Source organism: Chryseobacterium sp. MEBOG06 (assembly GCF_021869765.1).
Taxonomy (GTDB): Bacteria; Bacteroidota; Bacteroidia; order Flavobacteriales; family Weeksellaceae; genus Chryseobacterium.
In genome coordinates this window covers 3,689,491-4,612,236 of record NZ_CP084580.1, presented here as the reverse complement: position 1 = coordinate 4,612,236, position 922,746 = coordinate 3,689,491, and the positions used below count along the sequence as shown (strand labels likewise).

Annotated in this window: 818 protein-coding genes, 14 tRNA genes, 2 other RNA genes, 13 pseudogenes and 3 riboswitches (2 of these 850 cut by a window edge); of the genes and pseudogenes, 464 read left to right on the top strand and 383 right to left on the bottom strand. The window is 35.8% G+C overall.

The genetic code is table 11. The features are described from left to right. The 12 genes from lpxB to LF887_RS21030 form a co-directional block, all read left to right on the top strand. On the top strand, nt 1-815 hold the 3' portion of the coding sequence (gene lpxB / locus LF887_RS21085; RefSeq protein ID WP_236856229.1) for a lipid-A-disaccharide synthase. 289 nt of this gene lie to the left of the window's left edge; 815 of the gene's 1,104 nt are visible here — the last part of the coding sequence; its start codon lies off the left edge, out of view; it ends in the stop codon at nt 813-815. 33 nt (nt 816-848) lie between these two features. Further along, nucleotides 849-1,937: a glycoside hydrolase family 99 protein gene (locus LF887_RS21080; RefSeq protein ID WP_236856228.1), complete on the top strand. Its 1,089-nt coding sequence runs from the start codon at nt 849-851 to the stop codon at nt 1,935-1,937. A gap of 135 nt (nt 1,938-2,072) precedes the next feature. Further along, a complete protein-coding gene (locus LF887_RS21075) occupies nt 2,073-3,851 on the top strand; it encodes a ComEC/Rec2 family competence protein (protein WP_410680447.1) in 1,779 nt (592 codons plus the stop codon). A 145-nt stretch (nt 3,852-3,996) separates the two neighbouring features. Then, nucleotides 3,997-4,659 carry a succinate dehydrogenase cytochrome b subunit gene (locus tag LF887_RS21070; protein ID WP_236856226.1) on the top strand — a complete coding sequence of 221 codons (663 nt, stop codon included), beginning with the start codon at nt 3,997-3,999 and terminating at the stop codon, nt 4,657-4,659. Between the two features lie 15 nt (nt 4,660-4,674). Continuing rightward, a complete protein-coding gene (locus LF887_RS21065; protein ID WP_236856225.1) occupies nt 4,675-6,687 on the top strand; it encodes a fumarate reductase/succinate dehydrogenase flavoprotein subunit in 2,013 nt (670 codons plus the stop codon). Between the two features lie 24 nt (nt 6,688-6,711). After that, a complete protein-coding gene (locus LF887_RS21060; protein WP_236856224.1) occupies nt 6,712-7,479 on the top strand; it encodes a succinate dehydrogenase/fumarate reductase iron-sulfur subunit in 768 nt (255 codons plus the stop codon). Between the two features lie 295 nt (nt 7,480-7,774). Continuing rightward, complete coding sequence (locus LF887_RS21055; protein ID WP_236856223.1) at nt 7,775-9,319, top strand: TlpA family protein disulfide reductase; 1,545 nt, start codon at nt 7,775-7,777, stop codon at nt 9,317-9,319. Nucleotides 9,320-9,427: 108 nt separating this feature from the next. Beyond that, nucleotides 9,428-10,834 (top strand): 23S rRNA (uracil(1939)-C(5))-methyltransferase RlmD, encoded by a 1,407-nt coding sequence (rlmD, locus tag LF887_RS21050; RefSeq protein ID WP_236856222.1) that lies wholly within the window; start codon nt 9,428-9,430, stop codon nt 10,832-10,834. Between the two features lie 81 nt (nt 10,835-10,915). Beyond that, on the top strand, nt 10,916-11,392 hold the full coding sequence (locus tag LF887_RS21045) for a hypothetical protein (protein ID WP_236856221.1): 477 nt from the start codon (nt 10,916-10,918) through the stop codon (nt 11,390-11,392). Continuing rightward, nucleotides 11,358-12,020, top strand: coding sequence for a DUF6048 family protein (locus LF887_RS21040; protein WP_236856220.1), 663 nt, complete (start codon nt 11,358-11,360; stop codon nt 12,018-12,020). Before LF887_RS21045 ends, LF887_RS21040 begins: the two co-directional genes overlap by 35 nt. A 179-nt stretch (nt 12,021-12,199) precedes the next feature. Further along, nucleotides 12,200-15,208 (top strand): reprolysin-like metallopeptidase, encoded by a 3,009-nt coding sequence (locus LF887_RS21035; protein WP_236856219.1) that lies wholly within the window; start codon nt 12,200-12,202, stop codon nt 15,206-15,208. Nucleotides 15,209-15,375: 167 nt separating this feature from the next. Beyond that, complete coding sequence (locus LF887_RS21030; protein ID WP_236856218.1) at nt 15,376-19,797, top strand: GEVED domain-containing protein; 4,422 nt, start codon at nt 15,376-15,378, stop codon at nt 19,795-19,797. Nucleotides 19,798-20,113: 316 nt separating this feature from the next. Here LF887_RS21030 and coaE read toward each other — a convergent pair whose 3' ends face one another. From coaE to ruvB, 4 genes are read right to left on the bottom strand one after another with little or no spacing between them, the layout of a single operon-like run. Beyond that, nucleotides 20,114-20,737: a dephospho-CoA kinase gene (coaE, locus tag LF887_RS21025; protein ID WP_236856217.1), complete on the bottom strand. Its 624-nt coding sequence runs from the start codon at nt 20,735-20,737 to the stop codon at nt 20,114-20,116. Between the two features lie 9 nt (nt 20,738-20,746). After that, nucleotides 20,747-21,613 carry an MBL fold metallo-hydrolase gene (locus tag LF887_RS21020; protein ID WP_236856216.1) on the bottom strand — a complete coding sequence of 289 codons (867 nt, stop codon included), beginning with the start codon at nt 21,611-21,613 and terminating at the stop codon, nt 20,747-20,749. 13 nt (nt 21,614-21,626) lie between these two features. Beyond that, the gene (locus LF887_RS21015) at nt 21,627-22,238 is read right to left on the bottom strand and encodes an FMN-binding negative transcriptional regulator (protein WP_236856215.1); all 612 of its coding nucleotides are present in this window, start codon (nt 22,236-22,238) and stop codon (nt 21,627-21,629) included. Nucleotides 22,239-22,272: 34 nt separating this feature from the next. Continuing rightward, complete coding sequence (ruvB, locus tag LF887_RS21010) at nt 22,273-23,295, bottom strand: Holliday junction branch migration DNA helicase RuvB (RefSeq protein WP_236856214.1); 1,023 nt, start codon at nt 23,293-23,295, stop codon at nt 22,273-22,275. Nucleotides 23,296-23,605: 310 nt separating this feature from the next. Here ruvB and hutI point away from each other — a divergent pair, with 310 nt between their 5' ends. The 4 genes from hutI (at nt 23,606) to LF887_RS20990 (ending at nt 28,449) form a co-directional block, all read left to right on the top strand. Continuing rightward, nucleotides 23,606-24,832 (top strand): imidazolonepropionase, encoded by a 1,227-nt coding sequence (hutI, locus tag LF887_RS21005; RefSeq protein WP_236856213.1) that lies wholly within the window; start codon nt 23,606-23,608, stop codon nt 24,830-24,832. Between the two features lie 86 nt (nt 24,833-24,918). Next, the gene (locus LF887_RS21000; RefSeq protein ID WP_236856212.1) at nt 24,919-25,929 is read left to right on the top strand and encodes a DUF695 domain-containing protein; all 1,011 of its coding nucleotides are present in this window, start codon (nt 24,919-24,921) and stop codon (nt 25,927-25,929) included. A 166-nt stretch (nt 25,930-26,095) separates the two neighbouring features. Continuing rightward, nucleotides 26,096-27,019 carry a formimidoylglutamase gene (gene hutG / locus LF887_RS20995; RefSeq protein ID WP_236856211.1) on the top strand — a complete coding sequence of 308 codons (924 nt, stop codon included), beginning with the start codon at nt 26,096-26,098 and terminating at the stop codon, nt 27,017-27,019. 137 nt (nt 27,020-27,156) lie between these two features. Further along, nucleotides 27,157-28,449 (top strand): aldehyde dehydrogenase family protein, encoded by a 1,293-nt coding sequence (locus LF887_RS20990; protein ID WP_236856210.1) that lies wholly within the window; start codon nt 27,157-27,159, stop codon nt 28,447-28,449. 132 nt (nt 28,450-28,581) lie between these two features. Here LF887_RS20990 and pyk read toward each other — a convergent pair whose 3' ends face one another. Genes pyk through LF887_RS20965 form a run of 5 tightly spaced genes read right to left on the bottom strand, consistent with a single transcriptional unit; the run spans nt 28,582 to nt 32,763 of the window. After that, entirely contained in the window at nt 28,582-30,027 is a 1,446-nt protein-coding gene (pyk, locus tag LF887_RS20985; RefSeq protein ID WP_236856209.1) for a pyruvate kinase, read from the bottom strand. Beyond that, nucleotides 30,020-30,493: an IPExxxVDY family protein gene (locus tag LF887_RS20980; protein ID WP_236856208.1), complete on the bottom strand. Its 474-nt coding sequence runs from the start codon at nt 30,491-30,493 to the stop codon at nt 30,020-30,022. The genes pyk and LF887_RS20980 overlap by 8 nt, the downstream gene beginning before the upstream one ends. Then, nucleotides 30,471-31,235, bottom strand: a complete 765-nt coding sequence (gene rnc, locus LF887_RS20975; RefSeq protein ID WP_236856207.1) for a ribonuclease III — start codon at nt 31,233-31,235, stop codon at nt 30,471-30,473. Before rnc ends, LF887_RS20980 begins: the two co-directional genes overlap by 23 nt. Before the next feature lie 9 nt (nt 31,236-31,244). After that, nucleotides 31,245-32,489 (bottom strand): beta-ketoacyl-ACP synthase II, encoded by a 1,245-nt coding sequence (gene fabF / locus LF887_RS20970; protein WP_236856206.1) that lies wholly within the window; start codon nt 32,487-32,489, stop codon nt 31,245-31,247. 34 nt (nt 32,490-32,523) lie between these two features. Then, nucleotides 32,524-32,763 (bottom strand): acyl carrier protein, encoded by a 240-nt coding sequence (locus LF887_RS20965; RefSeq protein ID WP_002976354.1) that lies wholly within the window; start codon nt 32,761-32,763, stop codon nt 32,524-32,526. 433 nt (nt 32,764-33,196) lie between these two features. Here LF887_RS20965 and LF887_RS20960 point away from each other — a divergent pair, with 433 nt between their 5' ends. From LF887_RS20960 to LF887_RS20950, 3 genes are all read left to right on the top strand, one after another. Further along, a complete protein-coding gene (locus LF887_RS20960) occupies nt 33,197-34,612 on the top strand; it encodes an aldehyde dehydrogenase family protein (RefSeq protein WP_236856205.1) in 1,416 nt (471 codons plus the stop codon). A 74-nt stretch (nt 34,613-34,686) separates the two neighbouring features. Continuing rightward, nucleotides 34,687-35,478, top strand: a complete 792-nt coding sequence (locus LF887_RS20955; RefSeq protein WP_236856204.1) for an AraC family transcriptional regulator — start codon at nt 34,687-34,689, stop codon at nt 35,476-35,478. Between the two features lie 102 nt (nt 35,479-35,580). After that, nucleotides 35,581-36,141 carry an NADPH-dependent FMN reductase gene (locus LF887_RS20950; protein ID WP_236856203.1) on the top strand — a complete coding sequence of 187 codons (561 nt, stop codon included), beginning with the start codon at nt 35,581-35,583 and terminating at the stop codon, nt 36,139-36,141. A 375-nt stretch (nt 36,142-36,516) separates the two neighbouring features. On the opposite strand, the gene LF887_RS20945 is transcribed toward LF887_RS20950, so the two are convergent. Both LF887_RS20945 and LF887_RS20940 read right to left on the bottom strand, forming a co-directional pair. Next, on the bottom strand, nt 36,517-36,939 hold the full coding sequence (locus LF887_RS20945; RefSeq protein WP_236856202.1) for a hypothetical protein: 423 nt from the start codon (nt 36,937-36,939) through the stop codon (nt 36,517-36,519). Continuing rightward, nucleotides 36,890-37,297: a hypothetical protein gene (locus tag LF887_RS20940; RefSeq protein WP_236856201.1), complete on the bottom strand. Its 408-nt coding sequence runs from the start codon at nt 37,295-37,297 to the stop codon at nt 36,890-36,892. Before LF887_RS20940 ends, LF887_RS20945 begins: the two co-directional genes overlap by 50 nt. Before the next feature lie 184 nt (nt 37,298-37,481). Between LF887_RS20940 and LF887_RS20935 the strand changes: the two genes are divergently transcribed. Then, entirely contained in the window at nt 37,482-39,623 is a 2,142-nt protein-coding gene (locus LF887_RS20935) for a zincin-like metallopeptidase toxin domain-containing protein (protein ID WP_236856200.1), read from the top strand. A gap of 4 nt (nt 39,624-39,627) precedes the next feature. Continuing rightward, nucleotides 39,628-39,975, top strand: coding sequence for a hypothetical protein (locus tag LF887_RS20930; RefSeq protein WP_236856199.1), 348 nt, complete (start codon nt 39,628-39,630; stop codon nt 39,973-39,975). Between the two features lie 141 nt (nt 39,976-40,116). Here LF887_RS20930 and ssrA read toward each other — a convergent pair. Further along, nucleotides 40,117-40,515, bottom strand: a transfer-messenger RNA (tmRNA) gene (ssrA, locus tag LF887_RS20925). Between the two features lie 269 nt (nt 40,516-40,784). Here ssrA and rpsU point away from each other — a divergent pair. The 15 genes from rpsU (at nt 40,785) to LF887_RS20850 (ending at nt 51,350) form a co-directional block, all read left to right on the top strand. Continuing rightward, complete coding sequence (rpsU, locus tag LF887_RS20920) at nt 40,785-40,982, top strand: 30S ribosomal protein S21 (RefSeq protein WP_045501128.1); 198 nt, start codon at nt 40,785-40,787, stop codon at nt 40,980-40,982. A gap of 78 nt (nt 40,983-41,060) precedes the next feature. After that, nucleotides 41,061-41,948 carry a tyrosine-type recombinase/integrase gene (locus LF887_RS20915; RefSeq protein WP_236859534.1) on the top strand — a complete coding sequence of 296 codons (888 nt, stop codon included), beginning with the start codon at nt 41,061-41,063 and terminating at the stop codon, nt 41,946-41,948. Beyond that, the gene (locus LF887_RS20910) at nt 41,945-42,235 is read left to right on the top strand and encodes an HPF/RaiA family ribosome-associated protein (RefSeq protein ID WP_236856198.1); all 291 of its coding nucleotides are present in this window, start codon (nt 41,945-41,947) and stop codon (nt 42,233-42,235) included. Before LF887_RS20915 ends, LF887_RS20910 begins: the two co-directional genes overlap by 4 nt. A 107-nt stretch (nt 42,236-42,342) precedes the next feature. Continuing rightward, a tRNA-Thr gene (locus LF887_RS20905) sits at nt 42,343-42,416 on the top strand. A gap of 17 nt (nt 42,417-42,433) precedes the next feature. Continuing rightward, nucleotides 42,434-42,514: transfer RNA gene (locus tag LF887_RS20900), tRNA-Tyr, on the top strand. A gap of 87 nt (nt 42,515-42,601) precedes the next feature. After that, nucleotides 42,602-42,674, top strand: a tRNA-Gly gene (locus LF887_RS20895). A gap of 89 nt (nt 42,675-42,763) precedes the next feature. Then, a tRNA-Thr gene (locus tag LF887_RS20890) sits at nt 42,764-42,837 on the top strand. Nucleotides 42,838-42,857: 20 nt separating this feature from the next. Beyond that, nucleotides 42,858-42,938 (top strand) — tRNA-Tyr (locus tag LF887_RS20885). An 87-nt stretch (nt 42,939-43,025) separates the two neighbouring features. Beyond that, nucleotides 43,026-43,098: transfer RNA gene (locus LF887_RS20880), tRNA-Gly, on the top strand. Between the two features lie 41 nt (nt 43,099-43,139). Then, a tRNA-Thr gene (locus LF887_RS20875) sits at nt 43,140-43,211 on the top strand. 318 nt (nt 43,212-43,529) lie between these two features. Beyond that, nucleotides 43,530-44,210 (top strand): response regulator transcription factor, encoded by a 681-nt coding sequence (locus LF887_RS20870; protein WP_236856197.1) that lies wholly within the window; start codon nt 43,530-43,532, stop codon nt 44,208-44,210. Further along, complete coding sequence (locus tag LF887_RS20865; protein WP_236856196.1) at nt 44,211-45,575, top strand: ATP-binding protein; 1,365 nt, start codon at nt 44,211-44,213, stop codon at nt 45,573-45,575. Between the two features lie 219 nt (nt 45,576-45,794). Continuing rightward, nucleotides 45,795-47,036, top strand: a complete 1,242-nt coding sequence (locus LF887_RS20860) for a TolC family protein (RefSeq protein WP_236856195.1) — start codon at nt 45,795-45,797, stop codon at nt 47,034-47,036. 4 nt (nt 47,037-47,040) lie between these two features. After that, on the top strand, nt 47,041-48,126 hold the full coding sequence (locus LF887_RS20855; protein WP_236856194.1) for an efflux RND transporter periplasmic adaptor subunit: 1,086 nt from the start codon (nt 47,041-47,043) through the stop codon (nt 48,124-48,126). Nucleotides 48,127-48,251: 125 nt separating this feature from the next. Further along, nucleotides 48,252-51,350 (top strand): efflux RND transporter permease subunit, encoded by a 3,099-nt coding sequence (locus tag LF887_RS20850; protein ID WP_236856193.1) that lies wholly within the window; start codon nt 48,252-48,254, stop codon nt 51,348-51,350. A gap of 84 nt (nt 51,351-51,434) precedes the next feature. Here the strand turns inward: LF887_RS20850 and LF887_RS20845 are convergent, their stop codons facing one another. Continuing rightward, on the bottom strand, nt 51,435-51,695 hold the full coding sequence (locus LF887_RS20845) for a DUF4394 domain-containing protein (protein WP_236856192.1): 261 nt from the start codon (nt 51,693-51,695) through the stop codon (nt 51,435-51,437). Between the two features lie 384 nt (nt 51,696-52,079). Between LF887_RS20845 and tuf the strand changes: the two genes are divergently transcribed. From tuf to LF887_RS20735, 22 genes are all read left to right on the top strand, one after another. Continuing rightward, the gene (tuf, locus tag LF887_RS20840) at nt 52,080-53,291 is read left to right on the top strand and encodes an elongation factor Tu (protein ID WP_236856191.1); all 1,212 of its coding nucleotides are present in this window, start codon (nt 52,080-52,082) and stop codon (nt 53,289-53,291) included. A gap of 53 nt (nt 53,292-53,344) precedes the next feature. Continuing rightward, a tRNA-Trp gene (locus LF887_RS20835) sits at nt 53,345-53,415 on the top strand. A 12-nt stretch (nt 53,416-53,427) separates the two neighbouring features. Continuing rightward, a complete protein-coding gene (gene secE / locus LF887_RS20830) occupies nt 53,428-53,634 on the top strand; it encodes a preprotein translocase subunit SecE (protein ID WP_160135970.1) in 207 nt (68 codons plus the stop codon). A 21-nt stretch (nt 53,635-53,655) separates the two neighbouring features. Then, on the top strand, nt 53,656-54,198 hold the full coding sequence (nusG, locus tag LF887_RS20825) for a transcription termination/antitermination protein NusG (protein ID WP_123943340.1): 543 nt from the start codon (nt 53,656-53,658) through the stop codon (nt 54,196-54,198). Between the two features lie 457 nt (nt 54,199-54,655). Further along, entirely contained in the window at nt 54,656-55,276 is a 621-nt protein-coding gene (locus tag LF887_RS20820) for a hypothetical protein (RefSeq protein WP_236856190.1), read from the top strand. A gap of 14 nt (nt 55,277-55,290) precedes the next feature. After that, complete coding sequence (locus tag LF887_RS20815) at nt 55,291-55,938, top strand: hypothetical protein (RefSeq protein ID WP_236856189.1); 648 nt, start codon at nt 55,291-55,293, stop codon at nt 55,936-55,938. A gap of 6 nt (nt 55,939-55,944) precedes the next feature. Next, nucleotides 55,945-56,613 carry a hypothetical protein gene (locus LF887_RS20810; RefSeq protein ID WP_236856188.1) on the top strand — a complete coding sequence of 223 codons (669 nt, stop codon included), beginning with the start codon at nt 55,945-55,947 and terminating at the stop codon, nt 56,611-56,613. 370 nt (nt 56,614-56,983) lie between these two features. Further along, nucleotides 56,984-57,427 carry a 50S ribosomal protein L11 gene (gene rplK / locus LF887_RS20805; RefSeq protein WP_236856187.1) on the top strand — a complete coding sequence of 148 codons (444 nt, stop codon included), beginning with the start codon at nt 56,984-56,986 and terminating at the stop codon, nt 57,425-57,427. An 11-nt stretch (nt 57,428-57,438) separates the two neighbouring features. Beyond that, nucleotides 57,439-58,131 carry a 50S ribosomal protein L1 gene (rplA, locus tag LF887_RS20800; protein WP_236856186.1) on the top strand — a complete coding sequence of 231 codons (693 nt, stop codon included), beginning with the start codon at nt 57,439-57,441 and terminating at the stop codon, nt 58,129-58,131. 17 nt (nt 58,132-58,148) lie between these two features. Next, nucleotides 58,149-58,736, top strand: coding sequence for a 50S ribosomal protein L10 (gene rplJ / locus LF887_RS20795; RefSeq protein WP_236856185.1), 588 nt, complete (start codon nt 58,149-58,151; stop codon nt 58,734-58,736). Nucleotides 58,737-58,782: 46 nt separating this feature from the next. Continuing rightward, nucleotides 58,783-59,148, top strand: a complete 366-nt coding sequence (gene rplL / locus LF887_RS20790) for a 50S ribosomal protein L7/L12 (protein WP_236856184.1) — start codon at nt 58,783-58,785, stop codon at nt 59,146-59,148. 879 nt (nt 59,149-60,027) lie between these two features. Continuing rightward, a complete protein-coding gene (gene rpoB, locus LF887_RS20785; protein ID WP_236856183.1) occupies nt 60,028-63,849 on the top strand; it encodes a DNA-directed RNA polymerase subunit beta in 3,822 nt (1,273 codons plus the stop codon). Nucleotides 63,850-63,931: 82 nt separating this feature from the next. Continuing rightward, nucleotides 63,932-68,197 (top strand): DNA-directed RNA polymerase subunit beta', encoded by a 4,266-nt coding sequence (gene rpoC / locus LF887_RS20780; RefSeq protein WP_236856182.1) that lies wholly within the window; start codon nt 63,932-63,934, stop codon nt 68,195-68,197. Nucleotides 68,198-68,285: 88 nt separating this feature from the next. Next, nucleotides 68,286-68,591: a DUF3467 domain-containing protein gene (locus LF887_RS20775; RefSeq protein WP_027375539.1), complete on the top strand. Its 306-nt coding sequence runs from the start codon at nt 68,286-68,288 to the stop codon at nt 68,589-68,591. Between the two features lie 188 nt (nt 68,592-68,779). Further along, a complete protein-coding gene (locus LF887_RS20770; RefSeq protein ID WP_236856181.1) occupies nt 68,780-69,430 on the top strand; it encodes a Crp/Fnr family transcriptional regulator in 651 nt (216 codons plus the stop codon). Nucleotides 69,431-69,555: 125 nt separating this feature from the next. Next, nucleotides 69,556-70,398, top strand: coding sequence for a DUF5777 family beta-barrel protein (locus LF887_RS20765; RefSeq protein ID WP_236856180.1), 843 nt, complete (start codon nt 69,556-69,558; stop codon nt 70,396-70,398). Nucleotide 70,399: 1 nt separating this feature from the next. Then, a complete protein-coding gene (locus LF887_RS20760; RefSeq protein WP_236856179.1) occupies nt 70,400-70,747 on the top strand; it encodes a hypothetical protein in 348 nt (115 codons plus the stop codon). 10 nt (nt 70,748-70,757) lie between these two features. After that, a complete protein-coding gene (locus LF887_RS20755; protein WP_236856178.1) occupies nt 70,758-71,303 on the top strand; it encodes a YceI family protein in 546 nt (181 codons plus the stop codon). After that, nucleotides 71,300-71,824: an ankyrin repeat domain-containing protein gene (locus LF887_RS20750; protein ID WP_236856177.1), complete on the top strand. Its 525-nt coding sequence runs from the start codon at nt 71,300-71,302 to the stop codon at nt 71,822-71,824. The genes LF887_RS20755 and LF887_RS20750 overlap by 4 nt, the downstream gene beginning before the upstream one ends. Before the next feature lies 1 nt (nt 71,825). Then, complete coding sequence (locus tag LF887_RS20745) at nt 71,826-72,587, top strand: T9SS type A sorting domain-containing protein (RefSeq protein ID WP_236856176.1); 762 nt, start codon at nt 71,826-71,828, stop codon at nt 72,585-72,587. A 182-nt stretch (nt 72,588-72,769) separates the two neighbouring features. Continuing rightward, on the top strand, nt 72,770-73,615 hold the full coding sequence (locus tag LF887_RS20740; protein WP_236856175.1) for a GNAT family N-acetyltransferase: 846 nt from the start codon (nt 72,770-72,772) through the stop codon (nt 73,613-73,615). A gap of 107 nt (nt 73,616-73,722) precedes the next feature. Then, nucleotides 73,723-75,009, top strand: coding sequence for an ectonucleotide pyrophosphatase/phosphodiesterase (locus LF887_RS20735; protein ID WP_236856174.1), 1,287 nt, complete (start codon nt 73,723-73,725; stop codon nt 75,007-75,009). A 160-nt stretch (nt 75,010-75,169) separates the two neighbouring features. Here the strand turns inward: LF887_RS20735 and LF887_RS20730 are convergent, their stop codons facing one another. Next, entirely contained in the window at nt 75,170-76,048 is an 879-nt protein-coding gene (locus LF887_RS20730) for an NAD(P)H-binding protein (protein ID WP_236856173.1), read from the bottom strand. A gap of 167 nt (nt 76,049-76,215) precedes the next feature. On the opposite strand from LF887_RS20730, the gene LF887_RS20725 reads away from it, so the two are divergent. Then, nucleotides 76,216-76,578, top strand: coding sequence for a winged helix-turn-helix transcriptional regulator (locus LF887_RS20725; protein ID WP_236856172.1), 363 nt, complete (start codon nt 76,216-76,218; stop codon nt 76,576-76,578). A 131-nt stretch (nt 76,579-76,709) separates the two neighbouring features. Here LF887_RS20725 and LF887_RS20720 read toward each other — a convergent pair whose 3' ends face one another. Together LF887_RS20720 and LF887_RS20715 are read right to left on the bottom strand one after the other, a co-directional pair. Beyond that, on the bottom strand, nt 76,710-77,762 hold the full coding sequence (locus LF887_RS20720) for an NAD(P)-dependent alcohol dehydrogenase (RefSeq protein ID WP_236856171.1): 1,053 nt from the start codon (nt 77,760-77,762) through the stop codon (nt 76,710-76,712). Between the two features lie 31 nt (nt 77,763-77,793). Then, the gene (locus LF887_RS20715; RefSeq protein WP_236856170.1) at nt 77,794-78,198 is read right to left on the bottom strand and encodes a cupin domain-containing protein; all 405 of its coding nucleotides are present in this window, start codon (nt 78,196-78,198) and stop codon (nt 77,794-77,796) included. 131 nt (nt 78,199-78,329) lie between these two features. On the opposite strand from LF887_RS20715, the gene LF887_RS20710 reads away from it, so the two are divergent. The 3 genes from LF887_RS20710 to LF887_RS20700 all read left to right on the top strand — a co-directional run bounded on the left by LF887_RS20710 (nt 78,330) and on the right by LF887_RS20700 (nt 81,248). Then, nucleotides 78,330-79,232: a helix-turn-helix domain-containing protein gene (locus LF887_RS20710; RefSeq protein WP_236856169.1), complete on the top strand. Its 903-nt coding sequence runs from the start codon at nt 78,330-78,332 to the stop codon at nt 79,230-79,232. A 225-nt stretch (nt 79,233-79,457) separates the two neighbouring features. Continuing rightward, nucleotides 79,458-80,795, top strand: coding sequence for a carboxylesterase family protein (locus LF887_RS20705; RefSeq protein ID WP_236856168.1), 1,338 nt, complete (start codon nt 79,458-79,460; stop codon nt 80,793-80,795). A 285-nt stretch (nt 80,796-81,080) separates the two neighbouring features. Next, entirely contained in the window at nt 81,081-81,248 is a 168-nt protein-coding gene (locus LF887_RS20700; RefSeq protein ID WP_236856167.1) for a hypothetical protein, read from the top strand. A gap of 97 nt (nt 81,249-81,345) precedes the next feature. Here LF887_RS20700 and LF887_RS20695 read toward each other — a convergent pair whose 3' ends face one another. The 6 genes from LF887_RS20695 to lpxK form a co-directional block, all read right to left on the bottom strand. Then, entirely contained in the window at nt 81,346-82,818 is a 1,473-nt protein-coding gene (locus LF887_RS20695; RefSeq protein ID WP_236856166.1) for an alpha-amylase, read from the bottom strand. A 45-nt stretch (nt 82,819-82,863) separates the two neighbouring features. After that, nucleotides 82,864-83,961: a DNA polymerase IV gene (gene dinB / locus LF887_RS20690; protein WP_236856165.1), complete on the bottom strand. Its 1,098-nt coding sequence runs from the start codon at nt 83,959-83,961 to the stop codon at nt 82,864-82,866. A 46-nt stretch (nt 83,962-84,007) separates the two neighbouring features. After that, entirely contained in the window at nt 84,008-84,460 is a 453-nt protein-coding gene (locus LF887_RS20685; RefSeq protein WP_236856164.1) for a GNAT family N-acetyltransferase, read from the bottom strand. Nucleotides 84,461-84,480: 20 nt separating this feature from the next. Continuing rightward, on the bottom strand, nt 84,481-84,996 hold the full coding sequence (locus LF887_RS20680; RefSeq protein ID WP_236856163.1) for a TlpA family protein disulfide reductase: 516 nt from the start codon (nt 84,994-84,996) through the stop codon (nt 84,481-84,483). A gap of 260 nt (nt 84,997-85,256) precedes the next feature. Continuing rightward, nucleotides 85,257-86,072: a purine-nucleoside phosphorylase gene (locus LF887_RS20675; protein WP_236856162.1), complete on the bottom strand. Its 816-nt coding sequence runs from the start codon at nt 86,070-86,072 to the stop codon at nt 85,257-85,259. Further along, nucleotides 86,056-87,081, bottom strand: coding sequence for a tetraacyldisaccharide 4'-kinase (gene lpxK, locus LF887_RS20670; RefSeq protein WP_236856161.1), 1,026 nt, complete (start codon nt 87,079-87,081; stop codon nt 86,056-86,058). The genes LF887_RS20675 and lpxK overlap by 17 nt, the downstream gene beginning before the upstream one ends. A 109-nt stretch (nt 87,082-87,190) precedes the next feature. Between lpxK and truA the strand changes: the two genes are divergently transcribed. The 3 genes from truA (at nt 87,191) to LF887_RS20655 (ending at nt 90,489) form a co-directional block, all read left to right on the top strand. Further along, complete coding sequence (truA, locus tag LF887_RS20665) at nt 87,191-87,922, top strand: tRNA pseudouridine(38-40) synthase TruA (RefSeq protein WP_236856160.1); 732 nt, start codon at nt 87,191-87,193, stop codon at nt 87,920-87,922. A gap of 31 nt (nt 87,923-87,953) precedes the next feature. After that, nucleotides 87,954-88,310, top strand: a complete 357-nt coding sequence (locus tag LF887_RS20660) for a hypothetical protein (RefSeq protein WP_236856159.1) — start codon at nt 87,954-87,956, stop codon at nt 88,308-88,310. 421 nt (nt 88,311-88,731) lie between these two features. Next, nucleotides 88,732-90,489: an ABC transporter ATP-binding protein gene (locus tag LF887_RS20655; RefSeq protein WP_236856158.1), complete on the top strand. Its 1,758-nt coding sequence runs from the start codon at nt 88,732-88,734 to the stop codon at nt 90,487-90,489. Nucleotides 90,490-90,617: 128 nt separating this feature from the next. On the opposite strand, the gene LF887_RS20650 is transcribed toward LF887_RS20655, so the two are convergent. The 5 genes from LF887_RS20650 to LF887_RS20630 form a co-directional block, all read right to left on the bottom strand. Continuing rightward, nucleotides 90,618-91,232: a class I SAM-dependent methyltransferase gene (locus LF887_RS20650; protein ID WP_236856157.1), complete on the bottom strand. Its 615-nt coding sequence runs from the start codon at nt 91,230-91,232 to the stop codon at nt 90,618-90,620. Next, nucleotides 91,232-91,822: a hypothetical protein gene (locus LF887_RS20645; protein WP_236856156.1), complete on the bottom strand. Its 591-nt coding sequence runs from the start codon at nt 91,820-91,822 to the stop codon at nt 91,232-91,234. The genes LF887_RS20650 and LF887_RS20645 overlap by 1 nt, the downstream gene beginning before the upstream one ends. Beyond that, nucleotides 91,812-92,282, bottom strand: a complete 471-nt coding sequence (locus LF887_RS20640) for an RNA polymerase sigma factor (RefSeq protein WP_236856155.1) — start codon at nt 92,280-92,282, stop codon at nt 91,812-91,814. Before LF887_RS20640 ends, LF887_RS20645 begins: the two co-directional genes overlap by 11 nt. Next, nucleotides 92,282-93,133 (bottom strand): alpha/beta fold hydrolase, encoded by an 852-nt coding sequence (locus LF887_RS20635; RefSeq protein ID WP_236856154.1) that lies wholly within the window; start codon nt 93,131-93,133, stop codon nt 92,282-92,284. The genes LF887_RS20640 and LF887_RS20635 overlap by 1 nt, the downstream gene beginning before the upstream one ends. Nucleotides 93,134-93,347: 214 nt before the next feature. Then, nucleotides 93,348-94,022 carry a DUF4919 domain-containing protein gene (locus LF887_RS20630; protein ID WP_236856153.1) on the bottom strand — a complete coding sequence of 225 codons (675 nt, stop codon included), beginning with the start codon at nt 94,020-94,022 and terminating at the stop codon, nt 93,348-93,350. Between the two features lie 228 nt (nt 94,023-94,250). Here LF887_RS20630 and LF887_RS20625 point away from each other — a divergent pair, with 228 nt between their 5' ends. Beyond that, the gene (locus LF887_RS20625) at nt 94,251-94,466 is read left to right on the top strand and encodes a hypothetical protein (protein ID WP_236856152.1); all 216 of its coding nucleotides are present in this window, start codon (nt 94,251-94,253) and stop codon (nt 94,464-94,466) included. Nucleotides 94,467-94,522: 56 nt separating this feature from the next. On the opposite strand, the gene LF887_RS20620 is transcribed toward LF887_RS20625, so the two are convergent. From LF887_RS20620 to LF887_RS20415, 42 genes are all read right to left on the bottom strand, one after another. Next, nucleotides 94,523-95,815 (bottom strand): MFS transporter, encoded by a 1,293-nt coding sequence (locus tag LF887_RS20620; protein WP_236856151.1) that lies wholly within the window; start codon nt 95,813-95,815, stop codon nt 94,523-94,525. 110 nt (nt 95,816-95,925) lie between these two features. Then, nucleotides 95,926-96,678, bottom strand: coding sequence for a DUF3575 domain-containing protein (locus tag LF887_RS20615; RefSeq protein WP_236856150.1), 753 nt, complete (start codon nt 96,676-96,678; stop codon nt 95,926-95,928). A gap of 277 nt (nt 96,679-96,955) precedes the next feature. Beyond that, nucleotides 96,956-97,123 (bottom strand): hypothetical protein, encoded by a 168-nt coding sequence (locus LF887_RS20610; protein WP_236856149.1) that lies wholly within the window; start codon nt 97,121-97,123, stop codon nt 96,956-96,958. A 125-nt stretch (nt 97,124-97,248) separates the two neighbouring features. Next, nucleotides 97,249-97,896 carry a 3,4-dihydroxy-2-butanone-4-phosphate synthase gene (gene ribB, locus LF887_RS20605; RefSeq protein ID WP_236856148.1) on the bottom strand — a complete coding sequence of 216 codons (648 nt, stop codon included), beginning with the start codon at nt 97,894-97,896 and terminating at the stop codon, nt 97,249-97,251. 92 nt (nt 97,897-97,988) lie between these two features. Next, a riboswitch (FMN riboswitch) is annotated at nt 97,989-98,114 on the bottom strand. 194 nt (nt 98,115-98,308) lie between these two features. After that, a complete protein-coding gene (locus LF887_RS20600; RefSeq protein ID WP_236856147.1) occupies nt 98,309-99,064 on the bottom strand; it encodes an SMI1/KNR4 family protein in 756 nt (251 codons plus the stop codon). 9 nt (nt 99,065-99,073) lie between these two features. Then, entirely contained in the window at nt 99,074-99,853 is a 780-nt protein-coding gene (locus tag LF887_RS20595; protein WP_236856146.1) for an alpha/beta fold hydrolase, read from the bottom strand. Between the two features lie 351 nt (nt 99,854-100,204). Further along, a complete protein-coding gene (locus LF887_RS20590) occupies nt 100,205-100,588 on the bottom strand; it encodes a 5-carboxymethyl-2-hydroxymuconate Delta-isomerase (RefSeq protein ID WP_236856145.1) in 384 nt (127 codons plus the stop codon). 119 nt (nt 100,589-100,707) lie between these two features. Further along, nucleotides 100,708-102,327, bottom strand: coding sequence for a serine hydrolase (locus tag LF887_RS20585; RefSeq protein ID WP_236856144.1), 1,620 nt, complete (start codon nt 102,325-102,327; stop codon nt 100,708-100,710). Between the two features lie 149 nt (nt 102,328-102,476). After that, a complete protein-coding gene (locus LF887_RS20580) occupies nt 102,477-102,980 on the bottom strand; it encodes a hypothetical protein (RefSeq protein WP_236856143.1) in 504 nt (167 codons plus the stop codon). Nucleotides 102,981-103,156: 176 nt separating this feature from the next. Next, on the bottom strand, nt 103,157-103,666 hold the full coding sequence (locus tag LF887_RS20575) for a hypothetical protein (protein WP_236856142.1): 510 nt from the start codon (nt 103,664-103,666) through the stop codon (nt 103,157-103,159). A 19-nt stretch (nt 103,667-103,685) separates the two neighbouring features. Then, nucleotides 103,686-104,063 carry a VOC family protein gene (locus tag LF887_RS20570; RefSeq protein WP_236856141.1) on the bottom strand — a complete coding sequence of 126 codons (378 nt, stop codon included), beginning with the start codon at nt 104,061-104,063 and terminating at the stop codon, nt 103,686-103,688. 21 nt (nt 104,064-104,084) lie between these two features. Continuing rightward, a complete protein-coding gene (locus LF887_RS20565) occupies nt 104,085-104,627 on the bottom strand; it encodes a dihydrofolate reductase family protein (RefSeq protein ID WP_236856140.1) in 543 nt (180 codons plus the stop codon). Nucleotides 104,628-104,931: 304 nt separating this feature from the next. Next, entirely contained in the window at nt 104,932-105,348 is a 417-nt protein-coding gene (locus LF887_RS20560; protein WP_236856139.1) for a hypothetical protein, read from the bottom strand. 196 nt (nt 105,349-105,544) lie between these two features. After that, complete coding sequence (locus LF887_RS20555; protein WP_236856138.1) at nt 105,545-106,045, bottom strand: DUF2004 domain-containing protein; 501 nt, start codon at nt 106,043-106,045, stop codon at nt 105,545-105,547. A 131-nt stretch (nt 106,046-106,176) separates the two neighbouring features. After that, nucleotides 106,177-106,719: a hypothetical protein gene (locus tag LF887_RS20550; RefSeq protein ID WP_236856137.1), complete on the bottom strand. Its 543-nt coding sequence runs from the start codon at nt 106,717-106,719 to the stop codon at nt 106,177-106,179. A 33-nt stretch (nt 106,720-106,752) separates the two neighbouring features. Beyond that, nucleotides 106,753-107,520 (bottom strand): DUF2310 family Zn-ribbon-containing protein, encoded by a 768-nt coding sequence (locus LF887_RS20545; protein ID WP_236856136.1) that lies wholly within the window; start codon nt 107,518-107,520, stop codon nt 106,753-106,755. Between the two features lie 80 nt (nt 107,521-107,600). Next, nucleotides 107,601-108,161, bottom strand: a complete 561-nt coding sequence (locus LF887_RS20540; RefSeq protein ID WP_236856135.1) for a hypothetical protein — start codon at nt 108,159-108,161, stop codon at nt 107,601-107,603. Continuing rightward, nucleotides 108,162-108,806, bottom strand: a complete 645-nt coding sequence (locus LF887_RS20535) for a hypothetical protein (RefSeq protein WP_236856133.1) — start codon at nt 108,804-108,806, stop codon at nt 108,162-108,164. 139 nt (nt 108,807-108,945) lie between these two features. Further along, on the bottom strand, nt 108,946-109,506 hold the full coding sequence (locus LF887_RS20530) for an SHOCT domain-containing protein (RefSeq protein ID WP_236856132.1): 561 nt from the start codon (nt 109,504-109,506) through the stop codon (nt 108,946-108,948). 309 nt (nt 109,507-109,815) lie between these two features. After that, nucleotides 109,816-110,910 carry a hypothetical protein gene (locus tag LF887_RS20525; RefSeq protein WP_236856131.1) on the bottom strand — a complete coding sequence of 365 codons (1,095 nt, stop codon included), beginning with the start codon at nt 110,908-110,910 and terminating at the stop codon, nt 109,816-109,818. A 167-nt stretch (nt 110,911-111,077) separates the two neighbouring features. Then, nucleotides 111,078-111,740 carry a DUF2461 domain-containing protein gene (locus tag LF887_RS20520; RefSeq protein WP_236856130.1) on the bottom strand — a complete coding sequence of 221 codons (663 nt, stop codon included), beginning with the start codon at nt 111,738-111,740 and terminating at the stop codon, nt 111,078-111,080. A gap of 54 nt (nt 111,741-111,794) precedes the next feature. Then, the gene (locus LF887_RS20515; RefSeq protein ID WP_236856129.1) at nt 111,795-112,283 is read right to left on the bottom strand and encodes a GDYXXLXY domain-containing protein; all 489 of its coding nucleotides are present in this window, start codon (nt 112,281-112,283) and stop codon (nt 111,795-111,797) included. Further along, on the bottom strand, nt 112,270-113,340 hold the full coding sequence (locus tag LF887_RS20510; protein WP_236856128.1) for a DUF4401 domain-containing protein: 1,071 nt from the start codon (nt 113,338-113,340) through the stop codon (nt 112,270-112,272). Before LF887_RS20510 ends, LF887_RS20515 begins: the two co-directional genes overlap by 14 nt. Beyond that, nucleotides 113,330-114,286: a DUF2157 domain-containing protein gene (locus LF887_RS20505; protein ID WP_236856127.1), complete on the bottom strand. Its 957-nt coding sequence runs from the start codon at nt 114,284-114,286 to the stop codon at nt 113,330-113,332. Before LF887_RS20505 ends, LF887_RS20510 begins: the two co-directional genes overlap by 11 nt. A 337-nt stretch (nt 114,287-114,623) precedes the next feature. Further along, nucleotides 114,624-115,196: a hypothetical protein gene (locus LF887_RS20500; protein ID WP_236856126.1), complete on the bottom strand. Its 573-nt coding sequence runs from the start codon at nt 115,194-115,196 to the stop codon at nt 114,624-114,626. Between the two features lie 168 nt (nt 115,197-115,364). Further along, the gene (locus tag LF887_RS20495) at nt 115,365-116,033 is read right to left on the bottom strand and encodes a DUF4919 domain-containing protein (protein WP_236856124.1); all 669 of its coding nucleotides are present in this window, start codon (nt 116,031-116,033) and stop codon (nt 115,365-115,367) included. Nucleotides 116,034-116,257: 224 nt separating this feature from the next. Then, nucleotides 116,258-117,340, bottom strand: coding sequence for an alginate O-acetyltransferase AlgX-related protein (locus LF887_RS20490; protein ID WP_236856123.1), 1,083 nt, complete (start codon nt 117,338-117,340; stop codon nt 116,258-116,260). Nucleotides 117,341-117,343: 3 nt separating this feature from the next. Further along, a complete protein-coding gene (locus LF887_RS20485; protein ID WP_236856122.1) occupies nt 117,344-118,780 on the bottom strand; it encodes an MBOAT family O-acyltransferase in 1,437 nt (478 codons plus the stop codon). A 201-nt stretch (nt 118,781-118,981) separates the two neighbouring features. Further along, nucleotides 118,982-119,509 (bottom strand): hypothetical protein, encoded by a 528-nt coding sequence (locus LF887_RS20480; protein ID WP_236856121.1) that lies wholly within the window; start codon nt 119,507-119,509, stop codon nt 118,982-118,984. A gap of 293 nt (nt 119,510-119,802) precedes the next feature. Then, nucleotides 119,803-120,978: a T9SS C-terminal target domain-containing protein gene (locus tag LF887_RS20475; RefSeq protein ID WP_236856120.1), complete on the bottom strand. Its 1,176-nt coding sequence runs from the start codon at nt 120,976-120,978 to the stop codon at nt 119,803-119,805. Nucleotides 120,979-121,153: 175 nt separating this feature from the next. Then, nucleotides 121,154-121,513 carry a hypothetical protein gene (locus tag LF887_RS20470; protein ID WP_236856119.1) on the bottom strand — a complete coding sequence of 120 codons (360 nt, stop codon included), beginning with the start codon at nt 121,511-121,513 and terminating at the stop codon, nt 121,154-121,156. Nucleotides 121,514-121,515: 2 nt separating this feature from the next. Next, entirely contained in the window at nt 121,516-122,070 is a 555-nt protein-coding gene (locus tag LF887_RS20465) for an ADP-ribosyltransferase (protein ID WP_236856118.1), read from the bottom strand. 20 nt (nt 122,071-122,090) lie between these two features. Then, nucleotides 122,091-122,498: a helix-turn-helix domain-containing protein gene (locus LF887_RS20460; RefSeq protein WP_236856117.1), complete on the bottom strand. Its 408-nt coding sequence runs from the start codon at nt 122,496-122,498 to the stop codon at nt 122,091-122,093. Between the two features lie 153 nt (nt 122,499-122,651). Next, nucleotides 122,652-123,245, bottom strand: coding sequence for a hypothetical protein (locus LF887_RS20455; RefSeq protein WP_236856116.1), 594 nt, complete (start codon nt 123,243-123,245; stop codon nt 122,652-122,654). Nucleotides 123,246-123,887: 642 nt separating this feature from the next. Beyond that, entirely contained in the window at nt 123,888-124,382 is a 495-nt protein-coding gene (locus tag LF887_RS20450) for a hypothetical protein (RefSeq protein ID WP_236856114.1), read from the bottom strand. Further along, entirely contained in the window at nt 124,346-124,774 is a 429-nt protein-coding gene (locus tag LF887_RS20445) for a hypothetical protein (protein WP_236856113.1), read from the bottom strand. Before LF887_RS20445 ends, LF887_RS20450 begins: the two co-directional genes overlap by 37 nt. A gap of 26 nt (nt 124,775-124,800) precedes the next feature. Next, nucleotides 124,801-125,466, bottom strand: a complete 666-nt coding sequence (locus tag LF887_RS20440; protein ID WP_236856111.1) for a hypothetical protein — start codon at nt 125,464-125,466, stop codon at nt 124,801-124,803. Nucleotides 125,467-125,697: 231 nt separating this feature from the next. Continuing rightward, the gene (locus tag LF887_RS20435) at nt 125,698-126,351 is read right to left on the bottom strand and encodes a hypothetical protein (RefSeq protein WP_236856110.1); all 654 of its coding nucleotides are present in this window, start codon (nt 126,349-126,351) and stop codon (nt 125,698-125,700) included. Nucleotides 126,352-126,396: 45 nt separating this feature from the next. Then, on the bottom strand, nt 126,397-126,711 hold the full coding sequence (locus tag LF887_RS20430; RefSeq protein ID WP_236856108.1) for a hypothetical protein: 315 nt from the start codon (nt 126,709-126,711) through the stop codon (nt 126,397-126,399). Between the two features lie 489 nt (nt 126,712-127,200). Further along, the gene (locus tag LF887_RS20425) at nt 127,201-127,893 is read right to left on the bottom strand and encodes a hypothetical protein (protein WP_236856107.1); all 693 of its coding nucleotides are present in this window, start codon (nt 127,891-127,893) and stop codon (nt 127,201-127,203) included. A gap of 101 nt (nt 127,894-127,994) precedes the next feature. After that, complete coding sequence (locus tag LF887_RS20420; protein WP_236856106.1) at nt 127,995-128,213, bottom strand: hypothetical protein; 219 nt, start codon at nt 128,211-128,213, stop codon at nt 127,995-127,997. Further along, a complete protein-coding gene (locus LF887_RS20415; RefSeq protein ID WP_236856105.1) occupies nt 128,207-128,509 on the bottom strand; it encodes a hypothetical protein in 303 nt (100 codons plus the stop codon). Before LF887_RS20415 ends, LF887_RS20420 begins: the two co-directional genes overlap by 7 nt. 269 nt (nt 128,510-128,778) lie before the next feature. On the opposite strand from LF887_RS20415, the gene LF887_RS20410 reads away from it, so the two are divergent. Further along, on the top strand, nt 128,779-129,234 hold the full coding sequence (locus LF887_RS20410; protein ID WP_236856104.1) for a hypothetical protein: 456 nt from the start codon (nt 128,779-128,781) through the stop codon (nt 129,232-129,234). Between the two features lie 292 nt (nt 129,235-129,526). Here the strand turns inward: LF887_RS20410 and LF887_RS20405 are convergent, their stop codons facing one another. The 8 genes from LF887_RS20405 to LF887_RS20370 all read right to left on the bottom strand — a co-directional run bounded on the left by LF887_RS20405 (nt 129,527) and on the right by LF887_RS20370 (nt 135,368). Next, nucleotides 129,527-130,330, bottom strand: a complete 804-nt coding sequence (locus tag LF887_RS20405; RefSeq protein ID WP_236856103.1) for a GLPGLI family protein — start codon at nt 130,328-130,330, stop codon at nt 129,527-129,529. Between the two features lie 9 nt (nt 130,331-130,339). Next, nucleotides 130,340-130,942, bottom strand: coding sequence for a hypothetical protein (locus LF887_RS20400; protein WP_236856102.1), 603 nt, complete (start codon nt 130,940-130,942; stop codon nt 130,340-130,342). Further along, nucleotides 130,926-131,936 carry a hypothetical protein gene (locus LF887_RS20395; protein WP_236856101.1) on the bottom strand — a complete coding sequence of 337 codons (1,011 nt, stop codon included), beginning with the start codon at nt 131,934-131,936 and terminating at the stop codon, nt 130,926-130,928. The genes LF887_RS20400 and LF887_RS20395 overlap by 17 nt, the downstream gene beginning before the upstream one ends. Further along, nucleotides 131,911-132,102 carry a hypothetical protein gene (locus tag LF887_RS20390; RefSeq protein ID WP_076508320.1) on the bottom strand — a complete coding sequence of 64 codons (192 nt, stop codon included), beginning with the start codon at nt 132,100-132,102 and terminating at the stop codon, nt 131,911-131,913. The genes LF887_RS20395 and LF887_RS20390 overlap by 26 nt, the downstream gene beginning before the upstream one ends. Further along, nucleotides 132,092-133,042 (bottom strand): grasp-with-spasm system ATP-grasp peptide maturase, encoded by a 951-nt coding sequence (gene gwsG / locus LF887_RS20385; protein ID WP_262912489.1) that lies wholly within the window; start codon nt 133,040-133,042, stop codon nt 132,092-132,094. Before gwsG ends, LF887_RS20390 begins: the two co-directional genes overlap by 11 nt. A gap of 51 nt (nt 133,043-133,093) precedes the next feature. Further along, nucleotides 133,094-133,273, bottom strand: a complete 180-nt coding sequence (locus LF887_RS20380; RefSeq protein WP_236856098.1) for a hypothetical protein — start codon at nt 133,271-133,273, stop codon at nt 133,094-133,096. Between the two features lie 806 nt (nt 133,274-134,079). Further along, the gene (locus LF887_RS20375; protein ID WP_236856097.1) at nt 134,080-134,658 is read right to left on the bottom strand and encodes a hypothetical protein; all 579 of its coding nucleotides are present in this window, start codon (nt 134,656-134,658) and stop codon (nt 134,080-134,082) included. Between the two features lie 185 nt (nt 134,659-134,843). Further along, nucleotides 134,844-135,368 carry a hypothetical protein gene (locus tag LF887_RS20370; protein WP_236856096.1) on the bottom strand — a complete coding sequence of 175 codons (525 nt, stop codon included), beginning with the start codon at nt 135,366-135,368 and terminating at the stop codon, nt 134,844-134,846. Nucleotides 135,369-136,026: 658 nt separating this feature from the next. On the opposite strand from LF887_RS20370, the gene LF887_RS20365 reads away from it, so the two are divergent. After that, nucleotides 136,027-136,314: a helix-turn-helix domain-containing protein gene (locus tag LF887_RS20365; protein ID WP_236856095.1), complete on the top strand. Its 288-nt coding sequence runs from the start codon at nt 136,027-136,029 to the stop codon at nt 136,312-136,314. A 57-nt stretch (nt 136,315-136,371) separates the two neighbouring features. Here the strand turns inward: LF887_RS20365 and LF887_RS20360 are convergent, their stop codons facing one another. The 12 genes and pseudogenes from LF887_RS20360 to LF887_RS20310 form a co-directional block, all read right to left on the bottom strand. Further along, nucleotides 136,372-137,181 carry a DUF5677 domain-containing protein gene (locus LF887_RS20360; protein ID WP_236856094.1) on the bottom strand — a complete coding sequence of 270 codons (810 nt, stop codon included), beginning with the start codon at nt 137,179-137,181 and terminating at the stop codon, nt 136,372-136,374. 128 nt (nt 137,182-137,309) lie between these two features. Then, a complete protein-coding gene (locus LF887_RS20355; protein ID WP_236856093.1) occupies nt 137,310-138,476 on the bottom strand; it encodes a DGQHR domain-containing protein in 1,167 nt (388 codons plus the stop codon). Between the two features lie 3 nt (nt 138,477-138,479). Next, a complete protein-coding gene (locus tag LF887_RS20350) occupies nt 138,480-139,925 on the bottom strand; it encodes a hypothetical protein (RefSeq protein WP_236856092.1) in 1,446 nt (481 codons plus the stop codon). A gap of 327 nt (nt 139,926-140,252) precedes the next feature. Next, nucleotides 140,253-140,438, bottom strand: a pseudogene (groEL, locus tag LF887_RS20345) (chaperonin GroEL); the annotation flags it as partial. A gap of 59 nt (nt 140,439-140,497) precedes the next feature. Then, the gene (locus LF887_RS20340; RefSeq protein ID WP_236856090.1) at nt 140,498-141,271 is read right to left on the bottom strand and encodes a hypothetical protein; all 774 of its coding nucleotides are present in this window, start codon (nt 141,269-141,271) and stop codon (nt 140,498-140,500) included. Nucleotides 141,272-141,407: 136 nt separating this feature from the next. Beyond that, on the bottom strand, nt 141,408-143,033 hold the full coding sequence (groL, locus tag LF887_RS20335; RefSeq protein WP_236856089.1) for a chaperonin GroEL: 1,626 nt from the start codon (nt 143,031-143,033) through the stop codon (nt 141,408-141,410). Between the two features lie 118 nt (nt 143,034-143,151). After that, nucleotides 143,152-143,430 (bottom strand): co-chaperone GroES, encoded by a 279-nt coding sequence (gene groES / locus LF887_RS20330; RefSeq protein WP_034696138.1) that lies wholly within the window; start codon nt 143,428-143,430, stop codon nt 143,152-143,154. Between the two features lie 174 nt (nt 143,431-143,604). Continuing rightward, complete coding sequence (locus LF887_RS24290; RefSeq protein WP_262912488.1) at nt 143,605-143,739, bottom strand: hypothetical protein; 135 nt, start codon at nt 143,737-143,739, stop codon at nt 143,605-143,607. Between the two features lie 178 nt (nt 143,740-143,917). After that, nucleotides 143,918-144,637, bottom strand: coding sequence for a hypothetical protein (locus tag LF887_RS20325; RefSeq protein ID WP_236856087.1), 720 nt, complete (start codon nt 144,635-144,637; stop codon nt 143,918-143,920). A gap of 171 nt (nt 144,638-144,808) precedes the next feature. After that, nucleotides 144,809-146,020, bottom strand: a complete 1,212-nt coding sequence (locus LF887_RS20320; RefSeq protein WP_236856086.1) for a dicarboxylate/amino acid:cation symporter — start codon at nt 146,018-146,020, stop codon at nt 144,809-144,811. A gap of 38 nt (nt 146,021-146,058) precedes the next feature. Then, nucleotides 146,059-147,345 (bottom strand): CitMHS family transporter, encoded by a 1,287-nt coding sequence (locus LF887_RS20315; RefSeq protein ID WP_262912487.1) that lies wholly within the window; start codon nt 147,343-147,345, stop codon nt 146,059-146,061. 25 nt (nt 147,346-147,370) lie between these two features. Further along, entirely contained in the window at nt 147,371-148,063 is a 693-nt protein-coding gene (locus LF887_RS20310; protein WP_236856083.1) for a DUF2490 domain-containing protein, read from the bottom strand. Nucleotides 148,064-148,214: 151 nt separating this feature from the next. Here LF887_RS20310 and LF887_RS20305 point away from each other — a divergent pair, with 151 nt between their 5' ends. Continuing rightward, nucleotides 148,215-149,327 carry a sensor histidine kinase gene (locus tag LF887_RS20305; protein ID WP_236856082.1) on the top strand — a complete coding sequence of 371 codons (1,113 nt, stop codon included), beginning with the start codon at nt 148,215-148,217 and terminating at the stop codon, nt 149,325-149,327. Next, nucleotides 149,320-150,018: a LytR/AlgR family response regulator transcription factor gene (locus LF887_RS20300; protein ID WP_236856080.1), complete on the top strand. Its 699-nt coding sequence runs from the start codon at nt 149,320-149,322 to the stop codon at nt 150,016-150,018. The genes LF887_RS20305 and LF887_RS20300 overlap by 8 nt, the downstream gene beginning before the upstream one ends. A 169-nt stretch (nt 150,019-150,187) precedes the next feature. Here the strand turns inward: LF887_RS20300 and LF887_RS20295 are convergent, their stop codons facing one another. From LF887_RS20295 to LF887_RS20285, 3 genes are all read right to left on the bottom strand, one after another. Beyond that, nucleotides 150,188-150,574, bottom strand: coding sequence for an ester cyclase (locus LF887_RS20295; protein ID WP_236856079.1), 387 nt, complete (start codon nt 150,572-150,574; stop codon nt 150,188-150,190). A 184-nt stretch (nt 150,575-150,758) separates the two neighbouring features. Then, nucleotides 150,759-153,149, bottom strand: coding sequence for a M1 family metallopeptidase (locus tag LF887_RS20290; protein WP_236856077.1), 2,391 nt, complete (start codon nt 153,147-153,149; stop codon nt 150,759-150,761). Nucleotides 153,150-153,216: 67 nt separating this feature from the next. Further along, the gene (locus LF887_RS20285; RefSeq protein ID WP_236856076.1) at nt 153,217-153,795 is read right to left on the bottom strand and encodes a HupE/UreJ family protein; all 579 of its coding nucleotides are present in this window, start codon (nt 153,793-153,795) and stop codon (nt 153,217-153,219) included. Between the two features lie 151 nt (nt 153,796-153,946). Here LF887_RS20285 and LF887_RS20280 point away from each other — a divergent pair, with 151 nt between their 5' ends. Beyond that, a complete protein-coding gene (locus LF887_RS20280) occupies nt 153,947-157,174 on the top strand; it encodes a S8 family peptidase (protein ID WP_236856075.1) in 3,228 nt (1,075 codons plus the stop codon). A gap of 79 nt (nt 157,175-157,253) precedes the next feature. Further along, nucleotides 157,254-157,769, top strand: a complete 516-nt coding sequence (locus LF887_RS20275) for a DUF6702 family protein (protein WP_236856073.1) — start codon at nt 157,254-157,256, stop codon at nt 157,767-157,769. 5 nt (nt 157,770-157,774) lie between these two features. Here LF887_RS20275 and LF887_RS20270 read toward each other — a convergent pair whose 3' ends face one another. The 4 genes from LF887_RS20270 to radA form a co-directional block, all read right to left on the bottom strand. Next, a complete protein-coding gene (locus tag LF887_RS20270) occupies nt 157,775-158,368 on the bottom strand; it encodes an ACP phosphodiesterase (protein WP_236856072.1) in 594 nt (197 codons plus the stop codon). Further along, nucleotides 158,365-159,072: a VanW family protein gene (locus tag LF887_RS20265; protein WP_236856071.1), complete on the bottom strand. Its 708-nt coding sequence runs from the start codon at nt 159,070-159,072 to the stop codon at nt 158,365-158,367. The genes LF887_RS20270 and LF887_RS20265 overlap by 4 nt, the downstream gene beginning before the upstream one ends. Further along, entirely contained in the window at nt 159,069-159,737 is a 669-nt protein-coding gene (locus LF887_RS20260; protein WP_236856070.1) for a class I SAM-dependent DNA methyltransferase, read from the bottom strand. The genes LF887_RS20265 and LF887_RS20260 overlap by 4 nt, the downstream gene beginning before the upstream one ends. 223 nt (nt 159,738-159,960) lie before the next feature. Then, nucleotides 159,961-161,310 (bottom strand): DNA repair protein RadA, encoded by a 1,350-nt coding sequence (gene radA, locus LF887_RS20255; protein ID WP_236856069.1) that lies wholly within the window; start codon nt 161,308-161,310, stop codon nt 159,961-159,963. 129 nt (nt 161,311-161,439) lie between these two features. On the opposite strand from radA, the gene LF887_RS20250 reads away from it, so the two are divergent. The 3 genes from LF887_RS20250 to yidC all read left to right on the top strand — a co-directional run bounded on the left by LF887_RS20250 (nt 161,440) and on the right by yidC (nt 165,867). Next, nucleotides 161,440-162,009, top strand: a complete 570-nt coding sequence (locus LF887_RS20250; RefSeq protein ID WP_236856068.1) for a YceI family protein — start codon at nt 161,440-161,442, stop codon at nt 162,007-162,009. A gap of 247 nt (nt 162,010-162,256) precedes the next feature. Continuing rightward, nucleotides 162,257-163,864: a CTP synthase gene (locus LF887_RS20245; protein WP_236856067.1), complete on the top strand. Its 1,608-nt coding sequence runs from the start codon at nt 162,257-162,259 to the stop codon at nt 163,862-163,864. Nucleotides 163,865-164,043: 179 nt separating this feature from the next. Then, entirely contained in the window at nt 164,044-165,867 is a 1,824-nt protein-coding gene (yidC, locus tag LF887_RS20240) for a membrane protein insertase YidC (RefSeq protein ID WP_236856066.1), read from the top strand. Between the two features lie 64 nt (nt 165,868-165,931). Here yidC and LF887_RS20235 read toward each other — a convergent pair whose 3' ends face one another. The 3 genes from LF887_RS20235 to LF887_RS20225 all read right to left on the bottom strand — a co-directional run bounded on the left by LF887_RS20235 (nt 165,932) and on the right by LF887_RS20225 (nt 167,970). Then, nucleotides 165,932-166,783: an IS3 family transposase gene (locus LF887_RS20235; RefSeq protein WP_236859472.1), complete on the bottom strand. Its 852-nt coding sequence runs from the start codon at nt 166,781-166,783 to the stop codon at nt 165,932-165,934. Nucleotides 166,784-166,797: 14 nt separating this feature from the next. After that, nucleotides 166,798-167,232, bottom strand: a complete 435-nt coding sequence (locus LF887_RS20230) for a hypothetical protein (protein ID WP_236855018.1) — start codon at nt 167,230-167,232, stop codon at nt 166,798-166,800. Nucleotides 167,233-167,385: 153 nt separating this feature from the next. Then, a complete protein-coding gene (locus tag LF887_RS20225; protein ID WP_236856065.1) occupies nt 167,386-167,970 on the bottom strand; it encodes a ribonuclease HII in 585 nt (194 codons plus the stop codon). 301 nt (nt 167,971-168,271) lie between these two features. Here LF887_RS20225 and LF887_RS20220 point away from each other — a divergent pair, with 301 nt between their 5' ends. The 5 genes from LF887_RS20220 to LF887_RS20200 all read left to right on the top strand — a co-directional run bounded on the left by LF887_RS20220 (nt 168,272) and on the right by LF887_RS20200 (nt 178,245). Next, nucleotides 168,272-171,301 carry a SusC/RagA family TonB-linked outer membrane protein gene (locus LF887_RS20220; protein ID WP_236856063.1) on the top strand — a complete coding sequence of 1,010 codons (3,030 nt, stop codon included), beginning with the start codon at nt 168,272-168,274 and terminating at the stop codon, nt 171,299-171,301. Between the two features lie 13 nt (nt 171,302-171,314). Continuing rightward, a complete protein-coding gene (locus LF887_RS20215; protein ID WP_236856061.1) occupies nt 171,315-172,898 on the top strand; it encodes a SusD/RagB family nutrient-binding outer membrane lipoprotein in 1,584 nt (527 codons plus the stop codon). A 421-nt stretch (nt 172,899-173,319) separates the two neighbouring features. After that, a complete protein-coding gene (locus LF887_RS20210; RefSeq protein WP_236856060.1) occupies nt 173,320-176,277 on the top strand; it encodes a SusC/RagA family TonB-linked outer membrane protein in 2,958 nt (985 codons plus the stop codon). A 3-nt stretch (nt 176,278-176,280) separates the two neighbouring features. Beyond that, nucleotides 176,281-177,741 carry a SusD/RagB family nutrient-binding outer membrane lipoprotein gene (locus LF887_RS20205; RefSeq protein WP_236856058.1) on the top strand — a complete coding sequence of 487 codons (1,461 nt, stop codon included), beginning with the start codon at nt 176,281-176,283 and terminating at the stop codon, nt 177,739-177,741. Nucleotides 177,742-177,795: 54 nt separating this feature from the next. Further along, complete coding sequence (locus tag LF887_RS20200) at nt 177,796-178,245, top strand: lipocalin family protein (protein ID WP_236856057.1); 450 nt, start codon at nt 177,796-177,798, stop codon at nt 178,243-178,245. A 62-nt stretch (nt 178,246-178,307) separates the two neighbouring features. On the opposite strand, the gene LF887_RS20195 is transcribed toward LF887_RS20200, so the two are convergent. Then, a complete protein-coding gene (locus tag LF887_RS20195; protein WP_236856056.1) occupies nt 178,308-178,463 on the bottom strand; it encodes a bacteriocin-like protein in 156 nt (51 codons plus the stop codon). Between the two features lie 220 nt (nt 178,464-178,683). Here LF887_RS20195 and argS point away from each other — a divergent pair, with 220 nt between their 5' ends. After that, the gene (argS, locus tag LF887_RS20190; RefSeq protein ID WP_236856055.1) at nt 178,684-180,444 is read left to right on the top strand and encodes an arginine--tRNA ligase; all 1,761 of its coding nucleotides are present in this window, start codon (nt 178,684-178,686) and stop codon (nt 180,442-180,444) included. Nucleotides 180,445-180,530: 86 nt separating this feature from the next. Here argS and LF887_RS20185 read toward each other — a convergent pair whose 3' ends face one another. The 5 genes from LF887_RS20185 to ccoN all read right to left on the bottom strand — a co-directional run bounded on the left by LF887_RS20185 (nt 180,531) and on the right by ccoN (nt 192,301). Next, nucleotides 180,531-181,463, bottom strand: a complete 933-nt coding sequence (locus LF887_RS20185; RefSeq protein ID WP_236856054.1) for a YihY/virulence factor BrkB family protein — start codon at nt 181,461-181,463, stop codon at nt 180,531-180,533. Nucleotide 181,464: 1 nt separating this feature from the next. Then, nucleotides 181,465-183,792, bottom strand: coding sequence for a BamA/TamA family outer membrane protein (locus LF887_RS20180; protein WP_236856053.1), 2,328 nt, complete (start codon nt 183,790-183,792; stop codon nt 181,465-181,467). Further along, nucleotides 183,792-188,822: a translocation/assembly module TamB gene (locus tag LF887_RS20175; protein WP_236859533.1), complete on the bottom strand. Its 5,031-nt coding sequence runs from the start codon at nt 188,820-188,822 to the stop codon at nt 183,792-183,794. Before LF887_RS20175 ends, LF887_RS20180 begins: the two co-directional genes overlap by 1 nt. A 292-nt stretch (nt 188,823-189,114) precedes the next feature. Continuing rightward, nucleotides 189,115-190,002 carry a cbb3-type cytochrome c oxidase N-terminal domain-containing protein gene (locus LF887_RS20170; RefSeq protein ID WP_236856052.1) on the bottom strand — a complete coding sequence of 296 codons (888 nt, stop codon included), beginning with the start codon at nt 190,000-190,002 and terminating at the stop codon, nt 189,115-189,117. Between the two features lie 19 nt (nt 190,003-190,021). After that, nucleotides 190,022-192,301 (bottom strand): cytochrome-c oxidase, cbb3-type subunit I, encoded by a 2,280-nt coding sequence (gene ccoN / locus LF887_RS20165; protein WP_236856051.1) that lies wholly within the window; start codon nt 192,299-192,301, stop codon nt 190,022-190,024. A gap of 185 nt (nt 192,302-192,486) precedes the next feature. Between ccoN and LF887_RS20160 the strand changes: the two genes are divergently transcribed. From LF887_RS20160 to LF887_RS20135, 6 genes are all read left to right on the top strand, one after another. Further along, nucleotides 192,487-192,780: a helix-turn-helix domain-containing protein gene (locus tag LF887_RS20160; protein WP_236856050.1), complete on the top strand. Its 294-nt coding sequence runs from the start codon at nt 192,487-192,489 to the stop codon at nt 192,778-192,780. Nucleotides 192,781-193,149: 369 nt separating this feature from the next. Then, the gene (locus tag LF887_RS20155; protein WP_236856049.1) at nt 193,150-196,041 is read left to right on the top strand and encodes a sensor histidine kinase; all 2,892 of its coding nucleotides are present in this window, start codon (nt 193,150-193,152) and stop codon (nt 196,039-196,041) included. Further along, nucleotides 196,038-196,652: a response regulator transcription factor gene (locus tag LF887_RS20150; RefSeq protein WP_236856048.1), complete on the top strand. Its 615-nt coding sequence runs from the start codon at nt 196,038-196,040 to the stop codon at nt 196,650-196,652. Before LF887_RS20155 ends, LF887_RS20150 begins: the two co-directional genes overlap by 4 nt. A gap of 180 nt (nt 196,653-196,832) precedes the next feature. Beyond that, on the top strand, nt 196,833-197,774 hold the full coding sequence (locus LF887_RS20145; protein WP_236856047.1) for a hypothetical protein: 942 nt from the start codon (nt 196,833-196,835) through the stop codon (nt 197,772-197,774). Between the two features lie 206 nt (nt 197,775-197,980). After that, on the top strand, nt 197,981-199,399 hold the full coding sequence (locus LF887_RS20140; RefSeq protein WP_236856046.1) for an amino acid permease: 1,419 nt from the start codon (nt 197,981-197,983) through the stop codon (nt 199,397-199,399). Between the two features lie 292 nt (nt 199,400-199,691). Next, on the top strand, nt 199,692-200,324 hold the full coding sequence (locus LF887_RS20135) for an HdeD family acid-resistance protein (protein WP_236856045.1): 633 nt from the start codon (nt 199,692-199,694) through the stop codon (nt 200,322-200,324). Nucleotides 200,325-200,526: 202 nt separating this feature from the next. Here LF887_RS20135 and LF887_RS20130 read toward each other — a convergent pair. Both LF887_RS20130 and LF887_RS20125 read right to left on the bottom strand, forming a co-directional pair. After that, a tRNA-Gln gene (locus LF887_RS20130) sits at nt 200,527-200,597 on the bottom strand. A gap of 156 nt (nt 200,598-200,753) precedes the next feature. Beyond that, nucleotides 200,754-200,824, bottom strand: a tRNA-Gln gene (locus LF887_RS20125). A 98-nt stretch (nt 200,825-200,922) separates the two neighbouring features. Between LF887_RS20125 and LF887_RS20120 the strand changes: the two genes are divergently transcribed. From LF887_RS20120 to LF887_RS20100, 5 genes are all read left to right on the top strand, one after another. After that, nucleotides 200,923-201,951: an AMP-binding protein gene (locus LF887_RS20120; RefSeq protein ID WP_236859532.1), complete on the top strand. Its 1,029-nt coding sequence runs from the start codon at nt 200,923-200,925 to the stop codon at nt 201,949-201,951. Between the two features lie 47 nt (nt 201,952-201,998). After that, nucleotides 201,999-202,391 (top strand): alternative ribosome rescue aminoacyl-tRNA hydrolase ArfB, encoded by a 393-nt coding sequence (gene arfB / locus LF887_RS20115; RefSeq protein ID WP_236856044.1) that lies wholly within the window; start codon nt 201,999-202,001, stop codon nt 202,389-202,391. Between the two features lie 51 nt (nt 202,392-202,442). Further along, on the top strand, nt 202,443-203,087 hold the full coding sequence (locus LF887_RS20110; protein WP_236856043.1) for a hypothetical protein: 645 nt from the start codon (nt 202,443-202,445) through the stop codon (nt 203,085-203,087). Nucleotides 203,088-203,385: 298 nt separating this feature from the next. Next, nucleotides 203,386-203,766: a GreA/GreB family elongation factor gene (locus tag LF887_RS20105; RefSeq protein ID WP_236856042.1), complete on the top strand. Its 381-nt coding sequence runs from the start codon at nt 203,386-203,388 to the stop codon at nt 203,764-203,766. 219 nt (nt 203,767-203,985) lie between these two features. Then, nucleotides 203,986-204,960 carry a deoxyhypusine synthase family protein gene (locus LF887_RS20100; RefSeq protein ID WP_076354641.1) on the top strand — a complete coding sequence of 325 codons (975 nt, stop codon included), beginning with the start codon at nt 203,986-203,988 and terminating at the stop codon, nt 204,958-204,960. Between the two features lie 198 nt (nt 204,961-205,158). Here LF887_RS20100 and LF887_RS20095 read toward each other — a convergent pair whose 3' ends face one another. Then, nucleotides 205,159-205,305: a hypothetical protein gene (locus tag LF887_RS20095; RefSeq protein WP_236856041.1), complete on the bottom strand. Its 147-nt coding sequence runs from the start codon at nt 205,303-205,305 to the stop codon at nt 205,159-205,161. A gap of 97 nt (nt 205,306-205,402) precedes the next feature. On the opposite strand from LF887_RS20095, the gene LF887_RS20090 reads away from it, so the two are divergent. Next, nucleotides 205,403-205,699 (top strand): MGMT family protein, encoded by a 297-nt coding sequence (locus tag LF887_RS20090; RefSeq protein WP_236856040.1) that lies wholly within the window; start codon nt 205,403-205,405, stop codon nt 205,697-205,699. Between the two features lie 107 nt (nt 205,700-205,806). Further along, nucleotides 205,807-206,604 (top strand): alpha/beta hydrolase, encoded by a 798-nt coding sequence (locus LF887_RS20085; RefSeq protein ID WP_236856039.1) that lies wholly within the window; start codon nt 205,807-205,809, stop codon nt 206,602-206,604. Between the two features lie 67 nt (nt 206,605-206,671). Here LF887_RS20085 and LF887_RS20080 read toward each other — a convergent pair whose 3' ends face one another. Further along, on the bottom strand, nt 206,672-207,067 hold the full coding sequence (locus LF887_RS20080) for a helix-turn-helix transcriptional regulator (protein ID WP_236856038.1): 396 nt from the start codon (nt 207,065-207,067) through the stop codon (nt 206,672-206,674). Between the two features lie 378 nt (nt 207,068-207,445). Next, nucleotides 207,446-209,338 (bottom strand): molecular chaperone HtpG, encoded by a 1,893-nt coding sequence (gene htpG / locus LF887_RS20075; protein ID WP_236859531.1) that lies wholly within the window; start codon nt 209,336-209,338, stop codon nt 207,446-207,448. Nucleotides 209,339-209,493: 155 nt separating this feature from the next. Between htpG and LF887_RS20070 the strand changes: the two genes are divergently transcribed. Together LF887_RS20070 and LF887_RS20065 are read left to right on the top strand one after the other, a co-directional pair. Next, complete coding sequence (locus LF887_RS20070; protein ID WP_236856037.1) at nt 209,494-212,394, top strand: prolyl oligopeptidase family serine peptidase; 2,901 nt, start codon at nt 209,494-209,496, stop codon at nt 212,392-212,394. A 186-nt stretch (nt 212,395-212,580) separates the two neighbouring features. After that, the gene (locus LF887_RS20065; RefSeq protein WP_236856036.1) at nt 212,581-214,014 is read left to right on the top strand and encodes a hypothetical protein; all 1,434 of its coding nucleotides are present in this window, start codon (nt 212,581-212,583) and stop codon (nt 214,012-214,014) included. Nucleotides 214,015-214,183: 169 nt separating this feature from the next. On the opposite strand, the gene recA is transcribed toward LF887_RS20065, so the two are convergent. Then, nucleotides 214,184-215,185, bottom strand: coding sequence for a recombinase RecA (gene recA / locus LF887_RS20060; RefSeq protein WP_236856035.1), 1,002 nt, complete (start codon nt 215,183-215,185; stop codon nt 214,184-214,186). Nucleotides 215,186-215,788: 603 nt separating this feature from the next. Here recA and LF887_RS20055 point away from each other — a divergent pair. Beyond that, on the top strand, nt 215,789-216,736 hold the full coding sequence (locus LF887_RS20055; RefSeq protein WP_236856034.1) for a hypothetical protein: 948 nt from the start codon (nt 215,789-215,791) through the stop codon (nt 216,734-216,736). A 28-nt stretch (nt 216,737-216,764) separates the two neighbouring features. Here LF887_RS20055 and LF887_RS20050 read toward each other — a convergent pair whose 3' ends face one another. Beyond that, on the bottom strand, nt 216,765-217,955 hold the full coding sequence (locus LF887_RS20050; RefSeq protein WP_236856033.1) for an oxygenase MpaB family protein: 1,191 nt from the start codon (nt 217,953-217,955) through the stop codon (nt 216,765-216,767). A 181-nt stretch (nt 217,956-218,136) separates the two neighbouring features. On the opposite strand from LF887_RS20050, the gene LF887_RS20045 reads away from it, so the two are divergent. Continuing rightward, on the top strand, nt 218,137-218,523 hold the full coding sequence (locus tag LF887_RS20045; RefSeq protein WP_236856032.1) for a hypothetical protein: 387 nt from the start codon (nt 218,137-218,139) through the stop codon (nt 218,521-218,523). A 56-nt stretch (nt 218,524-218,579) separates the two neighbouring features. Here LF887_RS20045 and gap read toward each other — a convergent pair whose 3' ends face one another. From gap to LF887_RS20025, 4 genes are all read right to left on the bottom strand, one after another. Continuing rightward, nucleotides 218,580-219,584, bottom strand: coding sequence for a type I glyceraldehyde-3-phosphate dehydrogenase (gene gap, locus LF887_RS20040; protein WP_236856031.1), 1,005 nt, complete (start codon nt 219,582-219,584; stop codon nt 218,580-218,582). 31 nt (nt 219,585-219,615) lie between these two features. After that, entirely contained in the window at nt 219,616-220,602 is a 987-nt protein-coding gene (gene pfkA / locus LF887_RS20035) for a 6-phosphofructokinase (protein ID WP_236856030.1), read from the bottom strand. A gap of 83 nt (nt 220,603-220,685) precedes the next feature. Beyond that, nucleotides 220,686-221,543 carry a DUF4846 domain-containing protein gene (locus tag LF887_RS20030; RefSeq protein WP_236856029.1) on the bottom strand — a complete coding sequence of 286 codons (858 nt, stop codon included), beginning with the start codon at nt 221,541-221,543 and terminating at the stop codon, nt 220,686-220,688. Nucleotides 221,544-221,623: 80 nt separating this feature from the next. Continuing rightward, the gene (locus LF887_RS20025; protein WP_236856028.1) at nt 221,624-221,974 is read right to left on the bottom strand and encodes a winged helix-turn-helix transcriptional regulator; all 351 of its coding nucleotides are present in this window, start codon (nt 221,972-221,974) and stop codon (nt 221,624-221,626) included. A 96-nt stretch (nt 221,975-222,070) separates the two neighbouring features. Here LF887_RS20025 and LF887_RS20020 point away from each other — a divergent pair, with 96 nt between their 5' ends. Together LF887_RS20020 and LF887_RS20015 are read left to right on the top strand one after the other, a co-directional pair. Continuing rightward, entirely contained in the window at nt 222,071-222,709 is a 639-nt protein-coding gene (locus LF887_RS20020) for a peroxiredoxin-like family protein (protein ID WP_236856027.1), read from the top strand. Next, the gene (locus tag LF887_RS20015; protein WP_236856026.1) at nt 222,706-223,506 is read left to right on the top strand and encodes a DNA alkylation repair protein; all 801 of its coding nucleotides are present in this window, start codon (nt 222,706-222,708) and stop codon (nt 223,504-223,506) included. Before LF887_RS20020 ends, LF887_RS20015 begins: the two co-directional genes overlap by 4 nt. An 838-nt stretch (nt 223,507-224,344) precedes the next feature. Here LF887_RS20015 and LF887_RS20010 read toward each other — a convergent pair. After that, the gene (locus LF887_RS20010; RefSeq protein ID WP_236856025.1) at nt 224,345-225,103 is read right to left on the bottom strand and encodes a TIGR03915 family putative DNA repair protein; all 759 of its coding nucleotides are present in this window, start codon (nt 225,101-225,103) and stop codon (nt 224,345-224,347) included. Nucleotides 225,104-225,212: 109 nt separating this feature from the next. Next, the gene (locus tag LF887_RS20005) at nt 225,213-226,076 is read right to left on the bottom strand and encodes a pirin family protein (RefSeq protein WP_236856024.1); all 864 of its coding nucleotides are present in this window, start codon (nt 226,074-226,076) and stop codon (nt 225,213-225,215) included. A gap of 94 nt (nt 226,077-226,170) precedes the next feature. Between LF887_RS20005 and LF887_RS20000 the strand changes: the two genes are divergently transcribed. Next, nucleotides 226,171-226,536, top strand: a complete 366-nt coding sequence (locus LF887_RS20000; RefSeq protein ID WP_236856023.1) for a winged helix-turn-helix transcriptional regulator — start codon at nt 226,171-226,173, stop codon at nt 226,534-226,536. A 40-nt stretch (nt 226,537-226,576) separates the two neighbouring features. Here the strand turns inward: LF887_RS20000 and LF887_RS19995 are convergent, their stop codons facing one another. Further along, nucleotides 226,577-227,836: a putative DNA modification/repair radical SAM protein gene (locus LF887_RS19995; protein ID WP_236856022.1), complete on the bottom strand. Its 1,260-nt coding sequence runs from the start codon at nt 227,834-227,836 to the stop codon at nt 226,577-226,579. 155 nt (nt 227,837-227,991) lie between these two features. On the opposite strand from LF887_RS19995, the gene LF887_RS19990 reads away from it, so the two are divergent. From LF887_RS19990 to LF887_RS19970, 5 genes are all read left to right on the top strand, one after another. Then, on the top strand, nt 227,992-229,320 hold the full coding sequence (locus LF887_RS19990; RefSeq protein ID WP_236856021.1) for a hydroxymethylglutaryl-CoA reductase, degradative: 1,329 nt from the start codon (nt 227,992-227,994) through the stop codon (nt 229,318-229,320). Nucleotides 229,321-229,486: 166 nt separating this feature from the next. Then, on the top strand, nt 229,487-230,575 hold the full coding sequence (locus LF887_RS19985; protein WP_236856020.1) for a hypothetical protein: 1,089 nt from the start codon (nt 229,487-229,489) through the stop codon (nt 230,573-230,575). A 1-nt stretch (nt 230,576) separates the two neighbouring features. Beyond that, entirely contained in the window at nt 230,577-231,239 is a 663-nt protein-coding gene (locus LF887_RS19980; RefSeq protein WP_236856019.1) for an energy transducer TonB, read from the top strand. A 31-nt stretch (nt 231,240-231,270) separates the two neighbouring features. Continuing rightward, nucleotides 231,271-231,657 (top strand): DUF423 domain-containing protein, encoded by a 387-nt coding sequence (locus tag LF887_RS19975; RefSeq protein ID WP_236856018.1) that lies wholly within the window; start codon nt 231,271-231,273, stop codon nt 231,655-231,657. 171 nt (nt 231,658-231,828) lie between these two features. Further along, a complete protein-coding gene (locus tag LF887_RS19970; protein ID WP_236856017.1) occupies nt 231,829-233,106 on the top strand; it encodes a chloride channel protein in 1,278 nt (425 codons plus the stop codon). A gap of 86 nt (nt 233,107-233,192) precedes the next feature. Here LF887_RS19970 and LF887_RS19965 read toward each other — a convergent pair whose 3' ends face one another. Genes LF887_RS19965 through LF887_RS19955 form a run of 3 tightly spaced genes read right to left on the bottom strand, consistent with a single transcriptional unit; the run spans nt 233,193 to nt 237,568 of the window. Continuing rightward, on the bottom strand, nt 233,193-234,596 hold the full coding sequence (locus LF887_RS19965) for a TolC family protein (protein ID WP_236856016.1): 1,404 nt from the start codon (nt 234,594-234,596) through the stop codon (nt 233,193-233,195). Then, complete coding sequence (locus LF887_RS19960; RefSeq protein ID WP_236856015.1) at nt 234,580-235,893, bottom strand: HlyD family secretion protein; 1,314 nt, start codon at nt 235,891-235,893, stop codon at nt 234,580-234,582. The genes LF887_RS19965 and LF887_RS19960 overlap by 17 nt, the downstream gene beginning before the upstream one ends. A gap of 1 nt (nt 235,894) precedes the next feature. Further along, a complete protein-coding gene (locus LF887_RS19955) occupies nt 235,895-237,568 on the bottom strand; it encodes a peptidase domain-containing ABC transporter (RefSeq protein WP_236856014.1) in 1,674 nt (557 codons plus the stop codon). 581 nt (nt 237,569-238,149) lie between these two features. On the opposite strand from LF887_RS19955, the gene sucC reads away from it, so the two are divergent. Then, nucleotides 238,150-239,340: an ADP-forming succinate--CoA ligase subunit beta gene (gene sucC, locus LF887_RS19950; protein ID WP_236856013.1), complete on the top strand. Its 1,191-nt coding sequence runs from the start codon at nt 238,150-238,152 to the stop codon at nt 239,338-239,340. 189 nt (nt 239,341-239,529) lie between these two features. On the opposite strand, the gene LF887_RS19945 is transcribed toward sucC, so the two are convergent. After that, nucleotides 239,530-240,417: a mechanosensitive ion channel family protein gene (locus tag LF887_RS19945; protein WP_236856012.1), complete on the bottom strand. Its 888-nt coding sequence runs from the start codon at nt 240,415-240,417 to the stop codon at nt 239,530-239,532. 94 nt (nt 240,418-240,511) lie between these two features. On the opposite strand from LF887_RS19945, the gene LF887_RS19940 reads away from it, so the two are divergent. Beyond that, nucleotides 240,512-241,147, top strand: a complete 636-nt coding sequence (locus LF887_RS19940; RefSeq protein WP_236856011.1) for a peroxiredoxin — start codon at nt 240,512-240,514, stop codon at nt 241,145-241,147. A 98-nt stretch (nt 241,148-241,245) separates the two neighbouring features. Here the strand turns inward: LF887_RS19940 and LF887_RS19935 are convergent, their stop codons facing one another. The 3 genes from LF887_RS19935 to LF887_RS19925 all read right to left on the bottom strand — a co-directional run bounded on the left by LF887_RS19935 (nt 241,246) and on the right by LF887_RS19925 (nt 244,986). Then, nucleotides 241,246-241,836 carry a porin family protein gene (locus LF887_RS19935; RefSeq protein WP_236856010.1) on the bottom strand — a complete coding sequence of 197 codons (591 nt, stop codon included), beginning with the start codon at nt 241,834-241,836 and terminating at the stop codon, nt 241,246-241,248. Between the two features lie 268 nt (nt 241,837-242,104). Beyond that, nucleotides 242,105-242,620: a hypothetical protein gene (locus LF887_RS19930; protein ID WP_236856009.1), complete on the bottom strand. Its 516-nt coding sequence runs from the start codon at nt 242,618-242,620 to the stop codon at nt 242,105-242,107. Nucleotides 242,621-242,715: 95 nt separating this feature from the next. Continuing rightward, complete coding sequence (locus LF887_RS19925; RefSeq protein WP_236856008.1) at nt 242,716-244,986, bottom strand: TonB-dependent siderophore receptor; 2,271 nt, start codon at nt 244,984-244,986, stop codon at nt 242,716-242,718. 184 nt (nt 244,987-245,170) lie between these two features. Here LF887_RS19925 and LF887_RS19920 point away from each other — a divergent pair, with 184 nt between their 5' ends. Next, nucleotides 245,171-246,226, top strand: a complete 1,056-nt coding sequence (locus tag LF887_RS19920) for a Gfo/Idh/MocA family oxidoreductase (RefSeq protein WP_236856007.1) — start codon at nt 245,171-245,173, stop codon at nt 246,224-246,226. A gap of 79 nt (nt 246,227-246,305) precedes the next feature. Here LF887_RS19920 and LF887_RS19915 read toward each other — a convergent pair whose 3' ends face one another. Beyond that, nucleotides 246,306-248,198: an ABC-F family ATP-binding cassette domain-containing protein gene (locus tag LF887_RS19915; protein WP_236856006.1), complete on the bottom strand. Its 1,893-nt coding sequence runs from the start codon at nt 248,196-248,198 to the stop codon at nt 246,306-246,308. Nucleotides 248,199-248,410: 212 nt separating this feature from the next. Here LF887_RS19915 and LF887_RS19910 point away from each other — a divergent pair, with 212 nt between their 5' ends. Both LF887_RS19910 and LF887_RS19905 read left to right on the top strand, forming a co-directional pair. Further along, complete coding sequence (locus tag LF887_RS19910; RefSeq protein ID WP_236856005.1) at nt 248,411-248,923, top strand: 5' nucleotidase, NT5C type; 513 nt, start codon at nt 248,411-248,413, stop codon at nt 248,921-248,923. 144 nt (nt 248,924-249,067) lie between these two features. After that, on the top strand, nt 249,068-250,717 hold the full coding sequence (locus LF887_RS19905) for an alpha/beta fold hydrolase (protein WP_236856004.1): 1,650 nt from the start codon (nt 249,068-249,070) through the stop codon (nt 250,715-250,717). A gap of 187 nt (nt 250,718-250,904) precedes the next feature. On the opposite strand, the gene LF887_RS19900 is transcribed toward LF887_RS19905, so the two are convergent. Then, nucleotides 250,905-251,768 carry a glycoside hydrolase family 25 protein gene (locus LF887_RS19900; RefSeq protein ID WP_236856003.1) on the bottom strand — a complete coding sequence of 288 codons (864 nt, stop codon included), beginning with the start codon at nt 251,766-251,768 and terminating at the stop codon, nt 250,905-250,907. A gap of 66 nt (nt 251,769-251,834) precedes the next feature. Between LF887_RS19900 and LF887_RS19895 the strand changes: the two genes are divergently transcribed. The 5 genes from LF887_RS19895 to deoC all read left to right on the top strand — a co-directional run bounded on the left by LF887_RS19895 (nt 251,835) and on the right by deoC (nt 256,313). Next, nucleotides 251,835-253,097: an NAD(P)/FAD-dependent oxidoreductase gene (locus LF887_RS19895; protein WP_236856002.1), complete on the top strand. Its 1,263-nt coding sequence runs from the start codon at nt 251,835-251,837 to the stop codon at nt 253,095-253,097. After that, on the top strand, nt 253,094-253,765 hold the full coding sequence (gene trmD / locus LF887_RS19890; RefSeq protein ID WP_236856001.1) for a tRNA (guanosine(37)-N1)-methyltransferase TrmD: 672 nt from the start codon (nt 253,094-253,096) through the stop codon (nt 253,763-253,765). The genes LF887_RS19895 and trmD overlap by 4 nt, the downstream gene beginning before the upstream one ends. Nucleotides 253,766-254,122: 357 nt before the next feature. After that, complete coding sequence (locus LF887_RS19885) at nt 254,123-255,064, top strand: endonuclease/exonuclease/phosphatase family protein (protein ID WP_317207778.1); 942 nt, start codon at nt 254,123-254,125, stop codon at nt 255,062-255,064. Between the two features lie 30 nt (nt 255,065-255,094). Beyond that, entirely contained in the window at nt 255,095-255,565 is a 471-nt protein-coding gene (locus tag LF887_RS19880; protein WP_236855999.1) for an Lrp/AsnC ligand binding domain-containing protein, read from the top strand. Between the two features lie 4 nt (nt 255,566-255,569). Next, entirely contained in the window at nt 255,570-256,313 is a 744-nt protein-coding gene (deoC, locus tag LF887_RS19875) for a deoxyribose-phosphate aldolase (RefSeq protein ID WP_236855998.1), read from the top strand. 53 nt (nt 256,314-256,366) lie between these two features. Here the strand turns inward: deoC and dusB are convergent, their stop codons facing one another. Both dusB and LF887_RS19865 read right to left on the bottom strand, forming a co-directional pair. Next, a complete protein-coding gene (dusB, locus tag LF887_RS19870) occupies nt 256,367-257,362 on the bottom strand; it encodes a tRNA dihydrouridine synthase DusB (RefSeq protein WP_236855996.1) in 996 nt (331 codons plus the stop codon). A 206-nt stretch (nt 257,363-257,568) separates the two neighbouring features. Then, nucleotides 257,569-260,769, bottom strand: coding sequence for a hypothetical protein (locus LF887_RS19865; RefSeq protein ID WP_236855995.1), 3,201 nt, complete (start codon nt 260,767-260,769; stop codon nt 257,569-257,571). Between the two features lie 178 nt (nt 260,770-260,947). Here LF887_RS19865 and LF887_RS19860 point away from each other — a divergent pair, with 178 nt between their 5' ends. The 3 genes from LF887_RS19860 to LF887_RS19850 all read left to right on the top strand — a co-directional run bounded on the left by LF887_RS19860 (nt 260,948) and on the right by LF887_RS19850 (nt 263,560). Beyond that, nucleotides 260,948-261,739, top strand: coding sequence for a T9SS type A sorting domain-containing protein (locus LF887_RS19860; RefSeq protein ID WP_236855994.1), 792 nt, complete (start codon nt 260,948-260,950; stop codon nt 261,737-261,739). Nucleotides 261,740-261,990: 251 nt separating this feature from the next. Then, the gene (locus LF887_RS19855) at nt 261,991-262,623 is read left to right on the top strand and encodes a T9SS type A sorting domain-containing protein (protein WP_236855993.1); all 633 of its coding nucleotides are present in this window, start codon (nt 261,991-261,993) and stop codon (nt 262,621-262,623) included. Nucleotides 262,624-262,747: 124 nt separating this feature from the next. Further along, nucleotides 262,748-263,560 carry a T9SS type A sorting domain-containing protein gene (locus tag LF887_RS19850; protein WP_236855992.1) on the top strand — a complete coding sequence of 271 codons (813 nt, stop codon included), beginning with the start codon at nt 262,748-262,750 and terminating at the stop codon, nt 263,558-263,560. Between the two features lie 128 nt (nt 263,561-263,688). On the opposite strand, the gene LF887_RS19845 is transcribed toward LF887_RS19850, so the two are convergent. The 9 genes from LF887_RS19845 to LF887_RS19805 all read right to left on the bottom strand — a co-directional run bounded on the left by LF887_RS19845 (nt 263,689) and on the right by LF887_RS19805 (nt 273,735). Continuing rightward, nucleotides 263,689-266,511, bottom strand: a complete 2,823-nt coding sequence (locus tag LF887_RS19845) for an aminopeptidase (RefSeq protein ID WP_236855991.1) — start codon at nt 266,509-266,511, stop codon at nt 263,689-263,691. Nucleotides 266,512-266,564: 53 nt separating this feature from the next. Beyond that, complete coding sequence (gene pyrF / locus LF887_RS19840) at nt 266,565-267,944, bottom strand: orotidine-5'-phosphate decarboxylase (protein ID WP_236855990.1); 1,380 nt, start codon at nt 267,942-267,944, stop codon at nt 266,565-266,567. A 120-nt stretch (nt 267,945-268,064) separates the two neighbouring features. Further along, nucleotides 268,065-268,406, bottom strand: coding sequence for a YkvA family protein (locus LF887_RS19835; RefSeq protein WP_236855989.1), 342 nt, complete (start codon nt 268,404-268,406; stop codon nt 268,065-268,067). An 84-nt stretch (nt 268,407-268,490) separates the two neighbouring features. Continuing rightward, the gene (locus LF887_RS19830; protein ID WP_236855988.1) at nt 268,491-269,039 is read right to left on the bottom strand and encodes a TlpA family protein disulfide reductase; all 549 of its coding nucleotides are present in this window, start codon (nt 269,037-269,039) and stop codon (nt 268,491-268,493) included. A gap of 5 nt (nt 269,040-269,044) precedes the next feature. After that, nucleotides 269,045-269,797: a hypothetical protein gene (locus tag LF887_RS19825; protein WP_236855987.1), complete on the bottom strand. Its 753-nt coding sequence runs from the start codon at nt 269,795-269,797 to the stop codon at nt 269,045-269,047. Between the two features lies 1 nt (nt 269,798). Continuing rightward, on the bottom strand, nt 269,799-270,362 hold the full coding sequence (locus LF887_RS19820; RefSeq protein ID WP_236855986.1) for a thioredoxin family protein: 564 nt from the start codon (nt 270,360-270,362) through the stop codon (nt 269,799-269,801). A 17-nt stretch (nt 270,363-270,379) separates the two neighbouring features. Beyond that, on the bottom strand, nt 270,380-271,450 hold the full coding sequence (gene aroC / locus LF887_RS19815) for a chorismate synthase (RefSeq protein WP_236855985.1): 1,071 nt from the start codon (nt 271,448-271,450) through the stop codon (nt 270,380-270,382). Between the two features lie 50 nt (nt 271,451-271,500). Then, a complete protein-coding gene (locus LF887_RS19810) occupies nt 271,501-273,135 on the bottom strand; it encodes an LIC_10190 family membrane protein (RefSeq protein WP_236855984.1) in 1,635 nt (544 codons plus the stop codon). A gap of 57 nt (nt 273,136-273,192) precedes the next feature. Further along, nucleotides 273,193-273,735, bottom strand: a complete 543-nt coding sequence (locus LF887_RS19805; protein ID WP_236855983.1) for a glycine zipper domain-containing protein — start codon at nt 273,733-273,735, stop codon at nt 273,193-273,195. Nucleotides 273,736-273,998: 263 nt separating this feature from the next. Between LF887_RS19805 and LF887_RS19800 the strand changes: the two genes are divergently transcribed. Further along, a complete protein-coding gene (locus LF887_RS19800; RefSeq protein ID WP_236855982.1) occupies nt 273,999-274,433 on the top strand; it encodes a hypothetical protein in 435 nt (144 codons plus the stop codon). A gap of 261 nt (nt 274,434-274,694) precedes the next feature. Here LF887_RS19800 and LF887_RS19795 read toward each other — a convergent pair whose 3' ends face one another. Next, entirely contained in the window at nt 274,695-275,525 is an 831-nt protein-coding gene (locus LF887_RS19795; protein ID WP_236855981.1) for a glycosyltransferase family 2 protein, read from the bottom strand. A 1,157-nt stretch (nt 275,526-276,682) separates the two neighbouring features. Here LF887_RS19795 and LF887_RS19790 point away from each other — a divergent pair. Continuing rightward, nucleotides 276,683-276,850: pseudogene (locus LF887_RS19790) on the top strand (transposase); the annotation flags it as partial. Nucleotides 276,851-276,962: 112 nt separating this feature from the next. Here LF887_RS19790 and LF887_RS19785 read toward each other — a convergent pair. The 4 genes from LF887_RS19785 to folB form a co-directional block, all read right to left on the bottom strand. Beyond that, nucleotides 276,963-277,033 (bottom strand) — tRNA-Cys (locus LF887_RS19785). A 58-nt stretch (nt 277,034-277,091) separates the two neighbouring features. After that, on the bottom strand, nt 277,092-277,589 hold the full coding sequence (locus LF887_RS19780; RefSeq protein WP_236855980.1) for an RDD family protein: 498 nt from the start codon (nt 277,587-277,589) through the stop codon (nt 277,092-277,094). A 32-nt stretch (nt 277,590-277,621) separates the two neighbouring features. After that, nucleotides 277,622-278,986 (bottom strand): DUF4403 family protein, encoded by a 1,365-nt coding sequence (locus LF887_RS19775; RefSeq protein WP_236855979.1) that lies wholly within the window; start codon nt 278,984-278,986, stop codon nt 277,622-277,624. A gap of 35 nt (nt 278,987-279,021) precedes the next feature. After that, on the bottom strand, nt 279,022-279,390 hold the full coding sequence (gene folB / locus LF887_RS19770) for a dihydroneopterin aldolase (protein WP_236855978.1): 369 nt from the start codon (nt 279,388-279,390) through the stop codon (nt 279,022-279,024). Between the two features lie 883 nt (nt 279,391-280,273). Between folB and LF887_RS19765 the strand changes: the two genes are divergently transcribed. From LF887_RS19765 to LF887_RS19750, 4 genes are read left to right on the top strand one after another with little or no spacing between them, the layout of a single operon-like run. Then, the gene (locus tag LF887_RS19765) at nt 280,274-280,465 is read left to right on the top strand and encodes a hypothetical protein (RefSeq protein ID WP_236855977.1); all 192 of its coding nucleotides are present in this window, start codon (nt 280,274-280,276) and stop codon (nt 280,463-280,465) included. Between the two features lie 59 nt (nt 280,466-280,524). Then, nucleotides 280,525-280,695, top strand: a complete 171-nt coding sequence (locus LF887_RS19760; RefSeq protein ID WP_236855976.1) for a bacteriocin-like protein — start codon at nt 280,525-280,527, stop codon at nt 280,693-280,695. A gap of 26 nt (nt 280,696-280,721) precedes the next feature. Beyond that, nucleotides 280,722-280,931, top strand: a complete 210-nt coding sequence (locus tag LF887_RS19755) for a hypothetical protein (RefSeq protein ID WP_236855975.1) — start codon at nt 280,722-280,724, stop codon at nt 280,929-280,931. A gap of 32 nt (nt 280,932-280,963) precedes the next feature. Then, nucleotides 280,964-281,173, top strand: a complete 210-nt coding sequence (locus LF887_RS19750; protein ID WP_236855974.1) for a hypothetical protein — start codon at nt 280,964-280,966, stop codon at nt 281,171-281,173. Nucleotides 281,174-281,228: 55 nt separating this feature from the next. On the opposite strand, the gene nadA is transcribed toward LF887_RS19750, so the two are convergent. The 3 genes from nadA to LF887_RS19735 form a co-directional block, all read right to left on the bottom strand. Continuing rightward, nucleotides 281,229-282,248 (bottom strand): quinolinate synthase NadA, encoded by a 1,020-nt coding sequence (nadA, locus tag LF887_RS19745; RefSeq protein WP_236855973.1) that lies wholly within the window; start codon nt 282,246-282,248, stop codon nt 281,229-281,231. Nucleotides 282,249-282,361: 113 nt separating this feature from the next. Next, nucleotides 282,362-282,928, bottom strand: a complete 567-nt coding sequence (gene gmk / locus LF887_RS19740; RefSeq protein WP_236855972.1) for a guanylate kinase — start codon at nt 282,926-282,928, stop codon at nt 282,362-282,364. Between the two features lie 81 nt (nt 282,929-283,009). Further along, on the bottom strand, nt 283,010-283,867 hold the full coding sequence (locus LF887_RS19735; protein WP_236855971.1) for a YicC family protein: 858 nt from the start codon (nt 283,865-283,867) through the stop codon (nt 283,010-283,012). Nucleotides 283,868-283,961: 94 nt separating this feature from the next. On the opposite strand from LF887_RS19735, the gene miaA reads away from it, so the two are divergent. Further along, nucleotides 283,962-284,876, top strand: coding sequence for a tRNA (adenosine(37)-N6)-dimethylallyltransferase MiaA (gene miaA / locus LF887_RS19730; protein ID WP_236855970.1), 915 nt, complete (start codon nt 283,962-283,964; stop codon nt 284,874-284,876). 195 nt (nt 284,877-285,071) lie between these two features. Here miaA and LF887_RS19725 read toward each other — a convergent pair whose 3' ends face one another. The 4 genes from LF887_RS19725 to LF887_RS19710 all read right to left on the bottom strand — a co-directional run bounded on the left by LF887_RS19725 (nt 285,072) and on the right by LF887_RS19710 (nt 292,000). Beyond that, the gene (locus tag LF887_RS19725; RefSeq protein WP_236855969.1) at nt 285,072-286,484 is read right to left on the bottom strand and encodes an efflux transporter outer membrane subunit; all 1,413 of its coding nucleotides are present in this window, start codon (nt 286,482-286,484) and stop codon (nt 285,072-285,074) included. Nucleotides 286,485-286,654: 170 nt separating this feature from the next. Beyond that, nucleotides 286,655-289,834 carry an efflux RND transporter permease subunit gene (locus tag LF887_RS19720; RefSeq protein ID WP_236855968.1) on the bottom strand — a complete coding sequence of 1,060 codons (3,180 nt, stop codon included), beginning with the start codon at nt 289,832-289,834 and terminating at the stop codon, nt 286,655-286,657. Nucleotides 289,835-289,873: 39 nt separating this feature from the next. Then, nucleotides 289,874-291,034: an efflux RND transporter periplasmic adaptor subunit gene (locus LF887_RS19715; RefSeq protein ID WP_236855967.1), complete on the bottom strand. Its 1,161-nt coding sequence runs from the start codon at nt 291,032-291,034 to the stop codon at nt 289,874-289,876. A gap of 369 nt (nt 291,035-291,403) precedes the next feature. Then, nucleotides 291,404-292,000: a TetR/AcrR family transcriptional regulator gene (locus LF887_RS19710; protein WP_236855966.1), complete on the bottom strand. Its 597-nt coding sequence runs from the start codon at nt 291,998-292,000 to the stop codon at nt 291,404-291,406. Between the two features lie 154 nt (nt 292,001-292,154). On the opposite strand from LF887_RS19710, the gene LF887_RS19705 reads away from it, so the two are divergent. Continuing rightward, nucleotides 292,155-292,709, top strand: a complete 555-nt coding sequence (locus LF887_RS19705) for a thioredoxin family protein (protein ID WP_236855965.1) — start codon at nt 292,155-292,157, stop codon at nt 292,707-292,709. A 231-nt stretch (nt 292,710-292,940) separates the two neighbouring features. On the opposite strand, the gene LF887_RS19700 is transcribed toward LF887_RS19705, so the two are convergent. Then, nucleotides 292,941-293,846, bottom strand: coding sequence for an AraC family transcriptional regulator (locus LF887_RS19700; RefSeq protein WP_236855964.1), 906 nt, complete (start codon nt 293,844-293,846; stop codon nt 292,941-292,943). 123 nt (nt 293,847-293,969) lie between these two features. Here LF887_RS19700 and LF887_RS19695 point away from each other — a divergent pair, with 123 nt between their 5' ends. Genes LF887_RS19695 through LF887_RS19685 form a run of 3 tightly spaced genes read left to right on the top strand, consistent with a single transcriptional unit; the run spans nt 293,970 to nt 299,143 of the window. Continuing rightward, nucleotides 293,970-295,199: an MFS transporter gene (locus LF887_RS19695; protein WP_236855963.1), complete on the top strand. Its 1,230-nt coding sequence runs from the start codon at nt 293,970-293,972 to the stop codon at nt 295,197-295,199. Between the two features lies 1 nt (nt 295,200). Continuing rightward, a complete protein-coding gene (locus tag LF887_RS19690) occupies nt 295,201-296,679 on the top strand; it encodes a trehalase family glycosidase (protein ID WP_236855962.1) in 1,479 nt (492 codons plus the stop codon). Between the two features lie 22 nt (nt 296,680-296,701). Beyond that, nucleotides 296,702-299,143 carry a TonB-dependent receptor gene (locus LF887_RS19685; RefSeq protein ID WP_236855961.1) on the top strand — a complete coding sequence of 814 codons (2,442 nt, stop codon included), beginning with the start codon at nt 296,702-296,704 and terminating at the stop codon, nt 299,141-299,143. Nucleotides 299,144-299,269: 126 nt separating this feature from the next. Here LF887_RS19685 and LF887_RS19680 read toward each other — a convergent pair whose 3' ends face one another. The 3 genes from LF887_RS19680 to LF887_RS19670 all read right to left on the bottom strand — a co-directional run bounded on the left by LF887_RS19680 (nt 299,270) and on the right by LF887_RS19670 (nt 301,049). Further along, nucleotides 299,270-299,683 (bottom strand): hypothetical protein, encoded by a 414-nt coding sequence (locus LF887_RS19680; RefSeq protein ID WP_236855960.1) that lies wholly within the window; start codon nt 299,681-299,683, stop codon nt 299,270-299,272. 22 nt (nt 299,684-299,705) lie between these two features. Then, nucleotides 299,706-300,269: a hypothetical protein gene (locus LF887_RS19675; protein WP_236855959.1), complete on the bottom strand. Its 564-nt coding sequence runs from the start codon at nt 300,267-300,269 to the stop codon at nt 299,706-299,708. A 141-nt stretch (nt 300,270-300,410) separates the two neighbouring features. Next, nucleotides 300,411-301,049 carry an MBL fold metallo-hydrolase gene (locus LF887_RS19670; RefSeq protein WP_236855958.1) on the bottom strand — a complete coding sequence of 213 codons (639 nt, stop codon included), beginning with the start codon at nt 301,047-301,049 and terminating at the stop codon, nt 300,411-300,413. 70 nt (nt 301,050-301,119) lie between these two features. Here LF887_RS19670 and LF887_RS19665 point away from each other — a divergent pair, with 70 nt between their 5' ends. Beyond that, nucleotides 301,120-302,340: a type IX secretion system plug protein domain-containing protein gene (locus LF887_RS19665; RefSeq protein ID WP_236855957.1), complete on the top strand. Its 1,221-nt coding sequence runs from the start codon at nt 301,120-301,122 to the stop codon at nt 302,338-302,340. 352 nt (nt 302,341-302,692) lie between these two features. Continuing rightward, nucleotides 302,693-304,645, top strand: coding sequence for a M4 family metallopeptidase (locus LF887_RS19660; protein ID WP_236855956.1), 1,953 nt, complete (start codon nt 302,693-302,695; stop codon nt 304,643-304,645). Nucleotides 304,646-304,720: 75 nt separating this feature from the next. Here LF887_RS19660 and hemH read toward each other — a convergent pair whose 3' ends face one another. Genes hemH through LF887_RS19645 form a run of 3 tightly spaced genes read right to left on the bottom strand, consistent with a single transcriptional unit; the run spans nt 304,721 to nt 307,188 of the window. Next, a complete protein-coding gene (hemH, locus tag LF887_RS19655) occupies nt 304,721-305,755 on the bottom strand; it encodes a ferrochelatase (RefSeq protein ID WP_236855948.1) in 1,035 nt (344 codons plus the stop codon). A 15-nt stretch (nt 305,756-305,770) separates the two neighbouring features. Next, entirely contained in the window at nt 305,771-306,298 is a 528-nt protein-coding gene (locus tag LF887_RS19650) for an NADPH-dependent FMN reductase (protein WP_236855942.1), read from the bottom strand. 11 nt (nt 306,299-306,309) lie between these two features. Next, on the bottom strand, nt 306,310-307,188 hold the full coding sequence (locus LF887_RS19645; RefSeq protein ID WP_236855941.1) for a NifU family protein: 879 nt from the start codon (nt 307,186-307,188) through the stop codon (nt 306,310-306,312). Nucleotides 307,189-307,353: 165 nt separating this feature from the next. Here LF887_RS19645 and LF887_RS19640 point away from each other — a divergent pair, with 165 nt between their 5' ends. Further along, nucleotides 307,354-307,890: a gamma carbonic anhydrase family protein gene (locus LF887_RS19640; RefSeq protein WP_236855940.1), complete on the top strand. Its 537-nt coding sequence runs from the start codon at nt 307,354-307,356 to the stop codon at nt 307,888-307,890. Between the two features lie 171 nt (nt 307,891-308,061). On the opposite strand, the gene LF887_RS19635 is transcribed toward LF887_RS19640, so the two are convergent. Beyond that, entirely contained in the window at nt 308,062-308,520 is a 459-nt protein-coding gene (locus LF887_RS19635; RefSeq protein ID WP_236855939.1) for a hypothetical protein, read from the bottom strand. Between the two features lie 81 nt (nt 308,521-308,601). On the opposite strand from LF887_RS19635, the gene LF887_RS19630 reads away from it, so the two are divergent. After that, nucleotides 308,602-310,728: a helix-turn-helix domain-containing protein gene (locus tag LF887_RS19630; RefSeq protein WP_236855938.1), complete on the top strand. Its 2,127-nt coding sequence runs from the start codon at nt 308,602-308,604 to the stop codon at nt 310,726-310,728. Between the two features lie 41 nt (nt 310,729-310,769). Here the strand turns inward: LF887_RS19630 and LF887_RS19625 are convergent, their stop codons facing one another. Both LF887_RS19625 and LF887_RS19620 read right to left on the bottom strand, forming a co-directional pair. Next, nucleotides 310,770-311,207 (bottom strand): hypothetical protein, encoded by a 438-nt coding sequence (locus LF887_RS19625; RefSeq protein ID WP_236855937.1) that lies wholly within the window; start codon nt 311,205-311,207, stop codon nt 310,770-310,772. After that, a complete protein-coding gene (locus tag LF887_RS19620; protein ID WP_236855936.1) occupies nt 311,208-311,663 on the bottom strand; it encodes a hypothetical protein in 456 nt (151 codons plus the stop codon). It lies immediately after the preceding gene. A gap of 382 nt (nt 311,664-312,045) precedes the next feature. Between LF887_RS19620 and LF887_RS19615 the strand changes: the two genes are divergently transcribed. From LF887_RS19615 to LF887_RS19605, 3 genes and pseudogenes are all read left to right on the top strand, one after another. Beyond that, nucleotides 312,046-313,050 carry an LLM class flavin-dependent oxidoreductase gene (locus LF887_RS19615; RefSeq protein WP_236855935.1) on the top strand — a complete coding sequence of 335 codons (1,005 nt, stop codon included), beginning with the start codon at nt 312,046-312,048 and terminating at the stop codon, nt 313,048-313,050. Nucleotides 313,051-313,118: 68 nt separating this feature from the next. Next, nucleotides 313,119-314,239 (top strand): annotated as a pseudogene (ribB, locus tag LF887_RS19610) (3,4-dihydroxy-2-butanone-4-phosphate synthase). A gap of 90 nt (nt 314,240-314,329) precedes the next feature. Next, entirely contained in the window at nt 314,330-314,911 is a 582-nt protein-coding gene (locus tag LF887_RS19605) for a Crp/Fnr family transcriptional regulator (RefSeq protein WP_236855934.1), read from the top strand. Between the two features lie 104 nt (nt 314,912-315,015). On the opposite strand, the gene fmt is transcribed toward LF887_RS19605, so the two are convergent. The 6 genes from fmt to folK all read right to left on the bottom strand — a co-directional run bounded on the left by fmt (nt 315,016) and on the right by folK (nt 322,860). Beyond that, nucleotides 315,016-315,966: a methionyl-tRNA formyltransferase gene (fmt, locus tag LF887_RS19600; protein ID WP_236855933.1), complete on the bottom strand. Its 951-nt coding sequence runs from the start codon at nt 315,964-315,966 to the stop codon at nt 315,016-315,018. A 144-nt stretch (nt 315,967-316,110) separates the two neighbouring features. Beyond that, the gene (locus tag LF887_RS19595) at nt 316,111-318,018 is read right to left on the bottom strand and encodes an ATP-dependent DNA helicase RecQ (RefSeq protein ID WP_236855932.1); all 1,908 of its coding nucleotides are present in this window, start codon (nt 318,016-318,018) and stop codon (nt 316,111-316,113) included. A 78-nt stretch (nt 318,019-318,096) separates the two neighbouring features. Continuing rightward, nucleotides 318,097-319,533: an OmpA family protein gene (locus LF887_RS19590; RefSeq protein WP_236855931.1), complete on the bottom strand. Its 1,437-nt coding sequence runs from the start codon at nt 319,531-319,533 to the stop codon at nt 318,097-318,099. A 207-nt stretch (nt 319,534-319,740) separates the two neighbouring features. Continuing rightward, nucleotides 319,741-321,267: an OmpA family protein gene (locus tag LF887_RS19585; RefSeq protein WP_236855930.1), complete on the bottom strand. Its 1,527-nt coding sequence runs from the start codon at nt 321,265-321,267 to the stop codon at nt 319,741-319,743. A gap of 42 nt (nt 321,268-321,309) precedes the next feature. After that, on the bottom strand, nt 321,310-322,431 hold the full coding sequence (locus tag LF887_RS19580) for an OmpA family protein (RefSeq protein ID WP_236855929.1): 1,122 nt from the start codon (nt 322,429-322,431) through the stop codon (nt 321,310-321,312). A gap of 12 nt (nt 322,432-322,443) precedes the next feature. Then, complete coding sequence (gene folK, locus LF887_RS19575; RefSeq protein WP_236855928.1) at nt 322,444-322,860, bottom strand: 2-amino-4-hydroxy-6-hydroxymethyldihydropteridine diphosphokinase; 417 nt, start codon at nt 322,858-322,860, stop codon at nt 322,444-322,446. Between the two features lie 20 nt (nt 322,861-322,880). On the opposite strand from folK, the gene sppA reads away from it, so the two are divergent. Continuing rightward, complete coding sequence (sppA, locus tag LF887_RS19570; protein ID WP_236855927.1) at nt 322,881-324,638, top strand: signal peptide peptidase SppA; 1,758 nt, start codon at nt 322,881-322,883, stop codon at nt 324,636-324,638. Nucleotides 324,639-324,712: 74 nt separating this feature from the next. On the opposite strand, the gene LF887_RS19565 is transcribed toward sppA, so the two are convergent. From LF887_RS19565 to rpmB, 6 genes are all read right to left on the bottom strand, one after another. After that, nucleotides 324,713-324,973 (bottom strand): GlsB/YeaQ/YmgE family stress response membrane protein, encoded by a 261-nt coding sequence (locus LF887_RS19565; RefSeq protein ID WP_236855926.1) that lies wholly within the window; start codon nt 324,971-324,973, stop codon nt 324,713-324,715. A 72-nt stretch (nt 324,974-325,045) separates the two neighbouring features. After that, nucleotides 325,046-325,999, bottom strand: coding sequence for a signal recognition particle-docking protein FtsY (ftsY, locus tag LF887_RS19560; protein WP_236855925.1), 954 nt, complete (start codon nt 325,997-325,999; stop codon nt 325,046-325,048). 15 nt (nt 326,000-326,014) lie between these two features. Continuing rightward, nucleotides 326,015-326,482, bottom strand: a complete 468-nt coding sequence (locus LF887_RS19555) for a RidA family protein (protein ID WP_236855924.1) — start codon at nt 326,480-326,482, stop codon at nt 326,015-326,017. An 89-nt stretch (nt 326,483-326,571) separates the two neighbouring features. After that, nucleotides 326,572-326,724, bottom strand: coding sequence for a DUF4295 domain-containing protein (locus LF887_RS19550; protein ID WP_002976755.1), 153 nt, complete (start codon nt 326,722-326,724; stop codon nt 326,572-326,574). 20 nt (nt 326,725-326,744) lie between these two features. Then, a complete protein-coding gene (rpmG, locus tag LF887_RS19545) occupies nt 326,745-326,927 on the bottom strand; it encodes a 50S ribosomal protein L33 (RefSeq protein ID WP_027373683.1) in 183 nt (60 codons plus the stop codon). A 6-nt stretch (nt 326,928-326,933) separates the two neighbouring features. Next, nucleotides 326,934-327,176 carry a 50S ribosomal protein L28 gene (rpmB, locus tag LF887_RS19540; protein WP_002976757.1) on the bottom strand — a complete coding sequence of 81 codons (243 nt, stop codon included), beginning with the start codon at nt 327,174-327,176 and terminating at the stop codon, nt 326,934-326,936. A 242-nt stretch (nt 327,177-327,418) separates the two neighbouring features. Here rpmB and LF887_RS19535 point away from each other — a divergent pair, with 242 nt between their 5' ends. Next, nucleotides 327,419-329,128 carry a T9SS type A sorting domain-containing protein gene (locus tag LF887_RS19535; RefSeq protein WP_236855923.1) on the top strand — a complete coding sequence of 570 codons (1,710 nt, stop codon included), beginning with the start codon at nt 327,419-327,421 and terminating at the stop codon, nt 329,126-329,128. 134 nt (nt 329,129-329,262) lie between these two features. Here the strand turns inward: LF887_RS19535 and lnt are convergent, their stop codons facing one another. Next, entirely contained in the window at nt 329,263-330,897 is a 1,635-nt protein-coding gene (gene lnt / locus LF887_RS19530) for an apolipoprotein N-acyltransferase (protein ID WP_236855922.1), read from the bottom strand. A 55-nt stretch (nt 330,898-330,952) separates the two neighbouring features. Between lnt and LF887_RS19525 the strand changes: the two genes are divergently transcribed. Further along, nucleotides 330,953-331,366 carry a VanZ family protein gene (locus LF887_RS19525; RefSeq protein WP_236855921.1) on the top strand — a complete coding sequence of 138 codons (414 nt, stop codon included), beginning with the start codon at nt 330,953-330,955 and terminating at the stop codon, nt 331,364-331,366. Here the strand turns inward: LF887_RS19525 and proC are convergent. The 4 genes from proC to LF887_RS19505 form a co-directional block, all read right to left on the bottom strand. Beyond that, entirely contained in the window at nt 331,356-332,159 is an 804-nt protein-coding gene (gene proC / locus LF887_RS19520) for a pyrroline-5-carboxylate reductase (RefSeq protein WP_236855920.1), read from the bottom strand. The two genes, LF887_RS19525 and proC, sit on opposite strands and share 11 nt — an antisense overlap. A 120-nt stretch (nt 332,160-332,279) precedes the next feature. Further along, the gene (murB, locus tag LF887_RS19515) at nt 332,280-333,293 is read right to left on the bottom strand and encodes a UDP-N-acetylmuramate dehydrogenase (protein ID WP_236855919.1); all 1,014 of its coding nucleotides are present in this window, start codon (nt 333,291-333,293) and stop codon (nt 332,280-332,282) included. Between the two features lie 3 nt (nt 333,294-333,296). Then, on the bottom strand, nt 333,297-333,782 hold the full coding sequence (locus LF887_RS19510) for a hypothetical protein (protein ID WP_236855918.1): 486 nt from the start codon (nt 333,780-333,782) through the stop codon (nt 333,297-333,299). Between the two features lie 12 nt (nt 333,783-333,794). Beyond that, nucleotides 333,795-335,000 carry a pyridoxal phosphate-dependent aminotransferase gene (locus LF887_RS19505; protein WP_236855917.1) on the bottom strand — a complete coding sequence of 402 codons (1,206 nt, stop codon included), beginning with the start codon at nt 334,998-335,000 and terminating at the stop codon, nt 333,795-333,797. Between the two features lie 299 nt (nt 335,001-335,299). Here LF887_RS19505 and LF887_RS19500 point away from each other — a divergent pair, with 299 nt between their 5' ends. The 4 genes from LF887_RS19500 (at nt 335,300) to LF887_RS19485 (ending at nt 340,236) form a co-directional block, all read left to right on the top strand. Further along, nucleotides 335,300-337,006 carry a T9SS type A sorting domain-containing protein gene (locus tag LF887_RS19500; RefSeq protein ID WP_236855916.1) on the top strand — a complete coding sequence of 569 codons (1,707 nt, stop codon included), beginning with the start codon at nt 335,300-335,302 and terminating at the stop codon, nt 337,004-337,006. Nucleotides 337,007-337,139: 133 nt separating this feature from the next. Beyond that, a complete protein-coding gene (locus LF887_RS19495; protein ID WP_236855915.1) occupies nt 337,140-338,324 on the top strand; it encodes a hypothetical protein in 1,185 nt (394 codons plus the stop codon). Between the two features lie 10 nt (nt 338,325-338,334). Next, entirely contained in the window at nt 338,335-339,756 is a 1,422-nt protein-coding gene (locus LF887_RS19490; RefSeq protein WP_236855914.1) for a hypothetical protein, read from the top strand. A gap of 24 nt (nt 339,757-339,780) precedes the next feature. Further along, the gene (locus tag LF887_RS19485) at nt 339,781-340,236 is read left to right on the top strand and encodes a DUF1801 domain-containing protein (RefSeq protein WP_236855913.1); all 456 of its coding nucleotides are present in this window, start codon (nt 339,781-339,783) and stop codon (nt 340,234-340,236) included. A 161-nt stretch (nt 340,237-340,397) separates the two neighbouring features. On the opposite strand, the gene LF887_RS19480 is transcribed toward LF887_RS19485, so the two are convergent. From LF887_RS19480 to LF887_RS19460, 5 genes and pseudogenes are all read right to left on the bottom strand, one after another. Next, the gene (locus LF887_RS19480; RefSeq protein ID WP_236855912.1) at nt 340,398-341,666 is read right to left on the bottom strand and encodes a TolC family protein; all 1,269 of its coding nucleotides are present in this window, start codon (nt 341,664-341,666) and stop codon (nt 340,398-340,400) included. Further along, nucleotides 341,656-344,751 carry an efflux RND transporter permease subunit gene (locus LF887_RS19475; protein ID WP_236855911.1) on the bottom strand — a complete coding sequence of 1,032 codons (3,096 nt, stop codon included), beginning with the start codon at nt 344,749-344,751 and terminating at the stop codon, nt 341,656-341,658. Before LF887_RS19475 ends, LF887_RS19480 begins: the two co-directional genes overlap by 11 nt. A 76-nt stretch (nt 344,752-344,827) precedes the next feature. After that, entirely contained in the window at nt 344,828-345,931 is a 1,104-nt protein-coding gene (locus LF887_RS19470; RefSeq protein WP_236855910.1) for an efflux RND transporter periplasmic adaptor subunit, read from the bottom strand. Between the two features lie 176 nt (nt 345,932-346,107). Next, nucleotides 346,108-348,762, bottom strand: a pseudogene (gene mgtA / locus LF887_RS19465) (magnesium-translocating P-type ATPase); the annotation flags it as partial. A 40-nt stretch (nt 348,763-348,802) separates the two neighbouring features. Then, nucleotides 348,803-349,501, bottom strand: coding sequence for an MgtC/SapB family protein (locus LF887_RS19460; RefSeq protein ID WP_236855908.1), 699 nt, complete (start codon nt 349,499-349,501; stop codon nt 348,803-348,805). 331 nt (nt 349,502-349,832) lie between these two features. Here LF887_RS19460 and LF887_RS19455 point away from each other — a divergent pair, with 331 nt between their 5' ends. Further along, nucleotides 349,833-350,678, top strand: a complete 846-nt coding sequence (locus tag LF887_RS19455) for an EamA family transporter (RefSeq protein ID WP_236855907.1) — start codon at nt 349,833-349,835, stop codon at nt 350,676-350,678. A gap of 120 nt (nt 350,679-350,798) precedes the next feature. On the opposite strand, the gene LF887_RS19450 is transcribed toward LF887_RS19455, so the two are convergent. Continuing rightward, a complete protein-coding gene (locus tag LF887_RS19450; protein WP_236855906.1) occupies nt 350,799-352,160 on the bottom strand; it encodes an ATP-binding protein in 1,362 nt (453 codons plus the stop codon). A gap of 27 nt (nt 352,161-352,187) precedes the next feature. Next, nucleotides 352,188-352,892, bottom strand: coding sequence for a response regulator transcription factor (locus LF887_RS19445; protein ID WP_236855905.1), 705 nt, complete (start codon nt 352,890-352,892; stop codon nt 352,188-352,190). A gap of 101 nt (nt 352,893-352,993) precedes the next feature. Here LF887_RS19445 and LF887_RS19440 point away from each other — a divergent pair, with 101 nt between their 5' ends. Both LF887_RS19440 and LF887_RS19435 read left to right on the top strand, forming a co-directional pair. Further along, on the top strand, nt 352,994-353,662 hold the full coding sequence (locus tag LF887_RS19440) for a YiiX/YebB-like N1pC/P60 family cysteine hydrolase (protein ID WP_236855904.1): 669 nt from the start codon (nt 352,994-352,996) through the stop codon (nt 353,660-353,662). A 152-nt stretch (nt 353,663-353,814) separates the two neighbouring features. Next, the gene (locus tag LF887_RS19435; protein ID WP_236855903.1) at nt 353,815-354,126 is read left to right on the top strand and encodes a cysteine methyltransferase; all 312 of its coding nucleotides are present in this window, start codon (nt 353,815-353,817) and stop codon (nt 354,124-354,126) included. A gap of 154 nt (nt 354,127-354,280) precedes the next feature. On the opposite strand, the gene murA is transcribed toward LF887_RS19435, so the two are convergent. Next, nucleotides 354,281-355,588, bottom strand: coding sequence for a UDP-N-acetylglucosamine 1-carboxyvinyltransferase (gene murA / locus LF887_RS19430; protein WP_236855902.1), 1,308 nt, complete (start codon nt 355,586-355,588; stop codon nt 354,281-354,283). Beyond that, nucleotides 355,588-356,265, bottom strand: coding sequence for a DUF4290 domain-containing protein (locus LF887_RS19425; protein WP_236855901.1), 678 nt, complete (start codon nt 356,263-356,265; stop codon nt 355,588-355,590). Before LF887_RS19425 ends, murA begins: the two co-directional genes overlap by 1 nt. A gap of 186 nt (nt 356,266-356,451) precedes the next feature. Between LF887_RS19425 and LF887_RS19420 the strand changes: the two genes are divergently transcribed. Then, complete coding sequence (locus LF887_RS19420) at nt 356,452-357,891, top strand: alpha-amylase (RefSeq protein WP_236855900.1); 1,440 nt, start codon at nt 356,452-356,454, stop codon at nt 357,889-357,891. A 63-nt stretch (nt 357,892-357,954) separates the two neighbouring features. On the opposite strand, the gene LF887_RS19415 is transcribed toward LF887_RS19420, so the two are convergent. From LF887_RS19415 to LF887_RS19395, 5 genes are all read right to left on the bottom strand, one after another. After that, complete coding sequence (locus tag LF887_RS19415) at nt 357,955-359,472, bottom strand: RagB/SusD family nutrient uptake outer membrane protein (protein WP_236855899.1); 1,518 nt, start codon at nt 359,470-359,472, stop codon at nt 357,955-357,957. 33 nt (nt 359,473-359,505) lie between these two features. Continuing rightward, complete coding sequence (locus LF887_RS19410; protein WP_236855898.1) at nt 359,506-362,274, bottom strand: SusC/RagA family TonB-linked outer membrane protein; 2,769 nt, start codon at nt 362,272-362,274, stop codon at nt 359,506-359,508. A gap of 30 nt (nt 362,275-362,304) precedes the next feature. Then, a complete protein-coding gene (locus LF887_RS19405; protein WP_236855897.1) occupies nt 362,305-364,317 on the bottom strand; it encodes a glycosyl hydrolase family 95 catalytic domain-containing protein in 2,013 nt (670 codons plus the stop codon). Nucleotides 364,318-364,720: 403 nt separating this feature from the next. Continuing rightward, nucleotides 364,721-365,131 (bottom strand): thiol-disulfide oxidoreductase DCC family protein, encoded by a 411-nt coding sequence (locus tag LF887_RS19400; protein WP_236855896.1) that lies wholly within the window; start codon nt 365,129-365,131, stop codon nt 364,721-364,723. Nucleotides 365,132-365,135: 4 nt separating this feature from the next. Next, a complete protein-coding gene (locus tag LF887_RS19395; RefSeq protein ID WP_236855893.1) occupies nt 365,136-365,603 on the bottom strand; it encodes a heme-binding domain-containing protein in 468 nt (155 codons plus the stop codon). Nucleotides 365,604-366,250: 647 nt separating this feature from the next. Here LF887_RS19395 and katG point away from each other — a divergent pair. Then, nucleotides 366,251-368,524, top strand: coding sequence for a catalase/peroxidase HPI (gene katG, locus LF887_RS19390; RefSeq protein ID WP_262912486.1), 2,274 nt, complete (start codon nt 366,251-366,253; stop codon nt 368,522-368,524). A gap of 412 nt (nt 368,525-368,936) precedes the next feature. Continuing rightward, complete coding sequence (locus LF887_RS19385; RefSeq protein ID WP_236855890.1) at nt 368,937-369,143, top strand: hypothetical protein; 207 nt, start codon at nt 368,937-368,939, stop codon at nt 369,141-369,143. A 113-nt stretch (nt 369,144-369,256) separates the two neighbouring features. Here the strand turns inward: LF887_RS19385 and LF887_RS19380 are convergent. Further along, a tRNA-Gln gene (locus tag LF887_RS19380) sits at nt 369,257-369,327 on the bottom strand. Between the two features lie 372 nt (nt 369,328-369,699). Between LF887_RS19380 and der the strand changes: the two genes are divergently transcribed. Continuing rightward, nucleotides 369,700-371,010, top strand: a complete 1,311-nt coding sequence (gene der, locus LF887_RS19375) for a ribosome biogenesis GTPase Der (RefSeq protein WP_236855889.1) — start codon at nt 369,700-369,702, stop codon at nt 371,008-371,010. A 132-nt stretch (nt 371,011-371,142) separates the two neighbouring features. Here der and LF887_RS19370 read toward each other — a convergent pair whose 3' ends face one another. Together LF887_RS19370 and LF887_RS19365 are read right to left on the bottom strand one after the other, a co-directional pair. Beyond that, nucleotides 371,143-371,625 carry a GNAT family N-acetyltransferase gene (locus tag LF887_RS19370; protein WP_236855888.1) on the bottom strand — a complete coding sequence of 161 codons (483 nt, stop codon included), beginning with the start codon at nt 371,623-371,625 and terminating at the stop codon, nt 371,143-371,145. A 133-nt stretch (nt 371,626-371,758) separates the two neighbouring features. After that, nucleotides 371,759-375,679 (bottom strand): Pls/PosA family non-ribosomal peptide synthetase, encoded by a 3,921-nt coding sequence (locus LF887_RS19365; RefSeq protein ID WP_236855887.1) that lies wholly within the window; start codon nt 375,677-375,679, stop codon nt 371,759-371,761. Nucleotides 375,680-375,824: 145 nt separating this feature from the next. Here LF887_RS19365 and upp point away from each other — a divergent pair, with 145 nt between their 5' ends. Continuing rightward, nucleotides 375,825-376,475 carry a uracil phosphoribosyltransferase gene (gene upp / locus LF887_RS19360; RefSeq protein ID WP_236855886.1) on the top strand — a complete coding sequence of 217 codons (651 nt, stop codon included), beginning with the start codon at nt 375,825-375,827 and terminating at the stop codon, nt 376,473-376,475. A gap of 1 nt (nt 376,476) precedes the next feature. On the opposite strand, the gene LF887_RS19355 is transcribed toward upp, so the two are convergent. The 3 genes from LF887_RS19355 to LF887_RS19345 all read right to left on the bottom strand — a co-directional run bounded on the left by LF887_RS19355 (nt 376,477) and on the right by LF887_RS19345 (nt 379,615). Continuing rightward, nucleotides 376,477-377,163, bottom strand: a complete 687-nt coding sequence (locus LF887_RS19355; RefSeq protein WP_236855885.1) for an alpha/beta fold hydrolase — start codon at nt 377,161-377,163, stop codon at nt 376,477-376,479. 175 nt (nt 377,164-377,338) lie between these two features. Then, the gene (locus tag LF887_RS19350; RefSeq protein WP_236855884.1) at nt 377,339-377,992 is read right to left on the bottom strand and encodes a ComF family protein; all 654 of its coding nucleotides are present in this window, start codon (nt 377,990-377,992) and stop codon (nt 377,339-377,341) included. Between the two features lie 138 nt (nt 377,993-378,130). Further along, nucleotides 378,131-379,615, bottom strand: coding sequence for a helix-turn-helix domain-containing protein (locus LF887_RS19345; protein WP_236855883.1), 1,485 nt, complete (start codon nt 379,613-379,615; stop codon nt 378,131-378,133). A 127-nt stretch (nt 379,616-379,742) separates the two neighbouring features. Between LF887_RS19345 and aceB the strand changes: the two genes are divergently transcribed. The 13 genes from aceB to LF887_RS19280 all read left to right on the top strand — a co-directional run bounded on the left by aceB (nt 379,743) and on the right by LF887_RS19280 (nt 392,604). Next, entirely contained in the window at nt 379,743-381,317 is a 1,575-nt protein-coding gene (gene aceB, locus LF887_RS19340; RefSeq protein ID WP_236855882.1) for a malate synthase A, read from the top strand. Between the two features lie 158 nt (nt 381,318-381,475). Continuing rightward, complete coding sequence (gene aceA / locus LF887_RS19335) at nt 381,476-382,759, top strand: isocitrate lyase (RefSeq protein ID WP_410681177.1); 1,284 nt, start codon at nt 381,476-381,478, stop codon at nt 382,757-382,759. 224 nt (nt 382,760-382,983) lie between these two features. After that, complete coding sequence (locus LF887_RS19330) at nt 382,984-383,559, top strand: OmpH family outer membrane protein (protein WP_236855880.1); 576 nt, start codon at nt 382,984-382,986, stop codon at nt 383,557-383,559. 139 nt (nt 383,560-383,698) lie between these two features. Continuing rightward, nucleotides 383,699-384,085 carry an acyl-CoA thioesterase gene (locus LF887_RS19325; protein ID WP_236855879.1) on the top strand — a complete coding sequence of 129 codons (387 nt, stop codon included), beginning with the start codon at nt 383,699-383,701 and terminating at the stop codon, nt 384,083-384,085. Nucleotides 384,086-384,165: 80 nt separating this feature from the next. Next, nucleotides 384,166-385,338 carry a hypothetical protein gene (locus LF887_RS19320; protein WP_236855878.1) on the top strand — a complete coding sequence of 391 codons (1,173 nt, stop codon included), beginning with the start codon at nt 384,166-384,168 and terminating at the stop codon, nt 385,336-385,338. Nucleotides 385,339-385,437: 99 nt separating this feature from the next. Next, nucleotides 385,438-385,815 carry a hypothetical protein gene (locus tag LF887_RS19315; RefSeq protein ID WP_236855877.1) on the top strand — a complete coding sequence of 126 codons (378 nt, stop codon included), beginning with the start codon at nt 385,438-385,440 and terminating at the stop codon, nt 385,813-385,815. 44 nt (nt 385,816-385,859) lie between these two features. Further along, nucleotides 385,860-386,528, top strand: a complete 669-nt coding sequence (locus LF887_RS19310; protein ID WP_236855876.1) for a DUF6624 domain-containing protein — start codon at nt 385,860-385,862, stop codon at nt 386,526-386,528. Between the two features lie 84 nt (nt 386,529-386,612). Then, nucleotides 386,613-388,055 (top strand): serine hydrolase, encoded by a 1,443-nt coding sequence (locus LF887_RS19305; RefSeq protein ID WP_236855875.1) that lies wholly within the window; start codon nt 386,613-386,615, stop codon nt 388,053-388,055. Between the two features lie 72 nt (nt 388,056-388,127). After that, nucleotides 388,128-388,571, top strand: a complete 444-nt coding sequence (locus tag LF887_RS19300; RefSeq protein WP_236855874.1) for a 6-pyruvoyl trahydropterin synthase family protein — start codon at nt 388,128-388,130, stop codon at nt 388,569-388,571. Between the two features lie 26 nt (nt 388,572-388,597). Continuing rightward, complete coding sequence (locus LF887_RS19295) at nt 388,598-389,368, top strand: UDP-2,3-diacylglucosamine diphosphatase (RefSeq protein ID WP_236855873.1); 771 nt, start codon at nt 388,598-388,600, stop codon at nt 389,366-389,368. A gap of 193 nt (nt 389,369-389,561) precedes the next feature. Beyond that, nucleotides 389,562-390,554 (top strand): acyl transferase, encoded by a 993-nt coding sequence (locus LF887_RS19290; RefSeq protein WP_236855872.1) that lies wholly within the window; start codon nt 389,562-389,564, stop codon nt 390,552-390,554. A 187-nt stretch (nt 390,555-390,741) separates the two neighbouring features. Next, nucleotides 390,742-391,287, top strand: coding sequence for a hypothetical protein (locus LF887_RS19285; RefSeq protein ID WP_236855871.1), 546 nt, complete (start codon nt 390,742-390,744; stop codon nt 391,285-391,287). Between the two features lie 273 nt (nt 391,288-391,560). After that, nucleotides 391,561-392,604, top strand: coding sequence for a S41 family peptidase (locus LF887_RS19280; RefSeq protein ID WP_236855870.1), 1,044 nt, complete (start codon nt 391,561-391,563; stop codon nt 392,602-392,604). Nucleotides 392,605-392,757: 153 nt separating this feature from the next. Here LF887_RS19280 and aqpZ read toward each other — a convergent pair whose 3' ends face one another. Next, complete coding sequence (gene aqpZ / locus LF887_RS19275) at nt 392,758-393,468, bottom strand: aquaporin Z (protein WP_236859528.1); 711 nt, start codon at nt 393,466-393,468, stop codon at nt 392,758-392,760. Nucleotides 393,469-393,685: 217 nt separating this feature from the next. On the opposite strand from aqpZ, the gene LF887_RS19270 reads away from it, so the two are divergent. The 13 genes from LF887_RS19270 (at nt 393,686) to LF887_RS19210 (ending at nt 410,241) form a co-directional block, all read left to right on the top strand. Further along, the gene (locus LF887_RS19270) at nt 393,686-394,306 is read left to right on the top strand and encodes a DUF5715 family protein (RefSeq protein WP_236855869.1); all 621 of its coding nucleotides are present in this window, start codon (nt 393,686-393,688) and stop codon (nt 394,304-394,306) included. Nucleotides 394,307-394,371: 65 nt separating this feature from the next. After that, nucleotides 394,372-395,151: a hypothetical protein gene (locus tag LF887_RS19265; RefSeq protein ID WP_236855868.1), complete on the top strand. Its 780-nt coding sequence runs from the start codon at nt 394,372-394,374 to the stop codon at nt 395,149-395,151. Nucleotides 395,152-395,166: 15 nt separating this feature from the next. Continuing rightward, on the top strand, nt 395,167-395,790 hold the full coding sequence (locus LF887_RS19260; protein ID WP_236855867.1) for a hypothetical protein: 624 nt from the start codon (nt 395,167-395,169) through the stop codon (nt 395,788-395,790). Nucleotides 395,791-395,807: 17 nt separating this feature from the next. Then, nucleotides 395,808-396,572, top strand: coding sequence for a sensor histidine kinase (locus LF887_RS19255; protein ID WP_236855866.1), 765 nt, complete (start codon nt 395,808-395,810; stop codon nt 396,570-396,572). After that, nucleotides 396,541-397,218, top strand: coding sequence for a response regulator transcription factor (locus LF887_RS19250; protein WP_236855865.1), 678 nt, complete (start codon nt 396,541-396,543; stop codon nt 397,216-397,218). The genes LF887_RS19255 and LF887_RS19250 overlap by 32 nt, the downstream gene beginning before the upstream one ends. A gap of 152 nt (nt 397,219-397,370) precedes the next feature. Next, the gene (locus LF887_RS19245) at nt 397,371-398,723 is read left to right on the top strand and encodes a T6SS phospholipase effector Tle1-like catalytic domain-containing protein (protein WP_236855864.1); all 1,353 of its coding nucleotides are present in this window, start codon (nt 397,371-397,373) and stop codon (nt 398,721-398,723) included. A gap of 425 nt (nt 398,724-399,148) precedes the next feature. Then, on the top strand, nt 399,149-401,080 hold the full coding sequence (locus LF887_RS19240) for an ABC-F family ATP-binding cassette domain-containing protein (protein ID WP_236855863.1): 1,932 nt from the start codon (nt 399,149-399,151) through the stop codon (nt 401,078-401,080). A gap of 146 nt (nt 401,081-401,226) precedes the next feature. Then, nucleotides 401,227-401,583, top strand: coding sequence for a hypothetical protein (locus LF887_RS19235; protein WP_236855862.1), 357 nt, complete (start codon nt 401,227-401,229; stop codon nt 401,581-401,583). A 265-nt stretch (nt 401,584-401,848) separates the two neighbouring features. After that, complete coding sequence (locus LF887_RS19230) at nt 401,849-404,233, top strand: TonB-dependent receptor (protein ID WP_236855861.1); 2,385 nt, start codon at nt 401,849-401,851, stop codon at nt 404,231-404,233. 52 nt (nt 404,234-404,285) lie between these two features. After that, complete coding sequence (locus LF887_RS19225; RefSeq protein ID WP_236855860.1) at nt 404,286-404,858, top strand: hypothetical protein; 573 nt, start codon at nt 404,286-404,288, stop codon at nt 404,856-404,858. Nucleotides 404,859-404,994: 136 nt separating this feature from the next. Beyond that, nucleotides 404,995-406,329, top strand: a complete 1,335-nt coding sequence (locus tag LF887_RS19220; RefSeq protein ID WP_236855859.1) for a trigger factor — start codon at nt 404,995-404,997, stop codon at nt 406,327-406,329. A gap of 210 nt (nt 406,330-406,539) precedes the next feature. Continuing rightward, entirely contained in the window at nt 406,540-407,226 is a 687-nt protein-coding gene (locus LF887_RS19215; RefSeq protein WP_236855858.1) for a hypothetical protein, read from the top strand. Nucleotides 407,227-407,379: 153 nt separating this feature from the next. Then, entirely contained in the window at nt 407,380-410,241 is a 2,862-nt protein-coding gene (locus LF887_RS19210) for a M16 family metallopeptidase (RefSeq protein WP_236855857.1), read from the top strand. A 52-nt stretch (nt 410,242-410,293) separates the two neighbouring features. Here LF887_RS19210 and LF887_RS19205 read toward each other — a convergent pair whose 3' ends face one another. Continuing rightward, nucleotides 410,294-410,878 carry a DUF3109 family protein gene (locus tag LF887_RS19205; protein ID WP_236855856.1) on the bottom strand — a complete coding sequence of 195 codons (585 nt, stop codon included), beginning with the start codon at nt 410,876-410,878 and terminating at the stop codon, nt 410,294-410,296. A 6-nt stretch (nt 410,879-410,884) separates the two neighbouring features. Further along, a complete protein-coding gene (locus LF887_RS19200) occupies nt 410,885-411,790 on the bottom strand; it encodes a DUF6427 family protein (RefSeq protein ID WP_236855855.1) in 906 nt (301 codons plus the stop codon). A 42-nt stretch (nt 411,791-411,832) separates the two neighbouring features. Between LF887_RS19200 and LF887_RS19195 the strand changes: the two genes are divergently transcribed. Continuing rightward, complete coding sequence (locus LF887_RS19195) at nt 411,833-412,066, top strand: DUF6341 family protein (protein WP_236855854.1); 234 nt, start codon at nt 411,833-411,835, stop codon at nt 412,064-412,066. An 83-nt stretch (nt 412,067-412,149) separates the two neighbouring features. Here the strand turns inward: LF887_RS19195 and LF887_RS19190 are convergent, their stop codons facing one another. From LF887_RS19190 to LF887_RS19170, 5 genes are all read right to left on the bottom strand, one after another. Beyond that, on the bottom strand, nt 412,150-412,587 hold the full coding sequence (locus LF887_RS19190; protein ID WP_236855853.1) for a universal stress protein: 438 nt from the start codon (nt 412,585-412,587) through the stop codon (nt 412,150-412,152). Nucleotides 412,588-412,645: 58 nt separating this feature from the next. Continuing rightward, nucleotides 412,646-413,251, bottom strand: coding sequence for a fumarylacetoacetate hydrolase family protein (locus LF887_RS19185; RefSeq protein WP_236855852.1), 606 nt, complete (start codon nt 413,249-413,251; stop codon nt 412,646-412,648). A 196-nt stretch (nt 413,252-413,447) separates the two neighbouring features. Beyond that, nucleotides 413,448-413,849, bottom strand: coding sequence for a putative signal transducing protein (locus LF887_RS19180; RefSeq protein WP_236855851.1), 402 nt, complete (start codon nt 413,847-413,849; stop codon nt 413,448-413,450). Nucleotides 413,850-413,852: 3 nt separating this feature from the next. Beyond that, nucleotides 413,853-414,617, bottom strand: a complete 765-nt coding sequence (locus LF887_RS19175; RefSeq protein WP_236855850.1) for a 3'-5' exonuclease — start codon at nt 414,615-414,617, stop codon at nt 413,853-413,855. Between the two features lie 85 nt (nt 414,618-414,702). Then, nucleotides 414,703-415,416: a CDP-alcohol phosphatidyltransferase family protein gene (locus tag LF887_RS19170; protein WP_236855849.1), complete on the bottom strand. Its 714-nt coding sequence runs from the start codon at nt 415,414-415,416 to the stop codon at nt 414,703-414,705. A gap of 89 nt (nt 415,417-415,505) precedes the next feature. Between LF887_RS19170 and LF887_RS19165 the strand changes: the two are divergent. From LF887_RS19165 to LF887_RS19115, 11 genes and pseudogenes are all read left to right on the top strand, one after another. Continuing rightward, a pseudogene (locus tag LF887_RS19165) lies at nt 415,506-417,433 on the top strand (LTA synthase family protein). Between the two features lie 178 nt (nt 417,434-417,611). Beyond that, complete coding sequence (locus LF887_RS19160; RefSeq protein WP_236855848.1) at nt 417,612-418,031, top strand: DUF2147 domain-containing protein; 420 nt, start codon at nt 417,612-417,614, stop codon at nt 418,029-418,031. A gap of 99 nt (nt 418,032-418,130) precedes the next feature. Further along, a complete protein-coding gene (locus LF887_RS19155) occupies nt 418,131-418,628 on the top strand; it encodes an RNA polymerase sigma factor (protein WP_236855847.1) in 498 nt (165 codons plus the stop codon). 1 nt (nt 418,629) lies between these two features. Further along, nucleotides 418,630-419,241, top strand: coding sequence for a hypothetical protein (locus tag LF887_RS19150; protein ID WP_236855846.1), 612 nt, complete (start codon nt 418,630-418,632; stop codon nt 419,239-419,241). Nucleotides 419,242-419,438: 197 nt separating this feature from the next. Further along, complete coding sequence (locus LF887_RS19145; RefSeq protein ID WP_236855845.1) at nt 419,439-420,419, top strand: pyruvate dehydrogenase complex E1 component subunit beta; 981 nt, start codon at nt 419,439-419,441, stop codon at nt 420,417-420,419. A 113-nt stretch (nt 420,420-420,532) separates the two neighbouring features. Beyond that, nucleotides 420,533-422,527, top strand: coding sequence for a KUP/HAK/KT family potassium transporter (locus tag LF887_RS19140; RefSeq protein WP_236855844.1), 1,995 nt, complete (start codon nt 420,533-420,535; stop codon nt 422,525-422,527). A 67-nt stretch (nt 422,528-422,594) separates the two neighbouring features. Next, nucleotides 422,595-423,068 carry a Fur family transcriptional regulator gene (locus LF887_RS19135; RefSeq protein WP_002976876.1) on the top strand — a complete coding sequence of 158 codons (474 nt, stop codon included), beginning with the start codon at nt 422,595-422,597 and terminating at the stop codon, nt 423,066-423,068. 3 nt (nt 423,069-423,071) lie between these two features. Further along, a complete protein-coding gene (locus LF887_RS19130; RefSeq protein WP_236855843.1) occupies nt 423,072-424,811 on the top strand; it encodes an OstA-like protein in 1,740 nt (579 codons plus the stop codon). 97 nt (nt 424,812-424,908) lie between these two features. After that, nucleotides 424,909-426,084 (top strand): aspartate aminotransferase family protein, encoded by a 1,176-nt coding sequence (locus tag LF887_RS19125; RefSeq protein WP_236859527.1) that lies wholly within the window; start codon nt 424,909-424,911, stop codon nt 426,082-426,084. Between the two features lie 188 nt (nt 426,085-426,272). Then, entirely contained in the window at nt 426,273-426,659 is a 387-nt protein-coding gene (locus tag LF887_RS19120; RefSeq protein WP_034696870.1) for an START-like domain-containing protein, read from the top strand. Between the two features lie 78 nt (nt 426,660-426,737). After that, nucleotides 426,738-427,553: an aminotransferase class IV gene (locus LF887_RS19115; RefSeq protein WP_236855842.1), complete on the top strand. Its 816-nt coding sequence runs from the start codon at nt 426,738-426,740 to the stop codon at nt 427,551-427,553. Between the two features lie 79 nt (nt 427,554-427,632). Here the strand turns inward: LF887_RS19115 and LF887_RS19110 are convergent, their stop codons facing one another. Beyond that, on the bottom strand, nt 427,633-428,217 hold the full coding sequence (locus LF887_RS19110) for an N-acetylmuramoyl-L-alanine amidase (RefSeq protein WP_236855841.1): 585 nt from the start codon (nt 428,215-428,217) through the stop codon (nt 427,633-427,635). Nucleotides 428,218-428,318: 101 nt separating this feature from the next. Further along, nucleotides 428,319-428,867, bottom strand: coding sequence for a YqgE/AlgH family protein (locus LF887_RS19105; protein WP_236855840.1), 549 nt, complete (start codon nt 428,865-428,867; stop codon nt 428,319-428,321). 24 nt (nt 428,868-428,891) lie between these two features. Here LF887_RS19105 and pdxH point away from each other — a divergent pair, with 24 nt between their 5' ends. Then, entirely contained in the window at nt 428,892-429,533 is a 642-nt protein-coding gene (gene pdxH, locus LF887_RS19100) for a pyridoxamine 5'-phosphate oxidase (protein ID WP_236855839.1), read from the top strand. 399 nt (nt 429,534-429,932) lie between these two features. On the opposite strand, the gene LF887_RS19095 is transcribed toward pdxH, so the two are convergent. Further along, nucleotides 429,933-430,223 (bottom strand): HU family DNA-binding protein, encoded by a 291-nt coding sequence (locus tag LF887_RS19095; RefSeq protein WP_034748416.1) that lies wholly within the window; start codon nt 430,221-430,223, stop codon nt 429,933-429,935. A 399-nt stretch (nt 430,224-430,622) separates the two neighbouring features. On the opposite strand from LF887_RS19095, the gene panD reads away from it, so the two are divergent. The 8 genes from panD (at nt 430,623) to LF887_RS19055 (ending at nt 438,182) form a co-directional block, all read left to right on the top strand. Beyond that, nucleotides 430,623-430,973 (top strand): aspartate 1-decarboxylase, encoded by a 351-nt coding sequence (panD, locus tag LF887_RS19090; RefSeq protein WP_029294648.1) that lies wholly within the window; start codon nt 430,623-430,625, stop codon nt 430,971-430,973. Between the two features lie 3 nt (nt 430,974-430,976). Beyond that, nucleotides 430,977-432,059: a lysylphosphatidylglycerol synthase transmembrane domain-containing protein gene (locus tag LF887_RS19085; protein WP_236855838.1), complete on the top strand. Its 1,083-nt coding sequence runs from the start codon at nt 430,977-430,979 to the stop codon at nt 432,057-432,059. A gap of 235 nt (nt 432,060-432,294) precedes the next feature. Beyond that, nucleotides 432,295-432,870 (top strand): TerD family protein, encoded by a 576-nt coding sequence (locus tag LF887_RS19080; protein WP_236855837.1) that lies wholly within the window; start codon nt 432,295-432,297, stop codon nt 432,868-432,870. A gap of 26 nt (nt 432,871-432,896) precedes the next feature. Beyond that, the gene (locus LF887_RS19075; RefSeq protein WP_236855836.1) at nt 432,897-433,571 is read left to right on the top strand and encodes a TerD family protein; all 675 of its coding nucleotides are present in this window, start codon (nt 432,897-432,899) and stop codon (nt 433,569-433,571) included. A gap of 89 nt (nt 433,572-433,660) precedes the next feature. Beyond that, complete coding sequence (locus tag LF887_RS19070) at nt 433,661-434,299, top strand: vWA domain-containing protein (RefSeq protein ID WP_236855835.1); 639 nt, start codon at nt 433,661-433,663, stop codon at nt 434,297-434,299. 19 nt (nt 434,300-434,318) lie between these two features. Then, the gene (locus LF887_RS19065; RefSeq protein ID WP_236855834.1) at nt 434,319-435,362 is read left to right on the top strand and encodes a TerY-C metal binding domain-containing protein; all 1,044 of its coding nucleotides are present in this window, start codon (nt 434,319-434,321) and stop codon (nt 435,360-435,362) included. Between the two features lie 34 nt (nt 435,363-435,396). After that, nucleotides 435,397-436,665 carry a PP2C family serine/threonine-protein phosphatase gene (locus LF887_RS19060; protein ID WP_236855833.1) on the top strand — a complete coding sequence of 423 codons (1,269 nt, stop codon included), beginning with the start codon at nt 435,397-435,399 and terminating at the stop codon, nt 436,663-436,665. Between the two features lie 5 nt (nt 436,666-436,670). Then, nucleotides 436,671-438,182 (top strand): helix-hairpin-helix domain-containing protein, encoded by a 1,512-nt coding sequence (locus LF887_RS19055; RefSeq protein ID WP_236855832.1) that lies wholly within the window; start codon nt 436,671-436,673, stop codon nt 438,180-438,182. A gap of 96 nt (nt 438,183-438,278) precedes the next feature. Here LF887_RS19055 and LF887_RS19050 read toward each other — a convergent pair whose 3' ends face one another. The 8 genes from LF887_RS19050 to LF887_RS19015 form a co-directional block, all read right to left on the bottom strand. Next, complete coding sequence (locus LF887_RS19050) at nt 438,279-438,719, bottom strand: GNAT family N-acetyltransferase (RefSeq protein WP_236855831.1); 441 nt, start codon at nt 438,717-438,719, stop codon at nt 438,279-438,281. Nucleotides 438,720-438,771: 52 nt separating this feature from the next. Next, nucleotides 438,772-439,554 carry a hypothetical protein gene (locus LF887_RS19045; protein WP_236855830.1) on the bottom strand — a complete coding sequence of 261 codons (783 nt, stop codon included), beginning with the start codon at nt 439,552-439,554 and terminating at the stop codon, nt 438,772-438,774. 28 nt (nt 439,555-439,582) lie between these two features. Beyond that, entirely contained in the window at nt 439,583-440,119 is a 537-nt protein-coding gene (locus LF887_RS19040) for a hypothetical protein (RefSeq protein ID WP_236855829.1), read from the bottom strand. A gap of 129 nt (nt 440,120-440,248) precedes the next feature. Beyond that, nucleotides 440,249-441,448, bottom strand: coding sequence for a tyrosine--tRNA ligase (gene tyrS, locus LF887_RS19035; protein WP_236855828.1), 1,200 nt, complete (start codon nt 441,446-441,448; stop codon nt 440,249-440,251). 475 nt (nt 441,449-441,923) lie between these two features. Further along, nucleotides 441,924-442,514, bottom strand: coding sequence for an NAD(P)H-dependent oxidoreductase (locus tag LF887_RS19030; protein WP_236855827.1), 591 nt, complete (start codon nt 442,512-442,514; stop codon nt 441,924-441,926). 75 nt (nt 442,515-442,589) lie between these two features. Then, entirely contained in the window at nt 442,590-443,408 is an 819-nt protein-coding gene (locus LF887_RS19025; protein WP_236855826.1) for a helix-turn-helix domain-containing protein, read from the bottom strand. Further along, nucleotides 443,408-443,917 (bottom strand): GNAT family N-acetyltransferase, encoded by a 510-nt coding sequence (locus tag LF887_RS19020; protein ID WP_236855825.1) that lies wholly within the window; start codon nt 443,915-443,917, stop codon nt 443,408-443,410. The genes LF887_RS19025 and LF887_RS19020 overlap by 1 nt, the downstream gene beginning before the upstream one ends. Beyond that, a complete protein-coding gene (locus LF887_RS19015) occupies nt 443,898-444,515 on the bottom strand; it encodes a TetR/AcrR family transcriptional regulator (RefSeq protein ID WP_236855823.1) in 618 nt (205 codons plus the stop codon). The genes LF887_RS19020 and LF887_RS19015 overlap by 20 nt, the downstream gene beginning before the upstream one ends. A 97-nt stretch (nt 444,516-444,612) precedes the next feature. On the opposite strand from LF887_RS19015, the gene LF887_RS24285 reads away from it, so the two are divergent. Together LF887_RS24285 and LF887_RS19010 are read left to right on the top strand one after the other, a co-directional pair. Further along, the gene (locus LF887_RS24285) at nt 444,613-444,747 is read left to right on the top strand and encodes a hypothetical protein (RefSeq protein ID WP_262912485.1); all 135 of its coding nucleotides are present in this window, start codon (nt 444,613-444,615) and stop codon (nt 444,745-444,747) included. Continuing rightward, on the top strand, nt 444,747-445,106 hold the full coding sequence (locus LF887_RS19010) for a hypothetical protein (RefSeq protein ID WP_236855821.1): 360 nt from the start codon (nt 444,747-444,749) through the stop codon (nt 445,104-445,106). Before LF887_RS24285 ends, LF887_RS19010 begins: the two co-directional genes overlap by 1 nt. 91 nt (nt 445,107-445,197) lie before the next feature. On the opposite strand, the gene LF887_RS19005 is transcribed toward LF887_RS19010, so the two are convergent. Further along, entirely contained in the window at nt 445,198-447,570 is a 2,373-nt protein-coding gene (locus tag LF887_RS19005) for a TonB-dependent receptor domain-containing protein (protein ID WP_236855820.1), read from the bottom strand. Between the two features lie 132 nt (nt 447,571-447,702). Here LF887_RS19005 and LF887_RS19000 point away from each other — a divergent pair, with 132 nt between their 5' ends. Together LF887_RS19000 and LF887_RS18995 are read left to right on the top strand one after the other, a co-directional pair. Beyond that, nucleotides 447,703-448,278, top strand: coding sequence for a Crp/Fnr family transcriptional regulator (locus tag LF887_RS19000; RefSeq protein WP_236855819.1), 576 nt, complete (start codon nt 447,703-447,705; stop codon nt 448,276-448,278). Between the two features lie 59 nt (nt 448,279-448,337). Next, nucleotides 448,338-449,357: an NAD-dependent epimerase/dehydratase family protein gene (locus LF887_RS18995; RefSeq protein WP_236855818.1), complete on the top strand. Its 1,020-nt coding sequence runs from the start codon at nt 448,338-448,340 to the stop codon at nt 449,355-449,357. An 8-nt stretch (nt 449,358-449,365) separates the two neighbouring features. On the opposite strand, the gene LF887_RS18990 is transcribed toward LF887_RS18995, so the two are convergent. Beyond that, nucleotides 449,366-449,989 carry a hypothetical protein gene (locus LF887_RS18990; RefSeq protein ID WP_236855817.1) on the bottom strand — a complete coding sequence of 208 codons (624 nt, stop codon included), beginning with the start codon at nt 449,987-449,989 and terminating at the stop codon, nt 449,366-449,368. 368 nt (nt 449,990-450,357) lie between these two features. On the opposite strand from LF887_RS18990, the gene LF887_RS18985 reads away from it, so the two are divergent. Together LF887_RS18985 and LF887_RS18980 are read left to right on the top strand one after the other, a co-directional pair. Beyond that, complete coding sequence (locus LF887_RS18985) at nt 450,358-450,921, top strand: TetR/AcrR family transcriptional regulator (protein ID WP_236855816.1); 564 nt, start codon at nt 450,358-450,360, stop codon at nt 450,919-450,921. 39 nt (nt 450,922-450,960) lie between these two features. Continuing rightward, nucleotides 450,961-452,367 carry an MFS transporter gene (locus LF887_RS18980; RefSeq protein ID WP_236855815.1) on the top strand — a complete coding sequence of 469 codons (1,407 nt, stop codon included), beginning with the start codon at nt 450,961-450,963 and terminating at the stop codon, nt 452,365-452,367. Between the two features lie 226 nt (nt 452,368-452,593). Here the strand turns inward: LF887_RS18980 and LF887_RS18975 are convergent, their stop codons facing one another. The 7 genes from LF887_RS18975 to LF887_RS18945 all read right to left on the bottom strand — a co-directional run bounded on the left by LF887_RS18975 (nt 452,594) and on the right by LF887_RS18945 (nt 459,819). Then, entirely contained in the window at nt 452,594-453,001 is a 408-nt protein-coding gene (locus LF887_RS18975; RefSeq protein WP_236855814.1) for a hypothetical protein, read from the bottom strand. A gap of 11 nt (nt 453,002-453,012) precedes the next feature. Next, complete coding sequence (locus tag LF887_RS18970) at nt 453,013-453,753, bottom strand: hypothetical protein (protein WP_236855813.1); 741 nt, start codon at nt 453,751-453,753, stop codon at nt 453,013-453,015. Nucleotides 453,754-454,680: 927 nt separating this feature from the next. After that, a complete protein-coding gene (locus LF887_RS18965) occupies nt 454,681-455,412 on the bottom strand; it encodes a class I SAM-dependent methyltransferase (protein WP_236855812.1) in 732 nt (243 codons plus the stop codon). A 45-nt stretch (nt 455,413-455,457) separates the two neighbouring features. Then, nucleotides 455,458-456,708, bottom strand: a complete 1,251-nt coding sequence (locus tag LF887_RS18960) for a hypothetical protein (RefSeq protein WP_236855811.1) — start codon at nt 456,706-456,708, stop codon at nt 455,458-455,460. A gap of 120 nt (nt 456,709-456,828) precedes the next feature. Further along, nucleotides 456,829-457,029, bottom strand: coding sequence for a YqaE/Pmp3 family membrane protein (locus LF887_RS18955; protein ID WP_236855810.1), 201 nt, complete (start codon nt 457,027-457,029; stop codon nt 456,829-456,831). Between the two features lie 314 nt (nt 457,030-457,343). Beyond that, a complete protein-coding gene (locus LF887_RS18950) occupies nt 457,344-457,727 on the bottom strand; it encodes a tetratricopeptide repeat protein (RefSeq protein WP_236855809.1) in 384 nt (127 codons plus the stop codon). 73 nt (nt 457,728-457,800) lie between these two features. After that, nucleotides 457,801-459,819: a M3 family metallopeptidase gene (locus tag LF887_RS18945; RefSeq protein WP_236855808.1), complete on the bottom strand. Its 2,019-nt coding sequence runs from the start codon at nt 459,817-459,819 to the stop codon at nt 457,801-457,803. A gap of 211 nt (nt 459,820-460,030) precedes the next feature. Between LF887_RS18945 and LF887_RS18940 the strand changes: the two genes are divergently transcribed. Continuing rightward, on the top strand, nt 460,031-460,555 hold the full coding sequence (locus LF887_RS18940; RefSeq protein WP_236855807.1) for an SRPBCC family protein: 525 nt from the start codon (nt 460,031-460,033) through the stop codon (nt 460,553-460,555). Nucleotides 460,556-460,589: 34 nt separating this feature from the next. On the opposite strand, the gene LF887_RS18935 is transcribed toward LF887_RS18940, so the two are convergent. Beyond that, nucleotides 460,590-460,949, bottom strand: a complete 360-nt coding sequence (locus tag LF887_RS18935) for a DUF805 domain-containing protein (protein ID WP_236855806.1) — start codon at nt 460,947-460,949, stop codon at nt 460,590-460,592. A 68-nt stretch (nt 460,950-461,017) separates the two neighbouring features. Continuing rightward, entirely contained in the window at nt 461,018-461,458 is a 441-nt protein-coding gene (locus LF887_RS18930) for a DUF805 domain-containing protein (protein ID WP_236855805.1), read from the bottom strand. A 75-nt stretch (nt 461,459-461,533) separates the two neighbouring features. Here LF887_RS18930 and LF887_RS18925 point away from each other — a divergent pair, with 75 nt between their 5' ends. The 5 genes from LF887_RS18925 to rimM all read left to right on the top strand — a co-directional run bounded on the left by LF887_RS18925 (nt 461,534) and on the right by rimM (nt 464,517). Beyond that, on the top strand, nt 461,534-461,983 hold the full coding sequence (locus LF887_RS18925) for a GreA/GreB family elongation factor (protein ID WP_236855804.1): 450 nt from the start codon (nt 461,534-461,536) through the stop codon (nt 461,981-461,983). 210 nt (nt 461,984-462,193) lie between these two features. Then, entirely contained in the window at nt 462,194-462,703 is a 510-nt protein-coding gene (locus tag LF887_RS18920) for a nitroreductase (protein ID WP_236855803.1), read from the top strand. A 1-nt stretch (nt 462,704) separates the two neighbouring features. Next, on the top strand, nt 462,705-463,289 hold the full coding sequence (locus LF887_RS18915; RefSeq protein WP_236855802.1) for a hypothetical protein: 585 nt from the start codon (nt 462,705-462,707) through the stop codon (nt 463,287-463,289). A 107-nt stretch (nt 463,290-463,396) separates the two neighbouring features. Further along, nucleotides 463,397-463,960, top strand: a complete 564-nt coding sequence (locus LF887_RS18910; protein ID WP_236855801.1) for a 30S ribosomal protein S16 — start codon at nt 463,397-463,399, stop codon at nt 463,958-463,960. Between the two features lie 14 nt (nt 463,961-463,974). Next, entirely contained in the window at nt 463,975-464,517 is a 543-nt protein-coding gene (gene rimM, locus LF887_RS18905) for a ribosome maturation factor RimM (protein ID WP_236855800.1), read from the top strand. 53 nt (nt 464,518-464,570) lie between these two features. On the opposite strand, the gene LF887_RS18900 is transcribed toward rimM, so the two are convergent. The 5 genes from LF887_RS18900 to LF887_RS18880 all read right to left on the bottom strand — a co-directional run bounded on the left by LF887_RS18900 (nt 464,571) and on the right by LF887_RS18880 (nt 470,102). Continuing rightward, nucleotides 464,571-466,220 carry a serine hydrolase domain-containing protein gene (locus tag LF887_RS18900; protein WP_236855799.1) on the bottom strand — a complete coding sequence of 550 codons (1,650 nt, stop codon included), beginning with the start codon at nt 466,218-466,220 and terminating at the stop codon, nt 464,571-464,573. An 80-nt stretch (nt 466,221-466,300) separates the two neighbouring features. Further along, nucleotides 466,301-467,215 (bottom strand): helix-turn-helix domain-containing protein, encoded by a 915-nt coding sequence (locus LF887_RS18895; RefSeq protein WP_236855798.1) that lies wholly within the window; start codon nt 467,213-467,215, stop codon nt 466,301-466,303. A gap of 188 nt (nt 467,216-467,403) precedes the next feature. After that, the gene (locus tag LF887_RS18890) at nt 467,404-468,243 is read right to left on the bottom strand and encodes an SDR family NAD(P)-dependent oxidoreductase (RefSeq protein WP_236855797.1); all 840 of its coding nucleotides are present in this window, start codon (nt 468,241-468,243) and stop codon (nt 467,404-467,406) included. Nucleotides 468,244-468,366: 123 nt separating this feature from the next. Further along, a complete protein-coding gene (locus tag LF887_RS18885; protein WP_236855796.1) occupies nt 468,367-469,176 on the bottom strand; it encodes a helix-turn-helix transcriptional regulator in 810 nt (269 codons plus the stop codon). Further along, nucleotides 469,173-470,102, bottom strand: coding sequence for a helix-turn-helix domain-containing protein (locus LF887_RS18880; protein ID WP_236855795.1), 930 nt, complete (start codon nt 470,100-470,102; stop codon nt 469,173-469,175). Before LF887_RS18880 ends, LF887_RS18885 begins: the two co-directional genes overlap by 4 nt. A 105-nt stretch (nt 470,103-470,207) precedes the next feature. Here LF887_RS18880 and LF887_RS18875 point away from each other — a divergent pair, with 105 nt between their 5' ends. From LF887_RS18875 to rpoN, 7 genes are all read left to right on the top strand, one after another. Then, nucleotides 470,208-470,849 (top strand): LA_2272 family surface repeat-containing protein, encoded by a 642-nt coding sequence (locus LF887_RS18875; RefSeq protein WP_236855794.1) that lies wholly within the window; start codon nt 470,208-470,210, stop codon nt 470,847-470,849. A 160-nt stretch (nt 470,850-471,009) separates the two neighbouring features. After that, complete coding sequence (locus LF887_RS18870) at nt 471,010-471,177, top strand: hypothetical protein (RefSeq protein WP_236855793.1); 168 nt, start codon at nt 471,010-471,012, stop codon at nt 471,175-471,177. 29 nt (nt 471,178-471,206) lie between these two features. After that, nucleotides 471,207-471,329: a hypothetical protein gene (locus LF887_RS24280; RefSeq protein WP_262912483.1), complete on the top strand. Its 123-nt coding sequence runs from the start codon at nt 471,207-471,209 to the stop codon at nt 471,327-471,329. Between the two features lie 60 nt (nt 471,330-471,389). Next, nucleotides 471,390-471,620: a hypothetical protein gene (locus LF887_RS18865; protein WP_236855792.1), complete on the top strand. Its 231-nt coding sequence runs from the start codon at nt 471,390-471,392 to the stop codon at nt 471,618-471,620. 171 nt (nt 471,621-471,791) lie between these two features. Beyond that, entirely contained in the window at nt 471,792-473,501 is a 1,710-nt protein-coding gene (locus LF887_RS18860; protein WP_236855791.1) for a helix-turn-helix domain-containing protein, read from the top strand. Nucleotides 473,502-474,160: 659 nt separating this feature from the next. Then, nucleotides 474,161-475,609, top strand: a complete 1,449-nt coding sequence (gene asnS, locus LF887_RS18855; RefSeq protein WP_236855790.1) for an asparagine--tRNA ligase — start codon at nt 474,161-474,163, stop codon at nt 475,607-475,609. 159 nt (nt 475,610-475,768) lie between these two features. Further along, nucleotides 475,769-477,232 carry an RNA polymerase factor sigma-54 gene (rpoN, locus tag LF887_RS18850; RefSeq protein ID WP_236855789.1) on the top strand — a complete coding sequence of 488 codons (1,464 nt, stop codon included), beginning with the start codon at nt 475,769-475,771 and terminating at the stop codon, nt 477,230-477,232. Between the two features lie 132 nt (nt 477,233-477,364). Here rpoN and LF887_RS18845 read toward each other — a convergent pair whose 3' ends face one another. From LF887_RS18845 to LF887_RS18835, 3 genes are read right to left on the bottom strand one after another with little or no spacing between them, the layout of a single operon-like run. Further along, a complete protein-coding gene (locus LF887_RS18845) occupies nt 477,365-478,987 on the bottom strand; it encodes an AMP-binding protein (RefSeq protein WP_236855788.1) in 1,623 nt (540 codons plus the stop codon). 58 nt (nt 478,988-479,045) lie between these two features. After that, on the bottom strand, nt 479,046-479,720 hold the full coding sequence (locus LF887_RS18840) for a beta-carotene 15,15'-monooxygenase (protein ID WP_236855787.1): 675 nt from the start codon (nt 479,718-479,720) through the stop codon (nt 479,046-479,048). Continuing rightward, nucleotides 479,713-480,204, bottom strand: a complete 492-nt coding sequence (locus LF887_RS18835; RefSeq protein ID WP_236855786.1) for an RNA polymerase sigma factor — start codon at nt 480,202-480,204, stop codon at nt 479,713-479,715. The genes LF887_RS18840 and LF887_RS18835 overlap by 8 nt, the downstream gene beginning before the upstream one ends. 189 nt (nt 480,205-480,393) lie before the next feature. On the opposite strand from LF887_RS18835, the gene rnpB reads away from it, so the two are divergent. Next, an RNA gene (gene rnpB / locus LF887_RS18830) (RNase P RNA component class A) lies at nt 480,394-480,718 on the top strand. 84 nt (nt 480,719-480,802) lie between these two features. On the opposite strand, the gene LF887_RS18825 is transcribed toward rnpB, so the two are convergent. Together LF887_RS18825 and LF887_RS18820 are read right to left on the bottom strand one after the other, a co-directional pair. Then, nucleotides 480,803-481,672 carry a polyphosphate kinase 2 family protein gene (locus LF887_RS18825; protein WP_236855785.1) on the bottom strand — a complete coding sequence of 290 codons (870 nt, stop codon included), beginning with the start codon at nt 481,670-481,672 and terminating at the stop codon, nt 480,803-480,805. 244 nt (nt 481,673-481,916) lie between these two features. Further along, nucleotides 481,917-482,381, bottom strand: a complete 465-nt coding sequence (locus LF887_RS18820; protein WP_236855784.1) for a DUF1573 domain-containing protein — start codon at nt 482,379-482,381, stop codon at nt 481,917-481,919. Nucleotides 482,382-482,509: 128 nt separating this feature from the next. Here LF887_RS18820 and LF887_RS18815 point away from each other — a divergent pair, with 128 nt between their 5' ends. The 6 genes from LF887_RS18815 to LF887_RS18790 all read left to right on the top strand — a co-directional run bounded on the left by LF887_RS18815 (nt 482,510) and on the right by LF887_RS18790 (nt 488,740). Further along, the gene (locus LF887_RS18815; RefSeq protein ID WP_236855783.1) at nt 482,510-485,125 is read left to right on the top strand and encodes a valine--tRNA ligase; all 2,616 of its coding nucleotides are present in this window, start codon (nt 482,510-482,512) and stop codon (nt 485,123-485,125) included. A 95-nt stretch (nt 485,126-485,220) separates the two neighbouring features. After that, a complete protein-coding gene (locus tag LF887_RS18810) occupies nt 485,221-485,463 on the top strand; it encodes a GIY-YIG nuclease family protein (protein WP_236855782.1) in 243 nt (80 codons plus the stop codon). A gap of 104 nt (nt 485,464-485,567) precedes the next feature. Then, nucleotides 485,568-486,203: a DUF4241 domain-containing protein gene (locus tag LF887_RS18805; RefSeq protein WP_236855781.1), complete on the top strand. Its 636-nt coding sequence runs from the start codon at nt 485,568-485,570 to the stop codon at nt 486,201-486,203. A 70-nt stretch (nt 486,204-486,273) separates the two neighbouring features. After that, nucleotides 486,274-487,164 carry a ribokinase gene (locus LF887_RS18800; RefSeq protein ID WP_236855780.1) on the top strand — a complete coding sequence of 297 codons (891 nt, stop codon included), beginning with the start codon at nt 486,274-486,276 and terminating at the stop codon, nt 487,162-487,164. 89 nt (nt 487,165-487,253) lie between these two features. Then, nucleotides 487,254-488,099 (top strand): alpha/beta fold hydrolase, encoded by an 846-nt coding sequence (locus LF887_RS18795; protein WP_236855779.1) that lies wholly within the window; start codon nt 487,254-487,256, stop codon nt 488,097-488,099. Then, nucleotides 488,096-488,740, top strand: coding sequence for an HD domain-containing protein (locus LF887_RS18790; RefSeq protein WP_236855778.1), 645 nt, complete (start codon nt 488,096-488,098; stop codon nt 488,738-488,740). Before LF887_RS18795 ends, LF887_RS18790 begins: the two co-directional genes overlap by 4 nt. On the opposite strand, the gene LF887_RS18785 is transcribed toward LF887_RS18790, so the two are convergent. Continuing rightward, the gene (locus LF887_RS18785; RefSeq protein ID WP_236855777.1) at nt 488,737-489,981 is read right to left on the bottom strand and encodes an outer membrane beta-barrel protein; all 1,245 of its coding nucleotides are present in this window, start codon (nt 489,979-489,981) and stop codon (nt 488,737-488,739) included. The two genes, LF887_RS18790 and LF887_RS18785, sit on opposite strands and share 4 nt — an antisense overlap. Before the next feature lie 68 nt (nt 489,982-490,049). Between LF887_RS18785 and LF887_RS18780 the strand changes: the two genes are divergently transcribed. Further along, the gene (locus tag LF887_RS18780; protein WP_236855776.1) at nt 490,050-490,649 is read left to right on the top strand and encodes a hypothetical protein; all 600 of its coding nucleotides are present in this window, start codon (nt 490,050-490,052) and stop codon (nt 490,647-490,649) included. Nucleotides 490,650-490,704: 55 nt separating this feature from the next. Here LF887_RS18780 and LF887_RS18775 read toward each other — a convergent pair whose 3' ends face one another. After that, nucleotides 490,705-490,938 (bottom strand): hypothetical protein, encoded by a 234-nt coding sequence (locus tag LF887_RS18775; RefSeq protein WP_236855775.1) that lies wholly within the window; start codon nt 490,936-490,938, stop codon nt 490,705-490,707. Between the two features lie 136 nt (nt 490,939-491,074). Beyond that, nucleotides 491,075-491,965: a DUF72 domain-containing protein gene (locus tag LF887_RS18770; RefSeq protein ID WP_236855774.1), complete on the bottom strand. Its 891-nt coding sequence runs from the start codon at nt 491,963-491,965 to the stop codon at nt 491,075-491,077. A gap of 696 nt (nt 491,966-492,661) precedes the next feature. On the opposite strand from LF887_RS18770, the gene LF887_RS18765 reads away from it, so the two are divergent. The 3 genes from LF887_RS18765 to LF887_RS18755 all read left to right on the top strand — a co-directional run bounded on the left by LF887_RS18765 (nt 492,662) and on the right by LF887_RS18755 (nt 501,939). Next, on the top strand, nt 492,662-496,294 hold the full coding sequence (locus LF887_RS18765) for a hypothetical protein (RefSeq protein ID WP_236855773.1): 3,633 nt from the start codon (nt 492,662-492,664) through the stop codon (nt 496,292-496,294). Nucleotides 496,295-496,497: 203 nt separating this feature from the next. Further along, the gene (locus tag LF887_RS18760) at nt 496,498-497,121 is read left to right on the top strand and encodes a hypothetical protein (RefSeq protein WP_236855772.1); all 624 of its coding nucleotides are present in this window, start codon (nt 496,498-496,500) and stop codon (nt 497,119-497,121) included. A 42-nt stretch (nt 497,122-497,163) separates the two neighbouring features. Further along, a complete protein-coding gene (locus LF887_RS18755) occupies nt 497,164-501,939 on the top strand; it encodes a hypothetical protein (RefSeq protein ID WP_236855771.1) in 4,776 nt (1,591 codons plus the stop codon). A 263-nt stretch (nt 501,940-502,202) separates the two neighbouring features. Here LF887_RS18755 and LF887_RS18750 read toward each other — a convergent pair whose 3' ends face one another. Next, nucleotides 502,203-503,654 (bottom strand): extracellular solute-binding protein, encoded by a 1,452-nt coding sequence (locus LF887_RS18750; protein ID WP_236855770.1) that lies wholly within the window; start codon nt 503,652-503,654, stop codon nt 502,203-502,205. Nucleotides 503,655-504,523: 869 nt separating this feature from the next. On the opposite strand from LF887_RS18750, the gene LF887_RS18745 reads away from it, so the two are divergent. From LF887_RS18745 to LF887_RS18725, 5 genes are all read left to right on the top strand, one after another. Continuing rightward, the gene (locus LF887_RS18745; protein ID WP_236855769.1) at nt 504,524-504,913 is read left to right on the top strand and encodes a hypothetical protein; all 390 of its coding nucleotides are present in this window, start codon (nt 504,524-504,526) and stop codon (nt 504,911-504,913) included. A gap of 452 nt (nt 504,914-505,365) precedes the next feature. Next, the gene (locus tag LF887_RS18740) at nt 505,366-505,878 is read left to right on the top strand and encodes a hypothetical protein (protein ID WP_236855768.1); all 513 of its coding nucleotides are present in this window, start codon (nt 505,366-505,368) and stop codon (nt 505,876-505,878) included. Between the two features lie 449 nt (nt 505,879-506,327). Beyond that, nucleotides 506,328-506,942, top strand: a complete 615-nt coding sequence (locus LF887_RS18735) for a hypothetical protein (RefSeq protein WP_236855767.1) — start codon at nt 506,328-506,330, stop codon at nt 506,940-506,942. An 81-nt stretch (nt 506,943-507,023) separates the two neighbouring features. Further along, nucleotides 507,024-510,650 carry a hypothetical protein gene (locus LF887_RS18730; RefSeq protein ID WP_236855766.1) on the top strand — a complete coding sequence of 1,209 codons (3,627 nt, stop codon included), beginning with the start codon at nt 507,024-507,026 and terminating at the stop codon, nt 510,648-510,650. A 375-nt stretch (nt 510,651-511,025) separates the two neighbouring features. Continuing rightward, the gene (locus LF887_RS18725) at nt 511,026-514,211 is read left to right on the top strand and encodes a TonB-dependent receptor (protein WP_236855765.1); all 3,186 of its coding nucleotides are present in this window, start codon (nt 511,026-511,028) and stop codon (nt 514,209-514,211) included. Between the two features lie 168 nt (nt 514,212-514,379). Here the strand turns inward: LF887_RS18725 and LF887_RS18720 are convergent, their stop codons facing one another. From LF887_RS18720 to LF887_RS18710, 3 genes are all read right to left on the bottom strand, one after another. Continuing rightward, entirely contained in the window at nt 514,380-516,047 is a 1,668-nt protein-coding gene (locus LF887_RS18720; protein WP_262912559.1) for a ribonucleoside-diphosphate reductase subunit alpha, read from the bottom strand. A gap of 49 nt (nt 516,048-516,096) precedes the next feature. Then, nucleotides 516,097-516,387, bottom strand: coding sequence for a hypothetical protein (locus LF887_RS18715; RefSeq protein WP_236855763.1), 291 nt, complete (start codon nt 516,385-516,387; stop codon nt 516,097-516,099). Between the two features lie 97 nt (nt 516,388-516,484). Then, complete coding sequence (locus LF887_RS18710) at nt 516,485-517,459, bottom strand: ribonucleotide-diphosphate reductase subunit beta (RefSeq protein WP_236855762.1); 975 nt, start codon at nt 517,457-517,459, stop codon at nt 516,485-516,487. Between the two features lie 424 nt (nt 517,460-517,883). Between LF887_RS18710 and LF887_RS18705 the strand changes: the two genes are divergently transcribed. The 37 genes from LF887_RS18705 (at nt 517,884) to LF887_RS18525 (ending at nt 558,060) form a co-directional block, all read left to right on the top strand. Then, on the top strand, nt 517,884-518,573 hold the full coding sequence (locus tag LF887_RS18705) for an ABC transporter ATP-binding protein (protein WP_236855761.1): 690 nt from the start codon (nt 517,884-517,886) through the stop codon (nt 518,571-518,573). Between the two features lie 176 nt (nt 518,574-518,749). Further along, nucleotides 518,750-518,956, top strand: coding sequence for a four helix bundle protein (locus tag LF887_RS18700; RefSeq protein ID WP_317207818.1), 207 nt, complete (start codon nt 518,750-518,752; stop codon nt 518,954-518,956). A gap of 204 nt (nt 518,957-519,160) precedes the next feature. After that, on the top strand, nt 519,161-520,390 hold the full coding sequence (locus tag LF887_RS18695; protein ID WP_236855760.1) for an ABC transporter permease: 1,230 nt from the start codon (nt 519,161-519,163) through the stop codon (nt 520,388-520,390). Nucleotides 520,391-520,473: 83 nt separating this feature from the next. Further along, entirely contained in the window at nt 520,474-521,745 is a 1,272-nt protein-coding gene (locus tag LF887_RS18690) for an ABC transporter permease (RefSeq protein ID WP_109738417.1), read from the top strand. A gap of 77 nt (nt 521,746-521,822) precedes the next feature. Further along, complete coding sequence (locus tag LF887_RS18685) at nt 521,823-523,034, top strand: efflux RND transporter periplasmic adaptor subunit (RefSeq protein WP_236855759.1); 1,212 nt, start codon at nt 521,823-521,825, stop codon at nt 523,032-523,034. Between the two features lie 139 nt (nt 523,035-523,173). Beyond that, entirely contained in the window at nt 523,174-524,688 is a 1,515-nt protein-coding gene (locus LF887_RS18680; protein ID WP_236855758.1) for a glycosyltransferase family 39 protein, read from the top strand. 135 nt (nt 524,689-524,823) lie between these two features. Further along, nucleotides 524,824-525,729: an NAD(P)/FAD-dependent oxidoreductase gene (locus LF887_RS18675; RefSeq protein ID WP_236855757.1), complete on the top strand. Its 906-nt coding sequence runs from the start codon at nt 524,824-524,826 to the stop codon at nt 525,727-525,729. A 149-nt stretch (nt 525,730-525,878) separates the two neighbouring features. Next, nucleotides 525,879-527,144 (top strand): serine hydroxymethyltransferase, encoded by a 1,266-nt coding sequence (glyA, locus tag LF887_RS18670; RefSeq protein WP_236855756.1) that lies wholly within the window; start codon nt 525,879-525,881, stop codon nt 527,142-527,144. A gap of 56 nt (nt 527,145-527,200) precedes the next feature. Continuing rightward, on the top strand, nt 527,201-527,659 hold the full coding sequence (locus LF887_RS18665) for a regulatory protein RecX (protein WP_236855755.1): 459 nt from the start codon (nt 527,201-527,203) through the stop codon (nt 527,657-527,659). A gap of 341 nt (nt 527,660-528,000) precedes the next feature. Continuing rightward, complete coding sequence (locus LF887_RS18660) at nt 528,001-529,929, top strand: polysaccharide biosynthesis protein (RefSeq protein WP_236855754.1); 1,929 nt, start codon at nt 528,001-528,003, stop codon at nt 529,927-529,929. A 36-nt stretch (nt 529,930-529,965) separates the two neighbouring features. Next, a complete protein-coding gene (locus LF887_RS18655) occupies nt 529,966-530,784 on the top strand; it encodes a polysaccharide biosynthesis/export family protein (protein WP_236855753.1) in 819 nt (272 codons plus the stop codon). A 4-nt stretch (nt 530,785-530,788) separates the two neighbouring features. Then, entirely contained in the window at nt 530,789-533,176 is a 2,388-nt protein-coding gene (locus tag LF887_RS18650; protein ID WP_236855752.1) for a GumC family protein, read from the top strand. After that, complete coding sequence (locus LF887_RS18645) at nt 533,173-534,468, top strand: nucleotide sugar dehydrogenase (protein ID WP_236855751.1); 1,296 nt, start codon at nt 533,173-533,175, stop codon at nt 534,466-534,468. Before LF887_RS18650 ends, LF887_RS18645 begins: the two co-directional genes overlap by 4 nt. Before the next feature lie 9 nt (nt 534,469-534,477). Next, nucleotides 534,478-535,668 (top strand): L-2-hydroxyglutarate oxidase, encoded by a 1,191-nt coding sequence (gene lhgO, locus LF887_RS18640; protein WP_236855750.1) that lies wholly within the window; start codon nt 534,478-534,480, stop codon nt 535,666-535,668. Nucleotides 535,669-535,694: 26 nt separating this feature from the next. Further along, on the top strand, nt 535,695-536,828 hold the full coding sequence (locus LF887_RS18635; protein WP_236855749.1) for a DegT/DnrJ/EryC1/StrS family aminotransferase: 1,134 nt from the start codon (nt 535,695-535,697) through the stop codon (nt 536,826-536,828). A gap of 20 nt (nt 536,829-536,848) precedes the next feature. Beyond that, complete coding sequence (locus LF887_RS18630; protein WP_236855748.1) at nt 536,849-537,421, top strand: acyltransferase; 573 nt, start codon at nt 536,849-536,851, stop codon at nt 537,419-537,421. 6 nt (nt 537,422-537,427) lie between these two features. Further along, nucleotides 537,428-538,441, top strand: a complete 1,014-nt coding sequence (locus tag LF887_RS18625; RefSeq protein WP_236855747.1) for a Gfo/Idh/MocA family protein — start codon at nt 537,428-537,430, stop codon at nt 538,439-538,441. A 52-nt stretch (nt 538,442-538,493) separates the two neighbouring features. Beyond that, nucleotides 538,494-539,822: a lipopolysaccharide biosynthesis protein gene (locus LF887_RS18620; protein WP_236855746.1), complete on the top strand. Its 1,329-nt coding sequence runs from the start codon at nt 538,494-538,496 to the stop codon at nt 539,820-539,822. A gap of 81 nt (nt 539,823-539,903) precedes the next feature. Beyond that, on the top strand, nt 539,904-541,658 hold the full coding sequence (asnB, locus tag LF887_RS18615) for an asparagine synthase (glutamine-hydrolyzing) (RefSeq protein ID WP_236855745.1): 1,755 nt from the start codon (nt 539,904-539,906) through the stop codon (nt 541,656-541,658). Nucleotides 541,659-541,719: 61 nt separating this feature from the next. Further along, entirely contained in the window at nt 541,720-542,778 is a 1,059-nt protein-coding gene (gene wecB, locus LF887_RS18610; RefSeq protein WP_236855744.1) for a non-hydrolyzing UDP-N-acetylglucosamine 2-epimerase, read from the top strand. Next, the gene (locus tag LF887_RS18605) at nt 542,775-544,010 is read left to right on the top strand and encodes a glycosyltransferase family 4 protein (protein ID WP_236855743.1); all 1,236 of its coding nucleotides are present in this window, start codon (nt 542,775-542,777) and stop codon (nt 544,008-544,010) included. The genes wecB and LF887_RS18605 overlap by 4 nt, the downstream gene beginning before the upstream one ends. A gap of 3 nt (nt 544,011-544,013) precedes the next feature. Beyond that, nucleotides 544,014-545,171 carry a hypothetical protein gene (locus LF887_RS18600; RefSeq protein ID WP_236855742.1) on the top strand — a complete coding sequence of 386 codons (1,158 nt, stop codon included), beginning with the start codon at nt 544,014-544,016 and terminating at the stop codon, nt 545,169-545,171. A gap of 50 nt (nt 545,172-545,221) precedes the next feature. After that, the gene (locus LF887_RS18595) at nt 545,222-546,124 is read left to right on the top strand and encodes a glycosyltransferase (protein WP_236855741.1); all 903 of its coding nucleotides are present in this window, start codon (nt 545,222-545,224) and stop codon (nt 546,122-546,124) included. A gap of 7 nt (nt 546,125-546,131) precedes the next feature. Then, on the top strand, nt 546,132-546,737 hold the full coding sequence (locus LF887_RS18590; RefSeq protein WP_236855740.1) for a sugar transferase: 606 nt from the start codon (nt 546,132-546,134) through the stop codon (nt 546,735-546,737). 2 nt (nt 546,738-546,739) lie between these two features. Further along, the gene (locus LF887_RS18585) at nt 546,740-547,750 is read left to right on the top strand and encodes a 3-oxoacyl-ACP synthase III family protein (protein WP_236855739.1); all 1,011 of its coding nucleotides are present in this window, start codon (nt 546,740-546,742) and stop codon (nt 547,748-547,750) included. A 12-nt stretch (nt 547,751-547,762) separates the two neighbouring features. Beyond that, the gene (locus LF887_RS18580) at nt 547,763-547,993 is read left to right on the top strand and encodes an acyl carrier protein (RefSeq protein WP_236855738.1); all 231 of its coding nucleotides are present in this window, start codon (nt 547,763-547,765) and stop codon (nt 547,991-547,993) included. 2 nt (nt 547,994-547,995) lie between these two features. Then, nucleotides 547,996-549,024 (top strand): 3-oxoacyl-ACP synthase III family protein, encoded by a 1,029-nt coding sequence (locus tag LF887_RS18575; RefSeq protein WP_236855737.1) that lies wholly within the window; start codon nt 547,996-547,998, stop codon nt 549,022-549,024. Nucleotides 549,025-549,026: 2 nt separating this feature from the next. Further along, nucleotides 549,027-550,103 (top strand): aromatic ring-hydroxylating oxygenase subunit alpha, encoded by a 1,077-nt coding sequence (locus LF887_RS18570; protein WP_236855736.1) that lies wholly within the window; start codon nt 549,027-549,029, stop codon nt 550,101-550,103. Next, the gene (locus LF887_RS18565; RefSeq protein ID WP_236855735.1) at nt 550,104-550,829 is read left to right on the top strand and encodes an SDR family NAD(P)-dependent oxidoreductase; all 726 of its coding nucleotides are present in this window, start codon (nt 550,104-550,106) and stop codon (nt 550,827-550,829) included. It abuts the gene before it with no gap. Further along, nucleotides 550,807-551,454, top strand: coding sequence for a NeuD/PglB/VioB family sugar acetyltransferase (locus LF887_RS18560; RefSeq protein WP_236855734.1), 648 nt, complete (start codon nt 550,807-550,809; stop codon nt 551,452-551,454). The genes LF887_RS18565 and LF887_RS18560 overlap by 23 nt, the downstream gene beginning before the upstream one ends. Then, nucleotides 551,454-552,533, top strand: a complete 1,080-nt coding sequence (locus LF887_RS18555) for a ferredoxin--NADP reductase (RefSeq protein ID WP_236855733.1) — start codon at nt 551,454-551,456, stop codon at nt 552,531-552,533. Before LF887_RS18560 ends, LF887_RS18555 begins: the two co-directional genes overlap by 1 nt. A gap of 9 nt (nt 552,534-552,542) precedes the next feature. Then, nucleotides 552,543-553,679 carry an aminotransferase class I/II-fold pyridoxal phosphate-dependent enzyme gene (locus LF887_RS18550; protein ID WP_236855732.1) on the top strand — a complete coding sequence of 379 codons (1,137 nt, stop codon included), beginning with the start codon at nt 552,543-552,545 and terminating at the stop codon, nt 553,677-553,679. Between the two features lie 14 nt (nt 553,680-553,693). Beyond that, nucleotides 553,694-554,263 (top strand): sugar transferase, encoded by a 570-nt coding sequence (locus tag LF887_RS18545; RefSeq protein ID WP_262912482.1) that lies wholly within the window; start codon nt 553,694-553,696, stop codon nt 554,261-554,263. 15 nt (nt 554,264-554,278) lie between these two features. After that, nucleotides 554,279-554,824 (top strand): dTDP-4-dehydrorhamnose 3,5-epimerase, encoded by a 546-nt coding sequence (gene rfbC / locus LF887_RS18540; protein WP_236855730.1) that lies wholly within the window; start codon nt 554,279-554,281, stop codon nt 554,822-554,824. 96 nt (nt 554,825-554,920) lie between these two features. Continuing rightward, the gene (rimO, locus tag LF887_RS18535; RefSeq protein ID WP_236855729.1) at nt 554,921-556,222 is read left to right on the top strand and encodes a 30S ribosomal protein S12 methylthiotransferase RimO; all 1,302 of its coding nucleotides are present in this window, start codon (nt 554,921-554,923) and stop codon (nt 556,220-556,222) included. 389 nt (nt 556,223-556,611) lie between these two features. Further along, complete coding sequence (locus tag LF887_RS18530; protein WP_236855728.1) at nt 556,612-557,280, top strand: hypothetical protein; 669 nt, start codon at nt 556,612-556,614, stop codon at nt 557,278-557,280. 36 nt (nt 557,281-557,316) lie between these two features. After that, nucleotides 557,317-558,060 (top strand): hypothetical protein, encoded by a 744-nt coding sequence (locus LF887_RS18525; RefSeq protein ID WP_236855727.1) that lies wholly within the window; start codon nt 557,317-557,319, stop codon nt 558,058-558,060. A 162-nt stretch (nt 558,061-558,222) separates the two neighbouring features. On the opposite strand, the gene LF887_RS18520 is transcribed toward LF887_RS18525, so the two are convergent. After that, nucleotides 558,223-559,173, bottom strand: coding sequence for a transposase (locus LF887_RS18520; protein ID WP_262912558.1), 951 nt, complete (start codon nt 559,171-559,173; stop codon nt 558,223-558,225). Nucleotides 559,174-559,192: 19 nt separating this feature from the next. Continuing rightward, the gene (locus LF887_RS18515; RefSeq protein WP_236855726.1) at nt 559,193-559,546 is read right to left on the bottom strand and encodes a transposase; all 354 of its coding nucleotides are present in this window, start codon (nt 559,544-559,546) and stop codon (nt 559,193-559,195) included. A gap of 871 nt (nt 559,547-560,417) precedes the next feature. On the opposite strand from LF887_RS18515, the gene LF887_RS18510 reads away from it, so the two are divergent. Further along, nucleotides 560,418-560,789 carry a septal ring lytic transglycosylase RlpA family protein gene (locus LF887_RS18510; RefSeq protein ID WP_236855725.1) on the top strand — a complete coding sequence of 124 codons (372 nt, stop codon included), beginning with the start codon at nt 560,418-560,420 and terminating at the stop codon, nt 560,787-560,789. Nucleotides 560,790-560,857: 68 nt separating this feature from the next. On the opposite strand, the gene LF887_RS18505 is transcribed toward LF887_RS18510, so the two are convergent. The 4 genes from LF887_RS18505 to LF887_RS18490 form a co-directional block, all read right to left on the bottom strand. Continuing rightward, nucleotides 560,858-561,622, bottom strand: a complete 765-nt coding sequence (locus LF887_RS18505) for an exodeoxyribonuclease III (RefSeq protein WP_236855724.1) — start codon at nt 561,620-561,622, stop codon at nt 560,858-560,860. An 88-nt stretch (nt 561,623-561,710) separates the two neighbouring features. After that, entirely contained in the window at nt 561,711-562,085 is a 375-nt protein-coding gene (locus LF887_RS18500; protein WP_236855723.1) for an MliC family protein, read from the bottom strand. A gap of 120 nt (nt 562,086-562,205) precedes the next feature. Continuing rightward, nucleotides 562,206-563,750, bottom strand: coding sequence for a bifunctional response regulator/alkaline phosphatase family protein (locus LF887_RS18495; protein WP_236855722.1), 1,545 nt, complete (start codon nt 563,748-563,750; stop codon nt 562,206-562,208). A 131-nt stretch (nt 563,751-563,881) separates the two neighbouring features. Then, a complete protein-coding gene (locus tag LF887_RS18490; RefSeq protein ID WP_236855721.1) occupies nt 563,882-565,522 on the bottom strand; it encodes a S41 family peptidase in 1,641 nt (546 codons plus the stop codon). A 191-nt stretch (nt 565,523-565,713) separates the two neighbouring features. Between LF887_RS18490 and LF887_RS18485 the strand changes: the two genes are divergently transcribed. The 8 genes from LF887_RS18485 (at nt 565,714) to LF887_RS18450 (ending at nt 573,484) form a co-directional block, all read left to right on the top strand. Next, nucleotides 565,714-566,940, top strand: coding sequence for an HD domain-containing protein (locus LF887_RS18485; protein ID WP_236859524.1), 1,227 nt, complete (start codon nt 565,714-565,716; stop codon nt 566,938-566,940). 71 nt (nt 566,941-567,011) lie between these two features. Beyond that, nucleotides 567,012-568,043 carry a UDP-3-O-(3-hydroxymyristoyl)glucosamine N-acyltransferase gene (lpxD, locus tag LF887_RS18480; protein ID WP_236855720.1) on the top strand — a complete coding sequence of 344 codons (1,032 nt, stop codon included), beginning with the start codon at nt 567,012-567,014 and terminating at the stop codon, nt 568,041-568,043. Next, on the top strand, nt 568,036-569,433 hold the full coding sequence (locus LF887_RS18475) for a bifunctional UDP-3-O-[3-hydroxymyristoyl] N-acetylglucosamine deacetylase/3-hydroxyacyl-ACP dehydratase (RefSeq protein WP_236855719.1): 1,398 nt from the start codon (nt 568,036-568,038) through the stop codon (nt 569,431-569,433). Before lpxD ends, LF887_RS18475 begins: the two co-directional genes overlap by 8 nt. Beyond that, a complete protein-coding gene (lpxA, locus tag LF887_RS18470) occupies nt 569,434-570,228 on the top strand; it encodes an acyl-ACP--UDP-N-acetylglucosamine O-acyltransferase (protein WP_236855718.1) in 795 nt (264 codons plus the stop codon). Between the two features lie 67 nt (nt 570,229-570,295). Further along, nucleotides 570,296-570,859 (top strand): elongation factor P, encoded by a 564-nt coding sequence (gene efp / locus LF887_RS18465; protein ID WP_236855717.1) that lies wholly within the window; start codon nt 570,296-570,298, stop codon nt 570,857-570,859. 70 nt (nt 570,860-570,929) lie between these two features. Then, nucleotides 570,930-571,832, top strand: a complete 903-nt coding sequence (locus tag LF887_RS18460; protein WP_236855716.1) for an LpxD N-terminal domain-containing protein — start codon at nt 570,930-570,932, stop codon at nt 571,830-571,832. Between the two features lie 90 nt (nt 571,833-571,922). After that, on the top strand, nt 571,923-572,795 hold the full coding sequence (gene sucD / locus LF887_RS18455; protein WP_236855715.1) for a succinate--CoA ligase subunit alpha: 873 nt from the start codon (nt 571,923-571,925) through the stop codon (nt 572,793-572,795). Nucleotides 572,796-572,812: 17 nt separating this feature from the next. Beyond that, nucleotides 572,813-573,484: a porin family protein gene (locus LF887_RS18450; protein ID WP_236855714.1), complete on the top strand. Its 672-nt coding sequence runs from the start codon at nt 572,813-572,815 to the stop codon at nt 573,482-573,484. Between the two features lie 111 nt (nt 573,485-573,595). Here LF887_RS18450 and LF887_RS18445 read toward each other — a convergent pair whose 3' ends face one another. The 3 genes from LF887_RS18445 to LF887_RS18435 all read right to left on the bottom strand — a co-directional run bounded on the left by LF887_RS18445 (nt 573,596) and on the right by LF887_RS18435 (nt 576,278). Continuing rightward, nucleotides 573,596-574,906: an ABC transporter permease gene (locus tag LF887_RS18445; RefSeq protein ID WP_236855713.1), complete on the bottom strand. Its 1,311-nt coding sequence runs from the start codon at nt 574,904-574,906 to the stop codon at nt 573,596-573,598. Between the two features lie 4 nt (nt 574,907-574,910). Further along, entirely contained in the window at nt 574,911-575,822 is a 912-nt protein-coding gene (locus tag LF887_RS18440; protein ID WP_236855712.1) for an ABC transporter ATP-binding protein, read from the bottom strand. 105 nt (nt 575,823-575,927) lie between these two features. Continuing rightward, on the bottom strand, nt 575,928-576,278 hold the full coding sequence (locus LF887_RS18435) for a T9SS type A sorting domain-containing protein (RefSeq protein ID WP_236855711.1): 351 nt from the start codon (nt 576,276-576,278) through the stop codon (nt 575,928-575,930). 118 nt (nt 576,279-576,396) lie between these two features. On the opposite strand from LF887_RS18435, the gene hemB reads away from it, so the two are divergent. Then, nucleotides 576,397-577,386 (top strand): porphobilinogen synthase, encoded by a 990-nt coding sequence (hemB, locus tag LF887_RS18430; protein ID WP_236855710.1) that lies wholly within the window; start codon nt 576,397-576,399, stop codon nt 577,384-577,386. Between the two features lie 244 nt (nt 577,387-577,630). Here hemB and LF887_RS18425 read toward each other — a convergent pair whose 3' ends face one another. Both LF887_RS18425 and LF887_RS18420 read right to left on the bottom strand, forming a co-directional pair. After that, the gene (locus tag LF887_RS18425) at nt 577,631-578,359 is read right to left on the bottom strand and encodes a hypothetical protein (RefSeq protein ID WP_236855709.1); all 729 of its coding nucleotides are present in this window, start codon (nt 578,357-578,359) and stop codon (nt 577,631-577,633) included. A gap of 131 nt (nt 578,360-578,490) precedes the next feature. Further along, a complete protein-coding gene (locus tag LF887_RS18420; RefSeq protein ID WP_236855708.1) occupies nt 578,491-578,784 on the bottom strand; it encodes a TM2 domain-containing protein in 294 nt (97 codons plus the stop codon). A gap of 155 nt (nt 578,785-578,939) precedes the next feature. Here LF887_RS18420 and lptB point away from each other — a divergent pair. Then, nucleotides 578,940-579,665, top strand: a pseudogene (lptB, locus tag LF887_RS18415) (LPS export ABC transporter ATP-binding protein); the annotation flags it as partial. A gap of 373 nt (nt 579,666-580,038) precedes the next feature. Here the strand turns inward: lptB and LF887_RS18410 are convergent. From LF887_RS18410 to hmpA, 3 genes are read right to left on the bottom strand one after another with little or no spacing between them, the layout of a single operon-like run. Continuing rightward, nucleotides 580,039-580,236, bottom strand: coding sequence for a DUF2798 domain-containing protein (locus tag LF887_RS18410; protein WP_236855706.1), 198 nt, complete (start codon nt 580,234-580,236; stop codon nt 580,039-580,041). Beyond that, entirely contained in the window at nt 580,217-580,666 is a 450-nt protein-coding gene (locus LF887_RS18405; RefSeq protein ID WP_236855705.1) for an RrF2 family transcriptional regulator, read from the bottom strand. The genes LF887_RS18410 and LF887_RS18405 overlap by 20 nt, the downstream gene beginning before the upstream one ends. A 6-nt stretch (nt 580,667-580,672) precedes the next feature. Next, nucleotides 580,673-581,875 carry an NO-inducible flavohemoprotein gene (hmpA, locus tag LF887_RS18400; protein WP_236855704.1) on the bottom strand — a complete coding sequence of 401 codons (1,203 nt, stop codon included), beginning with the start codon at nt 581,873-581,875 and terminating at the stop codon, nt 580,673-580,675. Between the two features lie 336 nt (nt 581,876-582,211). Between hmpA and LF887_RS18395 the strand changes: the two genes are divergently transcribed. Together LF887_RS18395 and LF887_RS18390 are read left to right on the top strand one after the other, a co-directional pair. Beyond that, nucleotides 582,212-583,939 carry an ABC transporter ATP-binding protein gene (locus tag LF887_RS18395; protein ID WP_236859523.1) on the top strand — a complete coding sequence of 576 codons (1,728 nt, stop codon included), beginning with the start codon at nt 582,212-582,214 and terminating at the stop codon, nt 583,937-583,939. A gap of 63 nt (nt 583,940-584,002) precedes the next feature. Further along, nucleotides 584,003-584,956 (top strand): helix-turn-helix transcriptional regulator, encoded by a 954-nt coding sequence (locus LF887_RS18390; RefSeq protein ID WP_236855703.1) that lies wholly within the window; start codon nt 584,003-584,005, stop codon nt 584,954-584,956. Nucleotides 584,957-585,089: 133 nt separating this feature from the next. On the opposite strand, the gene LF887_RS18385 is transcribed toward LF887_RS18390, so the two are convergent. Further along, entirely contained in the window at nt 585,090-585,581 is a 492-nt protein-coding gene (locus LF887_RS18385) for a DinB family protein (protein ID WP_236855702.1), read from the bottom strand. A gap of 173 nt (nt 585,582-585,754) precedes the next feature. Between LF887_RS18385 and LF887_RS18380 the strand changes: the two genes are divergently transcribed. The 5 genes from LF887_RS18380 (at nt 585,755) to LF887_RS18360 (ending at nt 590,265) form a co-directional block, all read left to right on the top strand. Then, on the top strand, nt 585,755-586,336 hold the full coding sequence (locus LF887_RS18380; protein WP_236855701.1) for a hypothetical protein: 582 nt from the start codon (nt 585,755-585,757) through the stop codon (nt 586,334-586,336). A 121-nt stretch (nt 586,337-586,457) separates the two neighbouring features. Further along, nucleotides 586,458-587,027 carry a cob(I)yrinic acid a,c-diamide adenosyltransferase gene (locus tag LF887_RS18375; protein ID WP_236855700.1) on the top strand — a complete coding sequence of 190 codons (570 nt, stop codon included), beginning with the start codon at nt 586,458-586,460 and terminating at the stop codon, nt 587,025-587,027. Beyond that, nucleotides 587,017-587,664 (top strand): thiamine diphosphokinase, encoded by a 648-nt coding sequence (locus tag LF887_RS18370; protein ID WP_236855699.1) that lies wholly within the window; start codon nt 587,017-587,019, stop codon nt 587,662-587,664. The genes LF887_RS18375 and LF887_RS18370 overlap by 11 nt, the downstream gene beginning before the upstream one ends. Before the next feature lie 208 nt (nt 587,665-587,872). Continuing rightward, entirely contained in the window at nt 587,873-588,748 is an 876-nt protein-coding gene (locus LF887_RS18365; RefSeq protein WP_236855698.1) for a tyrosine-protein phosphatase, read from the top strand. A 122-nt stretch (nt 588,749-588,870) separates the two neighbouring features. Next, nucleotides 588,871-590,265, top strand: a complete 1,395-nt coding sequence (locus tag LF887_RS18360; RefSeq protein WP_236855697.1) for an arginine decarboxylase — start codon at nt 588,871-588,873, stop codon at nt 590,263-590,265. A gap of 62 nt (nt 590,266-590,327) precedes the next feature. Here LF887_RS18360 and LF887_RS18355 read toward each other — a convergent pair whose 3' ends face one another. Next, the gene (locus LF887_RS18355) at nt 590,328-590,987 is read right to left on the bottom strand and encodes an HAD family hydrolase (RefSeq protein WP_236855696.1); all 660 of its coding nucleotides are present in this window, start codon (nt 590,985-590,987) and stop codon (nt 590,328-590,330) included. A 247-nt stretch (nt 590,988-591,234) separates the two neighbouring features. On the opposite strand from LF887_RS18355, the gene speB reads away from it, so the two are divergent. The 3 genes from speB to LF887_RS18340 all read left to right on the top strand — a co-directional run bounded on the left by speB (nt 591,235) and on the right by LF887_RS18340 (nt 593,988). After that, nucleotides 591,235-592,095 carry an agmatinase gene (gene speB / locus LF887_RS18350; protein ID WP_068944350.1) on the top strand — a complete coding sequence of 287 codons (861 nt, stop codon included), beginning with the start codon at nt 591,235-591,237 and terminating at the stop codon, nt 592,093-592,095. Between the two features lie 69 nt (nt 592,096-592,164). After that, nucleotides 592,165-593,007 carry a bifunctional helix-turn-helix domain-containing protein/methylated-DNA--[protein]-cysteine S-methyltransferase gene (locus LF887_RS18345; RefSeq protein ID WP_236855695.1) on the top strand — a complete coding sequence of 281 codons (843 nt, stop codon included), beginning with the start codon at nt 592,165-592,167 and terminating at the stop codon, nt 593,005-593,007. Between the two features lie 372 nt (nt 593,008-593,379). After that, nucleotides 593,380-593,988 (top strand): alpha-ketoglutarate-dependent dioxygenase AlkB family protein, encoded by a 609-nt coding sequence (locus tag LF887_RS18340; RefSeq protein ID WP_236859522.1) that lies wholly within the window; start codon nt 593,380-593,382, stop codon nt 593,986-593,988. 155 nt (nt 593,989-594,143) lie between these two features. Here LF887_RS18340 and LF887_RS18335 read toward each other — a convergent pair whose 3' ends face one another. From LF887_RS18335 to LF887_RS18320, 4 genes are all read right to left on the bottom strand, one after another. Next, nucleotides 594,144-596,003, bottom strand: a complete 1,860-nt coding sequence (locus LF887_RS18335) for a CocE/NonD family hydrolase (RefSeq protein WP_236855694.1) — start codon at nt 596,001-596,003, stop codon at nt 594,144-594,146. Nucleotides 596,004-596,300: 297 nt separating this feature from the next. Further along, entirely contained in the window at nt 596,301-599,006 is a 2,706-nt protein-coding gene (locus LF887_RS18330) for a TonB-dependent receptor (RefSeq protein ID WP_236855693.1), read from the bottom strand. Between the two features lie 89 nt (nt 599,007-599,095). Beyond that, nucleotides 599,096-599,515 (bottom strand): SH3 domain-containing protein, encoded by a 420-nt coding sequence (locus LF887_RS18325; protein WP_236855692.1) that lies wholly within the window; start codon nt 599,513-599,515, stop codon nt 599,096-599,098. A gap of 6 nt (nt 599,516-599,521) precedes the next feature. Next, entirely contained in the window at nt 599,522-600,007 is a 486-nt protein-coding gene (locus LF887_RS18320; RefSeq protein ID WP_236855691.1) for a BON domain-containing protein, read from the bottom strand. A 221-nt stretch (nt 600,008-600,228) separates the two neighbouring features. Between LF887_RS18320 and LF887_RS18315 the strand changes: the two genes are divergently transcribed. Further along, nucleotides 600,229-601,479, top strand: a complete 1,251-nt coding sequence (locus LF887_RS18315) for a dicarboxylate/amino acid:cation symporter (RefSeq protein ID WP_236855690.1) — start codon at nt 600,229-600,231, stop codon at nt 601,477-601,479. A 10-nt stretch (nt 601,480-601,489) separates the two neighbouring features. Next, nucleotides 601,490-602,212, top strand: a complete 723-nt coding sequence (locus tag LF887_RS18310) for a phytanoyl-CoA dioxygenase family protein (protein ID WP_236855689.1) — start codon at nt 601,490-601,492, stop codon at nt 602,210-602,212. 49 nt (nt 602,213-602,261) lie between these two features. On the opposite strand, the gene LF887_RS18305 is transcribed toward LF887_RS18310, so the two are convergent. Together LF887_RS18305 and LF887_RS18300 are read right to left on the bottom strand one after the other, a co-directional pair. Then, nucleotides 602,262-603,032, bottom strand: a complete 771-nt coding sequence (locus LF887_RS18305) for a hypothetical protein (protein WP_236855688.1) — start codon at nt 603,030-603,032, stop codon at nt 602,262-602,264. 16 nt (nt 603,033-603,048) lie between these two features. Beyond that, on the bottom strand, nt 603,049-605,850 hold the full coding sequence (locus tag LF887_RS18300) for a GH92 family glycosyl hydrolase (protein ID WP_236855687.1): 2,802 nt from the start codon (nt 605,848-605,850) through the stop codon (nt 603,049-603,051). A 101-nt stretch (nt 605,851-605,951) separates the two neighbouring features. Between LF887_RS18300 and LF887_RS18295 the strand changes: the two genes are divergently transcribed. The 3 genes from LF887_RS18295 (at nt 605,952) to LF887_RS18285 (ending at nt 609,932) form a co-directional block, all read left to right on the top strand. Beyond that, a complete protein-coding gene (locus LF887_RS18295; RefSeq protein ID WP_236855686.1) occupies nt 605,952-608,294 on the top strand; it encodes an outer membrane beta-barrel family protein in 2,343 nt (780 codons plus the stop codon). 234 nt (nt 608,295-608,528) lie between these two features. Further along, entirely contained in the window at nt 608,529-609,635 is a 1,107-nt protein-coding gene (locus LF887_RS18290; protein WP_236855685.1) for an Mrp/NBP35 family ATP-binding protein, read from the top strand. Between the two features lie 48 nt (nt 609,636-609,683). Further along, nucleotides 609,684-609,932, top strand: a complete 249-nt coding sequence (locus tag LF887_RS18285) for a NifU family protein (protein WP_002977212.1) — start codon at nt 609,684-609,686, stop codon at nt 609,930-609,932. Between the two features lie 341 nt (nt 609,933-610,273). Here LF887_RS18285 and LF887_RS18280 read toward each other — a convergent pair whose 3' ends face one another. The 5 genes from LF887_RS18280 to ppk1 all read right to left on the bottom strand — a co-directional run bounded on the left by LF887_RS18280 (nt 610,274) and on the right by ppk1 (nt 617,429). Further along, nucleotides 610,274-613,312 (bottom strand): choice-of-anchor I family protein, encoded by a 3,039-nt coding sequence (locus tag LF887_RS18280; RefSeq protein ID WP_236855684.1) that lies wholly within the window; start codon nt 613,310-613,312, stop codon nt 610,274-610,276. A 143-nt stretch (nt 613,313-613,455) separates the two neighbouring features. Beyond that, complete coding sequence (locus tag LF887_RS18275; RefSeq protein WP_236855683.1) at nt 613,456-613,605, bottom strand: hypothetical protein; 150 nt, start codon at nt 613,603-613,605, stop codon at nt 613,456-613,458. Further along, nucleotides 613,602-614,255: an NAD-dependent epimerase/dehydratase family protein gene (locus LF887_RS18270; protein WP_236855682.1), complete on the bottom strand. Its 654-nt coding sequence runs from the start codon at nt 614,253-614,255 to the stop codon at nt 613,602-613,604. The genes LF887_RS18275 and LF887_RS18270 overlap by 4 nt, the downstream gene beginning before the upstream one ends. Before the next feature lie 220 nt (nt 614,256-614,475). Beyond that, complete coding sequence (locus tag LF887_RS18265) at nt 614,476-615,360, bottom strand: exopolyphosphatase (RefSeq protein WP_236855681.1); 885 nt, start codon at nt 615,358-615,360, stop codon at nt 614,476-614,478. Next, a complete protein-coding gene (gene ppk1 / locus LF887_RS18260) occupies nt 615,357-617,429 on the bottom strand; it encodes a polyphosphate kinase 1 (protein ID WP_236855680.1) in 2,073 nt (690 codons plus the stop codon). The genes LF887_RS18265 and ppk1 overlap by 4 nt, the downstream gene beginning before the upstream one ends. 542 nt (nt 617,430-617,971) lie before the next feature. Between ppk1 and dnaK the strand changes: the two genes are divergently transcribed. The 8 genes from dnaK to LF887_RS18220 all read left to right on the top strand — a co-directional run bounded on the left by dnaK (nt 617,972) and on the right by LF887_RS18220 (nt 628,989). Further along, nucleotides 617,972-619,864: a molecular chaperone DnaK gene (dnaK, locus tag LF887_RS18255; protein ID WP_236855679.1), complete on the top strand. Its 1,893-nt coding sequence runs from the start codon at nt 617,972-617,974 to the stop codon at nt 619,862-619,864. Nucleotides 619,865-620,127: 263 nt separating this feature from the next. Beyond that, nucleotides 620,128-620,460, top strand: a complete 333-nt coding sequence (locus tag LF887_RS18250; protein ID WP_236855678.1) for a hypothetical protein — start codon at nt 620,128-620,130, stop codon at nt 620,458-620,460. A gap of 471 nt (nt 620,461-620,931) precedes the next feature. Next, nucleotides 620,932-623,652, top strand: a complete 2,721-nt coding sequence (locus LF887_RS18245) for a TonB-dependent receptor plug domain-containing protein (RefSeq protein ID WP_236855677.1) — start codon at nt 620,932-620,934, stop codon at nt 623,650-623,652. A gap of 23 nt (nt 623,653-623,675) precedes the next feature. Beyond that, entirely contained in the window at nt 623,676-625,028 is a 1,353-nt protein-coding gene (locus tag LF887_RS18240) for a DUF4876 domain-containing protein (protein WP_236855676.1), read from the top strand. Then, the gene (locus tag LF887_RS18235) at nt 625,018-626,610 is read left to right on the top strand and encodes a DUF6850 family outer membrane beta-barrel protein (RefSeq protein WP_236855675.1); all 1,593 of its coding nucleotides are present in this window, start codon (nt 625,018-625,020) and stop codon (nt 626,608-626,610) included. Before LF887_RS18240 ends, LF887_RS18235 begins: the two co-directional genes overlap by 11 nt. Before the next feature lie 7 nt (nt 626,611-626,617). Continuing rightward, entirely contained in the window at nt 626,618-627,760 is a 1,143-nt protein-coding gene (locus LF887_RS18230; protein ID WP_236855674.1) for a cytochrome-c peroxidase, read from the top strand. Nucleotides 627,761-627,781: 21 nt separating this feature from the next. Further along, nucleotides 627,782-628,264, top strand: coding sequence for a DUF4920 domain-containing protein (locus LF887_RS18225; protein WP_236855673.1), 483 nt, complete (start codon nt 627,782-627,784; stop codon nt 628,262-628,264). A gap of 212 nt (nt 628,265-628,476) precedes the next feature. Then, nucleotides 628,477-628,989 carry a thioredoxin family protein gene (locus LF887_RS18220; RefSeq protein ID WP_236855672.1) on the top strand — a complete coding sequence of 171 codons (513 nt, stop codon included), beginning with the start codon at nt 628,477-628,479 and terminating at the stop codon, nt 628,987-628,989. Between the two features lie 74 nt (nt 628,990-629,063). Here the strand turns inward: LF887_RS18220 and LF887_RS18215 are convergent, their stop codons facing one another. The 5 genes from LF887_RS18215 to LF887_RS18200 all read right to left on the bottom strand — a co-directional run bounded on the left by LF887_RS18215 (nt 629,064) and on the right by LF887_RS18200 (nt 631,008). Continuing rightward, on the bottom strand, nt 629,064-629,660 hold the full coding sequence (locus LF887_RS18215) for a hypothetical protein (RefSeq protein ID WP_236855671.1): 597 nt from the start codon (nt 629,658-629,660) through the stop codon (nt 629,064-629,066). A gap of 153 nt (nt 629,661-629,813) precedes the next feature. Continuing rightward, the gene (locus LF887_RS18210) at nt 629,814-630,209 is read right to left on the bottom strand and encodes a hypothetical protein (protein WP_236855670.1); all 396 of its coding nucleotides are present in this window, start codon (nt 630,207-630,209) and stop codon (nt 629,814-629,816) included. A 51-nt stretch (nt 630,210-630,260) separates the two neighbouring features. Beyond that, nucleotides 630,261-630,392, bottom strand: coding sequence for a hypothetical protein (locus LF887_RS24275; protein ID WP_262912481.1), 132 nt, complete (start codon nt 630,390-630,392; stop codon nt 630,261-630,263). A gap of 82 nt (nt 630,393-630,474) precedes the next feature. Continuing rightward, nucleotides 630,475-630,831 (bottom strand): hypothetical protein, encoded by a 357-nt coding sequence (locus LF887_RS18205; protein ID WP_236855669.1) that lies wholly within the window; start codon nt 630,829-630,831, stop codon nt 630,475-630,477. 12 nt (nt 630,832-630,843) lie between these two features. Beyond that, nucleotides 630,844-631,008 (bottom strand): hypothetical protein, encoded by a 165-nt coding sequence (locus tag LF887_RS18200; protein ID WP_236855668.1) that lies wholly within the window; start codon nt 631,006-631,008, stop codon nt 630,844-630,846. Between the two features lie 485 nt (nt 631,009-631,493). On the opposite strand from LF887_RS18200, the gene LF887_RS18195 reads away from it, so the two are divergent. Then, nucleotides 631,494-632,507, top strand: coding sequence for a nucleoid-associated protein (locus tag LF887_RS18195; RefSeq protein WP_236855667.1), 1,014 nt, complete (start codon nt 631,494-631,496; stop codon nt 632,505-632,507). A gap of 139 nt (nt 632,508-632,646) precedes the next feature. Here the strand turns inward: LF887_RS18195 and LF887_RS18190 are convergent, their stop codons facing one another. From LF887_RS18190 to LF887_RS18165, 6 genes are all read right to left on the bottom strand, one after another. Beyond that, nucleotides 632,647-633,396, bottom strand: a complete 750-nt coding sequence (locus LF887_RS18190) for a succinate dehydrogenase/fumarate reductase iron-sulfur subunit (protein ID WP_236855666.1) — start codon at nt 633,394-633,396, stop codon at nt 632,647-632,649. Nucleotides 633,397-633,409: 13 nt separating this feature from the next. Next, entirely contained in the window at nt 633,410-635,326 is a 1,917-nt protein-coding gene (locus LF887_RS18185; protein ID WP_236855665.1) for a fumarate reductase/succinate dehydrogenase flavoprotein subunit, read from the bottom strand. Between the two features lie 11 nt (nt 635,327-635,337). Next, on the bottom strand, nt 635,338-635,994 hold the full coding sequence (locus LF887_RS18180) for a succinate dehydrogenase cytochrome b subunit (RefSeq protein ID WP_236855664.1): 657 nt from the start codon (nt 635,992-635,994) through the stop codon (nt 635,338-635,340). 16 nt (nt 635,995-636,010) lie between these two features. Beyond that, on the bottom strand, nt 636,011-637,441 hold the full coding sequence (locus tag LF887_RS18175) for an anion permease (protein ID WP_236855663.1): 1,431 nt from the start codon (nt 637,439-637,441) through the stop codon (nt 636,011-636,013). Nucleotides 637,442-637,461: 20 nt separating this feature from the next. Next, a complete protein-coding gene (locus LF887_RS18170; protein ID WP_236855662.1) occupies nt 637,462-638,628 on the bottom strand; it encodes a porin in 1,167 nt (388 codons plus the stop codon). A 258-nt stretch (nt 638,629-638,886) separates the two neighbouring features. After that, on the bottom strand, nt 638,887-639,936 hold the full coding sequence (locus LF887_RS18165; RefSeq protein WP_236855661.1) for a linear amide C-N hydrolase: 1,050 nt from the start codon (nt 639,934-639,936) through the stop codon (nt 638,887-638,889). Nucleotides 639,937-640,316: 380 nt separating this feature from the next. On the opposite strand from LF887_RS18165, the gene LF887_RS18160 reads away from it, so the two are divergent. The 3 genes from LF887_RS18160 to LF887_RS18150 all read left to right on the top strand — a co-directional run bounded on the left by LF887_RS18160 (nt 640,317) and on the right by LF887_RS18150 (nt 644,133). Then, nucleotides 640,317-642,515, top strand: coding sequence for an ATP-binding protein (locus LF887_RS18160; protein ID WP_236855660.1), 2,199 nt, complete (start codon nt 640,317-640,319; stop codon nt 642,513-642,515). A gap of 21 nt (nt 642,516-642,536) precedes the next feature. Further along, entirely contained in the window at nt 642,537-643,088 is a 552-nt protein-coding gene (locus LF887_RS18155; protein ID WP_236855659.1) for a biliverdin-producing heme oxygenase, read from the top strand. Nucleotides 643,089-643,206: 118 nt separating this feature from the next. Next, entirely contained in the window at nt 643,207-644,133 is a 927-nt protein-coding gene (locus tag LF887_RS18150; RefSeq protein WP_103293761.1) for a malate dehydrogenase, read from the top strand. 351 nt (nt 644,134-644,484) lie between these two features. Here the strand turns inward: LF887_RS18150 and LF887_RS18145 are convergent, their stop codons facing one another. The 3 genes from LF887_RS18145 to LF887_RS18135 form a co-directional block, all read right to left on the bottom strand. Next, nucleotides 644,485-644,868: a hypothetical protein gene (locus tag LF887_RS18145; protein ID WP_236855658.1), complete on the bottom strand. Its 384-nt coding sequence runs from the start codon at nt 644,866-644,868 to the stop codon at nt 644,485-644,487. Nucleotides 644,869-644,870: 2 nt separating this feature from the next. Further along, a complete protein-coding gene (locus LF887_RS18140; protein WP_262912557.1) occupies nt 644,871-645,818 on the bottom strand; it encodes an RHS repeat-associated core domain-containing protein in 948 nt (315 codons plus the stop codon). A gap of 129 nt (nt 645,819-645,947) precedes the next feature. Further along, nucleotides 645,948-646,352: a hypothetical protein gene (locus LF887_RS18135; protein ID WP_236855657.1), complete on the bottom strand. Its 405-nt coding sequence runs from the start codon at nt 646,350-646,352 to the stop codon at nt 645,948-645,950. Between the two features lie 196 nt (nt 646,353-646,548). Between LF887_RS18135 and LF887_RS18130 the strand changes: the two genes are divergently transcribed. Beyond that, a complete protein-coding gene (locus LF887_RS18130; RefSeq protein ID WP_236855656.1) occupies nt 646,549-646,740 on the top strand; it encodes a hypothetical protein in 192 nt (63 codons plus the stop codon). 345 nt (nt 646,741-647,085) lie between these two features. On the opposite strand, the gene LF887_RS24340 is transcribed toward LF887_RS18130, so the two are convergent. From LF887_RS24340 to LF887_RS18030, 20 genes and pseudogenes are all read right to left on the bottom strand, one after another. Further along, entirely contained in the window at nt 647,086-647,982 is an 897-nt protein-coding gene (locus LF887_RS24340; protein WP_317207817.1) for an RHS repeat-associated core domain-containing protein, read from the bottom strand. A gap of 195 nt (nt 647,983-648,177) precedes the next feature. After that, entirely contained in the window at nt 648,178-648,732 is a 555-nt protein-coding gene (locus tag LF887_RS18120; protein WP_236855655.1) for a hypothetical protein, read from the bottom strand. Nucleotides 648,733-649,462: 730 nt separating this feature from the next. After that, a pseudogene (locus tag LF887_RS24470) lies at nt 649,463-649,648 on the bottom strand (RHS repeat-associated core domain-containing protein); the annotation flags it as partial. Nucleotides 649,649-649,665: 17 nt separating this feature from the next. After that, the gene (locus LF887_RS18110; protein WP_236855653.1) at nt 649,666-650,169 is read right to left on the bottom strand and encodes a hypothetical protein; all 504 of its coding nucleotides are present in this window, start codon (nt 650,167-650,169) and stop codon (nt 649,666-649,668) included. Further along, entirely contained in the window at nt 650,166-650,999 is an 834-nt protein-coding gene (locus LF887_RS18105) for a JAB-like toxin 1 domain-containing protein (RefSeq protein WP_236855652.1), read from the bottom strand. Before LF887_RS18105 ends, LF887_RS18110 begins: the two co-directional genes overlap by 4 nt. Continuing rightward, a complete protein-coding gene (locus tag LF887_RS18100) occupies nt 650,926-651,657 on the bottom strand; it encodes a hypothetical protein (RefSeq protein WP_236855651.1) in 732 nt (243 codons plus the stop codon). Before LF887_RS18100 ends, LF887_RS18105 begins: the two co-directional genes overlap by 74 nt. Before the next feature lie 560 nt (nt 651,658-652,217). After that, entirely contained in the window at nt 652,218-652,574 is a 357-nt protein-coding gene (locus LF887_RS18095) for a hypothetical protein (protein WP_236855650.1), read from the bottom strand. An 11-nt stretch (nt 652,575-652,585) separates the two neighbouring features. Continuing rightward, nucleotides 652,586-655,027 carry an RHS repeat domain-containing protein gene (locus tag LF887_RS18090; protein WP_236855649.1) on the bottom strand — a complete coding sequence of 814 codons (2,442 nt, stop codon included), beginning with the start codon at nt 655,025-655,027 and terminating at the stop codon, nt 652,586-652,588. A gap of 179 nt (nt 655,028-655,206) precedes the next feature. Then, entirely contained in the window at nt 655,207-655,590 is a 384-nt protein-coding gene (locus LF887_RS18085; protein WP_236855648.1) for a hypothetical protein, read from the bottom strand. Nucleotides 655,591-655,593: 3 nt separating this feature from the next. Then, nucleotides 655,594-657,171: an RHS repeat-associated core domain-containing protein gene (locus tag LF887_RS18080; RefSeq protein WP_236855647.1), complete on the bottom strand. Its 1,578-nt coding sequence runs from the start codon at nt 657,169-657,171 to the stop codon at nt 655,594-655,596. A 260-nt stretch (nt 657,172-657,431) separates the two neighbouring features. Then, the gene (locus LF887_RS18075; protein ID WP_236855646.1) at nt 657,432-657,833 is read right to left on the bottom strand and encodes a hypothetical protein; all 402 of its coding nucleotides are present in this window, start codon (nt 657,831-657,833) and stop codon (nt 657,432-657,434) included. 123 nt (nt 657,834-657,956) lie between these two features. After that, nucleotides 657,957-658,517, bottom strand: a complete 561-nt coding sequence (locus tag LF887_RS18070) for a hypothetical protein (RefSeq protein WP_236855645.1) — start codon at nt 658,515-658,517, stop codon at nt 657,957-657,959. Between the two features lie 20 nt (nt 658,518-658,537). Then, entirely contained in the window at nt 658,538-662,098 is a 3,561-nt protein-coding gene (locus tag LF887_RS18065) for a DUF6443 domain-containing protein (RefSeq protein ID WP_236855644.1), read from the bottom strand. 6 nt (nt 662,099-662,104) lie between these two features. After that, entirely contained in the window at nt 662,105-665,449 is a 3,345-nt protein-coding gene (locus tag LF887_RS18060) for a hypothetical protein (protein ID WP_236855643.1), read from the bottom strand. A gap of 4 nt (nt 665,450-665,453) precedes the next feature. Then, entirely contained in the window at nt 665,454-667,073 is a 1,620-nt protein-coding gene (locus LF887_RS18055; RefSeq protein ID WP_236855642.1) for a T9SS type A sorting domain-containing protein, read from the bottom strand. Between the two features lie 577 nt (nt 667,074-667,650). After that, a complete protein-coding gene (locus LF887_RS18050) occupies nt 667,651-668,715 on the bottom strand; it encodes a tetratricopeptide repeat protein (protein ID WP_236855641.1) in 1,065 nt (354 codons plus the stop codon). 94 nt (nt 668,716-668,809) lie between these two features. Beyond that, entirely contained in the window at nt 668,810-669,067 is a 258-nt protein-coding gene (locus LF887_RS18045) for a hypothetical protein (protein ID WP_236855640.1), read from the bottom strand. 202 nt (nt 669,068-669,269) lie between these two features. Then, on the bottom strand, nt 669,270-669,791 hold the full coding sequence (locus tag LF887_RS18040) for a GNAT family N-acetyltransferase (protein WP_236855639.1): 522 nt from the start codon (nt 669,789-669,791) through the stop codon (nt 669,270-669,272). A gap of 30 nt (nt 669,792-669,821) precedes the next feature. Continuing rightward, entirely contained in the window at nt 669,822-670,214 is a 393-nt protein-coding gene (locus LF887_RS18035) for a VOC family protein (RefSeq protein ID WP_236855638.1), read from the bottom strand. A 39-nt stretch (nt 670,215-670,253) separates the two neighbouring features. Continuing rightward, on the bottom strand, nt 670,254-671,039 hold the full coding sequence (locus LF887_RS18030; protein WP_236855637.1) for a hypothetical protein: 786 nt from the start codon (nt 671,037-671,039) through the stop codon (nt 670,254-670,256). Nucleotides 671,040-671,143: 104 nt separating this feature from the next. On the opposite strand from LF887_RS18030, the gene pafA reads away from it, so the two are divergent. The 3 genes from pafA to LF887_RS18015 all read left to right on the top strand — a co-directional run bounded on the left by pafA (nt 671,144) and on the right by LF887_RS18015 (nt 676,146). Next, entirely contained in the window at nt 671,144-672,790 is a 1,647-nt protein-coding gene (gene pafA, locus LF887_RS18025) for an alkaline phosphatase PafA (protein ID WP_236855636.1), read from the top strand. 244 nt (nt 672,791-673,034) lie between these two features. Further along, nucleotides 673,035-673,213: riboswitch (cobalamin riboswitch) on the top strand. 31 nt (nt 673,214-673,244) lie between these two features. Continuing rightward, nucleotides 673,245-675,071, top strand: coding sequence for a TonB-dependent receptor plug domain-containing protein (locus tag LF887_RS18020; protein ID WP_236855635.1), 1,827 nt, complete (start codon nt 673,245-673,247; stop codon nt 675,069-675,071). A 19-nt stretch (nt 675,072-675,090) separates the two neighbouring features. Further along, nucleotides 675,091-676,146, top strand: a complete 1,056-nt coding sequence (locus tag LF887_RS18015) for a YncE family protein (RefSeq protein WP_236855634.1) — start codon at nt 675,091-675,093, stop codon at nt 676,144-676,146. Between the two features lie 175 nt (nt 676,147-676,321). Here the strand turns inward: LF887_RS18015 and LF887_RS18010 are convergent, their stop codons facing one another. The 9 genes and pseudogenes from LF887_RS18010 to LF887_RS17970 form a co-directional block, all read right to left on the bottom strand. Further along, on the bottom strand, nt 676,322-677,740 hold the full coding sequence (locus tag LF887_RS18010) for a CCA tRNA nucleotidyltransferase (protein ID WP_236855633.1): 1,419 nt from the start codon (nt 677,738-677,740) through the stop codon (nt 676,322-676,324). A 118-nt stretch (nt 677,741-677,858) separates the two neighbouring features. Further along, nucleotides 677,859-678,122 (bottom strand): nuclear transport factor 2 family protein, encoded by a 264-nt coding sequence (locus LF887_RS18005; protein WP_236855632.1) that lies wholly within the window; start codon nt 678,120-678,122, stop codon nt 677,859-677,861. 106 nt (nt 678,123-678,228) lie between these two features. Further along, on the bottom strand, nt 678,229-678,777 hold the full coding sequence (locus tag LF887_RS18000; protein ID WP_236855631.1) for an L-threonylcarbamoyladenylate synthase: 549 nt from the start codon (nt 678,775-678,777) through the stop codon (nt 678,229-678,231). A 243-nt stretch (nt 678,778-679,020) separates the two neighbouring features. Continuing rightward, nucleotides 679,021-679,449, bottom strand: a pseudogene (gene tnpA / locus LF887_RS17995) (IS200/IS605 family transposase). 356 nt (nt 679,450-679,805) lie between these two features. Then, nucleotides 679,806-680,318 (bottom strand): DinB family protein, encoded by a 513-nt coding sequence (locus tag LF887_RS17990; protein ID WP_236855630.1) that lies wholly within the window; start codon nt 680,316-680,318, stop codon nt 679,806-679,808. Nucleotides 680,319-680,429: 111 nt separating this feature from the next. Next, entirely contained in the window at nt 680,430-680,876 is a 447-nt protein-coding gene (locus LF887_RS17985) for a GNAT family N-acetyltransferase (RefSeq protein WP_236855629.1), read from the bottom strand. Between the two features lie 62 nt (nt 680,877-680,938). Continuing rightward, a complete protein-coding gene (locus LF887_RS17980; RefSeq protein ID WP_262912480.1) occupies nt 680,939-682,111 on the bottom strand; it encodes a cystathionine gamma-synthase in 1,173 nt (390 codons plus the stop codon). A 105-nt stretch (nt 682,112-682,216) separates the two neighbouring features. Continuing rightward, complete coding sequence (gene gldC / locus LF887_RS17975; protein WP_236855627.1) at nt 682,217-682,540, bottom strand: gliding motility protein GldC; 324 nt, start codon at nt 682,538-682,540, stop codon at nt 682,217-682,219. A gap of 34 nt (nt 682,541-682,574) precedes the next feature. Continuing rightward, complete coding sequence (locus LF887_RS17970) at nt 682,575-683,558, bottom strand: gliding motility protein GldB (RefSeq protein WP_236855626.1); 984 nt, start codon at nt 683,556-683,558, stop codon at nt 682,575-682,577. A 52-nt stretch (nt 683,559-683,610) separates the two neighbouring features. On the opposite strand from LF887_RS17970, the gene LF887_RS17965 reads away from it, so the two are divergent. The 7 genes from LF887_RS17965 (at nt 683,611) to LF887_RS17935 (ending at nt 687,747) form a co-directional block, all read left to right on the top strand. Further along, nucleotides 683,611-684,249 (top strand): leucine-rich repeat domain-containing protein, encoded by a 639-nt coding sequence (locus tag LF887_RS17965; protein ID WP_236855625.1) that lies wholly within the window; start codon nt 683,611-683,613, stop codon nt 684,247-684,249. 10 nt (nt 684,250-684,259) lie between these two features. After that, nucleotides 684,260-684,787 carry a GNAT family N-acetyltransferase gene (locus LF887_RS17960; protein ID WP_236855624.1) on the top strand — a complete coding sequence of 176 codons (528 nt, stop codon included), beginning with the start codon at nt 684,260-684,262 and terminating at the stop codon, nt 684,785-684,787. Continuing rightward, nucleotides 684,788-685,129 carry a GNAT family N-acetyltransferase gene (locus LF887_RS24335; protein ID WP_317207777.1) on the top strand — a complete coding sequence of 114 codons (342 nt, stop codon included), beginning with the start codon at nt 684,788-684,790 and terminating at the stop codon, nt 685,127-685,129. It begins immediately after the preceding gene. Nucleotides 685,130-685,333: 204 nt separating this feature from the next. Then, nucleotides 685,334-686,128 (top strand): NAD(+) synthase, encoded by a 795-nt coding sequence (nadE, locus tag LF887_RS17950; protein WP_236859520.1) that lies wholly within the window; start codon nt 685,334-685,336, stop codon nt 686,126-686,128. Between the two features lie 73 nt (nt 686,129-686,201). Continuing rightward, nucleotides 686,202-686,720 (top strand): ribonuclease domain-containing protein, encoded by a 519-nt coding sequence (locus LF887_RS17945; RefSeq protein ID WP_236855623.1) that lies wholly within the window; start codon nt 686,202-686,204, stop codon nt 686,718-686,720. A gap of 116 nt (nt 686,721-686,836) precedes the next feature. Then, the gene (locus LF887_RS17940) at nt 686,837-687,433 is read left to right on the top strand and encodes a matrixin family metalloprotease (RefSeq protein ID WP_262912556.1); all 597 of its coding nucleotides are present in this window, start codon (nt 686,837-686,839) and stop codon (nt 687,431-687,433) included. After that, nucleotides 687,430-687,747 carry a barstar family protein gene (locus tag LF887_RS17935; RefSeq protein WP_236855621.1) on the top strand — a complete coding sequence of 106 codons (318 nt, stop codon included), beginning with the start codon at nt 687,430-687,432 and terminating at the stop codon, nt 687,745-687,747. Before LF887_RS17940 ends, LF887_RS17935 begins: the two co-directional genes overlap by 4 nt. 225 nt (nt 687,748-687,972) lie before the next feature. Here LF887_RS17935 and LF887_RS17930 read toward each other — a convergent pair whose 3' ends face one another. Continuing rightward, nucleotides 687,973-688,455, bottom strand: a complete 483-nt coding sequence (locus LF887_RS17930) for a cytidine deaminase (protein WP_236855620.1) — start codon at nt 688,453-688,455, stop codon at nt 687,973-687,975. Nucleotides 688,456-688,554: 99 nt separating this feature from the next. Here LF887_RS17930 and namA point away from each other — a divergent pair, with 99 nt between their 5' ends. From namA to LF887_RS17845, 17 genes are all read left to right on the top strand, one after another. Next, nucleotides 688,555-689,607 (top strand): NADPH dehydrogenase NamA, encoded by a 1,053-nt coding sequence (namA, locus tag LF887_RS17925; RefSeq protein WP_236855619.1) that lies wholly within the window; start codon nt 688,555-688,557, stop codon nt 689,605-689,607. Between the two features lie 26 nt (nt 689,608-689,633). Further along, nucleotides 689,634-689,912 (top strand): DUF2752 domain-containing protein, encoded by a 279-nt coding sequence (locus tag LF887_RS17920; protein ID WP_236855618.1) that lies wholly within the window; start codon nt 689,634-689,636, stop codon nt 689,910-689,912. A gap of 247 nt (nt 689,913-690,159) precedes the next feature. After that, nucleotides 690,160-690,564: a type VI secretion system tube protein TssD gene (gene tssD, locus LF887_RS17915; RefSeq protein WP_236855617.1), complete on the top strand. Its 405-nt coding sequence runs from the start codon at nt 690,160-690,162 to the stop codon at nt 690,562-690,564. Between the two features lie 146 nt (nt 690,565-690,710). Further along, nucleotides 690,711-692,642 (top strand): type VI secretion system Vgr family protein, encoded by a 1,932-nt coding sequence (locus LF887_RS17910; RefSeq protein WP_236855616.1) that lies wholly within the window; start codon nt 690,711-690,713, stop codon nt 692,640-692,642. 1 nt (nt 692,643) lies between these two features. After that, entirely contained in the window at nt 692,644-692,814 is a 171-nt protein-coding gene (locus tag LF887_RS17905; protein WP_236855615.1) for a hypothetical protein, read from the top strand. 64 nt (nt 692,815-692,878) lie between these two features. After that, a complete protein-coding gene (locus LF887_RS17900; RefSeq protein WP_236855614.1) occupies nt 692,879-693,853 on the top strand; it encodes a DUF2931 family protein in 975 nt (324 codons plus the stop codon). A gap of 33 nt (nt 693,854-693,886) precedes the next feature. After that, on the top strand, nt 693,887-695,299 hold the full coding sequence (locus LF887_RS17895; protein WP_236855613.1) for a T6SS phospholipase effector Tle1-like catalytic domain-containing protein: 1,413 nt from the start codon (nt 693,887-693,889) through the stop codon (nt 695,297-695,299). Between the two features lie 5 nt (nt 695,300-695,304). Then, nucleotides 695,305-696,348, top strand: coding sequence for a hypothetical protein (locus LF887_RS17890; protein WP_236855612.1), 1,044 nt, complete (start codon nt 695,305-695,307; stop codon nt 696,346-696,348). A gap of 29 nt (nt 696,349-696,377) precedes the next feature. Then, complete coding sequence (locus tag LF887_RS17885; RefSeq protein WP_236855611.1) at nt 696,378-696,866, top strand: DUF4280 domain-containing protein; 489 nt, start codon at nt 696,378-696,380, stop codon at nt 696,864-696,866. A gap of 11 nt (nt 696,867-696,877) precedes the next feature. Then, a complete protein-coding gene (locus LF887_RS17880) occupies nt 696,878-699,538 on the top strand; it encodes an OmpA family protein (protein WP_236855610.1) in 2,661 nt (886 codons plus the stop codon). Nucleotides 699,539-699,546: 8 nt separating this feature from the next. Then, nucleotides 699,547-700,362: a hypothetical protein gene (locus LF887_RS17875; RefSeq protein WP_236855609.1), complete on the top strand. Its 816-nt coding sequence runs from the start codon at nt 699,547-699,549 to the stop codon at nt 700,360-700,362. 10 nt (nt 700,363-700,372) lie between these two features. Then, nucleotides 700,373-701,026, top strand: a complete 654-nt coding sequence (locus tag LF887_RS17870; RefSeq protein WP_236855608.1) for a hypothetical protein — start codon at nt 700,373-700,375, stop codon at nt 701,024-701,026. A 69-nt stretch (nt 701,027-701,095) separates the two neighbouring features. After that, complete coding sequence (locus LF887_RS17865; RefSeq protein ID WP_236855607.1) at nt 701,096-701,746, top strand: hypothetical protein; 651 nt, start codon at nt 701,096-701,098, stop codon at nt 701,744-701,746. A gap of 165 nt (nt 701,747-701,911) precedes the next feature. Continuing rightward, on the top strand, nt 701,912-702,694 hold the full coding sequence (locus tag LF887_RS17860; protein ID WP_236855606.1) for an E3 ubiquitin ligase family protein: 783 nt from the start codon (nt 701,912-701,914) through the stop codon (nt 702,692-702,694). Beyond that, nucleotides 702,694-703,254, top strand: coding sequence for a LemA family protein (locus LF887_RS17855; protein ID WP_236855605.1), 561 nt, complete (start codon nt 702,694-702,696; stop codon nt 703,252-703,254). Before LF887_RS17860 ends, LF887_RS17855 begins: the two co-directional genes overlap by 1 nt. Before the next feature lie 13 nt (nt 703,255-703,267). Next, nucleotides 703,268-703,615, top strand: a complete 348-nt coding sequence (locus tag LF887_RS17850; RefSeq protein ID WP_236855604.1) for a hypothetical protein — start codon at nt 703,268-703,270, stop codon at nt 703,613-703,615. Nucleotides 703,616-703,823: 208 nt separating this feature from the next. Continuing rightward, entirely contained in the window at nt 703,824-704,558 is a 735-nt protein-coding gene (locus LF887_RS17845) for a hypothetical protein (protein ID WP_236855603.1), read from the top strand. Between the two features lie 154 nt (nt 704,559-704,712). On the opposite strand, the gene LF887_RS17840 is transcribed toward LF887_RS17845, so the two are convergent. From LF887_RS17840 to LF887_RS17830, 3 genes are all read right to left on the bottom strand, one after another. Beyond that, nucleotides 704,713-706,239 (bottom strand): endonuclease, encoded by a 1,527-nt coding sequence (locus LF887_RS17840; protein WP_236855602.1) that lies wholly within the window; start codon nt 706,237-706,239, stop codon nt 704,713-704,715. A 280-nt stretch (nt 706,240-706,519) separates the two neighbouring features. Continuing rightward, a complete protein-coding gene (locus LF887_RS17835) occupies nt 706,520-707,050 on the bottom strand; it encodes a DUF4136 domain-containing protein (protein ID WP_236855601.1) in 531 nt (176 codons plus the stop codon). A 6-nt stretch (nt 707,051-707,056) separates the two neighbouring features. After that, nucleotides 707,057-707,239: a DUF5522 domain-containing protein gene (locus tag LF887_RS17830; protein WP_047420972.1), complete on the bottom strand. Its 183-nt coding sequence runs from the start codon at nt 707,237-707,239 to the stop codon at nt 707,057-707,059. 39 nt (nt 707,240-707,278) lie between these two features. On the opposite strand from LF887_RS17830, the gene LF887_RS17825 reads away from it, so the two are divergent. The 8 genes from LF887_RS17825 to LF887_RS17790 all read left to right on the top strand — a co-directional run bounded on the left by LF887_RS17825 (nt 707,279) and on the right by LF887_RS17790 (nt 715,808). Next, nucleotides 707,279-707,605 (top strand): hypothetical protein, encoded by a 327-nt coding sequence (locus LF887_RS17825; protein ID WP_236855600.1) that lies wholly within the window; start codon nt 707,279-707,281, stop codon nt 707,603-707,605. A gap of 287 nt (nt 707,606-707,892) precedes the next feature. Then, entirely contained in the window at nt 707,893-708,801 is a 909-nt protein-coding gene (locus LF887_RS17820; protein ID WP_236855599.1) for a 1-aminocyclopropane-1-carboxylate deaminase/D-cysteine desulfhydrase, read from the top strand. A 15-nt stretch (nt 708,802-708,816) separates the two neighbouring features. Next, nucleotides 708,817-709,875: a glucosaminidase domain-containing protein gene (locus LF887_RS17815; protein ID WP_236855598.1), complete on the top strand. Its 1,059-nt coding sequence runs from the start codon at nt 708,817-708,819 to the stop codon at nt 709,873-709,875. Between the two features lie 67 nt (nt 709,876-709,942). Beyond that, the gene (gene hemL / locus LF887_RS17810) at nt 709,943-711,232 is read left to right on the top strand and encodes a glutamate-1-semialdehyde 2,1-aminomutase (RefSeq protein WP_236855597.1); all 1,290 of its coding nucleotides are present in this window, start codon (nt 709,943-709,945) and stop codon (nt 711,230-711,232) included. 215 nt (nt 711,233-711,447) lie between these two features. Next, nucleotides 711,448-712,782, top strand: coding sequence for an amidohydrolase (locus LF887_RS17805; protein ID WP_236855596.1), 1,335 nt, complete (start codon nt 711,448-711,450; stop codon nt 712,780-712,782). 18 nt (nt 712,783-712,800) lie between these two features. Beyond that, nucleotides 712,801-713,466 (top strand): ankyrin repeat domain-containing protein, encoded by a 666-nt coding sequence (locus LF887_RS17800; RefSeq protein WP_236855595.1) that lies wholly within the window; start codon nt 712,801-712,803, stop codon nt 713,464-713,466. A 175-nt stretch (nt 713,467-713,641) separates the two neighbouring features. After that, nucleotides 713,642-714,487, top strand: coding sequence for an AraC family transcriptional regulator (locus tag LF887_RS17795; RefSeq protein WP_236855594.1), 846 nt, complete (start codon nt 713,642-713,644; stop codon nt 714,485-714,487). Between the two features lie 82 nt (nt 714,488-714,569). Then, nucleotides 714,570-715,808, top strand: a complete 1,239-nt coding sequence (locus LF887_RS17790) for an amidohydrolase (RefSeq protein ID WP_236855593.1) — start codon at nt 714,570-714,572, stop codon at nt 715,806-715,808. 386 nt (nt 715,809-716,194) lie between these two features. Here the strand turns inward: LF887_RS17790 and LF887_RS17785 are convergent, their stop codons facing one another. Together LF887_RS17785 and LF887_RS17780 are read right to left on the bottom strand one after the other, a co-directional pair. Beyond that, the gene (locus LF887_RS17785; protein WP_236855592.1) at nt 716,195-717,601 is read right to left on the bottom strand and encodes a hypothetical protein; all 1,407 of its coding nucleotides are present in this window, start codon (nt 717,599-717,601) and stop codon (nt 716,195-716,197) included. 46 nt (nt 717,602-717,647) lie between these two features. Beyond that, nucleotides 717,648-720,437 carry a TonB-dependent receptor domain-containing protein gene (locus tag LF887_RS17780; protein WP_236855591.1) on the bottom strand — a complete coding sequence of 930 codons (2,790 nt, stop codon included), beginning with the start codon at nt 720,435-720,437 and terminating at the stop codon, nt 717,648-717,650. Between the two features lie 323 nt (nt 720,438-720,760). On the opposite strand from LF887_RS17780, the gene LF887_RS17775 reads away from it, so the two are divergent. The 15 genes from LF887_RS17775 to LF887_RS17705 all read left to right on the top strand — a co-directional run bounded on the left by LF887_RS17775 (nt 720,761) and on the right by LF887_RS17705 (nt 742,727). Then, nucleotides 720,761-721,435 carry a response regulator gene (locus tag LF887_RS17775; RefSeq protein ID WP_236855590.1) on the top strand — a complete coding sequence of 225 codons (675 nt, stop codon included), beginning with the start codon at nt 720,761-720,763 and terminating at the stop codon, nt 721,433-721,435. Between the two features lie 48 nt (nt 721,436-721,483). Next, nucleotides 721,484-722,515, top strand: a complete 1,032-nt coding sequence (locus tag LF887_RS17770) for a sensor histidine kinase (RefSeq protein ID WP_236855589.1) — start codon at nt 721,484-721,486, stop codon at nt 722,513-722,515. Between the two features lie 133 nt (nt 722,516-722,648). Continuing rightward, nucleotides 722,649-723,245: a plasmid pRiA4b ORF-3 family protein gene (locus tag LF887_RS17765; protein ID WP_236855588.1), complete on the top strand. Its 597-nt coding sequence runs from the start codon at nt 722,649-722,651 to the stop codon at nt 723,243-723,245. Between the two features lie 210 nt (nt 723,246-723,455). Further along, entirely contained in the window at nt 723,456-724,805 is a 1,350-nt protein-coding gene (locus LF887_RS17760) for an alpha-amylase family glycosyl hydrolase (protein ID WP_236855587.1), read from the top strand. Nucleotides 724,806-724,938: 133 nt separating this feature from the next. Further along, a complete protein-coding gene (locus LF887_RS17755; RefSeq protein WP_236855586.1) occupies nt 724,939-725,379 on the top strand; it encodes a GreA/GreB family elongation factor in 441 nt (146 codons plus the stop codon). A gap of 18 nt (nt 725,380-725,397) precedes the next feature. Further along, nucleotides 725,398-726,048: a hypothetical protein gene (locus tag LF887_RS17750; protein ID WP_236855585.1), complete on the top strand. Its 651-nt coding sequence runs from the start codon at nt 725,398-725,400 to the stop codon at nt 726,046-726,048. 251 nt (nt 726,049-726,299) lie between these two features. Continuing rightward, complete coding sequence (locus LF887_RS17745) at nt 726,300-727,094, top strand: thymidylate synthase (RefSeq protein ID WP_236855584.1); 795 nt, start codon at nt 726,300-726,302, stop codon at nt 727,092-727,094. A 44-nt stretch (nt 727,095-727,138) separates the two neighbouring features. Further along, nucleotides 727,139-728,578: a hypothetical protein gene (locus LF887_RS17740; protein ID WP_236855583.1), complete on the top strand. Its 1,440-nt coding sequence runs from the start codon at nt 727,139-727,141 to the stop codon at nt 728,576-728,578. A gap of 170 nt (nt 728,579-728,748) precedes the next feature. Beyond that, the gene (locus LF887_RS17735; protein WP_236855582.1) at nt 728,749-728,967 is read left to right on the top strand and encodes a hypothetical protein; all 219 of its coding nucleotides are present in this window, start codon (nt 728,749-728,751) and stop codon (nt 728,965-728,967) included. 25 nt (nt 728,968-728,992) lie between these two features. Further along, nucleotides 728,993-731,503, top strand: a complete 2,511-nt coding sequence (locus LF887_RS17730; protein WP_236855581.1) for a M1 family metallopeptidase — start codon at nt 728,993-728,995, stop codon at nt 731,501-731,503. 181 nt (nt 731,504-731,684) lie between these two features. Continuing rightward, nucleotides 731,685-733,010, top strand: coding sequence for a hydroxymethylglutaryl-CoA synthase family protein (locus LF887_RS17725; RefSeq protein ID WP_236855580.1), 1,326 nt, complete (start codon nt 731,685-731,687; stop codon nt 733,008-733,010). Between the two features lie 410 nt (nt 733,011-733,420). Then, complete coding sequence (locus LF887_RS17720; protein WP_236855579.1) at nt 733,421-736,294, top strand: SusC/RagA family TonB-linked outer membrane protein; 2,874 nt, start codon at nt 733,421-733,423, stop codon at nt 736,292-736,294. A gap of 18 nt (nt 736,295-736,312) precedes the next feature. Further along, nucleotides 736,313-737,743, top strand: a complete 1,431-nt coding sequence (locus LF887_RS17715; RefSeq protein WP_236855578.1) for a RagB/SusD family nutrient uptake outer membrane protein — start codon at nt 736,313-736,315, stop codon at nt 737,741-737,743. A 499-nt stretch (nt 737,744-738,242) separates the two neighbouring features. Then, entirely contained in the window at nt 738,243-741,095 is a 2,853-nt protein-coding gene (locus LF887_RS17710; RefSeq protein ID WP_236855577.1) for a SusC/RagA family TonB-linked outer membrane protein, read from the top strand. Nucleotides 741,096-741,107: 12 nt separating this feature from the next. Beyond that, entirely contained in the window at nt 741,108-742,727 is a 1,620-nt protein-coding gene (locus tag LF887_RS17705) for a RagB/SusD family nutrient uptake outer membrane protein (protein ID WP_236855576.1), read from the top strand. A 75-nt stretch (nt 742,728-742,802) separates the two neighbouring features. Here the strand turns inward: LF887_RS17705 and LF887_RS17700 are convergent, their stop codons facing one another. After that, entirely contained in the window at nt 742,803-743,729 is a 927-nt protein-coding gene (locus tag LF887_RS17700; protein ID WP_236855575.1) for an AraC family transcriptional regulator, read from the bottom strand. Between the two features lie 180 nt (nt 743,730-743,909). On the opposite strand from LF887_RS17700, the gene LF887_RS17695 reads away from it, so the two are divergent. The 3 genes from LF887_RS17695 (at nt 743,910) to LF887_RS17685 (ending at nt 747,208) form a co-directional block, all read left to right on the top strand. Next, complete coding sequence (locus LF887_RS17695) at nt 743,910-745,439, top strand: aldehyde dehydrogenase family protein (protein WP_236855574.1); 1,530 nt, start codon at nt 743,910-743,912, stop codon at nt 745,437-745,439. A 252-nt stretch (nt 745,440-745,691) separates the two neighbouring features. After that, nucleotides 745,692-746,726 (top strand): alcohol dehydrogenase AdhP, encoded by a 1,035-nt coding sequence (adhP, locus tag LF887_RS17690; RefSeq protein ID WP_236855573.1) that lies wholly within the window; start codon nt 745,692-745,694, stop codon nt 746,724-746,726. 98 nt (nt 746,727-746,824) lie between these two features. Then, nucleotides 746,825-747,208, top strand: a complete 384-nt coding sequence (locus tag LF887_RS17685) for a DUF779 domain-containing protein (protein WP_236855572.1) — start codon at nt 746,825-746,827, stop codon at nt 747,206-747,208. Nucleotides 747,209-747,236: 28 nt separating this feature from the next. On the opposite strand, the gene LF887_RS17680 is transcribed toward LF887_RS17685, so the two are convergent. Together LF887_RS17680 and LF887_RS17675 are read right to left on the bottom strand one after the other, a co-directional pair. After that, entirely contained in the window at nt 747,237-747,764 is a 528-nt protein-coding gene (locus tag LF887_RS17680; protein WP_236855571.1) for a hypothetical protein, read from the bottom strand. A gap of 27 nt (nt 747,765-747,791) precedes the next feature. After that, complete coding sequence (locus LF887_RS17675; protein ID WP_236855570.1) at nt 747,792-748,991, bottom strand: dicarboxylate/amino acid:cation symporter; 1,200 nt, start codon at nt 748,989-748,991, stop codon at nt 747,792-747,794. 94 nt (nt 748,992-749,085) lie between these two features. On the opposite strand from LF887_RS17675, the gene LF887_RS17670 reads away from it, so the two are divergent. Genes LF887_RS17670 through LF887_RS17660 form a run of 3 tightly spaced genes read left to right on the top strand, consistent with a single transcriptional unit; the run spans nt 749,086 to nt 750,870 of the window. Continuing rightward, the gene (locus LF887_RS17670) at nt 749,086-750,000 is read left to right on the top strand and encodes a DnaJ C-terminal domain-containing protein (RefSeq protein WP_236855569.1); all 915 of its coding nucleotides are present in this window, start codon (nt 749,086-749,088) and stop codon (nt 749,998-750,000) included. Nucleotides 750,001-750,003: 3 nt separating this feature from the next. Beyond that, on the top strand, nt 750,004-750,306 hold the full coding sequence (locus LF887_RS17665) for a chaperone modulator CbpM (protein ID WP_236855568.1): 303 nt from the start codon (nt 750,004-750,006) through the stop codon (nt 750,304-750,306). Nucleotides 750,307-750,342: 36 nt separating this feature from the next. Further along, on the top strand, nt 750,343-750,870 hold the full coding sequence (locus tag LF887_RS17660) for a YcxB family protein (RefSeq protein ID WP_236855567.1): 528 nt from the start codon (nt 750,343-750,345) through the stop codon (nt 750,868-750,870). Nucleotides 750,871-750,962: 92 nt separating this feature from the next. Here the strand turns inward: LF887_RS17660 and LF887_RS17655 are convergent, their stop codons facing one another. Next, complete coding sequence (locus LF887_RS17655) at nt 750,963-751,961, bottom strand: PLP-dependent cysteine synthase family protein (protein WP_236855566.1); 999 nt, start codon at nt 751,959-751,961, stop codon at nt 750,963-750,965. Nucleotides 751,962-752,118: 157 nt separating this feature from the next. Beyond that, nucleotides 752,119-753,348: an ABC transporter permease gene (locus LF887_RS17650; protein WP_236855565.1), complete on the bottom strand. Its 1,230-nt coding sequence runs from the start codon at nt 753,346-753,348 to the stop codon at nt 752,119-752,121. A gap of 4 nt (nt 753,349-753,352) precedes the next feature. Between LF887_RS17650 and LF887_RS17645 the strand changes: the two genes are divergently transcribed. Continuing rightward, nucleotides 753,353-754,549 carry an exo-beta-N-acetylmuramidase NamZ domain-containing protein gene (locus LF887_RS17645; RefSeq protein ID WP_236855564.1) on the top strand — a complete coding sequence of 399 codons (1,197 nt, stop codon included), beginning with the start codon at nt 753,353-753,355 and terminating at the stop codon, nt 754,547-754,549. A gap of 201 nt (nt 754,550-754,750) precedes the next feature. On the opposite strand, the gene LF887_RS17640 is transcribed toward LF887_RS17645, so the two are convergent. From LF887_RS17640 to LF887_RS17630, 3 genes are read right to left on the bottom strand one after another with little or no spacing between them, the layout of a single operon-like run. Further along, nucleotides 754,751-754,957 carry a hypothetical protein gene (locus LF887_RS17640; RefSeq protein ID WP_236855563.1) on the bottom strand — a complete coding sequence of 69 codons (207 nt, stop codon included), beginning with the start codon at nt 754,955-754,957 and terminating at the stop codon, nt 754,751-754,753. Between the two features lie 4 nt (nt 754,958-754,961). Then, the gene (locus LF887_RS17635) at nt 754,962-755,588 is read right to left on the bottom strand and encodes a DUF3575 domain-containing protein (protein ID WP_236855562.1); all 627 of its coding nucleotides are present in this window, start codon (nt 755,586-755,588) and stop codon (nt 754,962-754,964) included. Nucleotides 755,589-755,602: 14 nt separating this feature from the next. Next, nucleotides 755,603-756,778 carry a thioredoxin family protein gene (locus LF887_RS17630; RefSeq protein ID WP_236855561.1) on the bottom strand — a complete coding sequence of 392 codons (1,176 nt, stop codon included), beginning with the start codon at nt 756,776-756,778 and terminating at the stop codon, nt 755,603-755,605. Nucleotides 756,779-757,139: 361 nt separating this feature from the next. Between LF887_RS17630 and LF887_RS17625 the strand changes: the two genes are divergently transcribed. The 6 genes from LF887_RS17625 (at nt 757,140) to LF887_RS17600 (ending at nt 769,135) form a co-directional block, all read left to right on the top strand. Beyond that, on the top strand, nt 757,140-758,723 hold the full coding sequence (locus LF887_RS17625) for a histidine kinase (RefSeq protein WP_236855560.1): 1,584 nt from the start codon (nt 757,140-757,142) through the stop codon (nt 758,721-758,723). A 111-nt stretch (nt 758,724-758,834) separates the two neighbouring features. Then, nucleotides 758,835-761,423: a zinc-dependent metalloprotease gene (locus tag LF887_RS17620; RefSeq protein WP_410680254.1), complete on the top strand. Its 2,589-nt coding sequence runs from the start codon at nt 758,835-758,837 to the stop codon at nt 761,421-761,423. A gap of 6 nt (nt 761,424-761,429) precedes the next feature. After that, a complete protein-coding gene (locus LF887_RS17615; RefSeq protein ID WP_236855558.1) occupies nt 761,430-764,762 on the top strand; it encodes a SusC/RagA family TonB-linked outer membrane protein in 3,333 nt (1,110 codons plus the stop codon). A 12-nt stretch (nt 764,763-764,774) separates the two neighbouring features. Continuing rightward, nucleotides 764,775-766,094 (top strand): RagB/SusD family nutrient uptake outer membrane protein, encoded by a 1,320-nt coding sequence (locus LF887_RS17610; protein WP_236855557.1) that lies wholly within the window; start codon nt 764,775-764,777, stop codon nt 766,092-766,094. 79 nt (nt 766,095-766,173) lie between these two features. Beyond that, nucleotides 766,174-766,935 (top strand): LytR/AlgR family response regulator transcription factor, encoded by a 762-nt coding sequence (locus tag LF887_RS17605; RefSeq protein ID WP_236855556.1) that lies wholly within the window; start codon nt 766,174-766,176, stop codon nt 766,933-766,935. Nucleotides 766,936-767,551: 616 nt separating this feature from the next. After that, nucleotides 767,552-769,135 carry a helix-turn-helix domain-containing protein gene (locus LF887_RS17600; RefSeq protein ID WP_236855555.1) on the top strand — a complete coding sequence of 528 codons (1,584 nt, stop codon included), beginning with the start codon at nt 767,552-767,554 and terminating at the stop codon, nt 769,133-769,135. Between the two features lie 178 nt (nt 769,136-769,313). On the opposite strand, the gene LF887_RS17595 is transcribed toward LF887_RS17600, so the two are convergent. Further along, nucleotides 769,314-771,974, bottom strand: coding sequence for a polysaccharide lyase family 8 super-sandwich domain-containing protein (locus tag LF887_RS17595; protein WP_236855554.1), 2,661 nt, complete (start codon nt 771,972-771,974; stop codon nt 769,314-769,316). Between the two features lie 2,702 nt (nt 771,975-774,676). Between LF887_RS17595 and LF887_RS17590 the strand changes: the two genes are divergently transcribed. The 5 genes from LF887_RS17590 (at nt 774,677) to LF887_RS17570 (ending at nt 779,654) form a co-directional block, all read left to right on the top strand. After that, nucleotides 774,677-775,318 (top strand): hypothetical protein, encoded by a 642-nt coding sequence (locus tag LF887_RS17590; RefSeq protein WP_236855553.1) that lies wholly within the window; start codon nt 774,677-774,679, stop codon nt 775,316-775,318. A 426-nt stretch (nt 775,319-775,744) separates the two neighbouring features. Beyond that, a complete protein-coding gene (locus tag LF887_RS17585) occupies nt 775,745-776,533 on the top strand; it encodes a hypothetical protein (protein ID WP_236855552.1) in 789 nt (262 codons plus the stop codon). 2,076 nt (nt 776,534-778,609) lie between these two features. Beyond that, complete coding sequence (locus LF887_RS17580) at nt 778,610-779,047, top strand: transposase (protein ID WP_317207776.1); 438 nt, start codon at nt 778,610-778,612, stop codon at nt 779,045-779,047. Nucleotides 779,048-779,065: 18 nt separating this feature from the next. Next, nucleotides 779,066-779,356, top strand: a complete 291-nt coding sequence (locus LF887_RS17575) for a hypothetical protein (RefSeq protein ID WP_236855551.1) — start codon at nt 779,066-779,068, stop codon at nt 779,354-779,356. After that, the gene (locus LF887_RS17570) at nt 779,313-779,654 is read left to right on the top strand and encodes a helix-turn-helix domain-containing protein (protein ID WP_236855550.1); all 342 of its coding nucleotides are present in this window, start codon (nt 779,313-779,315) and stop codon (nt 779,652-779,654) included. Before LF887_RS17575 ends, LF887_RS17570 begins: the two co-directional genes overlap by 44 nt. A gap of 557 nt (nt 779,655-780,211) precedes the next feature. Here the strand turns inward: LF887_RS17570 and LF887_RS17565 are convergent. After that, nucleotides 780,212-780,284 (bottom strand) — tRNA-Phe (locus LF887_RS17565). 606 nt (nt 780,285-780,890) lie between these two features. On the opposite strand from LF887_RS17565, the gene LF887_RS17560 reads away from it, so the two are divergent. Together LF887_RS17560 and LF887_RS17555 are read left to right on the top strand one after the other, a co-directional pair. Further along, nucleotides 780,891-781,031: a transposase gene (locus LF887_RS17560; RefSeq protein WP_236855549.1), complete on the top strand. Its 141-nt coding sequence runs from the start codon at nt 780,891-780,893 to the stop codon at nt 781,029-781,031. A 179-nt stretch (nt 781,032-781,210) separates the two neighbouring features. Continuing rightward, nucleotides 781,211-781,378: pseudogene (locus tag LF887_RS17555) on the top strand (transposase); the annotation flags it as partial. Nucleotides 781,379-781,486: 108 nt separating this feature from the next. Here the strand turns inward: LF887_RS17555 and LF887_RS17550 are convergent. The 3 genes from LF887_RS17550 to LF887_RS17540 form a co-directional block, all read right to left on the bottom strand. After that, nucleotides 781,487-781,559, bottom strand: a tRNA-Phe gene (locus tag LF887_RS17550). Between the two features lie 109 nt (nt 781,560-781,668). After that, a complete protein-coding gene (locus LF887_RS17545) occupies nt 781,669-783,510 on the bottom strand; it encodes a lysophospholipid acyltransferase family protein (RefSeq protein ID WP_236855547.1) in 1,842 nt (613 codons plus the stop codon). Between the two features lie 23 nt (nt 783,511-783,533). Further along, nucleotides 783,534-784,772, bottom strand: a complete 1,239-nt coding sequence (locus LF887_RS17540; RefSeq protein WP_236855546.1) for an aspartate kinase — start codon at nt 784,770-784,772, stop codon at nt 783,534-783,536. 324 nt (nt 784,773-785,096) lie between these two features. On the opposite strand from LF887_RS17540, the gene fbp reads away from it, so the two are divergent. Beyond that, a complete protein-coding gene (gene fbp / locus LF887_RS17535) occupies nt 785,097-786,113 on the top strand; it encodes a class 1 fructose-bisphosphatase (protein WP_236855545.1) in 1,017 nt (338 codons plus the stop codon). Continuing rightward, a complete protein-coding gene (locus tag LF887_RS17530; RefSeq protein WP_236855544.1) occupies nt 786,114-787,118 on the top strand; it encodes an o-succinylbenzoate synthase in 1,005 nt (334 codons plus the stop codon). Nucleotides 787,119-787,132: 14 nt separating this feature from the next. On the opposite strand, the gene LF887_RS17525 is transcribed toward LF887_RS17530, so the two are convergent. Then, nucleotides 787,133-787,300, bottom strand: a complete 168-nt coding sequence (locus LF887_RS17525; RefSeq protein ID WP_236855543.1) for a bacteriocin-like protein — start codon at nt 787,298-787,300, stop codon at nt 787,133-787,135. A gap of 520 nt (nt 787,301-787,820) precedes the next feature. Next, complete coding sequence (locus LF887_RS17520) at nt 787,821-788,951, bottom strand: alpha/beta hydrolase (RefSeq protein ID WP_236855542.1); 1,131 nt, start codon at nt 788,949-788,951, stop codon at nt 787,821-787,823. A gap of 278 nt (nt 788,952-789,229) precedes the next feature. Between LF887_RS17520 and LF887_RS17515 the strand changes: the two genes are divergently transcribed. After that, complete coding sequence (locus tag LF887_RS17515; RefSeq protein ID WP_236855541.1) at nt 789,230-790,900, top strand: glutamine--tRNA ligase/YqeY domain fusion protein; 1,671 nt, start codon at nt 789,230-789,232, stop codon at nt 790,898-790,900. Between the two features lie 209 nt (nt 790,901-791,109). Here the strand turns inward: LF887_RS17515 and LF887_RS17510 are convergent, their stop codons facing one another. From LF887_RS17510 to LF887_RS17500, 3 genes are all read right to left on the bottom strand, one after another. Beyond that, the gene (locus LF887_RS17510; protein WP_236855540.1) at nt 791,110-792,006 is read right to left on the bottom strand and encodes a 3-hydroxyacyl-CoA dehydrogenase; all 897 of its coding nucleotides are present in this window, start codon (nt 792,004-792,006) and stop codon (nt 791,110-791,112) included. A gap of 135 nt (nt 792,007-792,141) precedes the next feature. Further along, a complete protein-coding gene (locus tag LF887_RS17505; RefSeq protein WP_236855539.1) occupies nt 792,142-794,082 on the bottom strand; it encodes an oleate hydratase in 1,941 nt (646 codons plus the stop codon). Nucleotides 794,083-794,171: 89 nt separating this feature from the next. After that, nucleotides 794,172-795,050, bottom strand: coding sequence for a helix-turn-helix domain-containing protein (locus LF887_RS17500; protein ID WP_236855538.1), 879 nt, complete (start codon nt 795,048-795,050; stop codon nt 794,172-794,174). A gap of 306 nt (nt 795,051-795,356) precedes the next feature. Here LF887_RS17500 and LF887_RS17495 point away from each other — a divergent pair, with 306 nt between their 5' ends. Beyond that, entirely contained in the window at nt 795,357-796,550 is a 1,194-nt protein-coding gene (locus tag LF887_RS17495; RefSeq protein ID WP_236859518.1) for an MFS transporter, read from the top strand. A gap of 82 nt (nt 796,551-796,632) precedes the next feature. Here LF887_RS17495 and LF887_RS17490 read toward each other — a convergent pair whose 3' ends face one another. Further along, the gene (locus LF887_RS17490; RefSeq protein ID WP_236855537.1) at nt 796,633-797,613 is read right to left on the bottom strand and encodes a YpdA family putative bacillithiol disulfide reductase; all 981 of its coding nucleotides are present in this window, start codon (nt 797,611-797,613) and stop codon (nt 796,633-796,635) included. 180 nt (nt 797,614-797,793) lie between these two features. On the opposite strand from LF887_RS17490, the gene LF887_RS17485 reads away from it, so the two are divergent. Then, nucleotides 797,794-798,438, top strand: coding sequence for a hypothetical protein (locus tag LF887_RS17485; protein ID WP_236855536.1), 645 nt, complete (start codon nt 797,794-797,796; stop codon nt 798,436-798,438). A 138-nt stretch (nt 798,439-798,576) separates the two neighbouring features. Here the strand turns inward: LF887_RS17485 and LF887_RS17480 are convergent, their stop codons facing one another. The 9 genes from LF887_RS17480 to LF887_RS17440 form a co-directional block, all read right to left on the bottom strand. Then, nucleotides 798,577-799,893, bottom strand: coding sequence for a glycosyl transferase family 1 (locus LF887_RS17480; protein WP_236855535.1), 1,317 nt, complete (start codon nt 799,891-799,893; stop codon nt 798,577-798,579). Nucleotides 799,894-799,906: 13 nt separating this feature from the next. Beyond that, the gene (locus LF887_RS17475; RefSeq protein WP_236855534.1) at nt 799,907-802,447 is read right to left on the bottom strand and encodes a YfhO family protein; all 2,541 of its coding nucleotides are present in this window, start codon (nt 802,445-802,447) and stop codon (nt 799,907-799,909) included. Nucleotides 802,448-802,478: 31 nt separating this feature from the next. Continuing rightward, the gene (locus LF887_RS17470) at nt 802,479-802,709 is read right to left on the bottom strand and encodes a hypothetical protein (RefSeq protein ID WP_236855533.1); all 231 of its coding nucleotides are present in this window, start codon (nt 802,707-802,709) and stop codon (nt 802,479-802,481) included. An 11-nt stretch (nt 802,710-802,720) separates the two neighbouring features. Next, nucleotides 802,721-803,902: an outer membrane beta-barrel protein gene (locus LF887_RS17465; protein ID WP_236855532.1), complete on the bottom strand. Its 1,182-nt coding sequence runs from the start codon at nt 803,900-803,902 to the stop codon at nt 802,721-802,723. 39 nt (nt 803,903-803,941) lie between these two features. Next, entirely contained in the window at nt 803,942-804,991 is a 1,050-nt protein-coding gene (locus tag LF887_RS17460) for a DUF6263 family protein (RefSeq protein WP_236855531.1), read from the bottom strand. A gap of 15 nt (nt 804,992-805,006) precedes the next feature. After that, complete coding sequence (locus LF887_RS17455) at nt 805,007-806,128, bottom strand: serine hydrolase domain-containing protein (RefSeq protein ID WP_236855530.1); 1,122 nt, start codon at nt 806,126-806,128, stop codon at nt 805,007-805,009. Nucleotides 806,129-806,131: 3 nt separating this feature from the next. Beyond that, a complete protein-coding gene (rlmB, locus tag LF887_RS17450; RefSeq protein WP_236855529.1) occupies nt 806,132-806,881 on the bottom strand; it encodes a 23S rRNA (guanosine(2251)-2'-O)-methyltransferase RlmB in 750 nt (249 codons plus the stop codon). Between the two features lie 109 nt (nt 806,882-806,990). Continuing rightward, nucleotides 806,991-807,464 (bottom strand): DinB family protein, encoded by a 474-nt coding sequence (locus LF887_RS17445; protein ID WP_236855528.1) that lies wholly within the window; start codon nt 807,462-807,464, stop codon nt 806,991-806,993. Nucleotides 807,465-807,747: 283 nt separating this feature from the next. Continuing rightward, nucleotides 807,748-809,082, bottom strand: coding sequence for a peptide-N-glycosidase F-related protein (locus tag LF887_RS17440; protein ID WP_236855527.1), 1,335 nt, complete (start codon nt 809,080-809,082; stop codon nt 807,748-807,750). Nucleotides 809,083-809,317: 235 nt separating this feature from the next. On the opposite strand from LF887_RS17440, the gene LF887_RS17435 reads away from it, so the two are divergent. From LF887_RS17435 to LF887_RS17385, 11 genes are all read left to right on the top strand, one after another. Beyond that, nucleotides 809,318-810,625: a hypothetical protein gene (locus LF887_RS17435; protein WP_236855526.1), complete on the top strand. Its 1,308-nt coding sequence runs from the start codon at nt 809,318-809,320 to the stop codon at nt 810,623-810,625. A 215-nt stretch (nt 810,626-810,840) separates the two neighbouring features. Then, nucleotides 810,841-811,845 (top strand): AAA family ATPase, encoded by a 1,005-nt coding sequence (locus LF887_RS17430; protein ID WP_236855525.1) that lies wholly within the window; start codon nt 810,841-810,843, stop codon nt 811,843-811,845. Next, nucleotides 811,845-812,303 (top strand): GNAT family N-acetyltransferase, encoded by a 459-nt coding sequence (locus LF887_RS17425; protein ID WP_236855524.1) that lies wholly within the window; start codon nt 811,845-811,847, stop codon nt 812,301-812,303. The genes LF887_RS17430 and LF887_RS17425 overlap by 1 nt, the downstream gene beginning before the upstream one ends. A gap of 67 nt (nt 812,304-812,370) precedes the next feature. Beyond that, a complete protein-coding gene (locus tag LF887_RS17420) occupies nt 812,371-813,234 on the top strand; it encodes a DUF58 domain-containing protein (RefSeq protein ID WP_236855523.1) in 864 nt (287 codons plus the stop codon). Nucleotides 813,235-813,290: 56 nt separating this feature from the next. Further along, entirely contained in the window at nt 813,291-814,187 is an 897-nt protein-coding gene (locus LF887_RS17415) for a BatD family protein (RefSeq protein ID WP_236855522.1), read from the top strand. Then, entirely contained in the window at nt 814,180-815,172 is a 993-nt protein-coding gene (locus LF887_RS17410) for a VWA domain-containing protein (RefSeq protein ID WP_236855521.1), read from the top strand. Before LF887_RS17415 ends, LF887_RS17410 begins: the two co-directional genes overlap by 8 nt. Continuing rightward, nucleotides 815,172-816,179 (top strand): vWA domain-containing protein, encoded by a 1,008-nt coding sequence (locus LF887_RS17405; RefSeq protein ID WP_236855520.1) that lies wholly within the window; start codon nt 815,172-815,174, stop codon nt 816,177-816,179. The genes LF887_RS17410 and LF887_RS17405 overlap by 1 nt, the downstream gene beginning before the upstream one ends. A 98-nt stretch (nt 816,180-816,277) precedes the next feature. After that, nucleotides 816,278-817,018, top strand: coding sequence for a tetratricopeptide repeat protein (locus tag LF887_RS17400; protein ID WP_236855519.1), 741 nt, complete (start codon nt 816,278-816,280; stop codon nt 817,016-817,018). After that, nucleotides 817,018-818,757 carry a BatD family protein gene (locus tag LF887_RS17395; RefSeq protein ID WP_236855518.1) on the top strand — a complete coding sequence of 580 codons (1,740 nt, stop codon included), beginning with the start codon at nt 817,018-817,020 and terminating at the stop codon, nt 818,755-818,757. Before LF887_RS17400 ends, LF887_RS17395 begins: the two co-directional genes overlap by 1 nt. A 44-nt stretch (nt 818,758-818,801) precedes the next feature. Continuing rightward, nucleotides 818,802-819,404 carry a MarC family protein gene (locus tag LF887_RS17390; protein ID WP_236855517.1) on the top strand — a complete coding sequence of 201 codons (603 nt, stop codon included), beginning with the start codon at nt 818,802-818,804 and terminating at the stop codon, nt 819,402-819,404. 5 nt (nt 819,405-819,409) lie between these two features. After that, entirely contained in the window at nt 819,410-819,613 is a 204-nt protein-coding gene (locus LF887_RS17385) for a hypothetical protein (protein WP_236855516.1), read from the top strand. Nucleotides 819,614-819,766: 153 nt separating this feature from the next. Here LF887_RS17385 and LF887_RS17380 read toward each other — a convergent pair whose 3' ends face one another. The 5 genes from LF887_RS17380 to LF887_RS17360 all read right to left on the bottom strand — a co-directional run bounded on the left by LF887_RS17380 (nt 819,767) and on the right by LF887_RS17360 (nt 824,407). Continuing rightward, on the bottom strand, nt 819,767-820,735 hold the full coding sequence (locus LF887_RS17380; protein ID WP_236855515.1) for a chorismate-binding protein: 969 nt from the start codon (nt 820,733-820,735) through the stop codon (nt 819,767-819,769). A gap of 211 nt (nt 820,736-820,946) precedes the next feature. Beyond that, the gene (locus LF887_RS17375; RefSeq protein ID WP_236855514.1) at nt 820,947-821,375 is read right to left on the bottom strand and encodes a PaaI family thioesterase; all 429 of its coding nucleotides are present in this window, start codon (nt 821,373-821,375) and stop codon (nt 820,947-820,949) included. A 61-nt stretch (nt 821,376-821,436) separates the two neighbouring features. Next, complete coding sequence (locus LF887_RS17370) at nt 821,437-822,030, bottom strand: 1-acyl-sn-glycerol-3-phosphate acyltransferase (RefSeq protein ID WP_236855513.1); 594 nt, start codon at nt 822,028-822,030, stop codon at nt 821,437-821,439. A 314-nt stretch (nt 822,031-822,344) separates the two neighbouring features. Further along, complete coding sequence (locus tag LF887_RS17365; RefSeq protein ID WP_236855512.1) at nt 822,345-824,066, bottom strand: PspC domain-containing protein; 1,722 nt, start codon at nt 824,064-824,066, stop codon at nt 822,345-822,347. Nucleotides 824,067-824,077: 11 nt separating this feature from the next. Then, complete coding sequence (locus LF887_RS17360) at nt 824,078-824,407, bottom strand: PadR family transcriptional regulator (RefSeq protein ID WP_103234940.1); 330 nt, start codon at nt 824,405-824,407, stop codon at nt 824,078-824,080. A gap of 513 nt (nt 824,408-824,920) precedes the next feature. On the opposite strand from LF887_RS17360, the gene LF887_RS17355 reads away from it, so the two are divergent. Next, nucleotides 824,921-825,619, top strand: a complete 699-nt coding sequence (locus tag LF887_RS17355; protein ID WP_236855511.1) for an XAC2610-related protein — start codon at nt 824,921-824,923, stop codon at nt 825,617-825,619. A gap of 1 nt (nt 825,620) precedes the next feature. Then, nucleotides 825,621-826,211 (top strand): HD domain-containing protein, encoded by a 591-nt coding sequence (locus LF887_RS17350; RefSeq protein ID WP_236855510.1) that lies wholly within the window; start codon nt 825,621-825,623, stop codon nt 826,209-826,211. A 67-nt stretch (nt 826,212-826,278) separates the two neighbouring features. Here the strand turns inward: LF887_RS17350 and LF887_RS17345 are convergent, their stop codons facing one another. The 3 genes from LF887_RS17345 to LF887_RS17335 all read right to left on the bottom strand — a co-directional run bounded on the left by LF887_RS17345 (nt 826,279) and on the right by LF887_RS17335 (nt 829,335). After that, nucleotides 826,279-827,652: a DUF4932 domain-containing protein gene (locus tag LF887_RS17345; RefSeq protein WP_236855509.1), complete on the bottom strand. Its 1,374-nt coding sequence runs from the start codon at nt 827,650-827,652 to the stop codon at nt 826,279-826,281. A 167-nt stretch (nt 827,653-827,819) separates the two neighbouring features. Next, the gene (locus LF887_RS17340) at nt 827,820-828,203 is read right to left on the bottom strand and encodes an acyl-CoA thioesterase (RefSeq protein WP_236855508.1); all 384 of its coding nucleotides are present in this window, start codon (nt 828,201-828,203) and stop codon (nt 827,820-827,822) included. Between the two features lie 116 nt (nt 828,204-828,319). After that, nucleotides 828,320-828,500: riboswitch (cobalamin riboswitch) on the bottom strand. A 34-nt stretch (nt 828,501-828,534) separates the two neighbouring features. Continuing rightward, complete coding sequence (locus LF887_RS17335; protein ID WP_236855507.1) at nt 828,535-829,335, bottom strand: hypothetical protein; 801 nt, start codon at nt 829,333-829,335, stop codon at nt 828,535-828,537. Nucleotides 829,336-829,507: 172 nt separating this feature from the next. Here LF887_RS17335 and LF887_RS17330 point away from each other — a divergent pair, with 172 nt between their 5' ends. Continuing rightward, nucleotides 829,508-830,593, top strand: coding sequence for a GEVED domain-containing protein (locus tag LF887_RS17330; protein ID WP_236855506.1), 1,086 nt, complete (start codon nt 829,508-829,510; stop codon nt 830,591-830,593). Nucleotides 830,594-830,710: 117 nt separating this feature from the next. Here the strand turns inward: LF887_RS17330 and LF887_RS17325 are convergent, their stop codons facing one another. Beyond that, on the bottom strand, nt 830,711-830,899 hold the full coding sequence (locus tag LF887_RS17325; RefSeq protein ID WP_236855505.1) for a hypothetical protein: 189 nt from the start codon (nt 830,897-830,899) through the stop codon (nt 830,711-830,713). Nucleotides 830,900-831,129: 230 nt separating this feature from the next. Continuing rightward, nucleotides 831,130-833,277 (bottom strand): endonuclease MutS2, encoded by a 2,148-nt coding sequence (locus LF887_RS17320; RefSeq protein ID WP_236855504.1) that lies wholly within the window; start codon nt 833,275-833,277, stop codon nt 831,130-831,132. Nucleotides 833,278-833,339: 62 nt separating this feature from the next. Here LF887_RS17320 and LF887_RS17315 point away from each other — a divergent pair, with 62 nt between their 5' ends. From LF887_RS17315 to LF887_RS17305, 3 genes are all read left to right on the top strand, one after another. Then, a complete protein-coding gene (locus LF887_RS17315; protein WP_236855503.1) occupies nt 833,340-833,549 on the top strand; it encodes a hypothetical protein in 210 nt (69 codons plus the stop codon). A 101-nt stretch (nt 833,550-833,650) separates the two neighbouring features. After that, the gene (locus tag LF887_RS17310; protein ID WP_236855502.1) at nt 833,651-834,163 is read left to right on the top strand and encodes a GNAT family N-acetyltransferase; all 513 of its coding nucleotides are present in this window, start codon (nt 833,651-833,653) and stop codon (nt 834,161-834,163) included. Between the two features lie 78 nt (nt 834,164-834,241). Beyond that, nucleotides 834,242-834,883 (top strand): uracil-DNA glycosylase, encoded by a 642-nt coding sequence (locus LF887_RS17305; protein ID WP_236855501.1) that lies wholly within the window; start codon nt 834,242-834,244, stop codon nt 834,881-834,883. Here LF887_RS17305 and LF887_RS17300 read toward each other — a convergent pair. From LF887_RS17300 to LF887_RS17290, 3 genes are all read right to left on the bottom strand, one after another. Beyond that, nucleotides 834,870-835,379 (bottom strand): hypothetical protein, encoded by a 510-nt coding sequence (locus LF887_RS17300; protein ID WP_236855500.1) that lies wholly within the window; start codon nt 835,377-835,379, stop codon nt 834,870-834,872. The two genes, LF887_RS17305 and LF887_RS17300, sit on opposite strands and share 14 nt — an antisense overlap. A gap of 16 nt (nt 835,380-835,395) precedes the next feature. After that, nucleotides 835,396-835,887 (bottom strand): DUF456 domain-containing protein, encoded by a 492-nt coding sequence (locus LF887_RS17295; protein ID WP_236855499.1) that lies wholly within the window; start codon nt 835,885-835,887, stop codon nt 835,396-835,398. A gap of 76 nt (nt 835,888-835,963) precedes the next feature. After that, nucleotides 835,964-837,148 (bottom strand): carboxypeptidase-like regulatory domain-containing protein, encoded by a 1,185-nt coding sequence (locus LF887_RS17290; RefSeq protein ID WP_236855498.1) that lies wholly within the window; start codon nt 837,146-837,148, stop codon nt 835,964-835,966. Between the two features lie 271 nt (nt 837,149-837,419). Between LF887_RS17290 and LF887_RS17285 the strand changes: the two genes are divergently transcribed. The 35 genes and pseudogenes from LF887_RS17285 (at nt 837,420) to LF887_RS17125 (ending at nt 869,765) form a co-directional block, all read left to right on the top strand. Further along, entirely contained in the window at nt 837,420-838,688 is a 1,269-nt protein-coding gene (locus tag LF887_RS17285; protein WP_236855497.1) for a mechanosensitive ion channel family protein, read from the top strand. Nucleotides 838,689-838,844: 156 nt separating this feature from the next. After that, nucleotides 838,845-839,564, top strand: a complete 720-nt coding sequence (locus tag LF887_RS17280) for a pyridoxine 5'-phosphate synthase (protein WP_236855496.1) — start codon at nt 838,845-838,847, stop codon at nt 839,562-839,564. 90 nt (nt 839,565-839,654) lie between these two features. Further along, the gene (locus LF887_RS17275; RefSeq protein ID WP_236855495.1) at nt 839,655-840,434 is read left to right on the top strand and encodes an alpha/beta fold hydrolase; all 780 of its coding nucleotides are present in this window, start codon (nt 839,655-839,657) and stop codon (nt 840,432-840,434) included. A 115-nt stretch (nt 840,435-840,549) separates the two neighbouring features. Next, entirely contained in the window at nt 840,550-840,777 is a 228-nt protein-coding gene (locus LF887_RS17270; protein ID WP_236855494.1) for a microviridin/marinostatin family tricyclic proteinase inhibitor, read from the top strand. 37 nt (nt 840,778-840,814) lie between these two features. Then, nucleotides 840,815-841,060, top strand: coding sequence for a microviridin/marinostatin family tricyclic proteinase inhibitor (locus LF887_RS17265; RefSeq protein WP_236855493.1), 246 nt, complete (start codon nt 840,815-840,817; stop codon nt 841,058-841,060). A gap of 34 nt (nt 841,061-841,094) precedes the next feature. Further along, a complete protein-coding gene (locus LF887_RS17260; RefSeq protein ID WP_236855492.1) occupies nt 841,095-841,328 on the top strand; it encodes a microviridin/marinostatin family tricyclic proteinase inhibitor in 234 nt (77 codons plus the stop codon). A gap of 77 nt (nt 841,329-841,405) precedes the next feature. Beyond that, nucleotides 841,406-842,362, top strand: a complete 957-nt coding sequence (locus LF887_RS17255; RefSeq protein ID WP_236855491.1) for an MvdC/MvdD family ATP grasp protein — start codon at nt 841,406-841,408, stop codon at nt 842,360-842,362. Continuing rightward, nucleotides 842,355-843,359, top strand: coding sequence for an MvdD family ATP-grasp ribosomal peptide maturase (locus tag LF887_RS17250; protein WP_236855490.1), 1,005 nt, complete (start codon nt 842,355-842,357; stop codon nt 843,357-843,359). Before LF887_RS17255 ends, LF887_RS17250 begins: the two co-directional genes overlap by 8 nt. Before the next feature lie 391 nt (nt 843,360-843,750). Next, nucleotides 843,751-844,764 (top strand): NAD-dependent epimerase/dehydratase family protein, encoded by a 1,014-nt coding sequence (locus LF887_RS17245; protein ID WP_236855489.1) that lies wholly within the window; start codon nt 843,751-843,753, stop codon nt 844,762-844,764. Further along, the gene (locus LF887_RS17240; RefSeq protein WP_236855488.1) at nt 844,761-846,530 is read left to right on the top strand and encodes an AMP-dependent synthetase/ligase; all 1,770 of its coding nucleotides are present in this window, start codon (nt 844,761-844,763) and stop codon (nt 846,528-846,530) included. The genes LF887_RS17245 and LF887_RS17240 overlap by 4 nt, the downstream gene beginning before the upstream one ends. Before the next feature lie 175 nt (nt 846,531-846,705). Beyond that, the gene (locus tag LF887_RS17235) at nt 846,706-847,764 is read left to right on the top strand and encodes a diphosphomevalonate/mevalonate 3,5-bisphosphate decarboxylase family protein (RefSeq protein ID WP_236855487.1); all 1,059 of its coding nucleotides are present in this window, start codon (nt 846,706-846,708) and stop codon (nt 847,762-847,764) included. 885 nt (nt 847,765-848,649) lie between these two features. Next, entirely contained in the window at nt 848,650-849,399 is a 750-nt protein-coding gene (locus LF887_RS17230; RefSeq protein ID WP_236855486.1) for a hypothetical protein, read from the top strand. 302 nt (nt 849,400-849,701) lie between these two features. Beyond that, entirely contained in the window at nt 849,702-850,265 is a 564-nt protein-coding gene (locus tag LF887_RS17225; RefSeq protein ID WP_236855485.1) for a T9SS type A sorting domain-containing protein, read from the top strand. Nucleotides 850,266-850,271: 6 nt separating this feature from the next. After that, complete coding sequence (locus LF887_RS17220; RefSeq protein ID WP_236855484.1) at nt 850,272-853,727, top strand: hypothetical protein; 3,456 nt, start codon at nt 850,272-850,274, stop codon at nt 853,725-853,727. A 5-nt stretch (nt 853,728-853,732) separates the two neighbouring features. Further along, nucleotides 853,733-857,011, top strand: a complete 3,279-nt coding sequence (locus LF887_RS17215) for a DUF6443 domain-containing protein (RefSeq protein ID WP_236855483.1) — start codon at nt 853,733-853,735, stop codon at nt 857,009-857,011. Between the two features lie 23 nt (nt 857,012-857,034). Continuing rightward, nucleotides 857,035-857,391, top strand: coding sequence for a hypothetical protein (locus LF887_RS17210; protein ID WP_236855482.1), 357 nt, complete (start codon nt 857,035-857,037; stop codon nt 857,389-857,391). 10 nt (nt 857,392-857,401) lie between these two features. Then, a complete protein-coding gene (locus tag LF887_RS17205; protein WP_236855481.1) occupies nt 857,402-858,379 on the top strand; it encodes a hypothetical protein in 978 nt (325 codons plus the stop codon). Then, nucleotides 858,379-859,158 (top strand): DUF2314 domain-containing protein, encoded by a 780-nt coding sequence (locus tag LF887_RS17200; protein WP_236855480.1) that lies wholly within the window; start codon nt 858,379-858,381, stop codon nt 859,156-859,158. The genes LF887_RS17205 and LF887_RS17200 overlap by 1 nt, the downstream gene beginning before the upstream one ends. A gap of 266 nt (nt 859,159-859,424) precedes the next feature. Further along, a pseudogene (locus tag LF887_RS24465) lies at nt 859,425-859,574 on the top strand (RHS repeat-associated core domain-containing protein); the annotation flags it as partial. 87 nt (nt 859,575-859,661) lie between these two features. Beyond that, on the top strand, nt 859,662-860,243 hold the full coding sequence (locus LF887_RS17195; RefSeq protein ID WP_410680229.1) for a hypothetical protein: 582 nt from the start codon (nt 859,662-859,664) through the stop codon (nt 860,241-860,243). Beyond that, the gene (locus LF887_RS17190) at nt 860,236-860,763 is read left to right on the top strand and encodes an Imm26 family immunity protein (protein WP_236855479.1); all 528 of its coding nucleotides are present in this window, start codon (nt 860,236-860,238) and stop codon (nt 860,761-860,763) included. Before LF887_RS17195 ends, LF887_RS17190 begins: the two co-directional genes overlap by 8 nt. Nucleotides 860,764-860,904: 141 nt before the next feature. Further along, nucleotides 860,905-861,090 (top strand): annotated as a pseudogene (locus tag LF887_RS24460) (RHS repeat-associated core domain-containing protein); the annotation flags it as partial. A gap of 39 nt (nt 861,091-861,129) precedes the next feature. Beyond that, nucleotides 861,130-861,678, top strand: coding sequence for an HNH endonuclease signature motif containing protein (locus tag LF887_RS17185; protein ID WP_410680227.1), 549 nt, complete (start codon nt 861,130-861,132; stop codon nt 861,676-861,678). Beyond that, a complete protein-coding gene (locus LF887_RS17180; protein ID WP_236855478.1) occupies nt 861,675-862,403 on the top strand; it encodes a DUF4262 domain-containing protein in 729 nt (242 codons plus the stop codon). The genes LF887_RS17185 and LF887_RS17180 overlap by 4 nt, the downstream gene beginning before the upstream one ends. Before the next feature lie 288 nt (nt 862,404-862,691). Further along, nucleotides 862,692-863,198, top strand: coding sequence for an SMI1/KNR4 family protein (locus tag LF887_RS17175; protein ID WP_236855477.1), 507 nt, complete (start codon nt 862,692-862,694; stop codon nt 863,196-863,198). Between the two features lie 77 nt (nt 863,199-863,275). Continuing rightward, entirely contained in the window at nt 863,276-863,548 is a 273-nt protein-coding gene (locus tag LF887_RS17170) for a hypothetical protein (protein WP_236855476.1), read from the top strand. A 41-nt stretch (nt 863,549-863,589) separates the two neighbouring features. Beyond that, a complete protein-coding gene (locus tag LF887_RS17165; protein ID WP_236855475.1) occupies nt 863,590-864,171 on the top strand; it encodes an SMI1/KNR4 family protein in 582 nt (193 codons plus the stop codon). Between the two features lie 54 nt (nt 864,172-864,225). Then, the gene (locus tag LF887_RS17160) at nt 864,226-864,414 is read left to right on the top strand and encodes a hypothetical protein (RefSeq protein ID WP_236855474.1); all 189 of its coding nucleotides are present in this window, start codon (nt 864,226-864,228) and stop codon (nt 864,412-864,414) included. 177 nt (nt 864,415-864,591) lie between these two features. Then, nucleotides 864,592-865,398: a hypothetical protein gene (locus LF887_RS17155; protein ID WP_236855473.1), complete on the top strand. Its 807-nt coding sequence runs from the start codon at nt 864,592-864,594 to the stop codon at nt 865,396-865,398. Between the two features lie 72 nt (nt 865,399-865,470). Continuing rightward, complete coding sequence (locus tag LF887_RS17150) at nt 865,471-866,313, top strand: RHS repeat-associated core domain-containing protein (protein ID WP_236855472.1); 843 nt, start codon at nt 865,471-865,473, stop codon at nt 866,311-866,313. A 1-nt stretch (nt 866,314) separates the two neighbouring features. Continuing rightward, a complete protein-coding gene (locus LF887_RS17145; RefSeq protein WP_236855471.1) occupies nt 866,315-867,178 on the top strand; it encodes a hypothetical protein in 864 nt (287 codons plus the stop codon). Nucleotides 867,179-867,345: 167 nt separating this feature from the next. Continuing rightward, a complete protein-coding gene (locus LF887_RS17140) occupies nt 867,346-867,996 on the top strand; it encodes an Imm26 family immunity protein (protein WP_236855470.1) in 651 nt (216 codons plus the stop codon). A 144-nt stretch (nt 867,997-868,140) separates the two neighbouring features. Beyond that, nucleotides 868,141-868,917 (top strand): RHS repeat-associated core domain-containing protein, encoded by a 777-nt coding sequence (locus LF887_RS17135; RefSeq protein ID WP_317207814.1) that lies wholly within the window; start codon nt 868,141-868,143, stop codon nt 868,915-868,917. A 19-nt stretch (nt 868,918-868,936) separates the two neighbouring features. Further along, nucleotides 868,937-869,305, top strand: a complete 369-nt coding sequence (locus LF887_RS17130; RefSeq protein WP_236855469.1) for a hypothetical protein — start codon at nt 868,937-868,939, stop codon at nt 869,303-869,305. Nucleotides 869,306-869,339: 34 nt separating this feature from the next. After that, nucleotides 869,340-869,765, top strand: a complete 426-nt coding sequence (locus LF887_RS17125; RefSeq protein WP_236855468.1) for an ankyrin repeat domain-containing protein — start codon at nt 869,340-869,342, stop codon at nt 869,763-869,765. Nucleotides 869,766-870,082: 317 nt separating this feature from the next. On the opposite strand, the gene LF887_RS17120 is transcribed toward LF887_RS17125, so the two are convergent. Next, on the bottom strand, nt 870,083-870,676 hold the full coding sequence (locus tag LF887_RS17120) for a suppressor of fused domain protein (RefSeq protein ID WP_236855467.1): 594 nt from the start codon (nt 870,674-870,676) through the stop codon (nt 870,083-870,085). Nucleotides 870,677-870,778: 102 nt separating this feature from the next. Between LF887_RS17120 and LF887_RS17115 the strand changes: the two genes are divergently transcribed. The 18 genes and pseudogenes from LF887_RS17115 to LF887_RS17030 all read left to right on the top strand — a co-directional run bounded on the left by LF887_RS17115 (nt 870,779) and on the right by LF887_RS17030 (nt 883,183). Further along, complete coding sequence (locus LF887_RS17115; protein ID WP_317207813.1) at nt 870,779-871,801, top strand: RHS repeat-associated core domain-containing protein; 1,023 nt, start codon at nt 870,779-870,781, stop codon at nt 871,799-871,801. Between the two features lie 3 nt (nt 871,802-871,804). Further along, nucleotides 871,805-872,611 (top strand): hypothetical protein, encoded by an 807-nt coding sequence (locus LF887_RS17110; protein WP_236855465.1) that lies wholly within the window; start codon nt 871,805-871,807, stop codon nt 872,609-872,611. A gap of 335 nt (nt 872,612-872,946) precedes the next feature. Further along, a complete protein-coding gene (locus tag LF887_RS17105; protein WP_236855461.1) occupies nt 872,947-873,540 on the top strand; it encodes a hypothetical protein in 594 nt (197 codons plus the stop codon). Next, a complete protein-coding gene (locus LF887_RS17100) occupies nt 873,518-874,105 on the top strand; it encodes a hypothetical protein (protein ID WP_236855460.1) in 588 nt (195 codons plus the stop codon). The genes LF887_RS17105 and LF887_RS17100 overlap by 23 nt, the downstream gene beginning before the upstream one ends. A 76-nt stretch (nt 874,106-874,181) precedes the next feature. Further along, nucleotides 874,182-874,844 (top strand): hypothetical protein, encoded by a 663-nt coding sequence (locus LF887_RS17095; RefSeq protein WP_236855464.1) that lies wholly within the window; start codon nt 874,182-874,184, stop codon nt 874,842-874,844. A 120-nt stretch (nt 874,845-874,964) separates the two neighbouring features. Then, the gene (locus LF887_RS17090; RefSeq protein WP_236855463.1) at nt 874,965-875,549 is read left to right on the top strand and encodes an SMI1/KNR4 family protein; all 585 of its coding nucleotides are present in this window, start codon (nt 874,965-874,967) and stop codon (nt 875,547-875,549) included. A gap of 16 nt (nt 875,550-875,565) precedes the next feature. Next, nucleotides 875,566-875,835 (top strand): hypothetical protein, encoded by a 270-nt coding sequence (locus LF887_RS17085; protein WP_236855462.1) that lies wholly within the window; start codon nt 875,566-875,568, stop codon nt 875,833-875,835. 340 nt (nt 875,836-876,175) lie between these two features. Beyond that, the gene (locus tag LF887_RS17080) at nt 876,176-876,769 is read left to right on the top strand and encodes a hypothetical protein (RefSeq protein WP_236855461.1); all 594 of its coding nucleotides are present in this window, start codon (nt 876,176-876,178) and stop codon (nt 876,767-876,769) included. Continuing rightward, the gene (locus tag LF887_RS17075; protein WP_236855460.1) at nt 876,747-877,334 is read left to right on the top strand and encodes a hypothetical protein; all 588 of its coding nucleotides are present in this window, start codon (nt 876,747-876,749) and stop codon (nt 877,332-877,334) included. The genes LF887_RS17080 and LF887_RS17075 overlap by 23 nt, the downstream gene beginning before the upstream one ends. Before the next feature lie 146 nt (nt 877,335-877,480). Beyond that, a pseudogene (locus LF887_RS17070) lies at nt 877,481-877,696 on the top strand (RHS repeat-associated core domain-containing protein); the annotation flags it as partial. Nucleotides 877,697-877,708: 12 nt separating this feature from the next. Further along, the gene (locus tag LF887_RS17065; protein ID WP_236855459.1) at nt 877,709-878,029 is read left to right on the top strand and encodes a hypothetical protein; all 321 of its coding nucleotides are present in this window, start codon (nt 877,709-877,711) and stop codon (nt 878,027-878,029) included. Nucleotides 878,030-878,052: 23 nt separating this feature from the next. After that, nucleotides 878,053-878,343: a polymorphic toxin type 8 domain-containing protein gene (locus LF887_RS17060; RefSeq protein ID WP_236855458.1), complete on the top strand. Its 291-nt coding sequence runs from the start codon at nt 878,053-878,055 to the stop codon at nt 878,341-878,343. Further along, on the top strand, nt 878,327-878,713 hold the full coding sequence (locus LF887_RS17055) for a DUF2750 domain-containing protein (RefSeq protein ID WP_236855457.1): 387 nt from the start codon (nt 878,327-878,329) through the stop codon (nt 878,711-878,713). The genes LF887_RS17060 and LF887_RS17055 overlap by 17 nt, the downstream gene beginning before the upstream one ends. 272 nt (nt 878,714-878,985) lie before the next feature. Continuing rightward, nucleotides 878,986-879,570 carry an SMI1/KNR4 family protein gene (locus LF887_RS17050; protein ID WP_236855456.1) on the top strand — a complete coding sequence of 195 codons (585 nt, stop codon included), beginning with the start codon at nt 878,986-878,988 and terminating at the stop codon, nt 879,568-879,570. 179 nt (nt 879,571-879,749) lie between these two features. Then, the gene (locus tag LF887_RS17045; RefSeq protein ID WP_236855455.1) at nt 879,750-880,259 is read left to right on the top strand and encodes a YfbM family protein; all 510 of its coding nucleotides are present in this window, start codon (nt 879,750-879,752) and stop codon (nt 880,257-880,259) included. A 109-nt stretch (nt 880,260-880,368) separates the two neighbouring features. Further along, nucleotides 880,369-881,565, top strand: coding sequence for an NUMOD4 domain-containing protein (locus LF887_RS17040; protein WP_236855454.1), 1,197 nt, complete (start codon nt 880,369-880,371; stop codon nt 881,563-881,565). A 772-nt stretch (nt 881,566-882,337) separates the two neighbouring features. After that, nucleotides 882,338-882,778 carry a nuclear transport factor 2 family protein gene (locus LF887_RS17035; protein ID WP_236855453.1) on the top strand — a complete coding sequence of 147 codons (441 nt, stop codon included), beginning with the start codon at nt 882,338-882,340 and terminating at the stop codon, nt 882,776-882,778. Nucleotides 882,779-882,805: 27 nt separating this feature from the next. Further along, a complete protein-coding gene (locus LF887_RS17030) occupies nt 882,806-883,183 on the top strand; it encodes a VOC family protein (protein WP_236859514.1) in 378 nt (125 codons plus the stop codon). A 3-nt stretch (nt 883,184-883,186) separates the two neighbouring features. On the opposite strand, the gene LF887_RS17025 is transcribed toward LF887_RS17030, so the two are convergent. Together LF887_RS17025 and LF887_RS17020 are read right to left on the bottom strand one after the other, a co-directional pair. After that, nucleotides 883,187-883,570: a DUF1634 domain-containing protein gene (locus LF887_RS17025; protein ID WP_236855452.1), complete on the bottom strand. Its 384-nt coding sequence runs from the start codon at nt 883,568-883,570 to the stop codon at nt 883,187-883,189. Next, on the bottom strand, nt 883,570-884,400 hold the full coding sequence (locus LF887_RS17020; RefSeq protein ID WP_236855451.1) for a sulfite exporter TauE/SafE family protein: 831 nt from the start codon (nt 884,398-884,400) through the stop codon (nt 883,570-883,572). Before LF887_RS17020 ends, LF887_RS17025 begins: the two co-directional genes overlap by 1 nt. 85 nt (nt 884,401-884,485) lie before the next feature. On the opposite strand from LF887_RS17020, the gene LF887_RS17015 reads away from it, so the two are divergent. Both LF887_RS17015 and LF887_RS17010 read left to right on the top strand, forming a co-directional pair. Continuing rightward, complete coding sequence (locus LF887_RS17015) at nt 884,486-885,049, top strand: DUF1543 domain-containing protein (protein ID WP_236855450.1); 564 nt, start codon at nt 884,486-884,488, stop codon at nt 885,047-885,049. A gap of 24 nt (nt 885,050-885,073) precedes the next feature. Further along, complete coding sequence (locus LF887_RS17010; protein ID WP_236855449.1) at nt 885,074-886,186, top strand: 5-(carboxyamino)imidazole ribonucleotide synthase; 1,113 nt, start codon at nt 885,074-885,076, stop codon at nt 886,184-886,186. A 50-nt stretch (nt 886,187-886,236) separates the two neighbouring features. Here LF887_RS17010 and LF887_RS17005 read toward each other — a convergent pair whose 3' ends face one another. From LF887_RS17005 to LF887_RS16990, 4 genes are all read right to left on the bottom strand, one after another. Then, entirely contained in the window at nt 886,237-887,049 is an 813-nt protein-coding gene (locus LF887_RS17005) for a hypothetical protein (protein WP_236855448.1), read from the bottom strand. A 164-nt stretch (nt 887,050-887,213) separates the two neighbouring features. Further along, on the bottom strand, nt 887,214-889,337 hold the full coding sequence (locus tag LF887_RS17000; protein ID WP_236855447.1) for a cation:proton antiporter: 2,124 nt from the start codon (nt 889,335-889,337) through the stop codon (nt 887,214-887,216). Between the two features lie 7 nt (nt 889,338-889,344). After that, nucleotides 889,345-889,968: a hypothetical protein gene (locus LF887_RS16995; RefSeq protein WP_236855446.1), complete on the bottom strand. Its 624-nt coding sequence runs from the start codon at nt 889,966-889,968 to the stop codon at nt 889,345-889,347. A gap of 64 nt (nt 889,969-890,032) precedes the next feature. After that, complete coding sequence (locus LF887_RS16990; protein ID WP_236855445.1) at nt 890,033-890,938, bottom strand: DMT family transporter; 906 nt, start codon at nt 890,936-890,938, stop codon at nt 890,033-890,035. 184 nt (nt 890,939-891,122) lie between these two features. On the opposite strand from LF887_RS16990, the gene purE reads away from it, so the two are divergent. Next, a complete protein-coding gene (purE, locus tag LF887_RS16985; RefSeq protein WP_236855444.1) occupies nt 891,123-891,626 on the top strand; it encodes a 5-(carboxyamino)imidazole ribonucleotide mutase in 504 nt (167 codons plus the stop codon). A gap of 52 nt (nt 891,627-891,678) precedes the next feature. On the opposite strand, the gene LF887_RS16980 is transcribed toward purE, so the two are convergent. From LF887_RS16980 to ahcY, 6 genes are all read right to left on the bottom strand, one after another. After that, nucleotides 891,679-893,238: a BspA family leucine-rich repeat surface protein gene (locus LF887_RS16980; RefSeq protein WP_236855443.1), complete on the bottom strand. Its 1,560-nt coding sequence runs from the start codon at nt 893,236-893,238 to the stop codon at nt 891,679-891,681. Nucleotides 893,239-893,254: 16 nt separating this feature from the next. Continuing rightward, the gene (locus LF887_RS16975) at nt 893,255-894,811 is read right to left on the bottom strand and encodes a BspA family leucine-rich repeat surface protein (RefSeq protein ID WP_236855442.1); all 1,557 of its coding nucleotides are present in this window, start codon (nt 894,809-894,811) and stop codon (nt 893,255-893,257) included. 30 nt (nt 894,812-894,841) lie between these two features. Further along, nucleotides 894,842-896,158, bottom strand: a complete 1,317-nt coding sequence (locus LF887_RS16970; RefSeq protein WP_236855441.1) for a BspA family leucine-rich repeat surface protein — start codon at nt 896,156-896,158, stop codon at nt 894,842-894,844. Nucleotides 896,159-896,281: 123 nt separating this feature from the next. Beyond that, the gene (gene yiaA, locus LF887_RS16965) at nt 896,282-896,674 is read right to left on the bottom strand and encodes an inner membrane protein YiaA (protein ID WP_236855440.1); all 393 of its coding nucleotides are present in this window, start codon (nt 896,672-896,674) and stop codon (nt 896,282-896,284) included. Nucleotides 896,675-897,065: 391 nt separating this feature from the next. Further along, nucleotides 897,066-897,857 (bottom strand): hypothetical protein, encoded by a 792-nt coding sequence (locus LF887_RS16960; protein ID WP_236855439.1) that lies wholly within the window; start codon nt 897,855-897,857, stop codon nt 897,066-897,068. A 102-nt stretch (nt 897,858-897,959) separates the two neighbouring features. Further along, a complete protein-coding gene (gene ahcY, locus LF887_RS16955) occupies nt 897,960-899,273 on the bottom strand; it encodes an adenosylhomocysteinase (RefSeq protein WP_236855438.1) in 1,314 nt (437 codons plus the stop codon). Nucleotides 899,274-899,439: 166 nt separating this feature from the next. On the opposite strand from ahcY, the gene LF887_RS16950 reads away from it, so the two are divergent. After that, nucleotides 899,440-899,958 carry a pyridoxamine 5'-phosphate oxidase family protein gene (locus LF887_RS16950; RefSeq protein ID WP_236855437.1) on the top strand — a complete coding sequence of 173 codons (519 nt, stop codon included), beginning with the start codon at nt 899,440-899,442 and terminating at the stop codon, nt 899,956-899,958. Between the two features lie 179 nt (nt 899,959-900,137). Beyond that, nucleotides 900,138-900,752, top strand: a complete 615-nt coding sequence (locus LF887_RS16945) for a 4'-phosphopantetheinyl transferase superfamily protein (RefSeq protein WP_236855436.1) — start codon at nt 900,138-900,140, stop codon at nt 900,750-900,752. Between the two features lie 44 nt (nt 900,753-900,796). On the opposite strand, the gene LF887_RS16940 is transcribed toward LF887_RS16945, so the two are convergent. From LF887_RS16940 to porU, 3 genes are all read right to left on the bottom strand, one after another. Further along, nucleotides 900,797-903,055, bottom strand: coding sequence for an FUSC family protein (locus tag LF887_RS16940; RefSeq protein ID WP_236855435.1), 2,259 nt, complete (start codon nt 903,053-903,055; stop codon nt 900,797-900,799). 219 nt (nt 903,056-903,274) lie between these two features. Further along, on the bottom strand, nt 903,275-904,438 hold the full coding sequence (gene porV, locus LF887_RS16935; RefSeq protein WP_236855434.1) for a type IX secretion system outer membrane channel protein PorV: 1,164 nt from the start codon (nt 904,436-904,438) through the stop codon (nt 903,275-903,277). A gap of 60 nt (nt 904,439-904,498) precedes the next feature. Beyond that, nucleotides 904,499-908,398 carry a type IX secretion system sortase PorU gene (gene porU, locus LF887_RS16930; RefSeq protein ID WP_236855433.1) on the bottom strand — a complete coding sequence of 1,300 codons (3,900 nt, stop codon included), beginning with the start codon at nt 908,396-908,398 and terminating at the stop codon, nt 904,499-904,501. 164 nt (nt 908,399-908,562) lie between these two features. Between porU and gldJ the strand changes: the two genes are divergently transcribed. Both gldJ and LF887_RS16920 read left to right on the top strand, forming a co-directional pair. Next, complete coding sequence (gldJ, locus tag LF887_RS16925; protein WP_236855432.1) at nt 908,563-910,164, top strand: gliding motility lipoprotein GldJ; 1,602 nt, start codon at nt 908,563-908,565, stop codon at nt 910,162-910,164. 65 nt (nt 910,165-910,229) lie between these two features. Continuing rightward, complete coding sequence (locus tag LF887_RS16920) at nt 910,230-911,501, top strand: UDP-N-acetylmuramoyl-tripeptide--D-alanyl-D-alanine ligase (RefSeq protein WP_236855431.1); 1,272 nt, start codon at nt 910,230-910,232, stop codon at nt 911,499-911,501. Nucleotides 911,502-911,591: 90 nt separating this feature from the next. Here the strand turns inward: LF887_RS16920 and LF887_RS16915 are convergent, their stop codons facing one another. Then, nucleotides 911,592-912,203, bottom strand: a complete 612-nt coding sequence (locus tag LF887_RS16915; protein ID WP_262912478.1) for an NUDIX hydrolase — start codon at nt 912,201-912,203, stop codon at nt 911,592-911,594. A gap of 36 nt (nt 912,204-912,239) precedes the next feature. Here LF887_RS16915 and LF887_RS16910 point away from each other — a divergent pair, with 36 nt between their 5' ends. Both LF887_RS16910 and LF887_RS16905 read left to right on the top strand, forming a co-directional pair. Next, entirely contained in the window at nt 912,240-912,629 is a 390-nt protein-coding gene (locus tag LF887_RS16910; protein WP_236855430.1) for an SRPBCC family protein, read from the top strand. Nucleotides 912,630-912,838: 209 nt separating this feature from the next. After that, nucleotides 912,839-914,040: pseudogene (locus tag LF887_RS16905) on the top strand (IS256 family transposase). A 332-nt stretch (nt 914,041-914,372) separates the two neighbouring features. On the opposite strand, the gene LF887_RS16900 reads toward LF887_RS16905, so the two are convergent. The 4 genes in view from LF887_RS16900 to LF887_RS16885 are tightly spaced (at most 20 nt apart) and all read right to left on the bottom strand, a layout consistent with a single transcriptional unit that may run on beyond the window. After that, nucleotides 914,373-914,876 (bottom strand): hypothetical protein, encoded by a 504-nt coding sequence (locus LF887_RS16900; RefSeq protein WP_236855429.1) that lies wholly within the window; start codon nt 914,874-914,876, stop codon nt 914,373-914,375. A 20-nt stretch (nt 914,877-914,896) separates the two neighbouring features. Beyond that, entirely contained in the window at nt 914,897-918,424 is a 3,528-nt protein-coding gene (locus tag LF887_RS16895; protein ID WP_236855428.1) for a DUF6443 domain-containing protein, read from the bottom strand. A 6-nt stretch (nt 918,425-918,430) separates the two neighbouring features. Then, a complete protein-coding gene (locus LF887_RS16890; RefSeq protein WP_236855427.1) occupies nt 918,431-921,562 on the bottom strand; it encodes a hypothetical protein in 3,132 nt (1,043 codons plus the stop codon). A gap of 13 nt (nt 921,563-921,575) precedes the next feature. Continuing rightward, nucleotides 921,576-922,746, bottom strand: partial view of a T9SS type A sorting domain-containing protein gene (locus tag LF887_RS16885; protein WP_236855426.1) — the 3' portion only. The gene runs 449 nt beyond the window's last position; the window shows 1,171 of its 1,620 coding nt (coding positions 450-1,620); its start codon lies off the right edge, out of view; its stop codon occupies nt 921,576-921,578.

The window sequence follows — 922,746 nt, the reverse complement described above, 5'->3', positions numbered from 1 at the left end:
ATTTAAGGATTGCCAGATTTGCTAAAGAGCTGGGAATTAAAGTGGTGTATTATATCTCTCCACAACTTTGGGCCTGGAAAGAAGGGCGTGTAGAGATCATCAAAAAATATGTGGATGAAATGATGGTCATTCTTCCGTTTGAAGAAGATTTTTACAGAAAACACGGTGTTCATTCTCATTTTGTAGGACATCCTTTGTTAGATGCTATCTCTGATCTGAAGGAAATAAGTCCAGAACAGTTTAAGTCTGAAAACGGACTGAACGAAAAAGAAATTATTGCCCTTCTACCAGGTTCCAGAAAGCAGGAAGTGGAAAAGATGCTTGAAATAATGCTTTCCGTAAGGCCGTATTTTAAAAACTATCAGTTTGTAATTGCCGGAGCGCCAAGCCTGCCCAAAGAGTTTTATCAGAAATATGTAGATGATAATGTCCATTTTGTTTCCAACAAAACTTACGATTTGTTGAGATGTTCAAAGGCTGCACTTGTCACTTCCGGAACTGCTACCTTAGAAACAGCATTGCTGAATATTCCTGAAGTCGTTTGCTACAAAGGAAGTAAAGTATCTTACGCCATTGCCAAAAGGCTGGTTAAAAATATCAATTATATTTCTCTTGTCAATCTGATTATGAATAGAGAGGTAGTAAAGGAGCTGATCCAGGCTGATTTGAGTACAAAGAACCTTGTAGAAGAACTTAATAAAGTGTTAGAAGGCCAAAAAAGAGACCAGGTTCTGAATGATTATAAACTGTTAAGAGAGAACCTAGGAGGAAAAGGGGCTAGTGAGCATGCTGCTGATGTGATTTTAAAAGTTTAATCCGGCTTTGAGAATATAAACTGATTTTTTACCATGAATTACTTTAACCGTTTCTTATTATCTATCATATTAACGTTTTTTTTCTCACACAGTTCTGCACAGAAGAAAGGGAGGGAAAACATTCAGATATTCTATTATGGCTGGTATGGTAATCCTTTAACAGACGGTAGTTACTCCCATTGGAACCATGATATTCTGCCCCATTGGAAAGACCCGAAATGGAATGATCTTGGTCATTATAAAGGAGGCAATGATATCGGAGCTAATTTCTATCCTGCTTTAGGAAATTATAGTTCTAACGATACAAAGATCATTGAAAAGCACATGAAAATGATCAAAGAATCCGGAGTAGGAGTTGTTGTGGTCAGTTGGTTAGGGAAAGATTCCTATACAGATAAAAGCATGGCTCAATATCTGGATATTGCAGATCGTTTTGGTTTAAAAATAGCATTTCATATAGAACCATTCTATAAAAATATCACTGAGCTTAAAGAGCAGCTTTCTTATCTTGTACAGACTTATTCTCATCATCATGCTTTTTATAAAAAGGCAGGTAAACCGTTATATTATGTGTATGACAGCTACAAAATTTCTAAAGAAGAATGGGCGAAACTGCTAGCTGATGATGGAGAGAAAACGGTTAGAAATACAGAGCTTGATGCATTTTATATAGGATTATGGGTAGAAAAGAATGATTCGGCTTTCTTTGATTCATCCGGTTTTGACGGGTTTTATACTTATTTTGCAAGTGAAGGATTTGTGTTCGGAAGTACCGTTTCAAATTGGAATTATCTTGCAGACTTTGCGAAACTGCATAATCTCATTTTTATCCCATGCGTAGGCCCTGGATATTCAGATACCAGAATAAGGCCCTGGAATGAGGCTAATTTTAAAAGCAGAGACAATGGTAAGTATTATGAAAATATGTTCGATGCTGCTATAAAAGTTAAACCGGAATTTATAGGGATCACTTCATTTAATGAATGGCATGAAGGAACCCAGATAGAACCTGCTATTCCTAAAAAAAGTGGGGATTTTACTTATGAAGATTATGGTAAAGATCCTGAATTTTATATTAAAGAAACGAAGCATTTGATGGATAAATTTCTTAAAGAGAAGTAAAGTAAATCTAAAGTTTCTTTTAGGAGTAAATAATCACGCGTTCTATTGGCGTTTTTACAAATAAAACAATATAGTTTCGGTAATTAGGGAGATGATGCTGTGATGATTAATTTCTTACTTTGGTGAGGTAATTGATTGGAATTGAATAAACAGCCTCTACTTATTTTAGTTATATGCTTTATTCTTGGAATATTGTTCCAGGATAAATTTTTATTAGAAGACGGTCGTGTTTATTTTGTGATAATCGCTAGTCTGGTAATTTTACTTGCATTGCTTTTTCATTCTTATTTTTTGCATAAAACAAAAGCACTTATTCTGGGAACCCTGTTCTTTTGTGCAGGAATTATTCTTCATTTCTTTAATGCAGACCCGGCAGAGCTTAAACCGTTCGGTAAGGAAAAAAGAGTTGTTGTTTTTATGATTACTCAAAAATTAAACTCGACTGAAAAGTATAAGAAATATGAAGGTATAGCACAGCTGGAAAACAAAAGTATTAAATCAGTTTTTTATCTTCCCAAGAATAGCAAAGACCTGGATTTTGTCCACTATTACAAGTCTGAAGTTTTCATTACAAAGCCTTATTCTCCACAATATGATTTCCAGTTTGATTACTCCAAATATCTGAAGCGAAAAAATATTCAGTATCAGATTTATCTTTCAAAAGAAATTTTATCTGCAGGACGGAATGATTTGAATATTTCAGATAAGATCCGGCAGCAGAGGTTTGAAGTTCTTAAGAAAATTGATGAGGTGAAAATTTCTGCTACAACCAGAGAGTTTTTAAAAGGAATTATTTTGGCAGACAGAACTGAGATGGATGCTGATACCATACAGGATTTCAATAAGTCCGGGCTTGTTCATTTTTTAGCGATTTCCGGGACTCATATTGTTGTCATTTTCGGAATGGTTTATTTCCTCATGATACGATTGGTTCCTTTACGATTCAGAAGTTATACCGTAATTTTTAGTTTGCTGTTTATTTGGCTCTTTTCAGGATTTATAGGGTTCGGAAATTCAGTATTGCGATCCTGTATTATGCTCAGTGTATATTTTATATACGTATTACTTCAGCGAAAACCCGATATGCTTCATTCATTGGCATTATCAGCGTTTATTATTCTTATTTTGGATACTCAGCAGTTGTTTGAGGTAGGATTTCAGCTGAGTTTTATAGCGGTATTAGGAATATTTTGGCTGAATAAGCCGTTACTGGATCATTTTCCGAAACAGGATACCTATTTGAAAAAACTTGTATTTAATACCATTACAATATCTTTGTCTGCTCAGCTGGCAACGCTCCCGCTCGTACTGTATTATTTTCATCAGTTTTCTTTTATCTCTATCATCGCTAATTTTATCGTTGTCCCTTTTTCAGAAGTAATTATTGTCTTTTCTTTCCTAATGACAACCCTCATTGCTATCGGCTTTGACTTTGAATTAATCAATATTCTCTATGATTTTATTATTCAGATCTTGTTAAAAGTTATACACGAATTTGCAGATGTTGATAAATTCTTTTTTGATGATATATCTGTAAATTTAGTTGAGGTGTTGCTGGCCTCAATAATTGTTTATTTACTGAGACCGGCCGTTCATAAATTTGATTTCAGAAACACAATGAATTTAATAATGGCCGTTTTGATGTTTTTTACGGTAAGAGCCGGATATTGCGCTGTTGAAAATCAGAAAGAAGAAATATTACTGCATGATTCTGGAAGAAATAAAGTTTTATCAGTAAAGACGGGTGGTAAGGTATGCTTCTGGATTTCGGATATGGCAGACCGTGACAAGATTTTACGGTTTATTGTTAAACCTTATTGTTCTTCAAGAAGGGTAGATCGTTTTATAATAAAACCACTCCCAGGGTCTGTGCAGAAAGTAGTTTTTAAAGATCAGATTTATGATATAAAATAAGGTTTTTGTTTTTATATTTTTCCTGTATTTATAAAGTATTATAATCTTATTTAGAAAGATTACAAACTGTCTAATTGTGAGATTTCTCACTTTTCGATATTGTTAACATTTCCTAATTTTGTAGGAAATTCAAATTTAAACTTATATGGCAGGTTTAACGAGTTCTACGATAGGTAGAAAATACGCTATGGCATTATCAGCTATGTTTTTGCTGATTTTTCTTATACTGCATTTGACAACCAATTTGTTATCAGTTCTAAACAAGGATGCATTTAATACAGCATCTGACTTTATGGGCTATAATCCTTTTGTGCAGTTCTTAATGCAGCCTATTCTTGGCTTTGCAGTAATATTCCATTTTGCGATGGGATTTGTACTTGAAATCAAGAATAACAAAGCGCGTCCGGTAAAGTACGCATCAAACAACGCGTCTGTGAATTCTTCATGGATGTCCAGAAATATGATTATTTCCGGAGCTGTTGTGTTGGCTTTCCTGGCGCTTCATTTATATGATTTCTGGTTACATGAAATTAATTACAAGTATGTAGAAGGGCTGGCTCCTGATGCAGAACGTTTCTGGCCGGAACTTCATGAGAAGTTTGCTGACCTTTGGAGAGTGGCTTTATATGTGATCTCTTTTGTTCTATTGGGATTACACTTAGCTCATGGCTTTCAGTCTTCGTTCCAGTCAGTTGGAGCAAGACATCCAAAATATACGCCGGTAATTAAGGCTTTTGGGAAATGGTATTCAATCCTTATTCCTGCAGGATTTATCATCGTTGCAGTTTTTCATTTTGTAACTCAATAATATCAATATACTAGTATGAGTAAATTAGATTCAAGAATTCCGGCGGGTCCTCTTAAAGACAAGTGGAAAAATCATAAAGACCATATGAACCTTGTTGCACCAAACAACAGAGATAAGATTGATATTATTGTTGTTGGTACAGGTTTAGCAGGTGGTTCTGCTGCTGCAACTTTAGCAGAGCAGGGATATAATGTAAAAGCATTTTGCTACCAGGATTCTCCAAGAAGAGCGCACTCTATTGCGGCTCAAGGAGGGATCAACGCAGCTAAAAATTACCAAGGAGACGGTGACTCTACTTACAGATTGTTCTACGATACCATCAAAGGTGGTGACTATAGAGCAAGAGAGGCCAACGTTTACAGATTAGCTGAAGTTTCTGCTAACATTATTGACCAGTGTGTTTCACAGGGGGTTCCTTTTGGAAGAGATTACGGCGGTCAGCTAGACAACCGTTCATTTGGAGGAGTTCAGGTAAAAAGAACGTTCTATGCTAAAGGACAAACAGGTCAGCAGTTATTATTAGGTGCATATTCTTCAATGAGCCGTCAGATCGGTAAGGGTAGAATTAAAATGTACAACCGTCACGAAATGATGGAATTGGTAATTGTAGATGGAAAAGCAAGAGGAATCATCGCAAGAAACCTGGTAACAGGTGAAATCGAAAGACATTCTGCTCACGCTGTTGTTATTGCTTCTGGAGGTTATGGAAACGTATATTTCCTTTCTACCAACGCAATGGGTTCAAACGTTTCTGCAGCTTGGAAAATCCACAAAAAAGGAGCGTATTTTGCAAACCCTTGTTACGTACAGATTCACCCGACTTGTATTCCGGTTCACGGAACGCAGCAGTCTAAACTGACTTTGATGTCTGAATCATTAAGAAACTCAGGAAGAATTTGGGTTCCTAAGAAAATTGAAGACTCAGTTGCGATCAGAGAAGGTAAATTAAGACCTGAAAATATTAAAGAAGAAGATAGAGATTATTATTTAGAGAGAAGATATCCTGCATTCGGAAACTTAGTGCCTAGAGACGTTGCATCTAGAGCGGGTAAAGAAAGATGTGATGCTGGATTCGGAATCGAGAATAATGAAACGAAAGAAGGTGTTTACTTAGATTTCTCTACAGAAATCATTAAAAAAGGTAAAGAAGCCGCTATCGAAAAACATATTCACAATCCTACAGATCAGCAGATCTATGATTTAGGAAAAGCTTGGATCGAGGAGAAATACGGTAACTTATTCGTAATGTACGAAAAGATTACTGCTGATGATCCTTATAAGACTCCAATGAAGATTTATCCTGCAGTTCACTATACAATGGGTGGTGTATGGGTTGATTATAATCTTCAGTCTACAATTCCAGGATGTTTCGTAATTGGTGAAGCTAATTTCTCTGATCACGGAGCAAACAGATTGGGAGCTTCTGCTTTGATGCAAGGTTTGGCAGACGGATATTTCGTACTTCCTTACACGATTGCAGATTACCTTTCAGCGGATATCAGAACAGGTACAATTCCTACAAACTCTGAAGATTTTGATAAAGCTGAAAAAGAAATTAAAGATAAAGTTGATTTCTTCTTAAATAATAAAGGAACTTATTCAGTAGATCATTTCCACAAAAAATTAGGACACATCATGTGGAATAAGGTAGGAATGGGAAGAACTCCTGAAGGTTTGAAAGAAGCTATTGCTGAAATTGCTCAGGTGAAAAAAGAATTCTGGGCAGACGTGAAAGTTCCTGGTGATGCCGATGGAATGAACACTGAGCTTGAAAAAGCATTCAGAGTGGCAGATTTTATTGAGCTTGGACAATTGATGGCTATCGATGCTTTACACAGAAACGAATCTTGTGGTGGACACTTCAGAGAAGATCATGCTACTTCAGAAGGTGAGGCAGAAAGAGATGATGTTAACTTTAAATATGTTGGAGCTTGGGAATATCAAACAGATGATATCACAACAGAAGTTCTGCATAAAGAAGACTTGATCTACGAAAACATTGAAGTTAAAGCAAGAAGTTACAAATAATCTCCAACCTATAAAAAAATAATTATGAGTGCAAAAAAAGGCCTTCATCTTACCCTAAAAATTTGGAGACAAAAAAATAGCAAAACTAAAGGTCAGTTCGAGACCTACAAAATATCAGATGTTTCTACAGATTCTTCTTTCTTAGAGATGTTAGATATTTTGAACGAAAATATTATTAACGAGGGAAAGGAACCTATCGCTTTCGATCACGACTGTCGTGAAGGAATCTGCGGAATGTGTTCTCTTTACATCAATGGTAGAGCACACGGCCCGGATACAGGTATTACAACTTGTCAGCTTCACATGAGAATGTTCAAAGACGGTGAAACTATCGTTATTGAACCTTGGAGAAGTGCTGCTTTCCCTGTTATTAAAGACTTAATGGTAGACAGAAGCGCATTCGACAGAGTAATGGCTGCAGGAGGTTTTATTTCTGTAAATACTTCTGGTAATACGCTGGATGCTAACGCAATTCCAGTTCCTAAAGAAGATGCAGACAAGGCAATGGATGCTGCTGCTTGTATCGGATGTGGAGCTTGTGTAGCGACGTGTAAAAACGGATCTGCAATGCTATTTGTGGGAGCAAAAGTTTCTCAGTTTGCTTTACTTCCTCAAGGTAGAGTAGAAGCTAAGAGAAGAGTTCTGAACATGGTGAAAGCTATGGACGAAGAAGGATTCGGAAACTGTTCAAATACTGGAGCATGTGAAATTGAATGTCCTAAAGGTATTTCTCTTGAGAATATCGCAAGAATGAACAGAGAGTACATGGCTGCTCTTGTAGATCAAGGATAGAATTGATTCAAATACATAAAAATCGCCTTCATTTTGGAGGCGATTTTTTTTATGAAGGTTGATTACCTGTTAAAGTTTGTTAACTTATTGATAAGCTTTAGCATTCTTTTATTTAATAAGTATATATTTGAAGGGCATTTGAATTGTTCTAAAGAAATTTTTCATGTGCTTTTTAAAGGTGAAAATGTATTTAAAACATCACCTTTGATCGGTCCTAATAAAATTTTTAAAAAAAATAACCAGTGTGAATTAAGAAGCCCTAAAAAGCTTATTTTTGTATAATATTAAAATTGAAATGAAAAAATATCTTTTATTGTTTATCATCGCGATTTTCGTGATGTCTTGTTCAAAAAAAGTAGAGGTAAAAGGAAAAATTACTGGAAGTTCACCATTAGAAAGAATTGAATTTGTTGAAGCTTCAGGAGTAGGAACCTTGCCTTTGATTAATATAGGCTTAGATAAAGACGGCAACTTTTCAGGAAGCTTTGAAGCTCCAAAAGATGGTATGTACGTGATCAATTATGCAAACAAGCAAAACCTTATCTACCTTGAAGGAGGTCAAAAGGTTAATATTTCCGGAAATGCAATGACTTTTCCTAATGAATACGTGATTACCGGAGATGCTAAAAAGAATAATGATTTCCTTACAGCAAGTCAGAAGTTTCTGGGAGAATATGGTACTAAAGTTAATTTAGGAGCATTAATGAGCGGAGACGAGGCAGCATTTGTAAAAGGAATGCAAAAAGTGGAAGCTGACATTAATAAGAATATAGATGACCTTGCTCAGAAAAATAACCCTAGCAAAGGACTTTTAGCATGGAAAAAGAACGATGCTAAAGTAACTATTCTGAACCTGCTTGCTAACTATGAAATGTCACATGGTCCAATGTCTGGAAACCCATCTTACAAAGCTTCTAAAGCTTTTAAAGATTATGAAACAAAACTGGATGATGACAAAGATGCAATGGTTAAAGCTATTCCTCTTTACAGACAGTACCTGCTTGTAAAAATGACTCCCGATTTTCAAAAATACGCGGAAGCTAACAGCAAAGGGAAAACAGGAATTACCACTTCAGAGATGTTTGCTCAGTATTTGAAAACTAAGAAAGATCTGTCACAAACTGCAAAAGACTATCTTTTGGCATTTGTAATGGCTCAGGCTGATATTCACCCAACAACTCCTGCAGCGAACATTGATAAAATTAAAAAAATCATTGATACAGATATTAAAGATGCTACCATTAAAAGTGACTTGTTAAAAATGCAGGTAGCTATTACAGGACTTAAAATTGGAGATGCAGCTCCTGAAGCACCTTTGGTAAAACAAGATGGAAAGGCGTATAACCTTTCTGAAAACAAAGGGAAGCCTTATATGTTATTCTTCTACGCTTCATGGAATCCTTATATTGGTGAAGCTACAGTACCTGTTTTAAAAGAAGTAGTTAACTTCTATAAATCTAAAATGAACTTTGTATTCGTAAATGTTGACGATACTAAAGATCAGTTCATCAAAACAAGTAATTCTTTACTGAAAGGAATTCAGGGAGTAAACGTATATGGTGAAAAAGGAATGGAATCTGAGATTGCTAAGAAATATGGTGTTTACGGATTTAAATTACCTTGCTTTGTAATCGTTGATAAAGACGGGAAGATTGCCAGCAGATCTTTTGTGAACTTAGGTGAGCAGGAATTGGTGGTTATCCTTGATAAATTAACCGGTCTTTCAGCGCCAAAAGTAGAGCCGAATATGCAGCAGATGCCACAGCAATTGCAAATTGATCCTTCTGCACAACAGCAGGCTCCACAGCCAGCAAATCCTCAACCTGCTAAAGCAAAATAATAAACTTTAACATAGTATAGAGACCTTATCTTCGGATAAGGTTTTTTTTATTGTATTTTTGCAAAATGGAACCGAAAGGTTTCGTATTAGAAAAATAGAATTTATAGAATGAGAAAGAAGAAAGATATTATTCTTGAAAATATTAAGCTGTTAAATGCCGGAGCAAAAGGAGTCGCTATTGGTAAAACGGAAGACGGTAAAACAGTATTGGTTTCAGGAGCCATTCCTGGGGATATTGTAAATGTCAGAGTGAAAAAAGCTAAAGCCAAATATTATGAAGGAGTAGCAGAAGATGTTTTGGTAAAGTCTCCTTTTAGAGTAGAGGCTAAATGTATTCATTTTGGCACTTGTGGAGGATGTAAGTGGCAGAATATGAGTTATGAAAAGCAACTTGACTTTAAACAGGAAGAAGTATATAATAATATCAAAAGAATCGGAGGTATTGATGATTTTGAAACCGTACCCATTTTAGGTTCTAAAGAGCAGTATTTTTATAGAAATAAAATGGAGTTCTCTTTCTCCAATGCAAGATGGCTTACCCAGTATGAAATCAGTTCCGAAGAAAACTTTGGGAGTAAAGATGCTTTAGGATTTCATATTCCGGGAATGTGGAGTAAGATTCTTGATCTTAAAGAATGTTTCCTTCAGGAAGATCCTTCCAATGCAATAAGACTGGCTGTAAAAGAATATAGCGTTAACAACGGACTTGATTTCTTTGATGTGAGAAACCATGCAGGGTTTTTAAGAACCCTAATGATGAGACAGAATTCTAAAGGTGAATGGATGGTACTTTTCCAGCTTTACAGAGAAGAGAAAGAAAACAGAGAGAAACTTTTTGAATTCCTGTTGGAGAAATTTCCGGAGATCAAAACATTGGTATATGCTATCAATCCAAAATCTAACGACTCTATCTACGATCTGAACATCAATGTTTACTTTGGAGAAGGATACCTGATGGAAGAAATGGATGGCCTTAAATTTAAAATAGGACCTAAATCTTTCTTTCAAACCAATTATAAACAAGCTCTGGAATTGTATAGAAAAACGTTGGAGTTTGCAGATCTGAAAGGAGATGAAGTAGTATATGACCTTTATACAGGAACCGGAACCATTGCACAGTATGTGGCTAGAAATGCAAAACAGGTAATAGGAATAGAATCTGTACAGGAAGCAATAGATGCTGCCATTGAGCATGCTGAATTAAACGGTCTTACCAATACAACGTTCTATTGTGGAGATATGAAAAATGTCTTTAATGATGAGTTCTTAGAAAATCATCCAAAGGCAGACGTCTTAATCACTGACCCTCCAAGAGATGGAATGCATCAGAAAGTAGTAGAACAGATTTTAAAACTGGCACCGGAAAAAGTGGTATATGTAAGTTGTAATTCTGCTACACAGGCAAGAGATCTTGCATTAATGAAAGAACATTATACGCTGGTTAAAATATTACCTGTAGATATGTTTCCTCAGACCCACCATGTAGAGAACATTGCGTTATTGGTGAAAAAATAAAAAATTATTTAAATTTGAATTTCAAATCTTAATATGAAACGCCAGTTCCATCTGACTAAATAAAAATATAAAAATATACAGATGAAATATTTTAAATTTCTTATCATAATATGCTTTTTAGGAACGCTTTTTTCCTGTGGAGGAGAGGATGATATTTGTGAAAGTGGAGAAGGTACCCCGAGAATGAAAGTCGCATTCAGATCTGCAGATTCGGATAAGCCAAAAACACTGGATTCACTATACGTGGCAGTGGATTATGGTTCCGGAAAAGTTGATTTGGGGAGGCTTGTGAAAATTGACTCAAGGCTTATTCCTTTAAGAGTAGATGATTCTCCTTACACTGATGTGTATTTTAAACTGACAATTAAAGGAGCTGAATCTAAAGTAAGAATCAACTATACTACAAAGTCGAGTTATGTATCTCCCGGTTGTGGTATTAAGAAGTATTATGAAAATTTAAAATCAGAATTAATAACCCCAAATCCCGTTCTTAAGCTGGAAGACGGACTAAATCAAATAGAGAATGAAGACAAGACTAATCTTTACCTTGTTTTTTAGTTTATTAGGAATAATAAGCTGGGCACAGGATAAAAAAGGAGAAGAAAAAAAGGAGCATACTAAATATGAACCCAATTTTATGGTTGGTCTTGATGCCTTGAATACAGGGATGGGATTTTTCTCAGACAGAAAGCTGTATCAGGGATTCATCTCTTCAAAAATTAGAGGAAATGTTCATGCTGTCGCAGAAGCAGGTTTCGAGAAGAATATATATCAGAAGAATGGTTATGATGCCAAAGTAAATGGTCCCTTTGTAAAATTGGGGGGATTCTATATGTTGGCAAAAGATGCAGAAAATGAATTCAACGGTTTTTATGCGGGAGGAAAAGTGGCTGGATCATTCTATAAGCAGGAATATATGGCAGTGCCTGTTCGTGGATTTGGAGGAAGTAGTTCTTCTGAAACTTTTCCCTCATCATCTCAGTCATCTTTTTGGCTGGAAGGCACATTGGGAGGAAGAGTGCAGTTGTTTACTTCCAATTTCTATATTGATGTGAATCTCCAGCCGAGATATTTGATGTATACATCCAAGCAGGATGATATCTATCCGATGATTGTACCAGGCTTTGGGAAAAGCTCTTCAAAGTTCAATATGGGATTTGCATGGAATATTGCGTATAAATTTTAGAAATAAAAAATATTTGCTTTTAAAGTATATAAAACACAAACTGTAGAACGTTCTACAGTTTGTGTTTTTTTTAATAAACATAAGTATTGACTGTGTTTTATTAAAAAATATTAAATCATTTGTTAACATAATGTTTAAAATAGTTATATTTGGCGAAAATTATAATTGTGTTTTAATTTATGAAAAGAGTATTTACTGCCTTAGTGTGTACTTTTATTGGTGGAGCAGCGTTCGGACAATGGACGCCAACTTCATTTAATAAGGTAGACAGCAAAAAAAGAGGAACGTTTACAGTAGAGAAATCTAATGTAAAACCTGACGGGTATTATAAATTGGACTTAGATTTGCTAAGATCTCAATTGAAGAATGCTAAAGAGATGGGGCCCAATGCTGCTCCGGTTATTATTTCTCTACCTAATTTGGATGGGAAAATTGAAAGATTCCAGGTGTATAGTTTTCCGGTTATGTCTAAAGATATAGCTGATAAATATGAGCTGGGTTCTTATGTGGGAACAAGTGTTGATGATCCAACTAAATATTTGAGATTCAGTGTTGCCCCTACTGATTTCCAATCTATGATTATCCATGGAGATCAGTATGAATTCATTGAGCCGGCTAACGCAGATAAATCTGTATATGCAGTGCATCCTAAAACAATGAAGGGGAAGAATGGATTTGTTTGTTCAACTGAAGAAAGTCCAAAAGCTAAAAAACAGATTCAGGCTTTATTCCAAAAAGGACAGTCTTTTGCCAATCAGCCAACAAACTTTGCTAAAAATTCTGATAAGAAGTACAGAACAATGAGATTGGCAATGTCTGTAACAGGTGAGTATACTCAGTTTTTTGGAGGTACAGGACCTGCTTTGACACAGATAAATGCGACAATGTCAAGAGTGAATGGAGTGTTTGAAAAAGACTTTGCATTACACTTGAATGTATTAAGTTATCCACAACTTATTTTTGATAATCCTGCTACAGATCCATATGATACTGTTACAGATGCAGCACTACCACCAGATGCATGGAATACACAGCTACAACAGCAATTAACTTCTGTAGTAGGAGAGGGGAACTATGATATTGGTCACTTATTCGGAGCTTCCGGAGGTGGTGGTAATGCAGGTTGTGTTGGTTGTGTTTGTATTAGCCCTACTACAGCAGACCCAGAAGGTAAAGGATCAGGGATTACATCTCCTGCTACAGGAACTGTAAATCCATCTGCAGCATATCCTCCATCAGGAGATAATTTTGATATTGATTATGTTGCTCACGAAATGGGACACCAGCTGGGAGCAAACCATACGTTCTCTATGAAGGTTGAAGGCTCAGGTGTAAATATGGAGCCAGGTTCCGGATCTACAATTATGGGGTATGCTGGTATTACAGGTGCTAATACTGATGTTCAGGCACATTCTGATCCTTATTTCCATGTTGCAAGTATTGAGCAGATTCAAGAAAATCTAATTGCTAAAACTTGTGATATTGAAACTCCAATTACAAATAATCCACCTGTAATTGCAGCTTTACCAACATATAATATTCCTAAAGGTACTGCATTTGTGCTTACAGCTTCTGCTACCGATCCTGAGAATGATCCTCTTTCTTATGTTTGGGAAGAAGTAGACGATGCTATCTCTCCTACACATAAAAATAATATTGGATTAACTAAAACCGGTGCATCATTCAGATCCAAATCTACAGGAACAAGCCCAACAAGGTATTTCCCTAGCTTCACATCTGTAATGAATGGAGTGTTAAACAATGCAAGTAATACTTGGGAGTCTGTTTCAATGCTTCCAAGAACGACAAACTTTGCTGTCACAGTAAGAGATAATAATACAAATGTTCAACAACAGCAGACTAGTAATGCTGTTCAGACAATTGTTGTTGGAGACAATGGTCCTTTCAGATTAGCAAGTCAATATGTAGGGGTAAATACTCCGTCACCAATTCAATGGATTGTTGCTAATACAAATACTGCTCCATATAACGTAGCAAATGTTAAAATTGATTATACTACAGATAATGGAACAACTTGGACTGTTTTAGCAGATTCGACACCTAATGATGGTTCTGAAAACTTTACTTTCCCTTCTTCAATGAATGGTCAGACAATTAAAGTAAGAATTTCTTCAATTGGGAATGTTTTCTATACTGTTGGGAATGTTACTATTAGTCCACTTTCTGCATGTAGCAGCGCTGCTCCTACTAATGTAGTGGTAAATAATATTACGTTCAATACTGCAAGCGTTACTTGGATGCCTTATACTGGGGCTACTTACAAAGTACGTTACAAAAAGACAAGTGGAAGTGTTTGGACTGAAATTAATACAACAGTTCCTTCTGTTAATTTGGATAACCTAATGGACGCTTCAGCATACGAAGTACAAGTTGCTGTAATTTGCGATTCTACACCGGGTAGTTATTCTGCATCAACTAATTTCAGTACACTAACTGTTACATATTGTTCAGCAGGAGGTAATGTTGGAAGTCCAATATATATATCAAATGTAACTGTAGGAAATATTAATAATACTACTACAGCAGCAGCAGGTTATACTAACTTTACAACCAATTCAGCTCTTCAGGTTAATTTGGTAAAAGGAAGTACATATCCTATTTCTGTTAAAGTGGCAAATTCAGCTACCTATGTTAGTGCTATAGTTGCCTACATAGATTTTAATAAAGATGGTTTCTTTGATGATAGCGAAGCTGTTATGGATCTTCCTTGTTCAACTTTTGCTAACAACACTGCTACCGGATCATTTACAGTTCCAAATACTGCTACTGAGGGAACGCCTCTGAGAATGAGAGTTGTTGGTCTGTATGTTGGTGCAGATAATCAAGATTATTACTTTCCTTCAAGCTATCTTTGTGGTGTTAATTTTCAATATGGAGAGATCGAAGACTATAACGTAGTTATTACAGGAAACCTTGCAACTTCTGAAACTAATGTGAAGAACAACGGTATTCAGATCTATCCAAACCCTGTAAGTGATATTCTAAATGTAACTAAAGTTTCGGATAAAGCGACTTATAAAATTTATAGTGCCGTCGGACAATTAGTAGATAGTGGAAATATCAATAATGGAAAAGTTAATGTTTCAACTTTAATTAAAGGTGGATACGTTATTACGATAGATGAGAAGGGCGCAGAGCAATTCAAATCTAAATTCATCAAAAAATAGAGTTAACTCTTAAATATTAGTAAATCCCCGGGACTTCCCGGGGATTTCTTTATTTAAAGCATAAGTGAATAAATTGTTTGATTTTTACAAAAAAAATCTAAAAGCACCTGTAAATTAATAATAAAAAATGATTAGATTTGTATGATTAACATTATAATGAAAACATTATGAAGAAACTCTTTACCTCTTTAATTCTGTTTCTCTGTTTGATTTGTACAGGCTTTGTATCCAAAGTCTCGGCTCAGGCAGGTCAGATCGGGACAGGAACTGGTACCTCTGTGTACCTCCCCATACGTTCCTACTACGGGTATAGCTACTCTCAGCAGATTTATACCGCTGCTGAAGTTACTGCTGCCATAGGTACATCTACCTATATCACATCCGTAAAATTTTATGTGAATACAGCTGTTCCCTCCCAGGATGTCTATAAGGATTGGGTAGTGTATATGGGAAATACAACCCAAACCGCTTTTGCATCCAATACCAACTGGGTTCCGTTTAGTTCTCTGACTCAGGTTTATTCCGGAGATTTACCCACTCTGACCAATGGAAACTGGGTGACTTTGCAATTAACCACTCCCTTTCAGTGGAATGGTACAGATAATCTTGTAATTGCTGTTAATGAAAAAACTCCGGGTTATTCAGATTCACCAGGTGTAGCTTGGGGATCTTACAATGTAACGGGAGGAAATAGAGGGATGGTTTATTATGAGGACACTGTCAATCCCAATCCTGCATCACCTCCTGCAGCAAAAGATGTACTAGCCAGTATTCCAAGAGTACAGCTGGTAAGTTATCTTTTGACTGCTTGTACAACAGCTCCTCCTGCTAATATTGCAGTAAGTAATTTAACAGCTACTACTGCGAATGTTACCTGGAATGCAGCTACAGGAGGTACTTATATTGTTAGATACAGACCTGTAGCAGGAGGACCATGGGTAACTATTAATGTACCGGGAACCCTTACAGGCAGCCAGGCATTGGCAGGGTTGATAGAACAGACTCAATATGAAGTTCAGGTAGCTACCATCTGTGGAGGTACTACAGGAGCATTCTCTTCTAGTGTAAACTTTACTACACCAGCTATTACATATTGTACTGCGGCTTCTACAAGTTCAATTATAGACGGATATATCAGCCAGGTTGCGGTGACGGGATTAGGTGCTCCTTCTATGGTAAGTAACTCAAACTTTAGTAATTATACAGATTATAGCACAGATCCCACAAGACTGGTTACTCTGGTAAGAGGTAATACAGCTACGGTTAGTGTTGCTAAAACATGGCCGGATTATCAATGGGGATTTGGAACAGCGGTTTGGATTGACTTTAACCGAAATGGTGTTTTTGAAGCCAGTGAAAGAGTATTAAACTCTGCAAGTAGTACAACAACTCCTGTTACAGCTACTTTTACCGTACCGGGAACTGCTTATAGTGGAAACCTTACAACAAAGATGAGAGTTGCTTTAGCTGAAAGTGTAACCCCTGGTGCTTGTGGAACTTTCTCTTATGGTGAAGTAGAAGATTATGCAGTGAGGCTGATTGATCTGTCTGCTTGTACAGCAGCACCTCCTGCCAATATCTCAGTGAATAACATATCACCTACCTCAGCTAATGTTACCTGGACCTCAGCAACGAATGCTACTTATATAGTAAGATACAAACCTGTAACTGCAGGAACTTGGTTATCAGTGAATGTCAATACACTGCTGGCAAGTAATGTTTTGCTTAACAATTTACTGGAACAGACTCAGTATGAAGTACAGATAGCTACTGTATGTGGAGGCACTACAGGAGCGTATTCATCCAGTGTACTCTTTACTACCCCTGCTATTACTTACTGTACAGCGGGGCCTACAAGTACTACTTCAACCGGGTATATTAATAATGTAACCGTTACTCCAACAAATACACCTATTATGGTGAGTGATTCAGGGTCAGATGGTTATAAAGATTATACCACAGATCCTACAAGGGTCATTATAATGGAAAGAGGTTCTACTACTAATAAAATTTCTGTAAACAAATACTGGCCGGCTTCTGCTACTTCTTATAGCGTGGCTGCATGGGTAGATTTTAACAGAAACGGTACTTTTGAAATAAGTGAAAGAATACTGAATACTACCTATAATACAACAACTCCGGTAACGGCAAATTTCGTTGTACCTACAACAGTAAGTGGGCTTGTTTATACAGGTACTCTTCCTACCCGTATGCGTGTTGTCATGAGATATTATGATACCGCTAATGCTTGTGGATCATTTACACAGGGAGAAGTTGAAGACTATGCTGTGAAGTTTGTAGATTCTCAAACTTGTACAACTGCTGCTCCAACAAATATTACAGTGAATAGCGTTACTGCTACTACAGCTACAGTATCATGGGTTTCAACAGTTGGTGGAACATATACAATTAGATATAGAGTAGCACCTAGTGGTACATGGCAGACCATTACAGTACCTGCAGGTCAGAATTTCTATACCATTACTGGTCTTACTGAGCAGACTAACTATGAAGTTCAGATTTCTACGAAATGCGGTACTTCTACAGGAGGGTACTCTTCATCAGTAACATTCACAACACCGCCATTAAGTTACTGTCCGATGACAGGTACCGGAACTAACGATCATATTTCAAATGTAACCGTTACTTCTTCAAACCTGGGAGTTCCTGTGATGAATAATACTTCAGTGCAAACGAATTATATCAGTTATGCAACCCCTCAGACACTTATTACTTTAGATGTTAATTCTCAAAATAATAAAATCTCTGTAGCAAAAGGCTGGACTGGTTCTACAGGAAATGACGCTGTAACAGCATGGATTGATTTTGATAGAAACGGACAATTTACAGATGCAGAAAAAATTCTGGTTTCTGGAGCAAGTACAGCTACTCCTGTTACTGCTACATTCTCTGTTCCTTCAACTGCTTATACTGGTGCACTTACAACTACAATGAGAGTTGTCTTGAAACGTACAAGTGCTCCTGTTATGTGCCAAAATGCAGTAGATGGTGAAGTGGAAGACTATAAAGTAAAAATAAGACCATGTAGCAATGCTACTCCAAATGCTCCTACATTTACTACAACCCATACCACTGCTACTATTACTATTACAGGGGCAGGGGTAAGCTACGTTGTGAGATACAGAGTTCAGGGAACTACAGCATGGACACAGGTGTATGCTTCTCAATTATTAGGAAACTTACCACTTGTTATTAGTGGGTTGACACCAGCTACTACCTATGAATTTGAAGTTGCAGCGATTTGCGGAGATGTGGTAGGAACTGCTACTGCAATAAATACATTCACTACAAGATGTGACCCAACGCCTCCAAGTGTTACAATTACTAATATTACCCCAACCACTGCATTGGTTACATGGAACCCAATTGTACCAAGTGCTACCTACTATATGCAATGGAGAAAAGTAGGGACTACAACATGGAATAATGTTAATCTTCCTGCTCCTCCTACCAATACATATGTACTAGGAAGTGTGACTCCTTTAGAGCCATATACAACGTATGAAGTGCAGATTGCTAATAAGTGTAACGGAGAAACAGCATTGAATTCATATTCAAATCCGAAAGTATTTACTACGGAAAGAATATGCCAGCTTCCTCCTCCTGGTTTAACGATTACCCAATTGTTACCAACATCAGCAGAAGTTAAGTGGGATCCGTTCCCGGGAGCGACCTATCTTCTTAGATACAGAAAAGTAGGTATTCCTAGCTGGACTGAAGTTCCATCATTAGTTAATAATTTAGTATTAACAGGTCTTACTGAACTGACAAAATATGAAATGCAGGTTGTAAATATCTGTAGTGGTACACCTGGAACTTATACTCCTCCATACTACTTTACAACTCCTACTGTGGTGTATTGTAAAATGGCTTCAGGAAGTTCAACAGGAGAACATATTTCTAAAGTTACAGTTAAGCCGAATGGTAAAAAGACTATGGAAAATGAATCAGGAGCATCAACTTATACAGATTATACAGGCGTTCCTAAGACTTTCATAGAATTGATTCAGGGATCTACAGATAATGAAATCATTATTGAGAAGAAATGGACTGGAAATACCTACAATGAAGGAATTGCAGTATGGATCGACTTCAACAGAAATGGAGAGTTTGATATCAATGAAAGAGTATTTACTTCACCTCCAAATACTACAAGCCCGGTATCAGGGAAATTCAATGTTCCTGTGGATGCCTTTGTAAGTATGACTGATTACAAATATGTTGTAATGAGAGTCGCAATGGAGAGAGATGGTATTCCAGTGAATTGTATCGGCTTCAAAAACGGAGAGGTTGAAGACTATACGGTAAGAATTTCTAAACCGGTAGTTGCTAATCCTCTTGATCAGACTGACATTATGATTTATCCTAACCCGGTAAGCTCAGTATTGTTTGTGAAAAATATTAGCAAAAGAGCTAAATATAAAATCTACAATTCAGCAGGGCAGGTAATCGCAGATGGTATCCTATTAAATAACCAAATCAACGTAAGCAGATTGATTAACGGTGTTTATGTAATAGATATCGATGATAATGGTAAAACTGTTCAAAAGAAATTTATTAAAGAATAATAGCTAAATTTCACATAGAATAAGCCTCCGGAAACGGAGGCTTATTTTTTTGCTCTATGAAAAATTTTTGATAGTAGCTTATGTGATTGAAATAAAAGAGATAGAATAAAATATCTTCCACTTTATTCTTTGCTCTGTCATCCATTCAAATAGGATCTGTAAATGAGTAATAAAGCATCCTGTTAAGGCTATACGTAGTCTTTTTCATTATGGTTGAGGGTTGACAGAAAACTTTTTATACGATCTAAAAGCTGGGATAAAGTGTACTCTTTCCGGACAGAAAAAGAGGCTTTCCTTTTAGGGTAGCCTCTTTTATTTATTCAATACTAAAGATTACTTTTTCAGTCTGTTCCTTTAGTTCCTCCAGATTAGTGTTATTGTAGATAATGCAATCCGCCATTTTGATTTTGTCTCTTTCTGACATTTGTTTTTCCATGACAGCTTCTACTTCACGGTAGGTCTTATGATCCCTGTCCATGACTCTCTTAGTTCTGATGTTATCTTCAGCAGTTACCAAAAGAGATTTATAACATTGTCTGTTGAGTTTTAATTCAAATAACAATGCTGTTTCTTTGAAAATTAAATATTTAGTCTGCTTTTTCACCCAATTTTCAAAATCAATTCGCACTGCCGGATGGATGATTTCATTTAATTGGTGAAGAAGATCTTTATTATTAAAAACGTTTTCTGCAACAAATTTTCTGTCATAAAGGCCGTCTTTATCATAAGCCTGTTCTCCTAGCAGTTCTTTAATTTTGACTTTTAAGTCTTCACTCTCATTGACGATGGCTTTTGCCCGGTCATCAGAATAGTAAACCGGAAAACCGAATTCCTCAATAAAATGAGCTACTGTAGTCTTTCCAGAACCAATTCCACCTGTTAATCCTATGATCTTGGGTTCCGGTTCCGCTTGCTGTGTTTCAGAATGCAATTCCTCCATATTTAAAAATTAATATCCAAAAACATCATTAAAGCTGAAAGTCTCATCAAGTCTTACCCCTTTTTCAGTCATTTTAAGACTTGCCAGCTCGTGGTGAGCATCATGTTCAAAGAAAAGTAAATATTCATTATCTATACATTGTTTTAGAAACTTACCTTTCTCCTCCAATGTTAAAAGAGGTCTTGTATCATATCCCATCACATACACCTGATTGATGTGTCCTGCAGTAGGAATAAGATCTGCAGCAAATACAACGGTTTTTTCCTGATATTGAATAACCGGAAGCATTTGCTTTTCTGTGTGCCCGTCTACAAATATGACATCCATCTTCAGATCCGGTGCAAAACCGTAATTGCCGGTTGTAGGAAGTGGTAGAAAGTTTAGTTGTCCGCTTTCCTGAATAGGCATAATGTTTTCTTTAAGGAAACTAGCCTTTTCCCTTGCATTAGGCTCCGTTGCCCATTGCCAATGATTTTCATTTGTCCAGAAGTGTGCATTTTTAAAAGCAGATCTGTATCCGGTTCTGTCATCATTCCACTCTATAGCACCGCCACAATGGTCAAAGTGAAGGTGAGTAAGGAAAACATCCGTAATATCTTCCTTTACAAAACCATATTTTTTTAAATTTTTATCAAGATTATCATCTCCCCAAAGAGAATAATGGCCGAAAAATTTATCATCCTGTTTGTTACCAAGACCGCAGTCTACCAGAATAAGTTTCTTTCCGTCTTCAATAAGCAGGGAACGTGTTCCAAGCTCGATTAGGTTTTTTTCGTCTGCCGGGTTAGTTTTTTCCCACAGACTCTTTGGGACGACTCCAAACATGGCACCGCCATCCAGTTTAAATTTTCCACATTGTATTGGATATAGCTTCATATGTATATTTTGATTATTTTTTTATTGATTTCATTTTGTCAGCAATCTTTCTGGCATTATCATCTGATTCTTCAAGATGAGAAATGATATTATGAAAATCTGCTTCTTTTCTGTTTTGAGACAGCTTCTGTTTGATAAATATTTCGGTAGGAAGAATTTTAACTCCAAAAGCACCTTTCATCTCTTTTTCCACAAACTCCTTTCCCATATCTTTTACCATCATTGGGCACTGCTGGAATTTTTCGTATTTTGAAGTTAGTTTTTCTAAATGAGCATAGAGTTCATCATGATTCATTACTTCAATTTTACCATAAATCTGTACCGCCTCATAGTTCCATGTAGAAACATTGACGTGATCATACCAACTGCTGGATATATAAGTATGAGCCCCTAAAAAATCGCATAGAACTTCATCGCCGTTCTTCAATGTTTTTGCCTGCGGATTAGCTCTTGAAATATGAGCTTCAATATAAGGATTTTCAGAATCATCCTCATTCAGAATCATCATAGAATGAGTAGCGCGGATTTTATCCACCGATGAAATGAGTAAAGCAAAAGAATTTTCTCTGATGATCTGTTTCATCACATCATAATCTTCACTTCTGTATAATTTAGGTATGAACATAAACTTTCACTAAGTTTTAAACCCTGAGCTTTAGTTAAAAAAGCTCTCCCGGATTTCGGGGTAATGCAATATTTAAATGTTTATAAGCTTTATCTGTAACCTCCCTGCCTCTTGGAGTTCTGATAATGAACCCTTCCTGAATCAAAAATGGCTCGTATACCTCTTCCAATGTTTCAGGATTTTCAGCAATTGAAGTTGCCAGAGCAGAAATTCCCACTGGTTTTCCTTTGAAGTTTTCAATCATGACCCGCATGATCTTATTATCCATTTCATCTAGTCCGAACTCATCTACATTCAGAGAATTTAGCGCGTACTTGGTAATAGTTATCTCTATTTCACCATTCCCTTTGATCTCTGCAAAATCTCTTACCCTTCTTAGCAGTGCATTGGCAATTCTGGGAGTTCCGCGGCTTCTTCTCGCAATTTCAATAGCAGCATCCTCATAAATAGCAACACCCAGCACTCTTGCACTTCTTTGAATAATCATTGATAAAAGTTCAATAGAGTAGTATTCCAGCCTGCTTTGAATTCCAAATCGGGCAAGCATTGGCTTGGTAAGCATACCACTTCTGGTAGTTGCCCCTACTAATGTAAAAGGATTCAGCCCGATCTGTACACTTCTTGCATTAGGACCTGTCTCCAGCATGATGTCGATTTTATAATCCTCCATGGCAGAATATAGATATTCCTCTACAATCGGAGAAAGACGGTGAATCTCATCAATGAAAAGAACATCATTTTCTTCCAGATTAGTTAGTAAACCAGCTAAACTTCCCGGCTTATCCAATACAGGGCCCGAAGTGATTTTGCAGTTTACCCCAAGCTCATTGGCTATAATATTGGCTAAAGTTGTTTTTCCAAGACCTGGAGGCCCATGTAACAAAACATGGTCCAGTGCACCGCCACGTCTTTTGGCAGCAGTCACGAAAACCTCAAGATTTTCCAGTGTTTTTCTCTGTCCTGCAAAATCTTTAAAGCTCTGAGGACGTATTTGCTCTTCCTGCATCAGCTCCTCTCGTGAGTAGTTTTCTTTATCTGGATGTAAAAAATCTGGCATTAATTCATTTCATTTACCTCAAAGATAGCAAATTTAGAATAAGGTTGAGGAGTAGAATAAGAAAAGGTTAATATTGAGGCCAGGCTTTAGCTCCAGGTTAAAAATGAGGGCAGATAAGATTGAAATATTTGGGATATTTTGATTATTTTTGAGAGTAATTAAAAATTGAATTATTACCGATTTACTTTTTTAATCTGTTCGGATTCCTTCGGAATAACTAACCGGACACTTGCCTTATGATGCCGCAAGCATCTAAATATTGAAAATTATAAAACATTATAATTCATTTTCTAACCTTTAGCCTTAATACATGAAATTAATAGGACCATTTAAGCAGGTAGTAACACTTGCCAACTTACCTTTAAGAGGAAAACTTTCCGATGATCAAATCGAAATTATTGTTGATGGAGGAATTGTAGTTAATCACAATGTCATCCAAAAAATTGGAAACTTTGAAACATTAAAATTAGAAAACCCCAACATAGAAATCGAACAGATAGAAGAAGATCAGATTGTTCTTCCTGCCTTTGTAGACTCTCATACCCACATATGTTTCGGAGGTAACCGTGCCAATGACTTTGCAATGCGTAATGCGGGTAAGACATACCTGGAAATTGCAGAAAGTGGCGGCGGAATCTGGAGCTCTGTACAGCATACAAGAAATGCTTCGGAAGAAGAATTACTGAAAACCCTTTTAGAAAGAATCAATTTCCTTGTTGACTTAGGAATTACAACCATTGAAGTGAAAAGCGGATATGGCCTGGATGTGGAAAACGAGTTGAAAATGCTTCGTATCATAAAAAAGGCACAGAATTCTACAAAAGCAACATTAGTTTCCACTTGTCTCTCTGCTCATTTAAAACCTAGAGATTTTGAAGGAAGCAATTCTGAATATTTAAACTATATCATTACCGAGATTTTACCAAAAGTAAAAGAAGAAGATTTAGCGAAACGTGTGGATATCTTTATTGAAAAATCGGCATTCCAGCCCGAAGAAAGTAAAGATTTCTTGCTTAAAACTAAAGAATTAGGTTTTGAAATTACCGTTCATGCAGACCAGTTTACCCCGGGGAGTTCAAGAATTGCTGTGGAAGTAGGTGCTAAATCTGCTGATCATTTAGAGGCGACGATTGATGAAGATATTGAATTTTTAGCTCAGTCTGATACAGTGGCTACTGCTCTTCCGGGAGCAAGCTTAGGATTAGGAGAAAAATTTACTCCTGCCAGAAAATTACTTGACGCAGGAGCTATTGTGGCTATTGCAAGTGACTGGAATCCGGGATCTGCCCCAATGGGGAATTTAATTACCCAGGCTTCAATTTTAGCTACCTTCCAAAAATTAACAACTGCTGAAATACTGGCAGGAATGACTTTCCGTGCTGCATATGCTCTTAACCTGGAAGACAGAGGAAAACTGGAAGTGGGGAAAAAGGCCGATTTTGTTACCTTTAAAACCAATAATTTCCAAAATGTACTTTATAATCAGGGAAGTTTAAAAGCAGAACATGTTTATATTAACGGAAACAGTATTGATTAAATAGTAAAAAACCTATTGAGTATATGGAAGAAAAACACAATAAACTGAAACTTAATTACCAAGAATTTTGGGATTGGTTTTTAACAATGGAAAAGATTTTTTATGAAGTTGTTGAAAAAAAAGATGTGAAAGCTATTGAAAAAGATTTTTTTGATGTTATCGCTCCTAAACTTAATCAGGTGAACGAAGGATATTATTTTCTGACCGGAATGTCTGATGATACTACCGCAGAATTGATTATTACTGTAGAAGGAGAAATAAAGAATATTGTTTTTGCAGAAGAACTCATTGATGCTGCTCCCAAACTCAGCCATTGGAAATTTACAGCGCTAAAACCTGAAATGGATATACAGCAGATTAGTGTCAGTATGGGCGATTATCAATTCTCTAAGGATACTATTTTCTTCTATTCCAATGAACAGGAAGAATATCCGGATGAGATTGATCTTGTTTTTGTCTTTAAAGGCAATGCCGAAAATAAAGATAAAATCACTACAGGAGTCTGTATCTTTTTGGATAACTACTTAGGAGAATTAAACTTTGCAACGCAGATCGATACCTTTACGGTTGTTGGGATAAACGAAGCTGAGAAAGAACTTGTCCCTATTGAAAAGCTGAAGGATTTTCTGCAATGGAGGGAAAGAGAATTTATAGAAAAGTATAAAAGTGTAGAGAGAGCTGATAAGGAAGCCGAATTTTCAATTCTAAGAGCTGACCTGGAAAATGGCAGACCTCTTCTTGCCTGTATGGATATGTCTTTACTGAAATATGATGCAAAAACTTCCTACCCATGGGTGGCGGTACTTAAAATTTACTATGATGGAGATAATAATGATGGGCTCCCTGAAAAAGAGGATTTTGAAAAATTAAGCGATATTGAAAATAAAGTGATTGACGAACTACAAGGAGAAGGATATCTGTATATTGGAAGAGAAAGTGCTGATAATGTAAAGGAAAGTTACTTTGCAGGAAAGGATTTTAGGAAGATTTCTAAAGTTTTCAATGCGATAAAGCAGGATAATCCAGAATATAGAATCTCTCCCGGAATTTTTAAAGATAAATACTGGCAGTATTTTAAATATTATACAGAGAACTAAAAGTAAATTTTACTTTAACAAAAATAAACAAATGTGGAAGAACTCTCTTCCACATTTGCTTTTTAATGAAGGGTGACTAAACACTGATATTGTTTTTTTATATAAACAATATTAATTAGCTTTACTGAATATAATGATGTGACTAAAATTGAATTTTTAAAGAATTATGTTTCAAAATATTTGGCAGGGTAGAATGGATGGAGAAGAACTTCTCTTCCACAGACTATTTCAGAGAGTAAAAGAAGAACACAATTATGACAATATTGTAACCAATGACTTTGCTTTACATGGCTTTGCTGTGGACGAAGGAGTCAGGAGAAATAAGGGCCGTCAGGGAGCAAAAGATGCTCCAGATGTGATTAGGAAAAATATGTCTAATTTTCCGGTTATTCTTCCGGATTTTTCCATGCTTGATTTTGGAAACGTTACTTGTGAAGACGGTAATTTGGAAAACACCCAGAATAATCTTGCTAAAAATGTTTCAAAAGTACTTTTGAAAGGTGGAAAATCTCTTGTTCTGGGCGGAGGGCATGAAGTTACGTATGCTCATTATTTAGGCGTTAAAACGGCCTTTCCGGAACAGAAAATAGGAATCATTAATCTTGATGCCCATTTTGATAACAGACAACCAGAAAAAGGAGTAGGGCCAAGTTCCGGAACAGGATTTTGGCAGATCGCACAAGAAAAACCTATTAATTCTCTTCATATCGGTATTCAGAGGAATTCCAATACCTTAAAACTTTTTGATACCGCACATCAGTACGGAATGAAATACATTCTAGCCGATGAATTGTTCTTTGAGAATCTTCCCTCGATCTATCAACGAATTGATGATCTGCTGGATACCGTAGATTTTGCTTACCTTACTATTTGTATGGATGTTTTTAATGCTTCTATCGCTCCGGGGGTTTCTGCTTCGGCTTATAATGGTATCTTTGCAGATGCAACCTTTATGCATTTTTACAGACATATTTTAAAAAACAAAAAACTGGTTGCACTGGACGTAGCTGAAGTTAATCCGTCTTTCGATATTCAGGACAGGACGGCAAGGCTGGCAGCATGTCTGGTGAATGAATGGCTAATGATATAAGGTAAGGTTCTATTTTTCCGATAGAGAAAATCATTTTTTTATTGACCCTTAGGGAATGGAATTTGCTGATTTCAGCGTGCTTTTAAAATGAAAGCACTCATAAATTCATTAGCTGAATTTAAAACAGAAATTATATTATGGAACAATTAATTGAAAGCAAGCTTATTAAAGCAGATAAAGCGTTTTCAGTGTGGAGAAAAGTGTCGTTTGAGGAAAGACAGAAGTTAATTGCCAAAGCAGCAGAAATTTTAAAAGATAATTCAGAGAAGTTTGGAAGGATCATTACTACGGAAATGAATAAACCTATTTCAGAATCAATTGCTGAGGTAGAAAAGTGTGCATTAATGATGAATTATTATGCCGCTGCTGAAAATATTCTAAAATCTGAAAGAGTTGAATCTGAATTTACTTACTCTGAAGTGCATTATGCTCCAAAAGGGGTGATTCTAGGTGTAATGCCTTGGAATTTTCCTTTCTGGCAGGTATTGAGATTTGCTGTTCCGGCTATTTTGGCAGGAAACACAGTGGTTTTGAAACATGCTTCAATTTGTTTCGGAAGTGGAAATGCAATAGTAGATGTTCTTTTGGAGGCAGGGTTTCCAGAAGGAATTTTTCAGAATCTTGAAGTAGGGCATCAGGCTGTAAAGGAAATTCTTGAACATGATGTTGTAAAAGGAGTGAGCTTGACAGGCAGCGGAAAGGCAGGTGGTGAAGTTGCTTCGATAGCTGGTCTAAATATCAAAAAATCTTTACTTGAACTAGGGGGAAGTGATGCTTTTATCATTTTTGAGGATGCGGATCTGGATAGTGCTGCAAAAGCTGGAGCAAAATCGAGACTTCAAAACTGTGGGCAAACCTGTACTGCTGCGAAAAGATTTATTATTGATGAAAAGATTGAAGATGAGTTTTTACCAAAATTCATTGAAGAATATAAAAAATATGAGATTGGAGATCCTTTAAATAAGGAAACTAAGTTGTCAGGGATGGCAAGACCAGACTTAGCCGATGAATTGGAAGCTCAATTCAACAGAGCGTTGGAAAATGGGGCAGAAATCATTATTCCTCTGGAAAGAATTTCTGAGAACGAATTTAAACCCGGCCTAATCAGAGTTCAGGAAGGCAATCCTATTCTAAAAGAAGAACTTTTTGGGCCTCTTGGAATGATAATGACCGCTAAGAATGATGAGGAAGCTTTACAGATGGCAAATGATATTCCTTTCGGACTGTCAAACTCTGTTTGGACGAAGAAAGTAGAACGTCAGTTATTCTTTATTGAAAACCTGGAATCCGGAACGGTCAATATCAACAGAATGACGAGTTCTGACCCTCGCTTCCCATTTGGAGGAAGTAAAGCTTCAGGATATGGTACAGAGCTATCGCTATTCGCTTTAAAAGAATTTGTGACGGCAAAGACTATCGTAGGAAATTAATATTTTGTATCATACACGATGATGTGTTATGATACGAACTTTATATGGTAAAATAAACGCTCCCGGAAATTAATTTCCGGGAGCGTTTTATAGATGTTGGCAAACCACCTATAATTTGCCTTTTCTTTTATATTAGACGGTAGTCAATCTCAATGTATTTGTTTTTCCACCTTCATAAGATGGGGTGGCATTGATGTTGATTACAAAATCTCCGGTTTCAATAAAACCGTAATTATGCGTTAACATATTCACCTGGATAATCGTTTCGTCAGTAGACTTCTTCATATCATAATAATAAGCATGAACACCCCAAAGAAGGTTCAGCATAGTAATAACTCTTTTGTTACCACTGTACACAATGATCTGGGAATTCGGTCTATGAGCCGCAAGCTGGAAAGCTGTATAGCCAGAATGGGTAAGGGTTACAATAGCAGAAACATTAGTTGTTTTAGCAATTCTTACTGCTGCAAGACATACTCTGTTAGTGATGAATCTCTCATCGATACAGTTGTAGTCTTTTTCAATAGGTTCATTTTTATGTTGATAGAAATGAGTGGTCTCAATGTTTTTAACAATTTTCGCCATGTTTTCCACAACCTGTACCGGATACCTTCCTACAGAAGTTTCTCCTGATAGCATTACCGCATCCGCTCCGTCCAGTACAGAGTTGGCAACATCATTTACTTCCGCTCTTGTTGGCGTTAAGCTGTTGATCATCGTTTCCATCATCTGAGTAGCAATGATAACCGGTTTAGAATAGAATCTTGCTTTTTCTACCAGATTTTTCTGGATAGCAGGAACTTCTTCCATTGGAACTTCCACACCCAGGTCACCACGGGCAACCATCAGTCCGTCACATTCTAATAGAATTTCTTCAATATTTTTTACCCCTTCAGGTTTTTCAATCTTCGCAATAATTGGAGTTTTGAATTTACCATTTGGATGTTTTGCAATTAATTCTTTAAGGTCGATAATATCCTGAGCATGACGTACAAAAGAAAGGGCCATCCAGTCAACTTCCATATCAAGCATGAAGTTGGCATCCTGAACATCCTTTTCTGTCAATGCAGGAAGAGATACCTGGGTATTAGGCAGGTTCACTCCTTTCTTAGAACTTAGAGGTCCGCCTTGGATTGTTTTAGCTTTTACAGTATCCTTCTCATTGGTTTCAATAACCTCCAATACAAGCTTCCCATCATCAATAAGGATTCTTTCCCCTACTTTTACATCCTGTGGAAACTGTTGGTATGTCATATAAACCTTGGTAGAGTCACCTTCCATCTTTTCATTAGTGAAGGTAAGAATATCTCCAGGGTTCAGATAAGAACCTTCTTTTACAACGCCTACTCTTAATTTCGGCCCCTGCAGATCTCCCAGAATACCCACTGAATAACCATACTCGCTGTTTAGCTCTCTAATTATTTCAATATTTGATCGAACTAAGTCGTAATCTGCATGTGAAAAATTTATTCTGAAAATATCAACACCCGCTTTCATTAAATCTAACATAACCTCCTTCGATGATGAAGCAGGCCCTAGTGTTGCGATAATTTTTGTCTTCTTTAAATACTTATTCATAATACTGGATAATTTGATAAAGTTCCTCATCAGAACTCAGTGTGTAATCTTGAATTGGAAACACAAGATTTTCAGGGAGCAAAATTACGGAAAAATCAGGAAACTGTTCCGAACTATGCAAAATATATTCTACATCTACCTGATTATTTAATAAAAATTTAATGTTTTCTTCTTCTGTAAAAAGTTCAGTTTGAACTTTTTTTTGCTTACTTTCAGAAGATTTGTTTGAAATAAATGTAAAACAGGTTTTAGAAAACTTGTGATAGGCTTCATATCTTGGAAAAAAATAATCGTAATAGCCTCCGTGAAAGACAAGATCTTTCTTTCTTGAAAAACTGAGGTTATTTGTTTTATTTATTTGGTAGAAAAACTCGTGAGCGGGTATATCTTTTGCTAATCTTACCAATCCTATGGCAATATCTTCAAATTCTATCTCATCCAGATCATAAAGTTTTTGAATTTCCAAGTATATTTTCTTTTTTATTTAAAATATAAAATGCCCTTTGCGCAGCCTTTTCTTCAGCTTTCTTTTTGGAAGTTTCTGTTGCATTGGCAATCTTCTCATCTCCCAGCCATACATGGCATCTGAATACAACCGACTTATTGACCTGTATTTCCTCACAGGTTTCGTACTTTATGTTTACCTTCTTCTTTTGGCTCCATTCTAGAAGGAGGCCCTTATAGCTTACAATTTTATTTTCTAGCTTGTTTATTTCGGAAGGCGTCAGTAATTTTTCCAGAATAATCCTTTTACAGGCATCATAATGGAAGTCTAAATAAACGGCACCGATTAAGGCTTCAAATAAATTTCCGGAGATATTCTCACCTAAAGCTGATGAACTGTTTTGCTTTTGCAAAAAACTGGTAAGCTTAAGGTCTTCTCCTAATTTATTAAGGTTTTTCCTATTAACAATCTTAGATTTCATCTGTGTCAGGTATCCTTCATTGGCTTGAGGATAGGTCTGAAACAAATGACAAGAAATAATTGTACCCAAAACAGAATCTCCCAAAAATTCAAGTCTCTCATAGTTGCTGTCTTGATTTTTAGAAGAATTTTTTAAAGAAAAAGCTTCACGGTAAAGAGCAATATTTTGTACCTCTGTACCCAATACTTTTTTAAGCTCGGTACTAAGGAAAAAGTCTCTTTCCGTTAATTGTCTTTTTCTTTTTTTGAGAAGGAATTTAGAAAAGTATTTCTGTAACTCCATTCATTGAATTTAGATTTTCTTAAATAGAACGCAAGCATTATGCCCGCCAAATCCAAAAGTATTGCTCATGGCTACTTTTACATCTTTCTTCACAGCTGTATTAAACGTAAAGTTTAGTCTGCTGTCAATATTTTCATCATCAGTAAAATGGTTGATGGTAGGAGGAACAATACCATGAATAATAGTTCCTAACGCAGCGATAGCCTCAATAACTCCGGCTGCTCCTAAAAGGTGGCCAGTCATTGATTTTGTAGAATTAATCTGAATATCATAAGCATGCTCGCCTAATAATCTTGAGATTGCGTTGGATTCTGCGATGTCTCCTAATGGAGTAGATGTACCATGCATGTTGATATGATCTACTTCATCAGCAGTTAAACCTGCGTCTTCCAAACAGCTCTTCATTACCAGATAAGCGCCAAGGCCTTCAGGGTGAGGGGCAGTCATGTGATGTGCATCAGCACTTAAACCTCCTCCTAATAATTCTGCATAAATTGTAGCACCGCGTTTTACAGCGTGCTCATATTCTTCAAGAATGATCGTTCCTGCACCTTCACCCAATACAAATCCATCTCTGTCTTTGTCAAAAGGTCTTGAAGCTGTTTTCGGATCATCATTTCTTGTAGAAAGTGCCATCATTGCATTAAATCCACCGACACCACTTGCTGTAACGGCTGCTTCAGAGCCTCCGCATACAATAACGTCTGCTTTTCCTAATTGGATAAGCATTTTGGAATCAATTATCGCATTTGCTGACGAAGCACAAGCAGATACAGTAGTATAATTTGGTCCGTGGAAACCGTATTCAATAGAGATATGGCCAGGAGTGATATCCGCAATCATTTTTGGGATAAAGAATGGATTAAATCTCGGGATTTCCGTATTTGCCCATCCTAATACTTCCGTTTCAAACGTCTCTAAGCCTCCGATTCCGGAACCCCAAATTACACCGACTCTGTTTTTATCTACATTGTCTTCCATAATTCTGGAATGTGCTACAGCCTCTCTGGCAGCAACAAGTCCCAATTGGGTATTTCGGTCCATTTTTTTAGACTCTTTCTTCTCGAAATGCTGTAATGGATCGAAATTCTTGACTTCGCAAGCGAACTTTGTTTTAAAGTTTGTGGCATCAAAAAGAGTAATCGGAGCGGCACCGCTCTCACCTTTTACAAGATTTTCCCAGTATTCTTTTGCATTATTTCCTATTGGTGTTATTGCTCCAAACCCGGTTACAACTACTCTTTTTAATTCCATAAACTTTGTTTAATTTCTTTTTTGTTGAAGAATATTATTTATTTACTACTTCTTCGATGTAAGCGATAGCGTGTCCTACAGTAGTAATTTTTTCAGCTTGATCATCAGGGATTTGAATATTAAATTCTTTTTCAAATTCCATGATTAACTCAACTGTATCTAGTGAATCAGCTCCTAAATCGTTAGTGAAGCTAGCTTCAGGAGTTACTTCTGTTTCTTCAACGTCAAGCTTATCAGCGATGATAGCTTTTACTCTTGATGCAATGTCTGACATAGTAAATTATTTTTTTAATTGTTAGATGGTGCAAATATATAAAATTCTTTACGATAAAACATTTTTTTAGTCTTTTTTGTGGACTGAGGGCTCTCATTTTAGATCATAAAGGTTTAGTCTTTTAGTTTTCAGTTATTTATATTTAAGTGTATATAGGTTGTTTATTTTCTAATTTAAGATAAGTTGACCCATTTCTAACCTGAGTTGTTTTGAATAAGGATCGTTTTTACCGTGTTGGGAGATCGTTCTTATATAAAACATTGCTGATTTTCCCCTATATGGTTGTCATAAAATTAGTACAATTAGCTTTTTTTGAATAGTAAATCATTCTTTTTTTTTTTGAGCTTTTTAACAAAGTTTAATTGAGCTTTACAACAAAATGATGGCTTTGTAATTATCGGAACTTTGTCCTATAAAATTTAAATAAATACATATGAAAAGTATAGACAAAGCCTACATTGATGGCGAATTTACAAGCTTACATGGTAAAGAAATCTTTGAGTTGATCAATCCATCAAATCATCAGAAAATAGGAGAGGTTGTATTAGGAGATGAAACAGATACTCAAAAAGCTGTTGCTGCGGCGAAAGAAGCTTTTAAAACATTCTCAAAAACGAGTATTGAACAACGTATTACAATTTTAGAAAACCTGCAAAAAGCTGTAAAACAAAGAAAAAATGATCTTATTGAAACCATGATTCTGGAATATGGGGGAACAAGACAGTTTTCCATAATGAGTTTTCAGAATATGGTGAGTGCTTTCGATAATATGATTGAAACGTTACGTCATTTTGAATTTTCCAGAAAAGCAGGAAATACTTTGGTGCAGATGACTCCGGTAGGAGTAGTGGGGATTATTACCCCCTGGAATTCCAGTAATAGCTTTATCTGCAGTAAATTTGCGACTGCTGTTGCAGCAGGTTGTACTGTAGTAGTGAAACCTAGTGAAATGAGTGCATTACAGACTCAGATTATTATAGAGTGTTTTCATAGTGCAGGACTTCCTAAGGGAATTTTTAACGTAGTGAATGGATTAGGGGATGTCGTAGGAAATGAAATTGTTAACAATCATGATATTGCAAAAATATCATTTACAGGTTCTACTCAGACAGGAAAAATGATAGCAAAAGGAGCAGTAGATTCAATGAAGAGGGTAACGCTGGAACTTGGAGGGAAATCTCCTAATATTATTCTTGATGACTCAGATCTGAATACGGTAATTCCACAGGCTGTTTTTGGGGCTTATATGAATAGCGGACAAGCTTGTATCGCACCTACCCGTTTACTCGTTCCCCGATCAAAAATGGAAGAAGTGAATGCAATTGCAAAAGTAGCTGCTCAACAGGTTGTGGTTGGTAATCCGGAAAATGAAGATACGAATGTAGGGCCAATGGTTTCTGCAAAACAATATGAAAGAGTACAGTCTTATATTCAGCTTGGGGTAGAAGAAGGAGCTGATTTATTAGCTGGTGGTACAGGAAAGCCTCACGGTCTTGAAAACGGGAACTTTGTAAAAGCGACTATTTTTACCAATGTAAGGAATGATATGAGAATTGCACAGGAAGAAATTTTCGGTCCTGTACTTTCTATTATTCCATATGATAATGAAGAAGAAGCGGTGGCAATAGCTAATGATACAGCTTATGGGTTAGCTGCTTATATATCTTCCTCAGATGAGAAACGTGCCCTGAATGTGGCTTCGCAGATTGAAGCGGGAAGAGTTTGTGTTAATGGCTTTAAGCATGATCCTTTAGCTCCTTTTGGTGGTTTTAAGCAGTCTGGGATAGGCCGAGAATTCGGAGCTTACGGATTAGAAGAGTATCTGGAGCCGAAATCAATTTTAGTATAAAGAAATAATTAAAAACACTATCTTTAACAGTCGGGCCAAAAGAACTTTGACCTGGCTTTATATTAAGTATAACAATGTCTGAAAACTTAGACTATATTAATTACTCCTGTTACTTTACAGTTTTTCGTGAAGGGGAACAGTTTGTTTCATATAATGCTTTGTCGATGGTGATCTCCGGGGAGATGGAGCTCAATGACGGAGAATACAGAAAAGTGTTCCGAAGCGGAGATGTATATCTGGTGAGAAAGAATCAACTTTTGAAATTTCTTAAAAGGCCTGGGGAAGAGATGGGATTTAAATCTTTATCCATCAGGTTTGATGATGAAATGTTGAAAGATATGCGTCGTGAAGAAGATTTTGTAATCCAGGAAGAAATCAAATCACCGGTTTTTACAGATCTGTCGCAGGTTCCGCATTTGAAATATTTCATGGGTTCTTTGTTGCAATACCAGTCTCTTTTAGAAAATAAATCACCGGAATTAGCTTTACTGAAACAAAAAGAAGCTCTGTTGCTTTTGTTCAGTCATGATCCTTCATTGAAAAATGTTTTATATGATGTTTCTGAGCCTTATAAAGTCAACCTTGAGGAATTTATGCAGAAGAACTATCACTTTAATGTGAAGCTTGACCGTTTTGCTTATCTTACAGGGAGAAGCCTCGCTTCCTTTAAAAGGGATTTTCAGAAAGTATTTGGAATAACACCGGGAAAATGGCTGCTTCAAAGAAGGCTGCAGGAAGCGCGGTACCTTCTGGAAAAAGGAAAAAGGGCCTCCGATGTTTATCTTGATCTTGGATTTGAAGACTTATCTCATTTTTCATTTGCCTTTAAAAAGCAGTTTGGATTGCCGCCGAGTATGGTATCGTAATAATATTCGGGCTTATTTTATATAATGATTCATCTTTCTATGATGTTCTCATCTTGTTTTGCTATATTACATTACATAACAAAATCACTTAAAACTATTATTATGCAGAAAGTAATTGGGCTTATCGCAGGTAGTCTGCGTAAAGAGTCTTTTTCAAAGAAGATATCACGAACATTGGTATCCATGGCACCTCAGGGATTTGAATTTAAAATTATTTCAATTGAAAACCTGCAGGTGTATAACCAGGATTTTGATGATGATAATAATGTTCCTGAATCTTATGTAAAATTCAGAGAAGAAATTAAAAATATCGACGGGGTTATTTTTATTACTCCCGAGCATAACAGATCTGTTCCAGCAGCTTTAAAAAATGCTATAGATATTGGATCTAGGCCCGCAGGAAAAAATATATGGAATGGTAAACCGGGAGCGGTATTCAGCAATTCTCCGGGCAATGTGTCAGGTTTTGGAGCGAATCATCACTTGAGACAAAGTCTTGTTTCTCTCAATGTGCCTGCTATGCAACAGCCGGAAGTTTATTTATCTCATATTGATAAAGCGTGGGATGAAAATGCAGATTTAAAAGATCAGGGTACTAAAGATTTTCTTCAGAAAGCGGTAAATGCATATGTTGAATGGTTTAAAAAGAATAGCAATTCTTAAAATAACCTACTTACTAAACTTTACTGGGCATAATATGGAAAGGCAAGTGTTAACTTACATAAACAAAACTGATGTTGAAAAAGCAAAATCAACAGCAAAAATTTTTAAAAGCCTTGGGTATTAAGATGCTTAGAATAGTAATAAGTATTATTGATGATGGCTGACCGTATGACTTTATTGAAATTAAAATGTTGCTGTCTCAAATCGTTCTCAGAATGGCAAAATTCAAATTATTTGACATTTGAGACAGTAACATTAAAGAAATAACTTTAATATTAGGATATCAAGGTTGTTCTGACAAGAATTCTCCAATATATTTATAAACCGTTCGGCTAGAAATTAGAGTATTATGCTTTTCTTCCAAAATATTACTAATTAATTCTGCCGATGCAGTTTTAGAACCAGTGCCAGCATAATGTTCTCCGCTAATTCCTTGATAAGGGATTTAACTAAATCTTTTATCTTTTTATTATCATTGGTGTTAATAGTGAATATTTCTTTTGGTATATCTTTCATATTTGAATCCGAAATATTCTTTATTTCCCTTTGCATTTCATTCAGCTTTTCAATAATATATTGATTTTCCGATACGGTTTTAGTATCTAGTTCTTTAACAACAAACTTACCAAAATCTTGCAAATACATCGAATGATTAGCTTCTTTTGATTTTTCATACGTAGCAAGTAATTTTAGAGATAAATCTGTTTTAAATTGCCCAATTGATGAAAACCGTAAATCTTTTCTGTAATTAAATGTGTTCCACAGGACTCGTATCGAATGAATATCCAGTCTCATCATCTTTTATAATTACAGCAGCTTTGTCAAAAGCAAATCTTAATCCCAATTCAAACATTACATTAGGATTCTTAGAGCTTACGTCACAGATGATAATATCATCATCAAAAACATTTTGTACAATGGTTTTCTGGATAACACGCACATCTTCGCTTTCACTTACAAGTCTGGTTCTAAACCCTGCTTTTTCAGTAACAGACGTTATAATTTTCTTGACTTCTTTCCAATGCCCTGGCGGGTAGCCTTCAGTGTCAGCAATTGGCATGATTAAACCACATACTGGACGATTATCTTCTTTCTGGCTGTTGGCTTTCTCTTGTGCGTTATTGTCATTTTCTATGTCATCTCTTTTTTTGGTCATGGTTAAATATTTTGGAAGCAAATGTAGATGAAATACTTATTTAAGAATCTATAGATGAAAAGTAAGAAGAATGGAATAAGAATTCTCAACATATAATTTTCATAATAACTTTAAAACAAATTTTAATGTGACAAGTTTTGTCGTTACCCGTATCTACATTTGGTTCATAATAAATCCAAATGATATGATACAGAGATTAGAGTATGTTTTAAGTAGAAATATTGACAGTCCTTTAAGAGAAAACAGTGTGTTTTATGAAACCTTTGTTGTTCCTCCAGAGTTAAAAGACAACTATCCCAAGTCAGAAAAATACAGTGTAGTTCATCATCAGGCTGTTTTCTGTAAAAGTGGAATAGAAGTTTTTGACAGATACGAAAAGGACAAAATAGAGACTGACTATTTTACTATTTACTACGAGGAGACTTCCAAAAATACCAGTAACTTTTTTGGTACGGCTTGTAGGGTGAAAATGGGAGATTATGCAAGGCAAAGATTAATAAGAGATTATAACAGTAAGGGAAAAACCATTAATTATGATGGCAATACAGTAGATGGAAGTGTCTCAGATTTTAATGGTCTTATCAAACTAATTGCTAAAGATTACGGAATTGATGATACACTATTGAAAGGTGCTATTTATTTAGAAATACTTGAAAAAAGTAAAATCAACGAAGCCTTTAAAAAAGTATCTTCATTAAATAACCAATTGGCAGACTGGCTAAGAGGTGGTATTGAAGCCACTGAAAAGTGGAAGTTTGCAGAGGAGAATTATGACTACATAAAATTTTATGTTGAACCTATGTATAACAATTTCCAAAATAAAGCTGGTGGCAGTGGCTTTCCCAAACAAGAAGTAAAATACAAACCCATTATTCCTGTTCCGTTCACTTGCAATGAATATAAAAACATGTCTGACAATCAACAAGGGATTGCAGAAACAGGATTGAAAAAACTTTCAGAGTTTGTTGCCTCGTTTGATGAAATTTCTACTGCTGCTGTTTTTAATATCGTGGCAGCAACACCTACTATTGCTGATGATATTTTGTTTGCTGTTACATTTCTTGTAAAAAACTTTATAGAAGATAACATGCCTGACAGTATAAAAAATATTTACAATCAATTAAAGGTATTATTTAAAGAAATTCAGGATATTGTTTCAGATATAGGAAGTATAATTACAGAAAAATTAAATCAAGAAATTGCAAAAATCAATGCTTTTCTCTGTGGAATACTCAACGGGCTTATCTCTTTGGTTCAATTGATTATCATGCTTTTAGCAATGATAGTAGACAATATTCCCATCTTTGAATTAGAGAAAACAAGTGCTTTAGAATTGGCAAAACATCAGGAGAAACTTGAATTTATAGAAGATTTTGTAGATTTATTTGATAAAAATGCAAAAGAATTTCTTCATGGTATTAAAAAACTTTTTACTGATGATAAAATTTGGAAAGACCTTTCTGCTTTTTTCTCAGGTTTGGCTAAAAAAATTTCTAACTATAATGAGTATTTTTGGGCTTACTTTATTGGAGGAGTTGCCTTTGAGTTGATTTTAGATGCTGTTATTGCTTACTTTACAGGTGGAAGTTCATTAGTTGCAGAAGCTTCTGCAAAAATTAGTAGATTAACAGCTAAAGCAGAACAGGCAGGAGCAAAAGCTCTTAATTTTGGAAAAGGTTTAGGGAGGAAAATTGCAAATTCCACAAAAGACCTTTATAAATGGTTGGAAAAAGAGTTTTTGGAATTGTTAGAAGCGATAAAAAATGGGAGATTAGCTAATTACTTAAAGACCAAGTTTAACCAACTGTTAGGCAGAGAAGAAGAAGTCTTTGATGAATTATTGGATGAGTTAGGCTGGGAAGGAAAAGAAGCAAGTAAGCGTGGGAAATTCTTGGGCAGAGAATATATGAATAACAGACAAATGAAGGCTCTCGAAAAATACATTGCGGAAGCTTTGGGAGATGTGGGAGTGGTTATGCGAAAGGGAGAAGATAAGTTTTTAGATGCCAGTGGAGCTCAGGCAGGATTCTCTCCAAAAAGTAGAGAGTTATTTTTTAGAAGAAAATTTACTTTTTATGAAGCCTTTCATGAGATACAGCACGCTTTGGAATTTAAACTTTTAGGAAAAGAGGCTTATTTGGAGGGTATGTTTGGAACATTGACAGAACAACTCATGAGAACTTATAAAAGAGAAAAATGGGTTTATGACAAAATAATGGAAAAAAAACATTTATTTAATGAGTTAGAGTTAGAACATGCAGATATGATTTTAAATAAAGCAATAAAAAGATTAGAAGGAATAGGAGTTGATTATAAAAAACTTTAAAATAATGGAAAAAACAAAAAAACAACAGAAAGCAATAGAAGTAACATTAAAGGTGTTAGATCAGTTAAAATTTCAATATGGAAATACAGAAGAACATTTGAATTTTATGAACGCAATATTTTATGAAAAACAAAAAATGTACGATGGAAAAGAATGGAGTCATTATAGTGTAGACTTTTTTCATGATGTATTTGATATTCCAACAGTATATTATTCTGTTGTCGATGCAGAAACAATGCAGGTAAAAGGAATTCAAACAGACCATGGAGTTTTTGAAATTATTTACAATGATAAAGGAGAAGCAAAGGATAAAAAGTTTATAAGTCCTTCATTTCCCTATGATAAACAATAGGATTAATATTTTAAACCGGTTTTATATGAGAGTGATAAAGTAAAGACAAATATATTTTATAGAGATTATTTAAATTATTGTGTGTTAGTTGCTGAAGTATTCAGAAATAAAAAAGAGAATCTATAATTTAGATTCTCTTTTTAGTGGAGTTGGAGGGATTCGAACCCTCGTCCAAACAAGCAATACATAAGCTTTCTACATGCTTATTCTACCATTGGTTTTCGACTGGAGGCAGAGGATAGACACCCAACTTCCAGCTTATCTTCTAAGGTTTTCGAGTTTTAGCTGAAGCATCTAAAACCTTATTTCTACATTACTATATCTCAGGATCAAACGCCGTAGAACGGAGCATTTGTGAGACATCTTGCTTCCTTACTATCTTCGGGAAAGCGCTTGAATCTTACTTTATTCGGATTAAGCTGCAAGAGCGAACTCTTCGTTGCCAGTTAAAATTTTGTAGCAAGGGATTATAGAGATCGCGCTACGGTTCTCTGCATGCTTACTTACCCATTGATCTTGCTGTCGAAACCAGTCAACCCCATGAATAAAGTGACTGCAAAGATAATGCTTTTTGTTTACATATCATTAATATGAAATGTTTTTGTGAAATAAGGAAGAGTTGTTTGGGAGATAACTCAGTTTTTAACTTGAGTGTTTGTTCATTGTGGATAAAAATAATTTAGCCGTAAAATACTTTTAATAAAGGGTTTTGGGAAATATTTTGGATAAATATATTATTCTTTAGGCTAATATATTTTGTGTTTTAAGAAAAAAGGTTTAGTTTTGCAATCCAAAATGAGATGTAAAATATGTTAATAATTCCAGTAAAAGATGGTGAATCCATCGACAGAGCTTTAAAAAAATACAAGAGAAAATTTGATAAAACAGGTACGGTTCGTCAATTAAGATCTAGACAAGCTTTTATTAAGCCTTCTGTAACTTTAAGACAATCTAAACTAAAAGCGGCTTACAAACAAAGAGCGCTTAGTAAGGAAGAACAGGCTTAAGATTTTTTCTTAACCATATACTAATTCACTTCTTAAATTCTTATATTTGAGGAGTGAATTTTTATTTTTATACCTATGATGCTGGAAAAGTTTTTAGACTATCTGCAATTCGAAAAAAGATATTCTCCTCATACTGTTACAAGCTACAAAAAAGACCTTGAAGACTTTTCTCATTTCTATCTCCGAACAGAATCTTCCGAAAATCTGGCGAAAGCAGACAAGAAAATTATCAGAAACTTTATTGTTGAATTAAGTGAAAATAATATTTCTAAGAGAAGTATCAATCGGAAATTATCTTCTCTCCGAAGTTTTTATCTCTTCCTTCTTAAGATAGGCGAAATTCAAGTTTCTCCCACAGAAGGTATTTCTTCCCTGAAATTTTACGCTGAAAAGCAAATCCCCATGTCTAAAGAAGAAATGGAGGGTCTCAATGAAAAGATTGCAGAAGGAAATCATGATATATTGGAAAGATGTATCATTGAAGTACTTTATCAGACAGGAATGAGAAAAGCCGAACTTTGTGGCCTGATATTTGAGAATGTTAATATAGACGGAAATGAATTAAAAGTAATCGGAAAGGGGAACAAACAAAGAGTGATTCCTGTTTCCAAAGACTTGTCTGAACTTCTGCGTGATTATTTAAAAATAAGGAAGCCACAGACAGAATATCAATCCTGTTTTTTTGTGAACAAGAAGGGGAAAAAACTCAATGAAAAATTTGTTTATCTGGTAGTTAATAAGTACCTTAGTCTTGTAACAACGAAAGAAAAGAAAAGTCCTCACATCCTTCGGCATAGCTTTGCTACTCACGTATTGGATAATGGGGCGGAGATCTCCAAAGTGAAAAAAATATTAGGGCATTCCAGTCTTGCCAGTACTCAAGTTTACACGAATGCTAATATTGAACAATTGAAAAAAGTGTTTAATCAAGCTCACCCTCGAGCATCAAAAAAAGAAGAATTATGAAGATTTCAGTACAATCAATTGGTTTAACTCCACACGAACCACTAGAATCACACATCGACAAAAAAGTTAGCAAACTAGAAACCTTCTATGACAAAATTCACGAGTGTAAAGTGTTTTTGAAAGTAGAAAATAACGCGGATAAAGCTAATAAAACAGCAGAGCTTGTTTTGGCGGTTCCGGGAGACGATATCGTAGTAAAGAAGACTTCTGCAACTTTTGAAGAAAGTTTAGACCTTTGTGTTGATACTGCTAAAAAGCTATTAATCAAGAAAAAAGAAATGGCATAAAAAAAAAGTTAAAAAAAGTTTATAAAAAATTTGAGAATTCAAAAAATCCGTTCTATCTTTGCAATCGCAAAAAAGGAACAGTGATCTTTTGAATTCTTTTTTAATTTGCCTCCATAGCTCAGTTGGCCAGAGCACGTGATTTGTAATCTCGGGGTCGTGGGTTCGAATCCCTCTGGAGGCTCATTATATAAAATATCTGGGGAGATTCCAGAGTGGCTAAATGGGACTGACTGTAACTCAGTTGCTTCGGCTTCGTAGGTTCGAATCCTGCTCTCCCCACATTTTATTTAAGAAAAAAAACTTGCAGGATTAAATAATTATTCTTAGTTTTGCACAGCGTTTACCAATAATTTTGGAAACAAAATTGCGGAAGTAGCTCAGTTGGTAGAGCGTCAGCCTTCCAAGCTGAATGTCGCGGGTTCGACCCCCGTCTTCCGCTCAAAAAATTACACTTTTAGAGTAATTTTTTTTAACACTGAAATGTGTAGAGTAGAGTTTCTCAACCACTTTCAGTCTAATTATTAAAATGCCTCCATAGCTCAGTTGGCCAGAGCACGTGATTTGTAATCTCGGGGTCGTGGGTTCGAATCCCTCTGGAGGCTCATTTTAATATAAAATATCTGGGGAGATTCCAGAGTGGCTAAATGGGACTGACTGTAACTCAGTTGCTTCGGCTTCGTAGGTTCGAATCCTGCTCTCCCCACATTTTATATTACAAAAAATACTTGCAAGTCTCAAGATTTATTCTTAGTTTTGCACAGCGTTTACCAATAATTTTGGAAACAAAATTGCGGAAGTAGCTCAGTTGGTAGAGCGTCAGCCTTCCAAGCTGAATGTCGCGGGTTCGACCCCCGTCTTCCGCTCAAAAAGAATCATGCTACTTAGTGTGATTTTTTTATTTGATGCCGACTTAGCTCAGCGGTAGAGTGCTTCCTTGGTAAGGAAGAGGTCACGGGTTCAAGTCCCGTAGTTGGCTCTCGATTTTCCCGAATTTACTTCGGGAATTTTTTTGTCCTTACTCGAATAATACCTATCAAACGCAATGCTTGAGGGCAATGTCAAAAGTTTAGCAAATCTGGATAGAAAAAAAATGAATCTGGTTGTTTCGCCTTGCATTATTTCATATCCGTATGTTTTGTGTTCCTGCTAACGGATAAGATCCACAAAATATGTGAAACACGTGTTTGTATTTTATGTTAAAAAATTAAAAGAAATAGTCTTTCAATTTTGTTTCAATACTTTTTAAAATCGTAATCCTAAAAATTTTCGTTAAATTCGTATAAAATAATTTTTGATGAATATTCTTTTATTAGAAGACGACCTCATTCTTTCTGCTGAACTTTGCCGATTTTTAGAATCCAATAATTTCAACTGTGATAAAATATATGATGGAGAAACATTTCTTCGTCAGATTAAAAATAATACATACGATCTGTATCTGCTCGATATCAACGTTCCGAAAATAAACGGGCTGGATGTATGCCAGACGATTCGTTCTTTTGATAAAAATACCCCGATCATTATTATTTCGGCCTATGGAGATATTTCAGATAAAAAAGATGCCTTTACGCGTCTAGCTGACGATTATCTTGTAAAACCTTTTCAGTTTGAAGAGCTGCTGTTAAGAATGAATTCACTGCTGAGAAGGAAAGCTCCTTCAGATGCCGCAGATCAGGATATTCTGAGGGTTGATGATCTTATTATCAATAAAACAGAGCAGAAGGTGTATCGTGGAGGAAATGAGATAACTCTTACGTTAAAAGAGTTTCAGCTATTGGTTTATCTTGCGGAAGCGCAGGGGAGGACCGTATCTAAACAGCAGATTACAGAACACGTTTGGGAGCATAACTTTAATACGAATACGAATACGGTAGAAGTTTATATCAATTTCTTAAGGAAGAAAATTGATAAAGATTTTAAAATAAAACTGATTCACACCCGCTCCGGCTTCGGATATTACTTAAGTCCATTATAAATGTCTTTAAAAAGAAAGATAGCTTTAACGATCAGTATCGCCTTTTCATTGCTTTTTGGAATGGTGATGGCGGTGATCTATTTATCTTTTAATGATTTTAGAAGGGATGAATTTAAGGAAAGGTTCAGGCAGAGGTTAGAATTTACCACTCATTTTATATCAAAGTCTAAAGATTTTGAGGAAGAAGCGCCTGTTTTTTTTAATGAAAATTCAGATAATATTCTTTTGAACGAGAAAATTTTAATTTTCAACGAAAAGAAAGAGCTTATCTATAGTACAATCAAAGATAGAAATGTTACCTGGGATAGTGCTATGCTAAAAGAGCTGGATAGGAAAAAAATTATTTATACTGAGAAGACCGTTCCGGAGATTTATGCGGCACTCCGAAATATTAATGGTGAGAACTATTACATTCTTACCAGTGCATTTGATACCAATGGAAAATCAAAGTTGGGATATCTGAAATATCTTTTGATTGCGGCTTATGCAATGAGTACGCTTCTTATTGGATTTTTCAGTTATTATTTTGTAGAAAAATTTCTCCGGCCTTTAGAGGACCTTAATAAGGAAATTTCGGAAGTTACGGCTCATAAACTTACCACACAGATTCCGGTTCAGCAGTCAAATGATGAGATCAGTGTGCTTGCAAAATCTTTTAATACAATGATCGGAAGGCTGGATGATGTATTCCAGTCGCAAAAAGATTTTACAGCAAGTGCTTCCCATGAGATCAGGACTCCTATTACAAGAATGGCTTTTCAACTGGAAAATCTTATTAAATTTGAAGAACACTCTCCTAAAACTCTGTCTTCATTACAGCAGATTCAGCGGGATGTATACCAGCTGTCTGATTTAACCAATTCATTATTACTGCTTACAAAGTTTGATAAAGAAAATATTCAGACTATTTATGAAGAAGTGAGGATTGATGAAGTGATTTTTGAGGCCTTTGAAGGAGTAGAAAAAAGTTATCCTGATCTTAAACTTGATTTTTTAATCAGGGAAGATATTTCCGAAAACGCCTTTTTGACAATAAAAGGAATTCAATCACTGTTGGTTATTGTTTTTATTAATTTGTTTAAAAATGCAGCTGTCTATTCTGATGATACTGAGGTAAAGGTTCTGATTGCAGAAACCAACGAACATCTTTCCGTAGAGGTCATTTCCCATGGAGATACGATTTCCGAAGAAGAACAAACCAAATTATTTGAAGCCTTCACCAGAGGAAATAATTCTCAGAATATCTCAGGATCCGGGCTTGGGCTTAGAATTGTTAAGAGAATTCTTGAATATCACGACGCAGAAATTATTTATTCTTCACCAGGCGACTTCATGAATCAGTTTACCCTTACTTTTAAAAAATAAATTTCAATACCCAAGTTTCAGCGAATTAATCATAATTTTTGTTAAACTCTTGCTTGAATTTTAATCTAAAATTCAAGCAAGAGAGAATAATTTTCATAATATTTTCTTGTAAACATTTGTTGAAACGGCCTATTTAAGGACATTTTAATATTTTTTTAAGGCTCATTTAAGTTTCTTTTAATCGCATCAAAGCAATTTTGTAATTTAAAAAGAAAAATAATGAACAGAATTGCAGTGGTGTGCCTAGCCGTTTCCTCATTCATGGCAGCACAACAGCAAATGTCTCTTGTGGAATGTGAAGAAGCATTTCAGAAGAACAACCTCCAGCTGCTCGCCGAACAATACAACATCAATATGGCTGATGCAGATATTCTGCAGGCTAAAATCTGGGAGTTGCCACAACTGAGCGGGCAGTTCAATGCCTACAATCCTGAAGGTAAAAAGTTTTTTGATATTGGACATTCAAAAGGAGCGGGAATTACTCAGCTTATTTACATGGGAGGCAAGAAGAAAAATGAAATTGCCTTTGCCAAATCCAATAAAGAACTGGCACAGCTTCAGTTCACGCAGCTGCTTGTAGATTTAAGATCACAGCTCCGCTCTGCATACTTCAATCTTTATTATGAGAAACTGAAATTGGAAAATACCAATAAGCAGCTCGTCTATATGAATGATCTTTTAAGTGCTTACCGTGTACAATCCGCGAAAGGAAATGTATCTCTTAAAGACGCGGTGAGATTACAGAGTCTTGTAATTCAGTTAAACCATGATAAACTGGAGATTAATAAAAATATTCTGGACTTTGAACAGAACTTAAAGGTCTTAACAGGTATTTCAGAAGATATAGATCCTCAAATGTCAGAAACCGAAGCTAAGGAATCTTTGGCCGCCCAACCTTTCGGCAGTGAGGATGAACTGAAAACTAAAGCTTTGGAAAACAATGCAGATTACCGATACAATTTAAAGCTGATAGACAATAGTAAGCTGTATGCTCAATGGCAAAAATCATTGAACGTTCCCGACCTGAATGTGGGAGCTGCATGGGATCAGGCAGGCGGTACATTTAATAATGAAGCCAATTTGACCCTGGGTATTCCTCTGCCTTTATGGAGAATCAACCAGGGAAATGTTGAAAAAGCCAACTATGCGATCAAACAAAATCAAAAAAATGCAGACTTTCAAAAGCTAACCCTTGAAACGAAAGTTCAATCTGCTTATAAAACATGGAGAGCACAATATGATCAGCTGGTGGATATCAAAACTACAGATCTGCAAAATATGGAACTGGTTTATAACGGAATGCTGACCAACTTCAGAAAAGGAAATGTCAACCTGATTGAATTTACTGACTTTATGGACAGTTACAGAGAAACCGCTCTTCAGATCTATGATATGAAAAATGAGATCATGCAGTCTGCTGAACAACTTAATCAACTAGTACAAACGAAAATCTTCTATTAAAACGATGAAAACATATATTATTCCCGTATTGATGGTCTTATCTTTAATGGCCTGTTCAAAAAAAGAGGCAGAAAAAACCAATCAGGCCAAAAAAGGCTTTGAACTGAGCAATACGATGCTGAGTTCTATTTCTCTGGCAAAAGTTGAAAAAAAGAATATAGAAGATGAATACAGCTTTTACGGAAAAATTTCTGCTGATAAAAATAGTTATATTGACGTTTACCCACTTGTTGGAGGAAATGTGATGAGTGTAAATGTGGAGCTTGGTGATTATGTGAAAAAAGGACAGGTGCTGGCTACCATCAGAAGTACAGAACTGGCAGAAATCCAAAAAGATGTGAGTGATGCAAAAACAGATTTGGTAGTAGCCAAGAATAACCTTCGTGTTTCTAAAGAACTATATGAAGGAAAGCTGAATACAGAAAGAGATGTTCTGGAAGCAAAAAGTCAGCTTCAGAAAGCAGAAGATCAATTGCAGAGAGCTACAGCAGTAAGTACCGTTTATAACGTGAATAGAGGAAATATTTACAGTGTTGTTGCGCCTATTAATGGTTATATCGTTCAGAAAAGCATCAACAAAGATATGCAGCTGAGAAGCGACAGAAGTGATAATATCTTTGACGTTGCCAATATGACCAATGTTTGGGCAATCATGAACGTTAATGAATCAGATATTGACAAGATCAGCCTTGGAATGAAAGCTCAGGTTTCGACTCTTTCTTATCCGGATAAATTTTTTGACGGGAAAATTGATAAAATATTTAAAATCATTGATCCTCAGACTAACGCAATGCAGGCTAGAGTAGTCCTTGATAATGCCAACGGATTATTGATCCCGGATAGTAAAGCAACCATAAAAGTTTCAAGTTCAGAAAGTAGCACGATGCTGACTGTCCCATCAAAATCGGTGATTTTTGATGATAACAAAAGTTTTGTCATCATTTTCAAATCAAGGACTGATGTGAAAATTAGAGAAATCAAAGTACTGAAGCAGGTAGGAGATGTTACTTATATTGCAGATGGTCTGAAAGAAGGTGAAGAAGTGATTACCAATAACCAGCTTTTAATATACCGTTCTTTAAACAGCTAGCGACCGTTAACCATTAAGAATGTTTTTAAGTACTCAGGAATTCTTTCATCATCTTAAAGGTTAAATTTTAGAGGTTTTAAAATAATTCCTTTCAACGGCTTTTTTAGGTCATCAATTTATCTATCATGAATAAATTCATAAAAAATATAATCGCTTTTTCATTAAAAAATAAAGCATTTACTTTTATCTGGGTGGCTATTTTAGCAATCTCCGGGTTTATAAGTTTCAAAAACATGCCTATTGAAGCTTTCCCGGATGTAACCAATACCCAGATTGTAATCATCACCCAGTGGAATGGACGTAGTGCAGAAGAAGTAGAACGTTTTGTCACTACACCTATTGAATTGGCGATGAGCCCGGTTCAGAAGAAAACAAGTGTGAGAAGTACCACTATGTTTGGTCTTTCCATTGTTAAAATTCTGTTTGACGACGGGGTGGACGATACTTTTGCCAGAAATCAGGTCAATAACCAATTAAGAACCATTAGCCTTCCTGATGAGGTAGATCCCGAAGTACAGCCACCCTACGGGCCAACCGGAGAAATTTTCAGATATACACTGGAAAGTAAAACAAAAGACTCCAGAGCACTCCTTACTTTACAAAACTGGGTCATTGACCGTGCCTTAAGAGGTGTACCCGGAGTAGCAGATATCAACGTATTTGGAGGACAGGACAAAGTATTTGAACTTAGTATCGATCCGAGAGCATTGGATAAATATAACCTGACTCCGCTTCAGGTATATGATGCCGTTACAAAGAGTAACCTGAATGTAGGTGGTGATGTCATTGAAAAAAATGGACAGGCTTATGTGGTAAGAGGAATTGGTTTGGTGAAATCTGTGGCAGATATTGGAAATATTACCATTCAAAATGATAGCGGAAACCCGGTACTGGTAAAAAATGTAGCTGAAGTTCACGAAAGCTCTATGCCTAGAGTGGGACAGGCAGCACTAAATAATCATGACGATACCGTAGAAGGAATCGTTGTAATGAGAAAAGGAGAGAATCCGAGAGAGGTTCTTATAGGCGTAAAAGCTAAAATTAAAGAACTGAACGAAAAAATACTCCCTAAAGACGTAAAAATGGTTACTTTCTATGACAGAGATAACCTGATGGACTTTACAACGCATACTGTAATGCATAACCTGATTGAAGGTATTGTACTGGTAACGGTAATCGTTTTAATCTTTATGGCTGATTGGAGAACCACTCTGATTGTTTCCATCATCATTCCTTTATCCCTGCTTTTTGCATTTTTATGTTTAAAACTGGCAGGAATGAGTGCGAACCTGCTTTCATTAGGAGCGGTAGACTTTGGTATTATCATCGATGGGGCCGTCGTCATGGTGGAAGGACTCTTTGTAATGCTGGACCATAAAGCCAAGCGTTATGGGATGGAGAAATTTAATAAACTCGCAAAAGGAGGCTGGATCAAGCAGACCGGAACCGGTTTGGGAAAAGCCATCTTCTTTTCAAAATTAATTATCATCACCTCTCTGATTCCTATTTTCTCATTCCAGAAAGTAGAAGGGAAAATGTTTTCTCCCCTGGCTTTTACCCTGGGATTTGCACTAATGGGAGCGTTGATCTTCACACTGACATTGGTTCCTGTTCTTTCTCATATCCTTTTAAATAAAAATGTAAGAGAAAAAAACAACCCATTTGTGAATTTTTGGGATAGGATCGTGCTGAAAGGCTTTAATATGACATTTAAGCATAAAAAGACGAGTATGATCGTTGCGATCTCTTTCCTTGTAGTTACTTTATTTTCTGGTAAATTCCTGGGAACTGAATTCCTTCCGCAGCTGAATGAAGGTTCTCTTTGGATTACAGCAGAAATGCCGATGAGTTCATCCTTAAAAGAGTCTCTCAAGACAGCAGATCTTTTGAAAAAGGATATTATGAGTTTCTCGGAAGTTACCGATGTTCTTGCACAGACAGGAAGAAGTAATGACGGTACTGACCCGAACGGATTTGGATTCGTACAGTTTGCTGTAAACCTTAAACCCAGAGAAGAATGGAAACGTAAGATCACCTATGATGAACTGATCAATGAAATTGATAAAAAACTGAGAAGTTATCAGGGGATTACTTTCAACTATTCCCAGCCTATTTCTGATAACGTGGCAGAAGCCGTAGCCGGTTTCAAAGCAGAAAACGGGATCAAGATTTATGGCGATAATTTGGAAACTCTTGATAAACTGGCTAATGAAGTCTTATTAAAGATCAAAGATGTAGACGGAGTAAAAGACCCGGGGATCATTAAAAATATTGGGCAGCCGGAAGTAAGTGTAGTACTAGACCGCGATAAAATGGCTGCTTATGGGGTAATGCCGGCAGACGCTCAGGCAGTACTGGAAATGGCTTTCGGAGGGAAAACTGCTTCAGAAATGTTTGATGGTGAAAGAAAATTCCCAATCCGTCTTCGTTATTCCCAGGAATACAGAACCGATGAAAATGACATAGCCTCATTAATGGTTCCGACACAGGATGGTGCCAAAATTCCATTAAAAGAGATCAGTAATATTGTTAAAGACAATGGAGCAGCATTTATATACAGAGACAATATTAAAAGATATATAGGGGTTAAATTCTCAATCCGTGATCGTGATTTGGGAGGCACTATTGCCGATGCACAGAAAAAAGTGGAAACAATTGACCTTCCGGATGGCTATTCTGTAGGATGGACAGGGCAGTTTGAAAACCAGCAGCGTGCTTCACACAGATTGGCGCAGGTAGTCCCTGTGAGTATACTGATGATCTTCTTCCTGTTGTTTATTCTGTTTGGAAACATCAAAGATTCACTGCTCGTCCTTGCCAATGTCCCTTTTGCATTGATTGGGGGAATTATCGCCCTGCATGTTACGGGAATCAACTTTGGTATTTCCGCCGGAGTAGGAATGATTGCCCTTTTGGGGATATGTATTCAGAATGGAGTTATCCTTATTACCGAATTCCATCAGAATGTTAAAGATGGGATGGATATAGATACGGCCATATTAAGTGGAGTGAAATCCAGAACAAGACCCGTTATCATGACTGCGCTTATGGCATCCATTGGGCTTATGCCGGCAGCTTTGTCTACAGGAATTGGTTCAGAATCTCAAAAGCCTTTGGCAATTGTAATTATTGGAGGACTTATAACAGCAACGATACTTACACTGCTTATTTTCCCTATTATTTTCTGGATTTTCAACAGAACCAAAAAATCACAGCCGATTTAATTATTCTTTCATTTTATATTAAGCGGAAGCGCGGAAAACTTTGTTTTCCGCGCTTCTCTATTACTGAAATAAAATAGGATGAGTTTAAAAACCTAATCCCACTGCAAAGGCTTTTACAGAATTGGGATAATCAGAAACCGAAGCGGCTGCCCCAGTTGTAGTATTGATAGTATAAATTTTTGTGGATGAACCTACCGAAGCCATTAAATATGCTTTTTGGCTTATGCTTCCAATATCAAACCCATTAGCATTGGTAATATTAATACCTAAAGAACCCGTTTCTGCCAAAGTTCCGTTATTTGGTGGGTTTTGCTGATATAACTTATCTGTATTATGATCAATCACAAATAGAATATTACAATGTCAAACACACTCAAACAAATGGGTAATATTTTTCTCATAGCACTGATTTTAGTGGTTGTTTCTATATTTACGAGAAAAAAATAAACATGGATCTGCCGATATAATGATTGTTTAATAAACTTTTTTGTTACTTATTGCATTCATAATTAATGAGATAGTTTAGAATTTTAATAAAACGCTGCGAAGGATTTTTTTCAATCCGGAAAAATGTGTAAATTTGCAGTCTCAATACATTAAAATGTAAGGTTTGTACTTCATTGGATGTGAATATTGAAAGTTTTTTTAATAAAAAGTTTTTGGTATTTAAAAATTCATTATATTTGCACACCGAAAATTTGAAAAACAATAAATAAATAATTTTAAATCATGGCAAAGGAAACGTTTAATCGTAACAAACCACACTTGAACATTGGTACTATTGGTCACGTTGACCATGGTAAAACTACTCTTACAGCTGCTATTTCTGCTGTATTAGCTAGCAAAGGTCTTGCTGAGAAAAAAGACTTCTCTGCAATTGACTCTGCTCCAGAAGAAAAAGAAAGAGGTATTACTATCAATACTGCTCACATCGAATACGAAACTGAAAAAAGACACTATGCTCACGTTGACTGTCCAGGTCACGCCGATTATGTTAAGAACATGGTAACTGGTGCTGCTCAAATGGATGGAGCTATCGTAGTATGTGCTGCAACTGATGGTCCAATGCCTCAAACTAGAGAACATATCCTACTTTGCCGTCAGGTAAATGTACCAAGAATCGTTGTTTTCATGAACAAAGTTGACATGGTAGACGATGCTGAGTTATTAGAGCTTGTTGAAATGGAGCTTAGAGACTTATTATCTACTTATGACTTTGACGGAGACAACTCTCCAGTAATTCAAGGTTCTGCATTAGGTGCTCTTACAGCAGCTACAGCAGCTACTCCTGATACTGAAGATAAGTGGTTCAAGAGCGTTGAAGAATTGATGGATGCTGTTGATACTTGGATCGAGCAACCACCAAGAGATACTGAAAAGCCATTCTTGATGCCAATTGAAGACGTATTCTCTATTACAGGTAGAGGTACTGTAGCAACTGGTAGAATCGAGGCTGGTGTTATTAACACTGGTGATCCGGTTGATATCGTAGGTATGGGTGACGAAAAATTAACTTCTACTATTACAGGAGTTGAGATGTTCAGAAAAATCCTTGATAGAGGTGAAGCTGGAGATAACGTAGGTCTATTGTTGAGAGGTATTGAAAAAACTGACATCAAGAGAGGTATGGTTATCGCTAAGAAAGATTCAGTTAAGCCACACAAAAAATTCAAAGCTTCTGTTTATATCCTTTCTAAAGAAGAAGGTGGACGTCACACTCCATTCCACAACAAGTACCGTCCTCAGTTCTATGTAAGAACTACTGACGTTACAGGTGAGATCTTCTTACCAGAAGGTGTAGAAATGGTAATGCCAGGAGATAACTTAGAGATCACTGTAGAATTGTTACAGCCAATCGCTCTTAACGTAGGTCTTAGATTTGCAATTAGAGAAGGAGGTAGAACAGTTGGATCTGGTCAGGTTACTGAAATCATAGACTAATCATCTTAAAATAAATAAAGCTTCCGAAAGGAAACTCTCGGAAGCTTTTATCTACGGGCATCGTCCAATGGTAGGATACCGGTCTCCAAAACCGTTGATCAGGGTTCGAATCCTTGTGCCCGTGCAAATATAAATTATGAGTTCATTTGTCGATTTTTTAAAAGGTTCTTATAACGAATTTAGACATAAAGTTGAATGGCCAAAGTGGGCTGACCTTCAGTCATCTACAATTGTGGTGACTATTGCGACAGTTATTCTGGCATTATTTACATTTGGAGTTGATGAATTGTTTTCTAAATCAATCAGCAACATCATAGGAATGTTAATCAACATGTTCAATTAATTATAAAAGTGTTTTCCCATAATGAGCGAATTGAAATGGTATGTGCTGAAAGCAATCAGCGGACAGGAAAATAAAGTGAAAAACTATATTGAGACAGAAATCAAACGTTTAGGGTTTGAGCAGTATGTTACTCAAGTGGTTATTCCTATGGAAAAGGTTATCCAGATTAGAAACGGTAAAAAAGTTCCTAAAGAGAAACCTTACTATCCTGGATACTTAATGATTGAAGCAGACCTGATGGGAGAAATTCCTCACGCTATCAAAAACATTCCTGGAGTTATATCTTTCTTAAGTTTAACTAAAGGAGGAGATCCTGTTCCAATGAGAAAATCTGAGGTAAACAGAATGCTTGGAAGAATGGATGAACTTTCAGAATTCGCAAGCGATGTTGAAATTCCTTATGTAGTAGGTGAAAACGTGAAAGTAATCGATGGACCTTTCAATGGATTCAATGGTACAGTTGAGAAAATTCTTGAAGACAAGAAGAAAATTGAAGTTTCTGTATTGATCTTCGGTAGAAAAACTCCAATGGAGTTGAGCTATATGCAAGTAGAAAAAGTGTAATAATCACTTCTAAAAATATAAAAAAGACTGCTTAATAGCAGTCTTTTTTGCTTTTACACTACTTTCTTGTTTTTAGTCAGATTTATCATGTTGAATGTTAATAAAACGATTCCAAAAGTTGTGAACTAAATAAAGTTTTTAAAATTCCTCTTTCCAACTTTAAGTTTTACCGTAAGTATTGTATTTTTTTGTTCTCTATATAGAGCTCCTTCCTTACTATAATTCATGATCTTTGTAATTATATTTGCTTTTTATTATTTGGGTCAGATTTACGTTTATGTATGTGTTTTTCTTTTGATGGCATACTTATTGCAAGCTACCAGTCTGTTAATCAATAAAATTTATATTCCCCTTGACTTCGTACACAAGATAAAATGTGTACAATATCTCTTTGTTTCATAATGAGAATAAAACAGAAACATAGAGAAGGTTAATATTAAAATAAACACACAACTCCATGACAAAAATTATTTCGACAGTCCTGTTGATGGGTATTGCTGTATCAGGTAATGCTCAGGTTGGTATAAACACAGCTAACCCAGAAAAGGAACTTACAGTTAATGGTACAATGAAGACATCTGGAATAGTCTTCAAACAACCACTGGAAAAGCTTGGGACCAATGAAAATTACACCTTCATTATCAAGTCTCCTGCACCGGATAATAAAATTACGGCTTATAATGATTCATTTGTACCTAATTCCCCTGCACCAATCAACCTTATTCAGTACAAAATTACCTGTGATCCTTCAGATAAAGATTGGGTAAATCAGTTTGATACAAAAATAAATTCTCAAAAATTTCTGGTGGTGATCTCTTCTTTTGGGTTTACTCAACCGACAAGAACTTTTTCTGCCGACTGGCTTACGCCGGTACCTCAGATTTTTGCCTATTCTACAGGAGGAACCTGGAAATTGAAAGCCGATTATCAGGGATTCTCGCCAGACTCATCATTTCCAACTGGAGTGTGGACTCTTAATTTATTGGTCTTTGATAGATCATATGCAAAAGAATTTACTTCTACACAAAATCTTGGTGCTTCTACAACTGGTGCTGCAGCAGCTCCGCTAATTCAATAAAAAACATATATTCTATGAAAAAAATTATTATGATATTCTTAACGGGCTTTGCTTTTTCCGGCATTAATGCCCAGGTTGGAATTAACACAAACGCTCCTAAAGGAACTCTTGATGTAGTAGGAGAAACATTAGTTGAGTCTTATTTGATAGATACTGAAAATACAAAAGCGGGTGGAAACTATCTTCTCCTTACCCGCTCTAAAGATACTTCACCGGTAGGGAAAGTTAAGCTGCTTGATATTTCACTTCGTAACGTAGCACCGGTCAATATATATAGTATCATTTTGAGAAATGTAAAAGAAGATGAAGTTGTGAATCTCAATACGGGATTAGATACCTCTAAATATGTTGTTGCTATTACAAATGCTGTTTTTACTGGTGCTGTGCCGGGAGTAAATACAACAACATCTCCAAAATCTTTCGGTTCTTATTCTACTGAAGTAACTCAGATTCCTTTTGCCGGGAAAAACTATCATGCTGTCAATTTAGGTTTTAAAGGAGCTGGTACAGCTTCTGCGCAAAATGGGACTTGGACGTTTACCCTAAATGTCTTTGAAAAATCATTAGTAAAAGATTGGGGAACTTTTAATGGTTCTGTTTCAGCGTCAGCTTCGCCGTCTTATTCGGGAGTATCAACCAATACGCCTTTAGGGCTTCAATAAAATACTATGGAAAGAAAATTTTTTATCGCAATAATGATAGGCCTGGGAATATTTTTAAATGCCCAGAAAGGTAAAGTAGGGATTAATACTGCGAGCCCTACTGAGACACTTGAGGTTAATGGTAAAACGTATACAAATTCGTTATATCTAAGAAATCCGGGAGAACCTACAATGTCCGGGGGAAGCTTTTTAGCTACTTCGCAAAATGCGCTTCAGTTGTATGATCCAAATTTGGAAAGCAGCGGATTGTTTAATTATATCAAACTTTCACTTACAGGAGTATCCGGTGACGGACTGACAGATTATGATACGAAGATAGATGCTAATAATTTCATGGTAGTATTACATAATTATTCCTTCAGAACCAGTGATAACTCTACCAATGTTATGCTTGACTACGGGAATAATGGCGTTAATGACAATAAGCAGGGCTCGCCGGATGTAGTAGCTTTCAAAAGTAATGGAACATGGCATATCAGAGCAAAATTTACTGATAGCAGAATTGTTGCCACTAATACAAGCACTCCGTCCAGAAGCTATAACGACTTTACGATAGACCTCTACCTTATGGCTTATAAAAGACTGATTACAAAACAAAATATCGGTGATATAAATACTGATCTGGGAGGAACTGATGGTTCTACGAAGGCTGTCAATAAACCATCAGGTTTTTAACAAGTATAGTATACTTTGACATTTTAAAAAGACTGTCTCTGCTTTGAGACGGTCTTTCTTTTTCCCAGACAGGGGGTACATTTCTTTAAAAGTATTATTAATTCAGGATTTCTATTTTAAATGGAAGAATCAGACGCAGAAATCAAATATTCGGAGAAGGAAAAAAATAAATGATCTGAAAAATTTAGAACCTCTGTTTTTCAGATATTTTTTCTAAACTTTTTAAAAATCAGTAATTTCCGTTTGCTATTTCAAAAATATTTCATAATTTTGCAGTCCGAAAAGTAGGTTTATTGTTATGTGAGTGCATAACCTGCTGAATAATAAATGCTTCCAAACTCATTAATTATTCAAATTTAAAAAACAAACAATGGCTAAGAAAGTCTTTAAAATGGTAAAGCTTCAGGTGAAAGGTGGCGCAGCTAACCCTTCTCCACCAGTAGGTCCAGCATTGGGTTCTGCAGGTGTGAACATCATGGAGTTTTGTAAGCAATTTAACGGAAGAACCCAAGATAAGCCAGGGCAAGTTTTACCTGTAGTAATTACAGTATACGAAGACAAATCTTTTGAATTCGTTATTAAAACTCCACCTGCAGCGATCCAGCTAATGGATGCCGCTAAGATCAAGGGAGGTTCCGGTGAACCGAATAGAAACAAAGTAGGTTCTGTATCTTGGGATCAAGTGAAGAAAATCGCTGAAGATAAGATGACAGATCTTAACTGCTTTACAATCGATTCTGCTCTTTCTATGGTTGCAGGTACTGCTAGATCTATGGGATTAAAAGTAACAGGAGCTAAACCAACTAACGCTTAAAACTTAAAGAAATGGCAAAATTAACTAAAAAGCAAAAGGAAGCTTTAAGCAAAGTAGAAAAAGGAAGAATCTATAACCTTGAAGAAGGTTCAGCTCTTGTAAAAGAAGTGAACACTACAAAGTTTGATGCTTCAGTAGATATCGCTGTAAGATTAGGTGTAGACCCAAGAAAAGCAAACCAAATGGTAAGAGGTGTTGTATCTCTTCCTCACGGTACTGGTAAAGATGTTAAAGTATTAGCTCTTGTAACGCCAGATAAAGAAGCAGAAGCTAAAGCTGCTGGTGCTGATTATGTAGGTCTTGACGAATATTTACAAAAAATAAAAGAAGGTTGGACAGATGTTGACGTTATCGTTACTATGCCAGCTGTTATGGGTAAATTAGGTCCATTAGGTAGAGTATTAGGTCCAAGAGGTCTAATGCCTAACCCTAAATCAGGAACTGTAACAATGGAAATTGGTAAAGCAGTTGCTGAAGTAAAAGCTGGTAAAATTGACTTCAAAGTAGACAAGTATGGTATTATCCATGCTGGTATCGGTAAAGTATCTTTCGATGCTGCTAAGATTAAAGAAAATGCTCAGGAGCTAATCCAGACATTGGTTAAAATGAAGCCGACTGCTGCTAAAGGAACTTACGTGAAAAGCATTTACTTGTCTTCTACAATGAGCCCAGGTATTGCAATCGATACTAAATCTGTTAACTAATATAAATCCTTAAGACAATGACAAAAGACCAAAAAGTTGTAGCAATACAAGAGATCAAAGACTTGCTTCAGGATGCAAAAGTAGTATACGTAGCAGATCTAGACGGACTGAACGCTGCTAAATCTTCTGACTTCAGAAGACAAGCTTTCAAACAAAATATCAAAATAAAAGTGGTGAAAAATACACTTTTACAGAAAGCAATGGAACAAATCGAAGGAGTAGATTACTCTGAAATGTTCCAGACTTTTAAAGGAAACTCTGCATTAATGATTTCTGAGACTGCAAACGGTCCTGCAAAATTAATCCAAGGTTTCAGAAAGAAAGAAGATAAGCCAGCTTTAAAGTCTGCTTACCTTCAGGAAACTTTCTATGTTGGAGACGAAAACTTAACTGCACTTGCTAACATCAAGTCTAGAGAAGAAATGATCGGAGAAATCATCGGATTACTTCAATCTCCAATTCAAAGAGTTGTTTCTGCTCTTCAAAACAAATCTGAAACTGTAGAAGCTAAAGCTGAAGAGGCTGCTGCTCCTGCTGTAGAAGAAACTCCTGCTGAAGCTCCAGAAGCTGCTGCAGAAAGCACTGAAGAAACAAGTGCTGAATAATTATACTCAAAAAATTAAATAAATAATCAACAAAAACATTACAACAATGTCAGATTTAAAAAATTTAGCTGAAACGCTAGTAAACCTAACTGTAAAAGACGTAAACGAATTAGCTGCTATCCTTAAGGATGAGTACGGAATTGAGCCTGCTGCTGCTGCTGTAGTAATGGCTGGTCCTGGTGCTGAAGCTGCTGAAGAAAAGACTGAATTCGACGTAATTCTTAAGTCTGCAGGTGCATCTAAATTAGCTATCGTTAAATTAGTAAAAGATTTAACTGGTGCTGGTCTTAAAGAAGCTAAAGACATCGTAGATGGAGCTCCTGCTGCTATCAAAGAAGGTGTTTCTAAAGACGAAGCTGAAGCTCTTAAGAAGCAATTAGAAGAAGCTGGTGCTGAAGTAGAAGTTAAATAATTTCAATTTCACTACACATATAGAAGCCCGGGCAAAATGCCCGGGCTTTCTTTTTTTTGTGCATTCTCGATATTCTGTTGCTAGTGCCTTTAATAGAAAGAAAAGTGATGGGCTTGATAATTATTTTAATGCGTAGAATAATACCAATAAAGGCAGGTAAAGAAAGAATTGATTTCATTGATTCTCTTCAAGCTATGGTGTCTTGCAAAGCGGCATTAGGAACAGGATCACATTTCTTAGTGTTAAAAAAGACATCATGGACATATTAATTACCCGCGAAGTATATATTGTTTCTGTTTTACAGATCTTTAAATTTAATAAAGGTAATGGTAGTGATGCTTCTGTACTGTCTGCAATAGTTTGAATCGTTAAAATAGAATGTCAGTCAAGTATAAAATTTTATAAGGCTATTGTGAAATAATAAGAAGAAAACTGAATGTAGATAATAGCTGGCTGGTTTTCGAGCTGCCTGCTGTATTTTTAATGTCCTCAAAATGAGAGGATTTATTTGTTATTGTGGATAACTTTTCGTATATTTGCCCCTCTTTTGGCGCTAAAAATTGTTTATAATTTTATAAAATACAGAAAATCAACTCTTTCATTGTTTAAATCATGAAGGGGATTTTGTATATTATGGATATTGTAGTAATACTGCCTCAAAAGTAATAAAAATATTTTGCATTACACTGTGAAAAGATATACCAGTGTTGCAGTTAGGAATCAGATAAAAGACCTAAAGACCCTATAATGAAGAACAAAGACCGATAATTGCGCCAAAATTTTCTTTACTTTTTCTTTTTTATGACTTCTTTTACCTTTTTCTCTCCTGATATTTTTTTAATAAATCAAAATATTTTTTAACCCTTTCTTAAAAGTTTTATGAGTAAAACAAAATCAACAACTCAAGGAAATCCGAGAATTAATTTCTCATCAGCGAAAGGAAAAATTATCACTCCTGACTTTTTGGATATCCAAATTGAGTCTTTCAGAGAATTTTTCCAGCTTGATACACTTCCTGAAGCCAGAAAGACAGAAGCTCTTTACAAGACTTTCCAAGAGAATTTCCCAATTACGGATTCAAGAAATCAATTCGTATTAGAATTCTTAGACTATCTGGTAGATTCTCCACGTTATTCAATCGATGAGTGTGTGGAAAGAGGACTTACTTATTCAGTTCCTCTAAAAGCAAGACTTAAATTGTATTGTACTGATCCGGAACACGAAGATTTCCAAACTGTGGTTCAGGATGTATATTTAGGTCCGGTTCCTTATATGACGCCAAGTGGATCTTTCATCATCAATGGTGCAGAAAGAGTTATTGTTACGCAGCTTCACCGTTCACCTGGTGTATTCTTCGGACAGACTTATCACGCTAACGGAACCAAACTTTATTATTCAAGAATTATTCCTTTCAAAGGATCTTGGATGGAATTTACAACGGATATCAACAGCGTAATGTACGCGTATATCGACCGTAAGAAAAAGTTACCATTAACAACTTTGTTAAGAGCTATCGGATACGAATCTGACAAGGATATCCTTCAGATCTTTGACCTTGCTGAAGAAGTGAAAGTTTCTAAAGCTGCCCTTAAGAAAGTGGAAGGGAGAACATTGGCTGCGAGAGTATTGAACACTTGGTTCGAAGATTTCGTAGACGAAGATACAGGTGAAGTAGTTTCTATTGAAAGAAACGAAATCATCTTAGATAGAGAAACTATTCTTGAAAAAGAACATTTAGATCTTATCTTGGATGCTGGTGTTAAATCTATCTTGATTCACAAAGAAAACAGCAATGAATTCTCTATCATCCAGAATACATTACAAAAAGACCCTACAAACTCTGAAAAAGAAGCTGTAGAGTATATTTATCGTCAGTTAAGAAATGCAGATCCACCAGATGAGGAAACTGCAAGAGGAATTATTGAAAAACTATTCTTCTCTGAGCAAAGATACTCTCTTGGTGAAGTAGGACGTTACAGATTGAATAAAAAATTAAGTCTTAACATCCCAACTACAACTGAGGTTCTTACTAAAGAAGATATCATTGCAATTGTAAGACACTTAATTGAGTTAGTAAACTCAAAAACTGATGTTGATGATATTGACCACTTATCAAACAGAAGAATTAAAACTGTTGGTGAGCAATTAGCAGGACAGTTCGGAGTAGGTCTTTCAAGAATTGCAAGAACAATCAAGGAAAGAATGAACGTTAGAGATAACGAAATCTTTACTCCGCTTGATCTTGTAAATGCAAAGACATTAACATCTGTAATTAACTCATTCTTTGGTACCAACCAGCTTTCTCAGTTCATGGACCAAACCAACCCACTATCAGAGATCACTCACAAGAGAAGATTATCTGCACTAGGGCCTGGTGGTTTATCAAGAGAAAGAGCAGGTTTCGAGGTTCGTGACGTTCACCATACCCACTACGGTAGAATTTGTCCAATTGAAACTCCGGAAGGACCAAACATTGGTTTGATTTCATCTTTGGGTATTTATGCGAAAATCAACAGATTAGGTTTCATCGAAACTCCGTATAGAAAAGTAGAAGGTGGTAAGATTGAACTTAATTCTGATCCTATCTACTTAAATGCAGAAGACGAAGAAGATAAAGTAATTGCCCAGGCAAACGTTGAATTGAGCGATAACGGAGACTTCTTAACAGATAGAATTATTGCAAGATTAGATGGTGACTACCCGGTAGTTGAGCCAGCTCAGGTTAACCTTATCGATGTTGCACCAAACCAGATTTCTGGTATTTCCGCTTCATTAATTCCATTCTTGGAGCATGATGATGCGAACCGTGCATTGATGGGATCTAACATGATGCGTCAGGCCGTTCCTCTATTGAAGCCACAGGCTCCAATCGTTGGTACAGGGCTTGAGCAGCAAGTTGCAAGAGATTCTAGAATCTTAATTAACGCTGAAGGAACAGGTACTGTACAGTACGTAGATGCTGACAGAATCATTATTAAATATGAAAGAAGCGATGACGAAGATTTAGTACAATTCGAGTCTGCTACTAAAACATATAAACTTACTAAGTTTAGAAAAACTAACCAGAGTACAACAATTACCCTAAGACCAAACGTAAGAGTAGGTGATGTAGTGGAGAAAGGACAGGTACTTTGCGACGGTTATGCTACTGAAAAAGGAGAATTAGCTCTTGGTAGAAACTTAGTGGTAGCCTTCATGCCTTGGAAAGGATACAACTTTGAGGATGCAATCGTAATCAACGAAAAAGTTGTACGTGAAGACTGGTTTACTTCAATTCACGTGGATGAGTACTCTCTGGAAGTTCGTGATACCAAATTAGGTATGGAAGAGCTTACCGCTGATATTCCAAACGTTTCTGAAGAAGCTACTAAAGATCTTGACGAGAACGGTATGATCAGAATCGGTGCTGAAGTGAAGCCTGGAGATATCATGATTGGTAAAATTACTCCAAAAGGTGAATCTGATCCGACTCCTGAAGAAAAACTTCTTAGAGCAATCTTCGGTGATAAAGCTGGTGATGTAAAAGATGCATCATTAAAAGCAGACTCTTCATTAAGAGGAGTTGTTATCAACAAGAAATTGTTCTCAAGAAACATTAAAGACAAAAAGAAAAGAACTGAAGAAAAACTTAAACTTGAAGAGATTGAAAACACTTACAAGGCTAAGTTTGACGAGTTGAGAAATACTTTAATTGAAAAATTAAATACACTGGTAAGCGGTAAAACTTCTCAAGGGGTACAAAATGACCTTGATGAGGAAATTATCGGTAAAGGGGTGAAGTTCACTCACAGATTATTGACTTCAGTTGAAGATTATGTAAACGTTAGTGGTGCAGACTGGACAGTTGATGCTGATAAGAATGAATTGATCAAACAATTAATTCACAATTACAAAATCAAATATAACGACATCCAGGGAGTTAAAAACCGTGAGAAATTTGCAATTTCAATCGGAGATGAGCTTCCAGCTGGTATCATGAAGTTGGCTAAAGTTTATATCGCTAAGAAACGTAAACTGAATGTAGGAGATAAAATGGCTGGACGTCACGGTAACAAAGGTATCGTTTCAAGAATCGTTCGTGAAGAAGATATGCCATTCCTTGAAGACGGAACACCAGTAGATATCGTACTGAATCCACTAGGGGTACCTTCTCGTATGAACATCGGTCAGATTTATGAAACAGTTCTTGGATGGGCTGGTCAAAAATTAGGATTGAAGTTCGCTACACCAATCTTTGACGGAGCAACTCTTGATCAGATTACTGAGTACACTGAGAAAGCAGGTCTTCCTAAATTCGGTCACACTCACCTTTATGATGGGGGTACCGGAGAAAGATTTACACAGGCTGCAACAGTTGGTATCATCTATATGTTGAAACTAGGGCACATGGTTGATGACAAAATGCACGCTCGTTCTATCGGTCCTTACTCATTGATTACTCAGCAGCCGTTAGGAGGTAAAGCTCAGTTCGGAGGTCAGAGATTCGGAGAGATGGAGGTTTGGGCACTTGAAGCATTCGGTGCATCAAACATCTTGAGAGAAATCCTGACTGTGAAGTCGGATGACGTGATTGGTAGAGCAAAAACTTATGAAGCAATTGCAAAAGGTGAATCTATGCCTGAACCAGGTATTCCAGAATCATTTAATGTATTACTTCACGAATTACAAGGACTTGGACTTGATGTAAGACTTGAGGAATAATTTTAAATTTTGAGTGTTGAATTTTGAATCAGTTCAGAATTTATAATCCAGAATTTATAATCCAAAATCTAAAATCTAAAAAATGTCAAATAAAAATAAATCAAGTAGATTTAATAAAATAACCATCGGTTTAGCTTCACCGGAGTCTATTTTACAAGACTCAAGAGGGGAGGTTTTAAAACCGGAAACTATTAACTACAGAACTCACAAGCCTGAAAGAGACGGGCTATTCTGTGAGAAAATCTTTGGTCCTGTAAAGGATTACGAATGTGCTTGTGGTAAGTACAAGAGAATTCGTTACAAAGGGATCGTTTGTGACCGTTGTGGAGTAGAAGTTACTGAGAAAAAAGTAAGAAGAGAGAGAATCGGGCACATTAATCTTGTAGTTCCAATTGCACACATATGGTATTTCCGTTCATTACCAAACAAAATCGGATATCTTTTAGGAATTCCTTCTAAGAAATTAGATATGATCATCTACTACGAAAGATATGTAGTGATCCAACAGGGTATTGCTAAGAAATTAGACGGTTCTGATTTTGATAATATGGAATTCCTTACAGAAGAAGAATACCTTGATATCATGGAAACTCTTCCTGTAGAAAACCAGTATCTTGATGACTCTGATCCAAACAAATTCATCGCCAGAATGGGAGCTGAAGCTGTTGAAGATCTATTAAAAAGAATCGATCTTGATGCATTGTCTTTCGACTTAAGACACAAAGCTCACAATGAAGGTTCTAAGCAAAGAAGAACTGAAGCTCTGAAAAGATTGAACGTTGTAGAAGCATTAAGAGGTGCTAATACAAGAATGATCAACAGACCAGAGTGGATGATTATGCGTGTACTTCCAGTGATCCCACCAGAACTAAGACCACTAGTTCCATTGGATGGAGGACGTTTCGCAACTTCTGACTTAAATGACCTTTATAGAAGAGTTATCATTAGAAACAACCGTTTGAAGAGATTATTGGAGATCAAAGCTCCTGAGGTAATCTTAAGAAACGAGAAGCGTATGCTTCAGGAATCAGTAGATTCATTATTTGATAATACAAGAAAATCTTCTGCAGTAAAATCTGAATCAAACAGACCATTGAAATCACTTTCAGATTCATTGAAAGGTAAGCAAGGTCGTTTCCGTCAGAACTTACTAGGGAAAAGGGTTGACTACTCTGCACGTTCGGTAATTGTTGTAGGTCCAAACTTACAGCTTCACGAGTGTGGTATCCCTAAAGATATGGCAGCTGAACTTTACAAACCGTTTATCATTAGAAAACTAATTGAAAGAGGAATTGTAAAAACAGTAAAATCTGCAAAGAGAATTATTGATAGAAAAGAACCAGTAGTGTATGATATCCTTGAAAATGTGATGAAAGGTCACCCGGTACTATTGAACAGGGCACCTACGCTTCACAGACTTGGTATTCAGGCTTTCCAACCTAAGATGATCGAAGGTAAGGCAATCCAGCTACACCCGTTAGTAACCACTGCATTCAACGCCGATTTCGATGGTGACCAGATGGCGGTACACTTACCGTTAGGACCAGAGGCAATCCTTGAAGCTCAGTTATTGATGTTAGGTTCTCAGAACATCTTGAACCCTGCAAATGGTTCTCCAATTACAGTACCTTCTCAGGACATGGTTCTTGGTCTTTATTTCATGACCAAAGAATTGAGCTCTACAGAAGATATGAAAGTAAAAGGTGAAGGCCTTGCATTCTACTCTCCTGAAGAAGCGGAAATCGCTTATGCTGAAGGTAGAGTTTCTCTAAATGCTAAGGTAAGATGTAGATTACCTATCAAAGAAGATGGAACAATCGTAACACGATTGATTGAAACTTCTGTTGGTAGAATTTTATTCAACCAGATTGTACCTAAGCAGTCAGGGTATATCAATGAACTTCTTACTAAGAAATCATTGAGAAACGTTATCGGTAAGATCCTTGCTGATACAGATTTCCCTACCACTGTGAAGTTCCTTGATGCAATGAAAGACTTAGGGTATTCAAATGCATTCAAAGGAGGTCTTTCATTCTCACTAGGTGACATCGTAGTTCCTGTTGAGAAAAAGCAGATGATTGCTACTTCAATTGAAACTGTAGACGAAATTAGAGCCAACTATAACATGGGTCTGATTACAGATACAGAACGTTATAACCAGGTAATTGACGTTTGGACAAACACCAACGCAGGATTAACTGAAATGATCATGAGCAGAATGAAAACCGACCAAGGTGGTTTCAACTCTGTATACATGATGCTTGACTCTGGAGCAAGGGGTTCTAAAGAACAGATCCGTCAGTTATCAGGGATGAGAGGTTTGATGGCAAAACCGCAAAAAGCAGGTTCTACCGGTGCGGAAATTATCGAAAACCCGATCCTTGCCAACTTTAAAGAAGGTCTTTCAATTCTAGAATACTTTATCTCTACCCACGGTGCCCGTAAAGGTCTTGCGGATACCGCTCTTAAGACAGCCGATGCTGGTTACTTAACGAGAAGATTGGTAGACGTTGCGCAGGACGTTATCGTTACAGAAGACGACTGTGGAACTCTAAGAGGTACAGAAGTTACTGCACTTAAGAAAAATGACGAGATCGTTGAAAGAATATCTGAAAGAATCTTAGGTAGAGTATCTCTTCATAATATCTATGATCCTGAAACTGATGAGCTGATTGCTACAGCAGATCAGGTAATCATCGAAGCATTAGCTAAGAGAATTGAACAAGCTGGACTGGAAGCAGTTGAAGTTCGTTCACCGTTAACTTGTGAAGCTAAGAAAGGTATCTGTGCGAAATGTTATGGTAGAAACCTGGCAACAGGTAAAGTGATCCATATGGGTGAAGCTGTAGGTGTAATTGCAGCTCAGTCAATTGGTGAACCGGGAACTCAGTTAACATTGAGAACTTTCCACCAGGGAGGGGTTTCAACAAACGTTTCTGAAAACCCATCTATTGTGGCTAGAAGAGACGGTATCGTTGAATTGGATGAAGTAAGAACAATTACTTCTGAAGACGAAAACGGTAACACTGCAGAAGTAGTGGTTTCACGTACAACAGAATTCAGGTTGGTTGCTGATAATGACTCTAAAACTCCATTAATGATCGCTAACGTACCGTACGGTGCTATATTAGCTGTGAAACCAGGTGATAGAGTGAAAAAAGGAGATGTTATCTGTAAGTGGGATCCGTATAACGCGGTTATCATTGCAGAAACTGCTGGTAAGGTAGAATATGAAGATATTATCCAGGGTATTTCATTCCAACTTGAAATTGACGAACAAACAGGATTCGAAGAGAAAGTAATCTCTGAATCTAGAAATAAGAAAGCTGTACCTACCCTTAAAGTGGTAGACTCTAAAGGAGTTGAGCAAAAAGCTTACAACTTACCGGTAGGAGCCCACTTAATGGTAAATGATGGTGAAAAAATTAAAGCTGGTAAAGTTTTAATCAAGATCCCAAGAAAAGCTGCAAAAACAGGGGATATCACCGGAGGTCTTCCGAGAGTTACCGAACTATTCGAAGCAAGAAACCCTTCAAACCCAGCGGTTGTAACTGAAATCGACGGGGTAGTTTCTTACGGAAAAATTAAGAGAGGTAACCGAGAATTGATCGTAGAAGCTAAAACTGGAGAAAGAAAAATTTACTTGGTAAAACTTTCTAACCAGATCTTGGTTCAGGAGAATGACTTCGTAAGAGCTGGTTCTCCACTTTCTGACGGTTCTATCACACCGGAAGATATCTTAAGAATTAAAGGTCCAACTGCGGTTCAGGAATACCTAGTAAATGAAATTCAGGAAGTTTACCGTCTACAGGGGGTAAAAATCGACGACAAGCACTTCGAAATCATCGTAAGACAGATGATGACAAAAGTATCTATCGTAGATGGAGGTGATACTCAATTCCTTGAAGGAGCTCTTGAGCATAAATATGACTTCCTTGAAGAAAACAACAGAGTATTCGGTCTTAAAGTAGTAGTAGAGGCTGGTGATTCTAAAGAATTCAAACCAGGTCAGATGATTACTGCAAGAGAATTAAGAGACGAAAACTCTAAGCTTAAGCGTGAAGATCAGGCTTTAGTTGAAGTGAGAGAAGCTTTACCTGCTACAGCAACGCCTGTATTACAGGGTATTACAAGAGCAGCACTTCAAACTAAGTCGTTCATGTCTGCAGCATCATTCCAGGAAACAACTAAGGTTCTTAACGAAGCAGCTGTTGCTGGTAAAGTAGATTATCTTGGTGGTCTGAAAGAAAACGTAATTGTAGGACACAGAATTCCTGCAGGTACAGGTCTTAAAGAGTATCAGAGTGTTATCGTAGGTTCTAAGAAAGAATTCGAAGACCTTAACTAAAATTAATGATTTGAAATTTGGGGTTTGGATTTATTTTTATATTTTCACAATCTCAAATTTCGAATTTTTAAAAACATAATTTATAACAATGGACAACAATCAAAATCCACAAGACGGAAACATCAACATCGAATTAAACGAAATGGTAGCTGCTGGTATCTATGCTAACTTAGCATTGGTAAACCACTCTCCATCTGAATTTGTAGTAGACTTTATTCAGTTGATGCCAGGTGTTCAGCAAGCTAAAGTAAGATCAAGAGTTATTCTTGCTCCACTTCACGCTAAAAGAGTATTAAGTGCTCTTCAGCAGAACATTGCTAACTACGAGCAGCAGTTCGGAGAAATCAAAGAAGTTGAGCCTTTCGTATTAGGAGGAAACAACGTACAAGCTTAAGATTTCTTTTACAATAAAATAGAATGCCCCGGAAAACCGGGGCATTTTTTGTTCATAGCTGCCCATAAGTAATTACAGAAACAAATTGAATTTATCTAATTGTTAATTTTTTTTAATAAAACAAAATTATATAATAACAATATATCAATTTTATATATTTGTTTCAGAAAAAGTAGAAAATATTAAATATGATTGATAACTCATTCGTGGTAAGTAAATTTGGGTTTTTAGGGGCTGATTTCTTGTCTGAACTTGAAAAACACGCTGTTATAATAGATATAAAAGCAAAAACTGAAATTATAAGGGAAGGACAGAAAAATAAGTTTGTTCCTTTCCTGATAAAAGGTTCTATTAAGGTTTTTACACTTAATGACGGACGAGAACTTATCTATTACTATATCAAGCCCAAAGACAGCTGTCTGATGACCTTTTCATCTATTCTGACAGATTATATCAGCAGAGTATATGCTGTTGCTGAAGAAGACTCTAAAGCACTCCTGATTCCCGTTTCTGTCATACATGAATGGCTCATCAGATTTCCGGAGATCAATAAAGTTTTTTACCATGAGTATGACCGTAGGTTTTCAGAAGTTATGAATATGGTGAATGATGCTGTTTTCCACCGATTAGATAAAAGAGTGCTGAACTATATTAAACAACAGATTTCATCCACAGGAAACAATCCTGTCAAGCTAACCCATCGCGAAATTGCAAGCAGTTTAGGTACTTCCAGAGAAGTTGTAAGCCGGGTTATGAAAAAAATTGAAAATGAAGGTGAAATTTTGCAGACCAAGTCAGGAATAAAAGTTCCTGTAAATGAAAATGTTAGAATAGGCTAATTTAAATTGTTTGAAAAGCTTATATCTATTATTGATAAAAACGATTCCCTCGGTGACTTTTATCACCTATTTTTGAATTGAGATCTCTATAAGTTTGTCATATCATAATTTAATTCAAATTGTATATGACAAAAACTCTCTTATTTTTGTCGATACTTTCATCAGGTCTTGTCTTCGCACAGGAAGATCTGCTGAAAGGTATTGACACGGTGAAAACCAGCACAGAAAATTCGCAGCCTGCTTTCAAAGCACTTCAGATTGTTACAGGACAGTCTACGAAATTGGCAGCTAAAAAAGAATGGTATATTATTGTTGCCCACAGATTCGGAGATATAAGTGCCGGATTTAAAGACTTTTTTGGCCTGGATCATGCTTCAACCAAGCTGGGGGTTATCTATGGTATTTCGGATGCTGTCTCAGTGAGTCTGTCCAGAGAAACCAACCTGAAAACCTTTGAAGGAGCAGTGAAATACAGACTGGTAAGGCAAAGTGATAACTTTCCGGTAGATATTGTAGGTTACAATGTAATGGCAACCAATACTGAGCTGAGCAAAGATGCCTATCCCTACCTTAAATTCAGTGACAGGCTTTCTTACCTTACACAGGCATTGATCTCAAGAAGATTCAGTGATAAACTTTCATTACAGCTTACCCCTTCTTACGTTCATAAAAATCTTTATGAGCCCTCTATTGAAAATAAAAATCAGTTTTTGGCAGGCCTTGGAGGTCGCTATAAAATTTCAAAAAGAATTTCTGTAAATGCAGAATACTTTGTGAATTTTGATGATCACAGTTTTTATAAAAATCCTTTATCATTAGGAGTGGATATAGAAACCGGGGGACATGTTTTCCAGCTTTTACTTACAAATTCCCAGATCAATTCTGACATCGGATACCTTACCAATGCGGCAGGAAATTGGGGAAAAGGACATATTTTCTTTGGGTTTAATCTTTATAGAGTTTTTTAATATGAAAAAGTTAACATTATTACTGCTAGCATCAGCAGCAACTCTACTGATAGCCTGTGAGAGTACAACTTACGAAGAGATTTCAGATAACACACCCATTATAGTACCGGTAAAATATACAGAAGACATAAAACCGATTATGGATAATAACTGTGTAAGCTGTCATTCTGCGGCAAGCTTTAAACCACTGGTTACTTATGATCAGGTGAAAAATAATATTGACGGAATTCTGGACCGTATCCAAAGAGCCAATGGTGTTCCCGGAAAAATGCCTCAGGGAGGTTCGCTGTCTGCAACACAGGTTAATATTTTTATAAAATGGAAAACAGACGGATTAACGGAAAATTAAAAAAATTAATATGAAAAAATTAGTATTATTAAGCGTATTACTGCTTTCTGCCAGTTATGCTTCAGCACAGAAATATAGCTCGAAAACGGGAAAAGTAAGCTTCGAAGCCTCAGTGCCTTTATTTGATGATATTTATGCTCTGGATGATAATAATATTGTCATTCTAAATGCGGATAATGGCGAGATGGCATCCGTTTCAACGGTCAAAAACTTTCATTTTAAAACAAAACTAATGGAAGAACATTTCAATGAAAGCTATGCTGAGACGGCTAAATATCCAAAAACAACATTCAAAGGAAAAATAGTCAACTTCGACAAAACTAAGCTTACTGAGAGTCCACAAAAATATACTATTCAGGGTACTCTCAACTTTCATGGGGTAGATAAAGCGGTTTCTTCGGCAGCTACCCTATATTCAAAAGACGGTAAAATCTATATGCAGGGAGGTTTTGTTGTAAAACCTGCAGATTATAAAGTAACCATTCCTAAAATGGTTATGAAAAAAGTTGCAGAAAATGTAAATGTTGACTATAACTATGCTATGGTAAAACAATGAGAAATATAGTCTTAATCTTAGGAATATTCCTGAGCTCATTATTATTTGCTCAGGAAAAGGGAAAATCAATCTTTGATATTGCAAGAACCGGAACTGTTACCGAAGTAAAGGAGCTGATGAAGCAGAACCCCGACATCATCAATCTGGTTAATGAAAATGGTTTTTCTCCCCTTATTTTAGCTTGTTACAGAGGAAATACAGAAGTTGCTGAATTTCTGATTGATCATGTAAAAGATGTCAACTATAAAAGCCGCGAAGGAACGGCATTGGCAGGTCTTGCAGTGAAGTACGATAAACAACTTACAGAAAACCTTTTAAAGAAAAATGCAGATCCTGATATTGCTGATTCTACAGGATATACCCCTTTATTTTGGGCTGTGAAATTTGGAAACAAAGAATTGGTAGAGCTGCTGATACAATATAGAGCAGACAAAACAAAAAAAGATTCAGCGGGTATGACTCCATTTGAATATGCATTGCAAACCAATAACAAGGAAATTATAAATCTTTTAAAAAATTGATATGAAAAAAACTCTACTTACAATCAGTTTAGCTCTGGCCAACTTGGTTTGGGCTCAGTTTTCGTCGGGAACGGTAAATTTGCCGGCAACAGCCATGACGGTGAAATTGGATACTACTCCTACAGGAGTAACTCTTACGGTGACGGGAGACAGCAATTCGATGTTGGGGATAGGATTTGGAGGTAACGGATCAAGCAGCGGGGGAATGGCTCCTGGTACAGACGGGTTTATCTATAATTCTTCAGCGAACAGGGATTATACATTCATCGGAATGACAACACCTACAGCTGATCCTTCTCAGGACTGGACAGAAACCTCCAATACAGTATCCGGAACTACAAGAACAGTTGTAGCCACAAGATCGCTTTCCGGAGGAGCAGGAGACTTTGCCATTCCTAATTCTGCAGGGGCAATCAATATTTTCTATTCTCGTAAAAGTGGAGGGACTACTTTAGGGTATCATGATGCAGGAAGAGGATATGCCTCATTAACAATGACAACAGCTACTTTATCTACCAATGAAATTACAGTCAATAGCAAGGTGGTAAGCCTTTACCCAAATCCTGCTAAAACAACTGTAAATTTCAAAAATGCTGATAAGATAAAATCCATTGATATCTATGAAACAACTGGCAGAAAAGTGAAGTCAGTAAGACCGGATGGTGAAAATATCAGTGTTGAAGATCTGAGAACAGGAAGCTATTATCTTGAAATTCAGATTAAAGATGGAACCACCTCTTACGAAAAATTGATTAAAGAATAATTTTTTTAATACACCTTAAATATGTAGTAATGAATACCTCTGATTTCTCAGGGGTATCATTTTTTTCTTAAAGTACCGATTCCAGCGGATTGCTGTAAAATCCATATATTTGTGTATACCCGGATTGCAAAGAAGATCATGTTATAGGATGGTGATTTTTAATCTGATAATTTAAAATATCAATGGAGTTCAAAACATTAGCAAATACAAGTATAGATGAAATTTTATCTGTGTTCAACCATTCGTTTTCTGATTATATTGTTCCTTTCTATTTAACAAAAGAGGTGCTTATTTCAAAGATAGCAGCTGAAAAATTGGACAGGAATATCTCTGTCGGCGCATTTGAGGAAGGACGATTGATAAGCTTTATTCTTCAGGCTGAAAAAATTGAAAATGGAGAGAAAACAATCTACAATGGAGGTACTGGTGTCGTTCCGGAAAGCAGAGGTAAAGGATTGGTGAGGAAAATGTATGACTTTATCATTCCTCTATTGAAAGAAAGAAGTGCGGATCTCCTGCTTCTGGAAGTTATTGAAGGAAATCAGGCAGCTATCAGGGCTTATGAAAATTTGGGCTTTACAATGGTAAGGAAACTAAATTGTTTTAATGGAAATATTAATTCAGGAAAAGGAAATACAACCGTTACTATAAAAGAACTGACAGCATTACAATGGGACAAATTTATGCCTTTCTGGGATATTGAACCATCCTGGCAAGGTTCTGTTTTTATTCTTGAAGATATGCTGAAAGATTGTCTGATATTGGGAGCTTTCAGAGATGAAATACTTATAGGTTATATCATTTATAATCCTTTCTCCAGAAAGATATATCAAATTGCGGTAGATAAAAACCATAGAAACCAGGGAATCGGCACAAGACTTTTTGATGGAATAAAAGAAATAAGTGAAGGCCAGACAATAGCTTTCAACAATGTGCATGATACCTCTGAAAATACTTACACATTCCTGGAAAAAACGATCGGACTTAACAATTGGTTATCACAGTTTGAAATGAAACGTAATATTTAATACCGGAGATATTTTAAAATTTAAAATAACACGTTTTAATATACTTTTAACCTCCTAAACTTTTCAGGGAGAAGTATAGAATGTAACTTTGCGGAAAATTTTAGACAATGAAGCGAGGAATACACCTTTTACTGCTGCTTATTTCCTTTACGGTTTTTGCACAACAGGTCAATATTGACACAGCTCAGGTAGTTGTACCGGGCCGCCAAAACAGTACAGAAGCACAGTCGAAACCTTACGTTATTATGATTTCCACGGATGGGTTCCGTTATGACTATGCAAAGAAGTACAATGCGGAGAATCTTTTGAAGCTCTCCAATAGCGGAGTACAGGCAAAAGCAATGATTCCAAGTTATCCAAGTATCACATTTCCTAACCACTGGAGCCTGATCACCGGACTTTATCCTTCCCACCATGGCCTGATTGATAATTTCTTTTATGACTATAAAAGGAAAGAAACTTATGCAATGAGTAATAAGAAAAATGCAGAAGACGGAAGCTGGTATGGAGGAACTCCTCTTTGGGGACTGGCAGAAAGACAAGGAATGGTATCTGCTTCTCTGATGTGGGTAGGTTCAGCGAGTGATGCCGGAGGAATAAGACCAACGTACTATTATCCTTATCATGAAAAGTTCACCCCTTCCGAAAAAATAGAAAAAGTAGTAAACTGGCTGAAGTTACCTGAAGATAAAAGGCCGCACTTTATTTCATTATATTTTCCCGAAGTAGATGGAAGCGGACACCATTACGGACCGGATACAAAAGAAACCGAAAACGCTGTCCATCTTATTGATCAGGCAATTGGTGACCTGGTACAAAAAGTAAACGGATTGGGATTAAAAGATGTTAACTTCGTTTTTGTTTCAGATCACGGAATGATTAAAGTAGATGGTGGAACTCCATTGGAAATTCCGGCTCTTCTTTTTGATAAAAACAGATTTGACTTTTACAATTCACAGACCCTTTTAAGAGTTTATGTTAAAAATCCGGATGAGGTAAAATCTGTTTATAAACAACTGAAAGGAAGTAAAACAGATGACTACGAAGTTTATTTGGATAAAAAACTGCCGAAATATCTGCATTTTGCAACAAAAGATGATAAGTATGACAGAATAGGGCAGATCCTTCTGATGCCTAAAGCACCGAAAATATTTTTAGAAAAAGGAAAGAAAACCTCAGTAGGAAAACATGGTTATAATCCAAGAGTTGTTCCGGAAATGAAAGCAACATTCTATGCATGGGGACCCGAATTAAAAAATAATATGGTAATTGACGAATTTGCAAACATCAATGTCTATCCTTTGGTGGCTGAAGTTTTAGGATTGAAAATTGATCAGCCTATTGATGGAAAGCTGAAAGTACTGAAAGGGATATTGAAAGAAAAGAAACAATGATAGATTAAGGCTAAAGAAAAAGAATTAGCTTTTTAGTATCAGACAATAAAATGAAAAGAGATTGAATTAAATATTCAATCTCTTTTTTTTACACTTATTTTTTTTAATACAGCAAGAAATTCTTGTATTCGTGGCAAAAATGCCTTTGTTTAAAATTTAATTAAAATTTCCCTGCAAATTCCTTGGCGAAATCTTCCAGCTTGATAGTTCCGGTAACAGGCGATCCATGTTCAATGAAATCTTTCTGTACTATTCCGGTTCTTATTCCCAGTCCCATTTCCACATACAACTCAGCCATATCCTTTGGCAAACCTGCCTGCAGCATACCATTTAATGCATCTTCATCAGAGAATGCAACCCACGGAAGCTCTGGCTTTCCTACCGAAGCTCCTAACACTTTTGCAAAATCAGAAGCTTTGCGGACATCACCCACAATATATCGGATACTGTTGCCATTTTCATTTTTTACCAGTTCTTCCGCAGCTGCCCTTGCTATGTCATTAGGATGCACTACGGGAATTTCTGCATTTTCAGGGTAGTTACCGCCTATGATTCCTGCATTTTGTATCAATGGAATATCATTGAAAAAATTATTATAAAAATACCCTGCTCTCAAAAATGTAAAGGAAGTATTCTCTACCTCACGGTATAAATTTTCAATATGGTGAAGTCCTTTGATAGGTCCGTTTTCGATAGGAGATGCTGCTCCTATACTGCTTAGCATTACCGCTTTTTTCACATTGGCTTTCTTTAATGCTTCAGCATAATTCTTTCCTGCATTTGTAGTGTTTTCAATAATATTGGTTTGACTGATGGCAGGAGGGGTCATTACAAAAACGGCATCTGCGTTCTCAAAGGTTTTTGTTAAGAAATCCACATCAGTTATAGACCCTATTGCGGCCACGGCTCCTAACGATTCAATATCCTGTTTTCTGGCCTCGTTGCTGCTTACTACTGTAAGATTATGCCCTGCAGCAATGAGTTGTTGTGTTAAAGGTTTAGCTACATTTCCTAGCGATCCGGTGATTACAATTTTCATACGTGAATTTTTTATTGTTTTTGAATGGTTATATGTAATCGCTTGGTATCAAGATTTTTAAATTGATTCTGGAACAGCGATTTCATAATAAATATTTTTTTATTTCCGAGAACAAAGTTATATTTGCACTTACTTTTATACAAGTACTTACCCTAAAGTATGTAACTATGACAGCCATTAAAGAAAGTTCTACCATCCAGCAAAACAAAAAATATGCATTGGACAAGTGCCCCGTTACCTATGTGATGTCAAAGATTGGCGGCTATTGGAAGCCGATCATTCTTTATCAATTGTCAGACGCGGGAAAAAGATACAGTGAATTGAAGCGGGCTATCCCTGCTGTTACTGAAAAAGTTCTTATTCAGCATCTGAAACAATTGGAAGCGGACGGATTAGTTATAAGAACTGCCAAACCTGTAATTCCGCCTCATGTTACTTATGAACTCAGTAAAGCCGGGAAAGGATTAATTCCTGTGATTGCATCTCTCGCAGATTGGGCATTTCAGGATATGGATGGAAAGTATAAATAAGGTGTACAATGGTTCTGTTCATATTGCGAAAAATCAATAAGAATGGGCTTTAGCCAAGATCTGAAAATAGATCAACAAAAAAGACTCTCCACAGAGGAAGAGTCTTAATGTTGAAATATACTGTTTAGATATTACAGAGATTGCATATCAATTACGAAACGATATCTCACGTCACTTTTCAGCATTCTTTCATACGCTTCATTAATATCCTGCATTTTGATCATTTCAATTTCCGAAACAATATTGTGCTCTCCACAGAAATTCAGCATTTCCTGAGTTTCAGCAATACCACCGATTACAGAACCGGCTACTGACTTTCTTCCCATGATCATAGGAACAGTATTCAGAATAGGCTCTAAACCTCCTAAATAGCCTACAAGAACATGAGTTCCGTTAATAGTTAAAGTGGAAACGTACGGATTGACATCGTGTACATAAGGAACTGTATCAATGATCACATCAAATTTCCCTTTTACAGATTCCATTTGTGCATCATCCGTTGAAATCACTACGTGATCTGCCCCTAATTGTTTAGCATCCTCTGTCTTTCCGGGAGTTCTTGAAAATAAAGTCACTTCAGCACCCAGTCCTTTGGCAAGTTTAATTGCCATGTGCCCCAGACCTCCCAGTCCTACAACAGCTACTTTTGATCCCGGACCTACATTCCAGTGTCTTAAAGGTGACCATGTTGTAATTCCTGCACAAAGAAGAGGGGCTACAGCTGCAAGATCAAGATTTTCAGGAATTTTTAATACATGGTTGGAATCTACCACTACTTTCTGAGAATATCCACCGAAAGTATGACCTCCTAGGTGCTTATCTTTCCCGTTATACGTTCCGGTAAATCCATTCAGGCAGTATTGTTCCAGATCATGCTGGCAGCTTTCGCAATGTCCGCATGAATCCACGATGCATCCTACTCCTGCAAGATCTCCCACTTTAAATTTAGAAACTTCGTTGCCTACCTTCGTGATTCTTCCTACGATCTCATGTCCCGGAACAGCAGGGTAGACCGTTCCACCCCAGTCGTTTCTTGCAGTATGAAGGTCAGAGTGGCATACTCCGCAATATAGAATTTCAATTTCTACATCTTTAGCCGTTGTTTCCCTTCTTTGGATGTTCATTTCTTTCAGATCCGCCGTAGTGGATTCTGCGCCGTAAGCTTTTACAGTAAATGTGCTCATTTTTTTAGTTTAAGTTTTTAGTAAGTGTATGTTATAAGTTGTTATATTCCTCGTCCGTTACCGGTTCCAGCCATTCTACAATACCTTTTTGGGTATTAGGGTTGATGGCAATGTGAGTAAACTCACTTTCAGGAGCAGCGCCATGCCAGTGGATGACATTCGGAAGAATATTTACAATGTCTCCCGGATGTAAAACCTGCGTAGGTTTCCCTTTCTCCTGATAAAATCCTGTTCCTGAAGTTACGATTAAAATCTGTCCGCCGCTGTGAGAATGCCAGTTATTTCTGCATCCCGGTTCAAAAATGACATTTCCGATCTGGCAGTTCAGTTCGTTTTCATTGGGCTTCAGAATATGAACCCACGCTGTTCCTCCGGAAAAATACTCGGAGGGGGCTTTTTCTCCTTTCGGAAAAATGTTTGAATTAAAAGTTTCCATAACGGTACAAAATTCGAAACTTTCAGATAAACCGAACTTATACAGATTACCGAATTACTTACCAATTTTACAGACACAATTTCAGTTCCCTGAGAAAGTAGTAATTTTGATTAAGAATTAAAATTCATTCAATGGAAAATCAGGAGGTTGAAATCTATAATAGCGTTTCGGAATACAATAAAATGGCCAATCATGAAACCCTGCATCCGCTGGTAAGTGTCATAGATTTTTCCAAATCTGATCCTATCTGCCAGTATAAAAGGAAATTTGGATTTTATACTGTTTTTCTGAAGGATGTGATGTGTGGAGACATGCTGTATGGAAAAAACAGCTACGATTATCAGGAAGGAACATTGGTTTTCATTGCTCCCGGACAAACGTACGGAATTTACAACAGAGATAAATACATTCAGCCCGGAGGGTTCGCTTTAATTTTCCACCCAGATTTAATAAAGGGAACCAACTTAGGGAAACATATAAAAGAGTATTCATTCTTTTCTTATGATGTACATGAAGCTTTACATCTCTCTGAAAAAGAAAGGGAAATCATTCTGGAATGTTTTAAAAATATTAAACTTGAACTGGAGCAGGCAATTGATAAACACAGCAAATCTTTAATTGTTAATAATATTGAACTGTTTTTAAATTACTGCATGCGTTTTTATGACCGCCAGTTTATTACAAGAGATCACATCAATCAGGGGGTGATTGGTAAGTTTGAAAACCTTGTGGATGACTATTTAAAATCTGAGAATCCTAAAAATATAGGTTTTCCGATGGTCAATTATTTTGCAGAAAAGCTGAACCTGTCTGCCAACTATTTTGGAGACCTGATAAAAAAAGAACTGGGAATATCTCCGCAGGAGCTGATCCACAATAAATTAATTGATGTAGCCAAAGAACAGATCATGGATCAGGGGAAATCAATCAGTGAAATTTCCTATGACCTGGGCTTCAAATACCCACAGCATTTCACCAGACTGTTCAAAACCAAAGTAGGCATTTCTCCCAGTGAGTATAAAATGCTGAACTGATTATATGAATCAAAGTAAAAAATGATCGTGCATTCGTAGCCAAAACAAAAGATATCGTATTCTTTGCCAGCTCCGGATGCACGATTTTTTATCAGTAATATGCTACCCGTTACTGAAGAATGGTGTGCAAATTTGTGATATCTGTGTTTAAAAAAATCAATCATGTAAGTTTTTTATTTTCAAAAAACAGAGTTATCTTTAATATATAATTTTTGCAGTTTTACAATGAAATCACAGCAGAAAGAAACCTGTATTTTTGAAACCAGATTCGGCAGAATCACAGCATTAAAAGAAAATGGGGTTACTAAAGCCAAAAGTATCCGTTATGCACATTCTAAACGATACCAAAAACCTGTTCAGGCAGAACCTTCACTTACAGATATTATTTCACCAGATAAAACTCCCGTTTGCCCGCAGAAGCTAAGCCCTCTGGTGGAAAAGATGATAGGTGTTACCCATGTAGAAGAGTTTGAAGCTGATGAATCTACCCAATATCTTTCCATAACCTGTCCTGACAATAGAGCTGAGAACGAAAAACTCCCTGTCGTGGTGTGGATTCACGGGGGATCGCATGAAATAGGATGTGGCGATTTATCAACGGCTGATCCTGCAGAATGGGTAAAAGAACAGCATATCATTGTAGTTACAGTTTCGTATCGTCTGGGAATTTTCGGTTTTTTAGGAGGTAATGAAAAAAGGCCGCCCAATCTTGGCTTGTTTGATATCATTGAAGCATTGAAATGGATCAAACTATATATATCTGATTTTGGAGGAGATAGTGATAATATTACCCTTCTCGGACAGTCTTCCGGTGGTGATGCCATTGCTCATCTGATGATTTCTGAAGGAGTAGAAGGATTGTTTCAGCGGGTGATTATTCAGAGTGCTCCTTTGGGATTGCGCCATAAGAGACAGAAAATGTCAGAAGAGTTTCTGAAGAAAACAGAATTCCTGAAAGATGAGGTGGATGCTCTGAAGATGATGGATGACTATGGACGGTTTGTTCCATCTGTGATAAAATATGGTTTGAAAGCAGCAATGCCTTTTGGAACCCAATACGGATTCCCTCCTTTGTGCAAAGAACAGGAGTCCATAGAAAAGTGGAGAGAAAATGCAAAAAAATATGACGTTCTTATTGGGCTGAATAATGATGAAACTGCCTTTTATCTCAAGACTTCCGAGGCTTTAAATAAATATTTTGGAAAAGGAATAGGAAGGATAATTTTAGATAAAACTGTTGAGAAATCTACAACATTAATTTATGGTGATCCAGCGAAGAAATTTGCGGAAAATCACGCAGAAGGAGGAGGAAATGTATATTTGTTCAGAATTTATTCAAAATTGAATAATAACCACATAGGCGCACCGCACTGTATTGATCTTCCATTGATTTTCGGTAATGAATCTGCATGGAAAACTTCTGAAATGCTGAGAGACATTCCCTGGAACCGTATTCATGAGAATGGTGAAAGACTAAGGGGACTCTGGGCTGAGTTTGCCCGGACTGGAAAAATATCAGACGAATCTGAAAGACCGGAAATTCTTGAAATCAGAAAAATATAAATGTCCTTTAATCACAAAAGTTATTTTTGAGTGTGATGGTTAATATAAAAAATGCACTTAAGTTTTTTTGAACATCTCCATTTTTACGAATATTGCAGCTGAAGAGGAAATCATTCTGCTCCTAAGGAATCGTATCAAATCAAATATTTGACTGGTAATTATTCATACGTTTTTACTATTTAAATAGTCAATAAATCATTTATATTTAAATTTTGACGTTAAATATGTATTCATAATTATCGTTTTTAATGTAAATTTAATAACTAAATCATAAAAATAATTAATATGAAAACAACCAAAAATCAAAACATACGAAAGCTAAATCGTCAGGAGCTTAAAAGTTTAAAAGCCGGAGATATCAACAAAGGTAAAGTATGCTGTGTTTCCAATGAAAGTGGTGAATGCTGCGAATGGGCTAAAGATATCTGGTATTGCCAATACATTTATTGCTAAATATCTTTAACTTTAGTTAATAAGAATAAGGTATATATGACCAGGAAAATATCTTCAGTCGTATATACCTTTGTTTTAAAGAATTTTTTATTCAAGATTATTCAGGAATCCAGACGCTCACATTTCCGGCCGGTACAGGGAAATCTCCCCAGCCATTTTCATCAATCATTACCTTTTCCTTACATCTTTTCAATAGATCTTTGCATGTTTTTCCGGCATATCGTTTTCCTAGTTCCATAGGTTTATGGTAGGCATCTTTATTACTGAGTACCACAGCGCATCCTGTATGTTCATCATCTCCCTCACGAATCCATCCCAGGCAATTGGCGTCTTCAAAATAATCCCGTTGTTCGCCGTAAGCGTATTCTTTTCTTGCTTTCAGAAGCTCTTCAATACCATCTACTTTGGGCATGAATATTTCCTGATCATTACCTTCCCGGTCTTTGTCAACATAATGAGCCCCATAAAGATCAGGGTAAAAAATACATGGATAACCATCTTTACGCAGTAAAATCAAGGCATAAGCTATAGATTTGAACCAGGGCTCAACAGGCGCTTCAAGATCCTGAAGAGGCTGGGTGTCATGATTGGCAACAAGGCTCACAGAATGCATAGGATCTGCCTGGGTAAGGGTTTCGTCAAAAATTTTTCTGAGATCATAAGACCCTCCTTCTTTGGAGGCTGTATGGAAATTATTCTGCAAAGAACTGTCAAAAAGGCTCATACAACCCTCCGTTACCTCAATATATTTCTGAAGCAGATGAAGATATCCGGGAGCCCAGTATTCTCCCACTGCAAAAATATTTTTACCCGAATTGGAGCGGAGCAGGGTAATCCATTCCTTATAAAAACTAAAAGAAATATGCTTTAAAGCGTCCAGCCTTACCCCGTCAAAATCGGTTTGGTCAAAATACCATTTCGCCCAGTCATTTAGCTCTTCCCGTACAAAAGGATTTCGGTGTTCGATGTCATTATACATCAGGTAGTCGTAATTACCCTTTTCATCATCTATCATTTCTTCCCAGTCATTGCCGTATTCAGACTGAATCTTAAAGATGTGGGAATCCATTCCTTCCGCATAATCTACACCACTGAAGCAGGTAAAGTTCCATTCAAAATCAGAATATTTTTTTCCTCGTCCGGGAAAGGTGAATTTTGTGTAAGACTCTATTTCAATAACATCAGAAATTATTTTATCCCTGTTATTCTCATCTACTTTGACGGCTTTGAACTTTTCCAGCTCATCACCACCTGCTTTATGACCCAATACAATATCTGCAATGATTTCTATATTTTGCTTTTTTAAAGCTTTGATTGCTTTTATATAATCATTTTTGGTACCGTATTTTGTGGGAATCGTTCCTTTCTGATCAAATTCTCCCAGATCGTAGAGGTCATAGGCGTCATATCCTGTAGAATAACCGCCATTTGTCCCTTTGTAAGCGGGAGGGAACCATACAGATGTGATTCCTAGTTTTGATAAATATTCAGCCTGTTTCTCAGCTTCTTTCCACAGCTTTCCATCGCCTTCAGAATACCAGTGGAAAAACTGAATCATTGTAAGGTTCATAAATTTGTTTTATTTGGTACCTACAAGGTAGCAAAAAAATATGACCTATTGGTTTTCAAATTCTTCAAACGGGATTTTTAGTTGAACAGAAATCTGTTTTTTTTCCTCTGTATTAAGGTGAGACAGAGATAATCCCAGCAAACGGACTGCTTTATCATATGGACGAAGTTCCCATAGTTTTTTTCCGGTATTGAAATATTGTTCCGGAGTATTGAAATATTCTTCTCTTGTAAGACTTCGGGTGAAAAGGGAGAAATCTTTGTATTTAATTTTTAAAGTTAAAGTTCTTCCCAGGATATTGTTTTTCTGCAGCCGCTGATGGAGCTCCTCACTCAGGCTTTCCAGCTTTTCATTAATCTGCTGTTCATCAAAAAGGTCTTCAAAAAATGTACGTTCTACAGCCACACTTTTCTGGATCCGATGAGGTTTCACTTCAGAAGTATGGATACCTCGTACCACATTATAATAGTGATTACCGGATTTTCCGAAAAGCTTCACCAGTTCTTCCACTGACCTTTTCTTTAAATCTTTTCCTTTATAAATTCCTAAACTGAACATTTTGTTAGCCGTTACCTTTCCGACACCATAAAATTTTTCTACAGGTAACTCTTCCAGAAAGCTTTCCACTTTATCTGGATGAATAGTTTTCTGTCCGTTGGGTTTATTGATATCAGAAGCTACTTTAGCTAAAAATTTATTGACAGATATTCCTGCAGAAGCAGTTAGTCCGGTTTCCTCAAATATTTTTTGACGAATCTCCCTGGCGATCAGATTGGCAGATTCCATTCCTTTTTTATTTTCCGTGACATCCAGATAAGCTTCGTCCAGAGAAAGCGGTTCTACCAGATCAGTATATTCATAGAATATGTCCCGTATTTTTTTTGAAATTTCTTTATATCGGGCAAATCGTGGAGGGACAAATATTAGATGAGGGCATTTTTCTTTTGCTGTTTTGCTGGGCATTGCAGATCGAACTCCATATTTTCTGGCTTCATAGCTGGCTGCAGCAACGACTCCCCGGTGCTGGCCGCCAACAGCAATAGGCTTTCCCTTAAGGACTGGATTATCATGCTGTTCCACAGAAGCATAAAAAGCATCCATATCTACGTGAATAATCTTACGAAGTGGCAACAAAAAATCCATATCACAAAGATATGGATTCCTTTATTTACGATAAATTTTTTCGTTATTATTTCAATCTCATAGTAAGAAGTAAGGGTTCAAAACCAGCTTTTTCATATGCTTTTATAGCAGATTCGTTTTGGGTATAAACATCAAGCCTAACTTCTGAAATCCCTTTCGATTTTGACCAGCCGACTAGCTCATCAGTGATTACTTTATTGATACCTTTGCCTCTGTATTCAGGTTTTACATACATAAAGCCCAGATAAGCATAGTTTTCAAAATTGTTATAATCCTTTTCAGGCTTTTTAATCAGAGCATAACCGGAACCTACAATTTCGTTATCCTCCTCTGCAACAATCAAAATAGCATCTGGAGACTTAATAAATTCGCTCAGGTCATAATAATGAATCTCTCCGTCCTTAAGGGTACTGTTAAAAGGTCTCTCTGCAGTAACTATTCCCTGCTCAAATGTTAACAGGATCTCCAAATCCTTTTCTGTGGCTTCTCTTATGATCATGGTGTAAAATAAATGTATAACTATTTCAAAAGGTTGTCTATAGTCTGTTGGATTTCAGGATCTTCAGGGGAGATCGCATAATATTTGGCAATGGAAGATTTTTGATCGATAATCATATATCTTGGAATCCAGTTCAGATCTACATAATTATTAAAATCATTTTTCCAGCCTGAAGCAAACCAATAGTTCTCTTTATCCTTCATGTTGAATCTTGCAAGGCTTTTATCAAAACCTTCTTTTGATCTTTCCAGCGAAAGAAACACAAAATCTATATTCGGGTTATTTTTTTCTAATATCTCAGCTTTTGGGAATGCCTGAAGACAGTCTCTGCACCATCCGGCCCAAAAATCGATTAACAAAACTTTTCCTTTATGCTGATCAAGGACCTGCTGGATAGTGATTGCCTTTCCGTCTTCATCTTCAAGTTTCTGTTTTAGAGCTTCTTTGGAAAAACTGGTTTTAAGAACGGCAGGTACTTTCTGTGAATAGCTTATCCCAAAAATACCTATCATAAAAATTAATAACAACTTTCTCATTTCGTACAATTTCATTTGTACAAATCTAAACAATGAATCGGAATTGGAGAGGAAGAAAATGAATCAATTGAAAAATTCTATGGGTTTTGTAATTCTTGAGAATATCTAAATCACCCCGTCAAAAATTTTTGAATAAAGGATGGGAATTCTCAGTTGGTTAGCTCAAAAGTCTTTGAAATGAGAAGTTTTCAGAAGGTTTTTTGATGTCAATGTTAAGATTTACAATGTCTTAGGTATTCTGTTTTTGTAGAGAATAAAGGTTATTGATAATTTTTAATCAGACCTTTTACAACAGTAATTACATTGGGCATTGCTTTATTGGCAGCGTTTAAAACTTCTTCGTGAGAAACAGCAAAAGCAATATCAGGTCCACCAAGATCTGTAATAACAGACATGCAGAATACCTCCATTCCCATATGTTTGGCGACAATAACTTCGGGAACGGTGCTCATTCCTACCATATCTCCACCAATAGCTTTGATCATACCATATTCAGCCGGAGTTTCAAAAGTTGGACCCTGAAGGGCAACATATACCCCCTGATGGATTTTAATATTGTTGTCTGAAGCAACCTGTTCAGCGGCACTGATCATTTTCTTGTTGTAAGGTTCACTCATATCCACAAAACGTGGTCCAAGTTCATCAATATTTTTTCCACGAAGCGGATGTTCCGGCATCATGTTGATGTGATCCTTTACGATTACAATATCAGCAACACTGTAGGCCTGGTTTACTCCACCGCAGGCGTTGGAAAGGATAAGATTTTTAATTCCAAGTAAATGAAAAACTCTGACAGGAAAAGTGACCGTTTCCATTGTGTGGCCTTCATAATAATGAAAACGCCCACTCATCATCAGCACTTTTTTACCTTCCAGTAGTCCATAGATCAGTTTTCCGGTATGTCCTGCAACGGTAGTCTGTGGAAAATGAGGGATGTTTTTGTACTCTAAAACATGGATCGGCTCTACCTCATTCTGCAATTTTCCCAGTCCGGATCCTAAAACGACAGCAAAATCAGGAGTTTCCTGAATAATTTTTTCTATAAAATCAGCGGTCTCTTTAATTTTTTTTAACATAGTCTAAGATGATTTGATTGAATTCTTCTTTTTTATCAATGACAACATTGATAGGCCAGTAGTAAACAATTTCTCTAAGATAGTCAAAAGTTTTCAGACGTACATAATCTTTCTCTGTGGTTAATATCAGTTTATATTCCCCTAATTTTTTATACTCGGCAAGGATTTTTTTAATATCCTCATCCGTGAAATTATGATGATCCCTGAATTTTAAATGCTTAACCCTTTGCGAGAATTTTGCCAGATGTTCCAGAAGAGGTTTAGGATTGGCAATTCCTGTGATCAGCAGAATATCATAATAATTCAGGTTGTTATCCGGAAGTATTTTATCTTTTCCGTATACATTTTCGTCATAGCCAATGGATGAAAAGAATACTTTCTGGCCATAGGCAGGTCGTATTCTGGAGATATAATACCTTTTGGTTTCTTCCGTCAGTTCATCAGGACATTTGCTGACCATGATGATGTCTGCTCTCTTGTATCCAGCTCTGGATTCTCTCAGATCGCCGGCAGGAAGAATATAATCCTTGAAAAAAGGATCATTAAAATCCGTCATCAAAATATTGAAACCGGCTTTGATCGCTCTGTGCTGAAAGGCATCATCCAATACCAGAACCCCAAGATCCATGTCTTCAATCACTTTTTTGGCACCAGGTACACGTTCTTCAGAAACGGCAATGACAAAACGGTTTTTGAAACGTTCAAAAAGCTGCATCGCTTCATCACCCACTATTTTGTAGTTGCTGTCATAATTAGTGACTTCATACCCTTTGGTGAGCCTTCCGTATCCCCGGGATAAAACTCCGGTTCTGTAATGTTTGGATAGAAACTGAGCAAGATACATCACCATGGGTGACTTTCCGCTTCCGCCCACAGAAAGGTTTCCGACATTGATTATCGGTGTTTTGAATTTTGTCGACTTAAAAATTCCCAGATCATACATTGTGTTCCGGAAACCCGTTACCATATGATAACCGAGGGAAAAAGGATAAAGGTACCATCTTTTCATACGATTGCAAAAATAGGAATTTTCAGAAGCATTTTAGGCAACATTCGCAAAGACTTTTCAATAAATATTTCGTTAAATTACAGTATTTTTGTGGAGTTATTATTATACTTTGAGATACTTTATTGAATTTTCTTACAACGGAAAGAATTATTTCGGCTACCAGATACAGCCGGACGCCATTTCTGTACAGGAAGAGCTGGAAAAAGCTCTTTCTACCATTTTGCGGGAAGACATTAAAACAACCGGTGCCGGAAGAACAGATACCGGCGTTCACGCAAAAAAAATATTTGCTCATTTTGATACAGAAAAAGAGCTTGATGTTCAGCTGCCACGAAGACTGAACAGCTTTCTGCCGCCAGATATTTCTATTGAAAGAATTTTTCCGGTGAAAGATGATTTTCATGCCCGTTTTGATGCTACTTACAGAACGTACGAATACAATATTTCACTGTCTAAGAATCCGTTCACACAGGAATCTGCCTGGCAGCACTGGAAAAGACCGCTGGATATTGAAAAAATGAATGAAGCCTGTGAAATTCTGTTTGAATATGAGGATTTTACCAGCTTTGCGAAATTAAAAACAGACAATAAAACCAATATCTGCAAGATATATAAGGCAGAATGGGAGCAGAACGGAACGGAACTGAAGTTCACTGTTTCGGCCAATCGTTTTCTCAGAAATATGGTTCGTGCCATTGTAGGAACGATGGTAGAAATAGGAACCGGAAAACTGAAGCCGGAAGATTTACGTAAAGTGATTGAAAATAAGAACCGTAACGCTGCAGGAACCTCAGCTCCGGGGCATGGTCTGTATCTGGTAGATGTAGGATACGAATTTTAAAACAGAACTAAAAAACTAAATCATAATAACTATGTTATCAATTTTTATTCTTATCGGTGCATACCGGTATTATGCACAATTAGCTGAAAGATTTGGAAAAACAAAATGGCAGCTGGGAATACTGGCTATAGGAATTTATCTAGGAACTCAAATTATTTTAATATTCAGCTATTGTTTTTACGTAGGTTCAACAGATCCGGAGTCCTTAAATAATTTAAATTATACAGGGTTTTCCGGAGTTAATCTTGTGAACTGGCTTATTTCTATTGTAGTTGTTTTGGGAGTTTATCAGCTTCTTGAGAAGAAATATAAAAAAGAAAAGTTACAGAAGCCGTCTATTGAAATCGAGCAGATAGGTACAATTTCGGGAGATGAGCAGAGGCTTTAGCAGGTAGAGAGAAGTCGTTTGATTACAAACGGCCTCAAAATAACTCACCTGAGCCTTCCGGTGATTCTCCTCAATTTGCAGGAGACTACCGGAGTTCCCCGATCATTACAAACAGCCTTGTAACAACTTACCGGGACTTCCCGATAGTTTGTTTCACCCCATCGGGAAAGCCGGAAGGGTTGAAACAGGGGTGTTTTTCAATAATTACAGAATTGGCGGGTAAGAAAACCCTGCTTAATGAGTCTCCTTATCTCTTAATGATCCGGAAAGCAGGATCTAAGCAGTGAAAGGATATTCATTCTGTAAATAACCGCTATCAGAAATTTTCTATTGCGATTTATAAAAGTTCTAAAGGCTGTACGGTTAGAAAGTCTTATTTTTGCATAGAATTTTATTTTAATTCTTTTCTTCTATTCGTACAATGAAAAAACAAGATACCTGGGAAATTATAAAAAGGCTGTTCTTTATCGGAATGAAGTTCCGTTCTTGGTTCATTCTTACCCTGATAATTTCCATTATACTTTCTATTGTTTCTACCTACAGACCTTACCTGACGATGCAGGTGGTGGATAATGATATTACAAAACTTCAGGATAAAGCTTTAATGATGAAGCATATTTATATCCTGGTAGGGTTGGTATTTGCAGAAACTGTTCTTAACTTTTTTCTGGTTTATTTTTCCAACTTTATTTCGCAGAACGTTATCCGTGATATCAGAGAAAGGTTATACGCAAAACTGATTTATTTTAGAACTTCATTTTTTGATAAAACGCCGATCGGTCAGCTGGTTACCCGTGCTGTAGGTGATGTGGAGACTATTGCTACCGTTTACACAGACGGATTCCTGATGGTTTTCGGAGATATTCTCAGAATTGTTTTTGTATTGATCATGATGTTCAGTACCAATGTACATTTAAGCTACATTACCCTGGCAATCCTTCCTTTAATGGTTGTGATCACAAGATTTTTCCAGAAAAGGCTGAAAAAAGCTTTTGGAGATGAAAGAACATGGACTGCCAATCAGAATTCATTTGTACAGGAAAGACTGGCCGGAATGTCTATTATTCAGGTTTTCAACAGACAGGAAGCAGAATTTAAAAGATTTGATGATATTAATATAACGCTGAAAAGTGCATTATTGAGAACCGTTTTTATTTTCTCATTATTCTTTCCGGTTGTAGAACTTATTTCTTCACTGTTTATCGGGTTTATTCTTTTTTATGGAGGATATATCACGATCAGTGCCGGAGTGGTGATTGCTTTTATTCAGTATATTTCAATGCTGATCCGTCCTTTAAGGCAGATCGCAGACCGTTTCAATAATATCCAGAGAGGTATTGTGGGAGCAGAAAGAGTATTGGGAGTAATGGATGAAGATAACTCAATGTCCAATACCGGTACGGTAAAAAAAGATCACTTTGCTGGTAAAATAGAATTTCAGAAAGTACATTTTGCTTATGATGAAAAGCAGGAAGTATTGAAGGGACTGGATTTTAAAGTAAACCCTGGGGAGACTGTTGCTATTGTGGGGGCAACAGGAGCTGGGAAATCTACGATTATCAGTCTGATTACAAGACTTTATGATATCAATTCCGGAAATATTCTCATTGATGATGTGAATTTAAAAGATTATGAACTTTATAATCTGAGAAGTCATATCGGGGTTGTATTACAGGATGTTTTCCTTTTCCATGGAAGTATTTTTGAAAACCTTGCCTTTGGGGATGACAGCATCACACTGGATAAAATAAAAGCGGGTGCGAGAGAGATTGAAGTGGATCAGTTTATTGAGCAGCTTCCCGGCGGATATGATTATGTAGTAAGTGAAAGAGGATCTTCAATTTCCTTAGGACAGAGACAGCTGCTGTCTTTCCTTAGAGCGTACCTGTCTGATCCTAAAATTTTAATTTTAGATGAGGCAACATCTTCAATTGACCATGAAAGCGAAAAACTAATTCAGAAAGCTACAGAAAAAATTACGAAAAACAGAACATCCATTATTATAGCACACCGACTTTCTACTATTGAAAAAGCAGATAAGATCATTGTGATGGAACACGGTAAAATTGTAGAAGAAGGAACCCACCTTGATCTTCTTGATAAAGATGGATACTATGCTACTCTTTACAAAGCCCAGCTGCGTAACGAAGTAGAAATTGAAGAAGAAAAAGAATCATAACCTATATTGAACTTTTACAATCTATTTTAGGTTTGTTTTACAATAGAAAAATAAAACTGAAATTAAATACATAATAAAAAAGAGTCTCTTTGAAGGCTCTTTTTTATTATACTCTGATCTCAGAAATATTAATGCTTTCTGAAACTGCAGAAAACAAAGTTCTGTACCGTCTCAAAAGGGGTGATATGATCTTCAATAACACACTTTATTTTTTCAAAACCGGCTTCGAATTTTTCAGTGAGTGATTCTTCATCATATTGCTGGATATCCAGTCCGCTGCATTTGGCAGGTCCGTTTTTAGAAAAAGTTCCCAAAATCATAAAACCATCTATATTTTTCTCTGCAATATCTATATATTTTGAAACCTGCTCCGGAGTTATCAGAAAATGAAAAGCAGCTCTGTCATGCCAGATGTTATACGTTTCCAAAGGTTCAAATGCCGTAATGTCTGTGGCAATCCATTTTACCTTATCTGCGGCATTTCCCAGTCTCTCTTTTGCTTTCTCCAACGCTTTGGCCGAGATATCCAGTACCGTAATATTTTCATATCCTTCTTCAAGAAGAAAATCAACAAGATTGCTGTCTCCGCCTCCGATATCAATAATTTTAGCTTCTTTTCCAAGTCCCAGAGAATTGATAAAGTCTAGAGAAGTCTTTGGTTTTTCCTGTGTCCAGCTTACCTGATCAGGATTTTTGGTTTCATATACTTTTTCCCAATGTTTTTTATTGTCACAATTATTCATTAGTCCTGTAATTGATTATTTATTTCTTCAAATTTATTGATTAATCCGTCAAGTTTTCCCTGTTGTTTTCTGATTGTTCTTGGTCGCAGGTAAAACCAGTTGAATGCAATCCATAATAAGGTAATTCCGTAGACTATAATGCCTGAAATAGGGGTCATGCGTGAGGTATACTCGTACATATAAAGACAGATTCCCAGAGACAGCATGATGAAATATAAGTTCATCATCGTGGTTTGCATCAATTTTTGTTTACTTTTTACTCTATATAAATTTTGGAGATAATTATGGTTAGACTGCGTATTGTCAATAGTATAAAATGTCATAAACATTCTGTTATAAGCGATCAGGAATATAGCCATGGCCAGAATAACCAGTACAATTCCCAGTTTTGTGGTTATCATCTGAGGCTGATAATAATACCATATAAAAATGATAAGTAGGGAAGTAGCCGTCATTGATAGATTAGAACAGATAAGCTTACGCAGATTTTCATTTTTAAATTTTTTCAGCGTATCAAGCAGCTCTTCAAGATTAGGCTTGGTGGAGGTCTGCTGTTTCCATATATTTTTGAAATCGATTTTAGGATCCATTTTCTTTAAACTTTTGCGTTAATTTTTCTTTTATCCTATGAATTTTCACCCGAATGTTAGACTCAGAAAGCCCTGTGATATGAGCTATTTCTGCCTGTTTTACTTCCTCTAGTTCCAGAGAAATGATAATTCTGTCCGTTTCGGGAAGTTCAGAAATAAACTGATACAGTAATTGTATCTGAGGTTCTAAAGATTCATGCTTCTTTTCTTCCAGATTTAAAGGAAGGTCTGTTTTGGTGAATTTTTTTTCTTTTTCAATCTGCCGGAGGCAGTTGTTGGAAGCTATTCTGAAAATCCATGTTCCCACACTGGATTCATTTCGGAATTTGGGAAGTTGCTGCCATATGATGATAAAGGTTTCCTGTGCCAGGTCCTTTGCCAGGTCAGGATCATTGGCGTATCCCATACACAGGCGGAATATTTTCTGCCAGTAGATTTCGTATATCTCCTCAAAAACCATTATTTCGCGGATAAAAAGTTATTGAGCTGGTTAGAGTACCATTCTTTATCATCATACATAATGAAGTGTAATCCTTTTGAAGCATACTGCATATCGGTATTTTTTAAGTTTTTGTACTGAGCTTCAATAGCGGGTTTCATATTCACAAAAAAAGATTCCAGCAATATAAGAGAGGGACATTGTATGCTTTTTATCTTTTCTCTCAGATCGGTATTAGAGAAATCACAGTACATTTTGGCAAATGTATTTCTGTCTGATGTCATACTCCAGCGGATTACGGTTTCCTGCATGGAAGAATCAGCCAGAAGACGCGGAATCATTTGTGTCTGCATTTGGCGGAACTGTTCGTCCGGCATTGCAGTCAATTTACCAGTTATAGATGTACAGTCATTATTTTCTTTAGATGTAAAATTAGGATCAGATATTGCAGCAAGACAAGGCAGTGCATCAACAATAACAATTTTACCTATCAGCTCAGGATAGTCGGCGGCAATAGCAAGAGCGAGGCCTCCTCCCATACTGTGGCCGATGAGTATCGGCTTTTCAATTTTGTTATCTTTAATATAAGCGGCAATTCCTTTTTCCCAGTTTGTAAAGGTAGCATTGGCCTCTGGTTTTACTCCGGCAAACCCTGCCATCGTTAAAGTATAACAGGTAAAGTTTTTTTCAAACTTTGCCGTGGTTTCGCTCCACACTTCTCCCGAAGAAGCAAATCCAGGAATAAAAATTAAAGACTGGCTGCCTTTTCCGGCTTTCTTTACTTCAAAAGGATATGTTTTTGTCTGGCCAAATATATTACATACAGCTAGAAAGAATAAAACGATGATAAGAAGGAATGTGTATTTTTTCATTATTTCTAAGGTTTTAAAGTTTATTTGTCTTTTAGAGACGAACCTTTTTAAAATGTTACACTCAGTTTTATATTTTTTTAAAAAAAATATTTTCCTGCTCTCATATCCTCATTGGAAAAGTAAAACCCTTACAGTTCTATGGATAATAAAATTGATATTATTTCATTTAAAATAGTAAATGTTGGCTAAATAGGTAAAAAATATCTGAGGCTGGTTAATCTAATATCTTCCCATAAAACCTGCTGACATCAAAATACAATCCCGGGATCTTATATTTGTCTTTTTCAAATTCCTGATAGTCGCATTTTCCATTATTGCTTTGTGACTTGGTTTCCATTTGAAATCTGCTCAAAAGTGCATACTCATCAGTGACGGAAATAACGTGGAAACCTGTTTCGCACCTCAGTCCATCTCCCGAACTAAGAATCGCTCCCAATAACCCATGGAAACTTCCTGCAATTTTTTTGGCAGTATCATCATCATTGGTCAGATGGTACAAATAGGCTAGATAATTCATAGCACGCAGATCCAGAGGATTTTCATCCAATGCATCCTGGAAAAGCTGTATTCCTTTTGATAAGTCTTTTTCTGAAATACCTTCTCCCCGATAATATTTCGCTACTTCTTCAGCTTTCCTGCCTGTTTTGTAGGGTCTGTATTCTTTTTGAAATGTATATCCAAAATAAAGATGGCGGTATTGACTGCCTGTAAGGAGTGTGTCGTTCTGTTTTAATCTTTTTAAGAGAGCCGGATAATAGAATTCTGAGTTTTTATTCTGGATATTTTTTTGAATTAAAGAATAATCCGGTGCTTTGAATTCCAGTTTCTGGGCCTGTACCAGACTAAGCAGAGCTATAAAGAAAAAAGAGAAAAATGCTTTGATATTCATAGTTTGTATAGTATTGTTATAATTTTTAATTCGGTCAAAAATACGGAATATGCACTAATGATATAAAATCAGCTAACTATTTACATGAAAAACAATAATATATTGTAAAAGTGGTACTTCGTATCAATAAATTTACTAACTTTAATCGGAATTTGAGACATTACCCCTGGTATTGAATGGGGTGATTGGGTAAAATTGGAATTTTAACTAAAAAACTAAAAAATATTAATGAGCAGTAGTATCCACGATGAATTTAAAGTCTTTAAAGACGAATTAAGAAAGTTGAATATCGAAGTACAGAAAGTTGTAAAAGTAGGAAACGGCAGCATGGATTTCCACGAGGTTTTCTACAAATCGCCAAGGTATGAAGAGGTAAAAAGTGTGTATGTCCAACGTCACAATCTAGACGGTATAATAGCTAAGTTTAAGCAGGCTTATCATTAAAAATAGAAAAGTCGCCGCAGAGAATCTGCGGCGACTTTTTTTAGTCTATAAAAATATTAATCTTTATCCAGTGTTGATATTTTTTTCGTGTCTTTCATTCCTGCATAGACGATCAGAGAAAAAAGAATACAGCCTGTAATGTACCAGTAGAAGTATTCTTCGGATCCTATTTTTTTGAACCAGAGGGCAATATACTCTGCAGTTCCGCCAAAGACGGCTACTGTAACAGCGTAAGGAAGTCCTACTCCCAGCGCCCTTATTTCGGAAGGGAAAAGTTCTGCTTTTACAACAGCGTTGATAGAAGTGTAACCACTCACGATAATTAATGCTGTCATAATCAGTAAAAAGGCACCCCACATTGAAGTTGTAGTACTAAGTGCAGTGAGAAGAGGAGCCGTGCATAAGGTTCCCAGAATCCCAAAACCTAAAAGAAGAGGGCGTCTTCCGATCCTGTCAGATAATCCACCAAATACCGGCTGAAGACAGGCAAATATAAATAAAGAAATAAAAGAGACCAGTGTAGATTCTTCTTTGGTAAGATGTACTGTATTGACCAGAAATTTCTGCATATAAGTAGTATAAGTATAGAAAGCTAATGTACCTCCCAAGGTCAGTCCAACTACGGTAAGCAAAGCTTTTGGATGTTTGAAAAGTTCTTTGACAGTTCCTTTCTTTGTCTCATTAACTTCTTTTTTATTCTCAAAAGCTTCTGTTTCGTGAAGGTTGGCCCGCAGATATAATGCAATGATAGAAAGCATGGCTCCTATTACGAAAGGGATTCTCCAGCCCCATTCCTCAAGCTGAGTCTCCGTAAGCAGTAATTTCTGTAAAATAAGCTGAATGCCCAACGCTATAAGCTGGCCGCCAATTAATGTTACATATTGAAAACTGGAATAAAATCCTCTTCGTTCTGGTGTAGCCATTTCACTTAGATAGGTAGCGGAAACTCCGTATTCACCACCAACACTTAATCCCTGAAGAAGTCTTGCCAGAAGAAGTAACAATGGTGCAAGAATGCCTATTGACTGATAGGTAGGAGTAAGAGCAATAAGCAGCGAACCAAAAGACATCAGCAGGACAGAAAGAGTCATTGCTTTTTTTCGTCCGATTTTATCTGCAATACTTCCAAACAGCCATCCGCCAATAGGGCGCATAAGAAAACCTACGGCAAATATACCGGCTGTATTCATCAATTGTGCATTAAGGTCAGAGTCCGGAAAGAAAGAATGGGAAAAGTAAATGGCAAAGGCAGCATAGGCATACCAGTCATACCATTCTACAAGATTTCCGATGGAGCCGCCTATGATAGCCTTGATTCTTTGGGCAGTGGTAATAGAGGATGAATTCATATATATAGTTTTCCGGAAAAAGGGTATTAAAGGAAGCCAAGATACAAAAATCAGCAAATAATTAAACCGTCCTGAATAGAGAACGGTATAAAATATAATATGGTAATTTTTTAAAATCTATACCCCAAAGAAAGTCCGCTTCTGAATCCTGCCCATGGTCCGTCTACTTTTATTCTTGCACCATTGGCATTGGTTTCTACCGTATATTTTACAAATGGAATATCCAGATTTTCTATTTCTTTCTTAAGCTGTGCCTGCATATCGGGAGTAAGGACGTAGTCGGAGGACATACTGAAATCTCCTTTTCCACTTCCATAATGGGCCCCGGCAATCCAGAAATCCAGCACTAAATTTTGGCTTCTGGTGAGGAAGAACTGCACTCCCACCATTAAACCGCCACTGTTTCCTTTAGTGCTTCCTCCTCCTTTAAGTGGAATCTGGTAGGTATTTCCATCAGGTCCGTTATAATCGTAATAAAAATCAAATGTGTTGGATGAAACATCGGAATGCCGGTAATAAGGAGCGAAATAAAATCCTTTACCATGTCCTTTCCCAATATAAAACCTTGGTTCTATGGTGAAATTGGTTGCCTTTACTCTTAGGTTCTCAAACCTTTTTTCATCCTTATCTTTCAGAAATGCATTGATAAAGGGAACTTTTCCTTCCGGCATGGTTCCAAAACCTATATTGACTGAAAACCATTGATTGATTGCTCTCTCATATGACAGATTGATATTTCTGAATGCATAGGCAGTAACATTCGTCTTAATAATATTCATCTTTTCAGATGTACTATTTTCAATTTCCTGTGCGCCAGCTGCCGAAAACAGGAAACACGGAATTAGCAGGACTGTTTTTTTCATGATCTTACTATTTTGTGGTGTTGGAAAAGTACCAGCAAAAAACGGGCTGAATTTAACATAATAATTTAAATTAACAGATGAAAGTTTGAAGAGTTTTAATAATTTTCAGCAATAAATGTAATATCCATCGGTGATTAATTGTCATAGCTGTATAAATGTATTGGTGACATGAAAAAAATTATATATACCATATTCTTTTTTTGCCGAACATCTGCATTTTCACAGGAAAAGAAAAATGACTCTACCGATACTTTAGCAACAAAGGAAATTCAGGAGGTTATCTTAAAGTCATATTAACTCTTGTTGCAGAGTTGTCTATGGTTCCGGTTATCAGATTGTTGTTAACAATATCCCCGATAATAGGGTCATTAGCAGCTTTTATAAGGGTGATCTGTGCTGAAAACATAGCAGAGGTTCCCAGTAGAAAGAGTATAGATTTTTTCATGTCCGATTTTTTATTAAAGTTGATTAAAAAACAGTATTCAAATTTTAATTTAATTAGATATTTAAATGAAACCGCCGGCTGATAAAATCAGCCGGCGGTTCTGTGCGTTAAAAACAGTTTTAAGTCTAATTGCTCATGATCATTTTACGATAGGCGTAAATATCTTCAATAGTCACTACGCTCATTGCCTTTTTTATGGCAAAGTCAACGATTTCCGGGAGTCTTGCCATAGAACCGTCCTCATTTGTCAGTTCACAAAGTACGGCATCATCACCCAGATTGGCCATTTTTACAAGATCTACACTTCCCTCTGTATGACCACGTCTTTCAAAGACCCCATCTTTTTTAGCGATTAGAGGGAACACATGCCCCGGACTTGCAATATGCTCTGCAAGGGCATCTGTTGCCACAGCTGTCCTGATTGTTGTTACTCTGTCTTTTGCAGAAACCCCGGATTCTACGCCTTCTCTGGCTTCAATAGAAATGGTAAATGCAGTTTGATTTTTTGAATTGTTGTTTTCCACCATTGGACGGAGGTTGAGGTGCTTACTCTTTTCTTCAGAAATACATAAGCAGACAATACCGCTGCATTCGCGGATCAGAAGTGCCATGTCCTGTTCTGTAATAGTGGAAGCGGGAAAGATGATATCACCTTCGTTTTCGCGGTTTTCATCATCTACCAAAAGAATACCTTTTCCCTGTTGTAAGGTAATAAGTGCTTTTTCTACACGTTCTCTGGAGGTAGCTCCGAATTGTTCTAATAATTTTTCCATGTTATTTTACTGTTAAAAGTTAAAATGGTCTTCGGTACATGGAAATGAAATACAACACAACAAGAGTCCATAAGGAATCTTATTGGTCATCTCATTTTCTTCTCTCATCCAGACTTTAACTGTCGGTTCCGGAATTTCACCAGATCAGTCCTTTCCGGAGAAAGGAGTCGCGGACTGTAACCGCCGGTAGGGAATTGCACCCTGCCCCGAAGAAAACTTATATTAAGTTTTGCTGTATGTTGTAATTTAAATTTTTATTTCATTGAATAGTATTTAACGCACAGACCGCAAATTTCGGGAAGTTTTTTGAAATGGAGAAGAATTTTAAAGATAAAAAAAAGATTTTTAAGAACTAAATATTCAAAATCAAGGAATATTAAACTATTAAGATTATGTTTTTTGTAACCGCATTCTATTCATATTCCTTTAAATATGCTACTATTTTTTTCTCCATAAGATCATTAAAGGAATTGGCTATTTTAATCATTTTAGGAGCGTGATTTTCATGAGCAAAGGCGTAGATACTTTGATTTTCAATATTATAATAAAGCTGGTCGCCGTCACCGTAAACCCAAAATTCTCCCAGAAAAAGATAGTTTTTCTTTTGTATGGTTTCATAGCTTAACTCCATAAAATCTATCATGATACCTTCAAGATGCAGTTTTGAAATGTTTTGATAGAAAGTAACCAGATCATCCGGAAACAGTAAGGAAAATTTTTTTTCTTTCTTTCGAATCTCTTCTGCCTTTACCCCTTTTATAATGGTATCAGAACTGCTGTATGATTTTGTTAATTGTTTGAAAAACCTGGGATAGACCTTTTTAAGATGTCCAAATTTATCCTCCACAGCTTTCTGTAGTTGCTTTTCTTTTTGTTTTTCCTGTTTACAGAAATCATTAAATTCTTTTTCCCAGCCTTCTTTATACAGATCAGAAAGATTAGTGTTTATATTTTTAGACTTCAGCCAGTCAAAAGCGCCCAGTTGACTGATGTATAAGTTCCTGATACCACTAAAGCTTTCTTTAGGTTTTATACCGAGAAAAGCTCTTCTTCCACATATTCTTTCTACATCATCTTTATGGTTACTGAACCAGCCCATCCATTCTTTGGCATTGAGTTTACCTTCTGACAGATCTATGAATTTTTTTATAATCTCTTCCTGTATCATATCTTGTTTTCAGGCCAATTGTTTTAATATTTTGTTCAATATTGTATTGAACTGTTCTGGTTTTTCCAGCATAGGATAATGCCCCGTTTCGGTGATGGTGACGTAGTCATAATCTTTCAGATACTTGCGGTTGTTTTCAAGATGAGTAGGAGAAGCATCAGAGTTAATGGCAATCACTGGTACGTCAATATGTTGTGCAATTTCTCTGAAATCTGTTTTGTATAAAGGTTTTAGCAGATTGATTGCCATTTCCGGAGTATTTTGAAGGAATTCCTGCTGAAGTCTTTCCTTTACTTCAGGCGGTGTTTTTTCAGCAAAAAGATATTGCGGAAGAATATTTTCTACTGCATTTTTAAAGTCTTGGCGGTAATGAGTAAACATAACTTGCTCAGCCTGTTCTTCTGTGAAAGATTCATCCAGATCTTTTAAAGTGTCAATTAAAATGGCAGCTTTAACATTTTTTATTTTTAAAGCCGCTTCCAGGACGTAGGCCCCGGACATAGAATGTCCTGCCAGTATGATTTCCTTTGAATGGATAGCATCAGCCACTGCTTTAATATCATCAGCATAGCGGGAACTTGTCCATTCCTGTCGGGAAGATTCCGATTTTCCGTGTCCTGCCAGATCCATCTGTATAATATGATACTGATCTTGAAAAAAATCCTGTTGATCTGCCCACCATTCGGTGTTGCCAAGCCAGCCATGAATAAAGAGTACCGAAGTATTTCCGTTTCCAGATTCTATATAATGAATTTTCTGGCTGTCTGATGATAGTGCATATTTTTCCATATAAAATTGTTTGTGATGACTGGTGGATTGTTTTTTTAATAATCTAATGTACAAAAGACTGTATTAAAAGTAATGTATGTCCAAAAATTAATTGTTTTTTATTTAATCATAAAGATCAACATTTCTGGTGCTGAATAAAGTTATCAACAGTATTTATTATTCTTTTGAAAACAGGTTTGTAAATATAACTTGTTGTTTAATATGTTTATATAAAGTATTTTTAGGCTGGTTAAAAAAGTTATTCATATTTTATCCACAAAGTTTAAGTTGATGATAAAAAGTTTTCCACATTATTTATACTGTTGTGCAAAACCGGAGCTCTGACAACAATAAAATGACCAGAAATATGAATTATAAACCAAAATGTCTGTCTTTATTCTTGTTCTCAGGATTAATAAGCGCTTTGTTGCTATAGGTCGCTGCTTCAAAATCGCTGATATTGATGGACAGAAAAGAAATGTCGGGAAGTAATTCTGCCAGACGGGTATTGATCTGTCTGGATAGATGTGCTTTTTGTTCAGTAGTTCTTCCTTCCATGATATGCCCAAATATGTGGAGAAAATTTTTCTTATTATCTCCCAATCTGAAATATTGATAAGGTTGAAGCCTTACTTTGATATCGTTGGGGGCAAACAATCCTGTAGAATCAGCAGTTTCGTATACTGCATTCATAATTTCTTCAGGGGTGATCTGCTGAAGAATATCCAGTGAACAGTCAATAATAAAATGAGGCATAAATAATATTTTATGAGGTGATTTTTGGTAATCTAAAAATAAGGAAAAATGTCCATTAACAGTCAAAATAAAAAACTACCCTGATAGCAGGATAGTTTGAAAATATGTTAATATGAATGTTAGTTTTTTATTGGAAACGATTTTTTAATACTGTATTGTGGCTTTACTTGATTGGTCATATCCAGTACAATATCATAGTTTCCGGTCTCTTCTATTGGAAAATCATAGGCATTGAGGGCGATACTTTTACCATCATTATTCAATCCTAAATTATATCCCCAGTCATTATCAAATCTGAATTTTAATTTTCCTTTATTCAGCTTATAATTTTTAAGAAAATAGATGTCAGGTTTTTTAAGATCTGTCTGCATCGGAATATCTTTCCCCTCCCAGCCGCCAGGCGTGGCATCTCCAATGATTCCCCACAGAAAGTTTTTCGTACTTCTTGTTGCTGTTTTTACGGTGCCGTCACGGAAATGGATTGTTACTGAATCCATTTCCCTGGTTGAGCCTGATTGAAAAGTAAAAGTAAACTTCTCATCCAGTTGGTATACTGTATTACTGACAGGCATTAACGAGCACATAGAATAATTTTTTTCTCTGAAAATGATCTGCCCATCTATGATAGAAATAAAGAAATCCGTATTCTCATTGGAATAAGTTCCTGCAATTTTTTTCAAGTCTTTTGGATTAGTTTTCACTATTGTCGGGATACTGTAAGGCTTTTCATATAGTATCTTCTCAATGGTAGGGATAATGAATTCGGTGTGTGACAGTTCAGAATTGGATATGACAATCACACAAATATCATCTTCTAAAACTCTGTAGTATCTGGATCGGTAACCGGGACCGCCACCATCGTGGCCCACTCTTTTTTTATCAAAAACAGTTGAGATCTGAAAGCCAAGCCCGTAATGATCTTTAAGAAAGGGTGTGAAAGCTTTTTCCAGGGTTTCTTTCATTAGTATTTTGTAATTTTTTAGCCCCTCGTTAAATTTGAACAAGTCCTCAACAGTAGAATACATTGCTCCTGCGGCAAAAGGATGATCTGTTTTGAAGCGTAATGCTTCATTAGAAAAATTATCAGATAAAAATTCGTATCCAAAGGCCTTGTTTTCGTTGGTGACATCATTAAAATGAAACCCGGTATGAGTCATTTGTAATGGTTGAAGAATATAACTTTCTATCGCTTTGTCATAGTCTAAACCTGTCACTTTTTTGATGATATGCCCCAGTATGTAAAATCCGGAATTGGAATAGTTCCAATCTGTACCTGGTGAAAAATCTAATGATTTTGCAGAAAGATACTTGATAAGAGTATTTTCATCAACAGTATTGTCAGAATTTTCATCACTGGGTATTCCGGAAGTATGGGAGAGAATATTGGCGATAGTAATGCTGTCACCCTTCGGGAAAGCCGGATAATATTTGGAGAGTTTGTCGTTTAAAGATAATTTTCCCTGTTCTTCAAGCTGGAGAATAACAGCTGTGGTGAACATTTTTGTGGTTGAATAGATCCGATAAAGGCTGTTATTGGTGTTTTTTTCTTTTTTGGGAGCATTTCTGTAGCCATAACTTTTTTCGAAAATAATTTTTCCTTTTTCAGCAATAAGTACAGAACCACTAAAGAGGCCGGCTTTATCATAAGCTGTTAATAGTTTTTCCAGTTGCCTGGATTTTTGTGAATAAACAGGGTTGGATACTACCAGTAAGATAAGACAGGTTAAAATGGATTTCATTTAGTTTTTTTAGATAAGACAATCGTAATCGGGATTGTGTTACATGTCGTATTAAAAATAAAACTCCTATTTGTCAGGTTTTTCTGTGATTTGAATTAAGGATCTGACTCCATGACTCACAATCATCGATGCTTTTCCACGTTCTAAAATTAGTCCCATACTTTTTTTATTGTATCCACTATTTCATCCGCTTTGTCTTGAGTGATCCAATCAACCATTCTTACCTCTCTATTATCTTCAATAAGAATAACTGAATAAGTTGGGCTACTCAGTGAAAAGTGGTAGCGGACCCCCAATTTGTATCTTTCTACTTTAAAGTCTTTTGTCTGGACACGGTCTATGTCTTTTTTCAAATAGGTGCGGGTACGGCTAAATAAATCGTTCTTATATCTGACAGTTATAGCATCCGGTTCAATAGTAAGAATTGTTTTTCCGAAAGTATTCCATAACCAGATATACAGGAATATGAAAAAAAAGCCTGCAAAAGGGATAATGGAAGAAATATAATTAAAAATAGAAAGCAAATAATTTTCTTCATGTATGGTAAAGGGAATGATACACAAAATAATAAAAAGCGTGATGATTAAACCATATCCCAGTATAAAAGTCACGATCCAATTGGTTTTATTTTTTACTTTAATGATTACAGGCATTGTTTATATTATTTTGCAGGATATTTTTAGATTCTTTTATACTTGAGGGGGAGGTTTTGTCAATTTTATCTTTTAGTATTTTTATTGGAAATAATTTATTATTGTTAAGATCAGTATATATCAATTCACTATTCGTTTTGGCAGACTATTGAAATTAATAATATGATATTTTAATTTTATCTTTCATATAATTTTGTCTTTTCACTTCCAGAATTGTTGACGATCAAAGTAGGGGAGTCTAATTCCCAGGCCGGAAGATGATTATAGAGCACATCCACTAATTTTTCGATTCCTGGTGTTCCCTGATGGTTAAATTCAAAGGTTTTGTTATCCGTAATAATTTCCAGAACAGATTGTTTTTTATAGATAAAATCCGGAATTGAAAATGTATTGACAGCAACAATCTCCTTCCATCGTATAAATTCCGTAGATTTTTTTTGCCCGATATAAAACCCGTCATTGGTGTATTTAAAAATCCCATCAGACTCATATAATCTGTCCATTTCCTTTTCAACAGACTTGTAATCGTCCGTATCACTCGGAAAATAGATTTTTGCACCAGAAAAACAAATGGCAGCAAAGCATGAAAAAACAATAGAATAAGATATGTTCTCGCTGTCGAACAAAGGATAATTGAAGAGTGTCAGGATTAAAATCAGACTGCTTATTGCAATTATTCTTTTCATGGTGATGGTATAGTTTGTTTTATTTTTTGCACTTCAGTTGAAATACATTTCCTTCAGGATCAGTGCCATCGCACAGCCAGAAAGGGTAGTTGTCAAAAGTTTTGATTTCCCTCATGTGAACATTTTTAGAAATAAGCTGACTTCTTCCTGATTCTATATCCACATCTATTTCAAAAACTATTTTTGTATTGTTATCATAGCTGCGGGTGGTATCCGTTTTCTCCAGATACTCTTCTCCCATTCTGTGGAGCCCGATATTGGCGGATCCTGCATTTAGCAAAACCCAGATCTGATCTTCCTCAATGACCTTCAGATTGAAGTTTTCTACATAAAAGTTTTTAAGGATCTGAACGTTTTTTGCATACAGAATGATGGTTTCAAGCTGAGCATTTATCATTATTAATAGGTGAGTTTATTATTATTGAGTAGTATACACAAGCTGTACAACACCAGATTTAAAGACATTGGTTTTAACAAGCTTTAAATTTAACCTTTCCTTTAAATCTTCAAAAAGCGGTTTGCCTTTTCCTAAAGCAACAGGATGAACAGATATTCTGTAAATATCAATCAGATTATGCAGAATAAAGGTTTTGATAAGACTTGCCCCACCATATAACCAGATATCCCCACCGGCCTGAGTTTTTATTTCTGAAACTTTTTCTGCAATATCAGAATTAATAAAAACAGCTCCTCCATCTTCTCTTCTCTGACTGGAAAACACAAATTTATTCTTGGAATGAACGGCCTCCCAAAGTTTTTGTTCTTCCGGACCTGCATTTTCTTCCGGCTGGTAATTTCCCCAGGCATCATAGCTCACTCTTCCATAGAAAATAGTGTCTATGCCGGAAAGAAAGCCCTCAAAATCCATATCATCATCCATGATGCACCAATCTGTTTCTCCATTGGGTCCTTCAATAAAGCCATCTAAGGTAGTTGCGAGATCTAGTATTACTTTTTTCATGAATGATTGTTTTGGTTTTGATTTTAAGTTCACCATAAAAATAAGTCTTTTTTTAATGCTGACCTACACAGAGTATTTTGCAAAAACTTTCTGAAAAAATAAAACCAGTGAATTCCCGTATCTGTTGTAATTCTGATAAATGTTGTTCAGAATCATTTTTTCATCACCTTGCACATTACATTTGTATAAAGTATATTTATTTTTTACTCAAAAACAAGGTTTGCCTTTCGTATCAGGTAAATTATTCCGAGAACAAGTCCGGCAATACCTCCTATATATTCAAAGTTATGGATAGAACCCACATTTATAAAATTGTGAATATCTTTTGTTCCAGGGGGATATACCAGTTGGTATTTTCTGGAGATAAAAATAAAACAGCAAATAAATATCCTAAGATTCCAAATATAAAAGTTATACAGAGATTGATCAAAATTGATATTATAGTGACTTTAAGTATTTTTTTAGAATCACGGAACAATGAAATGAAAGCATAAACAAATCCTAAGAATAAACCCACCCACCATGTAGCCAAAAATCCAACTATTCCAACTTTTATCCTTGTATGTAATGGCAGATTTTTAATGTTGAACTGCCGAAATTTTAAAAGAGTATAGTATTCAGGAGAAATTGTAAACGTAATTTGATCATGGATAATTCCATATATCCCGGCCAGTAATATTGAAATTATGAGGATGAGGGTGAAATTTGTTACTTGTTTCATAACATTTAAAATGGATAGTTTTTAGGTTGTAATTGGTTTGTGAAAGTTACATTAATGTCTTTCTGGTAAATAATTATCATTACCACCTCCATTAAATTTCTTTGAAATTTTTTATATGATTTTCATATTAATATAAAACCCGTCTTATTATGGTAAGAACGGGTTTTTATGCTTTTAATAAATGTTAATCTTTACTTTAGCTTTCCATGGCCATATAATCCAGTTCTCCGTTTTCGTCTGTGTTGATAACTACCAGATAGTCGGTTATTTCTTTTCCAATAGAATAGTCTAAAATGGCAAAATGATCTTCACTGTGAGGATAAAGCCCAATTCTGACTAATTCTAATTTTGTAAGAAGCTGATCTTGTGGTTCCGTTGTCAGATCATCAAAATTTATTAATGTCGAAAGTTCATCTTGCTCAATTTCTTCAAGATGATGTTCCAGGTAATATTTTACGGTATCGCCCTCTTCATCATTGTAATCATGCAGAATGTGCGTTTTATTAAGCGTATCAAATTTCTCAATATTTTCAAGATAATTTTTTACTTTATCCAATTTTACTGCATCAATCTTTTCATTTTCAAAATTAAGATCGATTTGAATTTCATTTCCATTGAAATCGACATAAACATCGTAATATTCTTCTAAATTTTCTGTGGACAACTGCCCGAAATGTGGTAAGGTGTATTCTTTCATTATTAAAATTTTAGTGAAATGGTTATTTCATTTTATTCAAAGGTCAAACCGTCTGTCTAAACTATAGGTCTTATGTTTTGAGTTTGTAAATATAGGTATTCAATACTTTTTCACTGTTATGAAAAGCTTTATTATAAATTAAATAATTCAGTTATTTTTTGATACAGATTATTTAAATATTCATCTTGGGGCGCACAATTACCATTGCTCATCTGTAATAATTTGTTTTTCTTTAAGGCATAAATTATTATTCCACCACCATCTGTGCATATTGGAGGATATTTATAATTATTGTTAAGCCAAAAATGATTTTCAGAAAGCAATTTCATAAATTTCACATATTCTTTTTGCGTTAACTTTCTTTGTCTGATAATTTTAAATTTTGACTCTATTTTTTCACCAGTTTTCTGATCATAACTCTGGGTGTATATTTTCTTTTGAACCAGAATATATTTATGATTGATTTGTTCAATTCTTATAAGATAATTATCTCTGAATGCAGACCATTTGAAGATTTGATAGATTTCGTTATTGGGTTTCACTTTTGTCTTGTCAATACATTCTAAAGGTTTTTCTTTAAGTTCCTCAGATATATATTTACAGTATTCATTACTATTTTGAGCTGTCAGGATGATAACGTGGAATATCGAAAATATTGTAAGTATTCTTCTCATTAGTTAAGTTTTTTTCTAACGTAAATGCTGCTATCAGATGTTAGGTGATATTGTTGAAATGATTCTGCACTGATCACATTTAAAATCGTAAATATTATATAAAGTAGTATTGAGTCTCCATTCTCTTTGACAGCATGGGCATTTCCTGTTTTCGTCCCCTTTTCTATTCTTTTTATAATTGTATAAATAGTAATAGGTTGGAATGTTGGTAAGTTCTTCAATTTTCTTACAAATGGTGACTCCTTGTTTAGATAATTGAGATTTTACTTCCTGCATTTGGTTTAAAGCCCATCGTTCACCAACTTCACAATTCATTTGTAATCGATCACAGCACTGATAGTTGACTTCCCATGCTAAAATCGGCATATATCCAAAATCATAATATTGAGGTAATCTGTAAAGTGGAATAGACTTATTGCATGACCCGCAAATGATGGGAGAATCAATAGAAATATAGTTGGTAATTAGAATATAGAATTCCGATTTCTTACAGGTACATGGACCTACATAATCGGCATATGATTTCCCTGCTGTTTTAATAGCTATTTTTGAGGCTGCTAATTTTTCAATTTTTTCAATTTGATTGTTAACATACTTATTATTGTGTACTTTATTGAGAGAATTTTTTTCAAGGGTAAAAGGAAGACATACCATTTTATTCTTTTCAATATATTGAGTCTCAATTCTTCCCTGAGTTTGTCCATTTCCCCTGTAAAATTCTAAAAGTAAACTAAGTGCATCTATAAGCTCATTTTTATTTGCTTTAGTCGTAATATCGATTGAGATTTCCTGAATATACATAGTTGCTAAAATAATATAGATTCACTTACCATCTACATACTTGTAAATATTACGCAGACGAAGTTGTGTTTGCTGGTCTGTTAGTCCCAGTTTGCTTTATCATTAATTAATTTTTCAATTTGGTTTTTCCCCTTTTCAGAAAGGCCTCCAAATTTCATTGCCGGACAAAATGGTTTTGAACTTGTCATCCCGCATTTTTCAAGACAAAAATAAATTTTTCCCACAACTTCATTATCGTCGTTATAAAGTTTGAAATAATATTCGCTGTCATTTACTTGCCAGGTTGTTTCTTTCCAATCGAAATTTTCTGGGTCATTACAAAAATTTATAAAACGATTTATCTGAAATGGTTTTAATGTTTTGCCCATCAATGGTCCAGCTAATGGTATATTTTCAAATAGCTTAACCTTACTTACATTTTGCCGGGGAAAAGCATAAGATTTATCAGAAAAGTATTTTTTATATCTTTTCTGAAGTGAGTTTTCATCATCTCCATTCTTCCACTTAAATATACTTTCCTGTTCTGGTGTAAGGTCTTTGTAGTTTGATTGAAAGTAATCATTGGTGTTTAGCCGGTTCACCATAAATAAAGCCACGAGTAAAGAAAAAAATAGTAAAAGTGTTTTTTTAGATTTCATCATTTATAATTTTTGTTTCAATTCTTCCGACACCAGATTGTTATTAATAAGATATGTACCCGTCATTTTCAAAAACCTCTTTGATTCCTTTAAATAATCTTTGTCGGGAAGACTATTTTTGGTTGTTTCTAAATAGGTTTTTGCATAATGAATGAACACTCCGGCCCCTTCAAAATTTTTACTTACGAATAGCGTTCCGGTCATAGAAATGTAAGTGACAAACTCGTATTGAATATGATCTTTTCTCAGATATTCCAGTGGCATTTTCTCATTCATACTTTGAAAATGTGCAATGATGCCAATATCTTTCAAATATTTTTCCTGTTCAATGATCAGCGAGTCGTCCACTATTTCACCATCAAGATCTGCTTCAAGGTCGTAATAACCTATAGGCTGCAGATGATCAAGAAAGAGTTCGTTTTCCACATATAAACCTATTCTTGCTCTGATAATAGGATCACTGTACCGCATATCAATGAGATATTGATATCCGTCAAAGAGAAGGGTGACTTCACTCGGGATAAAGCCGCCTAGAGCTTCTTCAGGGTTTTCTGAGAGTATTTCATGAAGCGTCTCAAAAGCTTTCTTTTTTAAATCAAATACATGCACTCTTTTTGTGAGAAATGTATCAAGTTCCTGTGCTTTCATAGAATGGTTATTACTGCCTAAATCTACATATAAATGTTAGAATAATGGTTCTTTAAGGGAAATTAGATTTTAAGGATGATTCATTGGTGAAAAAAGAAATAAAAAACCGCTCTGAAAAACAGAACGGCTGTATCAAAATTTATTTTGAAGTCATTATTTTATCCTTTTCCTTTTGGAATTCTTCTTCAGATAAAGCTCCGGAATCCTTGAGTTCCTTTATTTTTTTAAGCTTATCATATTTTGTTTCGAAATTGATATTTTGAGTTTTTTCTTTGGGCGAAAACTCATCGGGAACGATCAGCTCACCAGATTTGATGGCATTTTCAATGTCAATTTCATAGTTGATGAGACCGCTTCCGATTTTAGCATAGTAAACAAAACCATTTTTTTTGCTTCCTCTTGGCATTACTTTTTTTACTTTGAATGTCAGACCGGAATTACTCCTTCTAAAAGAATTGGCCTGATTGGCCAAACCCTGATAGCCTGTTGTTGAAGAATAATTGAACATTGAGGAAGCATTCGTTCTGATGAATTTAAAATCTCCGTCATTCATAGAACCTGTCCCGATTTTTAAGTCAAGCCCTTCATAGACTTTGAAACCTGTTGAGGTGGTAAGGGTATCATTTTCAAGCTTTGGCTCAGTTTGAGAATATGAAATTCCAAAAATCAGAACGGTAAATACTAATACTAGTCTTTTCATTGTTTTATTTTTAATAGTAAAATTGAATATCAAAAGTAGAATAAGTTGTGGGGCTTACCTTACGGGAATCCTTATCTGTAGGGCAGATAATAAAAAACTGCTGTCAGAATGAAAGCAGTTTATATTGAGAAAAGAGTCTTTATATTAAAGTTATATTTGTGAGGTCAGTACATATTTTTTGCAACAGTGAGATAATTTTAAAATAAAATGGCTTTACCTTACTAAATTTCCTCACTTCGGAGTGGTTTTTAAAAGTCTATTTTACTGTTCGAAGCATTGTATTCTTGTACAGTAAGGGAATCTGTATTTTTATTTGCCTCTGTTTAATTGTGTAGCGTTTTGCCATCCTCCAACCGCTTCAAAAACCTCATTTTGGTTTTTTATGTCTGACCAGCCTTTTTTAGCCAGCTCCTTTCTTATTTCTTCTTCTGATTTATCTTTTAGTAAAAAATAGTAGGTAAAATCAACTACTTCAATAGGTACTCTTTCAATAAGATATTTTGTGAAAACAGTAACAATTTTTAAATAAGCAAAAACGGCAGTTAAACCAAGTTGTAAAATCCAGCTAATGATCCAGCCAATCCAACCCAGATTCATTTTGTTTATCATAAAACCTTGTGTAAATCTAATCTGTAAAAAGTTCCAAAATCCAATTCTTTCAAGGTTATTTGTATTTAAAATTATCTCATACTGAAAATACTGATTAGAGAGATAGGTCAATATAATCATGGTAGCCAGAAGATATTGTAACTTGTTGAAGTCTGTGTAGTTTGAGAGCTTAATCAAATACTTCATACCAAAAGCAATTCCTGTCGCCACCAGAAATTCAAAAAGCATAATAATATATAATCCTTTTATGGAAAGAAATGCTACTATAAAACCAAGTATTAAAGAAAGAAATACCCCCCCAATAATTGGCAGTGTTATATTGGGAACTTTTGCTGGCGTAGGCTGTGGCAGAGTTTCAGGGATGATATAGTCATCCCAGTTATTTTTCTTTTCTACTTCGTTTTCGAGCTTTTTGAGAGACTGATTGTCAAAAGTCTTTAAAGTTTCCTGATAGGCATAAATAAAAAGTTTTACTCTTTTAGAATTTTTCCCTACATCCCACATTTCACTGCCTAAAGATTCACTTTTTACTAGAACTATACCATTTTTATAACTGGCTGTAATGATTTCTGTCCAGCGTTCATTTACCCATCCTATCTCTTTACGCTTTGCTTCTATACTGCAGTCATCTTTGTAAACAATGTCCCAATCTAATTTTTCGAATGTTTTCTCTGCAATAGCAATAAAAAGTGTTTCATTTACAAATGTTCTGAATTCTTCTTTATATTTTGGAGAAAAACTTATACTGTGTTTTCTGGGTATTGTCTTTTCGTACTTTTTAAAAATTTCTTCCATATATATAATTATGGGGCTGGGTTATTGGTTTAATATTTTTTGTTTGCAAATTTAAATAAAATAGCCTTCTCAAGTTTTGTTAGGAAATAATATATGGGGATAAAAACTAATTAAGAATGAGGAAACATCTAAAAGAGAGGAACGGTTCATAAGATCAAGTTCTGATTTTAAAATAACGGTTCGCCATTAAGATCCGTTGTCAGTACTTCACTCATATAATCAAAGAAAGGGCGCATAGCCAATAGGGTGAGCAGTGCTTCCTTTTGAAAATTGTCTGATAAAACGTCCTTGTCGGTAAACTTCCGCATCACTACAAATTGCTTTTTTCTGATCAAATCGATAGCAGGATGATTTTTATCAAAACCGCGGGGAGCTGTTTTTACGGAATCACCTTTGAGCTCTCCGAAATATTTTATGAAAGTTTCGTCAGAGGTAATTTTTTCAATTTCTGTAGTGCTGATTTCAAATTCCTTACGGATACGGAGTAAATCCTTGGCTTCAGGCCCCCAAAATCCGCCCCCTACAAAAGTGTTGCCAGGTTCCAGCTGAATATAATATCCTCCTCTTAACATCGGTTTTGAGCGGGAATATCCAACTCCGAAATTGGTTTTATAAGGTGAAGACTGATCTTTTGAAAAACGGAGATCTCTGTAAATTCGGAAAATATGGATTCCTTTGAGGTTATCATATTCCTGAAGTTCTGTATAGATCTGATTAAAAAAAACTTTATTTTCTTTCACAATCTGATCATATTCGGATTTGTGCTGGGCAAACCATTCCCGATTGTTATGTTCTTTTAAATGAGTAAGAAACTCAAATGCTTTTTTCATGCTGTTGTTTGAATATTAGAGGGTATACTTCTGAGTATATCCGGAGTGATGTTCTTATTTTATATTTTTCAGCCGCTCATCATAAAGGCCTGTCAGCAAACTGTTTCCGTTTTTATCAATTTTTACGCCTCCGTATTTTGCCTTGCTGTATTTCTCAGCTTGCCCTTCCTGAAAAAAGAAAGATTCTGCACCGATATTGATGTTCCATTCGTTGGGTGAAGTGTATTTAATGAGATATTCATCTTTATTCAATGGGGCTGCTTCCTGCTGGAACCTTACTTTTTCTGCTACGCCCCTGCTGTCAAGGCGTACCACGCAGTACCCTCTTTTCGGAAGATGATTAGAACTTATATTTTCGGAGATACTATATCGTAAGGTCATATAGTCACCCTGCATCAGAGATCTGGGATCTACCGGAGCCAGCTGCAAAAGAACCAGTTTCCCATCCTGAAGGATTTCTTCTTTTTTAGAAACAGAATAGTTGAAATAGACCAGCAAAATAATGAGGTTTGCCAGAATAATGACCCATTTATACTTTTTCATTTGAGGTTAGTTTTTTACGGGTTAATAAATACAGTCCCAGAAATAAAATTCCGGACGAAAATAAGAGAATGGATTTTGTCAGCAGGGTGAAATGAAGATCGTAATAATACCGTGAAACAAAATAAATGAATGCTATAATACCAATGGCCAGACTGGTTTTATAATTCACCAGAAAGCTTAAAAGAATAATTAAGATAGCTCCGGAAATGGCCGGAGACAGTATAGTAGGCAGCAATAAAGCAGCGGTTACGATATAAATTCCTGTTTTCTGTGTGGTTTGGGAAATATTCAATACTTCAAAAACCCGGGAAAGGGTATACATGATACTAAAGATTATAATAACGGATGATATCCAAAGATAATCTCTTGATACTTCAATATAATCATTACCCATACAACTTAATCCCGCCAGAAAAGAGAAAATCAAAGCGATGCGAACCGGATTGTATAGTTTTGAAAAAGCGGGATTCCAGGAAATTATTCTGGCTTCTTTCAGGAAAACAGCCGTAAGAAGGATAGCCTGAAAAGAGGTGTAGAGGTGAATCATCCCAAAACTATGATTCCCCACAATGAGCGCCAGAATTCCTCCATTGATAATGAGTACAGAAATAAAGACAATGATGTAGCTCTGTACAATTACCAATGATAATGCCGCAATCAGTATACAGATAAGACTTATGACATTGTCATTAAGTTCCAGTTTAGCCAAACTGAATGTTAAAAGGGCAAAGCCAATGATATAAGATGAAACGCTTATCGTATCAATGATGATTTTATCATAAGCTTTATTGATAAATATTCCTGCGGTAATTCCTATTGTTCCCGATATCAAAAGACCCGCAGTAGAGTCATACAATCCTGCAATGAGCAGGAAGCCCAAAAAAGCGAGACTTGCCAGAATGCCTCCGAAGATAGACAGTATTTTTACCGCTAAAGATTGGTGGTCATCATTTTTTTCATAAGCAGCAAAAATGGCTTTTTCATTCAGTGTGATATTTTTATTTTCGGTGGTCTGGAAATAATCCAGCAGCTCTCTTATTTCTTCTTTATTTCTCATTGTTCCATTTTTTTTGAAGGTTAATCAGGTTCATGATCACGAGTGTAATGCTCACGATGATAAAAAGGCTGACTAATAAAAGCATATCTCCTCCTTCTGATGTTTTGAGGAGTAAAGCTGAAATAATAATGATGATACTTAGCGGGATTACAGAGAGATAGAATCCACTTTTAGACTGTATACCGTACCAGATTCCGAAACCAAAAACCACTAAAACGATCGGTATGAAAACAGGAAATACGGAATCATATCCATCAAAAATGCCGAAAATCATTCCTGCCGTGGCAAAGGTTGCAGAACCTAAAGCCAGAATATAAGTGAACCATTTGGGTACTCTTTCAATTTTTTTATCCTGTTCCAGAAAAATAAAGATCAGAAGCAGGGTTGTATTGAACAGGAAAAGCAGTGTAATCACTAATAGCGGAGACCAGTCTTTGGCCACTTGCTCAGTATATAAAAAGAAGGTTGTATTGAGTAGTACAATATACAACAGCCACAACGGAGCAAAGTTGGAAACTGCTACCCACAGCGTTATAAAAAGAGTCCATGCCAAAAAGAAGTCATAGGCATTGGCGCCCGTCTGATAGACCTGCCCAAAGACGGCAAACAGAACCCCGACCAGGCAGGACGATCCTGTCAGGATAATATTTCTTGTGGTATTATTTAGTTTTGGAAGTAAAACAATAATAGTTGTTGCAATGACAAGGATTTCCGTGAGTCCCAGTTTGGCAAATTTATTCAGATCTGCCCAGTTATAGGCAAAAAAGAAAATAATACCAGCAGTGGTAAAGCCAATGCCAAGGGTGATAAAAAACAGGCGCAGAAATTTTTGCCACATTTCTTTATCATGATAAATATTTTCTTTTAGGGCTCTTTCAATGTCCCGCTCTGTCAGATTAGAGTGGCGGCTTATGATGTGGAGATCTTCCCGTTGGAGGTTTTTCATGGATGGTATTTTTGTTTTTGGATTTTTATTTAAAACCTGGTGAATGATAGGTTATCGGATTTTATAGACAGACTTAAGTGATAAAAGTCCCATGACTATGTTTGATATTTCTTTCTTTGTATTTTTTCATATTTGTGAAGGTTGTAGAAACAAATATAGGTAAAAGTTGGAGATAAGGTGATGATATGGAATCAATTGATATGGGTTGAAAAAAAAGCTTACCTGTGTCTTTAAAATAATGAAACCGTTCCGGAAACTGAACGGTTTTATGTGTATTGTACTGTAATTGCCAGCCCAAGTCTTCGGACTTCGAAGTATATTTTGAAGGAATTGGCTTTTATTTTATTTTTTCGGGATGTTTTTTATACCATTTGTATAAAGCTAAACTTAACAAGATGGGCATCATTATTCTATCTGTTATCAGGAAGAAAAATAATTTAATGATTTTGAAGCCTGAAAATATATCTACCAGGACTAAATAGGGGTATTTGATGAAAGTACTAAAGGGTTCATAACTTGGAGCAGAGTTGTCCTCGCCGTTAAAGATATCTTTTAACCGATCTGCAGCATTATGAGTAACGATTTTGTCTTTCTCATCAATATAATAATATTGAATGTATTCTGCTAAGAAACTGAGATTGTAGGCAATGAAAATGATGGCTAAGGATGTTACGATCAATTTAGCCAGTTTTAATTCCTTACTTTCAAGGATTGTTTTTCTCAGCGCAAAGTAGATGGCTAAAATATAAGAGAACGTTAATGCATACCAGTAAATAGAAAATAATAAAGTATCCCCTGTTAAAAAGCTTCCTAAATTGAAATAGTGGAAATAAACAGAGAGGGCTCGATTTGCAAGAAATAAGATTAAGGAGAAGATGATTACATTTTTAATGTAGATTTTATTTTTCATTGGAATGGTATGCTCTGGGGCAACGGTATTAGTTTAATATTATTTGCCGGTAAATTTAGATAAAAATTACTTTAATTTTTTTCTTCAATTATTTCCAGCCATAGGATGAGGCATATAAATTCCAGATTCTGTCGGCTATTTTAATCTTCCATATGATTTGGAAAGGGGCTATTTAAAGTCTTCACTACTTTCAAATACCTTAAAGTATATTGATTCATTTCCTTTTGAAAATCCATCTATTGTTCCATCCTTCTGCATTATGGAAGTTCTTTTGAAAGCCCTGATGTTTTTACCAAGAATACTTGCAATTAAGTATTCTTCGCCTACTGAATTTACCTTAATAGCGGTTTCTTTTGTTTTTCCATCACCACTTTTCAGGATACAGTCTACTAATGTCTTTGATTGCAGGGCGTATAAATAATAATTTTTGGCTTCTTTATCCTTATTTCTATAGGCAACTACCATATAAGTAAGAACCTCAGAATTTGTTGGATCTTTTTCTATATATTTTTCTCCATAAATGATGGCTTTTTTTAAATTTCCCTGACCGAAGTTTTTAGTGAAATCCAAATAGTCTGCATCAAAAAAAGAGGTTTTATATTTTGAAAAATTTTTCCCATAATATAAATTTTTTACTTCCTCATCCGATAAGGTAGTAGGGTCAAACTTAAATTTATAGATTAGCTTTTCGTAATAAAAATTTGAATTTTCATTCTGAACATTTATCTTGATTGAATCACGATTTATATTTTGAGCAAAAATGCAAAATGAAAAAAGTGAGAAAATCATTGTTAAACGTATTTTACCCTGTATGTCAGAAAAAAAAGTTGTTCTCATAACGTGTGTTTATTGGATTGAGTTTTAGCGTGAAGAAATTGTGTGCCCTAAGTTGGCAGACTTTCTTCCCATATTGTTACTTTCAATATATTCTAATTTAAATATATATTTTTCCGGCTATTTATAATGTACTTTTGAATAGGTTTTATGAATAAGAAGTACGCAAGTAAAGGCTTAAAAGTCGAGTGTTGATTTGTTTTTTTCAAAGCCGGGGAAACATAATTTTATTTTGAATGCAAGTGTGGACGTTGTTCCGCATTCGTACTTAATTCATGTGACTGTATTGCTTCTTTTATTTTCTGTACGATTAATGATGATGCTATTGGTGACCAATGGGTGTCATCAAAATAATAAATGTCTTTTTTATGGCTCAATTCTTTTGCTAATATTTCTTTTGAGTTGATATAGATATATTCTTTACGGAGCTTTTTAAAATTATCAAAAAATATAGGTTTAGCCAGACCTTGTTTATCAATGATATAATCATAATACAGGTCATATTTGTCCGGGGAAGGCAAAAATATCAGAGTTATATTTTTTTCTTTAAGCTTTTCAGAAAGCCTGTTTAAAATTTGGTTGAGTTTGATCGTGGTTTCAGGTAAATTATTTTTTGTGGTATTACTCAAATCATCATAATAAAAAAACAGTTTATTGGAATGATTGCTGAATAATGATGCGGTATTCAGTTCAAAATTATAAACCTGTCCATTTGACAGATAATTTCTGTTTGTGAAGTATTTAAAAGCCAAATAAGGAAATCTCAGTGTTGTACGTGAAAAAAAATCGTATTTATCCTGCTCTTGCTGGGGTTTATGATTGTTAATAATTGAATCAATTTTCTGAGTGGTTACCCTGGCATTATAGTCTATATTTTGTATCTTATCCGGTAAGTTTCGTTCTACACATTGTAAAATGACATATTGAACCTTGTAGGTATCAAAAAAATTACCGTTGCATAATTCAATCAACTTCTGGATTTGATTATTTAAAATAAAGTAGTCAATATGCAAAACACTGAAATCATTGGCTAAAATATTCTTATAACCAGACTCACCCTGCTCTGAAAATGAATCTCCTATAGTCAGAATTTTATATGTCTTCCCTTTTTCTTTCGATTTTGACAGCTCTGTATACTTTATTGTATGATTAAAAGAAGTGAAGTTTTGCCGGTAGTTTTTATCTGAACTGGGAAGATGTCCTAAACGCAATAAATCTCCCGCATCGGCTGTGGAAAACGAATACGTAATGATGTATAAAACCAGAAATGGTACAACGAAGAATGCTGTTTTTGAAATAAATCTTTTCATAGGCTAAAACTGAAAATAAATAAACTGCTGATCTTTACCTGCAAACCAAAATATCGCAATAATGACCGCATAATACAGTGCATATCTTAATGGACTTTTCCATTTCATTCCCAACTTTGCAATAGCGTACTGCTCTTCTCTCCCCAGCCATTCAATAACCATAAAAATAATAATAAGAATAACTATAAAAAGGGGTCTGATGGTTGGGATGGAAAAAAGAGACTTGGAGAATATACCTGAAATATAGGAAAATGCGTGTGTTATATTTTCTGCTCTGAAAAATATCCACGCAAACACTGCCAAAGTAAAGGTGAGTGCCATTTGAAAAAACTCTTTCACTGTAGGCCATAAGTTGTCTTTTGCTACTGTTTCCAAATTATTACGATTGGTTTGCATTACAATGGATGGCATGATAAAAAGAGCATTTAAAGCTCCCCAAACAATAAACGTCCAGTTTGCTCCATGCCAGAAACCACTTACAATAAAAATAATAAAGGTATTACGGATGCGCATCCAGTTCCCCCCTTTGCTGCCTCCTAAGGGAATGTACAAATAATCTTTGAACCATGAAGAAAGAGAAATGTGCCAGCGCCTCCAAAATTCTGCAATGTCTCTTGAAAAATAAGGGAACGCAAAATTTCTTAATAAATCTATTCCGAAAAGCCTGGCCGTTCCTATAGCAATATCAGAATACCCTGAAAAATCTCCGTAAATCTGGAAAGCAAAAAGTACAGCTCCCAATACTAAAGTGCTTCCGGATTGATCTCCGGAGTTATTGAAAATCTGATTGGCAACTTCCGCACAATTATCAGCAATAACTATTTTCTTGAACAGTCCCCAGAGTATCTGCCGTAAGCCGTCAACTGCTTTTGTATAGTCAAAAGTTCGTTTTTTTTTGATTTGGGGTAATAGATGGGTTGCTCTTTCAATGGGGCCTGCAACAAGTAAAGGAAAGAAACTCACAAAAACGGCATAATCAACAAAGTTCTTTTCTGCTTTAATTCTGTTCTTGTAAATATCAATCACATATGAAAGCCCGTGAAAAGTATAAAATGAAATACCCACCGGAAGAATTACCTTTAATGTCCATGGATTTACCTGCAGACCTATATGAGAAATAGCTTCGGTAAAAGATTCTGCAAAGAAGTTATAATATTTGAATATCCCAAGAAATCCAAGGTTTACTGTTATGCTAAGCCAAAACCAAAAACGTTTTCTTTTTTGATTTTCTGCATGCTGCATTTTCAAGCCTGTAAAATAGTCCAGAAGGGTAGAGAACATGAGCAAAAACAAAAAGCGCCAATCCCAGCATGCATAAAAGAAGTAGCTGGCTATAAGTAAAAGTAGATTTTGAAGTCTGAGATTTTTGTTTGTTACAAACCAATAGAGCAGAAATACTATTTGTAAAAATAAGACAAATTGTATGGAATTAAAAAGCATCTTTTTATTTTGATTACATGGTTAGTTGATAGGAGGTTATACGAGTACAACAGCCAGATGTAGAAACGGAAAAAGAAGCGAAAAATTTTCTTTTTGCTCCGCTCTCCGAAGCCTCCGGTATTAGGAGCTGTTTATTTTACCCGTGCAGAAAAACCGGAATACTTTGCAGAGAGGAGCAATAGGGGAGTCAAATGTTCATCTTTATTCTTTTTTAGACGAATCTTCCGGAGCATTGGATGCTATGATAACCCCATAATCTTTATCTGTAATGTTATACTGTGATGATAATTCTTTTTTCGTTATAATATTGATTGTTTTGAAAACTTTGTCATCAATAAGAGCCAGATCTCCTTCAAAATTATTGGTTAGAACTTTTCCGTTATGGATGTACTGAAAAGTACTGTCATTTCCTTTAGATTCTAATAGTCCTGAAAATTCGGTTGATTTAGATTTGAAATATCTTAAAAATCTTTTTCTGGCAAAGTCCTTTGTTTCTATATAGATAGCTCCGTCTTTCCCATCTTCTCCGATTAAACTGGTCGCTTCGCCGGGATCATAAACAGACATTAAAGTGATTCGATTGGAATCAAAGGTTAAAATTTCAGATCTGTTGACCTTCACACTATCGATAAATGTTACGGGGTTTTTTCCAAGTTTATCCAGGCCATATTGAGAAGATTGTGCAAAGCTCATTGAGATGCAGAAAAATGTGAAAAATAAGTATTTCATGAATTAAAGAAATTAGTTTTTTTATTTAGAGTGCGCTAATTTACATAAATGTTACTTATTATCTTGAGGTTTTGGTGGACAAAATAAAGATGATGATTTAGAGTGTTGGGGTTGCTGCAATAAAAGATACATCAATGAATATTTAAATATGTTTTTGATGATATTTTTAGGTCTTTAGTCTCGCTTTAGGAACTTCTGTTTTATATTTTTTTTTGAAATGACTTAGAAAGAATATGGTAATGATAAAATGAGAAAATGATTCATGAAGTTGATCGTCATTCAAAGAGATACTATTATCTTACAATCCTGACCTTTTGTAAAAGTCCTTTCTGATTTTTATAAATAAAAATATAAGTTCCGCGCTGTACTCTTGATAAATCTATCGTTTTATTATAATAGGCAAAACCCTTGTTGATCTGTTTGCCATCTGTGGAATAAACAGTGTATTCAAATTGATTGCTGTTATTTTTATTACTGATTACAAAACCGTCTCTGGCTGCATTGGTGTACACCTTTGTCTTGTATACAGGAGCTTCAGGAGCTTCATTTGCGGAGAGTACAATTTCGTTAATATCTGCCACCTGTATGCTTTTAATAGCTGAGCTGGTGAGAGACGTTGTACTTCCACCGATGATGTATAGTTTATTATGATATATTTCCGCTGCAGAATGTCTTCTGGGAATCATATTGGATGATAGCTGATGCAGCTTATTGGTTGTCGTATCAAAATAGGCCAGAAAAGTTTGATTATTATAGCCGCCTACAATAAAAATCTTATTATCGGATACGGCTAATGAATGGCCGGATATACCAGAAGGCATCGTATATTGTTTGATCCAAAGATTAGTGTTGAGGTCATATACATTGATCAGACGTGATGAGGTACCGTTAAAACCACCAATTACATATAGTTTATCATTAACAATTTTACCCTTTGTTTCTCTGGCTGTAGGCATATCTGGTAATGGATTCCATGTATTGGAAGCAATATCGTAATATTGAAATTTATTAGAAAATTTAGTGGTTGCCGCTCCATTGAGTCCGCTGCCGCCAAACACATATATTCTGCCATTATAGATTGCAGAACCTGCATTTCCTGTATAGGAACGATTAACGGCTCCCTTCGTTATTGTATTGGTGGCAAGGTCTACAATTTCAAGATGGCTGTTTCCCCAACCGTTAAAAATATAAATTTTATTATTGTAAGTTTCGGAATTAGCAAATCTCTTGGGAAGCAGGGTAGCATTGAGAATACTCCAGCTGTTATCAGTAATATTATATTTTTCAATATACTTTGCATCACTTGCTTTTTCCTGATACCCATTGCTCACGTATATATTATCATCCACTATTACACTGGCTGCGGCACCTCTGCCTCCGGACATATTGGCGAGATTTCGAAAATTAAGTGTTTGTGCATGAGCTAAAAATGATCCCAAAAATGAAAGGAGTACTAATTTTGTTTTCAATGGTATATGAGTTTAGTATTTATAAGGGAAAGTTGGAGGGATAAAAATGAGCTGAACATAAGTAATAGAATTTGAAAGATAAAACCGCTCAGGAGATAGAGCGGTTATTATTAGTATAAAATTTCCAGATAGAATAGTAAGACTTCACATTGGAATAGTCTTTTTTCAGTACAGATTAATGTTTGCTTTTATCTACTGATGACATAAATTTAGCTCCTAATCTCTCAGAAATTTCAGCTGTATTATTGGTGTTTTTCTCTTTAATTAATTCCAAAAATTCATTTCTAAGATCCATTTCTGAAATCAAATTAATAGCAGCAACTTTTTCTCTTTTGTTGGTTAATAAATCTTTTGATAATAAACTTTTAAGAAAATCTATTAGGTGTAAATTGATTAACTCTTTATGGTTGATAAAATCATTGTTTTTATATTCAGATTTAATATTTCCGAACATAAAAATGTCTTCCAAATTCTCAAAAAAATCAGAGTCATTTTTGAAATTTGTATTTTTATAGTATTCTTTTATTAAATCCATTTTTATACCTCTTCTAACGTTATCGTAATTTTATTTTCTGCTTCCTTGATGTCTAATACTTTAAATCTTGAACCCGATTTAAATACAATTTCTTTTTCGTTTTGTCCGCTATCTACTCCAAATTTAGCGATTTTTTCAATATCTTTTCCTCTTTTTGATAAAATTATGAATACGGGGCTGTTACTGAATTGAAGTGCCAATAGTATTGATTTACTGCAAGATAAAAAAGATTTCTCAATAATAATGCCATTGTTCTTGAATGCTGAATAATATTTTTCAAGATCTCTTTTTGGACACCGAATGGTACGGTAACAAAGAGCTTGGTAATCGGGTAATTTATCTAAGCTATAATTTAAAAAAAGTCCAAAATCATTTATATCTTGTCCATTTCTTAATCGTTCATTTAAAGAGTCATATCCTGAATCTGTGTAGTGATAAATAATGGCTTTTTCATGAATAGTTAACCCATTCTCATATCCTGCACGTTTTGATGTTGAGATTTCTCTCAATTCTGCGGATAAATTTTCACTGACATATTTAATGAGGGCACTGTCCATATCCTAATAGGGAGCGTTTTTTATTTCTGAATCAACTGCTCCAGTCTGGTCATCATCTCATCTTTTTCTTTCAACATTCTTTCGTACAGCGCAATTTTTTCTTCGTGTAGTTTTAGGACCTGCTCAATAGGATTGAAAATAGGATTATCATTTTTCTGATATCCAATGCTATGATCTCCAAAAGTATTTGCAATTATATTTACAGCCTCTTCTTCATCCATATTCTCAATAGCTTCCACAGGAACTTTCAGAATCTGAGAAACCTTTTCTAAAATATCCTCTTCTATCGTTTCTTTCTGCTCCAAAAGTGAAATCTTCTTCTGGTTCCAGTCTTCACCAAGATCAAAAGCCAAAGCATCCTGCTTGATGCCCATCATCTCACGAAAACGCTTGATATTTCTCCCCTGATGTATTTTTTTGTTTTGCATATTTGTGTACGTTATAGAAACAAATATAAGTAAAAGTTGGGGGATAGGAAATGGGGGAGTGGGGATAATTTATCTCGTTTTAAAAAAGGATTTGCCTGTATATTGAAAAAATAAAAAAACTATTAAAAATAGAGCGGTTATCTATCAAATGGATTATTTATTTTCTCGTAGTTTCTTATTTTTAAGAGTTATTCTCTCTATCCATTGCTTTTGTTTTGCTGATAATTCCTCCATTGCAAACGGTTCTAGGAATACAAGTTTAGCTGCCAATTTTTCATCCGAAACATTTAATGCTTTTTTATATACAGAGTCACTGTAAAGGTCTTTCTTTTGATTAAGTACGGATAAATTTAATTTTACTTTTAGACTATTTGAATAATATATTTGATTTTTGAAAAGGAATTTTATTCTAATTTCAGTAGACGATTTTCCTTTAGTGAATTGTATTTCGGTTTGTTTTGATTTCTCTGGAGGAATTGTAGCGGATTCAAAATAGCTATTTCCACAGGTAGAGTATCTCCAAAATTCAATTGGTTTCCAGATTCCAGAGCTACTCTTCATTTCTTTAATCATATAAAACTTTGAATCTTGTGTAGGAATAAATAATGAATCTTCAGTCATGTTTTTTATTGAAACCGATATGATCGAATCATTTTTCACTTCTGCAAAAGTTTTTACAGACTTACTTTTTTGCCCTAAAACCCAAATGTTAAGAAAAATTGCCAGAAAAGTAGTTAGTAATTTCATGGAGGTATATTTTCAATAAAACTAAACTAATGAAAATTTATTTTAGAAATGAATTTATTAAAGAAAAACGGTTTGATTTCCCCTTGTTTTTTGAAGTCTTTTTACTGTGAAGTATGTTCTGAAAAAATAATTTATTCGTTTGGTAAGGAATTCAAAGTCTCTGGCTTTTTATGATTTATTTTTTTTGCGCAAAGTCAGGAGACTTTGTGTAGCGGGGTTTATCCTGATCTCTTATAATATAACCTTCTTTCATTGTGTTTGTTTTATTATAAATATATAAATTTTAGAATAACTATTCAAGGTCTTACTATACAAATAAAATCAACCTCTAAAGATTGACTTTGTTATATTGCTAGCTCAAAGTCTGGAGACTTTGCCAGCTGGTGTTTCGATTTAGTTTTTGATGGAGTATGACTATTGCTTTTTTATAATGACAGAACAAAGTTATGAAATTATAGCACGCATATAAAAGATTTTGAATAGTACTGCTGTCTCCCTAGCTCTCGCACAAATCCTTTCGTCTGGCTATAATGAATTAGTAATTATATTATCTAAAATCCAGGCTACACGATACATTCATACGGCAGGAATGGAGATTTTGTGCAGCTGGGCAATGATTTTCAACTAGCGGGAATTACTTTTTTAGTGTGTCCAATTTTCGAGGCTGCTGTTCTTATCTTGCCAAATTTCTAAATAAATATCTTCAGCAATAGGTTTTCCCTTATCTTTTATAATATCAAACTGAAGATTACTTAAAGCACTTTTAATTTTTTGGATACAATAGTTATATTCTTCTTTTTCAAAATATTCATCGATTTCTTTTTCCGAATATGGCATTCTAACATTTGAAATTTTGCCATCTTTCCCAATCGTTATTAAATATTTTCCTGAACAGTCATTTTCCCATTTTTGCTTTTTCAGTTGTTTAAATAAAATATCAGAAATTTTTGTTTTATCTATTCGATTGATTCCTTTTGGGATCTTTTGGTAGTTATGAGCGATTTGTTGTTTTATTAAATTTCCATTTTGAAAATCTAATAAAGTTTCGTATTCAAAGATTCTGTAAAATACACCATCCCAACGGATTTCTTTATTATCTTTTATTTTTTTGGAAAATTGATCACTCCCGAAAACCAATCAATTAAAACGCGGTTATTCCGGACATTATTTCCAAATATTTCCGTTATTTTTCTTGTGGATTCTTCTATATTAATTTTGGATTTGCCTTGTAATTCTCCACACGAAATAATTCGTGTTAAATATAATTTTTCATCTATAACTTCATAAATTGCTTGATAACCTCTCCAACAATTTAAAGGAACTCCAAAACTTTCACGATTTCTAAAACTTAATCCGAATAGTTGATCTTTCCCAGGATTTATTTTCTGTAAATATTTTTCTAGGATTAGATTGTAAGTTGGAATTGTATCATTTTTATAAATGATATAATCCGGCATTTGTGGACTTGCAAGAGTTTTAATTGAAATAATGATGAGAATTATAACGATGATTTTGTATACTGTTTTCATTAGCAGTTTTTTGTACAGAGTCTTATCTATTTCCCTACAAATAATTTAAATTTCACTATCTCGTTTGGAGCTTCAAGAAGGATCCAGTAAAAATTATTTTCTTTATTTATAATTTCATAAATATATCGATCTTCCTTCTTGCTGAAGTTCTTTTTAATATTATTATTACTTTCAATAAATTCCAGTTCGAATTTATTTTTACCGATCCATTTATAGTATAATTTTGAATTTGTTCCATTAGGAAACGTTTCTATCCAAAAGGTATTGTCCGTTTTTACTATTGTCTTTTTATCACCATCATATTCCAAATAGTAGAATTCACTATTGTTCTTAAATTTATTGATTTCACTTTCAGATATTGTAATGTTTGGGCGTACATTCAGCCTCACCCAATTATCACTTTTTACAGGATCTGTTTTTTGCAGATAATCTCTAAAGTACTGACATCTTTTTTGAAATCTGAAATATAAATGATCAATTTTATCCTGACGTTCTGAATCTGAAAACTGAGTGAGATAGGGAAGAATAAATTTATTGTTTATGCTTTCTATTCTTAATGAATCACTAAGGTCTTCAGTTTGTTTGAGATCTGAACACATTTTATCAATCATTTGGTCGGCTGTATCCGAATGATTTTGCGGATATAAAAATGTTGATAGTAATAGAGCAATTATTAGAATTGAGTTTCTCATGATAATTAGTTTTAGCTTTCTGTAGCTCAAATCTACGAATTGCAATGATATTCTACTTATAACGTGGATTTTACTTTATAAAAAGGAAACATATCTGAAGCCTGTAGACTTCGGATGATTTATTTGTCTGATTCAAAAGTTGGGAGGCTCTGTATAACCTTATGATTATTAATTATTTGTTATTGTTTATGATTTTTAGCATAAGCTCATTATTTCTCTTTTTGGCTTCTTCTATTGAGTTGAAGTTATGATAAAATTTATTATAACTAGAAAAAATAAACGGTTCTGTACAATGAACATATTTCCAATTGTAATCATATTTTTGGATGTATTTTCCTTTTTGATGGTTATGAATGTAACATATTGCATTGAATTCTTAGATAATGAATAGGTTTCTATTATTACCGGTTTCTCAAAAACATTTTTTTCATTTATATTTTCTAGTCTTTCTTTTAGCGCTTCCCACTTATCAGAATTTAAATATTTTTTGAGATAATCTTCATTTACTTCAGTAAAATAAGAAGTGTCTACATCTTTATTTTCATTGTGATTGGTAACATAGATCTGAAAAAAATCATCAAATTGATCTTCCCATAAGACTTGTAAATTTTTATATATTTTTTTATTTACATAATAAGCAACAAGAGTATTTCCAGGAAAATTCTTGCTTTGTATATAATCTTTGGATGTTGTGTTGTGAATTATATTATACATTCCTGCAATTTTTGGAATACATAAGCTTGCTTTTCCAAATTGAAAGGTATTTTCACAATTTTTATCACTGGGATTTATATTAAAATGATCGTAATGATCCACATTAGTGTTTGAATTGGATTTTGTACAGCTGATGATAAGAATCAGAAAAAGCAGCTTTAAAAATTTCATTGTATTATTCTATTTACATATATATATCATTTACTGATATTCTCACTATCCAAAGTAATGATGGCTTCGGATGATTTGTGTTTCTAACTCAAAGTAGAAGGGCTTTGCATCACTTGCTTTTTCCTGATAACCATTGCTCACGTATATATTATCATCCACTATTACACTGGCTGCGACACCTCTGCCTCCGGACATATTGGCGAGATTTCGAAAATTAAGTGTTTGTGCATGGGCTAAAAATGATCCCAAAAATGAAAGGAGTACTAATTTTGTTTTCAATGGTGTTATGATTTGGTGATTGGTTCTGGCTTTGTCCAGGTTGTCGATATTGGGATAAGCTCCCATGTCTCCACACTGCAAAATAAAATCAATGGTATTTCTTTTTGGTAGAGATCAACCAATTTGAAAGGCAATAATATTTTACCGTGTATATCAGAAAAAATGGCTACTCTCATGTTATTTATCAGTTTTTATTAAACTACCCATAGGATCCTGAAAATGTCCGTACCTCAAAGCAGGTGTTAAAAGTACTGTTTTTATTTTAGTGGCTCAGAGCCGTGATACTTTGCCACCGTCTGGTAATTGCTGCTAAGGATTAATAAGGCAATTATTATTTATTTTTGTGAACTTCAATTTTTTCTAATAACCATTTTGCTGGGTAGTCACTACCTTCTTTTAAATACTCATAAATAATTTTGGTTTCTTCAAGCGATCTGCTTTTTATCCTGTTTCTCGTTTAAAATTTTCAAAATTGTCTTTTTCCATTATTTAATCAGATCTTTTTATATTCAAATAGTATGATCTTTTTATATAAATTAAGGATCAGTTCAATACTCATCTGTATCTAAATTACGATTCATACTCATTAATCTGAACTTTCAGCCAATTTTCCAATTCAGTAAATCTCCCAATTGAAATGTACTTCTTATGATTGTTAATGTTGGCTAGCAACTCTTCATATTCTTCTATTTCGTACAGCTCATTTGGATTGTTTCCATACTCTTTTAATCTATTATGTAATAATATCAATTCATTTGCTTTTTCAACATAAAAATCGGCAATGAGTTGTGTGGAAGATGTATAGTTTGCCAGTAGATAATCTTCGAAATTATAATTCCAGGAGGAGAAGTTCTCCGTACTTTTGAAATGTAATTTTCCATTTTTAATTTCGTATCGGTTGATTATAAAATCCCAGATTACATAAAATAAGGTGTCTTCCAAATAGGGAGACATCTCATGTATCAATTCGTCGAAATCTCTTCCAAAACCATTTTTACTGCCATCCTGTATTGATATATATACGCCGGGCTCTTCAAAATCAATTATTTTTTCTTTTGCGTAAAGTGCATATCTTCTGACTTTTCCATTATCAGAATGGGTTACAAATGTATTTGAAAAAATTCCCTGTCCTTCATTATACAAGTCTCTGTTGATAGCATATTTTTCTAAGAAAAGAGTTTCCTGGTCTTTCCTGACGCGCAGGATGGCACCACAAGTAAGGACTTTCGGTTGCAGCTGATAGACTTCGTGCAGGGTTCCCATTTTAATTTTTATATTTCTGTTTATTAGAAAGGTAAAATAAAGCATAAAACCAAAAAGATCAAAATAATTTTTTGTTTTTTACGGTCACTTTTGGGATTTAATCATTCAATTCTATCCAAATGCTGTTTTCTCATCAGTTCAATGATCGGAACGAATAGATTGATAGCTACTGTTGATGCTTTCCAGGTGTAATTAATATTTTCATTTGTAAGATTGATTCCGAATTTCCATTCAGAACCATCCAAAACAATTGCTTTCTCATCGCTTATACTTTCCGGCAGTTTTATTTGCTCCAACAGTGAAAACTGTTCCCTCAACATTGCTTTATCTGTTGTGGATTTTTTTTTTTTTCGTCCACTATGATCCTGAGTCTGTCCAGATTATAAATTCCAAGAGCCCATTGCGTAAGGTTGTATGATGTATCCCACTGCCTGAATTTCGAATGGATAACTCCGTCAGGATTTTCAGCTAAAATTATTCTATACGGAAACCCCTTAATGGGTGGTAACTCTGAGAAATAAGCAATTATTTTTTCTCCCGGCTTTAACTCAAAATTTTCTATTTCAATTTCAGCCTGATTCATAAGTGCTTTTATATCGTTTGAAATTCTTTCCATTTCGTCTTTTTTTGAAGTGCAGGATATCTTAGCTGTCCTGTAAAGGTTTTAAAAATACTGTTTTTGTTTTATGTATCGGATCAGAATCGGGAGACTTTACACAGCTGGGGAATATAAATATGAATAATTGTCGTTTCATGGCTGTTTGTATTATTTTTCTAACCACCAAATTTAATCATTACATCATGGTCATACTTATTCAGTAATGTTGTTCTTAGCTCGTAAAATTCCATAAAATATTCATCTATTTTTTTCCTCTCCTTTCCAGAATGAGATGGCAGTTAAACTCCGGAATTTCCGGCATGGATAAAAAGCTGAATGAAGCCGGAGAGCTGATCGATCACAGCCTGAAGGAACTCAGGGAAAGCGTTATGAATATAAGGGTTGGAATTTCTCCGGAAGACCTGAAGAAATTGGAATCGTACAAAGATTATTTTAAGCATTATAAACCTGTGCTGTATATTTCTTTGTTTGTGATGATATCAGGTTGGGGACTGGCTCTATTTGGGGGGTATTCTGGACTAAAATATTATAAAGAAAGTGTTAGGACAAAACAGGAGATCAAGGGCGAAGTTCTTCAGGAAATTAACCAGGACGGAAATGTTATCGTAGAAAAAGCTAAATGGGATAGTTATGTACAGCAGTCGCAGGTTCTAAGGGCGTGGCAGAAGTCGAACCCGAAAGACAGCGAATCGCTTACCAACTATTTTAAAGGATATCAGTAATTTAAGAAAGGGAAGGAATAAGAGAATGTTTTTCCGACTATTAAAATCGGCTTCGCCTACTCATGTATTTTTCAAAATTATAAATTTTATCAAAATACATTCGGGAGAAAATACATAAAAAAGCTCCTACAATAACTGTATGAGCTTTTTTATGCACAGTGGTCATATAACTGTAGAATCTTGTACGTTAAGGATAAAATCTATCAAAAGATTAATATTATGCTCAGGACACCTGGTTACTTTCTCAGGATTAGGCCAAATTTAAGGGGGCAGCCTTATTTCGTGAGCTTCCCTATGGATATTTGATAGCTTCCGAGAGTTCTATAGGATTATTATTATTTTTTAAAAGCTTTTGTTTAAATTCAGTAAGTTGCTTAAAGTTAGGGGTTACTACTCTTCCTGATTCATCCACAACCTTCATTACAGCTTTTCCTGCCTTGAGTTCCTTGTAAGGATCATTATAATAATCCAGATAAAGTTTGTTTAATTGTTTTTGAGTAACCGGAATGAAATCGGTTTCCATATTTACTTCTCCATTATCTTTTTTAAGTTCAGTCATGGTAAAAATATAATTATCTCCTGAATCTCTTATGTCTATTATAAGACCAGGCAAAGAATTAAAAACATAAGGTCCTTCTTGGAAAGGAATTTCTTTAGCAAACCACGCTGTCCAATCTCTTCCCTTATAATGTAAAGTAGCTTTCTGGCAATTTATATTATCAATATTTTTGGTTTCTTCTGTAATTTTCCAATCTAATTTAGGACAGTCTTCTTTCAGAGAATACCTATCCAATCCAATTATATAATATTTTTCTATTTTATTCTCTTTTTTGTTTTTTGCTATCATAAAATCAAAATCCGCGGATTTTGTCCGAACATCTACATTATGAAGAGCTAACGAATCTATATGATATAAATCGTAAGAATAAAATTTCGAAATTTCATCTTTGACATCTAATAACATTTTTTTATTTGCTGATTCATTTTTTGTAGAATCTATTTTATATGTCATCTGATAATAAATCCTATATGTCTGGCCCTGAAAAGCAGTAAGGCATGATAAAATAAAAAGGAAAGTTAAAATATTTTTTTTCATAAAGTTTTTTTAATTAATAGGTTCTACATATCCGTCCCATAATAAGTTATTATTTTCAAAGAACATATCATTAATTTCTTTGTTAAAGTTTTTATAGTTGGGATCTTTAGGATAGTTAGGATTATTTATTGCTACAAACCTTATCACTCCGCCATCAACTTTTTTGAACAAATCAAAAACCTGAAATTTTCCGAAAGAGTAACGAGAAAACACTTGATTTAAATCTTCTTTATGTGGTATTTCAGAATATCTTTTTTTCACTTCTTCAATAGAAACTCCTTTATAATAAAAGCCTAAAATATTTGAAAATGTAGGCTGATAAGTATACATAAATAAAAATTGCTCTGTATAATTTTGCGGAATATTATGATATAACAATTTTCTCATTTCTGAGGAAGTGAAATATATATATTGTTTATCCACTTTGTTATACACATAATCCCCATAAGTATAAAAATCAATTTGGTTTTTCCCTTGATCAAAATATAATTTAAACTTGCTATATGATTGATTATCAGATTCAACTCTTTGCTCTTTTAAAAAATAATAATTTTGACAACTCGTTAAGCAGAATAAAGCTAATATACTTATATGTTTAATGAATCCATTCATTGGTGTGAATATTATAATTACAATTTACGAAATATCCTTCTCTTTCCGGTATATATTCTGGGATGAAGCTTGCAGTACAGGCATATCTTAATTCACAATCTTTACATGGGTGAATTTTATCCCTATTTATACTCCATAATTCAGAGAGGATTGATAAACTTTCTTCTATCTCTTCTTTTGACCCTAAAAATATTCCATAATCTTTTTGATCTACGGCATTTAACCTTATTCTCCCCAAATGATCTACGAGGATAGTTTTGTATAGGCCAAGATTAAATTTTTTTGCTGTAAGGAATGCTCTATGATTGATAGCGATTGTATCGATACTCGATTTTGGAACAAATAAATTACTTTCATCTTGCTTTAAATAATATAAATTTATCCTACCGTAGTTATCTTCCTTCGAATAAGGCGATTGATAAAAATAGATACTTTTTAATCTTTGCTCTTTTAATACTACAGAGGCAGTAAAATTTTCCTGGTAGGGCAATGATACAGATAAATCTGTAACACAAGATTTTTGAAGAGAATTCAGTACATTATGGATTTTTTTTACATCCACATTAAGTGAAAAATGGAAATGTAAACGCTTAACTCCCAAATAATCAATTCTATTCGAAATATATTGCATTTTGTCTATTAAATCATCTGATACAATAATTGTAGCAAATTCAATTTTTGAGACATCATCATTAAAACAATCATCTGAAAGATTTGGAAAATGATCTTTATATGCGAAAAAAATAAACTCTTTTTCAATCAGAAACTCTATGTATTCCTGCGCAATATCATCATCTTTCCATTCTTCTATAATATTCATTATAGTTTTAGAATGAATATTATAAATAAAATCAATCAGAGAATTGGGAACCCGTTCAATATCATCCCTTTGCAAATCATAAATAGCCCCTAATTGAATACCTTTCACCGGAATACAACATGCAAAAAAAAAGCATTTTTTATTAATATCAAGGTTTAGGTGGGCTAATTCCATCTTTATAAGGTTTTAAACAAAAAATTTCTGACTGATACTTTTTAGCTTCAATTTTTCTTAGTGACTGTGTTACTAATTTATTATTTTCAGTAACCTGGGCAAAAATAACCGGAAGCAATTCTTTTTTATGCGGGTTAAGTTCCTGCAGTAAGCTCTTATTCATCATTCATTTTTTTTAATTGTTTTGCTATTTCATAATGCAGGTTATAGTTACAATGATAAGATGTCATTCTAAATTGTCCTGAAGGATTAATTTCTAAAAAATAATATTCTCCATCTACCCCCTTTATAATATCAATAGAACCTGTATCTATGTGACATGCTTTCATTAGTTGGCAGATTTTGTGGTTAAGATCTTCAGGTAATTGGTAAGGGACAAATCGATTCGGTTTATTCTGGTTATAATTCCTGAAATCTACAGAAGTTTGCTCGTCATTTTGAGAGAATACAGCCATAGGATAATTTTTCCCATTTAAATGAAAAATCCGAAGCTCATATTCTTTGTAAATATGTTGTTGAAATAAACTTGGGAAAAAGGAAACAGTAGAATTATTATATTCTACTGTCATTAAAGGAAATTTTTTTTGATTATGGCTGATGACTGCCCCTTCATTAACAGCTTTAGTAATCCAATCTTTCTTCTCTGTATCAAAATTATTTGCAATTACTGTAGACGGAATCTTTAATCCTATATTATTTGCTATAGCCAACATTTCAATTTTATTTAATCTGTTGACTTTTGAATGATGATTTATCCATTTTTTATCATTCAAAAAATATAGAATTGTTTTTAAAATACCATAATACTCTGAATGTAAATATTGGAACATTTCATTTGAAATATTCTGATCAAGCAAATCTTTATATTTGTTAAAATTGCCCCATTTTCTATACCATACAGCTCTAACTTGGCTCAAATCCACACTTCCAAATAATTTATTCTCAACAGTTAATGAAGTGGGGGAAGAAATTTTATAATATATTTTCGTTGTTCCATTAAATAGATCGACATCATTAATACGAATACAGGATTCCCCCATATTCGCTAAATGTTCCATAACAACATTTGTGTCGTCATCATGTGTAGTAGATAAAATTAAAATCATAATAAAAAAAGGGCTGATTCTACAAAGAAAAAGCCCTGATATAAATTGTAATTAACACCCGTCAGATGCACCAGAAGGAATAACTACTGAAGCTAAAACATAGGGGTCATTAGCTGTTCCTGAACCACTACATACGCCCTCAGGAAGAAGGCTTTTTTTACCGCCATGAAGTAGTTTTAGGCTACCTGTATTAAGTACTTTACCGTTTTTTAGTGACGTTAATTTTTTCATAACTGAATTTGTTTAAAGGTTTAGAAGTTAAAAATATAAAATTAAAAGTAATTAACTCTAATAAAGTGTGAGTTTTTTATTATGTTAAACGACTTGTACAAAGGTATATACATTAGGCGACAAAACCTGTCGTATTTTTTTACTTATTTTGTACTGATCGAAAGTAGACAATTATTTTATATAAGTTTATAACGTATATTTCTAATTTTCAGAAAAAAAATTCTTAATTATTTATCTTTACAGTATGATAATAGGTGCAAAGCTTAAACAAGCAAGAGAAAATAAGAGGATGAGCCAGGTTGTTTCTATAAATTTGTTTGCATTTACATCAAGAATATACCTTTCATTATTATTTTGTTGGATATAGAGCTGGTTATCAGATACGAAAAAATCTAAATAATAACTACGGGAAAGATCTTCAGGTAGTATTACAGTCCCTAGTATTTCTCCCAAAATGTTATATTTTACCAAATATTTTTGGGAATGTCCCATATAATATAATTGATCTTCCTGAAATATAGAATAATATTCATTCTTAAATTTTAATGAACTTATCATCTGGATTCGGGAAGCAGGTCTGAAAATATCACGAGTGTTGATTTGAATGAAACGCTCGTTAATATTGAAAGTTTGGCTGCTGACGTTAAAAAAAATAATACGGTAATGTAAGTTAATAGATAATTTAAAAATTTCATGATATTTAAATATTAAGAAATTTTTTTAGTAAAATTTCTAATTTGTTGATTTCTGGGCTATAAATATTATTTGCTCAAACTCGGGAGACTTTGCGGATCTGGGTAGTGTTTTTAAGTGATAAAAGTATTGATCACCTTTTTTACCATCCAATTTCCATCTTTTTGTTTTTCCAGAAGATAGCCGAAACCAATTCCAAAAGAAGAGTCAAAATATCTGGATTCTATATAAGCATGTCCGTCTTTGAAGTACACAGGATTGGAAAATTCACAGAACTTTACACGATTATTAATATCTTCCTTAGTGGCGAGTTTTATATTGGGGTTTATTTTACGATCAACTTTCAGAGAATCAAAAACATATTGGTTTTGTTGTAACAGATGCAAAGAATCAGATTTTCTTTCTTCTGATTTATTGTTCTTAAAATCAAGCAAATGAACAACACTTTTATTAAAAAATGGTGGTGGGCCCGGTTCTTCTCCCAACATTTCTTTTGGGCTGGGAGTATAGATTTTTAATTGTAGCAATTCAGGATTAACTAAATAGGGATTCTCTTTTGAAGCATTACGATTGTATTCGTATTTCAAAACAGCATTCACTATTTTGTTTAGTTCTGTTTCTTCTTGTTTTTTACTTTTAGAACAGCTTACTGTAAAAAGGACAACAATTAATATCCAAAATATTTTTTTCATTCCATTACCCTTTTGGTTGTGCATGTTTATTGTGGTTACGAAACAAATATAGGTAAAGTTGGGGGAGTGGAAGAAGGTATTTTAGATGAAATAATATTATAGATAATCCTAAATCGGAAAATTTAGGATTACTTAGTTTATTAGCGCAAAGTAGGGAGATTGTGTATGGCGGAGCAAGACTATCTTTATTCTTTCCTTCTCCTTTCCAGAATGAGATGGGCTGCATCCAGCATTTTTGTCAGATGAATGTACGGATTCACGATATTACTTTCCGGGATATTGCGGTAAGCACCTAATGCGAAATAAACCATCCCGCAAATAAAATAGTCAAATTCCTTGATGCTGTATTCTCTGAATGCTTTTTTGAACACCAGCAACGGGTTCCGGTATTCTTTTTCCGAAAGCAAACCCAGTAGCAGGGGAGAGGTTTTTTTCAACCGAGTAGGGAGGGGACTTTTCTTTTTCTTCGGGGTGATGAGATAGCCTGCCCGCACAAACGACTGCATCGACTGGCGAAAGTGAACAATGGCGGATGGATCTTCCCTGATCCAGATATTTCTCTTTACTGCATAACTCATAATGCGGTTTAGCTGCTCTTTAGAGGCCGCCAGATCATTGAACTGAAAAAATATTTCCATAAGCTGTACTCCGGAATGCTTTTTACGCACTGCCCGACATTGGGTTTCAAAGGGTATTTTAGTTTTTTTCATGCTTTCGTATTTTGTAATTAATTCCTTCTATAGGGAACGGATTATTTCTTTTCATCACGGTTGGGTTGTATGGAACGTAGTGGGGTATGCATCATGGAAACTTCATGATACTGGTATAAGCTAAGCTTTGTTCTGTAACCTAAATACTATTTGTATGACACGATTTTTTATAGGTTATAAAAAGGGAGGAAGTTCAGCATGGGCAGAACTTCCCGCCCTACAAGACAAAAAATAAAAACTTATGATAAAATTTGTGTCTTTCTGAAAGCCTTAAGGCCGCAATGGATTGTACACCCCATTGTAACATCTCATGATACTTGATGTGGGAAAGCAGGCTTAGAAAAAGATGATTGTAGAAAAGCAGAACTGCATGAAAATAAAACGGCATGGGACTCTACAATATCCGTCATAGAGGTACTGGTATACCGTGCAACAGATAAGAGAGCCCACGCCTAGGTCGTGAGCTTCATACTTATCATCTTGTTGCTTTAAAAATTACCAGTTTTCTATGACAAGACTCTAAGCAATAGCTTCTATATTTCTTTGAAGTATCGCAAAATTACTCTAATGAGTAATCTTTTCCAAATATAATAATATTTTCGAAATACAGGACTATAGTCCTTAGTTTTTTATTTTGTTTTTGGCTCACTTTGTCATTATGCATGATTCTTTAGACGAAATAGAGCGATATATAATTTTGAAAGTGAAAGAAATAAGAGAACACCGAGGTATTAGCCAAACTTCTCTTTCTTTAGCTATTGGTAAGAGCACAAGTTATATTTCAGATGTTGAAGCACATTCTAAAACAGCGAAATATAATATCAAAAGCTTAAACTTAATATCAAAAGTTTTAGGATGCTCTCCAAAAGACTTTTGGCCTGAACAACCGATTTTGGAAGAGAAATACGAATTTGTAAAAGAGATGGAAATAAAGAAAAAATCTTAGCGGGCGTAGGAAGAAAGGGACTTTGCAATGCTCATGTTAGTGATAAGTTATTTACAGCTATAATTGCTTTCTTAAAAATTTAAGGAGTTGTTCATCATCTTTATTTAAATCATTAAGATTCCAAAGTTTAACTATTGATAGTATCATATCTGCAATGAATAAACTAATATAATTTAGGGAGATAAACATAAACATTATCTCAAACTCTTCATGATCTTTATTAATTTTTGAAGAAGTTAAATTTTTAATTGCAGTTGGAGAGGAATGTATATGAGTCGAAAATATTTTATAATATGCTTTGAATATTTTTAAATCAATCGCTCTTTTAGTTATAATTTCAAATTGTGTATCAATGGTGCTTTTATTACCACTTAAAATTTGCTTTTTTGTATTATTATCTAGTAATTCAAAATTAGGATTATTTTTAATTTCAATTAATTGCTTTTCTTCTTTTTCTTTAAAGTATTCTTCATTTTCCTCTGTGTAAAACAATGAATTATAGATTATTTGAGATGAAAGAGTATCATGGTATTCAAAAATTGTAAGTTTTAAATCTAAATTTTCATTTGTTGAATAATCATCAATTAAATACCAGTAGATATTACAGGTTTCAATTTGATTTCTTAGTAAAGAATAAATGGTCGATAAATCAAGAGAGTCTGAATAATTTTCGATACCATTAAAACTTCCATTAATAAGACTTAAAATAGTCATATTTGTGTTCAAAACTTTCGCTAAATAGTAAGTTGACTTATTTTTTCTTTTATCTTTTTCAAGAATACCATCAAATTTATAAGAAATGGAAGCTCCAATTTTTGTTAATCTTTCAAACATTTCAAATGGGGAGGTTGTTTCGTAGTCCTTCATATAGTTAAAGATAGGGGAAATGGAATATAGTTTAATTTAGTTAAAGTGTTTTTGAAGACTTTACCAAAAGGGAAAGTCTTCAAAAACAGGGAAGTTTACCACTTTATGCATAGAGAAGACAAACCATATTATTCTTTTCGAATAAAATCTTCTTCATTTTTAATAATGCGTGAAACCTTGTTAAATCCAGATTCGGAACTTATCCCACTTAAAGTTTTTCCTAATAGCCAATCTGAATCGTTTAATTTGCTTTCAAAAATTATTTTTTCAAATTCCAATAATACTTCTTGATTAAATTTGTTGCCAAATTTTTGTTTTAACAAATCATGAAGTATGTAATTTATTGATTTACAGCCAAGTGTTTTTTGAATATAAAAAGATGGATTATAAATGATAGATTTATATTGATTATCAATATCAATAATTTTATGTGGATCTAGAAAAGTATTATTCCATTTTTTATAAACAATTTGCCAAGCTTTAATAATAAATTCACTTAACTCTTTTGCAGTATTTCTTGAATAAATAATGAGATCATTACTAACATCTAGCGAACTAATCTTATTTGAATCTTTGTTTAGATAACTTGCAATTATTCCAGAAATAGCTTCGCTAAATGCTTTAACGCCAATTATTCCAATTTTATGCTCACCATGAATGTCTATTTTAATTGCGTTCTGCCATACATTTGAACTAGTGAAATTTTCATTTAAATAAAAAGCGGTATTAATCGCAATATGTTGATTTAGTTCATCTTTGCCTACTTTATTTTCAATAATTCTATAATCATATTTTGCAAGTTCAATTAAATCTGTTTTTAGTCTTTTTGCCTTAGAATTAATATTACTGAAAATCTCCATTTCGATAGACCTCTTATTTGCAGGAGTCAATATTATAGAAATTTGCAATTGTAATTCTTCTAATAATTCATCTTTTAATATAGCATTCTGAATTCCTAATAAGCGATGTTGTCCATCAACTACTCTAAAAACGATATCATTTATTTTTTCAAAATTTAAATAAACGAGAGATTTATTATCATGATCATAAGAAACAATCTCTTGAAATTTCACTTCATCTATGGCTAAAATGATTGAGTTGGGGAATATAAAGTCATTTGTCTCTATATATTTTTTAATATTTAAAAAATGCTTTTGATCTTGCTCTCTTTGATAGCCTCCTTCATCTTTCCCATAAATTAGAGTTTTACTTAATCTATTTATTAAATTAAATGGTAAAACTGTAGAAACAAGTCTATAATTTGATTGATTATATTTAATTGCTGGAAATTTCATATTCTAATTTAAGCTACTTATTAATTTGGAAAAATTTTTTGATAAAAGATGTTTTGCATCATTAGATATTTTTTCAATTTCTAACTTAGCTTTTTCAAGATTTTCTGTCAGAATATCTTTATCAATTGTCTTACAATACTCTAATATATCTCCATCAAAGCTATGTATTGTATATATTGATATAATTTGATTAAGTATTTCACGATCTAATTCTAGTACTTCTATTGAATCAATTATTATAATGATATTACCAATGTGATAATATAGATTTTTAGTATTTAAAATATACTCTTTACAGTTATAGTTATTGCAAACATCAAATATTATTTCAATAATTTCATTTGCTAATTCTTCATCTTGAATCAAGTGATTATCTAATGTCATTTTAACATAAGATTCTTTAATTAATCCAAAATATGTATCTAAAGATGTTTCTATATTTTGATCTGTGATTGATTCTGTAATATTTGAAAGTATAATTGCTTCAAATATTTGAAGGTCAAAATCCTCATTTCTAAATTTAATGTACGAATTATATTTTTGACAATCAATATTCTGATAATCAGTATTGATATTGTTAGAATTTATTATACCTCCATTTATTTGAAATATATTATAGAAAACTGATGCTATCTTTTTAAAATTAAAGGAAATCCCATTTAATTTATCTCTTATAATTGGGGAATACTTTTCTTCAAATTGATTAATAAATAATATTACTTTGGAGTTTATAGAAAAATTTTCATTTGCGTTTCGAATCTCTTGAAGAAAATTATCAATTTCTAATAATAATTTTCCTATATGATTCATTGATTGTTGAGCTAAATCTCTAACTGGAGTTATTTTGTAATCTTTATAAAATATTGAGTGCTCCATATCTCCCCAAGCAGATTCTAACTTACTTTTAATTTGTAATTCAAAATTCCATTCATCAAATTTACAACGAACTTTATATATATTAAGTCCATTTTTCATTTTGACAGGTTGTTTTTTTAGATCATTTTCATTAAGAAGTATCCCGGAATTTTTTGCTAATTCGATAAACTTTGAAGAACTAATCAATTTATACATATTAACAGTGTCTATATTTAGATCTGTTAATATTTTAATACCAATTATATCGTCAAGTTCTTTGATTTTTGTCTTTAAATCTAATTGATTATAATTTTCTAAATCCTGTAAGATATCATCAAATTTATTATAATCATTATTTCTAACTAATTTTTCTGACAAACTATCAAATTCTTTTACACGTGAGACTACACTGTAAAACTTTAATTTTCTAACACTATTTTCTTTAGATAAATCAAAATCATTCGAACATTGGTCAAGCAGATCTGCTAATGTTTTTTTTAGTCTTTTTTCTATATCAATAAATTCATCTTTAATTGATTCGAATTTATTAATAATCTTCTCTATTCTCAGAAGTTTTTCAGAAATAGCTCTCATTTAATATTTTGTAGAGTTGTTGATTCATGGTTATAGCTAATGGAAAAGTATTATTGATGTACAAGTTAAATTGAACTGAAAATTCATTTAGATCAATTATAGTTGACATTTTTCCATAAACTAAATTAAGAAAAAAAACTAAATTAAAAAATAGAGTCGGATAAATGTGGAAACCTTTCATTTTCATAAATTCATGTTGAAATTTGGGAATTGATAAGCCTCCCTATTTTAGAGTGCTTTCACTTTTTCAAACTTTTAATAAACAAAAAAAAACGCCCTACAAAAGCAGAACGGTTTATATATTAAATTTGTCTCAGCGGTACGCTATTACATCATTCCTGGCATTCCACCACCCATTGGCATAGCTGGTTTAGCGCTCTTCACTTCAGTGATTACACACTCAATAGTAAGAAGCATTCCGGAAACAGAAGCTGCATTTTCAAGGGCAACTCTGGTTACCTTCGTTGTGACAATAATGCCTGCTATTATTTGCTCAAAGTCGGGAGACTTTGCAGCGGGGGTTAGCATTTTATCCGAAGTTTGAGTACATTACACAACATGGATGTCTAGAATTAGTCAAGAATTTTTTTCATAATTTCAATTGCTTCTGTATGAGAATCTTTAACACTCTCAAATCTTTTTCTAAAAAAATAGAATAGAGCATTATTGTACATTGGAAAGGTGATAAAAATATATTCAGTAGGTAAATGGAAAAATTCAAAATGAGGCTCTTTAGTACTGAAAATTACTAAAGAATTCAATCTTGATGATTTATCTTTAATACTGATGTTGCGTTGGGTAAACTTAATATTACTCAATGCTTTAAAAGGGTTCATTTCCCAAAAGTGATTCATCCAAGAAACCGGAAGTGTTCCAAAATCCGAGAAAGGTTCATTGGCATATTTTATATATTTTAATCTAGTAGAAAATACTTGAAGTTTATACTCCAAAATCTCAAGCCATCGGATAATATTTGCTAAATCATTATCATCATAATATTCCTTTTGTTCAAGATTTTCTAATATATATATAATTTTTTTTTCGATCTCTGCTAAAATTGAATTGTTGCAATTTTCACATGCAGGTATGACGCTTTTTATATAAGAAATTGATTGTTGATTTACTTCTATTTCAAATCCAATATTTGTTTTATTTTGAAATAGCCATTTTGGGAGAACATGTTCTTTTGTTAATTTCTTTTGTACCTTACAAAAGACACAAATCTCTGAACCTACATTTAATATTGCCGGGTGAAACCTGTAAAAAACGTCTTCAGCAATTTCGGATCCATGTTTCCTGAAATTAACTCTAAGAGGAACGAATAAAGAATTTATTTTTTTTGACATTTTTTAATGAGGGCAATATTATAATAGATTTAGCTAATTTAAAATATTATCATAAAATTTTATTATGGGAAACCATAAAAAAACCGCTCTACAAAGTAGAGCGGTTAATATATTAATCTGCTTCGGTCGCTGACCGTTACATCATTCCTGGCATTCCACCACCCATTGGCATAGCTGGTTCAGCGCTCTTCACTTCAGTGATAACACATTCAGTAGTAAGAAGCATACCAGAAACAGAAGCTGCATTTTCAAGGGCAACTCTTGTCACTTTCGTAGGGTCAATGATACCTGCTTCAAGCATGTGAACATACTCGTCAGTTTTCGCATTGTATCCGAAGTCTCCTGATCCTTCAGCTACCTTAGCAACAATTACAGAACCTTCACCACCTGCATTAGCCACGATTTGTCTCAATGGCTCCTCGATAGCTCTCTTAACGATTTTGATCCCTGTAGTTTCGTCAGAATTGATTCCTGTAAGGTTTTCCAAAGCAGAGATTGCTCTTACTAAAGCAACACCACCACCTGCAACAATACCTTCTTCAACAGCTGCTCTTGTAGCGTGAAGGGCATCATCTACTCTGTCTTTTTTCTCTTTCATTTCCACTTCAGAAGCTGCTCCTACGTAAAGTACAGCAACACCACCAGCTAACTTAGCTAATCTTTCCTGAAGTTTCTCTCTGTCATAGTCAGAAGTTGTAGTTTCCATCTGAGCTTTGATCTGAGCTACTCTTCCTTTGATTTTTGCTTCATCACCACCACCGTTTACGATCGTTGTATTGTCTTTATCAATGGTTACTTTCTCAGCAGTTCCAAGCATATCTAAAGAGATGTTTTCCATAGTGAAACCTTGCTCTTCAGAGATCACCTGTCCACCTGTAAGGATAGCGATATCTTCTAACATTGCTTTTCTTCTGTCTCCGAATCCCGGAGCTTTTACTGCAGCAATTTTAAGAGAACCTCTTAGTTTGTTTACTACTAAAGTTGCTAAAGCTTCACCTTCCACTTCTTCAGAGATAATCAATAGAGATTTCCCTCCTTGTGCAATTGGCTCAAGAACCGGAAGTAATTCTTTCATTGAAGAAATTTTCTTCTCTACCAAAAGGATGTAAGGGTTTTCTACTTCAGCTACCATTTTCTCAGGGTTAGTCACGAAGTAAGGAGACTGGTATCCTCTGTCAAACTGCATACCTTCTACTACATCTACAGTAGTATCAATACCTTTAGCTTCTTCTACAGTGATTACTCCTTCTTTACCTACTTTTCCGAAAGCTTCAGCGATCAGAGATCCGATAGTTTCGTCATTGTTAGCAGAAACAGAAGCTACCTGCTTTACCATTTCTGTAGAATCTCCAACAGTTTTAGATTGAGACTTAAGGTTTTCCACAACAGCAGTTACAGCTTTGTCGATCCCTCTTTTTAAGTCCATTGGGTTAGCACCTGCAGCTACATTCTTAAGACCTTCTCTTACGATAGCCTGTGCCAATACAGTAGCGGTAGTAGTACCGTCTCCTGCGATATCATTAGTTTTGGACGCAACTTCTTTTACCATTTGCGCACCCATATTTTCTACTCTGTCTTCAAGTTCGATTTCTTTTGCAACAGAAACACCATCCTTAGTTACATGAGGAGCACCGAAAGATTTTTCGATTACCACATTTCTACCTTTAGGACCTAAAGTTACCTTCACTGCATTAGCCAATGCATCTACACCTCTCTTTAAAGCGTCTCTTGATTCAATATCGAATTTTATTTCTTTTGCCATTTTTTTCTTGTATTAATGTACAATGTACGATGTACAATGTACTTGATTACTTTTTAATGTTTGATTTTTTTATCAGTCATGAATACGTTGTACATTTTACATTGTACAACGTACAGGTTTACCCGATGATTCCTAATAGATCAGCTTCTCTTACGATTAAATAATCTTTACCTTCAAGCTTCAATTCAGCACCTGAATATTTTCCATAAAGAACTTTGTCACCTACCTGAACAGTTGTAGGCTCATCTTTTTTACCAGGACCTACTGCCACTACAGTACCTTCTTGCGGCTTTTCCTTTGCAGTGTCCGGGATAATAATACCTGATGCTGTTTTAGTTTCTGCAGCGATTGGTTCTACCAAAACTCTGTCTGCTAATGGTTTAAAGTTTACTGACATAATATATTTATTTTTTAATTATTCCTGACTAGTAATTCTCTAAATGTATGCCATGGGGGAGTGATGGATGAAATGGCAGAATTTTGTGCCCGAATGTGAAAATTTGGCAGAAAAATAAAAATGAGAAAGCCGGAAATTTTCCGGCTTTTATGATTACTGTACCAATGGACTCTGTTATGGGCAAGATTCTCCCGGTCCTATCCAAAGGCTGCATTGTCCTTTGTAATTGTATTCGCAGCAGAAGTGTCCTACCGCTCCGCCATTGATTGATTTCTGAGCATCTCTGCTTAATGATTTTGCATTTTTCATAGGTAATATCTTGTATTTGTACTATTCCTGAACATTTAAAGTCAATCAGGTTTTTTGACATCTGGTGTTTATGTGCAAATCAAAGATAATATTTTTTCCTTTATGTGTGATATATATTGATGTTTTTTTTAGATAATAAATATTTGGTTATCAAATGATAAGAATGTTTGTGTAATTGTTAAATTGCTTCCACATACATTTTTATTCTGTTCATTTCTATATCCTGACTAACGGTTTTTCTGGTGTCCGGATCGATATAGTAAGTGGTTATGGTCGTTTTGTTGGAGATATCATCTGTAGTTTTTACAGCCCAGACCTGTTTTCCTTTATAATCCACTTTTTTAACGTCAAGAACATAGGCTTTCATGACTCCGTTTTTATTGGCTTTCGGATTGTAATCGAAAATTGATATTTCAGAAGTGTAGTTTTCTTTTAGAGGAAGGAATTTTATCATCATCGGATAGCTGCTGCTGTCGAAATAATTGAAGGCATCTGTTTCAAAAAGATCTTTTTTCTGGGACTTTTTGTCGAGGTAATATCCCGTTACCTTATTCTTACCGGATTTTAGAACCATATCTCTCATAGAATTATAAGATGAATGGTAAGAGGGAAGGAAATTGGCGGTCTTCACGATGGTAGAATCTGTCCAGCTGGCATCAGGTGTCTTTTTTATTTTTACGATAGTCTTTATAAGAAGATCTGTTTTGTTGAGTTTTTTGATCTCTGTTATAATGCTTCCTATTTCTGTTTTGGTTCCTGCATTCTCAGCATACCATACAGATTCTGAAGTTTCGTCTTTTATTAATTTGGAATTAATATGTACGTTTTGAGGCGTAAGCAGCTGCTGCGAAAAAGAATAAGTACTGCTTAGTACTAAAAGGAAAAAGAATGCTTTCATGATTTTTTTGCTAATAAGTAGAGTTGTACTTGTTAAAAGTTACAAGCCATTGATTACTAGATTTTACCTGCTTCCTGCAATGGTACCCGAAGCCTCAGTATTTCCAGAAAATCTGCCGGTTTTGAAAAAGAATACCATAGATCTGGAACTCGTAATATCTGGAAATTGAGATCAGGCAGAAGGAAATTTAGGTTTCTGCTGTTGGTTTATTTTTGAAATAATAGCTCCTGAAATGGCTATTCCTATGAAATTGGTTACAGATCTTGCCTCATTCATAAAACGGTCTACACTGTAAAGAAGGGCAATATCTGCTAACGGAATTTTTTCAAATCGGTTCAACGTAAAAACCAGTGCAAGGAATCCTGAGCCAGGTACTCCGGAGGCTGTCTTTGAAGTCATGGAAATAATAACAAACAGCCAGATGTAATCATGAAGTTCCAGTGAAATATTATAAAACTGGATCAGGAAAATACACGAAATAGAAAGATAAATACACGCTCCGGCAAGATTAAAATTATATCCAAGCGGGATGACAAACCGCAGAATTTTCAGATCATATCCCTGAGATTCCATTTTTTCAAAGATCACAGGGAAAGCCGTTTTTGAAGAAGAAGTAGCTACCACAAGGATAATCTCTTCTTTAATACTGATTAAAAAATCCCAGAGATTGATTTTGAAAAAATATGTTACTGGTCCCAGAATTCCAAAAATAAAAACAAGACAGGCAAGATACACTGTGGCTACCACTTTACTTAATGGCAGCAAAGTATTAATTCCATATACTGAGATTCCGTAGGCGATATTACAGAAGATAACAATGGGAAGAAAAATGTATACATACTTTATCAGTTTAAAGAACAAGTCTTTACCCTCATCTAAAATACGGAGAAGCTTATTTTTTCCTTTAGACAGGCCTATAGCTATCCCGGCAGAGATTGATAATAAAAGAAATAGTAAATAATTACTAAGATACAGCGGATTGATTGAATAGCTTAAAAAACGTTTTGGTAAACTTTTATTAATCATTGAAACGGTTATTTCCGTATTTACTCCCGGTTTTAAAAGAAGGCCAAACCCAATTCCCACTGCAATACCTGCCGAGGTGATGATCAGGAAATAAATAATCATCTGTAATGTAATTTTAATCGCATTTTCAATACTGAAAATATAACTTATTCCATACGTCACAGCGATGAAAATCACCGGAACGATAAGGACTTCAAGAAGCATAAAAAAATAATGACTCACTTTTTCCAGCGGCCGTCCGATTTCAGGAAAGTAATAGCCTGCCAATGCTCCACAAATAATTGCTGTGAATACATAGAGACTAAGATTTCTCAAATAGGAGTCTGTAAATGTTTTTTGCCTGGATTGAGCTGTCATTATAGGTAGGATGAGAATACGAATTTATAAATATAATCTTATATAATATGAAGTACCAATGCTGCCAGTAACATGACAACAGAAGACCCTATTGCCCATTTCAGAGTAAATTTTAGATGATCTGAAAATTCTACTCCGGCTAAAGAGACCAGTAAATAAGTAGAAGGAACCAATGGACTCAATAAATGGGAAGCCTGGCCTACAAGACTTGCCCGTCCTAAAATATCAGGAGGAATACCCATCTGATGACCTGTAGCGGTGATCACGGGTAATATTCCGAAATAATAAGCATCATTAGTTAAGAAAAAGGTGAGGGGGACACTGAATATAGCCGTGATGACATTAAGATAGCTTCCCCAGTCTTTCGGAACAATGCCAATGATGCTGTTTCCCATAGAATTCATAATTCCTGTTCCGTTAAGAATTCCTGTGAAAATCCCTGCACCAAAGATCATTCCCGCTACAGACAGCGCATTGCCGGAATGTTTTGCAATAATTTTCTGCTGATCTTTAAGTTTTGGATAATTGATGACGGAAGCAATACAAAACGCAATCATGAAAGCAATTCCAAGAGGAATAATGTCAAGTATCATTACACAAAGAAGCACAACAGTAAGGATAAGATTGACAATAAGCAGCTTGGGGCGGCGCAATGCCGGATCATTTTCTCCTGCAATATCCTGTTGGCTGTATTTTGTGTATTTTCCGTGTTTACTGATTCTTTTTCTCTCTTTTACCCCAAGGATATAAGCCACTATAAATACCCATACAATACCAATCAGCATGACCGGAATCATCGGGACAAATATTTCAGTATGCCCAAGTTTCAGTGAACTCATTACCCGGGCGGTAGGCCCACCCCAAGGTAAAATATTCATAATTCCTCCGGCGAGCATAATGATGCAGGTAAGGACCAGGGGATTCATTCCTTGTTTTTTATAAAGAGGCAGCATGGCTGCCACCACAATAATATAAGTAGAAGACCCATCACCGTCCAGCGAAACCAAAGTGGTAAGGAGTGCAGTGCCGATTGTTGTTTTTACCGGATTATCTCCAACGGCTTTTAAAATGGCATTCACCAGCGGTTCAAAAAGTCCAGTATCAATCATTAAGCTGAAATAAAGGATGGCAAAGATCAGCATGACTCCCGTAAGAGCAATTTCTTTTACCCCTTCTTTCATCATTTTTCCCAGTTCCGGCCCAAAACCTGCTATCACTGCAATGAGTACAGGAACGAGTACAAGGGCGGTAAGAGGAGTCATTTTTTTATTCATGATGAGCAACATGAATATAACAATCATTAAAAAGCCAAGAAATGTAAGCATAGTATGTTATCTGTTAATGATATAATTATTTTTGTTTTTTTCTCCAGTCAAAAGAATTTCTGAAGCCTATGAACCCATAGTTACTGGTCTTTCCGGTTTCCAGCTGATTGATAAAGGCTATTTCCAGTGCCGAGTTTTTTCCGGTTTTGATCCCGAGACCGGCGGTGATACGGTTGCTGTCGAAAGGTTCTTCTTTTTCAATATTCATTCTTATTTCATTTTTAAGAATGCCATAGAGTTTTTCTTTTTCCCCTTTTTTGTTGAAAGGAATTCTTACTGAGATCAGATATCGCAGCCTAACCTGGAATTCATCCGGATTGCTGAGAAAACGCTCTTCTACTCTCAGACGGTTAGATATTGAAGTTCTGCCGATAAAATACTCGGCAGTGACTTGCTGAAAAGGCCTTTTCTCATATCGTATTTTTTTAGAATTATCCGCATTGTATGACTCAAGGACCAGAAACATTGCTCCTACCGCAGGTTTTATGTTCTCTGCCACCTCATAATCCACGTAGGCATTGAGAAGAAAAAGCCTTGTGTCATAAGCCAGATCAAAAGAACGGTATTGTGTAAGTGCAGTTAAGGTACTTTTATCGGTTATCTTTGCCGACATCAGGTACTGAAACCACATATTGTAATTATCCTTACTCTGACTATATAAAAGTCCGTTCAATAAGAATAATGATAAAAGAAGTGTTGATTTTATATTAAGTTTCATGTAATATTTGATTAACATTGCAGTTTCTCAAATATATTTATTAGGAAGAGCGGACCTGGATTTTTTCAATCAATGACAGTTTTTCTCAACGAACTGCATTTTGATATAAAAAGATATTATATTTGGTAAATCTGAAAATAAGGCTCAAAGTATGTTTTTAATCATAAATTTTATTATTATACTATTGATTATAAGGGTTTTATTTAATGGTAAGATTCTGGAAAGCCTTATGAAGTACCGCTGGAAATTTTTATTGAGATTTCAGCATATTTTTTTCTTTTTTATCTTCATTCTGATCACTTATTTCACCGAAAACTACTTCCTGAATGGTTTTGAATTAATTTGGAGTATTATTTCGAATGTATTTTTGAATGTCGGGATCTATTATCTGGTATACTACTATCTTGTTCCTTATTTCTATCTATCCAACAAATATCCGGAGTTTATCCTATATGCATTGATTGCCTTTTTGGTTTCCAGTCTTTTCAGGATCCTTTGGGAACCGGCAGTTTTCAGCATGAATTTTACTAAAGAAGGGTATTATGTAGGTTTCCTTTATAATGTGTATATCTCTCAGGGAGTAGTGATTCTTGTTGCCTCGTTTTTAGGAATTACAAAAGATAAATTTCTTATAGAGCAGGATGTAATCAACCTTGGAGAAGAAAAAGAACAGCTTTATCTGGATTTGTTGAAATCCAAACTGAATCCTCATTTTTTACTCAATACCCTTAATAATATGTATGCCAACAGCTTTGTGCATACAGAAAAGACATCCGATTCTATTTTGCAGCTTAGCAAGCTATTACAATATATTATCTATGACAGTGGAAAAGAAAAAATAAGTGTTGCTCAGGAGCTTTCTTCGCTCAAAGCGCTTGCAGATCTGTATCAGTTAAAATACAATAACCTGCTTAATATCACTTTAAACATTCAGAATCAGGAAGAATTTGATATCGCAGAAATCCCGCCTTCTATACTCCTTACATTGTTTGAAAATGCTTTGAAACATTCTGCAATAGGGGAAGAAGAGAGAAGTTTTATCAACTTATCCTGCACCATAGAAGGTTCAGAATTGTTGTTTGAAATCACCAACTCTATAGCTGCTTATCAGGCCCATCAGGTAGAAACGGGTTATCATGGATTGGGAAATGATGCAGTTCTTCATATATTAGAAAAATGGTATGCCGGTCAATTTGAGTTCCTTTCAGGACCGGAAGAAAATAATCACTATAAAATTGTTTTAAAAATTAAAATAAATGGCTAATCTGACTGTAGTAAATGTTGATGATGAATACCCTGCTTTACAGCTTGTCAAGCAATATTGTGCCCAGCTGGAAGAGGTTGAGCTGCTGGGGTCGTTTCAGGATCCGGAAGAAGCCTTGATTTTTCTTAAAGCAAACAAAGTAGATCTGGTAGTTTTTGATATAAACATGCCTAAAATAAATGGAGTAGAGCTTTTACAACAGCTTCCCGATCCGCCGCTGTGTATTTTTCTCACGCTGGAATCAAAATATGCAGTGAAAGCATTTGAATTGGATGTGGTTCATTATCTTATAAAGCCAGTAGATTTTGATACTTTTAAAAAAGCGGTAAATAAAGCAAAGGATTTTTTTCAATTTAAAAACTCAGCCAATGACCGTCATCAGGAAGATTATATTATGTTCAAATCGAACTATGTGATGAATAAGGTTTTTCTCAAAGATATTCTGTGGATACAAGGATTCGGAGAATATATTGTGCTGATGACTCCATTGAAAAAGTATATGATCCTTGAAAGAATGTCCAACTTTGAAGAAAAATTCCAGCATTTTGGTTTCATTAGAATTCATAAATCCTATATAGTGTTATCAGATCATATCAATTCCTATGATTCCGGGAATGTGTATCTGAAAAATGGAGAACATCTTCCGCTGGGAAGAACCTATAAAAAGAATGTGAAAGAACATTTAAGTTAAAATAATAAAGCCGGAAATTTCCGGCTCTATTCTGAATTGTTATGAGATGATCAGACTAAGGACAATTTATTTTTTACCCAATCTTTTTGAGGAACGAATAAAAACACAATTGATAGGATCGCATAATAGTTAGAAATCCCCAGTGAAAAAACTTCAATCGGAGGAAGTTTTATTTTGTTTTCCTGAGTTCTGATAAAATAGTCGGGAGTGTATTAATTCCCCAATGTTCCAAGTATTTTCCATTTTTTAGACGTACAATATCTATCACGTCAATTTTTATCTGCCTACCTGTAGGCTCTATTCCCATTAGAATTCCTGTATGGGTTCCCATGATTGCTTTTCTTGTAGTTACTTTATCTTCCTCGGCAACCTGATCATAGATTTCTACAGTCAGGTCGGGAAATGCAGGTTTTAAAATATTGAAAAATGTATTCCACATTCCATTAGCATCGTTGCTGTCAGGGGGGGCTGTTCTGTTGACAAAATCATCATCCATAAGTTGTCTGAACGAGTCGAAATTACATTGCTCAATGACTTCTTTGTTGAAGCGTCTCACTGTTTCTTTATTTTTTCTAAACTGCTCATAGGTCTGTTTTTTTGTTTAGTGAAGTACTACAAATAAATTTATATTTATTTATAATGGGTTGAAATTTGGGTTGTTATTTAGTTTGAAGCTAATAATCTATTGTAATGGGGATATTTTTTAAACATAAAAAACTGCCCTTAGACAGTTTTTTATTTTATGATTTCTTACCTGCAGCCTGCATCGGATTTACTTTTCCGTTTGAGCTTCCCCTTACAGAGCCCGCCTCCTGTTTCTGTTTGAAGAGTTGGAATCTGGAAGTTTCATTACCGGATCCGGCATTGCTCCAAAAATTATTGGTGGTATCAATATCAGCTGTTTCTCTCATGGGGTCGAGCTGAATAGACTTCAGTTTTTTATCAAAATAATAAGTCTTGGAAACTTTTTGTTCGTTCAGTCTCCATATCTGTGCGGCAGATTTGTCATACAATTTTGAACCGTCTTCAAAAGTAAATTCAAGAATGATAGGCATTACCAATCCTCCTTTGTTCACGAAATCGATCTGGTAAGCAGTTATATTTTTGAATTTTTCTTTATCCTTATTATCAAGAGGAAGACCGGCTTCTGTCTTAATGGTATATTCTTTAGTGTTATCCACTTTTTCTTGGCCTCTGTCATATCTGTAGTAGAAGTCCTGAGCATCTTTGTCACCATCCACATAGAATTTAATATTCTTGTCTTCTCTGTTTCTGATTTTTGAAAGATCTTCAAAACTGTTCACCAAAGGTTTTTCAACCTGATATTTTACTTCAGCTGCTGCTTTGGGATCGGTATCCAGATTGGGAACTGCTACCGTTACTTTATCAATAGCAATATCTACAGGATCTGTACCGTAGAACCAGCCTCTCCAGAACCAGTCAAGATCCTCACCACTTGCATCTTCCATGGTACGGAATAAATCTGCAGGTTCAGGATGTTTGAATGCCCATCTTTTCGCATATGTTTTGAATGCTTTGTCAAAGAGTTCTCTTCCCATAATGGTTTCACGAAGAATATTCAGCCCTGTTGCAGGCTTTGAATAAGCATTCGGACCATACTGAACAATATTCTCAGAGTTGCTCATAATAGGCTCCAGCTGATCTTTCGGAAGTTTCATATAATCTACGATCGTCCATGCCGGACCTCTTTTGGAAGGGAATTTATTATCCCATTTTTCTTCCGTAAGATATTCTGTGAAAGTATTCAGCCCTTCGTCCATCCATGCCCATTGTCTTTCATCAGAATTGATGATCATGGGGAAGAAGTTGTGCCCTACCTCATGAATAATTACTCCGATCATTCCGTTTTTGGTTCCTTCAGAATAGGTTCCGTCTTTTTCAGTTCTTCCGAAATTGAAGCAGATCATTGGATATTCCATTCCATTAGCAGCTTCTACAGACTGTGCTACCGGATAGGGATAAGGAATGGTAAATTCAGAATAGGTTTTGATGGTATGCGCTACCGCTTTTGTAGAAAATTTTCTGTAAAGGCCATAAGATTCTTTTGGATAGAAACTCATTGCCATTACTCTATTACTGTTTTCAGGAATGGTGACGCGCATTCCGTCCCAAACAAACTTTCTGGAAGAAGTCCATGCAAAGTCACGGACATCTTTGGCTTCAAAAACCCATGTTTTTCTTTGTTTTGAATGGTTCTTCTCTGCTTTTTTAGCTTCGTCCAGCGTTACTATTTCTACGGGTTCAGAAGCATTTTCTGCTTTTCTGTACCTTGAAAGCTGGTCAGCAGTTAAAACCTGATCATAGTTTTTACATTCTCCCGTTCCCCCTACAACGTGATCTGCCGGAACATTCATGGAGACTTTAAAATCTCCGAAAACCAAAGCAAATTCACCTCTTCCTGTGAACTGGTGGTTTTGCCATCCCTGGAAGTCGCTGTATACACACATTCTAGGATACCATTGTGCCATGGTATAGAGATCATTGCCATCTTCAGGGAAGTTTTCGTAGCCGCCGCGGCCGCCCATTTTTATTCTGTTGGAGATATTGTAGTTCCAGTCTACCTTGAAAACGAATTTTTCACCCTTTTTCAAAACTTTTGGAAGATCAATACGCATCATGGTTTTGTTAACCGTATACTTAAGAGGAGTACCGGAGGCATCCGTTACTTTTTCAAGACTTACTCCATAACCATTGTCTTTTACAGGAAGCTCAGTGATTTTGAGCTGTTGGTCTGTAGTGGAAGGATGGAGTACGGAAGAATTATCATATCCGGCATTTCTGATACTTGAATGTTCATTTTCATCAAGCTGAAGCCAGATATAATCCAGATCATCAGGAGAATTGTTGTAATAAGTAATGGTTTCTGAACCTTTAAGATTTCTCTTGTCTTCATCCAGATAAGCATTGATGTTGTAATCAGCCCTGTTCTGCCAGTATCCGTGCCCGGGGGCTCCGGAAGCCGTTCTGTAAATGTTGGGTGTTGGTAAAATAGTTCCCAGCTGCTCAAACTTGTTTCCATGATTGCTGCCTGGGTTATTCTGAATATTTTGTGCGGTGAAACCTGTATATGCAAATACAGAAAGTGAAAGTATAACAACTTTTAGTTTCATAACCGAAATGATTTATTAATGATCAAAGATAATAATAAGCTGTTGAAATAATAAAAATATTTCACATTTAAAAAGGAATTCTTTCCAAAGTCATTTTTAATGATAAAGCAAATACACCGGAAGATACAAAGAGAATCCAGTCTTTTTTATTGACTTTAAAAATGGTAAGCATCATAAAAAGGATAATTAAAATGGCGAAGACAATCACGATCTGCCCCAGCTCCAAACCAATATTGAAGCCTAAGAGAGGAACAGCGATGTTTTGACTCTTTGCAATCATTACCCTTGCCGTATTGGCAAAACCCATCCCATGAATAAGACCAAAAATGAGTGCCAGGTAATAATTGGCCCGCATCAGAGTCTGCTTTTTATTTTTCATGATAATATTATCGAACGAGGTCACAACGATGGTAAGTGGAATCAAAAATTCTACCCATGCAGATGGTACTCTGAAGACATCCAGAATACTTAAAGCTAGTGTAATAGAATGGCCGATGGTAAATGCAGTTACAAGGATCAGAATTTTTTTCCAGTCATTGTAAGAATAAACAGCAATCAGTGCAAGAACAAATAATTGGTGATCCAGGGCATCCATAGAGATAATATGTTCCCATCCAAGGTTTAAATAAAATAGAAAATCCTGCATTTTGACAATATGTTTTTAAATTTTTAATTTTCTGTTAAAATAAGTGAATTATTATTTTAATTTTGTTTTTTGTTATTAGTGTTTAATGATACTGCGAGTAATCTTTGTATCAGGTGAAAATTATACAATTGTATTATTAAAATAAATGAAAATGGATATTAAAAAATTATTTTTTGCAAAAGTAAACATTTCGAATGGAGGAGGGAAACTTCTAAGAAATGCTACAGCAGCCTTTTTGGGATTGTATTCCTACGCTTTTTATGGGCAGGTACAGAAACTGGATTCTCGTTTTGACGTATTGCTGAAGAATAAAGAGAATGTAGTGAAAGGAAATGCCATAAAGGAGATGGAGAGACCAGACATGAGACTGGATCAGCATTTGGTGGTAACTGCTAAAGGAGCACAGACGATGTATTCCTGTATTATTTATACCAAAGAGCCGGAAAAACTAAAGTCTGACGGATTTTTAGTTCAGAGCCAATTGCCTTCTTTTTCTACAGCTTTGGTAAGTATTGATGATATCGAGAGGCTTATGAAGCTTCCTTATGTAACATCTGTGATGGCCCCATCTTTTGATGAGCTTCATAATGATGTGAGCAGGGCTCAGTCGGGAGCCAGTCTTTTACAGGATGGCGTATTCAATAATACAGCTTACAACGGAACAGGTATTTTAGTTGGGGTTTATGATACGGGAATAGACTGGAAGCATCCGGATTTCAGAAAAGCTGATGACCAGACGAAAAGCAGGATTGTTTCCATTTGGGACCAGACTTTAACGGCGCAGGGCGGTGAAACAACTCCTACAGGATTTGCAACAGGGGTGGAATATACAAGAGCTCAGATTGAAGATGAACTGGATGGTACCCCAACAGGCTTTGTACGTGAAAATGATACTAACGGGCATGGAACCCATGTATCCGGTACAGCTGCGGGAAATGGGGCCGCCTTTGCAGATAAAAGACATAAAGGATTTTCTTCAGAAGCTGATATCGTCTTCGTAAAAGGAGGGAACGGATCTTTTCCTACCACCAATACCATTAATGCTTTAACCTATTTCAAAAATGTAGCCACAGCTCTGAATAAACCTATTGTTGTCAACATGAGTATCGGGGGACAGGGAAGTGCACACGACGGAACAGCTTCTCATGAAGTAGCCGTGGATAATTTTACTTCATCAGGACCGGGAAGAGTAGTCGTTATCTCTGCCGGAAATGACTACGGAACCAATCTTCACAGAAAGGGTACTATAGAACCCAATGCTGCACAAACCTATAGCTTTACTGTAGCTAGTGATACTTCTACCGCTTCAGTATTTTCTTTTCTGATGTATGCCAATAATGACACCGCCGTTACCGCAAAACTTACAACTCCGGATGGTCAGCAATACACACAGAATATAAGTACTACAACAGCTCATAGTATTTTGGGAGGAGGATTTACAGCGACTATGTATAACTATTGGAGTGCAGATAACAATAAGCGCTATGTTCAGTTGGTAGTCAGCAGAGTTTCAGGATCTACAGTCAACAGCCAGGGAAATTATACATTAGAAATTACCAATAACGGAGCACAGCAGATAACAACTCACGGCTGGCTTTATAGCCAGGGGGTAACTACTACGCTGCAGAATGGAGATAATGAATATATTGTAGGAACTCCGGGTAATGCTTCGAGTGCAATTACGGTTGCTTCCTATATGGGAAGAGCGAGCTGGTATAGCGGAACAAGCGGTTATTTTACACTTACACCTCAGGAGTCAATATCCTCATTCAGTTCACAGGGGCCAAGAGCAGATGGTTTTCAGAAGCCTGATATTACCGCATCCGGTCAGAATGTGATTTCTTCCAGATCAGGAAATTCTTCTCCGGGAGCAACAGATATTATTGCGGGAACCAATTATTATGTGAAAAATCAAGGAACCAGTATGTCTTCTCCGGGAGTAGCAGGAGCGGTAGGGTTGCTGCTTCAGGCAAATCCGGCATTAACGGCAACGCAGGTTAAGGCACGCCTTACCTCTAATGCAAGAATGGATGGAGCAACAGGTACTGTTCCTAACATGAGATGGGGGTACGGTAAACTAGATATTTATAAAGCAGTTACTGACGAGTTGGGATGTGTGAGATCTAATTTTGAAACAGTAGGTTATGATGAACCTTACGTGCTTGCGAATACAGAATCCAATTATTATTTTGATAATATAGCATTAGCAGTTCGGTATACACCAACGCTGACAGGAAAGCTGGGAGGTTTCTCATTTTTAACAGGAACTAGTCTTCCTTCGGATATTCCGGTAGATATTCAAATCAGACAAGTAGATAATAACGGAAATCCGGGAGATATAATTGCGGCAAAAACCATTACCTCATGGTTGAATAATACACAGAGATTTACCTGGAATTATGTTAATCTTTCCGATCTGAACATACAAACGACAACCGGAAAAGATTTTTATATTGTAGTAAACGGTTTAGGAGGAAGGATTGCCATGAAGGCCGAGAGTGCTGTGCTTAATAACAGATCTAAGACTTCTACAGATGGTACAAGCTGGACTCCCAGAACTTTTGATTTTAAAATGAGAGCCGCAGTTTATGAAAATGTTGCTGAAGTAAAGAATCTCGCTACTTCCAATCAGACAAAAACAAGCACAGTAGCTGGCGGATATAATTATTTTACAAATAACTGCCAGTTTATTTCGAGAGTTGAAAAACAGCCAGCGAGTACAGTTTCAGGAAATATAACATCAAAAGTATGGGTGGATAATATGCAGCCCAACTATGTTTCAAGAAGATATGAAATAAATCCTGCGGCCAATGCAACTACTGCAACAGGAACAGTGACTTTATATTTTAAACAGGATGATTTTGATGCTTATAACCTGACAAATAGTATTAAACTTCCTTCTTCACCAGCAGATGTTGCCAGTAAAGCAAACCTGATTATTGAAAAATATGACGGAACAAGCGCAGGAAACATCGGTACAGTAGCTTCTTTTGGAAGTTCAGCAACTTTTATTACGCCTGATATTAACGATATTGTATGGAATGATACGTATAAGTATTGGGAAGTAAGCTTTCAGGCAGCAGGCTTTGGCGGATATTTTGTGAAAACCAGTTCAACTTTGGGAACGGCAAACATTAAATTGAATTCAGACGTAAACATCACTCCAAATCCGGCTAAGGATTTTGTACAGGTGATATTGGGCAGATATTCTAAAGCGGCAGTAACGATTTATGATGTTTCAGGAAAACTGGTTAAGACAGTCAATGTTAATAAAGATTCAGGAAAGATTGATATTTCAGAATTAGTAAGAGGAAATTACCTGTTTACGATTACACTGAATGATAGTACAACGATTACTAAAAAAGTAGTCAAAGAATAATATTTTTTAATCAGATTATAATAGAAGCAACAGTTGTATGACTGTTGCTTTTTTTATATTTGTTACCAAAATAGAATGAATGTTGCGCAAATTTTTTTTTGGATTGTTTTTATTGCTGACCGTGGTCTTCCAGAGTTTTGGAAGTAAGGACGCTTTTCATCCTTATCATGTGGGCTCAGTGGAAATTAATTATAACTCAAAGTCCAGAACATTTGAAGTGACAGGAAGATTTTTCTTAGACGATCTGGAAAGTGGTTTAGGTAAAAAATATGGTGATTCTTTTCACTTTAATGATGAGAAATACAAAGCTAAGCTCAATGAAGCCTTACAGAAGTATTGCGCAGAATATCTGAAATTGAAAGTTGACAGTAAGTTTTTAAAGATAAATTATGTCGGCTATGAAGAAGATCAGGAATCGGTAAATGTTTTTCTCGAATCAGAACCTGTCTCAAATCCTAAAAAAGTAGAAGCAGCCGTAAGTTTTCTGTATAACCTGTTTGATGATCAGATCAATATTGTTCATATTATTGTAAACGGACAGAGAAATAGCGAGAAGCTTTCATATCCTAACCGCTACCTTTATAAGCAATTTTAATACAATCAGTTATCCAGCTGAAGTAATGTATTGATCCCCTTAACATGAGCTTCCAGATCCGGAAAGAAATCATTATAACACTCTTGGAGAAAATCTTTATTCTCTAAAAAAGCTTCAAAAACAGGGATATCTTTGTCCAGATATTTGGCCTTATTAAGCACATTTTGAATACTGAATTTAATTCCCCAGTCTTCACGGTAGTTATAAAGCCAGTCGTCATGTTCCATCTTAACAAGCATTCCTTTAAAATTATCGGGCAGCCATTTTTCATGGGCATTCAATACACGGTAAACCTGGAGGGAATGATTTTTCCATTCTTCCGGAGAGTGTAAAGAAAGATCGTTTGCTACAAAATAATCCATGGAGACGTCTACAAATGCCCCAGCATAAAGCCTCACCAGTGGAGCAAATGCATGCTTTGCCTCAAGAATTGCAGGATGTGAATCTGTAAAAGTATCTATGGCTCTGTGCAGGGTAATACCGTCCTGAATATCTTTCGGAAAAGAAAAACGGTCTTTGTTTCGGATAAAATCTTCCAAAAACTGACCCACGATCTGCCCGTCAGTGAAAGAAAGAAAAGAGTGAGCCAAATAATTCATAAACGAATATAGAAATTTTTAAACAAAGTTTTACTATTGCTTAAGGTTTCTACCCAAATACCTTTTTCTGTTTCAATATATTTAAATTGAATTTCCTGTAAACCTAATTCAATGGCAGAAATCAGGCTGAGGTGAAGCTCGTCATCAGTAATCGTGCATTGAAGCTGAACAGGAAACGGAAAAATATTTTGAATTTGCAGATCCTTATAGCCATAAACCACTGTACAGTCTGAACCCAGGGGAGTAAAACGTTCCTCTTCCTTATATATATCTATAGAATGCGGAAATCTTTCTAAAATTTTCAATCCTGACTGAAGAGCGAGATAATATAAAATTGAAGAAAATTGACAGATTCCACCGCCAATATCACTTGAAATATGGTTTTTAATCAGGTTTCTTCCCTCCTTAAAATTATTTTTTTTACTTGGTTTTCCTGTTATTTTCCAGAAAGAAAATACTTCATCGGGATAAATCACCAGATTATTGATCTTATTTCCTACAACTTTTAAATTATGGATTTTATTCTGATGAAATGTCCCTTTCTTAATGATCTGCTGAAGTCTAATAGAATGCGTACCGATGTTTTCTGAAATATATTCCTTAGGGTAGGAATGGTTGTTTTTCCTTTCATCAGCATACCGCTGCAGAAGCTTCAATTTTAGTTTCCACGAGTGGGGTATCCAGTTTTTTAGTTGCTGTTTCATATCTTTTCTAAAACTGTAATATGATAAGATGCCCAATTTCTCAGGAAAGTTCTGCACAGTAGAATATCCAGTGGCAGAAAGAATTTTCTTACGGCCTTTGGTAATCTGTGAATTGGAAAAAAGAGGATTCCTGTTGTATTTTTTACTTTCCACAGGTCTCCTGAAAGCCGTAAAATTTCTGAGGATGAAAAGCTATTTCCCGCATGCCAGTCTTCCTGTGGAGAAATTCCTTTTTTTCTGGTTTTCACAGGGTAATCGAAAATTAAAGTTCCGTTTTTACTTAATTTCTGATGACATTCATTCAGGAAAGATTTTGTCTCTTCCTGGTTTTGGTGCATAATGACATGGAAACAGAAGATGCAATCAAATTCGCTGTTAAAAGGAATACTTGAAATTTCCCCTGCAGCCAGAATCTTTTCAGGATGTTTTCGACGGGCAATATGCAGCATTTTCTCGCTGAAATCTGTTCCATGAGTAGCAAAATTAAGCAGCCGGCCTGTTCCGCACCCCAAATCCAGAATCTTAGTATATTTTTTATTTTGAAAATATGAGGTTAAAAATGATCTTTCCTGTTGATCAATATATTTTCCATAGGAATTCCCGAAACGGTTTTCATCATAGGATTCTGCAAGGTTGCTGTAATATTCACGGATATTTGCTTTCATGATTTAAAAAGTCCTCTGTTAAGATCTTTAATTTTGCTGACTTCTACAATATTTGTTCCGATGTATTGAAGTTTAAAACCGGAAGACCTGCTATCTCAAACCTTTTCCAAAAATACAACACTGAAAAAACAGAAAATTTGGTATGAAGATCTGCCTCACAAAATCAAGAGTATTTTGCGAAATGAAAATAACCATTCTTCATTTTTAACTTTCAATTTTCACCTTAAAAAAGTCTTTCATGAAAATCTTCAATCTTACTCACTTCCTCAATTTTGATTCCGAATTTTCTCTTCGGAATTTTGTTAAGATTAGAGACAAATATCTTTTCATATCCCAGCTTTTCTGCTTCAGTGATTCTTTGCTCAGCTTGAGCTACAGGGCGTATTTCGCCACTCAATCCAATCTCTCCGGCAAAGCAGTAGTGCTCTGAAATAGCAATGTCTTCATTGGACGAAAGTACGGAAGCCACTACGGCAAGATCTAAAGCAGGATCATCTGTTTTTATCCCTCCGGTAATATTCAGGAAAACGTCTTTCGCTCCCAATTGGAAACCTGCTCTTTTTTCCAGAACAGCCAAAAGCATATTCAGTCTTTTAGAATCAAAACCTGTGCAGCTTCTCTGAGGAGTACCATACACTGCTGTACTTACCAATGCCTGAATTTCAAGAAGCATAGGACGGTTTCCCTCCAGCGTTACAGCAACTGAATTTCCAGACAGTTCCTCAAATTTTTTGGTGATCAGAATTTCAGAAGGATTTTTAATTTCTTTCAATCCCTGGGATACCATTTCATAAATTCCAATTTCGGAAGTGGAACCAAAACGGTTTTTATTCGCTCTCAGTAATCGGAAAAGGTGATTTCGGTCTCCGTCAAAATTTAAAACGACATCCACCATATGTTCCAATACTTTTGGGCCGGCAATCTGACCATCCTTAGTGATGTGTCCTACCAGAAATACAGGAGTATTGTTTTCTTTGGCATACTTTATAATTTCATTGGAACATTCTCTGATCTGCGAAACTGTTCCGGGTGAACTTTCTATCAGCTGGGATTGCAGCGTCTGAATAGAATCTATGATCATGAAATCCGGTTCCAGTTTTTTGGCTTCATGGAGAATTTTTTCCAATGAAGTTTCAGTAAAAAGAAAACAGTTGGGGTTTTGAATATCAGTTAATCTGTCAGCCCTCATTTTAATCTGAGAAGCACTTTCTTCACCGGAAACATAGAATATTTTTTTCTTCATTTTCAACGCAAGCTGAAGAAGAAGAGTAGACTTTCCTATTCCGGGTTCACCTCCGATAAGAGTAACAGATCCCAGAACAATGCCTCCGCCCAAAACACGGTTCAGTTCCTCAGATGGTGTTTTGATTCTTGGTTCTTCACTTGTTTCTACTTCAACAATATTGATGACATGTTGCTTAGTCTTTGAAAATGGAGGTGTTTTATGGGATGGTTTTTCAACCACTTCTTCTACTAATGTGTTCCATTCTCCACAGTTTTTACATTGCCCCATCCATTGGGGATACTGGGTTCCGCAGTTTTGACAGAAATATGCTGTTTTCAGTTTTGCCATACTGCGAAGTTATAAAAAAAGCATTTCTTTTAGATCTTTAATATTAAAAACTGACACATATACATTCTGTGAATTTCTTTCATATCTTAGCTTCATTCAATTTAAATAGTAATGTAAAATATAATTACAATGAAAAAAGTTTTTTTATCTTTTGTATTTGCCCTTTTTAGTGTTGTAGCATTTGCACAAGGGAGCTGGGAAGTTGATCCAATGCATTCTTCAGTTAATTTCAATATTAAACATATGGGAATTAGCTTCGTACAGGGAAGATTTGATAAATTTGAAGGAAGAGTGAATAACAACGGTGCTAATTTGGATAATGCCGATTTTAAATTCGGGGTAAGTATTCGTTCTATCAACACTGGAGTGGATGCACGAGACAGACACCTTGTAAGCCCGGATTTTTTTGATGCTGAAAAATATCCTGCCATTGAATTTAAGAGTACTTCCATTACGAAGGATAAGAATAACAACTATATTCTGAAAGGGAAGCTGAATATGAAAGGAATTGAAAAAGAAATCAGTGTTCCTGTAATATTTGGTGGGATTACAAAGAATAAAGAAGGAAAGGAGATCATGGGGATTCAGGCAAAATTCACGGTTAACCGTTTAGATTATGGAATTAAATATGATCCAACCGGAGCAGGAATTGCAAAAGACGTTGAAGTAAGTCTTTATTATGAGCTTATTAAGCAATAACTAAAAAATATAAAGCTATAAAAAGGGTTTCCAAAAAGATTGGAACCCTTTTTTTGTCGCAGGTATTTAGGGTTTAATTGATCTGTCGAAATGATGACGGTTATAGCTTTGTTTCATTTGCTTATATGTAATGCAGATATTTTTTTTATCAGGTTTTATAATTGTTTGAGAGATGTTTTACCATTTTCAAAATGTAAAAGATTGCTTTGTATCTCTTTTTCCCATAACTTTGCACAAACCTAATCTAATGAGTAAAAAGAATACAAAGTACATCTTTGTGACAGGAGGTGTAACTTCATCTTTGGGAAAAGGAATCGTGTCTGCTTCTCTGGGACTATTGTTAAAATCACGTGGTTTTAACGTTACGATCCAAAAACTTGATCCATATATCAATATCGACCCGGGAACGCTGAATCCTTATGAGCACGGAGAGTGTTATGTGACTGAAGATGGTGCGGAGACGGATCTGGATTTAGGCCACTATGAGCGTTACCTTGATGCTCCAACATCCCAAAACAACAACGTTACTACAGGAAAAATCTACCAGACTGTTATCGAAAAAGAAAGAAAAGGAGACTTCCTTGGAAAAACAGTTCAGGTAATTCCTCATATTACTAACGAAATCAAACGTAGAATTAAAATCCTTTCAAAACAGAACTACGATATCATCATTACAGAGATCGGAGGTACTGTAGGGGATATTGAATCTTTGCCATACATTGAAACTGTTCGTCAGCTGAAGTGGGAATTGGGAGAGAAAAATACGATGGTAATTCACCTTACTTTATTGCCGTATCTGGCTTCAAGTGGTGAATTAAAGACAAAACCATCTCAGCATTCTGTTCGTCAGTTGATGGAAAGCGGAATTATGGCAGATGTTTTAGTATGTAGAACTGAACATAAAATCCCTAAAGATCAGAGAGCTAAACTGGCTCAGTTCTGTAACGTTCCTTTGGATAACGTTATTGAATGTAAAGATATGGAGACGATCTATGAAGTTCCAATGTATCTTCAGAAGCAGAACTTTGATGATGTAGTATTGAAAGAACTTGATCTGAAGAGCGATAAAGATGCTGATCTGAAAGACTGGAAGACCTTTGTGAAGAAATTCCAGAATCCAAAGAGAACTGTAGAAATTGCACTGGTAGGAAAATATGTTTCTCTTCAGGATTCCTATATTTCTATTGCTGAAGCCTTCAAGCATGCTGGTGCAGACCTTGAAACCGAGGTGAAAGTAAGATGGGTATACAGTGGAGATATCACAGAAGAGAATATTACAGAAGTACTAAAAGGAGTGAATGGTATCCTTGTGGCACCTGGCTTCGGAGACAGAGGAATTGAAGGAAAAGTTCTTACTGCAAAGTATGCAAGAGAAAATAAAATTCCAATGTTGGGAATTTGTTTAGGAATGCAGATTATGACTGTAGAGTTTGCCAGAAATGTTTTAGGACATACAAAAGCGAATTCAGTAGAATTTGATACAGCGACTCCAGATCCTGTGATTTCATTAATGGAAGAACAGAAAAATGTAGTAGATAAAGGTGGAACAATGCGTCTTGGAGCATGGAAGTGTGCTTTGAAAAACGGATCTAAGCTATCAGAAATCTACGGAACCAAAAATATTTCTGAAAGACACCGTCACCGTTATGAATTTAACAGTGAATACCTTCAGGAATTTGAAAAACACGGTTTCCTTGCTACAGGTACCAACCCTGAAACAGGATTGGTAGAAGCACTTGAACTTCCTGATCATCCATTCTATGTGGGGGTTCAGTATCATCCGGAATATAAGAGTACGGTAGCTACACCGCATCCTTTATTCAGAGCTTTCATTAAGGCTTGCGAAAAGAAATAAGGTAAATTTTTATCATAAACGTCTAAACATAAACTCAGGCTGATTATTCTCAGCTTGAGTTTATTATATAGTAACGTGGTAAAGCATAGAGTTTTGATAAAAAAACAGTATTTTTGTCAGCTCAAAATTATGTACATAGAAGGTACATCCTAAGTTTAAAATTTTAATATAAAAATAAAATGCAACAAAACAACGGAATCGATAAGAAGCAAATGATTAGTTTCGCGGTTTTATGCCTGGTTCTCTTTGGTTTTATGTTCTATTTCCAGAACAAACAAGCGAAGGAAGAGGAGTTAAAAGCTCAGCAGCAGAAAACGGAACAGGTAAAAAATGCCGTAAAACCAACTCAGGCAAGCAATATCAATCCAGGTGTAACTCCTAATGCAATCCAAACGGCAAGTATTGGAAATAATGAATTGAAACTTGAGTTTTCAAGCCTGGGAGGTCAGGTTTCCAAAGTAGAGCTTTCAAGATACAAAGCATACGACCACAAAACGGATAACGCAGATCAGCCACTTTATCTGATCAACAAAAATAACTCAAAGTATGGGTTCCAGTTTAAGGATAAAACGGGAAAAATAATCAATACTAAAGATTTAGTTTTCTCTCCTACAGTGAACGGAAGCTCTGTTACATTAACGGCTGATTACAATGGAGCAATCATTCAGTTTATTTATACTTTAAATAACGATCCTAAAGCACCGCTAAAAGATCAGTATGCTTTAGATTTTAAAGTAAGAACTCAGGGACTTTCCAAAATTACTTCAGACAACAAAGCTGATTTCATCTGGGATTATAATGTAAGAAACTTAGAAAAGGGTAGAGCTCAGGAGCAGTCACACTCAGAATTCTCTTATGCTTTCAATAATTATAAAGACTATGATTATGATGGGAGAACTACAATGGAAGAAGAAAAAGAAACGCTTAACTGGATTGGGGTAAAACAGCAGTTTTTCTCTTCAGTAATCGAAGCTAAAAACGGATTTACTCATAGTAAAGGAAATCAGGAAAGTGTAGAAGAAGGAGAATATCTGAAAAAATTCAACTATGAAGGTTTCGTTCAGATGACCGGAAGTGAGTTGAATCAGGATTTTACCTGGTATTTTATGCCATTGGATCTTCCATTACTAAAATCTTACGATAAAAACTTTGATGAGATTCTTCCATTAGGATGGTCATTCATTGGAGCAATGAACCGTTATTTCTTCATGTGGTTGTACAGTATTATCGCTGCCTGGGGATTATCTGCAGGTTGGGTAATTTTTGTAATGACTATCATTGTTAAATTGATCCTGTCACCAATTATGTATAAACAGCATAAATTGAGTGCAATGATGAAGGTGATCCGTCCGGAAATTGATGAGGTAAATGCTAAATTTAAGGATGCAGATCCGATGAAAAAGCAGCAGGCAACAATGGAGGTTTACAGAAAGGCAGGAGTGAATCAGATGGCGGGATGTTTACCGGCATTGGTTCAGATTCCGATCTTCTATGCATTGTTTCGTTTCTTCCCGAACTTTATTGATTTAAGAGGGCAGGGATTCTGGTTTGCAAAAGATTTGACAGCATATGATGATTTGATCAAATTACCATTTAAAGTACCTTTCCTGGGAGATCATTTGAGTATTTTTGCGCTGGCTTGTACAGTGGTGATTCTAATATATACTGTAATGACTTCAGGAAATATGCAGCAGCCTCAGCAAGAGGGAATGCCAAATATGAAGGTGTTAATGTATATTTTCCCAATTACATTCCTATTCTTCCTGAATACTTCAGCATCTGGTCTTTCATGGTATTATTTTGTATCGAATGCAATTAATATTCTTATTATTCTAGTTATCAAATACTGGATTTTAGATGAGAAGAAAATTCATGCTCAGATTCAGTCGAATAAAGAAAAACCAAAAACAGAAGGTAAGTTCCAGAAAAAAATGAGAGAAATGATGGAAAGCGCTCAACAGCAGCAGCAATCTCAGGAACAGCAAAGAAATAAAAAGAAATAATTTATTATTCCTTTATTGACTAGTCCTGAAAATCTGATACAGATTATAAGACAAAAATAAATAATTAAACCAGAGCAAATTTTCTTTTGCTTTGGTTTTTATTTTTATAAGTTCTCATTTTAATTTTCGACTGTGTATGCATCTGATTTGGTGTTAAATAATAATTCGAAAAATGAGGACGCAGACCATTGTAAATTTCAATGGATTCATCCACTAATTTTCTTCTTAAAGCATTGTTTATAGAATTCCTGTCAATATTAAATTCCTGCTTTAAAATACCATTAATCCTTTCTGCTACTGCATTTTCATAAGGATCAGAGTTTTGTGTCATACTGCATTTTAATTGATGTTTTTGCAAAACTTTCTGATATTCATTCGAGCAGTATTGTAAGCCACGATCAGAATGATGGATTAATGAGCCTGCCATACCTTTGTGTTTCTTTAAAGCTCTTTTCAATGCTACAAGACTACTCTCTGTATTTAAATTATCTGCTACAAAATGTCCCACTATTTTCTTGGAATATGCATCGGTTATTAAACTTAAATAACTTGGATTTTTCCTGTTCCCAATATAAGTAATATCTGCAACCCAAACCTGATTGGGTTTTGTTATCTGATAGTCTAGGATCAAATTTTTATGCTTTCTGAAACGATGATGGGAGTTGGTAGTAACATGGTAATTTTTCTTGGGTATAATCAATAAATGATTCGCTCTTAGGATGTCAAAAAATTTATCTCTTCCTACTTTGATAGAACTTAGTGATTCTTTTAAAATAAAATATAGTTTCCTTGCTCCTAATCTGGGCATTTTAATACGAATACCCTCCACAAGATCTACAACCTCTGAAGCCCTGTTCCTACAGACTTTTGTACGCTTGATACTTCTATAATAGATTTGTCTATTTAACCCTAACAATCCACAAGTAAAAATCAAAGTTTCTTTTTCTTTACTGCGGAAGTAATCGATTGTTCGGGTGGTGAATTTTTTCGAATATCAATGTGATATTCTTTCTCTGCAAGTTGAATCATCATATCAAAAAATATCACTTTTTTATCAGCAATATAAGCCTGTTTTTCCAAGAAGGCTTTCTGTTTTTCAAGAAGCTTAACTTCTGCTTCTAATTCCATAATACGTTGTTCAGGTGTCTTTTCCATAGCATAAGGTCTTTGGTTTTCCCAATCAAAGTTACCATATTTTCTCAGCCAATTTAAAATAGTCCCGTGGGATTGTATACCATACTTCTTGCGACTAGCGGTAATGGTAGATGCTCCAGATTCAACTTCTTTTACTATTTGAAGTTTTAAACTTAAACTGTAATCTTTTTGTGTACGTTTGATGTACACAGATTTTAATTGTTCTTCCATAACGATTTGTTTTTATGTATGGCTATTTCAGGACTAGACATATGATTACAAAAAGAGAAGCAATTAATAATTGCTTCTCTTTTTTTGTTATTTAGAAAGAATTCAAATTTCTGATGCAGCTATGGAAATACAATAATTAATAATGAGCTGTTTTTAGTCATATTTCAGTCTGAAAGACTGTCTGTGATATTGGGTCGGGCCATATTTTATGAGAGCTTCCTGATGCTTTTTCGTGGCATAGCCAAAGTTCGTATCCCAGCCATATTCAGGGTGTTTATCATGAAGTTCGATCATAAGTTTATCCCTGTAATTTTTTGCAAGAATAGAGGCCGCAGCAATTGATAATACTTTAGAATCTCCTTTTATGATACATTGATGAGGAATATAGTTATAGGGATGGAATTTATTGCCATCTACTAAAATAAGCTCTGGTGTTATGGCTAATTTGTCTAACGCACAATGCATAGCATGAATACTTGCATTAAGGATATTATGCTCATCAATAAAGGAAGGAGGGAGCTCTGCTATAGCATAGCTTTTTACATTTTCCTTGATATAGCTGTCCAGTTCCACTCTGGTTTTAAATGTTAATTTTTTTGAATCATTAACCAGGTTTTGTTGAAAATCATCATCCAAAATTACGGCAGCTGCAACTACCGGCCCGCTTAAGCATCCTCTTCCCACTTCATCACATCCCGCTTCGATATAAAGATTTGACCAGTTTTTTATTAACTCCATGAAGTTGTTTTTTGATGCTGCAAAAGTATGGAATTTAAAAAGAAACGGTATTATGGAGTTTTAATTGGTTTTTATATTATGGTAAAAGTATTTCATTTTTAGGTGTTTTATTTGTTTTTATTAATAATTCTATTGGATTTTATTTTTTTTAAATATTGTGTTTTTTTGTTGTTTTATCGGCTATTAGCAATTGTTTTTTTTGTAGTGTTTTAGTGGAATTATGAAAAATTAACACTTTTACTTGGTGATTTTAAGAAAGTTTCACATATTTGTAGGCAATAAAAAAATAATCAAAATAAACATGAAGAAATTAACAACAAGTGTACTTATTGTAGCACTTTCTTCGCCGTTTTTTATCGTTAGTGCCCAGCAAAAGGGAGATACGATAAAAACTAAAAATATCGAAGAAATAGTAGTTACAGGGGCACTGGGATTAAAAAAGAAAGCTGATGCTGTTACTAATGCTCAACAAATAGTAGGATCCAAAGAATTAAACCAGGCATCATCTCCTAACGCTGTACAAGCATTAACGGGAAAGGTTTCTGGATTGCAAATTACACAGACCGACAATAGTGTAGGTGCTACGAGTAGAATTGTAATCAGGGGAAATAAGTCTATTTCAGGAAATAACCAAGCTTTAGTTGTAATAGATAATGTTATTTCTAGTGCCAGCATTCTTGCTCAGCTTCCACCAGATATTATTGAAAACGTAAATGTTATTAAAGGATTACAGGGTGCTGCGCTTTATGGGCAACAAGGGGTAAATGGTGTAATTATAGTAACTACCAAGAGAGGAACAAAAAGCGAAAAGATACAATTTACTTTGACATCTTCGGTTGAGATGACCCAAGCTTTCATGTTTCCAAAAGTTCAGACTAGGTACGGTAAAGGGGTTACAGGAGAACAAGTATATCCAGGTGGAGATATAGATTACAATGGAACCAGCTATGTACCTTGGGAGAATACTTCATGGGGGCCAGCATATGATGATCCTAGAATTTCAGGACAACTTATGCCATCAGGACTTGCACAGGCAGATAATCAATTTATCTATGAAAAATATGCTCCTATAAAAAATCATTTTTCGAAATTTTTTAAAAATGGACTTATTTTACAGAATGGTTTAACAGTTACCTCTGGAGGATCTGATTCTTATGCTACATTGTCTTTAAATAGAGTAGAGAATAACTTTGTTGTTGATCAGGATAAGCTTACACAAAACAGCTTTTTATTTAAGGCAGGTAAAAAATTTGATAAGTTAAGAATTGATGGAACGGTAAATTATATCAGTAAAATTATTGATCAAACCAGTTCCGACTTGTATAGTGATGTTCTTCAGGTACCAACGATGAATGATATTCGTAAATATAGAAATTCGGGTATTGATGGGTTCCTTTCTGCATTTACAAAGAACCCTTACTATCAGATAGAGCATACAAGACAAAAAACGACCAATGATTATTTATCAGGGATTTTATCGTTACAATATGATTTTAACAAAAATATTAATTTAACCTATACTGGTAATGTATTTTTAAATAATTCACGTCAGGACAGCCATGATGATGGTTTTGTTGCTAGCAGGGTATATGAAAATACAGGAACAGTGCTGGATGGTGGTACTATTCAGGATTATTCTCAAAATGCTAATTTCGCTTCTTACTACATAAATCGTACTGTAAGCACACGTAGTTATTATGGAGATTTAATGTTAAATTTTAACTATGATCTTACGGATGATATCAATTTGAAGTTAAATATTGGTAATAACATCCAGGATAGCTATAGAACAGCAAGATCAATGGGAGGAAGCGGATTGATTGCTCCAGGTTGGTATGATATTAGAAATGTGAAAAATCTTATTCAACCTGGAAATCCAAAGGGGGCTAATGTATTGGATAATTTAGGGTTTGAGAATACCACTACAAGACAAAGAATTATTGCAGGGTTTGCCAATTTAGATTTATCATATAAAGATTACTTATTCTTAAACTCTACCATTAGAATTGAAGAAAGTTCCGTGTTATCTACGTTTTATAATAACGAATTACATAATAAACCATACCCTTATTATTCAGTAGGTCTTTCATTCATTCCTACAAAAGCTTTTGAAGGGCTTAAGGGAGGGGTTATAAATCATATTAAAATTGCACCAAGTTTTACGAAAGTAGGAAACACATCGGCAATATTACCATATGATACTTCAAATGTTGGGATTGCTCCTGCAGGATTTCCTTACAATGGTCTGCTAGGTTATGCTATCAATACAAACCCAACGAATAGAACAATTCAGCCAGAGTTTATATATACTACTGATTTAAACGTTCAGATAGGTTTCTTTAATGACCGTATTACTCTTGAAGGATCAATATATCAGTCTGATACCCAAAATTTGATTACCACTGGTAGTGTTTCCAATACAACAGGAATAGGTCAATTGAAAGACAATTTTGGAAAAACAAGAATGAAAGGTTTTGAAATTGATTTAGGAGCTACTCCGTTCAAATCAAAAGATTTCACCTGGAACTTAAGAGCTGGTATTGCAAGTTCAAGAACTAAGGTACTTGAACTTCCAGACGGATTGCCTGAAGTTCCACTTGCTATACCGTATGCAAATTTTGGTATTGGAGTCTTTGCTGTAAAAGGAGAGGATTTTCCAGTTCTTAAAGCCACAAGTTTTGAGAGAGATGATCAAGGTAGAATTATTGTAGATAAAGATGGTGTTCCACTTATTGGCAGTCAATTTAAAAATATGGGTAGAGTAACTCCGGACTACACCCTTACCTTTAATACAAGTTTTAGATATAAAAACTTTACACTTTCGGGAACAATGGATTTCCGTAAGGGAGGTAAGTTTGCAGCAATGGGGAAAAACGTTCTTCAGTTTGCAGGACTTACAGACGAAACGGCAGGTTTTGACAGATCTCAGGGATATGTAGTTCCGAATTCTGTTCAGCTTGTTAATGGACAATATGTAGCAAACAATACACCTGTAAATGGAACAGCAGACTATAATGGGGTTGTTAACTATTATACGTCACAGGCTATGCAGTCATTAGGAGAAACTATGGTCTTGGATGCAACAGCATTTAAAGTAAGAGAAATTGCATTATCATATGATTTACCTAAATCTGTTTTAGCATCTACTTTTGTGAATAGCCTGAGTGTAGGACTTTTCGCACGAAACCCATTCTTTGTGTATGCTAAAGAAAATAGAAATTATGCTGATCCGGAAAGTGCTTATTCAAGCGGTAATGGTGCAGGTATTGCTATTACAGGACAATATCCATCCCAAAGATCTTTTGGTGTTAACTTAAAAGTTTCTTTCTAATAAATTAAAAAATATGAAAATTATAAAAATAGCAACAGTATTTTTATCTCTGTCAATGATTTTGACAACAGTATCTTGTGATAAATATCTTGATATTAATGAAGATCCTAACAATATCCCGTTAGATCAGGTGAGTCCGAATGAAATGCTTCCAGCTGGAATTACTTTATGCTACTATACCCAAGGAAGAAGTTTAAATAAGTTTGGTAGCGTAGTAATGAATGCTACAGCAGGAAATTCATTGGTATATGGGGCTCCATTTGTAGATGATTATAAACCTAATGTGACCAATATATTTTATAATAATGTTTGGGACGGTTTATATAAAGGAATCGCCAATTTGGATAGAATAAATTACTATAATGACCCGACCAATAAATTTGTTCAGCATAAGGCAATGGCTAAGATTATGAAAGCTAATTACATACAGATTTTAACAGATCTTTATGGAGATATGCCATATTCACAAGCATTTCAGGGACAAAACTTATTGACTCCAAAGTATGATAAAGGTGAGGATATTTATAAAGCTTCTATTGCTGATATAGATGCTGCAGTTGCTACCTTAGAATCAGGAGCTGGTGAAATGCCAGAAAATGACATTGTATTTAATGGAAATACAAGTAAATGGATAGAATTTGCTAATACTTTAAAGCTGAGATATCTGTTGAGAATGTCTAACGTTACAGGAAGTATGGCTGCCTATAGAGATCAAAAGCTGGCAGAACTTAGTGGTGCTGATTTCATTGATGAAGATGTTTTGGAAAATCCTGGATATTCTTCTGCTAATGATGACCAGCAGAATCCATTTACAAACTTTTATGTAATTCTTTCTTCAGGTACTCAGGCGGCCAATTTTTCTGAAAATGTAGCCTCTGAAAACGTGGCTATTATTTTGAACGGGAACGTAGAAAATGATTCACGCCCTGTTTATCAAAAATTTAATGGAATTGTTGATGGAAGAAGAGCCAGAATGTTTAACCTTATTGGAGGTAAAGTTTTAGGAATCAGACAAGGAAACGTACCTGGCCAGCCAGGAGTGCCATCAGGAACAGCAGTCTCCAGATTTGGATACGGAATTACTATTGGAAAAACAACTCCTACAAGCACGAGACAACTTATTGATATGACATCTGCAAAGTCTGGACCTATCATGACAAGAGCTGAATCTAAATTCTTACAGGCTGAAGCTGCTCTGAGATATCCAAGTCTTTTCTCAAATGCTGCTGGTAATTTTACTGCTGGTATCACAGCTTCTTATAGTTTCTTTGGGGCGAGTGGCTCAGGAACTTATATTGCTGCTATACAAAGTATTCCAGGTTTAGGATGGACAGGATCTGACGCTAATAAAATTGAGGCAATTATGACTCAAAAATGGATTGCTTTAACAGGAGTTAATCCAGAGCAGTCTTTCTTTGATTATACTAGAACAGGCTTCCCTGTTACGCTTTCTGCTACTATTGCAAGTAATCCGAAACCAAATAGATTAATGTATCCCCTGTCTGAGTACATTGCTAATGCAAGTAATGTTCCAGGGATTAGTAATTCTGATGTGTTTTCAAAAAATCAGTATACGCCATTCTGGGCGAGAAACTAATTTAGATTTAAAATTTTAATATATTTTTTATAACCGCCTTCGGGCGGTTTTTTTTGTATAAATAGGTATACTACCAGATCTTTTTTCTGGTAAATACTATATGTGCAGCATTGTAATTTTATGATGATAATTTTATTTTTATTAATAAAATTAGTTCACTGTATTGAGAATCAGTATTTTGTATAGATGTTTGCGCTAATGTTATATAGATAATATCAATTTAAATAACTGTTATTATTTCTTAAAAAAATGTAGTATATAAATATTTGATTTTTGTTAAATGTGTTGTTTTTAACATATTTTATTATTTTTTAATCACTTTTTGTTTGTGATTTTTGATTATATAATATTTTTTTGAAATTTTTCTTTGTGATATTAATAAAGTTTTACAAATTTGTACAGTCACAAAAATTAATTTGATATGAAGAAACTAACAACAGGTCTTCTTGTTTTGGTGTTGTCTTCCTCTATTGCTGTTGCTCAGGCTCAGCAAAAGAACGACACTCTTAAAACAAAAGAAATTGAGGGGGTAGTAGTAACTGCACTCGGCATCAAGAGGGAGAAAAAATCTCTGGGTTATGCTTCAGAAGAAGTAAAAGCAGCAGAATTAACCGGTGGAACAACTAATACCGGTAACGTAGCATCACTTCTTTCAGGTAAGGTAGCCGGACTACAGGTAAATACAAACAATAACTTTGGCGGATCAGCAAACCTTCTAATCAGAGGGTACAAATCTTTATCCGGAGGATCTCCACTTATTGTTATTGATGGTTCACCTGTTAATAACACATCAATATCTACAGGTGCTTCATTTGATTATGGTAACTTTCTATCTGATATCAATCAGGAAGATATTGAATCCATTAACGTTCTGAAAGGTGCAGCTGCCTCTGCTTTATATGGTGAGAGAGGTAGTGATGGGGTAATCTTAATTGTAACTAAAAGTGGAAGAGGAAATAATGACGGCAGTTGGGGAGTAACTTTGACTTCAGGAATTACAGCTGGTTTTATTGACAAATCTACTTTCCCGAAATATCAATCAAAATATGGTGCAGGATATACCAGCAAATTTAATAGTCAGCTTTCTCCTGATGGATACAACTATGCCAACTTTGGGGATGATGCTTCTTATGGACCTGCATTTGACCCCAGTCTTTTAGTCTACCAATGGGATTCATATGATCCTTCTTCTCCTAACTATGGAAAACCTACACCTTGGGTTGCTGCTAAAAATGGACCTATAAAGTTCTTTGAGACACCAGTTACATACGTTAATACCGTTACTATTGAAAAGGGGAATAAAACTTCCAATTTGTCCCTTTCATATTCCAATATGCTTTCTAATGGCTTAATGCCAAATTCTGAACTGAGAAAGAATACCATATCTGCAAAATTTAATCATGATTTTACAGATAAATTACATGCTTCAGTTTTTACTACTTTAACTTTACAAGACACAAAAGGACGTAATGAAACAGGGTATTCAGATAATATTATTTCAGGATTCAGACAATGGTGGCAAACAAATGTGGATGTAGCTGCATTAAGAAGTGCTTATGCGAATAATGGGAACAGTAATTTTTCATGGAACAGAACTTCACCAACAAATGGAACCCCACAGTTTTGGAATAACCCTTATTTTCAAAGATATCAGAACTATCAGTCCGATGACAGAACAAGAGTATTTAGCTATGCTCAGTTGAAATACGATATATCTAAAAACTTTGGAATCACAGGTAAATTATCTTATGACGATCTGCAAATGGTAATTGAAGAAAGATTAATGAACGGGTCTTTACCACAGCCTTTTGGTGCTTCAGGTCTGAATGTAAACTCGGGATATGCCAGAACTAATGTAAAAAATACAGAGCTTAACTTCGATTTATTCGCTAATTACAAATTTAATATTACTACTGATCTGAATGTGAGTGGTATTGCCGGAGGAAATGTTAGAAGAAATCTTATTGATAACATATATATGAGCACTGAGGGAGGTTTATCAAAACCTGGATTATTTGCCATTTCAAATTCAGTAAGAACAATACTTCCTCCTGATGAAAATTATGAAAGATGGCTTACTTCCAGTTTATATGCTACAGCATCTTTTGGATATAAAAATTTCTTGTTTGTGGATGGTACCTATCGTGTTGACAAATCTTCAAACCTGCCAAAAGGTAACAACAGCTATGGTTATCCTTCTGTAACTGGAGCAATCATATTATCTGAATTTGTGAAACAACCATGGATGAGTTTTTGGAAAATAAGAGCAAACTATGCTGAGGTGGGATCTTCCACGACAAATTACAGATTAGTCAACATATTTAAAGCAAGAGGTGAAGGTCTGTTCGATCAGCCTTATTTCTTAGCTAATCCCAACCTAAAACCACAAAGATCAAAAGAAACAGAATTTGGTATGGAGGCTCAGTTTTTCAAAAACAGACTAGGGTTCGATATCGCAATTTATAAAACCAGAACATTTGATCAGATCATCAATTTACCAGTATCTCCTGCTACAGGATATAGAACATTTTTGGTAAATGCAGGTCAGATTGATAATAAAGGTGTAGAAGTACAACTAAATGGAGCTCCTTTTAAAACTAATGACTTTTCATGGGACGTAAATATTAACTGGTCTAAGAATGAAAATGAAGTTATCGCATTAAACGGAAATTCTCAGAATTACTTATTAGCAAGTTATCAGAATAACGTATCACTGAACGCTAGAGTTGGACAAGCTTTTGGAGCTTTGGTAGGTTCAGATTATGTATATGATGCCAATGGAGAAAAAGTAATCAATGCAACTACCGGAAGATACTTGAAAAATAACAACCAAATTATTGGTAATATCACCCCGGATTGGGTAGGAGGTATCAGAAACAGTTTCCGTTATAAAGATTTCTCATTTAGCTTTCTTATTGATGTGAAAAAAGGAGGAGATGTATTTTCACCAGATATGGGATATGGAATTTCAACAGGTCTGTATGAAGAAACTGCTGACTATAGAGTAAACGGAATTGTATACCCCGGTGTTAACCCTAATGGAAATGTAAATACCACTCCTACTTCTCAACCTGGAATAAGTGGTCGTGTAGATGGGTACAATGCAATGCCAAATAAGAGATTTGTATATGATGCTTCATATGTGAAACTAAGAGAAGCTAGTATTGGTTATAACTTACCAAAGTCACTTTTAGCCAATACCGGTATTCGGGATGCTAAAATTTCAATTGTGGGAAGAAACCTTTGGATTATTCACAAAAATTTACCCTATGCAGATCCGGAAACAGGGACAGGTAACGGTCTGGCTGCTAAAGGTCAGTCGATAGGATCATTACCTACGACTCGTGATATTGGTATTGATGTAACTTTAAAATTCTAAAAAATGAAAAAATTATTTTTAATTATAGGTTTTGCTTCATTAACATTAACTTTTACCTCGTGTGAAAGAGATGTTACTTCCTTAAATGAAGATCCAAAACATCCAACAGAAGTTCCTTCAGGGGTACTTTTTGCAAGTGCTGAACAGGCCTTACTTAATCAGACATTAAATGCGAGCGTAAACCGTAACATAACAAGATTTTTTACTCAGCAATGGGCAGAAACTACGTATGTAGATGAGAGTAATTATAATATGGTATCCAGGCCAATTCCGAGAAATCATTACAGTCGTATGATGGCTTCTTCTTCGGCTACGGTAAGTTCTCCGGGAGTTCTTTCTGCATTAAGAGATGCCAGAAGATTTTTGGACACCGAAGGAGTGGATCCTGTTAAAAAGAATAATAATATAGCCATGATAGAATTGGTGAATGTGTACGCATGGGCCAATTTAGTTGATACTTTTGGTGATATTCCTTATTTTGGAGCATTGAAAGCTACAGCCGAAAATCCTGGCGATGCAGAAATTCCTTATGATGATGCTAAAACAATTTATTTAGATCTTATCAAAAGAATCGATGCTGCAATTGCCATGATGAATATTTCTACACCTGGATATTCCAATGATATGATTTATAAAGGAGATATGTCTAAATGGAAAAAAATGGGAAATTCTTTGAAATTTAGACTAGCAGTGAGTTTAGCAGATGTAGAACCTGCACTTGCCAAAACTTTTGCAGAAGCGGCTTATAATGGAGGTCTATTTACAGAAAAATTAGATAATTTTGGATTGCAGACTTTCCCGTCAGGACTCTTGTCTAACCCTGTTTATCAGGATGTAATTCAGTCAGGACGTAACGACTTTATTCCTTCGGATGTTTTGATGAACTTTATGAATGCTAAAAATGATCCAAGGAGGGATATTTGGTTTACAAAAGTTGGAGGAGCTTTTGTAGGTGGAGAATATGGTTCTGAAAATGAATTTAATGATTTTTCCCATTTTACAGATGCTATTTCCGGAGAAAATGCCCAAGGATATTTACTGGATTATACAGAGATCATGTTTTTAAGAGCAGAAGCGGCTCAGAGAGGATTTAGTGTAGGAGATACAGCCCCCAATTTATATTCTGCAGCAATCAGAGCTTCGATGGAAGAGTATGGGGTAAACAATGCTAGTGCAACGGCATATATCGCAGCTAACCCGTATGACGCTGTCAACTGGAAAAAATCATTAGGAGAACAGTCTTGGATAGCTATGTTTAATAAAGGATTTCAAGCTTGGAACTTTACTAGAAGGTTAGATTTCCCGGTATTTGTAAATCCTGCGGGCTCATTGGTAGAAGGAGTTCCTGTCAGAATGTTCTATTCAGACCAGGAATATCTTTTAAATGCAAAATATGTGAATGCCGCTGCAGCAAAAATTGGAGGAGATAAGGTAACCACAAAAATATTTTGGGATAAGTATTAATAAAAATAATAAGATATTTAGACAATTTTTTGTTTAATAGTATAAATATAATATATGAAATTTTTTATAGGAATTCTTTTTTTATTAAGTTTTGCTTCATGTTCTAGTGATGATAATAGTGATGTATTCAATGAAGAAATAAAGATAAACGGAAGCTGGAAACCATATAAGTACGAATTCAGAGGCAAAGATATTATGGTAAATGATTGTACACGCAGAGGACAATTGTTTATTAATGCAAATTTCTCTGGCCTCTATGAAAGATATGATATGGTAGAATCATCAGGGAACTGCAATAAAGTTGATTCCTTTACAGGTAGCTGGAGTTTTGATAAATTATATAGTACCCTTACTCTTAGCTATATGGAAGCAGGCGTTTCTAAAATTATGAAAAAAGAAATAGATTCATATTCAGATACTGAACTTAGGTTATATGATAACAGTCAAAACCTTGATAATGTGCCTGGAAATGATGAAGCAATACTAGTTTTTAGAAAAGAGTAAATTATTATAATACGTACCACGTAGCACAAAAGATCGCAGTAATGCGGTCTTTTTTTACTTTTTTATCCTCCACAAGTTACTGAGTTTGGAAGGCAGGCTCCCCAGGCATGGCATTGTTTGTAACCTTCAGGGCAGTTTCCCCAGGGTTCACAGCAAGGAGCATTTCCAGCAGTAATTTTTTTTAGTTCAGTTTTAGTGATTTTTTTTAGATTTTTCATGATAATTATGTTTAATTGGTGATATGAATATAGATAAAATATAAATAGTATGTCATTTTAATAAATAAATAGTCGAAATTAGAGGTGGATAATTGGAGGTCTGTTATCTTGTTGTATAGGGTGGTCTTTTTTATTTCACTAAATTTGTACTTCAAAATTCTGAGATGGGACATTATAAAGAAGTGTTTTGTCTTTAGCCATTAAAATTGAACGTAAGAACATGAATATTAAAGATATTATAGAAGAAAAACTTTCAGAGGTTATTTTAAATGTATTTCAGTTAAAAGACATCAAGCTGGAAGTTCAGGAAAATAAGACGGAATTTGAGGGTGACTTTACAATTGTTACTTTTCCGTTGGTGAAGCAATTGAAGAAAAATCCTGAAGCTATCGGAGTAGAATTAGGTGGAGCTTTGACAGAGCTGACAGAGCTATTGGAAAGCTTTAATGTTGTCAAAGGATTCCTTAACGTTAAAGTTAAAAATCAATTCTTTGTAGATAACTTCAGATCTGTAAGCAAAAACTTTTCTGTTATAGAAAAGAAAAATGCTACCGTAATGGTAGAATATTCTTCACCAAATACCAATAAACCTTTACACTTAGGGCATATCAGAAATAATTTATTAGGATTCTCTGTTGCACAAATCTTAAAAGAGGCAGGATATGATGTGATCAAATCACAGATTATTAACGACAGAGGAATTCATATTTGTAAATCAATGTTGGCATGGGAGAAATTCGGAAACGGAGAAACACCTGAAACTACCCATACCAAAGGAGACAAATTTGTAGGAAACTACTATGTGGAGTTTGATAAAAACTACAAAAAAGAAATTGCAGACCTTGTAGCTCATGGAGTAGAAGAGGAGCAGGCTAAAAAAGAAGCGCCTATGATCAAGGAAGCACAGAAAATGCTTTTAGACTGGGAAAGTGGAGATGAGACTGTAAGAACGCTTTGGGCAGAAATGAATTCCTGGGTATACAAAGGATTCAATGAAACCTATAAAAGATTAGGAGTAGATTTTGATCAGGTTCAGTACGAAAGCAACACTTATATTTTAGGAAAAGACCTTATTCAGGCAGGTTTGGATAATGGAGTTCTATATCAGAAAGAAGATGGGTCTGTTTGGTGCGATCTTACAGATGAAGGACTTGATCAGAAACTATTGTTGCGTTCTGACGGTACATCCGTATATATGACTCAGGATCTGGGAACTGCTGTTGAACGTTTTAAGGAAAATAATATTCAAAAGCTGATCTATACCGTAGGAAACGAACAGGACTATCATTTCCAGGTTTTATTTAAAGTTTTAAAGAAACTAGGATATGAGTGGGCAGACCAGTTATATCATCTTTCTTACGGAATGGTAGAACTTCCTGAAGGAAAAATGAAATCCCGTGAAGGAACAGTTGTTGATGCTGATGATCTGATGCAGGAAATGTATGAAACAGCAAAATCTAAAGCACAGGAACTTGGGAAACTGGAAAACCTTTCCGAAGAAGATAAGGAAACATCCTATGAAACCGTAGGATTAGGAGCATTGAAATATTTTATGCTGAAAGTGGATCCAAAGAAAAAAATGCTTTTCAACCCTGCAGAAAGTATCGATTTCAACGGAAATACAGGGCCGTTCATACAATATACCTATGCGCGTATTCAGTCTTTGCTGTCTAAAGGAAATAATGTAAACAAAGAAACTGCTGATATTGAGTTAAATCAGTCAGAAAAAGAATTGATTATGCAGGTGGCGAACTTTAAAACGGTAGTATCAAGAGCTGCAGAGACTTTAAGCCCTGCTTTAGTAGCCAATTATGTATATGACCTTGTAAAAGCATACAATTCTTTCTATCAGAATAATCCAATTCTGAATCATGAAGATGAAAACGTAAAACAATTCCGTTTGAATATTTCAGACCTGACCGCCAAGACGATCAAAAAATCGTTAGAGCTTCTGGGAATCGGAACAGTAAACAGAATGTAAAAATAGAGAACCTCCTGAATTTTCAGGAGGTTTTTTTTGTATTTATGTAAAATGTATTAGTTTGGTAATGATTTACAGATACCTGATCATTCCTTCTCTTCACTAGTCTGTTTGAGGCTGTCCTCATACAGCTTGGCAGTAGTCCATTGTGCATGTTTGGAAAGAGTGACTTTGTATCCTTTTTTATAAGTATAAACCTTGGTAAATTCGGCACCAAAGAATATCAGCATACAGGAATAGTTAATCCACATCATAATCAGAATTACAGTTCCGGCAGCACCAAAAGCTGAAGTAGGTTTGATCTGATTAAAATAAAGGCTTAACAGGAATTTCCCCAGGGTAAATAATATAGTGGTCAGAAAAGCTCCTTTCCATACCGACTTCCAGGTGATCACCAGATCTGGCAGTACTTTAAACATTAAACCAAACAAAAGCATAACAAGGGCAAAGCCTACAGCAAAATTAACAAGCTCTACTAGCATATAAGTTTCAAAGCCAAAATATTGGGTAATAATTTGATTGAAAAAACTGATGAACGAAGATAAGAGCATTGTAATCATCAGTAGAAAACCCAGAATAAGGATCATTCCCAAAGAGTTCGCCCGGTCCAGCAAAAACTTAAGAAGTGCCTTTTTAGGAGCTGCTTCTACTTCCCATAACGCGTTTAAAGAATGTTGAAGCTGAAAGAACAGAGTCGTTGAACCAAAAACCAATGAACCAACACCCACTGCTTTCATGAAAATATTCTTTTTGTCAATCAAAGCACCGGCAAGCATTTCTTCAATACTTTTGGCAACATCCTGTCCCATAATACCACTGATCTGTGTGCTGATCTGCCCTCTGATAGCTTCTTCACCAAAGAAATTTCCAAGGATCCAGATAATAATGATCAGTAGTCCCGGGATGGAAAATATGGCATAATAGGCAAGACTTGCTGAATCTTTTGATGCAGAAGAATTGTTCCATTCCGTAAATGTGTCTTTTAAGACTTCCCAGAAAAATTTTGCATTTTTTATCATATTAAAAAGGATATCCGATGGCAATATTTAAAACAAGATTATCTTTTCTCCAGCTCGGGTCTCCGAAATTGATTTTATCGAAAGCCCATCTGCTCCCTTTTTCATAATAGGGAACTCTTAGTGGCATTGCCAGGTCCAGTCTCAAAATCAGGATAGAAAAATCCAGTCTCAGACCAACGCCGGCTCCTACAGCAATTTCATTTAGAAAATCTTTTGAAAATTTGGCTCCCGGTCTGTCTTTATCATCATTGATCAGCCAGATATTTCCAGCATCAACAAAAACAGCTGCATTTAAAAATTTATAAAGATTAGCCCGGTATTCAGCATTTAATTCCAGTTTAATATCCCCCGACTGATCAAAATAAGCTCCCTCCTTTATAGTTCTCGGGTCAAAACTTCCCGGACCTAGTGTTCTCGCACGGAAAGCCCTGATACTGTTACTTCCTCCAGAGAAAAACTGTTTAGAAAAAGGGATAAATTCCGAGTTTCCGTATGGATAAGCCAAGCCTCCAATAAATCGTGTTGCCAAGGAAGATTTTTCTGTAAATTTATGATAGAACCTGACATCATTTTCAATCTTTGCATATTGACTGAAAGCGATTCCAAAAATATCTTTTTCTTTATCTTTTTTTACATTAGCACCGGTAATCAGTCCTGTGATATTTCCTGCAAGATCAAGGGTTCCTTTATAATAAAAGGTATTTCTTCTTGGCAGCATAGTGTTGGTATACGTATAAGAATAGGTTGGACCAAAAATAAGCTGCTTTGCTACGATCCTCTGCATGGCAGGATTATTTAAGGAAATTGAATCATAAAGGGCAGTGACCTTAGCGGGAGAAACTAAAGTAATGTCAAGCACTTTCAATTCATGTTCTTTCTTCACATTTTCTTTCCATACATATCCAAATGAACCCGTGAAATTATTGAGGGTATAATATTGTGTTCTGTTCTGAAACTCATATCCCAATGTAATATTGGTTCTTGGTACAAAGGCACTGGAAGAATGAAACCGGAACGGAGCCACAATTCTGGGAATGGAAAGCTGTACATTTGCTCCTGCACGGAACATATTATTCGCGTTTTCAGCCCCTCCCATCTGGAAATCAAAAGCACCAAAGATGGCAGCTTTAAACTGTTCTGCACCCCTGAAGAAATTTCTATGGGTCCAGTTGAGGTTAAGCTCACTACCTGCATAGTTAGCAGAATTTGTCCTTCCTAAAGCTTCCAGACGCAGTGATTGAATTTGCCTTGGTGTTAATAAATAATAAGCATCAAATTTATGGTTTAAAGAATCTGAAGTAATAAATTCATTTTTTACAAACTTAAAAACTCCCAGGCTGATAAGCCGGTTGAGTGTAAGGTTGTGATTGGAACGGTTGTAAAGATCCCCTGTTTTGAAATACAATGCCCTGTCAAAAATTTTCGGTTTGAATTTATGCTGTGGATCGATCACATAAATGTCATCAAAAGCATATTTGGAAAGAGAATCTTTATTCATCGGAATATTATATTTCCCGTCCTTTACATCCTGAATATTATAATTAGGAAATACAACTACCTTGTCAATACTGAATTGCTGAGTGGCCAGATCCGGAGTATTGTCTTTCAGTTTTACATTAAGTTCAACTTTATGGTTTTTGGTTACCGTACTGTCAGCCTGTACAATGATATTGTCAGAATGGAAATAATAAAAACCTCTTTCCTTTAGGCCGTTATCTATTCTTTCTCTTTCCGATTTAATGACATCAAGATCAAATGGCTTTCCATTTTTAAGAAGCGTTCTGCGTGTTAAATTCTGAATTTCCTGATTAACGAGGGTGGAGTCTTTCTGAAACTTTACTCCCTCAATCAAATATCTGGCACCAGGTCTTAAGGTATAAATAACCTGAGCTTTTTTGTTCTTTGAAATGGTGTCATAAGTAGCTCTTGCATTGAAATACCCCTTGTTTTCAGAATAATTCTCAATAATATCTTTATTGAATTCACGGTCTACATCGCCTAATAATACAGGTTTCTCACCTATTTTATATTTAAGCCAGTAATTAAATCCTTTATCTTTTTTAGGTTCTTTGGCTATATTATAAAAATACAGCTTAGGGCGCATTCCTAAAAATGTAGAATTGGGTTTTGGAGTGAGATTAGCTTCCAGTGCAGACTGAAGATCCTTTTTTTCTTTTTTTGAAATAGTATCGTTTTCGATATTGATTTTACCTCCGGTGTACAGCATCTGGCCTTCTTTCAAAAATCTCGTATTGCTGCAGGAAATCGTAACGGACGTAAGCCCGGAAACAAACAGATATTTACAATATGTATGGAATGTTTTACTCATTATTTAAATTCTACCACTTGATTGTTTTTATTCTTTTTTGGTTTCTTCTCTTTAGATTTTTCGAAAATCTCACGGAATTTGTCATAATCCAGCGTGATGATAAATCCAACACCGGTTTCTATGATCTGCCCCTGAAGAGCCACCTGATATTCATCTTTACGGTACGCACGCAGCATATATCTTCCGTCCCTGGAAAGGCTGTAGTCTACAGAAACATTACCGGCAATATTAGTCATACTTTCATTCTGGCGGGCCTCGCCTTCCAGTCCAAAATTACTTCCAACAGTAACTTTCAGTCGGTCGTTCAATAATTTTTTACTGATATCTACATTAAGATCGGTTCTTGTATTTTTTTGTCCGGTAGAATAATCTTCAGTAGAATCAAGCCCGAAGTTCAGATCCACTCCTTTAATCAGGTCGGAGGCAAGATTATTTAACTGCTGAGAAAGGATTTTACTTACACTCTGTCTGGCCATAGTTTCGGCAGACATTCCGGCACTGCTTTCAAAAGGGTTCTCCCCAATGAAGCGGTTCAGAAGAAGGAGGGCAAATACCTGCTTATTCAGTTCAGACTCCTGTGTTCTGAGCTGGGCGAGCTTTTGATCAACAACATCTTTTACATTAGTTGATACAGAGTTATTTTTTTCATCTGTAGTAATGTCAAAAGTAAGCAGAGGTTTCAATAGTTCACCTTTCATTTTCAATAATGTATTGAATGGCATTCTCTGTTTAAACTGATTGATTAACGAGGCACTGCCATCACCACTTACCTGTTGCTCTACAAGGTCAATAGGCGGAGCTTCCGTTTTATAAACAGCAGTAATATCCATCTGAGCCATGGTAGGTTCTCCGGTCCAGGTAATCGTACTTCCCTTCTGAATATCAAATTTACGTTTAAGCAAACTTACAGAAAGATCATAACTTCCTTTTTCTACCTCATATACACCTACTAATGTCATTTTTCCTGAAGGATCTATTCCACCTGTAAGCTCAGCATCACCCTGAAGTTTTACAAAATCGCCGTTTACTTTATCAATAATGATAGAAAGCTTGGCTTCCTTGCTTACCTCAATATTAACACTTACGTCCATGCCCTGGATACGGCTTTTATTGTTCAGAGAATCTGTTTTAATCGTTTTATTCAGAACTACCTGATCCTGATCGATAAACTCTACAATGCCATCTCTTTCCTGCAGAGAAGGGCTTGACTGAGGCAGTACAAAAGTGAAATCTGTATTGTCGGCAACGCTTAATCGTCCGTCTACTTTTGGCAGATCCAGATTCCCACGGATGCGAAGTCCGGCATCAATTGCCAAAACTCCATACATCATCGCATCATTTGATTTTTCTGAGTTAACAACTTTGAAATCTTTGGCACTCACATTAAGGTTGAATGCAAAATCTCTATAGGTCTGGGTGAGCACCTGTCCATCTATGACAAGAGAATTCCCATCTTTATCATTGATTTTAAATTTGTTGAATTCTATACCACGGGTGGTAAAATCTATCTCATCATTCAGCTTTCTGAAATCACTTCCTGTTTTGGCTATTTCCAGTCCGGCATCATTGAATTTTACTTTTCCGGCAATATTCGGCTGAGTGGTATTTCCTGTTATTTTTAAATTTCCTGAAAGATATCCTTCCGTATTGGTAATCGCATTCATAGAGAATCCCTGAATACTCTTCATCTGAAGCTGGTTGATTGCCATATTCAGGTCAAAAGTGCTGGAAGAAGTGTTATAATCTCCAAGGATTTTTACATCATTATTATTTCCGGAAAGAGCGATATCAGCATTTAACAGGTTTGGCGACGAGTTATTTACTTTTATAGCAAGGTTACCTACAGGACTTCCGTAGACAATCAGATTAGAAACATTTAAATCAGACGTGAAAGTCATTTTTTTCATGACGTCTCTCAGCTGAGCGGTTCCGTTGATTGTTCCTCTTGCCAGAACAGTGTCTTTTTTGATAAGCTCTGTAATAGTTTCAATTTTAAAATCTTTCAACGAAATATTCAAAGGACTCGTAGGGCTGTTATTTTCAGATTGAATGGCAATTTCGCTTTCTCCATTAGACAGAATGAAATTGTCAGCCAGAATCCCTTTATTACTGATCTGGATTTTATTATTTTCGGCAACATTCCAGTCGGCATAGTTTAGTTTTAAGCCATTAGGATTCAATGATATTTCAGTAATATCATTTAAAGATTTTGCATTCCCTGCAATAAGGAACTGGGTAGCATCTTTTTCATCCTTGGTGGTAATATTATAATTGATGATATTATTGGCTACATCACCGTCAATATTGACTTTATTTAAGGAAAAACTGGAGCTTTTTAAAGCGGCTACATTCAGACTGTATTGCAGCGCCTGATTTTCATTGGTTACTTTTAATACTCCTTTTTCAATGGTATTTTCACCATATAGTAATTGCGGAATCTGTCCGTCAATTTCAATTTTTTGGGAATCTGCATCATAGTTACCGGTTAAATTGATAGTTTCAAAACTTTTCAGATCCGGAACAAACTTTCTGATCAGATCATCATTTTTTACTTTAGCTGTAAGGGTGAAGTGCTGACCCGGATCAATTTTTTGCGCTTTGTCAGGCTTCTGGAATTGATAATACTGATTGATAGTCTTCGTTAAAGCTCCAAAGATTTGAGTAAGTTTATATTTACCTTTCATTTCAACATCAGCAATCTGTGAATTGAAAATGATCTGAGTAGAATCTGCAGTTGAAGATGCTTTCAGATTGATTTCCTGTACAGGATAAACTTCTTTGGTGTCAGAAAATGCAAAATCTTTAAGGTTTAAATATCCATTCAGATTATTCGGGTCAAGGCTTGTGAAGTCACCATCAATTTTTCCTGCAAGAATCATAGGTTTGTCATAGAAACCAAGCTTATTGACATCCAGTTTGATAACTTCACCATTGACTTTTATGGTAGGATTTTTTTCATCATACATACCGGAAGCAGTCAGTTGTAAATCTGCATTCGGATCTTTTGAATTTAAAATAACATGATAAGCTCCTTTATTGATCTTACCTGTCAGATTCATATTTTGATAACGATAACCTTTATAAACGGCAGAAGCAACGTGTCCTCTCAAGTTGGCATTGGCATTTTTAAAATCAAAACTTTCTCCTTTAGCTGAAATCTGTGCCGTAACCGGACCAATATCTTTATTCTGAATAATTTTCCCAATCTGTATTCCCTGAAGATTAGCTTTTACATCATAAAGTTCATGATTTTTTCTTCGCATATCAACATTGGCAATTACTGCTGCATTTCCGAGAGTAGAGTAGAGGTTAAGATCTGCATTCACTACTTTTGTTGTTCCTTTAGCAGTTCCTTTGATACTGAAATTGGAAGGAAGAGAAATGTTAGACGGGATTGTATTTTTCGGAACAAGATTAAAAATGGTTTTTGCATTGGAAGAAAACTCTGCAATTCTCAAATCGTAATAGAGCTGATCAGGATTCATTGCATTTTTAATCTTTCCAGATGCCAATACTCTTAGCTGGTCAAGACCGGAAACTTTAAGATCCTGAATTAACAGATCATTCACGCTTCCTTTTACATTAGCATTCACGTTAAGGACTGCGTTCGGATACTTATTAAAAGGAACTGTATTTTTTAAAGTAGGAACAAGATTTAAAATATCAGAAAAACCGATTTTAGAGTCTTTGATATTAGCTGAAACTTTTACTGCACCAAGATTAGAAGTAAGTTCATCAATGGAGTTATAATTTAAAATAACCTCATCACGCAGTAATGTTTTTGGAGTCTGAAGATAAAGGCTCTTGAGATAAGCCTCCTTTTCCGCATAGACAAAATCAGTGTTGAATTTCTGGATATCGAGGCCTCTTGCTTCCTGAACTTCTGCAGAATTTACAGTCCCTGCAAAGGTATTATTCTCCATTTTAAAACTTCTTACCTCTACATTCATTTTTGAAAATTTAAGGTGATTGAAGTCCATTCCCTGTTTGGTAGGAGCAATGGCAGTATTGTTGTAAGTTGCTTTTACATCATTAAGAACCAGTTTCCCTAAAAGTACTTTCATTGCTTTATCCTGTTCAGATGCTTTTGAAACTTCGGGGGCATTTTGTTTTTTCGGATTGGCATTTTGAGCCGGGAGATAAAGATTGGCATCTATATCTGCTCCGGAAAGAAATACATTGGCAACATTATAGGCATTGTTTTCAAGATCAAGCTTGTTCACTTTTGTGCTCAGCTCTTTGAATATAACTTTTGCAAATGTTTTAGTATTATCATCACCGTAATTAATGTCAAAATTGGTAAGCTTTATTCCTCTCAACCCAATGTTCATTGGTTTTTTTTCATTGAGTGAATCCACTTTTTTCTCAACTTTTTTAGAAACCTCCTCTAGAAGCCCCTGTTTTAAATTTAATTTCAATCCGTCAAGATTAATATCATTGACAGCATAGTTGTTTTTATTGAGATCAAAAGTTTTGACTCTGGTGTCGAAGGACTTAAAATATAGTTTAATATCATTCTTCGACTGTTGGTCATTGAAGGTGACTCCAATATCTTTTAAATTAATTTTATCAAGGGAGATAATAAATGGTTTGGAGGGACTCTCTTCTTTATCATTACTGGCAAAAGCATCAATAATATAATCAAAATTGAATTTGCCGTCCGGCTTTCGTACTACATTAGCCCGGGCTCCTTCCATATCCACAGAAGTAATATCTGCCGTAGAATTGATGAGTTTCAGCATATGCAGGCCTACATCCAGTTTTTTGACTGCCAGAAGGGTATCTACATCCTGTCCTTTCAGATAAAGGTTCTCCATGACAAGGCTGTTGGGGAATCCGATGTAGACTCTTTCCAGACTTACTTTAGTCTTGATTTTTTTCTCAAGATAAACAATCAGTTTGTCTTTGATAAAGTTTTGGACAGCAGGGAGTCTTAAGCTTAAGATCAACAGGGTAAGAAGAACCAATATAGAAATAAAGGTTATTAGAATACGCCTAAATAGTTTTGTAGTGTTGATTTTCAGTTTCAAATGCGATATGGTTTGTAACAAAGATAATAATACTATTTTTATTTGGTCTCTGTTGTGGTACCTTTTTGCAAATGCAAAAACCCTGCCTTGGCTGTCTTATTATGGAATTTTAGTGTGTAGTTGTCAAGTGAATAGTTGAGAAAGACGAGCCAAGGTAAGGATTGTTATTGTTAAAAAGCCCCCTTTATATCATTTTTAATGTTGAAAAGGATAGTTAGCAAAAATGAAAATTCAAATGTTAGTATGTGTAAAGGGGGCTTGGCATGGCGTGGTTTAGTTGATAATAATAATTTTAATTGTTTCCGTTTTCCCATTTCACCTCTTCTCCCTGAGGAGCAGCACCTCCTTGAGCTACTGTGATTGGAGAAGTTTCCTGGTTAATATGATAAATATAAGCTGCAATTTTTTCAGCATCTCTTCCTGTGATGGTTCCTTCTTTAATGAAAGGTCTCATCGTAGGATTATTTGGGGAGCCGTTTTCAAGCATCCAGAAAACATTTTTAAACAAACTTTTTTCTTTGATGTTGATCCAATGAGTATCGGTAAGATTAGGTCCAATACCTCCCTTTCCCCCATCTCCGTGGCAGGTTACACAGTTGGTTTTGAAAAGTTCCTGGCCTTCTGCTATATTATCTGCACTGTATTTGGCTGATTCCAGATTGATCTGAGGGGCTGTTTTTTCATACTCTTCAATAGAAGCCAGCATTGTCTTGACCTTTTTGGTATATTCTACTTCAGGATGAGCATAATCTGTAAATGCAAAAGCTGTTAAATATACTAGACAGAATATGCAACCGAACCAGAACAAGCCGATCCACCATTTAGGAAGAGAGTTGTCAAGCTCTGTGATTCCGTCAAAACCATGGTCGATAAGAATATCTTTTTCTTCAGTGACAGATTGTTTTTTGAAAGCAGAGTTCCAAAGTTTCTGATAATAAGGAATATTTTTTTCTGCCAGGTACTTTTTTTTCTCCTCTTCCGGTAACCGGCTGAAGCTTTCATTCTCAATTAAATCTCCAATGGAGTTCATGATGAGAAGAAGAATAATGGCAATCAGAATCAACGCCCAGAAAAATGGAGAAGAAAAGTAGCCGGAATCGCTTGCGAACATTTCAAAGGCCATAATCGTTAAGCCTATCGTTGTCGCTATATATATTGAAATTGGGGTTCTCGTTTTCATTACAATACAATTTTAATGATTACTCTACGCTTGCTGTTTGGATCTGAGTTGTTTTGATGTCGGTACCTAATCTTTGAAGATAGGCGATCATCGCTACAATTTCTCTTTGTTCAAGAGGGATATAAGAAGCTCCTTTTGCTGATTTTTCCTTTACCATCTGGTCTTTCACATCCGCAGCTTCTGAGTAGATTCTCTGTACAATCGCTTTCGATTGGTTATTTGCCCATAAATTGGCAGAATCAATCTGAGCTTTTGTATACGGTACATCAAATGCATTTTTCATCAGTTTCATTTTATCCACCATCTGAGCACGGTCCAGTTTATTGGTGATTAACCAGGGAAAACGTGGCATAATGGAACCTGCAGAAGTAATTCTTGGGTTATACATATGTTTAAAGTGCCATGAATCCGGATTCCTGCCCCCTTCTCTGTGAAGATCCGGTCCGGTTCTTTTAGATCCCCATAAGAAAGGTCTGTCGTAGATGAACTCACCGGCTTTAGAGTACTGCCCGTTTTTTCCTTCAAATCGTACCACCTCATCTCTGAACGGTCTGATCATCTGAGAGTGACATGAGTTGCATCCCTCACGAATATATAAATCTCTTCCTTCAAGCTCCAGCGGAGTGTATGGTTTTACAGCAGTAATGGTTGGAACACTTTGCTTAAGTGATAAGGTAGGAACAATTTCCACCAGTCCGCCTATTGCTATCGTAATGAAAGCTAATATTGAAAGCAGGGTAGGTGTTCTTTCCAGCCATAAGTGAGCACCTTCACCTTCTTTTCTTGTACTGCCGATATTCGCCAGTGCAGGGGCTTCTGCTGGAACTTCTTTCTGGAATGAGCCTGCTTTTACTGTTTTGATGACGTTGATCACCATTAAGACTGCTCCTGACAGATAAAGAATACCTCCTGCGAATCTCATTTTAAAGTAAGGAATGATTGCTGTTACAGTATCCAGCCAGTTTTTCCATAATAAAGTTCCGTCCGGGTTGAATTGTTTCCACATCAGTCCCTGCGTGAATCCTGAGATATACATCGGAACAGCATAGAAGATAATTCCTAATGTTCCCAGCCAGAAGTGCCAGTTGGCTAACTTTTTAGACCAAAGCGGTGTTCTCCACATGATCGGAACCAGATAATAGATAACCCCGAATGCCATGAAACCATTCCACCCAAGCGCTCCTAAGTGTACGTGGCCAATAACCCAGTCGGTATAGTGTCCAATTTTATTTAAAGATTTTGTAGCCAATAAAGGACCTTCAAAAGTGGCCATCCCATAGCAGGTAATAGCTACCACAAAGAATTTCAGAATAGGATTTTCTCTTACTTTGTCCCATGCTCCTCTTAAAGTAAGAAGACCATTCAGCATACCTCCCCAAGATGGAGCGATCAGCATAATAGAGAATCCTGTTCCTACTGCCTGAGCCCATGCCGGTAATGCTGTATACTGCAGGTGGTGAGGCCCGGCCCAAAGATATACAAAGATCAACGACCAGAAGTGAATAATGGATAATTTGTATGAGAATACCGGTCGTTGTGCCGCTTTTGGCATAAAGTAATACATAAGACCTAATACAGGGGTAGTTAATACAAATGCTACTGCATTGTGCCCATACCACCATTGTACTAATGCATCTTTTACACCTGCATATACAGAATAAGATTTCCAGCTTGTGAAAGATAACGGAACTTCAAGGTTATTGAAGATATGAAGCATTGCCACTGCAATCCATGTAGCGATGTAGAACCAGATCGCAACATATAAATGTCTAACTCTTCTCTTGGCAATTGTTCCAAACATATTGATCCCGAAAATGATCCATGAGAATGCAATTAAGATATCTATAGGCCATTCGTGTTCAGCATATTCTTTAGACGTATTGATTCCCATCAGGAATGTGATCACTACACTTACAATCATAATCTGCCATGACCAGAAATGAATCCATGAAAGCGTGTCACTGTACATTCTTGTTTTTAACAGTCTTTGCATGCTATAGTAAGCACCACAGAAAAAGGAATTACAGACGAACGCAAAAATTACGGCACTGGTGTGAAGCATTCTGATCCTTCCAAAGCCCATTGCTCCCTGAGTATTGATCAGTCCCTGAATATTTCCCGAGGCTAAACTTTTAATAGTCGTATCATCTGTACCGAATAAAAATTCAGGCAGTTCAGGATAAAAAAGCATCAATGCGGCTGTAAGCCCCAGCAGAAATCCGACAAGTCCAAATGCGATAGTAGCATAGAGGAATGCTCTGACAATATTATTGTCATAATTAAATTTTTGCGTCTCCATAAATTCCAATAGTGTTTACCGAAGTGATATTTTCTCTAGAAAAAGGTCTTACTTCAGGCCTTTTTACAGGTTGAAAATAAATATCATGTAACGTGTATAATGTTTTGCCAAAGGTATTTATTAACTTTGTTAGAGGCTAATAGATAATCTTCTAAAATATACCGAAAACTACTAAAACAAAAACGATGAAAGTGTGTGGACAAAATATCAGGAAAATACGTAGGAGTAAAGATTTTACGCAAGAGTATATGGCTTTTGAAATGGGAATTTCACAGAAGGCTTATTCTGACATCGAGAACTCTAAGGTGAAAATAAACATTGAAATACTTACGAAAGTTTCCAATATTTTAGATATCAAGCCTTCCGATATCTGCAGCATATCGCATAAATGTGGAACAGATGGTTATGAAGATAAATATCAAAGTCTCCTTGAACACTTGAAAAAGAACAATATTTCAATTCCTAAGGAATATTTATAAAGAGGACCAGACCCGGGTTTTTGCATTACTTTGATTATCCCAATCGTAAACAATATAGAATAATGACCTCTTCATAAGGAAGGAGGTCATCTTTTTGTGCTTCCAGCAATATGCCTGATTATTATAGTAGCCGGAATGGAGAACAAGTATTGGTTATTCCAAATGTACTGTAATTGATAAAGTAGTAATAAAGAATTATGTAAAAATAAATTCACATCATTGTGGATAAATATTTACAATAATTTTGATTTTCTATAATATATTTGCCATGAATCTAATGTAGCCCACTGGATGAAGCCTGTATATTTTATTTCACTCTTATTTTCTCTATGCATTTATGGGCAAAGCTATACTACGCAATGGTATACTATGGATAACGGGCTCCCCCAAAACAGTATCAAGGATATTGTAAAAGACAAATATGGTTTCATCTGGCTTTCAATGGAAGGGCGAATCCTGCGTTATGACGGAAGCAATTTTGTAGAATATAAAAATTTCAATTTTAAAAATTTTAGTTTTGGTGATTTTTACGGGAATATAAAAAATGATAGTATCGCTGTCTTTAATAACTCCGAAAAAAATGCTCTTCTGATTTCTCGCAGATATCCTGAAACTATTGTTTCTAATGGAATTTTCAATCCTGGAGGTTCCAAAAATAATTTAATTTATAAGAGGCTTGTTAAAAATAATATTACAGTTAGATTTATTTCTTATATAGACTCTTACTTTATTCAGGTACCTACAGGTTCTTATTATTTTGAAAATAATGGTATTATTTATGTCGATGAGAAAACTAAAAAAACTTTAAAAATAAACCTTAAATTTCCAAGGAGTAAGTTAAAGCGTTTATTTGTTCATGGAGATCATGTCTTTGTTGCTGATGCAGAAAATAAGAAAGTTCTTCACCTGTATCAGGGGAAATATTCCTACACCAGTGCCCCGGCTCTCTATACAAATCCCGAAACAAAAGTCTACTGGCAGCAGATCACCGGACAGGTATTTATGATCAGTCATGGTAAGGTATACAGGAGCCGGTTTTCTGCCGGGAAGCTGGAACTAACCTATCTTTTGGAATATAAGGATATTGATAAAGATATTTCCGGAGCTATGTTTTATGATGAGATTTACAATAAATTATATATCGGAAGTTCCATCAACGGGCTTAAAATTCTCAGTCTTTCAGATTTTTCTGTTTCGAAAAAAAATATACCTTATCAGGATGAGGTATGCTATGCTGCAATTCCTTATGAAAATAATTCTGTACTGACTCAGGAAGGAATCAGGTATTATCATATGACCTCGCAAAGAATATATTCAGCTCCTCAGTCATATGATAAGCGTTATATTTTTCAGGATGATTCCGGGAATCTTGTATATAGGGAAAACAACTCCATTCATGTAAGGAATAAGAATTCAGGTTTTACAAAGTATGATTCTATTACTTTTAAAGGGAAAGGAATTGACGGACTGTATAAGAGCGGAGGATTGTATATGGCCTCTGTTATAGAAGGAGAAAAATCTTATCTCTATCTATTTAATCATGACAATTTTAAGAAAACCGCCCGGATTATTTCCTGTAAAGACAATATAGATGCTGTTTTAAGATACAGTGAAGATCTTCTCTATCTGGGAAGCAGCGGTGGAGTGTATGTTTTTTCTCTTTCTAAGAATAAAATAGTACAGCAGATTGGAAAAAATATTCCCATAAAACAGATGATAAGAACAAAGGATGGGAATATATGGCTAACCACTTACGGTAGAGGTATTTATTTATTAAAATACCAAAAAATGATCAGAGTTCCTCCTGATAAAAATGATTTCCTTGCCAATGCTCATTATATCCTGGAAGATAAAAACTCCAATTTATGGATCTCCTCTGATAACGGATTGTTTAAAACGGACAAGAAAAGCCTGTTACACTATATAGAAACTTTAAAAGGGATTGTTTCCTATTACCGATATACTAAAAATAATGGGTTTTTAAATAATGAATTCAATGGCAGTGCGAATCCCTGTGCCCATGAGCTGAAAGATGGACAGTTTGTATTTCCTTCTATGGAAGGATTTGTATTCTTTAATCCACAAAATATTAAAACTTACTATCCCAAAGCTCAGGAGGTGTACCTGGAAAGAGCAAAAATAAAAGGAAAGATGCTTCAGCTGAAAAATAAACTTTTTCTCCAATGCGGCTATAAAAGTGCGGAAATTTATATAGACCTTCCTTACTATTCCAATTTGGAGAACATAAACCTTCAGGCTAAACTTGTGGAGGATGAAAATAGTCCATGGATAAATATTAAGAATGATAAAACCTTCCATTTGGCTAATATATCCCCGGGTAAGTATAATCTTCAGATAAAATTTTTATCGGCTCACAATGGCAAGCTTGTTTACAAAAATCTTCCAGTAGAAATAGAAGCTTATTTTTATCAGACCCTACTTTTCAGGCTCCTGATTGTTGGCGGTATTATTTTAATTTTTATATTGATTATTCAGATCAGAACCAATTTTTTAAGATTAAAAAATAAAGTCCTGAAAAATACAATCGTTCATAAAGATAAAGCATTACAGGAAGCCAGTACCAAGCTTGAAAATGAATCCGACTATCAAAAAAAACTGGTAGAAAGTATAAGCCACGATATTACCACACCTGTAAAATTTATTTCACTTCTTTCCCAAGAACTCGCGCAATCAGATGATCCTAAGGTTCAGAAAAAATATTTTGACAGTATTTATAAAACTTCGGAGCAGCTATACAAATTCACTTTAAGTCTTAAAGAATACACAGAACTTTACAAACAGGAAAATACATCAATAGAAGAATATGCGGTCTATGATCTTGTCGAAACTAAAAGATTGCTGTTTGAAGAAATTGCGGTGCAGAAAAACACGTTTATTTATAATTTTTGTGATCATCATCAGAAAATACAGCTTAATAAAAATATTCTTCTTACTGTTTTTCACAATATTATAGATAATGCAGTAAAAAATACTTCAGATGGAGAAATTATTATTACCTCTTGTCGTACAGCATCTCATTTGGAAGTCTCAATTACTGATACCGGAAATGGAATGTCTGACGAGCAGATAACTTACTATTCCAGGCTTTTTAAGAAAAAAGATCATGAACATCTGATGTTTAAAAATTACGGATTAGGTCTGCATATGGTTGTTCAGCTGATGAGAAAAATTAATTCTGAAATGCTTTTTCATAAAAATAACCCAAAAGGAACCATCATTAAAATACTAATTAAAATATGACAAAAAAAATACTGATAGCAGATGATCATCATGTGGTAAGAGTAGGGACCGCAATGATCCTAGAGAAAAGTTTTGATGATTTTGACATTGATTTTGCAGAAACTTATGGTGAGGTAAAACATAAATCAGAAACGGAAAAATATGATCTTGTTATTCTTGATATTGAGCTCCCAGGAAGTATTCTTAAATCAATGGTAAAAGAAATTAAAACCATATCCCGGGATACTCTTGTTCTGATCTTTACTTCCTATAAAGAAAATATTGCGCTGCAATATATAGAAGAAGGAGCTGATGGCTTTTTAAATAAACAGAGTGATCCGCAGGTTTTTGTAAAAGCGGTTGAATCTATTTTTAGAGACGGCTATTATTATACACCAGGAATTGTCGCTGAGCTGATGAAAGGAAGTGCTAAGAAAAAAACTTCAGAAATTTTATCAGAAAGAGAGCTTCAGGTCTTTAATCTTTTGGCAAAAGGAAACGGGAACCTTGAAATTGCCAATGCTCTTGAGATTGAAGAATCTACAGTTGGGACATATAAAAGAAGAGTGTATCAGAAATTAAAGATCTCCAACCTGATTGAACTGCTGGAAATTTATAATGAAATACATTAAGAAAAATATCCGTTAATGTCATAATACCCGTACAGTTTTGTGGATAAATGCGTACAAGATCTATACTTTAAAAATTCAATTTTCGCAGTAGGTTAGTACCTTGGAAATTTCTATTGACCCATTGGAACTAAAACAATCGGTTAAAATAGGCTTTTATAGATTCTAAATACGTATTTGTTTATGAAAAAAAAGATGCTTTTCATTGCCTTTTTGGCAGGTTTTAATTGTATTTTGGTCAACGCCCAGGTAGGTAATGTGGGGGTTAATACGGTAAGCCCTGGTAGTAGTCTTACAGTTAACGGCTCATTTGCAGCTACATATAGAATTGTTACGGCAAGCAGTGCTATAGGAGCTAATGATTATTATACTGCTTACAATGGAACTGCTGATGGAATATTAACTTTACCAGCAGCTATCAGTGGTACAGGTAATTTTGCCGGACGTACTTATCACTTCAAAAATACGGGTGGAAAAACACTTACCATTTCAGCGGCAGGTTCTGAATTAATTGATGATCATAATGTTACAGGGGTTGGCGTACCTGCAATTACTGTTCCTCCCGGATACTATGCATTTTTAGTAAATAAAGGAACAACTGCGGGGACGACATGGGAGCTGGTATTGGTTTCAAGCTCAAACAGTATGCCTTCCGTCAATCAGGCCTATCTTTTTTCTTCTGCACAGCAGAATGCTTTTAAGCAGACTTGTATTGCTACAACAGGCTCAGCGTGGCAAAAAACAGAAATAAAATACAATCAGGGAATGGAAATCAATACAGGAAATGTATTGGATGTATCATCAGGAAGATTCAAAGCACCTACAGATGGATATTATATGATCTATGGCTCTGCACAATTCGATAATTCAGAGATTTCGGGTCAGCCGGGTTTTACATGGTGTGTACTGTATCTGGTAAAGAACTTTGTAACAACTCCAAACAATCAGTTGGTACAGAACTTTCATACCAATCCGGGAATCTTTGCCTCAGGTATTGTTTCTGCGGTAGTTCATCTGAACAAAGATGAAACCGTAAGCATGGCTTCTGCTGCTCAGTTAAACAGTGGAGGTGCTCAATATCAGGTGACAGCAACATCTATTTACGGTTATAAAATAGCCAACTAATACCACTCCCCATTTTACAGGATATGCAGCCTTAGCCCATTGGTTTAAGGCTGCTTTTTTATAATCATCTTTTGGCCTTCAACAGCCTTAATAGAAATAGAAAATAGTCTTTACTCATTGGCAGAGCCTGAATTGTCAATTTACTCCCTGGAATTTGAATTCCTCTGAAAAGTTTTTATATATTTAGCGACCGAATAATTCATTCAATGAACAACGAAAATAAAAAAGGAGAAAACGAGACTTTAGTTAGAGGATTAACAAATCGACACATACAATTAATTGCCCTTGGTGGTGCCATCGGAACCGGCTTATTTCTGGGAATCGGGCCTGCAGCAGTGTTGGCAGGACCATCAGTTATTCTGGGTTATGCTCTAGCAGGGATCATAGCCTTTTTTATTATGCGTCAGCTTGGTGAAATGGTTGTTCAGGAACCGGTATCGGGAAGTTTTAGTTACTTTGCTTACAAATATTGGGGAAATTTTCCGGGATTTGCTTCCGGATGGAACTACTGGATTCTCTATATTCTGGTAAGTATGGCCGAACTTACAGCTATTGGACATTATATTCACTTCTGGTGGCCGGATATTCCGCTTTGGGTGTCCAGTTTATTTTTCTTTATAGTTATCAATGCTCTTAATCTTGCCTCTGTAAAGGTGTATGGTGAAACGGAATTTTGGTTCTCTATCATCAAAGTAGTAGCTATTATTGCAATGATTATTTTTGGAATCTATCTTTTAGTAAGCGGAACCGGTGGAGATAAGGCTACTGTTTCCAATTTATGGAATGATGGAGGATTTTTCCCAAAAGGGCTTTTCAATAAAACGGAGAGCGGATATTCAGGATTATTTGCTGCAATGGCAATGGTAATGTTCTCCTTTGGAGGCTTGGAGTTGATTGGTATTACAGCGGCAGAAGCTAAAAACCCGGAAAAAACTATTCCACAAGCTACCAATCAGGTGATCTATAGAATTTTGATTTTCTATGTAGGAGCTTTGGTAATCCTGTTCTCACTAAGCCCATGGAGAGATATTACTGAAGGATCAAGTCCGTTTGTAATGGTATTTCAAAATCTGAATGGTCTTGAATTTACTGTTTTTGGAAAGGTTGTTCAATTTAATACGTTGATAGCCAATGTTCTTAATTTAATTGTTCTTACAGCAGCATTATCAGTATACAACAGTAGTGTTTACAGCAACAGCCGAATGCTTTTCGGGTTATCCCAGCAGGGAAATGCACCGAAATTTTTGAAAAAACTCAATAAAAACTCAGTCCCTATCAATGCAATTCTTGTTTCATCATGCTTTGCAGGACTTTGTATTATCATTAATAAATTAGTGCCGGAGAAAGCCTTTGAATATTTAATGGCTTTGGTGGTTTCTACATTGATCATCAATTGGTTAATGATATGCTATACCCATTTAAAATTTAAAAAATCAATAAACAAGTCCGGAATTCAATCCAAATTTCCATCCATATTTTATCCTGTATCCAATTATATATGTATCATCTTTTTGGTTCTGATTTTAGGGCTGATGAGCATTACAGGAATGGAAATTCAGGTTATTCTGATTCCGGTTTGGATAGCATTTTTATTTGTCATGTATAAGCTGTACAAGCCCAGCTAACCCATAAAACCACTATCAGGTGTTTTGAAAGATGAAAATTATTATAATTTTCATCTTTTTTGTTTTATAGTGTCTAATATGGGAATTTATGATGAAGTAATTCAGGGTGACCACTATATATTATTTCTTTTTTCAGGAATCATTCATATGTGATCTTAATGGCAGCTGTACTATTTTTTGTATCTTAGTAAAGGTGATATTTTTAAATCAAGTAAAAATATGACCTTTTTTCAGTCATTACGGAAAAGCCGAACACCGTTACACAAAGTAGGCAAAATCTAAAAAGACACCTATGGCCAATTTATTTCAAACCCTTACCAATACCGTAAAGCACTGGTATATCCCTTTGATCTTCGGAATCATTTTTCTTATCTGTGGATTTTATGTATTCAGTGTGCCACTTGCAACGTATGTAACCCTTTCAATTTTTTTCAGTGTTTCATTCCTATTCTCCGGAATTACGGAAATATTCTTTTCCTTACAAAATAGCAAATCCCTGCAAGGATGGGGCTGGTTTTTGGTAAGTGGATTATTGACTACCGCAATTGGGGTTTATCTTATTGCGAATCCTCAGATCTCGATGACTGTACTTCCATTTGTGATTGGATTTACTTTACTTTTTCGTTCTTTTCAATTGCTGGGTTTTGCTTTTGATCTCAAAAGTATGAAAATAATGAGTTGGGGAAATGTAGCCCTTGCCAGCGTTGGAGGAATTATATTTTCTCTGTTGCTGATATTCAATCCCGTGTTTACAGGAATTTCATTAGTTACCTTAACGGCTGTTGCTTTTATTTTTATGGGCATTGCTTCTATTATGCTGGCTCTGGATTTAAGAAAGGTGAAAAAGTTCCCGGGAAAAATAAGTCAGGAATTAAGAGATAAAATTAAATCAATACAGGACGAGATTGATGATCTTAGAAAATAATCATTTAAATTAAGATAACTACAATTAATCCGTCTCAAAAAGAGGCGGATTTTTTTTGAAAAATATAAATTTCAAAATGTTGTTGAATTAGTGGATTTTTTCTAAAAAAGAAAATAAACTTTAAAAGAATTGTTTCATCCTTTCTAAAAAACATTAAGAATTATAATAAAAAAACAAAAACCATCCTAAAAAGGATGGTTTGTAGACCCACAGGGATTCGAACCCCGACTGACGGTACCAAAAACCGGAGTGCTACCGTTACACTATAGGTCTGTTTTATTTTGGTTTTGCAAATTTATATATTTTTTTCTTATTTACAAATTACTCTCTTGAAAATTTTGATTTTTTTATTCAAATAAAATCTGATTTTTCTATAAAAATGATATACTTAGCCTAAAAACAAAAACCATCCTAAAAAAGGATGGTTTGTAGACCCACAGGGATTCGAACCCCGACTGACGGTACCAAAAACCGGAGTGCTACCGTTACACTATAGGTCTGCTTTATTTTGGTGGTGCAAATTTACATCTTTTTTCTTTACTTACAAGAACTTTTTGTTTTTTTTTCTAAATTTACGGTGGATTTATTTACGGAAAATATGCTGATAGACTTCAATAATCTCAATATTAATAATTTATCGTTCAATACTGAATTTGAAAAAAAAGTAAAAATCTTTCTCAAAGAATGGTTTTCAGAAATACCTGTGGTAGATGTTCAGACTTCTGGTTCCACAGGAAAACCTAAAATTTTTGAAATTGAAAAGAAGAAAATGCTCAATTCAGCAGTTATGACCTGTAACTTTTTGGGATTAAAAGAAGGAGATAAAGCATTGCTTTGCCTTCCTGTAGAATATATTTCGGGAAAAATGATGGTAGTACGTTCTCAAGAAAGGAAATTAAAATTAATAATAGCAGAACCATCTCTAAAACCTCTTGAAAAATTAGATGAAGAAATAGATTTTTGTGCGATGACACCACTACAGGTGGAAAACTCGTTGGATAAACTCCACTTGATAAAGAATCTGATCATTGGAGGTGCTGCTACTTCAGAAAGTCTTAAAAATAAAATTCTAAAGATGAATCTTAGTGCTTCCAATCGAATTTTCGAAACCTACGGGATGTCAGAAACACTTTCCCATATTGGTTTGAAACAGCTGATGCCGGAGTCGGAAGATTTTTTTACCGTTTTTGAAAATGTAACTATTTCTTTGGATGAAAGAGGCTGTCTTAATATTTATGCTCCTGATGTGAACGATGAAAAATTACAAACTAATGATTTAGTTGAAATAAAAAATGATAATCAGTTTAGATTTTTAGGACGGATAGATAACGTAATCAACTCAGGAGGAGCTAAAATTTTTCCCGAAACCCTCGAAGCTTTGGTAAAAAAAGAAATTACCAATGAGGTGATTTTTACCGGTTTGCCGGATGAAAGCCTGGGGCAGAAGCTTGTATTGATCATAGAAGGAAGTGAATCTGATGAGATAGTAAATAAAATTTCAGAAATACCGTTTAAGAAAAGTTTTCACAGGCCCAAGAAAATTATTTTTATCAAGGAAATTCCAAGAACACCGAACGGTAAGGTAAACAGACTTGAACTACATAAACTCGTTGACGAAAATATTTAGTTATCCTGGCTCCAGGTTACACACTTTTGAATCTCAAATAAAAAACAATGAAAAACTTTTCAAAGGAACTTAGTTTTAAAACTTCCCGAAGCAGCGGAGCAGGAGGCCAAAATGTAAATAAAGTGGAGACTTCGGTTACTGTACTTTGGAAAGTGGATGCATCAGAGTTTTTCGATGATGACGAAAGAATAATGATTCAAAACAAATTGAAAAACAGGATTAATGCTGACGGTTTCTTATTTCTGACGGTTTCTGAAAGCAGAACCCAGCTGATGAATAAAAATAAAGCTATTGAAAAAATAATAGAGATCGTCAATAAAGCATTGATTGTTCCTAAAAAAAGGACTGCAACCAAACCATCAAGAGCCCAAAAACAAAAAAGATTAGACAGCAAGAAAAAAAATTCTGATAAAAAAGAGAACAGACGTTTTAAATTTTAAGTTGGTTCTTTCCCGAAAATTTTTATTTTTGCCGGAAATTTTTTAAAAACCATGATAAAAAAACTAATACTATTAGGAGTTATTTCCAGCTCTTTACTTTCTTTTGCCCAGGAAAAAATAACCATCATGCCTGCTGTAGGATATGCCTGGAGGGTTGCTGAAACAGGACCGGGACTTTCAAGAGAAGAAAAAAACTATATTAAAGGATTGAAAAACGGAGTTCATTTTGAGATCGCTGCTTATTACCATGTGAAAAATATAGGGATAGGGGCAAAATTCTCCAATTACAGTGCTTCCAGCAGTGGTACAGTGTACGGATATGATATGAGCGGTCAAAAGATTGGTTTGCCTGTGAGTACTAAGGATAATATCACTTTCTTTGGTCCATCCATTATGGCTTCGAACTATAATGAATCTACGAAACACAAATTTATTGCCGACCTATCTCTTGGGGTAATTACTTATACTACGAAAACAGCATCTGTCAAAGGTACTGGGTCTAATCTTGGTCTGGAAGCAGGAATCGGCTATCAATACGCTATTTCCAAGAATTTTATGATTGGTCCTAAAATTGGAGTTACCGCAGGAACATTGACTAAAATGAAAATGAACGGACAGTCTTATGACCTTCCGGATGATCAGAAAGAAGGCTTAACGAGAGTTTCTTTAAGTGCAGTCGCTGCATTCCGTTTTTAAGTTCTATCTTTGTAAGAATTAAAAAAATAATTTAATAATGACAGCAACAATCCTTTTATCAGCAGAACGACGCCGGTCAGGACTGTTGTTGTCGTTACTTTATCTTCATACAGATTCTTTTCTGAAAAGTTCTAAGGACTTTATCAATTAAGCCCTGCCAGGGTCCAAGGCAGGGAAGCTCTCCGGATTTTTATTTATTGCTTTTTTGCGGTTTTCTATAGAAGAAGGCTTGTTGATGCCTGTATTCTACATTGGATCATCGGGAACAACTGCATCTTAATTTTAAAAATTTTAAAAAATGTCCAATCATATTATAGTAACCACCGGAATTTATGATGCTATAAAAGATACACTCAGAAGAAAAAAAGTGAGCATCGAGGAAGAGAAAAGACTGACCGAAGAGCTTAGAAAAGCTAAGCAGGTTCTGAGAAGGGATCTGCCTGCTGACATTGTGACGGTAGAAAGAAAAGTGACTTTAAGAGATCATACATTAGACTTTGAGCATGAATATATTTTTGTACCTTCAACCAAAGCAAAACTTAAAAAAAATAAACATTCTATTCTTTCAGATATTGCTCTTGCAGTAGTTGGCTATAAAGTAGGAGATATTATTGACTGGCCTTTTAAAGATGGAGAAAGAAAAATTGAAATTGTAAAAGTGGAAGCCTGGGAAGGATAAACTTTTTCTGAATATTATTAAATTACATTGAAAGCGTGGCTTATTTTTAAGCTGCGCTTTTTATTAATGTACTGTTTTTATCTTATAAAACTCTTCTATCTTAGCTATACTTGGCATTTCTATTTAACAAATGATAAAAAAGAACCCCTCCGTGAGACTTTCTTGAGGTGGGTTGACTGCATTCCGTTTTTAAGTTTTATCTTTGCAAAAATTAAAAAAATGAACAAACCAATTTCTGAATTTATAGAAAAATATTTTCTGCATTTCAATGCGGCAGCGTTGGTAGATGCATCTAAAGGATATGTGGCGCATCTTAAAGATGGTGGAAAAATGATGATTACTTTAGCAGGAGCAATGTCTACTGCTGAATTAGGAAAAATCCTTGCAGAAATGATCCGTCAGGGAAAAGTGGACTTCATCTCTTGTACAGGAGCAAACCTTGAAGAGGATCTTATGAACCTTGTGGCTCACTCTCACTACGAAAGAGTTCCTGATTATAGAGACCTTACCCCTCAGCAGGAATGGGACCTATTAGAAAGAGGACTAAACAGAGTTACAGATACTTGTATTCCTGAAGAAGAAGCATTCAGAAGATTGCAGAAGCATATCGTTGAAATCTGGAAAGATGCAGAAGCTAAAGGAGAAAGATATTTCCCTCACGAATTTATGTACAAAATGATTCTTTCAGGGGTGCTGGAGCAGTATTACGAAATTCCTAGAGAAAACTCATGGATGATTGCTGCTGCAGAAGCAAACTTGCCAATCGTAGTTCCGGGATGGGAAGATTCTACAATGGGTAATATTTTCGCTTCTTACTGTATCAAAGGAGAGCTTACTGCTACGACAATGAAGTCAGGTATTGAATATATGACTTACCTTGCAGATTGGTATACTAAGAACTCAGCAGGTAAAGGAGTTGGTTTCTTCCAAATCGGAGGAGGTATTGCGGGAGATTTCCCAATCTGTGTAGTACCAATGCTATATCAGGATATGGAAATGCATGACATTCCTTTCTGGTCTTATTTCTGCCAGATTTCTGACTCTACTACATCTTATGGTTCATACTCAGGAGCAGTTCCAAATGAGAAAATCACTTGGGGTAAACTGGATATCACAACACCGAAATTTATCGTTGAAAGTGATGCAACGATCTGTGCACCATTAATGTTCTCTTATATTTTAGAGAATTCTTAAGAATAAACGATCTCGAAGGAGAGTGAAAATATCAGCGCTTCAATTGATTTGGAGCGCTTTTTATTTGTGCTGTGATAAGTTTTTTACAGTATACAATTTTATCTTGATAAAATCCTTTGAGCCTTCCAATGTTTCGAAGATCTACAGCTCAATACTGACATAAATGCATTGAATATTTTACAACAATATGGTATAACGTTACTCTAAAGAATTGACCAATACAAAATACCTGTAGGCCATAATACCTTTCTCAACCTTCGTCAGACTATTAGGATCTTTATTACTCAGCTTCGGAAGAACTTTTTTATTGACCGCATTCAGCAGCCGGAAAAATGATTTTTTCATATCTTTATCTTTTAATGAAACATCATTGAGTAAATAACAGTTCAAAAATGATGCAAAAATAATCACAGCTTCCTAAAAACTTTTAAAAACAATAATAATGGATGAAATTTTCAAAAAGCAGGTATATGAAGTCGCAAAGCTTATTCCTAAAGGAAGGGTTTCAACCTATGGAGCAATAGCAAAAGCTGTAGGATACCCTAATCATTCGCGCCATGTAGGAAAAGCGATGGGAGGTTGCCCAAAAGATGTTCCGGCGCACCGCGTGATTTCCAGTTCAGGAATTTTGTCCGTTCCGGAATTTCAGCCAAAGCTGGAAGCAGAGGGAATTGTGATTGAAAATTTTAGAATAAAAAATTTTAAAAAATTGTTTTGGGACCCATTGAATGAAATTTAGGGTCTAAGTTTTTACGATTCAGGTAAAGAATTATACAGTTCAGGTATATATTTTTTCAAATGGCCAGCCACCACAATACCTTTGGTTCATAATTAAAAACTAACATCATGAAACCAAACTCAATTCTTACCCTTGTATTTCTTTTTCTTGCCGTATTTTCAAAAGCACAGATGGATGATAAATTCTATCAGCCTCATAAGACAATGAAGCCTTTTGAAATGAAGATTTCAGATTCGGTTAAATTCCCCGTAGAAGATAATATCATTACTGCCTTCATCGCAAAGCCGAAACAAAAAGAAATTAAAAAGACTATTTTCTTTTTTCATGGCGCTGCGGGAAATGTAACTACCTACCAGTTTATGACAAAACCTTTAGTGGACGCAGGATATCAGGTTGTAATGATCGATTTCAGGGGATACGGAAGATCAACAGGAAGACCAACTCATAAAAATGTAGCAGAAGACGGGCAGAAATTTTTTGATGAGCTGATGAAGAGACCGGATATAAAAAATACGAAGGTTTATTTCTATGGAGCATCATTGGGGACTCAGATTGCAGCACACCTTGCTAAAGATAATGCTTCTAAAATTTCCGGATTGATTTTAGATTGCCCAATGGCTTCTTTTACTGATATTGCCGCACATTTTTCGCCACAGTATAGAGATATGATCTTGCAGACTTTAATTTCTCCCTATTCAGCTAAAGAAGATGTAAAGGCTTTAGGACAGCTTCCTATACTCGTTATTCATGCTAAAGATGATCAAACCATTCCTTATGAACAAGGGAAACTTGTTTTCGATAATACATCATCGGCGGCTAAAATTTTCATTGAGTCTAAAGGAGATCATATTGAAGGGATAATAAACAATAAAGAGGAGATTTTGAAAGCAATTGAACATCTGTAATATAAAAGAATCCAGCCGCTGCTGGATTCTTTTTATCATTAATTAATCCCTCTGTGAATCTGAAAAATTATTTTCTGATTCTTTGGGAGGCCTTTAATTCCTCTTTAAGCCTTTCATTTTCTTCTCTTAATAAAGCAATATACCCTTGTAGGTTTTCAATAATAGATTCCGGAATATTACTGTAATTACTTTGAGTATTAATTGAACCAGCTGAAGTCCCTGAATTGTCATTAAATACAGGATGATCATTATTCACAACTAATTTAGCTTCTTCATCTTCATAAATTTCCTCTACAGGCACATTTAAAAAACGGGCAAGTTTTTCCCATTCATCAGAGATGATTTTTACATCACCATTTTCCTTTCTGCTGTAGTTGGATACATCTGTTGCTATAAAATCAGCCACTTGCTGTTGCGTGTAGCCTTTTTGTTTTCTGAGAAGACGTAATTTTTCTTTTTGCATATCCGGCATTTTATACAAAAATGGAGAAAAAGTACAATGTATACAACTTAAAACAGTAAAAATGTGCATTAAAATAATAAAAACTAAAAAACAGAATCAAAAGGTTCATATTATCAATATTTTCAAATCATATTACTAATTATTTTTAGAAGTTTTTCATATTTACAGAAGTTTAAAAGCTCAAAAAAATGAAAATTTGGGAATTTAAATAATGGTTGTTGATTGATAATCAGTGTTATTCTTGATTTTATTTAAGATTAAACCCTTGATTCTTAAAAATATGATCTGTTACGAAACTTACACATTTGCTTTCCTCAATAGCTCCCTATATCCAACACAAAAAAAAGACTGTTTCATTTCGAAACAGTCTCTTGTATATTATTTTTCGAGTTGCTTATAGCTTCTCTGTACAAAATCTGTCAGGTCTTTTCCTTTCAGTAAGTTTTGCGAAAGTTTTGCAAGGTCTAATGCATATTTGATCAGACTTTCTTTTTCCTCAGTATTTTCAGTCTTTAAAATCTGATTAGAAAGTTCACTGTTGGAGTTCACAACAAGATTGTACATTTCCGGAAAACCGCCCATTCCGAACATACCGCCACCGCCGGTAGCCTGCATTTCTTTCATTCTTCTCATGAATTCCGGCTGGGTAATGGTAAACGGAGCATCAGTGCTGTCAAGATCTTCCAGTTGTACAGTAAACTTAGAATCCTGAATGGCTTCTTCCACATTCTTTTTTAAAGATTCCTTTTCAGTTTCATTCAATTTTGAAATGACAGGTTCATCTTTTTTGATAAGGTTGTTTATGTGGTCAGCATCAACTCTGGCAAAGGAAATCTTCTCTTTTGATGTTTCCAGTTTTTGAATCACGTGAGATACAACAGGAGAATCTAATAACAGGACCTCGTAACCTTTATCATTTGCTGCCTGAATATAGCTGTGCTGCTCATCTGCATTGGTTGCATAAAGAATTACCGTATTACCGTCTTTATCTGTGTGGGCAGGCTGGATTTTTTCAATCAGTTCATTCCACAGGAAGTATTTTCCGTCTGTTGTAGGGTATAATGTGAATTTATCTGCTTTTTCAGCAAACTTCTCTTCTGTAATAATTCCGTATTCAATTACGATTTTGATATCATTCCATTTTGTCTCATAATCTTCACGGTTTTCGTTGATTAGAGAAGCCATTTTGTCGGCTACTTTTTTAGTGATGTAAGAAGAAATCTTTTTTACAGCACCATCTGCCTGGAGATAAGAACGGGAAACATTCAATGGGATATCCGGAGAATCAATTACTCCTCTCAGAAGCATTAGGAAATCCGGAACGATTCCTTTTACTTCATCCGTTACGAATACCTGATTCTGATACAGCTGAATTTTATCCTTATCTATATTTAAGTTGTTGCTCAGTTTTGGGAAGAATAGAACTCCGGTAAGGTTGAAAGGATAATCAACATTCAGATGTATATTGAATAGAGGTTCCTCAAACTGCATAGGATACAGCTCGTGGTAGAACTTCATGTAATCCTCGTTCGTTAGTTCACTTGGAGCGATCGTCCATGCCGGCACGGGGTTGTTGATAATATTGTCTACTTCTTCAGTTTCAGCAACAGCATCTTCCGGAGCGTTTTCCGGTAATGGAAGGGTATGTGTTTTAGTTCCGAACTTGATCGGAACAGGCATGAATTTATTGTATTTTAATAATAACTCACGTATTTTGGCTTCTTCTAAAAATTCTACAGAATCTTCTGCAATATGAAGAATAATTTCTGTTCCCCTGTCAGTTTTGTCAGTAGTTTCTTCAAGAGTAAATTCCGGACTTCCATCACAGATCCAACGTACAGCCGGTTCATCTTTATAAGACTTGGTAAGGATCTCTACTTTTTCAGCAACCATGAATGCAGAGTAGAATCCAAGACCGAAATGTCCGATAATTCCTGAGTCTTTTGCAGAATCTTTATATTTCTCCAAAAATTCTTCAGCTCCTGAAAATGCAACCTGATTGATGTATTTCTCAACCTCTTCACTTGTCATACCGATTCCCTGATCGATGATGCGTAGTGTTTTCTGGTCTTTATCAATTTTAACTTCAAGTTTCGGATTGCCATATTCTACTTTTGCTTCTCCAATGCTAGTAAGGTGTTTCAATTTCAAAGTAGCATCAGTAGCGTTAGAAATTAATTCTCTTAAGAATATTTCGTGGTCACTGTAAAGAAATTTTTTAATAAGCGGGAAAATGTTTTCCACAGATACATTAATATTTCCTTTCGTCATCATATTTAGATTTTTTAATTTTCAAATATTTCTCAAAAAAAATACCACTCAGAGGAATATGACAGAATGACATTGTTTCTATTTATAATGAAACAAATGCATCATGTGGATTTATCAAAGAAATATAGTACTTTTAATCCTTAAATTTTTTTAAAATGAAGTTGAAATGTACAGTTTTTATTCTGCTCATAATGACCTGTTGTGTGTATGGACAGAAAAAGCCTTTAGACCATTCTGTCTATGACAGCTGGCAGAATATAGGCACGAGAAAAATCTCAAATGACGGAAAATGGGTAGCCTATTCTGTAGATCCTCAGGAAGGAAATTCTAACCTTCTTTTGTATTCAGTTAAAAATAAAACGTCAAAGAAGTTTGCCAGAGGAACAAAAGTAGCTTTTACGGATGATTCGAGATTTGCTGTTTTTCAAATCCGTCCATTGTATAAGGATATAAAAGCAGTAAAAGATAAAAAGCTTAAAAAAAATAAATTAACAAAAGACAGCCTTGCAATAGTAGATTTTCTGAGTGGTCAGACGGAAAAAATTCCTAATGTAAAATCATTTAAAACTCCTGAGAAGACAGCTTCTTATATTGCTTATATTCTTGAAAATGTAAATGATAAATCTTCGGATGATGCTTCTGATAAAGATGATGGAGAAGAGAATAAAGATGATGATAAAAATGTAAAGCCACTGCAGTTGGTAGTACGTAATCTTTTGAATGGTAGGAGTACTACATATGATAATGTAATCCGCTATGAATTCAGTAAAAACGGAAAGCAGCTTGCTTTTGTGACCAAAAAACCTGAAGAGAAAATCAGCAAGGATAAAAAGGGTGACAAAGATGCAGTAGATGAAAAACCTGCTGATAAAAAAGATAATGACAAATCAAAGCCAAAGAAATATGCATTTCAAACCATACAGGTAGTAGATCTGCAGAAAGGATCTGTAAATAAGATCTCGGAAATGGAAGGCGATTTTTCTCAGCTGTCTTTTGATGAAGATGGAAACCAATTGGCATTTGTAGGAACTTCTTCTGCACAGAATGATCTGGTGAAACTGTATCAGTTGTATTACTTTAATTTTAAAGGAAATAAAAAAGAAATTGTAAGCAATGACCATGCACAGATGAAAAAGGATTGGGTAGTTTCCGAAAACCGTTTACCCTTATTCAGCAAGAATGGAAAGCAGCTGTATTTTGGTGTTGCTCCAAAACCTATAGCGAAAGATACCGCAATGATTGCAAATGACCATGCTGTTGTAGATATCTGGAATTATAAAGATGATTATCTCCAAACGGTACAGCTAAAGGAATTGAAAAATGATCTGAAAAAATCGTATGCTGCAGTAATGCAGACAGAAAAACCGGATTTCTTTAGAAATATTGACGGAGAGGATTTGGATACTTTACGATTGGTAAACCAGGGCAATGCTGCCTTTACCATAGGTATTACAAGTTTGAATAACCGTATTCCTTCACAATGGGAAGGGGCAACAAAGAAAACGTATTTCCTGATCGATAATAAAACAGGAGAAAGAACGGAAGTCATTAAAGATTTAGACGGATCAATTGCTGTATCTCCACTTGGGAATTTTGTTGTGATTTTTGACATTGAGAAAGGGCAATGGTCCAGTTATAATGTTAAAACAAAACAAATTCATCCTCTCAATATCGGATTGCCGGTTTCTTTCGTTGACGAAGAGTTTGATATGCCGGATTTTCCAAATGCTTATGGTATCGCATCGTGGACAGATAATGATGAGTCTGTGATTATCCGGGACCGTTTCGACCTTTGGGAGTTTTTCCTGAACGGGTCGAAAAAACCGAGAAATATTACCAATGGATTTGGACGTAAGAATAAAATAACATTTGATACCTACGACTTAGATAAAGATATTAAAAGTTTAAACCGAAAATCACCTATCTACTTGTCAGCATTTGATAATATATCCAAGGCGAACGGAATTTTTAAAACATCTATTCAGTCGAATTCTGACCCAGTGAAAATCCAGATGGAAAATGTCTGGGGATATAGAAGTCTTCAGAAAGCGAAAAATACGGAAGAATATATCTTAGTAAAAGAGTCCTATACTGATTCTCCAAACATTTTTGCTACATCTGATTTCTTGGAACAGCAAAAACTGAGCAATACAAACCAGCAACAAAGCCTTTATAATTGGGGTACTGATGAACTTGTGAACTGGACAACGCCAAAAGGAAATACCTCTACAGGTATTTTATACAAACCGGAAAACTTCGATCCGAACAAAAAGTATCCTATGATTGTCTATTTCTATGAAAAGCTTTCGGATAACCTGAACCGATATGTAGAACCGGCTCCAACACCTTCAAGATTAAATATTTCTTATTTTGTGAGCAACGGATATCTGGTTTTTACCCCTGATATTTCTTATGTAGATGGTCTTCCCGGGGAATCTGCGATGGATTATATTAATTCCGGAGTTGAAAAGCTGAAGCAGAATGCATGGGTAGATGGCTCGAAAATCGGAATTCAGGGACAGAGCTGGGGTGGTTATCAGGTAGCTTATCTTATTGCTCATACCAATATGTATGCAGCCGCCTGGAGTGGTGCTCCTGTTGTGAATATGACTTCCGCGTATGGAGGAATCCGATGGAGTTCAGGAATGAACAGACAGTTTCAGTATGAAAAATCACAAAGCAGATTGGGGAAAACTTTATGGGAAGCCCCTGAGCTTTATATTAAGAACTCACCGCTTTTTGCCATTGACAAAGTAAAAACTCCGGTAGTGATTATGAGTAATGATAAAGATGGAGCAGTGCCATGGTATCAGGGGATAGAAATGTTTACAGCATTGCGCCGCCTCGGAAAACCTGTATGGCTTCTGAATTATAATGGCGATGATCACAATCTTATAAAGCGCCAGAATAGGAAAGATATCCAAATTCGTGAACAGCAGTTTTTTGATTATTATCTCAAAGGAGCTAAAGCTCCGGTCTGGATGACAAAAGGTATTCCAGCGATCCAAAAAGGAAAAGATTGGGGATTTGAGCTAACAGACGACAAACCTAATTAATGAAAAATCGGTGAAGCCCGGAGCTTCACCGATTTTTTTATTAATAATGCCTGCACCTATTTTAATAAGTGGGAAATATTTTTCGAAAAAAAATACAACGGGAGATAAACTGACAGAATGACATTTTTTTTATGATGAGCCTATTGATCCCTTTTATTATATTTACCGCCAATTATAAATAACAGTATGGGAATCTTTGATTTTTTTAAAAAGAAAAACAATAAACAGGAGAATGTAAGCACTTCGGTTGATGTGGTGGAAATGCCAGAGGAAAGAGTAGTAGAGGAAGTAGAGGAAGAATTTGTAGATACAATACCAGAAGCTCCTTCACAACCAGTAGAAGAGTATAAGGTAAATGAAGAGTACGAGAAGATCAAGATTTATAATGATTATATCGTGTATTCTATTGCACTTCAGTTAAGAGGAGAATATACTCCTATTTCAGCTTTTGAAAAAGAAAATGGCGAAGTAGAAGGTTTTGCCTATATGGTAACAGAAGATGCTTATGCTCTTCCCCCTCAGGAGGCGGTCTCCAATATGGAAGAGAAGTTTGAAAATGAACTTCAGGCAGGTAAGATCAAATCTTATATGATCCTTTATCACTCTCAGTTTGATGATAACGGTAATCATAATCCGGCAGCCAAAGAAGAAGAGTTTAAGGCAATTTCAATTTCTTATCATTTCAAAGGTAGTGATAAAGCGAAAACAGGATTACCTTACATTTTTGAGAATAATAACGTTACTTATAAAGGTTTTGCTGAATTTTCTCATGAAGAAAATAATGAGATTATGAATACCCAGCTGATCGACGGTAAAGATTATTTCCCGAATATGGAAGGTATCAAAGCTCCGGAGACTACTAACGAAGCGGGAATTATCATAAGAAAATCGAATATTCATAATCTTGTGAATACATGGAGCGGGATTTTTGGTCATGAAAATTTTCAGACTAAAGATTACGGGCAATATCTGACGAATGTTTTAATGCAGTCCACCGTTTCTGATCCGTCTGATGAGGGTAAAAGCAAAACTGAATTTGAAGATGTAAGATTTAAAACCGTTTTTACAGAAGAACTTAGTACAATAATTCCGGAAGTAAAAACTGATTATACTTTAGATTTTGAAACAAGATCAATCCGGGAATGGGAAAATGCATTGAATTTGCAGGCAATCGTGGCTGGTCCGGCTAGAAATACTTTCGGAATTTGGTTCTTTGCAACCGATTATGCTGAAAATAGAAACAAATATCTGACACAGCCTCATTTGAATGTAAATATCAGTGGTATTGTTCTGATCCTTGATGTTCATCAGAGTTTTGATTTACCTGAAGGAACTTCTGTGAGTGAAGATTTTACCACTTATGCACCAAGTAATGATGTTCCGAACTATGCATGTTTTGATTTTATTGGTCAGCTTGTAGACTTCAAAGAAACAGAATTGTTGGATGATGGAAGCGTTAAAGGATATATCCTGAAGCTGAAACTGATTACCAATGAAGAAAGAGAAGATTACTTCACTATTGACGCCTTTGTGAATAAGGAAAATATGAAATTTGAAACTCCTGTAAAGGGAATGAAGGTTGCCGGGGCATTACAGCTGCAAGGTAAAATTGTAGAATAATAATAAAAATATAAAAACAAAATGAGGCTGTTCTATAATGTTCAGCCTCATTTTTTTATAAATTGTCTGTTCTGTTGCCAAGAATTTGCTAATAAAAGAATTGGTGAATGTATGTCCGGAACAAAAAAGGCAATCCGAAGACTGCCTTTTTATTATTTTTTCTGAAAAATTATTTGTTTTTCATTTCTTCCTTGATCTTGTTTTCCAATTCCTCGGAAAGTTCAGGATTGTCTTTTAACACATCTTTTACAGCATCACGTCCCTGACCTAGTTTAGATTCTTCATAGCTGAACCAAGAGCCGCTTTTCTTCACAATTCCCATATCTACTGCAGTATCCAGAATTTCACCTACTTTAGAAACTCCTTCACCGTACATGATGTCGAATTCAGCTTGTTTGAAAGGAGGTGCAACTTTGTTTTTCACAATCTTCACTTTCACACGGCTTCCGATAGCTTCGTCACCTTGCTTAATTGGTGCACTTGCTTTTCTGATATCAATTCTTACAGAAGCATAGAACTTAAGAGCGTTACCTCCGGTAGTAGTTTCAGGATTTCCGAACATTACACCGATTTTTTCTCTCAGCTGGTTGATGAAGATTACAGTACACTTCGTTCTTGAAATAGTAGCTGTAAGTTTTCTTAATGCCTGAGACATTAATCTTGCGTGAAGACCCATTTTGGAATCTCCCATTTCACCTTCGATCTCTGCTTTTGGCGTAAGAGCTGCAACAGAGTCAATAACTACGATATCGATAGCTCCTGAACGAATAAGGTTATCAGCAATTTCCAATGCCTGTTCTCCGTTGTCCGGCTGAGAAATAATAAGGTTTTCTAAATCGATTCCTAATTTCGCAGCATAAGTTCTGTCGAAAGCGTGCTCTGCATCAATGAAAGCAGCAATACCTCCAGCCTTTTGAGCCTCAGCAATAGCGTGAAGAGTCAGTGTTGTTTTACCTGAAGATTCAGGACCATATATTTCAATGATTCTTCCCTTTGGATATCCACCTATTCCCAACGCAATATCTAATCCTAAAGAACCGGAAGGAATTACTTCTATTGTAGTGTCTATGGCAGAATCTCCCAAAGTCATTACAGTCCCTTTTCCGTATGTTTTATCTAATTTGTCAAGCACTAAAGCAAGTGCTTTTTTCTTATCATCTATGTTACTCATCGCTATTAAAATAATTTCTCAAAAATACATAATTTAAACATCAAAAACTAATATTATTTGTTGCTGAAAGCTGTTCTTAAAGTTAAAAAATGATAAAATTTCATGAGTGATGTTATTCATAACGAGAGAGATGGGAATGCGGTATTGAAAAAATAAATTTAAGATAAGAAAGTTATAGTTGGAATCAGTAAGCAGAAGGCTGGGGGAAGTTAGTGTTGAATGAATGATTTCCAGTATTTATAATCCTGACAGCTTATTGATGATTATAACCGTAGTTTTATCTCCATCCAATATAAAAAAATGCTTATCTTATAACAATGATTTTAAGATCGTAATATGGACAGAAAATTAAAACTATTCCTGATTAAATCTTTTGCTGTATTAGCTGTTATACACCTTGCTTACTTTATTTACGGATATATAAAGTTTGAAGGTGTGCAGAAAATTAGTATCTATACAGAATTTTATAGGTTCAAATTTTACGATGATGTCTCTATTTCTCACTTTTTTATATCCGGCCTTTTTTTGTTTTTCTTTGTTATTCTCCTCCTTAGGAACCATTCTAAAAAAAGAAATGAACTTTCAAAAATTTTGGTAATCGGAATGATATTGCTGTTAGTGTCCTTTTCGTCTCTGACCTTTTTCATCAGTTATAGTTTGGGAATCAATGCAAAACTAAGAACTGAACTGCCTGAAAAAGATCTTAATAAAGATAAGACGCTGCTGAATGTCTTACAGCCTTTTTTATACAACTATACTTCCTACAGTTCAGAGAAACTCTTTAATCCTGAAAATATTTTATATCCCAAACCTTATCCTGTGATTGAGCAGAGAGATACATTATACTACGATCCGAATAATAGGGATTATTACTCAACGGAATCCAGCTATTACAGTATTGATACGCTAACAATGCTGAGCAATGATCATAAAAAATTAAACAACAAAGCTAAATTGGTACTTGATTTTCTTGGGCTTGACGCCAAAGAGCTGGAAAAAAGGATTATTTCTAAAAAGAAGATAGGGGATAGTACCGAAATTATCTTTAAAGGAGCAGAGGTACATCCTCAATACGACGAGAAGATGTGTATTTTTCTTGAAAACAAAAGTCTGTTTTCTCCATTGCATAAAATCTCAGAAAAGCAGCAACAGTATCAGAATGCAGTCGAAAGATATAATTTGCTTTACAAATATGGCCAGGATTCGCTGCTTTACTCGTTTCAGAGGCTGGATAACCTTTTAAAAAAATATAATATAGAAACGCAGATAGTTCCGAAAACGTTGACTCAAGATGTCTTGTATTACCGGGATCATCAGCAGGAGCCTCTGAATGCGATTCGGAATACTTATGAAAGAAATAGTTTAAAAGAGAAATTTGCAACCCTTGATCGATTGTTCTACAAACCGAACTACCTCCATCCTTCCATCAGAGAAATTTTCACTATTGCTGTCATTAGCGTCTGGCTTGTTTTATTTTTATTGTATCTGATCTGGAATTTCACAAGAAGTAAACCCTCTTCGGATCACTTTAACAGAAACGAGCAAATATGACTTCCTGCTTCGTTGAAAAATGAAGGGCTTAATGAAAGTTTGAATTTTGGGTAATATTCAGATAGTCTTCCAGCACTTTCATCTGATCTTTGTTTCCTCTTTTTATTCTGGCATTTCTGCTTACCATCCTGTCATAGATTTTATTGAAAATAATCTTTGAGTTGGGGAAAAGCTTTCTATTGGGGACTTCGGGAATGAGTAATCTTTTACAAACTTCATCATCCAGTAAGAACCAGGTACAGCAGATGTGCAGGTACCTTAAATTTTTTCTTTGAAATTCAAATTTTAAAATTGGATTTTCCAGCGATTCATTCAGTAAAGAATGAGCAAGAAGAACGGAATCTTTATCAGCAGGAGGCTGAACGGAAGTCCATAAATAAAAATATTCCGTAGCCTGTTTTTTGTGATCTGGAAGAAGATGTTCCGGAATTCCCAGAAGATATCCTACATATTTCCAAAGGTGGAAAATTCCCTGTTCTTCTTCAATGGAAAAAGTATTCCCCAATTTCTTAAGGCTATGGAGAAAAACCAGACTGAATCCGATATATGTTGCCATCATATCCCAGGAATTAATGGGCTCGCCCCAATTTTCGGTATCCCAGTTTTTATAATGTTTCTTAATGGAAAGTCTTGCGTAAGAATGGATGAGCCTCGTTTTTATGGCAAATTCATACCCTTTTGCGTGAAGTTCCAAAGCATTATATCGTGTGGCATTCACCCAGAAATCCAATGTTTCTGAAAGACGCTTTACAGCTCCTTTTTTTAAAGCTTCTGTCACGATGAGTGGCTTATTAAGGTAAGCATAATCATAACCTCCCATCAGGCAGTAATCCCTTAGTGAGATCAGAGAATCTAAGTTGCTTCTCATGCAGAGCTCGGCTCCGCTTTTTAATAAATTATGATCAAGCCATGCAGGAATTTCCTGGGTCTGGGCGAAAAGTCTTTTTACACTTTCAGGAACAGAATCTGTTTCAGAAACTCCAGTTCTTATATAATGTTCAATTTCTCGTGAAGCTTCATTGAATTTTTTAGTAAAATAAACATCTTTTACAACCTCATCGCCAATTTCATCCACATGATAAAAAAAAGAAGAGAATTTTTCAAAGTCTTGAAAACTTACCTGTGCTCCGGAAAATTTTATAAGTGACTTTCCATTGCCATTTTTCCAGAAATCTTTGAAATGGGGTGAATCTTTAAAACGGGGGTGTAGCATGTTCATTCCTTTACCTATAAAAGTACAAGTTTTACGCCGAAATTCCGTGGTGAGATTTATCAGGGTAATAGGATGATACTTTGTGACTCTCAATATTACCCAAAAGGGTAATTGCTTCACATTGAGAGATTTTTGAACTTTGCTGCAACCATTAAAACTTTAGGTTATGCTGATAAAAAACGAAAACATGAAACTAGTAGATATCTCTGTTTATTCTAACGAGATTCTTACTGAAGGATTAGGACAGGCAGAGGTTACTGAACAGGATGCTCAGAACGCTTTGGCAGAACTTTATATTTCATACACTCAGGAACAGTCTGAAATGTTTTTAGTAAATAATGTAAATGCAGTGTCATTAACAGCTGCAAGTGTTAATTTACAAGCATTGTGGAGTAAGCTGAAAGAAATATTTTGTTCCATAGTACGGGAGGATAGTGTTTTTGGTAAAATCATTGATTTTATTCTGGAAGCCATTGCACAAATTATTCCTTTAGGAGTTTTTGTGAAATCTTTAGTAAAGATCATTATCAAGTATTTTCTCCAGAAGGGTATTGGTGCTGTGTGTCCCGTATAAACCCAAAAAACCTTCCCGATCGGGAAGGTTTTATATGATGTATTGCTGAGGTCTTATTATAAAGAAGCAGCGTGTACAAGCATATCAACTAACTTGTTAGAGTAACCCATTTCGTTGTCATACCAAGAAACAAGTTTTACGAAGTTAGGAGAAAGCATGATACCAGCATCTTTATCGAAGATAGAAGTTCTCTTATCTCCTACGAAATCCTGAGATACTACAGCATCTTCAGTATATCCTAAGATACCTTTTAATTCACCTTCAGATGCAGCCTTGATTACTGAACAGATTTCTTCATAAGAAGCAGCTTTTTCAATTCTCACTGTTAAATCTACCACAGAAACGTCAACAGTTGGTACTCTGAAAGACATACCAGTTAATTTTCCGTTCAATGAAGGGATTACTTTTCCTACCGCTTTAGCAGCACCTGTAGAAGAAGGGATAATGTTGTTCAGAGCAGCTCTACCACCTCTCCAGTCTTTCATTGAAGGGCCGTCAACAGTTTTTTGAGTTGCTGTTGTAGCGTGTACAGTTGTCATTAAACCTTCTACGATTCCGAAATTATCGTGAATTACCTTAGCTAAAGGAGCTAAACAGTTTGTAGTACAAGAAGCGTTTGATAAAATTTTGATATCATCAGTAAGTTCCTTGTGGTTTACACCCATTACGAACATTGGAGTATCATCTTTAGAAGGAGCAGAAAGGATTACTTTTTTAGCACCTGCATTGATGTGGGCCTGAGCAGAATCTTTAGATAAGAAAAGACCTGTAGATTCTACGATATAATCAGCACCAATTTCATTCCACTTTAGGTTGTTCGGATCTCTTTCAGCAGTTACTCTGATTCTTTTTCCGTTTACTACAAGATCATTTCCTTCTACAGAAACTTCACCTGGGAAAATACCGTGTACAGAGTCATATTTTAACATGTAAGCCATGTATTCTGCATTGATAAGGTCATTGATTCCTACAACTTCAATGTTGTCTCTTTCAGTCATTGCTCTGAAAACAAGACGTCCAATTCTACCAAAACCGTTGATACCTACTTTAATTGTTGACATAATAGTTTGTTTTTATAGATTATAAAAATAATTAGATTGCTAAAATTTCCGAAATCAACATCAGATCTTTGTTGATTTCATTATGCTTTTTAATGGCTTCCTCAATAGGAGTATATACTAAATCATTGGAACGCATTCCTGCCATTACATTAGTTTGCCCTTCCATTAATCCTACTACCGCACCATATCCAAGTCTGCTGGCAAGTACTCTGTCTGCACAGCTGGGAGAACCTCCTCTCTGGATATGTCCTAAAACAGTTACACGAATGTCATATTCCGGGAATTCTTCTTTAGTCTTGTTTGCAAGATCATAGATACTTCCTTGTTTCTCACCTTCTGCTACCACAACAATGCTGGATGCTTTTCCTGTTTTCTCTGCCTTTCTGAAATTAGCGAAAAGCTCATCTCTGCAGTCTTTTTTCTCAGGAATAAGAATATCCAGAGCACCCGTTGCCAACCCACTGTTTAAAGCAATGAAACCTGCATCACGTCCCATTACCTCAACAAAGAAAACTCTGTTGTGGGAAGTAGCCGTGTCACGGATTTTGTCAATCGCTTCCATCGCAGTATTCAGAGCAGTATCGTATCCGATCGTATTGTCTGTTCCGAAAATATCATTGTCGATAGTTCCCGGCACACCCACTACTCTGATGCCGAACTCTTCACTGAAGATTTTGGCGCCTGTGAAGGTTCCGTCTCCACCAATGCATACCAATCCGTCTATTCCAAGCTTTACACAATTGTCATACGCTTTCTGACGGCCTTCTTTGGTTCTGAATTCAGTAGATCTGGCAGACTTTAGAATTGTTCCACCCTGGTTGATTATATTTTTTACGGAACGAGCTCCCATTTTCAGGAAATCGTTGCTGATAAGGCCATTGTAGCCCTCTCTCACTCCGTAACATTCGATATCATAGTAATTGGCGGTTCTTACTACCGCTCTTAATGCCGCATTCATACCCGGAGAGTCACCTCCTGAAGTAAGAACTGCAATCTTTTTTACAGCACTCTCTTTCATCAAGTAAAAAATTTCGAACACAAATTTACAAAAACAAGTTCAGATTATCGTAGTAACTTTCCAATAGTTTTGAATATAAATTATTAAAAGCTTCTGAAGTTTGTAGGTTTAAAAATATATCGGGCTGTTTTGGTTTCCTTATCGTTGATATCAAGATTGTACCAAGGCGAAATATTTTTGTTAAACGGATTGGAGAGCAAGTGAATAGACTGTGCCGGGGTAAATCCTTCTCCTAATAAAAATAATTTCTGCCCTTCCTTATTTTTACTTACTCCGGCAATGAAAACAACATGTCCGGGACTTCCGGGGGTAATCAGGATGTCTCCCGTTCTTAAATCCGCGTTTTTTTCTATGGGTTTTGTTTCTTTATTTAATGAAATGGTTCCTGCATAGTTGAAGATGAGGTCCAGGTAATTCCTGAAGTTCTGGTAAGAATCATCAAAGCCTGATGTTTTTCGGAAGTTGACAGAATTTCCATTGACAAAAGCTCTTGTTCCGTTTTTATAATCACTCCAGCTGATGAGATCGCCGCTTGTAAAATGGAATTTAATTTCATCCGTCATTTTCATCTTATATAAATATTCGGCTCTCAGTCGGATGACAGCATCGGCACATTGTTGCAGGTCTTTGTTTCCTGTATCAATATCAAGAACAGCCTCGTGAAGATCTTGTGTGGAAATAGGATTGCCGTCGTATTTTAAAATCTGACTTCCATAAGGTTTCAACTTAAAATTCTCAATAAAATACCCAAAGTTGTCCGGTTTCTCATCTACCCATCTATACTCTGGAGGAGCAGAAAATCTTTCTTTAATGGTGTTTTTATCTTTATTGATTTTTACAAAGCTTTCAGAGTCTTGACGATTGAGGTGGGATGGAGATTTATCATGAGTACAGCCCAACAGAGCAATGGCCATGACCAGTCCTGAAATATTTTTTTTCATATTGTATTTGATTCTATTACAAATATGAGCATTTTTGTAATAGATAGGTCAGGATTATGTGAATCAATAGAGAAACCTGTTTACTTCTCTTCCTGCACTTCGGATTCGGGAAGAAGTAACTTCCCCCAATCATTCAGATGCCAGAGAATTTTTACCAGTTTTTCTCCCAGTTCAGTAAGTGTATATTCTACTCTTGGAGGAAGTTCATTATAAGAATGTTTCGCTAGGATTCCATCTTTCACCATTTCAGTTAATTGCTGATTAAGAACCCGACGGTCAACTTTAGCAATTCCGCGGAGAAATTCACTGGGACGTTTTTTTCCTTCATTAATCTGCCATACAATAGGAATTTTCCATTTTCCACTGATGCTGTTAACGGCGACTTCCAACGGACAGATTTTATTTTCTCCGGCTCTTCCCTTTGTTTCCATAAAATTGACTTTTTTATCCCTATGGGCGAAAAATATGCGGTATTGCCCATTTATAAAGGCTTTTACACCTTTGTAAAAATAATAAATTAAAAAGCAATGAATACACTGTCAATGCAGATTGAGAAATTGAATAGTGAATTGTTTCCACAGCTTACCCAGGAAACCTTAAAAGTATTTGGGCAATCTATACAAGATCTGAAAACAAAAAGTATTGAACAAAAAAGCATTCAGATAGGGGAGAAGATCCCTGAGTTTTCTTTACCCAATGCATATGGTGAAATGATAGATTCTTCGGAAATTCTTAAAAAGCATAAAATGATTTTAGTGTTTTACAGAGGCGGCTGGTGTCCTTACTGTAATCTGGAATTGAATTTTTTGCAGAAGAATCTTCCCGGAATAAGTAATAAAAATACTGTTTTGGTGGCTATTTCTCCACAAAGTCCGGGTCATTCATTAACAATGGCTGAAAGAAATAAATTGGAATTTGAAGTACTTACAGATTTTAATAATGCTTTTGCTGAAAAACTGGGAATTGTATTCCAATTACAGGATTTTGTCATTCCTTGTTATCAGGACCTTGGAATTAACCTTTCTGATTATAATAAAAATGAAAACAACACCTTGCCGGTTCCTGCTATATTTGTGGTAGATAAAGACAGAGTCGTCACCTATAAGTTTTTAGACGCGAATTACATGAACAGAGTAGATATGGAAAAATTATTACAGGCGTTATGACGGAAAAACGAAAAGGAGCGGGCTCCATCAAAGATATTCCTGCAGACATTTTAAAGCAGCTGAACCAAGGCAGACTGGAGACGGCTAATCTTACAGAATGGCTGGCAGTAGATCAAAAGATTTTACTGGAAAGTCTGCTTCTGCAGAAAAACCGTACAAAATATCTGAAGGCAGTTTTAGAAAATATAGATCAGCTTAAAAAGCAAACGGTTAACAGCATCAACGAAGCCATTGGAGTAGGACTACTCAATCTGGCAGTCGAAAATCATGATCAGGCTTTTTTATCAGAGATTTCAACCCATCAGTCAGATCTGGTACGCTGCTGGGCTGCGTATGCTGTGGGAAGAAACAAGAATCTGAATATCGGAGAAAAATTAAATAAAATCCGTGCTTTTGCTTCAGATACTCATTTTGGAGTAAGGGAAATTTGCTGGATGACAGTACGTCCTGACATTTCAGAAAATCTTGCCGAAGCTATCTCCATCTTATCTGAATGGGCCACTCATGAAAATGAAAATATAAGGCGTTTTGCCAGCGAGTCAACAAGACCAAGAGGGGTCTGGTGTGAACATATAGCGGAATTGAAACAAAATCCGGGATTAGGATTAGAAATTCTGGAGCCACTACAATCTGATTCATCCAGATATGTGCAGGATAGTGTAGGAAATTGGCTTAATGATGCCGGTAAGTCAAAACCTGAGTTTGTCATAGAAATTTGTGATGAATGGCTTAAAGAAAACCCAGCAAAAGAAACCCAGTATATTGTAAAAAAAGCTTTACGAACCATCAGCAAATAAAAGTTATCCACAAAACAAACTTGCCGGTTCATTTTCTATCCGAATTTTGGACCGGAGAAAAATTGAATATGAATCCCTTCAATAAAGGATTTGACGTAAGAATCTTTTCAAATCTCTATAATACTTAGTTAAAAAAGTTATCCACAATATCAAAATGTTGATTTATTTTTTAGCCGAAGTAGTTGTAATTTAAAAAGTTAATGAAGTTTCTTCTCAAAGGCTTTGGCGTGAATTTTTGTTTCTTATCTAACTTAAAAAGTTATCCACAATATGGAAATGCTGATTAGTTTCCCTCCTAATTTTCCAAATGAAATAAAAAATTAGAAAGAGTACAACATACAATATATAGGGTGTGAAAATTTATGAGACTTATGGTGTCTGTAATTGTAAAAGTTATCCACAAAGTCAGATTGTTGATTTTGTGTGATTATAAATACTTGATCATTAGTGTAGTATGAAAGTTACATTTGAAGGGGCTTATCGTGGATTTTTATTTTTAGGTTATTGAAAAAGTTATCCACAAAGTGGAAATTAGAATTGGATCCCGGCAGATCCTTGAAATTTCGAAGATCTAATAAAAATAGGACACGGATGCCATCCATATGAGAAGAAGATCTACATAGAGTATTATCATTTATGGTTAAAAAAGTTATCCACAATATCAGAGTGCTGATTTGTTTTTTACTGTAAATAACTATTAATGAGTTTTTTAATTAGAAGTCCTCGCAGAAGTGCTGAGCATGAATTTTTGTTAGCCAAATAACTGACAAAGTTATCCACAAAGTGAAAATGTTGATTTCATTGTATATGATAGTCAATATGTTGTAAATGAAAAAGCTTACCACTTTTCGGTCAGGTACTTCCAATATCTTTTCGGGACATGTTGAATATGAAGTTTAAGATTTTTCCTTTCAACAATATTGGTTTTGGTAAAATATCTCTGCCAAAGGGTTTGGTAACGGTTTTCATCATCATGAAATTTCTCATGATATTTATTGAGGTCCAATTTCTCATCAGGGTAGAAGAAATCGCAGTTTTCCAGATCATAAAGAATACCATAGTTTCTTCGCAAATCGTAGATCATCCATTTCTGATCCTGGTAGCGGTCTTTAAAATGTTTTCTGATCAGTGGAAGTACATCAAAATCCGGATCTATTTTCGCAAAGAAAACGCCATCCAGCATTTTTTCAAAACGGACAAAAGCAGTCATCCGGTGTCTTTCACGATCTACAGATTTGCAGATTTTTGATATTTTTAAAATATCACGGTCGGCATAATTTTCAAGTATATTTTCCATCGGGTGTTTTATGGATTGTTGTACAGCCGACAAAATAAGTTGTTCTGACTCCGCTTCTTCTGATAAGAAAACCTTAAGTAACTTATGAATTCCTGATTTACCTATATTGTCTTCGAGTTTATTTAAAACTCTTTCCGATTTATCATTCTGCGTAACTACTTCGTGAATTTCAGCGAAAATATTCTTCTGGTGAAAATGCGATTTTCTGAATATTTCAACCTCTTTATAACGATATTCAAAAACTTCGAATACCGCGGTTAAAATTCCGTCAAAACTTCCGTCATAAATCATTGTAATCATAATTCTTTTTTTGGTAGCGAAGGTGCATTATGTACAAAAATAACGAAAAAAGACACCCACTAAAACTGAGTGAGTGTCTTTTTTTAAAATAAAATTGCTCTGTTCTTTTTTATTCTTTGAAATACTGTATTCTCTGAGATTCAGGAAGATCGTTGAGGTGTGGCATTTCACCGTTACGGTATTCCCTGTAGAGTTTTGAGATATCTTCAGGGCTGTCGGCAACAAATGGTCCGTGCTGTACCACGGAAACATTATGAGGTTTTCCTGCATAAAGTACAAAGCGGGCTGTTTGGTCGCCTGTCTCAAATGTTAACTGGCTCTCTTCGTCACTTCCTGTTTTGTTGAGCCATCCGGTCTGACCTGTTTTTACAGTTCTTCCGGAAATCTTCACAGAGCCATCTAATACATAGATCAAACCATTATAATCTCCCGGAATTTCCTGCACTATATGTGCATTTTTTTTCATGTGATAGTCTATTAAACTGAAGGGTGTGTAATCTTTAACAGGAGAAGTGAGTCCGTTGCTGCTGCCACTATAAATTCTTATTTCATAGTGATCGGTGATGATCTTAGGAACATCCTCTAAAAGTATTTTTTGAAAAATTGGCTGCGTCCATCTTTTATCAAGAGGCAGCACAATCCAAACCTGCAGGTAATGTACATTTTTTTCTGTTGATATTTCCTCTGTATGAATAATGCCTTTTCCTGCACTCATGATTTCAAGACTGCCGGTTAAAAGATCTTTTTCGTCACCGTTTAATACGAGGGTTAATGTTTCAATTCCTGCATGGGGGTGGGGGCCGCCTACCGGAGGTCCACCCGGAAGATTCATATCATCGTCCATAAATACAATAAACGGATCAGAATCCTGATAAGGAATATTTTCCAATACGTTTAATGCTTTATGCCCTTTTCCTAAAAAACCTTGTCGCCATGACCCTTGTATTACTGATTTTATTGTTCGTTGTATCATTGTAAGTGCTTTTATTTATAAGTCAAATTTCCAAAAAAAATCTCTACATTTATCATGTGTTACCTAAAGGATAGTAGTTACAAAAAAGATACTTATGCATACTAAAGAAACATGTCAGAGATCTATCCGTGCGCTTAAAGATACATTGGATGTGGTAGGAGGCAAATGGAAATTGGTACTGGTCACAGTTCTGATGAGTGGGAAAAGGAGGTTTGGAGAATTATCCCGTGAAGTGGGGATTACGCCCCGTATCTTATCTAAAGAATTGCAGGAGCTGGAAGTCAATGGTCTTGTAAGCAGGACGGTTCTTGATACGAAGCCTGTTACGGTGGAATATGAACTTACTCCGTACAGTAAAAGCTTACAGGAAGTACTGACTTCCATGGAAAAATGGGGTGAAAGCCATAGAGAAAAAACGATTAGGGAAATGCAGGAAGACAATTCCGAATACCATAAATAATATCATCCCTGCCCGAGCTCTGTATTTTTCCGGATTATAATCAAAACAAACTCAACTGCTGAGAAAATTGATTGTGAAACTTGGAAGAGCTTCCCCCTACAAGCAGTTTTCTAAAGTTTTTATCCGTCAGATATTTCAGATAAGCATTTCCGGTGTTAAAATCAATAAAATATTTAGCCCGGTTCACTGCTGCTCCCAGTTTTTTGAGGTGATCCATCGTTAAAATCTGAAACCTTCTTGCACTGATAATCTTCTGGGCAGATTTTACTCCTATTCCCGGGATTCTTAAAATCATCTGATAATCCGCAGTCTGAAGGTTGATCGGAAAGTGATGCAAATTCCGTAGAGCCCAGCTTAATTTCGGATCTACTTCCAGATCAAGAAAAGGAACGTTTGGATCTAAGATTTCTTCCGCTTTAAAACCATAAAATCTCATCAGCCAATCCGACTGATACAAACGGTTTTCACGAAGCATAGGTACCTCGGTAGTTAAAGAAGGCAGTCTTTTATCTTCTAAAACAGGAACATAACCGGAATAATACACCCTTTTCAGATTAAAATTTTTATAAAAATGATCGGCAACTTTGATGATCTGCAGATCATTTTCGTTAGTGGCTCCTACAATCATCTGTGTAGACTGTCCTGCCGGAGCAAACTTGGGAACTTTTTTCAAAACTTTTTTCTCGTCCTGATATTGGGTGATTCCTTTCTGAATGTAGCGCATCGGGTTGATCATATCCTGTCTGTTTTTCTCAGGAGCTAACAATTTTAATCCGCTTTCCGTTGGAATTTCAATATTTACAGATAATCGGTCTGCATATAGTGCAGCTTCCTGCATCAGCTCGTCGCTTGCCCCTGGAATAGATTTCAAATGAATATAGCCATTAAAATTCTCTTCCACACGCAGCTTTTTGGCTACTCTTACGAGCCGTTCCATAGTGGTATCTGCATTTTTGAAAATTCCTGAGCTTAAAAACAAGCCTTCAATATAATTTCTACGGTAAAAATTAATTGTAAGATCTACCACTTCTTCAACTGTAAAAGCTGCTCTTTTAATATCATTTGAACTTCTGGAAACACAGTAAGCACAATCATAGATACAATGGTTGGTCAATAGAATTTTAAGAAGAGAAACACATCTTCCGTCTTCCGTATAGGTATGACAAATTCCGCTTACGGAACTGTCTCCTAAAGCCCCTTTTTTATTTTTTCTGGTCCCTCCGCTGGAAGAGCAGGAAACATCATATTTCGCTGCATCGGCAAGGATTTCGAGCTTTTCTTTCAGGCGTTCAAAATTCATATTTCTTAAGAATTGATATTATTTGTATCGGACTTTAATTAAATAGTGTTCAAATTTAGTTCCAAAATTGATAAATGTCAATCTTTTTTCATAGAAGTTATCAACAAAAAAGCCCCTCAAAATCATTATATTTACGGCTCATTAAAGTTTATATTATGAATCATAAACCAATCGAAGGGTTTTCCAAGCTTCCAAAACAGGGGAAAATCGACTGGCTCGTAAACGAATACCTTGAAGGAAATCACGAATACCAAAATATATTAAAACAATATTGGAACGAAGATGCAGACCTTCAGAAACTTCACGACGAATTTTCTGAAAATACCATCTCCAATTTTTATATGCCCTACGGAATTGCTCCAAACTTTTTGATTGACGGAAAGCTATTGGCACTTCCCATGGCAGTTGAAGAAAGTTCAGTAGTAGCAGCTGCTTCGAAAGCTGCAAAATTCTGGATTGATAAAGGCGGTTTTAAAACAACAATCATCAATACAGAAAAGCTAGGGCATACCCATTTTATATTCAATGTAGAATCTCACAAACTTTTACATTTCTTTAATTTCAGCCTAAAGAAAAAACTGCTTGAAGCTACAGAAGATATTACATCCAACATGAGAAAACGTGGAGGAGGTATTTTAAATATAAGTCTGGTGGATAAGACTGCAGATATGCCGAATTATTACCAGTTGAAAGCAAGCTTCGATACCGTAGATTCTATGGGCGCAAACTTTATCAATTCGTGTCTTGAACAGTTTGGAAAAACATTGAGACAGGAAGTGGCAACCAGCGAAGATTTTACACAGGATGAAAAGAACTCTTTACAGATCGTAATGAATATTCTTTCCAACTTTACACCTGACTGTATCGTGAGAGCTGAGGTTTCCTGTAAAATGGAAGATTTAAAAGATGACAGCGGAATTTCTCCTGAAGAATTTGCATCCAAGTTCAAACAGGCGGTTACCATTGCCGAAATTGAACCTTACCGTGCAACTACTCACAATAAAGGAGTGATGAACGGTGTAGACGCTGTAGTGATTGCTACAGGAAATGACTTCAGAGCTACTGAAGCCTGTGCTCATGCTTATGCTGCCAGAGACGGACAATACAGATCTCTGACGCATTGTACAACTGACAATGGTGTTTTCAGATTCTGGATTGATCTCCCGATCTCTGTAGGAGTAGTAGGAGGGCTGACCAATCTTCATCCTTTGGTAAAATTCTCTCTGGCATTATTAGGAAAACCTTCTGCACAAGAATTAATGAGTATTCTCGCCGTTTCAGGATTGGCTCAGAATTTTGGAGCATTACGTTCTTTAGTCACTACGGGAATTCAGAAAGGTCACATGAAAATGCACTTATTGAATATTTTGAACCAACTGGGCGCTACAGAAGAAGAAAAACAGCACTTTGTTGCCTATTTTAAAGATAAGACCGTAAGCCATCATGAAGTGATCAATGAGTTTAACCGAATGAGAGGAAACTAATGCTACAGATCATTTTGCCCGTTATATTCCTTCTCTTTGGATTATTTTTAAAGAAAACAACAATGGAAGGTTTTAAAAGTTCCAGAAGATTTGCCAATATGTTTATTATACTGGGAGTTTCAACTTTGGTTGCCAAGTTTATTTTAATGTATCTAAAGTCGAAATAGTGAAAAAAAGTACCTTATTTTTTCTGTTGATTTCAGGTTTAAGTTTTTCACAGCAGAAAAACCTGAAAATAAATTTTTTACAGCCGAAATCTGAAAATTGTAATTTTCCTGTGGTTTCTTATGCAGATAAACCAACAGTAGAAAATAAGATCAATACTTTTTTACAGGTTGATCAGCTGGAATATATTCCCGGTTCAGGAGGAAACCCCTTTAAGCTGGTTTCCAGTGGAAAGACGTCTTACTCTAACTATGTTGATTTTTATAGCTGGGAAAAGAGGGATGCACCAAAGAATATCTTGTGTCTTGCCATAGATGGAGAGGCTTCCGGAGCCTACCCGGAATATTTCATGATCTGGAAGAATTTTGACCTCAGAACCGGAAATTTGATTAATATTCAGGATCTTTTTCAGCCAGGTGCCGTTAAAGTAGTGGAAAGTATTATTCAGAAAAGAATAAGAAAAAATATTAATGATTTTCTCACTCAGTTAAAATCAGAAAAAAATCCTTCACAAGAAGTGTTGGATCAGATTGCTATTTATGAAGGCTGCTATACAGATTATACTTTAGATGGAATCAAATATTATTTCACCGAAGATAAGCTTAAATTTATTGCCGGTAGATGTGCGAATCACGCTATGAGAGCGCTGGATGAGCTGGATGAGCATGTTATTGAACTGTCTTATAAAGAGCTTGATAATTACTGGAGTCCTTATGCGAAAAATTTACTTAACGGATCTCCAAAAGCTGATAAAACCAGTTTTAGGAATAAACTGTACAAAGGAATGATAGGCGGAAAATATCCGGTGACAGTTCTTATAAAAGACTTTTATGATGCTAAAGACGCAAAAGGAGAAAGTTCCTTTTCTGCATGGTATTGGTATGATAAAAGTAAAAAACTGATTGAGTGGAACGGAAAGATGAAAGGAAACCATATCTCAATTACTGAAAATGAATACTACAGTGAGGAGACAAATCAATGGATCATCAGAGCCTTTGTAGAAGCAGAAATGAGCGGGAATAAAATTACAGGAACCTGGCAGGATTATAAAACTAAAAATGATTTAACCATAGAATTAGAAGAATTGTAAAATGATAATCATAAGAAAATTTTTTTCACTTGTAGCCTGCACGCTTGTTACTGCTGCTTTTGCTCAAAACACCAGAGCTACTTTACGAAAAACAGTCAATAGCCTTTACTCTGATATACGAAAGAAATGTGGGAAAGACATTGAAATTCTAGATGAAAAATATAAAGCAATAGCAGGGAAATCACCAAATGGAAGTCTCTCAAAAGCTGATGAGCAGGAATATACCAAGCAATTCAACACTTTGAAAAGCTCTTATTCTGATTGTCAGAATAAAAACCAGCCTCAAAAAGTAGAAAAGCTTAAATCATTGCTGGAACAAGTTGAAAAAGAAAATAAGGAAGCTTCTTCGATAAAAAACAATAGTCCTTCATCTGCTGCACAGCCGTTTTCACCAGACATTATCCGCAATGAAGTGATTAAAGCGTTTAGTGGAAGTGAACTTTTAGAAAATCAGGATGCCCCTCTGAAACTTAGATTTAACTTTATTGTAGATAAAGATGGTATCATGAAAGAAGTTAAAGTGACAGGAACAGATAATGAGGAAATTAAATTATTTTCTGCTTTGAATTTTTACTCAATCCAGAAAGTTTTTTTACCCGAAATGAAAAATGGCGAACCGATCAGAAATATGTATAGCCTGCCGGTTACCTTGGCAATAGAATAATTCTAGTAAAAATATTTTAAGTTAAATTTAAATGAAAACAATTACTTTAGTTTTTGGAGCAGTTTACGGAATGGTATCTGTAATCCTGGGTGCATTCGGAGCGCATGCTTTAAAGAAAATACTGGCTGTGGAAAGACTGGAAAGTTTTGAAACAGGAGTAAGATACCAGATGTACGCAGCATTTTTCCTGCTGATCATCGGATATATCTTAAAATTTGAAACATCAGCTGAAAAATGGACTTCAATTTTAATGATTGCAGGAACTCTTTTATTCTCACTGAGCATTTACTTTTTGAGTATGCAGGATTACTTAGGAGTGAATCTTAAATTCTTAGGCCCTATTACTCCGCTTGGTGGTCTGATGATGATCTTAAGCTGGGGAATGCTTATTTTTTACTTTGCTAAAAATAAAATTTAAGAATAAATAGTATTAATACACCTGCATATGGATCTCATGAGTTTCTTTCAGCAGGAAGTTCGCAGGGATCTTTATCAATGAAATATTTTACGTTTGCAGTGGTATTCAGACAGAGCAAAGGCTTTAAAATATCAATAACAAATGATGATTGTAATTTTAAAATAAATTAAAATGAAAATCAATAGAAGGCGGCGGTTAATACGAACATTCAACCTTTTAGATCAACCCATTACATTTAATCCTTTTGTATTCAGCCGTACTTTTTTTATGTGGGCTATTACTGGTCTCGTAGGAGGTATTATTGCCGGCGGATATTGGATTGTGCTGGAATATTTTACAGAATTTCTTTCGGGATTTCAAGGGTGGCAGGTGATTCCTACCATGGCAATCTGTGGTCTGTTGGCAGGATTGGTCATCCATTTTATTGGTGATCCGGGAGAAATTCATCTGATTGTCAATAATATCAGATTCAATAAAGGAAAACTTGATCCGAAGAACAACCCTTCCATGATTTTGTCATCCCTTTTTTGTGTGGCTTCAGGAGGAAGTTTAGGTCCGGAAGCTCCTTTGGTACAGGTGACAGGCTCTACAGGAACATGGCTGGGGAAAATTTTCAGATTAAAAGGAGAAGAATTACGCTCTTTAAGTATTGCAGGGATGGCTTCAGGCTTTACAGCTCTGTTTGGCGCTCCTCTGGGAGGAAGTCTTTTTTCATTGGAAATCCTGCATCATAAGCATGCCGTGGAATATTACAGGGCCATTATTCCCGCATTGGTGGCAAGCTGCTTCAGTTACCTTATGTTTGCTTTAATTATCCATCTCGGAATAGGAGCAACCTGGGATCTGAAAGCTTATCATTATACAGGGGCATATGATTTTGCCTATGCCATAGCTTTTGGAATTGTAGGAACACTGTTTGGATGGATTTTTATTTTTGTAGTTAAGTTCTTCAAGAAAGCTTTTGAGTACCGAAAATTTCCGATCTACATTAAAACATTTGTGGGCGGGATCATTTTGGGAATTATCGCTTATAACTTTCCAATTACAAGATATTTTGGACATCATGAAATCAATCAGCTGATCGGTGGAAATTTTGGTCTGAAATTTCTAATCTTAGTTTTGATCTTTAAAATACTGGCAATTGCGATTACCGTAACCTCCGGATGGAGGGGTGGTTTTATCATTCCATTGTTCTTCGTGGGAACCACTTTGGGATTAATTATCCATACAATTTTTCCTGGAGTAGACACTACCTTGGCGATTGTAAGCTGTATGGCCGCCATCAATGCCTGTGTGACGAGAACTCCTATGAGTACAACGATTATTTTGGGTACACTTACCGGATTTACTTATTTTGTACCCATATTATTCGCCAGCCTGACAGGATATTTCCTTGCTCCAAAAATTCCGTTTATCGGATCACAGTCTGAAAAATTGGTTGAAGAGTAGAAAAGTGATTTATAGAATAATTTATGATCTGTTTTAAAGATCACTATATCAAAAAAGTTCAGGAATTTCCTGAACTTTTTTTAATTTTATAAAGAGAAGTTTTCTTTCAGCCATTTAAGCTTATTGAAACTTTTGAGAAATTTCGTTTTGGCGGAAATGAATTTTTCCTGTGCCTCAATCATTTTATTTTCTCTCGAATTGATAAGGAAAAGTGAGCTTTCACCGTTCGTATACTTTGTTTCTTCTGCGGTAAGAAGCTTTTGATAATTCACAAGATTATTTTGTGAAAGACTTATCTGAGTATGATAATTCAAAAGCTCGTTCTTATACGTTTCAATTTTAGTGGTAAGTTCTCTTTTTTTGAGTTCAGTATCAAGCTGGTTTTGTTCTATTTTAATTTTGGCTATTTGATAATGAGCTTTGGCTTCCCTTTGGAATAAGGAGATTTCAAGTTTTAAAACATATTGAAAATTACTTTCAAAGAGTGGGAGGTAATCTGCACGGTAACTTTCTTTGTTGAAAAAGTTATAAGTAAAGTCAATTTTAGGAAGAAAGCTCTGCCATTTCAGTTTACGTTCACTTTCTAAAATATACTGTTTCTGATTATAATAATGCACAGACCAATGACTGGCAGTTTCTTTTGTCTGAATTTCCTGTAAAAGAAATTCAAAATCCGAATAAGCAATGTGGTCCGAAAGCTGATCTGCGGGATAAATAAACTGAGAAATTTCATAGATCTCTAGATTATCTTTCCAGAGAAATAACTGTAGCTGCTGGGTATTTTTGATAAAGTCTAAAAAAGCTTCTTTCTGCTGAATTTCAAAGTTTTGCAGCTGAGAGGCCGCTTCAGTGGTATCTATAGCAGCTCTTTCTCCATATTCAAAAGTCTTTTGAGTAAGGTTCAGACGCTTTCTGCTGATTTCAACTGCTTTCGTCTGCAGCTGGTAGATTTCGAAGCTTTTTACCCATTCCCAATAGGTGTTTTCAGCGTCAAGAAGAAGTTCGTTGGTTAATACAGTCTGCTCAGCTTGTGTCATTTTTAAAGCAAACTTTGCCTGATCCAGCATCGCTCTTCGTTTATCATACAAAAGATTTTTAGCCAAAGGAACAGAAATCCCCATACTGTAAAGCCCTCCTTTGGTTTCACTGGAATTCAGCTTTTCGCCATCCAGGTAATGATATCCCGTTGTCACATCAATTCCGTACCAGATGGGAATACCCAGTTCAATATTTTTCTGTCTGTAGTACTGTAGTCCGTCAATATTTTTTTCGCCAAGCTTTCCTCCCAAAACAGGATCAAAGCTTCCTCTCGCTTTGGTAATCTCTGCGTGAGCTATTTTATTCTGCAGCTGATATTTCAATGCCAGCGGATGATAATTTTTGACTATCGAAATGAATTCCTTTGATGAAATACTTAAAGAATCCTGAGCCTGACCATATTGAAAAAAAGAGATGATCAGAATAAAAAGAAATTTACTTCGTTTTCTCATACTTGCCGGATTGATCATTTTTTACTTCATAATAATCAGGTGGAAAACCGTTTATATTTCTCCAGAGTTCATACCAGACAGGAACATCATTGAGGATAGCAATACCCTGTACTCCGGCTCCCATTTTAATTTTAGGAGGCCATCTTTTTTCTTCTTTATCTTCCGTAACCAGAGCTTTGAAAAGTCCGTTACTGCTGATATTACTTTCCACAGCAACCACCTTGCCGGCAAATGTTCCGTAGCTGGAATTAGGCCATCCTGAAAATACAATTGCAGGAAAACCATCAAAGATGCACATGATGCGCTGCCCTTCTTTAACCAGTGGAAGGTCTACCGGTTTTATAAAAATCTCTACAGCATAATCTACAATAGTGGGTACTATGGTTCCTATATTTTCACCATCTTTCAAAATTTCGCCAATCCCCGCTTTGTTGAGCTGTATTACCTGACCATCCTGTGAGGCAATGATGAAATAAAGACCCTGCCTGGCTTTGTAGTTGGCTACCTGGTTTTCAAGCTTGGCAATATCACCTTCACTTCCTTCTATTTGTCCCATACTTTGAAAACGGTCTCCTTCTATTTTACTTAGTTTCTCTATGTAATCCTGAATCACAGAATTTTGTTCAATTCCAGTATTGATAATTTCCTGCTGGGTTTGGGCGGTTTTATTTTCCGAAGCTGTTTTTTTTGCAATGGTATTTTGGTACGAGATATTTCTCTGTTGAAACTGAGTAAGAGATACTAAACCTTCCTCGTACATTTTTTTTTGACGGATATACTGATCTTCAGATAGTTTAAGCTCATTGGTAGCTGCTTCAAGTTCAGCTTTTTCACCAGCAAGTTTATTATTCAGCTGGCTGGTTTTGATTTTTAACTGATTGAGCCTTAGGTCTCTTGCCGAGTGTAGTGCCTGAATCTGGTTTTTAACGGTTCCTACTTTAGCTTCATAAAAATTTCGAACTCCTTTTTTAGCATCCACCTGCTCCTGTGTTCTCTGTACCAAAAGAGGGTCTAAATAGTCTTCTTTTACTTCTGAAAGCTGCAGCAAAGTGTCTCCTTTTTTTACATAATCTCCATTTTTTACATTCCATCTGATGATTTTCCCCGGAATAGGAGAGTGAAGCTGCTGTGGACGCTGTTCCTGATAAAGAGAAGTTACGTTTCCTTTCACTTTTATATTCTGTGTCCAGGGAAGAAATAAAGTGATAATTCCTCCAATGAAAATAAATAAGAACCATCTTTTTACCCTTGATTTCTTATGGATATGATATATTTTGTCAAATGACTGTAGTTCCATGTTACTGCTTTTTTTGATATGTTTTTAAAGTCCCGTTTTCCATATGAATATGCTGGTCAGCATATTGAAGTAGTTCGGGATCCTGTGAAACAATAATGATTGTCGCTTTTTCTTTCATCTTCTGAAGATATTGTATCATCTTATCCTGATATTCTTCATGGATTCCCGCAAAAGGGTTTTCCAGAATGATCAGCTTTTTTTCTCCAAGAAGAGCACGCAGAAGCAATATTTTTTTCTTTGAACTGAATGTTATTTCAGAATCAGTCTCACTAACTTCAGTGAAAAATCCTTTGCTGAACATGCTGGAAATATTTTCTATTCCTATATTTTCTGAGAGTTCAAGAATATCTTCCGTATGGCTTTTGGGGTTGCCCAATATGATATTTTCCTTCACCGTTCCCTGAACGATTTTCATATTTTCAAGATATAAACCTATGCTGTTTCTAAATTTTTGTTTGTCAATGTTTTTTAAAGGGATTCTGTCTAATAATATGGTTCCTGCAGTGGGTTCAAAAAATCCCGTGATCATATTGATTAAAAGTGTTTTTCCAGCTCCCAGTGTACCCGTTAAAATAGTGATACTATTTTCCTGAATTTTAAAGTTCAGATTTGAAAGGATTGGAGTACTGTCACTAAATAAAAAGCCAACGTCTTTAAATTCTATCTCTGTTCCCTTTTCTTTCCGGCACAATATAATTTCACCATTTGGTTCTTCTTTAAGCTCTGTGATTTTTGAAAGTTTAGCGAAAGAGGCAATAAGATCATAATAGCTTTCAAGACTTACAATAAGCTTTTCGACCGCTGCCATAATACTAAGAACAACAATTTCTGTTGCAATAAAAGCTCCGATATTCAATTTCTGATTGATCAGAAGATAGGTCCCGATAGCAAGCATTGCTAAAGTAATAATGACTTTAAAAGCAATAATAGTTTTGTATTGAAATACAAGAATTTTAAAATGAGAAGTTCTGTGCTTAAGATATTCTACCACTCTTTCATCTGTTCCTTTTAAATGGGAGTTGTTATCAGAATGCATTTTGAAAGTCTTCACAGATCCGGCAATATCTTCTATCCAGGCAGCAGTATCATACTTTTTGTTGCTTTCCTCAATACTGGATTTTATGCCGCTTTCCATGGTATACCGGAAGATAATAACAACAGAAATAACGACCAGGGCTCCGAATGCCAAAAACCAAAGGTGGTAAAAAGAAAGCAAAAGAATCCCAAAAACAATCTGGATCAAAGCGGTGGGAATTTCTAACAGAATTTTTGAAATCCCTTTCTGTAGATTTTGAATATCAAAAAACCGGTTTACCAGTTCTGGCAGATAGTATTTTCTGGTATAAGAAAGATCTGCCTTAGGTATTTTTTCTGCAATGGCTATGGAAAATTCTACAAATATTTTTTGCTGGATTTTTTCAATGATCTGTATAACTTTTAGTCTGAAATATCCGGCAAGCCATGTTCCTATAACTACAAAAAAAATGAGAATATAAATAGAAGTTGTCATGGTAGCTCCCATCACAAAACTTACAATAGACTGTATTCCCAAAGGGACACTCAGTAAAACAAGGCCGTTAAGGATTGCATAAAAGTAAATATTGGTAACATCCTTTTTTTCTTTTGTAATATAACGTATCAGTCTTTTGCCCTGTTCGTTTGCTGTTATTTCCATTTTTCTTATTTAGTAGAGTTTAATGTTTATCTGTTTCAGTTTTTTCAATAAACAAGGGTAATGGTTATCAGAAAATATAAGACCGGAAGTCTATTTTTCAGATAACTTACATAAGATATAGGATGTTAATTCTTTTAGACAGATAAAGTAAATTGGAATAATAGATACTTTTTTAAGCAACACTTAATAGATTCGTTTTGATCTATTTTTAGTATCAACTTTTCCGGATTTTTCTTTTTTTCTGCATTTTTGAAATATGGCTTTTCGTACATTATAGATTTAATGTGAAAAATTCATGTCCTATATCTCTGTTATTTCCGGAGGTCAAAGATAATAGATGGGATTTGTTAATACTCTTATCTACATTAGAATGGGATTAAAATGTCATTAGAAAATGACGGCCGGATTTCTTTTTTTTATGATCATTATCATATTATTCATAGATTCACCGCTTTGAATCTGAAAAGATCACCCTTAAACTTACAGAATGAATTAAAAGTTAGACAAATTTCTTTTTAACCTTGTTCATTTTTAGTAAATTTGTCAACCTTTAAATATTAAAATAAAATAATAAAAATAATATGAATCTTCACGAGTATCAATCAAAAGAGATTTTATCAAAGTACGGAGTAGCTATCCAACGTGGTTTCGTTGCCAACAACGTAGATGAAGCTGTAGCAGCTGCTGAAAAATTGACTGCTGAAACCGGAGCACAGGCTTGGGTTGTAAAAGCACAGATTCACGCAGGTGGTCGTGGTAAAGGTGGTGGTGTTAAGTTTTCTCCAAACATGGATAAGTTGAAAGAAAACGCTCAGAACATTCTGGGAATGCAGTTGGTAACTCCACAAACTTCTGCTGAAGGTAAAAAAGTACACTCTGTTTTGGTTGCAGAAGATGTTTATTATCCTGGAGAATCTGAAACTAAAGAATTTTATGTTTCTATTCTTTTAGACAGAGCTGAAGGGAAAAATACAATCGTATATTCTACTGAAGGTGGTATGGATATTGAGCATGTTGCAGAAGTAACTCCTCATTTGATCCACAACGAACTTATTGATCCTGCTTTAGGTCTTCAAGGGTTCCAGGCAAGAAAAATCGCTTTCAACCTAGGTCTTGAAGGAAATGCTTTCAAAGAATTTACAAAGTTCATTACTTCTTTATATAACGCATATGTAGGAATTGATGCTTCTCTTTTCGAAATCAACCCAGTATTAAAAACTTCTGATAATAAAATTATCGCTGTAGATGCTAAAGTAACTTTAGATGGTAACTCATTGTTCCGTCACAAAGATCTTGAAGCATTAAGAGATACAAGAGAAGAAGATCCTATCGATGTTGAAGCCGGTGAAGCTGGTCTTAACTTCGTAAAACTGGATGGTAACGTTGCTTGTATGGTAAACGGAGCTGGTCTTGCAATGGCAACTATGGATATCATCAAATTATCAGGTGGTAACCCGGCTAACTTCCTTGACGTAGGGGGGACTGCTGATGCTCAGAGAGTGCAGACTGCTTTCGGAATTATCTTAAGAGATCCAAACGTAAAAGCGATCTTGATTAACATCTTCGGAGGTATTGTAAGATGTGACAGAGTTGCTCAGGGAGTTGTAGATGCTTACAAAGCTATGGGTAGCCTTCCGGTTCCATTGATCGTAAGATTACAGGGAACTAACGCAGTAGAAGCTAAAAAACTAATTGATGAGTCTGGTCTTCCGGTACACTCTGCAATTACATTAGAAGAAGCAGCAAACAAAGTAAAAGAAGTTTTAGCTTAATCTAAAATTTTAAAATACATAGAAACCGTTTCATTTTTGAAACGGTTTTTTTTGTTGGAGGCAAAGGAACAAAGATTTCTAATTTTTAGATATCATTAGCTCGATTACGATATTCAGCCTTTTGTAAATAGTATAAAAAGAAAAGACTACCTCAAAACTGAGATAGTCTTTATCTTTATAGATGATTTCTTACTTATCCTGATAGCTTTCCGGTAAATTGGTCTCACCGTTGGTAATACTTATACTGGTAGGCGTTACCAACTGGATTTTATCCGCATCAAAGCGTTCTTTAATACTTAAATAAGCTTTACTTCTTATCTGAGCCAAATTAGCTCCTACTTTTATCCAGAACTTTACCTGGAGGTTAAATGCGCCTTGTTTCAGATCTGTAAAGATTACTTCCACAGTATCTAACTTATCTACATTATCTAGATTTTTGATCACTTCCAGGATTCCCTTCTGTGCTTTGCTGATATCCTCATCTGCAGGAATTTCAAAATTTAAAATAATCCTGCGCTGTGGTGAAGCTGTAATATTATAAAATGGTGCATTGAAAACAACCTGATTGGGAATGTAAGCCTTCTTGCCATCATCAGTAAGAATCTTTGTTGTTAAAAAACCGATTTCCTGTACCGTTCCCGAATGGGTTCCTATGGTGATATAATCTCCTACTTTAAATGCTTTATCAATTCCGATAAGCATTCCGGAGAAAATACTGGAAACAAGATCTTTCAAAGCAACCCCCGCAATCACTCCGGCAACTCCTAAACTTCCGATAAATTTCCAAAGAAAACCGCTGAAACCCATTATTTCAAGAGAAATAAAAGTCCCCATCATCATGATCAGAAATCTGAATATACTGATTAAAGTAACCAGCGAGCTTTCTTTTTCACTTTTCGGGAAAAATTTGTGAAATAATTTTACAGCAACCTGACTCATGTATTTACTGGTGATAAGAAAAAATGTAAATACTAAAATTCCGACAACTAGTTTTGGGGTTAGCCTTGCAAAGGTTACATACCAGTTGTCTAATACCTTGTACACCAGGTCGATATAAGTAATTCCGGTTTTCTCCATGAATAAAATTTTAATTAAAGATATAAATTTTATGCAAAAAATTTGCCAGTTCGAAAAAGTCTACTAAATTTGTGGACTATAAAAACAGCATATTATGTCGATCAAACTAGGAGATACAGCACCCAACTTTCAGGCAGAGTCATCTTTAGGTGACATCAATTTTTATAATTATTTGGGAGATTCATGGGGAATTCTTTTCTCACATCCTGCAGATTATACGCCGGTTTGCACTACAGAGCTGGGGTACACAGCAAAATTACAATCTGAATTTGATGCAAGGGGAACAAAAGTAATTGCTTTAAGTGTAGATGGAGTAGAGGATCATCAAAATTGGGTGAAAGACATCAATGAGACACAGAATACCAATGTTCAGTTTCCGATTATTGCTGATAAGGATAAGAAAGTTTCGGAGTTATATGATTTTATTCATCCCAATGCTTCAGTTACTGCTACGGTACGCTCTTTACTGATCATTGATCCTGCGAAAAAAGTAAGACTGATTATTACCTATCCGGCCTCTACAGGAAGGAACTTTGATGAGATCCTTAGAGTGCTGGATTCTTTACAGTTGGTAGACCGTCATAAAATTGCGACCCCGGTGAATTGGGAAGAAGGGGAAGATGTTATTATACCGCCTTCAATTTCCACGGAGGAAGCCAGAGAAATATTTCCAAAAGGGGTAACGGAAATAAAACCGTATTTACGATATACGCCCCAGCCTGATATATGATTTATTTGATTTTTTATAGTTTAGTTTTAATTTGTACGAAAAGCGCCCCAGAAATAAAATTTCCGGGGCGCTTTCATTTTTTATAAGTATTTCAGTGATTACTTAACGTCGTTAATGATCTGCTTACCTTTAGAAGTAGGTAAATAGATACTAAATCCTACATTGAAAGTCAAAGTAGAAGTTAAACCTTCACTACCGAAACCTGCAACACCATTATATTTCACTAAACCTTCAATACCGATGTTCGGAGTAATAAAATAAGAATATCCCGGACCAGCACCAAAATCTAAACCAGTAGTAGAGTTTGAGCCTTCTGTGGATGTTCCTCCAACACCTACATTACCTTCAAGGAACCATCTTCCGTGGTGCAATAGGTTATCTACACCTTTTTCACCTGGAGATACATAATAACGTCCTAAAGCTCCTACTTTATATACAAAGTTGGTAGGTGATCCTTTAGTAACTTTATTAAATCCTAGGTCAACATATCCTCCAACAGCTACATTATCTTGAATAAAGTAAGCAGCTTTCGGCTGTAATGAAATATTATAGCCTCCACCAGTATTTAAACCAAAATTACTGGCTACAATACTGCTCCCTACCATCCAATTACCTTTTTGAATCTGAGCGTTTGCAGTTGCTGTTAAACCTGCTACAGCTAATATCCCTGTTACAATAAGTCTTTTCATAATTTATTATTTTAATAATTAAATGTTTTATTATTCACGAATTATAGAAAAAACAATAAATGTGCCAGACTCTTAATTTTAGATAAAATTTCCAAATTAATGTTAATGTCATGAATAGTATATGATTCAGGTTTGTAGTATGTTAGCTGATGCTTTTATAATCATAATGAAAGGATAGTAGAACGTAGGAAAGAAGATTTACTATATTTAAGAAAATTATTATTATTGTAATATTACTTTCTTTTTCCTTTTCGAGTCCCTCTTTTGATTAAATAAATAAAAGAATCAAAGAAATTATAAGCCCTGCAATGGTAAACTTAATTCCTCTTTTGAAAGCTTTTGTTTTGGGATTAAACATCCAGAAACTTGAAATCACAAAAAAGAAAAGCGAAATCCCGAAAAATACACTTAGAGGAGAAATGGCGTCTTTAGACTGAGATTTGTGCAGAGAAACCATTTTGTCAAGTACAAAAGGCAGTTCTTTTTTGGAATATAAAGCCTTTCCGGTTGCTGCATCATAAGTTCCCTGTTTGAAGTAAAGAACAGTTCCTTCAGTTTTTTCTACTTCAAGGCCTTTCATTTTCAGTTCTTTTTTCAATTGTTTTTCAGTAAGATCCTTAGCAATGGTCTTGTCATACTTTTTCTCATTTTTCAGAAAATCAGTGTCTCTGTAAACCAGAAGAATTCCGCTTAATGAATATACTGCCATGATACCTGCAAGGAAATACCCAAGGTAACGGTGAGTGATTCTCATAAAGCTTCTGGTGTCTTTAATCTTGTCCATATCTTATTGTTTGTTTTTGTTTTTAAATTTCAAAAGTGGAAACTGCAAAAATGCAACTTCCACTTTTAATGAGAGAATAAATTATATATTTAATTCTAAAGTCTGTACGTCAGAGTAAAATAATAGTTTCTCGGAGTAATAGGATTCACAGAATAATTCTCATGAACATTATAATTAACCACATCAAACAGGTTACCCACTTTACCCTGGATAGAGAATTTCTTCCAGTCATATCCTACAGAAAGATTTACAGTTGTATAATCTTTTAAAGCAAATGATCTGCTGATACCTTTTCTTGCATCCAAACTTGTTGAGCCGTTTTTTGTGTCATTCCATCCTGCTAATCTGTCACCAATAAAGTAAGCACCTGCACCTACTTTTAGGCCTTTTGCAAAGCTTGTAAATTTATAAAATACAGAAGCATTGGCTGTAGTAGCTGGTGTTCTTACAATTCTTTGCTTTTCAACATATCCAAAGTTATCAGGGGTATCAAGATATACAGAATTATTGTAAGAGAACCCTCCAATGATGGAAAGGTTTTCTGTTGGATTTCCTGTAATATCCAATTCTACTCCGCGACTTCTCATTTTTCCTGCAAATTCTTTAATCAAAGGATCATTATTGGCCGTTTTACCATCGGCAAGAAAAGCTGCGGTCTGGTAATAATTGTTATAATTAATCTGGTAAACAGTTAAATTTACTGCCAGGGCATTATTCCAGAAGTTTTTCTTTACACCTGCTTCATACTGGTCAACAGTAGTAGGTTTAATAATTGTGCTGTAAATATCTTTTCCTGTATTAGCTACGAACGAATTGGTGTAGGTTGCAAACACAGATAAGTTAGTGTCAGGCATATAAACGATCCCAACTTTAGGAGATATTGCCTGATCTGATGTGGAGCTGTCATTAACAAGTCCTTTATCATTAGTTCTGAATTTTGTATTAATGGTTGGCATATTTTCAATATATGACCAACGAAGTCCTGCCAATACTTTAAATTCTTTAGTAAGACTTATAAAGTCCTGAGCATATACTCCTATTCTTCTTGTATTGATACGGTTTTTTTCCGCAGTTTTAGCACTTGGCATACTTCCGCTCGCCCATGTTGATGCATCATCAAGGTAGACAAGTCCATTTGAATTTCCATTTGTACCATACAAATAGTTTGTGCCAAAAAGAGAAACTTTTTTAGGATCTGTTATATTAGGATCATAGTAAGTATAAGAATCAGCAGTACTGTAATCTGCATCTGCGCCAATTAAAACTTTATGATCTATTCTTCCGGTTCTGAATTCTCCATTGATATTAACCTGAGCAGAAGTATAGTTTTGCTCGTTATAAGTTTTGTTTAGTGGTCTTTTCCAGAAAAGACGGTCATTACTGTCATATCCCCACTGTACTCTTTCTGTGGAAAAATAATCTTTAGTATAATTCTGATAAGATGCTACAGCATTCAATGACCATTTTTCATTAAACTGATGATTGAAAGTAGCATTTGTAGAAACCTGTTCAACATTTTGATACTGCCAGTCTGCTCCTAAAAAGGCATTTCTTGGTAAAAGGCTATTCAGTTCATAGGTAAGACCATCTTTTTTTGTTATCGTCCCTAAACCAAAGTCCGGAGTTAAATCGTTTTTAAGATAATCAGCTTCGATGATCAATTGAGATTTTGGGCTGATATTGAATAAAAATGAAGGGTTAAAATAATGTTTCTCAGACTTTACAACATCTCTGAAGCTCTCCGCATATTCATAGGCACCATTTACTCGGAATGCAATATTCTTTGATAGAGGTCCATAGATATCTACAGTTGGTTTGTAAGAATTCCAGCTTCCGCCGTTTAATCCTACGCTTCCACCAAAATTAAATTTAGGTTTCTTGGTAATCATATTAATAATACCCCCTGCAGCAGCATTACCAAAAAGCATAGCATTGGCTCCTTTTAATACTTCAACTCTTTCCAAACCGCTCACTTCCGGGAAAACACCACTGTTTACTCTTGCTCCATTCTTGAAAATATTATCATTTCCTAAACTGAAGCCACGTCCACCAAAGCTGTCCTGAGAATTCCCTCTTGAAGAGGTTACATACATCCCATTCACATTCTGTAGAACATCACTCAGCTGTTTTGCCTGCTGCTGCTCGATAATTTCGTGCGTTATAATGGCTATAGGCTGCGGGTTCTCCATTACGGTCAGATTAGACTTTGTGGATAATGGTCTTGCCTGGTTAGGATTTCCGGTTTTGTGAAGGTTAATATCCTCAATGGTCTGGGTTCTGATCGTATCTGCTTCAGCGTTTTTCATCTGTGAACTCACTGATACAGCTGCAAATAGAAGTCCCAAAGAAAGTAGATGTCTTTTCATTTTTTACTTTTATGTAGAACGATTTTAAATAACGCGCAAATGTAAGTATTTGTTTAGAATAGATAAAAATAATTAAATGACTTTTATCATTTAGTCTGTAAGGCGGGGAATGGATTGTTTCTATACCTGCCATACATAACTAATCCGGGCTTTTTTATGAATATATTTGTTGAAAAATTTAAATATGCAATTGATAAAAGCGGGACTTTGTGCCTTTGGAATGAGCGGAAAAGTTTTTCACGCACCCTTTTTGAAAGAACATCCGGGTTTCTTCATTTCTGCTATCGTAGAAAGAAGTAAAGAAGAATCTAAAGAAAAATATCCTGAAGCAACTATTTATCATTCTGTAGAAGAAATGCTTAAGCAGGCAGATATAGAATTGGTGATTGTTAATACTCCGGTTCAAACACATTATGAATATGCAAAAAAAGCACTGGAAGCAGGGAAAAATATCATTGTTGAAAAGCCTTTTACAGTTAATGTTTCTGAAGCTGAAGAATTAACAGTACTTGCAGAAGAAAAAGGACTCTTTATAAGTGTATATCAAAATAGAAGATTTGACCGTGACTATTTGCAGGTTCAAAAAATGATAAACGGAGGTAAATTAGGGACTATTAAAGAAGCTGAAATCCGTTTTGATAGATTTCGTACCACCCCAAGCGGGAAGCAGCATAAAGAAAACCCAGATCAGATAGGTTCCGGTTCACTTCATGATCTTGGAGCGCATCTCGTAGATCAGGCAGTGCAGTATTTTGGATATCCTGAAAAACTTTTTGCTGACGTTTTTTCTATGAAAGGTCCGGAGTTCGCTAATGATTACTTTGAAATTCTCTTATTCTACAAAAATGATTTAAGAGTAAGACTTAAATCTTCAGTGTTCAGTAAAGAGGCCCACAATGCATATACTTTTCATGGAAATAAAGGAAGCTTTCTACAGGAAAGAACCGATAATCAGGAAAATGAACTTGTAGCCGGAGCAATTCCTGTATATGGAACAGATTGGACACAGCCATTAAATGGTACAGACGGAATTTTAAACTTTTTAAATGAAGAATCCGAAACAGAGAGAGTTCTGACCTCTAGTGAAGCCGGAAATTATATGGATTACTACCAGAAGATTTACGAACACATCGTTTTTGGATATGCTTTACCATCTCCCGGAAAAGAAGTCATTCTGAATATGAAAATTATAGATGCTTCTTTGAAAAGTGCCAAAGAAGAAAAAATAGTAGAATTATAAATGATAAATTGTGAAAGATGAGTTAATTGAATGGTTTGAGACTACAAACAACCTTAATTAACTCATCATTCATTATTTTTTACAGCAGCTCCTGAATTTCCAGCCATCTCATCTCGTGGTCTTCCAGTTTTCCGGATACCATTTCAAGTTCGGAGGAAAGTTTGGCTATTTTTTCATAATCAGCTTCATTATTAAGCTGATCAAGAATCTTAGCGCGTTGCTTTTCCAGTTCAGGCATTTCTTTTTCAATAGTCTCCAGCTCTCTTTGTTCTTTGAATGTTAATTTCCTTTTAGAAGTAGAAGACGAAGGAGTTTCTGCGGCAGATACTTTCTCTTTAGCCGGCTCAGCTTTTACAGCCGTATTTTTTTCCAAAGCATCTTCACGGCTTTTCGCATCGCGGTATTCTGAGAAATTTCCTACAAAATCTCTGATTTTTCCATCACCCTCAAACGCCAGAACATGATCTACAATTCTGTCCATAAAATACCTGTCGTGAGAAACGATAATCAATGATCCCTGGAATTGCTGAAGGAAATTTTCTAGAACCGTTAATGTTGGAAGATCCAGATCATTTGTAGGCTCATCAAAAATTAGGAAGTTAGGATTCTGATAAAGAATATACATCAGGTGAAGTCTCCTTTTTTCCCCTCCTGAAAGTTTTGAGATAGGAGAATACTGACTCTGGTCGTCAAATAAAAATAATCTTAAAAACTGTGATGCGGAAAGACTTTTTCCATTGGCTAAAGGATAAAATTCTGCAATTTCTTTGATAAAATCTATGACACGCTCATCCTCTTTATAAGTAAGCCCTTTCTGTGCAAAATATCCGAAAGAAATAGTTTCTCCCGTTTCAATCTCTCCATGATCAGCTTTTTCCAACCCCTGGATAATATTTAACAGAGTAGATTTTCCGGCTCCGTTCTTTCCGATGATTCCCACCTTCTCACCACGTTGAAACTGGTAGCTGAAATCTTTTAAAAGAACCTTATTGCCAAAACTTTTATCAATATGTTTAAGTTCAAGGATTTTATTCCCCAGACGTTTCATTTCAAAATCCAGTTCCAGTCCATCCTTTCTGGTGTCGGTTTTGGCTACTTTTTCTGTTTCGTAGAAAGAATCAATCCTGCTTTTTGATTTTGTAGTTCTGGCTTTTGGCTGTCTTCTCATCCATTCCAGTTCCTTTCTGTAAAGGTTGTTGGCCTTATCAATGGTAGCATTAAGGTTTTCCTCACGGATCATTTTATTCTCCAGATAAGTAGCATACGAACCGTTGTGAAAGTATAGGTTATTATCTTCTATCTCCCAGATAATGTCACAGACACTGTCCAGAAAATATCGGTCGTGGGTTACCAGCAGCAAAGTGATCTTGGCTTTGTTCAGATAGTTTTCAAGCCATTCTACCATATCCACATCCAGGTGGTTGGTAGGTTCATCCATGATAAGAAGAGTATGTCTGTGTTCAGCTCTGGTCTCTGTTAATAGTTTTGCCAGTGCCACACGCTTGATCTGCCCTCCTGAAAGTGTTCCCATCTTAGCATCCAGATCGGTGATCTTAAGCTGAGAAAGGATTTGTTTCATTTCATTTTCAAGATCCCAGGCTTTATGAACCTCCATTTCTGCTAATGCTTTTTCAATAAAGTCATGATCAGTAGAATGAAGAGACTTATGATAGTTTTTTAACGCCAGAATTGGTTTTGAATCCAGAGTCATCATGAATTCTTCAATGCTTAGTTTAGGATCATAATTGATCTCCTGGTCAAAAAGTACTACCTGGATATCTTTATTGATGATCGCAGTACCACTGTCTGCAATTTCTTTACCCATTAATATTTTCAGAAGGGTAGATTTCCCACTTCCGTTTTTGGCAACAATGGCAATTTTGTCTCCCTCATTGATGTGGAAAGAAATGTTTTCGAACAAAACTTTGATGCCGTAAGATTTGGTAAGATTTTCTGCAGAAACGTAATTCATTGGAAATTAATGGTTTGATTTTAATTTTGAATTGAATGGCAAAAATACGAAAATGAAACCATAAAATTTTCCGGAACCTCTTTTATAACATTCATTATTGATGTTTTTTTAATAAACTGTATCCTTTGTGTGAGAAAGCAATTCTGTAAATTTGATAAGACTCAATATAAAATGAGTGTTAGAATAAATAATATAAAACCTGATTTGAAGTAATGAAAAAAGTTATTGTCGATATGGATGGTGTAATGGCAGATGTATACCATCAGCTGATACAATTTGAAAAAAGAGATACCGGAAGAGAGATTGAGATCAGCAGCCTGAAAGGAAAACCAGAAATAGAAGCTTTCCCAAATGGTAAAAAACATGTGAATGAACCTGGTTTCTTCAGAACTTTACCTCTGATAGAAGGCAGCCGTGAAGCGATAGAATATCTGAACAATAAATATGAGCTTTATATTGTCTCTGCAGGGATGGAGTTCCCGAACAGTTTAAGAGAAAAATATGACTGGCTGGAAGAACATTTCCCATTTATCAGCTGGGAACAGATTGTTCTCTGTGGTAGCAAAAGAGTGGTTGCCGGAGATGTAATGATTGATGACTATCCAAAAAACCTGAATCATTTCGAGGGTGACCGGTTAATATTTACTCAACCCCATAATGAATTGGTAGAAAATGATACTTATCAAAGAGTAGGCTCATGGGAAGAGGTAATGGCTATCCTTTAAACCTGAAATTTTAAATGTTTTTTAGAATTATTGAATAAATATAGGGAGGCTTTAAAAGAACTTTAACTAAAAAGAGAATAAATTTAATAGCGTCTTATGAGAGCAGGGTATAGAAAATAAATAAGTTTGCACCAAACTTTTAACATGAAAAAACTTAATGCTCTATTGATTCTTTTTAGTGCTTTTTCCCTTAATGCACAGGTTATTTCAGGAACCATTATTTCTAAAAACGAAAATCAGCCTATTTCTTATGTGAAAATAGGAGTGGAAAAGAAAACCATTGGTACGATCTCTGACGAAAAAGGAAAATTTTCCATTGATCTTTCCAGCCTTGAACCACAGCAAAAAATAAAAATAGAAGTTCCCGGGTATGAATTGTATCAGGAAACAGTACAGGATTTTAAAAAGCATGATCAGCAAAAAATCTTTTTAACAGAGAAAACAAAAAATATTAAAGAAATTGCTATTAAGCCTAAGAAACTTGTTGATAAAAACTGGGGAGTCAATACAAAAACAAAAAGCGTTTTATATTCCGTAAATCCAGCTCTAAACAAAAACAATTTTTTAGGAGAAACTGCATTGGAGTTTAATGCAAAAAAACGCTCCAAGATCAAAAATATTAATCTGAATATCGCCAGGTATACCTCCAGTCAACCGGTTCTGATGAGGTACAGTATTTACAGTGAAAAAAACGGGTTTCCGGATAAGAATATTTTAGATGAAGAAATTACCGTTGAACTTACTGAAGATATGATTAAAGACGGAACTTATACCCTGGATGTCAATGATCGTAATATTTGGGTTCAGGGAAAATTTTTTGTTGGTATTCAATTCTTAAAAGATTTTGATGGAAGTATTAAAATAAGTGCCGCGCTCTTCAGAACAGGATTTATAAGGGAATTTTATGGAGACTGGCAAAAGATGAGTATTGCAGCACCTGCTATAAATATTGATGTAAAAATGGATAAAAACGGAGGAAATACCGAAGACGAAAATGCATATTCATATGATAGTGCAGGAGGAATGTTTCCGGATGTCTCCAAATATGCTGAGGCGGCGGCATTGACAGCCTATGGGAAAGATCCTTCTTCCGGAAATTATCTGAAACTGAAAGATACCAACCTTTATTATGAAATTTACGGTGAGGGGGAGCCTTTGGTCCTTCTTCACGGTAATTCAGGAAGTATAAAAGATTATTATCAGCAGATTCCCGTTTTGGCTAAACAATATAAGGTAATAGCCATAGATACAAGAGGACAGGGGAAAAGCGTGGATACCTCCGAAAAAGATTTTACCTATAAACAGTTTGCAGATGACTTGAAAGTACTTGTTGATCAACTAAATCTTAAAAAAATTAATATTGCAGGATGGAGTGACGGAGGAAATACCGGACTTGAGTTTGCCCTGAAGTATCCGGAAAATCTTAATAAACTGGTTACCATTGGAGCTAATGCCTTTCCTAAAGGTGTGGATGAGAAACTGTTTACATATTTCAAACAACAGATGCATATCATACAAATGCTGAATGAACCGGGAAGGTACAATGAAATCAGGCTTTTGAACCTAATGATCACAGAACCGAATATCAGCAAAAAGGATTTAAATAAAATTACCAGCCCTGTATTGATAATTGCAGGAGATAAAGATGTTATCAAGCCTGAGCATACAGAATTTATAGCAAAAGAAATTCCTCATGCAGAATCGAAGATCTACAAAGATGCTAGTCATATGATTCCTTTCGAAAAAGCAGAAGAATTAAATGCCGATATTCTGCAGTTTCTTGGTGAAAAATAGAAATGAAAGGAAGCTGGGAGAAGAAGGTTAGGAATTATTATCAGACCGAGTTTAAAAAAGAAGGAAAAGCCACAGAAACCATTCCTTATCAACGAAACAACTTCCTTCTTTCAGTTTTCTACCTTCTGTCTTATTCTTCTTTCCTGTCACTCTTAACTTTCAATTTTCAATTCCCCACTTTCAATTCTCAATCCAGTGTAAGTCTCTTCAAAGACCACGAATTTCCATTGTAAATATCAAGATCAACCTTCGTATTGATTCCATGAACGATACCATTTTCGGTGAACTGCCAGAAATCCCATTGGTCATCAGGTGAAGGAGCCGGAACATCATTGTAATTGGCTAACCAGAGCGGATAGCCATCAAACTCGCCTTTCAGAAAGTCTTTATAATAATGATAATAGGTATAGATGATAGGTTTTTCACCGTAGGTTTCTTCTACTATTTTACACCATATTTTCAGATCTTCCACAAGCTTTTCATTGCTTTTGCGCCTTGGTATTTTTTCAATATCTAAAATAGGAGGGAGGTCACCACTTTCAAGCTTTACTGTGGCTAAGAAATTATTAGCCTGAATAATAGGGTCTTCATCAGCCCTGTAAAAGTGGTAGGCCCCACGGATGAGATCATGTTTTTTAGCAGTCTCCCAAAACTCATTAAAATGTTTGTCGGCATTTCGGTTTCCCATTGTAGCACGCATCACCACGAATTCCAGCGGAATGGTTTTGTTTCCAATACTAAGGCTGTCCCATTTGATATCCTCTTTATTCTGATAATGGGAAACGTCAAAGCCATAAGTCTTATCAAGATTGCTGCTGATAATGGTCTGAATTCTTAATGCTTCTTTTTCACTGTTATGAAGCTTTTTATGCTTAAATTTATTGAAGTACAAAGCATAGTAGTAGCTGACAGACTGTTTTAAGTAAAAACCGGTCCCTATTAAAGCTAATATTAAGATTGCCAATATTACCCATCTGCGGAAAAAATAGTTCTTCCGTCTGGTCTTATGGATCTGTTTGGCAGTTTTTTTGGTGTACTTTTTAGGTGTCATAAAGTTTTGCAAAACTAACTTTTTTCATTACGAAATGCTAAAATAAAATCAGTAAATTTGTGTATTATGGAAACACGCGAAAAAATCATCATTATAGGAGGAGGATTTGCGGGGCTGCAACTTGCAAAAACGTTGAATAACAAGAACAAAAAGGTTATTGTTCTGGATCGGATGAACCATCATATGTTTCAGCCGCTTTTTTATCAGGTAGCTTCCGGAAGGATCGAACCATCCAACATTTCTTTCCCTTTCAGAAAGATTTTTCAGCAATCCAGAAATACACAGTTCCGGATGACGGATGTTAAAGAGATTGACCCCGTTCACAATAAGGTAGTTACCGATGAAGCAGAGTTTACCTATGATAAACTTATCATTGCAACGGGCTGTAAAACTAATTTTTTCGGGAATAAAGAGCTTGAAGGTAAAGCTTTCGGAATGAAAAATACCCAGGAAGCCATCAGTATAAGAAATCATGTTTTAATGACCTTTGAAAAACTGATTATTGAGAAAAGCAGAAGTGACGACGGAAACTGGAATATTGTTATCGTAGGAAGCGGTCCTACCGGAGTAGAACTGGCCGGTGCTTTTGCCGAAATGAAAAAAGACATTCTTCCAAGGGATTATCCGTATATGAATTTCGATCACCTGAAAATTATTCTGGTGAGTTCCACAGAGAAACCATTGGCAGTAATGAGCCCTGAAGCTCAGAATAAATCTGAAAAATACCTTAAAGACCTTGGAGTAACTTTCCTGAGCGGAGAGGTCGTTACAGATTATGACGGAGATAAGGTTCATCTGAAAAGCGGAAAAGAAATACCTTCCAATAATGTTATCTGGGCTGCTGGCGTTACCGGAAATGTGGTTGCCGGTTTTCCTGAAGATAAATTAGTAAGAAACAGATACATTGTAGATCGATACAATAAAATAAAGGGCTACGATAATATCTATGCCATCGGAGATATCGCCTATATGGAAACTCCAAAATATGCACAAGGCCACCCACAGGTAGCCAACGTAGCAATTAATCAGGCAAAAAATTTAGGTAAAAATCTTTTAAAGAAAAACCAAAGTGAATGGAAAGAATATGAGTATGATGACAAAGGCTCGCTGGCTACTATAGGGAAGCATAGAGCTGTTGTGGATCTGCCATTTATAAAATTTCAGGGATTTCTTGCATGGTATTTCTGGATGTTTCTCCATTTAATGCTAATTTTGAGCGTTAGAAATAAGCTTGCCATATTCTTCAACTGGATGTGGAGCTATATCAACAAAGATTCTTCTTTGAGATTAATTATTATACCTACTAAGAAAAACGGAACATTACAATGAGAATTGACATAATAAGCGTACTTCCTGAATTGATGGAAAGTCCGTTTCAAACTTCTATCTTGAAGAGAGCAATGGATAAAGGACTGGCAGAAGTACATTTTCATCAGCTGAGAGATTGGGCAATCAACAAACACAGACAAATAGACGATGAGCCTTATGGAGGCGGTGCAGGAATGGTAATGATGATTGAACCTCTGGATAAGTGTATTTCAGAGCTTAAATCTCAAAGAAACTATGATGAAGTAATTTATCTGACTCCGGACGGGATTACATTGAACCAAAAAATAGCCAATTCTCTTTCTATAAAAGATAATCTAATCTTTATTTGCGGACATTACAAAGGAATAGACCAGAGAGTACGTGACCTTCATGTTACAAAAGAAATTTCTATTGGAGATTATGTTCTTACTGGTGGTGAACTGGCTGCATGTGTTCTTGCTGATTCTATTATAAGACTGCTTCCCGGAGTTTTAAATGATGAACAGAGTGCCCTTACCGACAGCTTTCAGGATGACCTCCTTTCTCCGCCTATTTATACAAGACCTGAAAGCTATAAAGGACTAGATGTTCCTAAAATTCTACTAAGTGGAAATTTGAAAATGATTGAAGAGTGGCGCCATGATGAAGCGGTGAGGATTACCCAGGAGAAACGGCCTGATTTACTTTAAAAAGGTTTCTATACCTATTTGAGCGCTTTTTTTAAGATAATTTAATTAAAAGTGGAATAATATTTGTAACAAGTGTGAATAATAAGAAAAATATTAACATTCTTTTTTTTACTATAAAATTTTATTTTCTTTTTTTTAATTTTCAATATTTTTTAATTTTTAATTATATATCAAAAATCCATAATAATTGAAAAATTAGTTTGATATTGTTAGTTTTATTGGTTGTTTTTATTATATTTGGATTATTCATTGATGCAAATTCATTTTTTTTGATATTATTGAAAACTAACAAAACTTGAGAAAAAATAATAAATTTACAGCTGGAAAAGAGTATAATAAATTAAAGTATAGAAATTAATGTTGATGGAGCTATTCTCTTTTTACAACGTCGAAAACTTATTTTTACCAGATCCGAAACCTGTCCATAAATTAGATCCTACCCGGTCAGGTTTAAGAAATTGGGATGAAAAAAGATATAAAAATAAACTTTTTAAAATATCACATGTATTTCAATTGATGAAGGAGGATAACGGTGTTTTGCCGTTTATAATTGGATTGGCAGAAGTTTCCGGAAGGAAAGTGTTGGAAGATCTTGTAGAGATGGAACCTTTTAACTCAGAATATGGAATTGTACATTATAATTCTATGGATGAAAGAAAGGTGGATGTCGCCTTGTTATATGATAAGACTAAAGTAGAGGTAATTGATTCTGAAACCATTACTTTCTTTTTTGAAATAACAAATAAAAATAAAGGGTATTACGATACAACAAGGGACGTACTTTTTTCGAAAATTAAATATAAAGGGGAAATTATTAATGTCTTTGTCGCTCATCTTCCCTCTAAGCGCGAAAAAGATATCAATAAACCTAAAAGAGCCTTCATATTGAATGAGGTCCGGGAACGGATCATGAAAATTGTGGATATTGATAAAGAACATATCATATTGTGTGGTGATTTTAACGAAAATCCAGATGATGAAAATTTAGTTCAAATTCTCTCTGATAACGATCACAAGAAGGTTTTGATGAATCCTTTTCAAGAATTGTTTTCTACAAGAAATTATTCTACTTTTCATTTTAAGTCTGGATTGCTGTATGATCAGATTATGATGTCAAGATCTCTTCTTGATAATAAAACACTGGCTTTTCAGGATGCCCATATATTCAATTCTGAAAAAATCAGCAGTAAAATCAGGAACTTCGAAGGGCGGCCTTTCCGAACTTATGCAGGAACACGGTATTTAGGAGGCTATAGTGATCATTTTCCGGTTTTTGTGAAATTTAAAAGTTTACAGTAAAAAAACATAAATAATAAAAAAAATTACAAAATGAAAAATTCGAGCAACACAAGCTACCATTTAGATTCTATTGATAAAGAAATAATCTATATGTTAATGGACAATGCTAAAACTTCTTTAGCTCATATTTCAAAAAATGTTGGAATTTCTACAACAGCGGTACATCAGAGAATTAAAAAACTGGAGCATGCAGGAGTTATTGAAAATTCTATTTCATTCCTTAATCCTAAAAAAATAGGATATAAAGTAACTTCATATATCGGCGTTTTTCTGGATCAGCCAAGTCATTATCCTGATGTGGTAAAGTCTTTGCATGATATTAATGAGGTGGTAGAAGCTCATTATACAACAGGAAATTATACCATATTCCTGAAAGTTCTTTGTAAAGATAACGATCATCTGATGCAGATCCTTAGCAAGATTCAGAAGCTGAAAGGAGTAACAAGAACAGAAACTTTTATATCTTTGGAACAAGGTATTTACAGACAATTGAAAGTATAACAATATGAATATAGCACAATATTTGGATTCAACCTACCTGAAAACACCAGAACAATCAGGTATTTCCCACGAAGAAACTCTTCAAAAAGATAAAGAACTTGCCCAGGAAGCAATTGATAATGGTATTTTTGCCGTGATGATCCGCCCTGATTATGTAGCAGACATTAAGAAATATATCCAGGAAAGGAATTCAAATGTGGTAGTGGGAACTGTAATAGGTTTTCATGAAGGAACGTATTCGGTTGAAGAGAAGCTTGCAGAAGCATCGAAAGCAATTGAAGATGGAGCAGATGAATTGGATTTTGTTATTAATTATAACGCTTACCTTACAGGAAGTAGAGAACTGATAAAAAATGAATTTGTAAAGTGTACAAAGCTTGCTTTGGAACATCATAAAATTGCAAAGTGGATTATTGAAACTGCCGCTTTGAATAATGAGCAGATTGCAGATCTTACCAAAAATATTTCTGGCTGGGCAGAGGAAAACTTCCAGGAAAATGATTTATCCAAAATTTTTGTAAAGTCTTCTACGGGATTCTATGCAACAGCTGATGGGAAACCTAACGGTGCAACATTTGAGGGCATAAAAATCATGCTGGATAACGCAGGGAAACTTCCTGTAAAAGCTGCAGGTGGAGTAAGAACTCCTGAAGATGCCGAGAAAATGATCAGCATGGGAGTGAAAAGAATAGGAACCTCTTCAGCGCTAGCACTTATTGAAGATAAATCTTCATCTGAAGGATATTAAATTCAATCTTCAAATCATAAAAAAACCATCAATTCAATTGATGGTTTTTTGTTTTATACCTGTTCCTGATATTCTTCGTAGAATTGCTGAGTTTCTTTGATTAAGCTGTCCATTTCTTCCAAAGTAAATACCTCAAGAAATCTTTTTCTGAATTCTTTAAAGTGAGGAACTCCTCTGAAATAATTGCTGTAATGCTGTCTCATTTCAACAAGTCCTAATTTTTCTCCTTTCCATTCAACACTCCATTCTGCGTGTTGGCGTACGGCAAGTAATCGGTCTGCTATGACAGGGGCAGGTAAATTCTCACCTGTTTTAAAGAAATGTTTGATTTCATTAAATATCCATGGATAGCCAATTGCTGCACGGCCGATCATGATTCCGTCACAAGCATATTTTTGTTTGTATGCCAATGCTTTTTCCGGAGAATCTATGTCTCCGTTTCCAAAAATTGGAATCTCAATATTAGGATTTTGTTTTATTCTTGAAATATGCTCCCAGTCTGCTTCTCCTTTATACATCTGTCCACGGGTTCTCGCATGTATAGTTAATGCTTTGATCCCTGTTTCCTGTAAACGTTCTGCTACTTCGTCAATATTAATACTGGAACTATCCCATCCTAAACGAGTTTTTACGGTTACAGGCAAAGAAGTAGAACGTACAACTGCTTTTGTAAGACGAACCATAAGGTCAATATCTTTCAAAACTCCTGCTCCTGCTCCTTTGCAGACAACTTTTTTTACAGGACATCCAAAATTGATATCTACCAGATCCGGATTTACTGTTTCAACAATTTTTGCAGACATGGCCATTGCCTCTTCGTCTCCACCAAAGATTTGTATGCCAACCGGTCTTTCATAATCGAAAATATCCAGTTTTTTACGGCTCTTCATGGCATCACGAATTAAGCCTTCGGAAGAAATAAATTCCGAGTACATTAAATCTGCACCGTGCATTTTACACAAACGTCTGAAGGGAGGATCACTTACATCTTCCATCGGAGCCAGCAAAAGTGGAAATTCCGGCAGTTCTATGTTGCCTATTTTTATCATGGTGCAAATTTACAAAATTCTGAACATAAGAAAATATGATATTATCTATCAGTGTAAATGGAAAACGGAAAATTAATAATGGAGACTCATAATAAGGCCATATCCGGTATAGGAGAGCTTTACAAACCTAAACTCTTATACCATATCCTATTTATTTTCAACTTTCCACTTTCAATTTTACATTTTCAATTCTCTATGTTCCATTCTTAAAAGCTAGCTTTCACCTGCATACTTCCGATATGGATTGTTCTGTCACCGGAGTTTCTTCCTTCATAATTCAGGTTCAATTGAATGAAAGAGTTGACCGCCTGTTGAATAAATACGCTCCATACCTGATTTTTCCCAGGCTTCAATCCGTCCAGCATTTGGTTTCCTACAATACTGAAATTATTGCCGGTAAAGTTGTTGCTGATAAAAGAGAAATTACCACGGATAGATGTCTTTCTTCGTTCCCATTGAATGGTTCCGGTAACATCAAATGCTTTCAGAAGCTCTTCACCATCCTGTCTTTGTTTCTGACGGAATGCAGAAGATAATTCGGCCTGTATGGCATCTGTAAATTTATACGTTGCTTTAGGCTTGGTTTCAAAATTATTTAGACGGTAATCTCTTGTTGTAAAAAGCTGTGAAGAGTTTTTAATGTCGTGTACAGAATTCTCCCAGTCTACCCTGAATTCTTTATTAAACCAATATCCTACATTCAGGAAATGAGAAGTTTGCTGACGTTCCTCGTTACTGAAATTAGCATTGATGAGGTTGTCATTGGTAATCAATCGGTAATTTCCGTTCCATCCTGATTTATCAGTAGGGTTGAATTGTACGGATGCCAGAATATTTTGATTTTTAAGGATCTGATCACTGTTTTTTTCAAAAGGATTCAATACCAGAACTTTATCTTTTTTATAAAATGAATTTTGAGAATTTAATGAAATATTAAAATTCCAGCGTTTTAAAAATGCATTTTCTGAATTGAATATTATTGCCGGGTTCACAAATAAAGCCAGCTGTAGTTTATTTTTATTGGAAGGGATATACCTTACAGAATTAGTGTAAACCCTTATATACTGAGCCAAATCTGAGTACTCGGCAATCTCGAATTCATCAAGCTGCTGAACACCATCTCCGTTATAATCTGTCCATTTATATACTCCCTGTCCATCAGTTACTTTTATATACTGGAATTCTCTTTGCGCTTCCTGTCCGTTTCCTAGTTCGTAAAAGGCCTGAAGACGCATTCCGTTTCTGAAAAGCTGCTGATTGTAAAGAATGTTTCCTACCACAAAATCATTATTTCTTGTTGTATTGGGATCAGCATTCTGATAAAAAAATTTACGATAATGAATTAGTGCATTTAAAGTGGTTTTATCGGTTTTTATAATTTGACTTTCTGCCATGAATCCAAGAATATTATTCATATTTTGAAGCCTGTTATCACGGACTGAGTCATTGTCCCTCATATATACTTTTGCCAATAATTTTGTTCGGGTACTATCTCCAATTTTCTTCTGTACAAAGATTTCCTTCCAACTGAAGCTTGTGACATCCATAAGCTGGGTATCATTGTATTTCTTTTCATTGTGCTCCATGCTTCCTCCAATAGCCCAGCTTCCCTTTTTACCGGTGAATTCTGTTGAAGCTCCCCCACGGATAAATTTAGTATCCTGGAGAGTTGCATTGGTTGTCAGGTAAGATAAATTTCCTTTGGTGAGGAATTTCCCTGTAATCCAGCCAAAATCTACATCATTCTTAATCCCTTTATAAGAATTCTGTTCATTCAAGTAGTTAATACGGTAATTTACAGTAGATTTATTGTTCCACTTATTTAAAAAACTGAAAGTAAATCTGTTTTGGGTCTTTTGGTTAAATTCCTGAGCTAAGTTAAAGTCCCTGGAAAATTCCACATCATTGATACGGTCCAGAATATGGAACTGTTTATCAATGTATTGGTATTCAAAGCTTGGAGTTCCTTTCCATGAGTTTTTGGTAAAACTTTTATTTCCAAAAATTCTCCATGCATAGCCCATATTCTGATCAGAATCTTTAGATGAAAATAAATTGATATCATAATTACTCAGGGAAATATCTGCTCCTATTTTTCCTTCATTCAATAAATATTCTGAATTAAGAGAGAATACCTGTGATTTTTGCGGCGAAGGAAGTTTTCTTACGGCTCTGTAATCTCCGGCATTCGGACCTACGTATTCAAAAACACGACCGTTATTGGTAGTTTGGGCTATTTTATAATCCCCCATATTAACCCCAAAATAAGTAAACGAAACCTGATAAAGTGTTAAGGAAGGATCGGTAGAAAATTCGTAGAAATTTCCAGCTGTATTTAAACGGTATAAAATTTTATTAACGTCATATTCGGTAACAACTCCTGATGGAGCATACATCAGATCAGGATTATTTCCGGCTTCCGCCAGTATTTGTTCATCTTCTTTGGAAAGGCTTAAAGAAAGGGGAGCATTTTTATTATCATTTTCCATGAACCAGTTCAGACCAACCTTGAATCTTTCTCTCTGGTGTTCCAGCTTTCCAGTGAACAGATACCTGGAATAGTTTCTGTTGGCATAATTATATGAAATCGTAATGAAATTCTGTTGGAAAATAGGACGGAAACTGGTAAAAGTAACCTCACCGGTATTGTAGTTGATGATATAATCCTGATTTTCTCCTCTTTTCATCAAAATCCCATCAATGAAAACCTGTTCCGAGCCGGAAATAAGGGTGATAAACTGTTCACCATTTTTACCGGTAAGGCGGTAGGGACCCTGGTTTCCTTCAACTCCCTGAAAACGGATTCTGTGAAACTCACTTCGTGCTACCCCGGCAGAAATATCTAAAAACGTTTTATTTTCTTTCCCGAATTGCGTCTGGAACTGCAGTCCCATACTTCGTCTCTGGTATTTGGCAAAATAATTTTTCGCTTCCACAAGATCCAGATGCCCTGCTCTAAGGATTGATTTATCCTTAATATTAAGCTGCATATAGATTTTGTCGAATTCTTCCAACGTCTGGGTATATCCATCAGCCTGAATAGGCAAATTATGATCGGAAATACTTGCTAAAATGGTAACGTCCTTAGAAAGACGTCCGGAAATCTGAAGATCCATAGAACTTTGTACAGACTGTCCCTGGTTATTACCAAATGTAATCCCACGAATAATAGAACCTTTAGAATTAAGCTCTCCCAGGAATCTTTTTTTATCATTTTTAGCGAGCACAGCTTCATCAATAATAATCTTATTATTGGTTCTGATAAAGTCTAGGGTATCTTTCACAAAAAGGTCCTGCTCCAGCCTTGCTGCGAGAATACTGTCTCTTTTTACGCTGTCTTGAGGAATGTTGGGATTTTTCCACGAAAATACCTGAGCATTTCCTGAAAATATGCCTAAGAAAAACAAAACGACTAGGATAATAAAATTCCGCAATTCCTGAAAAATAATTGGTAAAAATACTTAAAAAATAATAACAGCAATGGATTAACTATTATTAACAGAAATTTAATCCAAATATTGTGGAGTAATAAAAAATCGACGTAATTTAGCGTCCGAAATTATTAATAACAAAAATTTTTTAATCATGAAAAAACTTTATTCGTTAGTTGCAGCAACAATTTTTGCGGTAACGGCATTTGGACAGACAACTCTTTTGTCTGAAACTTTTGGAACTACAAATAATACTTTACCTACAGGCTGGACAAGTACAAATACTACTAATGGATGGGCCGGGAGTACAGCTTCTGCCTCAACTTCATATGCCGGAGCTTCAGGAGGAGCGAATGCGGTATTTTATGGGATAGGATCAGGAGGAGTTACTCACACATTAACCTATTCTTTATCAACCATTGGATACAGTAATATTAATATTATCTGGGCTGGTAGAGGAACTGGTACTTTTTCTCAAAATGTTGATTTTCAATGGAGTGTAGATGGAGTTACATGGAATAGTGTAGCTTATACCTATTCTAAAAATAGTGCTTCTTGGGCTCTTGTAAATGGTGGTGTAGCTATTCAGTTGCCAGTACAGGTAGAGAATGCTACAACTTTAAGCCTTAGGTGGTCTTCTGTTACAAGTAGTAATGGTAACTATAGAATTGATGATGTAAAAGTGGTAGGAACGGCTGCTACATTAGGAACTTCTAATTTAAATAAATCTAAAGCTGTTTTCGTTAAGAATACTGTTGTAAATAATGATATTACCTTCGGAGCTAAATCTGATGTTAAGATCTTTAATATTGCAGGTCAGGTTGTAAAATCGGCTGCTGTGTCTGAAAATCAATCATTGAATGTTTCCGACCTTAAAGAAGGTACTTATATTGTAACAGGAACGGTAAATGGGAAAAATGTTTCTGAGAAAGTGATTAAAAAATAGTATCATTAATTAACTAATTGTTAAATATGTAGCGCTGTTCAATTTGAATAGCGCTTTTTTTGTAGTTTTATGATGTATTAAAAAAAAATATTTATGAAAAAGATCTTTACAGTTTTAGCAGCCGTCGCAGCATTTACGTGCTCAAACGCTCAAAACCTTATAACGAATGGTGGTCTTGAAACCTGGACAGACGCTTCTGTTAAACCAGATGGTTGGTTTAGTATGGCAGGGGGGCTAAAGAAACATCAATTGTGCATAGTGGAAGTAATTCAGTTAAGATTTCTCCAGTCTCGGCAACTACAAATGGAAATCTGGATTACGTAGATGTTCCTGTGGCTGAGAATACAGAATATACTTTATCTTACTGGGTTCTTGATAATGATCCTAATGCCAGAGCAAGACATTGGGTCCAGTTTAGAAGTGCAACGGCAAATATTTCTCCGGCAGCAGGAAATCCTTTTCAGCCTTCAACATATACTACAGATAATGCCGCATGGGTAAATACTACAGCTACTACAACGACGCTTCCTGGTACAGTAACGCTAAGAGTAAGCTTAAGAGTGTATGCTCAGAATAATGTCACTACAGGTGCTATTTATTTTGATGATATAGTATTGGCAGCAGCTGGTAGTTTAGGAACAAAAAGTCCGGAGATTCTAAAAAACAGTATTAAGATTTCCAATACTTTAGTGAAAAATTCTTTTGACTTATATTTAACAGGTAATGCGGAAGTAAAAATTATTTCTACTTCAGGACAAATAATTGATAGCCAAAAAGTAAGAGACTTTGCTACTTTTGATGCTTCAAAATTACCTGTAGGAGTTAATTTTGTTCAAATTAATCAAAATGGTAATATTATTGTTAAGAAAATTTTAAAGCAATAACAAAAAAAACTATAAAAAGGCCGGTTATTTTAATCAAAATAACCGGCCTTTTTTATATTTAATTCTTTAAAAGAACTGGTACTGTTTTTGATATTTTTATTAGAAAACCATTTCTAAAATTAAAATGATGAAAAAAATATTTACTATTGTTGGGACGGTGTTGGCAACAGCATTTTCGAACGCCCAAATTGTTATCAATGAGATCTATGGCGGTAATGCTGATTCTGGAACTGCATTGAAGAATAGTTATATTATGCTCAAAAATGTTGGAACAAATTTAATATCTTTAACGGGAGCAAGTATACAGTATGCTCCTGCAGTAGGGGCTTTTACACAGTACCACACTCTTCCGGATTTTACTCTTGGCCCTCAGCAAACTTATCTGATACAGGAAGCAGCGCTTGAAGGAGGTACTGAGAATCTGCCAACGCCGGATTTTATCGCAACTTCTATTACCAATTTTGATGGAACTCCCAATACATCTTCAGGTATAAAAATATCCAATATATCTGGAAAACTGGCTTTGGCTGGAAATATTGTACAGGTGACAGGGCCAACAGCATCTAATGTATTGGATTTTGTAGGCTATGGTTCCGGTGCTGACCAGTTTAAAGGGGAAGGTCCGGCTCCATCTTTAACGACGACAACGGCGATAAAAAGAATTTCAGAGAATAACAGTGATAATATGACGGAATTTTTTCTTGAAGGAAATGTAAAAGCAGGATTTGTACAAAACCCCTTTATTAAAGATAATACGATTGTTTTTGGAACCGAGGTGAGGGATGTGAAAGTATATGACACATTCAGACAGGTTGTCAAAAAATCACCTACCAAACTAGCTTCGATGTTAGATATTTCAGAATTACCTAAAGGAACTTATATTGTGACAGGAACAATTGATAATGCTCCTATTTCACAGAAAATTATAAAAGATTAGTTTTATTACAAAGAGCAGTTCATGACGTGAACTGCTCTTTTATTTTAATTATCTGGAAGAAACTGGTAGCTCTTCATACCAATTTAATCATTAAAAATATTAAGAAAACCTTCCATTTTTGAATTCATCTAATACCATCCTCTTCTCGCGGCATTAATAACAGAGCCCAGATTAAGAACCAATGTATATCTGATACGCTTTGCATAATCTTTGAAAGCAGGTTCAAAACCAAGAGAAGACTGTATGGGAAAATAAACTTCTAAAAAGTCTGGTATAATCCTTACTTTAATACCGCTGTCCCAGATGAATTTTGTCGGAAAATCTTTGTTCTTATAAATTCCTGCATCTGCATAAACATGGAATATTTTCCAAATGCTGGAGTCTACATTCACAGAGGTGATCCATTGATTGACGGTTCCGGGAAGGAATGACTTGAAACCACCGTCAGCTAAGATAAACTGCTGAGAAAGCAGACCACTGCTGGCACTTTCTCCCAAAAGAGTATATGAGAAAGAATAGTTGGAAACCCTGGAAATACCATAGTTAAACAAATTATTTCGGGTGTCATTTCTTAGGAAATATCCTGCAAATAAGCGCAAACTTAGTTTTTGTTTAGGCGCAAATTCCCATCTGTAAAACCCTTCAGCTGTTATTTTATTGAAATCTTCCATTCCCTGAGTGCTCAGGCTGAAACTTTTTTCATGGATCATCTGGCTGTCACTATAGCCATAGCCAATACTCCACAGATTATATTTACTGTAATCATTGCTTGCGATCATAGCAGGACTCAGATCTCTTTCAAAATAATTGTAAGAAATTCCAATGCTTCTGCCTACGGTACTTCTTGGATCTTTTCTAAAGCTGATTGATGAACTCAGGGACGTCTTTTTGTAGGCCAGCCCGTAATCATAATGGAAATAAGAACCTGAAACTCCAAAAGTCAGGCTTCGGATAATGCTTTCAGCAGGTAGAAAAGAGTAGGAGACAGCACCGGATCCTGTGAGTTTTCCCGTTCCTGTACTGTACAATGGAGTAACCGAGTACAGAAACTTCTGATCAAAAAAAGATTGATTTTTAAAATTAGCACCTAAAAGAAACTTATCATAAGTATTATTGAAACGAACCCTCGGGCTTATATAAATTTCATTGTATTCCGGATTTGGAATATCTTTTATTAATTTAAGTTTAACTTTTTTTGCATTCGAGAACAAACCTTTTGCATACAGAAAGTTATCTCTATAGTTTGATTCCGGGAAAAGGTAGCCATTATTTAATGTTATTTTATAGATATTATCAGAAGCAGGAAGTGATAAGTTGGTGATATGCTGATTCTCTTCAGTATCTATCCAGTAAACCTTTTTTTCTCCTTTTTTCGTTTCCGTTTCCAGCTTTACAGGAATGGCTATATCAGTATTTTTTGCGATTCTTATTTGTAAAGAGTCGTTTTCTTTTATAATATGCTTTAATTTAAAATCGACCCGGTTTTTCTGTTTTAAAAAGCCGGAAAGATAACTCGTGGACTTATTTTTTTCAGAAAGGTTTGTAAGGAATTCTTCTGTATTAATTTTTTTTCCGGTATTTTGAGCAAGGTAGTTTTTTACAACATCGTTGAAGGCATCATACCCCATTTTATCAGCTGAATAATTGAACAGGCTGCCGGTTTCAAAACTACTGATGGCCATATCATTAAAATTACTCAAAGCAGTAAAATTTTCATCAATCTTCTGATCCAGGTTTTGAAGCATGATATACTGGTAGGCTAAGCCGTAGCGGTCCAGAAGCTTGACCTGGGAAGCATGGAATATTTTTAGAGGTTTAATTCCGAATATACTTGCATCTGTCAGGATACCCAAAAGTTTTGCATCTTGATAGAATCTCTTCAGGTACTGGATTTCAAAATAAGATTTTAATCCATTTTTAAACCAATGGTCTTTCTGTTTGTCAGCAATGACACTTTCGTCGAGAACTTTTTTAGCAATTATTCCGAAATAGTCAAGATCCGTTTTCTCAGCATCTGCGAATAGTGGAAATCTGAATTTCCAGAAGGTAATATCATTGTTTCCGAAAAAGTCTTCCTTAGCTCTGAATTTATCAGAAATAAAAATACTTTTTGGGAGCGAACCCATTTTTTCTTTAATGAATTTTAAATGCAGAGGAAGATAAAACTCTAGATTTTCTTTCTCTGCAGGTTGTAGATTATAACCGAATTTCACTTCAGTATCCATTCCGTCAATAGTAGTTATTATAGAAGGATGTTCAGTTGGGGAAATCAAAAATTCAGGATCGGAATTAAGATCACCTTTGAAAGAATTCATCTGTACCTGAGGAAGGTTTCCTTCCACAAAACTGTTGACCGGGATGTCGAAATTTATGGTCCAGGAAGTATTGAAACTTACCGATTCTTCAATATCGTTATAGCTTCTCTTGTAAATATTGTCCGGATCAAAATGATCCGGAACAATAAAGAAATATTTTAATAGTGTATTCTGAGGGGATGTACCATATCCTGTAAATTTTTTATCAGGAAGCTGCATCCGGTACTGTAACTGTAAAGTGACACTTTCACCAGGTTTTAATACTGCTTTCAGAGGAATAAAAAGATTTTCATCTGAAAGGGTATTGATAGGAATGATCTCGTTGTCTGAATTTTTTATATTCAGTTCAAGAAGTTTGCCCAGCTGATTCGTTTTTGCAAAATGCAAATCATTATTCCGGTCTTCCAGTTTTCTGTATACTAACGATGTTCCTCGTTTATTATAGGCAGAAACCCAGTTCAGAAGTTTTACAGAATGCAGGTCTCTTTCAGAATGATTGTAATACACAATCTCCTGATTAACCTCAAGGTTCTTTTTGTCAGAAGACAATTTAGCTTCAATATATATGCTGTCTTTCTGTGCAGAAACCTGTACAACTCCCCAAAACAAAATAAGACAAATGCTGATCTTTTTCAAATATTCGTGATAAAGCTCAAATATAGCTTATTTTGTATATACTTTGTAGGATTTTAACCCTGAATTGCTTTTTTTTCTAAAGAATTAATATAAGCATTCCAACCTTCATTTTTGTAAGTAACAGCAGATAGCTCCGGGTTGTCAGACTTGTAGATTCCTCTTCCTACGATGATAAAATCAGTATGCAGGGTTTTGAAAACATGTTCAGGCGTATTATACTGCTGCCCTTTTCCGTCTCCAGAATCTGCTAAGTTTACTCCAGGAGTGAATAATAAAAGCTCTTCAGGAATTTTATTCTGAGATACACCTCCTATTACATTCGGGTGAGATAAAGCAACTTTTAAAGCCTCTTCACGATAGTTTGCAGTAGTTAATGCCCCTTTGGAAGACATCCCAACGATGGCTACCACTCCTACATTACTGAAACAGTCTAACGATTCAAAACCTCCGATGACCTGAGAAGTTACGAAATCTGCCCAATCTGTAATTTTGAACACGCCACTCGTGAACTGAAGCTCCTGAGTATTTCCGATATCAGCAAACTTTCTGTCTTCCATCAGTAAAAACTGGTGTTTTGCTGCAATTTCTTTTAAAGGAGTGATTGTCTGCTCATAGTCGAAGTCTGAAATAATATCGATGTGCGTTTTTAAAGCAATGATATGAGGGCCTACTTTTTCAGCTAAATCCAATAGTTCCTGAGTCGTTGTAACATCTGCAGATGCAATCAGATTAGATTTTTTTGCTAAAGCCGTTTCCAGAAGTTTTTTAGACACAGAATGCTGTGTATTCTGAAGTTTTTGTTCATAAGAAGCTCTGATTTCTTCTTCAAACTGAATGTGGTTCCCCTGTAGGAAATCCTGAATTCTTTTTACCTCTTCATCAGAAAGTTCACCGGTTTCCTGAAGAATGTCACATACTTCCGAAATATTGAAAAGAGTATGTACTCTATATCCTTTGTTTTCCAATAGCTGTTTTCCTCCCTGCTCTCTGTCCAGTACCACTACAATATCTGAAACTTTAAGGTCTTCCTGTTCAACTTCAGCAAGTGTTTCTACCAAAGATTTTCCGGAAGTAATCACATCTTCTACCAAAAGACAGTTTTGCCCTTTCTGATAAATTCCTTCAATAAGTTTCTTTGTTCCGTAGCTTTTTGCTTCTTTTCTTTTAATAATTAATGGAATATAGCTTTCCAGTGACATCGCAGTCGCCATGGGAAGAGCAGCGTAAGGAACTCCACAGATTAAATCAAAATTATCCAATGGAAGCATTTCCAATAAATAATTAGCAAGATTTTTTAAAATTTTAGGATCTGAAGCCAAAGGTCTTAAGTCTACATAAAAAGGGCTTTCAATACCACTTTTAAGGGTAAACCTTCCGAATTTGATGATACCTAGTTTGTAGCACTCTAAGAAGAATTCTTTTTTACTTTCCATTATTTTTTATTAGATGTTGCAAATTTAAGGATTTGAAATAAGGCTTAAAAATTTATCGCCCATTTAAATAAAAAACCACCCTTGGATATTCCAGGATGGTTTGAAAAATATAATAAACTATTATTTTATGATTTCGGCATCAATTATCTGATTGCCTTTATATTTTTGTTCAGCTTCCCAAAGCAGGAATTTGTCTACCTCTTTGATAAGCTTTGGAATGGTTAGTGACAATACAACAAGATCATCCATCACTCCCAGTACAGGTATAGCAAATTCAGGAATCAGATCAATAGGAGAGATCACATATACAACTCCAAGTAGAGGAAGAAGAATATCTATAGACTTCATCGGATAGATTCCTCTTTTCCACATTTTGACCATTCTGAAAATATCAGGAATTTTTTTTACAAAGCCCTTGTGGTTGATAGCTTCTTTTGCAAGATTTAATTTTGAATATTTCATTTTGTGTTTGGATTTAAATAAATTTTTCAATGCTATAAATTTCACAAATCCTGTACCAATAAATTATAAAATTAAGTTAAATAACTATTTGATAATATTATCAATGAACTGATGTACAGTTTCTGTGTTCCAATCTTTTGAAGCATCTTCTTTTATAAGGATCCTTCCGGTTTTATCTAAAAGAAAAGTGGTAGGAAATACTTTAGGAAGAATTTTTTCTGAGATTGGGCTTTGTGCAATATACACGGGAACGTTATAATTATTTTCTTTCAAAAATTTTCTTATATCTTCTTCTTTATCGTTCATAGCGATCAATACAAAATCTACATTATCTTTTCTGGAGTCGTATAATTTCTGAATAGAAGGCCATTCTTTTCTGCATGGCGGGCACCAGGTTCCCCAAAAGTTTAAGAAAACACCTTTGTTCCTGAAGTTTTTAAGATTGGTGCTTGGAGTATTAATTCCTTTAAGCTCCACATCATAATCTTCTTCGCTGATGTGAACAGCATTTTCAATGGTAGCAACCGGAAAAAATAAATCCTGCAGCTTATTTTTCACTCCTGGAATGACAAAAACCGCCCCGATGATGATTAGCAATATTAAATAAATTGCATTTTTCTTGATGAACTTCATATTATTTATTTTACTCCAATATACTGGAAGTAATTATTATTTAGCTGATAAAGTAAAAACTTTTGTGAGACCGCACCTTTTTCATCCACGACAGGAATATAAAGTTTATCCTGATTAAATTTAATAAGTTTCAGAGGACGTTCCGGTCTGTCAACAACACTAAAAAAGTCAAATGGAGCTTCAATTCTGTTAATTGTTTTGGTCTTCGTTTTAAAAACTTTATCCGTATCAATTAATTTGTTATTTCTGATCGTATATGCCTGAATGGCCTGCGACTGATCTTTCGTAGAGAAGATTCCATTAGAAATAACAAGGTAATATTTTTGATTATTAATATTCGTTTTTATAATTTCAGATACAAAATAAGGAGTGTCAGACTGTCCCTTATCATATAATGTTTGTACTTTTCCGTTGGAAGAATACTGAACAATCTGATCAAAACTCTTCATTGTTCCTCCAAGTTCTGTATCCCAAACATAAAATCTTAATTTTTTATCTTCAGAAGTAATGATGTATAATCTTTTATTCAACTCCTTAAAATCCTTGGTAAGTGTTTCCGGATTTTCAGAAATAAACTTTTTAAAATCTCCTGAGAATTTTAAGGATTGAGCTTCTTTAGTGTCAAAATCATTATTGTCCAATAACTTTTCATATTCCTTTAAAAAATAGATTTCCTTATTTTCAGATTTCCCTTTTTGAGCATATGAGATATTTGAAATAAGACAAAATGTAACCAGAAATCTGAAAAGCTTTGTCATATTAGATAAGGTCTAAAATTTCCTGAACAGCATCTTTCCCTCTGTTTTTAGCATAATATATCTGCAGATCATTATAGAAGGTTTCTTTTGGATAGGCTTCAGGATCTGCTTTATATTTCATTAAAAGCTCGTATCCATATTTTGGACGAGGGCCCCATGAATTTTTCACATTAAAATCCTTATCAAGAATCAGTACTTTCGGAATAGATTCTGTGCCGTTGGTCAAAAATTGGTTGATTAAACTTTTATCACTGTCTCTTAAGAAAACCCGGACTTCGTTGCGTCCTTCAAAGAATTTGAAAAGAGCAGGTACGGTTGCACTGGCATCACCACACCAAGCTTCAGAAATAATTAAAATATTTCCGTCAAAGTTTTTTGCCGCCAGTTCTTTCAGCTGTTCTTCATCGGGAATGTATTTCTTTACCGTTCTGTCCATTCTCTGAAGACCCAGTTCGTAATATTGTTTATAGTCAGCTTCCTGCTGGTTGGCAGGATTTTCTAATCTTTTATTTGCAATTGTAAGGTATTCTTCAAAAGAAATTCCTTGATCCCAGTAATTTTTCATTACCAAAAATATTTATGTTAAAAATTGTTGATGTTTCTTGTTTTATTGATCAGAAACAGATCAGCCAATACAAATGCTGCAAGGCTTTCCACTACAGGAACTGCTCTGGGAACCACACATGGATCATGACGTCCTTTTCCTTCTACGATCACAGGATTTCCATCTTTGTCAATGCTGTCCTGAGGTCTTAGAATAGTAGCCACAGGTTTGAATGCAACACGGAAATAAATATCCATCCCGTTGGAAATTCCTCCCTGAATACCACCGGAAAGGTTAGATTTTGTAGTAAAATCTGTATTGAAAGCATCATTATGCTCTTTTCCTGTCATTTTAGCACCACAGAAACCGCTTCCGTATTCAAAACCTTTACAGGCATTGATATTCAGCATTGCTTTTGCAAGTTCAGCCTGAAGTTTTGAGAATATAGGTTCTCCAATTCCTACTGGAACATTTTTAATTACACAGGTAATTGTTCCGCCAATAGTATTCCCTTCTTTTTTGATTTCTTTGATTCTGGCAATCATTTTTTCAGCAGTCTCAGCATCAGGGCAACGGACATCATTGCTTTCAGTTTTAGAAAAATCTAAAGCCTGATAGGGTTTTTCACAGAAAATATCACCTACGGAAGAAACGTAAGCATTGATTTCAATATCGGGTAAAAGCTGCTTGGCAAGAGCTCCTGCCACTACCCAGTTCATCGTTTCTCTTGCTGAAGATTTTCCCCCGCCGCGATGGTCTCTGAAACCAAATTTCTGATCATAAGTGAAATCTGCATGACTTGGACGATATGCACCTGCAATATGGTCATAATCTTTTGATTTCTGATTCTCGTTTTCGATGATAAAACCAATGGGTGTACCTGTTGTTTTCCCATCAAAGATTCCTGAAAGAAACTTTACTGTGTCACTTTCTTTTCTTTGTGTAACGATTGCGGACTGGCCGGGTTTTCTTCGGTTCAGCTCATACTGAACCTGATCAAGATCTACCGTTAAACCTGCCGGAAAATTATTAATGATACCACCGTAAGCCACTCCGTGACTTTCTCCAAATGTTGTAAGACTAAGAAGATTACCTAATGTATTGAACATAATACAAAATTACCTTTTTTTCTCCAAATAATAAAGTTTCTGGATTTGTTCTATTTATCAGTGTTTTCGATATTATTGATCACTTTTTCTGCCTCCTTTTTTTCATCAGAATTCATTCTCTTCCAGATAAATCCTTTTCTGATGTCTTTTTTATCAATAAGCTGAGGGAAAATTCCCGCCTTGTTATCGTCATTAATATAGCTAGGGGAAATAGAAGGCAATGGTGTATCAAAGCTATAAGGATAGTCTTTGGAAACATTGAATTTTAAATTGCCGACTTTATAATTATCGAATTGATGGTATTCGTAGGTTGAAGGTTGATAAAGCTGTTCTTTTTCAAATCCCACCATAAAATTTCCAGGTCTGAAGCTTGGAATATATTTTTGAATAAGGTTTGGGAAAGATATTATTGAAATAATGAATACACTGAACACTGAAAAAACGATGATTGATTTTCTTTTATTAAAGTACTCATAACACATTACGAAAAAGATGACAAAAAATACATCTATGAAAAATCTGTATTGAGCTGAAAAAAATAGTATAAGCACACTTTTTATCAGTAATGAAATACATATTAAAGTAATAAGCTTTCTTTTTTTGATGCAGGCAAATACAGAAAAAACAATAAGGCTCAGAATAAAAAGAATGTTGATGACTGATTTGATCCCTTCAAGGAAGAACCAGTTTTTAATATACTCGTAGACTGAAAATTGCTGAATTTCTTCATAAGAATACTGCATGTCATATGTTTTCAGAATGGCATATTGAGATGAGATTTTTAAAACTTCCGGATTAGGTTTCCATGACAGTCCCCAATCACCTATAGCTACTGGAAAGATTGGGTAACCAAAGGTCCACATATTTTTTATGAAGAATAGAAGAAGGATGCCCGCTCCTAATAAAAGTTTCTTGAAATTTGATTTGAATATAAAAAGAGAACAGAGGAAAACCAATATGGGAAGCCATATCATAGTTGGTTTTATAGTAAACACAAAAACTGAAAAGGCAAAGAGAAGAAGTATATTTTTATTTCCTGTGATGATTTCATTTAAAATAATCAGGGAAAAGATCATCACAGGAAGATCGGGACTTGGAGATTGTGAAAATAACAGAAGAACAGGAAGAAAACAAAAATGTATCCAGTTTTTCTTTTCAATACTATAGATGGAATAAATAATCAGCAGAATCGTGTTCATCCTTAAAAATGGATCCGAAAAATTTGAAAATCCAGCCTGAAAAATATGCCAGACCGACATTTGTCCCAAAGTAAGATCCAGGTTTGAGATTCCTTTAATTAATCCATATTCTGTTATCCACTTGATTGTAGGAATATAATAACCAAAATGATCTAATATATAAGGGTAATAAGATCCCCCCAATACAATAATAAAAGAAGCGAATCCCCCCAGATAATAGTTTTTTTTTGAAAACCTATAGAATTCCTGATGAAGCTTATTCTTGAAAAAAGAAAATAATCCCAGTAGTAGCGTGGGAATTTCTATATAGATGGTTAATGGAGTGAAAAAAGAAATCACGGTCCATACCAGACTTATTCCCAGTATTCCAGATAGAATTTTCCCGGAAATTCCCTGAATTAACTCTCCTGAAATTAAATCCATGAGTTTTCCCCAGCCTGCTAAGACCGCAATCATAAGAATAGAAGAAAGGAGAATGGATATCATAAAAAAAGATTGCTTAAAAATAAGCAATCTTTATTATATATTATAGTAAAAAATAGTCTAGCGGGGTTGTACTCTTCCGTCTTTTCTATCTTTTGATCTACCGATTGTATAACCTGTAGCACCACCTACTACACCTCCGATTACAGCACCTAAACCTCTGTTGTTCTTCGCAACAATGGCACCTACAGCCGCACCTCCTACGGTCCCAATGATAGTTCCTTTGGCTGCTTTACTCATACCCTTCTTTTTAGTAGTTCCTTGTGAAGCGCTGTTTCCATTATCTGCATACGCACCATTGTTTCCTGAATTGGAATTTCTGTCTCTGTATACAGTTCTTGTTTCTCTGATTACCTGTGGTTTTGAATTACTTTCAGCGGTAGCCTTTGCTTTTTTAGTTTCTGAGATACTGTCCGCCTTTTTCTGAACTTCGTATACCAGTCTTTCTTTTTCAATAGCTAGCTTTTGCTTTTCTATGTCAAGCTGTCTCGCTTGAAACTCAAGCTTTTGTTCTTCTAGTGACTTTTCAGCTGTCCTGTCATCTTTCTTGCAGGCCGTTAATAAAAAAACGGATAAAATCCCTGCTAATACTATCTTGTTCATAATTCAAATTTTAATAAGCTTAAACCAAAACGGCTTTAATTTTAGTTTTATTTTCAATTATAGAGCCAAATTTCAGTTAATAAGTGTTAAAAAAAAATCAGATAGTTTCGTTACTGATCCTTTTTTGCCAATTTTTCTCCTGTTCATGGTCGCCCTGGGGATATTTGAATTGTAAAAAATAAATATTTATAATTTATAGTTCACTAATAATTTTCATTGAATTCATATAAGTTGACTATTTTTGAGAACCAAATTTTTTTAATATGAAAAAATCAATTTTTACAGTTTCGGCTTTTGTAGGAGTACTAGCCGTTGCAACTTCGTTTTCTTCCAGAGATCTTATAGAGGTACCTTCTGGAGTTTGTTCTGAAATGCATAACAAACAAACTAAAGCCCAAACATTTAAAATCCGCTACGGCCTTCTTGCAAAAGATGGAACGAAAATGCTATCTGGAACTCATGATCTGGATGGTTTTACTGCTGAAAATACATGTACTGGAGAAATCTACTACAGTGATGGCTCTGTATTACTTCCTCAGTATTCTGAAGAAATACCTGCAGGCGTATATTCTTTTTCAGGCAGACAGGGGCAAGGTCACTGGGTAGGTTATGGAACAATAATTGCTACTGTTTCTGAAGCCAACGTAGATGCAGATGGATATATTACAGTATATATCCCTATTATTTGGGAAGAATAATATGATGTAAGATAAAAGACACATCTACTTTTACAGATTCTCTGCATGAGAATTTGAATCAATATAGAGCTATAAGTAGTTGTTTACTTTAATAGGGTGACCTCTTTTTAAGAGAAGAACAGATAAAAAAGTAAATAATCCAACAATATTCTGTTTGGATTTTTCTAAATAGATTTTTTTCATCATTTGTGTTTTTTAGGCCTCCTCTTTGGGAGGCTTTTCTATTTAGAAGGGAATATAAGATGACTGATAAATTTGCCGCTAGATATTGAGAGAAACTTTTATCTTGTTAATCAAACGATGAAGCTTGTGAGTTTGGTAATTCAGCAGTTCATAGATCTCTTTTGAATCTGTAAATTTTTCTGGAACGTTTTTATTGTTTATTTTTCGAAGACCTCTTCTTTTCATAGCTTCATGAATCACTCTTGCGAAGGATTCTTTTGCACTTTGCTTGGCATTGTGCTGAGAAATTCCATTAGAGTGAAGTCTGTATAGGTATAGAGGTTCTTTGATGTATCTGATGTCGCCATGTTCCAGAATTTTTAAATAAAGATCCTGATCTACAGCATTTTTTAATTTAGGATTGATACCCGATGTTTTCCAATAAACTTCTTTTTTGAAAGCAAAGAAATGGGCAAATTGGATTGGGCAATTGAAGAAAAACTGATTGTTATAAATTTGTTTTGTTCCTGGATAGATCTTATCTGGGTTAAGGTATTCATTACATAGCATCATTTGCGAATAAGTGGCTACAATATCATTTCTATGATAGAACTCAAGAGCGGTCAGTTCCAGTGCTTGCGGATAAAGTGCATCGTCCGGGTCTAAGAAGGCGCATATTTCTCCCTCTGCATATTTTATGCATTCCCTTTTGGTGAAGCCACATCCCTGATTTGTTGAATTATGATAAAGCTTAAATCGCGGATTATCTTTGATCAGTGATTGTATAATTTCTACCGAATCATCTGTAGAGGCGTCATCAATGATTACAACTTCCCAATTTCCATAGGTTTGATCCATTAAAGAGTTGTAGCACTCCTTAAAATACTTTCCATTGTTATAGTTGGCTATAAGTACAGAGAAACTTATCACGATATGTTGAATTAATTTACCGTAAAATTAAAAAATATTATACCGTAAAAACATATCCTTGATCATAGTGTATATTGTTTTTTTTTAATATATTTTAAGATTAACAATTATCTTGTAGGTTTATTTTATGATTGTTGTATTGTTAAAATAATACTGAATTAGATGAGATTGGTTGATTTTATTTTGATAATTTAATATATCTTAAAAAAAATTAAATGAAAAATAGTAATACTGCGTTATTTGATAAATAGAATCGTAGCAAAATGAGTAACTGGTGATCAAATCAAAAAAACAAACTTATGTTTTTATACTGGCATGGCGGTTTGGATAATCGTAATATAATATGAGTCTAATCATAAAATAAAAATAAACAGTAGTATAACTTTGGAGTATAATAAGTAACGGAATAAATTTATTTATAATAATTTTTTTTTCATCATTTGTGTTTTTTGAGGCCTCCTTTTTGGAGGCTTTTTTATTTCTGGTATTTTGCTGCTAATAAAAATTACTTAATTTTTTTTTCAAACGCTATCTTATTATGTAATGGCAGTAATTTCTGACAGGCATCATTTTTCTGCCATATTCTTTAATTTATAGCTCATATTAATTATTAGAGAATTTTTCATTTTTAAATGTGAATTTTATTTTAAAAAAAAATGAATTATTTTTTTTTCAAGGATTCTGCTGGTGTTTTGAATTTATTTAAATTAATTATAAATAATTATATATGTGTTTTAAATGATATAATGAAAATAGAAAGAAATGATTAAATGTGTAATTTTTCTTTGAGGATATAAATTGATTTTTTTTTTCAAAAATCGAAATCTTGGCACGATTTTTCAATATACAAACACAACTCATGTTTAATTTGAGTTTTCATGGTTATTAGTTTTTATCCTCGGAATTTCCGAGGATTTTTTTTTGCCCTCCATGATGGTGTTATTGGTAAATGGAATTTAATTCACTTCATTTGAAATAAATTAGAGATATACTGGATCAGTCTCAAAAGTTGAGGGGAATGTTTACTGGTTATATTTTTGTCTTATGCTAAGCGATTAAGATCTTCTAAAATTTTTACTTCCAGAATTTCTAGTTGAACACTTTGATATCCTCAAAGCAGAAGAACATTCTGCTGAACTTCATATTTATTTTGAAGAAAGACCATAATCCATCATTACAGAGATATTCTAAATTATTTTGATAAAAGAAGCACTAACGCAGCGGCTGAATCTTTCAATGCTAAAATCAAAAACTTTAGGATGCAGCTCAGAGGGGTGAAGGACAGATCATTTTTTTTATTCAGATTAACCAAACTTTTTGCGTAGCCCCCAACTTTTGCACCTGATCCCAAATTTTGGATCTGATCCAAAAATTCGTGCATTTGTGGCCATCTATAAAAATAAAAAAACCTCTAAAATAAATTAGAGGTTTTTTATGAGGTACCTAGCGGATTCGAACCGCTGTAGATGGTGTTGCAGACCACTGCCTAGCCGCTCGGCCAAAGTACCATTTTTACCATTTTTGAGGTGTGCAAATATAGTAAAATTTCTTTATGAACAAAAATTTTTAAGCAATTTCTTTCTTTCCAAGAGAGTCAATTTCGCTTTTTGCCTGTCTTTCAGTCTCATAATTTTTGATGTTAACAACTCTTGTTTCACTCCAACTGTCATGCCAGCCATTCATACCGAGAAATGAGAGTGCATCAAATGGTACAATTCTGGAAAGACTTCTATAAAAAATCTGCTGGGTGCTTGGCTTTGTCCCATCTATACTGATTACTTTGGTTCCGGTGATATATTTTGAAACACTTCTTCCATTTAGATAGTTTTCCATCAGAAAATAATAAATAAGAGAGTTAAAGTTGCCAATAAAGAGTTCCCAAAAAACTCCTCCGTGATTATATAAGTAGAAGAGCTCGATAGATGTTAGTTCATAAAGAATACCAAAAACATTCGTAATAATATAATTGATCACTATCAAAACAAAGAGATCAATAATATAATTGAGGAATCTGATTCCACGTGTAGCCTTATTGTATTCAACAATATTTAAAATATTTTTCATTTCTGGTTATTAGTTTTTGTTTATTATTAGTTTTAAAATCCGTTGACAAGTAGTTTTAGCGAAGCATTGGTGTCAATAACAGCAGTAATTCCTGTGTCGCTTAGCAAAATTTTACTGGGTTTAAGATTGAAAACTTTTCCGTTCATCTTTAATCCTTTATAATATTCTTTATTAAAAGCATCTTCAATGCTCTTTCTTGAGGTTTCTTCCAGTTCCTGTGTTGGGATACCGTATTCCTCTTCAATCATTTTTACAATTTTCCCCTGAAATAGAAGAGAGGCTGTTTTATATAAAATATTAGTGGTTTTCAGCTTAAACTTGGTTTCTGATAAAACAATTTTTCTTTTAGCTTCATCATAGACAGGAATTCCGGAAATAATAGAGGTTCCTTTTATATACCCATCAGTCTGTGCTTCAATAACCACTCTGTTATCAACACCATACACTCTTATATCGGTTACTTTTACCTTAGAGTCACGTATATCAAATTCTTTATTTAAAAACGTTTTTCTGGCCATGCTGCTTGCTTCCGTAAAAGGAATATTGGCCGTGGTCTGCAAAACAAAATTATCTGCAACGGTAGGAGTGGGATTAAAATTTGAAACTGTTGTTACCGGTAAAGAAGCTGCCGGCTTACTTCCGGTAAAAGTCTCGGAATAGATGTCAACTCCTAAGGTGGCATTAATCTGATTTGCATAGAATTTTAAAGGAGTAATATTGACGCTTATGGGGCTTACTTTCAGCCAAGTATTATATTCCTCCGAAATATTGAAGGGCTGCAGAAAGGTATTCCATGCCATTAAAGCATATTGCTGAAAATTCAGCTGGGTAGCCATCTGCTGATCTATGGTTTTGCAGAATTTTTCCTGTTGTTCTTTTAGGCTCTTTTCAACAATAGAAGTAATAGGAATCTGTATTTTTCCATAGTCAAGTACAGGTTTTGTAACCCATCGGAATCCATTAGGCTGTGTATTGGTAGTAATAGTCCAGTTATTTTTAAAAGTAACTGTCGTATTAAAAGACATTACCGTTTCAAACGTTGTATTCTGATAGGTATATACCCCCAAAGTACCAATGCCTTTTTCTGCCCATATTTTTAAAGGGACTTCAATCAGAAGATTCTGGCTGGTTCCTCCTACAAGACGGATAGGTCTTGTTTTCCATACTTTCACTTTAAACTGATCGTTATTATTATCTGTATAAGAGTCATCCTGATAAATAAGATCTTTTACAGAAGCATTGATCATATTGCTTAGTTCCGAAAGGGGAATTGTTACCGGCATAGTAATACTTGATCTGATCTTTGGAAAGTTATAGCTTGCCAATTGATTATCAACACCGGTCTGGCCGAAAGCATTGATAAAAATTACTAGAAATAATAGTGTAGCGGATTTCAATTTGTGATGTTTTTTTATGAATGAAAATTTGAATTCTAATTTTCCGGTTTAAAGCTCTTTTCCAGTTCAATACTGGCGCCTTTCATCTCACCCTGCATCGGGGGAGCGGTTTTGGTAATTTTTAATTTAATATAGCTGATCTGTGCAAAGCTGTTTTGAATCTTTGAAATGATCCTTCCTGCAACATGTTCCAGAAGCTTTGATTTTACTTTCATTTCATGATGTAGAATATCATTAATGTCTGCATAGCTTATCGTATCACTCAGATCATCAGATTCTGCGGCTTTCCAAAGATCGGTATGAAGTTCCACATTAAGAATGTAATACGTTCCGATAATGTTTTCTTCAGGAAGAACACCATGGTAGGCATATATTTTTACATCTTCAAGATATATTTTGCTCATTGTCTTAAATTTTACCCAGCAAAAATCGTTTTAATTCTTCAAAATCTGAATTTATTTCAATAGTTTTTTTCTCCTTTTTCATAAGGTCGTTCAGAGATTCCGGAATTTCAATCGAGATATGAATTGCTTTTTCTACGGCATCAGGGAATTTTACAGGATGTGCTGTCCCTAGAATAAACCTTTTTATCAGGATTTTCCAGCAGATATTTTTGTGGGACAGTCGTTGGAGTTATGAAAATAGCAACAGAAGATATGCATGAAATAGGTGATTTCAGGGCAGAAATATCTGATATGTTTTTTAATAAATTCATTGTAACATGATGAAATTTTCAAATAACAAATTTTTTAATACAATATTATATATTTCCTTTTTAAGAGAAATATATACTTGTCTTATTGGTTTAATTGATTAAAAATGTTATATTTATAATATTAACTATAATAAGAATAATCATAAAAAATTTTCATAAATTAAACAGGAAAAGCTTAAAAGCTATTAGTGGAGGTATAACAGACAATTGTGTGGTGGATCTGGACTGCGGACCCAAGGGGTGTGCAGTATGTACAGATTTAAAAGGCCATAGAGTTTGTCTTTATCTTTTCCCTTATGATCCGTCCAGACCAGATAGCTGTATGGTTCTTGAAGCTTAAAAACAAAGTATTACAAAAAAGATCGAGGCACGACCTTATTACCTTATAGTACCAATCTATTATCAGAACCTACCAATTTTGGGGCGGATTGAAATGAGATCAATCAGTTTTTAAAATTCAAAAGCATTGTTAAAACAGTGCTTTTTTCATTAATTCTTACAATTGTGATTAATTTTTTCATTTAAAACGGAAGGAATTGTTATATTTATAAAATGAACTAAATCAAATTATTATGAAAAAAACAAAGAAATTAAACAGAGCAAATCTGAAATCAATCAATGGAGGAATAGGGGGATGCAACGAAAATTGCCCTGATGGTCCTTATGGTCCTAATCAGCCAAGGTCATGCGGAGATTATTATGGTTTACCAGAATGTTGTAAAGGAAGAGTTTTGGTAAGTTATGAATGTTTTGAACCGTTTTAGTTTTAGACAACAAATTTGAAAAACAATATTCTTTACTGTAATTTTAAAAAATAATTATTATGAAAACAATTAAAAAATTATCCAGAGAAGAAAAGAAAAATATCAGTGGCGGCTTCACTGATGTTCAGATTGAAGCTTGCGGCGGTGAGCAATTTGTGTGCTTCCGTGGCGGCGGTGCCTGGGGATGCTGGAGAAAGCCCGGAGGAACATGTTATGCTCCAATGGTGTAATTTTAATAAACATTAAATAGAACAACATGAAAAAGCTATCAAGAATAAAGCTGAAAAATATTAATGGAAAAGGAATACAGGGATGTGGAGGATGTCCAACAGGTGGAAATTATGGTGATGGACCTGAATATACCAACAGCTGCTGGAGCTATTGGGCTCTGCCAGCGAGCTGCAGACAATGTGTAGATGTAAGTACAGATTGCTACGGGCCGGATTATTCTGATTTTAATAATTAAATATATATATTCAATACCAAATTAAAACTACTATGAAAAATCTTAAGAAACTAAACAGAAGAAATTTGGGTCAGATGAATGGAGCGGGTGTTTCCACCTGTAATGGATGCCCTACACATCTTGTTTTCGGACCAGGTTCATCCACAGATCCTTCATGTGAGGGATATTGGATGTTATCAGAGAGATGCAGAATGTGTGTTCTTGTGAGCTCCGATTGTTTTGTTTTTATTACTGCAGAGTAGCCATAAAGACTTTGTGAATAAAAGTAAAAAAGCACTGTGAAAACAGTGCTTTTGTTTATTTTATACTCTTTGAAAGATCAAGCATGGCTTCAATAGGCTTCAAAGCTCTTAACCTTAATTCTTCGTCGATAAGAATCTCAGGAAGTTCATATTTCATACATAAGTACAATTTTTCCATTGTATTACGTTTCATATAAAAACATTCTGAACAGTTACAGCTTTCGTCAAAAACTAATGCAGGAATCAATTCTTTGTGAGGAGCACGTTTTCTCATTTCGTGCAGAATTCCTTCTTCTGTTGCAATAATGAATTTTTGGCATTCATCTTTTTGTACATAATCCAGCAGGGCAGAAGTGGAACCTATAAAGTGAGCCAGTTTCAGAACCGTTTCCTCACTTTCAGGGTGTGCAATCAGCTTTGCATCTGGATTTTCTGCCAATTGTTTGGCAATTCTTTCCATAGAAAAAGCTTCGTGTACTACACAGCTTCCATCCCAAAGAATCATGTCACGTCCGGTTTTTTTAGAAAGGTATCTTCCCAGGTTTTTATCCGGTGCAAAAATAATAGGTCTGTCCTTTGGAAGGGCTTCAATTACTGTTTCCGCATTGGAGCTGGTTACAATGATATCACTTTCGGCTTTGGTTTCCGCATTACAGTTGATGTAGGTGGCAATTAAAGCATCAGGGTGCTGCTCACGCATTTTTCTCAAACCTTCTCCCGAACATCCATCAGCCAGAGAGCATCCTGCCATGGTATCTGGAAGAACTACTTTTTTAGTTGGATTCAGGATTTTTGCTGCTTCTGCCATGAAATGTACCCCGCAGAATACAATCATATCAGCATTTGTATCTTTTGCCTGTCTTGCCAGCTGTAAAGAATCTCCAAGGAAATCAGCGATATCCTGGATCTCTCCCGGTTGGTAATAATGGGCAAGAATGACAGCGTTTTTCTCCTCTTTCAATTTCAGAATGGCTTTTACCAACTCTTCTCCCTGAGGAATGGCTATATCTTTTATATCCAGAAATCCTCTCACAGGAATTGCAGATTTAGCTTTTTCTAATGTTTCGGTACTCATATCAACCTCAATTTTTTTCTTTATAGAAGTTGGAGGTTAGAAATCAGAAGTCGGTTGAAAATAGGGTGAATTTTTTTCCCTGATTTAAAAATCTAACATCTGATTGCTAGCTTCTAATTGCTTTCTATAAAACTTTTTATTAAACTTTCTATTTCTTTTTTAGCTATATCAAGATCAGCATTAATTACGATCTTGTCAAACTCGGCTGCATAAGACATTTCTTCTTCTGCCTTTGCTACACGGGTTTGGATGGTTTCTGCATCATCTGTGTTTCTTGAAATCAATCTGCGTTCCAGTTCTTCGATGGAAGGGGGTTCTATAAAAATAGACAACGCTTTTTCTCCAAAATATTTTTTCAGAGAAATACCTCCTTTTACATCTACATCAAAAATAACAACTTTTCCCTGATTCCAGATTTTTTCTACCTCGGATTTTAAAGTACCGTAATATTTATCAGTATAAACTTCCTCATATTCCACAAAAGCATTTTCGGAGATTTTCTGTCTGAATTCATCAGGTGTTAAAAAATGATAATCCACTGCATGAATTTCACTTCCTCTCGGCTGTCTTGTAGTACAGGAAATAGAAAATTCCAGTTCAGGAAATGTTTCTAAAGAATATTTTACCAATGTAGTTTTTCCGCTCCCCGATGGTGCTGAAAATATAATTACTTTATCCATGTTCTTAAGTTTCGGGTTTCGGGTTCAGAGTTCCGGTTTAGAGGCCATCGGCCATTACCTTGTATCTCCACCCTGTAACTACTACAGTACGTTTAACGTTTGTTCTTTTATTTTTTCCAGATCATCTTTCATCATCACCACCAATTTCTGAATTGCGGAATGATTGGCTTTAGAACCTAATGTATTGATCTCTCTTCCGATTTCCTGAGAAATAAAACCTAGTTTTTTCCCATTGAAAGATTCATTATCCATTACTTCTTTATAGTATTTCAGGTGCTGGGCAAGTCTTACCTTTTCTTCTGAAATATCCAATTTTTCTGTAAAATAAGCCATTTCCTGATAGAAACGGGTCTCATCTACATTCTCGAATTCTTTCAACGACTTTTGGTAACGTTCTTTTACACTGATGATTCTTTCCTCTTCAAAAGGAATCACCTCACCAAGATATTTATCAATATTCTGGATATTCCTGTTTAATTCTTCATGTAAAATGCTGCCTTCAGTTTTTCTGAATTCTTCGAAACGGTCTACCGCAGCATGAACGATCTTAGCCAAAGCTTCCCATTCACCTTCTGTAAGTTCGTCAGGTCTGGAAGTGATCGCATCAGGAAGTCTTACAGCCATTTTAAGGTATTCGAAATCTGGACCGTCTGATGCAATATTTCTCAATTCTTTAACATAAGAATCAATTAAGTTTTTATTTATTTTTACATCATTAGACTCTTCAAGATTCTCCAGATTAACGTAGCAGTCTACTTTTCCACGGATAATTCTATCGTTAAGAATTTTTCTGATCTCAAATTCTTTTTCTTTATATCGTAAAGGAATTTTAATATTTAAATCAAAGCTCTTACTGTTCAGTGATTTAATATCTATTGTAATTTTTTTTCCTTCAAAAACATCTTCGGCTCTACCGAATCCGGTCATTGATAAAATCATAGTTTTTTATTGTTGTACAAAGATAAACATTTAAATTAGCACAGTGAAATCTGTATAGATTACATCTGACCAATAAAATAATGAACGTGAACTGATGAAAAATTTGATTTCTGTAGTAGGACCCACTGGGATTGGTAAAACGAGACTGGCAATTGATTTGGCTCAACATTTCAATACAGAAGTTATTTCCTGCGATTCCAGACAGTTTTTTAAAGAAATGAAAATAGGAACGGCAGCTCCTTCCGAGGAAGAACTTGCGGAAGCTCCTCATCATTTTATTGGAAATCTTTCAGTTGAAGACTACTATTCTATAGGGCAGTATGAAGAAGATGCCCTGCACAAGCTCAATGAACTTTTTAAAGACCATGATACTGTCATTCTTGTGGGAGGAAGTATGATGTATGAAAAAGCACTGATTGAAGGGCTGCATGATCTGCCTGAAGCTAATGCTGAAAATCAGGAGAAACTTCAGAAAATTTTTGAGCAGGAAGGTATAGAAAAACTTCAGGAAATTTTAAAAGAGCTCGATCCTGAATATTTTAATGTCGTGGATCTTCACAATCACCGCAGGCTGCTAAGAGCAATTGATATTATCTGGCAGACGGATAAAAAATATTCTGAGCATATTGCGGTTTCCCAGAATGGCAGAGATTTTAGGGTAATCAGAATCGGAATTGAAGCTCCAAGAGAAGAACTGTATGACAGAATCAACAGAAGAGTGGATATAATGATGGAGAAAGGTCTGCTGGATGAGGTAAAAGGTCTTGAAAAATTCCAAGGTCTGACTGCTCTGAATACTGTGGGATATGCTGAACTGTTTAAATATTTTGATGGAGAATGGGATCTTGATTTTGCGGTTTCCGAAATCAAGAAAAACAGCCGGAGATATGCAAAACGTCAGCTGACATGGTATAGAAAGGCGGATGATATTCATTATTTGCAGTTGGGATACTCTGAAAAGGATTTTGAAGATTTGCTTCAATGGATTGCGGAGCAGTTTCAGAAGTAAATTAAGCTTCCAGTTTGTCATTCTGAATACAGACTGAAAGTCTGCGAACGTAGTTCCTAAGTGGAATGAAGAATCTTACAATAAGCAATGAGATTCTTCATTCGTCAGAATGACAAGCATAATCATTCTTAAAATTCATAGCATAAAAAAATGCGGTCCAAAAGAACCGCACTTCAACAAATATAATTTAATTTACTACTTCCAACCGCCTCCAAGCGCTCTGTATAAGTCTACAATGCTGCTTAATCTCTGTCTTTTAATGGAAGCCAGATTCAGCTCTGCCTGTAGGGAATTTCCCTGTGCTGTAATCACTTCCAGGTAATTGGCTGAACCTCCTTTGTAAAGAAGTTGTGCACTTTTAATACCATCTTTCAGTGTATTGGCCTGCTCTGCAGCCTTTTGTTCCTGAACCTTCAGACTCTCATTGGAAACCAATGCATCAGAAACCTCACCTACAGCATTGAGTACCGATTGGCGGAAGGCCAGAACGTTCCGTTCCCGTTGAATTTTAGCTACTTCCAGGTCCGTTTTTAATTGCTTTTTCTGGAAAATAGGCTGGGTAATCCCTCCCAGAACGGACCCAAATAAGGATGCCGGAATCTGAAACCAGTTATCAATCTTGAATGAATTCACTCCTCCGTTAGCCGTAATTTTCAATGCAGGATACATATTAGCCTGGGCAATTCCTACCATTGCATTTGACTGTAATAAAACCAGTTCCTGCTGGCGTACATCCGGTCTACGGCTTACCATTGCTGCAGGAAGTCCGGCAGAGATGGTTTGAGGTAAAGAAGTGTCAGACATTTCAATTGTTCTGCTTACTTTGTTAGGTGTTTCACCTACCAGAATACTGAGAGCGTTCTCCTGAATGGCAATATTTTGTTCCAGCTGGGAAATCAATAGTTCTGTTGCCTGCTTCTGTGCAGCAGACTGCTGTACTCCTAAAGAAGTTGTATCCCCGCTTTCCCACATTTTCTGTGTAATCAATAGGGTATTGCTGCTCAATTCAAGATTGGATTTCGCAATGGTTAACTGTCTGTCGAGCATCAGCAGATTATAATATCCCTGAGCAATGGCAGCTACAACCTGAGTCTGGACAGCTTTTGAACCTTCATACGTTTGCAGATACTGCATTCTTGAAACTTCCTGCTGATTTTTTATTTTCCCCCAGATGTCGGCTTCCCATGATAAATTGAACGCTGCATTATAATCTTCAACATGACTTTGTCCTAAAAATAAATTTAAGCTTTGACCATTCATGCTGTTTTTAGATGGCTTTGAAATCTGTCCTGATACTGCAAAGCCAACGTCAGGATACTGCATATATTTTGCCTGCTTCAATTTTTCCTGTGAAGCAGCAACCTGTTTTAATGCAATCTGCAGGTCATAGTTGTTTTTAATTCCTTTTTCTATCAATCCCTGTAAAATAGGATCATTGAAAAACTGTTTCCATTCCAGATTAGCAACACTGGCTGTATCGGCAGTTGCTGTATACTGGAACTTTTCCGGAAGCGGAAGGTCCGGCTCCATGTATGCCAGTTTGGACACACACGAAGCAGAGCCTAAAGCTATCGCAAATGTTAGAATAATATTTTTTACTCTTTTCATAGTTTTTAAACTTTTAATTGAATACAAAACTTAGAGAGGTTTCAGTTGATGCAAAAATTGTCTTTAGTAGGAGAAAATATTTAGCTTTTTTAAACCATTAAGAACAGATAAGAGAATAATTAATCTTTTGGTCTTAAAATTTTCTCTAAGTTTTTGTAATTCATTTTTTATTAATGAGTAGCAGCTAAAAGTTCTTCCTGTTGTTTTTTCAGAAGTCTTTTCTTTTTTCTGCTCGGCATTTTTTCATGCAGATACTGGAAGACTACATACATTACCGGAATAATAAATATCCCAAATATAACTCCTGTAAGCATTCCTCCTACGGTACTGTAACCAATAGAGTGATTTCCTTTTGAAGAGGCTCCCTGCGTCCATACCAATGGAAGCATACCTACGATAAAGGCAAAAGAGGTCATCAGAATTGGTCTCAGACGTAATCTTGATGCCTGAAGAGCAGATTCTATCAGTGATTTCCCTGCTTTTCTTCTTTGTACAGCAAATTCCACAATAAGGATGGCATTTTTTGCTAATAGCCCGACCAGCATGATCAATCCGACCTGTACATAGATATTATTATCAATTCCTGCTAATCCTGTGAAGGCAAATACTCCAAAAATACCTGTCGGAATGGTAAGAATAATTGCAAAAGGAAGGATGTAACTTTCATATTGCGCTGCCAGCAAGAAGTATACGAACAGAATACTTAAAAAGAAGATAAATGAAGTCTGGCCACTTGTTTTAATCTCTTCACGGGTAATCCCTGTCCATTCATATCCATATCCTCTAGGAAGTGATTTCTGAGCTACTTCTTCCACCGCCTTGATCGCATCTCCGGTACTGTATCCTGGTTTTGGTGTTCCGTTGATCGTTACTGCGTTGAATAGGTTATTTCTGGTTACGGTCTCAGGTCCGAAAGTTCTTTTTAAAGTAACTAACGTTTTAGCTGGAACCATTTCTCCTGATTTGTTTTTAACATAAATACCTTCCAGAGAGTTGATATCAGTACGATAAGGAATATCTGCCTGAGCCATTACTCTGTAATATTTTCCAAATCTGTTGAAATCTGAAACGAAACTACTTCCGTAGTAAATCTGCATGGTCTGCATCAGATCGGTAACAGAAACTCCCAGCTGATTTGCTTTATCCGTATCTACATCAATAGTGTACTGTGGATTTCCTGCCGCATAAGTTGTAAAGGCAAAAGCAATCTCCGGACGTTTCATCAATTCTCCGATAAATGCCTGAGTAGTTGTTCCCAATTGTTCAAAAGAGCCATTGGTTTTATCCTGAAGCATAAATTCAAATCCGGAAACGTTACCAAAACCCTGGATTGTAGGGAAGTTGAAGAAAAATGCATTGGCATCTTTTACCTGGCTTACTTTACCTGTCAGCATAGCTGCAATCTGATCCGGGTCTTTCATCTCACCACGTTTATCATAATCTTTAAGTTTGATAAATCCAGCAGAGTAAGGCGAAGCATTGGCGTTACTGATAAAGTTCATCCCATCTGCTACCCAAAGGTGATTGGTTGACTTTTCGGCATTGATGATTTTATCAATTTGTGCTGTCGCTTTGTGAGTTCTTTCCAATGAACTTCCCGGAGGAGTATTCACTGCATATAATACAAATCCCTGGTCTTCCGTAGGAATAAATCCTGATGGTGCTTTTTTGATCAGAAAGACACTTGCTGCAGTTATTATTACAAGCCCCCCTATCGCTACCCATTTATTTTTAATTAAAAATTTGAGGCTGTAAATATATTTTCGGGTCATGGTATTGAAGCTGGCATTGAAGGCGTTGAAGAATCTTGCTCCAAAACCTTTTTTATGACCATGGTCACCATGCTCTCCCTGAGGATCATTTAAGAACATAGCACATAATGCCGGACTCAATGTCAAAGCGTTTACCGCAGAAATAAGAATGGCAATAGCTAATGTAAAGGCAAACTGTCTGTAGAAAACTCCTGCGGGCCCCTGCATGAAACCAACCGGAATAAACACGGCACACATTACCAGTGTAATAGAAATAATTGCTCCTGAAATTTCACTCATAGAGTTCATCGTAGCATGTTCTACAGGCATTCCTGTCTGTTCCATTTTAGAATGGACGGCTTCTACTACTACAATTGCGTCATCCACTACAATACCAATGGCGAGTACCAAAGCAAACAACGTAAGCATATTGATACTGAAACCAAATAACTGCAGGAAGAAAAATGTTCCGATAATGGCCACCGGTACGGCAATCGCAGGAATTAATGTAGATCTGAAATCCTGAAGGAAAATGTATACCACAATAAATACCAGAATGAATGCAATGACTAACGTTTCAACAACCTGATGAATAGAAGCATCCAAAAAGTCTTTAGAATTATACATGATAATTGGCTTTACTCCTTTTGGAAGAGTAGTCTCCATTACCTTTACCTGCTTTTCAATTTCTGTAAGAATTTCATTTGCATTAGAACCTGCAGTCTGTAAAATAGCAAATCCTGCCACCGGTTTTCCGTCTACCCTGTTTGTTGCAGTATAAGTATAGGAACCAAATTCTACTCTTGCTACATCTTTCAGTCTTAGGAATGATCCGTCACTATTGGCTTTAATAGCAATATTTTCATAATCTTCCCCTTTGCTAAGTTTTCCTTTGTATTTAAGGATATACTCGTAAGTTTCCTTGCTTCCCTGTCCAAGACGTCCTGGAGCAGCTTCAAGGTTATGATCTTTGATGGCCCCAAGAACCTCCTGCGGAGAAAGATTGTTGGCCGCTAATCTATCTGGCTTCAGCCAGATTCTCATAGAATAATCTCTTGTTCCGAATACCTGAGCCTGTGCTACTCCCGGGATACGCTGTATCTGTGGAATAACATTAATCTTCAGGTAGTTTTGAAGGAATAGCTCATCATATTGTTTTTCATTTTCACTGGTCAGTCCCATGAACATGATCATACTGTTCTGAACTTTCTGTGTTGAGATTCCGGCTTGTACAACCTCCTGAGGAAGCTGGCTCATTGCTTTTGATACACGGTTCTGTACGTTTACTGCAGCATTATCGGCATCAGCTCCCTGTTTGAAGAAAACACTCAGGGTCATGGTACCGTCATTGCTGGAGTTTGAGGTCATATAAGTCATGTTCTCAACTCCGTTCACTGCTTCCTCAATAGGAGTGGCTACAGACCGGGCAACAACCTCAGCGTTAGCTCCGGGATAGAATGCCGTTACCTGAACACTTGGTGGAGCGATATCTGGAAAGAGGGCAATCGGTAAATTAAAGAGAGACAGGGCTCCCAATAATAAGAGTATTATGGAGATGACCGTTGAAAGGACCGGTCTTTCTATAAATTGTTTTAACATAAGAAGTTTATTTTTTAAGTCTTCTGTATTCAGGGTGAATTATAAAGGATTCGCTTTTAGCAAGCTGTCAGAAGAAATATTTTTCGGTCTGATAGGAGCACCGTCTTTTAAGCTTCCAATCCCTGTATATACTATTTTTTCTCCAGGAGAAAGTCCTTCGGAAATAAAATAATAACTATCGGTTTTTCCAGATATTTTAATAGGTCTTCCGGTTACTTTCTTACTCTTATCCATTACATATACGTAGGTTTTATCCTGTATTTCGAAAGTAGATTCCTGTGGGATCACCACTGCATTGGAGATCAGTTGCGGCATACGTATTCTTCCTGTATTTCCGGTTCTTAAAGTTCCGTGAGTATTAGGGAAAATGGCACGTACACTGATGGCACCTGTTGTTTTATCAAACTGTCCGTCCACAATGCTTAATCTTCCTTTTTCAGGATAAGTACTGTTGTCAGCAATTACCAATTCTACCATTGGCATATTTTTCAGCTTCTCTTCCAGGCTCGCTCCGGGATATTTATTCTGGAATCCAATAAAGTCAAGTTCACTTAATGAGAAATAGGCATAGATTTCACTGATATCAGATAATAAAGTCAAAGGACTTGGATCTGTTCTGGAGATCAGACTTCCTTTTTTGTAAGGAATTCTTCCAATATAACCGCTTACCGGTGCTGTAATGGTTGTAAATCCTACATTGATTTTTGCACTTCCTACGGAAGCTCTGGCTTGTGCAGCAGCAGCAACTGCCGCCTGATAATTGGCTTGTGCGGTTTTAAGCTGTACATCAGAAACTACTTTCGCAGCTACCAACGGCTGAAGTCTGTCAACTTCCACTCTTGCTTTTTGAATATTGGCATTAGCTGCCTGAAGATTGGCTTGTGCCATATTCATTTGTTCGCCATAGCTTCTAGAATCTATTTTGAATAAAGGCTGTCCGGCTCTTACATAAGCTCCTTCTTCTACATAGATTCTGTCCAGATATCCATCTACCTGAGATCTTATTTCTACGTTGTTTTTACCTTCAAGGGCAGTAGGGAATTCCTGATATGTAGTAGCGGGTGATGTAGTAACGGTATAAACCGGAAGTTCAGGAGCTGGTGGAGCGGCATTGGATCCTTCTGCAGCTTTGGTGCAGCTCTGTAAAAGAATTATACTTGAAATAAGTACAATAAACCTTGTTTTTCCAGGTATTTTCATTTTGGGTTTAATTTTTTTTAATGAAGTGTTAGAGATAAGTAATGTTCCTTTAATAAATGCTGTATTTTTTCCTAACAGTGTTAATGATTTGTTCAAAAAAAATTACAGAATTTTTAATGTGCAATAGGGTCGATAGTTTCCATAATTGAAAAATTGTTTAATGTTGATTCTATATATAAAAAAGATGAGGTGTAAGTATGTTAATTTTGCTAACGGTGTTAATTCGTATGAAAAAAATGAGTAATTTCAATCTTTGAATTTGTTGGGGTTTCCCATAAATAGTTTTAATTTTTAGTTACGATTTGCAGTGCGTTAAACAAACTAAGTGTTATATTTCCTAACGGTGTTAATTTTTGATTCAAAAAAAATTTACAAAGACTTAATAAAAGCCGAAACAGTTTCGTCTAAAGTTGTTTTATTCATGGTAGACGGAATATCTGCATTACGCATCATCATAATAGAGATCATACCATGTACCGCTGAGAACAGTGCATGAGACATATGACAGGCATTATCCGGATTTGAACCACTTTTCTTGATAATCTCGTAAGTACATTCATAAATCATCTCCTGGAACGATGAAAATTCTTTCTTCATCTGACCTTTTCCACAGCATTGCATTCCCAAACCAAACATAAGCTGGTAGTATTCTTTATTCTTAAAAGCAAAATTCCAGTACGCATCCACAATGGCAACAAGCTGCTCTTCCGGAGTATCATGCTTTTTCTGAGCTTTTAATAATTCTATATGTAAGTTGTGAAAGCCATCCAGAGAAATTTCAAAGAGGATAGCTTCCTTGTTTTCAAAATAATCATACACTACAGGAGCGCTGTATTCAATAGCATCCGCTATTTTACGCATGGAAAGCGAAGCCCAGCCCTCAGTTTTGGCCAAAGTAAATGCAGCCTGCAGGATATTTGCACGGATGGATTCTTTTTCTCTTTGACGGCGTTCATGTAGGCCCATGATATTTCTTTACTAACAGTGTTAGCAAAACTACAAACTTTTAACCATATCTTCCAAAGGTTATTTAAACTTTAACATTTAACTAAAGTTTATAAATTCCCGAATGGGCTATTAATAAAAGAAATATCTATCTTTGCGTTAAAGAAAAAAGGATATGAATACTCCCTCAAATATGTTGGCATTAGGAACAAAAGCTCCGTTTTTTGAACTTCCTAACCCGTCAAAAACCAATGAAATTCAGTCTTTGGAAGAACTGAAAGGAGAAAAAGGAACATTGGTAATCTTTATGTGCAACCACTGCCCGTTTGTTCTTCATGTAATCGATAAGATCAACGAATTGTATGAAGATTACAACGAAAAAGGAATTGAATTCATTGCCATCAATGCTAATAATATTGAAAAATATCCGGATGATTCTCCTGAAAAGATGATTGAATTCCAGATTGAAAGAGGATTCGATTTCCCTTATCTGTTTGATGAAAGCCAGGCAGTAGCCAAAGCATATGATGCGGCATGTACACCTGATTTTTATTTCTTTGATGATAAGCTGGATCTTGTATATAGAGGTCAGATGGACGAGTCAAGACCTGGAAACAATAAGGAGGTGACCGGAGAAGATTTAATCATTGCTTTTGAAAATCTTTTGGCAGGCGAGCCTCAGGAAGAAATTCAGAGACCTAGCATGGGATGTAATATTAAATGGAAATAAGATGATCAATTGAAAATGGAGAGGTGAAAGTTATTTTGACCGACCCATCTCAATCTCTATATTTTAAATAAATAAAGCTGTTCTTTTTGGAACAGCTTTTTAAATTATAACACTTTTTTATTTACACTCAGGAAAGTGATCATAAATTATTGTACTAAAATAGCTTATGTAAATTACCTGCCCTTACGGCTTTCCATAAACTGAAAATTATTGGCAAAATCCTGCAATTTTTTAAAAGGTGGCTTTAGCCTTTACATCACCTTCAACTTTCAAATCCACACTCACTTTATTATGAGAATAATTCTTAATAAACTCAGAAGGTGTTTTTCCTGTATATTTCTTAAACATCCTGTTAAAATAGGTCACATTATTAAACCCGCATTGGTAGCTGCATTCAGAGATAGACTTATCCTGGGTCATCAGTAGGCAGGCTTTGTTGATTCGGTAGCGGTTTACAAATTCTGTGAAAGTGATCTGGGTTGCCTTTTTAAAGAAATTACAGAAAGCGGGTAAAGTAAGATTGGCCAGTTTTGCTACTTCTTCAATATTAATTTCTTTATCATAATGATGTTCTACATACGTAAAGATATTTTCAAGACGGGTTTTATTCTTGGAAATAATGGTATAGGGCATAATTTCTTTGTTGAGAAGATCATAATCCTTACACTTCGAAAGTTCAAAAAGAATATCCAAAAGCAATAAATATCTTTTATAGCCTTCAAGCTCAGGCATCATCTTAAGTTTGGGAAGCATTGCTTTTTTTACTTTATGATGAAAATGAATCCCATATTTTGAAAGTTCCAGTAAGTTTTTAATAGATCTGGCTTCCACCTCCTGCTGCGGGAACTGTAGAATTTCCTCTTTGAATTGCAGTACGATTTCTTCATGTGGGTCAATAGAATTCAGGCCAAATCCGGAATGGGGAATGTTAGAACCAATCAAAACGAGATCTCCATTAGTATAATTGCTTTTATGATAGCCCACATGACGGGTGCCACTCCCGGTAATAACACAGACGAGTTCTATTTCAGGATGATAATGGTATTCCCATTTGAACTCTGAAATAGGGGAGTTATTATGAAGCGTACGGAACGAGCTCTTATCGCTAGGTATGACTCTTTCAAAAGTAACTTTCATTTAGTTAATCATATTTAATCATTAAAAATACTAATTATATTAATATAGTTCAAATATTCATTTACTGTGTTAAATTATCGTTAATAGAAATGCTTCTATCTTAGCCGGCAAGAAATGATCTCTATGAAAAATTTCAACATAAAGGCAGTATTATTTTTGAACTATTTTGTTTTCGCAATTCTTTTGAATTCTGTGGGAACAGTTATTCTGCAGGTTCAGCAAAACTTTGGAATCTCGAAATCTTCTGCCAGTATTTTGGAAGGTTTCAAAGATCTTCCGATTGCTGTATGCTCATTCATTTTAGCATCATTTCTGCCTAAGATCGGAATTAAAAACTCAATGCTGACCGCTTTATTTTTGGTAAGTTGTATGTGTTTTGTAATGCCGTTTACCAATAGTTTTTGGGTTTTCAAATTATTGTTTGCTATTGTCGGGGTTTCCTTTGCATTGATCAAAATATCCGTTTTCACCTCTATTGGCCTGGTAACGGAAACAGATAAAGAGCACTCAAGCTTCATGGGATTTCTGGAAGGTTTTTTTATGATTGGAGTATTGGCAGGGAATATTTTATTCAGCTTATATATTGATGATCATAATCCGCAGTCTACGCACTGGCTGAACGTATATTGGGTGCTGGGAATCCTTTCCGCCTTGTCATTTCTGTTTTTATTCTTTTCAAAATTAAATGAGAAAGAAGCAAAAAGTGAGAAAACGGATTTATTGGGTGACCTGAAAAATAGTGCCAGTCTCTTCAGTTATAAAAAAGTGCTGTGCTTTTTACTGTGTGCCTTTCTTTTTGTATTGGTAGAGCAAAGCTTTCAGACGTGGACACCTACATTTTACAAGGAAATTTTAAAAGTTCCAACTTCAATGAGTATTCAGGCAGGAGCCGTTTTGGCAGGAGCTTTTGCTTTGGGCAGATTTTTATCAGGTTTCTTTTCCAAAAAATTCAGCTGGATTTATGTTGTTTCATTTTGTGTTGTTGGTTTTGCAATAAGCTTACTTTTAGTATTGCCTCTTACCCATAACATCCATATTGATACCAATACAAACTGGATGAATGCTCCGTTGGTAGTGTATCTGTTTCCTTTGATGGGAGGTCTGTTAGCACCTATTTATCCAAGCATTAATTCTGTAATTCTGGCTTCAATACCCAAATATTTACACAGTGCAATGTCTGGTCTGATTGTCGTTTTTTCAGCAATCGGGGGAACAATCGGTTCTATTATCACCGGTTTTGTATTTCAGGAATTTAGCGGGCAGCAGGCATTTTACCTTTCCTTGATTCCGCTTTCATTATTGATCATATCAGCTATTTTCATGAATAAATTAAAAATAAATCCTACAAAATAAAATGAATAATCAACTTTATATCAACGAAATTCAAAACCTTTTTGATGCTGTACAGAGATCTGAAATCTTTGAAGATCAAAAAATGATGACAGATGCTGTTCCATTATTTCCCATCATTAAGATCAATGAGGATTACGAAAAATTAAAGAACAATGAAGGTTTTGATCTTAAGGAGTTTGTCATGTCTCATTTTGATTTTCTTGGAAAGATTTCTATTCACAGAGAAAACCAACTGCCGATTAAGGAGCATATTGAAAAACTTTGGGATGAGCTTACCCGTACCGCTTATGAAGAAAAAGGAACTCTTCTGAAATTGCCGGAGCCTTACATTGTTCCGGGAGGACGTTTCAATGAGTTTTTCTATTGGGACAGCTATTTTATTATGCTGGGGCTTCAGGTTTCCGGCAGGGTAGAGATGATGGAAAATATTGTGGAAAACTGCTCTTACCTGATCCAGAATGTCGGGTTTATCCCGAATGCGAGCAGAACACATTTCTTAAGCCGTTCGCAGCCTCCTTATTTTTCATTGATGCTGGATCTGCTTTTTGAAACCACCCATAAAGAAGAAATCTATACAAAATACCATGACAGCCTGGAAAAAGAATACGCCTTTTGGATGAATGGAGAAAAAGATCTTGAAAAAGGATCAGGTATAAAAAGAGTGGTCAAAACTAATGACGGAGATATTCTGAACCGTTATTATGATGCTGAGAATTCTCCGCGTCCTGAAAGCTATCTGATTGATATTGAAGATGAAGAAAGTGCTTCAGGAGAAGAGTTTTACAGAAATATAAGAAGCGGCTGTGAGTCAGGCTGGGATTTTTCCAGCAGATGGTTTGCAGACGGGGAACATATACAGACCATAGAAACGCTGAATCTTGCAGAAGTAGATCTGAATTGTCTTTTGTGGCATTTGGAAAAGACCCTGGCAAAATCTTCGGCGTTTCAGAATTTTAAGGAAAAAGAAAATTATTTTACTGAAAGAGCAGCAAAGCGAAGACAGATGATCAATAAATATTTCTGGGATGAAAATACAGAGATTTACAAAGATTATCATATTAAAAAAAACACAGTAACACCGTCTGAACATATTGCGGCTCTTTACCCATTATTTTTTGGAATTGCAGAGGATAAGCAGGCTGAGGCTATTGCTAAAGCAGTGGGCGACAAGTTCCTATACCAGGGAGGTTTGGTAACAACTACAAAGAATTCGGGACAGCAGTGGGATCTACCCAACGCGTGGGCACCTTATCAGTGGCTGGGCTTTAAAGCCATGAAAAATTATGGGTTCCATGAACTGGCAGAGAAAATAAAAAATAACTGGTGTTATAATGTAGAAAGAGTTTACAAAAACACCGGAAAACTGATGGAAAAATACAACGCATTAGATACAGAAACGATAGCAGGCGGCGGGGAGTACCCTAATCAGGATGGATTTGGTTGGACGAATGGAGTGTATTTAAAATTACAACAAAACTGAAACTAACAATAAAAATAAGGCTATGAAAAAAAAATCAATCTTTTTAATCGCCGCAACAGCTACGTTATACTTTAATAATGCTTACGCCCAGGAAACTCCGCAGGATTCTGCAAAAGTTTCTTCTATCGATCAGATTGTCATTACTGGAAATTCCAGTCCAAAGAAAAAAATAGAGTCCAGTACTGCAATTTCAACATTTAGTGCCAAGGAAATTCAAAAGCAGAATCCTATCAGTGCCGCAGCTTTGTTGCAGAGAGTACCGGGATTCGCTGTAGAAACTTCAGGAGGAGAGGTGGGAAATAACCTTTTCGCAAGGGGAATCCCTTCTGCCGGAGCTTATGAATTTGTACAGGTGCAGGAAGATGGTCTTCCGGTTTTTGAAGATGGTGCTCTCCAGTTTGCCAACGCAGATAATTTCTTTCGTGTAGATAATTCAGTGAGCCGTTTAGAAGCTTTGAGAGGAGGTTCAGGATCTATTTATGCCAATAATTCTCCAGGAGGGCTTATCAATTTTATTACCAGAGAAGGGACTAATGATTTTAAAGGAACAGCAAAGATTGAAACCAGTACCTATGGATTGATGCGTACAGATCTTAATCTGGGAGGAGCCTTAGTGAAAGATAAATTATTTTTTAACGTTGGCGGATTTTACAGAACAGATGACGGCATCCGGAAAACGGGTTTTAAAGCAAACAATGGCGGACAGGTGAGAATGAACCTGAAGTATGTATTGGATAAAGGTTATGTGAAGGTTTATTATAAAAAACTGGATGACAGAAATACATTCTATCTTCCTATTCCTTTGCTTCAGGATGGAAATACGTTGAAAGAATTCCCCGGATTTGATGCAAACTACGGAACTTACAGCTACAGAAATATCGGACAGCTTAACATTCCGCAAGCTGGGGGAGGTTTTTTCAGTAGAGATCTTGAAAACGGAATCCATCCGAAAGTAGATGTTGTAGGAGCAGAGTTTAAATATGATCTCGGAAATAATTTTACGGTTTTAAACAAAACAAGATATACGAATATCGATATGAATTACACCGGGATTTTCCCAGCAGGAGCTCCGTATACAGCGGCAGATTTTGCAAAGAAAAGCGGTATTTCCGGAAATAATTACCAGTATTCATTAGCAAGCGGTGGGGGAGTTGTTAATCCTCAGTTTGTACAGGAGCTTGGTTTCTGGGCAATCGACAAGAAGATGAATAATTTCGTCAATGACCTTCAGTTCAATTATAAATTCGATAAAGGAAATGTGACGGCTGGTTTTTATAAATCAAACTGGAAGTCGACCCAGTACTGGAACTGGAGTAATATTCTTACAACAGCCACAGACAGACCGGAGTTACTGAATCTGGTAGATACTTCTCTTACTCCGTCAAGCACAGGATATTCCAAAACTTATAACGGTATTACAGCGATGTCGTTTCTGCTCAGAAATTCACAAATCCAGGGAAGTCTGAACGATGTATACCTGAATTTGGATTATAATATCACCGATGCCTGGAGCTTCAACGGTGGAATTCGCTACAGCCGTGATTATTATAAAGGATACGGAGTGAATACAACTAAGGCTAATCTTAATAATTCCGGACTGACCACTGACGGAACGCACAGCTTTGCGACAACCACAGCAGATGATAATATGTCTGTTCTGGGAAATCAGTATACGTATTGGTATTATGATGTAAACAAGGTTTCTTATACCTTGGCAACGAATTATAAGATCAATAGAGAAAATGCAGTATACGCTCGCTTTTCCAATGGTTTCAGATCTCCGAATGAAGAAGCGTATTACAACAATATGACCAATCTGAGCCAGATCAAACCTGTACTGACCAATCAGCTGGAAATAGGATATAAATACTATTCCCGTACATTTGATATTGCCGTAATTCCGTTTTACTCCACCTTGAAAAATCTTTCATTCACAGATGTTTTCTCGGACGGAACTTCTGAGAATAAATTTGCCAATACCACCAATATTGGGGTAGAGATCGAAGGGTATACAAGACTGTTCAACAATATTCTTGAAGTTACTTTTAACGGAACGATTCAGAATCCGAAGTATAAAGATTTTAAAGGAAGAAATGCAGATGGTTCTACATTTGATTACGATGGAAATCTAGTACGAAGAATGCCGAAGTTCTATTTTAATATTTCTCCTGCTGTGAATATTACCAAAGAATGGAGAGGTTATGTAAGCATGAATTATTATGGAAAACGTTTCCAGAATGAAGGAAATACCGATGATAATATTCTGCCTTCGTTCACCGAATTTGGCGCAGGAATGTCTTATCAGCTGGGGAAAATCCGCTTTGCTGTAGACGGAACCAATATCTTTAATACAATTGGAATTACCGAAGGAGACCCAAGGTCAACTTCCACTGTAGGAAACATCAGAATGGCGAGACCTATCATGGGTGCTGCAGCCAGAGCTTCCATCACATTAGATTTCTAAACACTATTTCTTTATAACAATGAAACCGTCAGGACTGATTTCCCTGGCGGTTTTGTTTTGTCCTGTTAGACAATTTTTTGTGATTTCTATTTAGATTGTCTTACGTGTATATAGAGTGTTGATCTATTATTCTGTTGAATCAAATGTAAAGAAGTCCGTTATTTCATCCCAGTTCTTTTGGGTTAAAGGTGAGAGCCAGGTGTTAAATTCGTATCGCATATCAATATTTTCATACTGACATATTTGTTGAATACCCTCTATTAATCCCGACAAAATTAAATTTTTAACTTCGGAATCAGCATCCTTAAGGACGATTTCAACTTTATCAAAAAATGATTGAAGATCTTTCGATTTTTTCTTTTGAAATAACTCTATTACGAAAGCACTGATCGCCATCATATCAAAATACAAAAGTCGCTCACGACTGTCTTTATATTCTTTATTGTAATATTCATCCCAATTTTTTTTCAAATAGGGTGAATCTGATACCAGCAAATCAAATACAGTCTCAATCTGATTTATGTTGTATGCTTTGTCCATAAACTTTATTCTACGCCCAATTTTAATGCTCCCATCTTCCCTTAAATTTACCATTACGGAATGATCCATTCCCTTTTGCCAAAATCTCACAATCCGGAAGCTCACGAGATATTTGTAAAAGACTGTCAAATTTGTAATTGTTGTCATAAACGTCAATAACAAGCATGTCAAGACACTGTAATGCCGTTAATTTTTTCAATCCATTTTCAGTAATTGATGTTTCTTGTATTTGCAAATTCTGTAAATAATACAATTTCATCAAATGGGGAATACAGTCGTCTGTAAGTTGTGAGTTGTCTTTTAATCGAAGATACTTCACTAGTTTTAGATTCTGTAAATATTGTAAACCGTCATTAGTAATTTCAGTATCCTGTAAATCTAAATTTTCAATCCCTCTGCAGTTGGATACATGGGCCAAACCTTCATCGTTGAGGTTGGTATTGGTAAAAGTTGCAGAGGTAAGATTGGGGAACTGGTTCAGATAAGACAACTCATTGAAATTATTTAAAGATTCTCCCCATTCCAGCGAGAAATGTTCACTGTTGATATCATAGTAATGATTTCCTATTTTTATTGAGTTTTTCAATGAGTGGTTATTTAGTAGAGGTGTATTTCCAAAATTATAGTTCAAAAGAACCCTGTTTCAAAGAAATGTACAATATATTTCATTACAACAAGGTTCAATTTATGGAAATACCAATTTGTAATCTTTGGAGTTTTAATTTTTTTACTTCAGAAACGGATTGTATTGTTTTTCAAACCCAATCGAAGTAGGGTTTCCATGCCCTGAAAATACCTGAGTATCATTGTCCAAAACAAAAAGCTTTGTTTTAATCCCATCGATCAGCTGATCATAATTTCCTTTATACAAATCTGTTCTTCCGATACTGCCTTCAAAAAGGACATCACCGGAGATCATGAATTTCTGATTTTCATTATGATAAACTATACTTCCCGGAGAATGCCCCGGAACATGGTAAATTTTGAATTTTTCTCCATCCAGTTCCAATTCGTCTCCCTCTTTTATATATTCAATATCTACTTTTACAGGATCGATCTTCATCCCGAATCTTACTCCGCTTGCCTGAAGCATATCCAAAACATCCTGATCTTCCTGATGCATATTGACCGGAACTTTGAAGGTATCAAAAGCCCACTGAAGCCCAAAGACATGATCAATATGAGCATGCGTCAGAAGAATTTTCTGGATTTTCAGCCCATTTTCAGTAATGAAATTACTAATTGCCTGAGTTTCCTGTGCATTCATATTTCCCGGGTCAATTAACCAGGCATTTTTATTTTCGTTGTAAAGGATGTATGTATTTTCACTTGCGAAGTTGAATACGAAGCCTTGAATCTGAAGCATAACTGAATATTTTTTATTCAAAAATACGATATTATTAAGAAAATGGCTATTTTTCGTTATCTTCGTCATAATGAAAACTTTGCGAATACTCTTACTCTCTTTGGGTGGGCTGGCTTTTGGACAAAAGATCCAAAGTATTCAGCTGTTCAACCCTCAGACCAATGACGAAACTCCCGTAATCAAGATGGGAGAACAGTTGGTGTTAAGTTTTGATGATCTTACCAATGGCAGTAATATCTACCGGTATACCATCAAACATTATGACAGAAACTGGAATGATGATAACCTGTTTTTTACAGAATTTGCAGCGGGAAGCATGAATGCACTTCTTGATCAGTTCCAGTATTCTTTCAATACACTTCAGGCTTATACACACTATAAGCTGACTTTTCCAAATGATAAAATACAGCCAAAGATTTCAGGAAATTATGAATTGATCGTGTATCAGGATTCTGCAGATCAACCTCTCTTTAAAAAACGTTTCTATTTGGTGGAAAATGGTGCTACCATGGCTTTAAATATTTCAAGATTAGCAGACGCAAGAAATCCAAACCTGAACCAAAGGGTAGAAGTGAAAGCAAGTTCGGCAGGAGGAGATATCTCTTCAAATGTCAACTCCATGACTCTGAATGTAATGCAGAATAATAATCCAAATATGGTTATTACGAACCAGAAAGCAAGTACTGTGTTAGGAAATCAACTGCTTTTCCAGCAGATGAATCTTGCTTTTCCTGGAGACAATGAATTTTATTATTTCGATAATAAAAATATGAATATTGCGGCAGACATGGTTCGGGCAACCGAAATAAAAGATGATGTTAATCAGACTTATCTGCACCCCGTATGGGCTTTCCCTCTCAATTATCAGTATCAGCCCGATGTGAATGGGGCATGGTATTACAGAAGGAATGATTTAGGAAGAGAAAGAGATGCGGAGAGAGAAGCAGACTATTCGTGGGTTTATTTCTATCTGGACTCAGATCCTGTAGATAGGGATATCTATGTTCTGGGAGGGTTCAATAATTTTATGCCTGCTAAAGAAAATCAGATGCAGTATGATCCGGCCACCAAACAGTATGTTGCCAGAATATTTCTGAAGCAAGGATTTTATAATTATGTTTTAGCAACCAAGCAAGGCAATGGGCCTTTGGATTTTGGCGAAGTAAATGGTAATTTCTGGCAGGCAGAAAACTTATATCAGGCCTTTTTATACTATGCACCTTTTGGAAGAAACTATGATGGATTAATGGGGTATGGAGAGTTCAGAACTCCTATTGGAAATAAGCGTTAATAATCTTTTACATAATTTCAATATAGTAAATGGTGAAATTAAACAGGCCGTCTCGAAGGAGATGGCCTTTGCTTTATGGATTATACTGTTGAAATATCAGAAATCAATTTAACAGATGATATAATGTGCTGCATAACGAAAAAATTAATTCACAAAATATTGATTTTAATTAAATATATTAATCAAAAATATACATTGCGATAAAATTATATTTAAATTATTTTCTTTTTTTTAAAATCATTATTGTGTTTTGTTTATTGATTTATTTTATCAATTGAATTTTTATTAAATAATAAATCAATATATTGTGAAAAGTTTATAAATTCGTTTTCACAACCAACAAAATATTATTATGAAAACAAAATTTATCTTAGCAGTAAGTATTGCTGCCTGCTCTTTTGTTTTTGGACAAAGCACACCATCAAAATTAGTTCCGGGTAAAATCGGATTACACGCAGATTTTATGCGATTTGAAAAAGACGGACCTGCTTTCCAGGGAAGCCCGGTTTTATTTGACGAAACTTCTCAGAGGCTTTCACCAGGTCAGGCAAGAAAACTTGGGCTGGAAAAAGACGCGCTGGGATTTGAAACTTACCGTTTTCAACAGACCGTTAATGACATTCCTGTAGAATACGGAATGATGGCTGTACAAACCAAGGATGGAAAGATTGTAGGAGAAACAGGAAAATGGGTTTTGCAGCTTCCACAAAGAATGGATAAAAAAGCCAATATTTCTGAAAGTACAGCATTGCAAAGTGCTTTATCTTTTGTAAGAGCAGATGTTTACAAGTGGCAAAACAGGGAAGAAGAGGATTTTCTTAAAAAAGAATCCGGTGATCCTAAAGCAAGCTTTGCTCCGAAGGGAGAACTTGTCTATTATTCAGACCCTGATGATGAAAGATTAAGTGAGCTGAGATTAGCTTATAAATTTGATATTTATGCAGAAAAACCATTAAGCAGACAATATGTTTTTGTAGATGCAAAGGATGGGAAAGTTCTGGGCGTAGATGCGATCATTCATGAAGTAAATAGTCCGGGAACTGCTACAACAGGTTACAGTGGTAACCGGAATATTGTAACCGATTCTTATAATGGAAGTTACAGGTTGAGGGAAACAGGAAGAAACGGAGGAACCGCCGTAGAAACTTATAATTTGAAAAAAGGGACCAATTATTCCACCGCTGTTGATTTTACAGATACAGATAATATATGGAATAATGTGAATGCCAATAAAGATCAATATGCTACTGATGCCCATTGGGGAGCAGAAATGACGTTGGACTATCTGTATACAAAATTCGGGAGAAAGAGTATTGATAATAACAACTTTGCGATCAAATCATATGTACATTATTCTACCAATTATTTTAATGCATTTTGGGATGGTTCAAGAATGACTTATGGAGATGGAAGTTCTACTACGAATGGAGGAAAACCTTTAACAGCAATTGATGTTTGCGGCCACGAGATTACCCACGGGATGACCTCCAAAACAGCAAACCTTGCTTACCAGAGAGAATCCGGAGCTTTGAATGAAGGCTTTTCTGATATTTTTGGAAATTCCATCGAACGTTGGGCAAGACCTACTCAGGCAAGCTGGACACTGGGAGAAGATTTCAGCTATGTCATAAGAGATATGGCGAATCCTAATGCCTACAGTCAGCCGGATACCTATTTGGGAACTTACTGGAAGGCAACCACTACTTCAGGATGTGCTTCCCCTAGTCAGGCTAATGATTATTGCGGGGTACATACCAATTCGGGAGTTCTTAACTTTTGGTATTATTTATTAGTGACAGGAGGATCTGGAACTAATGATAAAGGCTTTGCTTATAATGTCTCAGGAATCGGACTGGATAAAGCAGCGGCTATTGCTTACAGAACATTAACTTCCTATCTTACTTCGTCATCTACTTATGCCAATACAAGAACTTACTCTCTTCAGGCAGCCGCAGATTTATATGGAGCAGGCAGTAATGAGGTGACGCAGGTAACTAATGCCTGGAATGCTGTAGGCGTGGGTGGAGGAACTTCTCCGGCAGGAAAAGCAGCAGTAGCAGATACTCCGCTTTATACAATAAGTCCAAATCCGGCAACAGACAGATTCACAGTAGCCTTTGAAGGAAAACAAGGAAAAGGAACCATAGAATTGATAAGCTTAACAGGAAAAAGAGAAATTTCTGAAAAGGTAGAAATTACGGATGGTATCAATAGATTGAATGTACAGCTTCCTTCCAATATTCTTCCTGGAGTATATATTGTAATGGTCAACGGGCAGAAAGCAGGAAATCTGATTAAAAAGTAAACCAAATTTTTAATATATTTCAATGAAAAGGCCGCAAAATATTTGCGGCCTTTCATGTATTTTGAACAAAGAGAATTATACCAGGTAAAAATCATTCAGTTTCTCTTCGCAAAGTGTTTTTACTACATCAATCCAGCGGTCTTCATCATTCAGGCAGGGAATATATTGGAAACTTTCACCACCACCATGCATAAACTGCTCTTTTCCTTCTACAGAAATTTCTTCCAATGTTTCAAGACAGTCTGAAACAAATGCGGGACAAACAATAGCCAGATTTTTTACACCTTTTTTAGGGATGGTTTCCAAGGTTTCATCTGTATAAGGTTCAATCCATTTATCTTTTCCTAATCTTGACTGAAAAGAAACAATTGTCTTTTCTTTTGGAAGTCCCATTTTAGCAATTACGGCTTCCGTAGTTTTATAACATTGATGTCTGTAGCAATATGCGTTGTGAGTGTCTACCTGACTATTGATACAGTTGGCATCATCAATTTTACACGTATCGGACGGATCTGTTTTATAGAGATGCCTTTCAGGAACCCCATGATAAGAAAACTGCAGGGCATCAAAATTTTCAGGAAGCTTCTCTTTAATGCTTTCTGCCAGACAGTTGATATAAATCTCCCTATTGTAGAAAGGCTGGATATAATTGATCTTTACTTTTGGGAACTTCTTTTTTCTTACTTCTTCCGCTTTTTCAATAACAGTTTCCGTTGTACTCATGGCATACTGAGGATATAAAGGAAAAAGAACAATTTCTGATACTCCCTGATCTACCAGCTTCTGAATACCGGTTTCAATACTTGGTTCCGCATATCTCATTCCGATTTCTACCGGAACATCCACCACTTTCCGAAGTTTTTTCTGTATTCTTTCTGTAATGAAAATCAGAGGAGAACCTTCATCTGTCCAAACTGTTTTATACGCTTCAGCAGATTTTGCAGGTCTTGTTTTCAAAATAACTCCCTGAACGAGAAGTGCACGAAAGATCCAGCGGTAATCGATCACCCTCTCATCCATCAAAAATTCATCAAGATATTCCCTTACATCGTTTACAGCTGTAGATCTTGGTGATCCAAGATTGACCAGTAAAATTCCTTTATTATTCAATATTCTAAATTTTAATTATGAAACAGAGCTTGTGAAATCTGTTACTAATTTTTCTACTTTAGCAAAGGTATCACTTTCAAGCAAGCCATTGCTGTCAAATTTGCCTTTTATCCCTTTTATCAATAGCTGATGTTTATCATCTGTTTTGGCCCCAAGAGTTTTTACAATCAACAATAATTCCTCATGTCCTTTTTCTCCACTTGCAGAGGCAGTGATTACAGCAACTGGTTTTTCAGAAAAAACAGTCGTGGAAACACACCATTCCAACAGGTTTTTTAACCGGCCGGGAATACTGAAAATATATTCTGGTGTCGAAAATATAATGCCTGCCGAGTGTTGAATATCTTCTCTTATTTTCAAAACTTCTTCCGGGGTATTCAGATCCGTGAGTTCAGTATCAAAATGTGGAAGGACAGAAAGATCATTATAGATCTGGAAATCTGCATCAGCATTCTTCTCTAATACCTGCTCAATCAGTCTCTGATTACTGGAATTTTTTGAGGCACTTCCAATAATAACTACAATCCTATTGTCAGGAAGCATTTACAACTGAATTATCCATTTACCGCTTCTACTTTTTCTACAAGATCCGGAACGAATTGTTTTAAAATATTTTCAATTCCGTTTTTCAGAGTAGCAGTAGAACTTGGACATCCTGAGCATGCTCCCTGTAGAAGCATTTTTGCAGTTTTGTTAGCCTCATCATATTCCATTAAAGAAATTTTTCCACCGTCGTTCTCCACTGCAGGAGCTACATATTCATTTAATATATCAGAAATTTTCTGCTCAACTTCCGTATAATCTCTATTGATGATTTTTTCAACAGGGTTTTCGTGTTTCTGAGGTTCAATCTTTGATATCTCGCCTCCGTTTTGAAGATGTTCAGCAATAAGAGCACGAACAGTCATCATTACCTGATGCCATTCTACAGAATTGTCTCTTGTGACTGCTACGAAATTATCAGAAATAAAAACTTCAGTGGCAAAATCAAACTCTTTAAAAATAGCCAGCGCCAAAGGAACTTCCTCTGCAGCTTCTTTTGATTTTACTTCTACGAAACCATCCATAAGTAATTTGCTTGAAACAAATTTCATTACATTTGGATTCGGAGTCATTTCAGCATAGATCTGATACATCTCTTTTTTCTTCTGAAGATAAATTCTAGGGTTAGCCAATAATTCGTCTTCAATCACATTTTTCAGACTTTCAGCAACATGTTCCCATTCAATAGTATCCTGCTTTGCCACAGCTACAAAATTAGCCGTGATGAAAATTCTTTCTACAAAAGGATAATTAAAAAGTTCCTGTGCTAAAGGAATTTCTGAAATATCTGAGTTTCTGTCCAACTCTAATGACCCGGGAATAAGATTGTAATCTGTTACAAACTTCATTACTTTCGGGTTTTCGGTTGGTTCTATAAGTACGGTACGCATTTTTTCGTTAAATTTGAGATACAAAAATACGCATTAGAAGTTAGAAGCTGGAAATTGAGAGTTAGATTTTTGCTATCACTATAATTTAGAAGTTAGATGTCGAAAATTAGAGGGAAAAATGTAACTTTTCAAAATGAGCTCAATATAAATTTTCAAATTAAAACTATGGCACTTGTAAAAGAACTTTTAGGAAAAATCCCACAGATCGGAGAGAATACTTTTTTAGCTGAAACAGCTACAATCATTGGAGATGTTACCATGGGAAAAGACTGCAGCGTTTGGTACAATGCAGTAATCAGGGGAGATGTTCATTACATCAAAATGGGAAACAAGGTAAACGTTCAGGATAATGCAATGCTGCACTGTACCTATCAGAAACACCCTTTGAATATTGGAAACAATGTTTCTATCGGTCATAATGCAATTGTACATGGATGTACAATCCATGATAACGTACTGATCGGAATGGGAGCGATTGTAATGGATGACTGCCTGGTAGAAGAAAATTCTATTGTTGGAGCAGGTTCAGTAGTAACTCAGGGAACGCATATTAAATCCGGAGAAGTTTGGGGAGGTGTTCCGGCAAAAAAGATTAAAGATATTAATGCGCAGTTACTGGAAGGTGAAGTGAATAGAATTGCCGATAACTACGTGAAATATTCTTCATGGTATAAAGAAAATGTGAAAGATTACGAATTATAGGAATTTGAGGAACAAAATTTAAGGGTAAATAACCATTATCTATCTATATAAAAAATTATTATAGAGGTATTTTTGAATAATTTCACCCTAAATTTTTCTATAAATACATAATAAATACAAAAGCTCCGTCTAATGAGGGAGCTTTTGTCGATTTGATATTGAACCTTTGTTTTATTTTGGATCATTGTCCGGCGTAATCAGTCTTACCTTTCCTTTCACACACTTTAGAGCGGTAGGAGAGGGAATTACTGTACAATCAGACATGATATTGTATTTTTCATTAAAAATCCTTACTTTTTCTGTGTAGTCATTAACTCTTTCTAAGAATGCAGTTTCTTTTTCTTTAGGATAGGCAATATACTGCTGAGGTCCGCCACAGGATTTGACACCCATTGGTGCAAATGCCCAGTCACTGGCATCCGTACATTTTTCTCCTGAAACTTCAGATTCAATGGATGCTTTTAATTTATCCAGTTGAGCCTGATCATATTTCTGACTGTCTTCATCAGTAGGCCTGTCAGCAATATCAACAGGGAGATTGATATTGGTATTCTTTGACGCATTACAGGAAATAAGGCTCATTGTAGTACATAATACTAGTATCGGAATATGAAGTAAAATTTTTTTCACAGTAAACTTTTTTCTTTTTAAGAATTTTCAAAACTTATGCCAAGGTAAGAAATTCAATTGATTTCCGTATTTTTGACAACGATGAACAATCATTTTTTTGACTTATTAGAGTACACGAACAGAAGCGTTTTTCTGACTGGTAAAGCCGGGACAGGTAAAACGACATTTCTTAATGATTTTGTAAGACGGACAAAGAAAAAACATGTTGTGATAGCTCCCACCGGGATTGCGGCTATCAATGCAGGAGGAGTTACGATTCACTCTATGTTTGGATTACCGTTGAGAACCTTTCTTCCTACTACAGAAAGAATAGATACCAGCTTGGCCAATAATATTGCCGATCTGATGCCCCATTTCAAATACCGGAAAGATAAACTCAAGCTTTTAAGAGAGGTTGAGATTATCATTATTGATGAGGTTTCCATGTTGAGAGCCGACGTGCTGGATATGATGGATTTCTCGTTAAGGTTTATCAGAAGAAATAACCAGAGGTTTGGCGGAGTACAAATGCTCTTTATTGGAGACCTTTATCAGCTGCCACCAGTAGTAAGGGATGAGCATATTCTGAAAATGTATTACAATTCTCCTTTCTTTTTTGACAGCCATGCTATTAAAGATATTCCAATTGTCACCATTGAGCTTACAAAAGTATACCGTCAGTCTGATGAACAATTTCTTGAAATCCTGAATGCTATCCGTGACGGAGATGTGGCGAATATAGACTTTGATCTTCTTAATAAAAGATATGATCCCGATTTTGATATGGGAAAAGAATCCTATGTCTATCTGTGTTCCCATAATAGGATGGCCGACGAGATCAATCAGGAGAAATTAGCAGGAATCAAAGTGGATGCACAAACTTTTGAGGCTAAACTTGTTGGAGATTTTAAAGAAAACCAATATCCCAATGAGCAGTTTTTAGAATTGAAAATTGGAGCACAGATTATGTTTATCAGAAATGATATTTCCGGGGAAAAGAAATATTTCAATGGTAAATTAGGTGAAATTATTGGATTGGATGAAAATGAGATCCGCGTAGTACTGGATGAAAGTGAAAGGGAAATCGTTGTAAAAAGAGAAACCTGGGAGCAGAAAAAATATTTCCTTGATACCGATAAAAATATTCAGGAAGAAGTTCTGGGAAGTTTTGAGCAGTTTCCTATAAAACTTGCCTGGGCTGTTACTATTCATAAAAGTCAGGGACTGACGTTTGATAAGGTAATTATTGATGCAGGGAAAAGTTTTACAGCAGGTCAGGTATACGTTGCACTATCGCGTTGCAGAACGTTGGAAGGCATTGTTTTAAAATCAAGAATTACTCCTGAAGTTATCTTTAAAGATGAACGAATTCTGCATTTTCATACAGATACAGTGGCCAATGATCATGTTGAAGCCATACTGAATCAGGAAAAGTATGATTACAGTGTCCGAAAAGTACTTCGCACAATAGACTGCCAATGGTTTTTGAAAGAGGTTGAAGACTGGAATAATCTTTCAATTGTTACTAAAAATATTGACCACGTAAAAAGCAAGCAGCTTTATCTGCAGCTAAAACATGAGGCGGTAAACCTTGGGAAAATCTTTGAAAAACTGGAGCGCATCATTTTCCAGAAGGTTAATAATTTTATTGGTGAAAAAGAAGAGTGGTCTGAAATTGAAAGCAAATCAAAAGGAGCCGTTAATTTCTTTTTTACAGAAACCAGAAATAAAATATTTGATCCTTTGAAGGAGTTTTATGCTGAAATCAAAGGAGCTAAAGGCTTGAAGCAATACAACGAAGAATTTAAAAACTGGCTGGAAGATATTGAAGAATATTTAAACAGTCTGAAAGATATTCACCTTCTTGAAACTAAACTTTTAGATGAAAAGAATGATAAAGAAATCAATCTGAAAATTGCTAAAGTTCCGTCACAGGTTTTAACCTTCCAATTGTTTGAACAGGGAAAAACCATCGGTGAAATTGCTTTTGAAAGAGGTTTGGTAAAAGAAACGGTAATAGGACATCTTGCGAAATTTGCAGAGCAGGGATTACTGGATATCTCGAGAGTCATTACCTCTGATAAGATTAAAGTTTTTGAAACGGAGTTCTACAGTAATCCACGCGAAACTTTAACAGAGTGGAAAAATGCGCTGCCGAGCGATTTTGAATTTAATGAGATCAGGATTTTAATCAATCATTATAATTATAAAAAGGAGAGTAATAAGTAATATAAAAAAGGTTTTGACAATATTCAAAACCTTTTTTATTTCTATTCGCTTAGCAAATCCTGATTTATTCTGTAACCAACGATTTTTATATCTCCTTCTTTATTTTTTTCTAAAGTAAAAGATTCTTCAGTTTTTTTAGTTCCTCTTTTTACATCGTACATAAAGAAATATTGACTTCGTGCATTGCTTCCTTTCACAATCATTGTTTCCCATTTTACAAGATTGTATTCCTGAACAGAGCCAATTTTATTAGTGATATCAAGCAATTTTGCAAGCTTTTCTTTGTCTGTGACTTCAAAAAATTTCTCCCCAAACAATTTATAAATATTCTCCTGGTTATTTCCATATTTAAGTTCCCAGTAAAATTTTTTTGGAATTTGTTCACCATCATCCTTATCCGATTCCCTGTCTTTGAAAGTCTGATTGAATGAACAGCTCATTAAAAGCAATGAGATCATGAATAAATAAAAATTTTTCATTTAAATTTTAGTATCTAATATTAATTTTCTTCGGTTGTTGTCATAAAAACTGGCGTAAAAACTTTCGTTTCTGAATTCAGTTCCTGTATTTTCTATTTCATTAAATCTACTTTTGTCAGTTTTCATACACTCAACAATTTCAAAATGGTTTTCATCAATGATATTAAAATCTACCAATTTTAAGTATTCATCCACAGAGTTTTTATCAAGCATAATCTTTCCTCCTCCAAATTGGTGTCTGTCCTGTCCATTTTTCTTGACACCTGACACCCAATATTCTTCTCCTGTTTCTATATCAAAGTGATTTCCACTTATTCCAGGGTTTTTAAGTTTTTTTAAGGCTTTATTATTAAAATATACAGTTTGTCCTGATTTTGAAAATTCTACAAAACTAATCCATGCTGATCCGTAGTGGCCGGAGGATTTATTTTCAATATACATTATTTTAGATTTCATGGCTTAATATTAATTGGGTGATATTTATAATTTTAACTGTTAGTAAGTTATGGTATAATATCATATACTGTATTTTCATTATTTCCAAATTATTTGATGGGCAAATCTTGTATTAGTCTGAATTACTTTCTTAAAGCTGTTCAAAATTGACTTGAAAATATTCATAAATAAAATATTGAGATGGATTTACAGATGATCTCAACAATCAAATATAAGAAATAAAGAAATGTTCATTGAACGACATAATGAAAAACAGGAAAATGAAGAATTATTTATAATAGTTTTTTCCTGAACTGCACTATCAATCCTATCAATTACAAAAAGTAACTAATGCGATTTTATTGGTTTAAATTTGTTTGGTTTTAAACCTTAAATTTAAAATATGAAAAATTTTGAAATATCGGTACTTGATCTTGCTCCCGTAAAGCAGGGAAAAAGTATTCACGATACCTTTCAGGACAGTTTATCTTTAGCTAATCACACTGAAAATTTAGACTATAAAAGATTCTGGCTGGCTGAACACCACAATATGGAAAGTATTGCGAGTTCTGCCACATCGGTTTTAATTGGTTTTATTGCCAATGGGACAAAAAAAATCAGAGTTGGTTCAGGGGGAATCATGCTCCCGAATCATAGTTCTCTAATCATTGCGGAACAATTTGGAACACTGGAATCTTTATTTCCCGGGAGAATAGACCTTGGAGTGGGAAGAGCTCCGGGAACTGACGGGCTGACTGCTCAGGCATTAGGGAGAAATCCTGCTATTATCAACGAACAGTTTCCTAGACAGATCCTGGAACTTCAGCGTTATTTTTCTAAAGAAAATGCGGATGCTATGGTACGTGCTATTCCTGGAGAAGGATTGGATGTGCCACTTTATATTTTAGGATCTAGCACGGATAGTGCGTGGCTGGCTGCTGAACTTGGATTGCCCTATGCTTTTGCCGGACACTTTGCCCCTGAGCAGATGGAAATGGCTTTTAAAATCTACAGAGAGCATTTCGAACCGTCAAAATATTTGGATAAACCCTATATCATTGCCTGCGTAAATGGAGTAGCTGCCGACACTTCTGAAGAAGCACACAAGATTTCTACTACTTTATTTCAGGCCTTTATCAATATTGTGAGAAATGACAGAAAACCATTTGCTCCACCGGTAGATGATATGGATGACATCTGGTCGCCTATGGAGAAATCTATGGTTTTGCAGAAACTGAGATATACTTTTATAGGAAACCAGACTGAAATTCAGGAAAAGATGAAAAGTTTTCAGGAAAAGTTTAATGTGGATGAGCTGATGATCAATTCGCACATTTATGATCATCAGAAGAGACTTAGATCTTACGAAATTTTCAGAGAGGCGGTAAACTCATTATCCAAAGCGTAATAAAGCATTCATATTAATTGGCAGATGCTTATTTTTATAAGTATCTTTGCACAAAATAAAAAGTAAAGATGTCTGATATTAAATTAAATACTATTCCGGAGGCTATTGAAGACCTTAGAAATGGTAAAATAATCATAGTAGTAGATGATGAAGACAGAGAAAACGAAGGAGATTTTCTTTGTGCTGCAGAACTGACAACACCTGAAATCATCAACTTTATGGCTCTTCATGGGAGAGGGCTGATCTGTATGCCGCTTCCTGAAAAAAGATGTGATGATCTTGGATTGGAAGTAATGGTAAGCAGAAGCAGTGATCCTAAGGAAACAGCTTTTACAGTATCTGTTGACCTTTTGGGGAACGGAACATCTACAGGTATTTCGGCAGGAGACAGAGCAAAAACAATTTTAGCTTTGATGGATGAAAAGTCCAAACCTACGGATTTCATGAGACCTGGACATATTTTTCCACTTCGCGCTAGAAAAGGAGGTGTATTAAAGAGAGCAGGACATACAGAAGCTGCAATTGATCTTACTCATTTAGCAGGTTTGAAAGAAGGGGGGTAATCTGTGAGATCATGAACGAAGACGGTACAATGTCTCGTTTGCCTGAGCTTCATGCTTTTGCTCAAAAACATGATATGAAGATTGTTTCTATTGAAGATTTGATTCATTATCAGCTTAAAAAAGGAAACCTGGTTGAAAGACTTGAAGAGAAAAAAGTAAAAACGCATTATGGTGAGTTTGATTTTTATGCTTTCAGAGAGACTTCCAATGATCAGATCCATTTTGCTTTAACGAAAGGAGCATGGACGGTAGATGAACCTGTTTTGGTAAGAGTACAGTCTTCTGATTCTTATTTCGATGTATTAACAAGATTGAATAACGGTGAAAAGCCTTTATTGGAAAAAGTTACGGGTATGGTGAATGAAGCAGGAAAAGGAGCTATTATCTTTATCAATAACGTTTCAAATTCTGAAAATACATTAAGAAAACTTCAGCAGTTCCTTAATTATCAGGACGGGCAGGAGCAGCATCCGACTCTGGCTTACAATTACAGAGATTATGGCATTGGAACACAGATCTTAAAAAATCTCGGAATTAATAAGTTTAAAGTAATCACTCAAAACCCAGGAATCAAACCTCAGGTAGGAGGATATGACGTGGAGGTTACTGAGCTGGTACAATTATAATATAGAGGATTATAGTGATTTTTCACTATGACTTGCTAGTGAACATATAAAGGTTTAGGATTTTTCTAAACCTTTTTTTATTTTTAAACCATGACTGAGTCTTTAAAAAAACACATTAGGGAGTACATTGAAATTTCAGATGAAAATCTGGATCAATATTGTAACGTTTTTACCCTTCATAAAATAAAGAAAAAGGAATTTCTGCTGACAGAAGGAAACATCTGCGAATTTGAAGGATTTGTGATGAGTGGCTGTTTTAAAGTGTTTCATACCCATCATAATGCTGTGGAGCAGATTTTATATTTCGCCGTTGAAAACTGGTGGATCTCGGATATAGACAGTTTTGTCAACCGTATACCCTCCAAGCTCAATATTCAGGCTCTTGAAGACAGTGAAATTCTGTTGATTTCGAAAAAAGATAAAGAAAGATTTTATCAGGAAATGCCGGAAATTGAAAAACTGATGAGGCTTAAATTCCAGATGTCGATTGTTGCATTACAGCGTAGAATCATTGATAATTTAAGCAAACCTTCGGATGAACGCTATGGTGATTTTTTAAAGGATTATCCTAAAATTGCTCACCGCCTTACCAATATTCAGATTGGGGCTTATTTGGGGGTCACTCCTGAGTTTATAAGCAGAATCCGCAGGAAGATCGCAAGCAGAGGCTGATTATTATACAGGTCAGTAACTCGTTTAAAAGCAGAAAAAAAAAGTCACAAAAGGGTTTAAAACTTAAAACTTTGGTGACTTTTATCTTTGTATTTTTTCAGTATTTAACCTTTAAGGGTTATTCCGTCAAAGTTTCGGAAACCATTCAGAAAGTCTTTTATCATCATTCTCTTTTTCCCTTCCAGTTGAAGTTCCAGAGGATAGTATATTCCATCTTCTGTATAGATTTTAAATTCGTTCTTTGAAATCTCTAATGTTCCGGAAGGCTGCCTGTGATCTGAAATTTCAAATTTCCCATTGAATATCTTTAATCCTTTTTCTTCGTCTTCAATGTTTAAAACCGTGAATGCAGCAGGATAGGGTGACATTCCAAGAATGAACTGATGTACTGTTTTTGAAGAAGCAACCCAGTTAATTTTAGTATCTTCTTTAAAAATTTTATAAGCATTTTTAGGGTGTTCAACCTCAGGCTGAGGCCTTTCTTCAATTGTGTTTTCGGCCAAACCATCTAATGTTTTAACTACCAGCTTAGAGCCCATTTCCATGAGCCTGTCATGAAGGCTTCCTGCATTTTCATCCGGTAAAATAGTCAGTTCTTCCTGAAGAAGGATATTTCCTTCATCTATTTTTTCATTAATGAAGAATGTAGTGGCACCCGTTTTTTCTTCACCATTAATTACAGCATAGTTGATAGGGGCTGCCCCTCTGTAATCCGGCAATAAAGAAGCATGAAGATTGAATGTTCCCATTTTAGGCATTTCAAAAAGAACCTTAGGCATCATTCTGAATGCTACAACAACAAAAACATCAGCATCAAGCTTTCTAAGCTCCTCTAAAAACTCAGGATTTCGTAATTTTTCCGGCTGGAAAACAGGAATATTATTTTCTGAAGCATACACTTTTACCGGTGACTGATGGATTTTTTGTCCTCGCCCGCTTGCTTTATCAGCAACTGTTACTACTCCTACAACTTGATGGCGAGATTGATGGATGGCCTCCAAAGAAGTTTTTGCAAACTCAGGGGTCCCTAAAAAAACGACTTTCAATGATTTCATGGTACAAAGATAAGTTTTTAGTTAATAGCTGAAAATTGAAAATGAAAGAGACCGGCTCAAATTTATTCCGAAAAAGGGATAAAAAGACAATCATTATTCATTGCATTTTATAATGATAGAGACCTAAACAGTACCAATTAATAATTAATCCTGATTCAGAATATAGGTTCTAAAATTGAGCATTCTTACCTTCCCTGAATCTAAAAGGAAGATAAGATTTTCTAAAATATTTTCTTTAGAATGATAACTTAGCTGTATAGAAAGCTCTTCAATAGTAGAAGGTTTTTTGGCCAGAAGGTTGATGATTTGCTGAGAAACATTCTTTCCAAAAATAGATTGTTTATTCTTTTCACAAACGGAACAGTGGCCACAGTTCTTTGAATTTTTTTCTCCGAAATAAGCGAGAATAAGTTTCATTTTACAGTAGTTGTTATTTTCTACATAAAATTTCATTTCTTCCCATTTCTGAATTTTATTTTTCTGAATATGTTCAAACAACTTCCAATAAGCATTATTAATCGCTCGTTCGTCACGGGGTTTTAAAAACTTAATGCTTGCCAGAGCGCCATCCAGATATTCAAGATAATTCTTTTGCTGAAGTTCTTTCAGCCGTTCTTTGATCAGAGGAACACCTACATTAATTTTGTTGCTTACCTGCTGTTCACTGAACATCACCTTATGGGTCGTGATTCCTGATACCGTACGGAAAAGAAGCTCTATAAAATGAGCATCTTTCTGTGGGAGTTGATCTATTTCATCAGATTTAATGAAAAGTTCAAGGGATGACAGGCTTTTGTGGTCATTAAAATAAACAATTTCCTGATTGTGCAGAAAATTAAGCACATTATTGATCTTTGCCCGGGATGATTTTGTGAAGTTCTGTATACCTACGGTATTCAGCTGAAATGTTTTCTCCGGCAGTTCAAATTCTGCTACCTGGAAAATAGAGTAGAGGTAGCTGATGATCTTTAAAAACTCTCCTTTATTGGGAATCTGGTTTTTTAAAATCTGGTCGAAGTTTAAAAGTTCCTGCTGGTTCCAAAGCATGAAAGCAAAACTTTCTTTTCCATCTCTTCCGGATCTTCCGATTTCCTGATAATAATTTTCCAGAGAGGCTGCAGGAGAATAGTGAATGACGAAGCGTACATTATCTTTGTCAATTCCCATCCCGAATGCATTTGTAGAGATCAGTACATGGTTGTCACTATTGTTCCAGAGGTTCTGTTTAGTATTTTTTTCTTTTGTTGTCAGGCCGGCATGAAAATAATCTACGTTTTTCAGTTGATTTTTTTTCAGAAACTCAGTAAGCAGTTCAGCTTCTTTTCTGGTTCTGACGTAGACAATTCCAGAATCGTTGTTGTATTTTAAAATATCGAAGACACGCTGGAATTTATCGGCAACTTCTTCTGTAAAAATTCTGATATTATTTCTCTTAAAACTTCTCTGAAAAACTGAAGGCTCTCTGAGTTCCAGTTTTGTTTTTATCTCTTTCAGAACTTTTGGCGTGGCAGTAGCAGTGAGAGCCAGACAAGGAATTTCAGGATTATTGCTTCTGAATCCTTTTATATTCTGATAACTAGGGCGGAAATCCTGTCCCCATTCTGAAATACAGTGAGCCTCATCTACAGCAATAAATGACAGTTGAATCTCTTCAATATTTTGAAGAAACTGTTTGTTGGTCAATCGTTCAGGAGAAATGTAAAGTAATTTGGTAAGGCCTTCTTTACATCGGTTATAAATGGTTTCTGCATCATACTCATCTAGTTCTGAAGAAAGGTATTCTGCTTCGATCCCCCTGAATTTAAGCTGATTTACCTGGTCTTTCATTAATGCCAGCAGCGGAGAAATGACAAGGCAGGTTCCTTCTTTCAGTAAAGCCGGAAGCTGATAGCATAAAGATTTTCCTGCTCCTGTGGGTAACAGAACCAGTGTGTCTTTTTCGTTGATAACAGCATTGATGATTTCTTCCTGAGAGTCCCGGAATTCGGTATAACCCCAGAAATACTTAAGAGTATCATATTTTAGCTTTTGAAAGTCCTGCGGCGAAATCATGTTGTAAAAATAAGGAAAGTAAGGTAACAAAAAAAGTCACGCAGTGCGTGACTTTCATATAATAAATTAATCAGTTTATTATTTAGCTTCGAAGTATACTCTTCTGTTGGCTCTGTTTTTCCATTCAGGGCACTTAGTTGCTGGTTCACATTCAGGGTATTTAAGGTCTTTTTTACCTTTACCTACAGCCTGTAGTTTTCCAGTCTGAACACCATTTTTGATCAGATAGTTCTTAACGTTGTTTGCTCTTCTTTCAGATAGTTTTTGGTTATACGCATCAGTACCTCTTGTATCAGTAGCACCAATTACACTATATGAACCATTTGAAGAATTGATATAGTTAACAGCGTTATTTAAAATTGGAGTATTTGAAGGTAAAATTCTGTCAGAATTTAAATCAAACTCAATTCCTTCCAATTTAGTTTCAGTTTCTACTACAGGTCCTGTTGTTGCGATAGGGCATCCGTTGTTTTCAACAGGTCCTGGAACTGTTACACACTTATCATAAAGGTCAATTACCCCATCTAAGTCTGTATCGAGAGCAACTCCGGCACCATCTACTCTTGCTCCTGCAGGAGTGTCAAGCTGTCTGTCCCAATCGTCACATACTCCGTCGTTATCAGCATCTCCTTTTTTACATACTTCAATATCCTGGTTTTTATTAGCCAAAACGTCAAGTTTGTAATAGATTTCCTGAAGCGGGTCATGCCACATTAAGTGAGACTCATGTTTTCCTAATTTTAGGGAAAGTCCTAAAGTAGCATTAAAGAAGTTATCAGAAACTTGTGAAGAACGTCTGTTGATCGCACTGTATGGATCACCTCCTCCGTCAAATGTATCGTCGCCTGTTACCACATACATCAATCTACCTTCAATATCAATTCTTCTGCTGACTTTGAATTTTAAACCGGCACCAGCCTGCATAAATAAAGATCCAAGTTGGAAAGGCTTCACTTCAGTCATCAGTCTTTGCCCGTTGATATCTTTCTGATATGCCTTGTAAGCTATTGTACCGATACCTGCATATCCGTGAAGTGCCCATCTGTAAGCAGAATGATTGTCAACTCTTCTTAATAAATTTGAGAAGTTAACATCTCCTAAGATTGATATTGCGTCATACTGTGTTCTTCCGGCTACTGCTGAAGCATCAGGAGCAGAGTCTTTCGTATTAAACCATCCCTGTCTGGTTTCTCCTCTGTCATATTGTAAATTGATCCCAAAAGCATGAGTGATCGCTTTATCAATACTTACATAAGCAGAATATCCGAAAAGATTTTTACCGTTACCGTTTTTAATAGATGTTAAATCAGCTGATTGAAGGAGTGGAACTCCAGCCCCCGCTGAAATAGACCAGTCGTTGAATCTCTTCGATTGGTTGGTGAATGGGGAAACATTAGCAGACCCAGAAGAAAAAGTATTTGGGTACTTTCCATTTGAAACTGCCGTCGAGTCTTGTGCAAAACTGGCCGTAGGAACAGCCAAAGCTAATGCAACAATTGCTAAACTTAATTTCATAGTGTTATTTTTTTAAGTTAAGTTATTTTAAATGATTTTATACGTAAAAAAAAGTGAATTTTATATAATTTTCACAAAACAATCTTATTGATCTTTAATAATTTAATAAATATTGCCTGGAAAATGATATAAAGGTATGTAAAAAAATTCGTAGTAAAAAAAAAATAAACCGAAAAGAAAATTCTTCTCGGTTTTTAGTATGGGGAATTATTTTTTCTTTTTCTTAAGGGGTGCTTTTTTTATTGGCTTTTTTACCACAACATCCTCATAATCTTTCTTTTTGATGGCATCCCATTCTGAAGTTTCTATAAATCTTACAGTCACTTTTCTGTCTGCCATTCTTTCAGCATCTGAAGCTGAAGCTGGAACAGTTGCCTCTGAAGACCCTACACCTCTTGATTTCAGTACATTTTCTTTGATCCCTCTGCTTTCTAAAGCTCCCACTACAGCAGCAGCTCTTTCTTTAGATAATCTTAGGTTATAGGCTGCACTTCCTTTAATATCGGTATGTCCTGTTAACAGGTAATTACCTCCTTTTTCTTTAATAATTGAAGCGGCAAGATCCAGTTTACTGTTAGATTCTGGTCTGATAGTAGCTTTATTAAAGTTAAAGTAGATGTCTTTAAGTGTTTTTTCTACTTCTACTGCAGTCTTTTTATGATCTACTATGACAATAACAGGACATCCGTTGTTTTCAACAGGTCCTGGAACTGTTACACACTTATCGTAAAGGTCAATTACGCCATCTAAATCTGTATCAAGAGCAACTCCGGCACCATCTACTCTTGCTCCTGCAGGAGTGTCAAGCTGTCTGTCCCAATCGTCACATACTCCGTCATTATCAGCATCTCCTTTTTTACATACTTCAATATCCTGGTTTTTATTAGCCAAAACGTCAAGTTTGTAATAGATTTCCTGAAGCGGGTCATGCCACATTAAGTGAGACTGATGTTTTCCTAATTTTAGGGAAAGACCTAAGGTAGCATTAAAGAAGTTATCAGAAACTTGTGAAGAACGTCTGTTGATCGCACTGTATTTATCACCTCCTCCGTCAAATGTATCGTCGCCTGTTACCACATACATCAATCTGCCTTCAATATCAATTCTTCTACTGACTTTGAATTTTAAACCGGCACCAGCCTGCATAAATAAAGATCCAAGTTCGAAAGGTTTAACTTCAGTCATCAGTCTTTGCCCGTTGATATCTTTCTGATAAGCTTTGTAAGCTATTGTACCGATACCTGCATATCCGTGAAGTGCCCATCTGTAAGTAGAATGATTGTCAACTCTTCTTAATAGATTTGAGAAGTTCACATCTCCTAATATTGATATTGCGTCATACTGAGTTCTGCCGGCTACTGCAGAAGCATCAGGAGCAGAGTCTTTGGTATTGAACCATCCTTGTCTGGTTTCTCCTCTGTCATATTGTAAGTTGATCCCAAAAGCATGGGTAATCGCTTTATCAATACTTACATAGGCAGAATATCCGAAAAGGTTTTTACCGTTACCGTTTTTTATTGAGGTCAAATCAGCTGATTGAAGAAGCGGAACTCCAGCCCCTGCTGAAATAGACCAGTCATTGAATCTCTTTGATTGGTTGGTGAATGGGGAAACATTGGCAGATCCTGAAGAAAATGTATTGGGATATTGTCCACTGGATACCGTAGAGTCTTGTGCAAAGCTTATGACAGGGATGGTCAAAGCTAAAGCAACGATTGCAAAATTTAATCTCATCGTGTATATTATTTGATTTTTTGAAAAAGGTATTTTAACGTCTTATTTGATAGGACATCCGTTATTTTCAACAGGTCCAGGAACCGTTACGCACTTATCATACAGATCAATAACTCCGTCAAGATCCATATCTAAAGCAACTCCGGCACCATCTACTCTTGCTCCTGCAGGAGTGTCAAGTTGTCTGTCCCAATCGTCACACACACCATCGTTGTCAGCATCTCCTTTTTCGCAAACAACAAAGTCTGTGGTAGCATTTTCCAGTACATTTATTTTGTAGTAAGCTTCCTGAAGAGGATCATGCCATGCTAAGTGAGATTCTTGTTTTCCTAGTTTGAAAGAAACACCCAAAGATACTGTCCATGCATTGTAAGATCTTCTGTTGTTAAGTATCGTATATCTGTATTGTGATTCTGCAGGAGCGGAAGGGTCATAACTTGAATTATTGTATCCGCTGCCATCAAACGATTGCTCTCCACTTATGATATACATGGTTCTTGCTTCAACATCAATAAGTTTGGAAACGTTATATTTTACTCCCAAGCCGACCTGATAATAGAGAGAATTAATACCAAGATCCTGTTTTACGAATAAAGGAGTTCTTTTAGGAGTATCACTCCATCTGTTTCTATCATTGTCGTGCAGAGAAGTTCTGTATCCCTGAAGTCCAATTCCTCCATAACCATGGAATGCCCATCGGTACGGGGAATGATTATCCACTCTTCTTAATAAATTGGAGAAGTTGATATCACCTAATAAAGCGATTTGATCAAACTGGGTTGTGGCAACACCTACACCTGCCAATTGGCCTGCAGTTCCGGGAAGTTGTCCCGTTTGTTTGGTCTCTCCTCTTGTATACAAAAGGCTTAAACCAAAAGTATGCGAGATTTGTTTGTCAATACTTACGTAAGCATTGTAGCCCCAGTTTATCTTATCTTGACGAATAGATTTCAGAGCTGAGTGAACCATAAACGCTGTACCACCTCCAACTGAAATAGACCAGTCTTTGAAAAGTCTTGATTTGTTGTTAAAAGGTTGTACGTTAGCTGACCCTGAGGAGAAAGTATTAGGGTACTCAGTTGAAGAGTTTACTGTAGTGCCACTGTTCTGTGCGAACGCTGCAATTGGCAATGTTGTAGCCAATAATAATAAACCTAATTTCATATGTTTTATGTTTTAAATAAAATCTTTTAATAATATTCTAGAAAAATCCCTTTCAAAAAGATGTTTTTTATGAGGGATTTCTAATCTTTCTGAGGTAAAATTTAATTCATTATATTTAATGATATCAATATCTATAATCCTGTCAGTATAACCTCCGGACACTTTTGAATCATTAATTCTTCCCATTTCAATTTCAATATGTTTAATACAATCAAGCAGTTGAATTGGTGAAAGATGCGTGAATATTATTGATGCAATATTACAAAAAATATTGGAACTGGCAAATTCTACGGGATCTGACATCAAAAAATCGCTGGTTTGTGAAATGTGGTTTCCAGCCTCACTTATTTTCTGTAGAGCAAGTTCTATATTTTTTTTTTGCTCTCCAAGGTTACTTCCTAGTAACAAAACTACCTTATGCTGCGACATATTAGAAAATTGATTGATTTATGAGAAGTTTCTTTAAAAATGTTTTGGCAAATATAGTAGCAATAGTAATACTTTGTGCTGTATTTTTCATCTTTTTCATTATGATGCTTGTGTTTAGTTCTATGGGTAATGATAAGTCGGTGGCGGTGAAAAAGAACTCGGTTCTTACGATTAATTTAAAAACAAATATAATAGACAGCCCCACTGAAGAGGAGATGGGATTGTTTGCTATAAGTTCCCAAAACAAAAGCGTTCTTCTTTATGATGCATTGGAAGCTATTAATAAGGCTAAAACTGATGACAATATTAAAGGAATAAGTATTGAAGCTGATGATCTCCATGCCGGGTTAACTCAGATTGATGATCTTCGGAATGCAATTGAAGATTTCAAGAAAAGTGGAAAATTTGTTTATGCATATGGAAATGGAGTATCACAGTCTGCTTATTATTTAGGTTCGGTTGCTGATCAGTACTATCTTCATCCGGCAGGTGGTATAGAGCTAAAAGGACTTGCTACTGAAGTTACCTTCTTTAAAGATTTCGCAGATAAATATGGAATCGGAATCGAGGTGATTCGTCATGGTAAATTTAAATCGGCAGTAGAGCCTTTTTTAAGAAATGATATTTCACCTGAAAATAAAGAACAGCTAAGTACACTACTAAATGACCTTTGGAAAAATACCTCCAATAAAATAGCTGCTTCAAGAAAAATTGATACAGTGCAGTTCAGAACGATTGTTGACAGTTTATATGGAATGATTCCTGATCAGGGACTGAAATATAAGCTTGCAGATAAGCTTATTCAAAAATCCGAATATGAAGATCTTCTTAAGTCTAAATTGAGTCTGAAGGAAAAAGAAAAACTGAATAAGATTTCTTTATCAAGTTATATAAATTCTTATGCAGATGATGATAAGTCTGGTGATAAGGTAGCTGTTTTATATGCTTCAGGATCTATAAACAATGGCGACGGGTATAATGATATCCATTCTGAGAAATATGTAAAATATATTAAACAGCTTCAGGATGATGATAAGGTAAAGGCGGTTGTCTTTAGAATTAATTCTCCCGGTGGAAGTGCGAACGCTTCAGATGAGATTCTGTTTGAATTGCAGCAGCTGAAAAAGAAAAAGCCGCTGATTGTTTCTTTCGGGGATTATGCTGCTTCAGGTGGATATTATGTAGCGATGGCAGCTGATAAAATTTATTCTGAGCCTAATACCCTTACAGGATCTATCGGGGTATTTGGAGTACTTCCATATTATAAAGATATTGCCAATAAAAACGGAATCCGTGCAGATGTTGTCGGTACGAATGCTAATTCTATGTATTATTCAGGATTAAACGGAGTGACGCCTTACGGAGTGAATATGATGACAAGAAGTGTAGAAGGAACTTATAAGAGATTTGTACACTTTGTTACTCAAAACAGAAAGAAAACTTTTGAGCAGATTGATAATGTAGGAGGAGGTAGAGTATGGAGCGGCGCCCGCGCAAAACAGATTGGCTTAGTAGATGAGCTTGGAACTTTAAATGATGCAGTGAAGTTTGCAGCACAGAAAGCAGGATTGAAATCTTATCAGATTGATGCTTTCCCTAAAAGGATGTCTCCATTTGAGCAGCTGTTCAAAGATCTGAATGAGGAAGATGTTTCTGCAAGGATCATTAAGAATAAGATCGGAAAATCCAACTATGAGATCTTACAGCAGATCACAGACAAAAAATTACAATCTGAGGTGAAAATGGAAATGCCATATCAGATTAGAATCAACAACTAACTAAATTTTATATTGTATACAAAAATCCCGGATCTGAATTTCAGATCCGGGATTTTATTTTTATTAGTATAACCTTAGCTTTTCTTAGTAGCCATTCCGTAAATCCAGAGGATAATTAAAGCTCCTCCTATTGAAAGAATCCAGCTTCTTGGATTCCAGAAAGATGCGACATCTCCCCAATGTAGAATGTAAACTCCTATAGCTCCTCCTACAAATGCTCCCAGAATTCCCAGGATAATAGTGATTAGCCATCCTCCTCCCTGAGTTCCTGGCATGATCATTTTAGCGATTGCACCTGCAATAAGACCAAATAAGATCCATGTTAATATTCCCATAGTTGCAAATTTTTTAATTGTTAATATTTTAAAATGGTTTGTTTGCTAATATAAGGGAAAGCATGATATAAATCATCTTTTCTTGAAGAATGAGTCTACAAATTCCGTACCATTAAAGAGCTGTAAATCGTGCATTTTTTCACCTACGCCTATATATTTTACAGGGATTTGGAATTGGTCAGAAATACCGATTACAACACCTCCTTTTGCTGTTCCATCCAGTTTGGTTACTGCTAAAGCATTTACTTCTGTAGCTGCAGTAAACTGCTTGGCCTGTTCGAATGCATTCTGCCCTGTAGATCCGTCCAGAACCAAAAGAATTTCATGAGGAGCATCAGGAATTACCTTTTGCATTACTCTTTTAATTTTGGAAAGCTCATTCATCAGGTTGATTTTATTGTGAAGTCTTCCTGCAGTATCAATAATTACAACGTCTGCGTTTTGTGCTACAGCACTTTGTACCGTGTCAAATGCTACGGAAGCTGGATCAGAGCCCATTTCCTGTTTTACGATGGCAACGCCCACTCTTTCACTCCAGATGGTAAGCTGATCTACAGCTGCCGCTCTGAAGGTATCACCGGCTCCCAAAACTACTTTCTTGCCTTCGGACTTGAACTGGTGAGCCAGTTTCCCGATCGTAGTCGTTTTTCCAACTCCGTTTACTCCAACTACCATGATGACATATGGTTTTTTGGAAGCATCAATATTTCCGGTACCGGCATGAGGATTTTCAAGAAGCAATCCTGAAATCTCTTCGCGAAGAATATGATCAAGTTCGCTTACCCCAACATATTTGTCTCTGGCAACACGCTCTTCAATTCTCCCTATGATTTTGATCGTGGTAGAGGCTCCTACGTCGGATGCGATCAGTATTTCTTCAAGATCATCCAGTACTTCATCATCTACTTTGCTTTTACCGACTACGGCTTTCGTCATTTTTTCAAAGAATCCCTGACTGGATTTTTCCAATCCTTTGTCTAAAGTTTCTTTTTCTTCCTTTTTGAAAATATTTTTAAACCAACTCATAGTTTTAGTTTATTCTTATTTATTTTTAATCACCGCTGTGGCTTCTACTTCTATTAGCACATCATCTCTAAAAAGCCTGCTCACCTCAATAAGGCTGCTTACAGGAGGATTCTGAAGATTGACATGCATATCCCTTACTTTTCTGAAATCCGGAGTTTTAGAGATGTCTGTAATGAAAATTCCCAGTTTAATAATATCTTTTCCTGTAGCTCCGTATTCCTTCAGGATATTTTCCATATTTTCAAAAACCTGACGGCTCTGCTCTTCTACATTATTTCCCACCAGATTACCTTCTGGGTCCAGAGGTACCTGCCCAGATAGTAAAATCATTTTAGAACTTCCACAGTCAATACTTACAGATTGAGAAAGTCCTTTAATATTGAAAACCTTTGGCGAACTTTTATATTCTGTAGAGGTCATTGTTTTCTGACTGAATGAAAATAGAAAAGTTACTGTAAAGACCAGAGCGAGAATCTTTTTCATACGTTACTGATTAATAATCTGGTGCACAAAGATAACAAAAAAACTACCCAAAATATGAGTAGTTTTTTATATTGTAAACAAAGTACTGATTATTTTTTCAAATAACCGTCAACTTCGTCAGCATTCATTACTTTTTCTTCGAAAACGTAAGCTCCAGATTTAGAAGACTTAACCATTTTCACCACTTTAGTCATCTTCTTAGATTGACCGCTTTGTAGGGTTGCTACTACTTTCTTTGCCATGGTAAGATATTATTTATAAATTACTTAATTTCTTTGTGAAGGGTAGATCTTTTAAGAACAGGATTGTATTTTTTCAATTCCAATCTCTCTGTAGTGTTCTTCTTATTTTTTGTAGAAATGTATCTAGACATTCCTGGCATACCACTTTCTTTGTGCTCTGTACATTCAAGGATTACTTGAACTCTATTTCCTTTTTTTGCCATGATTTATTAATTCTTTTTAATCAATCCGTTTCTAGTAGCTCTTTCAATAGCTTCTTCGATTCCAATCTTGTTAATCACTCTCAATCCATGAGCTGATACTTTCAGTGTTACGTGCTTATCTTGCTCTGGAAGGTAAAACTTCTTCTCTAATAAGTTAATTTCAAAACGACGCTTCGTTTTGTTATTAGCGTGAGAAACGTTGTTACCAACCATTGCACGCTTTCCTGTTATTTGGCAAATTCTTGACATATCTCGATGTTCTTATTTGTATAATATTTGAGAGTGCAAAATAACGAAGAATTTTTTAGATAGACAAATCTTTTGGAAAATAATTGTAAATAAGTGGCTGATTAATAATATTGAATTTTTAAAATATTCGAATTTCCGGGATATAGCAGATAATCAGTACTGATATAATTCATACAGACTTTTTTTTAACCAGAAAATTTAATATTCTACCTTTGTTTTTAATTAATCTAAATAAAAATAACGTGAGAAAAATTTATATTCTATTATCAATGATTCCTGTCGCACTGGCCGCTCAGAACTTTACAGAGATACAAACAGGGATGAATAATTTCTACTATTCAGCTGCTGATATTGCCGATATGGATAATAATGGTACGCTGGATATTGTGATGAACGGAGCGATAGATTCTGATGGTGATGGAAACGTAGACAGTACTTTTAATGAAGTATATCAGAATAATGGGACTACATTATTGCCCTATGCAAATTTGGGAAACGATGTGACGCATTTGGGAGATATAAAATTCATTGATTTTAATAATGATGGACTGATGGATATTATTTCTACCGGTTTGAGTTACATTGATGTTGTGAATTATAAACAATACCGATTTAAAAATACGGGAACAGGTTTTGTGAAAGAAGCTGATCTTCGTGGTAAAATCTACGGTTCAATGGAGGTTTTTGATTTTAATCATGATGGAAAATCAGATTATGCACTTAATGGGACTCAGTATATTGACGGCATCGGTTTTAGAAATACATTAGATTATTATAAAAATACGGGATCTGACTTTGATATGACAGGGAATTGGGTTGATGGAACTCAAAATGGAAGCTTTAAAATGGTAGACCTTAATAACGATCATCTTTTAGATCTAGTGATCATAGGATCAGATATGAATGGTAATCCTGTGTCTAAGGTTTATATGAATCAGGCTGGAGTATTGGTTCATACTCAGGATCTTGATCCTGTGGCTGTGGGTAAAATAGACTTTGCTGATTTTAATGCTGATGGTTTTCAGGATATTGTTATCATTGGTAAAGATGGAAATGATGATGGATATTTTGCTGTTTTAATGAACGATGGAACAGGTGTTCTGACTCCTCAGCCCATTGCTGCAGCAGATATTTCTGATGCATCTGTAAGTATTGGTGATTTAAATAATGACGGGTATTATGATTTTATCATTTCAGGGAATGAAAACTATGATGCTGTAGTAAAGACTTATATGTATGATGTTGCCAATCATAAATTTATAGAAGGATCATTAACAGGCTTGGCTAATTTGGGAGGTCCCGGACTTGTGCATCTGTTTGATTTTAATAATGATCACCATCTGGATGTTTTACTGAGCGGATTTGATTGGGCTGGAGCGGATCTGCCGTCGCTGACAAAAGTGTTTACCAATAATGCTGCGGATACCAATTTAAAACCTACAGCGCCTACCAATCTGAATGTGACCAAAAATGGAAATCGCTTTAATTTTTCATGGAGTGGTGCATCTGATGACAAAACACCGGTAAACGCTTTGCGCTATGAAATTAAAGTTGGGACTACACAGGGAGCACAGGATGTAGCCAAATATATAGTGACAACGCCCTCATGGTTTCTGGATTTAGATCCCGCAGTTCAGAATGTGTATTGGAGTGTGAAAGCAATTGATGCTTCAAAGGCATATTCTGATGCTTCTACAGAAAGTACATTAGGAATCAGAGAAAATAAAGTAAAAACGGATCTTATGATTTACCCTAATCCTGCCTCCGATAAAGTATATATTAAGGGTGAAAATGTTTCAGAAGCAGAAATGTATTCAATGGATGGGAAAAAGCTGAATGTGATATTAAATGGAGATCAGGCAGTAGATGTTTCTCATCTTCCAAAAGGAGTTTATCTATTAAAACTGAAGATAAAAAACGAAATAACCACTAGAAAACTTACTGTAAAGTAACTGAATCATTCTATCTTTAGAAAAGCCAGACGTCCAGCTGGCTTTTCTTTTTGTTATTCTAAAATATTAAGACTCTTTGTTATCTGTAAATGATCTGAATTTTTGTGACTTGTCCAGTTTTATTTACTTCTAAGTTATGCCTTATTGGTCTTTCTCTTGAACCATTCAATCAAAAAATAAAATAGTAAAAAGCCCAATGCAAATATTGAAAACCTTGAAAGAAGATCACCTGCTCTGGTATAGAATGTCATCGTGTCGTAAAGATTTACCTTTGCAAATAATGCAGTCTGATCTCCATAAAATGTATCAGCTGTAACTTCCCCTTTAGCGTTGATATGGGCAGATATACCACTGTTGGCAGCGCGCGCAATTTCTCTCCTGGTTTCAATGGCTCTAAGTCTTGCATATGATAAAAGCTGTTTGTGACCTTCGGAAACACCCCACCAGGAATCGTTTGTCATGATTCCAAGGAAATTAGCGCCTTTTTTCACATAGTCTGTGACAAATTCACCGTAGATACTTTCATAACAGATAATAGGAGCCATTTTTCCTTTGTTGTAAGGATTTGAGAAAGCCATTCTCTCTTTGTCTATACTTAAAGATGCAACTGTCCCTCCCAAATTGAGCATTGCATCTCCTAAAACGGGCTTTAAAACCGTCATATAAGGGAATATCTCAACGCCTGGCACAAGTTTCCCTTTATGATATACCTGAACCTTCTGGTCAGAGGCCAGCTGAATAGCTGTATTGTAGCTGGTAACCCAAACTCCGTTATTGATTTGGTAAGCTTCTGCAGGTGCTTTTGCCGCATCAAAATAAAAGCGGTGCGATGAAATTCCTGTTGCAAAAACTGAACCCGGATGTCTGGATAAAAACCCTTTAATATTGTTTAAAAGTAAACTCTTTTCAAAACCGGTTTCGGAAATAGAGCCTCTGCCGGGTAGAGCGGTTTCCGGAGCGATATAATAATCAATTTTTACTGTTGAATTTTTCTCGGCAAGAGCTAATAAATCCTGTTCAATCGTTAAGCTGTCTTTGGAATACTTTTCCGCATAAGGATCAAGATCCGGCTGCAGCATTAGGACATTGACCTGTCCGGAAGGTTTTTCATCAAAATTGTTATACTTGATAACAGAAATAATCATTGGAAAAACAATTAAAGCTGCTACTATAGAAGTGTTTTTGATCAGATCTTTTTTCTTTCTTCCGGCTTCCCAGGTTCTTATGGTATAAAAAATCAGGATATTGATCAGAAGAATCCAAAAGCTTCCACCCGTTGCTCCCAGAGTATCATACCATTGAATCAATTTTGGATATTCAGAAAATGCATTCCCTAAATTCAGCCACGGCCATGTAAGCTCCCATCCCAAATGGAATTTTTCAAAACTCATCCATAGGGCTATAAAGAACCCCAGTCCCCAATAAGTTCCCTGCGCATTTTTGTACCAGTGATAGCATTGGAATACCAACGAGTATAAAAGAGAATTAACCAGTACTGGAAATACAACGGCCATCATAGAATGACTTCCGTCTGGATTTTTTGACCCATACAGCCATCCTGTAGTCACTACATTCCAGATGATAAAACAGAGATAAGAAAGTCCGAAAATAACCCATCCTTTCTTTTTATAATCTGAAAATTTTGAAATGCCGTGTTCCATCATTAAAAGCGGAACAAGCGCAAAAAATATAAAAAACGGAACCCCATAAGTTGGCCATGAAACCGACAGCAGTATTGCTGAAATAAGTGTAAGTAGAACGTATTTCATTAATTTATTTTAATACACAAATTTAATGTTTTTGAAATGAATATATTAGCAACCGATGTTAAAGAAAATATATAAAATCATTATTGTGCCCTATGGTCTGTTTTTGCTTTACCTGATGCTTTTGGGGATGGGCAGATTTCAGTATAGAGATCATCTGGTCAGAATAGAACCTGTGTTTTCAACGATAAAATTTATTCAGAATAATATTAATTGGCGATATGCGGTCATGATTACTTTTGGAAATATTATTATGTTCGTGCCTTTTGGTTTTTTGGGATGGCTTTTTCCAGAGCTTAAAAAGTTGCAGCCGCTGATATTTAATTTTGTTTCGGCAATTGTCATTATTGAAGCACTCCAGTATTTTACGAGAATGGGAGTGTTTGAATTGGATGATATTATTCTGAACACTTTTGGAGTGTACTTAGGCTGGATACTTTTCAGATACACTGAAAAAAGATTTACTGATTAAGTTCTTTCGCACGCTTTTCAGCATTCAGAATTCCCTGTTTCAGAATTTCTTTGAAATTGTTTTCTTCAAATGTTTTTAAAGCCGCTTCTGTAGTCCCGCCTTTAGAAGCTACGTCTTTAATTAACTCTTCAAGGTTTTTTTCAGAATTATTGATAAGATGATAAGCGCCCAGCATGGTCTGTTTTACAAAAAGTTTAGAAAGATTTTCTTCAATTCCCATCTCAACACCCGCTTTAATCATTGCGTCAATGATGTAGTAGAAATAGGCGGGCCCACTTCCTGAAAGGGCAGTTACCCCATCCAAAAGGTCTTCATTTTCCATATAAACCGATCTTCCGGTGCTGTTCAGTAATCTTTCTATATTGATCAGCTGACTGAAAGAAATTCCATCAGCTGCGGTATATCCTGTGATTCCCATTCCCAGAAGCGTAGGAGAGTTAGGCATGGCTCTAACAACGAGTGAGTGGTTTAATGATTTTTGAATTTTCTTAATATTGATTCCTGCCATAATAGAGAGAACCATCTGATTTTCCTTTAAAGTAAATTGAAAGTTTTGAGCTGCCGTCTGGAAATCCTGGGGTTTTACAGCAATAATGATCAGATCGCTATCCAACTCTTTAACTTCATCAAAGGTAGATACTTTAGATTTTGGAAATTCTTCCGCTATTTTGGAAATTTTTGAAGAGCTTCTGATAATAAGATGAAGGTTCTCAGGTTTAATAAGCTCATATTTCAAAAATGATTTTGAAAAGGAAAGTCCCATATTTCCGGCTCCGAGAATAGCTATTTTCATACGATGGTGTTTTTTAAAAGTATTTTATGCTAAAATATCGCTTTTTGTTGAAATAGAGTAGTTTTTAAGATGTGTGATAAAAAAAGACGATTACTGAAATGTAACCGTCTTTTATGTATTTTAAATAATATTGACCTCTCTTTCAAGTTCTATTCCGAACTTTTCTTTGACAGAATTAATGATGTCTGTGGAAAAATCAAAAATTTCTTTTCCCGTTGCATTTCCTGTCGCATTGATGATGACCAGAGACTGAAGTCGATGAGAAGCGACGTTACCAATCTGCTTTCCTTTCCATCCGCATTGCTCAATCAGCCATCCTGCAGGAACTTTTACCACATCTCCATTAGGATATCCCTGTATATTTTCAAAGTTCTGTTTTAAATCCTGGAACTGAGCTAATGGAATAGTAGGGTTTTTGAAAAAGCTTCCGGCATTTCCTATTTCCTTAGGGTCCGGCAGTTTGCTTTGTCTGATGTTGATCACTGCATTTGAAACATCCTGAATGCTTGGGGTATTAATTTTAAGATGCTCCAGTTCGTTTTTAATAGCTCCGTATTCGGTTTTGATGTGGTGATCCTTTGTAGTCAGTTTAAAAGTGACCTCCAGGATTACATATTTTCCTTTTCCTTCCTGCTTGAAAATAGAATCTCTGTAGCCGAACTTACATTCTTCAAGGTTAAATGTTTCTAGTTCAAGAGTCTTTAAGTTCAGAACAAGACAGTTTACAAAAATATCCTTGATCTCGGTGCCGTAAGCTCCAATGTTCTGCATGGGAGAGGTTCCTACATTTCCGGGAATTAAAGAAAGGTTTTCCAGTCCGCCATAGTCTTTCTGTAGGCAGTATTTCACGAATTCATGCCAGTTTTCGCCTGCTTTTGCAGTAACAAGAACTTCATGGTTACTGATGTTTTCCTCAGAAATCCCTTTTAAATTAAGCTTAATGGCAAGGCCCTCAAAATCTTTTGTCAGCAGAATATTACTTCCACCTCCTAAAAGTAGTAGAGGAAGACCATGGTTTTTTGAAAAAGTAAGAGCCTCTTTTAGTTCGTCAGTATTGCTGACTTCAATAAAGTATTTTGCTTTGGCATCAACACCGAATGTATTGTAAGGCTTTAAGGAAAAATTTTCTTGCATATTTTATTGGTATTCTTTTGGAAGAATTAGGTCTAGATGTTCTTTAAGCTTTTGCAATTGCTTATAATGTATTGTGTCTGCAAAAGAGTTAACATAGATATGTGACTTTTTCGGGGTGCGGATCTGAAAAGTTTCATCTATTCCGTCTACTGATTGCTGGCTCGGAGAACTCTTTATATAATCAAGATCTTTACTGTTGATATAGGACGTCAATTGTTTCCAGGTATCTGTATTGACAGATGATGCCCATTCTTTGTGAGTATGGTTGGCCGTTGCACCTATTTCTGTAAAGATGGAGTCTTTTTTGACTTTGATGATCCTGTATTCACCAAGTGTACCTCCGATATGTGATACGCTGATAAATGTGATTTCATCCGGATTCTTGTGAAGAACAGTTTGTTTCTGTTTCTTGGAGTCACAAGAAAAAAATACCGACAGCAAAAAGATCGAAAACAGAATTTTCAGATGTATATTTTTTGTTGTCGGCATTATGATATAATTTTACAGGTTAAAATCTGCTCTGTACTTTTTTAAAGCTTCTTTCAGAATTTCAACACTTCTTTTTAAATCGTCTTCTTTCAGAACGTAAGCAATTCTTACCTGTTTTTTTCCTAATTCCGGGTCACTGTAGAATCCTCCTGCAGGAGCTACCATGATGGTTTCGTTATTTAGAGAGTATGTTTCAAGCAGCCACTGTGCAAACTTTTCAGTGTCATCTACAGGAAGTTCAGCTACGCAGTAGAAAGCTCCTCTAGGCTTAGGGCAAATTACACCCGGGATCGCATTTAGAAGGTCTACCAATATATTTCTTCTGTGGGTATATTCTTCTCTTACCGCTCTGATATAAGGTCCGTCATTCTGGTGTGCTGCTGTAGCTGCAATCTGTCCAAGAAGAACAGGGCTTAATCTTGCCTGTGCAAAAAGCATTGCTGCATTACGTATTTTTTGAGAACGGGTCACCATGCAGCCGATTCTTACTCCACACATAGAGTAACGTTTTGATTCGGAATCAATGATGATACAGTTTTCGCTTAATTCCGGGAAATCAAGCATTGAAATCTGCTGTTTTCCGTCATATACATATTCTCTGTATACTTCATCAGAAATAATAACAATATCATATTTTAAAGCAATTTCTGCAAGCTTTTGAAGCTCTTCACGAGTATACAGATATCCTGTAGGATTTCCTGGGTTGCAGATGATAATTGCTCTTGTTTTTTCTGTAATTTTCTTTTCAAATTCTTCTATCGGAGGTAAGGCAAACCCGGTATCAATAGTTGAATGAACCGCCACTACATTCACGTCAAATGTGCTGGTGAAACCATTGTAGTTTGCGTAATAAGGTTCAGGAATAATCACTTCATCACCCTCGTCACATAAAGTGGAAATGGCAAAGTTAAGTGCCTCAGAACCTCCATTGGTAACCATGAAATTGTCCGGAGTTAAATCAGAAAAACCTAATGAATGATAGTATTCTGTAAGGGCTTTTCTGTATTCTATGTTCCCTTCAGAAAGTGCATATTCCAATACTTTTAAATCGATGTTTTTTAAAGCATTTAAAGCCGTTTCCGGAGTTTCAATATCAGGCTGCCCGATATTAAGGTGATATACTTTTATTCCTTTCTGTTTTGCTTGTAACGCAAAGGGAACCAGTTTTCTTACCGGCGACGGCGGCATATGAAGTGCTCTGTTTGAAATATTCGGCATTGTTCAAAAAATTTGTATGACAAAAATAGGATTTAATTTCTCAATAATAAAATTAAGGATTGATAAGAAGTGCATCATTAATTGTATTAATTCAATTAAATTTTGATTAATGAACTGTTGATATTTAATTTGTTTTTGATTTATACTGTATTTTTGTTAAAATAATCTTTTTTGTATTGTTATTTTTCTTAATTTTTGGGTCAAATGTGATTAAAATGATAATAAATTTATTTTCTAGAGTACTGCCTGCAGTTGCTCTAATCTCCGCCTCCGCCTTGATGGCTCAAAATTTTCAAACAATGCCGGTTTCTTCGGGCTTTACAGCTGACGTTATTGCCAATGGCACAGGATCTTCTTCAGTCTCAACCAATACAGATGTTGACGGAGTATCTTTTGCTTTTGTAGCCAGAGATTTTAAGCTTACCTCATCCAGTTCAGCAATTGATTATGGTATTCCAGTAGATGGAATCATCAATTCGGTGGTAGGCACCACACCCGGCCTCAGCTATCAATTGGCAGATTTAAACTCCAATAATTCATTGAAGTTATCTGCAGCAGGACAAAACGGGACGCTTGTGTTTACTACACCAACAGCTGCTTTTAAACTGTATATGCTTTCAACCAGTGGGAGTGGCACCTCTGTAGTAAATGTAACAGTAACGTTTACGGATAATACAACACAGTCATTTTCCGGCATTAATCTTTCTGACTGGTATGGAGGATCTAATTATGCTATTCAGGGAATCGGAAGGATTAACAGAGGAAATGATGTTTTAGAGTCCAATACTTCCAATCCAAGATTGTATCAATCTGTTCTGAACATTGATACGGGCAATCAGACTAAACCTATACAAAGTGTTACAGTCACAAAAAGTTCAGGAGCTGGTATTCCTAATATTTTTGCTTTTTCAGCAGAGGCATATACCACTTGTATAGCACCGGTACTGCAAACTGTAGCGGCCCTTACGTCCAATTCAGCTCAGGTTTCATGGACAGTGCCCACAGGTACACAGGCAGCAAGTCATGATATTTATTATAGTACAAGCGGTACTCTTCCAAACAGCAGTACTGTACCTAATTATTCTGGGGTAACAGGTACTTCTTATACAATCAGTAATTTATCATCAAGCACTACTTACTACTATTGGGTACGCACAAACTGCAGCAGTGGAACAGGCCAAAGTGCATGGTCATTTGCGGGATCATTTACAACTCTCTGTGGAACTGTAATACCTTCCTATACCAATAATTTCACAACCTTTCCCGGTAATTGCTGGACGGTTGCTCTTTCCGGAGGTGCTCCTGCTACAGGATCTACTGGAACTACCGCTTACTGGGCACAGCGTAATTTTTTAAATACATCAGCTAACGGACCTTCCGCCAACATGAATCTGTATTCTGTCAATAGGGTAGGTTGGCTTAAAACAGTACCTTTTGATCTTTCAGCAGGTGGATATAGAGTGAAATTTAAGTATGGGGTAACAACTTATTCCGGTACGACTGCTTCTGCAATGGGTAGTGATGATATTGTTCATTTTATAGTTTCCGATGATGGCGGAAGTACGTGGACAATATTGCAGACCTGGAACTCAAGTAATGGCCCATCCAATTCATCTAATGACTATATCTATAATCTAACGGCTAATACAAGTGCCAATACAGTATTTGCTTTTTATGGAAGTTCAGGAACGGTAAATGATTCTCAGGATTACAACTTTTATGTAGATGATTTTACGGTAGAAAGTGCACAGCTAAGCACTTCAGAAGTAGGCCGCCAGGCAAAAACTGCAGCAGTTCATCCTAATCCTTTTAAAGATATACTGTATTTATCAGATACGAAAGATTTGAGAAAAGTAACGGTAGGAGATGCTTCAGGCAGAATTGTAAAAACTTTTGAAGGTTCTGTGAAAGAACTTAACCTGATTGAACTGAATTCAGGGTTGTACTTCGTAACGCTTTATTTTAAAGATGGATCGCAATCTACAGTGAAAGCGATTAAAAAATAATTTTTTGAGTTAATAATTTCTGAAGGCAGCTATACACTTTATAGCTGCCTTTTTATTTGGAAATGTCAGGGAATTTATTTCTTCTTGATGTTGATGAAATTGTTATAAATTTGCGCTGAAAAACTAATAACATATGAATAATTTAAAACTACTTTTTTTAATACCCTTATTTTATTCTCAATATTCCAAAGCTCAGAGAATTGATAAAGAAATCATCAGCTTTCAGCTTTTAAAAGATCCTGTTTTTCCCAGCGATATTGCCAACAGAAATTATACAATCACGGTGAAATCACCTTATAATATTTCAAAAGATGATGTTGTAAGAGGGGCAAGAGAAGATTTCCAAAGGCAGGTAGATAACTATCAGGCGAATGTGGATGCTGCTAAAATAGAACATGGAGAACGATTGAAAGACTATGATGCTGAGGTGAAAAAACTTCAGGAAAAATACAAATTGGAGTCCGCAGAATATAATAAATTATCAGCTGTTGAAAAGATTGCAGCCACCAACGGTGCTCCGGTTTTAAGAATCCCTGCAAGACCTGTTCTTCATATTCCTCCCACACCGGTTTATCAGCAGCCTGACTTGAGGGATGCTTTAATTGTAGACAACAAAATTCTTGCTTCTCAAATGGATGTACTTGGCTTCTCAAAAGGGGGAAGCTATCTTGATATTGTCATTGAAATGGAAAGAACAAATTTTCAGGATAACCAGGGTAAAACTTTTGCTAATCAGCCTACTAGAATTATTGGTAAGCAGGATGGTACAGTAAAATTAGATAAAACTTACTTCTCAGATTTTGTAGAAATTGCCAGCGTTCCTTCTAATGAAATAAATCTTAATGCTCAGGAAAAAAGATATTTACAGAGAATAATGGACCGTACAAGGAATATTATTAACGAAAACTTCGGATATCACAGCATCAATTCTACAGTGACTTTGGCAACGGTAAAGAATAAAGGCGACTATGACGATCTGGAAAAAGCATATATCTACGTTACAACCAATTTGAAAAAGCTTCAGGCAAAGTCTGATTATGCTCCGAATAAGGTGGCTATGGAAAATATGCAGAAAGGGACTGACCTTTGGAAAAGCGCTTTGACAAAAATAAATTATAATGACAAGAAAGCACTTTACAATCAGAAGATTGGTGAATATATTTATTTTAACCTGATAAGACTGAATATTGCTTTAGGTAATTACCAGGAAGCGGAGAAATATTTAAATGAACTGCAGGAGCATTTGGTAGATATTAAATTGTCTTATGATGCCAATCTTGAACTGAAAAAATTAGAAGAAAAAATTTATAATAACTAAGGAAAATACTATGATTAAACAAATTATTGTTTCGGCATTACTTACAGCTTCGATATACTCGTATGCACAGACGAAAGTGACAGAGGGAACAAAATTCACAGTGGATGCTAATCTTGAAACTGATGATAAACTGGTACTGGCAGATGATTATAATTCTTATATGTTCAGTGCGATTAATATTGACGGACTTATGAGAAATGTTTTTCCTCATAAGAAATTATTGATGAGAAAGCTTGATCAGAACGGTAGCCTTGTGGATACTTACGTGAAAGATTATGCTAATAAAACCAATGGAGTTCTTCACAATTATCTGGGATCGCAGCAGATTGATGATGACAAATTTGTTGCCTTTACAGAAGAATATTTTGGTAAAGAAAACAGAAAAGAAGTTTTTCAGCATGTTTTCAGCAAAAAAGAAGGCGCATTTACTACAAAAAGTATTGCAAAATATAATATTGAATCTACCAACAAGTCCGGTACAACATATGTAGTTTTTTCTGAAAACGGGAAATATGCTGCTGTTTTCAATGACAGATATTCAAGTAAAAAGACGGATAATATCAATGATGTTCAGGTAATAGACCTGAGAACACTTTCTGTAGTATGGAACAAAGAGATTACATTGAGCAGTGATTATGTAGAGAAATCTTTGACCTTAACGAACTCAGGAAAAATAGTTGTATTGCGTAAGGCAGCAGGCTGGAAAGAATCTTATAAGCTGGAACTGCTTTCTAATAATGAAGATAAAGATCTTGCTTTTGATGATAAGTATATTCCTGAAAAATTATATGCAATCAGCAAAAATGACAATGATTATCTGGTAGCTTTTGGTAGAAAAAATGCTGCGGTTACTATAGGATCAAGTACTTTCGGAACAGTGATGTTCTACGATATGAAAACAGGAAAAGCCGTGATCAGCAACACGAATCTTGCAGGAAGTAAAGATATGAGTGATGTGAAAGTGATCAAAACAATTGTAAAAGGAGATGAGGTGCTAATGGCTGTTCAGCAGGAAACTGTGACAAGACCTATGCCTTCCGGAATGAACCGCTTTCCTGATCCTGTATACACTTTGGATGCCGGTATGCTGATAAAGTTTAACAAAGAAGGAGAGGTGAAGCAGTTTGTTGCAGCCGGAGCATCTACAGGAAAAAGAATTCATGTGGTGGAGGCCGGAGACAAGCTTTATATTTCGGCATTTTACCCTAAAGGAGCATTCGGGAATACAGGTTTTTCTATGAAGACTTTTGATTTTGCTACTTTAAAATCTCAGGAAGTAAGTCTTGATTATAAAGGAAGGAATTTTTTCCAGAATTATGGTTTTGCAGACGGAAATATGATTCAGTATGTACCTAATGTAAACAAAATGATGTTCTTACAAAAGAGCAGTAAAGAGGTGCAGATGTACAGTGTATATAATTTTATAAAATAATCGTATTTTAGAAAAAATTAAAATATGCAGATTCAGGCAGTTTCCATAGAAGATTATATCTCAAAGATTCCTGAGGAAAGACAGGATGCTTTTAAAAAACTTTTTGATACCATCCACAGTAATCTGCCAGATGGTTTTGAAGAAAATCTCAGCTATGGAATGCTGGGCTGGGCAGTGCCGCTGAAAACTTATCCGGAAGGGTATCATTGTACTCCCGGTACCGCTTTGCCATTTATTAATCTGGCTTCACAGAAGAATTTTATTGCATTGTATCATATGGGGCTCTATTCCAGACCGGAAATACTTAATTGGTTTGTGGAGGAATACCCAAAACATTCCAGGAAAAAACTGGATATGGGCAAGTCCTGTGTTCGTTTTAAAAAAGTGGAAGATATCCCTTTCGACCTGATTGGTGAACTAAGCCGGAAAATGACCGTGGAAGACTGGATTGCTATTTATGAATCTAAATATAAGAAATAAAAAGCTCCGAAATCAATTTGATTTCGGAGCTTTTTTATGTAAAGAAACCGGAGGAATGAAGGAAAAAATAATTTCCGGATGAGTTGAGGGTTAGTTGAATTGGTATTTAAATAGTATACTACTCACTCAAAAAAATCTTTTTCCAACTTCCTGCCTCTATTTTAAAAATTAATATCCCAGATTCCGGCTCTGCGTTCCAGTTCTACTAAAGCTGCCGCATTATCTGCAAGAGCCTGGTAATAATCTTTTCTTATTCCATTGTAGGTTCTTTGGGCATTCAGTACTTCCAGAATAGAGCTTTCTCCTCTTTTATAGCTGTAAGTGATCCCTTCCAGGATACTTTGGGCTTCTGTAAGCATTCCATTATGAAATTGCTTCACCTGTTTCTGGGTCGCTATATATTGTTGGTAAGCCTGCATTACTTCAGCCCGAATACCTTGTTCTATCTGCTGGTATTCAACTTCTGCCTGAGAATGTGCCATTTCTGCTATTTTCAATCCTGCATTTCTTCTGTTTGAAAATTTGAGTGGAATGCTGAGTCCCAGTTTTACAGCGTTTACAGTAGGAGAAGGGGCGATTTCGTTAGTGGCTTCCGTATGACGTTCAGCACCCGCATTGATTCCCAAATCAATCATACGGTTGGCTTTTTCAAGGCTGATCTGGCTTTTGGCAACTTGTGTATTCTGTTTGGCTGCCAATAAATCAGCCCGTTCGTTGAGCGCCTGGAGAATAATATCATCAATATTAAAATCCCTGTTGAAAGCAGTAAAATCTCCGGAAACATCCCGCCCCGTTATTTTATTATCACTAAGAAATACAGACAGGTTGGTAAGAGACTGCTGTTGGGCACTTTCCGCCTGATACACTTCATTAAGGAGAGACGCTGCCTCTAATTTACTCTGTTTTGAAGTGACTAATGATATGGTTCCCAGCCGATATCGGATGCTGTCAGACTTTGCCAGCTGCAGGATGTTTTTATAAGAATCCTGCTGTACTTCCAAAATAGCTTTAGACCGCAAAGCATCAATATATCCTAAACTGGCATCTGCCCTAAGGTTTCTGAAAAAATCCTGCAGCTGTATTTTACTTAGCTCAGACTGATTTTTAGCCAGGTTTATTCTTGCTTTTCTTTTTCCGCCTAATTCCAAAGTCCAGCCAATAGACGTTCCGTATACGTAGCCCATATTTTTATTCACTCCGTTGTTGGTGGTCTCCACATCCAATTGAGGATCCGGAAACATACCTGCGGTCTGAATAGCTGCTTCAGCCATACTTACATTGTATTTCTGAGAGGCATAGCCAAGATTCTTCTTTCCGACAATACTTAAATATTCTTCAAAACCTAAGAGTTCTTTTTCCTGCGCTTTTATCACGCCTGCCATACTGAAGAATGTTGCAGTTATTATGATATAATAAACTCTAATTTTCATCTGATTCCAAATTTTGTTTTTTGTTACCACGCTCAGCCATGAAATAAATGGCAGGCAGAACAAACAGGGTTAAAATAGTAGAGAACATCAAGCCATATACAATCACTGTTGCCAGAGGGCGCTGTACATCTGATCCGATTCCCGTGGCCAGGGATGCCGGAAATAATCCGATTACTGCAACGGTTGCTGTCATCAGTACCGGTCTGAAACGGTCTTTTGCTCCTTTTGTTACAGCAGTTTTCAGGTCATATCCTTTTTTACGGAGATCGTTGATATGAGAGATCATGATCACTCCATTCTGAATGGCCACTCCGAAGAGCGCAATAAAGCCCACAGCAGAAGATACATTAAGGGACATCCCACGGATATTAAGTGCCAGCATTCCTCCAAATAAAGCCAACGGAACAATAGACATCAGTACCAAAGCCTGCTTGAAATTACCAAATGCACCGTACAGGAGCAGGAACATAATCGCTAAAGCCAGCGGAACAATAAATGCCAGTCGGGAGTAAGCTCTGTTCTGATTTTCAAACTGACCGCCCCATTTGATCTGATATTTTTCATGGTCGTATTTGATGTCTTTTTCAATCTTATTCTGCGCTATTTTCAGGAACGAAGAAAGATCGGTACCCCTTAAATTTAATTTTACGGTAAGGTGGCGTTTGTTCATCTCACGGGTAATAGTACTTTCTCCGGTACTTAATTTTACCTCTGCCACCTGTGATAATGGAATTTTGGCTCCGGTAGCTGAAGTCAGCATCAGGTTTCCTATTTTATCAGGAGTATCACGGCTGTCTTCGGTGTAGCGGCACGAAATGTCATAAACTTTATTCCCAATGAAGATTTGAGAAATGGCCTTTCCTCCTAAAGCTACTTCAATAAGATCTGCCACATCTGCTACATTGAGTCCATACTGAGCAATTTTATCTCTGTCAGCAATAATCTGCAGCTGAGGTAAAGGAGGTTCCTGATCTATGGCAAGGTCTGCCGAACCTGGGATTTTATTTAAAGTAGATAAAATGCTTTCAGCAATTCTTCGGGTTTCTTTGAAATCTTCTCCATATACTTTTACCACAAGCTCACTGTGGGCTCCCGATATTTTGTCCATTACTCCGTCGATCATTGGTTGTGAAAAACCTACCGTGAAGCCCGGCATTTCTTTATAGTCTGCTGCCAGTTCTTTAATTAAATCTGCTTTTGTCTTTCCGGAAGGCCACTCGTCATAAGGTTTTATTCCCACAGAAACTTCAAAGTGAGAGGCTGTCCAGGGATCGGTGCCATCGTCATTACGGCCTGCCTGGACCATCATATAGGTAATTTCAGAATGTTTTAAAGTTCTGGCTCTTAAAGTGTCGCTCATTTCTTTAGCTTTAGCCAGAGAAATACCGGGTGGTAGCTGTACCTGCAGCCAGATAGAACCTTCATCCAGCTCAGGCAGGAAGTCTTTTCCAACGGTATACGACAGGATTCCTGCTGATAGTAAGACAATGATTATCGGAATGATTACTCTTTTAGGAGCCTGCATGATTTTGTCAACTCTTTTTCCATATGCATTACTTATTTTTTCCAGCCATTTATTGTGATATATTTTCTGAGGTTTACGATAGATCACATAAGCTAATCCCGGAATCAGAAGCAATGCCACTGCCAGTGCGCCAAATAAAGCATAGCCCACCGTGAAAGCCATTGGAGTAAACAATTTTTTCTCCACTCTTTCAAAAGCGAATAAAGGAAGATAGGCCGTAATGATAATAATAGTGGAAAAGAAAATAGGTTTAGCTACCTCAATTACCCTTTTCGTAATCGTTTTTTCTTCCAGCGGCTCTTCCGGATTTTCTTCTCTTTTTTTCAGAATAGTTTCCAGCATTACAATGGCGCCATCTACAATGATACCGAAATCAATAGCTCCCAGAGAAAGAAGATTAGCAGGTATATTGGTAAAATGCATCAGGATAAAAGCAAACAACAGAGAAAGTGGAATTGTAATTGCTACCAGTAATGCACCTCTCCAACTCCCCAGAAATACAATCAGCACGAAAATAACCAGTACAATTCCTTCTGTAAGAGTATGAGAAACGGTATGTAAGGTGGTATTGACAAGATCTGTCCTGTCCATGAAAGTATGAATCTTTACGCCGGGCGGAAGTGTTTCATTATTCAGTTCATCGATAGCTTCATGAACCCCTTCAAGCACCTGTGAAGGATTTTGTCCTCTCAGTAAAAGCACGATCCCTTCTACACTTTCAGGATAATTACGTTTCCTGTCGGTATACCCAAGAATTCCTTTTCTTTCAAGGTTTCCATATTTTAAGGTACCTACATCATTCAGGAATACAGGAACTCCGTTTTCGGTTTTAACTACAATTTTTCCAAGATCATCTAAATCTTTTACCAGACCTATTCCCCGGATTACATAAGCGAGATTTCCCCGGGGAAGCATACTTCCTCCTGCACTGACATTATTTTTGGAGATCGTTTCGGTGACCTCTGATAATGAAAGACCATATTGTTCCAGTTTGTGAGGATCAAGTTCAATCTGAAACTGAGTGGTAATTCCTCCGAAGTTGGTAACATCGGCAATCCCTGAAACCTGTTTGATACGGGGGATAATTAGAAATTTCTGCAAATCGGTGAGTTCCCGTAAGCTGTGGTTGTTACTTTCGATAATATATCGGTATACCTCGCCAATAGGAGAAGTAAGAGGATCCAGACCCGGCTGTGCACCATAAGGGAGCGTTACATCAGACAGTCTTTCCTGAATACGCTGTCTTGCCCAATAATCATCAATACCATCATCAAAAACGATTGTAATAATGGAAAGCCCAAAGGTACTTTTGCTTCGCATCACGTGCATTCCCGGTAGGCCGTTCAGAGAACGTTCCAAAGGAATGGTGATCTGTTGTTCTACTTCTTCGGCAGCCAGTCCCGGAACCTGGGTTACCACCTGTGAAGTGACATCGGCAATGTCAGGATAAGCTTCTACCGATAACTTGGTCCAGGAATAATAACCGAAAAACCCCAGTAAAATGAAGAGTGCCAGCATCAGCCACCTCTTCTGTATAGAGAGTGTAAGTAATTGCTTCATTGTTCTTAATTTTTGTATAAAGTGAAATATCTTTTTACATCAGATACTCTATGCCTTTTTCATTGTACATTCTACATTATTTTGCATCCAACATATAAATTCCACCTTCAGTCATAATGGTATCTCCGGTTTTTAATCCTGAGAGAACTTTTGTTGTTTTCTGATCTGTTTCTCCTGTGGTGACTGAACGTTTAGCAAATTGATTTTTACCTGTTTTTATCCACACATATTGAGAACTGTCATTCTGCATTAAAGCGGTAACAGGGATCATAATTGTTTTTTCAGGAGTTGTAGAGAAGTTGACGGTGGCATACATTCCGGGTTTTAATCTTCTGTCCGGATTGTCACATTCGATAAGTACCTTTATGCTTCGGGTGTTTTCGTCGACAATTTCATTGATGTGATAAACTTTTCCGCTAATATTACGATCAGGGTAGGCACTTACTTTTACTGAAACATGATCTCCAATATTCACAAAGCGGATGTCTTTTTCTTTCACATCTCCGGAAATCCATACTTTAGAAAGCTCTGCAATGATAATGACAGGGTCGGAATCATTTTTTAGATATTGGCCATTTACAATTTTGTTAGAAATAATTTCACCGTTTATGGGAGCTCTCACAATCAGCGGGCTTCCGATGCCTCCTCCTTTACTGTTGTAAACTTTTAGGGCCGAAGAAGCATTAGAGAGTGAAGTTTTTTTATTTTTAAAATCTGTTTCTGCTTCATCCAATTCTTTCTGAATTCCTACCCCGTGTTTTACAAGATCCTGCTGGCGTTTGTAATTTTTCTCCGCAAGCTGTACATCATTTAAGGCATCAGTATAATCTTTCTGAACCGAAAAATAATCTGAAGAAAGGATCTCAAAAAGAGGACTGTTTGCTGAAACATTTTGTCCAAGCCGGATAAAGGATTTTGTAATTCTTCCGGAAAACGGACTGGCGATTTCTGCATAATGATTGGGTATTGCCTGAATAGTTCCTGCTGAAATTACACCATCACTGTGTTCCTGTTCGGTAACTATTTCAGTTTTAATTTTTTTGAAAACAGGATTGTTTTCCGGAATGATGACGTTATCTCCTTTCACCAGAAGATCCTGATCTTGTGAGGTTTCACTTTTGGGACTTTTACAAGAGGTAACAAATGTCAAAAGTACTATCGTTAATACTGTTTTTCTCATATAAAATGTTTATAACCACTAATTTAATTCTAATTTCTTATTTTATTTCAATGTCAGGTGAGATTTTTTGAAAACACCTGAAGTGTTTGTTTTTTGCTGCTGTACAGTGTTTTACATCCCTTCTGATTCGTTCTTAAGTCTTTAGGAATTCATCAGAAAGGATGAAATTATTTATATTACAGCCATTGTCCGAATTTTTTAATAAACCACTGTTTTACGAATTGAGTAAGAATACAATACCCTGTGAGAATGACGGCCAGGTATGGAAAATAACTCAAAGGCAGTGGCTGCATTTTCAGATATACCGCTAATGGAGTAAAAGGAATGAGAATTCCGATCAGCATGATTAAACTGGTTAAAGCAACTACAGGAGTGGCAGCCCAGCTTTGGATAAACGGAATTTTTTTCGTTCTGATAATATGTACAATCAGCGTCTGGGAAAGCAAACCTTCCACAAACCAGCCTGTCTGAAATAAGCTTTGCTGTTCCGGAGTGTTGGCTTTAAAAATAAAGAACATTACCGCAAAAGTCACATAATCAAAAATAGAGCTCAAAGGACCTATATACAGCATGAACTTTTTGATGCTGCTGGCATCCCATTTTTTTGGTTTCTCCAAAAAATCCTTATCCATCGTATCCCAGGGGATAGAAGATTGTGAGATATCATATAGTAAATTCTGGGTCAGGATCTGCAACGGAAGCATGGGTAGAAACGGAAGCAAGGCACTGGCTCCAATCATACTGAACATATTTCCAAAATTACTGCTGGCAGTCATTTTTATATATTTGATGATATTTCCGAAAGTTCTTCTTCCATAGATGACACCGCTTCGCAACACCATTAAATCTTTTTCAAGCAAGATGATATCTGCACTTTCTTTGGCTATGTCTGCGCCGGTATCTACAGAAATTCCTACATCTGCTTCTTTAATAGCTGCAGCATCATTGATTCCGTCTCCCATGAATCCTACAGTATGGCCTTTTGATCGTAATATCTTTACAATACGTTGTTTTTGTAACGGGCTTACTTTTGCAAAAACAGAATAGAGGTCCATGTCTCTGCTGAGTTCGTCATCCGTCATATTTTCCAATTCGTCACCAAGCATAATAGTATTAATGGGAATTCCTACGTCATGACATATCTTTTTAGCAACAATATCATTGTCACCTGTGACTACTTTTACTTCTATACCCAGTTTATGTAATGCTTTAATGCTGGGCTCAGCCGAAGGTTTAGCAGGATCAAGAAATCCTATAAAACCAGTAAGAGTAAGGTGATTTTCGTCTGCAACGGAATAATTCAGCGGATGGCCTCCATCAAATTCCCGGATTGCAACCAATAATACCCTTAATCCTTCAGAATTAAGCTTTTCAGACATTTTGATAATCTGCTCTTTCATAAGATCATTCAATGGAACACTATTATCATTCTCAATATGCAGACTATGATCTTCCCCGGGATCTAAAGCATAGTGGCATAAAGAAAGCATTTCTTCTACCGCACCTTTGCAAATCATCAGATGTTTTCCCCTGGAGGTATTTAGAATAACAGACATTCTTCTTCTTTCAAAATCAAAAGGAATCTCATCTACTTTTAGATAGAGTTCATCAGCTTTCAAGAGATTATGAACTTCGGCATGATCCAGTACAGCCTGATCCAGTAGATTTTTAAGTCCGGTTTGATGGAAGCTGTTGAGGTATGCCCATTTCAAGACTTCATCATCCTCAATCCCTCTCACGTTGAGGTGGGTTTCCAATACAATTTTATCAAGAGTAAGTGTACCTGTTTTATCAGTACATAAAACATCCATTGCTCCGATATTCTGAATAGCATTCAAGCGTTTAACAATCACTTTTTTCTTGCTCATGTTAACGGCTCCTTTTGCCAGATTGGCAGTAACAATCATCGGAAGCATCTCAGGAGTAAGTCCTACAGCTACGGCAATAGCAAATAATAAAGCCTGCACCCAGTCTCCTTTTACCAATCCGTTAATAAGGAAAATAACTGGAGTCATCACCAGCATAAACCGAATGAGTAAAAAACTTACTTTATTTACCCCAATATCAAAAGCTGTTTCGGGTCTTTTGGAAGCAAGACTTCTGCTGATACTTCCGAAATAAGTGAAAATACTGGTATTGGTAACCACCACAGTTGCTGATCCACTTACCACATTAGTACCCATGAAGCATATATTTTGAAGAGTAAGTGGATTTCTGTTCTTGGCATCGTGGATGGGAAAAGCATTTTTTTCTACAGGAAGAGCTTCTCCTGTGAGAATAGATTCACTGATGAAGAGGTCTTTGCTTTTTAAGATCCGGCAATCAGCGGGAACCATGTCTCCTGCAGAAAGTATTACAATGTCACCCGGGACAATTTCTGTAATTTCTATTTCTTCGCTTTCTTTGAATTTTCTTTTGGTAAGACAGCTGGTTTTTACCATTTTCTTTAACGCCTCGGCTGCTTTGTTACTTCTGAATTCCTGAATGAAACGCAATGTAGTACTGAACAGAAGCATTATTGAAATGATAATACTCGTGCTGAGATCTTTTTCTCCGGCAGGTACAAGGATCACATCAATGAATAATGAGATTACAGCAATACAGGCCAGGATATAATTGAACGGATTAAAGAAAGAATGGGCAAACTGTTTTAGCCATGAAGGTGCTTTCTGAGTGGCAATTTCATTCTTACCATAAATTTTCAAACGGTCTTTTACGGTATTCTCACTAAGGCCTTCTTCTGAAGTTTCGAGCATGGCATACACCATTTTTTCATTCTCAGATGCAGCTTCTTTCAATTTTACTAGAGCTGCTGAATTGAGATTTTTGTTGGAAGATTTTTTAGCATCGCTTCAGTTGTTGTTTCAAATGTTATAAATCGTTTTCTGTCCCTATAATTTCCCAGCTAACCTTGATCACTTTATCTTCGATTGTTAGTCTGCTGGCGGTTTTTTCCATAAAACTGTCCTGAGGAGTGGAGGCATGAACTTCGGCTGTAATGATGGCATTTTCAGGAACACCATTATCATCGCTGGTGAGGGATTTTAATAATATTTTATCATTCCCGCTTAGAGATTGCATCAGCTGAACCCGAACGTGGTTTTCTACCTCACTTTTACATTTAATACTGATCAAATATTCGGTATAATGGTTTCTGTTGCTGAAGGTATTTCCGAGTCTGGTACCCAAAGGACGCAGAATGATATGGGTGAGGATGATAAATCCGCTGGTAATGGCTGCTTCAAGAGGGAATCCCATCGCGCTGAGGGCTCCTACGGATGCTGAACACCAGATGGTAGCTGCAGTATTGAGGCCGCGGACAGTAAGTCCGTCTTTCATAATAACGCCCCCTCCCAAAAAGCCAATACCACTTACAATATAGGAGGCTATTCTTCCCGTGGCATCACCCCCGATCCTGATAGAAAGAAGAACAAATGCTGCAGAGCCCAGACATACCAGAGTATTGGTACGAAGACCTGCGCTTTTTTGGCGCCATTGTCGTTCAAGGCCAATACTTGCACCAAGGGCAAATGCTGTAAAAAGACGGAGTGTAAATTCTAGTGTGGTCATAACCTTTCTGTTTTATAGCATTCAGCTGGTATACAGAAAGGTATACTGTTGAATACTTAATTGTTTCGATGATGTGATGAATCGGTATCCATAGTGGTTTTTGTCTACTGCAAAGGTATTGTTAGTCCTATTGGGAAGCTGTTAGAAAAGCTTTAGAATATAATTAGAATATGATTAGAGAAAGAAAGGTTTTAAAGCCGTGAGAAATTTCAAGAGTGGGCTCAGAAATAATTGTTTTTTTAAGATATAAAATTGATAAATTTGAAGACAATCTTTTCTATATTCTCAATTTTGGGGTTTTAGGTTGCTTTATGAATGATAAATTTTACCAATGAAGAAGTTAAACATAGCCATACCCGCAACACTTTTAGCAATTATATGTGTACAAGGTGGGGCCTCTATTGCAAAGCAACTTTTCCCTGCCATAGGGGCGATTGGAACGGTTAGTTTAAGAATCGTGCTTTCTGCAGTGCTGTTAACCTTAATTAACCGGCCAAAATTTCTGCAGTTTAATAAACAGAAATGGAAATACTGTGCCATGTACGGCGTTGGGCTGGCTGCGATGAATCTTATTTTCTATATGGCTATCCAGCGTATACCCTTAGGGCTGGCAGTAACAGTAGAGTTTGCCGGACCTTTGTTTCTTGCTTTGGCGCTGTCCCGGAAGTTATTGGATGTTATATGGGCTTTACTGGCCTGTGTAGGAATATTGCTTATCGTTCCCTGGAAAAGTGATCATATAGATTTATTGGGGCTTGGTCTTGCTTTTTTGGCAGGAATGTTTTGGGCTGTTTATATTGTAATGGGTGGGAAAGTTGCTAAAATAATGGATGGAAAAGATGCCGTTACTACAGGAATGCTGTTTGCAAGTCTGGTGATTATTCCTTTTACCATATGGGATGGTGCGGTTTTCAATCTTACACCTGCTATTTTTATAAAAGGTCTGGGAGTGGCTATTTTATCAAGTGCCCTACCTTTTTCTTTGGAAATTATGGCTTTGAAAAGGCTTCCTGCGAAAACCTTCAGTATTCTGATGAGTCTGGAGCCGGCATTTGCGGCTTTTTCGGGCTTGATATTTCTTTCAGAGGACTTATCTTTTTTACAATGGATTTCCATTATGTGCGTAATTGCTGCCAGTATAGGGACTACTGTTTTCAGTAGAACTTCGAAGGGGTAGTGTAGAAAAAAATCACCTATAAAGATTTTAAATACAATCGAATCTCAGCTTGCCTATTCTCTAAGCCACTTTAAAAGCTAAGGCTTTTCTTAAAGGTTTAAAGTTTTACTGTATTCTATATCATGCAATATCAAATATTACTGTAAAAACAGTAGTATTATCGTCTGATACTACAGTGATTGCTGTATCATGCAGATGAATAATTTTCTGTGTTAGAAAAAGCCCAATTCCATGGCCCTTTTCTCTTTTGGAAGTCTCGCTTCTGTAGAAAGGTTCAAAGATGTGTTGCAGGTCTTCCTGTGAAATAGAAACTCCTGTATTGGAGAAACTGATGTAAAGCTTTTTTGTATTTACTGTAACATTTATTGAACACATATGTTCCGGTGAATATTTGCAGGCATTATCAATAAGATTATTGAAAGCAACCTGAAGAAGATATTCGTTTCCCTGAATGATCAGCTGATGCTCCTCTACATGGTCTTCAATATGTAAAGAGACCTTGTATCCGGTATTTTCTTTGATAATTTTGGTGTAAGATTCCAAAAGAATCTCGTCCAGACGTACTTCCGAGAAGCTGATCTCATTAGGGTCATAACTCGCCTTGGCAAGATCCATCAAGCTATTGGAGAGTTTGACCATATTGCGGGCGTCATCCAAGGCATAGCGGATTGTTTGCTGATATTGGTCTTTGGGAAGATCTTTTTCAGAAGCCAGTTCCAGCTCTGTAATAATGGCAGATAATGGCGTCCGTAGTTCGTGTGAGATATTGGATACAAAATGTTTTTGAGAGTCAAAAGAGTTTTCCAGACGCTCCAGCATGCCATTGAAATTTTGGGCAAGCTCATTAAGCTCATCTTTTTCTCCTGTTGTTTTGAGGCGCAGCTGTAGTTTTCCCGCAGTAATTCTTTTAATCTGATTGACCATCTCACTTAATGGACTTAATGCTTTTTTAGAAAGAAAAATTCCCGCCAGATAAATAAGAATCAGAATACTGATGAAAGATATGATGCTGATGGTAAGTAGATGAGAGAGATAGTCGTAACCGTACTTGTCATATGCAGCAGCTGTTACAGCATAGGATTTTCCAGAATGATGGTAAATCATTCCTACCACCTGTAGCTGATCCAAAAAGAAGCTTATTCTTTTTTGCTGAAATATCCGGGAAAGCATTTCCGGAGTTTCTTTTACATAATCTACTTTTACATCATCGTGGTAGATCAGCTGATGACCGGAGTCATAAATGGCAACCTGAACTTCATTAAGGGTTCTGTTGTTGTTTTTGTAAAGTTTATGCATTTCCTGTTCAGGCAGTGAACTTTGGAAAAACAAATCTGCTTTTGCTATAGCCTCATTTTGCAGCTCGCTGTAAAATGATTTTTCTCTGGCCTCTTTTGATGAATAATAGATTGAAAAACTGTAAACGCCTAAAAGCATTGCGGTAATTAAAGTAAAAAGCAGTGTGAGCCTGGTTCTTATTTTCATCTGTATGTTTTTAGTTCGCCTTGGTGATTACTGTATAATGCCTGTTTCGTAGTCTTTCTTAAGGATAAATCCCATGCCTGCTTTGGTATGAATAAGCTTGCTGTCAAAATCTTTATCAATTTTTTTCCGAAGATAATTGATATAAACATCTATGAAGTTGGTTCCCGTGTCAAAATGCGTTTCCCATACTTTTTCAGCAATCTCATTCCTGGAAAGAACCCTTTCAGAATTTTCCATCATAAACTTCAGGAGGTTGAATTCTTTTGGGGTTAGCTTAATAGGAGTATGGTCTCTGCTAACCGTTTTTTGTTCCAAATTCATTTCAATGCCTTCATATTTGAGGACGAAGACTTTTTGCTGTCTCTGTTGTGAAAAACGCTTCAGCAGAACTTTGATTCTTGCTGTCAGCTCACGCATTTCAAAAGGTTTGGTCATATAATCATCAGCTCCGGCATCAAATCCTTCCAGTTTGTCGTCCGTAGTTCCAAGTGCGGTAAGCATTACCACCGGAAGATTGGGTTTTAATGCTTTTATTTCATTACAGAACTCGAGACCGCTTTTTTTAGGAAGTACAATATCTGTCACTACCAGATCAAAATTTGTCTGCAGAGCCAGTTTCAGACCTGTCATTCCATCATAGGCTGCAGTTACTTCAAATTCAGATTCCTGAAGCCCTTTTGTGATAAGTTTAGAAAGCCTGTCGTCGTCTTCAACTAATAAAATATGTGGCATAAAAATGTAGGAATGTTTAGGTTGATGTGAAGAATCGCTCAATATGTTACACAAATGTAATGAATTCTATTTTGTAATTTTGGATCTGAAATAATAATCAGATGTTAGAATTTAAAATATTTTCAAATAAAAAAAGGAAGAAAGTAGCTGTTAAAGGGTTTTTATTCTTCTTATTTACTTTGATGATCAATTGCAGCGCTTATCAAACAATGTCTCTTAAAAATGGAGATTTACTTTTTGTAACTGCAAAAGAGACAGGGCTTTCCGGAGCGATCAATAATGTAACTCAAAAACAGAAAACTGCTTCCTTCGATCATATTGGTATTTTGCAAAAAGAAGGACATACAATATTTGTACTGCATGCCGCACCAAAAGGAGGTTCCCAAAAGCAGTCTTTAAAAGATTTTATTAAAGATCAGGAAGAGGATGGGCAGAAAGTAGTCGTTTATCGTTTGAAACCTGAATACCAAAAAGCTATTCCAACAGCTGTTGAAAGAGCAAACTCAATGCTCGGTAAGCCATATAATTTCAATTATATTCTTGATGAAAGCTCATATTACTGCTCAGACTTTATAGAAAGAGCATTCCGGGAAGAACATATTTTCAAACTGGAACCTATGACCTTCATTGATCCTAAAACAGGGAAAACCAATACCTTTTGGGAAGAATTTTATACAAAGAAAGGTTTAAAAGTACCTGAAGGCGAGCCCGGCTGCAATCCAAATGGGCTGGCAGGTTCAGATAAACTGGAAAGAATACAGGAATTTTAAATCAAAGAGAAGCTGATAAGGCTTCTTTTTTTGTTAAAGTTTAAAAAATATTAGTCCACTAATTTGGTGGACTAATATTTTTTTATATTTTTGTCACAGATTTAATGCAAACAGCAATATGATCAGAAGTGTTTAACCAAAAATGTTTAGCAATGATTACACCTAATACAAGCCTGCAGGTTTTGCAAAATAAAGTAAGCCTGCCAAAAAAAGAATTGATCCTGGAAATAGAATTGAATGGCAAAATGAAGTTTGAGCATTTAATGAATACTATCTACAATCAATTGGGCATCTGTCATAGAGTGTTGTCAGCAAATGTGGAGTATGTAAACGGATACAGTTTTGGTACAGTACAGTTATATATCAATGTCAGTTCAGAAGATTATCAGAACCTTGAGTTCTATCTGACTAAAAATAAACTTTTGAGTACGACGGTGGAGTATCTCTGCCGGAAGTATTCTTAGGGAAGATTCATATAGTTTTAATTACTCGAAGTGTCTGGTATTTTACCAGGCGCTTTTTTATTTTAGGGGATTGATGTTTCTCCCACAGACTATACAACCACAATAAAAAAAGCGTCCGGATCACTCTGAACGCTTTATAGTAATAAAATAATTTTTAAATTCTTTCGATATCAGCACCAATTGCTTTCAGTCTTCCATCGATATTTTCGTATCCTCTGTCGATTTGCTCGATATTGTGGATAATAGATTTCCCTTCTGCAGAAAGTGCCGCAATCAGAAGAGCGTTTCCGGCTCTGATATCCGGGGAAACCATTGTTGTTCCTCTTAACGGAGCTTCTTGGTTTAATCCGATTACGGTAGCTCTGTGCGGGTCACATAAAATGATCTGAGCTCCCATATCAATTAATTTATCCACAAAAAATAACCTGGATTCAAACATTTTCTGATGAACCAGAATACTTCCTTTTGCTTGAGTAGCCACTACTAAAATAATAGACAGCAAATCCGGAGTGAATCCCGGCCATGGTGCATCAGAAATAGTAAGAATAGATCCGTCAATGAATTTCTGAATTTTATAATGTTCCTGAGCAGGAATGTAAATGTCATCACCGCTTTGCTCAAGCTGAATTCCTAATTTTCTGAATGTATTTGGAATAACTCCCAATTGGTTCCAGTTTACATTTTTGATGGTGATTTCAGATTTTGTCATAGCGGCCAGACCGATCCATGATCCGATTTCTACCATATCCGGAAGCATAGTATGTTCCGTTCCTCTAAGGTAATCTACTCCTTCAATGGTAAGAAGGTTAGATCCGATCCCTGAAATATTGGCTCCCATTCTGTTCAGCATTTTGCATAATTGCTGTAGATAAGGCTCACAGGCGGCGTTGTAGATTCTTGTTTTTCCTTTTGCTAATGCCGCAGCCATCACAATATTGGCTGTACCCGTTACAGAAGCTTCCTCTAAAAGGATAAATTTCCCTTTAAGTTCTGTAGCTTTTAAAGAATAGAAATATTCCTCTTCATCATAATTGAACTCTGCACCCAGTTCAACAAGTCCCTGAAAATGGGTATCCAATCTTCTTCTTCCGATTTTGTCACCTCCCGGAGTTGGCATATAAGCTTCTCCATAACGTGCAAGCATCGGACCCATTAGCATAATGGAACCACGCAGCTTTGCTCCGTCTTTTTTGAATTCATCAGACTTTATATAGTCGAAGTTGACCTGATCAGCCTTGAAAGTATAATCTCCCTGACCGTTTTTAATAACTTTTACACCAAAATCACCCAGGATTTCAATCAGTCTGTTGACATCATGAATGTCCGGAATGTTTTTAATTCTTACCTCTTCATCGGTTAAAAGCACCGCACATAAAATTTGTAGAGCCTCATTTTTGGCTCCTTGTGGAGTTATTTCGCCCTGCAGTCTTTTTCCTCCTCTTATTTGAAATGTTCCACTCATTATTTTCTGTTTTTATGATTGTTATTATGCCTTCTTTTATTAGGTTGGTTTTTGTTATTGTTATTGTTATTGTTATTGTTATTTCGGTTGTTACTATTACCGCTGTTGTTTCGGTTATTGTTGCTGGTGTAATAGATTTTACTTTTTTCAAGAGACTCTATTCCTGTAAGATCCAACCTGTTTTCAGACAGTTCTTTCAAATGACGGAAAATTACATCATCTGTTACGTGTTCTTTATTATATACATTATAGGATTTCTTCATATTGTTGGCAATCACTTCGATAAGGGCTTCTTTTTCATCGCCCTGTTCCAGCTCGATTGCTTTTTCTATCAATTGAAGGATACTTTTTCCGTAAAATTTAAAATCACCCTGAAGTTTAGGGTATTCCATTCTTTTAGGTTTTTCTGCCAGCTGCTCTCTTGTAGGAAACGGGTAAGGTGACTCTACATCAAGATCATATTCTGCCAGAATAAAAAGATGATCCCAAAGTTTATGTTTATAATTTTCTTCGTCGCGAAGTTGTGGGTTTCTCTGACCCATAAAATCGATGATTGCCATAGCCATCTCATTCCTTTCTTCTTTGGAAGTGAGTTCTTTACAGCGCTCAACCAACTGTTGTATAATTCTGCCGTATTCGGGCATATGAAGCTGAGTTTTTTGGGTATTGTATTCCATAGTATGCAAATATATGGATTAAAAGAAAAATTGCTTCGAGAATATTAAAAATTTATGATTTTTTAATGAAAAGACCCAATAAATTTCCCCTTGATTTATTATTAAAAAATAAAATATATCCCTATTAATTGAATTTGTTTTTAATAAAGTTGTAACTTGTTTGTAATATTAATAATTGTTTTTGCCATGAAAAAATCCTATCTTTTCCTTTATCTGCTGGCTTTTGCTGTTACTAACTCCTGCCAAAGCAGCGATGAATTAATTACAGAACGTTCCCCGCAGGAAGAAGTTCACAATAAAATTGTAAATGTTACGAATCATGATGGGCGGCCTTTCAGTACTGGAGCCGGATCAGGATCTGTACAGGGAAAATTTGTTGCCGGCCCGGGCGGTAGTGTTTTGATGCAGGGGTTTTATTGGGATGTTCCGGATGGAGGGAACTGGTGGAATACAGTGAAAGATAAACTGACCGCATGGTCCAATGCCGGAATTGGTTCTGTATGGCTTCCCCCGGCTTCCAAAGCGCAGAACGGAGCCTATTCCATGGGGTATGATCCCACAGATTATTATGATTTTGGAAATTTTAACCAAAATGGAAGTATTGAAACCCGCTTTGGATCAAGAGCTGAACTGGAAGCCTTGATTACAAAAGCGCATGCTGAAAATATGCAGGTATATGCGGATATTGTGATCAATCATAACAGTGGAGGACAGTCTGAAGCCAATCCATATACAGGAACCAATACCTGGACCAATTTTTCAGGAATAGCCTCCGGAAAATTCCAGAGAAATTATAATGACTTTTATAAAAATGCTTACGGAAACAATGATGAAGGTTCTTTTGGAGGTTTTCCGGATATGTGCCATGCCAATCCTCATGTACAGGACTGGCTTTGGGGAAGAGATGATTCTGTTGCAAAATACTATAAAAATGTAATGAAATTTGATGGTTGGAGGTTTGACTACGTCAAAGGGTTTGGTCCCTGGGTTGTGAATACCTGGAATTCTAAAGTAGGTGGGTTTTCTGTGGGTGAATTATGGGATTCCAATGTAAATACGCTGGAGTGGTGGGCTAATAACGCCAACAGTTCCGTATTTGATTTTGCCGCTTACTATAAGATGGATGAAGCCTTTGATAATGGAAATCTAAATGTTTTGAATGATGATATGATGTGGAAAAGAAACCCTTACAAAGCTGTAACATTTGTTGCCAATCATGATACCGATATTATCTACAATAAAATGCCGGCCTACGCTTATATCTTGACCCATGAAGGCTATCCTACTATTTTTTACAGAGATTATGAGGAGTGGCTGAACAAAGACAAATTAAATAACCTTATCTGGATTCATAACAATAAAGCTACCGGTACCACTTCCATTCTATACACGGACAATGATGAATATATTGCAAGACGTAATGGATATAACGGAAATCCCGGGCTTGTAGTTTACATTAATACTTCATCAAGCTGGCAGGAACGCTGGGTAGAAACTAATTGGAGCAATCAGCAGATTAAAGATTTTACCGGTGCTTCAAGCTGGTATCCTACAACACAGGGCGATAAGTGGGTGAAGATTCAATGTCCGCCAAATTCTTATTCCATCTGGTCCTTAAACCAATAAAAAAGAGAGCATTTTGCTCTCTTTTTTATGAATTTATCCTTTGAAATGATACTATAGATGATTCTAATATCCTGGATTTTGGGTAAGCTTTGGATTTAAAGAAATAGCATCCGCCGGAATAGGAAAGAGTTCTCTGTTAATATTTCCTGAGTGAGGATAAGGAGATGCCGGAAAGTCGTATGTATATTTCAATTCTACTTTTTCAAGTAATTTCCCAAACCTCAGAAGATCTTCTCTGCGGTATCCTTCATGATAGGTTTCCCATCCTCTTTCATTCAGAATATCATCTAATGTCAAAACGGTAAGAGGCAGTAATCCGGCTCTGGTCCTGATGGGATTGATATACTGTAAAGCAGCGGCTGTATTTCCCATCTGAAACTGGGCTTCTGCATACGTAAGATAAATTTCACCAAGACGCATCAGCGGAAAGTCGGCATCACTGTCTTCTCCTTTTGCAATGTTTTCCTGTAAAGGGAACTTGAATGTAATGACGCGGTTAAGATGTTTTTGAACGGTTTCAGGGGCTGCAGGGGTTCCATATACAGGGGTTCCGTCTGCTTTATACTGTACTCCTGCAATAGCAATTCCCTGTTTGGTATTTTTGTCAAATGGTGCTATCCGTTGATCATCAGATGCAAAAGTACTGTAGAAATAATTGGACATTCCATATCCGTTGGAGGCAGATACTCCCTGAATATTAAGGGCATTGCGCAGCTCGCTTTCCAAAGAAAGCGCCACATATTTATTCCCTTTATCAGACTGGTTAATTTGATTGACTGCCAAAATAATCTCAGAGTTTGCATCGATTTTAAATACATCCTGATATCTGGCCTGGAGGCTTGATCCGGAATTATCAATAACGTCTTTTGCATACTGGCTGGCCTTTGTCCAGTCTTTGTTATTTAAATAAAATCTTGCTAAAAAAGCTTTTACCGCCCACTTTGTTGGTCTGCCGTAATTGGATGGAGTGGAGGGAAGTGTATTTTCAATATTTTTCATTTCAGATTCTACGAAAGATCTTATAGTGACTGCTGAAGTTCTTTCAATGCCGCTAGAGAGATTTTCACCACCGGTGATCAAAGGAACAGCTCCAAAGACATTTTGTAATTTATAATAAGCGTATGCTCTCCAGAATCTGGCTTCTGCGACCATAGCAGAATAGGCAGGATCATTCTCTTTGCTGCCAAATGATATAAGTACCTGGTTAGATTGTGCAATCAGTTTGTAGGTTTCGCGGTACATTTCCATGGGTTGATAATGGCCGGAATTCAGGTTGAGAAAATTTTGCATTCCGCCCCATTCTGTAATGGCAAATCCCCAGTTTAAAGTAAACTCATCTGTTCCCGCCTCGGGAGCCAGCTGCCAGTTATTCCCCCGTGAATAACTAAAATACTGTACATATTTGTAAATGCCGTCTACGAGAATTTTGCAGCCGGTTTCGCCCTGAGCTATAAGATTATTCTGAGAAGTTCCGGTATAAACATTTTCTTCAAGCATACTGTCGGAACATGAATTGAGTAGATTTCCACCGGAGAAAAGAATAAGCCCCAGCCAATAAGTTTTTATAAATTTATTTTTCATTATAGGTTCTATTTTAATCATTAATTAAAGAAATTAGAAGCTTACATTAACTCCCAGAGAATATGTTCTTGCAGAAGGATAACCTCCGAGATCTATTTTCCCTGGCAACATAGGGGTGGGAATACCTTCGGATCTTTCCAGATAGCTTCCATTGGAAGATTCCGGGTTAAGTCCTGAGTATTGGGTCCAGGTCCATAGATTTTGTGCCTGAAAATAAATTCTGAATGAAGAGATGAAATCTCCAAAGTACTCACTGGCGGGTAAATCATATGACAGCGTAATATTTTGTAATCTGACAAATGAGGCGTCCTCTATAAAACGGGAGTTATATGCCCAGTAATTACTGCCTGATCTGGAAGCCGGAGTTCCGTTTGCAGCTGTGAAATATTGAGCTTCCTTTAAAAGGTTATAGGGCTGCTCCGGTTTGGCAACTCCATATTGAGCAGCAGCATAATTAAATAACTTTTGACCTACAGAGGCTGTAAAAAATACATCCAGCCCAAAATTCTTATATTTAAAATTATTACCTAATCCGGCTGTAAATTTCGGATCCGGAGTTCCCTGGTAACGTAGATCTTTAGAAAGATTCATGCTTCCGTCAGGATTGAGCCCTAAAAAGTCTGGAGCCAAATAGGCATTGGCTCTTTCCCCTTCCCGAAAACCTAATAATTCCATAGCTGACCTTGCAGCAGTCCCGCCATATATTTTATCTACACTGGTTTTTATGGAAGAGAAGTTGGCATTGGCATTCCATGAAAAATTTTTCTTACGGATTATTCTTGCATTTAATGAAACTTCTATACCAGTTGTTTTGGTATCAGCTGCATTGATCCACTGATGATCAACCCCTCCTTCAAAAGGTAATGAAATAGGAATTACCAGATCTTTTGTCTTTTTACTAAAGGCATCAATACTTCCTGACAGAACTCTGTTGAAAGCTTCGAAATCGACTCCAATATTAAGCTGGCTGGTAGTTTCCCATTTGAAATCTTTATTTCCTGTATAATTGGACAGTGTGGCCCCGCTTATGAGTTGCTGGCCAAGAATTCCGTTTCTCTCTATAAGATAAGTGTTCATAGAAAGATAATTATTGAATCCCTGGTTTCCTGTTTTACCATATCCTGCTCTCAATTTAAGTTCGTTAAGGGTTTTGTTATCTTTTAAAAACTCTTCTTCAGAAATTCTCCATGCTGCAGATACTCCCGGAAACCAACCCCATTTGTTTCCACTGGAAAATTTGGAGGAACCGTCTCTGCGTATTGAAGCGGTAACAGAATACTTCCCATCATAGGTATAGTCTATCCTTCCAAATCCTGAAATAAGGGTGCTTGGAATTCTGTTTGAAAATGATCTGAGTATTGATGCGGATTGAAGATTATAATTTCCGTCTAAAATATCTGTCGGAAATTTTTCTCCATAAGCAATCGTTAATTCATTTTCAAATTTTTGAATGGAATATCCTGCCAGCCCAATGATTTGATGTTTTCCAAACGTTTTGTTATAGTTCAGGAGGGCTTCTGCCAGATAATTATTATTTCTTGAATTTGAATTGGAGGCAATTCCTCCATGTACCCCTATACTTGACATACCGCTTGCGGGAGCAGAATTAGGCAGAAAGAAATTGTTGACAGAGTTTTGGGTTTCATATCCTAATTTCAGCTGCGGTTTCAGACCATCAAGGATTTCATAGGAAATATCAGTACTTGCATTCAGTTTATCTGATTTTGTGCGGTCTTTAATATTTAAAAAAAGGAGCGGGTTTACATTAAAATCAGAAGACGGATCTGATGCATAAGGATGATCTGCAGAAAGATAAGGAGCGAAAGTAATAGCAGAAGAAACTAAGGAATTTCTGGTATCCCCTTGTATTGCAGGGTTTTTATCTTTGATGAAGCTAGTGAAAATATTGGTATTGATAGCTAACTTATTTTTGGTATAGCTGAGGTTCAATCTTCCGGTATACCTTTCAATTCCTGAATTCTTAAGAACTCCTTCCTGATCAAAATAACCTAGCGAAGCAAAATATTTAATGTTTTCATTCCCTCCGGACATACTTAGAGCATGGCTGCTGATCACCCCTGTTCTCTGGATCTGCTTTTGCCAGTCGGTATTGATCCCTGTGTCTACAGAATTCAATGTTTTACCCATCTTGGTCCAGAAGTTCAGATATTCCTGAGAGTTCATTACCTCGTAGTTTTTTACAACACTTTGCCAGCTGTAATACGTGTCATAGGTTATTTTTGCTTTTCCCGATTTTCCTTTTTTTGTAGTAATGATGACTACACCGTTAGCCCCTCTTGAACCATAAATGGCAGTAGCAGAAGCGTCTTTTAAAACAGCGATACTTTCAATATCATTTGGATTGATAGAATTTAGAGGATTTTTTGCGGGAGCTGAAAAAGAAGCTACGCCGTTGAGTGAGGAACCGTTTGCTACGGTACTTTCTTCGGATAAGGGAATTCCATCAATAATATAGAGAGGATCAGTGGTACCAAAAATAGAATTTCTGCCTCTGATGATTGTTTGGCTGCCACCACCTGGCTGTTCGGAAGTCTGTTTGAATTGCACTCCGGCGACTCTTCCGCCTATCATCTGGTCGATATTGGCTGTAGCACCGCCGATATTGGATTCAGAAGCTTTAAGATTGGTAACAGCTCCCGTTACATCTTTTATTTTTTTTGAACCATAGCCTATGACCACTACTTCTTCGATCCTGTTTTCCTTTTCCTCAGTTGTTTGAGCAAAGGCAATATCGCTTACCCAAAGGGCAGCTAATGCCAGAGGCAATTTCATCTTTTTCATAATTTGTGTATTTTAAATTTCAGATTTATTTTAGTTTCTTATCTCTATTGTTTTTTCATCGGTTCCAATTCCTTTTATTTTTAAAGATTTCCATTTTTTAGGCAGAACACCTTTATTATATTTTATTCCCTGATCTGTAATTTCCACTCCGCCAAAGCCATAGATGACGGCCTGAAGCATTGCTCCTGCTCCGGTTACAAAATAGGGGTTGTTGCTTTTGGCGGATTCGGAGAAAACACCAAAAGGCGGTCTTGAGTTCGGGATATAGGATTTTAGGAAATAATCATAGGCTTTCTCGGGCTCATTCATTCTGGCATACAGAACGGATAATATTCCCGGGCCCATGGCGGGTCCGTCATTTTTATCCATCTTATCAGCATAATATTCCAGATCGTTTTTTATCTGTTTTTTATCTGTGATAATATGCAGGGGATAGGCCAGCAGGTTAACATCAGCCTGTTTTATCGGCTGTCCCTTGTAACCTTTATAGTTTTGAGTAATCCCGTTTTCTGTATGGATCAGCAATTTTTCAGCAACTTCCTGCCATGCAGGATTTACTTTTTCACCCAGAATATGTCCGGCTTTTATCGTGTTTTTTAAGGTTTCTATTGCAGAACCATTAGTAAAAGCATTATCATCAATATGTTGTGCATACTCATCTGCACCTACTACATTTTTAATAGAGAAAGAACCATTATTATTTTTAGTAACCCTGCTCACCCAAAAATCTGCTGTTTCTTTCATCACATTATAATTTTCTTTCAGCCAGTTTTTGTCCTGTGTCACTGTGTAATAGTTCCAGAAAGCAATAGGGATATCAGAAGTGATATGTTGCTCAAAGATACCGGTCAGTGCCCAGGTCGGTGTGGCCTCTTCTCCTGTGTCATCGGATTCCCAAGGGTACATTGCCCCTTTATAGCCATAGATATATGCTTTCTGTTTTGCCTTTTCAAGTCTGTCGGTTCTGTAGTCCAAACATGATTGTGCCATTTCAGGCTGCATGGCAAGTAGAACAGGGTACATCCATAATTCAGTATCCCAGAAAATATGCCCGTTATATCCCTGTGAAGAAAGACCCATTGGAGGAATACTGAGTCTTGAACCTGATCTTATAGAAGAGTATAAGTTATATAGTGCAAATCTTATTCTTTGCTGTGCATCAAGGTCGCCTTCTATTTCAATGTCTCCTGCATTCCATAGGGCTGCCCAGGCTTTTTTATGTCTGTCAAGCATAGAGCCTATTCCCTCCTGCAAAGCAAATATGGGCTGTCTTTCGGATTCGTTCACGGGATCAGTTACATCTTTCGAAGTACATATTCCGCCCGCAACAGCAAACTTGTATTTCTTATCTTTTTTGAGCTTCGTAGTAAAACCCAGTTCCTCATTGATATATTTCAGATCTTCTTTAGGACCGTCAAATAAGAATGTGGTGGAGGCTGCCACTCTGTATTTTCCATTCATGGTCTTAGCCACAGTACCAAAAACCGGCATAAGGAATTCGTTGTCTTTTAATACTCTGTAATTTTTTTTGACATCTTTAAGTTCATCAGGGATACTCATATAATTAAATGCAGATACCTCGATGTCCTTTAGAGGAATAATTTCCACGATAGTCATTGCTGAATAAGGATTAGCCCTGTTAGTTAAGAGGCTATAATTTATATTTGCAAGATCTTTAAATGAAAATGAGGTGGTGGAAATACCTTCTTTCATAGAAATAGTCTGGCTCCATCCGGAAATATTATTTCCGCTAATTTCCTTATTATTAATTTTAATTCTAAGATTTAAGAATTCTATTCCTTTTACAATCCGGCTGATCCCGTTTTCGGGAGAAGATTCATAGACTCCATTCAGGATAATTTCCTTTGTTACTAATGGGGTGTCATTAGTAACAATACCGAATTGTCCGTTGGCCATAGCGACTCCATTATAATTTTCTCTTGAAGTTGCAAGAAGATTCCATTCGTCGGATTTTTTTACCTGTCCTGAATATAAGACAGTACCTATTAAAAATGGGAGGGATAATTTTTTAATAAAACTCATTTGTGTTAAAAACTTTAACATCAAATATATCTTCTATCCTACTAAAAAATCAAGTATGTTTTAAAATAATTGATCTCTGTTTATTTATTTGTGTTTTATGAATTATATTTTACATACATACTATTATTTTCAATGTAATGAATTTATCAGTATTCCATATTTATAGAAATATAAATATGACAGGTACCGTCATTAAAAATAACTTTAACAGTAGGTGCGTTTTGAATTATTTTCTAATAATAATCCCTGATTGTGCATAAACAGATGCTAAGAAATTTAAAATGAAAAATAATTTTACAAATAAAATAAAATTGGCTAATGATATTTTATTAACTATTTTTTTTGTTATAGAATTATTCTTCACCCGAAAAGGTAACTATCTTGCCAGAACTTTATAATGCATCTAGATCTGGATAAACTTTTTCTTCTGATGCTGATCCGGTAAATAACATTTTTGATTGGCTAGCTTCATCCTATTTCTGGAAACAATATCATACATTTTGTCACTTAAAGATTTCGGTAGTATTTTTCCGATAACAGAAAGCTTGTATATTCCGCCCAATACATTGGCGATTTCTAATACTGCTCTTGATTTTATATGATAATATTGCTTAGGTTTCCAAAGATATAAAGTATTGAATACTTTTGTTTCCAACCCTCTGTCACCTAAAAACTGTTGGCCAAAGTCGGATTGTAGTGAGGCAAACATGAATTTGTCTTTCTTATCTCTTTCCAATATCCATTGAACCCAGAAATTACAGACTCCGCAATCTCCGTCAAAAAATACGATATGTTTATCCTGCCAGTTCTCCATGATATTATTTATTAAACATGATCCCTCTTTCGGTATCTTCCTTTACTCTTTTAAAATATTGAACAAGGTCTGCACGCTGTTCATCCGTCAATTTAGCATCCTGATGCCCTACGTAATAAGACTCAAGCGGCATTTCTTTTTTCTCAACCATTTCAATGCATTCTTCAATCTTATGAAGCTGCCTTTTCGGCTCATATACTGCAAAGGTAGAGAAATTAAGGTGCTTTCGCCCCTCATTAATGTGATTTTTTAAGAACCAGGAAACAGGTGATATACTTGAATACCATGGATATTTGGTTTCATTGGAATGACAATCATAGCACGAAGTCCTCATGATTTTGACTATTTTTTCGGGGCTGTTTTTAATCTTCAAAAAATCCATGCCAGGGGTAGGAGGGGGATTGGTTTTATCAATAGGAAAAAACTGGATCATGATGAATGCTACAAGAAGGACGACAATTATTTTTTTCATAAGAAGGGAATTCATGTTCTGTGACATAAAGGTAGTTAATTTATTTTTTAATATAAATGGAAGTTAAAAGTGCCTGTAAATTACAGCATGACCCTATGGGAATAATCTTGATGAATAGATGAATTTCTGCTGCTGTTTGTTATCTTTAAACAAAATCTTTGATAGAATAGAAAGGATTCCAAATTGTAAATTGAAAACAATATAATTTGCGGAAGTTTAAGAATAAACAGATTAAAATAATTCGTATAATGGCGGCAAGTAGAGAGCTTTTAACTTTTAAGAAATACTGCTTTTTAAAATAACTCTGTACCATAACTTTGCTTATATTGAAAATTTAGCTGAGTTTATGATAAACAACTTATCTCTTCCGGCTTTCCTCTATCTTTCTTCATAATTCTTACGTTGAGTGATTCTAAATTGAGTGATATGTTGCTGTTTTTATTTAAGTTAATTTAAAAAATTCCTAACTTAATACCACAATTTTGTCTGACCTTAAATGCTGTTAGAAATATTTATTTATAGTTTTTAACTATCGCTGAAATAATTATTAATAGATTGTATTTATTAAATAGACGTTGTAAGTTTGCCATGTTCTTACAACAGAAAATTACTTTAAACTGTATTAATCAATAATAAAATAAACGACAATGGAAAAAGATTTGAATGACATCAGTAAATGCCCGTTTCACAATGGAACAATGAAGAAAAATGTAGCTGGTGGGGGAACCCAGAATTCTGATTGGTGGCCTGATAGGCTTAGGGTGGATCTTCTGCGCCAGCATTCATCACTGTCTGATCCCATGGACCAGGACTTCGATTATACAAAGGCATTTGAAAGCCTGGATCTTGAGGCGGTGAAAAAAGACCTTCACGCATTGATGACGGATTCGCAGGACTGGTGGCCGGCTGATTTTGGACATTACGGACCTTTATTTATACGTATGGCATGGCACAGTGCCGGAACTTATCGTGTAGGAGACGGAAGAGGAGGAGCTGGAGCGGGACAGCAGCGTTTTGCACCTTTAAACAGCTGGCCGGATAATGTAAGTCTTGATAAAGCAAGGAGGTTACTTTGGCCAATTAAGCAAAAATATGGAAGAAATATATCATGGGCAGACCTTTTGATCCTTACAGGAAATATAGCTCTTGAATCTATGGGCTTCAAAACATTTGGGTTTGCAGGAGGACGTGCTGATGTATGGGAGCCGGATATGGATGTATATTGGGGTTCAGAAAAAACATGGTTAGGAGGAGATGTTCGCTATGCACACGGTTCTGAAGGGGTTGTAGAACATCACGCTGTACTTCCTACAGATGATAATGCGGATGGAGATATCCATTCCAGAAATCTTGAAAACCCACTGGCAGCAGTACAAATGGGGCTTATTTATGTAAATCCTGAGGGACCGGACGGAAATCCTGATCCGATTGCTGCCGCTAAAGATATTCGTGATACTTTCGGACGCATGGCGATGAATGATGAAGAAACAGTTGCTTTGATTGCCGGAGGGCATACTTTTGGGAAAACCCATGGGGCAGGACCTGCAGATCATGTAGGAAAAGAACCCGAAGGAGCAGGAATTGAACAGCAGGGATTAGGATGGGCAAGCACCTATAGGTCCGGAAGCGGAAAAGATGCTATTTCCAGTGGTCTTGAAGTAACCTGGACAGAAACGCCAACTCAATGGAGTAATTATTTCTTTAAAAACTTATTTGAAAACGAGTGGGAATTAACGAAAAGCCCTGCCGGAGCTCATCAATGGGTAGCAAAAGATGGTGCAGAAATCATTCCTGATGCATTCGATTCTTCTAAAAAACATAAGGCAACAATGCTTACAACAGACCTTTCTTTGAGACTGGATCCTGTTTACGAAAAAATTTCAAGACATTTTTACGAAAATCCTGAAGCCTTTGCAGATGCTTTTGCCAGAGCATGGTTTAAACTTACCCACAGAGATATGGGACCGCGTGCCCGTTACTTAGGACCGGATGTACCACAGGAAGAATTGATCTGGCAGGATCCGATTCCGGAAGTGAATCACGAATTGGTTGATACAAATGATGTAGAAACACTTAAATCAAAAATCTTAAATTCAGGGTTAAGTATTTCTGAGCTGGTATCTACAGCCTGGGCCTCTGCTTCTACATTTAGAGGAAGTGATAAAAGAGGTGGTGCGAATGGAGCCAGAATAAGACTGGAACCTCAAAGAAACTGGGAAGTGAATAACCCTGCACAGTTACAGAAAGTATTGGGTGTATTGGAAGGAATTCAAAATGAATTCAATTCTCAAAATGGAGGTAAGAAAATATCTTTAGCTGATCTGATTGTTCTGGCAGGGAGTGCAGCTGTGGAAGCCGCCGCAAGAAATGCAGGACATGAAGTGAAAGTTCCTTTCGCACCAGGAAGAATGGATGCTTCTCAGGAACAAACGGATGTTGAATCTATGGGCTATCTGGAACCAGCAGCTGATGGATTCCGTAATTATCTGAAAAGAAAATTCACAGTACCTACAGAGTCTCTATTAATTGATAAAGCTCAGTTGTTAACGCTTACTGCTCCTGAATTGAGTGTATTAGTAGGAGGGATGCGCGTTTTAGATACCAATTTTGACGGTTCAAAACACGGGGTATTTACCAGCCGTCCGGGAGCTTTTACCAACGACTTCTTCGTCAATCTTTTAGATATGGGAACTCAGTGGAAAGCAATGTCCGAAGATAAAGAACTTTATATGGGAAGTGACCGCTCAACTGGTCAGCCAAAATGGACAGCCACCCGTGCCGATCTTGTTTTCGGATCCAATTCTGAATTGAGAGCAGTAGCAGAGGTTTACGGAAGTGCTGATGCACAAGGTAAGTTTGTAAATGATTTTGTGGCTGCATGGACGAAGGTGATGAATCTGGATAGGTTTGATCTAATATAAATAGCAAGTATCAATTTCATTTAATTACATAAAAAAGGGTGCTCATAAGCATCCTTTTTTTATGAAAATTTGTTTAAATTATACATCCTGATCCTAAAAATTCAATATGCACCTTTATACTGAAGTGAAGACTTCCCGTTTTTGCTAAATACAATAACAGCTCATTATTTGGAAAATGGCTAAATCTTTCGGATTATTCCGACTATGGCTCACTGCTCACCGCAATGTATAAAGTTCACAAAGACGAATAAGACCCTGAATTTATGTTTCAGGATTATGAATGTCCTTTTCTCGAAAAAGTGGGATTGTTGAGCGAATGTCACATATCTAAAGAGATTTACGAAATAATAGAACAAATCGATTCAAGTCATGACCAGAGGTTTACGAAGCGTGTTTGGATAATCTCGGGAAAATGGATTTCCAAAGTCTGAATGAGTATGTAAACAATTTTTATTACGGCGAATACGGAAGTGATGAATATTTTGTACAGGAATTATACGAAAATGATATTCCTTTTGGTCTTCCTAACTTCATTGTGATAGATTGGGAAGCAACTGTAAGAAACATAATGTATGATTATTTTGAAAGTAATTGCTTAGACCCCAACTTTTGCACCTGATTCCTGATCCGAAATAAAGACTTTTTTCATAGTGATTTTGTTATACAGTGACCAAAATCAACTAACCAAAATTAATAAAAAAACAAAAACCATCCTTTTTAAAGGATGGTTTGTAGACCCACAGGGATTCGAACCCCGAATGACGGTACCAAAAACCGGAGTGTTACCGTTACACTATAGGTCTGTTTTGGTTCTGCGAAATTATAGAATTTATTTTAAATATGAAAATCAAAATTAAAGATTAATTAACATCTAAGGCTATAAACGGCTTTACTTATTGATAGCCAAATAATTATTTTTTGATAAAATTTTTCATAAAGAATCGTTTGCTGAATAAAATAGGTGAAATGGGCAGGCTGTTTCCAAAGTTTTGATTAAAATCACTGTGAGCGATCATAGATGAGTAGGAGCTTCTAGAGTTTGTTATCCATTTTTCTAATTTGAAATATCATTAAATAATAAAATCTTATCTTTGCAAAAAATTGGGCTCCAAAAGTTGGAGTAACCCATTAATAACATATCCTGAGCACAGCAAAAGGATTATTAAATATTTTTTATGTCAAATATTGTCGCAATCGTTGGACGTCCTAACGTAGGAAAGTCAACGCTTTTTAACCGTTTACTAGAAAGAAGAGAGGCTATTGTAGATTCTACAGCCGGTGTAACAAGAGACCGTCACTACGGAAAATCCGACTGGAATGGAGTAGACTTTACAGTAATTGATACTGGAGGATACGATGTTGGTACAGACGATATCTTTGAAGAAGAGATTCGTAAGCAGGTTCAGCTAGCGATTGACGAGGCTACTTCCATTATCTTTATGATGAATGTGGAAGAAGGACTTACTGATACAGATTATGAAATCTACAGATTACTAAGAAGATCCAACAAGCCAATTTATGTTGTTATTAACAAAGTAGATTCTGCTAAGGAAGAACTTCCTGCAACAGAATTCTATCAGTTAGGAATTGATAAATATTATACTCTTTCTTCTGCTACCGGTTCAGGAACAGGAGAAATCTTAGATGATATCGTTAGAGATTTTCCCACTACAGAATATAAAGATCCTTTTGAGGGATTGCCAAAAATTACCATTGCAGGTCGTCCAAACGTAGGAAAGTCTACAATGACTAACGCTTTGCTGGATGTAGAACGAAATATTGTAACAGATATTGCTGGAACTACCAGAGATAGTATTCAGACTTTATATAACAAATTCGGACACGAGTTTGTATTGGTAGATACAGCGGGGATGAGAAGAAAGTCTAAAGTAAATGAAGACCTGGAGTTCTATTCCGTAATGAGATCTATCCGTTCTATCGAATATTCTGATGTAGTAATTATCATGGTAGATGCTACACAAGGATGGGAATCTCAGGATATGAACATCTTCGGATTGGCACAGAAAAACAGAAAAGGTATTGTAATTCTTGTCAATAAGTGGGATTTGATTGAAGACAAGCAGACGAATACAATGCGCGATTTCGAAAAATTAATTAAAGATAAGATCGGTCAGTTCCAGGATATTCCAATCTTATTCGTTTCAGCTTTGACGAAACAGAGAATCTTAAAAGCGGTAGAAGTGGCTATGGAAGTTTATGAAGACCGTAAAAAGAAGATTAAAACTTCAAAACTGAATGAAGTAATGCTTCCAATCTTTGAAAATACACCACCACCGGCACTTAAAGGAAAATATATTAAAATCAAATATTGTGTACAGCTTCCTACGCCGTCTCCACAATTTGTATTTTTCTGTAACCTGCCGCAGTATGTGAAAGAACCATATAAAAGATTTACTGAAAACCAGCTGAGAAAGCAATTTGGATTTACCGGAGTGCCAATCGAAGTTTATTTCAGACAAAAATAAAAGAACAATGTTCACCAAAAAACAGGCTGTTTCAATGATGAGACAGCCTGTTTTTTATTTTAACCACTAATGGACTCATTCTTTAATTTGTGCACGATGTCCACTTGTTTCTGTGTATTTATTTTTAGCCGGTTACAGCCATTTTTCATATACCAGTCTTACAGGTCTGTAGCCTTGCGAAGCCAGCCAACGCTGCATGGTTTCATTATTACAAAGGGTGTAACGGTAGATTTTTCTGATATTGTGATTTGAATAAGCTTCCTCAAACGCTTTGTTGAGGGCAGAATAAATTCCTTGTTTTCTGTATTCCTTCTTTACATATCCTTCTGATACATATAAGTCATTTGCATCGCCAAGCTCAAAATTGCTGTCATCTTTTTCGTCGATATATCCAAATAGAAAACCTATCGCTCTTCCTTCAATTTCGGCGATGAAGAAAGAACCTTCGTTTTCATCTTCATACTCTGTCATAAAACGGAGATAATTTTCCCGGATCTGACTCCAGTCAGCCGTTTTATCATTCATTTCTTTCTCAGAAATATGAAGCTCACCCACCAGTTCATCTACAATAGGAAGGTGTTCTGCGATTTTTATTTTTTTGATGGAATAATTCATAATACTTTTTTAAGAGGTGAGAATATATTTGTTACTGGTTTAAATGATTATGCTGAATTCTCAGTTTTTAATCTCCGCATCTATAGCCTTAATCATTAAGGGCTCCATTTTCAATTTTCCACTTTTCATTTAATTACTTTCCTCTCAATGGGCTTCCATACCACGAAGTGTCATCAGATAAAACTTCGCCTTTCATCACGAGGGAAAGCGCATCTATATTTACATTATTTCCGATTTCACTGTCATATAAAATAATGGTTCGTGAGTTGATCGTGGTCTGACTGCCTATTTTTACACTTCCTATTTTCATAATTCGGTCTTCAAAAAGGTGAGTCTGAGGGCCGCAGTCTTCATTCAGCATCGTTTCATCTCCAATGGATACCATATCAAACTCTGTAATATCAGTTGTATTAAGCCATACTTTTTTTCCAATTTTTACACCCAGAAATCTCATAAAAAATGGAAGCCAGAATGTTCCGCGCAAAAAATCCAGGAAGAACTGTACGGGAAGTGCTTCATAAATGGTAGTGATTCCTTCACTCAACCACACTTTTGTACTGTACATAGGCATTTCTGCCTTCTTATATTTTCCTATAAATATCCATTTTAGCAATACAGTGAAGAAAAAAGAAGGTAAAGCAACGATCCCTAAATAATAAAACGGTGACAGTAGCAAAAGATAATAAATTTTACCTTCAAGATAAGTACTTGTATAGGCAATAAATAATACACTGCAGATAATGATAACAGTTTGAGGGAGAATAATTCTGATTCCTTCCACAAGAGCTCTTGCCAGTTTAAGACGGAATGGAGGATTGTAAGTCAGATGATCGTGAAATCCGTCAGATTTTTGTCTCGAAGGTAGGCCTATTGGAGGAGAGCCAAACCAGTCTTTTTCCGAAGAGTTTTTTAATTGTTCTTCAGACGGTGCTTTACTCAGTACACCAATCAGCATATTGTCGCCCAGTTCATATCCCTGTGGAATAAGTCCGCTGTTTCCTACAAAGCTGTTGTTTCCTATAGAGGTTTTTGATAAAATTAATTTTTCATTTCTTACATCATGTTCTCCAAGAATTACAGCATCAGCAATAAATGAGCCTTCGCCGATTTCCAAAAGGTGATGAGATACATCGCTGGCGGTCGATATTTCTGAATTTTTTCCCACTTTTGCACCCATCATTCTGTAGAATTTACTAATATAGACAGAAGCAAAAAGTGGATGTACGATAATCAGTGATAAATTGAAAATCTGATCTTTTATCCATTTTTTGTAATAGGTGAAACTATATACAGGGTAAATTCCCGGTTTCATATTATACTGTAAAATCCTTGTAAGAATGCTTACTACTCCTATAAATAACAAAATGTAGACTGTGGAAAGGATAGGAGCCTGCCATAAGTAATAAAAATTGTAATCAGATGAGCGGTCATCCAGATAATAAAGAGTGTAAAGAGTAGGTGCTAAAGGCAAAACAATAAGAAGAGGAAAGAAAAATAATGAGCAGGCATATAAAAGTGCAAATCTGTTTCTTTTTGCTGTAGAAGCCAGTTTTGGTACTTCAACTTCCTCACCCGTTTTTACTCTTACTTTTTCAGCAGGACTTCCGTTCCATACTTCCCCGAATCCTATTCTTTTTCCTTCATTAAGACAGCTCAAATCCTGGAGTTCGCCAAATTTTTCAATCACTGTATCTCCACAGACAATAACGGAAGAACCCAAGTATGCATGAGCTTTAATATGTACTTTTCTTATTCTTAAAATACCATTTTCAACAGAGGCATTATCTATACTGCAGCCGGAACTTGTATTTACATTTTCATCAATTGTCACAAGATCTTCTGCTGAAATAGGCAAAAGGCTCAATTGAGCACTCGGATGAACCTTTACACCCAGTAATTTTAAATATTTAGGATATAAAGGAGTTTCTACAATAAATTCAGAAGGCATTAATCTTTTGATTGTTTTCCACAACCACCATCTGAAATAATACCAACCCCAAAGAGGATAATCTCCTTCTTTTATTTTTCCAATGACCAGCCACTTGGTCAGTAATATAATTGTTGAATAGACTGGTGGAATTAAGGTATACAGTAAAAATGCACTTAATAATGCATAATGTAATCCATATCCATTAAGCTGAAAATAGTAATAGCTCAGATAAGGAAAAAATATCTGAATACTTAGTAACCCAAATACTACCAGAAGGCTAACGCTTTGAGCAATATTACAGGCAATATACTGTAAAGTTGAAACCCGCTGAAAAGGCTCCTGATGAAAGGTTTCCTGAGTTTGTTTACTCTTGAGACATTCACAGTAAGCAGACAGAGGACGGTTTTCATAAATCTCTTTCAATGAGGCTGTAGGAATTCCCGCCTTTTGACGCAGATGGGAAACCAGAGTAGCAGCTAGAAGAGAGTGACCGCCCAGATCTGTGAAAAAGTCCTGGGTAAGATTTATTTCTTTTCCCGGAAAGACCCATTTCAGTGTTTGAAGGAGTCTTTCTTCTATTGGAGCGCTGGGGTCAATAATGATTTCATCATTCTTTTCATGGATAGTGAAGCTTTCCGGTAAAGGAAGTCTTTTTCTATCGATTTTACCACTTGGCATCCTTGGCATTTCTTTCATTGGCACGATCGAAATGGGAACCATGTACGGAGCCAGAAATTTTGCAAGTTCCTTACGCATTTCATTCTCATCAAATGATGCATCATTACTCATTACAGCATAACCTACCAGCTGGCCCTGCCCATTAGAGTCCTCTTTTACAGCTACAGCAGCAGAAGAAACGTCCTGAAGCTGATTCAGGCGTGCTTCTATTTCACCAAGTTCTATTCTGTATCCCCGGAGTTTGATCTGATCATCTATTCTTCCCTGAAAATCAATAAAGCCATCTTCCCTTATAATTACCGCATCACCTGTTTTATAAATAGTGTCACCCGGTAATTCAGAAAAAGGATTAGGCAGAAATTTCTGTTCGGTCAGCTCCGGAAGGTTGAAGTAGCCATTGCTGACACCAGGTCCTGAAATAATCATTTCACCCCTTTCCCCGCGAGAAAGAATATTCATCCCTTCATCTACTATAGCAATATGATAATTAGGAAGTGGCGGGCCAATGGTAAGCTCGTCCTCACTGCTTAAAACAGCCATGTTGGAAGAAACTGTAGTTTCTGTTGGACCGTAGCTGTTGATAAATGTTCTGTAAGGTTTTGCCCACTTTTCCTGAACCTGTTTGGTACATGCTTCTCCACCTGTGTTAATCAACCTGATGTCAGGAACTTCATCAATGATCGCTAAAATACTTGGCACCGCATGAAGTACGGTTATTCCGTTTTTTGTTAAAACTTCACTCAGCTCATCAATTGCTTTTACAGTAGTAGCGTCAGCAACCCAAATTGTTGCTCCGGCAAACAGACTGATCCATACTTCCTCACACCACATATCAAAGGATACAGAAAAGCCCTGATAAACGATATCTGTATTTTTAATTCCTATAAAATCCTGCTCAGAACGAATTAAATGACATATATTTCGGTGAGAAATCGGAATTCCTTTAGGATTTCCCGTACTTCCGGAAGTAAATAATACATAAGCCCAGTTATCTGGAATATGAACTGATTCGGGAAAAGAAACCGTATTTTGAGGTTGTGGTGCAATTTCTAAAGGCGAGCAATGAATATGAGCGTCCGTATCAGAGAAGTAAGTTTTCACATTGATATCTGAAAAAACTTTTTTTATTCTGTCTTCAGGCATTTCGCGGTCTAACGGGATGTAGCTGGCACCTGCTTTTAAAATCCCAAGTATGGCAACGGGAAGTTCAAGACTTCGGGGGTACCATACCCCTACGCAGTCGCCGGGCTGTATGCCCAGGTTTTGCAGCTGCAGCGCAATAGCGTTACTCCAGCTGTCTAATTCAGCGTAGGATATTTTTTTATCTTTAAATATAAAGGCTGTTTTGTCTTTATATTTTTCAAAGGTGGGAACCAATAACTCAGGCAGAGTTTCATCCTTGATAAACTCTGGACTGATCTTTCCTAAAATCAGGCTTTTCATCATTAAAAAATTACTATATAAGGTACTGGGAATATTTTCATAAATATACTTTATTTCTCCTCACACTCAATCTTTCATTTCGTTTTTTAGTTGTAATTTTGCAGGAATTAATATCAATTAACTGAAATTAAAATAAAATAAAATTTTCATGCTTACTATTTTATCGCAAAACTTCTCTCTGGTCAACGAATGGATTAACGAACTTAGAAACGTTGAAGTTCAGCATGACCGAATGAGATTCAGAAGAAATATGGAGAGAATCGGAGAGATTGCTGCTTTTGAAATCAGTAAAGGACTGGAGTATAAAGATGTTGAAATTCAAACCCCTTTAGATACTATAAAGAGTAGAGAAATTGCTGTGCAGCCGGTTATTACAACCATATTAAGAGCGGGCGTTCCATTGTTTGAAGGTATTCTGAACTATCTGGACAGAGCAGACTGCGGATTTGTTGCTGCTTATAGAAAGCACGATGCCAATGACTATTTTTCAATCAAACAGGATTATCTGACGTGTCCGAGTATTGAAGGAAGACCTCTTATTGTTGCCGATCCTATGTTGGCTACCGGAGCTTCTTTAATTGAAGCGATCAAAGATTTATTGACGAATGGAAATCCAACCCAACTTCATATTGTAGCAGCTATCGCTTCAAGACAGGGAGTAGAAACCGTGCAAAATGCATATCCCGACGCTCACATATGGGTAGGAGCTATCGATGAGAACCTGACTTCAAAAGGATATATTACTCCTGGACTGGGAGATGCAGGAGATTTGAGCTATGGAGAAAAACTTCAACGATAATTTAAGAAAGATTCCAGAAATCTTTTATTAGATCCAATAATAAACTTGGTCGTACTTTATCCATCGGATGCTTGGTATCCGGGAGTACGGCCAATTTTGCATTTGGGAGCCTCCTGTAAGCATCAACGCTCTCTTCAATGGTTACCATATTATCTTTATCGCCTACCATGATCTGAACAGGATTGTTTATGATATTCAGATTATTTTTCAGAGGTGGATTTTTACCCAGATCAATCATTAAATCAGCTACAGCCGGAAGAAGCTGTCTCCATTTTGAACCATGTTGGGATTCTAAAAGCTGTGCGTATTTTGGAACTTTTTCAAGAATGACATCAGGATTAAGCATTTTACTTTCCTTTACGGCTTGTTCTTCAGTCCAGTCAAATTTTGTTCCCAGAGTTATAATAGAGTTTACATTTTCAGGAAATTGTAATGCATAGCAAAGAGCAATATAACCTCCCATGCTATGTCCCAACATAAAAACGTCTGTTAAATTACGGTCTTTACAATATAAAGCTAATTCTTTATTATATTTTTCTATATTAATTTCATCTGCCGGAAGTTCAGTATCTCCATGCCCTGAAAATAAAGGGGTATGAACTTTGAAATACCTTGATAATGTTTCTAAGTAAGGATTGAAAATATTATGATGCCCTAAGGCTCCGTGTAGTAAAATCAGATTCCGCATTGCTATTTAGTTTTCCGGAAAAATAGGAAAAAGAATTGAATGGTGAAAGGATGAGATAAATGAAGAATGGAAAATTATTAATGGAAAAACTGGAAATTTAGTTTAGTACTGACGTGATCATAATATCAATACATTATAACCCAATTAATAATTCTCAACTCTCAATTTTTAACTATTAAGCGTCCATTGCCATCACCAATACACTCAATTTATTATCCCCGGCATTTAAAATTTCCCAGGCTATAGATGAAATGGTATTTCCGGTCGTGAAAACATCGTCAATTAAAAGGATATTTTTGCCGGATATGTTTTTTGTGACAGAAAATGTACTTCCAGTCTCCAGTCTAGTTTTTTTATCCTTTAAAGCCTGTGCTTTTGAATAATTATTTCTTTCGACGAGGTTGTGGTCAAATGGAATATTGTAAAATTTCGATAAAGTTTCTGTGAATAAATGAAGCTGATTGTATCCTCTTTTCTTTAATTTCCTTGGATGAAGAGGTACAGTAACCATAAGATCTGGTTTTTCATTTTTAAAATCCAGACGTTCTGTAGTCCAGTCAGCAATAATCTTTCCGGTTTTTTCTCTGCCTCTGTATTTCAGTTCATGAATGATTTTCCGGCTTAAACTTTCTTCTTCAAATTGAATTAATGCATAAGTGTGCTCAACAGGAAAAAGCAGGCTGCATTTTTCTTTCACAGGATTGTTCTCAAAATAGTCATAGTGAGTGAAATGAATCTGGCTGTAACAGATACCACATACTATAAGATCACCACTAACAATTCTGTTGCAGTGAATGCATCGGTTAGGAAACAATAAGTCTAGGATCATCGCCGTGTTTTTTACTAAGATAAGAAATAGTTTTTTAAATGGAAAGTGGAGAATTGAAAGTTAAAATTGCCGGTTACAGTGTTAAGTTCTTATGAGCTCATTGTATAAACTTAATTACTTTTTTTCCATTTATCATTTTCAGTTTTCCATTTTTAATTCCCTTCTGATTCTCTCAACTGCACTTTTCATGCTGAGATTAAATTGTTCTTTTTCCAGTCGTACCGGCGGTGCTTGTCTTACTTCGCAGTCTGCAATACTGCAGGATTCGCAGGTAACTCCTACATTGATTGTTTTTAAAGAGGGAGATTTTATAAAACTGATCTTTTTAATAGTTTGAGAATTCAGTAGAATACCAAGGCAATAGCTTCTGTTGCTTCCATCAGAAAAAGGGTTCTTTTGAGAGGTAGAAATAACAAGGTAGCTTATTCCCTGATCCTTATAGTGAGAAATCTGAGCATCAGTCAGGGTTTCGTTTTCTTTTAAATGATGAAGGTTTTTCACCGCAACCCATCTTCTGCAATAGTGTTCATTGGTCGCATTGGCATGAGGTGCCTGCTGGTGGTTCAGATGCAGCTCTTTTAAAATCTGAATTTTATCCGACCCTTTCTTTTTAACCAGGCATAAATAAAACAAATCCTTAATACCCATTTCTGCAGAAAGGATATTGGTAAGCCGGTAATAAAATGTCTCAGGAGAATGAGTGAAGCTGTTGATCAGGTTTTCAAAATCTTTCGGCTCCCACTTATTTTGCTGGAAAAATTCTGAAGTTTTTTCCATCACAGGTTCCTTGGAAATCAATAAGGCACCAGCAAAATAAGAAGCATAGAAATTATTCAGAATTTCTTCAAAACTGCCGAAATCAAGCCAGGAATAAGTATTGGGACGAACCTTTAATTCCAATACATTAAACCCTATTTCTTTAGTGAGAATGAATGTTTTCTGATCCTTTTCAAGTTTTTTATTCAATAGCAGCAGCTTTTTCTCCGGGATAAAAAGAGAGCGGAGATGATCCAGAGTTCCATATTTTTCAAAACTTTCAGATTGAACCGTATAATTGAATTTGTCTGTAAGAATTTTTTCCAGAATATCAGATTGTAGATTCTTATCTCCCTGTAGTTCATTTTCCTGAATAAACTCACTTACCTTTTCTTCGATTTCCGGGAAATAATTGTCATATAGCTCCTGGAAAGATCTTAACACGGCAAAATAAAACCTTTCTTTTCCAAGATTATAATTCTGAGAAATTTCAATCAAAGCATTGATGAAAGCGGTTACTTTTTTGGGAGCATCACTGATAATACTGATGAGGTTGTTTTTATTGATCCCAAAAAGGTCAAGCGGTATTTCTTTAAAAAAGTCAGACTGTAAAATTTCATTAAAAGGAGCCAGGCTTTTATCAAGTTTTGTAGAGACAAGATCATCAAAAGTGCAGCTGAGAGCTTCTGAAAGTTGAATGATCTTATCATGTTTCGGATATTTTTTCCCGTTTTCAATTTCATTAAGATAGGATTTTGATAATCCGGTTTTTATCGCAAGATCCTGCAAAGACCAGTTTTTCTTTTGTCTCTGTTGTTTCAGTTTCAACCCGAAAACTGTTTTGATAAAGTCACTTTCTGAATTCATTACTCAAATATAAATAATTAGATGCGATTATTCGCATAATAATTTTTTAAATAAATTTAGCGAACGTTCGCTGATTGTGAAAATTTTTATTTAGATTTGTAATGTAAAATCACAAAATCAGCATGTTATGAAAACCCAGGTTCAATTAAAAATAAAGGCTCAAAGACAGTTTGAAGAAATTTTCACTCCGGATTTGATAGATTTTCTGATCGCACTCCACCAGAACTTTAATGATAAAAGACTGGATCTTTTAACAGAAAGGAGAAAAAAACAGAAGGATTTTGATCAGGGGATTGTTCCAACGTTTTTGAAAGATACTGAAGAAATCAGAAATAGAAATTGGGTTTGTGCACCATTACCCAAGGATTTACTGGACCGAAGAGTAGAGATTACCGGACCTGTTGACCGGAAAATGATTATCAATGCTCTGAATTCAGGAGCGTTCACATTCATGGCAGATCTCGAAGACAGCAGCTCGCCGACATGGGAAAATTGTATGGAAGGACAAATCAACCTTTCTGATGCGGTCAACAAAACGATTGATTTTGTAAACGAAAAAGGTAAAACTTATACCCTTAATGAAAAAACAGCAGTCTTATTAGTGCGTCCAAGAGGATTACATCTTCCTGAAAAGCATCTTGAAATTAATGGTGAAGAAACATCAGGGTCATTGATAGATTTTGGAATTTATTTTTTCCGGAATGTAAAAAGACTTTTGGAAAATGGAAGCGGCCCTTACTTTTATCTTCCAAAATTAGAACACTACAAAGAAGCCCGATGGTGGAACGATGTTTTTGTTTTTGCTCAAAACTATATGGGTGTGGAAAAGGGAACTATTAAAGCAACAGTTTTAATAGAAACAATCACCGCTTCCTTTCAGGTAGATGAAATTTTATTTGAACTAAAAGACCATAGTGCAGGATTGAATTGTGGAAGATGGGATTATATTTTCTCATTCATTAAAAAATTCAGAAATCTGCCGGACTTTATTGTTCCGGACCGGGATCAGGTGACAATGACTTCTCCCTTTATGAGTGCCTATTCAAAGAGGGTCATTGAGATCTGTCATAAAAGAAATGTTCATGCTATTGGTGGAATGGCAGCACAAATTCCGGTGAAAAATGATGATGAAGCCAATAATATCGCCTTCGAAAAAGTAAGAAGTGATAAAGAAATGGAAGTGAAAAATGGACATGATGGAACCTGGGTGGCCCATCCTGCATTGGTTTCGGTAGCAAAAGAAATTTTTGACCATTATATGCCTGCAAAAAATCAGATTGATAAGAAATTTGAATATCATATCACAGAAAATGATCTGTTGGAACTTCCTAAAGGGGATATAACAGAGAAAGGAGTCAGAAAAAATATCAATGTAGGAATTCTTTATCTGGAAAGCTGGCTGACCGGGGTAGGTGCAGCAGCCATTTATAATTTAATGGAAGACGCTGCTACCGCAGAAGTTTCAAGAACACAAATTTGGCAATGGTTAAAAAATGAAGCCGTCTTGAGTGGTGACAGAACGCTGACCCGAAATATGATTCTTCAATGGGAAGCAGAAGAAATGGATAATATTGAAAAGTATGTGGGAGAAGAGCGATTCAAAAACGGAAAATTCAATCTGGCGAAAGAACTTTTCAACGAATTAATTTTTTCTGAAAATTTTGAAGAGTTCCTGACCCTTAAGGCATATCCTTTTATTTAGTTGAAAGTTGAAAAATGGAAAATTAGTAATGAAAAGTTTAAAAATTGAAATTGGAGAATGGGAAAAACTGACGATTAAGTTGACATAATGATTGACTTATGACCATCAGTTTTCAACCCTCCACTACTCGTAACCCTCTAATCAAACAAAATCCAAATATTATGAAAACAAAACAAGAACAAATCCAGGCTTTAGAGCAGGATTGGCTGACAAACTCACGCTGGAATGGTGTCAAAAGACCCTATACAGCAGAGGAAGTTTTAAAACTTCGGGGGTCATACACAATTGAGTATACCATTGCAACAGAAATGTCTAAAAAATTCTGGAATCAATTAAATAATCAGGATTATGTAGCAGGGCTGGGTGCACTCACAGGCAATCAGGCCGTACAGGAAGTGGATGCAGGCTTGGAAGCGATATATCTTTCAGGCTGGCAGGTAGCTGCTGATGCCAATTTATCAGGAGAAATGTATCCGGATCAGTCATTGTATCCTGCCAATTCAGTGCCCTCTGTAGTAAAAAAGATTAATAACGCTTTATTAAGAGCAGATCAGATACAGTCTGTGAGCGGAACCGGAGATAAAGAATACCTAGTACCCATTATTGCAGATGCGGAAGCAGGTTTTGGAGGAAATTTGAATGCTTTTGAGCTGATGAAGCAGATGATAGAGGCGGGGGCTGCAGCTGTACATTTCGAAGACCAGCTTTCTTCAGCAAAAAAATGCGGGCATCTTGGAGGAAAAGTACTGGTTCCCACTCAGGAGGCTATTAATAAATTAGTCGCAGCACGTCTTGCCGCTGATGTATTGGGTGTTCCAAGTCTTATTATTGCAAGAACGGATGCCGATGCAGCCGACTTACTGACTTCAGACATCGATGACAGAGATAAAAAATTCGTAACAGGACAAAGAACCTCAGAAGGTTTTTATGTTGTAAGAAATGGTGTAGAGCAGGGGATAGACAGAGGTTTGTCTTATGCTCCCTATGCAGACCTGATCTGGATGGAAACTTCCAATCCTGATCTGGAACAGGCAAAGCGGTTTGCAGATGGAATTCATGAGAAATTTCCAGAAAAGATGCTTGCTTACAATTGTTCTCCTTCATTTAACTGGGCAGCGAGGTTAAATGTTGAAGAAATGTCGACCTTCCGTGAAGAGCTGGCCAAAATGGGTTATAAATTCCAGTTTATCACATTGGCAGGGTTCCATGCCTTGAATACCGCTATGTTTGAACTGGCCTTAGCTTATAAAGAAAGAGGAATGGCTGGATATTCAGAACTGCAGGAGCGTGAATTTGCTTTACAGCAAAAGGGATTCAGAGCAGTGAAACACCAGTCATTTGTAGGGACCGGATATTTTGACGAGGTTCAGAATGTAGTTACAAATGGTTCTTCAGCTACCGTAGCGATGAAAGATTCTACAGAAACAGCACAGTTCCATTAGTCATTTTTTCCATATTTTTTGATGTAAAAACCTTTCTCATTTTTTTGAGAAAGGTTTTATATAATCAGGGTTTAAAGGTTGATTTTTTTTATATGATTTCAGTTTATTTTTGGATTCCATTCCTATTTTAAGAAAGCTTAAAAAAGGCAGGTGATAATTAATAAAAATTTGTTTTATATTTGGCAACGAAAAAAAACAAGCGTTTTTGAAAAAATATATTAAACATGAAGCTAATTAAAGTACTTTTTATTGTAGCAGGATTAACATTAACAGCGAATGCTGCAAATGCACAACAGAAAATTGGAAATGTAAATTCTGATGAGATTTTTGCAAATTTATCTGAAGTGAAAACAGTAAGCACAACTATTGATAATCTGACTAAAACAAAGCAGGCAGAAATTGAAAAACTGATAAGTGAATATCAGACAAAGCTGAAAGCAGCACAGGATAAAGAAAAAACGCTAAGTGAGGCTAATAAAGAAGCCGTAACAAAAGAACTTATTGCAGCACAAACAGATTTACAGAATCTCGGTAAAAGAATAGAGGAATTAAGAGCGCAGGCTGCTAAAGATATTTCTGCCAAACAAAGCGAATTGTTTACTCCTCTTCAGCAAAAAGTAAAAGCAGCTATTTCTGCTGTAGCTAAAGAAAGAAACTTGAATTATGTTTTTGATACTTCATTACAGGACGGTAACAATCTTGTGTATACCGATGGTAGTGAGGATATCACAGCGCAGGTAAAAACGAAATTAGGTGCTTCTGCAACGGCTTCTAAACCGGCAGCAGCTAAAGGTAAATAATAGAATAAATTCAATATTGAATATAAAAAAGGAATCAGATCAACATCTGGTTCCTTTTTTGCAAAAGTGGGACTTTTACATAGAAACGGCTGACGAAGTTTTAGTTTAAAATGATAAATTTGAGTAAACTTCCGGAAGTATGAATTTAATGTATGAAAAACAGATAAAAGTAACAGAAAAACATATTGATCAGAATAACCATGTCAATAATGTTCAGTATGTGCATTGGGTAGAAGAAGTAGCAGCAGAACACTGGGATCTTTTGAAGCAAAAGACAGAATATATGAATGATGCCTGGATGCTTTTGGACCATCATATACAATATAAAAAGCAGGTTTACCTGAACGATATAATCACTGTAAAAACATATCCCCAAAATCCTGAAGGAGCCAAACAGCCGAGAAAGGTAGAGTTTTACTGCAATGGAGAACTTGTGGTAGATTCAAGTACGCTTTGGATTTTATTTGATACCGAAACAAAAAAGATTAAACGTTTAGAAAAAGATTGGTTGAAAAAGCTTTTGTGAGTGGTTAAAATTGAAATCAATGGATAGACATTCATTTGAATTTTTTATTTTTGGCTCTTACTACCAAAAAACAAAACACCATGAAATTCTATTATTCGGTCATTTTAATACTTTTTAGTATCTCGGTCAGCTGTCAGGATAACCTTTACCGGTTTTCGGAGGATGTGAAAAAAACAGTATTAGAAGACTCCACACAATCAGAATCCTGGAGAAGTCAGATGGAAGCTACTTATTATTCAATTAGCGGACAATATAAACCAGCTCTTGAAAGTTGGGACAGGACTTTTGGAAGGGTAAAAAAAATCACAGCTGCCGACAGTTTGAAATTCACAAAGCTAATTCCAGCCAACGCGAAAGATTATATTGTAAAAAAGGCTACTAATGAGCAAGTTGTTATCATCAATGAAGCTCATCACAATGCTAGTCATAGGAATTTTATATCTTCTTTGCTTCAAGGGCTGTATGACAAAGGTTACAGATATTTAGGCATTGAAACATTAGAAAAAGATGACTCTTTAAAGATTAGAAAATTCGCAACACTCAACAGCGGATTCTATTCTCAGGAACCTGAATTTGGTAACTTCATTTATAAGGCACTGAAAATTGGATTCAAAATTTTTCCCTATGAAGCAGAAGGAAACGGTAAAGAAAGGGAAATAGGAGAAGCAAAGAATATCAATGATTTTATGCAAAAAAATAAAGATGGAAAATATCTGATCTATTGCGGATATCAGCATGCTTATGAAGGGATTCACAAATCCTGGGAAAAGACGATGGCAGCACGGCTTTCTGATTTAACAGGTTTAAATCCTTTGACTATTGACCAGACCCAGTTTTCGGAAAAAGGCCTTCCTAAATATAATGAACCGTTGCTCAGGCTTCTAAAGAATACCGAGCCTGTTATTTTAACAGATAAAAATCAGAAGGTATATAATGGAGAAGATAAAGAGTTATCTACAGATATTAAAATCATTCATCCCATTACAAAATATAAAAAAGGAAGACCCGGATGGATGCTTACTGAAAACCGAAAATTTTATGAAGTCCCCTCATCAGCAATTTCTCAATATCCTGTTTTAGTTTTAGCCTATAGAAAAGGTGAATTTGAACAGAAAGGTATTCCCGCCGATATTATAGAGCTCCAAAATGCAGAAGACAGCCATTTTCTGATACTTGATAAAGGGAACTATGATATTATAATCAAAGACAGAGAATACAAAGTTGTAAACAACTTTGACAAAACAGTGAAATAATTACTACAAGGTGAAATTGTAGAGGTTCAAAAAAATTAAAAAAAGTATCCGGTGGTATTCAGCATAGAGTCAAATACCAATAGTATAGACGGAAATCAGATGAAAAATAAATTAAGGAAAATAGCTGTCAATAATCTGGAATATCTGTATTATATTGCATATCAATATCACTCTGCGACAGAAACCACTACGCTTACGGTAAAAGTATTTTTAAAAGATTATAAACAGACTCCTTTGGTCATAGAATTTCTGGCTTTTGATGATTACTATATGGGACATCCTTTAAAATTCGGAATGAAATTAATGAATAAAATAAAAGGATTACAAGAGGAAGTGAATCTTAATGAACCGAAATACATAAATCAACTCATTGTACTGGGAAGGAAAAATGGCTGGTCAGGAATAAATACAATCGAAAAACAAAACGGACTCAGTTATTTGGAAGAATTGGGATTCGAAACAGACCCATTAAAATGATAAGCCTTCCTGTATTCTACTAAACATTATCAAACTATTATCCAATGAAAAAAATACTCTTATTAGGTATAGGCCTTGCCTTTATCAGCTGTGCTACCCATAAAAAAATATCAGATTCAGAACGAGAAAAATTAATCTCTGAATTGGATTACATAAGGGATATCGATCAGAAATATGCAAGAATACCTCCTGCGGAAATGATCAGTAAATATGGAACCAAAGTGGCCTGGAAAATATTTGAAACGAAAAGAGACAGCGTAGGAAAAGACAATCAGAGTAAAATAAAAAAAATGTTTTCTCAATATGGCTATCTGGGAATTAACCAGGTGGGAAAAGAAAATACCTCTAAATTCTGGATTCCCATTCAGCATGCTGATAATGATGTGGAATTTCAAAAGAAGATACTTAGAGTTTTAAAAAAGGAGTCAGAAAAAAATAATGCTCCCAAAAATGAATATGCAATGCTGGAAGACAGAGTAGCTATCAATACAAATCAAAAACAAAGATTTGGATCCCAGGTGATATATAACGAAGAAGGACAGGCAATTCCTAAAAACGGATTGACAGACAGTGCTAATGTTGACAAATTACGTAAAGAATACGGACTCCCTGCATTTAAAGAATACTATAATCAGATGACCACAATGCATTTTGAAATGAATAAAAATAATTTTCTTGAAAAAGGAATTACTGGTCCGAAGCTTTATAAATAAAATAGCATACTGGTAAAATCCGACTCAATGTAATACAATAAAGGCATCGTTTGTCTTTAATAAAGAAATATCAAAGCATCAACAATGAGACAGTCTCTTTTAATCACATTATTTTTGAACCTTTTCCTTGTCGTTTATAGTCAGGAAAAAAAGCAGTCAAAAGCTATTGATGAATACGTAAGAAAAATTATTCAAATGAATGAGATCCCTGGTATCGCTGTAGGCGTTATTAAAAATAATAAAATTGTTTTTGAGCAGTATTATGGGACTGAAACTTTGGAAGATCCTAAAAAGGTAAATTCAAATTCCATGTTCAGGGTATATTCTACCACAAAATTAATAACAAATACTGGTGTTTTCAAACTAATTGAAGAAGGAAAAATAGCCCTGGAAGATAAGCTCCCAAAATACCTGGATCATTTACCGGCAGAATGGCAAAACGTACAGGTTGCAAATCTTCTGACCCACTCTTCAGGACTTCCGGATTGGGTGAATTTTAGTGATATTTCGGTAAATGCAACCAATGCAGAAGTCATTGAACGTCTTTCAAAAGAAAAAATGGAGTTTGAAACTGGAAATGAGTTTAGGTATAATCAGACAAACTATCTGTTACTTGCTATGATTATAGAAAAAGTAACAGGAAAAACCTACGAAAATTTCATTACAGAAACCCAATTTCCGAACGCTAAGAATCGAATGATATTTTCATCTAATTCTATTGAGAAAATTCCCAACAGGATTGTAAAATATATCTACAATACAGATACAAAGCAATATGAAAAATCTAAATTCATAGATGGCTCGAGAGCTCATTCTGCAAATGGGCTAGCTATTACCCTTCCTGCTTTTTTACAGTGGAGCCGTCATTTGGATAAGAATGAATTCCTCAAAGAAGAAACAAAAAGAATGATGTGGAAACCTTTTGATTTCAATAATGGAAAGGATGTTTTTGGTTATGGCTGGGAAATTTCTGAATTCAATAACATAAAATCTTATGGCTTTTCCGGTGGAAATGTGAGCGCATACAGAATTTATCCGGATGATGATATGGCCATTGTAGTAATGTTTAATGGTTATAAAAATAATTCTGTTCACAACCGGCTTATTAATTACATTGCCGGATTAATGGATAAAAGATTGATGAACCCTTATTTGCTTGCAGAATATGCCATCAGCACTCAATATTTCGCTCATCCCAATGTGCAAAAGAAAATCTACGGTTACAGAATAGAAAATGATAAAGTGATTTTTAATTACCAACATCCGGAGAATATGAATGGAGAGTTGATTAAAAATATGTCAATAGCAGGGGCTTTTAATGATTGGAATACTGAGGATCAATCTTATCAGATGGTTTCAAAAGGGAATAATACCTATGAGCTGGTAGTTCCAAAATCACAGTTTGAAAAAGGAAAAACTTATGCCTTTAAATTGATAATTAATAAAGACGGCTGGCTTTCTGCTCCTTACACTGCTTTGAACAATGATGGGACCGATGATAATAACCTAACTTTGAAAATCAATTAAAAATAAACTTAATTATTGCGGTGATAGAAACAGTCTTTTCTGTGTTAAGCTGTTTTGTCATATCTTTGCAATATGATACGTATTACAAAAATTTTTACATTCGAAACGGCTCATGTACTTTACAACTACGATGGGAAGTGTAAAAATATGCATGGACATTCTTACAAGCTGTTTGTAACAGTAAAAGGAAAACCGATTAATGATATTGAAAATCCAAAAAACGGGATGGTTGTTGATTTCGGAGATATCAAAAGTATCGTAAAATCTGAAATCGTTGATGTATGGGATCATTCGGTTCTTGTTAATGCATTGTCTCCACACAAAGAGCTGGGGGATGATCTTGAACAGAAAGGGCATAAAGTAATCTACTGCAGTTTTCAGCCCACCTGCGAAAATATGCTGTATGCTATTGCTTCAAAAGTAAAATCGAGACTTCCGGAGGGAATTTCTTTAGCCTATCTTAAACTCCACGAGACAGAAAACTCTTATGGTGAATGGTTCGCAGAAGATAATTAATAATCATATCCAACAAAACTCAGAAGGTGTTAAAAACGACAATCAATTTAGAACCTGGAAAAAAAGTATACTTTGCTTCAGATCAGCATTTTGGCGCTCCCACTCCAGGTGAGAGCAGGGTGCGTGAAGAAAAATTTATACGCTGGATGAATGACATTAAAGAAGATGCGCAGGTTTTATTTTTAATGGGAGATCTTTTTGATTTTTGGCATGAATGGAAGCATGTTGTTCCCAAAGGATACGTACGTGTTCTCGGGAAAATAGCAGAACTTAAAGACAGAGGAATTCATATTTATTTCTTTGTGGGAAACCATGATCTCTGGATGAAAGATTATCTGGAAGAGGAAATCGGATGTACGGTTTTCTATCAGAAACAATATTTCGAAATGGGCGGGAAGCAGTTTTTGCTGGCCCACGGAGACGGATTGGGCCCTGGAGACAAAGGCTATAAGAGAATGAAGAAACTCTTCACAAATCCCGTGGCACAATGGTTCTTTAAATGGCTTCATCCTGATATTGCGATGAAAGTTGCATTATACCTTTCCCAAAAGAATAAAATGATTTCAGGAGAAGAGGATAAAGCTTTTCTAGGTGAAGACAAAGAGTTTCTGATCATTTATTCTAAAGAGAAACTGAAAACTGAGAAAATTGATTATTTCATTTATGGACACAGGCACCTTCCTATGGTACTGGATCTGGAACACAATGCAAAATATATCAATCTCGGAGACTGGATTTCTTACTATACTTATGGTGTTTTTGAAAAAGATTTTGAACTGAAGACTTTTGAAAAATAAAAACAAAAAAATTACCCCTAAAAAGAGGTAATTTTCGAATGAACCGAAATTCATTCTTGTTTTTAATCCATATTCCGTATAAATACTTGCAAGAAGTCTACCAAAGTATAGACTGAATATTAAAAAATTATTAAATAAATTTATTTTATCCATGTAATTGCTTTGTAATGAAGCAATAAGAAGATTGAAAAATATGGAACCTAAAGATATATTCAACATACAGACAGAAGAAGATTTCCTGAATGCATCATTGAAAACATTTCGTTATCAGTATGAAAATGTTGAGATATACAGGAAATTTGTTGATTTTTTAAATGTCAATCCGGATGAGGTAGATCATTTGGATAGAATTCCTTTTCTGCCGATAGAGATGTTCAAAAATCATCAGATTCTTGATAAAAATGTGTCTGCAGATCTTTTCTTTCAAAGCTCCGGAACCACTCAGATGAACCTGTCCAGACATTTCATTGCTGATCCGGAATTATATGAGGAAAGTATTTATAAAAGTTTTGAACAGTTTATAGGAAAGCCCGAGGACTTTATCTTCCTGGGATTGCTTCCAAGTTATCTGGAAAAACAGAATTCATCACTGATCTATATGGTAGATTATCTGATGAAAAAATCAGACAAGCCGGAGAATGGGTACTTTCTTTATAATCATTCCGACCTTTTTGATCTTTTGAACCAGTTAAAGGATAAAAAAGTGATTCTTTTCGGAGTTTCTTTTGCCCTGCTGGACTTTTTAGATTACTGTGATTCTGGGCGAAACGGAGAATCTCTGAATTTTCTTGAAAACCTGATCGTTATCGAGACCGGAGGCATGAAAGGTAGAAAAGAAGAAATGACAAAAGATGAACTTTTGAATATCCTTCAGAAAGGCTTCCAAACCGATAAAATCTACTCAGAATATTCAATGACAGAGCTGTTGTCACAAGCTTATTCACTTGGAAACAATGAATATAAATGCCCAAATTGGATGAGAATCATGATACGCAATGTTGAAGATCCTTTAGCCTATGAAAAAGACGGAAGAACCGGAGCGGTCAATATTATCGATCTTGCCAATACCCATTCCTGTTCTTTTATTGCTACGCAGGATCTGGGTAAAATAGCGGGCGATAAATTTCAGGTGCTGGGTAGAATAGATCATTCTGATATCAGAGGCTGCAGTCTTTTGGTGAGTTAAAAAAGGAGACAATTGTGAAGGGCCGGTTGGATTCCTTTGTGAATTTTTTGTGAATACTGATAATTTACTTTGCGAAATAGAACTAACGATCGGTGATTCAGTAAAATAACCTGAAATCTAGCATCTTGGCTCTTGGCTTCATCATCATTCATACATTTGTCCATTTTGAAAAATATTAAGAATAATAATGCTTAAAATAGAAGAACTTATTCATGCCTACATTCATTCTCATTGCGATTTTGAAAAAGAGATCGTACTGACCAATTACTTTCAGGCCGATTGGGAGGCAGATATTCTTACTATTGATGCAGATGGACTCAGCCATGAAATCGAGATTAAATTTTCAAAGAGTGATTTTAAAAACGATTTTAAAAAATCATATCTTAATAGAGATACCGGAGAGAAATTTCTGAAACACGATAAAATCTCTTGTGGAGATTATGTTTGTAATGCTTTCAGTTTTCTGCTTCCAATGGGGATGGTAGATGCATCTCTTATTCCGGGGCATTGTGGAATCATTGAATTCTATCATAATGCCGATACCTGGGAAACGGAGTTTTATCTCATCCGTAGTCCTAAAAAACTTCATGAAGATTCTTACTGGAAGTTGAATGATAAAGATCTTTTCATCAGAAAAATAGCTCTGAATCTGCTTCAACGTAAAATGGAAATCAAAGGTAAACATGAAGAACTCATTTTCAAAAACCCTTTTGAAATTAAAAAGACAAAGTAAAGGAGCCTTTTTCCACATAGGTTTTCTCATGCTTCTTTTTTACATTAGTAGAGCATAAGCAAGTACATTGCAGAAAATGTCTGGCAAAATTTCTCCCAAAATAAGATCTAAACGATAGCGAAACTTCAAATTACTTAACAATAGGTGTAGAAGGATAAAAATTAATCAAAAGAATGATTAATTATAGTGTAAATTCGTTCCATTAATTTTGTTGATATCAATCAACTCAGTTTCTTATAATACTATAATTTATATCTAATTTCTAAGCTTCCAATGAAAAACAAAATTCTTATATTTTTTATTGTTTTAAGTATCTTCAATTTGCTGAATGCTCAAAAACAAATAGTGTTTAAAAATGACAGTGTTAAACAATATTTAGATAAAACTTTATTGTTGATTCATGATAATGCACTGAATAAAAATAAAATAGATTGGAATGCTTTGAAAGTAGAAGCCTATGAAAAAACGAAAGATGCTGATCATATTCAGGATGCTCTTTTCATATTTCCTTATTTATTTGAAAAAATAGACGATCACCATGGGTGGTTAACCTACAATAATAAAAATTACCGCTGGAATAAAAGTAGACCAAAATATACCAACGAAACCATAAAAAATGCGGTGAAAGATAACGATAAGGTTTATGCAGCATTAATTGATAAAAATACCGGCTATATAAGAATACCCGGAAATAATGATTTCGGGGCAAAAAAAATGGATAGTATCGCAGAAAATATTGTTAACGAAATAGACCAAATAAACTCAAATAAAATAAAAGGGTGGATCATTGATCTTAGACTCAATACCGGAGGAAATATGTATCCGATGATGGCGGGAATCAGTGACCTTAATGGGGATCAGGAAAAAGTGGGAGGTTTTGTAACATCAGATAAAAAATCTGAAGGAGAATGGATATTGAAAAATGGAACAATTTATATTGATGCCAATCAGGTGTTAAAAAGAAAGAAATTGAAAAATTCTGTAAAAAAACAGCTGCCTGTTGCTATTCTGATAAGCGGATATACAGCAAGTTCCGGAGAAATGACAGCTATAAGTTTTATAGGACGGAAGAACACCAAAGTGTTTGGTGAAGAATCTGGAGGATATACGACTACAAATCAGGGGTTCAAAATTGATGAAAATTCAGGGATAAATCTGGCGGTAGGATATGTGGTAGACAGAACAGGAAAGGTATATGTTGAAAACATAAAGCCAGATGTAGAAATAACAGGTGGTGATAATTTTAAAGATTTAAATAAAGATAAAAAAATTGCAGTATCTGCGAAATGGATAAAAGAAATGGCAAAACGTCAATAACACTTTTAGAGAATGATATTTTCAATTTTTTAAATCTTTATACAAGGAGAGATGGATATAATTGACCTTATAAAACATAATGGTTTAAATGACAGATACAAAAAACTACCTCGCCTGAGGTAGTTTTTTGTATGTATTAAAATGGGGTTTTATTTATGCTTCTGCTGTTTCTCTCTGAAGCAGGAATTTGTAGATTAGTCCTCCTACAATTCCGCCCAGAATTGGAGCTACCCAGAACAGCCACAGCTGAGACATGGCAAGTCCGCCTGCAAAAACAGCCTGGGAAAGAGATCTGGCTGGGTTTACAGAAGTATTTGTAATCGGAATAGAGATCAAATGGATTAAAGTAAGAGTAAGACCGATAGCGATACCTGCAAATTTACCATTTGCCCATTTATCTGTAGCACCCATTATAACAATCAGGAAAAAGGCAGTTAATAAAAACTCAGCCAGGAACGCCGCTCCCATGCTGAATGCTTTTCCGTTATAAACGGCTTCTGCGTAAAAGTTAGTAGCAAAAGCACCCGGTTTGGAGAAATCTACTACTCCTGCACCATTAAGGATTGTGTACAGGCATCCCGCGGCAACCATAGCCCCCAGACATTGTGCCACGATGTAAGGAATAAGATCCTTGGCAGGAAATCTTCCTCCAGCCAGAAGTCCGAAAGAAACTGCCGGATTGAAGTGCCCTCCCGAGATATGTCCTACCGCATAAGCCATGGTAAGAACAGTAAGACCGAAAGCTAAAGCGACTCCTAAAAGTCCAATTCCGATATCAGGAACACCAGCTGCAAAAACAGCACTTCCGCAACCTCCGAAAACAAGCCAAAATGTGCCGAAAAATTCAGCAAAAAGTTTTTTTATCATGTTGTTTATTTTTTAAATGTAACTCAAATGTAGAATTTAAATTTTAAAGTAAAAAGTTAAATATGAAAAAATATTTCAAAAATAAGGGAACAAAAAATGATAAATTCAACAATTTGGTTTAAAGTTTGTTTGGGATTTAATCAGTCGAGATTATGGTCGGTTTTAGAAGTGAGATAATGGATTTATCTTCATTGGAGAATAAAAAAAATGATTGATGAAAAATTTTCTTTGTGCGGTCTTTGTGCCCTTTATTTATAGTTTACATTATTCACAGGCGGCTAAGAAAGCTTTCCCATGCTATGATCTTACCAGTGTTTTGAAGGTAGAACCTACTGCACTTTATAAACCCCATCTTGATGCCTCCAAAAGTTTCGGAATACAGCTGTTGAAAGATTCCAGAATAGTCCAGAAATATATCAGTAATGGAAAATTCCATAAAATAAAAAAATCAGGAAAAGGATATCAGGTGCAGAGACTTGATTACAGCAGGCCTTATATGGTTTCTAAGGGAAAAGCGACTCTGGAAAAGATGGGATCCAAATTCAGTAAAGATACCAAAGGAGCTATATTCACCGTTTCATCTATTACCCGGACTCTTGAAGACCAATGTAGACTGAGAAGAGTGAATTCTAATGCTTCACTGGGCATAAGCTCTCATAATTATGGCAATTCTTTTGATATTTCTTACATAAGATTCAATAATGTCCTTAAATACAATCCAAAGATGGAAATCGCACTGGAAAAAGTACTGAAGTACTACGCAGATGCCGGCCGTATTTATTATATAAAAGAAAAACAGCAGAGTTGTTATCATATTACAGTGAGAAATTATTAATTAAATTCCTACTTGCACAGCATGTTTAGTTTGTATAATTTTATGCCACTAAAAACCATGCTTATATGACAATAGTAAATATCGAAAACTTAATGCTTCCTTATGAAGAATGTAGGAAAGCTATGAATACTTGGACAGAATGCCTGTCTTCTTTTCCTGAAATAAAAAAAAGAATTCCAACAAATTATGTTTTTGGTCTATCCAAAGAAACTCTTGAGTGGATGAGGAATGTAGGTGGGAAATCACCAGAATTCTGTGCTGCGATAGGAGTATTTCAGGATCAAATTATTCTTATTCTATATCCTTTGAGTGACTCAGGAAAAAGAATAGAGGAAAGAGAATATCCTTACAGCTTTCTTTCTGAGCTTAAAGAAGATTTAAAACTTCAGGAAATTCAGGAATATACTATTGTTAAAAATGCAGTTCTTTCTAAAGATCTCGAGCAGATTGACAGAGATGATAATATGGCGTTTCCTATATCTAATAAACCCATTCTTGAACAGGATACGGCATTAGACTCGATAGAAAAATGGAGGAACGAAGGAATGGACTGGTTCTACAGAGAATGCGGAATTGAAAAAGGAGCAGGAATCTTTAAAAAATTCTATGTTCCGACCGATGATCTCTGCCTTTCAGACGAAGGATTAGAAGGTATTATATGTTCTTTCGGACTTAAATACAATGATATTTATGGGAAAATGCTGGTTACTCTAATTTTTATCTCCTTCCATGAAAATCTTCAAAATTCAGGACGTGCAGAAACCATTTCAAATACATATGACTGGGCGAAACCATGTCCTCCCATTTGCCGTCTTCCTGATGATGGTGTAGGCTGCGAATTTTAAATTATAAAATAAGGAATGGCTGATCTTTACAAAGCAATTTTATTCCTGAACTACGGACTGCTTCTTTCATTTATAGTACTGGGAGCTGCTAAATACCGCATATTAAATCAAAAAGAAAAGCAATATTTTTATTGTATTGCTTTTCTTTTCCTTATAGAATTGGTAAACTTTGTTTTACCTTATGTTTTTAAACTCAATGATACTTCATTCGTTTATCCAGTCTACATTGCCGGAGAATTTTTTCTGCTGACAAGTTTATTTATAAGGAAACTGAATTGGCCTGGATATGTTTCTGGTATTGCAGGTTTAGTGGCAGCAGGTTTTATGATATCGAAATATGGTTTCAATTACCCTGCCAATGCAGATTTTGCAAAGGGAATTTCAAATATTATCATCATTTGTCTTTCCGGATATACACTGATTCGTGAGATTAAAAATGCTTCTATACAGGAACGTTTCCTGTGGGTGGATGCCAGTATTTTTTTCTACTATTCCGTTTCAGTATTTATTTTTATCATTCAGCATCAGATAGCGAATCTGTCGGAAAATGATTACTATACCCTTTTCAGTGCCAATAATATCCTTTCAAGTATTTTGTACTGCTCATTTTTATATACGTTTATCAAATTAAAGAAGTAACTTTAAATATTAACCTTTTGATCCTTATAATTGTTACCATAGCAATTATAGTTTCCTTTATTCTCCTTGCTTACAGAGCTTTTATAACCAGAATTATTAAAGAGAAAAATGTGCAGCATGAGGTAGAAGTTCTTCACCAGAAAAAATTGGTGCTGGAAAATATTAAGGCACAGGAAGAAGAGCGGAAAAGAATTGCGGTGATGATTCATGATGATATTGGAAACCGTCTCAATATTCTTTCCTTATGGCTTAATAATCTTGATACCCAGGGAGATGATTTGATAAAAAAAAATATTTACAGTCAGATGTCTTCCCTGATTGATGCTGCAAGAAGTATTTCTCATTCATTATACCCCGTAAACCTGGAATCCGTAGGGTTGGTTTTGTATGTAGAAGAATTAATAAGCAATCTTTCTCACAAAATAAATATTTCTCTCCAAGTGATGCCCGGATATGAAAAGAAAGACCTTTTTGTAGAAGTACAGCTGTACAGGATCATTCAGGAATTTACCACCAATGTAATCAAGCATTCAACAGCTACAGACATCTGGATTTATATGAAAGACTACCCTGAAAATATGACAGTTGTAATTTCAGATAATGGAGAAGGCTTTGAATATGAAGAGGTAAAAAAAGGGATGGGAATCAAAAATATTGAATCCCGTATCAAATCAATGAATGCAGCACACAAATGGAAGAAAACCTTTTTAAATAAAGGAAGCCGTTTAATTATTAAAATTCCAAAATATAATGAGTTCCCAAATCAAAATAGCCCTGATTGATGATGAACAGCTGATCCTCGAAGGAGTGAAAATGCTGCTGTCCAATGAAAAAAATATATCGGTATGCCTTACCTCGGATAACGGGCCCGATTTTATAGAAAGCCTGGGAATGCTTTCAGAAGATAAGTTTCCTGATCTCGCACTTGTAGACGTTCAGATGAAACCTATGAATGGTTTTGAGCTGGTGGAAATTCTTAAAGAAAAATATCCGGATCTTAAGATTATTATTCTTTCTTCTCATTACAAAACTTCTATTCTCGGATATATGGTAAAGCTGGGAGTCTCTGCATTCCTTCCAAAAAATTCAAATAAAAAAACATTTATTGATGCCATTACCATGGTAGATAAAAATGGAGTTTTTTTTACAGCTGAAGATCATCAGATGCTGTTTAGCTACATGAACAGTACCGCAAAGAAAAATTCACTTTTCGAGACCGAAGATGAATTGTCTGAAAGAGAAAAGGATGTGGTAAAACTGATCTGCCAGGAATTTACCAACAATGAAATCGGCGAAAAACTCTTCATCAGCCCGAGAACCGTAGAAAGTCACAGACAGCGTATTCTCGAAAAGATAGGAGCCAAAAATACAGTGGGAATCGTTATTTATGCCATTGTACATAATATATACTCACTTGAAAAAATATAATCTGATTCCGTAGAAATACGGAATTTTTTATTTAGTAATTTTCACTCTAGTTAAACTTCCTTTTCTTCTGTTATTTTGAAATGTCTCTTCGTGAGATGTTAGATGAGAAAATTAAGATACAGACAAAGTCTGTCATATAAACCAATAAAAGCATGAATGATAACAGAGTGATTTCCATCGGAATTTTCTTTGATGGTACGGGAAATAATGGAGTAAATGCTCTTTCCCCTGATAAACCTTTGAATGATAATGAAAGTTATTTTGGAACCCTTACCAATATTTACAAATTATACAGTTTATTCAATGGAAATAAAAAAATATACATAGAAGGAATAGGAACCATATCCGGCAGTGAAGACAGTAATTTTGCAATAGCAACATGCGCCAATCCTCCTTATGGAAGCGGATATTCTTCTGATGATAAACTTCAGAAAGCAGATGACTTCGTTCAGGAAATAATGAATGGCTCAAACTGTGAGTATCATTTTTACTTATATGGATTCGGAAGAGGGGGAATGCTGGCAAGAACTTTCTCTAACCAGCTTCTGACCTACTACTCTCAGAAGAATTGTAAGGTGAAATTCCTGGGGGTTTTTGATACCGTAGAATCCAAACCCTTTAATCAATATAACTTACGACTGCCTTATCAGGTGGAAAATGCCTTTCATATCTGCGCCGTGAACGAAAGCAGGTTTTTCTTCCCCTTGACAGGTTTTTTTGAAGATTCAAAAATGATGAAAGACCAGAAGTCAGAAGACTATTCATTTGCATGGAAAGAGATTTTTGTTCCTGGTGCTCACGCCGATATTGGAGGTGGGTATCTGGAAGGCCCACAGTCGGTCTATATCTCTACAGATTTTGAAAATATTGATGATTTAAGAGATTACGTTTCAGATATAAGAAATGCAAAAAAAAATAGTGACGGGACTGAAATATGGGATGCTTTACTTGCCGGATATCAGATTGATAAGAGAGAGGCTTTATCACAGGCGTTTGTGTGCCGCGATATGGTGTACAATGACCTTTCCAAGGTATATGGGAAATTAATGATGGAAGAAACCAATAGAATGTCTCCTGTATTTGATTCCAATGATGATGCGTATTTCAAAATAAATTATAAGAAACACCCCTTCCTTGAAGACTTTTCTACAGAGTTGAAACAATATGCAAAAGACCTTTCTGTCAATAGTAAACCTCTTTATAATTATAGCAGGCTGGCAGATTATATTCATATTTCAACAAGCTTTGGTTTGTATAGTAGTGGCTTTCGGAACAAAAACGAACATGAAATTACCGCAGAACTCATTAATAACGGATTAAATGTTTCCAGCAGTACCACTGTAAATCAGGATGGACAAGTCAGGTTGTCTGTAGAGCTTCATCTCCCTGAAGACAGTTTTGTTGCAGACTTTCTTTACGGAACCAGTGTCCCGAATAACGACCTCTGGGTTCGTACTATTTTAAAAGATCTTTCGACAATTAAGGTAAACGGAATAAATAGATGACATTAGTCTTTTTAAGTTTTAAATTTAGGTTAGAGGCTGTCTCCAAAGGGAGATGGCCTTTTTTATTTTTAGCACGAAGCCTGTAGTATATTGCTGTCACTGTATGGTAGTCGGTTGTTTATCAGTATGGAATGATTTCTGGATTTTAAATTTGGCGTTGTGTACTGTAGATTGTACTGTTTTATTAGTGTTACATTGGACTTTCATTCATCGGGGATACAGAGTAAGTTCTATGGTGAATGATCTAAGAGGTGGCGATGTAGGATGTATAGCTTACATGGGAAAAATGTAATAAATAAGTTCCAAAATGATCCTCGAAAAAATGTTCGTTTTGGGCAGTGTTTTTATTTCTGGGGTATTCATTTCTTTTTCCGTATTTTTGCACCCGAAAATTCATTACTCATTATTAACTTTTAATTTAAAAAATGCTTTCGGTTCAAAGTTTAGGATTACATCATTCGGGAAATTATTTATTTCAAAACGTCAATTTCACCATTAAAAAGGATGATAAAGTAGGGCTGGTAGGAAAAAATGGAGCGGGAAAATCCACTTTATTAAAAATGCTGTCCGGAGAAATTAATTTCTACGAAGGAGAAGTTGTAAAAGAAGGAAGCATTACCATTGGTTTCCTGAAACAGGATCTTGACTTTGTGAAAGGAAGAACTGTTTGGAATGAAACAATGCAGGCTTTCGAGCAGATTAATGCTTGGAAAAACGAGCTTGAAGAAGTTAATCATCAGATGACAATCCGAACGGACTATGAAAGTGACTCGTATACGGATTTGATCAATAAAATGACCGAGCTGAATGACCTTTTAATGAACCATGATGCCTACAATCTTGAAGGTGATATGGAGAAAGTTCTGTTTGGTTTAGGTTTTAAAGCAGATGATTTTCAAAAAATCACTGATGAATTTTCAGGAGGATGGAGAATGAGAATCGAATTGGCAAAATTACTTCTTCAGAAGAATGATATTATGCTTCTCGATGAGCCTACCAACCACTTGGATATGGAATCTATCATCTGGCTGGAAAACTTCCTGAAAGACTATCCGGGTGCAATTGTTCTGGTAAGTCACGATAAGCAGTTCATGACGGCTGTATGTAACCGTACTTTTGACATCAACAATAAAAAAGTTGACGATTATAAGGCTAACTATACAAAATATCTTGTCATGAGAGAAGATCGACGTGAAAAACTGATTCAGGCTAAAAAGAATCAGGACGCGGAGATCAAGCAGATGGAGGATAATATTAATAAGTTCCGTGCAAGTGCTACAAAAGCATCTTTTGCGCAGTCACTTATTAAGAAATTAGATAAAATAGAGCGTATTGAAGTCGATAACGAAGACGTTTCAAAATTCAATATCCGTTTCGTACAGTCTATGGTTCCCGGAAAAGTAATTTTTGAAGCTGATCACCTTGGAAAAGCATACGGGAAAAAACAAATTTTTGATGATGTAGATTTCATCGTTCAGAGAGGAGACAGAATTGCCCTTTTAGGACAGAATGGACAAGGGAAAACAACATTGGCTAAAATTCTGGCAGGAGATATTAAAGATTATTCAGGGATCTGGAATCTTGGACATAATGTAAACATCGGATATTTTGCTCAGAATCAGGAAGAGGTATTAACGCCTAATAAAACAGTGCTGGAAGAAGCCGAAGATGCTGCTACAGAAGAAACAAGACCAAGAGTAAGAGACTTATTAGGATCTTTCTTATTTCAGGGAGATGCTGTTTCTAAGAAAACAAAAGTACTTTCCGGAGGAGAAAGAAACCGTCTTGCACTTTGTAAACTTTTGCTTCGTCCTTTCAATACTTTGATCATGGATGAGCCTACTAACCACTTGGATATTCAGTCCAAGGAGATTATTAAGCTGGCTTTACAGAACTTTGAGGGTACTCTGATTGTGATTTCGCACGATAGAGAATTCCTACAGGGGCTTTGTGATAAAATCTACGAATTCCGTGATGGAACAATGAAAGAATTCCTTGGAGATATCAATGAATACCTTGAATACAGACAAAAGGAAACTATTAGAGAGATTTCTGCAGAAAAAGCTAAGCTTCACAGTGATGATGTAAAGGCAGAACCTAAGAAAGTAGAAGAAAAACCTGCCGCCAGCAATAACCAATCCTCTAATATTGTCAGCAAAGAACAGAAGAATATTCAAAATAAAATCAAGAAAGTAGAAGAAAAAATTTCTGAGCTTGAAACCAAAGTAGAGGAAATGGAAGCTTCTTTTACTAAAGAAAATCCTTCTGATGAAACTTTAGAGAAATATAATAAAGCTAAAGAAGAGTTGGACTCAGCTTTACAGGAGTGGGAATATTTAGGAACCCAGCTTGATTAAACTAAAATATAAAAGCTTCATAATTCAGAAATTATGAAGCTTTTTTGTAACAATATACAATTCATTTCTACCTATTGTATATCATCATAAAAGTAATTTAATAAAAGTTTAGCCTAACAATTAAATTATTTTCATAATTTTGAAAAATGATTTTTAAAGAAAGCAGAAATTTAAAGAGTTTTATCTCCAAGCTATTGTTTGGGATATACTTTCTTGCGCTGCTTTCTCAAAGCTTTCACCATCATGATTCTTCAGAAAATTTTAAGGGATTTAACCTTAAAAAGACGGAAAATGCAATGACGAAAGCCTCTACTAAAGAGAAAGCTGGCGACTGTCTGGCCTGTCACTTTTTGGCTACCGGACATACCTTAGCTCCTGAAGATTTCAGTTTTACTTTTGAACATTATACACAAGAAGTAAAGCAGATCATTACAATTCAGGAGAAAATCTGGTCTCAGACCAAATTCACATTTCAACTTCGGGGGCCTCCCGCTATTTCATAATCATAGATTCTTATTGGGTTTAAAGTTGTTTACTTTAAAGTTCAATGTTTAATGTTCAAAATTGAATGATTACTGATCAATAATTGATGTTTAACCACAGTTGCTGTATTATTAATTCACTACAATTCTAAGTCATTAATACATTTTACGTTTTAGTATTGTACATCATCGTACAATATACATTTTACAACTTTATAAACCGATCACAACAACTTTTAACGAAAAATGTACCTGATTAAAAGGGTACGCAATCAATCTACATACAATGAAATTGATATATTGCCTTCTGCTGATCTTTTGTGGATCAGTATTTATAAGTGCACAAAAAAATTATACTGTACAGGGAACCGTTCAGGATTTTCATGATAAAACAGCGTTGGAAAATGCGGTCATTAAAATCGGAAACTTTACTGCCAAAACAGATAAGAAAGGTAAATTTTCTTTTGATAAAATCCCTGCAGGGAAGTATACACTCATTGCCCAGCATCCTGATTGCAATGATTATACTGAAAATATAGGAGTTGATCAGGATGTTCATCTGGTAATTACACTTGAACATCATATAAAGGATATTGAAACCGTAACCATCCATGGAAATCATAAAAATAATGGTTCACTGGTTGTTAAAACCCTCAGTAAATCCGATATAGAGAAAAATTCTACGGAAAATCTGGGAAATTTACTGTCTAAAATTTCAGGAGTGACAGCCCTGAAAACAGGAAATAATATTTCAAAACCCGTAATTCATGGACTTTATGGAAGCCGTATCAGTATTATCAACAATGGAGTACGTCTTGCTGAGCAGGAATGGGGAGTAGAGCATGCACCAAATGTTGATATTAATAGCTTTCAGCATATTGATGTCATTAAAGGAGCATCTGCTTTGAAATACGGAAGTGATGCTATTGGTGGTGTCGTAGTTCTGGAACCTGAAATTTTTCCTAAAAAAGATACAATTAAAGGCTCAGTTGCGCTTACCGGGATTTCCAACGGAAGAGGTCTTGGACTAGATGTAGATGTTGCCAAAATCTGGAAAAACGGATGGGCAGTTAAATCAGGAGGAAGTATCAAGAAACTGGGTGACCAAAGTGCTCCCAATTATAATCTGAAAAATACAGGAATGGATTTTTCTTCATTCAATTTTACAGTACAGAATAATACCTATGAAAGAGGAATATCCTTTGATTATTACCTGACTAATCAGAATATTGGAATTTTAAGAGATTCACATGTTGCAACATCCGAAGATTATGATAGAGCAATGACTGCGAATCCTCCCGTTTACTCCGGTAAATTCAGTTATGATATTGAAAATCCGCGACAGGTTGTTGAGCATCATATTGCAAAAGTTTCAGCCTTCAAAAGGTTTGAAAATATCGGGAAACTTTCTGCAACCTACAGTTATCAATATAACCACAGACAGGAATATGATATCAGAAGAGGTGAATTGAATGATACCCCTTCTCTGGATCTTGAGCTGATGACCCATCAGTTTAATATCAATGATTTAATAGAAAGAGAAAAATGGTCTTTAGAAACAGGAATTGATGCAGGTTTTCAAAACAATTATTCCGATCCGGCAACAAAAGCTAGACGTCTGATCCCGAATTATGATAAATATTCTGCAGGAGCCTATTCTGTTTTCAAATATAAAATTTCTCATTCATTTAATTTTGAAGCAGGTGCAAGATATGACTTCACACGTTATGATGTTACCAAATGGTATGACAAAAGTGACTGGGAGAAATTATATGCAGATACGTATCCGCAATTTTATGTAAAAACTGATCAGAACAGAGTTTTGACACGTCCTCAGCTTAATTATAACAATGTTTCTTTCAATGCTGGTTTGGAGTATCGTCCTAACGCCAATTTTGATCTGAAATTTAACTATGCAAAAGTGGGCAGATCTCCGAATGTAGCTGAACTGTTTTCAGACGGTCTGCATCATTCCGCAGGAGTGATTGAAACGGGAGATATGGCGTTGAAAAATGAACAGGGACATCAGTTTAATTTAAATATAGACTCAAAATTTAATGTTCTGAGAGGATTAAATGTTTCTGTAAACCCATATTTTTTCATTACTAAAAATTTTATTAATGAAGTTCCTGTGGGGATAAAAGGTACTATCAGAGGAGTATTTCCTGAGTGGATATACCAACAGATTGATGCAAAAATGTACGGCGTGGATCTGGATGTTAATTTGAAGCTGACAGATCATCTTACCTATGTTGGAAAAGGAAGCTATGTATATGGTCAGGACGATACCCACAATGAACCGCTTATTTTAATGATGCCGCCGAATTTTTCCAATGCATTACAATTTAAAAAAGAGAAATGGAATAACTTCTATTTCACAGTTGAAAATCAAACGTTTTTAAAACAAACCAGATTCCCGATCAGAAATGTTCCGCTGGAACTTTTTGTAAATGGTGATTTGGTGGATAAAGAAATCGATTTGAGTACTCCGCCAAGTGCATTTTCTCTTTGGAATATCCAAACAGGAATCAATATCAGTAAACATCTTTCGGCAGGACTTATTGTAAATAATCTTTTCAATACTTCATACAGAGAGTATCTGAACCGTTTGAGATACTTTGCCGATGAGCCCGGAAGAAACTTTATTTTAAACTTTAGATACAGATTCTAAAGATTTCAAAAAATTATTCAATCAAAATTTTACAATTTTAAAATTCTTAAAAATGAACAAACTATTCAATACTAAAAATATTATCAAATTATTAGCGGCTTTATTAATTACCATTACTGTAGTGACTTCTTGCCAGAGAAATGGATCGGCTGAAGAAGATGATCTTCCGCAGGAAGAACTTACGAATATTGTTCTGTTGGTAACAGATGATGCAGCGGGAACTACTCAAAGTTACGATTACAGTATCGGAGCGGGTGGTACCCCTACCATTCCTCTTAAAGATGGGAAGACCTATACTGTTCAGGCGAAATTCAGAAATGGAAATGAAGATGCTACTCAGGAAATCATTGATGCTAAAAATGAACACTTTTTGATTTTTGATTTTCCAAAGTCTAATATTACATTAGAAAGACTTGACGGAAGTGATTTGAGAAGCGATGGGAAAAGAGTAGGGCTAAGAACAAAATGGACTGTTGTAAAGGCTGTTGATGGTACAGCTCCATTCTTAAAACTAACACTTATTCACTCACCTCAGAGTGTGAATGATGCAAAATCAGGAACAGCGTGGGGCAGTGTAGTAGGGGGAGAAACTGACGCAGAAGCTAAATATAACCTAAGTAATTAGGATTAATTAATCTTGTTTGGGCCACCGGAATTTCCGGTGGTTTTTTATTTAACAACATTTGGCGTTATAAGTTGAGTTTAAATGGGTGATATTGATAAAAAATTCATATTTTTGCAACCTAAAATTTTAATCAATAATGAAGGTTACCGCACAAAACCATGATGACGTAAGTGCATTACTTACAGTAACATTGGAAAAATCTGACTACAAAGAAAAAGTAGAGAAGCAGTTGATTAATTATGCTAAAAATGCGCAAGTTCCTGGATTCAGAAAAGGGAAAGTGCCTTTGAGTATGGTTAAAAAACAATATGAAGCAGGTATTGCTTTTGAAGAAATCAACAGACAGGTTTCTGATGCTTTAAACGGCTATGTTAATGAAAACAAACTAAGATTAGTAGGTCAGCCTGTTCCTCAGCCAGTAAACGAATTGGATTACAATGCTGATCAATTAGAAGTTGCTTTCGAAGTAGGATATGAGCCTGCATTCACTATAGATTTAGCTAAATATGAGGCGCCTCATTACAAAGTAGAAGCTTCTGACAAGGAAATCGGAAAGAGCATTGAAAACATGCAGAAGCGTTTCGCTGAGCAGGTTCCTCAAGATAAAATCACTAAAGATTCTTATATTGCTTTAGAAGTTTCTCAAGTTGTAGAAGAAGATGCTGAAGGTGAGCACCACCACCAACCAAAGAACGTAACTGTTACCGCTGAAAACAAAGAAGCTTTCAAATTGGTAAAAGGTTTGAAAATGGATGGTTCTGTAAAAGTAACGAAAGAAACTCTTGCAGGTGACGAAGAATTAGCTAAAGAATTAGGATTCAGTAAAGCTGAAGTAGAGCACCTGCACCATAATGAAGTAGAAGTAAAAGTAAAAGATTTCTATTCATTAAACCTTGCAGAGCTTAACCAGGAATTATTCGACAAAGTATACGGAGAAGGAAACATTAAGTCTGAAGATGAGCTTAAAGAAAAAGTAAAAACTGAATTAGACGAATATTTCCAGCAGAATGCTGATGTTCACTTTGTGAATAAAGTATTGGAGCAGGTAACTGAGAAAGAAGAAGTGAAACTTCCTGAAGCATTCCTTGTGAAGTGGTTAGTATTCTCTAATCAGAATATCCAGTCTGAAGAACAGGCTAAGGAAATCTTAGAAGCTGAGAAAAACCAATTGAGATACCAGATCATCGAAGGTAAATTGATGACTGATAACGAAATCAACCTTGACTATGCTGATGTATTGGCACAGGCTGAGCAGTTGGTGAAAAACCAATTGGCTATCTACGGAATCCACCACTTAGGAGAAGAAGAAATTCAGAAATATGCTGTTGAAATGTTAAAAGATCAAGAGCAGGTGAGACAAATCTCTTCTGAAGTTGCTATGGCTAAATTGAAAGATGTAATTCTTGAAAAAGCTACCAAAAAAGAAACTAAAATTTCTCACGACGAATTTTTAGAAGAACTTAAGAAATAATTATATACTGATATAAATATTTGAAAACCGTCATTTTTGGCGGTTTTTTTATGTTTATTCTGAGAACCTTTTTCCCGGTTTACAAATATTCTTTTCCTCATTTTCTATTTTCTTCACAGCTATTTATCACTCATTAAGGATCAATTATGATTACCTTATGAATGTATGTCCGGCAATATTCCTATATTTACCTCCTAAATTTTATTACATATGAAAAAGATCATCATTCCGTTTTTCTGTGCTGTATTATTCTCTGTTCCCGCAGCTGCTCAGAAAAAAGGAGCTGTATCTGCAAAAACAGAAGCTGTAACATCAAAACTAACGCCTAAGGATGTTATTGATAATTACTTCAAAGCATCAGGTGGAAAAGATAAATTAGAAGGCATAAAATCTATCATTACTGATAACACTGTAAGTGTGCAGGGAATGGAGATTAAAATGACCACTAAGAAATTAGGGAATAAATTCAAATCTGTACAGTCCGTAATGGGAAAAGAGATGATCCAGCTATTTGATGGTGAAAAAGGATACTTTGACCAGATGGGAAATAAAATGGATATTCCTGCAGATAAAGTGGCTGAACTGAAAAAAGGAAAGCCTGTAGATGCTTTAGCCTTTGATCCTGCTAATTTTAAAAGTGTGGCAGTAGAAAAGCTGGACGGAAAAGATTATAACGTTTTGGCTTCAGATAAAGGTAAATTTTATTTCGATGCAGCAACAGGACTTTTGTATAAGACAGCAGCTGCAGAGGGAAGTGCAACGATTAAAAGTTACATGACTGTAGACGGAATACAGTTTCCTGCAGATGTAGATGCTGAAGGAGGTGGGCAGAAAATGAATATTAAAACAACAAAAGTTGTTGTTAATTCAGGAGTAACTGACGCAGATTTTAAATAAGAATGACTCTTCTATGATATTTAAACCGGGATTTTCCCGGTTTTTTTGTTTTATTGTGTGGTTTTAACTCAATTTTAACGCAAATATGAATTTAAACATTTCTTCAGCTTGTGAATAATTAATACTTTTAGCAGGTAAATAAAATCGGATAACATGAAAAAAACATTATTTTCCTTTGCGGTCATCTTTTTGATGTCCTCAAATACCTTTGGACAGAATATTCCTATGGATCCTTCTGTAAGGACCGGGACTCTTTCCAATGGTATGAAGTATTATATTAAAAAAAACACATTACCTGAAAAGAAAGTAGATTTCCGTCTGGCTATCAATGCCGGATCTATTCTGGAAGACGAGAATCAAAGAGGATTGGCTCACTTTATGGAGCACATGAACTTTAATGGAACCAAAAATTTTCCGGATAATAAACTTGTAGACTTTCTACAGTCTATCGGAGTGAAATTCGGACAGCACCTTAACGCTTATACCAGCTTTGATGAAACCGTATATATGCTTCCTGTGCCGTTGGATAAACCGGGGAATTTAGATGCCGGACTTAAAGTAATGGAAGATTGGGCATTTAATGCGACACTTTCTGATGAGCAGATCAATAAAGAAAGAGGAGTTGTACTGGAAGAGCTAAGATTGGGTCTTGGGCCAGACAAGAGAATGATGGATAAATATCTACCGAAACTTTTATATAAATCTCAGTACGCCGACAGGCTTCCAATCGGTAAAAAAGAAGTTCTTGAAAACTTCAAGCCGGACGTGATCAGAAAATTCCATCAGGATTGGTACAGACCGGATCTTATGGCAATTGTGGTAGTAGGAGATATCAATGTAGATGATGTTGAAAAGAAGATCAAAGATAACTTCAGCAAATATAAAAACCCTTCAAATCCTAGAGAAAGAAAATCGTTTGATTTACCTAATCATAAAGAGACATTAGTAGCTATTGAAACAGATCCTGATGCTACCAGCTCTATGGTGCAGTTTATCATGAAAGATGCTGAAGCGTATAAACCGGATGTAACAGTTGAGCAGTACAATCAAAGTCTTGTAGAAAACCTTTCTACGACAATGTTAAATAACAGATTGAGAGAACTGATCAATTCTACTAATCCGCCTTTTACTTTCGGATCAGTGTATCATGGAGGAACTTATGCAAGAAGCAAAGAGGCTTTCCAGGGATTTGCCATGGTGAAAGATGGAAATCAGCTAAACGGATTGAAGGTGCTGCTGGAAGAAGTGGAAAGAGCAAAAAGATTCGGATTTACACAGTCTGAATTAGACAGGGCAAAATCTCAGGTTCTTTCCAATCTTGAAAGATCTTATAACAACAGAGATAAAACAGAAAGCGGTATGCTGGTGGATGAGTATGTAAGAAACTTCCTGGAGCAGGAGCCTATGCCTGGAATTACCTGGGAATATGAAGACACTAAATCTTTCCTTCCCAATGTTACCCTTGCACAAACCAATGATGTCATTAAGAAAATGGTGAAAGATGATAGCAGAGTAATCGTGATGACGGGTCCTAAGAAAGATAATGTTACGATGCCGACAGAAGCGATGGTTCTGAATACTTTTGAAACGGTGAAGATGGCAGACCTTAAGCCTTATGAAGAAAAAGCTGCCATCAAAAACTTAGTAAAGCCATTCAAATCTGAAGGTAAAATTACAAAAACTGAAACAGATGCCAAATTAGGAACTACCACCTGGACACTGAGTAACGGTGCTAAAGTAACTTTCAAAAAGACAGATTTTAAAGATGATGAAATTGTGTTTACGGCAAGAAGCTTAGGAGGAAATTCAATTATTCCGGATGCTGACTATAACAAAACACAGTTTGCGTTCTCTGCATTATCAGAGGCAGGGGTAGGAGGTTTTTCAAAAGCTGATCTTACAAACTATCTTGCAGGAAAGCAGGTAAGTGTGAACCCCATGATTACACCTCTTTTTGAAGGTGTTTCCGGCAGAACAGCTCAGAAGGATTTAGGAACAGCTATGGAGCTTATGTATGCTTATTTTACAAGTCTAAACTACAATCCGGCTTCATTTAATGCTTTCAAAGACAAGCAATCTGCAATGTTGAGCAACCTGTTGTCTAATCCACAGGCTTATTTTTCAAACGAACATGCTAAATTCATCAATCAGAAAAATCCTAGATTCATCGGTCTTTTCCCAATGGAGAAAGATTGGGCAAATACAGATTATAAAAAAGCATATGACATTTATAAAGAAAAGTTTGCCAATGCAGGGAATTTCCAGTTCTACTTCGTAGGGAACATTGATGAGACGAAATTTAAAAATGAAGTTTTGCAATATATTGCAAGCCTTCCTTCATCAGGAAAAACATCCACATTCAAAGACACGGGATACAGACCTCTGACCGGAGATTATACGAAAGTGTATAAAAAAGGAAAAGACCCTAAAAGTATGGTATCAATCACCTATACCGGAGAGGCTCCTTATAATGAAAAAGAAGCACTGGCTTTATCCGCTCTTGGAGAAGTGGCTACCATTAAGGTTATAGAAAAGCTAAGAGAAGATGAAAGTGGTATCTACGGAGGTGGTGCAAGAGGAGGAATGGTTAAAATACCTTACAGTTCTTACAGTTTCAGCATTAGTTTTCCTTGTGGTCCGGAAAATGCTGAGAAGCTGACAAAAAGCGCTATTACCGAAGTTCAGAAACTGATTGATAAAGGTCCGGAACAGAAAGACCTGGATAAGTATAAAGAAGGAGAGTACAATGACAATAAAACAGAACTTAAAGATAATATGTTCTGGATGAATGCCCTTGTTAAAAATCAATTGGACGGAAGTGACAAATACGAAATTCTGAACTATCAGGATAAAGTAAAGGCGCTTACTGTAAAAGACCTTCAGGATGTTGCTAAAAAGTATCTTTCTAAAGGTAAAATGGTGGCTATGCTGATGCCGGAAGATGGATGGGAAAAAGCTAAAAAAGAAGAAACTAAAGTTGAAGCAGTCAATGTAAAATCAGGAGCAGCCAACTAATCCTTTTTCTATAATATAAAAACCGCAGATCCATCTGCGGTTTTTATATTTTCTAAGAACCATATTCTTTTTTCCACTCATCAGCAGCTTCGCTTAGAACGGCATAGAAATCTTCTCCGTATTTTCTGGTCAGCGGAGTTTTCAAAAACTTATAAACAGGAACCTGAAGTTCTTTCCCTAGTGTACAGGCATCACTGCATACATTCCATTCATGATAATTCAAAGCGGTAAATGCAGAATATTCTGTAACACGAATAGGGTATAAATGGCATGAAATAGGCTTTTGCCAGTCTACAGCACCATCTTCATACGCTTTTTCAATGCCACATTTTGTAATTCCCTTTTCATCAAAGGTTACATAAGCACATTCACGGTCCTCCACCATAGGAGTAACATACATTCCGTCGTGTGGATCAGTAGTCCATGTTCCCTGTTCTTCAAGGGCTTTCACACCTTCCTTAGTCAGGTAAGGCTTTATTTTATCAAAAATACTGTCCAATATTTCAAGCTCGTCTTTGTCCAACGGAGCTCCTACATCTCCTTCCACACAACATGCACCTTTACACTTGGTAAGGTTGCAAACAAATTCTTCGGAAAAAATTTCCTCAGAAATCAATTTATCGTCTATCTGAATCATAATTTTTTAAAATAAATCAAAAACTGTACCTGCTTTAAAGGTCAGTAAACTAATAATTATAAGCCATAAGCTTACCTCCTGCATCCAGTATTTCGGTAAAAATCTCATCATTCTGCTCAGAATAATACTTGAAGGAAATGCCAGAAGCAGCAAATATTCATAAGTAGTATTCATATACAGGATGATGGTAACAAGCTGAGCTAAAGAGAAAACAAGCAGGAAAGTATATTTATATCTGCTTATCGGGCTTTTTTTGTTATAGTTCGAAAAGTGGTCATATACTGCATAAATAAGCATCAGTGTCACAGGGATCAGAGGAAGCAATTCTGTATAATCAGTGATTGGCTTTATTTTCCCAAATGGGAAGTAATCTATATTCCATGAGGTGAACTGAACGAAGTACATCACAGAAAAATAACTGAATGTAATCATTACAATACCCAAAAGAAATCTGAAAATATTCAAACCTATTTTGGCAGAAGTAGCAATCACGTGAATGATCACAAAAACAGCCATGGGCCATGTAGTGGGCAGGAAAATAAAATTCAGCGCAACAATGGCTCCAACCAGTACATAAGATTTTTTTCTGATGTCTTCATCTGCACTGGTCAGGAGAAGCATAAGAAAGGAATTCGTAAGCAGCGAAACCGCGATTCCTATATCAAGATTCCCGGGATAAAGCCCAAAAATGAAAAAAGAATATAAGAATAAGGGCAGATGCGTCTGATAATTAAGTGCAATACTGTGAAAACCAAAATATCCCAAAGCAATTCCCAGAAAAGTAATTCCGGCAATAATTGCTTCATAAGTGTTGAAATTCAGTATGTTAAATATTATTACTACTAATAGAAGAAAACCAATATAAACAGGAATTGAAAAAATATTGCTTTCTTTTGAAAGTAATTTAAACATTTTTTATAAATTTGTACAAAGTTAATTTAAAAAAGGAAAATAATGACGTCTTTCTTTCTATTCTTAAGCAAAGTTTTCAAATGGTCTTTTGGTTTCTATGATACCTTTGGAAATGTGTTAAACTGGATTCTATTTACCGTTTGTTGTGTATTGTTTACATACTGGTGCTACGTATTAGTGGCAAAACTAGGTGGAGACAAAGATAAAGACTATTATTCTCCTACGGAAGGTAAGAACCCTTACTATGATCCGAAAATCTATAAAAAAGAAGGTTAATTAATTGGTTATATAGTAAAAAGCCGATCAAATAATTTATTTGATCGGCTTTTTTATTACTAACGATTAAAATTTTCTTTTGTTTATTCGTGGATGGGTAATACCAGCACAGGGATTTTTGAACTCTTTGTAATCCCTTTTGTAAGGCTTCCTACAAATACATCATAAATTCCGCTTCTGCCGTGTGATCCCATGACGATATAGTCTGCATTTTTTGCTTCGGCATGCTCCAGAATAATGTCTTTGGCAAGCCCCTGTTTCAGCAGGTGTTCACAATCTATATTATGAGTGATAATTCTTTGTTCAATCTTATTCAGCTGAACCAGCTCCTCTCTGATTTCGTTCGCTTCTACTTCCGGAAAATATTGAAATCCCATATCCCCAATGGCAAAGCCGATATCTGATGGAGCTACATGAATCAGATAAATTCTTCCGTTGAGCTGTTTTGCAAATTTTATGGCACCTTCCACCAATTGCTCTGTTTTATCCCCAAAATCTACGGGCAACACAATATTTATCATAACCTTCATTTTGTTACCTAAAGATATGAAAAAATTGTTGGACTTTTATGTTAATAACTTATAATATTCGGACATCAAGGATTTTTTCTTCTTCAAGATAAGCTTCAAGAATGTCATTTTCTTCCACTTTTCCAACCCCTTTTGGAGTTCCTGTAAAAATAAGATCACCTACTCTTAGTGTGAAATACTGAGAAGCAAATGCGATGATGTCATCGAAATGAAATAACATATCTTTTGTATTGCCATCCTGTACCTTTTCTTTGTTTTTCAACAATGAAAAATGAATATTTTCAGCATTGTAGTTTTCTTTTTTAAAGAAATTGCCTACAACCGCAGAGCCGTCAAAGCCTTTGGCAAGTTCCCATGGAAGCCCTTTTGATTTCAGCTCACTCTGCAGATCTCTTGCGGTGAAATCTATTCCCAGACTAAGCTCCTCATAATGCTTATGAGCTGTGTCTTTCTGAATATACTTTCCTCCTTTTGATACTTTCAATACTACTTCCAGTTCATAGTGGATGTCATTTGAAAATTCCGGAATATAAAAATCATTCCCTTTTAAAACCGCTGTGTCCGGTTTCATGAAAATAACAGGATTTTCAGGAATTTCATTTCCTAATTCTTTTGCGTGCTCACTGTAGTTTCGTCCTATACAGATTATTTTCATATTTCTTATTTATATCATGGCAAGAAACAAACGAATCTTGCAAATTTAATTACTTTTTTTGAAGCTATTTCCCGCTTTCCGCTATATCTTTTGTTCCACTGCGTTGCACAAAAGGATGCCGCTGCAATCGGGGCTGGGGTTGAAGTCATAATTCTTAAAATTTCTTAGACCCAGTCATCCAAAAGGACCTTAACGTTTATGAATGATTAAATTCATTTCCGCAATAATAGCAGATAAACTTATGACTCGTCAGAAATGAAATACCAAAGAAACTGGTAGCTTTGTCATCCCTGTAAATATGATTGGAACCACATTTCGGGCATACAAAATCAAACTCCGGATCCTCAATGGTGTGTTCCACTTCCAATGAATATTGCTCATTGTCTTTATAGTTCTGGAGGGCCAGATTGGCTTTTTCCACATCCTCCTCAAAAACCTGCAGCTGAATTCCTCCTACAGCTTGCGAAAGCAGCCAGTCAGACTGGATCAGCTGTTCATTGGCAATAAAGCTGTTGATTCCGTTTTCAGCCAATATCTGTTTGTCCCTGTTGGCTTCAAGGGCAGTTTCATAAAACTTAAAACGAATCAGTTCAGACATCTTTTAAAATTTACCGGTCAATTGAATCTTTGTAAATACTTTCTTCGTGTACAAAGGGAAATCAGCATTCTGAAGCCACCCGAAGTAACCCAAATCTTTTTGGAATACCGCTTTTACCCCCTGACCTTTATACTTTCCAAAATTGAAAACCTCTTCCATTTTATCATTATACCCGATAAATCCTGCAAGGTCAGCATTTTTATTATGGAAAGTGAACTCACTTAATGGCGCAATTTCGTTAGGAATATCTTCATATTTTCCTACCTGTGCATCCAGTACTTCAAACGTTGCCATTACATCAGCTTCTGCTGAATGTGCATTTTCCAATGTTTTTCCACAATAAAACTGATAAGCGGCCCCAAGATTTCTAGGCTCTTTCTTATGGAAAATAGTTTGCGCATCCACCAATCTGAACTTACTTAGATCAAAATCCATTCCTACTCTTAAAAGTTCTTCAGCTAAAAGCGGAACATCAAATCTGTTGGAATTAAAACCACCAAGATCACTTCCCGAAATCATATCCATTACCTTAGAGGCAATATCCCTGAAAGTAGGAGCATCTTTTACATCTTCATCATAAATTCCGTGGATCTCACTGCTTTCTTTGGGAATAGACATTTCAGGATTGATACGCCATGTCTTGCTTTCTCTGGAAGCATCAGGATTTACCTTTAAAATACAGATTTCAACAATTCTGTCTTTTCCGATGTTTGTTCCGGTTGTTTCAAGATCGAAAATACAAAGTGGTTTATAGAGTTTTAAATTCATGTTGATAATTAATAATTTGAAAATGTGTTTATTCGAAAAATGAGATAATGCATTCACCAATATCTCTGAAGAGTTTATATAATTTCTATTTCAACTGTCCCTGAAATATCATTGATACGAATATATAATAAATAACAAGCATCGGAATTCCTACAATCTGAAATAGAGCAAGAATGGCAATACCGCCAACAAGCAGTACTATTTTTGGATAATTGTCTTTTAATTGCTTGGATTTAAACTTCATTGCCATCATTTTGACAGGGCTGATCAGAAGCCATGAGGTAATAATAGTAAGCAGAATCAGCAGCAATTCGCTGTCAAATAAAAAGCTGAAGGCTCCGGTTTCTTTGAAAGCATAATACAATCCGAAAAGAAGAACTGTATTGGTAGGTGTATTCAGTCCTTTAAAATAATAACGCTGTTCCTCATCAAGGTTAAAAATTGCGAGTCTTAAACAAGAGAATGTAGTCACTACTAACCCGAAATATTTAATTTCAAACGGAAGATGAAGTCCTGATAAGTCACTGCCAAATGGTTCAAGTGCTTTGTACATGACAAGTCCGGGAATTAATCCGAAGCTCACCATATCAGCAAGAGAATCAAGCTGAAGCCCAAGGTTGGAATTTGATTTTAAAGCTCTGGCTACAAAACCGTCAAAAAAATCAAAGACAGAAGACAGAACAAGGCAGATCGCCGTAGTCTGATAATCTCCTAAAATAAGGTGTATTGCACCCACACATCCTGCAAATAAATTAGCAAGGGTCAAGGCATTGGCCAGATTATTTTTTATAAAATCCATAACCACAAAATTACAGTTTTTAAAAATTCTAACTCGAAATAATCTGAACTAAAAAATGTATTAAAATGATTTTGATGTAAATTTGCCATATGAAATTTTTAAAAGGATTTAGAAAACAGGAAGTTCTGGCATTGTTGTACAGGATTTTTTTAGTATATGTTTTTTATCAGATTTCGAGGCTTTTATTCTGGTATTTTAATAAAGATCTGATAAAAGTTGATTCTGTTACAGACTATATAAAGCTTGCTTATCATGGTACGGCTTTCGATACGACGGCTATTTTATATGTCAATTCATTGTTTATTCTTCTCAGTCTTCTGCCTTTGGTAGTGAATACGAAGAAAGGATATCAGAAAATTCTTTTCTGGGTTTATTTTATCACCAATGGACTTGCATATGCTATGAATTTCGGAGATTTTATTTACTATAAATTCTCACAGGCAAGACTTACTTCAGCAGTATTTCAGGTGGCAGAACATGAATCCAATGTGTCTAAAACATTAATGATCTCTATCGGGCAACATCCATTTGTTCTGGTTTGGTATATTGTTTTGATGATTATATGGGTTTTCCTTTATAAAAAAGTAAAAGTACACGAAACAAACCCTTCTAAATTACTTCCTTATTTTCTTTACTCTATACTTACCTTATGTATAACAGTGGTATTGGTTGTGGGGGGATCCGTGGGGATTTTAAGCATAGCACAAGACCTATTAATATGGTGGATGCTACCCGTTTTGTAGAAAATCCGCTTCAGGGAAATATTGTTCTTAACAGTACGTTTTCTTTTTTCAGGACTTTGAATACCAATAATTTTAAAGAAGTACACTTTGTAGATGAAAAATTTATTAATGAAAATGTACAGCCTTATAAAGTCTATGACAGAAAAGTTGAAAACCGTCCCAATATCGTTATTTTCATTGTAGAATCTTTCGGTAGAGAATATTCCGGGGCTTTCAATAAAGATAAAAATATTAAAGATTACGTTTCCTATACTCCGTTTATGGATAGTCTGGCGGGTCAGAGTCTTATTTTTCCAAATGCTTTTGCGAATGGGAGACAGTCTATTCATGGAATGAGCAGTGTGTTGGCCGGGATTCCCAGTCTTACAGATGCATTTACCGGATCTCCTTATTCTAATCAGAAAATCCAGTCTATAGTTTCTGTTTGTAATGATCTGGGGTATGATACTTCTTTTTATCATGGCGCACCCAATGGTTCTATGGGATTCCTTGGCTTTGGAAATATCTTAGGTTTCAAACATTATTTCGGAAAGACAGAATACAATCATGATGAGGATTTTGACGGGATGTGGGCGATCTGGGACGAACCGTTTCTTCAGTATTTTGCGAAAAACGTAGGAAAGAAGCAGCCTTTTATGACAACAGTGTTTACAGCTTCTTCACATCATCCATTTAAAATTCCGGAGAAATATTCCGGGAAATTTAAAAAAGGGAAAATAGAAATGCATGAGCCTATCCAGTACACGGATTATGCGATCAAAAAATATTTTGAAACGGCTAAAAAGCAGCCTTGGTTTAACAATACAATCTTTGTATTTACAGGCGATCATACGAATCAGATATACTATCCTGAATATGAAAAAGCAATGAACAGATTTGCCGTTCCATTGATTTTCTATTCTCCCAACCCTGCCTATCAGCTTAAAGGAGTGAATCCTGAAATAGCACAACAGATAGATATCTACCCTACATTGGCCGATCTTGTCGGGTACAACAAACCTATCAGAAGCTGGGGAAGAAGTCTGGTGAGCGATAAAAAATACCCTTTTATCGTTGTTAACTCAGATGGAAGCACAGAACAGTTTATGATCGGAAACTATATTTACCGTTTTGATGGTAAAGAGGTCATCGGAGTATATGATCAGGCAGATCTTGGCCTCGAAAAGAATCTGATTAATCAACTTAAAACGCCTGAAGTAGAAAAAGGCAAGCAGACGGCAAAGGCTTGGTATCAGGACTATATGCACAGAGTGATCAACAGGAAATTAAATTAAAGCTAACTAAGCCAAAAAAATAAAAAAATGAAATAACAAAAGATTTCATTTTTTTATTTCCTAAATATTCTTCACTTTATGCTTTGTATAATAAAAGTTTTTGTTTGTTGAAAATTAATTTATATTTTTATCAATACGTAGGAAAGAATATTATATTAAAATTAAAACTATAAGAAATATGAAAAAAATATTGTTAACATTCGCGCTGTCCCTATTTAGTGTGCTTACGTTTGCACAGATCGAAGGGAAGTGGAAAACAATAGATGATGAAACAAAACAGGCAAAATCTATTGTGGAGATTTTTAAAAAATCGGACGGGAAATATTATGGGAAAGTTTCTCAATTACTGATAAAGCCGGCTGATCCGAATTGTACAGTTTGTAAGGATGACAGAAAAGGAAAACCAATTTTAGGTTTGGAAATCATCAGAGGGCTTACCAAGGAGAAAGATGAGTTCACAGGGGGAACCATTACAGACCCTAAAACAGGAAAAACGTATAAATGTACCATTACCAGAAGCGGAGATAAGCTAAATGTAAGAGGCTACTTAGGACTGTCTTTATTGGGAAGAACCCAAGTGTGGGATAGAGTTAATTAATCTAAGTTTAAATAGAATTTTAAAACGGCATTTCAGAAATGAGATGCCGTTTTTTTGAAAAATATTGTAACGAAAATAAAATCTCCCCACTTATGTAATATGAGCATAGAACAAGAGAAGAAATTTGTGGAGTTTTTTAAGCCCAATCAAAGACTTATTCACAAAATATGTAAAATATATACCGATAATGCTGAAGATCATGAAGATCTTTTTCAGGAGATCACCATTCAGTTATGGAAATCTTTTCCGGGATTTAAAGGACAAGCTAAATTTTCTACATGGATGTACCGTGTAGCATTGAATACTGCTATTACATTATTCAGAAATCCCAGAAGAAAAGCAATGCAGACGGTAGAATTTGACAGGATTTCTCTTACAATAGAATATGAAGCTTATGAAGAGGATGAGTATAAGCTTAAAAGAATGTATAAAGCCATCTACGAAATGTCTGACATAGAAAAAGCGCTCATCATGATGTATTTGGAAGATAAACCTTACAAAGAAATAGGGGAGATTCTCGGAATAACAGAAGGAAATGCTAGAGTAAAGATGAACAGAGCAAAAAATAATTTAAAAGCCCAAATAAGCACAAAATAATATGGAAGAATTAGAATTACTGAAGAAGGACTGGAATAAGGAATCAGATGATTTCAAAGAATATTCCGAAAAAGAAATTTATACAATGATACGATACCAATCGGTTTCCATCACAAAAACCTTATTACTGATCGGAATACTTGAAGTAATCTTATGGACTTTGTATGGGTATCTGAACAAACAGTTTCTTTTCGAAAGAGTAGGAATGTTTTTAGTTTTTACAGGAATTATAATCATCTTGTTCCGCAAAATGAAAACCGCACAGGATAGCATCGGTCTGATGAAAAATATTTTGAATCTGAGAACGCTAATTTTAGGGTATGCAGGACTTTCTTTGTTTTTAGCTGCCATTGATGGGATCATTCATTTTGATCATAATACAAGAGATTTTATGGCCGGATTTACAGATGGATGGAATACAAGACACCACATGAATGCAGCACCTGCTGACCCCGGGCAACTTCACCCTGTAATAGGGAATTATATTGTCTTTGGGATTTTTCTTGTCATAGGATTGTCTCTTCTGTATTTAATATATAAAAAGACCTATGGAAAAATTTTGCACGATCTCAGAAAAAATTATAAAGAGTTGAAGAGTCAGGAAGAAAATTAATAATTTAATGGAAATGGATTTTAGCGTTTATTTATGCTTCGTTAGATTCCTTCTTCTGGCTTCCGGTTTTCTCATTCACAAAATATTCATGTTTGAAATATTATTAATATTGAAACTTCTCCTTCAAATGAAAAGCCTTTTTATGATGTGTATAATAAAAAAACACTATTTTTGTAGTCTAAATTTTTCAAATAAATATGGCAGAATATACTTTTCGTGAGGTAATTGCACAGGCAATGAGCGAGGAAATGCGTAAAGACGAATCCATCTTTTTAATGGGGGAGGAAGTTGCAGAATACAATGGTGCATATAAAGCTTCAAAAGGAATGTTGGATGAATTTGGTTCTAAAAGAGTGATCGATACCCCTATTGCTGAGCTTGGTTTTACAGGTATTGCTGTGGGTTCTGCGATGAACGGTAACAGACCAATTGTAGAGTATATGACATTCAATTTCGCTTTAGTAGGAATTGATCAGATTATCAATAATGCAGCAAAAATCCGTCAGATGAGTGGAGGTCAGTGGAACTGTCCAATCGTTTTCCGTGGTCCTACTGCTTCAGCAGGACAATTGGGAGCTACACACTCTCAGGCATTTGAAAGCTGGTTCGCAAACTGTCCTGGATTAAAAGTAGTTGTTCCTTCCAACCCTTATGATGCAAAAGGATTATTGAAAACAGCAATTCAGGATAATGATCCGGTTATCTTCATGGAGTCTGAGCAGATGTATGGAGATAAAATGGAAATCCCTGAGGAAGAATATTACTTACCAATAGGAAAAGCAGAAATAAAGAGAGAAGGTACAGATGTTACTTTGGTTTCTTTCGGTAAAATCATGAAGCTGGCTATTCAGGCTGCTGAAGATATGGCTAAAGAAGGAATTTCTGTAGAAGTTATTGATCTTAGAACAATTCGTCCACTTGATTTTGATACTGTTTTAGAATCAGTGAAGAAAACAAATAGATTAGTTATTTTAGAAGAAGCTTGGCCATTTGGTTCTGTATCTTCTGAAATTACTTACATGGTACAGCAGAAAGCATTTGATTATTTAGATGCGCCTATCAAGAGAATTACAACTCCTGATGCACCTGCACCTTATTCTGCAGCATTATTTGCAGAATGGTTCCCCAAACTTGAAAAAGTAAAAGAGGAAATCAAAAAAGCGATGTACGTAAAATAGTTATAGAGAAAAACTTCCGAAAGGAAGTTTTTTCATTTATTATATTCATGAAGAATAATTCTTGACGTCATAAAATTAGTATAAATTTGCGCGTTTAAAATAAATTGGCTGACATGGCAGACGTTACAGAAGATGGTTATCATTTTGACATAAAGAAACTTTCTTTTATTGGAGTTTTAGTCTCTCTAGGAATTGTTTTTGGGGATATCGGGACATCACCGCTTTACGTAATGAAAGCGATTGTGAATGCAAGATCACAAGGTAGTAATATGCCTTTCAATGAATACATAGAAGGGGCTCTTTCCTGTATCATTTGGACGCTTACCTTACAAACTACCATTAAATATGTGATCATCGCCTTAAGGGCAGATAATAAAGGAGAGGGAGGTATTTTGGCCTTGTTTTCACTCGTGAGAAACCTTAAGAAAGGATGGCTGTATCTTATTGCTATTATTGGGGCGGCAGCACTTATAGCAGATGGAGTGATTACCCCGTCGCTTACCGTGATGTCAGCTATTGAAGGTCTTGAGATCTATAATCCACATACTCCTGTAGTCCCTATTACAATTGGAATTCTGATTGCAATTTTTGTGGTACAGCAATTTGGAACCAGCTTTATCGGGAAGTTTTTTGGTCCCGTTATGGTGGTCTGGTTTTTAGTATTAGGTGGTCTGGGAGTCATGCATTTAAGTGAGAATTTTGAAATTCTAAGATCTTTCAATCCTTATTATGCTTACAAACTTATAGCAAACTCCCCAAGTGCTATTGTTATTCTTGGAGCAGTTTTCCTTTGTACAACAGGAGCAGAAGCTCTTTATTCAGATTTAGGACACTGTGGTGCCAGAAATATCAGAGTAAGCTGGGCATTTGTAAAAGTTATGCTTATTCTAAACTATCTTGGACAGGGAGCTTGGCTTCTGACCAATTATAATAAACCTGGTTTTTCAGTAGTAAACCCATTCTTTGGGATTATGGAAGAATGGATGATTATACCAGGGGTAATTCTGGCAACAGCTGCAGCAATTATTGCCAGCCAGGCCTTAATTACAGGCTCATTTACAATTTTCTCTGAAGCAATGTCTCTTAACTTATGGCCTAATCAAAAAATTGATTATCCTTCAGGAGTTAAAGGGCAGATGTATATCCCTAGAATTAATTGGGGACTTCTGATTTTGTGTATTATTGTAGTTCTCCACTTTAGAGAATCAGGGAAAATGGAAGCAGCATATGGACTTTCCATTACTGTCACCATGCTTATGACCACTGTACTGTTGGTTTTCTGGTTATTAAAACACAGAGTAAGCAAGGTATTGATATTGTTTTTTGCTTTAGTTTATATGGCAATAGAGCTAGGTTTCTTCAGTGCAAATATTATCAAATTCATGGAAGGTGGTTGGATCACGGTTGTACTAGCAGGTTCTATCGGAGTTTCTATGTATGCGTGGTATAACGGAAGACTAATAAAAACAAGATTTATCCAGTTTGTAAAAATAGAAAAATATGTATCTATTCTTAAAGACATGAAGCTGGATGAGACTATTCCAAAATATGCGACCAATCTGGCGTACCTGAGCAGAGCAAAAAGAAACGATGAAGTAGAATCTAAAATTATCTATTCCATTATCAAGAAACAGCCGAAAAGAGCAGATCATTATTTTATTTTAAGTATTGTAAACCAGGAAGATCCTTATACTTTCAGATATACAGTAGACGAAATTTTACCGGGTACGGTTTATAAAATCAATTTCCTTTTAGGATTTAAAGTAGACCGTAGAATCAATGATTACTTTAATATGGTCTTGAAAGACTTAATGGCTGACGGGACTATTCCTTCAAGAAGCAGTCACCCTTCATTAAGAGCCCATGATATACCACCGGATCTGAAATATGTGATCATAGATAACACCTATATCAACGATATACTTTTAACTGTAAAACAAAAGATTACCCTTAATATTTACAACTTTGTGAAGTATATCGGAAGTGATGACTTTAAGGCTTGGGGAGTATCTTCACACAACGTTGAAGTAGAGTCTGCACCTATTACAGAGCTTACTGTATATGATAACAAAATAGAGCAGTCAGGGTACTTTCGCCACAACTCTTAAGTCATATAGTACTTAACCATAATATCTATTTAAATAAAAATCGATAAATTTGTAGATAATTTTTTTAATGGATACGATACAAAAAGAAAAAAATATAGCTTTAATCAAGGACGTGCTAAGGAACTACTTATTAGAAAAGGGGTTTAGAAACACACCTGAAAGATATACGATATTAGAAGAGATTTATAATATGGATCATCACTTTAATGTAGATGATCTGTATCTTCTGATGATGCAGAAGAAATATCATGTTTCTAAAGCTACCATTTACAACACTATTGAGATTTTCCTTGATGCAGGCTTAATCCGTAAGCACCAGTTCGGAGAAAAAACACTGACCTCTTCATCTTATGAAAAGTCTTATTTTGATAAACAGCATGATCACCTGGTGATCTACAAAAAGGACTCTGACAAAGAGATTGAAGAAATTATTGAATTCTGCGACCCAAGAATCCAAGGAATCAAAGAAGCCATTGAAGAAGCATTTGGCGTAAAAATTGATTCTCATTCGCTATATTTCTATGGCACTAAGAATGACTAATTAATGAGAAAAATCCTTTTTCTGTTTATCCTTATTTCCACGCTAAGTTTTGCGCAGGATAAAACCCCCGTGAAGAGAGATCCGTATTTACAGGCCCCTGCACCGCCCAGGCAGCAAGCACTGAAACCGGAAGATAAAGTGAAGATTATCAACGCCGATCAAATCATTAAGGACCCTGCAAAATATGATGGTAATCAATATTTCACAGGTCATGTGCAGATTGAGCATCAGGGGTCTATACTCACGGCTGATGAAGTTGTTTTATACAACGAAGAAAACTTTGTAAAAGCAATCGGCAATACAAGGCTTCAGAATACTGACGGATCTGTAATTACTGCAGGAGAAATGGAATATGATGCCAATACCCAAAAAGGTGTTGCCAGAAAAAATGTGGTCCTTACTGACCCCAAGCAAACTATAAAAACAGATATTCTGTATTATGACAGACTTGCAAGTCAAGCATACTTTAATACTGGTGGAACGATTTCTGACGGGCAGAATGTGACCTATGCCAAAGTAGGGACTTATTTCCTTAGTACAAGAGTAGTAGACCTTACCGGCAACGTAAAGATCGATACTCCGCAGTACATCATAGAAGGACCTAATATCAAACAGAATCAGAATACTAAGATTGCAGATTTTTCCGGACCTTCAACCATTACCAACCGGGCTAATCCTAAGAATAGAGTATACACCGAAAAAGGAACTTATAAAATGGAAACGAAGGAGGCTTTTCTCACCAAAAACCCCAAAATTTTCTATAACGATAAGATCCTTACCGGAGATGATATTTATTACAATCAGATTACCGGTTTTGGGAAAGCAACAGGAAATGTAACCATTGATGATCCTAAGGAAAAGAGGTATATTAAAGGAGGCTACGGAGAAATTTTCGAGAAAAAAGACTCGTCAATGATGACAAAGAATCCTTATGCTGTTAAAATAATGGAGAAAGACTCCGTCTATTTTGCTGCAGAAAAGATTATTTCCTACCAAAGACCGGATTCTCTGGATATCAAAGTAAAGAAAAGCTATTTAAGAGCCTATAAAAAAGCCCGTATTTATAAATCCAATGCACAGGGAAGAGCAGATTCTATTGCCTTTAATGAAACAGATGGAATCATGCATATGTATACCAAGCCAATCCTTTGGAGTGGAGAAAAGCAAGTGACAGGGGATAAAGTAGAAGCTTATTTTAATGTCAAGAACGAAAATATAGACTCACTGAGAGTTATTGGAAATGCTTTTGCCATCAGTAAAGTAGACTCACTGAATCTGAAAGATGAATTCAATCAGGTGAAGGGGAAGTTTATGACGGTATATTATGATAAAAATGATATTAAAGAAGCCAGAGTCGTAGGAAATGCCCAGTCGATAGTCTATGTAGACGATACCGATCAGGAAACTAAAAAACCGGAAAGAATTGGAATTACTCTTTCGGCCTGTGGAATTATCGGTGCTTTATTTGAAGAAAGAGCTTTACAGATTATTTCTTGTAGTATAGGAGCTACTGCAGATACTTATCCCATGAGTAAAATAGAACCTGCACGAAGAAAGTTTGCTGATTTTAACTGGAATACCAAAGACCGGATCAGAAAATGGCAGGATATTTTGGTGGACAGTCCTAATTACGAAGAAGTGAAATATACAGCAGATAATGAACTCTTTGATCATGCACAGGAAGCTGTAGAAAAAGAAAGAGCTAAAGAAGAAGCTAAAAAGCCTAAACGAACCCGAAAATAATGAAAAAAGACCAGATATCACTGGTCTTTTTTGTGGATTAATTTTAACGTTCAATGAATCTTTTATAGCTTTGCTGAAATTTTTGGAGACAATGGAAATGCAAAAAGATTTTTTTATATATCAGGCTCAAACCACAAAATTTGCAGCAGGTTTTGAAGTTGAAAAAGCTGAGGGAAGCTATATTTACGGGACAGACGGAAAGAAATATCTCGACTTTGTAGCCGGAGTTTCTGCCAATACACTGGGACATTCACATCCCAAAATCGTGAATGCGATCAAAGAGCAGGCAGATAAATATCTTCACGTAATGGTATATGGTGAATATGCGCAGGAAAAACCTATCGCATTGTGTAAACTGCTTGCAGAAGCTACTCCTGATCCCCTTGAAGTTACTTACCTTGTCAATAGTGGAGCAGAAGCTATTGATGGAAGTTTGAAATTGGCCAAGAGATATACAGGGAGAGAAGAAATTGTTTCCTTTACAAACTCTTATCATGGGAATACACATGGTGCTTTGAGCGTTTCAGGAAACGAAACCCATAAAAGAGAATTTCGTCCGTTATTACCGATGGTCTCTTTCATTGAATTTAATAACGAAAAAGATTTTGATAAGATCACAGAGAAAACAGCCTGTGTCATCCTGGAAACCATTCAGGGAGCTGCCGGATTCCTTGTTCCTGCTGATGATTATCTGATCAAACTTAAAAGGAGATGTGAAGAAGTAGGAGCTCTTTTGATTCTGGACGAAATTCAGCCAGGTTTTGGAAGAACAGGAAAGCTATTCTCATTTGAGCATTTTGGAATCGTACCTAATATCCTGGTGATGGGAAAAGGAATGGGAGGTGGAGTTCCTGTGGGAGCTTTCATGAGCTCCGTAGAAATTATGGAAAGTCTGTCACATTCGCCAAAACTCGGGCATATTACCACTTTTGGAGGAAACCCATTGATTGCAGCGGCCAGCTATGCTACTTTGAAAGAAGTATTGGAAAGCGGACTGATGAACGATGTAGACGAAAAGGAAAAACTGTTCAGGGAGCTTCTGGTACACCCCAAAATTAAAAATATTAATGGAAAAGGGCTGATGCTTGCCGTTAATCTCGGAACACCTGAATATACACTTGAAGTTGCTAAAAAATGTATGGAAAACGGGCTTGTTGTTTTTTGGCAGCTGTATAGAAACGAATACCTGAGAATCTCACCGCCTCTTACATTATCTATGGATGAGATCAGAGAAGGATGCAAAATAATTCTTGATATACTGAACGAAAATTAATAAAAAAATCTCTCTGTTCCGGAGAGATTTTTTTATGCTTTACATCGCATTTTTTAACGTTTGGACTTAACATAATACAGATCGGGATCCGGTGATAAATATCATGCAGATCATTTAAAAATTTAATTGTTTTTTTGCATAATAAAAAAATTAATTTATATATTGCGGGACGATAAAACAAAGATTATATGGCGAAACATAAAGTCCATTACGAATTTCCAATGCACTGTTTATCAGAGATTTTATACGAATATCTGGCAACTGCAGAAGGATTGTCTGAATGGTTTGCGGATGAGGTAACAGAGAAAGGCGATGATTTCTTTTTTAGCTGGGGTGGAGGCCCTGCTGAAAAGGCCACTTTGATCAGATATAAGCCTGAAGGTTTCGTGCGTTTTAGATGGGAAGAAGATGAAGGAACGAAAAATTTCTTTGAAATGACTATCACAATAGATGATATTACAGAAGATTTAGCTCTGAATATTACAGATTTCTGTGAAGAAGGAGATGAAGAAGAAAACGCAATGTATTGGGAAAATCTTATTGAAAACCTAAGAATAAAATTGGGTGCTGCATAAGGCCGGACTGTATTAAATGATAAAACTGATGAACGATTTATCGTTCATTATTTTTTTATAAATAAATCACATCAAAAATTGAAAAATCGATATTTTACATCAGACGAATTAAATGTAAAGAATAGAGCCTTTCTTTTCGGAGACTCGGTGAAGGTTTCTTTCTTTGTGAAAAATGGTAGATTGATCATGGATGAAGAGTGCTATTTTTTCCTGATGGCTTCCATGAGAAAGATGAGAATGAATATTCCTTTGACTTATACACTGGAGTTTTTCCAGCTGCTGTTTCAAAAAGATATTATTGATGGTGAAGGAGTGAAGGATGGCATTATCAATTTCCAGGTGTTTAGGAATAATGACGGACTGACATTGGCAAAATCCACTATTTCCTACTTTTATGAAGTTGTGGAAATGGATGATGTGTTGGCAGTTCATCAGAGACCGCAGGAACTTGATCTTATTAAAGAGATTAATGTAAACAATAATCTTTTAAGCAACCTCAGAGTACATTGTCCGGAGAATATCTACGGAGGAATCTATGCGCAGGAAAATGACCTAGATGATGTAATCCTTTTGAATCCCAATAAAAGGATTGCACGTACAACCACGGGGAATCTTCTTTTTCTGGAAGGCAATGTGATTAAAGTTCCAAAACAGACTGAAGGGGCTTATATCTCTCCCTTAATGGAAAATTTTGTTACTTTTTTACATAAGAACAATCTTGCTGATATTCAGGAGCACGAAATAATTGCTTTTGAATCTCAGAAAGCCGAAGAAATTTTAATGATTTCAGATGAGAAAGGAATATTTTCCGTAGGAAAAATAAGAAATAAAACTTTTGAAAACTCCCGTTTTTTAGAACTGGTAGAAAGCTGGAAAAACAGCTTTAATTCATAAAATTGACAAACCCGGTAAACAACAAAGTTCCAAAAGTCCTTTACCGGGTTTTATTCTGATTAAATCAGAAATTGTTTCTTTATTTATATTCGTTGATTACTTCAATGAATTTCTGTGCGATTTCTTTTTGCCCTTTTTCACTGGTAAGAAACTCCCTGTCTTTTGTATTATTGATGAATCCAAGTTCTACCAATACAGCAGGTGCTTTTGTCTCTCTTAAAATATGAAAATTACTTTCCTCTATTTTATGGGCATTGAATTTTTTATAAATCTTTCCGGCAAGTTCTTTTGAAACCTCAGAGTTTTGAACATATACTTCACACCCATTATTAGGGGTGTCTTTTTGAGCCGAACTGTTCACATGGAGTGAGATGACCATTTCAGGATTAAGCTTGTTAATTTGAGCCGTTCTAGCTGACAGAATAGGGAATATGTCCGTGTCTCTGGTTAAAACCACTTCATACTTATCCTGACTTTCATTAAACTTTTGAATTTCTTTAGCAATGCTTAATGAAATTTCCTTTTCGGTAACATGACCATATACAGCTCCATTATCATTTCCGCCGTGACCAGCATCTATGACAATATACTTTTTGTTCAGAGGAGTAAATGATAAAAACGCAGTAGAAAAAATAGATAAAGCAAAAAGTCTAATACCTTTCATATCAGTGGTTTTGGTTTTCCAAAGAACGGAAAAACTTTCTTTAAAATTGGTTAACAAAATCTTAAAGTTTGTTAATTGTATCAATCCTGACAAAAAGGCTTCTAATTCAGAGAAATATCCTCAGGAGAATTAGCCCAAAGAAGAAATTCTCCACCCAGATTCTGCATTATTGATTTCCAAAGCGTCTGATCGTTTGGAAGTGTATAATCCAGATTGTAAACATCTACTACCGTCCACATTTTCTTTTGAACCTCTGTATCCAGTTGATTGGGAGACCACCCGGAATACCCTGAAAATATTTTTATGTTCTGAATATCCAGCTCACTGCTCAGAACAGCATTAATGATGTTTTCAATGTCTTCTGTAAGATAATACTCATCGGCAATATCTGTATAAATTTCGGTAACCTTTGGACCCTTTACAATAAAGAATACCTTGTCGTTTTCTACAGGCCCTCCATCGTATACTTCGATTTTAAAATCAAAAAAGTCTTTGAATTTACTACTCATCTGGCTATTCTTTTTATTTAATATCAAACCAAATGCACCGCTTTCATTATGTTCAATAACTAATACGACCGATCTGGAAAAAATATCACCGGAAATGTCAGGCGTCGAGATTAATATTTTACCTTTGTATGAGTGATTCATACTCAAATTTAATAAAAAATATTTATGGAAAACCTGCACGACAAAAGAAAAGTGTACGAGAAATCCCAACTTATTGAAAGTGAGATAAAACAAAATCCAATTGAGCAATTCAGAGACTGGTTTTTGGAGGCAAGTGAGAGTCCGATGATCTCGGAAGCTAATGCTATGGCTGTTTCTACTCTGGAAGATGACGGTTGTCCACGGACCAGAATGGTACTGCTTAAAGCATATACCCATGAAGGATTTATTTTTTATACGAACTACGACAGCAAAAAAGGAAAGGCAATAGAAAACCACCATAAAGCCTGTCTGCATTTTTTCTGGCCCAACCTGGAAAGGCAGATTATTATCAAAGCTGATCTGGAAAAAATAGCTGAAAATCTAAGTGACGGATATTTTCACTCAAGACCAAAAGGCAGCCAGTTGGGAGCGGTCGTTTCTCCGCAAAGTCAGGAGATCCCTAACAGAGAGTTTTTGGAGCAAAAATTAAAAGAGCTGGAAAAAGAATACGAAAACAGTGAGATACCAAGGCCTGCCAATTGGGGTGGATACCTGGCAAAACCCTACGAAATTGAATTTTGGCAGGGAAGACCCAACCGTCTTCATGATCGGATCATTTACCGGCTAAATGGGCTCGATTGGGAGGTTTCCAGACTGGCACCCTAATCTTTTTTAGTTCAAGTTGAAAATGGAGTGCTGAAAGTTATTTTTAGCATCTGTTTACTAAAGATTTATTTCTATAACATAAATAGTAAAGACTATTAGAAGCGGGCTTTTAGCTCGCTTTGTTTTTTTGTTTATTTTATGTTCCAGACAAAAAAGCTTTAGCCGAAAACTTAGATTCTCTTACTATTTTAGTTTTTATAAGGGTTGGATTTAAACCTTTATTTTATGAGTTTGCCTTGAAGGTTGAATATAGAGTGTGTAAATCGAATCTGTTGTTCTGTAGTGATCTTAGCTGAAATTAATATTTAAAATATCCTTATTGGGATTAAAGATTTAAAATTTTTGCATAAAAAAGGCCGTTTCGTAGAAACAGCCCTTGAATTTTCGTAATCTGAATGATTATTTTTTCTTAACTCCAGAAACTGCATTAGATAAATCAGCTCCAGCTTTAAATTTAGCAACTTTTTTAGCCGCAATTTTGATTGGTTTCTTAGTTGCAGGGTTGATACCTTGTCTAGCTGCTCTCTCTGCTACTGAGAAAGTACCGAAACCTACTAAAGACACTTTACCGTCTTTTTTCTTTAGAGTAGTAGTTACGTTACCAATGAAAGATTCTAAAGCGGCTTTTGCTGCAACTTTAGTGATACCTGCATCTTTTGCGATTGCGTCGATTAATTCAGACTTGTTCATAATTTTTAATATTAAAGTTAGTTCGTAATTATAGCAAATATAATACTATTTTCTAATTGTGCAATTTTTTTATTAAAACTTATATAATTTTTTTGCTTTTCGCTGAAAATAGTTAAAATATGATAATTCGTGTTTTCACGAAAAACCTACGTTACGCGTTACTAAAATCATGCCAAATGCTTATGTTTATTGACTTTAGCAAAAACTTAATATTATTTACTGTATTTATTAAATCCTAAATTGGATATAAAGTATTGATATTTTTAAGCATATGATTATTAAGTTTATAAGCAAAATTAAAATTCTTTATGTTTTGTGAAATTAAACACCTGTGTTGGTGGGAGTTTTTTAATACTAACAAAGACCTGATTTATTAATTTTTATTAATAAATTTGCACCATGTTAATAGAAGTTTTCAAGTCTAAAATCCACAGGGTGAGAGTTACAGCCTCTGACCTTAATTATATAGGAAGTATAACAATAGATGAAGATCTTATTGAAGCTGCCGGATTGGTAGTGGGAGAAAGGGTCTATATTGTGAATGTAAATAACGGAGAGCGTTTTGATACCTACGTTATCAAAGGGAAAAGAAAATCGGGGGAAGTGTGTCTGAATGGGCCTGCTGCTAGAAAAGTACAACGGGATGATATCATCATCATCATTGCGTATGCACAGATGACTCCGGAGGAAGCAAAAGATTTCCAGCCGAAAATAGTTTTCCCGGACGAAAAAACAAATCTTCTTACTTAGTACATGGAGAAAACATCAAAAAGTCCATTAAAATCAATACTTACAATAGTAATATCGCTTGCTTTTGCAGGCTTTTTTTTATGGCTGGCCTTAAGGGGGCTCGATTTTAAAGTGATCAGCCAGTCACTGGCTAAGGCTAATTATCTTTGGGTATTGTTTGCTTCTGTATTTGGGCTCCTTGCTTACTGGTTCAGAGCAATTCGCTGGAACCTGATGCTGGAACCAATGGGACATCGTATTTCAAATTCCAATTCTCTTTGGTCCATATCATTTGGGTACCTGATGAACCTTACCATTCCCAGAAGTGGTGAGCTGGCGAGAGCTACTGCTTTATATGGAGTGGAAAAAGTGCCGGTAGATAAATCTTTTGGGACAATTATTCTGGAAAGAGTGGTAGATCTTGTATGTATGATGGGATTTTTACTTCTAACAGTGATTTTTAAATTTAATGCAATACTTGCTTTTTATCATTTTGTAATGGATAAGAAGGACGAGAAAGAAGAATTTGTTCCTAACTTTTTTGAAGAGCAAATGATGAAATTGGGAGTAAGTGATTTTGATTCATTTTATTTATGCGTTAAAATTGCTATTGCGATATTGGTTTTAATTGGGTTAGGCCTTCTTTATAAATATAAAAAAGAGAAACTTATCAATTTTGGAAAAGGAATTCTTCAGGGGCTCACTTCTATCTTTAAACTAAGAGAAAAAGGAAAATTCATCATTTATACATTAGGAATCTGGGTTTGCTATTATCTAGCAGCTTATCTTGTCTGTTTTGCGCTTCCTGAAACATCGGGCTTCAGCGCTGCTGACGGTTTCTTCATTATTGTTGTGGGGACATTGGGAATGATTATTCCTGCCAGTGGAGGAATCGGCGCGTATAACCTGGCAATGAAGTTTGGTTTTATGGCACTATTTATTTCGGTAGGGAAAAATGCTGACCTGGGTGGTGAAATGGGGCTTACTTATTCCTTTATTTCTCTGCCGTTACAGATTGTTATTATGCTTGTGATGGGATTGATTTCTATACCTATGCTGGCGAAAGCAAGAAATATTGCCGCTTCAGAGAAGGATTTTAAAAATTAATACAATACATTTTGTAAAATATCAGGTTCAATTTTTTAATTGAGCCTTTTTTATGGTATACTGCGGTCTGCAATGATGTCATTAATAAACTTTGAACAGTAAGACTGGAAATTTAGAAACTTAAGAGAAAATAGCCTGAATGGAAGTATTTTGATGATTTTTCATGAAATAAATTTGGTCAGTTCGTAAATCAAATCTATCTTAATGCAAAAAATAAATCATAATATAAAACACTATGGCAATTAATCTACAGAAAGGGCAGAAGATCGATATAGGATTGACGAAAATGACGATTGGATTAGGTTGGGACCCTAATGAAGGAACCGGTTATGACTTCGATTTAGATGCTTCTGCAATCATGATCGATGCTGACAGAAAATTAGTAAGCGAAGAGTATTTTGTTTTTTATAATAACCTTCATTCTCCGGATGGAGCTTTAAGTCATACCGGGGATGATCCTAATGGTAAAAATAGCGATGGAGATGATGATGAGGCTATTGTTGTCGATCTTGAGAAAGTAGATTCAAGAGTAGAAGAAATTCTTTTTGTGGTCACTATAGAAGATTTCGAAAGAAGAAGACAGAATTTCGGACAGGTAAGAAACTCTTATATCAGGGTCGTGGATAATAATTCAAACCAGGAAATTGCAAAATATGAACTGGATGAAGATTTCTCTATTGAAACAGGAGTTGAGTTCGGAAGACTTTATAAAAGAAACGGAAGCTGGAAATTTGAAGCTTCAGGAATAGGGTATAGAGCAGATCTGGGCTTCTTCCTTGAGAAATACTATAAAGGGCAAATCATCAAATAAAAATCAAATAACACAAAACGACAGATATGGCAATTAATTTACAGAAAGGGCAAACGATAGATCTAAGAAAGAATGACAGTGGAGAAAGTGTGTATGATCTTTCAAAGGTGACGATTGGCTTGGGATGGGACGTAAGAAAGCAAGGAGGTTTCTTTGGTAAAATATTCAATAAAGAAGCTGAGTATGATCTTGATGCTATCGCTTTTCTTTTAGATGGTAACGGGAAAGTGGCTAATCTTGGAAGAACAGTACAGACGAATGACGGAAGACAGATGGGGCTTTATCAGGGAGATGTTGTTTTCTTCAATTCTATGCAGCATCCGAGTGGAAACATATGGCTGACGGGAGATAACAGAACCGGTGCGGGAGATGGAGATGATGAGCAGATCATTGTAAAACTGGATCAGCTGGATCAGAGCTATCAGAAAATTGTATTTGTTGTTACCATTTATCAGGGGAGAAGCAACAATCAGCATTTTGGAATGATTGAAAATGCATTTATCCGTGCTGTGGATGCTAAAGGAAAAGAAATTACAAAATACAGTCTTTCCGGAGATTCAAGTATGAACGGAATGTGTGCAATGGTTTTTGCTGAAGCGTATCGTCATAATGGTGACTGGAAATTCCGTGCCATTGGAGAACCCCATAATACAGATAATTTTATCGATATTCTGAGACAGCAGTACTCTTATTCTAATTAGATTTTACATTTCTATATAATATACTATAAGCCGGCTTGAAAGTCTTCGACTTCCTCCGCCGGCTTCAGAATTAATACCTGCCTTATAAAATGACCAGAAGATTATTAGCCTACTTTTTATTAGACACTTCCGGTTCTATGAACGGAGAACCAATTCAGGCACTCAATAACGGATTCAATGGATTGATCAGTATGCTTCGTGCAGATCCGCAGGCAATGGACAGTCTGCATCTAAGTGTCATTACCTTCGATAGAGAAGTTAAAAATACTGTACCATTGATAGACCTTGCCAGTTTCTATCCAATGGAAATTACCTGTCCGGATAGCGGCCCCACTCATACGGGAGCAGCATTGGAAATGGTGTCAGAGCTTGTCAGGAAAGAGCTTGTGAAAGAATCCGCTGATGCAAAAGGAGACTGGCAGCCGCTGCTTTTTATCTTTACGGATGGGAAGCCTTCGGATATTCAGAAATACAGACAGATGATCCCTGTGATCAGAGGACTTGAATTTGGAGCCATTGTAGGATGTGCAGCAGGACCTAAAGCAGATGAAAAATTCCTTAAGGAACTTACAGATCACGTCGTAAAACTGGATACTACAGATGCTATTACCCTTTCTTCTTTCTTCAGATGGGTAAGTTCTTCCATTACACAAGGGGGACATTCACAGCACACAGGAGAAAACATTCCACTTCCTCCACCACCATCGGAGCTTACTATTATTATTTAAAAAAATTGCCTTTACCATTATGAGAAGATTGCCCATTTATTTTTTAGTAGACGTCTCCGAGTCTATGGTAGGAGAGCCTATAGAACAGGTACAGGAAGGTATTGCCAATATCATCAGAGAATTAAAAAAAGATCCATATTCATTGGAAACGGTTTATATCTCAGTGGTAGGATTTGCAGGAGAAGCTGAAGTGATTATACCGCTTCAGGATATTATCAGTTTTTATCCTCCGAAAATTCCAATTGGAAGCGGCACCTCACTTTCCCAGGGATTGATACAGGTAATGGATTGTATAGACAGGGATATTGTAAAAACAACCTACGAAAGAAAAGGAGACTGGAAGCCTATTGTTTTTCTGTTTACGGATGGCGTTCCTACTGATGATGCTACAAAAGCGATCGAAAGATGGAACAACAAGTATAATGGAAAAGCCAATACGATTGCCGTATCAATAGGTGAAAATACAAACTATAAGCTTCTGGGTTCTTTAGCAGATCATGTACTTCTATTTAACAATTCTGATGAGAATTCATATAAAGAATTTTTTAAATGGGTTACAGATTCTATTAAAACTACCAGTCAGAGCGTTACCGAAGCGAAAAAAGAAGGAATCAACCTTTCAAAGATTGACTCTCATATTCTGGAAAAGATAGATCCTGAAATGGAACAGAGATTTCCTGACAATAATTTTGTTGTGCTGAACGGAAAATGTTCAGAAACTCAAAAATTATATCTGATGAAGTTTAAAAAAACATTTGCAGAATCCAGTATACCGGGAATGTCTACCAGATATTACAGACTGGATGGCGCTTATAAAATCGATGAAAAAGCGTACTACCGGTTATCCTCTTCTCAGAAGAATAATCTTAAAATATCCATAGAAGAACTTCAGGGAGGAACTTCGTGTCCGCATTGTGCAAACCCTGTTGCACTGGCAACCTGCTCTTGTGGAGGAATTCATTGTTTGAACGGGGAGGGTTATAATAAATGCCCGTGGTGTGGAACATCAGATTACTATGGTTTCTCCAGTGAAGGGTTTGATATCAACAGAACGTTGGGATAAGGGAAAGAATATGAAATAAAAAAAGAGCTCGCTTATGAAAATACCTTCATTCTATTTTGGAACTTCAAAAAAAGCTATGGAAAAATCTGTTGTTTACAAAGAAAAAGAAGAATTTAAAGAAGTGCATTGGGTTTTAAAAAATGCAGCTTCAAATAAGCTTTATGAATTCAGTTTTGACATGGAATATTTTCCGAATATAAGAATTCAGAATATCGGGAACCTTGATGAAACCGGACTTGTATTTAAAGATAATAAAATTTCAGGAACTCCCGTTGTTAGTAATGTTTATCACCTGGATATTGAATTTTACCATATTGATGATGAAAAAAATATTAACATAAAAAAAGTAGATTTGTTTGTCAATGCAGATCCTAAAGATTTGTGGAAAAATATACCGTCTGATCAAACCGCAGCCTTTTATAAAGCGGACGAAGACTCATTTAAAGGAGCTTTTTTAGACAGAAAGATTGTTGTTGCTTCAAAAAGAGGCCGTGCTCATGCCCATGAAGGTAAATTCCGGGAAGATGACTTTGCAGTGAGTAAACTTCCTTTGGAATGGAATATTATTTCTGTTTCTGACGGTGCGGGTTCCGCCAAATTTGCAAGAGAAGGTTCCAGATTAGCAACCATTTCAGTGAATGAATTTTTCAGATCAGAAGAACGACTGAAAGAAATTGAAGACCGTCTAAAAATTCTTTATCAGACTGAATATTCAGAGGAAATCCATACACAGGTAAAGAAAGAAATTATAAACCTTTTGTATAAAGGTGTTTTATACACGTATAGTACACTGGAAAAAACGGCTGCAGATAATGATTTTGCAGTCAGTGAGCTCAATGCAACTCTTATTTTTGCCTTAGTTAAAAAGTTCAGCTTTGGATATGTAATGCTGACTTTTGGAGTGGGAGACTGTCCGATTAATCTGATCAATACTGATTTTTCTGAAGTGGAACTTTTAAACAGAATGGATGTCGGTGAGTTTAGTGGCGGTACCCGTTTCATTACCACGAAAGGAATTTTTAATGAATCAGTTGCTACCCGTTTCGGAATTACCTGTGTAGAGAATTTTTTATATCTTGTTTTAATGACGGATGGAATTTATGATCCGAAACTGGGAACAGAAAGTAAACTGGAAGATATAGAAAGCTGGAAAGCATTTTTCAATGATCTTTCCGGAAATAATGAAGACCGTGTTCAAGTCGATTTTATGAGAGAAGCTTACATTGATAAACAGCTTTTACAATGGACGGATTTCTGGAGCCGGGGAAATCACGATGACCGTACACTGGCGATAATCTATTAATACCCATGAAAAAGACCATTAAGGTTGTTTCTGTTCTGGATACAGCCAAATATTATGAATATGTAGATGAAAGCCCTATCCGGGGTGGGGTGAAAGATGTTTATTTTTCTCCCGATAGAGACTATGTGGTGGCTTTTTACCGAAATCCATTAGATGAAGGGCAGAAAGAAAGGATTATGAGAATTGTTTCCACATATCTTCAGAATATACAGAACGGAAGCGCTTCAGAATACTTTTTGAATGAAATATTCAGATGGCCTTATGATATTGTTGAAAAAGGAAAACTGACGGGAATTGTAGTACCTGTGTATCATAAGAAGTTTTTCTTCAGCAAAGGCTACATTGGTTCAGATAATATTCAGGGACAGGATAAAGTGGGTAAATGGTTTACGGCTCCTATGTTCAGAAATCCGCAATATCCCTTAAGGCTGGATCAATCGGAATTGGGGGACTGGCTGAGTTATTTTCAAATTGCCATTAATATCAGCCGTGGAGTGAAGAAACTGCATCAGATGGGACTTGCCCATTCGGATCTTTCCTACAATAATATTCTGGTGGATCCCGTTACCAAATCTGCCTGTATTATTGATATTGATGGATTAGTGGTTCCTAAATTATTCCCTCCGGAAGTGATCGGAACTGCTGACTTTATCGCTCCTGAAGTTTTAAAAACTCAGCATTTAAGTCTTCAGGATCCCGAAAGGCACCTTCCCAACCAGAAAACTGATTTACACGCTCTTGCAGTTCTTATTTATATGTATCTGCTGAGAAGGCATCCTTTAAGAGGAGGGAAAATATGGGACCTGGATTCTGAGAAAGACGAAATCATCTCAATGGGTGAAAAAGCCCTGTTTGTAGAACACCCTGAAGATCCTTCCAATCATGTAAAAGCGGATCATCTCAGGAAATGGGATGCTTTTTGGGGAGATCCTCAGAAGATTTCTTATACCGTAACGGGGCCTTATCTTTCCGAACTGTTCAGGAAAGCTTTTATTGAAGGTCTGCATGATCCTATCAGGCGCCCCACAGCCAATGAGTGGGAAGCAGCTCTCCTGAAAACGGTAGATCTTATACAGCCCTGTCACAATACCGGGTGTACAGAAAAATGGTACGTCTTTGACAATACCAGTAATCCGCACTGCCCTTTCTGCGGGACACCTCATCAGGGTACATTACCTGTTTTAGATCTCTATTTTAAATTTGATGATGAAGTATGGAAACCGGAAAATCACAGACTGATGGTTTACCATAATCAGTACTTATTCAAATGGCATGTTTCCAGAAAAGTCATCCGTAATGAGAATCTTACGATGCAGGATAAAATGCCTGTAGGATATTTCACTTTTCATCAGGGGAAATGGGTATTGGTGAATCAGGCTTTAAGAGGGATGAAGGATATTACAGAACAAAAGGAAATCCCTCCGGGGTCTATGGTAGAGCTAACGGATGGAAAAAAAATATTACTCTCCAGTGAAGAAGGAGGAAGGCTTATTTATGTCACAATGGCAAATAAGTGAATAATTATTATATAGATCAATAGGAACGGGCTTTAGCCCGTTTTCAATTAAATACACATTCAACGGCTTTAGCCAAAACTTAAATCATCGTCAATTCTATTGCTTTTCAGTTTCCATAAAATAAGAATTCTGATCTTCATCCACGATTCTGAAACCTAGACTTGTATAAAGATGTTGGGCTTTATTGGTTTTCAAAACACTTAAGGATACTGTTTTTCCTACTAATGAAGCTTCCTCCAGGATATCAGTCAAAATCTTTTTTCCCAGTCCTTTGCCCTGTTGAGCAGGATCAATCTGAAGCTGCAGGATATCAATATTGGTAAATGTTCTGTCTACCTTTAGCAGCCCGATGGGTTGATTGTCTAAAAGAATAATGTTGGCTTTTTCAAACTGATAGAGAATTCTTTGCATCGTTGTTTGCCTGTCGGTAGAAAGCCCTGATACTTCATAATGAGGAACCATGGTTTTCGTTCTCAGATCAAAAAGGAAATCAAGGTCTCTTTCGGTTGCTTGTCTGTAGGTAAGTGAAGTATTCATATTTTCTTGAATTCTAATTTCAGGCCAGATGATCAGTCATTCTGAAAAAAAATTAATAAGAATCTAAGATAACGATTCTGGGATTTTTTTCGACATTAATTCTCATCTTCATTTCAATGGCTTGTTTAAAAAACGAATAAGCATAATAGATCGTCTGTGCATAAGGACCTTTTTCATCAACGGAACAGTCTTTTATGAAATCACACTCACTTTCAATTTCTTTAAATAGGATGAGTTTATTTTGATAATCAGCCGTTATATGCCGGATGACATCCTCTTCACTTTCTGTAAACTCATAATCATAACCGTCCATTTTTTTATCTAAGATCATTTTCATCAGTAGAATCATATAATCATTAAATTGTAAAAAATCTGTTGAATCTATATTAATACCGCCGTCACTTTGTCCTGATTTGTAATTTTCCAATTCATAAATAGGGAAATAATGAGTATAATTTCCATATTGAAACATATAGCTGGTACAAACCGTTGAGGTAGGAAGTTCATACAAAAGGATGAGCCCGTAACGGTCATACAATTCTTCAAGATATTTTTCTCTTATAGAATAATCCCTTCCTTTCAATTCCGAATACACCTCCTCAATGAGAAAAAGAACAATCTCAAACAGTTCATCAGCCGTTATGGTATTAATATCATTTTTGACTTTTTCTAACACTTTTTCAAAGATAACATCATAGGTTCCTATTTCTTTTTTTCTCTCATCCAAAAATGCCTTGAATGTTTTTGTATGAAAGGTTTTATGTTGAAGATCCGCATAAAGGAAAGAAGAGGCTTTTTCCTTATTAAACATATAAATTGAAGTATGTCTTCCCATTTCCCTGTTGTAATTCTTTATGACTGCTTTAGCTCAATGTAATATTTTTCTGGTTGATGTAGGCTTCATCAACAATTTCTTTTTCAAAATGATCCGGATACAGGGTGATTTTTATAAATTCTTCATCACTGTAGAAGCCTCTTAACAGAAGCTCATTACCCACTATTTGTATTTGGGTTGTGAGATTTTTAAGAATGATTTCCTCGCAGTTCAGGGTTTGAATATTAAATATAAATAATCTTTCTCTGTGCTTATCCTGATATTTAATGATCAGATAATGCTCGTAAAAATACAGGCGCGCATTGCTGTAAGGGTTGTTAATAGGAGGTCTCCACATAATCAGTGTTCTTTCATTTATTCTGATATAGACTTGTTCTTTTCCTGCCTCATTATACTGCCACCAAGCTAAAATACCGTAAGAGTTGACAGCAGTTTGATAAACTGATACTGAGTTTTCTGCTCCAAAATTATCTGTCCATACAATTTTTTCCTCTGTAATTTCGGTTTTAATATTGTTCATGAACAATTCTTCATCAATCAGATTGAGAATTTCAGCCTGCGTCATTGTTGTGGTATTTAATAAAGACGAAGATATTGAAAATTATTATCTCTCAATAAGAATAGCAAAGTGAATTGTAAATGATCCAGTCACTTTGTTTTCTGTTTTTCTTGAAAATTTTCTGATCGTGAATTTTTATACCAGCTTAAAAAACTTTCGTTTCCCCATCTTTATTTTGATTCCCTCCACAACTTCAATCATTTGCTCAGGCTCTACTATTTTAATGGTATCAATCTGAACACTTCCGCTTTCAATAAGTCTTCTCACAGCCGATTTGCTGAGGTCATTTCTAAGGTGATGACAAAGCTCCAGAACCGTAGTTCTGTTTTGTTGGAGTTTCAATGAATGAATAGGTACAGGTTCAAAAGTTTTACTATCAAAATTTTTATTCTGAAACTGGTTATTAAAGAACTGCTCAGCATTTTCAGCATCTTCATGATGGTGATATTGGCTGATGATGTTTTTGGCAATAAGCTTTTTAATATTCATGGGATTTTCACCCTTTTCCATTCTGGCTTTCAGACTCTTTTTCCTTTCAGCCGAAAAATCTGTGGCAAGATCAATAAATTCATCAATAAGACTGTCCGGAATCGACATCGTTTTTCCGAACATTTCATTAGGCTTATCAGTAAGTCCGATGATGTTGTTTAATGATTTGCTCATCTTTTCCTTTCCGTCTATACCTTTCAATAAGGGCATACACATCACAATCTGAGCAGGAAGATGATGGACCTCCTGAAGCTGCCTTCCCATCGTACAGTTGAAAAGCTGGTCTGTACCGCCCATCTCAATATCACATTCGATTTTTACAGAATCAAAACCCTGAAGAATAGGATATACAAGCTCATGCACAGCAATAGGAGTATTCTCTGTAAACCTTTTATTGAAGTCATTACGATGCATCAGTTGGGCTACTGTCACTTTAGAAAGCAATTGAATTACTTCTGAAAAATCAAGTCTGTCCAGCCAGTCAGAATTGAATACGATCTTTGTTTTTTCAATATCAATCACTTTAGAAAGCTGATCGATGTAAGTCTGTGCATTATGCTTTACCTCTTCAGCACTCAATGGTTTCCTCGCTTTGTTTTTTCCTGTGGGATCTCCAATTCTTGCGGTAAAGCTGCCTACCACAATAATAATCTGATGCCCCAGATCCTGGAACTGTCTGAGCTTTTTAAGGACTACAGCATGGCCTAGGTGAAGGTCCGGAGCAGTAGGATCAAATCCTAATTTGATAGATAACTTTCTGTTCTCTTTGTCGGCTTGAGCTAGCTTTTCTTCCAATCCATTTTCAGGAAGGATGATAGCCGTATTTTCTTTCAATGTATGAAGCATGCTTTTAAATTTTTAAATGAAAAAGCCCGGACAGTACCTGTCCGGGCTCTATATATATGTTAGATTATTTTATTGTTTTACAGATATAGAAAGTCTTCCCGAACGATAGTTCGGAGTATAATATTCACTGAAGAATGGAAGACGCAATATGCTGTTTAAATGTTTCATTGTACTGCCAGTATAACAGGGATTTCCTGAATTCCAATATTTAAACCATTAAGACGCAGTGCTGGGTTATAACAAGATTTGTTTTTTTTAAAAACTTAACCGTTTACGAATCTCAATGGTTTAAAATAAAGGTTCAAAACAATTTTACTTGCCATTCCTGAAGCTAATTCCATGCCATAAATCCTTTAAATGCAAAATATAAAATGAAGATGTAAAAAACACTGATTTATTTTTTTAAAATCAACTTATAAGTTGTAAACCTAAAAGAGATAACGGTTTGTTTTTCAGATGTTATACCTGTTGATGATTAAGAATTAAGACTCACTTCTGCGTATATATTTCTGATCCGGTCTTTCCATATCTCTAAATTTTCAGAAGATGCTTTATCAGCTTTATCAAAAAATAAGTGTTGAATGATTTCCAATCCGGAATATATAAAAATCCCGTGGTCAGAAGTTAAAGTTAAAGCTTTGTCCATTCCCATTCGTTCATACTCTTCATGAGATTTTCCATGGGTATTGATAATAACTGTTTTTTTTCCTTTCAGAAGCCCTTTCTGTATACCCTGATCATAGCGGTAAGCGAAGCCGTAACTGAAAACGCGGTCTATAAATCCTTTCATAATAGCAGGCAGCCCCGTCCACCAGATAGGATAGATAAAAGTAATCTGTTCTGCCCAGGAAATATGTTCCTGTTCCCGTTGTACATCTTCAGATACTTTTCCCATACGCTGTCCATGCATATCAGCTAAAGAGAGAACGGGATCGAAACCGATCTTATACAAATCCCTGATCACCACTTCATGATTTTGGGATTGAAGGTTCTCAACAACAGTATTTAAAAGACTATGATTTAAACTGTTTTCATTGGGATGGGCGTAGATAATTAAATGTCTCATTGCTTTGTTTATTAAAATTAATGAGACAAATGTAGAATTCTGAACTATTCGGAAATTGTAAGAAAACGAAATGAATTATTCAGACTTTGGATTGCAGATTTCCTGCTGAAATTTCAGATATTGTGAAGGGGAAAGGTTGATGAAATGTTTAAAATCGTGGATGAGCTGGCTTTGATCATAGTAGCCGCACTGATCGATAACAGTAAACCATTTTAACTTATTTTGCTGTTTTGTTTCTTCTTCAATGATTTTTATGGCTTTTAAAAAACGTTTATACCGGGCAAGCTCTTTCAAAGAATAGCCAAACTGTTCTTTTTGTTTTCGTTGAACATTTCGTTCCGTCTGATGGGTTTGCTCTGCAATGACCTTAACAGGACTTAAAAGATCATTTTCAAAGCTGCTTAAAAGATGACTGGTAGCGTCCTGATACTGTAGATAAGGTCTGCAAAATTCTAAAATATAACTTACCTGCTCAACCGTAGAATTTATTTCAGAAAGCCGATACCACAGATCAGTAAAGCAGTTATCATTCAACAGTTCATCGGGATGCTTTATCAGATTTTCGACAGATACTTTTCCAAAAAATCTGAAGAAGGAATCATCTTTGAAATTGGCCACAAGAATAGAGCTTCTAGCCGGAAGGGTATATTCAAAAGCTTGCCTTACAGGCCCGAAAACAATAGATTTATCAACATAGATTGTCGTTTTTTCATGGGCAGACATAGAGGCATTCTCTCCAAAACAGAATAACAGAATTGTTTGATATGTGGGAAGCAGTGTTTTGGTAACCGGAATGTCAGAAGTATTTTCAGCAAAATAAAAATGAGTGAATACATTTTCAAATTCCGCAGGAACTGAAATTCTGAAATCATTGTATTGCGGTTGTGGCTCCATTACTCAGATAATGATGAGGTTAGTTTTTTAGTCATTTTATAGTTGGTGAGGCTGATCCCTTTTACATAGACAATCTGCTCTTTGATTATTTGAAATCCTTTTTTTTTAAAAAATGGACGGGCCGTTTTGCTGACATCCGCTGTAAGGTAGAGCTCATTTTGTTCCAAAGCTTTTTGTTCGATATGAGTATACAGCCTGGATGCAATTCCCTCATGTTGATGATTATGATGAACAAATAGTAAATCAATATAATTTCCCTGATCAAGTGTACAGAAACCAACCAGCTGATCATTCAGAATGGCAACTAAAACATATTGATCTTTGAGGACACTCAGCCATCTTTCTTCATTTTCTGTACCTGAGCTCCAGGCTTTGCGCTGCATATCATCATAATCTTTCCTGCAGATAACATCTATTGTATGAGTAAACAATAGCTGCATCTCTTTCAGGTCGTTTTCATTTCCTTTTCTGATGATGATTTCCGGATTATTAGATGTACTGCTGCTCATAAAGTTTTTGTTGTTCTTTGTTGAGAAGAGGGTAGAAGAGATTCATCTGAAGAAGAGTATAATGCTGTATTGCTTTTTTTTGATCCAGTTTTAAAATGAGCTTATTGTGGCTGAGCCAGTTATCGGCAATGATGAAAATCTGTTCAGTGAGGCAGTCTACAATAAAATCTGGTACTTCAGTCTGAAAAACAGCACTCTTTTGAAGGTTGGTAAATATCTGTTGAAATTCTTCCTTTCTGTTAAAATTAATCACTTCATATTGTGCCTTTATTTCGGGAATTTTGTTTAATATATCAACAAAATTGACAAATATAAAACGATAAGAATAAAATATACTGGATGTAGAAAAAGTAAACTGATAAAGGTCTTGAAGAGTTTTATTCTCCGTCGCTTTCATTTGATTCAGGAGTTCATCCATTTTCAGGGTAAGTTCTGAAAAAAGAATTTTGATAATGTCCTCAGAATGTCTGAAATGATAATGCAGATTCCCTGCACTTATTTTCAGTTCAGCAGCAATATTCCTTGTGGTGACATTATTATACCCCTTTTCATTAAATAGCTCCAGCGCTTTAGACAAAATCTTTTCCTTTGTGGTCATCCTTCAAAGATAAGAATAAGAGTGGTAATAAATCATCTTCTTATTATTAGAACAATTGTTCTAATGATGTATATTTGCAGTATCAAATCTTATGATAATGGAAGGAAAACAAAAGTTTGATTACGAATCGGCGGAAAAAAAGGGAACATCTGATAATACAGACTTTCAGGAGATTGTCGTGAAGGTTCTGCAGGTGATTTTGGGTATTATTATGGCAGTGCTTCATATGTAATGAAGAAGAAAATTCCATACTGGTTTTGGGTGGGAATAGCTTCATGGGTACTTATTATTCTTCTGAGAAGAAATGACATTTATATACCTGTGATCAATGATCATTTTACAGATTTTATTACCATTCCTATGTATTGCTGTCTGATAGAATATATAATGAATTCCTTACCAGGCTGTCATTGGAAGCCTGATTTGAAATTTGTACTCACCTCAGTTCTCTACCTGTCTTTTTTATTTGAAGTACTTTGCCCAAAGCTTTCTGAAAAGTTTACAGGAGATGTTTGGGATGTACTGGCTTATCTGGCTGGAGGACTCATTTATTATATTTTTCAGGTTAGGAGGTTTCAGGCAGAAAAATAAAAAAGCCGGCAGCTCCACATCGTAATCGGAGACTGCCGGCCGGCGTTATAGTTTTTATCCTGATTCAATCATAATCCATGTACATGAAGGTCTAGCTGCCGCCACCTGCTCTGTTGGATTCTTCAAATTTCACTTGCTTGGTAGCTCCTTTCACATTATTATTCCCAAATTTATAAGTAAGAGAAAGATTTACATTTCGGGTAATTCCTTTATACTGATAATCGATATTGTAAGTAGGGTAGTATTCAATCCCTTTTTCGCGGTTGGTATTTAAAATATCATTTAAATAGAGATTTACGAGAAGTTTTTTATCCATGAAAGCGAGTTTCACTCCTGTATACAGTGAAGCATTGGTATAATAATAGGTATTTCCGTTTCTGTTTGGAAGACTGCCCCATAATCCAAGCATCAGGGTTACCGTTTTTTCTTTATTAAGGAAGAAATTGTTGTCGATATTAATATTGGCACTGTACCCTGCCGGAGCTGGAAGAATCAGAGGATCATAAGATTTTGACTTGGCATAATATCCATTGACAAAAATAGTGGACTCCAGCCATTTCAGTTTGTTGTAATTGTAGCTGATATTGATTCCGGCCTGATCTTCATTATAAAAATTCTTAGCAACCGTATATCTGTAATTTCCGTCTACCATTTGAATCCTGTCCCAGTTGTCTTTATTGTAATTATAATATAAAGTGATATTGAGATTATTTTTTAAGACATAACCAAATTCAAAATTGTCAGAAAATGAAGGAAGGAGATAAGGATTTCCTGTACTGTATTCATAATCGGAGGTAAAATATTTGAATGGATTCAGATTTCCGAAATAAGGACGTGAAATTCTGCGCGAATAGTTGAGCGAGAAGGCATTATTCTCATTAGGTTTATAGCTTATATAGGCGGTAGGGAAGAATTTTCCATATTTAATCTTTGCTGAATTGTTGTCATTCATTGAAATTCCTTCCAGCGTAGTATATTCATAGCGAAGCCCGGCTTTTGCATCCCACTTTTCACTGATTTTAAAATTAGTAGAAATATAGGCTGCATAATTTTCTTCATTATAAAAGAAGGTATTTGTTTTCCCTTGATTAAGTTCGTAATCTCCGTTTTTTATATCAAAAAAATTAAATTCAGAATCATTTTTAATCTTAGTATACTTTAGCCCGCCTTCAGTTTTAATCTTAGCAAAAGTTTTTTCCATATCAGCCTGCCCCGAGTAGATTCTGTATTTACTGATAGGATTAGCCATTGTAGAAGTTGTTCCCGTAGTAGTGGTATTGGAGAAATTCCTGGCATTGGAGTTATTAATCATCATATTGGCAGTAAGGTTCAGTTTACTACCCGCGCTGTCTAGTTTTGTTTCATAAAAAGCCGTTGCATTATGAACATCCCTGCTGTTTCTGTTCCTGTAATCAGACATAATATCCAACAGTCCTTCATCATTGAATCTTTTTGATGTACTCTCTCCTTTTTCCAAAGGATTACTGTGGGAGTAATTATAATTAATTCCAGCAAGATTTTTATCATTGATCTTGTATTCGGCCTTTATATTTCCACTTTTATATTTATAATTATTAAGAATCTGAGTATCTCTGTTCCAGTAATTATTGCTGGTGGTACCTGTCAGATAATTCTTATTGGTATAGTACCAGTAATTATCCCCTATAGACAAATTGGTACTTAGAGATAATTTATCTCCCTGATAGTTAAATGTTGCTCCACTTCTTGAAGAAACAGTAGGTCTTCCCCAAAAATAATTTCCGGAGGTCTGAAGAGATCCGTTCCAACCCAAATTGGCATTTTTCTTAAGAATAATATTGATGAGCCCGCTTTTTCCTTCCGCGTCATATTTTGCAGGAGGAGTGGTGATCACCTCAATTTTAAGAATATCGTCAGAACGGAGGGTCTTCAGATAGTTGATAAGTTCCTGCCCGTTAAGGTTCAGTAGTCTGTCATTAATCATTACAGCTACGTTACTTTTCCCGGCAATACTTATCGCATCATCACTGGTTTTTACCATCGGCGTTTTGGCAAGAGCTTCTATAGCATCAATTCCCTGAGAGGCTACAGAATTCTCGACATTGAAGACCAGGCGGTCTACTTTTCTCTCGAATAATTTTTTCTTTGCAGTAACGGTTACTCCCTCTATTTTCTGCTCCGCAGCTGGAGCTTCTTTTATCTGAATATCTTTTTTGGCATTACCGTTTACTGTAATTTTTTCACTGTTGGTTTTTACCCCGTCTTTTATAATCTCAAGCAAATAATCTCCGTTTTCCTGTAAAAGAATTTTAAATAATCCTTTTTCATCGGTGATGGCAGAAAATTTTTTCTCATTTTTCGTAATCAGGACCTCAGTTTCAGATACTGGCTTATTATCTTTATCCATAACTGTTCCTTCTACACTTTGTGCAAAAATGAATGATGAAGAAAAAAGGCCTAAAAGGTAGATAATCTTTCGATTCATACTTTGTTTTTATATAAGACAACTATTTAAATGAACCTATTACATCAGCTTGTGAAAATCTTTTAAAAATATTAATCAATACTGAAATTTTCTTTTGGTATTTTTGTATCATACTCAAAAATATCCATTTCTATGCACGACAAGCTTTTACAATACCTCTGTTCAGACCATGATTTTTCACAAAGAGAACTTGAGGCTGTAAAGCTGTATTTCGAACCCATTATATTTGCGAAAAATGAGATAATAGAAGAATCCGGAAGAGTTCCTGGTTATCTTTATTATATTGTTTCCGGATATCTCAGACTCTTTTATACGGACGAGAATGGGAATGAGATAACCACCCATATCAACTGCCCGCCGGGATTTTTTACATCATATTCTGATTTTATCAACAGTATGGTCTCAGAAAATAATGTGGCAAGTATTACAGATTGTGAACTTTTGAGGATTTCCAAAGAAAATTTGGATCATCTGGTGAATGAAAGTCAGACGATGAAGGACTTCTGTATTTCTGTTTTCCAGCAGTCTATTACCTATAATGAAAACCGTTCCAGAGAACTATCGGGTTTGAATGCAGAACAGCGCTACCTGAAGCTTATGAAAGATTTTCCTGAGATTATTCAGAATGTTCCCATTCAGTATATCGCTTCCTTTCTGGGAATGAAACCCGAGAGTCTGAGCAGAATCAGAAGAAAAATAATTAACTAACAAAAGTCAAGTGATTCCGGAGACAGGAAATAGAACTTTGTCGTAGTAAAATCAATACAATGACAAAGAATAATTGGAGTCTCGTTTCTGGGGCTAACGGGCATCTGGGAAATAATTTAGTGAGATTTTTATTAAAAAAGGGACTTCCGGTACGTGCTGCAGTGAGAAATACCGGCAACATAAAACCTTTTGAAGGACTGGATTGTGAGCTGGTGCAGGCAGACATTACAGATAAAGCTTCTTTTGTAAAAGCTCTGCAGGGGGTAGAAACATTTTATGCTGTAGGTGCTTCATTTAAACTATGGGCCAAAGATCCTAAAAAAGAGATCTATGATGTGAATATCAACGGTACGCGTAATACCATTGAAGCTGCCGCAGAAGCTGGAGTAAAGAAAATTGTTTACGTAAGTTCTATTGCAGCACTGGATTATACTCAGCTCCCGACTAAAGAAAGCAATGGATATAATCCGGACCGGAGGGATATGTATTATAATTCTAAGAATGATGGGGAAAAAATTGCCTTTGAACTGGCTGCAAAACTTGGAATTGTACTGGTTTCTGTGATGCCCTCTGCAATGATTGGAAGTGAAGCATTTTTACCTTTAAATGTTTCTTACGGTGTATTAAAGCTTATTTTAAATAAGAAAATTCCGGTTGATACAAGGATTACCCTGAACTGGGTAGATGTGAAAGATGTTGCCGAAGGATGTTACCTTGCCGCTGAAAAAGGACGTCCGGGAGAACGTTATATTCTTGCCAATGAAAAGTGTATGACGATTACAGATACCACCATTCTTGCCAATACCCTTTATCCGGAACTGAAACTGGAGATTCCCCGTTCTGTTCCCAAAGGAATTTTGTTTACAATTGCTGCTATCATGGAGTTTACAGCAAGAATGAGTGGAAAAGCACCGGTGCTTACCAGAAAAGATATTTCCATGTTTTCCGGATTACAGCAGGATTTTGATATATCCAAATCAAGAAATGAATTGGGATTCAATCCTAAAAGTCCTGAGCAGGCTGTAAAAGAGGCACTGCAATACCTGATGGAAAGGCCTGAAATTTTAAAAGAGAGTTAGAAATCTCCTTACTGATACTCAAGCTTGATAATAGAACCTTTGTAAAATTTGGTTAAATCATATAGATCTGCAAAATAACGTTGAAGATCTGGAATGATTTTTTCATCAAAATCCAGTAAACTGAATTGGCTTTCAGCCATTAAATATAAGGAGTGGTTATCTGGTTTCAGATAGTCGCATAGTATATTTTCACAGCCTTTTTCCTTTTTGAAGATCTCAGTAAGAAATATTCCGTAGACAATAAATTGATTGAAAATTTGAGCATCCACGATATAGTTCATATCCTGCTTTATGAGTTTTTCATAGCTGGCAAGGATCTGCTGGAATTTTTCCGAACCATCCGTAGCGGGAATTTCATAAAAAATATCGATACCATTGATGAAGAGCTGTGTCTTTATTTCTTCATGATCTGAAGAATAGGCTGTACTGAACCATGAAAAAATTTGCAGAAATTCTTCCCGGCTGAGATTTTCTACAGAATCCTTTATTTTATCTTTAATAATTTCAAGATTGGATTTTGCATCAGGTTTTAAGAATTTCAATACACTTTCTTCCTCACGGCAGATCTTATTGTACAAATTAATTTTGGCAATATTAGGATTGGTTTTTATGAAATAAAGTTCTTCTGCCATAGCTATTTACCAAATAATTTTTATTAAAGATACGAAATATGCAGTAAGTTTATCTAAAAAATAATATGTATTGAATGGTAATGGTGAAATTGTTTCTTTTTTAATAATATAATCCGTTACTTAATTGTAAAAACTATAAAAAGTAATCAATTTTAAGACTTTAAATGCTGTTTTCATAATTTTTTCTGGGAGTCTTTTTAATTAAAAAAAATCTTAAAATAGAGTATTGTAAATGACAGCATTTCCCTGAGTCATAGTTTGCAGTAAAACAGACAGTTTTATTAATCTTAAATAAAGATTTTCTTTATCATTTAAAAATAGATAGACTTATCTATTTTTTTTATGTAGCTTTGTAAAAAATTTTCAGGATGAAAAAAGAGAAAGTGCAGGACAGGATTCTCAGAGTGGCGTCTGACTTATTCTACAGACAGGGCTATAATTCTACGGGGATTAATCAGATTATTGCAGAAGCTGATATTGCAATTGGTTCATTGTACAATCACTTTTCTTCAAAGAATGATCTTCTTCAGGCTTATCTTATCAGAGAAGAATTGAACTGGTTTGAAGGCTTTGAAAATAGAGTTGCCAAAATTTCAGATCCAAAAGATAAATTATCAGCCCTTATTGACTACAGAAAAAAATTACAGCATTCTGCTCATTTTGCAGGATGTCAATTTATCAAGATTATTTCCGAAATAGGAGATGGAAATCCGGTGATCTCTGACTTTGTTAAGAAACATAAGGAGAAACAAAAGGATCTGATCAGAACCTTAGTGAAACAGTCGAATATAAAAGAAGAATCTATGGATTCTGATCTTATAGCAGATACTATTTTCCTGCTTATAGAAGGGGCAGTAGTAACCTCTACCATTAACAAAGAAAATGATTCTTTTGATCAAATTAAGAAAATGATTAAGGGATTAATTCCTTAATTTTTTTAAACAGTAAAAAATAGATATATCTATATAAAAATGAAACCTAATTATCTGAAATTAATTATTATACTGTTTGGACAGTTGCTTACTATTATGGATATTTTCATCATTAATGTATCCATTCCTTCCATACAGCGGGATCTCAATGCTTCCAATGGAGAAATGCAGTTTATAATAGCGGCTTATCTTATCGGTTTTGCTTCTTTTCTGATTACAGGAGGCAGGCTGGGAGACTTATACGGGCGGAAAAAGATGTTTATTACAGGATTATTATTTTTTATGCTAAGCTCTATAGCCTGTGGAATTTCATCCGGAGCTGTTCAGCTTATGATTTCAAGATTTATACAGGGAATCAGCGCGGCGGTGATGGCTCCCCAGGTACTTTCTATGATACAGATATTATTTTCAGAGCATAAAGATCGTACTAAGGCAATGGGATGGTATGGGATCACCATTGGGATAGGAACTATTCTTGGACAGTTTCTAGGAGGTTATTTTTCTTCTCTTACAGAGATGGACGAGCCGTGGAGACTGATTTTTCTGATCAATATTCCGGTCTGCATTATGGCTGCTTTTTTCAGTACAAGCCAACTGGAAGAATCCAAAATAAATGAAAAGCCATCTTTTGATATTGGAGGAGTACTGATCCTTTCTGCAGGATTATTCTGTATTACATATGCTCTTACCGCTTCTGAGCAGGAAGGACTGAATGTTCAGAATGTATTGCTGATCATTATTTCTGGCTGCATATTATTCTATTTTATGAAGAGCCAGAAAAACAGGCTGAAAAGTTCAAAATCTTATTTGATTGATTTTGAACTTTTCCAATATAAGAATTTCAATTTGGGGATTGTGGCTGTTTCTTTATTTTTCATTATGCTGGATTCCTATTTTTATATTCTGTCGATATTTTTTCAGGATGGCTTGAAGATAAATCCGTTACAGGCAGGAGTTATCATTGTTTTTCAGGGTCTGGGTTTTATAACAGCCTCGGTTTTCTCTGTGAAACTGGTTTTAAGATATGGAAAAAATGCTTTAATATCAGGGCTTATTCTGATCATTATGGTGCTTATCCTTCAACTGTATTTTTTCAGAATGCAGACTGATTTTTACCTGTTCTGTGTTCTTTTATTTTTACATGGAGTAGGAGTGGGCTCTGTCATTCCTTCCTTAGCTAATATTGCGTTATCCGGAATGTCCGAAAAGCTCATAGGAAATGCCTCCGGGGTCTACAATACCCTCCAGCAGGTTGCCGCCATTATTGGGATTGTTGCTGTAGGAAGTATTTTTTATTATTTTCTTGGAGACAAACCTTTAGCAGAACGGTATTATTTTGCTTTTTCAATAGCTGTGGGGATTAATGTTCTGTGTCTGATTTTAGTAATTAATACTGTTTTTAAAGTACCGGACTATATTTTACCAAAGATCAATTCAAAAAAATAATGAATAGAAATTATTGAACTGTTCATTGGATAAATCGGTTCATGGCTTCCGTCCAGTGAGGTTTATCATGATTGATCTCTCCGTTTTCCACTTCAAAGAAATTGTGCTCAGTATTCAGGTATCTTTTATAAGTTAAATTGTTTTTATGGGCTCTGATTAAAGAATGGGGTTCACGAAAATAATTAACTATTTTTTCAATTACAGATTGTTATCAATGATGATAAATTCATTCTCCGGCAACGTTTTCTTCATAATTTTTCGGTTCATTCTTCAGCGCAACAGGTATATAATGATTTCCTTTTTTCGTGTAAACATCAGCACGGTAAGGGTGTTTTTTTATAATACCTGTGATTGATTCAAATAAATCTGATTGGCTAGACCACACGGTTCCGCATTCTCCACAGCCCCAGAATTCTTTCTGACCGGACACATGAGATATCAACCCATAACAGGAACTGCATGGACATCTTAATCCATCTTCGGCTGTTTTTCTTATAGCGTCTGGAGCATCCATGGTTTGTGGATTCAAAGAGAAATCTTGATAGCATGAAGGGCATTCCAGCATGATGAATTTCATTCCTTTTTTCTGTGAATCAAGAATAAATGTAATTTGGGACTCAGAGGCTGCAGGCATCGTAAATTTATTTATGATCTGAGAACTTTTTCGTTATAAACTTCCATAAAAACATCAAAACTCAAGAGATGTCCGTATCTGAACTTTAAAATTACCTCACCTTTTACAGTTTTTATTTCAAAATATTCTCTATTGCGGTACAGAGGTCTTAAATCTTCATAAGCATAGGAATGACAATCGATCTCAATATTTTTTGAGCTCATAGTGATGACATTGGCCGTAAGATCTTTTATTAAAAGATTAGGGATATGGGCAGGTTGTTTCTTATCCCTCCTGACCAGATAATAAAAAGTAATAACTTTTTTCTGTTCCAGTTGCTCTAATAAAAAGGGAGCTCTGTAATATAAATAATTTTCCAAAAAATAATCTGTGTTTCCGGAATAATCAGATGAAATGGTGTACCAACGGTCTTCTTTGGTTCGAAAAGCCAGGTTGTTGTGTCCTCTTTCAAATTTTTTTCCTGATGGAAAAAGAAATACATCTTCTATGCTAGATAAAGAAATTATTTCATGACCAGTATTTATTTCGTTCCCTGCCAGGTGGAATACCGGTTTTTTTAGATGCTTGAAAAACAGATACCCAAAAAAAATACAGGTGGCAAAAAGGGCATATATTGCCATATGCTCTATTTTTGTAGAGTAAGAGAAATTAATATACCATAAGACAGTAAACAGGGAAAGGCTAAGGAAAATCCCAAGCGCGTATAGGACACTAAGCAAAGGCGAGGGTCTGTAAGATATAATGGTTTTCATACCTGTTTAAGCTATTTTGAAGACATGTGATAATAATATAACAAGGTTTATTATGGGCAGAAAATGTCCTGACTTCCATGATCAAGTCTTTTCGTAAGATTTATTTTTAATAAAATGGAGACAGAAAACAGAGGTAAAAGAATCTGCCGTGATCGGGTAGAAATAAAATGTAAGCTTTTCACCTTAGCCTATGCTTGAAAATTGGAATCATCATTTGTGTTTTTAGAATCGTTTTTTACAGGTTTATAAGTCGTATACCGTGAATATTAGTTTCTACTTTGAGAATAAACCGAAGCACAGGACATAGGTGATATTGTTAATTTTTTCATTTTTTCTTTGTAATAATTGTATACTGATTTTCCATATAAGATCAGTCATTAGGGAATGATGCAAAGCTATCCCGAAACAATATAATTGACAAGGAAAAGGGTGTCATTATTCGCGAATATTAACAGGTATTGTATTTTATTTATTTGATTTTTAGATTTTTATTTGGTTTTATTAAAATTGTTTTTTAGTAGAAACTGGAACTAAAGATTTATTTTATTTGCTCAAAAAGAATAAATTTCCTTTTTTTAATAGAAATATTGATGAAAATCTAATCTTGAAAAATAATCAGATAATTGGCTTTCAATAAAGGCTGTCATTATTCGCGAATAATGACAGCCTTTATTGAACAGCTTTCCGTCTCATAATACTTTTTCGACAGGATGAAAAATAATGATATTTGATCTATAATTGATCATTTGAACAGAAATATAGCTGATCCTTAATGAAAGTAATATGATAACGAGTATTGCACGAACTAATTCATTACAGTATATAAGTAAAGCCCGGATAAGAAATCCAGGCTTGTTGCTATATAGTCTCAAAATGTGTATATGAATACTTATTTTACTGATATTCTTAGTTGAATTTGTAGTTCAATTATTTCTCTACAGAAATCAATAGCATCATAGGACGCCGAAGCTCATCTTTCATTTCCGGAATTTCTTTCAGCATTTCCTGCCCGGGCTCCGGTTCTGTGATTTCTTTTATTTTGAAACCGATCTTTAATAAAGTATTTATATAAGAAGTTAAAGTTCTGTGATATTTGATGACATTTTCACCTAAAAAAGTCGTATTTCTTTTTCCTTCTATGAAATAACGGTCAACCGGCCAGGATGTTTTGTTACCATCTTTGTCATAAGCCCAGTCCTGACCTCCTTCTGCTGTGAAAACAGGATGTTCCACTGAGAATATAAAATGACCTCCGGAGGTTAGCCATTGAAAAATATTCTGAGCAATGCTTTCAAAGGATTCTACATAATGTAATGTAAGTGAGCTTAGCACAATATCAAATGTTTCAGCAGGATAATCAACATCTTCCAATGCTTTTCTTTCATATCGAATGCTTTCCAGATCATTAATTTCCTTTGCTTTTGCCAGCATTTTTTCTGAAAGATCAATTCCAATGACGGATTTCGCCCCATTTTCAATAGCATAGCGGCAATGCCATCCAAAGCCACAACCAAGATCAAGAATATTTTTTCCATTAAAATCAGGTAACATCTTTTTCAGGGTATGCCACTCTCCGGCACCTTCCAGGCCTAACTGTGACCTCAGCATTTTTTCGTACTGGTCAAAAAAAGAAGGGTTATCATATTTATTTTCTTTCATAAGCTGATATTTTTGAATGATGATGGATCAGGTAGAAATAAGAATTTAATACAGTTCGTAACGCAGGGCTTCTTTATCGTTATTTTTCATAATAACAAATTTCCCGTCATAAACGTATTCTGTTTGTAATGATGTTTTAAATTCATTTTTAATAAGTCCTTTTTCCCGGTCATAAACAGGATTTAATGAGAGTGCTTTAGTGAGCAGGTTTTTATTATTGTACTCAAAAACTTTCTTTGCCGTTAATTGAGTATTAGCATAATATTTTACTTCCGTCATGAGTCCGTTTTTATAGGTATACTCTTTTAAATATTTTTTGGGAGAAGAAGAGTCCCCTGAAATTTCTGATATTTTTATTAAAAGATTTTTATCATAGACAAATTCTGTTCTTTTGTTCTCTTTATTATTATAAAAATCAGTAACTGAAGCCAGATTACCGGATTTGTCGTAGGTATATTGGCTGAAGTCTTTTTTCCAACCGAATCTTATCATTCTGTTTTTTTGATCATAGGATACAGAATCTCTGATCCCTGAGCGCTTTTCTGCAATTTCTCCATTTCTGGTAAGTTCCTCTTTGTACCGGATAGCGATCAGGTTTTTGTTTTTATCATGAAGAAGCTCTTCTGTTGTTTTCCTTTCCTGAAATCTTTCTGTTACCTGCGATTCTCTTTTTACCAGTATCCCGTTTTGATAGAAATACTGCTGTCTGCTGTCAGGAGATTGTATTGTAGATATTTTGCCATCCTGATAAGTTATATCCGTTTTTTGATCAGAGGTCAGTTTTTTACTTTTTTCACTCAATTCAAATTCCTGAGAACGATAAGATGTTACCTGATTTTTACTGTTTAATGTTGCGGTGTAAAGACTTTCTGTACTGTTGGGTTGTTGATAAGATACATCGATTATCCCATCATTGCTGTACTTGGCCCTCGCTTCTGCCTGTTGTAAAGCTTGCCGGTTAGAGGCTTCTATTTTATCTTTATCAGCAATATACACGAATTGCTTTTCAGTAAGAATTCCATTTGTATAGGTGCATTTCAGGTTTTTTTGGGTACTGCCGGTTTGTGTATTTTTTATAATGTTGCCATTTTTATCATATTCCGTAATACTGGTAGATGTGATTTTTTTTCTGATAGGTAGCTTTTTTAAATTCTGGTTTTCGATCTCCATTTCAGGATATGAAAGAAACTGTATTTTTTTAATGCTTATTTCAGGAGTAACATAGGTAGGGCATGTATCTACCTGTGCAGAAACAGGTATGGAAGCAGCTAAAAATAATAGGAATGAATATCTCATGGTTTTAGGATAAAATAAATAGGAAGACAGGATGTTTTTTGATAAGCCATAAAATTACAATTTTCAGAAATAAAAATCCTTTACAGAAGTAAAGGATGAGAATATAGAGGTAAAATAATTTTATTTCTGACGGTCACGCACTGCCCGAATTAATTTCTCATTCCGTTTATTGGCTCTTTCATTATTCAGCGACATTACTGCCCAGATAGCAGCAGGAAGCCAGCCTATAAGCGTAATCTGCAAAATAAAACACAGAATTCCGGTAAGGATTTTTCCACGAATCATAAAAGATAAAAAGGGAAGTAAAATGGCTATTAACATGGTTTTAATTTTTGAAGTTAATATTTAAAAATACATCAGTGTGAATCAATGCAATTTACAAATTAATTATTCATGCGTGTATTGCACATTTTTCTGCGTATTTCCTGAAAATTATTTATATTTTCGGCAGCTATACCAATAAAAGCTGTTTTTAATGATTTATTAAAAACAGCTTTACATTTCTTTAGTTCTTCAATGAGAGCTTATCGCAATACTTTTTTTTAAAAAAATGCTGCTCTGCTTTGCCAAAAATTTTTATACATTCTCGTGGATCTTCAGGTGCACATGAACAAAGCAAATGCGTATATATAATTTTAATGGGATTGTGGATCAAAATACGCTTTAAAGGTAAGCGAATTCTCAACTTTCTCTTCAGCTTCTTCGAGATATTCTAAATATTCTGCCTGATGCTTTTCCATATAAATCATAACAATAGCCAGATTTACAAAAAGGTTTTTATCTTCTGAACCTAGGTTTAAAGCCATTTTTAAATAGTGCAAAGCTTTTTCATTTTCTCCCATATCAGAATAAATAGCCCCAATGTTAATTAAAGCAGAGGTATTTTTAGGTTCAATAAATAAAATTTCATCCAATTCTTTAATCAAAAGATCGTTTAAAGTATCCCAGTGATCTTCATTCTGCCATCTTTTTGCCTGAAGTTTTTTTACGTTTTCAAGTCTTTGTACTATGTTATTCATTTGTTTTGAAGTGTTGAATCTTTCCAGATCTTATCTATAAGTGAGGTTTTAGTGTAATATTTAAAATGTTGTCCTATCCAAATGCCCTCTTCAACAGACTTTCCACTTTCGGCTCACTACCTCTGAAGTTTTTATATAATTCCATAGGGTCTTTTGTTCCTCCTGAAGAAAGAAGTATCTTATACTTCGCAGCAATCTCCGGATTGAAGATTCCGTTTTCTTTAAAATACTGGAATGCATCAGCATCCAATACTTCTGCCCATTTATAAGAATAATAACCTGCAGAATATCCACCCTGAAATATATGTGAAAAGCTCGGACTCATTGCTGTTTCCGGGTTTACAGGATAAAGGCTTGTAGCTTTGGTATATTTATCCTCAAAGTCTTTTACACTTTCATGATCCAGCTCATCTACTTTTGTGTGGTAATTCATATCCATAAGTCCGAAACCTAGCTGTCTCATGGTCTGATAACCTTCCATGAAGTTTTTAGACTGCTCTATTTTTTCTATTTTTTCATCAGGAAGTACTTCTCCTGTTTTATAATTTTTAGCAAATGTTTTTAAGAATTCAGGCTCATAGCAGAAATTTTCTAGGAACTGTGATGGAAGTTCTACGAAATCCCATTTTACAGAAGTTCCCGAAAGAGTAGGGTATTGGGTATCAGCCATCATTCCGTGGAGTGCATGTCCGAATTCATGGAACAAAGTAGTTACCTCCTGAAATGTCAGTAAGCTAGGCGTATCTTTGGTCGGTTTGCTGAAATTACAAACGATAGAAATATGAGGACGAGAGTTTTCACCATTTTGTTGGTACTGGCTTTTGTAGCTGGTCATCCACGCTCCCGCTCTTTTCCCTTTTCTTGGGAAATAGTCCACATATAAAAGAGATTTGTAAGTTCCGTTTTCTTTTACTTCGTATACCTTTACATCCTCATGGTATTTCGGAATGTCATTTCTTTCTTCAAAAGTTAATCCGAAAAGTTTCCCTGCCAGGCCAAAAACAGCATCCTGAACCTGATGTAATGGAAAATAAGGTTTGAGCTCCTCATCATTAAGATCAAATTTCTGCTTACGGAGCTTCTCAGCATAAAAAGTATGATCATAGCTCTGCATATCTTCAATTCCGTCTGCTTTTGCAATGGATTTTAGCTCTTCGATTTCCTTATCTGCGTAGGGTTTTGCTTTAGTTAACAGCTCATTTAAAAAATCAAAAACTTTTACCGGAGATTTTGCCATTCTTTCTTCAAGTACATAATCTGCGTAGTTTTTATAACCTAAAAGAACCGCTTTCTGCTGTTTTAAATTAAGAAGTTCCCTGATCAGGTTTTGGTTATCATATTCTCCTCCGTCAAAAGATTTTTTGCCATTCGCCAAAGCCAGTTCTTTTCTCAGTTCACGGTTTTCCGCATAGGTCATGAAAGGAATATAGCTTGGATATTGGAGTGTAACTACCCAGCCTTCGAGGTTTCTTTCTTTTGCTTCTTCTGCGTATTGTTCAATAATAGCTTCCGGAATTCCTGCAAGTTCTTCTTTATTCAAGATATGTTTGAAATAAGCATTGGTGGAAGACAATACATTTTGTCCGAACTGTAAAGATTTTAAAGAAAGATCCATACTGATTTTCTTTAATTTTTCTTTCTCCTCTTCATTCAGCAAAGCACCGCTTCTTACAAAACCTTTGTAGGTTTCATTCAAAAGCATTTCCTGCTCACTATTGAGGTTATATTGCTCCTTTTCATCATATACTTTTTTGATTTTATTGAAAAGGGCTTCGTTTTGAGATATTTTTGAAGAATATTCTGTTAAGATTGGAGAAACTTCCTGAGCAATCTGCTGAAGCTCGTCACTGGTTTCTGCTGAATTTAAATTGAAAAATATATTGGATACCACATCCAGCTGCTTTCCTGAGTAAGCCAATGCCTCAATTACGTTTTCAAAAGTAGGAGCTTCAGTATTGTTGACAATGGCATCAACTTCTGCTTCGGATTTTTGAATCAATTCTTTAAAAGCCGGCAGATAATCTTCATTTTTAATGTCACTGAATGGGGCTGAGTGATAGGGAGTATTAAATTTTTCTGTTAAAATATTCATTTTTAGATTTTTTTATATAAAGTAAATGTAATGATTCACTGGGGATCTGGCTGAAAGGGTCAAAAATAATGCCTGAATAACATGGTATGACAAAAATACCTTATCTTTAATAATCTTGTCATATGGAAAGTGGAGGCGATGCCGGAATATTTAATTTTGAGGACAGATTCAGTAATGATCATTGAAATAAAAAACCTTAAAAATATAAACTATGAAAACATTCTTAAAAATCATTGGTATTATCCTTCTTCTGCTTATTGTGTATGCAGTAATTGCTGTCCTGACTTTCAGTAAAGATTATCACTATGAAAAATCTGTTGTCATTAATGCTCCCAAAGAAAAAGTATGGACGTATGTAGGTTCATTAAAAGGGTATAATATGTGGGATCCCTTTTCCAAGGAAGTGAGAGATATTTCAATTACGTATTCCGGAGACGGAGATAAAGTAGGGGATTCATATCACTGGAAAGGAGATGAAAGTGAAGGTGAACAGTCTATTACTGCAATTGTACCCAACGAAAAAATGATGACAAAGCTTCATTTTATTCAACCTTTTGATGGAAGTGCTAAAGCAACTTTCATTATTACACCGGAAGGAACCGGAACAAAAGTGACATGGTCCATTGACAATGAGTTGAGCCCTATGATGAAAATTATGAAACCTCTGATGGATAATAATATGGGTAAAATGTTTAATCAGGGACTTGCAGATCTTAAGAAGCTATCTGAAAAATAAAATAAAAGCCTTGTCAATTGACAGGGCTTATTTATTAAATTTCTTTTTTACCAATCTCATTAATCGAATTATAATTTCCTTCTCCTTTCGGGTTAGGACCGTATTCATTTGGCCCGTGATCACTGTCAGCAAATATCATCCATAATCCATAAAATGGTATCAATTGAAACCAACCGGAGTTTCCTCTGTCATGGCATCTTTTAGCACCTTGTGCAATAAGAAACCAAAGAAATGGAATAAGTAAAATAAAGAAAATTACAGCAACGGTTCCTGATGGTTCGTTATTTTGGAAATAAAGATTGAAAGGTACAGAGAGTGCAAGATAGATAAGATATGACAGTCCGTATTCTGTTCTTCTGATTCTTCCCTCAAATGAAAAGGGGGCTTTAAACATGATTTTAGTTTTTATAAATGCAAATCTAGGAACAATTTTTAAAAATGATGAAGAATTCCCTTTTTTTGTTATTTACAACTGCAGCGCTGGCAGCCCCAACGTCTGCAGTGCTGTGGGTTGTGCTTCATATTACTTATTAATGCATTCTGAAAATCATCTGTTGTGGTATTGAATGTATCATTTCCTTTTCCTTTTGGATTAGGGCCATATTTATTGACTCCATAATCACTGTCGCCCAGCATCATAAAGAAGAAATAACCGGGGATAAACTGATACAGGCCGCTGTTGCCCCTGTCATGGCATCTTCTTGCCCCTTTCAGCAGAATAAAAAATAAGAAAGGGAACATACAGAGACCAACGATTCCTTTACCATCTTCTGACAGTTCATAATGTTTCTCAATTAACGTTAAAGGATAGGTGAGTGCATAAAATATAATAAGAGAAATAATATAGTGGCTCCTTGTGATTCTGCCCCTGCGGGAGAACTGATTTAAAATTCTATTGATCATTAGTTTATTTTAATATATGACGAAAATATTAATTATTATTCTAAAAATATTATCTTTATATAAAGAATCGATTGTATGGAGAAGACCGTATTTGAAAAAAGTGCTATCAGAGACTTTGTAAAAATTATCATTGCAGAGAAAATTGAGAAACTTAAAAATTTTATCGAATTTACCCTTGAGGCCAGCCGTGACATCAAAAAAACTCCAAAATATGACAGCATGAGAGAAGAAATGCAGGAGGAGATTTATCAGATGCAGCGACAGCTTGGTGCTTTGAATGATCTTAAAAGCAATATGGCAAAAGTACTCAATAAAGCTACTGAAAGAGTTCAGCTGGGGTCAATTGTTGTAACTAATAAAGCAAGGTTTTATATTTCTGTTTCATTAGGAGAGTTCTTTTTTGAAGGAGACCGGTTTTACGCGATCTCTCCTGAAAGCCCTATGTCTAAAAAAATGATGGGCATGAAAGCAGGAGATGAATTTACACTGAATAAGATTCATCAGAAAATCATAGAAGTACTTTAGTATGAATACTCTTTAATAGTGAATTTTGTTTCACAATTAAATGATGAGCGGAATAAATAATATAAACTTCAAATGTATTTGGAGTTTTCTTTTTATTTGGAACTCTTTGGTTTTTGAGCAATTATAAAGCTTATAAAAATCTTAAACGAAGGGGGAATTCTTAACATTTTAAATGAAACAGATTGAATTCCATATTGTAAATTTGCAGTTATGAACAAAGCATCAATTTTAAAAGAAATAATAGAGCAGAGAAGAAGTATTTTTCCAAAAGATTATACCGATACAGAAATTTCTCAGGAAGTTATTGATGAAATTTTACATTCGGCTACTTTAGCTCCCAATCATAAACGTACAAAACCTTGGCGTTTCAAAATATTCAAGGGAGAAGAAAAAGTAAAACTGGCTTTAGAAATGCAGACAATATACAAAGCCAGTCAGCCCGAACAGCTTTTTCTGGAGAAAAAATACAATGACATCGGTTTTAAAATCAATAAAGCAGATGTTGTAGTTTCCATCGTTGTCAACTTCAGTGGGATGGTTCCTGAATGGGAAGAAATTGCTGCAACTTCAATGGCAGTCCAGAATATGTACCTTACCTGTACCGCAAATAATGTAGGATGCTACTGGAGCTCTCCAAAGATTGTGGACCATCTTAAAGAATCTCTGACTATTGAAGAAAATCAGAAATGTTTAGGGTTATTTTATATGGGGGCTGTTTAATATGAAGAATATTTACAGAAATTATAATGAAGAAGATTTGATCATAGCTTATCTTTATATGATGGATCACACAGGTAAAATCAATGATGAAATGCATGATGTGATCAGCCAGAAGTTCAATTATAATGAATTTGTAAAGAAAGCTGAATATAGAAAAACTCTGATAAAAGAAAAGGGAAGAATTTCTTTTGAAGTTCATAACTTAGTGCAGAAAGGAGAGGGCATTGACTTTATTAGTGAAAATATTTCTTCAGGAATTATAGAAAGTAATGAATTGAAGAAATTTATTTTTGACAAGTTTAGTCATTTTTCAAAGGTAAAAGAGAACGATAAAATAGATAAGAAAACAGTTTTTAAAAGTCTTTTAGGAATTGTAATAGCCTCTGTTATCGGAATGATCTTTTTGTATTTGGTGATTGAATCCGCTGGTGGATTCTCGTTCTTTTTACTGATACCTGTTTATATCATCAACTATTTTGTGATTAGGCTGACTACAGGAAAAACGAGAGATAATCTTATTGTATTTCTGGCTGTTTTTATTTCTGTACTTATTTCTACAATATTGCCCTTTATAATGATAATTTGAAAAAATGTTAAAATATATCATATTCAAATTACCTAATTGAAAAAAATATATTATCTTTGCACTCTTAAATATTTAACTGGGACGAGTTCCCATAAAATTCAAACATTATGTCAGTAAAAATCAGATTACAAAGACACGGTAAAAAAGGAAAACCTTTTTTCCACATCGTGGTTGCAGATTCTAGAGCAAGAAGAGATGGTAGATTCATCGAAAAACTAGGAACTTACAACCCAATTACTAACCCGGCAACTATCGAATTGAACGTTGATTCTGCTGTACAGTGGTTAAACAACGGTGCTCAGCCTACTGATACTGCTAGAGCTATCCTTTCTTACAAGGGTGCCCTTTACAAAAAACACTTACAAGGTGGTGTAGCTAAAGGTGCTTTTGATCAAGCTGAAGCTGAGAAAAGATTTAACGCTTGGTTAGAATCTAAAGAATCTAAAGTACAAGGTAAAGTAGAAGGTTTAGCACAATCTAAAGCTGATGCTAAGAAAGCTGCTTTAGACGCTGAAGTAAAAGTAAACGAAGCTAGAATTGCTGCTGCTGCACAGGTTGAAGCTGATGCTAAAGCTGCTGAAGAAGCTGCTAACGCACCTGCTGAAGAAGTTGTTGAAGCTACAGAAGGAGAAGCTCCTGCTGCTGAAACTGAAGAAAACACTGAAGCTTAAGAACAAATTCTGTTATGCGTAAAGAAGATTGCTATTTTTTAGGGAAAATCACACGCAGACACGGACTTGCGGGTAACGTGATCCTTAAATTGGATACCGACCAACCCGAGCTTTACAATAAATTGGAATCAATATTCGTTGAAATCAACGGATTATTGGTTCCGTTTTTTATTGAAAAATCATCATGGAGCAAGTTAGATGCTCTGAATCTTGCATTTAAAAATGCCACTGAGGCCATTGTAGATCAGGTTTTGGGTAAAAGTGTTTACCTGCCGCTTACTACATTACCAAAACTTTCTGGAAAACAGTTCTATTATCATGAGATCATAGGATATGATATTCTTGACGAAAATGGGAATGACTGTGGAGTAATCAGATCAGTAAACGATCAGACCGCACAGAATTATTTTATTCTTGGATTTGAAGGTAGAGAAATTGTTATTCCTCTTATCAAAGACTGGATTCTGGAAGTGAACAGAGAAGAAAGATTCATAAAAATGCAACTGCCGGAAGGCCTGATGGACGTATTTCTTGTACCATCTAAAAAAGACGAATAAACTTGCATTAAGCAGTTTTTTCATTCGAATTTTTAGTACACTTTCCTCAAAAATTACTCATTACCCAATAATGCGGGTAAAAGATATTCCTGTACCATTTTATCAGCCTGTGAGTGAGCATAAGGTTTGTTATAGGCTTTTGCTGTGATAACCATCACAAAAGGAATGTCCTTAAATACAATGATTTTATTCCCACCGTTACCGCTGCACTGATAAGCCTCAAAATTTTTATTTCCAACCTGATATACTTTTCTCCAGAATAAATAGCCATATCCTTCAAAGTCCTTATTATCTGTGAAGTAATTGGAGAAAGACTTATGGACCCAGTTTTTATCTAAAATTGCTTTGCCGTTCCAGATTCCGTTATTTTTATAAAGCTGTCCGAATTTTGCGAAATCCAGAGCGCTCATTCTCAGTCCGCCTGCCAGAGAAGGTTTTTGCTGGGGAGTGAATTGCCATTTATACTTAGAGATTCCAAGTGGCTGGAAAAGCTTCTTATCTGCGTAATTTTCTAATCCTTTAGGGACTGACTGGTTTATAATATCTCCCACAACCACTACTCCTGCAGTGAAATAACTCCAGTTTTCACCAATTTTATCTTCCGTCATGGGTAAATCCAATGTGAATTGGACCCAATTATCAGTTGGATACATATTCTCTTCATTTCCGGGAGAATCGGAATTGTCATCATTGCCGTCAAAACCGGAACTCATAGTCAGCAGGCTTTTTATGGTAACGCTGTCTTTTTTAGAGCTGTAATTTTTAAATGATTTTAAATTATAAAAATCTTTCAGACTTTGATGCTCACCTTTGAGGTAACCATCCTGAATTGCAATACCAGCCAGGGCAGAAGCAAATGACTTTCCTACAGATCGGGTATCCTGTAAAGAATCTCTTCCGGATTTATTAAAGTACTCTTCCAGAAGAAGTTTATCATTTTTAATAACAATGATTCCTGTAATTTCTTTAAACCTTTCTTCCGCAATCTTTTTGTTTAAAAGTCTTATCTTTTCAGGGCTGAACTTGTCATCAGAAACTTTCCATCCGCTGTGTGGTTGTATGGGCTGAAGAGCAATTTGAGTTTCACTGCTACTTTTTTGGGGAACATTTAAGTTTATTTCTCCAGAAGCAATAATATTTCCTGTTTTTAATACCGAGGTTTTTAGATAAGGGCGGATCTCGATTTTTAAAATATGATTTCCACTTTGCAGTGCGTCAATTCCGTCGTGACCAAAATAAAAACGCATCCATAGATATCTTCCCCATGAATCCTCATTATTACTGCTTACAAGAGGAATTCTAAAGGTGGTCTTGAACTTCTTATCATCCGGAATCCCTGCTCCTTTGTTAAGATTTTCCTGATAAATCATTTTCCCGTCTACGTAAAATGAAAATTGGTAATTTCCTTTTTGAAGAAGCTCATCCGCTGTTAAAGAAGGATCTAGCTGGTGCAGATAATTAACCAAGGAATTGTCCGTAAAAACGCGCAGATCGAGATTCTGACTTTCCTGGAATACCATACTTTTAAGGATGTCAGATTCTTTGAGATTTTCAATAGATATCGATTTGTTAAGAAAAATAACCTTATTGATATTTTTCTTCTGGATCTGGTTTTCAATTTTATCTGCATTCACAATATCCCGGTTCTGTCCGGAGTAAAAACAAGATATGAGAACAAAGGCAAAAGTTGATGTTATTTTCATCTCAATAGAATTTCAACAAAAATAGTCAACTTTCTCATTGCAAAATAGAATGAAATTAACATTCCATCAATTATATTTTTTTAATTAAACAGTTTCCTGAATTCTCCGGGGGATTGATTCGTTTTCTGCTTAAACAACTTGCTGAAAGATTGTGGATGCTCAAATCCCAGTTCATAAGCAATTTCGCTCACTGATAAATGCGTGGTGCTTAAACGCTCTTTGGCAGAATCTATTAACCGGTTCTGGATATGCTGCTGTGTATTTTGCTGCGTATGAATACGTAGTAAAGTCCCCAGATAATTGGGAGAAATATTCATTTGCTCGGCGATGATTTTTACAGATGGAATACCATTTTCAAGGAGCTTTTCATTGTCAAAATATTGGGAAAGCACTTCTTCAAACTTATGCAGCAACTCATGACTTGATCTTTTTCGGGTTAGAAACTGACGTTCATAAAAACGCTCAGAGTAGATCAATAGTAATTCAATTTGTGCAATAATTAATTCCTGAGTGAATTTATCAATATTGGATTGATATTCACGTTCTATATTTTTGAAAATATCAACGATGATTTTCTCTTCCCTATCGGAGAGAAAAAGGGCTTCCTTTACCTGATAACTGAAAAAATCATAAGACTTTATCTTTTTAGTTAAAGATGTATTCCACAGAAAATCAGGATGTATCAGTAATAAAAATCCTGTAGGATTTACTTCAATATCCTGTTTTACTTCAAGGCTTAAGAACTGTTGTGGAGAAACAAAGCATAAAACCCCAGAATCAAAATCATATTGCTGCTGGCCATAATTGAACCTCGGATAGACATTTTTTTTCAGGCCAATCGAATAAAAATTCTGAATCCATTTCAGCTCAGCACCTTCTACAGGATAATTGACTTTGCTATAATCTATCAGACTGATGAGCGGATGATCCGGATTCGAAAGATTACAGAAAGAGTGAAAATCTGAAATAGAATTAAAACGGATTGGTGGTTTCATAATCGCTAAATTATTTAATTAATTCGAATATTGAATTGATTCTGAATGAATAAGATTTTATGTAAAGAATATTTATAAGACAAATTCTCAGTATTTTTCACTCCTTACATAAAATCTTAATAATTCATATAAGCTTTGAGTTTTTCGTTCTCTTGCTTCAATGCAAAAGGACAGCATAGAAAGGATAATTAAATCGCAGTCGAAACCGTCAGGCTTTCCCATTTCTCTGAATCTTTCTTCAGAATATCAATCTTATTATTCAGAATTTCAAGGGTTTCCACTCCCAATAACAAATGTACAGGTGGATTTTTTTCTTTACTGATCTGGATCAGTACTTCTGCAGCTTTCCCGGGATCATTAGGCTGATTTCCATTAATATCATTAAGGTGGGCTTGCTCTGAAGTTCTTGCAGCTTCGTAGGCCTGAATAGGATTGGAGGGAGTTCTCACAGAGTCTTTCGTTAAGAAATCTGTACGGAAATATCCGGGATAAACTACCGTAGCATGAACTCCGAACTCTTTGGCCTCTTCAGCCAGTGCTTCTGTAAATCCGGCAACTGCAAATTTGGTTGAACAGTAAATTCCCCAACCTGGAAAGTTAGCCGAATAACCTCCAACAGAAGAAATATTAAAGATGTTTCCAGATCCTTGCTCACGAAGATAAGGCATTGCATTTCTGATCACATTTAACGTTCCGAAAACATTAACCGCATAATTTTCTCTTGCTTCCTCATCGGTAAGTTCTTCAAGAGTCCCGATTTGTCCGTATCCTGCGTTGTTCACGACCACGTTAAGCTGTCCGAAATGTTCAACTGTTTTTTCGATGGAAGATTTTACATCATTATTATCTGTAATGTCTACACTCAGCGGCAGAAAGTTTTCAGAAGTTTCTCCAATCGTTGAAATCAAAGAATCAACAGTGCGGCTTGTTGCAGCTACCTTGAATCCTTCGGATAATAGTTTTTTAACCAATTCAAATCCTAACCCTTTGGAAGCTCCTGTTACGAGCCATACTTTTTTAGTTTCCATTTTATATTTTTTTTGCTTTAAATAGTGGTACAAAGATGGAAAGTTAAAAGAATTGAAATGTAGCCTAATCGGGGAATGATGTATCCAAATCGTGAATAACGATTTTTTTCATGTATTTTAAGTTTAGGGAATTTTTAGAAGGTTCCTGTATTTTAAGGGGGTAATCCCTATATTTTCTTTAAAACACCGGATGAAATGACTCTGATCTGCAAAGCCGCATTCTAAAGCTATATCCGTGAGAGGAGTATGCTTTCTGTTGATCAGTTCCAGAGATTTACTGATCTTCAGTTTCCTGATATATTCACCCAAATTACAGTGGAAATGCTTTTGAAAGTCTCTGCTGAGATGGATAGGATGAATATTTACGGTTTTGGACAGTTCTTTGAGGCTTATTTTTTCTGTGAAATTTTCGTGCAGGATTTCATCCACCTGGCTAACCCATAACGGTTTCTTCTCGAAGGTACTATTCCTGGGAGCCAGTTGAGAAAAAAGATTCAGCAGAAGTTCATTAGCTGCCACCTCAAAAGAAGTATCATTGAGTTTGGTTTCTTTGAAAATTTTATAAACCAGTAATTTTAATGCTGGATTTTTAATGTTGAAACTGCCTTCTGCTTTGTTTTTCTGAAGATTAAAAGCGTCAAACCAGTCTTGTGTAATTTCAATATGAAATCCCCGTGTGAAAAGATCGGGCTTAACATTATAATGTGGGTCTTCCCAATGATGATAAAGCAGGGTGCCGGGAGAACATCCGTAAATTTCTTTTTTATTGCCTTCTGTCATATGACCTTGAAGTAAAAAAGTAAAGTAAGCATTTTCATGATAATGCCAGTCTACATAAGGATGGGTATATTCTGTATCGGTGATGATCAGCCCTTCAAAATGTACGTTTTCATTAGTGAGACCAAAATATTGGCCGTTTTGAAGAGTTTTCATGATAAATCCTGTTTTAAACAGTCAATCTGCTGATACATTTTATTGAAAAATATTTTCCTCTCCCTGTTTCCGGATTCATTCAATGATTTCGAGTTTTTAATCTGATGTTCAAAATAGCTCAGAGAATCCTCACAGGTCAGTTGATCATTGGTCATCATATATCCGAACATACTGAAAGGAATAAAAAAAGAACATTGCTGCTCATTTTTAAATAGGATACTGTTATTTAAAATCACGAGATCATTTACATAAATCTGAAAATTGGATTTTTCCAGTGTCTTATTTTCAAGTTCTTGTAATAGGTGTTTCAGATCTTCAAGAATCAGATCAACATCATTACTCCTTAGCAGTCCCATTTCATAATAAAAAGAAACCTGTCTCAATGCACTCATTATTGTGGTATCATTCCATATTTCTGTAACATTCTGCTTGTCGTACAAATCTTTAAGCATTTCATTTTTCACAGAATGATACCCAAAATTAAACTCATGAAACGGGCTTAAGAATTTATCCTGATTCAATAAATTCATCCACACGTAAAACTTGAAACGGGACAAAACTGAATCTGAAATCGTATAGAAAAACGGGATGTCTTTTGCTGAATAAAATACTTTAGAATCCGTAATATTCTGAAAAACGTTTAAAATCTTAAGTGAACTTTCAAAATAGTTGAAAAGATCTTCAGTTGTTTTTACAGGCTGAGTTCTTTTGACAACCAATTGATTTTCTGTTCCCAGAAACTGATCCAGAGAGATCTGATAATATCTGGCAAGCTCCAGAGCCTCTTCAAAACTGAACTTGGCTTTCAGAGAAGTTCTCCGATGAGCCGCATCATAGCTGATGTCAAGAATATTAGCGATCTCATCATTTAAGGATTTTTCACCAATTTTTCTTCGGATTTCCTTCAGTAAAGCTTCCTGGTGCATAGTTTTGTGATTTTCACAAATGTAGTATTTTTTTTAATTTTTATTCACATTTATAAGTGTTCTTTCTGATGATAATTTTGAAATATAATTTTAAAACAATGAATTATGAAAACACGAATCTTATTATTAATGGTCCTTTTATTCCATAGTCTGGCGTATGCGTCAGATAGTTTAAAAGTAGATTCTCTGAAGCCCAGAATAGTTGCTGCTTCTCCTTCAAAGAATATCAGAAACGTCAATGGAATTCTTTTCAAATATTTCGATGAAGAGGAGAATTTTACGCCTAAAAAAGTAAATGGGCTGGGTATGGGTTTCAATATTATTGGAGTTTTTCTTCCACCGCTTATGCTTGTTAGTTTACCATCAGTACAAGGTTGGGACCTTGATAATGATTATGCTGTTATTTCCAGACAAAAAATGAACAGAATTAATGGAGTACAGCTGTCACTCATCAATATGGAGCCTACTGTCACCAATGGGTTAGAGATTAATGTTTCCAGTAATATCAGTACGTATGCTGTTACAAATGGAGTTTCTGTTTCGCCGTTTTTCAACCTGCATCACGAGATGAACGGGGTTTCTGTGGCATCTTTTGCTAATGTAGGGCAAAAATGCAGGGGAGTTCAGATTGGATTGTATAATAAATGTAAGGATTTCAGAGGAATACAGATCGGGATGTGGAATGAGAACGGAAAGAGAAAATTGCCTCTGATCAACTGGAATTTTAAGAAACAGAAGACAAAATAAAGAGTTATGAAAAGATTTGTTTTAGAAATTACCATGTTCCTATACAGCTTTGTGAGAGATCAGTTTGAAGAAATAAAAGAAAAAAGGTCTGCTGAAAAAGATGAACCTGCTTTTAGCTGAAAAATAATTGAATTATGAAAAATTATAAACTGATAGTAGTATGGATATTGTTGTCCGGAAGGTTTTTTCACAAAATACAGAAAATGACACATTGGAAACCAACAGAAAAGAGCCTTTTGACTATAAACAATATTATGATTGTGATTACGGTGAAGGAAATGTTTTAATTGTTATCAGGAAAGGAAAAACATTTACAGACCTTAGCTGAAGAAATCCAAAACTGGTTTTGCCTTGAAAATGGAAGCAATATACAGTATGGAATTTAATGATGGGAAAAGATATGAAACGAGTGTGTTGAAAAATATTACTCATGACAGTATTTCAATGACTAATTTTTTTAACGAAAATGCGGCTGCATAGGCAGGAAAACCGTTTTCATTGATTGTCTATCCTCTTTCATCCCTAAAGTATATTCGTTTTATGGATGACAGGATGCTGTCTATGTACACTAAGAAAAATATTCAGAAGAATTATGATTTAATAGTGAAGAAAATGGATCATGCAAAAATGTGCCCTGCCGTACTGGATTTCAAAGATAGAAACGGTGAGACCAAGGTCTGTCATTTCTATCTGCCGAGCCAGGGATATGATCTTCTTTACGAAGACAGAGGTAAGGTATATTACGTAGAAGGAAAAGTACAATGGGAATGATTTTTGAAGAGCGTACAACTCCATGCTGTATGCTCTTTTTATAATTTTATCAGGATTAATTTTAATGCAAAGACTGATCAATACAAGAAAAAAATAAAAAGAGAAATGAATGTACTGAATAAAAATAATATTTTTGTAAGATAGCCTGAATAAGTGATGAAAATAAATTATTTGATCCTATTATTAATTGTGTGTAATATATTCCAAGCACAAACCAATAATATAGAAAAGGGCCTTTCTGAAAAAAGGACTTATCAGGAATTGGAAAAGGAATTCTATAACGGAAAAACCTGGGATGTTGGGAGTAAACGTAACATCGCAAAATATTACCTGAAAAAAGCCAAACTGGAGAAAAATAACACCCACATTGCTGAAGGTTATGTGATGATGCACTTTGATGAAACCTTACCCAATGCCTTAAAATATATTGACAGTCTTCAGCTGATCACCAAAAATTCCACAGAAAATTATTACCCTGCAAGAATCTATCTGTTAAGAGGCAATCTGAATTTGAGATTTGACAACCTTCAGGCTTCCCTCAATAATTATATCTTAGGTCTAAAATATGCCAAAGAGAAAAGAAATAAAAAGCAGATTGCCATGGCGCATATCAGTATTGCTTCTCTGAATAATTATATCGGGAAGCACGCTGAAACAGCTAAAACTTTTAGACACTATTTATATAATGCCGATTATCTGGATGAAACTGAACATGATAACCTGAGGTTCAACTTAGCGGATGCCTATATAGAAATTAATAAAATGGATTCTGCATATACATTAATACAGGAGGGTTTGCAGTCTTCTAAAAAAAATGATAATGTATATGCCTATCATCAAAATTTGGGACTACTGGGCTATTATAACCTGCAATTAAAAAATTATCAAATGGCCATTGATAATTTGCTTCAGTGCCAAAAATATTTCTTTACCACCTATAACCCAAGTAAGAGAAACGAGAATTATACCCTTTTAAACTTAGGAAAATCCTATGCAGGGCTTAAGGAAAAAGATAAAGCGATAACCTGTTTTAGAAAGATAGATTCTATGGTTTTTAAAACCCATTATGTATATCCGGAGCTTAGAGAGGTGTACACCTATCTTATCAATTATTATAAAAGTAATAATGATAAAGAAAATCAGCTGTACTACGTCGAACGCTTTTTAGAAGTTGATCAGATTCTTGACACCCAGTTCAGGTATATATCCCGGGAACTTCCCAGGCGCTATGATGCCCCTAAGCTGGAATTGGAAAAAGAACTGATATCCAACGAACTTAAATATAGAAAATCACTTTTTTATATTGTTATCAGTTTATTATTGATATCACACCTGCTGTTTATCAACTTTTATTTTAAATACAAAAAATCCGAAAAGAAGTATAAAAAGATTGCTCAGGACCTTATACAGTCTGTGAGTGAAAATAGAGTCAGTGAAGATATTGAATTAAAGAATAGAGCATTGCCCAATAATCTGCCGGTGGAGGATGCAGAAAATACATCTTCCAAAATAATTTCCGAAGATATCGTTCAGAATATTTTAAAAGAACTTGAAATCTTCGAAAGTAAAGATCAGTTTTTAAACAAGGGAATCACACTAGGGAGTTTGGCAAAAAAAATAAAAACCAATTCCAGATACCTGTCCGAAACTATCAATACTTACAAAGGGAAAAATTTTGCAACTTACCTTAATGACCTCCGTATTGATTATGCCATCAGCAGATTGGCCAGTGACAGAAAATTTAGGTCTTACAAGTTACCTTTTATCGCCGAAGAATTAGGCTATAATAACGAGCAGGCTTTCACTTTAGCCTTTAAAAAACGAACAGGAACACCCCTTTCTGTCTATCTGAAAGAAATTGAAAATATAAAGTCAATTTAGATTTAATTTACTTTATGTCAATTGTTTAAATAATATAAATTCATGATTTTATGTCTATAAATTTATGAATTTATAGACTATTTACTTGTTTCAATATTCTCTTTTGCCGCATCTTTGCTTCAGAGGTAAAAACACAATTATCATATTTTGTATGTGCACATTACAAGATGAAGAGAAGCCAAATGCGAATCAAGTTGGAAATGTTTAATAATTAGAAAAATTGACTGATGTAATTCATAAAGTAATTATTCAGAAAAGTTAGAAACGTAGAAGTAATGATCATTTAAAAAAGCACAAAGTAATTAAAGCAAAATTCACAGAATACATTCGGAATATAAAAAAGTATCACTGAAAACTAATAACCATTTCTATACATTAAAAACTATTCCATGAAAACTCAGAATAAATTTATTTATTCTTTTTAAAAGTGATAAGATGAGTGTATTCAGTTCAAATTTATGTAGATTTTTAGATCCCATAGAATTGAAATTAAACTATAAAAGTGAAGGAGGATCAGCAGCTGAAAAAGATAGTTTTCTTGAACTGGAAGTTTAAATACTTGATAAATGATTTTTAAAGACGGCGTAACCATTAAGTTGCGCTGTTTTTTTGTAACTTTGCCAACATTAATTTTTACATAAAAAATTTATCATCAACAAATGAAAAAGCAAACGATTAAAGAAGTCCTACAGGACTACAAAAAAGTATTACATCATGACATTACAGTATACGGATGGGTAAGATCTTTCCGTGCCAATCGCTTTATAGCACTTAATGATGGTTCTACGATTAATAATTTGCAGATAGTTGTTGACTTTGAAAATTTTGACAAAGAAATTATCGGTAAGATAAGTACTGCAGCTTCTCTAAAGATTATTGGTGAAGTGGTAGAAAGTCAGGGAGCAGGGCAAACTGTAGAAATTGTTGCTAAAAAAATTATTATTTTAGGGGATAACTTCACGGAAGACAGGGATAAAACGATTTTACAGCCGAAAAAACACTCATTAGAGGTTTTAAGAGAGCAGGCGCATTTAAGATTCAGAACCAACCTGTTTGGTGCTATTTTCAGAGTACGTCACGCAGTCAGCTTTGCTGTTCATTCATTCTTCAACAAAAATCAGTTTTTCTATATCAACACACCGGTAATTACGGGAGCAGATGCAGAAGGGGCAGGAGAGATGTTTGGGGTAACCAACTTCGATCTGAATAATATGCCGAGAACCGAAGATGGAGAGATTGATTTTGCTCAGGATTTCTTTGGAAAGAAGACCAACCTTACTGTTTCAGGACAGCTGGAAGGAGAAACTGCAGCAATGGGATTAGGAAGAATCTATACATTCGGACCTACTTTCCGTGCTGAAAATTCAAACACAACAAGACACCTTGCTGAATTCTGGATGATTGAGCCGGAAGTAGCATTTAACAATCTTGAAGACAATATCGACCTTGCGGAAGATTTCTTAAAATATGTAATTCAGTATGTATTGGATAACTGCAAAGATGATCTTGATTTCTTAGACAATCGTTTTGCAGAAGAACAGAAAACAAAACCGGAAAAAGAAAGAGCAAAAGAAGGTCTTATCGAAAAGCTTCAGAATGTAGTTGCTAAACGTTTTAAACGTGTAAGCTATACAGAAGCAATCGAGATTTTACTGAACTCTAAAGAAAACAAAAAAGGAAAATTTGCTTACCCTATTGAAGAATGGGGAACTGACCTTCAGTCTGAGCATGAAAGATATCTTGTAGAAAAACATTTTGAAAGCCCGGTAGTCTTATTTGACTATCCGAAAGAAATCAAAGCTTTCTATATGAAACTGAACGATGACAATAAGACCGTTGCCGCAATGGATGTATTGTTCCCGGGTATCGGAGAAATCATCGGAGGATCAGAAAGAGAAGCAAGATTAGATGTATTAAAACAGAAAATGGCAGATATGCATGTAGATGAGCACGAACTTTGGTGGTATCTTGATACCCGAAAATTTGGTTCTGTACCTCATGCAGGCTTCGGTTTAGGGTTAGAAAGACTTGTTCTTTTTGTAACGGGAATGACAAACATCAGGGATGTAATTCCTTTCCCAAGAACGCCGAAAAGCGCTGAATTCTAGAGTAATAAAAAAAAGCCTTATCTGATGATGAAGGCTTTTTTTATTTTTTAGTAGTTTATTATGTAAGGAGTATAATGCAAAAATCATGCTAAATGTATTTTTTATCAAATAAATTTATTAAATTCGTAGAATATGTTATGTTAAAACGCAAATAAGAATATGCTTAAACAACACTTACAACTCAAATTAGGACAGAAGCTGGCCCCTCAGCAGATCCAGTTGATGAAGCTTATTCAGCTTCATACTCTTGAATTTGAAGAGGAGTTGGAGAGAGAGTTAGAAGAAAACCCTGCTTTGGAAATTGCCAAAGAGGATTCTAAAGAAGATGAGTATTCTTCTTTGGAGGACGCTTATCAGGATGAAGGTACAGAAAGTATTGAAACGGATTTCGACGTTAATGATTATATCTATGACGATGAACCAGGCTATAAAACCGCATCCAGCAACTACTCTCCGGATGATGAAGAGTTTGACAATGAGAGTCTCTTGACAGAAGGACAGTCGTTATATGATTATTTGATGGAGCAGATCCATTTGGTAAATATCAATAATGAGGATCTGAAAATTGCAGAATACCTTATCGGAAACTTAGATACAGACGGATATCTGAGAAGAGAGATCAAATCTATTGTAGACGATCTGGCTTTCTCACAGGGAATTTATACCACCAAAGAAAAAATTGAAGATATCCTTGAGAACTATGTTCAGAAACTGGACCCGTCAGGAGTAGGAGCAAGAGGATTACAGGAATGTTTACTGTTGCAGATCGAGAAGAAAGTAAGCTCTGATAAAGCAGTTTCTCTGGCCGCCAATATTTTAAGAAATCAGTTTGATGCTTTGACAAATAAGCATTATAACAAGATTATTCAGAAATATGATATTGAAGAAGAAGATCTTAAAGATGCTCTTGATGAAATCTCTAAGTTATCACCTAAAGTAGGCGGGAACTTTGATACACAGACGATTACAATTAACCAGGAAATCATTCCGGATTTTGTAATTCAGGTGAAAGACGGTATGGTAATTCCAATGCTTAACAGTAAAAATGCACCTACCTTAAGAGTTTCTGAAGAATATAAAGACATTCTGACAACTTATTCTCATGATAAAAATTCATCAGAGCATAAGCAGGCAGCACTATTTATCAAACAAAAACTGGATGCGGCAAAATGGTATATCGATGCTATTAATCAGCGTCAGAATACCTTATTACAGACGATTACAGCTATTGTGAAGTTCCAGAAAGATTATTTCATCACAGGAGACGAAAAATCACTGAAACCAATGATCTTAAAAGATATTGCAGATATTACAGGATTTGATATCTCAACGATTTCAAGAGTTGTAAAAAGTAAATATGCAGATACCCCTAATGGTATTGTATATCTTAAAGATTTATTCTCAGACAGCTTAACGAATGATGATGGAGAAGAGGTTTCTACCAAAGAGATCAAAACTCACCTTCAGGAAGTAATCAGTAAAGAGAATAAGAGGAAACCACTCACAGATGATGCCTTAGTGGTCATTTTAAAAGAACAGGGGTATAATATTGCAAGAAGAACGATTGCAAAATATCGTGAACAGCTTAATATTCCTGTCGCAAGATTAAGAAAAGAACTTTAAAGTATAGAAAGAGAAAAAGCATTTCAATCTGAAATGCTTTTTTGTTTTTTTACAGGTTAAAAAGTGCAAATGCCGCTGGTAAAGCCTTCGTTTACTATTCTTAAACGCGTATCAGTACTTTATGCAGAGGGGCTAGACTTTATTAATTTCCATTCCGAGTTCTTTCATAGAAATTTCCCGCATTTCCACTTTTCTTATCTTTCCGGAAATCGTCATAGGAAACTCATCTACAAATTTCCAGTATTTTGGTACTTTATAATGGGCAATTCTTCCTTTACAGTATTCCTCAAGTTCTTCTTTCGTAAGGGTGAATCCTTTCCTCACTTTTACCCAGGCCATCACTTCCTCTCCAAACTTTTCACTTGGAACTCCGATGATCTGAACATCCAGAATGTTGGTATACGTGTAAAGAAAATCCTCAATTTCCTTAGGTGAGATGTTTTCTCCACCCCGGATAATAAGGTCTTTAATCCTGCCGGAAATCGTAATATATCCATTTTTGTCCATGACAGCCATATCTCCGGTATGCATCCAGCGGGCATCATCCAGTACTTTTCTTGTATTTTCAGGATCATTCCAGTATTTTAGCATCACAGAGTAGCCTCTTGTACACAGCTCACCATGTTCACCGCGTTCAAGGATTCTGCCGTTTTCATCAATAATTTTTATTTCCAGATGATCCTGAACAGTTCCTACAGTACTGACCTGCTTTTCCAGCGGTGTTCCAATCAGTGTCTGGGTAGACACGGGTGAGGTTTCTGTCATCCCATAGCAGATGCTCATTTCCTTAATGTTCATAAGATTCTCCACCTTTTTCATGATTTCCGGTGGGCAGACAGATCCTGCCATCACTCCGGTTCTTAAGCTTGAAAAATCATAGGTGTTGAAATTCTTTACAGCCAGTTCAGCGATAAACATCGTGGGAACACCATATAAAGAAGTACATTTCTCGTCTGAAACAGCTTTTAATGTAATTTCCGGATCAAAACTGTCATTAGGAATTACCATACAGGCACCATGGGCAGTGCAGCACATATTTCCAATCACCATTCCAAAGCAGTGGTAAAAAGGAACAGGAATACATACACGGTCTTTCTCTGTATATTTCAATCTTACACCGATGAAGTAGCCGTTGTTTAAAATATTATGATGAGAAAGAGTAACCCCTTTTGGGAAACCCGTAGTTCCTGAGGTATATTGAATGTTAACAGGATCGTCAAACTGTACATGCTCCTCAAAACTGTGAAGAACTTCATCCGAAATTTCCTGTCCGTTGTTGACAAATTCTTCCCAGTTATCATCGAAGAATATTTCATGCTTCAAAGTGGGGCATACTTCTTTTGCATATTCTACCATTTCCCTATAGTTGCTGGTTTTAAAATGTAAAGAAGAAAAAATAAAACGAATTCCGGACTGATTGATTACATAAGTCAGTTCATGAGTTCGGTAGGCAGGGTTGATATTAACTAAAATACTTCCTATCCTGGCAGTAGCATATTGAAGAAGGACCCATTCATAACGGTTGGAAGCCCAGATTCCGATTCTGTCACCTGCTTTTGCCCCTAAAAATAAGAGAGCTTTGGCCACAGCAGTGGTCTGATTATAAAATTCCTGATAAGTAGCTCTGTAATTCTGGTGAACGGAGACTAACGCTTCCTGATGGGGATATTTTTCGACAGTACATTTAAGATTTCCTCCAATGGTCTGTCCTAATAATGGAACCTCTGATGTTCCATAAACATAAGATAAGGGCATAGTTTAAGATTTGGTGGAATAAAATTAATAATTATATCCTGAACTACGCCTATGTGGATCAATTTTCCTGAGAATCTATTTCTTTAAGCTGTTTTAAATTCTTATCAAGTTTTTTAATAATGATACCATATACCAGTCTGTAATAAAGCCAGATCATAGATATGGCAAGCAGTGTGCTGACAGCAAGGCCAACAATAATGATCGTAAGATTGGAGTTGGTAGGCTGTATATTTTGAGAATTTAAAGTATAAAATATAAAAGCAGTCAGTACAAATGCGAATGCAATAAGCAATACAATACTAATCAGAATAAAGGCATTAACGGTTGTTTTGAATTTGATGATCCGGGTTATAAGTCCTTTCAGATTTTCCTCAATCTTTATTTTTCGGTAATTCTGATAGAATTTCAGGACAAAATAAGCCGTAATCAATAAACTTAATATTTTTATAGCTAAATAAACATGACCAAAATTGCTTTCTACTTCAGGAGCTTCTTGTGCACCCACTCTTTCCAGCATTTTTCGGAAACTGTCAGATTCTTCCTCCTGGAAGAAATAGAATAATCCCAGTACAGAAAAGAACAGGAATTCCACAACACTGATCCAGAAAATATACTTTACATAGTTGCGTGATTTTCTATTCAACATCTGAAGAATCTCACTGTTGTCATATTTAGGCTGCACAGGTTGTTCCTGCCAGGTTTTCTTAAAGCTATCTAAATCAAATTCAGGCATATTTTTCCATCTGTTCTTTAAGGGTTTTCTTTAATCTGTTCATTTTTACTCGTGCATTGACTTCAGTGATACCTAGATTTTCTGCAATATCCTTGTAAGGCAGATCGTCCAGATACATCATGACGATGGCTCTTTCTACATTAGGAAGAGTCTTGATTACAGTATACAAAAGCGATATCTGCTGCTGTTTTTCATCATCATCCTCCACAAAATCTTTGTGGTTGATGTCCAGTTCATTAGTAGGCAGGCTTTTGCTTTTTTTTCTAAAGAGCGTAATGGCTGTATTGAGCGCTACACGGTACATCCACGTGGAAATTTTAGAATTCCCTTTGAATGAGTCGTAACTTCTCCAAAGTTGTAACACAATCTCCTGAAAAAGATCTTCCTCATCCTCCAGAGAATTGGTATACAGACGAGATACCTTAATAATCAGACCCTGATTATCTTTGATAAGCTGCGCAAATTCTTTTTCTCTGGAATTCATAGATGTATAATGGCACGAAGATAATAATAATGTACTAATAGATGAAGAATTATAATTGTAAAATTGTAAAAGACTAAAAGAGAAAAGAAAATACAGCGTACGTATTTACTTATTTGTATTTCAGTCTTTCCCGCTTTCTTTGCCTGTTTTACAGCTTCCCTTCCTTAAATTTATGTATCTTTGCAATCGCGAGAAAATCGGCTTGTTGATTTCCTGTTTTGCAGGAGGTAGGAAAGTCCGGACACCATAGAGCAGCAAAGCGGATAACATCCGTCACCCGTGAGGGTAGGACAAGTGCAACAGAAAGCAAGTACAGTTCGGCTGTAGTGAAACCAGGTAAACTCTTTGCGGTGCAATGGTAAGTATATCGGTTCTTTTCAGCAATGGAAATAGGGGCGGCTCGTCCTGAAAGCCGAGGGGTAATCAGCTCAAGCTTTGCAGCAATGTAAAGCGTAGATAAATAACAGGCACTTCTTCGGAAGTACAAAATCCGGCTTATAGATTTTCTCGTGATTTTTTTACCAAAAGAAATAGAAGCTTGAAGTTAAAAATACAGATTTATTTTTCTTCAAACTTCCATTCTCTCTCTTTCTTTATACTATTCGTTTTCCAGTTGTTTTTTTGCCTTCTGAAGATCTTCTTTATCTTTATCGGAAAGCTGAGGATATTTCAGATTCATTTTTTCTAAAGTGTCTATAATGATCTGTACTGCTGCTACTCTGGCAAACCATTTGTTGTCGGCAGGAAGTACATACCATGGAGCATGATCTTTTGAAGTTTCATTGATAGCGGTCTCATAACATTCCATATATTGATCAAATAATGCTCTTTCCGGAAGGTCAGCGGCAGAGAATTTCCAGTTTTTTTCCTGCTCGTTAATTCTGTCCAGAAGTCTTTTTTTCTGCTCATCCTTAGAGACATTTAAAAAGATCTTCACAATGGTTGTTCCGTTTTGTGCAAGGTGTTTTTCAAAATTTCGAATGCTTTCATACCTGTTTTCCCAGAATTCATTATTGAACTCTTTTACAGAAGACCAGGTCTTTTCGCTTAAATTATACTCAGGATGCACCTTACATACCAATACATTTTCATAATGTGAACGGTTGAAAATTCCAATCATCCCTTTTTGGGGTAATGCAATATAGTGTCTCCATAAAAAATCATGAGAATATTCTTTGGGACTTGGAGTTTTAAAGCTGGTTACATTACAACCCTGTGGGTTTACCCCTCCGAACACATGTTCTATCATGCTGTCTTTTCCGGCAGCATCCATGGCTTGTAAAACGACTAAAAGAGATTGACTTCCGTCAGCATATAATTTTTCCTGCAATTCACGCAGTTTTTCTTTTTCCTGAATTAATAATTGGGCTCCTTCATCTTTGGTGAGTTTGCCTTTATATGAAGTTGAGGATTTCTTTATTGAGAATTTTCCGTTTACTTTAAAATCATCTGAGAAATTGGTGTCCATATATTTTTTAAGATTAAATTATTAAGATTTAATAAGAGCAAAATTTAGTCCGCTTTCAGAAATAACTAGAATTCCTCCCGGCTTTAGCTAAAACATAAATAGGTTCCGGGAAAATTTCAATGCTTTATGATATGCAATCAGAGATCCATTCCCTGAAACATGTTATCTGCTGTCTATTACTGATATAAATGTAATAAAAAAACCGCCTCTGTAGAGACGGTTCCTTTATTTTTTTGAGTAGAGATTAATTTGCGGCAGCCTTTTTAGCTACTTTTGCCGCTTTTTTCTCAGCTTTAGCAGCTTCTTTCTGTTCCGCAGGAGTCAATGGTTTTGGGTCAGGGGCATTAGCATCTACGTTACCTTTAATGTAGATTACGCTTCTGCTGTTTGCAGGGTCGTTAGAGAAAACCTCAATCATTTTGTTGAAACCTCCAGGAATAGAAGTGTTGTATCCTACTTTAATTTTAGCAGATTTTCCAGGCATGATAGGATCCTGGCTAAATTCTGGCGTAGTACATCCACAAGAAGGTTTTACATTTGAAAGGATCAAAGGCTTATCACCTGAATTTGTTACTGTAAAGAATCTTGTACCGTCTGAGCTAGGCTTGATAGTACCATAGTCAAAAGTTGTTTTATCAAAGGTAATAGTTTGTGCAGATGCAAGAGCAAATGTTCCGAATAATGCAATTCCTGCGATTAATTTCTTCATATTCTTGAATGTTAATATGTTTGTTAGATAAATTTTGTGAAACAAAGTTAAAAATTATTTTAATTCATGGTTAAAATTTTTTTTCTTTAGACTATTTTTGCAAATCGTAAGTCAAAGAAATAGAATTTATGCAGATTTCAGAAAAGTACAATCCACAGGAAACAGAACAAAAATGGTACAACTTCTGGATGGAAAATAAATATTTTCATTCAGAACCTAATAACAAGCCGCCATATACCGTGGTAATACCTCCGCCAAACGTGACGGGGATCTTACACATGGGGCATATGCTGAACAATACCATTCAAGATGTTCTGGTCCGCCGTGCAAGAATGCGCGGGTTTAATGCCTGCTGGATTCCGGGAACAGATCACGCTTCAATTGCTACTGAAGCTAAAGTTGTTGCTAAATTGAAGTCTGAAGGGGTCAGCAAGTCAGATATTACCCGCGAGCAATTCCTGGAACATGCCTGGGAATGGACAAATAAATATGGAGGAACAATCCTTGAGCAGTTGAAAAAGCTGGGATGTTCATGTGATTGGGATAGAACCCGCTTCACAATGGAAGATAAATTGTCTCAGCAGGTTATCAAAAGCTTTGTCGATTTATATAATAAAGGGTTGATCTACAGAGGATACCGTATGGTAAACTGGGATCCGGAAGCCAAGACCAATATTTCAGATGAAGAGGTAATATTTAAAGAACAAAATGGGAAATTATATTTCCTTAAGTATAAAATCGAAGGTTCAGAAGAATTTCTTTCCGTTGCTACAACGCGTCCTGAAACTATTTTCGGGGATACTGCCGTATGTATCAATCCTAATGATGAAAGATATGCCCACCTGAAAGGTAAAAATGTAATAGTACCTATCGTAAACCGTGTAATCCCAATTATTGAAGACGAATATGTTGACATTGAATTCGGAACAGGAGCTTTGAAGATTACTCCGGCACACGATACCAATGATTACGAAATCGGACAAAAACATCAGTTGAAAATGATTGATGCTTTGGATGATGACGGAAACCTTAATGAACATGGTCTTCATTATGCCGGTAAAAACAGATTTGACGTAAGAAAGCAGATTGCAAAAGAGCTGGAAGAAAAAGATCTTTTGTTAAAAGCTGAGGATTATGTAAATAAAGTGGGAACTTCTGAAAGAACAGGAGCTGTAATTGAGCCTAAAATTTCAGTACAATGGTTCCTTAAAATGTCTGAAATTGCTAAACCTGCACTGGATGTAGTAATGGATGATGAGGTGAAGTTTTATCCTGAAAAATTCAAAAATACTTACAGACACTGGATGGAAAACATTCGTGACTGGAATATTTCCCGCCAGCTTTGGTGGGGACAGCAGATTCCTGCTTACTATTACGGTATAGGAGATGAAGATTTTGTGGTAGCTGAAACTATAGAAGAAGCTTTAGAACTGGCAATACAGAAAACAGGAAATCAGGAATTAACGGTAGAAAGCCTGAGACAGGATGTTGATGCATTAGATACATGGTTTTCATCATGGCTATGGCCGATGTCTGTATTTGATGGATTACTTGACCCTGAAAATAGGGATATCAACTACTATTATCCAACATCTGACCTTGTTACAGGTCCGGATATTATTTTCTTCTGGGTAGCCAGAATGATTATGGCCGGATTGGAATACAGAAAAGAAGTTCCTTTCAAAAATGTTTATTTTACAGGTATTGTAAGAGACAGCCAGAGAAGAAAGATGTCTAAATCTTTAGGAAACTCTCCAGATCCATTAGAGTTAATCTCTGAATTTGGAGCTGATGGAGTTCGTGTTGGTATCTTATTAAGTTCAGCTGCCGGAAATGACCTTCTTTTTGATAAAGACTTAATGCTTCAGGGAAGAAACTTTGCCACAAAGATCTGGAATGCGTTCCGTTTGATCAATATGTGGAACCACGAAGATAAACCAGCCAACCCAACAGAGACTCAGACCATCGAATGGTTCGAAAATAAATTAAACAAAACGATTGTTGAAATTAATGATCAGTTTGAGAAGTTCAGAATTTCTGATGCTCTTCATTTGATCTACAAATTAATTTGGGATGATTTTTGCGGTTGGTATCTTGAGGCGATTAAACCAAACTATGGTGAAGGAATCTCTAAAGATGTTTATAACAGAACAATTGCGTTATTTGAAGAATTAATGAAATTACTTCATCCGTTTATGCCTTTCTTAACAGAAGAATTGTGGCAGACTATTTCGGAAAGAAGTATTGAAGAAGCGTTAATGATTTCTCAGCAGAAAACAGGAGGAGAATTTGATGAAACTATCATCAAAAACTTTGAAACGGCAGCAGAATTCATTTCCGGAGTTAGAAATTACCGTCAGACAAAAGGAATTTCACCTAGAGAAGAAGTTGAGATATATACCAATGCTTCTGAATTTGCAAATGAAGCAGTAGTAAGAAAATTAGCAAATGTCTCTGATATCCATTTTGGACAGAAAACAGATAAGCCAAGCTTTACTTTCCTGGTAGGAGCAACTGAAGTTTCTATACCTTTAAGTGAAAACCTTGACTTAGGTGAGGAAAAAATAAAAACTGAAGAAGAATTGAAATATTTAAAAGGATTCTTAATCTCAGTGGAGAAGAAGCTTTCCAACGAAAAATTTGTTGCCAATGCAAAACCTGAAGTAGTAGAAGGGGAGCGTAAAAAACAAAAAGACGCTCTTGACAAGATTACGATTTTGGAAGAGAAGCTGAAAAGTTTGTAGATTATCCAGATAAATTAGGGCTAATTTGTTGGAGTGTCAGGCTGAGCACAGAGTAAAATCTGTGAACGAATGTTCAAAAGCCTTTTTAAAATAAGATGAAATACTATTTCATGTCTATTTTAAGATGTTTCCATGAGTCTTATTATAAAGGAGTTATCAGTGATGCTGAATTGAGATTTTCTCAGTATCAGACAGGCAGATTTCCTGAAAGTTATACTCATAAAAGAAGACCAGTTGAACTCGTCTTCTTTTATGTATTTAATGACATCAATCAAACAACTGCGTTTGAGAAACAAGTGACAGGTGGGAGAAGAAAGAAAAGAAGCCCTTATAAATGATTATTGGGATCAGTTAAATCAAAATCATTTTGATCATGTTGAACAAGAGATTAAAAAGATTTCAGCTCCATTCAGCCTGACGCGGAAAATAAAGAATAAATTAAATGACACATTTAGAAAACATAAAAAAACTATTCTCGAAAGACTTTGTAGAAAGTCCGTTATTGGAAAGTTTTGAAGTAGGGAAGATTTACCTTTCCAGTGGAAAGCTGGTTGCTTGTGATCCATTAATCACAAATGATATGCTTTCTTTTACTGCAGAGTTTCCGAAAGGAGATTTTTCTGTAATGTTACATAAAGAAAGAGATAGTAACTGCGTGGCATATGCCGAAATAGTATTCAGTAATTCAAAAATTAAAGAATGGAAACTGGCCACCACAATGGGGCAGAATGTAAAAGAGCTGGCAGAAGGAGAAGTCTTTGGATACCCCGTAGAAAGCGGAATGGGATGTTTCATGGATGTTGATACTCAAAGCAGTCTCAACGAGCTGGAACTAAAATTATATAATAGCAAAGGCGGAGATTTCATGGGGATCTATGAAGAATTTTTCCACGGGCATTTTTTTGATAAAAACGGAGCTATAGATCAATATGCTTTTCTAAAACCTTCAGAAGAACATCCTGGAACTATATTTGCCTTTGAAACCGGATATGGTGAAGGCTTTTATGCCAGCTATATCGCTTATGATAAAGATCAATCCCCGGTAAAGATAATTACTGAATTTATTGAAATAAGTTAATAAAAAAATAGTTACTTTTGAAATACCATTTTTCTTAAAATATTAAACTTAAAAGCCAATATAAAACACAATGCATTTCTCATCAGAACAACCCCGGATTATTGTTGTAGGAAGCTCATCCATAGATTTGGTATTAGACACCGAAAAACTTCCTTTACCTAATGAAACGGTTTTGGCCGTTAATTCAGACAGCTATTTTGGAGGTAAAGGAGCTAATCAGGCTGTAGGTACGGCCAGATTGGGAGCAAGCGTGTATTTTATAGGATGCGTAGGAATGGATCCTCTTGGTCAGCAGATTATGAGGAATCTGGTGGGCGAAAATGTAAATGTGGGCTTTGTATATGAAACAGACAAAGAAGCTACAGGGACTGCCTATGTGACGACCTCACACGGAAATGCTGCCATTGTAGTAGTGCCTGCCGCCAATAAATACCTTAATAAGAATCATATAGACGAAGCAGACCGCTATTTTCATACTGTAGATCTTGTATTGGTACAGCTAGAAGTTTCTATGGAAGTGGTAGAATATACCATCAGAAAAGCCAAAAAATATGGCAAAAAAGTAGGGCTGTATGCCTCGCCAGCAATGAGAGTCAGCGAAGAAATCTTAGAGAATGTTGATTTTATTGTAGCTAAAAGCAGCGAACTGTACATTATTTTTGGCGAGGAGAAAAGAGAAGACGTTCTTAAAAAGTACTTCAATAAGGTCTTTGTAAGAGATGATACCAACTCTACTATCTATTTTGACGGTACAGAGATGAAGTATTACAGAAATGATAAAGATGAAACGGTCTATAAGATGGGAATGGGAGATGCTTTTACCTCAGGCTTTGCTATTGCGCTTTGCCATGGAAACACCATTGAAGAATGTGTGAAATTTGGAAATGAAGTATCATCAAGGGTATCAGGAGGGAAAGGATCTCAAACAGGATTACCGAGAATATCAGATTTCCGTTCCTAAAACTATTGAAGGCATATCGAAAGTCCAGAATTTAACTTAAAAATAAATGTAAAATGTCCACTTTTATAGTGGATTTTTTCTTTTATAATATGGAAAAACTAATACTTACTACAGAAGACCATGTTTCTCTGACTGCCCATCTTTTTCAGCCTGAAAAAAGTAATGCAAAACTATTACTCATTAACTCAGCAACAGGGGTGAAGCAGCAGGTCTATTTTTCCTTTGCCAATTATTTTGCAAAACAGGGATTTACTGTTATTACCTATGATTATAGGGGTATAGGGCTTTCCAAACCCCAAAAGATAAGAGGTTTTCAAAGCTCTATGAGAATCTGGGGCTCAAAAGATTATAAAACATTAACTCAGTATATCACCCAAAATTTTCCTCAATACAGAAAGTATTGTCTGGGACATTCTGTAGGTGCGCTTATTCTTGGGATGAATGAGGACTCTAAAATGTTTGAAGAATTTGTTTTTGTAGGAACACAAAATGCCTTTGTCGGTAATCTTAGATTGAAAACAAAAATTGAAGCCTACCTTGGTTTTGGAATTGTTCAGCCATTAACCACTTCATTATTAGGGTATTTTCCGGCACATTGGTTTGGACTCGGAGAAAGTCTTCCAAAAAATTGTGCATATGACTGGAGAACCTTAATTTTAAACAAGAAATCAACCAACAGATTGCTGGAGAAAATTGATGATTATTCTAAGAATTTAACGCAGAAAGTATTCGTAATTCGGGCTGAAGATGACGTCTGGTTAACAGAAAAGGGAGTGCTGAGTTTGCTAAATGATACTTATCCTAATCTTAAACCCACTTACCGGTTGGTAAGAACTTCTGAATCTGATAAAAAAGAAATAGGACACGTTAATTTTTTTAGAAGCTACAATCATAAGCTCTGGAATATTATTTTAAATGAACTGATAGATCAATGAAAAGTACGATTAACAAAACAATAGAATTTGTAAAAGAAAAATTAGAAGGAGCAGAAGCGGGACACGACTGGTTTCATATTGAAAGAGTCTGGAAACTTGCCGCAAAGATTGCAGAAACAGAAGATTGTGACAGGGAAGTAGTTGAATTATCTGCATTATTACATGATATCGCAGACCCTAAATTTCATAACGGAGACGAAACCATTGCCCCAAAAATCTCAAGAGAGTTCCTGGAAAGCCAGAATGTTTCAGAAGAAATCATTCAAAAGGTCTTATTTGTGATTGAGAATATCTCATTCAAAAACAGAAGCCAGGCTCCGGAAAATCCATCCATTGAACTTAAAATTGTACAGGATGCAGACCGTATTGACGCCATAGGTGCTATTGGAATTGCCAGAACATTCAACTTTGGAGGATTCAAAAATAACCTGATGTATGATCCTGCTCTAAAACCTAATTTAGGAATGTCTAAAGAAGAATATAAGAAATCCAACGGGACTACCATCAATCATTTTTACGAAAAATTGTTACTTCTGAAAGATCTGATGAATACTGAGGAAGGAAAAAGAATGGCCGAAGAAAGACACCAGTATATGCTGAATTTCCTCGACCAGTTTTATAAAGAATGGAATGTAGATTAGAAAATATTATATCCCAGGATTAAAGAGAAAGATTTAAGATCTGCGTGAGGAAGGTCCTTATAAAGGATGTTTGTGCTGCTGCTAAATCTTGCCTCTACACTGAATTTGTTATGATAATTGAATCCTGCCCCAAGAGACATACCTCTGAAGCTTTGAGTGGAAGCAAGAGCAATCTTATCAAATACAGCATTATCGTAATCCACATCTATTGAAGCTGATGAACTTGTTCTTACATTCAATACATTGGTAGCGACATTAACGAAGATTTTTGATTTTTCATTCAAAAACATAGAATATCTTATCCCTACAGGAATACTAATAAAAGAATAGCTGTCCATTGTCATATTATACAGATTATCATCTGTGCGGATAGTTGTTTTTTTATTGGTATACTGAGCATAGGTAGGCTCAAGGATCACAGACCATTTATTCTTATTAAACGGTAAAACCAATTCTGCTTCCACACCAATTCTGAAGTTAGATTTTGAAGGGAAACCGGGATTGCGGTAAGATTCCTTCAACTCCAATGGCGCATAAAAATTAATCCCCGGTCTGATACTAAGGTTGAATTTTGGCTTCTTTTTAGTTTCAGTGAAAGACTGGTCGCTGTTCTGAGCTGTTGATCCGTCAGAATTTTCACCATTATAAGTTTTAAATATTTTCGTTAAGCTGGAAGCTGTATACTGTGTTTTGTTTACTAAAGACTGAGCATTGGTGTTATCCGCAAAAATAGTTTTTAACTGATCAAGATACTGTTCATTGGTAGCAACCTGAGAGCTGTTTCCGTTAAAGAAATATTTTTTATAAATCAAAGGTTGAATGGTTGAATCTGATTCTGAATAGAAATACCTTGTAATATGACCTTTGTAGGTGTATAAATTTTTATTTCCGGCAACAAGCTCTTTCAGGAATACTGAGCTTTTGACGAACTTAGGTTCTTTGGTGTTGGAAAAACTGGAAATGTCATCAGATGAGTAGTCGATATTTCCATTATAGGTAACATATTTGGAGTCGTTATAGATCCCGAATTCCTTGATTGTAGATGGCGTTCCTTTATCTTCGGCTGAATTCTCATCTGTTTTGAAAACGAAATTGTCAGGATTGCTTACCCATCCTTTATTTTTGATGAGAACCTCTTTTTTTACATTATTCTGGTCTATAATATACCCTTTTTCGAATTTTACCTGTGCATAAAATGAAGCTATACTAAACAAAATAAGTCCTGAAAGTGTTTTTTTCATGGTTAGTTTAAGTTAAAATTTGGTGGCAAATATAGATAAAATACAGAGAAGAAGTATCTTTGTAGAATATGACACTGATTATTTTTATAATATTTCTCGCTTCTATCTTTTCCTTGGTTCTATTCAAGGTAAAATCGGGGCCTATAGCAAAATGGGCCAAGCTGTTTCGCATTGTAACCGTAGTTTCTTCGATCTCTGTTTTTACCTATTGGTTTATTAAGAAAAGTGCTGTTGCATTTGTAGCCAATTCCGTTGGACTGCAGGTAGTCAATAAACTTCCGCAGACCCTCGATTTTTATCTTATTAATGTAAGCAAGACAGATAAAACAACAACGCTGGAACCGAAGCACATTGGTAAAATACGTCCGGAATATTACAGAATAGAATATCTTAAAATGGATAAGTCTGATGAATACTGGATCGCAGGATATCTTGGGAAAAAGAACCTTGTCTACTTTTCCCAACACTCTGTGCCCAATAAAAATATTGATCAGATTGTAGAAGTACAGAATTATATCAATCAGAGTATGAAGCTTTCCGAAGCGGCAAAAAAACAGGTGGATGCCTATAATTATGAGAATACAAAACTGGGGATCTGGATTACTTTAGACTTTCTGCTTTTATTTCTTAATCTCGCACTTCTGCTGAAAAAAAATAAGACAAAATAATATATTATATAGGTAATGAATTGTTTTTATACTTCTCATTACCTATCATTTTTTACTAAGGATAATTCAGGATCTGCATGATCTGTTCCTTAAATTCTTCCGGGCAGCTTCTTACCAGCCTGTCTTTATTCTGTTTGCTGATCTGCTGAGGTTCCAGCCATTCAATTCTGTTAGAATTCAGGCTGTGATTGTCATATACTCTTTTTATCTTAGAGTTATCATAAAAAGTATATTCATCACCAAGCCAGCTGCTGGTAATACTGATTTTGCAAATTTCCTTTTCCATCATATTTATTTTAAAACATACCCTATTAGTGAAATAAGGTATACTCTAATGTAGACATTTTTCTGCTATGAAAAGGATTTATATTTTTTGAAGGTAAATTATTAAATAGGTATTGCCCTTTAAGTAGGGTCTAATTCTTTTAAAAAAGAGTTCCTGTACTTTCAGTTGCCATTTGTGGAATATGAATATCGGTTTTCCATTCCTGGTTCATCTTCTTGATGAAATAGGCCGATAGCAGAGGGGAAGCTTTTTCTATATTCTGGTGTACAAAAAAGTACAGATTTTGAAGACCTTCTTTTTTCCATTTTGTTAAATGCTTCATCCAGTCATCCAGTCTTTTATAATCGCTTTCTGCATTCGCCCCTACATAGCGGATGAACGCGTTGGGGGTCGTAAGGCGCATGTGAAGCATATCTCTTCTTCCTGCTGTATCTACAATGATATTGGTAATATGATGGGCTTCAAAAAGCTCACAGGTTGTATTAAGGATTTCTTCGTTGGTAAACCATTCCGTATTTCTAAGCTCTATAGCCAGAGGTACTTCTTTGGGCCATTCTTTTACAAATTTTTCCAGCCTGTCATAGTCTTTAGGCTTGAAATTATCATGAAGCTGAAGAAAGGCCATCCCCAGCTTTTCATCAAAATTAATCACTGCTGAAGCGAAATGGGTAACCGGATCCGTTACATCAATCAGTCTTCTGAAGTGAGAAACCGTATTGGTGATTTTAGGGAAAAATTTAAAATTTTCGGGAGTTTTCTCCTTCCACGTTTTTACCTGATCAGGAGTAGGCATTCCGTAGAATGTAGCATTCAGTTCAATAGAATTAAACTGAGTGGCATAATAGGTCAGTTCATCTTTCGTTCCTTTAGGATAAAATCCTTTAAGATCTGTTTTATTCCATTTAGCACATCCTATGGAAATATTCTCTAAGCCTTTTTTATTTTGACTTAAAATTTCTTTGGTTCTGGAATGATCTTTTGGTAACGTAAAATCTATTGCTGAAGGATCTTCTACCTGTCCGAATTTCATATTTTAAGTTTTTGTGAAGTTAAATGATCTGACAAATATAATGTAAAACCTTAAAAAAATAAATTTTTTCTAAGCAAAGCTTCTTTTTTAAAAAGCTGTAAATCCTTTGATTTTCATCCAAATATTTTCTGACTTTCGTTTCTTTAGCTTCGTTTTTAGAAGAAAGGGGTCAGCAATGAAAAAACAGCTGAAAAAAGTACCCGTAAAAGATGTATTTTTTTCATCTTATTTATAAATTTTATGAAAATTTATTAGTGGTAATTCTCAAAATTAAAGAAATGGTCTTGATTTGATTTGTTATCCTGTTTTGGAATGTATGGTTCTGTTTTTCAGTGTTTTGTTGTTTGATAAAGGCTGTCATTATTCCTGAATAGTGACAGCCTTTTCCTTGTATATCCCATCTTTTCAGGTTAGTTTTGCAGCCCCTTAAAAACAGTGCCGATAGGTTGTGAAAAAACAATATTTATTTTCAGCATTCTCATTTTATGATGCACTTTTAAAAGTAAAATAAGATGAAAAAATAGCTTTAATCGGCTTCTGTTTTTGAGTCAGGATCTGATGAATTCTTTTGGTCGCAGAAACCTGCCACAAAAAAATATTGTGTTACCAGAGAAAAGTGATTCATACAATAAGTATTTCCAATACTGTCGTGAAAAACTCACGTGGGATAATTTACTAACAATTAGATTGTACCTTATGAAAAAACGAAAATATATTTTTAAGTCTGTCATTTCACTTCTCATGCTGTTTTGTTGGTCAGTAAAAGCTTTAGCAGCCAATTACTACTGGGTAGGAGGAAGTGGAAACTGGAGTGATATCGGACACTGGCGTACCGTTTCCGGCGGTACAGCATTGCCTACGGTAGTTCCCGGGCCTACAGATAATGTCTTTTTTGATTCTAATTCCGGTTTTACATTGGCCAGCAAAACAATTACACTGAATGTGACGGCCAACTGCTACAATATTAAGTTTTCAGGAAGCGGAGTTGCTCCGGCTTTGACCGGGAACGGTAAAGAACTGAATATCTACGGATCATCCGAGTGGCAGGCGGGCATGTCAGTTGCCGTAACTTCCATTTATTACCGGAACAAAAATACTCCAAAGACCATCAAAAGTAACAGTGTTTCAGTTACTGCTTCCAATGTATTCTTTTATGAAGAAAATAGCATCAGCCTGGCTGATGATTTTTCGGTTTCCGGAAATTTACAGCATAATGCAGGAACCTTTATCTCCGGTAATTATAAGGTAACCTTAGGAAGCTATATCGGAAATTCAGGAACTAAGACCAGAACCCTTACCATGGGAAGTTCGGAGTTCTATATTTCAGGAACTTTTTCTTCAAGAACCCCGTTACTCGTGTTGAATTCCGGAACTTCCGGAATCATTCTTTCCGGAAATAATACAACATTAGATCCTTATGAAGGACAGATATTCTATAATGTAACCTTTGAAAACAGCGGACTCAAATCCAGTTTGGGACTCAGCCAGACGGATAAAGTATATTATAACCGGGTGGAGTTTAAAGGTGACGGAAAGCTTACCAGAGATAATGAGATCAAAGAACTGATCCTTTCAAAAGGTAAAACATACAGTCTGCAGAATAATGCGACACAAACCATTACCTCTTCGCTGAAAGCTCATACACCGGATTGCGGTGCCTGGATTATGATCAATTCCTCACTGTCCGGAACGCAGGCTGGTATCGTGGCTGACGCCGGAGTCGATATTGATGTTTCGGGAGTTATTATCAGAGACATTGATGCCTCGGGGGGTGCCGCATTTACAGCCGTAAAATCAGTTGACAGCGGTAACAACACAGGATGGAACTTTCCGGTTTCAGCCAGCCAGAATTTATACTGGGTAGGCGGTAGCGGTAACTGGGATGATAAAGGACACTGGTCCCAGACCAGTGGCGGACCCGGCGGATACTGTATGCCTGGACCTACCGACAATGTTTTTTTTGACAGCCAGTCGGGGTTTACTTCTGCTTCTAAAATGGTAACCATTAATGTGACGGCCAACTGTCATGATATCACTTTTTCCGGAAGTGCTGTTGCACCTGCCTTAAGAGGGTCCGGTAAAGAACTCAATATTTACGGATCTTCAGAATGGCAGATGGGAATGTCTGTGGGCATCATGTCTGTATATTACAGAAATAGCAGAGAGAATAAGACTGTGAAAGCCAATGGAGTGTCTATGGTGGGTGATAACGTATTCTTTGATGAAGAAAATTCTATAAGCCTTTTGGACAACTTAACGGTAGCAGGTGCCTTATTTCATAATGCAGGAACACTTAATACCAATAACTATAAGCTTACACTTGGAAGCTATTACGGAGATTCCGGAACAAGATTGAGAGTTCTTAATATGGGAAGTTCAGACTTCTATATTTCAAGAAGCAGTGGAGGTAGTTTTTCTACAAACAGCTCGACCGCCATTACAGTGAATGCCGGGACCTCTCATATTCATTTTTTAGGGACAACACCTGTAATGAGTCCCTATAAGGACCAGACTTTTTATAATGTAACCTTTGAAGCAGGAACTACCGGAATGCTGGGGCAGTATCAAACGGCTAAGGCATATTATAACCGTGTAGAATTCAGGGGCGATGGAAGTTTTATTGGCGACAGTCAAATCAGTGATCTGATTTTTGCAGAAGGAAAAACATACAGTTTGCAGGATACCTCCACTCAGACCATCACTTCTTCATTGGTAGCTCACGCTTCTGATTGCGGGGATTGGATCATGATCAATTCCTCAACATCCGGTACCCAGGCAAGACTCGTTGCAGCGCATGGCGTAGCTATGGATATTTCAAGAGTAATCATCAGAGATATAGATGCATCAGGAGGAGCTGTATTTACTACATCCGGTTCTGCCGACGGAGGTAACAACACAGGCTGGAATTTTTCAACTTCTGCTGTTCAGAATCTGTATTGGGTAGGTGGAAGTGGCAGCTGGAATGATAAGGCACATTGGTCACCTGCAAGTGGCGGATTGGGGGGATTTTGTATACCCGGGCCTTTTGATAATGTATTTTTTGATGCTGATTCAGGTTTTAGTGGTTCAAGTAAGACCGTTACTCTGAATGTAACAGCCAATTGTCAAAACATAATCTTTTCAGGAAGTACTGTTGTACCAACCTTGAGTGGCAATGGCAAAGAACTTAATATTTACGGATCATCTGAATGGCAGTCCGGAATGACAGTAGGCATTGGCTCAGTATATTACCGCAATACCAGTACACCGAAAACTATAAAAAGTAATGGAGCTTCAGTCATGGGGGATGTATATTTTGATGAAGAAAGTTCTGTAAGCTTACTGGATGATTTCTCAGCTCTGGGCAAAATTAGGCATCATGTCGGAACATGGAATACAAATGACCACACCGTAACTCTTGGGGCCGGATATTTTGCGAATTATTTTAAAGCAAGACCCAAAATAGCTAATCTGGGAAGCTCAGAACTTTATATTAGCGGTGATAATGGGGCTTTTTCATCAAATGCTTCTGGGCTTATACTAAATGCAGGTACATCTTCTCTACATTTTACAGGAGGAAATAGCTTGGTAGATCCTTATACAGGGCAGACATTCAATAATGTGAGCTTTGAAGAAAGTAGTACGTCCGGTCAATTGGGAAAAGAGCAATCCGACAAAGTATATTATAATCACGTAGAGTTTAAAGGCGATGGAAAATTAATGATGGACAATGAGATCAAAGAGTTGATTTTAATGGCTGGAAGAACGTATGCCTTGGAATCTGGAAAGACACAGGCTGTTACCGATCATCTGTATGCCAGTGGAAATTCTTGTTTTATACTATTTTTAAAAAGTTCCACAGGTGGAACACAGGCAAATTTAAACGTACAGACACCATCTGCAAATTTTGACTTTGCGAATGTAAAAGATATCAATGCTTCCGGAGAACCGTTACATTTTGGAAGTAAATCTTCGAATACAGGAAATAATAATAATATTATTTTCGACCCATATAGCCCGGGTTCTTTTTCAGGGTTTGCAGGACAGAACTGGAGCTGTGCCGGATTCAACAACAGTAATCCCTCTTCCTATACATTAAGTTCAGCAGGGTTTTATGGAAATCCTTCAACTGTTTATGAGTGGACGAAGATTGATGATCCGGCACATACTGGGATCATCTCTACCAAAGATTCTTTGGATATGAGGCCTTTCGGTTACGGGGTTTATCATATTAAAGTTACCTATTCTACCGCAGGATCAGGTGATTACTGTGTGGTTGAGGAGAGTATTACTGTCAAAAAATGCATACCAAGCATGATCAATCCCGGATTACCCTTAAGAAATTATTAAAAATGGTGTTTTTTTTAAGCAATTGTCTTAGAGTAAGTTAAGAAAAAATGGCTGTTACTATTCGCGAATAATAACAGCCATTTTCTTGTACAATGCTTTGTATCCCTATATGTTTGCGGTCAATATGATCCAGGTTCAATGATTTAGAAAGAAATGATTGAGCAATAATCCTGATCTTATATTATTAAAAAAAACAAAGAATAATGAAAAGAAAAAATGTACTCTTTTTTTTACTGATCTCCAGTCTTGGATTTGCGCAGGTCGGTGTAAATACCACAAGTCCGAAAGCTACTTTAGATGTTGCTCTGCCTGCCGGATACACGTCCGGAACCAAAGCAGGGATTGCTTTCCCTCAACTCTCAGGAAATGATATCGAATCCATCGATACTACCGGACTTAAATCCGGAACCTTAGTCTACAGTACCTCGGCATCTACTGCTTCTGTTAAAGATGTTACAGGACCAGGATATTGGTACTGGAAAGATGCTACCGATAAATGGGAACCGGTACTCGTTAATGCTCCTAAGTTCTTTTATTCCCCTTCCATTCCTATCAATACTGCGGTTTCTTCAGGAACGACAGAAACGATAGATTTGTATACCAATTATACGGGACAGTTTTCTACCCCTATGGCTAGCAGTACCGGTGCATCAGGCAGTATTCCTGTTTATGCAGCCAATGCATTGGAATACTATGTCACCTGGTATGATACTTCCATTTTTGAGAACGTGGCAATTGATGCTGCAGGCAAATTAACTTACAGCGTTCTAAGTACAGCGGATACAAGCAAACCTACCTACATGAATGTCGTTTTTGTGGTCAAGTAATAATCTGTTAACAAGCATATTAACTTTAATTAATGGATTTTCATGATGATAAAACAAAAACAAAATTTTAAATACCTGCTATTCCTCTTCTTCTTTTTATTTTCGATGAAGGGATTTGCTGCCAATTATTATTGGGTAGGGGGAAGCGGAAACTGGAGTGATATCAGCCACTGGCGTACTTCTTCAGGAGGTTCAGGAATCCCTTTGGTTGTACCCGGACAGACGGACGATGTCTTTTTTGATGTGAATTCCGGCTTTACTGCGGCCAGTAAAACGGTTACCGTCAACGTTCCGGCGAATATGCGAGATATCACTTTCTCAGGAAGTGCAGTAGCTCCGATTTTTAAAAGTGTAAGTACTGCTAACCCGATTAATATCTATGGATCTTCCGTTTGGCAGGCAGGTATGGAGATAAGCAGTGTGTATATCTATTACCGGAACAGCAACAGCCCCAAAACGATCACCAGTAATGGTGTTTCCATAGGTACAGATAATGTTTATTTTGAAGAAGTAACCTCAATGAGTCTGCTGGATGATTTTTCAGTTTCCGGTAAAATAACCCATTCGGCGGGTACCTTTAATACCAACAACCATAACGTAACGGCAATGAGCTACTTCGGGGATATCGGGGGCAATCCCAGAACATTGAATATAGGCAGTTCAGATTTTTATATAACAGGTCCTATGTACGATGGGAATTTTTCTGCCGACTCTCCTGTGCTTACTATTAATGCCGGAACGTCTCATATTCACTTTACCGGTGTTACAGGATATCCCAGCGTCAAACCGTATGCCGGCCAGCATTATCATTATATAAGTTTCGAAAAGCCGGGACTGGAAGGTAACCTGGGGTATGATCAGACAGGCAAGGTCTATTACAACCGGATCACCATGAAAGGCAACGGAAAGCTGATCAAAGACAATGAGATTGGTGAACTGGTTCTGGCAGAGGGAAAGACTTATACTTTAGATGGTAGTGCTGCGCAAACAGTAACCACCAAACTGTCTGCCCATATTCCTGACTGTGGTGAACGTATGAGCATTAGCTCATCCACCGCCGGAATCCAGGCAAAACTTATCGCAGCGCCCGGAGTAACGATTGATGTTTCAGGGGTCATGCTTAAAGATATTCAGGCTTCTGGGGGGGCACAATTCATTGCCCTGGAGTCCGCAGATAATGGAAACAATACAGGCTGGACCTTTCCTGCTTCACCGGGAAAGACTTTATACTGGGTCGGAGGAAGCGGTAACTGGAATGACAGAACGCATTGGTCTGCCACAAGCGGAGGAACAGGTGGATACTGTGTCCCGGGACCTAAAGATGATGTTTTCTTTAATACAGGATCAGGCTTTACTTCAGCCAGTAAGACCATTACGGTGAATGCACCTGCCAATATGAGGAATATTACCTTTGCGGGAAGTACAGTACCTCCTGTTTTCAAAAGTGCAAGTACGCTTAACCCGATTAACATCTATGGATCTTCCGAATGGCAGACCGGTATGGAAGTATGGAGTGTGTACATGTATTATCGTAATACCAATACTCCTAAAACGATCATCAGTAACGGAGTTTCAATACGTGTTGATGATGTGTATTTTGAGGAAGAAGCTTCAATAAGCTTAGTGGATGACTATGCACTGACTTTCGGAACTCTATGGCATAATGCCGGAGTATTTACAACAAATAACCATAAAGTACTGGTAGGAGGATATAATGCGAATTCCGGATCCAAGCCCAGAACACTTAATTTGGGAAGTTCTGAATTTACCGTAACGTCAATCAACAGCGGTATTTTTTCTGCAACATCAACATTATTAACATTAAATGCAGGTACTTCCCATATCCGTTTTACCGGGAATGGAAATTGTAAGCTCTTGCCATACGCAGGTCAGCATTATTATAATGTGACTTTTGAAAATAACGGAACTGCTACTCTTGGATATTTTAATCCGACCGGAAAAGTGTATTATAACCGTGTAGAATTTAAAGATGATGGGATACTGGTAAGTGATAATGAGTTTAGAGAGCTCTTGTTTGCTGAAGACAAAACCTACAGTCTGGAAGCAGGCAAAACACAAATGGTGGCCACCCGTTTTTCAGCCCACCCTTCCACCTGTGGCGGACAGATTACGATTGCTTCTTCATCAGCCGGAACTCAGGCAAAGCTGGAGGCTGCTTCAGGAACGGTGATCGATGTTTCCGGAGCGGTGATCAAAGATATCAATGCTTCAGGAGGCGCTGTATTTACCGCTGTACAATCTGTGGATAATGGAAATAATACAGGCTGGATATTTCCTGCTTCTGCTGCCAAGACCTTATACTGGGTAGGGGGGAGTGGAAATTGGAATGACGTCACCCATTGGTCTCTGAGTTCTTCCGGATCCGGAGGAGCTTGTGTTCCCGGTCCTAAAGACGATGTCTTTTTTGATGTGAATTCCGGCTTTACTGCGGCCGGTAAAACGGTTACCGTCAACGTTCCGGCGAATATGCGAGATATCACTTTCTCAGGAAGTGCAGTAGCTCCGATTTTTAAAAGTGTAAGTACTGCTAACCCGATTAATATCTATGGATCTTCCGTTTGGCAGGCAGGTATGGAGATGAGCAGTGTGTATATCTATTACCGGAACAGCAACAGCCCCAAAACGATCACCAGTAATGGTGTTTCCATAGGTACAGATAATGTTTATTTTGAAGAAGTAACCTCAATGAGTCTGCTGGATAACTTTTCTGTTTCCGGTAAAATAACCCATTCGGCGGGTACCTTTAATACCAACAACCATAACGTAACGGCAATGAGCTACTTCGGGGATATCGGGGGCAATCCCAGAACATTGAATATAGGCAGTTCAGATTTTTATATAACAGGTCCTATGTACGATGGGAATTTTTCTGCCGACTCTCCTGTGCTTACTATTAATGCCGGAACGTCTCATATTCACTTTACCGGTGTTACAGGATATCCCAGCGTCAAACCGTATGCCGGCCAGCATTATCATTATATAAGTTTCGAAAAGCCGGGACTGGAAGGTAACCTGGGGTATGATCAGACAGGCAAGGTCTATTACAACCGGATCACCATGAAAGGCAACGGAAAGCTGATCAAAGACAATGAGATTGGTGAACTGGTTCTGGCAGAGGGAAAGACTTATACTTTAGATGGTAGTGCTGCGCAAACAGTAACCACCAAACTGTCTGCCCATATTCCTGACTGTGGTGAACGTATGAGCATTAGCTCATCCACCGCCGGAATCCAGGCAAAACTTATCGCAGCGCCCGGAGTAACGATTGATGTTTCAGGGGTCATGCTTAAAGATATTCAGGCTTCTGGGGGGGCACAATTCATTGCCCTGGAGTCCGCAGATAATGGAAACAATACAGGCTGGACCTTTCCTGCTTCACCGGGAAAGACTTTATACTGGGTCGGAGGAAGCGGTAACTGGAATGACAGAACGCATTGGTCTGCCACAAGCGGAGGAACAGGTGGATACTGTGTCCCGGGACCTAAAGATGATGTTTTCTTTAATACAGGATCAGGCTTTACTTCAGCCAGTAAGACCATTACGGTGAATGCACCTGCCAATATGAGGAATATTACCTTTGCGGGAAGTACAGTACCTCCTGTTTTCAAAAGTGCAAGTACGCTTAACCCGATTAACATCTATGGATCTTCCGAATGGCAGACCGGTATGGAAGTATGGAGTGTGTACATGTATTATCGTAATACCAATACTCCTAAAACGATCATCAGTAACGGAGTTTCAATACGTGTTGATGATGTGTATTTTGAGGAAGAAGCTTCAATAAGCTTAGTGGATGACTATGCACTGACTTTCGGAACTCTATGGCATAATGCCGGAGTATTTACAACAAATAACCATAAAGTACTGGTAGGAGGATATAATGCGAATTCCGGATCCAAGCCCAGAACACTTAATTTGGGAAGTTCTGAATTTACCGTAACGTCAATCAACAGCGGTGTTTTTTCTGCAACATCAACATTATTAACATTAAATGCAGGTACTTCCCATATCCGTTTTACCGGGAATGGAAGCTGCCAACTTTTGCCTTACGCAGGACAGCAGTATCACAATGTGACCTTCGAAAATAATGGGAGTGCAGCCCTTGGCGATGATGGTACCGGAACTGTAGGGTACAATACCATGACTCTGAAAGGAAACACCATCATAAACGGGGACAATCAGTTTAAAGAACTGATTTTAACCGGAGCTAAAAAGTATACCTTACAGGCAGGTAAAACCCAAAAAGTGACGGAACAGTTGTATGCCAACGGAAGTGCATGCTACAAACTGGAGATGGTAAGTTCAGTACCAGGGACCAAAGCATTGCTGAATGTGGAGGCAGGAGCTTCAAGTTTTGATTTTGCCAATATAAAGGATATTGATGCTTCAGGAATACCATTGCATTTCGGAGCCAAGTCCAGTGATGGAGGAAATAATACCAATATGAGTTTTGCTCCATACGATCCCGGACTCTTTTCGGGGTTTGCAGGCCAGGACTGGAGCTGTACCCGATTTAACAATACAGATCCCGCTTCGTATACCTTAAGTTCGGCAGGTTTTTTTGGAAATCCTACCGTACAGTATGAATGGACCAAACTGAACGATCCGGCCCATACCGGCGTTATTTCTACAGAAGATTCGCTGGATATGAGACCTTACGGGCTGGGAACCTATCATCTTAAGGTGATCTATTCTACAGCAGGGCCAGGCGAAAGCTGTTCACTGGAAGAAAGTGTTACCGTAGGAAGTTGTATTCCGAGTATGATCAACCCGGGACTACCGATAAGGAATTATTAGAAACAAAATAATATGGATCTCATCCGGATCCTATTGAATAATTAATGACCGTAAGATATTCTTACGGTCATTAATTTTGAGGATACTTTTGATAAAAATTATAGGTAATCCTGATTTGTATGGAAGCTGTTATCATTCGCGGATAGGGAGAGGCTTTTTATTAAATATCGTTGTCAGGATTTTAAGCCCAGACAACGATAACAATAGTTTCTAATCTCCTGCTTTCGCTTGCATACTATTAATTTTCTTCACCCGAATTCAGGTTAATGATTATATTTTTGAATTGCCTTGGTGATCCCTTTATCAATTTGGTCAACAGCCTGATCTACGGTAAGAGTCCCTGCCAGGGCCTGTGCTGCATATGTTGAAATAACCGTATCTATTTCTGTATAAGCAGAAGTGTTAGGCCTGGCTCTGCCATGAAGCAGCGAGTTGTATAGAATATCGAGATAAGGGATTTTTGTACGAACTGCCGGATCATCGTACACACTTTTGATGGCGGGTCCGGTTCCGGCTGACAGTGCCCGATGGCGTGCTGCAGCAGCACTGCTAAGGTAGTCGATTACCTTTAAGGCAGCATTGGGATTTTTCGAATAAGCATTGATCGACAGAAAATTAGAACCGATCAAACCTGTTGGATCCTGACCTTCTCTTCCAGCCCATGCAGGTAATGGGACAATCTTGTAGCTGTTCTGAGTGGAAGGGACTTCTGTATCGATACGGAATTTGGAGGCCGACCAATCGGTAAGTCCGCCTATTGATGGGGTTTTAGCAAAAAAACGGGAAGCACCGACGTTGTTTGTAAACGTCAGAGCCTGAGAAGGAATCACCTGGCTCTGAACACCACTTACCAGGAAATTGAGGACCGCATGAGCCTGAGGAGACTGGAATTTTGAGGTTTTCCCATCCGCACTGATGAGTTCTCCTCCAGCCTGATACAGAAGACTGATCACATTGGCCGTTAGCCCCACACCTCCTGCATTATAAACAAAATTTGAATGAGAAGCAGCGTTAGTATAAAGATTCTGCCATGTTGAAAATTGACCCGTGTTTTCAAAAATAGCAGGACGGTAATAGAACATCATGGCATCTGCTCTGATCGGGATAGCCAGTACCTTTTTATTCAGAGAAACAGAATTAATAATAGAACTGAAAAATTCACCGTTTCTGGTTGCTACATAAGGGGAAAAATCAAGAATCTGTTCTTTTCCGGATAATTTATAGATGGCATAAAAAGGAGTAATAATATCACAGGAACAATCTTTGGCATCCAGGCTTTTGTCGTAGGCATCATCCATATCTCCCGTGTAGGAAAAAGGTTTGACAGTAATGTGGACGCCATTGTTTTGTGCATTGAACGCATCAATCAGAGGCTGATCCATCTGTTCGATTACAGAGGCCAGCAGGGGGAGTGGACAGTAGACCACTTCACCCTTGGCAGTGGCCATCAGTGCCGGGTCAAGCGTGTTGACAGTCACGGTATCCCGGCTTCTGCATCCAACACTTACCGACAGGACCGACAGGCTGGCAGCGAGAATTCCGAAACGCAAAGGCTTGACGGGCGAAAAATTTTTCCCGGGAGCTATAACGGGAGCATTTCCGGGAATAGGGGAAGCATTGGCTAAATCCTTCTCTTTATAATCCGTACCATTGAAGCGGCGGGCGTAAACTTTTCCTGAAAAGTCTACCCCAAAACGAAATAAGATTTTGTGCATAATAAATGTTTTTGTTAGTAAAATGAATACTTTATACTGCATGTATAAAATATTGCTTTCTCAATGTATGGCTTTTCTGTTATGCATACGATAATAGTTTATGCTTTATATCAATAGCTCATATAGTAAAATGCCTATAAAATCGATTAAAATTAAATTGTTAACTAAATATCTGTATTTGGTGAAATATTTTAATTAAACAAGCGGATTGAGTTGTTTAAATCAATACTGCTTGTAGAAGGTTTCGGTCTGCTGGCTTTCTTCCTCCTATTTTTTGTAATAAGCAAATTTAACGGGCAGGCAGGTCTGGATTTTTTGAGTATATATATATCTTAATATAGTGATATATTAAGATTGTTGATTTTCATTGTTGCGAAAATGAACATTTTATACAGGGGTGTATATAATATTGATTTTTCATGGGAATCTTTTTTATTATGCCTGTAATAACAGTTTGTGCTTTATATCAAAGTCTATGCAGTATGATGCTTTTAAATTTAATTTGAATTATATTTTTAATAAAAACATTCAATTTTGGTGATGTTTTAAATAAAATCAATGGATTTAGATTGATTTAATCAATACTATTTTTAAGAGGTTTTCTGTTTCCTAACTTAAATTTATTCATCATCATATTTCTCTTTTTTGCCACAGATAGAAAACAGGTGTCTACATTCCGAATAGTGACAGCCTTTTTATTGTGAGTTTTTTTTTGGCGGGCTAGATTTGCCACTAAGCAAAAAAAAACTTGATCAAAGATACTTACGAACCCTATGGTGCAGATGACAAGTGCTCGAGAAAAACTACATAACCACGATTATTAAAATATACCGAATTAGAAAGATCTGGTTCAGGTTTTAAAATAATTGATGATGAATAGTAACAAAAGAAAAATTCCTGGCATGACTCCTTTTGAGTGGAAAGAGTTTCGATATGTTTCAGATGATGGAAATGATGGCTTCCTGAGTAAAAATGATTTGCTGCAAGAGAAAGGTTTATTTGAAAGGCTGACGGAGCAGATAGATCCGCCCATTCCCAAAGAAGGAGGCGCCTTCACAGAAAATTGCAGGCTTTGGCTTCCGTCCGGAGAACTTTTACATGCGCTGTCCTATCACGGCGATAGGGAGGGGTGGAGAAAGCAGATCGAGCAGGGGGCGAAACAGCTAGGCTTGCTAACTGGAAAAATTGTAAAAGATGAAATTATTCTTTCAGATAGCCGAACTTATTTGCTGGTACAATGTACGGTTGAATTTTATTAGACTTAGAATGATGGAATATTTTTAAATTGGTGTTTTTCTAAGTGTTCCTATACAAAGAATTTTCTCTATATTTAAGAAAACAAAGAGGATTCTCAGAAAATAGATCTGTACAACAGGCTATAATAGAACATACAGCTGCTTCCTTCCGGGGGACCAGCTTTTTTTATGCCCTTACTCCTGCTGAAAAATCCCGTTACCCCCTCCGAAGTCCTTCTACCTCGAGGGGCTTCAGAATGGCCTGGAGCGATGTTCATGGCATTTTTTGATGATTCTTCGTGCTTTTATGAACCATGATTCTGTAGAAAAGGCTGTCATTATTCCCGAATAGTGACAGCTATTGTATTGTGAGTTTGTTGGAGGTGGGTTAGTTTCGCAGGCAGTTACAGATAAAGGTAAATATAAGATGGCTCATGACTAACAATCCATGCCCTAAACAACAAAAGAAAAAAAATATGAATACACCGAACATATTAAGTGATGAATGGTATGCCCTAAGAGAAGCTGAAGAATCTCTTTTGGTCAGCAGATACAATATCAGCAGGGGGGATGATTTCATGGTCATCATCCTGTTGGCCTTAGGAACATTATCCGAACAGGCCACCGCCCTTCGGTTTTTAAAAAATGATGAAGTAGGGCTGGAGGACACTGAGCTCATCAGGATCGTTCCGGATATTATAGATATTGCCGTCGATGGGAATAGGGAGAACAGGGATATAGCAAGATCTGTATTGATAAGGTATTCATCCCATTTTTTGGTTAGCAGAGAACTCATAAAAGAGGCATTGGATAGATTGCTGAACAGATACCTGATCAGAAAAGACGAAAAAGTGTACAGAAGACTGGCAGAGTTGCTGGTTGATATGGATTGTCCGGAGTTTCTTAATAAACTGATGCTGGCTTACAAAAAAGACCACCATGAGAATATTTCTAAAATTTACAGTGACTTTTTAAAATTCATACCATAAGTAAGATGAAATTGGGTGATCTTCAAATTCAAATTCATCACCATTTTTCTGATTTCATATTCATGGAAAAGAAAAAGTAGAGAACAGCAAAAACCAAAAATTTCAGCCATGGCAGATTTCTGAAAAGCGGAAGCTCATAGTGAATCAACTAAAAAAAAATTTTGAAGTTTTTTAAGAAAATTAGTAAAAAAAACAAAAAATATTAGGGATTTATGTTCTTTTTTGATTTTAGTTTAAAATTGATTTTATTTGGTTTATTGAATTGTTTGTCAGTGTTTTAAATTGTATTAGAGGCTGTCATTATTCGCGAATAATGACAGCCTTTCTCTTGGATAGTTCACTATTTCAAATTAGTTTTGCGGTCCCTTAAAACGAGTCAATCATTATCTGAAAAATAAACACATAATTGATGATATTGATTTTGTTTATTCCGTTAAAATTCTAAACTAATGAAAAAAACAATTATTTCTCTTGTACTACTGATCTCAGGATTTAGCCTTGCGCAGGTTGGAGTTAATACACCCAATCCACAGGCCACTTTAGATGTAACGCTGCAGTCAGGATATGTTTCCGGAGGTAAAGCAGGGATCGCATTTCCACAGCTGTCCGGAAACGATATTGAAGCGATGGATATCACAGGATTAAAATCCGGAACACTGGTATACAGTACCTCTGCTTCTACAGCAGCCACCAAAGATATTACAGGAATAGGCTATTGGTACTGGAAAGATGCCACCGACAAATGGGAACCTGTCCTGATCAATGCCCCGAGGTTTTTCTATTCTCCTTCCCTGCCTATTGATACTTCCGTGGCTTCAGGATCTGTTGATCTGTATGCTAATTATACGGGACAATTTGCCACCCCTATGGCAAGCAGTACAGGATCACCTGGCAGTATTCCGGTCTATGCCGTGGATGAAATGGAATATTATGTAACCTGGTTTGACGATACCATCTTCAGCAATGTAAGAATAGATGCTGCCGGAAAACTGACCTATGACGTCTTAAGTACCGCAGATACCAGTAAACCCACGTATATGAATGTTGTTTTTCTGGTCAAATAAAAACCGGAGGAAAAAAGACATTTAATCCATAATTAATTGAATAGGATTATCGAAGCCTAAGCTTTTATCCAAAAATTAGAAATGATGACAATACAAAAACACAAATTCAAATATATATTCCTCTTCATAATATTCTTTTTGTTTTCGGTAAAAGGATTTGCGGCCAACTATTATTGGGTAGGCGGAAGTGGAAACTGGAGTGATATCGGCCACTGGAGAACCACATCCGGAGGAACCTCCATCCCTTCCGTAGTACCAGGACCCATGGATGATGTTTTCTTTGATGCCAATTCAGGATTTACAGCAGCCAATAAAACGGTTTCCGTGAATGTGATAGCCAACTGTCGCAATATCACTTTTTCCGGAAGTACGGTTGCACCCAATGTAAATAGTGATTACCAAAAAGGACTTAATATTTATGGTTCTTCTGAGTGGCAGCTCGGGATGATAGTGAATGTATCTTCTTTTTATTACAGGAATACCAATACCCCTAAAACGATTAAAAGCAATGGAGCCATCATGAGAGTTTCCAATATCTTATTTGAAGAGGAAACTTCTATAAGTTTTCTGGATGATTTTTCTACTTCTGAAACTCTTGTCCATAACGCAGGAATATTGAATACCAATGATCATAAGGTGAGCTTGGGAAAGTATGTTGGAAATGATGGAACAAAACCTAGAACGATCAATATGGGAAGTTCAGAATTTTATATCAGAGATTCATTTTCTGCCAATAAATCATTTTTAACGTTGAATTCAGGTACCTCTCACATCCATTTTTCAGGATATTCTTCTACGTTGTTCCCCTTTGCGGGGCAAACCTATTATAATATAAGTTTTGAAGGACCTGATGGAATCTTGGGATATGATCATTATAACCAAACTGTGGGTAAGGTCTATTTTAACCGTGTGGAGTTTAAGGGAAATGGAAAACTGCTTAAAAATAACGAGATTAAAGAACTTATTTTTACAGAAGGAAAAATATACAGTCTACAAAACGGATATACTCAGACTATCACTTCATCATTGGCTGCCCACTCTCCGAATTGTGGAGGCTGGATTACCATCAACTCTTCAATACCTGGAATACAGGCAAAACTGATCGCGGCATCCGGTGTTTCTATTGATGTTTCAAGGGCTATTATAAAAGATATTCAGACTTCGGGAGGGGCCGTATTTGCAGCTGCAGGTTCCAATGATAATGGGAATAATACCGGCTGGACTTTTCCTGCTACTGCTGGTCAGGATCTGTACTGGGTTGGAGGCAGTGGAAACTGGAATGATAAAACGCACTGGGCCCAGACCAGTGGAGGTACAGGAGGATACTGTGTACCAGGTCCTTCTGATAATGTCTTTTTTGATGCCAACTCTGGTTTTACAACAACCTCTAAAATCGTTACCCTGACCTCTGCATCGTACTGTCACCATATTAAAGTTTCCGGAAGTGTGGTAGCTCCTACTTTATACGGACCGGAAACTGAACTTAATATTTTTGGTTCTTCTGAATGGCAGGCAGGAATGAAAGTAGATATCCGCTACATCTATTACCGTAATAATAACAAGATCAGGACGATCAAAAGTAATGGAGTTTCAGTAGGGACAGAAGTCTACTTTGAGGAAGAAAATACCATCAGTTTACTCGATGACTTTTCGGTTTCCAGTACCCTGTATCATCAGGCAGGAGTATGGAATACAAACGGATATAAAGTAACCCTGGAAAGCTATAAAGGAGATGAGGGATCAAAGCCCAGAACACTTAGCATGGGAAGTTCAGACTTTTATATTAAAGAAGGGGATTTCTCAGCAGATTCTCCACTGTTAACTTTGAATTCCGGAACCTCCGTTATTCATTTTCTGGGACAGGTTTCTATGCTGAAGCCTTATGCAGGCCAGGTTTATTATAATGTAAATTTTGAATATAGCGGAACAGTACCTGCAAGATTTGGCTACAATCAGAGGTCTAAAGTTTATTATAACCGCGTAGAGTTTAAGTACAATGGAGAAATTAAAGGTGACAACCAGATCAGAGAACTTATTTTTACAGAAGGAAAAACATACACGTTAGCTTCTTCTTCCACACAGACGGTGACTTCATTATTCCGTGCTCATTCTCAGGGATGTGGAGATTGGGTCACCATCAATTCATCAATCAATGGTACACAGGCGAAAATCGTGGCATTGTCAGGAGTATCAATAGATGTTTCAAGGGCATTGCTAAGGGATATTCAGGCATCTGGCGGAGCTGTATTTACAGCTGTGGGATCTATGGATAATGGAAATAATACAGGCTGGACATTTCCGGTATCGGCTGCTCAGAATTTATATTGGGTAGGTGGTGGAGGCAATTGGAATGATACCATGCATTGGGCTCAGACCAGCGGGGGCACAGGGGGATCTTGTGTACCGGGTCCTACGGATAATGTCTTTTTTGATGCTAATTCCGGTTTTACAGAATCTGCTAAATTAATTATTCTGTCTTCAGGATCATATTGCCATAATATCGTATTTTCAGGAAATACAGCAGCTCCTGTTTTATCAGGATCTGGTACAGAACTTAATATTTACGGTTCGTCCGAATGGCAGTCCGGGATGAGACTGGAAATAGGTTCTGTGTATTATCGTAATACGAACACTCCTAAAACCCTGAGAAGTAATGGGGTCTCAACAGGGTCCCAGATTTATTTTGAGGAAGAAAATACCATCAGTTTACTCGATGATTTTTCCGGGTCAGACGTGCTGTATCATCTTGCAGGAACCTGGAACACAAATAACCATCAGGTGAGTTTGGGACGATATATCGGAGATTCCGGAACCCAGCCGAGAACCCTCAATATGGGAAGTTCAGATTTTTATCTGTCATTTCAGTCTTTTTCTGCCTCATCTTCTTTATTAACATTGAACTCAGGGACTTCTCATATTCACTTTTTATTTTCTTCTTCCAGGCTCCTGCCTTTTCCGGGCCAGACGTATTACAACGTAAGTTTTGAGGGAACGGATGGAAGTTTAGGTTATGCTTACAGCCAGGCCACCGCCAAAGTATATTATAATCGTGTAGAATTTAAAGGAAATGGAAGTTTTATTAAAGACAACCAGATCAAAGAATTGATCTTAACGGCAGGAAAAACGTATATTCTAGATGCTGGTAATACACAGACGGTAACGGATAAGTTATATGCCAGCGGGAATTCTTGTTTCATCTTGTTTCTGAAAAGCTCTGTACCCGGGACAAAAGCTAATCTTAATGTAATGGGAGGTTCTACTGGTTTTGATTTTGCAAATGTAAAAGATATCAATGCCTCAGGGGAAACTCTCAATTTTGGAAGTAAATCTACCAATGTGGAAAATAACTTCAATATGACATTTGATCCCTATGATCCAAGCGCTTTTTCAGGATTTGCCGGCCAGGATTGGAGCCATGCAAAATTTAAAAATAACGATCCTGATTCTTATACACTGAGCTCAGCAGGGTTCTACGGAAATCCTTACACGACCTACAAATGGTCAAAAATCAATGATCCTGCACACACGGGAACCATTGCCACAGGATCTACTTTAGATATGAGAAGTTTCGGATATGGAACCTATCATATCAAGGTAGAGTATTCAGCTCCGGGATCACCGGATTATTGTGTGGTGGAAGAAAGTATCATGGTGAAAAGCTTTGTTCCGAGTATGATTAATCCCGGTTTACCGATCAGGAATTATTAGGACTTATTTTCTGGTCAAATGTGACTTTATCAAAAAAAATAAAAATGATTACAATGAACCGCAGGATTTCCTGCGGTTTTTTTAGGTCCAAATGGATAAGTACTGCAGTATTTATTTACCAATGGCTATCCTGTTTTTAAAGAAGTCATTTGTTGAAAGGATGTAAAAGATGACTGGGATAATACTGAAATTATTCATTTTTATCCTTGTCAAATCAGGAAAAATGGTTCAGGTATTCACTCATTTATGATATGTTGATTAAGTTTTTTTTAAGGAAATGTTAAACATTCTGTTATATAATGTTAATTCTATGTTACCATACTTGATGTGGATGACGTCTAATTTTGCATCAGAATTGTAACAATAAAAAAAATCATGAAGAATAAAATAATCTGTGCCTTTGCTTTATTATCGTTTGGCTTTGCATTTTCACAGGAAACCAGTTCAAAAATTTTTGGACGGCTAAAAGGAACTTCTTCCGAAGTTACGGTGAAGGTAGTGCACATTCCTACCAACAGTACTTTTGAAACAAAAAGCAACACAAAAGGACAGTTCAGTTTAGACAATCTTCAGCCTGGAGGACCGTATTCTATAGAAATATCAGACGGATCACGGGTTATCTATTCCAATCCCGGAATTCAGCTGTCACTCGGAAACAACGATCTGCCCGTGGTGGACGTGACAGGAAATGAAAAAACCATTGATGAGGTAAAGATTACTTCCAAAAAGACCAGTGTGAAATATGGTGTGGGTATTAGCCAGGCACAGATCTCAGGGCTGCCCAATATCAACAGAGGTATACAGGATGTCACCAAACTGGTTCCACAAAGTGCCAATAATTCTTTTAACGGAACGAACTTCAGATATAATAACGTTACTATTGACGGATCCATCAATAATGATGCGATCGGTTTCAGTCCGTCTCTGGGAGGACAGACCGGAACATCAGGAATGCCGGGAAGCAGCACGCGTTCCAATTCCATCAGTCTGGATGCTATTCAGGATGTGCAGGTCTATATTGCCCCTTATGATGTTAAGCTTGGAAATTTCCTTGGAGGGAGTATCAATGCCGTAACCCGAAGCGGAAGTAATGATGTCACGGGATCTATCTATGCCTATGGAAGGAATGCCGCTATTACCGGAAACAACAGAATAGGAGACAACTCAAAAATGCCGAAAGCTTTTGAAGATGTTATTTACGGAGGGAGAATAGGGCTGCCTGTGGTAAAAGATAAAGTATTTCTATTTTCGAATCTGGAATACACCAAGAGAAGAGATCCCGTATTTTATAATGCCAACGATCCGAATGCTCTGGTGAATGATGCGGTAGCCGGGCAGATTTCTGATTTTGTACGGAATAAATACGGCTTCAATACAGGAAGCTTCGACGGATACAATAACTTCTCCGAAAGCGCCAAGCTCTTCAATAAATTGGACTGGAAAATCAATGACAAACACTCGCTGTCCATCAAAAACAACACCGTGTTTTCACAGGCTTCAAATCTGGAAAGGGATGGTGCCAATTTCAGGTTTGCCAGTATGGATTTCGTTCAGAAAAATACGGCGTCCACTACCACTCTGGAGCTTAAAAGCCGCTTTAATGACAGGTGGAATAACAATCTGGTATTGGGATACTCTTCTATTCACGATTACAGAGATCCTACTTCCGGTAATGCTATGTTTCCACAGGTAGAAATAGCCTATAACGGAGGAACGATTCTTCTTGGGAATGACAGGGAAGCTACTGTTTTCAATATGAAACAGAAAACTTTTGAGATCACAGACAATCTAACCTATAAAACAGGAAACCATACATTCCTTTTAGGAACCCACAATGAGTTGTACAATATCGATTACGGTTTTGTCAATGCTTTGAACGGAAGAATCTCTTATAAAAGTTTAAATGATTTCTATAATGGCAATCCTTCCAGAATAAGAGGGACCTATCCGTTTAACGGAGAAGGGAGGGAAGCCCTTTTTGACAATCCGTATGCACAGTATAAAGTAAATCTTCTGTCTCTGTATTTTCAGGATGAAATCAATTGGGGAAGAGTGAGGTTGTCTCCGGGAGTAAGAGTAGACTATACCGATCTGCCCAATAAACCACAACTGAGCCCGCTTGTGAACAGTTCTCCGCAGGATCCTAATTATGGGAATACCTATACGTATACTCCGCTGAGCCAGCTTACGAACAATTATCTGAATAAACCTACATTCTCTCCAAGACTAGGATTTACATATGACATTACTGAAGACCGTTCTATGGTATTGAGAGGAGGCTCCGGGATCTTTGTGGGAAGAATTCCTTTTGCATGGTTAGGATATGCTTATTATAATGATGGAGTTGGCTTTGGAAGCTATGATTACAATGCTCCGACGACAGCTCAGCTGGCTGCGAATGGAGATCCGCTGATGAGTTCCAATTTCCCGAAATGGCAGAATTCATCAAAAGTTCAGGTAGACCTTATTGATAATAATTTTAAAATGCCAAGAGTCTGGAGAAGTTCGTTAGCATTTGATTATACAAAGTCCGGATATAAACTTACATTGGAAGGAATCTATACAAAGGTGCTTTATGACCTGAAATTCCAGCAGGTGAATAAAACAGACAATGTAACCTATTACAGCTATGATGTGAATCATGAGATGCCGATTTATACGACCAATATCAACAGTAACTTTTCTAATGCCTATCTTTTATCCAATACTAAAGAAGGGTACCGTTACAACCTGACAGCGCAGCTTTCAAAATCGTATAATTTCGGATTCAATTTCTTTGTGGCGTATACCTATGGTGATGCGAAGGATATTACCAATGGTATCAGAAATTCTATGGAAAGCAACTGGCAGATGAACCAGTCTCTGACTCCTAATGACCCTAAGCTTACCACTTCCAATTTTGCCATTAAAAACAGAATAGTAGCAAATCTTGGATACGGTTTTAATGTTTCTAAGCTTAACAGACTATCTGCCAATGTCTATTTTAATGCACAGTCAGGAAATCCTTTTTCATGGGGATTCATTAACAGTACAATTGCCAATACAGGGCAGGCAGCAGGACTTGCCTATATATTCAAAGATGCAGCTGAAGCCGCGAAATACATAGTTCCTATAAAAGACGGATCTGGTAATGTCTTAGTGACTGCCCAACAGCAGATTGCAGATTATGAAAGCTTTGTGAACAATAATGATTACCTGAAATCCAGAAGAGGAAAATTCACAGAAAGAAACGGAGATGTTACCCCTTGGAATATACAGGCTGATATTAAGATAATGGATGAAATCAGACTGAGCGAAAAGTCTAAGAACAGCATCCAGATCTCATTAAGCATTATCAACTTTACCAACTTGTTGAATAAAGATTGGGGTAAGGTATATTTTGTACCTAATACCTTCAACTCTACAGCAAGTGTAGGACTTACAAAAGTGGGGAATGTGGCTTCGGGGCAGCCGGCTGCAGGAGATCCTACTTATAATTTTAAAACACCTGGTTTACCTTACACGATTGATCAGTTTGCATCCAGATTCCAGGCACAGCTGGGAGTCCGATACAACTTCTAATGATCAGTCTTTTATTTTACTTTATACAACTTTTTCAATGGACCCGGATTTTCTTTCCGGGTCTGTTTTTTTAATTTGAATCTTTTACAAGTCATTTATGAGATTTCATCCCCATAAAAAAGCACGCCATCCGGCGTGCTTTTTTATGAGGTATTTATTATTTGAAATTTATGCTTCGCAAGCTGAACAGGTTACAAAATTAACCATCATTTCTTTTGAAACAGAAGAACTTCTTTGATAGTAAAGTGTTTTTACACCTTTTTTCCAGGCTTCAATGTAAAGATAGTTAACATCTTTCACAGGCATTGTAGAAGGAATCTGAAGATTCAGTGACTGCGCCTGGTCGATATATTGCTGTCTCTGTGCTGCCTGGGAAATAATTTCCATAGGAGAGATTTCTTTGAAGGTTTTGAATACCGCTTTTTCTTCTTCAGTTAATTCAGTTAAATGCTGTACAGAACCATGGTTTAGCATAATCGTTCTCCATGTTTCCTCATTATCTAATCCTTTTTCTTCTAATAATTTAGCAAGGTATTTGTTCTTACGCATAAAGTTTCCTTTTGCTAAACCTGCTTTATAATAATTGGATGCAAAAGGCTCTATTCCCGGAGACGTTTGTCCTAAAATAGCAGAACTTGATGTGGTAGGAGCGATGGCCATGGTTGTCGTATTTCTCAAACCATATCCCTTTAATAATTCCGGCTCTCCATAGATGTTGGCAAGCTCTCTTGAAGCCTGCTCAGCCTGTTCTTTGATATGTTTGAAAGCTCTTGCATTGAATTGAGTCGCCTCAAAACTTTCAAACGGAATCATGTTTTTCTGTAAATAAGAATGGTATCCTAAAACTCCCAATCCAAGCGCTCTGTGACGCATAGCGAAGTTTCTTGCTCCCTGTAAATAGTAATTTCCTTCTGTTTTTTCAATAAATTCTGATAATACAGCATCTAAGAAATAGACAGCAAGTTTTACAGCATCTGTATCTTTCCATTCATCATACAATTCAAGGTTCATTGATGATAAACAGCAGATGAAAGATTCTTCTCTTGTGGAAGGAAGCATGATTTCGGAACAAAGATTACTTGCATTAACAGTCATTCCAAGGTCTTTGTAAACCTGAGGTTTGTTTCTGTTTACATTATCAGTAAAGAAAATATAAGGAAGACCTTTTTGCTGGCGGCTTTCTAAAACTCTTGCCCAGATCTTACGCTTATCCATATCACCGTCAATCATGTCCTGCATCCAGTAATCCGGCACGCAGATTCCTGTGAATAGGTTTTGGATAGGGCTTCCGATATCTTTGATAGATAAAAACTCTTCAATATCTCCGTGGTCAATGTCAAGATAAGCAGCAAAAGCTCCTCTTCTTACTCCTCCCTGAGAAACCACGTCCATTGCCGTATCAAACAATTTCATGAAAGAAACAGCGCCTGAAGATTTCCCGTTATCTGTAACTGCAGTACCTCTGTTACGAAGTTCTCCAAAATATCCTGAAGTTCCGCCTCCTATTTTTGTCTGCATAATTACTTCACCCATTTTGTGAGTAATTCCTTCAATGCTGTCTGGGATATGTACGTTGAAACATGAGATAGGAAGACCTCTCTGTGTTCCCATATTGGCCCATACCGGTGAAGAGAAACTGATCCACCCTTTGGTAATCATTTCCTTGAAAGCAGCCTGTAATTCCGGTTTATATAATTTTTTTGCCGCAGCAGTGGTGATTCTGTCGATAGCTCCGTCTACTGTTTCTCCTTTCAGCAGATATCCTCTGTTCAACATCTGCTCAGACTCTTCATTGAGCCACCATATATTTGAATTTTGTTCTTCCATAGATGCTATATTTTCGAATTCCGGAGTGAGGTTGTCACTCCGGAATTTTGTTTTATACTTATATTAGTGATTGTAAAATTTCTACTTTGTGGGAATCATTCAGCCCACTTTCATCTCTTAATCTTTGAAATTCTTCAAAAGATGGTACATTCAAAACTTCATGCTGCACGTCTTCATTGATATAGTTTGAATAATGTACAAAGGTAACACCATCTTCTTTTACAAAGACTTTATATTCAAAAGCAGACTGATCCAGATTTTTAAAATCATTCAAAAACTTTTGAATATTAACTTTATTGTCAGGAACAAATTCAGGCTTTACCGTGTAGGTTACTATTACATTGATCATCTTTACTATTTGTGCTTGCTGAATAGTCTGTCATTACTGTAAATGACATTTTTCTAATACGATGTGTTTTGACGCTCGCTTCGCTCGCGCCGTTTTATTAAAACAAATCGTTAGCTGTAATACTTTTATCGTGTTTTGTGTAATCTACAGGCCTTTTTGCAAAGAAATCGTCCATAGAGTTGGCAAAAACCTCCTCTTCAAACCATTTCATAGGGCGGTACTGCTCTGGAGAAACATTGTAACGGGTTTCCATATTGATTTTCTTTAAACTGTCATCAACACGGTACTTCATGAAGTTGAGAAGGTCTTCTCTGGAGAAAACATTTAATTCTCCCAGTTCAAAGATCCAGTCCAGAATCTCACCTTCCAATTCTATAGATTGATCTACAAGGGTATAGATGTCTTCGATATCTGAATCTGTTAACAGATCCGGCTGCTCCTCACGGATTTTATTGATTAAATAAATTCCTGCATTGGCATGAATTTGCTCATCTATGGAGGTCCAGGCAATAATATTGGAAACATTCTTCATATATCCTTTGAATCTTGTGAAGGATAGAATGATTGCAAATTGAGAGAACAGAGATACATTTTCAATTAAAATACTGAATAATAAAAGAGAAGAAACGTACTCTTTCGGTGTTGTGGAATTAGCGTGTTTAAGAACATTTGACAAGAAGTCAATTCTCTTTTTAACAGCAGGAATTTCTATTACCGACGAAAATTCTTCATTATATCCCAGCACTTCCAATAAACGGGAATAAGCTTCAGAATGACGAAATTCACATTCTGCAAAAGTAGCTCCTAAGCCGTTCAGTTCCGGTTTTGGCATGTGGTTGTATAGGTTTCCCCAGAATGTCTTTACAGACACCTCGATCTGTGCAATGGCTAAAAGCGCATTTTTCACAGCATGCTTCTCATTGGGTTCCAACTGCGAATGAAAATCCTGAACATCTGCAGTAAAATCCACTTCCGAATGTACCCAGAACGATTTGTTGATTGCCTCTACAAATTGAAGAACCTCGGGGTATTCAAATGGCTTATAACTTACTCTTTTATCAAAAATTCCCATATTAAATATCTTTATAATTAAATAATTTAGATCTCTGTGGATAACGTTCAGGAAATACTTAACTTTTTGTTTTTCTGCGTATTGTAAATAAAAGTTATTCACGGCTGCGATTTCGTATTTCTTGTAAAGAACTAGATACAAAGTTCGAAAAAAAGAACTGATTTTAAAAGAGGTAAATACTAATAGGTTGACTTTTAGCTGTAAAAGTTTTCCACATTTACATGAAACTGGCTCGAATAATAGGCTAGACCGCATTATTGGGGATAAAAGGATGTAAACGCCAAGTTACAATTAAACAAAAAAACGTAAAGTATTATAAATAAAGAGATATCCTGTTAAACAAAAAAATATTTGAATATATTTTCTTTCTTGTAACAATTTGAAAATATCATCTACTTATTGGGTATAAAACATACATCACTTAATGTTAGTAATTCAGGATTTACATAAGTCATACGATACAGGGAAAAGCAAGCTTCATGTTCTCAAGGGAATCAATCTGGATATTTCTGAGGGGGAATTTGTTTCCATTATGGGAAGTTCAGGTTCCGGGAAGTCTACGCTTCTTAATATTATTGGTATTCTGGATGAGAAAGATTCGGGAACCTATGAATTGGATGGTGTTCCTATCGAACATCTATCCGAAATAAAAGCAGCGGAGTACAGAAGTAAGTTTTTAGGATTTATTTTTCAGTCTTTCAACTTAATTAATTATAAAACGGCTTTAGAAAACGTAGCTCTTCCTTTATATTATCAGGATGTACCGAGGAAAGAACGTAATCTGAAAGCAATGGAATATCTGGAGAAAGTAGGGCTGGCACAATGGGCCAACCACCTGCCCAGTGAACTTTCGGGAGGTCAGAAACAGAGAGTAGCCATCGCAAGGGCATTAATTACCAATCCGAAAGTGGTATTGGCAGATGAGCCTACGGGAGCATTAGACTCTAAGACCACTCATGATATTATGAAGCTTCTTCAGGATATTAATAATGAGGGAAAAACAATCATTGTGGTCACCCACGAGCCGGATGTTGCTGCACAGACTAAAAGAAATGTAGTGCTGAAAGACGGAATCATTGAAAGTGATGAGTTTATTAAGCAGATTGTGTTATAAGTGAATACTGAATGGTCAATTTTGCTTCGCAAATGAATTTTACAATTGAGGAAGACAAATAATTTATAAACCACACACAAATGAATATGAAAAAAATAAAAATGTTTTTAAATCTGAACCATTATAAACTTGACGTTTATCAATCAGCCAGAGAATTAAGAATAGAATGTTAGAAGATTTTATCTAAAATTCCTGATCATGAAAAGTTTAATATAATTGACCAGATACGAAGAGCTTCTACTTCAGTGGTATTAAATATTACTGAAGGATGTTCAAGAAAATCTGAACTGGAAAGGAAAAGGTATTTTGAAATTGCCAGAGGTTCGGTTGTTGAGTTGGATTCTTGTTTTGATATCATTATAGAATGTAATTATATTAAATAGAGGAATTAAGAAAAATTGGAAACTTAATAAAAACAGCATTTATATTGTTAAGTAAAATGCTGAAAAAAGAGTAGAAATGTGAAAATTAATTAGGTTCGTAATTAAAGTCTTGTGAAGACTACATTGACAGCAAAGTTAATTGACTTCGAAGAAAATTGAGCGCGCAGCTAATTGACTTTTTTACAAAGTAAAAAAATAAAAACTATGTTTGACCTAGATCGTTGGCAGGAAATATTCAGTTCGATCCGCAGTAATGTACTTCGGACAGTTCTTTCGGGGTTTACAGTAGCTTTGGGACTGTTTATTTTCATTGTACTTTTTGGAATTGGAAAAGGGCTCCAGAATGCTTTCTCTGAAGGATTTTCAGGAGATGCTAAAAACCTGATTTCCATTACCACAGGGAAAACTACATTAGCTTATAAAGGATTGCAGTCCGATCGTACTGTTACGTTGAATAACAAGGACTATGATTTTCTTATTAATACTGATAAGAAGAATGTAGGTGCTTCAAGTCCCAGATATAATGCCAGCTTAATGGTGAAGTACGGAAAAGAAAGCGGAATTTATCAGGTACACGGAGCGGAACCAGGTGAGCAGATCATTGAAAACAGAAAGATGATTGATGGCAGATACATTACCTCCCGGGACTTGGCAGGAATGCAAAATGTTGCAGTAATTGGAAGGATGGTGCAGAGGGATTTGATTAAAAACGGAAGTCCTGTAGGAAAGGAGCTTGATATCAACGGAACAATGTTCAAGGTTATAGGCGTGTTTTCTGATGATGGAGGAGATTGGGATGAAAGACATATTACAGTACCTATTACAACTCTGCAGCAAATGAAAAAAGGTTCTGATACCGTAAGTATAGCCTATATCTCTTACAGTGACAAACTGACTCCTGAGCAGGCTATCAAATATGGAGATGAATTAAAAGATAGATTAAAATCAAGAAAAAATGTTTCTCCGGATGATGAAAATGGGGTACGGGTCTGGAACAATGCTAAGAATATGAATGATACATTCGTTTTTATGGCAGTACTTACAGCGATTGTAGGATTTATTGGATTGGGGACTTTATTGGCCGGAATTATCGGGATCAGTAACATTATGGTGTATATCGTAAAAGAAAGAACCAAAGAGATAGGAGTACGAAAAGCTATTGGTGCCAAACCAAGTGGAATTGTAGGCCTGATTGTTCAGGAAAGTGTCGTGATTACAGTGGTGTCAGGACTTGTAGGAGTTGGAGTAGGGGTTTTGACATTAAGCCTTATTGGCGATAGTCTTGAAGAGTTTTTCATTAAAAATCCAAGTGTGGGATGGGGAGCTATTTTAATGGCATTCATTGCACTGATTTTCTCAGGATTAATTGCAGGATTTGTTCCGGCGTACAGAGCTTCAAGAATCAAACCTATTGAAGCACTGAGAACAGAGTAAGGAATAGGCAAAAGGCGAAGAAAAACATCGTCGGATAAAACAAATTGATAGAATTCATAATTTATAACATATAATTCAAAAAGGTGAATATCATATTTAAAAAAGATACTTGGCAGGAGATCTATTATTCATTGAGGAATAATAAGCTCCGAACATTTCTTACCATGATTGGTGTAGGATGGGGGATGTTTTTGTATGTAAGCCTTCTTGGAGCAGCCAAAGGGATGGAGAATGGTTTTGATAAACTATTTTCAGGTTTTGCAACCAACTCAATCTTCCTGTGGGCACAGAAAACCTCTATTCCCTATGAAGGATTTCCGAAAGGAAGAGAAGTTCACCTGAAACTATCCGATATGGAAATGCTGAAAAGGAAAGTAACAGCCATAGATTATATATCACCGCAAAATGCCAGAGGAAGCTTTACCGGAACACCGGGAGAAGCCATGTCCAGGAATGGTAAAAACGGAACGTATTCACTTACAGGAGACTATTCTGTAGGAAATAAAATTTCAGAAAAGAAACTGATCTTTGGACGCTATATCAATGATGCAGACGTTTCCGGAAATAAAAATGTAGTGGTGATCGGCGAAGAAATTTATAAGAACTTTTTTGATTCCAAGAAGAAAGAAAACCCAATCGGACAGTCGATCAATATAAAAGGATTATTCTTTAATGTAATTGGAGTATTCCGCGTAAAAAAAGGAGGCGGATTTGAAAATGACCAGACCGCTTTTATTCCACTTTCTACTTATACGAAAGTGTATAATGCGGGAGATCAGATTGACATGTTCGCTATTGTAAGTAAGCCCAATGCCAATGTGAATTCGGTAGAAGAAGATGTAAAGCAGGTTTTGAAAACAAAGAACAAAGTTTCACCTGAAGATACTAATGCCTTCGGTAGTTTCAATTTGGGGAAAGAATTTAAAAAACTTACAGGCTTCCTTACGGGAATGCAGCTCTTAACCATTATAGTAGGAACATTGACGATCCTTGCGGGTGTAATTGCTATTTCCAATATCCTGTTGATTACCGTAAAGGAAAGAACCAAGGAGATTGGAATCAGAAGAGCATTGGGGGCAAAGCCGGCTGAAGTACGAAATCAGATTTTGCTGGAAAGTGTTGTGATCACTCTTTCCTCGGGATTATTAGGCTTTATGTTCGGAATCTTTGTGCTGATGATATTAAATGCGGTCACACAAGGACAGGATTCATTCCCTTTTTATAATCCGACGGTCAACTATGGGAATGTATTTGCAGCGATGGCGGTAATGGTGATTTTGGGACTGATTATTGGAATGATCCCTGCTCAAAGAGCGGTGAAAATCAGACCTATTGAAGCGTTAAGAACAGAATAATAGAGTAGCAAACGAAGTAAAAAGCAAATCTGTAAATAAGCAGATTCACGAATAAAAATAAAAAATAAACTATACATATGAAAAAGAAATTCACTTGGAAAAAAGCCATTTATATAGTGTTGGGGCTTTTCTTTGCAGTGGCATTGTTCTCAGGGATTAGCTATCTTGTCAAATCAAACTCTAAAGAAGGAGAGGCTTTTCTTACCCGTAAACCTACTGTTCAGAATATGGACGATAAGGTAATGGCTACGGGGAAAATTGTTCCCAAAGAAGAAATTGAAATTAAACCCAATATTGCCGGGATCATAGATAAAATCTTAGTAAAAGAAGGAGATAAGGTAGAAGTGGGGCAACTGATTGCTACCGTAAAAATTGTTCCAAGTATCTCTGAAGTGAATGCTGCACAGCAGGAAGTTCAAAATGCACAGATTCAGATCAGTAATGCACAGATGAATGTAGGGAATATGCAGAAGCAGTTTGAAATGCAAGATAAATTGTACAAACAGGGAGTAGCTTCCAAACAGGAGTTCCTGAATTCTCAGCAGCAACTGTTTTCTCAACAGCAAACTCTTAAAAATTCTCAGCAGCAATTGAATACTGCTCAGAAAAGATTACAAATCGCTAAGACAGGAGCAACTCCTGAACTTCAAGGGCAGGGATTAGCTACCACCGAGATCCGTTCCAAAGCTTCGGGTACCGTACTGGAAGTTCCTGTAAAAGCCGGAAGTCAGGTGATTGAAGCGAATAACTTTAATGCGGGTACAACCATTTGTTCAGTGGCAGATTTAAACTCTTTGATTTTTAAAGGAGAAATTGATGAAGCGCAAGCCGGAAAATTAAGTCAGGGTATGGACATGAATATTGTAATCGGTGCTTTACAAAATAAAACTTTCCCTGGGAAGCTGACGATGATCGCTCCAAAAGGAAAAGATAATGCCGGAACTATTAAATTCCCGGTTGAAGGAAACGTATACAATCCTAATAATGAATATATCAGAGCTGGTTTCTCTGCAAACGGAGAAATTGTTTTGAGCTCTCAGAAAAATGCTTTATTGCTGGACGAGTCTTTAGTGCAGTATGAAAAGAAACAAGGAAAAGATGTTCCTTATGCAGAAGTAAAGCAAAAAGACGGAAAGTTTAAAAAAGTATATCTGAAACTTGGAGCAAGTGATGGTATTAATGTTCAGGTTCTTCCTGGATCTGATATTACAAAAGACTCTGAAGTGAAAGTATGGAACCCGTCTGATAAAGACAAAGAAGAATTAAAAGAAAAGTCAAAAGCAAAATAATAAACTGACCCTATAAATTTTAAACTGTTCAATCCCGAAGATTTTTTCTTTGGGATTTTTTTTATTGATAAAATAAAGTGTAAATATGTAACGAAAATGAAATTTGAACTGTCTTATCTTTAAATTAAAACCAGTAAATATGAAAAAAGACCGTCTGATACTTTTTCTTTTTATCGTAGCAAAATTTATTCTTCAGTATTCGTTGATCAATCCGGAATATGAATTGCAACGGGATGAATATTTACATCTTGATCAGGCGAATCATTTGGCATGGGGGTATTTGTCTGTTCCGCCTGTCAGTTCCTGGATTGCCTTTTTGATAAAAGTATTGGGTAATTCTGAATTTTGGGTTAAATTTTTTCCGGCTTTATTCGGAGCCTTAACAATGGTTGTCGTCTGGAGGACTATTGAAGCACTGAAAGGTAGTCTCTTTGCGCTTGTGCTAGCTTCTTCAGGACTGCTGTTTTCAACGTTACTTCGCCTAAATATGCTGTTTCAGCCCAATTCGCTGGATATATTTTTTTGGACCCTCTTTTTTTATATTCTGATACAATATGTAAATACAGAAAAAATAAAATGGCTTTACTGGGGCGGACTTGTTTTTGGGATCGGAATTTTAAGCAAATATAATATTGCATTTCTTGCATTAGGTTTCGTTCCTGCACTTTTGATGACAAAGCAAAGGAAAGTTTTTGCCAATCCTCATTTATATGGTGCTGCATTGTTAGCTTTTATCATTATTTTACCCAATCTTCTTTGGCAGTATAACAATGGCTTTCCGGTTATCCACCATATGAAGGAGCTTGCTGAAACTCAATTGGTCAATGTAAGCAGATTTGATTTTTTCAAATCTCAGCTTCTTTTCTTTATAGGCGTAACTTTTGTGATTCTTTTTGGTTTTTATGCCCTGTTGTTTTACAAGCCATTTGAAAAATTTAGTTTTTTCTTCTGGGGATATGTTATAACGATTGGATTATTTGTCTTTTTTAAAGCGAAAAACTACTATGCAATCGGCCTTTATCCTATTTATATAGGTTTTGGCTCTGTTTATCTTGGGTATCTTCTTAAGAGTGGATGGAAGCGTTTTCTTAAACCGGTTTGCCTTCTGCATCCGTTAATTTTGTTTATTCCTATCTATAATGTTGCATTTCCCAATAAAAGTCCGGAATTTATTGCGAGCCATCCGGAAGTGTATTCCAAATTTGGAGATTTGCGCTGGGAAGACGGAAAAGACCATTCCTTACCCCAGGACTTTGCTGATATGCTGGGCTGGAAGGAGCTTGCTCAAAAAGTAGATCATGAATATGCTGGCTTATCAAAAACGGGAAATACTCTGGTACTTTGTGATAATTACGGACAGGCTGGAGCAATCAACTATTACTCAACCAAAGGCATAAAAGCAGTTTCGTTCAATGCAGATTATATCAATTGGTTTGATTTAAGTAAAAAGTATAAAAACCTTATCAGGGTGAAAGACCGCCCCGAAGACGAACTTCAAAAAACAGGATCTTTTTTTGAACATTCTAAGGTAGCAGGTTTTGTCACCAACAAGTATGCAAGAGAAAAAGGAACTGTAATTTTCAGCTTTGAAGGGGGGAAAATAGATATACGAAAAAGGCTGCAGGATGAAATGATAAAAGTTAAAAGCAGATAATATAAAAATAATTTTAAATACAAAATAGAAAATCACTATTGCAATTTAGTTGCAATAGTGATTTTTGTTTTAACTTTGCATTATCAATTATCAATTATCAATTATCAATTATCAATTATCAATTATCAAAAAACTATGGAAAATAAAAACTTTGATGTCATCATTATAGGAGGCAGCTATGCAGGATTATCTGCAGGCATGGCCCTGGGGAGATCCTTAAGAAATGTTTTAATTATTAATGACGGAAAACCTTGTAACAGGCAGACTCCATATTCACATAATTTTATTACCCATGATGGGAAAACACCAAAAGAAATCGGAGAACTTGCCAAGAAAGATGTTGAAAAATATGATACTGTTCAGTTTTATGACGGAACAGTTATCAAAGCAGTGAAAAAAGCAGCAGATTTTGAGGTAGAAACATTGTCCGGTGAAAAGTTGTACTCAAAAAAAATAATCCTTGCCTCCGGAATTAAAGATTTATTTCCTGATATTCCCGGATTTGCCGAATGTTGGGGAATCTCTGTATTGCACTGTCCTTACTGTCATGGTTATGAAGTGAAAAATGAAGTGACAGGTATTCTTTCCAATGGAGAGATGGCTTTTGAATTTTCAAAGCTGATCTTTAACATGACTAAAAATCTTACCTTGTTTACTAACGGAAAGGCATCTTTAACCAGTGAGCAGATTGAAAAACTGAATCAGAATAAGATCAATCTTAACGAAGATGAAATTGAAAGAATTGAACACGAAAATGGCAATATTCAGAAAGTAATTTTTAAGAACGGAAACTCTGTTTCATTGAAAGTACTATATGCTAAAGTTCCTTTTGAACAAAACTTCAATGCATTGGAGAATTTAGGTTGTGAACTTACGGAGCAGGGGTTTATTAAAGCAGATGCTATGCAGAAAACATCAGTTTCAGGTGTTTTTGCCTGTGGTGATAATGTGACGATGATGAGGTCGGTAGCTAATGCTGTTGCACAAGGGAATTTTGCAGGAGCTATTGTAAATAAAGAGCTTTCAGACAAAGCCTTTTAAAATTCTTTTTAGTGAAAAAAGGTTAATAAATTATTGAATTTACTTTTTATCTTTCCGCCGTATTGTGTTAAAAAATCATTTTTTCATATTATAATCTCACCGAAAATTCCGTACATTTGGGGAGGAAAATTTCAAAAACTAAAAGTAAAATGGATATTATTTTCGACCTGATTGAAAAGGAAAAACAAAGACAGTCTCATGGATTAGAACTTATCGCATCAGAAAATTTTGTTTCTGAAAACGTGATGAAAGCAATGGGAAGTGTACTGACAAACAAATATGCTGAAGGATATCCCGGAAAAAGATATTACGGAGGATGTGAAGTAGTAGATGAGGTTGAAACATTGGCTATCAACAGAGCAAAAGAACTTTTCGGAGTAGATTATGTTAACGTTCAGCCACATTCCGGTTCTCAGGCGAATGCTGCCATTTATCTTGCTGTTTTGAAGCCAGGAGATAAAATCATGGGGATGGACCTTTCTATGGGAGGACACCTTACTCACGGTTCTGCTGTAAATTTCTCAGGTATTCAATACCAGGTAGTTTCTTACGGAGTAGAGAGAGAAACAGGTCTTATAGATTACGATCAGATGAGAGAAGTTGCCTTGAGAGAAAGACCGAAAATGTTAATCGCAGGCTTTTCTGCCTATTCAAGAGATCTTGATTATGCCAAATTCCGAGAAGTTGCTGACGAGATCGGAGCAACTCTTTGGGCAGATATTGCACACCCCGCAGGTTTAGTTGCAAAAGGATTGCTTAACTCTCCATTTGAACATTGCCATGTTGTGACTACCACTACCCACAAGACTTTGAGAGGTCCAAGAGGAGGTATGATCATGATGGGTAAAGATTTTGAAAATACATATGGACACAAAACTCCAAAAGGTGATATCAAAATGATGAGCCAGGTATTAGACGGAGCTGTATTCCCGGGAATTCAGGGTGGACCATTAGAGCATGTAATTGCTGGTAAGGCAATCGCTTTCGGTGAAGCATTGGACATCCAGTTTGAAACTTATGCAAAACAGGTTAAGGCAAATGCCCAGGCATTATCAAAAGCAATGATCGACAGAGGTTTTGACATTGTAAGCGGAGGTACAGACAATCACCTGATGTTGGTAGACCTTAGAAATAAAGGTGTTAATGGTAAAGAAACAGAAAAAGCATTAGTGCTTGCTGATATTACCTGCAACAAGAATATGGTTCCTTTTGATGATAAATCACCATTCACTACATCCGGTATCAGATTGGGAACAGCAGCTATTACAACAAGAGGACTTAAAGAAAATGATATGGATACTATTGCAGGGCTGATCTCTGAGGTGGTAGATAATATCAAAAATGAAGAAGTTCTCGCATCTGTAAGAAAAAATGTTAACGAATTAATGGAAGGTAAAGCTCTGTTCAATTATTAACAGACATTACCATATTATATAAAGAATGGGCACCTGCTCATTCTTTTTTTATACAAATGGAAAAGAAATCTTTTACTTTTGAAGAAATCAGGCAGAAGGTAGTCAATTATTGTGTTTACCAGGATCGCTGCCATGCAGAAGTAGAACAGAAGATGAGAGAGTTTCTGCTTATCAACGAGGCAAAAGAAGAAATCATCCTGTATCTGCTGAAGGAAAATTATTTAAATGAAGAACGGTTTACCCGAAGCTACATCAGAGGTAAATTTTATATCAAGCATTGGGGGAAAAATAAAATTAAAATGAATCTGAAGCAAAAACAAATCTCCGAAAGGCTGATGAATTCATGTTTTGATGAGATTGATGACTCAGATTATGAAAAAACAATCAGAAAAATTTTTGAAGATTATTATTCCAGACAGACAGGGTTGAAAGAATATCAAAAAAAAACCAAAACCATAAAGTATTTAATGAGTAAAGGTTTTGAATATGAAAAAATAAATGATATTTTTGAATAAATTTTAGAAGTAAAAAAATCACGATAATAATATCACTGTATTGAAATGAATTGATCAATAGATGCTTAATGATTACTTTTTTGAATACGATAATTAAAATGAAAGCTTTTCACTAATAAATATCACTCTTTAAAGACTTTTTGTGGTATGATTTTTGTCGGTGAATTTTACTTATTAAGTGAAATTATTGAATTTCGTAAAGAAACCATCAAATTTATTTTTTGATTTCAACGTATTGAGATAAATTTATTTTATTTTTGTATGATTGTATCGAAATTATCTCCGATGGACGGGTTGATTAGATATTATATTTTAATTAAATATGGACACAAATAAAGACAATGTATAATTCTCTTAGGAAAAAAATATTTGGAGGGGATAATGTTGTCAATCTCTCAGACGTAAGATATCTTCCTAGATGGATAATACTTGTAATAGATATTATTATTCTGGTAATATCTCTATTTCTTACCACTTATATTATCGAAAAAATTACAAAACAGGAATTTATCTATCATGATGATAAAAGCATAGTATTTGTCTTTATCATTGTAGTGAATGTTGCCTTTATGTATATTTTTAAAACTTATGCAGGGATCATTCGGCATTCTACATTCATAGATCTGTTTAAGCTTCTTATCTCTTGTTTCAGCACAATGGTGGCTGTTGGAACTATAAATATGCTTTATTTCTGGACTACCGGAGGTAAATTTATCCTTACACCTTATTTGATTTTATATTTTATAATCTCGTTTATGGGGCTTTTTCTTTTCAGGCTTTATGTGAAAGAGTTTTTTCATGTAGTAAGAGAATACAGGAGAAGTGCACTGAAAAAAAGGATACTGGTTCTAGGTATTGATGAACAGTCAATTGCTATTGCAAGAGCCATTCTTGATAATCCAAGCTTACCTTATCAGGTTGTTGGTTTTTTAACCCAAAGAACAGATTCAAAAAGGGCTTCTTTACTTGGAAAGCCTATTTACGAAAAGAAAAAAATTGAAGAAAACACAAAAGAAGACCTTATTATTGATGGTGTTCTTATTGTCAAAGAAATGATGGCTAAAGATGAAGTTAACTCTTGGGTGAATTTATTTTTAGAAAAAGATCTAAATGTCTTCAAAGCACCTTCTGTACAGAAATTAAGAGATAGTGATGTAGGAGGGTCTATCAGAAGTCTTCAGATCGAAGATTTACTGAACAGAAAGCCCATTAAAATTCAAAATGAGAAAGTAAGAAGCAGGCATTTCGATAAAGCAGTACTCGTAACCGGAGGAGCTGGATCTATAGGGAGTGAAATTGTAAGGCAGGTAGCGCTTTTTAAGCCATCACTAATTGTTGTTTTAGACCAGGCTGAAACACCGCTTTATGACATTGAACTTGAAATGAGAGAAAAATTCCCTCATATCGTTTTCAAGTTTGTCTTGGGAGATGTTTCAAACCAACATAGAATGGAGCCTTTATTCCAAACGTATAACTTCTCAATGGTATATCATGCGGCCGCTTATAAACATGTACCATTGGTTGAAGAAAATCCTCACGAAGCTATTTTTGTTAATATACTGGGGTCCAAAATTATTGCAAGACTATCCAGTAAATATAAAGTGAACAGATTCGTTATGGTATCTACAGATAAAGCTGTGAATCCCACTAACGTTATGGGCGCCTCAAAACGTGCCGCCGAACTTTTTGTACAGTCACTTCAGAATGTGGAAGGTAACGTTACTAAATTTATTACAACAAGATTTGGAAATGTATTAGGTTCTAACGGCTCTGTTATTCCTCATTTTAAAAAACAGATTGAAGCAGGTGGACCGGTGACGATTACCCATCCGGATATTGTGAGATACTTCATGACAATTCCTGAAGCCTGTGAACTGGTTCTTCAGGCCGGTACAATGGGAGAAGGTGGAGAGATTTTTGTTTTTGATATGGGAGAACCTGTTAAAATTCTCGATCTTGCGAGAAGAATGATAAAATTATCAGGATTCGAACCGAATATTGATATAAAAATCATCTATACGGGATTGCGACCAGGTGAAAAACTATATGAAGAACTCTTAAGTGATGATGCAAAAACACTTCCTACTCACAATGAGAAAATAATGATCTCTAAAGATCCTTCTATGGGATTTGAAGAAATAGATATGCTTACTAAACGAATTACAAAAGCTTCTTTAAGAAGGGATAAAGTAGAGGTAGTAAGAATCCTTAAAACAATAGTGCCGGAATTTAAAAGCAATAATTCTATATTTGAAGCACTAGATAAATAAGAGGAATATAAATGTATATTTGTACAATTTAAAAATATGAAAGGGAAAATATTAGCTATATCATTAGGTATTTTATTAGTTTCTTGTAAGACAAATAAGAATGCGCAAAATGATTTAAATTATATGCAGAATATAGAGCAGGTGGCTATAGATGCTTCTGTGAAAAATTCTGGAAACACAATACAGGTTGGAGATCAGCTTATTATTCTGATTACAGCAAAAGACATGGATGTTGTAAAACCATTCAACCAAAATTATTCCTCATCCGAAACAATACAACCTAATGGTGCTGCAGGAGGAAATACTCCAGGACAGGGAACCACCAATATTTCGGGACCTACATATATTGTGGATGCTGATGGCAATATCGACTTTCCTATTTTAGGCCAACTAAACACAACGAATAAATCTCTTGTTGATTTTAAGAGTGAGCTTCGTGAAAAATTAACAAAGTATATTATTAGCCCAACTGTAAACGTAAGACTTGCTAATTTTAAGGTTACAGTACTGGGTGAAGTTAACAGACAAGGAGATTATACCATATCAAACGGGAAAGCAACGATCTTAAATGCTCTTGGATTAGCAGGTGACCTTACGATGTATGGAAAAAGAGATGATATATTAATTATAAGGTCTGAGAATGGCCAGATCACTCACGGAAAAGTAAATCTGCACGATGCCAATCTCATTAATTCACCTTATTATAATTTGAAACAAGGGGATGCAATCGTTGTAGCATCTAATAAATCAAGAAGTATTGCGGCGAAACAAAACCCCAATACAGGTATTTATTTAACAGCAATTTCAATTGGTATTACGGCAATCGCGGTAGTAATAAGTCTATTCAAGAAATAAATTAATGAACAATCAGGAATCTACTCAATTTTCTCAAACAGAAGATCAATTTAATATTAACGAGATTATAAAACCATATGTAAAAAGATGGCCATGGTTTGTGGTTTCAGCTCTTTTATTTGTAGTTGCAGCATATATTGCTTTTAAATTTATGACTCCTGTTTACAATATAAAGACTACAATTTTAATTAAAGATACTAAAAATGCCCCTACAGCAAGCACTGATGCCAGTGTCCTGCAGGATCTATCAGGCTTTGGAGGGATGAAAACCAACAGTATCGAAAATGAAATTGAAATTCTCAAGTCCAAAAGACTAATGAGAGATGTTGTAATTACTAAAAATCTTCAGGTTGATATTTTTGCTAAGGGAAAAATTATTAAAAAAGAATTATATAAGAATACTTCTCCTATAATTGTAAAAATAATTAATGAAAAGCCTCTTGCAAAATTTCCAGGTAAACCCTTAGCTGTTTCTATAAACGGGAATGAAATTAATATTACTTCAGATGAGTTAGGAAAAGGAATTGTTTCTGGTTTCGGAAAAACAATAAGTCTGCCCTTTGCAAATATTATTATTGTTAAAAATAACCAATTTAATCCAAATGAAATTAAAGATGTCAACACTCGTGATTTAGAGGTTTTTATTTCACCGATAGAAGCAAAAGTTAACAGTTTACAAAAACAGGTGGGTATTGGAGTTGTAAACAAAGAAACTACTGTGGTAGGACTTGAAATCAACTATCCTGAGACAAACAAAGCAGCAGATATTTTGAATACATTAGTGGTAATGTACAATAACGATGCGATTACAGATAAAAATCAGGAATCCAAAAAAACCTTGGACTTCATTGAAGACAGAGTAAAAAAGCTTTCTGTGGAGCTTGGCCAGGTAGAAAATGAAAAAGAAAACTTTAAATCAAGAAATAATTTAACAGATCTTGAAACAGAGGCAAAAATTAACTTACAGAGTTCTGCTGCTGCGAGAGCTAAGCAGTTAGAGGTAAATGCTCAGTTAGAGCTTACAAATTCATTGCTGAATTTCGTTTCTAAACAAGGTCAGTACCAGGTTTTACCGGCCAATGTAGGTCTTAATAATTCAGAAGCAGTCGCTGGAATAGTAAATTATAATCAATTAATATTACAGAGAAATAGATTGCTGGAATCTGCTACACCGGAAAACCCGGCAGTTGTGGATGTTACAAAACAAATTGGTTCTTTACGTACTTCAATTGTTCAAAGCTTACAGAAAAACCAAACCGGATTGGAGCTTGCCAGAGGGGAATATTTAGGAGAACAAAATAAAGTTTCTGAAAAAATTTCTAAACTTCCTTCAATCGAGAAAATGTTTAGAGGTATTGAAAGACAACAACAAATAAAAGAAAACTTATACTTACTATTACTGCAAAAAAGAGAAGAGACAGCTATTGCACAATCTATTACAGCTCCGAAAGCTAAAGTTATAGATACAGCATATTCATCGCAAAGTCCTGTCGCTCCTAAGAAAATGCTAATTATGTTAGCTGCATTTATTATTGGATTTTTAATCCCTATTGCTATTATATACTTAAAGGATCTATTTAATAATAAAATTACAACTAAGCATGATTTGGAAAAACTTATTCATGCACCTGTAATAGCAGAATTACCAAGTATCGAGAAAGGAGATTCTGAAATTGTGAAGACAAATGATATTACACCAATGGCAGAGGCATTTAGAATTCTTATTACGAATATGAATTTTATGCTTCCGAAGGACAAAAAGGGTAAAATCGTATTTGTTACATCTACAGTGAAAGGAGAAGGAAAGACTTTTGCTTCTGTTAACCTGGCCCTGACGCTTGCTAATCCTAAGAAGAAAGTGATCATCATAGGTTCTGATATCAGAAACCCTCAGTTACAAAGATATAATCCTTCCAGAAAGGGACTTACAGGGCTTACCGAATTTTTATATTCTGATAATATTGGACTTGAAGAAATTATTCATGTATCATCTTTTAATCCCCATTTGGATGTTATCTATTCAGGAATGATTCCTCCTAATCCAACAGAATTATTATCTGGCGGCCGATATGAAGTACTATTGGAAGAACTTAAAGGAATGTATGACTATATTATTCTAGATACAGCACCGTTGCTTCTAGTTACTGACACCTTCCTTATTGCTGATAATGCAGATGTTACGATCTATGTATCAAGATCCAGATATACAGAAAAATCGTTAATGGAATTTGCTAATATTAATATAGATCAGAAGAAGATTCGTAATGTTGGTTTTGTCCTTAACGATGTTAATAGAGAAAATTTAGGATATAGTAACAAATATGGTTATGGATACAATAACCACGTTGAAAAATCATGGTTTCAAAAAATAAAAAATAAATTTAGCGAATGATGAAAACATATAAAATAGCAGTTATTGGGCAAGGCTATGTAGGACTTCCTTTATCATTAGAATTTGCAGCTCATTACTCTGTATTAGGATTCGATATCAATGGGCAGCGTGTGAATCAGCTTAATGAAGGACAAGATATCACACTGGAAGCAGATATAGAAAAGCTTAATGATGGCTTAAAAAAATATAATGAATCTAATGGATCTGTAGGATATAAAGCTACAAGCGAATTGTCTGATATTGCTGAGGCTAATATTTTTATTGTAACAGTTCCTACACCAATAGATAAATATAACGCTCCAGATCTTAATCCGTTGATTTCTGCTTCAAAAATGTTGGGAAAAATTATAAAAAAGGGAGATATCGTAATTTATGAATCTACCGTTTTCCCAGGTTGTACAGAAGAAGAATGTGTGCCGGTTTTGGAAAAATATTCAGGATTAAAATATAATGAGGACTTTTTTGTAGGATACTCTCCGGAAAGAATTAACCCGGGAGATAAAGTCAACACACTTACAAGTGTAAAAAAAGTAACTTCTGGTTCCACAGAAGAAATTGCTGAAGAAGTAGACCTTCTGTATAAAAAAATTATTACCGCAGGAACCCATAAAGCTTCAAGCCTTAAAGTTGCTGAAGCTTCAAAAGCAATCGAAAATGCACAACGCGATGTTAATATTTCTTTTGTAAATGAACTGGCACTGATTTTTGACAGAATAGGGATTGATACAAACGATGTTTTAGAAGCTGCCGGCACAAAATATAACTTCTTAAAATATAAACCGGGACTTGTTGGAGGGCACTGTATTTCCGTGGATCCTTATTACTTAGCCCATAAAGCAGAACAATTAGGTTACCATCCGGATGTGATTTTATCAGGACGTCGTGTAAATGATTCAATTGCAAAATTCATAGCAGCAAAAGTGGTGAAACTTATGATTGCTAAAGGTGGAATTATTAAAGATTCACAAGCATTAATTTTGGGAGTTACATTTAAGGAAAACTGTCCAGATGTAAGAAATACCAAAGTAGTAGATATTTACACGGAGCTTTCGGATTATGGAGTTAATGTAGATATTTATGACCCTTGGGCTAGCAAAGAAGAAGTAAAACATGAATATGGAATAGACATCTTAGATGAGCTTATTGAAGGTAAGAAATATGACTCTTTGATTATAGCCGTTTCACATAATGAATTCCTTCAAATGGATCTCAATACTTTGAAGAAAGAAAATTCAGTTGTTTTTGATACTAAAGCCTGTTTAGACAGAGATTTGGTAGATGCCAGATTATAAAGATTTACAATGAACTATGATATCATAATTGTTGGAGCCGGTTTAGTAGGACTGGCTACTGCATATCAATTAAAACTTAAAAATCCAGAGTCTAAGATCTTGGTTTTAGAAAAAGAAAATGATGTATCACTACATCAGTCCGGACATAACAGTGGAGTGATTCATAGTGGGATATATTACAAACCAGGTAGTTTAAAAGCGAAAAATTGTATAGAAGGTTATAATTCTGTGATCAATTTTGCTAAAGAACATGGTATTCGCTATGATCTATGTGGAAAAATCATTGTGGCCACTTCGCAGGAAGAATTACCACTTTTAGATAATATTTACAAAAGAGGAGTAGAAAACGGACTTCAGGATCTGAAATATCTTTCAAGGGAGGAATTTCGTGAAATTGAACCTCACTGTGAAGGAGTTAAAGCAATTAAAGTTCCGCAGACAGGTATTATAGACTATCCGGGGGTTGCAAAAAAAATTAAGGAGCTCTTTGAAGAATTAGGAGGAGAAGTTAAATTCAATAACGAAGTTAGAAATATTATAAACAACAACTCTGAAATTGTTGTTAAAACTCAGATTTCTGAATTCAAAACAAAGAAACTAATTTCTTGTGCAGGGCTGTATTCTGATAAGATTACAAAAATGACCAATGAAAAGAATGATGTCATTATCATTCCTTTCCGTGGTGAATATTATAAAATAAAGGATGAAAAGAAGCATTTGGTAAAACATCTTATTTATCCCGTTCCTGATCCGAGTTTTCCATTTCTGGGCGTCCATTTTACAAGAATGATTGACGGAAATATTGAAGCTGGTCCTAATGCTGTATTAGCTTTCAAAAAAGAAGGATACAAGTTCTTTGATTTCAATCTTGAAGAAACCATGCAGACATTAATGTGGCCCGGATTCAGAAAGATTGTTGCCAAATACGGTAAAACAGGATTAGGAGAAGTTCATCGTTCGTTATCAAAATCTGCATTTACAAAAGCGCTTCAAAAACTTATGCCTGAAATTCAAGAGTCTGACCTTGTACCAGGAGGTTCAGGAGTTAGGGCACAAGCTTGTGACAGAAATGGTGGATTGATTGATGATTTTGACATTGTGAAAAATGGAAATATCATTCATGTGAGAAATGCTCCATCACCAGCAGCCACATCTTGCCTCTCCATCGGGAATAAGATAAGCGAGCTAATTGAAAACTAACATCGAAGACTAAATATAAATTTCATATGAAAATTCAAATGGTTGATCTAAAAGGTCAATACGAAAAAATAAAACATGAAGTAAATGCAGGAATTCAGGACTGTCTGGACAACACTGCGTTTATCAATGGCCCTGCGGTAAAAGACTTTCAGCTGAATTTTGAAAAATACCTGAATGTAAAACATGTCATCCCGTGCGCAAACGGAACAGATGCCTTGCAGATTGCGATGATGGCACTGGATTTAAAGCCTGGAGACGAAGTAATTTGCCCGGCTTTTACTTATGTAGCTACTGCTGAAGTGATAGGCCTTTTAGGCTTAAAGCCAATCATGGTAGATGTAGATGAACATACTTTCAATATTGAATTGGAAGGACTTGAAAAATATCTTACTCCAAATACTAAAGCCATCGTTCCCGTACATTTATATGGACAAGGAGCTGATATGGAAAGAATTCTTGAATTTGCAGAAAAACATAATCTTTTTGTTATTGAAGATAATGCTCAGGCAATCGGATCTGATTATACATTTACAGATGGAACAGTTAAAAAAACCGGAACCATCGGACATATAGGATGTACATCTTTTTTTCCATCCAAAAACCTGGGCTGTTATGGTGATGGAGGAGCTTTAATGACGAATGATGATGATCTGGCAATGAAGATAAGAATGATTGCCAACCACGGCCAACAAAAAAAATATTATCATAAAGTTCTGGGATGTAATTCCAGATTAGATACCATTCAGGCTGCAGTTTTAAAAGTGAAATTAAAGCACCTTGATGAATACTCTACAGCCAGAAATAAAATGGCAGCATATTATGATGATAACTTACAATCTGTTGCAGAAATTCAAATTCCGCAAAGAGCAAAAAATTCAACACATGTTTTTCATCAGTATACATTAAGGGTAAAGAGCGGAAGAAGAGACGAATTACAACAATATTTGGGTGAAAAGAATATTCCAAGTATGATTTATTACCCTCTGCCGTTATATAAGCAGGAAGCTTTTGCACAGTATGTAGAACCTAATTTTATATTACCCGTTACAGAACTCCTTTGTTCAGAAGTGATTTCTCTCCCTGTTCATACAGAATTTAATCAGGAAGATGCAGATTTTATTATCTCAGAAATCAAGAATTTTTTTAATAAAAATAAGTAATCAACTATAAAAGAATAAATATGTCGGATTTTTTTGCACACGAAACGGCAGTTATTGATGAAGGCTGTAATATAGGAGCCGGAACAAAAATTTGGCACTTTTCTCACATTATGCCAAATTGTACTTTGGGAGAAAAATGTAATATTGGCCAAAATGTGGTCGTTTCACCAGGTGTCATTTTAGGAAAAAATGTAAAAGTTCAGAACAATGTTTCTATATATGAAGGAGTAACTTGTGATGATGATGTATTTCTTGGCCCTTCAATGGTTTTTACTAATGTTATTAATCCTAGAAGTGCTGTTAACCGAAAAAGTGAATATCTTAAAACACATGTTGGGACAGGAGCGTCAATTGGGGCTAACGCAACAATAGTCTGTGGTCATAACATTGGAAAGTTTGCTTTTATCGGAGCTGGAGCTGTGGTTACAAAAGAAGTTCCCGATTATGCGTTAGTGGTAGGAAACCCTGCAAAACAAATAGGATGGATGAGCGAATTCGGACATCGTCTGAATTTTGATGGAGAAGGAATTGCTGTATGTGAAGAAAGCGGTGAAAAATATAAATTAGATAGTAATCAAGTTTCAAAAATTTAATATAGAATGTCTGAAAAAATAAAATTTGCCGTTGTAGGCTGTGGGCATATCGGAAAAAGACATGCAGAAATGGTGTCGAGAAATGCCGAATGTGAATTGGTGGCTTTAATTGATGTAAAAGATAAATCCTCTTTAGGAATTGAGAATTATGAGGTGCCGTTTTTTACGTCATTAGATGGATTTCTTAATTCAGGGATTGAAGTAGACGTTATCAATATTGCTTCACCAAATGGTTTTCACTTTGAACAGTCTTATAAAGCAATATCAGCAGGAAAACACATAGTGGTTGAAAAGCCGATGGCACTTAATAAACAACATGCCGAAAAGCTTATTTTTCAAGCCTTACACAAACATAAGCAGGTTTTTGCGGTAATGCAGAACCGTTATTCTCCTCCTTCTGCATGGGTGAAGGAAATGGTAGAAAGCGGAAAACTTGGTAAAATATTCATGGTGCAGCTTAACTGTTATTGGAATCGTGATGACAGATATTATAAGCCGGAATCTTGGCATGGAAAATTGGAGTTGGATGGAGGTACTTTATTTACACAGTTCTCGCATTTTATTGATATCATGTATTGGCTATTTGGCGATATTACCAATATCCAGGCTAAGTTTGCAGACTTTAATCACAAAGATCTTACAGATTTTGAAGACTCAGGTTTTGTAAGTTTTGATTTTGTGAATGGAGGAATGGGATCTATTAATTATTCTACATCCGTTTGGAATCAGAACCTTGAAAGTTCAATGACTATCATTGCCGAGAATGGCGCAGTGAAAATTGGAGGACAATACATGGATAAAGTGGAAGTTTGTAACGTAAAAGATTATGTAATGCCGGAATTACCACCTACAAACCCAGGTAACGACTACGGTGCATACAAAGGTTCCGCTGCTAATCACCATTACATTATTGAAAATGTTGTGGATGTGATTAAAGGGAGAAATACGATTACTACAAATGCTCTGGAAGGATTAAAAGTTGTAGATATTATCGAAAGAATTTACGAGCTGAAAAACTAGTAATGGCAGCAAGCAACAATTCTGTTGTGGGAAAATGTAATAATTAAATAGAATGGTTGAAAAAATATTAAGTCTGCTAAAAAAGCCTGCAATTTTATATTCAATTGCCAATATGCTTTTTTTGTCTACTATTTTTTTAGCAGATGTTATCGTTGCAAGAACCTATTCTTTAGAACAGGTGGGTGGTTGGAAACAGCTTATATTACTTGTACAATTTACTGCTACACTCTTATCTTTTGGATTTATTGAGGGGTTTAGATATAACATTGCTAAACATCACGATAAAATAAAAGAACTTTTAGGAACAACGATATTTATTTTTATATTAATAAGTAGCGTTATTTTTATATTTTTAAGTATTGATACTTTTTCAAAAACATTCGGAGAATTATTAGGGATAAATGTTATAATAAAAGCGGGTTTTTTGATTCCGCTTCTATATTTCTTACTTTCGGCTAATGGCGTTTATTTGCAGATTTGCCTATCCATAGGTAAAATTAAGGTAATATTAATTTCAATGGTTGTTTTCTGCATTGTATTGGCAGCTACTCTTTTTACATTTTTGATAAATGATATTTTTGATTTTCAACTTAATATATTTTTACCTTTTTTATTAGCATTGGGTCTACAGTTAACTACTTATGTGGTTATTCTTAAAATTTATCCACAGATTAATATGAGTAAAATAAATGTTTCTATGATGCTTAAATATGGTTTCCCATTATTTATAGCTACTTATTTAGGAATGTTTACTTTGCATATAGATAAGGTCATTATTAACAAAATCGGAGGATTAAGTGAATTCGCTATTTATTCTATAGGAGCACTGGAAATTCCTTTTGCAGGATTAATAACAAAATCAATAGTAAGTGTCAGCTATCCTATCATTGTAAAACATGTCGAAAATGATGAGATTGATAAAGGGACAGATATTTGGCTTCATGATATTAAAAAAGCATCCTATTTTATTTTTCCTTTAGTCTTTGCATGCATATTATTTTCTAAACAGATTATTTTAGGATTATTTGGTGATAGATATGCTGCCGCTGTTCCCGTATTTGAGGGATACTGCCTAATATTACTTTGGAGAAATGCTACATATGGCACTATCTTGTCGATTAAAGGAAAGACAAATTATATTACTCTTGTATCTTTAATATCGCTGTTGGCAAATATTATTCTTATTTATTTTTTCTACCACATGTGGGGAATTATGGGTATTGTAAGAGCTTTATTTTGCTCAGTTTCAATTTGGAATCTTACTAGCTTATATTTTGAAAAGAATTTGAAAAGGTATTTCTCTTTATATAAAGATAAGTGGATGTTTGGATTAATATTAGCCATTTTTGTATTATATTTTTTCAAACAATGGTATCATTAAGTAATGGTAAGCAATGATCAGCATTATTATTTCTTGAATACAATCAGATTTTATAATTATAAAATTTAAAAACAAAATCAAATGTGTGGAATCGCAGGAATTATAAGTCAAAATAGAGAAATTTTAACTTACCAGCAATTAAAAAAAATGACAGATGCCATTGAGCATCGTGGACCAGACGGAGAAGGGCAATGGATCAATGATAACAACGGAGTAGGACTGGGACATAGGAGACTATCTATCATAGATCTCTCCGATGCCGGTAGTCAGCCAATGCATTATTTGGACAGATATAGCATCGTTTTCAATGGTGAAATATATAATTACATAGAAATTAGAGAATTTTTAAAAACAAAAGGATACACTTTTGTTTCAGATTCCGATACAGAAGTATTGATGGCTAATTTCGATTATAAAAGAGAAAAATGCCTTGAAGATTTTGATGGTATGTTTTCATTTGCTCTTTGGGATAAAAAAGAACAGATTTTATTCTGTGCTAGGGATAGATTTGGTGAAAAACCATTTTTTTATCACCAGAGTAATAATAACTTTTATTTTGGATCGGAAATGAAAGCTCTTTGGAGTGTAGGGGTTCCAAGAGAAACCAACAATAGAATGCTGTTCAACTATTGGCATTTCGGATATATTAATAATTCAAATGATCTATCCGAAACGTTCTATAAAAATATATTTTTGCTTGAACCAAGCCACTATATGATTGTAGATCCCAATGGGAAAATAGTAAAAAAACAAAAGTATTGGGATATTGATTATAAAAATCAATTAGATACAATTGATTTTAATGAGGCTAAAGATACTTTCTTCAGATTATTTGAAACCTCTATAAGCAGAAGACTTCGTTCGGACGTTGCAGTCGGAACAAGTTTGTCCGGAGGTCTGGATAGTTCTTCAACAGTTTGTATGATTAATCATATGAAAATTAATAATGTTGAGCAAAAGACTTTTTCCGCCCGTTTTCCCAATTTTATCAAAGATGAATCTGTTTATATCGATAAAGTTTTAAACAGTGTAAATGCAAAGGGAATAAGCTGTTTTCCAACTATTGAAAGCATGGTTGCCAATGTTCAGGAAATTATTCATCACCAGGAAGAACCTTTTGGAACATTAAGTATTGCAGCTCAGTATGAAGTAATGAAATTGGCGAGAGACAATAATGTTATCGTTTTATTAGATGGGCAGGGAGCAGATGAATACCTATGTGGATATCATGGACTAATTGATTCTTTCTTTATCGAATTAAAGAAAAAAGACAAAAAATTATATAAACAGCAATTAGAGATCTATAAGGAAGTACATGCTTCCAATCAGATTAATAGCATTTCTAGAAGATTAAGAATGAGTTTCCTAAAGGAAAAACTTTCTGATGCTCAGATCGATAAATTGTTAGGAATAAAATCAGGAATAGATAACTTTACCAAAAAGGATGCTAAAAAAGATCTTTATTCTAAATATAAAAACGAACAGTTCGAAAGAAAATACAGTGCTACATCATTAAATGAAATGCTTTATCACGCAACATTCAGAGGCGGTTTGCAAGAATTATTAAGGTATGCAGATAGAAACTCTATGGCACACTCTTTAGAAGTACGACTACCGTTTTTATCTCATGAATTAGTAGAATTCGTGTTTACTCTACCATCTACATGTAAAGTAAATAATGGATTCTCTAAATACATACTTAGAGAAGCAATGAACGATGTTGTGCCAAAAGATATCGTTTGGAGAAAAGATAAAATAGGTTATGAACCACCTAATAAAAATGAAGTAAACGGAGTTCCGTTGAAAAATTATTTGATCAATGAATTTAAAATTTAATATTTAGATTCTATATCACAAAACTTTCAGTAAGTCTTCAAAAACATTAGAAAATACAACTATGAAATTATTAACAGTGCTGGGGGCACGTCCACAATTTATAAAAGCAAGTTCAGTAAGCCGGGAAATAAAAAAACATTCAGAAATTGAGGAAATAATAGTACACACTGGGCAACATTATGATACTAATATGTCTGACATATTCTTTGAACAAATGCATATTCCTAAACCAAATTACTTCCTTGGAATTGGTGGAACCACTCACGGAGCGATGACGGGGCAGATGATTGAGCGTATTGAAGAAATTGTATTGAAAGAGAATCCAGATGTCATTATGGTATATGGGGATACAAACTCTACTTTAGCAGGAGCAATAGTCGCATCTAAATTGAACATCAAATTGGCACACGTTGAAGCGGGCTTGAGAAGCTTCAACATGAAAATGCCAGAAGAGGTGAATAGAATATTAACGGATAGAGTTAGCAATTACTTGTTTTGCCCTACCAATAAAGCCATTGAAAATTTACACGCCGAAAATTATCAAAATACCAATTGCAGTATTATAAAAAGTGGAGACGTAATGCTTGATGGAGCTTTGTTTTATAAAGAAATAGCAACCCAGCCAAATTTTGATGTTTCAGGAAATTTTGTACTCAGTACAATTCACAGAGCTGAAAACACAAATGATATCAGTAGATTAAGGAATATTATTGAATCTATGGATGCCATTGCTGAAGATACAAAAGTGATTTTACCTCTACATCCCAGAACAAAAAAAATCATCCAGGAATCCGGAATACCCGTAAAGAATATTACAATTGTTGAGCCGGTAGGATACTTGGATATGGTTTGGCTTTTGAAAAATTGTACTCTTGTAATGACAGATAGTGGTGGTCTTCAGAAAGAGGCTTACTTTTTTAGTAAACCATGTGTTACCTTAAGGGATGAAACAGAATGGGAGGAATTGGTTGACGTAGGAGCTAATATCTTAACAGGAACAGATAAAAATAAAATCCTTGATGCGTACCATATAAGTAAGAATAAGGAAATTGTATTTTTAGATACCCTATATGGGAAAGGAGATGCAAGCAGTATAATTATAAAAGAACTTTTAAAATGAAAGTATGTTATTTGACTTGGGGGGAAACTCCAAGATCATATGGAGTCTTTGGGTCACAGGTTTTAGGACAGTTTGTGGCTAATACGGATGAAATAAAAAATGGCAGTTTTTATTTTATTTCCGGTGTACCCGTTATTCACAGTGGGCACATTAGGGAAAAAGGGAAGTATAAAGAAGAGATTCAAAAAGTTAAACAGAAATTAGGAAAAATAAACTTTATAAGTACACCCATTTTCGCAGTACAGTCTGTAGCATATATGCACAGATTTTTGTTTAATTTTTTATTTCACGGAGCAGAATCATTCCTTGCCAAGCATCTCAAATCTATAAAGCCTGATATTATACATTGCAGAGGTTATGGTGCAACATGGTTGGCTCTGAAAATAAAGAAAAAATATAATCTTAATTATAAAGTCATATTTGACGCCAGAGGTCTTTTTCCGGAAGAATATGCACTTAAAAATAAATATACCCAGCCTAATAAGAACTATTTATTTTTAAAAAAAATGGAAAAGCAGCTTCTTACTGAAGCTGATGTTACCATTGTAGTTTCGGATACCATGGCCCAATCTTACGAAGAAATTGGAGCTAAGTCAATAGAAAAAATATATTTAAGTGTAGATACGGAAAGCCTGAATTCTACTGCAGGCAATTCAAACAATGAAGTGGTCTATTGTTATCTGGGTGCCTTAACTCAGACAACTTGGCATACCATAAATGATCTGTTGGAACTGTATACGGAATTACGAAAGAAAACACCCAACTGTAAGCTGAAAATCATTACCACATCCTCGCACGAAGCTATAAAAGAAGTTTTTGCAAAAATTCCTCAAGACGAAATTATACTGACTTCAACCAAAAATACCAATGAATTGAAAGAAGAGCTTTCTGATGTGAGTTTCGGATTGCTGCCTTACCGCAAGTCTACTTCATCTTTTGAAGATGCTGTGGGGTATAGTATTTTAGGAACTAAAACTGTTGAATTTACTGCAATGGGGATTCCCGTTATAGTAAATAAGGAATGTGGAGGAGCTTCTGTTTTAACAAAAAAATATGATCTTGGCATTACATACAGTCCAAAAACATTTGAAGAACTTACTGTAGAGAATATCAATAGATATATAAACGATGGAAAAGCAACAGAACGTAGTAATGTAGCGAAAGATCTGTTTGACTACAAAAAAAACGCTGAGAGATATAGAAAATTGTATCAAAAATTAACCGGAGTATAAAATATGTTAGTTTCAAAATTTGGAATACGTTCAGTTTTCTTTTTTATCTTTTTTTTAGTAATAGGTAGACTATATCTTTTTCCATTTGGTGATGAACCAGATTTTGAAGCGCGTGCTTATGAATTGGTAAGAGAAAGTAGACAGCCTTTTTGGACTCCCTATTTTTACTTTGATTCTATACTGAGAACTTTTACATATTACTCTTCATGTTATACAAATAGTACACTGTTTTCTTATTTTTCCAGTATAGATGACAAAACATGTACTGAAGATGTTATGCAAAGTTTGGGTAGAATTGCAATCACTATTTTTTCGATGTTGCCATTTTTATTTGCCGTTATTTTCAGAGAAACGACATTCAAAATAGTCAACGGTTTAGGAATGAAATTCTCAATTGAAGAATGGAATTATAGATTAGATGTTTTATGCCTAGTATTGGTCTTTTTAGGGTTTGTATTTCACGTGGGGGTTTTAGGTTTAGAACAATTTGTATTGGTCTTAACGATACCTATATTTCTTTTTTGGGGGAGATGGCCTATCATAGTAGCTATGATTATACTAATCTCGTTCCTTGATTTGGGTAATTCTACGGTGATTGCTACTTTTGTTAGTATTACCTGTGCTTTTTCCTACCTTGATAAGCGTAAAATCATTATTGCAGGTATTGCTCTTGTATTTGGAGCCTTGATTTTAGGAATCAGCTCATTGTCATATATATCAAATATAGGATTCCTTTCTGATAAAGCCAATGCAATGTTACAAGGAGAAGAAAAATTGGGACTCCGTAATAAATATCCAATATTTTTGCGACCAATCATTACCTTTATGACAGGTATTTTTTTGACACCATCAGGAGTTAAAGTGATACCAGTTTATATTTTGTATGGGATTGTAATAGTAAGATTGTTTATTCAAAAAAAGACATCTTCTATTCAGGATAAACATTCTTATCAAAAATTTGTCTTTATTTCAGGAGTAATTTCCGCTACCTTATTTTTTATATTCATGGTACCAAATTACTCAAATGCTAAATACTACATATTTATGTTACCGTTTATTTTCTACTCTATTTTAAATAAAACGAACAAAAAAAGTATTTTCAATTTTATAATAGTAATGAATTTTATTATATATCTGCATCTGTTTTTTTATAAGTTATAACTGCCACAACAAATTCAGATCAATGAAATATCATTATTAAATAAGCGAATATGTCAATAATTAAGATTCTTCTCGCAACGTATAACGGAGAAAAGTATATTACAAGTCAAATTAACTCCATTCTTAACCAAAATGGAGTTGAGGTGGATATTGTAATAAGTGATGATAGCAGTAAGGATAAAACCATTGAAATCATTTCCCAAAATTATCCCCAAATCAGGATAAACCAAAATATTCCGGGAACAGGTTCTGCAGCAAATAATTTTCTGAAAATGGTTGATAATTTGAATTTTAATGAAAATTTTGATTATGTTGCATTTTGCGACCAGGATGATATCTGGTTACCGGAGAAGATGGAATCGGCAGTCAACTTCCTTAAGAAAGAAAATGCACAGTTATATTGCTCAAATCTTACCAAATGGGAAGAATCAGACAATTCTTTAAGTGTATTGAAAAAAGATTTCCCCAAAAAAAAATATGATTATCTTTTTGAAGGTGGTAGCGCTGGCTGTACTTATGTTTTCACTAAAGATTTTGCTTTAAATCTTCAAAAATTTCTAAAAAAAGCAGATAATATAAATTGGAAAGCATTTTCACATGATTGGCTGGTATATTTCTTTGCAAGAACGCATAAGTATAATGTTGTTATAGATTCAAATTCTTATATACACTATAGAATCCATGCTTCTAATGTTCATGGCCATCTAAATAAAATGTCTTTCAATACGATCAAAGAAAAATCATCAGAAGTATTGAACGGGTACTACCAAAAACACATTCAAAATTATATACAATATATCGATAAGGATACAGAAGAATATAAAATTTACGAACAATTTTTGGGGAGTTATTTTCAAAGAAATTTTACAATATTAAAATATAATACGCAGTTAATGAGGGACAATAAAAAATTGATGATTTTTGTTGTACTTAATTTATTAAAATTTAGATAGATTATTCATGTATAAAAATTTTATAAAGAGGATAATAGATTTTGTGAGTGCCTTTTTGGGATTCCTCATTTTAAGCCCTATTTTTATAATTGTAACGATTGGGTTATATTTTGCAAATAGCGGGAAACCCTTTTTCTTTCAGAAAAGGCCCGGAAAAAATGGAAAAATTTTTAGTATTATCAAGTTTAAAACAATGAATGATAAAAAAGACCCTCAAGGGAATCTTTTATCAGATGCAGATAGACTTACCGCGATAGGATCATTCGTAAGAAAAACGTCATTGGATGAAATACCTCAGTTGATAAATGTTTTAAAAGGAGATATGTCCCTTATTGGACCACGCCCTCTTTTACCAAAATACTTATCTTTGTATAACCAATTTCAAGCGAGAAGGCACGAAGTAAGACCAGGAATCACGGGCTGGGCACAGGTAAATGGACGAAATTCTATTTCCTGGGAGAAAAAATTTGATTATGATGTGTGGTATGTTGACAATATTAGTTTAGGCTTAGATATAAAAATTATTTTATTAACAATAAAAAAAGTCTTTAAATCTGAAGGGATTACTCAGGAAAATAATGCTACGGCAGAAGAATTTAAAGGATCAAAATAAATATGGGAGCACAAATAAAAAAAATAGAATATGTATTTCCTGAAATTGTAGTTACCAATGAAGATCTGAAAAAAGATTTTCCGGATTACGATTTTGAAAGGTTTGAAGAGAAAGTAGGTATTCAAAAAAGATATATTGTAAGCGAAAACGAAACCGGTTTAGATCTTGCTGAGAAAGCATGTAATAAATTGTTTGAAAGTTTTGATAAGCAAAAGATAGACTACATTCTATATTGTACACAAAGTCCCGAATACTTTTTGCCAACTACAGCTTGTATTCTTCAGGATAAATTAGGTTTAAGAACAGATATAGGTGCATTGGATTTTAACCTAGGATGTTCTGGTTTTACCTATGGAGTGAATTTAGCAAATGCTCTTATCTCTTCAGGTCAGGTAGAAAATGTCTTATTGGTTACTGCCGAAACCTATTCAAAATTTATACATCCGAAAGATAAAACAAACAGGTCTATATTTGGCGATGCTGCAGCTGCAACACTTATCAGTAAAACTGAAAATGATAATATTTTAAAGTTTAAATTTGGTACGGACGGTTCTGGGTACGATAAATTGATTATCAAAAACGGTTGCAGTAGATTTCCTTTAGATCCTGGCGCAGAAGAAATTGAGTATGGCACTGATAATGTATATACAGATAATCATTTGTATATGAACGGTCCTGAAATTTTTAACTTTACGACCAAAGCCATTCCTAATTTTGTGAAAGAAATTATGCAAGAAAATAGGATGGATATAGGGCAGGTTGATCAGTTTGTTTTCCACCAAGCCAATTCTTTTATGTTAGATTTTCTCAGAAAAAGAATTAAAATAGATAAGGAAAACTTCTATAATGATCTTTCAAACGGGGGAAATACAGTGTCATGTACCATCCCGATTGCTTTAAAAAGATATACAGACAGTCTGGATGAAGATAAAGAGCTTACCCTCGGAATTGTAGGATTTGGGGTAGGGTTATCTTGGTCAGGCGGAATAATTAAAATAAATAATAAACTTTAAGAATATAATATAATGAATATTGCAGATTTTACATCACAATTACAGGAAGAATTAGAATTGGAAATTGATTTGACTCCGGAAACGGATCTTTCTCAATTAGAAGAATGGGACTCTATGGCAGCGATGATCCTTATCGGTTTTGTATCAGATAACTTTGGAGTATTGTTAAACGGTGATGATATTGCTAAAATTACAACAGTAAATTCTTTAGTTGAAAAAATCGGAGAAGATAAATTTGATTAATTATGTTTCAGGAGTTTAATAATGTTTCGATAGATTATATCAGTTCCAGTGTTCCGATTCATACAGTAGGGAATTCTTTTTTTTCAACATTGTTAACAGAAAAAGAAATAAGAGTTTTTGAAAAAACAGTTGGAATCAAAGAGAGAAGATGGGCTCATAAAGATGTGACAGCATCAGATCTGGGATTTGCAGCTGCAGAAGAAATACTAAAGCTGGTTGACAAAAATGAGATTAAAAGTCTTATTTTTCTTTCACAGACCTCAGATTACAAAATTCCCTTTACATCCAATATTCTGCAAGACAGATTGGGATTACAACAGGAAATTTTATGTTTTGATATCAATGCTGGTTGTGCAGGTTTTGTTCAGGGATTGAGCACGGCTTTTTCCATTGCTTCCACTTTAAGAGAAGGAGAAAAAGTATTATTGATCATCGGAGAAACCCTGTCAAAGATTTTGTCACCTACTGATAAAAGTACCAACATGCTGTTTGGTGATGCTGCCTCCGCTATTTTGGTTTCAAAAAGAGGGAGTGCCGATAAGTCATATTTCAATTTCTTTTCAGACGGAGCTAATCATGAAGCTATTATAATTCCTGAAGGAGGTTATAGAAAAAGTATTACAAAAGATAGTTTTGATTCTGAAAATGAATCAAATCTTTATCTCAATATGAATGGAGCAAAGGTTTTTGATTTTACATTAAGAGAAGTAGCTCCTAGTATTAAAAAAATTCAGGAGGAATCATCAGTAGACTTATCGGAAATTGATGGTTTCTTCTTTCATCAGTCCAATAGATTTATCATTAAGCAGATAAGCTCTATATTGGGAATTGATACTCATAAAGTCCCGATAAATATTGAACGTTTCGGAAATACAAGTGGAGTAACCATTCCGTTGCTGATCACAACTAATTTAGATCTGCTTACTAATAAAAGCAGAGTTCTATGCAGCGGCTATGGTTCAGGCTTGTCCTGGGGAAACTGTATCATTAATTTATCAGAAACTAAAATTTTACCATTAAAAGAAATATAAACATGAAAGCATTAATACTTCCCGAGCATTATTACAGAAATGATGTTTTAGAAAAAGAACATGAACTTTTGTTTCAGCAAACTTGGTGCTTTGTAGGTTTTAAATCTTTTTTAAAAGAAGAAGATGATTTTATCACTCAGGATATCGGAGGAATTCCGGTAGTTGTACAAAACTGCAGAGGTACGATAAAAGCATTTAAAAATATCTGTTCACACAGACACTCAATTATTCAAGTTGAGCAGTCTGGTAACAGGCCTTTGATGTGTCCTTATCATGGATGGGCATACAATGATAAAGGAATTCCGGCAGGAATTCCGAAGAAACCTTTATTTAAATTCACCAAAGACGAGCTGGAATGCTTAAAACTTAAAGAATATAAAGTAGATTTTTGTGGAGAACTTGTCTTTGTTAACCTTTCCAATGATCCTTCAGAATTGAAAGATTTTATGGGAGATCTTTTCGAAGAGGTTGAAAAAATGAGTAATAATTTTGGAGAATTGGTGGATGTTAATGACATGATCATTAATGCCAATTGGAAAATTTTAGTTGAAAATACTTTAGAAAGTTATCACGTAAATCTTATTCATGAAGAGACCTTTAAAAAATTAGGTGCTGGAGGAATGGAATTTACTTTCATTAAAGAACACTCTGTTTGGGATGCAACTCTTCTGGCAGGCGAAAATGAAGGTAAAAATGCTAAAATTCATTCACCTTATCAAAACCGTGAATACAAAATTTCTGGATATAAGCATCTTGTTGTATTTCCTAATGTTTTGATTTCAAGTACCTATGGTGTTTCTTTTAATTTATCATATATTACTCCCATTGACAGTAATTCGTCAAAATTTGTAAGCTATGTTTTCTTGACAAAGAAAGAAGACGAAAAAGTAAATCCTACTTTAGAAAAAATTTATAAAGAGTCACTGGTAAGTTTCAACAGAAAGGTTTTTGATGAGGATAAAACAATTTGTGAAAAAGTTCAGATTGGGGTGAAAAAATCGCCTTTTACCGGAGAATTAAGTGATGAAGAAGCAAGGGTGTGCGAATTTCAGAAAAACTATAAAAAATACATTGATTAAATGAATATTATTCTTACCGGAGCTACTTCAGGAATTGGCTTTGAAACCATGAAAGATCTTGTGAAGGACGGCCATAAAGTAGTGGCTGTAGCACGAAATTTTGAAAAAATTCGGGATTTTTTAGATGAGGCTAAAGATAATGTTGTTTGCTGTCCTTTAGATTTATCAGAAGTTTCAGAAATTGAAAATTTATTTAAAAACTTAGACTTTTCTGAAAAATTCGATGCGCTCATACATTGTGCAGGAATGGAAGAAACAGTTCCCCTTACATTATACAATCCTGAAAAAATTGAAAGGATATATAAGCTTAATGTATTTTCGGGAATCGAGTTATTAAGACATTTCACAAAGAAAAAATATAGTAATGAAGGAGCAAGTGTAGTTTTCATGTCTTCAGTAATGGGAGTGTTGGGACAACCTGGAAAAATAGGTTATTGCTCTACAAAATCGGCCGTAGTAGGTTTGGTAAAGTCAGCTGCTTTGGAATTTGCAAAAAGAAAAATAAGAATAAATGCAGTGCTTCCTGGTGTTGTTGATACTCCGATGACACAAAATCTTTTCTCTCAATTGAGCGAAGATAACGTAAAGGATATTTTAGAAATGCATCCTCTTGGAATCGGAAAAACAGAAGACGTGGTTCCTACAATAAAATTTTTAATATCTAGTGGTTCAAAATGGATTACAGGTCAAAATATAATAATCGATGGAGGGTATTCAATACAGTAAAGAATCTGTAATTATTGGAGCCGGAGGCTTTGGAAGAGAACTTTTGAGTTTTATCAATCACTCTCGCAAATTTAAAGGCAATGTTCCAAATATTGTGGGATTTGTAGATGATAATCTGACTGCTTTAGATCCATTTAATCTTGATCTGAAAGTAATTGATTCTTTATCTAATAATGATTTGAACAGGTACGAAAGTATCTTGTTGGCAATTAACAGCTCTGAAGTTAAAAGAACTATTTTTTCTAATACTGAACCTTCAAAAATACAGGGTTTTGCTCACCACACTTGTATTTTTGGTGACAGAGCCAAAATAGACCAGTCGGTCGTGTTGTTTTCAAATGTTTTAATATCCTGTGATGCGGAGGTGTCAAAAGGGGTATTTATCAACTGCGGAAGCCAGATTGGACATGATGTTTTTATAGACGAATTTACTAATATCATGGCAAATGTAGATTTAGGAGGAAACTGTCGGATTGGAAAAAATGTATTGATAGGAACAGGTTCTACAATCTATCCGGGAGTAAAAATTGCAGATAATGCTATTATCGGAGCTGGAAGTGTAGTTTTCAGAAATATTAAAGAGTCTGGAACCTATGTAGGTAATCCTGCAAAAAAAATATTTTAATGACACCAATGAGAAATGTATTTCACAAACTCAAAGTATTTGATAAGTCATTTTTGACTGATGATGCTGTACTATTGACTTTTGATATAACCGAAGAGCTTAAGAATTCTTTTGTTTTTGAATCAGGTCAATATGTTACTTTGAAATCTGAAATCAACAATGATGAAATCAGAAGATCTTACTCAATTTGTACAAGCCCTGAAGAAAATAGTCTTTCGGTGGTTGTAAAAGCAATTAATGGTGGCGTATTTTCAACTTTTATTAAAGACCGCATTGAAGTTGGAGATTATTTAGATGTAGGCTTACCCGAGGGCCGGTTTGTTTATCATATAGCAGATAGCTCTGCCAAAAATATTTTTTTAGTGGCTGCGGGAAGCGGAATTACCCCCATTATTTCTATTGTTAAAAACATTCTGAATAATGAACCGTTAACTAAGATTACATTACTTTTTGCCAATAAGCAAATTGAGGATACTATTTTCCGTGATCAGCTGAGCTCTTTGGAATCTCAGTTTAAGGATACTTTAAAAGTAATTTACATCTTTAGCCGGAAAAAATATGATAATCATTATTTTGGGCGAATTGATCATGATTTTTTACAGACTAAAATTCATCAGCAATTCGATGTGAAAAGTTTTTCAGAATTTTATACCTGCGGGCCCGAGGAATTGATTAAAACGGTTCATGATTACCTTCTTTCTATTAAAATTCCAAAGGAAATCATTAAAAGTGAACTTTTTTATTCTTTAGAAAATGAAGTTGGGATTGAAGAGATCATTTCTGAAACCGTAAAATCTGGGGAGACTAAAGTTGAAGTAATTATTGATCAGGAGTCTCATTACGTAACTGTTGATCATAAGAAAAACCTCCTTGAATCTTTATTGGAGGTAGGTTTGGATGTTCCATACTCCTGCAAAAAAGGGAATTGCAGCAGTTGTGTAGGAAAAGTAATTTCAGGAACTGTGAATATGAAAGAGACTGATGTTTTAATGGACTACGAAATTGAAGATGGTTTTATTTTAAGCTGTCAATCCGTTCCCACTTCGAAAGAATTAACCATTTCATACGACGAATATTAATAAACTATTATGAATTCAAAAATCTGGTTATCCTCACCACATATGGGAGGTAATGAACAAAGATATATCAACGAAGCCTTTACAGAAAACTGGATCGCTCCATTAGGACCTAATGTAAATGGCTTTGAAGAAGACTTAGAGAAATTTTTAAATAAAGACGTGAAAGTCGCTGCCTTATCAGCAGGAACAGCGGCAATTCATCTTGCTTTGATTGAAGCTGGTGTTCAATATGGAGATGAAGTGATTTGTCAGTCTATGACATTTTCAGCATCTGCAAACCCCATAGCTTACTGTGGTGCAAATCCTGTTTTTGTTGATAGTGAAGAAGAAACTTGGAATATTTGTCCAAAAGCTTTAAGAGAAGCGATTGAAGACAGAATTCTAAAAGGCAAAAAACCGAAGGCCATTATTGTTGTTCATTTGTATGGGATGCCGGCAAAAATGGATGAGATTACTGCTATTTCGAAAGAATTCGGAATAGATCTGATTGAAGATGCAGCAGAAGCTTTAGGGTCAACATATAGAGGCCAGGCTTGTGGAACATTCGGACGTTTCGGGGTTCTGAGCTTTAACGGAAATAAAATTATAACCACTTCAGGAGGTGGTGCATTGGTAAGCCACACAAAAGAAGATAAAGATAAAATAGTGTTCTTATCCACTCAGGCACGTGACAATGCACCTCACTATCAGCATTCTCATATTGGGTTCAACTACAGAATGAGTAATATTGTTGCCGGAATAGGAAGAGGTCAGATGGAAGTGTTAAAAGATCGCGTTGAAGCGAGAAGGGCAATGCATGACTTTTACGTTGAGATTTTTAAAGATATTGATGGGGTAGAGGTATTCTCTGAACCCAATTCATATTTTTATTCCAATCACTGGCTTTCTGCAATCATTGTCAATCCAGATATTACAGGAAAAAACAGAGAAGACCTAAGATTTGCATTTTTAGAAGATAATATAGAATCAAGGCCTCTTTGGAAGCCGATGCATCTACAGCCTGTTTTTGAAAATACACCTTACTATGGTGGGACTGTTTCAGAAAAACTTTTTGACAATGGGCTTTGTCTTCCTTCGGGATCTAATTTGTCTGATAAAGATAGAGAAAGAATAGCGAAGGTAATCCATACCTTCTTCGAAATATAATATCGATCTGCTTTATGAATCAGTATAAATATTGGAAAGTGATTTTTGACTTAGTTTTTGCAGTTATATTGCTCATCTTTCTTATGCCTTTACTGATTGTTTTGTTTGTTATTACAAGCTTGGATACTTCTTCAAACGGAATTTTTTTCCAAAAAAGAATAGGGCAGTACGGAGATCCTTTCATTATTTTTAAGTTTAAAACAATTCATGAGAAAACGATGATCTGTTCGGCAATAGGACAGCTTCTCAGAAAATTTAAACTGGATGAGCTTCCTCAATTATTTAATATTTTGAAAGGGGATATGAGCTTTGTAGGACCCAGACCTGATATTGAAGGGTATTACGATAGGCTTGTGGGAGCAGATAGGGAGGTTCTGAAGCTGAAACCCGGCCTCACCTGTGAAGCAAGCATAAAATATAGAAATGAAGAAAGCCTTTTGAAAATGCAGAAGGACCCTTTAGCATATAATGATGAAATATTATTCCCAAATAAAGTAAAAATGAATCTTGAGTATTTGGAAAATATGTCTTTCAAAAACGATATAAAGATTTTATTTAGAACATTAATAACCATATTAAAATAGATTTTTTTCCCGATCATGAAAATTAAAGAAACCCCGCTTAAGGATTGCTATATCATAGAGCCCACAGTTTTTGAAGATGAAAGAGGCTACTTCTTTGAAAAGTTCAATGAAAAAAAATTTGAAGAACTTACAGGAATGAACGGCCATTTTGTTCAGGACAATATTTCCAAATCTTCTTATGGTGTATTAAGAGGATTACATCTCCAAAAAGGAGAACATGCACAGGCAAAACTGGTATCCTGCCTTGAAGGAAGTGTTTGGGATGTAGCGGTGGATCTGAGAGAAGATTCATCTACATTCGGACAATGGTTCGGAATTGAGCTGACTGCTGAAAACAAATTGCAGCTGTACGTACCCAGAGGCTTTGGACACGGATTTGCTGTATTGAGTACCCATGCTGTATTTTCTTATAAATGTGATAACTTTTATAACAAAGAATCTGAAGGCAGCGTGAAATTCAATGATCCGGATCTTGATATTAACTGGAAGGTTGATGAAAAAGATGCCCTACTTTCAGAAAAAGATCAGAATGCTCCCGGATTCAAAGAAAAAAACTTTTAAAGTATATCCCTGAAAACCACTTTTATAAAGTGGTTTTCATTTTTTTGATAGTAACTCTTCAATATTTTGTATCTTTGCAGACTCAAAATCAAAACGATGCGTACAAAATCTGTAGGGAAGAAGAAAATCAATGTAGTTACTCTTGGATGCTCCAAGAATGTATATGATTCTGAAGTATTAATGAGCCAGCTGAAAGCCAATGGTAAAGAAGTGGTTCACGAAGACCGTGGGGATATTGTAGTGATCAATACCTGCGGCTTTATAGATAATGCTAAAGAAGAATCAATTAATACAATCCTTGATTATGTAGAGGCTAAAAACAGAGGTGAAGTTGAAAAAGTATTCGTTACTGGCTGTCTTTCTGAAAGATATAAGCCGGATTTGATAAGAGAAATTCCTGATGTTGATCAGTATTTTGGAACCAGAGATCTTCCCATCCTGTTAAAGCACCTTGGTGCTGATTATAAACATGAGCTGGTAGGTGAAAGATTAACGACCACTCCCAAACATTATGCTTATCTTAAAATTTCAGAGGGTTGTGACAGACCATGCTCTTTCTGTGCAATTCCTTTGATGAGAGGTGGACATATTTCAACACCTATCGAAAAATTGGTTTCTGAAGCTCAGAAATTAGCAAAAAAAGGAACTAAGGAACTTATTCTTATTGCTCAGGATCTTACCTATTATGGCCTGGATATTTATAAGAAAAGAGCATTGGGGGATCTTTTGAAAGAACTTGTAAAAGTAGAAGGAGTAGAGTGGATTAGACTTCACTATGCTTTCCCAAGTGGCTTCCCTGAAGATGTGCTGGATATTATCCGTGAAGAACCTAAAGTTTGTAACTATATAGATATCCCTCTTCAGCACATCAACTCTGATTTGTTGAAATCAATGAAAAGAGGAACTACCCACGAAAAAACAGATGCATTGTTAGGAAAATTCAGAGAGAAAGTTCCCGATATGGCCATCAGAACAACTCTTATTGTAGGATACCCGGGAGAAACAGAAGAAAGATTCCAGGAACTTAAAGATTGGGTGAAAGAACAGAAGTTCGACAGATTAGGCTGCTTTACCTATTCCCATGAAGAGAATACCACTGCTTATGTATTGGAAGATGATATCCCTCAGGAAGTAAAAGAAGCAAGAGTAGAAGAGATCATGGAAGTGCAGTCTCAGATTTCATGGGAGAAAAACCAGGAAAAAGTAGGACAGGTCTTCAGATGTATTTTTGACCGTAAAGAAGGAAATTATTTTATAGGAAGAACAGAATACGATTCTCCGGATGTAGATAATACAGTTCTTGTTTCGGCGGAAGATACATACATTTCTATAGGTGATTTTGCAGAGGTTAAAATTACCTCAGCAGAAGAATTTGACTTATATGGAGAATTGATATAGTTAAGAGCTTATTAATCAATATGAAGTGATGGTTAGAAAATAAGATGTTAATGAAATTTAACATAATTATCTTATTTTGTGAAATCTTTATGTAGTTATAATTCAATCGATTAACATTTTGTGGTATTAAGAATTTTTAATTTTCTTTTATAAAGTGTATAAAATAGAAAATTATATCTTAAATTTGCATCGTAAGCAATTTTGTAAATCATGTGCTTCCAATAAGTTATTTATTGAATTTGAGCTGAATTCAAACAGAATATTTATAATTTTTTGATTATTTTTAGCTTAAATATAATAATCCCAAGTTGGGATGCATTTTCCTTGATTAGGAAACGATGACGCAAAATAATGATGAAAAATAATGTAATTAAAATCTTTAAAAACTTATGAAAAAAATTTTATTAACAGCAACAATGCTGGTTTGCCTTTCGGCGCTTTCCAAGGCTCAGCAAGGGAGAGTGGGGATTAACACAACCACACCTGCCGCAACTTTAGACGTAGTAGCTACTACTACTGATAATACTAGACCTGATGCTTTGTTAGTCCCTCGTTTAACAAGAGCTGAATTAGAAGCCAAAAACACAGCCTATGCAGACGGTGCCGCAACTCCAAGTGCTCAGAACGGAGCCCTTGTTTTTGTAACTGCTTTAGGTGGTAATGGAACAGGTAAAACTGTAAATGTTACAGCAACTGGGTTTTACTACTATGACGGTACATCTGGTAACAATGTATGGAAAACATTAGGAGGTGGCGCAGTTACCCCTACAATTCCTACTTTCAGAACTATTGCCGGTGCAGCAGTTACGACTATTAATGCTTCTGATGTTGGAAATATTGTAGTTATTACTGGAACTGTAAACGGTGATATCCAATTGCCTGCTCCTACTGTAAGTATGCTTGGTAAGAAATTAACATTAATTTCAACAGGAAGTGGTGTGCAGACTTTGACAACACTTAACTCTAACTATTTGACAAATACTCTTTCAAGTATTCAACAGTATGCAACAGAGCTAATTACTGATGGGACTAATTGGTATTCGTTAGGTGGACAGTAAACACAAATTATAAAAAATTTATTAAATTAATTACAAATGAAAAAATTACAATATATAGTAGCTGCATTAGTTCTATCATCTTTTGGTAATATGGCGTTTGGGCAAATTAAAGGTAATCAGGGATATGCCGGTTCAGCTATTCCTTCTTCTTCAGCGTTTTTAGATGCTTCAACTACAAATACAGTCAATAATGCCAACTATGGTAAAGGGATGATCTATCCTAGAGCTGACTTAAGTGCAATGACATTGTCAAACCAGGGTACTTTATATAATACATCAAACAACCCCAATAGATTTGATGGTATGATTGTATATAATACAGCTACTACAGGTGTTGCTGCTTCAGGTGCTACCCAAGGTACTCTTTCAAGAGGATTCTGGTACTATGATAATAGTAGTGCTTCTCCAACAGGAGGTACTTGGAGACCATTTCTAAGTTCTGCTACAGATCCTAAATTTAATGTAACAAATGCCGCTACTGGAACAGCTACCAACACATTAGTTGACGGAACTCAGGTATATGCTGTTAAAGGTCAATTTACAACAGCAGCTGGTTCTACCGCTGTAACTATTACTCCACCTACCGGTATTACATCCATGTACGGTATTACCATCTATAAAAAAGCAGGTACAGGTACAGGTAATGGTAATAAAGTGGTTTATGCAAGAGATTTATATTCATATGACATTGCTACTGGTGCAGCTGTTACTGGCTCTCAAAGTATTTCTGTAGTGTATCCACAGGATACCTATGAATATATATTAGAATATTTAAAATAAAATAATTTTATTTAATTACATATAAAACCAATGATTTACTCATTGGTTTTTTTATTTTGTGCTTGATACCAAAGGATATTTCTTTCGCATCTTTAGGAGCAATCGTAAATAGAAATTATCTAAAAAGATGGGTTAATCTGGATCAGGTGCAAAAGTTGGGGGCTAAGCAAAAAGGTTGGTTAATCTGAATAAAAAAAATGATCTGTCCTTCACCCCTCTGAGCTGCACCCTGAAGTTCTTGATTTTCGCGTTGAAAGATTCAGCCGCTGCGTTAGTGCTTCTTTTATCAAAATAATTTAGAATATCTCTGTAATGGTGCATTATGGTCTTTCTTAAGGTGGAAAAAGAGGTAAAACCTGCTTCTTCAACCTTTCTAAACCAATGCGCAAGTTTAGTCATAGCCACAGATTTTGTAATAGGCTGATTATAGATCTTTCTAAGGCCATCGGTTAATCCATACGCTTTTTCCAGATCAGGATATTGAGCAAAAAGGATGGAAGCTCTTTGCCTCTGGGACAGCGTCCATTTTTCCCGGCTCTTGTAAAGCAGATACCTGCTTCTTGCCAGAAGCTGTTTTCGGGAATCTCCATTTTCAAATACTTCTGTCTTTAAAATTTGCTCTTCAGAGGCTTCTTCAAGAGTCTTATTTTCCATTTCAAGGGCTTCCCAACGATGTTTGATCCTGATTTCCTGAAGGGCTTCCAGAGCAAGCTTTTGAACATGAAAGCGGTCGATCACCTGTACTGCATTAGGAAAGCATCTTTTAGCAATACGCTTCATGGAGCCCGCCATATCCAAAGTTATTTCCTTTACCTTCATCCGAAGTCTCCTGCTGATTTTTAAAAGATGCGCGATGACAAAATCACTCTGAGTCCCTTTTATAATTGCAACAATACTTCCTTTTCTCCCTTTGGCTCTTTTGGAGGTAAGAACGGTATACAGTTCTCCATCAGATAAAGCAACTTCGTCTAAGGACAGGGATGCTGAGAGATTTTCAGGATAAATGATCCAGTCTTCTGCGTGAGGTTTTTGTTCCCAGCTATAATATTCGCTGAGTTTATTCTTGTATTGTCTCTGGAAGGTCTTACCCTTGATACCAAAAAATTCTGCTATAACTTTGAGAGGAAGAGCTTTAGTGTCTGCTAATTTTTTTTAAGAAGACCGCAAATTCATTTGTCATGCGCGTTCCCTTAGCTACAACCTGCCAGTTTCTTTGAAGGATTTCTCCTGAAGACTTATCGGTCCATCTTCTTCTTTTCACGTGAAGCTTTACGATTTTACCCCTTAACGGGTAATCATCTACAATAATTTCAGGTAAAAAGCCTTTTGATTCCAGCAGTCTTTCTTTAAATTCCTCGGGAATACTGCTTTTTTCTTCAAAATAAATATGAAGTTCACCAGAATATTCTTCTGCTTTGAGGATATCAAAGTGTTCAACTAGAAATTCTGGAAGTAAAAATTTAAGAAGGTCGTAATCGCTTAGCATAAGACAAAGATACAACCACTAAACATTCCCCCCAACTTTTGAGACTGATCCGTTAATCTGAAAGAATATTCTATTTTTCACTCCTTCGGCTTCTGGTATGAAGTTTTTGGCTTTAACATTAATGACTTTGACGTTGCCTTTGCACTTCTGTTATCTGAATAATTTGATATAGACCTATTTCATAAAACAGTAGTAATATAATAGCTTATTTTAACTGTGCGATTTGTCATCCTGTAGAGCACTTGATACCTTAAAATAACTTTATACAGATCTCTTCAGATTACACCAGGTTGTGTTATTATTTTAAACATTCTTAAGAGGTCATGCTTTATAAGCAGATAAATTGGTCTGAACATTCCACAAGTTTTGCTTTAAATCTTATAATTTTTAGAAATAAATAGATTATTTTTGTTTCAGTTCTTTTAAATAATCATTTAATAATAAAATTATTTTTATTCTGGTAGTAATTAAAGTATTCAGATCAATGTTAAATTGATTTTTATAAGCAGGTATTTATAACTTTAAAAGGCTTCTGTCAGAAACTTTCTTCGGATATGAGTTCTTAAAGCTTTTATTATTTTGGGTGTGATTTTTTGACAAATTAGTGATTTTTCAATTTGCGTAAAGTGTTGATTTTCAGAATATTTAATATCTTGAATTTTTAAATTATGCAGAGATTAGTTAATTATGTTAACATTTAAAGCTTTTTTTTAACACTCTTTAACAATGTGCTTTAAAGCCCCTATTCATAGGATATCACAAGGTTAGTTAAGATATCTTTAATGTTTTGTTAACATTTTTTAACAATTTGAATAGCGACTTAAAAAGATTCCTGATACATTTGCTCCGTCAAAACCAATAAAAGTTCAAAATGATGAAAAGATTCATTCTCGTAATCATAATGATGATTTCAACCTTAGGTGTTTACTCGTTTACAAGTAATGCCTTAGATGCGAAAAAAACAAGTTATGCATCGTACTACCACGATAAATTTAATGGTAGAAAAACCGCTAGCGGAGAAATCTTTGATAACTCAAAGTTCACTGCAGCAAACAGAACGCTTCCGTTTGGAACAAACGTTAAGGTAACGAACCTTAAGAATGGGAAAGAAGTAATAGTGAGGATTAATGACAGAGGGCCTTTCCATTCATCAAGATCTTTAGATATGTCTAAAGCAGCGTTCGATGAAATCGGGGATATCAGTCATGGTACAATTCCGGTGGAATATGAAATTATCGATTAAATTTATGATTTAAATTAAAAAAGCCAGCTGATTCAGCTGGCTTTTTGTTGGTATATACTTACCTGGTATTATAAGTCTAATTCAAGCATGGCGGGACAGTGGTCGGAATGCACAGCCTCTTTTAAAATAACAGCCCGGCTGAGTTTGTCCTTTAAGGTGTAAGAAGCGAAGTTGTAATCTAATCTCCAGCCTTTATTTCTGGCCCGGGAATTCTGACGGTAGCTCCACCATGTATAATTTTCTGGTTCATTGTTAAAGAACCTGAAACTGTCAATAAGTTCACATTCATTGATGAAATTGGTCATCCATTCTCTTTCCATAGGAAGAAATCCCGAAACATTTTTTAAACCATCAGGATTATGAATATCGATCGCTTCATGACAGATATTAAAATCACCGGATATAATGAGGTTAGGAATTTCTTTTTTTAAATTCTTAATATACTCCAGAAAGTCATGGCAAAACTGCATTTTAAATTCCAGCCTTTCAATATTGGACGCAGACGGCACATAAACAGAAATAGCAGAAAATCCGTCAAAATCAGCACGGATGATTCTGCCTTCATTATCATAACTTTCAATACCGCAGCCGTACTCTACATGATTAGGCTTTACTTTGGAGGCGATTCCTACCCCGCTATACCCTTTTTTAACCGCTGAATGCCAGTAACTGTGATATCCCAGTTTTTCAAGGCTTTCGATATCTATCTGGTCGTTTCCGGCCTTGCTCTCCTGAATGCAGATAATGTCGGGATCAGCAGTCTTCAGCCATCCTAAGAAATCCTTAGTAAAAGCAGCTCTGATTCCGTTGACATTGTAGGTGATTAATTTCATAAATAAAAATAAATTTTTTCAAATGTAGGAAAATTAAAAAGCCGGTTCTGAATTTCAAAACCGACTTTTTAACTTTTAGTAAGATATTTTATTTTTTAAAAACTACCTTACCATCTTTTGTTAGTTCAATTTCCTCTCCCTTTCCTCTCAGTTCATAATGATCATTCTTATACCAGATTCCGGAAGCCGGTTTTTGCCCCTGTAATTCAATCGTTTCTTTGTTAAAAACTATTGTAGCTGTATTCTTGGTATTATTGAAAGTCATATCCAGCGTTTTTCCACTACTGTCTTTTGCTGTACTTTTTACAATATCCTCTTTAGTAGCAGAAGTGTTTGCTGAATCAGCCGGCTTGGATGAAATACTGTCTGTAACAGTAGGAGTAGCGGTTGCACTTTTTTCTTTATTACAAGAAGTTAAAAATAATGCGGTCAGCGCTGCTGCGATAAAAATACTTTTTTTCATAGGTTTATATTTATTTAATGGATGTATTTAATCATGCAAAATAAGTGCCTTAAAAAAAGCGGAAAAAATCGATCGATTTTTTCCGCTTTAAACCCAGAATTAAATAAACTATGAAAAAAACTACTTGGGTTCTAAAATACTGATAGGAATAATACATTCTTCCAGTGATATTCCACCATGTTGATAGGTTTCTTTATAGTAATTTACAAAATGATTGTAGTTTTTAGGATAAGCCAGGAATATATTGTTTTTGGCAAAAATATATTTTGAACTTAAATTTCCTTTTGGAAGAAATAATTTCTCAGGATTGGTAATAGCCCATACATCACTATCATCATAAGTTAAACTTTTTCCTGTTTTATATCGGATATTGGTAGACGTTTCTCTGTCTCCCACTACTTTGCTCGGCTTTTTAACATATACAGTTCCGTGATCTGTGGTAATAACGAGTTTATACCCATTTTCAGCCGCTGTTTTAATAATCTTTAATAGCGAAGAATTCTCAAACCAGTTTAAAGTCAGGGAACGGAATGTCTTATCATCACGAATAAGCTGATCTACGATGTGATTATCCGTCTTGGCATGTGAAAGAATATCAATGAAGTTATAAACAATAACTAAAAGATCATTGTTTTTGTGCTGATTGAAATCATCATAAATCTTTCTTTCAAAATCGGCATTCAGTACTTTAAGATACTTCATGGATTTTGACCCAATACCAATTCTTTTCATCTGGTCTTCCAGAAAGTCACGCTCAAATTCATTCTTATTTCCTTCTTCATTATCATTAAACCATTTATCCGGGAAGCGTTTTTCAATTTCAGATGGCATTAAACCTGCAAAGAAAGAATTCCTTGCATATTGCGTAGCCGTAGGAAGGATACTGTAATAATAATCTTCAGATATCTTATTATAATACTTGGTAAATAGCGGTTCAACCATTTTCCACTGATCATAGCGGAGATTGTCTACCATTAATAAAAGAACCTTGCCTTTTTCAACCTCTGGTTTTACTTTTTCTTTGAAAAGCGTGTGGCTCATCATAGGTTTGTCAGAATCCGTAAGCCAATGTTCATAATTTTTTTCAATAAACTTTGCAAACTGAATATTAGCTTCCTCTTTCTGTGATTGCAGAAGATCAGCAAATTCATTATCTGCTACTTTATCAAATTTAATTTCCCAGCTAAGAATTTTTTTATAATATTCTGCCCATTCCTGATAAGTTCTTAAATAAGAAAGCTCCATAGAAAGGTTTCTGAATTCCTGTTGGTACTGTAAAATAGTTTTTTGCTCCACCAGGTTATCCTGCTGTAGGTTTTTCTTTAATGAAAGTAATATCTGATTCGGATTTACGGGCTTTAGAATGTAGTCAGCAATCTGCGAACCGATAGCTTCTTCCATAATGTGTTCTTCCTCACTTTTGGTAACCATTACTATTTTTAAGGAATTGTCTTTCTCCTTAATCATAGGAATAGCTTCTAAACCGGAGATGCCGGGCATATTTTCATCAATTAATGTTAAAGCAAATTTCTCTGAATCCATAAGCTCCAAAGCCTCGTTCACATTATTGACAGGAGTTACCTGGTAACCCTTTTTTTCCAAAAATACGATATGAGGTTTTAGTAAATCTATTTCATCATCGATCCATAATATCTTTTCTGACATAATTTATTTTTTACATGATTATTCTATCAAAATGTTGACCAAATCCTTCTAAAATCTCACAAAATAGAAATATTAAAAGTTAAATATTAGTTAAATGGAAATGCCTTGCAGCAGATTCCGTTTTGTAATACTCAGTTATTGGTTTTTATATATAACAAAGCCCTTTCCAGTACTTCATCTTTTCTTTTTTTAATCCCTTCTACAGTAGGTTTTACTGTAATATCAGGAATGATACCGATTCTCTGTGTTTCTTTTCCGTCAGGATAATAAGCACCTAGTCCCGTTAAGCGGGTATCGAGTCCGGCAATTTTAAATGAAATAATATCCCCATTTGCGCCGGAAGTATTGCTTCCTATTACTTTGGCTTTTGGATGCTGCTTGAACATCATTGCCGTTGTCTCTGCCTGGCTCTGGGTACTCTCATTTACCAAAACGATGACATTGCCTTTATAGTATTCCGGGTTTTTTCTGCCAATACTGTTGGTGATACTGTAAAACTTACCAGGATAAGCTGTGTCCGGAAAATTAAACTGATAATAGGGCGTAGATTGTGGCAGCAAAAGAAAACTTAAAGGTCTGATGGTTTGCTTTGGATAATTCCTGAGATCAAAAATAATAGATTTTGACGATTTCAAATTAGTGTACATTTCGTCCAGATCTTTTTTTTCAATAGTTCCCATATCTACGTAGCCGATCTCTTTCTTTTGATCGATAAACTTCCATTTATCCGAGGGTATATTTTTTTCAGAAACAATATCTTTTGCGAAATAAGTTTTGGAGATGACCTCCAGGTTTTGGCCGTTTCTTTCAATTTTTAAAGAAAGTGAATCTTTATTACTGAGCAGAAATAGATTTTTTGCTTTGTAAACTTTACCCCAGGAATTGGAGGCTGGAATATACTTTCCGAAACTGTTCACCATTTGCGGAATGGTTTTCCCATCAATATCATAAATAACGTCTCCAATATATAAAGGGTTTTTCTCATGAAGTTTATTGGAGTAGATTTGGGTGACTACCAATTTCCCTTCCGCATATGAATATTCTACCGGGACTTTTCTGTTGCCGTATTGGCTGCGACTTATGAGTTTTGAATGGAGATAAGCATGAGAATCATCAGTTTTAGTAACAAGCTCAGCTAATGTTAAATGATAATTTTCATCACTGTTGACGTTGAGAAATTTGGGAATCATCTCTGTGAGTACATCATTCCAATTTTCATCAGTTTCATATTTATAGGGAAAAAAATACTCCACATAATTCCAGTATCTGAATAATTCTAATAAACCGACTGCTTTGGAGGTAAATGTTGAACCGTAGGAATTCTCGTTTCTGAAATAGATCTGTTTTCCCGATTTTCCTAGATAATAATTGTTTCCGGTATTCCTGTTATTCTCAATATAATGAAGTTTCTGAGCAGTATCTTCAGAGAAAATATTGGAATTGTTGATCCAGTTCAGATCAAAGTTTTTAAGAAAATAGATCTTGTTATCTGTCTTTGTGCAGTCTTTACAAGGATCAGTTTTCCCCAAACTTTCAATCCAGTTCATGTATAAACGATTTAATGAGGCCTTATTGTCAATCTTTTCAAGCTCCCCGATTTTTTGGATAAGCTGCTCATTCCAGTCTGTATTTCCTTTTGCTATAGTAGGATGGTAGTATTTTAAAAATCCCCAGACCCTGCATAGAGATTCCAGTTTTTGTGTTTCAGATAAAACCTGTGCGGAAAAATTTAAACTTAAAAAGAATAAAATGAAAAGAAAGTACTTCCTCATTAAAGGCTATTGTGTTTCTCTCTCAAAGATAAATTTTTAATGTAACAGGTGCAAAAAAGTTTTAGAAAATTGAAAAATTAAGTAAAAAGCTATAAAACTCGGATATAGAAGTTTTCAGAGATTGTAACGGTTATTTAATAAAACCCTCAAATTTAAAATCCCTAACTTTGTTTACTAATATTGACCTTTCAATGCAGAACAAGCTAAAAATCATCAACGATCCTGTTCATGGATTTATTAAAATTCCACACGAAATTTTATTTGACATTGTTGAACATCCCTATTTTCAGAGATTAAGACGAATCGGACAGACCGGACTTTTAAACTTGATTTTCCCGGGGGCTACCCATACAAGGTTTCATCATGCTTTGGGAGCAATGCACCTTATGTTTACTGCCCTGGAGACTCTGAAACAGAAAGGAGTTGATATTTCTGAAGAAGAAGAAAAAGGAGCTATGCTGGCTATTTTACTACATGATATTGGTCATGGACCCTTTTCTCATGCACTGGAAAGTATGCTGATGGATGACTGGCATCATGAAAATCTTTCGCTTTTATTAATGCATAAACTGAATGAGAAATTCCAGGGGCAACTGTCGATGGCTATTGAAATGTTTCAGGGGAAATATCATAGGAAATTTTTCAATCAGCTTATTTCTTCTCAATTGGATGTGGACAGATTGGATTATCTGAAGAGAGACAGCTTTTTTACAGGAGTTTCCGAAGGGAATATTAATACCCAGAGAATTATTTCAATGATGAATGTCTGCGAAGAAGGAGAACTGGTAGTTGATGCAAAAGGAATTTATTCCATTGAAAATTTTCTGACAGCAAGAATGTTTATGTACTGGCAGGTATACTATCATAAGACATCAGCACTGGCAGAATTTCTTTTAGTTAAAATCCTGGAAAGAGCAAAATATCTGGTTGCTGAGGGGAAAGAGCTTCCTGCAACAGAAAATTTAAAATACTTTTTATACCGTGAGAAAAGTGCAGCAACAGATGAAGATGTAGAAAGATTTACCCAGCTTGATGATAATGATGTCATTCAGGCAATGAAAGAATGGCAGAATTCAGATGATTTTATCCTGTCATATTGGTGTAAATGTGTTATCCAAAGAAATTTACCCAAAACTATTATCTCGTCACATCCTTTCAGCCAGGAAATCATTGATGAAAAAGTAGAAAATACCAATCGATTTTTCGGAATTGATAACGGAAAAGAATTGGTACACGAGATAAAAAGAAAACTTCTGCCGTATCATGCAGAGAAGCAACCTATCTATCTGTTGCAGAAAAATGGGAAGAGAACAAGACTTCATGAGTCTGAAGATCAGCTTTTATCGGGTCTTATGGTAAATAAAACAACACGCTATATTCTTATGTTTCCGAGAGATATCCCTCAGTCAGATTCTTAAATAATATTAAAATTTACGATCTGAAACCAAAAAATGTTTGCAAATTATAGAATTTCTTATCTTTGCAGAATATGGAATTTACAGCTTCGCAAATTGCAAGTTTTATTGACGGAAAAATAATAGGTGACGAGAATGCACTTATTACGGGAGTTTCACCAATTGAAAATGGGGAATCAGGGCATCTTTCTTTTATAGCACAAGATCGATTTTCTCATTTTTTAGATACCTCTAAATGTTCTGTTATCATCATTTCAGAAAAACTTCTGAATGAAAATAATTATATCCCTACCTTAATCGTAGTAAAAGATGCTTATCTTTCTTTTCAGGTCCTGATGAATTTATATCAGGAAATGAGAGGAAGAAAAGAAGGAATAGAAGATGGCTCATCCATCCATGATACAGCTGTGATAGGTGATAATGCCTATATCGGAGCATTTACATATGTTTCGGAAAAGGCTAAAATTGGTGACGGATCGCAGATCTATCCGCATGTGTACATAGGAAAAGGCGTAAAGATTGGTAAAAACTGTAAAATAGACAGTGGAGCCAGAATTTATGATTACTGTATCATCGGAGACAATTGTGTGATTCATTCCAATACGGTAGTAGGAGGTGATGGTTTTGGTTTTCAGCCGACCGCTGAAGGATTCAAAAAAATTCCGCAGCTTGGAAATGTAATTATTGAAGATGATGTAGAAATTGGTTCAAACTGTAGTATCGACAGAGCTACAATAGGATCTACCATCATTGGAAAAGGAACAAAAATAGATAATCTGATTCAGATTGCTCACAATGTGAAAATTGGTCAGAACAATGTAATTGCGGCACAAGCCGGAATTGCAGGCTCTACCACAATCGGTGACTGGAATCAAATTGGAGGTCAGGTTGGAATTGTTGGACATATTAAAATCGGTAACCAGGTGAAAATTCAGGCGCAGAGCGGCGTGAATTCCAGTGTTAATGATAAAGAGACATTGTATGGCTCACCAGCCATCAGTTACAATGACTATTTGAGAAGTTATGTTCATTTCAGAAATTTCACTGAAATAGTAAACAGAATAAATAATCTTGAGAATAACTCAAAAGATAATCCTAATGAGTGATATGCAAAAAACGCTTCAGGAAGAGGTAACCCTTTCCGGAATTGGACTTCACACAGGTAAAGAAGTAAAACTTACCATTAAACCTGCTAAAGAAAATACAGGTTTTGTGTTCGTAAGAACAGACTTGGAGGGTCACCCTCAGGTAGAAGCAGATGTCAATTATGTTGTAGCAACAGAGAGAGGAACGACATTGGAAAAATTAGGAGTGAAAATTACCACTTGCGAACATCTTTTAGCAGCCTTGGTAGGTTGTGATATTGACAATGCAATGTTGGAAATGGACGCTTCTGAGCCACCTATTTTGGATGGATCTTCAAAATATTTTGTTGAAGCTATTGAAAGTGTTGGAGTCGTAGAACAAAATATTCCCAGAGAATATCTGGTAGTAAAAGAAGTTCTTACATACAGTGATCCGGCTACAGGTTCGGAAATTACTATTATTCCTTCAGATACCTACGAGGTAACCACTATGGTAGATTTTGGTACTAAAGTATTAGGAACTCAAAATGCCACTCTTAAAAATATCTCAGAATTTAAAGACGAAATCTCATCAGCAAGAACTTTCAGCTTCCTGCATGAATTGGAGATGCTTTTAGATCACGGATTGATCAAAGGAGGTGATATTTCTAATGCTATCGTATACGTAGACAAAGATCTTACTCCTGAAACAACAGAAAAATTAAAGAAAGCCTTTGGAAAAGACCACGTGTCTATAAGACCAAACGGAATTCTTGACAATCTTAATTTAAATTATCCTAACGAAGCTGCTAGACACAAATTACTGGATGTAATCGGTGACTTAGCTTTGGCAGGTGTAAAAATCAAAGGTAAAGTTATTGCCAACAAACCGGGACATTTTGTAAATACCCAGTTTGCGAAAAAACTGAACCGCCAATGGAAATTGCAGAAAAAGAAAAACGTTCCTGACTTTGATCTAACCAAAGAACCAGTATTTGACATCAACGGAATTATGAAGTTGATGCCGCACAGACCACCATTCTTATTGATTGATAAGGTTCTTGAGCTTTCAGACTCTCATGTAGTAGGGTTGAAAAATGTAACAATGAATGAACCGTTCTTTGTAGGACACTTCCCTAAGGAGCCTGTAATGCCGGGAGTTCTTCAGGTTGAAGCCCTTGCACAGACCGGAGGTATTCTTGTATTGGCAAGTGTTCCGGATCCTGAAAACTATTCCACTTATTTCATCAAAATTGATAAAGTAAAGTTCAAAAAAAAGGTAGTTCCCGGAGATACTATTATTTTCAAAATTGAATTGATAGAGCCCATAAGAAGAGGTATCGTTCATATGCAGGGATACGGATATGTGGGTGATTCAGTGGTAGTAGAAGCAGAGCTTATGGCTCAAGTTGCAAAAAATAAAGTTGATTAAATGATTCATCAATTAGCAGCCGTAGATAAACGTGCGAAAATCAGCAAAAATGTAATTGTAGAACCTTTTACTACAATTGCTGGGGATGTAGAAATTGGAGAAGGAACCTGGATTGGTCCCAACGTTACTATTATGGAAGGTGCAAGAATCGGAAAAGACTGTAAGATCTTTCCAGGCACTGTAATTTCTGCAATCCCTCAGGATTTGAAGTTTGATGGTGAAGACACGCAGACGATCATTGGAGATAACACTACCTTAAGAGAATGTGTAACCGTAAACAGAGGAACCAAAGCCCTAGGGTTTACGAAAGTGGGAAGTAACTGCCTTATCATGGCTACTTCACACGTAGCGCATGACTGTATCATAGGTGATAATGTAATTATTGCCAACGGATGTGGTATCGCAGGACACGTGGAGATCGGTGATTTTACGGTAATGGGCGGTCTGTCAGCTGTACAGCAGTTTGGTAAGATTGGTAAACATACCATGATTTCCGGTGGATCGTTGATCAGAAAAGATATCCCTCCTTATGTAAAAGTAGCAAGAGACCCTATTTCTTATGCAGGAATAAACTCTGTTGGACTTAGAAGAAGAGGATTCTCCAACGAAAAGATTTTCGAAATTCAAAAAATCTACAGAGCAATCTTCCAGATGAAGATGAACGTTTCTCAAGCGTTGGCATATATTGAAAAAGAAATGCTTCCTACTGCAGAAAGAGACGAAATTCTACAGTTTATCCAAAACTCACCAAGAGGTATTGTGAAAGGCTACGGAACAAGCAAAGATAGCAACTAAGCAGAGTTGAAAAGCAAATTCGCTTACTGTCAATAAAGATTTAAGTAAAAAAAGATAATATATAGTAATGGCAACAAGTAACGATATAAGAAAAGGTCTTTGCATCGAATATAGCAATGATATTTTTAAAGTAATCGAGTTCCTTCACGTAAAGCCAGGGAAAGGACCTGCTTTCGTAAGAACAAAATTAAAGTCAGTGACTAACGGTAAAGTAATTGATAATACTTTCTCTGCAGGACACAAAATTGACGAAGTAAAAGTGATCACAAGAAAATTCCAATATCTTTACGATGATGAGAACGGATTCCACTTCATGAATAATGATGACTTCTCTCAATTATACATCAACAAAGAGATGATTGAAAACTCTCAGTTTATGAAAGCTGGTGAAGAAGTGACAATCATTTTGAAAGAAGCTGACGAAACACCTCTTTCTGCTGAACTTCCACAATCAGTATATCTGGATGTTATTGAAGCTGATCCCGGAGTAAAAGGAAATACAGCAACAAATGCTCTTAAAAACGCGATCGTTGAAACAGGTGCAAGAGTAATGGTTCCTTTGTTCATTGAACCTGGAGACAGAATTAAAGTAAGTACTGAAGACGGTAGCTACTTAGAAAGAGTGAAATAATAAATAAAATTTACATAAATTCGGTTTGCACTAGCATTCCGAATTTTGTTTTATAAGAAAATCTATTGTTATGAGATTCCATTCTCCGCAAAAGCTTAAAACGATTGCCGATTTAATAGGCTCTAGATTTATTGGCCCTGAAGATTTTGAAGTATTGGGTACCAATGAAATTCATATGGTAAAACCTGGAGATATCGTATTTGTGAACCATCCCAAATACTACGATAAAGCACTAAACTCTGCAGCTACCATTATTTTGATTGATAAAGAAGTGGACTGTCCGGAAGGAAAGGCTCTTTTAGTATCTGAAGATCCTTTCAGAGACTTCAATAAGATCAATACGCATTTTACAAGAATCTATAACTTCACAGAAGAACTTCACGATGCTGAAATAGGAGAGGGTACAAAGATCCATCGTTCCGCAGTTATTGGAAATAATGTGAAAATCGGAAAAAACAGCCTTATTTTCCCTAATGTTGTCATTGGTGACAGAACGGTGATAGGTGATAATGTCATTATACAGTCCAACACCGTTTTAGGTGGTGACGCATTTTATTACAGAAAATTGGATGGTCACTTTGACCGTTTAATTTCAGTGGGAAATGTAGTGATCGAAAATAATGTGGAAATCGGAAATGGCTGTACCATTGACAGAGGAGTTACAGACTCTACGATCATAGGAGAAGGCTCTGTTTTGGATAATCAGATCCAGATTGGACATGACACCGTCATTGGGAAAAAATGCCTGATTGCCTCGCAGGTAGGAATCGCCGGATGCTGCATCATTGGTGACGAAGTTACATTATGGGGTCAGGTGGGTATCGCTTCTGGCAATAAAGTAGAAAGCGGAACTGTGCTCCTTGGGAAAACAGGAGTAAACAGAGATCTGGAAAAAGGAACCTATATTGGGATGTTTGCAGAGGATTTTAAAACGTATCTGAAAAAAGAAGTAAAACTGAGAAATCTCAAATAAACAATTCAAAAGGTTTTACCCAATATCAAAGAAATTTGAGTAAATTTGTGATCATTAATAAAATAATAAATAAATTAAAACAACAATAAAATGTCAATTTTAGTAAACAAAGATTCTAAAGTAATTGTACAAGGATTTACAGGGAACGAGGGTACTTTCCACGCTAGCCAGATGATTGAATACGGAACCAACGTAGTAGGTGGTGTTACTCCAGGAAAAGGAGGTAGCGAGCACTTGGGGAAGCCGGTATTTAATACAGTGGCTGATGCAGTAGAAAAAGCTGGAGCAAACGTAAGTATTATTTTCGTACCACCGGCATTTGCAGCAGATGCTATTATGGAAGCTGCTGAAGCAGGGATCAAAGTAATTGTATGTATTACTGAAGGTATTCCTGTAGCTGATATGGTGAAAGTGAAATCTTATATCGCAGACAGAGACTGCAGATTAATCGGACCAAACTGCCCTGGGATCATTACTTCTGAAGAAGCTAAAATTGGTATTATGCCAGGTTTCGTTTTCAAAAAAGGTAAAGTAGGTATCGTTTCAAAATCAGGTACCCTTACTTATGAAGCTGCTGATCAGGTTGTAAGAGCTGGTTACGGTATTTCTACAGCAATCGGAATCGGTGGTGACCCAATCATTGGAACTACAACAAGAGAAGCTTTGGAATTATTCATCAACGACCCGGAAACTGAAGCTGTTGTAATGATCGGTGAAATTGGTGGAGGTCTTGAAGCAGAAGCAGCAAGATGGTACAAATCAAGCGGATCTACTAAGCCGGTTGTAGGATTTATCGCTGGACAAACAGCTCCAAAAGGAAGAACAATGGGACACGCCGGTGCTATTGTAGGTGGTGCAGAAGATACAGCTCAGGCAAAAATGGAGATCATGAGAGAAAATGGTATCAACGTAGTTGATTCTCCTGCTGATATTGGTGCTACTGTAGCAAAAATTCTAGGATAATATAAAACCCAAATCATATGAAAAAACTTTTATTGGCCTCTGCTCTCGCTCTGTCTGCTTTATCTTTTGCACAAGTGCAATGGAAAAGTACAAGATTCGGAGTTACAGGAGGTTTAAACTACTCTCGAGTATCCAATGCCCATAATCCTTCCGGCCCAAGGTACACTTTTCAAGGTGGAGCTTTGGCGCTGATTCCCGTAGGAAAGGCAAACCAGTTCTTTATTCAACCTGAAGTTGAGTATTACGGTGCAGGAGAAACAGGGAAAGACAAAGATGCTAAAGGAGTAGATGGTTATAACGCAGTATATGGCAATAACTACCTGAGTGTACCTCTTTATTTCAAAGGATACTTTTCTGAAGCAGAATCAGAATTCTTTGGATTGATAGGACCAAGATTTAACTTTTTATTAAACCAAAATGTTAAAAATGCACCTGCCAACAGACCCTACTATGATCCGGATGTTACCGATCCTAAACAGCCGGCGGGCGTCAATGGAAAGGCAAACAGCTTTAACTGGGGATTAGGACTGGGAATAGGATATAGCTACAAGAGACAACTCGAAGTAGCTATAAAATATGATTTAGGTCTTGCTGATACTTACCCTGGCCTTGCAAAAGAGACAAAGGGTACTGATAAGAAAAAATCAGAACAGGTTCTGGCACTTACCTTAAGCTACATATTCAAATAAAATATTTATTCAGAATATAAAAAATCCCGGAAATTTTAATTTCCGGGATTTTTGTTTTTTATAAAGTTAGTATTTATAGAATTACAAAAAGCAATTTACTCTTTTGTAGTACTATCCTTTAATCCACTTCCAAATCTCTTTTAAAGTCGCTTTATTGCCATACATAAGAATACCTACACGGTAGATTTTTCCAGCCAGGAAGATCATGAAAATCGTTGTTCCCAATAACAAAGCAATTGATAAGGCAATCTGCCATGCAGGAACCCCAAACGGAATTCTTGCAATCATCGCAACAGGAGACGTAAATGGAATAATTGAGAGCCAGAAGCCTAACGGGCCATCAGGATTGTTCATGATTGTAAAACTTCCATACATTCCCAGCATCAAAGGTAAAACGGCAAATAAAGTGAACTGTTGGGTTTCTGTTTCATTATCCACAGCGGAACCGATAGCTGCATAGATAGAACTGTAGAAAATATATCCTAACAGGAAAAAAACAATGAATACAAAAATGATCAATGGGAAATTCAGTTCCAGTAAACTGTGAGAAATCTGAGTGGCAAGCTGGCTCATATCAAGCTTACTCGCGATCTCGTTATTCCCACCGGGCATCCCTTTTTGAAGAGTTGAGAAACCGGTATTCAGAACCAATGCCCCAATAACAGACATCGTGATCCAGATGATAAACTGAGTGAGTGCAACCAGAGTTACCCCCAGAATTTTTCCCATCATCAGTTCAAATGGTTTTACAGAGGAAATGATAATTTCCACCACGCGGTTGTTCTTTTCTTCAAGTACACTTCGCATTACTCTTACCCCATAAATAATGATAAACATAAAAGTAACATACATCAGAACCATACTAAGCCCAGATTTTACTCCAAAAGAAAGATCAGAATCCTCTTTATTGTTATTCGTAACATTAATGGTTTTTAGGCTGAAACTTTTATCAAGATCATCCAGCTGAACCTCCTGAATACCCAGTTGTTTGATTTTTTCTTTTTTAACAACATTGGTAATGTCAGAAACGATTCTTTGTTTGGTATCAAAACCTATTTTAGTATTAATAACCAGTCGGGTTTCTTTTTCAAGCTCGTCAAAATTGTTGTTTTTCAACTCCGGTAATATCAGAATACCATCCAGAGATTCATTGCCTTTTAAATTGTTAATCTTAGACTTTTCGTCGGCAGCAGAAACAATTACATAATTTAACTTATCGTTCGACTTCAGCTGATTCATGAAAAGTCCGCTTTTGTCTACTACTTCTATAATGCTGTGCGATTCATTAGCTTTAAACATTAAACCGATCACGGCTCCGAAAGCAATGATCAGGATAGGGGCTAATAAGGTCAGTATAATGAATGATTTTTTCTTAACCTGCGTAAGAAATTCTCTTTTTGTAATTAAAAAAATGTTTTTCATAAAATTAAGAATGGTTACTTACGGCATTAATAAATACTTCATTCATACTCGGAATTCTCTCGTCGAATGATCTCACTTTGCCTACATGTACCAGGTCAAGAAGAATATTATTCTGGCTGGCCTCATTTTTCAGATCAAAAGAAATAAGATTATTCTCATTTGAAAAATTAAAAATCTCGTACTTGTTTTTAAAACTTTCAAGTTCATCACTATTTACTTCAGAAAGTGTAATTCCAAAAATGTTTTTCTTGAATCTTTCCCTTACATCAAAAACCTTCCCGTCAATGATTTTCTTGGAATTGTTGATCAAAGCAACATAATCACACATTTCCTCCACACTTTCCATTCTGTGGGTAGAAAGAATAATCGTTGTACCATTATTTTTAAGATCAATAATCTGATCTTTGATTAAGTTGGCATTTACAGGGTCAAAACCTGAGAAAGGCTCATCCAGAATTAAAAGATGAGGTCGGTGGAGTACTGTGACCACAAACTGAATTTTTTGGGCCATCCCTTTTGAAAGCTCAGAAAGCTTCTTTTTCCACCATTGATCGATGTTAAGTTTATCAAACCATTTTTTAGCTTCATTCAGAGCATCATTCTTACTCATGCCTTTCAGTTCTCCGAAATAAAGAATCTGATCACCTACACTCATATTCTTATACAGCCCTCTTTCTTCGGGCATATATCCGATATCTCTGATATGGTTGGGATTCAGTTTCTCTCCATTGATGAAGATTTCTCCTGAGTCGGCTTGGGTAATTTGGTTGATGATCCGGATGAAAGAAGTTTTTCCAGCCCCATTGGGTCCTAAAAGGCCATAAATACTGCCTTGTGGAACATGGATACTAAAATCATCCAGTGCCACTTTTTTCCCGGCATTATAGGTCTTTTTAATATGTTCAGCTTTTAGCATTAAATTGTCTTTTTACAATTAGTATAAAAAAGTGCTGAAAGTTACGGAAATATTAAAATAGAATGAAGTAAAAGAAAAAATCCTGATGATTATCAGGATTCTAATTTATTGTTTTACGATTTGAGTAACTTTTTGCATGTTGTCACTTAAAAGATATCGGATCATATATTTTCCGGGTTTTAATTTTTCAATATTAATCTCGCCGGAGTTCATATTTACGGTATAGCTGGCAACCTGCATACCCAAAATAGAATAGAAAGTCACACTTTTGATTCTTAAAGAAGAATCTTTTGCCTTAACGATAAGAAAATCCTTTGCGGGATTTGGATAGGCAAGCAACACTCCATCATCAGCTTTTTGAGTGATGGAACCGGGCTCTCTCAGTTGAGCTTTTAAATTGTTGGAAAATCCAACAAAAGTGCCTGTAAGTAGAATTAAAAGTAAAAGTTTTTTCATCAAATTTATAATTTCTCGAATATATATAACAAATATAATAAATTCTGCAATTTCTTACAATAGTTTTTTGTAGAACTTATATTAAATTTGTAGAAACTTATTCAAAAAGTATTCCAAAATGATACATTCAAGAAATAGAAGACTTAGAGTTAATGAATCTATCAGAAGTTTGGTAAGAGAAAATGTGCTTACAACTGATGATTTTGTAATGCCGATCTTCGTAATGGAGGGCGAAAACAAGCAGGAAGCGATCCCGTCGATGCCGGGAATTTTTAGGCGGAGTATAGATTTAACAGTGAAGGAATGTAAGGAATTATTTTCTTTGGGTGTAAAAGCTGTCAATTTGTACATGAAAGTGTCAGAACACTTAAAAGACAACACCGGAAAAGAAGCCTGGAACAAAGACGGATTAATGCAGAACACGATCAAAGCGATCAAAGATGCCGTTCCGGGAATGATTATTATGCCGGATGTGGCATTAGATCCTTATTCAATCTATGGTCATGACGGAATTATTGAAAACGGTAAAGTTTTAAATGATGCTACCAATGATGCATTGGCCAGAATGTCAGTATCTCACGCAGAAGCAGGAGCAGACCTTGTGGCACCTAGTGATATGATGGACGGCAGAGTAATGGTGATTCGTGAAGCATTGGAAGAAAGCGGATTTGCTGATGTAGGAATCGTAAGCTATGCTGCCAAATATGCAAGTTCTTTCTATGGACCTTTCAGAAGCGCTTTAGACAGTGCTCCTAAGGATGATATGGAAATTCCGAAAGATAAAAAAACATATCAGATGGATTTCCACAATTCGCGTGAGGCATTAAACGAAGTGTATAAAGATATTGAAGAAGGGGCTGATGTTATCATGATCAAACCGGGACTTCCGTACCTGGACATCGTTTCCAAAGTGCGCGAAGCTATTGATCTTCCTATTGCGGTATATAACGTAAGCGGAGAATATGCAATGGTAAAAGCGGCTGCACAGAACGGCTGGCTGGATAATGATAAAACGATCATTGAAAGTCTTACGTGCTTCAAAAGAGCCGGTGCTGATATGATCTTTACTTACTTTGCAAAAGAAGCTGCAATTTTGTTGAATAAATAATGAACTGCTGAATCAGGATACGAACGTTAATGACGAGTTGATAATCTGTTTTTTAAAACCTCATCTCCATAAAAAATAGATGTGGTTCAACCTATTTCAAGAAGAAATAATAAAGATCAAAAGCCATGTGTTGTAGAGCATTTAGCGTGTCCTGATTAATCCAGTATTAAATATGAAACCGGCTGTTCTTATAGAACGGCCGGTTTTTTATGATCCATGTCAGAGGTGAAAGAATACATATTGATTACATAATATTGAAATCTTTTCCTTTCGTAAATTTTGCTGCAAAAGGGGCCTGATTTCCGGAATATTTTAATACGAAATGTTTTTCAGTTTCTGTATCAGTCCTGGTTTCCACTTCTACATTCTGAGTCTGAAAACTTAAGTCTAAGCCGACAGCAGATTCTTTTTCCAGAAAAATTTCCACACTTTCCGCATAGAATAACGAAGTACTCAGATAATTAAACTTGATATTTCTCCTGTAGGTTTTAGAGCTTTCCTGTGTGAAAAGTGAATAGTTCTTCAGAATTTCAATACCGGGAGAATCAATATTGGTGATTCTGGATTTGGTAACATTATTGACCCTTACAGAAAAGCTTTTAGCTTCTTTAATATTCCCGTTGATACCGATATTGAATAACGATGGTAATGCCAGACCATATTCAATCATGCTGTCTTTGGTAAACTCAAAGTCAGGGATGAGAGCAGGATGCTTGGGCGTATTGATTAGCTGTGCTTTGACGGTTCTTAAAGCCTCATCAGAGAATAAATAGCCGATAAGATTATTTCCCGTTGTTCTCCAGTTCCGGCCATTCCATTCAAAGATTTCACAAAGCAGCGTATCAGCAGAAGAATGTGGAAGGAGGTCGATATCCTGCCATTTAAATACTTCTTTGGCATAGGGCCTTCGGTTGGTAATATTAAGACCCAGATCTAATGCAAGCAGATCTGTCAGTTCCTGATTGTTTTCCATAATAATTTAATTCTTGATTTGAAGCCGGTAAAATTATGGAAATTAAATAGTAAACCATCATTAATCCTTGAGCTAATAAAGGGATTGTCAGAATTCGATCTTGCTGATCAGCTTTCAGAGAAGGTGTCATTTTATAACCAGCCTTTTCTTCCGTAAACATAGGTGTCATCAAATTGCCTATCATTCATAAACAGGTACAGAATGCCTTCAATAAAAGGGATAACAGAAGCAGCACCTAAAGTAACAATATTAAGCACCAGCTGAATAATACCTTCTTTGGTGTATCCCAGATAAAACTTGTTTAAGGCCAGCCAGCCTACGAGAATACCTAATAATGCCGCAGGAATTTTCTTTTCCGAGCGGTAAGGAGCATTATTTTGGTAGCTCTGCCTATTTTCCGTTTTTGTATAACCGTAATTTTCCATTTTTTATTATTTGTAATAGGTTGATTGATTATATGATAAGTAGTCTTAATTAAGAAAAAGTTACAATAAGGTAAAAACCAGACAGGTTTATATTTTCAGATAATAAAGTTGATATTGCTGTAAAAGAGAATTTATATTTTTGATATATTTGCCCTATGATTTTACGAGGAGAAAACTTAATCAAAGAATACGGTCCTAAAAAAGTTGTAAAAGGCGTTTCTGTACAGGTTCAACAGGGGGAAATTGTAGGTTTGCTGGGTCCGAATGGAGCAGGGAAAACCACATCGTTTTATATGATCGTAGGGTTGGTTAAGCCCACTTCAGGGAAAATTTTCCTGGATAAACAGGAAATTACTACAGATGCAATGTATCGTAGAGCCCAAAAAGGAATCGGTTATCTTGCTCAGGAAGCTTCCGTTTTCAGAAAGCTGTCTGTAGAAGAGAATATTATGGGAGTATTACAGCTGACTAAGCTTTCAAAGCGAGAGCAGCAGATCAAATGTGATGAACTGATTGAAGAATTTTCTTTACAGCATGTTCGTAAAAACAGAGGAGATCTTCTTTCCGGAGGAGAGAGACGTAGAACAGAAATTGCACGTTGTCTTGCCACAAGCCCGAATTTTATCCTGTTGGATGAACCTTTTGCAGGAGTAGACCCTATTGCAGTAGAAGATATCCAGAAAATTGTAAGAAGCTTAGTGGATAAGAATATCGGAATCCTGATTACCGACCACAACGTACAGCAGACTTTGGCAATTACCAACAAAACTTATATTATGTTTGAAGGAAAGATCCTGAAAGAAGGACTTCCGGAAGACCTGGCTAATGATCCGCAGGTAAGAGAAGCATATCTTGGTGAAAACTTCGTGTACCAAAGTATTTTGGATAAGCCTAAAAAGAAAAAATATGCCTACAACATCTGGGCAGGTAATTTTGATTCCAAGGCTCATTTACAAGGATTTGTAAACGATAACTTTAAACAGTTTGACGATCTGAGGCTGATGTATGGCTTCGAAGATATAAGTTTTGCTTCATTAGCGAATTCCGAAATAGAACATATCTTTAATGATGTGGTGGATAAGAATGCTAATAACTCTTTTGTATTCCAGAAAAAAGAAATCAATACCCAGTATTCACTGGAACAGGCAAAAGAAGAGTCGAAAGAAGCAAGCAAATCTGAACTGCATTATCTGACGACGTATATGTATGAAGGATAAGACAAATTTTATAGCAAAAACTTTTTAATGGATTTGTTCAGTTTTTTCTCATGAATTTACAATTGGGAAAAATAAGAATATTGAATGTTAAAGTTATCGTCAGTGCAATAGACCATGCCTCTAACCAGTCATACATAAAATATTCGTCATCAATCTTTTCACTATTGTGTAATGAGCTTAATGTAAAAGTGATGATAGCCGTAATAAACAGGCTTTTAATTACTGTTTGTAGCATTTTTCTGATTGGCAAAGATAATTTCCCAATGGTTAAAAGCGAGGTCAGATAAATGATGCTGGTTCATACTGTCAATAAAAGCTTGATAAGCGGTGTCTAAAAATGATTTTAGTTTACAATCATAGGAGACAAACACACAAGATTTTGCAAAACAATTAATGATGGGGGTATCATCTTGTTCCAATAAATGGATGAGACTTCCTAATCCAGTCTTATTAGCTTTTTCAGAAATGGTAATTCCACCATTTTTTCCTCTTTTCGTTATGACTAGGTCTTTTTGAGCTAGAAACTGAACCACTTTAATAAGATGATTACGGAGTATATTCAGTTTTCCGGATAATTCATCCAAAGAACATGAAGAAGCCTTATCGTTTTGATTTAGATAAATTAATACTCGTAAACTATAGTCGGTAAAATGGTTCAGTTTCATTGATTTTTAATTTAGATGAAGCAGTTGAGGCCCAAACTCCTCATAGAGAATATCTTCTTTGGCAATACCTAGCTGTAGTAAAGAGTCATATTGAGCTTTAATAAATGCTTCGGGTCCACAAATGTAATACTTTGCTTTATCAATAAGAATTTCCTCTTTAATTTCATGTAAGTTTATTCTTCCTTTTCTGACAAAATGAGACTCATTTTCAATAGTTTCATAAAAAACATGAGTAGTAAGCCATTGATTATTAGTGTTTAGTTGATTTACATGGTCTTTAAATGCGTGTACATTTTCATCTCTACAGCTATGAAGCCAGACTACCGTGTTATTCTGTAGCGTATTTTTTTTAGTTTCCAGCATGCTTAACAATGGAGTTACGCCTACGCCGCCGCTTATTAGTACCAACGGATCTTCAGATATTGGATTGGCATAAAAAACACCGGCAGGAGCGCTGACCCATATTTCATCACCTAATATTTTTTGATGCAATACATTTGAAACAACCCCATCAGGCAAATTCTGAATGTTTTTTTCTCTCTTCACGGATATTCTGTAATGATCTGGGTTGAAGGCTGATGATAAACTATACTGTCTTGGCTGTTCATGTCCTAATGCAGGAACAAATGTCTTCACCGAAATATACTGTCCTGGAAGATAGTTGGCAATGGCTTGATTATCTTTAGGACTTAGGTAGAATGATTTAATTTCACTGCTTTCCTCCACAATATCTGCAATTACAAACGCTCTCCATCCTTTCCATCCTCCATCCTTTTGTAAGGTAGATTGATAAAGTTCGTGTTCAATAGAAATCATAATTTGAGCCAATTCATTATAGGCTTGTGTCCATGCTTCTACGAGTTGATCATGTGCTGCTTCCCCAAGAACCTCTTTTATTGAAGAAATCAAGTGAAGTCCAACAATATCATATTGCTCGGGGCTAATATTTAAGCTTACATGCTTATTTCCGATAGATCTTAAAACATTGATAAGAACTTCAGGATTTTCAATGTGCTCAGCATAGGCTAATACAGCTCCAGCTAAAGCATTCTGCTGTTTTCCGCTGGCCTGGTTACTCATATTGAAAATGTTTTTCAGTTCAGGGTTATGCGTAAACATCCTTGTATAAAAATGTTTTGTTAAATCGGTTCCATTCGTTTTTAAAACTGGTACTGTTGCTTTTACAAGTGCTTTTTGATCGTTATTCATCTGGTCTTTTTTTATGTGATGGTACAAATGTACAAAAATTATTAATTGTTGTATTTTAAATACAACAATTAATAATAATGCGTAATTTCAAAAAAAGTAGGGTAGAATAAACTTCCGGAACTAGGAAAGTCATTTTGAATACAGGGAGATTAAATGGTTTTGGTCCGGATGAGAAAATAAGCAGGTATTAAGCCTGGTTTTTCTATGAATTGTTTTAAAAAAGGTTTAATTTTACTAAGACCTATACTATGATTCATGGCAAAACCTTTTAACAGAACAGTTACTTTATTCGGAATTTATAAGCAGCTTGTCCCATTCATCAGACCTTACCGCTTAATGATTTATGGAACGCTTTTTCTTACTTTCCTGGGAGCACTTGCAGCACAGGTAAACCCAATCGTTTTAAAATATACTGTAGATGAGGTGACAAAGCTTACCCATCTTCCGAACCCTATGGCAGAAGGAATTCATATCCTCACCATCATTTCCGTTATTTTACTGGGAAAAGAGCTGTTGAATATCTTCATCAACTTTGGTCAGAAATTTTATGGCGAAAAAATCAGGATTAATGTAAGTTCTATTCTGGCTCAGTCAGCGATTGATAAAATTCTGACTTACCGAGTAGCTTATTTTAACGATGAAAATCATGAGTCCGGAAAATTACAGATCAGAATAGACCGTGGAATAGAAAGTCTGACAAAACTGGTACAGAACTTTTTCATCGATATTCTTCCTTTGTTTTCCAACGCCATCATTGCTCTGATCATTATGTATATGCAGAATGTATATGTGGGAGCTGTTTCTACGATTATTGTTCCCATCTATTTTTATATAAGTTCTTTACAGGCAAAAAAACTCGGCGGAGTACGCCGGCAGCTTAGAAACCAAAGAGAAAAAAAGACATCCGGACTTCTGAATCTGATCAATTCTATTATGGTGATTAAAAGTTTTGTCCGTGAAAAATTTGAAGGCAAAAAACAATATGATCTTCAGATGGAACTGATGGAAAGCCAGATGTTCACAAGAAAAACAAACTTTATATATGACGGTTTGAAAACTTTTATCGAACAGTTTGGAGTGGTTTTAATAATCCTTTTGACCGTTTATCTGGTCCTTGATCAGCAGATGACCATTGGGGCAATCATGCTTCACATTATGCTTTTTAACAATGTTTCTGCCCCTATCCGGCAGCTGCACAGGATTTATGATGATATGAACGATGCCATGATCTATGCCGAAGGCTACTTTGATATTCTGAATGCAGATAACGAAGCAGAACCCAATGGAAACTTTATAGAAAAAAAGATCAAAGGAACTTTTGAATTAAAAAATGTTGATTTTACCTATCCCAACGGAACAAAAGCACTTCATGATGTTTCCATGAAAATTGAAAATGGAAAGACGACAGCCTTAGTAGGATTGAGTGGAGCAGGAAAATCAACAGTTATTAACCTTTTATGTAAATTTTACCTTCCGGATTCCGGAGAGATTCTGTTGGATGATATAAACCTCAATGATTTCGAGAATACTTTTCTGCGGAGTGATCTTGGTCTGGTGCTTCAGAAGAATCATATTTTCCAGGGAAGTATAGAAGACAATATCCGTTATGGAGATATGAATGCCAGTTTTGAACAAATTGAAGAAGCTGCTAAAAAAGCCTACCTTCATGATCAGATTATGGATCTTCCTGATCAGTACCGGCATGATGCCACGCAGCTTTCAGGAGGCCAGCAGCAGAGAATAGCCATTGCAAGATTGTTTTTAAAAAATCCACCCATTATCTTTTTAGATGAACCAACTGCCAGCCTGGATGCCATTGCCACGGAGCAGATCAAAAATTCTTTGGATGCCATAAAAGAAGGAAGAACCGTAGTTATCATTTCTCATTCATTGTCACAGATTTTAGATTCAGATACAATCTATGTAATGAAAAAGGGAAGGGTGGTTGAAAATGGAACCCATAATGAACTTTATGACAAAGACGGTACTTACCGGGAAATTTTTGATGCTTCGGCCCGCAGCTTAAATCTGGACAAGCTGGTCAATACGTATAAAGAAAATTAATAAAAAAGCTGTTGCATTTATCATTAGTACCTCGAAAAAGAATTTTAGCTTTGCAGGAGCAATATGAATGACCACTATCTTAAAAAATTGGACAGGGTAACTGCTATTCTTACCCAATTACAGTCTAAACCTGTTGTGAGAGCACAGGATTTGGCTGAGAAATTTGATGTAAGTATCAGAACCATTTACAGGGATATAAAAACTCTGGAGAATGCGGGTATCCCTATCGTGGGAGAAGCAGGGAACGGCTATTCTTTAATGGAAGGATATAAACTTCCTCCCATCATGTTTACCAAAGAAGAAGTGCTGAGCTTTATTACTGCTGAAAAACTGATGCAGAAGTTTTCCCACCAGAGTTTGGGAAACCATTATCAGGCTGCAATGGAAAAAGTGAGGTCAGTTTTGCGGCATTCTGATAAAAGTTTAATTCAGAATATAGAGAATCAGATTGATGTCTTTAGTTTTCATACCGATTCCGGAGACTCCCTGAAAAATGTTATTCCTATTATTTTAGAAAGTATTGCAGAGAAAACTCAGCTCAATATACGATATCAGACCGTGGATGGAAGAGTGATGAACAGAACTATTGAAACGGTGGGGATGTTCTTTGAGTTTAATTTCTGGTATATCATGGCTTTCTGCACTTTGAGAAAAGACTTCAGACAATTTCGGATTGACAGAATTATGGAGATTATAAAAACTCAGAACCCTTTTCTTCAGGAGTATGGACAGGTGAATGATTACCGGAAAAAATCCAACGGAAGTAAAGTTGTCGTTAAACTTTTAGTAGACAAAGAAATCATGACCTACCTGGTGAATTCCAAAAAATATTACGGACTGACTGATGAAGTGGAAACGGAGGATGGTGTAGAACTTACTTTTGAAACAGAATGGATTGATGGCGGATTCCCACGCTGGCTGATTACCTTTGCAGATTATGCCACAGTTCTGGAACCGGTAAGCCTTCGCACAAAACTCAATGAATTACTTGTAAAAATGACCAAAAGGCATCAATAAAAACCCCAACAGAGTAATTGTTGAGGTTTGAGTTTAATAAAGACAAAAAGATGAAATGGCCGAAAACTAAAGAAAGCTGACAAAAAAAATCGGGCAGTCGATTTTTTTTGAACCCTTAGCTTCCTTTACATTATTAAAATCTCTCCCAGAAGAAAGGAGGTTCAATTCCTAAAGCTCTCAGGTAAACATATCCTTGTCCACGGTGATGAATTTCGTTATCTATAAAATAAAGAATATTCTGATATACCGGAAATTCATATTCTCCGAATAAATTGAAAGTCTCCTGGAAACGTTCCTCAGAAATCTGATTAAAATAATGATTGATGAACTCTGTTTCTTCGTCCCATTTTTTTAGGATATCTTCTTTGGTTTTTGGGTTGAATCCTTCCTCGCTGTAGGCTTCCATGTTCCCTTCAACAATTCCTTTTAAAGCAGGCCCGCCAATACCAATCAGTTCTCCTGCCATTTTTGAAAATGGTCTCATGCCACCTATTGAAAATTCAAATAAATCTTTTTCCGGAAAAGCTTCAATGACTCTTCTTGTTAAATTTCTATGTCCCTGCCAATCGTTTAATAACTGTTCAGAAGTCATAAATTGTTTTGTAGCTGTGGCTGTAGTTGCCATAATTGTATGGTTTTTGTTTGTTATTGATACAAAGGTAAGAGGAGACTATGACAACAGTTTGTCAGCAGGTTTTTTTAAGTTTAAAAAAATATTCTTTACTTGCTAAAATATCCGGACCTACTTTTCCGTTAGAAGAAAGTATATTAATAAAAAGAAATTGTTTTATTAAAATTATGAAGAAGTATATTTTGCCCGTTATCACCACTTTTTTATTAGTATCATGTAATAAAATTGAAGAAAAAATTGACCAGACTGTTCAGAAAACAACAGAAAAAGTACAGCAAAAAACGCAGCAGGTTGTAGAAGAAACAGTAAAAAACACAGTCAATGAATCTATAAATTCTTTAACGAATTCTCAGAACGTTAAGTTTAATGAAGTTTTTCCGGATGCCGGAGCTATTGTTTCCGAAGAAAAAGGGAAAAAAATAAAAATCCCGGGAAGGCCGGAAGGATATGTTTTCAAATATAAAGCAGACATTGCTGTATTGCTTCCATTTTTAGAAAATCAGCCTACTTCTGATGAAAGCAAGTCAGAAAAGAAAGCCCGAAAAATTGACGGACAAAACATTATTGACAAAATAAGTTTTATGTCCAAATTTCTTCCTGAAAATACTTTTGATACAAGCCTTCTGGAAGATATTAAAAGTGATAAAAATATTCAGTATTATAAGCTGAAGAGATTTCCCAAGAGTAGTACAATTATCTACAACCCAAAAAATCAGACCATCATACAGTATGTAGAGGTAAATAAATAATTTGGATATGGCTGGTTTTTATACCGGCCATTTTTTTATGCAGAAATCTGACAGTCAACTGTAACAGAATCATTCCTACATTTTACTTTTTACATTGTACAAAATACATTATTTTAGTAGTATGAAAATTTATACAAAAACAGGAGATAAAGGGCAAACTGCACTATATGGAGGGACACGAGTTTCCAAAGCCAGTGCAAGAGTTGACAGCTATGGAAATATAGATGAGCTGAATTCATTCATTGGAATTGCCAAAAGCCATATTGAAGATCAGGAAGTTCTGAAGCAACTGAAGAAAATACAGTTTGATTTATTCACGGTAGGTTCAGAAGCCGCTACCCCAGCAGACAAGCTGATGCTGGCAAATGGTAAATCACGTCTTCCAATCGTTATTTCAGAAACGGAGATTGAAGAACTTGAACAGTGGATGGATGCTTTTGAAGAAAAACTGGAACCGCTTCAGTATTTTATACTCCCCGGAGGTGGAAAATCTGCTACCTTTTTACACGCTGCAAGAACCATCTGCAGAAGGGCAGAACGTTCATTGGTATTTTTAAATGAAGCAGAAGAAGTACGTCCGGAACTGATCAAATATTTAAACAGACTTTCAGATTATCTTTTTGTTCTGGCAAGATATATTTCAAAACTAAATAACGAACCGGAAGAATACTGGAACCCGAATGAAAGATAAAGCATTACTTTTCATCAACGGAGATGCTCCGAAATCTTTACCCAATCCGGAAAATTATGGTTTGATTGCCTGTACAGACGGGGCTTTCCATTATTTAAAGCGGATGGGCTTTCCATTGGATAAACTTGATTTTATTTCAGGGGATTTTGACTCCCACTCCGGAACGGATGAAGATATGTATCAGGATAAATTTATCCTTACCTTAGATCAGGATAAAACAGATTTTCATAAAGCCCTGGAAATTATTCTGGAAAAAGGCTTTTCAGAGATTGATGTATTCGGAGGCAGTGGAGGAGAACAGGATCATTTTCTGGGAAACCTTACCGTTGCCTATGCGTTTAAGGACCAAATGGAAATTAAGTTTTATGATGAATTTTCAGAATATTATTTTATTCCAAATGATTTTAAACTGAAAGGAGTAAAAAACAGAATGATCTCTCTGTATCCTTTTCCATCGGTCAATAATATAACTACCAAAGGACTTAACTGGCCTTTGACTAATGGGAGTTTAAGCATTACCTCAAGGATAGGAACCCGGAATTTCGCTGTTGAAGATGAGGTTACAGTAGAATATGAATCAGGAGATGTGCTATTTTTTGTAGGCATCCATGAAATAGAATATCCAGGTATATATTAAGATATATTATTAAATGCAATTTTGTCTTTGCAAAGGCAGTGATGAATAGAAACGGGCTTTAGCCCGTTTAATAAAAACAGAAAAATTCCACTGGCTTTAGCCAAACCTAATAAGAATATGAAACTCTTTAGTGTCATAATTAGGGGATAAATCAGAAGATTCGACGGAGTAGTTTTAAATATTGCAAAAATCGGTTAAATAAAAACGTTTGAATAAATTAATCAAAATATCAATTCTCAGCATTTCATTATACAGTGTTTTATCCTGCAAAACACAGCATTTTGAAACCCCTCAATATGGTAGAAATGAAACGGAAAAAGTCATTGATATCAAAAAGGTGGCCAATTTCCGGGCAGTGGGAAATATTAAAAATACAGAAGGAAGAACTTTGAAAGAAGGTAAACTCTACAGAAGTGCCCATCTGTATAAACTGAGAAATAAATCTTTTAATTCTATTGAAAAACTGGGAATAAAAGAAATCATTGACCTTAGAAATTCCAAAGAAATAGCAGAAAAACCGGATCAGCTTCCTGCAGGAATAATTTACAAAAAATATTCAGCTTTTGAAGATGAAGGAGATCAGTTGGCTCAGGCTAGAAAATTAGTTCTCAAAGGGAAAGTGAATGCTTCAGATGCCGATAAAAGAATGATTGATTTTTATCGTGAATACGTTACAGAAAATCCGGAAATTATAAAGTCCATCATCAATGAGGTTCTGGAATCTAAAGAACCGGTTCTATATCACTGTACGGCAGGTAAAGACCGAACCGGAATTATTACTGCTTTAGTTTTAACCATTCTGAAATTTGATAAAGAGACTATTTATAATGAATATCTTTTGTCTAACAATTACAGAAAAGATCTTGTTCAGAAAAGACTCCGTTTGGCAAATACCTTACATTTCCTTTACCCAAAGATGGATTTGCAGGTGCTGGAAAAACTAAGCTGGGTAGAAAAAAGATATCTGGATGCTGCTTTTGATGAGATCAATAAAAAGTATGGGTCAACGGATGCCTACATTCAGCAGGTACTGGGGGTTTCTGAAAGTAAAAGGGAGGAGTATATTAAAAAGTTTACCTATTGATTATCAGAGATAAATTTTTGTAAGATATGATATTGGGGGATAATTTAAAATTATAATAATTTTAACACCCAAAAATCAAACTTTTTTAGCAATTTTGCATTTCTTAATTCACTTGTTTAGAAATGAAAATAAAGTACTCGGAACTTATTGATCAGACGTTATATTTCCCTACAGAGGAGTTTAATGTTTCTGAGAACAATTTGTTGTTTCACGATGTTCCATTGATGGACGTTGTTGAGCAATTTGGCACTCCGCTAAAGATTAGCTATTTGCCGAGAATTTCTCAAAATATTCAGAAAGCCAAAAGCTGGTTTAAAGAAGCTTTTGAAAAAACCGGATATAAAAAGAATTATACCTACTGCTACTGTACAAAATCCAGTCATTTTAATTTTGTATTGGAAGAAGCTTTGAAAAACGAAATTTCAATAGAAACTTCTTCTGCTTATGACATGGATATTGTAAAATCTCTTTACGGGAAAGGTAAGGTAGATAAGAATATTGAGGTAATCTGTAATGGTTTTAAAACAGATGATTATCTGATGAAAATCTCAGATATGATCAATAATGGGTTTGAAAATATTACTCCGATTCTGGATAACTACCGCGAGCTGGATAAACTTACGGAAAGTATAGATTCAACCTTTAATATCGGAATAAGAATCGCTTCGGAAGAAGAACCTAAGTTTGAATTTTATACCTCAAGATTAGGGATCGGATATAAAGATATTATCCCTTACTACAGTCAGAAGATCGCTGAACACCCGAATGCAAGATTGAAAATGCTTCACTTCTTCATCAATACGGGGATTAAAGATACTTCTTATTACTGGAATGAGTTGTACAAATGTCTTCGTGTGTACGCACGTTTGAAGAAAATTGCTCCTGAAGTAGATTCACTGAACATTGGTGGAGGTTTCCCAATCAAAACTTCTTTGAATTTTGATTATGATTACCAATATATGGTAGAAGAGATTGTTTCTCAGATCAAAAAATTCTGTGAAGAAGAAGGAGTAGAAGAACCAAACATCTATACCGAATTCGGAAGTTTTACTGTTGGAGAAAGTGGAGCGAACCTCTATAAAATTATTTCTCAGAAACGTCAGAACGACAGAGAAAAATGGAATATGATCGATTCTTCTTTCATGACAACACTTCCTGATACATGGGCAATTTCAAGGCACTTCATCATGCTTCCGCTAAACCGTTGGGAAGATACTTATGAAAGAGTATTTTTAGGAGGATTGACTTGTGACTCAGATGATTATTACAACTCTGAGCAGCATACCAATGCTATTTATCTACCGGTTTTCAGTGATACAAAACCTTTGTATATCGGATTTTTCCATACAGGGGCTTATCAGGAAACAATCGGAGGTTACGGTGGAGTTCATCACTGTCTGATGCCTCAGCCAAGACATGTCCTGATCCAGAAAGATGAAAATGGTGAATTACACTACGAAATTTTCCGTGAAAAGCAGGAGCCTGAAGATATTTTGAAAATTTTAGGTTACAAATAATAAATTGACTTTAGTCAAAACGTATACAAAACGAAAGCTCTCATCACTGAGAGCTTTTTTATTTAGAAATAATTTGAAATTTTATCAAGTTCGAGATCATCATAATCAGAAACTACGGTGTCTGCTAACGTATAGTCCTGATTTTTTGAATGTGGACTTCTGTAGGCAGCACAGAATATTTCAGCTCTGTGAGCTGCTAAAATTCCATTCGTAGAGTCTTCTATAACCATACAGTTTTCAACTGGTTCACCTGCCATTTCGGCTGCTAAGAGAAAAACTTCAGGATGAGGTTTGGATTCTTTTAAATCCGCTCCACTTATTTTTCCACTGAAATATTTCTCAAGACCGAATTTTTCAAAAACCATATTAATAGTGGTCATTGTTGCGGAAGAAGCCAATATCAGTTTGATATTATTTTCATGATAATGCTCGATCAGTTTTTTTACCCCCGGAATTAAGTCAAATTCATCATCATTATGAAAATAGTCTTTGAAATGAGATCTTTTGATTCCGGAAATAGCTTCGTGAGTATAATCCAGATTAAATTGATTGATCAAAGTTTCACAAACCCTCTTGGTAGAAGCCCCTGTGAAAGAGGTATATAAATCTTCGGAAACTGTAATTTCCAATTCATCAAACGTTTTGAAATAAGCTTTTCTGTGAAGAGGTTCCGTATCTACAATCACCCCGTCCATATCGAAAAGAACAGCTTTTAAAGACATATTGAAAGTTTTACGTAAAAATAGCTATTTGAATTGAAAGATGAAAATTGAAAATGGAGATTTCATAGTGAAAAGCCTGAATTTATAATACGGAAAAGTACAATGATGCCTGAAATATCACCTCTGAAATTGAGTATCTTTGCCCTTTCAATTTTCAATTTTCATTTTTTCGTTTTCAACTCTTAACTTCTTCGTATCTTTGTTACCGACATTTCAATAGTAAAACATTAAAATTTTTAAATAAAGCATGAGAACATACGCAGGAATTCCCGAAGAAAACGCAACGTTAGAGAATTCGAAAGTAATGTTGGTAACTGTTCCTTATGATGGAACTTCAACATGGGGTAAAGGAGCTGACAAAGGTCCGGAATTATTCTTAGACGCTTCTGAAAACATGGAGCTTTATGATATTGAAACACAAACTGAGCCTTATCTTCAGGGAGTGTATTTGGCAGGAGAAGTTTCTGAAAACTCTACTCCAGAAGCAATGACAGAAGCTGTTTATCAGAAAACTAAAGAGCTTTTGAACAACGAAGGGAAGGTATTTACTTTATTTGGTGGTGAGCACTCTGTTTCTATCGGTTCTATCCGTGCAGTAGGAGAAAAATTTGAAAATCTTACCGTTCTTCAGTTGGATGCTCACACAGATTTACGTCCTGAATTTCATGGTTCTACATCTAACCACGCTTGTGCTGTGTTTGAAGCTAACCAGAAACATAATTTAGTACAGGTGGGAATCCGTTCTATGGATGCTGAAGAAGCTCAGTATTTACCGGAAGGAAGAGTATTCTTTGCTCATGAGATTGCTAATAACGAGAACTGGGTGAATGATGTATTGGAGAAAGTTTCAGGAAACGTATATATTACAATTGACCTTGATGCTTTCGATCCTTCTATTGCTCCTTCTACAGGTACTCCTGAGCCAGGTGGATTACAATGGTATCCAACATTGGAATTATTAAGAAAAGTATTCGAAAAATGTAACGTAGTGGCATTTGATATTGTAGAATTAATGGATTCTCCAATGGCTAAGCCAACAGCTTTCCTTGCGGCTAAGTTATATTATAAAATGCTTGCTTATAACGATATTTATAACAACGATAACTAATATTCCGCAAGAATCGGATTTTTTCTGCCGTATATTCTTTGGAAATTTGTGAGGTAAAAACAATACGAAATGTCCACACAAAGTCAAATAGATTACAACAGAATTGCCAAAGCGATAGAGTATATCCAGAGCAATTTCAGGCTTCAGCCAAGTTTGGAGGAAGTGGCAGAAAATATTCACTTGAGTCCGGCCCATTTTCAGAAGATATTTACTGAATGGGCAGGAACAAGTCCCAAGAAATTTTTACAGTTCATTAGTCTTGAACATGCTAAAAATTTATTGAAGGAGGAAAAGGCAAGTATTTTTGATACCGCTTATGAAACGGGACTTTCCAGTACAAGCAGATTACATGATATGTTTGTAAAAATAGAAGGAATGTCTCCGGCAGAATATAAAAACGGGGGAAAAAGTCTTGTCATCAATTATAGTTTTTCAGAAAGTCCGTTTGGAAATATCCTGGTCGCTTCTACAGAAAAAGGAATTTGCCATATGGCTTTTGAAAACGATAAAGAAACAGCATTAGGGGAGCTGGAAAAGAAGTTCCCCAATGCTTCTTTTATTGAAAAACAAGATGCACTTCAAAAGAACGCATTGTCCATATTCGATAAAGACTGGACGAAACTTAATACCATAAAACTTCATTTAAAAGGAACAGATTTTCAGCTTAAAGTCTGGGAAAGCCTACTGACTATTCCCATGGGAAAACTATCTACCTATGGAAATCTTGCTGAAAAAATTGGAAATCCAAAAGCATCAAGAGCAGTGGGAACAGCTATCGGAAGCAATCCGGTCGCATTTCTTATTCCATGCCATCGCGTGATTCAGTCTACAGGGCATCTTGGTGGTTATCGATGGGGTATTGATAGAAAACAACTGATGATGGGCTGGGAGAGTTCACAGATTTACACATAAACAAATCTTTATTTTAACCGTAAAAACTACAAAAGGCTTTTAGAAAAAGGTAAGACTGAGTTTAATTTGTATAAAGTTCACACAATGAAAATCAAAGATTTGCAAAACTTAAGTGGTCTTCGTATACATCAGGTTTCTTACTTAAATTAAATGTTTAAACTTTTGTGGAAACAGGTTTTGGCTAAAGCTGATTGACTTTCTTATCCTTTATTAAACACGTTAAAGTCTATTTCTCTTGATGAAAATTACCGTGCTATTGTGGAAAATATTATGGTAATTTATAAATCATTACCAAAATGTAACGGTTGTAAAAGAACATCACTCTGCTTAACCTCAAAATCATAAATACATTTTTCAAATTAAATAATTATGATGAGTCTCTTCGAAGAAATATCCGACTATCCTCTCAGTATACTTCCGTATGACGGAACCGTTCATTATTACGGAAAAGTTTTTTCTAAAGAAAAGTCTGATCTGTACTATGACTATTTATTCAATCAAATACCGTGGGAGAATGATGAAGCGGTAATATTTGGAAAGCTCATTTTAACTAAACGAAAAGTAGCCTGGTTTGGAGATAAACCTTTTGAATATACCTATTCAAAAAGAACAAAATATGCCAGAATATGGACTCCTGAATTATTGGAATTGAAGAAGAAATGTGAAGAAGTTTCAGGAGAAACTTACAATTCGTGTCTGCTCAATTTATACCATGACGGAAGCGAAGGAATGGCCTATCACAGCGATGGTGAAACAGATCTTAAAAAACATGGTGCAATTGCCTCACTGACCTTCGGAGCGGAAAGAAAATTTCTTTTTAAGCATAAGACGACAAAAGAAAAGGTTGAAATACTTCTGGAGTCCGGAAGTTTATTAATCATGAAAGGAACTACACAGGACAACTGGCTTCACAGGCTTCCTCCGACTACAAAAGTAAAAACACCGAGAGTGAATCTGACTTTCAGAACGATTGAAGATTAATTATAGATTATTAGATATTAGATAATCACTAAACTTCTATTGATAAAAAATCAAATTCATCCGGCTTTAGCTGAAACCTAAAAACAAGCAAATGCTTTTCATTACCCTATTCATCTAAAAATAAAAAAGCTGTTCAAACGAACAGCTTTTCTAAGTTATTTTAAAATTTCAGCTTCAATAGAGCTGTCATCATATACTTTGATAAACGCTTTTGTATAATCTTCTTTCGTTGCAAAATTCGGATTATCCATAAACTTCTGTGGATTGACCGCAAACAATGGGAACCAAGTGCTGCTGATCTGAATCTGGATTTTGTGTCCTTTTTTGAAAGTATGAACTACATCCTGAAGTCTGAAGTTAACAGCCGTTTTCTGATTGGTAACCAGAGCTTCTCCCTTTTCTCTCGAATTTCGGAATCTTGCAGGCATGATTTCACTTCTTACCATCTGATGGTAGTTTCCGTAGATCACACCATCTTTCTTTTCTGCAGGTTTAAAATCTTCAGGATAAACGTCAATCAGTTTTACTGCAAAGTCAGCATCTGTAGAAGAAGAGGCAATATTCAGTTTAGCCATGATTTCTCCGGCAAAAGCCATGTCTTCAGTCAAAACATCAGTAGTGAAAGTCAGAACATCAGGTCTTCCTACTGCAAATCTCTGATCTTCCGACATATAATTTTTGGGAGTAAAGCCATTAAAGTCTTTTAAATGATCTGAACTTAAAACAGGGTTGTCAGGATCACTGTAATATTCAGAATATCCATTTCCTGAAGTTTTTTTCAAAGTTTTATCAGACAGATAGAAGTTTACTTTCTGTGCATTTTTAGGGGGATAAGAAGCAAATTCTTTCCATTCTTTTGCTCCGGTATCATACATAAGAGCTTCCGGAAGTCCTGCATCTTCTTTGGTATTGCCCTTCAGGTAATGGTTGAAGAATTTTGTTTCAACATTTTTCTGATAATAGGTAGCAATGCTGTCTCCAAAATAAGTTTCACTGTGGAAATGTTTTCCCTGTTCCTGTGACCAGCCGCCATGGGAAAATGGCCCCATTACGATTGTATTTTTAGCTTTTGGGCTTGTTTTTTCAATCGTTTTATAAATATTCAAAGGGCCGGAAAGGTCTTCTGCATCAAACCATCCTCCTACAGTCATTACCGCATGGTTGATATTCTTCAGGTGAGGAAGTAGGCTTCTTTTTTGCCAGAATTCATCATAGTTGGTATGATCCATAATCTCCGTCATGAAGAAGTTATTTTTATAATACTTTTCATAAGCATCCTTTAGAGTACCAAGTTCTCTGTAGAATTTTAATCCATCTTCAGAGGTTTGTTTAATGAAAGAATCCATATACCATGCTTTTGTTTCTGGTTTTACTTTCTGAACTCCAAAAACCGGAAATGTTCTGAAATATCCCAGCATAAATCTTCCGTTGTGAAGGAAATCATCATTCCAGAAATCAGAAATAGGAGCCTGAGGAGAAGAGGCTACCAAAGCGGGATGCTGCGACAATGTTCCTACAGCAGTATAGAAACCAGGATAAGAGGTCCCAAACTGTCCTACCTTACCGTTGTTGTCCTTAACATTTTTCAAAAGCCATTCAATAGTGTCATAGGTATCTGTACTTTCGTCAACATCTTTTTTCGTTTTGTGTTCCACCTGTGGTGTCATATTGGTAAAAGTCCCTTCACTCATATATCTGCCACGTACATCCTGGTAGACAAAAATATATTTGTCCTTCATAAGATACGTGTTAGGGCCTACTTTTGCTTTGTATTCATTTTCTCCGTACGGAGCAATACTGTAGCAGGTTCTCTGCATCAGGAAAGGATATTTATTCTTATTGGAAATATCTTTCGGGATATATACGGCTGTGAAAAGCTTCACACCATCGCGCATCGGAACATAAAATTCTTTCTTGGTGAAATTGTCTTTAACGAAATTGTCTTTTTGTTCCGTTGTCTGAGCTTTTCCAAGAATGAAAAAAAGAATAAGTAAAACTGAAATATGGATTTTCATAAAAAAAATTTGTTGCTAATTTAAAAATAAAAAGACTTTCAGCGATGAATCTTCTTTAAAAAGGTTTTGGGGTTTGACTTTTGTTAAATCATTCCGTCAAATGCCCCTTGTGAAAAACGGGAATTGTTATACATCCATTTGTACAATTTGTGAAAAATAGAATAGAAAAAAAGTTAATTATAATTCCTGTACCTTAAGTGTATTAAAATGTTTGATGATAAAAACAGAAATCAGAAATAAAAAACAGCCGGAAATGTCCGGCTGATCATTAAAAAATATATAAAAGTATGGTGTTTATTATTTTTTACCTTTGAATGTATTCAGTTTCATACTGATAGAAAACATAATGTATCTTTTCAGAATAAGGTCTTCGCGGTCCTCAAAATAGGTGTCTGTAATTGTTCTTCTGACACTTTGGTTTTGATTTAATACGTCGTAAATTTTGATTTTTGCTGTAAACTGTTTCTTATAGAATGCATATCCAAGACTGGTGTTCCAGAAGTAAAAATCTTTTTTAAAGCCCGGTGCAATATTGGAATTGGTATTGTATTCAAAGTCATTACCAAAAACAAATCTGCTTTGGAAAAGATAATTCGTTAGTTCCAGTTTTAATGACTGGCTGGTTGTATTTATGCTGTTGATATCAGAATTAGAATATTTGGAAAAATTATAATTCAGGCTGTATGATGGTTTTATACTGAGCTTGTCTTTGATATCAAAATTAAAGTTTAAGGAAGGACTGATGCTGTATGAATTGCTTTTGATCAGCTGACCGTTGATGGAGCTGTTATTGTACATGTAGCTCATAAGAAACCTTGGGCTTATGATGAGTTTTTTATCCTGCCATTTAAACGTTTTGTTTAAACTTGAACTTATATTAAAGCTTTTATTTCCGCTGATATTATCATAAGTGACAATTTGCTTCCCGGTATCATCATATCGGGTATAATTAATGACATCATTGTTTCTGTAAATAAAACCTGCATTGATATAGTAATTGATACCGGAAACAATATTATAGCTGTTAAAAGAGATCATGCTGGTGGACATCCATGAATTTTTCAGATCCGGATTTCCGGTATAGGTGGCCAGAGGATCCGATTCATCCTTATAAGGAATTAATTTTTCAGCACTTGGAACAGTGAATCCTGAAGAGTTTGACACTATTAATCTTTGGCGTTCAGAAAGAACATATTGAACATTTACCATGTATCTTGGAAGAGCAAAGTTTTTCTTAAGCTCATATTGCTGGCCTTTAAAGACAGAATTCACCTTCATGTCCGAAATATCAAGATTCACAGTGGCCCACGTACTTATTTTCTTTTTTGTAAGATAAAAAGAAAGCTCAGGGGAGAACTGATTGATTCTTTGTTCCATACTGTTTGACAAAAGAATATTGTATTTGGAATATTGTCCCGTAGTATTATCGAAATCATTAAAGTCCCTGAAATCCCTGGATAATTTTGAAGTGTAGTTCATTTCCATACTTATGGTTGCAGAATCGGAGATCGGTTCTGTGTATCCTGCATTGAAGCTATAGTCATTACCCTGGCTTCTGTTTTTTTGCAGCTGGTTTCTGTTATCTGTTGTAATTCCGGATTCTCCGTAAAATGTATTTTGGGAGAGGTTAATAGTATTGGTCTTGGATTCGGAAATTGAAGTGTTGACCCTTGCAGAGATTACACGTCCTTTTTTCTTCAGATTTTTAGAAAAATTGATGTTGGGACTGAAAGTATTATTTTCGCTGTCTGTAGTATTAGAAGACTGGCTTTCATTCAGAAGCTGGTCATTTTTTGATGTTGAAGATTTTGATCTTCCTGAGCTGAAGCCTTCTGATCTTGAAAAAGAGGGTGATATATAAATATTGGTTTCAGGATCTAGTTTTATTCTGGTAGAATTATCAAAACTATATTGCCTCGACTCATTTTTATTACTGTTTTCAGAATTTGTTTTTAGAATATTATCCGGAAGAAGAGTTGTTCTGGATACTTTTGATGCCGTTTCTCTGTTAGACACGGAGTATTTTAAGCTGAGGTTGTCCAGATCTGCATCTTCTGAAAGTTTGTCATTGTAATTAAGCCCAATGGTTGAAGATCTCAGAATCCCGCCGCCACTGCTTTGTGTTCCGCCACCTCTGATACTTCCCATATTATCAAAAACATTATCACCGGAAACACTTCTTGAATTGATATTATTTGACGAAAGCATCAGGCTTACTTTAGTATTTCCTTTAAAATAACTTACCATTCCGCTTCCCTCATATCGTTTATCTGAACCATAGCCAACGATTGCTCTTGTAATCAGGCCTTTGTTTTTCTTTTCATCAATATTAAAATTGATAGTGGCATTTTGAGACTTAGGAGTTTTTTTGCCGAATTCTTCCTGTTTTGTTTTGGTAGTGGTAACCTGAATATTTTTAATAATGTCTGCCGGAAGATTTTGAAGAGCCATTTTTCCGTCTTTATCGAAAAAAGGTTTTCCATTGACCATAATCTGGTCAACATTCTTGCCGTTGACCGTGATTTTATCATCATTGCTGACTTCAACTCCGGGAACCTGTTTCAGCAGTTCCAGAATATTGCTGTCAGGGCGCACTTTAAGTGCAGACGCGCTGAATTCTACTGTATCATTTTTTATTTTTACAGGAGAAACAGTGATCTTTACCTCATCAATATTGATTATTTTTTTTTGTTCAAGAATTATATCATCCAAAGATAAGGGTTGATCAATTTTTTCAAATCTCTTAGAATAAGACAGCTTTTCGTTATCAATTTTCAGAATGGAGGGCTCTTCCTGATTGTCTATTTTCAATGAAAATTTCCCTTCGTTGTTGGTTGCTGTATAATTGACAATAGATGAATCTTTTGCCTTAATCAAATAGACGGTAATATTTTCTACCGGCTTTTTCCCAGAGTCAGACACTTTTCCGTTAATATAAAGTTTTTGTGCAGGCACTATCAGCATACCACATACCAGCAACATCAAAAACAAGAATCTCTTCATTTGGCTTTTCAAAGCGGTAAAAATAGAAAAAACATCTCCATATAGAGATGTTTCTTAAAAATATTTAGTGAAAATTATTTTTTATGAAATTATGCCTTCAAATATCTTGAATACGCATAGCCTTCCTGACCGTCAGTAGTTTTTACTTTCCACCAGTCATCAGAAGTTTGTTCAATTAAAGTTACAGAAGAACCTTTAGCAGCTTTACCTACTACTGCAGCTTCAGTAGAAGGCTCCTGTCTGATATTCAGATTAGAATCTTCCGTTGCAACAGTTAATGAAGCTCCGGAAGCAAGACCTGCAACCTGTACGTCAATATTAATATCTGAAGAAGAATAGGTAGAATCAATAGCTCCTAAAGCATTCCATACTGCGTCTTTTGCTGCTGTATTGGAAGCATTACCGGAAACATAAAGAATACCGTCCTGCTCCTGAACCTGAAGGTTTGAAATTCCAGCTGATTGTGCTGCTGAAACTACGCTTGAATATTTATCTTGTAATTCGCCCATTTTAAATTATTTTACAATTAGGTTGTTGTTATATTTTCCGATTTTCAAAGCATCTACAGATTCTTTAATCTTTCTAGCCTGTAGGCTGGAAACATTTCCTGTAAGAGTAAGCTGTCCGTTTACAATTTCTACTTTTACAGAAGGGAAATCTTTTACCGCATCCTGAACTTTTTTCTGAACAGCAGGATCTACAGCAGATGTAGTCTCAACAGCCGGAGCCGGAGCTGCAGCTACAGTACTCATATCCATTACTTCTTTTATTCCGTTAATGGCTTTTAATTTTGTAACCATTGCATCTTTAGACTGAGCGTCAGCGAAAGTTCCGCTTAAGTGAGCTACACCATCTTTTACTTCTACAGAAGCACCGGGATTTGAAGTTACTACAGTTGTAGCCTGAGTCTGAAGATCGGCATCAGAAATTTTCTTTTTACAAGAAACTGCCCCGAAGGATACAGCTACAGCTAATGCAGCCATTGCGATAGTTTTTTTCATATTGTATATTTATTTAATGTTGTTATACTATCAAATGTAACAATAAAATTTGTACCAAAAGAATAAAAATTCAATAAATGTTTCTTAATTTTTTTGCAATATTTTCTAAACCAGAGTTTTAATTTTTAAGGATTAAAAACTTAATGTAAAATTAACAGGCATTGAAGAAAATCTTCTGCCAATTGAAAAACCATTATATTTGCGCAAATTGAACTATATATATGAAAGGACAGAATAAACTTTTTATAGCAATTATCATTGCACTTACCCTTGGAGTAGGAATTGGAGGGATAGTACATGTGAAGTATCCGGAAAGTGCAGAACCTTTTTCCAAGAATATAAAACTTTTGGGAACTGTTTTTATCAGATTGGTACAGATGATTATTGCTCCCCTGGTTTTTACAACTTTGGTAGTAGGAATTGCCAAAATGAGTGATATCAAAATGATCGGAAGAGTAGGAACAAAAGCAATGCTTTGGTTTATCTCCGCTTCTTTGATTTCTCTTTTCATAGGATTGATACTTGTTAACTGGCTGGAGCCGGGGCATGTAACGAAACTGCCAATTCAGGATGTTGCATCTGCGGACGAGCTTCTTAAAAGCAGTAAGAGCTTTTCTATGGAAGACTTTGTAAAACACATGATTCCTAAAAGTTTATTTGAGGCATTTGCTACCAATGAAGTGTTGCAGATCGTTATATTTGCCGTAATGTTTGGAGTTGCACTGGCTAATTTAGGGGAAGACTATTCTAAACCTGTAGTGAAACTTTTTGATATTATTGCCCATGCTATTCTTAAAATGGTAGGGTATATCATGTGGTTTGCTCCATTAGGAGTATTGGGAGCCATTGCAGCAGTAGTTTCGACTAATGGTTTTGAAATCTTTAAAGTATATGCAATTTATTTAAGGGACTTCTTTTTTGCAATAGGAGTACTGTGGCTTGTACTTTTATTAGTAGGGTATTTAATTTTAGGAAATCGTCTTTTTGATCTTTTAAAAAGAATTAAAGAACCATTATTGATCGCTTTCTCTACTACGAGTTCGGAAGCGGTATTTCCAAAATTGGTGGAAGAACTTGAAAAATTCGGATGCAACAGCAGGGTAGTATCTTTTATCTTACCGCTGGGATATTCTTTCAATCTGGATGGAAGCATGATGTATATGACCTTTGCTTCAATATTTATTGCTCAGATCTATGGTATCGAAATGACTCTTGGACAGCAGATCACCATGCTTTTGGTGCTGATGCTTACTTCAAAAGGAATTGCAGGAGTTCCGAGAGCTTCACTGGTTATTATTGTGGCAACATGCTCTATGTTTGGAATTCCGCCGGAAGGGATCGCTTTAATCTTACCAATTGACCATTTCTGTGATATGGGAAGAAGTATGACAAACGTATTAGGAAATACATTAGCAACTTCTGCTGTTTCGAAATGGGAAGGGCAATTAACAGAGCCATTGGACAAAATCTAAATATCAGTCAATGAGTTTAAAAAGCTTAGAAACCTGTAAAAGCCATATTTTTGAATATGGCTTTACTGTTATAAATAATGTGTTCTTACAGACAGAAATTGAAGCAATAGAACAAATTTTAAGGAATATAGATACTTCAAAAGAGAATTTCAGGAAATCTGAAGACCTTTTTGCGATAAGACAGTTTTTAAAAGAAGTTCCGGAAATTAAAGATCTTGTTTTTAACGACAATATTAAAATAGTGATTAAGGAAATCTTCGGAGATAAATATTTCGTCGTAAAAAGTATTTATTTTGATAAGCCCGAAACCTCCAACTGGTACGTAGCATATCATCAGGATCTGACTATTTCTGTGGATAAAAAGATAGATTTGCCAAATTTCGGTCCGTGGACAACGAAGCAGAATCAGTTTGCTGTGCAGCCTCCGTTGAAGATTTTGGAAAACATTTATACCATCAGAATCCATCTGGATGATACGGATGAAAACAACGGGGCATTAAAAGTAGTTCCAAAATCCCATGCCAAAGGAATTTACAGACCGGAAACCATTGACTGGACAGTAGAAACGGAAGAAATCTGTAACGTAGAGAAAGGCGGAATCATGATTATGAAACCTCTTACCCTTCATGGTTCAAACAGAACAACTAATGGTAGGAAGAGAAGAGTGATTCACATCGAATTTTCAGACATGCAGCTTCCGGAAGTCTTACAGTGGTCAGAAAAAATGAATTAAATTTTTTTTAAAATAATAAAACCCTTCAATTCTGAAGGGTTTGCTTTTGTTACCAGGAATTGGATATCATTTCTTTGTCCTGGGCTTTTATATTTTCTTTATGGTAGAAGAGTAATAACAAAAATTCTTTTTGTACTGAATTGCCAGAGACTATGGGAGCAGAAACTGCAATTTGCCTTCTCAATGCAGTCTCTATAGTTTTATCTTTACTTCCAAAGCTGATGACAGGTGTCATTTCTTTAATCCGTGACAGACCATTTATTTTTACTTTGTATATCGCAAAAGGCTGTTTAGGCTTGAAACCGCTGATTTTTGACAAACCGGATTTACCGCTGCTTTGGCTGTCATCATAGTAAGATGCAAACTGCAGACCTTTTAACTTGTCTTTATTTTTGTCTAAATAAGAAAAAACTTCGCTTAAAGTTTCAAGTTGAGAGCTCTCATTTTTAGTATGCGCTTTTTTTAATCTGGATCTGGGAGTACAGGATGAAATAGAATAGCCATTACCGGATTTATTTAAAAATATCAGATACCTGTCATTGGGTTCTACATCTATTTCACATGCTGCGGATGAAGACCTGCCGATCAGCCCTCTCACATTTAATGTTTTGAATGTTGTCCCTTTGTAGGCTTTTTCAAATTCAACGTCTGCTTTATAGGTTCTTTGTGCGGTATTTTCACCGTATACTTTCAAAATCTTTATAACACCCACTACATCAGCATCCAAATAATTCTTGGCTAAAGTTTCTGTCACACATTTACAAGCCGATACTTTTATGATACTTAAAAGTAAAAAGAGGAATAACGATATTTTTTTCATTGGTAATAATATTGTTTTATTTTACAGAAATCTCATCGATAAAGATATAAGCTTCTCCACCGGCTCCCTGATGCCATTCCGGAAGTTTTCCGAAGTAGTAGGCTTTTATTTTTATATATCTTGCTTCAGTAGGAAGAATATCAGTATAAAAATCTTTGATCTGTACCTTCTCATCCTTAGCATCAATATCGTTGGCAATGGTCTTCAGAAGAATAAAATCTTTTCCGTTCATAGAAGCGTAATATTCCACTTTTTTAGGCATCAGAATCCATGCTCTGCTGTCCTGAAGATAACTGGAAGATAAAGATGTAATCTGCTGTGGAGATTTAAAATCGACAATTGCTTCAAAATTTTGACCCTGATAGCCCTGCCACTCGCCCTTCCTCCAATTAATATCACCTCTTATCCCATCAATAAGAGCCAGTTTCCCGCTGGCACTATATTGTGGAGTGGCCTTGGACAGGATCGTAATGTCCCAGTAATTGGGTCTTCTGTTAAAATGAGCCGTCGTAACAGAACTTTTTTCCCCGTTTCTTTCAGCATAAGCCTGAACCTGTGTCGTTTTGCTGATAGAAAACGGGCCTTTATAAGCTGTAAAGGTCTTCCTTTTATTGCTGTCACTTTCATCCAGAGTCATGTAGTATACCTTGTCTCCCGGATTAATTGGAGTGATCTCAACTTTGGTATTGAAGTCAAAGATCCGTTCTGCTGCAATAACCGGTGAGGCTGTCTGCTGAGTATATTTAAAATCTTTGACCGGTTTTATATTTTCAAATCCCAGTTTTTTAAGCTCTGCTTTACCCGCATTTTTAGTAATAGTTCTGGTAGTTCCATCTTCAAGATGAATTTTAATCTCATCAAAATAAGGAGTAGTGGTTTCCCATTCAGGCAATCCCGGAGTTACAGAATAAATACCCATTGAACTTAAAACATACCACGCACTCATTTGGCCACAGTCTTCATTTCCAATCAGTCCGTCCGGAGTATTTTTGTAGAAATTATCAAGGATATATTTTATTTTAGAATCTGTTTTTTCGGGTTTATCTACATAATTATAGAGGTATGCGATATGATGGCTTGGCTCATTTCCCTGGGCATACTGGCCCATCAGTCCGGTGATATCCACCTGTTCTCTCCCTGTTGTCTGATCTGAAGCTGTAAAGATAGCATCGATAAACTGTTCAAATTTTTCTTTCCCCCCATGTGCTGCAATAAGTCCCGGAATATCCTGTTGTACAGAATAAGAATAATGCCAGGAATTTCCTTCCGTATAATTGTTGTTGACTTCCCTCGGGTCAAAAGGTTCATACCAGTTTCCATTCTTTCTGGGCTGTATAAAACCTGTTTTAGGGTTGTAAAGGTTTTTCCAGTTTTGAGAACGTTTCATGAAATACTGATAGTCTTCTTTCTTGCCTAAAATCTTTGCCATCTGGGCAATACACCAGTCATCATAGGCATATTCTACTGTTTTCGAAACGCTTTCATGCTCATCATCTATGCTGATATAATTATTTTGTTTATAGGCATTCAATCCGAAAATATCCTGCATTGCTGAGCTTTTGGAAGCCTGATAGGCTTTTTCATAATCAAATCCCTGAATTCCTTTGGCCATGGCATCAGCAATTACAGAAACAGAATGGTAACCAATCATACATTCCGTTTCATTGGATGCGAGTTCCCAAACCGGAAGTTTGCCGCCCTGTTCATATTGTCTGATAAAAGTATTGATGAAATCAGCAGTTCTTTTTCTGTCGATTAAAGTCATCAGAGGATGTACTCCTCTGAAAGTATCCCAAAGTGAGAATACCGTATAATAATCAAAACCGTTTGCTGTGTAAAGCTTATTATCACGCCCTCTGTATCTACCGTCCACGTCCATATTGATGTTGGGCTGGGTAAAAACATGATAGAGGGCTGTATAGAATATAGAGAGTTTATTTTTATCTTCAGACTTCACTTCAATTTTTGAGAGTTCCTGATCCCAGTTGGTTTCGGCCTGCTTTTTTACTGCTTCAAAATCAAGATTTTGAGCTTCAGCCAGCATGTTTTTTTCAGAGCCTTCATAACCTGTGGGCGAAAGTGATACTTTGATACTGATCTTTTCTCCTTTTTTAACATCAGTTGAAAATGCAAGAGCAAGCCTTGTTCCTGTAAAAAGAGTATTTTCCTGTTTTCCGTTGACCTCCTTTTTAGAAATTTTCATAGGTTTTGAAAATTCAATTCTGGCATAGATATACTGGTTGGTAGCCCATGCCTCACTTCTTCTGAATACTTCAATGGTTTTATCATCAATGATCTTTACCTCACCTTCCAGAAGCTTGTCTCGGTGGTTGAGGTCTAAAATGATATTGGCATTCCCTGCATTATTGAAAGTATATTCATGACAACCCACTCTCTTTGTTGTCGTAAGGCGGACACCGATGTTATTTTTATCCAGCTTTACAGCATAATATCCGGCTGTGGCTTTTTCATTTTTGTGCGAAAATTTTGAAGAATAATCCTTAATGTTCAGGCTTGGATTTCCCATCGTGGGCATCAGCATAATATCTCCATAATCCGAAACTCCGGTTCCGTTCAGGTGGGTGTGAGAAAATCCATAGATGACAGAATCTGAATAATGATATCCGCTGCATCCATCCCAGCTGCCATCAATTCTGGTATCCGGAGAAAGCTGTACCATCCCGAAAGGAACTATAGCCCCCGGAAAAGTATGGCCATGGCCGCCTGTTCCGATAAACGGATTGACATATTGCGAATAGTTCTGAGCGGAAATAATCTGAGTCATAAACAAAGAAAACGCAATCAGCCTTTTTTTCATATTCAAATTTTATAATAGCGAATATATTGAAAAACAGTAGAACAGATGTAATAAAAGACGAGGGCTGTTTGTCTTATAACAAAACTATTACAATTTAAACTATGAAAAAAACATTACTTTCTGTAATCTTTCTACTGCCAGTAGCTGCATTTTCTCAAAGTATAACTGGCAGGATTACCGAAACAGGAAATGGGGTTTCCTATGTTGAAGTGGTAGCTATAAAAGATCAAAAAAAACAGACTGCCCTTTCAGACGAAAAGGGAAATTATTCATTGAAACTTTTTGAAAATGGAAATTATAATATAAAGCTTATCCAGGACGGTGTTGAAATATCCAACAAAGATATACAGATCAATGGATCAGTAAAACAGGATTTTTTAATAGAGAAAAAGAAAGAAAAACAAATTGAAGGAGTAACCCTTACTTCCAGAAAAAAGCTGATTGAAAGAAAAGCAGACAGGCTTGTTTTTAATGTTGCCAACTCTGTAGCTTCACAGGGAATGGATGGGGCAGATGCTCTTGCAACAACACCATTGGTGAAAGTGGATGACAATACAGGAGTTTCAATTGTTGGTAAAAGCGGGGTAGCAGTAATGATTAATGACAGGATGCTGAACCTTTCGCCTGCTGAACTGGTTACTTATCTGAAAAGTCTCAGATCCGAAAACATAGAAAAAATTGAAGTGATCACCGCTCCGCCTGCAAAATACGAGGCACAGGGAAATAGCGGTCTTATCAATATCGTACTGAAGAAAAATCAGAATCTTGGATGGAGTGGAAGTCTTACAACGAGTCTTCAGCAGCAGACGTACACAGGAACCTCAAACAGTGCGACCATCAATTATCAGAACGAAAAGCTTCGTTCGTCATTAAAACTGAGACAGAACAAATATGCAAAGCATTCCTACGAAAACTATTGGATAGAAGGTGCTGACGGGCTTAAAAGCAATGATAACAGAAGAGATTTCGGTGACGGATTGGGAGCGAACTTAAGCATTGATTATCAGTTGGGAAGCAAGTCTAGTATAGGTTTTATTTATGATTACGGATTTGGGCATTCCAATATGGATATTGTGAATACTTCTAACTATTTTCAGAATAGCAGTTACACAAATACACTATTTACCGATGCCGCACACAGGGGGACAAGCATGCAGCATACGGCAAGCGCTTATTATGATCTTAAATTCGGGAAACAGGATAATAAATTGAGTATTACCGGAAATTATTTTTCCAATGTACCCGATACGACTATTAATTTTACAACAACAGAGAGTTCAGGAGATCGTTTCGTCGTAAAATCCCCGTCTATGGTAGATTATAAAATTTATTCCGGGCAGGCAGATCTTACTTTACCCTATCAGTTTGCAAAAACAGAAACAGGAGTGAAGTTCACTAATTTTGATAATAACTCGAAAATAGCCTACCAGAACCTTACCAATGGAAGTTATGTCACAGATCCTTTGAAAAGCAATGAATTTGATTATAATGAGAAAAACTATGCCGCTTATATCAGTTTCGAAAAATCCTTCAATGAAAAATGGTCAGCAAAAGCAGGTCTTCGCTATGAATACTCCGTTGTTAGCGGAAATTCTTTAACTTCCGGACAGCAGACTGAAAACTCCTACGGGAATTTTTTTCCTACAGCTTATATCAGTTATAAAAGCAATGAAAATAATACTTTTAACCTGAATTATTCAAAAAGAATCAACAGACCCGGATTCCGTGCGATCAATCCTTACCGCTGGTATATAAATATTAATTCATATTTCACAGGAAACCCTTTTCTGAAACCTTCAATTAATCATAATATTGAATTTTCCTATATCTATAAAGGCAAACTGTCTGCATCAGCCTACTTTCAAAGAACTGTGGAAGGATTTGGACAGCTGGCAACCCTTAAAAACGAAAACAGGATCAGTACTTTTGAAAACTATTACAATCAAAACAGTATGGGGGTCTCCCTCAATTATTCGGATACTTTTTTCAAAAAGTGGGAAGCCAATTATTCAGCCAATTATTCTTATATGAACACGGATGTTTTTGCTACGGATGCCGAATCCCGTAAAGGAAGCAGTTATGACTTTGATATTCAGAATAATATATCGCTCAATAAAAGTAAAACCATTCAGCTGATACTCAATTATTGGTTCAGGCTGCCTTCCAATTCACGGAATGTTTATATGGATTTTGCCGGAAGTTTTACATCAGGCCTGAAAATAAGTCTGATGGAAAGAAACCTTCAGATGAATGTCATGGTTTCCGATATCTTTAAACAGGGGAAAAGTGTCGGCAAAATTTATTATACGACAGGAATACACTCTTATAATAATTATTATGATGCCAGAAGGCTTAATCTATCAGTTACTTATACTTTTGGAAATAGAAAAATAAAAGGAGAAAGCCGTAATGTGAATTTTGAGGAAAAGTCGAGAGCGAACTAGCTATTGTGATTTGCAATAGAGTGATCCAATAGTGAAAATTTCTTTTGTTAATGCATATTTAACGGATAAAGATGAGGTTTTCTATCAGTTGCTTTCTGTAATAATGGAAGGAGGCAGGATGAAAATATATAAGTAAGAGATTTTTAACGATCTGATTTATCACCTGATATTATAGATTTTATTGATTCTAAATTACCGAAAAAATCCGTAAATTTGTGAACAATTTATATTTATATGTTGACGAAAGAAAAGGTTCAAGATTTCCTTAAAGAAATAGAAGTAGACGATTTGGTGAATAATCTTCAGATTGTGGGTAATGATGTTTATATTGATATGACTGCTCATTCGCCGGCAATGCATGAAAAGAAAAAACTGGAGGCTGCCATGAAACAGGCTTTTGCCAGTGAGTTTGGAGAAGATGTTCATTTAAAACTTAAAATCGTTTCTCCGGAGCCTAGTGAAATTCAGCAAAGTCAGATCAAAGGAAAACAAATTCCGGGAATTCAAAATATTATCGCTATTGCTTCCGGTAAGGGAGGAGTAGGTAAGTCTACTGTTTCTGCAAATATGGCAGTAACATTAGCTAAAATGGGCTTTAAAGTAGGATTATTGGATGCCGATATTTATGGGCCGTCTGTTCCTACTATGTTTGATACAGAAGGTGAAAAGCCGATTTCTGTAGAAGTTAATGGGAAAAACATGATGAAGCCTGTTGAGAATTATGGTGTGAAAATGCTTTCAATAGGATATTTCTCAGGAGCAAATCAGGCGGTAGTATGGAGAGGTCCTATGGCATCAAAAGCATTAAACCAGATGATCAGAGATGCTGCATGGGGAGAATTGGATTTCCTGTTAATAGATCTTCCTCCGGGTACCGGTGATATTCACCTGTCAATTATCCAGGAAGTACCTGTAACAGGAGCAGTGATTGTAAGTACGCCTCAGCATGTAGCCTTGGCAGACGTTAGAAAAGGTATTGCAATGTTCCAGATGGAAAGCATCAATATCCCTGTTCTTGGATTGATCGAAAATATGGCTTATTTTACACCGGATGAACTTCCTGAAAATAAATATTATATCTTTGGTAACCAGGGAGCTCAATATTTAGCAGAAGATCTTGGAATTCCTGTATTAGGAGAAATTCCGTTGATTCAAAGCATCAGAGAAGCAGGAGATGTAGGAAGACCGGCAGCGCTTCAGGAAGGATCTAAAATTGCAGATATCTATACAGAAACTGCCAGAAAAATGGTAGAAAGCTTGGTGGAAAGAAATAAAAGTCTTCCTCCAACTGAAGCTGTGAAGATTTCAACAATGGCTGGATGCTCACCAAAAGCAAAATAATAATAACTTTCAATAGAATTTGAAAAACCGAATTGAACTGAAAAAAATATGGAAACAAACATAACGCACGAAGATACAGTAACAAGAGTAATGGAAGCTCTGGAAAGCATCAGACCGTTTTTGAATAAGGACGGAGGTGACATTGAGCTTATTGATGTGAAAGACAACCAGGTTTTTGTGAAACTTTTAGGTAACTGTTCCGGATGTTCATTGAATTTTTCAACCCTGAAATTGGGTGTTGAAAATACCATCAAACAACATGCTCCGGAAATCGAAAAAGTAATCAACGTAGAGTAAAAACTACTTCTGAGATATTTTTAAAAGACAGGCCTTTTTAAGACCTGTCTTTTTTTTTATTTAAATTAAGATGTTGATTTTCAAAAGTTAATTCAATAAAACCTTAACAGAGCATATAATTAGTTAAAGATTGATAATTGATTGGTTTCTATAAAAAAATAAAATAGAAAGAAGAGGAATTTTTAGAATTAAATCATAGAACAAGCAGACAGTTTTTGAAATTTTATTTCGTTTTATCTGCGGATTATATTTTCTAATTGAATTACTTTTAATTTATAGATTTTCCATCAATAAAAAGAGCTCCGAAATATTCCGGAGCTCTTCAATCAACTAAATATATTTTACTTTACAATTACTCTTTTTATTTGTGCTTCCGAAGTTTTTACAAAATAAACTCCGGTAGAAAGATGAGCCGTATCTACTGTTAAAGCATTCTTTTCTTTGCCGATCAGTTTTCCGGACATATCATACAGTTCATAATCCTGTTTTCTATTGAAATAAAGTATATTTCCTTTGTTGACGGGATTTGGGAATACAGTAAAGGTTGCCTGCTCAGAGGTAGTCTCACCGGTTCCCAAAGTAGGAGGCATTGCCACTTCATACATAGATAAGGTTCCGCTGATTTCGTTGGCGATAATCACATATCCCTTATTGGTTGTCGTATTCTCCGGAGCAATATAAATAATCCCTTCAGGACCATTGTCGCCTCCGTATGCTGAGGTGGATCGGGAGTGTTTATAGTCCGTAAAAGTAGGATTGTTAGGATCTGTAATATTATAAACCATTACACCTCCTGTTCTTTCTAAAGTAATGAATGCGTAAGTCTGTCCGTTAATTGTACCCAAAGCAACACCTTCCGGCTCCGGACCCTTTGCACGGCTTCTGCTTTTAATAGCATTGGATTCATTATCCGCATTGAAAATTAATGGATGATTGTCCGCAATGTATCTTTCAAACTGATCTCCACTGTCGTACACGATCTGCCGGGTATCAGCATTAAAGATCGAGAACGAGCGGGCTCCTAAAGCAGCCATTTCTTCAAAATCTGCATCCCCGTCTGTATTTCCGGTGGCAGAAGAAACTCTGAATCTTCCCAGGTTATAAGAAGCTTTTAATATTGCTGAATTCGGGAAAATACCAGGATCTAAAATATAATTGTTGGCTCCAACGGTTGTTCTTTCACTGTATCCGGAAAGATCTTTTTCATCTCCTTCATTGGCAGTTACAATATAATGGGTATTCCCGACTTTATAGTTCTGTACTGCATCCGGAACATAATACGCCTTTACAGGCCAGTTGGCAATCAAAACTTCCCCGTTGTTATCCGAAGCATCAAAACCATTGCCCGGAAGGCTCATATCTTTTTTACCCAGTCCCCACACTCCTGTGATTGTTTTTGTGGCAAGGTTAACCTCAGCAATAGCGTTATTTTCCTGAAGAGTTACCCATGCTTTCTGGCTGTCAGCACTTATGGTTACATATTCAGGCTCCAAATCCTGAGAAAGCGTGTTATTGGTTCTTACCTTTCTAAGGCCTGTAGCTGTTAGAGCATCAAGCTGGGAATCAAAATTATTGAAATTAAGAGTAGCTACGTTACTTTGGTTAAGACTTCCGATACCGCCTGAAATATCAATGATACTGATTGTTCCCTCCGGATCTACAGTATAAGCATCATTAGGCTCTCCTTCATTGGCTGTGACCACTTTAGTTCCGTCCGGGGTGAAGGTTATCATATCTGGTAAAGCTCCTACAGTCACCTGTTTCAGGAAATTTCCGTTAATATCAAAGAATACTACAGATCCATTTTGCTGAGGATCTGTATTAGGTGAAGCCGCAGCGATAATTCCGTTTTTCACAGCAATACTTGTGATGCCGCCATATGCCGCCATATTTACAGTTTTTATCACAGCTGGTGTTGCCGGATTACTAAAATCAATAATATCAAAAACATCCGTAATGGAACTGATTGTAAATAGCCTTTGCGTTGATGGATCATGTACTACAATTTCGGTAGAGCTGTTATTATTTCCTGAAGGGTCAAAACTTCCGACATAGTTGAGCTGGATCTGCCCGGAAGGTACCGGAGCCGGCTTATCATTATCTACAATATATACTGTTGCAGAATTATCACCGGAAATAGTAGCTCCTACAGGATTTTCAAGACTTACTACAAAATATTCTGCCTGCTGTTCAGCAAGAGTGTCATCAATAATAGGGATATTGACTGTATAACTGGTTGTAGAAGGGGTAATATTAATGGTCTGATTGGCTAATGTGAAATCATTGCTGTCTGCAGTACTGAATGGTGCGGGTTTTACAACAAGATTGACCGTAGAAGTGGATGGATTTGTAATATTGATCTTTAATGCAAGAGTTCCTGCATTTTCATTCACTTTAATAAAATTCTTTTCCAGTGAAATTGAAGTACCCGTGGTACTGAAGGTTGTAGACGTTGATGCTGTTAACGCATTATCACTGAAATCCTCAATAGTATTAGGTTTTAGAGCAAGATAATAGGTTTGTCCTGCTGCCAAAACGGAATTCGGAATGATTGTAATCATATTATTACTGAAAGTAGTAGTAAAAGGAACCTGCGTACCGGCTGCACTGCCCATCCTGAAATCAACGATATTTTGTGCATTAGCATTATTGATTACAGAATTATCTATTAACCTGATGTTTTCATTAAAAGTTAAGGTTGGGTTTACAGCAGTTGATACATTATTTGTATTGTTGCCAGGGAGATAAGTGACCGTGGGTGGAGTAGTATCAGTTCCTGTTGCAGGACTGGCGTCTACCGTGAAGTTATCAAACCGGTTATTGCCTCCGGTACCTCCTCCGGCTGCTGTAAATTCAACTTTTAATTTAAAATTGGGGTTGTTTGAGGCTCCCTGTACAGTAGAAAAATCGAAAGTAATCAGCTGTGGATTGGCATCTTGAGGGCTCACCGTCTGATACTGAACAAAAGTAGTTCCGTCTGTAGAATAAGACCATATCTGTGTTCCTGCTCCCTGTGTAGATTTTCTTGTGGTGAATTTAACAATGACGTTATTATAACCTGTGGTGGGCAGGTTGAATTGTAATGCCCCTCCAATCGGATTGTTGAATCTTAAATGAGTCCCGGATGCATCTCCGTTTCTGGCATTTAGATTATCTATATTAAAATTCTGTCCGGTACCGCCGGCAAAATCTATCACACTCGTACCTCCAGATACAGCCATAAGTGAGCCATTGACTAGTGTAGAGGAGGGAGTAGTGACTGAAGTTGCAGAAGAATTATCGTTAAAATTCCAGTAATGAAGGAAGGTCTGTCCGAAAAGTCCGCTCTGAAAAAAGAATGCGGCGATGACAGACCCTTTAAATAAGTAGTTGTTGATCATTTTTTGCTTCAATTAGATAAATACAAAAATGAACTTTATGTTTCGCAACTATTTTAATGGAATTTTAAGAAATGTTTAAAAAATAGGTTTGTTTCTGATAAAATATAGAATCTTTATTCCAGTGATATACATTTAGAATTCAACTATTTGGAAGATTTACCGGAAAAGTTTAGCATTGTTCCTGACCTGCCACCTTCCAGAGGATGCTTTTGCATATAGAAATATCCTGAAACTGCAGTCAGAAGCAAGAGTACAAAAATAACCAGAACAATTCTTTTTAACATGTCTCTCATATAGCTAAATTTTTAATATCTCTAATTTCTAATGTTGATGTAGGGTACCCTTTCTGTGTGACATTGATCATTGCTCTCCCCACTTCGTGTAAAGTTAATGATTTTGTTGGTAAAAAAACAGGAAAAATCCAAATTAAAGGTTTAAAAAACCATTTTACATTCAACTGTCCTTCAACAGGTTTCATAAATCCGGGTCTGAAGTTGTAGGCGTCTTTAAAACCCATTTTTTTTAATGTATTTTCTATTTTTCCTTTTACCCTTGCCCACATGATCTTTCCACTCTCTGTACTGTCTGTTTGAGCTCCTGATACATAATTGAATACCATTCCCGGGTTTTGATGTAAAACTGCTTGTGCAAAATGGAGGGTAGTGTCGTACGTAATTTTAGTATAATCTTCTTCGTTCATTCCGACACTGCTGATTCCGGCACAGAAAAAACAGGCATCATAGCCTTTGAGGTTTTCATCATTCAGGTCAATTGATAAAAAGTCAGATACCAGGTATTCTTTAAGTTTAGGATGCTTTTTTCCGGAAGGTTTTCTGCTGACACTCAGGATTTCAGAAACATTAGGGTTTTCCAGACATTCCATTAAAACGCCTTCGCCTACCATTCCTGTGGCTCCTGTAAGTATTATTTTGATTGAGTTCATTGCTTTGCTATTGATAATGGTTAAGACGAATGAGAGAGGGTTTTTACTTTAAAAAAATGGAAAAAAGATAAAAATTAATTTATGATTATTCAGTTTTTAATTCATTAGATTCCTTTTTGAAATTAGGCAGAATGAGATTGCTCTGCTGCCTCAATGATGTTAAATAATTTAAGAAAAAACCGGACAAGAAGCTGGCCGGTTTTGAAGTATGTTTTTAGAACTATTTTTTTTGTTGCAACTGGCTGTAGATATTCTGAATTAAACCATCTGCTACAGAAATTTTAGGAACAAATATTTTATTGATTTCCGACCATGTCATAACATTATTGAAAATGTTAAGAGCATGAGCCACCACATCAGCTCTGTCTTCTCTAAGGCTGTGTTTTGTCATTCTTTCCTCTACTGAAAGCTCACTGAATTCTTTATAGACTTTCTTAAGGTGAGCTAAAGACATGGGTTTGCCATCTTTGGTTTTGCTCATAGAAAATACTTTATTGATATTTCCTCCAGATCCTATGGCGACAATCGGTTTATTACTGACAATATTTTTCTTTATTTCGTCTTTCATTTCTTTCCAGTTATCTGCAGTAACCAGATCGTTGAGAAGCCGGATTGTTCCGATGTTGAAAGATCTTTCATATATCATTTTACCATTTTCATAGAAGGTAAGTTCAGTAGAACCTCCGCCTACATCAATGTATAGATAGGCATAATCTTTATCAAGTCCTTCTGCTACGTGGTTTTCATAAATCAAAGTGGCCTCTTCATCTCCTGAAATAATCTCTATATTAATTCCGGATGCTTCCAGAACTTTGCTGATAATTTCATCTCCGTTGGCAGCATCACGCATGGCGCTGGTTGCACAGGCTCTGTAATGGTCTACTTTGTAGATCTTCATAAGGTCACTAAAGATTTTCATGGAATCGATGACCATTACTTCTCTTTCGGGACCTATTTTTCCCATGGTGAAAACATCCATCCCTAATCTTAGAGGGATTCTCAACAGATTGAGTTTAATGAATTCAGGTTTTTCATTATTTATTTTTACTTCATTGATAAGAAGTCGGGCTGCATTACTCCCTATGTCTATCGCTGCGATCTTCATTTTTTGCTTGTTTTAGCTTTTAAATATTTATAGGTTTCTATTTGTGAGCGGCATTCTTTTTTATCATTTCTTATATATTCATTGCTCAGTCTTTTATCTAAAATTCTTGCTTTCACATTATCCCTAAGCTGAATGTCCAGAATATCTTTTAATTCTTTCTTAAGGTTCTTATCAGTGATTTTAGCTGCGGCTTCGATCCGGTAATCCAGGTTTCTGGTCATCCAGTCTGCAGAAGAAATGTACATATCTTCTACTCCTTTATTGTAGAAATACATGACTCTGGCATGTTCCAGATATTCATCTACAATACTTATGGCTTTTATCTTTTCTTTAAATTCTTTTTGGTTGACAGGACAGTAAATTCCTCGTACTATTAATCTGATTACTACTCCTGCTTTGGCTGCATCGTATAATTTCTCAATCAGTAATCTGTCACTCAAAGAATTTGCTTTTACAATAATCTCCGCTCTTCTTCCTGCTTTTGCTTCTTCGATTTCTTTATCAATATGATGAACAATCTTTTCACGCATGAACTGTGGGCAAACTAATAAATTTTTGCAAGTTTTCAAAACGGGAATAAAGTCGTCTTTTGGTTTTTTGAGGACATTAAAGACTTTATTAATGTCTGCCATAATGCCCCGGTCAGCGGTCAGCAATAAGTGATCACCATAGATTCTTGCTGTTTTTTCATTGAAATTTCCGGTGCTTACAAACCCATACTGAATCGTTTTGTTGTGGGCTCTTTTTTTGATCACACAAAGCTTGGCATGAACCTTTTTGTTGGGAATCCCTACAAGAACGGTGATTCCTTCCGGCTCCAGCATTTCTTTCCATTTCAGATTGGATTCTTCATCAAACCTTGCCTGAAGTTCCAGCATTACGGTAACTTCCTTGCCGTTTCTCGCCGCATAGATCAGTGCATTGCTTATTTTTGAACTGCTTGCCAGACGGTAGGCTGTGATTTGTATTGATTTTACATCCGGATCCATTGCCGCCTCACGCAGCAAATCAATGACCGGGTTATATTTATGGTAAGGAAAGCTTAGTAATATATCTTCTTTGAGAATAACATCTGTGACTCTTTCCCCATGTTCAAATGCCTGATGGGTAAATGAAGTTCTTTCTTCGGGCCTTTCATATGTTTCAAAAACATCAGGAAAATCCATGAAATGCTTGAAATTATGTATTTTACCTCCGGGAATAATGCTGTCTTTTTTTGTTAAATTTAATTTTCGGATAAGAAGCTCTAATAAGGCCTTATCCATATCTTTATCAAAAACAAAACGAGTAGGCTTTCCTTTTCTTCTGTTTTTGAGGCCCTTTTCTATTTTTTCTGCAAAGTTGGTTCTGATATCATTATCAAGATCCAGTTCTGCATCTTTTGTTACTTTAAAAGCATTGGCCGCAAATTCATCATATCCGAAATAAGAGAAAATATGCGGAAGATTAAAGGTGATTACATCTTCAAGAAGCATGACATTTTTTTCTTCCGGATCTTCTGTAGGAAGCAGTACAAATCTTCCCACAAAACGGGAAGGTATTTCAATAATGGCATAATTGCTGGAATACTGCCAGTCTTTTTTTCTCATAGCAACCCCCAGATAAAGACTTTTGTCTCTCAGATAAGGCATTGGAGTATTTTCATGAAGCAGGATGGGGATCACATTGGACTCTACCACTTCATCAAAATAAGTTCTGACAAATTCTTTCTGTTGTGCAGTCAGGTTTTTAGAGTTTTTAATAAAAACTTTATGATCAGCCATTTCGGTCTGGATTTTTTTCCAGGTTTTATCAAAATTCAGCTGCTGTCTCATGACTATTTCATTGATTCGCTGAAGAATTTTGGAAGGAGGCTGATAAAAAGACTCAGCAATCACTTTTTCCTTAAAATCCATAGCACGCTTTAACCCGGCAACACGTACTCTGAAAAATTCATCCAGATTGTTGGAGAAAATTCCCAGGAAACGTATTCTTAAATGCAAAGGAACTTTTTCGTCCATGGCCTCCTGCAAAACTCTTTCATTAAAGGCAAGCCATGTGATATCTCGTGGATTAAAGTGTAATGACATTATTAATGGGTATATTTTATCAAAAATAACAATTAGTGGAGATTCCGTCTCTATTTCTTAGGTTAAACTTTGATTAATTTTTAAAGATTTGTAAATTGATCTATGGAAATAGTAGTAAATATATTGATAATCAATAATTTTTATGTTTAATATCATAATAGTTGGGTCATTTTATATAAAAAAATTCACAGTACATCATCTTGATAATGATTGCGGGCCGGAGTTATATGGTGAGTGGAAAGCAATGAAATTCTCTATTTTAAGATGCCTATACCTTTAGGATGATCATTTTTTGTTTGCACAATCATAATATATAGTTTTATATATCAGAGGTCGGAGAAAATTCCGGAAACTGGAAACAATACAAGGAAGATTGGTAAAGGATATGTGTCTAAAATTTCCAGATTATTCAATATTAAACTCCGATTTTATCAGGGTTTTAATTTTTATTATGTCATTTTGTCACAATTTTTTGAATGGTACAGATATTGAGAAATTGAGAATGTAAATAAAATTAAAAATTAGAAAAAATATAAAATATTATGAGTAAAATAATTGGAATTGACTTAGGAACAACCAACTCTTGTGTTGCTGTTATGGAGGGTAAAGACCCTGTTGTTATCCCGAATGCAGAAGGAAAAAGAACAACTCCTTCTATTGTAGCCTTTACAGAAGATGGTGAAAGAAAAGTAGGTGATCCTGCGAAAAGACAGGCTGTAACGAATCCAACAAAAACGGTTTACTCTATCAAAAGATTTATTGGAACGCACTTTAAAGATGATGCTTCTGAAGTTTCAAGAGTACCTTATAAAGTAGTTTCTGGTCCAAATGATACTGTAAAAGTAAAAATCGACGATAGAGAATATACACCACAGGAAATTTCTGCAATGACTCTTCAGAAAATGAAGAAAACTGCTGAAGATTATCTTGGACAAGAAGTGACAAGAGCGGTAATTACTGTTCCTGCATACTTCAACGATGCGCAAAGACAAGCGACTAAAGAAGCTGGAGAAATTGCAGGTCTTAAAGTAGAAAGAATTATCAACGAACCTACAGCTGCAGCATTAGCTTATGGTCTTGATAAGAGCCATAAAGATCAGAAAATCGCAGTATATGACCTTGGAGGTGGTACTTTCGATATCTCTATCCTTGATTTAGGAGATGGTGTATTTGAAGTATTGTCTACAAATGGTGATACACACTTAGGAGGTGATGACTTTGATGATGTGATCATCAACTGGATGGCTGATGAGTTCAAAGCTGAAGAAGGTGTAGATCTAAAAGCTGATGCTATTGCTCTTCAAAGATTGAAAGAAGCTGCTGAAAAAGCTAAAATCGAATTATCATCTTCTACTCAGACTGAGATCAATTTACCTTATATCACTGCTACGGCTACAGGTCCTAAGCACTTAGTAAAATCTTTAACAAAAGCTAAGTTCGAGCAATTATCTGCTGATCTTGTAAGAAGATCTATGGAGCCGGTTGCTAAAGCATTAAAAGATGCAGGTTTATCAACTTCTGATATTGACGAAGTAATCTTGGTAGGAGGTTCTACAAGAATCCCAATCATCCAGGAACAAGTAGAAAAATTCTTCGGTAAAAAACCATCTAAAGGAGTTAACCCGGATGAGGTTGTAGCCATTGGTGCAGCAATCCAGGGAGGTGTATTAACAGGTGATGTAAAAGATGTATTATTACTTGACGTTACTCCACTTTCTTTAGGTATCGAAACAATGGGATCTGTATTCACTAAATTAATTGAAGCAAACACTACGATCCCAACTAAAAAATCTGAGGTATTCTCTACAGCTTCTGACAACCAGCCAGCTGTAAGCATCAGAGTAGGACAGGGAGAAAGACCAATGTTCAATGATAACAAAGAAATCGGTAGATTCGATCTTGCAGATATCCCACCAGCACCAAGAGGAGTTCCTCAGATTGAAGTAACTTTCGATATTGATGCAAATGGTATCTTAAGTGTATCTGCTAAAGATAAAGGAACTGGTAAAGAGCAGACTATTAAAATTCAGGCTTCTTCAGGTCTTTCTGACGAAGAAATCGAAAGAATGAAGAAAGAAGCTCAGGAAAACTCTGCAGCTGATGCTAAGAAAAAAGAAGAAGTTGAGGTTTTCAACAAAGCTGACGGATTGATCTTCCAGACTGAAAAACAATTGAAAGAATTCGGTGATAAACTTTCTGCTGACAAAAAAGCGGCAGTTGAAAGCGCAGCAGCTGAATTGAAAACAGCTTTCGAAGCTAAAAATACTGATGACGTAAAAGCTAAAACTGAAGCGTTAGATGCAGCATGGATGGCAGCTTCTGAAGAATTATATGCAGCTGGTCAACAGCCAGGTGCTGATGCAGGTGCTCAGAACCCTGGAGGAAATGCAGGATCTGAAGATGTACAGGATGCAGACTTCGAAGAAGTAAAATAATTATTGATTAATTTCAGTTATAAATAATAGAAAAACAGCAAACAATGTTTGCTGTTTTTTTATTCCTATTTCTTTTACAATACAGAATTCATCATTGTAAGTTATATCTGTGTTAAAGATTTAAGCTATACCTTCGTTAAGCTGAAAAATTTTTTATAGTATTTAAAGGAAAGGAATAAGCTGCTTTCATTAATTTTTTTTGATGAAAAGATTTGGCTTGTTTTATGCTATATCCACTAAGTTAATTTAAAAAAAATGACAATATGAAAAAGAAATTATTCACCTTATTAGCTTTTGGATTATTTGCAATAGCTATTAATGCTCAAGAAACTGTAAAACAGGACGAAAAAAATGTAGGTAATGCCATCCAGAAAGGAGCAAAGGCAACAGAAAAAGGAGTGAAAGACGGCGCTGAATGGGTTGGAGATAAAACTCAAAAAGGGGCAAAGGCTACAAAAAAAGGTGTTAAAAACAGTACAAAATGGGTTGGAAAAACGGCTACCAAAGGTGCGAAAAATGTTAAGAATGTTGCTGTAAAAGGAGCAGATGCAGTTTCAGATGGTTATAAAGATGTAAAAGCAGATTTAAAAAAATAATTTTTCTGAATAAAAAAAGAAACGACTCTAATAATAGGAGTCGTTTTTTTATTAATATGATTTGGGTTAAAAATATCATACAGTTTGATTTTATGATCAAGAGCTATTTACTGCAATGTTACAAATGAGGCAATACAATGTTTTTGGTAACAGCTTTACCAATAAAAAGTCTAGTGTTTTTTAACATTAAACATAATTATATTACTTATTCAGATTAAATAAAGCCACTTTCAAACCATAGAAGGTGGTTTTTATTTATAGAATATATTTAGGAAGGAAAGTTAAGTTTATTAATATGGTATATCTTAAAAGGAACTATTAAAGGGTGCTTTACTTTATTATTTTATTCTTTACATGGGGATTTATGTGTAAATATTCTTTTATTTTAAGTTAAAATAACTTTAATTATTTCGTAAATCTACTTTTTATTTAGAATAATTATAATTAATTTTGCGGTCTAAATATTCTAAGGTGAAAGTATCGTTATTAGTTGGTGCCGTTTTTTTAACGGCAGGCGGATTTCTGTCTGCTCAGAAAGTAGAGTTTTATCATAATGGGCAGCTTAAAAAAGGAGAACTGGTCAATGGTGGTTTGAAATATTGTAAAGAGTTGCATAAAAAAGATAACTCTATGGTTCTTAAAGGAAAATGCCAGATCACCTTCCTGAATGCCTATAACAAAGAGGAAACTATTATAGTGATAGAGGGAGAAGAACTGCAGATGCAGATTACCTCGCCTAAAAGCTCATCCCGGGAAAAATCAGAAATAAGAATCGAAGGCGTACAGCTTACCGCAAGAAAAAAACAGTTTTCAGAAATTTCTATTCAGCAGGAGGCACTTCAAAATCTCCAGTCCTTTTCTATCGGAGATGTTTTGCAGCAATTACCAGGTCAATATGTACAGCAGTTTGACAATACCCAGTTTAAAAATATTGTGTTCAGAACAGCAAGCGGATCATCTATAACAGGTTCCGGTAATATTCCTGGTGGAGATGATTTTGGAAACAGAGCGTTTGGGGTACAATTGATGGTGAATGATATCGCTTTATCCAACAACGAGAATATGCAGAGCTATGATTCTGCCAACAGCAGCCCCTTTGGGATTAGCTTTAGTAGTTCAGGCCGTGGAGGTAACTTAACTCCCGGGCAACCAAACTATGGTGTTGATTTAAGAGAAATTCCAACAGAAAGTATTGAGAGTATTGAAGTAATACAGGGAATTCCGGATGCCAAATATGGGGATTTAACGTCTGGTCTTATCAAGGTAAATACAATAGCAAAGGCTTCTCCTCTGAGACTTGATGCATCTTTAAGAGAAGGAACTTATCAGATTGGTCTAAACAAAGGTTTCGGGCTTAATAAGAACAATGCGCTTAATGTCTCGGCAGATTATATGAATTCACTTTCTGATCCAAGAACAGATTTGGTGGGATATGATAGAACTAATTTTAATATTCTTTGGTCGTCGAAGGGAAAAAGCGGTTTATCTAATAAACTTTCTGCATCATTTTCTACCAATACCAGTAAAGGAAAGAAAGATCCGGATGACCTGAATGGGATGGTTATCAATGTAGATAATAAAAGCTTTTCATTAGGGAATAATATTTCTTACAATTTTGCCCGAAATGGGAGAAAGCCTTTTTTCAGAATGGTAAGTGCAGATATTGGAATGAGTTATGCAACACAACTTACAGAAAGAAGATATTGGCTGAATCAGGGTGCCCGTCCTTATGGAAATTCTTCGGGAAACAGTGTTTACTATGCTCCCTATACTCCCCCAAGCTACGAAAATCAGGCCTTTTCAGATGGGAAACCTCTTAATATTTATACCAATTTCAGCATCAATGGAAATAAAGTAACCGCTTCCAAGTGGGTTCATGCCTATAGCTTCGGATTCAATTTCAGATATGGAGATAACTTTGGAAAAGGGAGATATGGAACGGCAGGACAATTTGCCTCACTGAAAGCAAGCGGACAGAGTACAAATGGGATGAGGGATTATAACTATCGTGATAATGTACTTTCCAGCAAGCAGTATGCTTTTTATGCCCAGGATAATATTACCAAAGCTTTTGCTAACAAACATATTTTAAGAGCCAATTTAGGATTACGTTACGATCTTCAGAATTCTTATTCCACTTACTCTCCAAGGGTCAATACTTCTTATCAGATGGGAAATCTTTCTGTAAGAGGAGGGGTAGGATTGACCTCTAAAGCACCATCATTGAATCAGTTGTATACTGCACCAAGGTATTTTGACTTCCTGTTGGGAGATTACCGTTTGCCAGGTTATTATTCAGCGGCGATTATGCAGACGGTTGTTACTCCGGGAGATAATTCAGATCTGAAACCTTCACGAAGCTGGAAAACAGAAATAGGAGTGGATTACAGATTTCCCTTTGGAACTGTTAACCTTACCGGTTACTATAATACGTTATTTGATGGATTTACTACCATGAGTGTACTGAAGACAATGGATAAGGCTAAAGTAAATGTTAATATCGTAGGAACACAAGTTCCAACTTTTGAAATTGTGGGCACGGAAAAGTTCCATTACCTCCAGAACCGCATTGTTAATGGATATGAATCTGTGGATAAAGGACTGGAGCTTATGGCTAATTTCAAAAAAATCGAAGCCCTTAACCTTGTGATTGGTTTTAATGCCAGTTATGTAGAAACTTCAGGACGTAAAGATGATGGTCTTTACACATTCACAGCTCCTACCATTACAGATAAGAATTTTGAATACGGAATTTATAACGATACCCGAAATAAGAGCACCATGGCCAGAGCGAGTTTCAGCTTTGACTATCACCTTGCTAAGGCAGGATTAATTATAGGATTGAGAACAGATCATTTCCTTTTAGACAAGAAATTGTCAGGTGCCAACGATATTTATCCTGTAGGGTATCTTAAATACGGTGGAGAGATAGAGATGATTCCGGAAAATGACAGAACTAATCCTTTATATCAGAACCTATTCCTGAAACCTACGGATGAGAAGCTTTCAGGTTTATATAACAAAACTCTGCATAATGTTCATTTAAGGGTAACAAAAGATTTCTTAAGCGGTTTCAGACTCTCGGTATATGTAAGTAATGTTTTCAATTTAAAAGCATATAACGAACAAGGATATCTGTATCCCAACTTTACTTCTACATCATTTGGAGCTAATATTTCCTATAAATTTTAATAATAATACTAAAAATAAAAACAATGAAACGATTAATAATATTGCTGATCATACCAGTTCTGGCCCTTGTAGGATGTAACAGAGATGAGGACTTCGGCGGAAATAACGAGATTAAGCCTGTTCCGTTTACTGTAAATATTAAATATGATGCTTCTAAATATCCTTCCGTTGCAGACAAAGCGGTAGCCAACGTAACCGTTACTATGGAAAATGCAGCCACTGGTGATAAAATTACAGGAAAAACCGATGCTAATGGAGATTTAAAATTAACGGCTTTACTACCGGGAACTTACAGCATTCGGGCTGAACTGCAGTTGAAGAAAAGCGAATATGAGCAGCAGCTGGGGCAGGAAACGAGCTATGAAATCGTACATTTCGGAGGATTCCAGGAAAAAGTAACTGTTAATGCCAATATCTCGTCTACATTGGTAAGAATTTCCAGTGGAAATCTTGGAGATCTTGTGATCAAACAATATTATTATGCAGGTTCAGATAATAAGCTGGGCGCTAATTTCAGAGATCAGTTTATTGAGATTCACAACAATTCTGACCAGACTATTTATGCTGATGGTTTATACCTTGTTTTTCTGGAAGGAAATGTGAATAATAATGTAACCAGTTATACTTTACCTAATGGACAGTATGACTGGAGCCAGACAGCAGGGGGAGGAACAGCCGCCAATACGGACTATGTATATTCCAATATATTAATTAAAGTTCCCGGAAGTGGAAGCCAATATCCTATTTTACCAGGAAAAAGTATCATTGTAGCCCAAACAGCCATTAATCATAAAATGCCTTTTAATGATATTAATGGTGTAGGGGTAGCCATACAGGACCCTTCTAAAACCGTTGATCTGAGCAATGCTGACTTTGAAACCTATATGGGAGACTATAACATAAGCAATGGTAAAAAACCTTTCGCATGGGATATTCAGAATATTATGGTACCGGATATGCTGGTGAACTATTGGAGTATTGCTTCTAATGACCTTATCCTGAATGTTAATTCTATGCTTGGAGTAGGGATTTTGAGAGCTACGGATGCTGAAATTGCAAGCTGGAAAAAAGTTGCCGCTCCTAAAGCACCTATCGGAACACTGTTTTTACAGGTTCCTAAGAAATTTATCATAGACGGTATAGATATTACAGATAAGGAGCAAAAAGCACCTAAGGATTTCCCGTCTGATATTGATGCATCAAGAACTTTCATTGTTAATAATACTAACGGATTGGCAGAGGGTACTTTTACGGGACTTTCTGTAATTCGTAAAACGAAAGAAATCATTAATGGCCGTGTAGTATTGCAGGATACCAATAATTCTGCCAATGATTTTGTAACCATTAAAGCAAACCCTAGAGGATATGCACAATAAAAGAAAAAAAATAAGAAAAGTTTTTCAATACAGTATGTTGGGATTGGCTGCTTTAAGCAGTCAGTTCTTTCATGCTCAGACTACGCATTTAGATAGTATTAATATAAGTTCTGTAGAAAAGGATATCAGAATAAATGATCCTTATATCTCTTTTTTTCAGCCTTTAGATTTTTCTCAGACAAGCTTTCAGTTTTCTACAACGAAACAGAACTTTAAAAGAGTTCAGACTGCTGATAAAATTGGCAGCTTTACTTTTCAATCCGAAGGAGTTTATAAACTGAATGATAAAATTGCATTATCAGGAAAACTTCAGGCAGATAAAACTACTGAAGATAATGTTCCCTATATTCTGAATGATGAGAGAACTACCAATTCTTCCTTTATTTACAACCCTTCTTATTATTGGGCTCCCCGTTCGGCAAGATGGCAGAAGCAAAGCTACTTTATTAATGGGCAGTTTGCCTATAACCCTGTGAAACCGGTTATTTTACAGATAGGCGGAGAAGGAAGGTATGCCAAATCCTACAGGCAGAATGCCGATCCCAGACCAAAAGTGGATGATTATACTTATAAAGCCTTTGCCAAATTGGGATTGAAATGGAGACAGCATGCTATTTTTGGAAAATTGAGTTACATCAACCATTATAAAGGGAATGATATTATGTTTGTGAGTATTGGAGGAAATATCCCTGCCAATGACAGCATCTATATCCGTTACAATGAAGGTTATGGTAACCAGTATATAGGAAATACGATATTTAGAAATTCTGAATATAAAATGGGAGGTTATATCTGGGGTGGAGAATACGCTTTTAACACTGCCAGTACTCACTTTTCTGCCGGGTATGATTATACAAATGTGATAGAACGTTTTTATAAGATCTATGAATATCAGGATGCCAGCTATGCATATCATAAAGATTATACAAAATATTCCGGGCTGAAGACCGATCTGCATAGTTTCTACATTAATTTCTTAGGAAAGTATAACGGAAAAAAATGGGCTTCGGCGGTTACCTATAAGGATCAGCTGGATACCAATTACAACTACCCATTACAGTACAGAACATACCGTCTGGAGCAGAAAAACCTCTCATGGAAAAGTAGTGTAGTGTGGTTCAATCATAAAAATGAGGCATTTAAAATGCTCTTGGATGCAGGATATGGTGAAAATCATGTCAAAGATGTATCTGTAGTGATGGATAGAAAACTTTCTTTTTTTCAGTACCGTTTGGGGTTGGAAAGAGAATTTGCTCTGATGCCTTCCAATAAACTGGCTGTAGGAATTACTCAAAATCTTTACGTGCCGTTGCAAAAAGAATTCAACTATGCACCTTATCAAAGTTCTAAAGATAATATCTTTGTATCCAAAATAGCACAACCTGACTTTGCTTATGATACCACCCCTAAAATAGGGCTTAACCTGAATGCAAGTTACCGTTTGGATGAAGGTAAAATCAGATATGAACTGTTTGGAAGCTTTACTCAGGTCTGGCTGATGAACAGTACTTATAAAAATGGAGCAGATTATAATGGAAAAGCCAATCAGATTGCTGCTGTAGGGCTGAATGTTTATTACTAAAAAAGAAATGAAAGACAGATATCTCGCTTTTCTGGCCGTTGCCGGAATAGTATGTTTATTGAGTTATACTTCTAATGACCCTACGGGATATACCGTAGAAGAGCTGCGTACCTTATACAGCAGCGGAGACCAGTCTAAGTGGCCGGTTCCCCATTTATTTAATGAAGCTAAAGAAGGCTTTCAGGATATAGGACCTTTATCTGAAATGACCTATCCTAAAGACAATCCCTATTCTGAAGATAAAATGGAGCTGGGAAAAATGTTATTTTTTGATCCCAGATTATCTAAAAGCGGACAAATATCGTGTGCAAATTGCCATAATCCTGAGATTGGATGGTCAGACGGAAGCAGGGTTTCATTTGGTCATGACAGGCAGACGGGAACCAGAAATGCACCTACCCTGGTCAATATAGGATATGCAAAAACTTTCTTCTGGGACGGCCGCGCAGCGACACTGGAAGAGCAGGTAAAAGCACCTATTGAAAATCCCGTAGAAATGAATCTTCACATGTCAATGGCGACAAAGAATATCCGAAAAATTAAAGACTATAAAGCACTCTTTGCAAAAGCTTTCGGAAACGGAGATATTACAGAAGATAAAATTGCCAAAGCAATTGCTACTTTTGAGCGTTCCCTCATAAGCCCGCCTTCTAAGTTTGATAAATTTGTTTCCGGAAAGAAAGATGTGCTGACAGATGCCGAAGTGAACGGACTTCATTTATTCCGTACCAAAGCCAATTGCATCAATTGTCATAACACCCCTTATTTTTCTGATCAGAAATTCCATAATCTAGGGCTGACTTACTATGGAAGGAAATATGAGGATTTGGGAAGATATGTGGTTACCAATAAAAATGAAGATGTAGGAAAATTCAAAACACCTACCTTGAGGGAAGTTTCCGAAAACAAACCTTATATGCACAACGGACTTTTCCCAGAACTGGCTAATATTGTCATGATGTACAATGCCGGAATGGGCAGAGAAATCCCGAAAGGAGATCAGATCAATGATCCTAAATTTCCACATAAATCAGAAATGGTGGAAAAACTGAATTTAACGGATGAAGAAATTTTTGACATTGTAGCTTTTTTAAAAACTCTGAATAGCTACAAATACAAAATGCGCCCACCTGAATTACCCAAATCATAACAATTATAAAAAAAGAGAAACATGAAAAAACTATTATCATTAGGATTCTTTGCCTTAAGTATCATCGTTTTTGCACAACTGCCGGAAGGAAAAGCCAACGTTGGTGATTCTTATGGTGCAGGAGTTTCTGCAGATAAAGAAGCAAAAGCAGTTTCTATGCAGAATCTAAACGAGATCCTGAATACAAAACCTATTACAGAAGACGTTACCATTAAAGGAAAGGTAACCGATGTATGCCCTAAAAAAGGATGCTGGATCACGTTGGAAAACCCACAGAAAACAAAGGTTTTTGTAAAAATGAAAGACTATGCATTTTTCTTACCGGCAGCCATTAAAGGAAAAACAATTGTATTGGACGGAAAAGCCGAGCTGAAGAAAACTTCCGTAGAAGAGCTTCGTCACTATGCGGAAGATGCTAAAAAATCTCCCGAAGACATTGCAAAAATAACTGAACCTGCAACAGAGATCAGATTACTGGCATCAGGGATAAAAGTAGTTCAGTAACAAACTTTCTTATATTATTCAAAAAAGCTCTTCCGATGATGTTGGAAGAGCTTTTTTACTTCTGTACTTAATAGATTATTGTATGCCTTTTTTCAAACTGTAGAAAAATGATGGGCTGAGTTTCTTCATAAAAATTAATTTGCGCCAAAAAACATAGTCCTTTTTTTACAGAAAAATACTTACATTCGTGTAATATTAAAGCAAAATTCAGAATGAAATACTCTAAAATTATAGTCATTGCTGCCCTGTTGCTGTTTCAGTTAAATATGGCACAGGAAAAAGCAGATATAGTATTAAATAAAGCACTCAAAGAAGCTAAAGCAGAAAAGAAAAATGTCTTACTGATGTTCCACGCTTCATGGTGTAAATGGTGTAAGATGATGGAGAAAAATATGGATCTTCCGGAGGCCAAACCTATTTTTAATAAAAGATTTGTCACTGCTTATGTGGATGTTCAGGAAAGAGGAGAAAAGAAAAGCCTTGAAAACCCCGGTGGACAGGAGCTGATGAATAAATATAAAGGAGAAAATGCAGGATTGCCTTTCTGGGTGATCATCAACCCGAAAGGGGAGGTATTAACCAATTCTTTCAATGAAAAAGACGAAAACCTGGGATCTCCGGCAACTCCGGAAGAAGTAACCCTTTTTGTGACTAAGCTGGGAAAAGCTTCAAAGCTTAATAAAGAGGAAACTCAGATTATTCATAACGTATTTGGGAAGAAATAAGATCCCCGTATAACAAAAAAAAAATCCCCGGAATTAATACATTCCGGGGATTTGCTTTAATACTGTGTAACCAGTTATAATTCTTTATAAATATATTCAATATTACTCCACAGTACGGCATCTTCCGACTTTGTCATTTCTGATGGAGTGGTAAAAACAATTCCAAACATATTTTCATATTGAGTAGTGCCAAAAAATGTATTCAGAGCGATAGTCAGCCCGTCAGAACCGTTTCTTGGCTCACGTTTCATATATCTGAAAGTTCTCTTTAAAGTAAAGGTAGAAGTGTTTTTATCGAAATCACCGATATAATTCGGTTTATTGCTGTTGTCATCAATTAAAACAGAATCATTGATGATTTTAATACTGTAGGTTATATCTGCTGACGTACCGGATATTAGTTTTATTGAGCTTTTTTTCAGATCAAGCTCTATTTTGTTCCATGCCGGTTCCTTATATAAGCTCCAGTAATTGCTGAGATAAGACTCATCAGGATTAGATTTGCTTCCTGATGATCCTTTGTAAAGAACAGTACCCTTTACACGATAACTTTTAAACTCAAATTGGTAAGCCTGCTTATCTATAGGTCTTGGATCCTCAATCGTATTATCATTATTTCCACATGAGATCAGTGACAGCGAGATCAGCGCAGCATAAAATGGGTATTTCATCGGTACTTTTTACAAAAATAGGTGTTTTGCACGGACCTGTGAAATAGAAAAGAGAGAAAGTTGCTTCTGTAACGGGGAAAAAATCAAATATGTAAAGATAGTGAAAGAGTAAACAGGGGTATTTACTCTTTCAACTTCTTCAACTTGATTATACTATTTACCAAAATAGATCTGATCCTGCTTCTGCTGTTCATTATAAATGATCTGGAAGCTTACAGGCATATATTGGTAAAGCAATTTCCAGTGTTGGATTTTAGCATGTTTTTTAAAACTTTCGAAAGATCTTACAAAGAGGTTTTCGATCATCGTTTTCACGTATGAATCACCATTTCTGTAAAGCCAGTCCATCAGTTTGATGTGATGGGCAATAATGCTGATCTTCGATTCCTGTAAAAGATTCTTCAGATAATTGACAGTAGCCTGCATGATCCCAGCGAAATTGTCCTGTACAGACAACTGTGTGATTTCACTGCGAAGTGGAGCATAGAAAAATTTTAAGTATTCAACAGCTATTTTTTGATTAATAGTTTGCATTTGTACTTTCATCATAATTAAGAATTTTTCAAACACTTTTTATTGTAGCGAAATGTATACCAAAATTTAAAGGCATGCTGCAAAAATAAATACTCCTATGATCACTGCTATGTGAGTGAGTAATATCTCAGAATTATGTTTATTAGTGGTTGTTTTCCAGGTTTTCCAATCTGAAATTCTTCTGATTTTATTTTTCATAATCTATTGATTGTGAGTTATTTTTAATTTTGTTTAAATTAAACACTTTGTAATGAAACAGGTGAAAAATGTAACAAACCCTTTATATGCCATGACTGTAAATTTGTCTTGAATAGACCTGCTGCAGGTCTGAAGACATATGACTAAAGATCTTTTTCCGGTATTCTTCACTGCAAAATGCTGTAAAATTGTCCAGAGAATAGATAAAAGTAGTTTCAATGGCATTTTTTAAGACAGTATCTCCACTAGTGTAGATTTTGTCCATTTTCTGTAAACTCCTGAACAGTAGATTTGTGTCATTCTGACGGATCATGTTTTTAATACGTTCAGTGAATGTCCGGATTATGCTGTATGAATTCTGGATTTTGATTTCTTTTACTTCATTTCCAAAGTCAGGAACCACTTCAGTGATTTCATGTACGGCTTGTAGATAGTTCATATAATTATATTTTTAATGAGGATTTTGTTCAAGTATTTTGATAAAAGCTCCAAAGATCAAAATGACCAAAAATGCAAAGAAGAGCATATGATAAGGTTTCAGCCATGAGGGTGTTTTGGGGCCTCTGCTTTTTAATCTTCTTAGCTTATCTATCCTGTTTAATGTGTTTAAGTCCATTTTTAGATGTTTTGAGAATGAAGATGCCAAAGGTATTCCGTTGGAAGTGGTTTTTGTATAATGCGTTATTGGTTAGGTGGTTATGTGGGGATCGCTTTGCCATTGAAACATTACAAACATGTCAAAATGATAAGGCGTTTATCAAATTGAAAAGAAGGAACCGTTTTTCTGTGTAGGATTTAAGAGGAATCCCAACCATTAAATTCACAAAAGAATTATAACACTTAAGTTATTTTTAAGTAAAGAGCTTTATGTATTATATAAGAAGTACACATAGGTTTTGAAAATGTTAGATTTCGGCTTTAGTTAACTTTTTTGCAGTACTATTTTAATTTTCTAAAGTGAACTAAAGTGTTTTAAAATAAAGCTTTTGTGTCTTTTGTAGTTTAAAAATTCAGCACAAACCAAAAATAAAATCAATACTATTCTTAAGTTTCGCAGAAAGGATAAGAATGAATATCTTTGCAGTTCAAATATTCAGAAAAATGTTTTCAAAAATAATAGTACACAGAGTCGGAAATAAGATCAACGGAGAATCTTTAACGCTTTCCCAGGAAGAATTGAAGCTGGAAGAAGGAATGGCAGAAATGCTTGAAAATTACTTTTTAGGTTCTTTTAAATCAGAAGAAACTTTCCATTTTTACAGTGATACTTATCTGGTGAACAACCCTGTTTACAGTGCTGTATCTGAAATTTTTGAGGATCAGTCCAAATTTATCTGGGAGTCTGAAAATATCGCTAAGCACCTTTTCGAAGCTGCAGAAAATCCCAGAGTGCAGGGAGGGGAATTATTTATTGTATTTTTTGAAGAAGAAAGTGAGCGCCCGGACAGAGTACATAAGATAGGGATCTTTAAAACTGAAAAAAGAGAATCTTTCCTTAAAATCAATCCTTCAGAAGAAACATTTGATATCGAAAAAGATCAGGGAATTGGTTTATCTAAAATTGATAAAGCTGCATTGATCTACAACAATAATAAAGAAACCGGATATGTACTTTCTGTGGTTGACAACAACAAAAACGGGGATATGTACTACTGGTTTGAAGATTTCCTGAAAGTAAAACAGCGTGATGATGAGTATTTTCACACTCAGGAAGCTTTAATGGTCTATAAAGATTATATCACCAAACAGCTTCCACAGGAATTTGAAGTTTCCAAAGCAGACCAGGCAGATTTCCTGAATAAATCCATCAACTTCTTCAAAGAAAAAGAAGAATTTAAGTTAGACGAATTTGCTACCGAAGTTTTGGGAGATGAACATGTGATTGAGAGTTTCGTGAACTTTAAAACAGACTATGAACAGGATATGCAGGTGAATATCGCTGAAGAATTCCCAATCAGTGAAGCAGCAGTGAAAAAGACTCAGAGACATTTCAAAAGTATTATCAAACTGGATAAAAATTTCCATATCTATATTCATGGTGACCGTCAGAAGCTGGAAATGGGAGAGGACGATAAAGGAAAATATTACAGACTTTATTTTGAAAAAGAGGTATAATAAAGATGTCCATTTTGGCATTTTAAAAATAAAAAGGGCGGGTTTACCAATTGGTAAACCCGCTCTTTTATTATAGTCTGTATTTAAATTCATTTTTCAGCTTCCTTTGCTTTTTTGCAAATCTGCCATATTGCTTCTATTACTTCTTTCGGAAGAAAAGAGATCTGTTGTACTCAAAATTCATCCTGGCAATATTCAGTACAGAAATTCCCTGAGGACATTCTACCTGGCAGGCTTCTGTATTCGAACAGTGCCCGAATAATTCAGAATCCATTTGAGTAACCATGTCCAGGACACGTTTATTTCTTTCTTCTTTCCCCTGAGGCAATGATGCCATATGAGTGATCTTTGCGGAGGTAAATAAAGCGGCACTTCCGTTTTTGCAGGTAGCAACACAAGCTCCACATCCGATGCACGCAGCAGAATCAAAAGCTTCCTCTGCAGTTTGATGAGTAACCGGAATTGCTGTAGCATCAGGAGCCTGACCGGTATTCACTGACACGAAACCTCCTGAAGAGATAATTCTGTCAAAAGCAGAACGGTCTACTTTTAAATCTTTTTTCACAGGAAAAGCTTCTGCCCGGAATGGCTCAATAAGAATTGTTTCTCCATCTTGGAAGGATCTGAGGTGAAGCTGACAGGTTGTTGTATTTTTTAAAGGGCCATGGGCAATACCATTAATCATCATTCCACACTGCCCGCAGATACCTTCACGGCAATCGTGATCGAATTCCACAGGCTCATCACCTTCAATGATCAGCTTTTCATTTAAAGTATCCAGCATTTCAAGGAAAGACATATGGGAATTTAATCCTTTCAGGTCATAACTGACCAGTTTTCCATCACTTTCTCTGTCCTTCTGTCTCCATATCTTAAGATGTAAATCCATAATTTTCTGTTTTTTATTTGTAACTTCTTACCGTTGGCTGAATCTCTTCAAAGATTAAAGGTTCCCTGATCAGCTCAGGTTCTCCGTTTTCACCTTTCCAGGCCCACGCAGAGATAAATTGATACTCTGCATCATTTCTCATCGCTTCTCCGTCGGGCGTCTGATACTCTTCCCGGAAATGAGCACCGCAGGATTCATTGCGGGTTAGTGCATCATAGCACATCAGTTCCCCGATTTCGAAATAATCGGCAACACGGCCTGCTTTTTCCAGCTCGCTGTTCATTTTATCTCCCTGTCCGGAAACCCTTACGTCTTTGTAGAATTCCTGTTTCAGTTTTCTGATTTCCTGGATGGCATATTTTAATCCTTCTTCATTTCTGGCCAGACCACAATAGTCATATAGTAATTTTCCCAAAGTTTTGTGGAAATAGTCAACTGTTTTTGTTCCTTTGATATTGATAAAATCCCGGATCTGGTTTTTAACTGCATTTTCAGCCCGCTCAAATTCAGGAGTATCCGGTGAAATTTTTCCAGTGTGAATTTCATCAGCCAGATAGTTGGCAATGGTATAAGGAGCAATAAAATATCCATCTACAGAAGCCTGCAAAAGTGAGTTGGCTCCCAATCTGTTGGCTCCATGATCGGCAAAATTAGCTTCACCTAGTGCAAACAGCCCCGGGACAGTGGTCATCAGCTCATAATCTACCCAAAGTCCACCCATTGAAAAGTGGGCTGATGGTGAGATCATCATTGGCTCTTTATAGGCATCATATCCTGTGATTTTAAGATACATATCGAATAAGTTCCCGTATTTCTCTTTGATCTTATCTTTTCCCTGTTCTTTGATGGCTTTTGAAAAATCCAGATAGACTGCATTTTTCAAAGGTCCGATTCCAAAGCCTGCATCAATTCTTTCTTTTGCTGCACGGGAGGAGATGTCTCTTGGAGCAAGGTTTCCGAAAGCCGGATATCTTCTTTCCAGATAATAATCTCTTTCATTTTCAGGAATATCATTGGGAGGTCTGTTTTCACTTTCTTTTAACGGAACCCATATTCTTCCGTCGTTACGTAATGATTCGGACATCAGGGTCAGCTTAGACTGATAATCTCCGGACTGTGGAAGAGAAGTAGGGTGCACCTGAATCCAGCTTGGGGAAGCCATTAAAGCTCCTTTTTTATGGGCTCTCCAGATTGCAGAACCGTTACAGCCCATAGCGAGTGTAGAAAGGTAATAGATTTTTCCGTATCCTCCTGTTGCCAGTATTACGGCATGGGCGGCATGTCTTTCAATTTCTCCTGTGTCTAAATTTCTTACGATAATTCCTCTGGCTTTTCCGTCAACGGTAACCAGATCAAGCATTTCATGTCTTGAAAAAAGCTGTACAGAACCTTTTCCAACCTGTCTCATGAGAGCCTGATAAGCTCCCAGAAGCAGCTGCTGTCCGGTTTGTCCTCTTGCGTAGAAAGTACGGCTCACCTGAACCCCTCCAAATGACCGGTTGTTGAGATAACCTCCATATTCACGTCCGAAGGGAACGCCCTGTGCAACGGCCTGATCGATGAGGTTTAAAGAACATTCCGCCATACGGTAAACATTGGCTTCACGGGCTCTGAAATCCCCGCCTTTCAAAGTGTCAACAAACATTCTGTAAACGCTGTCACCATCATTTTTATAATTTTTAGCAGCGTTTACACCACCCTGTGCTGCCACGGAGTGAGCTCTTCTAGGGCTGTCCTGAAAACAGAAGGATTTTACGTTATATCCCATTTCTCCTAAAGAAGCCGCGACAGAACTTCCTGCCAGTCCTGTTCCTACAACAATAACGTCCAGTTTCTTGCGGTTGGCAGGGTTTACCAGTCTGGCCTTCTTTTTATAGTTAGCCCATTTATGTTCTAATGGACCTTGTGGTATTTTTGAATCTAAAATCATGATCGTTCTGTTTAATGATAAGTAAAAAATACATACACCGGCATCAATGCAAAACCTACACAGATAATGATTGAATAGGCAATTCCGATAGTTTTAAACCACTTTACGAACTTCGGATGATACAGTCCCAGTGTTCTTACGGCACTGTGTATCCCGTGTATCAGGTGATAGCATAGGGCGATCATCGAAATGATGTAAATGATCACGTACCACCATTCTTTGAAAACATTTACTACCAGAATGTACAGGTCTTTATTTCCGTTCTCATCCAAAGGCGGATTTCCGAATTTGTAGATATACCAGAAATTCTGAAAATGGATGACAAGGAAGATTAAAATTAATGTTCCGAGGATTCCCATGTTTCTGGAAGCCCAGTTGCTGGCTCTTCCGCGTCCGTCAGATTGATAGCTGCCACCTGATTTTTTATTTTTTAAAGTGATGATCAGCCCGTCTGCAGCATGTAAAATAATACTGGCATACAAAACATAAGAAACTATTTTGATAATAATATTTCCCGATAAAAAATGCGAATAGGCATTGAACTGCAGATGAGCCTGCTCCTGTGGGAGAAAAAGTTGAAGATTTCCAAGGAAATGAATCAACAGGAAGAAGCCCAAAAAGAGTCCTGTAAGGCACATCAGCATTTTTCTTGACAATGTTGATAACATATGTTTGATTTAATGATTAATAATATCCTAAGACTTTCATCCACAATCCTCCTACAACCATATAAATGATCAAGAGTACGACTCCTATTTCAAGACCTCTGACCCACCAGGATTTCAGATCTACATAGCCACTTCCGAAGAATACCGGAGCCGGACCGTGTCCGTAATGGGTAAGCACTCCATACACTGATCCCATGAAACCTAGCATCATGGCCAACAGCATAGGTGGAATTCCCAAAGAAACACCTACTCCCAGCAACGCAGCATACATCGCTGCTACATGGGCTGTGGCACTTGCAAAAATATAGTGACTGAAGAAGTAAACCACAATGATCACAGGGAATGCGACCTGCCAGCTTAATCCACCGATTTTTACCTTGATAAGATCACTGAACCAGCCAATGAAGCCTAATTCATTCAATGAACTTGCCATCATCACCAGAACGGCAAACCAAACGATCGTATCCCAGGCTCCTTTTTCACCTTTTACATCCTCCCAGGTTAATACTGATGTGAGTAATAATAATGTCAACCCAATGAAAGCCGTTGTAGTAGCATCAATAGAAAGTGCACCACCAAAAATCCAAAGACCTAAAAGAATAAAAAATGCCAGTAACATTAACCATTCGTTTCTTGAAATTGGCCCCATTTCTTTTAATTTCTGAGCCGCCATTTTAGGAGCATCACCTGTTTTTTTCAATTCAGGCGGATATAATTTGTAAAGTACCAGTGGAACAACAAAGAATGCTACTGCACCCGGTAAAAAACCTGCTGCTGCCCATGACATCCAGGTAATATCAATCCCGAGGTTGGCAGCAAATTTCTGACACATGGGGTTACTTGCTGTCCCTGTCAGAAACATAGAAGATGCGATAAGATTCATATAATAACTGTTCAATGTTAAAAATGAACCTAATTTTCTATGGGTTTCCGGTTTTTCAGGAACGGAATCAAAACTTATGGCCATAGATTTCATGATAGGGTAGATAATCCCTCCTCCTCTTGCGGTATTACTTGGAATGGCCGGAGCAAGACAAACGTCTGCAAGTCCCAGTCCATAGGCAAGCCCTAATGAACTTTTACCGAAAACTCTGATGAATAAAAAAGCGATACGGTTTCCAAGGCCTGTTTTGATAAATCCGCGGGCAATAAAGAATGAAATCCCGATCAGCCAGATTACTTTATCTCCAAATCCGGAAAGTGCTTTTGTAATTGATTTTCCGGCATCTCCGGGAGCCACTACCTGCGTCAGTGCAGTGAAGGCTATAGCCATCATACACATGGTTCCCATGGGAGCGGCTTTAAGAATGATTCCTAAAATGGTTGCTGCAAAAATGGCAAAAAGATGCCATGCATCCTGAGTAACACCGTCCGGTACAGGTATAAACCATATAATCAACGCAACAGCAAATGTGATGGCTACGTTTTTAATATTAATTTCTTTCATGATAGTAACTATTTATTAGGTTAGAATCTACTCTGTACCTGAACGATGAATAGATTGTTGTTATATTGTGAGGTGTTTTCAACCTGATGTTTGTAGCGGTCAAACTGTACACCCAGCTGAATTCTTGCTCCGTAGTTTTTCAGGAATTCCAATCCGAACATTGGGGTAATAGTCTGTCTTGGGTTGGAAGCCATTCTGAAGTTGGTATCAAGATATTCGTACCGGCAGGATAGTTCGAAGGCGCTGAGGTTTTTGTGGTTGATCTCATATCTTAAATTCGGAAGAAAATAAGCACCGCGAACCAGGTATTGGTCAGGATTTTCAGGCCTTAATTCAGGAGCGATAGAGTTGTAAAGAACGTGATTGGTTGCCTGTTTGGCTTCCAGCTGCATATCAAGGCTCCATTTCGGATCAAATTTTACGAGAGAGCTCAGATCTACCCCTACCGCATATACTTTTTTACTGAATACCTCTCCGATACCTCCATTAAGACCTACATTGAAGCTGTATTTCTGAGATAATCCAAAAACAAGACGGGTAGAATACTGCTTTCCATTATCATTATCATTTACCTGGTTTTTCCCGTTTCCATTCACTACAGAGACTGCATACTGAAAAGGTATTTCTCCCAGCTGAAGCTGTCCGGTGGCAGACATCCCGATCTGGAAACTCGTCCAGCCCAGTTTTCCGAATTCAGTATACTGGTTGGACCAGTCTAAAGACTTGATGATATCAATAGGATAGGTCTCTTCAATACCGAACCATGGTCTGAACTGTCCTACAGTAATGGCTAATTTGGGGTTGAAGGTGTACTTCAGATAAGCGTTTTCGAGAACTCTGCTTTTAGGATCATTTTTAAAATCGGCAAGGTTGGCCAGCACCACAACTTCTGTACGTTTACTGATCTGTGCCCGCAATTGTACCCTCATGTATTTGAGCATGAAATTATTATCAGTTCCGGAGCCGTCGGTGTGGTGAAGCCCGTTTACATCTACATCTTTACTCATCCCAACCAGATAGCGGGCCTGGAAAAGGCCTTTGATCTGAAGTTGTGGATATTTTACATTGTCTTCTTCCTGTTGAGGAGGCTGGGCTTTCAGAGAATCCTGAATCTGTGCAGTGGCTGATAACCCGCAGGCCAGCATACAGAGGATCAGGCTTTTCCTTTTGATTGAAAAAAAGTCCATATCTTTTTGTTTATTTTTTTAATGTTTTGAAGTCTGTTTTGCTGCATAAGTTTTTGTAAAATACTTATGAAGCTGTATTAAAAACTACCTCCTTCAGATCTTTGATCTAGCCACCTCTCCGGAAGAGGAGACATGTAATTCAAGTGATCCGGATGAACGTCTGGTTTTCAAAAACTACAGAATACTTTTGATAAGTTTAATGGGATGCTGAAATACGATATGTAGTTTATTATTTTATAAGTTTTGTAGTATATATGTTTAGTTTAATCCTAAGAAAGTGAACGGTGCAGATTCTTTAAAATTTGCGTTGGATTTACCGTTGTAAGTATGGTTATTGCTTAGATCCAGTTTCATTACTTTACCTTTCGGACTTAGGTCAAAATCATTAAGATCTACCCAGAAAGTATTGGGAGTAAAAACAGTTTCAAAATAATAGACCCTATTTTTCTGATCTGAAACCGAACGCCATCTTGTAGATGATATATTGGGCTCTGTAGCTGAGGTAATCCCGTAAGGTACAGAACAGTTTCTGATGACACCAAAAACACTGGCAACGGCTGTACGGATATCTGCGGTCTGCGGAATAGCATTGATATAGTAAGAAGCTCTTACAAAACGGTCTGCTGCACGGTTGGTTCCGGGGAGCATTACTGTACCAGGTATTCCTTTCCAGTAATTGTTAAGGGCAAGCTGTTCTTGAAAAATCGGAGAGTTGGTCATTACGGTGTAAGACGGATCATGATGAATGACCAGTTTTCCGTTGATGTATTCGAATACGGCATTATCACCTGAAGCATCTGAAATAGAAAGGTGAATGGTGGTAAATCTTTCTGTTCCCGGAATATAATCACTTACAATAACGAATGGTTCTTTGCTTGAAAATTCTACGGCTTCTTTTACGGTAGCAAAATTGTCAAGATAATACTGCGCCCACAATGAAATAGCAAGTCCCTTTTTACTTCCTTTTCCATCGAATTTCGGATACTGGGATTCTCCTAACCAGAGAAGGTTGGCAACCAGTCCTTTTTCATTCATTCCGTCTGCAGAGGCAATATCCCATGAAGAACTGATGATGCTTCCGTACTTAGAGGTCCATTTTACAGATTTTGGACCGGTTTGTCCGTTGCGGTCAATTCCTTTGGGAAAGACCCAGAGGTTGGCCGGGATTTCATCACGCCAGTCCATGGAGCGGGCTGTAAGAACAGTATTTTGGGGACCTTTGTAAACAACCCTTGTACAGGCTTCTGATGGATTCCATAATCCTATAGAGAGGACCAGAGAAAATAAAATTAATGGGAACTTTTTCATAATACTATTGTTTGGATTTAAATTTTTTATTGTAATTATTATGAATAATTCAATAGATTCATGTTAGATTCATTATTTGGTGATATAAATTTAGAAAAATTTGTTTGAATAACATAATTATTAAGGTTAATAATGCGTAATTTATGTTATGAATCATGGTTAAAAGGAAAAAAATTGATAGCTGTAGAAATTTTTGTATATTTTATAAATGCCATACTAAAAAGAGTTAAAAATGAAGAATATTTTAATACTTTTTTTTCTCTTTCCGATGTATAGAAACTTCCTTTGCAGTGCCGAAGGTCACACTTTAAATTTAAGCGTTACAAAATAGAAAATTATTTAAAAAAACGCTATATTTGATTGATAGACTGAAGAGATATATGAATTTTATAGAATGCCATGAAGAACCTATCCATATTCCGGGTTCTATACAAAGTTTTGGTTATTTGATTGGCATTGATGCGGAATCCCGTGCCATTACTTTTTTAAGCAGGAATATTTCGGATATATTTAATATCGGGAACTTGTATGAGCTTTTCGACAGGAAAATTACTGACTTTCCCGAAAGTTTTCAGGGCATTATTGATTCAGAGATCTATTCTTCACTGGATAAGTTTACCAGACGTAGAAATGAAACTTATTTTGACAAAATTTTTATCAGTGGTAAAGAATATCATTTCTCTGTTTTTAAGGGAGGAAATTCTATTTTTCTGGAATTTGAAGAGGTTCTTCTTAATCCTGACAAACGGATTTCTAATAAGTACGATAATTTTTACATCATTGATAATGAAAAGGAACTTTGGAATCATCTCTTGGAAACCCTTGCGAAAGTAGTGAACTACGACCGTATGATGGTCTATAAATTCATGATGGATGGCTCCGGAAAAGTGATTGCTGAAAAGAAACATGAAGAGATGGAAAGCTTTCTTGGCCTTCATTACCCCGAATCTGACATTCCGAAGCAGGCAAGAGATCTTTATCTTAAAAAGAGAAAAAGAATCTTCAGTAACGTATATGCTGATACCGTTCCGATTTTAAGTAAAGTCAACGAAAATATAGATCTTACTTTTTCAGCTTCAAGAGCAATGTCTCCTGTTCACGGGCAGTATCTTAAAAATTCGGGAGTGGCTTCCAGCTTTAGTGTGTCTATTATTATTGATGACCATCTTTGGGGACTGGTAACCTGCCAGAATATAGAGCCGAAGCATATTGATCTTGAAGATAGGGTACAGGCTGGGATTTTTACCACTTTGGCAGCGAACGCGTATTCGTCATTTAAATCCAAAAGTGAACTGAATTACCGTTTAGAGCTGAATGATAAAGTCTCACAGTTAAAGGCGGAGTTTTTAAAGCATAATCATTTGTTTGATTCTCTCAGAGAGAGTAAAACAGAGATCAAAAACTTACCGGAAGCCGATGGTCTGGCTATCATTTCTGATGATAGTATAACGATCACTGGAAATACACCAGGGCTTGAGAGTATTGCAAAGATCGTACAATGGGCACTAGAGAATACCAAAGACCGTATATATGTAAGCCGAAGCTTCCTTAAAAATCATAGAGAAGAGCTTGATCTGTCTGAAAATGCTGCCGGAATCATTATTTATTTTGTTGAAAGGGATAAAAATGAAATGCTGATCTGGTTCCGTAAAGAGTTTGATGAGCATATTAACTGGGCCGGAAATCCGGAAAAGAAGGTAGGAGTATTCTCACAAAACGGGGAAGAAAGAAAGATGATATCACCCAGAACCTCTTTCCGAATTTTCACAGAAAATATTAAAGGGTATTCTAAGAGATGGAATTCCCGGAATATTTCAGCAGTGCAGGCTGTAAGAGATTTAATTTTAGAAACTTCCCATAAAAACTATAATGCCATCAAAAGCCTTAATGATGAGCTTAAAAAAGTAAATGAAGAGCTTGACAGTTTTTCTTATACAATATCTCATGATCTTGGAACACCTCTTACAGTGATGAAACTTAATGCACAGATGCTGTTGGGAAATCTTGCAGGCGATTCTGAAAAAAGTAAAAATAAGATCAACACTATTATTGAAGAGATCGATAATATGGCTGAAATGATGCATGATGTACTGCAGCTCAGCAGAGCCAAGCACAGTGAAGTACAGCTTGAAAGCCTGAAAACGGTTCAAACGATTAAGAAAATCTCTGATAATGCAAAAATGACCTATGGAAGTCCTGCAAGTGAAGTTATTATTAAAGAATGTCCGGATGTTTTGGCGGATAAGACTATGCTTCATCAGGTGTTTTTAAATATCATCAACAATGCTGTAAAATATTCATCTCATAAAGAATTTCCAAAAGTAGAAATTGAAGGAACTGAAGAGGGACAGTCTATTATTTACCGGATTTCTGACAATGGAATTGGTATTCCTGAGGAAGAGAGAGATAAGATGTTTAAGATCTTCAACAGAATGGATAATGCAAAGAAATTCAAAGGAAATGGAGTAGGTCTGTCTATTGTGCACCGTATCATGACGAGAATAGGGGGGAGTGTAGATTATGAGAGCAATAAAGAGGGAACTTCTTTCATTTTAACGTTCAAAAAACCTTACATTTGAGAAACTTTTAAAATGTTATTTATGGTATCAGAATATCTTAAACAAAATACGGCAGACTATCACGATGCAGCAGAAAAACTTTTTAATTCTGAAAAGATTTTTAACAAAACATTTACTTTAGAAGACTATAAAAAGATCATCCATACCAATTATCTGATGCTTCTTCACAGTGAAGATAAAATATTCGGCAGCCTTTCTGATAAATATGCGGAGAAACTTCAGCTTGATGAAAGAAAGAAACTTTCTCTGATTGAAAAAGATCTGAAAAGTCTTTCGCTGGAAAATCAGCCCGCTTCTCATGACCTTCAGTTTGACAATGAGCATGAGGCTTTGGGAGCCCTGTATGTGATTGAAGGGTCTACACTGGGAGGGAATGTAATTGCCAAGCAGCTTTCCAAAACGGAAGGTTTTGATGAGGTGACTTTCAACTTTTTTGGCTGTTATCAGGAAAATACAGGCCCTATGTGGAAAAACTTTAAAGAGGTTCTGGATACTGAAGTGGCTGAAGAAAACTACAATGAAGTGCTTTCCGGAGCAAAAAAACTATATACGTTTTTACTGAACGTCAACTAATTTATTTTAATTCTAATTAAATTCCTGAAAAATTGCGCATTTTTTCAGGAATTGTTAAATTTGGGGAGTTTCAAATTTAAACTTAACTAACAAAAAATAATTTAAAAAAAGTAACAATATGAAAGTAACTGTAGTAGGTGCAGGCGCTGTAGGAGCAAGCTGTGCAGAATACATCGCAATGAAGAACTTCTGTTCAGAAGTAGTTTTGGTAGACATTAAAGAAGGATTTGCTGAAGGTAAAGCAATGGATTTGATGCAGACAGCGTCTCTTAACGGATTTGATACAAAAATTACCGGAACAACAGGAGATTACAGTAAAACGGCAGGTTCTCATGTAGCAGTAATTACTTCAGGGATCCCAAGAAAACCTGGAATGACAAGAGAAGAACTGATCGGAATCAATGCTGGTATTGTAAAAGAAGTTACTGAAAACCTGGTAAAACATTCTCCGGAAGTAATCATCATTGTAGTGTCTAATCCAATGGATACTATGGCTTATCTTGTTCATAAAACTTCGGGTCTTCCTAAGCACAAGATCATCGGAATGGGTGGTGCATTAGACTCTGCAAGATTCAAATACAGATTGGCTGAGGCATTAGAATCTCCAATATCTGATGTTGACGGAATGGTAATTGCCGCTCACAGTGACACGGGAATGCTTCCATTATTGAGCAAAGCGACAAGAAATGGTGTTCCTGTAACTGAGTTCTTAGATGAAGAGCAGCAAAAATATGTCATTGAAGAGACTAAAGTAGGAGGGGCTACTCTTACTAAGTTATTAGGAACTTCTGCCTGGTATGCACCAGGTGCAGCTGTTTCTGTAATGGTTCAGGCTATTGCATGTGACCAGAAGAAAATGATCCCTTGTTCTTTAATGCTTGAAGGTGAGTACGGTCAAAACGATATCTGTCTTGGTGTTCCTGCTATCATCGGAGCAAACGGGGTAGAAAAAATCGTAAACGTAACGCTTACAGCTGAAGAGCAGTTGAAATTTGCTGAAGCTGCTAACGCAGTAAGAGAAGTGAACGGAGATCTTAAGTTCTAATTACCAATCGGCTTACGCTGAGGTTAAATATAAAAACAGACTGTTTCATTAGAAACAGTCTGTTTTATTTTTTTATTGTAGAATGAAATGGGGAGCTTTATTCTATATTAAGGTTCAATGTATTACATAATGCAATAGTAAGGGAGTTGAAGATTTCTTTTGTTATTCTTCTATTTTAATATTTTTAATTGGTCCGAAAAATAGGGAAGTCTTCAAAAACAGGGAAGTTTACCGATGCTTTTATTGGAAAGAAAAAATTAAAAGATGCACTCTCGAATGTGCTACAAGATGTAAAATAACAAAAGCCAACTCAATTGAGTTGGCTTTTGTTTGTTAAGCTTACACACCTAATCAGGCTTTTATTTTTATAATTTTTTTCCAAGGGACAATAGATAAAATAAAAATTACGCCTATTATTAGTAACCTTCTTTTATCTCTTGTTAATCCATCTGGCTTATAAAAATAATCAAATTGTTTATTGTAATTAAGCTTTATTTCTGTCCCTACAGGATATTTTTCACATTCGGCTATCGCCAATCTTATATAATATACTTTATTATTGTATTTAATATGGACTGATGACCCACCTCTTGATTTTTTACAACCTTGTTCAATAACCGTGTACGCTTTTAATGTTTTAATACTTTCTAAGTTAGAGTTTTGATAATAAAAAAATAAAGTATATAAAAACCCTAATACGGCACAAATTGTTAAAATATATTGATTTTTATACATAGTTATTCTCTTATTATTCCGCCTGTTACTTCTCCAACTGTAATGGTTGGTTTTTTAGTTTCTTCTGGAGTCTTTTTGAATAAGTCAATATTCTGTAAAGCTTCAGCTCCTCCTGCTTTATATGCATCATTTACGACTTTAACACCAGCATAAGCTTTTGTGTAACTTTCGTAAGCTTTTTTGTTTTCAGCATATTTCCTGTTATTTCTCGCTCTTGTACTTCGGCTTCTATTAGCATCATTCTGCATTCTATTTTTAAAACGGGTCATGTTCTCTGCACTAATATTCATCTTCTTAGCAAGTTTACTCTCTAGTTTATCTACGTATTTTAATGGTATAAATTTACCAATACCTGCCTCAAGCAATCCACCAGTAATTGATTTCCATACATCAAATTCTCCTTTTTCCGCATAATCTGTTACTGCATTTTCTACAGTACCTACTAAAACATCTACGCCAAAATCTATGGTTTTTACTAAGGCTTGTTTTCCTATACCACTTGTAGCGGCTTTGGTTAATGTACTTATTCCTCCTGTTGCAAAACCAAAAGCGCCAGAAATAGCTAATGACCAGTAACTAACATCGGTTAAAGAAGTATTAAAACTTTTACCTTCTAAAAAATAGTTAACACCAACCTGTGTTATATAATCAGAGAAAACACCTATTATAGCGCCTACAGGACCGGGCATTTCTCCGTCATTGTCCACAAATCCGATTGGGTCATTAACAACGTAAGCATAAGGTGTAATATCTGGAAAATATTCTGCGGCTGGGTCAATAACTCCCCACCTTCCAATATCCGGCATCATCATTCTGGCTCCAAAGTCATACATCCCGGTCTCTTGTAATTCCTTTCCGTTGTACTTGTAGCCTTTATATCCTCCTAAACTGGATTTAGTTCCGCCTATGTGGTTTGCTCCAAAAGCGTAGTAGTTATTCGTATCTGTAATTTCAATGTTGCCTTCACTATTTTTAGCATAACTTACTCTTGCATTTCCTAAATGATCTTTATATTGGTAAATATAGCGATTTTCTGTAAAGCTATAAAAACCTTCTGAAGTTGGTACAAAATCAAGCAGTCATATAGGGGGTATGATTCCGGGATCAAAAATATTCTTATCTCTGTAAGCTTCTGCTTCATAGGCAACACTGGTTTTGCACCATAAACAAGGACCTGAGGTTTCGATATAATTATATTGAAATCCATCCAGATAGTCTGTCATCTTTGTCGTTTTGTTTTGTCCTTTCCCGCCTCCGGAGGTGTAAGTCTTACGTACTTTTGTGCCATCTGCCCTATAAAGATAGCTCAGTCCGAAACTGGTAAGCCCTCCTAAAGGATTATTCTGATTGATGGAGAACAGGTCCGGCAGGTTCAGATGATTATAAGCAATATTCTGTATCCCTTTATCCTTCATCGTGGTCACACTCCCGTTCAGGTCATAATCTATGATATTATTACTTCCTTCATAACCGGTATCGTTCATGGCAGATTCTATCACCTGATTAAGGCGGTTTCCGGTGTATTTATATTCAAGGTTATCTGTTAGAGCTACTCCTGAAAAATCCAGCTTGGGCTTTATAAGAACAAGCTGCGTTGAAAAGTAATCTTATATTTAATTTAGGTACGAACAAAATATTCGTACCAGCGGGGAGCGTGAGGAAGCAAAACCATCTATTGAGATGGCCACACAGCTGGTAGAAGCCCTGGAAGTGTCTCTGGATTATCTTGTAGGGTCTACAAATGTTCTTTTGGAAAAAAATATCATCTCCAAAATCCTTGATATCCAAAAACTAAAAGAGAACGACAGACAACACGTCTTCGCTCTCCTGGATGCCTTTCTCAAGCAAACTAAACTGCAAAGCATTTTATAAACAACAAAGCCACTCAAACGAGTGGCTTTGTTGTTTTTATTATGGAGTATTCCATACTTCATTCCAAGTTATAAAAAAATTATATACAACATAAATAATGAAAGAGAATAAAATAATTAGAGGTATTACAGAATATAATAAATTAGTTCTGTCATTCTTATATTTGAAAATATTACTTATAAAAAAATAAAAAACGTAACTATTCCTGGTATAAAAATAATCCAGTTTAATATCAAATCAATAAGAGATCTTCCATCTCCAATATTTCTAATTAGATAGAAAAATAAAGAAAATACTAAAAATATCAGTATTAAATTTTTAGGGTATTGAATCTTTTTTAGCATGTTAATATTTTCTTCCTTTTTTTATTGCATTTTGATCCGCTCCAGAATCTAAGCTGCCTTTTCTCAACTCATTTGCTTGTGAACCTGTCGAAACTTCTATATCTGTTAATCCAATTTCTTTTGTCCAATTTCCCCACATAAAATTCCCTGCATCATAAAGATTGTAAACATCATTTGTCCCTTCAAATTTAAAAAATGCTTCATCTTCTACATAGTGTGTTCTAAAAACTCCTCCATCTTCTGTTAAACCATTCTTTCCTCCTTCAACTTGATTTGTTAAAAAACTATGTGTAAAATCAGCATCATTATGAGATTCAAAGGCAATCATTGCATTTGCTATTCCATAAGCCGCCGCTTTCATTTCATTACTTGGCAATGCTACAACTGCTCCTCTAGCCTTTTTTATTTCATCATTTAACCCTACACTATTTACAGCTTTATCTACTTGCCCTGAGCTTATAGCATAATAAACCCTATCTCCTTTTTTAAATTCAGAGTTTAAGAATTTCTTATCAACACCTTTTGGGTCATTGAATTTAAGTTCATTTCCTTTCATGTCAAAAAATCTATTGGGTTGATTATTTTGTTTTACATATTGAACTTTGCCTGAATTATTAACCGTAATATCATCTTTAGGGGCTCTACCATCTGGATCAATAAACCTTATAGGATTATTAAACGCATAATTGTAAGGGCTATGTCTTGTCATCTTCTCCGCCAACGGATCTACTACTCCCCATCTTCCAATATCCGGCATATACATCCTTGCTCCATAATCATACATTCCAGTCTCCTGCAGCTCCTTGCCGTTGTACTTGTAATTTAAATACCCACCTAAAAGACTTTTCCCCTGACCTATATGGTTTAAGCCAAAAGCATAATAATTGTTGGTGTTAATAATTTCAAGAGCACTTGCGCTGTCCTTGGTAAAGCTTATTCTCGCATTTCCAAGGTGGTCTTTATACTGATAAATATAACGGTGAGAGCTTTACTCCATAGCGAAACAAAACAAGGAACATCAACTCAAAGTCATAGACTTTGCATAGCGGATTCTTTATTATTGCTTATGTGATTACAAATCCGCAAGATCGGACTAATTCTTATTAAATTTCTTAATACATTGTTCAATAAATTGTGCCTGTGTAAAAATTACTTTTTTGTCATTTACATACATAAATAATGAATCATTTTTAACCGTATTGGATTTTTTATCATGAACCTTTAAAAGAAAGATTGCCTGATAATTACCCGTTTTATCTTTTTTTGGCTCCAGATATCTTACACTTTCTCCAATTTTTATTTCGTGTTTTATACTGTCCTCTACTTTTTTATATTTTAATTCATTTGATTCAAAATCCTTTATCGTTTTAACATTTTCAAGCTCTTTTGTTAACTGTTGTTGTTGTTTATTTAAACGTATCAATTTCTGATTAGAATATTGCAATAAGAGGTCAGCTTCCTGCCATTCTTTTAAAGTATCAAATTTTACAAGTTGAATGGATTCTAAAGTAGAACTGTCCTGTTTAAGCTCTTGTGTAATTTTTTTCTGAATAGATTGGGTAAATTCTTCTTTAAAACTTTCAGCCTTATCTTTTTTACAGGAAAAAATAATGAATAAAATTAGTATACAAATTATTTTAGCTTTCATATTATCTTGATTTCATTATTCTTTTTAATACAGAGTCTTTTTGATTATTACGTTTTGTTTCATCAGCGTTAACTCTACTACTCACTGAGTCCCTTTGACTTCTGGATAGACCACTTAGATGAATATCCTGAGTTTTAACGCCGACACCGGTTATTCCGCCTCCAGATCCTCTATAAATATTAAGACTAACTGCTTGAAGGCCATTATAGCTAAACGTATCCGGCTCTTTTGTAAAAGCAGACTTATTAAGATCTATCGCTGCCTCTGAATCAAGACCAAATTGGACAAGACCTTCTTGAAAACCTGTACTGCCACCACTAAGTTTTGTATTTCTGCCATAAAACATAAATATCTGTTGAAACATATCGTTAGCTTCAATATTATCTCCCGGCCTAAGTTTATTCAATGTTTCTTTATCAGGATCATTTATTCCTCCTGAAAAACTGTAAAATGTCTCCTGTGTTGTTCCAATTAAGTCTCTAAACCAATTTGATAAGCCTAAGAGTCCAGTTGAACCATTGCTTTCATTTGTTGGTAGATAAGAAGCTTCACCGTTAAATCCTAAATATGTTTTCCCTGTATCTCCTCCTTCTTTTCCCTGTATAGGAGAGTTTTCAATTACGCTACCATCATCTTTATATTCAGTAAAGCCTCTTTTGGTATAATTATCAGCGGTAAGATCTTTTTGCCAACTCCAAACACCGTCTTTCAACCCCCAACCTAAACCTTCTCTACCATCCGGATCGATAAACATTATAGGATTATTAAATGCATAATTATATGAACTAAATCTTCGTGATTTCTCCGCCAATGGATCTACCACACCCCATCTTCCTAAATCCGCCATATACATCCTCGCTCCATAATCATACATACCTGTTTCCTGCAATTCGTTCCCATTGTACTTGTACTGATAAACTTAGGTATTATAGCTTACCAACCGTCATTATATTCCTCTTTAATCTTAGTACATTTTTTAAAAATTATTCTTTTCTGTGGATTATTATATGGAGCAGGTGGTAAAATTTTAAACTTTTCGTTCCTAGTCTTATTTTCAATATTTATCACACAATTATTCTCAATATTTTTAAAAAAGAAATAAAGTGTATAATTATTATAGACAGAAAATCCTTTCAAGTTCTCTATCTCCTTAGGCGTATCACTAGCCAAGAGAATATCCATATGATTCTCATTTTGATCTTTTAAATAAATAAGAATTGATTTTTTAGATTTTTTATCATGTCCGTTCTTTTCTAGCTTTTTTATAAAATCATTCAGTTCTCTTTCTAAAGGTTCTTTAATTGTAATAAGATTTAGTTTTACTCCAGAGTTTGTTTGAGATATTTCGTTCTTATTTGTTAGAATTTCTTTTTTTTGCGACGATGAATCACAAGCCAGATAAATAAATGAAAGAAAAATTAAGATATAGGATTTCATAGTTTTTTGATTTTTTTCATTACTTGATCATTATATTGAACAGTTGATTTTACCTTTGTACCATAAATATTAAAATATTGAGGTAATCCCGCACCATTACTTTCTTTTAAATATTTATAGTATTGTCTATCTCCAGTATAATCATTTGGAGTGCCATCTGAGTTGTAACCTGACGGTTTAAATTCTTTTAAATCTGTCGCATTGGGATGAGAATGCCAGTTATCCAATATTTTTAAATCTTTTCCTTTCCCATAGAATGAATAATTAAACCAAGCTTGAGCAGTATCTACATTGGATTCGTGATTTGTGGATATTATAGAAGCTTTTCCTTCCTTAAATTGATATTCATTTAAACCAAACTCTACATTGGTGTTTCTAGCCATAAATTTAAATATCGTTTGAGCGTCTTTTTTATTTGATTCAATCAAGAATGTGGCTGTCCCACCATACATCTTATTTTCTCCTTCAACTTTTTTATCAATAAGATCCTTATTAACAACTAAAGCTTCTGATGAGTCAGAATTGTAAATTGTGTGAGTTCCTTTTGTTTCGTCACTATTTGTTTTTCTGATCAAGTCAAGGGAGCCATCTTTATTAAGTCTAAAATCATCTTTAGGTGCCATACCATCAGGATCAATAAACCTTATTGGATTATTGAACGCATAATTGTAAGGGCTATGACGACGCATTTGTTCCGCCAATGAATCCACAACTCCCCATCTTCCGATATCCGGCATATAAAATCTTGCCCCATAATCATACATTCCCTGTTTCCTGAAGTTCCTTGCCGTTATACTTGTAGTTGTAATAACTTCCAGATCCTCCAACATGGTTTAATCCAAACGGATAATAATTATTGGTATCTGTTATTTCAAGAGTGCCTGCGCTGTCTTTGGCAAAGCTTACTCTTGCATTTCCAAGGTGATCTTTATACTGATAAATATAGCGGTTTTCTATGAAACTGTAAAATCCTTCTGCAGTGGGGACAAAATCAAGCAGCCATATAGGGGATATGATTCCGGGATCAAAAATGTTCTTATCTCTGTAAGCTTCTGCTTCATAGGCAACACTGGTTTTGCACCATAAACAAGGACCTGAGGTTTCGATATAATTATATTGAAATCCATCCAGATAGTCTGTCATCTTTGTCGTTTTGTTTTGTCCTTTCCCGCCTCCGGAGGTGTAAGTCTTACGTACTTTTGTGCCATCTGCCCTATAAAGATAGCTCAGTCCGAAACTGGTAAGCCCTCCTAAAGGATTATTCTGATTGATGGAGAACAGGTCCGGCAGGTTCAGATGATTATAAGCAATATTCTGTATCCCTTTATCCTTCATGGTGGTCATACTTCCGTTCAGGTCATAATCTATGATATTATTACCTCCTTCATAACCGGTATCATTCATGGCATTTTCTATCACTTGGGTCAGGCGGTTGCCATTATAGATATAATCAAGATTATCTACCAAAGTAGCAGTGTTTCCTGGCATAGCTGCCGCTGTACGTTTGAGATTACTGATGTTTCCATTCAGGTCATAGGTCAGGTATTCGTCAAAATTACCGCTGACTCAGGTGGTGGGTTTGAAGACTTTTTTGCTAAAAATGCTGCTGCTTTGTAAAACCATAAACCCTCGCAAAAGCGAGGGTTTATGGTTATCAGTGTAAAGTCAGAAGACTTTGCCAGCGGGATACAATAAAAAAAGAAGGCATAGCACACTCAATTACAAAACAATCGAAGAATTTAATAATTAAAAAAACATTTACAAAAATGTAGCTTAACTTATACTGGAGTTTTTATTTGCATATCCACGATGCCTATTCAAAATTGGGGTATTGTCCTAAACCAATTTATTCTTATTTTTGAAAAAAGGCTCAGATTATAAAATCTAAGCCCTAACTTTTTAACTTACACACTTCGTGGGATAGTGTCCTTTTCCATCATGATTTTTTATTCATTACCACAAATATAAAAAATTCAGCCCTTTTATTCTAGCCCTAAACACTATCCCAAAGATTTATTTCTATTGTTCTGTTTTTTATCAGTGCAAAGTCAAAGATCTTGCATAGCAGAATCTCTATTCATATCTTCAATTATAACTTTTGTGAAGTCTACGATTTCTTTCCATTTTGGATCATCAAGAATAATATTATCATCATAATTTTCCTCATAAGAAGAAGGCTCTTGATACTCCTCTAACATTTCTTTTAATTTAAAAAGATTTTGCTTTAAATTATGATCGTCTATATCTTCTATTTCATAATCAAAATCAAAATCACCCAATAAAGTATTAAACAATTCCGAATAAGAAGATACTAACCCAGTAGTATTATCAATATTCAACCACAATTTCCTTTGCAGATTTATATCTGACAATTCCACTAATCTTTCTTTAAATTCTTTATACATAATATTATTTATTAATCAAAAGGCGGCATTTTAGTTTGATCAAATTCTGTTTTTGGAATATGGGATTCTGGTGTTCTTCCTCCATTTGTTGGTTGCCCATTTTTATCATAAAGTACTCCATCCTTTTGATATTTTATATAATCCTTTTGTTGTAAAGGGTTGGGACTATCTTCGTTCCCTTTCATTTCACGAACATTATTACGTGGATTATTTGGATCTTTATGCTGTACACCAGGACTTTTAGTCTGTTTCGTTTCCCAACCCTCAGGTTTTGTAAATTCGTTGCTATTTTCCGGTTTGACTTGTTCAGTAATACTTTCAGGTTTTACCTGTTCTACAGTTTTATCCATAGTGCTGGTAGTTTCAGGCTTGTTATTACCCGTAAGAGAGTCCCAACCTTTGCTGATAGCATTTCCAATTCTTTCTAAAAATCCCATTTGAGGTGGTGGGGTCGCTCTCCCAGTTAATGTAATTCCTTCAATCTGGGTTTCCCGTATCATCGTTTCCGCAATAGGAGTAGTTGGTCTTACCGCAGAATTAGACATCATCAGAAATTCGAAAGGAACTAACTCAAGACCTTCAAACTCTCTTCCCATTCCTAATTTATTTTCTTGGAAAGCGTATGTAGAATTATATGGAAATTTTTCACTTAATGGGTCTACTGAGGTAAATCGTCCAACATCTGGCATGTAATTTCTCCACTTAAACGAGTACATACCCGTTTCCTGCAATTCTTGCCCCTGATACTTATAATTCTTATAAGTCCCCTGTCCAAAGAATGAATTTCCTGTTTTTAAATGGTTCATCCCAAAAGGATAATAATCATTAGCATCAGTGATTTCCAGAGCGCCTGCGCTGTTTCTTCCGAAACTTATCCTTGTATTTCCTAAATGATCTTTATACTGGTAAATATACTGATCTTTTCCGTAATCATAAAATCCTTCACCTGTTGGGAAAAACTGTAAGTCGGGAGTCTTAATGGCAGGAGGAGGAACTCTTCTCTGCTCTACGGAGAACGCTTCTATTTCCATGGCTTTTCTCATAGGAGATACTGCAAAAGCCGCTTCTGCTTCTTCAACAGGAGTTCCACCACCGCCAGGTGACGTGCTACTCTGCGTGGTCGTATGGCTGTATTGAAATCCGTCTAAATAATCCGCATCTGTTGTACTGGTGACAGTTCCATTGATGCCATTTTCAATTTCAATAGTTCTTTTGTATACTTTCACTCCATCTGCACGATAGAGATGATTAATATTAAAATCATAACCACGTGTTATGTTGTTTGGTAAATTCAGATAATTATAATTGATTCCCAGAATCTGCTTGTCCAGCATATCCTTCATATTACCATTCAGGTCATATGTGATTGTATTTCCTCCGCCTTCATATCCTGTTGCATTATTAGTACTGTCATTAATTGAATTTAGCCGATTTCCAGAATATGAATAGGAAAGATTATCAATGACTGTAGCCGTATTAGTCCCTGTATTAAATACCGAAGTTCTGTAAAGGCCCATTATATTTCCATTCAGATCATATTGTAAAGATTCTGTATGTTCTTTACTGTTGGGATTCATTGGATTCTGATAATATCCTGCCAGAAGACGGTTTAGACCATCATAGGCATAGCCGTATCTTTTAGGGGTTAGAGAAGGGTTGGCTCCCAGGGATTCTACGGCCCTCCAATCTACTTCTGCAATATTACCGTTGTATCTTGGTTGTACATTTTTTCCTGAAAATTGTGCTGGGTCAGGATTTTCAATTCCCTCTCTTTGGTTGTACTTAATTTTATAAGAAAAAAGCTTTCCTCCCAAATCTGTAAGACTCATCTGATTTTTATTAATATCAGTCATCCATCCTCTGATATTGTAGGCATAATCAATACTTTGAAGATTGTTTCCTACCTCCTTGTTTACGAGCTGAGAGAGTTCATTATAGCTGTTTTTTGCCAATAATTCTTCAGGTTTGCTATCCACCTGATGATAATGCTCTTTTAGCCTGTTTCCATTATCGTATACAAAACGTTCTTTTACAGTGATTCCTGGTTCACCTGTTTTTCGTAAATGAGTGGTAATGGTTTGTTGTGGAAGACCTGCAAAATCAAGCTTGGATTCTGTTTTGGTATATCCTCCAAGATGATTGATAGAGTATGAGCCAATCACTCTTCCTTTCTGGTCATAATAGGTGTAAGTTTTTGTCCAGCTGTCATCTTCAATATTCTTGACCAGGCTCATCACAGGCAGTCCTGTGGTATTTCTACCGTTTGGGGTGAGAATATTTGTTAAAATCATCATCTCAGGAGTATTGGCCGGAAATGCAGGATTGAAGCTGTATGCCAGATAACTATCGTAATAGTTTAAAAACAGTAAAGTGACCCATGTAGAGGATTTAGGATAGATAAGATCGGAGTTAAAAACTTTGCGCAGCCGGGTGGAACTCGACAGCGATACCAAAGCTCACATATTTGCTACTATTGATGCGTTTACTAAAGCTTCTAAACTTAAAAATATTGCAGCGCTTTAGTTCTTTTCCTAGTACAAAACAGAACATCATATAACACAAAAAACCTCGCAAAATGCGAGGTTTTTTTATCTACTCAAAGTTATAAACTTTGCGCAGCGGGATTCTTTTATTAATTATGAGTTTTCTCATTATATTCTTTTTCAGTAACTAAAGTATCTTGTAAAATTTTTAGTCCATTCATTTCTTTTTTATATTCATATATAATATTAGATGATGGCTTATAACATTTCAAATATAGTGTGTCCTCTCCTCTAAAATAAATATCAATAACAGAACCAAAATTTCCATGAAAAATAATATCTTCTTTTTTATTTTTCTCTATAGCAACATAGTTTGTAACATCTGATATTGTACTTATTTGAAAAAAAGTCGCTTTAAAGTTTCCATTATCAATGCTCTTAACAATGATCCTATTTTTCTTTTCCTGTTCTGCTATATTTTCTTTCTTGCAACTATATAAGCAAGTTAAAATCACAAAAAATAATATTCTCATTTACTAATATTTTATATCTGTTCTGTATGGGAATCTTCCATAATAGCCATGAAAAATATATGACCCTGAAAATGTATGCTCTCCATAGAATGGCCAGCCTGAATTATATCCTGTAGCTCCTTTATTTTGGGATTGGTTGTAAGCTCCTACTTTTGGCATTACTTGATGATAAAAAAAGTCTTGATGGAAAGGCGATTTATCTGCTGCTACATTCATGTTAGCCCCAAATATTTCATTGCCTAATCCTCTAATGGTAGTTAGTTTTCCATCAAGCATTACTACATTTTCCGGACTAAAACCTGCAACACTTGCTTTAATATCAAATTTTTTTCCATTTCCTGAATTATCTCTTAAATATGAAAGAGTATCATACCAACCCATCCCTTTTGTCTGCTGTTTAAACAAATTGATATAGATATTTTTAATTTCGTTACCATCTAAATTTTTATATGCTTTTCCATTAATTTTCATATTGTATTCTGGATTTAGACTAAAGGTAGCATTTATATGTCCTTCAAATCCACCAGTAATATTGTTCGCCTGCATAAATTCAGTAGGTAGGTGTGTTTCAGCAATTTTTTGACTTGAGTTTATGTCATAATTCCCTTTTTCATCAGTAATATAAATTCCTGTATTTCCATCATTTTTAGCATTTAAAACAGTGTAAGTTCCATCTTTATTATCCTTTACTCCAGTACTTGCTACTCCTCGTCCATCAGGGTCGATAAGATTAATTGGATTATTCATTGCGTAGTTATAAGGTGGCCACCTCCTATATTTCTCTGCTAAAGGATCCACCACACTCCATCTTCCCAAATCCGCCATATACATCCTCGCTCCATAATCATACATTCCCGTCTCCTGCAGCTCCTTGCCGTTGTACTTATAATTCATATAACCTCCTAACAAGCCTTTCACTCCTCCAATATGATTCATTCCAAATGCATAATAATTATTCGTATCCGTTATTTCAGGAGCGCCTGCGCTGTCTTTGGCAAAGCTTACTCTTGCATTTCCAAGGTGGTCTTTATACTGATAAATATAGCGGTTTTCTATGAAACTGTAAAATCCTTCTGCGGTAGGTACAAAATCCAGAGTCCATTGGGGAGTAGAAGGAATTACAGGATCAATTATTTTTCTGTAGGCCTGTTCTTCATAGGCTGTTTCTGTTCTGCACACTAAACATACATTGCCATCACCTCTATAGCTATACTGGAAACCATCGAGATAATCAGTAAGATGATCTATAGGCAGCCCCATATGAAATGACTGTATATATGTTTTGCGGAGTTTCACTCCATCTGCCCGGTAAAGATGGCTGATATCTGCCGTGTTTACTTTTCCTGCAAAATTAACATTCTGAATATTAATCTGGTAGGGAAGATTTAAATAGTTATACTGAATACTCTGAATTCCTTTATCCTTCATCGTGGTCATACTTCCATTCAGGTCATAATCTATGATATTATTACCGCCTTCATATCCGGTGTCGTTCATAGCATTTTCGATCACCTGGGTCAAACGGTTGCCATTATAGATATAATCAAGATTATCTACCAAAGTACCCGTATTTCCTGGCATAGCTGCCGCTGTACGCTTGAGATTACTGATGTTTCCATTCAGGTCATAGGTCAGGTATTCGTCAAAATTACCGCTGACTCCGGTGGTGGATTTAAAGACTTTTTGCTAAAAACGCTGCTGCTTTGTAAAACCATAAACCCTCGCAAAAGCGAGGGTTTATGGTTATCAGCGCAAAGTCAGGAGGCTTTGCACAGCGGGGGGGCCAATAATAAAAACAAATAATATCTTAATCTTCTTTATATTTACCCTCATATATTAGGTTATTTAGTCTCACAATCTTTTTCCATAAAGTATTGTATTTGATATTTATCTGTAATAAACTTATCACTTTTAAAATACATTGCTGTCGCATTTATTATTGATTGTCTTCCTTTTGGTAAAAAAGATATATCCCGATTCGATTTTTTAAAAAAGGCATCAAAAAATCCAATTAGATTCTTATCTTTTTCATCTCCTACATCGTAAATTATTAAAGTTCCTTTATAATCGTAAACCTTATATTGATCTGATAAGTTATCATTATAATTCATTTCTGAAAGTGAAAATATAATATCATTACCACATCTTTTAACATAGGAAATTTCTAAAAACTTAAATTTTCGATCTTTAATTATTTTATCCATATAATTATAAAAGCCTACATCTTTTTTAGCATATTGCATATTTATTGATAAACAACTAAAGTTTATTGTCAGCCAAAATAATATCAATATATTTTTAGTCTTTTTTAAATTTTCCTTCACAGGATTTACTTACAGGATTTATTAAACTTTGTATTTCTATTATCACCAACACTCATAATGATCTTTCCATTTCTTACTCTCAATTATTTTAGTTTTATCAAACTTAAAATAGTATTTGGTAATTGTCCCACAATATTTAGGACTTCCTATAAAGAAAGGAACAACGTCTATTCTTAATTGATTATGCTTAATTTCAGAAAATATTGCCGCATTTAAAGGACCATTTGGAGTTTTTTTATATTGTACAACATTATTAAATACAGTACTAAATTGTGAATTTAGCTCCCAGTTACCATTTAAGTTTTGCTTTGACAAATCCTTAAGATTAGAATCTTTTCTTAACGGTTTTATTTCTCCTTTCTCTGATAAAATATTTTTATAAATATTGCTACTATCTTTTTCATCCAAAGGATTAGCATATACCAAGTCATAAATATATACTCCCGAAACATCTTTTCCAAACTCTTGTTCTGAAACTTCTTTACTAAGAAAGTCTTTATCTACAAATTCATATGCTTCTTTATATCTGATTTTTGATAACGAACTACAACTAATAAAAGCTAGAATAATTATTGAACACTTAGGTATTTTATGGATTTTCATTTCTCTATTTTTAAAGGTCATTATTTTTGAAGGGTTTTGATAAATAAATCTTTCTTTGAATTAACTTTGGATGGTCCTGCGGACTTTGCCTCAGTACTAAACGGATAAAAACTCGTTCCACCTTCAACTAATGGAGAATATGATTTTCTTTGACCAAATGGCAATACAAAATTTCCAGATGCATCTAATTCAGTTCTGATAACATTCATTTTTTTAACATTATCTCCTTGTAAACCATATATGGACGATGCTTGATATTCTGTTCCATCACTACCAACAAATCCGTCTATTAGATTATTATATTTATGACTAATTTCATGAAGGGTGACCATTCCATATCCCAGAGTTAAAGGGTTTAAAGACTGACTAGTTCCTGCTATAAAACTATCTATTTGATCAGTATTTATATTCAAATCATAGATTTGCGTATAGCCTGCCTTTCCATCTATTGTTTCTCCTCTACCTCCGGCCTCCACTATAGAAGATCCTCTTGTGTTATCAGAATTAACCTGATAATCTGCTCTATGGTTATCAATAGCTCCCTTTAATATATCTCGGGCTGTTTTACTTCCTCCCATGTTCTCACTCTCTTTATAAGAAAGCTTTCCATCACTTCCCACAGATAAATCTAAACCTGTTTCTTTACCTAAATCACTAACAATTTTATTTTGCGTTTCTGTTGAGATATTTTTCCCAAATGTTATATCATAATTTTGCATTCCATCCGGGTCAATAAACCTTATTGGGTTATTATAGGCATAAGTATAGGTGCTCCAACGCCGAGATGTTTCTGCTAGCGGATCTATCACACCCCATCTTCCTAAATCTGCCATATAAAATCTCGCTCCATAATCATACATTCCTGTCTCCTGCAACTCCTTGCCGTTGTACTTGTAGCCTTTATATCCTCCTAAACTGGATTTAGTTCCGCCTATGTGGTTTGCTCCAAAAGCGTAGTAGTTATTCGTATCTGTAATTTCAATGTTGCCTTCACTATTTTTAGCATAACTTACTCTTGCATTTCCTAAATGATCTTTATATTGGTAAATATAGCGATTTTCTGTAAAGCTATAAAAACCTTCTGAAGTTGGTACAAAATCCAATAGCCAGCCTAGGGAACCCAAAAGAGGAGGGTCAAGAAGGATTGGATCCTTAAATGCCTCCTGTTCATAGGCTACACTTGTTCTACACCATAAGCAAGGCTGTACAGTTTCCAAAAAACTATATTGAAAACCGTCTAAATAATCAGTATATGAATATGAGGTAGATTGACCTCTTCCTCCTCCTGATTTATTTGTTTTTCGGAGTTTTGTTCCGTCAGCACGATATAAATAGCTTAAACTGAAATTTACATTTGTACCAAACGGATCTGTCTGGCTAATTGCAAAACCATCAGGCAGGTTCAGATGATTATAAGCAATATTCTGAATTCCTTTATCCTTCATCGTAATCATACTTCCGTTCAGGTCATAATCTATGATATTATTACCTCCTTCATAACCGGTATCATTCATGGCATTTTCTATCACTTGGGTCAGGCGGTTGCCATTATAGATATAATCAAGATTATCGACCAAAGTAGCCGTATTTCCTTGCATAGATGCCGCTGTACGCTTGAGATTACTGATGTTTCCATTCAGGTCATAGGTCAGGTATTCGTCAAAATTACCGCTGACTCCGGTTCCCGGTTCTTTATAAAAAGCATTGGTAAGCCTGTTTAGGGCATCATATTCATAAACATATCTTTTGAGATTGTTTTCAGAACTGTTATTCCAGTCAACTTCTGCGATATTGCCATTGAATTTCCCAGTTGTCGATGGGTTTTCAGGGGTATTGTATTTGATCTTATATCCAAAAAGTTTTCCGTTCAGAGCAGCAGGATCATTGATCTGGGTCATCCATCCCTGGATATTGTATTTATAGTCCATCTGCTGAAGCGGGGATGCGGCAGCAATTCCTCCTACTTTCTTAGATTCCAGCTGGGAGAGTTCATTGTATTTATTCTGGGTAAGATATTCAACAGCATTATTATCTACCTGATGTTTATGTACCAATAGCCTGTTTTGTTGATCGTACTCAAACGTTTCTGTTAGCACTCTTTCTGAATCTGAGTTTAGGCGCTTGTGTTTAGTAATAACCTGTTGGGGAGTGCCTGCAAAATCCAGCTTGGATTCGGTATGGGTATACCCTCCCAAATGATTGATAGAGTGAGTGCCAATCACTCTTCCTTTCTGATCATAGTAGGTGTAAGTTTTTGTCCAGCTGTCATCCTCAATATTTTTCACAAGGCTCATCACAGGCAGTCCTTTGGTATTTCTGCCGTCTGGGGTGAGAGTATCTGTTAAAATCGTCATCTCAGGAGTATTGGCAGGAAATGCAGGATTGAAGCTGTATACCGGATAGGTATCATAATAGTTTAAAGACAATAAAGTAACCCAGGATGAGGATTTAGGATAGGTAATGTCGGAATTTCCGTAGTAGACATCCATTCCCTGTCTGTTAAAAGCTACCGCGTTTCCACGATTTACATTATTGGAGCCAAAAGTATTGACTTCGTTCTGCTCTGTAGCTCTTGTTCCTCCTGTATTAATTCCGGTATAAGCGACTCTGCCAAACTGGTCATATTTGGTGTACAGCCACTGTCCTTTGGATTCCAGTTCAGCATCACGGGTTGCTGCAAGCCTGTCCTGCTTGTCATACACCCTATATTCCCAGCCTTTACCGGGAAGTTTTTTTTCTACCAGCCTGCCTCTTCCGTCATAACGGTACTGATAGGCCAAAGCATCATGTTCCGCCATACCCCAGGTCTCTAACTGAGAAAGAAGCGGAGGAATTACAAAAGCTAACTGATTATATTCATTGTAAACATAATACGTATCTGCATTTTTGGTTACACTGAGCTCTTTTCTGACTAATATAATCTGGCCCTGACCGTTTTTAAATTCAATAGTTTTGTTTCCATCTTCATCGGTGACTGTATTTTTGTACAATTGGGCTTCGCCATACATCCCGTTATTACTGATTGATGAGAACGTAGCTCCGTTCACCCAGCTGGAAGAGGTGGCAAATTTCCTTACTTTATCTGTCGTGATATTGGCTTCATAGCCAAATTTCACAGGTTTAACAGCCCAGTCTGTACCCACCTGAATCTGCTGCTGAATCCGGTCTAAAGGAGAATTTTCCAGTATTTTCTCTGAATAGATCTTCTCATTACCATACACTGATGGAGCGTTACCCAATGGATTGGGAACAATAGCTCCGTTTGAAGTGTTTCCCTGGGGAACGGGAAGGTAGTCTTTTACCTGTCTCCCAAACTGATCATATTCAATATGGGTAACAATATCTTTTCCTAACGGTGATGCTTTGATATTCACGACCTGCCTGGGTCTGCCCAAGCCATCGAAGTACTGAACGGCCTGAACCTGTCTGGCATTGGCATCACTCTGGGTTTTAGGTTCAAGGTAAGTCCTTGTGTAGATATAATTTTCATTGGTACTGCTCAAACCGGAGGGCAGCTGTACCTGTGCTTTTACAGTGTAAGTTATTAAAAGAACACCTATAGGAATTATTAATTTTTTCATCACTTCTTAGTTTTTATAGTTGTACTTTATTTCCTTCAGGATCTTGCCGTCCATATCGGTTACTTTTTCCAGTCTATTGGCTGAATCATACAGATAATTTTCTCTGACCCCAGAAGGAGGGGTAATGGTTCTTACTCCTACTAATGGATCATAGGTATAAGTAGTGATTTGATAATTAGGTAAATTGTCTCTGAATGTTTTTAGAGCTGTAAGAAATGCTGTCTCATCGTTATTCATTCCAGCATCGGCATCGGTGTTGGAAGCTATCACTATAGCTGATATCGAATTTTCAACCTGATTATAAGTAGCACCTTCTATTTTAGCGATAGGTCGGGTATTATTATAACCCCAGATAATACTTACAGGAATACCTGCTTTGCTGGTATACTGCTGTAAGTTTCCTTTTGAGTCATATTGATCATAAGTAACTTCTGTAGATACTAAATTACTTTGTAAATCTGTGGATAATAAAGAACTTGGAAGTAAGTTCAAAGGGTTATCATATTTTGTTTCGGTTTTAGAAAGCATTTTGGAGGCAGCCCCAATAGTTTGAGTGGTTTCAGTTTCCAGAGGGATGCCAATCATATTGGCATTGATCAGACGCTGATTCCCTTTTTCATGGGCATAGCGGTAAGTGACCTCTGTAGTACTCTGATCCGGAAAAACAGTCTTCTCAGAAGTCAGCTGGTGATGGGAAGGATTGGTATAGGAATATTCGGTTGTGGTAATAAGTTTTTTATAAGCAGTATCATTTTGAACACTAAGTAACACATTATCAAAATATTGTATACTTTTACTATTCTTCAAAAATATTGAGTAAATATTTTTGGTCATGGAGTAAATATAAAGATTAGATACAATTCTTTCCGGAAAAGAAGTTAACAAGCTGAAAGCTTCTGTTCCTGATAAATCATACACCTGACCTCTCGGTTCAAAATCGTAATTATATTCTGTTTTTTTATCTACGAAAAGCTGATTGTTTTTATTTATAATAATTTTGTTGGTCAGAACTTTACCATTATAGTCTTCATAAAAAAATGCTGTCCTGTACCGTTGGAAGAAATTATTTGTTAATTGTGAAAAATCAACAGTGTCGCCCAAATAATACTGGCTATCAGGCTGTTTAAAAATGGAGGTAATATCAGATACATTATTTACAAACACTTTCTCTTCACCTCCTTTTTCAAAATGATCTCCTCCATAGCTTATGGTAGTTATAGGATAGGTAAAAGGCTGGACTATTTCATTATCTTTAAAATAATTTAAAGGTTCTGATGCTATTGATGTATTATTATATGTTTTATAATAATAATACTCATTTTGTAAAGGCAGAGATGAAGTACAAGATGTTGCAAAATAACTGATTATTTTATAGTTTTCGTAATATAAATTACTTGGTAAGATATCGTTATTGTCTATATCTTTGAAAGCCGAATAATATATTCTTTTGATGTTGGAAATATCATTATTCATCCCTACATCATAGGTTTTTTTTAATCTTAGACCTGATATGTATGCTCTGTTATAGCCATGCGTTCTGTAACCTAGACTAAAAGTTCCGTTATAATTAACATTGGGTTTAATCTTTAATGATAATTTTAATATATACTTCTTAGCAGGATCTGTAAGAAACTGAAAATCGGCATCTTTCATACGGTATCCATTATTGATATCTTCCTGTGAAGTTCTTGGCAGGAAAACACTCTCATCGAATAATACATCACCTGAGATTTTATCCATTATTTTAAAATTGACCTCAAGGATAGTTGTTAAAGAAAGAATATCAAATTGTCGGATTGACAGGTTGATACTTACTTTATTATCTGCCACTCTGCTACCGTCGAGCTCTGATGTATATTCCTGGATAGGAGCAGTATGCGGACTGTTAATGACTTCACCTTCTACATGTTCGCTGGTGGGTGTTTTTTGAGGAATAGCTTCGTATTCGAATTTAGTTTCTCCTTTTGTTGGATATTTAATGGAGATTAAAGTCCCTTTCTTGGCAAATTCAAAATTTGAAGTCCTGTCAGCAAGGGTCCCTTTATTAAAATTAGAAGGGAAATTTTTTGTATTATTTAACAAATCTAAATCAGGTATATAAGATAAATTCATCTTATTATTGAAATAACCGAATACATCCACATTATAACTGTTCCTATCCGGTAAGCCAGTAGGGTCATCATATGAAAAGGCGTACTCATTATCATAGAGCAGATTATCTCCCTGATAATTATAAAATTTCATTTTCGTTAAATAAAATCTTTCAAGCACGGAAGAATTAAGCGCAGAATACTGATTAAGATATTCAAACTCTACTTTCTTAATTTTTTTATTTGCATTATTGAGGATTTCAATAGAAAAAAGTTTTTCATTCAGGGTATTATCCGGATTTGAATAATTAAAAATAATTTTTTTATCTGTACTTGTTATTGAAGCCAATTGTTTTGCACCATTTATCCTTAAAATATTATCAGTCTTAATATCTCCCGGTGCGTGTGAATTTTCATTCGTGCATCCATATTCCGAAATTGATTTACCTTCAATGAATTTCGTCTCGTATTTAGGAAATAATAAAGCTTTTCCACCCAAATTAATATATCCGAAATTAATTTCATTTCCTGCAGGATTAGTAATTTTCGTTAAATAAAAACTTGTTATTCCGGAATATATAGGAGTTTCTCTTTTCCATGTTTTTTCCGTTGCCCCTTCTCCTCCAAAATAATATTTTATACCTTCGTTAGTGGTTAAAATAAACTGGTGGGTAATCTTAAAATCACCTACCGTCTGAATTTTAAACTGGTTATTTTGAGTAAGGAGAACAGGATTTAAATTTTTATCCAGGTAAAATCTGCCCGTTAAACCATTTACAGACAAGCTGAAAATATCAATCTGATTATCATAAGATTCATTTGTGAAATATGACTTTAATAATGTTGAATTACTGGAATTATCAGTAATCGACAATAAGCCATTAAGTTCAGACAGGTTGTTGAAAATAAGCCTGTCAGAAGGCAGATGCATTTCATCAGGCAGATCATTAATAGTTCTTGTAATAACACCTCCGGCGTTTAATAACCAGCTGACGCCTACGTTATTAGAGATATCGTTTACTTTAACACCTAAGCTGGCATATACTAGATTTATACTATTAGATAGATCTTTTTCTTTTATTTCAGCGATGGGAATATTGATCTGTGCCATGCCTTTATACTCATTTAAGGGCTGATTTCCATATCTGATCATTTCCTCGGCCTGAGGAGATGGCGGAACTATATTTGTTATACCCTGCTGCGCTTGAATAGTTTGCCCGACAATTGCCACTGTCAGGCTTAACAATATTATCTTTTTCATGTGTTTATTTCTTAATCAATTTAGTATTCGCCGTTTTATTCGTATCCGTTTTTATCGTCACCAGATAAGCGCCCTGAACCAGTGCCTGCGTATTAATCTTGGTTACTTTATTCTTTGTTTTCAAGCTCTGAAGCTGCCTTCCGCTCATATCATACAGCATAATATCAGCCTCTTTAAAATCAAAGCCAATTTCTACATAAGCATAATCAGATACCGGATTCGGATAGATCTTGATATCAAATTTCTCCATTAACTGATCAACCTGTTTGTCTCCCAGCTTCACAATCTTCCAGTTTTCTTTGCCCAGTTCTGTGGCACTGGTACCTGCCAGAATAATAGAGCCGTCTCTGTTCAGTTTCAGATCTGAAAGTCTCTCTTCTTTCTGTCTGGATTCTCCTTTTACATACTTTCTCCATTGTTCATTCCCATTATGATCAAGGTATAAAATCCAGAAAGTCTCGTCATTTTCTTCTATTCTTCCTTCAGCCTGCGTATATCCCCCTATAAGCAATCCTTTAGTTAGGTCCTGGTTCCTGGCTCTTGAATCTTGACTCTGAATGACACTCATTCCCATTAAGAGATCACGGTTCCCAAAATTGTAAGATTTCTGCGACTGTTCTTCACCTCTCTCGTTTAAAAAAATCAACCACAGGTCAGTACCCTCTTCAATGCCTACCGTTTTGTTTCCTGATATTTCTGATCTGGATTCACCTCCGATAATGTATCCTGTGGAAGTCAAAGCAAGCGTTCTGATGTGATCATCACCTTTGCCACCAAAGTTTTTTTCCCACTCAATTTTTCCGTTTTTATCTATTTTAAGAACCGTATAATCTCCTTCACCGAAATTGTCGCTTTGCTTTTGTACAATAGTCAGGTGTCGGGTGTCGGATGTATTTTTGGCATCTTTTATGGGAGATGTCTTACCTTGTACCGCTGAACTTCTGGAATAAATTCCGAGTAAGGCTCCGCCGTCTTTCGTTGGGATCATTTTTTCAACTTCATCAAGTCCTTTTCCGCCCCAGATTAATTGGGACAGTTCTTTTCCGTCTTTGTCGAGCCTGATGATCAGGACATCTTTAGAACCGTAACCTTTGGAAGAATTCTGAACATTTCCGGCCACAAAAAATCCTAAATCCGTGGTTTGAATAACCGCTCTGGCTTCCTCGTCAGCGGCAGTACCTAATGTTTTCTGCCAAATCTCGTCTCCAAATTCATTGATTCTGATTAACCAAATGTCTGAATTTCCTTTAGAATCTTCTTTTTTGTCAAGACCTTTTCCTGAATGCGAAGTCCCTGTGACAACGAATCCACCTTCCTGTGTAGCGACTGTTGCAGACAGATAATCATGATTGGTTCCGGAGAAATATTTCTCCCACACCTCTTCTCCATTCTGATTTAATTTGACTAATCTAAAATCGTAACCGTTATTGTGTTTGCTGCCTGAAGCCTGAAGCTTATTGCTTTGAATAGAACTTCCGCTGATCAGATACTGACCATCAATGGTAGTAGTCACCTGGCTCAGAAAGTCCTGTGTTGAAGATTTCAGATCCTTCTGCCATAAAATTTCCTGGGCTGATCCCAGAATAGCGCATAAGGTAAATGCACCGAGGTAGATTTTTTTCATTCCCGTGTTATTTTTTGAGTTAGTAATTAGTTAATAAAATTTTTTTAATATATTTTAAGATTGTGTTAATGCGATTTAATGTGAATTTTATCACCAGACTGGGTATTATATTTTCACCAATCGCTGATCTTTGATGTACAAATCTATGACTGTAAAGCGACAAATTACGTCGTTTTATAATGGAATAAGCAGCATCAATTTGTTAATTCTTAAAGACAAAATTACATATCTAATCACTTAATGTAGAATTATATTGCATTAATTTTATTTAACTGCCTCTTTTGTAAAATTGGGGTGAGATTGGTTAATAAAATAAACCGAAAGAAGAAAATTTTACAATAAAATCATTTTATTATAGATGTTAATGGATTGGTTATGAGGTTGGTATTTGGATTTTAGCCTGAGGGAACTAATTGGATTTCTGAATCAGGGACAAAGGTGGAGGAGCATACCTATAGTTTTTAAACAAATACTAAATTCCATATGGTAGCCGTTCAGGTAAGTGAATAAAGTTATTTCAACATTCTGAAATTATAAGTTTGTACTGCTTCCAGCACAAACTTATAATTTCAGAATGTTATTTTATCTGATCAGATAGGTACAGACTGCTTTTGGTAATCTTAAGAAGATTTGCCTCTTCAGTATACCAGTTTACAAATTTGTCGTATTCCGGCTTATTGTTTGTCTGCCATTCATTAAAAGCCTCCTGATCTCCCATTTGAAAAATGTAATGATTATAAGCATTAAACAGGTCATTGTTCTCCATTGTTTTATGATAGCTTAATAATACATTTGAAGGACTGTAATTATTATTGAAATATTCTTTCAGTAATCGTCTTCTGATGGATGACAGCGTTTCCAGATTAATTTCTTTCTCTCTAGCTGTAGCCACTGCAAAGTGCCTGCTGAAAACGATACAGAAAGGAAGGTTATCAGGCTTGCTATTTTTTTCAATAATCAGTACGGCCTGGCAGAGATCAATTGTAGTATCCTGGTTCGTGAATTTTACAGCGCTTTTATAACTGTTGTATAAAAGTTTACTCATTTCTTTCGAACGGGAAGTAGTACGTTCCAGATTTAAGAAAATCTCACCATACATGAGACCGTACAAAATATCTTTAGAGTTAAGATATAATTGAGAAATTCTGTAATAATTTGATGGGTACATTGGTTCTGCTCTGATCCCTTTTTCATAGGTTTCAACAGCTGCTTTTATTTTTCCCTGAGATTCCAGAACAACACCTTTTTCCAGATATAATCTTCCGGAAGCAGGAAATTTTTTTAACCCTTCATCATAACTTTTTATTGCCTGTTCAGGATTACCGGAAAGATCATAAGCATTTCCGAGTAGTGCATAATAATAGTCATTGATATTGGAATAACCTTTGATTTTTTCCAACAGCAATATCGCATTTTTGTAATCTGTTTTTTTGATATAGGCTAAAGCAATCTCATAAGGGTAAGTATAATCTTCCGGATCTTTTATTTCACATTCTTTCAATATAACTATAGCTTCGTCATATTTTTCTTCATCAATTAATTTGACTGCATCATATACTTCTTTACACTTAAATGTAGTTTTTTGAGCATTAATGAACGAAAAAGCAGCTATCGCAGTGATAAGAAAGATTGTTCGTACCATGGAATTTCAGATATTAGTTTTCATGCAAAGATGCATTTTTATCTCTTAAATAAAAAGGGCGGTAAAGACCGCCCCAATTATCTGACAATATTTTTTATCCGTATACACAACCACATCCTGTTTCCCATTCCTGGCAAAAACGCATAGGCTCATTACAGCTGCTGCCGCCTCCGCCTCCAGGATTACTGCCGCCACCTCCGCCACCGGAAACTCTATAGCAAGTACCATTACTACAGTAGTATGAACCGGAGGTGGGAGGACAATAGCCGTCCATATCACAGAATGCATAGGCACTATCACCTCCACTAATTAATACAAGCTGACTTCTTTTTAATTTTTTCAAATTTTTCATAGTAAGTAATGTTTAATTTGTTGATTACTAATATATAAAAATATTAAAACACTTATAAGTGTTTTAGTTGAAAAAGAGTAATGAATTACTAGGAACCCTATTTACTTTATTCAGCCTGCATTTATACTATATATTATTTCTTATTGGAGTGGAAGTTCTGATAGTGTTTAATTATAACTGCAATAAAAATTTTTCACCATAATTAATCCATATCTAACGTCATGAAAAGAGCTATTTCTTCGGGATTTTCATATAACCTTGTATTCAGCCCTGTAATATTGAATCCCATTCTTCTGTAAAACTGAATAGCAGGGTAGTTGGTGTTTTGGGTTTCAAGTTCAATGACTCTGCTTTTTAATTTTCTGGCTTCTTTAATGGCGCCTTTAATCAGTTGGATTCCGATTCCCTGTCGTCTGTGTTTTTCGTCAACTAAAATATTTTCAATATAAAAACTGTTATTCCATGCTCTCTGTTCACAGATGATCCAGCCTGCCAGTTCTCCATTGATATAGGCACCAAAAGAATTTCCTTTTTCAACAATATGATTAAGTTCTTCAAGTTCATCTGAACCGGTTTCCCAGATTTTGCTATATGAAATCAATTTTTCTTTCAAAATAAATTCAAAAGACCCTGCCAGCTCAATAGACGAAACTGAATATATTCTGTCTGTGGTATAGCCATTATGCCCCCAGTTTACGCTGGGGTTATGCACTAGTTTTTCCAATGTTTTTATTTCCAAAATAGTCCCGCTTAATTATTTAATTTCTGTACAGATTTCTATAAGATAATGATCAGGATCTGTGATATAGGCGGTTTTTTGTCCCCACGGTTTTACTGTAATATCTTCATAAAGAACAGCCCCGTTTTGAATGGCCTTTTCGACCAGAGCCTCAACGTCATCTGTTACAAATCCCAGTTCTATTCCAAAAGGTTTGCTGCTTGTTTTTGAGGTTAAAAACCCCTTCTTTATATTGGAACCGGCCAGATCAATAGAAGCAAATGACAAACCTGTTTCTCCGGTAATCAGCTCTCCGTAATCTTTTTCAGAAGTAATGAACTTTATTTCTGCATTGAATGTGTTTTTATAAAAATTCATAGACTGCTCCACATTTTCAACGTATAGAATAACATATTTGAACTTGATCATAATATCAGATTTAGTAATGAGTACTGAATTAAAATTGTTTTATTTATTTAAAATATAAGCTTCATCCACCATCAGTTCTACATGAGGCCCGTTCAATGGATAATAAGTAAGACCTTCAAGATGTCCAAAATTTAGAAGCGGGTATTTTTCTGTAAGATATCTTATTTTACTTCCAAAAGAATTGATATGAACTTTTTGAATGGTATCTTTTCTCTGTCTGCCGTTGGAGAAAAAAAGCATCAGGTTACAATGGTTTTTAAAATCAAAATCGTGATAGTAAAATACATGAAGATTTTCTTCCCTGCAGATCTGTACCAAATCTTTAATGAAGTTTTTTTTATGATCTAAAGGCAGGTTACAGTCTATTCTTATAGAGTAATTTTCAGCATTACTTTTCTTAAATTCCGAACCTGTCATCTGAATAAACCGATGTTTTATATTTTCAAACGCTTCTCTTTCCGGAGACCAACTTTTAGTGGTTTGGATTTTGAAAGGAATACCGGAATCCAGTAATATTGCATTTTCATGAATCAGTAATTTTTCTATTTCAGTGGCGAGCTGGAAATGATAATCAAAAAGCTGACGGTCCGAAATGTTAATAATCAATTGATTTTCATTGATATTAAGAAGTATGAAGCTTTCTTTGAACTGTTTTTTCAGATCTTCCAGCTTTTGGATAAAATTGTTAATATGATCAACCTGTACTCTGGCTGCCAGATTTGCTTCATTATCGATATGACCTCCATATCCCTCAAAAAAATTAAAAAACTTGAAATGGTATAAATCTTCAGGAAACTTAAAATACCAGTATACTCCTAAAATCATGGTTGGTTGAGTTGATGAATTGGATAAATATCAAAATTAAATAAAATTTCACACTCCAAGACTTTCAAAACCCTTAAATTTGTCTTCAATAAAAATTTACTTGGATGCTTAGGAAAATTTCAATTGCGGCAGTTACTTTTTTGTCCGTAGTTACAATCAATGCACAGAAGAATAAAAATACCCAGCTGGAAAGACCGAAATTAGTGGTGGGTCTGGTCGTAGATCAGATGCGTTGGGATTATTTATACCGTTTTTATGGCAAATTCGGAAATGACGGTTTCAAAAGACTGTTGAATACAGGATATTCTTTAAATAATGTACATATTCCATATGTTCCTACTATTACAGCTTTGGGGCATACCTGTATCTATACAGGTTCTGTACCGGCAATTCATGGTATTGCAGGAAATGACTGGACAGATAAAGAAACAGGTAAAGGTGTATACTGTACGGCAGATGAAAGCGTTCAGCCTGTAGGAACCACCAATACAAAAATTGGCAGCCACTCTCCCAAAAACCTTTGGTCTACCACAGTAACGGATGAGCTGAGACTGGCAACCAACTTCCAGGGAAAGGTAATTGGTGTTTCTCTGAAAGACCGTGCCTCTATACTTCCGGCAGGACATACGCCAAACGGAGCTTTCTGGTTTGATGACAGTACAGGGAATTTTATTACAAGTACATGGTATATGAATGATCTTCCTCAATGGGTAAAATCATTCAATACACAGAACCTACCGGAAAAACTGGTAGCAAATGGCTGGAATACCTTACTCCCGATCAATCAGTATACAGAAAGTGCGCCTGACAATTCTCCATGGGAAGGATTACTGGGAAGTGCAAAGACCCCTACATTCCCTTACAGCAATCTGGCTAAAGATTATCAGGATAAAAAAGATAATATCCGCTATACTCCTTTCGGAAATACGCTGACACTGAAGCTGGCAGAAGCTTCTGTAGAGGGTGAAAAACTGGGTGGTGACAATATTACAGACTTCTTGGCAATTAACCTTGCTTCTACAGATTATGCCGGACACAAATTCGGGCCTAACTCTATTGAAGTGGAAGATGTTTATATCAGATTAGATCAGGATCTGGCAGAATTCTTTAATTATCTGGATTCAAAAGTTGGAAAAGGAGAGTATACTGTTTTCCTTTCTGCTGACCATGGTGGAGCACACTCTGTAGGATTCCTGAAAGAACATAAGATCCCGACAGGTTTCTTTGGAGAAGGAGCTCAGAAAGATCTTAACCAAAAACTGAAAGAGAAATTCGGAGCTGATAAATTAATCAATGCCATCGATAATTATCAGATCTATTTCGACAGAAAAGTATTGGCTGACAGTAAGCTTGAATTAGATGACGTAAGAAACTTCGCCGTTAAGGAGCTTGAAAAAGACCCTACTGTTTTATATGCCGTTTCTGTAGATAAAGTTCAGGAAGCAAGTATTCCGGAACCTATCAAACAAAGAATTATCAACGGAATCAACAGACAGAGAAGTGGTGATATTCAATTGATTTCTCATGACTCTATGCTTCCTCCATACTCTAAAACAGGAACTACACACAGTGTATGGAATTCTTATGATTCACATATTCCATTAATCTTTATGGGATGGGGAGTTAAGCAGGGAGAAAGTAATAAGGCCTATTATATGACCGATATTGCTCCTACTGTTTCTTCATTACTTAAAATTCAGTTTCCAAGCGGAAATGTTGGAAATCCAATCACAGAGGTTATTGGTAAATAATTGAACAAAATGATTCGATCATATAGAACTGCCTTCATTTGAAGGCAGTTTTTTATTTTACTTATAAAGGTTAATTTACGCTTTAGGAGTGTTGTTCATCAAATCATTAGTAGAGATGATCTTTCGAATGGCTGTTTTTGATATTGAGAACAGTCATTTTACTTTTGTTTATTTTAAAGAAGAATCTATGGGAAAAGAAGCCGTGGTTTGCAGATTGGTTTTTTGGCTAATAGATATAAAAAGTTATCTTTGCAAAAATTTTGGTTTCCAGTATATTGGAATGAAAAGGGAATCGGGTGAAAGCCCCGGACTGTCCCCGCAACTGTAAATCGCAACTAAAAGTTTCTGCAAGCAGCCACTGTATACAACGGGAAGGTGCAGAATGCGAAAGTCAGGAGACCTGCCAGAGTTATAACCAAAAAACATATTGCTTTCGGAGGAAAAGTAAAATAATATGGATATAAAAAGATCTTTAGCACTGCTTTTTTCATCTTATGGCTGTTTTCTTTTCGGACAAGAGAAAGCCATTGATACTATTTACATCTTCGACAACCAGATGAACAGGGTAAAACTCTTTCATCCGGTGAAAACCATTACAGCCGAAGATACAGAGAAAAATTCTACTAACCTTTCAGAACTGCTCAGGTTTCAATCTCAGGTTTATATTAAAGAAAATGGACGTGGGGCTGTTTCTTCACCTTCTTTCAGAGGAACTACTGCACAGCAGACCGCCTTTGTATGGAACGGAATTAATATCAATTCCAACTTTCTGGGACAAGGAGATATCACCAATATGCCTCTGTTCGGATATGATCAGATCGGAATAAAAGCTGGTGGCGGAAGTGTGGTATACGGAAGTGGAGCCATCGGAGGAAGTATTCACATGAACAATACTCTTGATTTTAATAAGGGATTTCATGGGGGACTATTTTCAGAGGTTGCCTCTTTCAATACGTTTAATAACTTTGTTAAAGGATCTTACAGCAATGACAGGTTCAGCTTTAAAGCTTCAGGAAATTACTCTGTAAGTGAAAATGATTATAAGGTAAGCGACCTTAATTATATCAACAGGAACGGAAATTATTACAATACTACATTTAATGCAGGAGCTTCCTACAAAATAACTGATGAGCATAAAGTTTCGTGGCAAAGCCAGTTTTTTGACTCTTCACAGCATTATCCTATCTATGAAGAAACCGCAACGAAAACGAAATATAAAACCCAGAGTGTAAGAAGCCTTATCGCATGGGACTGGAATAAAACAAAATTCAGCAACTCTTTCAAAGCTGCTTATACAGAAGAAAATTTTCAGTATTTTGGAGCTTTGGATCTGCCTAAATCAAGCGGTGGCACAGGGAAAAACTATATTTTGAAAAATGATTTCAATTATTTTCTGAATTCAAAGTGGAATATCAATCTTATTGGAGAATTTCAGGTCAATAAAGGAGAAGGTTATAAAAGTGGAATAGTAGATGTAAGCAGGAATGTAGGTTCTGTTTCCGCATTGCTAAGATATTTCGTAACAAAGGACCTGCGTTTTGAAGGTGGGTTTAAAAAGGATTTTGTAGAAGATATCAATTCTCCGGCTTTGTATTCTTTCTCAGGAAAATGGAATACTTCAAAATGGTATAATGTAGGGCTTAATTTATCCAAGAATTTCAGATATCCGTCATTTAATGATATCTATTATGAGCCGGGAGGGAATAAGGATCTGAGACCGGAAACCTCTGTTCAGGTAGATATGAACCACGAGTTTAAAGTGAAGAATTTTAAACTTACCGTTTCCCCTTATTATATGGGAGTGACCGATCTTATTGTATGGCTGCCTACAGCTCTTGGGTATTGGCAGGCTTTCAACGTTAATAAATCCGAATCATACGGATTGGAATCTCAATTGTCTTTTAATAAACAATTGGGGAATCATAAGATTGGGCTGAATGCCGGGTATTATTACACGAGATCAATTGATAAGGAAACCCATAAACAGATGCCTTACGTTCCTATACATAGAGGAACGGCAAATGTAGATTATGAGTATAGCTTCCTTAAATTCTTTGCACAGGGACTATTGAATGGGGGTACTTATATAACAGGTGATGAAGATAGAAAAGCCGCAATTGATTCTTATTTTATTTTAAACGCCGGCATTTCTGCGACGGTTTCCAAAAGATATACTTTAGGAGTTAAAGTGAATAATGTAACAAATACCTATTATAAAACAGTTTCTTTTTATCCTTTGCCTAAAAGAAATTACAGCGTTTATGCAGCAATAAATTTTTAAAAATTAAAATTAATATATTATGAGAATAACCAGAATTTTAACAGTGCTATTTGCATTTGTACTATTGTTTAACATTTCTTGTAGCAGTGACAATGAAAGTTTTGAAATTTCGCCAATCACGTATCAGGATGGGTATTTTATTTCTAATGAAGGAAATTATACTTCCTATGGAGCTAATGTAATGTTCCTTACAAGAGATTTAAGCCTGAAACAAGATAATATCTATGCTTATAATAACAACAATGAAATATTGGGGGATGTTCTTCAGGCGGTAGGTCTGAATGGAAATAGGGCTTACCTTGTGATGAACAATTCTAATAAAATTGTAGTGGTGGATCGTTATACTTTTAAGAAATTGGGTACAATCACAGATCAGATCAACAATCCAAGAGGTATTACCTTCGCGAATGGATTTATCTATGTAGCTAATACCAATTTCTCTACCAATGTTAACAGTGTAACGAAGTATAAAATTTCTGACCTGTCATTTGTAAAGAAAATCGACTTTACTGAAGTTGCAGATAAAATTGTAGAAGCAGGTGGAAATGTTTTTGTACAGAATGCTTCATCAGGGTATGGAAATAAGATTACTTATATTAATACAGCTACTGATAATAAGACTGAGATTACTATCCCAAATGGTCAGATTGGTAGAACAGTTTCCTATAACTCTGATGTGTATACGATTTCTTCAACTACAACAGATTCTTATATCTATAAGGTTTCAAGCACAGGAGTTCTGACTCCAGTTATTACATTAACGGGAATTCCAAACGCTACAAATCTTCAGATTGATAACGGGAAATTCTACTTCAGTTCTGCAAATAAAGTATATACTACAAGTGTAAGCACTCCTGCTGTTCCTAGTAGTCCGCTATTAACTGCAACAGATGGTGGCCCTTATTTAACTTTATACGGATTTACGGTTGTAGACGGAAGAATCTTTGCTTCAGATGTTAAGCAGTTCAAAGCAAATAGTGGAATGACGGTATACTCTGCAAATACAGGGGGTGTACTCAAAGTTATTGAAAATACTGGTGGTATAGGAGCTAATGGAACCTATGTAAATCCATAATAGGCCATAATAAAATACAGCATATGAAAATATAATTTTTTATTTTTTTTCATCATTTGTATTTTTTGTCCGGGCGGTTTCTCAGAAACCGCCCGGGTTTGTTTTAATAGTAGATACAAAAAAGCCCGGCGGGATGGAACATCCCGCCGGGCTCTTTATTTATTTGTCAATAAGATTATAGTGTTAATCCCAACTTTTCAGCCTCAGCAATTACAAACTTGGTAGCCTCTTCCTTTTCATTGGGAATCTCGCCTTCAAGAATAGCTTCTTTTACCTTTTCTTTTAAAATTCCAATCTCACGGCCTGGTTTAAGGTTAAACATTTCCATGATTTCCTCACCGGTAATAGGCGGTTGGAAGTTTCTTACCTGATCCTTTTCTTCTACCTCTTTTATTTTTACCGCTACATATTCAAAATTTCTTTTGAATTTATCCTGCTTTTTAGAATTTTTAGTGGTGATATCAGCCTTACATAAAGTAAAAAGATCTTCAAGATTTTCACCGGCATCAAATAAAAGCCTTCTTAATGCAGCATCTGAAGCATCGTCTGTAATCAAAGCGATAGGACGTGATGAAAGCTTTACCATTTTCTGAACATACTTCATATCACTTCCCAAAGGCAGTTTCAGCCTCTGAAACAAAGCTTTAACCATTTTCGAACCCAAAAATTCATGCCCATGAAAAGTCCAGCCTGTACCTTCCACAAACTTTTTCGTAGGAGCTTTTCCTATATCGTGAAGCAACGCCGACCAGCGCAGCCAAAGGTTGTCCGTATTCACAGAAATATTATCCACAACCTCAAGTGTATGGTAAAAATTATCTTTGTGAGTCTGACCTTCCACCTCTTCCACACCCTTCAGTTCAATAAGTTCAGGAATGATAAGTTTTAGCAGGCCTGTTTGCTCCATTAAGCTTAATCCTACGGAAGGCTTTTCTGATAACATGATTTTATTGAATTCCACCATGATTCTTTCCATAGAAACAATCTTGATTCTCTCAGCTTCCTGTTGTATTGCCCGCAAAGAATTCTCTTCTACCGTAAAATTTAAAGTAGAAGCAAAACGTACTGCTCTCATCATCCTTAACGGATCATCAGAGTAGGTTTGAGCTGGCTCTAAAGGCGTTCGTAAAATTCCCTTTTCAAGGTCGTCAATCCCATTGAATGGATCGATAAGTTCACCAAAATTATCCTTATTTAAAGAAATAGCCATCGCGTTGATGGTAAAATCTCTTCTCTTTTGGTCATCCTCCAGACTTCCACCTTCTACTTCAGGTTTTCTGCTGTCTTCTGTATAGCTTTCTTTTCTTGCACCCACAAACTCCAGTTCAAGTTCTTTGTACTTGATCATCGCAGTTCCGTAGGTTTTAAAAACAGAAACCTTTAATTTTGGATCAATATCCTGAGCAACATTCTGGGCAAGCTCAATACCGCTTTGTTCCGTTACAAAGTCTATATCCGTAGAAGCCTTTCTTTTCATCAGAAGGTCACGAACATATCCACCCACAATATAGACAGACTGGTTGTTTCTTTCTGCCGCTTCAGAAATAATTTTAAAAAGTTTTAAATTCTTATTTTGGTTAAGATTAATTTTCATCGTTAATAATAGTGTCAATTTCTACCAATGGATCTCATTAATCATAATGAGCATACATTTTACTAATTTTTCCTTCTTCATTAAAAAGCATGACCTCTACGGCATGCTTGTCCATAATCTACTTATAAAATAATGCTACAGAATCTACTCCCGCTGTTGAACGGATCAAATCGAAATGGAGATCCGGGAATTTTTCCAATGCCGTTCTCCAGTATTCACGAACTGCTTTTTTGCCTTTTAAAGAGCTTTCTTTACCTCCGGTAGCCAGGACTATCATTGGAGTTGTAATCTCAATATCTTCAGAATAATGGGATAGGATATCCTCTAAATCATGAGAGTTCCAGGCATCTACCCATAGCTTAGCAAATTCTTGATGATTCATAGCCTATATTTTATGAGTTGAGTTTGCAAAGATAGAATTAAAAAAAAGAAATCCTGCCGATGCTTACCGCCAAGACTCTAAAAAATAAACTGATCAGTAAAGGTTTTTACTCTCTAAGAACTTTTATCCTGTTGTCACTCCATATTTTGATCACCGAAGAACCTGAATATTCAGATACTTTTTCTCTATCTTCTTCCACGGCATAATCCACAAGACTGATCATCTCTTCAGAAATATCAGAAAATTTCAAAGGGCTTTTCTCACCACTGAAGTTGGCAGAAGTAGAAACCAATGGCTTATTCAGTTTTGAAATCAGTTTCTTGCAAAAATCATTCTTTACAAGGCGAATACCGATACTCCCGTCTTCCGCAAGAAGCTCTTTAGGTAAGCCTCTAGGGTTTTCATAAACTATAGTCACAGGTTTTTCACTAAGATCAATGATTTCCCAAGCCATTTCCGGAACATCCACAAGATCCTGGAGTCTTTTTTCTGACTCTACAAGGATGATCATAGATTTATTTTTTTCACGTTTCTTAATGTCAAAAATTTTATTGACCGCCTCTATATTAGTAGCATCACAGCCAATTCCCCAGATGGTATCTGTAGGGTAAAGAATAGTTCCGCCAGACTTTAATATTTCGATAATGTTTTCCATAATTTTACCTGAATTCAAACCAGTCTATAAAGGTAGAGAATCTGTGAAATTTGGGCAAAAAAATAAGATATAAATATGATCGGTTTTATAAGTTTCGGCTAAAACCAATGAAGGGGAATTTATTTTTAAATGAGCATTAGGCTATTCCTATTAATGGGTATTGCGAATATTATTCAATAGGAATGTTGCGGTTTTATCCAATTCAACAAAAAATAAAAAAGAAATTTCGGCTTTAGCTAAAACTTATATTTTAAAATGATATTTTTCAATAAACTCTTTATATTCATCGGTATAACTTTTTTTCTGATGATGTTTTTCCTGATTTTTAATATAATTCCTTACAGAGTCTACGATTGATTCAGAAACTGAAACTGCAAAATACTCATCCTGCCAGGCAAACTTTTCTTTTGTGAGATGGTTTTTATTAATTCAATAAGAAGATTCACCTTTTAATAATTGTACAGTTTTTTCAATATTCTGATTGGCTCCAAGAGAAATTAAACAGTGGCAATGATCCGAATATCCATTAATCATATCTAAAAAGATTCCTTTCTCTGTAGCGTATTCTTTAATATGTTTCCAGACCTTTATTCTTACATCGAAGGTGTTAAGAATTGGAGTTCGGTTTCTTGTTGAAAAAACAAGATGGATATAAATTTTAATAAATGACATTTGCGTTGTTTTTATCAAATATAATATTTTAAAATTATGTTTGGGCTGAAGCCAATGGAGGGTTTGCTTATATGAAAAACGGGCTAAAGCCCGTTCCTATTGATGTTTTTATTGTGAATGTGTTAATTGATTAAAGTAATTATGGTATGCTTGTGAAATTTAATATAATTTAAACTACATTTTGATATGGATGTAATTTTCATGCTTAAAATAGTAATATCATATTTATTAAAATCGATATAAGCTGTTAAATATTATATGCTTAATAATAATACCATACATTATCAAATTCAACAGAAATGGGCTTTAGCCCATTTAAAAACTAAGAAAAAAATCCTCTGGCTTTAGCCAAAACTTTACATCCATCCTAATTTCAATAAATACCTTTCCTCAATGATATTAAGATGATGATAATTATGACCTACAATGAGTTTTCCTATGGTTTCTACCGATATTTCGTGGCCATTGGCCATACCTGTATTATGTAAGGCAGAAGGTTGAAGAGTTTCCAGCAGGATTTGAGACGATCTTCTTACAAGTTTGTATTCTTCCAATAGTGATTCTAAAGATCTTTTATCCGCAAAAGATTTTTCAGCATATTCATTTTCATCAAAACCGGGAAGATTATTTTGATCTCCTCTGGCAAAAGCTAATATTCTATACTGAAATACTCTTTCCGTATCTGATAGATGCAGCAGTACTCCTTTCAATGTCCATTTTCCTTTCGCATAGGCAAATGTAGATTGTTCTTCTGTAAGATTAGAAAAAATTCCTATGGTTTTATCTGCTGATTTTTTTAACTCTCCTAACAAGTTATCAGAAGGAATAAGGTCTAAATATCTCTGAATATATTTTTGAAAATCTGTCATTTTTTTATAGTATAAGTTGTGAATAATGTTTTGTAATATGAGGTCTTAAGATACGAGTTACAAGGTACAAGATAAACAGTAATCATAAATACATTATACAATATATATATATTATGAATTGTTCCACTCGTAGAAATTGACAGAGTCGTAAAGTTTAAATCCGCAGGATGGGTATAACTGATTTCCAATGTCGTTACCTTTCCCTGTTTCCAGTAAAATTCCACAGGCTTTTGAAAATCTGCATAATTCTTTAGACTCCTCGACAAGTTTTTTTGAGTAACCTTTTCCTCTGTGATTAGGATTAACGTATAGATCATTCAGCAGCCAGTAGCGCTGCATTCTTGTAGATGAGAATATGGGGTATAATTGTACAAAACCTGTCAGTATTCTGTTTTCTTCTGATACAAAAATTTCAGAGTCTTTATTGTCAAGTCTTTCTCTTAGAAAATTTTTAGCTGCAGAAATATCAGATTCTTTATGATAAAAGACTCTGTATTGATCAAATAGTTCTGCCAGTTGAGGTAAATCTGAGATAACTGCTTTTCTTGTGTTTTTCATATTGGGTGGTGATAATAAAATGAGAAGGATGATTCATCCTTCTCATTTCAGTTTATTGTATATTAAGAAAAAGCTTTTTCCAGATCTGCTATAAGATCCTCAGCATCTTCAATACCTACGCTTAAACGAACCAGGTCATCCGTGATTCCCAGTTCAGCACGTTTTTCAGCGGGAATAGACGCGTGAGTCATTAATGCAGGGTGATTAGCTAAAGATTCAACCCCTCCTAAAGATTCAGCAAGTGTGAATACCCTTACCTTCTCTAGGAATTTGATTGCATCTTCTTTCTTTCCGGATTTGAAAGTGAATGAAACCATTCCTCCTGACTCCCTCATCTGAGATTTTGCCAGCTCATATTGAGGATGAGATTCCAGTCCTGGATAGATTACCTTATCTACAGCAGGGTGAGTCTCAAGATATTTTGCTACCGCAAGACCATTGTCAGAATGTCTCTGCATTCTTAAGGCTAGTGTTTTGATCCCTCTTAATACAAGATAAGAATCGTGTGGTCCTAAAATACCACCACTGGCAAACTGAATGAAGTGAAGTTTTTCTCCCAATTCAGCATCTTTAGCAATAAGTGCTCCTGCAATAACATCAGAGTGCCCACCAAGATATTTGGTAGCAGAGTGCATTACAATATCAGCACCCAAATCAATGGGTCTTTGAATATAAGGAGTAGCAAAAGTGTTATCTACCGCTACTAAAATATCTTTTCCTTTAGCAATTTCTACAACTGCTTTGATGTCTACCAGCTTCATCAACGGATTGGTAGGAGTTTCTACCCAGATAAGCTTTGTTTTATCAGTGATAACATCTGCAATTTTAGAAACATCATCAAAATTTACGAAAGTAAACTTTAACTGATATTTTTCAAAAAGTCTGGTAAACATTCTATAGGTGCCTCCATAAAGATCATCCACTGCAACTACTTCATCACCTGGGTTTAACAATTTCAAAACACAGTCGATTGCTGCAAGACCTGAACCGAAAGCCAATCCTCTAGCTCCATTTTCAATACTTGCTAAAGAATCTTCCAATGCCTGTCTTGTAGGGTTGGCTGCTCTTGAATATTCATATCCGGAATGTACTCCCGGGCTTTTCTGTGCAAACGTAGAAGTTAAAAATACAGGAACATTTACAGAACCTGTTGCAGACTCATGATGCTGCCCTCCGTGAATTACTTTTGTATTAAAATTCATAATTTTTTGCTTTAGGCTTTGAGCATTAAACAATAGGATATATTGCTTAAGCTGATTGTTTTTATTAAAATTTGCTCTATAGCTGAATACAAAAAGCTTACCGCTTACTGCCTGCAGCTCGTTGTATATTGTGTATTTTTACTTAATGGCAGACTTTACAGCAAACTCCTCAGCAATTTCTTCCAGCCACTGTGCTACATCCTCCTCTCCGGTAGCTCTCTGGTAAGTATTTCCTAAAGAAACTAAAATCTGGTGGATAAACATCTTCATTTGATCTACAGGCATTTCTTTCGTCCAAAGGTCAATTCTTAAAGCTTCCATTGTTTTTTCGTCCCATACTGAGATCATTGTTGCTTTAGTTTCCTCCTTTTCAATACCTCCATCCTGAGCATTCCATGTGATGCTTTCCGGGATATGGTTTTCATCAAGCTCTACATCTATCGTAATCTGAGTCTTTCTCATTTTTTCTATTTTTTCTAAATTCTAAAATTTTCTATTATTTAAGTTTCGGCTTATAACCGGACTGATTAAAAATGGTTGTAGCATCCATTTTCAGGAAATCAGTAAGTTTTGTTTCAGGTTTTTCCTTAAGATAGGACTTACAGACCTGCCATCCTGTAAAAATTCCGATTTGTGGCGAAGATTCATTATCAATCTCAGTATAAAATTTTGAGAACGGACCCGGTGAGATAAAACGTTCACCCAATCTCGGATCATCTCCGAAAATAAGATTGCTTTCCACAAAATAGTTCCAGATATTGGCTTCATTACTGGTTGCCCATTCATACTGCTTCTTGGTATAGTTCATTTTCAGGTAATCCGGGACATCCGGAAGAAAAGCATCCTGAAGAATCATTACTTTTCCATTCAGAATGATCTGGTCAATAAATTTCTGATGATCTGAAGATTCTGTAACAATATTTTCAGCGAAAAGTTGTGATACCTTTGGAACAATGTTCTGAGGGTTCATGGATTTTTGAAAATACTGCTCAAGTCCTTTATAGTGCGTATTTCCATCTCCCATAAAGCCGGTAATATCAATGAACAGAAGATTTCCTTTCTGATCATAAAAGATAGGATCCTGAACCATTTGCAATGCAGATGAAAACAGGTATACTTTAGGGCTTTTGAATTGTGGGAAATAATACTTAATATGCGAAAATAAATTTTGAAGCTCCTTCTGAAGTTTTGCCTGATCTATTTTCCCAATAGCTTCCTTGTAGATTTTTACCTCTTCGGCATCTGTTCTTCTCTTTCCAAAATCGGCATCAGAAACACTTCCCTGAAACCACGGGAACTTTGCCTTAAACTGATCCAACGGAACACCGGTATTGTAGAATTCTTTGGAAATATCTGTCATCTCAATCTTTCCGGCAGTATCTTTTACCTCTACTTTCCATTGGTTTTGAGACTCTTTTTTGCAGGAATTAAGTCCGGCAGCTAAAATAGAAGAAAGCGCTATATATCTAAAAATCTTCATTATTTTTACATGGAATTTAAGTTTACAAAAATAAGGATTAAATAAACAATTCATGATGAAAATTAAAATATTTACAGCCCTCAGCTTTATTTTGGGACTTCCTTTTTTCCATGGACAAAAACTTGAATTTAAAGACAAAAATTTTGAAAAAGCAGTACTGGAAAACTTTGACGAAAACAAGAATGGAACACTCGAAATACTGGAAGCAGAGAGGGTTTTCAACTTGTTCTTGGTTCAGAAAGGGATTAGATCCATTGATGATCTGCATTTTTTTAAGAATATAAAAATGGTCATTATAGATGATAATGCTATTCCTGAAATTACACTGAATAATTTTGACAAGCTGGAATTATTTTCCTGTACAGGATGCACAATATCTTCATTCAAAGCCGAAAATCTGAAAAGCCTTACCTCATTATATCTTGATAATAACCTTTTGGAGGGGATTTCACTGAAAGGGACACCAAAAATTGAGCAATTAACATTATCTTTAAATCAATTAAAAACAATTGATGTTACTTCACTTAAAAATTTAAGAAAGCTGAACGTAGAACATAACAAGCTTCAGAAAATAGATGTTTCTGGCAGTCAAAGCTTGCAAACTTTGAATGTAACCGGAAATAAAATGAAGGAAACGGATGTAAAAAAAGGTACAAAAACCGATATTACTATTTTTGTTACCAGACAATAAAACTAATCCTATGAAAATAGAAACTAAAAGACTTATTTTGAGAAAGCTGGAAGATGCTGATTTTGAGCGTATGTTTATGATGGATTCTGATCCTGAAGTGATGAAATATATTGGAGTTCCTCCATTGACGGATAGTAATGAGTCAAAAAAAGTCATCAGGATGATTCAGAAGCAGTACGAAGAAAATGGAGTAGGAAGACTGGCTGTTGTAGAAAAAGAGACAGCAGTGGTAGTGGGATGGAGCGGATTAAAATTATTAACTAAAGAAGTTAATGGCTATCAAAATGTTTTGGAACTGGCATACCGCTTCTTACCTGAAGCCTGGGGCAAAGGATATGCCGTAGAATCAGGAATTGCCTCCCTTGATTATGGTTTTAAAGAATTGGGTGCAGATGCCATTTATGCTTATGCACATTCTGAACATGATGCTTCCAATCATATTTTAAGAAAGTTAGGATTTGAAAAAACAAGCGAATTTAAAGAACCGGATGGAATCTGCTTCTGGTATGAACTGAAGCGTGAAAAATATGCAAAGTAAATGATAACAATAAGACAGGAAGAAGAAAAAGACCACAAAGAGGTCTTTGAATTGACAGAAGGGGCATTCAGAGAGATGGAACATAGTGATCATCAGGAACAGTTTCTTGTTGAAAAGCTAAGAAAATCTGATGCTTTTATTCCGGAGCTCTCTTTGGTTGCTGAAGATGAAAACGGCAGCATTGCAGGGCATATCCTGTTTACAAAAATAAAAATTGTAAATGATAAGGAATCCTTTGAATCTCTGGCATTAGCTCCTGTTTCGGTAAAACCTGAATTTCAGAATCAGGGAATTGGTGGACTGCCTATTCGTGAAGGTCATCGTATTGCTAGGGCATTATGATATCAATCAGTCATCCTTATCGGACATGAAAAATATTATCCTAGGTTTGGTTACGAAAAAACCAGTAATTTTGGGATTTCTTTTCCGTTTGAAATTCCCGAAGAAAATGGAATGGCTATAGAGATGGTAAATGACGGATTAAAAAATAAAAAAGGGATGGTAAAATACCCTAAAGAATTTGGAATAGACTAAAAAATATAGATGATGCAGACACAAAAAGTGATAGATCATATTGTAAGCTGGTTAAAAGATTATGCTACAAAAGCCAGAGTGAACGGATATGTATTAGGGGTTTCTGGTGGGGTAGATTCCGGTGTGGTTTCTACTTTAGCAGCAATGACCGGGCTGAAAACTTTACTGATCGAAATGCCAATCCGTCAAAAAGCCGATCAGGTAGACCGCGCAAAGGAACATATGGATGATTTGAAATCAAGATTCCCGAATGTAGAAGTAATGTCTGTTGATCTTACTCCCGCTTTTGAAGAACTTTACAAAACGTTTGATGTAAAGGATGATCTGTATCCTAATGAAAAACTGGCTTTTGCCAATACCAGATCACGTCTGAGAATGCTTACCCTTTATTATTATGGACAGCTAAATGGACTTTTGGTATGTGGAACAGGAAATAAAGTGGAAGATTTCGGTATTGGATTTTATACCAAATACGGTGATGGCGGAGTAGATGTTTCTCCAATTGCTGATCTTTACAAAACAGAAGTTTATGCCCTGGCAAAAAGTTTGAACCTTATAAAAAGTATTCAGGAAGCAATCCCTACGGACGGACTTTGGGATGTGGACCGAACAGATGAACAACAGATTGGTGCTACCTATCCGGAACTGGAAAAAATTCAGAAAGAATATGGAACCAAAACTGCTGAAGATTACGAAGGAAGAGATAAAGAAGTTTTCCTGATCTTTGACAGAATGCATAAGGCTGCAAAACATAAAATGGACCCTATTCCTATCTGTGATATTCCTGAAGAATGGAGAAGTGAATAATTAATATGAATATAACAGTTTACGAATGTTTTGTACTTTCATTGCTGCATTGTAAAATTAATATAACACTATTATGAACGGTAAAATAAGATCTGTATTTTTTATATGTCTGGGGCTTCTTTTCGGGATGTCTGTGATGTATATCTATAAAAACTTTATTACAGACAAAAAAGATCAGTCAAACTCTGCAAAGTCAGAAGTTGTAAATTATAGCAGTACCTCAACAGCAGAGCAGTATGATACCGGAAACTCAGCTCCACAGAATTCTATTGAAAAACTGACAGAAGAAAAAACGGTGATCAGTTATATAAAACAGAATCACAGGTTGCCGGATTATTATATTACAAAAAATGAAGCCAGACGTCAGGGATGGAATCCTTCAAAAGGAAATCTTTGCGATGCCATTCCCGGAAAAGCTATTGGTGGAGATAAATTTGGCAACAGGGAAGGAAGACTGCCGGATGGCGGGAAATATTTTGAAGCAGATGTCAATTATCACTGCGGAGGAAGAAATGCAGACCGAATCATCTATACCAGCGATGGAGACGTGTACCTTACCAAAAACCATTATAAGAGTTTTGAAAAACAGTAAATGGTGAAAAATATAAACTGTCATTGCAACAAGCGATAGTGGCGAAGCCATGACAAATTTAGTTTGTATTTAAATTATTGTAAATTTTAATTTTGAAAAATCACAGCCTTCTTTATGTGTTGGTATTATTTCTGGTCTTCTCTTGCTCAGAAAAGAAAAATACTGTAAAAAAACATGAAAAAAAGCCGGCTGTAACTATCCTTATACAACCATTTAAAGACCTAAAACCTGAGAAGGTGATAAAGATAGCGAACGGAATAAAAAAAGTATATCCTAATGTAAAGGTTCTTGAAGTGATAGATTTTCCGGAAAATACTTATTATAAAGAAAGAAACCGTTATCGGGCAGATTCAATTATTAAGTTTTTAAGCCATAAAACTAAAGAAGGTTTTGTAACAATTGGCTTAACTTCTAAAGATATAAGTGCAGCCAGAGGTAAAATAAAAGACTTTGGAATTATGGGACTGGGATATACACCTGGAAAAGCCTGTGTGGCTTCAAACTTTAGACTGAGCAAAGAAAATTCAGATGAACAGTTCTATAAAGTAGCCATTCATGAGCTGGGACATACACAAGGGTTGAGGCATTGCCCTGAAAAAACGTGTTTTATGAGAAATGCAGAAGGTAAAAATCCAACTAATGTGGAAACGGACTTCTGCAAAAAATGCAAAACTTTTTTAATCAATAAAAATTGGAAATTTAGTTCAATATGAAGACAGTATATATAGATTTTACAGACATAGGTGATTATGAAGATTTTTACACCCAATTAAAGGAAAAAATTCAGCTTCCTGACTATTTTGGAGATAATCTTGATGCGCTTTCGGATACCATTACCGGAGAACTCGAAATGCCTCTCCACCTTGAATTCGTAAACATGACTGTAGATCAGCTGGAGATTTTTGAAGATCTGCTGACTACACTGGAAGACGCTGAAGAAGAAGTAGAAGACTTTAGTTTTACTTACTACCTTGAGCAATATGAAGACGAAGACGAGGATGAAGATGATGTAGAATCAGTAGATTAGTAAAAAAAATAAGGCTGTTTCAGTGATAGAGGCAGCCTTATTTATGTTTATTCTATAGATTTTAAAAAAATAGGTACAGAGCGTTTTATATTTTTAGATAAGAGAAATAAAAAAAATAAAACCTGCAGAAACTACAGGTTTTAAACTAATTATCATTTATAAAATCCCATAAGACTTTATATCACGGTAAAAGCTGGAGATTACAGCTTATGTACGTTTTATACCTTACAGAAACGTTGAATCAAAGTAAAAAGGCAGCAGATCTTTCACCGCGTGCACTTTTACAACTTCTTCATTCATGCTTGAAAAATAAAGATCAATGTTCTCATCCTGCTTTGTTTCATATTCTATTAAGCTCTGCCGGCAGGCTCCACAGGGAGGAATCGGTGGATTCTTCTCATGGAACTCTTTCGGACCACCCACTACGAAGATCTTCTTTACTTTCACATCAGGAAAGTTGGCTGCTATCCAAAACAAGGCAGTTCTTTCAGCACAAAGCCCCGAGGGAAAAGCGGCATTCTCCTGGTTGTTTCCGGAATAGATTTCTCCATTTTCCAATAGTACGGAGCATCCTACAAAAAACTGAGAGTAGGGAGCATAGGCATTTGCACGCGCTTCCTTGGCTCTTTCAAATAGTTTTTTTTCTATATCATTCAGTTCACCGCTATTCTTAAAATATTCGTAACTGATCTGTATGTCTTTTTTCATATATTGTAGACTAAAAAAGGGGGGTAAAAGTACTTCTTTTTAATGAAGTGGGCAATATTTATTCTTCCTAAGATGAAGTTCAATTTTTAAAAAGATAAAATGTTATATACACCAATAAAATTCAGAAACGTAGAGTTGAAAAACAGATGGGTAATGTCTCCTATGTGTATGTATTCCTGTGAAAACGGAATAGCCAATGATTTTCATTTCGTTCATTACGGAAGCAGATCGCAGGGAGGAACCGGATTACTGATGGTTGAGGCCACAGGAATAGAACCAAGAGGAAGGATTACCAATCACTGTATGGGAATCTGGAATGAGGAACAGGCTGAAAAACTGCAGCGGATTGTTGAATTTGTTCATAAGAATTCAGAAAGTAAGATAGGAATTCAGCTGGCTCATGCAGGAAGAAAAGGCTCTACATGGAATAATCTTCAAATTTCTGTTGAAGAAGGTTGGGAAACAGTTGCTCCAAGCCCTATTCCTTACCATCCGTCAGAAAGAATTCCTCATGTTCTAAATACAGACGAGATAAAAGAACTGATTCAGGAATTTAAAAAAGCAGCAAGAAGAGCTGTAAGTGCAGGTTTTGATATCATTGAACTTCATGGCGCGCATGGATATCTTATTCATCAGTTTCTATCACCACTTTCCAATATCAGAACAGATGAATATGGCGGAAGTTTTGAAAACAGAATCCGGTTTCTGCTGGAAATTGTAGATGCAGTGAATGAGGAACTTAATGAAAATACTGCCCTTTTTGTACGAATTTCAGGAACAGAATATGCTGAAAACGGATGGGGCATTGATAATAGTGTAGAGTTAGCTAAGATTCTAAAAGGACATTCCGTTGATCTGGTTGATGTATCAAGCGGAGGAAATATTCATGGAGCAAAAATTTCTGTTTTTGATGGATATCAGGTTCCTTTCTCTTCCCAAATAAGAAACGAAGCTGCTGTAAAAACGGGAGCTGTGGGGTTAATTACCAAAGTAGAGCAAGCTGAAGAAATTCTTCAGAAAGGAGATGCTGACCTTATTTTCGTAGCAAGGGAAATTTTAAGAAACCCATACATTGCCGTACAGGGCGCTTTTGAGATGAAAGAAGAGTGTTTTTTTCCACATCAGTATACCAGAGCGAAAATTTCGTCATAACTAGTGAGTAGCTTAAACCCGTAAAGATGAATATTGAAGACTTCATGCTTACCTGTCCCAGTAAAAAATTTCTGGGTGTGGAATGTCTTGGATGCGGAGCACAGAGAGCTATAGTCCTTGTTTTTGAAGGAAAGTTCTCTGAGGCATTTCATATGTATCCGGCAGTATATACCTTGCTGCTCTTTCTTTTTATTCTAGGGGTAAGTTTTATTGATAGAAAGAGGAAGTATGGAACCATTTTAATGAGCTTGGTTGCCATCAACCTTGTCATTATGATCGGTGCCTATTTTTATAAACATTATTAAATTTATTGGTCTAAAAGATAAATACCAGAGGTTTTCAGTAAATCTCTGGTATTTCCATATAGCTCTATGATGCTGTTTTTCAGGCAGGAAAATAATCAAAACTAATTTGAAAATCTCAAATTGTCGTAGAACTACTACAATTTCTGAAACTGTTGCCTAAAAACTTTTTCAATTAGAACATGAACTCTATCTTTGTTATACAATCCTTATATACGGAAGTAATCATTAAAGATTAAAATTTAAGAATATGGCAGGAAATTCAAGAGGAATCTTAAAATTCAATGGAGGTGAAGCTCAAAAGCTGTTGAAAATGAATTACAGTGTATCAAGATCTACAGACGTTTCAGGACGTGTGGCGTCAGATCCATCCAATGCGCTTATTAAAGTAACAATTGAAGCTACAGAGAAATCTGATATTCTGGAAAGTTTACTTAACAGCAAATATAAACCAACTAGCGGAGAAATTACTTTTAATAAATCTCATGAAGAAGGAACACTCATTTCTTTGAAATGGGAAAACGGATATGTAATCCAGCATGAAGTGGATTTTGATGCTCTGGACAGTAACAGTATGCTTATCAGCTTTATCATTAGTGCTGAAAGTATCACTTACGGAAATTCATCTTATGATGGACTTTGGCCTTTAAGCTAAATCTTCATAGAAAGATATAAAAAAGGCTGTCTCTATAAGACGGTCTTTTTTACCCCTTTTAGGAAATCTGGGCGTAAGTTTTTTTGTTTAATTAAAAAAATCCCGCTTGATTGAATAATCTAAAAATAAACAACTCACCACAAAATATGTCAAATAATCCTGAAACATCAAGAGCAGCGTCTTTCCGCCCCACGCAGAATGCAGATGGTGTATCTCAAAATCACCATACAGGAATCAACCGCCTGGTAAAACTTTCCCTGGTCATAGAAGGGAAGATTATCAAATACTACAAACATTTTAAGCTTAAACAAAGTACCCGGTATCATCACGAATTTACACTCACCCTGGCTCACGATACGCTTGGTGACAGACAGACCCATTCATTGGAAGATGCCAATAAATTTCTTGGGAAAAGGCTTACAGTAGTTATTTCCTATAAAGATATAGATAACAGTCCTGAAAGAACCTTTGTAGGAGTTATTACAGGAGTAGGATTCAGTCAGGAGCAGATGAGTCTTGGTAATATTGTACTTACAGGGTATAGTCCGACCATTCTTCTGGACGGGGCACCGCATATCCAGAGTTTTGGAGGTACACAGGCTGTCAATATAGGAATGATTGCAGAAGAGGTGATCAAGCAGGGAGTGGATAAAAGCCGTTTTGATATCAGGGTAGATGCCAATAATTTTTCACAGATTATTTACAGCAGCCAGTATGATGAAACCCACTACAATTATCTGGCAAGAATGGCTGAAGCTTATGGTGAGCAATTCTATTATGACGGTGAAGTATTGCATTTTGGAAAACTTCCGCCTCAGAACAAACCCATCACTCTCACCTATGGAAGTAGCGCTCATAATATTAAAGTTGAATTAAAAGCAGTTCATACCAGACCGCAGTTTTATGGGTATAACAGCAATAAAGATGAAAGGCTGACTTCAGGTTCTACCCCTATAAAACATGTGAGCGATTTGGCAAATACGGCTTATAGTCACAATGATTCTATCTATAAGACACCCGCTTTACAAGTTGCACCTATTAAAGCTACTACTCATCTTGATGTGGAATATTCACAAAAAAGTGCATCAGGAAGTGAAGCTGTAAATGTTTTTTCTATCTCAGGAAATACAACAGTTCCTTTTTTGCATCCCGGCTGTGTAGTGGATGTGCAAATGCGTAAACCTGATTCTAATGAAACTTCTTATTTTACAAAAATTATGATTACAGAAGTAGAACATGAGATTGATACAAGAGGACATTATAATGGTATTTTTGTAGGAATAGCGGCAGATACAGGATTTTTACCAAAGCCTGGATATACCATTCCAAAGGCAGAACCACAAACAGCCACAGTAATCTCCAATACTGATCCGGAAGGACAGGGGAGAGTACAGGTGAGATTCGACTGGCAAACCAATGATACAACTCATTTCATTCGAATGATGAGCCCTGACGCGGGAGGAACAGACCAGGTTACCCAAAACAGAGGATATATAGCTATTCCCGAAGTCGGAGATCAGGTGATGGTCAATTTTGTACACAGCCATCCGGATAGACCTTTCGTAATGGGAGGAATGTTTCATGGTGGAATCGCTTTAGGAGGGGGAGTTAACAATCACCTGAAATCTATACAGACCAGAAGCGGAATCAGAATTCTAATGAATGATGAAGAAGGAAGCGTAACGATTCTTGATCCAAGCGGTAATACCTACTTTATGGACGGACAGGGGAATATCAGCATGAAAGCACCTAAGAATTTTACATTAAATGCAGGAGACAATATCAATATCACTGCCGGAAAAGAAATTACGATAGGAGCAGGAGCAAGTATTACCAGTACAGCCAATGACAACATTATTTCTATAGCTGGAAAGGATATGAAACTTACCGCATCAGGAGATATTACAGAAACGTCTGATACCAGAACAGAAATGATAGAAAAAGAATTCAAGAGACAATCTGAAACGTCCAATGAAATCGCAGGTGAAATCTCTATGTTCAGTGAGCTGGAAAATATGACTATGCAGAGTGGAAAGATCGTAGAATTCAACAGTGCTGAAAAATCAAAACTTTTCTGATATGGCGATTATAAAAACAGCAGCCAATCTACGCATAACAGTCAAAGACTCTTATCATCTGAGCGTAGGAAAAAAGGTGGAGAAAATAGCAAAGAAGATCAATGTAGAAGCACATAAGGAAAATCTGATTTTAGCAAGTAACAAGAAGATTATGTCACATGGTCATAAATAAATGTAAAATACTGGCCCTTCTTATTATATGTTGTTTCTCATTAACGAATTGTCAGAATAAAAAAATGGAAGAAAAATACAGTTGGCTGGGAACCATCTCTGCACCACAGGAATACCCGATGGAAATTTATAAAGGAGCGATTGTGGCAAACGATTTCAGCTACACTTTTGATGCAATCTGGGGAACTCAGAATACAGGATGGGGTAAAGAAGGAGGAACGATGAGTGTAGAGACTGAAAAGATGGGAATACCTCATCAATTGGATTTTACATGGTATTCTTTGGTGGAAAATAAGTTTTTTACTGGAAAATGGGACCTTAACAAAGAGAAAATTAAAACCCTTTTTGAAGAAGGATTTGTAGACCAGGATACTCATAAGAAAATGACATACAATTCTTTTGTTGTAGGACTGGCTCCGCAGGGAAGAGTTGTTTTATGGATAAAAGGACCGGGGAATCAAAAAGAGGTTGGAGCTTTTCAGGCTCATGATACTCTTATTACAAGAGAAAAAGCATATGATAATGCTCAATATATGTTTAAAGAGGGATTTGCAGACAGAATGCTGAACGATCCTTCTTACAAAACATTCAAACCGGAAGTTCTGGAAAAAATCAAAAAACAAGGCTATCCTCCCTCAGATATTTATAATGTTTACAGAGAAAAATACAATTGGAAGCCAGTTGTGGTCCTTCCGGAAGGAGCAGAATGGATAGACTTTGGATTTACCAGTTATAATGGTGAACAGGAAAATATTTTTGATCAGAGTTTAAAAGATAATACTTATAAAAGCAGAGCCATTCCCAGGTTTTGTGGCTTTTACTGGAGAGATAAGAACAAGAATAAATATGCTGTATGGGTAGATTCTTTTGATGAAAAAGAAATTTTTGAATTATTTCAAAAGTTGGGTAAAGATAAACAAATTGATTTTACCATTAAAGTAAATCAGGACAATACTCAGGTGTTGCTTTCTCTGGTGGCTGAAAAACAAAGTCTTTCCATCAATAAAGCAAAAATCAGAGTATCCCGTAAGATAGAATAATATATTCCCTTCAATCCATAAAAAATAAGAACGATGCACAACAATCAGTTTGGAAGTTATACACCGTCCGTATCCAAAGAGGAAGTGTTAGACATTACAATTGGGATATTTTTTGACGGGACGTTAAATAACAAAACCAATACTATAGAACGTAGAGGGAAAACAGAGGTCCATAAAAAATATGGAGGTAAATCTTCAGACAATAACAGTTACAATAACGACTGGAGTAATGTGGCCCGTATGTGGGATAACTATGATAAAAATTTTGGAATTTATATAGAAGGTATTGGTACCGAAGATTCCAAAGGAGATGCCACCCTGGGATATGCTTTCGGAACAGGCGAAACGGGGATCAGAGGTAAAGTAAGAAAAGGTTGCGAAGAAATTGTAAAAAAAGTAAAAACCATAAAAAGTGAAAAGAAAGCCGATAAAATAGCTGTCATTACTTTTGATGTATTTGGTTTCAGCCGCGGAGCAGCCGCTGCCCGCAATTTTGTATATGAAATAGGAAAGGCAAAATATAAAGCGAAATCATATACCGTTTCGAATGATGGAATGACCGTTACTTCATACTCCGATGATGATGGTAAAAATGTTGAAGGAGCAGAACTTCCTAAATGGGGACATCTTGGGCTCAAACTGGAAGAAGCAGGAATTAAAGTAGACGTTTTAAAAATCAGATTTCTCGGGATCTATGATACCGTTTCTTCCTATTCAAAATATTTGTCACCTGTACCGAACTTTGCCAACGACGTAGAGGAGCTAAGCCTTAATGATATAGGAAAAGCTCAGACTATTATTCATTTCATTGCTGAAAACGAACACAGGGAAAATTTTGACCTTACAAGAGTGCATATCGGAACAGAGAAAACATTCCCCGGAGTGCATTGTGACGTAGGAGGAGCATATGAAAACGGGCAGGAAACCTGGGAAGAGGTTGAAACATCATGGACAACCAGCAGTAAACTGGAAGCGTTAAAAACACAGCTGGTAACAGAAGGCTGGTATGAGAAAGATCAGCTTACCATTACTCCCGGTTTCTATTTATCATTAAGAGGAACACGATACCTGCTGAAAACATTCAGCTACATTCCTTTACATTTTATGGCTGAATATGGCATAGAGAAAACTTTGCCCATTACTGACAAAAAGATGATTAATGAGACCTATTCCATCTCATCCGATGCATTGCTAATAAGAGTAAAAGACCGTCTCAGAACCTATGTAATGGGAGATAATAAACCCTATACATTTAAAGGATTCAAAGAACTGCGCGATACCTATGGAGGAGAAACGATTCCGGAAGAAAAATATACTGCCTATCAGAAAGAAGTGAAAGAACAGGATGATTTAAGAGATCTTCGCAAAAAATATCTGCACTGGTCTGCAAGAAGAGAAGGCATTGGAATGGATCCAAGGTCAGATAGAAGAAGAGTTATTCATTAAAATCTATGCAGAAATATAATAAACATAGCGTTCAGAAAGATGAAACCTTAAAAAGTATTGCAGCACTTTACAATCTGAGTACAGATGCTTTAAAGTTATTTCATAATAACCTATGCACTGTAAAAGACATGATTCTGATAGAGCTGACCGTACAAAAAGAAATATTTATTCCACGAACGGCTGTTACTGATAAAAGCAGATTGGTAGAATTCGGAAAAGGAAACAGACTCGTTTTTCAGCCTGAAAACTCAGTACGGAGGTACAGTGTTGTCATTACCATTCAAAAAGGAGAAGATAAGAGCGAACTCAAATATGAAACATCAGTACGCTGGCTGAAAACCGAAAAAGGGAATCATTTTTTTGAAATAGACCGTACATCAAACCTTTATCTTAATGAAGAGGAAGTCAATGAAATTGCAGATTTGCTGGCTTACAGGACCTCAAAGGTTTTATATCCTTTACAGATCTGCACAGATGAAAACGGGAAATTTGAAGCCGTTGAAAATGCTGAGGTATTTCTCAAAAGATGGCCCGGAATTAAAGAAGAATTGTATAAAGAATTTGATGGAGAAACTGTAGACGAATACTGCAGGAGGATTGAAAAGATGATCAGCGAGCCTGAAGCTATTGATCTGTATCTTAAAAATGATTATTTCATCAGGACTTTATTCTTTGGGATTTACCAAAGTTTTGGAAAGGACTATATAACAGAAATGACAACAATCTTTCCGGTAGTGGACAATGCTGTTGAACCCAGATACAAAATTACACTGGAGGCAGATCCGTTAAAAGGAGAAACAGGTCTGATTACAGTAGAAGGATCGGGAAAATTACATGAAGAAAGAGATATTGACGATTTTATAAGAAAATCACCTTTTTCATTGATTATAGAAGATGAGCCTGTGATGAACGAAGAGGGAAATTTCAGAATAATAGGCTATATGAAAGAAAAAACCTCATTGCCGAAATCCCTTTATCTGGAGTGCAGTATTATGCTGCAGGAAGAGAAAAAGATTTCAGTATCAGTGTCAGGAATTGATGAAAACTAAATTACCATTTCACTAAAGATAAAATTAATATGGCAGAAAAACATATTGTAGTACAGGGCGCCATGTGCAAATGCCAATTTGGGCAGATTCCGGACAAGCTGAAAGTACTTACACATCAAAAAGAATATGCCAATGATAAAAGCGCTTCTAAAAAACTCATCGTTACCACGAAAGAAATAGGAGGAGCCACATTTGAAAAAAATACATTCGGGAACTGTACCAAAATGGGAGGACCGCCTCCGCCCTGCAAGATCATGGTTACAGAATGGCAGAAGTTTTATGAGAAAGTACAGCTCAGTAATGGTGGGTATATCATTATAGAAGACAGTAAAGCAGTATGTGCCGTTGCCGGGACACCTTGTATTGAGATTATAGACCATGGACAGAGAGCAGAAGCCAGCCAGCAGAACTTTAAAAATGCCGACAAAGATATTCAACAGCAGATCAATCCGATGGTAGATTCTGAGGAAATGTATAATGAGCAGCCTTCAGGAGGAGGGCAGGATGCGGCAATCTAAATGATAAAAAAATGGCAAAAGGCGTAAAAAAAATAAAAATTGTAAGCGGACTTTATTATCCGAAAATGTCTGTCTTAGGACAAAGGGTAACCATAAAACCTGATCAGTGGGTACGGTTCGGTATTGATGAATGGCTGCCGGATACCACAGATGCAGACAAAAAGAAGCCCCTTATCTGGATGAGGCAGAATAGCAGCAGAAAGATTATCATCAATCAGATGCCTTCTGCCGGCGGCTATAAGTTTTTAATAGACAAACAGTACTGCGGAAGCTATCAGTTTTATATAGAAGCCAGTCTTTCCGGAGTAAGAGATACTAAAAATAATACAGGCTTATATGTAAAAGGCTGGTGTGATCCGAAAATTGTAAGCAGCAAATGGTCTACACAAAAGAACAGCAAAAGCATTAAAAACAATAAAAAATCTGAATATATTTCCTACGGACATATTGTTCACCTGAACCTGATGACAGAAGGTCTCAATGGAAACGCTCTTATCATTGAACTCTGGAACCAGCAGACAGCGAAAAAAGATAAACTGGTACATGTATATAATAATGTAGACGTAATAGACGGTGAAGTAAATCTGAAAATAGAAAATACCTTTGCCTGGATGGCGTATGTGGACAACATTCAGAATGTAGAGGAGTTTTATGTTAAAGTAAAAGATATTGCATCAAAACAATATATTAAAGATAATCGGGGTGATGACCTGCATGCGATCTATCTGAACGTAAAAAATAAAATAGTTACTACCAATACCAACGGAGCCCAAAACCAGACTCCGACGAAAGTATATATGCCGGATGTAAACTCCGTAAGGCAGGAACCCTGTAAATTTGAACTCATCAAGATCACTGAAAATGAAACAAAGGACGGAAAAGCCAGCAATACAACAGTTACAGTCTTTAAAAACGGAGAGGGTGTCACCCAGATAAAATCCGCAGCATTACAGGAACATATTCAGAGAACGATCTTTTATAAATTCGATTCCACAGTAATTGATAAAGACGGAGTAGCCATTCTGAATAACGTACTCAAATTCCTTCTTGAACACAAAGATTCTACAATGAATCTCAGTGGCTATGCCTGTGTGATAGGGAAAGAAAACTACAACAAAGGACTTTCTCAGAGAAGATCAGATGTTGTCAAAAAATTCTTTGCCGATGGAGGATTAGATCCCAGAAGAATAATCTCGGTAGGAAAAGGAGAAGTAGATCCTACAGATGATAAAATGGGCAGAGACCATATCAAATACAAAAATGAGAAAGACTACGAAAACAACCGTAGAGTAGACATCTCATTCGTATTCAATGCCCATGATGCACAGACTATAAATTATGAAGTAACAGCACCTAGCATATCTACAAAAAAGAATCTGATCATTGATATTACAGGCTTTCAAACCAATGAATGCTTCAGAGATAGTAAAGGAAAACATAAAAAACAAGCTCTGCTGGTAGACGTAGGACAGGCAATAGATAAAGGAGACACCGTAAAAACATTTACTACACCTTCTTTCAATTATGGAGTATACTCAAACCTGTCCAGAGTGAATGCTTTTCCAATAGAATACATCTGGCCTTCAGCTACCAATCCGAATCAGTTTCATTTGCATGTTCATAGCTGCAGATATTTTAGCAATGAAAAAACAACTACTGTACTGATAAAAGCCTATCCGGACATTAAATGGGAACTCGCTCTTGAGTTTTTGGTGAATGTATCTAATTATAAGGCAGCCAATATGCCAGCGGGAAATATCTACGCAAAACATCAGGAAAAATCCAGGCAGGCGGGGTATAACAGATGGAGAATGAATGAAACAGGTAAAGTCCCGATCTCAATAGGGGTAGGTTTATCTGCTGAATGGGACGCCGGGAGAGAAAAGAGAAGTTTCACCAATGAATTTGCAGATAAAATTGAGCTGGTAGCAAAAATGATTGCAACATCTGTGAATATTGTACAAAATGCAATTAACTATGCACAGAGTGCAGCGAAGGAAACTGCAATACCTGTAGGTTTTAATATCAGATATCCGAAATTTACAGTTGTAGGAAAATGGTACCTGGAAAGGGTGAACGAAAACAATACACTCAGCGTAATTGGTGAAGTGGGATTTGGTTTTAAACCTTTAATCGGAGCCGAAGTAATTATTGATATATTGGGAGCTGCCATTGCTGCGGCCTCGTATGGAGCTACCGGAAACCCGGCTGCTGCAAGAATTATTAATAAATTTCGGGGAGGATTAGAAAAATTAGGGGCCTCCGTAACTTTTACAGCAACATTTTATGGAGAACTGGAAATCACTGTTGATGCCTTGAAAATTGATAGTATCAACGGGATCAATATGCAGGGAAAAACAACCATAGGGGGAAAAATGGGAGCTACCATAGAACTCAGTGTCAGTGTTGAAATCGGAAAAGTAAAAGGAACAAAATCGAAACCTATTATGACATTTAAAGCTGCTGCAAAGGCAGATTCTTACTTTGGAGGTGATATTGTACTGGATTCCGATGCTAAAGGATTATTCATACAGCCCATCCTGAAATTCTCGGGAGTAGTACTGTCGGTAGAAATAGAAGGAGAAGTAGGCTGGTGGAAAAGTAATTTTAAAGTAGAAGAAAAAGCAATAAAAGAAGAAACCTTCTATTTGGAAAAAAAATATTTAACTTAAATTGATCTATGCATAATTTTAAAAAACCACTATATTCTGTATATCCGAGAATGTACTGTTCTGGAACCATATATGTAAACGATGTTCCTGTGACAGACTGGTACGGAGATGAGACAAAAGAAGGAGGCTTCGGAGGTGATACAATGATCAATCAGGCATTGCTTCAGAGCGGGAAGTATAAAGTGACCGGGAGAATGTATCCCCGTTCAGGAAAAAATATTTTGGATGAAGATGATACAATGTCTATAGATTTTTTCTGTGCAGAACTTGATAACTGGAAAGCCTCACGGTATGCTTTTCATCCGAAAATAGAATCACCATGGGATGGACTGAGTGAAAATGTAAAATATCCTCATTTTGAAATCACAAGTGAAATAGAAATTGAACTTCCTTTTGTACTGGACGGATGGCAAAATTCAGTAGACTTGAAAGACATCAAAAAAGAAGACCTTTTCAGAGATGTCCTACAATATTATAAACAGATCAGAACTGTATTGCAAAGCCATAACGCAGGGAAATATCTGGAAATGTCACAAGACAAAATGAAATTGCAGGAACAGGCTTTGTATTACACAGAAGAAAGAAAAAAAAGCTTTTTGGAGAGCGCGGGGCAATTATTTTCTCAGAACTTAGAAGTCGAAGAACTTAATGAAACTGATCTGAAACTTGAAATAATCGGATATGGAAAATTAGTAAGACTGATGAGAAAAGATGGCTCACAACCATTGCAATTCAAAAGTCCGGATATAGAAAAACAAAGCAATATAGAATTAGAAGTCAAACTTCATATGAGAACAAAAGAAAAAGGATTCAGTATTATTTAATCATTTAAAAATGACTTTTTTAGGATATTTTGTGGCAATTATTGTCATATTTTCTCTGTACAAAGGATATAAAATCTTTTTGAAATTTGCCAGTAACAGAGATCATTCGGGAAAAAAAGGAGGCCTTCTGGAGAAAGCCTTCCTTCTTTTTATCATTTCAACTATAATGATTTCCGTGAATGCAATGGCTTTCGTACTATCATATACCTTTTTCTGGGAAAAGGCATATAGAACTTTTGATGAACCACAATATGAAGCGACAGTGGTGGGATATAAAAAAGAAATAACAAAGTTTAAAAACTTTTCAAATTCTACCTATAGAGACAAAGCAATTTTTTTTCCTAAAGTAGAATATACAGATGGCAATGGTGAAAAAGTAATAAAAACCATAGATATTACCAGTGACAATCCACCATCTCTGGGACAGAAACTAAAGATAACAGATAAAGCAGGAGCAGAAAATACAAATGCTATCCAACTGGATTGGATAATGTTTGCAGCAGGTTGCATTTTTACAGGATTTGCTGCATTTTTTGCATCCCTGATTTCTACCTATACCACATCATATCCTATGAAAAAAAGAATAAACTGGTCTTTCAAGCTGGCATTATTGCTTATTTTCATTAATATTTCCTGTATAGTATTCATATATTTGAAATCATGAAAAATATTTTAAAAAACGGCTAATAACCAAAATTAACGGATTATAGTAATCATCAAAATATAAAGCATTATGAAAAAAGCAAGAGTTCTGATATTGATTTTTGTAGTATTGATCAATATCTGTTGTGGAAATAAATCATTTGACCTGTCATCAGTTTCATTAGGTGATGATGCGAAAAAGTATGATTTTGAAAACAAAGATGTATTTATGAAAGATGCAGCAAAAGCAGATATCATTCAGTATTACGCTGATGAAAACAAAGGAGTATCCTATGCAAATATACCATTAGACAATACAATGGGCACAAGAATTACCGTATACAAAGGAAAAGTGGGAGCTGTTGATACCAATGCTGCCGAAAAATACTCTCTGGAATTTGCCGAAAAAATTGTAAAAAAACATGGAAAGCCTACAGCTTCTATTACCGATAAAGCAACTGTGGATGCCCAACTTGTAAAACCCATTTTTGAAAAGCTGAAAAAACTTTCTCCGGAAAAAGTTTCATGGAATCAAAATGAAAAAAACTCTTTTACCTATCCAACTTCTTTCTTCTGGGATGATGGAAAAAATTATTCTATACTCAGTATCTCTGTTGAAGATGATGGTAAAATAAGAAATAAATACATTTCCGTGACGAAAGATGCCTATCGTAATAATGCTGTTTTTGGATTAAAATATCCGACACCTCCGGCTTCTCCCTGGTATAAATATATGAACTAAACCAATAATAAAGCAGGCCACCCAAATTTTTATGGGATGAAAAATGAACCAGTGAAGATCTGATGTTTCATATACCACAGGGAAAAGAAGAATTTAAAGTCATTTAAAAAAAAGAAATACTGGAATAGCATTCAGATATTTTTATTCAGGTTACGAACAAAATAGATGGGAGTAAAAAAGGGAAGACCGTACATCGCATATATCATTTTAGGAATAATAGCCACGTGCTTTATTTATTTTATTCTGTGGATTATTTTTAAAGATAAGATGCCGCTGCATGAATATGCTTTTGAAATAGCCAATAATTATGATGCTTATGCAAAAAAAGCCATCATTATTATACCTCTGGTGATTGTTGTACTGATCTTTATTACTCTGATGAGACCCACGGCTGCCAAACGGTTTTTACGCCTCCAGTCGTCACTTCCTACCTCGAAGATACATTCAGTGGCAAAAGGTCTGGCAGAAATTGAAGGGAAATTGATTATGAAGAATCCTTTATTCTCACCAGTAAAAAATGAAACCTGTATCGGATACTATTACACCATCGAGGATATCGATAGAGATTCTGACGGTAAAGAAAGTTATAGAACCATTCATAAGGAAACACAATGCAATATCTTTCAGGTTACAGATGATACCGGAACGATCGAAGTAGAGCCCGATGGAATAGAGCTGGTTTTGTTAGAAGAAACCAATAGCAGCAGCCACAGTGGTAAAAGATACACAGAAACCCTTTTAAAAGAGGGTCAGAAGATGCTGCTGGTTGGCTATGCAGATTCTAAAAATGGAGTTCCTTTCATCAGAAAAGACGAGTATCATAAAGTCTTCGGAATTACTTCATCATCAGGAATCACAGTTTGGAATAAATATCAGCCATTGCTGAGGTCATTTATGTTTACCTGTTCCATTATCCTTTTAATAATTATTTATATACTTACACAATAATGAATCAGACGGTTGCAATCATATTACTTATTCTGCTTGGTATAGCCATCATCAGCTTTTTCATCAACCTTTATAACAAGCTGGTTATGCTTAAATTTAATGTTGATAAAGCCTATGGCAATATTGATGTTGTGCTGAAGCAACGCGCAGATGAAATTCCCAATTTGGTTACTGTAGCCAAACATTTTATGAACTACGAAGAAAAGCTGCTTACCCGCCTTACAGAACTCAGAACTTTTTATAACAACAGTACGGATGCAGATAAAAGAACAGAATTAGCCAATGAAACTTCAAAAGCACTCTCTTCATTCTTTGCCGTTTCTGAAAACTATCCCGAGCTGAAGTCTAATAATAATTTCGTTGAACTGCAGAAAAGGATTTCTGAACTGGAAGATAAAATTGCAGACAGAAGAGAATTTTTTAACGACAGCGTAAATCTTTATAATATTGGAACGCATGAATTTCCTAACGTTATATTAGCAAAAATGTTAGGATACAAAGACAAAACGTTACTGGAAATTACAAACTCAGAGAAACATTATGACGGGGTTCAGTTTTAATAGCTTTTTCGGATTGGAAGACCAATTAGCTGATTACCCGGAGGTAGCCATATTTGGCGCCATGTTTCTCCCGATCCTGTTGTGTATTCCAATTGCGGTGATTGGGTGGGTTTTAAGAAAACTTAAACTGAATATGTATATCATTCATGCACTGTTGTATACATTGCTTTTTACATTTATAGCAGGAGCAATCACGATATTTATACTCTTTTTCATTACCGATAAAAATGGAGTGAAACTGGCATATTGCTGGCTTACCGTATTCATGGGAATGTTCTTCTTCAGCCTGATAAATGCCAATACCATTACCAAAATGTTTACCGATTGGTCTAAAATAATGAGAGAAAAACAAAATCAGTAATTCAAGGAAAAAATATTAAAAAAAAGTTGGATCGTAATCAGTATCTATTGTGGAAATAAACCATATGATCGAAAAAATAAGCTTTTTTATCACAGTTCATTTAACATAAAAGAATTTGAAACATCTTACCTTAAAAGGTATCCGGAAACTTTATATTGCCGGGAAAAGTCAGTATTAAACAATATAACCTGATTTTTAATAACCATACATGAACAAGAGTACAAAAACATTGAAATACTTCATAATCCCACTCCTCTGTATAGCGGTGATGTCATGCAGTGGGCATAAAAAGAAAGGATGTGAACACCATAGTGAAGTTCAGAACAGCATTCAGACAGAACCATTTAATCTTTCGGCTCTTCCCATGGGTGAAAACATCAATACCATCTTAAAATCCGCAGGGGCAATGGCCGCCAGTGATACGGTAAAGGCTGATGAAATGACCTTGATTGGGAATGACAGACTTGCTTTTTCATCAGAAAATTTACTGCATTTTAACGGAATAAGTTTAGACGGTAAAAACAGTAAAAACACCAATAAAGTAGTTTTCCATTACGGAAATGTAGATCCGAAAATCGGGCCTGTTGCCAACGAAAAAAATGACAAACTGGGAATGTATCAGCTCGATATTTACACAGAAAAAGAACAGAAAGCACTTTTTGAAAATTTAAACAAAACCCTTCACACTCCGGTTTTTGATACCATACATAATAATTTTGAATCAAAAATTACTGGCAATGAAATTACCGGTACTCCCAATAAATTCCGTCAGGAAGTTGCCATTTGGAAAAGTAAAAATCTTACTTATTACTACTATGAAACGGAAATGGAAAATAAATCCGATGAACTCCGTTGCAATCTGTTTGTTTTCAAAGACAAAGAGTGGAAAGAATTTTTGGAAAGCTCCGGATATCCAGACGCAGATAAAATTTTTCTAAAATGATAATGAAGAATAAGCAAAAGGTTTACAGTAAATTTTATGTCAAAAAACATATCAAAAAATCGATACTGTTATAATCATTAGGAGAATTAATAAATAACAAAAGGTTGGCCTCAAAAACAGAGACCAACCTTTTTTATATCCTTAAATCTTAAGATTATTTTACTAAAAACTGCATGGTAGACTGATCCAGTTTTAGAATATAAACTCCCTGGCCAAGATTTCTCGTCCTGATTGAATTGCCATTTTTGAAAGGCTGGTCAATGCTCTGCAAAACCTTACCCTGAAGACTATAGATTTCTGCCTTTTTAACATGCTGAAGGTCGCCGTTTACAAAAATCTCCTGATTGGTAACCGGGTTAGGAGAAATGGTAAAGCCTTGTACAGAAGTATCAGTTGCAATACTTTGAATTTGTCTTGAAGCAGATCCGGAATAGCAGGTCCAGGTAAGGTCATCAATCGCGACCCTGTTGCTTGTTGAAGTATTCACAAGGCTTACCGATACATTTCCTGAAACATTGATATTACTGATGGTTGTGGTTGCCGCTGTTGCACTATAAGGAACAGTCCCCACTTTAGTTCCGTTGACCTTTACATCAAAAGTTCCGTTAGTTCCCGTAAACTTAAGCTGAGTGGTTACCGTTAAAGAACCAATACCATTTCCGGAATTACCGGAAGTTAACGAGCCGCTTCTTACCGTAATCGCTTTATTATTGATTGTCTGGTCAGTTCTCGAATCTGTGGCAGTCCATGAAATACCGTTGTTACTCCAGGTAGTAGTGGAATAAGAAGCGCTGGCAGCCGGAATAGTTTCAAAACTTTCGCTTCCACAGTTCGTTGAAGGAGTAGTAGGGTTCGTATTTGTTCCGTTTGTATTGGAAGAGCCCCAGATAAGATTGACATAATTGGGATTATCAATAAAAGGATTTCTGTTACCCTGATAACTGTAAGACGCATTATTCCTTTTGATTTCTGCCTGAGAAACAGGATCCTGATTATGCCACGCCAGAAGAACATTCAGTTCCCAGGTCTGTAATCCGGGAAACGTAGAACTTCCCAGCATATTTCCCGATGTAAAAGAAGAAAGCTTACTTTGATAACGGGTGACAAAATAGAAGATCATACGGGCTACATCCCCTTTAAACTCATCGATAGGTTCAAAAACGGTTCCGGCATATCCCGAAGAAGCAGAACTACCAAGTTTTGATCCGTTTTTAGAAGTAAAAGTAGCACTTCCTACCTTTCCGAAAGGATAATTACTTCTCATTCCGTTTACCTTCCCGTCAGTAGCTCTGATGAAGTGAATATCAGCTACCATTGGGGAAGCTTCATTAAACAGGCTCTGAGGAATAATATGTTCCCTGTTATAACAGTTTCCTTCTGTAGAATAAGTCCCGCACTGGTTTGTTCCGGGCGTATATTTATAAGGATCAGCACCTACAGGTTTTTCGGAATAAATGTCAAGAATAGACCCGTCATTTTCGTAATCCTTATCAATATCTGTGGTTTTGTAGGCCGTCCACAACCCATTGTACCCTTTGTCCTGATGTCCGCTGGTGACAATGCTGCTTAATGCTGTTTTCAGTGCTGCGCCACTCAGTCCGTTGGCTGAATTATAATATCCTGCAGGAGCCTGAGCTTGGGCAAGTCCCGCAAATACAGAGAATAAGATGATTTTTTTCATATCAATACAAGTTTTAGCAAGAATACTACATTTTTATCAATCAAAAATTACATTATTATTAATTTTGAATGTACAACATTCAAAAATTGACAGGCAATACTAAATAAGTGATCAATATTTCACCTTTAAAATACATTTTAATCTTAGTAGAGCGGGTCATGAATTGGCAAAAAGAAAAAGTTGAGTTGTAAAATATGAATAGGGTGTGCTTTAGACCGTTTAAACAAATAAAAAAGCCGGCACAAGAGATGTACCGGCTATATAATGGATGATTTAAATTTTATTTTTTCAGTTGTGGCGGATAATTTTTCATAATCTCAGCCATGATTTCAGGAATCTGTCTCTGTTTAGATTTTGGAGAATCTACAGAAATTCCGCTTCCTATACCCTGCCAAACCAATTTATTGGTTTTTGCATCAATCAGGTCTACGATTAGTGCTCCTTCATTGTAATTGCTGGTCCATGTTCTGTTCATACCAACCCCCCATCCGAATGGGCCGCCCCATCCCCACATACCGTAAGGAGAAGTCGTATTGATGTCAGTGATTTTTTTATGATTCGCTTTTACGTTGATAATAAGATCAGGATTCTCTCCGGACTGAAGTCCTTTGCTTTGAAGCTGTCTCGACAGTTCATTAAGAACTCTGTCTTTATCAATATCATTCAGTTTCAAATCGTCAATTCTTATTTTATATGTTTTGTAAGAATTGAAATTGGCGGTTTCAGCATAATCTGAGCGTATCTGAAAAGGGCTACAGGAAGTTAAACCTAATGTAGCTGATGCCAACAAAATAAAAATGTATTTTCTCATTTTATTTTATTTATTTTTTTTATCACTTTTAATGAATGTATCAGTCTTTTTGTCGTACCCGTAAGGACAGTGTCTGCAGCCGCTTTTACAGCAATGACCTCTTTTCAGATGGAACTTTTCTGTAAAAACTTTGTATCCCTGTTCGTTATAGTAAAAGTCTTCACCTTCTTTGATATCATAATGGGCCATAAGTTAAATGCAAGTCAAAAAACTTTTTATATTTGTTATATGATAATTGTGTGCCAAAAGCCATTAAAAAAATTAAAAATTAACGGCATAGCTCTTTTTCCCTTTATCTTCATAAGGAAACCCGAAGATAAGGAAAATAATGTACTTATCAATCACGAAAAAATCCATCTACGCCAGCAGCTGGAAATGCTCATTATTTTTTTCTACATTTTTTATGTCATTGAGTATTATTACTGGTTTTTCAAACTCAAAGACGGCTATCAGGCTTACAGAAGAATCTCATTTGAAAGAGAAGCCTACGCCAATGAAAATAACCTAAACTATCTCAAAAAAAGAAAATTCTGGAACTTCAGAAAATATTTATAGAATCATAAATGTTGAATGTCCCATTTCGGGATCTGTATGTAGGCTCATGAATTCCAATATTCCATATATACAATAAGATCGGCGGGTTCATCCCTCTCACCAAATAAATCAAAACACATATAATTTACTCAAACCCAAGCCCCTCTCATCTCAAGTCCAATCATCTGTGAAAATCCGTGTCATCTTTGGTCAAAAAAAGAACCCATACTCTATAAAAACATAAAACCTCCACAACACTAAATCTTTTCCTACTTTTGCAAAATAAATCTTGAATAGTCAAAACTGAAATGCTATTAAAACTTCCTACAGAACCTATTCCTATTCAGGAAATTCCAATCCATAAAAATATAAAGCTCTTCATTAAAAGGGAAGATCTGGTCCACCCTCAAATTTCGGGGAACAAATACTGGAAACTTTTTTATAATATTAATAACTATCTGGCAGGAGATCCTGATAAACCTTATATTATCACTTTTGGCGGAGCATTTTCCAACCATATTGCGGCCCTTTCTGCAGTAGGAAATCTCGCAGGCATTCCTACCCTGGGGATCATAAGAGGAGAAGAGCTGGAACATAAGTGGCGAGATAATCCTACTTTACTTTTTGCCAAAAGAAACGGAATGAACCTGAAATTTGTCAGCCGTGAAGAATATCGTCATAAAGAAAAACTCACAGAATTCCTTCAGCAAGAGTTTCCGGAGGCATTAGTGGTTCCTGAAGGAGGTACCAATGAAGATGCTGTGGCAGGGGTGAAAATGATGCTCAATGAGCAAACAAAAGATTTTGACTATCTTTGCACGGCAGTCGGAACCGGAGGAACCGTTGCCGGAATTTCAAAATTCTGTGAAGACAATCAGAAAGTTGTAGGATTTAAAGTAGTTAATGATGCTTCACTGGAAAATAAAATATCTGAATTAACTTTGAAAGAGAATTTTAATCTAATAGATTCAGGATTCGGAGGTTATGGCAGGATAAATGATGAGAATATCCGTTTTATCAATGATTTCAAAGAGAAATATGGTATTCCTTTAGAACCGATATATACAGGAAAAATGATGCAGAAGATTTTTGAACTCATTGAAGAAGATTTTTTTCCTGAAAACAGCAGGATTTTATGCTTTCATACTGGAGGACTACAGGGAATTGAAGGCGCTAATCTGCTTTTAGAAAAACAGAATAGAAATTTAATTATATAAGTAAAATTGAAAAACATGAAAAGACTTTTTCTATCCATAAGCCTTTTAGTTTTATCAAAATTTTCAGCCCAGAGCTGGGCAACCGAAGATCAGTACATTCAGAAGTTTGCTAAATATGCAGTAGAAGAAATGGAAAAATATAAAATTCCAGCTTCTATTACACTAGCACAGGGACTTCTGGAAACCGGAGGCGGGCAAAGCAGATTAGCGTTGGAAGGTAAAAACCATTTCGGCATAAAATGTAAAGAAGACTGGGCCGGTAAAACGATGAAACATACTGACGACGCTCCCAATGAATGCTTCCGTGTATATGAAGACCCAAGGCAGTCTTATGAAGACCATTCCATATTCTTATCTACCAGAAAATATTACGCAAATCTTTTCAAACTGGATATGAAAGACTACAGAGCGTGGGCATATGGCTTAAAAAAGGCAGGTTATGCAACCAATCCCCGCTATGCTGCCATCCTGATCACTAAAATTGAAAAATATAAATTATATGAGTACGACAATACCAGTTCTAACGAAGTATTGTATGCCGTTCTTAAAATGTATCCGGACCTGAAAGACGACAGAACTTTCATGGCACAGCTGGAACCTGCAAAAGCAGGAAGAAAAGCCAAAGAGCCGGTTACCGTAGAAGTTCCTTACAAACAGACTTCTTACGCACAGCAGCAGAAAAGAGTAGAGAGAATCAAAACGAAAGCTGAAATTCTTAACTCAATTCTTATTAAAAGTCATCCTAATGACGGTCTTAAATATATTGTAATCCCTGAAGATACTGACGTAAAGTTCATTGCCAACAAATTCAAAGTCAGCGAAAGCAGATTGATGAAATGGAACGAGCTTGAAGGTGAAACTTTGAAGAAGAATGATATTGTTTTCCTTGAATCCAAAAACTCTACAGGAAATACAGCCACATACAAAGCAGAATCTGGAGAAGATATGCACGATATCGCACAGAAATTCGGAATCAAATTAAATAAATTATATGCTAAAAACAGAATGGATGAAGGACAACAGCCATCTGCAGGACAATTGATTTATTTAATAGACAAAAAACCTAGAAACTAATTTTTGTTAATAGTCTGGTAGTTGACATTGGATTGCTGACTATCACCTATTAGCTATCAACTACTATATGAAGTATCAAAGAAGTTCGGCTTTATTTGATGAAGCCTACAAATACATTCCGGGAGGAGTAAACTCTCCGGTAAGAGCATTCAAATCCGTAGGAGGAGTGCCTGTTTTTATGAAATCTGCTAAAGGTGCTTACCTTACCGATGCAGACGATAATACCTATATCGATTATATCAATTCATGGGGTCCGGCAATTTTAGGACATACACATCCTGAAGTGCTTGAAGAGCTTAAAATCCAGGCAGAGAAAGGGTTCTCTTTTGGGGCTCCTACAGAACTTGAAACCGAAATTGCAAAATTCATTGTTGAAAATGTTCCGAATATTGACCAGATCAGAATGGTTTCTTCGGGAACAGAAGCATGTATGAGTGCTATCAGACTGGCAAGAGGATATACTGGAAGAGATAAGATTGTAAAATTTGAAGGCTGTTATCACGGACATTCAGATTCATTCCTTATCAAAGCAGGAAGTGGTGCTGCTACATTCGGAAACCCAAATTCTCCGGGAGTAACTGCAGGTACGGCAAAAGATACTTTATTGGCCCGTTATAATGATTTTGAGCAGGTTGAAGATCTGTTCCGTCATAACCAGGGAGAAATAGCAGCCGTTATTATTGAACCGGTTGCCGGAAATATGGGATGTGTATTACCCGAAAATAATTTCCTTCAGAACTTAAGAAAAATCTGTGATGAAAACGGTGCTTTATTAATCTTTGATGAAGTAATGACCGGTTTCAGATTGGCTTTTGGTGGGGCACAGGAACTTTTTAATGTGAAAGCAGACCTCGTTACTTATGGAAAAGTAATCGGAGGAGGACTTCCGGTAGGAGCTTTTGCAGGGAAAAATGAAATTATGGATCATCTTGCTCCAAAAGGAGGAGTATACCAGGCCGGAACATTAAGTGGAAATCCATTGGCAATGAGAGCGGGATTAAAAACACTTCAGCTGATTAAAAATGATCCTGAATTTTTCAACAGATTAGAGAAGACAACTGAGACCTTAGATTTTGAAATAGGAAAAATTCTGAACGAAAAGGGAATTGCTCATAAAATTAACAGAAAAGGTTCTATGATGTCTGTATTCTTCGATATCAACAGAGTTTCCAACTTTGATGAGGCGCAGGAAGCTAATCATTCATTATTTAATAACTTCTTCCATCAAATGCTTCAGAATGGAGTATATCTTCCACCAAGTGGTTATGAAACATACTTTATCAGTGACGCAATCAAAGATAAAGAGCTTGATATGACGCTGGAAGCTGTAAGAAAATTTGAATATTCTAATAAGTAATATAAACAGACCGGATTTTATATCCGGTTTTTTTTATCTGAAAAATAATCCGCATACATAATGAACACGCTTCTTTATAATTCCCAATGAGCATTGAATACTGCATAAATTTATTGATATGAAATAACTTATCAATAAATTATACAGATGTTGTTATAAACCATACACTTCGTTCATGACAGAACTTTTTAATTTTGTCATAAAATAGATTGGAAATGAAGGCTTCAGACAACAATATATCCCGTAAAGATTTTATCAGAAATTCAGCATTGGCAATGGCGGGACTTACTTTAATCCCCAACATCATGACAGCATCCCCGTTTTTTGATGAAAATAACATCTCAGTAAAAGGAAAACAGAGCCTTAAAAATGTCCGTCTTGAAACGGGTTTTGTATATGAAGAAGGAGAAGTCTCTTCTACCAAAACCGATCTGTTTTATGTAGAAATTGAAAATGGAAAGATAACAAAAATCGCTTCCAACCAACCTGATGCAAAAGCTATAGATGCAAAAGGGCTGCTGATGCTGCCTGCATTTAAAGATATGCATATCCATCTGGATAAAACTTTCTATGGAGATCAATGGCAAGCCGTCAGAAAAAGAACCGGAGGAGTAAAGGGAATGATTGAGCTGGAGAAGAAAATTCTACCTGAAATGTTGAAAAAATCAACATTTAAAGCTGAAAAAATGATTGAATTATTGCAGTCCAAAGGAACTTCATATGCCAGAAGCCATGTGAATATTGAACCCACTTCAAAACTTCAGTCTTTAAAGAATCTTCAGAAAGCTTTAGAAAATAAAAAGAAGGGCTTTGGAGCAGAGCTGGTGGCATTTCCGCAGCATGGTGTGTTTTATACAGATTCAGCGCCTTACCTGAAGGAGGCCGCGAAAATGGATATTGATTTCATTGGAGGGGTAGATCCGTTCAACATTGATGGCAATATTGAAAAAGTAGTTGATTTCACGGTTCAGCTTGCTTTGGATAACAAAAAAGGAATAGATATTCACTTACATGAAACTGCTGATTCCGGTTTGAAAACAGTAGAATATCTGATTAAAAAAGTTAATGAAAATCCTTCCTTACAAGGGAAAACCTATTTGAGCCATTGTTTTATACTGGCTAAGTTGGAAGGGGCCAAACAGGAAGAAATAGCGGAAAAATTAGGGGATGCAAAGATTGGAATTGTTTCTACTATACCTTTTGGAAGAATGATTATGCCGATTCCAACATTGTACAAGCATAATGTAACTGTTTTGACAGGTAACGACAGTATTATAGATCATTGGAACACCTTCGGAACAGGAAGTGTACTTCAGAAAGCTAACCTGATGGCACAATTGTATGGATATTCAACAGAATTTCTATTGTCAAGAAGCTTAAAACTGGCTACAGGAAACATTCTTCCATTGGATGATAAAGGAACCCGGCAATGGCCTAAATCCGGAGACCAGGCAGATTTTGTACTGATAGATGCAAGCTGTTCAGCGGAAGCGGTGTCAAGGATTTCAGAAGTGAAGTCGCTGGTACATCAGGGAAATGTTGTTTTTTAATTCAAAAAACGAATGACAATGAAAGTATTCGTATTTCTTTTGGCATTTGGAAGTCTGAGTGCCTGTGAAGAGAAGCCCATAGATTTTCCAAAACAAGAGATGATGCAGGAAAGTGATATCATAAATCAGGTAAATAAAAATAATAGAGCTGCTGTAAAATCGGCTTTGGATAAAGGTGCTGATGTCAATACCAAGGATAATAATGGACGTTCTTTACTTCTTATTGCCACTATAGGGAAGCAGACCGAAATAGCAAAGATGCTCATTTCTTATAAAGCAGATGTTAACCTTCAGGATGATCAGCTTGACAGTCCTTTTTTATATGCAGGAGCAAGCGGGCAGACCGAGTTGGTAAGACTATTCCTTGATCATGGTGCCCGTTTTGAGGTCTTTAACCGTTATAATGGTACAGCTCTGATTCCTGCATGTGAACGTGGTCATGTAGAAACAGTAAAAGTTTTGGCTGAAGCAAAGGGATTTCCAATTAATCATGTGAATAGATTAGGCTGGACTGCTTTAATGGAAGCTGTAATCCTTGGAAACGGAACTCAAAAATATCAGGAAATTGTACATATTTTGAAAGATAACGGAGCTGATCTCAATATTCCTGATCATTCAGGAAAAACACCTTTGCAGCATGCGGAATCATTAGGGTTTAAAGAGATTGCCAGAATATTAAAGTGATAGAACATAGTTTTTAGTTTTAAAAAGCTATTTCTGAAAGAGTGTAATATTATGTAGACTTAGATATATATTTAGTTGTTGTGTTGAGCCACAAAAGGAGCATTGGCTTCTTTTGTGGCTATTTTATATTTGTTCTTGCATAAATTTTATTAATTTTAGGAGAAAATCGGGTAGAGTGGGGTATCATACGGATCATTTTCCTATTTTAGGAATTCAGGAGTTTAGTGAAAATCAGCTGAGGGGTTGCAATCTGCTGTTCAATGAACTCTATGGCGCACGTTCCATAGATGATCCACACAAACATGACTTCTTTATCATTAATCTTTTTGAGCATGGAGCAGGCTCACACACCATAGATTTTACCGAATATCCGGTTAAAGACCATCAGATTCATCTCGTTTTTCCGGATCAGGTGCATCAATGGGTGATTGAAAAAGAAACAATAGGGTATCAGCTGATGATCAGCAGGGATTGGTTTGAAACTTTTCTGCCATCCTTAAGGTTTTCTGCCTCTTATTATCAGAATCATCCGGTTATCAATCTTTCCGGGGATGTTTTTGATGCTTTTCTGTATGAGTTTCAGGCCATTCAAAAAGAGCTTAATGGCGAAAATGTTTTTTGGGAACTTATCAAAAAAAGAAGTGAACTGATTGGTTTGTTGGTGAGTAAAACCGTAGAAGGTGCTTTCAAAGATTTTGAAGTGTATAATTCCAATCCAATCATTTCAAAGTTTTTACACCTTATTGATGAACATTTCAAAACGGAAAGATCCGTCTCTTTTTATGCTGATAAACTTAATATCTCTGCCAATTACCTGAACATTGTGTGCAAGAAAAATCTTAATGCTTCAGCTTCTTCTCTTATTCAGGACCGAATTCTGCTGGAAGCAAAACGCCTCTTAAAAGTTTCCGAAATGTCAGTGAAAGACATTGTGTACGACCTCGGTTTTTATGATCATGCCAGTTTTTCAAAATTCTTTAAGGCACAAACCGGAATGACTCCTTCACAATTCAAAGAATAATTGATACAAAATAAGACATAATTGATACACCGGTTTTGAACAGCGTCTGGTGTAATTTTGTAGTTATTAAAATTTTAAAATCATGCAATTCCCTTATCAATTAACTGCAAAAGGAACATATTCACTGAAAAACGTCCGTTTGGAAACAGGTTTTAAATACGAAAATGAAGAGGTAACCGGAACAAAAACAGATCTTTTCAGTATTGAGATTGAATACGGAAAGATAAAAGCGGTAAAGACCAACGATCCTGCTTCCAATGCTGTAGATGCCCAGGGATACCTCATGCTTCCCGCGTTCAGGGATATGCATATCCATCTGGATAAAACATGGTACGGACTTCCATGGCAGGCACTTTCTCCGAAAAGAAGAACCGTAAAAGATATGATTGCGTATGAACAGGAAATCATTCCTGAGCTGTTGAAAACTTCCGTTGAGAGAGCGGAACAGCTGATCAGCCTCCAGCAGCATTACGGGACTCATTTTGCAAGAACTCATTTCAATATTGATACTACATCAGGAATGAAATCATTGGAACACCTTGAACAGGCTCTTGAAAATAAAAAAGATTCCTTTAAGGCTGAACTGGTTGCCTTCCCGCAACATGGTGTATATTACACAGAAACTGCCCCGTTAATGAAAGAAGCAGCAAAGCTTAAAAATGTAAGTTTTATTGGAGGACTTGATCCTTTAAGTATTGACGGAAGTATTGAGAAGGTAATGGATTTCACAGTACAGCTTGCCCTGGATCACAATAAAGGAATTGATATCCACCTTCATGAAGTAGGAGATTCGGGGATGAAAACCATCAATTATCTAATTGATAAGGCAATTGAGAATCCCGCACTCCAGGGAAAAACATTTGTTAGCCATGCTTTTGCTCTGGCGCATCTTTCTTCAAAAGAAACAGAGCAGATTGCGGAAAGACTGGCTGCAGGAAAAGTAGGAATAGCATCTTCTGTACCCTTCAACAAAACAATAATGCCAATTCCAACGCTAAAAAAATATGGAGTAAACGTATTAATAGGAAATGATAATGTGCAGGATTACTGGAGTACTTTCGGGTCCGGAAGTATGCTTCAGAAAGCAAATCTAATTGCAGAGTTGTATGGCTATGCGACAGAATTTGCATTGTCGAGAGCATTGCAGTTTGCAACACAAAGCACGCTTCCTCTGGATGAAAAAGGAGTACAGCAATGGCCGAAAGCAGGTGATGAAGCGGCTATAGTTCTGGCGGATGCTTCATGCTCAGCGGAAGCCGTTTCCAGAATGTCTGATATAAAAGCGCTGATGCACAACGGGAATTTATTTTGGCGAAGTTAATTTAAAATTTAAAATTTAAAATTGAAAGTTGAGAATTGAAAATGGGGAATTGAGAATTGAGAATTAAAGGGTGTCTTAGCATCAATATTTATTTTTCAAATCAATTGTTTCATCAATAGGAGTGGGCTTTGTCGCGCTTTAAGAAATAAATGAATCCAATTGGCTTTAGCTGAAACTCATATAATATTAATAACCGGTACCTGATAATCAAACAGTATCATGTCTGCTTTAAAATTTAGTGAGAAAACTCATTCAATATAAACATCTGTTAACAATGAAAATTCGTGATTCTTGTGATATCGAATGATGAGCATCAAAAAGCCTTCGGAAAATACATCCGAAGGCTTTTTTTGAAATTAAATCTAAGTACTATATTGTATGTAATCCTATAAATTAAAGTTGGTCCATCCTGCATACCAGGTATCGTTAGCATCAGCTACGGCACCTCTGTAGGTTACTTTCTTGAACCAAGTGCTTAATTTAGCATTTGTGAATGTTCCACCTGTCAATAATGGAGACCCGGCAGAAGGAGTAAAGTTTGGAGTAGTTCCTGCAGGAGCCCATGCACCGGCAAGTTTTAAATCTGCTGTAGAAGCAAGAATGGTGTTTCCTTTAGTATTAAACCAATTGGTAAGATCGGCTAATGTATAATTCGTTGGAGTAGAAGTAGAAGGTCCGAATTTTAAAGGAGTTGTATTTCCTGCTAAAATATTGTTTTCAAAGAATAGTCTGTTCCCTGTAATGTTGTTATCAGTTGGTGTACCCTTGGTAGCATCAATGAATAATCCGACAGGGAATCCTGTGAAAGCAGAGTTGAATACTGAAATTGTTGAATTTCTTCTGATCTGCAATGCATTTTGGAATAATGAGTTGATTGAGCCCGGAGCAGCAGAATTGATTGGCCCGATAATCGTCATGTTAGAGAATGTAGCTGATGTCTGCGGAGTTAACGGAGAACCGTTAGCATCGTTGTCAGATTCAAATGCATTAGAACCCGAAACGTCTGCTACCTGAGCGTCTCTTACTGCAATACCAAACTGGATATTTCCTGAGAAACCGTTATCTGTATCGAAATCGTCATCAAGGCCTTTATAAGAAATAAGGTGAGAACAGTTTACCGTTCCTCCGAACCATTCAAAACTGTCATCATTAGCATAAGCAACTTCTACATAATCTACAGTAGTACCATTACCTACACCTCCGAACGTAAGTCCGTTGATCTCTTTATCCGGTAAGAAAGCATACCCTGCATATTCAATTCTTACATACTTTAAGATCCCACTGTTGTCAGCAGCATTCGTTCCTCCATAAAGCCCAAGACCTTCAGAGTTATTGATACCACCTTCAATCTCTCCAACTCCGTTTACTCCTCCGAAAGAAGCATTGGTAGGAGCATTTCCTAAAATTACAACACCTGCCCAGTCTCCTTTTTTAGGACTTGGTTTCTCTGATGTGAAGATAATAGGGTTGGCAGCGGTTCCTTCTGCCATGATTTTACTTCCTCTGGTAATAATTAAAGCTCCGTTTTTATCAGCCTCACCTACAATTTTTGTACCTGGTTCGATTGTTAAAGTAGCTCCATTACTTACATATACTAATCCTCTTAGCTTATAGATCTTATTAGCTTTAAGGGTAAGATTCGATGTGATTTTTCCTGAAAGAATAAGGTTTTCAGTCTCTCCGTTTCCGTTACCACCTTGAACGATGGTTGGTCCATCTTCTTCTATATTTCTACAAGCGGTAGTTGATACTATAGCGCCAAGCATTAAAGAATATAAAACGAACTTTTTCATGTTATAAAGAATTAAATTATTTTTATTAGATTATTTGTTGAGTATATTAAAAACTGTATCCCAGTGTTAAGCTGATATTGGTTCCTGTAAGTCTTTCAATGGCAAGTGCATCGCTTTTGTCATATTTACCATTGTCATTCAGGTCATGATAGAATTTGGCACGACGGTTCAGAATATCTGAAACATTCAGCTTGATCTCTCCTTTTTTGTTCCATATTTTTTTGGCAACCTGAAAATCAAGCAAAGGTCTTGGAGCTTCCCAGATTGGCGGAACCTGATCGTTTCCTACATAAAGAATTCTTCTTCCAATCATGTTGAAAAGTACCGTAGAAGACCATCCGCTTTTCTCAGCATCATACTGAAGGCTTAGGTTGATCGTATAAGGAGACTGTCCCTGCATTGGTCTGTCAATCTTAGTTGCTTCATCCGTTACTCTGTTCTTGATCAAAGCGAAGTTTCCACCCAATGTAAAGTTTTTTAGAGCGCTTGCGAAATCCAGTTTTTTTCTGAATTCGAGTTCTACCCCATATGCATCAGCCTTATCTACGTTAAGATAATTGAAGGTATTACTGGTTCCTACTCCAGATTGGTTGAAGTATAATTCAATTGGTTTTTTAAAGTTTTTATAGAATCCTGCTACGGATATGATTTCCCCGTTTCTTGGATAATATTCCCAACGAAGGTCTACGTTTGTAATTTTTGTTCTTTCAATAGACTTATTACCAATCACAGTAGCTCCCAAATCGAAATCATAATATGCCAAAGGAGAAACCTCTCTGAATTCCGGTCTTACAACAGTTTGTGAACCTGCAAGACGTACATTCATTTTAGGATTTACTTTGAATGTCAGGTTAACCGCAGGTAAAAAGTCAGTCACACGTGTATTTACAAAACGGTCATCGCTTCTTTTTGTACTGCCTACCAACTGGTCAAAATTTTCAACTCTTAATCCCCAGATTGCTCTTAACCATGGTGTGAAATTATTATCAAACTGTAAATATCCGGCATTAAGGATTGTATTGGCAATATATCGGTATTGGTCTCCGGCAATTTCATCAAATGTGAATCTTCCGTCGTTTCCAAAATTACCCGGATTGAAGATGGTTTCAAAAGGTTGAGAAAGTAACCCTTCATTATATCTTTCAAGCCTTACAGAGAAAGGTCTTGAGTTATATATTCTGTCTTTTACCTGGAATAAATATCCTCCTTTGATTGTTTGTTTCTGTCCAAACAGGGTAAATGTTTTGGAAATATCTCCACCCGCATTATATAGATAGTCACTCAAAGTAGAGTAAAAAACACTTCCTGATTTTTGAGAAAGACCATTGGAAATCAATGCCAGATAAGGACTTCCGTCCATATTTGTATACTGATTATACTGTAAACGCTGCAGCAAAGGAATATACTGATCCAGAATTCCGAAACTTCCATACCAGTTTACGTTAAATCCTCCAAGAGCCTCTATTTTGTGAGTACCTGTAAGGGTGGAATTGTAGAACGTTGTCTGTTTAAAACCTATTTCTCTGGCTATAATATTGGTTCCGTTGATCGGATCAAATTCAAAATCCTTTCCAGTTCTGAAAGACATATGATTCACCGTATTATTGGTGATAATATTCTTTAAGGAGATTTTATTATTGTTATTGAGCTTTAAAGAAAGGTTCAACATCCCTCCTAAAATAACATCATTACTGTATTTTTCAGTAAAATAATCAAAGTTGGTGTCTGCAAGCTGATTGTTGATGGTAAAGAAACGGTTGGTAGACTCAGTTCTTCTTTTGTTGTTGCTGTAATTCAAAACAGCAATTACTCCCAAATCTTTTCCAAAAAGTTTGGTATTGAAACCTCCGTCCAGCTGTAAGCTTATATTTTCAGGATATCCAACACTGTTATATCCGAAGTTTTTTGTGTAGCCCTTACCAATTTCTGTTTTCTGAGCTTCAGTCAGAATGCTGAATGCATTTTTCGCAGGCATATTGGTCGGGAGCTTTCTGGTACCGTCATCAATTCCTAAAAAGTCCCACTTTCCGCCTTTCTGCATAAAGAACTCCTGGCCCATTGTAGCCGTGTTTCCTCCTACACCTACCTGTACATTGAAGAAATTTTTATTAGGAATATCCTTAGTATTTACCTGGATCAATCCTCCTGCCCATTCCCCGGTATATTCAGGGATAAAAGTTTTGTTGATGACAAGGGTTTCGATAACGTTGGCAGGAAAAAGGTCAAAAGAGAATGTTTTTCTATCAGGCTCCGTACTGGAAAGCTGGATACCATTTAACATCGCCTGGTTGTAACGGTCAGAAAGACCTCTTACTACGATATATTTTCCGTCAAACAAACTCACTCCCGAAACTCTTTTCAGAACTTCACCTGTGTTTCTGTCCGGGCTTCTTTTAATAGCTTCTACTCCTATAACCTGGGAAACTACTCCGGCATTTTTTTGTAATCCGATAGTAGAGGCTATCGTTTCCTTTCTTGCATTAGATTTTATAACAACTCCCTCAATTTCCTTTTCTTTGGCAGATGGCTTGTCCAACACGATATCAAGGTGCGTGTTACCGTCATTTTTTACAATAACTTCACTGATTTCTTTTCTGTTGTATCCATTGGAGCTTACTGTTACAATATAGGAGGCACCGGGTGATAGATTGATAGAGTAGTAGCCGGAAATGTCAGTCGTTACCTCCTTATCATTTACTTTTACCTTTACTCCTTCTATAGGAGTGTTGTCTTTCTCATCCAATACCCTACCTTCCAAAACCTGACTTTGTGCAAAAGCATAGCCAGCAGAAAACAAGGCAAGTAGCACAATGCTCTTGTGGAGTTGTTTTTTCATTTTACTTCTTTTACTTCTTTTTCAAGGGCAAAATAAGGGCTAAGTTTTTAAGAAAACTTTAGGAGAATCTTAATTAATTGTGAAGTTTATGTTAATAGATAATATCTATTAATAAGCAGTAGAGTTCACTTTTTATGATTGTTTTTTTTGTTTTTATTTTAATTAATCTTTCGTATATTTGTTTTATCTGTATTTTTATATTGATATTTTTATTGATTTTTTAATTTAAAATTGATAAATTGTTTTTTAATAATTAGTTAACATAACATAAATGAGAAGACCGGTGAAAATACCTATTTTTGTGGGAATTCTTAAACTAGAAGATGAGCAAAAAAATTCTTTTAATAGACGATGAACTGGACATTTTAGAGATTCTGTCTTACAATTTAGAAAAAGAAGGTTATGATATCTATACGGCCACCAATGGTAATGAAGGTATAGAAAAAGCAAAGGAAATTATTCCGGACCTTATCCTTCTGGATGTAATGATGCCTGAAAAAGATGGCATTGAGACTTGTCAGGAACTTCGTAAAGTGAAAGAACTTCAAAAAACACTTATTGTTTTCCTTTCTGCAAGAAGCGAAGAATTTTCCCAGTTGGCAGGCTTTCAGGCCGGTGCTAATGATTATGTCGTAAAATTGATCAAACCGAAAATCCTTATTTCCAAAGTCAATGCATTATTACAGCTAACCTCTCAGGTTTCCGAGAATGCTAAACTTATAGAGATAGGTGATCTTGTTATCGATAAAGATAATTTTAGAGTTTCCAAAAGCGGACAGCAATTTCTTTTGCCTAAAAAAGAATTTGATCTGCTTTACCTCTTGGCTTCCAATACTGAAAAAGTTTTCAAAAGAGAAGAAATTCTTGAAAAAGTATGGGGTAATGATGTGATTGTAGGGGAAAGAACCATCGATGTTCACATCAGAAGATTAAGAGAAAAATTAGGAATCAACACCATTCAGACACTAAAAGGTATTGGTTATAAACTAATCGTTTAATCATAAAAAAAATCTAACTTTACGTTCAATCCTTAAAACGTTGTAAAATTGAAATTTTACAGACTTACCCTCGTTGCCTCCTGTCTGCTGACATTGGTGATGCTTTTTTTAGTAATCATTTTTGATTCACTAAAGGATATTTATTACGAAACCCCTTTATTCAAGACGGGTCTCTGGATCTCTGTGGTTCTGATATTTATTATCAACTATGTTGTGCTTGAACTTCTTTTCAATTATTACGGAAAGAAACAGGTACGAGGTCTTTCCGGAATTCTTCCCCAGGAAATGGTTAATGATAATGATGAAAATATTACCATTAAAGAATTGGGTGAAAGATTCTCAGATCTCAATCAGCAAAGAGCAACGGAGATTGATATGATGAAGGAAATGGAAAGCTACCGTAAAGAATATATCGGCAATGTTTCCCATGAACTGAAGACTCCTTTGTTTTCTATCCAGGGGTACGTAGAGACCTTAATGGACGGCGGCGTAGATAATCTTACCATTCGCGATAAGTATCTGGATAGGATTGATAAATCTGTGGAAAGACTTATCGCCATTGTGACAGATCTTGATATGATCAACAGGCTGGAAGCAGGTGAGATCAATCTTAACGTTTCAAAATTTGATGTAAACCTTCTGATTAAAGAGATTTTTGATCTTCTTGATCTTGAAGCCGAAAAACGGAATACTACATTACAGATTCAAACCCTTCATCCACAGATCTTTGTGGAGGCAGATAAACAGAAAATTTCTCAGGTTTTTATTAACCTTATTTCCAATGCGATCCATTATGCCAACAGGCAGGAAGCTAAAGTGATTGTAAAAACAAGCGTCTTAAAAAATAAAGTGCTGATAGAAGTCATAGACAACGGAATGGGAATCAAATCTGAAATACTTCCCAGAATATTTGAAAGATTCTACCGTGTAGAAACCAGCAGAAGCAGGAGAGAAGGCGGTTCCGGATTGGGATTAGCCATTGTAAAACACATTCTTGAAGCTCATAACGAAAACATTACCGTAGAAAGCGTTTACCTTGAAGGAACCAAATTTAGTTTTATGCTTGAAAAAAGTAAATAATTTTGGCAAAATGTAAGAAAAAAAAATATTTTAAAAAATCCTGAAATATTTTTTTGTCACCTTTCATTTATTATATATTTGCAACAGAGATTTATCATAATTATAAAGGCAAAAAGTAATTTAAGAAACTGATATGGTTTACAAAATCCGCGTAATATTAGATGCGAAAGAGGATATTTTCCGTGATATTGAAGTTAAGGGAAAACAAACATTATGGAACTTACATTTAGGAATTAAAAGTGCATTCAGTCTTCAGGGCGATGAACTTTCTACTTTTAATCTGTTAGAAGATGACGGAACAATAGTAAAGAATGTCCCATTGGAAGATATGAGTGATGATGGTGATGGTGAGATTATGTCAGACGTGTACATTGACGAGGCTTTTGCGAATGCAGGAGACAAAGCACAATTCCAGTATGGACTTCTTGATCTGTGGGAGTTTTTCTGTGAGCTTGTAGAAGTAATAGAAGAAACAAAAGGAGTAAACTATCCAATTACGGTATACAGATTTGGAAATGTTCCTCTGAAGGCACCTAGCAAGAACGGAAGTGCAGGAGGGAGCAAAAAGAAATCAGCAATGCCTTTGGCAGAAGAAGAGTTCGGATTTGATGATGATTTTGGATCAGGAGGAAACTTTTCTGATGAAGATGACAGCTATGATGATGAGGAAGAAGAAGACTACAACGACGATGTCTTTGATGATGAGGATGACAATGATGAGGAAAGATAAGATATAGATATAAGAGCCCCGGATTTTTGGTCTGGGGCTTTTTTATGAAGATAAAACGGCTGCGTAGGGAAACCTGCAAGGGTGAACTTGTGAAAACAATACTTTATATTCATGCTTCTGTAAGAAAATTTGCTGATCTGGGCCTTTATAAATTTGCCTTTCAGTCTTTTCATCCACAAAACAATCCTTACTTTTGTTAAAAACGGACTCATGAATAAATTAATTTTATTAAGCATAATTGGTCTGGGAATTGTTTCCTGTACCACTCAAAAAAATACAAGGAAGATGACAGAACTGCCAAAAGAATGGAAACACACTACCAATATCTATGAAGTAAATATCAGACAATATACTCAGGAAGGAACTTTCAAAGCATTTGCAAAAGAAATGCCCCGCCTGAAATCTATGGGGATAAAGACCCTTTGGTTGATGCCTGTCACCCCAATTGCCCAGCAAAATAAAAAAGGAAGTTTAGGAAGTCCTTATGCTGCGGCAGACTATACCTCTATTAATCCGGAATTCGGAACACTGCAGGATTTTAAAGATATGGTAAATGAAGCTCACAGGTTGGGTTTTAAAGTCATTATCGACTGGGTGGCCAATCATACCGGATGGGATCATGTATGGACCAAAACACATCCTGAGTTTTATTTGAAAGATCCGGATGGGAAATTTCATATTGCATCAGGAATGGATGATATTATTGAGCTGGATTATAAAAATCAGGAAATGCGCCAGGCCATGATTGATGCAATGAAATTCTGGGTGCAGGATACTGATATTGACGGTTTCAGATGCGACCTTGCTTCATGGGTGGAGGTTGATTTCTGGCAGCAGGCACGCCCTGAAGTGGAAAAAGTAAAGCCTCTTTTCTGGCTGGGAGAATTTGATGAACTGGAAAGCCCCGAGTATGGAAAAGTTTTTGACGCCAGCTATTCCTGGAAATGGATGCATAAGTCTGCCGATTATTACAAGAAAAATGAACCCCTTCAGGAGCTGAAGGATTTATTGATACAATATTCCAATATGGGTGATGCTTCTATGAGAGCCTGGTTTACATCAAATCATGATGAAAACTCATGGAACGGAACAGAGTATGAAAAATATGGAGTAATCACAAAACCTATGGCCGTATTTTCTGCAACATGGAATGGTGTGCCGTTACTGTATTCCGGTCAGGAACTTCCTAATATGAAAAGGCTGGAGTTTTTCGAGAAAGATGTTATTAAATGGACCAATACCTATCAGGTAGCAGACTTTTATAAAATATTATTAGAGTTAAAAGCCTCCAATCCCGCTTTAAGAGGCGGAGATCCCAATGTTACAACCTATTTTCTGAATACAACAGCCAATGACAAAATTTTGGCGTATGTAAGAAAAAATGGAAAAAATGAAGTGCTGGTTGTCTTAAATATGTCCAAAGAACCTGTGAATTTTTCAATTCAGGATGAGCATTTAGAGGGTGCATTCAGAAATGTTTTTGATAAAACTAAAAGAGATTTCAATAATGGAAAAGATTTTACTTTCAAGGTTTCAGATTATGCTGTATTTGAAAAGTAAAAGTGGATACCATTGAAACATTGCCCGAAATTTTAAAATCTTAACCATTAGTTTTAAACAGTCCTGAATTCCCTTCTTCTTTAGAGGGGATTTCTTCCCGCCGCTAACAATAAAAATAATTCTACTCATAACAATGAACAAACAGGAAATATTAGACCAGATCAACACAAAAATTACCGATAAGATTCAATATTTTGAAAATCTGATTGCTGAAACCAGAGCTTCCAATAATGATACAAAAAGCTCAATGGGTGATAAATATGAAACAGGACGGGAAATGTTGCAGCAGCAAATCAATAACTTACAGAGACAGCTTAATGAAACATTAAACCAACAGGCTGTTTTGCAGAAAATTACCGCTGAACCTTCTGAAAAAGTTCAAAATGGAGCATTGGTTAAAACCAATATGGGAATGTTTTATGTTTCCGCTTCTATGGGAGAATTTATTCTTGACAATCAGAAAATAATGACTGTTTCAGCAGAATCTCCCTTGGTGAAAGCAATGTTTGGCAAGAAAATAGCAGAGACATTTACCGTAAACAATATTGTTCAGAATATTGAAAACATCTGGTAAATAAAACTTAGCTTAATTATGAAATTGAAAAATTTACTTCTCATTGTCTTTTTAATAGGAAGTTTATTCATGAATGCGCAAACCCGAGCCAACATTTCAGGGAGATCATACGATTTGGTATCGGTAAGCCTTAAGGTGGATGGTTTTATAATTACACTTGATTCCCAGGGATTGATCAGTGATTTCCATTCCCCGGATTTGAACGGTTCTGTTGAATATTATGATGATCAGTATTTTGATGAGTATAAATATGGAAAGCTTAAAAGTATAGGCGGCATCAAAGTAGATTATTGGGATGATTTTAACCGTGAGGGAGCCAAATACGGCAAACTTAAAAGTATTGGAAATAGTAAGATAGATTATTGGGACGATTCCATTTTTAATACAGAAAAATTTGGGAAAGTAAAGAAGATCGGAAACCTGGCGGTTGATTACTGGACGAATGATATGATGGATAACAGCAGAATCGGAAAACTTAAATCTATAGGGGATATTTCCATTAATTATGGAACCAAAGATATTATTGATGATAGTAAATTCAAGAAAATTATTAAATTCGGTCCGATAAGCCTTGATTATTGGAATGATAAATTTATTGATAAAAATAAATATGGTCAGTTGAAATCAATCAATGGAAACAGTGAGAAAATAAGTGTTTTTGTACAGTAACTTTCATAAGATTCTCTTAGTAGAAACAGAATAGATACAAAACCAATAAAAAAAAGCAGATTAGACTTACTTTTTCCGTCAGAAAAACATATCGCTGAAACCTGTTTTAAGCAAAATAGTATTCTTTGTGAGTCATACTCTCTAGATGGCAGATATACAAACGTTTAATAAAACAATCAAAAGCATTCATGGAAATGAAGGTTTTTTTTATTACTTTTTTGCTAAATTTGGGGCATTAAATTTATTTCAAAATGCAAAATTACCTGGACCTTTTACAACATATCCTAGACAATGGAACTGATAAGACCGATAGAACAGGTACCGGAACAAGAAGTGTATTCGGGTATCAGCTGCGATATGACCTGTCAAAAGGTTTTCCTTTAGTAACTACTAAAAAGGTGCATTTGAAATCAATTATCTATGAGCTGCTTTGGTTTCTGAAAGGAGATACGAATGTAAAATACCTTAATGATAACGGGGTAAGTATCTGGGACGAATGGGCTAATGAAAATGGCGATCTGGGACCTGTTTACGGGGCACAGTGGAGAAGCTGGAATGGAGCTGACGGTAAAGTGGTGGACCAGATCACAGAAGTCATCGATCAGATCAAAAAAAATCCGGATTCCAGAAGGCTGATTGTATCTGCATGGAATGTAGCAGAAATTCCAAATATGGCATTGGCGCCTTGCCACGCACTATTCCAGTTTTATGTAGCAGATGGGAAACTTTCACTTCAGCTTTATCAGAGAAGTGCAGACGTTTTCCTTGGTGTACCGTTCAATATCGCAAGCTATGCATTGCTGCTAATGATGGTGGCTCAGGTTTGTGATCTGGAAGTAGGAGATTATGTTCACAGCTTTGGGGATGTTCATATTTATAATAATCACTTTGAGCAGGTAAACAGACAGCTGTCAAGAGATCCGAGGCCACTTCCTGCTATGAAACTGAATCCTGAGGTTAAAGATATTTTTGATTTTGATTTTGAAGATTTTACTCTGGAAAATTACGATCCGCATCCGGGAATTAAAGCGCCTGTAGCGATTTAAGCTTCTGTTATTCTGAACCCACTACACCAATTTTAAAAAACAAGATGAAAGAAAAACGGAACAATAATTACCTGATATTTTTGAATATCTTAATCATTGTTTACAATCTGTATATCTTTCTTTCTGTTTTTCAAAAGAAGGCAATTCTCACAGATGATTTAGCCAGTATCTATCAATCAGAATTTATTTCGGGTTCTTATTTCAGTTATATCTTCTCTTTTCTGGATTCTACCACAATGGCTGCGAGGCCGGTATCAGGATTGGTAATGGGAACATTATCCTTTTTGTCACATAATAATGAATCTGTATATTTTATCGGGCTTCTATTTTTTCCACTTTCATTAATGGTGATATACTGGGTGGCTCAGAAAATGCTGTCAAAAGAACTTGCCCTTCTTATTACTTTGCTGTATTCCTGCTCTTTAATAGGTACCAGTATCCAGTTTTCAAGTATTATGCTCAATTCAAATCTGGCAACCATCTTTTTTGTATTAAGCATCTACTATATATATGTACGAAAAAATGTTGTAGTAAGTTCATTATTTTTTATAGCATCAGTACTGAGCTATGAGATTTTTTTACCTTTAATTCTTCTTCATCTCTTTCTGATCAAAGGCAATAAAAAAAGGATTTTATTTGCAGCTCTTACATTAGGTATAATCGTAATTTTCAGAAAAATTATTCAGCCTAATGTATTTGTCAATTCTTATCAAAGAGATGAAGTAAGTAGAATATTTGAACTGAAAAGAGTAATGCAGGTGGTTGTTTTTTCTTTGAAGCTTTTTTTTAAAGACCTTTTTGCCGGTATTTACAGAGGGCTTCTGAACATAAGACAAATGAATGTTTTAGATGTAATATTGTCAGCAATCATTCCTTGGATTGTCTTTAAATTGTTCAGTGATTATGATTTTAAAAATAAATTACAGGATTATAAAAAACTGAGTATTCTTTCTTTGGTTTCCATACTGTTTGGACTAAGCATTTTTCTTTTCTCATCTTATATCCCGACACTCTTTGGATTTAATAACCGAAACCTTGGAGCAATAAGGCTTTTCTATACCCTGTTTATTATTTCAGGAGTTATTTTCTTGTCTGTTAAATTAAAAATGCACAATAAAACGATCAGCATTTTTCTTGCTGGTCTTGCTTTTGTTTTTATAATCACTAATATCAGTGTAAAAAACTCATGGATTTACGCAAGCAGGTTTAATAACAAGCTATTTGGAACATTGAAAACAGCTCTAAAAGATAATCATATTGAGAACGGAGAGATCTGCCTTGAATATGATGTATTTAACGAGCTTAAGAATAATCCTAAACTTACCCTCAGAGAACCTCTTTTCTATGACGACTGGGAAGGGCCTATGCTTTGTAAAATGAATGGTATTAACCCTCAGAGAATTCATGTTTATAATATGGTTCGCAAAGCAGACTGTGAGTTTAAATTTCTTTATAAAAACGGCAGAATGATCCGTATCAAATAACCGGTTATTCAAATTATTCTGACATAAAAGTCCCAAACAGGCTTTCCTTTAGCAATTGTTTCTGAAATAAGTTTTAAATTTGAAAGGAGAACAGCCTTGATTTTTGTTTCCTGAAAAGGAAGTGTGATAATAGGGGATGAAAAAATCAAATACTTATCAAAGAATATATTATGAAATATTTAAAAATAAATATTGAAGACCGTGCAGATATCGAAGTCTTAAAAAATGCCATCCTTCAGCTAAAAGGAGTTGCTTCTGCAGAAATTATTGATGATGAAAATCCGGAAAGCGAACTCAAGAAAGCTTTTGCCAAAACTAAGGAGCAGCTTAAAACGGGTGACTATGAGACTTTAGTCAATGACATTTTTGAGATAATAATTAAGAAATAATTCTAAAAAATAATAAAGTAAACAGATGAAAAAGGCCATTTTATCAATTGCTATACTGGGAATCCTTTTTTCCGCAAACGTATCAGCTCAAACCGAGACTTCAGGCAGAGAAAAAGTGTACAGAGCTACTCATACCAAAGTAACGGAACTTAAACATACCAAGCTGAAAGTAAATTTCGATTATCAGAAAGAGCAGATGAATGGGGAAGAATGGCTGACCGCTTCACCTTATTTCTATCCTGTGAATGAGCTTACACTAGATGCAAAGGGAATGCTGATCCATGAGGTAGCGCTTGATAACAATGGGAAAAAATCTCCTTTAAAGTATGAATACAAAGACGATGTTCTGAAAATTACTCTTGATAAAACTTACCAGAAAAATCAGGATTACACTGTTTACATCAAGTATACTTCCCGTCCTAATGAAGTGAAGCAGGAAGGAAGTATGGCCATCAATGATGCAAAAGGACTTTATTTTATTAATGCACAGGGAACAGACCCGGATCTTCCGACTCAGATCTGGACACAGGGGGAAACGGAATCTTCCTCAGCATGGTTTCCTACTATTGATAAACCCAATCAAAAGTCAACTCAGGAAATTTATATGACCGTTCCCGATAAGTATGTTACCCTTTCAAACGGTGTTTTAAAAGACTCACAGAAAGAATCCAATAATCTTAGAACTGATCATTGGGTGATGGATAAAAGGCATTCTACTTATCTTTTCTTTATGGGAGTGGGTGAATATGCTATTGTAAAAGACAAGTGGAAAAATATTCCCGTTGACTATTATATAGAGAAAGAATATGAGCCTTATGCAAAACAGATCTACGGGAATACTCCGGAAATGATCGATTTTTTCTCTAAAAAAATGAATTATGATTATCCGTGGGCAAAATATGCACAGATTTCCGGCAGGAATTATGTGAGTGGAGCAATGGAAAACACCACGGCAACACTTCATGGAAGTGATATCCTTCAAAAACCGGGACAGCTTATTGATGAAAATAAATGGGAAGATACCATTGCTCATGAACTCTTCCACCATTGGTTTGGAGACCTTGTGACCGCAGAAAGCTGGAGCAATCTTACGGTAAATGAATCTTTTGCCAACTATTCCGAATACCTTTGGAATGAATATAAATATGGAAAAGATCAGGCAGATTATCATCTGATGAGTGATGTGAATATGTATCTTCATAATCCGGGTGATTTTAATAAAAACTTAGTAAGATTCAACTATGCATCCCGTGAAGATGTTTTTGACCTGGTAACTTATCAGAAAGGGGGAGGAATTCTCAATATGCTGAGAAACTATCTTGGAGATGATGCCTTTTTTGCCGGAATGAATGATTATCTGAGAACAAATGAATATCAGAATGCAGAAGCACATCAGCTGAGATTATCCTTTGAAAAAGTTTCAGGAAAAGACCTGAACTGGTTCTTTAATCAATGGTATTTTGGAAGCGGAAACCCGAAAATAAACTATACATCTACGTTTGAACCGGTGAAAAAACAGGTTGCAGTAACCGTTACCCAAACGCAGGACCAGCCATTTGAATTTCCTCTGGCCATTGATGTTTATGATAACGGAAAACCAAAGAGATACCATGTTTGGGTAAATGCTGAAGCAAAGAATACATTCAATTTTGATGTTTCAAAAACTCCGGATTTATTGAATATTAATGCAGACGGAGTTTTATTAGCCGAAATTACCGATACTAAAACTCCTGAGCAGAATCTGATGCAGTTTACCAATTCTAAGGAATTCAAAAGCAGATATCAGGCCTTAACAGGAATAAAAGATCAGACCGGGAAAAGCCCTGCAGTAGTAAAACTGTTAGCTGCTGCATTGAAAGATCCGTTTTTCAGAGTAAGAATAAAAGCTTTGGAATTAATAGACCTTACCAATCCTGAACAGATGAAGGCTTTGGGGGCAGAGGTTGAGAAAATAGCGGTTAATGACCCGAAAACCTTAACTCAGGCTGCGGCAATTGCTTCTTTGGCAAAAACAAAAGACAAGAAATATTTTCCGATTTTTGAAAAAGGAGTGAATGCAGTTTCTAACGCTGTTAAAGCCAATTCTTTGAGTGCTCTTCTTACGATTGACCCGTCAAAAGCAAGTACACTGGCTGATAAGATAGATTTAGATGGAGCTTCAGATGAACTGCGCGGACAAATGCTTCCGATTATTGTGAAGAATAAAGTAACCTCCCAGATGACGAATATTACTCCACTAGCAGCTTTTTATCCGTTTATTAAATTCCAGAATCCGGAATTGGGAAAAGCAGCAGAAGAAGGTTTCAACTGGATTATGAGCTCAGACAATTTGAAGGCGACAGAAAGTATTACGAAAATAGCGGGTTATGCAAAAAATCAGATGGCAGACAATCCACAGGCTAAAATGATGATGGCTCAAATACTAAAAGACGGTTTAAGTAAAAAAATGGAACTGCTGAGACAGAATCCTCAGAATGCAGCAAGTATCAACAAGCAGATTGATGTATTGAATAAAGCCATTGAAAACTATAAATAGAATCGAAATTTTTGGCAATCAGAAATGATTGAAGATAAGTGAAAATTAAAGCCGGCAGATTTTGCCGGCTTTATTTATATCTCTGAGGTACACTTATTTTTAATAATATTACAAAAATCAGCATTTTTTACCACTGCTTTTTACATTATCTTTCATAAATTCGTTTAAAATTTAGAAAATTATGAGTTTTGGAATTGAGGCGGCAAGCTATTATGTGCCTTCTTTGTATTTGGAGATTAAGGATTTAGCTGAAAAAAGAGGAATAGAGCCGGCGAAGCTGGAGAAAGGATTGGGACTACATAAAATGGGACTTTCGGACGTTCATGAAGATGCAGCTACATTCGCAGCAGAAGCATTGCTGAAACTTATAAAAGACTATACTGTCAGTCCAAAAGAAATAGCAAGAGTATATCTGGGAACAGAAAGTGCTGTGGATGCAGCAAAACCTACAGCTTCCTATGCGGTACAGATGGTGGAAAAGGTGCTGGAAGAAGAATTTGGAGAAAGAAGTTTTAAAAACTGTGATATTCTGGATATGACTTTTGCTTGTGTAGGAGGGGTAGATGCATTGCATAATGCCTTGGATTTTGTAAGGGTCAATCCTGATAAAAAAGCAGTCGTAATTGCCAGTGATTATGCAAAATATGAATTAGCTTCTTCAGGTGAATATACACAGGGAGGAGGAGCTGTTGCTATTCTGATCTCTTCAAAACCTGATCTTCTTGAAATAGAAAATAACTGGGGAGTGGCTTCGGAAAGTGTTTTTGATTTTTTCAAACCCAGAAGAACGCACAAAAAAGAAGAATTGAAAGGAGCTCCTGAGACTTATCCTGAAAAAATAGAAATCTTTACAGACGAGCCTGTTTTCGACGGACAATATTCCAACCAATGTTATCAGGACAGAATCCGGGAAGCCTATCATCATTATAAAGAAATCTCAGGAAAGGAGAAACCTTATGAAAGCTGGAAATACATTATCTTTCATCTTCCATATGCCTTTCATGGAAAAAGAGTATTTACAGAGATTTACAGTATTGAAAAAGGACTTCCTTATGAGACCCCTGAAGACCAGAAAGCCGTTGCAAAATCAGAAGATTATATAAAACTGATCAGCGATAAAATAGAAAAGACCCAAAGAGCTTCTTCTGAGATAGGAAATATGTATACAGCATCTATTTTTATGGCCCTTCTTTCTGCTTTACAGACCTCTTTTAACGAAAATGAGGAACTTCATGGGAAAGAAATAGGGTTCGTGGGATATGGAAGTGGTTCAAAATCAAAAGTTTTTGCAGGAAAGGTCTCTGAAAACTGGAAAAAAGTGGTTGAAAAATGGAATTTATTTGAAAGTTTAAATAATAGAATCCCTGTTGACTTTGAAACTTATGAAAAACTTCATAGAAAACAGCTTGAGCGATCCGTTAATGAAAAGTACAGGGGTTTTGGTCTTCATTCTGTAGAAGCTGATAACCCTGTTAGGATTGGAGCCAGGTATTACAGGCATCAATAGTGATATTATTTATTCTAAAAATAGTAAAAAGCATCTCAATTGTTGGGGTGCTTTGTTTTTTTGTGATTTTATTGGGTATTTTATACTTTTTTATCGTGTTTTTTATCGGATTTATATTTTTTGTTTTTTATATTATTTACTCAAAGCCAATTATTGATGTAATTTTTTAATGAATTTCTTACAATTAGCATAGGGTGGTAAAATATTTACGACTTATTAAAATTTTGTTAATGATCAGTTGTGTTTTAATATTTTTTTGTTTTGAAACTTTCTGACTATTTGTTTTGTGTTAATAGTGATTAATTCGATATTTTTTTCTCTTTACTCCCTTTTTTATTAGTGATTTATTACTTGAATCTGTGTTTTCTAATTAACATATTTGTCTTTAAAATATCTTAAAATTTGTTAATATGAATGTAAAACTAGGTGTATTAAGTGCCGGAGTACTGTTTTTTCTCGGACAGTCCTCCTTTGCTCAAAAGATAAGGAAAGATACTATTCCTAAAGAAAATAAGATTGATGAAGTTGTTATTACAGGTTCTTACGGGATTAAAATGACACCTGAACAATCTTCAGGAGCTTCGGTTAAAGTGTCAGGGAATATTTTGGATAAGCCCTCTGCTGTATCTATTGATAATATTTTACAAGGAACTGTTGCAGGGTTAATGTCGAGTGCTAGTTCAGGGCAACCAGGAGCATCAACTATTACATTAATTAGAGGAATATCATCACTTACTTCAGGTAATGATCCTCTATATATTATTGATGGTGTACCGATTCAATCTGGTGATATTTCGGGAGCTTTAGCAACTCAAAATGCTTTATCATTGATAAATCCCGCAGATATCGAGGATGTACAGGTTTTAAAAGATGGAGTTGCCACAGCAATTTATGGATCAAGAGGAGCAAACGGAGTAATTGTAATAACTACAAAATCGGGAAAAAAAGGTAAGTCTAATTTGCAGTTTGTCAGTGAAATAGGAACATCAAATATTGCTTTTGATAAATTAAAAATGTTAAATGCGCGGGAGCAAGTTAATTATTTAGGACAAGCTTTATACAATAAGTATCCCAATACAGATCCTGTAAATGGGTTTGCAGACCTTCAAGAGGCTAATGATTATGCAAGAAGTGAGATACTAAAATGGGATGGTGTTACTGATACTAACTGGAGAAAACTAACCAGAAGAAATTCTCCGATAATGAATAGATACAACTTAAGCTATTCAGGAGGTTTTAAGGATCTTGCTTTATACGCATCATTAGGGTATCTTAAACAGGAGGGACTATCATATGATGCTGTTTTTGATAGATATACAGGAACGATTAAAGCAAATTGGAAGGCTACTGAAAAATTAAATGTCACTTTTTCAACGAATCTGTCAAGAACTATACAGGCAGGCCCATCAGACGCGTCTTCCTATGCTAACCCCATTTTTTCAGGAACGATTCTTTCACCTACCCAGAATCCTTATCTGAGCGATGGAAATTATAATTTGAATTTGGTATATCTGAATCCTCAGTTTAATCCACTGGCATTAACAGGAACTAACCAGACGAAAGGAACCTTTGATAAAGTACTTACGTCATTAAATATTGATTATAAAATTTTACCTTATTTGACTTTCAATTCGAACTTTGGTATTGATAATACTTCGGGAAACGAATTTACTTATTGGAATCCCGACTTTGGTGATGGGTATGAACCTTCTAACACAAATGGTAATGGATATTATTTCAAGAGTATAAGAAATTTTTTCACTTGGAACTGGTATAACTTCCTGAATTTTAATAAAACGTTTGCAGATGTCCATGCTATTTCAGCTTCTATTGGTATGGAATCAACTAAGAGAAGTCTAGAATATAATACATTCACAAAAAGAGGATTTCCATCAGGTACAAGAATTAAATATGCAGATGCGGCTGCCAATGTTACAGATGCAACAGGAAGAACCGACACCTGGACTCTTGTTGGATATATTGCAAGAGCATCATATACATATAATAAGTTTGCAACGATTACAGGATCAGCCAGAAGAGATACTTATTCAGGATACACAAAAGCGGGAAGCTTCTTTGGTATAGGTGCTAGTGTTGATTTAGGAAAGCTGAATTTCTTACCATCCTATATCAATTCACTAAAGTTCAGGGCAAGTTATGGAGAGAATGGGAACCAAGCAGCATCTCCCTATGATAAATATCCACAATACACGTTGGCAGGAAACTATCTTCAAACCAATGCTGGATATATTTTAACTCCTGGAGCTCCTGACGGATTACTATGGGAAAAATCTAAGAAAAGAAATATCGGATTAGACTTTTCATTAGGAACAACAGGAAGTTTTTATGGTACATTTGATATTTATTCTAATACAAATCCTGATCAAGTCTATAATGTCCCAATTTCTCCTTCTACAGGGTTTAGTTCTATTATTAAAAATCAGGCTGAAGTAAAATCCAACGGTTTTGAGGCATTATTAGGATATAGGAAAAGTACAGAATCATTTACTTGGGATATTAAAGCTAATTATTCTTATAACGATTCTAAAGTTACCTATATAAAAGGAGATCCAACTCCTACTGTTATTAATGGATTAAAAGCTTTTTTTCCAGGGCACAATCCTTCTGAATATTATACAAGGTTATGGGCAGGTGTTGATCCTTTAAATGGAGATCCATTATGGTATACTGACGAAACAAAGAGTGTTACTACTAATGATATAAATAAAGCAAAATTATCTTTTACAGGAAAAAAAGCGCTACCAACTCATATTGCTAGTTTGATTAACGAATTTAATTATAAAGGAATCAAACTTTCATTTATGATAAATTATCAGGGAGATTATTCTGTGTGGGATAGATGGGGGTTTGTGTACGAGTCAGACGGAGCATTTCCAACATTGAATACAAGTACGGTGGCGTTGTATGATTCATGGACGCCATCTAATCCAAACGCTTCTTTGCCTAAACAGGTTTTCAACGGTAATAAGTCTTCAAATAGTAATTCTACAAGATACTTATATAAGGGGGATAATATTAGATTAAGAAATGTTGAAATAGGCTATACATTCAAAGGTTCTATGCTTAATATGCCTAACATTAAAGGTATTTACACTTATGTAAGAGGAATTAATTTATATACTTATGCATTTGACAAAAGATTACGGTTCGATCCTGAGGCAAACTCAAATGCGTTTAAGTATACAGTGTCTAACTTAGGTGTTTTTGATATGACACAACCTAATATGAGGCAGTTTATTTTTGGTATTCAGGTTGATTTCTAATTATTTAAATTCTAAAAAATGAAAAAAATTAAAGTTTTATTAATATTATTAGCTGGGTTTGTTATAAGTTCTTGTAAAAATGAATTTTCTGAAGAACTGCCACCTGTAACACTTCCTTTAGATAAAGCTATTACGAATGAAAAAGTCTTAAATACTGCTGTAAATGGTCTTTATGGTCTCTACCAGACAAGTGGCGGTGATGGAACACTAAATTCTTATGGTGCGTTGCTCCCTACATTAGAGGAACTGCTTGGAGATAATGCTTTTGTGGCATTGGTAAATTCAAATAGATTTTCTACCACCAGAGACCCTAACCTTACATTTTACACTCAAAATAATAATGATATATCGACTTTGTGGAATACGCTGTATGTTATTATAGCAAATGCTAATTTCGTTCTTAGTTATGAAGGAAAAATAACTGATGATCCAAATACTCCTGGAACCCCACAAAACTTATTTGGTCAGGCTTATACTATAAGAGCGATGGCATATTCTACATTAGTATCATTATTCAGCGACAATTTTAATGGTTCAAATGCTGATATTGGAGTTCCCTTACCTCTAGAGTTTAAGCCTGCGACAAATTTACCCAGATCTAGTGTTAAAAATGTTTATGATCAGATATTTTCTGATTTAACAAATGCAAGTTCCAGAATAGGTAATAAAAATGGTAATAAGAAACTTAATGGAGTAGCAGTAGATATGTTGTTTTCGAGATATTATTTGGCAACTAAAAACTATGTAAAGGCTGATGAATATGCGCAGAAAGTCCTTGATAATTCAGACTACGTTTTGTTATCATCTTCAGATATTGCAGACTATTTTTCTGTAGCAGGAGAGACAAATAAAGAAACCATTTTTCAGGTAGATTATAATCCGCTTGATTTACCTGGGTCTAATGATGCTATTACCGCAACCTGGTCTTCTACAGGAAGATATAAGCAAAACTTTGCTACCCAGACATTCTTTAGTAAGCTAGGAGTTAACGATGTCAGAAGGGGAACATGGTATAGAGATACAGGTTATGTTTTAACTTTGAGTGATAATCCTAAACCTATTGATGTAATGAAATATACTACAATAGACAGGGATGTTGTTGTAATCAGAAAGACAGAAGCTGTTTTTAATCAATTAGAGGCTTTATACTATACTAATGCAAGTGATGCTTTATTAAAACTGAATACATGGGTTAAGATAAATAGAAACCCTGACTATGTTTATGAAGGAATAGGAATAGATTTATTAAAAGAAATTTTAATGCAGAAAGATCTTGAAATGTTTTTAGAAGGCTTTAGGTACAGTGATTTAAAAAGGAATGGAATCAATTTCAAAAACTCTCAAACTCAAGTTGAACTTACTACCTCCAAAGTTCAGTTTAAATCTTTTCCAGTACCACAATCCGAATTGAATACTAATAACTTGCTTTCTCAATATCCAGGATATTAAAGGTTAGCTTAAAATCAGTTAAAAGTAATTTTCTATTTCGGACTGATTTGTACTAAACTTTTGATATATTATTAACAAATTTTTAATTTTTAGCTTTAGGAAGGTTATCTTTTAAGATAGTCTTCCTGTTTTTTATAAGATCATTTTTAATATAATTACAATACAAATTCCCTTTATTATACACCATTTTACTGAAAAACGGATGCTGCTTTGTTTTATATTTTTCATCCATTATCATATTTTATGTTTATTTTTTTTACTATATATTGTGTAATGGTTGATTTTAATTTTAATTTTAATATTTATTAAAATTCTCATAATATTTGAAATGGTTTATTTTTCGCTAAAATTTCAAATACAATTAAAAAAAATCTTTATCGTTTTGGGGGTATTACTTAGGATATTCCTTTTCTGACAGCGGTTTTTCACCTTTTAACAAATTGATGTTGTTAATATTTATTAACATATTTGTCACTTCAATATATTAAAATTTGTTAATATGAATGTGAAACTGCGTGTTTTAACAGCTGGTGTCTTGTTTTTTACAGGACAGGCTGTATTTGCTCAAGAAAAAGACTCTAAGAACGGTAAGGACAAGGAGACTAAAATTGAGGAAGTAGTTGTTTTAGGGTATAGTAAAACAGCTACAAAAGCTAAGACTACAACATCTTCGGTAACAGTAGGTTCTGAAACCTTAGAAAACAGACCGAATATTTCGGTACTAAACTCAATTCAGGGTACGGCACCGGGTATTGTAGTTAACTCTGCCTCAGGTTCTCCGGGGTCAGGAAAGTTTAATATCCTAATTAGAGGAACAAGTTCTCTTAATGGATCTACAGATCCTCTATATGTAATAGATGGGGTAATTACTTCAGGATCTCAATTCAGAAACCTGAACTCCTATGATATTGATACGTTCAGTATTTTGAAAGATGCTCAGGCTACGGCAATCTATGGTAACAGAGCGGCGAATGGAGTTGTGGTAATTACAACAAAAGGAGGGAAGTTTAATTCAGGATTAAAGGTTTCTTATGATGCATTAACGTCCTTCAGTAAGCTTCCTGGAAATGATTACAATGCAGCAAGTGGCCAGCAATTATTACAGATTCAAAAGAATTTGAAAACAGGATTTGGCGGTAGTTTATCACAAGACCAGATTAATAACTGGGGCACCAATACAGACTGGAATAAACAGTTTACCCGTATCGGTATCTCTCAGCAGCATAACTTATCAATCTCCGGAGGTGGAGAAAATGTCAACAACTTCCTATCTTTAGGATATTTAGACAGTGAGGGTACTGTAAAATCTACAGATTTCAAAAGATTTACACTAAGAAATAACCTTAATGGTAAGTCTAAAGACGGAAAATTAACTTTCGGTGCTATCATCGGTCTGGGATATTCCAAAAGAAATCAATTAGATGACGAAACGAACACAGGAATTTCCAATAATACTCTTCAGAATCCATTATTCGGAGGAATACTGTCAAGACCATACATAGGCCCATCGCCTTATGCAAACGGAAGAGAGCTTTTCAATGCTATCGGAACAGATGCAACCAATAATAGACAATGGATTCTTCAGGATAACATCAATGGTGGAATCAGAAACAGATTTACAGAATTAAGTATTTCTGCCAATGCCAATGTAAATTATAAAATTACTGATTACTTAAGTGTTGGAAACAGAACAGGTATTGAATACAAGCAGTATAACAGAACCTTTGCAAGATCCCCGCTAGGCTACCTTTCTATTAGCGTTGCCAATAGTGACGGATCCACTTATGGAGGAAGTGAAGACTTCACCACAACAGATGATTTGACATTCAACACGATTACGAACATTACGTTCAATAAGTCTTTTGGAGATCATACAATTAGTGCATCCGCGTACATGGATTATATCAAAGCCCATGTAAGTTCAACGTTTCAAAGACAAAATGGTCTGAACCCATTACAATGGGAATTTGGAGCAGGAACAGGTTATATTCCTTTTAACCCGGATACTCCCAACTATTACAGACCTTCAGTAAGTGCTTCTAAAGTAACAGCCGGAACTCTTGCTTATTTTGGGACACTAGACTATGACTACAAAGATAAATATGGAGTAAGTGGGGTAGTAAGAAGAGACGGTTCTTATCGTTTCCTTCCTACTAACAGATGGGAAACTTTCTGGTCTGTGGCAGCAAGATGGAATATTGACAAAGAAGATTTCATGGCTAATTCAGGATTCAGATTACTTAAGCTAAGAGCTTCAATTGGTACTACAGGTAACCAGAACTTAGGAATTGCTACTGATAATTCTAATCCATTAGCTCTACTTCCAAATAATTTCCTTGATCTTTATTCTGGTATATCAGGATATCAGAATATGCTAGGATACAACTTTACTAACTTATCAAACCCTTACCTAAAGTGGGAACAGGTAAAGCAGAGTAACATCGGGTTAGATTTTAACTACAAAGGCTTGATTGAAGGTAGTGTTGATTACTATCAGAAGAGAACAACAAGAATGTTCAACGATCTTCAGAAGTCATCTGTTACAGGTTACTATTCAATCAGAGGAAATGACGGGATTCTTGATAACAAAGGTATTGAAGGGTTGATCAGATATAATGCGATCAAAACTGCAAATACAAAATTATCAATCTTCGCTAACGCAGCTTATAACTCCAACAAAATCGTATCAATGGGCAGTGAAAACCTGGCTGGTGATGTCGTAAATGCAATTGGAGGGCCGGCTGGTCAGTATCAGTTATACCCATATTTAGGAGTAAATCCTAACAATGGAAACCTACAGTTCCTTGATAAAAACGGAAACGTAACTGAAGCTCCTACATCTTCTGACAGAAGATTGACTGGAAAATCACGTTATGCCAAATTTACAGGAGGTTTTGGATTTAACTTCCAGCATAAAGGTTGGTTCCTTGACACGCTATTCTCTTATCAGCAGGGAGGATGGATTTATGATAACCTAAACTCTTGGTTAATGGATCCGAATGCAGCAGCTACCAGAAACCTTTCTGCAGATCTGTTGAATGCATGGACGCCTCAGAATACAAATACTGATGTACCTGCATTAGGAGCAAGAAACTTAAGCTTAGGTTCTTCAGACAGATTCTTACGCAGATCAGACTTTATCAGACTTAAGAATGTTTCCGTAGGATATAACTTTAGCAAAGAACAGCTGGGTAAGCTGCCTGTAAAAGGAATTAAAGTATTTGTTCAGGCAGAAAACCTTTATACATGGACAAAATGGAAAGGATTTGATCCGGAACCAATTACTTCGTATTCACTAAATGTCTATCCTAACCCAAAAACCGTATCGGTAGGTTTAAATGTTGATTTTTAATAGAGAAGAATTATGAAAAGAATAATAAATACAGTTTTAATTGTAGTAACTTTATCATCTGCAGCATTTACTTTGAACAGCTGTCAGGATGCACTTGATATTAAACAGGCGGGAGAGTTACAGGAGAAGGATTTGTATACAAGTGTTGCCAATTTAGGAGAAGTTCTGAATGGATCTGTGTATGCTCAGCTTGATCCGATGGATGAGATTTATTTTACAGCCGTATTTACAGACGAAGTAAAACCTGGTTCTGCAAGTGGTGGACAGGAATATTCTCTACACAGATTTTTCCTTGATCCTGCTAGTCCTGTTGTAACAGGAGGTACTGTAGGAACAGCTTCCAGTGACGGGATCTGGTTAAATAATTACAAAGTTATTAACAGAGTTAACAGACTATTGGAAGGTGCACAGAAAATTACCCCTGCTACTGATAAAGAGAAGGATCAATATAATAAGATCCTGGCGCAGGCCAGAGCTATAAGAGCATATTGCTATGTACAGTTAGAGGCTTATTTTTCAAGTGATATGAAAAATCCTAATGCTTTAGGAGTAATTCTTCTGAAAGATGTTCCTTCTACAGATGCACAATTGCCAAGAGCTAAAAATCAGGATATCTATGATTTTATTAATGCTGACTTAGATTATGCAAGAGGAATATTAACGTATTCTGCTGCTGGTGACCAAGGAGCAAGATATTTTGCTGATAAAGGATTTGTAAACTCTGTAACAGCTCGTTTTAATCTGTATAGAGGAAATATGCCTTTAGCAAAACAATATGCAAACGAAGTAATTACAGGATCAAAATTAAGTCTGACTATCGCTAATCCTGCGGTAACTGCAACTGCTCCTGTTATTGATGCAAGTTCTGCTACAACTACCTGGGCTAAAGAGTTTTACAATGTTGCTACTTCTTTCAACCCATATAGAAACCTTTGGAATGATTCTGCAAAAGGCGAGATTATATTCTCTCTGAACAGACTCCCGTTAGGAGCAGGAGGAAGTATCGGCTCAAAATGGAATACCAACCAGTCTCAGCTAAGTGGTTCACCAATGTGGTTCTGGGGAAGAAATTTATATAATATATTCAACAATACGCCTGGGGATATCAGAAGATATGCTTATGTAGATCCTAGCTCAAAGGCAAATAATAACTATGCTACTGCGGTAGACGGAAATACAAGAAATGATGGGTTGGTAATTGATAAATATCCTGGTAAAACGGGTATCGCTACCAGAAATGATGTGAAAGTTTTCAGATTATCAGAAATGTATTTCATAGCGGCTGAAGCTGAAGTGGCAGCAGGAAACCTTTCAACGGCTCATGACCTGATTCAGAAAGTAAGAGAAGCTAGAAACTTCCAGAATGCTGCAGTAACGCCTGCTTATTCTAGTACTCAGGTAGCCTACGCAGATATTTTGAAAGAGCGTAGAGTTGAATTAGCACTTGAAGGACACCGTTATGTTGACTTGAAGAGACTTGCAGTAGCTGCAAATGTGGCTATGGACAGAAACGCTACAGATGACGTCGTTGCAGTAGAAAATCTTCCAAACGGGGACTATAGATATACTTTACCTATTCCTATTAAAGAAGTTTCGGCAAACCCGAATGTTAAACAAAATGACGGATACTAATCCTTGTTATTTTAATTAAAATACCCCTGAAGTTTTACTTCAGGGGATTTTTTTATCAATAGAATGGCTGATCACTTATTCAGAATATACGATAGCATTCTGATAGCTTTTGGGAGTAACCCCTACCAGCTGTTTGAATACACGTGTAAAATAATTGGTATCCGAAAATCCGGTTTGGTAAGCCGTTTCCTTGATACTGTTTTGACCCGCCAGTAATTCTTTAGCCCTGTTAATTCTTTCCTGTAGAATAAAATCATTCGGAGAAGTTCCGAACTCATCTTTAAACATTTTAAAGAAATTAGACTTGCTCACATAAGCAAGCTTTGCAATACTCTCAATAGAAAGTTTCTGATGTAGATTTCTTTTGATATAATCCACTACAAAACCTATTTTGGATCTGTTTTTTACAATATTTTTCTCTACCATACTCCTTGCCTGTGTTTGCATCAGTCTGATCAGGAGTTCCTTTAAGGCAAAATCGGCCATGATATCCTTCTGAGAATTGTCATCCATAGCAATTCTCATAATATTGTTGGTGGCAGAAGCTAAGGCTTTATTATTAAAAAGAAAGTATTCTTCCAGTTGGATATTCCATTGTGAATCTTCATCTGCTTTAGGAAGATGGTAGTTTAAATAATTGAGTGAATCCTCTATAAAATCAGGATTTAAACTTAAAGAAATACATTGTGTAGGGGTTTCATCAGCTTCAGGAAAATCGATCACCATCGTTTCCCCGGGAGCAACCAAAATACTTTCGCCCGGAAAATAATCAAAATAGGTTGTCTTTTTATCCAGTTTCATGTGTTTTTTACCCTGGAGCATAGCAGTAAATGCTATATTTTCAAAATGAAGCTTTACCCCAAAAGCAGCTTTATGTGTCTCATAAATACTGAACTCACAATTATTTAGATTGAATTTGGTCTGGTTCTCAACAAGACTCAATAGTTGGTTTTCTTTCCTTAATTCAGGAGTATTCAATAAAATAGGACTATTGTTATTCATTTCTAAATATTTTTAAGAAGCAGGTAACTCAAATATAGAAAATTTGACGGTATATTGTTGTTAAGAAAATTATAAAATTGGTTGTCTGCATTATTCTGCACTTTTTTTGTACGATTGTGCTATTGTTTTTTTTTGTGTACCTGTAATTTGGCATTATTGAAAAATTAAAACAATACTAATATGAGCACTCTTACAGAACCAAGACCAGCAACCCTTTTGCAACGCCCCGAGTTCAAAAGCAGATATGATAATTATATTGACGGAAAATTCACACCACCCGTTAAAGGGCAGTATTTTGATGTAATATCTCCCGTTGACGGAAAAACTTTTACTCAGGTAGCCCATTCATCCAAAGAAGATTTGGAACTCGCTGTAGATGCTGCTGAAAAAGCATTTCAAAGCTGGAAAAATACCTCATCCACAGAAAGAAGTATTATTCTGAACAAAATTGCAGACAGAATAGAACAAAATCTGGAATATCTTGCTACAGTAGAAACGATAGACAATGGTAAAGCAGTGAGAGAAACCCTTGCAGCAGATATGCCGTTGGCTATCGATCACTTCAGATACTTTGCTTCCGTGATTCGTGCAGATGAAGGCTCTCATAACGAACTGGATAAAGATACCGTTTCTCTTATTGTACACGAACCTCTTGGAGTAATTGCGCAGATCATCCCTTGGAATTTTCCGATCCTGATGGCAGTATGGAAGCTGGCACCGGCATTGGCAGCAGGTAACTGTGTCGTTTTAAAACCCGCAGAAAGTACACCTGTTTCCATTATGGTGATGATGGAATTAATAGGAGATCTCTTACCGGCAGGAGTAGTGAATATCGTTAACGGATTTGGGGCAGAACTGGGACGTCATTTGGTGACCAATCCTAAAGTGGCAAAAGCAGCTTTTACCGGTTCCACAGCTACAGGACGCCTCGTAATGCAGTATGCAACAGAAAATATTATTCCGGTAACACTGGAATTGGGAGGGAAATCACCGAATGTTTTCTTTACCTCAGTGATGGATGCCGATGATGAATTTCTAGACAAAGCTATTGAAGGAGCCGTTCTTTTTGCGCTTAATCAGGGAGAAATCTGTACCTGCCCTTCCAGATTGCTGGTTCAGGAAGATATCGCTGATGCTTTTATTGAAAAAGTAATTGAAAGAGTAAAAGCAATCAAAGTCGGAAATCCATTGGATAAAACCGTGATGATGGGAGCGCAGGCTTCAAAGATTCAGAAAGATAAAATACTTTCTTACATTCAGTTAGGGAAAGATGAAGGAGCAGAAGTATTGGTTGGCGGAGAAGTTAATCATCTGGGAGAAGACCTTGATGAAGGTTTCTATATTCAGCCTACCATTTTCAAAGGACATAATAAGATGAGAATCTTCCAGGAGGAAATTTTTGGTCCGGTACTCGCTTTTACGACATTTAAAGATGAAGAGGAAGCCGTAAAAATTGCGAATGACACCATTTATGGCCTTGGAGCCGGAGTATGGACTAGGGATGCACACCAGTTGTACAATATTCCGCGCCAGATTGAGGCAGGAAGAGTATGGGTAAACCAATATCACTCTTATCCGGCAGGAGCGCCTTTTGGAGGGTATAAGCAGTCGGGGATAGGAAGGGAAAATCATAAGATGATGCTTGACCATTACCGTCAGACTAAAAATATGTTGATATCCTACAACAAAAACAAATTAGGATTCTTTTAATATTAATTTTAGGACGTGCCCGACTGCCCTGGCTTTTCCGGGGAAGTCGGTCGGGCTATCCAGGGCTGCACTTCGTTTCGGTGCTCCATTACATTGCGCACCGGCTCGTTCCTCGCCGCCCTTCCTATCCCTCACGCAGAATAATATCAGTCTTATGGATTGATTATTAATTGAAAATAGTAAATCTGATTACCAACTTTTGCAGACATCATTACAGATTTGCCTGTAAAAACCTAACTCAAAAAATAAAATATGATTCCAAAAACAATGAAAGCCGCGGTAGTTCAAGGCTACGGCCAACCCCTGAAAATAGAAGAAGTTCCTGTAAGAGCACCTGGAAGATATGAAGTATTGGTAAAAGTAATTGCCTGTGGAGTTTGCCATACTGACTTACATGCGGTAGATGGTGACTGGCCTGCAAAACCTAAAATGCCTCTTATCCCGGGACATGAAGGAGTAGGAATTGTAGTGGCCTGTGGACCTGAAGCTTTCGTAAAGGAAGGAGATGCGGTAGGAGTTCCATGGCTGTACAGTGCCTGTGGATGCTGTGATTACTGTATCACGGGATGGGAAACCCTTTGCGAGGCTCAGAAAAATGGAGGTTATAGTGTAGACGGAGGTTTTGCAGAATATGTGATTGCAGATTCCAGATACGTAGGACATTTAAAATCTGATGTTAACTTTTTGGAAATAGCACCTATCTTATGTGCCGGTGTTACGGTTTATAAAGGATTAAAAGAAACAGAGACAAAACCGGGAGAATGGGTAGCCATCTCAGGAATCGGAGGATTAGGACACGTAGCAGTTCAGTATGCGAAAGCAATGGGAATGCACGTGGCAGCTATTGACGTATCAGACGATAAGCTTGATCTCGCCAAAAAATTAGGAGCAGATCTTGTAGTCAATGCTAAAAATACTGATCCCGGAGAATATTTACATAAAGAAGTAGGCGGAATGCATGGTGCATTGATCACTGCGGTCTCTCCAATAGCTTTCAAGCAGGGAATAGATGTGCTGAGAAGAAAAGGAACCATTGCCCTTAACGGGCTTCCTCCAGGATCATTTGAACTTCCTATTTTTGAGACTGTTTTAAAAAGAATTACAGTAAGAGGATCTATTGTAGGAACCAGAAAAGATATGCAGGAAGCTTTAGATTTTGCTAATGAAGGGCTTGTGAAAGCTACTGTGACTGCTGCGAAATTAGAAGATATTAATGATGTTTTTGACAAAATGAAAAAAGGACAGATTGATGGCAGAATCGTTTTAGATATTGCCGGCTCAAATTAGATAATGTTGTGTTTCTGATCCCCGTAATCATTTATTTTACCGGGATCTTTTTTTAAACAAGAAAGAATATCTTTCTTTATAAGGTTAAAATAGTAAAAATGGAAACAAAAATACAAAGACTGTCCGCAACAGAAGAAGCTCTTGAAGTCATCCGCGAGCTGGAAGATAAATATGGGCCATTGATGTTTTATCAGGCAGGAGGATGCTGCGAAGGGACACAGCCGCAGTGTTTCGAAAAAGGAGGATTTTTTCCCAGAATGAATGATGCAATGATTGGAACGATCAATGGATATGAATTCTGGATAGACCGCGATCTTTTTGAGTACTGGAAATATTCACACTTCACACTGGATGTTACAGATGGGTTCGGTCCCGGAGGCTTTTCTCTTGAAACCCCTTTAGGCAAAACCTTTAAAGTTCATTATAGACTTTTTACACCTGAAGAATATGAAAATTTAGAACCTGTACAACGAAGCGAATAAAACTTCAATAGATAGAAATGTATTGCTTTTAGTGTGTTACAGAAAAATCCTTTTGAGTAATATTACCAATCACTTTTTCAAAATCATATTTACCTCTTGTAATCTCTCTTTTCAAAACGAAATAGTGACTTACTGCCATTATAGATGAGATTCCAATAAAAACAGAATCTTCACCGCTATTTTTTATATTAACGGCTACCGCGAATAAAAAAAAGCACCATAAAAGTATGAAGGTGAAAATTTGAAATAAGGTAGGGATATATTCTATAGAAACGATTGTTATATTATTCTGATCATGCAGGCTTCCTTTTATCACCGGATAATTCATATTGATATCAAAGAAACGCCTTCTTGTCTTAATTGTAAAGCTGTTTTCTTCAATTTTCCCCCGGTATTCAAACCTTGTGGGGATAGCAGGATCTCTGATCAGCGATATGAAGGTTGTATTGGTTTTATACGTTATTTTCCATAAGTTCTGAACCAGCTCAGTTCTGGCTGTATTGACCTCAATGTAAGACTGGTCATATAAACCGATATTTTTTAACAATGAATTCATTGTGCAGAAAGAGTTTTATAAATAAATTCAGACCTTGACAAACCGGTTGACAAACATGGCCGCGACAATATCTCCCACCGCATTCAGTACAGTTGCTAGAGGATCTACTAATGTTCCGATAATCATGACAGCCGGTATCGCTTCCTGTGGCAGCTTATAAACAGAGATCATCAGCATCTCACCAATATACCCGCCATTGGGAATGCCACCCGCTACTATACTTACAAAAACTGTGATTCCTAATGCCAGAAGTAAATTAGCCGGATCAAAGAAATCTTTTCCAATAATTAAAAAAGCGACATAGATTTTGATAATGGATGACATGGACGATCCATTTTTATGCAAAGTTGTCCCAATAGGAATTACCAGATTAGCAATTGAATTGGGGATCCCGATCTTGGATGCTGCCTGTAAATTTGCAGGCATCGTAGCAAAACTGCTACAGGTACTTATTGCTGTAAGAGTGGGGTAGATCGCATTTTTCCAGAAACTTTTAACTCCTTTCTGACCACTCGCCATAAAGGCATATATTGAAAAGAAAACAAGGAAATAAACTATTCCTGCAATATAGTAAAGACCTAAAGGCTTAGCATAAAACCCGAAAAGCTGCGGCCCCAAAGTAGCCACCTGATAAGCAAAATAAGCCCCTAGACCAATCGGAGCAAGCTTCATTACCAATAAAAGCAGCTCTTTCATTACTTCATATCCTGAAGCGATAAAAACTCTGAACGGTTGACCTTTCTCTCCGGTTTTTCTCGCAGCAAAGCCTGTAAGGAAAGCGAATACCAAAAGCGCGAGCATATTTCTTCGTGAGAAAAGCTCTGTAAATTCTCCTACAGTAAAGAAGCTTACAATTCTGTTGCCCCAGCTTTCCTGATCAGCGGCTTCATTCATTATTTCAGAACTTCCCGAAATTCCGGAAACAGGAAAAAGATAAACAGCACAAATGGTGAAAATAGCTGCAGTCAGAATAAAAAATAAGAAAGTAAGGGACATGGTAAGAATGATTTTCCCAAACTTGGACTGCTGTTCCAGAGAGGCAATGGAGTTGGATACCGCAAAAAATACAAGAGGTACCACACTTACAAAAAGAAGATTAAGGAAAATATCTCCCAATGGTTTAATATATTCTACAAAATTCGGAGCTACAATTCCTATGATGCTTCCAACAGTAATTCCTAAAAGTAAAAATATAATTCCGGAATAGTTTTTCAATACCTCTTTCATGGGGGCACTTTTTATCAAAGATAAGTTTATTTTTAACACTTCGTTATACAATTTTCAGGCCTAAATTTCATAAATTTGAGTAAACAACGTTTCTATGGCTTATATAGATTACTATAAAATTTTAGGCGTAGATAAAAGCGCAACCCAGGATGACATTAAAAAGGCGTATCGAAAACTGGCCAGAAAACTGCATCCGGACCTTAATCCTGATGATAAGGAGTCAGAAAGAAAATTCAAAGAGCTGAATGAAGCCAATGAAGTTCTCAGCAACCCCGAAAATCGTTCCAAATACGATAAGTACGGTGAAAACTGGAAGCATGGCGAAGAATATGAGAAAGCTCAGCAGCAACAAAGACAATATCAGCAGCAACAGAACTATGGAGGAGATTTCTCCGGAACCGATTTTGGTGAAGGGGAAGATTTTTCAGATTTCTTCCAGAGTATGTTCGGTGGAGCGGGAGGAGGATTTGGGAAAAGTTCAAAAGGAAGGGCTTCAGGAAAGTTCAAAGGCCAGGATATACAGGCTGAGTTGAACCTAAATTTAAGAGATGCTGCCAAAACACATCCCCAAACCTTTGAAATCAATGGAAAGAAAGTAAGAATTACTATTCCTGCAGGAGTCTATGACGGACAGCAGATCAAATTAAAAGGACATGGAAATCCGGGCGTAAACGGAGGTCCTAACGGGGATTTATATATTACTTTTAATATTCCCGTGGATCCGGATTTTGAAAGAGTTGGTAATGATCTGAAAACTAAAGTGACGATAGATCTTTATACCGCTGTTTTAGGAGGTGATATAAAAGTGAATACTTTAGACGGAAGCGTAAATCTTAAAGTAAAACCGGAAACTCAAACCGGAATTACCGTAAGATTGAAAGGAAAAGGATTCCCTGTCTACAGAAAAGAAGGAGAATATGGAGACCTTTTTGTGACCTACGAAGTGAAACTGCCTACCAATCTTACAGAAAAGCAGAAAGAACTTTTTGAACAACTAAAAAATTCCTAAGCTATGAGTGAAAGAATATCACGGGAAGAGCTCGTAAAAATTTATAACATAGAAATTACTTTTTTTGATGAACTGGTAGATTATGGTCTGCTTCATATTCAGATAGAAAATGATATTCAGTATCTGACGTATGAAGATTTGCCGGATCTTGAAAAATTCGCCAACTGGCATTATGATCTTGAGATCAATCTGCCCGGCTTGGAAGTAGTTCATAATATGCTGAAAAAGCTGGATGCTTTAAACAGAAGAAATAGAGAATTAATGAATAAACTTTCTGCAATAAGTGATCAATATGAAGATATTTAGTTTAGTTTTGTAGCTTTTTAAAGCAAATTCTATAATATGAGTGAGGAGAAGGTGATTACCTTAAAACCGGAGAGAAAAATTTTTGAAGATATTTATTTTAGTGGTAACCAGGGAAGTCTGCTTTTTTCTCCAACCACTAAAAGTAAAACGATCATGACTATTGTATCAGTGATTATTTTACTGATCGCATTTCTTTTTAAAGATAGTCTGAGCAAGGATAGTGTAGGAGTTTTATATTTCCTCAGCTTTATATTTTTGCTTTGTGCCATTTTCTTATCTGTAAGTATTAATAAAGTCTCAAGATGGAAAAAACAGGTAAGCAATTATTTAAAAGTACTTGAAAAATGTAAGATATATGAGATCAGATTTGATCAGAATTTTTTTACAGTGAACATTGACGGAGAAAAAGAGACCAGTGAGTGGAAAGATTTTGAATATGTTGACAGCAATAATGATTTCATTTCTCTCGAAGGAAAGTACAGCTATATGTTTCCCAAAAAGTCTATGAGTGAAAAAGAATATAGTTTACTCAAGAAAACGTGTAAAGAAAATATCAAACTATAAAAAACCGGAGCAAAATAACTTTGCTCCGGTTTTTTTATCTATCAGCGGGTTTATCAATCATTTGATTTGTTTTATCCGCTTTTCAGTACTATTTAGCCTTCTTTGTTTTCTTCCAGCCAGCCCATTTCCTTCATCCACTCGTCATTGTAGATTTTTCCTACATATCTGGAGCCGTGGTCGTGAAGTAAAACAACTATAACATCATCTTTCGTGAACTGATCTTTCATCTGGATCAATGACGCAATTGCACTCCCTGCAGAATATCCACAGAAAATACCTTCTTCTTTAGCCAGTTTTCTGGCATACACAGCACCATCTTTATCTGTAACTTTTTCAAAATGGTCGATGACAGCCATATCATAGTTCTCAGGAATAATATCTTCCCCAATTCCTTCTGTAATATAAGTATAGGCATGATCATAATGAAGTTCTCCAGTTTCATGGAATTCCTTCAGGATAGAACCATAGGTATCCACTCCGATTACTTTGATGTTTGGATTCTTTTCTTTAAAGAAAGTTCCACATCCTGTAACTGTACCTCCTGTTCCTGCTCCCGCTACAAAGTGAGTCAGCTTTCCTTCTGTCTGTTCCCAGATTTCAGGAGCTGTTGATTCGTAATGGGCTGTTCTGTTGGATAAGTTGTCATATTGGTTTACATACCATCCGTTTTCTGTTTCTTTTGCCAGTCTTTTGGAAACTGAATAATAAGAACGCGGATCTGTAGGTTTCACATCTGTAGGGCATACAATTACTTCAGCTCCTACAGCACGAAGAATATCACATTTCTCTTTTGACTGCTTGGAATTGGTTACAAAAATACATTTGTAGCCTTTGATGATCGCAGCAAGTGCCAATCCCATTCCTGTATTTCCGGAAGTTCCCTCAATGATGGTGCCTCCAGGTTTTAATCTGCCGTCTTTTTCAGCATCTTCTATCATTTTAAGAGCCATTCTGTCCTTCACGGAATTTCCGGGATTGAATGTTTCTACTTTTGCCAAAACTAATGCCGGGAAATCTTCTCCAAGTACCTTGTTAAGTTTTACCAGTGGTGTATTACCTATAGTTTCAAGAATATTTTTTGCGTATTTCATAAATGTTTTATAAGCAGTGCAAAGATAATGCTTTTAAATTATTTGCGCTGTGGGAAGATCATGATAATAGATAACCAAGACTGAAACAATTCAAAAGAGATCCATAACTTTCAATTATCAATTATCAATTATCAATTATCAATTATCAATTATCCGGTTAGTTGTATTTTATAGCCTTCACCGGAGAAATCTTACTGATCAGATAACTAGGAATAATCAATGCTAATCCTGAAATAATCAGAATTCCTACAGAGATAGAGATAATAGCAATAGGATTAAGGTCTACCGGAACAGTACTTACATAATAATTTTCCGGGTTAAGTTTTATAATTCCAAAGAATTTTTGAATCAAAATAAGGCCTAGTCCTATAGCATTTCCGTACAACAATCCTGGTATCATAATAATCAGGGTATAATTGATGAAGGTTGCTCTGATCTGTGAATTGCTGGCTCCTAATGTTTTTAGCAAACCGATAGAATTTGTTCTTTCAATAATAAGGATCAGAAGAACCATAATAATATTAATGACGACTACAATCAGCATTATGATAATAATCAGAGCAATATTGGTGTCAAAAATACTAATCCAGTCGGTGATCTGAGGGAATTTTTCTGTCGCTTTTTCAGCATAGTTCTTGTAACCGATCAGCTTTTCTATTTCAGGAAAATCTTTGTCGATATCATTTACGTTTTTGAAGAAAATATCTATTCCACCAATCTCATCAGACTTCATATCCTGAATTTTTCTCACATGATTGATTCCGCCGATAACAAATTGATCATCAATCATTTTTATGTCCGTTCTGTAGATTCCAAGAACTCTGAATTTACGATAGATAGGCTTTTGGTCAGCTTTTGAAAATACAGTAACAATGCTGTCGTTTACTTTTAGGTGAAGATCGTTGGCAGTTTTTTGAGAAATGGTAACATCATTATTGAATCCCTTTTCCGTTACTTTTGGAGTCGTTCCGGCAATAAGAAATTTCTTGAACCGTAAGCTATCAAAATCCTTTCCGATTCCTTTAAAGATAATTCCTGCAAAATTATGCTCATTACGCATAATTCCCGTAACTGTTGCATACTTTTGGATACTTTCCACATCAGGAAGTTCTTTTATTTTTGCAATATTCAGCCCCTGATTATCCAGAACAGAAGTATTGTAAGATGAATTCGACCGTGTGGATCTTATAGTGATATGCCCGCTGAAATCTGCAAGTCTCTCTTTAATAGCTTTTTTGGAACCAAAACCTGTGGCTACGGTAATTAAGGAGACAATGATCCCCAAAGCTACAGAAAGCCTGCCAATGAAGATGATAACCCTTGAAAGGTTATTTTTGTTATCTTTGGAAAATGCTATTTTTCTAGAGAAATATAAAGGAAATTTCAAGCTTATGAATTTAGATTTCAAAATTAAAAATTTACTTCTGATTTGCCTAATTTTTTTAGGAGTATTCAACCAATATTATTCTCAAACTCAAGTTCAACCGGATTTTAAAACCGGAGCTGATCAACCTGATGTATATTTACCATTATTAAAAGGTAAAACAATTGGGGTAGTAACCAATCAGACCGGTTTAATGAATGACAGAACACATCTGGTGGATTTTCTGGTGAAAAAAGGAGTGAAGATAAAAGCTATTTTTGCACCGGAACATGGTTTCAGAGGAGATGCTGATGCAGGAGCAAAAGTTAAGAATGGAGTAGATGTGAAAACGGGAATTCCCATTATTTCTTTATATGCCAGTAATAAAAAACCAAAGCCAGAACAATTGGAAGGAATTGACCTTGTAGTTTTTGATATTCAGGATGTAGGTGTAAGATTTTATACGTATATCTCTACGCTGACTTATCTAATGGAAGCAGGTGCCGAAAATAACGTTGAGGTAATGGTACTGGACCGCCCAAATCCGCACGATGGGTATACTGATGGGCCGGTATTACGAAAAAAATGGACAAGCTTTGTAGGGATGCATGAAGTACCTGTGGTATATGGGCTTACTATAGGCGAGTATGGAAAAATGGTGAATGGTGAAAGATGGCTTAAAAATGGTGTTCAGGCTAAGTACACTCTTATTCCTATGAAGAATTATCACAAGAAACAGCGGTATCCGATATTGGACAAACCTTCTCCTAATTTACCCAATGATAAAGCAATCAATTTATATCCAAGTCTGTGCTTTTTTGAGGGAACGCAGGTTTCTGTAGGGAGAGGAACAGATTTACCCTTCCAGATTTATGGATCCCCATGGACGGAAAGTCTGCCTTATCAGTTTACACCTAAGCCAAGCTATGGGGCAAAAGATCCTTTCCTGAACGGGAAATTGTGTTATGGGGAAAATCTTGCCAATTATCCTAAAAATTTAAGAGAGCTAAACCTTGAATGGGTAATCAAAGCCTATAAGAATTATAAAAACCCTCAATTGGATTTCTTCCTGAAAAACCTTTGGTTCGATACCTTATCCGGAACTGATGAGTTGAGAAAACAGATCATTGCCGGAAAATCAATTCCGGAAATTAAAGCTTCATGGAAAAAAGATCTTGAAAGTTTCGAAAAGATCAGAACTCAATATATTGTTTATGAAGATTAATTCATCTGAGTTCTGAAATAAAAATTATGGTTTTAATGAAGCCGATAAAATGGATAAAATAAAAATAAAGTACAGTGTTGAGCTGTACTTTATTTTTTTATTCTTTTTTAGGCAATTCTATTTTGTAATAGTTGACAGGAGTGTCCGGCTTGTGTTTTCCAGTTTTCAACCCTTAAAATTTAATCCTCCAGCAACGATTGATTAATCAAAGTTCTGCGGTGGACTTTTATCATTTTTTCCTTTGTTGATAATAAACAAACCTACAGTAAGTCCTATAACCCCTGCAAAAGCAGTTAATAAAGCTCTTTGCAGTTTATCCGGAAGATCATTCCCGATGTAGTTCATTAAAAAAAGAATCACAAATGTGATCACTGAAATAATAATATGGTTTTTTCCGAATGGTTTCATTATGCTATTTAAGTTTATAGGATATCATTACACCTCCTCTGTATGGGATGATTTCGCCGCTTTTATTAAATTTATCAGCAGAATCATAACGTCTGCCAGTTGTTCTGTCATATCCTTTATAAAAATCTTGAGAGGTACCTACTGTCGCATAGATATCAAGATTTAGACGGTCAGACAACTGAAATTGATATCCTCCGGTGATTCCCAGTGTTACAGAATATCCTTTTTGATAGAGATTGGAGTTTATAAGAATTTCTCCATTCCAATTTTCGCCGGCTCTATCATTCCAATAACTCCATTTTTGAAGCTTATAAGCTGAAGCTCCTATATTGGCTCCTATATACCAATGTTTAAACGCTTCTTTAAAATAATATCTTCCCTCCACAGAAATAGAATAAATTTGCATTTCATGCCCTGCAAAAGATTTCCATGGTGAGATGAGAATGTCTCCCTGAAGAGTATATTTCGAGCTTAGTTGTTTTTCTAAACCAACATTTAAAACTCCCAGAGGAATAAATAAAGCATTTCCTTTTATATATAAACTTTTATCCTGCGCTTGTTCCTGTTCCTGGGCGCTCAGGGTTCCTGCTGACAGGAATGCTAAAATGCCCGCTATTAATTTATATTTCATTCGGTATGTTATGTTTATTTTATCTGACTTAATAAATCTTCTGCTAATTTAGAATCTTTATTGGCCTGAGCAGCCATATTCTTAGACATCTCAGCATAGCTTTTTGCCGGTTCATTATTACCTGTTAGATAATAAAGCTTGGCAAGTATGTAGGTGTTTTCTGAAGTTTCTCCCGTCATTACAGATTTTTCTGCCCATTCTGTTGCCTTTTTCAGTGAAGATACAGTTTTCACATGATCTGCAAATACCCAGGCAGCTCTTAAGAGTTCATTCGGATCGAATCCTTCAGCATTTTTGTAATAATCTACTGCCGCTTTTTCGTACTCAGGGAAATTGGCATTCTGTTCATAATAGCTGAGTTTAGTCTGATTAAGTTTTGTAATTGCAGCTTGTTTACCTACCAATGGTTCAGCTATTTTTAGGAAGTAATCATCATTGATTCTTTTGTTTTTATCATCAATAGATTGTTCCACCACTTTAGCTAATTTTAATTGAGCATCAAATTCATTATAAGTTTCTTCAGGCAGATATTTTACAATTTCTGCTTTTCTGGAGGTGAAGACGCTGTAATTGTTATCTTCAGATGATTTTATAAAGTAAAGTAGAAATCCGATGTCATCTTTTGAAAGTTCTTCAGTTTTCTTTTTGTTTTGAAAATATCTTTCAGAAGCTTTTTTGGCAAAGTCATAGTCTGAATTGGCGTTGAGTTTTATGATGTTAATCAGAAACTCCGGATTTTTTTCTCCATTGGCAAAACGTTCTTTCAGAGAGCCTTTTTGATTTCCTGGTGAATTGATATCCTGAGCCATTGCTACAAACATACTTTCTTCCATGTAACCTGTATTTCTGGAAACAAGTTCTCCTTCGCCATTCAGGAAAAGGTAAGTAGGATAAGAACGTACGCCAAATTTAGCAGCGATCTCACGGCCTTCCCCTTTTTCCATATCAAACCTTGCATTGATGAAGTTGGTATTATAATAATTGCTGACAGATTTCTGATTGAAAACATTTTTCTCCATCATTTTACAGGGACCACACCATGAAGTATAGGCGTCGATAAAGACCAATTTCTTTTCCTTTTTGGCTTTTGCGATAATATCCTTGAATGGCAGTTCCTGAAACTGAATATTCTCTTGAGCAGAGATGATGATAGCACAAAAAATAGATATCCCGGAGATGATCTTCTTCATTTTCAAATAAGATTTGAAGCGAAGATAATTAATTTTCAAAATATAAAGAGCTGAATCTGCCGATTGAATAATTATATTAACTAATTTTAAGATTTAACATTTGTTTGGCTCCTTATATTTTCTACGAAATATATATAGAAAATTATTCTTTTTGTATTCTGTACTTCAGATTTCAAACACTAATCATTTTCATCTATTAATCAATGTTTTAGCAAATTTTACTGGAATATTTCTGATTTTCCAAAGATGATTTATATCAATGATACTAATTATAAAATAATTCACTTTATGGTCCTGAAACCTTTGTTATAATTTTGCAAACGAACAGATTACCTGTAAGAAAATATTATTTTAGAAAGAATTGAGTATTAATTTTAAACACACCTTATCTCAAAAATCCATTTATATTGCCGCCTTGTCTGCCTGCTTAATTGCTGTGGTAGCATTTGCTGTATTAAGTTTTTTAATAACCCGGGACAGCAGGAAAAATACAGAAGATTTTGCAAAAAGAACCTTCTACCGTAAATATGAATCCATAGAAAATGAGTTCAGAAATATTGAGGAGTATCAATATCTTCTACGTGCTCTGATTCAGAAAGACGGCCTGAAAAATTATAAGGATTATTCTTCCGTTTTAAATGACCTTAATAAAAAAAGAAACCTTTTACCTTACAGTTGGTATTATTATGATAACAGTGCTACGGGGAGATCTGTGAGTAACAGTCCTTTGTCCGATATTTTCAAAAAAACGGATAGCACAGAAAAATCTATTCCATTGAAAAATAATGGATCCGGACACTTCAAAGATCTTTTGATCACTCGTAAAGACAGTATGTTCTGGATGAGCTATGACTCTCTGTCCATGCCAGATAAGAATGTTCTGTATTATGGTTCTACGGTAAGTCTTGATGACCTCCATCAGTATTTTATCAATGTAGATAAGACTTCCAATACCTATGCTTATGTTTTTACCAAAGAAGGTATTTGTATTACCCATCCTGAGAAGAAATATCTGGGAAAAAATATCTTTCAGTTTACAGACATTAAGCCTAAAGATACTCTGTGCAGTAAAGTTAAATCCGGATATACTCAAAATATTGCCATTTCGGAATATCTGGGGGTAGAGGTTACCCGCTTTATAAAACCATTGCGGACAGACAACTTTGAAGGATATACCGTCGTCAATCATGTTAATTTCATTATTGATGAAAATGTATATAAAGTAAAAGCCTATACCACTTTTATATTTCTGGCGGCCTTGCTTCTCATAGTAGCTGTTTTTATCCTGTTTCAAAGAGCTGCCAATATTGCCTACCGGGAAAAAGAAAAAATACAGTCTGAAAAGAACTTACTATTGATAGAGAATGAGAAAATGCATAAAGCGGAAGTGATCAATCAGCTTCAGCAGCTTAAGAATAATATCAATCCGCATTTTCTTTTCAATTCTCTTAATTCTCTTTATATGCTTATCGGTATCAGTAAAGAGAATGCACAGAAATTTACCATGAATCTCTCTAAGATTTATAGGTATCTTATTGTACCTCCAAAAGAGAATATTGTTCAGGTTTCACAGGAAATCAGTTTTATTCAGAAATATATGGAGCTGCTGAAAAGCAGATTTGACGAAGAATTGAATTTTGAATTAATTATTAATGATGAGAAAAGTTTAGAAAAAAGAATTCCTTATTTGTCGCTTCAGATTGTAACAGAAAATGCGATAAAACACAATATAGCAACCATAGATCAACCTTTGGAGATTGTTATTATAGTGAATGAAGACGGGATTGTAGTAAAGAATACATGGCAGCCAAAGACCGAGCAGGTAGAAGGAGAAAAGTTTGGGATTGATTATTTGAATCAAATTTATGAATATTTTAGGATTAATTCTCTTAATATATCTGTAGATGGTGAATATTTTATATGTTTTTTACCATTATTAAAGTGAAAATAAAAATCCATTCACTCCCGAAAATCAACCTCTCACTCCCTAATATTATATAATAATTCACTATACCTATAGCTTTGCTGGCTGAAACTAAGATATTTACTATTTGGAATGAATCGGACTATTTTAATGAAGAATTACAGACTTGCACTGTATTTAGGACTGGCTATAGCTTCACCTGCAGTAATGGCTCAGAAAAAAGATACAGTAAAAGTTAATAAAGACAAAGCTGATAAGACTGAAGCATCATCATCATCAAAGAAAACAAAAAAAATTGAAGACCTGATCAAAAAAGGAACTTATAAAAAAGGACTTTTTAATACGATTCAGGTGAAAACAGATGTTTATTTTGAAATTCCGGACAGCTTGATGGGACGCCAGTTTTTGGTGGTTAATAAACTTTCTCAGGTACCGATGCAGGTAAATGAGGCTGGTTTGAACAAAGGGATGAACTATGAGAATAAGATCATTTCTTTTCACCGTGATAACGTAGCCAAAAAAGTTTGGGTGAAAACTTCGGATGTAAAAGTATCATCTCCTAAAAATGATGCCATTACAAAATCTGTAAAAGATAACTTTTCAGAATCTGTAATTGAGGTTTTTGATATTGAAGCGCAGAACAGTGACTCTACAGCAGTCGCAATTAAAGTAAACAAAGTATTTGATGGAAATCAGAAAAGCTTTAATGATGTTCTTGCCAATGTAGGTCTGGGAGGATCTGTGAAGTCAAGCCTTTCCTATGTTGAAGGAGTGAAGACCTTTCCTAAAAATATTGTTGTCAAATCTCAACTGACTACTTCTGTGAATGAAGGTGGAGTAGATCTTCCTGTAACCCTTGGAGTAACTACCAATCTTGTACTGCTTTCCAAAGTACCTATGAAACCAAGAATCTCTGATCAGAGAGTAGGGTTTTTCAGTGAAAAGCACTGGGCGTTCAATGACCGTCAGCAGAAGATGGATGAGAAATTCTTCATTACCAGATGGAATCTGGAGCCGAAAGACGAAGACAAAGAAAAATATCTGAGAGGGGAGCTGGTAGAGCCGAAGAAACAGATCGTTTATTATATAGACCCTGCTACTCCAAAACAATGGCGTGAAAAGATCATCGCAGGAGTGTATGACTGGCAGGCTGCTTTCGAACAGGCAGGTTTTAAAAATGCGGTTATTGCAAAAATGCCGGATGAGAAAGATGAGGATTTTGATATTGATGATGTAAGATATTCTGTGATCACCTATGCTGCTTCTCCTAAATCAAATGCAATGGGGCCTTCAGTAGTAGATCCCAGAAGCGGTGAGATTATTGAAGCTGATATTATCTGGTGGCATAATGTAATGACTTCTCTTCAGGAATGGATGAGAATTCAGATAGGACCTATCGATCCTAGAGCCAGAGGAAACAAATTCAGCGATGAATATATGGGAGAGGCGATCCGGTTCGTTTCATCTCATGAGGTAGGACATACTTTCGGATTGAAGCACAATATGGGATCTTCTTTTGCATTTCCTGTAGAATCACTTCGTTCGAAAGAATTTACCGATAAAATGGGGGGAACAGCTCCTTCTATTATGGACTATGCGCGTTACAATTACGTAGCTCAGCCGGAAGATGGAGTTACCGCAATCACTCCGAAGATCGGAATTTATGATAAATATGCTATAGAATGGGGGTACAGATGGTATCCGGATGAATTCTCTGAGAAAAAAGCGCTTAGAAATTTAATAGAAAAACATCAGGATGATCCTTTATATTTCTATGGTGAGCAGCAAAGTTATTTAGAAACTATTGATCCGCGTTCACAATCCGAAGATCTTGGGGATGATGCTATGAAAGCCAGCGAATACGGGCTGAAAAATCTGAAAATTGTCATCAATAATCTTTTACAATGGACCTATGAAGACGGTAAAGATTATACAGATGCAGGGAAGCTTTATTTAGGAGTGATCGGTCAGTGGGACTTGTATACAGGTCATGTGATGGCTAATGTAGGAGGGATTTATCTGAACAATACCAATTTCGGAAATAAGAAAAAAGCGTATGAAGCAGTTCCTGCTGAAACTCAGAAGAGAGCAGTTGATTACCTGATTAAAAATTCTATCAACCTTCCGGAATGGTTGTTCTTTAACCCGATTTCAGAAAAGACCTATCCTGTGAAAAATTCACCGATGGGACCTTTTGAACAGACTCCGTATACTTTAGCAAGAGGAATGCAGTATGGGAACATCTACTCCCTGCTTATGGATGACAGACTGCTTAGGTTGCTTGAAAATGAATTGAAAAATGAGGTTTCAGGTTCAAAGGAAGAAATCTATACGGTAGAGAACCTTTTTGATCAGCTAAGAGGGGCTATTTTCAATAAGAAAGGAACCCTTACTATTCTTGAAAGAATGACGCAAAAGAACTATGTGGATGCTCTTATCGTTTCTGTGAACAAATTGTTTGAAAAAACAGCAGTGAAAGGATTAAAGGTAGATAATACCCTGAATATGCCGCTCATCTGTAATTTCCACGGAGATGATAAAGAACTTAGGAATATTAACTATTCATCCATGAAAAGGGTATCTGAAGTGACTACTTACAAAAGAGCAGAGCTACAGAAGGTACTGGATCTTCTGAACAGGACCAGATATAAAGGAGATGATGCTTCCAGAGCTCATTACACAGACTTAATTATTCGCATTGAAGAGGCTTTAAATAAATAATCGGCTATGAAAAAAACTCTAATACTTTTACCTCTTTTGGCTGCCAATATAGCGCTAGCCCAGCAAAAGAAAACAATCACCGGAAAAATAGAAGATGGAAATACTTCTCATACTATTTCTGGTGCATCTATAAAAATAGAAACACAGTCTGTTTCTACAAAAACCGATTTGGAAGGAGTTATTGAAAGTGTATCAGTAGGTACAGTGACCGATAAGGACGGAAAATTTACTCTGGAGCTTCCTGCAGATATTAAGTCTGTATCAGTAAGCTATCCGGGATATGAATCAAGAACCATTCAGATCAATGACGGGCAGACCAATTATACAATAAGACTGATTCCTGAAGTTTCTGACAAGAATAAAATACAGGAAGTAATCATTACCGGATATCAGAAAATTGAAAAACGCAAGCAAACCTCAGCTGTTTCTACAGTGAAGATGGATAATATCAACCAGGCAGGGGTAGCAAGTATAGACCAGATGTTATCCGGACAGATTGCCGGGGTAGCCGTTACTCCGGAAACAGGAGCTCCGGGAAGTCCTGCGAAGATCAGAATCAGGGGAACAGCTTCTCTTTCCGGTCCGCAGGATCCGCTATGGGTAATTGACGGTCTTCCGTTGGAAGGAAATGATGTGCCTAACTTTACCGATAAAGATAATATTGACCAGCTTCAGAACTTCTCTATTGCAGGACTGAACCCCAATGATATTGAAGATATCACCATTTTAAAAGATGCTGCTGCTACCGCAATTTATGGAGCCAGAGCTGCCAATGGGGTAATTTCCATTACCACTAAAAAAGGGAAAAAAGGAACCATGAAAGTGAACTTTTCAGCGGATACCTTTATTACATCCCGTCCGGATTTCAATAAACTGAATCTTTTGAATGCTTCTGAAAAAGTAGATCTGGAATTAATGCTTGCAAAACGTGCCGATCTTACCTATCGTGATGATAAAGGAGAGGTGATGAGAATTTTGACTAAAAATAATCAGCTTGATGCCTTTAGAACCGGAGGATTAGACGCATTGAATCCTTTCACACGCCAGCAGATTAATGGCTTAAGAAACGGTAATACAGATTGGGGTAAACTGTTGTACAGAAACGCGATCAACAAACAATATGGATTAAGTGTTTCCGGAGGAAGTGATCGTGCAGATTACTATTTCTCTCTGGGATACTATGATGAAGAAGGAACAACTATCGGTACAGGTTTTAAGCGTTACAACCTGACTTTAAAAAATAATTATAAATTAAGCGATAAGTTAAATGCAGGAATCTCTATTTTCGGAACGCAAAGCGAACGTGAATCATTTGTAACAGACGCCGATGCTTCAATAAACCCTGTTAATTACTCAAGAAATGCCAATCCTTATCTGAAACCTTTCAATGCAGACGGAAGCTACAACTATGATAAAGATATGGATGGTTATGCAGATCGTTATGTTCCTTTTAATTTTCTTGAAGAAAGAGAGAATACAAACTATTCACTGAAAAATAACTCTTTGAAAGCGATTTTAGATTTAGAATATAAAGCTTCCAAAAGTTTAAGATTTACCTCTCAGTTAGGTCTTCAGTATGATACCAACAAAACAGAGAAATTTGCTGCAGAGAATACCTACTTCACCAGAAAAATGAGAGAAAGTACCCGTTATTACAAAGACGGTAAATACAATTACTTTCTACCAGCTGGTGCTGTAAAACAAAACTGGGATAACGATTTCTTCCAGTACAACTGGAAATTGCAGGCGGCGTACAGCACGAAAATCAATTCAAAACATGAAATTGATTTGATGGCAGGAACGGAAATCCGTAAAACAGAGGATAATACGACCATTACAAGAGCTTTTGGGTATGATCCGAAGACCAGAACAGCTACGGCAATTGTTTTCCCGAATTCAGGTTTTGCGGCAGATAAAAGATATGAAACATACCGTGAGGCAGCTCCTATAGAGAATGCCTATGCTTCTATGTTTGCTACGGCATCTTACACCTACGATCAGAAATATACATTTTTCGGAAGTGTAAGATATGACGGAACTAACCTTTTTGGTGTGAATAAAAAATATAAATACCTTCCAATATGGGCCGTTTCAGGATCATGGCTGGTGACGAAGGAAGACTTCATGAAAAACGTTTCTGCGGTATCTAACCTTAGATTGAGAGCATCTTATGGTCTTCAGGGGAATATCGACAGAAATACATCGCCATTCTTTATTGGTGAATACAATGATGCAACGATTCTTCCGGGAATGAAAGAAGGTGTCATCAATGTTATCAGCCCGCCGAATGATAAATTGAGATGGGAAAAAACCACCAACACTAACGTTGGGCTTGATTTAGGATTGTTCAATAACCGTGTTAGCCTTACCGCTGATGTTTACAGCAGAAAAGGAACAGATATGATCAGTATGAGAGAAACTCCTCTTGAAACAGGGTTTGAATACACGATGATGAACTGGGGAAGCTTGACCAACAAAGGTTTTGAATTGGCAATATCTACCAGAAACATCAATCATGATAATTTCAAATGGACTACTACGATCAACTTTGCACACAACAAGAGTAGAGTGTTGAGTGAGCAGCCTCGTGAAAATGCTTTCCTTCCTTCAAGAGAAGGTCTGCCTGTAAATGCAGTTTTTGCTTTGAAAACGGCAGGAATGGATGAACACGGAAATCCATTGTTTTGGAAAGGGGATCAAAAGATTTCAGCAGCAGAATTCTTTAAATTATATGATGTGTATGCAGATTTCCTTCCGGGACAGCTTGTGGACACGAAACTTTCAAACGCTGAGCTGAGAAGCCTGTTTACCTATGTAGGAGATAGAGATCCGAAATTTACCGGAGGTATTATCAACACATTTAAGGTAAGTGATTTTGATCTTACCATCTCTGCAACATTCAATCTGAAGCAGACGGTAATGAGAACACCTTCTTACCGAGGTATGGATCTGGATAGAGGAAGAAATTACACAAGAGATATCTATGAAGCAGGAGGTTCGCTTCCGGGCATTACAAGTCCTGATATGGACGCTAATCCGGACGGATGGATGGCGAACAAATGGTTTGCCGGAAACCGCTCAAGCGCATACAATCTGCTTGATGTATGGGCAAAAGAGATCAGCTATATTAGAATCAGCAGTATCCGTTTAGGGTATACGCTTCCTAAAGAGTTTACAAATCCTATGGGGATCAGTAGTTTGAGACTGAGTGTTGAAGGGCGTAACCTTTTTGTATTCAGTAATGGATATAAAGGATATTTTGATCCGGAAACGTATGGTAATATTTATGCACAGCCTATCACCAAGTCGGTGACCGTAGGATTTAATGTTTCTTTTTAAAACTTGAGAAAAATGAGAAAAATTACAACAATCATAGCGCTTGCCGCAATCAGCTTTATCAGTATCGGATGTGACAGGTTTTTAGATATTCAGCCAGAAGGAAAGGTTATTCCTACCACCGTTGAAGATTACCGAAAAGTACTTACATCAGCCTATTCAAAATATCCTGTTCACAAATCGCTGATAGCCCTTCGTACCGATGAGACAAATATTGATGACAATGGAGTAGATTTTATTTCTTATCGTGAAATTGCGATGTGGAGGGATTCGAACTATGATTCTACCTCTGCGGAGCTTCCTTGGTTAAGCTTTTATAACGTGAACTTCTATCTGAATCAGATCATCAACGAAGGAAGTAAAACAATGCAGGATTCTCCAGAAAGGAATCAGATTCTAGCAGAAGCATATGCTCTTCGTGCTTATTTGTATTTTGATATGGTGAATTTATATGGGAAACCGTACAACAGTACTACAGCTTCTACAGACAGAGGTGTTCCGATCAATCTTGAAATTGATCTTGAGGAGGTATTGAAGCCATCTTCCGTGCAGGAAGTATACAATCAGTTGCATTCAGACCTTAAAAAAGCAGAAGATCTGATGGTAGAGCAGAAGCAGGCATTAGGAGTAAGCTACAGATTTTCAAAGACAGCATTGCTGGCTTTTGAAGCAAGAACAGCTCTATATGAAGGAGACTGGAACAAAGCTGTAAACTATGCAGATCAGGTATTAGCGGTAAAAGGAGATTTGAGTAATTTGAATACAGCAAGTACTCCGCCTAACCACTATGCTTCTCCGGAATCTATCATGGCGTTGGACAATACCTGGGATAACTCTATAAAGAACTTATCTTTTGCATCTCCGGAATTGATTTCTTCATACAATACTACTGCAGATAAAAGGTTTGGCATGTATTTTGAAAAAAATGGAAGTAAGTATAAAGTCATTAAAGGAGGAAGCTTAGAATTCAAAGTGTCTTTCAGAACAGCAGAGCAGTATTTTATAAAATCTGAAGCATTATTAAAGTTAAATAAACTTAGCGAGGCTAAAGAAACACTTCTGAAAGTATTGAAAAACAGATATACTCCTGACGGGTATACTTCAGTACAAAATACAGTGTCTTCAATGGATTCTACAGCATTCATGAACTTTATCCTAGATGAAAGATTCAGAGAATTTGCTTTGGAAGGCCAAAGATGGTTTGACTTAAGAAGAGCAAATCAGAAAAAAATAAGCCATACAATAAGTGGCAAAGAATATATTCTTCAGCAAAATGATCCGAGATATACCATTGAATATCCGATGAGTGCGAAGAAGAATAACCCCAATCTATAGAACTTCATATCAAATTCAATACAGAGGAAACCGCTTGAACTTAATTGTTTTAGCGGTTTTTTTGTACTTTTGCACCGTTATGAAAATTGCCATTATAGAAGATGAACTGCTAGCTGTGAATTATCTGAAAAATCTTTTGGATACACAGAGCATAGTCCCTGTTACAGAGACTGTTATTCTTCGTTCCAAAAAACAGGCAATTGATTTTTTTGAGACAGATTCTGTTGATCTTATCTTTATGGATATTCATCTTGGTGACGGGATGAGTCTGGAAATTTTCGAACATGTAGAGCTTTTTACCCCTATTATTTTCATTACCGCATTTGATGAATATGCTATGAGAGTCTTCAGACATTTTACAATCGATTATCTTCTGAAACCTTTCGAGGAGGAAGATCTGCATAAAGCTTTGCATAAATTCATCTCCATAAGAAACAATTTTGACCCTGAGCCTGTGCTTAGGTCCATTTCTTCATTACGTCAGACAGAAGATGAGATGATGAAGCGTTTTATGGTGAGAGAAGGGAATAAGCTTAAATCAATAGACGAGCATAATACCGCTTATTTTTTTGCATCGGGGAAATATCTTTTCCTTACTACAAAAGATCATCAGACCTATATTTACGACGATACCATCAAAGATATTATTCAGAAGTTGAATCCTGATATTTTCTTTAAAATAAACCGTAAGTTTATCATTAATAAAGAAGCCGTTTCAGAAATTATCAAACATTCCAGTCAGAAAGTAGAGCTCAGACTTTCGCCTGAACCTGAGGTGAATACTGAAATATTTATCAGTAAAATACAAATTTCTGAATGCTTAAACTGGCTGAACAGCTGAAGCCTATAAATTCAGTTAGGAAATATATGACCGCTAATTCCCACTGCTGATCAAATAATACTAAAATGGAATTAAAAGAATCCTCCAGGCAAAGGATTGAAGATGTGGAGTTTGGCATTAGAAGCAGCCTCGTCTTGTATAAAGGAGTGCTCTATACAGGATATGTGATTTTTTCACAAGTACCCGAATGGAATTGTTCAGGCAGAAATAGAATATAAAGATGGTAGTCATATCGGAGGAGAGAATGAGTACAATGAAAAAGGAATTCTTATCTATTCGTGTTTTTCAGTGGTGCCAACCACTCAGGAAGTATATGGGTATAATGATCAGGGAAACCTTCAGGACTATTATACACTTTAATTATGGAAGAGAGGATTAGAAAAGTTTTTTAGTAAAAAGTTCACAGACCAGGGTTTTTCGTGCATTTATGATAAAATAAAAAGTCTTTTTTCCAGTATCAAATAAAAAGATCAGAGAAGTGCTAAAAAAACTTAAATTTGTTACAAAGAACACTCTTTAATAAGGTACAGATTGAAATGCTTTTTTGGTAATATTTTTGATGTAATTGGTTGCCTTATATATTTACTTTTAAACTAAAACTTGTTGAAAAAAAATTATGGTTATTAAATCTCTATACTTATTTATTTTTATTTTACTTTTCAGTCTACCAGTAAAATCTCAGACTAAGGAAGATCAAAAATTTAACGCGGCCTATTTTAAGTCTTTCAGAGAAGAACAGGTGGATCGTATGCTTAAAACTGGTGACTCCCTGTATAAAAAATCAGAGACCGAGACTCAAAAGATTAAATCACTTGTTGTCATTGCCTCTGCCTACTCGCGAAAGCTGAGTGCCAGTAAGTCTATTCTGTATTGGAAAAAAGTAGATTCCATGGGAAAAAAGGCAGACCTTCCGGATTGGGAAACACTTGCCAACGAGCGTCTTGCTGCAGAATATTTAAAACTGAACCTTATAGATGCGAGCAGACAGTTTATAGACAGGGCTATAGCTGCCAGTAAATCCTTATCAGGCTCACCGGAGAGTAAATATATCTATGCAATGATGCTTGAAACAGAAGCATTACAGAAAATTGCAGATAAGGATACAATAGGTTTTATAAAAAGTATTAAGAATAATCAGAAGTATCTGACAACCATCCCTGAGAATGATATAAGAAATTATCTTTTGGGAAGATCCCAGCTTAAGCTGGGTGAAGTATATGTTCAGAAAAACAACCTGGAATCTGCCCATTATACCTTCCATAAAGCTGAAGAAAACTTAAAAAAATCGACTATTAAATCTTATTACAATGAAAGTGCTACACTGTACAGGGGATTGGGAAATCTGGCATTAAAACAGAAACGTTATGATGAAGCAAAAATCTATTTGCTAAAAGCAAAAGAAATAGCACTAGCCAATAGTAACAAAGAAATAACAGATCTGACTATCAATGATCTTAGAAAATATTATAGGATAGTACATGACTATGAAGGATTACTTGAAATAAATCAGATCAAAGACTCTATTGATCTTATCAAAAGAGATGAACTTGTGACGCTTGCCGATCAGGATTTTAAAGAAGAATTTGCAAAGAAAAATAAGTTCGAAGGATACATGAATATCCTGATTTTTGTATCCGTATTGCTGGCTCTTTTTGTGATAGGCTTGTTTTTTTATTATAAACAGCAGAGAAAAAAAATCAGACTTCAGTTCGAAAAGATTATTACCAAATTAAATAACCAGGAAGAAGAACATGCGGATCCTGTGATCATTTCATCCGAGCAAAACTTTATTGCCAGGAATATGGAAGAAGATGATTCTTCTCTGAATATAAGCACAGAAAAAGAAGAAGAACTCGTACAGCGGATGAAGAATTTTGAGCAGCAGCAATTATATCTGGATCAGAATATTTCAAGGCCTACGATGGCCTCTCATCTCAATACCAATACAAAATACCTGTCCTATATTATAAGAAAATACAGAGGCGTTGATTTCAGTGATTATATCAATCAGAACAGGATCAGTTATATCATAAAGCAGCTTTACACAGAACCTGCTTACCGGAATTATAAGATAAGCCATCTGGCAGAATTGTGCGGCTATTCTTCCCATAGTAGATTTGCCAATATATTTAAAAAACAAATGAATATCTCACCATCTGACTTTATTGCACAGCTAAAAAAAAGAGGTAATAAAGATTAAGCTTTATAACAACTATTTTGTATAATAACTTTCGGAGGATAGCTATGTATACGCAACAGAAATATAATAAAATTAAAAAAAATAAACGGAGGTCTGATCAAGACCTCCGTTTACATTAGTCAATAACTGCAAAATTGTAAAATAAAGATCGTAGGATACAATCAGTCTTATACATTCTCTATTTTTTAATAAATGTAATACTCAATCCTTCATTGTTGGAGAAAAAATAGAGGCCGCTTTTCAGACCGGATATATTAATACTGAATGCAGGATTAGAATTTTTTTCTGATCTTAAGACATTACCGAGAGCATCCGTTATTTTCCATTCCTTTGAAGTATTGTTTTTTATATTCAATACTTCCTCTGCGGGATTCGGATATATTTGGGTATATTTTGTTTTTATATCATATTTTTTATCTGATAAAGAAGAAAGTGTATTCATTTTAAAAGAAACTTCAATGGGGAGTCCCTGATAGGTTTTAAAATCATAGATACTGTTATTTCCATCTGATGAAATAAAGGTGACCGATGAATTGGGTGCTGTCAGCTTCCAGTTACCTTTTAGTGTTATACGTATTGTTTTCACCTGGAATGGTTCAAAACTCCGGTCACCGGGTAAGCCGAGATCAGGATTCGATAAGCTTAATTTCATCTTTGTATTGGCTGCATTGGGCTCATACATGATTAAGCAGGGGAAATCATTAGCTTTGATATTGGTATTTCCCGGAACAGCAGAATCCGGCTGAAATAAAACCAATCCGTAGATTCCTGTAGCTTTGTGTTTAATAATATGAGAATTTCCGGTCTTATTCAGAACCTGATAAGGTTTTGTACCGCTGGCTTGAAAAGATGTGGCCAATGACTGCATATCTTCTGCAGTAGTATTGGGAACCACAGCATATTCATATCCGGAACCGGAAGGAGCCGCTCCATGGTCAATATATCCAATAGCCGCCTGAGCTGCCGGATTCAGGATGGTGGGATCTGTCTGATTATGAGAAGGGGTCTGCTGATCTTTTCGCTGAACTTTCAGATCTCCGCTTCCTGCATGTATATAATATCCTGTCCCAAAATTATCCAGTACCCAATGGTCCTGGGCTGCAGAATAGCCGGAGGTTGTCCCTGTTAAAGTATAAGGGCTGCTGTCCACAATAACCTGGTCAGGGGTCGTAGAGTTTTGATACAATGTAGTCACTGTGGAATGTTCACTGTCTGTATTATTGATATCGGAAGCCAGGCAGATAATAACATCATCAAAAAAGAAAGATGATTTTTTGAAAGTAAAACTAGGGTCATGAGTATCAGGTGCTGTAACTCCGCTCCATCCCAAATTTTTCCTTTCCTGAAAATCCATTGCAAAAATACCGTAGGTTCCGTATACCTTGTTCAGAATTCCATTATTTTTTAAATTGAATTCCAAAGAACCTGCAAAACGCTTGCTTGTCACCTCATCAATTCTTTTCCATCCGGCGATAAGCTTTGTCCAGGGCAGTACTTTTGTGGTGGCTCCCGGATTATAATTCCAATCCCATTTGGTATTATTAAAGCCATTAGCATTTCTGTCACCCGGATATACAATAGGCATAGCCCCGTAGCTTTGATATCTTCCATATCGGTTTACAGTAGGGTAAATTTCAGAACCCCAAAGCTGATTATTAAATCCCTTATTGATCACCACCGTATTCTTGGTTCTGAAAACGGAAGCATTCGCGTGATTCATTTGATAAAATCCAGTTTCAAAAGGAGCTGCTGCTGAGTAGTTGAAAGAAGGCTCTGTACCATATTTCCTGTTGTATATTCCTGCCAAAACAGGATCAGCTGTTGTCAGTCCTAAAATCTGACCTCCCAGTATAGCTAAATCTTTTACCGAGTTTTTAGAAATATTGATTTCATCCCAATTGCCGCTCCTGCCTGTCATCGCTAGAGGAACCATATCACTGTCGCTTGCAATCAGTAATTTATGCCATACCGCATCTCTGAAACCGAGATAAGCTGGAGCATCAATCTGAAAACTTGTGGTACCGAGAATTTTCATAGCAGCGACTACTGTATTGTAAGAATACATATAGGCTTCATAATTATTCCAGTGGTGATATCCGCAGCCATCCGGTTTTACACCGTCCTTGGTTCCGTCTGTATATTCAGAAACGTAGCGGGCAATGTATCTTTTTAAAGTCAGTAAATACCGGTATTGTTCATCCTGAGTGGGAAAACTTTTTAAAGTAGGAATCAGTAAATCCAGATAGGTGTAGATTACATCACTGTCAAAAGTACCGTCTGCCAGCTGAGGTTTCCACAATACGTTCCAGTTTCCCGTATTTTTTTCTAAAATATATAAAAATCTTTGCTTGTCTGCATCATCAAGGTATTCCAGACAAAAGGCGGCCTTCCTCCCAAAATGCCTGAAAGTGTATCCCCCTAGGTCAGGAGGAAGAGTATTGTTACATACATTTTGATAAACCCACCAGATGGTGTTTTTTACCTTTTCTCTGATAGCGGTGTCATTGGGATTAAATTTCAGATAGTCGGAAAAAGTGTTGATAAAAGTTACCTGATTGAAACTTGTGATCGGGTTTCCGGTTATGGCGGTTCCTGAAATATTGATGTTTAAGTTATTATAGCTGGCAATGGCACTATTGACTGCATTGGCTGATGGGGCACTGCCTGACAGCATAGTATCCTTAGCACGGTTATAAATCTGATCTATTTCGGACTGAACGGCAGGTGGGCTTTGCACCAGAGGAAGATCTGGAACAAATGCAGGTAAGCAGGTTTGTGCTTTTGTGATCACAGAGATCAAGGTCATGGCACAGATCATTGGAATGATTTTTTTTTTCATAATGTTTGTGTTTTATATATATTAAACTTTGTTTCGTGTCCTGGGAATTTGAAAACTTTTTATTATGGACGGGTTGATTTATCTTATTTTTTCGATCTTCAATTTCTTGAAAGAAATGAAAACAATAATGTTCATGCTGGAATAAAAGTTTATGATGTTAAAAACTTCCTTAAGTCTTTTTATAGATAGGAGGGCGCAAAAATAGGAGGAACCCTTTTAAATTCCAATCAAAAGCCTGTCACTATTCTGGAATACTGACAGACAAATATGAACTGAGAAATGGTCATTTCCGGAATTTTAAATAATATAGAAATGATCATAGTAAAATAGTCCTCCTCATTAGATGAAACTAGTAAGTCTGATTTTTCTGAAACAAATAAAGCAATTCCTGAAGTTAAAATATATTGTTGTGGAGGGTGTTGGGACGAAAATTCTATTTTGCTATTGCTGTTAATTAATAAATAATATTTATTTAAAACAATAGTGAAGGCTAACAGTTTTTTTTGTAGCACATAGAGTCTTTATATTCAGATCCAGGACTTCTTTCTTTAATATCAAAACATTTTAGACACATACATTATTTTGTTGTAGCTGTCTGCCTGTGTTCCCTCCGTTGAAGGCTTTTTATTTGAAGTACGAGCATATCAACTGAAAACTTTTTTTGACTCTGTCTAAAAGTTAAGACTGAGGGTAATATTAATTTATATCCATAAAGTTTTTCAGTACATCTATTTAATTTTTATAAAGTGGCACAGGCTGGTAAAAGATTCAAAAGTGACATGAAAAATATGAAGCTGCTGAACAACAGGCGCTTTTTTAAACTTATGCAGCCCTATTAGTTTTTTGCCTTTCGTTTTTTTAATCTGTTATTTTTCGTGAATATTAACAGCTTTTTTTGATTATATCAACAATGATTGTAATAGAAAAAGTAATAAGAATAAAATTTTAAATAAGTATGTTACTGTGTTTGTTTTTAGTGTGTTACAGGCGTGTTGATGACGTACTTTGTCTGTCATTATTCGCGAATACTTACAGACTATTGGTTGCTTTTTGAAAAACTTAAGTATAATTTTGCTCTACACAAATGATGAGAAACTTTTGATTTTTTCAAATATTTTTTACTTCGTTAAATTCTTTGGGGAATTATTTTCCCCAGAGAATTTTAACTAAAAAATGATTAAGAAGTAAGAAAGGTACATCGACACTTTATTAGGAATTCTGGATTTATAATATGCTCAGAACTTCCATTATAAATTGTCATCTTTTTTCAATGATCAGTTTTAAACTTTTTTCATATTAATATTATGTTGGGTAACTTTTCCGGAAGTATTATACTTTCCGGAAAGTTTTTATATTCTAAAGATATTTTTAATATTAGGCCAATTTAAATTCTTACAGGTTTCGAATTCTTCAGACACAATGAAATTCATACAATCTTTAAACACTTTAGCTGACTTAAGAAGGGGACTATCTTCCCGCTTAGTAAGTAAAATTGAGAAGAAAATCAAAGATTTAAAAAAAATGAGGTGTTCCTGTTATCACAAAACATGAAACTTAAAAATAACTAAAGTGTTAAAAATCTTTTGTGATTAAATAAAACCCTGTAAAAGAGTAAGAACAGATATAATCCATTATCCCCACACTTTGTCATTCAGCAGAAATCTAACATTATAATTTTAAAACAATTAAGTGTCTGATATTTGCTGTTTTTAACGCTGTTGCATTCACAACTTGTGGTGGACATAAGATAGTTTAAACCGCTTTATAATTAAAAAGAGAAATCATAGTGGAAATAAATAGCAGACTGAAAAACCTGAGGATTTTCCAAAATGATTGGCAGAGACTGCTGATTAATGCTATAATATTCTCGTTTTAGTGGATTTGACAGGCTTGCGATGTAGAGGCTTTAACTATTAATATTCGCGAAAAGTAACAGCCTATATTTTGGAATTGTATTGGATACGAAATAATTTTACACCCACAAATCCAAATCAATTATATACATGATTCAATAAACATTATGAAGTACTTTTAGGCCGCTTAGCTTGTCTTTATCTATCATCAGCTTATTGAGAATCTAATGCTGAATAGAGATTAATACTATTTCATATTTGTGTTTTTGTGTTGTGAGTCTGTCCTTATAGGGACAGACTTTTTTTTATGTTCCGGATTTCAAAGTGCATCTCCCACAGCAAATACCCATGGATTTGTTACGGTTGCTAATAAATATCATTCATGGCTGTTACAAGGTTATTCTTAATTAAGTATAAGACCTGTTTTATAAAGTGCTTTATACCAGTATCCATTAATGGATTTTCCTGTTCTCATTTCTGTCAGGGCTGTTACTATTCGCGAATAGTAACAACCTTATTCTTGTGAAAATCAAGGTATGAAGCTACTTTTGTACCACTGATTTTTGGGATTCTTTAAGTATTAAGTATTATTTGGTTTAGCTCTTTGGGATTTTCTCAGTCAGTATAATTCATGTCTCAAAGAGCTTTTCTTGAATCCCGTCGGGATAATATGATACCATTCAAATTCTGAAAAGCAGAAGATCCTGACAGTATAGATTTTGGCTTTCTTCTACTGAAAATACTGATCATCAAAAAGGTCCTGTCAGCCTATAGAATACCTGCTGTAACGGCAGGGTCATTTCCTGCTGAAAAATAATTCAAAAAGATAGATAACATAAATTCAAAAAGATGAAAAAAATTGTATTTTTCAGCTCCATGCTGATATTTTCAGAAAACATATCCGCGCAGGATAATAGTGACAGCCGGTCGCAGTTTGTCAAATGGAATCTCGGCCTTAACTATACGGGAGGCTCACTTTCCAATAAAGAAGAAGGTACCAGCAGATGGATCAATAAATATACAGCAAGTCTGTCTGTGGATGTGGCCCTTTCAGAAATATTTTACTTTGACTCGGGGGAACTCTATCTACAGCCTTTTTTCGAAACTTCATTACCTGTTAGAAATCCATATAATAAAGATTTGAAATTCATAACGTACGCTGGTGGAGTTAATCTGAAAAAGTACTTAAACCATAATTTTGAGAAAAGCAGATTTTTTCTGCTTGCAGGAGGAAAACTTGAATATATAGTCTGGACATTGGATTATGCAGGTAAGGACGGGGCAAGACAGTATAAGTCAACACATCTTGACTACGTTTTGAATGCAGGAGGAGGATATGTGATTTCAGACCGGATGGAAATTTTTGCCCTGTACTCCAGAGGGTTTGGGAAAGCATATGCGATAACTGATCTTAGCCATATGACTAATTTCGGTTCTTTTTCAGTAGGGATAAAGGTGATGTTAGTGAAAAACTGGTGGTTCAGCAAATAGCCGGAGATGAACCAGATTAAAAGCTGTATGCCGAATTTATATGGAGCAAAGAATCTTAATGATTTGATTTTTAAAGATTCCTGACAATTCATAATGATAGATATTCTTTTTTTTGATTTTTGATGTGGAAAATTTCAGTTTTTTCACTGTATAGACAGGTAAAGTTTGAAATAATCACCAGGATGTGATCATTTTAACAGGCAGCGGTCATGAAAATACGATCAATAATACCTTCAAAGGGGTCTGAAACCAGTGTTTCTGTTATTATTCGCGAATACAGACAGCCTTTTTCTTGTGACTCTGTTGATTTAGATCTAGTTTTGTTCTGATCAACAACTGATGTTTTAGAGGTTTGGTGAACTGTTCTAATAGCAAGGAATTTCCCACGCTCATTATTATTTAATAACCATACGAAAACTTAAAAATATGGGATTTGATATAACTTACCACCCGATTAAAGAGCAGGAAATACAAAAATGGTATTTCGATGTGTTGAATGATATTTCACTTATTGAAAAATTAGCGGTAGAGTATAATATCGATGATTATTGTAAGGAAAAATATGAAGATATTATTTTAACGGCTAAAGAAGTGAAATCGAATGAGTTTTTTGACAGCTGCCATGGACGGTACATTTCTTTGATCCATGGATTCTTCAGAACCTATTATTATACAAGAGATTCTGCTTTTTCATTTTTGATTGATCAGAATTCCTTTTTTAAAAGATACACCAAAAGCTGGAAAGAAATAGTGGGTGAGGAAATTGAAAACCCGGTGAAAAATAAGATTACAGAAAATTATAGCTCTGGTGTTTTTATTCCTGCGGATCAGGTATATCAATTACTTGATGATTATCAGACAGACGACAATATCAGGGAAGAATTGAATGAATTCTATTCAGATGAGCGGATTCTGGTCTTTATCAAAGCGTTGGAATTTTCAAAACAAAATAAAATGGGATTGTTGGAGGCTGCGGATGTTGTAGAGCCTAATCCTATGGAATTCAATACTTCCCTTTATTATTCCAATATGTATAACTGTGATCAGGAGGGTGTATTTCTCTATGTAGAGGCAGCCATGAAAAGGACCCGGCGGGCTGAAGAGCTTAAAAGCTTAAATCAAAAGAATATTAATATTTATGATGAAGGAAATATCATGACAAAACAGGATGAACTTAAAGAGAAAAAAGGCTTCTGGAAGAAGCTTTTCGGGTAATCCAGAATGAATTCTGACAAATGCATTTTTGTGAGCCGGCAAATTCCTTTTTCATTTTGAAGTTGCTGCTGTGATCCCCGGAATTATGTTAGCGGCTTTTGTTCGTGTTGGAATTCTGATGTTGCATGTACTGAATATAATGGATCAGACAGCACTATTAAATCCGGCAACCCAACCTGCGGAACAGGCCTGCATTCTTTACCTTTTTTACTTATTCATTTTATTGAGTACTTAACAGGTTATTTTGCTGTCATTATTCGCGAATTATAGCAGGCCTTCTATTGTTCTACGGTTTATGCACTATATGTTTAGCATATTGAAAATATAGATTTTTCATCTTGTTATTTTATTTGGTAACTTCTTTAGGAATACAATGCTCCTAAAGAAGTTTTTTATTTGTTAAATGATCATAAAAAAGTGATTGTTTAAAGATGAGCCTGTTTAAACTTTTACAGGTTTTCTATACTTTAAAGACCATAAATTTCATGAAGATTGCTATTTTAAACACTTTAACTTATTTATAGGGTAACCTGAGGGAAAAAGATCATAGATTTTTTAAAAGCTTATTATTCCTATATCCCTTTCTCTTCAGTTAATAGTCAGATCTTTTTTCCTTTTAAGTTGATTCATTACAGTTTTCATTATTCTTTAATCTGAACTTCTGATAAGAATCTTCTGTTTTGAAATTTATTTCCCGATGATTGATAAAACGGGGATTTTAGAACTTTAAAAATAATAAAACAGGTAGGTTAATAGATATTGTACTAATTTTGAATATAATTGCAGGGGATGTTTTTTTTAAATATTCTGATAATGAGATTTTTGTATTTTATTTTCTGTTAATATTCGCGAATAGTGACAGAGGTTGGGTTGTTTATCAGAAAGTATCCTTGTAATATTGTCTCAATTAAGTTATCAGTGATGAGACGGGGCAGACTTTTAATTTTTAGGAGTGATGAAGCGGATCGTAATGGTGATCTCCTTATTTTATGAAGCATCTGAGTTTGCTGTTTTTTTGAAGGATATGAAATATTAAACCCATTGAGCTTCTGTCTGACCATAATCATTATTGTTTTCATAGTACTTGTTTGTGCCTGTTCAATTGTTTTGGACAGGTTTTTTCTATGTAGATATAGCGGTAAGGAGGAGCTTAAAAATCCGAAATAAAAATCCTTTTTTTCTGTATACCCAATCTGGTCATCGGCTTTTTAATAGTATCAGGGATATTATGAGAAAATTAATTGTGCTAAAAGATTATTCTGCTGTCATTATTCGCGAATAATGACAGACATTGTCTTTTATATCTCCGGTCTTAATGATAGATTTAGTACTGAAATAATTTTTTTTATTTCATAAGTTTTTTTCTTCTTTGGAGAGGTTCCGAATGATTTCGCTCTCCAAAGATTATTGAGTATAGAGCTTCAATCTTAGAAGTAAAAACTTTAAGGGTGAAAGACAGGACAAAAATTTTAAAAAGGTCCATAATAATAATTTACGAGTATTGGTTGAGCATATTCTAATTTCGTTTTTTTTCATTTGTGTTCTGGCTGCTATGAATGACGGATCATAGCAGCCTTTCTTTTTAAGGTGGAAATTCTTCAAAAAGAAGTACTGAGATATTGAAAGCTGAAGCTTTTTTAATGATGTTTTTAATTGAAAAATGAAATTTAACTCCAATTTTCAGGTTATAATTTTGTTGAATTTTATTTTTATTTATTTGTTTGATTTTCAATATTTTACATTGTTATTTATGCTGTCATTATTCGCGAATTGTAACAGCCTTTTTCTTGTGAGGTAACAAATTCCCCTATACATTTGCACCAGTAATACAATCACAAACACAGTGATGATTTCATAGAGTTTATTTTTTTTCTCTTGGAGGGTTCCTCAGTCTATCTGCCTCCAGAGAATTTTTAAAGTAAAGGGAATAAGCCGGTAAGCGATTTTATTTCAGGTGTGTAATAGGAATGTTAGCATTAATCCTGCTGGGGTTCATCATCTTTTTAAAAATTACAGATTTTTTATCAGTAAGAATATACACAGGAAGTGCTGCTAAATTTAATAAAGAGATAAGCAATGAATATAGATTTAAAGACGATCAATATTGGAAACTTAATTGAGGAGAGAGTAAAAGAATGCGAGATTGATATTGTACGGATCTGTAATTTCTTTAAATGCCAGGAAGAAGATATCAAAAAAATGTATGAAGAAGAGCATATACGGACTGATCTTCTTCTCAAATGGAGCAAACTGTTGAGCTATGACTTCTTCAGGTTATATACACAGCATCTTGTATTATATGCACCTCCCGAAGGAGGTGAGACGAGCTCAAGATCAAAACCTACGGCTTTGCCTTCATTCAGAAAAAATATCTATACAAAGGAACTTATCGCATTCGTGATAGAACAGTTGAATACAGGAGCAATGAAACGGAGCCAGATTATCAGTGAATATAGAATTCCGAAGACCACATTATATAAATGGCTGAGTAAATATAATCATAGTGGGCAGTAATCATTAAAAAAACAAACGATGGATTGGAAGATGATGTTTCACCTGAAAAACAAAAGAAAGAGCTTAAATAGTGCAGCGCTTGAGGAAATAAGATTCTTTGGAAAAGCAAAGCAGGAAGTAATGAGTCTATTAAGCAGTTATAAGTACGAATATAAGGATGAGTGGTTCTGTTTTATTCTTAGTAAAACCTGGTATGGTAAAAAAAGAATAATGAGCCTGTTTTTCGAAAATAATAAAGTAGAAGAGAAATATATCAAAACAGAATATGGAAAATTATCAATCACCAAATTATACAAGAATTTATCATGATATTATTGAAAAAAAATATCCCGAAAAGAAAGAAAGGTGCCTTTACTTCTTTGAAAAGGAAAAACTTAGTACAAGGGATATTATTACAATAAACACGGTTATATTTGGTCCGGAAATAGGATCAGAAATTTCAGAAAGTAATCAGAAATTCAAGTCTTATGATCAGGAAACGATCCGTTACATTTTGGAATATCAGGTGAAAAATAGCCTCAATAATACAGAAACTGCCAGTCATTTTAAAATAAGCAGGAACACATTGGCAAAATGGAAGAAAGACGTGAAAATATTTGATTTATAAACCACTCAGTTACAATTAAAATATACACTTTCTTTATAGATAAAGCAGAATTATAAGATCAGTCTAAGGTCTGGTATTATTTAAAAATTAGTAAAAGCCCCCAATTATTTTTGATCCCTACACAAATGATGAGAAAAACGGGAGCTTTTATTTTATAAAAGGAACAAGCTTTTTCACTAAGAATAGCTTTACAAGACTTATTTTCGATAATTATCCGAGAACTTTTCAGGGAGCTTAAATTCTCTGTTTAGTTCTTTTTTTAGCTGGAAATTAAAATTAAGCACTAAAGGATGAATGCTTATATAGAGCAGGCGAAAAGCTGGATGTAGATTCGGTCACTTCAGATCCTTTAAAATATATATACTTTTGAAATCTAAAATCTAAGCAATTTTCAAAATTCTGCCGCAGCTCAGAGGGGGAGGACAGAACATTTTTCTTATTCACATTAACCAAACTTTTTGCTTAACCCCCAACTTTTGCACCTGATCCAAAATTTCGTGCATTTGTGGCCATCTATAAAAATAAAAAAACCTCTAAATAAATTAGAGGTTTTAAAGTGGTTTCTCCAGGAATCGAACCAGGGACACATGGATTTTCAATCCATTGCTCTACCAACTGAGCTAAGAAACCATTATGTTTTTGTTTGTTACTTCGTTGTTTTAAAGTGATGCAAAAGTATAATATTTTATAATACCACGCAAGCTTTTCCTGTTATTTTTTTGATAAAATATATCTGTAATACTTGTTTTTTAATTCAATTATTTGCTTTTCAGTGGTTTGTATTGTGATGTTTTTTTGTTTTTTTTTACCTGGAAATTTTATCATCCAGGAATTTCTTACTTATGCTGCCTTTTAAGGGTATGTTCCGGTATTATGAAGTGTGATGATGAAGTTAACAACAGCTATATATGCGGTCCTGAAATAATGATGTTTATACGCTATAATAGTCGCTTTACTATTTATTGTTGTAATAATAAGTTTAGAGGTAGAAGACAGGGATTTGCAAAAAATAATACGATGCAAAAACAGGAGTAATAAACATCTTGGAAGAACAGTTGAAAAGAAGTTGCGGATTAACGGTTTTTTGCCATTAACAATAGAAGGGGAGCCCATAAGTAAAAATAAGCTTTAAATGGAGGCTTATGGCTTCAGAAATGCCTACTATTCTTAGTTGCCTGACCTTTTGCGTCTCATGACAGAGATTTTACTTCTTTTTCTAACTTAAGAAGGGGTATAATGAAACATTACAGAGATATTCTAAATTATTTTGATAAAAGAAGCACTAACGCAGCGGCTGAATCTTTCAATGCTAAAATCAAAAACTTCAGGATGCAGCTCAGAGGGGGAAGGACAGATCGTTTTTTCTATTCAGATTAACCAAACTTTTTGCGGATCAGTCTCAAAAGTTGGGGGGGGAATGTTTAGTGGTGGTATCTTTGTCTTATGCTAAGCGATTACGACCTTCTTAAATTCTTACTTCCAGAATTTCTAGTTGAACACTTTGATATCCTCAAAGCAGAAGAATATTCTGGTGAACTTCATATTTATTTTGAAAAAAGACCATAATGCACCATTACAGAGATATTCTAAATTATTTTGATAAAAGAAGTACTAATGCAGCGACTGAGTCTTTCAATGCTAAAATCAAAAACTTTAGGATGCAGCTCAGAGGGGTGAAGGACAGATCGTTTTTTCTAATCAGATTAACCAAACTTTTTGCTTAGCCCCCAACTTTTGCACCTGATCCACTTTTGTACCTGATTCAAAAATTCGTGAACGTGTAGCCCTATATAAAAACAAAAAAACCTCTAAATAAATTAGAGGTTTTAAAGTGGTTTCTCCAGGAATCGAACCAGGGACACATGGATTTTCAATCCATTGCTCTACCAACTGAGCTAAGAAACCATTATATTTTTGTTTGACTTACTTCGTTGTTTTAAAGTGATGCAAAAGTAGTAAGTTTTAGTATACAAAGCAAGTATTCATCGTACTTTTTTTTAATAAATTTAAAAACTTACTGATTATCAGCCGGATTATTTTCCTGTTCTTTTCTGATCTGCTCGCTCATCTCTTCCAATACCGGTTTTATCGTGTTTTCCGGAAGATCACTGATTCGGATATACATCAATCCATCAATGGCATCATTGAAGTTAGGATCAACGTTGAAAGCAATCACTTTAGCGTTTTGTTTAATATATTTTTTAATCAAAACGGGAAGTCTTAATTCAGGTTCAAGATCATCAATAATCTTATCCAGTTTATTAAGGTCAGATTCCATTTCTTCAAAGAAAATATTTTTATCCCTGTCACGAAGCTTTACCTTGTACTCATTTCTTGGAGTGATGTACTGAGCCACTGCAGAGTCAAAATAATTGGAACGCATGAACTCAATCATCAGGGATTTCGAGAACTCAGAGAACTTGTTAGAGATACTTACACCTCCCATCAGAAATTTATGGTCAGGATTTCTCAGACACACATGTACAATCCCTCTCCATAAAAGGAAGAGCGGAAGGGGCTTTTGCTGATATTCCTGGCAGATATACGCACGGCCCATCTCAATTACCTTTTTAAAGAAAGGATGAATGTCCTGCTCAAATTCGAATAAAGAACTTGTATAAAAGCCTTTAATGCCATATTTCTTCATCACCTCTCTACCCAATGCCATTCTGTAGGCACCTGCCAGTTTCTTCACTCCATTATCCCAAAGGAAAAGGTGATGGTAATGTTTATCATATTCATCAAGGTCAAACGGAAGATTGCTTCCTTCACCTACCGCGCGGAAAGTAAGCTCTCTCTGACGCCCGATTTCCCTCATTATTGAAGGTATTTCCTCATACGTGGTAAAGTAGAGCTCATAGTTCCCGTTACTGAACAGCATTTTATCGGTTCCTCTAAGTTTGTCAACATCTTTTATGATGTCCTCAACAGGAGTTTCATCAATAATATTCTGAACAATATTTTCTTCTTTCAGCAAAGGAAACTTTACAGATAAATTCTGAAGATTGATACTTTGAGCAAGAGATTTTCTTTTTTCATAGTAAGATTTCATCATATATACCTTGCGTTTCAGAAACTCTCCCAGTTCTTCAATGGTTTCCATATCATCCATTGCCTTCACACTGATTGGCCGCCCGATTCTGATCCGGATAGGTTTTTCCCTGTCGTTCATCATTTCAGCAGGAAGCATCAGGGTTTGTAAATTCGGGTGAAGTTTAGCCACCTGATAAAAAAGACGGCTGTTCTTTGCATGGAAATACATAGGAACTACCGGCACTTTAGCTATTCTGATAAGCTTAAGTGCCGTTTTTTCCCATTCTTTATCTAAAATTTCTCCATAAGGATTGTTTTTATTGGAAACTTCTCCCGCCGGAAAAATACCTACGCAGCCTCCGTTTTGTAAATGCTTGAGTGTTTCACGCATTCCGGACGAGCTGCTGTAAGCTTCTTTTCTGTTTTCAAAAGGGTTTACAGAGATTACAAACGGCTCCATAGGTTTGATCTTTTCCAAAAGGAAATTTCCCATTACCTTAAAATCCGGACGAACCTCCGATAAGATCTTGCACATCAGAATTCCGTCAATAGCACCCAGCGGGTGATTGGAAACCAGAATAAAAGGTCCCGTTTTCGGAATTTTTGCCAGATCTTCCTCAAAAGCTATGTAGCTTAGGTTTCTTTCTCTTACAAATGAGTCGAAAAAGTCTTTGCCTTCCTTATCTTTTAGTTTGTCGTATAATTTATTTACTTCGTTTATTTTAGCAATGCTCATCACAGCAGATGCTACTGGATTCTTGAGGAACCCAATTTTACTTAAGCCGGAAGCTTTGATCAGATCGTTTTTCGAAATTAAACTCATGTGTGTTTAGTCGCAATTAAATATTATTGTGTTACCATTTGAAGCGTATTATTAGAAATTTGTTCCAATAATACATTTTTTTCATGGTAAAATTTATCAATGTGATCCATCTTCGCATTTCTTACTGTGAATAAAGATACATTTTTAATTGCTTCGGTTTTAAAAATTTTTTGAAGCTCTTCGTTAAGTTCTTCAAGATGATTAAATTTATCCTCAAGGCATAAAGCCAGTGAGATTGCAGAATTCTGCATCAGGGATACTTTGATTTTATATTTGGATAAATATCCGAAAATTAAGCTCATATGATCCTCTGCAATGAAAGAGAAATCTCTTGTGGAGATTTTTAAAAGTTCCTGGTCTTCTTTTAAAATATAAGACTCTTCCTGTTGGTTTTTTTCTGAAGCACCTATTTTTGTTCCTTCCTTGGTCGGATCAATGAAAGATTTTACATAAAAAGGAATGTTTTTTTGCTGTAATGGCTGCAATGTCTTCGGGTGAATGACACTGGCACCGTAATAAGCCATCTCAATAGCTTCTTCATATGAGATATTGGAAAGAAGAGATACGTCACTGAACTTTCTGGGATCTCCGGTCATTACTCCCGGTACATCTTTCCAGATGGTCATGGCATCAGCATTTAAGCAATAAGCAAAAATAGCACCCGAATAGTCAGATCCTTCTCTTCCTAAGGTTACCGTGAAATTGTTGTCGTCAGAACCTATGAAACCCTGAGTCACATAACAGATTTCCGGATTAAGATGAGAAATGAATTCCTCAGTTCTTACCCAGTCTACAGACCCTTCTCTGTATGAGTTGTCTGTTTTGATATAATCTCTGGCATCCAGCCATTGATTGGCAAACTGTATTTCATTCAGGTACTCGCTTACGATTTTAGTAGAAATCATTTCTCCGCAGCTTACCACCTGATCATACACAAAGTTGTAGTTAGGAGATTTATTTCTTCTTAAAAAAGAATCGATATCATCGAAAAAGAGATTGATCTCAGCGAAAACTGCATGATTTTCAGGAAACAGACCTTCCGCAATCTCAATGTGTTTTCGTTTTATCTTTTCAATCTCAGTTTGATAGTTGTCTTTCTGGAAATAAAGTTCTACAACTTTTTCCAACTCATTTGTCGTCTTGCCCATTGCTGAAATGACCAGCAAACATTTGGCAAATCCCTGGCTTTTTAGAACCATGGACACGTTTTTCACACTGTCGGCATCTTTTACTGATGCTCCACCAAACTTGAAAATTTTCATTAAATTGTTAAAAAATAAATTGTTAGATAAAAAATTACATGAGTTTTTTACGGACGTCAAAATTATAAATTTACAACGAGATATGAAATAGGCAGGCGGTAGGATAGAATTAAGATTTCCTTAAAATGAAAAATTCATGAAATAATCTGAATTTTTCGGAGGTTTGGGATAACGATTTTGGAAAGATAATTCTCATCATCTCTATCATATTATGTTTTGTTTTTAATGTATCGTGCTGAAATACAGATGGTAGTTGGTTTGGTAATTAAATTTCATTAATGCAATAAATTTTCCGAAATTTGGGGAAAACGTAAAAAGAAAAATATGTCAAATCAACCATTACAGACTTTAGGAGAATTTCTTATCGATAAACAGGACGATTTTCAATATTCCACAGGTGAATTCTCTCGTCTTCTGAGTGCAATAAGATTGGCTTCGAAAGTAGTAAACAGAGAAGTAAATAAAGCCGGAATTGTAGATATAACAGGAGCTGCCGGAAACCAGAATATTCAGGGTGAGGAACAGCAGAAACTTGATGTGATCGCTAATGAGATTTTTATTACGGCTTTGTCTCAAAGAGAGGTTGTTTGTGGTATTGCTTCTGAGGAAAATGATGATTTTATTGACATCAAATGCGGAGAAAATGGTCATTTAAGTAAATATGTAGTCCTTATTGATCCCTTGGATGGATCTTCCAATATTGATGTGAATGTTTCTGTAGGAACTATTTTCTCTATTTACAGAAGAGTTTCTGAACCGGGAACTCCAGTGCAGCTGGAAGACTTTTTACAGAAAGGGATCAATCAGATTGCAGCAGGATATGTAATCTATGGTTCTTCTACCATGATTGTTTATACAACAGGAAATGGTGTGAACGGGTTTACATTGGATCCGTCTCTGGGAACTTATTATCTGTCTCATCCAAACATGACCTTCCCAAGAACCGGTAAAATCTATTCTATCAATGAAGGGAATTATATTAAATTTCCTCAGGGAGTAAAAAATTACCTGAAATATTGCCAGATGGAAGAAGGTGACCGTCCTTATACTTCAAGGTACATCGGTTCCCTGGTAGCTGATTTTCATAGAAATATGCTGAAAGGAGGTATTTATATCTACCCGTCTTATTCACAGGCTCCAAACGGTAAATTAAGATTGCTGTACGAGTGTAATCCAATGGCATTTCTTGCAGAACAGGCCGGAGGAAAAGCTACAGACGGATTCAGAAGAATTCTTGAAATAGAACCTACTGAGCTTCATCAGAGAATTCCTTTTTTCTGCGGAAGTGTTGAAATGGTAGAGAAAGCAGAAGAGTTTATGCGTATTGACAGCGTGAAATAAATGAAAGCAAATTATTTTAAATATTTATTACAGTTTAAACGCCCGAGTGGAACATCTCGCGGCGTTTTGCTTGATAAGGAAACCTTCATTCTGGAAGTTTCAGAAAATGGCAGAAAGGGGACAGGAGAATGTGCCGTGTTCAGAGGTCTTAGCTTCGATGACAGACCTGATTATGAAGAAAAGCTGAAATGGCTTTGTGAAAATATAGAGAAGAGCCCTCTTGATCTGAAAGAAGAACTGAAAGAATTCCCGTCTATTTGGTTTGGCTATGAACAGGCTGTTCTCAATCTGAAATATGGCCGCAATATTTATTTCCCAGGTGGATTTACTGACGGAAAATCTGCCATTACCATCAATGGACTGATATGGATGGGAGATGTAGGATATATGGAAGAACAGATTCAGGATAAACTGGATAAAGGATTCCACTGCATTAAACTGAAAATAGGGGTCAATTGGAACTCTGAGCATATAATTCTGCAGAAATTAAGAGAAAAATTTTCCAAAGATCAATTGGAATTGCGTGTGGATGCCAATGGAGGATTCAGCAAAGAACAGGCTGTTATCGTTTTGCAGCAGCTGGCAGATCTTAATATTCATTCCATAGAGCAACCCATTAAAGCTGGGCATTGGGCTGATATGGCAGAACTGTGTGCCCATACACCTACTCCCATTGCATTGGATGAAGAGTTGATAGGGATTATTGATTCTGAAAAAAAACAAAAACTGGTAGAAGTAATAAAACCACAATATATTATCCTGAAGCCAGCTTTAGTAGGAGGGTTTTCAGGTTCTGATGAATGGATTTCCATTGCCGAAGAACAGCAAATCGGCTGGTGGATTACCTCTGCACTGGAAAGCAATATAGGATTGAATGCCATTGCTCAGTATACCTTCACGAAAAAAAATCCGATGCCTCAAGGTTTAGGCACCGGATCTTTATTTGTAAATAATTTTGAATCAGATTTAGATCTCAGAAATGAGTTGCTATGGTTCAAAATATAACTGGGAAAAGTTAATTAGCAAAATGGTGGAGGTGAATCCGGACAGGTAGTCTCGCCACAGTAATCTGGAGCCCATGATCTGCAGCACATAGCACTTGGGTTCCAGTTGTTACATCCAAGAGGAGGTCTTCCTCCTTTGATTGTCTTTAACTCTCCTCTGTTGATTTTTTTTAAATTTTTCATGATTACTATTTTAATTTGTTGGCTAGTAAATATCTAAAACTTTTTTTAATTATACAACGTTTGGTGAATTTTTTTTAGTAATATTTAACAGTTTGATATGTTTAATTACGAATACGTTATCATGAAATTGTGCCTTGCTACAGCTTTTGACGCTGAGTATAAATAACAGACGTTAATGAGCGATCTTAAATAATAATTTAGATTTTTAGATACGAAAAATAAATCCCCTCAAGGCTTTGCAGGAATTCAATTGTATTTTGATCGATATAATTAAAGGATGAAGTAATTTTAAGGTCGGATAGTATATTGTTTTATAAGGTTGGTATTCAGCTAAATCACATCTTTTACGAAAATTGCTTTCTTTATATAGTTTAGTATATAGGAAAACTTCTTTTTGATCTTTTCCATAATGAAAAATTATAATTCTCTGTCATATGAATTGGCAATCTCTATGCCATTGCGCAGGTCATAATTAGTTTTAACACAGAATTCATTTTATTGGTTATATTTTAAGGAAGTGTTAAGAAATAATTGTGAAAATGTTTTCGTTATCCTTTGATCTGTTGGTGATAAGGTTCCGGTCTATTCCATTTAAATTCTGAAAAATATCATTCTGAACCTGTGAACTGGAAAGGTATCCCCAATGATTTCCGACTTCATATCTGAAACTGTTCAGAATATCATCCTTCACAAACGTACAGTCGATTATTGAAACCACATCTTTATAATTACTGATGTCACTTGGTCCGTTTTTACCCAGTCTTGGAGTTAGAATGTTTTTGGTAAACTGGGAAATTCCCAAAATCACATCCTGTCTGTTTAGATAAATGGAAACTCGGTTGGCTAATAAAGGTAATTTGTTGAAAGAGTCTTCAAAATCTTCAAATACTTTATAGCTCACATCAGCATTCAACAGCAGAACCTGATCAATTACCCGTAGTATATTTTCTCTTTTAAGGCTGTATAACATACTTTGAAGAACTCTGTTTCCCAAAGAATGAGCCATAATGTGAATTCTCTGATTGCAGGGAATAAGGTTCCGGTTGGAAAAAATATCTTTTAAAAATTGGGTGTAGAAATAAAACAGCCTCAGGAGAGAAGTTCCGGAATTGATGCTTGATGCTTTATCATCAAAATACGTCAGAGGAACAATACTGCCGGAAGCAGGCCAGCTCACAAACAGAATATGCTCAACAGGCGATGCGGGGTTATCAATAAACATTTTCTTAAGGTCAAGAATAGCTTTTAATTCATCATTAAAATCATAAGCATAACCATGGATGAATATCAGTATATCACTTCTGTTTTTGTCGGAAGACCTGTTTTTGTACAATTCATAAAAAAGTCTCTGGGTTCCGCCAAGATTATTGGCCGTAAGGGAAGATTGATTAATCCCTTTTTCGTTTAGCAATACCTCAAGAACCTCTTCATATCCCTGTTTTTCGGGTTCAGAAAACAGTTGATAATTTAAAATATTCCTGTTGGTATAATCTTTTTTCTTTTTGGCCGCTGCTGTAGGTTCTTTATAGCTGTCAAAATCACATTTAGCGATCCTGAAATTGGGGATGGAGTATTCTTCATTTGAAAAAGAATCTACTCTTTCGCCTTTATGCCGGATAATTTTCCGGTTGCTTAAGATATAAACGGCCATGATTAGTTTTTTATAAAGTTAAAAAAAATATTGATTCAAAATATTTCTTTCTCATGATTTAAAATTTTAAAACTGTAAAATATTTTATTTTCATTCAATTTTATCATTACGATAAAAGAACTTGCGTTTTGCGGTTTCCAGCCTCACACGGATTTTAGAACGATAAGTTGCAGAAGCCTAAACCCGATAAAAAAGGGTTAAAAAGATAGAGTTTTCTGAACCCCAAATTTTCCGTAACTTTGTGCAACTTTTTTTGCTAAAAAATAAAAGCTAATTTAATGGAAGAAGAAAAAAAATCACTCAATTTTATTGAGCAAATTATAGAGGATGATTTGGCAAACGGTCTGAAAAGAGATCAGATTCGTTTCCGTTTCCCTCCTGAACCAAACGGTTACCTGCATATAGGACATACAAAAGCAATCTGCATCAATTTTGGTTTAGGTGAAAAATACAATGCACCTGTAAACCTTCGTTTCGATGATACGAACCCTGAAAAAGAAGAACAGGAATTCGTAGATTCTATCAAAAAAGACGTTGAATGGCTGGGTTTCAAATGGGATAAAGAATTGTATGCATCAGACTACTTCCAGCAGCTTTATGAGTGGGCAGTGCAATTGATCAAAGAAGGAAAGGCTTATGTAGATGAACAGCCTTCTGAAGTGATTACCGAACAGAGAAAAAATCCTACAGAACCGGGAGTGGAATCACCATACAGAAACCGTCCTGTAGAGGAATCTTTGGATCTGTTTGAAAGAATGAAAAACGGAGAGTTTGAGGAAGGTACAATGTCACTTCGTGCAAAAATCGATATGGTTTCGCCGAACATGAATATGCGTGACCCTGTGATGTACAGAATTCTGAAAAGACCTCACCACAGAACAGGTACTGCATGGAAAATCTATCCGATGTATGACTGGGCACATGGTGAATCAGATTATCTGGAACAGGTTTCCCACTCACTATGTTCATTGGAGTTTGAAAACCACAGACCTCTTTATAACTGGTATCTGGAGCAGGTATCTGATGAAACTAAAATAGCACCTAAGCAGAGAGAATTTGCAAGGATGAATGTTTCCTATATGATTACTTCCAAAAGAAAGCTGCAGAGACTGGTAGCTGAGGGAACCGTAACAGGATGGGATGATCCTAGAATGCCTACCATCTCCGGGATGAGAAGAAAAGGATTTACCCCGCTTTCCATCAGGAACTTTATTGATAAAGTAGGGGTGGCTAAAAGAGAAAACCTGATCGAAATTCAGCTGTTGGATTTCTGTGTACGTGAAGACCTGAATAAGGTAGCTAAGCGTGTAATGGCAGTAGTAGATCCGGTAAAATTAGTGATCGAAAACTATCCTGAAGATAAAGAAGAATGGTTAGACACTGAAAATAATCCGGAACAGGAGAATGCCGGAACCAGAGAGGTTCCTTTTTCAAGAGAATTGTATATTGAACGTGAGGACTTCAAAGAAGAAGCTAACAATAAATTCTTCAGACTGAAATTAGGCGGAGAAGTTCGTTTAAAATCTGCTTATATCATTAAAGCTGAAAGAGTAGAGAAGGATGAAAATGGTGAGATCACTACCATCTATGCTACTTATGATGAGAAGAGCAAGTCTGGAAGCGGAACAGAAGAAAGTTTAAGAAAAGTAAAAGGAACCCTTCACTGGGTGTCTGCAAAGCATGCGATTCCTGTAGAAGTAAGAGTCTACGATCAACTGTTTACGGTGGAGCAGCCTGATGCTGAAAAGGATGTGGATTTCCTGAACTTCATTAATCCAGAATCTGTAACTACAGTGAAAGGTTTTGCTGAACCAAGCCTGAAAGATGTAGCAATCGGAGAACCACTTCAGTTCCAGAGAATCGGATATTTTACAAAAGATAAGGATTCTACAGAATCTACTTTGGTATTCAACCGTACAGTAACTCTGAAAGATTCTTATAAACCATAAGGGGTATCAGAAATACTTAATACATACAGGCAGGACTTCATTGGAGTCCTGCTTTTTCTTTTGTTGTAAAGCGGAAGTGGATAGAGATTTTTAAACCTGCAGGTCGACAAGGTAAAATAATTTTCAGGAATAGAAGATCAATAAAAGCAGGTCTTACAAGAAAACCTGCCTGGCTATTTTTAACAGTTTAAAATCTGAAAATTTAGATTCTATTTCAGAAAATCCTTATCCTGATAAGTAGGGTTTGGGTATTTGTAAAAACCTTCGCCCGTAAGAACTCCCAGTTTCCCTTTATCAATATAATCCTCTTTTAATCTTTCAACGGCCTTGATCTTCAACGGATCCTGAGTTTCCTCTGCTTCCATTTTATTGATGTTATAAGCTGTTGTAATCCCTACAACATCCAGAATGCCAAATGGACCTACAGGTGCTCCCGTAGCTACCATCCATGTCTTATCAATCGTTTCAATGTCTGAAACTTCATCAATCCAAAGATTAACCGCAGCACCAAGTAACGGAACAAGCAGTGAATTGACAATATATCCGGGCTGTTCTTTATAGATAGGCAGTGCTACCATTCCGATTGCCTTGGCAAATTGAATGACAGAATCAAATACTTCCTGCGAAGTTCCCGGATGACGCATTACTTCTCCGGTGTTGTGTTTCCATATTTCATTGGCAAAATGCAGGGCTACAAACCTTTCCGGTCTTCCTGTAGCTTCTGCAAACTCACTTGGAAGAAGAGTGGATGAGTTGGTTGCAAATACTGTTTTTTCCGGTGCTGCCTGAGCCAGCTTATGATAGAACTCTGTTTTTATTGTGGGATCTTCCGGAACGGCTTCTATCAGAAGATCTGCATCTTTTACAGCTTCGGCAAGATCGGACGTATAACTGAGGTTTTTAAACGTTGTATCAAGCTGTTCCTGTGTAGCATTAAGATCTTGCTTATAGCTCTCACTTAGAACGCTGAATTTACTTTTAGCCTTATTCAGTACTTCGTCATTGATATCGTAAACAGTCACTTTGAATCCGTGATAGGCAGTCTGGAAGGCTATCTGATATCCTAAGACACCACTTCCTGCTATCGTTATATTTTTAAAATCCATGAGATTTATTTTTATGGTGAAAATGAAAAAGTTGTTTTAAAAGCGGATGATACCATTACATCAAAATACAGTGTTAATCTGTAATCAGACCGGTAGACTTACCTTTAAAACAACCTTATTGTATGGGCTTTTATTTTAGCCTTTTACTCCTTTGATCCAGTCCTGGAATCTACCTACCTGTTCCATTAAGAAAGATTCATGTTCTTCTTTTTCTTCCGGGCGGTTAACAAGGATATGTTCAAAATAGGTTCCTTTTAATACTTTTCTTAAAATACCTTCTCCTAAGAATGGCTTATAGTCATTAAGGGCCTGAGTGGCTTTTAATAAATGTCTGATATCATACTGAAGCGGGTTAATATCAGGAACCTGCTTGTTAAGGTTAAGAAGATTGTAAACTGCTATTCTCGCGGTTCTCACAGAACTTTCCATAGTGAAGACAACATCATTGTTGGTTTCCACAAACTGTCCTACAAGACCTAAATTGTTACATCCTTCAGGAACCACTCTCGGACGGTCTCCCTGAGCTCTGGGCATAAACATAGAGGTGATATAAGGCATGAACGCTGTACGTACTATTGTATTTTCTATGACATTATCCAGTTGTTCTGCGATACCCAGGTGGTGGCAAAGTTCTGCAAGGATTTCGTTTCCTGTACATTGAGGCATTGTTTTTTTGATATAGTTCCCTTCTTTATCCATTAGTAAGGCGTATACCCAAACTACAAGGATGTCATCCGGCTGGGTAGGGAAGTGCGGCTGTCTGTTGCAGGTAAAACTCATGACCCAATTGGAGTCTGTAATGGTAATAATTCCTCCTGTAGCGGTTCTTCCGGAATAAGGATCATTTACACACAGTTCTTTTAATTTCTCAGTAAAAGCAGAAGGACGGCAGGTTAATGTGGCAGATTCCCATGAAGATTTTTCAATGTGGCTGCAGAATTTTTCAGGTTTCCCGAATACTTCAGATTTTGCAGCAAGGTTTTTCCACAATTTCCATCCGGCACTTTGTCCTGCACTGCTGTTGTCTATCGTTACTTCTGGAGCCGTATTATTATCTCCATAGAAGGTACTTTCTGTCATTGATCCGGTGGTCACGATTACGTAATCATCTTTACCGATTGGTATTTTAACTTCTTTTCCATCTTGTTCAGCAATAATTCCTTCTACTGTTTTTCCTTCGGTATTGATATGGATGTCAAGATCTCTTACCAGAGTATTGAACTGGATCTGTACTCCTTTTTCTATTAAGAAATTCTTTAATGGAGTTACATAGGTGTCATACTGGTTATATTTAGGAAAGACAAGGCATGAGAAATCTTTCATTCCATCGATGGCGTGAAGGAATCTGTGCATATACAGTTTCAGTTCCAGTAAGCTGTGCCAGTTTTCGAAGGCGAACATAGAGCGCCAGAAGAACCAGAAATTACTGTTTAGAAATGATTCTGCAAAATAATCTTCAATCGTAAGATCATCAAGCTCTTCTTTTTTCTTTAGTAAAAGTTTGACAATAGCCAGCTGATCTTTCTTTTCAAGCCCAAATTTGCTGAAATCTTTGATCTCTCCCTGGTTATGAATAAGTCTCGCTTTGGAATAGTTGGGGTCATTGTCATTGATAAGGCGGTATTCGTCCAATACACTATAGGGAGCCGGGAGTTCCAGAGCTGGAATATCCTGGAACATATCCCATAAATTTTCATAGGTCATGTCCATTTCTCTTCCTCCACGGATGATATAGCCGTCTTTTGCATTACCTGCTCCGTCAAGAGATCCTCCTTCAATATTCAGCTGGTCCAGGAAAATAATATTTTTACCGGGAACATGGCCGTCACGGATGAAATAATAAGCAGCGGACATTCCCGCAATACCGCTTCCTACAATATAGATTTTACTGTTTTCGTAAGATTTCAAAGGAATTCCTTTGTTACGTTGATAGTTTCCGATCTGGTCGGAGAAAGGCATCGTTTTTTCAGGAGTGTTAATCTGAACTTCTTTACTTGAATCCGGTTCGTGGTTTACTTTTCCAAACTGGTCAGAGGTATTTAAAACTTTGTCGAATTTTGAATTGATCGTACTCATTTTTTATTGTTTTTAATTAACATGATAAAGGTACCTCTATTCACAAAGCAATATATATCCCCAATGTCGGAATTACTGTCCCCAAATTCTTACGACTGTATATTTTCTTTTATTCTGTACTCCGAAGGGGAAAGGGAAGTATGTTTTTTGAAGAAGCGCCCAAAGGCTGATGCAGAATTGAACTGAAGCTGAAAAGCAACTTCTGATATAGTGATATTCGGATTGCCAAGCATCATAAAGGCTTCTTTTAGTAAAGTATCATCTATTACTTCATGAGGTGTTTTCCCACAGGCTTTTTTAATGATATTGATGAGGTATTTATTGGATATGCACAGCTCATCAGCATAAAACTGAACCGTTCTCTGCCCTCTGATATTCTCCCGGATCAGTTTACTGAATTTCAGATAAAGATCTTTCTTTCCTTCCTCTTTTTCAGGGCTTGTTCCATTTTCTTTTTCTACGATCTCTGCTGTTTCGAGCAGAAGATTAAAAATAATGGTCCGGATGATTTCTTCTGTAAACTTTCCCTGCTTCCTGGATTTCCTTTTAAGATAATCCAGCAGATTCTGTAATAACGCAGAATTTTTTGCAGTAGTTTTCACAATGCTGTAAGAGCCTTTAGAGAAGAGGTTCATTTTCTCAATGATAAAAGGATTCGAAATATTTTTGATCAGGAAATTTTTATCAAAGAATAAGAGTTTCATCATAAAGTCTCCGCTGGTTTTCAAGAATTTTACGATGGTAGACGGTGCAGCCATAAGAAAGCTGTCGGCCCCCACTTTATATTTCTGACGGTCTATTTCAATATTGATCTCTCCCGCGGTACAGATACAGAGGGCATAATAATCCATTCTGAAAGGGGACTCAGGAAAATTGAAAATGGGCTTTCCGGAAGATATATAATAGGACTGGCGGCAGTCAATACTGTAAAAGGATAGCGTATCATGTAAATTTTCGTAGGTTACCATTCTTGAGTATTGGTTAAATATTTATTGTGTTTTTAAGAGTTTTAAGTTTAAAAACCCTGTTGTTACCGCAATTTACGATTTTTATAAAAGTCTCTGGTCTTTAATATATTAAAAAAAGCTTTTTTTTCAGGATACAGATGATAGTCTGTTTTTATGAATGTTATTTATAAATAAGTACGCTAAACAAAGGGTTTTGGGTTATTTTTCTCTAATTTTGCATTTTCAAATTCCTCCCCCAAAAATAATATTGTGAAATTAATTAACGTATATACGAGTTCTTTCAAAGGACTCTCGCAGGAGAGTTGGATGCTGGCGTTGGTAATGCTCATCAACAGGGCCGGTTCTATGGTACTTCCTTTTTTGGGAGTTTATATGACCAATCATTTGCATTTCAGTATTGAAAACTCAGGTATTGTGCTTAGCTTCTTTGGTATAGGCTCGGTTATCGGTTCATGGCTGGGAGGGCTGATTACTGATAAAATAGGTGAATACTGGGTACAGAGTCTGAGTCTGCTTCTGAGTGTGCCTCTATTTTGTCTGATTCCGTTTTTTACAACAGAAGCAGGATTGGCAGGGATTATCCTGGCACAGAGTATTGTAAGTGAAACTTTCCGGCCTGCTAACTCAGTAGCCATCACAAAATATGCAAAACCTGAAAACATTACCAGAGCGTTCTCGCTGAACCGGATGGCTGTAAACCTGGGATTTTCTATAGGACCTGCATTAGGAGGGATTTTATCTGCTATTTCCTATGAATTTCTGTTTTACAGTAATGCACTGGCTGCTTTGCTGGCAGGATTGATGTATATATGGTTCTTCAGAGCCCGTACAAGATTGGCCAAGCAACAGGCAAAAAATGTAAAAGAAGCAATAGCTGTCAAAAAAGAAAGCTCTCCTTACCGGGATCATAAGTTTTTGATTTATTGTGTGTTCTGTATGATGTTTTCAATATGTTTTTTCCAGCTCTTCAGTACCCTGACGATTTTTTATAAAGATACGGCACATCTCAGCCAGCAGAATATCGGCTATATCCTGGGATATAGTGGTTTTCTGATTGTATTGCTTGAAATGGGGCTGGTGCAGCTGGCAGAAAAGTATTTTACATTAGCTTTCACCATGTTGATAGGGACCTTTCTATGTGGTGTTTCCTATGCTATGCTTGCTTTGGACTATAGTATGGTTGTATTACTGGTTTCTATGACGCTTCTTTGTATAGGAGAGATCTGGACGCTGCCTTTTATGTCAACAATTACAGCACTGCGCTCGGGAGAAAATAACAAAGGAGCCTATATGGGGCTGAATGGAATGTCTTTTTCAATAGCGTTTATTATTACCCCTTATATAGGAACTATGATTGCTGATAAGCTTGGTTTTAATGTTCTGTGGATTGGGACAGGAGTATTAGCGATAGGTATTGCTATAGGTTTTTACTTTATCATCCCGTGGATGCTGAAGGATAAGAATAAGATGGATGGAAAGCTTCCTTTGGAAATCGATTAATCTTTAAACAATACATTATACATAATCCCGGCCGAAAAAATTTCGGCCGGGATTATTATTTGAAAATATACTTTTAAATTTTTTAAGACCTGTCTGTAGAATACCTTTTAATAATATGACCAATAATTATATTGGCATGGATTCTCGAGTTTTCAATGAACCATAGATGAGTATCTTTTCCTCCACATACAACACCGGCAAGATAAAGATCAGGAACATTGGTTTCCATCGTTTCAGGATTGTAAAACGGATTGAGGCAGTCTCCATTCAGTTCGATTCCTGAATTTTTCAGAAAATCAAAATCAGGTAGGTAGCCTGTCATGGCTAAAACAAAATCATTTTCAATCTCATGAACCTGGCCATCATTTGTTTTAAAGATAACAGAATTTTCCCTGATCTCATTAAGTTCTGCATTAAAATGAGCAGTAATGCTGCCTTCTGCAATTCTGTTTTCGATGTCCGGTTTTACCCAGTATTTTACACTTTTTGAAATTTCAGGATGGCGGATAATCATCGTAACTTCGGCTCCTTTTCTATAGGTTTCGAGGGCTGCATCTACTGCAGAATTACTTGATCCTACTACAACTATTTTCTGACGGGCATAGGGATAGGGTTCTGTATAGTAATGTTTAACTTTCGGAAGATCTTCTCCCGGAATATTCATAAGGTTTGGAATATCGTAGAATCCGGTGGCAATGACTACATTTTTAGCATGATATCTCCCTTTTGTTGTTTCAATTTCAAATATTCCTTCTTTTTTTGAAACCTTTACAACTCTTTCATACAGATGGATACTGAGTTCTTTTTGTCTGGCAATTCCCTGATAATACTCCAACGCATCCTGCCTTCCCGGTTTTGGGGCTGTAGAAATAAAAGGAGTACCGTCAATTTCCAGTTTTTCAGCGGTCGAAAAGAACCGCATATATAAAGGATAATTGTACAGTGAATTGACAATGGTCCCTTTTTCTATAATTACATATTTAAGGTTGTTTTTCTGAGCTTCAATGGCACAGTTTAAACCGATAGGGCCGGCTCCTATAATAAGAATGTCCAAAATTTCCATAGAACAAAGGTACGATGTATATGATGAATAATTGAAAATGGATAATTGAATAATTGAAAAAAGGCAATTCAGAAATTAAATTACAATTTGTTTTTTTACTCCAATTCAGTATTCTGAAATGCCTCATTCATTCTTATGGCATTGCTTTTGGTATTTTTTATCTATTACAAAATTGAAAATATGAAAAAACTGATGATTTCGCTGTTTGTTCTGAGCCTTGCCGTAGCCTGTAAGAAAGAAGCTGGAAAACCTGTTCCGAATGTTATAGATTCAATGGCACAGGCTAAATCTGACAATGCAGCAAATACGGTTAAGAATAAAGCTGAGAAGGAAGCTGCTTTAAAACAGGCAAATGATGAAATTCTTAAAGCTTTAAAGAATAAAGATTATAAAACTTTTGCCTCATTCATCCATCCTGAAAAGGGAATCCGCTTTTCAATGTATGCTTTTGTGAATTTAAAAGAAGATAAACACTTTTCTAAGGCTGATTTTGAAAAGTATCAGCCATCTAAAACACTTTTTACCTGGGGAGCTCATGACGGATCGGGAGATCCCTATAAAGCAACAGTTAACGACTATCTTAGCAAATGGGTGTTTTCAAAAGACTTTACTACATCACAATATTCATTGAATAAATTTCTGGGGGGAGGTAATTCCCTGAATAATTTAAAAGAAATTTATCCGAAAGATGATTTTACAGAGAATTTTATCAAAGGAGCTGAAAAGTCAAGTGAAATGGACTGGAAAACAGTTCGGTTTGTATTTGAAGAGTTTGAAGGAAAATACTATCTGATTGCTGTCGTGAATGACCAGTGGACGATTTAATGAATGTAGAATTGTGCGTTGAAAATTGAAAATCAGAAGTTACAATTTAGAAGCGGGAGGGTAGAGTTTTTTTACCTTGTGAAGATGAGCGTTTGCTTTATTGAAACAGACATATTGCTATCCTCCGGCTTCCTTTTTTTATAAAATTTCAGTGAGTTGTTTAGTAAGATTTCTTCTTGAAAACTGCTCGATATGCTGGGTATTCTTATGAAGTTCTCCGCTTTTCCATAGTTCAAATTTTTCAAGAATAAATGTTTTAACGGTTTCAGTATCATGATAACTGAAATGTTTCCCAGCCTGAGTTTCTTCTAAAATCTTTGCAACATCTGCTTTTTCCGGACCAAATGACAAAATCTGCTTTCCTGAAGCGAGATATTCAAATATTTTTCCGGGGATAATTCCTCTGGAAGACTCATTTGGAAAATTGGTGATAAGAAGCATTTCTGAGTTTTCCATTTCTTCAACAGCTTTGCCGTGAGAAAGATATCCCAGATTCAGAATGTGGTTTTTAAGATTTGAATTTTCAATAGAACTTAATATCTTGTCATCAATTCTTCCTGCAAATTTGAGTTTGAAGTATTCTGCAAATTCTGAATTTTCTTTTACCAGTTCATTAAGCGCTTTCCAAAGATTTTCAGGATTTCTAAGCTGCTCCAAAACTCCGATATAGCTCAAAATAAAAGCTCCGTTTGGATTACTTTCCGAATGAGCAGAGAGAATTGTCTGATCTTTTACTTTTTCAGCAGAATCACTTTCATCAAATCCATTGGTAATACAGAATGCATTGGCGCCTGCCTTTCTGAAATTCTCTGCATCAGTATAGCTTGTCGCCAGAGTAATATCTGCATTTTTAAAAACTGCACTTTCAAGCTGCCTGTGTTTTTTATCAGAACTTTTAGTCAGCTTTAAATGTTTATAGTAAGAAATTTCTGTCCACGGATCACGGAAATCGGCAATCCATTTCAGGTTTGGCAATTGATCTTTAAGCCCTAAACCAATCAGGTGAAGAGAGTGGGGCGGACCGGAAGTAACGATGGTGTCTATTTTATTTTCTTTCAGGTATTTTTCCAAAAACTGAATGGAAGGTTTTACCCAAAAGACTCTGGCGTCAGGAATGAAAAAATTTCCTCTTACCCAGATTGATAGTTTGGATTTCCAACTTTGATTTTTACCTACATCAAACTGTCCGGCCTTAAATTTCTTATTGCTCTTATTCAGTTTTTCTGCCAGCTGGTAAGGTTCCCAGATCTTGGTTCTTACCATTTCAATATTTTCCGGAACCTCTTTCATAAGTGTTTCATCCAGTAAAGGATAGCTCGGGTTTTCCGGTGTATAAATGATGGGTTTCCAATCAAAATCAGGCAGATATTTGGCAAACTTCAGCCATCTTTGAACACCAGGGCCTCCCGCAGGAGGCCAGTAATAGGTGATAATCAGTATTTTCTTCTGTTCCATTTTGTGCTATTGATTACGCTTTTGGTTCAGTTAAAGTTACTTTTTTCTTGTTTTTATTCATCCAGAAAATTCCAAATGCAGCCAGTGCTATAAATAATCCGAAGGAAAGAAGTGAGATCCATTTTCCTTTTTCTATCACTTCAGGTTCGAAAACCATTCTGATATGATGACTTCCCGCCGGAACATGTACTGCACGAAGTAAATAGTCTGCTTTGATGTAAGGAACTTCCTTCTCGTCAATCATAACTTTCCAGCCATGAGGATAGTAAACTTCAGAGAATACAGCCAACTGTGGCGTTTTCGACTGAGATTTGAATTCTAATTCATTGGGCTGGTATTTTGTAAGATTGATATAGGCTGTAGAATCTGCCTGAACAGGTTTATTGCTGAAATAAGACTTGTCAGATGATGCGATGACAGCTGTTTTTTTGTTGTCAATAACTCCAATAGATTTAATTTCTTCATTAGGTGTATCTACAAACTTTAGGTCACTTACAAACCATGCGTTTCCATTAGCTTTTGGATTCGGAACTACCTGCGGCTGATCCGGCCCTCCGAAAACCATATATTTTGCATTAAGCAAATTCAGGATCTTTGGTGTTTTCACACTGTCGATATTGGAGATGTACTCATTCAGGACATCATCATATCTTCTTAGCTTTACAGCATGGTAACCTCCAATTGATGCTTTAAAATATGAAGTGTTGGTTTCACTTGTTACTCCTAAAGTCTGGTTATAAATTCTATAGTGGTTCTTATCTTTTTCAGCAATAGTTTCTAATGTCTTGTTGATATTTACATTCGCTAAAATAGATTCTAAATTCGGGTTTCCCTGAACTTTTTCTGCAAGCAGTTCTGAACTTTCTGTCTGGAAAGGGTTTTCTGCAAAGATTTTGTCTACATAATTCTCGTCATTTAAATAACGTTTATTAACCGTCCAAAGATCAAATAAACTTACTACTCCAATGATAACCAAAGCCATATTCTGACTTAGTTTCTTTTTCAAGCTTAAGAATAATGCGGCACCGGCAATAGCCACGTAAATAAATGCTTTTATAGCATCTATTCTGAATAGTTTATATCTTTCATCTACCAGATAGTCCAAAAGGAAAGGGGGGAAATAAGTCTTTTCACCTTCTGTAGAAAATCCTAATAATGATTTTCCGAAGACTAAAAGAATTAATAATAATCCTAATGTTCCACCGCCTACATACATAAGAATTTTTTGTTTGTGTTCCCCGGTAAGCTTTTCATCTGTGAAGAATCTGTACAGCCCTAAAATAGCAATAAGAGGAAATAATAATTCCACTACCACTAATATGGACGAAGGTGCTCTGAATTTGTTATAAAACGGAACATAATCAATAAAGAAATCAGATAATGGCATAAAGTTGCTTCCCCAGGCTAATAAAATAGTCAGGATAGAAGCTCCTAAAATCCAGTAACGGTATTTTTTCCATGCGAAGAAAAATCCTAATACCGTAAGGAAACATACGATAGCTCCCTGATAAGCAGGTCCTGAAGTCCCCGGTTGATCACCCCAATAGGTCATTCCACTGAAGCCTTTTGAAATTCTGTCCATTTCAGCCTGCGAACCTACATTTTCCTGAACAAGTTCCTGAACTCTGTTCATCATTGCTTTTCCTTCCGGTTCCTGGCTTCCTCCTCCCATTAGTCTTGGGATAAAAAGGTTCAGCGTTTCAAGCTGTCCATAGCTCCACATCAGCATACTTTCTTTATCCATTCCGGATTTTCCTGAAGTATGGCTGTCGTTTGTTAAGATCTGTTTTCCACGAACTGTTTCTTTTACATATTCAGAATTGGCCATGATTCTCTGTGAGTTCATTCCCACCCCAATGATACATGCTACAGCAATGATTCCTGAAGAGATCAGGAAATGTTTCATTGGTATTTTTTTCTGAATTGCTCTGATAAGCTCAGACAGAAACAGAAATCCTAAAGCTAAAAACAGGTAATAGGTCATCTGCGGATGGTTTGCCGCAATCTGGAGCCCCATAAAAAGGGTGGTGACAATAAATCCCCAGATATATTGTTTTCGGATATAAACCAGTAAAATTCCGGCTAAAAGCGGTGCGAAATATTCAATAGTATTTACTTTACCATTGTGCCCTGCTGCAATGATGATATAGAAATAGGTTGAAAGCCCAAAGAAGGTTGCTCCCAGTAAGGCATACTTCCAGTTTCTGACCACTACCATTCCCAAAAGGAAAAAGCCTGCAAAAAGCAAGAAAAGATAATTGACCGGTCTTGGCAGGAAATTCAGATTGCTGTCGATCTTCTTGATGATGTCACCTTTAAACTGGCTTCCCATCTGATAAGTCGGCATTCCCCCGAACATGGAGTCACTCCAATAGGTTTCGCTTCCGGTATTTGCTCTATAGTCAAGCAGTTCTTTTGCTCCTCCTCTGTATTGTACAATGTCATGCTGGAAAAGCTGTTTTCCTGTAAATACAGGAGTGGAATATAAAAATGCTAAAACTATAAATACTACTATTGAAGATGCAATATAAATTAAGTTTTTATTTTTTGCCATACTGGTTATTATCTATTATTTCTTGGAATTTTTACCTTTTTTCGTTACTCTCTTTTACCTCTTCATAGTCTACGGTTTCCGCATCCCAGTTAAGATCTTTTTTATTATTCTTATTCGAGTCCTGTATATCCTGCTGTCTGTTATTTTGATTATTGTTGTTGAAACGATAACTATAAAATGTCTTAAAGAAAATTCTTTTTAGAATATTCCAGACAAAAAATATAATAATAGCAGTGAGTACTAACTCAAGGATGTACTTCATAATTTACTTTTTTAAAATATCTTGTATGATAGGGAAATATTAACCCCATTCATATTTATTTCTCCCGCATGTCCATAGTAAGCAGAAGAAAAAGTAGGTACATTGCCCCATTTAAATTCTACTCCAAACTTATCATAATTATATCCTGCACCAAAGGTCATATAAAAGGCGCTGTCTCCTCCACTGAAAGAATTATTATCAACGGTAAAAACCTTGCTGTTATTTAAAATTAAGTCATAAAATATTGATCCTACTACATATATTTTTGATTTTTGATTTAAAAAAATATTATATTTAATCCCCAGCGGAATTTGTATGGAAGAATATTTTATTTCAAAGTTTTTGTCGTTGTAATCATTTATTTTATAATTCACAGACTGGAAAGTCGGCTCAGAGATAAGGGCCCATTTACCTTTATTAAAGCTTAATACATATTCAAGTTCTACTCCAAAACGATAAGCAATACTATTTTTTTTGTATTCATTTATTGTATTGTCGTTAGAAGGTGTAAGTATTTTATAACTTGAGAAACCTACTCCAGGTTTTAAATAAATATGAAAATCATTTTTATTTTTATCATTTACATCTTCCAGACCATTGTAATTTAAGAATATCTTTTTGAGATCATTTTCTTTATAAACTAATCTTTCTATATCAGAACTTGTAATATTTCCATTATCAGAAAATTCTTTCTTTAGCTGATGTTTATATTGTTCATTTTTTATTAATCTGTCTGATTCTAAATATTCTTTGTATTCAAGTTGGTTGAAAGTATCTTCATTCTCTTTTTTATAAAAATAGCGAGTTACATACTGATCGTTGTATTTATATAAACTTATCTTACCATCCACTAAAGTTTTTAATAAAAGCACTTCTTCTTTACTGTTAAGGTCTTTTGTTCCTGATAAAGACTGTAAGTTTGAAGAAGATCGGTCTATCAGAACTTTTGCTTTGATATATTTGATACTTCCCACAGAAAACTCATTTAAATCTATTGTTTGTAAGTTCTCTGTTTTATCATTTTCAGTCTGTTTATATTCTATAATCGTTGGATTGTTTCTCCAGTCATAGTTTTTGATCAGGCCATTTATTTTCTCTCCTTTTTGATTGATAATGTAACCTTGCTCAAAATTTATCTGACTATAAAATAGAGACGGAAATAATATTAAAGCAGCGTAAAAAAAGTTTTTCATGATTGATTAGAAGATGTCTATGTTGTGTTTTTTTAATATTTATTTATTAGAAGGATTTACCATTACAGAAGAGTTGGAAATGCTTGTCATAGACTGAGATTGTTTACCATCTGTAATACTTTCAATCTGTGTGGTTTTTACATTGATATTCTGGTTGGTAATCCATCCTGTACTTTCGTCAAACTTAATGGTCCCGTTCTGAACCAATTCGCTGCTCAGACTGTGTGTGATAGCTCCCTGAGCTTTCTTTTCAGTTTTCTTAGGAATTCCACCGGTTACAGCAATTTCTGCAGTTCCGTTTCCTAGACTTTTTAAAACATAATTGGAAGTAACCTTTACACTTCCGCTTGGGTCAGCATTTTCAGAAGTTGTCCATTTTTCACCTACTTTTACTCCTTTTTTAGGAATGATTGTTAAGTTTTTGTGGAACTGGTCTTTTAATACTTTCTCATTGAACGATTCTTTAAGGCTGGCTACTACACTTGCTTTTTCGTTAGCATCTTTGATAATCGTTCCTACAGCGTTTAACACTTTAGTGTATACAGCATCAAAACCTGTGATGGAAATTACATTACCTTTTGTATCCATTTTCATGGCAAGCTTATTTCCGGTAAGTGCTCTGTTAACATTCCATATCATTTTAAGCTCATCTTCTTTTGGAATAGGAAGCTTGGTGTCTACAACGATTGTTTTTCCCTGTGAAGATTGTGAACTTCTTTTAGCAACAAGATTAAGGGTCATGTCGTATACATTTCCTTTGATATCATTTACTATGAAATTCATTTCATCCGTAGATTCACTTGTCGCAGTGATAGATTTTCCCTGAGGATCTGTCATTGTTTTTACATCTCTCTGGTACGTTGTAAGAGGATAAGTTTTTCCTTTTTCAAGCTTGAAAGATTGTATAACAATTCCCGCAGAGTCTCTGATAGCTGGGTTTTCTGCCACTTTAGCTACAGAATCCGCCGGAACTTCTACAGTGACTGTTTTTCCTGTCTTAGGATCTACCTTGGTTATCTTTGCTGTTTCTTTTTTACAAGATACAAGAGCTATTGATGATATAAGCGCAAGCGCTGCAATATTCTTCATTTGATTTTTTTAATTTTATTTCTTACTACTGTTTATTATTATTCTGTCTGCAATACCATACAGTTTTCCCTGAGATTCTGCATCTGATTCGTTTGAAAGCAGAATAACTCCCATGTTTTTTGAAGGATATATCATCAGCACACTTGAAAATCCAAATGTACCTCCCGTGTGCCAGATGGCCTGGTTTCCATCATCAGATGTGTGAGTTTTCCAGAATAACCCGGATTTATCTCCTTTATTTTTCTCTCCCGAACTATGAGACCGCTGAACATATTTGTTGTTCTTGTCCATATGATACTGAATATATTTTACCATATCCTCTGTCGTAGACTGAATTCCGCCTGCAGGGGCAAAAAGGGTTGTAATATTTCGGGGCATTGGTTTTCCTTTTTCATTATAACCGGTTAGAAGCTTTGCAGAATCTGTACCAATAATGGTTTTATTCATCTGCATTGGCTTTGTGATATACTCAGCAAGTAGGTCTGCATAGCTTTTATGATACACTTTTTCCAAAATGTCACCTGCAATTTGTGTCCCTACATTCGAGTATTTGAATTTTGTTCCGGGAATAAAGTCAATTTTTACCTGATGCAGATCTTCATAAAACTTTTTCCTGGAATAGTTTTTATAAAAATCAGATAAGGCGATTGCAATAGAATCCATCGGCTTTTTAAAAGTTTCCGACTGATCTGGTAAAAACTGGGGCAGTCCTGATGAATTACTGGCAAGATCAGCAATTTTTATCGGATGCTTTTCAAATTCAAGATTTGGATAATTTCCGTCTATATATTTCCGGATATCATCATCCAATTTAATTTTACCGTCCAGTAAAGCATGGGCTAAAAGGGTTCCGGTAAAGGTTTTTGTAATAGAAGCAATTTCATAGACACTTTTGGAGGTTGGAAGGGTTGATTTTCCAATTTCCGCAGTTCCGTAATTGTAAAAATAACTTTTACCATCCTTAAAGATTCCAACTGAGAGTCCTGCGCGAGAAGGATCTTTCATATAATCAGAAGTTTCCTTCTGGACAATTTTATCAAGCTCAGTAGCAAGGCGATTGTCTGTAGGTAAACTTTTCAATTGCGCTTTTAGTAAAAAGGGCACAAAAAACAATGGTAAAAGAAATTTTATTTTCATGTCTTATAGATTGGGTGTTACAGTCATTTTCTGTCTTACCGCTTCATATAAAATCGCCCCACATGCTACAGAAACATTTAATGATTGAGTTTTTCCCTCAATAGGAAGCTTTATTTTTTCATCTGCATGATGCATTACTTCTTTAGAAATCCCTGTCTCTTCATTTCCCATAACGATAGCGCATGGCTCTGTCAGGTTGACATCATAGATCAATTTCTGAGCTTTCTCACTGGCAGCATATACAGAAATACCGCTTTGCTGAAGGAAATCTACCGCGTGTGCAAGGTTGTTTTCTTTGCAGATCTTAATATTATAAATAGCTCCCGCTGATGTTTTTATCGCGTCAGAATTGATAGGGGCTCCTCCTTTTTCCGGAATGATAATAGCATCAATACCTACGCATTCTGCTGTTCTGCAGATGGCACCAAAGTTTCTTACATCAGTAAGCCTGTCCAGAATCAGTAAGAAAGGAATTTTTCCTTCTTCAAATAATTGGGGAACAATATCCTCCACTTTATGAAACGGAACATCCGAAATAAAAGCAACCACACCCTGGTGGTTTTTTCTCGTAAAACGGTTCAGTTTTTCAACCGGAACATAATTGGGACGGATTTTATTTTTAGCCAAAATTGCTTTCAGTTCAGCATAAATAGGACCCTGAAGTGCATTTTGCACAAAGATCTTGTCAATCGTTTTTCCCGCTTCAATTGCTTCAATCACGGGACGCAGCCCGAAAATAAAATCGTCTTTCATTGAAAATTTATTATATAGTTATAGAGTGAATTTAATAGTGCGTTGTACGGGGTAAGTCATTTTTAGCAAATGTAAAATATACATTGCCGTTGACCTTATTGTACAGCCGCTATCCTCCGTTCTCTCCTAAAATTGCTCTTTTCTGTGCCAGCACATAACCGTAGTGAAGGCTTTCATGCATATTGTTAAAGATAATAGCATCCTGAATGCTTTTCAGATCCATTCCGAAACTGGTAGTATAAGGGGTATAGTCTGAAAAGAAGTCGCTGTCATAATCTTTCATCAAAATCTTTGAAGTTTCTGTAAGTAAAAATTCTAAATCTTCCACTTCAGATTTTTGAACATTTAAGTTTGGTAAAGTACCTTTTTTGTACGTTTCAATCCAGTATTTATCAATACGGAAAGGGTTTCCGCTCAGGTAATAATGCAAAAGCTGCTGTGTGGCAACTGTATGTGCTATATTCCAATAAATATTGTTATTGAAACCATCAGGGATCAGCAGAAGGTCTTCATGAGAAGTGTTCTGAAGAATATCCAAAAGGTTTCGTCTTACCTGTCTGTGTGCTTGAAAATGATAATTCATTTAGCGGATTTTTTAATCACCAAAAATAGTTTAATAAACTGGAAATGACAATTTTTTTGCGTAAAGGATTAAAGTTAAAGTTTTTTAACTATTCAGGAAGAGGCTAGCTTTAAGTTCTCTTTTTGAAAGGTTTTAACCAGTATTATCAAGTTTTTTGAATCGAATTTTACAAAAGCCTGTCAAGTGAAATATTAATATAAAACCCTCCTGTGAAAAGATTCAGGGAGGGTTTTGTTATATTTACGTGATGCAAATGATTTGATCTATAGGGTTGCAGATGGTTTTATTTTTTGATGATTTTATGCTTAAAGATTGTTCCGTCTTTTAGGATAATATTTAAAAAGTAAACTCCGGTACTATATGAAGAAAGGTCTATTCTGTTTTCTCTATAGGTCTCAGTAAGTTTTCTTCCTTCTACATTGAAAAGAGTTATTGAGGCAACATCTACTTTAGATTTAACGTTCACAAAATCGGAAGTGGGATTAGGATATATGTTGACGTCTACTGTTTTAATATCTTTCACATCCAAAGTTACATTACTTTTCCCCTGCATATAAACAGATAGATAGACATCCCCTTGCTGTTGGTTGAAAACAGCTGTAGGTACTGTGTGTTTCAGGGTGTGATTTCCTGCAGTGAGGCTGGGTAATGTAAATTCTCTGATAGGAACTGAATTTCCGGGACACCAGTTATTCCATGAAGTCCAGTCAGCAAATGTTTTAGCAACATTTCCGTAGATCCCATTACCTTGAGTGTTATATACTCTGTAGGGTTCACAGGAAGTTCCTCCGGGGGTATAAGTGAGTACCTGTACATCATCAATGTAGGTGTAATTTTGTCTTCTGATGTATTCTTCACCACCGGCGTTGGCACCATGAGGAGTGGAGATTACAAAAAAACGAGCATTAGTAACCGGATCAGGCAGGTTGAATGTTACAATTCTTACAGTTTCCCCCGTACTGTCTGTACTATTATAATTATTAAGTCTGTTATAGCTCAATATTGGAATAAGGTTGTTGGAATCTGTAACGGAAGCTCCGGTATCTGTTGAGAAAAAAGTAAGCGTTCCGGAAAAGACATCAATTCTTCCGGAGCATCCCAAAACCTGTGTCTGTGCGGCATAAGGAACTCCAAAAACATCCAATTCCATATACATATCGTAGGTGCTGCGTAGGGCATTATCATGAAATACGTTATATAAATTGCTGATGTCATAGGTATACGGAACTTCTGAGGGGGTCCGGTTCTTATTCATGAATGGGGTGATATATCTTCCAACTTCAATTCGTTTCACATTCGGATCAGCAATGGTATAAGTAGACTGGCTTTTAGGGACCAACGCTAAAAAGACTTCACCAAGGCGGTCATAGTTATCGCACAGTGCACCTATTGTAACCCTCATAGCAATCTTAGCTTTGAAAGAATCTAGCTCGGTATCAGTAAGTTTTCTCGTATATCTGGCGTTGTTCAATCTTGTCAAACCGCTAGGTACAGGGTTGGATACCGTGGCAGCATAGCCGTCATAATATACTGCATCTGAAATCACATTAGTCATAGTTGTTTGTGATGAAACAAGATTTGATAAGAAAATACTTAAAAGAAGTAGCCTTTTATACATGTTATTGGTATTTAGTGTAAATATATTAAATATGTATTAAAGATGCTTTTAATTATTTTTATTTTTGAAACGGTTGGTTTTTTATTGCTGATTATGTAAAAGAAATAATTATTGGGTAGTTTTTGTTTAAAAAAAAAGTTTGTACTGAATTATATGGCTGAATATTATTTTTATTGTTAGAATCAATATTTTTATTGTTAAATTAGCATGGTATTCGAGAATAATATTATTAATAATGAAAAGAATTTTACTTTTAAGTCTATTGTTTGTAGTGTTGGCTGTAAAGGCCCAGATCAATATAAATATCGGAAGTACAAACGTTGGTACTGCTCCTGTAAGTAGCTTTTTTTCCTATTCCTATGTTCAGCAGATTTATCCTAAACAGGAACTCAATGCAAGTGCTGCGGGAAATATTACAGGCCTTACCTTTTATATAGATCCTATGTCAACCATTGTAGAATCTTCGAACTGGACTGTTTATCTCGGGCATACATCAAAAAACACTTTTTCTTCCGGTACAGATTGGATTCCTGCCACTCAGCTTACACAGGTATTTGAAGGAACTGTTGTTAAAAATAACAATCAGGTACAAGTGATTTTTGCTACTCCGTTTGCTTATAATAATACTGATAATCTGGTTATCGCTGCAAAAGAGAATTCTCCCAATATCGATATTAATAACTTTGATGAAGCTTTTCATGTTTATACTCATATTCCATACTCAACTCTTTATTATAAAGGGGATCGTGGAATCGTAGATACTGCAGCACTGCCAGGCGGAATAAGAGCAGATTATAAATCATCAGTTACTATTTCAGGGCTTACACCAAGTACGGCTCCTGGCTGTCCTTTCATTATCTATCCCTTGAATAATATTCAGAATGTTTCTCTTTCTCCCAATATAAAGTGGCTTCCGGTTTCTGGCGCTGATTCTTACAAGATTTCATTAGGTACCAGTCCGGGCGGAACAGATGTTATCAACCAGCAATCAGTTTCGGGAACTGATTTTACGCCAATGGCCAATCTTGCAACAGGGACTAATTATTATTTAAAAATAGCGTCCGTTTCGGCAAATGTCGTTTCTTCCGGGTGTTCGGAGTATGTTTTTAAAACCATTCCGCCGGTACCATTAAATGATGCATGCAGTGGAGCTTTTCTGGCGTCAGCTTTTCCTTATGCTTATACTCAGGATGATGCCGTGTCCACAACCAATAATGCTGGGAATATAAGTGTATGCTCAAGTGCCGGTGATACGGGGATGAATGATGGAACGTGGTTTAAACTCATTGGAGATGACAGTCAGTATACTATTAAAGTAACAATGCCTGCTGGAAGTAGTTTTGATCCTCAGATCGGTGCTTATAGTGGAAGTTGTAGCAACTTATCATGTGTGGATACAGTAGATAATGCTGGCGGCGGAGGTACGGAAACCCTTACAGTTGCTACAACAGCAGGAACTGAATATTTCATCAATGTAGGAGCGTATGACGATACCACAGATGCTCCTGAGGATACATTTACCCTAACGATTACTAAACTCTAATCTTATAAACAATCATATTTCTGATCAATGGACACCTTGAACAGGGTCTTATTTATCTGATGAATCTGTTTTATGTGCAAGATAGTCAGGCTGTATACGTCCGGATCGTTTGCTGATCCCGGAATATTTAACAAACTTTAACTCAAAAATGGCATTTATTGTGTTGATTAATGCAAGTATTTATCAGAAATTTACCACTTATTTTAAATCAAGCTATGTCAGATACACATCAAGCAGAAGACATCCGTCAGTTGACGGAAAAAGTAAAAGAAAAAAACTACTTATTTTCTCTTCTGAGACAGGAAATCAACAAAGTTATTATTGGACAGGAATATATGATAGACCGCCTTTTGGTAGGACTTCTGGGGAATGGTCACGTTCTTCTTGAAGGAGTGCCTGGTTTGGCTAAGACCTTAGCAATAAAAACTTTAGCTGATGCCGTTCATGGTGATTTTTCAAGAATTCAGTTTACACCGGATCTGCTTCCTGCTGATGTGGTGGGAACGATGATTTATAGTATCAAAGACAATGATTTTTCTATAAAAAAAGGACCTGTATTTGCGAATTTTGTACTGGCGGATGAGATCAACCGTGCGCCGGCAAAGGTGCAGTCAGCTCTTCTGGAGGTGATGCAGGAAAAGCAGGTGACTATTGGTGATGAAACTATGAAGTTACCTAAACCGTTCCTGGTATTGGCCACTCAGAATCCAATTGACCAGGAGGGGACTTACCTGCTTCCGGAGGCGCAGAGTGACCGTTTCATGCTGAAATGTACCATAGATTATCCTTCTTTTGAAGATGAAAGACTGGTAATGAGAATGGTTTCTACTTCACATCAGCCTACAGTGAAGCCTGTGATTTCTCTTCAGGATATTGTAGAGGCCAAAGAATTGATCAACCAGATTTATCTGGATGAGAAAATTGAAAAATATATTCTTGATATGGTTTTTGCAACACGTTATCCTGAAAATTATGGACTTTCTGAGCTTAAAAATTATATCAGTTTTGGAGCTTCTCCAAGAGCATCCATCAATCTTGCTATTGCGTCAAGAGCTTATGCATTCTTAAAAGGAAGAGCTTTTGTTATTCCCGAAGATGTGAAAGCTTTGGCTAAAGATGTACTGAGACATAGAATGGGGCTTACTTTTGAGGCTGAAGCAGAGGAAATTTCTACCGAAGAAATCATTAACAGAATTTTAGCAAAAATCCAGGCTCCGTAATGAGTGAGGTTATTATAAGAAAAGCGGTTCAGGAAGATTGCGGCTCCATGCTGGAATTAATCAGAGAACTGGCAGAATATGAAAAAGCTTTGCAAGAAGTTATTATTACTGTAGATCAATTTACAGAAGATGGTTTCGGCAAATCTCCTGTTTGGGGGGCTTTTGTTGCTGAGCTTAATGGTGAAATTGTAGGAATATCATTATATTACGACAGATATTCAACCTGGAAAGGAAGAAGACTTTACCTTGAAGATCTTGTAGTGACCGAAAGAATGAGGGGAATGCAGATCGGAAAAAAATTATTTGACGCTACTGTAGAACACGGAATAAATAATGAGTACAGTGGAATGGTATTTCAGGTATTGAACTGGAATGAGCCTGCCATCAATTTTTATAAAAAATACAGTCCGAAATTTGATGATGAATGGTTGAATGTATCCATTGAATTCAAAAACTAGGAAGTAGACATCAGGAGCTGAAAATTGTAAAGCATCCGAATCTTAAATTTAAATTTTAAACCCGTCTATGCAGATAAAAGATATTGTAAAAAAGGTAAAGCAGATAGAAATCCGTACCAGAAGAAAGACGGAGGCTGCTTTGATGGGACAATATCACAGTGCCTTCAAAGGGCAGGGAATGACTTTTTCTGAAGTTCGTCCGTACCAGTTTGGTGATGAGATCAGAAGGATCGACTGGAACAAAACAGCACGTTTCCGTGAACCTTTTGTGAAAGTAATGGAAGAGGAGAGGGAGCTTACAATGATGCTCATAGTAGATATATCTGCTTCTATGGATTATGGTACGAAAGTCCAGTTGAAAAGAGAATATGTTGCGGAAATTGCGGCCAGCCTGGGGTTTTCAGCGGCCGGAAATAATGATAAAGTAGGATTGATCCTGTTTGCAGATAAAGTATATAAAGTGATTCCTCCCCAAAAAGGAAGAAAACATATCCTTTCCATTATCAGTACTATTCTGACCGCAGATTATGTACCTGCGGAATCTAAAATAGATAAAGCACTTGAATATATGATGGGGATTTTTAAAAGAAAATCTTTGGTATTTCTATTTTCCGATTTTGCGGATGAATATGACTCCAAAATGCTGAGAGTAGCCTCTAAAAAACACCATTTGCTGGGAATGAGGATTTATGATGAAAAAGATAATGAGATTCCTGATGTGGGCTACACCCTTCTGTATGATGCAGAAACAGGAAAACAGATATGGGCCAATACTTCCAATGCAAGATGGAGATATACTTTTGCGGAAGCCCAAAAACAAAAATTAAGAGCTTTAGAAGAAGATTTTGCCAATAGTTCGGCCAGTTTTATGAATATTAATACCGGTTCGGATTATTCAAAATTACTGTATAATTATTTTCAGAAAAAATAACATTGGGCAAAACCCATATATAAAAACTTAAGGCTTTAGCCTTTATTATTTTAACATTGAGAAAAATACTATTAATATTATCTTTTTTCATCTGTGCGAATGCTTTTTCACAGATATTATCTTCCAACGTAGAAAAGAAAACAATTGCGCTAGGCGAAGTGAACCACCTTATTGTTAAGATTGATAACCTTAATGAGCAACAGGTAACTTCTGCTCCGAAAAATGAACTCCTTCCTTTTCATTTTGAAGAAACTAAAGACAGCATTGGGCAGAATGCCAACTCTTATGAAAGAAAAATAGAATTTGCAGTTTTTGAAGAAGGGAAATTTACCATTCCGGAACTTGAGTTTAAAGTGGGAGATAAAATCCTTAAAACTATTCCTTATGAAATAGAGGTGATTAATACAGCGCAAAAAGCTGATCAGATCAGTGATATTATGAAGAATAAGGAAGTGAAGCTTGCTACCAGAGACTATTGGGAACTGTATAAGTTTTATATCCTTGCAGCCTTAGCAGCTATCGCTTTGATTATTGCGATTATCATGATTATAAAATGGGGCAGAAAAACAAAAAGCTCTCCTGTTGTCGCAACCAATCAGACTTTAAAAGAACTTGATTCTCTTAAAAAGAAAAAATATATTGAAGGAGGTAATTTCCGTTCATTTTATGTTGAACTGATTGATATTTCCAGAAACTTTATTACAAAACAATATCACCTTCCTGCAGATGTACTTCTTACTGATGATCTTATTGATGTAATGAAAAAGAACAACACCATCTCTCAGGATAATGAAAAAATAGTGGAAGATGTTTTCCTAAGAGGAGATCTTGTGAAGTTTGCCAAAACCTTTCCGGATCAGGAAACAATGGAAAAAGATTTTGCCAATATCAGAGACTTTGTGAAGAGATCATCCAAAGATCTAGAATTTGAAAACTTGAGAAAGGATGTTTGATTTTGAATTTTACAGTCCATGGTTCTTACTGCTTTTTCTGCTGTTTATTCCTCTTTTTATAAAAGATGCAGGTAAACGGGAAAAGAAAGGGATAAAAGTGCCTACGATAAAAAATATGGATGACAGCAGTGGAATCCGTGGAGTACTCTTTGTATTGAAAATATCAAAGTATATCATTCTTTCTGCCCTGATTATTGCAATGGCAAGACCGAGGACCTTTACCATTTCTCAGGATAGAGATGATACAAAAGGAATTGATATTATGCTGTCAATAGATGTATCTCTCAGTATGCTGGCAAAAGATTTAAATCCCGACCGTATCACTGCCTTAAAAGATATTGCGGTGAAATTTGTTCAGAAGCGCCCTAATGACAGGATAGGAGTTGTGGCTTATGCCGCAGAAGCTTTTACAAAAGTTCCCGTTACTTCAGATCATCAGGTTGTAATTGATGAAATTAAAAACCTGAATTCTGCAGGTCTTGAACCGGGAACAGCTATTGGAGAAGGACTTTCTGTTGCTGTAAATCATTTGATAAAAAGTAAAGCCAAAAGTAAAGTAGTCATTCTGATGACGGATGGAGTAAGTAATATTCAGAATGCTATACCTCCGCAGGTTGCTGCTGAGCTGGCAAAAAATAATAATATAAGAGTATATGCTATAGGAATAGGAACCAATGGCTATGCACTGATGCCTACATCTCAGGATATTTTTGGAGATCTTGTCTTCACAGAAGCTGAGGTAACTATTGATGAAAATACATTGAGAGAAATTGCGCAGACTACAGGGGGGAAATATTTCAGGGCTACATCAAACAGCAGTCTTGAAGAGGTGTATGATGAGATCAACCAGTTGGAAAAATCGGATGTGAAGATTTCAAAACTTTACAACTATGATGAGTATTTTAAGATATTCCTTTGGATTGCTTTAGGAATGCTGATGTTGGATGCACTGTTGAGATGGGTGTTTTATAAAATTTTAAGCTGATGAGTTGGTCTTTAGGAAATTATTGGTATTTATTATTACTGTTGCTTCTCCCGCTGTTAGCTTCTTTTCTGATCCGTTTTTTGAAATGGAGAAGTAAAAAGAGGGAAATTTTTGCAGCCAGTGAGTTTCATGACAGTCTATTTGAAAAAAGTTCAGGATTTACAAAGTTTTTTCCTGTGTTATATCTCCTGGGAACCTTGTTTTTAATATTCTCAATTATCGATCTTCTCAATGGTTCTGAAGAAGTAAAAAGCAGTCAGAAGCTGAATAATGTTATTTTTATGCTGGATGTCTCCAATTCTATGAATGCGGAGGATATTAACCCAAGCCGTCTTAGTGAGGCCAAAAACTTAATGCTGGGGACCATGCAGAAAATGAAAAATGATAAAGTAGGAATCGTCATATTTGCAGGACAGGCAATGTCTATCATGCCGCTGACTACCGATTATAATTCTGCTGAAACCTACATCAGCGGTATTGAAACCAGTTCTATGCAGATGCAGGGAACTGATTTTCTAAAAGGAATGCAGGCAGCAGCAGAGAAATTTAAAAATGTAAGCAAAGGATCCAGAAAAGTAATATTGCTGAGTGACGGAGAGGATAATGAAGGAAATGATAATGCCGCAATAAGGCTTGCCAATAAAGAAGGAATCAGTATTACTTCAGTAGGAGTAGGTACGGATGAAGGCGCTCCGGTTCCGGAATATGTCTATGGTCAGCTGATGGGCTACAAAACAGATATGAATGGCAGTACGGTAATCTCCAAAAGGCAGACTGATGCGCTGAAGAAGATGGCCGAATCTACTGGAGGAACTTATATTGACGGGAATAATATCAACGAAGCTCCTGACAGGATTCTGGATGCAGTTAACAGGAAATCATCAGGCTCTGAAACCTTGGTGAAATCACAGAATGCCAATCACTATTATCAGTATTTTTTAGCTGTTTCCATTCTTTTCTTCTTTTTAATTTATATTTTTAATCCTAAAAAGGATTTTAATGTGTAGTTTCCCTACAAGTGATCATGATTCCAAAGTATACTTTAACCGAATTTTAACAAATAAAACCCTGTTTCTTAACATATAAAGGGATAATTTTGCAAGTGATGAATACTAAAATTATATTTTTATCGTTTATTCTTACTTTCTCTTTCTCAGGCATTTTGTTTGGGCAGGAAAATTATAGGACTTTAGTTCATGAAGGTAATCAGAAATTTGACGGTAAAGACTATGATGGGGCGTCTTCAAAGTATATGGAAGCTGTAAAAGACAATGATAAAGATTTTACGGCCCACTATAATATGGGAAATGCTTTGTATAAAAGTAAAAAGTATGAAGAGGCTAAGGCTGAGTTTGAAAAAGCAGAAAAACTTTCGCAGACCCTTCCTGATAAAGCTGCAGCCCTTCATAATTTAGGAAATACCTATATGCAGATGAGCCAGCCGGAAAAAGCGGCAGACTATTATAAAAAAGCATTAAAGCAAAATCCATACAGCGAGGCAACAAGAAAAAACTATGAAATTGCCAAACTGAAAGAAAAGGAAAAAGAACAACAGAAGAACCAGCAGGATAACTCAGGAAAAGGAGGCGGCGGTAATGATCAGAACAAAGGAGAAGATCAGAAAGGAGATAAAGACCAAAAGCAAGATCAGGGAAATGGTCCGCAGAACGAAGGCAAAAGTGACCAGGGCAATAATCCTCAGCAAAATAAAAATGAGGGCAGAATGCCAAAAGACCTTGAAAATGCGATCTTAGATAAAATAAACGAAAAAGAAAAAGAAACCGCCAGAAGAATTTTAAACAAAAATTCTTATTCGATGCCTGAAAGCAACGAGAAAGATTGGTGATGCAGTACAAATTAATTTACATATTGCTTACTTTGGCTTCCGTAATTACTTACGGACAGGTAAATCTTTCTATGGATGCAGATAAAACTGAATATGGTGGAAAAGACATCGTAAACCTGACCATTGTACTGGAGCTTAACGGGAGTGATCTTGAACAGCAGACCAAATTCCAGCTTCCGGATCTTTCAAAATTCAATATCATAGGCAGCGGCTCTGTTACAAATACTGTAATTGATCCTGCCACTAATTTATTAGTTACCCAAAAAGTATCCAGAATAGCCCTTGAGCCTAAGAAAAAAGGTAAAATAAAGATAGGATCTGTACTGGTAACGATCAATAATAAAATCTATAAAACTGAACCTTTTGAGGTTAATGTTAAAGATATTGTCGATAAAAAATCTTTAGCCAGTAATGTTTCCAATGATGTATATCTGAATATGGAAATTGAGGACAGGGATGTTTATCAGGATCAGCCTACTTTTGCTGTTTTGAAAGTCTATTCCAGAAATATGGATAACCTTAGAAAGGTAAAGGATATCCGTCTTCCTCAGCAGGATAATATCAATGTACATGCGGTCAGTTTTCATAAATCTGAAATAGATCCTTCCGGGTATGCAAATATGCCTTCCCAGGTGCTTGCTGTATTTATGGTATTTCCAAATGAAGCAGGATATGTGGAGGTTCCCGCTGTTTCAGCATCTGTAAATTCTTATTCAAGTAAAAATAAAATTGTTTCCAATAAAGTAAAACTTATCGTTAGAAAACTTCCGGAAGGAGCTCCTGAATGTTTTAAAAATGCGGTAGGAAACTTCAATGTAAACGTTTATAGTGCTTCCAAAGAAAAACCTGAGGCCAAAAAGCCTATAAATGTAATCGTAAAAGTATCCGGAGAAGGTAATCTGCCGGATATGGTACTTCCAAAGATACTGGCATCACCGGACTATGAAGTTTATGCTCCAAAGATTTCTTCTAAAGTTACCCCGGGAACTACAGGAATGAAAGGTGAAATTCTTGCCAATTATGTGGTAATTCCAAATAAATCCGGAGCCATATCCATAAAAACGGAACAGTTTGCTTTCTTTGATCCTGAGAACAGAGAATATGTAGATCTAGGTCAGAAAACACTGGATGTAAATGCTTTTTCCCATGATCAGATACTGGAAGCCCGCTCTACAGTAGAAAAGGTAAATGAATATACCAATAATCTTCTGGAGACCGTAAATACACCTGTTTTAAAAACAACTTCCTTAAAAGTAAAAGAAAAAAGCAAGTTCCACTGGAATATTTTATTGACTAATATTGCGATTCTTTTAGGTTTATTTGTTGCTTATTTATTATTTAAAACTTGGCAAAAAAAACGTACATTAGTTAGGGAAACCGTACCTTCAAAACCCTTAGGATCAGTGGCTGAAACTGAACAGGAGATAAGAGAATTGATGAAAACGGATATTAACGATTATTTTGGTTATCTTGAAAACCTTAAAGATAATGAAGAGTATGAAAAGTTTTTTGTGACGTTGGATGAGCTGGACCAGGAAGTTAGAAATCAGTATTTCCATGGCTCTGCTGGAGAGTTTAAGACTTTTCTTGAAAAATACAAAGGTTCTTCCGTTGCAGAAGACTACAGTACAATGCAGCAGAAAATTCAAATGGAGAAATATGCTCCTGTGAAATCTCAGGAGGGTCTTGAGGAACTTTTGAAAACTATTGTTAATTTATATTCACAAATTAGCAAATAATCAGTTTATTTTCATATTTTTGCGAAATTTTTAATTACAAAGAGATGGAAATTTTTGATGGTTTCTCTATTAAAGAGATTGTTACCAGCTTCATGGTTCTTTTTGCCGTAATCGATATTATTGGCTCAGTTCCTATTATAGTAAGCCTTCAGCAGAAGTTCGGAAAAATAGAAGCCGGAAGAGCTTCCATTACCGCCGGAGCAATTATGATTGTTTTCCTGTTTGTAGGAAATAAGATTCTAAAGCTGATTGGAGTAGATGTAAATTCGTTTGCCATTGCCGGAGCTTTTGTGATTTTTATCATAGCGCTGGAAATGATTCTAGGAATTGAAATCAATAAAACAACCGAAGCAAAGGCTGCATCTATCGTTCCCATCGCATTTCCACTGGTTGCGGGAGCTGGAACGTTAACAACCGCCTTATCTCTTAGAGCTGAATTTCATGATATTAATATTATTTGTGGAATCATACTTAATACAATTTTCGTATATTTGGTGCTGAAATCAGCGAAGTGGTTAGAACGAAAAATAGGAGATGCTACACTAATGATTCTTCAGAAAGTTTTTGGTATTATCCTTTTGGCGATTTCAATTAAATTATTCACCGCAAATTTTGCTCAATTGGTGCAGAATTATATTAATTTTTAAATATCATGCAGAAGTTTTATAAGGTATTTCTAGTAGTATTTATCGTTTTCATGGCAATCAATCTTTATGCTATCAATTGGCAAACAGATATTTTAGGTGATGAAGACAATTTGAGATTTGTGTTTTCAGCATCAGCCGCTGCGATTGGTCTTCTTGTGCTTTTCGTTATGGATACATGGAGCAGAATTGGAGCTAAAAAAATAAAGTAAAATATTAAAAAATATAAAAAATGCCTCTTTCATCCGGAAGAGGCATTTTTTTATGAACAGATATTGCTGTTAAACTTCAGAATTTCTGAATGAAAAAGCTTTTTAGTCCTTTGTATTTAACCTGAAATAAGTAATTAAATACTTTCTTGAAGATTAAGAAATTACCAGGTTTTTCAATATTGCTTCAGACTTAAGTTCTGTTTCTATCCATTCTTTTTCAGGGTTGCTTTGTGCGGTAATTCCACCACCAACAAAGATATGTACTGCATTTTTATAAAGTCTGGCACATCGCAGATTTACAAAATACTGAATGCTTTCTTGGGTTTCGATCTTACTGTAGCCTGCATAGAATTCACGCGAGTATTTCTCATACTTCCGGATATTCGCATTGCAAAAATCTTTGGGAATACCACACACTGCCGGAGTAGGGTGCAGGTCCCTGATAAGCTGATCCAGATCTTCCGGATTTATATTGGTTTTAAAATCGGTCCGTAAATGCTTAATATTTCCGGAAATATGATCATAAGTTTCTGATTGCTGAACGTGTTCGGAATAATTTTTAAGAATATTCTGAATATAAGCAGTAACCGGTTTCTGTTCTTCAATTTCTTTTTCAGACCATGCTTCAGAGACAGGAAGAGTTCCCGCTAATGCCATGGTTTCAAATTCATGAGTTTCTTTATTAAACTTTCCAAGAACCTCAGAAAAAGCCCCCATCCATGCGTTTTCACCATCATTGAACAGATATCTGAAAGCATTGGGGTAAGATTGGCATAGATTATTGAAACTCTCCTTATAATCAATCACTGTAAAATCTGTAACAATCTTCCTTCTCGAGTAAACCAGTTTGGGTAAGTTGTTTTCTTTAATTACTGCAATTACCTGTTGCAGTGTATGACCATATTCTTCCTTGGTTTCTGCTTCGGTACTGGTTGTATTACTGATTAGTGATTCATTTGTAATAGAAGTTGTATTGAATTCAAACGGGTCGATTTCAATAATATCTCCGTTGAAGCTTATCTGAGAATCACCGTTATAAGAATGAAAGTTAACAGCGGTATTATCGTTTTTCTCATCTACAGACTGCAATCTCTCGTCGAAAGGAAGTTTGAAATAAATCATTAGTTATGAATGGATTTTGAAAATCGTCGCCCGGAAATAATATAGGAAATTCCGAAGTTGATTTTCCTTTCTGCAAAGGTATTATTAGTCTTAAAAATGTCAAAATTAAAACAGTCTTTTTTGAGATAAAAATCTGGCGATGTTGCTATAAGTGTATAAAAAAAGCTCAATTTTAAGTTGAGCTTTCTATGTTTATGGAAATGATACCGCTTTATCTGTGAATAATAGCATTGGTCATTGTCGTATGATTGATCAAAGTTCCTTTTTCATCACGAATTTCAATCTCAGACACGTGCATCGTTTTTCCTTTTCTGATAAATCGGGCAGTGGCTGTTACTTCTCCGTCTTTTTTACTTCTCAGATGATTGGAGTTGATATTGGTGCCAACCCCGTAATATTTATCTCCATCTATAAAAATATTAGACAGGCTTGATCCTAAAGTTTCTGCCAACACGCAACTGGCTCCTCCGTGCATAATCCCAAAAGGCTGATGCGTTCTAGGAAGCACTGGCATAACAGCTGTTAGGGTCTCATTTTCGAGATCAATATCAATGAATTTGATCTCAAGGGTTTTCGCAAGGGTTTCGCCACCCCAGTTATTGATAAATGTTAATATTTCTTCTTTTGTCTGACCTTTCATTTTTATAATAGATAAATGGTGAGTAATAATAGATAAATGAAAATGGGAAAGTAATTTGTTTCTAAATTTTTTCCTCTCCTGTTCCCATAATATTAGGATTCCAGTTGGCAGGAACCTTAGGGACAATATCATTTTTTATATAGTAATCCTGAATTTCCTGCATAATTTCAGAAAAAGGGACGGATGCTATTCTTTCATATGGAATAGTATACCCCAGATAAACAGTGTTTCTTTTAAAATCACCTGCTGCCAGTACGATAGGAACTTTAGCTGCTAAAGCCATGTGATAGAAACCCTTTCTCCATTTCGGAACCCAGCTTCTTGTTCCCTCAGGGGTAATCACAAGGCTGAAATTTTCTTTTGAAAACCGATTGGCTACAAAATTCACAAGATCATTTTTCTGAGTTCTGTCGATACCAATTCCTCCAAGACCTCTTACAATACTGCCATACCACGCTTTGGTATGGGCATCTTTGATAATTATTTTCAATGGTTTGTTCAAGGACCAGTAGGCAAAGTTTCCTAAAATGTATTCCATGTTGTGGGTATGGGGTGCCACCACAAGGATGCACCTGTCCAGGTTGTTTACATCGCCCTGTAGAACGACTTTCCAGCCTAATAATTTTAACATCAGTTTGCCTATAAGCTTTTTCATAGATTCTTGGATTAAAAACAAAAAAGTATAACCATATTTTGGTTATACTTTACAAATATATTGAAATATTATCGCTCTTAAAACAAACCGTTAATTAAATCTACGATTTTCATTACGAATTCCATTGCAAATTGTATCATGATAAGGCTGTGTTTTTTGTTAATTGGTTATTATAATTTAGCTTTACGAAATTAAAACTTTTTTTTTACATGGAGAACTAAATATTGTTTTTTTTTCACTTTTCTGAGAGAAGAAGGGTGTGAATTTCAAACGGTTGCCATCCATTCACACCTTCTACCACTCTCTGAAGTTAATTATTTAGTTTGTATGGAAATTTCGTTTTTCCCGTCTTTGATTTTGATGTCCACATCTTTGTTTATTTTCTTGATGTTGGACGCTACAGAATCAATTACTTTCTTTGCCTGGTTATTTGGAACTTTTTTACCATTGATGATGATGCTGTCTTTATCATCAGAATTATATTCAATGCTTGAACCGTTCACCGTGATCTTATTTTTTTCAATTCTGATACCGTTGTGGTTCTCAGATTCGTCCTGATCATTGTCATTAATACCGTCTCCATTCAGATCTCCATCAAAGCTGATATGATCTTTCTTCACAGGAATTACTATTGTTCTCTGAGGAACTACAAGTTCGTAATCCACTCTGTAATTTCTGAATCTTTGTTCATAAGGATATTTAATGAAGTTGGGAAGCATTACCTTATTTCCTATTATTTCTACAGGAACTGTTACCTGCACCGGCACATTGTATCCCTCTCCCTCTTTTTTGATAATCAGATAAGGTGTTTTGATATCTGGCTTTCTTGTTACATCTACAGAGATATAATCTTCTTCAAATACAGTTTTCTTATCAGAGTAGATGTCATCATCATAAGCTTTGAAATTCTGAGGAATATTCACCTGCTTGATGTCTACATAAAGCGTATCTGATGTTGTATTGATTGCGATGTTTTCAGTATCTTCTTTATTACCTTGGTAGATCATATTTTTCTTGGCCATACTTACTCCAAAATAAGCTCCCAACCCAAGTAATAAAAGGAAGATTCCTCCTAATACCCAGCCGATATTTCTTAGTTTTGTTTTTGGAGAAAAGATTTTGATACTTAATAAACTGAAGATAATAGCCGGAATTAAACTTCCTAGAATCATTATAGCTACTAAAACTTTATCAAGTCCGTTTTCCCCCATATAGAATTCTATTTTGTTAGCTCCAGGGAAATCAGCACCAGTTCCAAACAATCCGAAGATGACGAAAATTCCGATGATACTTCCTACTGCCATCAGTACCAGTAATACCCCTACAATATATTTTAATACATTCCAGATCCCGCTTCCTGCATTATTGATATAAGGCTTGTTTTCGTTGTAGATTTCTCCGACTCTCTGAGTAGATTCATTAGCAAACTGAACCAGTTTGTTGGACTCATTTTTAAGATTATCGAAGTTCATAGGCTTTCCCTGCATTTTCAGGAAATCTGCTGCTGTTTCAGCTTTTGGAAGTACAATCCAAAGGATGATATAAAGCAGTCCTATTAATGAAGAAGAAATAGCCGCTGTAAAAATTCCTAAGACAAAAACTCCTAGCCAGATAGCTCTCATGGCAGTAATATCCATTCCTACATACTGAGCTAAACCTGCGCATACCCCTGCAATCTTTTGTTTTTCAGGATCACGGAATAATTGCTTTTTGTCTGTATAATTGCTTCCTGTGGTATTGTTTTTAGGTGTTGTTTTTTCAGAAAAATAAGCCTCTTCCTGTTCTTCTATTTTTTCCGGGCTTCCGATCTGAGCAATTACCTTTTCTACATCGGTATCATTGATCACTTCACGTTTTCCCAGTGAATCTCTGAAGATCTCCACCATTCTTATTTCTATGTCATGCATTACCTCATCCGCTTCCGAAGCATCCAGTGAGCTTCTCAGAGCATTAAGGTAATCGCTAAGCTTTATATATGCGTGTTCTTCTATGGTAAAAGAAAAACCTGCGAGTCCTATTGAGAGTGTCTTGTTCATAGCTTTGTTTTTTAATTTTGTTGGGTGATTTGGTTCACTGAGGCTGTCAGTTCATTCCATGTATTCTGAAGTTCATCCAGGAAAAGTTTTCCTTTTTCTGTAATCTGATAATATTTTCTGGGTGGTCCCCCAGTAGACTCTTCCCATCTGTAAGAGAGAAACTCCCCGTTTTTAAGTCTTGTAAGAAGAGGGTAGAGGGTCCCTTCCACTACATCCAGTTTTCCTTTTTTCAGCTCGTCAATAAGATCAGAAACATACATTTCGCGATTATTGATGAGACTTAGAATACAGAATTCCAGAATTCCTTTTCGCATTTGCGCTTTGGTATTTTCAGTATTCATCTTTAATAAGTTTTGTTAATTAGTTATATTTTCAGAAAAATGCTCCTAGCTAGTTGAGCCTATTCTAATTTTACATTACAAAGATATATAAATAAAATGGTATTATGCAATACAAAGTAGTGAAATTTTGAAAATAATATATTTAACCATTTGAAAAACAGTGTTATAATTTTCAAGTTAGTTTTTCTTAAATGTCACTAAATGAGAACTTTTATGAGAATTTTAAATTTTATCTTAGGTTTTAGTAAGCCTATATAGTCTAATCACTGTTAATTTTTGCGGTCTGTTATTTGTTTTATTGATTCCAAAAGCAACAGTCACTCACAACAGGGTAGCAGTATTAATAACGATGGAATGAAAAGTAATAATGGATAGCAGGTAACGGTTTCAAAAAATAGTATGGTGTGAAACTGTATTATACATTGGAATGAAAAGAGATTTTGAGATCGGTGTTATGATTCGTATTTTTGTTAAGATTTTTTTTAAACACCTTAATTCACAGTAACTATTATCATGAAAATTTTGAATCATTACAGAAATTTATCTGCTTTTCTTCTATTGGGGCCCTTATGTTTCGGTCAATATCAATTTGAAGTAAAAAATGTATCAAAGAATTATAATGCGATTATCCATATGGAGAATTGTGTTGATGATCGGTGTAAAGACAGAGGAACTGTAGAACTCTTCGATAACAAAAACAGCAAAATTCAGACGTTTGTTTCCGATGATCTCATTTTCGATTTAAATCCTGATCAAAAAGCGGTTCCTGGAAAAATGATTCAGCTAAGCACTGATCAAAGTCCGGTAATTATGGAAGATTTTAATTTTGACGGTACCGAAGATATAGCAGTAAGAAATGGGAGCATGGGTAACTATAGCGGAGCTTCTTATGATGTATACGTATTCAACATTACCAAAATGGGTTTTGTAAAGAGTAAAGAACTTACTGAACTTGGATCTGGTTATCTGGGCCTGTTTGAAACGGATGCTAAACGCAAACGGCTAATTGCTACAGGGAAATCAGGCTGCTGCAGGATTTTTGTCACAGAATTTGCGGTGATTCCCAATAAAGGATTAGATAAAGTATTGGAAAGAGAAGAAGATATGACAGAAGAAGGCCAAATAAAAGTTACCACCAGTGAAAAAGTAAAAAATAAATGGATTACCAAAACGAAGGTATATCCTTCAGATGAATATAATAAAGAAAAGTAAGATGAAGATACAGAAAGAGATCGATTTTATCCTGGCAGTGGATGCTTTGAAGAATGTACAGAGAAGAAATTATAATGCAGATGACTCCCGGAGAGAGAATACGGCGGAACACTCCTGGCAGATTGTTATTTTGGCACAGATCCTTTATCCATATGCAAAAAACCGTGAAGACATTGATCTGCTGAGAGTGATAAGAATGCTTTCTATTCATGATCTTGTGGAGATTGAAGCAGGTGATACGTTCCTTTTTGATGAAGCAGGGATGGTGGGTAAGTTTGATAGAGAAAAGATTTCCGCACAAAATATCTTCGGAATTCTGGATGAGCCTTTGCGTACAGACTTCTTTAATCTATGGCTTGAGTTTGAAGAGGAAAAAACTCCCGATGCCATTTTTGCATGTGCTATCGACAGAATTATGCCATTTATCTTAAATTCATATACTTCAGGAAAAAGCTGGACAGAAGCGGGTGTTACAGAAAAGCAGATCAGAAATATGCTTGAAAATGCGATCACCAGAGCATCAGATGAAATGGGAGAGGCTTTTGAATTATTGCTGAACCAAAATCTGGAAACTGAAAAGGTATTGAAATAATTTAAAAAAGGAAAAGACACTGTTCATTGGCTGAGCAGTGTCTTTTTACAGATGATCTGTGGAATTTTTATTGAGTCAGTAATAAGAAATTGTCAGGATTTAATAAAATCCCTTTTTGGGAATAAAATCCGGACATACTGTTGTATACATAAAATCTCAGTTCGAAATTCTTATAAGAAGTATCAAGTTTAAACTTTACTTCTTTCCCATCTTTAGACCAAACCGGATTTTTAACGACAATAATAGTATTGCTGGTTTGTTTTTTATCTATGTATTCGAATAATCTCAACTGGAGGGTAGATGTTTTTTTCATAGGCTCTGTGAATCGTAAAACCATATTGTTTAGATCCGCTTTTTCAAAGTCGCTGTTGTTGGCATCTAAAACAGAAGGCTGGGAGATTTTTGGTCCTATTTTCTTTGTCCACTGTAACAATGGAGTATATAATTTTTCCAGACTCTTATTTTTTTTATAAAGCTCTATCACTTTCTCAGAAAATAAATTCTGAGCAATAAACCCACGTCGGATATTGACTTTGTGATAGATCGTAGAGAGACTGTCAGTTTTTTCTTTCGGGAATTTTTCTCTGATAAATAAGTCGTAAACAGCCCATGTCATATATTCATTGAATGAGCTTATACCAGGATATCCTGATTTTTTATCCCAATTGTTCAAGTTGAAGGCCGCTGTTATTTCCTTTGAATATTGATCTGAGATAGGGTTAACATAGCCATGATCAATTTCTGAAAATACAGTATGATTATCAAGAATTCTTCGTGCAATGTTATTTTTTAAATTTCCACGGATAAGATCTTCTCCGATATCAGGAAAATCAACGGTTAATGAACTATTGATATCTCTATGACAATTTTGTCCACCTACTAAAGGAGAGATTGCTATGACATAGTTTTTGGTATTTTCAGCGGTTACTTTGCCGACAATTTTGTCCAAAAAAGCATAGGTATCATTGATGTAATAATACTCTTTATAATTGTTGATTAAGGTATTGTAAAACTGTTGATGGTCTTTAAAAAAAGCCCTGTAATTCGACTTTTTTACAAAATCATTTATTAATTCAATATTTTCATCTACTTCTTTTGGTCCAAATGAATTGAAAGGATAGTCTCTTTTGAGTATTCCTTTTTCGTCAAATGAAAAAGCATAAAAATCAGTTCGGAAACCCAGAAATTTCTTCCAATCACTTCGCGAGTAATTTACTTTTTGTAACAACGGGTGATCTTTTACGGGCTTAAAATAAGTCATGATCTCATCATAATACGGAGGAATCTTCTGAACATCATAAGGATCTGTTTGGCCATATTCTGTAAGTGCTAAAATAATATTTCCCAATTCGTAACTTTCCGGAAGTTCAATTTTGACATTTTTTTGTGCTGCTATGGAAACAGAAAGGATAAGGGCGATGATTAAGATAAGTTTTTTCATTGAATAAGGTTCTTCGTTTTTAGTAGCAGAAAAACATTTTTTTATTTTTTTCCTGGGTTGGCTAAATTAAGTAAAAAAACAAACGAATTCACTGAATTTTTTGGTGATGATATTGTAAGGTAAAAAAGTTTCGGGCGGCCAAAGGCCGCCCGAAACTTTTTTATGAATTATAGAATCTGAATTGGTTTTTTGAATTCGTCAATTGCTACAAATGTAAAATCACCAACGATTGCTTTTTCTCTTTCATAAGAATACATCTGTTCTGTGTAGATCTCAACATTTACCTTCATACTCGTTTTTCCAACATAGGAAACTCTTCCGATCAGCTCTACAATAGTTCCTGCCGGGATAGGTTTCTTAAAATCGATCTTGTCACTGCTTACCGTTACCACTCTTTTTCTTGCAAAACGTGTTGCTGTGATAAAAGCTACTTCATCCATCAACTGCATGGCAGTACCTCCGAAAAGGGTATCATAATGATTGGTTGTGTTTGGGAAAACCGCTTTAAAGATTCTGGTTTCGGATGTTTCAATTCTTTCTTCTGTCGTCATATTTCATTATTAATTAAAGCGAAATGAAATCGTATCAAAACAACAGAATAATGACAGGAACCCTTGGAAATTCCCGAAACAATCCATCAGATCAATAAAACTTCATATCGCGAAAGTTTTTTGTTTAAGAAATAGGCAGGTCTCCTGACTTGTAACATCTTTTATCTCCTTCCCATGCCCCGCACAGTGGATCTTTGATAAAGATTACAGTTACTTACAGTTGCGCGACAGTCCGTGATTTTCACACGGTTCCCTTTTAATTTGCGGTTAGGCAAAACCAGTTTCTATGATGAATAAGTATTACACTTTTTCGGGTGCAAAAATAATGAATTTATTCCGGATTATGATAAATAATCTGACTGATTACTCTTCCCTTCTTAATGGTCCAAAGGGTTGTATATCTGTTTTCTCCTGTACCATTGATCATATAAAGGAAAATATTGTCAGTGTCAAGAGAAGTTACTCCTACATTATCAAAATCCATTGTGGGCTGGAACATATTTTTGATAGCTTCTCTTACAAAAACAGAGCCTCTTCCGGGTTGCTGTACTCTGATAGACTTTATCTCCGTCATTCCTTCAGGGAGATCATTCCCAATTCCCCATGGCTTTACTTTATCTATGGTAAGGAGTTTCCCATCTGCATCTTTTTCCTTTTTACGGTAACCAGCATTGGAAGGATAAACATCAATGACTACTTTACTTCTTTGAGCGGTAGGGATTTTCGGATCAGAATTGTCCGTGAAGATAAGGGATCTTCCGTTTTTAGATTTAGAGGGAGTATAAGCCGGAAGCTGATCAATGTAAGCAATACGTTCCTTATTTACCATTCCTTCTTTATCCAACGTTTCATAACGTACAAATGGCTTGTCATCATCCTGTTTTTCAGGATATTTGATCCAGATCCATTCGGTTTCTCCTGGAGCAGGTTTTACATAAACAAACACATCCCCTTTGCGCATACGTATTTTATCTACAATTTTTCTGTAATTGTCTTTATGCACCCTTACGTTGGCGTATCCTTCTTCAGCTTTTACAACGCCGAAAGGAACTTTATTCTGACCTTTAACGAAGGCTAGAGAAAAAATACTAAAAGCGGACAGATAAAATGCTTTGTTTATGAAAGTCATCATGAAAATTTTTTGATCCTTCAAATATATAAATTAAATACTTTTCGACAGATAATTATATTGCCGTAATGCCTGTAAGTTCTACATTTTTAAAAATATAATAATTTGTGGTTAAAATATGACACAGTTATTGAATTTTATATTAATTTTCATTCTGATTTTAAAACTAATAACTATGACCAAAAAACTACTTTTTTGCTCCTTCCTATTATTGGGAGCTTTTTCATTGTATCAATCTAAAAATTCTACAGCAACATCGGTTACTAAAAAAGCATTTACAATTCCTATAAATGTTGTTGTTTCTAACATTTCTACTACTTCAGCAACGGTAATGTGGGATCCGATTGCAGGGGCTACAAGCTTTGCAGTGAGGTTTAGGCCAGTTGGTCCTAATCTATGGAGCAGTATATCAGTATTTAATACAAATGGGTATACATTTACAGACCTTCAGCCTTGTACAGCTTATGAAGTGCAGATTATAGATGTTGCTTCGGGGGATATTTCAACTTCAGTAATTTTTTACACCTCTCTGAATTATTGCATTTCTGCATCTACAGACTCCAATATAATGCATATTTCCAACGTTACGGTAACTTCTACAGGAGTGACAAATCCAATGATCAGCAATTCAGGACCTTCTAATTACACAGATTACAGAACAGATCCAGGCCGTAGAGTCAAGTTCTTTGCAGGAAGTCCGGCAAATAAACTTTCGGTAACCAATACGTGGACCGGCACCGCTGGCCCTATAACGGTAAATGCATGGATTGATATTAATGGAAATGGAGTCTTTGAAGCTGTGGAAAAAGTAATGAATGCTAATGTCAGTTCCGCAATACCGGTGGTATCTACATTCCCTATCCCAGGGTATCCTACCATACCAAGCGCTCTTATTGGCGGATGCGGTGTAACGATGCGTGTTATTTCCAGCCAGACATTCCCAACTGGTGCCTGTGGAACATTTACCTATGGAGAAGTGGAAGATTACGGTGTAGATTTTTTAGATCCTTTTCTCGCAGTAAAAGAACCTGGACAATCTGCTAAACCTGAAATTTATCCAAATCCGGCATCTGACATTTTAAATGTCTCTGGAATTTCGGAAGCAGCCGATTTTGAAATTTATAATGCTGTAGGACAAAAAGCAGGAGAAGGGAAAACTTCAGATCATAAAGTAAAACTTCAGCGTTTGCCCCAAGGAGTTTATTTTATCCAGTTAAAAGATAAAGAAAATATAACACGCTTTAAATTTATTAAGAAGTAACTCTAAAATATTTTATAGCCCAAGTACAAGATCTATTTATGAATGTATGAGGATAAAATAATATAGGCGGTCTCAAAAATGTGGCAGCCTGTATTTATGTGTAGTATAGAAGGAATTCTAAGATTCTGTACGATGTCGGCAAGGTTCATAGACTGTTTCGATATCATTTTTAAGGAAATAAGAAAATATTCCATAGAAAAGTAAGATGATCAGGAAGAAGATCCCTGTAATATAAAATGCACTTGCAAAGCCATAGCTGATTGAAACTCCGCTTCCGAAACCCATTTCGATTTTATTATTTCCCATTCCTTCCATTTTTGACTGGAAAGTCCGGTAAAAAGATAAAAAGGAAGCCAGCCCTACCACGGAAAAGACCATAGGATACAGATACTTTTTTCTAATACTTTTTATCAGCTGACGGTTAAAATTAGAAAAAATATTACATAACCCTATAAAAAAGAGAGAGTACATTAAAGTACCCTCTCTGTATTATTCGCTTAAAGTTAGTTTTTAGATTAATTCATTCTAAAAACTAATTAAATTCTTTCAAGTTCATCAGCATCAATCGTTGTTTTGAAAGTTCCGTAATTAACAATTACCTTGTTTCGGGAGATTTTTTCAATAGTTCCCACACTGGTACTTCCTGTAATACGGACACGCTGGCCAATTTTCATCCAGACAGCACGGTCGCTTTTGCGCTGTTCTTCCAGTTTTTCATTCGTTTCAGCAATCTTCTCAATGACTTCCTCCTTCTTCAGCTGTTGGGTAATCTTTCTTTTTACTACCTGAAGGCGTTTCGTTTCATCCTTATCACTATCCAGTTTTCTAAACTTTTCCTGCTCTAAAAGCTTTACAAAGTCTTTCACTACATCCTTTCTGGATTTTCCTTTTGTATAGCTTTCAATGAAGGCTTCAATTTTGTTTCCAAACTGAAGTTTACGGTGCTCCTCCTCATACAGTTTCTGAAAATTGAATAACTTCTGCTGAAGCTGATCATTCAGCTTCTGAAGATTATCACGTTTGTCTTCTACAGATTCTTTTCTTTCTGCAAGATCAGATTTCAGTTTTTCAACTTCGAACTTTTCCTGTTGCAGCTTTACAATGGTTTTGTCCAGATTAACAATGTCGTGTTCTACTTTTTTCTTAGCAGAATGAATGATGAATCTCGGAATTTTATTCTTTTCCGCAACTTCAAAGGTGAATGAACTTCCTGCCTGACCCACTTCCAGTTTGTACATTGGCTCCAATGTTTCTTCATTAAAAAGCATTGCTGCATTCTGAGCATTCGGAAGCTGTTCTATAACCAGTTTAATATTGGTGTAGTGAGTGGTAATAATAGCAAAACTCTTTTTGTCATAGAAAAACTCCATGAAGCTTTCTGCCAAAGCACCCCCCAGTTCCGGATCAGAACCTGTCCCAAACTCATCAATAAGCAAAAGCGTATTGGCATCTGCCTCACGGATAATTCCTGACATTTTCTTCAGCCTTGAAGAATAAGTAGAAAGGTGGTTTTCTATGGATTGATTATCGCCAATATCCGTCATCATCTTTTCAAAGAAAAACATCTCAGATTTTGGATGAACAGGTACCAGAATTCCACTTTGAATCATTAGCTGCAGTAGCCCCACAGTCTTTAAAGTAATGGATTTTCCACCGGCATTCGGCCCGGAAATACAGATAATTCTATTATGTTCCGTTAATGCAAGACTCTGCGGGTGAATCGTTTTGTTCTCTACTTTATTTCTTAACCACAGTAACGGATGATAAGCATCCTTCAGTCTTAATGTCTTATGACGGTTTATTTTTGGAAGAATCCCATTCACTGAATCTGCAAATTTAGCTTTGGCTCTTGTAAGGTCAAGATCAAAAATATACATCTGATATCTCCAGAGCTGAGGTTGAAACTCTGCCAGTTCTGTAGTCAGTTTTCGGAGAACTCTGTCAATTTCTTTTTTCTCTTCCTCTTCATTTTCCCGTAGTTTGAAGTAATGCTTTACAACACTATCCGGTTGGATGTAAGTAATGGAACCTGTTTTTGAAATTCCTAACGTTCTTCCGGGAACTCTTTTCTTAAATCCTGATTTTACAGCCAGAACCCTTTGGTCATCAATGATGGATTCCCGTATATCATCCAAAAAGTCACTTTGTCCATACATGGTAAGCGCACGGTTGAAGTTTTCCTGAATTGCTTTTTTAGCAAGCTGGATCTCTGTCCGTAATCCTTTTAAGACCGGAGAAGCTTCATTTTTTACTTCACCAAAACGATTGAAAACTTTATCTACCTTATCAATGATCTCTTTTCTGAATTCCAGTACAGAAACGTCTTCCAGTAAGGTGGGGAAAGTTTCCGGCATGGTAGGAAAGAATTTTTGTAACCTTCCGATCTGTTCCGTGATGGTTTTTATTTTGATGAAAGCAATATTTTCCAGACGGTAATTCTCAATCAGCATCAGTTTCAGCTCACTTTCAATATCTTCATATTCATCAAACGGAATTGCATTTGAACTTTCAAAACTCGACAGATATTCTGATGTTTTTTTTAAGGAAAGTTCTGCCTCGTCTATTTCCATCGGACGAAGTTGAAGAATTTTTTCTCTTGTTTTGGGAGAATACGCAAATGGGGATATTTCCGCGAGCAATTGCGGAAACTCTAATTCGTCTAAATCTTCTTTATCTATATACACACTGCAAATTTAGTGAGAATTTTGATTATTACGTATATTTGAGCGATTTACAAACGATATCCGTGAAACAAAGATCAATTATTCTTACTTTCCTGTCCTTAAAAGGCTATGTAAGGTCAAAAACCCTGGTACTGGAAAATAAGAGCGCCCACTTTAAAACTTTAGGGGTGAAGAGCAAAATAATCTTTGATCCCAGCCGGCAAAATGATGCTCCCGGAAAAGAAATAGTAAATAAGAACAATAAAAGTAATAGAACAGCAACAATTCTGTAATAAAAAACTCTTCTGTAAAATCATAGACTTTACTTATTAATTTAGAAAAAGAAAAAAGAAGGGAATGGTGGATTGATTACAGGGACTATAAAAATTATCAGATGAAACTGGAAACAGAACGATTAGTTTTAAAAGAAATTGATGAAAATCACATTGACGATATTTTGAAAATAAGGAGCAATGCGTACATCAACAAGTTTGTAAAAAGAAACTCGCCCCAAAATAATTATGATGCGCTGGAGTTTATTTTACACATTAAAAAAGAGACTTTAAATAAACAAATGATTTTTCTGGGAATCTCCTTTAAAGATCAAAGAAATCTTATTGGAACGATTGGTCTGTGGAAATTCTCAGAGGACAGGAAAACAGCAGAGATAGGTTACGAACTGTTACCGGATTATCATAAAAAAGGGATTATGTCTGAAGCGTTAAAATCTGTTTTGAAACATAGTTTTGATGAATTAAACTTAAAGGAGATTTTTGCTTGTACCGGTAAACACAATAAAGATTCTCAATCGTTGCTTTCTAGACACAATTTTGTCTTGGAAGAAGGAAGAAAAGATGAAAATAATATTGAAAATTTTATTTTTAGTTTAAGAAAAACAACATGCTGAAAGCCTTTAAAAGAAAACTGAAGATATTTAAAGTATAGTTTGCGCTTTTGTTTTAATATTAATTATTTTTGCATTATTATGACCTGGACAGAAATTTTAGCCCCTATCAAGAGTACGGAATATTTTAAAACACTTTGGGAAAAAGTGAAGAATGAATATGCAACAACGAAAGTTTTCCCTCCGAAAGATCAGATTTTCAGAGCGTTGGAACTTACATCCTTTGATGATATTGAAGTTGTGATTATCGGACAGGATCCTTATCATAATGACTTTCAGGCTAATGGATTGTGCTTTTCTGTTTCAGAACAGGTGACGGCACCTCCTTCATTAAAGAATATCTTCATCGAATTAAAGGATGATCTGGGAATAGCCCGTACTTCCAAAGAACTTGATGACTGGGGAAAGCAGGGAGTTCTGCTCCTAAATGCTACTTTGACGGTTCGTGCGCATTCACCCAACTCACATAAAGACCTTGGTTGGGAGAAATTCACCAATTTTATTATCAAAGAAATTTCTGACAAAAAAGAAAATGTAGTATTCGTATTATGGGGCGCTTTTGCACAGAAAAAAGCCGAACTCATTGATCCGGCTAAGCATTTTATTCTGAAATCGGCACACCCTTCACCATTCTCTGTTTATAGAGGTTTTTTTGGCAGCAAACCATTCTCAAAGATTAATGAGTACCTGGTTTCTAAAGGGAAGAAGCCTATTTCATGGTAGAATTAGAGGGCTTTTCAGCTTTTTTAATTGTAATTCCTATTTTATATTTTCCGTTCAGTGCTTGGGTGCCTTCTTCTGATTTAGGATAAGGGGCTACCTCCTGTAACGTAATTGTGTAACCATTGAAATTCGTGGATTGCTGATGGTTTTTTGCAGGATCATCCATAGTAGACAGGCTTAAAATGGCAGGTCGGGTAGAGGTTCCCATTACTTCAATTTGCGCAACAGCTATCCCTGCCCACATACAGTTGACTCCTTCCGGACAGCGGTTATCTTCTGAAATACCCTTAAAGGTAACATTCATCTGGTATTCTCTCAGAAATTTATTTTCACCCTCATTGAAATAAATAACCTGGTCTTTCTGATCTGGAAGGTTCGTAGGTTTTATAGATTTGGGCATTTCAGATAATTTTGTGTCAGCTTTTACTTTCTTTTGGGCATCGCATGCTGATAATGCAAATATGGCCAGACTGAATATAATGGCTTTATGGAACATAGTTTCTTATATTTAATTAAATGACGTTAAACATATTAAGTAATACTACCAAAAACATTGCCACTCCCACTACAAAACTGAATCCCGTTCCATAGATAAATCCTATTAACGCTCCTTTGGTCGACTGGAGTGCTTTATTCATGTCCTTACTGTCATGAAGAAGCTCGCCAATAAAAACACCGGCAAACATGCCGATGAGAAAACCTAACGGGATAGGAATAAATATTCCAACAATAGTTCCAATGACTGAACCAATACTTCCCCAGCGGGTTCCACCATATTTTCTGTTGGTCTTTGCCGGAATGACATAGCTTAGAACCACTGACAGTACGGTCAGAATCCCAAACGCCCAGATGTAAATCATGGAAAGATCGGCATCCGTCCCGAATTTGTAGATCAAAAGTCCACAGATACTCAGCAATAGTCCCGGTAAAATGGGAAGAAAAGTTCCCAATATTCCTACAAATAACAAAAGAAGACAGAATATATTAATGATTGTTGTATCCATTTCTTTAAATATAGATGCAATATAAAAAAAGTGGCCTTATAAAAGCCACTTCATATCTTAGATTATAAAAATTTTATTAAAGATTTAAGATTACATATTCCAGAATAGGTCCTGTCTTACCTATATTGCCACTTGCATGATTGTGAAATGTGGTATAATAGATATTCCCGCTGCTGGTGCTTCCGGTACATGATCCTACATAATCGCCGTGAGCCTGATGGGCGCTCCATGCATTCTGATTGATGGTGATGGTAATATTATTACCGTTTGGTGTATGATGGCAGATCGTCATATGGTTGTTGTTTAAAGAGGTTCCTACAGGTATCTTAGGATCTGTCTTGTTAGTATAATGGTTAGTTCTTACCATTAGAGGTTCATTACCTTTCTGTACCATCACCTCCCAGAATGTAGGGTCGTAATTCTGAATTTTTTCCCATGAAGACATATCATAATCAATATCTAATGTATTAAATCCTAAAGCTGCTGCCAGGGCAGTATTCGAAACATTGCAGTTGGTATAAATTCCGGCATTTCCAATATTTTTAAAACAAATAAGCGTATCATCAATAAAGCCCCCATACATACCGCAGTAATCAACATTCATTCCTCCTCCTACAAGGTATGCAGCAGCCCAGTCTGAGCTGTAAATACTTCCGCCGTTAGTTACAAAAGTAGAGAGATTGCTGAAAACATCAAGATCATTACCTGGAGCTGAGGTGCCCGTTTGTGCAAAACCACGTGAGCCGCAATTCAGAAAAATAATATCATACTGTGAAATAGTATTGAAGTTTTTTAAATCGTGATAGGATATTTCCGTTGCTGTATAGCCCAGACTTGCAATAATATCTTCTATTTTGTCAAAACTGCCTTTTATATAAGCTATTTTCGCTACCTGATTCAGTTTTGAATCTGTACCGGCGACAGTGGTTGTTTCATTTTTTTTTACCGTAATAGGAACTTCGGTTCTGAAATTTAATCCATTGCCTGTCTGGATGTGAAGTGTTGTATTTCCCTCAGGAGTCGTCAGACTAAAGGTGCCATCAGCATTGGAGTAGGTATGATAAACCTGATTTTTATTGTCAATAGTGAACACAATGGCACCACCAATAGGCTTTGTTCCGTTTTTAGCAAAAACTTTGCCTTCAACCTGCCCGGTTGATACAGTTTTGGGATCTTCCGGAGTGATGGAATCATCACTTCCTTTACAGTTTACCAGCAGTAGAAGACCGCATAGCATAATAAACAAGTACTTTTGTCTCATATTTAATTGATTTTGATGGATTTAGTTTTATCAAATGTAATAAATAATCAATATTATATCATTAAAAATGTAATATTTTTTAATATTATTTAAATATTTCATCTGTTTATGGTTGATTTCTTATTTACTGTTGAGTGTTTTGAAGGCTTTCCTGCTTTATGATTCTTTTATGAGATAAATTTTACCAAATATTTCAAGATGAATGTTTTTTGGGATGAAAATTGATTGTGAATAGTAAAATCATGATTCTTAATTTCATAAATTTGCTGTAATGAATGATCAGTTACAAGAAACCAAAAACTTTATACAGGAGCTTAGTGAGCAGCTTTATATCTATATTACCCGGATTTCGCCAACTGGTCTGGACTGGGTTTTTCATATCATAATAAAGCTGAGTTTACTTATTGTCCTGTTTTTAATTACAGATTTTGTTTTTAAATTTCTGATCAATTCTGTGTTCCGGTTATTTCATAACGAAGAGAAATTTCCAATACTAAAATCCGTATATCAGTCTAAAATCACCAATTCTGTAGCCCACTTTGCCGCCTTGATTGTTGTAGGTTCTATACAAGGTTCCATATTTCCTGAAAATGCACTGCCTAAAACGACGGTCTTTATCATAAGGTGTGTCAATCTGGGATTAGTATTGATATTGGCAGGAATGCTTTACAGATCACTGAGTGCGTTTAGAAATTATTTCAGCATAAAACAGGATTTTTATAAAATCATGGCCCTCAATGCCATTTCCGAAACCGTAAAAATTTTAGGACTCTTTGTATTTACCGTTGTAGGAATCTGTGTGGTTTTCGGAATAAAAGGAACTACTATTGTCGGAAGCTTAGGGGCTATTACTGCTGTCTTGGTACTGGTTTTCAGGGATACTATTTTAGGATTTGTAACAGGACTTCATGTAGCTACTTCTAAGAATTTAAAAGTAGGAGACTGGGTGGGGATTCCGAAATACAGTATTGAAGGGAATATTACTGAAATTAACCTTTTAACAACGAAAATTACGAATTTTGATAAAACTGTTTCTACCATTCCTACCTATGATCTGATGACGACCGAGATCAAAAATATGCAGGTCATGTCAGAATCCAACACCCGAAGAATTAAGAAATCGATTTATTTTAATATCAATTCCTTTAAATTTCTAACTGATGAAGATGTTGAACGTTTAATGGAAATTAATTTGATTTCCGATTACCTTGAAGAAAGAACTTCTGAGATCAAAAAAGAAAAAGAGGGTCTTGAGCATAAAGAGATCATTGTCAACGGAAGACAGCTTACCAACATCGGCGTTTTCAGATACTATGCACAAAAGTATATTGAAAATGATCCCGATGTAGATGAAAATGGGACCAGAATGGTAAGGCAGCTGGATATTACCCCGCAGGGACTGCCGTTAGAAGTATATTGCTTTGCCAATGATTCCAAATGGGAACGTTTTGAGCAGATTCAGGCTGATATTTTTGACCATCTGCTGGTAGCCTCCAAAGAATTTGATCTTCAGGTAATGCAGGTAAGCATCAAGGTATAAAAGAAAGAAACCGGATATGAGAAGTTTGAAAATGAGCTTCATTACATTCCCGGTATTGATCTATAAGTATATAATAATGATATAAAATTAGAATGTTGAAATTATAACAGATATCTGTATTTCTAATTTTTTAATATCTAACATCTTAAATATAAAATGACAAAACTAAGCGTAAACATTAATAAAATTGCGACGTTAAGAAATGCAAGAGGAGGTGAAACACCAAGCGTTACAGAAGCAGCTGTAAAGATTCAGGAGTTTGGAGGACAGGGAATTACGATCCATCCAAGACCTGATGAAAGGCATATCACAAGGAAGGATGTCTATGATCTGAAACCATTGGTTACGACTGAGTTTAATATTGAGGGGAATCCCCATAAGGACTTTATTAATATGGTGCTGGAAGTAAAGCCGGAGCAGGTGACATTAGTTCCGGATGCAGATGATGCAATTACTTCAAATGCTGGTTGGGACACGAAAAAACATTTGGATTACCTTACGGAAATTATTGCAGAATTTAAAAATGCTGGAATTCGTACTTCTGTTTTTCTGGATCCTCTACCGGAATTGGTGGAGTATGCTGCAAAAACAGGCGCAGACAGAATTGAACTGTACACAGAGGCCTATGCAAAGAACTATCTGAGTAATAAAGAGCAAGCTATAAAACCTTATTATGATACTGCTGTTGCTGCTTCCAACTTTGGATTGGGAATCAATGCAGGACATGATTTAAGCTTAGAAAATTTAAAATACTTTGCCGATAATATCCCTAATTTGCTGGAAGTATCCATCGGCCATGCTTTAGTTTCTGAAGCACTTTATATGGGATTGGAAAATACGGTACAGGCTTATTTGAAGAGACTGGCAAAATGGTAAAATAGGTAGAAGAGGCCATATTTCTGACCCATTTGTTAAAAATGAGCTGATGATCTGGAATCTCCTATCTCAAATCTATTATTAAAAAATATGGAAATTTTAAACTCAAAAATATTCGGTGAAAATGTAGCCGCCACACCGCTTTTAGTATTTCACGGACTGTTTGGAATGCTTGATAACTGGGGAACTTTCGGAAAAGATCTGGGAGAATATCTTCCCGTACACCTTATTGACCTTAGAAACCACGGAAGAAGCTTTCACTCAGAAAATATGTCTCATGATGATCTCGCGGATGATATTGCCCGTTATATGGATCATTATGGAATTCAGAAAGCACATGTTTTAGGACATTCTTTAGGAGGAAAGGCAGTGATGCAGTTTGCCATAAAATATCCTGAAAGAGTTGAAAAACTGATTGTTGTAGACATTTCCCCAAAAGCATATCCACCACACCACCAGGGGATTATAAAAGCGTTGGAAAGTGTAGATTTTAATACAGTAGGATCAAGAAATGAAGTAGAAGCAGTTCTGACTCAGTATATCCCCGAAAGATCTACCATACAGTTTTTGACGAAAAATCTTTACTGGGATGAGGATAAAAAGCTAAAGTGGAGATTCAACCTTGAAACATTATCTCGAAAATATACTGAATTTGTCTCCAATGCTATAAAATATGGTGTTTTTGAAGGAGAAACTTTATTCATTGCAGGAGAAAAGTCCAATTATATTCTGCCGCAGGATGAATTTGGGATTAAACAACAGTTTCCAAAAGCAAAAATAGTTACGGTGAAAAATGCAGGACATTGGGTGCAGGCTGAAAATCCTGTAGATTTCGCAATAGTAGTTAAGGAATTTCTTGATTTAAATTAATTTTATTCTATATTTTTCGTATATATGTTAAATTTATCTTAAAACTTGATATTATTTCTCCATGAGTTGAATTTTTTGTACTTTGGTTTTATCAAAAAAGTAAAACTATTGCCTTATGGAAAACAAAAATTCAAAGAAAAAACCATTTTTCGCAACATTCTTGGAGAAACAGATTAAAGATCCTGAAACAGTAAAAGGAGGAGGTACTATCACTTCTGTTATTAAAGACCATATTATTACCACTACACTTGAGGATACTGTTGTTACTACACAGATAAATGATCATGTAAATGTTACACTGAAGTATCCTTCAGACGGTGACGATGACGTTTTAGATGTATAAGAACTAAAAACAAATCTATCAAATCAAAAATAATAATATGGAAAATAAGAATTCAAAGAAAAAGCCGTTTTTCGCGACATTTTTAGAAAAACAGATTAAAGATCCGGAAACAGTAAAAGGAGGTACAAGTACTTCATTACTTACGGATAGTGTTACTTCCGTTATTAAGGATCATATCACTACCGCGGCACTTGAAGATAGTGTTACTACGCCAAATAACGATAATGTAACACTGAAATATCCTTCAGACGGTGACGATCATGTTTTTGAACCACAGGATTAAACCAGATCATTTTATCAAATTAAAAAATAATAGTATGAAAAACAAAGACTCAAAGAAAAAGCCGTTTTTTGCAACATTCTTGGAAAAACAAATTAAAGATCCGGAAACGGTAAAAGGAGGTGCTGGATCAGATATGATTACTATTCCAGAAAGAGATTTCGTTACAAAGCCGCTAGCGGATGATGTAACATCTCCTCAGCTGGATTTGATGCATACGATGAAGTATCCTTCAGACGGCGATGACGATTCTATGACTATGCCATTATAAGATAGAGTAGAATAATAATACAATTATAATAGGGGAAACTTAAACATTAAGTTTCCCTTTTTAATAAAAAACGGCTAATGATTCTCTGCATCACCCATTCACGAGATTTTTATAATATCGATATTTTTTTCGAATACCTTGCCTCCCGCAATATTCCCTATTTCAGATTAAATTCTGACCGCCTGAACCATCTTCAGAAAATAAGTGTGAATGAAAATTCATTTGAATTAACTGATGAATTGGGTAATACCATTCATTCAGGAGCTGTTAAAGCGGTCTGGCACAGGAAAGCCTGGAAAATCAGCAGTCCGGAAGAGCTGGACCAGCATTATGAAAAGATTTTTCTGGGTGAATATGGTAGTCTGCGATACAATCTGATGACTGTTTTGGAGGACGTTCCATGGATCAATCCTTATGAAAATGAAAAAAAGGTAGATGGAAATAAGATGTATCAGCTGAAAGTAGCTCAAAGAAATAATCTAACCGTTCCCAAAACTATTTTTTCTAATGACGAAGAAAAAATAACCTCCTTTTTTTATGAATACTGCCAGGGAAAAGCTATTGCCAAGCTTCACGGAGTAACTGCAAAAACAATGACAGGTGAAAACATGATTTCTACTACAGTCATTGAAGAAGATTCTCTGGAGCATCTTTCAGATATTGCCTATTGCCCAATGATTTTTCAGCCTTATATTGACAAGGAATACGAACTGAGAATTGTGTATGTAGACGGTGACTTTTTTACTGGAAAAATCAATAACAGTGAAAATCCGGATTGGAGAGTAGCTCATGCAGATCATTTCTGGTCCGCTTATGAACTTCCTGATACTATTAAAGAAAATCTTACCTCCATGATGAATGAGATGGGCCTTTATATAGGAGCAATAGACATGATCAAAGGAAGAGATGGAGAATATCATTTCCTTGAAGTGAATCCGCAGGGAGAATGGGGAATGCTACAGAAAGAGCTGGGATTTCCCATCGCAGAAAAAATTGCCGACAACCTTATCAAAAGAATTAATTTCCATGAATAAAATTTTAATTATAACGCATACCGCAGATAATTTTTCAATCGAAAAAGTAACAGAATACATCGGGCAGAATAACTGTGAAGTTATCCGGTTTGATGTCGATCTATATCCTTTACAAAACAAACTTTCAACTGTTTTCCAGGATGGAGAATGGGTTAGTATTCTTGAAACTCCTGAAGCAAAACACCGTTTGGACGATATTTCAGCAATCTGGTACAGACGTGCTTATAATATTGGAAAAGGTCTTAAAGAAGAGATCGATACCAAATTTTACGGAGCAGCTATGGGAGAAATCCGCAATACACTTTTCGGTTTCTTCGAATCCGTGAATACTTACTCTCTGGGAAAACCAAGTATTTACAGAAGAATAGACAGTAAGGAAGAACAATTGAAAATTGCTGATAAAATCGGACTTACCATCCCTGATACATGCCTTACCAATAACCCTGATGAAGCCAGAAAATTTATTCTTAAACATCAGAACGTAGTAGCCAAAATGCAGACAGGTTTTGCTATCTATGAAGACGGAGTGGAAAATGTAGTGTTCACCAATGTAGTAAGTGAGGATAAACTGGAGGAGCTGGATTCTCTTCTATATTGCCCAATGCAGTTTCAGAAGATGATTCAAAAGAAAAAAGAACTTCGTATTACCATTGTAGGAAGAGATGTATACGCTTTCGAAATAGATTCCCAGCAATCCGAAGATGCAAAAATAGATTGGAGAAAAGATGGGATTAATCTTCTGGATAAATGGAACAGAACAGAACTTCCAGGAGATGTGGAAGAGAAATTACTTGAACTTCTGGATGTTTATAATGTCGATTACGGAGCTATAGATATGATCGTTTCTCCAGAAGATGAATATTACTTTATAGAAATAAATGCTGCCGGAGAATTCTTTTGGCTGGATAACCTGACGGAAGGAAATCTTATTTCGAAAAGTATTGCTGATTTACTTTGTGATAAAGCTCCAAGAAGAAATAATATGGTAATGGCTTAAGAGGCCTCTCCTTATCCTGTAAAAGTCCTGAAAGTGTTTAGCCTTAAATCCTTTCAGGACTTTTAATATAATAATAGGTAAACTATTCTTTGAAATCTATATTTTTCTACAAAACCGGATTTTTTTGGTAAGCTTAAACTTACTTTTTATACACAAAGTCTGCAACTTAAAAAATCACTTAAGAGAAAACAAAAATTTGAGACTTTTACGGTTGAAAATTTTAAGTTTTATCGTTTTCAGGATGATAATATTGGTTAAATTAAGTTGAATTATGCTTTAAAAATCGCAAATTTGCAAAAGCAGTTTTTCAACGTAACTTTTGCAGGAACCTGAAGAATTGCCGGATAGAAAATATTGTTATATTTTAGTCAGCAATCAAGTAAAATAATTAATGGTTTTTGTAACGGGTGCCACCGGAATTCTGGGAAGAATAATCGTTTTGGAACTTCTTAAAAGAGGTAAAAGCGTGCGTGCTTCCAAAAGACCGGGTAGTAATTTAAACGAAGTAAAGCATTCATACGGCTTTTATACAGAGAATCCTGAAGATCTTTTCAATAAGATCGAATGGGTGAATGTTGATTTCACTGATCTCAATTCTTTAAACGACGCCTTGAAAGGGGTAGATGAGGTATACCATTGTGCTGCGAAGGTAAGCTTTCATCCCAAAGATGAGAAAGAAATGTACCTCACCAATATTAAAGGTACGGAAAACCTGTTATTTGCCTGTGAAGGATCGGATGTTAAAAAATTTCTGCACGTTAGCTCTGTTGCAGTTTTGGATAACTTTAATGAAAAAGGAGAATTGGATGAAGAGTCAGAATTTAATCCGAAATTGGAACACTCTGCCTATGCTATTTCCAAACATTTATCTGAAATGGAAGTATGGAGAGCTTCTGCAGAAGGACTGAATGTAGTAATTATCAATCCGGGAATGATCGTTGGAAGCGGAAACTGGACCCAGAGCAGCGGTGAGCTGTTTGCAACCTTCGAAGACAACAGCTTTACTTTCGCCGGAGGATCTGCTTACGTAGATGTGAGAGACGTTGCAAAAACAGGTATAGAACTTATGGAAAACAATATTTTTGGAGAACGATTCATCATTGTTTCCGAAAATAACAGATATGCAGACCTTGCAAAACAGGTCAGAACCCGCCTGGGGCTTAAAGATGCCAAAATTCTTTCACAATCTCTGTTAAATATAGGAAGAGTAGCCAATATCCTTTTCGGATGGCTGATTCCAAAGCTGAAAATGGTCACAAAATCAAATATTGAGGCCATATCTTCATTCAATACCATTTCAAATCACAAAGTCAAAGAAAAACTGAACTATCAGTTTATTCCTGTAAAAGAAAGCATCGACTTTCATCTGAACAATTATATTAACGACAAAAAGTTGAAGAAATGAATCTTGCAGAGGCAATTATCCTTAAAAATGTAGAAAAACATCCTTTAAAAGCTGCAATTGGTTTTAAAAAGAAAGAAGCAGGCTGGAAAGAGCTGAGCTGGAAAAAATTCAGTGAAATTGTTTTTAAAACAGCCAATGCACTGAAAGAAGCAGGTGTTCAGGAGAACGACAGGGTCGCTATTTATTCAGACAACTCTTCAGAATGGATGATCATAGATCTGGCTTCCATGTCAATTGGTGCTGTTACAGTTCCTATTTACTCAACTAATAATGCTGAACAGGCAGAACATATCATTAATGATTCCGGTGCTAAAGTAGTTTTAGTAGGAAATCAGATGCAGTATGATGCTTGTCTGGAGTTTTTACATAAAGAAGAAAACAACCTTGAAACTATTATTGTTTCTAAGAAATCCGTGTGGATCAAGAAAGAGTTCAACAGCTTTTATCTGGAAGATTTTATTTCAAAAACTTCCCCGAAACTGGAGATCTGTAAAAGAGAATATGACGATACAGCAACGCTGATCTATACTTCCGGAACCACGGGAATACCCAAAGGAGTAATGCTTACTCATGGAAATTTCATTAAAGCATTCGACTCTCACTTTGAATTTTTTAAATTTAAAAACTTTGAAGAAGAACTGTCACTGGCGTTTTTACCTTTAAGCCACGTTTTTGAAAGAAGCTGGAGCTTACTTTGTTTATATGGAGGAGCAAGAGTTTATTTCCTTGAAGATCCAAAAAATATTGCAAAGGCTTTAGAAGAAGTAAAGCCAACTACAATGTGTGCTGTTCCGAGATTTTTCCAAAAAGTATACGCCGGAGTATTGGAAAAAGCTGAAGAGGGCTCTTCTCTAAAGAAAAAGATCTTTGACTGGGCTTTGAAAACAGGCTGGGAAACTGCCGAATTGAGGAGAAATGAAAGACCAGTTCCTTTTGTATTGAAATTAAAAGAATCTGTGGCAGAGATGCTTGTCTTTAGCAAGATCAAAGATAAAATGGGCGGAAGACTTTGGTTTTTACCTTGTGGAGGAGCTTCTTTATCACCCGAAGTCACCCGGTTTTTTGAATCTGTGGGGATTCATGTAACCGTAGGTTATGGATTAACGGAAACCACAGCAACACTGACTCTTTTCCCATTGACACACTTTGAGCATGCTACCAGTGGAAAACCGTTGCCGGGGGTAGAACTTCGCATCGGAGAAAACGATGAGATCCAGGCAAAAGGAAACGGGATTATGAAAGGCTATTATAATAAACCCGAAGAAACACAGAAGGTCTTTACAGAAGATGGCTGGTTCAAAACCGGGGATGCCGGAAAATTTGATGATAAAGGAAACCTTATTATTACAGACCGTATCAAAGATCTCATGAAGACTTCCAATGGGAAATATATTGCCCCGCAGCAAATAGAAAACCTTCTGACGAATAATAATTTTATTCAGCAGATTATGCTGGTTGCAGAAGGAAGACAGTTTGTCTCAGCTTTGATTGTTCCAAACTTTGAGTTTCTGCATGACTATATCAAAAAGAATAACATTCCTTTTACCAACTGGGAAGATGCTGTGAAAAATGATAAAATCATCAATCTTTATAAAGAAAAACTTAAAGAATTACAAAGCCATCTTGCTGATTATGAGAAAGTGAAGAAATTTACTTTAATGCCTGCAGAATTTGACATCAATACCGGAGAAATTACGCCAACATTGAAAGTCAAAAGAAATGTGGTTATTAAAAAATATGCAGATATCATCGAAAAGATGTATTAATTGTAAAATTTTGAAAACCGCATAGGACGAAAAGGCCATATATTTAAGTTTTTTGGAAAATTACTTTCCTCCTGAGGATGGTAGTTTGTAAGATTTGAGCGGCTGATTCCATACAATACTATTTAAAATTAAACCTGTGTATTGAAAAAACAGGTTTTGTCACTTAAATTAAATTATGACAACACAAGAATTTATAGGAAAAGAAAATTTCAATACTCATACACAAACGGTTTCAGAAAGCTGTCCATCTAATATTGCCCTGATTAAATATTGGGGGAAATATAAAGACCAGATTCCGGCCAACCCAAGTATAAGCTATACTTTAAACCATTGTAAAACCAATACTTCAATGGAATTTGTAGCAGATGAATCTTTTTCTGTACAGACTTTTTTAGCAGGAAATGAAGAGGTTAAATTTGCAGAAAAAATCGAGAAATATTTCAAAAATATAGAACAGTATCTTCCCTGGATTTTAAAAGGGAAATACATTATAAGAACAGAAAATACGTTTCCACACAGTTCAGGAATTGCAAGTTCTGCTTCAGGATTTGGAGCGATTGCAAAATGCCTGATGAAACTAGATGAAACATTTACAGGTCAGGTTTCCGAAGAAGAATCTCTGAAAAAAGCTTCATTCCTGGCAAGATTAGGAAGTGGAAGTGCCTGTAGAAGCTTATACAACGGGCTTGTTGTATGGGGGACAACAGATGAAGTGGAAGGAAGTTCTGATCTGTTTGCCGTTCAGTATGCAAATACTGAAATTCATGAGACTTTCAAGAATTTCAATGATTGGGTTTTATTGATTCATGAAGGTCAGAAAAGTGTTTCTTCAACTGTTGGACATGGCTTGATGAACACAAACCCTTATGCAGAAAGAAGATTTCAGGAAGCCAGAGAAAATTTTGTTCCAATGAAAGAGATCCTGAAAAACGGAGATATGGAACGTTTTATCAAATTGGTGGAACATGAAGCGCTTACTCTTCACGCGATGATGATGATGAGTGATCCTGCTTTTATTCTTATGAAAAACGGAACTTTGGAGGTGATCAATAAGGTATGGGATTTCAGAAGAGAAACTGGGCTATCTCTGTTCTTTACACTGGATGCTGGTGCTAACGTTCATCTTTTATTCCCAAGTGATGATTCTGAAGATAAGATAAAGGCATTCATTGAAGCCGAATTGTTACAGCATACCCAGAAAAATGGAGTAGTGAAAGATGTAATGAGATTCTAGAATATGAAAAAGGAGTAGAACTGGGAACATGGGAATGAACAGAACGATTAATTGGGGTTGGAACTTTGGATTCTGATAAAAAATAAAATCAATAGGAGTGGGCTTTAGCCCACTTTTTTAGTATTAAAGATCCAATGATTTTAGTTGGAGAATTATTTTCCCTTGTTATTGTTCTGATTGAATTTCATGATAAGAGCTGTCTTATAATTGAAATACGAAACCAGCAAAGCTCTCTGCTGGTTAATATAAGTGATAAAAGCATCTTAAAATGATTACGGGAAAACTATTTTTCTATAACCACTACAAGGCACATCATTATTTAGCTGTATTTTATCGGAATTCACATTAAACCAAATTAATTCTTAAATAAATTTTCAATCAACTTATTTTGTGTTTTCATAAGTTGTGTTATTTGTTCCTGCTGTTTCGCGAGCTGTTCCTGGTTTTAAATTAAATTCTCCAGAATATTTTCAGGGATCGTATTATGTATTGTAACAGTACTTCAGCTATAAAATCCTAGCCAGATATCATACTTCTATAACTTTTGCCACTGACCTCACAAAAATCAACAACCATATCGCTAAAACATCTCATTTAGTTAATTACCAAACGGTTAACAAGAATTGAAATATTATTTTATTATTATAATTTTCTTCTTTCGGTTTATTTTATCAACCAATTTCACTCCAATCTTACGAAAAGGGCATTTAAATAAAATTAATGCAATATAATTCTACATTAAGTAGTTAGATATCTATTTTTGTCTTTAAGAATTAACAAATTGATACTGTACATTCAATTATAAAACGACATTACCTGTCATTTTACCGCAGTAAATTTGCAAAATCTTACTAACTAATTACTAACTCAAAAAATAACACGTGAATGAAAAAAATCTATCTCGGTGCACTTACCTTATGCACAATTTTTAGTATTTCTGCTCAGGAAGTTCTCTGGCAGAAAGACATCAAGTTTCCCTCACAGGCTTTTTTAAGCCAGGTCACAACAACTATTGACGGGCAGTATCTTATTTCCGGAAGCTCCATTCAAGCAGATAAGCTTGAGGCTTCAGGCGGCAAACAAAATAAGGGTTACGATTTTCATTTGGTAAAATTGAACCAGCAGGGAGAACAGGTTTTTGAAAAATATTTTTCAGGAAACAATCATGATTATCTGTCTGCAACAGTTGCTACGCAGGAAGGAGGATTCGTTGTCACAGGGACTTCGCATTCAGGAAAAGGTCTGGACAAAAAAGAAGATTCTAAAGGAAATTCAGACATTTGGTTAATCAGAATCAATGAATTTGGAGACGAGATCTGGCAGAAAACATTAGGTACTGCCGCTGACGAAGAAGCCAGAGCGGTTATTCAAACCACGGACTTAGGATTTTTTGTGGCCGGAAATGTCCAAAACTCTTCAAAAGGTTACGGTTCTAAAGATGTACTGATCATCAGGCTGGACAAAGACGGAAAAGAACTGTCCCAGTTAATCTGGGGCGGAAAAGGACTTGATGAAGTTGAAAAAATGATCCCAACGAAAGACGGCGGAGCTTTACTCGGAATTTATTCCAGAAGTTCAGCGGTACAAGGTAAGACATCTCCCATAAAAGATGCCCAAAATACACCCGACACCTGAGTATTGTACAAAAACAAAGCGACAATTTCGGTGAAGGAGATTATACGGTTCTTAAAATCGACAGGAACGGAAAAATTGAATGGGAAAAAAACTTCGGTGGCAAAGGGGATGATCATTTAAGAGCTCTTGCGCTCACCTCAAATGGTTATGTCATCGGAGGAGAATCAAGGTCGGAACTCTCCGGCAATAAAACGGTAGGAATTGAGCAGGGAACGGACCTGTGGGTACTTTTTTTAAACGAGAGGGGAGAAGAAAAGTGGCAGAAATCTTACAATTTCGGGAACCGTGATCTTCTGATGGGAATGAGTGTCATTCAGGGTCAGGATTCAAGAGCCGGTAACCAGGATCTAACTAAAGGAGTGCTTCTGGGGGGATATACTCATTCTGACGGAAGGATAGAGAAGGACGAAGAAACTTTTTTCCTGCTCTATATTGATCAGCAAGGGAATGAGCAGTGGCGAAAGTATGTAACCGGAGAATCCAGACAAAAAGAAGAACGGCTGGCAGCCGTGGCAATAGACAGGGATGGTTCTATTGTTTTAGCCGGAACCAGTGCTGAGGAACTGGGCAAAGAAAACTGGAAAATTGTAAAACTGGGAGATAAGCAGGTTGATCAGTTAATGGAGAAATTTGACATCAAGATCTATCCGAATCCGGTATCAGATTACGCCTATATAGAAATTGGTTTCGATTTCAAAGAGGCTGATATTATGCTGTATGACATGAGCGGAAGACAGCTCCAAAGCCTGAAAACGAAGAACAAAGTCACCAAGATTAATACCCAGGCACTGGTTCAGGGAGCCTATCTGGTAACTATCAAAACCGATATGAATAAAACAGCCAATGCAAAACTGATCAAAAAATAAACACTCATGAGAAAACAAATGATAACCGTTCTGCTCCTTTCCTCATTCTTTGCCCACATTAAGGCACAGGTAGAAGGGCAGTTCAATAAAAGCATGGATAATATCAATAAGATATTTCCCGCTGCACCCACAGCCAATAACCTGATGAAATTTGAAGAAGTTCCTGTAAGCTATTATACGGGGATTCCTGATGTCAGCATCCCGCTTTTCAATATTCCTACCAACGAGGATGATCTCAGTTTACAGGTAAGTCTGAAGTACCATCCTTTAAGTGCCAAACCAGATGACAAAGCTTCAGAAATCGGCCTGGGCTGGAATGTATCCGCCGGAGGAAGCATTACAAGAACAGTGCGGGGCGGAGTGGCCGATTCAAAGATGGAATCCACCTTTATGTCGGCACCGCCCAGGGCCAAATATGGGATATACTGGCACAGTAACAATAATACCTACAAGCTTGTCTATAATGATACCGCCAATTTTGATATCCTGGAATATGGATTTAATACGGCAATCGGAAAATTTGATACGGAATACGATCTGTATCAGTACAACTTTATGGGCTACACCGGTAGATTTATTATTAAGAAAGACCTCAATGGCATTTATAATGTAGAAAAGCTGGACCGTAATAATCTGAAAATAACAGTAACACAGGATTCAGCCGGGGAAGTACAGAACGTCAATATTACAGATGACAAAGGAATCCAATATCTGTTTAAAGGGATGGAGACCTTTTCTAAGGATATCTCTACCGTCAAAGTGGGGCTTTTGAATAATACAAGTGACCTGCTTACCAACAGCAGCGGCGGACAGTATTTTACCGCTTATCATCTTGAAAAAGTTCAGGACCAAAACAGCAAAACGCTGCTGACCTTTAATTATGATCTTTCTCCGGTGGTACAATATAAAGACCCGGACTCCAGAACAAACCGCCTGGTGAAGGATGTAACCTATGACTATTATCATTATGGAGCCATCATCAATCCCGATCCACAGATGCCGGGAGCCCTTGAGGTACAGACAGTCTATAATACAGCCAGCACCAAACTTCTAACGGAAATCACCATTGCCGACCGGGGTAAGATCAGGTTCAACTATGAAAAAGGAAGAGAAGACAGCAATTATATGAATTCTGCCAATCTATATAAATTGAAATCCGTGGAATCCCTTATCCTTGGCCAGGCTGCCTACCAGCCTGTAGATCAATTTACTTTTGATTACAGCTACTCAAACTCTACCCTTCAGGATACCCCCAATGCTGATCTGGTTCTCAAAAAGCTGCTCCTGAAAAAGGTTACTAATGTTAACCAGACAGGGAGTAATGAATATGCAATCAACTATAACAGCTTCAACAAGACGTTCAAAAAGGATGACTGGGGATATTATAAAGAATCGCAGCCTTCTGATATTACTCAGGATGTGATAAGTTCTATTGTGTATCCTGCCAAGGGAAAGGTCGCGTTTGATTTCGGAGAAAACAATTATAGCTATTTTGCCGGGTATACTAATCCTACAGAACCGGTAACAGGAAAGTGGATTGACGCAGAAAATGATCATAGCTTCAGTGACCTTACCTCATTCAGTCCCACAGCCAAGGGCGAGTTTTTTACAATCAATACCGCTCAGAAAGTTAATCTGCATCTGGATCTGGGAAGCCTTATCTATTCAACCTGGGAGTTTAAGCTGTACAGAAAGTATGATGACGGCACTTTTTCACCAGCTATTGTAACATTTGGGATGGACTGGCAGTCCTGTGACAGCCCTCCGGGAGGCCCTTTCTGCCCCAGTCAGAACCTTGGGGTGAATGGAGAAGCCATTACCACTTTTGATAAGGAGACCCCTGTTCTGCAGCCGGGAACTTACTTTTTGTCATTGAGCGGAAACTATGGGATTACCCATAAACCGGTATCCTATCTTCTTTCCGCTAAAACCAAAGAACATTATTTCAGCAGTTATGCCATTGAAAATGGCGGTGGGCTGAGGATTAATAAGATCAGATATTTTGATGATCCTGCCAGTACCCACCCTGCAAAGCAGTATGTGTATGATTACAGAGACCTGGATAATCCCGGGAAAAGCAGCGGTGGGCTGGTCTTTCCACGTCCGGTTTTCAAATACAGCGAAAACATCAATTATTTTTATCAGAAAAGGTATTCACTGGGGTATGCCAAGTATAGCAGTACGACAGATACCACCACCAATTTTAATATCATTCCGGCCGAAAAGACACAGGGTGCTGATGTGGGCTATAAATATGTAACGGTAAAACAGGTGGCTGAAGGACCCAATAATACAAGTATTGACAACGGCAGCACGGTCTATCAATTCCGCTCGCCGATAGACTATCCTAACCCGGAAATGATTTCTCTTGTCATGCCCATTATGCCGATTACCAATCAGGATTATCTGAGGGGACAGCTGATTTCGGAAAAGAAATACAATACCAGCGGGCAGATTCTTTCTGAAGTGAATAATGAATATACCACTCTAAGTACCCAAAAGCTGGAAGGTATCAAAATAAAAGACCTTTTCTACAATAATATTGCTCCGCGCTTTTATGAATACCAGTATTACGATGGTTTCAAAGTTGAATTTCCCAATGTTACCCTTTCAGCACCTTATAAATATTATTCTACCTACGGGATTGTACTGCCTGTGAAAAAGACGGAGACTTCCTATTATTACAAAAACGGAGCTCAAAGCGCTCTCACCAGTACAACAGAAACCAGCTACAATGCCAATGATTATCCGTCCATAGTTGCAGAGCAGCATCCGGATGGTGCATCTACACGTACTGTTTATCAATATGCTGCGGAAAAACAGGCCCAAAAACTCATCACGGCCAATATGATCAGTCTACCGCTGGAAGTGGAGACTACAGAGAAAGAATACGGTATGAGTAGTAAAACAGTCGCTAAAACAGAGGTGACCTATAATCATCCTGCCGGTCTTTTCCCTGATCTCCTAAAATCACTCAATACGATTACAGGGGCTATGGAAGCCAAAATAAAATATGACCGTTATGATGAAAAAGGAAACCTGCAGCAGTATACGATTAAAGACGGAACCCCCGTCACTGTGATCTGGGGGTACAACAGATCTCTTCCTATAGCTAAAATAGAAGGGGTGAAATTATCAGAAATCAGCCAGAACCTCATCAATACCGTGGTGGCAGCATCCGATCAGGATGCATTGGCCGGAGTATGGAATACGGAAAACGACCTTATTCAGGCCCTGGAGAATTTCAAAAATGATCCTGTTTTTGATCATGCCCAGATTACGACCTATACGTACGATCCTCTGGTAGGGGTAAGAAGTATGACTTTACCATCCGGTATACGGGAATATTATGATTATGACGATCAGAAAAGGCTTAAAGAAATAACCCAGGAGGAGAAAGACGGTACCGGAAACATTTTCATGAGGACGGTGAAGGAATTTCAATATAATCTTAAAAACTAAAAAAGATGAAAAAAATATTAAACATTTTGGGCGTTTTTTTGCTGGCAGGCAGCCTTTCTGCACAGCTTATGTCCAATGAAAACTATGTTTCCACAAAGACCTATCTGGATTATCCCTCCGCTGCTCCGGCTAAAGCTGCTCAGAAAGTAGAATATTATGACGGGCTCGGGAGAACCAAACAGGTGATAGACATAAAGGCTTCCCCACTCGGAAAAGATGTGGTGAACCATTTTGAGTATGATGTTTTTGGCAGGGAAAGCAAAACCTATCTTCCGGTGCCCCAGCAGGGAAGCCAATTGGGAGGTATATATTCTGCACCTCTTGCCAATGCGCCTTCCGTATATGGGCAGGAAAAGATCTACGGTGAAAAAGTCATTGAGAATTCCCCGCTGAACCGGGTACAGGAGCAGGTTCAGGAAGGTCTGAACTGGAGCTCACGACCTGTTTACTATGAAGAAGGAGCCAATGCTGCCGGAGAAGTGATAAGACCTGTTCTGGCCACCACGATTTTGAATGGTGCTACTTCCACCAATATTGCCAGAGGAACGGCCTATTACAGCGCCGGACAGCTGCACAAGAAGACCGTCATTGATGAAGACGGGAACAAAACCATGGAATTTACCAATGGAAAAGGACAGATGATCCTGTCCAGAAAAACAACCGGCAGCTCGGATGATGCAGATACCTATTATCTGTATAATGAATACGGCCAGCTGGCCTGTATTATCCCACCGCTTCTTTCTGTAATGAACTCCTGGAAGGCCAAAGATCTTGATCTGCTGGCTTACCAGTACCGTTATGACGGACGGGGAAGAATGGTAGAGAAAAAGCTCCCGGGTAAAGGATGGGAATATAGGGTGTATGATAAGCAGGATCGTCTGATCCTCTCTCAGGACCCCATGCTGAAGCAAAAAGGAGAGTGGCTTTTTACCAAGTATGACCGGTTCAACAGGGTTGCTTATACCGGCAAGATAGCTGACAAAAAGACAAGAGCGGATCTTCAGCTGCAGGCAGATAATGATACCGGCATTACTTATGAAAACCGGGGGTATTCTTTTACCATGCCGAATATAACCGTCTTGTACTCCAATAAAGCTTTCCCTACAGGCATCAAGGAAGTCTTTACCATCAAATATTATGATACTTTTCCGCAGACCAATGATTTCCCGGGATTTCAGACCAGTATTTTCGGGCAGGAGGTGATCCTTAGAAATTATCAGGATAAAGCCAAAGGGTTTCTGGCAGCCTCTTTTGTGAAAAATATTGAAGATGACCACTGGACCAGGACGTTCTTTGCTTATGACAGCAGGGGAAGAGAAATCTCTTCTTATTCCATCAACTATCTTGAGGGCTACACCAGAAAAGAAACCCAGTTGAATTTTGCAGGGCTTCCCAAAAAATCAGTGACCTACCATAGAAGAACAAAGTCTGATACCGAAAAACTCATTACAGAGACTTTTGAATACGACCACCAGAACAGGCTGCTCAAACATTGGCATCAGGCAGGGACAGAACCTGTGGAGCTGCTGGCAGAAAATACCTATAACGAGCTCTCCCAGCTTGCCAGCAAGAAAGTGGGCAATAATATGGAAACGGTAGACTATGCTTATAACATAAGAGGATGGCGTACCGGGATCAATGATCCTGAAAATCTTGGCGGGAAACTTTTCGGCTATAAGATGAGATATGAAAACCCTGTAACTAGCCCTTATCTGGCCAAATACAACGGAAACATTTCTGAGGTGGACTGGAAGACCGCAGATGATGGTACATTAAGGCGCTACAGCTATGAATATGACCGTTTAGAAAGGCTCACCAAAGCGTCTTATACCCAGCCCGGATCAACGGCGCCTGTTAACAATGCCTATAATGAGGCTCTTTTCTATGACCTGAACGGAAATATCCACTACCTCAAAAGGAATACCTGGGTGCAGAATCTCGGGGTACAGCCAATGGATGATCTTGCCTATAAATACACAGGGAATATCCTGATGAGCGTTACAGATAACTCAGGAGTGTATGATGGGTATCCGGAAGTCTCCGGCAATACGATGACCTATGACCTGAACCGCAATATGACCAGTCACAAGGATAAGGGAATACTGGATATTGCCTATAACTACCTGAACCAGCCCACCAAGATTATTTTCGATAAATATTACCTGGACCATGACCTCGGCAGCAGTTATAAAAATTATACCAATTATCTGTATAGTGCAGATGGTATAAAGCTGAGAAAAGAATATACATTCGGCTCCGGAGCTTCCAATTTGGAAACCCATAAGGTGACAGACTATCTGGATGGCTTCCAGTATACTGACAATGTATTGAATTTTGTGCCTACTTCAGAAGGGTATTATGATTTCGTACAAAAGAAGTATATTTACCATTACACGGATCAGGTAGGCAATATAAGGCTGTCTTTTTATAAAGGATCTGGTGGAGCGGCTGTAATAGACCGTGTAACGAATTATTATCCGTTTGGTCTTGAGTTTAATGAGAACATTGTTCCGGCCAACTCAATCTCCCAAAACTACAGGTATTCTACTCAGGGACAGGAAAAACAGGAGGATACCAAGTGGAGCTCTTTTAAATGGCGAAATTATGACCCAACAATAGGAAGGTTCTTTAATATAGATCCGCTGAGTGAAAAATATGCTTATCAGTCGCATTACAATTTTTCAGAAAACAGAGTGGTTGATGGTAGAGAGCTGGAAGGGTTAGAATGGTTTGGTGTTGTTACAAGGGTCATGCCGCTTGTTGAGAATTCTTCCGTAAAGCCCACTATTCTTGAGACAGTTACTAAGGTAGGTGAAGCAGGAACTAAGCAAAGTGAGACTGTTACCAAAGCTCAGCAGGAGCACTTTAATTTTGGTAGATATGTTGAAGAAAAACAACTGGCTGAAATCGGAAAGGAGAAAAATACTCAAACTTTTGAATTCACAGATCCAAAGACGGGTAAGACTGGACGTACAATTCCAGATGCTATGACAGATGAAGGAGGAACAATTGAAATAAAGCATGTAGTAAAACAATCCTTTACAAAGCAATTAAGAGGACAGCTCGAAGTTTCAAAGTCTAATGGTCAGAAAGCAGTATTACGTTTAAATAAATCAGCAGAAGTTACTAAGCCACTTAAAAACTCAGGAATTGATATTCAGAGATATACTCCCCCTGCAAAACCTAAAATAGATAATATTAAAGTTACTCCAGCTCCAGCTCCAAAACTTCTGCCTTCTCCGAAATCTAAAGATCCATGCGAGGGAATACAAGGTTGTGTATAGTTTAAAATTTAATATATTTAAAAATGAATAACATTGAAAAATTGCTTGAAGCAATTAAAGAGCAAGCAGAAAAATTTTTACTAGAAAATGGTGAATTTGCTCCGTATGCAACTCATATTAAGGCGGATGGCAAACTTACTTATATTTCTGCTTACTCAGAATCAACAGACTCAAAAGAAATTTATGATATTTTATTAGCTGGAGCTTATGAAGATCTACAAGATGAAGAAGTTCGGGTTTATGCTATTGCTATGGATGGAAGATATCAGGGAAAGGATGTATTAGTTATTGAATTTATCCTTTCTCCTGAGAAAATATACCAGCAAACCTATCCTTATACAATAGAAAATAAAAAAGTAATATTTGGACAGCTGATTTAAATTCGAAATTATGATGAATAATCCCTATTGGACTTTTAAAAACGATGAACTGGCAAAATCAAAAATTTTAGCCAAAGAACTAAATATTCCTGAAAGTGATTTTACTAATATCCAATTTTGGTTTGACCTATTACTGTTGAAACATGAACAAGCGACTACTAATAAGGAAGATCAATTAAAAACGGAAAAAGAATTAGAAATTAAATTTAATGAAATGATTTCATCAGAAATCGAAAGGAAAAGCTATAAATACATACTTCCAAAATTATTAAATTACAATAATGTATTCAATGACGCTTTTTTAAGGTCATTATATGTGGCAAGATTAGGAGCTTTACTTGGAGATAATCTGATACCGAGACTGGTTAGCGACAAGAAGATTGTTTATTCACCAGAGGAGTTTTTTCATGTTACCGTTTATCTTAGAGATAACTATTTTGTTTCTCCTAATAGTAATTTTTTAGAAGATACATTGAGAATAGAAAATGTTCGTGGTATTTTTAAAAAGACTTCTACTAAGTTAAAGTTCGAAATCTTGAAAAACATACTTCATATTATCCATCAAAAACCTTTTCATCATGATATCATCTGTTTTAAAAAGATTTTAAAATTAGTATCTGAAACTGATATAGCATTAATTGATTATTTGAAGAAATTTCAAGTAGAGAATGGCCAGGGTTGTTATAAGATAGTTAATGAAATCTTGAATTTGAAATTATTTGAAGACACTTGGAATGACTTCGAAATTAAAGTCCAATTGATTCTTTTTTTCGATACTGCAAAAGGCGCTCATCCAAGTACCAGTTGGAATAAGAAGTTTCAGGGCATATCTAAAATGATTGATAATGTTAAACTTTCACTTGTTGCGCATACTGTTTTGAAAAATGAAGATTGCAAAATCTATTCTTTTGATTATGGTGCGCAATGGGGTGACGATACAGCAAAACGATTTTTAAAATCTGCGCAGTGGATAAAAGATATTTTGTAATGAATAATAGTGCAAAAATAGAAGAAGATAATATTTATCAATACAATTTATATAAGGTAAAAAATACTTTATGGTATTTTAACGACCTTATTAAAATTGGGTTTTCAGGATATAATTCTGTTAAGTTTAAAAATAATGAAAATGTTTATGTATGGTTAGAAAATGTTAAAATTGAAGAGAACTATTATTCTGGTAACCTGGCTGAAAATGGAAATCCTCAAAAGATTTTAATAAATGATGTAATAGATTGGATGATTATTGAAAAAGGAAGACTAATAGGAGGTTACACCATACGACATTATAGAGATACTCTCGACGATGAATCAAAAATGAACTTTGATATTGATTTTGACGTAAAAATTGACGATGGAAATGACTTTTTTAAGCCAGATTTGGCAACACCCGAAGGAGCTATAATTAAAATTGAAAATTATTACTCAAATAACGATTTAAAAGGTGTAATTTCTTGTAAAGATTTTGAAATGGAAGCGGAAAATTTACTGAAGGAAACAGATGCAATGATTACCGCAGAAATAAAAAATAAAATAAGAGAAGTATTAAAATCATCTTTGATTGAAACTTTTCAATCAAACGAATTTCCAAATTTCCAAAATATAGAAAGGTGTTTTGCTCTTTTAGAAGAAAAACAGGATCAGCGATTAATTGAAGAAAAAGTTATCTATCAAAACGGAAATTTTACATTCAATAAATTATGGGTATGGCGATCTAAAGAAGGAGATTGGAAAGTCTTAAATCTTGTTGATGAATCTGATGAATAGGGTATTGAGGAATTTGTAATTGAGTACATTAGTGAAATTGAGCTAGTTTATGAATTCAACGAGCTGGACAAAGTAAAGGGAAAAGATTTTGTTCATTTAAAAACTGAAATATTGATGTAATAATAGCTAAAATGAGCAATAGAATGGATTGAGCAAAATAAAGCTGTGGAAACCGGTGGCGGATTTGGATGCAAGAAACCCTAAAATAAGAGTAACTGTTTGAATTTATAATTGCCAGGTGAGGTTTCTAATCCACTTGGCTTTTTATTCAATATTGTATTGTTCCTGCCAACTCAATCTCCCAAAACTACAGGTATTCCACCCAGGGACAGGAAAAACAGGAGGATACTAAATGGAGCTCTTTTAAATGGCGAAATTATGATCCAACAATAGGAAGGTTCTTTAATATAGATCCGGTTAGTGAAAAATATGCTTATCAGTCACATTACAATTTCTCAGAAAATAGGGTTGTTGATGGTAGAGAGCTGGAAGGGTTGGAATGGGTGTCAACGAAAATATTTCGTGTTGCTCCGCCTACTGCTGCTGCTGCTGGATCAACTGTATATGGTGCAGGTGTTGCTGAAGAAGCGAAAACCAATGCCATTAATAATTATAATGGCATATCCAAGATTGTTAATAGCAATATAAACAATACGATTATTGCTCTAAAGGCAATTTCTACGATTGGGATAACAGTTGCTAACAGGGTTTTGAAGAGCGAGGGAGACAGTAAAGCCGAAAATAAAGGAAGCGACACAAAATCTGAAGAAGAAGGTATTGTTTATAAAAGAAAGGAAAAAACGGGAAAAGAAAAAGACTATGTAGGACAAGCCAAAGATTCAATAAGATATAAGAAACGACAAAAAGAACATCAAAGAGCTAATAAGGATGCTGACTATGAATTTGAAGAAATTGATAGAGGCAAGCCGGGAAAAGATCTTGACAGAAGGGAGCAAAAACATATAGATGAAGGAGGAGGACCAACTAATAAATCCAATCCTAACGGAGGATTACAGAACAAAAGAAATCAAATTAAGAAACCAAAAGAACCAAAAGAACCAAAAGAACCAACAGACAATGGCTAAAAGATTTAAATTAAACGAAGGCGATGTTTTTGCAATTCCTTTAGGAAATAGCGAATTTGGATTAGGGCAAATAATCAATTTTCCTAAAACATCTGACGCATTTATTGTTGTAATTTTTAATGAGAAAATCGCTGAATTAAATGAATTTGACAAGATCAATATTGATGATTTAAAAATAATTTTTCTAGGATACACCTTTGATGCAAAATTGTATTATAAAGATTGGCAGATCATTGGAAATTATAAAGATAATATTCAATCAATACCTTTACCATTTTTTAAATTAGGTACAAGTGATGATGCTCGTTTGGTTGACTATAAAAGTAAAGTTTTAAAGCATTTAGATGAATCTCAATTTGATGAATTAGTATATAAATCTGAAATAGCACCTATACGGTATGAAAATGCATTGAAAGCTCATTTTGGTTTACAGGAATGGATTCCTGAGGATTATGATAAAATTTTGTATGAGAAAACCCTAGAATCAGTGAAAATTGCAGAGGAAATATTAGAGTCATAATATACTGAATGATAATCTTTAAAGAAACTATACTTTTCCTTATTGAATAATTTAGGGGATTGTTTTCAATCCCCTAAATTTTACCTCTTTAATTGAGGGTTTAGAAAACATTATCCTTTCAGGCTTGAGTTTAATGAAAATATCGTTCCTGCGGGTTCAATCTCCCAAAACTACAGGTATTCTACCCAGGGACAGGAAAAACAGGAGGATACCAAGTGGAGCTCTTTTAAATGGCGAAATTATGATCCAACAATAGGAAGGTTCTTTAATATAGATCCGCTTAGTGAAAAATATGCTTATCAGTCACATTACAATTTCTCAGAAAATAGGGTTGTTGATGGTAGAGAGTTAGAAGGGTTAGAATGGGTGTCAACAAAAATATTTCGTGTTGCTCCGCCTGCTGCTGCTGCTGGATCAACTGTATATGGTGCAGGTGTTGCTGAAGAAGCGAAAACCAATGCCATTAATAATTATAATGGTATATCCAAGATTGTTAATAGCAATATAAACATTACGATTATTGCTCTAAAGGCAATTTCTACGATTGGGATAACAGTTGCTAACCGTGTCTTGCACAGCGAGGGTGAAAATAAAAAGAGTAGTAAACCCGATTCTGGAAAAACTGAGGGTAATGAAGCAGGTGATAAAGAAGGGCTAGGAAAAATTCAAAAACCTGGAACCGGAAAAGGGACTGTTGCGAAAGAAGATAGAGATGCTAAAAGGACACTATCCAAAAAAGAAAAAACAGAATTAATTGAAGAAAAAGATAATAAATGTGAAGGGTGTAATAAAGAAGTAACCCCAGAAACTTCAAATGCTCACCATACAATTAGGCACGCGGACGGAGGAGAAACAACGAAAGAGAACACGAACATTTTATGCAAAGATTGCCATAAAGAAATACATAAACCATGAACAAAGCAGAATTTTTAAGTAACATAAAATCTCATATAAAAGATTTTGGTTATCATGTAACAATTGTAACAGGTAATTCTCCATTACCCAAATATTATTATACTATTGGGCTTAATCAAAAATTTAAATTTGAACTTGCATTTGCTGGAGGAGCAATATATAAAAACGAGGAAATAAAGAAAATTATCAATTTTATTGTTGAAAAATTAAATATCAATACTTTCGATAATAATTTTAATATTCAATTAGATAATCTCGGAAGTTTCACTATTTCATTAATTCATGAGTCATGGAGCCATCTCATGTTTGATGGTATTTTTGATTATTATGGAAGTAGTGATATTAAGGTGTTTCAAATAATTCCTGACACAGAGCACAAAACTCTTGAAATACCCGATATGTCAATTAAATTTGATGAAAAAAATCAACCTGTTTGGCAATGGTTAGTAAAAGATTGGATTTATCCAATAGATCAGAATTCAATAGTTTTCACTGATATTGATGCTTTATTTGGAAAAAAAATCTTAGAGCTTATGAGATGGGAAGAATCGGAATGGGAAATGTTTACTGATGATGGAACCCAAATTCCTAAGCATATGAAAAGAGCCGTTTCATTTGGTACTATCTTAGGAATTGATGATGGTTTGAATCCAGCTATGTATTTGCCAATTGAAAAAGGATTACGGAGAGAAAATGGAAATTCAGAGTGGAATAATTGGGGATAATGTGAATTATAATCAATTTACTTCTAATCAAGGAGGGATAAATTTTAATTATCCATCCTTAAGATTGGCCAAGTTTCAAGTATATTAGTTTTCTTTAGATAGTACCTGAAATTGGAAAGCTTTAGTAAATAATTCAAAAAACAGGCAATCTAAATGGTTGTCTGTTTTATTCTTAGAAGGAAAAACCAATATTTGCAACTATAATGATCAGGTAGGAAACGTCAGACTAGCGTATTATAAAGATGCTTCTGGGAACCCTAAAATAGACAGATCTAAAAGATAAACAATATGAAAATAATTGATAAATGTAACCAAATACTAAATGAGTTATATAAATTTTCATCTGAAGTTTTGTACTTAGGTGATAATATTTTAGACTCTCGATTGGAGAATTTGGAACAAAAAATAGGATTAAAACTTCCTCAAGATTTTAAATATATTTTGAAGAAACACAATGGAATCACACTGGCAGGAACTGAAATTTATGGATTGTCAGAAAATTTTAGAGGCAATTCCCTTGATGAAATTTATAACTTCGAGCATAGGGAAGTAGAAAATCCAATGCCTATTTTTTTCTTCCCTTTTTCACCAGATGGCCAAGGAAATCATTATTGTTTAGACTTGTCAAAATTAAATGAAAATATTTGCCCAATAGTATTTTGGCAATGGGACTTTGAATATGAAAATATTGAAGAGGTGGAGGTCTGCAATACAAATTTTGCAGAGTGGATTGGTGAAGTCATGATAGACTGGACTCTCCAAAATTACAATTATGATGGTACAGAAAAATTATAATGTAATACGTTAAGGCTTCATATATGTCGATCACTTTTATTAGTGAAGTTTTACCAACTAAAAACTAAATAATTAAAATGAAATCATTTAAAGAAGACCTAAATACGGCGGTTATAACTACAAAATTTGTTTTAGAAAAAAAATCACCCATTTTGTATGTATTCCACTATGAAGAGGACGAAAGTTGGCAATTTTCTGGTGATGAGACTAACTTAATGGATGAGGATTTTCGGGTAGTTTCTCTTGAAGAAATTATTTCCCTGGACTCTACAGTTTTGGAGATAGCTGATTTACCTTTAGGAGGAGAAGCATATAGAGTGAATATAAATGCTTCATGGGAAATTCAATAGAATGATAATTATTAAAGTATTATATATACAATATTCAAAAAATGTATAAAGAAATAAATGCTCTTATATATAAGTTCGAAAATCTAGGATTGGGAAGTTCAAGCGATGGCGCAATTTTGATTGGTAAAGCACCTCATGTAGCGCCTGAAGCATGGTTAAATGAGTTGTTTCCCACTTTAAATGAGTCAGAAATATGTAGTTTAGAAGAACAGTTAAAGACAACCATACCTAAAGGATATAAAGACTTTTTAATGAATTTTAGTAATGGACTTATTTTTTTATCATCCACACTTAGCTTTTATGGACTAAGAAGACAGTTAAATCGCAGTAATTTAGTGAGCTCACGTCAGCCATATTCTATCATTACTCCAAATTTTTCAGAAAGACCGGAGAATGCAATGGAAAGTTTTTTCTTCATTGGAAGCTATAATTGGGATGGTTCACATTTATTTATAGATAAAGAAACAAATATCGTTCATTGTTGTGAAAGATGGGACGCGACTTCAAAAGTTCAATGGAGTTCTTTTGAAGAAATGTTATTATCTGAATTAAAACGTTTGTATAGATTATTTGATGATAAAGGAAAAGAAATTGATGAGGATGCTTCAACACTTCCATACTAAGTAGAGTATAAAAATTATGGTAAATTTAAGGGCACAGTAATAACAACCAGATTTGTGTTAGAAAATAATTCAGTAATTGTTTCTGTTTTTAAGGATAATGATGGAGAATTGCAATTTTTTGGGAATGAAGGAAATATCTCGGAAGAAGATGCTAGGGTTATTAGTGTAGGTGAGATTTTACAGATCAATCCAACCTTAAAAGAATTATTAGAAATTAATGCTGGAAGTCATACTTATAGATAAACTAAACATGATGACTGGGAAGTTGTAAAGTATGAAGAATAGAGGTTATATTTCAAAAATATTGGTTTCCTTTAAATAGAGAGCCTAGTATAGAAATATTTCAATAAATAAATTTAAAAGACAGGTAATTTAAATGTTTACCTGTCTTATTTTTACTGGTAAAAAAGTACTTAGACTATGACATTAAGATATATATCAATAGGATTAGATTATGATTACTATATACAAGAAAATAACAAGCTTCGATATGAGTTTCAAACTCATACCCGTTTTATAAGTAATTATTTTTCAAGAGCAATCAGGAAAGTGAAATTTGATACAGGCAATGAATTTAATATGATTTCTATTTCATTATTACCTGAAACTATCTTAAAACAACCTGATATTAAATCAAACGATGTTTTGAAAGCATATCTTCCGTTTAATCAGGAGCGGTATGAGAAAATCAAAGGAACAGAAGATTGTAAATATTATTTGGAAGTGTTAGAAGAAGGGCTTAAAAAAGCTTCAGAATTTAAACCGATTCCGCTTGAAGAACTCTTGAATTTAATTGATGAGTTTAAAAAAGGAGGATGTAAAAATGAATGGGTACACAAAAAGAAACGTTTTAAGGAAATCGATATAGAAGTTATTTTAACTTGTGAATTTACTACAAATTATTTTCAGTTAATAGCTACAATCAATCAAATTTCTACTAAGAAAGAATTAACTAAAGGAATTGTAATAAAAACCATACCCGATGAAATACACTTTCAAAAGATGTTTAAAGACATTCTAGTACATAAAAATTTTATTATTATTACCGATACAAGTGATAGTGCAAGAGTATTAATTTATATTGATGACGCTAAGAAAGGGATATTTGAAAAAGTATTTGCACCTTATATTTACAGTGATGATTATACGAAAGAAGAAAACGAAGAATATGAGAAAACTCATAATGAAGTCATAGAGATATTATCTTATGATGGTAGTGGTTTTTAGTTATAAGAAGGGTATTGACTTTTAATAGTTAGGTACTGTTATAAAGTATTTATTTGAATATTAAATTGCCAAGTGGGGTTTCTAATCCTCTTGGCTTTTATTCAGTATTGTATTGTTCATGCCAACTCAATCTCCCAGAACTACAGGTATTCCACCCAGGGACAGGAAAAACAGGAGGATACCAAGTGGAGCTCTTTTAAATGGCGAAATTATGATCCAACAATAGGAAGGTTCTTTAATATAGATCCGCTTAGTGAAAAATATGCTTATCAGTCACATTACAATTTCTCAGAAAATAGGGTTGTTGATGGTAGAGAGCTGGAAGGGTTGGAATGGGTGTCAACGAAAATATTTCGTGTTGCTCCGCCTGCTACTGCTTCTGGATCAACTACATATGGTGCAGGTGTTGCTGAAGAAGCGAAAACCAATGCCATTAATAATTATAATGGCATATCCAAGATTGTTAATAGCAATATAAACAATACGATTATTGCTCTAAAGGCAATTTCTACGATTGGGATAACAGTTGCTAACCGTGTCTTGCACAGTGAGGATAATGGTCAGAAGGTAGACAACAAAGACAATAAAGACAACAAAGAGAACAAAGAGAAGGAATCTGGATCATACACAAATCATCATAGAAGTGGTAAAAAATATCATGGCAAAGGAGATAAAAGTAGGGCAGAAAAATCAGGAACTGAAAAGGCAAAGGAATATGATGATCTTCTAGAGAAGACTGATTGGACTCCGTCTAAAAATACTAGAGAAGGGTATAAAGATGAATCAAAAAGAATGGACACAGATGCAGAAGGGGATAAGAAAGGATATAAAAGTGATAAAAATTATAATAAGCGAGATTCGCCAGGTACAAAGTACAGAAAGCAAGATGAACAAAATACACTAACAAATAATTAAAATGGCTGAAATAATTAAAGATGGTTTCAAGTTTTATAATAGATTTCATAAGGAGGATATTTTCAGTTTTTTGACTGCTAATATTCAAGAGATAAACAGGTCTATTGAATATATAAAGAAAAACAAATTGAAATATGTTTCGTTAGATGAATCATTATTGGAGAAATTAGAAAACCTAGATTTTCTGGAGGAATTAGATTTTATTGAAGAGATATATATTAGTTGTTTTGATATGGATTACAGTGGTATCTATCAACTTAAAAATCTGAAATCTTTATCAGTTATTTATCAAAAAGTAAAACCTAACATAGATTATTCAAAATTCAAAAAATTAGAAGATCTTTCAATAGACTGGTATAATAAAGAACTAGACCTATCTGAAAATAAAAATTTGAAAAAGTTAGTAATTTGGAAGTTTAAACCTAAGACTAAATCATTTTCTTTTGTTAAACTACCTACATCACTTGAAATTCTAGAAATAACAGAAAGTAATATTCAAAGTTTGGAGGGGCTTGAAATTAAAAACTTAAAAAGCTTTGAAGGCCACTATTGCAGTAAGCTAACTTCATTAGATGGCTTAAGAGGAATATCAGATCATCTACAATCTTTTATTTTAGGTTCTTGCGGTAATCTTACAAATTATGATGATTTAACATATTGCAAAAATTTGGAAAAGATTATTTTAACTAGATGCGGAGATATGGAGTCTTTAGACTGGCTAAAATCTTTAAAAAAAGTAAAACATTTTACATTTATGAATACAAAGGTTTTAGATGGAGATGTTAGTTTGTGTTCTGGAATTAAATATGTAGCATTTACAAATAGTAGAAACTACAATCATAAAATGGAAGATTTTAATTTTTAAAATCTTCCTAAGTTATAGGTTACATTACAAAGTTAGTGATTCAGTTATCCCAATATTTTCTTTAATTAGAATCAAACAGGTGTGAAAATATATACAACAAGGGTCTGATTCAATTGATAGAGGCAAGCCGGGAAAAGATCTTGACAGGAAGGAGCAAAAACATATAGATGAAGGAGGAGGACCAACTAATAAATCCAATCCTAACGGAGGATTACAGAACAAAAGAAATCAAATTAAGAAACCAAAAGAACCAAAAGAACCAAAAGAACCAACAGACAATGGCTAAAAGATTCAAAATTACGAAAGGTGATATTTTTACAATACCAATTACAAGTGACGAAACAGGTTTTGGACAGCTTGTTGAACTACCGGATAAATACACTCTTATAATTATAGTCTTTAATTATAAAGCTTTAACAACGGATATTTTTGATGTAGGGAATATTATTAAAAAAGATATTCTGTTTTTAGGATATACAAATGATGCTAAACTATATCATAAAGATTGGGAGATAATTGGAAATAGAACTGACAACTTAATGAATGTTTCAATGCCCTGTTTTAAATTAGGTTTACCAAATGACGACTATCCCGATGGAGCACGGTTAGTTAATTATAAAGGAGATGTGATTGCCAATATTAATAAAAGTCAATTTGATAAATTAAGTTTTGAAACAGAGGTTGGACCTATTCGATTTGAGAAAGCGCTAAGAGCACACTTTGGTTTAGAGGAATGGATTCCTGACAATTATGATAAAATTTTGTATGAGAAAACCCTAGAATCAGTGAAAATTGCAGAGGAAATATTAGAGTCATAATATACTGAATGATAATCTTTAAAGGAACTATACTTTTCCTTATTGAATAATTTAGGGGATTGCTTTCAATCCCCTAAATTTTACCTCTTAAATTGAGGGTTTAGAAAACATTATCCTTTCAGGCTTGAGTTTAATGAGAATGTCATTCCTGTAAATTCAATATTAAAATACTACAGGTATTCTACTCAGGGACAGGAAAAACAGGAAGATACCAAATGGAGCTCTTTTAAATGGCGAAATTACGATCCTACTTTTGGAAGATTCTTTAGTATAGATCCACTGAGTGAAAAGTATGCTTATCAATCGCATTATAACTTCTCGGAAAACAGAGTTGTTGATGGTAGAGAACTAGAAGGGTTGGAATGGTTTGGTGTTGTTACAAGGGTCATACCGCTTATTGAGAATTCTTCCGTAAAACCCACTATTATTGAGACAGTTACTAAGGTAGGTGAAGTAGGAACTAAGCAGAGTGAGACTATTACTAAAGCGCAACAAGAGCACTTTAATAGAGGAAGAAGAATTGAAACAGAGCAAATTAGTAAAATGAATGAGGAAGGGAAAGAAGTAACAAAAAATACTAAGAATTTTGAGGCTATAGATTCAAAAACTGGAAAAACTGGTGGAACAAGACCTGATGGTTTTACCAAGGAAGGGAATCCTGTTGAAGTAAAAAATGTAGGAAAACAAAGCTTTACAAAACAATTAAGATTACAGGATAATTTGGTAGAAGGTAAGAGGTTGATTTTAAGGATTAATGAAAAAGCAACTTTAACAGAACCGTTAAAAAAATCTGGCATAGATATTCAAACTTATAATATTGCACCTATTAAAGTTGATAATCTTAAAGTAAATCTACCACCACCACCACAAATGAACCCTATACCTGTAAATAAATGTGCTAAAGACCCTAATTGTGTATAACAACTTAAATAATATTTTTATGTCAGAAATATATGTAACAGGAATAAATAAAGTTATTAATACTGCAAAAGAATTTTTAAATGAATTAAAAGAATTTGCTCCCTTTGGATTAATATTTAAAGATGGTGAATGGATTGATCTGGCTACCTATGATGAGACGTTCGATTCTATCAAAATGAGAAATTTTTTAGTAGCTACTATCATAAAGGATTTTGAAAAAAATTATACTGAATTTGGGGCAGTTTGCGTCGATGCTAAAATAAATGATATAGGTAATGTCATAATGATTTTAAATACATCAGATGGTAAAGATTGGTATGAATTGGTTTACAGATATGAATTTATTGATGGTAAAGTTAATATTGTTAAAGAGAATATTGAATACTAGTTTTCAATTCGTAAGGTATAATGAAATTGAAAAATTGAAAAAAGAAGTAAATTCAAACAATGTAAACCAATTAAAAAATGAAGAAAGGCAAAATCTTTTGCATGAATCTATTTCTAGCGGATCTTATGATGTGTTAAAATATCTTTTGAGTATAAACATTAATGTAAATGCTCAAGATAACGAGGGAATGACCCCATTGCATTATTGTGGCCTTTATCGTAGTCAAACCGCAACTAGACAGCTGCTTGAAAACAGGAGTATTGAAATAAACAAGAAAGATGATTATGGGAATAATCCATTGTGGACAGCGGTATTCAATGCAAGAGGGAATTATGATGTTGTGAAGCTACTGAAAGAGCATGGTGCAGATCAAAACTCAAAGAATAACAAAAATATGTCTCCTCTGGATTTTTGTAAAGAAATTGAAGATAAAAACATGGAGACAATTCTTTTATTGTAGTTCACTGATAAAAAATAGTATTTTATTACAGATATATTTTGAATTGCTATGAAAGTATTGACGATTTATATCAGTATTATTTATTTTGAAAAGTAACACCTTGTTAATTCAGGGTGTTGCCTTTTTAGTAGTGTTATATTTAAAACTTTTATAGTCTTCTTCTGGATTTTACAAGATCTTATTTTATAGATTGAATTAATGAGCGTGTTTGGTTGAAAATTTTGTATTTCAATAATAAATACTAGCAGTATCATCACGATATCAAAAATTAATAGAGGCAAGAAAGTTGTATAATCATATATCGACCATAATAGTTATTAGATGGCTGATTTCCTATTAATATCAAATATGTCAATGTCTTTTTCTAGAAATACATCTTCCAGTGCTGAAGCCCCATTTTCCATTCTGTATTCGAGTTCTTTTTCAGAAATTGGAATACATAGAAGCCAATTCACAGTCTTTGTTTCAAGGTTCAACGGCTCCAATTTATCTGCCCACAGAAAGGGAGTTGTAAACAAGATATGTTTCATTTCTGAAGTTTCATAATACATTTCCACGATTCGCATAAATACAGAGCCGGGCTGACATTCCCAACCATTTTTGGTAATATAAAATCCTGCTGTGGAAAGAATATTAGATAACATATCAAATTCTTTATATCCACTAATAAGCAGTTCAATTGGTATATTCTTAAAGCTACCATCTTCCATTTCTATTTTATTTGGATAATCTGAAATACCTATTGTACCACAAAATTTTATTCTTGTATATATTGGGTCATCACATGAGAAGATATCTATAAAATTTTTTTTGCCTTTGTCCCAATGGCGATCAACAATTTTATTAATACCAACAATACTTGTTATATAGTTTACCAGTTCTTTGTTTTCTGTAGAAGCTTGCTCAGACATATATTTAATTTTATTAAATATAATATATTTTGATTAATCTACAATATAGTTAGTAACTATCTTGAATTTATCAGCAATAAAATAGAAGGTTAATATGATTTCATACAAAACAAGTATATTTACCATTATACCGACCAGTTAGGAAACATAAGGCTGTCTTTTTATAAAGGAGCGGGCGGTAATGCTGTAATAGACAGGGTAACGAATTATTATCCTTTTGGATTGGAGTTTAATGAGAACATTGTTCCTGCGGGTTCAATCTCTCAAAACTACAGGTATTCTGCTCAGGGACAGGAAAAACAGGAAGATACCAAGTGGAGTTCTTTTAAATGGCGAAATTATGATCCTACTTTTGGAAGATTCTTTAGTGTAGATCCTCTTGCAGAGCAGTATCATACATGGTCAACCTATGCCTTTAGCGGAAACAGGGTTGTTGACTCCAGAGAACTGGAAGGATTAGAGCCTAAAAAAGTGAATGAAGTCAGCCTTCCATCCGATCCTATAGAATTTGGGGAGCTTATTTACGGGGGAATCAATAGTGTAAGAGCTGCGGTAGCTAATTCAGTAGGAAGAACTGTTAACGTTTTTACCAACGATGCAATAAGCAATCAATATAAAGTTGAGGGCGGAACTCTTACTTTGGAAACGGGCGTTCCGAAAGAATCTTTTGGTGAGAAAGTAGTCAATGGATCTTATGATCTGGCAACTATAGCAATGGCTGCAGCCGGGGGACCTAAAGGTGCCCTGATGGGAAAAGGAGGAAAGGCTCCTGCGATAAAAGCTGTTGAAGAGATTAAGGATGCTGCCAAAGCAGTTCACGGAAATTCAAAGCTTAGTACGAAGCCTCAGCATAACTATGATGTTGTGGATACGAAAGCAAATAATGATGTCGTAAAAACAGGTATCAGTGGAAGTAAACTTAACCAAAATGGAACTTCTCGAAAAGGGAATGTACAGGCTAACAAATGGAATAGAGATGAAAATTCTCCAGGTAGATATAAAGCGGTTGTAACTAGCCAAACACCCACAGGAGAAGGCGCAAGAATAAAAGCATTAAGAAAAGAAAAGGAAAATGCTGATTTCAACAGAGAAACGTTAGATAAAGAAAAACATCAAAGACCATAAATTATGACATTAAGATATATCGCAATAGGATTAGATTATGATTATTACAAACAGGAAAATAACAAGCTTCGATATGAGTTTCAAACTCATACCCGTTTTATAAGTAATTATTTTTCAAGAGCAATCAGGAAAGTGAAATTTGATACAGGCAATGAATTTAATATGATTTCTATTTCATTATTACCTGAAACTATCTTAAAACAGACTGATATTAAATCAAACGATGTTTTGAAAGCATATCTACCTTTTGACCAGAAACGTTATGAGAAAATCAAGGGGACAGAAGATTGTGGATACTATTTGGAAATATTAGAAAAAGGGGTTAAAAAAGCTTCCGAATTTAAACCAATACCCCTGGATGAGCTATTAAATTTAATTGACGAATTTAAAAAAGGAGGCTGTAAAAATGAATGGATACATAAAAAGAAACGCTTTAAAGAAATTGATATAGAAGTTATTTTAACTTGTGAATTTACCACAAATTATTTCCAGCTAATAGCAACTATCAATCAAATTTCCACTAAGAAAGAATTAACGAGAGGAATAGTGATAAAAACCATACCTGACGAAATTCATTTTGACAAAATGTTTAATGATATTTTAATCTATAAAAACTTTATTGTTATTACAGATAATGCTGATGGTGCAATGGCTTTAATTAATATTAAAGACGCTAAGAAAGGCAAGTTTGAGAAAACATTTGCTCCCTATATTTATAGTGATGATTATACCAAAGAAGAAAACGAAGAATATGAAAAAACTCACAATAGAGTCATCGAAATACTGTCTTATGATGGTAGCGGGTTTTGATTATAAAATCAGTATTAATTTTTAATATTTAAGTGATGTTATAGAATGTTTATTTGAATATAAAATTGCCAAGTGATTTATAGTTCACTTGGCTTTTTGTTAAATGTTGTATTGTACTTGCCAACTCAATCTCCCAAAACTACAGGTATTCTACTCAGGGACAGGAAAAACAGGAGGATACCAAGTGGAGCTCTTTTAAATGGCGAAATTATGATCCTGCAATAGGACGGTTTTTCAATATAGATCTGCTTAGTGAAAAATATGCTTATCAGTCGCATTACAATTTCTCAGAAAATAGGGTTGTTGATGGTAGAGAGCTGGAAGGGTTGGAATGGGTGTCAACGAAAATATTTCGTGTTGCTCCGCCTACTGCTGCTGCTGCTGGATCAACTGTATATGGTGCAGGTGTTGCTGAAGAAGCGAAAACCAATGCCATTAATAATTATAATGGCATATCCAAGATTGTTAATAGCAATATAAACAATACGATTATTGCTCTAAAGGCAATTTCTACGATTGGGATAACAGTTGCTAATCGTGTCTTGCACAGCGAGGGTGAAAGTTCTGCAAAAGAGGAAAAGAAAGAACAAGATAAAGCAAAATCGAAAGCGAAAGGTGATAAACCAGAGAAGAAAGGAGTTATTTATGAAGTTCCTGAAGATGGAACTGAATCGGGAATACCATATGTAGGTAGAACTAAAAAAGGTGATCCTGCTAAAAGAGGAGGACAAGATGATGGTAGGGATAGAAAAAAAGCAAAGGTTATTGATAAATATGATCCCAAAAATTCAGAGGAAGGTGCATATAAAGAACAAAAAGCCATTGATGAACGAGGCGGTATAGATAAATTGGATAATAAAAGAAATGAAATGAATCCAGAACGTTTTAAAAATGCAAAAGAAAAATATGAAAAAAGAGATAATCAATAGTTTTTGGAGCTGGATTAAAAATAATATAGAATATCTGGCTCCAAAAAAAATTACAACTGAATATATAAATCTTTTAGATGAAGAAATTGGAAAGCTTGCTGATTTCTCTTGGGAAATTGGTTTTGATAATATTGTAAATAAGAATTTTTTAACAATTTCTCCAGAGGGTGATACTGAGTTATTAGAGCTTTCAAGAACTATCATAAATGAAGCGCCTACAATTGAAGGCTGGATTTTTTATTCTGCTAAGCCTCCTAAACAATGGAAACTAATCTTTAATCTATTAATAAATGGTGAAAAGATTCAATTTAATGCAACCGAATGGAAATATATTCTTTATAAATATCCTGATAATGTCTATGATATTGTTATAAAAGTTCCCCAATTTTATATGCCTTATAAAGAGTATTTTCATCAAATAGGAGACATTGCCGTTACTGGTGAGTTAGGAGAGGAATTTGTAATTGAGTACATTAGTGAAATTGAGCTAGTTTATGAATTCAACGAGCTGGACAAAGTAAAGGGAAAAGATTTTGTTCATTTAAAAACTGAAATATTGATGTAATAATAGCTAAAATGAGCTATCAAGAGTGGAAAAATAATAAGGGTAAATAGTAAATCAGTATTCTTTTAATAACAGGATGAAAGTAAATGAAATAGCACAGCAAATTAGTGATGGTGTTTTAGAAAGTTTTCAGAAAAGTGGTTTTCAATATCGAAAAGCACAAAAAGAGTTTGTACGAAAAAAAGATAATGTAGAACAAATCTTTAAATTATTTTTTTACAAAAAAGAAGATAATATAACTATTGATCCTGAAATTAAAATACATGTAAAAGAAATAGAATCCATTTATAAGTCAATTGCTCAAATAAAATCCAGGCCTTACTTGACTTTAGGGAATCATTTTTTGACAATCAGAGATTATGATGGAGATGCCGCCAATTATAAAAGCAAACCAGCAAAGGAATGGTTAATAGAAAATGATGAAGATGTAAAACATTTAATTAAAATCATACCAGAATATCTTGAAGAAGACATTTTACCATATTTTGATAATAATTCTAGTGTAATCCGTGTTGATGAATTACTTAATGAATACCCTGAAAAGATGTGTGTACATAATGATATGTATCCTTTAAGAGCAAATATTGCCATAATTGCTGCAAAACTCAATACTAATCTTTATTATGATGAACTTATAAAAATATATGAAAGAGAATTAGAAGATGCAGAAGAAAATTACAAGGTTGAATTTTATAAGCTTAAAGAGCTATTAGGTTCTGACAGATATAAACAGGTTTGAAAATAATTTAGATAGCTTCCAAAGTAGAAGTGCTTTGGAGGCTATTTTATAGTAGTTGTTTTATAGTTGATTAGCCTTAAATACTATGGGTGAAGTAAAGGATCCTAAAATATAGTAATCATGTATAATAAAGAAATTAATGAATTTATTTATAAGTTTTCAAACTTAGGATTAGATAGTTCAAGTGATGGAGCCATAATGATTGGTAAAGCACCATTTAAAGGACCAGAAGCTTGGCTGAATATAATTTATCCAAAGGTTAAAGAAGAGGAAATAGTTATTCTTGAAAGAGAATTAAACACTACAATTCCTGAAAATTATAAGCATTTTTTAATGGACTATAGTAATGGAGGCAATTTTCTCTCTTCTACTCTTAGTTTAGATGGATTTAGAAGGCACTTGACCCGTGATCCCAAAGCAAATTCAAGGCAACCTTTTTCTCTTGTAACACCAAATCTGTATGAAAGACCAGAAAACTCTCTAGATAATTATTTCTTTATTGGCGGTTATCAATGGGACGGTTCTCTTTTATACATCGATAAGGACACTAATATTGTTCATTGCTGTGCGGTTGATGATGCAACCTCTAAAGTTCAATGGAGTTCTTTTGAAGAAATGTTACTATCTGAATTAAAACGTTTGTATAGATTATTTGATGATAAAGGAAAAGAAATTGATGAGGATGCTTCAACACTTCCATACTAAGTAGAGTATAAAAATTATGGTAAATTTAAGGGGCACAGTAATAACAACCAGATTTGTGTTAGAAAATAATTCAGCAATTGTTTCTGTTTTTAAGGATGCTGATGGAGAATGGCAATTTTTTGGGAATGAAGAAAATATTTCTGAAGAAGATGCTAGGGTTATTAGTTTAGATGAGATTTTACAGATTGATCCAACCTTAAAAGAATTATTAGGAATTGATAATGGAAGTCATGCCTATAGAGAAGATGATAGAGATAATTGGAAGGTCAAAAAGTATGATGAGTAGTATCAAATAACCAGAAGTAAATTTTAAAGGAAGCTATTTAAACAATACTATTTGTTTTATTAACCAATTTGCCAGGTGAGGTTTCTAATCCACTTGGCTTTTTATTCAATATTGTCTTGTTCATGTCAACTCAATCTCCCAGAACTACAGGTATTCTGCCCAGGGGCAGGAAAAGCAGGAGGATACCAAGTGGAGCTCTTTTAAATGGCGAAATTATGATCCTGCAATAGGACGGTTTTTCAATATAGATCTGCTTAGTGAAAAATATGCTTATCAGTCGCATTACAATTTCTCAGAAAATAGGGTTGTTGATGGTAGAGAGCTGGAAGGGTTGGAATGGGTGTCAACGAAAATATTTCGTGTTGCTCCGCCTACTGCTGCTGCTGCTGGATCAACTGTATATGGTGCAGGTGTTGCTGAAGAAGCGAAAACCAATGCCATTAATAATTATAATGGCATATCCAAGATTGTTAATAGCAATATAAACAATACGATTATTGCTCTAAAGGCAATTTCTACGATTGGGATAACAGTTGCTAATCGTGTCTTGCACAGCGAGGGTGAAAGTTCTGCAAAAGAGGAAAAGAAAGAACAAGATAAAGCAAAATCGAAAGCGAAAGGTGATAAACCAGAGAAGAAAGGAGTTATTTATGAAGTTCCTGAAGATGGAACTGAATCGGGAATACCATATGTAGGTAGAACTAAAAAAGGTGATCCTGCTAAAAGAGGAGGACAAGATGATGGTAGGGATAGAAAAAAAGCAAAGGTTATTGATAAATATGATCCCAAAAATTCAGAGGAAGGTGCATATAAAGAACAAAAAGCCATTGATGAACGAGGCGGTATAGATAAATTGGATAATAAAAGAAATGAAATGAATCCAGAACGTTTTAAAAATGCAAAAGAAAAATATGAAAAAAGAGATAATCAATAGTTTTTGGAGCTGGATTAAAAATAATATAGAATATCTGGCTCCAAAAAAAATTACAACTGAATATATAAATCTTTTAGATGAAGAAATTGGAAAGCTTGCTGATTTCTCTTGGGAAATTGGTTTTGATAATATTGTAAATAAGAATTTTTTAACAATTTCTCCAGAGGGTGATACTGAGTTATTAGAGCTTTCAAGAACTATCATAAATGAAGCGCCTACAATTGAAGGCTGGATTTTTTATTCTGCTAAGCCTCCTAAACAATGGAAACTAATCTTTAATCTATTAATAAATGGTGAAAAGATTCAATTTAATGCAACCGAATGGAAATATATTCTTTATAAATATCCTGATAATGTCTATGATATTGTTATAAAAGTTCCCCAATTTTATATGCCTTATAAAGAGTATTTTCATCAAATAGGAGACATTGCCGTTACTGGTGAGTTAGGAGAGGAATTTGTAATTGAGTACATTAGTGAAATTGAGCTAGTTTATGAATTCAACGAGCTGGACAAAGTAAAGGGAAAAGATTTTGTTCATTTAAAAACTGAAATATTGATGTAATAATAGCTAAAATGAGCAATAGAATGGATTGAGCAAAATAAAGCTGTGGAAACCGGTGGCGGATTTGGATGCAAGAAACCCTAAAATAAGAGTAACTGTTTGAATTTATAATTGCCAGGTGAGGTTTCTAATCCACTTGGCTTTTTATTCAATATTGTATTGTTCCTGCCAACTCAATCTCCCAAAAATACAGGTATTCCACCCAGGGACAGGAAAAACAGGAGGATACTAAATGGAGCTCTTTTAAATGGCGAAATTATGATCCGAGTTTTGGAAGGTTCTTTAGTGTAGATCCTCTTGCAGAGCAGTATCCTACATGGTCAACCTATGCCTTTAGCGGAAACAGGGTTGTTGACTCCAGAGAACTGGAAGGATTGGAGCCTAAAAAAGTGAATGAAGTCAGCCTTCCATCCGATCCTATAGAATTTGGGGAGCTTATTTACGGGGGAATCAATAGTGTAAGAGCTGCGGTAGCTAATTCAGTAGGAAGAACTGTTAACGTTTTTACCAACGATGCAATAAGCAATCAATATAAAGTTGAGGGCGGAACTCTTACTTTGGAAACGGGCGTTCCAAAAGAATCTTTTGTAGAGAAAGTAGTCAATGGATCTTTTGATCTGGCAACTATTGCAATGGCAGTAGCTGGAGGACCTAAAGGTGCCCTGACGGGAAAGGAGGAAAGACTCCTGCGATAAAAGCTGTTGAGGAAGTTAAAGCCTTGGCTAAAGCTGGAAGATCAGGTAAACAGGCAAGATTAAAAGAATTAGGGAATGATTCCAAAGTAAGTAGCTTTAATCGTGGTTGGATTAAGAATGAAATGAGACATATAAAAAATGGGGACAGAAAAACCATACGTAATCCAAGAAATTCACGAAATTCAAAAACAAGGGGAACTGAATTAGCGCATCCACGGAAGCAAAGAGCTAAAGATGGTAATAGTTATGAGAATGCAAAGTTCCAAGACGCAGATTTACATAAATTAGAACATAAATATGGCGGATACAAATAAGAAAATAGAAAACATTTTACAAATGTCAGAAGATGAAAGGTATAATTATTTCATCAGAAAAGTAGCAGATTTTGAAGAATTATGGGGATTAAATGATGATGGATGGGCTTTACTTGGAGATAGCGATGACAATAGAATATTTCCAATATGGCCGGAAAGAGAATTTGCAGAACTGTGTGCTGTTGATCAATGGAAAAATTATAAACCTGAAGTAATAAGATTAGATAATTTTATTGAAAAATGGATTCCAGGTATGACCAATGACAAAACATTAGTAAATGTTTTTCTTACTCCAAATGCCAAAGGAACAATAATATCTGCAGATGATCTTTATGCAGATTTACAAGAAGAATTAGAACAGTATGAATAACCTGTAACGATAAAGGAAGAAATGAAACTAAGACTTGTGAAGAACTTGTGAAAATATATAAAGGAGAATTAGACAATGCAGAAGAAAATTACAAGATTGAATTTTATAAGCTTAAAGAGCTATTAGGTTCTGACAGATATAAACAGGTTTGAAAATAATTTAGATAGCTTCCAAAGTAGAAGTGCTTTGGAGGCTATTTTATAGTAGTTGTTTTATAGTTGATTAGCCTTAGATACTATGGGTGAAGTAAAGGATCCTAAAATATAGTAATCATGTATAATAAAGAAATTAATGAATTTATTTATAAGTTTTCAAACTTAGGATTAGATAGTTCAAGTGATGGAGCCATAATGATTGGTAAAGCTCCATTTAAAGGACCAGAAGCTTGGCTGAATATAATTTATCCAAAGGTTAAAGAAGAAGAAATAGCTATACTTGAAAGAGAATTAAACACTACAATTCCTGAAAGTTATAAGCATTTTTTAATGGGTTATAGCAATGGAGGCAACTTCTTATCATCTACTCTTAGTTTATATGGATTTAGAAGGCAACTAACAAGAGACCCTAAAGCAAATTCAAGGCAACCTTTTTCTCCAATTTCCGCTAATATATATGAACAACCAGATAATGCAAAAGAAAGCTATTTTTTTATTGGAAGCTATCAATGGGATAGATCCCGTCTGTATATAGATAAAGATACTAATATCGTTCATTGTTGTGAAAGGTGGGACGCGACTTCAAAAGTTCAATGGAGTTCTTTTGAAGAAATGTTACTATCTGAATTAAAACGTTTGTATAGATTATTTGATGATAAAGGAAAAGAAATTGATGAGGATGCTTCAACAGTTCCATACTAAGTAGAGTATAAAAATTATGGTAAATTTAAAGAATGCAGTAATAACAACGCGATTTGTGTTAGAAAATAATTCAACAATTGTTTCTGTATTTAAATATGATGGTTATGATTAGCAAAATGTATAAATTTGAAAATTCGCTGCAGGTGTGTAACGGCTGATACTAACAAAAAAAGTAAAATATGGGATGTTTAGGTGTACTTTTTTCGCTTGACGAAAAAATAGCTTTAAAACTAAAATCTTTTAAGTCTGACGAAGACAGGTTAGAATTCCTGCAAGAAGATATTGAAGAAGAATTTATGGAAAATGAACCTGAAAGATTTGCAGAGGTTGATCAATCTTGGGACGGATTACATAGAAGTTTAACAGATGGGAAACTTGAGTGGGACAATGGAACTTTTCCACTTAATCATGTCATTTTGGGTGGACAAAAAATTTATCATAAAAATGATTATATTATGTCTTTAAAAACACCAGAACAGGTCGTAGAAATAGCCAAAGCTATCGAAAAAGTCTCTATAAAAGATTTAAAAGAGGGATACGGTCAAATTAAATCTGACGATAAAGAGTATGCGGAATTCTTAAGTGAAGATGATTTTGAATATACATGGACATGGTTTAAAAACTCTGTGGAATTTTGGAAAAATGCAGCATCTGAAGGACGTTTTGTGTTATTTACAGCTGATCAGTAAAAAGACAATGAAAAAGAAATGTCTTATAGTTAACAAGTTTGGCAATAGATAACAAAATCTCAAAAACGATGAAGTAAAAGATCCGGGGATATTTTAAAAATTTTATTTTATGAAACTACCACATGAACTAGAGGATAAATATGTAAAAGAAGTTCTCTATAACCATTCCTTAGAAAACCTTCCTGGTGAACAATGGAAGGCGATTGAAGGTTTTGAGAATTATGAAATATCCAATTATGGAAGGTTAAAGAGCCTGAGTCGTCTTTCTCATATATCATTAGGAGTAGAACATTGGGTTTCCGAAAAAATCCGAAAGTTGCGTTTTACCAGACAGTATAATAAATATCTTAAAGAGTATGTTTATAATGTTCACTGTGGATTATCTCTGGAAGGTCATAAGTATACAAGATCTGTTGCTCGCTTGGTGTACTATCACTTTGTAGAAAAATTTGATGTCGAGGATCGTTCTTTTGTGATTTCATGTAAGGATAATAACGTATTTAATAAACATAGCAGCAATTTAGAGAAAATTTCAGTCAAAGAGAAACGTCTTACTATCTTTCGCAAGAACCGATCAAGAAACGTACATATTGATTATATGAAGCCTGTCAGTCAATATACTGTAGAAGGAGAATTTATCGCTAGTTTTGAAAGTATATATGCTGTAGAAGAAAAATTAGGTATTGCTTGCGAAAGCATTATGGATGTTATCAATAAAAATATCCTAACCTCAGGAACATTTCGATGGTTTTTGCAAAATAATCCTCCCAAAAAAGAGGATTTTTACATGGTCAAAATGTCAGATACCTTAAATGGTTCACTTAATAAGTATCTTTGGGAAAAGCTAGGTAAGCCCATAATCGACAAGGGTAATCCTCCTTCCTGTTTTAACTTGTCAGTTAAAGATCTTCCCGGAGAGTACTGGGCTCCAGTTCCCATTTCCGGTTTTGAATCTCGATTTGTCTTATCTAATAAGGGTAGGATAAAAAGATTAAGTGGTTGGATTTCAAAAGGACGAATTATGTTTTTGCAGGAAAAAATATTATCCCAAAAACTGATTATTAATAATGAAAAAACGTATTCTCTATCATGTACATTAAGTAATGAAGGAAAATATGTTCGGGTTGTAATGAGTAAATTGCTCTATTGTTGTTTTGTAGAAAAATTTGATTTATCAGACAGAAATTTGATGGTGGTCAATGAAAGTGATCCTTTATGGGATATTGATATTTCAAAACTCTCGCTGCACCCGGCTAATTATGTGCTGAAGGAAAAATATAGAAATTATGATAGACCTGGTTCTTAGCGCAGATATAAAAAATGAACCCCGACTGTTTGGTGAGGATGATAATTTCAAAAATGAAAAATAGAAAGGCAGAAAAATTACTTTGGAACAAGTGAAAGAACTACAAGAGGATATTCAATCAGCTATATTGAATTTTTAAATCTAAAATAAAAACAATATGAAATCTAAAAATAGAAAAGTTGTTAATGAGGTTGTTTAAACTTTTAATTAGTCTTAAGGAAAACGCCAAAAAGTACAGATTCTTCTGGGATTTCCCATCGAAATCATTTGACCACGATTGTCGCAAAGGAAAATTATTTTGCTGGTTTTCGCCGATTTTCTGCTTTGATATCCTGTTGATTCTCCGCCCATTCTACATCGGGTTTGGCTTCCGTCAAGCTGAGTACACGACATCTCCAACATCCTCTTGTTACGATTCAAAAGATGAATCCAAATATTCCTGAAGCTGCCATCCTTGCTTTATTTATTAAAAAAAATACACATTTTGCCGGCTTATTTTTTCTTCCCCGAAATAGTCCTTTAACGAAATTTCCCGCCATTGGCAACCAGTTTTCAGCCGTTTTATAATGGTCTGAATTATTTTTACCAAGTCAAACTTCGTAGAAAATCCTCTTTTCCCTTTGCTTAAATGGGGTAAAATCCATTTCTCTATTTTATCTTTGCTAATGAGTTCCAGATTATTAGTCTTTTAAATTGCAATCCAAAATTGCTGATTTTCTCGGAACTTTTTTTCAAAATAAGTTTAAACAACTTCAATTTATAGAATAAGAAAATGAATAAAATAGCAGGTATCTTTTTGGTGCTCGGCACAGCTTGTTTCGGGCAGCAAAATCAGGAAATAGAAAAGCCTGTCCGCAATCTCTTTCTCGCGATGAAAAATGCAGATCCTGAATTATTGAAATCTGTTTTCACAGAAAATGCAATTCTTCAAACAGTCGCAAAAGACGGAAGTGTAAAAAGTGATCATATACAGGATTTTATCACATCTATTTCTAAATTTTCAAAGGGTGATCTGGATGAAAGAATTACGATAGAAGCCATTCATACAGATGGGATTCTGGCAAGCATATTTACACCCTATTCCTTTTATTTAAAAGAAAAATTTTCACATTGCGGAGCCAACAGCTTTCAATTGGTAAAGCAAAATAATGAATGGAAGATTCAATATATTATTGATACACGAAGAAAAGATCAATGTAAAGACATTAAATAATTAAACCAAGCTACGTAAGACATGAAAATGAAGATCCATCATATAGCTATTATCTGCTCAGACTATGAAGTATCAAAAAAGTTTTATACAGAAATTTTAGATCTGAATATTATTCGGGAAGTATATCGGGAAGAAAGGCAGTCTTATAAACTTGATCTGGCTATCGGAGATCATTATGTGATTGAATTATTCTCGTTTCCAGATCCTCCTCAGCGACCTTCACGCCCGGAAGCCTGTGGTTTAAGACATCTTGCCTTTTCTGTAGAAAATGTTACAGAAAAGCGAAATGAATTGATAGAAAAAGGGGTAAGCTGTGAGGAAATACGTATAGATGAATTCACGGGAAAAGAATTTTTCTTTACCGCGGATCCGGATCAGCTCCCACTGGAGTTTTATGAAATGTAAAAATTAATGAGCGTAACCTGCAAAGAAACTTCCCGCCATAATAGCAAGGACAATTGAAGAAATGACTACATATACGTAGTCTTTTTCTTTTAAATAGCCTATTAAAGCAAAAACAATTCTCATCAGCGGAGTAAAGATCAGCAGAAGTATTCCCAGCTGGATAATAGCCATTCCTTCACCCTTACACAAAGAATTCCAGAAGTGTGCCCATACCTGTTCTGAAGAACTGCCTATGTCCAGCGAAGTGTACTTTTTAGGCATTTCAAAACCTTCCAGAAATAATTTGATAAAACCGATCAATGATGTGGCTACGGATAAAATAACACCCAGTCTCAGAAGATTTCCTACCGAACGGTTAAGATCTACGTCTGTAAAATTCTTTTTCATTATCTGAAACTTTTGTTGATACCGTTATACATCATATAAATGGACAAAAGAGTGATCACAATGGCAAAAAATACTTTTAATTTCTTCGTTTTCGAAACCATCAGCGTTTTTGAACCTATGAAACTTCCTATCACCACCCCGATTAATACAGGCGCTACAATTACGGGGATGATTTCACCTCTCTGGAAATAGATTAATGCACTTGCTACAGCAGTTACTCCAATCATAAAATTACTTGTTGTAGTAGATACTTTAAAAGGCAGCTTCATCATATTGTCCATTGCCAATACTTTCAAGGCCCCGGAACCTATTCCTAAAAGCCCGGACATTGCTCCGGCAAACATCATCATCAAAAATCCAGGAACTGTATTTCTTGCGGAATAGTTTTTCAAAATTCCTTTATCGGGAAATGTCCCGTAAAGTTTGAGCTTTTCTTCGATGCTTCCTTTTATTAGAGGTTCCTGATGATCGGGTTTTCCTTTAAGATTTAAAACAACTGTCAAAAGGAGAATGCTCGCAAAAATGATCCCAATTGTATTGGGATTAAGCATTCCTGAAACTAGGGCACCCATAACAGCACCTGTTGTGGTGGCTATTTCGAGAAACATTCCGATCCTCATATTGGTAAAGCCTTCTTTCACAAATGCCACAGCTGCACCGGAAGAAGTTCCGATTACAGAAATAAGCGAAGCACCGATTGCATAGTGCATTGGAACGCCGAAACCCAGCGTTAATAAAGGAATGATAATAACTCCTCCTCCTAACCCCGTCAGTGAGCCTAAAAGGCCGGCGGAAATAGCACCAAGGAAGAGTATGATAATTTCTGACATACTACAAATAATGTTACAAATATAAAATTATTGTGTTAGTCTGCCAAACATTTGAAAAAGATAAATTTAACGTATTTTTGTATGCATGAAAAATGAGGTCAAATTATTTTATGTCATCCTTGGGGCAACCCCTGCAGGAAGAAACATTGAACAGCACGATGTATTTTTCGGAATTGCTGAAAATCTAAAGGATTTGGTGCCTGATATGAAGGATTTCTGGAAGGAAGCGGAAGGAAAGATCCATATTGACTGCCATCAGGAAGTGAAATTTGCAGACGGATACGAAGTGAAAATTGTGGAGAAAGGAGAAAAATCATCTGAAGAACAGTTGTATTTCCTGAATCTGGGAGGGTACAAGCCAGGTTTTTTTGAAGAATTTCATGAACAGCATTTAATGGTGGGACAATCCATGGGAGAAATCGTGAAAAGAGCAAGAGGTACAGAATTCTACCAGACTATGGGATTTGAAGGTGCCGTAAGTCATATTGATGACAAACATGGAGTAGACATTGATGATATTTTCAATGTAAATGATATTCTTCCTGCAAGTATGAAAGAAAAATATTCCATTGTTCTTACAAAATCTGATGTAGAAAATCAGGAAAACACAATAGGACTGGGATATTTAAAAATAGATAAAGTTCAGTAAAAGTAAATCTAATAAAAATAAAAAATGAAAATAGGAATTCTGGGAGGCGGACAGCTGGGAAGAATGTTGATACAGAGTGCATTAAAGTATGATGATGAGTTTTATACTCTGGACCCGTCTTCTGATGCTCCATGTCATAATATCTCGTATTTTACACAGGGAAATTTCAATGATTATGAAACAGTTTTGAACTTTGGAAAGGATAAAGATGTTGTCACTATTGAAATAGAACACGTAAATGCGGATGCTTTGGCCGAGCTTGAAAAACAGGGAATAAGAGTTGTTCCCAATGCAGGTATTATCAAAACGATTCAGCAGAAGATCCTTCAGAAAGAATTTTATAAAACTCATGATATCCCAAGTCCGGAATTTCAGGTAGTATGGAGCAGTGAGGAAAAGATCATCATGTCTTTACCATTTGTACAGAAAATGAATACAGGCGGTTATGACGGAAAAGGGGTACAGGTCATCAAAACTGAAGAAGATTATCAGCACTTATGGAAGGAAGCTTCAGTGATTGAAAGTCTTGTTGACATAGATAAAGAACTTTCTGTTATCGTTGCCAGAAACGGAAAAGGGGAAACTAATACTTTTCCGGTAACGGAAATGGTTGCCGATCCAAAACTGAATCTGTTAGATTTCAATGTATGCCCGGTTCTTCTGACAGAAGATGTTCAGCAGCAAATAGATATTATTACTGAAAAGTTTTTAAACGCTGTCAATTCTCCAGGCCTTTTTGCTATTGAATTGTTCCTTGATAAAGAAGGAAAAATCTGGGTGAACGAGACCGCTCCAAGACTTCACAATTCAGGACATCAGAGCCAGGAAGGAAATACCAACTCACAGTTTGAGCAGATGTACCGTGTGGTGAAAGATTTACCTTTAGCAGATACGGATGCTATTACTTACAGCGGAATGCTGAATTTGGTAGGTGCGGAAGGATATTCAGGAAAAGTAGTCTACGAAGGAATGGAAGAGGTTCTGAAGTTGCCTGAAACCTATATTCATTTGTATGGGAAAACAGAAACTAAACCAGGAAGAAAGATGGGGCACATCAACGTTTTGGCAGATTGCCGTGAAGAATTAATGGAAAAGCTTGTGATGGTGAAAGGAATGGTGAGAGTGATTTCTGAGTAGACATTTTGAAAAATATAAAAAAGCTGTAGTTATTTCTACAGCTTTTTTTGTTACAATTTTTCTCCTTTTTCAATAGTGTCTTTTTTGTAATTGTATTTCATATATATTCCCAAAGCGGGAGAATATACACTAAATTCATCTAGTTTAGTTAAGGGTGCATACAATTTAAAAGTACAGATATCTGTCGCGGAAATAAACGGAGTAGTTCTCAAATGACTGTGAGTTGACATTGTAACTGTACCTCCATTTTCCATTGACGTCATAGTAGGAATTAATCTTGAATGAAATTTTTGATTTGAAATAATATCACCTTTTGAATCTGAAATGAATAAATAATCATTGCCAAATGGAATTATTCCAGATTGTGAGGTACCTGGAATAAGGTATACTTTGTAGTTTTCGTTGAAAGGAATAATAACCAAATTTAAATTATATCCCTGAGGTACAGTTATGCCATATTGTGGATTGGATAATTGCGGAATAATTGTGGCACGAATGTTTTTTAATTTTTTTTCGGTCTCATTAAGTTCTCTTTGTACAAGAATTTCTTTTGAAGTCTTCGTTTGATTATTTTTAAAAGAATACTCGGCTAGAATAGATGTTTGATCCTTATTTAGAAAAACTGTTTTTGTAGTATCTGATACTTTGTAGGTTAAGTAAATACCTGTGTTTCCATTTATTTTTTTGTTTTTAGCCATCAAGTCACCGGCTTGCCATGAGGCTTTTTCATAGGAAAACAGCGTATTTCCTTCTACTTTGATTGAATCTAGTTTCTTTTGAATTTCCTGATCAGAGTATTTCAAATCCTGTGCGGAAATAATGACTGATACGAAAATAAAAAGAAATTTGAGAGCTTGTTTCATGAGTTATTTTTTTGCCAAAATACAAAATTGATATTTAAAATTAAAGATTAATAATAGAGTGAGTTTGTTTATTATTGGTATCACTTAATTTGTAAAATTGGCAAAGAGTTTTTTTGTAACACAACGGTCTCATTAGCAGGAACCTTTAACCCATCCATCTCTATTTATTTAAAAATTTTCTGAATTACATTTCCGATCTCCACAAAATCCCCATGATTTCCTACAGAACGGATTTCCGGACTGTTTTTATCATATTCAGAAAAAGGGAAGATCAGAAGATAATTATTATCATTCAGATTTCTGTTCAGAAGTTCAGGGATCAGTCTCATTCTTGGAATATAGGACTGCATACCACGTTTCGCCATGAAAATGATCAGGGCTTCATCTTCTTTCAGCTGGGCAGCAGTTCTTTCCCCATCCTGCCATGTATTCATAATGATGAATTCTGCTTCTATGTTGGCTTTTTTAATGATTTTCTGAAGGATGTCCAAAATATTTTCAGGAGCATAAAAAACAAGGGTAGCCCCGGAGTTTCTGGCAATGTTCCAGACTCTCAGCAGGGCATGGAAGAATCCTGCTTCTTTATGGGCATTCTCAGGAATCATCACTGCATACCGTTTGATGGTTGAAAGAGGCTGGGCTGCATGATATACCAATACATTCACATCATCATTCTGAAGATATCCGTTATAGAGATTATAAACAAATGACGGCGAGAATCCTTTTTCACCTTCCAGCCCGATAATAAGATCTGTAATTTTCTGTTCTTTAATTACATTATTTACCCCATTGATGACATCATTATCATACCTTTTAAGGGCCTGTAATTTAATATCAGCAGCAGCGGCAGTATCTGTAGCCTGATGAAGAAGTTTTTCTGCATTTTTTACTGAAGATTCATTTTTGTCTTCGTTGATGACATTTAAAGCAAACATATCTTCTGTATTGGAATGGGCTTTTATTAAAATACCAAGATTGACCATTCTTTCAACCGTTTTTTCATGATTGATCGCTAAAAGAATACTTTCTTCTTCGTGGCTAACCCCTGAAACCGTATCTTCATTGTCGCTTTCTGCAATTTTCTGGGCACTGGCCATTGAAATAAAAGATGAAATGGTACATGAAACCAAAATCAGTAAAATACTTCCGTTCAGAACGTGTTCATTCAGTAATCTTACAGGTTCTCCTGTTTCGGTTTCAGAAAGAATAATATTGTAACCTACCATTACGGAAGCTAATGTTGCTGCGGCCGAAGCAGAACTTAATCCGAAAATAAGTTTTCCTTCTTCCTTAGTCAATCTGAAAGTTTTCTGGGTAGCTACTGCCGAAAGATATTTTCCGCCGATAGAAGCTGCCATCATAATTCCGGCTACTTCCAGAGTTTCCCAGCTTTTAAAAAATACTTTAAAGTCAATCAGCATTCCCACACTGATCAGGAAGAACGGAATAAAGATGGCATTTCCTACGAACTCCACACGGTTCATCAAAGAAGAGGTATGGGGAATAAGTCTGTTTAATGCCAACCCTGCAAAGAATGCCCCGATAATAGCTTCCACACCTGCAAGTTCAGCAAGCATTGCTGCAAGGTAAATCATCACCAGTACAAAAATATATTGAGATATCTTATCATCTACTCTTTTGAAAAACCAACGTCCTATAATAGGGAATACAATTAATACGATCAGTGCAAACACTATAAAAGAAACAGATAATGTAACCCAAAATTCTGTTCCTACGTCTCCCTGAGACATTCCGACAATTACAGCAAGTACCAATAAGGCCAGAATATCGGTAATCATTGTACCTCCTACAGTGATGTTTACTGCTTTGTTTTTTGCAATTCCCAGTTTACTGATCAATGGATAAGCGATGAGGGTATGGGAAGAAAAAAGACTGGCAAACAGGATCGATGTTAACATTGAAAAATGAAGAAGATAATAACCTCCCAGATATCCCAGTACAAAAGGGACAGTAAAGGTATAGATACCAAAGGTGAGACTCTTCCATTTATTTTTTTTGAAGTCACCCATATCAATCTCCAGCCCTGCGAGAAACATGATGTAGAGGAGTCCGGTAGTTCCTGTCACTACGATGCTGCTGTCTCTGGACAGTACATTGAAGCCATTAGGGCCAATGACCGCTCCGGCAATGATAAGCCCCAAAAGGTGCGGAACTTTGATTTTATTTAGAAGCAAAGGTGCAGCAAGGATGATGATCAGCACCAACAGGAATTTCAGTACCGGATCTTCAATAGGAAGACTCAGATTGTGTATACTCAGTAAAATCATAGGTGTTTTATTTTGTGGAACGTACTAATTCAACAGAGAACTTGGCAGTACAGCCATCAGATGTGATTGTTCTTATTCCCTTGATCTTATTGTCAGAAATATCATTCAGAAGAACGCTCATCTCTACATTTTTTTTAGCAGTGGAATCTGTTTTGAAAGAAAGTCTGATTTCGTTGTTTTCAAATTTGCCGGCGTAAAGCCTTACGAGGTTGTTATTATTGATGATTTTCGCAATAGGCTGGGTAGAATCGTTATCGAATTCCCACAGATCTGTCCGTTGGTCACCTATAGCATAATCACTGCAGTTGGATTCTGTACAGATCACTTTTCCATTCCAGTCTCCTGAAATTTCTGCCGGCCAGGCTGCAATTACTACTGAATCCTTTTTTGCGTAAATACTGTCTCTCATTTTTAAAAGGGACTGGTATTCGGATTCTTTTTTCGCGAATATTTTTTCTTTCTCTAATAATTGTTTCTCTCTGTCTGTCAGATTTTTCTCTTTTTCTTTGTAATCACAGCTTATCAGAAGAAAAGAAGCTGCCAGCAATAAAAAGAATGTGTTTTTCAGCATATTGGTAAAGTTGGAGTATCCAATATAAGGAAAATGAATGGAATTTAAAAATAAATTCATCTGATTACCGGTATTTATAGATCTATTTCAGGAGGTAATACAGCATCCATTAAACTGATTTTTTCTATTCTATTTTCTGCCTTTTGAACATTTCGGGCTTATAATTAATAATAAATACCCCGCAGATAATAAAGACTGCTGCAAGAATAAACTTAAAAGAGATTTGCTCATCCATAATTAACCATCCTAAAAATATAGCAATGATGGTATTGATATAGGCCATAATAGAAATCTGTACGGGAGAGATCTTGGTTAAAGCATAGTGGAATGCAAAAAAGGCGGCTACGGAACCAAAAACAGAAAGATACACCATAGCAGAAATACTTTTTATAGTCCAGTTTCCGAAGTTATAATCTTTGGAAAATAAAAATGCAAGGATGATCTGAACAATTCCTGCAAAGAGAAACTGATAAAACAGATTCAGTGTGATATTTCCGCTTTGGATATTTAATTTTTTCGTGAAAATAGTTCCGGAAGCCCATCCTGTAATGGCACAAAGCAGAAAAATCATTCCCATTCTGTAATCCGGATTGGCAAGGTCTTTAAGACCGTCCCAGAAAATAAAAACAACTCCGCTAAAGCACAAAAGAACTCCCGTAAGAGCCCGAAAGCTGAATTTCTGTAACCCAATTGCTACACTTCCCAGAAACACCAAAATAGGAGAGCATGCACTGATCAGCGAGGCCAGACTGCTGGAAACGGTTTCTTCAGCTACGGTAGTCATCCCATTGGCAACAACCAGCATCAGGGAAGAAAAAATAATCTGATAGCCTAGGCTTTTCCAGCCAATCCATTTGAATTCTTTTCTTGAAAGAAGGACAAAAAGCATAATAACAGAAGCCAGAAACTGACGTATTCCCGCTACGAACCATGCCGGGATGGTTTCCACAGCCACTCGTATGGCCAAAAAGGTAGTGCCCCAAACAATGGCAACGGTAAGAACTGCGAAAATAAGTTTATAATCTTTCAAGGTGAATAAAGTGTAACAAACAAAAATAGCAGTTTTCACATGAAAAGAAAGGGTACAGTTGTTTCAATTTTTGATGATACAGATAGAAACCGACTTTTAAAGAATAATGAGAGCTGGCATTTATCTTCAGGTTTCCCGGCCTCGATTTAATTTTTTATCTTTGAACATCTAATAAAAATTGAAGATGGTAGGAATTATTATGGGCAGTCAGAGTGATCTGCCAATTATGGAACAGGCTGCAAATTTTCTTAAAAGTATGGACATTCCATATGAATTGACCGTAGTTTCAGCACACAGAACGCCGGAAAGGATGTTCGATTATGCAAAGACTGCTAAAGAAAGAGGTCTGAAAGTAATCATTGCGGGAGCTGGAGGAGCTGCACATCTTCCTGGGATGGTAGCAAGCTGTACTACGCTTCCTGTGATCGGAGTTCCGATTTTATCCAGTAATTCCATAGACGGATGGGATTCTGTATTATCCATTCTTCAGATGCCGGGTGGAATTCCTGTAGCAACAGTAGCTTTGAACGGAGCTTTGAACGCCGGTATTCTGGCTGTAAAGATTTTGGGAAGTGCAGATGATCAGGTGGCTGAAAACCTTCAGAAATATCAGGATTCTCTTAAAGATAAAGTATTGGGAACTGTAGATGATATTAAGGCACAGCATCCTAATCATTTTGATAAATAATGTACATGTAAGTCAAAATAAAAGCCTCACTTTCCAGCGAGGCTTCTTTGTTTTATTTTTTAATGAATTTTGAAGAGATTGTTTTCTCTTTCAGAATCAGCTGCAAAATGTAATTTCCTTTTGGTAAAGACCCTACATTAATCATGTCCTTATTAGGATTTCCTTCCATTATAAGCCTTCCGCCTGCATCATAAATTTTATATCCCTTAATATCCTCTAATCCTTCAATATGAATATCATCCACTGCGGGATTAGGATAGAGTAAAAGTTTTTTTCTGAATTTTACGTCTGATGAAGCCAGTAAGCAGTTTCCTACAGTATCACCCGACATCATCCAACCTTTATTGGAAAGAATATTTCTTTTATCTATTACATTGGAAGCATAGGTCAAAGAAGTTACATCATCTAAGTGAATGTTATTGACAGTATTAGGATTGTCTGCCCATCCTGCCAGTGTTTTACTAAAGTTTTCACAATCTATTCCTGTCTCTGTGAAAGCCTGGATGCCGTCATTAAGGGTAGCCAGATTCCAGTTGGCAAGTGATTGATTAAAGCTCGGAGTCGTCTTGAGGATTTGATCTATTCTGGTAACATTGGTCATATCCCAATTTTCTAAAGACTGATTAAAGGATGTACAACCATGGAGAGCATGAGCCATAATGGTAACTTTGGAAGTATTCCAATTGCTTAATGACTGATTGAAAACAGGAATAAAATGGAACATAAAACGAATATCTTCAAGACTTGAAGTGTCCCATTTATCCATAGGTTGATTGTAGCTTGAACAAAGAGCAAACATCCATTTCATATCAGTTACTTTCGAAACGTTCCAGTTGTTCAATGTTTGGTTAAAGAGTCCTCTTCCTGCAAACATAAAGGAGAGATCAGTTGCTGATGACATGTTCCAACTATTAAAATAAGGTGGATTGAACTGATCAGGAAGTGAGTTAATGATGGTATCAAATAGAATAGCAAACGTATACCTGAAATTCTTAATTCTGGAAGTATCCCAGTTTTGCATGGAGCTGGCTCCTGTAAAGCTTTTTGTACCGTAAAACATATAAGAGGCATCTTCAACATTACTGAGATTGGGAGTATCTGTAGCAGTGATCTGAATGAGTTTACATTGGGTGAAGGCACTGTTCATCGTTGTCCAGGCAATGTTTCCCCATTGTTCTATTTCCAGGATCTTATCAGCGCTTCCGTTAATCTGCCAGACCGGGAAAATCTCATCCGGCAGTGGAATTTCCTGTACATCTCCAAATTTTATTTGTTTAAAAACTCCATTTCCGTTACTTACTTTTACTCTGTATTTGACATCATTTCCATCTTTGAGTGATGTGCCAAAATCAATAAAAACCTGCTTTGTAGATGTTACATTGGTAAGGTTGCCATTGTGTTGCGGAAAATCTACCTCTTCCCAGTAAATATCGTAGTTATCGCCAATTCCTGGAAACCATATTTGTTGAGAATTTGCCTGATAGGGAGCACTTACATTTATAGGCTGCATCACGGTAGAAGCGGGCTGCCAGATCGTGATAAATTCATCCTGGGCTTTCACTATAAATACCAGTAAAATAAAAAAGCTGGCCAACATTTTTTTTAATATCATATGGGGGAGTTTATCGTTAATTTTTAATGAATTTTGAAGAGATTGTTTTTTCTTTCATGATAAGTTGTATCATATAATTTCCTTTTGGCAGCGAGCTTACATTAATTATGTCTCTGTTAGGATTTCCTTCTTTTACCAGCCTTCCACTTGCATCATAAATTTTATAATTCTTAATGTCACTTAATCCTTCAATGTGAATATCATCCACTGCCGGATTAGGGTAAAGCAGAGGTTTCTTATTCAACTTCCAATCTGATGAAGCCAATAAACAGCTTCCGACTGTATCACCATCTATTATCCAGCCTTTGTTGATAAGGATATTTCTTTTATCTATTACGTTTGATGCATATTTAAACCCGGTTACCACCCCTAGTGGAACATTGTTTGCCGTATTGGGATTGTCTGCCCATCCCAAAAGTGTTTTGCTGTAATTTTCACAATTAATGGCTGTCATATTTAAAGCAGAAGAAGCTTCGGTAAGAGAAGCTAAGTTCCATTTTCCTAGCGGCTGGTTAAAACTTGAAGCACCGGTAAGGATCTGATCTATCTTGGTTACCTTAGTTGTATCCCAGTTTTCCAAAGGCTGATTAAAGGTCGTACAGCCATGAAAGATATGGGCCATATTAGTAACATTGGACGTATTCCAATTGAGAGGCTGATTGAAAACCGGAATCATATGAAACATAAAATGCATATCCTCAAGATTGGAAGTATCCCAATTGTCCAGACGCTGATTGAAGCTTAGGCATTGGCCAAACATCCAGCTCATGTCGGTTACTTTGGAAACGTTCCAGTTATTAAGAGTTTGGTTAAAAACGGTCCTTCCTCCAAACATATAGCTGAGGTTGGTAGCCGAAGATATATTCCAGCTGTCCAAATAAGGAGGATTAAAAAGATCTGTTAATGTGGATGGTGCAGGATCAAATAAAAGGGAAAACATAAAACTGAAATTCTGGATTCTTGAGGTATCCCAGTTTTGCATGGAAGCAGCACCGTTAAAGCTGTTAGTACCAAAAAACATGAAAGAAGCATCTTCAACGTTCTCAAGTTTGGGAACATCAGTTGCTGTAAGCACCATAAGTTTACATAGGCTGAAGGCACTGTTCATCGTAGTCCATGAGATATTACCCCATTGCTCTATTTCTAACAATTTATCAGCACTTCCATTGACCTGCCATATAGGAATGAGTTGTTCAGGAGCAACAAACAGCTGAGGAGATCCGAATTTTATTTGCTTGAAAGTTCCGCTGCCGTTAGTAACCTTTACTCTGTATTTGACATCATTTCCATCTTTGATGGATGTACCAAAATCAATAAGAACCTGCTTTGTAGAAGTTACATTGGTAAGGCTGCCATTGTGCTGGGGAAAATCTACCTCTTCCCAGTAAATATCGTAGTTATCGCCAATTCCTGGAAACCATATTTGTTGAGCATTGGCCTGATATGGGGCGCCTACATTTAACGTCGGCAGTACAGTAGAGCCAGGTTTCCATATGGTTATAAACTCATCCTGAGCTTTCACAATGAAAACCAACAGAAGAAAAATGAACGTTGGGATTTTTTTTAAAATCATGTTTATTGTTTTATGGTATTAGTTTTATGGCTATTTTCTGATGAAAGGCAAGGTGTGAATTTTATTCTTTGTGATAATCTGTAGAATATAATTTCCCGGCGTCAGAAATCTCACAGGAATTTCATCATTTTTCAAAGGGTCTTTTGTTACCGTTCTTCCACTCATGTCTGTGATTTTATAATGGGTAGCCTCCGGCATATTTTTCAGCATAATAATATCTTTTACAGGATTTGGGTAAATGCTGGCTTTGTTTCTTGTATCAGCTTCAGAAATTGAAAGATTGCATGAAGCATTATAAGTATCCCCAGAGATAGTCCATCCTTTATTATTAATTAAATTATTTCTTGCTGAAACAGCCGCAGTGTTAGAATAAATTAAAGGATAAGCGCTTGATATATTAATATTATTAGGTGTTACAGCGTTTTGGCTCCATTCTGCAAGTGTTTTGTCATAATTTTGGCAGCTCATTGAAGAATTCAGAAACATATTAGTGGCTGTTACCAGGGACCTTAGATCCCATCTTCCAATATTTTGATTAAAAACTGTATCATGGAATATTTCATTCATATTGGTCACTTTACTGGTATCCCAGCCTTTAAGATCCTGATTAAAATTACGGGCTTCATGGAACATATGTTCCATGGTGATAACTTTTGAAGTATTCCATCCGCTAAGAGGCTGGTTAAATGCAGTATTGTCAAACATATATGACATATCTGTTACGTTGGATGTGTTCCAGTTTCCCAGGGGCTGATTAAAGAGGTTCGTATCACCAAACATGTAATACATGTCTGTAACGGTTGAGGTATTCCATGTGTTGAAAGAAGTATTCCCCACCAATGTTGAGCATAGATAAAACATCTGACGCATACTGGTCACCAGCCGGAGGTCCGGAGCATCAGTAGCTGTCATATCCATTGAATCACAGTATACAAAGGCATTGTCAAAGCTTTTCCATTTTATATTTCCCCATTGTGTAATTTGGATGATTTTTGAACGGTGTGGACCATTGTAATTGGGGATTATGGTATTGTCAAAGAATCTCACCTGATCAAAACTTCCGTTTCCGTCACTTATTTTGATTCTATAAGTGGCTTGAGCCGGACTGGGGTTTAAAGGAGTGCCAAGGTTGATGAGAAACTCTACTGTTGAGGTTACATTATTCATCATTCCGTTGTGCTGGGGATATCCGATTTCTTCCCAATATACCTGGAAATTCGTTCCTCTTCCCGGAAATTGAATTTGTTGGGTGTCCTGTGGTTTCCAAATGGTGATAAACTCATTTTGAGCTTTTGTTATCTGAAATAACAGGATAAAAAAAATACATAGTAAAAGTTTTTTGTACATATCATTTAGATGTGATATAAATATAACTAAAATAAATAAAATTTAGTATATTTTTAACCGAAATAACCTTGTATTAAGAATTTTATAAACAAAAAACACTCCATGTATGGAGTGTTTTTTATCTTAATCCTGCATCATATTGTCGCGGGTATTTTTCTGGACAGCAATGGCTCCGAAGAGTGCTAATAGAAAAGCAAAAGCATAGAATCCCTTTTCGCTCGGAAGTATAGTGGCATTCCAAAGCCCGATGGCCAGTAGTACAATTGAAGATAATGTTGCAAACCAGCAGATTCCATAATAAATATCTGTCACCTGAATGTTCTCTAATTTGTCACGGACAGCTTTTTGAAGAGAGACAACTGCAAATAAACCATACAAAAGGATGGTGAAATAATACCCTTTTTCGTTCAAAAGCATTTCAGCTCTCGCAAGGCCAACAATAAATCCAATCATTCCTGCTCCTAATGCTACCCACGATGCCGCGATGAATGCATTCGATACTTTTTGTTTTTTCATGTTAATGTTTTATTTAAAGGGGCTAAGATATTCATTTTTTCTAAATAGAATCTGTAATAGAACTGAGATATGGGTAAAATACGGTAGATCTGTATTTATTGATTTTAAGTTTTGGCTAAAGCCAATGGATTCTATTGAGTGCTAAAACGGGCTAAAGCCCGTTCCTGTTGAATAGGAGTGGGGAGTGAAAGAAATTACTCTCATTCATTTCCATTGTATATTATTAATTAAAATTATCTCAATTATAGCCCCGATAGCAGCGGTTACCCCGGAACAGGAGGCAGAAAGAGTAGGGGACAGTGTGCTGGAAAGCTAAGGCGTGAGGAGTATGAGCGGATAGCGGGATCAGCTTCTGAAAAAAAAACTCCCCATGACTGGAGAGAGTTTGATATTATTGGGTAATATATTCGTAGGTATGCAGAACGGAAAGCTTGCCGTCACTGCCTGTTCCTGTTGCTTTAACGGGGAGTCTGGCAGTATTGTATTCTAAAATATAAGTAGTGGTTTCACCGGCTGTCCAAGTTGTACCGGTTTTTGTACTGCTTTTATCTATTATATAATTGTTCTTACTGATGACATCCGGGCTGCCCATTACAAGTCGCAGGTACTTATTGGTGTTGGTGTGAGGATTCAGCTTATTGTCATAGGAATATTCTTCTTTATAGACATAGCTGGGAGATCCTGGCGTTGAGATATTTTCTGTTGAAACATTTTCTCCGGAATAAGTATAGGAAGTACCCGGATCAGTACAATTGGCGGACATACAGTTGGTAATATTAGTAAGCTGGCCATTTGCGGCATAGGTGTAATTTGTGGTTCGTGACAGCGAATTGGCATAAGTCTGCTGAGTCTTATCCAATAAAGCTCCCTTGTAATAAAAGACAGAAGAATAGGATAGTTCTTGTTTATTATTATAGAAATTGGCTTTTACCGGCTTCCCGTCGATATATTCAAAAGTCGTTGCTAATCCTTTGTGCAGGATTTTTATAAGTTCTCCTTTATTATTGTATTCGAATGTTTGATCAACGGTTTCAGGTTGAGAAGGATTATCATAATAAACGGTGGTGAACTTGCTGAGTAAAAGTTTTTTTTCAGGTTCAATGTTGGTTTCGTCATTACTGCTGCTACAGCTGGAAAAAGATATAACAGTGCCTATAAGTCCCAGAAATAAGTAATTTTTCATGTCTTTTTTTAGGCTGCAAAAATAAGAAATAGCAGAGCGGTTTGAAATAAAAAAATCCCACTATTTAGCAATAGTGGGATCATATCATAAGATTGTTTAAGTCTAGTATCTGTAGTATTCAGGCTTGAATGGCCCTTTTACGTCTACACCGATATAATCAGCCTGTTCAGGAGAAAGAGTTTCAAGTTCTACACTTAATTTTTTAAGGTGTAAAGCTGCTACTTTTTCATCTAAATGCTTAGGCAGCATGTAAACTTCGTTTCCGTAAGCTGCAGAGTTAGTCCATAGTTCGATCTGAGCCAAGGTCTGGTTAGAGAAAGAGTTAGACATTACGAAACTTGGGTGTCCTGTAGCACATCCTAAGTTGACCAATCTACCTTCTGCAAGGATGATTACTTCTTTTCCTTCAATAGTATAGATATCTACCTGAGGTTTAACTTCTGATTTAGTCTGACCGTAGTTTTTGTTTAACCAAGCCATATCGATTTCATTGTCGAAGTGACCGATATTACAAACGATAGCTTTGTCTTTCATTTTAAGGAAGTGTTCTCCTCTTACAATGTTGAAGTTACCGGTTGTAGTAATGATAATGTCAGCATTATCTACTACGGTGTCTAATCTTTTTACTTCATAACCGTCCATTGCGGCCTGTAAAGCACAGATTGGGTCAATTTCAGTTACAGTAACGATAGAACCTGCTCCTCTGAAAGAGGCTGCAGTACCTTTACCAACGTCTCCATATCCGCAAACTACCACTCTTTTTCCAGCAAGCATTACATCAGTAGCTCTTCTTACAGCATCTACTGCAGATTCTTTACATCCGTATTTGTTGTCAAATTTAGACTTAGTTACAGAGTCGTTTACGTTGATAGCAGGCATTACCAAAGTTCCATTCTTCATTCTTTCGTACAATCTGTGTACTCCGGTAGTTGTTTCTTCAGAAAGACCTTTGATATCTTTTGTGAATTCAGGATATTTATCAAAAACCATGTTTGTTAAATCTCCACCATCATCCAAAATCATGTTTAATGGTTTTCTGTCTTCACCAAAGAATAAAGTCTGCTCAATACACCAGTCAAATTCCTCTTCATTTAAACCTTTCCATGCATAAACAGGAATTCCGGCAGCAGCAATTGCCGCAGCAGCATGGTCCTGAGTAGAGAAAATATTACAAGAAGACCAGGTAACTTCAGCTCCTAAAGCCACCAATGTCTCAATAAGTACAGCAGTCTGGATTGTCATGTGAAGACAACCTGCGATTCTAGCTCCCTTAAGCGGTTGAGATGGACCGTATTCTTCACGGATAGACATCAAACCTGGCATTTCTGCTTCTGCAAGGGTGATTTCTTTTCTTCCCCATTCTGCAAGGGAAATGTCCTTAACTTTATAAGGAACGTATTGTGTTGTAGTACTCATATGTAATGAATAGTTTTTAAATTCAATTGATAACGAAATGCAAAATTACAATTAATAATTAAAATAAAAAAACGCCGGATTAAGTTCTGTTTTATGAGATTAAACATGATTTAATATTATTTAGTCTTAATATAAATAACTACTTTTATGACATAATTTATATTCTATGGATCATACAAATACAGAGAAAAAAACAAAGCCTGTAGCTCCTAAAGTAAAGGAACTTATTGCGAATACAAAAAGCGTTATTCTGGCAACAACTGATGCTGAAGGAAATCCTACTTCCAGCTATGCACCGTTTGTTCAGGCAGGAAATACATTTTACATCCTTGTATCTTTTATGGCAAGACATACCAAAAATCTTTCAGAAGGGAGAAAAACTTCAGTGATGTTTATTGAGGATGAATCTGCTACTAAACAAATTTATGCCCGCGAAAGGTTGACCCTGGAAGCTGCAACTTCTCAGATTGAAAGAGATTCTGAAGTTTGGAACCAGGTAGTTGGCCAGCTTAAAGAAACTCACGGAAAAGTAGTGGATATTATTTCTGAGATGAAAGATTTTATTTTAATTGCACTACAGCCTGTAAAAGGTTCATATGTGAACGGATTCGGGAGTGCTTATTTTGTAGATGAAAATCTGGAAATTATTGAGCATAGAAATGATGCGAACCATCAGTCTAAATAATTAAGAAAACAGAAGATGGAAGTTAACAGGCATTAAATAAAACACTAAAATGTTTTTAACGGATAGTTTCAGTTAAATATAATGCTGCTCGCAGATCAATATTGACTTCCATCTTTCTGTCTTCTCTCATCCTTTTTACAAGTGGTTTCTTTTTAGTATTTTTACCGAATAAAAAAAGAATGCCCCTTTACCGAGATTTTTCAGATGATAATGCGACTATCCTTGTTTGGAAGTATGATGAAAGTGAAGAGCTTGATATCAATGAGCTTTTGGAACCTGAAAATGCTGAAAAGGTAAAAGACTACCATCCCAAGAAACTGCTGGAGGTATTAATGGTTCGTAAATTGCTAAAGGGCCTTAAACCTCATTCTAAAATTTTATATAAAGAAAGAGAACCTTTTCTTTCTCCCAAGGATGCGGAAATTTCCATCACCCATTCTTTTCCATTTGCTGCTATTGCTATTTCCCAAAACAAAATAGGTATAGATGTAGAAAAATTCAATCCTAAAATCTTAAGGGTAATTGATAAATTCACCTACGAAAATGAGCGGGATTTCATTCCGGAAGACAAAGCTGATACTTTTTATACCATTATATGGAGTGTGAAAGAAAGCATGTACAAGATTCACCATTCAAAATACTGGTCTCTGAAGAAAAATTACGAAGTAAAACCATTCGAGCTGATGCACCTTCATAAAATAAGCTGCAGGGTATATGATGAAGAGTTTTCGGACGAATTCAAAGCCAGGGTAGAGTTTTTTGATGACTACTGTTTTACGATTGTAGAGGAGTAGATCATATTATGGCCTCGGTTATATAAGGAATAAAAGAATACTGATTATTCAGTTTCAGCGACTTTTTCAGCTTTATATTTTTCGATCACTTTACGCTGTTCTTTGGCAACATCGTAGATCAGTTCCAGAATATCGTGAATGTTTTTAAGCTCCGTTAAATGCGAAATTTTATCGGGGTCTATTTTTTCAATGCTTTCACTTTCCTCAATCTCTGTTTTTCTTTTCAGAAGCATATCTTCAATGGACGAATCTTCCGGTTCAAGACGGCTCTCCATTTTCAGGGTTTCATTTATTTCATTACCCTCCAGAAGGGTAGAGGTCTGCTGCATTTCTGCTTCAATTTTTCTGCTCCAGCTTTCGGCATCAATTTCAGGATACAGCTCATTATTTTGAGAGTATTGAGAAAGAGAAGCTGTGTAAGCTGTGACAAGATGCGATGTAGCAACGAATTGATGAACCACTTCCAGTTTTTTCTGTTGATTTTTAGGGTCAGAGATCATTCTCTGGAAATTATCAGAAAGATTGGCCAGTGAAATAATTGCATTTTTCCGTTTTACTTTATAATCTTCAAGATCAAAATTTCCGTCCAAAAATTTAGAAATCACACTTTGGAAATAAATCAGATTGTCTGCTGCAGACTTTTTCATCAGGTCCAGATTTTGTGTGTGTTCCCAGACAGGAAGTACAATATAAGAAACTAAAAATGCGATGATGCCAGCGATGGCTGTATCTACAATCCTGTCTTTAAATATCACATCTATTTTCCCCGGATTCAAAAAGTTAAAACTCAGGAAAACATAAATGGTCATGAATAAAACTGCCCAATAATAACGTCCTTTCAAAAAGCTGAAGCACATTATCATACTGATCAGCAGTATAGCGAGCAAAATACCGTTGATATGGATAAAATGCAGAATGATATAGGCAATGGTGGCTCCTGTAACAGTACCGTAGAGACGGAGTAAGTTACGCTTTTTGGTAATGGAATAAGCAGGCTTTAAAATAGCGGTAATGGTAATTAAAATCCAGTAAGTATGCCCCAGCCCGAGAGAATCAAACATAGAGAAAAGATAACCGAACAGTAAAGCAGTGGTAATTCTTATTGCATGTCGGAAATGAGATGATGATAAGGAAATACTATTCCTTAAGACTTTAGAATTAAGCTTAGGCTCATTAGGCATAAACTTTTTCAGGTCTAGACCGGTAGATAAACTCTTTGCCAGTTTTATGTTTTGGGAAAAAACTTTATAAATTTCATTAATCTCCTTTGTGATTTCATTGATACGCATCAGGATCTGACGCAGGACCATAAAGTTTTCCAGACTTTCCGAAGAAAGCTGTTTATTTCTAAGCTCGAAGTAATTATAATTAAGGTTCTTTAATTCAATTTCAAGGTTGAATATGGGTTTTGCTCTCGTTCCACTTTGAAGAGCGATTCCGATGTTGGTGATTTCTTCAGCCAAAAGATTCAGATAATCGTGGATGTTAACCAGGATCATGCTGTCTTCAAAACTCTGCTGCAATTTCTGGTAATCACTTTCTGAGGTCATCAGTTTCTCATGAAGGTCCATGGAGTTCAGAAACATCAGCATCAGCAAACGGCTGGTGGTGGTAGATTCATTGACAATGGTTCTTGTTTTAAAAACGGTTTCTCTGGTATCCTCCTGTAAGTTTTTTATTTCGATTTGTTTGGCGATAACCTGCGTTGTCAGTTTATCAAAATCAGGATTTTTCTGATAATAGTTGGCTTTGATCTTTAAAAAATCAGCCAGCTGCAGATAGTTCTCACCAATCATCTGCCCCGCCAGTTTGTAAGGCCGGATGGTTGTCACAATAAGGAATATGAGCAAAAACCATATACAGCCACTGGCAAAGATCAGCAAGCTCTTCGGGATATTACTTCCTGTAAGATGCCCGTCAATAAAGATGGCAAGTACAACCAGAGATAATGAACCTACAGCGGCCAGTCTCTGGCCATAGACTCCAATGAGTGAGAAAAACATTCCAAATACAACGATTTCCAGAAGTACCAGTATTCTGAAATTCATCACAAGACTGGCGATCAGGGCGACAAAGACAAAACAGCAAATGGCAAAAGTAAGAGCATTTCTTCTTCGGATGAAAGGACCGGGTTGATCTGTCAATGCCACAAAACTCGTTCCGAGAGGGAAGAGGAAGTATTCTTTTAAAATTCCAAAATGAGCGAGAACCAAACAAGGCAGAACAGTTGCTAATGTAATTCTGATTGCAGAATATACATATTGACTGGTCACAAATTTTTTTAGCTCTGCCGAATAGTTCATATTACAAAAATAGCTATTGGATTTATAAAAGACGCCATAAAGAAGAGACTTTTGTCAACTTAAATGTTATATTTTTTTAATAATCGGCTTTTGTGATTGTGAATAGTGAATTTCTGATGTGTAAAATAAACGGAGAAGCTTGCAGGGGGATCATTGATTACAGTACAAAAAAAGCCTCATCCATGTTGGTGAGGCTTTTTGTATTGCTGTTGTCTTTTTTTAACGATCGTTATTAGATGTTTCATCTCCTATGTTCCAGGTAAGACCGAAACGAAGAGTGTTATCCAATGCACTGTTGATTTTAGACATATTAATAAGATAAGAAAGATCAAGACCGAAAGAACGGTACTTTAATCCAATACCTGCTGTTGCAAACTGTCTCGCTCCCTGTTCTTCACTTTCATGGAAGTAACCTCCTCTTACAGAAAAAGCATTATCATATGAATATTCCAAAGCACCACTATACATGATACTGTTTTTGTTTTTGAAAGATTTTCCGATACCAGCCATTGGTCCTACGTTTGGAATTTGATAGATAGGCTGTCTTGTATTAGGATCTATTCCTGCATATTCAGATCCTGGAACTAAAAGTTTTGAACCTTCCACTGTTAATCCGACTCTATTCATATCATCAAGGAACATGTCATATCCAATCCCCAATCTTGCCATCGTAGGAAGATAAGATCTTGATTCTTCATTTCCGGTATAGTCCAATTTCGGACCTAAGTTCTGAATAGCTAAACCGGCATTTAATTTACCATCATATCCTCCAAAACTGGAAAATCTAGGTGAAGTGTAGTAACCTGAAACATCTACAGCAAAAGAGTTGGCAGGTTTAAGTGTAGTATCTGTGTTGAATCCTCCGGCTAAGTCTGAACGGATAAATCTACCAGTTACAGCCATAGAGTAGGAATCAGAAAGTTTCAAAGCATAGGCAACGTCAATAGAGAATTCGTTTGGTTTTGATGTACCCATTGAAGCAATTTCTGTACCTACCAACTGAGTAAGGTCTACTTGCCCCATATTGAAATAATAGATACTTGCAGAAATGGTAGATCTTTCTTCTTGCCCCAGGAACTTATGAAATGCACCATATAATAAGAATACATCATTGGTAAGTTTTCCCATATAAGGTGTATAGTTAAGACCTATGGAAGAACTTGTTCTGCTAAAAGGATATTTTGCAGCATTCCAGAACTGTGAAAATGCATCCGGAGAGGTTACTACCCCTTGGTCTCCCATACCTCCAGACCTTGCATCAGGTGCAATTCTTAGAAATGGAGCTCCGGTAAGTACTGGGTTTACTTTACCCAAGTCTTGCGAATAGCCTAAAAAACCAGCACTCAAACCAAATCCTAAAAGCAGTTTAGTAGTTAAATTCATATGTTGTCTTTTATATATTATCAGTTTTTTATTAATATTATTATCTATGTATAAGTTAATTTATTTCAAAAGTACCATTTTTTCTACAGCTGTGGCACTTCCTTTGCATTTTTCTTGATTTTGACTTTTTGCAAATATCTTAAAAATATACGTACCTTTTGCTACTGTTGCTCCAAAATCATCTCTTCCGTCCCATTCTATTGCCTGACGAGGGGTTCTAAAGCCCTGTAGGAAAGGTTCTGCAACCACCGGCTGAGATAAAGTTCTTACCAATCTTCCGGTAATTGTATAGATCTGTACATTCACATCCAGAATATCATCACAGTTGTGTTCAAACTGTACATAGGTCTTATTAGTGAATGGATTTGGCCAGTTCAGCGGACGGTTAATGATCAGGTGTTGGTCAGATTCATCCTTAACTTCAAAATTTAACGTAGCAGATGTAGAATTATTGTTTATATCCCAAACTTTAAATGCTAATTGATGTTGTCCAATGGCAAGATTCTTGAAAGGATATGATACATTTCCTTTTTGATAGTCTGCAAGACTTGGATTCAGACATCCGTTTCCTTCACCCGGAGCATAAAAATCATTTAAAATTACCGTATTAATAATCTGCCCATCCAGATAAACCGTAATATCATGTCCTATTCCTGATCCGGTAGAGTTAATTCCTGTATCATCCGTAAGACAGGCAAGAAGCATTGGGTTCTGATTGGTAATACCACCATCTGCAAAGTTGGTATTATTCATATACAGTTTTACTTTTGGAGGCTGGTTATCATTGATTCCGTTGGGGTTGATATCACCTACCTGTACAGTCTGGTTGTTGAATACATCCGTTGCCTTATTGTCTGCATATGCCAGTATTCTTCCGTCTCCTACAGTGTAGTTAATGTCTTTAGGTACATAAAATTCTGCATTGAAAACTCCGTTTACTGCCGTTCCTGCAGCTTTTACGATAGCACTTCCTTCTTCAGTATAGTCTAATACAGGAGATAAAGCACCGTTGTTATTTAAGGTCTTTTTATTTAGTCTCTTATCAAAAATGTTGATGGCTACTTTTCCGTTGAAAGTACTGTTTAGAGTTCCGTCAGGTTTATTGATGTGTCCTTTTACTTTCACAAAATCCAATCCTCTGATTAATCCGGGAACAGGAGTTTCAATATTATCAATAGTCAGCAATCTTTGTGGCCTGCTTAGTTTCATAGCAGGGTCACCAAGGAAATTTACCTTCAGGTGGTTATTATTAGGACCTTTCTGTTTTTTTGCAATTAAATGAGCATACCCTAAAGAATTGAAATCATCATTGGTTAATTTAAATATATTTCGGGTATAGGTGTTGGTGAAATCACGTCCGTAATCTACACCAATAGCACGGCTGGAAGTGATCATTGCCGAAACGCCCCCTTGTTTTAGCTTAATAAACTGCTCTCCCACAGAATTTGTTCCCGGCTCATCCCATAATGTGAACTCACATGTTATAGTAGAAACAAACGGAAACCTGCTGTATACATTAGAGAAGTTGTTTGAGTTTTGAACTTCTGTACTGGTTAATACTCTTTCCTGTGCCCAGCCATTGATTCCTCCATGTCCGAAATAGAAAAGATATAAGCTGTTTCCTATAGCATTGGAAATTGCCTGATTCACCTGCGGATACCTTAGTCCTCCTGAAGTACTTTGAGCAGGGAAGGCATCCATATATAATTTTTTTACATTGTATTCTTTCAGATCCAGCTGGCCGGGCTGTTCGAATATACTCGCCAAACTAGAGTTCATAACATTGTGGAAAGGACTTCCTCCTTCATTATTATCATCCACTACAAAGTCAAGGCGCATACGCCACTCTCCAAAAGGACTTGACTGCCCGGACAGAGAATTGTAATAAGCTAGGGTCTTGCTGATCATATCTGATGCTTCAGTGACATTAGCAGCAGGAATTCTTCCGACAGGCACATCGGGTAAATTATTTTCAATTAAAAGGGTATTCTGCGGCTGGTTCATTACAATATAATCATCGGTAACGAATGACGATACATAATCTGAAGACTGCTCACTTTGATAGCTGGGAACAATGTTTGTATTATTTGAGATTCTGTTTTTGTAATCAAATGATGCGTCTCCAAGTATAAATACATATTTAAGCCTTCCGGCTGGTGTATTCAGTTTGGTAACGAAATCTCTGATAGCAGTAAGGTCTTTGCTTCCACTTCCGAATTCTTCATAGATTTTACTGATATCTACAATCTCTACCTTATAGTTATTGGCTGTCTGATGATAATTGGCAAGTCTTTGTGCCTGGCCCATCATTTCAGGTACAGTAAGAATGAGATAATCAATATTCTGTAATATGGAAAGATTCTGGTTGGAAATCCTACCTACAAACTGTGGGTTGAAGGCTGCGTCAGAACGGAAAGCTACAAATTCATTGTTGAAGTTCTGATCAGCAGCAATATAGGCAAAGTTGAAAGAACCTGCTCCCGCTTTATTTACTCTTCTGTTTGCGTTGGTGATATCTGTCACATCCCATACCTGCTCTATATTTCCGGCATTGGTTATACTGAATCCATAGTTGGTATTGCTTCCGCTTACAATAGAATAATCTCTGAAGTTCATCTGTGAACCATTAAATGCAAGATTCTCTTTGTATTGCAGCTCAATATAATCGAAGTAGAAAGTTCCGTTAGGGTTTTTACCAATATTAGGATTATAATTAATCGTAAGCTGATTTCCGGTAAGATTGGTGATGGTCCCCGAATAGGTTATGGGATAAAAATTATATTGAATCGCTCCACTGTCTGCAGGTACAGTTTTTGAAGACGGTGCCAGATTGTTGATTTTAAAATCAATGTTGTTCTGTTGTGATCTGTATCCAACTACCTGAGTTCTGTATCGTATAAGATCATTAGCCTGTATAGGAGAATTGGTAGTGATGGTTACATCTTTTTCACTATTGAAAGGAGTGTCTTCTACCCACGTTCTTCCCACTTTCAAAAGATTTTTCTGATCTTTATTGATGACCTGATAGCTGTCATACCTTGTGATCAGCTGTGCAGGGAGATTTCCGTCAATGGACTGAACTCTTTTTCCTGCTCCTTTATCAAAATTGATATAGTAATAAGAAAAATCTTCGTATATATTTTTTACATTATTGCTTCTCTCAGAAAATCTTGTGTCTTTTCTTTTGAAGCCATTTCCGTTGTTGGTATCATAAAGATTATATCCGTCAGGTCCCTGTGCATAGAAAAGAGCATAATCATTATCATTCCATACCCCGTCATCTTCACCCACAACCTGAATGGCGTTTTCCTGCAAAGCACCATACTTGGTGTCCTGATTGTATTCGGGAAGCATAATACCTCCGTTTCCGTAAATTCTGAAATTTTTAGGATTTACAGAAGAAGGATTGATCCCGTTGTCTTTTAAAAACTGTGATGTGATTTTAAATATACCGGATTTGTCAACTTTTATTTTGTAAAAATTACCACTGGATAAGGGATTACCTGTAGTTCCTACCTTATTAAATGTGCTTGAAGCATTAATAGGAGCTGCACCTTCAGTAACATTAAATGAAGAAAGTCTCTGAACACGGCCTTTCACATTTTTAAATAAGGCAACGCTGATACTGGCATAAGTGTCCCCATCCAATGTATAATAGGAAACATCTGCCACATCATAATCAGGAAGGCTGCCTTTATCCAATTCAAATAAATCCTGGTTGGAAACATTCTCCCAGGAAAGGTCTGAAATTTTTAACTGCTTTTCTCCGATTTTTTGCTTAGTTACTATAAAAACATTATTTTGGCTGAAAGAAAAACCTTCATTTTTGAAAATGGGAAGATTAATTTTTGTTTCACCAAAATCCTGAATTTTAGAACCATTCCATTCTATGGTGTTTCTTTGGGCGTAAAGTGTTGATGCAAAAGCGATTAAGGATAAAAGAGTGATTTTTCGTCTCATGTTTATTATTGAAATTGCTAAATTACAAAATAAATGAAAATTTTAGAATTAAATTGCGATACAATAAAATTAATTTGTTAACGTTTTTCAAAAAAATCAAATGTTTACTTGATTTATTGAATAATTTATTTTTTCTTTGTACTTTGAAAATATTTATATCGACTATGAAAAAACTAAAGTTGTTTTCATTAATAGCATTAAGTTCTACACTTGCATTAACCAGCTGTGGCGGATCAGGAACCAGCAAAGGAGGCGGTACTAAAAAATTTGTCAGCAAGACAGGTTGGAAACCAAACGAAAAACAAGGTTGGTTTTTTGCAGGAAAGCAACAAAAACAGAAGGGGTGGCCAGGAATGGTATATGTAGAAGGTGGAACTTTTACAATGGGATTAGTGAAAGATGATGTTATGCACGATTGGAATAACACGCCTCGCAGAATGCAGGTAAGTTCATTCTTTATCGGTGAAACTGAGATTACTAACTACGAATACCGCGAATACCTTACATGGTTGAAGTATGTATTCCCTCCAAGTGATCCTAGTTTTAAGGAGATCTATAACGGCGCCCTGCCAGATACTCTATTATGGGACAATAAATTAGCTAGAAACGATTATAATGAAACTTATCTGCGTTCTCCGGAATTCGATTACTACCCTGTAGTAGGAGTTTCCTGGACTCAGGCAAACAGATATTGTGAATGGCTGACAGACAGAGCAAATGAAAAGGCTTTGATGCAGGCAGGTGTTATTGCTAAAGATTTATATATCAACGAATCCAACAACCAGGGAGGAACTGCATTTAATATGGATAAATTCAAAGCGAATGATCCGGAGATGCAAGGATATATTAATGAAAAAAGAATGCAGCAGAAATCTGGGATGAAAACAACAAACCAGAGACTATTATCTGCAAACAGAGCTCCAAATTCTGCAATGGTACAGAAGTTCAGACTTCCTACTGAAGTAGAATGGGAATATGCAGCTCTTGGAATGGCGAAAACCAGAGAATATAACCAATACCTTGGAAAGAAACCTGAAATTGAAAGATTAAGAGGGGTTAAAGGAAAAGAAAGAGGAATGTTCCTTGAAAACTTTAAAATGGGTAAAGGTGACTATTCTGGTATAGCAGGATGGAAAAATGACGGTTCTGCACAGACTTCCGACGTAAGAAAATATCCATCTAATGATTTAGGAATCTATGGTATGTATGGTAACGTTTCTGAATGGACTGCTGATGTGTACAGACCAATCATTGACGAAGATTACAACGATTTCAATTATTACAGAGGAAATATGCCTCAGGCTATCGTAAGAAACGGTGACGGAACTTACAAAATGATCGACGAAGGTACTATTAAGTATGATACTTTAGCTGACGGAAGATTAGTTTACAAAGGACTTCCGGGACAATTTGAAAGAGAAACGATTGCTGATTACAGAAACTACAGAGATGGTGACAGACAGTCTTCTTTAGAATATTACAGAGCATCAGATTCTGCTTCAGGATTTGATATGTATAATTCTCCTAGAAAAAGATTTGTTGTAGACGCTACAGGTAAGGTGAAAATGCAAAAAGATACCAAAGACAGAACTTCTGAAATGTCTAACGATATCAGAGTTGTAAAAGGGGGGTCTTGGCAAGATACTGCATATTGGCTGGATCCGGGACAAAGAAGATATAAGAACCAAGGAAAAGCATTTGGCTGGATTGGTTTCCGTGTCGCTCAGGATGCAAGAACAAATGACAAGAGTAGAACTCGAAGATAATATTTATCAAAAAATACTTATATAAAACCTTCCGGATTTCCGGAAGGTTTTTTTATTTTTGACCTATGAATATAGAACAGTTTTATCCTTTGTTTCTGCAGGCTGGTAAAGTGACCATTGATAGCAGAAAAATCGCAGAAAATGATATTTTCTTTGCCTTCTCCGGAGATAATTTCAACGCAGCAACTATAGCCGAAAAAGCTATTGACGAAGGTGCCTTGGCTGTAATAGTTGAACAGCAGGAATTTGAAAACAGAGATAAAAATATTTTCTATGTTCCATCCACTTTGGATTTCCTACAGCAGCTGGCAATCTATCACAGAAGCAAGCTTAGCATCCCTTTTATAGGTCTTACAGGGAGTAATGGGAAAACAACTACCAAGGAACTCATTCATGCCGTACTTTCAGAAAAATACAATGTACAGTATACATCGGGTAACCTCAATAATCATATCGGGGTTCCTCTAACCATCCTATCTATCAAGCCTGAGCATGAAATGGCTGTGATAGAAATGGGAGCCAATCATCAGAAGGAAATTGAATTCCTGTCTGCTATTTCAAAACCTGATTTTGGATATATTACCAATTTTGGAAAAGCCCATTTAGAAGGATTTGGCGGATTTGAGGGAGTAATCAAGGGGAAATCTGAACTGTATGATTATCTTAAAAATAATCATAAAACAATCATTGTTAATGAAAATGATCCTATCCAAACTGAAAAAACAGAAAATTATTCACCAGTTATTACTTTTGGAAAGGAGAGTTCAGATTATAATTTTGAATCTTTTTCTGAAGAACATTTTGTAGGATTGAGCTATAATGGAATGAAAGCTGTATCAAAACTGACAGGAGATTATAATTTTACTAACCTTTGTGCGGCAGCCAGTCTAGGACTTCATTTTGGAATCAGTTTTGAAAAAATAAAATATGCTCTTGAGCTTTACACCCCGACGAATATGCGCTCTCAGGTTGTGAAGAATAACGGCAGAACAATGGTGCTGGATACTTATAATGCCAATCCAAGTTCCATGACAGCATCACTGAATAATTTTGTTACTTTTGAAGGGAGTAAAACCATTATTATCGGTGATATGCTTGAATTAGGTGATGAAAGTGAGAAAGAACACCAGAATATCTTAAAACTGGCAAAGGATTTAGGGTTTAATGAAATTATCACAGTAGGAAAACACTTTAAAGCTGTTAATCCTTCAGATCTTGCTTTCGAAAATACCGCAAGTGTAATAGAATATTTAAAAGATCATAAAATTCAAGCCGAAAATATATTGTTGAAAGGATCAAGAGGCGTAGCGCTGGAGAAACTGATCGACTTCATTTAAGATATTATATAGGAAGCTGATTATATTTACAAGACGGCAGGGTAGAGGAGGGGTTCAATGCTCCTCTACCGTCCTTTAGACTTTTGAAATTTATTTTGCCTTTGAATCCCAAAATTCTTTTACAATCAGCTTAATATTCTGAAATGTACTTGGAAAGACTTCATTTTCAATCTGAACGGTGTTCTTCCAGGCAACTTCAGTAATGCCTTCTTCAGTCTGTGGCTTGGAAGTATCATTGCCGCTGAATTTCATTTCAAACCAATGGGTGCATTTTAATATTTTTTCCCCATTTCTCTCCACATAAATATGGTAGGTTGTATTGATGAATTGAACGAGTTCAACATCTTTAAGACCTGTTTCTTCCTCTATTTCACGTACGGCAGATTCTTCTCTGGATTCTCCTTTTTCCATTTTTCCTTTAGGAAGATCCCATCTGCCTAATCTTTTGATAAAAAGTGTATCTCCTACCGGATTATTAACAAGTCCCCCCGCAGCTTCTATAATTCTGAAAAGCTTCTGGAATTCATGCCAGATTTCTTCAATATTCTCACCAAAAACATTCAGTTCATTCACTGAAGTATTTTCCAAAATATCCAATGCAATCTCTAAAGTCGTGAAACTTTCATACCCGAGATTTTTTTCAAGTCTTTCGGGATGCTTAGATATCAATAATTTTTTTTCGTTCACAAAAACTTTATACATTTGTAAGAATTAAGAATTTAAATACAAAAATAAAAAATGAATTTAGAAGGACGAAAAATTATTGTCAATAAATCATCTAAAGAGTTGTCGGAATTGTTAAAAACTCCTGAAAACTACAAAGATTTTATGCCGGACGGTCTTCAAAAGTTTGAAACAAGAGATAACGGTTTTAAATTTGGATTACAGGGAATGCCGGAAATCGCTTTGAAAATAGATGAAGTAGACGATCAGAAAGCTGTTTTGAGATCCGCAAGTTCAAGCTTAGATTTCTCATTGACGGCAACTTTGAACCCAATCAACGAAAACCAGACTGAAGTTCAGATGTTATTTGAGGGGAAATTCAATCCGTTCATCAAAATGATGGTAGAAAAACCATTACAAAACTTTATCAATACGCTTACTGACAAAATCGAAGCTTATAAATAATAAAAAAACCTTCATATGTGAAGGTTTTTTTGTTTTTTTTATAAGATTGTCAACAACTGGATCGCTCTTATATCTGCTTTGTTTATTTCACTATGGTAGTGTCTCACTAACTGTGTAAGTTGAAAAGTTATTCTGGAAAATTTTGAGCCCTTAGAGCTCAAAAAATTTTACGGAAATAACTTTTTATTATTTTTAACCATTATATAGTTATGATAGACAAAGAAGACTTATTAAACAACAAGGATTTCTATAAGTCCTTTAAGAATGGGGAAGATTTAACATCCTTCTTCAAAGAACTACACAAAAAAGCTGTGGAGCACATGTTGGATGCAGAGCTGGACAGTCATCTGGACAACGAAAAGCATGGTAAAACAACTAATGGAAATTACCGAAACGGTCATGGAACCAAAAAATAAAATCTTCTTTTGGGGAATCCGAGATTAAGGTTCCCAGAGATAGAGAAGGTAGTTTTGAGCCAGCATTAGTTCCCAAAAGGCACAACATTATCGATGGTTTGGAAAACATTATCATCTCATTCTATGCCAAAGGAATGAGCGTATCAGACATTGAGGAACAAATCCGTGAAATGTATGATTTTGAGGTTTCTACTTCCACCATATCACGAATCACCAATGCGGTTGCAAGTGAAGCAGTAAGTTGGCAGAACCGGCCGCTTGAAGATGTGTATCTCATTGTCTGGATGGATGGGATTGTTTTCAAAGTAAGGGAAAACTCCAAAGTCATTAATAAAACCGTTTATCTGGCTGTGGGATTAAGCCGTGACGGGAGAAAGGAAGTATTGGGAATGTGGCTTGGAAAAAATGAAAGCTCAGCCTTCTGGATGAGTGTTCTCACAGATTTAAAAGCTCGTGGTGTAGAGGATATTCTCATCACCGCCACCGATAATTTAAACGGATTTACCCAGACCATACGTTCTGTTTTTCCTGAATCTCAAACCCAGATCTGTGTTGTCCATCAGATCAGAAATGCCTGCAAATATGTAGTTTGGAAGGACAGAAAAGAATTTTCTGCCGATATGAAGCATATTTACACTGCTCCAACAAAACAAGCAGCTGAAGCAGCTCTGGACGATTTTGCAGAAAAATGGGAAAGCAAATATTCTTATGCTATTGCATCCTGGCGGAATAATTGGGATGAGCTGACTGTATTTTTTGAATTTCCTTTAGAGATCCGAAAAATCATTTATACAACTAATTTAATTGAAAATCTCAACGGAAAAATCAGAAAATACACCAAAAACAAAATGTCTTTTCCTACAGATGATGCCGTAATGAAATCAGTGTATCTCGCTTTAAAAGAATCTACTAAAAAATGGACCATGCCAATTCAAAATTGGGGTATTGTTCTTAACCAGTTTATGCTTATTTTTGAACAAAGGCTCAGATTATAAAATCCAAGCCCTAACTTTTTAACTTACACACTTCGTGGGATAGTGTCTTCACTATATACTACCATTGTAATTATCCTTTTGTGGATACTAAAGTTTAATGGATCTGAAACAGGATTCTATATCTCTATAGCAGCAATGATTCCTTCTAATACATTTGCTCTGTACTTTTATCGATCCAACTACGAAAATGTACCACCTAAAAATATCGCAACGCTATAATACACAAAACCCACCGCTTTTGCGGTGGGTTATTTTTATCTACTCAAAGTCATAGAATGCGTAGCGGCTTACCAACACATTTGATACATTACCATCTTATTCTTACAAATTATCTAATCATAAATTTCTTTATACCATCCGTTTTTTAGAGAAATACTTTTTACAAATATCTTTTTTCTATATTCTTCTGAAATAAACTTCCCTATGACTGGAGAGTGTTCATCAGCAGATGGTTTAACATATACATTGCCTAAACTATCTACTTTTAAATAATAAATATTCATATCAACAAAGTCTGCTGTGAGTTTTTTCAGTTGATCATTAGCATTAATTTTTAAATTCTCTTTTAAAGAATCTTTAGGATAACTCTCTTCTATATCAATAATACTCTTAGACTGTTTATTATAATTTATCGTAAGTCGTACAAAATTATTATTCTTGATACTTTCTAAAAATATTATTGGGGAGTTTCTAGAAGAAAACCCTCTTACGTAAATCTCACTCCCTTGATAATTTGAAAAATCATAATTCGAATATCTGTTAATAAATTCTTTTTCATAATTACTTTTACAAGATATTATAAACAATAGACATAAATAATAAATAAATTTTTTCATTTTTTAATTTGATTTAAGTTTTATGGTATATTAGCTGGTGTAGGAGTTCCCACAGTTACTTGAATTTGCATATCTCCATAATTGTACTTATCTGAAAAAAGCACTCCACTAGATATAGAAAGTTGATCATCAGAAGAATCTAGCTGACTACTATAACCATTTGTGCTAGAATTAACTACACTATTATAATGTGCTCCTAACGATAATTCAGCTCCTGTGAATTGCATAGCACGACCTGATGCACCAAATAAAAAATTCCCAAAATTGTTCTGATTATGAGCCAAACCTTCAACTAAAAATATTGTATTTGAAGTATTGGTCGTAGGGTTACTTGGTTTTGCATTTGGAAACATTTTAGGTACTTGTGTATAAGCAAAATCCATTTTTCCTCCGCCTATTCCTTCTTTTTTTATATAATCATATCTTTCAGAAAGACTCCTATTACTCGCTTTATTTTTAGGATCAAATGCTCCTGACCATCTAACTAATGTACGGACTTGTTTTTCTGTAACAAATTCAAGTTTATTTATTTTACCTGATTGTATATCAGCAACATCATTTTTAGGATCAGCAAATCTAAATTTCTGCTGTGTACTTCCATCACTTTTTACAACTCTTCCCTTACTTCCATTCCATAAGTTATGCCACCAATTATCTTTTGTAGTACCAGTATAGTTTCCATTTTCGTCAAAATTAATAAATTTTCTTCCATCTGGGTCTATATACCTTATAGGGTTATCGCCTACATAAGTGTAAGGGCTATATCTTCTCATTTTCTCCGCCAGTGGATCCATAACTCCCCATCTACCCAAATCCGGCATATACATTCTTGCCCCATAATCATACATTCCTGTCTCTTGCAGCTCCTTGCTGTTATACTTATAATTCATATAACCTCCTAACAAGCCTTTCACTCCTCCAATATGATTCATTCCAAATGCATAATAATTATTCGTATCCGTTATTTCAGGGTTGCCTGTGCTGTCTTTGGCAAAACTTACCCTGGCATTTCCGAGGTGGTCTTTATACTGATAAATATAGCGGTTTTCTATGAAACTGTAAAATCCTTCTGCAGTGGGGACAAAATCAAGCAGCCATATAGGGGATATGATTCCGGGATCAAAAATATTCTTATCTCTGTAAGCTTCTGCTTCAAAGGCAACACTGGTTTTGCACCATAAACAAGGACCTGAGGTTTCGATATAATTATATTGAAATCCATCCAGATAGTCTGTCATCTTTGTCGTTTTGTTTTGTCCTTTCCCGCCTCCAGAGGTGTAAGTCTTACGTACTTTTGTGCCATCTGCCCTATAAAGATAGCTCAGTCCGAAACTGGTAAGCCCTCCTAAAGGATTATTCTGATTGATGGAGAACAGGTCCGGCAGGTTCAGATGATTATAAGCAATATTCTGAATTCCTTTATCCTTCATCGTGGTCATACTCCCATTCAGGTCATAATCTATGATATTATTACCTCCTTCATAACCGGTATCGTTCATGGCATTTTCGATCACTTGGGTCAGGCGGTTGCCATTATAGATATAATCAAGATTATCTACCAAAGTAGCCGTATTTCCTGGCATAGCTGCCGCTGTACGCTTGAGATTACTGATGTTTCCATTCAGGTCATAGGTCAGGTATTCGTCAAAATTACCGCTGACTCCCGTTCCCGGTTCTTTATAAAAAGCATTGGTAAGCCTGTTTAGGGCATCATATTCATAAACATATCTTTTGAGATTGTTTTCAGAACTGTTATTCCAGTCTATTTCTGCGATATTTCCGTTGAACTTCCCAGTTGTCGATGGGTTTTCAGGGGTATTATATTTGATCTTATACCCAAAGAGTTTTCCGTTCAGGGTGGCAGGATCATTGATCTGGGTCATCCATCCGCGGATATTGTATTTATAGTCCATCTGCTGAAGCGGGGATGCCGCAGCAATTCCGCCCACTTTCTTAGATTCCAGTTGGGAAAGTTCATTGTATTTATTCTGGGTAAGATATTCAACAGGATTATTGTCTACCTGATGTTTATGTACCAGTAATCTGTTTTGTTGATCGTACTCAAACGTTTCTGTTAGCACTCTTTCTGAATCTGAGTTTAGGCGCTTGTGTTTAGTAATAACCTGTTGGGGAGTGCCTGTAAAATCAAGTTGAGATTCTGTTCTGGTATACCCTCCCAGATGATTGATAGAATGAGTGCCAATCACTCTTCCTTTGGTATCATAATAGGTGTAAGTTTTTGTCCAGTTATCATCTTCAATATTTTTCACAAGGCTCATCACAGGCAGTCCTTTGGTGCTTCTCCCGTCAGCGGTTGGGTTTTCAGTCAGTACAGGTTGACCTAGAATGCTTGAAGGGAAAGGAGGATTAAAACTATACTGCTGAGGATAAGAATCGTAATAGGTAACAGACAGCAGAGTGTCCAGCCCCCAATGCATATTGGTATAATAATAAGGCATTCCGTTTGCCGTCAGGGGGGTATTGTCTCTGCCTTCAATAATAGCTCCGCCACTGATCTGGTTCTGCATTCCGATTCTGGTATTATCAGCCTTTAGTATTCCTGTATAGATAGGCCTTCCCAATAGATCATATTTAGAGATGATCCAGCTGGATGAAGCTCTCTGGTTAGCATCCTGAGAAAGGATCAGTCTGTCGGCTTTATCATACACCATATATTCCCAGCCTTTACCTGGAAGCTTTTTTTCTACCAGCCTGCCTCTTCCGTCATAACGGTACTGATAGGCCAAAGCATCATGTTCCGCCATACCCCAGGTCTCTAACTGAGAGAGAAGCGGAGGAATTACAAAAGCTAACTGATTATATTCATTGTAAACATAATACGTATCTGCATTTTTGGTTACACTCAGCTCTTTTCTGACTAATATAATCTGGCCCTGACCGTTTTTAAATTCAATAGTTTTATTACCATCTTCATCGGTGACTGTATTTTTGTACAATTGGGCTTCGCCATACATCCCGTTATTACTGATTGATGAGAACGTAGCTCCGTTCACCCAGCTGGAAGAGGTGGCAAATTTCCTTACTTTATCTGTCGTGATATTGGCTTCATAGCCAAATTTCACAGGTTTAACAGCCCAGTCTGTACCCACCTGAATCTGCTGCTGAATCCGGTCTAAAGGAGAGTTTTCCAGTATTTTCTCTGAATAGATCTTCTCATTACCATACACTGATGGAGCGTTACCCAATGGATTGGGAACAATAGCTCCGTTTGAAGTGTTTCCCTGGGGAACGGGAAGGTAGTCTTTTACCTGTCTCCCAAACTGATCATATTCAATATGGGTAACAATATCTTTTCCTAACGGTGATGCTTTGATATTCACGACCTGCTTGGGTCTTCCTAAACCGTCAAAATACTGAACGGACTGAACCTGTCTGGCATTGGCATCACTCTGGGTTTTAGGTTCAAGGTAAGTCCTTGTGTAGATATAATTTTCATTGGTACTGCTCAAACCGGAGGGCAGCTGTACCTGTGCTTTTACAGTGCCCATTACAAGAAGTACACCTATAGGAATTATTAATTTTTTCATCAGTTCTTAGTTTTTATAGTTGTACTTTATTTCCTTCAGGATCTTGCCGTCCATATCGGTTACTTTTTCCAGTCGATTGGCAGAATCATAGATATAGTTTTCTCTGATTCCGGAAGGAGATGTAATGGTTCTTACTCCTACTAATGGATCATAGGTATAAGTAGTGATCTGATAAGCAGGCAGATTATCCCTAAATGTCTTTAATGCATTTAATAGTGGAGTCTCATCGTTATTTGCAGTAGCTGAAGCATCTATATTGGAAGCTGTAACAATAGCATCGATTAATGACTGCTGAATGTCTAATAGTTTCGCGCCTTCTATTCTCGCAATAGGTTGGGTCTGATTATAGCCCCAGATAATGGCCGTCGGAATACTTCCCCTTATGGTATACTGCAGGATATTTCCAGTGGCATCATACTGGTCATAGCTTACTACATTTAGTGCGGAAGCCATATTGTCCGAATCAAATTTTTGCTCCAATACAGGAAGCACCAAATTGCTGGTCTGGGCATTCCTTCCATAGATGCTTCTTGCCTTGGAAATCACCTTTCCATTTTCCTTTACCTCCGTCTGAAGCGGAATACCAATCATGTTGGCGGCTATCATATCGGCATTGTTCTGCTCATGGGCATATTGGTAGCCTGTCTCCTGAATGGTCTTGTCCGGAAAGGTGGTGACACTTTTGGTAAGGTTATTATGGACGGACGAAGTATAGTCCAGCTCCTCCTTGGTAACCAATGCTCCATTGTCAAGATATTTGGTGGATGTCTTTCTAAGCAGCTTATATGGCGATGCCTCCAGGGAATAAAGTCCCCAGTTAAGGTTAAGGTAATCCATTATATTGCTTGTATTAGTTATATTGACAATGTCACTATAGGACAGTCCCTTGAGGATTGTATTACAGTTACCAGTCGGGTTATCAGACATACATTTTTCAGGATAATTATAAAAATAATTACTCTCTTCAATTTTCTTGAAGATCCCATTCTTGAATTCAAAAAACTCTTCCTTATTAAGCTGTCCATAGGTATGGGCCTTATCATCAGGCGGAGGAAAAGGTATTTTATTAAAGTTATTGTTGGCAATAGGCTTTGTGAAATACTGAACCGTTTTCCCATTGGGCAGGCCGGATGCATCCTTTTCCATTCTTTCTACTCTTCTGTACACCAGATTTTGTCCTTTTAGCTTGGACAGTGGATTGGATCCCTGAGAGTAGACGATGCCAAAGTTATTCGTAGTAGCCACAAATGGAAGTGTCAGTATAGTTCCGGATGCCGTTCCATCTTCATTAACATAGGCAAATTCCTGGGTATAGGTGTTGGTATTATCCTTCGAGGTGATTTTTTTCACCCTCTGGCCTCCTATCACTATAGGAGCAGTATCCGATTGCTTTTCCTGCCACTGCATTCCAACGGAAAAGAAATAGGGTACCTCCACGTTATCAGGGTCTTCTGTATGCCCATTTGATTTTGCGGTAAGCATGTGGTTCCCAATCGTTAAAGAATTTGCATTAAAGGTTGCTGTACCAGGATTAAGCCAACTACCATCTATCATAACCTTATAGTTACAGGTGGTTGAGTATACTGTCCCTGGACAATTGCTAATCTTAACCTGCGCATCAAAGGAATTTCCAACTATTGGTCCATCTACGATAAATGGAATCTCATATTTGCCATTTCCCTTATAATGCATGGGCATCCTGTTAAGACGTATTGCCTTGGGAATTCCATCGATGGCTGAGGGCATCATTAAGTTGTAATTAGCAGGACGATCTGCCACATTGCTTTCATAGGTATATTCTGAAAAACCTCCTGTTGGGTAGGTGACCCTTGTTAATAATCCGGTGGAAGCATACTGTGGATTGACTGTGAGCTTTTTCTTATCAATATTGGAAAACATATAATCCCCATTATTTTCATTGTTATAATATCCCCATATATCTTGTGAGGCAGAGAACCTGTTGGGTAATGTATCTGAATTATAGTCAAATGAGTAATAATTTTCGTAATTGCCCGTTTGAATATTCAGTCTTTTCACCGCCCTGAGTCTTAGTCTTTTATTTTTATAAATATTTGCAGCATTTGAGACAATGGAGACATACGAGGGCAATGACTGTGCTTCATTGTAGTAGTCATAGACCAGCTGAAACTGCTTCACAAGCTTTCCATTATTGTCATATACCTTGATGAACTTCAAAAGATCAGCCTTGCCGGTTTTACTGATTAGATCCTCCCTTTCAGCACCGTATTCAAATGCTACCTTTTCAAAAGGCGTGGTAATTTCCTTTATTACCTTAAAGTTTTCCGTACTTCTTATAAGGGATAGGGCATCATTTGTTTCGTCTCCCCTGGAAACATAAATACTGGAAGAGTCCAGGTATCTAAGGGTGGCTGCCTGGCCCCTGCTGGTTATTCCTGTAAGGTACCATGAATCATTGATATTGGGGGAGCTATTCGCTTGTTGTGTTGACGGAGGTTGCTTGATAATTTTAGTGGAAGACACGGATTTACTCGAATACTGCTGATCAAAATTAAATTCTGTCCCCTCGTTGAGGGTCACCTTCCATGTATTGGCTTCTTTACTAATCTTCGTATCGTCCTTTTGCTGGGGAATGTACGTATTGCTATTGTAGTTGTAGAAAAACGGAATCGTATTCCCAAAATAGTTAATGGTATAGCTGTCTGTTTCCAGATCATCCCCTGTATAGGGTTGGGTAAGATGCTGATGATTGTATAGAATGGCATTTCTTCCATCATAGGTAGGCGTATTGATGTACTGCTGAATAATATTGGTGGATTGTCCATCTATCTTGTCTTTAACTTCCTGGGTCAATACTCCAGTGTTATTAATTGACCAGCCCAACCCTACGGAGGTAGCCATTTGCCCAACCTTAATTCCGGAGGCATCATACTGCAGCTTGATCGGCAGTTCCATATCCCCCACACGAATGGCGTGAAGCAACACCCCTATACTTGGAGTCCCTGTGGACAGATTTACGGATTGCTTGCCAAATACCCCTAGGGCATTGGCATCAAGATTGGGTATTATAACTCTGGGAACCATTTTGGGTGATTCCTGCTGTGCATGTACAGTTCCAATCATCAGCAGTATGCCAATGGGTATCATTACTTTCTTCATTATTATTGGTTTTTTATTTCTTAATCAGCTTCGCATTCGCCGTTTTATTAGTATCCGTTTTTATCGTCACCAGATAAGCGCCCTGAACAAGAGCCTGCGTGTTAATCTTGGTTACTTTATTCTTTGTTTTCAAGCTCTGAAGCTGCCTTCCGCTCATATCATACAGCATAATATCAGCCTCTTTAAAGTCGAATCCTATTTCTATATAAGCATAATCGGATACCGGATTCGGATAGATCTTGATATCAAATTTCTCCATTAGCTGATCAACCTTTTTGTCTCCCAGTTTTACAATCTTCCAGTTTTCTTTGCCCAGTTCCTCAGCACTGGTTCCTGCCAGAATAATAGAGCCGTCTCTGTTCAGTTTCAGATCTGAAAGTCTCTCTTCTTTCTGTCTGGATTCTCCTTTTACATATTTTCTCCATTGTTCATTCCCATTATGATCAAGGTATAAAATCCAGAAAGTCTCGTCATTTTCTTCTATTCTTCCTTCAGCCTGCGTATATCCCCCTATAAGCAATCCTTTAGTTAGGTCCTGGTTCCTGGCTCTTGAATCTTGACTCTGAATGACACTCATTCCCATTAAGAGATCACGGTTCCCAAAATTGTAAGATTTCTGCGACTGTTCTTCTCCTCTCTCGTTTAAAAAAATCAACCACAGGTCAGTACCCTCTTCAATGCCTACCGATTTGTTTCCTGATATTTCCGATCTGGATTCACCTCCGATAATGTATCCTGTGGAAGTCAAAGCAAGCGTTCTGATGTGATCATCACCTTTTCCACCAAAGTTTTTTTCCCACTCAATTTTTCCGTTTTTATCTATTTTAAGGACGGTATAATCTCCTTCACCGAAATTGTCACTTTGTTTTTGTACAATAGTCAGGTGTCGGGTGTCGGATGTATTTTGGGCATCTTTTATGGGAGATGTCTTACCTTGTACCGCTGAACTTCTGGAATAAATTCCGAGTAAGGCTCCGCCGTCTTTCGTTGGAATCATTTTTTCAACTTCATCAAGTCCTTTTCCGCCCCAGATTAATTGGGACAGTTCTTTTCCGTCTTTGTCGAGCCTGATGATCAGGACATCTTTAGAACCGTAGCCTTTGGAAGAATTCTGAACATTTCCGGCGACTACGAATCCTAAGTCCGTGGTTTGAATAACCGCTCTGGCTTCTTCGTCAGCAGCA

Bases quoted from the DNA above. Each gene is read 5' to 3' on its own strand.
- LF887_RS21080 (WP_236856228.1), top strand. From the start codon at position 849: ATGAATTACTTTAACCGTTTCTTATTATCTATCATATTAACGTTTTTT.
- LF887_RS21070 (WP_236856226.1), top strand. From the start codon at position 3,997: ATGGCAGGTTTAACGAGTTCTACGATAGGTAGAAAATACGCTATGGCA.
- LF887_RS21065 (WP_236856225.1), top strand. From the start codon at position 4,675: ATGAGTAAATTAGATTCAAGAATTCCGGCGGGTCCTCTTAAAGACAAG.
- LF887_RS21060 (WP_236856224.1), top strand. From the start codon at position 6,712: ATGAGTGCAAAAAAAGGCCTTCATCTTACCCTAAAAATTTGGAGACAA.
- LF887_RS21055 (WP_236856223.1), top strand. From the start codon at position 7,775: ATGAAAAAATATCTTTTATTGTTTATCATCGCGATTTTCGTGATGTCT.
- rlmD (WP_236856222.1), top strand. From the start codon at position 9,428: ATGAGAAAGAAGAAAGATATTATTCTTGAAAATATTAAGCTGTTAAAT.
- LF887_RS21045 (WP_236856221.1), top strand. From the start codon at position 10,916: ATGAAATATTTTAAATTTCTTATCATAATATGCTTTTTAGGAACGCTT.
- LF887_RS21040 (WP_236856220.1), top strand. From the start codon at position 11,358: ATGAAGACAAGACTAATCTTTACCTTGTTTTTTAGTTTATTAGGAATA.
- LF887_RS21035 (WP_236856219.1), top strand. From the start codon at position 12,200: ATGAAAAGAGTATTTACTGCCTTAGTGTGTACTTTTATTGGTGGAGCA.
- LF887_RS21030 (WP_236856218.1), top strand. From the start codon at position 15,376: ATGAAGAAACTCTTTACCTCTTTAATTCTGTTTCTCTGTTTGATTTGT.
- coaE (WP_236856217.1), bottom strand. From the start codon at position 20,737: ATGGAGGAATTGCATTCTGAAACACAGCAAGCGGAACCGGAACCCAAG.
- LF887_RS21020 (WP_236856216.1), bottom strand. From the start codon at position 21,613: ATGAAGCTATATCCAATACAATGTGGAAAATTTAAACTGGATGGCGGT.
- LF887_RS21015 (WP_236856215.1), bottom strand. From the start codon at position 22,238: ATGTTCATACCTAAATTATACAGAAGTGAAGATTATGATGTGATGAAA.
- ruvB (WP_236856214.1), bottom strand. From the start codon at position 23,295: ATGCCAGATTTTTTACATCCAGATAAAGAAAACTACTCACGAGAGGAG.
- hutI (WP_236856213.1), top strand. From the start codon at position 23,606: ATGAAATTAATAGGACCATTTAAGCAGGTAGTAACACTTGCCAACTTA.
- LF887_RS21000 (WP_236856212.1), top strand. From the start codon at position 24,919: ATGGAAAAGATTTTTTATGAAGTTGTTGAAAAAAAAGATGTGAAAGCT.
- hutG (WP_236856211.1), top strand. From the start codon at position 26,096: ATGTTTCAAAATATTTGGCAGGGTAGAATGGATGGAGAAGAACTTCTC.
- LF887_RS20990 (WP_236856210.1), top strand. From the start codon at position 27,157: ATGGAACAATTAATTGAAAGCAAGCTTATTAAAGCAGATAAAGCGTTT.
- pyk (WP_236856209.1), bottom strand. From the start codon at position 30,027: ATGAATAAGTATTTAAAGAAGACAAAAATTATCGCAACACTAGGGCCT.
- rnc (WP_236856207.1), bottom strand. From the start codon at position 31,235: ATGGAGTTACAGAAATACTTTTCTAAATTCCTTCTCAAAAAAAGAAAA.
- fabF (WP_236856206.1), bottom strand. From the start codon at position 32,489: ATGGAATTAAAAAGAGTAGTTGTAACCGGGTTTGGAGCAATAACACCA.
- LF887_RS20965 (WP_002976354.1), bottom strand. From the start codon at position 32,763: ATGTCAGACATTGCATCAAGAGTAAAAGCTATCATCGCTGATAAGCTT.
- LF887_RS20960 (WP_236856205.1), top strand. From the start codon at position 33,197: ATGAAAAGTATAGACAAAGCCTACATTGATGGCGAATTTACAAGCTTA.
- LF887_RS20955 (WP_236856204.1), top strand. From the start codon at position 34,687: ATGTCTGAAAACTTAGACTATATTAATTACTCCTGTTACTTTACAGTT.
- LF887_RS20950 (WP_236856203.1), top strand. From the start codon at position 35,581: ATGCAGAAAGTAATTGGGCTTATCGCAGGTAGTCTGCGTAAAGAGTCT.
- LF887_RS20945 (WP_236856202.1), bottom strand. From the start codon at position 36,939: ATGATGAGACTGGATATTCATTCGATACGAGTCCTGTGGAACACATTT.
- LF887_RS20940 (WP_236856201.1), bottom strand. From the start codon at position 37,297: ATGACCAAAAAAAGAGATGACATAGAAAATGACAATAACGCACAAGAG.
- LF887_RS20935 (WP_236856200.1), top strand. From the start codon at position 37,482: ATGATACAGAGATTAGAGTATGTTTTAAGTAGAAATATTGACAGTCCT.
- LF887_RS20930 (WP_236856199.1), top strand. From the start codon at position 39,628: ATGGAAAAAACAAAAAAACAACAGAAAGCAATAGAAGTAACATTAAAG.
- rpsU (WP_045501128.1), top strand. From the start codon at position 40,785: ATGTTAATAATTCCAGTAAAAGATGGTGAATCCATCGACAGAGCTTTA.
- LF887_RS20915 (WP_236859534.1), top strand. From the start codon at position 41,061: ATGCTGGAAAAGTTTTTAGACTATCTGCAATTCGAAAAAAGATATTCT.
- LF887_RS20910 (WP_236856198.1), top strand. From the start codon at position 41,945: ATGAAGATTTCAGTACAATCAATTGGTTTAACTCCACACGAACCACTA.
- LF887_RS20870 (WP_236856197.1), top strand. From the start codon at position 43,530: ATGAATATTCTTTTATTAGAAGACGACCTCATTCTTTCTGCTGAACTT.
- LF887_RS20865 (WP_236856196.1), top strand. From the start codon at position 44,211: ATGTCTTTAAAAAGAAAGATAGCTTTAACGATCAGTATCGCCTTTTCA.
- LF887_RS20860 (WP_236856195.1), top strand. From the start codon at position 45,795: ATGAACAGAATTGCAGTGGTGTGCCTAGCCGTTTCCTCATTCATGGCA.
- LF887_RS20855 (WP_236856194.1), top strand. From the start codon at position 47,041: ATGAAAACATATATTATTCCCGTATTGATGGTCTTATCTTTAATGGCC.
- LF887_RS20850 (WP_236856193.1), top strand. From the start codon at position 48,252: ATGAATAAATTCATAAAAAATATAATCGCTTTTTCATTAAAAAATAAA.
- tuf (WP_236856191.1), top strand. From the start codon at position 52,080: ATGGCAAAGGAAACGTTTAATCGTAACAAACCACACTTGAACATTGGT.
- secE (WP_160135970.1), top strand. From the start codon at position 53,428: ATGAGTTCATTTGTCGATTTTTTAAAAGGTTCTTATAACGAATTTAGA.
- nusG (WP_123943340.1), top strand. From the start codon at position 53,656: ATGAGCGAATTGAAATGGTATGTGCTGAAAGCAATCAGCGGACAGGAA.
- LF887_RS20820 (WP_236856190.1), top strand. From the start codon at position 54,656: ATGACAAAAATTATTTCGACAGTCCTGTTGATGGGTATTGCTGTATCA.
- LF887_RS20815 (WP_236856189.1), top strand. From the start codon at position 55,291: ATGAAAAAAATTATTATGATATTCTTAACGGGCTTTGCTTTTTCCGGC.
- LF887_RS20810 (WP_236856188.1), top strand. From the start codon at position 55,945: ATGGAAAGAAAATTTTTTATCGCAATAATGATAGGCCTGGGAATATTT.
- rplK (WP_236856187.1), top strand. From the start codon at position 56,984: ATGGCTAAGAAAGTCTTTAAAATGGTAAAGCTTCAGGTGAAAGGTGGC.
- rplA (WP_236856186.1), top strand. From the start codon at position 57,439: ATGGCAAAATTAACTAAAAAGCAAAAGGAAGCTTTAAGCAAAGTAGAA.
- rplJ (WP_236856185.1), top strand. From the start codon at position 58,149: ATGACAAAAGACCAAAAAGTTGTAGCAATACAAGAGATCAAAGACTTG.
- rplL (WP_236856184.1), top strand. From the start codon at position 58,783: ATGTCAGATTTAAAAAATTTAGCTGAAACGCTAGTAAACCTAACTGTA.
- rpoB (WP_236856183.1), top strand. From the start codon at position 60,028: ATGAGTAAAACAAAATCAACAACTCAAGGAAATCCGAGAATTAATTTC.
- rpoC (WP_236856182.1), top strand. From the start codon at position 63,932: ATGTCAAATAAAAATAAATCAAGTAGATTTAATAAAATAACCATCGGT.
- LF887_RS20775 (WP_027375539.1), top strand. From the start codon at position 68,286: ATGGACAACAATCAAAATCCACAAGACGGAAACATCAACATCGAATTA.
- LF887_RS20770 (WP_236856181.1), top strand. From the start codon at position 68,780: ATGATTGATAACTCATTCGTGGTAAGTAAATTTGGGTTTTTAGGGGCT.
- LF887_RS20765 (WP_236856180.1), top strand. From the start codon at position 69,556: ATGACAAAAACTCTCTTATTTTTGTCGATACTTTCATCAGGTCTTGTC.
- LF887_RS20760 (WP_236856179.1), top strand. From the start codon at position 70,400: ATGAAAAAGTTAACATTATTACTGCTAGCATCAGCAGCAACTCTACTG.
- LF887_RS20755 (WP_236856178.1), top strand. From the start codon at position 70,758: ATGAAAAAATTAGTATTATTAAGCGTATTACTGCTTTCTGCCAGTTAT.
- LF887_RS20750 (WP_236856177.1), top strand. From the start codon at position 71,300: ATGAGAAATATAGTCTTAATCTTAGGAATATTCCTGAGCTCATTATTA.
- LF887_RS20745 (WP_236856176.1), top strand. From the start codon at position 71,826: ATGAAAAAAACTCTACTTACAATCAGTTTAGCTCTGGCCAACTTGGTT.
- LF887_RS20740 (WP_236856175.1), top strand. From the start codon at position 72,770: ATGGAGTTCAAAACATTAGCAAATACAAGTATAGATGAAATTTTATCT.
- LF887_RS20735 (WP_236856174.1), top strand. From the start codon at position 73,723: ATGAAGCGAGGAATACACCTTTTACTGCTGCTTATTTCCTTTACGGTT.
- LF887_RS20730 (WP_236856173.1), bottom strand. From the start codon at position 76,048: ATGAAAATTGTAATCACCGGATCGCTAGGAAATGTAGCTAAACCTTTA.
- LF887_RS20725 (WP_236856172.1), top strand. From the start codon at position 76,216: ATGACAGCCATTAAAGAAAGTTCTACCATCCAGCAAAACAAAAAATAT.
- LF887_RS20720 (WP_236856171.1), bottom strand. From the start codon at position 77,762: ATGAGCACATTTACTGTAAAAGCTTACGGCGCAGAATCCACTACGGCG.
- LF887_RS20715 (WP_236856170.1), bottom strand. From the start codon at position 78,198: ATGGAAACTTTTAATTCAAACATTTTTCCGAAAGGAGAAAAAGCCCCC.
- LF887_RS20710 (WP_236856169.1), top strand. From the start codon at position 78,330: ATGGAAAATCAGGAGGTTGAAATCTATAATAGCGTTTCGGAATACAAT.
- LF887_RS20705 (WP_236856168.1), top strand. From the start codon at position 79,458: ATGAAATCACAGCAGAAAGAAACCTGTATTTTTGAAACCAGATTCGGC.
- LF887_RS20700 (WP_236856167.1), top strand. From the start codon at position 81,081: ATGAAAACAACCAAAAATCAAAACATACGAAAGCTAAATCGTCAGGAG.
- LF887_RS20695 (WP_236856166.1), bottom strand. From the start codon at position 82,818: ATGAACCTTACAATGATTCAGTTTTTCCACTGGTATTCTGAAGGCGAT.
- dinB (WP_236856165.1), bottom strand. From the start codon at position 83,961: ATGGATTTTTTGTTGCCACTTCGTAAGATTATTCACGTAGATATGGAT.
- LF887_RS20685 (WP_236856164.1), bottom strand. From the start codon at position 84,460: ATGATCATAAGAGAAGCCACAGAAAAGGATTTGGAGATCCTGTTAACA.
- LF887_RS20680 (WP_236856163.1), bottom strand. From the start codon at position 84,996: ATGAGAAAGTTGTTATTAATTTTTATGATAGGTATTTTTGGGATAAGC.
- LF887_RS20675 (WP_236856162.1), bottom strand. From the start codon at position 86,072: ATGTTAAAAAAAATTAAAGAGACCGCTGATTTTATAGAAAAAATTATT.
- lpxK (WP_236856161.1), bottom strand. From the start codon at position 87,081: ATGAAAAGATGGTACCTTTATCCTTTTTCCCTCGGTTATCATATGGTA.
- LF887_RS20660 (WP_236856159.1), top strand. From the start codon at position 87,954: ATGTTATCAATTTTTATTCTTATCGGTGCATACCGGTATTATGCACAA.
- LF887_RS20655 (WP_236856158.1), top strand. From the start codon at position 88,732: ATGAAAAAACAAGATACCTGGGAAATTATAAAAAGGCTGTTCTTTATC.
- LF887_RS20650 (WP_236856157.1), bottom strand. From the start codon at position 91,232: ATGAATAATTGTGACAATAAAAAACATTGGGAAAAAGTATATGAAACC.
- LF887_RS20645 (WP_236856156.1), bottom strand. From the start codon at position 91,822: ATGGATCCTAAAATCGATTTCAAAAATATATGGAAACAGCAGACCTCC.
- LF887_RS20640 (WP_236856155.1), bottom strand. From the start codon at position 92,282: ATGGTTTTTGAGGAGATATACGAAATCTACTGGCAGAAAATATTCCGC.
- LF887_RS20635 (WP_236856154.1), bottom strand. From the start codon at position 93,133: ATGAAAAAATACACATTCCTTCTTATCATCGTTTTATTCTTTCTAGCT.
- LF887_RS20630 (WP_236856153.1), bottom strand. From the start codon at position 94,022: ATGAATATCAAAGCATTTTTCTCTTTTTTCTTTATAGCTCTGCTTAGT.
- LF887_RS20625 (WP_236856152.1), top strand. From the start codon at position 94,251: ATGAGCAGTAGTATCCACGATGAATTTAAAGTCTTTAAAGACGAATTA.
- LF887_RS20620 (WP_236856151.1), bottom strand. From the start codon at position 95,815: ATGAATTCATCCTCTATTACCACTGCCCAAAGAATCAAGGCTATCATA.
- LF887_RS20615 (WP_236856150.1), bottom strand. From the start codon at position 96,678: ATGAAAAAAACAGTCCTGCTAATTCCGTGTTTCCTGTTTTCGGCAGCT.
- LF887_RS20610 (WP_236856149.1), bottom strand. From the start codon at position 97,123: ATGAAAAAATCTATACTCTTTCTACTGGGAACCTCTGCTATGTTTTCA.
- ribB (WP_236856148.1), bottom strand. From the start codon at position 97,896: ATGGAAAAATTATTAGAACAATTCGGAGCTACCTCCAGAGAACGTGTA.
- LF887_RS20600 (WP_236856147.1), bottom strand. From the start codon at position 99,064: ATGATACAGGAAGAGATTATAAAAAAATTCATAGATCTGTCAGAAGGT.
- LF887_RS20595 (WP_236856146.1), bottom strand. From the start codon at position 99,853: ATGGAAAAATATGCACTATCATCAGACAGCCAGAAAATTCATTATATA.
- LF887_RS20590 (WP_236856145.1), bottom strand. From the start codon at position 100,588: ATGCCTCATTTTATTATTGACTGTTCACTGGATATTCTTCAGCAGATC.
- LF887_RS20585 (WP_236856144.1), bottom strand. From the start codon at position 102,327: ATGAAATCCATTTTAACCTGTCTTATCTTACTGGTAGTATCCAACCCT.
- LF887_RS20580 (WP_236856143.1), bottom strand. From the start codon at position 102,980: ATGCCTGTAATCATTAAAGTAAAAAATAAAACCAATTGGATCGTGACT.
- LF887_RS20575 (WP_236856142.1), bottom strand. From the start codon at position 103,666: ATGAAAAGAATAATTGCAATAAGCAGTCTGATTTTAATCCTGACACTC.
- LF887_RS20570 (WP_236856141.1), bottom strand. From the start codon at position 104,063: ATGATAAATGCTCAGCTTGAAACCATCATTCTGTATGCAAAAAACGTT.
- LF887_RS20565 (WP_236856140.1), bottom strand. From the start codon at position 104,627: ATGAAAAAAGTAATACTAGATCTCGCAACTACCTTAGATGGCTTTATT.
- LF887_RS20560 (WP_236856139.1), bottom strand. From the start codon at position 105,348: ATGAAACAAGTAACAAATTTCACCCTCATCCTCATAATTTCAATATTA.
- LF887_RS20555 (WP_236856138.1), bottom strand. From the start codon at position 106,045: ATGAAAGAATACACCTTACCACATTTCGGGCAGTTGTCCACAGAAAAT.
- LF887_RS20550 (WP_236856137.1), bottom strand. From the start codon at position 106,719: ATGAGAAGAATACTTACAATATTTTCGATATTCCACGTTATCATCCTG.
- LF887_RS20545 (WP_236856136.1), bottom strand. From the start codon at position 107,520: ATGTATATTCAGGAAATCTCAATCGATATTACGACTAAAGCAAATAAA.
- LF887_RS20540 (WP_236856135.1), bottom strand. From the start codon at position 108,161: ATGATGAAATCTAAAAAAACACTTTTACTATTTTTTTCTTTACTCGTG.
- LF887_RS20535 (WP_236856133.1), bottom strand. From the start codon at position 108,806: ATGAAAGCACAGGAACTTGATACATTTCTCACAAAAAGAGTGCATGTA.
- LF887_RS20530 (WP_236856132.1), bottom strand. From the start codon at position 109,506: ATGAAAAGACTAGTATTAGTATTTACCGTTCTGATTTTTGGAATTTCA.
- LF887_RS20525 (WP_236856131.1), bottom strand. From the start codon at position 110,910: ATGGAAGAAATTTTTAAAAAGTACGAAAAGACAATACCCAGAAAACAC.
- LF887_RS20520 (WP_236856130.1), bottom strand. From the start codon at position 111,740: ATGAAAAAAGCATTTGAGTTTCTTACTCATTTAAAAGAACATAACAAT.
- LF887_RS20515 (WP_236856129.1), bottom strand. From the start codon at position 112,283: ATGAAAAAGTATAAATGGGTCATTATTCTGGCAAACCTCATTATTTTG.
- LF887_RS20510 (WP_236856128.1), bottom strand. From the start codon at position 113,340: ATGAGAAATAAAGAAGAAATAAGAGAGCTGCTGGATTATTTCCAGACC.
- LF887_RS20505 (WP_236856127.1), bottom strand. From the start codon at position 114,286: ATGAAAAACCTCCAACGGGAAGATCTCCACATCATAAGCCGCCACTCT.
- LF887_RS20500 (WP_236856126.1), bottom strand. From the start codon at position 115,196: ATGAAAAATAAAATCTACATTAAAAATGTAATCATCTTCTCCTTAATC.
- LF887_RS20495 (WP_236856124.1), bottom strand. From the start codon at position 116,033: ATGAGAACAACTTTTTTTTCTGACATACAGGGTAAAATACGTTTAACA.
- LF887_RS20490 (WP_236856123.1), bottom strand. From the start codon at position 117,340: ATGAAAAGATTTATTTCAAAAACAGCATTCTTCGTTGTACCATTTCTG.
- LF887_RS20485 (WP_236856122.1), bottom strand. From the start codon at position 118,780: ATGCTTTTTAATTCCATACAATTTGTCTTATTTTTACAAATAGTATTT.
- LF887_RS20480 (WP_236856121.1), bottom strand. From the start codon at position 119,509: ATGAAATACTTATTTTTCACATTTTTCTGCATCTCAATGAGCTTTGCA.
- LF887_RS20470 (WP_236856119.1), bottom strand. From the start codon at position 121,513: ATGGATTTAATAAAAGAATACTATAAAAATACAAATTTCAAAAATGAC.
- LF887_RS20465 (WP_236856118.1), bottom strand. From the start codon at position 122,070: ATGGACAGTGCCCTCATTAAATATGTCAGTGAAAATTTATCCGCAGAA.
- LF887_RS20460 (WP_236856117.1), bottom strand. From the start codon at position 122,498: ATGCAAAACAAAAAAATACATCAGGGGAGAAATATCAAGCGTTTTCGT.
- LF887_RS20455 (WP_236856116.1), bottom strand. From the start codon at position 123,245: ATGAAATTACTAACTACTTTTCTGGCAATTTTTCTTAACATTTGGGTT.
- LF887_RS20445 (WP_236856113.1), bottom strand. From the start codon at position 124,774: ATGAAAACAGTATACAAAATCATCGTTATAATTCTCATCATTATTTCA.
- LF887_RS20440 (WP_236856111.1), bottom strand. From the start codon at position 125,466: ATGAGAAACTCAATTCTAATAATTGCTCTATTACTATCAACATTTTTA.
- LF887_RS20435 (WP_236856110.1), bottom strand. From the start codon at position 126,351: ATGAAATTTTTAAAGCTGCTTTTTCTGATTCTTATCATCAGCTGTACA.
- LF887_RS20425 (WP_236856107.1), bottom strand. From the start codon at position 127,893: ATGGGAACCCTGCACGAAGTCTATCAGCTGCAACCGAAAGTCCTTACT.
- LF887_RS20420 (WP_236856106.1), bottom strand. From the start codon at position 128,213: ATGTTGAGGGAACAGTTTTCACTGTTGGAGCAAATAAAACTGCCGGAA.
- LF887_RS20415 (WP_236856105.1), bottom strand. From the start codon at position 128,509: ATGGAAAGAATTTCAAACGATATAAAAGCACTTATGAATCAGGCTGAA.
- LF887_RS20410 (WP_236856104.1), top strand. From the start codon at position 128,779: ATGAGATGGCAGTTAAACTCCGGAATTTCCGGCATGGATAAAAAGCTG.
- LF887_RS20405 (WP_236856103.1), bottom strand. From the start codon at position 130,330: ATGAAAAAAAATATTTTAACTTTCCTTTTTATTTTATCATGCCTTACT.
- LF887_RS20400 (WP_236856102.1), bottom strand. From the start codon at position 130,942: ATGAATGGATTCATTAAACATATAAGTATATTAGCTTTATTCTGCTTA.
- LF887_RS20395 (WP_236856101.1), bottom strand. From the start codon at position 131,936: ATGGAATTAGCCCACCTAAACCTTGATATTAATAAAAAATGCTTTTTT.
- LF887_RS20390 (WP_076508320.1), bottom strand. From the start codon at position 132,102: ATGATGAATAAGAGCTTACTGCAGGAACTTAACCCGCATAAAAAAGAA.
- gwsG (WP_262912489.1), bottom strand. From the start codon at position 133,042: ATGATTTTAATTTTATCTACTACACATGATGACGACACAAATGTTGTT.
- LF887_RS20380 (WP_236856098.1), bottom strand. From the start codon at position 133,273: ATGAAAAAATTAACGTCACTAAAAAACGGTAAAGTACTTAATACAGGT.
- LF887_RS20375 (WP_236856097.1), bottom strand. From the start codon at position 134,658: ATGAAAAAAATATTTTGGATATTAATTGTTGTCCTTTTTACAGTAAGC.
- LF887_RS20370 (WP_236856096.1), bottom strand. From the start codon at position 135,368: ATGAAAAAAACTAAAATACCCTTTGAAACCCAATGTCGGGCAGTGCGT.
- LF887_RS20365 (WP_236856095.1), top strand. From the start codon at position 136,027: ATGCATGATTCTTTAGACGAAATAGAGCGATATATAATTTTGAAAGTG.
- LF887_RS20360 (WP_236856094.1), bottom strand. From the start codon at position 137,181: ATGAAGGACTACGAAACAACCTCCCCATTTGAAATGTTTGAAAGATTA.
- LF887_RS20355 (WP_236856093.1), bottom strand. From the start codon at position 138,476: ATGAAATTTCCAGCAATTAAATATAATCAATCAAATTATAGACTTGTT.
- LF887_RS20350 (WP_236856092.1), bottom strand. From the start codon at position 139,925: ATGAGAGCTATTTCTGAAAAACTTCTGAGAATAGAGAAGATTATTAAT.
- LF887_RS20340 (WP_236856090.1), bottom strand. From the start codon at position 141,271: ATGTCAAAAAAAATAAATTCTTTATTCGTTCCTCTTAGAGTTAATTTC.
- groL (WP_236856089.1), bottom strand. From the start codon at position 143,033: ATGGCAAAAGAAATAAAATTCGATATTGAATCAAGAGACGCTTTAAAG.
- groES (WP_034696138.1), bottom strand. From the start codon at position 143,430: ATGTCAGTAAACTTTAAACCATTAGCAGACAGAGTTTTGGTAGAACCA.
- LF887_RS24290 (WP_262912488.1), bottom strand. From the start codon at position 143,739: ATGAAAAATGCAAAATCATTAAGCAGAGATGCTCAGAAATCAATCAAT.
- LF887_RS20325 (WP_236856087.1), bottom strand. From the start codon at position 144,637: ATGAAAGCATTCTTTTTCCTTTTAGTACTAAGCAGTACTTATTCTTTT.
- LF887_RS20320 (WP_236856086.1), bottom strand. From the start codon at position 146,020: ATGACAGCTCAATCCAGGCAAAAAACATTTACAGACTCCTATTTGAGA.
- LF887_RS20315 (WP_262912487.1), bottom strand. From the start codon at position 147,345: ATGCTTACATTTCTTGGCTTTTTAATGATTGTTATATTCATGTTGCTC.
- LF887_RS20310 (WP_236856083.1), bottom strand. From the start codon at position 148,063: ATGAAACTTAATATAAAATCAACACTTCTTTTATCATTATTCTTATTG.
- LF887_RS20305 (WP_236856082.1), top strand. From the start codon at position 148,215: ATGTTTTTAATCATAAATTTTATTATTATACTATTGATTATAAGGGTT.
- LF887_RS20300 (WP_236856080.1), top strand. From the start codon at position 149,320: ATGGCTAATCTGACTGTAGTAAATGTTGATGATGAATACCCTGCTTTA.
- LF887_RS20290 (WP_236856077.1), bottom strand. From the start codon at position 153,149: ATGAAACTAAAAGTTGTTATACTTTCACTTTCTGTATTTGCATATACA.
- LF887_RS20285 (WP_236856076.1), bottom strand. From the start codon at position 153,795: ATGCAGGATTTTCTATTTTATTTAAACCTTGGATGGGAACATATTATC.
- LF887_RS20280 (WP_236856075.1), top strand. From the start codon at position 153,947: ATGGATATTAAAAAATTATTTTTTGCAAAAGTAAACATTTCGAATGGA.
- LF887_RS20275 (WP_236856073.1), top strand. From the start codon at position 157,254: ATGTTGCGCAAATTTTTTTTTGGATTGTTTTTATTGCTGACCGTGGTC.
- LF887_RS20270 (WP_236856072.1), bottom strand. From the start codon at position 158,368: ATGAATTATTTGGCTCACTCTTTTCTTTCTTTCACTGACGGGCAGATC.
- LF887_RS20265 (WP_236856071.1), bottom strand. From the start codon at position 159,072: ATGAAACAGCAACTAAAAAACTGGATACCCCACTCGTGGAAACTAAAA.
- LF887_RS20260 (WP_236856070.1), bottom strand. From the start codon at position 159,737: ATGAAAGCAAATATCCGTGAATATTACAGCAACCTTGCAGAATCCTAT.
- radA (WP_236856069.1), bottom strand. From the start codon at position 161,310: ATGGCAAAACTGAAAACAGCATATTTCTGTCAAAACTGCGGAACCCAG.
- LF887_RS20250 (WP_236856068.1), top strand. From the start codon at position 161,440: ATGAAAAAAGTTTTTTTATCTTTTGTATTTGCCCTTTTTAGTGTTGTA.
- LF887_RS20245 (WP_236856067.1), top strand. From the start codon at position 162,257: ATGAGTAAAAAGAATACAAAGTACATCTTTGTGACAGGAGGTGTAACT.
- yidC (WP_236856066.1), top strand. From the start codon at position 164,044: ATGCAACAAAACAACGGAATCGATAAGAAGCAAATGATTAGTTTCGCG.
- LF887_RS20230 (WP_236855018.1), bottom strand. From the start codon at position 167,232: ATGGAAGAACAATTAAAATCTGTGTACATCAAACGTACACAAAAAGAT.
- LF887_RS20225 (WP_236856065.1), bottom strand. From the start codon at position 167,970: ATGGAGTTAATAAAAAACTGGTCAAATCTTTATATCGAAGCGGGATGT.
- LF887_RS20220 (WP_236856063.1), top strand. From the start codon at position 168,272: ATGAAGAAATTAACAACAAGTGTACTTATTGTAGCACTTTCTTCGCCG.
- LF887_RS20215 (WP_236856061.1), top strand. From the start codon at position 171,315: ATGAAAATTATAAAAATAGCAACAGTATTTTTATCTCTGTCAATGATT.
- LF887_RS20210 (WP_236856060.1), top strand. From the start codon at position 173,320: ATGAAGAAACTAACAACAGGTCTTCTTGTTTTGGTGTTGTCTTCCTCT.
- LF887_RS20205 (WP_236856058.1), top strand. From the start codon at position 176,281: ATGAAAAAATTATTTTTAATTATAGGTTTTGCTTCATTAACATTAACT.
- LF887_RS20200 (WP_236856057.1), top strand. From the start codon at position 177,796: ATGAAATTTTTTATAGGAATTCTTTTTTTATTAAGTTTTGCTTCATGT.
- LF887_RS20195 (WP_236856056.1), bottom strand. From the start codon at position 178,463: ATGAAAAATCTAAAAAAAATCACTAAAACTGAACTAAAAAAAATTACT.
- argS (WP_236856055.1), top strand. From the start codon at position 178,684: ATGAATATTAAAGATATTATAGAAGAAAAACTTTCAGAGGTTATTTTA.
- LF887_RS20185 (WP_236856054.1), bottom strand. From the start codon at position 181,463: ATGATAAAAAATGCAAAATTTTTCTGGGAAGTCTTAAAAGACACATTT.
- LF887_RS20180 (WP_236856053.1), bottom strand. From the start codon at position 183,792: ATGAGTAAAACATTCCATACATATTGTAAATATCTGTTTGTTTCCGGG.
- LF887_RS20170 (WP_236856052.1), bottom strand. From the start codon at position 190,002: ATGAAAACGAGAACCCCAATTTCAATATATATAGCGACAACGATAGGC.
- ccoN (WP_236856051.1), bottom strand. From the start codon at position 192,301: ATGGAGACGCAAAAATTTAATTATGACAATAATATTGTCAGAGCATTC.
- LF887_RS20160 (WP_236856050.1), top strand. From the start codon at position 192,487: ATGAAAGTGTGTGGACAAAATATCAGGAAAATACGTAGGAGTAAAGAT.
- LF887_RS20155 (WP_236856049.1), top strand. From the start codon at position 193,150: ATGGATAACGGGCTCCCCCAAAACAGTATCAAGGATATTGTAAAAGAC.
- LF887_RS20150 (WP_236856048.1), top strand. From the start codon at position 196,038: ATGACAAAAAAAATACTGATAGCAGATGATCATCATGTGGTAAGAGTA.
- LF887_RS20145 (WP_236856047.1), top strand. From the start codon at position 196,833: ATGAAAAAAAAGATGCTTTTCATTGCCTTTTTGGCAGGTTTTAATTGT.
- LF887_RS20140 (WP_236856046.1), top strand. From the start codon at position 197,981: ATGAACAACGAAAATAAAAAAGGAGAAAACGAGACTTTAGTTAGAGGA.
- LF887_RS20135 (WP_236856045.1), top strand. From the start codon at position 199,692: ATGGCCAATTTATTTCAAACCCTTACCAATACCGTAAAGCACTGGTAT.
- LF887_RS20120 (WP_236859532.1), top strand. From the start codon at position 200,923: ATGCTGATAGACTTCAATAATCTCAATATTAATAATTTATCGTTCAAT.
- arfB (WP_236856044.1), top strand. From the start codon at position 201,999: ATGAAAAACTTTTCAAAGGAACTTAGTTTTAAAACTTCCCGAAGCAGC.
- LF887_RS20110 (WP_236856043.1), top strand. From the start codon at position 202,443: ATGATAAAAAAACTAATACTATTAGGAGTTATTTCCAGCTCTTTACTT.
- LF887_RS20105 (WP_236856042.1), top strand. From the start codon at position 203,386: ATGTCCAATCATATTATAGTAACCACCGGAATTTATGATGCTATAAAA.
- LF887_RS20100 (WP_076354641.1), top strand. From the start codon at position 203,986: ATGAACAAACCAATTTCTGAATTTATAGAAAAATATTTTCTGCATTTC.
- LF887_RS20095 (WP_236856041.1), bottom strand. From the start codon at position 205,305: ATGAAAAAATCATTTTTCCGGCTGCTGAATGCGGTCAATAAAAAAGTT.
- LF887_RS20090 (WP_236856040.1), top strand. From the start codon at position 205,403: ATGGATGAAATTTTCAAAAAGCAGGTATATGAAGTCGCAAAGCTTATT.
- LF887_RS20085 (WP_236856039.1), top strand. From the start codon at position 205,807: ATGAAACCAAACTCAATTCTTACCCTTGTATTTCTTTTTCTTGCCGTA.
- LF887_RS20080 (WP_236856038.1), bottom strand. From the start codon at position 207,067: ATGCAAAAAGAAAAATTACGTCTTCTCAGAAAACAAAAAGGCTACACG.
- htpG (WP_236859531.1), bottom strand. From the start codon at position 209,338: ATGACGAAAGGAAATATTAATGTATCTGTGGAAAACATTTTCCCGCTT.
- LF887_RS20070 (WP_236856037.1), top strand. From the start codon at position 209,494: ATGAAGTTGAAATGTACAGTTTTTATTCTGCTCATAATGACCTGTTGT.
- LF887_RS20065 (WP_236856036.1), top strand. From the start codon at position 212,581: ATGGGAATCTTTGATTTTTTTAAAAAGAAAAACAATAAACAGGAGAAT.
- recA (WP_236856035.1), bottom strand. From the start codon at position 215,185: ATGAGTAACATAGATGATAAGAAAAAAGCACTTGCTTTAGTGCTTGAC.
- LF887_RS20055 (WP_236856034.1), top strand. From the start codon at position 215,789: ATGATATTGCTGTTAGTGTCCTTTTCGTCTCTGACCTTTTTCATCAGT.
- LF887_RS20050 (WP_236856033.1), bottom strand. From the start codon at position 217,955: ATGAACATGCTACACCCCCGTTTTAAAGATTCACCCCATTTCAAAGAT.
- LF887_RS20045 (WP_236856032.1), top strand. From the start codon at position 218,137: ATGAAACTAGTAGATATCTCTGTTTATTCTAACGAGATTCTTACTGAA.
- gap (WP_236856031.1), bottom strand. From the start codon at position 219,584: ATGTCAACAATTAAAGTAGGTATCAACGGTTTTGGTAGAATTGGACGT.
- pfkA (WP_236856030.1), bottom strand. From the start codon at position 220,602: ATGAAAGAGAGTGCTGTAAAAAAGATTGCAGTTCTTACTTCAGGAGGT.
- LF887_RS20030 (WP_236856029.1), bottom strand. From the start codon at position 221,543: ATGAAAAAAAATATTTCAGGACTGGTCATGGCCATTGCTCTGTTGGGC.
- LF887_RS20025 (WP_236856028.1), bottom strand. From the start codon at position 221,974: ATGGAAACAAAGGGAAGAGCCGGAGAAAATAAAATCTGTCCGTTGGAA.
- LF887_RS20020 (WP_236856027.1), top strand. From the start codon at position 222,071: ATGAATACACTGTCAATGCAGATTGAGAAATTGAATAGTGAATTGTTT.
- LF887_RS20015 (WP_236856026.1), top strand. From the start codon at position 222,706: ATGACGGAAAAACGAAAAGGAGCGGGCTCCATCAAAGATATTCCTGCA.
- LF887_RS20010 (WP_236856025.1), bottom strand. From the start codon at position 225,103: ATGATTACAATGATTTATGACGGAAGTTTTGACGGAATTTTAACCGCG.
- LF887_RS20005 (WP_236856024.1), bottom strand. From the start codon at position 226,076: ATGATACAACGAACAATAAAATCAGTAATACAAGGGTCATGGCGACAA.
- LF887_RS20000 (WP_236856023.1), top strand. From the start codon at position 226,171: ATGCATACTAAAGAAACATGTCAGAGATCTATCCGTGCGCTTAAAGAT.
- LF887_RS19995 (WP_236856022.1), bottom strand. From the start codon at position 227,836: ATGAATTTTGAACGCCTGAAAGAAAAGCTCGAAATCCTTGCCGATGCA.
- LF887_RS19990 (WP_236856021.1), top strand. From the start codon at position 227,992: ATGAATCATAAACCAATCGAAGGGTTTTCCAAGCTTCCAAAACAGGGG.
- LF887_RS19980 (WP_236856019.1), top strand. From the start codon at position 230,577: ATGATAATCATAAGAAAATTTTTTTCACTTGTAGCCTGCACGCTTGTT.
- LF887_RS19975 (WP_236856018.1), top strand. From the start codon at position 231,271: ATGAAAACAATTACTTTAGTTTTTGGAGCAGTTTACGGAATGGTATCT.
- LF887_RS19970 (WP_236856017.1), top strand. From the start codon at position 231,829: ATGAAAATCAATAGAAGGCGGCGGTTAATACGAACATTCAACCTTTTA.
- LF887_RS19965 (WP_236856016.1), bottom strand. From the start codon at position 234,596: ATGAGAAAACGAAGTAAATTTCTTTTTATTCTGATCATCTCTTTTTTT.
- LF887_RS19960 (WP_236856015.1), bottom strand. From the start codon at position 235,893: ATGGAACTACAGTCATTTGACAAAATATATCATATCCATAAGAAATCA.
- LF887_RS19955 (WP_236856014.1), bottom strand. From the start codon at position 237,568: ATGGAAATAACAGCAAACGAACAGGGCAAAAGACTGATACGTTATATT.
- sucC (WP_236856013.1), top strand. From the start codon at position 238,150: ATGAATCTTCACGAGTATCAATCAAAAGAGATTTTATCAAAGTACGGA.
- LF887_RS19945 (WP_236856012.1), bottom strand. From the start codon at position 240,417: ATGGAGAAAACCGGAATTACTTATATCGACCTGGTGTACAAGGTATTA.
- LF887_RS19940 (WP_236856011.1), top strand. From the start codon at position 240,512: ATGTCGATCAAACTAGGAGATACAGCACCCAACTTTCAGGCAGAGTCA.
- LF887_RS19935 (WP_236856010.1), bottom strand. From the start codon at position 241,836: ATGAAAAGACTTATTGTAACAGGGATATTAGCTGTAGCAGGTTTAACA.
- LF887_RS19930 (WP_236856009.1), bottom strand. From the start codon at position 242,620: ATGGACAAGATTAAAGACACCAGAAGCTTTATGAGAATCACTCACCGT.
- LF887_RS19925 (WP_236856008.1), bottom strand. From the start codon at position 244,986: ATGAAAAGACATCTACTTTCTTTGGGACTTCTATTTGCAGCTGTATCA.
- LF887_RS19920 (WP_236856007.1), top strand. From the start codon at position 245,171: ATGCAATTGATAAAAGCGGGACTTTGTGCCTTTGGAATGAGCGGAAAA.
- LF887_RS19915 (WP_236856006.1), bottom strand. From the start codon at position 248,198: ATGAATTACGTTTCTGCAGAAAATCTTACCAAATCTTACGGCATCAAA.
- LF887_RS19910 (WP_236856005.1), top strand. From the start codon at position 248,411: ATGAAAAAAGTTATTGTCGATATGGATGGTGTAATGGCAGATGTATAC.
- LF887_RS19905 (WP_236856004.1), top strand. From the start codon at position 249,068: ATGAAAAAACTTAATGCTCTATTGATTCTTTTTAGTGCTTTTTCCCTT.
- LF887_RS19900 (WP_236856003.1), bottom strand. From the start codon at position 251,768: ATGACACCTAAAAAGTACACCAAAAAAACTGCCAAACAGATCCATAAG.
- LF887_RS19895 (WP_236856002.1), top strand. From the start codon at position 251,835: ATGGAAACACGCGAAAAAATCATCATTATAGGAGGAGGATTTGCGGGG.
- trmD (WP_236856001.1), top strand. From the start codon at position 253,094: ATGAGAATTGACATAATAAGCGTACTTCCTGAATTGATGGAAAGTCCG.
- LF887_RS19885 (WP_317207778.1), top strand. From the start codon at position 254,123: ATGTTGATGGAGCTATTCTCTTTTTACAACGTCGAAAACTTATTTTTA.
- LF887_RS19880 (WP_236855999.1), top strand. From the start codon at position 255,095: ATGAAAAATTCGAGCAACACAAGCTACCATTTAGATTCTATTGATAAA.
- deoC (WP_236855998.1), top strand. From the start codon at position 255,570: ATGAATATAGCACAATATTTGGATTCAACCTACCTGAAAACACCAGAA.
- dusB (WP_236855996.1), bottom strand. From the start codon at position 257,362: ATGATAAAAATAGGCAACATAGAACTGCCGGAATTTCCACTTTTGCTG.
- LF887_RS19860 (WP_236855994.1), top strand. From the start codon at position 260,948: ATGAAAAAACTTTATTCGTTAGTTGCAGCAACAATTTTTGCGGTAACG.
- LF887_RS19850 (WP_236855992.1), top strand. From the start codon at position 262,748: ATGATGAAAAAAATATTTACTATTGTTGGGACGGTGTTGGCAACAGCA.
- pyrF (WP_236855990.1), bottom strand. From the start codon at position 267,944: ATGGAAAGTAAAAAAGAATTCTTCTTAGAGTGCTACAAACTAGGTATC.
- LF887_RS19835 (WP_236855989.1), bottom strand. From the start codon at position 268,406: ATGAAATATTCAAAATTAAATCTTGCAAAAGAAGCTATCAACCACAAG.
- LF887_RS19830 (WP_236855988.1), bottom strand. From the start codon at position 269,039: ATGAAGTTCATCAAGAAAAATGCAATTTATTTAATATTGCTAATCATC.
- LF887_RS19825 (WP_236855987.1), bottom strand. From the start codon at position 269,797: ATGACAAAGCTTTTCAGATTTCTGGTTACATTTTGTCTTATTTCAAAT.
- LF887_RS19820 (WP_236855986.1), bottom strand. From the start codon at position 270,362: ATGAAAAATTACTGGGATCAAGGAATTTCTTTTGAAGAATACCTTACA.
- aroC (WP_236855985.1), bottom strand. From the start codon at position 271,450: ATGTTCAATACATTAGGTAATCTTCTTAGTCTTACAACATTTGGAGAA.
- LF887_RS19810 (WP_236855984.1), bottom strand. From the start codon at position 273,135: ATGATATCCATTCTCCTTTCTTCTATTCTTATGATTGCGGTCTTAGCA.
- LF887_RS19805 (WP_236855983.1), bottom strand. From the start codon at position 273,735: ATGAACAAGATAGTATTAGCAGGGATTTTATCCGTTTTTTTATTAACG.
- LF887_RS19800 (WP_236855982.1), top strand. From the start codon at position 273,999: ATGAAAAAATCAATTTTTACAGTTTCGGCTTTTGTAGGAGTACTAGCC.
- LF887_RS19780 (WP_236855980.1), bottom strand. From the start codon at position 277,589: ATGAAAAATATTTTAAATATTGTTGAATACAATAAGGCTACACGTGGA.
- folB (WP_236855978.1), bottom strand. From the start codon at position 279,390: ATGAGCAAAATATATCTTGAAGATGTAAAAATATATGCCTACCATGGT.
- LF887_RS19765 (WP_236855977.1), top strand. From the start codon at position 280,274: ATGAAAAAAACAAAGAAATTAAACAGAGCAAATCTGAAATCAATCAAT.
- LF887_RS19760 (WP_236855976.1), top strand. From the start codon at position 280,525: ATGAAAACAATTAAAAAATTATCCAGAGAAGAAAAGAAAAATATCAGT.
- LF887_RS19755 (WP_236855975.1), top strand. From the start codon at position 280,722: ATGAAAAAGCTATCAAGAATAAAGCTGAAAAATATTAATGGAAAAGGA.
- LF887_RS19750 (WP_236855974.1), top strand. From the start codon at position 280,964: ATGAAAAATCTTAAGAAACTAAACAGAAGAAATTTGGGTCAGATGAAT.
- nadA (WP_236855973.1), bottom strand. From the start codon at position 282,248: ATGAGTACCGAAACATTAGAAAAAGCTAAATCTGCAATTCCTGTGAGA.
- gmk (WP_236855972.1), bottom strand. From the start codon at position 282,928: ATGGATAAAGTAATTATATTTTCAGCACCATCGGGGAGCGGAAAAACT.
- LF887_RS19735 (WP_236855971.1), bottom strand. From the start codon at position 283,867: ATGATTTTATCAATGACCGGATTCGGTAGAGCCGAAGATGTTTTTGAA.
- miaA (WP_236855970.1), top strand. From the start codon at position 283,962: ATGAAAAATTTGATTTCTGTAGTAGGACCCACTGGGATTGGTAAAACG.
- LF887_RS19725 (WP_236855969.1), bottom strand. From the start codon at position 286,484: ATGAAAAGAGTAAAAAATATTATTCTAACATTTGCGATAGCTTTAGGC.
- LF887_RS19720 (WP_236855968.1), bottom strand. From the start codon at position 289,834: ATGTTAAAACAATTTATAGAAAGACCGGTCCTTTCAACGGTCATCTCC.
- LF887_RS19715 (WP_236855967.1), bottom strand. From the start codon at position 291,034: ATGAAAATACCTGGAAAAACAAGGTTTATTGTACTTATTTCAAGTATA.
- LF887_RS19710 (WP_236855966.1), bottom strand. From the start codon at position 292,000: ATGGGCCTACATGAACGCCGTCAAAGAGAAAAAGAATCCATCCGTGCA.
- LF887_RS19705 (WP_236855965.1), top strand. From the start codon at position 292,155: ATGAATACTCCCTCAAATATGTTGGCATTAGGAACAAAAGCTCCGTTT.
- LF887_RS19700 (WP_236855964.1), bottom strand. From the start codon at position 293,846: ATGAAAGTTACTTTTGAAAGAGTCATACCTAGCGATAAGAGCTCGTTC.
- LF887_RS19695 (WP_236855963.1), top strand. From the start codon at position 293,970: ATGAAAAATTTCAACATAAAGGCAGTATTATTTTTGAACTATTTTGTT.
- LF887_RS19690 (WP_236855962.1), top strand. From the start codon at position 295,201: ATGAATAATCAACTTTATATCAACGAAATTCAAAACCTTTTTGATGCT.
- LF887_RS19685 (WP_236855961.1), top strand. From the start codon at position 296,702: ATGAAAAAAAAATCAATCTTTTTAATCGCCGCAACAGCTACGTTATAC.
- LF887_RS19680 (WP_236855960.1), bottom strand. From the start codon at position 299,683: ATGGACAAAGCATACAACATAAATCAGATTGAGACTGTATTTGATTTG.
- LF887_RS19670 (WP_236855958.1), bottom strand. From the start codon at position 301,049: ATGCTTCAGATTCAAGGCTTCGTATTCAACTTCGCAAGTGAAAATACA.
- LF887_RS19665 (WP_236855957.1), top strand. From the start codon at position 301,120: ATGAAAACTTTGCGAATACTCTTACTCTCTTTGGGTGGGCTGGCTTTT.
- LF887_RS19660 (WP_236855956.1), top strand. From the start codon at position 302,693: ATGAAAACAAAATTTATCTTAGCAGTAAGTATTGCTGCCTGCTCTTTT.
- LF887_RS19650 (WP_236855942.1), bottom strand. From the start codon at position 306,298: ATGCTTCCTGACAATAGGATTGTAGTTATTATTGGAAGTGCCTCAAAA.
- LF887_RS19645 (WP_236855941.1), bottom strand. From the start codon at position 307,188: ATGCGTACCGTACTTATAGAACCAACCGAAAACCCGAAAGTAATGAAG.
- LF887_RS19640 (WP_236855940.1), top strand. From the start codon at position 307,354: ATGGCACTTGTAAAAGAACTTTTAGGAAAAATCCCACAGATCGGAGAG.
- LF887_RS19630 (WP_236855938.1), top strand. From the start codon at position 308,602: ATGAACAATCATTTTTTTGACTTATTAGAGTACACGAACAGAAGCGTT.
- LF887_RS19625 (WP_236855937.1), bottom strand. From the start codon at position 311,207: ATGAAAAATTTTTATTTATTCATGATCTCATTGCTTTTAATGAGCTGT.
- LF887_RS19620 (WP_236855936.1), bottom strand. From the start codon at position 311,663: ATGAAATCTAAAATAATGTATATTGAAAATAAATCCTCCGGCCACTAC.
- LF887_RS19615 (WP_236855935.1), top strand. From the start codon at position 312,046: ATGAAAAATTTTGAAATATCGGTACTTGATCTTGCTCCCGTAAAGCAG.
- LF887_RS19605 (WP_236855934.1), top strand. From the start codon at position 314,330: ATGACTGAGTCTTTAAAAAAACACATTAGGGAGTACATTGAAATTTCA.
- fmt (WP_236855933.1), bottom strand. From the start codon at position 315,966: ATGAAATCATTGAAAGTCGTTTTTTTAGGGACCCCTGAGTTTGCAAAA.
- LF887_RS19595 (WP_236855932.1), bottom strand. From the start codon at position 318,018: ATGATTTCGCCGCAGGACTTTCAAAAGCTAAAATATGATACTCTTAAG.
- LF887_RS19590 (WP_236855931.1), bottom strand. From the start codon at position 319,533: ATGAAATTAAGTTTAGCAATTGTTGCATTAGCTTTGGCTGTTCCTACG.
- LF887_RS19585 (WP_236855930.1), bottom strand. From the start codon at position 321,267: ATGAGATTAAATTTTGCAATCGTTGCTTTAGCTTTGACCATCCCTGTC.
- LF887_RS19580 (WP_236855929.1), bottom strand. From the start codon at position 322,431: ATGAAATTAGGTTTATTATTATTGGCTACAACATTGCCAATTGCAGCG.
- folK (WP_236855928.1), bottom strand. From the start codon at position 322,860: ATGTCGCAGCATAAGGTAGTTTTGTTACTAGGAAGTAACCTTGGAGAG.
- sppA (WP_236855927.1), top strand. From the start codon at position 322,881: ATGAGAAGTTTCTTTAAAAATGTTTTGGCAAATATAGTAGCAATAGTA.
- LF887_RS19565 (WP_236855926.1), bottom strand. From the start codon at position 324,973: ATGGGAATATTAACATGGATCTTATTTGGTCTTATTGCAGGTGCAATC.
- ftsY (WP_236855925.1), bottom strand. From the start codon at position 325,999: ATGAGTTGGTTTAAAAATATTTTCAAAAAGGAAGAAAAAGAAACTTTA.
- LF887_RS19555 (WP_236855924.1), bottom strand. From the start codon at position 326,482: ATGAAAAAGATTCTCGCTCTGGTCTTTACAGTAACTTTTCTATTTTCA.
- LF887_RS19550 (WP_002976755.1), bottom strand. From the start codon at position 326,724: ATGGCAAAGAAAGTAGTAGCAACCCTACAAAGCGGTCAATCTAAGAAG.
- rpmG (WP_027373683.1), bottom strand. From the start codon at position 326,927: ATGGCAAAAAAAGGAAATAGAGTTCAAGTAATCCTTGAATGTACAGAG.
- rpmB (WP_002976757.1), bottom strand. From the start codon at position 327,176: ATGTCAAGAATTTGCCAAATAACAGGAAAGCGTGCAATGGTTGGTAAC.
- lnt (WP_236855922.1), bottom strand. From the start codon at position 330,897: ATGAAATACGTTCTACTTACACTTATTTCAGCAATACTGCTGTCGGTT.
- LF887_RS19525 (WP_236855921.1), top strand. From the start codon at position 330,953: ATGTTAAAGAAAATATATAAAATCATTATTGTGCCCTATGGTCTGTTT.
- proC (WP_236855920.1), bottom strand. From the start codon at position 332,159: ATGAAAATAGCTATTCTCGGAGCCGGAAATATGGGACTTTCCTTTTCA.
- murB (WP_236855919.1), bottom strand. From the start codon at position 333,293: ATGCAAGAAAATTTTTCCTTAAAGCCTTACAATACATTCGGTGTTGAT.
- LF887_RS19510 (WP_236855918.1), bottom strand. From the start codon at position 333,782: ATGCCGACAACAAAAAATATACATCTGAAAATTCTGTTTTCGATCTTT.
- LF887_RS19505 (WP_236855917.1), bottom strand. From the start codon at position 335,000: ATGCCGAATATTTCAAACAGAGCACTTCATATGCCGCCGTCGCCGGTA.
- LF887_RS19500 (WP_236855916.1), top strand. From the start codon at position 335,300: ATGCCGGTTTCTTCGGGCTTTACAGCTGACGTTATTGCCAATGGCACA.
- LF887_RS19495 (WP_236855915.1), top strand. From the start codon at position 337,140: ATGAATAATTTAAAACTACTTTTTTTAATACCCTTATTTTATTCTCAA.
- LF887_RS19490 (WP_236855914.1), top strand. From the start codon at position 338,335: ATGATTAAACAAATTATTGTTTCGGCATTACTTACAGCTTCGATATAC.
- LF887_RS19485 (WP_236855913.1), top strand. From the start codon at position 339,781: ATGCAGATTCAGGCAGTTTCCATAGAAGATTATATCTCAAAGATTCCT.
- LF887_RS19480 (WP_236855912.1), bottom strand. From the start codon at position 341,666: ATGAAAATTAGAGTTTATTATATCATAATAACTGCAACATTCTTCAGT.
- LF887_RS19475 (WP_236855911.1), bottom strand. From the start codon at position 344,751: ATGAAGCAATTACTTACACTCTCTATACAGAAGAGGTGGCTGATGCTG.
- LF887_RS19470 (WP_236855910.1), bottom strand. From the start codon at position 345,931: ATGAGAAAAACAGTATTAACGATAGTACTTTTGACATTTGTTACCTCT.
- LF887_RS19460 (WP_236855908.1), bottom strand. From the start codon at position 349,501: ATGACCACACTAGAATTTACACTCCGTCTTTTTACAGCATTTGCCCTT.
- LF887_RS19455 (WP_236855907.1), top strand. From the start codon at position 349,833: ATGAAGAAGTTAAACATAGCCATACCCGCAACACTTTTAGCAATTATA.
- LF887_RS19450 (WP_236855906.1), bottom strand. From the start codon at position 352,160: ATGAAAATAAGAACCAGGCTCACACTGCTTTTTACTTTAATTACCGCA.
- LF887_RS19445 (WP_236855905.1), bottom strand. From the start codon at position 352,892: ATGCCACATATTTTATTAGTTGAAGACGACGACAGGCTTTCTAAACTT.
- LF887_RS19440 (WP_236855904.1), top strand. From the start codon at position 352,994: ATGTTAGAATTTAAAATATTTTCAAATAAAAAAAGGAAGAAAGTAGCT.
- LF887_RS19435 (WP_236855903.1), top strand. From the start codon at position 353,815: ATGATTACACCTAATACAAGCCTGCAGGTTTTGCAAAATAAAGTAAGC.
- murA (WP_236855902.1), bottom strand. From the start codon at position 355,588: ATGAGTGGAACATTTCAAATAAGAGGAGGAAAAAGACTGCAGGGCGAA.
- LF887_RS19425 (WP_236855901.1), bottom strand. From the start codon at position 356,265: ATGGAATACAATACCCAAAAAACTCAGCTTCATATGCCCGAATACGGC.
- LF887_RS19420 (WP_236855900.1), top strand. From the start codon at position 356,452: ATGAAAAAATCCTATCTTTTCCTTTATCTGCTGGCTTTTGCTGTTACT.
- LF887_RS19415 (WP_236855899.1), bottom strand. From the start codon at position 359,472: ATGAAAAATAAATTTATAAAAACTTATTGGCTGGGGCTTATTCTTTTC.
- LF887_RS19410 (WP_236855898.1), bottom strand. From the start codon at position 362,274: ATGAAAAAGATGAAATTGCCTCTGGCATTAGCTGCCCTTTGGGTAAGC.
- LF887_RS19405 (WP_236855897.1), bottom strand. From the start codon at position 364,317: ATGAGTTTTATTAAAAAATTATCCCTCCCATTTTTAATAGGTACTGTC.
- LF887_RS19400 (WP_236855896.1), bottom strand. From the start codon at position 365,131: ATGGAGAACTGGCAGGATAAACATATCGTATTTTTTGACGGAGATTGC.
- LF887_RS19395 (WP_236855893.1), bottom strand. From the start codon at position 365,603: ATGAAAAAAATAATTGTCGTCCTTCTTGTAGCATTCATCATGATCCAG.
- katG (WP_262912486.1), top strand. From the start codon at position 366,251: ATGGAAAAAGATTTGAATGACATCAGTAAATGCCCGTTTCACAATGGA.
- LF887_RS19385 (WP_236855890.1), top strand. From the start codon at position 368,937: ATGGATTTCCAAAGTCTGAATGAGTATGTAAACAATTTTTATTACGGC.
- der (WP_236855889.1), top strand. From the start codon at position 369,700: ATGTCAAATATTGTCGCAATCGTTGGACGTCCTAACGTAGGAAAGTCA.
- LF887_RS19370 (WP_236855888.1), bottom strand. From the start codon at position 371,625: ATGAATTATTCCATCAAAAAAATAAAAATCGCAGAACACCTTCCTATT.
- LF887_RS19365 (WP_236855887.1), bottom strand. From the start codon at position 375,679: ATGATGAAAAGCCTGATTTTAGGAAAGATCAGTCCAGAGTTTATCAAG.
- upp (WP_236855886.1), top strand. From the start codon at position 375,825: ATGCTTACTATTTTATCGCAAAACTTCTCTCTGGTCAACGAATGGATT.
- LF887_RS19355 (WP_236855885.1), bottom strand. From the start codon at position 377,163: ATGCGGAATCTGATTTTACTACACGGAGCCTTAGGGCATCATAATATT.
- LF887_RS19350 (WP_236855884.1), bottom strand. From the start codon at position 377,992: ATGATCCTAGACTTATTGTTTCCTAACCGATGCATTCACTGCAACAGA.
- LF887_RS19345 (WP_236855883.1), bottom strand. From the start codon at position 379,615: ATGAATTCAGAAAGTGACTTTATCAAAACAGTTTTCGGGTTGAAACTG.
- aceB (WP_236855882.1), top strand. From the start codon at position 379,743: ATGAAAACCCAGGTTCAATTAAAAATAAAGGCTCAAAGACAGTTTGAA.
- LF887_RS19330 (WP_236855880.1), top strand. From the start codon at position 382,984: ATGAAGCTAATTAAAGTACTTTTTATTGTAGCAGGATTAACATTAACA.
- LF887_RS19325 (WP_236855879.1), top strand. From the start codon at position 383,699: ATGAATTTAATGTATGAAAAACAGATAAAAGTAACAGAAAAACATATT.
- LF887_RS19320 (WP_236855878.1), top strand. From the start codon at position 384,166: ATGAAATTCTATTATTCGGTCATTTTAATACTTTTTAGTATCTCGGTC.
- LF887_RS19315 (WP_236855877.1), top strand. From the start codon at position 385,438: ATGAAAAATAAATTAAGGAAAATAGCTGTCAATAATCTGGAATATCTG.
- LF887_RS19310 (WP_236855876.1), top strand. From the start codon at position 385,860: ATGAAAAAAATACTCTTATTAGGTATAGGCCTTGCCTTTATCAGCTGT.
- LF887_RS19305 (WP_236855875.1), top strand. From the start codon at position 386,613: ATGAGACAGTCTCTTTTAATCACATTATTTTTGAACCTTTTCCTTGTC.
- LF887_RS19300 (WP_236855874.1), top strand. From the start codon at position 388,128: ATGATACGTATTACAAAAATTTTTACATTCGAAACGGCTCATGTACTT.
- LF887_RS19290 (WP_236855872.1), top strand. From the start codon at position 389,562: ATGGAACCTAAAGATATATTCAACATACAGACAGAAGAAGATTTCCTG.
- LF887_RS19285 (WP_236855871.1), top strand. From the start codon at position 390,742: ATGCTTAAAATAGAAGAACTTATTCATGCCTACATTCATTCTCATTGC.
- LF887_RS19280 (WP_236855870.1), top strand. From the start codon at position 391,561: ATGAAAAACAAAATTCTTATATTTTTTATTGTTTTAAGTATCTTCAAT.
- LF887_RS19270 (WP_236855869.1), top strand. From the start codon at position 393,686: ATGAAAAATTTTCTTTGTGCGGTCTTTGTGCCCTTTATTTATAGTTTA.
- LF887_RS19265 (WP_236855868.1), top strand. From the start codon at position 394,372: ATGACAATAGTAAATATCGAAAACTTAATGCTTCCTTATGAAGAATGT.
- LF887_RS19260 (WP_236855867.1), top strand. From the start codon at position 395,167: ATGGCTGATCTTTACAAAGCAATTTTATTCCTGAACTACGGACTGCTT.
- LF887_RS19250 (WP_236855865.1), top strand. From the start codon at position 396,541: ATGAGTTCCCAAATCAAAATAGCCCTGATTGATGATGAACAGCTGATC.
- LF887_RS19245 (WP_236855864.1), top strand. From the start codon at position 397,371: ATGAATGATAACAGAGTGATTTCCATCGGAATTTTCTTTGATGGTACG.
- LF887_RS19240 (WP_236855863.1), top strand. From the start codon at position 399,149: ATGCTTTCGGTTCAAAGTTTAGGATTACATCATTCGGGAAATTATTTA.
- LF887_RS19235 (WP_236855862.1), top strand. From the start codon at position 401,227: ATGATTTTTAAAGAAAGCAGAAATTTAAAGAGTTTTATCTCCAAGCTA.
- LF887_RS19230 (WP_236855861.1), top strand. From the start codon at position 401,849: ATGAAATTGATATATTGCCTTCTGCTGATCTTTTGTGGATCAGTATTT.
- LF887_RS19225 (WP_236855860.1), top strand. From the start codon at position 404,286: ATGAACAAACTATTCAATACTAAAAATATTATCAAATTATTAGCGGCT.
- LF887_RS19220 (WP_236855859.1), top strand. From the start codon at position 404,995: ATGAAGGTTACCGCACAAAACCATGATGACGTAAGTGCATTACTTACA.
- LF887_RS19215 (WP_236855858.1), top strand. From the start codon at position 406,540: ATGAAAAAGATCATCATTCCGTTTTTCTGTGCTGTATTATTCTCTGTT.
- LF887_RS19210 (WP_236855857.1), top strand. From the start codon at position 407,380: ATGAAAAAAACATTATTTTCCTTTGCGGTCATCTTTTTGATGTCCTCA.
- LF887_RS19205 (WP_236855856.1), bottom strand. From the start codon at position 410,878: ATGATTCAGATAGACGATAAATTGATTTCTGAGGAAATTTTTTCCGAA.
- LF887_RS19200 (WP_236855855.1), bottom strand. From the start codon at position 411,790: ATGTTTAAATTACTTTCAAAAGAAAGCAATATTTTTTCAATTCCTGTT.
- LF887_RS19195 (WP_236855854.1), top strand. From the start codon at position 411,833: ATGACGTCTTTCTTTCTATTCTTAAGCAAAGTTTTCAAATGGTCTTTT.
- LF887_RS19190 (WP_236855853.1), bottom strand. From the start codon at position 412,587: ATGATAAATATTGTGTTGCCCGTAGATTTTGGGGATAAAACAGAGCAA.
- LF887_RS19185 (WP_236855852.1), bottom strand. From the start codon at position 413,251: ATGAAAATAATCTGTATAGGACGAAACTACAGTGAGCACGCAAAAGAA.
- LF887_RS19180 (WP_236855851.1), bottom strand. From the start codon at position 413,849: ATGTCTGAACTGATTCGTTTTAAGTTTTATGAAACTGCCCTTGAAGCC.
- LF887_RS19175 (WP_236855850.1), bottom strand. From the start codon at position 414,617: ATGAATTTAAAACTCTATAAACCACTTTGTATTTTCGATCTTGAAACA.
- LF887_RS19170 (WP_236855849.1), bottom strand. From the start codon at position 415,416: ATGGATTTTATAAAAAATAATCTGGCCAATGCCTTGACCCTTGCTAAT.
- LF887_RS19160 (WP_236855848.1), top strand. From the start codon at position 417,612: ATGAAAAAAATATTGTTAACATTCGCGCTGTCCCTATTTAGTGTGCTT.
- LF887_RS19155 (WP_236855847.1), top strand. From the start codon at position 418,131: ATGAGCATAGAACAAGAGAAGAAATTTGTGGAGTTTTTTAAGCCCAAT.
- LF887_RS19150 (WP_236855846.1), top strand. From the start codon at position 418,630: ATGGAAGAATTAGAATTACTGAAGAAGGACTGGAATAAGGAATCAGAT.
- LF887_RS19145 (WP_236855845.1), top strand. From the start codon at position 419,439: ATGGCAGAATATACTTTTCGTGAGGTAATTGCACAGGCAATGAGCGAG.
- LF887_RS19140 (WP_236855844.1), top strand. From the start codon at position 420,533: ATGGCAGACGTTACAGAAGATGGTTATCATTTTGACATAAAGAAACTT.
- LF887_RS19135 (WP_002976876.1), top strand. From the start codon at position 422,595: ATGGATACGATACAAAAAGAAAAAAATATAGCTTTAATCAAGGACGTG.
- LF887_RS19130 (WP_236855843.1), top strand. From the start codon at position 423,072: ATGAGAAAAATCCTTTTTCTGTTTATCCTTATTTCCACGCTAAGTTTT.
- LF887_RS19125 (WP_236859527.1), top strand. From the start codon at position 424,909: ATGCAAAAAGATTTTTTTATATATCAGGCTCAAACCACAAAATTTGCA.
- LF887_RS19120 (WP_034696870.1), top strand. From the start codon at position 426,273: ATGGCGAAACATAAAGTCCATTACGAATTTCCAATGCACTGTTTATCA.
- LF887_RS19110 (WP_236855841.1), bottom strand. From the start codon at position 428,217: ATGAAAGGTATTAGACTTTTTGCTTTATCTATTTTTTCTACTGCGTTT.
- LF887_RS19105 (WP_236855840.1), bottom strand. From the start codon at position 428,867: ATGAATCACTCATACAAAGGTAAAATATTAATCTCGACGCCTGACATT.
- pdxH (WP_236855839.1), top strand. From the start codon at position 428,892: ATGGAAAACCTGCACGACAAAAGAAAAGTGTACGAGAAATCCCAACTT.
- LF887_RS19095 (WP_034748416.1), bottom strand. From the start codon at position 430,223: ATGAACAAGTCTGAATTAATCGACGCAATCGCAAAAGATGCAGGTATC.
- panD (WP_029294648.1), top strand. From the start codon at position 430,623: ATGTTAATAGAAGTTTTCAAGTCTAAAATCCACAGGGTGAGAGTTACA.
- LF887_RS19085 (WP_236855838.1), top strand. From the start codon at position 430,977: ATGGAGAAAACATCAAAAAGTCCATTAAAATCAATACTTACAATAGTA.
- LF887_RS19080 (WP_236855837.1), top strand. From the start codon at position 432,295: ATGGCAATTAATCTACAGAAAGGGCAGAAGATCGATATAGGATTGACG.
- LF887_RS19075 (WP_236855836.1), top strand. From the start codon at position 432,897: ATGGCAATTAATTTACAGAAAGGGCAAACGATAGATCTAAGAAAGAAT.
- LF887_RS19070 (WP_236855835.1), top strand. From the start codon at position 433,661: ATGACCAGAAGATTATTAGCCTACTTTTTATTAGACACTTCCGGTTCT.
- LF887_RS19065 (WP_236855834.1), top strand. From the start codon at position 434,319: ATGAGAAGATTGCCCATTTATTTTTTAGTAGACGTCTCCGAGTCTATG.
- LF887_RS19060 (WP_236855833.1), top strand. From the start codon at position 435,397: ATGAAAATACCTTCATTCTATTTTGGAACTTCAAAAAAAGCTATGGAA.
- LF887_RS19055 (WP_236855832.1), top strand. From the start codon at position 436,671: ATGAAAAAGACCATTAAGGTTGTTTCTGTTCTGGATACAGCCAAATAT.
- LF887_RS19050 (WP_236855831.1), bottom strand. From the start codon at position 438,719: ATGAATACTTCACTTACCTACAGACAAGCAACCGAAAGAGACCTTGAT.
- LF887_RS19045 (WP_236855830.1), bottom strand. From the start codon at position 439,554: ATGGGAAGACATACTTCAATTTATATGTTTAATAAGGAAAAAGCCTCT.
- LF887_RS19040 (WP_236855829.1), bottom strand. From the start codon at position 440,119: ATGACGCAGGCTGAAATTCTCAATCTGATTGATGAAGAATTGTTCATG.
- tyrS (WP_236855828.1), bottom strand. From the start codon at position 441,448: ATGCTTCATACATTGAAAGAAAATACGGCTATCATCCTTCCTGAAAAT.
- LF887_RS19030 (WP_236855827.1), bottom strand. From the start codon at position 442,514: ATGAGACATTTAATTATCTACGCCCATCCCAATGAAAACAGTTTAAAT.
- LF887_RS19025 (WP_236855826.1), bottom strand. From the start codon at position 443,408: ATGGAGCCACAACCGCAATACAATGATTTCAGAATTTCAGTTCCTGCG.
- LF887_RS19020 (WP_236855825.1), bottom strand. From the start codon at position 443,917: ATGAGCAGCAGTACATCTAATAATCCGGAAATCATCATCAGAAAAGGA.
- LF887_RS19015 (WP_236855823.1), bottom strand. From the start codon at position 444,515: ATGACCACAAAGGAAAAGATTTTGTCTAAAGCGCTGGAGCTATTTAAT.
- LF887_RS24285 (WP_262912485.1), top strand. From the start codon at position 444,613: ATGGAAGGAAAACAAAAGTTTGATTACGAATCGGCGGAAAAAAAGGGA.
- LF887_RS19010 (WP_236855821.1), top strand. From the start codon at position 444,747: ATGAAGAAGAAAATTCCATACTGGTTTTGGGTGGGAATAGCTTCATGG.
- LF887_RS19005 (WP_236855820.1), bottom strand. From the start codon at position 447,570: ATGAATCGAAAGATTATCTACCTTTTAGGCCTTTTTTCTTCATCATTC.
- LF887_RS19000 (WP_236855819.1), top strand. From the start codon at position 447,703: ATGCACGACAAGCTTTTACAATACCTCTGTTCAGACCATGATTTTTCA.
- LF887_RS18995 (WP_236855818.1), top strand. From the start codon at position 448,338: ATGACAAAGAATAATTGGAGTCTCGTTTCTGGGGCTAACGGGCATCTG.
- LF887_RS18990 (WP_236855817.1), bottom strand. From the start codon at position 449,989: ATGGCAGAAGAACTTTATTTCATAAAAACCAATCCTAATATTGCCAAA.
- LF887_RS18985 (WP_236855816.1), top strand. From the start codon at position 450,358: ATGAAAAAAGAGAAAGTGCAGGACAGGATTCTCAGAGTGGCGTCTGAC.
- LF887_RS18980 (WP_236855815.1), top strand. From the start codon at position 450,961: ATGAAACCTAATTATCTGAAATTAATTATTATACTGTTTGGACAGTTG.
- LF887_RS18975 (WP_236855814.1), bottom strand. From the start codon at position 453,001: ATGCCTGCAGCCTCTGAGTCCCAAATTACATTTATTCTTGATTCACAG.
- LF887_RS18970 (WP_236855813.1), bottom strand. From the start codon at position 453,753: ATGAAAACCATTATATCTTACAGACCCTCGCCTTTGCTTAGTGTCCTA.
- LF887_RS18965 (WP_236855812.1), bottom strand. From the start codon at position 455,412: ATGAAAGAAAATAAATATGATAACCCTTCTTTTTTTGACCAGTACGAA.
- LF887_RS18960 (WP_236855811.1), bottom strand. From the start codon at position 456,708: ATGAGATATTCATTCCTATTATTTTTAGCTGCTTCCATACCTGTTTCT.
- LF887_RS18955 (WP_236855810.1), bottom strand. From the start codon at position 457,029: ATGTTAATAGCCATTTTACTTCCCTTTTTATCTTTTATGATTCGTGGA.
- LF887_RS18950 (WP_236855809.1), bottom strand. From the start codon at position 457,727: ATGAATAACATAGTACAAAGACTTGAAAACGTAAAAAAACTTCAGGCA.
- LF887_RS18945 (WP_236855808.1), bottom strand. From the start codon at position 459,819: ATGAATATTTTAACAGAAAAATTTAATACTCCCTATCACTCAGCCCCA.
- LF887_RS18940 (WP_236855807.1), top strand. From the start codon at position 460,031: ATGAAAACATTCTTAAAAATCATTGGTATTATCCTTCTTCTGCTTATT.
- LF887_RS18935 (WP_236855806.1), bottom strand. From the start codon at position 460,949: ATGTTTAAAGCCCCCTTTTCATTTGAGGGAAGAATCAGAAGAACAGAA.
- LF887_RS18930 (WP_236855805.1), bottom strand. From the start codon at position 461,458: ATGATCAATAGAATTTTAAATCAGTTCTCCCGCAGGGGCAGAATCACA.
- LF887_RS18925 (WP_236855804.1), top strand. From the start codon at position 461,534: ATGGAGAAGACCGTATTTGAAAAAAGTGCTATCAGAGACTTTGTAAAA.
- LF887_RS18920 (WP_236855803.1), top strand. From the start codon at position 462,194: ATGAACAAAGCATCAATTTTAAAAGAAATAATAGAGCAGAGAAGAAGT.
- LF887_RS18915 (WP_236855802.1), top strand. From the start codon at position 462,705: ATGAAGAATATTTACAGAAATTATAATGAAGAAGATTTGATCATAGCT.
- LF887_RS18910 (WP_236855801.1), top strand. From the start codon at position 463,397: ATGTCAGTAAAAATCAGATTACAAAGACACGGTAAAAAAGGAAAACCT.
- rimM (WP_236855800.1), top strand. From the start codon at position 463,975: ATGCGTAAAGAAGATTGCTATTTTTTAGGGAAAATCACACGCAGACAC.
- LF887_RS18900 (WP_236855799.1), bottom strand. From the start codon at position 466,220: ATGAAAATAACATCAACTTTTGCCTTTGTTCTCATATCTTGTTTTTAC.
- LF887_RS18895 (WP_236855798.1), bottom strand. From the start codon at position 467,215: ATGAAACCACCAATCCGTTTTAATTCTATTTCAGATTTTCACTCTTTC.
- LF887_RS18890 (WP_236855797.1), bottom strand. From the start codon at position 468,243: ATGGAAACTAAAAAAGTATGGCTCGTAACAGGAGCTTCCAAAGGGTTA.
- LF887_RS18885 (WP_236855796.1), bottom strand. From the start codon at position 469,176: ATGAAAACTCTTCAAAACGGCCAATATTTTGGTCTCACTAATGAAAAC.
- LF887_RS18880 (WP_236855795.1), bottom strand. From the start codon at position 470,102: ATGCACCAGGAAGCTTTACTGAAGGAAATCCGAAGAAAAATTGGTGAA.
- LF887_RS18875 (WP_236855794.1), top strand. From the start codon at position 470,208: ATGAAAACACGAATCTTATTATTAATGGTCCTTTTATTCCATAGTCTG.
- LF887_RS18870 (WP_236855793.1), top strand. From the start codon at position 471,010: ATGGATATTGTTGTCCGGAAGGTTTTTTCACAAAATACAGAAAATGAC.
- LF887_RS24280 (WP_262912483.1), top strand. From the start codon at position 471,207: ATGGAAGCAATATACAGTATGGAATTTAATGATGGGAAAAGATATGAA.
- LF887_RS18865 (WP_236855792.1), top strand. From the start codon at position 471,390: ATGGATGACAGGATGCTGTCTATGTACACTAAGAAAAATATTCAGAAG.
- asnS (WP_236855790.1), top strand. From the start codon at position 474,161: ATGAAAAAGCAAACGATTAAAGAAGTCCTACAGGACTACAAAAAAGTA.
- rpoN (WP_236855789.1), top strand. From the start codon at position 475,769: ATGCTTAAACAACACTTACAACTCAAATTAGGACAGAAGCTGGCCCCT.
- LF887_RS18845 (WP_236855788.1), bottom strand. From the start codon at position 478,987: ATGCCCTTATCTTATGTTTATGGAACATCAGAGGTTCCATTATTAGGA.
- LF887_RS18840 (WP_236855787.1), bottom strand. From the start codon at position 479,720: ATGCCTGAATTTGATTTAGATAGCTTTAAGAAAACCTGGCAGGAACAA.
- LF887_RS18835 (WP_236855786.1), bottom strand. From the start codon at position 480,204: ATGAATTCCAGAGAAAAAGAATTTGCGCAGCTTATCAAAGATAATCAG.
- LF887_RS18825 (WP_236855785.1), bottom strand. From the start codon at position 481,672: ATGGACACCAATTTCTCAGATGATTTTAAAGTAAACGGAAAATTCTCA.
- LF887_RS18820 (WP_236855784.1), bottom strand. From the start codon at position 482,381: ATGAAGAAATTAATCGCAGGAATTGCATTATTCGGAACATTTGCTCTT.
- LF887_RS18815 (WP_236855783.1), top strand. From the start codon at position 482,510: ATGCAGATTTCAGAAAAGTACAATCCACAGGAAACAGAACAAAAATGG.
- LF887_RS18810 (WP_236855782.1), top strand. From the start codon at position 485,221: ATGAAATACTATTTCATGTCTATTTTAAGATGTTTCCATGAGTCTTAT.
- LF887_RS18805 (WP_236855781.1), top strand. From the start codon at position 485,568: ATGACACATTTAGAAAACATAAAAAAACTATTCTCGAAAGACTTTGTA.
- LF887_RS18800 (WP_236855780.1), top strand. From the start codon at position 486,274: ATGCATTTCTCATCAGAACAACCCCGGATTATTGTTGTAGGAAGCTCA.
- LF887_RS18795 (WP_236855779.1), top strand. From the start codon at position 487,254: ATGGAAAAACTAATACTTACTACAGAAGACCATGTTTCTCTGACTGCC.
- LF887_RS18790 (WP_236855778.1), top strand. From the start codon at position 488,096: ATGAAAAGTACGATTAACAAAACAATAGAATTTGTAAAAGAAAAATTA.
- LF887_RS18785 (WP_236855777.1), bottom strand. From the start codon at position 489,981: ATGAAAAAAACACTTTCAGGACTTATTTTGTTTAGTATAGCTTCATTT.
- LF887_RS18780 (WP_236855776.1), top strand. From the start codon at position 490,050: ATGACACTGATTATTTTTATAATATTTCTCGCTTCTATCTTTTCCTTG.
- LF887_RS18775 (WP_236855775.1), bottom strand. From the start codon at position 490,938: ATGATGGAAAAGGAAATTTGCAAAATCAGTATTACCAGCAGCTGGCTT.
- LF887_RS18770 (WP_236855774.1), bottom strand. From the start codon at position 491,965: ATGAAATTCGGACAGGTAGAAGATCCTTCAGCAATAGATTTTACGTTA.
- LF887_RS18765 (WP_236855773.1), top strand. From the start codon at position 492,662: ATGAAAAAACGAAAATATATTTTTAAGTCTGTCATTTCACTTCTCATG.
- LF887_RS18760 (WP_236855772.1), top strand. From the start codon at position 496,498: ATGAAAAGAAAAAATGTACTCTTTTTTTTACTGATCTCCAGTCTTGGA.
- LF887_RS18755 (WP_236855771.1), top strand. From the start codon at position 497,164: ATGATGATAAAACAAAAACAAAATTTTAAATACCTGCTATTCCTCTTC.
- LF887_RS18750 (WP_236855770.1), bottom strand. From the start codon at position 503,654: ATGCACAAAATCTTATTTCGTTTTGGGGTAGACTTTTCAGGAAAAGTT.
- LF887_RS18745 (WP_236855769.1), top strand. From the start codon at position 504,524: ATGATGAATAGTAACAAAAGAAAAATTCCTGGCATGACTCCTTTTGAG.
- LF887_RS18740 (WP_236855768.1), top strand. From the start codon at position 505,366: ATGAATACACCGAACATATTAAGTGATGAATGGTATGCCCTAAGAGAA.
- LF887_RS18735 (WP_236855767.1), top strand. From the start codon at position 506,328: ATGAAAAAAACAATTATTTCTCTTGTACTACTGATCTCAGGATTTAGC.
- LF887_RS18730 (WP_236855766.1), top strand. From the start codon at position 507,024: ATGATGACAATACAAAAACACAAATTCAAATATATATTCCTCTTCATA.
- LF887_RS18725 (WP_236855765.1), top strand. From the start codon at position 511,026: ATGAAGAATAAAATAATCTGTGCCTTTGCTTTATTATCGTTTGGCTTT.
- LF887_RS18715 (WP_236855763.1), bottom strand. From the start codon at position 516,387: ATGATCAATGTAATAGTAACCTACACGGTAAAGCCTGAATTTGTTCCT.
- LF887_RS18710 (WP_236855762.1), bottom strand. From the start codon at position 517,459: ATGGGAATTTTTGATAAAAGAGTAAGTTATAAGCCATTTGAATACCCC.
- LF887_RS18705 (WP_236855761.1), top strand. From the start codon at position 517,884: ATGTTAGTAATTCAGGATTTACATAAGTCATACGATACAGGGAAAAGC.
- LF887_RS18695 (WP_236855760.1), top strand. From the start codon at position 519,161: ATGTTTGACCTAGATCGTTGGCAGGAAATATTCAGTTCGATCCGCAGT.
- LF887_RS18685 (WP_236855759.1), top strand. From the start codon at position 521,823: ATGAAAAAGAAATTCACTTGGAAAAAAGCCATTTATATAGTGTTGGGG.
- LF887_RS18680 (WP_236855758.1), top strand. From the start codon at position 523,174: ATGAAAAAAGACCGTCTGATACTTTTTCTTTTTATCGTAGCAAAATTT.
- LF887_RS18675 (WP_236855757.1), top strand. From the start codon at position 524,824: ATGGAAAATAAAAACTTTGATGTCATCATTATAGGAGGCAGCTATGCA.
- glyA (WP_236855756.1), top strand. From the start codon at position 525,879: ATGGATATTATTTTCGACCTGATTGAAAAGGAAAAACAAAGACAGTCT.
- LF887_RS18665 (WP_236855755.1), top strand. From the start codon at position 527,201: ATGGAAAAGAAATCTTTTACTTTTGAAGAAATCAGGCAGAAGGTAGTC.
- LF887_RS18660 (WP_236855754.1), top strand. From the start codon at position 528,001: ATGTATAATTCTCTTAGGAAAAAAATATTTGGAGGGGATAATGTTGTC.
- LF887_RS18655 (WP_236855753.1), top strand. From the start codon at position 529,966: ATGAAAGGGAAAATATTAGCTATATCATTAGGTATTTTATTAGTTTCT.
- LF887_RS18650 (WP_236855752.1), top strand. From the start codon at position 530,789: ATGAACAATCAGGAATCTACTCAATTTTCTCAAACAGAAGATCAATTT.
- LF887_RS18645 (WP_236855751.1), top strand. From the start codon at position 533,173: ATGATGAAAACATATAAAATAGCAGTTATTGGGCAAGGCTATGTAGGA.
- lhgO (WP_236855750.1), top strand. From the start codon at position 534,478: ATGAACTATGATATCATAATTGTTGGAGCCGGTTTAGTAGGACTGGCT.
- LF887_RS18635 (WP_236855749.1), top strand. From the start codon at position 535,695: ATGAAAATTCAAATGGTTGATCTAAAAGGTCAATACGAAAAAATAAAA.
- LF887_RS18630 (WP_236855748.1), top strand. From the start codon at position 536,849: ATGTCGGATTTTTTTGCACACGAAACGGCAGTTATTGATGAAGGCTGT.
- LF887_RS18625 (WP_236855747.1), top strand. From the start codon at position 537,428: ATGTCTGAAAAAATAAAATTTGCCGTTGTAGGCTGTGGGCATATCGGA.
- LF887_RS18620 (WP_236855746.1), top strand. From the start codon at position 538,494: ATGGTTGAAAAAATATTAAGTCTGCTAAAAAAGCCTGCAATTTTATAT.
- asnB (WP_236855745.1), top strand. From the start codon at position 539,904: ATGTGTGGAATCGCAGGAATTATAAGTCAAAATAGAGAAATTTTAACT.
- wecB (WP_236855744.1), top strand. From the start codon at position 541,720: ATGAAATTATTAACAGTGCTGGGGGCACGTCCACAATTTATAAAAGCA.
- LF887_RS18605 (WP_236855743.1), top strand. From the start codon at position 542,775: ATGAAAGTATGTTATTTGACTTGGGGGGAAACTCCAAGATCATATGGA.
- LF887_RS18600 (WP_236855742.1), top strand. From the start codon at position 544,014: ATGTTAGTTTCAAAATTTGGAATACGTTCAGTTTTCTTTTTTATCTTT.
- LF887_RS18595 (WP_236855741.1), top strand. From the start codon at position 545,222: ATGTCAATAATTAAGATTCTTCTCGCAACGTATAACGGAGAAAAGTAT.
- LF887_RS18590 (WP_236855740.1), top strand. From the start codon at position 546,132: ATGTATAAAAATTTTATAAAGAGGATAATAGATTTTGTGAGTGCCTTT.
- LF887_RS18585 (WP_236855739.1), top strand. From the start codon at position 546,740: ATGGGAGCACAAATAAAAAAAATAGAATATGTATTTCCTGAAATTGTA.
- LF887_RS18580 (WP_236855738.1), top strand. From the start codon at position 547,763: ATGAATATTGCAGATTTTACATCACAATTACAGGAAGAATTAGAATTG.
- LF887_RS18575 (WP_236855737.1), top strand. From the start codon at position 547,996: ATGTTTCAGGAGTTTAATAATGTTTCGATAGATTATATCAGTTCCAGT.
- LF887_RS18570 (WP_236855736.1), top strand. From the start codon at position 549,027: ATGAAAGCATTAATACTTCCCGAGCATTATTACAGAAATGATGTTTTA.
- LF887_RS18565 (WP_236855735.1), top strand. From the start codon at position 550,104: ATGAATATTATTCTTACCGGAGCTACTTCAGGAATTGGCTTTGAAACC.
- LF887_RS18560 (WP_236855734.1), top strand. From the start codon at position 550,807: ATGGAGGGTATTCAATACAGTAAAGAATCTGTAATTATTGGAGCCGGA.
- LF887_RS18555 (WP_236855733.1), top strand. From the start codon at position 551,454: ATGACACCAATGAGAAATGTATTTCACAAACTCAAAGTATTTGATAAG.
- LF887_RS18550 (WP_236855732.1), top strand. From the start codon at position 552,543: ATGAATTCAAAAATCTGGTTATCCTCACCACATATGGGAGGTAATGAA.
- LF887_RS18545 (WP_262912482.1), top strand. From the start codon at position 553,694: ATGAATCAGTATAAATATTGGAAAGTGATTTTTGACTTAGTTTTTGCA.
- rfbC (WP_236855730.1), top strand. From the start codon at position 554,279: ATGAAAATTAAAGAAACCCCGCTTAAGGATTGCTATATCATAGAGCCC.
- rimO (WP_236855729.1), top strand. From the start codon at position 554,921: ATGCGTACAAAATCTGTAGGGAAGAAGAAAATCAATGTAGTTACTCTT.
- LF887_RS18530 (WP_236855728.1), top strand. From the start codon at position 556,612: ATGAAAAAAATTTTATTAACAGCAACAATGCTGGTTTGCCTTTCGGCG.
- LF887_RS18525 (WP_236855727.1), top strand. From the start codon at position 557,317: ATGAAAAAATTACAATATATAGTAGCTGCATTAGTTCTATCATCTTTT.
- LF887_RS18515 (WP_236855726.1), bottom strand. From the start codon at position 559,546: ATGCTAAGCGATTACGACCTTCTTAAATTTTTACTTCCAGAATTTCTA.
- LF887_RS18510 (WP_236855725.1), top strand. From the start codon at position 560,418: ATGATGAAAAGATTCATTCTCGTAATCATAATGATGATTTCAACCTTA.
- LF887_RS18505 (WP_236855724.1), bottom strand. From the start codon at position 561,622: ATGAAATTAATCACCTACAATGTCAACGGAATCAGAGCTGCTTTTACT.
- LF887_RS18500 (WP_236855723.1), bottom strand. From the start codon at position 562,085: ATGAAAAAAAGTATTTTTATCGCAGCAGCGCTGACCGCATTATTTTTA.
- LF887_RS18495 (WP_236855722.1), bottom strand. From the start codon at position 563,750: ATGTCAGAAAAGATATTATGGATCGATGATGAAATAGATTTACTAAAA.
- LF887_RS18490 (WP_236855721.1), bottom strand. From the start codon at position 565,522: ATGAGGAAGTACTTTCTTTTCATTTTATTCTTTTTAAGTTTAAATTTT.
- LF887_RS18485 (WP_236859524.1), top strand. From the start codon at position 565,714: ATGCAGAACAAGCTAAAAATCATCAACGATCCTGTTCATGGATTTATT.
- lpxD (WP_236855720.1), top strand. From the start codon at position 567,012: ATGGAATTTACAGCTTCGCAAATTGCAAGTTTTATTGACGGAAAAATA.
- LF887_RS18475 (WP_236855719.1), top strand. From the start codon at position 568,036: ATGAGTGATATGCAAAAAACGCTTCAGGAAGAGGTAACCCTTTCCGGA.
- lpxA (WP_236855718.1), top strand. From the start codon at position 569,434: ATGATTCATCAATTAGCAGCCGTAGATAAACGTGCGAAAATCAGCAAA.
- efp (WP_236855717.1), top strand. From the start codon at position 570,296: ATGGCAACAAGTAACGATATAAGAAAAGGTCTTTGCATCGAATATAGC.
- LF887_RS18460 (WP_236855716.1), top strand. From the start codon at position 570,930: ATGAGATTCCATTCTCCGCAAAAGCTTAAAACGATTGCCGATTTAATA.
- sucD (WP_236855715.1), top strand. From the start codon at position 571,923: ATGTCAATTTTAGTAAACAAAGATTCTAAAGTAATTGTACAAGGATTT.
- LF887_RS18450 (WP_236855714.1), top strand. From the start codon at position 572,813: ATGAAAAAACTTTTATTGGCCTCTGCTCTCGCTCTGTCTGCTTTATCT.
- LF887_RS18445 (WP_236855713.1), bottom strand. From the start codon at position 574,906: ATGAAAAACATTTTTTTAATTACAAAAAGAGAATTTCTTACGCAGGTT.
- LF887_RS18440 (WP_236855712.1), bottom strand. From the start codon at position 575,822: ATGCTAAAAGCTGAACATATTAAAAAGACCTATAATGCCGGGAAAAAA.
- LF887_RS18435 (WP_236855711.1), bottom strand. From the start codon at position 576,278: ATGAAAAAACTTTTACTTTTAATTCTACTTACAGGCACTTTTGTTGGA.
- hemB (WP_236855710.1), top strand. From the start codon at position 576,397: ATGATACATTCAAGAAATAGAAGACTTAGAGTTAATGAATCTATCAGA.
- LF887_RS18425 (WP_236855709.1), bottom strand. From the start codon at position 578,359: ATGGAAAACAATCAGGAACTGACAGATCTGCTTGCATTAGATCTGGGT.
- LF887_RS18420 (WP_236855708.1), bottom strand. From the start codon at position 578,784: ATGGAAAATTACGGTTATACAAAAACGGAAAATAGGCAGAGCTACCAA.
- LF887_RS18410 (WP_236855706.1), bottom strand. From the start codon at position 580,236: ATGCTACAAACAGTAATTAAAAGCCTGTTTATTACGGCTATCATCACT.
- LF887_RS18405 (WP_236855705.1), bottom strand. From the start codon at position 580,666: ATGAAACTGAACCATTTTACCGACTATAGTTTACGAGTATTAATTTAT.
- hmpA (WP_236855704.1), bottom strand. From the start codon at position 581,875: ATGAATAACGATCAAAAAGCACTTGTAAAAGCAACAGTACCAGTTTTA.
- LF887_RS18395 (WP_236859523.1), top strand. From the start codon at position 582,212: ATGATTTATGGAACGCTTTTTCTTACTTTCCTGGGAGCACTTGCAGCA.
- LF887_RS18390 (WP_236855703.1), top strand. From the start codon at position 584,003: ATGAATGACCACTATCTTAAAAAATTGGACAGGGTAACTGCTATTCTT.
- LF887_RS18385 (WP_236855702.1), bottom strand. From the start codon at position 585,581: ATGGCAACTACAGCCACAGCTACAAAACAATTTATGACTTCTGAACAG.
- LF887_RS18380 (WP_236855701.1), top strand. From the start codon at position 585,755: ATGAAGAAGTATATTTTGCCCGTTATCACCACTTTTTTATTAGTATCA.
- LF887_RS18375 (WP_236855700.1), top strand. From the start codon at position 586,458: ATGAAAATTTATACAAAAACAGGAGATAAAGGGCAAACTGCACTATAT.
- LF887_RS18370 (WP_236855699.1), top strand. From the start codon at position 587,017: ATGAAAGATAAAGCATTACTTTTCATCAACGGAGATGCTCCGAAATCT.
- LF887_RS18360 (WP_236855697.1), top strand. From the start codon at position 588,871: ATGAAAATAAAGTACTCGGAACTTATTGATCAGACGTTATATTTCCCT.
- LF887_RS18355 (WP_236855696.1), bottom strand. From the start codon at position 590,987: ATGTCTTTAAAAGCTGTTCTTTTCGATATGGACGGGGTGATTGTAGAT.
- speB (WP_068944350.1), top strand. From the start codon at position 591,235: ATGAGAACATACGCAGGAATTCCCGAAGAAAACGCAACGTTAGAGAAT.
- LF887_RS18345 (WP_236855695.1), top strand. From the start codon at position 592,165: ATGTCCACACAAAGTCAAATAGATTACAACAGAATTGCCAAAGCGATA.
- LF887_RS18340 (WP_236859522.1), top strand. From the start codon at position 593,380: ATGAGTCTCTTCGAAGAAATATCCGACTATCCTCTCAGTATACTTCCG.
- LF887_RS18335 (WP_236855694.1), bottom strand. From the start codon at position 596,003: ATGAAAATCCATATTTCAGTTTTACTTATTCTTTTTTTCATTCTTGGA.
- LF887_RS18330 (WP_236855693.1), bottom strand. From the start codon at position 599,006: ATGAAGAGATTCTTGTTTTTGATGTTGCTGGTATGTGGTATGCTGATA.
- LF887_RS18325 (WP_236855692.1), bottom strand. From the start codon at position 599,515: ATGGGCGAATTACAAGATAAATATTCAAGCGTAGTTTCAGCAGCACAA.
- LF887_RS18320 (WP_236855691.1), bottom strand. From the start codon at position 600,007: ATGAAAAAAACTATCGCAATGGCTGCATTAGCTGTAGCTGTATCCTTC.
- LF887_RS18315 (WP_236855690.1), top strand. From the start codon at position 600,229: ATGAAAGGACAGAATAAACTTTTTATAGCAATTATCATTGCACTTACC.
- LF887_RS18310 (WP_236855689.1), top strand. From the start codon at position 601,490: ATGAGTTTAAAAAGCTTAGAAACCTGTAAAAGCCATATTTTTGAATAT.
- LF887_RS18305 (WP_236855688.1), bottom strand. From the start codon at position 603,032: ATGAAAAAAATATCGTTATTCCTCTTTTTACTTTTAAGTATCATAAAA.
- LF887_RS18300 (WP_236855687.1), bottom strand. From the start codon at position 605,850: ATGAAAAAAAGGCTGATTGCGTTTTCTTTGTTTATGACTCAGATTATT.
- LF887_RS18295 (WP_236855686.1), top strand. From the start codon at position 605,952: ATGAAAAAAACATTACTTTCTGTAATCTTTCTACTGCCAGTAGCTGCA.
- LF887_RS18290 (WP_236855685.1), top strand. From the start codon at position 608,529: ATGTTGACGAAAGAAAAGGTTCAAGATTTCCTTAAAGAAATAGAAGTA.
- LF887_RS18285 (WP_002977212.1), top strand. From the start codon at position 609,684: ATGGAAACAAACATAACGCACGAAGATACAGTAACAAGAGTAATGGAA.
- LF887_RS18280 (WP_236855684.1), bottom strand. From the start codon at position 613,312: ATGATCAACAACTACTTATTTAAAGGGTCTGTCATCGCCGCATTCTTT.
- LF887_RS18275 (WP_236855683.1), bottom strand. From the start codon at position 613,605: ATGAGAGACATGTTAAAAAGAATTGTTCTGGTTATTTTTGTACTCTTG.
- LF887_RS18270 (WP_236855682.1), bottom strand. From the start codon at position 614,255: ATGAACTCAATCAAAATAATACTTACAGGAGCCACAGGAATGGTAGGC.
- LF887_RS18265 (WP_236855681.1), bottom strand. From the start codon at position 615,360: ATGAAGATCGCAGCGATAGACATAGGGAGTAATGCAGCCCGACTTCTT.
- ppk1 (WP_236855680.1), bottom strand. From the start codon at position 617,429: ATGTCATTACACTTTAATCCACGAGATATCACATGGCTTGCCTTTAAT.
- dnaK (WP_236855679.1), top strand. From the start codon at position 617,972: ATGAGTAAAATAATTGGAATTGACTTAGGAACAACCAACTCTTGTGTT.
- LF887_RS18250 (WP_236855678.1), top strand. From the start codon at position 620,128: ATGAAAAAGAAATTATTCACCTTATTAGCTTTTGGATTATTTGCAATA.
- LF887_RS18240 (WP_236855676.1), top strand. From the start codon at position 623,676: ATGAAACGATTAATAATATTGCTGATCATACCAGTTCTGGCCCTTGTA.
- LF887_RS18235 (WP_236855675.1), top strand. From the start codon at position 625,018: ATGCACAATAAAAGAAAAAAAATAAGAAAAGTTTTTCAATACAGTATG.
- LF887_RS18230 (WP_236855674.1), top strand. From the start codon at position 626,618: ATGAAAGACAGATATCTCGCTTTTCTGGCCGTTGCCGGAATAGTATGT.
- LF887_RS18225 (WP_236855673.1), top strand. From the start codon at position 627,782: ATGAAAAAACTATTATCATTAGGATTCTTTGCCTTAAGTATCATCGTT.
- LF887_RS18220 (WP_236855672.1), top strand. From the start codon at position 628,477: ATGAAATACTCTAAAATTATAGTCATTGCTGCCCTGTTGCTGTTTCAG.
- LF887_RS18215 (WP_236855671.1), bottom strand. From the start codon at position 629,660: ATGAAATACCCATTTTATGCTGCGCTGATCTCGCTGTCACTGATCTCA.
- LF887_RS18210 (WP_236855670.1), bottom strand. From the start codon at position 630,209: ATGATGAAAGTACAAATGCAAACTATTAATCAAAAAATAGCTGTTGAA.
- LF887_RS24275 (WP_262912481.1), bottom strand. From the start codon at position 630,392: ATGAAAAATAAAATCAGAAGAATTTCAGATTGGAAAACCTGGAAAACA.
- LF887_RS18205 (WP_236855669.1), bottom strand. From the start codon at position 630,831: ATGAACTATCTACAAGCCGTACATGAAATCACTGAAGTGGTTCCTGAC.
- LF887_RS18200 (WP_236855668.1), bottom strand. From the start codon at position 631,008: ATGGACTTAAACACATTAAACAGGATAGATAAGCTAAGAAGATTAAAA.
- LF887_RS18195 (WP_236855667.1), top strand. From the start codon at position 631,494: ATGTTTTCAAAAATAATAGTACACAGAGTCGGAAATAAGATCAACGGA.
- LF887_RS18190 (WP_236855666.1), bottom strand. From the start codon at position 633,396: ATGGATTTACATCTTAAGATATGGAGACAGAAGGACAGAGAAAGTGAT.
- LF887_RS18185 (WP_236855665.1), bottom strand. From the start codon at position 635,326: ATGATTTTAGATTCAAAAATACCACAAGGTCCATTAGAACATAAATGG.
- LF887_RS18180 (WP_236855664.1), bottom strand. From the start codon at position 635,994: ATGTTATCAACATTGTCAAGAAAAATGCTGATGTGCCTTACAGGACTC.
- LF887_RS18175 (WP_236855663.1), bottom strand. From the start codon at position 637,441: ATGAAAGAAATTAATATTAAAAACGTAGCCATCACATTTGCTGTTGCG.
- LF887_RS18170 (WP_236855662.1), bottom strand. From the start codon at position 638,628: ATGGACTTTTTTTCAATCAAAAGGAAAAGCCTGATCCTCTGTATGCTG.
- LF887_RS18165 (WP_236855661.1), bottom strand. From the start codon at position 639,936: ATGAAAAAGTTCCCATTAATTTTATTTTCTCTGGTCCTCTCTATAGGA.
- LF887_RS18160 (WP_236855660.1), top strand. From the start codon at position 640,317: ATGAATTTTATAGAATGCCATGAAGAACCTATCCATATTCCGGGTTCT.
- LF887_RS18155 (WP_236855659.1), top strand. From the start codon at position 642,537: ATGGTATCAGAATATCTTAAACAAAATACGGCAGACTATCACGATGCA.
- LF887_RS18150 (WP_103293761.1), top strand. From the start codon at position 643,207: ATGAAAGTAACTGTAGTAGGTGCAGGCGCTGTAGGAGCAAGCTGTGCA.
- LF887_RS18145 (WP_236855658.1), bottom strand. From the start codon at position 644,868: ATGTATAAAAATCAATATATTTTAACAATTTGTGCCGTATTAGGGTTT.
- LF887_RS18135 (WP_236855657.1), bottom strand. From the start codon at position 646,352: ATGAACGATACCGGTTATGAAGGAAGTAATAATATCATAGATTATGAC.
- LF887_RS18130 (WP_236855656.1), top strand. From the start codon at position 646,549: ATGGCCACACAGCTGGTAGAAGCCCTGGAAGTGTCTCTGGATTATCTT.
- LF887_RS18120 (WP_236855655.1), bottom strand. From the start codon at position 648,732: ATGAAAGCTAAAATAATTTGTATACTAATTTTATTCATTATTTTTTCC.
- LF887_RS18110 (WP_236855653.1), bottom strand. From the start codon at position 650,169: ATGAAATCCTATATCTTAATTTTTCTTTCATTTATTTATCTGGCTTGT.
- LF887_RS18105 (WP_236855652.1), bottom strand. From the start codon at position 650,999: ATGTTGGAGGATCTGGAAGTTATTACAACTACAAGTATAACGGCAAGG.
- LF887_RS18100 (WP_236855651.1), bottom strand. From the start codon at position 651,657: ATGCCAGGAAACACTGCTACTTTGGTAGATAATCTTGATTATATCTAT.
- LF887_RS18095 (WP_236855650.1), bottom strand. From the start codon at position 652,574: ATGTATAAAGAATTTAAAGAAAGATTAGTGGAATTGTCAGATATAAAT.
- LF887_RS18085 (WP_236855648.1), bottom strand. From the start codon at position 655,590: ATGAGAATATTATTTTTTGTGATTTTAACTTGCTTATATAGTTGCAAG.
- LF887_RS18080 (WP_236855647.1), bottom strand. From the start codon at position 657,171: ATGCCAGGAAATACGGGTACTTTGGTAGATAATCTTGATTATATCTAT.
- LF887_RS18075 (WP_236855646.1), bottom strand. From the start codon at position 657,833: ATGCAATATGCTAAAAAAGATGTAGGCTTTTATAATTATATGGATAAA.
- LF887_RS18070 (WP_236855645.1), bottom strand. From the start codon at position 658,517: ATGAAAATCCATAAAATACCTAAGTGTTCAATAATTATTCTAGCTTTT.
- LF887_RS18065 (WP_236855644.1), bottom strand. From the start codon at position 662,098: ATGAAAAAATTAATAATTCCTATAGGTGTTCTTTTAATAACTTACACT.
- LF887_RS18060 (WP_236855643.1), bottom strand. From the start codon at position 665,449: ATGAAAAAGATAATATTGTTAAGCCTGACAGTGGCAATTGTCGGGCAA.
- LF887_RS18055 (WP_236855642.1), bottom strand. From the start codon at position 667,073: ATGAAAAAAATCTACCTCGGTGCATTTACCTTATGCGCTATTCTGGGA.
- LF887_RS18050 (WP_236855641.1), bottom strand. From the start codon at position 668,715: ATGGTACGAACAATCTTTCTTATCACTGCGATAGCTGCTTTTTCGTTC.
- LF887_RS18045 (WP_236855640.1), bottom strand. From the start codon at position 669,067: ATGAAAAATTTGAAAAAATTAAAAAGAAGTCAGCTTGTATTAATTAGT.
- LF887_RS18035 (WP_236855638.1), bottom strand. From the start codon at position 670,214: ATGATCAAGTTCAAATATGTTATTCTATACGTTGAAAATGTGGAGCAG.
- LF887_RS18030 (WP_236855637.1), bottom strand. From the start codon at position 671,039: ATGATTTTAGGAGTATACTGGTATTTTAAGTTTCCTGAAGATTTATAC.
- pafA (WP_236855636.1), top strand. From the start codon at position 671,144: ATGCTTAGGAAAATTTCAATTGCGGCAGTTACTTTTTTGTCCGTAGTT.
- LF887_RS18020 (WP_236855635.1), top strand. From the start codon at position 673,245: ATGGATATAAAAAGATCTTTAGCACTGCTTTTTTCATCTTATGGCTGT.
- LF887_RS18015 (WP_236855634.1), top strand. From the start codon at position 675,091: ATGAGAATAACCAGAATTTTAACAGTGCTATTTGCATTTGTACTATTG.
- LF887_RS18010 (WP_236855633.1), bottom strand. From the start codon at position 677,740: ATGAAAATTAATCTTAACCAAAATAAGAATTTAAAACTTTTTAAAATT.
- LF887_RS18005 (WP_236855632.1), bottom strand. From the start codon at position 678,122: ATGAATCATCAAGAATTTGCTAAGCTATGGGTAGATGCCTGGAACTCT.
- LF887_RS18000 (WP_236855631.1), bottom strand. From the start codon at position 678,777: ATGGAAAACATTATCGAAATATTAAAGTCTGGCGGAACTATTCTTTAC.
- LF887_RS17990 (WP_236855630.1), bottom strand. From the start codon at position 680,318: ATGACAGATTTTCAAAAATATATTCAGAGATATTTAGACCTTATTCCT.
- LF887_RS17985 (WP_236855629.1), bottom strand. From the start codon at position 680,876: ATGAAAAACACAAGAAAAGCAGTTATCTCAGATTTACCTCAACTGGCA.
- gldC (WP_236855627.1), bottom strand. From the start codon at position 682,540: ATGAGAAAGACTCAGATTACGATAGATGTAGAGCTTGATGAAAACCAT.
- LF887_RS17970 (WP_236855626.1), bottom strand. From the start codon at position 683,558: ATGAAGATTTTTAGATATATAGCGCTTTCTTCTATTTTAGCTGCCGGA.
- LF887_RS17965 (WP_236855625.1), top strand. From the start codon at position 683,611: ATGATGAAAATTAAAATATTTACAGCCCTCAGCTTTATTTTGGGACTT.
- LF887_RS17960 (WP_236855624.1), top strand. From the start codon at position 684,260: ATGAAAATAGAAACTAAAAGACTTATTTTGAGAAAGCTGGAAGATGCT.
- LF887_RS24335 (WP_317207777.1), top strand. From the start codon at position 684,788: ATGATAACAATAAGACAGGAAGAAGAAAAAGACCACAAAGAGGTCTTT.
- nadE (WP_236859520.1), top strand. From the start codon at position 685,334: ATGCAGACACAAAAAGTGATAGATCATATTGTAAGCTGGTTAAAAGAT.
- LF887_RS17945 (WP_236855623.1), top strand. From the start codon at position 686,202: ATGAACGGTAAAATAAGATCTGTATTTTTTATATGTCTGGGGCTTCTT.
- LF887_RS17935 (WP_236855621.1), top strand. From the start codon at position 687,430: ATGAAGACAGTATATATAGATTTTACAGACATAGGTGATTATGAAGAT.
- LF887_RS17930 (WP_236855620.1), bottom strand. From the start codon at position 688,455: ATGAAAAAAGACATACAGATCAGTTACGAATATTTTAAGAATAGCGGT.
- namA (WP_236855619.1), top strand. From the start codon at position 688,555: ATGTTATATACACCAATAAAATTCAGAAACGTAGAGTTGAAAAACAGA.
- LF887_RS17920 (WP_236855618.1), top strand. From the start codon at position 689,634: ATGAATATTGAAGACTTCATGCTTACCTGTCCCAGTAAAAAATTTCTG.
- tssD (WP_236855617.1), top strand. From the start codon at position 690,160: ATGGCAGGAAATTCAAGAGGAATCTTAAAATTCAATGGAGGTGAAGCT.
- LF887_RS17910 (WP_236855616.1), top strand. From the start codon at position 690,711: ATGTCAAATAATCCTGAAACATCAAGAGCAGCGTCTTTCCGCCCCACG.
- LF887_RS17905 (WP_236855615.1), top strand. From the start codon at position 692,644: ATGGCGATTATAAAAACAGCAGCCAATCTACGCATAACAGTCAAAGAC.
- LF887_RS17900 (WP_236855614.1), top strand. From the start codon at position 692,879: ATGGAAGAAAAATACAGTTGGCTGGGAACCATCTCTGCACCACAGGAA.
- LF887_RS17895 (WP_236855613.1), top strand. From the start codon at position 693,887: ATGCACAACAATCAGTTTGGAAGTTATACACCGTCCGTATCCAAAGAG.
- LF887_RS17890 (WP_236855612.1), top strand. From the start codon at position 695,305: ATGCAGAAATATAATAAACATAGCGTTCAGAAAGATGAAACCTTAAAA.
- LF887_RS17885 (WP_236855611.1), top strand. From the start codon at position 696,378: ATGGCAGAAAAACATATTGTAGTACAGGGCGCCATGTGCAAATGCCAA.
- LF887_RS17880 (WP_236855610.1), top strand. From the start codon at position 696,878: ATGGCAAAAGGCGTAAAAAAAATAAAAATTGTAAGCGGACTTTATTAT.
- LF887_RS17875 (WP_236855609.1), top strand. From the start codon at position 699,547: ATGCATAATTTTAAAAAACCACTATATTCTGTATATCCGAGAATGTAC.
- LF887_RS17870 (WP_236855608.1), top strand. From the start codon at position 700,373: ATGACTTTTTTAGGATATTTTGTGGCAATTATTGTCATATTTTCTCTG.
- LF887_RS17865 (WP_236855607.1), top strand. From the start codon at position 701,096: ATGAAAAAAGCAAGAGTTCTGATATTGATTTTTGTAGTATTGATCAAT.
- LF887_RS17860 (WP_236855606.1), top strand. From the start codon at position 701,912: ATGGGAGTAAAAAAGGGAAGACCGTACATCGCATATATCATTTTAGGA.
- LF887_RS17855 (WP_236855605.1), top strand. From the start codon at position 702,694: ATGAATCAGACGGTTGCAATCATATTACTTATTCTGCTTGGTATAGCC.
- LF887_RS17845 (WP_236855603.1), top strand. From the start codon at position 703,824: ATGAACAAGAGTACAAAAACATTGAAATACTTCATAATCCCACTCCTC.
- LF887_RS17840 (WP_236855602.1), bottom strand. From the start codon at position 706,239: ATGAAAAAAATCATCTTATTCTCTGTATTTGCGGGACTTGCCCAAGCT.
- LF887_RS17835 (WP_236855601.1), bottom strand. From the start codon at position 707,050: ATGAGAAAATACATTTTTATTTTGTTGGCATCAGCTACATTAGGTTTA.
- LF887_RS17830 (WP_047420972.1), bottom strand. From the start codon at position 707,239: ATGGCCCATTATGATATCAAAGAAGGTGAAGACTTTTACTATAACGAA.
- LF887_RS17825 (WP_236855600.1), top strand. From the start codon at position 707,279: ATGATAATTGTGTGCCAAAAGCCATTAAAAAAATTAAAAATTAACGGC.
- LF887_RS17820 (WP_236855599.1), top strand. From the start codon at position 707,893: ATGCTATTAAAACTTCCTACAGAACCTATTCCTATTCAGGAAATTCCA.
- LF887_RS17815 (WP_236855598.1), top strand. From the start codon at position 708,817: ATGAAAAGACTTTTTCTATCCATAAGCCTTTTAGTTTTATCAAAATTT.
- hemL (WP_236855597.1), top strand. From the start codon at position 709,943: ATGAAGTATCAAAGAAGTTCGGCTTTATTTGATGAAGCCTACAAATAC.
- LF887_RS17805 (WP_236855596.1), top strand. From the start codon at position 711,448: ATGAAGGCTTCAGACAACAATATATCCCGTAAAGATTTTATCAGAAAT.
- LF887_RS17800 (WP_236855595.1), top strand. From the start codon at position 712,801: ATGAAAGTATTCGTATTTCTTTTGGCATTTGGAAGTCTGAGTGCCTGT.
- LF887_RS17790 (WP_236855593.1), top strand. From the start codon at position 714,570: ATGCAATTCCCTTATCAATTAACTGCAAAAGGAACATATTCACTGAAA.
- LF887_RS17785 (WP_236855592.1), bottom strand. From the start codon at position 717,601: ATGAAAAAGTTCGTTTTATATTCTTTAATGCTTGGCGCTATAGTATCA.
- LF887_RS17780 (WP_236855591.1), bottom strand. From the start codon at position 720,437: ATGAAAAAACAACTCCACAAGAGCATTGTGCTACTTGCCTTGTTTTCT.
- LF887_RS17775 (WP_236855590.1), top strand. From the start codon at position 720,761: ATGAGCAAAAAAATTCTTTTAATAGACGATGAACTGGACATTTTAGAG.
- LF887_RS17765 (WP_236855588.1), top strand. From the start codon at position 722,649: ATGGTTTACAAAATCCGCGTAATATTAGATGCGAAAGAGGATATTTTC.
- LF887_RS17760 (WP_236855587.1), top strand. From the start codon at position 723,456: ATGAATAAATTAATTTTATTAAGCATAATTGGTCTGGGAATTGTTTCC.
- LF887_RS17755 (WP_236855586.1), top strand. From the start codon at position 724,939: ATGAACAAACAGGAAATATTAGACCAGATCAACACAAAAATTACCGAT.
- LF887_RS17750 (WP_236855585.1), top strand. From the start codon at position 725,398: ATGAAATTGAAAAATTTACTTCTCATTGTCTTTTTAATAGGAAGTTTA.
- LF887_RS17745 (WP_236855584.1), top strand. From the start codon at position 726,300: ATGCAAAATTACCTGGACCTTTTACAACATATCCTAGACAATGGAACT.
- LF887_RS17740 (WP_236855583.1), top strand. From the start codon at position 727,139: ATGAAAGAAAAACGGAACAATAATTACCTGATATTTTTGAATATCTTA.
- LF887_RS17735 (WP_236855582.1), top strand. From the start codon at position 728,749: ATGAAATATTTAAAAATAAATATTGAAGACCGTGCAGATATCGAAGTC.
- LF887_RS17730 (WP_236855581.1), top strand. From the start codon at position 728,993: ATGAAAAAGGCCATTTTATCAATTGCTATACTGGGAATCCTTTTTTCC.
- LF887_RS17725 (WP_236855580.1), top strand. From the start codon at position 731,685: ATGAGTTTTGGAATTGAGGCGGCAAGCTATTATGTGCCTTCTTTGTAT.
- LF887_RS17720 (WP_236855579.1), top strand. From the start codon at position 733,421: ATGAATGTAAAACTAGGTGTATTAAGTGCCGGAGTACTGTTTTTTCTC.
- LF887_RS17715 (WP_236855578.1), top strand. From the start codon at position 736,313: ATGAAAAAAATTAAAGTTTTATTAATATTATTAGCTGGGTTTGTTATA.
- LF887_RS17710 (WP_236855577.1), top strand. From the start codon at position 738,243: ATGAATGTGAAACTGCGTGTTTTAACAGCTGGTGTCTTGTTTTTTACA.
- LF887_RS17705 (WP_236855576.1), top strand. From the start codon at position 741,108: ATGAAAAGAATAATAAATACAGTTTTAATTGTAGTAACTTTATCATCT.
- LF887_RS17700 (WP_236855575.1), bottom strand. From the start codon at position 743,729: ATGAATAACAATAGTCCTATTTTATTGAATACTCCTGAATTAAGGAAA.
- LF887_RS17695 (WP_236855574.1), top strand. From the start codon at position 743,910: ATGAGCACTCTTACAGAACCAAGACCAGCAACCCTTTTGCAACGCCCC.
- adhP (WP_236855573.1), top strand. From the start codon at position 745,692: ATGATTCCAAAAACAATGAAAGCCGCGGTAGTTCAAGGCTACGGCCAA.
- LF887_RS17685 (WP_236855572.1), top strand. From the start codon at position 746,825: ATGGAAACAAAAATACAAAGACTGTCCGCAACAGAAGAAGCTCTTGAA.
- LF887_RS17680 (WP_236855571.1), bottom strand. From the start codon at position 747,764: ATGAATTCATTGTTAAAAAATATCGGTTTATATGACCAGTCTTACATT.
- LF887_RS17675 (WP_236855570.1), bottom strand. From the start codon at position 748,991: ATGAAAGAGGTATTGAAAAACTATTCCGGAATTATATTTTTACTTTTA.
- LF887_RS17670 (WP_236855569.1), top strand. From the start codon at position 749,086: ATGGCTTATATAGATTACTATAAAATTTTAGGCGTAGATAAAAGCGCA.
- LF887_RS17665 (WP_236855568.1), top strand. From the start codon at position 750,004: ATGAGTGAAAGAATATCACGGGAAGAGCTCGTAAAAATTTATAACATA.
- LF887_RS17660 (WP_236855567.1), top strand. From the start codon at position 750,343: ATGAGTGAGGAGAAGGTGATTACCTTAAAACCGGAGAGAAAAATTTTT.
- LF887_RS17655 (WP_236855566.1), bottom strand. From the start codon at position 751,961: ATGAAATACGCAAAAAATATTCTTGAAACTATAGGTAATACACCACTG.
- LF887_RS17645 (WP_236855564.1), top strand. From the start codon at position 753,353: ATGAATTTAGATTTCAAAATTAAAAATTTACTTCTGATTTGCCTAATT.
- LF887_RS17640 (WP_236855563.1), bottom strand. From the start codon at position 754,957: ATGAAACCATTCGGAAAAAACCATATTATTATTTCAGTGATCACATTT.
- LF887_RS17635 (WP_236855562.1), bottom strand. From the start codon at position 755,588: ATGAAATATAAATTAATAGCGGGCATTTTAGCATTCCTGTCAGCAGGA.
- LF887_RS17630 (WP_236855561.1), bottom strand. From the start codon at position 756,778: ATGAAGAAGATCATCTCCGGGATATCTATTTTTTGTGCTATCATCATC.
- LF887_RS17620 (WP_410680254.1), top strand. From the start codon at position 758,835: ATGAATCGGACTATTTTAATGAAGAATTACAGACTTGCACTGTATTTA.
- LF887_RS17615 (WP_236855558.1), top strand. From the start codon at position 761,430: ATGAAAAAAACTCTAATACTTTTACCTCTTTTGGCTGCCAATATAGCG.
- LF887_RS17610 (WP_236855557.1), top strand. From the start codon at position 764,775: ATGAGAAAAATTACAACAATCATAGCGCTTGCCGCAATCAGCTTTATC.
- LF887_RS17605 (WP_236855556.1), top strand. From the start codon at position 766,174: ATGAAAATTGCCATTATAGAAGATGAACTGCTAGCTGTGAATTATCTG.
- LF887_RS17600 (WP_236855555.1), top strand. From the start codon at position 767,552: ATGGTTATTAAATCTCTATACTTATTTATTTTTATTTTACTTTTCAGT.
- LF887_RS17595 (WP_236855554.1), bottom strand. From the start codon at position 771,974: ATGAAAAAAAAAATCATTCCAATGATCTGTGCCATGACCTTGATCTCT.
- LF887_RS17590 (WP_236855553.1), top strand. From the start codon at position 774,677: ATGAAAAAAATTGTATTTTTCAGCTCCATGCTGATATTTTCAGAAAAC.
- LF887_RS17585 (WP_236855552.1), top strand. From the start codon at position 775,745: ATGGGATTTGATATAACTTACCACCCGATTAAAGAGCAGGAAATACAA.
- LF887_RS17580 (WP_317207776.1), top strand. From the start codon at position 778,610: ATGAATATAGATTTAAAGACGATCAATATTGGAAACTTAATTGAGGAG.
- LF887_RS17575 (WP_236855551.1), top strand. From the start codon at position 779,066: ATGGATTGGAAGATGATGTTTCACCTGAAAAACAAAAGAAAGAGCTTA.
- LF887_RS17570 (WP_236855550.1), top strand. From the start codon at position 779,313: ATGGAAAATTATCAATCACCAAATTATACAAGAATTTATCATGATATT.
- LF887_RS17560 (WP_236855549.1), top strand. From the start codon at position 780,891: ATGAAACATTACAGAGATATTCTAAATTATTTTGATAAAAGAAGCACT.
- LF887_RS17545 (WP_236855547.1), bottom strand. From the start codon at position 783,510: ATGAGTTTAATTTCGAAAAACGATCTGATCAAAGCTTCCGGCTTAAGT.
- LF887_RS17540 (WP_236855546.1), bottom strand. From the start codon at position 784,772: ATGAAAATTTTCAAGTTTGGTGGAGCATCAGTAAAAGATGCCGACAGT.
- fbp (WP_236855545.1), top strand. From the start codon at position 785,097: ATGTCAAATCAACCATTACAGACTTTAGGAGAATTTCTTATCGATAAA.
- LF887_RS17530 (WP_236855544.1), top strand. From the start codon at position 786,114: ATGAAAGCAAATTATTTTAAATATTTATTACAGTTTAAACGCCCGAGT.
- LF887_RS17525 (WP_236855543.1), bottom strand. From the start codon at position 787,300: ATGAAAAATTTAAAAAAAATCAACAGAGGAGAGTTAAAGACAATCAAA.
- LF887_RS17520 (WP_236855542.1), bottom strand. From the start codon at position 788,951: ATGGCCGTTTATATCTTAAGCAACCGGAAAATTATCCGGCATAAAGGC.
- LF887_RS17515 (WP_236855541.1), top strand. From the start codon at position 789,230: ATGGAAGAAGAAAAAAAATCACTCAATTTTATTGAGCAAATTATAGAG.
- LF887_RS17510 (WP_236855540.1), bottom strand. From the start codon at position 792,006: ATGGATTTTAAAAATATAACGATAGCAGGAAGTGGTGTCTTAGGATAT.
- LF887_RS17505 (WP_236855539.1), bottom strand. From the start codon at position 794,082: ATGAGTACGATCAATTCAAAATTCGACAAAGTTTTAAATACCTCTGAC.
- LF887_RS17500 (WP_236855538.1), bottom strand. From the start codon at position 795,050: ATGGTAACCTACGAAAATTTACATGATACGCTATCCTTTTACAGTATT.
- LF887_RS17495 (WP_236859518.1), top strand. From the start codon at position 795,357: ATGCTGGCGTTGGTAATGCTCATCAACAGGGCCGGTTCTATGGTACTT.
- LF887_RS17490 (WP_236855537.1), bottom strand. From the start codon at position 797,613: ATGGAAATTTTGGACATTCTTATTATAGGAGCCGGCCCTATCGGTTTA.
- LF887_RS17485 (WP_236855536.1), top strand. From the start codon at position 797,794: ATGAAAAAACTGATGATTTCGCTGTTTGTTCTGAGCCTTGCCGTAGCC.
- LF887_RS17480 (WP_236855535.1), bottom strand. From the start codon at position 799,893: ATGGAACAGAAGAAAATACTGATTATCACCTATTACTGGCCTCCTGCG.
- LF887_RS17475 (WP_236855534.1), bottom strand. From the start codon at position 802,447: ATGGCAAAAAATAAAAACTTAATTTATATTGCATCTTCAATAGTAGTA.
- LF887_RS17470 (WP_236855533.1), bottom strand. From the start codon at position 802,709: ATGAAGTACATCCTTGAGTTAGTACTCACTGCTATTATTATATTTTTT.
- LF887_RS17465 (WP_236855532.1), bottom strand. From the start codon at position 803,902: ATGAAAAACTTTTTTTACGCTGCTTTAATATTATTTCCGTCTCTATTT.
- LF887_RS17460 (WP_236855531.1), bottom strand. From the start codon at position 804,991: ATGAAGAATATTGCAGCGCTTGCGCTTATATCATCAATAGCTCTTGTA.
- LF887_RS17455 (WP_236855530.1), bottom strand. From the start codon at position 806,128: ATGAAAATAAAATTTCTTTTACCATTGTTTTTTGTGCCCTTTTTACTA.
- rlmB (WP_236855529.1), bottom strand. From the start codon at position 806,881: ATGAAAGACGATTTTATTTTCGGGCTGCGTCCCGTGATTGAAGCAATT.
- LF887_RS17445 (WP_236855528.1), bottom strand. From the start codon at position 807,464: ATGAATTATCATTTTCAAGCACACAGACAGGTAAGACGAAACCTTTTG.
- LF887_RS17440 (WP_236855527.1), bottom strand. From the start codon at position 809,082: ATGTATAAAAGGCTACTTCTTTTAAGTATTTTCTTATCAAATCTTGTT.
- LF887_RS17435 (WP_236855526.1), top strand. From the start codon at position 809,318: ATGAAAAGAATTTTACTTTTAAGTCTATTGTTTGTAGTGTTGGCTGTA.
- LF887_RS17430 (WP_236855525.1), top strand. From the start codon at position 810,841: ATGTCAGATACACATCAAGCAGAAGACATCCGTCAGTTGACGGAAAAA.
- LF887_RS17425 (WP_236855524.1), top strand. From the start codon at position 811,845: ATGAGTGAGGTTATTATAAGAAAAGCGGTTCAGGAAGATTGCGGCTCC.
- LF887_RS17420 (WP_236855523.1), top strand. From the start codon at position 812,371: ATGCAGATAAAAGATATTGTAAAAAAGGTAAAGCAGATAGAAATCCGT.
- LF887_RS17410 (WP_236855521.1), top strand. From the start codon at position 814,180: ATGTTTGATTTTGAATTTTACAGTCCATGGTTCTTACTGCTTTTTCTG.
- LF887_RS17405 (WP_236855520.1), top strand. From the start codon at position 815,172: ATGAGTTGGTCTTTAGGAAATTATTGGTATTTATTATTACTGTTGCTT.
- LF887_RS17400 (WP_236855519.1), top strand. From the start codon at position 816,278: ATGAATACTAAAATTATATTTTTATCGTTTATTCTTACTTTCTCTTTC.
- LF887_RS17395 (WP_236855518.1), top strand. From the start codon at position 817,018: ATGCAGTACAAATTAATTTACATATTGCTTACTTTGGCTTCCGTAATT.
- LF887_RS17390 (WP_236855517.1), top strand. From the start codon at position 818,802: ATGGAAATTTTTGATGGTTTCTCTATTAAAGAGATTGTTACCAGCTTC.
- LF887_RS17385 (WP_236855516.1), top strand. From the start codon at position 819,410: ATGCAGAAGTTTTATAAGGTATTTCTAGTAGTATTTATCGTTTTCATG.
- LF887_RS17380 (WP_236855515.1), bottom strand. From the start codon at position 820,735: ATGATTTATTTCAAACTTCCTTTCGACGAGAGATTGCAGTCTGTAGAT.
- LF887_RS17375 (WP_236855514.1), bottom strand. From the start codon at position 821,375: ATGAAAGGTCAGACAAAAGAAGAAATATTAACATTTATCAATAACTGG.
- LF887_RS17370 (WP_236855513.1), bottom strand. From the start codon at position 822,030: ATGAAAAAGCTTATAGGCAAACTGATGTTAAAATTATTAGGCTGGAAA.
- LF887_RS17365 (WP_236855512.1), bottom strand. From the start codon at position 824,066: ATGAACAAGACACTCTCAATAGGACTCGCAGGTTTTTCTTTTACCATA.
- LF887_RS17360 (WP_103234940.1), bottom strand. From the start codon at position 824,407: ATGAATACTGAAAATACCAAAGCGCAAATGCGAAAAGGAATTCTGGAA.
- LF887_RS17355 (WP_236855511.1), top strand. From the start codon at position 824,921: ATGAAAATTTTGAATCATTACAGAAATTTATCTGCTTTTCTTCTATTG.
- LF887_RS17350 (WP_236855510.1), top strand. From the start codon at position 825,621: ATGAAGATACAGAAAGAGATCGATTTTATCCTGGCAGTGGATGCTTTG.
- LF887_RS17345 (WP_236855509.1), bottom strand. From the start codon at position 827,652: ATGAAAAAACTTATCTTAATCATCGCCCTTATCCTTTCTGTTTCCATA.
- LF887_RS17340 (WP_236855508.1), bottom strand. From the start codon at position 828,203: ATGACGACAGAAGAAAGAATTGAAACATCCGAAACCAGAATCTTTAAA.
- LF887_RS17335 (WP_236855507.1), bottom strand. From the start codon at position 829,335: ATGATGACTTTCATAAACAAAGCATTTTATCTGTCCGCTTTTAGTATT.
- LF887_RS17330 (WP_236855506.1), top strand. From the start codon at position 829,508: ATGACCAAAAAACTACTTTTTTGCTCCTTCCTATTATTGGGAGCTTTT.
- LF887_RS17325 (WP_236855505.1), bottom strand. From the start codon at position 830,899: ATGGGAAATAATAAAATCGAAATGGGTTTCGGAAGCGGAGTTTCAATC.
- LF887_RS17310 (WP_236855502.1), top strand. From the start codon at position 833,651: ATGAAACTGGAAACAGAACGATTAGTTTTAAAAGAAATTGATGAAAAT.
- LF887_RS17305 (WP_236855501.1), top strand. From the start codon at position 834,242: ATGACCTGGACAGAAATTTTAGCCCCTATCAAGAGTACGGAATATTTT.
- LF887_RS17300 (WP_236855500.1), bottom strand. From the start codon at position 835,379: ATGTTCCATAAAGCCATTATATTCAGTCTGGCCATATTTGCATTATCA.
- LF887_RS17295 (WP_236855499.1), bottom strand. From the start codon at position 835,887: ATGGATACAACAATCATTAATATATTCTGTCTTCTTTTGTTATTTGTA.
- LF887_RS17290 (WP_236855498.1), bottom strand. From the start codon at position 837,148: ATGAGACAAAAGTACTTGTTTATTATGCTATGCGGTCTTCTACTGCTG.
- LF887_RS17285 (WP_236855497.1), top strand. From the start codon at position 837,420: ATGAATGATCAGTTACAAGAAACCAAAAACTTTATACAGGAGCTTAGT.
- LF887_RS17280 (WP_236855496.1), top strand. From the start codon at position 838,845: ATGACAAAACTAAGCGTAAACATTAATAAAATTGCGACGTTAAGAAAT.
- LF887_RS17275 (WP_236855495.1), top strand. From the start codon at position 839,655: ATGGAAATTTTAAACTCAAAAATATTCGGTGAAAATGTAGCCGCCACA.
- LF887_RS17270 (WP_236855494.1), top strand. From the start codon at position 840,550: ATGGAAAACAAAAATTCAAAGAAAAAACCATTTTTCGCAACATTCTTG.
- LF887_RS17265 (WP_236855493.1), top strand. From the start codon at position 840,815: ATGGAAAATAAGAATTCAAAGAAAAAGCCGTTTTTCGCGACATTTTTA.
- LF887_RS17260 (WP_236855492.1), top strand. From the start codon at position 841,095: ATGAAAAACAAAGACTCAAAGAAAAAGCCGTTTTTTGCAACATTCTTG.
- LF887_RS17255 (WP_236855491.1), top strand. From the start codon at position 841,406: ATGATTCTCTGCATCACCCATTCACGAGATTTTTATAATATCGATATT.
- LF887_RS17250 (WP_236855490.1), top strand. From the start codon at position 842,355: ATGAATAAAATTTTAATTATAACGCATACCGCAGATAATTTTTCAATC.
- LF887_RS17245 (WP_236855489.1), top strand. From the start codon at position 843,751: ATGGTTTTTGTAACGGGTGCCACCGGAATTCTGGGAAGAATAATCGTT.
- LF887_RS17240 (WP_236855488.1), top strand. From the start codon at position 844,761: ATGAATCTTGCAGAGGCAATTATCCTTAAAAATGTAGAAAAACATCCT.
- LF887_RS17235 (WP_236855487.1), top strand. From the start codon at position 846,706: ATGACAACACAAGAATTTATAGGAAAAGAAAATTTCAATACTCATACA.
- LF887_RS17230 (WP_236855486.1), top strand. From the start codon at position 848,650: ATGAAAAAAATCTATCTCGGTGCACTTACCTTATGCACAATTTTTAGT.
- LF887_RS17225 (WP_236855485.1), top strand. From the start codon at position 849,702: ATGAGTGTCATTCAGGGTCAGGATTCAAGAGCCGGTAACCAGGATCTA.
- LF887_RS17220 (WP_236855484.1), top strand. From the start codon at position 850,272: ATGAGAAAACAAATGATAACCGTTCTGCTCCTTTCCTCATTCTTTGCC.
- LF887_RS17215 (WP_236855483.1), top strand. From the start codon at position 853,733: ATGAAAAAAATATTAAACATTTTGGGCGTTTTTTTGCTGGCAGGCAGC.
- LF887_RS17210 (WP_236855482.1), top strand. From the start codon at position 857,035: ATGAATAACATTGAAAAATTGCTTGAAGCAATTAAAGAGCAAGCAGAA.
- LF887_RS17205 (WP_236855481.1), top strand. From the start codon at position 857,402: ATGATGAATAATCCCTATTGGACTTTTAAAAACGATGAACTGGCAAAA.
- LF887_RS17200 (WP_236855480.1), top strand. From the start codon at position 858,379: ATGAATAATAGTGCAAAAATAGAAGAAGATAATATTTATCAATACAAT.
- LF887_RS17190 (WP_236855479.1), top strand. From the start codon at position 860,236: ATGGCTAAAAGATTTAAATTAAACGAAGGCGATGTTTTTGCAATTCCT.
- LF887_RS17180 (WP_236855478.1), top strand. From the start codon at position 861,675: ATGAACAAAGCAGAATTTTTAAGTAACATAAAATCTCATATAAAAGAT.
- LF887_RS17175 (WP_236855477.1), top strand. From the start codon at position 862,692: ATGAAAATAATTGATAAATGTAACCAAATACTAAATGAGTTATATAAA.
- LF887_RS17170 (WP_236855476.1), top strand. From the start codon at position 863,276: ATGAAATCATTTAAAGAAGACCTAAATACGGCGGTTATAACTACAAAA.
- LF887_RS17165 (WP_236855475.1), top strand. From the start codon at position 863,590: ATGTATAAAGAAATAAATGCTCTTATATATAAGTTCGAAAATCTAGGA.
- LF887_RS17155 (WP_236855473.1), top strand. From the start codon at position 864,592: ATGACATTAAGATATATATCAATAGGATTAGATTATGATTACTATATA.
- LF887_RS17145 (WP_236855471.1), top strand. From the start codon at position 866,315: ATGGCTGAAATAATTAAAGATGGTTTCAAGTTTTATAATAGATTTCAT.
- LF887_RS17140 (WP_236855470.1), top strand. From the start codon at position 867,346: ATGAAGGAGGAGGACCAACTAATAAATCCAATCCTAACGGAGGATTAC.
- LF887_RS17130 (WP_236855469.1), top strand. From the start codon at position 868,937: ATGTCAGAAATATATGTAACAGGAATAAATAAAGTTATTAATACTGCA.
- LF887_RS17120 (WP_236855467.1), bottom strand. From the start codon at position 870,676: ATGTCTGAGCAAGCTTCTACAGAAAACAAAGAACTGGTAAACTATATA.
- LF887_RS17110 (WP_236855465.1), top strand. From the start codon at position 871,805: ATGACATTAAGATATATCGCAATAGGATTAGATTATGATTATTACAAA.
- LF887_RS17100 (WP_236855460.1), top strand. From the start codon at position 873,518: ATGAAAAAAGAGATAATCAATAGTTTTTGGAGCTGGATTAAAAATAAT.
- LF887_RS17095 (WP_236855464.1), top strand. From the start codon at position 874,182: ATGAAAGTAAATGAAATAGCACAGCAAATTAGTGATGGTGTTTTAGAA.
- LF887_RS17090 (WP_236855463.1), top strand. From the start codon at position 874,965: ATGTATAATAAAGAAATTAATGAATTTATTTATAAGTTTTCAAACTTA.
- LF887_RS17085 (WP_236855462.1), top strand. From the start codon at position 875,566: ATGGTAAATTTAAGGGGCACAGTAATAACAACCAGATTTGTGTTAGAA.
- LF887_RS17075 (WP_236855460.1), top strand. From the start codon at position 876,747: ATGAAAAAAGAGATAATCAATAGTTTTTGGAGCTGGATTAAAAATAAT.
- LF887_RS17055 (WP_236855457.1), top strand. From the start codon at position 878,327: ATGGCGGATACAAATAAGAAAATAGAAAACATTTTACAAATGTCAGAA.
- LF887_RS17050 (WP_236855456.1), top strand. From the start codon at position 878,986: ATGTATAATAAAGAAATTAATGAATTTATTTATAAGTTTTCAAACTTA.
- LF887_RS17045 (WP_236855455.1), top strand. From the start codon at position 879,750: ATGGGATGTTTAGGTGTACTTTTTTCGCTTGACGAAAAAATAGCTTTA.
- LF887_RS17040 (WP_236855454.1), top strand. From the start codon at position 880,369: ATGAAACTACCACATGAACTAGAGGATAAATATGTAAAAGAAGTTCTC.
- LF887_RS17035 (WP_236855453.1), top strand. From the start codon at position 882,338: ATGAATAAAATAGCAGGTATCTTTTTGGTGCTCGGCACAGCTTGTTTC.
- LF887_RS17030 (WP_236859514.1), top strand. From the start codon at position 882,806: ATGAAGATCCATCATATAGCTATTATCTGCTCAGACTATGAAGTATCA.
- LF887_RS17025 (WP_236855452.1), bottom strand. From the start codon at position 883,570: ATGAAAAAGAATTTTACAGACGTAGATCTTAACCGTTCGGTAGGAAAT.
- LF887_RS17020 (WP_236855451.1), bottom strand. From the start codon at position 884,400: ATGTCAGAAATTATCATACTCTTCCTTGGTGCTATTTCCGCCGGCCTT.
- LF887_RS17015 (WP_236855450.1), top strand. From the start codon at position 884,486: ATGAAAAATGAGGTCAAATTATTTTATGTCATCCTTGGGGCAACCCCT.
- LF887_RS17010 (WP_236855449.1), top strand. From the start codon at position 885,074: ATGAAAATAGGAATTCTGGGAGGCGGACAGCTGGGAAGAATGTTGATA.
- LF887_RS17005 (WP_236855448.1), bottom strand. From the start codon at position 887,049: ATGAAACAAGCTCTCAAATTTCTTTTTATTTTCGTATCAGTCATTATT.
- LF887_RS17000 (WP_236855447.1), bottom strand. From the start codon at position 889,337: ATGATTTTACTGAGTATACACAATCTGAGTCTTCCTATTGAAGATCCG.
- LF887_RS16995 (WP_236855446.1), bottom strand. From the start codon at position 889,968: ATGAATTTATTTTTAAATTCCATTCATTTTCCTTATATTGGATACTCC.
- purE (WP_236855444.1), top strand. From the start codon at position 891,123: ATGGTAGGAATTATTATGGGCAGTCAGAGTGATCTGCCAATTATGGAA.
- LF887_RS16980 (WP_236855443.1), bottom strand. From the start codon at position 893,238: ATGATATTAAAAAAAATGTTGGCCAGCTTTTTTATTTTACTGGTATTT.
- LF887_RS16975 (WP_236855442.1), bottom strand. From the start codon at position 894,811: ATGATTTTAAAAAAAATCCCAACGTTCATTTTTCTTCTGTTGGTTTTC.
- LF887_RS16970 (WP_236855441.1), bottom strand. From the start codon at position 896,158: ATGTACAAAAAACTTTTACTATGTATTTTTTTTATCCTGTTATTTCAG.
- yiaA (WP_236855440.1), bottom strand. From the start codon at position 896,674: ATGAAAAAACAAAAAGTATCGAATGCATTCATCGCGGCATCGTGGGTA.
- LF887_RS16960 (WP_236855439.1), bottom strand. From the start codon at position 897,857: ATGAAAAATTACTTATTTCTGGGACTTATAGGCACTGTTATATCTTTT.
- ahcY (WP_236855438.1), bottom strand. From the start codon at position 899,273: ATGAGTACTACAACACAATACGTTCCTTATAAAGTTAAGGACATTTCC.
- LF887_RS16950 (WP_236855437.1), top strand. From the start codon at position 899,440: ATGGATCATACAAATACAGAGAAAAAAACAAAGCCTGTAGCTCCTAAA.
- LF887_RS16945 (WP_236855436.1), top strand. From the start codon at position 900,138: ATGCCCCTTTACCGAGATTTTTCAGATGATAATGCGACTATCCTTGTT.
- LF887_RS16940 (WP_236855435.1), bottom strand. From the start codon at position 903,055: ATGAACTATTCGGCAGAGCTAAAAAAATTTGTGACCAGTCAATATGTA.
- porV (WP_236855434.1), bottom strand. From the start codon at position 904,438: ATGAATTTAACTACTAAACTGCTTTTAGGATTTGGTTTGAGTGCTGGT.
- porU (WP_236855433.1), bottom strand. From the start codon at position 908,398: ATGAGACGAAAAATCACTCTTTTATCCTTAATCGCTTTTGCATCAACA.
- gldJ (WP_236855432.1), top strand. From the start codon at position 908,563: ATGAAAAAACTAAAGTTGTTTTCATTAATAGCATTAAGTTCTACACTT.
- LF887_RS16920 (WP_236855431.1), top strand. From the start codon at position 910,230: ATGAATATAGAACAGTTTTATCCTTTGTTTCTGCAGGCTGGTAAAGTG.
- LF887_RS16915 (WP_262912478.1), bottom strand. From the start codon at position 912,203: ATGTATAAAGTTTTTGTGAACGAAAAAAAATTATTGATATCTAAGCAT.
- LF887_RS16910 (WP_236855430.1), top strand. From the start codon at position 912,240: ATGAATTTAGAAGGACGAAAAATTATTGTCAATAAATCATCTAAAGAG.
- LF887_RS16900 (WP_236855429.1), bottom strand. From the start codon at position 914,876: ATGAAAAAATTTATTTATTATTTATGTCTATTGTTTATAATATCTTGT.
- LF887_RS16895 (WP_236855428.1), bottom strand. From the start codon at position 918,424: ATGAAAAAATTAATAATTCCTATAGGTGTACTTCTTGTAATGGGCACT.
- LF887_RS16890 (WP_236855427.1), bottom strand. From the start codon at position 921,562: ATGAAGAAAGTAATGATACCCATTGGCATACTGCTGATGATTGGAACT.